The following is a 922,746-nucleotide window of genomic DNA, read 5'->3' as shown; positions in this document are numbered from 1 at the left end:
TGAGGTGAGCACCGTCGTCTGACGGGTATAACCCGCTACGTTATAACTGGCAATGTTATTACTGGCGGTATTAAGCGCGGCCTGGGCTGCGTTGAGCCCACTCATGGCGCTGTTAATCAAACTGGACATGGAGGTTCCTTATACACTTTCAGACATGAGTCCTGTTGACGATTATCGGCAACCCAGGGCAAAACTTGAGATATTTCAGAACAGATTTTGGATATCCGTGCTGTAGGCTTTACTGACCTTTTCACCCATCGATTTAAGCTGTTGGATCATACTGGTCAGCTTACGGGCGTAGTTTGGATCGGTCGCATAACCGGCGTTCTGCAACGCCTGCGCGCCCTGCTCCGCCGTCGCGGCAGTGGTCACCGCCGAGTAACGTTTATTACGCGTCAGCATGCCCACATAATCGGAGAGCGCTTCAAGATACGAGCTGTAAACACGGAATTTGGCTTTCACTTTCACCGCTTCGCCATTTTCATATTCCGTGGTGGTGATTTCCGTGGTCGGCCCTTTCCAGCCAGGCGTGGCTTTAACACCAAAAATATTAAAGCTCGGCTCGCCGTTTTCACGCGGGATCTGGCGCTGGCCCCAGCCGGATTCCAGCGCGGCCTGCGCGAGGATTAAGTGATGCGGAACACCGCTCTGCTCGCTGGCAAGTCGCGCCGGCAGGGAAAGCTGGGCAAGGAAGTCTTTGCTGTCGCCGGTTAACGGTTCGTCGCCATCTTCCGGCACTTTTGGCATCGCTTTGCGCACCAGCTGTGTCAGCGCCTGGTTTTGATAGGAGGTCACGGTTTCCAGCGGGAACTTCATCGGCACCTGCTGCATCTGATCGGCAGGCTCAACAGGCGCCTGATCGCCAGCCATCTGCTTAACCATCATATCGGCCAGGCCAAGACCTTTGCCTGCGGTCATCTGTTGGGCAATTTGCTGGTCATACATGCTGGTGTACAGCCGCGTTGAATCACTGCTGAAAATACCGTCTTTCGGTAACGCTTCGCGCATGCTTTTCAGCATCATCTGCACAAACATCCCTTCCATCTGGCGGGCAACCGGGCGCAGGTTCGCGCCAGGATCCTGCCGGGTTTGCGCCTTCAGTTCATTCAGTGATTGCGCGTCCCATGCCGCGCTCGTCAACAGTCGGCTGTCAGTCAACATTAGATGATCTCCAGTTTCGCACGCAGGCAGCCTGCGCTTTGCATCGCCTGCAGGATGGACATCAGTTCCATCGGGGACGCGCCGAGTGCGTTAAGCGCGCGGACTACGCTGTTCAGGTTGGCGCTGGAACGGACGCTTTGCAGCGAGCCGCCACTCTGGCGCAAATCAATCTGCGTTTGCGGTGTCACCACCGTCTGACCGCCGCCGAATGGCGTATTTGGCTGGCTCACGTTGGCCTGCTGATTCACCGTCACCGAAAGGTTACCCTGCGCGACTGCACAGTTATCCAGCGCCACTTCGCGGTTCATCACCACCGAGCCAGTACGCGAGTTAATAATGACTTTCGCGTCCTGTTGCGTAACGCCGACTTCCATATTCTGGATGTCTGCCAGCAAACGGACTTGCGAGCTGCCGCCGGTTGAGACGCGAACCTGCACGGTACGCGCATCCAGCGCGGTGGCGCTGCCGTAACCACGGTTACGGTTGATGGTGTCGGCAATCTGCTGCGCCATGCTGAAATCTTCCTGGTTCAGCTGCAGGTTAATGGTGTTGCCTGCGCCAAACTGGGTCGGCAGTTCACGCTCGATGACCGCACCGTTAGTGATACGCCCGCCGTTAAGCTGGTTGACCTGCACACTGCTGCCGCCCGCGGAAGCACCTGCGCCACCGACCAGAATGTTGCCCTGCGCCAGTGCGTAAACCTGGCTATCAACACCCTTCAGCGGCGTCATCAGCAACGTACCGCCGCGCAGGCTTTTTGCGTTACCCATTGAGGAGACCACGACATCGATAGTCTGCCCCTGGCGTGCAAACGCCGGGAACTGCGCGGTGACCATTACCGCCGCCACGTTTTTCAGCTGCATGTTGGTGCCGGTAGGAACCGTAATCCCCATCTGCGACAACATGTTATTTAAGGTTTGGGTGGTAAATGGCGTCTGGGTCGTCTGGTCACCTGTACCATCGAGCCCCACGACCAGGCCATAACCAATTAAGGAGTTTTCACGTACGCCCTGTACACTGGTGAGATCCCGGATACGGTCAGCCTGGGCGAAAGTCGCCACCAGCGCTAACACGATGCCAGTCAAATACTTAAACATAATTCACCCCGGTTACATCGGCGATAAGTTGAGGAAGAAACGTTGCAGCCAGCCCATGTTCTGCGCTTCGTTGATGTAGCCGTTGCCGACATACTCGATGCGCGCGTCCGCCACCTGTGTGGACGGAACCGTGTTGCTACCGCTGATGGTGCGCGGGTTCACGACACCCGAAAAGCGGATGAATTCAGTGCCCTGGTTGATGGCTATCTGTTTTTCACCCACCACATGTAAATTGCCATTGATCAGCACCTGATCGACCGTGACGGTCAACGTGCCGCTAAAGGTATTGCTGGCATTGGCGCCACCTTTGCCGTTAAAGGTATTACCACCGGAAGCAGAGAGATCGGCACGGGCATTGCCAAACAGACCTTCAAGGTAACGCGGCGTGGTATCCATGCCGAAACTGGCCTTGCTATCACGGCTGGCATTTGCCGACGAGCTCTTACTGGCACTGACGTTCTCTTGCAGTACGATCGTCAGCGTATCGCCCACGTTACGCGGACGGCGGTCTTCAAACAGTGGCTGATAGCCGTAGTTTATCGGCTGCGCAGTTTGATAAATCGATCCATTCACCATCGGCACCGGTCCCGGAATCGGCTGAGCGGTGGTCGCCCCCTGAACCAACGGCGTTGATGGAACCCAGGCACATCCCGTCAGGGTTAATGCCACTAAAGCCATAATCGGATAGCTGCGCACGGCGTATTTTTGCATTGCATTCATCTTCGAAATCAGGGTTCCGGTGCGGCATTTACCGCACCGGATAACGCCTTAGAGTTGCGTCAGTTTTTGCAGCATCTGATCGGTGGTCGATACTGCCTTACTGTTTATTTCGTAAGCGCGCTGAACCTGGATCATATTCACCAGCTCTTCCGCCACGTTTACGTTTGAGGTTTCCACAAACCCCTGATACAGCATCCCCGCACCGTTCAACCCAGGCGTGGTGGCGTTTGGCGCGCCAGACGACTGCGTTTCCGCGTACAGGTTTTCACCGAGACTTTCCAGACCGGTGTCATTCATAAAGGTGGTCAGGTTTAACTGGCCAACCTGAACCGGCGCGGCGTTACCTTGCTGCGTCACACTGACCACGCCGTCGCGGCCAATGGTGATGCTCAGGGTGTTCGCCGGAATGGTGATCGCAGGCTGTACCTGGAAACCACCGGCCGTGACCAGCTGGCCGTTCTGGTCAACCTGGAAGGAACCATCGCGGGTATACGCCGAGGTGCCGTCCGGCAGCAGCACTTCAAAGAAGCCCTGCCCTTTGATCGCCACATCTTTACTGTTGTTGGTCTGAGACAGGTTGCCCTGGCTGTGCAGACGCTCGGTTGCCACCGGACGAACACCGGTACCGATCTGCAAACCCGAAGGCAGCGTTGTCTGTGCGGAAGACTGCGCGCCAGGCTGACGAATTGTCTGGTACAGCAGATCTTCAAATACCGCGCGCTGGCGCTTAAAACCATTGGTACTGACGTTCGCCAGGTTGTTGGCGATGACATCCATATTGGTTTGTTGGGCGTCGAGGCCGGTTTTTGCGATCCATAATGAACTGATCATAAGTAGTCCTGTTTAATTAGCCCATTGACAGCAATTGGTTGGCGCGCTGGGCGTTATCGTCGACGCTGCTGATGATTTTCATCTGCATTTCGAAACGACGGGCGCTGGCAATCATGTCGGTCATAGCGGCAACCGGCTTGACGTTACTGCCCTCCAGCACACCTGACATCACGCGAATAGACGGGTCGTCCTGCAATGTCGTACCACGGGTCGCTTGTGCGGTCTGGCTCAGACGGAACAGCCCGTCATCACCGCGCACCACTTCCTGCGCGTCCGCTTTCACCAGCTTCAGCTTGCCGACCGGCGCGATAGTATTCGCCGGATCGCCAGGGTTCAGCGATGAAATCGTACCGTCAGCCGCGATACTAATTTGCGAACCTTCCGGTACCGCAATCGGGCCGCCGTCGCCAATCACCGGATGCCCCTGAATGGTCAACTGGCCGGTTGCGCTCACCTGGATATTCCCGTTACGGGTATACCCTTCAGTGCCGTCCGCCGTCTGTACTGCCAGCCAACCATCCTGCTGCAACGCCACGTCCAGCGGACGTGAGGTGTAGTCAAGTTGACCTGGCGTCATATCGGCGCCAGGCGTAGAAGCCACTACCAGCGTACGGGTAGGCAGTGAAAGCCCTTCTACCGGTACCGCGCGCAGCGCATTGAGCTGCGCGCGAAAGCCTGGCGTGGACGCATTCGCGAGGTTGCTGGCGGTGACAGCCTGCTGATTCAGCGTCTGGCTGGCGGCGCCCATCGCGGTGTATATTGCGTGATCCATTAAGCCATCCCGTCAGACGATTAACGCAGGTTAACCAGCGTGTTAAGGATCTGATCCTGGGTTTTGATGGTCTGCGCGTTCGACTGATAGTTACGCTGCGCGACGATCATGTTCACCAGTTCTTTACTCAGATTCACGTTTGATGCTTCCAGTGCGCCGTTGGTCAGCTTACCGAAGTTGCCGGAACCCGCTGTACCCACGATAGCAACGCCGGAAGCGGTGGTCGCAGACCAGACGTTATCCCCTTCGGATTTCAGGCCTTCGTTGTTAGCAAAGTTCGCCAGCACGATCTGACCCAGTACCTGGGTTTTCTCGTTGGAGTAGCTGCCCACCACGGTGCCGTCATCGTTGATGGCGTAGCTCACCAGCGATCCTGGCGGGTAACCATCCTGATCAACAGAGGCTGCGCCGCTGCTGCCGGTGTTTTGCTGCATGGAGTTCAGGAAGCTCAGCGAGTAAGTGCTGGCAGCAGAACCATTAAGGCTCGCCAGCGCGATGTTGATCTGCGGCTGCGCGTTCGGCGCGGCGTTCAGGTTCCAGGTACGCGGCGTAGTGGCCGGCAGCACTTCGGTGTAGTTAGTCACGGAAGTGAGCGTACCGTTGGAGCTGAACGACATCTGCGCGGCTTTTTCATAAGAAGAGCCGGAAATGCTGGAGTCTTTGGTGTAGACATCCCAGGTGTTAGCCGCAGTTTTAACGAAATAGCAGTCAACCGCATGTTCGTTACCCAGGCTGTCGTAAGACGTTACCGTGGTTTTTTTGTTGTAGGTATCCGAGTTCGTCGGATCGAACGGGGTCGTCGTCGGAATGGTCGCCGTCGAGTTCAGGTTCATCGGCATCGTCGCCGTGGTGGTGGCACGCGCCGACATCACGGTCGTTGGGATGTTAATGGTCGTCGGGTTAGCACCGGTCTGTACTACCGGCGGTGTACCCGCAACCGGGTAACCGGTCAGCTGCATGCCCTGCATGTTGACCAGGTTGCGGTTCTCGTCCAGCTTGAACTGGCCGTTACGGCTGTAATAAACAGAACCGTTGGTATCCACCATGCGGAAGAAACCGTTCTGGCTAATCGCCACGTCCAGACCACGACCGGTGTTGGTCGTTGTACCGTCGGTAAAGTCCTGAGTGATACCGGCAACTTTTACGCCCAGACCCACTTTAGAACCGGCAAACATATCGGCGAAGGACGCAGAGCCGGATTTAAAGCCATAAGTGGCGGAGTTGGCAATGTTGTTACCAATGACATCGAGGTTGGTGGCCGCAGCATCTAGGCCGCTGACCGCTTGTGAAAAGGCCATGACTTACTCCTGATAAGTGTTTTGGCTTAGATAATCTGCCGTACTTCGTCGAGTGTGGTGGTACCGTAAGTACCCAAATCCAGTGTGCTACCGTTGCTGCCGCGGGTAACACCTTGCACCAGTGCAAACTGCAACGGCTGGGCAACCAGCTGTGTTGCGCCAGAGCTTGCGGCGATAGAGACTTTATAAGAGCCATCTGGTGCCGCGGTTCCATCTGTCATCTTGCCGTCCCAACTGAAGGTGTGGACACCGGCAGTCAGCGAGCCAATATCGATAGTGCGCACCACGGTACCGTCTTTGCTGGTCACGGTAGCGGTCACTTTATCGGCGGCTTGCGTCAGTTCCACGCCAAACGGCGTTGAAGTTTCTTTACCCACCAGAATGGTCTGTCCCGGGATCATCACGCCATGCCCAATCAGGCTTGCTGCCTGCAGTGACTGGCTGTTGTCGATCTGTCCGGAAATCGAACCGAGGGTGGTGTTCAGTTTTTCAATCCCGCTCACGGTGCTGATTTGCGCCAGTTGAGTGGTCAGTTCGTTGTTCTGCAGCGGGTTAGTCGGGTCCTGGTTTTTCAGTTGCGCGACCAGCAGCGTCAAAAAGCTGCCTTGCAGGTCGGATGCACTGTTTGTCCCGGTTGTGCTGGTGTTGTTACTGGTCGAGGAGACACCATTATTTGTCGGGTCATCCACTCTTACGGCGATAGACATGCGCGTCTCCTTTACTGTCCGAGCGTGAGGGTTTTGAGCATCATGCCCTTAACGGTATTAAGCACTTCAACGTTCGCCTGGTAGCTGCGGGACGCAGACATGGTGTTCACCATTTCGCCGACCACATCAACATTGGGCATTTTGACGTAGCCATTCGCATCAGCCAGCGGGTTACCTGGTTCGTAAACCAGTTTGTCCGGCGCCTGGCTTTCAATCACATCAGCAACTTTTACACCGCCGGTCGCTTGCCCGGGCGCAGCATCCACCTGGAACACAACCTGCTTAGCGCGATACGGCTGGCCATCTGGTCCGGTCACGCTGTCGGCGTTCGCCATGTTACTGGCGGCCACGTTCAAACGTTTGGACTGCGCGGTCAGCGCGGAGCCTGCGACATCAAAGATATTCAGTAATGCCATTTAATTAGTTCCCCTGTTGCAGAACACTCATCATGCTTTTGATCTGCCCACCCAGCACGGTCAACCCGGTCTGGTATTTAACGCTGTTGTCAGCGAACTGCGTACGTTCCCGATCCATATCCACGGTGTTGCCATCCAGCGAGGGCTGATCCGGAATGCGGTACAACAAATCGGTAGACGGTCCGCTCATCGCCTGCGCCGGAATATGGCGCGAAGAGGTCATGGTCAACGCAACGCCACTGCCTTCAGCACGTCCACGCTCCATGACTTTTTTCAATTCGCTGGCGAAATCAATATCGCGCGCCTGAAACCCCGGGGTATCGGCGTTGGCGATGTTTGCCGCCAGAATTTCCTGACGCTGGGCGCTCAGGTTCAGCGCTTCTTGCTGGAAACGAAGTGCGGCATCAAGTTTATCGAGCATGGCTCCCCCACTGATGACAATTATTTAGCCAACAGCTTAAATCTCCGCTGACAAACTTATCGCTGGAATAAGGGCAAAATGCGTCGCTATTTATTGCGTTGATAGGTTGACCATGCGGTTAAAATCCCCTCAACCACTCAACAGGCAGGAGTCTGCGATGAACACGTTGAAAGGCGGTTTAGCCGCGACCTTACTGTTTTTAAGCGCCTTTGCTCAGGCCGCTGACTTGCAAGCACAGCTGACGTCATTTTTTGCTCAACGTCTTGCTGGCTTTAGCGACGAGGTAGTGGTAAATATACGCACCCCGCAAAATCTGTTGCCCGCTTGCGAGCAACCCGCGCTGAGCGTGCTCGGGAACGCGAAACTGTGGGGGAACCTGAACGTGCTGGCGAATTGCGCAGGAGTGAAGCGCTATTTGCAGGTGGAGGTTCAGGCGACCGGTAACTATGTGGTGGCAGCGCAGTCCGTTGCCCGAGGCAGCATGTTGCAGCCCGGCAGCGTGACGCTAAAACGCGGCCGCCTTGATCAGTTGCCGCCGAGAACGATGCTGGATATTACCCAGGCGCAGGATGCGGTCAGTTTGCGCGATCTTACCCCAGGCCAGGCGATTCAACTGTCAATGTTGCGCCAGGCGTGGCGGGTTAAAGCGGGTCAGCGTGTACAGGTCGTGGCGTCGGGCGATGGCTTTAGTGTGAACGGCGAAGGTCAGGCACTGAACAATGCGGCGGTGGCGCAAAACGCCCGCGTGCGCATGGCTTCAGGGCAGATTGTCAGCGGTGTGGTGAACGCTGATGGGAATATTCTGATTAACCTATAATCTTTTTAAAGAATTCATGTCGCCTGCCGATAATTAAGCAACGACTAAAGATATCAGGCCCGAAACGCCGGGATACCTCGATGAGGACAACACTATGAGCATTGATCGCACATCGTCTTTAAAACCGGTTAGTTCCGTTCAACAGCGCGAAACTAACGAGACCCAAACGCAAAAAACGCGTCTGGAAAAAGCGGCTACGGCAAACAGCACCAGCGTGACCCTCAGCGGCGCGCAAACCAAGCTGATGCAGGCTGGCGCTAATGACATCAATATGGAACGCGTGGAACAGCTGAAAACCGCGATTCGTAATGGTGAACTGAAGATGGACACCGGCAAAATCGCCGATGCCCTGATTGATGAAGCGAAGAGTTACTTGCAGAGTAAATAACAGTATGAATCGACTGTCAGACATTCTTGATCAAATGACAGTTATCCTGAGCGCTCTTAAAGACGTGATGGATGCTGAGCAAAAACAGCTTTCCGTAGGTAACATTCAAAGCAGCGCATTGCAGCGTATCACGGAAGAAAAAAGCTCATTGCTCGCCACACTGGATTACCTGGAGCAACAGCGTCGTTCGGCACAAAAAGCGCAACATAGCGCGAACGACGACATCGCCGATCGCTGGCAAACCATTACGCAGAAAACGCAGCATTTGCGCGACCTTAACCAGCACAATGGATGGCTGCTGGAAGGACAAATTGCGCGTAACCAGCAAGCGCTGGAGCTGCTGAAGCCGCATCAGGAACCGAGCCTGTACGGCGCGAATGGCTATACCGCTTCCGCCAGCCGTGGCGGAAAGAAAATCTCGATTTAAGCACACCTCTTTTGTTTGCCAGGGATAATTCCCTGGCAATTTGCTTTTCTCTTTTCCCGCTTCAACTTCTCTGCACCGACTTACGCCGTGGTACGACGCGCGAACTCTTTCACTTTAAAGCCCAGCAGCGCCAGCGTGGCGAAATAGGCCATTACGCCGACCAGCACGACGGCCATCAACCGCAGCAGGCGATAAGGCATGGTGCCGGTTGACCATTCCGGCATGACATACAGCATGCCCACTAATGCCGCGGCCATCACCAGCACTGCAACCACCAGGCGCAGCAGGAAACTTGCCCAGCCCGGCTGCGGCGTAAAGATCTGCTGCTTACGCAGCTGCCAGTAGAGTAGCCCGGCGTTCAGACAGGCCGCCAGACCAATCGACAGCGACAACCCGGCGTGTTTCAGTGGCCCGATAAACGCAAGGTTCATTAATTGCGTCATTACCAGCGTGACAATGGCAATCTTCACCGGCGTTTTAATGTTCTGTCGCGAGTAGAAGCCCGGCGCCAGCACTTTCACTACAATCAGCCCCATCAACCCCACCGAGTAGGCGATTAACGCGCGCTGCGTCATTAACGCATCAAATGCGGTGAATTTACCGTACTGGAACAGCGAAACGGTCAACGGTTTCGCCAGGATGCCAAGCGCCACGGCGCTCGGCAACGCCAGCAGAAAACAGAGTCGCAGCCCCCAATCCATCAGACGGCAATATTCGTCGTGGTTGCCGCTGGCGAAACTTTTCGACAACGACGGCAACAGGATAGTGCCAAGCGCCACGCCAAGCACGCCGGAGGGAAACTCCATCAGGCGGTCAGCGTAATACATCCACGATACGGAACCGGAAACCAGAAACGACGCGAAAATGGTGTTGATAATAAGGGAGATCTGGCTGACCGAAACCCCAAGGATCGCCGGCCCCATCTGTTTGATAACCCGCATCGCTCCGGCATCGCGGAAGCTGATGCGCGGCAGCACCAGCATGCCAATTTTCTTCAGGTGCGGCAGTTGATACACCAGCTGCAGTATTCCCCCGACCGTAACGGCCCAGGCCAGCGCCAGCACCGGCGGATGGAAATAGGGAGCCGCGAACAGCGCAAAGCCAATCATGCTGATGTTTAAAAACGTCGGCGCGAACGCTGGCACCGAAAAACGATTCCAGGTATTGAGAATCGCCCCGGCCAGCGACGCCAGCGAGATCAGCAGAATATAAGGAAAGGTAATGCGCAGCAGTTGCGAGGTTAAATTGAATTTATCCGCCGTATCGGCAAAACCCGGTGCGGTGACCAAGATCACCCACGGTGCCGCCAGCATCCCGGCCACGGTGACAATCGCCAGCGCCAGCGTCAGCAATCCGCAGACATAGGAGACAAAAACCCGCGTCGCATCTTCACCCTGTTTGCTTTTGTACTCGGCGAGGATCGGCACGAAGGCCTGAGAAAACGCCCCTTCTGCAAAAATGCGGCGCAATAAATTCGGCAGTTTGAACGCCACGAAAAAGGCGTCGGTCGCCATTCCCGCACCAAACACCCTTGCCACAATGGCGTCGCGCGCAAAACCCAGCACGCGGGAAAACATCGTCATGGAGCTGACAGCCGCCAGCGATTTTAATAGGTTCATTCTGGTTTCCATAAGACACAACGCCTGCAATGCAGGCGTTGATGTACAGCGAAGCGCTTAGTCTACAGGGAAAAAGGCGAATTACTATCGCCAGATGTTACCGGGCATTATTCACTCATCGCTTCGCGCCAGAGCTTGTCGACCACGCGCTGGGCGAGGATCGCTTGCTCGCCTGCGGTTTCCGGAACTGTCTGATTTTGCACACATTCAATGAAATGGCGGGCGCATCCGGCGAAACCGCGCTGCTCCAGTACGCTCTGCCAGCCCGCCACCGGACGGGCGACAACGCCCTGCCCGCGCTCTTCGCGCCACTCGCGCATGTCGGTAATGTCGAACAATCCGCCGTCAGTCACTGCCTGAATCCATTCCCGCTGACTACCCGCCCGGCGATGCATGCTGGTGGTAATTTGCAGATGTTCAACACTGAAATGGTGCTCGGCGTAAATCATCGCGCCGTCGTCATTGGTCAGCAGCGTACCGCTTTTTAATTGCGCGGCACCGCCCGCCAGCCACAACGCGGTATCCACAACATGGAGGTAGTCGTCCAGCAGGGTAAAGCGTAAATCATGCGGCCCGACGCTGTCGGTACGGTGTTTATCCATACGTAGCGAGGCAGCCTGTGGCATCTGCTGTTTCAGTTCACGATAAAGCGGCGAGAAACGACGGTTAAACCCGACCATCAGCGTCAGTTTTTTACGTGCGGCCAGCCCGATAAGCCGCTCCGCATCCTGTAAGTTTTCCGCCAGCGGCTTATCCACACAGACATGTACACCGAGATTAAGCAACTCACTGACGACCGCATAGTGTGAAGCCGTTGAGGTGTGGACAAACACCGCGTCGCATTGTGCGGCCAGGGAAGCCAGCGAGTCGGCATACGGAATGCGCCAGGTTTCGCACACGCGCAGCGCCTTTTCGCGCGTTGGCGACCAGGCCGCCGCCAGCGTCCAGTCCGTTGCTGCGCCTAACACTGGCAACCAGGCCTTTTGCGCAATGCCGCCAAGCCCTACCACACCGATACGTAAAGTTGTCACCGTTAATCCCCCAGATGTGCGAGTAGCGAATCCAGACGCTGCTTCAGTTCGGCCACTTCCTCTTCCAGCGCGTCGACGCGCGCGGCAAGTGAAGCTTCCGCCGGGCTGACGGCTTCAACAACATTCACCAGCGTCTGCACATCGCCGCTAAACAGATGCATAAAACGGCTTTCGCGTTTACCTGGCTCTCTTGGCAGGCGCACCACATACGGCCCGTCTTCACGCGTCGCCAGATGTTCTAACGCATTTTCCACTTCCGCCATATCACTGAACTGATGCATGCGTTCGCCGCGGGTGCGCAACTCGCCCGGCGTTTGCGGCCCGCGCAGTAGCAGCGTGGTGATCAGCGCCACCTCGGCAGAACTGAGTTTGAGATCGCCAAATTCAGAATTACAAAAACGCTGCTCATATTTTGTCACCCGGTTACCAAAACCGCTTACCGTGCGCAGATAATGGCGCTTGACCAGCTCATCCAGCACCGACTGCACCTCGTGTTCGGCAAGGTTCATCACCGGTTCACGGTTGGTTTTTTGATTACAGGCGGTGACAACACCATTGATGGAGAGCGGGTACTGTTCCGGCGTCGTCACCTGTTTTTCCAGTAAACAGCCAATCACCCTCGCCTCGACGGCGGTTAATTGATACTTCATCAAAACTCCTTAGCGACCGGGGGTCCATTCCTGCGTGGTTAATGCGGTAAGCACGTGATCGCGCCATTGCCCGTCAATTAACAGATATGATTTGGCATAGCCCTCTTTTTCAAAGCCAAGCCTCGCCAACAGATCACCGCTGCGTTTATTGTGCGGCATATAGTTCGCCATAATGCGGTGCATATGTTGCGTGCGTTGCATATAGCGGATGGCGGTGGTGAGCGCTTCGAACATCAGCCCTTGTCCCTGCCATTTCTGACCGACGGAATACCCCAGATAACAGGCATGAAAAGAGCCGCGCACCACGTTTGAGAAATTGGCCACGCCGACTATCTCTTTCTCTTCCGGATCGAGCAGCGCGAAATAGAACGCGGAACCCTGTTTATGAAATTCATTGATCATGCCAAGACGCGCCTGCCAGCCGGAAGGATAACAATGGCTTTCGTCGCGCACGGGTTCCCAGGGTTTTAAAAACTGGCGGTTTTCGGCGTAATAATCCGCCAGCCGCCAGGCGTCGCGCTCATGCACCAGGCGAACCACCAGGCGATCTGTTACTAAGCGTACTTTCGGCACGTTACTGCGATAGCCAAACATGCATTACTACTCCTTCCGTTTTACGACTCTTTTAACCCCTTCCCTTTACTATACAGTTGCTCTGGCGCTGTGGGAAAACAGCAACATGGCATTTTCTGCGTCAAACACCATTTTCGATGAAAAGTCTCAATCAAAGGCCGAGGTTGATAAAAAAATATTGTCACCGCGCCCATGGGAAAAGGCCCGACGAAACCGCAGAATAAGAAGGTCTTATCTTTCTTATTTCCCGGAGGGGAAATGGCGCGCATATCGCAGGCAAGGAGCCTGGGTAAATATTTCCTGCTTGTCGATAATATGCTGGTTGTTCTCGGCTTTTTCGTTGTCTTTCCACTGATTTCTATCCGCTTTGTTGACCAGCTTGGCTGGGCGGCATTAATGGTCGGCATTGCGCTCGGTTTGCGTCAGTTTATTCAACAAGGTTTGGGGATTTTCGGCGGTGCGATTGCTGATCGGTTCGGCGCCAAGCCGCTGATTGTCACCGGCATGCTGATGCGCGCGGGCGGCTTTGCAGCGATGGCGGTGGCGCATGAACCCTGGCTGCTGTGGCTTTCCTGTATTCTTTCCGGGCTGGGCGGCACGCTGTTTGATCCGCCGCGCTCCGCACTGGTGGTGAAACTGGTGCGCCCCCATCAACGCAGCCGTTTTTTCTCGCTGTTAATGATGCAGGACAGCGCGGGCGCCGTTATTGGCGCGCTGCTCGGCAGCTGGCTGCTGCAATATGACTTTCGTCTGGTGTGCGCGGCTGGTGCGCTGATGTTTATTTTGTGTGCCGCGTTTAACGCCTGGCTGCTGCCAGCCTGGAAACTGTCGACGGTGAAAGCGCCGGTGCGCGAAGGTCTGACGCGCGTGTTGCGTGACAAACGCTTTGTGACTTACGTGCTGACCCTTACCGGTTATTACATGCTGGCGGTGCAGGTAATGCTAATGCTGCCGATTATGGTTAACGACATTGCCGGTTCACCGGCGGCCGTAAAGTGGATGTACGCCATTGAAGCCTGCCTGTCGCTGACGCTGCTCTACCCCATTGCTCGCTGGAGTGAAAAACGTTTTCGCCTTGAACATCGCCTGATGGCGGGTCTGCTGGTGATGTCGTTCAGCCTGTTGCCGGTGGGGATGGTCGGCACGCTACAGCAACTCTTTACGCTGATTTGCACCTTCTACATCGGCTCCATTATTGCCGAACCTGCCAGGGAAACGTTAAGCGCACAGTTGGCCGATGCCCGTGCGCGCGGCAGTTATATGGGTTTTAGCCGTCTTGGACTGGCCTTCGGTGGCGCGCTTGGTTATGCCGGCGGCGGCTGGCTGTTTGACGCTGGGAAAGCATTTAATCAGCCGGAACTGCCGTGGATGATGCTTGGCGTTATTGGGTTCATGACCTCCATGGCGCTGCTGTGGCAATTCAGTCACAAACGTATTCGTCCGACCATGCTTGAACCCGGTGCCTGATTTGCGCCTGTGTATCCCCTCTTCCATACTGGTAATTGATGGATAAGCCAGTATGGAGGAGAAACGTGAAACTCTACATTTACGATCACTGCCCGTTCTGCGTTAAAGCCCGCATGATTTTCGGCCTTAAGAATATCCCCGTCGAACTCAAGATCCTGCTCAATGATGACGAAGCCACACCCACAAAAATGATTGGCCAGAAAATGGCGCCGATCCTGCAAAAAGACGATAGCCGTTATCTGCCGGAGAGCATGGACATTGTGCATTATGTCGATAAGCTCGACGGCAAACCGCTACTAACCGGGAAACAAAACCCGAAAGTGGAAGAGTGGCTGCGTAAGGTGAATGGCTACGTTAATAAGCTGTTGATCCCGCGCTTCGCGAAATCGGCGTTTGATGAATTTTCCACGCCGCAGGCGCGAGCCTATTTTGTTGCCAAAAAGGAGGCGGCGATGGGTAGTTTTGCCGAGCACCTCGCCCACTCTGCGGGGCTGGCGAAAAATATCAGCGACGATTTACGCACACTGGATAAATTAATCGTGCAGCCCAACGCGGTGAACGGAGAACTCTCCGATGATGATATTCATCTCTTCCCGTTGCTGCGTAACCTGACAATCGTGAGCGGTATCAACTGGCCCAGCCGGGTTGCAGCATACCGTGACAACATGGCGAAACAGACACAAATTAACGTGCTGTCATCGATGGCTATTTAACCGCCTGTGACGGAAGCGTGCCCGCTTCCGTCACGCCTTTCAGCTTTTTCCGCTGGCCTTTATTGAACGTGTGTCGCATGCTACGCCCCTGCGTCGTAGCATGGCGATCACGTTGAGGAATTCATGAAGAGAATCATTTTTGCCGCAGCACTACTGTTGAGCGGCGTGCTGGTGGGGTGCAATCAACTGACCCAATATTCTATCAGCGAACAGGAGATTAACCAGGCGCTACAAAAGCGTAATGACTTCGCCAAAGACATCGGCGTACCCGGCGTTGCCGACGCCCATATTGTGCTGAATAATCTGGCCAGTGAAATCGGTCGCGAAGAACCCAATAAAATCACCCTGACCGGCGATGCGAATCTGGATATGACTTCGCTATTTGGCAATCAAAAAGCCATCATCAAATTGAAACTCAAAGCGTTGCCGGTGTTTGATAAAGAAAAAGGCGCGATTTACCTGCAAGAGATGGAAGTGGTTAACGCCACCGTGACGCCGGAAAAAATGCAGGCTGTGTTACAAACACTGATGCCCTATCTAAATCAGTCGCTACGCAACTACTTTAACCAACGCCCTGCTTATGTGCTGAAAGAAGACAGCAGCAAAGGCGAGGCGCTGGCGAAAAAATATGCCAAAGGGATTGAGGTGAAACCGGGTGAAATTATCATCCCCCTCACTGACTAAATAACAGGGCGCCGTGAGCGCCCTTTTTTTCAGGAAAAGGATGCAAACGAAAACGTTTCCGCTTATTCTTAGTGCCCGGCAAAAAACACCTGTTTCTCACCAGCCGGAGCACTCCAATGACCCAACCCCAGGTTTTGAAAATCCGCCGTCCTGACGACTGGCATGTCCATTTACGTGATGGCGAAATGCTAAAAACCGTGGTGCCGTGGACCAGCGAAACTTACGCCCGCGCCATTGTCATGCCGAACCTTGCTCCCCCTGTCACTACCGTGGATGCGGCTATCGCCTACCGCCAGCGTATTCTCGACGCCGTACCCGCCGGGCATGATTTTACGCCTTTAATGACCTGCTACCTGACCGACAGCCTGAACGCCGATGAAGTCGAACGTGGCTTTAACGAGCGGATATTTACGGCAGCGAAACTCTACCCGGCGAATGCCACGACCAACTCCAGCCATGGTGTTACCAGCATTGATGCGATTATGCCGGTACTGGAACGAATGGAAAAACTGGGCATGCCGCTGCTGGTGCATGGTGAAGTGACGCATGCAGATATCGATATTTTCGATCGAGAAGCGCGATTTATCGAAACGGTCATGGAACCGCTGCGCCAGCGTCTGCCGGGGCTGAAAGTGGTGTTTGAGCATATTACGACCAAAGATGCCGCAGACTATGTGCGCGAAGGCAACGAGCTGCTGGCCGCGACTATCACGCCCCAGCACTTGATGTTTAACCGTAATCATATGCTGGTCGGTGGTGTACGCCCTCACTTGTACTGCCTGCCGATCCTGAAGCGCAATGTTCACCAGCAGGCGCTGCGCGAGCTGGTTGCCAGCGGTTTTAGTCGCGCGTTTCTCGGTACGGACTCCGCGCCGCATGCGCGTCATCGTAAAGAGGCCAGTTGCGGCTGCGCCGGTTGTTTCAATGCCCCCACCGCGCTAGGTAGTTATGCAACCGTATTTGAAGAGATGAATGCTCTCCAGCATTTTGAAGCGTTCTGTTCGGTCAACGGACCACGTTTCTATGGCTTACCGGTGAACGAAACGTTTGTTGAGCTGGTGCGTGAAGAGAGCCTGGTGCCAGAGGCGATTGCGCTGCCGGAAGATTCGCTGGTGCCGTTTCTCGCAGGTGAAACCGTGCGCTGGCGCATTAAGCAATAAATAAAAAAATTATCGCTCCCTGTTGTAATAGCTTTCGCTTAACTGTATAAACATACAGTAAATTACACAGGGGGCTATTATGCGCATTGAAGTGACTATCGCCAAAACCACACCCTTACCGCCTGGCGCTGTTGATGCGCTGGCGGGCGAGTTATCTCGTCGTCTGAACAATTGTTACCCCGATCGCGAAAACAAAATTACGGTTCGCTACGCCGCAGCAAATAATCTTTCGGTTTTGGGCGGCGCAAAAGAAGATAAAGATCGCATAACTGAAATTTTGCAGGAAACCTGGGAAAGCGCCGACGACTGGTTTATCACCGACTAATTTTTCTTTAAGTTTGTGCTTATTGCCGGGTCGCCCCGGCTTTTTTTGTTGTTTTTTTAAGCGCAATCCTGGTGCAGCGCTTTTTTAATAAAAATATATGGTTAAGAGCCCGTTTTCTTATTCAAAAAAATCTAACGGTCGAAAAAACATGTTGCAGAGTGTTTAATTATTCGATCTACTCCCCCACTTGTTGGTATACTGAAAAAGCTTCAAAAAAAACACGCATTGAACCTCAAGAGTCGTTGTCTAATTAAACACGCCAATAAAGGGGGTTATGATGGTAAAGAATAATGAAGTCATCCAGACCCATCCACTGGTCGGATGGGACATCAGCACCGTGGATAGCTACGACGCACTGATGCTCCGGTTGCACTACCAGACCCCAAACAGAGCCGCTCAGGAAGAGACCGAAGTCGGCCAGACGTTGTGGTTAACGACCGATGTTGCCCGCCAGTTTATTTCGATACTCGAAGCGGGCATTGCCAAGATTGAATCGGGCGACTACCAGGAAGATGAGTATCGCAGGCATTAGTGATAATGCGCTATATAGACTCAACAGGCACCCTTGTGGTGCCTTTCTTATTTCTGTCCTTGTATAACGTTCCCAGGTTAATTACCCTCCTGAACACGCATTTGCCTGGAGAACACCACCATGAAATACGATCTCATTATTATTGGCAGCGGTTCTGTCGGCGCAGCGGCAGGCTATTACGCCACGCTAAGCGGGCTGAATGTGCTGATGACCGATGCTCACCTGCCGCCCCATCAGGAAGGCAGCCACCACGGTGATACGCGTTTAATGCGCCACGCTTACGGCGAAGGCGAAAAATATGTTCCGCTGGTGCTGCGTGCGCAACAGTTGTGGGAGCAACTGGCGGCGGAAAGCGGCGAAGCGGTGTTTGACCGCACTGGCGTTGTCAATATCGGCCCGGCGGATTCCGCTTTTTTGGCTAACGTCGCGCAAAGCGCAGCGCAGTGGCAGCTGGCCGTCGAAAAACTCGATGCCCCGTCACTGATGGCGCGTTGGCCAGAAATCCGCGTACCCGACAATTACATCGGCATGTTTGAAACCGACTCCGGTGTACTGCGTAGCGAACTGGCGGTAAAAACGTGGATCCGTCTTGCCAAAGAGGCGGGCTGCGCTCAGTTGTTCAATTGCCCGGTCACCGCGCTGCATCATCATGATGACGGCATCAGCATCGATACCCAGGAAGGGATATTCCACGGTAAAAAAGTGCTTGTCAGCGCGGGAACATGGGTGCAAAAACTGCTGCCTGAGCTCCCGATACAACCGGTGCGCAAAGTTTTTGCATGGTTCCAGGCCGATGGTCGCTACAGCACCAAGAACAAATTTCCGGCGTTTACTGGCGAAATGCCCAATGGCGACCAGTATTACGGCTTTCCGGCAGAAGATAATGAATTAAAAATCGGCCGTCACAACGGCGGGCAGCTTATCAGCGAAGCGCAGCAGCGTAAGCCGTTTGGTGAAGAACCGGGAGATGGTTCCGAATGTTTCGCTTTTCTGCGCCAGTTTCTGCCAGGCATCGGTGGATGTTTGTACGGTGCATCCTGCACCTACGATAACTCTCCTGATGAAGACTTTATTATTGATACGCTGCCGGGCTTCCCGGACACACTGATTGTCACAGGCCTGAGCGGACACGGTTTTAAATTTGCGCCAGTGCTGGGTGAAATTGCCTGTGAATTTGCCCACGGCAAAAGCTCGAAGTTTGATTTACAACCTTTCTCACTTTCCCGCTTTGCCGGGTAAACCTTCCACGGCCTCATTCGGGGCCGCTTAATGCAGCTTTGCGGAGAGAATATGCGCCGTCTGTTTCATTTCTTAATAAATAACGTACGTGAACATTTGATGCTTTATATTGCGCTGTGGCTACTTATCGCACTGATCGATATTATCTATATCGTATGGGCGCCCTGAAAAACACTGACAAAAACTGACATAGCTTTATAAAAATATATTTTCAGGACAGAATATTTAAACATCGCTATCGCAACAAAAGCTTAATAAATTCATGACTTACCCCTGCAATCAACCTAATGTTCTGAATATTATTTAGCAAAGTCATTCAAAAAAGGTGATATAGAAAAAATAACAATTCAAAATCGTAATTTTGAGTTGCAATATTGTTTCTCTCCCGCCATTTTAATTTAACCAGTTATTAACCACGATTAACAATTATGCCATTTCGCAATTCACCTGAGCGCTACGGCGCCGTTTCCATTGTTCTGCACTGGCTGGTGGCCATTGTGGTTTATGGTATGTTCGCGTTGGGTCTGTGGATGGTGACGCTGAGCTATTACGACGGTTGGTATCATAAAGCGCCTGAGCTACATAAGAGCATCGGCATTTTGCTCATGCTTGGCCTCGTGTTCCGGGTAGTCTGGCGTTTTCTTTCCCCTCCGCCGAAGCCGCTTGCCAGTTATTCACGGCTGACGCATATCAGCGCTGTCTTCGTCCATATCGCGCTCTATTTGCTGTTGTTCGGCATTCTTTTCAGCGGCTATTTGATCTCCACAGCCGACGGTAAACCCATCAGCGTTTTCGGGCTGTTCGAGATACCCGCAACGCTTGCCGATGCCGGTTCGCAAGCCGACCTGGCAGGAAGTATTCACCTCTGGCTGGCATGGAGTGTAGTCGTGCTGTCCGTTTTACATGGCCTTGCCGCCGTTAAACACCATTTCATCGATAAAGACGTCACTCTCAAGCGCATGCTGGGAAAATCGTCGCCTGACTCTGGAGCATAATATGAAGAAAATCCTGCCGGGACTCGCTCTCGCTTCGCTGCTGTTTACTACGGGTTCTGCTATCGCTGCAGACTACAAAATTGATAAAGAGGGTCAACACGCCTTCGTTAATTTTCGTATCCAGCACCTCGGTTATAGCTGGCTCTATGGAACGTTTAAAGATTTTGACGGTACGTTTAGCTTCGACGAAGCCAACCCGGCCTCTGACAAAGTCAACGTAACCATTAACACTAACAGTGTCGATACCAACCATGCAGAGCGCGATAAACACTTGCGCAGCGCTGAGTTCCTGAATGTGGCGAAATTCCCGCAGGCAACCTTTACCTCAACAGAGGTAAAAAAAGCCGGTGACGGGCTGGATATTACCGGCAACCTGACGCTGAATGGCGTAACCAAACCGGTGGTGCTGGCGGCGAAACTGATGGGTCAGGGCAACGATCCGTGGGGCGGCGTGCGCGCAGGCTTTGAAGCTTCCGGCAAAATTAAGCTGAAAGATTTTAATATCACCACCGATCTGGGCCCGGCGTCGCAGGACGTTGAACTGATTATTTCCGTGGAAGGCGTGCGTCAGAAGTAAGATTACGGGAGAGGGGCAGCCCTCTCCTCAGCTTTTATTCCGGATCCGGAATGCCCAGTTTGGTATTCAGGCGACCACGGGATTTGTTAAAGATTTTGTTGCCATTCTCCCGACCGGCGCGACGTTTACGCTGCTCTTCTTCCGGTAGTGCGCTCTCTTCTTTACACAGCTCACTGCAGCAACCGTTAAATTTCTCAGCACAGACCGGACATTGAATAAACAGCAAATGGCAGCCGTCATTACGACAGTTGGTATGGGAATCGCAGGGCGTGCCGCACTGGTGGCAGTGGGCAATAACGTCATCGGAAATGCGCTCGCCCATACGCTCGTCAAACACAAAGTTTTTGCCGATAAAACGTACCGGTAAGCCCTGTTCGCGTGCGCGGCGCGCATATTCGATAATGCCGCCTTCGATATGCCACACTTTATTGAAGCCGTTATGCTTCATCCAGGCGCTCGCTTTCTCGCAGCGGATACCGCCGGTGCAGTACATAACGATTTTCTTATCTTTATGTTCCTGCATCATTTCGACCGCTTTCGGTAACTGCTCGCGGAACGTATCCGCCGGGATCTCCAGCGCACCGGCGAAATGCCCGACTTCATATTCGTAGTGATTACGCATATCAATGAAAACCGCATCAGGATCGTCGAGCATGGCGTTCACTTCCGCCGCTTTCAGATAATCCCCCACATCGCTGGCGTCAAAACTCTCATCTTCAATACCGTCGGCAACAATCCTGTCGCGAACTTTCATGCGCAGCACCCAGAAGGATTTACCGTCATCATCAATCGCGATATTTAAACGCAGGCCGTCAAGCGCCGGGTCGAATGCATAAAGCGCCTGGCGAAAGGCGTCGAATTTGCTCTGTGGCACGCTGATTTGCGCATTGATACCTTCATGAGCAAGGTAAATGCGGCCAAATACATTCAGTTGGCTAAGCGTCTGATAAAGCGCGTCGCGCGTGGCTTGCGGGTTAATAATCGAGAAATATTTATAGAACGAGACGGTCACGCGCGGTTCCGTTTCCGCGAGCATTCGCGCCTTCAGCTCATCATTAGAGATGCGGTTGTGTAACACTGGCATGGTGTACGTGTCCTGCAAAGTTAGGGGTGAAAAAACGGCGGCATCATAAAGCAAATACTGATAATTTACATCCACACATTTTGCGCTACATTTTTTCTCATTCTAATGATTACGACGCAACAATTCCTGACAAAACAGGCATTCTGTGCGCCATGGTTTTGGTTAATTCCGAAAAAATGCGAGAATACAGGGAATTGTTGCTTCAAACAGGACAGTCATGACGCATTTACCCAAATTTTCGGCATCGCTGCTGCACCCGCGCTACTGGGCTCTCTGGTTCGGGGTCGGCATGTTGTGGTTAGTTGTTCAACTCCCCTACCCCGTGATTTACCGCCTCGGCTGTGGCATTGGCCACCTGGCACAGCGCTTGATGAAACGTCGTGTGCGTATTGCGCAGCGCAACCTTGAACTCTGCTTTCCGCACATGAGCGAAGCAGAGTGCCAGAAAATGGTCGCGAAAAATTTTGAATCGGTTGGCATGGGTTTGATGGAAACCGGCATGGCCTGGTTCTGGTCCGATCGCCGGATGTCACGCTGGATGGAGGTTATCGATTTTGAACATGTCAGGAATGTACAGGCGCAAGGGCGAGGAATTTTGCTGATCGGCGTACATTTTTTGACGCTGGAAATTGGTGCCCGCATGTTTGGTCTGAACGAGCCGGGTATTGGTGTTTATCGCCCGAATGACAACCCGGTTATTGACCTGCTGCAAACCTGGGGTCGCATGCGTTCCAATAAAAGCATGATCGACCGTAAAGATCTCAAAGGTATGATCCGCGCCCTGAAAGCGGGTGATGTCGTCTGGTACGCGCCCGATCATGACTACGGCCCGCGCGCCAGCGTTTTCGTCCCTTTCTTTGCCGTTAAAGATGCGGCTTCCACGTCAGGAACCTGGATGCTGGCACGCATGTCACAGGCCTGTATCGTACCTTTTGTTCCACGCCGTAAACCGGGCGGCAAAGGATACGAACTGATTATTCTCGAGCCGGAATGTTCCCCTCCACTCGATGACGCAGAAACCACCGCAGCATGGATGAATAAAGTGGTTGAACGCTGCATTATGATGGCACCAGAGCAATATATGTGGCTGCATCGCCGTTTCAAAACGCGCCCGGAAGGCGTCCCCTCTCGCTACTGAATCGATAAAGAGCCCGCAAATGCGGGCTCTTTTTTTGTCATACAAACCTGCGCCAACGCATTGCGGCAATCATAACCTGAGCGCATAATTAGCATGCTTACTATCGAATATAATTAATGTGTGCTGTTATGGACGGTTATGTCTCTCTCTGATGCCCCAATAAACTGGAAGCGTAATCTCACCGTTGCCTGGTTTGGCTGTTTTCTCACCGGCGCGGCGTTTAGCCTGGTGATGCCGTTTATCCCCCTCTATGTCGAACAGCTTGGCATCACCGATCCCGGCGCGCTCAATATGTGGTCCGGTTTAGTCTTTAGTATCACCTTCCTCTTCTCTGCCATCGCTTCTCCCTTCTGGGGCGGTCTTGCCGACCGAAAAGGGCGGAAAATCATGCTACTGCGTTCCGCTCTCGGCATGGCGATTGTGATGGCGTTAATGGGGATCGCACAGCATGTCTGGCAGCTCCTTGTTCTGCGAGCGCTGCTCGGTTTGCTGGGCGGTTTTATCCCCAACGCGAATGCCTTGATCGCCACGCAAATGCCGCGCAACAAAAGCGGCTGGGCGCTGGGTACGCTCTCGACGGGAGGCGTTAGCGGCGCGCTGCTTGGCCCGCTGGCCGGTGGTTTGCTGGCCGATACCTGGGGCTTGCGGATGGTCTTTTTTATTACCGCCTCTGTGCTTTTTATCTGTTTTCTGCTCACCCTACTTTGCATCCGCGAAAATTTCACCCCGGTGGCAAAACGCGAGATGTTGCACTTCAAAGAGGTTTTCGCCTCGCTAAAAAGCCCCAAACTGGTGTTGAGCCTGTTTATTACCACCATGATTATTCAGGTTGCGACGGGTTCTATCGCGCCGATTCTGACACTCTATGTGCGCGATCTTGCCGGAAATGTCAGCAACATTGCCTTTATCAGCGGCATGATTGCCTCCGTGCCTGGCGTCGCGGCACTGCTTAGCGCACCTCGGCTGGGCAAATTGGGCGATAAAATCGGCCCGGAGAAAATCCTCGTCGCGGCATTGATCATCTCCGTCTTGCTCCTGTTGCCAATGTCACTGGTGCACACTCCCTGGCAACTGGGCATTTTGCGCTTCCTGCTTGGTGCTGCTGACGGTGCGTTGCTTCCTGCGGTGCAAACCTTGCTGGTCTACAACTCCACCAGTCAAATTGCCGGACGGATATTCAGTTACAACCAGTCATTTCGCGATATCGGTAATGTTACCGGTCCGCTGATGGGCGCGGCGGTCTCGGCCAGTTACGGTTTTCGCGCGGTGTTTTGCGTGACGGCGGGCGTCGTTCTGTTTAATGCCATTTATTCATGGTTCAGTTTACAGCGTCCTGCCCGCCGGGCCAGAAGAGAGGAAACCCGCAGCGTTCAACGCCAGGAGTAACCCACAAAGCGCGATCGCGCGGCCGATACAGCAGATATCTGCGTTAAATTCACGCTACCCGTGTACAAAAATGCGATGCTGTTTCGCGCATATTCCCGGATTATTCAAAGCCGACAAGCATGCTAACTGGCATGGCTGAGAATATTTATCTTGCACCACGCTAAACATAAGACGTCCGGCCACCGCTCCCGCAGGCGTAGCGTTATTAAGTACTACGCCTTTCTCGTTATGTCATGAAATCGCTGATTCATTTCTTACAAATTTGACGCTCGCAAAGCCAGCGTCTATAGGTTTGTGCATACCTTTTTTACTGTTATCTCAGGAGCGATGATATGGCCGAAACTGAACTGGAGTATTACTCAACACTGTCGGAAGCAATTGATGCCGCGCGGGAATTATTTATTGCCGACAACCCGGATCTTGATGAAGAAGAAATCAGCGTGCAGCAATTCAATGTGCAAAAGTATGTTCTTCAGGATGGCGATATCGCGTGGCGCGCTGAGTTTTTTGCGGATGAAGACGAGCCAGGCGAATGTCTGCCTCTTTTAAGCGGTGAAGCCGCACAAAGTGTCTTTGACGGCGATTTCGATGAAATTGAGATAAGCCAGGAGTGGCAGGAAGAGAATACGCTGCACGAATGGGACGAAGGCGAATTCCAGCTGGAGCCGCCTCTTGATACCGAAGAGGGACAGACAGCTGCTGATGAGTGGGACGAGCGCTGATTACTCGTAAGGGCCGTGATTGGCATCCAGCGGTAATAAAAGGGTGTCAAACACCAGTGAAAAGGGGAGATCAAGCACGGTAATGTAGCGCCACGCGGAGTCGCGGACATCCCATTTAACGCCGGGATAATATTGATTACCGTGTCCCTGACCGGGAATTGTCCGGCTGACGATGCTACCGCAACCACTTAGCAGGCACGCCATGACGACTACCAGAATCACTCTCACAGGCAACCTCTTCTTATTTATATCAGACAAAAAAATACCGGCTCCTGGGCCGGTATTTTCCTTAATGTCGGCTTACTTTGCCTTTAACGCCAGTGGGTTAAGCTTCAGCGTTTCATAGTAGCTCGCCCATGAGAGATATTTCTCAGGGGCCGCCCACAAGCGATAATGCATCCGCGCCAGCGTGACCGGGTCGCTCAGCAACACCAGGCGGCGATCGCGATTCAGCTTCTCTGGTGTTTCGTTTAACGCCTGCTCTACATGACGATCGCGGGCAATTTCCAGCACGTGGCTTGCACGGTGGCGAGCCGTTGCCATCGCCGTTGCCAGCGCGTTGAATGACGGGTTAAACACCGCATGCATAAAGCCATCATCCAGGCTGCGCGAGCGGTTCAGCTCCAGGTATTTATCCGTATTCACCAGTACCTGCGGCGGAGAATACTCTTCCGGGATCAGGAACAGTTTCCAGCGTTTGGTGCGCAGACCGACAGTAGACCGGCTGGAGATAACCGACACAAACGGCGACAGGATCAGCGAGAAGACAATCGGTGCCAGCCAGAACAGGAAGCGGAGATCAAGCCACGCCATCCCGACTGCCCACACCAGCCCCAGCAGCAACTGAGAACCGTGGCGCATAAAGGCTTCACCCCACGGCGTAGAGTCATCGTCACGCTGCGGCGAATTCCATACTACTTCCCAGCCAAGGAACGCGCTGACCACAAACACGGTGTGGAACAGCATACGCACCGGCGCAAGCAGCACTGAGAACAGCACTTCCAGCAGCAGGGAAATCGTTACGCGAATGAACCCGCCATACTCTTTCGGCCCTTTGCACCACACCAGGATGATACTCAGCAGCTTCGGCAGGAACAGCAGTACCATTGTCGAAGCGAAAAGCGCGATTGCCAGCTCCGGACGCCACTGCGGCCACACCGGGAACAGCTGGCGCGGCTGCAGGAAGTATTGCGGCTCCGTCAGCGCATGCACGACCTGCAAGGCCGTGGAAAGCGCAAGGAACATAAACCACAGCGGTGCAGAAAGGTAGGACATCACGCCAGTGAGGAACACGGCGCGGTGAACCGGGTGCATACCTTTAACCAGGAACAAGCGGAAGTTCATCAGGTTGCCATGGCACCAGCGACGGTCGCGTTTCAGCTCGTCGAGCAGGTTCGGCGGCAGCTCTTCATATGAGCCCGGCAAATCGTAAGCGATCCACACCCCCCAACCGGCACGGCGCATCAGCGCGGCTTCGACAAAGTCGTGGGACAGAATCGAACCGGCAAACGAGCCTTCACCCGGCAGCGGCGCCAGCGCACAGTGCTCAATAAACGGTTTCACGCGAATAATCGCGTTATGCCCCCAGTAGTGGGATTCACCCAACTGCCAGAAGTGCAAGCCCGCAGTGAACAACGGCCCGTAAACGCGGGTTGCAAACTGCTGACAGCGCGCATAGAGCGTATCCATCCCGGATGCTTTTGGTGACGACTGGATGATCCCGGCATTCGGGTTCGCTTCCATCAGACGTACCAGCCCGGTCAGACACTCACCGCTCATCACGGAGTCCGCATCCAGCACTACCATGTAGCTGTACTGGCTGCCCCAGCGACGGCAGAAGTCATCGATATTACCGCTTTTGCGTTTTACACGGCGGCGGCGGCGGCGGTAGAAAATCTGCCCTTCGCCCTGCACTTCCGCAATCAGCTCCATCCACGCTTTCTGCTCGGCTACGCAGATATCGGGGTTGTAGCTGTCGCTCAGAATATAGACATCGAAATGCGCTGCGTTGCCGGTGGCTTTCACCGATTCCCAGGTTGCACGCAAGCCTGCGAACACGCGATCCACGTCTTCATTGCAGATAGGCATAATCAGCGCCGTGCGATGCTCCGGGTTTAGCGGTTCATCGCCCACCGTCGAGGCCGAAATGCTGTATTTATCGCGGCCTATCAACAGTTGCAGAAAGCCCATCAACGCTGTCCAGAACCCGGCAGAAACCCAGCAGAACAGCACCGCGAAGAGGATCAAGATACCGGTTTGCAGCACATACGGCAGAAGCTGCATAACGGAAACCCACAGATCCTGGCCCGCCATATCCGTTGGGTTGATCAGTGCCCAGCCCTGATATGGCAGAATGGTTTTCATATACCATGTGGCGACGACGGTTTGCGCCAGCGTCAGCACCAGCAAGATATAGCGGCGGATAGAACCAACGGTACGCCATTTCTGCTCGTGCGCCTGCTCCTCTTTGGTCAAACGCGCAAGGTAACGCGGCGCAACTTCGCGCCCGCGCAGACGATCCCAAAAACGACCAATCGGGTTGGTGCGCCACGGGTCGGGGAACATCGAAGAGCGTTTGGCTTTCGGCATGGCCTGAAGCTGCGCGCGCCCTTCATCGTCTTTGATTAATTGCCCTTCGGCGAGCGAATCCGGCCAGCTATGTTCCAGACGTGCGGTAACAGAACCCAGCGGCGTATCATCTTCACGCGTCCAGCTCGTATGCTCTTTATCCAGCGCTTCATGCACGCTGCGAATGCTCTCTGTCGGCAGCGCCGCTTTTTCCGAGGCGGAAAGCGGCAGCATGTCGATATACTCAGTTGTCTTATTCATTGGCAGGTAGCTGATAGCTCCAGGTTTCACTCAGGTTCTGGTCGGCGTTGACCAGCGCCGCGCGCATATCCGTAGTTTTCTTCGGATCTTTTACTTTCACGCGCAACATCAAACGCCAACCTTGCGTAACCGGATTATAGCGAACGGTGTTTTCCACAATCTCACCGTTATCGCCAATGCTGGCTTGCGCGGTTACAGGGGTATCCTTCGGCAGCTTTTTCATATCCTGGCCGGTGAAATCCACCACAAACGCGATAGTTCCGTCAGGTTGACGGATAAGGTTTGACTGTTTCACATCCCCTGTGGAGCGACGCGTCTGCAGTACCCACGCATTGTCTGGCGCATGCAGCTTGTCTTCGTCACGGCTAAAGGTGATGGTGTATTTGAAGTTCATCTCTTTACCTGGATCCGGCAGTTGATCCGGGGTCCAGTAAGCGACAATGTTATCGTTAGTTTCGTCATTGGTCGGAATTTCGACCAGTTCAACTTTGCCTTTGCCCCACTCGCCTTTCGGCGTTACCCACGCGCTCGGACGCAGATCGTAGCGGTCATCGATATCTTCAAAACGGGAGAACTGACGACCACGCTGCAGCAGACCAAAGCCCTGCGGGTTTTCCATCGCATAGCTGCTTACAGCAAGATGTTTCGGGTTATTCAGCGGGCGCCAAATCCACTCGCCGTTGCCTGCAAGCATCGATAGGCCATTGGAATCATGCAATTCCGGACGATAGTTAGTCGCTGGAGAGGGTTGCGTTGGCCCAAACAGGAACATACTGGTGAGTGGCGCAACACCGAGTTTGCCCACTTTATCGCGCAGGTAAACTTTGGACTGCACATCCACCACGGTGTCGCGGCCTGGAATGATCACAAAACGGTATGCGCCTGTTGCACGCGGTGAATCCAGCAGCGCGTAAATGGTCAGGCGTTTGTCAGTCGGTTTTGGACGCTCAATCCAGAACTCACGAAAACGCGGAAACTCTTCGCCAGAGGGCAGCGCAGTGTCAATGGCAAGACCGCGGGCAGAAAGACCGTATACCTGCCCTGCACCAATCACGCGGAAGTAGCTTGCGCCCAGCATGCTGACGATTTCATCGTTTTTATCTTTATTATTGATGGGGTACAGAACTTTGAAACCGGCGAAACCGAGGTCTTTGACCGTGTCTTTATCGTGCTGGACGTTGCCGAAATTGAAGTAATCCGGGCTATATTTGATTTTACGTACGGCAGTGGTCGTCACTTCGTTGATGGTCACTGGCGTGTCGAAGTACATACCCTGGTGATAAAACTCAAGCTTAAATGGGGTGTTGATCGCGTTCCAGTAGGCTTTGTCGTGGTTAAACTGGATCTGCTGATAGTCCGCGTATTTCATCTCACGGAACACAGAGGGCAAATTGGTCTTGGGTGCTTCGTAGCCTTTACCAGCCAGTGATTGTGCCTGTTTTGCGACATCATCAATAGAAAAGGCCCAGCCTGATGACGTATAAAGTGACAACAGAACAGCAGCACCTACCCAACGCATTTTCATCATTCGTAATTTAGGTTTCATAATAACTAAGCACTTCCCCCTTTGTGTGCTTAAATCGATCCGATCCATTTTAATGGAAACTCAGGCAATCCGACAACTGAATCCCCGCATTGTTCTCCATGCAGGCTCAATGAATAAGCAAATGAAACTAACCCTTTATCGTTTTGCAGGCTTATCCTGGAGACAGGTTATCGGTCATAGTGTAGGGTTGGTTGCGAATGTAATCATTATTTGTCTTATGGATAAGACGAAAAGTCTGAGAATGTACGGAGTGATATGACTAAAACCCCCGCACAACGAGAATATTTCCTTGATTCCATACGCGCCTGGTTGATGCTGCTTGGGATCCCATTTCATATTTCGCTGATCTACTCCAGCCATATGTGGCACGTAAACAGCGCCTACCCTTCATGGTGGTTGACGCTGTTCAATGACGCCATACATGCGTTCCGTATGCAGGTGTTTTTTGTTATTTCCGGTTACTTTTCATACATGTTGTATTTGCGCTACCCGCTTAAGCGCTGGTGGAAGCTGCGCGTTGAGCGCGTTGGCATCCCAATGCTCACCGCGATCCCGCTGCTGACGCTGCCGCAATTTATTATGTTGCAATATGTGAAAGATAAAACAGCCGAATGGCACACCCTATCGACTTATGACAAATTCAACACACTGTCATGGGAACTCATCTCCCATTTATGGTTCTTATTAGTTCTTGTGGTGTTAACAACCGTCAGCATGGTGCTGTTTAAAAAAATTAAAAATAGCGCTAACCGGATGGCTGGCAATATTTCGCTGGCGAAACTGTCGCTTTGGTTCCTGCTGTTAGGTATCGCCTGGGCGGCGTTCCGTCGAATGGTGTTGATGATCTATCCGGATATATTGCGTGACGCGCTGTTTAATTTTGCGGTCATGCAGACGTTGTTCTACATTCCGTTCTTCATACTTGGCGCGCTGATATTTATTAACTCGCGCCTGAAGTCACTCTTTACCACGCCTTCGCCGTGGTGCATGCTCGGCTCGGCGCTGGCCTTTGCTGCTTATTTGCTTAACCAGCGTTATGGCAGTGGCGAGGGCTGGATGTACGAAACCGAGGCGGTTATCACCATGCTGCTGGGCCTGTGGATGGTCAATGTGGTCTTTTCATTGGGCCACAAGATGCTGAACTTCCAGTCAGCGCGTGTCAGTTATTTCGTGAACGCATCCCTGTTTATCTATCTGGTTCACCATCCACTGACATTGCTATTTGGGGCGTGGATCACACCGCATATCCAGTCCAACCTCCTCGGTTTTCTTACCGGGCTGGTCTTCGTCATTGGCATTGCGGTGCTGCTGTATGAAATCCATCTGCGCATTCCGCTGCTACGCTTTCTTTTTTCCGGCAAGCCGCAGCACAACGACGCGAAGCGTCATGCTCACGCCAGATAACGTTTCCGGCTGCCCTGCCCGCAGAGCAGCCGCGCCTTATTGAATGTGCTGAGTCAGTAAGCGCTGATAAAGCTTCGTCATTTCGTCATCGAAACAAACAAAGATCACCTGCTGGAGTTGCGGCCGACGTATGAGGTGGGTAGCGACAGTATTAACGGCGATTTCCGCCGCCGCGGCTTTTGGGTAACCATACACGCCGGTACTGATCGCGGGAAAAGCAATGCTGGTGTAACTATTGGCTTCCGCCAGTTGAAGGCTATTGCGGTATGCATCCTCCAGCAAGCGCGCTTCATTCTCTTCTCCGCCACGCCATACCGGTCCAACCGTATGGATAACCGCTTTTGCCTTTAGATTTCCCGCCGCCGTAATCACCGCATGGCCAGGCGGACACTCTCCCTGCTGCTGTCGCACCTGTCGGCACGCATCGAGCAAAGCCGGCCCGGCGGCACGATGAATCGCGCCATCCACACCACCACCGCCAAGCAATGATGAGTTTGCTGCATTCACAATCACATCCACTTCAAGCGTAGTGATATCCCCCTGAAGCACCTGCATACGTGGTTGCATTTTTGCCCCCTATCCGGCCAGTAACCCGTTAACACCGTTAAGTGTATCCGGAAATAGCAAGGGCAACATGTTCAAAATCATCAGTTATAGATGATGGTAACCACGGCGCGGGATCGCTGCGCATCGAGATAACGCATCTGGACTTGCGCAACCTGCGAAGAGAGTGATTGTCCGGTTATATCGGTGACATGAATTTGCCGGGTCTGCATTTTATTGTTTTGCACACAGGAGAGCAGCAGATTTTGGTTCTGCGTGTGCGTTTCGCAGCCGCCTTCAACGATGGCACCACGAAAATGGATCGTCCCTCCCGCCAGCCGGGTTTCCGCACTGGCAAATGACATCATGCAAAAGCAGGCAACAGGGAACACGAACGCTTGAAACAGACGCATAAACACCTCGTAAGTCACTCATCCCTGACGGTTGAGCTTCGGCCTATTGATAAGCTACATATCGGCACCATTAGCGCGTTCCTTAATTAAAATTAGCATTCAGATGGGGAATGTGTTTGTCGCAGAAGAGATTATTAAAATTATTATTCGGCTGGCCACTGCCGGGCTAAATGGAGAGACTGACCATCGGACACCGTGACGATAATTTTGACGTTATCGTGCGCGGAAATATTCAAGCGAATACGCGACAGCGCCGTCGTTTGATTCGCCGGGAGCGTCATTGTGTTTCGTTGCCGGCTTTGGCTCACACCCGCAGCGCCTTCACGCTCGGTAATAATCTGCACCTGGCAAACACAATTCTGTGTAACCTGCACCAGCGGAGTAATGGTGTAATTGTCGCCATCGCGGGTGGTATCGAACGTGATCTGGCTGGATAACGCCGCCAGCAATAATAAGGTGTGCATAGCGCCTCCAGAAAAAACAGGGCCGCAGCCCTGTTTTTTCCTGCCGGGGGGATCAGTACTGATTCGCGGTAGCGTGGTTACCGTAACCAGTTTGCTGGACAGTAACACTTGAACCCGATGCAGTCTGGTTAACCAGTGCACCGTTAGCGACACCGTACTGGCTCACAGAAATATCAGAGTTGCGGCTATTCCACTGATCAATAGTGGCATTGTTTTGTGCCCCGTTCTGCACCAGATCGATAGAGCTGGCATCAGAACCCTGGCCCACATCGGCGGCGTTAGCGGAACCATACTGATGAATGGTCAGGTCAGATTCACGTGCATCGCTTTGCAGGGCAAGGGCGGCGTTGGCGCTGCCATATTGATAAATGCTCAGTTCAGAATTTGGACCATTGCTGCCACCGCCATGACCGCCGCCATTACCATACTGCGGGACACTGCCTGCAAATGCGCCTGCTGAAATAACGATCGCTGCGAATGCTGCCACTTGGAAAAGTTTCATGGTAAACCCCCGTTGGATTGAGATTAAAGTCGCAACGCTTTCAACGTTGAATAACGCGAATAGCCATTTGCGACTGTCGTTGCACCACTACTGCCGTTTTTTGCGTACCGTACTGCGTGATATTTGCCCGGTTGCCCGAGCCTTTCTGAATAATAACCGCGCTATTACCATAAGCCCCCTGCGTAATACTCGCATCGTTGGCGCTACCGGCCTGATCGATATAAGCAAGGTTATAACTTCCGGACTGGTCAATTTGCGCTGAATTGTTTCCGCCATTTTGAGAAATAACACCTAATAATTTCGACCCTCGTTGATCAATATGCGCATTATTACTCGCACCATGTTGCTCAATATTGGCTGATTGATTATAAGGCGCCTGGCTCAACTCATTAACCGCCATATTATATTCCGGGTTTGCCAGGTCATATCCGGCTGCTGTTACAAGGCACGGCATTCCTAGCAGGGTTAACATCATAAAGGCTATTTTGTTCTTCATGCTGTCACCGCCAAACTTATTTGTTAATACCTGGTTTCAAAACTGAGTATGCCGTGGATAAAAAGAAAATATCTCACCAGCAAGTTGGATTTTCATTAGTCATATCATTCTTAAGCATGAAGCATAATTATCACCTGCTTGCCGCAGCTTCAGGATCAGATGATTTTTCTTAAATAACTACCCCAATACTATAAGCGTCAATGCACAGGATACGTGGCAACAGCAAAACGCGAAATAAGGAGAACCTGAAACCAACAAATGTCAGGTCCTTGTTCTTAATATAAATTATCGCGCAACGTTCTTTTGAAACTCGCTCTGCTTCAGCATTTGTATATCAACATACCCGAACATCAAAATAACATTTCAATATTTAATTTTACATTCTGTTACATCATTCACACTTGCTTTAAGGTTGGCAAGCGTTAGATTGAATTCGCAGCACTCATTACTTTGCATTATTTCTCCCTTGCACGGGCTGATCACTTATTCCTGAACACAGCATAGCGCATCCGACAGTACATCTGGTTTCCCCGGTGAATAACCGGGGGTTGAAGTTGATGAACAAAAAACAAATACGCGGGGTTTCATCATGTTTAGTGAAGTCCATAGTTCAGCTATTTCAGTTTTATTATTAATAACCAAACCCTCATTACAGGCAACAGCGCTTCTGCAGCATTTAAAATTTGCGCTCTCATTGCCCGGAAAGCTCCATAATATTCAACGACCTCTCGATGACATTCCCGCATTGAGCATTGTCTTATTCGACATGATTGATGCGGATAAAAAACTGATTCAGCAATGGCAGAATATCCTGTCGCAAAAGAGTGGTGATATTAAACTATTGCTGATGAATACCCCTCTTGATTACCCATTCCAGGAGGTAGAAAACTGGCCGAATATTACGGGGGTATTTTACATTTCAGAGGACAGAAGTCAGTTGGTCGAGGGATTACAAGGCGTACAGCGTGGTGAGTGCTATTTCTCACAAAAACTGGCGAGTTATCTCATCACGCATGCGGGTAATTATCGGTTCTACAGCACTGAATCTGCCCTGCTTACCCACCGCGAAAAAGAGATCCTTAATAAACTGCGCATCGGAGCGTCAAATATTGAAATAGCCCGTTCGCTGTTCATTAGTGAAAATACAGTAAAAACGCATCTTTATAATCTTTTCAGGAAGATAGCGGTAAAAAACCGCACGCAAGCCGTCTCCTGGGCTAACGATAATCTCAGGCGTTAATGCCATGAAACGTTATGGGTATCGTCTGGCAACCGCCGCTTTACTGTTTGCCAGCGTAAACGTATCGGCTGTTGAAGTCGAAGTTCCCGGGCTGTTAGCCGATCACACGGTATCGTCTGTCGGACACGATTTTTATCGTGCATTTAGTGACAAATGGGAAAGTAACTGGAAAGGGAATTTAACCATTAATGAACGACCTAGCGCCCGTTGGGGAAGCTGGATAACGATAATCGTCAATCAGAGTGTTGTCTACCAGACTTTTCTTTTCCCGACGCACCGCGACTTTGAGAAAAATGTTGAAATCGCGTTGGCGCAAACCCAGCAAGCGATCGATCACCTGCAAATAAACCAGGCGTTGCTCAGTGCTGGCGATATGGCAAGTGATGAATTCTAAAATACGTTAAATCTCCGGAGGCTATTATGCGTAGCATATTTACCCTGCTTGCGCTGTTGCTTATCGCGCCTGCATGCTGGGCGGGAACAATGACATTCCAGTTTCGTAATCCTAATTTCGGCGGGAATCCTAATAACGGTGCATTTTTATTAAATAGCGCCCAGGCACAAAATTCTTATACCGATCCCAGCTATAAAGATTACGGCGTGGAAACCACCTCCGCGCTGGATAATTTCACCCAGGCAATACAATCACAAATATTGGGCGGGTTACTGACCAATATTAATACCGGTAAACCGGGGCGAATGGTGACCAGTGATTTTATCGTGGATATTTCCAATAAAGACGGACAACTGCAATTAAACATCACCGACAGAAAAACCGGCAAGACATCTACGATTCAGGTGTCGGGCCTGCAAAGCGGTTCAACGGATTTTTAAGCCACTGTCTAACAGGACAACAACTATGTCGCGCCTATTCATTTTATTCGCCGTGTGTTTATTAAGTGGTTGCCTGACTGCGCCGCCAAAACAAGCCGCTAAGCCGACGCTGTTACCGCGGGCGCAAAGTTATCAGGATCTGACGCATCTGCCGCTGCCAAGCGGGAAGATTTTCGTCTCGGTGTATAACATCCAGGATGAAACCGGGCAATTTAAGCCCTACCCGGCAAGTAACTTTTCTACCGCTGTCCCGCAAAGCGCCACGGCAATGCTGGTGACGGCGCTGAAAGATTCGCGCTGGTTTGTCCCGCTGGAGCGCCAGGGTTTGCAGAATTTGCTAAATGAACGAAAAATCATTCGCGCCGCGCAAGAAAACGGGACGGTTGCCATTAATAATCGCGTTCCGCTTCCCTCACTGACTGCCGCGAATATCATGATTGAAGGGTCAATTATTGGCTACGAGAGCAATGTAAAATCCGGCGGCATTGGCGCACGGTATTTCGGCATCGGCGGAGACACACAATATCAGCTGGATCAAATCGCGGTGAATTTACGGGTGATAAATGTCACGACCGGGGAAATTCTCTCATCGGTCAACACCAGTAAAACCATTCTCTCCTACGAAGTACAGGCTGGGGTATTTCGCTTTATTGACTACCAGCGGCTACTGGAGGGAGAAATTGGTTATACCGCCAATGAACCGGTCATGCTCTGCCTGATGTCGGCGATTGAAACAGGGGTGATTTTGCTAATCAATGACGGGATTGATCGGGGACTGTGGGATTTGCAGCAAGGCGCCGATCGTCATAACCCCGTGCTGGCAAAATACCGCGAAATGGCGGTGCCGCCGGAGTCCTGAAAAAGCAAGGCGTGACTTTTGGTCACGCTTTCTCTTGCTCTTTAAGCAGCGGCTGCGCGCGGCGAGAAGCCAGCCACAGCCCGCTGTTTTTCATGGCATAGCCAAACACTAACCCCACCGCCAGCGACGGGATGACAAGCCGCCAGTCGCCCTGCCCGGCAAATGTCGCGCAGGCGCCAATAAACGTTCCAGGTACAAATGAGAGCAACACGTTTTTGGCCTGAATACACATTAAAAACGCCACCACACCGGTCATCAGATAACCCAGAATATTCAGATGCGGAGCCAGTGCTGCGCCATGAATAATGACCTGCGCCCAGGCCACGCCGCTCATCACCGTACAGGCGGAAATAAGCAGCCCTTTTACACCGCCCTGCGGGCAGGCGAAATAGGCGGTGCAGCCGAGAAAACCGGCCCAGCTTAATAAACCAAAAGAGACAGCCACCCAACCCCAAATGCCGGAGAGAATGCCTGTCGTCATTGCGATAGAAAGGAGAATGTTCATGGCGCGCATCATAGCAGATGCGCGCTCCCGAGATGCGACAATGCGCACACTATTTGAAAACCACTAATCTCAGTTGCATTTTAATTGTGATTAAAATCACAATTATTCTTCTGATTCTTCCTGCAACTCATCCCACATCGCGGCGATCGCATCGCGTGTCAGCGGCGCCATGGTGCGCCAGAACGGCGTTGTCGCATGGGCTTCAACTTTGCCAAAGAAGGTGCCACACCAGGGCAGCAGATAATCGGCGAATAAGGTTTCCTGCGCTTCGCTTTCATCTTCTGCGGCCTGATCTTCCAGCCATGAGGCCGCAAGCAACAACGTCCCGATGTGATCGGCTGGCGCATCGGTCAGCGGCATGCCGCGGCTGGACAAAAATGAACGCACTTCCGCTTCCGTCGCCCCTTCCACCCAGGCACTACGATAAGGCGAGACGCGGCACTCGTCGCCGACAAACAGCGCGTTGTAATCAGCCGCCAGAGCCTGCGCATCGCAGTTTTTCTGCAAACGTTCAAGCAACTCATCCTGCTCCAGCGGCCAGCTTTCCGCCAGTTTCCCCTCACGGATCATGGTATAGAGCGGCACCAGCAGAGGATCTTGCGGCTGGCGGTAAAACAGCGAGCCCAGTACACGGCAGAGGATTGAAAATTCGTTCATTCAGTTGTTCCAGTCAGTATTAAAGTTCTGCAAATTCGGTAATTGGCGGCATGCCACGGGATTCGAGAAAATCCAGCAGACGACGCGGCGAGACATTCAGAATACGGTCTTCCGGGAAATCGACGTCATCCAGCACCTTGCGACACTCACTGAAATCGCCAAGCGTAAACGCGGTGTGGGAATCCGATCCCAGCGCCACCCAACCGCCGGCATCACGCACTGCGGCAGCCACGGCGCGGCAATTCGCCTCGCTGCCTTTGCGCGAATGGATAAACGACGAATTGTTAATTTCAAGCGCGACGCCATATTTCGCGGCGGCGGCGGCAACGGCCGGAATATCAATGTCAAATTTCGGGTTACCAGGGTGGCTAATAATATGGACGTTGCCGCTGGCGATAGTCGCCATCATCGCCTCCGTGTGGGTGGCTTTATCCTGCGGCGGAAACACCGGCTCATGGAAACCGGCGATGATCAGATCCAGCGACGTCAACATCGGTCCGGTGCAGTCGATTTCACCGTTGATGTTTTTAATATTGGCTTCAATACCGCGCAAAATGCCCACGCCATCGACCATCCGTGGCCAGATGCGCATATTCACGAAATGCCAGTAGTGCGGCGCATCCGCCATATCCGGCCCGTGGTCGGTAATGGCAAAGAGCTTGATCCCTTTGCGTTTTGCCTCGGCAATATAATCGTGAAGCGTACTGTAAGCGTGGGTGCTGGCGACGGTATGCATATGCAGGTCAACGGGATACATGACTCACTCCTGTAGTTATTTCTGCAAAGGATAGCAGTTATCGTTCGCGAGTTTAATGACAAAACCCGGCTATGCCGGGCGTCTGTCAGTAACCACGCGCTCTGTCTACCCGTCCGCTGACCGCTTCACCACGCTCAATACGTTGAATAGCCTGCGCAATAAAAGCCACGGCTTCACTGCGACGTGTCGTCGCCGCCATGTGCGGCGTCATCGCCACGCGGGGATGCGCCCACAGCGGATTATCGGACGGGAGCGGCTCCTGGCTAAAGACATCGAGCATGGCGCCTTTCAGCTTTCCGCTCTCCAGCGCAGCGAGCAAATCCCCCTCGACAACATGCACGCCGCGCGCAAGGTTTATCACATAACTGTTATCAGCGAGTTGGTTGAGCAACGCACGATTAATGATACCTGTCGTTTCCGGGGTGTTCGGCAGCAGATTGATCAGCACCCGTGTGCCATGCAGAAAGGCTGGCAACTCCTCGCCACCCGCAAAGCTGGTCACGCCGGGTATGTTTTTACGGCTGCGGCTCCAGCTACGCAGCGGGAACCCCCACTGGCGCAGACTTTCAGCCACTTTCGTACCGAGCACGCCCGCACCGAGGACGCCAATGGTGAAGTCTTCACGTTCGTATTCCTCCAGCGGTTGCCATTTCGCCTGCTGTTTCAGCGCCTGGTAATCATCAAAACGTCTGAACCAGTGCAACACCTGGCTCACGGCATACTCCTGCATTTGCAGCCCCATACCGGTGTCCTCCAGGCGAAACAGCGGAATAGACTCGGGAAGCATCTCAGGATGGGCGTGCAACTGGCTAAGAATCGAATCAACGCCTGCCCCTAATGCAAAAACGCCTTTTAACTGTCGGCCTTTGAGCATCTCAACTGGCGGATGCCAGACCAGCGCGTAATCAGCGTGGGCATTATCGCCCGGCGTCCACGCGCGGATATTTGCCTGCGGCAGCGCCTGGCGCAATGCGCGGATCCAGTCATTGTTATTGAATGAGGGGTGATAAAAGATAATGTCCATATCAACTCCAGAATCTGATGGGATGTATCCGGTTCTTTTCCGGAACAATTATGCTTTTTCGCTAAGGCCGCTCAGCATAACAAATTTCCTCCGTACCACGCGGAGAAAGTACCGTGACGAGAAAAAAAGCGATTTCAGAACGTTTAAGAAGCAGGTTGTTTGAAGTTTGTCTAACCGCGCTAATTTATTAAAAAAGAGGATTGACGACCTCCGGGGTTTTCCCTACATTAGCGCCCGTCCCGTCAACATCGGGAATACAATGTGGTGAGGTGTCCGAGTGGCTGAAGGAGCACGCCTGGAAAGTGTGTATACGGCAACGTATCGGGGGTTCGAATCCCCCCCTCACCGCCATCATTCAAAAAAGAGCTCGCATGTAAATGCGGGCTTTTTTTTCGCATATCGCACTCCCGCAGGGGGGATGAGAAGCCCCGACCGGGGTTCGACAACTGGCGCAGCCAGTTGGACAGATGACGAGCCCGCGAGGAATCTGCCCGTAGGGTGAGCGAAGCGAATCAATCCCCCCCTCACCGCCATCATTCAAAGAAGAGCCCGCATGTAAATGCGGGCTTTTTTTTCGCATATTGCACGCCGCCGGGGGGGTGAGAAGCCCCGACCGGGGTTCGACAACTGGCGCAGCCAGTTGGACAGATGACGAGCCCGCGAGGAATCTGCCCGTAGGGTGAGCGAAGCGAATCAATCCCCCCCTCACCGCCATCATTCAAAGAAGAGCTCGCATGTAAATGCGGGCTTTTTTTTCGCATATTGCATCCCGATGGGGGGGATGAGAAGCCCCGACCGGGGGTCGACAACTGGCGCAGCCAGTTGGACAGATGACGAGCCAGCGAGGAATCTGCCCGTAGGGTGAGCGAAGCGAATCAATCCCCCCCTCACCGCCATCATTCAAAGAAGAGCTCGCATGCAAATGCGGGCTTTTTTTTCGCATATTGCATCCCGATGGGGGGGATGAGAAGCCCCGACCGGGGGTCGACAACTGGCGCAGCCAGTTGGACAGACCATGAACGCAGTGAGTGGGCTGCCCGCACAACCATGCCGGGAGCATTTGAGAACAACCGCTCGTCCATTCTCATCGCTAGCAAATGGTCATTTGCTGTCAACAAGCCCTCTTTCGTTAAAGGCATCATATTTCAGGATTTCTGCCGTCATCCGTTCCTGCCAGCGGGTGATAAATGCCCGGGTGTGAGGAGCGGCAAGATGCGCGGTCAGCGCATCCTGATCTTGCCAGCGTTCCGATATGAGCACGCTTCCGGCAAGATGATCTTCTACTGCCACGTCATACGAGAGGTTTCCTGCACGTTTACGCACGGTTTGCGCGAGTACGTTCATGTCGGCCATAAAGTGTGGTAAATCAGAGGGTTTAATATTCACATAACCGCAAATGATGAGCATAGCGTTGCCTTGTATCTGTCATCCCCGATCGCTCTGCCTGGTCGTCCGGGGACATGATTATCAAACGTTAGTCAGTACAATTTTGCCCTGAATATTGCCCATTGCTGCGCGCTGATGGGCCGCAGATGCCAGTGCTAACGGATAAGTGCTATCAATCACCACCCGGACAACACCCTCTTCCAGAAGACAGCCTGCTTGCGATAATTGCGCACCGCTGGAGCGCACTTGCGTCGATGACACCGTCACCGCTTTTTGCGCGGCTTCAGAATGTGCGGAAAAGCCCAACGGATTAACCAGAAAAAGGGCACCGCCAGGCCTGATACAACGCAGAAAGCGCGCCATATTAGCGCCCCCTACCGCATCGAAAACGAGATCAACGTTTTTTACTACGCGCTCGGCGGCGATTTTGGTGTAGTCGATAAACTCATCAGCCCCCAGTTCGCGTAACAGCGCTTCATTGCGGGAAGAAGCCACGGCAATGACCCGCGCACCTTGCCAGCGGGCAAGCTGAACGGCAAGGTGTCCCACGCCACCACCAGCACCGTTAACCAGCACCGTTCGCCCTTTTAATGGAACGGCTTTATGTGGAAAAGACTGGAAAGGATTCGGTGCGTCATGCCCTGTTTCGATAAGAAACTGCCAGGCCGTGAGCAGTGACATCGGGGCCCCCGCAGCCTGAACATGCCCGATTCCGCGAGGTTTCAGCGCCAGTTCCGACGAAGGTACGCTTACATATTCTGCATAAGCCCCACTGCCCTCCATCACCTTTTCAGGAAAACGCACCATCGAATAGACCTCATCTCCGATGCTAAACCCGGTAACGTGTTTACCGACCGCTGCGACAACCCCTGATATGTCAGTTCCTAAAATGAGCGGAAAAGTGGGTTCGGGCCACCATTCAGGCGGAAGTGCCCGATACCCGTCACGCAGATACCAGTCTGGCGGGTTAAGGCTGGCGGCTTGCACATGCACAAGAACCTCGTCGTTTCCCACTTTGGGCCGGGGCACTTCTTCATAAAGCAGGTTATCTGGCCCACCAAACGCATGTAGTTGTACAGCTTTCATTATCTCAGTCATCACCGTCTCACGCTAAAAAACACTCAGGTAACAGAGCATACGGCTAATATTCAGGATTGATAATGTGGCTCCATTTCGCTTTAATTGTGCCATGAAGGAACAAATAGGTTTGGAAAGACTCACGGGTCTCATCGCATTCGCTCGCGCCGGCGCTCTGGGCAGTTATAGCGCCGCTGCCCGCTCGCTCTCCGTTTCCCCTTCCGCAATCAGTAAAAGTATCCAACGGCTGGAAAAGCATCTCGGCGTCACGTTATTCACCCGAACGACACGCTCGCTCGTGCTAACGGCCGAAGGCCGCGAACTGCACGAACGCGCGTTGCGATTGTTACGGGATGCCGAAGAGATCGAGCAGGTAGCCAAACGCAGCCGCGCGGAACCAGCAGGTACGTTACGTATTGCGGCATCGTTACCGGTGGGCATTCATATGATCGCCCCTGTACTTGCGCAATTTTGCGCGCTTCACCCAAAAGTGACGATCGACTTACGGTTGAACGATCAGGTGGTAAGCATCGTTGATGAGCATATTGATATTGCCTTTCGAATTGGCGATCTTGCGGATTCAAACCTGCTGGCGCGTCGCCTTCCGCCGTATCAGGTAGGGTGTTATGCCTCGCCTGAATATGTAGCCCGTTGCGCGCCACCGAAACATCCCGATGACTTAATCGGACACCAAACGATTAATCTGCGTTACCAGAACACAGGGCAACTTTTTCGCTGGCCGTTCCGTATCGGGGAACGGGAGATTGAAATTGTGCCTTCATCAACGGTGATTGTTGATGCCAGCGAAGCCGCGATAGCCGCAATGACCGCCGGAGCCGGAATAGGCATGGCGTCCAATTTTATGGTGGCATCCCTGGTCAGGGATAAAAAGTTGGTTCCCGTACTCGCGGATTTTACGGTGGAGCGGCGTAATATTTCGGCTGTCTGGCACGAAAGCCGCCGTTCAAATCCGGCGGTACGCGCATTTTTGGATCATATGCTTAGACATTTTTAACCAGGCTCTCTGCGGCATTAAACAACACGGTATGATCACCGGTATGCGCTTTGGCCTTAGGGTCGACATGGCTCAGGACAGAACCCATGCCAGCCTGGTTTCGCGGTTGCAGGGCGCAATAATTCGCAATGATGAAAAACGGTGCTCACGCTCAGCGACAGCGCAATTGAAAATTTACGATCCCGCTAATTGTGCAGCCCGCCATGATGATAACGCCGCGCCAGCGGCATTTTTTTGCCCGCCCTTCACTTCCCGCACCACCATTAGTCTTTTTTAGCGCCAACTAACACTATGTTTATATGCCGTTTATGACCCCAGCTTATAGTGCGACTGCACCAGACCTGAAGGGAAGCTGCGGCTTGATAACAGCGTCAAATCTATATCCCCGGTCAGGGAGCCAAATAACGGTTTTCCCGAACCGAGCAGGACAGGAACGGTAGTGATAACGATATCGGCGACCAGACCTTCACGCAGGAACGACTGTATTACCTGCCCGCCATCGATATAGACGCGACGCGCGTTCTGCGCCGCCAGGTCAGTAAGCACCTCCCCTGGCGTGCGACATGAGAACTGCACTTTGCCCTTCAGTTTCTCGGGCACGGGGGTATCGGTTAGCTGTCGGGAGAGCACCAGCACGGGACGATCATAGGGCCATTCGTCAAAGGTCAGTACCTTCTCATAACTGCCTCGCCCCATAACGATCCAATCTTTGTCCGCGATGAACGCCGCATAGCCATGATCTTCTGTCGGGTCATCGCGCTGCAACAGCCACTCGATATCGCCATCCTGTCGGGCGATATAACCATCAAGACTGACGGCAATAAAAACATGTGTGGTGACCATCAATTGCTCCGTATTCAGATTATCTATCTCGTAGTTTAGGGAGGTTAGCGATAGTGACATGCTCGCTGTGGAAAAACGTAGCATGAAGGTAGCAACATTGCCTTTATGGATTAAGGCAAAAAATCGCGTGGCGTTGAATCCAGGATGAAGCGAAAAGCGGTGATCTGCTCCCCATAAAGTAACCTTTCACAAGGTTATTAACATCCATTTCTGGTACAAAGCAGCCAAGCAAGTCGCGCTGAAAATCCGCTAACGTGAAAAAAGATCCCTGTGATTAAACAAGCGGCATCTCCGGTCGTTACCTCAGACACAACTTTCAGCATACTTGCCTGGGGTGATACCAAATTGAGCCTTAAAATTCCTGTTGAGATGGCTTTGATCGAAAAAACCAACGCGATGCGCAACCATCGTGGCTTTGACGCCTTCTGAGAGCAGTTTTTTAGCCCGATTAAGCCGGATCTGGTTTAAATATTTGTGCACCGACATCCCGGTACTGGCACGGAATAGGCGCATAAAATAGAACTCGCTCATCTCAGCGGCATCTGCGATATCTTTGATATTAATATTCTGGTCGTAGAGGTCATGAATATATTCCAGGGCCCGACTCACATCTGCTCGCTGATAAGCGGGAGTGGAATTTTTTGTCGTCAAAAATCCATATCGGGAAATGAACGCGCTTAAAACGCCGTATAAGGTGCACTCTTTTTCCAGCGTATCGGGACAAGTACGAAGTGTTGCGGAAGCGGCGATGAGCGTATTTGCCAGGGCGATGTCCTGATGGATATTTTGGCACCCAAAATTCAGGGATTTGTTTCCAGCGTCAGGCTCATAGGCAATATCGAGAAGTAACTGTTCTGATGGATACAGGGCGCAATAATCCCATCCCATTTCACGCTCCACAGCCTCCCCCGTATGGACTTCTCCCGGGTGTATTACCATTATCGACCCGGCCGTAGCTATGCCCGTTCTGCGACATACGCTATTCCGTTGAGCCCCCCGGGAAAACGCGGCGATGACAAACTCTTCATGAAAGTGTGCCGGGTAGCTGTGCTCATAACAGGATGCCAGCAGGAATTCGGTTCCATTAAACAGACCAGAGTCTTTCCATAACACGATGTTTTCCTTGTTGTAATCCATTGGCACCCTCGTTTTTCGCGCAGATAAGATGTGTGAAGTACAGAGCAGCTTTTTCCTATCGCGAAGCAGCCGTATTCCTAGAATAGAGTGCTCACCAATGATTTAGAAGCAGGTACTACAAATGTCTCAAACTCATGTTACCAACGATCCCCCTTCTGTCAGCATGTTCCGCGCTGGCGTACTGGCCTGTATGCCGACTATTCCGGGTTACTGGAGTATCGGATTTGCCGCTGGCGCAATGGGTACTTTGTCGGGGTTTAGTATTTTTCAGATAGCGCTGTTAGCCGGCGCGTTATATGCGGGTTCGGCGCAATTCCTGTTTTATTCTCTGTGGGCGGCGGGCGCAGAAATGTCTTCTGTGATAATAAGCGTTATGCTCATTAACCTGCGTTATCTCCTTATGAGTTCATCCTTAAGCCCTTATTTCCGCAAACAGAGCACCCGTAAAAAGTTGCTTAATGGTCTGCTACTGACGGATGAAACCTTTGGTGTTGCCGCTGAGTATGCCAGCCGGCATGGAACGCTCCCCTTTTCATGGATGTTTGGTCTGAATATTTCCGCATGGCTGAACTGGGTAATCGCAAGTGTGGCAGGTGCATGGCTCGCGTCTGTGGTTCCGCCTTCACTGATGGAAGGGCTCAGCTTCAGCCTGGTATCAATGTTTATTGGCCTCGTGCTGATGACCTGGTTTGCCAGTAAAAGAAAAATACTGGAGAGCTTTACCATTATCACCGCCGTCATCATCACCCTGTTTTCGTCACATTATCTGGATAGCAGCGCCGTTGTTATGGTCGCAGCAATCATTTCAGCAACAAGCGCGACGATTTTTTTGAGATTTATTGAGAAGACGAGAAGCTAACATGGAACGACAAATTATTTTGGCAATTATCCTGTCGGCTATGGCGACCGCAGTGATGAGAACACTGCCTATATTGCTACTGTCCAGATTCAGTTTGCCAGGCCCGGTTCAGCGGTGGCTGAGTTTTATTCCTTCCGCCATCATGGCGGCGATTATTGCCAGTGAACTGCTCAGTAAACCGTCATTAACCAGTACAGGCCTTTCGCTATCATTAATTGCGGCTTTTGCCGCTGCAGTATCCGGCATTCTCACGAGAAGTCTGTTTATTACGGTATTAACGGGAATGACTGTCTATTCAGGGCTTCGGTACTGGTACGGTATGGGCTGAATAATTAACGCGGATATTGAAACTGACTTGTTAGATATCTGAAAGCCGACTCTGTCGAGTCGGCTATTTTGTCTGTCAGAGCTTGAAGCTGCCAACCACGTTTTCGAGTTGGACGGTTTGTTCTTCCATGGACTGCGCGGCCGCCGCCACCTCTTCCACCAGTGCCGCATTCTGCTGCGTGGCGCTGTCGAGCTGGTTGATGGCGATGTTGATCTGGGCAATCCCGCGACTTTGTTCATCGCTGGAAGAGCTGATTTCTGAGATCAGCACACCCACGCTCTCCACTTTTTCCATCAGGCCGTCCATCGTTGTACCCGCCTGGCGAACCAGTCCGCTGCCCTGCTCAATGCTGCTTACCGACTCTTCAATCAGCTTTTTGATCTCCTGAGCTGAGCGCGCGCTACGCTGCGCCAGAGAACGAACCTCACCGGCCACCACCGCGAAGCCACGTCCGTGCTCGCCCGCCCTTGCCGCTTCCACAGCGGCGTTAAGCGCCAGGATGTTGGTCTGGAAGGCGATACCGTCAATCACGCTGATGATTTCCACCACTTTCGAGGAGGACTCATTGATGTTATTCATCGTGGAGACAACGTTGTTAACCACACTGGCTCCCTGTTTCGCCACCGCCGACGCCTCTGCCGCCAGCTTGTTCGCCTGCAACGCGTTCTCTGCGTTAAGACGCACGGTGCTGGTCAGTTCTTCCATGGACGCAGCCGTTTCCACGATCGAGGCCGATTGATCTTCGGTGCGCGAGGAGAGGTTCAGGTTGCCGCTGGCAATCTGGCGTGAAGCCGATGAGATCGCCATTGAGCTATTTCCAACCTGCTGCATCAGCTCATTAAGGAACGAAATAAACTTATTGAAGTTGTTGATAATGGCGTTAAATTCCGGGCTCTTACTTTGCGCAAGACGCTGCGTTAAATCCGCTCCGCCGCTGGACAGCGCTTCAATATTACGATTGAGCAACGTCACATTATGGAAAATATTGCGCACAATAATCATCATGATAACGACGATAAGTATGCCGATAATCGCCTGTACGATGGTGAGCTTGGTCATAATCGCGTCAGACATACTCACCAGGTGGCTGCTCGGGATATCAACCGCCATGAACCACGGACTGCCACTGATGGGCAGAACGAACAGGGAATGCGCGCCGTCTTCACCCTCATAACTTCCACGCACTTCTGTTGTTTTACCCTGGCCTAACAGGCTAATTAACGGTGCCGCCGCCGGAATACCAAGATCGCGGACGTTTGAGAGTGCGGGTTTATCCTGTACGGAAGAGCCGTTACCGACGATTTTGCCGTCCGCTTCAACAATCAGTACGCTACCGTTTACCGCTTTGCCCATGTCGACAGCCAGCTGGTTAAAGAAGCCCAGCGTCACGTCGATGGTCGCCACGCCCCAGGCTTTGCCGTCTTTCCAGATCGCCATCGCACAGTTAGTTCGCGGCTGCGGGCTGGCCGCATCCTGATAGGCTTTCGCCCACGCACACTCGCCTTTCGGCGCATTCATGCCGTCTTTATACCAGGGTTGTTCCCAGTATTTTGCCGACTCCTGCTGGTTCCATACGGTGTTAACTTGCAGATTGCCGCCTCCGTCGCGGGCATAGAAAGTACTGAATTTGTCCCGAGCCGGATCACGCTGACCAGGAAGAGGCCAAATTCCACCACCGAATACGTTCAAATCGCCGTACTGGTTAACCAGGCGCGGTAATAATCCGTCGATTTGCTCACTTTGCAGATCGACAACCAGTTCCGTGATTGAGCGTTGCTGAGCCTTAACACGGTTCATCTGCTCTTTAATCGCGTTACTTTGTAATTCAACCGTCGCCTGAATATTTTTGGTCTCAGTTTCAATAATCTGCGGGGAGACGAATTGCTTGATAACAATATAGGTAACTATCAATAAGATAACGAAAAAGCTTATAAGCAGCAGGCCTATTCGGCCCTGGGTATTTTTCCATGTCATAATGGCGCACTCGTCTGGTTGAATTAGGTGTAATAACGACATTTATTTGAAATTCTTTAATTTAAATCGTGCGCCGGTTTCATATAACAGTGCATTCCAGAGGACAAAATGACGTTTTAGAAAAAGATGTTCGGTCGTTCACATTTTTTAAATGCCAGACATTGTTTCTATAAAAGATAATATCGCCGTGATGTGTTATTTTGCGTGGATGAATTAACGTTGATGATATCAATATGATTTTCATCGATATGCGTACATTCTGATGATGATTTTCTTCTCGTTTTTAACTCAACGTTGCGTGAGTAACATCCGCCCCTGGTACAAAACAGCCGGTTTCTCCCTCCAGACTGAAGGGACAATTATTTAAGAGCTTGATCAACTTTTCAGCCTCATGCCTTACAATCGCTTTCTCATCTTTCAGCCTGGCGAGCCGAAAGATTAGCAACGCTCAGGCGTGGATAAGCGTAAAACAAGCAAGATACATTGGGCATAAAGATAAATGACCGACATGACTGCCTATTCAAACGCTGATGCGGCAAGGGACTTACGACCGGCCTTAGACAAGGCGCCCGCTGGCGCGGTGAACGGTGAATGGTTCTATATTACGGAACAGGCTGGCGTCTCTTCGCAAACCGGAGGCTACATGTCTGCCGACGGGAGTTATGTTACTGCGGGTGACCACACTTTTCAGCGGGCTCAGAAGGTTGTCGAGAAACTCGAAGCATCAGGGATACAGCCCTTTAATAAGGTTATTGTTCGCTGGACAAAGTCTAAAATACCGTTAATGCGGGGTCGCGTTACGGTTGACACAATATTCGATGAGACAATTGTGCCGCGCGGTCCTCAAAGTCCGATATATGAGGCCGCCGCTGTCGCAAGGCGGGCATTCTGGAAAAGGTATGGCGACATATCAGATGGCTTTATTGCTGAACGAAATGAGGCAAACGTACACAACCAGACGAAATGGTTCGGCCCCCATCGCCGGGTACTCAGTATTAAGAACAGAGCCAAATTAACGCTGGCCACCGATGGCCTTTCAACGCCCTGGGCGGGCGTTGCAGACCAGGAAAACGGCGTAGAATGCGAACTTTTCATGGCGCTGGATGCTTCGGATAATACCAGCCATCAGATTAATGACTGGGCTCATCTGTTAATTCGCCTGGGGGATCTTGTGGCCGACGGCTATCAGGTCGCTGCCGATGTTGAAAAATACGGCGCCATCCTGTTTTGTTCTCTGACGAACGACTATAAGCCAATGAGCCACATCATTCTCAGCCGTGATGGTCGTCAGATTGACGATTTGCCTTTCGGTTCAGTTCCGCTGATCCGTGTAACGCCGATAGCAGAGGCAGAGATTGAACATCAGGACCAGTCCGATGAGTGGGCATCAAACGCAGCAAGACGTGCTCTTGCGAAACGGGGGATAGAAACGTAGACAATTATCTCGTGATTTTTCGCGCCCCTTGTGAGACAGAGTGAGCCAATCACCTTCCCAAAAGAAGATCGGTTAAAGCGATGACAGCGCGATCCAAATTAACGATATGTTGCAGGCTAACCGGAACGGCATCGGCTTCACTCAGCGGTGCCGATTAATGAGTATGAAAATGCCATGCTCCATCTTCATAATCGTGGGAAGTAAAAGCTATTCATTCTCCGGAATAAATGATTTTTCTATTCGCTATAACTGCCATATTCGGCTGTTCTGCACATTGCCATGCTAAATTACTCATTCTTCTTACTGTTTTATCTCTTTTTTATTTACTCCGTTCTCAGAACGTAAAGTCGCGCGTTACTGTAGCGGTTAATACCCAATCCAAAACCGGCTCAATAGTAATAAACGCAACCTTTCAGCAACGGAGTAACCGCCTGTTATTTCTGTTTTTCTTCGATATGCTCAGCAGCATAGAGGAAATTGAAAAGCGGCGGTGAAAGACTGGCAGGCTTTTTGTCAGACTCGTGCGCTTTCAAAAAATAATCCAGTAAGGTTTTTGGCGTTTTTGCCAGGTTCTCGAACAAATTTACGGGATGCTGCACCACTTTCCCCCCTTCCAGACGAAAGCCATGTTTCAGTCCGGTTGCGGTTACAAAAAATTTACCATCTATACTGCCAAAATCAGGCTCCGGCGTTTTCAACGTTATTTCACTGGCAGCCTCAACAACGAAGTTTTGATTCCCTTTTTGCTGATAGACAGAGAATTGCGCCATGCCAGGGGAATGATTACCGGGCTGATTGACGATGCTCTCAATAAATTGAAAATTCGCCAAATGCGACGGAGAGTATCCGGGATCCAGTTCATAGCGCAAAAAACCTTCATCCAGCGCGGAGCCAGATAGTTTACCCCCGCTGAGAATACGCGACGCTGTCGCCTCATCTTCGGCGGTAAATTTATAGGTCAGTACATGCCCGCTGGTGTCATACATATTCCCGTTATTCAGGTTTGCCATCACACCGCTAAACATACGGTAATCACCTAAATCGCGGGCAAGATCGTCCACATAACGCAGATCCGTTCCCTGTTGTTGTGCCCGCGCATACAGCCCGGCCAGCGTATTGCGGTCATTATTTGTCAGAAAATTAACACAAGACATGCTCATCGTATCTTTCGTCAGATGCGTTTGCACTGGCGGGGTGCTGTCCGTATCACCGAACAGACGGGACATCAGTAGCCCCATACCGCTGAGGGTCGTTTGCCCGGATGCTGCTGACATCGTAGTTGACGTCTTTACAGGCTGAGGGAGAGTGGTTTTTGAAATTTCCTCAGAGGTGCGTTGCGTCTGTGTGTATTTCGCTGTGGATGCCGTGATAATCATAAAATCCATTTTCCCCGGTTCTGAGATGTAAAGCGGGTCCCCGTTGAGTCCATACCGCTTTTTTCCGTAGCCCCACAATCCGGGACACGGCGGAAGAGATACGCTGCGCTTAGTGTTGTGAATTCGCACATCAATAACTAACGGCATAAGACCGAATAACTTGAGCGCGTTCCCGGACCAGAACGATGGCAAGTGATGCGTTTTCAGCCACGGGATTTATCGCCGGGCTATGGTAGAGTCAGGCGGCGGTTCTATAATCATGCGCGGCTCTGGGTAGCGCGGGCTACGCGCAGATCGGGCAGGACATATCCTGCATCACCTGATTCTGATAATGCCGCTGGCGAAATGGCATTCTGCGCACAGTAAGATTTCGTGACGGTCAAAAAAAGAAGATCTCAATATCATGATAACAGCCGATGAGATGCACTTTGCTGAGTGGCAAATCTGGCCCCAGCTAAGGATCCTGTTGCACCGGGGTAAGCCAGTAAGAATTTCGGCCAGAGCGTTTGATGTTCTGGTTGTCCTGCTGAAAGCGGAAGGTAAAGCGGTAAGCAAAGAGGCTTTACTTACTCAAGTATGGGGAAATGAAATCGTCGAAGAAAATAATCTTCAGGCGCATATTTCCGCTATACGCCGCGTACTGGGTCATGATCGGCATCTGCTTGTGACTGAATTTGGTTGTGGTTATCGCTTTAGCAGCAATAGCGTACCGTTGCCGACGCCCGCTAAACCCGCACTACCCGCCCCCGTTATTACTCCTGTTCTGGCGTCGATTTTAGGGCGTGAGAAGGCCGTGCAGGAGGTCTGCGCCCTGTTAAATCAGCACCAACTGGTGACGATTACCGGTTCCGGCGGCGTGGGGAAAACGCGTCTGGCATGGGAGGTCGTCAATCATCTGCACACACATTTTCCTGATGGAACAGGCGTGGCAGAACTGGCGCATATCACCGAAGCATCCGGCTTGCTCTCGGTTTTTTCACAAGCGTTACACCTTCCGCTGGCGACCGTTGAGCAGGATGCCGATTTACGCCAGCAGCTTGCGCGGCGTCGGTGTTTACTGCTGATCGATAACGGTGAACACGTCATTAACGCGCTGGAGCCCGTCATTACCTTACTCCTGACGCTTGCTCCCCATATCAAACTGTTGCTGACCAGCCAGGTGGCATTACAGATTGCCGGCGAGCAACAATACTTACTGCCGCCATTGCAGGTTCCGGAAAGAGACGTCACGGATAACCTGGCGTTAATGTCTTTTGCCAGCGTCCGCCTCTTTATCGAGCGCGTGCAGGCCAACCGCCATGATTTCCATCCATCAAATAGCGAGCTGTCGATGATTGGCGAATTATGCCGCCATCTTGATGGCTTGCCCTTAGCCATTGAACTTGCAGCCTCGCGTCTGCCCGTCATGAGCGTCAGTGAGATCTATAGCCGGCTGGAGGATCGTTTCCAGCTATTAAGCAATACGCAGCGTTCACGGGTTCCCCGGCACCAGAAAATAGTGACCACACTGGAGTGGACGTATCAGTTACTCAACGCGCGCGAACAGCAGCTATTCAGAACGCTCGGCATCTTTACCGATACGTTCAGTGTGAAATCAGTCAATGACTTTCTCGGGACGCAAGATAAGCACTGCTGGCAAGTGATTGACGATCTACAACGGTTGCTCGCCCTGTCCCTGATTCAGGCCACCAGCCAGGTGCCCGTAACCCGTTTTCGTTTGCTGGAAACCATGCGCCAGTTCGCCTGCAATAAACTCAGGCACGCGGGGGAATATGACGGACTTATGGCCCGTTTTACCGGTCACTATAACGTGCTGGTGGCGCAGGCCCAGAATGCGTGGCTGACGCTTCCAACACAACAGTGGCGGGAGCGTTATCGTCACATCCTTAATGATTTGCGCCGTGTTTTACAGCACACCTTAACCGAGGGGCACGATGCTTCTGCGGGGCTTGATATCTTACAGGCGATGACGCCATTCTGGATTGAATATTCACTTTATGATGAGTGTCAGCGCCATATTTATCCGATGTTAGACGAGCGTTCGCCGATAGCCTTAACGTTACGCCAGCGAATGAACCTCTGCGCCGCAGCGGGTAAAGCATCGACCTGGGCGAAAGGCCCGACACCTGAAACCCATTCAGCCTGGCAAACCGCACTGACTCTGGCAGAAAAGCTCGACGACAAAGAGATACGTTTGCAGGCGCATTACGGCTTATGGCTCTATTACCTGCGCACGGGTGAGCTGAATAAATCACGTCAGCATGCGCAGTCGATGTGCGAACTCGCGCAGGCCATTAATGACGCGGAGGCGCAGGCTACCGGGCTGCGTATTCTCGGCGTATCGCTACATTTTGCTGGTCAGCATGTCGCCGGGCGCACTAACCTGCTGCAATCTCTGGCCTGGTACGATCGGCAGAACGTAAGCCACGCTTTCCGTTTCGGCCTCGATCAAGAGAGCGCCGGACTGGCTTTTCTGTCTCGTTTGCTGTGGGTACAGGGCGAATATCAGGCGGCAAAAGAGATGGCATGGCGCGGCGTGAAAAAAGCCGCGCGTTTACAGCATGTCTGCTCGCTTTGCTGCGCCCTGGCGGAAGGCGCCTGTATGACAGCCGCGCTGGATCGCAATCCACGCCGGGTGATCAAGGCCGCAAACTGGCTGATTCGTCTGGCAGAACAACATGATTTGTATTTCTGGAAAACCTATGGCGAGCTGTTTCTGGTCTGGGCCAGGCGGTTCAGCCATCGCGAGGTGAGTCAAACCACACTGTTTAGCTCATTACGCGCGATGGGGCTGGACTGGCAATACTCGCCTTTGCTGTCGGAAATTGATACCAGCCTGTCGCAGCAAACCGCCTGGCGGGATCATGAAAACTGGTGCGCGCCGGAGCTGATGCGCCTTTCCGCCACGCATTTACCGTTGCAGGAGCAACGCCTGCTTCTGGAACAGGCGCTGAGCAAAGCGCGTCAGCAGCAGGCTCATGGCTGGGCCCTGCGCATTGCTTATTCACTGGCGACATTACAGGCGCAAGCCGGAGAAACCTTAGCGGCTAAGCACTTAATCGAACACGTTTTACAAGATGTCGAGGGTGCAGACAGGGCAACGGATGTCAGAAACGCTATCGCGCTATGTGCCCGCCTGGGAACGTGTATATCGCCGTCTCACCGCCATTAACATCCCCATCATCGCGAGCCCGCCCCCCGCTGAAGCGATGAGCGTCCAGCTATGTGCTGCCTGCCAAAGCCAGGTAGCAGACAGTGAACCGCCTGCCCCACCCATAAACATAATGCTCATAAAGAGTGTGTTAAGACGGTTTCTGGCATCCGGGCGCAAAGAATAAATCGTATGCTGGTTCGCGATCAGAACACATTGTTCACCCGCATCCAGCAGTAAAATGCCCACCACCAACCCCGTCATGCTGTTCCAGACCCAGAGAACTATCCAGGCTAGCAGCATGAGTAACACGCCAAACATCACCATCCGCAACGGTCCCTGCCGGTCACTGAAACTTCCCGCCAGCGGCGCACAGAGAATACCGATTAACCCCAGAGCCGCCAGGGTTCCGGCTACGCCTGCCCCGTAATCGTAGCGGTGTGATAACCAGAAAGGCAGCACAGTCCACAGTATGCTGAAGGAGGCAAACAGCATGGCTTGTGTCAGCGTTGCATCGCGTAGCTGCGGCTCGCTTTTCCACAAACCACCTAATGAACGTAGCACCTTCAGGTAGTGAAACCCAGGGGTCGGCAACGACTGAGAGGGCAAAATACGCGCGATGAAAAATAGCGCCAGCAATGTCATGATCGCGCCGGACAAAAAGACGCCGCGCCAGTCGAAATAGTGACCGATAAGGCCTCCGATAGCCCGTCCGGCAAGAATACCGGCGAGGACGCCGCTCATCACGATGCCCACCGTTTTGCCCCGCGAAGCAATTTTCGAGAGCGAGGCCGCAAGCGGCACAATTTGTTGGGCAACGGTTGCCGCCATCCCCGTCAGAAAAGAGAAGCACACCAGCACGGCCGCCGTCGGGGCTAACATCATGCCGATGAGCGCCAGGAAAAGCACCTGAGTCTGGCGCAGGATAAGCCGCTGGAGCTCAATATAATCACCTAATGGGATCAGAAAAAATAACCCCGCCGCATAGCCTAACTGAGTAGCCATGGGGATCAACGAAACAGCCGCCCATTCATGAGGAAAGGCGGCCGCGATCAGGTTCAGAACGGATTGATTAAAATAAATATTCGCCACCACAATGCAGCAGATCATCGCCAGCATCAGGATGCTGGCAGAAGAAAGCGCCTGGTTCTCCGTACGCACAGACCACACCTCGCTCTATAGTCACTCTTTTTTTGCAGCATAAGCAGCGGCGGTTCTCAACGCTTTGTGCGTTCTTTTCAGACGTCTGAATTGTGTGGCACAAGCGTCTGAAATCGGGATCGGTGCGTAATACTTCTCATGTTATTAACGGTGCTGAGTGTGAGGAGTAACACATGGATTTAAAACTGACAGGAAAAGTGGCTCTGGTAACCGGAGCGCGAACCGGGATTGGTTTCAGTATTTGCGAGGAACTGGCCGCAAATGGGGTGAACGTCGTGATGGTTGCCAGACGAGAACCGGATCTCATCCTGGCGGCGAAAAAGATCGCTGATAAATATGGTGTTTCGGTACTGCCGGTCGCCGGGGATGTGACGGATCTCAGCCTGCCTTCGCGGGTGGTTGAGCAGGCGGAAACGGTTTTTGGTCACGTTGATTTGCTGGTGAATAATGCCGGAAGAGCCCATGCGGGCACGCTGTTGACCACCTCCGAGGAGGACTGGCAGTTAATGACTGAGACCAAATTCTCCGCCATGCGACGCTTTTGCAAGGCTGTCATCCCCGCTATGCAACAACGAAACTGGGGGCGTATTGTCAATATTTCCTCGATTGGCGGCATCTACCCGAACCCGCAACTTACCGTCTCACATGCACTGAGCGCCGCGATCAACAACCTGACCCGCAGCTTGGCCCTGAGCGTGGCGGCGAGTGGCATTCTGGTGAATGCCATTGGCGTGGGCGCTGTCGCGACGGATAACTGGGCGCAAAATATGCTGCCAAATGTCCGCCACCGTCGTCCTGAGCTGGCTGATAAAACCGATGCTGAAGTGATGGCTCTGCTGGGAAAAGAGAAAACCCCGGTAGGCCGCTTTGGACAGCCGGAAGATATTGCGGCGATTGCGGCTTTCCTGCTCTCCGAAAGGAATCAGTTTGTTACCGGGCAGACCATTGAAGCATCCGGTGGCGCAGACAGATTTATGTAAATATTTCCCCTCAAAAGAAGGTTTGAGTGGGGAATCTGAAGCAGCTAATCAGCATGCCTGGGTCAACGCAATAAACGGGCGCTGAAGCCCATTGCCAGGGCAATAATCCCGCGCGCCTTGTGCAGAAGGAGAATCGCTGGATGCGGGAGAGCCTGTGACAGCAAGAGCGGCCAGCCATCACAGTCGATGTCATATGCAAGCGTGCCGATGAACTGAACGAAGCGTCACCGGCCGCGCGGATACTGCGGTTATGTTCGCGGCAGCAGGCCTCCTGTTTATCAGGATAAAAGCCTGTTTAACCTCCCCTTGTTTAAGGGGCGCGTTGCCTCTACTCCCTGAACTCACGAACATGAAACCCGGCGTGTTAAAGCCCGGTGCCTTCAACCAGTACAAACGTTCCGCTGGCAGCACCTGAACGTAGTGCTCTTGCGGCCTGATATTCCGGACTTTCATAAAAGCGTTTAGCTTCAGCAAAGGAATCGAACTCAAAAACGACATGCCGTTCATGAGACTCTCCCTCAAGATTTTCGTACTGCCCGGACCAGGCAATGATCTTTGGATCGAAATTCTGCATGGCCGCAGCCGCCGCTCTGGCATATTCAGCGTAGGCGACAGGGTCTGAAACGGTTACATGGGCGATGAGATAACCTTTATTCATGGTTTTTATCCTTCGTTAGCGGCTGGATATTCCAGCGTAAGTACATTGACAGGCGAGAACGTAAACGCATTTTCAGGGAATGATTGATCTTCAATGCAACCAGACAGCGTTGTGCGGATACGCGGGGTGAAAGCAGTCTATTAAGTATTAACATGACCATAAATAGCGGAAAAAATAACGTACTGTTACCCAAAGGGTGAACAATGAAAAATCTGGAGCCACTGATCATTTTTGCGCGTGTGGCGGAAATGAAGAGCTTTACGCAGGCAGCCGAAAGTCTGGGTATCCAGAAAGGACGCGCTTCACTGGTGGTGCGTGAACTCGAGCAGGAAATTGGCGCTACGCTACTGCACCGCACAACACGGACGGTACAGTTGACTGAAGACGGGCGGGTTTTTTATTCGCGCGCCCGCGACTTTCTCGCGGAGGCTGAGGAACTGAAAACCATGTTCTCTCATGGCGGCCAGTCATTAAAGGGGAGGATACGCGTTGATATGCCAGCGGTACTGGCACAAAGTGTGGTGATCCCTGCTCTGCCACAGCTGCTGGAAGCACATCCTGAACTGGACATTGAGCTTTCGAGTACTGACCGCCGTGTCGATCTGGTTCAGGAAGGATTTGACTGCGTTGTGCGCCTCGGCCCCATTGTTGATGAAACGCTTATTGCACGGCCATTGGGGCATCTGCGCATGATCAACGCAGCCAGTCCGCGCTATCTTGATCGCTTCGGGGTTCCGCAGATAATTGATGATCTTCTCAGCCAGGGACACAGGATGGTTCACTATATGCGCAACTTTGGTTCGAAACCTGACGGATGGGAGTATCCGGCAGGCGATGGATACCACTCTTTGATGTTACCAGGCACCATAAGCGTTAACAGCGTACCGGCTTATCATGAGGCGGGGCTGGCGGGGTTAGGATTAATTCAGGGAGGCTATTCCTCACTTTTACCCCACATCAAAAGCGGTGCACTGGTTGAAGTGTTGCCCCATTTTCGTCCCGCGCCGCTCACCGCGTTTTTTGTTGTCGCGCACCGGCGCAACTTGTCGCAGCGTGTAAGGGCCTTTATGAACTGGACGGAAGAGATTTTAAAACCTTACTTTGACTGAAACCGGCATGCATACCCGGTCGTTATTTCGCTTTCCCGCCGCACCCGGTTAAAACTCACCGGGCGTTGTCCCCATCACTGAACGGAATGCAGCAGAAAACGCCGCCGGGCATGAGAAACCGAGCTGGTAGGCGATCTGTTTCACAGGAATGTTATCAGCGAGGAGATCTAAGGATGCGTATATTCTGGCTCGCTGTTTCCATGTCCGGAAGCTGAAACCGGTGTCCCGTAAAAACTGGCGAGAAAAAGTCCGTTCCGACATGTTCGCAATGTCAGCCAGCTCACTCAGCGCCACGTTCCAGCGATGGTTGAATACCAGTTCACTTGCGGCACGAAATAAACGCGCATCACGCGGCATGGGAAGTTCTGCGCCGCCAGAGGGGGTTTCGCTGAAAATGTTGAGGAGCAAAAGCGCCATTTTTCGCTTTATCGGCGCGGTATATTCCCCCGTAAAAAGGCTATTGATTAATTCTTTCACCAGTGGCGTCGCGCTAATGATATGCACCTGGCTGTTCCTGCTGAAGTTTATACACTCCGCAATCAGGCTACTGCTGACGTAGACCGCCCGTAATTGCGTATCTGACAGAACGCGGTAGGAGTGAACCATAAACGGTGGGAGCCAGAGGGCCCGCTGCGGGGGAATAACCCACTGTCTGTCGGCGGCGTCAACAAGCATTACCCCTCTGGTCGCAAATAATAGCTGCCCTTCAAGATGGTAATGAGCGGGATCCACCTCCCCACGGTGGTAAGAAATGGCCGTTCCTGACCACCCCGTCGCCTCATCGTGTCGTGGCGTTTTATCAATGCTGACTGGCATTTCAGATGAGAACCTCTTGTTTACAATTCAGTTTGTGACCCGTTTTACAGGAGCATACGTCTATGCGAGTACATTTCATTGTTCATGAAAGTTTCGAAGCGCCTGGCGCTTACGAAACCTGGGCCATGCGTCGCGGCCATGAGATAACCTTTTCCCGCGTTTATGCAGGCGAACCACTTCCCGACGATGCACGGGACATCGATCTGCTGGTCGTCATGGGCGGCCCACAGGATCCCTCCGTCAGCGTGGAAGCGTGCGCGCATTTTGACTCTCACGCTGAGCAGGCGCTGATTGCCTCGGCGGTGAATTCAGGTAAAGCCGTCATCGGTGTCTGCCTGGGCGCTCAACTGATTGGCGAAGCATTAGGTGCTCCTTTTGCGCACAGTCCGGAAAAAGAGATTGGTATGTTTCCCATTTTTATGACCGATAAGGGCGCGAAGAACGCGTTGTTCTCTCACTTCGGCAATACCCTTGATGTAGGTCACTGGCATAACGATATGCCGGGGCTTACGCCTGAAGCGGAAATCATCGCCTGGAGCGAAGGATGTCCACGTCAGATTGTCGCTTATTCCGATCGGGTTTACGGGTTTCAGTGCCATATGGAACTTACACCGCAGGTCGTCGAATTATTGATCGCACATGCCGACAACGAGTTACGCCGGGCCGCTGAATATCGTTTCGTTCAGACACCGGACGAACTACGGGCGAATGATTACAGCGAAATGAACAGACACTTATTCACCTTTCTCGACAAACTTGCGTCAAATTACTGCCAGTCAAACGCGTAAAGCCATTGACCGCAACGGAATCGACGCCTGATTTTAATGAACATATCGCGTGACTTTTGCGTGGAGAAAAAGCCCCCGGATAATACAGCCTGGGGCTTTTCGCGAGGTCACCGGCAAAATTACAGGCCCAGTTCCGACAGACCCGGATGATCATCCGGACGACGACCCAGCGGCCAGTGGAACTTGCGCTCACTCTCTTTGATAGGCATGTCATTGATACAGGCAAAGCGGCGTTTCATCAGGCCATCTGCATCAAATTCCCAGTTTTCGTTGCCGTAAGAGCGGAACCAGTTACCTGAATCATCACACCATTCATAAGCGTACCGGACCGCGATGCGGTTGCCGTCAAACGCCCATAACTCTTTAATAAGACGATACTCAAGTTCCTTTTTCCATTTACGGGCAAGGAATGCTTTGGCCTCTTCACGATTATTGGCAAACTCGGCGCGGTTACGCCATTTGGTATCCAGTGAGTAAGCCAGTGAAACTTTTTCGGCATCGCGGCTGTTCCAGCCATCTTCAGCGAGACGCACTTTTTCAATCGCCGACTCGCGAGTGAAAGGCGGAAGTGGCGGGCGGGTTTGTGTTTCGGACATGGTGAAGCCTCCTGTTAATTCGGATATATGAGTAGAAGTTATTTTTTGATACGCAGGCGTTATGAAGAGGCCTGTTCCAGCAAGACTTTCGCAACGTCCTTCGCGCTGTCGGCGGCGCTGGAATCCCCCATTACGTACGACATCGTGATAGCGCCTTCCATCAGGATCAGAAGCTGTCTGGCCAGCGCGGCAGGTTGCTCGATGTTTAATTGCTCCGTGAGTTCGAGCGTGTACTCCAGCAATTGTTGTTTATGCCGTTTTGCTATCTGGCGAACGGGATCGTCCGGGTCCCCCACTTCGCCGGCGGTGTTGATAAATGCACAGCCACGAAAGCCGTCTGATTCAAACCAGCCTCTGAGGACCGTGAACATATTCAAAATGCGATCCGAAGGCGTATCGCCTTTATCGGATTCTGTTCTGAACCAGTGCATCCAGCGTTCATCACGTTCATTCAACGCGGCGGCAGCCACGTCATCCTTGGTCGCGAAATAGCGATAAATACTTTTCCTTGCCACGCCTGAGGTTTTGACCAGAAGGTCCATGCCGGTGGCATGGATACCGTTTTGATAGATCAATTGCTCTGCGGTAGACAGGATTTTTTCTCGGGTATCGGTTGTTTTCTTGTTCATGCGACAAAGGTAGAACAATCGTTCTACCTCGTCAATCATTATTTCAAAAAGAATTGTCGAGAAAGTAAAAAGTCGTCCGTGAATGATAACGAACAGGCTTTACCGTTTATGAAGAAAACGTGAGCTGGGATGCCGGCTACAGGCACGATGTCGTCGCGCGAGTCAGATTGTTTTCTCTGTTTAACTGGGCGACATTCCCTCTCTGAATGTCCTACCTTCTTACTCCGTATTTGTCTCTTTTATTTATGTCATGAAGAGCTAATATCACCACGGCTGAACAGACGTGCTGCTGCAAATGCGACGTAGCAGTTTTTTATGCCACCCGAATAAACAGAGATTTATTCAAACATTTCAAAAAGGAGAGATAAATATGAAGCGTCCAAATTGGTTTCAGGTTTCTGCGGAAGGTGGAAAGGCTATCGGAGCGCTTCATCATTACGCCACTACCGGGACAAATTTGCCTGCTGAGCTCATTCACTTAATTTTTTTAAGAGTTTCTCAGATTAATGGTTGTGCACACTGTATCGATATACACACACGCGACCTTATCAAGAGTGGTATGTCCGTCGAAAAGATCGTCCTGGTGCCGGTTTGGCGAGAAGCGACCTATTTATTCTCGGATACAGAGCAAGCTGCGCTCTCATGGACAGAAGAAATTACGCGTATCAGTGAAACACACGCTTGCGATGAAGCATATTCCGCAGCGCTTTCTGTATTCGGTGAAAAAGATCTGGTTGAACTTACCATTGTTATTGCCACCATGAATGCCATCAATCGTATGGGCATCAGTTTTCGCATGAAGCCGCTCGCTAAAGCCTGAAATATTATAAGCGGACCCCATCAAGTGGATTTTCAGCGAAAACCTCTGCTATTTAATAGAGGTTAAGCCATTAATTTTGCTATTTTATAATGACGCCATTATCGGGGGATGCACCTCTTTAAAGATAAAACATCCCTCATACTGATTTTTTGGCGATACGGTTTCGCGTTCGAAAGCATGATGCCATGCAGTACTGTCATTCGGTATTTGTTCCGCTGTAAGCAACGTGTACGCAGCCGCCCCGGATAAACGCTCCACAGAGAGAGGATCGGTAATATGGAAATTAAATAATGTTAAATCGTTATGTAAAGCACTACCGCGTTGGGCAAGCTGAGCAATAGAATGACTTTGCCAGGGAAATACGTCTTCAAAATACTCTCGCACGGATTTCAACCGTAGTTCTGCCTTCTCAAAGCTACCACGCCTTTTGATATGAAGATTGTGAAGCATTATTAACATCCGGTGTTCTGGATAGGTTGAGGTTAAGTGGATCAAATTTTCAGCCATCCTGATCTCACGCCATTCAAAAAAATTTACTCCCGATCTGGCGCTGGAGTATTCATCAATTTTCCGTTGTTGAATAGGTTGCCATTCTGGTGGGAACTCAGTCACCGCTCGACGAGGAATTGAGTCAATTCCCAGGCAAGGAATTTGCCTGGATATAGCCCATGCTAATAAATTTACTGTCTCCTGAGAACGCAATATTCCGGGAAAGTTTTTAAGTCTGCAAATGGCAGATTCATTATGTTGATGAGAAAATAGCATCCCGTTACTATCAGCTTCAAATATCAATACCGCTGACTTGTTAAAATAGCGCTCCGCGATATTTTCTCTTAATCGAGTATATTCCGTTACACCATGTATAGATTCGCCGAGAAAAATAAAACGCTTGTCGCGGAAAAGCCGTTGCTCTTTAAGAGCGAAATTCGTAGATCTACGCATCAGAATTATGGCCCGCCAGTAAGAATTACCTTCTGTTACCTTAACTTTCTGTGGCGACTGCGGACAAGTGATTTGAACCTTATAAATTCATATTGCGTGACAGAAACACTTTCTCTCTTCATGCATGTAGCGGGTCTGGCGTAAGCATAGTTTCAATTTACCACTCACACCTAAAAAGGCGATTTGCCGTCGCTGACGTATCCCCACGTTAAACAAACGGCCTACCGTTGACGCTGACCGTTCTGTTAAGTCAGCCCCGACCATTCAGATCTTCACGTGTTGGCCCCTGAAAGTAGATGCTACCTATATGGCAACTGCGCGGTTGAGTCAGCACAAAACGAATCGTTTCCCAGATCGATCGCCCATTGAGCAGACTTTCCCCCATTCTCGATGAACTATCAACAAAGGTATCTAACCCGGTCAGTTCGAAATCCGGTGGGTACAGCCCGGTAACACGTATATTTTCTTCAGATAATTGTTGGGACAGTTTAGTGGTAAACCCGCTAAGCCCGTGTTTGCTGGCGAAAAAAGCGGGATGCGCAATTGAATCCGTAAAATTCGGGATCCCGCATGAAGATATAATGGCGACAATATCAGCACTGTCTGAACGTCTTAACCCTGGCAGCAACGCCTGAGTCAGTAGAATCGAACCCGTCAGCCCTGAACTGATGGTAGCGATAATTTCTGTATCAGGCTGATCGTCTAACGTTCCTGACAACCACTGAGCCGCATTGAGAATTAAAATGTCGATGGGCTTGTCTGAAGTTAATACCTGAGCAGAAAACTGAGAAAGGGACTCAGGTCGGGTTAAATCACAGATATCCCCTTTTGCCATGCCGCCTTCAGCAGCGATGATACGGCAGGTTTTTTGAATATCATCAGCCCGCCGCGCACAAAAATGCACTTCCACACCCTCTCGCGCCAGCCACACGCACAGCGCCTGACCAAATCCGCCACCGCCACCGGTAATCACCGCTCTTTTACCTCTCAGCATCTCCATACATCCTTTTTTAATGAGTGTGGATGGAGATATACAAGATGAGGCGGAGTGACATCTTTCCGTTAGTGCCATTTTTACAGGAGGAACATGAATAAACGGCACGACACGCTGTTGAATAGCATGCCCGGGGATTTGCCACTGGCGCAAAGCCGCCCACGAAAATATCAGCGGACGGTTATTTGCGCGACGCTGTAATTTGGATTCAGGTATTTAAATTTTGACGGTATATCGAACAAAATTATCCACAACGGCGAGCTTATCGTACAGGGCCCGTGCAGGATTGGTTTCTCTGGTAACCCAGTATACTTTCGACCATGACTTTGTCCGGGCTTCATCACATACAGCCTCAATCAGCGCTTTTCCCGCGCCAAGGCCGCGCATAGATTCATCAACAAAAAGATCTTCAAGGTAACAATGAGGCTGCGTTACCCATGTTCCCTCATGCAACACGCACATAGCAAAACCCACCACTTGCTGTTCGGTTTCCGCAAGCCGGCACATTAAATCAGAATCTGGAGACAACACCCTACGCCAGGTCGATGAGGTAACCTCATCGCTGAGCATACTGCCAGAAAATTGCAAATATCCGTTCCAGAGCCTTAACCATGCATCGTAATCCTCAGCTTTCGCTTCACGTACCTTGAACGACATGTCATATACCTTGATGAATAAGAGTTAATGCCATAATAACAACGATGATTTTTGGGCTCTGGCGCGGCTTTCAGGCTTTGCAACGTGCGCGAAACTCCGGGGCAGCGCGGAGCCAGAAGAGATGATGCTCGCCCTGTGTGAGGAATGGAAGTTCGCCATTTATCCCACCGATGATGGCGCGTGTTAAGAGATGGGCAGCAGGCCAGGATCATCACGAACCGTTCGCGGTGTTCAGGGCGAACTTGCCAGCCGAGAGCCATCACATTAGCGCTGGGGTAATGTTGAGGTTACCAGGCTTTATGCAGGCGCTTTACCTGACGTATAACATCCGTAACGTATATTTTGTACGACGGGACGTTAGTGCCCGTGATGAAAAACGTTTCGGTGATACTGGCAATCTCCCCCGGCAGGAAGTTTATGATATGCATACAGATAAAAAATTTCGGTTATATCGCCCTTTGAAAGGTATTACGCATACTTTTGGCGATGAGTGGTTTGCGTTGAAAGCAGAAGCCTTCGCACGTTTTTTTGGTACGCCGACATTTCTGATTGGGCAGACTATCGCAGTGATCGTGTGGATTGTTCTGAACGTTGCCGGGGTCGTGAAGTTTGATCCCTACCCTTTTATTCTTCTCAACCTTGCATTCAGTATTCAGGCTGCTTATGCAGCGCCGCTGATCCTGCTGGCGCAAACCCGGCAGGCGGAGCGCGATCAGGCGCATGCGCTGGCGGATGCACAACACCGCGAAGATCTGGACGACGCAATGACAAAGCGCCAGATACTCGCCGAGGAGCAGTCGGCACGGCTGCTGGAGTTGCTAAAACAAAATACGCAGTTGACCGAAATGACCCGGGAAATGACCGAGCGTATCGAAACACTCGCCTTACAACTTGCGCAGCGTGAGCTTCATAAACAGCAGCCGTAAATATTCTGTGGTGGCTGGTTTCACCGTTAGATCTGCGGGTAGACGTCGGTAGTTATGACAGCGATCCGGCCACGTCTTCACTGTAACGAAAATGACCCGCGAAGCCTGATTCTTGAGCTGGCATGACAGATCGTTTTGCGCGATAAAAGGCCGTTATTCTTGCTGCTATGCACTATGATCTACAAAAGTGAGAGGCTCATTCAGCGAGACATCAACACCAGAGAAGATTAATTAAGGGAGTCAATAACGACGCCACATAAAGTAAAAAGGTAATGAAATGATATTAAAGGATTTTTATTGTGCATATATAGACTGCCTGAACCGGCGTGCGTGGGATGAGCTTGGGCTGTATATTGCTGAGAACGTCACTCACAATGGCCGGCAGTTTGGCTTGTCCGGTTATCGTTCAATGCTTATTCAGGATGTTGAGAATATCCCTAATCTTACGTTCGTTATCGATCGTCTGGTATGTGAACCTCCGCTTATTGCCGCCCGCCTGCTATTTAACTGTTCCCCGAAAGGCGAATTTCTCGGCTTAAAAATTAATGGTCGGCCTGTTTCATTTGCTGAAAATGTTTTCTATGAAGTGAATAACGGCAAAATTACTCATGTGCTTTCCGTCATTGATAAAGCAGCAATTGAAGCGCAGATTGCTGCGTAATTATTTATCACTTTCTGAATATTGTAAAAGTTACGTATCATTTCTTCCCACATAACGATACGCTGACACTTAATCATTTCGTTCGCCACTAGGACAATTCGTGATCTATGCACTTGATTAATTTATAGAAAAATCTTAGGCTGCCAGCAGAACATTATTGGTGAAAAAAGGTTGAAAATGAAAAAAATAACGCCAGAATATACAACTGTCGACTTATCTCGTTGGGCAAGAAAGGAGCATTACGAGGCCTTTCAGACCTTTGCTCAGTGCACATTTAGCCAGACTGTACAATTAGATATTACCGCGCTGTTAAAACATATTAAGGCGGTTGGCTGGAAATTTTACCCTACGCTAATTTTCCTCCTTGCTAAAATAGTCAACAGGCATGCGGAATTTCGCATGGCTATAAAAGACAATGAACTTGTTATATGGAATGATATTCATCCATGCTATACGATTTTTCATGATGAAACAGAGACTTTTTCGTCATTATGGAGTCACTACGATGGTGATATTCATCACTTCCTGAACATTTTTTCAGAAGACGTCGCACGCTATCGTAATAACCTCTCCTACCTGCCTAAAGAAGAGTCACTGGAAAACGTATTTTACGTATCAGCTAATCCCTGGGTAAGTTTTACTGGTTTTAATATCAACATTGCTAATATGCAGAACTTTTTCGCCCCCATGTTCACAATCGGAAAATACTACCCGCAAGGTGAAAAGGTGCTGTTACCTCTCGCTGTACAGGTCCATCACGCCGTTTGCGATGGTTTCCATGTGGCAAGGCTGATCAACGAGTTGCAAACTTTGTGTGATGATCTGTCGCGGTATTCAGGGAAACCCGATGCGTGATATACCAGAATAGTGGGAAATATCCTTTTGCATGGGACGTATAGCATGCGCCAGGCACTAAAACTGAAACGGAGAGGGCTTTGGCATGTTTGAACTATACTTTTGACTCTTTATTATTCCTTGCAAACGCAAGTAACTTTTCGATATTCTTTTTGTCTTCCTGCTTAAAATAAACTTCAAAATCATGAGTGTTATCCTCTTTCCAGGATAAAATGGCATGGCTAAGAATATCGAGATAGATCACTTTTTCCTCATCAGGTAACTCCGGGATTCTCTCATGAATGATGGCTATTTTTTTACTATCAATCCAGCTGAAATCACATAAACAATCGTTTAACGCATCCCAGTTGAATCCGAAATATCCGGGAAACCACAGTAAATAGTAAAAGCTTTTGAGTAATTCCGAACTCAGTCGTGTTTCAGGATCTATTCGCGCGCAAAAGACCTGAGAAATATCTAAAGATGGGTATTTTTCATAGAATTTAAAAAGCATGAAATTTGATCCTTTACTTCCTGGTTCGGAGGCTTCCGGTCCACTATATCCTGGTTCTCACTATTTTAACCCATAATCGTTAATGTCGGTGATGGGATATGAGTATCAGTTCCTGGAACCGAGATCCTCTATTCAATAGCATGATAGTTTCCAACGCACGTTTCTGGCACCGGGCCGCCGGCCATGGGCAGGCATGTCCGCTGTGAGCGAAAAGCCGAAGTTCGCAGTGGCCCTCACCTCTGATGAAGGTATTACTTAAATTACGGTGTATTAATAACGTGACGGAAACCCTATAGCCAATGATGGCTCGCGGTAGTGCTGAGTGATACGCAAGTGTCGCGCTAGCACGTTTTATCGCCGCCAGCCCAGCGCTTAATATCACTTATTTTTGGCGACCGGATGCCCGTGCTCAAAAGATCCTTGGTTGTGTACAGGCTGACCTGCGCGTTGTCGCCATCCCGGCTTTCTATCTCAATGAGCGTGTTGTTAATCAATAATCCCTGTGAAAGGAACTTTTGATTGATCTCACCTGTCTGGCGCTCAGCATCAAACTCGCTTAATACGATGACCGGATTGCCTGAATATGCCTCATATTCGAGGCACTGCCTTGCCATATGCCTTATGGTTCGATAGGTATCAGAAGACCCTGTCTTGCTCACGAAACTGCCGTCAAAAGAGGATTGGCTGCTTTTTAGTTCACCGACGGTAATCGCGCACCCGCTGAGTGAGAGCGAAAATAACAGGCTTGCCAGAGCAACGTATTTCACTTTTAACTCCATCATTCCGGTAGATGCCCTCCGCCGGGGCGGATCAACGTTGTGTGTGCTTTCAGGCGGGCTTGTGATTTGGGAAATCCACCGTAACCATCAGCCCACCTTCTGCCGACGTACTGAGGCTTACGCTGCTGTTGTGTTGCTGTGCAACCGCTTTGACGATGGCAAGCCCCAGCCCGCTCCCGCTTTGCATCTGATTGGGATCGCGAAAAAACCGGTCGAACACGCGCTCCCTTAATTCAACGGGAATGCCGGGCCCTGTATCTGAAACACGTAACTGCGTGGAGTGATTTACGGATCGTAACGCCACCTCAACCCGCCCGCCCTCAGGGCTGTACTTCACGGCATTTTCAATAAGGTTATCTATAAGCGACATCAACCGTTCCCTGACGCCAGTCACCCAGATCTCCTCTTCGGCGTAGAATTCCAGTTCAATCCTGCGTTCCGCCGCGAGCGGTGCCAGCCCGGCCATGCGTTCTTGTATGAGCGTTGTCAGCGGCACAGGCTCCATAACTGTGTCAATGCGCGCTTCGCTGTGCATCATCAGCAGCAACTGATTGACCAGACGAGCCGCACGGCTATTGCTGCGAATAATCCCAGTCAGCAACTCTTTTTGACTGTCACTGCTCACATAAGATTGCAACGCCTCAACATTGATTCGCATCGCAGCCAGCGGGGTACGTAACTCGTGAGCGGCATCGGCAATAAAAACCCGTTCCCGTTCTGTGCTTTCCCGCACCCTGGCAAGAAATCCATTCACAGCGTCAACCATCTGGCGAAGCTCCCTGTGCTTTGGCACGGCTTTTAAGGGCGAGAGATCGTCCGGCGCGCGTAGGGAAATTTCACTGACCACACGATTCCACGGGCGCATTGCAATGCGGATTGACAGCCACGCGGGAAACAAAAGAAAAGGAATGCATACCAGCAGCGGCATCACGTAGTAGCCACGCGAGTTCAGGTAGATAAAGAAGTTCCAGCCTCCGGCAGGGGTGATAAGTGTAACCTCCGTGTCGGAGTTCGCGGACTTTAAGGTTCGGCTGGTCCAGGCGCGACCGTCACTCTCAACACGCTCAATTTTTCCATAACGGCTGTTTATCACCCCGGCTGGCGCGCCATCAGAGGCATAAATTATCGCTTTATTGTTGCGCACGATAAGGCTGATTGAGAGGTCGGGATCTTCACCGCCGCCATAATCTTCCCGCACCGCCTGACTTAACGCCGCCAGCACATGCGTTCGCTCCTGCGGGCGATCGTCCATACTCTCAACCACAGTAAAAATGGTTTCGTACGTCTTACTGCCCGTTAATATCGGTGGGCTGCGCAAGTCCTCCCATAAAACGTACGTCAGAAAAAGACACCAGAGCAGGGTGAGCAGTAGCATTTGCGCTACCATAATTCGCCGCACGAACGTTGGGGTTTTCAGGTGACGCCAGACATTTCGCATCAACCTGCCCCCTTCTCAATGGGGACAGTATCAATGACATACCCAACGCCCCTCACCGTTCGCACGTAGCCGTCGCCGATTTTGCGACGCAAATTCCCCATATGCACATCGAGCGCATTACTCATATTTTCTTTTGCGCCGAAGATCCTTTCTTCCAGAAAACTGCGGGTCAGCACGCGGTCAGTACGCAACAGCAACGTTTCAAGCAGCGCGTATTCACTTGCCGTCAACTCAATATGCCGTGCATTCACGGTCACGCGTCGGGTCGGCACATGAAGCGATAATCCGCGAAGTTCTATCGCCTCGTTCTGAAAACCATAACTGCGGCGCGCAAGCGCTCTCACCCTTGCCAACAACTCGGCGAGAACAAACGGTTTGACGAGATAGTCGTCGGCACCGGCGTCCAGCCCGGAAAGGCGATCTTGCAGTGTGCCTCGCGCCGTCAGGATGATGACGGGAATGCCTTTGAGCTGCTGACGCAGGCACGCCATCAGGCTCATACCATCGCCGTCGGGTAATCCGAGGTCGAGCAACACAAGTTCAGGCACGCAGGCATCAAGCTGATGCAGCGCATCCTCTTTGCGGCGAACCCATATAACATCAAACCCTTGATCTGCCAGGGCAATACGCACGCCGTTGCCGAGATCCAGGTCGTCTTCGATTAGGAGAATTTTCACAATGGTTACGGTATCAACAGTGAATGAAGAACGTCTGAAGAAAAAAACGGTATCAGGAAATCTATCAGCTTTGCAGCATCTGTGGTTGCTTCACCCTTTCTTCATTTTGGGCTCATGAGAACTTTAGGGGGCGCATGCAAAATGAGCGTTCTGGCGTTTACACACCGCTTGTATCGTAATCATTTGAATCCACAAGGACTTCTTTAATGAGAAACATCACACTGCGTCATAAGTTCCCCCTTCCACTTTCGGGGCGCAGCCTGAAAAAAATGTTGCCGGGCGCTGTCCTGGCGTTACTGACCACCCCGATACTGGCGGCAGCACAGGATCCGGGCAACGCGTTGACCCTGGGTGGCGGCGCGAACGTTGCGCCACGCTATTCTGGTGCGGATAAAAGCCGCGTCACGACGGCCCTGGTGCTTGATTACACGATGGCAAATGGTTTCTTCGTCAGCTCCACGCGGGGCATCGGTTACGGCAATAACATCGGCAAGTTCGATTACAACGCGGCGCTGAGCTATCGCGCAGGCCGCAAGGATCACGACGTGGACAGCGACTCGCTGAGCGACGGCAGCGACTATTTGCGCGGTATGGGCGACATCAAAGGCTCGGCTCTCGGTGTGCTTGGCCTGGGATACGGGGTGACCGACTGGCTTAATGTGCAATTGCAGGCTGAAGTGCCTGTTTCTGAGCGAAGCAATGGCGCGGCACTCCATTTCGGCATTACTAGCCCGCTCTACACCTCACCGAATAATACCGTAACGCTGGCGCTGACCGGCAGTTGGGGGACGGACAAATACATGCAGACTTACTACGGGGTCAGTGCATCTCAGTCGGCTGCATCGGGGTTTACCCGATATGACGCCGGATCGGGAATTTATGCCTGGTCAACGAACCTTGACTGGACACACAAGTTCAATGAGGAGTGGAGCGTGGTTGCCGCAGCAGGCGTTACACAGTTGGCGGGGGATGCGCGCAATAGCCCGATTGTGCAACGAAAAACATCGCCCACAGGAAGCCTGCTGGTGACATATCGCTTCTGATCGTTGTTCAACGAGCTTCCCGCCAGCTTGTGGCTTCGCACACATTCGATCCGCCCCGGTTCAGCTAACGGGGCAGTACGCAACACATTGCAGCGCCAAAAGCGTCAGCCCGGCCAGGTATCACATCTTTACATTTCCGCTGGCGCATCAGCAGCAGCGGACGCGCAAAAGAGCAGGCTCACGTTGCTGGCGTCGCGGGATCGGCCAGCAACGCATCGGCGATATCCAGCATGACCCGCAGGCGATCCATATGCCGGAGATCATAGTGATACCCCACCCAGATATCTTTGGACGGCGGCGGCTCCGGCATGCGAATGCGCTGCAATCCGGCGATGGCATCGCCAAGCGGCCGTGGCAGCACGGCAATCCCCATTCCCCGCTGGCACATCTGCGCCTGAACGGCCCGGCTGGTGCTGGTGAACACACGCCGAGATTGAGGAAATCTGTCGAGCAGCCAGGCGACGTCAGAAAAGTGGGATTGTGCCGTATTCATAAGAATAAGCCCCACTGCGGGCGGATCGTACTCCGCGAGATGCGCGGTTTCCGCCGTTCCATACAGCGCATAAGGCATGCTCATCAGGCGGCGCTGGACAATATCCGGTTCGGTAAAGGGAACGATGCGAAAGGCGATGTCGGCGTCACGGCGCGACAGATTAAGTAAGCGGTAGCTTGCGATAACTTCCGGCACAATCGCCGGATGGCGGCGCGTCAGTTCGACCAGCACAGGCGCCAGAACATAATTAGCAAACCACTCTGCTGAAGAGATGCGCAATATCCCTTCAAGACGTTCATGATTACCTGCCAGGCGTCGTTCCAGCGCCAGCGCGGAGTTTTCCATCGCTTCTGCCAGCGTCATCACCCTGTCGCCAGCGTCCGTCAGCACCAGACCATCGCTTGTCCGGCGAAATAACGCCTGCTGCGCCTCATCCTCCAGCGCCTTGATTCTGCGTCCCACCGTCGGATGGCTCACACCAAGGCTGCGGGCCGCTTCGCCAAAAGAGCCCTTACGAATGACTGCAAGAAATACCCGGACGTCGCCCCACTCCATACGCTGGCCTCACCGTTCAAAAATGAACATCGAATATACAAAAGTGTCAGTTCCAAAACAATTATGTAGCTATCACCATAGTCTCCTCACCCAAACCGCCCCAGGCGGTGTGATCAGGAAGCTGAAGATATGCACAAATTAAAAGACAAAGTCGCCATCGTGACCGGTGGCTCCAGCGGTATCGGCGCGGGCATTGCCCGTCAACTGGCGGCTGATGGCGCGAAAGTGATCGTCAATTACGCCTCGAACAGACGCAGTGCCGATAAGGTCGTTGCCGATATTGAAGCCGCCGGTGGGCAGGCCGTAGCGGTCGCGGCGGATGTCACCAGCCAGCCGGGGGTCGAGGCGCTGGTCAACGCGGCCATCGACACCTTCGGGCGGCTGGACATTGTGGTGAACAACGCCGGTATTTATCAGTTCGCCAGTATTGAAGAGAGCACCGAAGCCCTCTACCGCAGGCAGTTCGACATCAATGTTCTGGGCCCGCTGCTGCTGGCGGGTGCGGCCGCGCCACACCTCGGTAAAGGCAGCAGCATCATTAACATCAGTTCGTTCGTCACCCACGTCTTTATTGCCAAAAGCGCCATCTACAGCGGCACCAAAGGCGCGATTGACGCCATCACCGGCGTACTGTCGCGAGAACTCGGCCCGCGGGGCATTCGCGTCAACGCCGTCAACCCTGGCCTTATCGAAACGCAAGGCAGCCACAGTGCGGGCGCGATGAACTCAGAGTTCCAGACATGGAATGAGCAGCAGACGCCACTCGGGCGCATCGGTCAGGTGCAGGATGTTGCGCCGATCGTCTCATTTCTCGCCTCCGACGATGCAGGATGGATAACCGGTGAGGTGATTCTGGCCTCTGGCGGTATGCGCTGACCTCCCCCGCGCGCCAGGGTGTGAAGCGCCCTGGCGCAACACGCCCAACCCGATTAACCGCACATTTTTTGATCACAAAACGTCTCCTGCCGGGGACGGCACCGTTACAGATGGAGTGTTCTATGTCGACACATAGCCTCACGCAAGCCGAGCCGCGTCGCTGGGCGATGTTTGTCATTTTACTGGTCGGCGCCTTCTTGCCGCCGCTCGATTTTTTTATCGTCAATGTTGCGCTGCCTGCTATTCAGCGCGATCTGGGCGCCTCTTTTTCCGCTGAACAGCTGGTCATTTCATCCTACGCTGGCGTGTATGCGGTCACGCTCATTACCGGCGGTCGGCTGGGCGATATTTATGGTCGCGGGAAGATGTTTTTTCTTGGGCTTCTCGGTTTTGCCGCTGCATCGTTGTTGTGCGGTGTAGCCTGGTCACCGTGGGTACTGATCACGGGTCGCATGTTACAGGGTGCCACAGCCGCCATTATGGCCCCCCAGGCGCTGGCTTCCGTACAGGCCATTTTTCCGGAAACGGAGAAGCCGTTAGCGCTGGGCATATATGGCGCCGTGTTTGGCCTCGCCTCCGTTATCGGCCAGGTGTTGGGCGGCATCCTGATTTCAGCGGACCTGTTTGGGCTGGGATGGCGGGCTATTTTTCTCGTTAACCTGCCGGTGGCGCTACTGGTCATTCTCTTTGGACTGCCGTTGCTGAAAGAGACGCGGGCGCAATCTGCGCAGCGGCTGGATCCCATTGGCATGCTGCTGGCAACCGTCACGCTAAGTACGCTGATTGTACCGTTGATTGAAGGTCATGAGGCGGGATGGCCCTGGTGGACATGGCTGTTATTGCTGGCTTTCCCATTATTGAGCGCGTTGTTATGGCGTTATGAACGTCACCTTAGTCAGACTGGCGGTTCGCCGTTACTTAATCCGGGCGTGTTACGCGCGCCGGGGCTGGGCCAGGGGCTGACGATCGTGTTGCTGTTTTATTCCATCGCGGCCTTCTTTCTTTTGTTTTCTGTCTATCTACAGGGCGCGTTGCAGGTGAACGCCCTGACCGCAGGCCTGCTTTTTCTGCCCTTTGGCGTTGGCTTTCTGATTGGGCCGTTACTGACGCCTTATCTGCGGCGGTTTGTCGGAAATTATCTGAGCGCCATCGGGATGGGATGCGAGACGGCGGGGTTAGCAGGTCTGGCATGGTTAGTTGCCCATACGCTGACGGGTAGCGCCCCTGCCATGCTGCAGCTCGCCGGACTGCTGTTTGTGACCGGTCTTGGGCAAGGGCTGGCGATGCCCACGCTGGTGCGGATGGTAACCGGCCGCGTTGCGCCGGAGTTTTCCGGCATGATTGCCGGCGTAACCAGTTCAGCATTACAAATCAGCACGGCGCTGAGCGTCGCCGTCATTGGCGGCATTTTTTACAGCATGTTGGATAACGGTAAAAGCGGCGAAAATATCACGCATGCCTTTATCGTCGCGCTGCTCTCTATGGCGGTGTGCCTGGCCACCGGCGCCGGACTCAGTATCCGGCTTATCCGCCGCACCTGCGATCGGTCGTCAGCGCCAGCCAGCCTGTCCCTCAAATAAGGTAACCCGTGTCAATTGGCTGAGCGAATTACCAGTGGATTCGCCCAGTCAATTGAGAGTCCTTTTTTTCACATTCACGCCTGATACGCACCGCGCAGCCTCTTTTCCGGGGTCAAAAAGCCAATTGCCACTGCCAGACAAAACATCCTTGCCAGCCTGATACGCGGCGAAGAGACGGAAAACGGCAGCCATCGCACTTTGCTAAAGCTCAGAGGGGAATATCCCCTCTTTGATTTTCTTTACGTCTCCGGTTCTCGTTCGGCGTCGTTAGTAAGTGAAGGGCGAACGATGCTGTGCCTCTTTCAGCATCATTTGGGCATCTTCACCTGCGGCGGTGTAGAGCGGAGCATTGGGATCCTGAGCAACCGCGAAGATGGCATTCGCGACATCATCCGCATACGTCACAGGTGAGTTGTTATCGCCCACGCTCTGAATAAACTCCGTCACCATTTGCCCGTAGGCGGGATCGTCGATGCCGGCAAAAAACGCGCGCGCATTCTCGCCGAACTTTGTTTCCGGAGAGCGCCCCGGTAACACCACATGAACACGAATGCCAAAAGGCCTGGCTTCGATGGCGAGTGACTCACTCCATGCATTCAGCGCCGCTTTACTGGCGCGATACAGGCCAATCAGCGGCATCGCCCGGGTCGTCACGGATGAAGAGACATTAATGATTACCCCTGATTTCTTCGTTCTCATCAGCGGCAGAAACGCCTGGGTTAATGACAACGTGCCCAGCACATTGGTGTTCATTAACTGCTGCGCGGTGGCAAGCGGCGTGAGTTCGACCGGTACAGGTGCGCCAAAACCCGCATTATTCACCAGCACATCAATCGCGCCCGCCGCTTGCACCACATGGTTAATGCTCTGCGCGGAAGTAATATCGAGCGGCAGAACCGTCAGTTTGTCGCTTGCGGGCAAACAGGTCGGGTCAGGCGTTCTCATGGTGGCAATCACTTCCCAGCCCTGCTGTAAAAAAAGTTTTGCGGCGGCAAGACCAAAACCTGAAGAGCAACCGGTAATCAGTACAGTAGACATATTTTGATCCTCTTTGATGGCAAGAGCAGCGATCATAGCGGCCACCAGCAGGACAATATATAATCAAACGTCGCATAAACTTTAGAGAGAGTCCAATGTCAGATCCGTTGACCGATATTGTTGCCCTGCTCAACCCCAAACCATCGCATTCCAAACTCGTTGAAGGGAGTGGTCAGTGGCATATTGTTCGGGAATCTGGCGGAGAGGCCTTTTACTGCGCGGTGCTGGAAGGCGAATGCCTGATTACTGTTAACGGCAAAGGCCCAACGTTACTGGTTGCCGGTGATTTTATTCTGATACCCGCCGCTTACACTTTCGAGAACACCAACGCCGGCGGGCCTGGTGCCACTGAAATCACAACGCCAACGATTCTCAGCGAAGGGCATGTGCGGATTGGCACAACAAGCGGGCCCGCCGATCTGCTCATGTATGTCGGCCACTGTGAATTCGATACGCCGGATAAGCAACTCATCGTCTCTTTACTGCCAACAGAGATCCTGATTAAAGGGCAACGTCGTTTCGCCACATTGCTTGAACTCCTGCTGGATGAGAGCCGGGCCAGGCGACCGGGGCGCGACGGGGTATTAATGCGGCTTTTACAGTTGCTGCTGGTCGAGTCGTTACGCAGTAATCACGATCTGCCGAAAACGGCGGGCATTCTGAAGGGGCTGCAACATGAAAAGATCGCCGTCGCGTTGCATCTCATCCATGAAAAACCGGGCGTTGAGTGGCAAATCGCACAGCTTGCCCGCCACGCTGCCATGTCCCGCTCTGCTTTTTTTGCCGCTTTCAGTGAGACCGTCGGTATGCCGCCAGGGCAATATCTTCTCTTCTGGCGCATGTCGTTAGCGAAAAAAGCGCTGGTGAGCAGCAAAGAGAAAATCGAACAAATTGCCTTTCACGTCGGCTATCAGTCAGCAAGCGCCTTTAACGTGGCCTTCACGCAATATGTAGGCGTCCCACCCGGCGTTTTCCGGCGCCAGAGTGGGAGCCCGCAAACGCCTTCCCCGGCCTTGAGCAAGGAGCAGGCATTTCCCTGAGCCCGCGCCCGCATATTAAGAAGTGCATGTTATTGCGCAGCAAGCGCCGTCACGACGTCGCGGTAAGTATGCAGCGGGCGGCCAAGAAGCGTGACCAGACGCTCGCGGTCGCCATCCAGGGGGAGCATGCCATGGCTGACGTAGCGCTCAGCCATCAGACGCATTTCGTAGGCCATCCATTTCGGCATCAATTCCGCCATGCTTGCTTCAAATCCATCCGGGTTATCTCCGCCGTAGATAATCTCGCGGCCCAGCACCTCACTCCATACAGCGGCGGCGCTCTCCCCCGTTAGCGTATCGGGGCCAACGAGATTAATCGTCTCAACAGGCAGTTTGCCGCTCGCGCGATCGCGTCGGATCAGTTCCATGGCCGCCACCTCGGCAATATCGCGTGTGTCCACCATCGCCAGGCCAATCCCCCCAATCGGCATCGGATAAACACCGTGATTGATGACAACATCCTTAATCATGACCTCATTGTCGATAAAGTAGGTTGGCCGCAGAATGGTGGCGCTGAAGCCCATCGCTTTAAGCATGCGCTCGGCCCCATATTTCACGGCGAAATGCGGCACATTGACGGAAACATCCGCGCCAAAGACAGAGAGATAAACCACGCGCTCAACGCCGCACTCGCGGGCAATGTTGAGGGTAATCATCGTCTGGGTATATTCGTCACCCGCGACCGCATTCAGTAAAAACAGCGTTTTGATACCGCTGAAAGCAGCACGCAAGGCGTCGATATCCAGCATATCGCCTTTCACAACCTCCACATTTTCGGCAAAGCCTGCCTTTGCGGGTCACGGGTCAGCACGCGGAAATCAACGCCGCGGCGAAGAAGCTGGTTAACAACATTGCGGCCGACGCGGCCGGTTGCTCCGGTGATCAGGATGGTCATGGTATTTACTCCGTGGTGTTTGGTTGGTGTGAACAAACACTATCGCGATCCATTTTCTCTTTGAAGATGCTATTTTTTAGATGGTTCGTTCCATAAATGAGACACTCCATTGGATATTAATGCCCTTAAAGATTTTCATCTTATCGCGGCTTCGGGCGGGATCGGCGCAGCCAGTCGCGCCAGCGGAAAGCCGAAGGCCACCCTGTCACGCCGGCTGACTGACCTTGAAGCGTCACTCGGTGTGCGTCTTATTGAGCGTGGCGGGCAGAGGTTGCAGATCACTGAGGCGGGTGAACGGCTTTTGTCACGCACCGTTGGCGCAATACGTGATATTGATGAAGCAGTCGAGTCCACGCGGGAAGCGTCGACAAATCCCTCAGGCTGGCTGCGTATTGCGGCTCCGCTGCTCTTTTCGCAACTGGCTCTCGGGAAGCTTTTGGCTGAATTTCGCCGCCGCTATCCTCGCATTCATGTTGACGTGATTGCTGAGAACCGCATGAGCGACCTGGTGGATGAGCATTTTGATGTTGCGATCCGTATTAATCCGCACAAAAACAGTGCGCTGGTTGGCAGGCTGTTTGCCAGAGACAGACTGGTACTGGCGGCGATTCCCATGCTTGAGATGCCGGTCGGCGATGCGCAAAACGCGCCTGAAATCCCGGCGATCGTGATGTCAACCTATTCCGACGGAGAGGTCTGGAGCGTTCAGGGCGGGCAGCGTCGCTTCGTGCCGCAACCCGTGATGCGCCTCTCTTCCCTTCTGACCGTGCGGGATGCCACCCTGGCGGGTGCCGGTGCGGCGATGCTTCCGCAATCTATTATCAGCCAGCAACTGGAAAGCGGTGAGCTTGTGTGCTGGGGAGAAGCCGATACCTTGACTGAACTCTGGGTGCTGCACACATCCCGGCGGCTTCAGAGCCCCAAAGTGAAGGCTTTCGTGGAATTCATCTGCGAGCAATATCCCACCGGCTGGTTCTCGGTCTGAACCGATCGGCTCGGGTATTGGGGGTATGTGTGCGAAGTAAAAGATTTACGTCACGTTGAGCGCCGTAATGACGTTATTTTTCATCGGCTAACTAACCTGCCCCCCTCTTATTCAAGCAGTGCGGGTTGCGCAACATCCGCTGATGGCACTCAGCAACCGGTCAAGGGCGGGCATGTCCGCTAAAGACGAAAAACAGAAGTCAGCATATATCAACAATCTCCCTGACTGACGACATAAAAAAGCACTAGCCAGGGCAGTATTGACAGCCTGTATAAGCCTGAGTAGGCTCACCGGCACGTCGCGAAAAACGATCATTTCTGCTGTTGAATTGATCGCGTACACGTCCATTCTGTTTACTTACAGTTTGACCAGCGTCTTCGAAATCAACCGCGTTGCTGTCATGAAATGGCGGAAGCGCTTATCGCTACCCTGCGGTGGTGGCATGATAAACGGAGCATAATGGTGTCAAGCTCACGTTCTCACTCTCATTTATTTGTCAGTTCCCTTCCTGTTTTTTCTCACCCTGTGTGCGTAGACGGTAGTAACACGATGAAGGCGATCCGTTATCACGCGTTCGGTGGACCTGATGAGTTAAGGATTGATGAAATTCCAGTTCCTCACGCCGGCGCTGGCGAGATTCGTATTGCGGTGCATTTTGCCGGGGTGAACCCCTCGGACTGGAAACGAAGAGAGGGACAGTACAAGGCGTTCGAAGATGTGGTGTTTCCACTCACGGTAGGCGTGGAGGCCAGCGGCGTTGTTGATGAGATTGGCGATGGCGTTTCCGGCATTGCTATCGGCGATGCGGTATTCGGTTTTGGCACTGGCACCGTCGCGGAGAAAGCCATTCTCACACACTGGGCGGCCAAACCTACTGCTGTATCTTTTGCAGTCGCAGCAGGCTTACCCGTTATTGCTGATACCGCCACCCGGGCTCTTGATGAAGTTAATATAGCAACGGGGCAAACGCTGCTGGTTAGCGGGGCGGCAGGTGGTGTAGGAACGGCTATCGTTCAACTCGCGAGCCTGCGCGGCATTACTGTTATTGGTTCAGCACGTTCCTCTAAACATAATTATCTCGTCTCATTAGGTGCCATTCCGACGACGTACGGTCCCGGTTTACAGGAACGAATAGCGCAGTTAGCGCCGATGGGCATTGATGCTGCCATTGATGTCGCGGGTTCAGGGATCATACCTGAGTTAATTTCAATCGTGGGAAATCCGGCTCATGTGCTGTCCGTCGCGGATTTTTCAGCAGAGCACTATGGCGCGAAATTTTCCCATGGCCCGCCTGAACAACCGGAAATAACCCTCGCCACAATTGCTCGTCTCTGCGCCGATGGCCTTTTTAAACTTCATATTGAGGGCGTATACCCACTGCAACAGACTGCCAATGCGCATCGGGTAAGCGCAGAAGGCCACGTGACCGGCAAACTCGTCATCAACGTTTGCTGATAGTGCAGCCTGCCGGAGGCAATCGGGTTACCCGACGCGTGTCGTTCTTCAATCCGGGTGCAGCCACGATGCTTTCCGCCTTGCAATATACAGTCATCAGGTAGAGGTTGTCGGACACGGACAAACTTTTCGCCAGCCATCGATAAAGCAGAGAGCGATTTATCTTCATGCCAGCCGGATGAAAGGCAGCGTGGGCCACAATTTCCGGCCCACGAGCCTTGTCAGTTTCTTCGTCGTTAACGGTGTTCACGCAGTGCGGCGATATCCTGTGGGGTAGTCCGGCAGCATCCACCAATAATTCTCGCCCCCGCCGCTAACCACTGGGGTAAATATGCCGCTAAGGATCCGCAACTCTCGCCATGTGTATGCCACGCCTTGGTGACGGCGTCATACGTTTCACCGGAGTTCGGATAGACAACCAGAGGCAGCGCGCTGAGGCTTTGCAGATGTTTGAGAGCGGCGGTGGTTTTATGCAGCGCAATACAGTTAATCCCCAGCGCAACAATTTGTGAGCAGTCAGACAGCGCGTTCACCACCTGCACCAGCGGTGTGCCATCGCTCAAGTGCTGGTCGTCACGTAAGGTGAAGGAGAACCACGCCTGCGCCTGCGGATAGTCAGATAACAGGTCTGCCAGTGCTTCGATTTCGGCGAAAGAAGGTAGTGTTTCACAGGCCAGCAGATCGACGCCGGCATTGAGCAACGCGTCAATCCGCGGGCGATGAAATGCCTGAAACACTTCGCGGCTGCGCACGTAATCGCCGCGATACTCAGAGCCATCGGCCAGATAAGCACCGTATGGCCCAACGGAGCCAGCTACCAGCAACGGACCGGCGTTGGGGTTTTCAGCGCGATAAATGTCACTCGCCTCTTTTGCCAGTTGCACACTCTGTTCAATCAGCGCTTTCGACTGCGCCTCCGTCAGCCCGCGAGCCGCAAAACCCGCAGGCGTGGCCTGGTAACTGGCGGTAATGGCTATCTGTGCGCCCGCCCGGAAGTAATCCAGATGCACGTCCCGAATACGCTGTGGATTTTCCATTAAGACTTTGGCAGACCAGAGAGTATCAACAAGGCTGCATCCGCGCGCTTCAAGCTCGGTGGCCAGCGCGCCATCCAGTACGACAAAGGGATGATGTTCAAGCAGCGTGGTAAGGGAATTAGTCTGCGGCATAGTCAGCCTCCTTCAATGGTGTTTTCCGGGTGAGAAAATAGGCTCCGTAGCAAAAGGCGACAAACGGCAGACCACAATAGAGCGCAATACGCTGATCCGGATCGAACGCCAGCCCGATGCAGGCCAGCAGACACAGCACGAATCCCAGCACCGGCACCAGCGGGTACCAGGGTGCCCGGTATTTCAATGTTGCAGATGGCTTACCCGACTGTAAATGGCGGCGACGAAAGACAAAGTGGGCCGCGCAGATGCTAAGCCAAACGGCGACAACGGCAAAACCAGAAATGGCACTGAGTGCAACGAAGACAGTATCCGGGGCAATCACGCTGGATAACAGCGCCAGCAGACCGCCAAGCATGGAGACCGAAAGCGCTATCAGCGGCACGCCATTTTTGTTGACGCGGGCAAAACAGCCCGGCAACGTTTTCTCATTTGCCAGCGACCAAAGCATACGCCCCGACGCATAGAGCCCGGAATTCGCCGCCGAAAGAATAGCGGTCAGGATGACGAAGTTAAAAATATCGGCCGCATAGGGAATGCCGATTTTTTCGAAGACCAGCACAAACGGGCTCTTCTCAACCCCTGCCACATTCGCCGGTACCAGCGCGGCAAGGACAAAAACGGTGCCGATAAAAAACAGGATCAAGCGGGCAATCGTCGCGCGGATCGCGACCGGAATAGCCTGGTGCGGATTTTCCGTTTCACCCGCCGCGATACCGATAAGCTCAGTACCGGAAAACGCAAAATTGACCGCCACCATGGTCATCAGAATGGGCAAACCGCCGTGCGGGAACCAGCCTTCGCTGGTGAGGTTAGCAAGCCCCGGCGACGGTGAACCATCTTTCATGCCGATAAAGCCGAAAATCACCCCGCAACCCAGGATGATAAAGACAAGAATGGTCGCGACTTTAACCAGCGAGAACCAGAACTCCCCTTCGGCGAAGAAGCGCGTTGAAATCGCATTAAGGCAAAAAATCAGCGCACAAAACAGGGCGCTCCATAGCCAGATCGGCACGTGCGGGAACCAGTACTGCATACAAAATCCGGCGGCGGTAAAGCTTGAGCCTAGTGCAACGGTCCAGGTAAGCCAGTAGAGCCATGCCACGGTATACCCTGTCGCCGGGCCAATGTAGCGCGCCGCGTAGACATGAAACGCCCCAGTTACTGGCATCGCGACCGAAAGCTCACCCAGGCACTGCATCACCAGCCAGACGACCAGCGCCCCAATCAAATACGCCAGCAGTGTCCCGGCCGCACCGGTGGTAGAGATGATATATCCCGTATTAAAAAATAGCCCTGTGCCAATGACGCCGCCTAATGAAAGCATAATCAGATGGCGGGTTTTCATGGAGCGCTTAAGCTCGCCATTTTCTTGTTGTGTCTGCATATCACCTTCTAAACGTATAGATGTCTGAATGTCCATGTTCGGCTTATTTATATCGTCATTATCATCAAAAGACCAGCATCAGGCTGGCATTCGGGCTGAGACACGAAGAAGTAAGAGGGGTGTAAAGATCGGGAAAGCGGTTTTGTTAGCGCCCGACCGGGAGGAAACACGTTAAAAATGTCGGGTGCCAGGATGCCCTGCCACTGGAGTCAAAATGTCTGTGGCTGTGGGAATGGATACGTCTGCGGGCATACACCAGCGGGCTTTGTGCCGCGCAACGACGCGAGCGATACAACCCTGCACCCTCTGGTGTAACCCGGAGCAGAAAAGCAATATTTTCAGTTATATAGAATATGAACTCAGGTGAAATCCGATAATTTTTGCCCGGAAACGATCAGCTCTTTCAGCAACATCTGACGACGCTCCTCCGGCGTATCGCGACTCACCATAAAGCAGATAGCGGCTACCGCCTGCCCGCTACGAGAACGAATCGGTGCCGCCATGCAGCAGGTAAAACTCTCTGATAAACCTTCCGTCAGGCAGTATCCCTGTTGTCCGGCACGATGGATATCGTCGAGGAATGCCTGCTTGTCGAGGACCTGCCCGTTCGCCAGACGGTAATCCTCTTCGGGAATGAGATCGAGAATGGCCCTGTCCGACCAGTTACTCAGCAGCAGGCGACCGGTGGCAGTCCAGGTAATCGGTACCCGCACCCCGATATCCGACGTGATTTTGAACGGGTGGGCATTACTTTCCGACAGTACGACGGTGTACTTGTTGCCTTCCAGCATACAGAGCTGCACCGTCTCGCCATGACGGGCCACTAACTCCACCATCAGCTGATGTGAGCGGCGGATAAGATCGTTATGGGCCATGTAGTCCGCACCGTAATAGTGCATTTCACGGCCGAAAAACACCGCGCCATCGGCATCAAGCTCAAGCAACCCGGCCTCACTCAGCAGGTTGACGAGCTCATATACGCTTGAGCGCGGCGCGCCGGTGGCGTCGATCAAATCGCGCATCGCCATAGGCTGACGAGCGATATGCAACTGGCGAAAAATGTCGATAACCCGGTCAACACCGCGCGCCCGCGATGGCTTCTCGTCCGGCATAAGCAAATTCTCCTGATGCAGTCGGGCGGTCGCGCCAGACAGTAAAAAAGAAAAGCATCATACACCCAGCGTCGTCGTTAGCCCATCCCCGTAAATTAAAATTTCAGCGGCCGAATTTATATTTCTTTGTTCTATTTTGGGGCCTCATTTTAGCGCATAACGCGCAGGTTATTTTCTTAAACACCGACAGCGATAACATTTCCAGGCAGAAACTTCTCACATTACTTTTTTATTTTGCGATCGCAACGACATCATAAGAAATTAAAATCCTCCCGATATATTGCAAAAGCAAAAAACCTGTGCAAATCTTGCTCTATCCGATATTGCAGATAACAGTCTGATATATCAGACAGCATTCAAGCGGTATCAACAGGTATTCTCAGAACCAAAAGGAGCAGCGTTGCATGACGATTAAGCGTTATGGCATTGAAGGCGGCACCGGTACGGGCGGGCAGAAACTGCCGTTCGCACGGGCCGTTGAGGCCGATGGCTGGCTATATATCTCGGGTCAGACACCGATGCGCGAGGGCGAAGTGGTGGAAGGTGGCATCATCGAACAGACGCAACTGGCGTTCGATAACTGCCTCACCATCATGCGCGAAGCAGGTTATCGTGTAGAGGATGTCGTGCACGTCACGGCGGTATTAACCGACGCGCGCTATTTCAGTTCATTTAATAAAGTATTCAGTGAGATATTTCATGATAATCCGCCAGCGCGAATTTGTAGCGTGCAGGATTTAGTGGTCGACTGCAAAGTGGAAGTAGACATGAAATGTTTTCGTGCCGACCGTAAATAATTAAAACCGTTAAAACAGGCTGCGCGTTTTTATTTTTTTCTTCGCCGACACCAGGGCCGCCTGTTATTAATTAATGCTTTTGTTTTTCACCAGAATATCCCGAAATAATCAGCGCCGCCGCTGCGCGGGCGATCGCCTGACTTATCGCGGGTGACACGGTATTACGCCGTCTCGTCAAACATTAAAAGAGAGCATAAAAAATGAATGCAACGACATCGCTGAAATTAAGTGCCACAGCACTGGCCAGCGCGCTGGTATTGCTGGCTGTCGCGGGCTGTACGCCAACCGAAGAGAAAAAAGAGGCGGGTGCGGCGCCGCAGTCTGCACTGCAAAGCGTCCTGCAGCGCGGTACCCTGCGCGTGGGTGACTGCCTGAGCTTTGCCCCGTTTGGTTTTTACGATAAAGACGGCAACCCGGATGGATATGACGTCGATCTGGCCAAAGCGCTGGCGAAAGAGATGGGCGTCAAACTGGAGATGGTCAACACCACCAGCGCCAACCGCATCCCTAACCTGCAAACCAATAAAGTCGACGTGGTGTTCTGTAACTTCACCCGTAATCTGGAGCGCGCCAAAGAGATCGGTTTCACCAACCCGTATGTCGTGGCGAGTGAAGCCATGCTGGTGCGCAAAAACAGCGGCATTCAGTCCGCACATGATATGGCTGGAAAAACCATCGCCACGGTGAAAGGGTCCACCAATGGCGACGAAGTGCGCAATCTCGGCATCGACGTAAAAATTCAGGAGTACGACTCATCCCAGGCGGCGATTCTGGCGGTGAAACAGGGACAAGCTGATGCGATGATCGAAGATAACAACTTCCTCGCCTATCAGGCCAAACTCGATCCGTCGCTGACCGTGACCAACGAAGCGCTGGTGCCGCTGGAGTACAACGCCTTCGGCGTGAAACAGGGCGATCAAGTGTGGACCAGCTATCTGAACGAATTCCTGTTTGAAATCAACGCCTCCGGCCAGAACGCGCAGCTGTATGAGAAATGGTTCGGCAGTAAACCGCGCTACCCGCTGAATCCGCAATACTGATTGTTCGCCCGCGGTGCAGCAGCTGATGCTGCACCGCCTGAAGGAGTCACACCATGAGTTATCAATGGCTAACCCTGTGGCGCTACGCCGACACTTTTCTGGAGGCCGCCTGGCTCACGCTCCAGGTCACGCTGCTGGCGTTTATCCTGGCGGTGGCACTCGGTCTGCTGGCCGCGCTGGCAAAATCCTCGCCGCTGACGCCGGTACGCTGGCTCAGCCACTGCTACGTCGAGTTCATCCGCAATACCCCGGTGCTGTTGCAAATCTTTATTATCTTTTTTGGCCTGCCGTCGTTGGGTATCACCATGAGCGCCTTTAGTGCAGGCGTGCTGGCGCTGGGGATTAACGTGGGGGCTTATCTGTCGGAAACCTTCCGCGCCGGTATTCAGTCGGTCGCAAAAGGCCAGCTGGAAGCGGCGTATATCCTCGGGATCCCGCGCCGGCAAATCTTCCTGAGCGTCGTGCTGCCGCAGGCCGCACGCGCGGTGTGGCCTGCCATTATCAATAACCTGATTCAGCTACTGCTCGGCACCTCGCTGCTCTCCGCCATCGCGCTGCCGGAACTGACCGGCACTGCAACGGTGATCAACGCGCGCACCCTGCTCTACATCCAGACCTTCAGTATTGTCGCGCTGGTCTATCTGGTGCTGAGCAACCTGTTCTCCTGGCTTGGCAACCTGGCAGGACGCCGGATGTTCCATCCGCCGCTGGTGGCACCGGTAAAAAAGCCCGGCTGGCGGTGGGCAAAAAAATGGCTGATTAACCCAGTGAAACGGGAGAATGCGCTATGAGCGAACTTATCATCAACTCGCTGCCAATCCTGCTGAAAGGCCTGGTCATCACCTTACTGCTCTCCATCGCCGCTATCGTTGGCAGCACCCTGCTCGGTTTACTGGCAGCGGTGTTACGCACCAGCCGTTTGCCGGTCGCAAAACAGATCGCCGTGTTTTACACCGAACTGTTTCGCGGCACGCCGGTACTGATCACGCTGATGTTTATCTACTTCGGCGTGGCGTATTTTGGCTATGAAATCAATCTGTTTGCTGCCGGTATCCTCGGCCTGAGCATTTATCAGGGCGCTTACATTGCCGAAGTATTCCGCGCCGGGATTGAAGCGGTGCCGAAAGGCCAGTGGGAAGTATCATGGATCCTCGGTCTGTCAAAACGGCAGACGTTTCTTAGCGTGGTCCTGCCGCAGACGCGCGGCATCGTGCTGCCGCCGCTGGTGGGTCAGTATCTTTCGCTGATTAAAGATACCTCGATTGTCAGCATGATCGGCATGTCGGAATTGATGCACCAGGGCCAGGCTATTGTCGATCGCATCGGTCAGCCAGTGGTGATTTACGGCCTGGTCGCCCTGCTCTACTTCGTTGTCTGCTTTCCGCTTTCCCGTTGGGTTCAACATCATCAAACCAGGAGCCAGTTATCATGAGCAAATCCGCCATTACGCTAAGCCGGATCACCAAATCCTTTGGCTCAACCCAGGTACTGAAAGAGATAAGCCTTGATGTGTCGCCCGGCGAAGTGCTGGTGCTGATTGGCGCATCCGGTTCCGGCAAAAGTACCGTGTTACGCATCATGAGTGGGCTGGAAACCGCTGATGGCGGAGAAATCTGGGTGAATGAAGTACCGCTGCACGACCGCAAACGCAGCAGCGAAATCTGCGGCCACGTTGGCATGGTGTTTCAGCAGTTCAATCTGTTTCCCCATAAAACCGCGCTCGGTAACGTGACGCTGGCGTTAATTAAAGCGCAGAAACTCTCCACGGCCGAAGCCAATGAACGCGGTATGGCAGCCCTGACCCGCGTCGGGCTGGCCGAGCGCGCGCATCATTATCCGGCCCAGCTTTCCGGCGGTCAGCAGCAGCGTGTGGCGATTGCCCGCGCGCTGGCGGTGGAGCCGAAAATTATGTTTTTTGATGAAGCGACTTCCGCACTCGATCCCGAACTGGTTGGTGAAGTGATGGAGGTCATGCGCAGCCTGGCGCGTGAAGGGATGACCATGGTGGTGGTCACCCACGAAATGGGGTTTGCGCGTAAAACCGCTGACCGCGTGGTGTTTATGGATCAAGGCGTGATTGCCGAGCAGGGTTCGCCGGAGCAGATCTTCGTCAACCCGCAGAATCCGCGCACCCAGCAGTTCTTATCGCGTGTGCTTGAGCACTAACAGGAGGCATGATGTCGATTCACTTTCCCTTGCAGGCAAACGGCGCGCTGGATGCGCTGCAACCTGCGCCGCGTTTTAAATCGGTCGCCGGGTCCGGCAATCAGCCGCTGGCTAACGGTGTCCAGGTCTTTAACAGCCCGGATGTGTTTTCCCCCCTGATGCTGATGAAGCAGTCAGCCCTGGAGAATAACCTGCGTCAGCTGGCAGCGTTTTGTCGTGAGCAAGGCGTCATGCTGGCGGCACACGGCAAGACGTCCATGTCGCCGGCGATCCTGCGCCGCGCCGTCGCTGAAGGCGGTGCCTGGGGATTGAGTGCCGCCACTCCCGCGCAGGTTCGCGCCTTGCGCCAGTTCGGCATTCGTAACGTCTTTCTCGCCAATGAACTGGTCGATCCCGCTGGCATTCGCTGGATAGGCGAATGGCAAAAACAGCATCCCGAGCATAGTTTCCTGTGCTACGTCGATTCGCTGCAGGGCGTTCGTCTGCTGGAGCAACATCTTGGCGACAGCCGCATTTCGGTACTGCTGGAAATGTCGGTCAGCGGCGGGCGTACCGGCTGCCGCTCATCCGCAGAAGCGCTGGAGATTGCCGCCGCGATTGCCGCCAGCCCTGCCCTGCAACTGGTGGGTGTCGCAGGCTATGAAGGCGCGCTCGGCGCCGGACGTGATGCTGCGGGCGTGCAGCGCGTCAAAGATTACTGCCAGATGCTGATCGCCACGGCGGCACTGCTGGCCGAAAAAAAGCTATTTGCCAGCCAGCATATTATCCTCAGCGCCGGCGGTGGCGCGTGGTTTGACGTGGTATCAGCCTGTTTCACGGCCGCGAATCTGCCCCTGCCTGTAACGCCACTGATTCGATCCGGCGCGTACATGGCGCATGACAGCGGACTTTACGCGCGCATTGCGCCTTTTGCCCAGCCTGGTGCGAGGCATCATTTCACCGCCGCGCTGGAGATCTGGGGACGGGTGTTGTCGCGCCCTGAGCCTGGCCTGGCGTTTGTTGATTTCGGACGCCGTGATGTGCCGTTCGATCAGGATCTGCCCAATCCGCTGTGGGTGCGCGACGTTGACGGCAGTGCCCTTCGTGCAGCGTCGGGCATGCGCATCAGCGAGGTGAACGATCAGCACGCCTATTTGTTACTGCCGCAAGAGGATAGGTTAAAGCCCGGCGACTGGGTGGGGTGTGGTATTTCACACCCTTGTACCGCATTCGATAAGTGGCGGTATTTGCCACTGGTAGATGATGATTACTGCGTCACAGATTCACTGGAAACTGCATTCTGAGTGAAATATCTGCTCGTAACGGCGCGATGTTTCGCGCGGTTTTACCATTCATGTTCGCGTGAACCGCGCTCATCCGTTCTTTAACTGCCATGACAATCTGGCCGGAAAGCGGTTATTCCGGCCAGTACGATTCGGCTTTCACTTTTAATAAATGGCGTAAGCGCTGCGCTTCCTTTTGCGGCGGGCAACCAAAGAACCGGCTAAATTCCCGGCTGAATTGTGTCGGACTGAGGTAGCCCACCCTGAAAGCGGCTTCACTGGCCGTGACATTGCGCTTCACCATTAAAAACCGCGCCTGGTGCAGCCTGATGGAAATCAGATACTGTTTCGGTGTGGTGCCGGTGAAGGCTCTGAAATGGCGATGAAAAGAGGGGGCGCTCATTCCTGCGTCTTTAGCCAGTCTCTCAATGTCAACAGGTTCCATAAACCGGGTATGCATCGTGCGGATAGCGGCAGCAATTTGCCTGAAATGCCCCTTTCCGGCGAGCGCGGCTCTGATTGCGGCACCCTGGGTATCAATCAGTACACGATAATAAAGTTCTTTCAGAATACCCGATCCCAGAATTCTGGCTTTTTCCTCATCGGAAAGTGCCAGCAAAAGGCGGTACACCGTATCAGCCAGTTCTTCTCCCAGCGGGCTGGAAAACATCATTCCCGCCTGCGCATTTCCGCTTACCTCGCCTTCGCCCATTTCGATCAGTAATTCGGCAATCGTGGCGACATCGAGCGATATCGACATCGCCAGCAGAGGCTCTTGCTGGCTGGCAGTGGTCTGGCTGGTGAAAGGAAGCGGCGCGGAGACCACCAGATAATGTCCGGGATCGTAGGTAAACGCCTGCCCGCCCAGCAACGCGGTTTTCTTTCCCTGCAGAACGATAACAATACAGGGTTCATACAGCACGGGCGTGTGGGGCATCGACTCATTGACCCGCAACAGTTTTATCGCCGTCATACGGGTGCGCGAGTAGCCCTCATCAGGCGCAAGCGCCAGCAAAGCCGGGATCATTTTTCGTGTAAGGCTTGAGGTAAGTTCGGACACTGCGCCCCCGGAATATACAAAAGGATAAACTTTTTCGCCTTTATCAGGTTATCGAACCAAATTCTGACAGAAAAAGATAATCTTTGTACAGGAACCTTCATTGTTGCATTGCTCTGCTTCTCCTATTCTTTTCGCGGCAAAAGCAAAGAGGCGAAGTTATTAAATTTCATAGTAATCAACAATCTGGTTTATAGCCGGAACGGAAAGCGTCGCACGGAGACATTTCGCTGCCGTCTGTCGCGCCTGGCGTATTTTGCATAGCTCCCCTCTCTTAACCCAGTCAGATTCGGCATACAAGACGCAGCCAGCCAGGTGGCACTCATTAAACAGCGTAACCAGACGATAACGGCTACTGAAGGCGATGACGTTACAGCATTTGAGGAATCAAAATGGCAGATTTTTTCGGATTAAAAAACAAAGTGGCTATTGTCACGGGCGCCGCAGGGGATATTGGCAGGGCCACCGTGCACCTTCTTGTCAGTCATGACGCGAAGGTGCTGGCTCTCGATATCAACCCGGCGGTGCATGCCCTAGCACAGCGCAATCAGGTGGTGACACAGATATGCGATGTCAGCCAGGAACAGGAGGTCATCAGCGCACTCACGCTCGCGCAGGCGGAATTTGGCGGCGTGGATATTCTCATCAACAATGCGGGCAAGACCCTGAATAAACTCGCAACCGAAACCTCCGTTGCAGAATGGGACAGCATTATGACCATTAATGCCAGAGGGTATTTTCTCCTCAGCCGGGAAAGCCTGAAAGTGATGCAGCCCCGCAGGCAGGGAGCGATTGTCAATGTGGCGTCCGTGGTGAGCATGGTGGGCATGAAAGCCACGTCCGCCTACTCAGCCTCTAAAGGCGCAATAGCGCAACTGACGAAAGTGCTGGCGCTGGAAGCGGCTGAATATGACATCCGGGTCAATGCCGTTGCCCCCGGCGTCGTCGAAACCAATATTCTTTCCGGCATCGTGGAAGACAGCCGGGCGACGCTTGCCAGCTATGGCCACGCGCATCCACTCGGGCGGGTGGCTCAGCCGGAAGAAATTGCGCAAGCCATTATCTGGCTTGCCTCACCTAAAGCCAGCTTCGTGACGGGAACGGTATTAATGGCTGATGGCGGTTATACCGCACAGTAACAAGGAGCCAATGATGAAAACGCAAAGCATTTTAGTTGTCGGAGCCGAGAAAGGGCTGGGCTATGGACTGACACAAGCGTATCTGGAGCGGGGCTGGGACGTTTTCGCCACCCACTTACCGGATGCCGGGATCTCCGCCCTGCTCGCCCTGGGAGAGCGGCACCCCGGCAAGCTGATGACCGGCGCTATTGATGTCACCAAAAGCGCCCACATCGGGCCACTTGTCGGCAGGCTCAATGGGCGGCAGTTTGACGTTATTTTTATGGTGGCCGGTATTTACGGCCCCTTGCATCAGTCCGTGTTGCAGGCATCTGACGCGGAACTCCAGCAAATCATGATGACCAATGCGTTTGGCCCTGCCCGCCTGGCCCGGCACCTCCTGCCGATGCTTAAGCCTGCGGGAAGCCTGGTTTTCATGTCGTCGCATCGGGGGAGTATCGCCAGCAATACCGAACCGGGGATCGGCCTTGAGCTGTACCGGGCCAGTAAAGCGGCGCTGAATATGCTGGCGCGTTGTATTTATATGGATATCAGCCAGGGAGCACAGACAGTGCTGTCAATGCATCCAGGCTGGGTGGCGACGACGATGGGCACACTGGATGGTACCGTGGATGCAGAGATTGATGTAAAAACCAGCGTCAACGGCATGATCGGTGTGATTGAGCAGCACCGCAACGCCGCAAGCCATCTCTTCCTCGATTACGAGAACAACAGCTGGCCCTGGTGATAAGCCTCTCTTTTAGCGGGTTAATCCCGGCCCCGGGAGTACACGCCCGGGGTTAGCCTGTCGGCGTTATTCAGAGGATCATGTGCATTGCTCAGGCCTCAACCTGACTTGCGCATTTATTTTGCTCCGCATGAGCACGATCGTATTCAGCCTGCGCTGCTGCCACGGCCGGACCAAACTCCTTCGCCCAATTCGCCAGCGCAAAAAAAGGCTGCTGTAGCGACTGCGCCAGCGGCGTAATGGTGTATTCCACACTCACCGGGTGCGTGGAGAGAACGTGACGATCAATTAAACCGTTTCGCTCCAGCCGTTTCAGTGCATCGGCCAGCGCCTTATGGGTGATCCCGTCCAGGCGTCGGCGAAGTTCATTGAACCGGCAAGGTTCAGTACACAGCACCGTCAGAATTAATATCGACCATTTATTGGTGATATGTTCTAACACCAGGCGAGTACTTCTCTGATCTATCAGGCAGTTATCATGATTTTCTTGCATAGCGATATCGTCACTTATATTTGGTATAGCAAAAGTGCGTAATTGATATTAAGTATAGAATTTATATCATCTGGTTTCGACCTAAATCGGAGAAATCAGATGGGCAGAATAGAGAAAAAAGTCGCTGTGGTACTGGGTGGTGCGAAAGGTATTGGGCTGGCGATCAGTCAGCGTTTAGCCGCCGAGGGAGCCGTCACCTGGTTCACTTCGCGACGCGAAGAAGATCTACAAACCGCCAGATGCAAAATATCAGGCACTGCTATAGCGCTGCAGGCTGATGTCAGTCAGAAGAACGAACTGAGCCGCATCATGCAGACCGTTGCCGAAAAATCAGCGCAGATAGATATCCTGATAATCAATGCTGGCATGTCGGAATACGCCCCGCTTGAAGAGGTCAGTGAGCAGCATTTTGACCAGACGTTTGGTCTCAATGTTCGCTCCCCCGTCTTTGCCCTGCAGGCAGCATTGCCTTTGCTGAAACCCGGCAGCAGTGTCGTTCTCATCGGTTCTATTGCTGATGTTCTCGGCACACATGGCTATGGCGTCTACTCGGCCAGTAAAGCCGCACTGCGCTCTTTTGCCCGCACCTGGACACGCGAACTCGCCGCGCGCGGTATCCGTGTCAACGTTGTTGCGCCGGGTCCTGTCGACACGGAAATGATGGCCGCAACGTCTGAGGAAGTGCGTAAAGGCTTAACCAGCGCAATACCCCTCGGCAGAATGGGCCAACCTGAAGAAGTTGCAAACGCTGCATTTTTCCTCGCCAGTGACGAGAGTCGCTATATTGCGGGTGCAGAAATTTGCGTTGATGGTGGCATGACCCAGGTTTAAGCGTGCATACGACGGCCATCCGAGGATGGCCGCTCAGAGTAGCGGCAATATCAGATGATGTCGGCTATCCAGTCTGCAAATGCGCACACGGCGGGAGAAAGCAAGCGTTGATGTGGATGCAGCAAAGTGACCGGTACTGATGGCGGCTGCCAGTCGGCCAGAACCTCGATTGACCTTCCTTCCCGCAGATGCTCCGGGACAATACTTTCGGCAACCTGCGCCAGCCCGAAACCTGCAAGACACATTTTTATATAGAGCCCCGTTTCGTTAACAGCCGCATCGCCATTAACAGAGACGGACAGCGTTTTGTGCCGCGCGCAAAACGCAATTCACTCGTTCGCCTGGCTGAGCCGGAAAAGTCATGAATCGCCAGATGCTCTGCCCATTCGTCGGGCGACTGCGGGATCCCGTATTCCCGGAGATACGCCGGAGAAGCACAGATTATCCAGCGAAACCGGCCAGGCGGACGAGCGACCAGCGTTGAGTTATTCAACTCCCCCGTTCTAATCACGCAGTCGACCCCTTCCTGATAACGTCGTGATGCGAAGGTTTCTGCCAGATGTCGCTGACGTGTCACCTTGCCGTCATGGTGGTGTCGTGTACGTTGCCAGCATCATAGGTAAGTATCTTCGCAGGCATTGCAGTGGCCGATAACAGCGCTGACTGTCGCGAAGAAGCTTATGGCGTGGCGGTTCGCCGGTGCTGAAGAAAAAGAGTAACTTTCGTAACCGGGACAACTTATGGATATGGCACACTTTTTAAGAGCAACACCCGTATGGGTATGGATACTGCTGGCTTTTTTACTACGTCGCGGTTTTGCTGCGCTTTATGACCGAAAGATGGCAATTGGACGGTTGTTTTTACTGCCGGTACTTTTTCTTGTCTGGGGAGCCTATGGCGTTATCACCGAGACAGAACTGCCCGGAGTCAGCCTGAGCATCATGATAGCCGGGCTGCTCGCAGGCAGCGCACTCGGATACAGATTGTGGCGCTCACAGCCACCGCTGAGAGATACAGATAATCCGGGCATGGTTATCAGAAGTGGGACACCGCTGACGCTGGGGTTGATTGTGATTGCGTTTAGTATGAAGTTTACCCTGACCTCGGCGCTTTATCTGCAGCCAGGGCTAAGGTCAGCCACCAGTTTTTGTCTGTTATTTGGCGGTATGACGGGGCTTGTTGACGGCATATTCTGGGGGGGAACCCTGCGACTTTACCTCCCCTGGTACAGTAAAAGATGATTAATTGACACTGCCCATAACAGAGATCCAACCGACTCGCCGAGTCAACGCTGCTGATCCTTGCCCTGCTGATAGACTGGCTAAAAAAGATACCGGCCAGCATCCCTGAAATGGACAGGTTATTTTTGCCCGGTGATACTCTCCGCTTTCTGCGAAAGCGGGGGTGAAAGGTTGATGCAAAGCCGCTAAACAGGCGGCTTTGAGCGAACAGTAGAAGTTCGGCATGCATATTGACATCGCAAGTCTTGAGTAATGGGAGCAGGTCAAAGGTTCGTAACATAGCTACCTGGAAATGCTCTCCCTTGAGCGTCTTTGGGCAAGATCGGTCAGGCAAACTGACTCGCCTTCGAGCATATTAAGCAGCACGGAGGAAGTCATGTGTGATAATAAAACTGATAGTTACGCCAGACGCTTTAAACAGGTCTTTGATTATATTGACCATCATCTCGATGACGTCTTATTACTGGAAAAACTGAGTGAAGTGGCTCACTTCTCGCCATTTCATTTCCATCGCCAGTTTTGTAGTTATTGTGGAATGCCACCTGGTCGTTACATCCAGATGATGCGCTTAAAACGCGCATCTTATCGACTGGCTTTTAATCCGTTAGAGAAAATCACTGATATCGCGTACGACGCCGGTTTCCAGCATTCTGAATCGTTTAGCCGTGCTTTCAGACAAATGTTCGGTCTATCACCGACGCAATTCCGCCAGCAGCCCCCCTGGGTGGATTGGCATAAGCGCATATCCGAACCTTACAAAGCCAGGAGACAAACCATGCAAGGCCAGGTCAGGATCATTACTTTCCCCGCGACGTCAGTCGCAATGCTGACGCATTATGGACAACCGGAGTTAATAAACGAAACGGCGGCTCGCTTTATTGAATGGCGAAAAACCACGGGTTTTTCACCGGTTGCCAGTAGCCAGACATACGGTATTGCACCACACGATCCAACCCTAACGCCGCCGGATGAATTTGAGTTCCATATTTGCGGAACCGTCACGTCACGCATTATGGAAGACAATCGCTTCGGGGTAATGAATAGCGTCATTCCGGCTGGTCGCTGTGCGGTGTTACGTCATCAGGGATCGCATGATGCGTTAACCGGGTTGGCTAAATCTTTGTATCGGGACTGGTTGCCAGAGAGCGGAGAGGAACTTCGCGACTTCCCGCTTTTCTTTCATTACCACAACTTTGTGCATGAGGTAGCGGAACATGAATTACTCACGGATATCTATTTGCCGTTGAAATGAGCTGATTCAGGGTTATTGCTCATCGTTGACCTGCTCCCCATCAATTAAACCGTGATATTTGCAACGTCCGCTCCTGGCCGGGAGCGGTCGGGGCATCACACTCAGGGTCACAGGGATGTAGGACTAACAGTGGCGTGTAATAATCAACCGGGAGCAGGTCAGAGTGACCTGCTCCCCTTTATTTAACAAAGGATGATGTTGGCCACGTCCGTCCCAGGCACGAAGCAGACAAGTTACCTAAGCCGAAGGTCCGCTGTGATCGAAAAGCGGACATGCTTCGCTGTCCGCTCCTCAGGATATTTATCGTGCTGGCCTCAGCAACCCAAAGTTGATTTCACGATGTTATCCGTAGGCCAGAAGCCCGCCAGGCTCTACAGCCTACGGGATCCAGTTTTATGCCCGGTTTTATTTTCAATGCTTAGGCCATTTTTTCCCATGACGTCGGTCTCTCATCCAGTTCAACTTCCAGCGTTTCAAGGAAGCGTGCCGTCATCATGTAATGCCCGATCAACAGCGTGATTTCGGCTATTTCCTCCTCGCTGCAATAACACCTGAGCGCATGAAATACCACGCCCGTCACTTTGACATGATTCACACATTCGTCGGTAAAACGGACCACTGCCTGTGTTTTACCGTCCAGTTTCTGAATATCGCCATCTTCAATGGCGTCGATATCGCTTTCACGCCAGCCGCTCTGTCTCGCTATTTCGACGTGCTGCATACGCTCATACGCGCTGTGGCTGAGCGCGGCGACCCGTAAAATCACCAACTCTCTGTCTTTGGCGCAAAGATGCCCCTGTCGGAATGAGGCGCCTAGCGTCAGATAGCCGTCCGTACACGCGCCGGTGCGCAATAAGGCGCGAGTGAGGTTGGCAGGGAAACGCTGATAGAGATCCTGTTGTTCAGGCGTGAGGGAATCGACTTCGGGTAAGATAATACGTGCCATGATTGTGCCCCTTTTTGAGGGAAAGACTGGTGATGACCAGTCTTTCGGCCTTTATTCTTTAAACGCTTGTTCCAGATGCTGACTCAGTCTTTCTTCAAGCTCGCGTACGCTATCAATGCCTACAGCAGAAAAGAGCTTTTCCTCTTGCTCAAGCAGTCGCTTCTGCGGGAGCACCTCTTTGCCGAAACGAAGGATGGCCTGATTTTCCTCATCAAATTTCGGCCAGAGATATTCGCCCCCATGCCGAATAAAGGCGGCATAGTAGCTCCCCATGGCCCCGGCACTGTGTTTGAGTTCATCGATATCGATCCCATCGAATGCAGGCCATTGCGACAGCCGCTCCGGGTCGTAATTACGCCACAAAAACGGCATATCGCCAGTGTGGACCGCCCGTAGCTCTCCACCCCAACCAGGGAGATCGTAGCTGAACTGGAAAAGCCAGGTCGGCACACCTAACCGGGTGAAGTGTCTGGCTATTTTCAATGATGAAAACTTAAAGAACTCAAAAGACATAATGTCGGAGAGAATATGTCCCGGCTCCCGATGTTCCGGATAGAGTTCCTTATACCCTTCGTACAGTTGCTGAGCGCCGTCACTGCCATAAATCGGCGTCAGGACGTCGAGAACATCCTGTACGCTGCCATGACGCAGGGTTTCGGTATGACCGCGGAAAAACTGCCATTCATCTTTGGCGAAACCAATCATCAGCTCGTTGACCGTATCGGCAGCCGCGTGGCTGGAGAGATATTCAGCAGGGTGTTGCGGGATCCATTCGCCGTCAACCACGCCACCCAGAGGGCGCCAGGCGATATTTTTGTCCGGATGGAAAAAGCGCGTTAAGACATTCTGCACCGCCAGAAAGCGTTCGGGATCGATGTCGGCGAGCGCTTCAGGGGACGAGATATCCAGTAAGGAGAGATATTTCTCCGCCACCCGGATCGCCTGCGCCTGATTTTGGGTACACCAGACATTGAAAGGAGATAATGACTGGATGATGGCCCGACGGAAAAATTTTCGGGCCGGCGCATAAGTCAGCAGATGCGAGACGGCGGTCGCGCCGCAGGATTCGCCGCCGATAGTGACATTATCCGGATCTCCTCCGAACGCGGCGATATTCTCATGCACCCATTGCAAGGCGGCGAGTTGATCTTTCAAACCCAGGTTGATGGCTTCGGGAAACGCATCGCTGATTAAACCAAAATGCACCCAGCCCAGCGCCCCCAAACGGTAATTGGGCCGGACGACAATGATATTTTCCTGCCGGGCAAGATTGGCGCCGTCTTCCAGATGAAACGATCCCGAACTGACCGCGTTGGCGCCGCCGTGATAATACACGTAGACCGGTAATTTTTTCCCGCCTGCATTCTCCGGGACCCAGACATCAAGGTACAGACAGTCTTCGCTGATATTTTCGTGATGGTAGGTTTTCCCCACGTAAGCGGGCCAGGCAGGGACGCCCGGCACGCCGGGGTCGATGCGCTTAACCTGCGCCATGACGGCGTGTGTGTTGTTCAGGTTCATCTGAAAGGACGCCGGTCCCGAAGCCACTGCGTTTCTGATCCCCTCCCAGGGAGAAAGGGGCTGTGGGTTGCGAAACCGTAGCGAACCGACCGGGGGTCGGGCGTAAGGGATGCCGCGGAAAATATCCAGCGCGTTTTCGCGCAGACCCTGAATCCGGCCTTGCCGGGTAGTGACGATGGGTGAACGGGTTTCTGTATGCATGGAGCACCTCTATTTTCAATGATGGCGATCTCTCGCCAGTGTCGGCTTGAGCGTGATGAAGAGAGTGAAGGGTTATTCATCGACCAGTGCGATGGTTCTGGACCAGCCAGCCGAGGCCTGATGGACTTTTATCGGCAGGCTGATGACCGTAAATCCGTCATCCGGTAATGAATCCAGCGCGGAGAGTTTTTCAATCTGGCAGTAGGGCGTTTCTTTTCCGGCATAGTGTCCTTCCCAGATCAGGGAGGAATCGCCTGTTTGCTGATAACGCGCACGGGTATAAGCGAACGGCGCATCCCAACTCCAGGCGTCGGTGCCAACCAGACGTACGCCTTTTTGCGTCAGATAAAGCGTGCCGCTTCGCCCCACGCCGCAGCCACGTTCAAGGTAATCCTCATGGCCGTAGCGATCGCCGGCCGCCGTGTTAATCAAAACGATGTCTCCCGCAGAGAGGGTATGGCCGATGCGGGCGAATTCTTTATCCAGATCCGCCGGACCAATGACATAGCCGTCGGGGTACTGGCGAAAATCGAGCTTCACCCCCGGACCGATACACCAGCTCAGGGGGATTTCATCAATGGTCAGAGATCGACCGCCATCCTTCATGTGGGAATGGTAGTGCCATGGCGCATCCATATGAGTGCCGGCGTGGGTGCTCATGTTGACGAACTCCACCGCCCAGCCCTCTTTTTCCGGCAAGTCGTCCGGACTGAGCCCCGGAAACATCGCGGCAAGCTGAAGCACCCCTGCCGCATGGTTATGGTAATCGATGGAAGGTAAAAACGGCGGCGGATCGGAGGGGATGCCGTTTTGCAGACTGACGGAAAGATCGATGATGCGCTGTTTCATTACTGCTCTCCATTTCTAACCAGAACAACCCAACAGGAGACGAAATGCGGTGGCGCTATTGGATTATCCCCTGTTTAGTTCTATAGTTGCACTCCACAGTGCAACTGCCAATGCACTGCACTGTGCAGTGCAGTGCATTTTATAAAAAGTCAAAGACAATGATGAAAAAAAACACAATGGCAACACCGTCTGCTGAAAAAATTCTGAATTCGGCCGTGAATGTCCTGCTGACGCAGGGCTACGACGCGGCAAGCATGGATGACATCGCTGCGAGCGCCGGGGTATCCCGCCGCACCTTGTTCAATCAGTTTTCAACGAAGGAAGTGTTGTTCGAAAAGGCTATTGAGTATTTCTGGTCGCGTTTACCCGTTGTACAGCTCTCTACTACGCAGGAAGCCATGGCCGATCCGCAAACGGGATTGATGCAAATTGGCCTGGCCATCGCGGATTTCTGGGCAGCGGATACCTCCATAAAACTCGCCCGGATGATTGTTCGCGAGAGCGAACGTTTTCCCTCTCTGGCCAAAAACTATCTGGAGTTAGGTAAAGTGCCCGCCCTGGGTTCGCTCATTCGTTACCTTGCCCAGCAGAACGCCGCCGGTCATCTGAAAATGGAAGATACGGATCTGGCAGCCCGTCAGTTCGTAGGAATGATTAATGAGCCTCTGGTGTGGTTTCGTGTGTTAGGACTTAAGGATGAAGCGAATATCACTCAACGCGAGCGGGTGGTACAGGAAGCGGTCAGGACGTTTTTAAGCCGCTATGCTTAAGCCACACGCCGCTTATCTTTATCTATCTACGGAGAGCGGACACGCAGTTATGCTCCCGGTTCAGGTAGTGAGCCCCTGTTCGCTAAGCGGGTTCACTCCTTTCAAGCTAAGTTTGTTATGACCAACCCTATTACTTTAATAGAAACAGACATATTCAATGTCCGCTCCTGGCACGAAGCGGACATTTATTTCATATTTATTAACCATTCAAACCAATTTTTAAAAAGCCACTACGCCGCAAATCTCAGCAGCCCTTTCACTGGTCTGCTGGCTACTGATGAGCTTTTCAGAAACCTGTCTGAGCGAGATTAACTCTCCTGAACGAAAAATGAGGTTTGGCTTTTTTGGCGTTACGCCATTATAAGTACACATTAACTATGTTCACTTACGCTATCTGATGAGCAATTTTACGAATGAAAACAACGCCTGGAGCAAGCGCTATACGCTCACGGTAAAAAGCAAGCCAGAACCAATATGGCAGGCCTTTGTCGACACCGATAACTGGAAACGATGGAACCCTGGTGTAAAGTCGATCACTATCGAAGGGCCATTTCGTACGGGAACATGGTTCACAATGGCGTTACCTCAAGGAGAGGTTGTCCGTAGCCAGCTCACCGATGTGTCTGAAGGAAAATATTTCATAGATGAAACCTGGGTGGATGACACACTGGTCAAGGTTGAACATCGTATTGAGGCATCCGGTGCCGATCAGAGTACCGTGATTTATGCGATCAGTACCCAGGGTCCTCAGGCTAACGCTTTCGGAGAGGGGGTCAGCGCGGACTTCCCGGAAGTGATGGAGGGACTGGCTAAATATCTTGCCGAAACAGGTTCTGTGTAATGGTATCGGAAAGCATTAAGCCTCTTACTGGTCGTTCTGGCGACGGGTTGGATAGTAGCCTGAAGGGAATCACCACGGGGCATCACGGTTTGGCACATGTAAGCATTTAATTAAGTCATCAATTTGAGAAAAATCATGAAAAAATCGATAGTTCCTGAAGAATTTCAGCATTATTTCGATGACTGGCACTTCTCCCCCGTCATCGACGCTGATGGCACTGTGTACCTTTCAGGTGTTACCGCTGCACGCAAGGACAAACCGATAAGTAAGCATTCTGAAGAACAATTCCATGATGCGTTTTATAAGCTTGGCGTTTATTTAAATGCTGCCGGTTTGAGTTATGAACACATACTTGAAATGACAACTTTTCATATTGATCTTAAAAAACATATAGACGTTTTTTCGAAAGTAAAAGATGAGTATATAAAGGCGCCATACCCGGCATGGTCCGCCATTGGCGTATCAGAATTCATTCCAGAAAATGCGCTTGTGGAAATGCGGATTGTGGCGAAAAGATAATTTCTGCATGTCATATTTTATGAGGGTTGCACTGTGAGCGCTAAATTAATTGAGCCTTTGATGTCGGATTTATATATCCTGGAGCCCTTAGATAAATCTCATGCTAACGAAATGTATGCAGGGTTATGTTTTGTTGACGATTATAAATTTATACCGTCCAACCCACCGGCAAGCCTGGATGAATTGACAGCGCGTTATGAGAGAATATCTCAGCGTTACTCCCCGGATAAGAGCCAGGTATGGCTAAACTGGGTCATTATCCATCGTAATTCCGGTGCGTATCTTGGGTATGTTCAGTCGACCATTATGGTTGATAAAGACTGGGCATATATTGCTTATCATGTGTTTGGGCGGTATCAAAAAAAAGGGGTGGCAAAACAGTGTGTGCGGATGGTAATAGATTTTTTATTCAATAATTATAATTTATCTCATATCGACGCATTGATTGACTCTCGTAATATGGCCTCAATTGGTTTAGTGGAATCGTTGAAACTTAAAAAAATTAATGAGTTGAAAGATGCGGATTTTTTCAAAGGATCGATAAGCGATGAATTTCATTATAGAGTTTTTGCTAACGAATGGACTACAAAGGCATAAGTTTACAACGATAATTAATGAAAGGTATGTAAGATGAAATACCACCAAAAGGGAAAAGGACGTTCAAAAATTGAATTTTATTCAAACCATCCATTCAGATACTGAAAAATCACCTTTCGCCCCATCACGCAGTCGCATGTAAAACTTGTTCAAATGAGAAACTTGTTTACTTTGAACTTTCCCTGCTAATCAATCTACCTGCAACGTCCGTCAGCTTCTGGCGAACGTGTCGGTTTTTAACAGGCATGTCCTGTTCGCTCAGCGCGAAAAGCGGAGTCGGTACATATCGCATCACGCCTCCCTTAATCGTGACTACCTGAATTGGTAGCCTCCCTTCTCTTTCGAACCTGGAGACTTGTGGTGTATCACGAGCCTGGATATTCTCATTCCGGGTCCGTGCTGCCCGCCGCTCGCTTCCTGAAGGGAAAAGGTGAAAGCATGTAAGTTCTCAACCTCATTAATGTTAAAACTCTTGATGGTCGGGACGTGGTAATGCGAGCACCACCATTTCCTGACAGCAGGAGGAAATATGTTTTCTATCGAGCAAGCCAAACAAATGGCTGCAAAATTAAAAGCCTCGCTTGAGTTGCGTGAACATAAGATTTCGTATTCCACCGCTCTCGAAACGGTTGCCCACCAGTTAGGCTTCAGAGACTGGAACACAGCTGCAGCAACGTTGCCCTCGCGGATCCCACCGTCTCAAATTCAATTCAGTAACCCCATCCCCATCCTGCGAATTTTTGATGTCCGCAAAGCACAGGAGTTCTATCTTGAATTTCTGTCATTTAGTGTGGAGTTTGAACACCGGTTCGAGCCCGGTTTACCGCTGTATATGGGCATTGCCAGAGAAGGGTTGCAGTTACATCTTTCTGAACATCACGGTGATGCCAGTCCGGGCGCAACGATATTTATTCCTCTGAATAATATTGCGTTGCTCAGAGATGAACTTCACGGCAAACAATATGGATACGGTCGCCCGGAAATTGTTAAGCAAGACTGGGGAGACGTTATGGAAGTCCACGACCCGTTTGGTAACCGACTCCGATTCTGTCAACAAAACTAGGTTGTCCGTCTTAAATATGGGGATTGTCGATGAAGCTTTCCCCTTTTTAAGGTACGCAAGGGCTTCAGTTCTGAGGGCGAAATGCCGCCATCTTTCTTGCGCCATGTAGAGAGTGCGGCATCGGAAATCCCCCGCCTACGCAGACTTCGGATACCCGCGTACCCAGTTCACCCTGCTTCAGGGCAAAGACAATCTGTTCTTCGGTGAATGGTGATTTTTCATCGGTACCATCTCCGTTCAGGGGAGCACGTTCCTTGCCGGAATTCTGTTTCTGAATGGGGCAGGATTTCAGGTCAGGGTCAAAGTAGCTAGCCCCAATTGGTTCCCACCTTACATCAGACATAAACGCGACATAATGTCCCTGTAATGTCCAGCATCCTGTCCCGGAATAAAGACGACCCGCCTCGCGCGTCAATATTTCACCCGATGCATGGTGAAATCGAACCTGCCCATTGAAAACATCGCGTCTTACAATCCTGAGAATTGAGTACGCATTCACAGGACTTACTCACGAGTCATACCAGCCGACATCAGTGCCTGTTCGCTTTACCTTATGAACCGGTAAGCATACAGATTTCGCAGCAAATCCTTGCATTGCTCACACCTTAAGCGAACAGTAATGAAAGCTTAAAATCTTGCTTGACCGTTTCAGTACAACTCCCTATAGTAGCGCCCCGTTGCCCCCAGTACTGGCTGGCAGCAATAAAATGTGGTGAGGTGTCCGAGTGGCTGAAGGAGCACGCCTGGAAAGTGTGTATACGGCAACGTATCGGGGGTTCGAATCCCCCCCTCACCGCCATCATTCAAAAAAGAGCTCGCATGTAAATGCGGGCTTTTTTTTCGCATATCGCACTCCCGCAGGGGGGATGAGAAGCCCCGACCGGGGTTCGACAACTGGCGCAGCCAGTTGGACAGATGACGAGCCCGCGAGGAATCTGCCCGTAGGGTGAGCGAAGCGAATCAATCCCCCCCTCACCGCCATCATTCAAAGAAGAGCCCGCATGTAAATGCGGGCTTTTTTTTCGCATATTGCACGCCGCCGGGGGGGTGAGAAGCCCCGACCGGGGTTCGACAACTGGCGCAGCCAGTTGGACAGATGACGAGCCCGCGAGGAATCTGCCCGTAGGGTGAGCGAAGCGAATCAATCCCCCCCTCACCGCCATCATTCAAAGAAGAGCTCGCATGTAAATGCGGGCTTTTTTTTCGCATATTGCATCCCGCTGGGGGGATGAGAAGCCCCGACCGGGGGTCGACAACTGGCGCAGCCAGTTGGACAGATGACGAGCCCGCGAGGAATCTGCCCGCACAAAAACGCCGGGAGCGTTTTGAACAACGCTTGCGTTGGCCCCGCAGGGGCGAGGCCCAGGGAAAGGCCGAGTAACGGTGAGCGAAGCGAATCACTCCCCTCTCACCGCCCTATTCGGAGCGTCATAAACAGACATAGCGCATGACAAAAGGGCAATATCAGCGTGCGGACCGAAACAAACGCTGGCGCTAAATATGCTGCTGCCGCCATTGCCTGACATGGTCGACCAGGGCGCGTAGCTTAGGTGCCATATTGCGGCGTTGCGGAAAATAGAGGTAGAAACCCGGAAAATAGGGAAGAAAATCATCCAGCAATGAGACAAGCTGCCCGGTTTCAACAAACGGCCTGAACGTATCTTCCGTGGCAAACGTGATGCCGCCACCAGCCAGCGCGAGCCGCAACATCAGGCGCAGGTCATTCGTGGTGATCTGCGGTTCAATCGCCAGGCTGAAAGGCTCTCCCGCCTCCTCAAATTCCCAGCGATAAGGGACGACATCTTTGGCAGGACGCCAGCCGATACACCGATGATGGATCAATTCACGCGGATGTGTGGGTGCGTTGTTCGCCTCGAGATACGCGGGCGAGGCAACTGCCATTTCACGTTGCTTTTCAGTAAGCGGGACGGCAATCATATCCTTTTCGATCACCTCGCCAAGCCTGACGCCAGCATCATAACCCGCAGCCACAATATCAAACTCCTCATCCGTCACGACAATATCAACCGTCACGGCAGGGTTGGCCGCCGCAAACGAGGCGAGCAGCGGACCGGAAAGAAACGCTTCGGCTATCGAGGTTACTGCAATCCGAAGGCATCCTCGCGGCATATTATCCGACGCTATCTCTTCAAACGCCGTTTCAATACTGGATAACGGCAATGACAGGGATTGCCGCAGCCGCTCCCCCGCTTCCGTCAGAGTTACTGAGCGAGTCGTACGCATTACCAGCATTGTGCCGAATGCATCTTCAAGCCGTCTTATTCCCTGGCTGATCGCCGATCGGGTGACACCCAGGCGCACAGCAGCAGCGCTGAAATTACGCTCTTCTGCCACCGCGATAAAAACCGGTAAAAGGTTGAGATCAATTTTCATTGTTTAACGTTGCTAACCAGTGAGTCCAGTAAAAGCAGGATACTGAAACCAATCGTTAAGTTCTATGATCGTTTCGAACTCAACTGAAGGAGCATGCTATGAATAAAGTGATATTAATTACCGGCGCATCAAGTGGTATTGGCGAAGGTATGGCCAGAGAGCTTGGAAACGCAGGCGCGAAGGTGCTATTAGGGGCTCGCAGAGTGGAACGTATCGAAGCCATTGCCGCAGAAATACGCAGCGCGGGCGGTATCGCCGAAGCGCGTGAGCTTGATGTCACCAGCCGCCAGTCGATGGCCAGCTTCGTGCAGACCACGCTGGATAAATGGGGCCGCGTCGATGTTTTGATCAACAATGCGGGCATCATGCCGCTCTCGCCGCTTGCCGCAGGCAAACAGGATGAGTGGGAGCGTATCATTGACGTCAATATCAAGGGAGTGCTCTGGGGCATTGGCGCGGTTCTTCCCGTGATGGAAGCCCAGGGCTCCGGTCAGATCATCAATATTGGCTCTATCGGCGCCCTTGCTGTCGTGCCAACTGCTGCCGTCTATTGCGCCTCGAAATTTGCGGTACGCGCGATTTCGGATGGTTTGCGTCAGGAAAGCCCAAATATTCGCGTGACCTGTGTCAATCCCGGCGTAGTGGAAAGTGAGCTTGCCTCAACCATTACGCATCCGGAAACCAGAGCAGCGATGGATGTGTACCGTGCTGTGGCACTTAAACCTGCTGATATCGCCCGTGCCGTGCGGCAGGTCATTGAGGCTCCTGAGAGCGTTGATACAACGGAAATAACCATCAGACCAACCGCATCAGCCAACTGACACTTCTGGCTGATGACAGGCGTTAATGTCCGTTATCATTTCATCTCCACTATGACGTGAGCCAATTTGGCATCAGGGTCATGCCGCCATTGAAGGTACGGGAATCGCTTATCTCCCCTACCCGGCTGCTGACCCTGATGTAAAAATAGTTCACGGACCTGGTTATGCCCGCCGTCAGCCGAACCTCCTGCAACCTCTTCAGGAGCGGATGCTTTACGGGTGACCTGCGCACCTGTACTCCCTTCGTCATCACGCCGATGATCGTGCAGAAGGCCATGGGTATCGCAAGCCTTTCTTTTCATAGATCAGATTGCCCACTTCTCGCACATAGCAGAATGTCATTCCCCCGGGGCTATCCCCTTCGAGGCAGAAACAGGCGTAATAAAAAGTGATGCATGATCGCCTACCGGCGGGATAACCCGGTAACACGCCTGAGGTGTCTGGATAATGCGTTAGCGTTTATTCGTCGTATTTTTATGCGTTGTCATGATGCGTACCGGGTCATTCATCGGCTGGTAACGCGGCGCAACGGATCAGGACAATGAATTCGAATTCAATAATCCGTGCGTGGATGAATATTTTTCCTCCATCCGACTCGCAGCGGAAACTCTTTTTTACAGGCCAGGTCAAACGTTGACTGCTTCAAAAAAATTCCCGTATTTGTTATAGTGTTGCTCATTACTTATTCACCTCTGCGGTGCCAAAAAGAATAAGATTCACCGCAACCCAGGACTATAAAATGTTAGATTACCGCTTCCCGACAGCTTTGCAGATGGTTCTCAGCGTAGCGATGGCGGAGCAAGTGGGTGAACGTTCGACGAGTGCGATTCTGGCCTACGGCCTGGAAGCAAATCCGAGCTTTATCCGCAAATTAATGGTGCCGCTCACGCGTGACGGCATTATCGTCTCAACGCTTGGCCGCAACGGGTCTATTCACCTCCTCGGCCGCCCGGCGGAAGAGATCACCCTGCGCGATATCTACCTTTCCGTCATCGAAGATAAAAAACTGTGGGCGTCGCGTCCTGACGTACCGGCACGTTGCGTGGTCAGCGCCAACGCATGCTGGTATTTCAAGTCTATCGCCGAAGAAGCGGAGCAGGCGTCGTTACAGGTATTAGCGCGCCATACAGTGGCAAGCGCGCTGGAAAAGGTCAAAAAAGCCGATACCAGCGGATGGGATCCGGTGCCTGACCTGATTGCCCAGTATAAAAAAACGTCTTAGTTGTTTACGGATTGCGAAAAAAAACCGCCTTCATCGTGAAGGCGGTTTTTTTGTATTTGCAACAAATTACGCAGGCAAAACATCATTTACCGGTTTGCCGCGCGTCACGAATTTACGCAGCGTAACGTAAAACACCGGGGTCAAAAACAGACCAAACAGCGTCACACCCAGCATACCGGAGAACACCGTGATCCCGGTGACGCCGCGCACTTCTGCGCCCGCGCCGTGACCGAGGATCAGCGGAATGGTACCGGCAATAAAGGCGATGGAGGTCATCACAATCGGGCGTAAACGCAGGCGGCACGCCTCCAGCGCCGCTTCCATGATCCCTTTACCCTGAATTTCCAGCTCGCGGGCAAACTCCACGATAAGAATGGCGTTTTTACACGCCAGCCCCATCAGTACCACCAGACCGACCTGCACAAACACGTTGTTATCGCCACCGGTCAGCCAGACGCCAAACAGCGCGGACAGCATGGTCATCGGAACGATTAGGATCACCGCCAGCGGCAACGTCCAGCTTTCATACAGTGCGGCCAGCACGAGGAAAGCCAGCAGAACCGCGACCGGGAAGACGATCAGCGCCGTATTCCCCTGAGTGGCCTGCTGGTAGCTCAGGTCCGTCCATTCAATATTCATCCCGTTCGGCAGGATCTGCTTAGACATCCCGTCCAGCTGCGTCATCGCCTGTGAGGAAGAGAGGACGCGAGGATCGGCATCACCAATGAGATCCGCCGCCGGATAACCATTGTAGCGAATCACCGGATCTGGCCCGTAGGTGGTACTGATATTCACCATACTGCCAATCGGCACCATTTCGCCCTGATTATTACGGGTGCGTAAATTCGCAATATCTTCCACGCTATCGCGGAACGGCCCGTCGGCCTGCGCCATCACGCGCCAGGTACGGCCGAACTGGTTGAAATCGTTCACATAAGACGAGCCCAGATAGGTTTGCAGCGTACCGAAAAGATCGGTCAGCGACACGCCCTGTGCTTTTGCCTTATCACGATCAACCTGCACATCCAGTTGCGGAACGTTAGCCTGGTAGGTAGAGATAGGGAAATGCATCCCCGGCGTCTGCATAATCGCACCAGACATGGTGTTCACCGCGCTTTGCAGCGCGCCATAGCCAAGACCGGCGCGATCCTGGATATACAGCGAATAGCCAGAGCCCTGACCCAGCCCTAAAATCGGCGGCGGCAAAATGGAGAAACCAAAGCCCTGCTGGATTTGCGCGATTTTTGCGTTGATCTCAGCGTTAATTTCCGCCGCGGTATGTTTACGCTGGTCGAACGGTTTCAGGCCAAAAAAGACCGTCCCGGTATTCGGCGTGTTGGTGAACTGCAACGCATTGAGCCCCGGAAAGGCGACCGCGTAATCCACACCTTCGGTATTCATACCGATTTCGCTCATTTTGCGGATTACCGCATCGGTGCGCGCCAGCGAAGAACCTTCCGGCATTTTCACGCCGCCAATCAAATAGAGCTTATCCTGTGTCGGAATAAACCCGCCGGGTACGGCTTTAAACATCACGCCAGCGGCACAGAGCAGCAGTACATAAACCGCAAACACCGCGCCACGTCGACCGAGCGTTTTGCCCACCAGCCCCTGATAACCATTCGAGCTACGGTGGAAAAAGCGGTTAAACGGACGGAACAACCAACCGAACAGCCGATCAATCAGTCTGGTCGGGAAGTCTTTCGGTGCGCCATGCGGTTTTAACAACAAAGCAGCCAGCGCCGGAGAGAGCGTCAGCGAGTTGATGGCGGAGATCACCGTCGAAATGGCGATTGTCACGGCAAACTGTTTGTAGAACTGACCCGTTACGCCGGAGAGAAACGCCATCGGCACGAACACCGCGCACAGCACCAGCGCAATCGCGATAATCGGCCCGGACACTTCACGCATCGCCTGATGCGCCGCCGCGAGCGGAGCCAGCCCCTCTTCGATATTTCGCTCGACGTTTTCCACCACCACGATGGCGTCATCCACCACGATACCGATCGCCAGTACCAGCCCGAACAAGCTCAGGGTATTAAGCGAGAAACCGAGCAGGTAGAGAATGCTGAACGTCCCCACGACCGATACCGGCACCGCGATCAGTGGAATAATTGACGCGCGCCAGGTTTGCAGGAACAGGATCACCACCAGCACCACCAGCACCACCGCTTCCAGCAGCGTTTGCACAACCGCGCGAATGGAATCGCGAACAAAAACCGTCGGATCGTAAGGTGCCGCCCATTTCATATCTTCCGGGAAACGCGTGGCCAGTTCGTTCATTTTGGCGCGCACCGCGTTAGACAAATCGATGGCGTTCGCCCCCGGAGACTGGAAGATACCAATCCCGACCGCGTCTTTATTATTAAGCTGAGAACGCAGCGCATAGCTGCCTGAACCCATTTCAATACGCGCCACATCGCGCAGGCGAACGACTGAACCGTCTTGCGCCGTTTTCAGCACAATATTGCCAAACTCGTCTTCCGTGTGCAGACGCCCCTGGGCGTTAATGGAGATCAGGAAATCGCTCTCTTTCGGCAGCGGCTCCGCGCCAAGTTGCCCGGCGGAAACCTGCACGTTTTGCTCCTGCATCGCCGTCACCACATCCGAGGCAGTTAAGCCGCGTGCCGCCACCTTATTGGGATCCAGCCAGATGCGCATCGCGTATTCGCCCGAGCCGAAAATCTGAATCTGGCCGACACCGGGCAGACGTGCCAGTTCATCCTTCACTTTTAGCGTCGCGTAGTTACGCATATAGAGTGAATCGTATTTACCGTTGGGCGAAAACAGATGCACCACCAGCGTCAGCGTCGGCGATTGTTTCTGGGTAGTGATGCCCAGACGCCGCACATCTTCCGGCAGACGCGCCTCTGCCTGCGATACCCGGTTTTGTACCTGAACCTGTGCCTGATCGGGATCTGTGCCCGGGCGGAAAGTGACGGTGGTCACCAGTACGCCGTCGGAGCCTGCGACAGATTTCATGTACATCATGTTTTCAACGCCGTTAATCGCTTCTTCCAGCGGCGTCGCCACGGTCTCGGCAATCACTTTCGGGTTGGCGCCTGGATACTCCGCGCGCACCTGCACGCTTGGCGGAACAACGTCAGGATATTCGCTGACCGGCAACAGCGGGATGGCGATCAATCCTGTGACAAAAATCAGAATCGACAGCACCGCGGCGAAAATCGGCCTGTCGATAAAAAAGCGGGAAAAGTCCATGTGTCGGATTCTCGGATAAGGGATCAGTTGAGGGCGGGGCTGGCGTTCATGGCAACGGTTTTCGCGTTAACCGGCATACCCGGCATAAACACTTTTTGTAAACCATCGACGATGACTTTATCGCCAGGGTTCAGCCCCTTCTGCACGATACGCAAACCAGCGGCCAGACGCCCCGGCGTGATATCGCGACGCTGCGCTTTCCCCTCTTTATCAACGATATAAACATATTTGCGATCCTGATCGGTCAGCACCGCTTTGTCGTCGATAAGCGTGGCTTTGAATTCAGCGCTGCCCGGCAGACGTACGCGGGCAAACAGCCCCGGCGTGAACTGACGCTGCGAGTTATCCAACAGCGCACGCATGCGGATCGTGCCGGTACTCGGCGTTAACTGATTATCAAGGAAATCCACTTTGCCCTGATGGGGGTAGCCATCCTCACCGACAAGGCCAATTTCTACCGGTAGCGCCAGGTGATTACTGGACGCCCCCTGCCCGCTGCGGGCGAGGTTTTGATAGTGGAGGTAGGTTGACTCATCCACGTCAAAGTAGACGTAAACGGTTTTCTGGGAGACCAGCGTGGTGAGTACGCTGGCGCTGTCACCTGCAGTGACCAGATTACCGCTGGTGATCAACGCCCGGCTGGCGCGACCATCGATAGGCGCGGTCACTTTGGTGAAATCCAGATTCAGTTGCGCGGCATCAACTGCCGCCTGCGCGGCGCGAATGTCGGCCTGTGCCTGAACGGCGGCCGAACGGCGCTGCTCCCACTCTTCGCGGGATACCAGGTGGGTGTTGATTAATTTATCGGTACGGTTAGCCTCACTTTGCGCCAGGCTGGCCTGCGTTTTGGCTCTCGCCAGCGTCGCCTGCGCCTGTTCCAGCGCGGCGCGATAGGTTCTGTCATCAATGGTGAACAGCACCTGACCCTTTTTCACTTCCTGGCCGTCGGTGTAATTCACTTTATCAATGTAGCCGGAGACGCGGGGGCGCAGTTGAACGCTCTCCACCGCTTCAATCCGACCATTAAAACTATCCCACTGGCTAATCGATTTCACGACCACGTCAGCAGCGCTGACGGCGGGAGCTTGTGGCACAGCATTTTGCGCGACGCCGTCATCGCACCCGACAAGCAATACGGAGAGCAACATCGCTCCCAGCGCATGCAGATGAAAATTAACCCAAGGTTTTTGCAGGCTCATTATTTTTATTCCGGTAATTGTAGCCGCCGGGCAAGACGCCGCGGGAGACGCTGCGCCACTTCCTTTGTCCGGGCTGGCTTAGGGCCATTTGTGCCGTTCATCGCCACAAAACTGTAACAGTTGCCAATACACTATCGCGGGGATTGTAGGTAGGCGCTAAATTAAGTGCAAGAATAATTGATACACTTTATGTGCTGTTTGAGGCAGGGGGAAAAGTCGCGTTTCCGGCAGGGATTTAAATGCAACAATAAAACTTGCAATTAATGCGAAAACGGGCCACCTTTAAATGCAACAGATAAAGATGCTTTTTAATAAGCGGCGTGAGGGCAACAAGATGAATACTGGCGCATTTATTCACGATCTACTCGACTGGATCGACAACAACCTTGAAAGTCGTCTGGACATTGAGACCGTCTCCAGGCGAGCCGGCTATTCGAAATGGCACCTACAGAGGCTCTTCAAAGAACATACGGGTTATCGTCTCGCCGAGTATATTCGCGCGAAAAAGCTGCAGAAATCGGTCGAGCGCTTAACCCACAGCGACGAACCAATTCTGAATGTGGCAATCGCCTTAGGCTTTGACTCCCAGCAGTCCTTTAACCGCAGCTTCAAGCGTCAATATGGCCAGGCCCCCGGCGCATGGCGTCGTAGTATTGGCTGCCCTCAGGCGCGGCAATTACGCCAGCAACCAACCCAGCAATCAACATAGTACGTTGGGGTTTCGCACATGAGTTTGGGATGAAATCGCCGGCCTGATAACAACAGGCCATCGTTATTACGGGCAGGCTGCCCGGCGCATGCGGTTTGACGTTGCATATAAAAAGCCGTACTAAAACCTGCACGGCATAATTGTTTTCTGTCTGGCATGAAGGAGAGTAACGGGAGTGATTTACCAACGCCGCCCTCATCTTTCGATCTTTTCCGGGGTAGTAATCATTATTTTCCGTAAAAATCCCCCCTCTTCTTAGCCTCAAACAGGCAATTCCATCTGTAAATGACGCCGCGCTGACGCGCCTCACCGTGCTATGACCACAATAGCGCTGTGATGAATTTATGCGAAAAGACGCAAGCCTGCCGATTGTCGTCCGCAGCGACGCTATTCATCAACTCCCCGCGTAATCACACAGGCAGACTTCAATCGCATACATTTTTAGTCCCCTGGCGTGTCCGTCACCGGGAAGGGGAGCCAGTTTTTTGCGCAATCTGTCGAGACAAGCGAGGGTGGTAACGCGACTTCTCGCGGCGGCGCAGGTGTGACACCGTCGGGGCCAATGACGATCTTCGCCGATTCAATAAGCCAGCGGGCAGTGTTGTTGAAAGACACGCCGTTCAGGGCCAATTGCAGAGGATGAACGGCGTCATAACCGCGTAGTACCAACTGGCCGGTTTCACCGGAAACATGATTCAGGAAGATATCGCGATAAACGGGAATGTTATTACCGATCGCGTGCGCATCATATCGCGTATCAAAATCAAGCGGCCGACGGTTTCCGCGCATACTAATATTTTCGTAATGGACATCACTGACAACGCCGCCCCGGCTGATGTCACTTTTGATACGAAGCCCGGAGGTTGTGCCATCAAGCGTCAAATCACGAACCCGAATGTCACTGACACCGCCTGCCGTCTCGCTACCAATGGACATCCCGTGTCCCCAGTAAAAATGGTTATCGACTAAAACCACATGGCGCGTGGCGCCAGCCGCGCCCGCTTTAATCGCCACATTATCGTCACCGGTTCTGATGAAGCTGTGGGCGATGAGGATATTCTGCGACGAAATAGGATCTATTCCGTCGGTGTTACGGGCATTCGCGGGGGTATCAACACGCACGCCCCAGAACGTCGCATCCCGGACGTTTTTCAGGGTGACATGGAATCCCGGCGAATTTCGCAGGGTGATGCCGTGGAAAATAATATGCGAGGCATCATCTATTTCAATCAGCCGAGGAACATTCTGGGCTCCGCCTTCAGTTTGCGCACGGCGAGCCAGCTGCCACCATGATTCGTCATGCCCTATTATCGGCTTGCCGCCCTGCCCATCAATAACGCCCTTCCCGATAATGCCTCCACCGTCGGTACTTTTAAAAAGAATAAAGGGCCGACAGCCATTCCCTTTATGATCGACCGTGCCGCAATGGCCATTTTTGTCATAAACTCGCGGATCACTGTCGGCGACCAGCATTGCCCCCTGCGAGATCCAGAGTGTGACGCCAGATTTCATTGTCAGCGGTCCACTGGAGAAACGCCCCGCCAGGAGCTGTAACGCCTCACCCCTGGGGCAGTTATCAATCGCTGACTGAAGTCGTCGGGTATCGTCTCCTGATGAAGAAGCCAGCCTTGCGCAGATATGCGCGGGCAGCACAGGTTCTGGCACATCAGCATTATTCGCCGATAGCACCGCGCAGGATCCTGCCAGCGGGACAGCAATGAGGCTGGCAATTATTCCTTTCACATTCCGGTGCAGAAAAAGCATAAGTATCTCGACATTAAAATTATTGAAGTATTGTAGAGGTGCGGCGATATAAACAGCGGACGAATTCGTCTTTAGTTGAAGTGACGTTAAGTTTGGCAGAAAAAAGGCGTTAGAATATTTCCCCTCTTTATTTCCATGATGATTCATTAGCATCAACTCACGAAACTTAACGCGAGAGAAATGTAGCAAACCGCATTGGCTTTTCATATTAGCTTCCTGTCACTTTCATGAAAAATAAATATCGCTTTATGTTTACTCATTACCATCCCGCGTTGTAAAAACACGTCCGGATGTTGCATCAAGGGTGTTCACAATACGCTTCAGATCTTCAAAATCGTAATAACATTGCTGGCTTAAAGGCGTATTTTTTACCCTCCCAAGGCAATAGTTCAGGGCGTTTAGCGCATTGTGTACCTGGTAAAGACAAAACGTGGCGTTACTGTCCAGACGGGCTTTGGTTAACATGCGGACATCCTGTTCAATACTGGCCTTGATAACATCCAGTTTACAGTACAATAAGCGCAAAGCGTCAGGCTCATCAGGTTCCAGTAACAACACGTTAATCAATCCAATGGATTCTTTAAAATTTTTAACGATTGAGTTAATAAAATTACGCGCGTCATATACCATGTTCACTCCGTAAAAAGTCATTAATGCCATTACTGTCACTTGATATAATGAATGTTGTTATCCAGAGGCATAAAAACTAAACAGCATTGCAATAAAGGAATAATCACAGCCGGGAACGCAAACGGTGATACTCTAATTTTCATTAGATAATCTTACCCTTATAAAATTAAACCTGAATATAATAACACTATCCAATCACCGCGATCGGTATAACCTCATTAATAGCTGGTGTGTCGATGATATCGATTTTTTACCGGCACTGAGCAACAGGTGCGCAACATAGTTGGGCTGCATAAGCTCATGACGTTGCCTGTCAGACTTTCCCTGTATCGGGTGCCTGCGGGGCATGCTGAATAAAGCGCATGGTATCGAGTAAATTATCCTTCTCCGCTTCAGTAAGATTGGGAGCCACCGTTTTCTCGGCCAACACAGCCCGGTCAGTATAGGAAAGCGTTCCTGCCCGCAGCCGCTGACTTATGGTCAATAGCAGATGCTTATCCAGTTCATTTATACGCTGTCTGATCCCGGCAAGATCCCGGTGGGTGACAAATGATTCTGGTCGGGGTAACCAGTCTGCCAGATAGCGATACTGTATCGCTTTTCCCGCATTCATCAGCGCACTGATAAACGGCTCCACTGACTGCGGTTCCAGCCCTGCCTCATGAGCATTGCTCCGCGCCTGTAACAATACGTTTTGTTCCCGAACGATATCCTCCACCGGTAAATGATGCTTCGCCTTGTAGGCGGCAACGTCCCTCATTAACGCCATTCGTTCGGTTAACAGTGATGAAAGGGCACTGAGACAAATGGGCGCAGAGGCGCCCGTAAAAAAACTTCCGGACATGCAGAGTGTCGATATGAACATCGTCATAACCATCCCTTAAAAAGGTGCCAACCTCAATTTGCCTGCGCAAATATAACCAACAGTTACTATTTCGTATCTGGATGTAAGCGCTTTGTTATAAGCAGCATCAGTTTTTCGTGCAGGTCATGATATTCCAGCGTTTACGGATACAGAACCCAATCGCCCCGGATACCCCGGTGCATGACTAACCGTGGTTGAAAACGTGCCTGCGCAAAGAAACAGCAAGCCAGCCTTACGGCAAAAGCGGTAACGCGCACCATTCACTTTTCATTAATTCAGTTGCGTTATTATTTCATCAAAGCGGCGATGCGTAAGAAAATGTAACGCGCTGATATCAATATGAATTCATCGACAGAGCGTAAATCTGGCAGGGATCGGCGATGGAGATAAGGGGAAAAGCATTCCTGGTCAGGCAGGCTGAATATTGCGAAAAGCGTGATGACGCGCCAGATATCCCCCTCTGTTCGGGGCTCCGGCAACAGGAAGACCTCTTTGCTAAAGATTGGCGCCGGAAAATGTCGGGCATCAATCAGCGACGGTGGCATAGACGCAGCGGCAGGCGAAGCGAGTCTGATCGGGTCAGAAGGTTCTGGCGGCGCGAAAAGCGCTGAAACACATAATTACCGTGTGCAAAAGCATCAGTCAGGTTCTTTTAACCTGCACATTGCAAACGCGTAATCATTTACCGGGAAAGCAGGCTCACACCATCGGCGCGACGCTCATAAGCACACGCGACACAGGCACGGTTATTTACATGCCCTTATTGAGCCGCAATAGTTTTATTCCGTTAGCGGCCCTCACCTTTCAAAGAGGATCTTGCCTGGAAAGGCGGCCTTTTTCGCCTCTCACAAGGAGATGAAGATCGGTGACGGGGCTAGCGCGCGCGACCTGTTTGCACCCCGTAAAAAATAAAACCCGGTTTCCCGGGTTTTATCGCTAACGATGAACACCGTCAGTCGTACGCTTTCAGCGTGCGCTGGCAGAGCGCGGAGCGTACGCAGTCGTCTTTATTAAAGCGAACAACGCCAATCATCTCGTCTTCCTCAAAACGTGCCAGCGCGTCGCTCAAGCCCGATTTCACACCGGATGGCAGGTCACACTGGGTAATATCACCGTTGACAATAACGGTCACGTTCTCCCCGAGGCGCGTTAAAAACATTTTCATTTGCGCAGCCGTGACATTCTGAGCCTCGTCGAGAATGACCACCGCATTTTCAAAGGTACGTCCGCGCATATAGGCGAACGGCGCGATTTCCACCTTACCGATCTCTGGTCGCAGGCAGTATTGCATAAAGGACGCGCCCAGGCGTTTCAGCAGCACGTCGTAAACGGGCCGGAAATAGGGAGCGAACTTCTCCGAAATATCACCGGGTAAGAAGCCGAGATCTTCGTCGGCCTGCAGAACCGGTCGGGTTACAATAATCCTGTCCACGTCCTTATGGATCAGGGCTTCCGCCGCTTTCGCCGCGCTGATCCACGTTTTCCCGCAGCCGGCTTCACCGGTTGCAAAGATCAGTTGTTTACTCTCGATAGCATTCAGGTAGTGCGCCTGAGCTTCATTGCGCGCGGCAATTGGGGAAGTATCACGGCTGTCCCGCGCCATGCCAATTGCTTCTACGCCGCTCATCTGCACAAGCGAGGTGACCGACTCTTCTTCACGTTGTTTATGGCTGCGTGAATCACGTCTCAGCACGCGTTTCGCTTCACGACGAGCTTTGATCACTGCTTTTTGTCTTCCCATGGATAGCACCTTGAGTTGTTGGTTTACATCACACGCGTCGCTATCGACGCGATTATGCGCACAAACGTCTGAGGGTTGGCTTCCTTGTAAGCCATGACTTGCCTTTGAAAATGACGTGCCAACGCGACGAACAGCATCGGCTGCCACATCGTCAACATCAGGAATGAAAAAGAAGGAGGAAAATTCAGGGGTGAAGAAGTCGCTGCCGGAGGTCGCACCTCCGTGCCGGGTTTTGCGTGGTCTTTTTGTCTGTCCGCTACTGGACTTTACCATCCGCGATCTCCAGAAAAACTTCATCACCGCAGGGGATAACGCTCTCATTAATTACATCAAAGATTAGCATCATTGCAACATTATTTTTACCAAACCATAACGTGCATGACTTCTGCGTCGTTGAACAGAGTCTCGGCTATGAATATTACAGAAAAATAACAGATACTTTCTCATACGAAAAAATGATAGCTGGATGGCAGAAAAAGTATGTCAGGATGCAACAGATGACAGAATATCCTGCCCGGTGGCGGGCAGGATAGGATCTTCACGCTTCGAGCAGAGATTGCGCCAGATAGCGGTTTGCCTCTTGTACGCCGGGTAATGCAAAGAAGTAACCGCCGCCAATCGGACGAATGTACTCTTCCAGCGCCTCGCCGTTCAGACGCTTTTGTACCGTCAGAAAGCCTTTTTCCAGATCATGCTGATAACAAACGAACAGCAGCCCCATATCCAGCTGGCCAGAGTTGGTCACGCCGAGCGAGTAACTATAACCGCGCCGCATCATCAGGCTGGATTGCGTCTCTTTCGTCCGCGGGTTCGCCAGGCGAATATGGCTGTCGAGGGCAATAACATCACCGTCTGGATCGCTGGCGTAATCCGGTACGTCATGCTCATGTTTCATGCCCAGCGGTGCGCCGGAGTGCTTATCGCGCCCGAAAATGGTCTGCTGCTCTTTCAGCGGCGTACGATCCCAAAACTCCACATGGAACTGAATAATACGCACCGCCTGATAACTGCCGCCCACCGCCCACGCCGGTTCGCCCTGCTCTTTCGTCACCCACACCACGTCGTTCATCAGCGCAGTATCGCTGCTGTCCGGGTTGGCGGTGCCATCTTTAAATCCGAGCAGGTTAACCGGCGTCTCTTTGCCTTTGCTGCGCGCCGCATGATCAGAGATAAACCCTTCCCGCTTCCAGCGCACGCTGAGTAAATCCGGCGTGTGCTTAATGATGTCACGCAGTGCGTGGATCACCGTGTCCTGCGTGTTGGCGCAAATCTGGAGCAGCAAATCGCCGTGACACAGTGCCGCATCAAGCGAATCGTTAGGGAAACGCGTCATCTTTTGCAGCTTTTTCGGCATCTGCGCGCGCAAACCAAAACGGTTGTCAAACAGCGATTCGCCCACGGAAACCGTCATCGTCAGGTTATCCGGCGCGATATACGCCCCAAGAATACCGGAGTCCATCGGCGGTAAGCGCGGGTTCGTTGTCTCCGGAGCCGGGCCGCCGGAGGTCAGAAACGAGATGCGCTGCGTCAATAAGCGGAACAGCCGTTCGAGATCGGCTTTATCCGCAGCCAGCACGTCAAACGCCACCAGCATCATTGACGCCTGCTGTGGCGTCAAAATTCCGGCCTGATGCGCACCTAAAAAAGGCTGTTTTTCCATACGCGCATCCGGTGAAAGCGTCCCCGGTGCGCTCTTCGGTGTTACCGCATGCGCGACCGGGCATCCGCCAGCCAGGGCAAGCGCGCCGCCCAGCGCGCCCATACTTTTCAATAAACGGCGCCGGGAAGGTTCGCTGACGTCGTTGTTATCATCTTGCTTCATGGTATTAGTCCAGCCCCAGCACGCCGCGCAACTGCGCCAAATCTTCCGCCAGTGTGGTGATCGGCCCTTTCAGCGCATTGCGGTCGGCGTCGGTCAACTTATCGTAGGTTTCATACCCGTCTTTAGTGCGGTATTTCGCAAGGATGGTATCCACTTTCTTAAAGTTGGCATCGACTTTCGCCAGCAGTTCGGCGTTATCTTTCTGCAGTTGCGGACGCAGCAAATCAACGATTTTCTGGGCGCCATCGACGTTGGCCTGGAAATCCCACAGATCAGTGTGGCTGTAGCGATCTTCTTCACCGCTGATTTTGCTCGCGGCCACTTCTTCAATCAGCCCGGCTGCGCCGCCGACCACTTTGGATGGCGGGAACGCCAGCTCATTAATACGTGTTTGCAGATCAGACACATCGGAGTAGAGCTGATCGGCATATTTGCCCATGTCCTTCGTGCTGTTATCGCCAAACAGCGCTTTTTCCAGACGATGGAAACCGGTGAATTTCGGATCGGCGGCTTTATGCTCGTAATCATCTTCGCGGGCATCAATGCTGCCATCGAGATCGGAGAAAAGCTCCGCAATCGGTTCAATACGCTCGTAGTGCTGGCGCGTCGGCGCGTACAGCGCTTTCGCTTTTTCAATATCGCCCGCTTTTACCGCCTCGGTGAATGCTTTGGTGCCGGAAACCAGCTGCGCCGTTTCGGCAACCACATACGCTTTATACTCGGTAATGGCTCCGCTCAGGCTCAGCAGCGCGTCACCTTTTGCCGCATCGGCCGTCGCCGCGCCTTTCACCACCAGCTTACCTTTCGGGTTGGTTAACAAACCGCAGGTCATCTCATACTCGCCTGGCTGTAAGTTGGCTGTCAGCTTCTGGCTGAAACCTGGCGCGATATTTTCACGCTCTTCAACCACCATCACGCCTTTGAGGATCTCCCACTCGAGCGCTTTCTGGCTGTGGTTGAGAATAATAAACTGCGTTTTACCCGCGTTAACCGTCAGGTTCATCGGCTCACACTGCTTGTCCGTAACCGTGACTTTCACCTGCGGGATATCTGCAGCCTGCACCGCGAAAGCGCTGGAGATAAATGCCGCCATCCCGGCCTGTAACGCACTACGACGAAAATGAATTGCCATGTCCTTTCCCTTAATTAGTATGTTGTAACTATAAAGCGATCGATTATGGTGCCGCCCGTGAAGGCTGCGCCCCCGCGCGAGGCGGTAAAACAAACATCACCAGCGCCGGGATCAGATAGATAAAGTAAACCACCACTTCGCTGACGCTTGGCGTTTCCTGATAACCAAAAATCCCTTCCAGCAGCGTACCGGTGAGGGAATGCGTGGTGAGCACATTACTGAAATCGAAGGCCACATCCTGAAAGTGGTTCCATAATCCCGCTTCGTGGAACGCGCGGATTGCGCCTGCGGCAAGCCCGGCGGCGACAAACAGAATAAACAGGCTGGTCCATTTGAAAAACGCGCCAAGGTTCAGACGCACGCCGCCCCAGTAAAGCAGAAAACCGAGCACCACCGCCGTGGCCAGCCCCAGCACCGCGCCCAGCGGCGGCCAGACGCCGACATCCTGCTGGAACGCCGCCAGCAGAAAGAACACCGATTCCAGCCCTTCGCGCGCCACGGCGAAAAAGACCATCAGGATCAGCGCCCAACCGTGGTTATGACTGCGCGCCAGCGCGCTGTCGACCGCCTGCTCCAGTTGCACTTTGACGTTGCGCGACACTTTGCGCATCCAGAACACCATCCAGGTGAGGATCACCACAGCGATCACCGCGACAATGCCTTCAAACAACTCCTGCTCTTTTTGCGGGAACTCGCCGGTGGTTTCGTTAATCGCAATGCCAAGCCCAAGACAGAGCGCAGCGGCAAGAAAAACACCAATCCACATCACACTTATCCAGCGCCCACGCTGGGTACGTTTCAGATAACTGGCAATCAGGCTGACGATCAGCGCCGCTTCGAGGCCTTCACGTAACATAATCAAAAATGGAACAAACATGGAGGAAACCCCTAATGTCATGCGCGGTCAACGGTTGCAAAGAAAAGTAAATTGCATTGATAGTGATTATCATTACGGCGCAAGGAAACTCAAGCGAAAAATGTTGAGAATGATAACTGGATGTAACCGCGTAGCAGGCTAACTGTGCGGGTTGGCGCGTTATGCCGAAGTGGCTGAAATAAAGCTAAAATATAGCTTACAAAACTTTAACTTTGTATTTACCCCACTCCGGCGCTATGGCTAAATAAACGCCCCGTTTCGTTTACCTGCAAAATTAAAGACATGACTAACTTCTTCCATTTTTTGCTGGCGCTGGTGGTGATCCTCGCGCTGGCCTGGCTGGTGAGTTTTGACCGCCGGCACATTCGTTTTCGCTTTATCCTGCAATTAATTGTCATTGAACTGGCGCTGGCGTGGTTCTTCCTGCACGCGCAAAGCGGATTAACGCTGATTAAATACGTTTCCGGCTTCTTTGAAGCGCTGCTGAAATTCGCGGGCGAAGGCACCAGCTTTGTCTTCGGCGGAATGAGCGAAAAAGGGCTGGCATTTATCTTCCTCGGCGTGCTGTGCCCTATCGTCTTTATCTCCGCGCTGATCGGCATTTTGCAGCACTGGCGTATTCTGCCCATTTTTATTCGTTTGATAGGCACATTGCTGTCAAAACTGAACGGCATGGGCAAACTGGAATCTTTCAATGCCGTCAGCTCGCTGATCCTCGGCCAGTCGGAGAACTTCATCGCCTATAAAGGCATTCTCGCGGATCTCTCCTCGCGCCGCCTGTTCACCATGGCAGCAACGGCGATGTCGACGGTGTCGTTGTCGATTGTCGGCGCTTATATGACCATGCTGGATGCGAAATATGTGGTCGCCGCGCTAGTCCTCAATATGTTCAGTACCTTCATTGTGCTGTCGGTGATTAACCCGACGCGCCCGGAAGCGGAAGCCGAGGTCAAACTGGAAAAGCTCCACGAATCGCAAAGCTTCTTTGAGATGCTCGGCGAGTACATCCTCGCGGGTTTCAAAGTGGCGATGATTATTCTGGCGATGCTGATTGGCTTTATTGCGCTGATTAGCGCCGTCAACGCCCTCTTCTCCACACTGTTCGGTATCAGTTTTCAGCAGATCCTCGGCTATGTCTTTTATCCGCTGGCATGGCTGATTGGTATCCCGCTTGGCGATGCGTTGAATGCCGGCAGTATCATGGCGACCAAACTGGTGGCGAACGAATTTGTGGCGATGATTGAGCTGCAAAAAATCGCCGCTCAGATGACACCGCGCGGGTTGGGTATTCTTTCCGTGTTCCTGGTATCGTTCGCCAACTTTGCCTCGATCGGCATTGTGGCAGGGGCAATTAAGGGGTTGAACGAGCAACAGGGAAATTCGGTTTCCCGTTTTGGTCTGCGCTTAGTGTACGGCGCAACGCTGGTGAGTTTGCTCTCAGCGGCATTTGCGGGCGTCGTGCTGTAAAAAAATGCCCCTCTCCTGCGGGAGGGGGCATTACATCAGAATTGCACGCAGACCGGCTGATCGACGCGCATCACCGATTCCTGGGCAAAGCGTGATTTGTAGATATCACGCAGCGCACCAATTTTCGTGTCACTTTGCGCATCCACACGGTGGATCAGCATCAGCGCTTTGCTTGGCTCCTTCGACACTTTCCCGTTGCTACCCAGCCACTGTCCCTGCGCATCAAATGTGGTCAACCCGTCACGAAAACGCGGTGTGACATCGTTATCCACATACTGCTGCCACTCCTGCGCGGTAATCGCTTTGCCGCCCTGGCGGGTTAAACCGTAATAGAGCGTGGTTTGCTGCATCTGGTTTTCCGCTTTGCAGGTTTGCGCAGCCGCATTCGGGTGTTTTCCCGCTGGCGAAACACACCCCGCCAGTAAACCCGCCATCATCAATGCAGTGAACCCTGTCTTTAACGTCATGTCGCTATCCTCATTGTTATTCGTTGTGAGATAACAGCGTAATTACAATTATTTAGCAATAAAAAAACCCGCCGCAGCGGGTTTTTCATAAGCGGTTATTTATTCAGCCTGTAAACGCGATGGCGGCGCAGAGCGGTAATGCGCATCTGCCTCGGCAAAACGCTGCTGCATCTGCGCGGAAGGCGCTTTGCCCAGCAGGCTAAACACCACAATGCCGATACTGCCGAAAACAAAGCCCGGAATGATTTCATACAGATCCAGCCAGGCGTAGTGTTTCCAGACAATCACCGTCACCGCGCCGATGATCATTCCCGCCAGCGCGCCGTTACGCGTCATGCGCGACCACATCACCGAGAACAGCACCACCGGGCCAAACGCCGCCCCGAAGCCCGCCCACGCATAACTTACCAGACCCAGCACGCGGTTTTCCGGGTTCGCCGCCAGCGCAATCGCCACCAGCGCCACCAGCAATACCATTGCGCGCCCTACCCATACCAGCTCGCGCTGGCTCGCGCCCTTACGCAAAAACGCTTTGTAGAAATCTTCGGTGATCGCGCTGGAGCACACCAGCAACTGGCAGCTCAGCGTTGACATCACGGCGGCGAGGATCGCCGACAGCAGCACCCCGGCAATCCATGGGTTGAACAGAATTTGCGCCAGCTCGATAAACACGCGCTCGGCGTTTTGATCAACAGCCCCGGCTACCGACGGGTTGTTACTGAAATAAGCGATGCCGAAAAAGCCCACCGCCACCGCGCCCGCCAGGCACAGGATCATCCACGTCATACTGATGCGACGCGCATGGACAATGGTGTGATGGGAATCGGCGGCCATAAAACGCGCCAGAATATGCGGCTGGCCGAAATAACCCAGCCCCCAGCCCATCAGCGAGACGATGGCGACAAAATTCAAGCCTTTCAGCATATCGACGTTTTCAATGCTTTTTTGCTTAATCACTTCCAGCGAATCACCAAAACCGCCGACGGAAATAATGACAATTACCGGCGTGAGGATCAGCGCGAAAATCATCAAACTGGCCTGCACCGTGTCGGTCCAGCTGATCGCCAGGAAACCGCCAATAAAGGTGTAAATAATCGTGGCGGCGGCACCGGCCCACAGGGCGGTTTCGTAACTCATGCCGAAGGTGCTTTCAAACAGGCGCGCACCGGCAACAATACCGGAAGCGCAATAGATGGTGAAAAACACCAGAATCACCACCGCCGAGATAATCCGCAGCAGGCGGCTGTTATCTTCAAAACGGCCGGTGAAATAGTCCGGCAAGGTCAGCGCGTTATTGTTCACCTCGGTGTGCACGCGCAGACGCCCGGCCACCAGTTTCCAGTTAATCCACGCGCCCAGCGTCAGACCAATGGCGATCCAGCTTTCAGAGATCCCAGAGATAAAAATCGCGCCCGGCAGCCCCATCAGCAGCCAGCCGCTCATATCTGATGCCCCCGCCGACAGCGCAGTGACCAGCGGCCCAAGGCTGCGGCCACCGAGAATATAGTCATCGAAGTTTTTCGTCGAACGCCAGGCGACGAAACCGATAAGTATCATGCCAAAGATATAAACAAGAAAAGTCACCAGCATCGGTGTGCTTATTGCCATTAAAAAGTCTCCAGGATCCTTCGTCGGCAAAGGTTGTTTGCCGCGTTTATCCAGCGCCGGAACGGGGCGATGGGGCGTATAGATTATTTGAAGCGCCCGTATCCTGCCGGATGCCTCACTTATTCACAATTGATTTAACACAGCATTTACATCAAATTCATCCCGGCCCTGATAACAATTTCCTATAGGTTGCACTCTGTCACACTTTTAAAGGTTGCACCTTTAAAAAGTGTTATCTGCCGCATAAAACCTGCTTTGCCAGCGAATTATTCAGCGCCCTTAGCAATAACCAGTCGTTAACATTTCATTCATTTCTTACCTTGCCAGCCAGGTCACATTTAACAAGGTTGCACAAAGTTGCAACATGATGGATATTTCTGCCTGAACCGCAAAACAACGTAAAAAACAGGAGCAAAGCATGGGCACCACCACCATGGGGGTCAAGCTTGATGACGCAACACGCGAAAGGATCAAAGCCGCTGCAGCCAGTATCGACCGCACACCGCACTGGCTGATTAAACAAGCCATCTTCAATTTTCTGGAAAAGCTGGAAAACAACGAAGGCCTGCCGGAACTGGCAGCCGCATCAGCCACCGCGCAGGAAGACGACAGTGCCGTTGTGGTTGATGACAGCCACCAGCCGTTTCTCGATTTTGCCGAACAGATCCTGCCGCAATCCGTTTCCCGCGCCGCCATTACCGGCGCATGGCGCTGGGCGGAAACCGATGCCGTGCCAATGTTGCTGGAACAAGCCCGCCTGCCACAGCCAGTGGCGGAAAATGCCCATAAGCTGGCGTATCAGTTAGCGGAAAAACTGCGTAACCAGAAAACCGCCTCCGGCCGTGCCGGCATGGTGCAAAGCCTGTTACAGGAGTTTTCCCTCTCCTCGCAGGAAGGCGTGGCGCTTATGTGTCTGGCCGAAGCGTTACTGCGCATTCCTGACAAAGCCACCCGTGATGCGCTGATCCGCGACAAAATCAGTAACGGTAACTGGCAGTCACACATTGGCCGCAGCCCGTCACTGTTCGTCAATGCCGCCACCTGGGGGCTGCTGTTTACTGGCCGTCTGGTCTCCACGCACAACGAAGCCAATCTCTCGCATTCGCTGAATCGTATTATTGGCAAAAGCGGTGAGCCGCTGATCCGCAAAGGCGTGGATATGGCGATGCGCCTGATGGGTGAACAGTTTGTTACCGGCGAAACGATCGCCGAAGCGCTGGCGAACGCGCGCAAACTGGAAGAGAAAGGCTTCCGTTACTCCTACGACATGCTCGGCGAAGCGGCACTCACCGCAGCCGATGCGCAGGCGTACATGGTTTCTTACCAGCAGGCCATCCACGCCATTGGCAAAGCCTCCAACGGGCGCGGCATTTATGAAGGGCCGGGGATTTCAATTAAGTTATCCGCCCTGCACCCGCGCTATAGCCGTGCGCAATACGACCGCGTAATGGATGAACTCTATCCGCGCCTGAAATCCCTTACCCTGCTGGCACGCCAGTATGACATCGGTATTAACATTGACGCCGAAGAGGCCGATCGTCTGGAAATCTCCCTCGATCTGCTGGAAAAACTCTGTTTCGAGCCGGAACTGGCAGGCTGGAACGGCATCGGTTTTGTCATTCAGGCCTATCAGAAGCGCTGCCCGTTTGTCATTGATTATCTTGTTGATCTGGCGACACGCAGCCGCCGCCGTCTGATGATCCGCCTGGTAAAAGGCGCTTACTGGGACAGTGAAATCAAACGCGCGCAAATGGAAGGGCTGGAAGGCTACCCGGTTTATACCCGCAAGGTGTACACCGATGTTTCATACCTCGCCTGCGCGAAAAAATTACTCGCGGTGCCGAACCTCATCTATCCGCAGTTCGCCACCCACAACGCCCATACGCTGGCAGCTATCTACCAGCTAGCCGGGCAGAACTACTATCCGGGCCAGTACGAATTCCAGTGCCTGCACGGCATGGGCGAACCGTTGTATGAGCAAGTGGTCGGCAAAGTGGCCGATGGCAAACTGAACCGCCCTTGCCGCATTTATGCGCCGGTCGGCACCCACGAAACGTTGCTGGCGTATCTGGTGCGCCGTCTGCTGGAAAACGGCGCGAATACCTCGTTCGTCAACCGCATCGCCGACAACACGCTGCCGCTGGACGCGCTGGTTGCCGATCCGGTGAGCGAAGTGGAAAAAATCGCCGCCCAGGAAGGTCAGGTTGGTTTACCGCACCCGAAAATCGCCCTGCCCCGCGCACTGTATGGCGAAGGCCGTATCAATGCGGCGGGCCTGGATCTGGCGAACGAACACCGGCTGGCCTCGCTCTCCTCCTCGCTGCTCGCCAGCGCGGCGCAGAAATGGTACGCCCGCCCGACGCTGGAACAGGTGGTCATGGACGGCGAACCCGTCGCGGTGATAAACCCTGCCGAACCGAAAGACACCGTTGGCTATGTGGTGGAAGCCAGCGAAGCGCAGGTTAACCAGGCGCTGGAAAACGCGGTTAATCACGCGCCGATCTGGTTTGCCACGCCGCCGCAGGAGCGCGCCGCTATTCTGCTGCGCGCCGCGGTGTTGATGGAAGATCAGATGCAGTCATTGATTGGCATTCTGGTGCGTGAAGCGGGTAAAACCTTCAGCAACGCCATTGCCGAAGTGCGCGAAGCGGTCGATTTCCTGCGCTACTACGCAGGCCAGGTGAGTGCGGATTTCGATAACGAAACGCATCGCCCGCTGGGGCCGGTGGTGTGTATCAGCCCGTGGAACTTCCCGCTGGCGATTTTCACCGGTCAAATCGCGGCAGCGTTAGCGGCGGGCAACAGCGTGCTGGCAAAACCTGCCGAACAGACACCGCTGATTGCCGCTCAGGGCGTGGCCATTCTGCTGGAAGCCGGTGTTCCGGCAGGTGTTTTACAGTTACTGCCAGGGCGCGGTGAAACTGTCGGCGCACAGCTGACTGCCGATCCGCGCGTGCGCGGCGTGATGTTTACCGGTTCTACCGACGTGGCGACGCTGCTACAACGCAGTATCGCCACGCGCCTTGATGCGCAGGGCCGCCCGACGCCGCTTATCGCTGAAACCGGCGGCATGAACGCGATGATTGTCGACTCCTCCGCGCTCACCGAACAGGTAGTTATCGATGTGCTGGCCTCCGCGTTTGATAGTGCAGGCCAGCGCTGTTCAGCCCTGCGCGTGCTCTGCCTGCAGGATGACATTGCCGATCACACGCTGACCATGCTGCGCGGCGCGATGGCAGAGTGTCGCATGGGTAACCCTGGCCGGCTGACCACCGATATCGGCCCGGTGATCGACGCCGAAGCGAAAGCCAATATCGACAAACATATTCAGACCATGCAGGCGAAAGGCCGCAAGGTGTTCCAGGCGGTACGTGAAAACAGCGAAGATGCGCGCGAATGGCGCACCGGTACCTTTGTCCCGCCGACGCTGATTGAACTGGAAAGTTTTGACGAGCTGAAAAAAGAGGTCTTCGGCCCGGTGCTGCACGTTGTTCGCTATCACCGTAACCAGCTGGATCAGTTAATCGCGCAGATCAACGCCTCCGGCTATGGCCTGACGCTCGGCGTGCATACCCGTATCGATGAAACTATCGCCCAGGTCACCGGCAATGCACATGTCGGTAACCTGTATGTGAACCGCAATATGGTGGGCGCCGTGGTGGGTGTGCAGCCGTTTGGCGGCGAAGGGTTGTCCGGCACCGGGCCGAAAGCCGGTGGGCCACTCTATCTCTATCGCTTATTGGGAAGCCGCCCGGAAAACGCGGTGCTGAAAACCCTCGCCCGGCATGACGCGCAACACCCGCTGGATGCTCAGCTTAAAACGTCGCTGCAGCAACCGCTGGAAGCCTTGCATGCGTGGGCGAAAGATAACTCCGCGCTGCAACAGTTGTGTACGCAGTTTGGCGAACTGGCGCAGACCGGAACCCAGCGTCTGCTGCAAGGCCCGACGGGTGAACGCAATAGCTGGACGCTGGCACCACGCGAGCGGGTACTGTGCGTAGCGGATAACGAACAGGACGCGCTGATTCAACTTGCAGCCGTCATCGCCTGCGGCAGCCAGATGCTGTGGCCGGACGATACGTTGCACCGCGATATGGAAAAACAGTTGCCGGAAAGCGTCAGCAAACGTATTCAGTTCGCCAAAGCCGATGCGTTAATGGCGCAGACGTTTGATGCGGTGATTTTCCACGGCGATTCCGACCAACTGGTGGCGCTGTGCGAAAACGTCGCCGCACGCAATGGCGCGATTGTGTCGGTACAGGGCTTTGCACGTGGTGAAACCAACATCCTGCTTGAACGCCTGTGGGTAGAACGCTCGCTGAGTATCAATACTGCCGCTGCCGGTGGCAACGCCAGCTTGATGATGATTGGCTGATGTTGTCCATTCCTGAAAAACCGTCTGGAAATGACAATAAAAAAGCGCCTTACGGCGCTTTTTTTCTGAGCGTCAACCCGACATCCCCGCCGGGATGCACCGACAGTAACGTCTCTTTTGAATAGCCGCTTTCGCTCATCAGGCAGGCGCAGGCGGCATCGAAAATCGCCAGCGTCAGCACGATGGAGGTGGTCGCCAGCATATTAAGCGGATCAATTTCGCGCTGCACGCCGGTGGAAATCACCAGCCGCGCGGCCCGGGCGATCGCGGAATCGGCGTTTTCCGTCACGCTAATCAGCGGCACGCCCTTTTGTGCCAGCCCCGGCAGCAGCCGCGTGAGCTCATCGGAATTACCGCCGCGCGACAACATAATGACCAGGTCGTTGCTATCCAGAAACCCCAAATCACCGTGCGCGGCATCCGTGGCATTCAGATAGATGGCCGGGCGTTCGATGCACGCCAGCATATGAGCAATCTTGCGTGCCGCAATGCCGGAGGTTCCCACGCCGGTAACCGCAATTTTGCCACGACAACCGCGCAGCTCGGCCATTAATGCATTCCACAGCGCATCGTTAAGATGGTGGCTTAACGCCGCCATCTCTTCGCTATAGATTTGCCAGCCGTCGCAGGCCTGACGCCAGCTGTCGCTCATGCCTCCTCCTGCATCAGTTGGCGGTATTTCATGTGATCCTGGTACATCTCATGAAAGACCGTGTATTTGCGATCGTAATACTGCTTGATGCGGTTAGTTTGCGGCGTCACCGTCTTGCCAATGCGGCTCATCGCCGACATGGCTTCCGGGAAGGTATCAAACACGCCCGCCGCCACGGTGCCCATCATCGCGCCGCCGAGCAGCATCGCTTCGCTCTCTTCCGGCAACAACATCGCGCAGCCGGTGGCATTAGCATGTTCCTGAACAAAGATCGGGTTCTTGGTGCCACCGCCGCTCGCCATTACCGTGTCAATGCTGTAACCACTCTGATTCATGGTTTCAATAATATGCCGCGTACCGAGGGCAATCGCCTGAATGGTCGCCAGATAATGCAGCGCCATATCCTCCGGCGTACGCGACAGTTTCAACCCGCTGATCACGCCGGTTAACGTCGGGTTCGCGCGCGGTGAACGGTTACCGTGGAAGTACGGCAAAATGTGAATATCACGCGTTAAAAACGCGATGTTTTCCGGCTCGCCCGCCATCTTGCGCAGCAGCGCATTCAGCACTTCATAGATGGTTTGCCCTTGCGCTTTCGCCTGAGCCAGCAGCGTTTCGTAACAGGGATGGGACTGGATCATATGGTCGATTAACGCCCCGGTCGCCGACTGCCCGCCTTCGTTGAGCCAGTAGCCTGGTAACACCGCCGAGTAGTAAGGTCCCCACACGCCGCCGATAAAGCGCGCCTGCGGTGAAATCGCCATATGGCCAGTAGAGGTGCCGCCAATTAGCGCGATACGCCGGTCGAAATCCGCCATTTCACCCGAAGGCCCGCTGGCGCCGAGCGTTCCCAGCGTGCCTGCGTGGGCATCGATAATCGACACGCTGACCGCCGTGCCGGGCATCAGCCCCATTTCTGTCGCTGCACGCTGCGTCAGTCCGCGACCCAGCGGCTCGCCCATGGTTTTCACGTAGCGGCCGATTTTCTCCGCGTCGTGCTCCAGCAAATCTTCAAGGCCAATCTGGCGGAAATAGCTGGTGTCCCACTTATCCTCATGACCCATATAGGTCCATTTACACACCGTGGAACACAGGGATCGGGTGTCATCGCCCGTCGCCCGCCAGGTAAGAAAATCCGGCAGATCGAAGTAATATCCGGCGTTGGCCCAGGTGTTCGGCATGTGCTGTTTTAACCACAGCAATTTCGGCGTTTGCATCTCCGGCGAGATGATCCCGCCCACGTAATCCAGCACCCGGTGGTGCGTGGCGTTGATACGGTTCGCCTGCGAGATGGCGCGGTGATCCATCCACACAATAATGTTCTGCTCGCTGCGACCGGAAGGGCTAATGGTCAACGGGTTGCCCTCTTTGTCGAGCACCACCAGCGAACAGGTCGCGTCAAAGCCGAGGCCTTTAACCTGAATCGGGTTAATGTCCGCCTGGTTCACCGCATCGCGTACCGCGTTGCACACCGCCTGCCAGATATTGTCGGAAGATTGCTCAACAAAGTCGGCCTGCGGGCGGTAAATCTCAATCGCCCTGCTCGCCTGGCTGACCATTCTGCCGGTCAGATCAAAGACGCCTGCACGTGCGCTGCCGGTGCCCACATCCACACCAATAAAGTAGCTCGCCATTCTTTTTCTCCCGCTCTCAGGCTTTTCGATTTTGTAATGCGATAAAGAGGATCAGCACCGCGCCCCAGAGCGCCATCGTCAGATAACTGCTGATGCCCAATAAATTAAAGCCACTCTCCAGCATCTGCAGCACCACCAGCGCCAGCACCAGCCCCAGCACGCGGCCAAAACCGCCGTCCGGGTTAATGCCGCCCAGCACCGACGCCAGAATGGTCACCAGAAGATAAGACTCACCGTAGCCCGCTTTCGCCGAATTGAACTTCGCCATCATCAAGATAGCGGCCGCCCAGCCCAACAGCGCGGAGATGATGTAGACCGAAATCTGCACGCGCACGGTGTTAACGCCGCTGAAACGCGTGGCCTGCTCGTTCGAGCCAACCAGATAAAGACTGCGCCCAAGCGTCGTATGTTCAAGCAGTACCCACAGCAGCAGCGCAACGAGAATAAACAGCAACAGCGCAACCGGAATACCCAGCAGCGTGGCATTGCCGAGGAACTGAATGGCCGTCGGAAAACCGGAAATGACCGTGCCATTTGAAAGCAGAATATTCAGCCCGGAAATCAGCGTCATGGTGCCAAGGGTTGCCAGAATCGGCGAAACGCCAATCCACGCTACCAGCGCACCGTTCAGTGCGCCAATCGCCACCGCCACCAGCAGACCGGCGAGTAACGCCAGCGCCAGGAACAGCGGGTTATCCGGGTGGCTGACAATCACCGCCGCCATCACCAGCGAACAGGCGTTCGCACTGGCAATGATCGACAGATTAATGCCGCCAGTCAGCATGGTGATTCCCATGCCCAGCGCCAGCATGCCCAGAATCGGCAGCTGCGAGCCAATCGACTGGAAGTTAGCGACGCTGAAAAAACGGCTGCCGAGCAGCGCAGAGAAAACCAGCGCCACGACGATGATAATCACGCATTGCAAGCGGATGATGGCATCACCGGGCAGAATTCGGACGATGGATTTCATCTTATAACTCCCTCGCAAGTTTGCGTTTTTCGTTCCACGCGGTAGCGCTAATGCTCACCAGAATAATCGCGCCGCTAAACACCGTGTGCCAGTAAGAGGAGACACCCAGCAGCGTTAAGCCGTTCTGCAAGAAGGCCAGCAGCACAACGCCCAGTAGCGTACCGGTCAGCGTACCGCGCCCACCGGACATGCTGGTGCCGCCAAGCACCACCGCGGCCAGTACCGTCAGCTCAAACCCCAGCAGCGAGTTGGGGGCAACAGACTGGGTGATTTGCGCCTGCACTACGGCCGCGACGCCCGCGAGGATGCCCATAAAACCGTAGACGTAGAAATGCAGCTTCAGCAGGTTCAGCCCCAGGCGTGACGCCGCATCGCGGTTGCCGCCCATGGCATAAATCTGGCGGCCCAACCGGGTGTAATTCATTAATACGGCAGTCAGAATAATCGTCGCGCCCAGACAGAGCAGCGGCAGTGTCAGTCCATAGTCGTAGCCATCGGCGGCGGTGAACGAGAACCAGTTGATGCCGTTCATAAACCAGTCCGGGAAACCATACAGCCACGTCCCTTTGGTGGCATAGACCAGCAGGCCGTAGTAAACATTCAGCGTGGCAATGGTAATGATGATGGCAGGCACGCGCAGCCAGTAGACCAGGAAGCCGTTGACCAGGCCAAGCAGCAGCCCGACCGCCATCGACAGCCCCAATGCCAGCGCGAAGTTACCACCGTGGGCAATCACCCAACTGGCCATGACGTATTGGGCAATGGCGGTCATTGCCGGAAACGAAATGTCGATGCCGCCGGAAATCAGCACCACAAACAGCCCGCAGGCCAGGATCCCGAGAATGGCGTAGCTGGTGGCGACATCGGTCAGATTGCCGAGGGAGAGAAACTCGTCGGTGCGCACGCTGAGAAAAATCGCCAGCGCGATCACCAACAGCCCCAGCCAGAATTCATGTTGCCCGACAAGGCGGGTAAAGGACGCGTTACGCATTGACCACCTCGGCAATTTCCTGCTCTGTGCAACGGTGCGGATTAAACTCTGCCACCAGTTCCCCCTGGCGCATCACCAGCACGCGATGGCTGTTGTAGTAAGCCTCCGGGATTTCGTCACAAATCATCAGCACCGCCATCCCCTGCTCCGCCAGTTGACGGGCAATCTGGTAGATCCCCTCTTTGTTGGCGATGTCTACGCCAACCGTGGGCGAATCCAGGATCAGAATGCGCGGCTGTGTAGCCACCCATTTGGCGATGGCGATACGTTGCGCATTGCCGCCGGAAAGGGTTTTCACCGGTAACTGTGCATCAGAGACTTTGATATTCAGCTCGCGAATCAGATCGGCCACCAGTTGCCCGGCTTTAGCGTGATCGAGCAACCCGCTGCGCGTGTGCAGCTTGTCGAACACCGTGACGATGGTGTTGTCATAAATCGACTGTTCCATAATCAGCCCTTGCGTCAGCCGGTCTTCTGACACATAACCAATGCCGTGGCGAATCGCGTCATGGTTGTTACGCAGTGTCACCGGCGTACCATTGATGCGGATCTCGCCATCTTCCGGCCTGGTCATGCCAAACAGGCTCATGCACAATTCGGTACGCCCGGCCCCCAAAAGCCCGACAATCGACACAATTTCGCCGCTGCGCAGTGACAGATTGATATCGCGGTATTTACCTTTGCGGCTCAGATGACGCAGCTCCAGCATGGGTAATTGATCCACTGGCGGTTTTTCCGGCAGCGGACTGTAGTGAAAACGCTGGCCGGTCATCAGATACGCCAGCTCGTGGCTATCCAGTTCGCTTGCCGGCCAGGTGCCAATCAGTTTGCCGTCGCGCATCACGCTGATGCGATCGGCCACTTCCATCACTTCATCCAGACGATGGCTGACAAACACCACGCAAATGCCGGCGGCTTTCAGTTCATTGACCACGCGAAGCAAACCATTTACTTCCTGGCGGGTGAGCGACGCGGTAGGTTCATCCATAATCACCAGCCGGGCATCGGCAGCAATCGCGCGGCAGATAGCCACCAACTGGCGGTCGGCAATAGAGAGTTTTTCCACTTTTTTATCCGGATCGAGGCGCACGCCAATGCGTTCCATCGCCGCCAGCGCTTGCGTTCGCATTGCGCCACGACGCACCCAGATATCGCCACCGGGAAGGTAGCGGTGAATGGCGATATTTTCCGCCACGCTAAAATTAGGAAACAGCGACAGATCCTGGTAAATCACCTGAATCCCGTAGTGCGCTGAGAGCTGCGGCGTGAGATGGTGAAAAAGCTTGCCGTCGAGCGCGATGTTAGCGCCCTTTTCCGGATGATAAACACCGGAGATAACTTTGATGATGGTGCTCTTTCCGCAGCCGTTTTGCCCCGCCAGACAGTGAACTTCGCCTTTCTCCAGCGTTAAATTCACATTATCCAGCGCCAGCACGCCCGGGAATCGCTTGCTGATATTCTCAAGAGTGATAAATGCGGTGGTGTCGGTCATCGACAATACCTCTGCCAGCGCCCGGGGTGGGCGCGAGGTTAAAATCTGCGGCGGAAGAGGCCGGCCTGACGGCCGGCATTCCGGTTCCCTGGTGTGGCCTGAAAGGCTCAGAAACCGAGTGATTGTGCGTTATCTTTGGTCACTTCGAGGATCTTATTAAAACGGATCACTTTCTTATTCATATCGACATCGGCTTTGCCCAAGCCATCGATAGTCAGATCGGGCGTCACTTCTTTGCCTTGCAGCAACTGGTCGGCGACGGTCACCAGCGCGAAACCGGCGTCACGCGGATCCCACAACAGCGCTTTTTTGATGTCGCCACGCATCAGATACGGCGCGGCCTGGCCTGGCATCGCGATGCCCACTACCGCCAGTTTGTCTTTTGCCCGTTTCTTCTGCACGGCTTGCCCGGCGCCAATCGGGCCCAGCGAACCAAAGCCAATCACCCCTTTCATTTGCGGGTAGGTTTTCATCAAATCGAGGGTGGTGGCGTAGGATTTGTCGATGCTCTCGGCAACCGGCAATCGCGAGGTCACTTCAAACATATCCGGGTATTTCTCTTTTTGATATTTGATGGCGTAGTCAGCCCAGGCGTTGTGCAGCGGCACCGTCAGGGAGCCAACATAAATGGCATAACCGCCTTTACCACCCATATCTTTTGCCAGTTCATCGATGTTGGCCTGCGCATATTTTTCGCTGTCGATGGTTTCAATATCCCACTGGCCTATTTGCTGGTCCGGCGATTCATGCGTCAGTACCACAATGCCTTTGTCACGCGCTTTTTTCAGCACCGGCTCCAGCACTTTCGCATCGTTAGGCACCACGATGATGGCGTTGACGTTTTTGGCGATCAGATCTTCAATCACTTTCACTTGCTGCGCCGGATCCGGTGTTGATGGCCCGGTCTGGTACGCATTGACGTCCAGTTTTTTCGCCGCTTCGTTGACCCCGGTTTCCATGCGGTTAAACCATGGAATACCAGTAACCTTGGCAACCACCGCGATCTCATATTTTTGTGCCGCAAACGCCTGGCCGGACACCATGCTGGCAGAAATGAGGGCTGCGCTGAGTAATGCGAGTTTGAATTTCATAGTTGTACCTTTCTTGAGGACAGAGGAAAGTCGCGAAATGGAGGTTAGCAACGAAGGGAAGAGGCAAAACAATGCTAATTTTAAAAATGTGATATAAGCCCAAAAAGGTTAATTTTAAGGTATATTTTTGTTAATTTAAAGTTAAAAAGAAACGAAAGTCGCCTAAGCATAGCGCAATAAGTGTTAATTACAGATCGTACATAAACATATTATTAACAAATTCTTTTCATTTTTAGCGTTATGGTGGACGTTCTTACTCAATAAAACCGCATCCCGGCCGCGAGAAGTTTTTAAAAGTGAGAACTGAAACGAGCAAGGCAACAACGTCGACAGCGCTATTTTCATCGTAAAGCGATACTCGCCCGTCTGAAGTGGCGATAACCTTATATGCCTTGCGGCTTAAATGAATGACGGAGTGTAACCATGCGCTATGCAACTGAACTGGAAGCCCTGCTTCGCGCCGATTCACAGCGAATGGCAGTACTGGCAATGGTGCAGGCAACCCACGAAGGGTGCTGGACTGGCGCCGGATTTATACGCGATGCCGTTTGGGATCAGTTGCACGGTTTTACGCCGCGCCCGCATAGCGGGGATGTTGATGTTATCTGGCGTGAGCCTGCGGACACGCGCGCTGAACGCGATGCAGAGCTGGAAGCGCAGTTGCGCCTGCGTTCGGGCGATGTTGTCTGGTCGGTCAAAAATCAGGCACGCATGCATACGCGTAATGGTGATGAGCCGTACGCCTCGCTTGACGAAGCCCTCTGGCACTGGCCGGAAACGGCGACGGCCGTGGCGGTACGTTTCGATAAAAACGATCGCCTCGCGATTATCGCCCCTTTTGGGCTGGAGGATTTATTCTGCTTGCGCCTGCAACCGACGCCCCGTTTTCAGCATGAGAAACGGCACCTGTTCCAGCAGCGGATTGAGGAGAAACGCTGGCTGACACGCTATCCAAAACTCCAGCTGTGCGGGTGACATTCACGAAGGGCTATGTTAATAAAAGCGCTGGTTCAACCGCCTTGCGAAATAAGGGGAAGTGATGAAAACGCGTATGCTGGCGCTGGCGGCGCTGTTACTCAGCAGCCCGGTACTGGCCGATGAGTGCGATAACGCCTCCACACAATCTCAGCTCAACAGCTGCACTGCCGGTCAATACCAGGCCGCGGATAAGAAACTTAATCAAACCTTCCAGGCCGCGCTTAAACGCTCAACACCGCCGCAAGCGGCGATGCTGAAAAAAGCGCAGCAAAGCTGGATAACCCTGCGCGATAGCGACTGCGCGTTTGTCAGTTCTGGCGTGGAGGGCGGCAGCGCCCAGCCGATGGTGCAAAACCAGTGCCTGACAGATAAAACGAATGAGCGTGAAGCCTGGCTGGCATCGCTGTTGCAATGTGGCGAAGGTGACTTGAGCTGCCCATTAGCGCCGGGCCATTAACGCACGCGGATGCCTTCGATGATCATGTGCTGCACGTTTTCCACCGCGCGCTGAAAGAACGCCTCATCCTGCAGGGTCGCACCGGTGACCGCTTCCACCTGGGTGGCGAAATCGGCGTAATGCTGCGTTGAGGCCCAAATCATAAAAATAAGATGATGCGGGTCGACAGCGGCGAGTTTGCCGCTGGCTACCCAGCCCGCAATAATCGCTGATTTATCGTCAATTAACGTTTTCAGACTGCCGGTCAGTTCCGCTTTCAGCAGCGGCGCGCCCTGGAGCATCTCCTGGCAAAACAGTTTTGATGCCTGGGGATGATCGCGCGAAACCTCCATCTTTAAACGGATGTACTCGCGAATGGCCGCCAGCGGTGCGAAATCCTCGCGAAACGCTTTCAGCGGCGCTAACCAGATATCAAGAATTTGCTGCAACACGGCGATATAAAGCGCCTCTTTCGACGGGTAGTAATAGAGCAAATTGGTCTTCGATACCCCAGCCAGCTCCGCTACCTGTTCGAGGCGCGCGCCATGAAAACCAAGACGGGAAAAGAGATCCAATGCTGCCGTTAAAATCGCCTGCCGCTTTTCGCTCACCGCGCGCTTGCGTTTGCTCGCCCCCTTCGCTGCTTCCTGTGCCATCACCCCCTCCTTCTCCTTGACCATCACGACTCCTGCTCTGCCTCTGTTGCTGCAGCGGCAGAAGGTGTTTTTTTCTTTTTCAGCTTCAGTTCACTCACCAGCACGCCAAGCACAATCAACGCGCCGCCAAAAAGTGCTAACAACGGTAACCGCTCGCCCGCAATGCGGCCAAAAATGCCGGCCCAGACTGGTTCGCCAGTATAAATAACCGTGGCGCGTGTTGGCGATACGCTGCGCTGCGCCCAGTTCATTACCACCTGGATAATGGCGCTAAAAATACCCAGGCCCAGCGCGACCAGTAACAAACCTGTCGTCAGTGGCGGTACAGCTTCCCTGGCAGGCACCATGGCGGCAAAAGAGACCAGCGATGCGGTCAGTAGCTGCACTACCGTCACCCGGCGGACGTTGACTTTTCCGGCCCAGGCGCTGATCAGAATAATTTCGGCGGCAATCGCCAGCGCGCTGGCAAGCGTAATGATTTCCCCTTCTCCCAGCGCCAGCAAATTCCCCTCCGGCCCGGCGAGAAACAACAAGCCGGTAAACGCCAGCGCAATGCCGACACAGGACATTAATCCCGGCAATCGCCCCAGGCACAACCACTGTAATAACGGCACCAGAGGCACATACATGGCGGTAATAAAGGCGGATTTGCTGCTGGAAATAGACTGCAGTCCCCAGGTCTGCAAACTGTAGCCCAGGGCGATAGCAACGCCGATAACGACGCCCGCCTTCACTTCAAGCCAGGTTAAGCCACGCAGAATATTCACTGAGAGCATACCCACCGCCAGCGCGGCAGTGGCAAAGCGCAACCCCACGAAGAAGAACGGGCCACTCATCGTTACAGCGTATTGCACGGCGAGAAACGTACCGCCCCAGAACATGGTAATGAGGATCAGCAGTGCTTCCTGAGGTTTGACGGAGAAGGCGTAACGGGAGAGAGACATATCACAACCGGCAACAGAGAAAAACGCTAGTGTGCGTTGGCATCGCAGACGGTGCAAGAATAAAAAAACCGCCGGGTTTCCCCGGCGGCGGGCATGGATGACAACCGGTCAGAGCTGTCAGCCGCCATTGTTAGCTGCTGCTGCGGCTACCATGGCTGTTTTTGCCCCCTTTTTTACCGGCTTCTGAGGCGCGCTGGGGATCGTTTTTGAAATTCCCCCCGCTCTGCTGGCCACCTTTACGGCCTGCTGCTGATGCTCTTTCACGGTCTTCAGCAAAGTTACCTGATCCACCACGATGGTTTGCCATGCTTACCTCCAGATGAGTGAAATATCAGACATCATACTGCGTTCAGTAAAAGAGGATTCTTTCACCGCACGGTGCAAAGGCAGTGCCTTTATCTGCGCCGTGTGGAACTAAGCTTAGTGGAAGGAAAGCATTCAGCCAGTGAATGGTAATATTCTGCAACAGCTTGCACTGCCAACGGCCCGCCTTCCCTAAGCGAAACCGATAACTTCTTCTTAACTCGCCAAAAATCCGCCGCGTTTATATGTGACAAATTGTAAGCGCCAGCGTTTTGTTTTTTAAATTGTTATTTATCAAAGAAATGGCGCTCTGATTTGCACTCTGGCCATCACGTCATACGCTTAAAAAGAATGCAGCGATCTGCTGCCGGAAATTATCAAATCAGGAGTGATGCAAATGGCCAAAGTATTGGTGCTTTATTATTCAATGTATGGACATATTGAAACGATGGCGCATGCCGTTGCCGAAGGTGCGCAAAAAGTAAGTGGCGCCGACGTCGTCATCAAGCGCGTACCGGAAACCATGCCGGCAGAACTATTTTTGAAATCAGGTGGTAAGACGCAAAACGCGCCCGTCGCCACGCCGCAAGAGTTGGCTGACTACGACGCCATCATTTTTGGTACGCCGACGCGTTTCGGCAATATGTCCGGACAGATGCGCACGTTCCTTGATCAGACTGGTGGATTGTGGGCATCAGGCGCGTTGTACGGCAAGCTGGCGAGCGTCTTTAGCTCCACCGGTACCGGTGGCGGCCAGGAACATACCATCTCGTCAACATGGACTACCCTTGCACATCATGGGATGGTGATTGTGCCTATTGGCTACGCGGCGCAGGAGTTGTTCGATATTTCGCAGGTTCGCGGAGGCACACCTTATGGCGCAACAACCATTGCCGGTGCCGACGGTTCTCGCCAGCCCAGTGCCGAGGAGCTGGCAATTGCCCGTTATCAGGGTGAATACGTTGCAGGCCTGGCAGTAAAACTCAACGGTTAACCTTCTACAGGAGGAGACAGATGCCAACTCAAGAAGCAAAAGCCCATCGCGTGGGTGAATGGGCCAGTTTACGAAATACGTCGCCGGAAATTGCCGAGGCGATCTTCGAACTCGCCGATTATGACGAAAAGCTGGCAGAGAAAATCTGGGAGGAAGGCAGCGATGAAGTGTTGCTGCGCGCCTTTGAAAAAACCGATAAAGATTCTCTTTTCTGGGGCGAGCAAACCATAGAACGGCAAAACGTGTAGCAACAGGCTCCCTCGCGATGGCGAGGGAGCTTTCGTTTCACTTTTTTTATTTTGCCGCGTCGCGCATTACCGCATTGAACTTATCAATTGGACAGAACCCTTCGCCATCTACCGGGCAACCCTTTAAGGCCAGCGTGACACGCTGTGCCGGGGATTTCAGGGTCAACGCTTTGGCGTTGCGCAGCTGATCGCGGCTTTGATAAACATATTCAATCTTCATCAGATCGCGATTCCCCGCCGTGTCATGCCAGCGCTGGAAAACGATCTTCCCGCCAATCGGCGTGCGTTCGTTCTGGTCATGTAACTGATAAGGTTTGAAGTCGAGCGCCGTGAGCAACGAAGCGATGTTGGAGTCATGCCCCACCAGCAGGGTCAGTTTCGGCGCGCGGTCGGCCTCTTCCACCAGCGTTTTGTCGATGTATTTCACCAGCGGTTTAGCCACGTTACGCGCCACTTCCGGCGAGGTGAATAAGGTATCCTGATAGCTATTTTTCAGCTTGGACAAAATATTCCATTGCTGATCAGTTTTGATTTCGCCCCACGCCACCTGGTCCATTGGGAACCCTTCGTAGTACTGCAAGGTGAACGCGTCTACCAGCGAGTTCCCCACTTTCAGTGGCCCGGAAACCCCCGGCTCCTGCTGATATTTCGCGCTGAAGGTATCGGTGCTATCTGCCAGTGAGCATTGTTGTTTCTCTTTACAGGCTGGCGACTGCTGGTAGCGGATGATTTTTTCCAGCAGTTTGTAGCTCTCTCCCAGCGCATAGTGCTGGCGCTGAGTTTCCATTGCTTTCACTGCCTGCTGGCCGAACGAGGCGGACTCGTCGGTGATCACCGGATTGAAAGTCGGATCCATGGTGCCCATCTTTTCCTGATGATGTACCGGGACATCACAACCAGGAAACGCGCCGTTGATAAAGAACTGCGCTGTTGCGACAGTACGTTGCAGACTATTAGCCCAGGCGTAAACGCTTTCTGGCGCCGGGCACTCGCCCGTAGCGATGAGTTTCTGCTCCGCAAGCCATTCACGCATATAGTGCCCCATATACACTTCCAGCACGCCGCCTTTGGTGGTCAGCTCCCCGCCGGGCACATCCCACTCGGGCCATTTGTTGGGTGTTGATTGTTCCAGCACGCTGCCATTATTCGCCAGCGGTGCACGTAAGTTATGACGGCTCATAATCAACACTTGCTGTAACTGATAACCCTGTGGTGCCGTTTGCGCCATCGCGGCAGGAAGTACCATGGTGGTGGCCATTGCACTAAGCCAAAAAACCGTTTTCATTGTGCTTTCCTTATTTTTCTACCCGAAATTAGAATTGTGACACATTCATGACAACTCACCGGCACAAGATCCCTGGAGTGTGCACTGGCGCAAAAAGCGGTGTGAAGCCGCGCGATGTGGTTTTATAATTAAACTGCTAACCGGAGAACCGCGATGAAACGTACCCGCTTTGAAGAAACTTTCTGCCCTGTAGCTCGTTCACTGAATATTATTGGCGACTGGTGGTCGTTACTCATTGTGCGCGATGCATTAGCTGGCGTGACGCGGTTTGGTGAATTCCAGAAAAACCTGGGTATTGCCAAAAATATGCTGACTGCACGTCTTAAGCTATTGGTGGATGAAGGTATTTTGCGCACGCAACCCGCCTCTGACGGCAGCGCCTGGCAGGAATATGTGTTAACAGAAAAAGGCCGCGCCCTGCAAACGGTGCTGGTCGCTCTCTCGCAATGGGGACAAGAATGGTTGTTTGAGCAGGATGAACCCGCCAGCGTGCTGGTCGATAGCCATACACAACGTCCGTTACAAAAACTGGCTCTGCGCGCCGAGGATGGACGTGAGTTGCAGCCAGAGGACGTGCGGCTGCGTACTGCCAAAATCTGATAATTCAGTTTGTTACCTCAAACGATTATAAGATCGCACTTTTTGCCGACCAATTTGGTTGCATTATAAAACCAAATAGCAGAAGCTACATTTAGTTTTATGATGAAACCATTTAATAACGAGGTAAGAGAAAATGACAACTGCATTGATTACCGGCGCCTCTTCAGGGATTGGTGCTATATATGCCGACCGTCTCGCGGCACGTGGTTACGACTTGCTGCTGGTCGCGCGTCGCGGCGATCGTTTACATGCACTTGCCGACGATTTGCAGCAGCGACATGGCGTAAAAATCAGCACGCTGGTGGCCGATCTCAGCAAGGCTGAGGGGATCCAACTGGTTGAAACGGTTTTGCGTGACGATACGACGATAAATCTGCTGGTGAACAATGCCGGTGCAGCAAATCTTGCCCCTGTCCTCAGTAGCAACGCCGATCAACATGAAGCCATCAACACGCTGAATACGACGGCGCTGATGCGTCTGACGCTGGCAGTATTACCGCGTTTTGTGGAAAACAATCAGGGAACCATCATTAATATCGCGTCAGTCGTTGCTTTCCATGCTCGCGCAGGCAGCGCGGTCTATAGCGCGACGAAAGCCTGGGTGCTTAATTTCACCCGTGGTTTGCAAGAAGAGTTTGCCGGGAGCAATGTTCGCATTCAGGCTGTGCTGCCAGCCGCTACCGCGACTGAAATTTGGGGGCATTCCGGTATTACACTCGATGCGTTACCGGAAGGCTCAGTAATGACCAGCGAAGATCTGGTCGACGCGGCGCTGGCAGGCCTCGACCAGGGAGAACTTATCACGGTTCCGCCAGTCGAGGATTTACAGCTGTGGGATAACTGGGAAGCGGCGCGACTCGCGCTGTTTAGCGCTTCGCGTAATGGCAAACCTGCTTCACGTTACTCACGCGATTAACGTTTTAACTTATCACCGTGATTACGCATCCACTCGGCCAGCGGATCTAACGCACCGCGCAAGGTTAACCCCAACGGGGTAATGCAATATTCGACGCGCGGCGGGACTTCCGGATAAACCTGTCGGGAGACCAGCCCGCGTTGCTCAAATAACCGCAACTGGCGGGTCAGCTCTTTTTGTGTAATCGGTGAAACAGCACGCTGCAACTCGCTAAAGCGCACCGCCGTATTCAACACAATTAAGCGGTATAAAATCGGAATAGCCCATTTTCCTGAAATCAGGCTGACAAAATCAGTCATCGGACAGGGCTCTGTCACATAATTTTTTTTCGGCAACAATGCCGCTGAATCCGCCATAACATACCTTCTGCCTCTTTAGTACCCATCTGGCACCTTGTATCCAAAGGATACTAACGGCTCTATAGTGCTTTCTCAAGCTTAAATAGAGGAGTCGAAAATGGGACGCTTAGCAGGTAAATACGCACTGATAACCGGCGGTACCACCGGGATCGGCCTTGCTACCGCACAAGAATTCATTGCTGAAGGCGCGCAGGTAGCCATCACTGGCCGTAACCCGGACACCTTAAAACAAGCGCAAGCGATACTTGGTGATAATGCCTGGGTTATTGCTTCTGATGCCAGCCGTACCGACGATCAGCGCCAGCTGGCCGCCACCATTGCTACGCGCTGGCCACAACTGGATGTACTGTATATTAATGCGGGTGATGTCTCGCACGGCTTACTTGAAGAGTGGCGGGAAGAGAACTGGGATCGGTTGATGGACACCAATCTTAAAGGCCCCTACTTTCTGATTCAGGCTCTCCTGCCACTGCTGCATAATCCCTCGTCAGTCATTTTGTGTGGTTCAGTCAGCGCGCGGATAGGCCTGCCGACCAGCAGCGTGTATGCAGCGAGTAAGGCAGCGCTTCTGTCACTTGCCCGCACACTATCGGCGGAATTGCTTGCGCGCGGGGTGCGCCTCAATGGTTTGAGCCCTGGCCCGGTTGAGACGCCGGCGCTGAATAAGCTGGGGCTGAGCGGCGCAGCGCAGGCATCGCTGCAAAATGAAATCAAAGATCTGGTGCCTTTAGGAAGAATGGGCACACCGACGGAGCTGGCGAAGGCCGCGCTATTTCTTGCTTCGGATGAGTCCGCTTATGTGGTCGGCACGGAATTACTGGTCGCCGGCGGTACCGGTAGTTTGTAAATAAAACGGAGCCAGCCAGTGGCTCCGCTTTTACAACTCAGTAAAAACTCGCGCGAGTGGCTACTGTCATATGCGTCAACGCATCCCCGGAATTTGCCGGGTTGACATTTATGTGGCAAATAACAGGAACTTGCCTTTCGTCGTACTGGCATTCACTCACCGCAGTGAAATTAAAACGGGCATCAAGAGCAGATTCGTTGACCATCGTATAATCGAGCGGTTTATTGACGCTATCCGGGTAGCGAATGCTGGTTAAAGAGGCGACGAGATCGCCTGAGTAATATTGCACCTTTTTGATATTGCCATCAGTGTCGTAGAAATGATCGGTAATTTTTAGCGTCCGCAGCATTGTCTCGCCGAGCAGGCCTTGCGCATTGGTTTTGTAATCAAGATGCCCATTACTGTCATCGCGGCTCGTTAAATTACATTTGTCATCCAGCCCAAAAGTGACAGGTTGACCATTAAATGTCCCTTTTAACGCCCTCCCCTCTTTGACTAAATTCATATGGCTATTATCGGATTTCCCGTCGCGACGTAACCTCTGTACACAGCCCTCAGCTGATAACGCCAAATGAAGCGTGTAAACCTCGTTGCCTTTATCATCGGTTCCCACGGAATCGATGGTCTTGACATGACCTTTGACCGGGTTGAAATCGAGCAGTGTCGACAGATTTAACAGTACCGGAATATAGGTTTGCTGTGCGCAGGCTACCGTGGCGGTGCTACCAAGCACGAGCGCCAGCAAACAGGAGCAAATTTTCACTTCTGCCATCCTTTGACATAAAGTGAAAAGAGTAACAAATGCGGATAATTCAGCAAGACCAGACAGAGGAAAATCTGAAGGCGAACAGAGTCAGTTTTGCTTAAAACCGGTTAATTTGATCGCACATGTTGATAATCGCCAAAAGCATGGCTGTTTCAGCCCCAACATCCACGGTTAATTACGACCTTTCCTTTTCACAAACTGCGAATAAAAAGATCGCTACGGTTAAATCGACTATAGCGTTAATTTTATCCGGATAATTCAATCTGGTGCTTTCCATAACTCGACACGATTGCGCCCCTTATTTTTGGCAATATATAGCGCCTCATCAGCAACCTGTATTAAACGTTCGTAATCAGGGTGTCCACTGAACATTGCCGCGCCGATAGAAAGGGACAGTGGAATATTTTCACCCGAAGGAGAAATAACATTGGTCTTTTCAACACGGCCACGAATACGCTCTGCAATACGCAACGTATCAAACTCTGTCGCCTCAGTTAAAATAATGACAAATTCATCACCGCCGTAACGGAAAACATAGTCACTGCTACGCACATTGTCATAAAAAGCGTTCGATACTTTGCGTAAAATTTCATCGCCTGTATGATGACCCCATGTGTCATTAATTTGTTTAAATTTATCAACATCAATAATTAATACAGACAACGGTGTATTCATCCGCTTGGCATGGGCAATTTCGCGTTTAAATATCGTGGGCAAAAAGCGTCGATTAAGGAGTTTTGTCAGCACATCCATTCCCACTTCATGCCGGGAAACCTCCTCAAAAAGTTCACGTAACATTGTAATGATCTGCGAAACGGTATTTCTGATCTGAATAAGAAATTTGACACGGAGCGTTCTGTTACTTAATGCTCTGGGGGTAATGCGAGTATTACGAAAAACTTCATCGAGATCCTGAATGAGGCGTGAGATATGCCCCACTTCGGCGATACCGCTAAAGTAATGACGGCCTTTGTGGTTGAACCACAGGCCAAAGTCAGACTGGCTGAGGGAGAGGCTGTTACCGAGATCAGCGTCCATAATGATTTTGTAGATAAGGTCAATCTCCCAGCTTAACAATGCAGCGATCTGACGCTCTTTTTCTTCTTCCGCATTCTCAAGAAGCGAGAAAATACGGTAATTCTCATCCTCCTTCGCTGAGTTGTGTTCCGTAAAGGTAAAAGCCCGCGACATCACTTCCATGGCCAGATCAATACTGTTAATGGCGTAATGGTAAACTTCAAGCTTGTCTGCAGCACTGTAAGAGGAAGAATTGATCACCGGGAAGAGGATTTTTTTAAGAACACGGAAACCCATTTCTACAATTTCAACCGCAATGCCAATACGCGCGTGGATCGAAGCCACGTGTTGCTGAACCGCTATAAGTCTATCAATATCAGAAACTTGACAAGCTAACACATCTTTAATCCACTTCTCTAACGCGCTTTTAAGATGCCGTTCTACTTGATCATTAGACAGAAACTCTTCCGCATGAGGGTCGGTCAGTACAATACGGTAGAACTCCTGACTCAGAATATGTGCATGCGTTTTGCCAACTTCCGCCGCTAAAAAGCGAATACGTTCATCTGTTCTATCAATGAGATGAAACCATTCACTTTTCATTAATTTAAGATAATTTTCCATTACTTAAACCCTTACGATAGTTAACGCGTTTTCTGCCTGCCCTCATCAGTATGCTGAACATCGCAAGCCGGGAAATCCTAACAAATGTTGAAACTTCTCCATTCTATTTTAAAAAAGCGAAATAATATGCCAAGAAAAAAAGAATCCACAAGATAAAAAAACAACATTATCTAAAATGCATCAGTTAATATCTTTCTTTATTTAAAACAACAAAATCACGAGATTCATCTAAGAAGTATAGACGGCAAACGCGTAATTACAATCCACTCCGCGTCTAACCTTATCACTCACAAGGTTCCATTTAAGACTATTTAATTACAGGTTCCACTCCCTGCTAATTATAATCCAGGAATTATCCGCAGAATTATTCAACATGATATCGAGCAAACACATGAAGATTTATACAATCAGTGACGATGTTTATTTCCAGAATGGAATAATTTCATTAGCCAAATCGAAGGGATGGGACATAGTTGCACATGAATTAGATTCTTCACTTACCAACCAGCTCACGCCAGATGACGTCGTTATCCTTCACCTGGACGCGAAAAATAACTCCTATGCCAAGGCAATCTCACCACTTAATAAGGTCTGTAAACTACTGGTTATTTTAGGTGCCGCGAGGGATATCGTGATTAATGATGCCGATCTGGTCATCAAATCCAGGGACTCGCTTCTCGACATCAGCCGCGCAATTAGAGTTGTGGCTAAAAAGAAAAAAGAGGTTTCGATCAGAGATAGTGAGCTCAGTGATATCGAGAATACTATTCTCAAAGAATCACTAAAAGGCAAAAATATTCATCTGATAGCTAAGTCGCTTAATATACCGCCCAAAAGGGTTTACGCTTATCGCAACAAGGCGTGCAAAAAATTGGGGGGAAAGAAAATAAGCGACCTGCTTTTGATAAGAGATAAACTACTTGAAGAATCATCAACATTTTTCACCTCTCCTGCCAGTATAAGAGAACTGGATTACAGCTTTTAAAACATGCAAACACAAGATCGTCACCGCCTGTAGTAATAGAAAAGCTACAGGCGGTTTATTTTTTTACCAAAGATGGGTCTGTTTGTCGATTGTTCCCCAGCGGAAGTACATGTCACAAGCCATCATAAAATCCCGATGCCAAAGCGCGTAAATGTGTAGATAATTAAAGCCAATGCAAGGTAAAAAGCAGATCAGAAAATAGATCTCAAACCAGAGTTGCCATCCGGACCATGCCAGCAACATGCTAGCGAGAATGATCCAGACAAATTCAATGAACAGTAACAGGATCATTCTCCACCAAAAGGGTTTGGCATAGAATGCAGGCCATGGCAATGACACTGAAAAGTAAAAATCAATTTCTTTTAAAAACAACCTACCGAGAAAAATATAACGTTTCGACAAACGAGTAAAAAGGAGGTTCATCATCAAAACAATGCAGCATAAAATAAACATTGCGGCGACTGCCTCGGCAGAAAAAACACCGGCCTGAAGCGAAAAATCCGCATCATTTTTCAAAGGCGAAATAGTCAGCAAATTTAAAGCGAGACCTAGAATAACATACGCAACAATATAGTGATAAAGATGTTTATACTTCACCTTTTCAACCGCTGCTGTTGCTACCTGCTTAATATAACTGGTCCTTAAGACCCGAAACACAGCGTAAATAAAAATCGGTGAAATCGCCAGCAAGGAAATCAGGACGTACATTGATGGATAAAGCAGAAAACAGCTCTGTATAATTAACCCAAAGAAGGCGGCAAAAAAAGTACTAGCAATGAACGGATGAGAAAACCATTTTTCTTTTCTGCCAAGTTTCTTCCCGGTAAAAAAAGTGAAGTCCATAGCTTTAGTAACGCATTTATATGCCCAAAAAGCTTTAAGTTCATAAACTGAGTTAAAGAGTAAAATACTCACAATACCACTGAGATAATAAACATCACTTAGATTAAATTTATAGTCATTATTCTTCCAATAAAAACCAATCATAGTAAAAACAACAACGAAGAGAAAAGGCAGTATTTTTTTATCCTGAACACGGATAAATTTGAGATAGTCTGGAATCACAATAGCACCATTAAATTGAAAATAATCCCCTGCAATGTAATGTCATCTCAGGGTTAAAATTTACGAAATCCTTCAACACTTTCCCAAGGTAAGCTTTATTGCTAATTTCAATGAACAAGACCGGGATTTTATGTGCTAAAAACAGCGACATTGAATCTGCCCATTTAACAGTATGCGTCAAATGCAAGGAGAGGTTTTCTTTGATCTGTACCGGTTCGCTTTCTGCCCTGCCCGTCACATTCATGACAACATCGTACTGGGGAGGGCAAATTTCAGCGTCTGAGAGATATTTGCGCATTAAGGGTACGCCTTCGGCCATCAGACGCGTATGCCAGGCACCGCTTACGCCAAGTTTCACCGGCTCATGGCTAGCAGCACGGAGCTGATGTGAAAACTCATTAAGCGCAGCTACCGATCCGCCGACCACTTGTTGTTGGCAGCTGTTATCACAACTGATATCGATTGGCAGATCGGATTCAGTGATCATTTGGCTGAGAGCGGTATGATCGACGCCTTTCACCGCCAGCATATAACCTTTATTTTTTTTACTAACCTCATCCATCACCTGCGAACGAAGATGAATCAGGCGAAACAAATTTTCCAGTGTTACGGCTCCGGCAGCATAAAGTGCACTATATTCCCCGACGCTATGCCCGCATGAACCGATAACGTCTGTATCACCAAGTTTATCTTTGCAAAGGGTATAGAGCGTAACATTCATCGCGGTTACAGCAATTTGTTGCACAGTTGTCTGGATCAAGCGATTCATTGGTCCTTTTAAACATAATCGCCTGATATCCATACCAGAAATATCGCTGGCGCAATCCCAGATGCCACGTGTCGTCTGATTAATATTCCACAACTCAGCCCCCATACCGATAACAGGATTACCCTGGCCAGCAAAAAGAAAAACAACAGGCTGTGATGTACTATTGATATCCATAAATAATATCCTTATAAATGATATTCAACTCCCAAATAAAAACCAACCGATCTACTAAAGTGGGAAAATTCAGCATCTCGTGAGCCAACCGCCGAAAAAACACCCGCATAACCTTCAACTTTTCCGTCGAAATAATCAAACGGTGTCGAGTAGTGCATCCCTATTAACGAACTGTAATCCACCATGTTCGTAACAATATAAGGTTGCAAGCTAGAACCATCTTCTATAGCTAAACTTGCATAAGCATTAATATAATGTTTACCCTGTAAGTTTCCTTTATTTGCGACATTACTTATCTCTGCACCCATAAGATATTTATACGCATCAAACACCTGGTCTAGTACAGCATACTGATTTTTGGTGTTGAGATAATCGACAAAATTCATTTGTTGCCGCCACTCACGTGCAGAATATCCCTCGCTTTGAAAATAGTATTCCAAACCAAACATACTAAAGTTATCTGTTGTGTACTGCCCCCCTATCGCCAGCTCAATACCCTGCTTCTCTTCGGTGGTGTAAAGCGAAGACGGGAAAGCATAACTTTGCACCGCAGCAGCCCTCTGTGGTGAAAAATGGCGCCATTGCTGGTCTGAATGCAAGGCAATTTCGGCATTGATAATCCATTGTGGCGTGTAATTAAAACTGTCAGCTAAAGCAACAGAGCGAGATTCTCCTAACATCACATTCATTGAAGGCGTATGTTTTTTAAGACGATACTCAGTATAACTTAACAAATAACGTTCACTCGAATTAGAACGTTGATCAGCAGACCAGTTTCCTGACGAGTCATAGCGTTTATTTATTCGTGCTAATCGAGGTGCGACAGTGAAAGCCAGGCCATAATCTCTTGTCTCATGAATAAGGCTTGCTCCCCAAAATGATTCGGCATAAATCGGCTTCATTGCCGGAGTATAAAGTCGATCATTTTTAAATCCCGCATAATAGTTGGTTAGCAGAGCCGATGGCGATTTAAGAAAAAAAACACCCGGCCTATCTCTGAGTTTACCGGCTTCCAGTCGAACGTTATCTGAGGCTATAAACGTAAGCTTAACCTGATTCAGGAGCATTCGCGAACGATGATTATCCTTCTCAAATTTCCCCAGAGATCGCCATGGATAATAAGTCAATCCATACGCTGATAGCTCTAAATTCAGACGTTGTTCAATAAGCGAACAATCACTGCTGAATTTCACGCCTGCACTATTATTAATATTATCTTTTACATAAGCGTTCTTACCTTCAATATTCCATATCGATGGTTTCTTTTTTGTATAAGAGCCTTGCAACGTTAGCGTAACATCAGCATTTTTTTGAATATCTGAACCAGAAACACAACTTGCATAGAGACTAAAAGGTAACAGTATAAATGATAAAGTCACCAGAGTTATGCGGCAACTCACTTAACACCTCGTAGAATATATTCCCTGGTAAAATTAGATTCAGGCAATGACTCCAACCTGGCATCACTGTATTCCATTACAGAATAGCCCTTACTGTGCTTTGCATCTCGCACAACTATTTTCATTGGTCGCATTTCCCCTAGCACCATTTGAAAATTTTCATACTTAACTGTTTTAAGCAACTTATCGTCCATTGAATAATAAGATGCCTGATATGGATGATAATTCTCTTTTTCAACCAAATAGATAATCTTTGGATATGTCACTGCATCTGATTTACGTAGCAAGACGAGTTCGTGGCAGATCGATTCCCCGCAGGGCTTATCTCCAGCCAGTGTTGCGCTATAAGAATATTCAAAGTTGGTAACGATAACATCACCATTTGAAATTTGCCCAACTAATCTTTGTTCGCGCGATACAGGTATAGGTCGTCGAAGCGATGGCGTATAAAACCATAAATCATACCAGTCAGATAGCATGATATTTCCTTTATCCCGGGGGGGGTAGATAAAACGAGCCAGTGAACGAGCATCAGCTGGCATTCCTTTTTCAGGCTTCATAAAGCGCATTGATATATCAAGAATCTGTTTGTTTTCTTCCTTGTTTACACCGTCTTTGTACTCCAGAACTGTAACGGTGTAGCGAAAAGGTTTATTTGGTGAGCGAATCTCATCAGCGCGACGAATAATATCCAGCGCTCCGACTGAAGCTATGACGCTGGCATTCGCCATTATAAGAAAAAAAGACACAATAATGATTCGGAGACTAGCGGTGACAATCATATTAAGCCTTAAGAAAATTTAAATGCATCTGATATATTTAACCTGGATGCTCGCAAAGCCGGCAGTATTGAAGCTAACGAGGAGGTTAACACAGGCAACACAAAGGTTAGCCATATTAGCTCGACGTTGTTAATTTTAATGAAAGCAGTATAACCTTGCGTTTGCCCGGGTGAGGGAGGCATGGCAATACCGTGTAGATTAATAATACCAGCAAGAATAAAGCCGATAACAAGACTACCTATCGCGCCGAGAGTACCAATAAATATTCCTTCCAGCAGGAACAACCGCGAAACATGTAATGGCTGTAAACCAATAGCCCGTAGCGTGGTGATTTCTCGCGTACGCTCTATAATGTTCATCGTCATCGCATTACTGATCATAAAGATAACGACAAGAGCTACTATGAGCTTAATAAAGAAATAAATGCCTGATAATAAACTCTCTACTTGTTGATAAAAAATAGAACTATCTTTCCAGCTTTTTACTATTAACGGCAAATGATGTTCATCAATAAAATGTCGTAAATTATTAATAAAAAGATCCGTATTATCTTTTTTTAGCAGAATTAATACCTTGCTTACGCCATCTGTACCCATCAGTTTTTGTGCTGTCGCCAAAGGCATTTTCATCGCAACATCATCATAATCTTTAATCCCTGAGGAAAAAATGCCTCGCAATTTCAATGAAAGAGCGCCCTGACCACCATGGGTGTTGACTGTCATTATATCAAGCCAGTCACCATAATTAGCATTTAGCGTTCCGGCAAGCCCTTCACCGAGGGTGACTTCATTGGTTTTCACTCGAGATAAATCACTACCAGAAATAATTTTATCGAATGAACCGAGCTTTAAAGATGGTAACGGCTCCACACCTAACCCTGAAAAAAAACTGGAGGTTTCATTTTCGTACTGTGATACGACGCCGCTAAATTCAAGTTGTCCTGAAATAGTTGAGATATCAGCAGATAACGCATAATCGCTGAGAATTTCTTTTTTCAGACTTGCATAATCTGCAATCAAGCTGCGGCTCTTATTTGATGTCTCAAAATATTCGGGGTTATAGATCTGTACGTGTCCTATATTTGTCCGAATCGTCTGCTCCTTCAAAATCCAAAAAGAGTAATCGATAAATCCACCATAAAGAAAAATAGACACGCCACCAAGCATAATGGCAATTGTTGTTGAAATTGTTCTTTTTTTATGCCGAAACAAATTTAGGAATGAAAACTTTGCATCCCTAAATTTAAAAAGTAGACAATAAAGAACAAAACACATTATCACAAGAATAATTATATTTGTTAAAAGCATGTGCATGGAGATCTATTCGCCTTTGAATAATGGAATGACAATCTGGGTAACTTCATTCATATCCCACTCTGGTTCAGCATGAAGATTTGGATCGAAAAAATTAGCATCAACGGAGGTTTTCACTTTTATTTTTTCCATTAACAATTCGGCCTGCTGAGGCTGATTACAGTTTACCAGGGCTTTATAACGCATATATTCAATATGTTTTAAAATATCATTATCGAATACATTCTTTTCTTTTAATAAACGCTCGGTATCATCAAGTGTAACCACGCAACGTCCTATTACAGCAGGTAAATAAGCGTCGATACGAGCACGTAGATATCTAATACGAGAATTGTCTTCATGTGAATCTACTGCTTCATCAAGATAAAAAAACCCCGTTTTCGCATATTCCGAAGCATGAATAAAATCATTAACAACCGAAAAATGATTCGCCTGTCGTAACATTCCATAAGAATAAAAGATCAGCGATGTCACGTTCTTCGTTTTTTCAAATTCCTGAAAAAGCTCCTGTGTCGTTTCCGCTAACGCTTCGGGTTGTTCAGGAAGCCCGTGCTGTATCACTTTATCGGCCTCCGGAGCGATCATCGCATAAGCCGTATTCGCTATAACAGCGCAGACCACGCCCACCCAGAATAACCAATAATACTTACGTATTTGTGCCATGGACTAACGCTCCATCTTTAATTTCAATGACCCGCCCGGCTCTGTCTCTGAGTTGGGTTGAATGCGTGGAAATAACAAATGTGGTGCCGGTCTGCTGATTTATTTTCATCAACAGTTCTAAAATGGCTTCCCCTGTTGTTAAGTCCAAATTCCCGGTCGGTTCATCGGCGACAACGACACTGGGTTCATGCGCAAGCGCGCGGGCAATCGCAACGCGCTGCTGCTGTCCTCCCGATAACTGACCGGGTTTGCGATCGACTAAATGACCGAGCCCCACGCTGTCGAGGAAATGTAAAGCGCGCTCTTTCGCTTCTTTCTTATTGAAATGTGCATTCAAAATAAGTGGATAAAATACATTATCAAAAACACTAAGTACGGGAATAAGGTTAAAAAACTGAAAAATAAACCCTAAGTATTTGCTCCGGACATAGGCCAACTGTTTTTCGGGCATTTCATTAAGAACATTATTAAGAAACATGACAGTTCCGGCGGAAGGCGTATCGATGCCAGAAAGTATATTAAGTAATGTACTTTTCCCACTACCGGAAGGCCCACATAGCGCCACAAACTCCCCTTTCTTAATTTCAAGATTAATGTTTTTTAGCGCATCGACCTTATTTTCGTTAATACCAAAGCTCTTATAAATCTCCTGCATAAAGATAGCTGGTAGTTCTTTTATTGTATTACTCATAAATCATCACCCTGCTGAAAAGAGCGTATCAAAATAACTATACCCGCCGAATTTATCAGCTAATACTGTGCGCATTTTTTTTGTAGAAACCGTTTTGTTTAGCAGATACTCCCAACTCAGCGCTGGCGTAAGGCAACCACTCGCCCCATAGATATCTTTCAGGTCGACAATATCAATGCATATTTGCGGAGCTATATGCGTGATATTCTCTTTTCGCCCCAAAAAGGTAAGGAGATCACCTTCCGATAAATCTTTTGTTATCTCATGTTGAAGGTAATCCAGGTTATCGTGAGCCACATACTTACCACAATTCACTCGTAGTGCACTTTCGCGCAAACTAAAAATAAAACACCCTGTCCGTTCAACGGAGAGCTGGACGCCGTTTTTATGCTTCGTTTTGATGCGGCCTCTTTTGCCCGGGATATCTTCATCCGAAAAAACTAATACGGGGATCGCTCTGTATGCTCCGCATATCACTACAAAATCGAAAACATTCCAGTGCAAATAATCTTGCGCTAATTGCATCGCTTGTATTAATGAAAAATTCTCTCCACGAATTTTGCAGGTCACGTTTTTGATTGAGAATTTCTTTAATATATTTTTTGGTAATGTATCAATCGTCGCTGTATGCAGCGCACTGGTGATATTTTCAAAGACAGATGATTCTCCCCACGTATCGATATAAATGAAAGCAGCACGCGACTTCAACAGTAACATCCGATCCCTCGGGGTCATCTGCTGCAATGCGGCATCCGCGGTTTGCTCCATGGACTCAATATAATCAATATAACGCGGTTTGCGTATCATTTCCCGCGCATACGTTTCTTTATCAGTGCCGAATCGCTTAAACGCCCAACCACTTGCGGAGGTAGATTTAAGCGCCTGATTATACAGATGAGCTTCCCATGCATTTAACCAGTGCGGAGCATAAAAATAAAAATTATCTGCTGGTTCCGCAAGCGAAAATGACGAAAGATAGATCTCATTTTTCATATATACAAATCTCAAATGCTGGTATCAGACATGACAATACCGATAATTGATCCATCAACACCGAGCCCCGTCTTCAGCAAATGTTTCTTTTCATGTTTAACAACGCCGATGTCCGTCAATAACTGACCTGCTATTTCTTCAATAATGTCGTCATTGCTTACCGGAGTAAGTAATTCACGCTGGCGAAGAGAATGTTCGCCAATAATCAAATCGACGATCCCTGAACCTGTTGTGGTGTAACCCAGTTGTCCTTTATAAGCGAGAACCGGAACAGAGTGCTTGTCAGAAAGCATTGCTATCGCTTTGGCTTCTGCCTTATCACTATTTGACGAACCATTGCCATGGGGAATAATTGCGCATAAATCCCCGAGCTCAATACTCGCCTCATCAAGTATTTTACTCATTACTTTAATAATATTAGCGCTTAACCAGGCTGAATCATTGCTGCGGCTTGCACTAATTTGCGAATATGTTGATTTGAGTTGTATACCACCGTTTACTCCTCTGGCCTGGCGATGTTTCTCACTTTCAAGCAGTATGACGCAGCACCCCTCTGAAAATAATACCGAGCTGCTATTTTGGCCAAACGGTTGTACTGATTCACCATCAAGCATAGATTGATTTTCGAGAAACCAGATATCTTGCGTTTTAATTTTAGAACAGTTAATTACACAAATAAGATCTGCCCCATCATTATCAATCGCTTGACAACCAAGATGCACTGCAGTTAATGATGAATTACTGGTGCAATGTAAATCAGGCGGAAGATAGTGTAATCCATACTTATGCGCAATATTGTAGGCAAGTTTATCCTGCGACATATTGTTAGCATGAAGTCGGCTTATTGATGGCGAACATTTAAGATCCTCAACATCATTATGATCATAAAAGGATTTATAGTCCATGCCATCAACACGTGGCCCCAGGCCAGTTAAATATACCCTTACCCTTTCACCGGTAAGGGCGTTTTTGCTGAGATTAGCCTGGGCCAGCGCTTCATCAATTAATCGATACAATAACGTTAATGGGCTATCATCTATTTGCTCCAGTCTTGCCACGCGCTTATTTCCTGTAAATCCGCATTTCCGCGCTACTTCATCGGATACAAACCAATAATCTCCATTCACACGCTTACCAGCGCGAAGATTATTAATCAACTGACTATAATTTTCAGCAAAGGGTAAATATAGACTGTAACCTGCAATGATAGCCGCATGTTCCATTGCGCTATTCCTTAATTACAAATGCGTAATAGTTGCCACCTTCTGTAGCCCCAACCAGAAGTACATGCTTAAGCGTTAAATGTTGAGGGCTCCGTACGAAGTTTATACGTGAGTCGAAGAACGCTTGAGTATAAGGAATGGCCGGCACTGATTGCTTTTTAATGCAATCAATGAGAACCAAAAGATTAAGTAACCCGGCAGATGAAGCTACGAAACCGAAATAAGCGTTATAGTTAACAACCGGAACCTGCGGATTCTCTTTGTGGAAAACGCTGTAGATGGCGTCGATTTCGATTTGCGAATTTTCTTTACTACCATTGCTACTGCCGCAAACCAAATCGATATCTGCTGCACTTACACCAGCATCATTAAGCGCACGTTCAATGGCGAGCGACATTGCTGATGATTTTTCATTCAATAATGATGCGTCAAAGTAACTGTTACTGCTGGATTTACCGTAGCCCGCAATTTCGGCCATCACCTCAACACCACGCTCTACTGCGGCATCCGGGTCTTCCAGCAATAACATGCAAGCACCTTCGCCGGGAATGAATCCCTTTGGCTGCTCACCATATATCTGGTAATCGTTGACATCAGAAGTCATATGGATTTTCTGTGTTAGCGCATCCATATAGAGTGACAGTGAGGGGAAATATTCATCAGCACCACCCACTATCGCATGGGGTTGCAGGTTTTGCCGAATAATTTCATAGCCATAGGTTAGTGCGCCGAGTGCTGCATTTTCACCGGTAGCGAGTGTGGTGGTATAACCTTTAATACCTTCAGAAATACCGCAGAAAGTAGCGATAGAATTCATTAACGAGCCCGGGAACTCGGAGGTACTGACTTTCCGCGGATCGGGTTTCAGGCTCTGCAAATATTTATAGGTTGTCTCCTGAGGGCCACGAGACATCCCCATGATCATGCCGAGCTCTTCGCCATCACGCTTTATTTTACGCTTTGCCATATTCAACGATTCAGACATCGCAACAAGCGCAAACGTACCGCCACGCGTTGCCTTTCGGGCATCAAAACGGCGCAGATGTTTACGCGGCTCCAGCCCCATTACCTGGAAAGTCTTAAAATCTGGCTCCTGTTCCGGAAACGTTACGGTGCTCATGGCGGCCTCATCACCAAAAATTTCTTCGAGTTGATTTGTGGCTACCAGCACCCGTAACAATTCACGCGCTTCTGCGAGGGTATCATCAGGAAACGTGACGCCGCCCAACACAGGAGCGCTATTTTTTTGCCAGACGTTGTGCAAAATGTCATTAACCGTGTGACCAATCGCCGTTACAGCTCCTACGCCAGTAATAGCTACACTTTTACTGTCATATTGACTGACCGGGACCGTCCCTGGTTTTGTACTCACCACCATGCAGCAGTTATTTCCACCAAATGCATAGTTATTTTTCATAAAGATATTAATTTCTTTTTCTCGAAACGCATTTGGAACATAGTCAAGGTCGCAATTTGGGCGCGCAATTGAGAAATTGAGCGTTGGCAAAACTTTATTTTCAGGTAGCGTCACCAGGCAAGCGATGAGCTCAACAATGCCTGCGGCACCAATGTTGTGACCGAAATAAGATTTTGTTGAACTGACAAGCAAATGGTCGCTATCAGGAAACACTTTCTTCATCGCCAGCGTTTCAATGCGGTCATTCGCTTCTGTACCTGTACCGTGCGCGTTAACGTAATCAATTTGTTCCGGTTTTACGCCAGCATTCTCCATGGCTTTAAGCATGACCTGAACAGCACCACTGGCTCGCGGGTCCGGGCCTGTTTCGTGATAGGCATCGCAGGAGGTTGCGTAAGAGAGAATCTCACCATAAATTTTGGCGCCACGGGCGATAGCATGTTCATAATCCTCCAGCACGATCGCACCGGCCCCTTCGCCGATAGACATGCCAGACTGACCTGAAAACGGAGTGCAGGTTTCAGGATGCATCACGTTCAATGCGTAAAACCCAGCAAATGTTGGCAGGTAGATCGGTTCTGTACCGACAGCCAGCATGGTCTTACTTTTACCATTTTGGATATAGTCAAAAGCCATACCGATCGCGTTAGGGCTGGCAGTACAAGCGGTTGCCACCAATTCCCCGCCGCCTTTAAGGCCTAAGAGTGTCGAAACACTTGAGCAACAGGAAGAAAATCCCCCCGAATAAATAGCCTTGCGGAGTGAGAAATCATCCATTCTCTGCTCAAAAATTGGCAGAAACGCTTCTGTTCCGGCGGAAGAGACGCCGATAATTAATCCTGTCTCATCCAGACATGTTTTGTTATTGATAAGCCCCGCCTGTGTCAGGGCATCCTTGCCCACTTTGTATGCCCATAAGGCGGCATTATCCAGTGAATGGATAATGTGTTCGGGGAGCTCTGAATAGTCTATTTCGTGAAGAACTTCCGCTGCACGAGCATTTTCAAACCACGCCGTAAATCGCTCACTGTTGCCGACACCATTTTTTTTATCAAAGAGCGCTTGTTTAAAATCTTCAATATTTTCAGCAAGGGATGACAAAATCCCCATACCAGTAATGACAACACGTTTTCGATTCGTCTTCATCGTTATCCCCCGCAGTAGAATATCTTTTAGTCAATAATAAATAGCCAAAGTAAAGCGACATATTTATATGTGTCGCTTTACTTTCATTTTAATTATTAGAATTACATGATTCGTTTTGACTTTGACGCATCAATAAAACTATGTTCGGCCGGATTAACCAACATACTTAAGTTATATAAAAACGGCACACTTTGGGTTCTTGCCGGGATACTTTCTTCTGCCGTTAAAATTTCAAACCCAGGGATATCCGCAAAAGCATAGTCATTATCAATTAAAGCTAGCGCGATAATTGATTGCAACGCAGGGGAAAAACCGGATTTAACAATAATGCCAACCTCTTTACCCTCAACCAAAACTTTATCATCAGATTGAATACTATTGCACTCAGCAGTCGGGAGCATACCAACGAGTTTACGCTCTCCCTGAGTATGCGACTGTGGCTCTATAACTGACTTGCCAATAAAGTTTTCTTTATCGTATTGAATTGCCCACTGCATTTGCAGCTCAATTGGGTTTTGGCTATAGCCGGAAAAAATACTTTCATCCCAGCCAGTATTCTCAAGGCGAACAATATCCTGATATTGAATGCCCCCTGCTTTCAATTGATATTTTTCACCAATTGAAAGGATATTTTTCCACAGTTTTACAAGGGAAGATTCCTGACCAATGGCCATATACGCAAATTCACCATGCTTACCGCAGCGGAAAATAATCAGATCATCGGCCTCATTAATATATTCAAAATAAGGCAAACCAATGATGTCATAGCCATATATTTCTGACATCACTTCCCAGGAGTAAGGGCCTTCCAGCATGATTGAGCCCCAGCCATTGTCTGCCATAGATTTAATCTCCGGCGGTTCAACAATATCAACTGCCTGACCATTTTCTAAAATTGAGGTAAGACGTTCAATTATCTCCGGAGCCGGGATGTTTTCAGAAAGGATGTAATAGCCGTCAGAGGTGCAGAGCACATAAATGTCCCCACGGATGGTACCATCCTCATTTAATACTAATGAGTAGATACCTTGTTCATCACGAATGATTGAAATATCAGCAGAGGCCATATGATTGACTAAAGCCCAGGCATCGTCTCCCATCACGCTAACGATAGACATATGGGAGTAATCGACAAGTAATGCATTTTCCCTGACGGCTTTATATTCAATCGCAAGATCATGATATGCGACAGGCACAGTGCGATTATTATAAATGCCCATCCTGGCATTGTTTTCCAAGTGCAACTCATTAAGAGACTTCATAAAACCTCTTCGGGTAAACTGATTAAAAAGTCAGGAACGTTTCTTTGTGATAACAAATGATGCCAAATTATTAATGCTACGCATGTAAGAAGGATCATCCCCTTCATTTACCTGGATATCAAAAACCTTATCAAGCAAAACAATAATTTCTGTCGCGTCTACTGAGTCAAGTTTTAAACCGTTTCCAAATAATGGTGTATCATCATCAATTTGTGTTTCATCTCTTTGAATGTTTAATCGTTGAATGATTTCGGTTTTAATTGTGAAAAGTACATTTTTACGTTCCTGGATATTATCATGCATAGTTGTCATTACTTATGTCCCATTAATGGTATATTTCGCTTCACGGTAGTTAATTATTGTCCCTTGACTGATCAATTTCTTACCAACATTAGCCGTCACGGAATAGTGCTTAAAACCAGTTGGATCTGAAAATGCCAGCTTGCTTATGACCTCAATGGTATCGCCTGGATAAGCAATATCCTTAAACTTTAAATTCTGTGCTGCTAACACGCCACGCACTTGTGAACGTCTTGTTCGAATAATATCCAGTAATTCCTGTTGATGGAGCTTTGTATAAATATCTCGTAAGTTTTTTAATTCAATGCCAAACTTTTCAAAATAGATATCACAAACATCAGTAATAAATGAAAAATACTCACTTGCCTGACCGAATATCTCTGCAATGAGAACACCGGGCATGATAGGGTCATCTGGAAAGTGGCCTAGTAAATAGGGCTCATTATAAGTAATATGCTTTACGATCTGTACATACCCATTTTCCCCATATTTATAATCATCTATTCTGTCGACCATTAATAAGGGTTGCCGCCATCCACCCATCTCAAGGAAAATTTTAGAGGGAATAGAATATCTGGACATAGATCACCGCATAACCAGACCACCATCGATCACGATGGTTTGGCCAACAATATAACTGGCGGCAGAAGAACTTAAATACACTATTGTATTCGCTACTTCCTGACACTGCCCCAGACGTTTCAAAGGAATAGAATGCGTAACCTCACGAACTACAGTTCGAGAAACTTTTTTTACCATTCTCGACTCAATCATTCCGGGAGCAACAGCATTCACTCGCACACCCCGAGGGGCCAATTCTGCGGCTAATGTTCTGGTAAAACCGAGCAAAGCACCTTTTGAAGCACTGTAATTAACCTGTCCTATACTTGGAATTACTGCTGCTATGGAAGCAACATTGATAATCGCGGGGCTGTCAGAACATCTCAGCAGCATTAGCGCTTCTTTCGTCAATCTGAAGGTACTCAGCATATTTGTATCAATAACAGAACTAAAGTCCTCAAAGGTCATTGACGCAAAAAGATTGTCTTTAACAATACCTGCATTATTCACTAATACATCGATCTTCGTTACTTTATCATTCAAATATTTCATTAATATAGCTACCTTTTCAGGATCAGCTATATCACATTGCAATATATTTAATCTTTGCCCTGCGGAGTTATTTTCTTTTAACTCTTCCAAACGATCTGCATTTGTATTATACAATGCATAAATTTCACACCCTTGTTCCAGAAATTTTTCGCAGATGGCAATACCGATGTCACCACTGGCTCCTGATATCAAAACGGTTTTGCCTTTTAGATCATTATATTTATACATTTCCATTACACGCAATTGAGTTAACTACAGATACAGCTACGGCATGAGTGCGACAATGTGATATGCTAAGTGACACATCAACAACACCACTTTCCTTTATTACTTTGCTCAACCTTCCAGTAAATAAAAAAGATGGACAACCATATTCATCATGATTTATTTCAATATCTTTGAAGCACACTCCGCCGCGAAATCCACAACCCAGCGCTTTAACAATAGATTCTTTAGCGGCCCAAAATCCGGATGCCCTTTCAAAATTCGGTTCATTGGCATTAATTTTGTTTATCTCTTTTTTTGTAAATACTCGTTGTAAAAAAAACATACCGCCATTGTTAATCGCGCTGGCGATCCGTTCTACTTCAACGATATCAGTACCGATACGTATTCGTGGATTTACCATATGATTACAGTTGATAAGTTACATTAAAATTAGATATAAATTGATCTTCAATGAGGCCAGTCGGGTACATTAAAGGAGCCGATAAAGAGATATCATATCCTAGAGATTTAATTGTTCCCTTAACTCCAATGATTGATCCCATTATCCTTTTCCCATCAAAAGCATTTTGCGGGTAGATTTCACCTGAAATCTGTCCATAATCGACGCCAAAATATAACTCTGCATTATAGTTCCCGATAAGAAAATGAAATGTATTCTGGATATAAAACCCTTTATTTCCATCTAATCCTGCGCTGGTTTCAAACCCTCTAACGTTCCACCGGTTACCGATTGAAAATTGATCTTGCAATGTCAACGGTACTTGCGAAAATTGTGCCCCCGTATTCAACTCATAATAATAGTGCCAAGGTGCAGTGTAGAACCATTTTACATAGTTTGTATTCAGGTTAAAAATTTGGCTTTTAGGACTCACATCCCCTGACACCATATCCGGCGTTTTTTCACCACCTAACCAAGTCATAAAATGTTGCCAGCTAAGGGAGGAGTCCAGCGTCGCATCCTGGAAATTTTGTTTAAAATTAAGCCCAAGTCGAATATTGCCCATATCCCGTTCTTGCAGTTCTAAATTCACACCACCTAATTGATACGCAGATCTACGTCTTAATAGTTCAACATTCCCTGTTATTTTTTTATCCATATTTCGGAAAAGGGTCCGGGTTCCTTTCAAACTAAGATACTGATTTTTTCCTTGATAATCTAAATCCCAATAACTCAGCCCAACAGGCTGGCGAGACATACTGCTACTGTAGAAAACTTCAAAATCCCAAAACCCAACAGGTAAGGTATAAAAAGCGCTGATGCTTTTATATCCACCTGTTGTACTGCTGGTGCCAGCCAGATAGAAAAGATCGCCAAGCCTTGCAGAATTATACAAATAACCTGAAATACCTGTAAGCATCTTTCCTGTATTTCTATCACCCCAGTTGTTATACGTCGCTCTGATATTCCATAATTTTTTACGATTAGTGTTGATAACTATATCGCTATGCCCGTCGTGATCTCCCGGTACGATATTAATCTTAACATCAACGCCAGGTACTTTCTGCAAGTTCTCCAGACCTTGTTCAATATCGCGAAGATTAAGAATGTCACCCGATGTAAAAGGCAGGATCCAATGTTTGATGTCATCATTTTCAATGATCACATTACCGATCCTTCCTGCTAAAATTTTCAGCTGCAACTTTTTTACTTTTAAATTTTGCACAGGAATATCCACCCGTGTTGTAACATACCCGGCCTTTATATAATAATCCTGCAAATAGGTCGCAACATACTCAATACCTTTCGAGCCGAGGCAACTGTTCGAGACCATATCACTTATATCTCGAATCATTTTATTACCCAAAAATTCATTTTCGAGGATGAGATCTTTGATAGGGTAACATTTTTTTTCAGCGGGTAATTCAAAATCTATAATGTTTTTATCTTCGACTTTCGAGAAAACATCTTTTTTATCAATTCGATTTTCCTGGGCGGTATTATTATCAATTTTTTGCTGCTCTTTAGCCAGTCGGTCCAGTTGAGTATCAGCATGAGCATAGGCACGACATAGCAAAATGAAAGCTAAGAAGTAAAATTTGATTTCCATCACCTCAAGAAAATTAAAAGTACAAGAACGCCTAACACCGCTAAATTATGTTCATCGCAACAACTAAAACAACTTAATTATCCTTAAAAAATAAAAATCAACATCCATTAAAAATAATGCATCTTTAATATGGTAATGTTACTGATGTAATATATAATCACTGATTATGCATTAAATTAATTAACCATTAATACGCTCAGTTTATTATTGGTGGTATAACGATCATTTTCATCTCGGATAAACGCTTAAAACATATCTTCCTGGAGAGCCGTCCCTCTCGCAGCCCTCAAGCAAAACATAATGGAACACATTTAATTACCATCAAACAATTATATATTTTATAAATATATATCCTCGCAAAGTAAAATCATACCCCCCTCATCTTAAATAAGAGTTTAAAGCAACAAAACTCAATTTAAGATATATGCCACCCTCACCCCCAGGAAGCATCTTCCTAATTATTAAGGATTTTTAAAATGCCTCATCCAAGAGCATGAATTATTAATCAACCTGAGATAAAATCCTCAGACCTACGGCATTTATTGTTGTAAAAAACATAGCAATACATCTATTGTTATGCTGAAATTAATAACATAACATTTTAACCTATTACATACATCGCTAATAAAGGACACAGCCTCTGGCTGCTTTGGAATATATATGTACTGGATTATCAACGACAACATTGAATTCAGACCGGGAATGAAAAGACTTTCATCAGTAAATAATCCCGAAATGAACGTTACTCTAACATCACCAGCCAGCCGTTGCCTTCTCTTACTGCTTGAAGCATCTCCAGATATTGTACTTCAGCAAGACTTTTTTAAGAAAGTTTGGGAAGAAGAAGGAATGTTAGTTCCAACGAATACACTCTATCAGAATATATCCATTGTTCGTCGTGGATTGCGCGCTGTAGGTGAGACAGACAGAAGACTTATTGCAACTATTCCCCGTAAAGGTTTTCAGATAGATGACAGTGTAAAAATCTCCAGACGCAACGATAACGAACCGGCTACACCTTTTCCTGTTTCTATTACCAGTTATCAAACAGTCAATAACATTCCTGAAGTGAATAACCAACCAAAGGATGAAGTACTGGACGAACAAGATCTTCACGCCGAGACCGACACTCGTGAGATTAAGAAAAAGAAGTCGTCTGCAATGTCGAATGGAATTTTTGCTGCTTCATCTTCATTTATCGTAGGCCTGCTCGTCGTTTACCTGACATGGAATATTAATAACGATGCAACCTTTTTTAAAAGTTATAGTTTTATTGAAAAAGAAGATGGTTGCCATTTTTACACTAAGGATGATAGTCATGATAACAATGAATACTATCTGAAATACAAATCTCTTATTAAAGATTCAGGTTTGAATTGTAAAAATTACCCTTGGGTCTATTTTCCCACTTCACCTACCTCACCATCACTCGCTGCGTTAGTCTGCAAGAATAAATTCTCGACAACATCATCGCCAGGATGTATTTCACTTTTAATCAGGGGGGTAAACGGTGACTAAAAAAGCAATCTTCTTTTTAAGTCTCGTTTTTATAAGCGTTGGGATTGTGGCGGGATATTTTTATTATTCATTGCCTATTAAAAACAGAAATGCTGAAACTTGCAGCGCTTCCATGATTGTCTTTCATAAAGGAACACAAGCCAACATTACTTTCGACTTTATGTACAATAATGAAAAAAGAAGTGGCATCGTTTCAGTAAGCGGAAGTTATCTTGAAAACACTCACCCGGAAGGTACTATTCGAAGAGATATCTCCTTTACCTGGACCGAAAACCACGGTACCTACAATTTTCAGTCATCCGGGATAAACAAAATCGATAGCCTGGAAACCTTGCCGGATAAAGTCATCGCTACTGTTTTGCCCGGTTTTTATGTTTATCCTAATCAAAGCATCACGTATTCAATCCACCCCCAGGGAGCGCAAGGATTCCTTTTCACCATTGGTAAACGGCCGCTTTTCTTTTGCGCCCGCTAAAAGCCGTTAGCGAGAGACAGTAGATTTGCATGATGGGGACGACCAGACCAGTCCTCCCCTGCTTACATCGTTGATAAGAACGGCACAGCTGATTGTGCGTCGATGGAATTCACGTATTGTCCTGCCCACATCCTTAGAGTGCGTGCTAAGTGTAACCAGAGTTGATTTTCCCGATAAAAAAAGCCCCAGCTTACTAAGTAAGCTGGGGCTTTATATTTGGCGGAAGCGCAGAGATTCGAACTCTGGAACCCTTTCGGGTCGCCGGTTTTCAAGACCGGTGCCTTCAACCGCTCGGCCACACTTCCGGTGTGAGGCGCACTATAAACATCCTCGAGTCTCATGTAAAGCCCGGGAATGTTTGTTTGCCTGAAAAACCATCAAAATCGTGCTGTTAGATCGAAATACCAGCACTCTGAACGTTTATTCAGCGCATCTCAAATCAGTGTTGCTTGATGTACAAATCTTTTGTCAGATACACGCCCAGGCTATCGGGTTCAAAACCTCCGACCCAGGGCTTCACCAGATGTGTACGAACATAATGATAAACCGGGATAGCCGGAACGTCTTCTCCGAGTATATCCTCTGCCAGCTGGTAATATTTGCCACGTTCAGCAACATCCTTCGCTTTCGCTGCATTTTTCAGTGCTTCATCATACGCCGGATTACTGTATTTACTGGTGTTTTCACTGTCACCGGTACGGAAATTATTCAGAAACGTTGCTGCATCAGCATAGTCTGCAATCCACGCATACCGTACCGCATCGAAATTACCCGTGTGCATGGTATCAAGCATGGTTTTCCACTCCTGATTTTGCAGCTTTGCATTCACACCAAGGTTTTTCTGCCACATTGAACTGGCGGCAATCGCGATCCGCTGATGTGTTTCCATCGTGTTATACAGAAGACTGAAACTCAATGGGTGTTCATCATTGAAACCTGCTTCATTAAGGAGTTTTTTCGCTTCGGCGAGTCGTTTTTCCCGCGGCCATGACGCGTAATCTGGTGAGGCAATTTTCACACCGCCAATTTCTGGCTGGCTGACTACCCATGCAGGACGCTGCCCCTGCGCCATCACTTTATCGGCGATGACATCTTTATCCAGCGCCATATTGAGTGCGCGGCGTACCCGAGGATCGTTAAATGGCGGCTTAGTGGTATTAAACTCGTAGTAATACGTCGCCAGTTGTGGAGCGACATGCACCTGATCGCCTAACGTTTTCTTTAACTGTGCAAACTGGTTCACTGGAATGGTGTAGGTAATATCAATCTCGCCAGCTTTATAACGGTTAACGTCCGCAGTTTCTGCATTGATAGGAAGATAGGTGACTTTATTAATTACCGTCGCTTTATTGTCCCAATAGCGGGTATTACGTTGGGCAACAATGCGTTCATTAACGACCCAATCGGTGATCTTATAGGCACCGCTCGTCACGATATGTTCCGGCTTTGTCCATTTATCACCAAAACGATTGATCAACACGCTGTCTACCGGAACCAAAGATGGATGCGCCAGCATCGGCAGGAAGGATGCAGTAGGTTGCGTCAAAGTGACTTCCAGCGTTGAATCATCCAGCGCCTTCACCCCAAGCGTATCAGGCGTTTTTTTACCTTGCGCGATATCTGCGGCATTAACGATATGCATATTTCCAGGGTAGCTGGCATAAGGAGATGCCGTTTTCGGATCGACTAAACGTTGCCAGCTCCAGACCACATCTTTTGCGGTAATCGCCGTACCATCTGACCATGTGATCCCCGGGCGTAAGTGGAAAATCCAGACAGTGTTATCTTTGTTCTCCCATTTTTCCGCCAGCCGAGGTTCAATGGATCCATCTTTCTTAACTGCGACCAGGCCGTCAAAAATATCGCTAATAATGTTGAACTCGACGTCGCTTTCCACCTTATGTGGATCCAGCGATGCAGGCTCGCTGCCATTGTTACGCACCAACTCCTGTTTTTCCGCAAGCGTTGTTCCTGCGGGTACTGTCGCTGCAAGCGCGCCAGAACATGCGCTCAGAATACCGAGAGTCAATAATGAAAGTGCAATGTGGTTACGTGTTTGTGGTTTCATGTCCTTTCGCCTTAATAATGTACATTGTCACGACGCGATTACACTCTTAGCGCCCCAATAGTTATATAGCAATAGATTTCAGTGACATATAAGACACCAATATGGATCTGTCTCACATTTATCCCTTTATGCTGTGTAGCACTCATTTCCACGCATGAAACACTGTGTCAGCACCGCTGCTTTATGAGTAAAGATGGGTAAAACAACTTTGTCATCAAACGAGACTTTTTTAGACTCTGCAATCAATTACATCTGTCATAAGAGAGTGACTCATGGATCGTATTATTACTTCATCGCGTGACCGTACTTCCCTGCTAGGTACGCACAAAGTCCTGCGTAATACCTATTTCCTTTTAAGCTTGACGCTGGCGTTTTCCGCAATTACGGCGACCGCCAGTACCGTACTAATGTTGCCTTCTCCGGGCCTGATCCTGACGCTGGTTGGGATGTACGGTTTAATGTTTCTGACCTATAAACTGGCGAACAAACCGACCGGTATTCTGGCTGCGTTCGCCTTCACTGGTTTCCTCGGTTATATCCTGGGGCCCATGCTTAACGCCTACCTCTCAGCCGGAATGGGTGATCTGATTGGCCTGGCACTCGGCGGCACCGCATTGGTCTTTTTCTGCTGTTCCGCATACGTATTAACGACACGCAAGGATATGTCTTTCCTCGGCGGCATGCTGATGGCGGGCGTGGTGGTGGTGCTGATCGGGATGGTCGCAAACATTTTCTTGCAGTTGCCAGCGTTGCACCTGGCTATCAGTGCCGTATTCATCCTGATTTCCAGTGGTGCTATCCTGTATGAAACCAGCAACATCATCCACGGCGGTGAAACCAACTACATCCGTGCCACTGTTAGTCTTTATGTGTCGCTGTACAACATCTTTGTCAGCCTGTTGAGTATTCTGGGTTTCGCCAACCGGGATTAAACAAGACTGCTTCCAACTTAGCCCCGCTTATGCGGGGCTTTGTTTTTTGCTACACTCCCGCCGTTGTTGACTAACGCTGCTAAAAATTATGTTGATCTTTGAAGGTAAAGAAATCGAAACCGATAGCGAAGGCTATCTAAAAGACACTACGCTGTGGAGCGAAACCTTAGCGCCTATCATCGCTGAGAAAGAGAACATAACCCTCTCTCCTGAGCACTGGGAAGTGGTGCGCTTTGTGCGTGAATTTTACCTGGAATTCAATACGTCTCCCGCGATTCGCATGCTGGTAAAAGCGATGGCGAATAAATTTGGCGAAGAGAAAGGCAATAGTCGCTATTTGTACCGCCTGTTTCCAAAAGGGCCTGCTAAGCAGGCGACAAAGATCGCTGGTTTGCCAAAACCGGTGAAATGCATCTAATAGCGAATACCAAAGTTTGTCCATTCCCTGCCGGGTTGATGTGGCTCAGTAAGAACTCTGTCAACCCGGGCACTACGCGGTCCCCCCGCTTTTAGCCACGCAATCAGCTGATTCACTGCTTGCTCGTCGCCGCAGGCAACCACTTCAACGCTGCCATCATCAAGGTTACGTGCATACCCCATCAGACCGAGCCGCTGTGCTTCGTGCTGCGTGCTATAACGAAACCCAACGCCCTGCACCATTCCGTGTACCCAGGCGATTGTGCAGACATGTGCCATCTTTTCCCCCCCTTTCAACTCAGGCTCGTTGCATTTGCCCGATGAACCCGTGACAATAGCGCCCATTTTCTTCAGTTTATAGAATAGCCGAATATGAGTGTACGTTTAGTGTTAGCCAAAGGGCGCGAAAAATCCTTGCTGCGTCGTCATCCCTGGATTTTCTCCGGCGCTGTTGCGCGAATGGAAGGCAAAGCCAGCCTCGGTGAAACGGTTGATATTGTCGATCATCAGGGCAAGTGGCTGGCGCGTGGAGCATTATCTCCTGCATCGCAGATTCGTGCTCGTGTCTGGACTTTCGATAAAAATGAAAGCATTGATATCGCGTTCTTCACCCGCCGCCTACAACAGGCGCAGCAGTGGCGAGATTGGCTGGCGCAACGTGATGGGCTCGACAGCTATCGCCTGATTGCTGGTGAATCCGACGGGTTACCAGGCGTAACCATCGATCGGTTTGGTAATTTCATTGTTCTTCAACTACTTAGTGCCGGTGCAGAATACCAGCGCCCAGCCATTATCTCAGCGCTCCACTCTCTCTATCCACAATGTGCAATTTACGATCGCAGCGATGTTGCCGTGCGTAAAAAAGAGGGGCTGGAACTTGCGCAAGGGCTGGTGGTTGGCGATCTGCCACCAGTGTTGTTGCCTATCCAGGAGCATGGCATGAAGTTATTTGTCGATATTCAGGGCGGGCATAAAACCGGTTACTATCTTGATCAGCGCGACAGTCGTCTGGCAACACGTCGCTACGTGGCAGACAAGCGCGTATTAAACTGCTTTTCCTACACCGGCGGCTTTGCCGTTTCCGCGCTGATGGGAGGATGCCGCCAGGTCGTTAGTGTCGATACCTCGCAGGAAGCGCTGGATGTAGCAAAGCAGAACATTACTCTGAACGAGCTGGATTTAAGCAAAGCAGAATTTATTCGCGACGACGTATTCAAACTGCTGCGCAAATATCGCGATCAGGGCGAAACTTTCGATGTCATCGTGATGGACCCACCAAAGTTTGTGGAAAACAAAAGCCAGTTGATGGGCGCATGTCGCGGTTATAAGGACATCAACATGCTGGCGATCCAGCTCCTGAATCCCGGCGGTGTGCTCCTCACTTTCTCCTGTTCCGGTTTGATGACCACAGATTTATTTCAGAAAATTATTGCTGACGCCGCAATAGATGCTGGTCGTGATGTACAATTTATAGAACAGTTCCGTCAGGCCGCCGATCATCCTGTGATCGCTACCTACCCGGAAGGGCTGTATCTGAAAGGGTTTGCCTGCCGCGTCATGTAACTTGAAATTTGGAACCTCGCCCGCATATCTGCGGGTATGTAAGGTTCCCGGGAGGTGACAATGATTGCCAGCAAATTCGGTATCGGTCAGCAAGTTCGCCACTCACTGCTGGGGTATCTTGGCGTAGTGGTCGATATCGATCCTGAGTATTCACTGGACGAGCCGTCAGCAGACGAACTGGCAGTGAACGACGAACTCCGCGCGCTGCCCTGGTATCATGTCGTAATGGAAGATGATGATGGCCAGCCAGTGCATACATACCTGGCAGAAGCACAGCTGACAAGTGAAATTACGGATGAACATCCGGAGCAGCCATCCATGGACGAACTGGCGCGCACCATTCGCCGACAGCTTCAGGCTCCGCGCCTGCGTAACTAAAAATACCCCGCAAGTTGCGGGGTATTTTTTTATTTCGCCAGACCGAGCCGCGGGATCTCAATCGCCGGGCAGCGATCCATTACGACACTTAACCCCGCCTCACGCGCCAGCACGGCAGCTTGTTCATTAATCACACCTAACTGCATCCAAAGCGTTTTCGCACCGATGGCAATCGCCTCCTGTGCAACCCCCCATGCCGCTTCCGAATTACGAAAAACATCCACCATGTCGATTTTTTCTGGCACATCGGCAAGCGTTGCATAGCCCTGCTGCCCAAGCAAGGTGGTACCGGCTACTTTCGGCGAAACGGGAATCACATGATAACCCTGGTCCAACAAATACTTCATAACGCGATAGCTTGGTCGATCGGGTTTATCACTCGCACCAACCAGCGCAATAGTTTGGGTCGTCTGTAAAATATCGGCAATATCGGTTTCTTTCATGTTTTCCTCCCGGCGATGTCACCAAAGTGTAAATCAAACAGACCCACTCGACCATTTTCGGATTTTTTTAACCACTTCTCTTGCAGCATCAGACGCTTCCAGTAATCTGTAGCGAAAACTACTGACGGAAGCGGATTATGGAATCAACCACTCGCACCTTACCCGTGCGCAAACATATTGCACTGGTCGCACACGACCACTGCAAGCAATCATTAATGAAATGGGTAGAACGCCATCAGCCTGTACTGGCCAAACATGAGTTATATGCGACGGGGACAACCGGGAATTTGATTCAGCGGGCAACCGGCCTTGAAGTCAATGCCATGCTGAGTGGCCCGATGGGCGGCGATCAGCAAGTCGGGGCGTTGATTTCAGAAGGAAAAATTGACGTACTGATTTTCTTCTGGGACCCGCTCAATGCTGTCCCGCACGATCCTGACGTGAAAGCCCTCTTACGTCTTGCAACGGTGTGGAATATTCCGGTTGCGACCAATTTATCTACCGCTGATTTTATTATCGAATCGCCGCAGTTTAATAACAGCGTCGACATTCTCATTCCGGACTACCAACGTTACCTCGCTGAGCGTCTGAAATAAGTCCTGGCGGCCGTAGCGGCCGCCTTCGTTTCACGGTTTTCGCGCTACTGGCACACCCAGCGATTTTAACGTGTCGACAAAGCGTGACGGTTCATCTTTATCAAACAACAGCCAGACGCGATGGCGCGCGCGCGTCAAGGCGACGTACAACAATCGCCGCTCTTCCGCATCAGGAAACTCTTCCGCCTGCGGCAGTAAGGCTTGCTCCATAATAGATTCCCGCGCCGGAGCAGGAAAACCATCCGCGCCCTCTTTCAACCCCACCACAATAACATAGTCCGCTTGTTGTCCTTTACTGGCGTGGATAGTCGTAAAATCAAGCTGAAGTTTTGGCCAGCGGGTTACGGCTTTCTCCAGAACGGCAGGTTTTCCGTGGTGATAACGAGACAGAACCAGAATCCTGTCTTCCGGCGTTGCATATCCGCTGAGTTTATCTAACAACGCATCCAGTTGATCCTGCGCCATCAGCGTCACTGCGTTTTTATCGCCTGCTTTCAAACTGTTCAACGGCTTTGCAAGCTGCCATGGGTTCTGCTGGATGAAGCGATTTGCTACTTCGCCAATACGGGAATTGAAACGATAAGTGGTATCCAGCGCGCATAAATCACCTTCACCAAAATAGTCATGGAAAGCGGTAGTTAAGGAAAGTTGCGCGCCGCTGAAACGGTAGATAGCCTGCCAATCATCACCAACTGCGAACAGTGTCGTTTGTGAGTTTTGCTTACGCAACGCAGCCAGCAAAGCCGCGCGCTGCGGTGAAATATCCTGAAATTCATCGACCAGAATATGCTTCCATGGGCTGATAAAACGCCCTTTTTCAAGTACATTGATCGCCTGATGAATCAACCCGGAAAAATCGACAGCGTTTTCAGACTTTAGCTCGGCTTTCCACGCTTTTAAGATCGGTGCCATCAATTTAATGCGTTTACTGAACAGGTCACGTACTTCATCTGGTGCGCCGGCGATCATCTCCGCCTGTGCGCCGCCATGCATACGCATCAGACCGATCCAGCGATCGAGACGCGGAGCGATGCGGCGTTGCAATGTTGCATCTTCCCAAAAATTGCCTTCAGGAACTTCCCATGCCATCTCATCCTCAAGCCATTGACGCCACCCTTTCGCTTGAGCTTTCTTTTCGCTGCACTGTTGGCGCCAGGTATCTGTTAGCAAGCTAAGACGCGCGGATGCGTCATTTTCCAGATTGCTTAACGTGGGCACTTTTTTACTTCCCTGGGAGATGATATACAGCGCCAGCGCATGAAAAGTGCGCGCGGTAATCTCCTCGGTATGCAGTCTTTGCTGGATACGCTCATCCATCTCCTGGGCAGCTTTGCGACCAAACGCAAGCAGCAGGATTTGATCTGCGGAGGCTTCGCCACGAGCCAGCAACCAGCCTGCTCTGGCCACCAGCACCGAGGTTTTTCCACTCCCCGCGCCAGCAAGCACTAATAAAGAGTGCTCACCATTGACCACGACCCGCGCCTGCGCCGGATTTAATGGTGATGTTTCAACTTGCTCAAAAAAAGCAGCGTACTGAGTAACCATCGTTTCAGTATAAGTTTGATTGTGCTGTGTCCGGCGCGTCTCTACATCCGCCAGCCACGACTGGCACTCACGCCAGAGCTCACGGCAATTATCAAACGTCGGTAACCGGCTTGTCGGAATCGGCAACGCGGCAAACGCCTGCTGCAATTGCTGCCGTAGTCCCTGAAGCTGCTTTCGGGTAAGCCATTTCGTTGGCTCAATACGTGCAGAAATCAACGCCAGTTGCTCAGATAAAACCCCGGCAGCAACCTCGCTCATTTCCGCACTCCATCGGTTCCAGCGCTCATTTAAAAGGTGGTAAAAGCGCTGTGTTTCGCTCCATTCCGTTCCGTGAAGACGAACCACTTTGTTGTCGGCAAGCTGAAATTCCATCTCTCCCCACACCAGCCCACGCTTACATTCAATCGCCAACAACTGATTGAAAGGAATGAGATACTCGTGTCTGTCACCTGCCACTTTAATGCCGGCGTTCAGCATGACTGCGCGATCATAAGGGTGTTGCGCCAGACGTTTTCCCAGTGAAGTCGCTTTCAGTTCCATGACTTATCGCTCTCAACTTGTGACAATAATTGCCAGTTTACCTGCCAGAGAATTGGCGCTCCAGCCCAAATAATCGTTACAATTAGCGGCATTCACTACCGACCGGTTTGTACTGAGGTTTTATGCGTACTGTTTTGAATATTCTAAATTTTGTGCTTGGTGGTTTCGCCACAACGCTTGGGTGGCTACTCGCGACAATGATCAGCGCTCTGCTCATTATTACTCTGCCGTTGACGCGCTCCTGCTGGGAAATCACAAAGCTCTCACTCATCCCGTGGGGAAATGAAGCCATTCACATCAATGAACTCGAACCACAGAATAAAAACAGCCTGTTAAATGCGGGTGGAACACTATTGAATATTGTCTGGTTTGTTCTGTTTGGCTGGTGGCTATGCATTATGCATATTACCGCCGGTATCGCTCAGTGTCTGACTATCATCGGCATTCCTGTTGGCGTCGCGAACTTTAAAATCGCTGCGATTGCACTGTGGCCAGTTGGCCGTCGGGTGGTATCTGTTGAAACCGCTCGCGCTGCCCGTGAAGCCAATGCGCACCGTCGTTTTCAATAATCGGATCGCTTGTCATTATGTTAAGTCCTCTGCTTCGCCGTTATACATGGAACAGTGCCTGGCTCTATAACGTCAGAATTTTTATTGCGCTTTGCGGGACTGCTTTGCTGCCCTGGCTACTCGGCGAGGTGAAACTGACCATTCCCTTAACGCTTGGCGTTGTTGCCGCCGCACTTGCCGATCTGGATGACCGCCTGACCGGGCGTCTGAAAAACCTGATAATTACGCTGGTGTGCTTTTTTATTGCGTCTGCATCTGTGGAGTTGCTCTTCCCGTGGCCATGGTTATTTGCGCTTGGTCTTGTGACATCCACCATTGGTTTTATCCTGCTTGGCGGGCTCGGACAACGCTACGCCACCATTGCTTTTGGTGCGCTGCTCATTGCGGTCTATACCATGCTGGGAATTTCCCTTTTCGAACAGTGGTATCAGCAACCACTACTGCTGTTGGCCGGTGCCATCTGGTTTAACTTGCTGACGCTGGTTGGACACTTGGTTTTCCCTATTCGAGCCTTACAAGACAACCTGGCACGCTGCTACGAACAGCTGGCGCATTACCTTGAACTGAAATCACGTCTTTTCGACCCGGACATCGAAGATGATAGTCAGGCGCCGCTCTATGATTTAGCACTGGCGAATGGCCAGTTAGTGAACACGCTCAATCAAACCAAAGCCACGTTGCTCACGCGTTTGCGCGGAGATCGTGGGCAGCGCGGCACACGTCAAACATTGCATTACTATTTTGCGGCACAGGATATTCACGAACGAGCCAGTTCGTCGCATATCCAATACCAAACGCTGCGCGAACACTTTCGTTATAGCGACGTGATGTTCCGCTTTCAGCGCCTACTTTCCATGCAATCACATGCATGCGCTCAGTTATCACGCGCCATTTTGCTTCGCACTCCGTATCAACACGATTCTCGCTTTGAACGGGCATTTATCCATCTTGACGCGGCGCTTGATCGCCTTCGTGCTAATGGCATCACGCCTCAGGAGCATATGAAAGCGCTTGGTTTTCTTCTGGATAACCTAAGGGCGATTGACGCTCAGTTAGCAACTATTGAATCAGGGCAACCACAACCCTCATTGTCGAATGACACTGAAAATCAGCTTTCGGATGATAGCCTTAGTGGGTTCAACGATATGCGGCAGCGGTTACGTAATAATTTAACGCCTGAATCCGCACTCTTTCGCCACGCAGTGCGTATGTCGGTGGTGTTATGCCTCGGTTATGCTTTTATCCAAATAACCGGGCTACAGCATGGTTATTGGATCTTACTGACCAGTCTGTTTGTCTGCCAGCCGAACTATAACGCCACTCGCCATCGCCTGACGCTACGCGTTATTGGTACGCTGATTGGGGTTGCGATCGGATTACCGGTACTTTATTTCGTTCCCTCACATGAAGGGCAACTGATACTCATCGTCATCACCGGCGTACTGTTTTTCGCATTTCGAACAGTGCAATACGCGCATGCCACGATGTTTATCACTTTACTGGTGTTGTTGTGCTTTAACTTACTGGGCGAAGGATATGAAGTCGCGCTTCCGCGTATTATCGATACGCTTATAGGTTGTGCTATCGCCTGGGCGGCGGTGAGTTTTATCTGGCCGGACTGGCGTTTTCGACACCTGCCCCGCGTCACTGAGCAAGCCTTTGACGCTAACTGCCGCTACCTTGATGCCATTCTTGAACAGTACCATCAGGGACGCGATAACCGGCTTGCTTACCGCATCGCCAGACGTAATGCTTATAACCGTGACGCTGAACTGGCATCGGTCGTTTCAAATATGTCTTCCGAACCCGGAACCTCACCTGAACTTCGCGATGCCGCGTTCCGTTTATTATGTCTGAATCATACCTTTACCAGTTATATTTCCGCACTTGGCGCACATCGTGAGCAGCTCACCCAGCCGGATATCCTACGTTTGCTTGATGATGCAGTCTGCTATGTTGACGATGCCCTGCATCACCTGCCAGCAGACCAAAAACGTGTTCAGGATACCCTTGCCGATCTATCCCAACGCATTAAACACCTGGAGCCGCGACCGGATAGCAAAGAGCCACTGGTACTGCAACAGATTGGCTTGCTGATCGCTTTATTGCCTGAAGTGTGCCGTCTGAAAAGCCAACTTACTCAGTAAGGACTCGCTCCTTTCTTGATTACACCGTTAAACCACTCCATCAGTTCCCGGCGTCGCGGCGCCGGTAACGCCGCTTCGTGAAGCCCAACAATTGCGCCCTCTAGTGCAAGAAGCACTTTCGCGCTTAGATGCTTGTTTGATTTTCTCAATCTAAGCCAACAAGCTTTTGCTCCGAGCATTCGCAGTGTATGTGCATCCAGTACACCAGCTTCATGGAGTTGAACTTCAAGTTGAAAAGTAAGGTTAGGCAGATCGCGCAACCGTTTTCTGGCACTGCGCCGATCTTTATCACGCCGCGCAGCATCAAGTGAAAGAGCCGAAAGTTGCAGAAGTAACGGACGATCGCGCCACACACTCTCGCTCACGAAGTAGTAATTTAACGAAACCTGACGCCCACGTTTGTTGAATACCAGTAAAGGGGCATCTTGCGTAACCGTATATTGCGCACTCTCGTCGCAAGCACGAAGGTAGAGTTCCCCCTCTGCAACCATTGCGAAAACAGTTTTATCCACTGACAAGCTGTAACCGCCAAAATGAGCGCGGTGACAAATTGTGCCGAGAGGCATGAGGTATTCGCGCGACTGATATATCCGTTGATAAGATAGGTCTTCCATGATTTTTGCCTTATAAATCACATAGTAAAAGCCAGATTTAAATTACTGAAACCACTACGCAGGAACATAGGCAACTGTGAGCAAGACGGCAAGCAAATTTTTCATTACACGGCAGGGACAAAACAAAAATGCGAGATAGTTTCCGAAAATGAGGTTGATCTCTGAGCATGTAAAGGTTACTGTATAAACATACAGTAACCCACAGGGCTGGATTGATTATGTACACTTCAGGCTATGCTAATCGTTCGTCAACACTCGCTTCTACACTCAACAAATTAAACCACGTTGAGCCTTCCAGCATCACTACCGGGCTGATTAGCGAAATGGTCTATCGTGAAGACCAGCCCTGGATGACCCAGCTTCTTTTGCTGCCTTTGCTGCAGCAGCTCGGGCAACAATCCCGTTGGCAACTGTGGTTGACACCTCAACAAAAACTCAGCCGTGAATGGGTACAATCCGCCGGGTTACCCCTCAGCAAGGTGATGCAGGTGAACCAACTCTCTCCAAGCGTAACGTTGGACTCAATGATTCGTGCATTGCGCACCGGTAACTATAGCGTTGTTATTGGCTGGCATTCTGAAGAACTGACGGCTGAGGAACATCGCCAATTAGCTATGGCGGCAGAAGAAGGCAATGCGATAGGCTTCGTTATGCGACCTATACGCCACGATCCTCTGGCTGCGAGACAGCTTTCCGGGATAAAAATTCACTCAAATTTGTATCATTGAGTAAATTTAGGAGTTTTCCTAGGATGTTTTTTGCGTAAGTACAGGTGTTCAAATTTATCGTCAAAATACAGCGCGAAAGCCTGTGTAGCGCGCTTTGTACGGAAATAGCCGTGGCGAAAGATTCATCAGAAGTGTTAAATATTGTGTATACAAAGTCTTTTTTTTCATATGCCTGACGGAGTTCACACTTGTAAGTTTCCAACTACGTTGTAGACTTTACATCGCCAGGGGTGCTCGGCATAAGCCAAAGATATCGGTAAAGATATCTGCAGAGTTGTCAGTGAGCAATGCCCCCGGTGAAGGATTTAACCGTGGCTTCTCTAAAGAGATTCCCATGGCGATTTTTGGATGATAACGAGGCGCAAAAATGAAAAAGACAGCTATCGCGATTGCAGTGGCACTGGCTGGTTTCGCTACCGTAGCGCAGGCCGCTCCGAAAGATAACACCTGGTATACAGGTGGTAAACTGGGTTGGTCCCAGTATCATGACAAAGGTGCGGTATGGCAGAACGATGGCCCGACCCACGAAAGCCAACTGGGTGCTGGTGCGTTCGGTGGCTACCAGGTTAACCCGTACGTAGGTTTCGAACTGGGCTATGACTGGCTGGGTCGTATGCCGTACAAAGGCGACACCGTTAACGGCGCGTTCAAAGCTCAGGGCGTTCAGCTGACTGCTAAACTGGGTTACCCGGTAACTGACGATCTGGACCTGTACACCCGTCTGGGTGGTATGGTTTGGCGTGCAGACGCTCAGAACAACCAGGGCTTCAAAGATCACGATACCGGTGTTTCCCCGGTCTTCGCTGGTGGTGTTGAGTGGGCAGTAACCCGCGACATCGCTACCCGTCTGGAATACCAGTGGGTTAACAACATCGGTGATGCAAGCACCGTTGGTGCTCGTCCGGACAACGGCATGCTGAGCGTAGGTGTTTCCTACCGTTTCGGCCAGCAGGAAGATGCTGCTCCGGTAGTAGCTGCTCCGGCTCCGGCTCCGGCTCCGGAAGTGCAGACCAAACACTTCACTCTGAAGTCTGACGTTCTGTTCAACTTCAACAAAGCGACGCTGAAACCGGAAGGTCAGCAGGCGCTGGATCAGCTGTATGGTCAGCTGAGCAACCTGGATCCGAAAGACGGCTCCGTAGTGGTTCTGGGCTTCACCGACCGTATCGGTTCTGACGCTTACAACCAGGGTCTGTCTGAGAAACGTGCACAGTCCGTAGTTGATTACCTGGTCTCTAAAGGTATCCCGGCTAACAAAATCTCCGCACGTGGCATGGGTAAATCCAACCCGGTTACCGGCAGCACCTGTGACAACGTGAAACCGCGTGCAGCGCTGATCGACTGCCTGGCACCGGATCGTCGTGTAGAGATCGAAGTTAAAGGTAGCAAAGACGTTGTAACTCAGCCGCAGGCTTAAGTTTCCGTCTAAAAAAACCCCGCTTATCAGCGGGGTTTTTTATTGCCTGAAATACAGCAAATATAGGCAAGGGAAATTCACATCTATTCTTTCCCAAGTAATGCCTGCAGGTCATGTTTCAGCGTGGACATCTGAGATGCATACTTCTCCTTGTGTTCAGCATCTTCGATCAGTTGCACAATCGTTTCGGAAAGCGTTTTCCCTCTGCGCTGCGCTAACCCAGCCAGACGCTGCCAGACCACAAATTCCAGGTCGATCGATTTTTTACGCGTATGCTGATGTTCGGCATTGAAATGCCGCTTGCGGCGGGCGCGAATAGTTTGTTTCATCCGGTTAATCAATGACGGATTGATATGCTGTACAATCCAGTCGTTGACCTGTACGGGTTCATTTTCGAGTGTCAACAATAAATCGACCGCATCTTTAGCGGCACTGGCTTCTATATAGCGCGTGATTAATTCCCCTTCACGATGCTTTTTTACCAGATACTTCCATTTCCAGCCGCTTTCGAGATTTTCCAGTTGTTGATATTTCATTGCGCTCTCAACGTGACCGTGTAACTCAGTTCAGAATATCAGTTTTTTCCAACTCTGCTGAAAAGAAATCGCGACCTCGATTAGGTCAATCGCGTTCGTGTCCCGAAAGCGTGTAATCAAAGTGTGCTGTACGAGCGTTTACGGTATAATCGCGCCTTTGACATCAGACTAAAAAAACGACTTTGACCATTACAAAACTTGAATGGAACGACCTGGTTCCTGATACCACCTGCTATCAGGAAGTGTTTGAATCGTCCGAATTAACCCGCGAAACAGACTTCTCCCTGGCCGATACACAACCCCGATTACAGTACGCGCTGGAGCAATTGCTCTATCCGCAGGCGACGTCACGCTTTTTGCTGGCTAAAGCGCCAGAAGAAGCCGAATATCTTGCGCTTATCGCCAGCGCCACAGAGATGCTCATTCCTGAAGCCCGCCCATTTTCTGGCGGCCAATATCATGTCAACGGTTCGGCGATTCGCTTTGAGCCTTCAACTGATGCCCATGCAAATTTTATCGGCAACAAACCTACCGTAATCGCCGACTGGGTAGAGGCAGAACAGCTTTTCGGCTGCCTTCGCCAGTTTAATCAGGAAATCACGCTGCAACCCGGCCTCGTCCATCAGGCAAACGGTGGGGTGTTGATAATTTCCTTGCGAACTTTGCTCGCACAACCGTTGCTGTGGATGCGCCTGAAAACCATGATAACGCAGCGCCGTTTTGATTGGGTTTCCTTTGATGAATCGCGCCCCTTGCCCGTCATTGTGCCCTCCATGCCAATGGATCTTAAAGTGATCCTGGTGGGGGAACGTGAATCACTGGCGGATTTCCAGGAAATGGAGCCGGAACTCGCGTCGCAGGCTATTTACAGCGAATATGAAGAAACGCTGCAAATTGCCGATGCCGAAACAATGTCCATATGGCGTCAATGGGTCGAGCAAACCGCACGCGATGCGCACTTACCTGCCCCTGCAGCCGATGCATGGCCAAAGCTCATTCGCGAAGCTGTACGCTATACAGGCGATCAGGAAACATTACCGCTTTGCCCCATGTGGTTGTCACGACAACTGCGAGAAGTAGCGGCGATGTCCGCCGATGAAACCTTTAGTGGGGAAGAGTTCCAGACAATGCTTGCTCAGCGAGAGTGGCGAGAAGGTTTCCTCGCGGAACGCATGCAGGATGAGATCTTGCTTGAACAAATCCTGATCGAAACCGAAGGAGAACGCATCGGTCAGATCAATGCGCTGTCCGTTATTGAGTTTCCAGGACATCCACGTGCCTTTGGCGAACCCTCGCGAATCAGTTGTGTGGTACATGTTGGCGATGGCGAGTTTAACGATATTGAACGCAAAGCTGAGCTGGGCGGTAATATCCATGCCAAAGGCATGATGATCATGCAAGCGTTTCTGATGGCGGAACTGGAACTGGAACAACAGATCCCCTTCTCCGCCTCACTGACTTTTGAACAATCGTACAGCGAAGTCGACGGTGACAGCGCATCAATGGCTGAACTGTGTGCATTAATCAGCGCGCTGTCTGAAGTTCCGCTTAACCAGAGCATCGCTATCACCGGTTCGGTGGATCAATTTGGTCGCTCCCAACCGGTCGGCGGGCTGAATGAAAAAATCGAAGGCTTCTTCGCTATTTGCCAGCAGCGACAGCTCACTGGCAAACAAGGAGTGATTATCCCCTCGGCAAATGTGCGCCATCTCTGTCTGCATCAGGAACTTCTGGATGCTATCCAGGCGCAGCAATTTTTCATCTGGGCAGTAGATGACATGATGGATGCGCTACCCTTATTAACGGGCTTGCCGTGGGATGCCGAAGGGCAAAACACCCTTAAGCAACTCATCCTGGAACGTATCGCGCAGGCAACACAACAGGATGCGCGCCATCGCTTCCCGTGGCCGCTTCGCTGGTTGAACTGGTTTATCCGAAACTGATCGGACTTGTTCAGCGTACACGTGTTAGCTATCCTGCGTCCGAAACTATAAATAAGGCTTACTGAGAACATGGTAGATAAACGCGAATCCTATACAAAAGAAGATCTTCTTGCCTCTGCTCGTGGCGAATTGTTTGGTGCAAAAGGCCCGCAATTGCCGGCACCGAATATGCTCATGATGGACCGTGTGGTCAAAATGACTGAAACCGGCGGTAACTTCGATAAAGGCTATGTTGAAGCTGAGCTGGATATCAACCCGGATCTGTGGTTCTTTGGCTGCCATTTCATTGGCGACCCGGTGATGCCAGGCTGCCTCGGCCTCGATGCAATGTGGCAACTGGTTGGTTTCTACCTGGGCTGGCTCGGCGGCGAAGGCAAAGGCCGCGCGCTGGGCGTAGGCGAAGTGAAATTCACCGGCCAGGTGCTGCCAACGGCGAAAACCGTGACTTACCGTATTCACTTTAAACGCGTTGTAAACCGTCGTTTGATTATGGGCCTGGCGGATGGTGAAGTGCTGGTTGATGGCCGCGTTATCTATACCGCTGCCGACCTGAAAGTAGGTCTGTTCCAGGATACGTCTAATTTCTGATACCGGGTTACTTACCCCAGTAAAGGCGAAACCTCCGCAATGCGGAGGTTTCTTTTTTAAAGAGACAGAATCAGGCAATGACTGCCCTGTCTTCCATGGCCTCCCGCCAGCCTCCCAGCCACTCGGACCTTTGATTCAGGGTTTGGTAGGGACACATTTCCTTCGGGCGCCCGGTAATACCAGCCTGATAACCACGTTGATGTGCCCGTTCCAGGCGATCGCGTTTTTGTCTCTTCATGCCTCGTTTCCCTCATTATTTGATCTGGTGGAAAAGAAAACAGTGGTCACTTAATGTGCAACCACAGGTCACAAATACCTTGAATAGACTTTGTCGTCAATGCGCAAAATTCACGCCAGTGTCATAAATGTGAGCTACACAAAAGTTCATTTGTACAAAAAATGTGAGCCAGCACAACTAATGGTTTGTACCCAAACATAAAAAAACCGCCATAAATTTTGTCTATGGCGGTTTTTTTAGACTTTCGATTTACTTATGGCAGGCGATTTAACGCATTTGCAATACTGACAGCCTCTTGCTGCCAGCCCAGTGCCAGCATTTTCACCATATCATCATAGCCATCCTGCTGCTGTTTGAGCTCGATATGGAAAGGGCGCTTGATCAGTTGCCCCTGATGCTTGAGCAACCATTCACCGCTTACAATCACGCGCCCATCATAGCGGCCATGAAAACCGGTTACGGTTACGTTTAGCGTATCTTGTTCGCTTCCTAACGGCTGCGAGGCAACCACCCAGCCCGGCAGCTGATTGCTCAGATTGGACACCAGCGTGTTACGCAGTTGCTGATCGAGCGGGCTGGCCCACAAATTGTTCGTTGCAATGACGTACTGCACATCGCTGGTTTGGTACACCACGCCATTTCCTGCGAGAAAATCAGGGACCGAAACCTGCTCAACCCATAACTGACGATTCCCCTGGTTTTGCCCGGCCATCGCCTGCGCCTTCACCTGAGCCGGCGAAGGCAGCTGATAGTAGCTTTTGTTATCACCGCCACTACTGCAGGCTGTCAGCAACAGCGCCAGTATTGCTAATGCGCTCTTTTTCATTCTTTTGCCCTCTTCGGCTGCGGATCGGGTTTCCCTTTCGCTTCAAATACCAGCGCGTTGCTCTTATCGTTGAGCGTTTTCAGCACTGGTTGCAGTTCACGCAATACCTGATCGAGGCGCTGCATATCCGCCACCATTTTGTTATAAGCGGCGGAACCCGGCTGGAAGCCCTGCATACTACGGTTGAGCTCGCGTAGCGTGCTTTGCATATCTGCGGGCAGTTGCTGCATCGACTGGCTGGCAGTCAGTTTGTTGAGGTTATCCAGCGTCGTTTGCAGACGTTTGAGCGTTTGCTGGCTTTCAGATAGCGTGCTCGTCGCCTGCTGGATCATCGGGTTCAACGGTAAGTTGTTGATTTTGTCCAGCGTGTCCATTAACCGTTGCTGGATCTGCGCCAGTCCGCCACTCACTGTCGGGATGATTGGATAGCCAGCGAACTCATGCATGCCGCTGATCGCTGGCGCATTATTGTAAAAGTCGAGATCGACATACAGCGCGCCGGTAACGATATTGCCGGTTTTCAACGAACCACGCAGACCACGCTTCAGTAGCTCATTGAGATGCGCGCTCATATCCGGATCTTCACCCAGTTGATTCGCCAGACGTTCCGGCTCAATACGGATCAGAACCGGAATACGATAATCATCATTCAGCGCCTGACGCATACCTTCCGTAAAGAACGGTACCTTGCTCACGGTACCAAGGCGGATGCCGCGGAATTCAACCGGCGCGCCGGGTTGCAAGCCCCGGATCGAATCTTTAAAGAACATCAGATAATCGACGTGTTCGGTGTATAGCGAGTCCTGAATGCTGCGCTGATCGTCATACAACTTAAAGGCGCTATTTTCCGCCACCGGCTGCCCCAAATCCAGGCCTTCCGGCACATCGAAGCTGACACCGCCGCCGAACAGCGTCGTCAGCGACCCCATCTCGACGCGCATCCCGGCAGAGGTGAGATCGACGGCAATGCCGCTGTCTTTCCAGAAGCGCACATTGCTGGTCACCAGCCGATCGTTCGGCGCATTAATAAATAGCTGATAGCTCATGGTCCGTTTTTGCGTATCAAAGGTGCTGGTTTCCACCGAACCCACGCGATAGCCACGGAACAACACCGGATCGCCTGGCGTTAATTGCCCCGCTTTATTACTGTCAAGGATCACGCGGATGCCCTTCGCATCCGGCGGTGCCAGCGGTGGCGAATCGAGTAAGCTATAGCGCTCCGGCGCATTGCCTTTCATACCGGGCTGAAGCTCGATATAGGCACCAGAAAGTAACGTGCCAAGCCCGCTAATACCTTCGCGGCCCACTTGCGGTTTCACCACCCAGAACACCGAGTCGTTATGCAGCAGCTTTTCCATGCCGGAATTCAGCCGCGCTTTGATCTCCACATGCGTAAGGTCATCGGTCAGCGTCGTGCTCTCCACCACGCCGACATCCACACTGCGACTTTTAATCGTCGTTTTGCCGCCGACAATCCCTTCGGCGTTATTGGTGATTAGGGTGACTTCCGGACCTTGATGGCTGTAATGATAAAAAAGGATCCAGGCACCAATCAGCGCCGTCACAATCGGGAAAATCCACACCGGTGACCAGTTTCTTACCTTTTGCACCCTGGCTTCCCCACTCTTATTCTCCATGCTTTAACGACTCCTCATGGTGCGTTTGTGGCTCGCGATCCCAGCTCAGACGCGGATCGAAAGTCATTGCCGCAAACATCGTGATAATAACGACCAGCGCAAACATCAGCGCACCCATCGCAGGATAAATATTCATCAGCCCCCCCATCCGCACCAGCGCAGACAGTACGGCAATAACAAACACGTCGATCATTGACCAGCGCCCAACGAATTCCACTATTTCATAAATAAAATGCATGCGTTCGCAATCGCGCTTTCCGTGCCCTTTTGCATCAATACACAGCCAGGCGATACCAATCATTTTCAGCGTCGGCACCATAATACTGGCGATAAAAATCACTAACGCGACCGGATACGACCCCTCGCTCCACAGTAAAATCACCCCGGCCAGAATAGTCGACGGCATACGGTCGCCCAACAGATCGGTCACCATGATGGGCAGAATATTGGCGGGTAGATAGAGCATGATGGCGGTCATCAGCAGCGCCAGCGTCCACTGAATACTGTTGCGCCGACGCACATGGCCGTGCGTATGGCAGCGTGGGCAAACCGGCTGGTCAATCGCGACTATCGCCGTACAGCAAGGGCAGGATCGCAGCCCCTGCCGTATACCCGGAACACCGACATGTAGCGGCTGCGCAACAGCCGGCGCTGGCGCAATGTCGTCCCACAGCCAGTGGCGATCTACACACTGAAACGCCCGCAGTTGCAACAGACAGAACAGACACCAGGGAATGAAACTGCTGCCAATGCCAATATCGCCATAGGCCATCAGTTTGACAAAACTCACCAATACTCCGGCGAGAAAAATTTCTGCCATTCCCCAGCTTTTAAGCTGGAATAACACACGGGCCAGACCAATTTTCAGGCGAAAATCCATCGGCACGCGGTTAACCAACAGCAGGATCGTCACCAGGCAAAACGCCGGCACAAACTGCACGAACAACAGAAAGAAAGTGCCGAGGCTGGCATAATCTTCCGAGAACATGACGCCAGGAATTTCCAGCAGCGTCACCTCACTGGCAACGCCCGCCACTTTCATATTTACGAAGGGAAAAAGGTTGGAGAGCAATAACATAAACAGCGCGACGATAGCATAAGCAGTGGGACGCTGCCGCGGCGCGTCCCACTCGGTCGTAAGCGTTGTCCCACAACGCGGGCAAGCCGCTTTATGTCCATGTTGCAGCGGCGGTAACGCCACCAGCATGTCACATTGCGAACAGAGAATGTGGCGAGTGGCGTGGTGGTGTTCACACATACAGGCTCCCTTTATGCGCCGTTTTTCAGAGCCTCCAGATACTCCCAGCGTTCAAACGCTTCCTCAAGCGCTTGCTCCGCCGAAGCCATATCGGCTAAGACTTTCTGCGTATGGTCGTGCGGCTGACTAAAGAAACTGGCATCGGCGACCTGCGCTTGCAAATCTCCAAGTTGTGCTTCCAGTTGTTCCAGCTTTTGCGGTAATTGTTCCAGTTCACGCTGCAGGTTATAGCTTAGTTTGTTACTGTTGCGTTTGACAGTTTCTGCTTTGGCGACCGGCGCTTCCAGACTTTTTTTCACGGCGTCCTGCTTTTGCATCTGCGAAGCAGCCTGTTGACCACGGGCATCGTGATAGCCGCCAACATACTGACCAATCTGGCCGTCACCTTCGAAGATCCAGCATTCGGTCACGGTATTATCAACGAACTGACGATCGTGGCTCACCAGCAGAACCGTACCCTGATAGGCGTCGATAAGCTCTTCCAGCAGCTCCAGCGTTTCAACATCCAGGTCGTTGGTCGGTTCATCGAGAATTAACAGGTTGCTGGGTTTCAGGAACAAACGCGCCAGCAACAGTCGGTTGCGTTCCCCGCCAGAAAGCGCACGTACCGGCGTCATCGCCCGTTTCGGATGGAACAGAAAGTCCTGCAGGTAACCCAGAATGTGGCGCGGCTTGCCGTTCACCATCACCTCTTGTTTACCCTCAGCAAGGTTATCCATCACCGTTTTATCCGGATCCAGTTCGGCGCGGTGCTGATCGAAATAGGCCACTTCCAGCTTAGTCCCCACATGGACGCGTCCACTGTCGGCTTTCAGCTGATCAAGCATCAGCTTCAGCAAAGTGGTTTTACCGCACCCGTTCGGACCAATCAGCGCAATTTTGTCGCCGCGCTGCACTTGCGAGGAGAAGTCGCGCACCAGCACTTTGCCGTCGATGCCATAGTTAACGTTTTCCATCTCGAAAACAATCTTGCCCGAGCGGGAGGCTTCTTCCACCTGCATCTTCGCGCTGCCCATCACTTCACGGCGTTCACTGCGCTCGCGGCGCATTGCTTTTAACGCGCGCACGCGTCCTTCGTTACGCGTACGACGCGCCTTGATACCCTGGCGGATCCACACCTCTTCCTGCGCCAGCTTGCGATCGAATTCCGCGTTTTGCAGCTCTTCCACACGCAGGGCTTCTTCTTTCTCCAGCAGATACTGATCGTAATTGCCCGGATAGGAAACCAGCTTGCCGCGATCGAGGTCGACGATACGTGTCGCCATATTGCGAATAAACGAGCGATCGTGGGAGATAAAGATAATGGTGCCGCCGAAAGATTTCAGGAACCCTTCCAGCCAGTCGATAGTTTCAATATCGAGGTGGTTGGTCGGTTCGTCGAGCAGCAGTACGCGCGGGCCGCTCACCAGCGCGCGCGCCAGCGCGGCCTTACGCAACCAGCCGCCGGAAAGGGCAGAAAGCGACATATCAGCCGTCAGCCCAAGCTGCGCCAGCACTTCGTTGATACGATTTTCCAGTTGCCACAAACCGTGGTGATCCAGCATCTCCTGCACGCGCGCTAACTCGGCGAGATTTTTATCGCTCGGATCGCTCATCACCAGATGAGAAACCTCATGGTAGCGCTTGAGATACTCGGCCTGCTCTTCAATCCCTTCAGCGACAAAATCGTAGACGCTGCCGGTAACGTTACGCGGCGGATCCTGCTGCAGGCGCGCGACCACCAAATCTTGTTCATACACAATGCGACCATCGTCCAGGTTAACTTCCCGGTTGAGGATCTTCATCAGCGTCGATTTTCCCGCGCCGTTACGCCCAACAAGGCACACGCGTTCGTTTTCTTCGATATGCAGTTCAGCATTATCGAGAAGCGGCGCGTCGCTGAATGACAGCCACGCGCCATGCATACTGATTAATGACATTTATTTATCCTTTCAGGCTGCGGTAATCAGCCAGCAGTTGTGGATCTGACGGTTGCGGGCAAAATCCTGCGACAGCGTTTTTTGGGTGATTTCTTGTGCTTTAAGACCCAGTTTCGCCAGCCCGTCGAGATCCATACGGAAACCGCGTTTGTTATTGGAAAACATAATCGTGCCGCCCTTACGTAACAGACGCTTCAGATCTTCCATCAGGCGCATGTGATCGCGCTGGACATCAAAAGAGTCCTCCATACGCTTGGAGTTAGAGAAGGTCGGCGGATCGATAAAGATCAGGTCGAACTGCTCATCAGTATCGCGCAGCCACGCCAGGCAGTCGGCCTGAATCAGGCGATGTGCACGACCGCTCAGGCCATTAAGACGCAGGTTGCGCTCGGCCCACTCCAGATAGGTACGTGACATATCAACTGTTGTCGTCGAGCGCGCACCGCCCAGACCGGCATGCACACTGGCGCTGCCGGTATAAGAGAAAAGATTCAGGAAATCTTTGCCTTTACTCATTTGGCCGAGCATACGGCGCGCGATACGGTGATCGAGGAACAGACCGGTATCCAGATAATCGGTCAGGTTGACCCACAGGCGAGCGTTATATTCGCTCACTTCCATGAAATCACCCTTTTCATTCATCTTCTGATACTGGTTGTTGCCCTTCTGCCGTTCACGGGTTTTTAGCACCAGTTTGTTTGGCGCAATTCCCAGCACCTGAATGGTGGCGGCGATGATGTCAAACAGGCGCTGACGTGCTTTTTGCGCATCAATCGTTTTCGGCGCGGCATACTCCTGCACCACCACCCAGTCGGCATAGCGATCGACCGCGACGTTGTAGTCCGGCAGATCGGCATCGTACAGGCGATAGCATTCGATACCTTCCTGACGCGCCCATTTCTCCAGCTTTTTCACGTTCTTGCGCAGGCGATTCGCGTAATCTTCCGCCATTGCCGGCGCTTTCGCTTCGCCGGTATTTTCCGCCAGATGGTAATTTTTCTGCACGCAGTCCAGCGGACCGTTTTTCGCTTTGAACTGGCGCTCAGCGCGCAATTGCAGGCAGTTCAGCAGATCAACGGAGGCGCTAAACAATGACAGATTCCAGCCGCCAAATTGTGCTTTCAGCAGACGCCCCAACAGGCTGTGCAGCGCGATTAGCGCCGGTTCACTTTCCAGACGCTCACCATACGGCGGGTTACTGATCACCGTACCATACGGGCCTTTTGGCAGCGGGTTGCTCAGCTCAGCAACGTCTTTCACCTCAAACGTTACCAACTCGCTAATCCCGGCACGGCGGGCGTTTTTACGGGCGATATCGATAACGCGCGCGTCGCTGTCTGAACCATAAAAATGGGATGCGTAATTTGCCAGCCCCGCACGCGCACGCGTTTGCGCTTCGGCTTTCACCTCTTGCCACAACGCGTCATCGTGCTGCGCCCAGCCACCAAAACCCCAGTGGCCGCGGTGCAGACCCGGCGCGCGATCGGTCGCCGCCATCGCAGCTTCAATCAACAGTGTCCCGGAACCACACATCGGATCGAGTAGTGGGGTGCCTGGCTCCCAGCCAGAACGCATCACGATCGCGGCGGCCAGGTTTTCTTTGATCGGCGCCATCCCGGTGCGATCGCGGTAACCGCGCAGGTGCAAACCTTCACCACTCAGATCAAGGGAGATATTCGCTGTATCCTGGTTCAGCCAGACGTTAATACGCAGGTCTGGCATCTCACGTTCCACATTCGGACGCGGCAGGTTTTTGCGGGTAAAGCTGTCGACGATCGCATCTTTAACTTTCAGCGCGCCGTACTGGCTGTTGCGGATTTCATCGTTCAGGCCGCTAAAATGGACGGCAAAGGTGGCGCCCGGATTAAATATCTCTGTCCAGTTGATCGCCTGCACGCCGAGGTAGAGATCAAGATCGCTGTAAACCTTGCACTCCCCGAGCGGCAGCATAATGCGCGAAGCCAGACGACTCCACATCAGGCTCTGGTACAGGAGCCGCGTGTCCCCTTCAAAATGGACACCACCCTGAACAACGCGGCACTCCACAGCGCCGAGTTTTTCCAGTTCAGTTTTTAACAGCTCTTCCAGCCCGCGGGCCGTACTGGCAAACAGAGAAATCATAATGTCACTTACATTCAACGAAAATTGTTGCGCATTATAGCTAATCTGGCGTTCATGTCATAAAGTTGAGGGCTAATTTTCATCAGACAGGGGGAAGACGTGCCAACGCTTTCACGTCTTTTTATTCATCCGGTAAAATCCATGCGCGGTATCGGCCTGACGCATGCACTTGCCGATATCAGCGGCCTCGCTTTTGACCGTGTTTTTATGGTCACGCAACCCGATGGCACTTTTATTACCGCACGGCAGTATCCGCAGATGGTGCGCTTTACGCCTTCACCGTTAACCGATGGTTTGCACTTGACCGCACCGGATGGCAGCAGCGCGGTGATTCGCTTTGCCGATTTTGCGCCCGACGCCGCACCCACAGAAGTGTGGGGCAATCACTTTACTGCACTTATCGCGCCCGAAGAGATTAACCGCTGGATGAGCGGCTTTTTTTCCCGCGAGGTGCAATTGCGCTGGGTTGGGCCTGAATTAACTCGCCGCGTCAAACACCACGAGGATGTGCCGTTATCTTTCGCCGATGGCTTTCCGTATCTGCTGGCGAACGAAGCCTCGCTGCGTGATGTACAAAACCGTTGTCCGGCCAGCGTGAAAATGGAGCAGTTTCGCCCCAACCTGGTGGTAACGGGCGCGCAGCCCTGGGAAGAGGACAGCTGGAAAGTGGTGCGTATCGGCGAGGTGGTTTTTGACGTCGTGAAACCGTGCAGCCGGTGTGTGTTTACCACTGTCAGCCCGGAGCGCGGGCAAAAACACCCTGCCGGTGAACCGCTCGCGACCTTACAGCGTTTTCGCACTGCGCAGGACAATGGCACCGTCGATTTTGGCCAAAACCTGATTGCCCGTAACAGTGGTGTGATTCGCGTCGGCGATGAGGTAGCCGTGCTGGCAACAGCGCCCGCGAAAACATACGGCGCAGGCGCAGTCGAAGAGTCTGTAGAACAGGATGCGCAACCCGCAGGCACAGTGGAAATTAACTGGCAAGGCCAAACATTTCGCGGGAATAACCAACAAGTGTTGCTGGAACAGCTGGAGAACCAGGGGATTCGCGTGCCCTACTCTTGTCGCGCGGGGATTTGCGGCTGCTGCCGGATCCGCGTAATGGAAGGTGAAGTTAGTGCGCTGAAGAAATCAGCGGTTGCGCCGGATGGTTCAATTCTCTGCTGTAGCTGTGTGCCGAAAACATCGCTGCGACTGGAGGCTTAAACCGCCTGTTCGAGCTGGATGGCGTTGGTATGCAACTGTGGTTTGAGGCGATCGTTCATAATTTTAATCGCGTCGCCCAGTTGCATGGTGCGCCCGGCAATCACCACTCCGGGTTGCGCCAGCAGACACAGCGCGGCATTTTCACCCGGTTCGACCACCAGCAGATTCACACACTCCTGCGTATCGCTCAGCCAGACACAAGCGCCTTCGCCCGTAACTGGCGTCCACTGGGAATCATGCGTCATAAAGTGCCAGCTTTTCGGCATTTGCGGCTTGAGGAAGCGAATCGCTACCAGCGCATTAAGCACCAGTTCAGCGCGTTGCTCATTGGATAACGGCAAATCGCGACATTTTTCATCAAAGGAGAAATAAAGCGCAGCATCATCAACGCAAAAACCAGACGGCGAGAAAGCGTCTGGTGTCAGCATCTTACGGGCAAAACGAGAGCGAAATAACATGCCATTGGCTAAATCGAGCATCATGCGATCATGCTCATCATCAAAATACCAGCGCCAATTATCGTCAGGTTTAATTCGCATTTTCCTCTCCCCTTCCCCTAAACATCCTGTCGTTTTTTCATCCTGTTTGCCGCCTCGTTTATTACCTAAATAATAAAAGACTAAAATGTTTAAATTAGCAACAGTGGTGGAATATAAAACAACCAGGGCGGGAAATAAAGCCCTGGTTACACAGGAAGGGATAAAAGATTAGATATGGGTAACGATTTCTTTAATCAGCGGTGGGCCTTTAAAAATAAAGCCCGAATAAATTTGCACCAGTGACGCACCGGCGGCAATTTTCTCGCGAGTCGCTATCACCGAGTCGATGCCGCCTACGCCAATAATCGGCAAGCGTCCGTTTAATTCTTGCGACAACCGCCGAATAATTTCCGTGCTTTTTAATTGCAACGGACGGCCACTTAAACCACCCGTTTCGTCACAATGTTTCATTCCCTGCACCAGCGATCTTTCCAGCGTGGTATTAGTGGCAATAACGCCATCGATATTGTGGCGAACTAAACTATCGGCTACCTGGATCAATTCCTCTTCAGAAAGATCTGGTGCGATCTTTACGGCTACCGGAACATATTTATGATGCACATTTTGCAGATCGTTTTGCTTATTCTTAATTGCCGTAAGCAGATCGTCCAGCGCTTCGCCATATTGTAATGTACGTAAACCGGGCGTATTTGGTGAGGAAATATTGATGGCGATATAACCGGCATAGGCATAGATTTTTTCCATACAAATCAGGTAGTCATCTTTACCCTGCTCGACAGGCGTGTCTTTATTCTTGCCAATATTAATGCCCAGGACACCGTCGAAGTGCGATTTCTTCACGTTCTCAACCAGATTATCGACGCCAAGATTATTGAAGCCCATGCGGTTGATCAGCCCTTCAGCCTCCACCAGGCGGAAGATCCTCGGCTTGTCATTACCCGGCTGCGGGCGCGGCGTCACGGTACCGATTTCGATGGCGCCAAACCCCATCGCACCCAGCGCATCAATGCACTCACCATTTTTATCCAGCCCGGCCGCTAACCCCAACGGGTTTTTAAAGGTCAGACCCATGCATTTGACCGGTTTCTCCGGTACACGCTGACGCACAAGGGCTTCAAAAGGCGTGCCGGTAATACGGCGCAATTGCTGGAACGTTAATTCATGAGCGCGCTCTGGATCGAGCTGGAAAAGGGCTTTACGAACGAAGGGGTAGTACATGAACTCTCCTGGATTCCCGGTTGCAAACCGGGGGCGTATTATCTGCGATTACCCGGTGAAAGGGAATTGACCTGCGGCAAAAAAAGGCGATTCGACGCAATCGTTTTCTCTCATCACTCTCCTTTATGCAAATTTCAGCATATTTTCATCGAATAAATCATTTAGTGGAATAAATCGACTCTGCCACACTGCCTTAAATTGTTATGAATGTTATCTAAAAGCAAACAATTGGTTATAAGGAGCAATTATGAGAGTTGTCACCCTGGCCGGAAGCCCGCGCTTTCCCTCCCGCTCCAGCGCGTTGCTGGAGTATGCCCGCGAGCGCCTGAATGCGCAGGATATCGAAGTGTGTCACTGGCATTTGCAAAATTTCGCGCCGGAGGATCTCATCTATGCCCGCTTTGATAGCCCCGCGTTGCAAACATTTATAGGGCAACTTAACGAGGCCGATGGCTTAATCGTCGCCACACCGATCTATAAAGCGGCTTACTCCGGCGCCCTGAAAACGCTGCTCGATCTACTGCCCGAGCGGGCACTGGAGGGCAAAGTGGTGTTGCCGCTGGCCACTGGCGGCACCGTGGCGCATATGCTGGCGGTGGATTACGCGCTAAAGCCGGTGCTCAGCGCGCTGAAAGCGCAAGAGATCCTGCATGGCGTCTTCGCCGACGATAGCCAGGTGCTGGATTATCAGCACAAGCCCAGTCTGACGCCCAACCTGCAAACCCGTCTGGATAAAGCGCTGGAAACTTTCTGGCAAGCGCTGCACCGCCGGGATATTCAGGCACCGGATTTCCACCTGCCGCAAGGAGTCGCGCATGTTTAATCTGTTCAAAAACCGCGCGCAATGGTTAGCGTTAAGCGGTTTACTGACGCTTTCCGCCTGGACGCAGGCCGCCGAACCGGCACCGGAAAGTTTGCGTATTGGTTACCAGAAAGGCAGCGTCAGCATGGTGCTGGCAAAAAGCCATGCACTGCTGGAAAAACGCTACCCGAACACCAAAATCACCTGGACGGAATTCCCGGCAGGCCCACAAATGCTGGAAGCGCTGAATATTGGCAGTATTGATCTCGGCAGTACGGGCGATATTCCGCCGATTTTTGCCCAGGCCGCAGGCGCGGATCTTCTGTATGTCGGCGTTGAGCCGCCAAAGCCGAAAGCAGAAGTGATCCTTGTTGCCCAAAATAGCCCGATTAAAACGGTTGCCGATCTGAAAGGACACAAAGTCGCTTTTCAGAAAGGTTCCAGTTCACACAATTTACTGCTGCGTGCTCTGCAACAGGCCGGGCTGAAATTCAGCGATATCCAGCCGGTGTTTTTGACCCCAGCAGATGCACGTGCCGCGTTCCAGCAAGGTAACGTTGATGCGTGGGCCATCTGGGATCCTTACTACTCGGCGGCCCTGCTTCAGGGTGGCGTGCGCGTATTAAAAGACGGCACCACGCTGAAACAGACCGGTTCGTTTTATTTAGCTTCGCGTCCCTATGCGGAAAAAAACGGTGCATTTATTCAGGGCGTTCTGAATACCTTTAGCGAAGCCGACGCGTTAACCCTTAGCCAGCGTGACGAAAGCATCGCGCTGTTTGCCAAAACGTTGGGGTTGCCTCAGCCGGTGATTGCCAGCTATTTCGATCACCGCCCGCCAACCAAAATTTCGCCAGTCGACGACACCACCGCCGCACTGCAACAGCAAACGGCCGATCTCTTTTATGAAAACCGTTTACTACCGAAAAAAGTCGATATTCGCACCCGTATCTGGCAACCGGCCAATCAAGGAGCCAAGTCATGAGCTTAAATCTGTTCTGGTTTTTACCCACCCACGGCGATGGTCACTATTTAGGGACGGACCACGGCTCGCGCCCGGTAGATCATGCTTATTTACAACAAGTCGCGCAGGCAGCGGATCGTTTAGGATTCAGCGGCGTGCTGATCCCCACCGGGCGTTCCTGTGAAGACGCGTGGCTGGTCGCCGCCTCACTTATCCCGGTGACACAGCGGTTAAAGTTTCTTGTCGCCCTGCGCCCCAGCGTCACCTCGCCGACCGTCGCTGCGCGCCAGGCGGCCACGCTGGACAGGCTCTCCAACGGACGGGCGCTGTTTAACCTGGTGACCGGCAGCGATCCGCAGGAACTGGCCGGAGACGGCGTATTTCTCGATCATACGCAGCGTTATGAAGCCTCTGCCGAATTTACTCACGTCTGGCGTCATCTGCTGGAAGGCGACACTGTAGACTTCGAGGGTAAACATATTCATGTGCGTGGCGCGAAACTCTTTTTCCCGCCGGTGCAGCAACCGCGACCGCCGCTCTATTTCGGCGGATCGTCCGATGTGGCACAAGATCTGGCCGCTGAGCAGGTAGACCTCTATCTGACATGGGGCGAGCCGCCAGCGCAGGTAAAAGAAAAAATTGAACAGGTACGCGCCAAAGCCGCCGCCCACGGACGTAAAGTGCGCTTCGGTATTCGTCTGCATGTGATTGTCCGGGAAACGAATGCAGAAGCCTGGCAGGCAGCGAATAACCTGATCGCCCATCTGGATGATGCCACGATTGCTAAAGCGCAGGCCGCCTTCTCTCGCCAGGATTCCGTCGGTCAACAGCGGATGGCGGCGCTTCATGGCGGCAAGCGCGATCAGCTGGAGATCAGCCCCAACCTGTGGGCTGGCGTTGGGCTGGTACGCGGCGGCGCGGGAACCGCGCTGGTGGGCGATGGCCCGACCGTCGCGGCAAGAATCAATGAATACGCTGAGCTTGGTATCGACAGTTTTATTCTTTCCGGTTATCCGCACCTGGAAGAGGCATATCGTGTCGGCGAACTGCTGTTCCCACACCTTGATGTCACGGTGCCGCAAATTCCGCAGCCACAGCCATTGCAACCGCAGGGCGAAACCGTGGCGAACGAGTTTATTCCCCGAAAAGTGGCGCAAAGCTGAGGCAAATTATGGCGGCAGAAAAGAGATGGCTCTTGCGCATTGCCCCCTGGCTGCTGCCGGCGGGGATTGTGGTGGTATGGCAAATCGCCTCCTCCACCGGTTTGCTCTCCACACGCATCCTTCCCTCACCGGAGGGTGTGCTGGAAGCGTTCTGGACATTAAGCGTGAGCGGTGAATTGTGGCAACACCTGGCGATCAGCTCCTGGCGTGCGGTGATTGGTTTTTCGATCGGCGGCAGCATTGGCCTGACGCTCGGGCTGATTAGCGGGTTGTCGCGCTGGGGAGAACGTCTGCTGGATACCTCGATCCAGATGTTGCGCAATGTGCCGCATCTGGCACTGATCCCCCTGGTTATCTTGTGGTTTGGTATCGATGAGAGCGCGAAAATTTTTCTTGTTGCACTTGGCACGTTGTTCCCCATTTACATCAATACCTGGCACGGCATTCGTAATATCGACCGCGGGTTACTGGAGATGGCGCGCAGCTACGGTTTGTCCGGTTTTGCGCTCTTTGCTCATGTGATCCTCCCCGGCGCTCTGCCGTCGATTATGGTCGGGGTACGCTTTGCGCTCGGCCTGATGTGGCTGACGCTGATTGTGGCGGAGACGATTTCCGCTAACGCCGGGATTGGCTACCTGGCGATGAACGCCAGAGAGTTCCTGCAAACGGATGTCGTGGTGGTCGCCATCATCCTCTATGCCCTGCTCGGTAAACTCGCCGATGTCAGTGCGCAATTGCTGGAGCGCCTGTGGCTGCGCTGGCATCCCGCTTATCACGTGAAGGAGGCAACAGCATGAATACTGCGCGACTCACTCAGGGGATCCCGCTGTTATTAAATGGCGTGAGTAAGCATTACGGCAATAACACCGTGCTGAGCGGGCTGGATCTGCATATTGCCGCCGGGCAGTTTGTCGCCGTGGTAGGTCGCAGCGGCGGAGGCAAAAGCACATTGCTGCGCCTGCTGGCCGGGCTGGAAACCGCCAATGCCGGAGAGCTGTTAGCGGGTAGTACACCGCTGGCGAATATTCAAAATGACACGCGAATGATGTTTCAGGATGCCCGGCTCCTGCCATGGAAATCCGTAATAGATAATGTCGGTTTAGGGTTGAAAGGCCGCTGGCGCGAGGCCGCACAGGATGCGTTACGCGCGGTCGGGCTGGAGCAGCGAGCCAGCGAGTGGCCTGCGGCGTTGTCCGGCGGCCAGAAACAGCGGGTCGCGCTGGCGCGGGCGCTGGTACATCAACCGGGGCTGCTGCTGCTCGACGAACCGTTAGGTGCGCTGGATGCATTAACCCGACTGGAGATGCAGGCGCTCATCACACAGTTATGGCAGACACACGGTTTCACAGTGGTGCTGGTGACACATGATGTCAGTGAAGCGGTGGCGATGGCGGATCGCGTACTGTTAATAGAAGAAGGAAAAATCGGGCTGGACTTAGCCATCGATCTGCCGCGTCCACGTCGCCTGGGTTCGGTAAGGCTGGCGGAGCTGGAAGCGGAAGTATTGAACCGGGTGATGAAACGCGGCGAGTCGGAAACCGTTCCGTTACCGCATACTCGCCACGCTTAATGCTCTGTAGTAACCGGCACAGGTCGCGCCCGTTAAGGCTTATTGCTTACTGAAAACCACGCTCTGTCGGCGCGATCATCAACCGGATTGAGTTCTGCCCGGTTGGCTTTGGGATTAAATAACAGACTGGCAGGCGCTGCTTATTACAGTTTCGGCGTGCCCTTTGTGGGGAAAACAGTGCCGCCTTCGGTGAAGGCGGCATTTTCATTACGCCAGCGCTTTGCTGACTTTCTCGTACAGATCGCCGGAAAGGTTCGGCAACGCTTTTAACTGCTCCAGCGCCGCACGCATCATCGCCTGACGTTTAGCGTCATAGCGTTTCAGGCGGATCAGCGGCTCAATCAGACGCGATGCCACTTGCGGGTTACGGCTGTTCAGCTCAGTTAACATCTCGGCCAGGAACTGATAACCGCTGCCATCCAGCGCATGGAACGCCGCCGGGTTGCTGCCGGCGAAAGCGCCAATCAGCGAGCGGATGCGGTTCGGGTTGCTGAGTGAGAACGAGCGATGCTTCAACAGGTTGCGCACCGTTTGCAGCACATCTTCCGCCGGGCTGGTGGCCTGCAGGATAAACCATTTATCCATCACCAGTCCGTCGTGATGCCATTTGTCATCGTACTCTTGCATCAGCGCATCACGGCACGGCAGTTGCGCGGCAACCGCTGCAGAGAGCGCCGCCAGGGCATCCGTCATGTTATCAGCGTCGTGATACTGCTGGCTCACCAGTTTGTCTGCCAGTTGCGCATCGCCAAACGCCAGGTAACGCAAGCACGTGTTGCGTAAAGAACGTTTGCCGATATCCGCATGTTCAACGCGGTAGCTATCAAGTTTGTGTGCGTTGTACACCGCCAGGCACTCATCAGCAAGTTCGGTGGCAAGCGTGCGCGTCAGTGCTTCACGTACTGCGGATATGGCGATCGGATCGATAGTTTCAAACAGCTCGGCGATCTCATTTGCCGACGGCAGCGTCAGGATCTCCGCGGCCAGCGCTGGATCAATCGTTTCGTCCAGCAGGATCGCACGGAAGGCATCCGCGACATGCAGTGGCAGCGACAGCGCCTGGCCCTGTTGGTGGCGCGCAACGTTCAGTTTAATGTGTGTTGCCAGCAGGCTTTGTGCCGCATCCCAGCGAGAGAAATCGTTACTGGCGTGGCGCATCAGGAAAGTCAGTTGCTGATCGCTCCACTTATATTCCAGTTTCACCGGCGCGGAGAATTCACGCAGCAGCGACGGCACCGGCTGGTAATAGACGTTATCAAAGATAAAAGTCTGTTCCGCCTGCGTGACGTTGAGGACGTTATGTACCGGGTGCCCGTCTTTCTGCAGCGGGATCACTTTACCTTCGTTATCGTACAGTTCGATATCGAACGGAATGTGCAGCGGCAGTTTCTCTTGCTGTTCGGCGGTCGGCGGTGTGCGCTGGCTGATGGTCAGCGTGTATTGCTCGGTGTTCGGGTTGTAATCATCATGCACCGTCACCACGGGCGTACCGGCCTGGCTGTACCAGCGGCGGAAATGCGACAGATCGATGTTTGACGCATCCTCCATGGCCTGCACGAAATCGTCGCAGGTCGCCGCACTACCATCATGACGCTCAAAATAGAGCTGCATCCCTTTCTGGAAGTTCTCTTCGCCAAGCAGCGTATGCATCATGCGAATTACTTCCGCGCCTTTTTCATACACCGTCAGGGTGTAGAAATTATTCATTTCAATGACTTTATCCGGGCGGATCGGGTGCGCCATCGGGCTGGCGTCTTCGGCGAACTGCATACCGCGCATGGTGCGCACGTTATTAATGCGGTTTACCGCACGGGAACCCAGATCGGAGCTGAACTCCTGATCGCGGAATACGGTCAGGCCTTCTTTCAGGCTGAGCTGGAACCAGTCGCGGCAGGTTACGCGGTTACCGGTCCAGTTATGGAAGTATTCGTGACCAATGACGCGCTCGATATCAAGGTAGTCTTTATCGGTGGCAGTATCGGTACGGGCAAGCACGTATTTCGAGTTGAAGATGTTCAACCCTTTGTTTTCCATCGCGCCCATATTGAAGAAGTCGACAGCGACAATCATGTAGATGTCGAGATCGTACTCAAGGCCGAAACGCTGCTCGTCCCATTTCATGGAGTTTTTCAGCGAGGTCATCGCCCATGGCGCACGATCAAGGTTGCCGCGATCGACATACAGCTCCAGCGCCACTTCGCGCCCGGAACGGGTAGTGAAGGTGTCGCGCAGGACGTCGAAATCCCCGGCGACCAGCGCAAACAGATAGCAGGGTTTCGGGAACGGATCCTGCCACTGCACCCAGTGACGGCCATTATCCAGCTCGCCCTGATCAACGCGGTTGCCGTTAGAGAGCAAGAACGGATAGCGGGTTTTATCGGCAATCAGCTTGGTGGTAAAGCGCGCCAGCACATCCGGGCGGTCAAGATACCAGGTAATATGGCGGAAGCCTTCCGCTTCGCACTGCGTGCACAGCGCTTCACCGGACTGGTATAGCCCTTCGAGCGCGGTGTTCGCGGCCGGGCTTATCTCATTCACAATGCGCAAGGTAAAACGCTCTGGCAAGCCATCGATCACCAGCTGGGAGCCTTCTTCTTTATAGTTGGTCCAGGGCTCATCATTTACGTGAATGGAAATCAGGGTCAGTTCGCCGCCGTCCAGGCGTAGCGGCGCAGCAGAGGCGCTATGGCGTGACACTTTGCTCAGCGCCGTGACGACGGTTTTGGCGGCGTCAAGGTCAAAGGTCAAGTCAATATCGCTAATCAGGTAGTCCGGCGCACGGTAGTCGTGGCGGTATTTGGCTTGTGGCTGTTGTGTCATAAAAAACCTTTAGCATCTTCTGTTGGTTACGACTCCAGTCTATTCCGGTTGCCGCAAACGCGCCACGCAGAATCTTCATCTTTTCAGAGGGAAAAGCTCTGTCTGCTACATTTTTATAACAGGAGGCACGAAATGCCATCGACCCATCCAGCACGTTATGGTGTGATCAGGGTTCAATAACCTGGTAAACAAGGTATACTCCAGCGACTACCTGCTTTGTTTATTGTACTAAACGCTCCTGTAAGAGGATGCTACTGCGCACCATGACTCAACTCGCTTTCTCTGGTCTGCAAACGCTGCTGGATACCGACGCTTACAAGCTGCATATGCAGCAAGCGGTGTTCCACCACTATTATGACGTGCATGTCACAGCCGAATTCCGCTGTCGCGGTGATGACCTGCTCGGTATTTATGCCGATGCCGTCCGCGAACAGGTCGACGCCATGCAGTCGTTGCGTCTGCAAGATGACGAGTATCTGTGGCTGTCCAGCCTCCCCTTCTTCCAGCCTGACTACCTTAACTGGCTACGTCATTTTCGTTATGACCCGCGCCAGGTCACGATTACCAATGACAACGGCAAACTGCATATCAGCCTTTCCGGCCCATGGCGCGAAGTGATCATGTGGGAAGTGCCGTTGCTGGCAGTGATCAGTGAAGTGGTTCACCGCTGCCGTTCGCCACAGACTGGTGTTCAGCAGGCTCTGCTGCATCTGGAAGAAAAACTGGCGGATTTCGCTACGCGTACCGCGCAAATAGATATGTCCGGTTTCCGTCTGATGGATTTCGGCACGCGGCGTCGTTTCTCCCGCGATGTGCAGCAAGCGATAGTCGAGCGGTTGCAACAAGAACCATGGTTTATCGGCACCAGCAATTATGATCTGGCCCGTCGCCTGTCACTGACGCCCATGGGTACCCAGGCACATGAATGGTTCCAGGCGCACCAACAGATCAGCCCCGATTTGGCCACCAGCCAGCGCGCGGCGCTCGCGGCCTGGCTTGCAGAGTATCCAAACCAACTGGGGATTGCGTTAACAGACTGCATTACGATGGATGCGTTTTTACGTGACTTCGGTCCGGAATTCGCAACCCGCTACCAGGGCCTGCGCCATGATTCTGGCGATCCGGTGGAATGGGGCGAAAAAGCGATTGCTCACTATGAGAAACTCGGCATCGATCCCCTGTCGAAGACGCTGATATTTTCGGATAATCTCGATCTGAATAAAGCGCTGGATCTCTATTGCCACTTTGCCAATCGCGTCAAGCTGGGCTTTGGTATCGGGACACGCCTGACGTGTGATATTCCCGGCGTAAAACCGCTGAATATTGTTATCAAACTCGTTGAGTGCAACGGAAAACCGGTGGCGAAATTATCTGACAGCCCCGGAAAAACCATCTGCCATGACAAGGCGTTTGTCCGCGCCTTACGCGAAGCGTTTGACCTGCCGCAGGTCAAAAAAGCCAGTTAATAGCAGGGAGCCTGGAGGCTCCCTTCTTTTTTGCCAATAATTTATTAATTGTTCCTGCTAATTCTGCTTGTCTGATGGCGTACGCCAGGTAACATAGATATCCCCCCTAATCGGGCGGACAAGTGTTTATTTTTTCCGACTATTAACAGAGAGAATATTATGAGCGTTGTGCCTGTAGCCGACGTATTCCATAGCCGTGTTGCCGTTGACAGTGAAGTCACCGTACGCGGATGGGTACGCACCCGCCGAGATTCTAAAGCTGGTATCTCCTTCCTCGCCGTTTATGACGGCTCCTGCTTTAATCCTGTACAGGCCGTTATTAATAATTCTCTGCCCAATTACAATGATGAAGTGCTGCGTCTGACCACCGGCTGCTCGGTGATTGTGACCGGTAAAGTCGTGGCCTCACCGGGCGAAGGCCAGAGCCTGGAGATTCAGGCGACATCTGTCGAAGTCACCGGCTGGGTTGAAGATCCAGATACCTACCCGATGGCGGCAAAACGCCACAGTATTGAGTATCTGCGCGAAGTGGCTCACCTGCGCCCGCGTACCAACCTGATTGGTGCGGTTGCGCGCGTTCGCCACACGCTGGCGCAGGCGTTACACCGTTTCTTCGACGAACAAGGTTTCTTCTGGGTGTCTGCGCCGCTTATCACCGCGTCGGATACCGAAGGCGCCGGCGAAATGTTCCGCGTCTCCACGCTGGATATGGAAAACCTGCCGCGTACAGCGGAAGGTAAAGTCGATTTTGATAAAGATTTCTTTGGCAAAGAAGCCTTCCTGACCGTTTCCGGCCAGTTGAATGCTGAAACCTATGCCTGCGCCCTGTCCAAGGTTTATACCTTCGGCCCGACTTTCCGCGCGGAGAATTCCAACACCAGCCGCCATCTGGCTGAGTTCTGGATGCTGGAACCGGAAATCGCTTTCGCCGATCTCGACGATAACGCCCGTCTGGCTGAAGCGATGCTGAAATACGCCTTTAAAGCGGTGCTGGAAGAGCGTCTGGATGACCTGAAGTTCTTTGAAGAGCGCGTGGATAAAGACGCGATTGGCCGTCTGGAACGTTTCATCGCGGCAGATTTCGCCCAGGTTGATTACACCGATGCGGTCGCTATTCTCGAAAAATGCGGTGAGAAGTTCGAGAACCCGGTTTACTGGGGCGTAGATCTGGCTTCCGAACATGAACGTTACCTGGCCGAGAAACACTTCAAAGCACCAGTGGTGGTGAAAAACTACCCGAAAGATATTAAGGCGTTCTATATGCGTCTTAACGAAGATGGTAAAACCGTGGCGGCGATGGATGTGCTGGCGCCGGGTATCGGTGAAATCATCGGCGGTTCTCAGCGTGAAGAGCGTCTTGATGTCCTGGATGCCCGCATGGCAGAAATGGGGCTGAATAAAGAAGACTACTGGTGGTATCGCGATCTGCGCCGTTACGGCACTGTACCGCACTCCGGCTTCGGTCTAGGCTTTGAACGCCTGATTGCCTACGTAACCGGCGTACAGAACGTGCGTGATGTGATCCCCTTCCCGCGTACGCCGCGCTCCGCAACATTCTGATGTTCTAAAGGCCAGCGTTATCGCTGGCCTTTTTCATTTATGTGACGCCCGTCAACATTTATTAACAGCCCATCAGTTGAGCCACCGCATTTTTACCCTTCTTTGCACCTTTTTACACCAGAAATACTTCTGTACATAAATCACCCGAACCGTTTATTGCGGAATATGTCAGCCTGTTAATTAGCACTTTTGGTTAAAATACGCACAGCAATCTGGACGGCTAAATGCCGTTATAAGAAAATACACGACACGAGCGTTTAGCGGATAAGAAAAGCCTTTAGCTTAATTAAACATAAGTAATTCATATAAATAGCAATGATATCGCTCATTAAATCAGCACCTGATGCTGAACTTTGAGATGGTTCACAAAGTTCCCGTAAATACACAAAATATTACACAATATTTCTTTTTGTTACTGCTTTAAGACATTTGTAGCACTTTCAGGGTAGCGAAACGTTGTTATGTTTGGAAAGATTCCTTTCAGACACAGAAAGACACCAAACTCTCATCAATAGTTCCGTAAATTTTTATTGACGGAATTTATTGGCGGCAGTGGCAGGTGTTCAAAAAAACCAATGAGGGTAATAAATAATGATGAAGCGCAATATTCTGGCAGTGGTTATCCCTGCTCTGCTGGCAGCCGGTGCAGCTAACGCTGCAGAAATCTACAACAAAGACGGCAACAAAGTAGACCTGTATGGTAAAGCTGTAGGTCTGCACTACTTCTCTAAAGATAACGGTGCCAACAGCTACGGCGGCAACGGCGACCAGACTTATGCACGTCTGGGCTTCAAAGGCGAAACCAAAATCAACGACCAACTGACCGGTTACGGCCAGTGGGAGTACAACTTCCAGGGTAACAACTCTGAAGGTGGTACCGATGCTCAAAGCGGTAACAAAACTCGTCTGGCCTTTGCTGGTCTGAAATTCGGCGATTTCGGTTCTTTCGACTACGGTCGTAACTACGGTCTGGTATATGATGCAATCGGCGTAACCGATATGCTGCCAGAGTTTGGTGGTGATACCGCGAACAGCGATAACTTCTTCTCCAGCCGTAACGGCGGTCTGGCGACTTACCGTAACCACAACTTCTTCGGTCTGGTTGACGGTCTGAACTTCGGCGTTCAGTACCTGGGTAAAAACGAGCGTGCTACATCGCTCACAGATTCTGCAGATGACATTACTCGTTCCAACGGCGATGGCTGGGCGACTTCTGTAAGCTATGACTTTGAAGGTTTTGGTATCGTTGGTGCATACGGCGCAGCGGATCGTACCAATACTCAGCAAGCTCTGACAACTTACGGTACAACAGGCGATAAAGCTGAGCAGTGGGCGACCGGTATCAAATACGATGCTAACAACATTTACCTGGCAGCATTGTACGGCGAAACTCGCAACGCGACCCGTCTGAAAACAACTCTGCCTGGAGACACCGCTAAGTCCAACGGTTACCTGAACAAAACTCAGGACTTCTCCGTAGTAGCCCAGTACCAGTTTGACTTCGGTCTGCGTCCGTCCATCGCTTACTACAAATCTAAAGCGAAAGATGTTGAAGGTATCGGTAGCGAAGATTACATCAACTATGTTGAAGTTGGTGCTACCTACTACTTCAACAAAAATATGTCCACCTATGTTGACTACATCATCAATCAGATTGATAAAGACAACAAACTGGGCGTAGGTTCTGACGACACCGTAGCAGTGGGTATCGTTTACCAGTTCTAATAGTCACCCTCGACTGTTATATGCATATTAAACAGGGCCTTTGGCCCTGTTTTTTTATGCCTGCATTATAAATCACGATGAGTTTTGAAAAGCATCGCGCTTTTTATCGCAAACGGTTGGCAATTCCTGTGTCAGCCGTTAACCTGATAGCGGACCTCCCTTCTGTCATCAAAATGGAACCTCGTCATGTTTGAGAATATAACCGCCGCCCCTGCCGATCCCATTCTGGGTCTGGCCGATCTGTTTCGCGCCGATGAACGCCCCAATAAAATCAACTTAGGCATCGGTGTCTATAAAGACGAAACCGGCAAGACCCCGGTGCTGACCAGCGTTAAAAAAGCCGAGCTTTATCTGCTGGAAAATGAAACCACCAAAAACTACCTCGGTATCGACGGTATTCCTGAGTTTGGCCGTTGCACTCAGGAACTGCTGTTCGGCAAAGGCAGCGCGATTATCAATGACAAACGTGCGCGCACCGCGCAAACGCCTGGCGGTACGGGTGGGCTGCGCGTAGCGGCAGATTTTCTCGCCAAAAACACCACCGCAAAACGTGTCTGGGTGAGCAATCCGAGCTGGCCGAACCACAAAGGCGTGTTTAATTCCGCCGGTCTGGAAGTGTGTGAATACGCTTACTACGACGCGCAGAACCACGCGCTGGACTTCGACGGTATGCTGGCAAACCTGAATAACGCTCAGGCGGGCGACGTGGTGCTGTTCCACGGCTGCTGCCATAACCCGACAGGTATCGATCCAACGCTGGAACAGTGGGAAACGCTGGCGAAATTGTCCGTTGAAAAAGGCTGGCTGCCGCTGTTTGACTTCGCTTATCAGGGCTTTGCTCGCGGTCTCGAAGAAGATGCCGAAGGGCTGCGCGCGTTTGCCGCACTGCACAAAGAGCTGCTGGTCGCCAGTTCGTTCTCGAAAAACTTTGGCCTGTACAATGAGCGCGTCGGTGCCTGTACACTGGTGAGCGCAGACGCGGAAAGCGCCGATCGCGCATTCAGCCAGATGAAAGCCGTTATTCGTGCCAACTACTCAAACCCGCCAGCGCATGGCGCTTCAGTGGTTGCAACCATTCTCAGTAACGAGGCTCTGCGTGCCATTTGGGAGCAAGAGTTAACGGACATGCGCCAGCGCATTCAGCGTATGCGCCTGCTGTTTGTTAATACCTTGCAGGAGAAAGGGGCTAACCGCGATTTCAGCTTTATCACCAAACAGAACGGTATGTTCTCGTTCAGCGGCCTGACCAAAGAACAGGTGCTGCGCTTGCGTGAAGAGTTTGGTATCTATGCGGTTGCTTCTGGGCGCATTAACGTCGCAGGTATGACGCCGGATAATATGTCGCCGCTGTGCGAAGCTATCGTTGCCGTACTGTAAGTTACAGCAGTAACAAAAAGGGTCGCCGAAGCGACCCTTTTTTATTTACCAGACCGGTAATTCATCTTGCAGGAACGGATTATGCAAGCGCTCATATCCCAGCGTAGACATTGGGCCATGTCCGGGAAGGAAAGTAACATCATCGCCTAACGGCAATAATTTGCGCTTGATGGAATCAATCAATTGCCCATGGTTGCCTTTCGGGAAATCACTGCGCCCCACGCCGCCTTTAAAAATCACATCGCCGGAAATCAGCAAACGGGATTGCGCGTCAAAGAACACAATATGCCCCGGCGTATGACCAGGACAGTGCAACACCTGCAGCGCTATTTTACCCACCGTGACGCTGTCGCCTTCATTTAACCAACGATCGGGCGTCAGCGGCTGGCACTCCTCCAGGCCAAACATCCGGCTTTGTGCCGGCAGGCCTTGCAGCCAGAACTCATCTTCTTTTTCCGGGCCAATAATCGGCACACCATAATGCTGCGCCAGTTCGGCTGCCGCGCCAACATGATCAAGGTGACCATGCGTAAGCAGGATTTGCGTGAGTGTCACGCCAGAAGCATCCACTTCCTGAATAATCCGTTCGGCGTCACCACCGGGATCGACCACGGCGGCAAGTTGGGTTTGCTCACACCAGATAAGCGAACAATTCTGGGAGAACGCGGTAACCGGAATAATACGATAGTTCATACTGCTCCTGTAGCTCAGCCTGAGTTTTACCAGTGCCTTACCGGCCCGGTATCAATATGCACAAAGTTGCTGCTGGGGTAGTATCCTACACCACCCGCGCGCAGAGATAACGCAGCTTTGCGAATATTACTCAGCGAAATCCCTTCAATATGGAAATCCATGGCCTGACCTTTGGTGTGATAGCTCTGTTTTGCCACACCGCGGCTGTGCGCGCGTAGTTCATTGTTGGTATCAACAGAACGGTAACCGGAGATCAGCTGCACAGGCTTGCGTGTTCCCAGCAGCCCCTGCAAACGGAAAAGGTGGTCAAACAAGCGAGGGTCGATGGTTTTAATTTTATTCGCGCGGTAATCACGGAAAAAATGATTAAGTTTTGCTAATTCATCCTGAATATAGCCCCTGCCATCGAAGAACTCAGCTTTAATAGATTCACCGGTATTAAGATTATTCAACGTCAAAATACGCGGTCGTGGCGTGGAAAGGGTGGCAAAAGCCGGAGTTGGTAAGATGGCAGCACCGAGTGCAGCCCCACCCAACGCCAGCAATTTGCGGCGATTAGCGTCAAATTTATCCATGATAATAAATTCTACAGATAAGCAATGTTGAACAAAATTTATGCACTCTTATAGCGCACGAGAGGCACCTTACCGGGCTACAAACGCCACGTCAAGGCTGCCTCATCCCAGTAAATACGGGCTCTGTAACCTCCAGAGCCCATTTTCTACCAGTTATTAGGACAACACGCTGACTGAAACTGCTTCATTTATCTGATTAATTGTTCAGCTTTCGATAAGATTTGTGCACCCGATCGCGCCGTCAGATCATAATTGTAAATATCTGTACGATACTGCGTCCGCCCGTCAGCACCAACAAAGGCGGTCAGGTAATAGAGATTGACCGGGATATCATGACGAATATTGACATAACGCGTATCTCCCTGTTTTAGCGCATCGGAAATCCGCGTATCGTTCCATCCCGCATCCTGCAACAGCATATTAGCGAGCTCAGAGGCTTTGTTGACGCGCACGCAGCCCGAGCTTAACGCCCGCGCCTCTTTCTGGAACAGATTATGGTTCGGCGTGTCATGCAGATAGATAGCGTCTGAGCTCGGCATATTGAACTTATAACGTCCCAGCGAATTCTGCGCACCTGGCGCCTGCTGGAAGCGGAACGGCAAGTTCGCAGGCGTTATGGTCGCCCAGTCAACCATGTACGGGTCAATCGCTTCCTTGCTGTTCCATCCCCGCAATACGGTGTAACCGTGGCGTTCAAGGTAAGTCGGATCGTTCCACACCTTCGGTAGAATATCCTTACGCGCCAGGGTTGGCGGCACGTTCCACGGCGGGTTAACCACCACGTTATTCAGCGCGCTGCTCATCATCGGCGTTTTGCGATCCGGGCGGCCCACAATCACCCGTGACGCCAGCACCTGGTTACCGTTGAGGTAATAAACCAGTGAATACTCAGGAATGTTGACCATGATGCCAGTCGAAAGCGTACCCGGCAGCAAACGCAGGCGCTGGATATTTAGTGCCAACAATCCGGCGCGCTGCGACGGACTTACGTTCAGCCAGTCGCGCGTGCCCTGGCCAATCACGCCATCCGCATGCAACCCTTGCCATGACTGGAAACGCTTGACGGCTTCCACCAGTTGGCGGTCATATGCCGCGCGCGTCTGCGGCGCTTTTTTCACGTGCTGAGCTGAGGGGCTGACAGCGACGTTATCACCTGGTAAGGCGATATTGGGTCCGCCATCCAGCATGCCAGTGCGCTGCAGGATCTCACGCAGAGCCGGAATATCATTGCTCCACTGCCCCGGACGCAACGTTACCGTGCTGGTGATTTGCGGCCACGGACGCGAATCCCCCACCAGCGCCAATAGTGACTGGTGCATAGCAGCATATTGCGGATGATGCGGCGCAAGATGATCGATAAAACCAGGCAGAGATCCCTTGTCCAGCGCCAGTTGCCACTGGTTAATGACCGAAATAGCAGGCGTCGCAAGCGCATAAGGTTTGTCGCTATAGAGCCAGCGCTGCCCTTTTGACTGAATACCCGAAACAAAGTGCAAATAGCCGAGCATCGCGTCCGACAGCACGACATCGCGCGCCATGCCAGAAACCGCCGGATCGGTCAGTAATTCAACCCAGGTAGTAAATTGTGGCTGAAACCCTGCAATCGCCACTTCAGCCAGTTGCTGCTGAAACGCCTGTACCGCTTCGCGGTTATCCCACATCGGTTTCTGCCCGCGCGCGGCATACAACGCAGCGAGCTGATCCATGTAGACCGGCGTCCAGCCAGCGGGTAATTGCGACTGAAGTTGTGCGCGCACATCGGCAACGGAAACGCCGGACGGGAAAGATTTAACGCCGATCAACATCGCCGTCGCAGGCGACTGTTCCTGCGGCTGCGGCAGCACAGTTGGCTGCTCACCTGGCGTCGCCGAGCTATCCACCGGCACGATTTCAGGCTCATCGGCCTGCACACTAAACAGTGGAGCGAATGCGAATGCCAGGCATAAACTCAGCGCCGACATTCGACGACCATACGACTTCTTAAGCAACATCCCTTGCCCCCTGTTTCTCTTACATTGCTCGTGACGAATTCGTCACCTTTCTCTCAGTATATAAAGACAAAAAAGCATTTGCCTTACCTAATGTAAAGAAGTTTAAAGATTAAACGCGGGCTGGCAATAGCTTTCCGCAAACAAAAAGGGCGACATTGCTGTCGCCCTTTCGCATGATTCTTTGTTACGACGCATCCGCCGTGCCGGGAAGCGTTTCCGGCAGCTGCGCGGCAAAACCACGCAGACCGACAACATGCACATGCTCATGATTTTGCACGACTTTACGAACCAGCTTGTAGGTGGTGCCTTTTTCCGGGCTGATATTTTCCGGTGCCGCGATAATAAGCTGCATTTCCAGACGTTCGCACAGCTCAAACAGTGTAGCGATAGAGCGGGCGTCCAGACGTGCGGCTTCATCAAGGAACAGCAAGCGGCATGGAGAGATGTCTTTGCCGCGCAGTCGACGCGCTTCATCTTCCCAACTTTGTACCACCATCACCAGAATCGACATCCCGGTACCAATCGCTTCACCGGTCGACAGCGCACCGGATTCCGCGCGCAGCCAGCCATCGGAGCCACGGTTAACTTCCACTTCCATCTCGAGATAGTTACGGTAGTCCAGCAACTCTTCACCGATGGTTTGCGGCGTACGCTGCCCCATATCGATTTGCGGGTTCAGACGCTGATACAGTTTTGCCAGCGCCTCCGAGAAAGTCAGGCGGCTACTGTTAAACAGATCCTGATGCTGCTCGTGCTGTTCAGAAAGCACCGTCAACAATGTGGCATGGGTTTCCCGCACATTCACATTCAGACGCACGCTGTTAACCTGGCCGAAGGAGACACTTTGCAGCCCCTGGTTCAGCATACGGATACGGTTCTGCTCGCGCTGAATGGTTTTGCGAATAATATTCGCCACGCTACGCGAGCTGATCGCCAGCTTCTGTTCACGGGACGTCAACTCTTCCGTCAGGCGGCTAAGCTCGATTTCCATCTGTTCGATGGCTTCAACCGGATCGTCGGTACGAATAATATCCTGACGGATACGCTCACGGAGATGCTGGTATACCGCGACAAAGAACTGGATCTTACGCTCAGGGCGTTTCGGATCTTCGGAAAGACGCAGCACATCGCGCAAATGTTCGTTATCGGCAACCGCCGGACGCAGCGCACCGAGCGCCTTATCCGACATCGAGCGTAATTCATCGGCAGAAAGGTAGGCCAGCTCGCGGCGGTGCAGACGGCGTTCAACACCGCTGTCTTTCACCATGCGCATCACCGCGCACCACCCTGCTTTCGCGGTAACCACCTGTTCACGCATTTCATGGTAGTCACGTTCCAGGCGGCGCAATTTACGCGTCAGGTTATCCATCTCCGCTTCGCAGAAGGTGATGGCTTTTTCCAGCTGGTTACGGCGTGCGCGGTTGCCGGAGAGCTGCGCATGCAGCTCGTCACGACGGATACGCGCCCGTTCTTCTGCGCCGCTGTCAGCGCGAACGCCAATATCCTGCAACTCTTTTTGCAGATCGTTGAGCAACTCTTTTTTGGTATCGAACGAACTCTTCAGTGAAGCCAGTACCTGGTTGTACTGGCTGTATTGCGCGGCATGGCTGCGCATCGCTTCACGCGCTTTGGTGCGTTCCGCTTCTGCCTGTTCCAGGCGCTGGCGCAGTTTTTCGTTGAGATCGTTATTCCCGTTAAACATTTCAGCGGCATCAGAGTAGCTGAAGTGCGCACGGCGCTGTACCACTTCCGCCAGGGCGAAAGCTTGCTGACGGGCATCACGCTGTACCTGCTGCGAGGTAGCGTAATCTGCCTTCAACTGTTCAAACTGCTCCGGATCGCTTTGCAGTACGGAAACAACCGGCTCGAGTTTCGCCAGTTGGTTGCCAAACTGCTGGATAAACCGCGCCGCTTCCTGCGCTTCGTCCAGGCGTTCCTGAATTTCATCCACGCGATCGGCAAGGGTTTCGTCAGCCAGCAGATTAATGCGCGGCAGCAAGCGGTTAAGCTGGGCAACGCCCTCTTTCGCCTGTTCGAACTGCACACGGTTTTGCTGGTTGTCATTTTCATGGTTGCTAATTGCGCGTTCCAGCTCGCCACGACGGCTGCTGAGCGCGCGGATTTCCGCTTCCGGATCATCCTCAAATGCTACCGCCAGATGGCTACCAATAAAGCGGCTGAATGCCTGATGCAGGCGCTGCGTTTTCTGCACATCAAAAGAGAGCGTGGCAAAACGCTCCGCCAGCGCTTCACGCTCGGCATGCAGGCTTTCGATACGGCTTTCGCGCGCCGCGCGGCCAAACAGCGGCAGCGTCGGGAAGCGTGAATAACGCCACTGGCGATCGGCGATTTTCACCACCACCGCTTTTTCCAGCTCATCCACGCTAAACACGCTGTCATCGAAGGATTGCGGGTCCCCTTCGATCAGATAGAGATCTTCCGGGCAATCTTCCAGCCCTTCGAGCATATCGGCGACCAGCGACAGATCCGGCACCACAATCGCATGACGCGAAGGCCCGTATAGCGCGGAATAATACGGCGCATCGTCAATGCTGACATCGTCATAGATTTCCGACAGCAGTACGCCGCCAAAGCGCTCTGCCAGCGCATTGAGACGACCATCTTCGGCGCCGCCCGGCTGGCTTAAACGTTCGATTTCTTCATCGACAGCGCGTTTACGTGCGCCCACTTCATCGCGCTCAACGATGGCTTCACGCTCACGTTCCAGCAATTGCTGCAGATACTCGGTAACCTCCTGCCCGGACTCAAAATGCTCACCGCTTTGCTCACACAGTTGCGTCAGGTTACTTTGCGCCGCCAGCCACACCGGCGCGCGCTTGGTCAGCGACTGAATACGCGATTGTAATTGTTCTAGTTCCTGACGCAGCGCCATGCGCTGCTCACCGGCCGCAGAAACGTTGTCAGAGAGTGCGGCGATTTGCGCTTCCAGTTCCTGATGCAGCGCTTCAAGTTCTTGCGCATCATACTGCTTGCCCTGGCGTTTGCAGAACTCTGCCAGCAAACGCTCGGCATCCTGCTGCTCACGCAGACGCTGTTCCAGCTCATTCAGGCGCATACGCAGCGGCTGCACTTGCTCAGCCAAATGGCGCTGGTTAACGCCATCCCGCAGCAGCTCGCGCGCCACATCCCAGGCTTCGTTACGCGCCAGCGGGCCGTTAATCGCCGCCACCAGCTGGTAAGCCTGCTCGAACTGACTGTGCGCGGTTTGCGCCACACTTAATTTCTGATCCAGCGACAGCAGTTTTTCCGTCGCTTCCTGCTCTTTCGCCTGGAAGGTTTCCAGCCATTCGTCGGCGCTTTCCGGCGTCAAATCTGGCAGGTTGCATAGCTCTCTTGCACGCTGCAGAGCCTGCAACGCCTGGTTGTACTGAATGGCGCGAGTTTGCTGGACATCCAGCGCTTGCTGGTAATCGGCAAGCTGGCTTTTCAGTTCATCAACCTCAAGCTCGGCGGCTTCAGCGCGGGCCTCGTTCTCTTCCTGACGCTCGGCGGCTTCGGCAACAACTTCATGCTGCTCTTCAAGGCGAACTTGCAGTTCGTCAAGATCCGCTTCGTAGCGCTCGATTTTTTCCTGCTGACGCAGCGCGGTTTGCACCAGATTCAGGTGATCGCTGGCGGCCTGATAGTCAGCTTCCAGATCCCCTTCCGCACCGCTATGCTCGGAGAGTTCGCGCGCCATATCGACATGCTTATACTGCTCTGCCGCCAGTTGCTGGCGCGAGGTAAACAGATCGCGACGATATTCAAGCGCTTTGTCCAGATGCACCCGCCGTTCGTTAGCGTGGCGCATATAGTCTGCCGCCACGTAGTTAGTCGCCTCGCTGATCAAATGCTTGAACAGATCACGATCCGACTGAGTCACGCGAATGGCTTCCAGCGTCATGCGGTTTTCACGCAGTGCCGCTTCCATATCCTGGAACGCTTTGCGCACGCCGCTGTTTTCCGGCAGTAAATAATCACGCAGCGAACGCGTAATGGCGCTGGAGATCCCGCCATACAGCGAGGCTTCAATCAGGCGATAGAACTTGCTGCGATCGGAAGCCGAGCGCAAACGACGCGCGACAATACCCAGATCAAACATCAGCGCGTGGTAATCGGTGATGGAGTTGAACTGCTTGAACTGCACCCCTTCCATCGTATCCAGCTTGTCTTTCACTTCCTGCAGAGAAAGCACGCGCGCCTGACGCTCATTCAGCGTTTCCGTCAACAGCTGCGTCGGCAGCATCGAGGTCGGCAAGCCCTGAATAGCAAACGGTTTGATATCCACTTTACGATCGCGACCCGCGACCTGTTGCAAACGCACCCCCACCAGCACGCGCTGATGACGGGAGTTGATCACATCCAGCACTGAGTAACAAACCCCGGCTTTCAGCTTACCGTGCAGGCCTTTATCACGAGAACCTGAGGTCGCGCCCGCTTCGGTGGTGTTACGGAAGTGCAGCAGCGTCAAATCCGGAATCAATGCCGTAACAAAAGCGGCCATCGTGGTCGATTTGCCGGCACCGTTGCCCCCGGAGAGCGTTGTCACCAGTTCATCCAGATCAAACGTACGGGCAAAAAAGCCGTTCCAGTTAATCAGCGTCAGCGAACGAAATTTACCGCGATCAATCATTACTCTTCCTCCGAGCTATCCGGCTGATTATCTTCAGGCTCATCATTGAGTTGCAGATGGTTTTCGACAGGCATCGCTTCACCGTCGCGGATCATGCGCAGTTGCGCTTCACGCGCATCATCGCCCGAGCGCACATCAGCGCCAAAGCGGAACACGGATTCAGTGATACGGAACTTGCTGCTGTCGTTACCCATAAACCAGATCATGCCGAGACGGCGCAGACGGTTCAGCGAAGAACGCACCTTTTCCTGCAGTTTTTGTCGGTCAAGATCGGAACCGGTTGAACGGTTATTTACCAGCTTCAGCAGCTTCGCTTCATCCGCCAGCGATAACAACTCGTCGTACAGCTCTTGTTGGGTGAAGATCCCTTCATTTGCCAGACGTTCCGGGCTGAGGTAGAGATAGCAAAGAATTTTACCTACCATCATATCCAGCTCCGAAAGCACCGAGCGCGGGATAAGCGTGGTGGAGCGCGGGCGCAGATAGAAAAAGCCTTCCGGTGCACGGATAAGCTCAACGTTATAGCGCGCGTAAAACTCTTCCAGATACTCCTGGAAATCCATTAAAAAAGCGTGATTGTCCAGCTCGTCGAGGCCGATATGTCGCCCTGAGCGCAATGCGCTGTCCAGTGCCGGAAACAGAGAGTTAGCCAACGCCTGTGCCAGTTTAACCGGCATCACTTGTTCAATATTTGTCGATGACATGCGCCTGTACCTTGGCTCCGTAATCATTAATCGGCTGCCACTTCGGCGGCAGTCCGGTGAAATCTGCTTGCGCTACGCCAAGACGTACCGCCTGATCAACCACGATGCGCGCGATGTCGAAATGACGAACGCGCGGATATTGCGCCAGATATTCGCGCGCCACCAGGCCGAGATCCAGCGGCACACCTTTGGTCTTATAAATTGCCAGTTGCTGCTCAATAAGCGCCGCCAGTTGCTCGCGGATTTCGTTAAACTCTTCATACTCCAGATCCGGCGGCAACTCACCCGTGACTTCTTCATCACGCAGCGCCATCTCTTCATCGCGCATGTCCAGCAGCCTGTCGGCGCTGGCGTAGGTTAACGCCCACGGCGCATCGAAGTAGGATTGTACCGACTGACGCAAACGCTGGGCAAAGACGCGGTTCTTATCCATATCAATAGCGGTACGGATGAATTTGTGTACGTGGCGATCGTAACCAATCCACAGATCGATCGCCTGCTGGCCCCAGCTCACAATACGATCCAGCTTACTTTGCAGGTTGAAGACCAGTTGATCGAGGAACTCAAGATCATCGCGCCCAAGGGTCGCGTCCTGAATGCTCAACAGATTGGTCTGCAACTTATCCCCGGCAGCATCGAGCGTATCCTGCAGTTCACGTAACGTACCGGAGGTTTCAGACAGCAACAATTCACAACTGGAGATGGCCGCGCGCCAGTCTTTATTCAGTAGCTGCGCAATATCATCTTTGACCTGTTGCTGCTGTTCATCCATCAGGCGCTGCGTCAGATCGATGCTGTCAAATATCTCCGCGACCGAGTATTTCAGCGGCGCGTAAACATTGCGATGCCAGTGGAATTCGTCTCCGCCCTCCTGTGCTGCGTCTGCGGCGCGTTTTAACTCGCTGGCCACAATGGAAAGCTGCATAGAAAGACGCAGCGTGGAGAACTCACGCTGGCGAATGTAATAGTCAGTAATGCCAATGCCCAGCGGCGTCAGGCGGTAGATGGCATTGCCCTCCACCAGCTCACTGGTAAAGCGATTTAACAAACGCTGGCGAACCAGGTCGTTAATAGCATTATTGGCACGCTGGGTAATGGTTTCACTGGTTTGCTCAAACGCATCACTCACATGACGAAAGGCATCGACCAGCTCACCTTCGTTCATTTCCCCATCCAGACGCTCGCCATTAAGCGTGGCGATGGCCAGCAAGAAAGAGAGCCTGTCGACCGGCAGCGAGATGGAGAAATCATTTTTCCTGGCCCAGGCAACCAGTTCGGGGACTGTCTGGGAAAATTCACTCATCGTTTGTCCTTTCATCGATTTGCGGCTTAAGCGCGGTCACGTGGATATAGCGGCCAAGGCTAATATAGGGCTCCTGGCGGCAATAGCGTGTTTCCAGTTCGAGTAGCGCGTCAAAGCAGTCATGCTGCTGGTGTTTTTCGCGCAGATAATCGTGAAACACGCGCACCCCCGTTTTGCCCGTTACCTGCCAGCCAATCTGTTCGAGCCAGCCGTAAACATCCGCTGGAGCACGCGGAAAATCCGGGGAAAGGGTACGTTTTTTGCGCTTCGGCATACCGACTTTCACATAGTCAAAATTTCCTGCCACCATATTGTGCATCAGCAAACCGTCGGCATTGTAAAACATTAATGACAACGCGCCGCCGGGGCGTAGCACCGACCACAATATTTGCAACACCGGAACCGGTTCTGTGACCCACTCCAGCACAGCATGGAACAATATCAGATCAACCGGCGATTCCAAATGCTGAGCAACGTCCTGAACGGCGCATTGTATAAAATGCATGTTACCGCTCACACCTTTCTCTTCTGCCGCCGCCTGGGCACGCGCGATCATCGTTTTCGACACATCACAGAGCGTGACGTGATGACCCAATTGTGCCATGCGAATCGCCGTCTGGCCTTCCCCGCCGCCAGCATCCAGCACACGCAACGGCTGGTCACCCATCCTAGCCAGCAGCGCATCAAGATCCTGCCACAGGATCGCCTGACGCAACTGACCTTTCGTCGTGCCGTAGATGTTGCGCGAGAACTTCTCGGCAATATCGTCGAAATTGCGATCCTTCATGGGGGCTCCACGCTCCTGGCAAAACTGCTATTTTGTCACAGCCGTGCCGATAATGAACCCATCTGGTGTAAGATCGGCGCAAAAGGCCTGCTATATGGTCAAAAAGGAGACGGATACGGTGCTTTTTACCCTTAAAAAATACATCGGCGGCCTGATGCTGCCTCTGCCTTTTTTACTTTTGCTGATCGGGCTGGGCATTGCGCTGATCTGGTTTAGCCGCTGGCAGAAAACCGGCAAAGTTCTTATCAGCGTCGGATGGCTGGTTTTATTGCTGTTGAGCATGCAGCCCGTAGCCGATCGCTTTTTACAACCGATCGAAGAGACCTACCCGACCTGGCGCAACACGCAGCCGGTAAAATACATCGTGATTCTCGGCGGCGGTTACACCTGGAACGACGCGTGGGCACCGAGTTCTAACCTGATTAATAACAGTCTGCCGCGTCTGACGGAGGGCATTCGTCTGTGGCAGGCCAACCCCGGTTCAAAAATTATCTTTACCGGTGCGGCGGCGCAAACCAATCCGGTCAGCACGGCGGAAGCTGGCGCGCGCGTCGCTGAAAGCCTGGGCGTGCCGCGCAGCGCCATCATGACGCTGGATCAACCGAAAGACACCGAGCGGGAAGCGCTTGCGGTAAAACAGGCGATTGGTGATGCGCCTTTCCTGCTGGTGACATCGGCGTCTCATCTGCCACGCGCCATGATTTTCTTCCAGCATGCTGGCCTGCATCCATTGCCAGCACCGGCAAACCAGCTGGCAATTACCTCTCCGCTTAATCCGTGGGAACGCATTATCCCCTCCCCGGTGTGGCTGATGCACAGCGACCGGGTGGGTTATGAAACGTTAGGGCGTATCTGGCAGTGGTTGAAAGGCAGTTCAGACCAGCCAGGGGAGCAGTGATTTCGAGGCAAGATCGAAGTTAGCGCGGTTAAACCGTCCGGTATTCACCAACTGCGCCACTTCATCCCATAACAGATAGAGCCAGCGCCGCCACAGAAAGGATTCCGCAACCGGCGCGCGCTGAAGATAATGCCAGAGCAATCCTTCTGCCTGCGCACCGTCCACCAGCCGGAACAGTTCATACTCACGCGGCGCCCAGAGCATAATGCCAGGCCCAACCATTGCCAGTAACTGGTCGCTGCGGGCATCCTTCAACATACTGCGCAAGTTAAAACTGCCATGCACCAGCACGCAGTTATCGTTAAAACCATCAAACAACGCGGGTAGACACTCGCGAGTACGAAACAGCATGCGCTTATCCTGCATCGTCAACCCGGTGTTGTGATACTGGTTGAGCGTGGTCCACAGCACTTCCACGCGCTGGCGATACCAGGAAGGCCAGATGTTTTCCTGGGTACTGTCAACGGTGCCAACACAACCGTGGCTATCCTGGCGGTGCCAGAAAAGTAATGCCTCAACGATTTGATCTTTGAGTTGCTCCCAGCGCTCAGGCGTGCGTGCTGGGGCTTCAACCGGTACGCCGCGTAAACGTTCGATGAGCAGCACATCCGGCCCTGGATGCTCTTCGTGCGTCATGACACCATAAACAACCGGCATGCGGACAGCCCCACCACGCGCCAGCATTGATATCTTCCAGGCTAACTGGCGCGCAATGCCAGGCGTTGAAAAACTTCGTGCCAGCAGCGGCATCGGATTTCCCTGGCTGTCATACAGCGACCAGAGTGCGGAATCCGGCTTTTCGCTGACGCACTCCATGCGACTCAGTTTTTCACCCAACAGATGACTCAGTTCAGCGCGCAGTTGTTCCATAGCAGATTGCCCTCACAAAGATGACTGCTTTTATAATGAGCGCCGATAGCACAGATGTCATCCAGATGAGATCAAAACAGCATGAGAATTTCGCCGGCAAGCGACAAATCCCCTCCGAATGGAGGGGATGGAAGGATTAACGCAGCTCCTGACGGACGCGCGCCAGATCTTCAGGGGTATCCACACCGGTACCCGGCACCACACTGGCGACGGCAACGTGGATTTTCTCGCCGTACCAGAGCACGCGCAGTTGCTCCAGCATCTCTATCTGCTCAAGTGGGCTGGTTTGCCAGCTGACATAACGGCGGATAAAACCGGCGCGATAGCCATAAATGCCGATATGACGCAGGAAAGTATCGCCAATCGTCTCGCGAGATTGTGCGAAACGGTCGCGATCCCAGGGGATCGTGGCGCGGGAGAAATAGAGCGCGTAACCTTCGGCATCCATAACCACTTTCACTGCGTTCGGATTGAATGCCTCTTCCGCACTGTGGATAGGTACCGCCAGCGTTGCCATCCCAACATCACGCGCGGCAAGGTTTTCTGCCACCTGGCGAATAATCGCCGGGGGGATCATGGGCTCGTCACCCTGCACATTGACGATGACGGTATCGTCACTGAAACCGCATTTTTCCACGACTTCTGCAAGGCGTTCCGTTCCGGACTGATGATCGGCGCGGGTCATACAGACTTCACCACCAACCGCCTGCACCGCATGCATCACCTCTTCGTTGTCCGTCGCCACGATAATACGCTCAGCGCCGGATTCACGGGCGCGCTCCAGCACATGCACTACCATGGGCTTACCGTTAATATCGACTAAAGGTTTGCCGGGCAAGCGAGTGGAAGCATAACGCGCGGGAATGATAACAACGAAACTCATGGCCGGCTCTCTTCCGCAGTTAATGAACGCGCTTCAGTTTCCAGTAATACCGGAATACCGTCCCGCACCGGATAGGCGAGGCTGTCGATTTTGCAGATTAGTTCTTGTTTATCCTGGGTGTAATTCAGTTTGCCGTTACACACCGGGCAGGCAATAATTTCAAGTAAACGGTGATCCATCTTTCCTCCTGATACACCGATAATTAACGGTTTAAGCTTATCATATTCATTTCTTACGCCGCGTCTATTTCCAGCCCGGCACGGCATGCGGCAAATAACCCCGCAGGCAGCCGCGTGAATGAAACCCGCAACGCTCCCTGCCAGCGGGCAAACTCGGTAATAGCACCTAACAGCCCCTTTTCCAGCGAATGTCCGGGCTTAACGCCATCTTCCAGATAGAGCGCAATAATCTCCAGCATGCCCTCTTTACGGTGCATTTTTGCATCCATACGTCCCACCAGACGCCCACGATGCAACAATGGCAACACAAAATAGCCAAATTGCCGTTTAGGGGCCGGGGTATAGCACTCCAGACGGTAGCTAAAATCGAACAGTTGTTCGGCTCGTTTACGATCCCATACCACCGGATCAAATGGTGAAAGCACCGCGCTGTGAGTAGCAACAAGTTTGCCAGCCTGCGCCTGTTCAAGTAGCGGCATCAGAGAAGAATGTATCCAGGCCGGCCCGAGCTGTTCGACATTCACCGGAAAGATGGTTCCAGCCTCCTGCATTTTTTCCAGCACGAGCGGCAGGTTCACCTGGCGCAGGCGATAGTAATCCGCCAGCCACTGCGCGCGAAACAGCCCTAAACTGCGGGCGCTGTTTTCCAGCATCTGATACTCCGCAGCATCCTGTGACAGCAGGTCGCGCGTATCATCCCAGTGCGGCACAACCCGCTGCGTTAAATCATAAACACGCTGGAAATTGCGACGTTCCACCACCATCACTTTTCCGGCCGTAAATAGCCCTTCCAGATGCCGCTTATGCGGTTTCCATTCCCACCAGCCGCTGGTACCTTTACGTGGATGTTCAAAATCAGCCGAACGCACCGGGCCATTTTGCTCAATATGCGCAATGAGCTGCTCGATTTCCTCCGCATGTTCCTGCATCCACGCTTCGCGATACTTCCAGCCCATTTTATCTGGCGCCAGCATGCGATGGCGCACCAGCGCAAAATCCTCGCGCGGTAAAAAACAGGCTTCATGCGCCCAATACTCCATCAAATCACCGTTGCGTAGCGCATCATCAAGCCAGTGCTGGGGGTAGTGTCCAAGGCGGCTAAAAAGCACCAGATAAGGGCTGCGGGCAACAATATTAATGGTGTCAATTTGCAGCAGCGACATGCGCTGAATAGTGGAGAGAATATCGTCCGGTTTTGCCCGACGGGAAGGTTTACGTAATAGCCCCTGGGCTGCGAGGTGCAGATGACGAGCAGCAGTCAGAGAGAGTTGCGGCACGGACATGAGAGTTCCTGTTAAGTAACAGGGCGCGGCCGATACGACAACCGTCAGCGCGCCAGAGTGAACAATTCCTGCAGTAATTCTTGCGCCTGCTCGCCCTCAAGCTGCGCGTCTACAGGCAAATACCACCAGTTATCCTCAGCAAATGACCGACACTTTACCGCGTCTTTTTCGGTCATCACCAGTGTTTGCCCAGGTTTCACCAGTGGCTTAACATCATGCAGCGTTAACGCCTGATGATCGGCAAGCGCCACCGTCTGTTGCAGCGTCGCACCGCACTCGGTGAGAGTAGCAAAGAAACGCGGCGGATGACCGATTCCTGCCATCGCAACAATATTGGTCAATGTGTGAACTTCACGGCGTTCGCCGGTAAGCAGATTAACCGCCAGCCCAGGCCGCAAGCGCATCGGGATCTCTCCCGCTCTGGCTACACCGCCGTTGGTAATGATGGCATCCACACTTTTTAAGCGCGATGCCCGCTCGCGCATCGGCCCTGCGGGCAACCACCAGCCATTACCAAAACGCCTGACGCCATCAACAACGACAATTTCCTTATCCCGCGCCAGCTTATAATGCTGCAAACCGTCATCAGTAATGATCAGTTGTACCGGGTATAGAGCAAGGATCGCACTGACGGCGTCACTTCTGACGGGGGAAACCGCAACCGGCGCGCCAGTACGTTGATAAATCAGAACCGGTTCATCCCCCGCCTGGGCCGTAGAGGTTTCAGATGTCAGCACAAGCGGATAACGCTCCGCTTTACCGCCGTAACCACGCGACACCACACCAACACGGATGCCACGCTGCTGTAGTTGCTCCACCAACCAGATAACAACGGGCGTCTTACCGTTGCCTCCTGCCGTCAGATTGCCGACGACCACAACAGGAACAGGCGCACGCCAGGATTTTTTTAAACCAATGCGGTAGGCGAAACGAATAGCACCGCTCACCAGGCCGTAGAGCCAGGAGAGCGGTAGCAACAGTAACCACAGGGGGGATTCACCGGACCAGATGCGTGCAATCATTCGCCAAACTGCATTTTGTGAAGTTGAGCATAGACACCACGTTGTTCCAGCAAATCCGCGTGGGTGCCACGTTCAACGATACGTCCATCTTCCACCACCACAATTTCATCGGCCTGTTCGATGGTCGACAAACGGTGAGCAATAACCAGTGAGGTACGGTTCTTTTGCAGCTCGTTCAGTGCGGCCTGAATGGCACGTTCAGATTCGGTATCCAGCGCCGAGGTCGCCTCATCAAGAATGAGGATCGGACTGTCGCGCAGCAGCGCACGGGCAATCGCAATGCGCTGGCGCTGACCGCCTGAAAGCAGCACACCATTTTCCCCTATTATTGTATCCAGCCCCTCATCCATCTTATTGATAAAGTCGTAGGCATAGGCCATTTTCGCTGCTTGCTCAATCTCTTCGCGGCTGTACTCTTCGGTACGCGCATAAGCAATGTTATTGGCAACCGTATCATTAAACAGATGTACGTTTTGCGACACCAGCGCAACCTGGTCACGCAACGAAGTGAGCTTATATTCGCGTAAGTCGTGGCCATCCATCAGGATTTGCCCTTCGTCGACATCATAAAAACGCGTGATCAGGCTTGCCAGCGTCGACTTACCCGAACCGGAACGCCCCACCAGGGCGACGGTTTTGCCCGCCGGAATCGTCAGGTTGATATTGCGCAATGCTGGCGTTTCACGCCCCGGATAGGTGAAAGTCACGTTGCGAAACTCAATATCGCCGCGCGCACGTTCAATCACACGCGTGCCTTCGTCTTTTTCTTGCTCGCTATCCAGAATCGCAAATAGTGTCTGGCAAGCCGCCATCCCACGCTGGAACTGAGCATTGACGTTGGTCAGGGATTTCAAAGGACGCATGAGCGCGATCATGGAAGAGAAGACCACGGTAATCGTACCGGCCGTCAGGGTATCCATTACGCTTGGGAAACTGGCGGCATACAGCACAAACGCCAGCGCCAGCGATGCGATAAGCTGAATAACCGGATCAGAAATTGACGATGCCGAGACCATTTTCATGCCCTGCAGGCGCATCTTGTTACTGACTTTATCAAAACGGCTGGTTTCGACTTCCTGGCCGCCAAACATCAGCACTTCTTTATGCCCTTTCAGCATCTGCTCCGCACTGGTGGTCACCTGGCCCATCGTGTTTTGCATATTTTTACTGATATTCCGGAAGCGTTTGGAAACCACGCGAATCGCTATCGAAACGATAGGTGCCAGCACAATCAGGATCAAAGAGAGCTGCCAGCTGTACCAGAACATCATGATAAAGAGACCAATGATCGAAGCCCCTTCACGCACGACGGTAATTAACGCGCCGGAGGAAGAAGAAGCGACCTGTTCAGAATCATAGGTAATACGCGAAAGTAAAGTACCGGTGGATTGCTTATCAAAGAATGAGACCGGCATGCCCATCATATGGCTGAACAGGCGACGACGCATGGTCATCACCACTTTTCCGGAAACCCAGGAAATGCAGTAACTGGAGATGTAGCTGGTGATACCACGCAGGATCATCAGCCCAATAACCACCAGCGGCATCCACAGCAGCACAGAGCGGTCGGTTTTACCAAAACCATCATCCAGTAATGGTTTGAGCAGCGATAGCATAAAGGTATCGCTGGCTGCGTTGAGGATTAACGCTATCCCCGACACGATCAGACCCGCTTTGAAAGGCGCAATAGTTGGCCATAATCGGCGGAATGTCTGCCACGTGGAGAGATCTTTGTCGTTATGCATTCAAAAAACCAGCACTTGTTGAAATAGCCGCATATTCTACCCGTTATCACTGGGGACGCCAAACCACTGATGATACCAACGCGGTAAAAGTTGATCTCGTAAGCTATGGATTTCCCAGCCCTGTGGCGAAAACGATACCGTTATCTGCCCTTGATGCGGCGTGTCGTACCAGCGATATCCCTGCTCACGGTAACGATCAATCACCTTTTTCGAAGGGAACCGCCACGCGTTGTAACGCGACGCCGAGGCCAACGCAGCCTCGCCGCCAATTCGCTGCACAAAGGGCAGCGACGATGAACTATTGCTTCCATGGTGAGGCACCTGCACTAGTGTAGACTGCAAATGCGTCCAATAGTGACTCAGCATCGCCATCTCCCCCGACGCTTCAATATCCCCTGTGAGCAGGAAGCTGTGTTGGCCGTCATCGACTCTGACTACACAAGAACGGTTGTTACCTTTCGTCCCGGCACCGCTTAGCGGCCAATGAACGGTAAAGGTTAACCCCTGCCACTGCCATTGCTGGCCACGAAAGCATGGTTGATGAGCAGCCCAGCCCAGTGGGCTACGAACCCATAATTGGGGCCAGGCATTCATCAGTGAGTCCAGTCCACCACGATGATCCAAATGTTCATGACTCAGAATAATGCCTTCAGGCTGTAACGCATGCCAGCGTAGCCATGGAATAATTAACTGCCGCCCACTATCACCGCCGGGCCACGCAACACCTGTATCATAAAGAATTGCTTTACCATTACGTTCAATTACCATTGCCAGGCCCTGCCCAACGTCCAGCATATGCACCGCCCACTCCCCCTGCCGTTCTGTGCGCCAGAACGGCAGAGTAAGCAATGTCAGGCATGCCAGACACAGCGCCGGGATCCTCCGCCATAAATGCAAACGCCAAACAATCAGCGCCAGCCACGGTAACCAGGCCAGCCACTGCCAGCGCATATCCACATTAAGCCAACCGGCGGGTAGCCAATGCAGAAAAGCAAACAGGAAATCCAGTGTCTTATCTGCAAGGTACCAGCAAGCCAATTCCCCCGTTGCAGGGCCAACCAGGTGCAGCAACATTCCCAGTAAAATGAGCGGTACGGTAATAAAAGTCACCAACGGGATGGCCAGCAAATTTGCCGCTAACGAGCTCAGGCTTATACCGTGGAAAATTGACAACTGCATAGGGAACAGTAGTAGCGTCATCCCTACTTGTAGATGAAGCAAATTAATACTGCCCTGGACCAGCCGGGTATGTTGTTTTGTAGAAGCGGGTAACCATTGATACCAAAACAGCAGCGCGGCTACTGCGAAAGCGGACAGCCACAGGCTGGTTGATAGCACGGCAAGGGGATCGGCGAATAAGATAGCGGCAATGCAACAAAGCCATACCTGCCAGGGCGACCACAATCGCCCGGATAGCCGTAACGCGGCCCAGACGCTAAGAGAAATAGCGGTACGCAATGCAGGAGGTTGTAGTCCGGTCAGCCAGGCGTAACTTACTGCAAACCCTACGCCAATAAGCAATGGTAAACGCCAGCCAATCCAGCCGCCGGGAAAGAAAAATTGCATGCCACGAACAATCAGCCAGCCCAACATTGCCGCCAGAGCAATATGTAGCCCTGATATCGCCATTAAATGCGCCGTACCGGTTTGCCGCATTATCTCTTTGACACTGGCATCCAACGTTGCGCGTTCGCCCATGCCTAACGCCAGTATCACCTGCCGCCAGGAATATTTAGTCAGAGTTTCGGTTAATGATTGAAGGTAGCGCGCACGCCATGTGCACTGGGGTTCGGTCAGACGGGCATCAATAAAACGGCCACTCAGCGGCAGATGGGAAGCCATTGCATAACGTTGAGAATCGAAACCGCCATCATTCAATTGCCCATGGACGGCATGTGTTCTAATCGTCATTGTCCATCGCTGACCGGTACAAACTGGTTCAGGCAAATACTGACCATAGAAGCTTATTCCTGGTGACGGAAACAGGCGCTTGCCATCCAGACGGGTAATTTTACCCCAATGCCGGGTCATATGATCCGTATCGGTAATTACCACTTCAACCTGGTGATTCGCTCCAGGTAGTTGCTCTGCAGGCCAGACAGCCTGCATTGCTGCCAGCACTCCCCATGCAAAGGCAAGTAACGTGACAGCGCAATAACGCAACAGACGAGGCCGAAAACACGCGATCAGACATCCAATGGCAATGACAACCCACACACATCCTGGCGTGGGTAGTGAAGGCAACCACTCTAATGGCAAAATGCCAATAATCAGGCACATAGCTAATGCCGGTAACGTCATGCATACCTCCTTGTCGCGTGGAGAGTATGCCCACTGTCGCCAGTACTTTCTGGCTGAGATTACCGTTTTGCGGTGCAGGCTGGTTGCTTTCGACACACTTACAAAGCGTCTGCAAAATTGTGCGAAACAGCTTCAGAAATAAAGAGGCCAGAGAAACAAAAAAAGCACCCATAGGTGCTTTTTCTGTCGAAGTGAATTTCAGCGTATAGCTAAAAATTACTCATAAATATTGGCGCGGTCGCGTAATTCTTTACCCGGTTTAAAGTGCGGAACGTATTTTCCTTCCAGATCCACTTTATCGCCTGTTTTCGGGTTACGCCCGGTGCGAGGTGCACGATAGTGCAGGGAAAAACTGCCGAAACCGCGGATCTCAATGCGCTCGCCCTGGGCAAGAGTAGAGGCCATATGCTCCAGCATCTCTTTTACAGCATCTTCCACAGCTTTAGCCGGAATATGCGACTGCTGGCTTGCAAGTCTTTCAATCAATTCTGACTTGGTCATGATTCCTCCGGTTTCCTTCAACGCAAAATTAGCTTTACTAGCTTTAACAAGGGCGGCCGTAGCCGCCCTTTGTCATTGATTACAGGACGAATCCTGTGATCTGTCAAGTAACTCATCATCGTTCACGCTGCTGCCATGTGACTTACGTCCTGGTACAGCGTAAATAATTCAGAGCGCTTGATATTACTCGCCTTTCGCTGCTTTGAAAGCTTCAGCCATAGCGTTAGAGAAGTTGCCTTCTTCCTGTTTGTTGTTAACAGAAGCGATTGCATCTTTCTCGTCAGCTTCGTCTTTCGCACGAACAGACAGGCTAACTACGCGGTTTTTACGATCAACACCGGTGAATTTAGCTTCAACATCGTCGCCAACATTCAGAACCAGAGTTGCGTCTTCAACGCGGTCACGGGAAGCTTCAGAAGCGCGCAGGTAACCTTCAACGCCGTCAGCCAGTTCTACGGTTGCGCCTTTAGCGTCAACTGCAGTGACTTTACCGTTTACGATTGCGCCTTTCTTGTTCAGTGCAACGTAGTTGTTGAACGGATCTTCTGCGAGCTGTTTAACGCCCAGAGAGATACGCTCACGCTCTGCGTCAACCTGCAGAACAACAGCTGCGATTTCGTCGCCTTTTTTGTATTCACGAACTGCTTCTTCGCCTGCAACGTTCCAGGAGATGTCAGACAGGTGAACCAGGCCATCAATACCGCCGTCCAGGCCGATGAAGATACCAAAGTCAGTGATAGACTTGATTTTACCTTCAACGCGGTCGCCCTTGTTGTGGGTTTCTGCGAACTGCTGCCACGGGTTGGATTTGCACTGTTTCAGGCCCAGGGAGATACGACGACGTTCTTCGTCGATATCCAGAACCATAACTTCCACTACGTCGCCAACGTTAACAACTTTGGACGGGTGGATGTTTTTGTTGGTCCAATCCATTTCGGAAACGTGAACCAGGCCTTCAACGCCTTCTTCGATTTCAACGAAGCAACCGTAGTCAGTCAGGTTGGTCACGCGACCAGTCAGCTTGGTGCCTTCCGGGTAACGTTTAGCGATAGCTACCCAAGGATCTTCGCCCAGCTGTTTCAGGCCCAGGGAAACACGAGTACGTTCGCGGTCGAATTTCAGCACTTTAACAGTGATTTCATCGCCAACGTTTACGATTTCGCTCGGATGCTTAACGCGTTTCCATGCCATATCGGTGATGTGCAGCAGGCCGTCAACGCCACCCAGATCAACGAATGCACCGTAGTCAGTGAGGTTCTTAACGATACCTTTAACTTCCATGCCTTCCTGCAGGTTTTCCAGCAGCTGATCGCGCTCTGCGCTGTTTTCGGATTCGATAACCGCACGACGTGAAACAACAACGTTGTTACGTTTCTGGTCCAGCTTGATTACTTTGAATTCAAGCTCTTTGCCTTCCAGGTGCAGCGTGTCGCGGACCGGACGAACGTCTACCAGGGAACCTGGCAGGAACGCGCGAATACCGTTCAGCTCAACAGTGAAGCCGCCCTTGACTTTGCCGTTGATAACACCGGTAACAGTTTCAGCATCTTCGTAAGCTTTTTCCAGCGTGATCCAAGCTTCATGACGTTTAGCTTTTTCACGGGACAGCAGGGTTTCACCGAAGCCGTCTTCTACTGCATCCAGAGCAACGTCAACTTCGTCACCAACCTGGATTTCCAGCTCGCCCTGGGCGTTTTTGAACTGCTCTGCCGGAATGGCGGACTCAGATTTCAGACCGGCGTCAACCAGAACTACGTCTTTGTCGATAGCAACAACAACACCACGAACGATAGAACCCGGGCGGGTTTCGATTTCTTTCAGGGACTCTTCAAAGAGTTGAGCAAAAGATTCAGTCATATTGATAATCTTCAGGATTCTTCAATTTAACGTCCACCTGGCTTCATGCCGGATGGGGTTGTTTCACATGCCTGCTCACACTCCATTGCAGCAGGTACTACGAATTCGGTCGCTTACGCGAGAGCCAATTTTTGGCGAGCATATTGTAGCGCTTTCTCAATCACTTGCTCAATACTTAAACTGGTTGAATCCAGTACTAAAGCATCGGCAGCGGGAACCAGCGGTGCAACAGGGCGGTTTCGATCGCGATCGTCACGTTCCTTTATCTCGGCCAAAAGGCGTTCAAAGTTAACACTAAAGCCCTTCTCCTGCAACTGTAGCATGCGTCGATGCGCACGCTCTTCAGAAGAGGCGTCAAGAAAAATTTTTACCGGCGCATCCGGAAAAACCACCGTCCCCATATCACGCCCGTCGGCGATAAGACCCGGCGCGTCACGGAATGCGCGCTGACGGCGTAATAACGCTTCACGAACTCGCGGAAAAGCCGCAATCTGCGAGGCCGCATTCGCCACGTCCTGCGTACGGATTTCGCTGCTGACATCTTCGCCTTCCAGAATAACTTCCAGATGGCCATTCGTTGACACAAAACGCACATCCAGGTGCGCTGCCAGCGGAACCAAAACATCTTCGGAAGAAACATCGACATGGTGATGCAGCGCGGCCAGCGCCAGAACACGATAAATTGCGCCTGAGTCCAACAGATGCCATTGCAACGCTTCCGCCATTGCCTTGCAAAGCGTGCCTTTACCCGCGCCGCTTGGCCCATCAATGGTGATTACCGGGGCAATTGCCGTCATCTTTCTCTCCTTAATCAAGGCATACCGTTACATAACCGCGCGCATTATACGCGCCAATGGTCACAACCGTTACTGTTGCGTGCGAATAACCGAAGAGGATGCAGCTGAGTGTAGAATAATTGCGCGGGAAGCGGGCTGATTTACACCAGCCCGCAAGAAGATGAGTTATGCCAGCGTACTAATACGGGCTAATTGCTCAAAATAGTCCGGGAAGGTCTTCGCTGTACATTTAGGATCAAGAATGGTGACCGGCGTATCAGACAGCGCCACCAGCGAGAAGCACATCGCCATACGGTGATCGTTATAAGTCCCGATTTCCGCAAGCTGCAGTTTGGCAGGCGGTGTCACGCGAATATAGTCTTCGCCCTCTTCCACTTCGGCCCCGACTTTACGCAGCTCTGTCGCCATCGCGAACAAACGATCGGTCTCTTTCACGCGCCAGTTATAAATGTTGCGCAGAGTGGTCGTGCCTTTGGCAAACAGCGCTGTCGTCGCGATAGTCATTGCCGCATCGGGAATGTGGTTCATATCCATATCGATGGCGTTCAACTCACCACGCGTGCAGGCAATATAATCATCGCCCCAGGCAACGGTCGCGCCCATTTTTTCCAGCACATCGGCAAAACGAATATCGCCCTGCACGCTGTTACGGCCGATACCTGTGACTTTCACCGTACCGCCTTTGATGGCGCCGGCCGCGAGGAAATAAGAAGCTGAAGACGCATCGCCTTCCACCAGATAATGGCCCGGTGACTGGTATTGCTGCGCACCACGCACAACAAAGCGTTGATATTGCTGGTTTTCGACCTCAACACCGAAGGTCTTCATCAGATGCAGCGTGATATCAATATACGGTTTGGATACCAGGTCACCTTTGATGGTGATAACCGTGTCGTTGGGTGCCAACGGGGCGGCCATTAGCAATGCGGTTAAAAACTGGCTGGAAACGCTGCCGTCGACGCTGACTTCACCGCCAGTAAAGCCACCGCGCAGATGCAGCGGCGGATAATTTTCCTGTTCGAGGTAGTCAATCTTTGCCCCGCCCTGACGAAGCGCATCGACCAGATGGCCAATCGGACGCTCTTTCATGCGCGGCTCGCCAGTCAGCACAATATCGTTCTCGCCAAGGCACAGCGCTGCAGCCAACGGACGCATGGCGGTTCCTGCATTACCCAGAAACAGCTCCAGTTTTTCGGCTGAGTGCAGCGGACCGCCACCCCCTGTCACTTCACAACGGGTACGATCGGCAGACAACGTGTAATGAACCCCCAGTGCGCTGAGGGCATTGAGCATGTGGCGCACATCATCACTGTCCAGCAGGTTAGTCAGAACAGTCGTGCCACGAGCGAATGCGGCCAGCAACAAGGCGCGGTTGGAGACACTTTTTGAACCAGGCAGATTGATGGTGCCATTTACCCGCGCGATGGGTTGTAACGTCAGGGATTCCATGAAACTTCACTCTCAACAAACAGAAGAAAACCCCCGCAGTAAAACTACGGGGGTACGTCAAAGCAGTGTAATTAACCGTGGCGGCGTTCGAAATCGACCATAAAGTCAGTGAGCGCCTGTACGCCCGCCAGCGGCATTGCATTATAGATAGAGGCGCGCATCCCGCCGACAACACGGTGGCCTTTCAGCGCATGCAGACCCGCAGCGAACGACTCCTCAAGGAAGACTTTATCAAGCGCGCTGTCCGCTAGCTGGAACGGCACATTCATGCGTGAACGGTTCGCTTTTGCGACGTCGTTGCGATAGAAATCGCTGTTGTCGATCACCCCGTAGAGCAACTCGGCTTTTTGCTGGTTAATTTTATCCATTGCCGCCACACCGCCCTGTTTTTTCAGCCACTTAAACACCAGCCCGGAGAGATACCAGGCAAAGGTTGGCGGCGTGTTAAACATTGAGTCGTTTTCATTCAGCACGGTGTAATCAAGGATCGACGGGCAAGCCTGATGCGCTTTACCCAGCAGATCTTCGCGCACAATTACCAGCGTCAAACCCGCCGGGCCGATATTTTTTTGCGCACCTGCATAGATCACACCGAAGCGGCTGACGTCAATCTGACGAGAGAGAATTGTTGAGGAGAAGTCAGCGGCGACGATCACATCACCGAAGTCCGGCGTTTCATCGATCGCAATACCGTCAATCGTTTCATTCGGACAGTAATGCAGATAGGCCGCATTATCGCTCAATTGCCAGTCACGCATCGGTTTCACCGCGCGCAAACCATCAACAGTGATTTTGGCGTCAATAACGTTCGGTGAGCAGTATTTTTTCGCTTCTTTAACCGCGCTCGCCGCCCAGTAGCCCGCATCAACGTAATCAGCAGTGGTTTTATCGCCCAGCAAGTTCAGCGGAACGCCCGCAAACTGGCCGCGTCCACCGCCGTGACAGAACAGAACCTTATAGTTAGAGGGAATATTCAGCAGGTCGCGAAAATCCTTTTCTGCTTCTTCCGCCACGTGGATAAACTCTTTACCACGATGGCTAATTTCCATCACCGACGTTCCAAGACCTTGCCAGTCGCACAGCTCTTGTTGCGCTTGTTTGAGCACATCCGCCGGTAATACTGCCGGGCCAGAACTAAAATTAAAGACCTGAGTCATTTCCCCTCACCACGCTATAAAGCAATAAGTTATTCCTGTGACATCGGTTTTATCATTCAGCGCTACGCGCCGCAACGGGTAATGGGCGCCAGCGGCAAGATGTGCGCTAACTCACATAGCAGAAAGTTTTGTTTGCTCAGCGCAGACCCGATAAAAACGCTGTTATGTCACGCGAACAGCCCGGCTTGCCTTCGACCATTCCGGATTTGCACAACGCGGGCAAGATTGCTTTTCCCCTTTTTGCATGGCAACAATTTTACTGCAGCGGACACAAACATAGTCCCCCGCTTCGGGAACCTCTGTGAAACGCTCACTGCATCCTTCAGGCAAAATACATAACCCGGGTTTCACCTCATCGTCCGGGAAGTAGTAAACGCTAATTTGACCGTTGGTTTCCATTATTGCCAGGCGAATCTGTCCGAGTTGTTCCACGCCACTTAAACGTAGCTCCATAAAGAATTCGAACTCCGTCATGTTCTCCGCATGCACTTTTTCCCATGCCAGTTCGCCGTTCTCGACGATGACAACCGGTTTGCCTTCCAGCAAATCCTCCAGTTTTTCGCTGTGCGACATCAGCCACATCACAAACCGATAGAGCACCGCTAAAGTGATAAAAACCACCAGCACCGGCAGCATGGGTACATCGTCGTAGAAAGCGACATCCCCGGCGGCCGATCCCAGTGTCAGGATTATCAACACCTCAAACAGGGACATCTGGCGTACGCCACGTCGCCCGGTGATTTTGAGAAATAAAAAGACCAAAACAAAGGTATAGAGACTACGCAGTGCGACTTCCCCGAGAAAATCAAGGGGGACCTTGTCGAGCGCCATACGGTGCAGATCAAACGCTTTCATTTTTTATGCCTGAACAGTTCGTTACTTTTCTTAATCATAGCCAGAAGTTTTATTTTCGTCGGTCAGACGTGGAAGATAGCGTCAGTCACGCAAAACCCGTATCATTGCGCGCTTTACGTACGAAAAAAGTGACCGCCATGACTCAAACATTTATTCCCGGCAAAGACGCCGCACTGGAAGATTCCATCGCCCGCTTCCAGCAAAAGCTCACCGATCTCGGCTTTAACATCGAAGAGGCCTCATGGCTGAACCCGGTGCCAAACGTCTGGTCTGTACATATTCGCGATAAAGAGTGCGCGCTGTGCTTCACCAACGGTAAAGGTGCGACCCAAAAAGCTGCGCTGGCCTCTGCGCTGGGCGAGTATTTCGAGCGTCTGTCCACCAACTACTTCTTCGCTGATTTCTGGCTGGGTGATGAAATCGCACAGGGCCCATTCGTTCATTACCCGAATGAGAAATGGTTCCCGCTGCCAGAAGATGACTCCCTGCCGGAAGGCATTCTGGATGCGCGTCTGCGCGCTTACTACGACCCGCAGAACGAACTGGCTGCCGGGATGCTCGTTGATCTGCAGTCCGGCAACGATGAGCGCGGTATCTGCGCCCTGCCGTTTACCCGCCAGTCTGATGAGCAGACGGTTTATATCCCGATGAATATCGTCGGTAACTTATACGTTTCTAACGGCATGTCCGCCGGGAATACGCGCAATGAAGCCCGCGTGCAGGGGCTGTCCGAAGTATTCGAACGCCATATTAAAAATCGCATTATTGCCGAGAGCATCAGCCTGCCGGAAATCCCGCAGAATGTGCTGGCGCGCTATCCGGGCGTTGTCGAAGCGATTGCCAAACTGGAAGCGGAAGGTTTTCCGATCTTTGCTTACGACGGTTCGCTGGGCGGTAAATATCCGGTTATCTGCGTTGTCCTGTTCAACCCGGCTAACGGCACCTGTTTTGCCTCTTTTGGTGCGCACCCTGATTTCGGCGTGGCGCTTGAGCGTACCGTTACCGAGCTGCTGCAAGGCCGCGGGTTGAAAGATCTGGATGTGTTCACACCGCCAACCTTTGATGATGAAGAAGTGGCAGAGCATGCCAACCTCGAAACGCACTTTATCGACTCCAGCGGTTTGATCTCATGGGATCTCTTCAAGCAGGATGCGGATTATCCGTTTGTTGACTGGAGCTTCGCAGGCACGACGGAAGAAGAGTTCGCCACACTTATGGCTATCTTTAAGGCGGAAGATAAAGAAGTCTACATTGCCGATTATGAACATCTGGGCGTTTACGCCTGCCGTATTCTGGTGCCTGGCATGTCCGATATTTATCCGGCGGAAGATCTGTGGCTGGCGAACAACACCATGGGCAGCCATTTGCGCGAAATCATCCTCTCTTTACCAGGCAGTGAATGGGAAAAAGAGGAGTACCTCAACCTTATCGCACAGCTTGATGACGAAGGTCATGATGACTTTACCCGCGTTCGCGAACTGTTGGGTCTGGCGACCGGTAAAGACAATGGCTGGTACACGCTGCGCATTGGTGAACTAAAAGCGATGCTGGCGCTGGCAGGCGGCGATTTGGATCAGGCATTGGCCTGGACTGAATGGACGATGGAATTCAACGCCTCGATCTTTAGCGCCGAACGGGCCAACTACTACCGCTGCCTGCAGACATTATTGTTACTGGCACAGGAAGAGGATCGCGAGCCGTTGCAATACCTGAATGCATTCGTACGTATGTATGGTGCGCAAGCGGTTGAAGCTGCCAGCGCCGCGTTAAGCGGTGAAGCGCCGTTCTACGATCTCCAGCCTGCGGACGGTTCGCTGAAAGCCTTCCCCGCACACCAGTCTTTGTTAGCGGCTTACGAAAAATTACAACGCGCTAAACGTGCGTTCTGGTCGAAATAACGACAAGTAGTACGACAATATGTAGGCTTAATGAACGGTCTACGCTATATTACGGGGCAATTTCATTGCCCCTTTTTATTTATTATTTGGCGATGACAGCCATATGTAATATTAAAGTTAAATATGGGTAAATATAATTATCCATTAAAACTAATATTGTTACTTATTATGGTGATTACTCCATTTTAATTAACTGTTGTTTGGGAGACCGCATAAAAAAATTCAACTCATTTTGTAATTCTTAAACTTTATTTTTATTTTGATAATCAACAAGTTACTCCGTGATCGTAGAAAAACCATACGCTTTGCGGTCCTATAAGCCAGGCGAGATATGATCCATATCAAATTCTCTTCTATAATGCTTTGTTAGTATCTCGTCGCCGACTTAATAAAGAGAGAGTTAGTGTGAAAGCTGACAACCCTTTTGATCTTATTCTTCCAGCCGAGATGGCCAAAGTTGCCGAAGAAGCTGGTGTCTATAAAGCGACTAAACATCCGCTTAAGACTTTCTATCTTGCGATTACCGCAGGTGTGTTTATCTCCATTGCTTTCGTGTTCTACATCACCGCCACCACAGGTACCGGCGCAATGCCGTACGGTATTGCTAAACTGATCGGTGGTGTCTGCTTCTCCCTGGGGCTGATCCTTTGCATCATTTGCGGTGCCGATCTCTTTACTTCAACCGTACTGATTGTCGTGGCAAAAGCCAGTGGGCGTATTACCTGGGGGCAGCTGGCCCGCAACTGGATTAACGTCTATATCGGCAACCTGGTGGGTGCGCTGCTGTTTGTGCTGTTAATGTGGTTGTCTGGCGAGTATATGGTCGCCAACGGCGGTTGGGGCTTAAACGTACTACAAACCGCAGACCATAAAGTACATCACACCTTTGTTGAAGCCGTGGCGCTGGGCATTCTGGCTAACCTGATGGTGTGCATGGCCGTGTGGATGAGTTATTCCGGCCGCAGCCTGATGGATAAGGCCATGATTATGGTTCTGCCGGTGGCGATGTTTGTTGCCAGCGGTTTTGAACACAGTATTGCGAATATGTTTATGATCCCGATGGGTATTGTAATTCGCAACTTTGCAAGCCCGGAGTTCTGGACCGCCGTTGGCTCCAGCCCGGAAAATTTCTCTCACCTGACCATTATGAATTTCATCACTGATAACCTGATCCCTGTAACAATCGGGAATATCATCGGTGGAGGATTATTAGTCGGGTTGACATACTGGGTCATTTACCTGCGTGGCAACGATCATCATTAATGGTTGTTTCAGGCAGTAAATAAAAAATCCACTTAAGAAGGTAGGTGTTACATGTCCGAGCTTAATGAAAAATTAGCCACAGCCTGGGAAGGTTTTGCGAAAGGTGACTGGCAGAAAGAAGTCAACGTACGTGACTTTATCCAGAAAAACTACACCCCGTACGAAGGCGATGAGTCCTTCCTGGCTGGCGCTACTGAAGCGACCACCAAACTGTGGGACAAAGTCATGGAAGGCGTTAAACTGGAAAACCGCACTCATGCGCCAGTTGATTTTGACACCTCCGTTGCATCAACCATCACTTCTCACGACGCGGGTTACATCAACAAGTCATTAGAGAAAATCGTTGGTCTGCAGACTGAAGCTCCGCTGAAACGCGCAATCATTCCGTTCGGCGGTATCAAAATGGTTGAAGGTTCCTGCAAAGCGTACAACCGCGAACTGGATCCTGCGCTTAAAAAAATCTTCACCGAATACCGTAAAACCCACAACCAGGGTGTATTCGATGTTTATACCAAAGACATTCTGAACTGCCGTAAATCCGGTGTTCTGACCGGTCTGCCGGATGCTTACGGCCGCGGTCGTATCATCGGTGACTACCGTCGTGTTGCCCTGTACGGCATCGACTTCCTGATGAAAGACAAATACGCTCAGTTCCAGTCTCTGCAGTCTGATCTGGAAAATGGCGTTAACCTGGAAGCAACTATCCGTCTGCGTGAAGAGATTGCTGAACAGCATCGCGCACTGGGTCAGATCAAAGAGATGGCAGCGAAATACGGCTGCGATATCTCTGGTCCGGCTACTACTGCTCAGGAAGCCATTCAGTGGACTTACTTCGGCTACCTGGCTGCGGTTAAATCTCAGAACGGCGCGGCAATGTCCTTCGGTCGCGTATCCACCTTCCTGGACGTGTACATCGAACGTGACCTGAAAGCAGGCAAAATCACTGAGAAAGACGCTCAGGAAATGATTGACCACCTGGTCATGAAACTGCGTATGGTTCGCTTCCTGCGTACCCCTGAATATGATGAACTGTTCTCCGGTGACCCGATTTGGGCAACTGAATCTATCGGTGGTATGGGCGTTGATGGCCGTACACTGGTTTCCAAAAACAGCTTCCGTTTCCTGAACACCCTGTACACCATGGGGCCGTCTCCGGAACCGAACATCACTGTTCTGTGGTCTGAAAAACTGCCGCTGAACTTCAAAAAATTCGCTGCGAAAGTCTCCATCGACACCTCTTCTCTGCAGTACGAGAACGATGATCTGATGCGTCCGGACTTCAACAACGACGACTACGCGATCGCATGCTGCGTAAGCCCGATGGTTGTTGGTAAACAAATGCAGTTCTTCGGTGCTCGCGCTAACCTGGCGAAAACCATGCTGTACGCCATCAACGGCGGCGTTGATGAAAAACTGAAAATGCAGGTTGGTCCGAAATCTGAACCAATCAAAGGCGACGTGCTGAAGTACGACGAAGTAATGGATCGTATGGATCACTTCATGGATTGGCTGGCTAAACAGTACGTCACCGCGCTGAACATCATCCACTACATGCATGACAAATACAGCTACGAAGCTTCACTGATGGCGCTGCACGATCGCGACGTTATCCGTACCATGGCTTGCGGTATTGCAGGCTTGTCCGTAGCGGCTGACTCCCTGTCTGCTATCAAATACGCGAAAGTTAAACCGATTCGTGACGAAGACGGTCTGGCTATCGACTTCGAAATCGAAGGCGAATACCCGCAGTTTGGTAACAACGACGCTCGTGTTGATGATCTGGCGGTTGACCTGGTTGAACGTTTCATGAAGAAAATTCAGAAACTGACCACTTACCGCAACGCTATCCCGACTCAGTCTGTTCTGACCATCACGTCTAACGTTGTGTACGGTAAGAAAACCGGTAATACCCCGGATGGTCGCCGCGCTGGTGCTCCATTCGGACCGGGCGCTAACCCGATGCATGGCCGTGACCAGAAAGGTGCTGTTGCCTCTCTGACTTCCGTTGCTAAACTGCCGTTCGCTTACGCTAAAGATGGTATCTCTTACACCTTCTCTATCGTGCCGAACGCGCTGGGTAAAGACGACGAAGTACGTAAAACCAACCTGGCTGGTCTGATGGATGGTTACTTCCACCACGAAGCGTCCATCGAAGGCGGTCAGCACCTGAACGTGAACGTCATGAACCGCGAAATGCTGCTCGACGCGATGGAAAACCCGGAAAAATATCCGCAGCTGACCATCCGTGTTTCTGGTTATGCCGTACGTTTTAACTCCCTGACTAAAGAACAGCAGCAGGATGTTATTACCCGTACTTTCACTCAGACCATGTAATGGTATTGACTGAAACTACGCAGTAAAAAGCGTATAATAAAGGCTCCACGACTGTGGGGCCTTTTTAACACCTGAAGTGTGCTTCGTCAGCCATCTATCCTTGCTGGATGTCTGCCAAAACAGACTTAGCGCAGAAGGAATCAAACTGCGCAGACACAGGCCCCGGATGGGCCACATCTGGAGAAAACACCGCAATGTCAGTTATTGGTCGCATCCACTCCTTTGAATCCTGCGGCACGGTCGACGGCCCGGGCATTCGCTTTATCACCTTCTTCCAGGGCTGCCTGATGCGCTGCCTGTATTGCCACAATCGCGATACATGGGATACGCACGGCGGTAAAGAGATAACCGTTGAAGAACTGATGAAAGACGTCGTGACCTATCGCCACTTTATGAACGCTTCTGGCGGCGGCGTAACCGCATCCGGCGGTGAAGCCATCCTGCAGGCGGAATTCGTTCGTGACTGGTTCCGTGCTTGTAAAAAAGAGGGCATTCATACCTGTCTCGACACCAACGGCTTTGTGCGCCGTTACGATCCGGTGATTGATGAATTGCTGGAAGTGACCGATCTGGTGATGCTCGATTTGAAACAGATGAACGATGAGATCCATCAGAATCTGGTCGGCGTATCTAATCACCGGACCCTCGAATTCGCCCAGTATTTATCGAAGAAAAATATCAACGTATGGATCCGTTACGTCGTTGTACCCGGCTGGTCTGACGATGACGATTCCGCGCATCGCCTTGGTGAATTTACCCGCGACATGGGCAACGTCGAGAAAATCGAACTCCTGCCCTATCATGAGCTGGGCAAGCATAAATGGGTGGCGATGGGCGAAGAGTATAAGCTGGATGGCATTCACCCGCCGAAGAAAGAGACCATGGAGCGCGTTAAAGGCATCCTGGAGCAGTACGGTCACAAAGTGATGTACTGAGCCATCCCTGAGACAAAAAAGCCACAACTGATTGTTGTGGCTTTTTTATTTATCAAGCGGCGTACATCAGGCGTGCGCCACCGGCGTTGGGTGATGTCCTGCTTTGCGCATCAGCATCACCAGATAGATAAACGACACACCCGCAATCATGATAAACAGCAAACTATCAGAGTAGCTTTGCATCAGCATTGCGGTCAGCGTCGGACCAAGCAGGCTGCCAATGGTGTAACTCAGCAACAGCGCCTGGTTCATTGCCACCAGCTGGTGATGTTCCACTTTCTCACAGGCCCATGCCATCGCCACCGGGTACAGAGTAAAGCCTGCGGTTCCGAGCACAAAAAGTGCAGGAGCCATGGCTGCATTACTCAACATCGCAAAACATCCCACGATCACGACAAACACCTGCACACGCAGCACCAGCAGGCGACCAAAACGATCTGCCAGTCGCCCAATCGGCCACTGCCCTACAATACCGGCACTGACCATCAGCGCCATCCAGAAACCAATCCCCGAATCGCTGATCCCCTGATGCGAAAGATAAAGCGGCATCAAGCCGTACAGCGAACCAAGAATGATCCCGGAGATGATGCAACCATTCACGCCCAGGCGAGCATGACGCAGACGCAGCATCGGCCACACCGAGGTCGGAGCCTGCTCTTCACTCTGCTGGTTGACAATGCGGGTAAACAGCAGCGGCAGGATCGCCGTTAATACCAGCGCAGTCGTCCACGGCAGTACGCTCATCAGATCTGTCGGCAACTTACTGACCATCACCTGGCCAAGCACTGTGCCGACGTAGTAAACCATCATATAAGCTGCTAACAGGCGCCCACGATTGCGTGATGTGCCGCTGCACATCAGAGCACTTTCCACGACCACCCAAATCATCGCGCAGCCCACACCAGCGACAAAGCGCCAAACCATCCAGCTCCAGAAACCAATCATTAGCCCCAGGCCAACACAGCCTGCGGCAAAAATCAGCGAAGCAAGATAATAGCTGCGGTTAAAACCCAGACGGCGAATTAAACGGCCGGTCAGTAACGTCCCCAGCAAATTGCCAGTGAAATAGGAAGAACCCACCATCCCAACCTGCCAGGTCGGTAAATTTTCGTGGGCGAGCCAGAGCGGTACGAGCGTATTTAGCGTCGCGATCGCCAGCGTCAACAGCATTAAGCCACAGAGCAATAACAGCACTGGCCGGGTATAGATGGACATGGATAAAAACCGTGAGGAAGTTCAGTTTGCGTGCGCATCATGCCACCGGTAAGAACATTGTCAATCCACGGATTTTGGACGCTGACTGTTTTGCACCACGACGATTCGTAAAACTTATCCAGCATTGGGCTTAAAAGAGAATGACATGATTCACGCTATTGAAAATAAAAGAATAGTTTTGCTAACAGGCAGAATTATCGGTCGAAAAAATTCATGATGAATGCCGACATAAAAAAGGCTGAAACTGGTACGGGAAAATGTGCAGTAAAAATTATTTCCCTGCACAGCAGGCTGCATGGATCTTATCCAGCAAGGGCGTGCCAAAACCTGAAACAGAAACTTCAGCCAGTTCTCTGAACGTTAACCCCGAACCTGGTGCTCCCCCCGCGCACGGGGCGTTGTTTTTTAGTAAGCAATAAAAAAGCGCCCGCAGGCGCTTTCAGAATGAACATTCACTACAGGCAGATGATTAGCCGATAAACTCAAGGCCGTTCATGTACGGACGCAGTACTTCCGGCACTTCAATTCGACCATCAGCCTGCTGATAGTTTTCCATTACCGCCACCAGCGTACGGCCAACGGCCAGACCGGAACCATTCAATGTATGTACCAGGCGGGTTTTCTTGTCGGACTTGCTACGGCAGCGCGCCTGCATACGACGAGCCTGGAAATCCCAGACGTTAGAGCAGGAAGAGATTTCGCGGTAAGTGTCCTGCGCCGGTACCCACACTTCCAGATCGTAGGTTTTGCAAGCACCGAAGCCCATATCACCCGAGCACAGCAGCACTTTACGATAGGGAAGCCCCAGCAGCTGCAACACTTTCTCCGCGTGACCCGTCATCTCTTCCAGCGCCGCCATGGAATCTTCCGGGCGAACGATCTGCACCATTTCAACTTTATCGAACTGGTGCATACGGATCAGACCGCGCGTATCACGTCCATAAGATCCCGCTTCTGAGCGGAAACATGGCGTGTGCGCAGTCATTTTGATCGGCAGATCATCTTCATCAATGATCTCATCACGCACCAGGTTTGTCAGCGGAACTTCCGCTGTCGGAATCAACGCGTAATTGCTACTGTCTGCTTCTTCTTCCAGCGGACGAGTGTGGAACAAATCACCCGCGAATTTCGGTAACTGCCCGGTGCCGTACAGCGTATCCTGGTTGACCAGATACGGAACATAGTTCTCTGCGTAGCCATGCTGTTCGGTGTGTAAATCCAGCATGAACTGCGCCAGCGCACGATGCATGCGCGCAATCTGCCCTTTCATCACTACAAAGCGAGAGCCGGTAAGTTTCACCGCTGCGGCGAAATCCAGCCCGCTGTGCATTTCACCCAGCGTCACGTGATCGCGAATGTCGAAATCAAATTTGCGCGGCGTACCCCAACGGCTGACCTCAACGTTGTCATTTTCGTCACGGCCGACTGGAACACAATCGTCTGGCAGGTTAGGGATTGTCAGCGCGATGTCGCGGATCTCCGCCAACAGGGTTTCCAGCTCCGCTTTAGCCGCGTCCAGCTCTTCACCCAGCTTGTTCACTTCCAGGCGTAAAGGCTCGATATCTTCCCCGCGTGCTTTCGCCTGGCCAATGGATTTCGATCGCGAGTTGCGTTCCGCCTGCAAGTTTTCCGTATTAACTTGCAAGACTTTACGACGCTCTTCAAGCGCGCGTAATTTATCTACATCCAGCTTAAAGCCCCGGCGTGCCAGTTTTTCAGCGACTGCGTCTGGCTCGGTACGCAGCAGATTGGGATCGAGCATGCTTTTCCTGTGCTTATCGAATTGAAATAAAAGAATACGACCGCAGCCTGCGGTCGATGGTGTAAGTCGTAACCTTACCGCAACGCCCGCACTAGCGATAGCGTTTTATAGGGCTTTTATGATCCTGTTCGGTAAGCCAGGCGAGCTTTTCACCAATCTTGCCTTCAAGGCCTCTTGTCGAGGGGTGATAATAGCGAGTCTGAGCCAGTTCTTGCGGGAAATACTCTTCACCAGCGGCATAGGCATTGGGTTCGTCATGAGCGTAACGATACTCCTGCCCGTAGCCCATCTCTTTCATCAGTTTGGTGGGTGCATTACGCAGATGAACCGGCACGTCATAATCGGGGCGATCGCGCGCATCCGCCAGCGCCGCTTTGAACGCGGTATAAACGGCATTACTTTTCGGCGCACAGGCAAGGTAAACAATCGCCTGCGCGATGGCACGTTCGCCTTCTGCAGGACCAACGCGCGTAAAACAATCCCAGGCGGCAATCGCGACCTGCATCGCACGCGGATCGGCGTTACCGACATCTTCAGAGGCAATCGCCAGGCAGCGGCGCGCGACATATAAAGGATCACCACCGGCCGTAATAATTCGCGCATACCAATAAAGCGCCGCATCCGGCGCACTACCGCGGACCGATTTGTGCAACGCGGAGATCAAATCGTAAAAACGATCCCCTTTGTTGTCGAAACGGGCGCTGCGTTCACCGGCAATTTCCGTGAGCAATTCTGGCTTTAATACACGCTTGCCGGAACTGTCGAGTTCCGCCATATCTGCCATCATCTCAAGCGTGTTAAGCGCCCGACGCGCATCACCGCCAACCAGCTCGGCAATCGCCCGCCGGGTTTCATCCGGCAGAACAATATCCTGCCCGCCGTAACCACGTGCTTTGTCTTCCATCGCCTGCGTTAAGACCTGCTCGATATCCTCGGTGGTCAGCGATTTAAGCAAATAAACACGCGCGCGAGACAGCAACGCAGAATTGAGTTCAAAAGAGGGGTTTTCCGTCGTCGCGCCAATAAACGTGATGGTGCCATCTTCAATATGCGGCAGAAAAGCGTCCTGCTGACTTTTATTAAAGCGGTGAACTTCATCGACAAACAGAATGGTACGACGCCCGGCGTTACGGTTTTGGCGCGCACGCTCAATGGCTTCCCGGATCTCTTTCACCCCGGAGGTCACCGCAGAGATACGTTCTACATCTGCACTGGCATAACGCGCTATCACTTCGGCGAGCGTGGTTTTGCCCGTTCCCGGCGGCCCCCACAGAATCATGGAGTGCAAATGCCCGGCTTCAATCGCACGCGGGAGCGGCTTACCCGGTGCAAACAGATGTTGCTGACCAATGTACTGCGCTAAATTTTCTGGCCGCATACGCGCGGCCAGAGGTTGAAACGCATTATCGGAAAAGTCGAGCGACATGTTACTCATGCACGCCTCTTACTTGCGCTGATCGTCAACCGTTACGCCCTTCGGCGGGGTAAAGGTAAATTTAGATGCATCAACAGCGCCGTTTTGCTGCGATTTAAGCTGATAGCTGCTGCGCTGATCGTCCTGCTCAATGGCGCTAAATTGATGGATTGTGCCATCACGCCCCACGTTAATGGTGAACTGTTTCAGGTTGCCGTTGTTGCCTTTCGGCGTCAGAACAAAATCGTCACCCTTTTGCTCAATATTGTACTGCTGCCAGTCGCTTGCCTGATTACGGGCAATCAGCATAAACGGCGTGTTACCCGTGGCGTCTTTCAGCCAGGTTGCAGTTGCCTGTTCAACAAATGGGTTATAGAACCACAGCGTTTTACCATCTGACACCAGAACACTTTCATCCGGCTGGGTCATGTGCCAGTTGAACAGGTTCGGGCGTTTCACCCATAGATCGCCCTGACCTTCCTGCACCGCAGCACCGCTGCCATCGGTCACTTTTTGAGTGAAGGTAGCGTGAAAGCTGCTGACTTTATCGAGACGGCTTTTCAGGTCGCTGGAAGCATCCGCCCAGACATTGCTGGCGGCAAAGCTGACAAATAAAGCGCAGGCGATGGCAATTTTTTTCATCTTGATTCCTTAAATTTTCCCATTCTGCCAGTCAACTGACTAAGCAAATTACTTCCCCCTACTATAACAATTCAGCAGCGTAGTTTCCTGGTAAAAAAACTGAAATCGATCAGCCAAGCCTACACTCAAGCAAAAGACAGTATCCCTAATATGCTCATCTTTTTGAAAATAAGTTCATAATTTCAATCACCTTTAAAAAATCCTATAGTATATTCGTAATCATCTGAGCATAATACAATCCAATAAATCCACCATTACGTTTCAATAATTTAACTTAAGCTCTTTTTTTAATGATTTTACCAACAGCAGAGTTAATAGGGAATATTTATGAACCTCAGGCCATTGATATTAACATTGCCATTATTTCTAGCAGGTTGTAAGGCACTCACTACGGATGGATATTTAACTAACTGGGTATTTTTAGACGACAGGACAAATTCCAATAGGGCACCGTTCCTGTTTTGCGCTAATGAGTATTTTAAGTCCCCTCAATTTATTAATTACTATAATCGAACTCATACAACATCTGAGCGTGATGTTGTGGGCATTACCAACGTCAGAAGCATAAATGGGCCGCACTTTGACCATGTTGTTGAATATCCTATGAAATGTTGGGCTACAAGGATTTATGGAAATCACGAGCAAGAAACAGCTGTGATGGAAGTCACTGTGGAAAAATACAGCGATAGAGCATCTACAACGTTGGATGCTTTTTTTATAAACCCCGAGGATCAGTTACTTATTGATTGGAAGAGTTATGAATGGTTACCAAGAAGAATTGAGGTATTGAAAGCGGCTATTGCAAATGGAAATAACCAACCAGTTACATATAAGTGCTATCATGGTAACCATGATAGCACCGGGAAGTATTTCGAAACCGTAACCTATACAAGTTCCGCCTCTGAATGTGGCCTTAACACTACTGCTATCACCCAAGAAAGCGATAGCTTAGAAACTTTGAAGTATGAATTGAATGAGTTAGAAAAAATTAATAAATATCGTTAATCATCTGCATAATCTGCCTCCATTGTCGATAATTCCCACAAATGGAGGCAGAATGGCGCTATTTAAATATTAATCAAACGGTGGCGGTGCCAGTACTTCACGGTTTCCGTTATGCCCTTGTTCGCTGACGATCCCCTGGGCTTCCATCTGCTCAATGATGCGCGCAGCGCGGTTATAGCCGATACGGAACTGGCGCTGTACGCCGGAGATAGAGGCTTTGCGTTTTTCGGTCACGAAATTAACAGCCTGATCGAATAACGGATCCAGCTCTTCCCCCCCATCAAAACCGCCACCTGCACCGCCTTCGTTTTCGCTATCCGACGTAATGCCATCGACATACTGCGGACGCCCGCGTGCCTTCCAGTCCTGCACAACAGCATGCACTTCCTGGTCACGAACGAATGCACCATGTACACGTACCGGTGCAGAAGTCGAGTTCGGGCCGGAATAGAGCATATCCCCCATCCCCAGCAGCGATTCAGCACCGCCCTGATCGAGGATGGTACGTGAGTCAATTTTGCTCGAAACGGTAAACGCGATACGTGTCGGGATGTTGGCTTTAATCAGGCCTGTAATGACATCCACTGATGGACGCTGAGTCGCCAGCACCAGGTGAATGCCCGCAGCGCGCGCTTTTTGCGCCAGGCGCGCAATCAGCTCTTCCACTTTCTTACCGACGGTCATCATCAAATCGGCGAATTCATCCACCAGCACCACGATATACGGCAGTTTTTCCAGCACCGGATGTTCGACATCCATGCTGTCGCCCGGCTTCCAGTAAGGATCCGGGATCGGGCGGCCCATTCGCGCAGCTTCAGCGATCTTCTCGTTGTAGCCCGCCAGGTTACGTACTCCGAGCGCCGACATCAGCTTGTAGCGACGCTCCATTTCATTGACGCTCCAGCGCAAGGCGTTGGCAGCGTCTTTCATGTCGGTGACGACTTCGGTAAGCAGATGCGGGATCCCTTCATACACTGACAACTCAAGCATTTTCGGGTCGATCATAATAAAGCGCACCTCTTCCGGCGTCGCTTTATACAACATGCTGAGGATCATGGCATTCACGCCTACCGATTTACCGGAACCGGTCGTACCCGCAACCAACAGGTGCGGCATCTTCGCCAGGTCGGCTATTACCGGGTCGCCTGCGATATCTTTACCCAGCACGACAGTCAGCGGCGACGGGTTTTCGCGGAATTTCACGCAATCCAACACTTCGCGCAAGTAAACAGTTTGTCGTTTCTTGTTCGGCAGTTCCAGACCAACGTACGGTTTACCCGGAATAACTTCCACCACACGCACAGCAACGGTCGACAACGAACGCGCCAGATCGCGCGAAAGGTTCGAAATACGCGCAGCTTTCACACCAGGGGCGAGATTCAACTCGAAACGGGTGATAACCGGGCCAGGAGAATAATTGACCACATCAGCTTTGATGCGAAAATCCGCCAGCCGCGCTTCCACCAGACGCGCCATCTGTTCCAGCGCGAACGTATCTACCGGTTCAACTTCCGCTGGCGGCTGCGTCAACAAATCCAGCGACGGCAGCGGTGTCGTCGGTTTTTGCATCGGGCGGCTGTCGCCATTACGCATTAGCAACGGGTGAATCAGACTCTCTTGCGGTTGTGCAGCAGGTTGATGAACCGGCTGCTGATACTGCTGCGGCTGAGCAGCAGGTTGATGCACCGGCTGCTGATAGTGCTGCGGTTGTGCAGCAGGTTGATGCACCGACTGCTGATACTGCTGCAGCTGGGCATCAGGTTGATGCGCCGACTGCGGATATTGCTGCGGTTGTGCAACAGGCTGATGCGCCGACTGCGGATATTGCTGCGGCTGTGCAGCTGGTTGATGCGTCGGCTGCTGATAGTGCTGCGGCTGTGCAGCAGACTGGTGAGCGGGCTGCTGATAATGCTGCAGCGGTTGTTGGTGGTGCTGCACAGCAGACGGTTCCTGCTCCGGCATTACGCCAGGTGTGAACAGCGGTTCGCCTAGGCCATCATCTACCAGCGTCTTCATTGGTGAGAACGCAAAGTCCTCCGGCATAAATGCTTGCGCCCCGGCAGGCTGTTCACCTGCATACCGCTGCTGCTGCGACGCCGCAAACTGACGTGCAAGCTCCGCCTCTTCTGCGTCTTCTTCACTCGGTACAGCATGCTGCGACTGGAATTGCGGCGTCTCATGCTGGTATCCATCACCATAGCGATCATGCTGCGTAGCGGCAAACTGGCGTGCCAGTTCATCCTGCTGCTGCATATCAGCGGCGTCTTCTGAGAATTGATCATTATGATGGCGCGTTTCATCTTCTTCGCGCGCGCGTTCTTCGGCCATCCGTTGAGACGGCAGCTTGATGCCATAAGAAGCCAGTTCACGGCGCGTCGGTACACGCACCCGGTTCGGACGTGGCAGTTGCGGGCCAATCCCCTCTTTCACCTGCGGACGTGGTGTACCACCCGCTGCAAGGCTGAAAACCGGACCTGCGGCTGTTGCCGAGGCGACACTACTTGTGGCCTGCTGCACCCCGGCAGCAACTGGCGCAACGGTTGTTTCAACTGGCGGTATCGACGGCATTGTCGGCGCAGCCGGTTTCGAAACCGGCTCGATATTTTCAGGCTCAGGAATCGGCTGATACCACGCCGCCAGTTGCTCACGCTCACGCGCGCGTTTCTCCTCTACTTCCTCAAAGTAATAAAGAGGAGGACGAGTCTGTTTCACTTCTTCAACCACAGGCTCAGGCTCGACAACGAGTTCAGGCGCCGGGGAGATTTGCGGCTGCGGCTCACTCTGCCATGGCAGCGGATCATGTACCGGCTGCGAATAAACCTCATTTTCTTGCGGCTGTGCTGTCACCGGAGCTTCTGGCATCCAACTATCCTGCGCGACAGGCTGTTGCCACTGTGGCTCAGCGTATTGTGCAGCCGGATATTCAGCTTCGTGTGAAACCGATTGGTTTGATACAGGCTGGTAAGATGCGAGAGAGTTCTGCTCTTCTGGCGTTGGCTGATACGCAGCGGTCTGTTGAACAGGCGGCTGAGCATAGGGCCATTCACTATCCTGCGGTGCCTGCACAACCGGGTCAACCGGCGCGGCATAAGCCTGCGCAGCGACAGTCGTCGCGGCTGCAGCGGTGGCCACTGGTGCCGTTATGCTGCGACCGTTGAGCAGAGGATCGTATTCTTGTTCAGATTCAGTTGCACGATGTCCGGAGAACAACACATCGTCAGCGTCCGCAGGGACACCACGAGCGCTATAAGCAATATCGTCTTCATCGTCATCCATGCGCTTACCGGAGAACAACGCCTCATCGGTTTTACGCCCCATAGGGTTAGCGAATTTTTCAGCAACACGTTTACGCCTTGCCAGGGCACCACGCAGGATACGCGCACGACGAGATTCTCGCGGAGCATCCATGTCGCCTGCATCCTCGTCATCATCTTCATATTCGTCGTCATCAACCCAGGTGTCATCCCGGCGGGTACGATTACTGGCAAAAGTGAGAATATTGAGGATCACACTGCCAATTTTCTCGGCAATGGTCACCCATGACCACCCGGTGAACAGCGTCAAACCGGCGGCCCAGATACAGAGCAGCGCCAGTGTACCGCCACTGCTACGCAGCAAAGGTTGTAGCGTGGTACTTAGCAAGCTGCCAATAACACCGCCGGAGGCGAAATACCAGATATCATCCGCATTAATCGCCGCCAGGCCACAAGAAGTGAGGATCAGCGCCAGCGCGCCAATCATGCGCAGCGATACGGCAAAATAGTCGATATAGTCTTCACTGGCCCGATGGCGATAAGCAAACCAGCAGCCGCCGATAATAATCACCGGGATGGTATAAGCCATGATGCCAAAAATGAAAAACAGCGTATCGGCAAGCCACGCGCCAGGCACGCCGCCAAGATTATGGATAGGCTCATGCCAGGCCGTTTGCGACCAACTCGGATCGGACGGGTTAAAGCTGAGAAGCGCTACCATTAACCAGACGGCAGAAAGTGAAACGAGGATCAGCAACGCCTCCAGGAGTCGACGTCCGCTGCTTAACTTGGTCAGTGTGACTTCTTTGTCTTCAGTGTATTCCTGGCTCAAGACAGGCTCTCCAGGTCCTTGATGCTAAAACGGACAACAGCGCCGGGTCTCCCCGGCACTGTTGCTGTATGGATTAACAGGAGTGTAATCAAAAAACAGCGATTTTGCACCTGTTCCGTATTAGCGCGTCTTAATTACCAGACGATTGCTCTGTTTGACTTCTTCCATTACCACATATGTGCGGGTGTCGTTAACGCCCGGCAGACGCAACAGGGTTTCCCCTAACAGTTTGCGGTAGGCCGACATATCCGGCACACGCGTCTTCAACAGGTAGTCGAAATCGCCTGAAACCAGATGACACTCTTGAATCTCTTCAAGTTTTTGCACGGCGGCATTGAATTGTTCAAACACATCCGGCGCGCCACGATTCAGAGTAATCTCAACAAATACCAGAAGTGATGCATCCAGATAATGCGGGTTCAGCAGCGCCGTATAGCCCTGAATAAACCCTTGTCTTTCCAGCCTGCGCACACGCTCAAGGCATGGCGTTGGGGAAAGCCCCACTCGTTTAGAAAGCTCGACGTTGGAAATACGCCCATCTTTTTGCAATTCGTTCAGAATATTACGATCGATGCGGTCGAGATCTTTGCCAGGGCGCTTCTTGCTATCTACCATTATTATTGTCTCTCTGTATTCCTTCCCTACTCCTGTCTTGACCCTGTGCACTTCACTGTTCAGAGTCTTTGCCCGTCGCGCTACGCGGCGCGTAATGTTAATTAGCGCGTCACGTAATCCCAGGGGCAGTATTGAGAAGACCGTTGCCAGGGGCAGCTATCGATATCACGAATGGCGTCTGTCCACGCCATACGTAGATTTCGCTAGCCCGGTAAAAATGGCATTTACATGCATGAACTTGCGTCACGCGCGAAACACTGCTTTTTTCCTTCCTTTGATGTTTTCGCAAATGCGCAGGGGATTGTCAAAGCAAAACATCTTTTTTTAGTACAACATGCCAGATATTCATCAGGGTCGTTCCCTAATCATCATTTTATCACCTTATAACTGCCCCTTTTTCAGTAGGAATTATTATGTTTCACCTGTGAATTCGTAGTCAGCCATTGGTCATTTCTATTACACATATCGTTAACAAAATCGCTGCGCCCTTTTTTTACGCCAGTAAATTCCCTACAATCCAGCCCAATGTCTGCCAAACAACAATGAGGATCTCATGGGTACGGCCAAACACAGTAAGCTGCTTATCCTTGGTTCAGGCCCTGCCGGTTATACCGCTGCGGTCTATGCTGCGCGCGCAAACCTGCAGCCGGTTCTGATTACCGGTATGGAAAAAGGCGGCCAGCTCACCACCACCACTGAAGTGGAAAACTGGCCGGGCGACCCGCACGATCTGACCGGGCCACTGCTGATGGAACGCATGCATGAGCATGCCACCAAATTTGATACCGAAATCATTTTCGATCACATCAACAGCGTGGATTTGCAAAATCGTCCGTTCCGCCTGACTGGCGACAGTGGCGAGTACACCTGCGACGCATTGATTATCGCCACTGGCGCGTCTGCGCGTTATTTGGGCCTGGCGTCTGAAGAAGCGTTCAAAGGCCGCGGCGTTTCCGCCTGCGCAACGTGTGACGGTTTCTTCTACCGTAACCAGAAAGTCGCGGTGATTGGCGGTGGTAACACTGCAGTAGAAGAAGCGCTATATCTGGCAAATATTGCCTCTGAAGTGCATCTGATCCATCGCCGTGACACGTTCCGCGCAGAAAAAATCCTTATCAAACGCCTGATGGATAAAGTGGAAAGCGGTAACATCGTGCTGCATACCCACCGTACACTGGAAGAGGTGACGGGTGACCAGATGGGCGTTAGCGGCCTGCGTTTACGCGATACGCAGAATGCAGATAACGTCGAATCACTGGAAGTTGCAGGTCTGTTTGTGGCTATCGGTCACAGCCCGAACACCGCCATCTTTGAAGGTCAACTGGCGCTGGAAAACGGCTACATCAAAGTGCAGTCCGGTATTCATGGCAATGCCACGCAAACCAGCATTCCTGGCGTCTTTGCTGCCGGTGATGTCATGGATCATATTTACCGTCAGGCGATCACTTCTGCAGGTACAGGCTGTATGGCAGCGCTGGATGCAGAACGCTATCTCGATGGGCTTGCTGAGCGTAAATAATCTTTACAACTCAGTAACAAAGGTAAAAAAGGCGACTATAAGTCGCCTTTATTTTTGCCCCGATGTAACATTGCGCCAGCTCAAAAATTCGATAACTTCACCTGCAAAGCGCGCAATGAACAAAACCCGTCAACAAGAACTGACCCGCTGGTTAAAACAGCAAAGCATTATTTCCCGTCGCTGGCTGACACTCTCCCGCCTGCTTGGCGTAGTCAGCGGCGTGCTGATCGTCGCGCAAGCGTGGATTATGGCGCGTATTCTGAACCATATGATTATGGAGAATATCCCACGCGAAGCCCTGTTACTGCCATTTATCTTGCTGATCCTGATTTTTATCCTGCGCAGTTGGGTGGTCTGGCTACGTGAACGTGTCGGTTTCCATGCGGGTGCGCATATTCGTTTCGAAATCCGCCGGCAGGTCCTTGATCGGCTCCATCAGGCCGGCCCGGCGTGGATCCAGGGAAAACCCGCCGGAAGCTGGGCTACGCTGATACTTGAGCAAATCGATGACATGCACGATTTCTATGCCCGTTATTTACCACAAATGGCACTGGCGGCGAGCGTTCCGCTGCTGATTGTTATTACCCTGTTTCCGATTAACTGGGCTGCGGCACTGATATTGCTCGGTACAGCGCCATTAATTCCGCTCTTTATGGCGATGGTCGGCATGGGCGCGGCGGACGCCAACCGTCGTAACTTCAAAGCGCTGGCGCGCCTGAGCGGCCATTTCCTTGACCGCTTACGCGGGATGGAGACGCTGCGCATTTTTGGCCGGGGCGCCGCGGAAACAGAAAATATTCGTCATGCCTCGCAGGATTTTCGCAGCCGTACCATGGAAGTGCTGCGCATGGCCTTCTTATCTTCCGGTGTGCTGGAGTTCTTTACCTCGTTATCGATTGCATTGGTGGCGGTCTATTTCGGTTTCTCCTACCTTGGCGAGCTGAATTTTGGTCACTACGGCACTGGCGTAACCTTGTTCGCCGGTTTTCTCGCGTTAATTTTGGCCCCCGAGTTCTTCCAGCCGCTGCGCGATCTCGGTACCTTTTATCACGCTAAAGCCCAGGCGATTGGCGCAGCGGATAGCCTGAAAACGTTTATGGAAGCACCGCTCGCCCATCCACAGCGGGGCGATATTACGCTGAAAACTGATGAGCCGGTAACGCTGACGGCGAGCAATTTGCTGCTGAAATCTCCCGAAGGCGCGATACTCGCCGGGCCACTCAATTTTTCCCTGTCCGCTGCTCAGCGCGTCGTCGTGGTAGGAAGAAGCGGCTCGGGCAAGAGTTCGCTGATCAATGTGCTTTCTGGTTTTCTGCCTTATGAAGGTTCATTGCGTGTTAATGGCGTCGAACTAAGTGAGTTAGATCCGGATAGCTGGCGCGACGCGATAAGTTGGGTTGGGCAAAATCCGCAACTTCCCGCCTGCACATTGCGCGAAAATGTGTTGCTCTCACGCCCCAATGCCAGCGATGCAGAGTTGCAAGCCGTTCTGGATAAAGCATGGGTCAGCGAGTTTCTGCCACTGCTGCCAGAGGGGCTGGAGACGCAGCCTGGCGATCAGGCGGTACGTCTCTCGGTTGGCCAGGCGCAGCGCGTGGCCGTTGCCCGTGCACTACTCTCTCCCTGTAAACTGCTGCTACTGGATGAACCTTCCGCCAGCCTTGATGCCCACAGTGAACAACGCGTGATGCAGGCACTTACCGAGGCCTCACGCCAGCAAACGACGCTGATGGTGACGCACCAGTTAGAAAACCTGGCTGACTGGGATGCTATCTGGGTTATGCAGGATGGCCAGATTATGGAACAAGGCAGCTACGCCGAGCTCGTTGCTGCGCAGGGGATCTTTGCGGATCTCCTTGCCCATCGCCAGGAGGAGATTTAAATGCGCGCATTACTGCCTTATCTCGCACTGTATAAACGCCACAAATGGATGCTGATGCTCGGCGTTATCCTCGCCGTTATCACTTTGCTTGCCAGCATTAGCCTGCTGACGCTCTCCGGCTGGTTTCTCTCTGCGTGCGCCGTGGTTGGCGTCGCGGGCATCTACAGTTTTAACTATATGCTGCCCGCCGCCGGGGTTCGTGGCACAGCGATTATTCGTACGGCCGGTCGCTATTTTGAACGGCTGGTCAGCCATGATGCGACGTTTCGCGTACTGGAACATTTGCGCGTTTCGACATTCAGTAAACTGCTTCCCCTCTCCCCTGCCGGGCTGGCGCGTTTTCGCCAGGGTGAGTTGCTCAACCGGGTCGTCGCCGATGTCGACACGCTCGATCACCTTTATCTGCGCGTAATCTCCCCGCTGATCGGCGCACTGGTGGTCATCATCGTTGTCACACTGGGTTTAAGCGTACTGGATATACCGCTGGCGCTGATGTTGGGCGGTATTATGCTGGCAACCTTGATTATCCTGCCGCCGTTATTTTATCGCGCGGGCAAACCAACCGGCGAAAGTCTGACTGCCCTGCGCGGTCAGTATCGCCAGCAATTAACCAACTGGCTGCAGGGCCAGGCGGAGTTAACTATTTTTGGAGCCAGCCAGCGCTATCGCGAACAGTTAGAAAACACTGAACTCAGCTGGCATGACGCCCAGCGCCGTCAGTCCGATCTGAGTGCCGTTTCGCAGGCCGTGATGCTACTGATCAGCGGCGCGGCGGTGTTGGTTATGCTGTGGTTTGCTTCCGCCGATATTGGTGGTAACACCCAGCCGGGCGCATTGATTGCGCTGTTTGTCTTCTGTGCGCTTGCAGCTTTCGAAGCGCTGGCCCCGGTCACCGGTGCGTTCCAGCATATGGGCCAGGTTATTGCTTCCGCCATACGCATCACGCAGGTAACAGAATGCCAGCCGGAAGTGACGTTCCCGCAAAATAGTGCCGCCACACCAACAGATGTCGCCGTGCAATTCGATGCCCTGACGTTTAACTACTCAGGCCAGCCGCAGCGCGCGCTGGAGGCAATTTCTTTATCGATTGCTGCCGGAGAACATGTGGCGATCCTTGGTCGAACCGGGTGCGGCAAATCCACATTATTACAATTACTGACGCGCGCATGGGATCCGCAGCATGGAGAGATTCGTCTCAATGACCAGCCGCTGACAAGCTTTGCGGAAGCTGATTTACGCAAACTTATCAGCATGGTGCCGCAGCGCGTGCATCTGTTTAGCGCGACGCTGCGTGATAACTTATTGCTGGCCTCGCCGCAGGCCAATGACGATACACTGAGTGCGATGCTAACCCGCGTCGGGCTGGAAAAACTGCTTGAGGATAATGGGCTGAATGCCTGGCTCGGCGAAGGTGGACGCCAGCTCTCCGGGGGCGAATTGCGCCGTCTGGCTATTGCTCGCGCACTCTTGCATGATGCGCCGTTGGTGCTTCTGGACGAACCGACCGAAGGTCTGGATGCTGCGACCGAGAGCCAAATCCTTGAATTACTGGGCGAAGTGATGAAGGGCAAAACGCTGCTGATGGTCACACACCGTCTGCGTGGGCTGGCACGTTGCGATCGGATAATTGTGATGGACAACGGGCAAATAATTGAGCAAGGTAATCACGCAGCGTTAATGGCGAAACAGGGTCGGTACTACCAGTTTAAGCAGCGTCTGTAGTGGCTATTGGTCATTTTGCCGTTTCTGTAACGGCAACGCTAAAGTGAAACGGCCAAAATGACGATAGTAAGTAGGGTCCCTTGTCGCGTTGTGGAGCACAGAAGTCATGCGCCTGGTGCAGCTCTCTCGTCATTCTATCGCTTTTCCTTCGCCCGAAGCGGCGTTGCGTGAACCCAACGGGCTGCTGGCGCTGGGCGGCGATCTCAGCCCGGCGCGTCTGTTGATGGCCTACCAGCGCGGCATCTTTCCCTGGTTCTCGCCCGGTGACCCCATCCTGTGGTGGTCGCCCGATCCTCGCGCCGTACTGTGGCCTGCAACATTTCATGTCAGCCGCAGTATGAAGCGTTTCCATAAAACCTCTCCCTATCGCGTAACGCTGAATCATGCTTTTGGTCAGGTGATCGATGGCTGCTCGCAGGATCGCGATGAGGGCACGTGGATCACGCCTGACGTGGTGATGGCTTATCATCGCCTCCATGAGCTTGGGCATGCGCACTCAATTGAAGTCTGGGAAGGTAACGAACTGGTGGGTGGCATGTACGGTGTATCGCAAGGTGCGCTGTTCTGCGGTGAATCAATGTTTAGTCGCCGTATAAATGCCTCCAAAACCGCGTTGCTTGTTTTTAGCGGTGAATTTGTACGCATGGGCGGCGAGTTAATTGATTGCCAGGTGCTGAACAGCCATACTGCGTCGCTCGGCGCCATTGAGATCCCGCGGCGGGATTATCTTTTACATCTCGAGAAAATGCGCAAATTGCCACTCCCTTCCCGTTTCTGGGTGCCCCGAACGCTGTTTTCATCGCTCTGACGAATGTTTTCGGCACATTTTTTATCAGGGTGTTATAATGGACGCTCAGAGCAGCTTTTGCCTGTTGCCCCGCCCCACCCGGGAATTGTTCGTATCAGGGATGCCCTTCGTTTTACTCCACCGCTCCCCTTTACGGTTGCGCTTTTAGCGCGTCCTGGCTGTTGGTGTGAGGGTAACTGGCAAAAGTCGTTTTGCTGCGTTTTATCAGCGCAAATCTTTACTTAACACACGAACTTCGGCATTATCTTGCCGGTTCAAAAATTATGGTAGTGATACCCCCGAGGATTAGATGGCCAAAGAAGACAATATTGAAATGCAGGGCACCGTTCTAGAAACGTTGCCTAATACGATGTTCCGCGTAGAACTGGAAAACGGTCACGTGGTCACTGCGCATATCTCCGGCAAAATGCGTAAAAACTACATCCGCATTCTGACGGGCGATAAAGTGACTGTGGAACTGACCCCGTACGACCTGAGCAAAGGCCGCATTGTCTTCCGTAGCCGCTAAGATCTTCCATCAGCACAGCTAAGTGCACCTATTTTAAAGGCCGGGTAATTCCCGGCCTTTTATTATATTTAACTAGATACGCTCAATTATTAATGCTATCCCCTGCCCTCCGCCGATACACAGCGTCGCCAGGCCTGTTGTTTTATTCCGCCGCTGTAATGCGTGAACCAGTGTCACCAGAATGCGCGCACCGCTTGCGCCGATGGGATGCCCCAGTGCAATAGCGCCACCATTGACATTAACCTTGTCTGGCGGGAAATCCAGTTCTCTGGCAACAGCCAGATATTGCGCCGCGAAGGCTTCGTTAGCTTCGATTAAATCCAGATCGCCAACGGTCATCCCGGCTTTAGCCAACGCACGTTGCGTGGCAGGTATTGGTCCTAATCCCATCATGGTGGCATCCACCCCTGCCGATGCCCAACTTTTGAGCCGCGCAAGTGGTACCAGCCCCTGAGCGCGTGCCGCTTTTTCTGACATCAATACCAGTGTTGCCGCGGCATCGTTAATACCAGAGGCATTTCCCGCTGTCACGGTGCCCGCTTTATCAAACGCCGGACGCAGTGTCGCCAGTGAAGCAGCATCGACTTCCGATCGCGGAAATTCATCAGTATCGAACTGGCGCGTCTCTTTTTTATATTTTACGGAAAGCGGTACAATCTCGCTGGCGAAATGACCCGCGCGAATGGCGGCAATCGCTTTTTGTTGTGATGACAGGGCAACCTGATCCTGCTCCTCACGGCTTAACTGATAGCGCTTAGCAATATTTTCCGCAGTAATTCCCATATGGTACTGATTGAAAGCACACCATAAGCCGTCGTTAATCATTACATCCGTCAGCTCGCCGTTACCCATGCGATAACCCTGACGGGCGCGGGAGAGAAGATAAGGTGCGGCGCTCATATTTTCCATGCCGCCAACAATACAAGTCTGATTATCACCACTCAGAATTGACTGCGCGCCAAGTATCACGGTTTTCAAGCCGGAGCCACACACTTTATTGACGGTAAAGGAAGGGACAGAGTCAGGTAAACCAGCGTGACGAGTAACCTGGTGGGCCGGGTTTTGCCCCAACCCAGCCTGCAATACGTTGCCGAGAATCACCTCGTCAATGTTAATTTCTGCCGGTAACTCCATCAGATTTGCCCGCACACTGGCCGCGCCCAGCATTACGGCGGAGATCTCAGCCAGGCTTCCGCCAAATTTACCAATAGGTGTGCGCTTTGCGCTTACAATCACTACGGAATCGGTCATGGCTGTTCCTCCATTGGCTGGACGATTTTCAAATGTTCCGAGAGTCGGAAATTGGCTTCCGTTCGCGCCCGCAGCTCATCCAGAGTGATCGTGTCGCTGATTTCGTCGAGTATCATCTCGCCGTTTACAAAGCTGAATACCGCGTATTCGGTGATAACCTTGCTCACTTTTCCAACAGCCGTTAAGGGGTAGTGGCAACGATGCAGTAGTTTCGGTTCGCCACTTTTGGCGCAATGCTCCATCGCAATGATGACTTTTTTCGCTCCGACCACCAGATCCATTGCGCCCCCCATACCCGGCACCATTTTTCCTGGCACCATCCAGTTGGCGAGGTTGCCCTGCTCATCGACCTGCAAGCCACCGAGCACACAAACATCAACATGCCCGCCGCGAATCAACGAAAAAGAGAAACAACTGTCGAATATCGAAGCGCCAGGTAAGATGCCACAAGGCTGTCCACCTGCGTTGACGAGGCTGGCATTGACCTCTTCTAGCGGTCCAAGGCCAAGAAAACCGTTTTCTGACTGCAACGTGACCTGAATATCATCCGCCAGGAAATTTGCCACCTGAGTCGGAAGGCCGATACCCAGGTTAACGACATCGCCATCACTCAGTTCTTGCGCGACACGTCGGGCAATACGCTCTTTTGCGTTCATCATTGCGCCTCCTCCATTACCAGGTAATCCACCAGCGCCCCCGGCGTTACGACTTGCTCAGGAAACACGCTTCCCAGGGGTTCAATAGCACTGACCTCCGCGACGACGATATCCGCCGCCAGCGCCATCACCGGGTTAAAATTTCGCGCGGTCAGGTCATAGGTGAGATTGCCAGCCTCATCAGCGGTCTCTGCCAGTAAAATGGCGAGATCGGCTCGCAAAGGGCGTTCAAGCAACCATTTCTCACCTTCAACCAGCACGGTTTGCTTGTTCTCTTCTACTACTGTTCCGAGACCTGTCTGGGTGAGAAAGCCGCCTAAACCGGCACCGCCCGCGCGGATCTGCTCGGCGAGCGTTCCCTGGGGAACTAACTGTACGTCCAGCTCATTGGAAATCATTTTTTTCCCGGTTTCCGGATTCGTGCCAATATGCGAGGCGACAACACGTTTGACTTGCCCGCTAGAAATAAGCGGCCCAATGCCTTTATCAACAAACGCAGTATCGTTACCAATCAGCGTTAACTCTTTTACACCTGAACGGATAATTTCGGCGACCAGATATTCCGGCGTGCCAACACCCATAAATCCGCCAAACATAATGCACATACCGTCGTGTAATAATCCGCGGAATTTTTCCGCCGTTATTTTTTTATTTCGCATTGTTGAGATCTTAATTTTTTGCAACAGCGCTCCCGTGGCGGAGTATTAACTCCGCCAGAGAAGTATGATTGCTTGGTTAGTGAAGATTAAATAGACATATCCAGCAGCGCTGAACTTAGCCCTTTTCCATGCATGTCCAGCGCCAGCGAACGCGTCACACCGCCGCCTAACGCTTTATGCATGACAAAATTCAACGCTCCCAGTTCAGGTAATTCGTAACGAATAACGTCACCATGAACAATATCGCCAAACCAGGCTTTTACTTTTTCAGCCGTAACCTGTTCAACTAATTTTTCATAATCTTCGGTACGCCAGGCAATTAGCGAAATATTGGAAATATTTCCTTTATCACCGGTACGGGAATGAGCAATTTCGCGAAGTTTCATTATTTACTCTCCAGGACGGTTATATGGTGTTGAACGCAGTCACGCGCTATAAGCGTGGAATCCATCGCCAGGATCTCTTTTACGGATTTCATAACGCCACCGCCACCCGCTGGGCCGTTGGTATAGAGCGTTTCTACTTCATTACCTACATTCACAGCTTCGGCTCTGGTGGCGCAGCGGGCGGCAACTCGGGCACGAACTTCATAAGGATCGCTGTACTGCCCGCGCGTTTCACCATGCAGCGCATTGACGCCGATGAGATCAAACCGTGTTTCTTGCGGTTGAAAATCGCACAATGCAAAACGCTCGCGAACAATATCCAGCGCAAGGCGACCACGGCTTACCGCCCCAGGCCCTGCATAGGAAATCTCTCCCTCGCCGATAAAACCATCCAGATAACCAACAGAGACTTTAAGACTATCGGTACGCTGCGTGCCGGTTGCACCCGAGACCGCCACGGCATCCTCTCCGACATGTTCAAAACGGACATGGCTGAAATCCGCGACAACATCAGGCGTGAGATAGCGATCCGGTTGATGAATTTCATACAGCAACTGCTCTTTACACGTATCCACCGTGACCTGCCCGCCGGATCCAGCCACTTTCGTGATCGTTGCGCGGCCATCTTCACTCACCTCCGCCAGCGGGAAACCGAGCCGCGCCAGGTCAGGCACCTCTTTAACGCCGGGATCGGCATAATATCCACCAGTAATTTGCCCGGCACATTCCAGAAGATGGCCGATACAGGTTCCCTGGCCCAAGCGATGCCAGTCATTAGCGGCCCATTTAAATTCATGCATCATCGGCGCAAGAAATAATGATGGATCGGCAACACGCCCGGCGATAACCACATCGGCTCCCGTTTCCAGCGCTTCACACAACCCTGCCGCACCCAGATAAGCGTTCGCCGACAAAAGCGGTTTATCAAAGCGGGAAACCGGTTGCCCAGCTTCATCAAGGGTCAGATCCTTCGTGCGGATTAACGTCAGAACATCATCGCCTGTGATAACAGCCACTTTAAGACTGCTCAGACCGAGTTCATGCGCCACTTTAATTACCGCATTGCCAGCGGCGATCGGGTTTGCCGAACCCATATTCGAGATAATGCGTACACCTTTGGCCTTACATATCGGTAACAATGCGTGCATCCGCGCTTCGAGCAATTCGTTATAACCTCTGTTCGCATCCTGCTGCTTTTGTTTTTGCCCGATGGCGATCGTGCGTTCGGCCAGACATTCGAAAACCAGATAGTCCAGCTCGCCTTTTTCGGCCAGCTCAACAGCGGGCTCTATTCGATCACCCGCATAGCCTGCACCGGAACCAATTCGGATTGTTTTCATTTTAGATCCTTCATTTTAAACATGATTTAACTATCAAAACGGGAATACACCGGCTAATGCGGCGGCAAATGTCATCACGACGCTGGCGGCCCATAGCACCGGGATAGAGAATTTTTGGTGATCCGCGAGATCGACACCCGCGAGGCTGACCAGCAAGAATGTTGCGGGCGTTAAAGGGCTGACCGGGAAGCCTGTCGTCATTTGCCCCAGAACGGAAGCTTGTGCAACCTGAATGGCGGGGATCCCCATCATATCAACGGTATGTGCGATAACCGGCATAATGCCGAAATAGTAGGAATCGGGGTCGAAAATAAGCGAGAGCGGCATGGACACCAGACCGACGAGAAAAGGAATATGCGAAGCCAGCGCATCCGGCATAAACTCAACGGCGGCATGAGACATCGCTTTTAACATCCCCGCGCCGCCCATGATCCCGGTGAAGGCCCCCGCCGCGAAAAGGATACTCGCCATCATCAATGCTGCTTTCGCGTGAGCGTTAATGCGTTCTTTCTGCATCTCGACATTCGGGTAGTTGATCATCAGCGCTAGCGTCAGGGCGATCATAAACGCGACGGTAGGCGAAATGCGCGTAAAGACCATCGTGCTGATAACAGCCACCACGAGGCCAATATTGACCCAGAAAAGGTGAGGACGACGCAGCGCCTTCTCCTGATCGCTCAGCGATTTATGGTGTGAGATATCACCGACTGCGGCGGCGAAATGCGCGATGCCAAGTCGCTTCTCTTCGCGTTTTCCCCAGTACCAGCCCATCGCAACCATAAAGGCAAGCCCTGCGGCCTGAGCCGGAATAAGCGGGATAAAAAGATCGTGCGTGGTAACATTCAACGCGGCAGAAGCGCGGATCATCGGGCCGGTCCACGGTAAGAAGTTAACCCCGGCGCTCAGCGCGGTAATGCCAAGCAGGATCCGTTTATCCATACCAAGACGATTAAAGAGCGGCAGCATGGTGGGCACGGTAATTAAGAAGGTCACCGCGCCGTTACCATCCAGATGAGCAATCAGCGCCAGTACCCCCGTTCCGATGATGATTTTGACCGGGTTTGTCCCAACGAAACGCAGGATGCCGCGCACAATAGGGTCAAACATTCCGGCATCCGTCACGACACCAAAAAACGTGATAGCAAAGACGAACATCGCCGCCATTGGGGCTAGCTTGGTTATGCCTTCAACCACATATTTTGCAGTATCTGCCCCACTCCCCGCTGCAAGTGCGCCGATGACAGGAATGACGATCAGGGCAACCAGAGGTGACATGCGTTTCGACATGATAAAAAATAATAAGGTGGCTATTGTCAGCACACCTATTAAAGCCAGCATACATTTCTCCTTAATATTGTTATAGATTCGCCTGGTGTTGGTTCAGAGATAAATAATTCATCACATCCACATGATGTATTATTGCTAGCGTTATTTTTACCATAACCATGAGAAACTACTAATTTGTAAATTCGATAGAGCCATTCGTCAGCGGCTTAGAAGGTTTTAATTGAAATACAAATAATCTCATAAAAATTTCAGATTAATTAAAAAATATCAATAAAACAATGAATTATGATTTAATTCATTTTTATTATTCAAGGTGAATATTTATAGAAAAGATCGAGACCTAAAAAACAAAATACAGTTAATGTGGGATAGATCATAAAAATAACCGCATAGGATTTTTATTGATTTCAAATAACGATAATATCATTTGCGATGCAGGAAAATGGAGCATGAAATGAACTTTTCTATAAAGTAACTCAGGGCCTTTTTAATATTAAGTGAAGCTGACAGTTTTACCCAGGCCGCACGCCGATTTAACCTTTCACAGCCTGCATTTAGCACCCTGATTGCTTCTCTGGAGGAGGAGATTGGCTACCGGTTGTTTGACAGAGATACGCGGCGCGTTTTGTTAAACGCCGACGGCATTCATTTTCTCGATCTCGCCCGCAGTATCGTTCAAAGCCACGATGATGCCATCGGTGAAATTAAAGCCCGCGTAGCGGGCAATCACACGGATATTACCCTGGCGGTGTTGCCTTCGCTGGCGGTGGAATGGCTGCCTGAGATCCTTGTGAAGTACAGTAAAGCGGCACCTCAAAGTAAGGTAAGGCTGATCGATACGCAGTGGGATCGCTGCCTGAAAGCGCTGCTGGATGGACAGGCAGATATGGCGTTAACCGCCGGCCAGCCTTCACTTTCCACCTTCAATTCCGTTTTACTGTTTTCGGATAAGTTCTTCCTGATTTGCCACCGCGAACACCCACTGGCCCAATATTCCTCCGTCTCTCTGAGCCAGGCCTGCAACTATCCGTTTATCGGTTTTAGCGTCGGTACCAGTATCCGACAGTACACCGATAAGCTTTGCGAAAATCTCTCTATCAATCTGGATTACCATCTCGAAGTGAGGCAGCTCACCACAATGATGGGGTTAATTGCCGCTAATTACGGTATCAGCATTACCACCGGCTTGACACTTTTCCAGTTTAATCACAAAGATATTGTGATTTTGCCGTTCGAAGACCTGGCGCTTGAACGTGCTATTTACCTTGTGACGCCGAAAGGACGACATCTCTCCCCTGGCGTTGCTTCGTTTGCAGAATTCATCACCTGTCAGGCGCATACATTTGCTTCTGAACACAAATAACAGGAAGGGCGCAACTATTCGCAGTTTGTTCTTCTGAGGCAATTATTTCGCAGGAGCACGGCGGCCTGCAAAAAGGGTCTGCGCACCATGTTTAAAGCTGTCTGTCGGCAGTGCATTCCTTGCCCTCTGTCGCGAGAGGACTTACCAGTTTCTAAACTGTCTGTACGACAGTGAACCACATAGCTCCGGGCTATTTAATCCACAGATTGTCAGGATGTCTGTATGGCAATGAACCAGACGATAACCTTGTCAACTCGTTGTATTTAAAAAAATTAGTCTTTTCTGAACGCTTACCACTTTTTACATCTATATATACAATTTCATATAAATCAAGAGCTTAAAAAATAACCTAAAAAGGGTTGGGTGATGCGGAGTAATGAAACATGCGCCAACATTATCAAGAGGACGATATAAGGCGGGTGATCGGTCATACAGACGGAGTATGAAACTTTCCCTTACCTGCGTGACATTACGAAATGGCCTAGCTGATCCATACTCTTCTGAGCAAAACGCCCTCTTACTTTGATTGTCAATGCAGCCTGCTCCCATCACGCTTCCTGCATTAACGTACTGAAACCGGTAACGTAGGCAGGAACATAACGTTAGACAGGTCATTATTTGCTCTGCGCATCGCGGTCTGCGAAAGCAAAAAGGATGAAACTCAATGGATTCGTTGTTAGAAGAGGATCAAGAACGTCTCTTTCATAGAGATACTGACGCTTATTAACGCAATTACAGCCCTCGGAACTGAGACAGTTGCATTGAACCTTATTTAAATAAAACTTTTCTAGCAACCAATTAAAAACTGGCTATTCCTCATTTTTTCTCGGCTAACTTTAACGCAGGCATAAAAAAACCGGGCTGAGATCGCCCGGTTTTTAGACATGAACCGCTGAGATTAATGTGCCGCTTCCGGTTTGTGCTTCTGCGCACTCTGGAAGCCGTACTCCAGCTCATTTTTCTCTTTATTCAGCGTTACCGTGACCTGGCCACCATCAACCAGCGAACCGAACAGCAGTTCGTTGGCCAGCGGTTTCTTCAGGTTGTCCTGGATAACACGCGCCATCGGACGAGCGCCCATTGCGCGATCGTATCCTTTCTCTGCCAGCCAGTCGCGAGCTTCCTGACTGACTTCCAGCGATACGCCTTTCTGATCCAACTGCACCTGAAGCTCGACAATAAATTTGTCGACCACCTGATGGATCACCTCAGTAGACAAGTGATCGAACCAGATAATGTTGTCCAGACGGTTGCGGAACTCCGGCGTAAAGATCTTTTTGATCTCTTCCATCGCATCGGTGCTGTTATCCTGGTGGATAAGACCAATGGATTTACGCTCGGTTTCACGCACCCCTGCGTTGGTGGTCATGACCAGCACCACGTTGCGGAAATCCGCTTTGCGCCCGTTGTTATCGGTCAGCGTTCCGTTGTCCATCACCTGCAACAGCAGGTTAAAGACATCCGGATGCGCTTTTTCGATTTCATCAAGCAGCAGCACCGCGTGCGGATGTTTGATCACCGCGTCGGTCAACAAACCGCCCTGATCAAAGCCCACATAACCCGGAGGTGCACCAATCAAACGACTGACAGTATGACGTTCCATATACTCGGACATATCAAAACGCAGCAGCTCAATACCCAGCGCTTTCGACAGCTGCACTGTCACCTCGGTTTTACCCACGCCGGTCGGGCCAGCAAACAGGAAGGAACCGACCGGTTTATGGTCTTGACCCAGCCCTGCACGGCTCATTTTGATGGCTTCGGTTAATGCCTCAATGGCTTTATCCTGGCCGAAAACCAGCATTTTCAGACGATCGCCAAGATTTTTCAGCGTGTCGCGGTCACTCTGAGAAACGCTCTTCTCAGGAATACGTGCGATACGGGCCACCACCGATTCGATATCCGCCACGTTAACGGTTTTCTTACGCTTGCTTACCGGCATCAGACGCGCACGCGCACCCGCTTCGTCGATAACATCAATCGCTTTATCCGGCAGATGGCGATCATTGATGTATTTCACCGCCAGCTCTACCGCCGCACGCACCGCTTTCGCCGTGTAACGCACATCGTGGTGCGCTTCGTATTTCGGTTTCAGACCATTGATAATCTGCACCGTTTCCTCAACGGACGGCTCGGTGATATCAATTTTCTGGAAGCGACGCGCCAGAGCGCGATCTTTTTCAAAGATATTGCTGAATTCCTGATAAGTAGTGGAACCCATGACGCGGATTTTACCGCTGGAAAGCAACGGTTTGATCAGGTTTGCGGCATCCACTTGACCACCAGACGCAGCGCCTGCGCCGATGATGGTATGGATCTCATCGATAAACAGAATGCTGTTATTGTCCTGCTCAAGTTGTTTCAGCAGCGCCTTGAAACGTTTTTCGAAATCGCCACGGTATTTGGTACCGGCCAGCAAGGAACCGATATCCAGCGAGTAAATGGTGCAATCTGCCATAACTTCTGGCACGTCACCCTGCACAATACGCCACGCCAGCCCTTCGGCGATGGCGGTTTTACCTACGCCGGACTCACCCACCAGCAGCGGGTTATTTTTACGACGGCGGCACAGAACCTGAATCGCACGCTCAAGCTCTTTACCACGGCCAATCAGCGGGTCGATTCCTCCCACACGAGCAAGCTGATTAAGGTTGGTGGTGAAGTTTTCCATACGTTCCTCCCCTCCTGCCTGCTCTTCGCTGTTCACCTGCCCGCTACTGCTGCTGCCAGTGGCGTCAGATGATGGGCCTGGCTCGTCTTTACGCGTGCCATGAGAGATAAAGTTCACCACGTCAAGGCGGCTTACTTCATGTTTGCGCAGCAGATAAGCCGCTTGCGACTCCTGCTCGCTAAAAATGGCAACCAGCACGTTCGCGCCGGACACTTCGCTGCGCCCGGATGACTGAACGTGAAACACCGCGCGCTGAAGAACACGCTGGAAGCTGAGCGTCGGTTGTGTGTCGCGCTCCTCTTCGCTCATGGGTAGAACGGGTGTGGTTTGTTCGATGAAGGCTTCGAGTTCCTGCCGCAGCGCCACCAGATCCACTGAACACGCTTCCAGCGCTTCGCGGGCAGATGGGTTACTGAGCAACGCCAGTAACAAGTGCTCGACGGTCATAAACTCATGTCGGTGCTCGCGCGCTCTGGCGAAAGCCATGTTTAAACTGAGTTCCAGTTCTTGATTGAGCATAGGCACCTCCCCCAAGTTTCATGCCTGCATTCAGGCTCTTTCCAGCGTACACAGCAACGGATGCTCGTTCTCCCTGGCGTACTTGTTCACCATTGCGACTTTTGTCTCGGCAACCTCGGCGGTGAAAACACCACAAATGGCCCTGCCGTGATAGTGAACCGTAAGCATCAGTTGCGTTGCACGTTCTACATCATAAGAAAAGAACTTTTGTAGCACGTCAATAACAAATTCCATCGGCGTGTAATCATCGTTCATTAACATAACTTTATACATGGATGGCGGTTTCAGCGCGTCGCGCAGTTTATCTTCCGCCAATTGGTCGAAATCCAGCCAGCTATTGCTCTTACCCATCGTTAGCGTTTCATCTTAGGTTACAGTTTCCGGCCGCGTTTAATCGGCCGATTACATGAGTCTAGATGTATTTTCAATCTACATCAGATGACAGATAACAATCATCTATCGTTGTCATTCGCGACGGCTGTCACATTCCTTCGTAATAGCGTTAACTGCTTCAAAATTTTGATGCGCCGCCTCCCAGAACCCCTGCCAAACGCTTGACGCGTTATACGAATTATCTAAATTGTACAGTCGAGAGTTGGCGAGGTTTTGAACAGCCCGCTTGCTCTACCACCGGTTCATTCCATCTTACTTAAATAAGATTTACGAAGGATGTCGAAGCATGGAAACGGGTACTGTTAAGTGGTTCAACAATGCCAAAGGGTTTGGTTTTATCTGCCCTGAAGGCGGCGGCGAAGATATCTTCGCGCATTACTCCACCATTCAAATGGATGGTTACAGAACGTTAAAGGCCGGGCAGACTGTCCGGTTTGATGTACACCAGGGCCCAAAAGGCAATCACGCCAGCGTCATCGTGCCCGTAGAAGTGGAAGCCATGGCCTGAAGCCTGTTATCACATTGTGTACATGCCGCAGTCAAAATGCCAGCCCAATCGGCTGGCATTTTTATTACTCGCGAGCCAGCGCATCTACCGGGTCGAGCCGCGCGGCATTGCGCGCAGGTAACCAGCCGAACAGCACACCAGTAAACGTCGAACATAAAAACGCCGTTAACAGCGCCACTGGCGAAAAACCAATCTCCCAGCCCGGTAAAAAGAGTTGCAAAGTAAAGGCAATCAGCATGGATAGCGTGACGCCGAGCGCACCACCGACAAGGCAAACAAACACCGCCTCAATCAGAAACTGCGACAAGACATCGCCAGCCCGTGCACCAACTGCCATTCTGATGCCAATCTCTCGAGTCCGCTCGGTGACCGACACCAGCATGATGTTCATCACGCCGATACCGCCAACCAGCAACGAAATGACCGCCACCAGCGTCAAAAACAGCTGAAGAGTACGTGTGGTCTTTTCCGCCGTTTTCAAGACCCCGTCCATATTCCAGACGAAGAAATCTTTCTTACCGTGGCGCAAGCTGAGCAACCGCGTGAGCTGCTGTTCAGCCTGCTCACTGCTGTAGCCCTCATTTACTCGTACCGTAATGGAGTTTAGCCAGGACTGCCCCATAATTCGCCCCGAGATAGTGCTGTACGGCAGCCAGACGCGCAGAATTTTGCTGCTGCCAAACATCGTCTGCTTCTCCTCTGCCACGCCAATTACCGTCGCGGGCATGTTGCCAACCAGGATCACCTCACCGACAACGCTGGCTTTATTGGGGAATAACTGACGGCGGGTGTTGCTGTCGAGCACCACCACCTGCGCCCGGCCTTTCAGTTGCTCGTCATTAAACGAAGCGCCTTCGCTGAACGTCATGCCATACACATTAAAATATTGCCCGCTTACGCCATTGGCGCTCGCCGCCACATCAATATTGCCGTAGCGCAAACGCAGGTTTTGTGAAACGGCAGGTGTGGCTGATTTAACCCAGGGCTGTTTTTGGATCGCCTGCAAATCGTCATATTTCAGCGCCTGCTGGTATTGCGGCTCGTCGTCACCAAAATCTTTGCCGGGATAGACATCAATAGTGTTGGTACCTATTGAGCGAATATCCGCCAGCACCAGCTGTTTAGCCGCGTCGCCGACCACCACAATCGAGACTACCGACGCAATACCTATAATGATGCCGAGCATGGTCAGCAAGGTGCGCATTTTGTTGGCCGCCATGGCGCGCCAGGCCATGGTCAGCGCTTCCTGAAAACGGCTGACGAACTGCCGCCAGCCTCCGGCGTGCGTGATGACCGCATCGTGATTCGCGGGCGCGGCGGCGTCCGTTTTGGCTGGCGGGTTACTGATTATCTCGCCATCACGAATTTCAATCACCCGCTCTGCCTGCGCGGCCACCTGCGGATCGTGAGTCACAATAATGACCGTATGCCCGCGATCGCGAAGCTGATGCAGGATTGCCATCACCTCTTCGCCAGAGTGGCTGTCGAGTGCGCCGGTCGGTTCATCGGCCAGAATCACCTGGCCGCCGTTCATCAACGCGCGGGCAATACTCACGCGCTGTTGCTGACCGCCGGAAAGCTGCGACGGCTGATAATCAGCCCGCTCCCCCAACCCTAAGCGGGTCAGCAATGCTTTCGCGCGCTCCAGCCGTGCTTTACGTTCCGTCCCCGCATACACTGCCGGGACTTCGACGTTCTGCGCCGCCGTCAAATGGGAAAGCAGATGATAACGCTGAAAGATAAAACCGAAATGTTCGCGGCGCAGCTGCGCAAGTTGATCGCTGCTGAGCAACGACACATCCGTTCCCGCCACCCGGTAAGTGCCGCTGGTGGGTTTGTCCAGGCAACCCAGAATGTTCATCAGCGTGGATTTACCGGAACCGGATGCCCCCACAATCGCTACCATTTCACCGGCATTAATGCGCAGCGTGATGCCTTTCAATACCTCAACCTGTCCGTCACCGGACGGATAACTGCGGCGGATGTTATTCAGATCCAGCAAGGCGGTCATTGCGCCGCTCCGCTCTTCTCACCAATCACCACTTCTTCGCCCGCATCGAGGCCTTTCGTCACCACCACTTCCGTATCATTACGTGCGCCCAGCGTCACCTCGCGCTCGCGGGTTTCACCATTACGCAGCACCTTCACTTTGTAACGGTTGTCCCCCACCGGCTCGCCAAGCGCCGACAGAGGGATGGTGATCACATTTTTCAGCCCGGTCAGCTGAATATGCACCTGCGCGGTCATATCAAGACGCAGCACGCCCTCCGGGTTTGGCACTTCAAAACGCGCATAGTAAAAAATCGCGTCGTTGACCTTTTCCGGCGTCGGCAGAATATCTTTCAGCTCGCCTTCATAGCGTGTTCCCGGATCGCCAAGCACGGTGAACCACGCTTTCTGCCCCGGCTTGAGGTGGATGACATCGGCTTCGGAAACCTGCGCTTTCACCAGCATGGTGCTCATATCGGCGAGCGTCAGAATATTCGGCGCTTGCTGTACGGCAATCACCGTCTGGCCCTGCAGGGTGGTAATTTGCGTCACTTCACCGGCCATCGGCGCAAGAATGCGGGTGTAATCAAGATTGGTTTTCGCTGTATCCAGCGTTGCCTGGTTACGTTTGATCTGGGCATCAATGGTGCCAATTTGCGCTTCTTTTACTGCCACATCCGTCGCCGAGGCGTCCAGATCCTGGCGGGAGATCAAGTTGCTTTTTACCAGTTGTTGCTGGCGCGCGAAGGTGACTTGCGCCAGTTTAAGCTCGGCCTGCGCCTGGCGTCGCTGCGCCCGCAGTTCCATTAAGGTCGCATCCACTTCCTTGATTTGGTTTTCTGCCTGTTCAGGATCTATGACGCCTAAAAGCTGATCTTTTTTTACTTTATCGCCGATATTCACCGACAGCGTTTTTAACTGACCATTCACCTGGGCACCCACATCCACCTTACGGAGCGCATCCAGTTTCCCGGTCGCCAGCACGCTTTGTTGCAGTTCGCCCGGGCGCACAATCAGCGTCTGATACTGAACAACCGGAGCATTGAGCTTGCCCCATAACCAAAACGCCGCCAGTAAAACCACTACTGCCAGCACAATCATTACCGTCCTGCGTTTTCCCTTCAGTTTCATAAAAATCCCAGATAATCGGACATGCAGTTTATAGAGGCCAATCTTAACTAAACACAGCATCAACGAAACAAAAAGTTCGTATTTTCTCCATTAAGCCAGTTCGCCGGCAAAACCACGCTCTATATTGGTGGGCTGCAGGGGGCGAAAGCGCATGTTCCACATGAGGCAATTCAGGTAGCGACCAAAGCGTGTCACGGGCTGTTCCCGAAACGTCTGCTGGTGGAAACGGCCATGACGATGGCGCAATTTCTGCAAGTGGAAGCGATCCGCGCCGTCAGCAATGAAACGCATATCTACCACACCGCACGTTACCGCAAGAAAAAACAGGGGCTGCTGCATGCCGATTACAACAGCTTCTGGGAATCGCTGGGCGCCGTTGCTGACCAGCACGGCGACTTCGTGCTGCCGCTGGTGATGCCACGCAAACCGATGGAAGAGATCGCCAGAAAAAAGCGTTCTGAGTATCGCCGCCGCTACGAGCTGCTCGACAGCCTGCAGGCGCAGACTGCCGCTCACTGCCAGAACTAATCTGCCCGCCCGCGCGCCAGCCACAGCACGCGGGAAAACATTTTACGAAACAGATGCGGCACCGACTCCACGCCGCGCTTGCCCGCTTCCAGTGCCACCTCAATCGCCAGATCCGGTTTTGACGAACGGTGAATCGCTTTGATAATCACACGTCGCATATTCATCGATACATTTTCCGGTATCTGCGCGACGCGGTGATAAACATCTGCGAATCCTTCGCGGTACATAAAATGCTCCATATCCAGCGCCGGCAGTTCCGTCAGATGCTCGCGCGTCTGATCCCTGTCGTTATCAAGCAGGCTTCGCACGGTGGCGGCATACTTCTTCCCGGCTTCGTCACCATCCACCAGTACATGCCATTCAATGCCCATGCGGCGCGCAAACTTAATTAGCGGCTTTAAGCCTGACTGGGCAAATTCGATAATTTTTACCCCTTCAGCATCGAAATGATGACCGCACTGGCGCGCCAGTTCATTGATAACCCAGTTCTCCGTCTCCCCTTCCACCAGCAACCAGCAACGGGCAAACAGTGAAGAAGGTCGGTTAACGCGAATATGAAACGCAATGCGCCGCCCATCTTCGGCACTTAAACCGCCTGGGCCTAGACGCCAGGCCGCCACACGCGAAGACTCACGCACCAGGCGGCAAACATGTTCAACGGGCGTTAATGACAACAACTCACCTGAGTTGGTGGTAGTGATCTTTTGTAGCGGCAACAAGTTCAGCAACTGCCAGGCCACAGAGAGCATGATCGGATGCAGCCGCGTTTCCGGATCTTCCACCAGCAATAGCGGTCGCGCATCACGGTCGAGATGAACAGAACCTTTCGCCTGCAACAGCGTGGCGAAAAACCCCAGCAGGATCACCCGGTACATCCGCCCGCCGGGTTTATCGATCATGCGGTTAATAATATCGAGATAGCGCCAGCTGCGTTGCTCGTCATGAGAGCGGCGGCGCATCAAGCGCTGGTGTGAAGCGCCACTGCCCTGCTCAGAAAAATAGTGCTCCAGCAATTGCACCATCGCCGATAAACCATGACGTATCTGTCCGTCGGTTAAATTTTGCGGGCGGGAGATTAATTCGCGAGAGAGGAAATCGAGCTGACGCGCCGTGTTTTCCAGCAACGGCGTCTCCGGCACGCTGCCGTTACGGATGCGGCGCATAAAGCGCGCATCGCGCAGCCGCAGTACCGGCATCAGCCGCACCAGATGGCGGGCACTTTCATCAATGTCCGCCAGCGGCAGCAAATTCCCTTGCGCATCCAGAAAACCGCGTAGCGTCATTACGCTGCCATCATCGGAAAGCTCGCCTTCATGCCGGTAGAACAGGCGGCGATAACCATCATTACCGGCAACCCAACACTCTGCCAGCGGGCGATAACGCCGCGTGCGGTAGCGCCCGGGTTCGGATTCGCGGAACGTCAGAATAATATGCAGATGATGTTCCCGCCCTTGCAGATCCCCCGGCGGGAACCAAAAATCATCGCGAACAAAATGGTAGAGATCCGTTTCCGGTGACAGCAGCAGGGTTAACGCGTCCAACAAGCTTGATTTACCCCAGGCGTTTTCCCCAATTAACACGTTGTTCTGCTCAAGCATCAGCGATAAACGATTAATGCCACGAAAGCCGACAATTTCCACACGCTCCAGAATCATTCTTCCTCCGGCATCTCTGGGCTTTTCCGTCTATTCTTGAAGGAGTATAGCGGGACGAAAAGCGGCAGAACACGCGCTAAGTGCAATATTTCATTGAAATATATGCAGTGGCTCCATCGTTGTAATATTTAAAAAACGAACCACGATATTAAATAGCATATATTTCTTATTTATTGAATTAAGCAAAAACTTAACACCAGTTTAAAGCAATAACTTACGATGAATTATCTATTTGAAATCAATTTATTGGTTTTTATAACTGGTTATTTTATTTTGCTACTCCCTACAATACGCACGCTTTTATTCACGCATCCATTGATGTCTGACACACGGCAGGCCTGGGTCCGTTTCTGTTTTTATCGAGGTGGCTATGTTTAGAAAATTAGCGGCGGAGTGCTTTGGCACATTCTGGCTGGTATTTGGCGGCTGCGGCAGCGCAGTGCTGGCAGCGACATTTCCACAAACCGGCATTGGTTTTGCCGGGGTGGCGCTGGCGTTCGGTTTAACGGTCATGACCATGGCATTTGCCGTCGGGCATATTTCCGGCGGTCATTTTAATCCGGCAGTCACACTCGGCCTGTGGGCCGGCGGCCGTTTTCCGGCAAAAGAGGTGGTGGGATATATTCTCGTGCAATTGGTTGGCGGCATTATTGCCGCAGCCGTGCTCTATTTAATTGCCAGTGGTAAAAGCGGCTTCGATGCCGCGACCAGCGGTTTCGCCTCCAACGGCTACGGAGAACATTCACCAGGACATTACTCAATGTATTCCGCCATTATTATTGAGATTGTCCTGAGCTGCGGTTTCTTGCTGGTGATTCACGGAGCGACAGATAAAAATGCACCTGTCGGTTTTGCGCCTGTCGCCATTGGTCTGGCGCTGACCTTAATCCACTTGATTAGCATCCCGGTCACCAACACCTCCGTCAATCCGGCGCGCAGCACCGCCGTGGCGATTTTCCAGGGCGGCTGGGCGTTGGAGCAGTTATGGTTGTTCTGGGTGATGCCGATTATCGGCGGCCTCCTCGGTGGCGTTATTTACCGTACGCTACTGGAAAAACGCACGTAATATAAAGACCCGGTTTTTTACCGGGTCTTTTGCATAATCTTTCTTATTTTTTGCAGCTTTACTCATTTTCCACCTTTGGGTAGTGTGTTCCCCGGTGTTTTCACTTTGCAAGGATTCGGGCGCTTCATGCTTTCAGGACTGTTAATTATTCTTTTGCCGTTGGTCATCGGTTATCTGATTCCCCTGCGTCACACTGCTGCGCTCAAACTTATCAATAAATTACTCAGCTGGATTGTCTATCTGATCCTCTTTTTTATGGGGATAAGCCTCGCCTTTCTCGATAATCTCAGCGCGAACTTACTGGCGATATTGCATTATTCAGCGGTCAGCGTGGTGGTGATCCTGCTGTGTAACGCCGCGGCACTGCTGTGGCTGGAGCGCACACTGCCGTGGCATCATCAGCACCAGCAAGAAAAATTGCCTTCGCGTATTGCGATGGCGCTGGAGTCCCTACGTCTTTGCGGTGTGGTGGTCATCGGTTTCGCCATTGGGCTTTCCGGGCTGGCGTTTTTGCGCTATGCCACGGAAGCCAGCGAATACACACTGATCTTCCTGTTGCTACTGGTGGGTATCCAGTTGCGTAACAGCGGGATGACGTTGAAACAGATTGTCCTCAACCGCCGCGGAATGATTATTGCCGTGGTGGTTGCTGGCAGTTCACTGATTGGCGGTGTGATTAATGCGCTGATCCTCGGCCTGCCGCTGAAAACGGGTCTTGCCATGGCATCAGGATTTGGCTGGTATTCGTTGTCGGGCATTCTGCTTACCGAGTCGTTCGGCCCGGTGATCGGCAGCGCCGCCTTCTTTAACGATCTGGCGCGCGAGTTAATTGCCATCATGCTGATCCCAGGTCTGGTACGCCGCAGCCGTTCTACCGCGCTCGGGTTATCGGGCGCGACATCGATGGATTTCACCCTGCCGGTACTTCAGCGCTCCGGTGGGCTGGAACTGGTGCCCGCCGCCATTGTGCATGGTTTTATTCTCAGCTTGCTTGTGCCGCTATTAATGGCCTTTTTCTCTGCCTGATACCGCATTGGCGGTAGATGCCTGCCGCCAAACTTGCGCTAAATCAATATCCCCTTAAATTGCCGACAAAATCGCTTTTAAGCCTCCCAACGGCAGCATAATCTTAAACATGCATTTCAAATATAACTTTAACATAAAGGTGTGACCATGTTTTGTGTGCAATGTGAACAAACCATCCGAACTCCGGCGGGCAACGGCTGTGCATACGCGCAGGGGATGTGCGGTAAAACCGCTGAAACCTCCGACCTGCAGGATCTCTTGATTGCCGCGTTACAAGGGCTCTCCGCCTGGGCCAGCAAAGCACGTGAGTACGATCTGATTGATCATGAGATCGATAACTTCGCGCCGCGCGCCTTCTTCTCTACCCTCACTAACGTTAACTTCGATTCCGTGCGCATTGTCGGCTACGCGCGCGAGGCGATTGCAAAACGTGAAGCGCTGAAAGCCCGCTGCCTCGCTATCGATCCGCATGCCCACGTCGATAATCCGATGGCCGACCTGCAACTGGTCAGCGACGATCTCGGCGCTTTACAGCGCCAGGCGGCGGAGTTCACGCCGAACAAAGACAAAGCGGCGATTGGCGAAAACATCCTTGGCCTGCGCCTGCTCTGCCTGTATGGCCTAAAAGGTGCGGCGGCTTATATGGAACACGCCCATGTACTCGGCCAGTACGACAACGATATCTACGCCCGTTACCACAACATCATGGCGTGGCTGGGCACCTGGCCTGCCGATATGAATGCCCTGCTTGAATGTTCAATGGAAATCGGCCAGATGAACTTCAGCGTGATGAGCATCCTGGACGCCGGTGAAACCAGCACTTATGGCCACCCGACGCCTACTCAGGTCAACGTCAAAGCCGTTTCCGGTAAATGTATCCTGATTTCCGGCCACGACCTGAAAGATCTCTACAACTTGCTGCAACAAACCGAAGGGACCGGTGTAAACGTCTATACGCACGGTGAAATGCTGCCTGCGCATGGCTACCCGGAGCTGCGCAAATTCAAACACTTGGTGGGTAACTACGGTAGCGGCTGGCAGAACCAGCAGGTGGAATTCGCCCGCTTCCCTGGCCCGATTGTGATGACGTCCAACTGCATTATCGATCCGACCGTTGGGTCTTATGACGACCGTATCTGGACACGCAGCATCGTCGGCTGGCCGGGTGTTAACCATCTCGAAGGTGACGATTTCGCACCGGTGATCCGCCAGGCGCAGCAGATGTCCGGCTTCCCGTTCAGCGAAATCGAACATCTGATCACCGTCGGTTTTGGTCGCCAGACGCTGCTTGGCGCGGTGGATTCCCTGATCGATCTGGTGAGCCGCGAAAAACTGCGTCACGTTTTCCTCGTTGGCGGCTGTGACGGCGCGCGCGGTGAACGTAGCTACTTCACTGATTTCGCCACCCAGGTGCCGGATGACTGCCTGATCCTGACGCTGGCCTGCGGTAAATACCGCTTCAACAAACTCGACTTTGGCAACATTGAAGGCCTGCCGCGCCTGATTGATGCGGGTCAGTGTAACGATGCTTACTCAGCCATCATCCTGGCGGTGACGCTGGCGGAAAAACTGGGCTGCGGCGTTAACGATCTGCCGCTGTCGCTGGTGCTCTCCTGGTTCGAACAAAAAGCGATTGTCATTCTGCTGACTCTGCTCTCGCTGGGTGTGACGAATATTGTCACCGGGCCGACGGCACCAGGCTTCCTGACGCCTGACCTGCTGGCCGTGCTGAATGAGAAATTCGGCCTGCGCCAGGTCACGACCGTGGAACAGGATATGCAGCAGTTGCTGAGCGCGTAAGGAGCTAACCATGACCATGCCAACCCCTCAATGCCCGTGGCGTATGCAGGTTCACCATATCCAGCAGGAAACGCCGGATGTCTGGACACTGTCGCTGTTGTGCCACGATTACTACCCGTATCGCGCCGGGCAATATGCGCTGGTGAGTATCCGCAACAGCGCGGATACGCTGCGGGCCTATACCCTCTCTTCAACGCCGGGTGTTAGCGAATACATTACGCTGACCGTACGCCGTATTGATGATGGCGCAGGTTCTCAGTGGCTGACACGGGAGGTAAAACGCGGCGATTATCTGTGGCTTTCCGATGCGCAGGGGGAATTCACCTGCGATAACGAACCGAACGATAAGCTGTTGCTGCTGGCGGCAGGGTGCGGCGTGACGCCAATTATGTCAATGCGCCGCTGGCTGGCGCATTACCGTCCGCATGCTGACGTGCAGGTGATCTTCAATGTGCGCTCGCCGCAAGACGTGATTTTTGCCGATGAATGGCGCGATTACCCGGTCACGCTAGTGGCTGAAAATAACGCCACGGCAGGCTTTGCCTCTGGCCGTCTGAGCCGCGAGTTACTGAGCCAGGTACCGGAACTGGCAGCGCGTACGGTAATGACCTGCGGCCCGGTGCCGTATATGGATTGGGTTGAAAGCGAAGTCAAAGCGCTTGGCGTGACGCGTTTCTTTAAAGAGAAATTCTTTACGCCAGTGGCTGAAGCCGCGACCAGTGGACTGAAATTCAGCAAACTCTCGCCGATGAAAACTTTCTACGCGCCGGTGGGTAGCACACTGCTGGATGCGCTGGAAAGCAATAAAATGCCGGTTAATGCCGCCTGCCGCGCCGGTGTCTGCGGTTGCTGTAAAACGCAGGTGGTTTCCGGGGAATACACCGTCAGCAGCACCATGACGCTAACGGAACAAGAGATTGCCGATGGCTTCGTGCTGGCCTGCTCCTGCCACCCACAGAGCGATTTAGTACTGGCATAACCCGCAATAAAAAAGCGCCCCTCATCTGAAGGGCGCTTTTTCCTTAAACCGTTTACTTCCAGGCTGGTGCGACGGAGTAACGACCCGCACCGATAAACACAATCACCAGCGCCGCAATAAAGTAATACACCATGCTCTCAATCGCCCATGCGCCAGTCGCATCCAGCGATCCGGTTTTACCCACGCCAACCAGCAGCCAGGCCACAATCATGGTGAATGCCAGCACCAGCGCAGCAGGACGCGTCAGTACGCCGAGGATAATCAGGATCGGGCACAGCACTTCGCCAATCAGCACACCATAAGCGATAAAACCAGGCAGCCCCTTCGCCGCCAGCATCCCTGCAATCCCATCAATACCGCCGATTAATTTATGCAGCCCGTGGAATAGCATTAGCCCGCCGACCATCAAACGCAGCAGCAGACGGCCAAAATCTTCATGCGAAAACATATTATTAACTGAGTTTAACAATGATTTAACCATTTGAAATGATTCCTGTTTTCATCGACCTGTGTCAGACTATTCCGTTCTGTAACAAAAATAAACCCCTGTTTTATAAAAGGTCATCGCAAATCTCCTTTGTGACGCATTCATTGTCTAAGCTTGTAAGCAAGATCACAAAAAGGAGCGTCGTAGATGAAACAGACAGTGGCCGCGTATATCGCCAAAACGCTGGAGCAGGCAGGCGTAAAACGCATTTGGGGAGTCACCGGCGATTCCCTTAACGGCTTAAGTGACAGCCTGAACCGCATGGGCACCATCGACTGGATGCCGACCCGTCATGAGGAAGTCGCCGCGTTTGCCGCAGGCGCAGAAGCACAACTGACCGGCGAGCTGGCCGTCTGCGCGGGTTCGTGCGGGCCAGGCAACCTGCATTTGATTAACGGCTTGTTCGACTGCCATCGCAACCATGTTCCGGTGCTGGCGATTGCCGCACATATCCCGTCCAGCGAGATCGGCAGCGGCTATTTCCAGGAAACGCATCCGCAGGAGCTGTTTCGCGAATGCAGCCACTACTGCGAACTGGTGTCTAACCCGGAACAGATCCCGCAGGTACTGGCGATTGCCATGCGCAAAGCCATTCTCAACAAAGGCGTGTCGGTGGTGGTACTGCCGGGCGATGTCGCGCTGAAACCTGCGCCGGAAAGCGCCAGCAGCCACTGGTATAGCGCACCGCTGCCGGTTGTCACTCCTGCTGAACAGGAACTGCACAAGCTGGCGCAACTGCTGCGCTATTCCACGAATATTGCGCTGATGTGCGGCAGCGGCTGCGCCGGGGCGCATAAAGAGTTACTGGCGTTTGCCGGTAAGCTGAAGGCGCCGATTGTCCACGCCATGCGCGGCAAAGAACATGTAGAGTACGACAACCCCTTTGACGTGGGTATGACCGGCTTAATTGGCTTCTCGTCGGGTTTCCATACCATGATGAATGCCGACACGCTGGTGCTGCTCGGCACACAGTTCCCTTACCGCGCGTTTTACCCCACCGATGCGAAAATCATCCAGATCGACATCAATCCGGCGAGTATCGGCGCGCACAGCAAGGTAGACATGGCGCTGGTAGGCGATATCAAAGCCACCCTTGCCGCCCTGCTACCGCTACTGGAGGAAAAAACCGACCGCAAATTCCTCGACAAAGCACTGAACGATTATCGTGAGGCGCGCAAAGGTCTGGATGAGCTGGCAAAACCGAGCGATAAAGCGATCCATCCGCAATATCTGGCGCAGCAGATTAGCCACTTCGCTGACGATGATGCCATTTTCACCTGTGATGTCGGTACGCCAACCGTCTGGGCTGCGCGTTACCTGAAAATGAACGGCAAACGCCGCCTGATTGGCTCCTTTAACCACGGTTCGATGGCAAATGCCATGCCGCAAGCGCTGGGCGCTCAGGCCACATTCCCGCAACGGCAAGTGGTTGCGCTGTGTGGCGACGGTGGTTTTAGCATGCTTATGGGCGATTTCCTGTCGGTGGTACAGATGAAACTGCCGCTGAAAATTATCGTTTTTAATAACAGCGTGCTCGGTTTTGTGGCGATGGAGATGAAAGCGGGCGGCTACCTGACGGATGGCACAGAACTGCAGGATACCAACTTTGCGCGTATCGCCGAGGCCTGCGGCATTACCGGTATTCGCGTGGAAAAATCGGCCGATGTTGACGACGCGCTGCAACGCGCATTCTCTATTGATGGCCCGGTGCTGGTGGATGTCACCGTGGCGAAAGAAGAGCTGGCGATCCCGCCGCAAATCAAGCTGGAACAGGCAAAAGGCTTTAGCCTCTACATGATGCGCGCCATCATCAGCGGGCGCGGCGATGAGGTGATCGAACTGGCGAAAACCAACTGGCTCAGGTAAAACAGAGGGCATTACCCATCGTAAGATAAGGAAATGCCGTGATCGATTTACGCAGTGATACCGTAACCCGCCCGAGCCGCGCCATGCTGGAACAGATGATGGCCGCCCCGGTCGGGGACGACGTTTACGGTGATGACCCGACGGTCAATGAACTGCAACGTTACGCCGCCGCACTCAGCGGTAAAGAGGCGGCGCTGTTTTTGCCTACCGGCACCCAGGCCAACCTGGTCGCCCTGCTCAGCCACTGCGAACGCGGTGAAGAGTATATTGTCGGCCAGGGCGCACATAACTATCTCTACGAAGCGGGCGGCGCAGCGGTGCTTGGCAGCATCCAGCCACAACCGATCGATGCCGCCGCCGATGGTACGCTGCCGCTGGATAAAGTCGCGGCGAAAATCAAAGCCGACGACATTCACTTCGCCCGCACCAAGCTGCTGAGCCTCGAAAACACCCACAACGGCAAAGTATTGCCGCGCGACTACCTGCGACAAGCGTGGGAATTTACCCGCGAACGCGGCTTATCGCTGCATGTCGATGGTGCGCGCATCTTCAACGCGCTGGTGGAATATGGCTGCGAACTGAAAGAGATCGCCCAATTTTGCGACTCGTTCACTATTTGCCTGTCGAAAGGTCTCGGCACGCCAGTAGGCTCCCTGCTGGTGGGCGATAAAGCGTATATCACCCGCGCTAATCGCTGGCGCAAAATGACTGGCGGTGGCATGCGTCAGGCCGGGATTCTGGCGGCGGCGGGCCTGTATGCATTACAAAACAATGTCGCGCGGCTGAAAGAAGATCATGAAAATGCCGCGTGGCTGGCCGCGCAACTGAAAGCGATCGGTGCCGATGTTATGCGCCACGACACTAATATGCTGTTTATCCGTGTGGGCGATAACGCACAAGCGCTGGGCGCGTATCTGCGTGAGCGCGGCGTGTTGATTAATGCCTCGTCAGTGGTGCGGCTGGTCACGCATCTGGATGTCGACCGTGAGCAACTGGCTGAGGTGGTTCGCCACTGGCAGGCCTTTTTACAGCGCTAAGGAGCGGGATGTGGCGCAGCGGATCCTGGTGCTTGGTGCCAGCGGCTATATTGGACAACGGCTGGTCGAAGCGCTCAGCCAGCAAGGTCATCAGATAAAAGCGGTCGCGAGAAACTTAACTCGCCTGCAAAAGCAACAACTGCCGGGCGTCAGTTGCCATCGCGTTGATCTCTGGTGGCCGCAGGAGTTGCCCGCGTTATTAACTGATGTCGATACGCTCTATTATCTGGTGCACAGCATGGGCGAAGGCGGCGATTTTGTCGCCCACGAGCGGCAAATCGCGTTGAATGTGCGCGATGCGCTGCAGGGTTCGTCGGTCAAGCAGCTTATCTTTCTCAGTTCATTACAGGCGAAGGGCGCAACCCATTCCGACCACCTACTGGCCCGGCAATACACCGGCGATCTGCTGCGCGCGGCGGGCATTCCCGTTACCGAATTACGCGCTGGCATCATTGTTGGTGCGGGTTCCGCCGCCTTCGAAGTAATGCGCGACATGGTGTTTAACCTGCCGGTGTTAACGCCGCCGCGCTGGGTGCGCTCGCGCACCACGCCGATTGCGCTGGAAAATTTACTGCATTATCTGGTCGAACTGCTTCAGCACCCCGCGCAAGAACACCGGGTGTTTGAGGCCGCCGGGCCGGAAGTGCTGAGCTATCAACAGCAGTTCGATCACTTTATGCGCGTAAGCGGCGTTCATCGCCCGTTGATCCCAATTCCCCTCCCCACCCGGCTGATTTCCGTCTGGTTTTTACACCTCATCACGTCTGTGCCACCGACCATCGCCAGGGCATTAATTCAGGGCTTAAAGCATGATTTGCTGGCAGATGATACCGACTTGCGCCGCCTGATCCCGCAGACGCTGATCCCGTTTGATGACGCGGTGCGCCGCACCCTGCAGGAGGAGGAAAAGCTGGTCAACTCCAGCGACTGGGGTTACGACCCGCAGGCGTTTTCCCGCTGGCGTCCGCAATATGGTTACTACCCGAAACAAGCGGGTTACACCGTGAAAACCGCTGCCAGTCTGAGCGCATTGTGGGAAGTGGTTAACCGCATCGGTGGCAAAGAGCGCTACTTTTTTGGCAACCTGCTGTGGCAAACTCGCGCGGCGCTGGATCGTTTAATAGGCCACAAACTGCCACGCGGGCGGCCAGAGCGTGCATTTTTACAGACTGGCGACGCGGTAGACAGCTGGAAAGTGATCATCGTTGAGCCAGAGCAGCAACTGGCGCTGCTGTTTGGTATGAAGGCGCCGGGGCTTGGGCGGCTTAGCTTTACGCTGACCGATAAAGGCGATCACCGGCTGCTGGATGTCCGCGCATGGTGGCATCCGCACGGTATGCCGGGGCTGTGGTACTGGTTATTGATGTTCCCGGCACACCTGTTTATTTTTCGCGGCATGGCGCAGCGCATTGCCCATATTGCAGAACAAAATAGAGAAAAAGTCTGAGCTTAACCGCTTTTCTTTTCGTCATCCCATTGCATCAGAGCGTAATTCACGGAAGAATGCCCGCGATAAAGCCTTTTCAACACAATGGATCGATATGAAAGTACTGGTCACGGGCGCAACCAGCGGTTTAGGCCGAAACGCGGTCGAGTATTTACGGCAAAAAGGAATTAGCGTCAGGGCCACTGGTCGTAACGAAGCCATGGGCAAGTTACTCAGTAAAATGGGCGCTGAATTTGTGCACGCCGATCTGACCGAGCTGGTCTCCTCTCAGGCTAAAGTCATGCTTGCCGGGATCGACACGCTGTGGCACTGCTCAAGCTTCACGTCGCCGTGGGGCACGCAGGAAGCGTTTGACCTGGCAAACGTGCGCGCGACTCGCCGTCTCGGTGAGTGGGCCGTCGCCTGGGGCGTACGCAACTTTATTCATATCTCCTCCCCTTCGCTCTATTTTGACTATCACCACCATCGCGAAATCAGTGAAGACTTTCGCCCGGCGCGTTTCGCCAACGAATTTGCCCGCAGCAAAGCGGCCGGGGAACAGGTGATCGATCTGCTGGCGCAGGCGAATCCCAACACCCGTTTCACCATTTTGCGTCCGCAAAGCCTGTTTGGTCCGCACGATAAAGTCTTTATTCCACGTCTGGCGCAGATGATGCACCACTACCGCAGTGTGTTGCTGCCGCGTGGTGGCGAAGCGCTGGTGGATATGACCTATTACGAAAACGCGGTGCATGCGATGTGGCTCGCCAGCCAGCCGCAGTGCGATAAGTTACCTTCCGGGCGGGCGTATAACATTACCAACGGCGAGCCGCGCTCGCTGCGCAGCATCGTGCAGACATTAATTGATGAGCTGGGTATTCACTGCCGTATTCGCTCGGTGCCATACGCGATGCTGGATATGGTGGCGCGCAGCATGGAGCATTTCGGCGATAAACGCGCCAAAGAGCCTGCCTTCACCCATTATGGCGTGTCGAAGCTCAATTTTGATTTTACGCTGGATATCAGCCGCGCCCAGCAGGAACTGGGCTATACGCCGATAGTGACGCTGGATGAAGGCATCAAACAGACGGCGTACTGGTTAAAAGACCACGGCAAACTGCACCGCTGAATGATTTAAAACGGGCCGGATTTGACGTCAGAAATTTTCTGCCCGCTTTTGTCGATATAGAACCACTCCCCGCCGACCAGCGCAGTATGCTCGCCATCCTTTTGCGGTTTGCAACCGTTACACACCAGCGCTCTGCCCTCTTTAAACTGCCAGCCGTAATCGAATTGCGGCGCGATGCGGTTGCGGAAATTGTCGTCCCAGTAACCCACTTTGCCGTTCTGACGCGAGCGCACCAGCCCTTCAACAAACCAGTCCGGCCCATTATCAAAATGCACAACGGAAAGGTAGCTCTCCGGTGAGCGCACATAGTAATCGGCATCCATCAGCCCGGCGGCGCGCATATAGTCATACAGACCGACCCACGACATCCCCTCGACGTCGCGGGTTTTCGCAAACAACGCAGGCAGGAATTTGAGCTTGCCGTCTTTTACTTCAACGCACTTATCGAGTTTTTCCACGTTATCCGTGGACTTATCCCAGTAAGCACAGCTGAACACCGTCACCGGGTTTGGCGCGGCATGGGCAGAAAAAGCCGCCATCAGTAACGCGCCTGACAGGATGCGAAACCTCATCTCCATTGACCTCGTCATAAAAAAAGCCGTGGGAATTAACCCGCCTGGCCATATTTTTCCAGTAATGCCTCGGCAATCGCCTGGCTTTCAGCATCCGCGATACCGTTCCAGAGACCGGGGCGAAAATGCATCTGAAACGCCATGATCACCCTTTTTTGCTCGGCGGGTGTCATTTGCGGTTTCACCTCATAGCCATAACGCGCCAGGAGATCCAGCAGCGAGGCGGTATCAACCGGCTCATGCGCGGCGCGTCCATTCAGATAAAACGCCACACGCTGCGCATCCGGCCAGGCGCCAATTCCCTGGGCAAACAACGTTTGCCACGGGAACAACGGGCCAGGGTCGTCTTTACGCTGCGGCGCGATATCCGCATGCGCGACGACATTCTGCGGCGCAATGTTGTAGCGTGAGACTATATCTTTTACCAGAGGAATCAATGCATTAATTTGCGCGGGCGCAAAAGGTGCGAATTGTTTTCCGCCAGAGGTACGTTGCCAGCCGCGATTTTCCAGCTCAATGCCGATGGAGGTATCGTTGATGCGCGTCGCGCCGCGCCAGAAACTGACCCCTGCGTGCCAGGCTAACTCCTGCTCCGGAACCAGTTGCCAGATCCGCGGTTTGCCGTGATGAAGCGGTGGATCTGCCGGGATCAGGTAATGCGCACTCACCTGCTTATCCGTAAGCGTTGCCAGCGACACGTCAAAATCATCGGCGGTGTAGTGAATAACCAACACTTTAATACGCGGATACGCCGCCTGCGCCTGCCGCCGGGTATCAAGCTGATAACCGTTTTTATCAAGAATGCCTTTTTCACTGGCGCAACCCGCGAGTAACAGCGCCAGCAACAGTAACGCGATCTTTTTCATGCCCGCGTTTTCACCGCCGTACCGCTGACGCACACCATCAGCATACTGCCCTCTTTGCCTACCGTTTCGTAATCAACATCAATGCCGACCACCGCGTTCGCACCCAGTGCTTTAGCCTGCTCACCGAGTTCGCGAAACGCGATATCGCGCGCCTTGCGCAGCTCTTTCTCATAAGCACCAGAGCGGCCGCCAACGATATCGCGGATGCCGGCAAAGAAGTCACGAAAAATATTCGCCCCAAGAATCGCTTCCCCGGTAACGACCCCGCAGTACTCGACAATCGGTTGCCCTTCCAGCGTCGGTGTAGTTGAAAACTGCATCGGTTTCTCCTTTTAGCGTTCAATGCGTTACACCACACATTATCAGATCAATACACTATTCTTGAAAGGTCGTGACTTCTGAAGAGAAATAAGGAAATCAATATGCGCTATTCAGTTTTGACTCTCGCCTTGCCATGCGCGCTGCTGTTAAGCGCCTGCACCACGGTAACGCCTGCATTTAAGGATACGGGCGCGCGCGTTGGCCCGTGTGTGGAAGGCGGTCCGGATTCCGTAGCACAGCAATTTTATGACTACCGCATCGCGCACCCCGGTAACGACTGGACTGCGCTGCGCCCCTATCTGAGCGATGATCTGAGCAAAATGCTCACCGCCGCCAGCCGTGATTCGCGCAATGCCACACTTTTAAAAGCGGATCCGTTCTCCAGCCGCAATGTCACGCCAGAAAAAGCTGACGTCGCCAGCGCATCGACCATTCCGAATACCGATGCACGGAATATTCCGCTGCGCGTCACGCTCACCAAAGGTGACCAAAGCTGGCGGGATGAAGTGCTGATGATCCGCGAAGGCCAGTGCTGGGCAGTAGACGATGTGCGCTATCTAGGCGGTACGGTGCATGCGCCCGCCGGAACGCTACGTCAGTCGGTTGAACATCGGTAATTATTTCATGCCCTAATCGATAACCCCCGTAAAATGTCTGGCATTCCGCAGTGAATGCCGACATTTATGCCTGGTTCCCGCACCGCTCGGTATTTTGTGCTAACTTTATGTATGAAGTTGGTTTATTTTTAAGTTTTAACGCACAAATATTGCATAACTATTCTGTCAACGTTACTATTTGCGGCCTCAATTGCTATCAGACTGCTTCGATGAGTATTAAATTAAACAGCATCAATTGCTTTTATGGCGCACACCAGGCGCTGTTCGATATCACACTGGATTGCCCGCAAGGGGAAACACTGGTGCTGCTCGGCCCAAGCGGTGCGGGTAAAAGTTCGCTGTTGCGCGTACTCAACCTGCTTGAAATGCCGCGTTCCGGCCAGTTAAGCATTGCAGGCAATCACTTCGATTTTGCCAAAACCCCGTCTGATAAAGCGATTCGCGAATTGCGCCAGAACGTGGGCATGGTATTTCAGCAATATAATCTTTGGCCGCATCTGACCGTGCTGCAAAACCTGATTGAAGCGCCGTGCCGCGTGCTCGGTTTAAGCAAAGATCAGGCGCTGGCGCGCGCGGAAAAACTGCTGGAACGTTTACGCCTCAAACCTTATAGCGATCGTTTTCCGCTGCATTTATCCGGCGGACAGCAGCAACGTGTCGCTATCGCCCGCGCGCTGATGATGGAACCGCAAGTATTGCTGTTTGATGAACCTACCGCCGCGCTCGATCCAGAAATCACGGCGCAAATCGTCAGCATCATTCGTGAACTGTCGGAAACCGGCATCACGCAAGTTATCGTGACCCACGAAGTGGAAGTGGCGCGTAAAACCGCCAGCCGCGTGGTGTACATGGAAAATGGTCACATTGTTGAGCAAGGGGATGCGGGCTGCTTTGCCGCGCCGCAGACCGACGCGTTTAAATATTACCTATCTCACTGAAGAATCGGGATTAATGACAATGAAAAAAGTACTGATTGCCGCGCTACTTGCAAGCGTAAGCCTTACCGCTACAGCAGCCCAGACTATCCGTTTCGCCACCGAAGCGAGCTACCCCCCGTTTGAATCCACCGACGCGAATAACAAAATTGTTGGTTTCGATGTCGATCTGGCTAACGCGTTGTGTAAAGAGATTGACGCAACCTGTACCTTTACCAACCAGGCGTTTGACAGCCTGATCCCAAGCCTGAAATTCCGCCGTTTCGACGCGGTCATGGCCGGTATGGATATCACCCCGGAACGTGAAAAACAGGTGCTGTTCACCACGCCTTATTACGACAACTCCGCGCTGTTTGTGGGTCAGCAAGGTAAATTCACCAGCATTGACCAGCTGAAAGGCAAACGTGTTGGCGTGCAGAACGGCACCACGCACCAGAAATTCATCAACGACAAGCACCCGGAAATCACCACCGTTCCTTACGACAGCTACCAGAACGCGCGTCTGGATCTGCAAAACGGCCGTATTGATGCCGTGTTCGGCGACACCGCCGTGGTAACAGAATGGCTGAAAGCGGACGCGAAACTGGCGGCAGTGGGCGATAAAGTCACCGATAAAGAGTACTTCGGAACAGGTCTGGGCATCGCGGTACGCCAGGGCAACACCGAGTTGCAGCAGAAATTCAATGCCGCGCTGGAAAAAGTGAAGAAAGATGGGACTTACCAGACCATCTATAACAAATGGTTCCAGAAGTAATCCTTAATGAACGAAATGTTTCCATTAGCAAGCGCCGCCGGGATGACCGTCGGCCTTGCCGTTTGTGCGCTGATCATCGGCCTGATTCTGGCGATGATCTTTGCCGTTTGGGAGTCCGTTAAGTGGCGCCCGATTGCCTGGATTGGCACCGCGCTGGTCACCGTACTGCGTGGCTTGCCGGAGATCCTGGTGGTTCTGTTTATCTATTTCGGCTCGTCACAACTGCTGCTGACGCTCTCTGATGGTTTCACCATCAATCTGGGCGTGGTGCAGATCCCGGTGCAGATACAAATTGAGAACTTTGATGTCAGCCCGTTTCTGTGCGGTGTGATTGCGCTCTCCCTGCTGTATGCGGCTTACGCCTCGCAAACCTTGCGTGGTGCGATGAAAGCTGTACCGGACGGGCAGCGGGAATCCGGCCAGGCGCTGGGTTTGTCAAAGGGGGCTATCTTTTTCCGCCTGGTTATGCCGCAAATGTGGCGTCACGCGCTGCCGGGGCTGGGTAACCAGTGGCTGGTGCTGCTGAAAGATACCGCGCTGGTATCGCTGATTAGCGTGAACGATTTGATGCTGCAAACTAAAAGCATTGCTACCCGTACGCAAGAACCTTTTACATGGTATATCGTGGCGGCGGTGATTTACCTGGTTATCACCCTGTTAAGCCAGTGGGTGCTTAAACGCATCGATATGCGCGCGACCCGCTTTGAACGGAGGCCGGAATAATGCTCGAGTTTTTACCAGAGCTGTTCAAAGGCCTGCACACCAGCCTGACGCTCACCGTGGCGTCGCTGATTGTGGCGCTGATCTTATCGCTGCTGTTCACCATTGTGTTGACGCTGAAAACGCCGGTGCTGACGCACATTGTGCGGGGCTATATCACGCTGTTCACCGGTACGCCATTGCTGGTGCAGATCTTCCTGATTTACTACGGCCCCGGGCAGTTCCCGTCGCTGCAGCACTATCCGGTTATCTGGCATCTGCTCTCTGAACCGTGGTTGTGCGCACTGCTGGCGCTGTCGCTGAACAGCGCGGCATACACCACGCAGTTGTTCTATGGCGCGATCCGCGCCATTCCGGACGGGCAGTGGCAATCCTGCGGCGCGCTCGGGATGAGCAAAAAAGACACGCTGGCGATTTTGCTGCCTTATGCATTTAAACGCGCGCTGTCGTCCTACTCCAACGAAGTGGTGCTGGTGTTTAAGAGTACCTCGCTGGCGTACACCATCACGTTAATGGAAGTGATGGGCCACGGCCAGTTACTGTATGGTCGCACTTATGACGTCACCGTGTTCGGTGCCGCCGGGCTGATTTATCTGGTGGTCAACGGGCTGTTAACACTGATGATGCGCCTGATTGAGCGTAAAGCGCTGGCATTCGAACGACGTAACTAATTTGCATAAATAGTAAGCAAGGGCGAGCTAATTGATTCATTACTCGCCTTTTTTATTTCCATGAAAATATATTTAAGCATTTTTATTGAATATAAATTCATTTAATGGCATGGTTAACGTCACGCTTTAGACACGGCAACAACAATAAGATTGACCGACAGGAGTTCGATAATGAAAAAACTGCTACTCGCCGCCCTTCTCGCTTCATTCGCCGCTGGTGCTTCTGCAGCAGATAAAATTAACTTCGGTGTTTCCGCTACTTACCCGCCATTTGAATCGATGGATGCGAGCAACAACATCGTCGGTTTTGATATCGACCTGGCAAACGCCCTGTGCAAACAGATGCAGGCTGATTGCACGTTTACCAACCACGCATTCGACAGCCTGATCCCGTCGCTGAAATTCAAAAAATATGACGCAGTGATTTCCGGTATGGACATCACCCCGGAACGTAGCAAACAGGTCGCTTTCACCGACCCGTACTACGCTAACTCCGCGCTGGTGATCGCCAAAAAAGATGCTTTTAAATCTTTTGATGATCTGAAAGGCAAACGTATCGGCATGGAAAACGGCACCACCCACCAGAAATACCTGCAGGACAAGCACCCGGAAGTGAAAACCGTGGCTTACGACAGCTACCAGAATGCGATTATCGACCTGAAAAATGGCCGTATCGATGGCGTGTTCGGTGATACCGCGGTGGTCAATGAGTGGCTGAAAACCAACCCGCAACTGGGTGTCGCAACACCGAAAGTGACCGACCCGCAATACTTCGGCACCGGCCTTGGCATTGCGGTGCGCCCGGATAACAAAGCGCTGCTGGAAAAACTGAACGCCGCGCTGAAAGCGATTAAAGCTGATGGTACTTATCAGAAAATCAGCGATCAGTGGTTCCCGCAGTAACGCATATTGGTTGTGATAAAAAAGCCGCTCTCGCGGCTTTTTTATTGCTTCACCAACAGCGCCAACACCTCATAATGCGCGGTATGCGGGAACATATCGAACAGTTGAACGCGCTCAATGCGATAACCCGGCAGCAGGCGAATATCTTTCGCCATCGTGCTGGCGTTGCAGCTGGAGTAGATGATGTACGGCGGTGCCATGCGGCTTAAATAGTCGCACAGCGCCGCGCCAATCCCGCGCCGCGGTGGGTTGACCAGCACCAGCTCAGGAATGTCGTGCGAAGCGGTAGCAAACCGGGTTGAATCCAGCGCCTGGAAGTGCAGGTTTTGTAAACCAAGCGCCTGCGCTGATTGTGTGGCGCAGGCAATCGCTTCCGGGGCGATTTCAATACCCGTCAGCCGCATCTCCGGTGTTGCGCAGTGCAGACCAAAACCACCGACGCCGCAAAACAGATCCCACATATGGTTAACCGGCAGCGTTCGCACCCAATCGCGGGCGATCGCATACAACGCGCTGGCAACGGCCGGGTTAGTCTGGAAAAAGCTCTGCGGGCGGATCCACAGCGGCACGCCGTTAAAGTTTTCCGCCAGCGCCTGCTGTTCGGTGAAAAAAATCTCCGTCTCGCCTTCCATGATCGCCATATGTACCGGCTGGATATTGGCGGAGATCACTTTCAGTTGCGGCAATTGCGCCTGAAGCACAGGCAAGGCCGCGCGCAACTGCGCAAGTTTCGCCTCCGAGCGCAGCACAAAGCGCAGCATCATGCCTCCATCCAGCTGGCTTTCGGTCAGCAGCAGGTATTTCAGCTCACCACGTTTACGCGCCACGTTGTAAGGCGTTAAACCGGCGCGGGCAATAAACGGTTTGAGCGCGGCAAAAACCGGGGCAAAAGAGTGCGGGTAGAGTGGGCAGTCGGTCAAATCTTCGGGCGTACCATCGCGATGCAACATGCCAAGCAGCGGTTTTTCCACACTGCCGCTGACCACCATTTTGGCTTTATTACGAAATCCCTGCTCCGGGCCACTTACCGGCGAACACCAGCTGGCAACAGGCAAGCCATCCAGCAGCGTGTGGAGATCGTCCATTTTCGCGGTAAGTTGCTGTGAGACGGGTTGTTCTATCCATTGACAGGAACGACAACGACCAGCGTCAAAGAGAGCGCACTGCATAGTAAAGCCTTTCATTTTGCGGGGCCGGGATTGTACCACCGTTATTGCAGGCGGAAAAAGCGTCGGCTGGGCGCAGGAACAAACAGCAGGAATAACACCAGCAGATCGGGGAGTTTTTGCATCACTAATGCGTGGAAAATCTCACGTCGGGAGCTACCGGCAATGCTGAAGAGCTCCGGGTAACCATACCCGAGTGAAGCGGCCCATAAATAACCGGTTGCCACCACTTGCGTGCCGAGATAGAGCCAGCGCGCCCAGCGTCGCCCTTTAACCACCGAGAAAGCACAGAGAATTTCGATGAACACTAAAAACAGGCTGCCAAGGAAAACCAGCGTCAGGCTCCAGGTCTGCGCGCTGCGCTGCACAAAATCGAGCAGGCCACGCCATCCCAGCAAATTAAACACCATCAATACATCAACGCAGCGAATCATAATAATGGCGATGGCCGCCACCTGCACCAGTGCCGGCACATTCAGTTTCGCGTGATGAACGGTTTTCTTGAAGAACCCCAATCCGATGATTTCCCTGTGAAAAATGCCGCGACAAGCGCGGCATCAGCAACACAATTTCACGATTCTAATAAGTTCAGCCTTGTCTTGCACGCTGGATATCACGGATCCGCTGTTTTTCTGCCCGCGCCATTAAATACCAGGCGATAAAACCAACAATCCCGACCACGCCAAGGATAAGTGTCGCCAGCGCGTTGATTTCCGGGTTAACTCCCATACGCACGCTGGAGAAGACCAGCATCGGCAATGTCGTCGCTCCCGGCCCCGAGACAAAACTGGCGATCACCAGGTCATCCAGCGACAGGGTAAACGCTAAAAGCCAGCCGGAAACAATCGCCGGCATGATCATCGGCAGCGTGATGACAAAGAACACTTTTAGCGGCGTCGCACCCAGATCCATTGCAGCCTCTTCAATAGAGCGATCCAGTTCGCGCAGGCGCGAGGAGATAACCACCGCAACATAAGCGGTACAGAAAGTCACGTGCGCCAGCCAGATAGTGAGCATCCCACGATCGGCGGGCCAGCCAATGGCATGCCCGAGCGCGACAAACAGCAGCAGCAGCGACAAGCCAGTGATCACATCCGGCATCACCAGCGGTGCCGTTATCATAAAGGCGAAGCCGTTTGAGCCACGAAAGCGACCAAAACGCACCATTACCACCGCCGCGATAGTGCCCAGCACCGCCGCCATTGTTGCCGCGCAGGCGGCGATGGTCAGGCTTAAACCCACCGCACTCATCATCGCGTCGTCGTGAAACAGCTCGCCATACCAGCGCGTCGACCAGCCCGCCCACACGGTCACCAGCCTTGAGCTGTTAAAGGAGTAAATCACCAGCATCAGCATTGGCGCGTACAGGAAAGTAAAACCGAGCACAAGAATCAAAATGCGCCACGGAGAGCGCACTACCGGTAAGTTGTTCATGCGTGGTCCTCCCCTTGTTTCTGCTGATGTTTGTGGAACCACATGATCGGCACAATCAGCAACAGCAGCATAATCACCGCCACCGCTGAGGCCACCGGCCAGTCGCGGTTATTAAAGAACTCCTGCCACAACACGCGACCAATCATAATGCTGTCCGGGCCGCCGAGCAGTTCCGGGATGACAAACTCGCCAACCGCCGGGATAAACACCAGCATCGAACCGGCGATAATCCCGCCTTTGGTCAACGGCACAATCACGCTAAAGAAGGTTTTCAGCGGGCGCGCTCCGAGATCCAGCGAGGCTTCCACCAGCGAATAGTCGATACGCGTCAGCGCGGTATAAATCGGCAGCACCATAAACGGCAAATAGGCGTAAACAATGCCGATATAAACCGCGAGGTTGGTATGCAGAATCGTCAACGGTTGATCGATAACCCCCAGCCACATCAGGAAGTTATTCAACACACCGTTGTTTTTCAGGATCCCCATCCACGCATACACGCGGATCAGAAACGACGTCCACGACGGCAAAATCACCAGCAGCAGCAAAATATTGCGCGTCGACGCTTTGCTGTGCGCCACCGCCCAGGCCAGCGGATAACCGAGCAACAGACAGCAAATTGTTGAGACTGCCGCCACCTGTAACGACTGCAGATAGGCTTCGAAGTAAAGCGGATCGTCGGTAAGTTGCAGGAAGTTGCCAATATTCAGCGTTACCGTCAGTTGGCTGTCCGCCCACTCGATAAGATCGGTATAGGGTGGGATCTGCCGCGCCATCTCTGCAAGGCTGATTTTGAACACAATCAAAAACGGCAGCAGAAACAGCAAAGTCAGCCAAATATAGGGCAGCGCAATAACCAGTTTGCGCCCGTGACGCATCTGCATGCGCCCCAGCCATAACGTAAAACCGCCCGGTTTTTCGACGCGGGACGGTGGCTCCAGTGTACTCATCGCCGCTCCTTAAACCGTCAGAACCACACAACTATCGGCATCCCAGCAGAGGCGAACTTCATCGCCCCAGGTTGGCGCGCCTTTACGGTAGCGATGCGCGTTCTGCAACTGGGCGCTGATCATCTGCCCGCTTTGCAAACGCACGTGATAAATAGAGAGGTCGCCAAGGTAGGCGATATGCACCACTTCTCCGACGGCAAAGTTATAGCCATCGGCCGGCGGATCGTCACAAAGCATGATTTTTTCCGGGCGCAGCGCCACATACACCGGTACGTTATCCAACACCGATGCATCGGCATCCACTTTCAGCGGATGCACCAGCCCCGGCGAGTCGATCACCAGACCATCTTCCTGACGCTCTTTCAGCAGCCCTTCGAACACATTCACCGAACCGATAAACTCAGCGCTGTAACGCGTGGTCGGGTGCTCATAGATCTCTTCCGGTTCGCCGATTTGCACAAACTTACCGCGGTTCATGATGGCGATACGCCCGGCCATGGTCATTGCCTCTTCCTGGTCGTGGGTCACCATGACGCAGGTCACGCCAACGCGCTCAAGAATATCGACCACTTCAAGCTGCATCCTGTCGCGCAGCTTTTTATCCAACGCGCCCATCGGTTCATCCAGCAGCAGCAGTTTCGGCCGTTTCGCCAGGCTACGTGCCAGCGCCACGCGCTGACGCTGGCCGCCTGAAAGCTGGTGCGGCTTACGTTTGGCATACTCACTCATGTGCACCAGGTGCAACATTTCAGCCACGCGGCTGGCAATTTCCGCTTTCGGCAACTTGTCTTGTTTAAGACCAAAAGCAATGTTCTGTTCCACCGTCATATGCGGGAAGAGCGCGTAGGACTGGAACATCATATTGATCGGGCGCAGATAGGGCGGCACATGCGCCAGGTCTACGCCATCGAGCATGATTTGCCCATGGGTAGGCAGCTCAAAACCGGCGAGCATGCGCAGCAATGTTGATTTACCGCAGCCGGACGCGCCAAGCAGGGCAAAAATTTCACCTTTATAAATGGTCAAACTGACATCATCAACGGCGTGCTGACCATCAAAGGATTTGGTCAGATTGCGAATTTCCAGCAGCGGCGTCAGATCCTTACGGCTCTTCGCCTGTGGGCGGGGGATAGCGTCATTCACTCAAATGCTCTCCGGCAAAAACATCAACCCGTTTCAACGAGTTGTCGTACAAATGACTGGACAGAGGCGCATCACCTCTGTCCATTTTTGGGGCAGGCGCACCGCCACGGTGCAGCCTTATCACCACTCAGGTGATTGAATTATTTGCCGCTTTTAACTTTAGTCCATGCGCGCGTTCTCACGCGGTCGATTTTCGGATCCTGAACTTTCAGCGTAAAGAGTTTGGCGAAAACATCCGGCGGCGGGAAGATAGCCGGGTTATCACGCACTTCCGCGCTGATCAGCGGAACAGAGGCTTTGTTACCGTTCGCGTAGAACACATGATCGCTGATATGGGCAATCACATCCGGGCGCATCAGGTAGTTGAGGAACTGATACGCTTCGTCTTTGTTTTTGGCGTCAGCCGGCATCGCGAAGACGTCGAAGAACGCCAGCGCACCCTCTTTCGGAATGGTGTAAGTGATATTTACGCCATTCTTCGCTTCTTTCGCACGGTTTGCCGCCTGCCACACATCACCCGCCCAGCCGATAGCCACGCAAATGTCGCCATTTGCCAGGTCATTAATGTACTGAGAAGAGTGGAAGTAACGAATGTTCGGACGCAGTTTTAACAGCAGGTCGGTTGCGGCAACGCTGTAATCATCCGCTTTGCTGCTGTTCGGATCTTTGCCAAGGTAGTTCAGCACGGTGGCAAAAATCTCTTCCGGCGCATCGAGGAATGAGACGCCGCAGCTTTTCAGTTTTTCCAGGTTTTCCGGCTTCAGCACCAGATCCCAGCTGTTTACCGGCGCGTCTTTGCCGAGCGCGGCTTTCACTTTGTCAATGTTATAGCCGATACCGGTGGTTGCCCACAGATACGGGATAGCGTATTTGTTGTCAGGGTCGTGCTTAGCAACCATCTTCAGCACGTCCGGATCGAGGTTTTTCCAGTTTGGTAGTTTGCTCTTATCAAGCGGCTGGAACACGCCGGCGGCCAACTGGCGCTCAAGGAAACTCGCGGAAGGTACCACCAGATCAAAGCCGGTGCTGCCCGCCATCAGTTTGCCTTCCAGCACTTCGTTGGAGTCAAAGACGTCATAAACAACTTTGATGCCGGTCTCTTTTTCAAAATTCGCGACGGTGTCCGGCGCAATATAATCAGACCAGTTATAAACATGCAGTGTCTTTTGCTCGGCTGCGAGCGTGCTGGCAGAGACAGCCATCAACGCACCCGCGACAAGACCTGATACCCATTTTTTGCTCAAGGCGGTCATATCTCATTCCTTCTGGAAAGTCCGTTAACATACGAACTAAATGTACGCATCATAAGATATGCAAGAATCATGCATATTTTGTCACTCTGCACAGCCCCGGAGAAGAAAACGCTTCCGGCTGACACCGCATGCTGTTTTAAGCATCGCAAGAATAACTGTAGCCAGGGTTTGAGGCTATAGGGCGGATTAAAAAACGCCTTTTATCAATTTTTTATGCAGGATACGTCTATGTGATAAGCCGTTACGCGAGGAATAGCGGTGAAAAATTCTTTAAGGAAAGGTTAATAGCAGAATAAAAATATTTATTATGCAGCCGCCATGGCAGCGACTGCGCTAATGCTGCACAGAGTCAGTGGAGAAAATTGTGCGACTCTTCACCAGGCGCCATCTCTTCTTCGCCAGGCGTAAACAGCAGTTGATGTGCGTTAGCTTCCATAATGACCATGGAAATCTGCTCTTCACTCTGGCGCATAAACCAGGCGAACTGTTCAAATGTTATGCCAGGCCCGACGCATAAAGACTGGCAGACCACCAGCTTCGGCAGATTATCATCCTGAATGTCGAGAAATGCTTTCACGGTCAAAGAACTGGCATTAATGGCGGAGAGATCGGCGGCCAGCGCCAGCAGTGCCGACGGTTTGACTTCAGCCATGGCGGTAAACAGCACAACGTCATTAACAAGGTCGACTTTTGCATCAAACACGCCATCAAAATTTTGCATGTGCGGCAGATGCAGCGCCTGGCAGTTATCGCACTCAAAAAAATTAATGCCCAGTTCATCCAGCCAGTGACGCAGCGTGTCCAGACCCGGAACGACGAGTGAATCCATAAAGCAGTGCTCTCTTAGTGAAAAAATTGGCCATAGCTTACGCAAAAAGGCCAGAACGTACCATTCATTGCGCGGGAAATCGTCTCAGCCGCCAGTTTTCAGGCAAAAACCCGGCGTTGCCTGGCGTTCGATCCACTGGATCATGCGACCCGCAATATCGATACCAGTGGCTTTTTCAATGCCTTCAAGCCCCGGTGAGGCGTTAACTTCCATCACCAGCGGGCCGCGTTCGGCGCGCAGGATATCGACGCCAGCCACATCCAGCCCCAGCGTTTGCGCGGCAGCCAGCGCGATTTCACGCTCGCGCGGAGTGATATGCGCCACCAGCGCCTTGCCGCCGCGATGCAAGTTGGAGCGAAAATCGCCCTCTTTTGCCCGGCGTTCAATGGCGGCGACCACTTCATTGCCGACGACCAGACAGCGAATATCGGTTCCCTTCGCTTCGGCAATAAATTCCTGCACCAGGATGTGTGCATTCAGACCACGAAAAGCATCAATCACGCTCTCTGCCGCCTGGCGGGTTTCCGCCAGCACCACGCCGATGCCCTGCGTGCCCTCCACCAGCTTCACCACCAGCGGCGCGCCGCCGACCATATCAATCAGATCGCTGGTGTCGTCCGGTGAATGGGCAATGCCGGTTACCGGCAAATCAATCCCCTGGCGCGCCAGTAACTGCAACGAACGCAGCTTGTCTCTGGCGCGGGTGATCGCCACCGATTCATTGAGCGGATAACTGCCAAGAATTTCAAACTGACGCAGCGCAGCGGTGCCATAGAAAGTGATGGCCGAGCCGATACGCGGGATAACCGCATCGAAATGCGGTAGCTGGCGGCCTTTGTAGTGAATAGACGAGGCCGCCGGGCTGATATTCATATAACAGGAAAGCGGATCGAGGATCTCGACCAGATGGCCGCGCTGCATCGCCGCTTCGCGCAGGCGTTTACACGAATAGAGCGTTCCATCCCGGGACAATATGGCAATTTTCACCCTGCACCTCTCTAAAAAGACCTGTCAAAGCAGGCGTATGATACACGCAGCGACGTGCAGGATGAACGGGAATTAGCGTGTCGCCCATCCCTGTTTATGCAAATAATCGAGAATAAACGGACGGCTCTCTTTAATGATGGTGCGGCGAATATGGTCGCTCCAGGTGTCACGCCGCGTATTGCTGTCGCGGGTCATATAGTAGTGGGCGATCTCCTCGTCGTATTGCGCCAGCACCTCTTTATCCAGCGGCTGATAGCGGTTTTCATGCACCACCAGTTGCGCAGGCAGACGCGGCTTCTTATCCGGCGCATCCGCCGGCCAGCCAAGACACAGACCAAACAGTGGCAGCACATGTTTTGGCACCTGCAACAGCTCACCTACGGCTTCAATGCTGTTACGAATTCCGCCGATATAAACGCCGCCAAGCCCGAGCGATTCTGCCGCAGTAAACGCGTTTTGCGCCATCAGCGCGGTATCCACTACGCCGAGCAGCAACTGCTCAGCAAGCCCGGGGTTCGCCTCGGGGCAAATTTCGAAATTGCGGTGGAAATCCGCGCAGAACACCCAAAACTCCGCCGCCTGCGCCACGTGTTGTTGCCCGCCGGTAAGCGTCACCAGTTGCTCGCGTAGCGCAGGATCGGTGATGCGAATTATCGAGCTGCATTGCAAAAAGCTGGAGCTGGATGTTGCCTGTGCGCTGGCGATAATCGCCTCACGCTGCGCCTGGGTAATCGGTTGATCGGTAAAATGGCGAATGGAGCGATGAGCGCACAGCAATTCAATAGTTGGTGTCATGAATAATCCCCCAAATAAACAAGACCCTCAGTATAGGCGAAGCCTGCATCCTCGTTGTATCCGCAATTTGCGCTGAAAGGTTGTAAAGATTAAAGCAACAGGCATAACCTGCTTTTCATTACGCGCAGTTATGGTCATGATAACCGGCAGTTACCTTCAGATTCGGGAGAGAGTATGTTTGCTGTAATTTTTGGTCGCCCTGGCTGCCCATACTGTGTACGTGCAAAAGAACTGGCAGAAAAACTGACCGCCGAGCGTGATGACTTCAACTATCGCTACGTGGATATCCACGCGGAAGGCATCACTAAAGCCGATCTGGAAAAAACCGTTGGAAAACCGGTGGAAACCGTTCCGCAAATTTTTCTCGACCAGAAACATATTGGCGGCTGCACAGATTTCGAAGCCTACGCCAAAGAACATTTCGGTCTGTTTGCCTGAACCGATCAACGCCCTCTAATGGAGGGCGTTTTATTTTTTGCAGCGCAGAATTTTCCGCATAAATAGGTAGAATAAGCCGCCTATTCCGCACCAGAAAATCGCGCTGAATAACCAGGCGATAACCTGCCAGTGCGACTGCGAAGAGGCTAACTGCAGGTGAATCAGCACGTAGCAGAATGGCGCAGCCAGCACGGCGCCGAAAAGCGGCACGAGCGCTTTGCGTCGGCGAGCAATCCCCCCACCGACAATGCCGGGAAGCGTGAAAAGCAGTAAGCCTAATTCAGGATTACCGGACACGGGTAGTGCGCCTTTCATATTTATGACCAGCAAAAAACACACCGCAATAAAAAGTAATGCGCAGCAAATAACGCCAATCCGACTTCGCCTGTTCTTCAAACACGCCTCCTGACTTTTTCTCTATCGCACTAACAACTCGTTCAAAAGAATGTCCGGACAGATAAAGCGTTGCGGCAATCCGTGCCAGAAAAGCACCCACGTAAATACGCGATTCTCACTAGCCGTTGTAATCTAATACGATTAAACTAGCGGCCTGTTTTTGTTTTGTGGGGAGTGTCTGGTGTTGCACCGCTTTTTTCATACGCCAGCGCATGGACAAAACACTAGCTCAAATAACCATTTCTTTCAACAGCTTACAAGTAAACAAGAAGTTAGCCTCCGTGAATATAAACGTCGCAGATTTGTTAAACGGGAATTACATACTGTTATTGTTTGTCGTTCTGGCACTTGGACTTTGCCTCGGTAAATTACGACTGGGTTCTGTTCAACTCGGTAATTCCATTGGCGTTTTAGTGGTTTCATTATTATTAGGCCAGCAGCATTTCAGCATTAACACGGATGCACTTAACCTTGGCTTTATGCTGTTTATTTTTTGTGTCGGTGTTGAAGCCGGGCCAAACTTTTTCTCTATTTTTTTCCGCGACGGTAAGAATTACCTCATGCTGGCGTTGGTATTAGTTGGCAGCGCGCTGTTAATTGCGTTAGGCCTTGGCAAACTGTTCGGCTGGGATATTGGCCTGACGGCAGGCATGCTGGCCGGTTCGATGACCTCCACTCCTGTTCTGGTGGGCGCTGGCGACACGTTGCGCCATTCTGGTATGGAAAACGGGCAACTCTCCAGCGCGCTGGATAACCTGAGCCTCGGTTATGCCCTGACGTATCTGATTGGTCTGGTGAGCCTGATTTTCGGCGCACGTTATTTGCCGAAATTGCAGCACCAGGATTTACAGACCAGCGCCCAGCAGATCGCCCGTGAACGCGGTCTGGATACCGATGCGCACCGTAAAGTTTATCTGCCGGTGATCCGCGCCTACCGCGTGGGGCCGGAGCTGGTGGCATGGGCCGACGGTAAAAACCTGCGCGAGCTGGGGATCTACCGCCAGACAGGGTGTTATATCGAACGCATTCGCCGTAACGGCATTCTCGCCAGCCCCGACGGTGATGCCGTGCTGCAAATGGGCGACGAAATTTCGCTGGTCGGTTATCCGGATGCGCACGCGCGCCTTGACCCGAGTTTCCGTAACGGCAAAGAGGTGTTCGACCGCGATCTACTCGACATGCGTATCGTCACCGAAGAAGTGGTGGTCAAAAACCACAACGTGGTGGGCCGTCGTCTGGCGCAATTGAAGCTGACCGATCACGGCTGCTTCCTCAACCGCGTGATCCGCAGCCAGATTGAGATGCCAATTGACGACAATATTGTGCTCAACAAAGGCGACGTTTTGCAGGTCAGCGGCGACGCGCGACGCGTGAAAACCATTGCCGACCGCATCGGCTTTATCTCTATTCACAGCCAGGTTACCGACCTGCTCGCCTTCTGCGCGTTTTTTATTGTCGGCCTGATGATCGGTATGATCACCTTCCAGTTCAGTTCGTTCAGCTTTGGCGTCGGTAACGCTGCCGGCCTGTTGTTCGCCGGGATCATGCTCGGCTTCCTGCGTGCCAACCACCCGACTTTCGGCTATATCCCGCAGGGTGCGCTGATGATGGTGAAAGAGTTTGGCCTGATGGTATTTATGGCGGGTGTGGGTTTAAGCGCCGGCAGCGGCATCGGCAACGGTCTTGGTGCGGTGGGTGGCCAGATGCTGATTGCCGGACTTATTGTCAGCCTGGTACCAGTGTTAATTTGTTTTCTGTTTGGCGCATATGTGCTGAAAATGAACCGTGCTTTGCTCTTTGGCGCGATGATGGGCGCACGCACCTGTGCCCCGGCGATGGAGATCATCAGCGATACGGCGCGCAGCAATATCCCGGCGCTGGGCTATGCGGGAACCTACGCCATCGCCAACGTTCTGCTGACGCTTGCGGGGACGTTGATCATCATTATCTGGCCGGGTCTCGGATAAGTCTGAAGCTGAGAAATATTTCAGTTATGCGCAGAACTTTTTTGTGGGGCGTCAGTCATAACTAGTGCCACTGCTTTTCTTTGATGTCCCCATTTTGTGGAGCCCATCAACCCCGCCACTTAGGTTCAAGGTTGATGGGTTTTTTGTTGCCCTTTTTCCATTCTCCCCCTCGATTTGACCCGCTAAGAAGCCTGTGTTTCGCTTTCCATCTGTATCTGGCGAAGCAACCAGGATTTGGTAATATCGATACCGAAAACAGCATAACTTGATATAACGGAGAAACAATGAAAGCGGAAGAAAACATACTCGAAAACTGGCTTAAAAAATCATTATGGCGTGATATCTTTTATAAAATCGGCATGTGGTGTGTTATTTCCATTATTTCATTTTATATTGCAGCAAAAACAGCGAATTTTGACATCGCAAAATATCTGCTTAATTTCCTGGATAAAAGTATGCCGCAAGTTAATTACGGCTGGATGGTATTATTTATTATTATCCCGGTCTCCTTTTTCATGAAAGATATGGAAGCAATGAAACCCGATGTCTGGGGAATGGAGACCCTGCGAGGCAAGTGTGGCGCAGCACTGCGCAAAGTCACCTGCGATCTGCTGTTGTGGTCCAGCGGGATTTCTACAGCGTTACTGACAACATCATTAATTGCGCTCACGATTCTTTTTTACAGAGAGCAACAAGTGGCCTATAAAAATTTCGCGCAGGTCACTTTGATATTAATGGTATTGTTCATTTTCTTATGCGCCAACGTGTGGTGTTATTTCATGTTAAAACGTGACAAAGCGGCCCTTTTTTCCATTATGAATAGCCAGCGCGGAGTAAAATTAGGGTATTTCTTTATTATGCTTTTGTGCCTTTACGATATACATGACATTTCTGCCGATATTGACAAAAAAGCGACAGTTGAACAATCGCAGCCAAAAACGTCTTAAAACGCCACACGAAACCATATCGCCCACAGCACATAAACGCCACCCGCTAGAAAGCAGAGTCCGTAGGCCCGTACAATTCCCGGTTCGTGGTGCAGGTAGAATTTAAGCGGGTTGCGGTGCAGATTGGCGGCGTTATAGGTTTTATGAAAGTGCGTCATCTGTTGCGCCCCTTTGCTGATAAGCCCCAAGAAAAAGCTCACCGTTATGATCATGACAAACGCCATATAACACTTCAAAAACAGTCTGAGACCGGTAAAAACCCACGGGCCAGAGTCTCTGCTGACAACCGCAATGCCGTGCTTTTTCAGCATAATGGCGGCACCACTTAACATCAGATGCACCAACAGGAAAAGGCCAAAATGTTTCGCATTTGTGGCAAAGGTATTTTTTAAAGTGATCCCAAAGATCCAGGCAAAAAACGCTGCCACGGATATCAGCCACATTACCGTGTTTAAAAACATTCTATTCCTTTTCAACAGGTTGTTTGATTTTCCTATTTTTGCATTAATACTAAAGCGATCGCCAGCGCCTCGTTTTTCATTGTGCTCTTTTTAACCATCACCCGACACTACAAGGAACCCCACAATGCTGATTTACAACGTTTTTGGCCGTTACATAGGTGTGAAACGCGTGGCGGATGACTGGCACGTATTCCGCGTGGACAGAAACGAAGGCAAGTATTCGCGGCTTTATAGCATCATCGTTCCGGGTGAATTAAGCGAAGCGGAGATCCCCGGCTGGCTGGGAGATATTTTCCATGAGGCCGCAACGGAACAACATCCCGATGTTCTTCGCGTGGAATAAAGGAACAGAAAATGTGTGCACAGTGGTACAGCCAAGGCCCGTTCGATGTACGTCTGGAGTGGGGTTTAGCCGCAGCGGAGCAGCTGGCGCGGGAAGCCGACTGCGTAGTAATCGTCGATGTGATGTCGTTTTCCACATGCGTAAGCATCGCCACCGATAACCAGGCACTGATTTACCCGTGGCCGTGGAAAGATGCCAGTGCGCAGCGCTACGCGCAGGAAAACCACGCCGATGTCGCCAGCTTCAACCGCACCTTTGCTGGTGGCCAATATACGCTCTCGCCCGCCTCGCTACTGCCTATTCCCGCCGGATACCGGCTGGTGCTCCCCTCGCCTAACGGTTCCACCCTTTCGTTTACAGCGCGCGATTGCGGCGCCGCGGTATTTAGCGGGTGTTTTCGCAACCGACTGGCGAGCGCCAAAGCTTGTGCAGGTTTTGAACGCATTTTGCTGATCCCGGCCGGAGAACGCTGGCCGGATGGCAGCCTGCGCCCGGCGGTGGAAGATTATCTGGCTGCGGGCGCCATTATCGCTGCACTTGGCAAGCGTAAACTCTCGCCTGAAGCGCAAGCAGCAAAGGCCGCATTTCAGGGCGGCGACGTCAGTAATCTCTATCACTGCGCATCCGCTAATGAACTCCACGCACGGGGTTTTTCAGCGGACGTAGAACTGTGTCTCGCGCTTGACGCAAGCCATCACGCCTGCGCATTAATCGACAACGCGTATCGCTCACTGCCCGGCGAGACGCCCAATCATTAAGCGAATGGCTTCGCGGCTAAGCGGCTCCCGGTCAACCACAAAATGCAGCGTCATCCCTTCGATAAACGCATCCAGCGCACGTGCCGTTGTCGGTTCAAACCAGTGCTCCAGCGTGGTCTGGCTGGTGCACATCCAGTCTTGCATCACCCTTTTCAGCGTGGGCTGGCGGCTCATAAACGCGTACAGTTGGTACATCAGTTCCATATTGCGCGCGGTGGTCACCTGGGCGCTATAAATCAGCTCGGTTAGTGCCTCACAGGCTTTGGCTGGACTGTCAACGCCGTCGAAAAACGCGGCATATTGCGCCGACATCTGCCGCGTAAACAGGCTGAAAGCCTCTTCTAACAACGCATCGATACCGGAAAAGTAATAGGTCATTGAGCCCAGCGGCACATCTGCACAGCTGGCGATTTTACGGTGCGTCACCGCCTGAATCCCATGTGCGGCAATGGTATCCAGCGTCGCTTGCAGAATGCGATCACGCCGCTGCGGGTCGTTGGGTCTTCGGGCCATAGATCCTCTCACTCATTTATGTACAAATGTACACTTCCTTGCTAGTGTTGTCTTATCTTTTCTTTTTTCACCGTGACGTTATGACTGAAAATGCATCGCGAAAAGCCCTGCAACACCGCTTGTGGGCGCTGTTTACCTTCTTTTTTATCCCGGGGCTATTAATGGCGTCGTGGGCCACGCGAACGCCCGCAATCCGCGATATTTTATCGGTTTCCACCGCGGAAATGGGCGTGGTGCTGTTTGGCCTGTCGGTCGGTTCGATGAGCGGCATTCTCTCCTCCGGTTGGCTGGTGAAACGCTTTGGCGCGCGAAAAGTGATCCGCGCCAGCATGTCGTTCAGCGTCATCGGCATGGTGGTACTGAGTCTCGCCTTGTGGCTGGCGTCTGCGCTGTTATTTGCCATCGGCCTTGCGTTGTTCGGCGGCAGCCTGGGGGCGGGCGAAGTGGCCATGAACATCGAAGGTGCGGAAGTCGAGCGTGAGATGGGCAAAACCGTGCTGCCAATGATGCACGGTTTTTACAGCTTCGGCACGCTGGTCGGCGCAGGTATTGGTATGAGCGTTACCGCTATAGGCCTGGCGGCCAACTGGCATATTCTGGCAGCGGCACTGGTGGCGATTGTTCCCATCATGCTGGCAATTTCCGCCATTCCGCCAGGCACCGGCAAAGACTCCGCTGAGGAGAAAGCGCGCGGAAAAGAAGGGCAGCCGTTCTGGCGTGATACCCAACTGTTGCTGATTGGCGTGGTCGTGCTGGCAATGGCATTTGCCGAAGGTTCCGCCAACGACTGGCTGCCGCTATTGATGGTGGACGGGCACGGCTTTAGCCCGACGTCCGGCTCGCTGATCTACGCTGGTTTTACCCTTGGAATGACCGTCGGGCGATTTATCGGTGGCTGGTTTATTGACCGTTACAGCCGCGTCACCGTGGTGCGTGCCAGCGCTTTAATGGGGGCACTGGGCATCGGGCTGATTATCTTTGTTGACAGTGCATGGGTGGCGGGCTTCTCGGTGATTTTGTGGGGGCTTGGTGCGTCACTCGGTTTCCCGCTGACCATTTCCGCCGCCAGCGATACTGGCCCGGACGCGGCAACCCGCGTCAGCGTCGTCGCCACAACCGGCTACCTGGCCTTTCTCGTCGGCCCGCCGTTGCTCGGTTTTCTCGGCGAGCACTATGGCCTGCGTAGCGCCATGCTGGTGGTGATGGGGCTGGTGTTGATTGCCGCGCTGGTTGCCCGCGCGGTTGCCAAACCGGCCCCGGAAACGCAGGCGGAAACCTGCTGATTACGCAGCGGCGCTATTGATGAGCGCCGCCCTATCCTTCCAGCGAATTCCCTACCCGTTTATCACGCAGAAATACCACCATCAAGCCCAGCCACAGCACGCCGTTAGCCAGGTTGAAGAGGCTGAACAGGCCGTTACCGCCGCTCAGCCAGGCGTGTTTACTGATTTCGATACCGACGGTAAAAATAAACATCTGCAACATGCCCATCGCCGCAGAAACAGTGCCTTTACTCATGTCGCTGGCAAAGAGTGTCAGACGCACTAGCCCGGCATTTGCCAGCCCAATACCGAACGCATACAGGCTCAGCCCGGCCGTCATCCATAAATAAGCATGCGAAGAGACAACAGTTGCAACAGCCGCCATCACCAATCCGGCAGCAATTGGCCAGCCGCCCATAATGATCAACGCACGCACGGTGCGGCGGGAGGTGAGTCGCGCCAGCACCAGATTACCGATAATCAGCGCACCGAAAATCGGTACCTGTAACAGGCCGTATTCATAGCTACTCAGCTGCTCGCCGCTGATGATAATAATCGGCGACTGGGCAATCCACGCCAGCAAAGGCAGGCTGACAAAGCCTGTCGCCAGCGCGCCGGCGACAAAACGCAGGTTCTTCATCACTTCGGCATAGTCGCGCCACAAGGCTTTAAAGGAGAGCTTTTCACCGAGTCGCGTGGCGGTCTCCGGCATTGCCCGTTGCAGGCCAAAAAAGGCGAATGCCGCCAGCAACGCGAAAAGGACAAACATTCCCTGCCACGGCGCAGCATGCACCCACGCCGCCCCCACCAGCGGGCCGAGCAGCGGCGCTATCAGCGCCACGTTTGCCATCAGCGCGGTGATTTTTATACACACCGCTTCTTCAAAAGATTCCTGGATCGCCGCGTAACCTACCGCGCCAATAAAGCACAAGCTAATGCCCTGCAAAAATCGCAGTAACGTGAATTGCTCAATGTCCTGTGCCAGCAGTGTTGCCAGGCAAGTGACGATAAACCACACCACGCCGGTTAGCATCACCGGGCGGCGGCCAATGCGATCCGACAGCGGCCCCAGCAGCCACTGCAAAAACATGCCGCCCGCGAGGTAAGCGGTCATTGACGTTGGAACCCACTCAATGCCGGCGTTGTACTGCTCCACCACGGCCAACATGCCGGGCTGGATCATATCGTTGGCGATATAGGTGGAGAATTCGTAAAGCACCAGGCAGAGAGGAAACAGTAGCGCCCGTCGTCCCAGACGTTGGCCAGTTAAAGTATGGTTTTGCATGCAATCTCTTCATCTATGAAAAATCGCGCAGAGTGTAATCAAAGCCGCTTTGCAACGACAGGAAATTCTCCGTCACACAATAAATAAAGCACATTTCAGTTCGTTTAAGGTTCACTTAAGTGCACCGTCGTACGATACGCCTTCCGGGTCTCACTCCAGGAATCGTCTAACTCTCAGATGAGTAAGACAAAACCGCTTTACCGTTAACCATGCCGCTTTTAAGGTGGGCGCTTTCGCGTCAAGTTGGATTGTTGTTTAATCAAAGAGTAACAAGCGTATGTTAGAGAGCCTGAATTACACCCTGTTTTACTGGATTAACGCCACGCCAGACTCTCCGCGCTGGCTGATAGCATTTGCCGATTTTGCCGCCAGCGATTTAATCAGCATTGTGCCATTGCTGGCCGTTGGCCTCTGGTTGTGGGGGCCACGCGAGCAGGTAGACGCGCAGCGTCAGTTGGTAATTAAAGTCACGCTGGCCATGCTGGTCAGTCTCTGTTGTTCGGCGTTACTGGGGCATTTTTTCCCGCACGATCGCCCGTTTGCCGATCGCGTAGGCTATAACTTCCTGCACCACGCGCCGGATAGTTCCTTCCCGAGCGATCACGGCACAGTAATCTTCACCTTTGCGGTCGCTTTCCTTGCCTGGCACCGTTTGTGGTCAGGCGCGCTGTTGATGATCATCGGGCTGACCATCGCCTGGTCACGCGTGTATCTTGGGGTGCACTGGCCGCTGGATATGCTCGGCGCGCTGCTGGTTGGTATCGGCGGCTGTTTGTCCGCACAAATCCTCTGGCAAGGCTTTGGACCGGCGCTCTACCACAGCGTGCAACAATGCTATCGCGCCTGTTTCGCCCTGCTGATTCGCCGCGGCTGGGTACGTGACTAAGCCCTGAGGCAAAGGTAATATGAACGCCCTGCTCAATGCGGGGCTTTCTTTTATTCAGGGGAATTATGGAAACAAGACGCGACGAACGGATAGGCCAGTTGCTGGCGGCGCTCAAGCGCAGCGATAAACTGCACCTGAAAGAGGCGGCGACGCTGCTTGGCGTATCTGAAATGACCATTCGCCGCGATCTCAGCGCCAACAGCGCGCCGGTAGTGCTGCTGGGTGGTTACATCGTACTGGAGCCGCGCTCCGCCAGCCATTATCTGTTAAGCGACCAAAAAAATCGTCTGGTAGAAGAGAAGCGCCACGCGGCAAAACTCGCCGCCGGGCTACTCAAAGCGCATCAGATGGCCTTTTTCGATTGTGGCACCACCACACCATGGATTATCGAGGCGATCCCGGACGATCGGCCCTTCACCGGTGTCTGTTACTCGCTGAACACCTTTCTGGCATTACAGGAAAAACCGCAGTGTCGCGCCATTCTCAGCGGCGGCGAGTTTCACGCCAGCAACGCCATTTTCAAGCCGCTGAATTTCAACGAAACGCTGAACAACCTGCGCCCGGATATCGCCTTTTATTCGGCGGCAGGCGTGCATGCCCAGCAAGGCGCGACCTGTTTTAATCTGGAAGAGTTGCCGGTAAAGCACTGGGCGATGGCCAGCGCGCAATACCACGTTCTGGTGGTGGATCACAGCAAGTTCGGCAAAGTGCGTTCGGCCTGCATGGGGCCATTAAACCGTTTTGATGTGCTGGTCAGCGACTGCCGCCCCGACGAGGCGCTGGAGAGCGAAGCAAAAAAACACGCGATAACGTTGCTCTATTGACCGTGCCCGGAGGGGCACGGTCGCCTGAGTATCAGGAAAACCAGCCGCCAAACCACTGGTGGAATTTCAGCAGCACAAAATCCCACATCCGACCGATAAAACCGGCCTCTTCTACCGCCTCCATCACCACCAGCGGGCGTTGCTCAATGGTTTTACCATTCAACTGAAAATCGATGGTGCCGACCACCTGACCTTTCGTCAGCGGTGCCTGCAGTTCCGGCTGCGTTAAGGTGTAGCTGGCTTTCAGGTTATTTAACTGCCCCTTCGGAATGGTGATAGAGCCGGTATCGCCCGCGCCAAGTTTCGCTTCGCTTTCATCGCCAAACCACACCCGCTGGCTGACAAACGTCGCGCCGGGTTTGATAGGCGTAACCGTGTCGAAGAAACGGAACCCCCAGGTGAGCAATTTTTCTGACTCATTAAAGCGGATGCGGTCTGTTTTCGCACCCAGCACCACCGAAATCAGACGCATATCACCTTGTGTCGCCGAAGCCACCAGGTTGTAACCCGCGCCATCGGTGGTGCCAGTTTTCATGCCATCCACGTTCATGCTGGTGCTCCACAGCAACCGGTTACGGTTCGGCTGGCGGATCTTATTGAAGGTGAACTCTTTTTCTTTATGAATGGCGTACTCATCCGGCACATCACGAATCAGTGCCTTGCCAAGCAACGCCATGTCGCGCGCGGTGCTGAACTGCCCTGGCGCATCAAGGCCGTGCACCGTTTTAAAGGTGGTATTGGTCAGACCGAGTTTTTGCGCGTAGCTGTTCATCAGGCTGACGAATGAGTCCTGGCTGCCCGCCACGAAATCTGCAATGGCGATGCTGGCATCATTGCCGGACTGAATGATCACGCCTTTGTTGAGATCGGCTACGGAAACCTGATCGCCAGGTTTCAGGAACATCAACGAGGAACCGCGCAGCGCCGGATTACCGGTCGCCCAGGCGTCTTTGCCGACGGTCACCGTATCGGTGAGATGAATTTTGCCAGCTTTCAGCGCCTGGCCAACCACATAGCTGGTCATCAATTTCGTGAGACTGGCAGGATCAAGCTTCTCGTCAGCGTTGCCTTCTGCCAGCACTTTGCCGCTGGCGTAATCCATCAGGATCCACGCCCTCGCATCGACCGTGGGCGCACCCGGCGTCTGTTCCACCGCGTACAACGAAGGGGAGAAAAGCATCAACAGCGCAGAGCCCGCAACCAGGCCGCGAAGGGATAAAGAGAAATGCGTCATAGGGGCCACCCGAGTATCCATTCAAAACGTCACAACACCGTGCCGCAACAAACGGTGAGTAATAGCGCACAAACGAAACGAAAAAAACCGTCACAGGGTAAAGTTTTTAAAGTTTACGCAATAACAGCGTGTTGCGCTCCATGTGTGCTGAATATTTATCCGCTGAATAATTCGAGTTGCACCTCTCGCGCGTCGAGCCGTGCTTGCGCTGCACCGAAGAGACGACGCTTGCGAAGGAACCGGTAACAAAACCCGCGCATCTGCAACTTGAAGAATGACGGAGATTGGCACACGATGAATGTCACACCGACACTCATTCACACCACTGAGGTAAAAATGATAACGCTATGGGGCAGAAATAACTCTACTAACGTCAAAAAAGTTCGCTGGCTGCTGGAAGAGCTGGAATTGCCGTACCAGCATATTCTGGCGGGCAGAGAGTTCGGCGTGAACCATGAGCCTGAATATCTGGCGATGAACCCTAATGGTCTGGTGCCGCTGCTGCGTGATGACGAAACCGATGTGGTGCTGTGGGAATCCAACACCATCGTGCGTTACCTGGCGGCACAGTACGGTCAGGGGCGTTTGTGGGTGGAATCCCCTGCTGAACGTGCGCAAGGGGAAAAGTGGATGGACTGGGCGCTGAGCACCCTTTCGCCAAAACATGGCCCACTGTTGCAGGGGCTGGTGCGCACCGCGCCGGAACAGCGCGACAACGCCGCGATTGAAGCCAACAAAAACGCGCTGGATGGGCTGTTCGCGCTGCTCGACGATGTACTGGCTAAACAGGCGTGGCTCTCCGGGGACGCGTTTGGCTGCGGGGATATCGCCGTCGCTCCGTTTATCTATAACCTTTACAACATTCCCGGATTACGCTGGGCACCGCACGCCAACCTGCAACGCTGGTATGCGCAATTGTGCGAACGCCCCGGCTTCAAAAACGCGGTAATGATCCCGGTAACCTGAGTATCTCTTTGACCGGTGGCGTTGACGTTATCGCCTGTTGTTGACGGTGAAATGCGCCCGGCGCCATCCGGTATTCCCCACGCGGCAATCCGCAAGACGTTGCGGCCAGCAGCTAATGCGTTACTCCTCTTCGCCTTCGATATCGGCAAACAGCGAATCGTCTTCTAAGGGAAGCAGACTACTTTCATCCCATTCGATCTCATCTGTTGCGTAGTCAATAAGATCCACTTCGCAGCACTCCTCCAGCAGCGCTTCTGCCTCATCGAGCAGTTCGATTGCATCCTGATAAAAGGCCATCACGTGAGGTGATGCCACTTCGTCATTATTTATCGCCTCGAGTTTCTGGATAGCAAAATCGATATTCTGCAAACTCTCCTGCAAAAGCGTCACCTCTTCACCAAACTCCATACCCGACATCACCGCAGCATGATCGTCACTCAACGCGTCATCCCGATGCGTAAAAGCGTGACCGGCTAAGCCAGATTGTCTGGCGACCGACAGAAATGATTGCGATCGTTTCTTTAAAAAACTGGCCCGTTCTAATGACAGCCCCAACTGCTCAGTGGCGATATTATCCATCATTCGCATCTCGTAAAGTGATATAAGATTTTCATTACAGCTGAATAATTAATTTTTACATGGCTTGCATGCGGTACTGCACCGAAACACGCCGCAGCAATACCGGGACGGTTTCTATATATTGAAAGCAGGTGCTAATGGCGTGACTCATTTCTCTGGGGGAGCTGGAATTTAAATAATCATCCAACGTTATCAACGCACACTCATAGGTAAATAAAAAATCGGTCAATTCTGGTGGATAGGGGCGCAGCGTCAGTTCAACACGAAGTTCATTATACAACGCCATCAATTTTTTCAGCGCAACACAGGCATCGTTCTTTTTATTTTCAAACGCATGTTCATTCAATGCAGGTTTGATAATAGCGAGCAGCGAACGATGTACGTTAGTATATTTTGGGTTAAGAAACATGAGTCACCTCTGACATCATTAAATTTGCCAGCATCTACACCCGGCGTTTTCATTGACGATTAAGCGCGATAAATCAGACACATTCTACATTACAGGCACAGCACGACTGCTGAGAGACAAACACGTTTCAAAAACGAATGTTTGTATCTCAACATATTTTCATAGTCAGCGATCGTGTCGCTGTGATTACAGCTTAATTAAGACAATCAAACCATTACAATGTATTCAGTCTTGCGTTAATTCTGCCGCCAACATCGCTGCCAAAACTATAATATTTCTCCTTCATAATATCGCCTTCACGCACCATCATGAAAACCCGACGGGATAAATTATTATCTTTGATATTAATGTATTTAATACTGTGGTGATCGTTGCCGAGCGTTGAAAGTTTTGGAAAAAAGGAGACATTATCCGAATTCTTTACCATATAGCGGATGGTTTCCAGATCGTTTGAAATACTCCTTGCATGGTTGAGTATCTCTTCGCTGCCAGGTTCAAGATTAAGATGCTCTGGCATCGATTTGGTCATAATCAGTTTATGCTTTTTCAACTCGCTGAGATCGATCACTTCCTGTGTAGACAGCGGGTGACTGTTGTTTACACCCAACACAAATTGCTCTTCATAGAGCTGAGCCTCAAGAAAGTTGTCGTTATCAATAGGCCCAATCAGCAGCCCCAATTGTAATTGCCCTTTTCCTAACATATTCAGCAAATTATCTTCACTGACTTCATGTAGCTTGATCTCATTATCCGGAAATTTTTCTTTGAAGGCGCTGAACAGATCTTCATATATATAGGAACCAAGCGTCGGGGTGACACCAATATTGATAACGCCAACCGGCTGAAAACGCAGCCGCTGCGCCAGTTCATGCAGGTTATGCACCTCACGAAGAATATTTTCAATCAGCGGCAGCAAATGCAAACCGATCGGCGACAGGCTAAACCCTTTGCCTTTACGGTGCAGTAATGGAATGCCTAATTCCTCTTCCAGTTTTTTGATCTGGATGCTCAGGGTGGGTTGAGAAACGTCGCACTCCTCAGCCGCCTTTTGAAAATTCATATGTTTTATCAACGCGACAAAGTATTCCAAATCTTGCGTTCTCATAACGTCAACTCTCCCGTGTGCAGACAAAAAACACAGAAACACCACACAATATAAGCCTTTTATGTTTCAGCCCGGGTAGCAAACGCGACCGGGACTGATGCGTGATTTTCGTGCTAAATTTAATTTAAGTGCCACTTTAGGCACAACTATTCAGTTATTTGTTATATAAACAACGCAATATTCTTTCTAATCAGTCATCGAAAATCTGGCGTAAAACTTTAATTGTTAATTCATATCATCAACCACGCAATAGGATGCGCCGATGCAATAATGTTGGAATTTGCTTTTAGTATCCACATTATGGGCAACATTTAACCTTTCCAGACAAATAACGTTGAGACCACAGCATATTTAAATATCAGCCTAACAGTATCTTTGCGCCAGGAAAAGAAAATTCAACTACTGTGAAGTTACAAAAAATAATCTTCCTCATAAAATAATTCAATAATACTTAATTGTAGTTTAGCAACCCTAAAACAACGTAGTGCGGTTATTCTTATTTATCACTGCCCTATCCGGAATTAGGATCGGATGTACCTATAAGCATTATTAGAATAGAATGCGGCAGCGGCAATTAAAATATATTTACAACCGCTATTAGCTATAAAATCATTGTATTAAAGCGCTTCATTTATAAAAATAAACTATTAGGCATTTAAATTTAAAGTTTTATTCCCTGCGGACGATATCCATTTCGCCTGGCAATATCAGGCAATACGAATAGATTAATTCTATATTTCTGGAGAAATGAAATGGCCGTTATTAACACCAACACCTTATCTTTAATGACCCAAAATAACCTGAGCAAATCTCAGTCTTCTTTAGGCACATCTATTGAGCGTCTGTCATCCGGTCTGCGTATTAATAGCGCAAAAGATGATGCTGCTGGTCAGGCAATTGCTAACCGTTTCACGTCAAATATTAATGGCCTTTCCGTTGCGGTGCGTAACGCGAATGACGGCATTTCACTGGCGCAGACCACCGAAGGCGCACTGAGCGAAGTGAATAATAACCTGCAGCGTATTCGCGACCTGACTGTACAGGCGCAGAATGGATCCAACTCCGCATCTGACGTCGACTCCATCCAGGCGGAAGTTAACCAGCGTATGGAAGAGATCAACCGTATTACCACCCAGACCGATTTTAACGGCCTGAAAGTGTTGAATACCGGCTCGGGCGACAGTCAGTATAATTTCCAGGTTGGCGCGAAAGATGGTGAAACCATCAGCATTACCGTAAGCAGCAGCGACGCGTTCAACCTCTACAACACCACAGGCGCAACGGCCGCAACAACAGGTCAGATCGTCAACGGCAGCGCACGTACAACTGACGCGCATGGCTTTGATGTGCTGCAGGGCGTTGTCAGCTCCGGCGGCACCACGGATGGTAATCCGCTGGCCGATCTGGATAAAGCTATCAAAGCCGTGGATACCGAACGCAGCCTGCTTGGTGCTTCTCAGAACCGTTTTGAATCAACCATTTCCAACCTGAACAATACGACGAACAACCTGTCGGCAGCGCGCAGCCGTATTCAGGATTCTGACTACGCGACAGAAGTGTCTAACATGTCCCGTTCGCAGATCCTGCAACAAGCTGGCAGCTCCGTACTGGCGCAGGCTAACCAGGTTCCACAGACCATGCTGTCCCTGCTGCGTTAAGTGGTGTGAAATCCGCTTACCTCCTTCAGAGCGGATTTCAACGATGTAATTCCTTGACTAACACCCGCTTTGTCATGAGGGCGGGCTTCATTGAGCATAACGAATTTATTTTTCTTTTTTATCCCGCATATGTTGATGGCATGGCGGGATTTTTTTATTTAATGGAATACGCTTTTTATGCGGGGTAAATAGAAAAAAAGTGAATGCAACTGGATTGCATTCACCAAAAGAACAAATAGAGGATATAAATAAGCACAACAACGAGGGTGAAAATAAATAAATTACAGGCCAAGGCTATTCAGCAACGCGTCAATATCTTGCTGGTCTGCCAGCGGGGCAGCCGGATCGGCGCTGGCTTTATTGATTGCCGTGCGCCCTTCTCGCGGTACGTTTTCTAACAGCACGTTCAGGAATTCTTTCTCAATATTTTCCAGCAACGCCATCATGCGCAAAATGATCCGCGCGGTGGTATCCGGGAAATCCTGCGCCATCATAATTTCCCGCAGGTAGGATTTGCTGGCTTCGGTGCACGTCGGCACAGAGCCCAGCCAATCATACGTGGCACGGGCAAGCGCCATCGTCTCTTCGATGCTTGCGGCGTCATCATGCAGCAGCCATTGCGAAAGCAACTGCTTCGCCTGCTGGCTCAGTTGCTCCTGAAGGGGTTGTGTCAGTTCGATATAGTTGAGCGTCTTACCCGATGCCTGCGCGGTAAGATCGACCACATATTGCAACCGGCTGCGCGCATCCGGAATGGAGTTAGCCAGTTCAACAATGGTGATATCGTGGCCCAATTCGCGCAGGCTGCTTCTTAACATGCGGGTGACGTTGCCAATACGGGAAATCAATTCATAAATATCTGTCGACGCCCCCGGAATACCTTGATGATGCATTATTACTTCTCCTTTAACGCATGTTCTAAGATATTCCGTTATCGGCAATAACCACTGACACTTAAATAAAAACCGCCACATAGCCAGACACTATAAAAATAAAAAAGTAGCCATTAATTTATTTAAAAACAATTAACAGAAAACACTTATATAAAAATAAAACATAGCTTTCAGCTGTTAACGGCGGAAAGGAAAAATATTTCTTAATAATACGCAGGATAAAGAAAGGGGAATATCCCCTTTCTGCTTCATGAAGCCGGGCTCACTTTCCACAACGCGCCGTCGGATTCATCGGTCAGCACATAAAGATAACCGTCCGGCCCAACGCGGACATCGCGGATGCGCTGCCCGCGATCGCCAAGAATACGACCATCTTCCGTCACCTTGTCGCCCTGTACGCTCATAACGATGAGATCTTCATCTTTCAGCGCGCCGATGAATAATTTGTTTTTCCACTGCGGGAATACATCCATATTGTAGAAAGCCATGCCGCTGATCGCCGGGGATTTTTTCCAGTAGAAGATCGGCTGTTCGGTGCCGGCGACAATCTCCCCTTTCGCTTCCGGGATCTTCAGCCCGCTATAGTTAATGCCCCAGGTGGCAATCGGCCAGCCGTAATTTTTACCCTTTTGCGGAATGTTGATCTCATCGCCGCCGCGCGGGCCATGCTCGTTGAGCCACAACGCGTTACTCCACGGGTTCATCGCCATTCCCTGCGGGTTGCGAATACCGTAAGACCAGATTTCCGCTCGCGCCCCCGGTTTACCGACAAACGGGTTATCCTCAGGCACCTTGCCTTGATCCGTCAGCCGCACCAGTTTGCCCTGTAATTTATCCAGATCCTGCGCCGTCGAACGTTGATTATTCTCGCCCAGCGCAATCCATAAATAGCCTTTGCCATCAAACACCAGTCGACCACCAAAATGGTTACCGGTGGAGAGTTTCGGCTGCTGGCGGAACACCGTCCGGAAATCGTCGAGGCGTTTAAAATCCTCGCTAAGACGACCATACCCTACCGCCGTTCCGGCTTTACCATCCTGACCCGCTTCGGCGTAGCTCAGCCACACCCGGCGCGACTGGGCAAAATCCGGTGCCAGCGCCACATCCAGCAAGCCCCCCTGTCCCTGTGCCCAGACGCTGGGAACACCAGTAATCGGATCGGAAATTCCCCTATCTTGTTGCCATAAACGCAGTTGCCCGCCGCGCAGGGTAATTAACATGCCGTGATTATCGGGCAGAAAAGCCAGCGCCCAGGGGTGATCGAGTTTGGTTTGCAGCACATCGACTTTCACCGCCGCAGGCGCGGCGGATACCGAGAGGGAGACAAACAGAAAAAGCAGCGGGATCTGGCGCATACGGCGCTCCTTTATGCAGTTTTTTATTCTGATAAAGGGTAGACCGCGCAGCGCGGGCAAAAGCGACTTTTACACTCTCTATACACAACCGCATGCGTATCGCGGTTGTTGCAGTTAAACCGCCGGATAAAATGTGGAGGAGGTATATGCAGAAAGGGGGAGTTTCCTCCCCCCTGGTATCAGGCTTCTTCGAGCGGTGAATGCTCGTTCAGATACTGAATGCAGTAATTAAGCACATTCAGCGAACGTTCCAGCTTGTCGACATTCACCGAAATGTAGGTGGGACAATCCTGTCGCCCGCTCATCAGACAAACAGCAGCTGAGGAGAGCGCTTCCTCGGCCCGGTATATTGCACTACGTGAGTCGCGATCCGGCAGGTCGTTTAACCGTTCGCCTTTATCGCGGATCTCCAGCGCCAGGGCAAAGAAGCGTTCACGCAGACGATCATTTTCGCTGACCGACATATACCCTTTCGCTTTTCGCATCTGGATATAGGCCGCAAGGTCACTTCGGGCAGCAATCAACTTCGTCAGCAGACGACGCGCAAGTTCATCAACGGTCATACATCTTCCCCCCTTGTCAGCCAGTGTAGGATCATAGTATGGTCGCTTTTCGAACAAAAGCATGCGTCTGGTCAATATTTAATTTTGTTTGCCGGACCTTTACATTTCACTTAAGGTGAGCCACGCCAGCCAATTGCCGTGTTTTTTTATGTCGCACGCGCCCTGCAATTCATAAACCCCACAAATGAATCAAACCCCATCCCTGGATGGCGCTTCCCACACCCAGGCGTTTTCGCCGTCTATGGCATCCTGTCTTATTTCATCAGGAGTGTTTGCCGTCCGCTAACATTATGCGCAACCGTTACTGGCTGGAACTCATCTACCGGTGGTCAGAAAGCATTTGCCTGGTGTATTGTTTTTAAACAATTAATCACTCAAATGGATACCTGCAATATGCTTACCATTCTTGGCAAAACGACGTCGATCAATGTGCGAAAAGTACTCTGGACCTGTGAAGAAGCCGGGCTGGATTATATGCAGGAAGATTATGGCAGCGGTTTTGCCTCCACGGAAACGGATGAATTCCGCGCCATGAACCCTAACGCAATGGTGCCAGTGCTGATAGACGACGGTTTTGTACTGTGGGAGTCCAACTCGATTTGCCGTTATCTGGTGCGTAAAGCCGGGCGTGAAGATTTGCTCCCCAGCGAACCGCAAGCCTGTGCCAACGTTGAACACTGGATGGACTGGCAGGCCACCGAATTCAACAACGCCTGGCGCTATGTTTTCCCGGCACTGGCGCGCAAGAACCCGGCGTTTAACGACCCGAAAGCCATCGCAGCAGGCATCAAAGAGTGGAATCACTGCATTGGCATTCTGGAACAGCAGTTGCAGCGCACCGGCGCATTCGCTGCGGGCGACACCTTTACGCTGGCGGATGTGGTGCTGGGGCTGTCGGTCAACCGCTGGAAGATGACACCGTTTGACCACCCGCCCGTTCCCGCTATCGACGCGTGGTTTGAACGATTAAACCAGCGCCCGGCATTTTTGCGCCACGGCAATAATGGCATGGTGTAACGCGATGCTATCCCGGGCGAATGTTACCCGCGATTACACTTCAGCGTATCCCGATCCGATTGCGTTGAGCAAAGGCGAGCATGTACTGATAAGCCACTGCGATTTACAGTGGCGCGGCTGGGTGTGGGTGACGTTGGCGTCTGGGAAAAGTGGTTGGGCGCCGCAGCAACTTTTCGCACCCCTTAGCGCGTATGAAGGCCGTGCGCGTGATGACTACTGCGCGCATGAACTGACCGTGCGTGTGGGAGAAACGCTTACGCTGATTAACGCCCTCAACGGCTGGTATTACGCGCAGAAAGCGGACGGGGAAAAGGGTTGGCTGCCGCAGGAGTGCGTCAGGTTATGGGAAAAATAGTGGGAATCACATGAAGCGAGAACGCTATAACTTACCGGTTGCGGTATTTGTGTTGCTGAGAAAAGCGCAGCGGATTTGCATGCTTAAACGCACCGGAACAGGCTGGATGGACGGTTGCTATAGTTTGCCTGCCGGTGGTCTTGAGCAGCATGAAACGCTGGCGGCCGCCGCCAGAGAAGCCAACGAGGAAACCGGTGTGGTAATCGCACCGGAGGATCTTCACCTGGCGCATACTTTGCACGTCTGGACAGAGAATCGCTCGTGGATGGGGCACTTTTTCTGTTGCACCCGCTGGCAGGGCGAACCGTTTATCGCCGAACCAGAGAAACATGGCGATTTATGCTGGCACGCCATTGACGATTTACCTGAAAACACGATTGGTTATGTCAAACAAGCGATTGAGCAGATTGCCGCCGGGCAATCCTACTCCGAATATGGCTGGTGAAACGCCGCCCTTAGAGACCCATTTTAGCGCGCAGCACTTTCACACCGCGCGCTAAAAGCCAGGCGATAGCCAGCACGATGAGCACCAGCATAATGGAGCTCGGCGGATCCATTCCCCATTCGTAGGTGTCGGTAATCAACTGGTGCCGCCAGAGCAGATCAAACAACCAGCCCGATGACCACGCCCAGAACAGGTTAACCGGCTTGATGACAGCGCTAATAAAAAAGGCGAGTACCACATACAGCAGCCCCGCCAGAATCTTAATGATTGCCGTGCGCATCGTTTTTCCTTCCCGGAGTGGTTAAGCCGGACGTTTTTACCAGCGCGGAGGGCGCATTTCAATGACAACGCGCTATGCCTATGTTTCGCCGCAATGGGGCTTGCGAACTACTTTTCCGTCCGCCTGGCCTGTTTGTAAATGTCCGGGCGGGCAATCGTCCACGTATAATCGGGCCGGTTGACAGGTTCGTAGCCCGCCTGCGCGTACAGCCAGGGCGCGGTGGACGTAAAGAGAACAATCCGGCGCAGTTTTGCAAAAAGCGGGTGCGCATGGCAGCAGGCGATTAACCATTTCCCCAGTTTTTGCCCCTGATACGCTTCCAGCACATATACATCACACAAGTACGCGAAGGTGGCGTAATCGGTGACTAACCGGGCAAAACCTATCTGCTCATCACCATGAAAAAGACCAAAATTAAGGCTATTTTGCACCGAGATCGCTACCGTTTCCCGGTCAATTCCCACAGCCCATGTGGATCGCGTCAGATAACGGTGAATCGCTGCGATATCCTGCTTTTCGGCGTCGGTTGTTACCAGATAATTCTCTTTGTGCCACTCCTGAACGTCGAAATTTGCCATAACCTTGCCCTTATCACATGAGGAAGACGTTCAAATTAGCATGAATTTTGCGCACCGGTGAGCGTGAGAAAAGACGAAAACCAGGGGCTTTTTTGCCGGCTAAGCGAAGCGCATAGTAAGCATTTCCATCGCTCAGGGGTAAACGAATGTTACCCGATGCCGATAACACAACTGCCACCAACCGTTTCATTTACAAGGAAGATGTCATGAAAACCTATGTGTTCTACTCCAGTGACATTGCCGTGAATGTCTATGAGAAAAAAGCCTTGTCGGCAGAAGAAGTGCGGCAGCTTAAAGCTGATGGCTTTCGCAAAATGCCGTTTGAAACCCAGGCGGAAGACGAAGCGCAGGCAATTGATATCATGCTGGCGCATTTCAAAGAGAACCTGGAAGCGCTTGAAGAGTTCACCAAAGACTGGTGTATTCCCGCCACTATTTTCGCCGCCATTTATGCGTTGAGCTAAGCCGCAGAAGGCCGCCTTCGCGGCCTCTTTTACTCTGCTTCAGGGAACGTCTCGCCGGACATGTGCCACAGCGCCGAATGCATCGACGCGGCAAACATCGCGCCGTGCGTCAGGCCAGGATAAAGCCGATAAGTCGCTGGTATTCCTCTGCTGCGCAGGCGTGATACCGTCTGGCTCACCGCATTTAACACGTCCGACGTGGCGTTTTCGTCCCGCGCTTTTCTATCGCCGTCGCCTTCCATAAACCACAGTGATTTCTGGCTGCCCTGCGCTTTGTTGACATGCTCAAGCGCGCTGAGCAGCGCAGCGTTATTACGATCCAGTGAAGGAACGGCTGCGTAGAACGAATGAAAGAAGTCGGACGCTAAAAAGCTCTCCAGCACGAACAATCCGCCGTACGAGTGTCCCCATAGCGCCCGCTTTTGCGGGTCGATAGCGAGATCTTTTTCAGCCTGCGGTGCAATGGTGTGTTCCAGTAACGCACGGAAAACAGCGCTACCACCACCGGCCCTGCCGCGCAAGTTCTGCGGGCCGCTTTGCGTTGCGGGCGTGTAATCATACGCTCTGGCGGTTAAATCAAACGGCAGATCGGTCTGATAGCCAATCGCTACCAGCACGGGCGGATCGCGCTGCGACAGTTTTTGCAACAGGTCATCAGATAACCGGTCCATCACCGCGTTGCCGTCCAGCAAATAGAGCACCGGGTAACCTCTGGCAGGCGGCTTTTTATTCGGGATAGCGGTCCACACATTGTAGTGACGCTTGCCGTCAGCGGAATCAAAGGTATTGATGGCGAAATGGTAAAACGCGGAACCTTTATCGGCGATATTCGGCCCCAGCGGAGTCATGTCCGGGCGGGCATAACTGTTAGCCGCGCAGAGCAGCAGCAAAAAAGCGGCCAGTCGGCGAATCACTGCGGTATCGGTAACACATGAATTAACAAAACCGCCTGTGCAAAACGAGATTAACCGATTGAATGTATAGCCATTTTTAGATGAGCGCGTGAACATTATCCTTCCCTGGCGCAGAAACCAACAGCATGAAGTTAATGCGAATCATTATTGATTGCAACCCAAATGGCTTCACTGTGGCCTCATCTGATCACTGCAACAGGCTTCTTACCCCGAAACAAAAATCATACTTTCGTATGAGAAATGTTTGCGCCGCTGCGCCTGATAATTCAGCAATAACCCTGCATTCTGGATTGTTATCATGCGAGCGATACCTTTACTTCTGCTGCTTATTTTATGTGGCTTAATCAATCAGTTGGGCGCTCGTGAAACCACCATCAGCAACAATGATGGTTTAAATATTGAGCAACTCCAGACGAATGAACTTCTGAAAAAGCATCCGTTTGATAAAGGAATAAAATCAGCGGAACACGAATCAACGCTATTCAAACTGACCATCCGCAACATGCGCCAGGAAGGCATTAACCAATATCCACCGCGTAACGAAGATAATAAAGTCGTAATGGAGAAACTGAATTTACCGGCAGGCAGCATTGCGGAAAATACGCCAGACTGTAATTCAGCCACGGTTAACTATTATCGTACCTATGGCAATAAAGAATCGGCTCAGTCGGTTATTAGCCGCTGTCAAAAAAAGCTGGAAAAGAATAATTTTGAGACGTTATCGTATGCCGCTAAATTTATTCCTTCGGTGGTTTACCTGCGATCTTCACTCGAAGCGTGCACCGGTTTTTTAATCAATAACACCACCGTCGTCACTGCCGCGCATTGTAATGTCGATACAGCCTATTTCAGCAACGGCGAATCGAGAAAAGTCAGCAAACAGAATGGAAGAGTGTGTTTTCAGACCGAGGGAAGTTATTGTGATTATGCTGTTTTAACGGTTGATAAAGTCAATATTTCCTCGCCATCCGTTCTGTGGCAACAAGCCGATGTTAATGACGAATTATGGATCCCGGGCGTGGCTATTACATCCCTTGAAACTATCCCGGACCGTTATTCAGCCTCTACGATGTCGGCAACCGATAACCAACAAAATAAAAGCTGCAAAGTGGTTTTTATCAATGATAACTGCCTTATTCATTTGTGTACGGTGCTTCAGGGATTTTCCGGTGCGCCAATCGTTAATGTAACGAAAAGCAAAAAAGAAAAGAGCGTTGTAATAAGTGGTATGCATATCTCATCGGAACAGACTCTCAGTAAAAAGATGTGCAAATTAGACACCGAAAAATTACTGGCTAATTACGCTGTACCGAAATCAAAACTGCCCTTTTAAGAGGTAACTCCTATGCCTGGCAAAAGAACTCTTGTGTTTATCAGCGTGCTTCTGGCTGGGTGTGCAAGTGAGCATGCAAACACCGTCAGTTATAACCCGCAGACAATAAAAGAGGGCGGAATTGAAGAGATGCGCGCGTTTATTTCGGGAGATCCCTGCCCTGCAGCGTTAGATGAAGACCGGGGTTCTCCTGAGGCCGCCGCGCTATTATTAGCAGTGGCTACGCCGATCCTCAGTGAAACCCTAAAATATGGCTTTTCGCTCATAGCAAAAGTTGGCAGCAATATAGCGAAGCCCTATCCGTTGAATGCGTATATTTATCCGAACAAAACCACACTCATTTCCAACGCGCAATGTTTAACGCTGGTTTATGGTCAGTTTGGCGGCACGGGGAAAAATAACCTGGCAACACCTGGCCTGCCTTACCAATATTACAACACCCCGCTTCTGGCCGGGCAATTAACCAGCGATCTCGGCTTTGCTATGCAAATTAAAATAGAGCGGAGCGAGGAGCGTTTATCGTTTATTCCGTATTCTCTTTTTTACCCCAAACAACTGCGCCCATACGGCATTAATAAACGTCATGGTTTAACCGTGGCGATAGATTTTAGCGGTAATGATGCAACGATCGAGTTTGATAAATTATATGTCGGGCGTTATTACAATCAAAAAGCAGTGATTACGCACGGTAAAACCATTGAGCTGGCAAAAGTAACGCCGTATACCCTGAAAATTACGGTAACGGAGGGGCCAGACAATGAAACGCTCGCCGGGCTGCTACAAGCGGTGCCATCAAGTGATGTCGTGGCGGCGCAGCAGCAGATCCTCAAAACCTATATCGATAAAAAGATCGCCGAAAAAACGGCAAAATAACAACCAGGCTGAGCGGTTAAAATTCAGCCTTACTGGAACATAAAAAGCGCTAAGACCAGCCGCTAATCGCGCAACGGATTCAACGCTGCGCTATTTCCCATTGCGGGTAAATTGCTGCTCCAGCATTGTGCTTCCCCACTGTTCGCCCTGCCACTCTTTGCTCAGGGTGAAACCGAAAGATTCATAAAGGGCGCGCGCGGCGTTCAGCCCGCTGAAGGTCCAGAGCTGCACGGCGGAAAATTGCTGTTCATCGCAAAACTGCATCGCTCTGGCAAGCAGTTGCCGCCCCATTCCGGTGCCACGACATTCATCATCAAGAATGAACCAGCGCAGATGCGCCTCGTTATTACCTAAATCCTCCCCATCAATGGCAACCGAGCCGACGATTTTTCCCTGATGTACCGCAAGCCAGATATTATTACGCGCATTCTCCAGACGCCCGGCAAATTCGGCCAGGCCCGCAGCCACTTTGCTTTCAAAAAAGTAACCAAAACCATAATGTTGCGAATAGTAGCGGGCGTGCATTTCGCTGATGCGACCAATCATTCCCGGCAGGTAACCGGTGACGATTTCTGGCTTTTCACGGACAAGACATGGCGCCCCCTGGCGACAGGCTGCTAGTGCTGTGGCATAGGCCGACAAGCCGCGAGCAACCATCTGCTGTTCAGCAGACGTAAGATGTTGCAGCGCCTCGCGCACACGCAGTGCGGCGAAACGGTTAATACGCGCGACGCTCTCTTTGCCCTGCGCGGTGAGCTGCAACGTTTTATAGCGTGCATCCTCAGCCGAGGGAACGTCCTGCAATTCACCGGCGGCGATTAGCCGGCTCAGCATACGGCTGACGCTTGATTTCTCCAGCCCGAGGATCTGCACCAGTTGCGCTGCTGTCATTGCGCCCTGTTTTTCCACTTCCAGCAGCGTATGGACAGCGGAAGGGGAATAATTCGTCGCCGCAAGCGTGCTGTTCATAAAGCCCAGCTCACGCACCATCCGCCTTGATGCTGCACGTATATCGTCAATCAGTTGGTCAGCGGCCACGTTATTACCTCAGAAGAAAATAGATAGTTGTGCAATACAACCACCTAAACGCCGGGCCGTCAACAAGCTTTTTATTAGGTCGAAATAGGTGTGGCCGGACGCGCGACACTGTACTGCGTGTCACCAGGATGGTTGCCAGAAGGTCAATCCCGATGCCTGGTTTTGCAGGCGCAGGGCAAACATAAAAGAAGCGCCATGAGCAACAAGGGATTGAAGCTAAGAGCCTGAAGAGAATGCTATTCCTGGAAGCGCGCTCGCAAATCCTGGCACTGTTACAAGGGAGTCGTCGATGAGGTTTCACTCCGCTGTACCGCTTTCGCGAAACCTTTCGCGCTAAAAAGCTGAATGTTGCTCTGCAGAATTCCCTGTGCTCCCGATTAATTGCCCTATAAATCCAGGCGAGAGCCCTGTACAATCCCTGCCCTAAGATCCTATAACTGATTACTTTTTGAACTATGAGCAATGTGAACCTGCAGCCGAAAATCGGCTTTGTCTCTCTTGGCTGTCCGAAAAACCTGGTGGATTCCGAACGTATTCTCACCGAGCTGCGCACCGAAGGCTATGACGTGGTGCCAAGCTATGACAACGCCGATATGGTTATCGTCAACACCTGCGGTTTTATCGACAGCGCGGTGCAAGAGTCACTGGAAGCCATCGGCGAAGCGCTGAATGAAAACGGCAAGGTGATTGTGACCGGCTGCCTGGGCGCAAAAGAGGATCAGATCCGCGAAGTCCATCCGAAAGTGCTGGAGATCACCGGGCCGCACAGTTACGAGCAGGTGCTGGAGCATGTACACCACTATGTGCCGAAACCGAAGCACAATCCGTTCCTGAGCCTGGTGCCGGAACAGGGCGTAAAACTGACGCCGCGCCACTACGCTTACCTGAAAATTTCCGAAGGCTGTAACCACCGCTGCACGTTCTGCATTATCCCATCGATGCGTGGCGATCTGGTGAGCCGTCCGATTGGCGACGTGTTAGCCGAAGCCAAACGTCTGGTCGATGCGGGCGTGAAAGAGCTGCTGGTGATCTCGCAGGACACTTCCGCCTACGGCGTGGATGTCAAACACCGCATGGGCTTTCACAACGGCGAGCCGGTGAAAACCAGCATGGTCGGCCTGTGCGAGCAACTGGCGAAGCTCGGTGTCTGGACGCGTCTGCACTACGTTTACCCGTACCCGCACGTGGATGATGTCATTCCGCTGATGGCGGAAGGCAAGATCCTGCCGTATCTGGATATTCCGCTGCAACACGCCAGCCCGCGCATTCTGAAGCTGATGAAGCGCCCTGGCGCGGTCGACAGACAACTGGCGCGCATTAAGCAGTGGCGTGAAATCTGCCCGGAACTGACGCTGCGTTCCACCTTTATCGTCGGTTTCCCTGGCGAAACCGAAGAAGATTTCCAGATGCTGCTCGATTTCCTCAAAGAAGCGCGTCTGGATCGCGTCGGCTGCTTTAAATACAGCCCGGTAGAAGGCGCAACCGCCAACGAACTGGCCGATCAGGTGCCGGAAGAGGTGAAAGAGGAGCGCTGGAACCGCTTTATGCAACTGCAACAGCAGATCTCCGCGGAGCGCTTGCAGGAAAAAATCGGCCGCGAAATTCTGGTGATCATCGATGAAGTCGACGAAGAAGGCGCAATTGGCCGCAGCATGGCAGACGCGCCGGAAATCGACGGCGCGGTGTACCTGAACGGCGAAACCGGTGTTAAACCGGGCGACGTTGTCCGCGTGAAAGTGGAAAACGCCGACGAATACGATCTGTGGGGCTCCCGCGTTTAAATCGTTCTTCCCTCTCCTCATACGGAGAGGGAATCTTCTATCCCTTAACCTTCGGGTCCAGCGCGTCGCGCAGGCCATCACCCAGCAGGTTAAACGCCAGCACCGTCAGAAAAATCGCCAGCGAAGGGAACAGCGCCACATGCGGCGCAATCACCATATCCGCACGCGCTTCGTTAAGCATTGCTCCCCACTCCGGCGTTGGCGGCTGCGCGCCCAGGCCTAAAAATGAGAGGCTGGCGGCTGAAATAATCGACGTGCCAATGCGCATGGTGAAATAGACCACAATCGACGATACCGTGCCCGGCAGAATATGGTGAAACAGGATCACCGCATCGCTGGCCCCGATGCTACGCGCGGATTCGATAAAGGTTTGTTGCTTGAGTACCAGCGTGTTGCCGCGCACCAGACGGGCAAACGCCGGCACGGAGAACACCGCCACGGCGATGATCACGTTCGCCATGCCGCTACCCATCACCGCCACCACCGCAATCGCCAGCAGAATGCCGGGAAACGCGAACAGCACATCACAGATGCGCATAATCAGGCGATCCCACCAGCCTTCGTAGTAACCCGCCAGCAATCCCAGCACCGTACCAATGAGCGCGCCAATCAGCACCGCAAAAAGACCAGCGGCAAGCGAAATCTGCGCGCCGACCAGCACACGGCTTAAAATGTCGCGCCCCAGCGAATCGACGCCGAACCAGTACACCAGCGACGGCCCTTCATTCAGCCGGTCGTAGTCAAAATAGTTTTCCGCATCGAACGGAGCTATCCACGGAGCGGCAATCGCCAGCAGGATCAGCAGCAGCACAAAAATCCCGGCGGCCATCGCCAGTGGCTGGCGGCAAAAACGCCGCCAGAATTCATGCCACGGCGTGCGCACATGCCCCGGTTTGACTACGGGCATGGCGTTTAATACCGCCTGTCGACGCCAGTTTAATAATCGCATCCTTACTTGTACCTGATCGCGGGATTAAGGGCGGCGTAGAGCACATCCACCACCAAGTTGATAAGAATAAACTCCAGCGAGAAGAGCAGCACCTCGGCCTGAATCACCGGGTAGTCGCGCATCTCCACCGAGTCCACCAGCAAACGGCCCAGCCCCGGCCAGTTAAAGACTTTCTCCACCACAATGGAGCCGCCGAGTAAAAAGCCGAATTGTAGCCCCATCATGGTGACCACCGGGATCAGCGCGTTGCGCAGACCATGTTTGAGAATGACCCACCGCTCGCTCACACCTTTGGCGCGCGCGGTGCGCATGTAGTCTTCGTTGAGCACGTCCACGAACGAGGCGCGGGTAAAACGCGCCATCACCGCCGCCACGGCCGCGCCGAGCGTTAACGACGGCAAAATATAGTGTCGCCAGCTATCAGCACCGACGGTCGGCAGCCAGCCGAGTTCCACCGAGAAGATCTGCATCAGCAACATGCCGAGCGCAAAGGCCGGGAATGACATGCCCGTTACCGCCAGCGCCATCCCCAGATGATCCGGCCAGCGGTTACGCCATACGGCGGCGGCAATCCCCGCGCCAAGCCCAAACAGCATCGCCCAGCACATGCTGGTGATGGTCAACAGTAGCGTTGGCATAAAGCGGCTGGCTATCTCTTCCGCCACCGGGCGGCGCGAGGCCATGGAGATGCCAAAATCACCCTGCAGCACATTGCCGATGTAGTGCCAGAACTGCCGCCACAGCGGTTGATCCAGCCCAAGCTGACGGCGCACCAGCTCAATGACCTGCGCATCGGCTTCCGGCCCGGCAATCAACCGCGCCGGATCGCCCGGCAGCAAGTGGACAAACAGAAACACCAGCACCGCCACAATCAGTAGCGTCGGGATCAGGCCCAGCAAGCGTTTAATAATATAATTTTGCATTGTGCGTTCCCTCACGCCTCCTTTTGCTCTGCGAGGTGGAGTGAGTTATTTCACCAAATCCGCGTTATCAAAACTGAACCCGGTATCGGGCATAATGTAGAATCCTGTGAGCTTCTTGTTATGCGCAGAAACCAGTTTTTCTACCACCAGCGGCACCCACGGCGACTCCTGCCAGATGAGATCCTGCGCCTGTTTGTACAGCTGCTCTTTCTCCGCGGCATCCGTGGTTTTTAGCGCGTCGGCCAGGTCTTTATCCACCTGCGAGTTGCTGTAAAACGCGGTGTTGAACTGCGTTGGCGGCCAGTTCCACGAGGCGAACAGCGGCGACAACGCCCAGTCGGCTTCGCCGGTCGAGGCCGACCAGCCGGTATAGAACATGCGCACACCGCTCTGCGCCTGCCCTTTGGCTTCCACTTCCGCTGCGCGCTGCCCGGCGTCCATCGCCGTCACCTGCACTTTGATACCCACCTGCGCCAGTTGCTGCTGGGTAAACTGTAATACTTTCTGCGCGGTGCTGTGGTTATGCGACGACCACAAAGTGGTGCTGAATCCCTGCGGATAACCGGCTTCTTTGAGCAGCTCGCGGGCTTTTGCCGGATCGTACGGCCAGGGTTGATAGGCCTGTGAATAGGCAATGGTTGGCGGCACAACGCCGGTGGCAGGCGTCGCAAAACCGGCGAACGCCACTTTCACCAGCGCCGGGCGGTTGATGGCATAGTTGATTGCCTCACGCACTTTCGGGTTATCGAACGGTTTCTGCGTGACATTCATGCTGATGTAACGCTGCATAATCGACGGGCTGGCGACCAGTTCCAGCTTGCTGTTTCTTTTCAGCACCTCCGCCTGCTCGTAGGGAATGGGGAACGCAAACTGCGCTTCGCCGGTTTGCAGCATTGCCGCGCGGGTGTTGTTATCCACCACCGGCCGCCAGGTAATGGAGTCCAGCTTGGGTAAACCTTGCTGCCAGTACCCGGCGAATCGCTTCACTTTCACGTAATCGGTCTGGTTCCACGCTTCCAGTTCATACGGGCCGGTGCCTACGGGGTGAAAACCGATGTCGTTGCCATACTTTTGCAGCGCCGCCGGAGAAATCATGGCGCTTGCCGGGTGCGCGAGAATATTAATAAAGGCGGAAAAAGGCTGCTTCAGGGTAATTTTTACCGTGTAGGCATCTACCACGTCGGTTCTGGCGATATTTTTATACAGGTTATAACGTTTGAGGCTATTGCGCGGATTACTGGCCCGGTCGAGGTTCGCTTTTACCGCTGCGGCGTCAAAGTCCGTCCCATCCTGGAACTTTACGCCGTGACGCAAGTTGATGGTATAGACCATGCCGTCAGCAGAAATGCTGTAGCTCTCGGCCAGCACATATTCCAGCTGCATATCTTTATCAAGGCCAAAGAGCCCCTGATAGAACGATTTCGCTATCGCCTGCGACAGTGTGTCGTTGGCATCATACGGGTCGAGGGTAGTGAAATTGGATCCCACCGCGACAACCACATCTTTCGCCGCAAAGGCAGGGATGGCGGTCAGCGCGAACATCACGCCGGCGAGTCCCCGCCAGTGCCGTGAAATGAATTGTGTCATGTTGCTCTCCTGAAGAACCCTGCCAGTGCTCAATTAAAAACGGGATTGCGTGCTGCCGGGCGTCGAGCGGGCGACAAAATGCCCCGGCCCTACGTTCTGCAACTGCACACGTTGCATTGACTCGCCACGTTTGCGGATATTGCTGGGCATGTCATCAGACAACAACACACGCTGCACATGATGGTGCGCAGGGTCAGCAACCGGCACCGCCGACATTAACTTACGTGTATACGGATGCTGCGGGTTTTCAAACACCGCCTGCCGCGGGCCGATCTCGACAATTTGCCCGAGGTACATCACCGCGACACGGTGGCTGATGCGTTCCACCACTGCCATATCATGCGAGATAAACAGAAACGCAATGCCCATTTCACGCTGCAAATCGAGCAGTAAATTGATGATTTGCGCGCGGATCGACACATCCAGCGCCGACACGGATTCATCCGCCACCACCACGCGCGGGTTGAGCGCCAGCGCCCGCGCGATGCAGATGCGCTGGCGCTGCCCGCCGGAAAACTCATGCGGGTAGCGCCATGCGTGTTCCGGCTTCAGTCCGACGCGCTCCAGCAACCACTCCACGCGCTGTCGTCCCTCTTTCTCACCCAATAAATTGTGCACCCGCAGTGGTTCGATAATCGAATCGCCAACGGTCTGGCGCGGGTCCAGCGAGGCGTAAGGATCCTGAAAAATAAACTGAATATCGCGGCGGATCCGTTTCATCTTATTATCCGGTAGCGTATCAATGCGCTCGCCGTTAAAGGTGATTGAACCGCTCTGGTGCTCCACCAGCCGCAGCAGCGCGCGCCCGGTGGTAGATTTACCACTGCCGGATTCGCCCACCAGCGACAGTGTTTCGCCCGGCCAGAGATCAAAGCTCACCCCTTCCACAGCGTGTACTTCTTTGGTGACGCGATTAAGAATGCCGCTGCGCAGCGGGAAGCGCGCCACCAGATCGCGCACCTGCAAAATCGGCTCGCCCGGTACGACGGTATCCTGCTCAATTTCCGCTTCCTGATGCGCCGGGTTTTTCGGCGAGATTAGCGGAAAACGGCGCGGCAGCGTACTGCCATGCATCGCCCCCAGTTTGGGCACCGCTGCCAGCAGCGCTCTGGTATAGGGATGCTGTGGATGATTGAAAATCTGCTCGACGCTGCCGGTTTCCACCGCTTCGCCCTGGTTCATCACCAGTACGCGGTCGGCCACATCAGCGACCACGCCCATATCGTGCGTGATGAAAATCACCCCCATCGACATCTCTTTTTGCAGCACGGCGATAAGTTGCAGGATCTGCGCCTGGATCGTGACATCCAGCGCGGTGGTCGGTTCGTCGGCAATCAGCACCGCCGGGCGACAGGAGAGCGCCATGGCAATCATCACGCGCTGGCGCATGCCGCCGGAAAGCTGGTGTGGAAAGCTGGATAAGATCTCGTGGGATTCAGGAATGCGTACCAGATCGAGCATACGCCGCGCTTCTATCATGGCGTCTTCGCGCCCCAGTTTCTGGTGCAGGCGAATCGACTCGGCGATCTGCTCGCCCACCGGAAATACCGGGTTGAGCGAGGTCATCGGTTCCTGAAAAATCATCGCGATATCCGCGCCGCGCACGCTGCGCATCTGCGATGCGCTCAGCCGGGTGAGTTCCACGTTCTGCCGGTTACGCCGGGCCAGGCGCATGTGATCGCAGCTCACTTCGCCGCCCGCCTGCTCAATCAGACGCAGCAATGCGAGCGCAGTAACCGATTTACCGGAGCCGGACTCGCCGACAATCGCCAGTGTTTCGCCGCGTTTAAGGGTAAAGGAGAGATGGCGAACCGCCGGGATGCGTTGCTTGTCATGGCTGAAAGCGACGTTCAGATTACTGACATCCAGCACCATGTTCGCGTCGGTTTCCATCCGCTCAATCCCACTCGCATTATTCACGATAAATGCCCACGCTTGGCGCATCGCCCGCGTAACCCCACGCGCGATACATCCCTTCACTGTTGAACGGCAACGCGACGTTGCCTTCGCGATCAACTGCAATCAACCCACCGCTGCCGCCCAGCGCCGGGAGTTTTTCCATCACCACGGCGTCGCAGGCTTCCTGCAGGCTCAAACCGCCGTACTCCATTAGCGCAGCGATGTCGTAAGCCGCCAGCGCGCGGATAAATACTTCGCCAGTGCCGGTGCAGGAGACCGCCACGTTGGCGTTATTGGCGTAACATCCGGCGCCAGGTAATGGACTGTCGCCGACGCGGCCCGGTAATTTATTGGTCATGCCGCCGGTCGATGTCGCAGCCGCCAGGTTGCCCTGCTTATCCAGCGCCACCGCACCCACAGTGCCAAATTTTTTGCTCTCATCGAGCGGTGCTGAACCATGATCCAGTACCGTGTGCCCGGCGTCCCGCGCTTCCATTAATTGTGCAAAGCGTTCCGGGGTGGAAAACAGGCTCGGCGACACCGCTTCCATGCCGTGGGAAAAGGCAAATTTTTCCGCCCCTTCACCAATCATAAAGACATGCGGGCTGTGCTCCATCACCAGACGCGCCGCCAGCACCGGATTGCGCAAGCGGCTGACACCCGCCACCGCCCCCGCCTTCAGTGTGTTGCCGTCCATCACGCAGGCATCCAGCTCATGGGTTTCATCGCGGGTAAACACCGCGCCGATACCGGCATTAAATAAGGGGCACTCCTCCAGCAGCCGCACCGCTTCCGTCACCACATCCAGCGCGCTTACGCCCGATTCCAGCATACGCTGTCCGGTTTCGATAATTGACGAAAGTACGTGTACGTAACGTTGCTCTTTTTCCGGGCTCATCTGCGCACGGCCGATAGCACCCGCACCGCCGTGTATTGCGATTACCGCTTTAACCATTTGTGCCGCCTGGATTTCTCTGCGCCTGGAGGGATTTCTGAATATAGAAAGTCGTTACAACGATGTAAAGCAATGTCATTACAACGGGGTAGGCGTAAGGCATGTTGAGGCCTTCTCTTTTCTGCCATAATGGCCGCTTCATCGCGTTGACTGGATATTAACTATGGAATCATCAAATGGCCTGATCTCGCTCGAGACGGCCCTGTCACAGATGCTGTCACGCATTTCACCGCTGACTGAAAGCGAAACTCTGCCACTGGTGGCCTGCTTTGGCCGCGTGGTGGCGCACGATATTATCTCTCCGCTGAACGTTCCGGGTTTTGATAACTCGGCGATGGACGGCTACGCCGTGCGGCTGGAGGAGGTACAAAGTGGCAACGCCCTGCCGGTGGCGGGTAAAGCGTTTGCCGGGCAGCCCTTCGACGGCGAGTGGCCAGCAGGCACGTGCATACGCATTATGACCGGCGCGCCGATCCCCGCCGGATGCGACGCGGTAGTGATGCAGGAACAGACAGAACAGACCGATGACGGTATTCGTTTTACCGCCGGGGTGCGGGCTAACCAGAATATTCGCCGCGCGGGCGAAGATATTCGACAAGGCGCCAGCGTTTTTGCAGCGGGCACAAAACTGACCGCCGCCGAGCTGCCGGTCATTGCTTCGCTGGGTATTGCCGATGTCAGCGTGCTGCGCAAAGTGCGCGTGGCGCTGTTCTCCACCGGCGACGAACTGCAACTGCCGGGCCAGCCGCTGGCTGACGGACAAATCTACGATACCAACCGCTTGTCCGTTCACCTGATGCTGAGCCAGCTCGGTTATGAGGTGATTAACCTTGGCATCGTGCCGGATGACCCGCAGAAACTGCGCGACACCTTTATTGCAGCCGACAGCCAGGCCGATGTGGTGCTGAGTTCCGGCGGTGTGTCGGTGGGCGAAGCCGATTACACCAAAACCATTCTCGATGAACTGGGCGAAATCGCGTTCTGGAAACTGGCGATCAAGCCGGGTAAACCGTTCGCCTTCGGTAAGCTTCAACATAGCTGGTTCTGCGGCCTGCCGGGCAATCCGGTTTCCGCGACGCTCACCTTTTATCAACTGGTTCAGCCGCTGCTGGCGAAACTGAGTGGTAACACCGCCAATGCCCAGCCGCTGCGTTTTCGCGCCCGGGCGATGGAGCGCCTGAAAAAGTCCCCTGGGCGTCTCGATTTCCAGCGCGGTGTGTTAAGCCGTGGAGACGATGGCACGCTGGAAGTGCGCAGCACCGGACACCAGGGTTCACATATTTTCAGCTCCTTTAGCCAGGGCAACTGCTTTGTGGTGCTGGAGCGCGAACGTGGCAATGTCGAAGCCGGTGAATGGGTGGATGTCGAGATGTTTAACCATCTCTTCGGAGGCTAACGATGGCTGAAGAACTCAGCGACGCGGAGATGATGCGTTATAACCGGCAGATTATTCTGCGCGGTTTTGATTTCGACGGTCAGGAGCGGTTAAAAGCCGCGCGTGTGCTGGTGGTCGGCCTTGGTGGGTTGGGCTGTGCCGCCGCGCAATATCTGGCGGCGGCAGGCGTCGGGCAGATGACGCTACTCGATTTTGATACGGTGGCGCTCTCCAACCTGCAACGCCAGACGCTGCACAGCGACGCGGATATCGGCGTGGCAAAAGTGGATTCGGCGCGCGAATCGTTACTGCGCATCAACCCGAATGTGCACTACAGCACGATCAACGCCTTGCTTGACGACACGGCGCTGCTGGCACAGATTGCCGCACATGATGTGGTGCTGGATTGCACCGATAACGTCGCGATTCGTAACCAGCTCAACGCAGGCTGTTTCCAGCATCGCGTGCCGCTGGTTTCCGGCGCAGCCATTCGCATGGAAGGCCAGATCAGCGTCTTTACCTGGGGCGAAAACGACCCATGCTACCGCTGCCTGAGCCGTCTGTTTGGCGATAACGCGCTGACCTGTGTCGAAGCGGGCGTTATGGCGCCGCTGGTCGGGGTGATTGGTTCGTTGCAGGCGATGGAAGCCATTAAAGTGCTGACGGATTACGGTACGCCTGCGGCGGGGAAAATCGTGATGTACGACGCGATGACCTGCCAGTTCCGCGAAATGAAACTGCTGCGCAACCCTGGCTGCGACGTCTGCGGGCAGTAATCTCCCCTCTTTTTCCGGATGGCGTAACGTCATCCGGCGTCGCGATAAAAGATCGATATTCGTCACAGTAACTTTCATTCGAAAGTAATTTAATCTCCATATGAAATATATGGAGATAAATGATGATCTTCAACATCCAGCGCTATTCCACTCACGACGGCCCGGGCATTCGCACTGTCGTGTTCCTGAAAGGCTGCTCGCTACGCTGCCGCTGGTGCCAGAACCCGGAGAGCCGCAGCCGCACGCGGGATCTGCTGTTTGACAATCGTTTGTGCCTTGCCGGGTGTGAGTTATGCCAGCACGCCGCGCCACAAGCCATTGAACGCGCGGCAAACGGTTTGGTTATCCACCGCGAAAAACTTGATGATGTGCAACTGGATGCACTTACCGATTGTTGCCCGACACAGGCGCTGAGCGTCTGCGGTGAATCGCCTGATGTGAGTGATATCATGGCTACCGTTTTGCGCGATAAACCCTTTTATGACCGCAGCAGCGGCGGCATCACCCTTTCCGGCGGCGAGCCGTTTCTGAACCCACAACTGGCGCTGCAACTGTTCCAGAGCAGCCATCAGCACGGCATTCATACGGCAGTGGAAACCTGCCTGCATGTGCCGTGGCGCTATATCGAACCATCCCTGCCCTTTGTTGATCTGTTTCTCGCCGATTTAAAACATGTCGATGAGTCCGCCTTTCGCCAGTGGACCGGCGGCTCGGCAAAACGCGTGCTGGATAACCTGAAACGGCTGGCGCAGGCGGGGAAAAAACTCACCATCCGCGTGCCGCTGATCCCCGGTTTTAATGCCGATAAAGACGCCATAAGCGCCATTACCGCTTTCGCCGCTGATGAGCTGAACGTGAGCGATATTCATTTTTTGCCTTACCACACGCTGGGCATGAATAAATATCACCTGCTCGGCGAACCCTACACCGCCCCTGAGAAGCCGCTCGACGCCCCGCAACTGCTGGCGTTTGCGCAGGATTGCGCCCGCCGCAAAGGGCTGACGGCGACATTACGAGGATAGAACCATGACCACGCTGCAACTCAACACGCTAACTGACCGCATCAAAAAGCACAAAACCGCGCTGGTGCATATTGTGAAGCCACCGGTTTGCACCGAGCGCGCCCGGCATTACACGCAGGTTTACCAGCAAAATATGGACAAACCGCTGCCGGTACGCCGTGCGCTGGCGCTGGCGCATCACCTGGCCGAGCGTACTATCTGGATCAAACATGACGAGCTGATTATCGGTAACCAGGCAAGCGAAGTACGCGCCGCGCCGATCTTCCCGGAATACACCGTTTCGTGGATCGAAAAAGAGATCGACGACCTCGCCGACCGCCCCGGTGCTGGCTTTGCTGTTAGCGAAGAGAACAAACGCGTGCTGCATGCGATCTGCCCGTGGTGGCGTGGACAGACAGTGCAGGACCGCTGCTACGGCATGTTTACTGACGAACAAAAAGCGCTGCTGGAAACCGGCATTATCAAAGCTGAAGGCAACATGACCTCTGGCGACGCGCACCTGGCGGTGAACTTCCCGCTGCTGCTGGAGCTCGGTCTCGACGGGCTGCGTCACAAAGTGGATGAACGCCGGACACGCATCAACCTGACGGTACTCGACGATCTGCACGGGGAGCAGTTCTTAAAAGCGATTGATATTGTACTGGACGCCGTGAGCCTGCATATCGAACGCTTTGCCGATCTGGCGCGCCAGATGGCCGGGGAAGAGACACGGCAAAACCGCCGCGATGAGCTGCTGGCGATAGCAGAAAACTGCCTGATTATCGCCCACGAACCGCCGCGTACCTTCTGGCAGGCATTGCAGCTTTGCTACTTTATCCAGCTGATTTTGCAGATTGAATCCAACGGGCATTCGGTCTCTTTCGGCCGCATGGATCAGTATTTGTATCCGTACTATCGCCGCGATGTTGAACTGCAACAGTCTCTGCCGCGCGAACAGGCCATTGAGCTACTGCACAGTTGCTGGCTGAAACTGCTGGAAGTGAACAAAATTCGCTCCGGCTCGCATTCGAAAGCCTCGGCGGGCAGCCCGCTGTACCAGAATGTCACCATCGGCGGTCAGCAGTGGCACAACGGTGAAGCGCGCGACGCGGTTAACCCGCTCTCTTACGCGATTCTGGAATCCTGCGGGCGCCTGCGTTCCACCCAGCCGAACCTGAGCGTGCGTTACCACGCCGGCATGAGCAACGACTTCCTCGACGCGTGCGTACAGGTCATTCGCTGCGGCTTCGGTATGCCCGCGTTCAATAACGATGAAATTGTTATTCCCGAATTTATCAAGCTCGGCGTGGAACCCGCCGATGCCTATGATTACGCAGCCATTGGCTGCATTGAAACCGCCGTTGGCGGCAAATGGGGCTACCGCTGTACCGGCATGAGTTTTATTAACTTCGCCCGCGTGATGCTGGCGGCGCTGGAAGGCGGCCGCGATGCCACCAGCGGCAAAATCTTTCTGCCGCAAACCCAGGCGATGTCGGCGGGCAATTTCAAAGCGTTCGAAGAGGTCATGCACGCTTGGGATCGGCAGATTCGCTATTACACGCGAAAATCGATTGAGATTGAGTATGTGGTCGACACCATGCTGGAAGAGAACGTGCCGGATATTCTCTGCTCCGCGCTGGTCGATGACTGCATTGAGCGGGCGAAAAGCATTAAACAAGGTGGCGCGAAATATGACTGGGTGTCCGGCTTGCAGGTGGGGATCGCCAACCTGGGTAACAGCCTCGCGGCGGTGAAAAAGCTGGTCTTTGACCAGGGGGTTATCGGGCAACAACAACTGGCGCAGGCACTGGCAGAGGATTTCGACGGCCTGACGCACGAACAGTTGCGCCAGCGGCTGGTTAACAGCGCACCGAAATACGGCAACGATGATGACAGCGTGGATATGCTGCTGGTTCGTGCCTATCAAACCTATATTGATGAGCTGAAGCAGTATCACAATCCGCGTTATGGTCGTGGCCCTATTGGCGGCAACTATTACGCCGGAACGTCGTCCATTTCCGCGAACGTGCCGTTTGGTGCGGCGACGATGGCGACCCCGGACGGCCGCAAAGCGCGTACGCCATTGGCGGAGGGTGCCAGCCCGGCCTCCGGCACCGATCATCTGGGGCCGACGGCGGTGATAAGTTCCGTGGGTAAATTGCCGGTTGAAGCGATCCTCGGTGGGGTGCTGCTGAACCAGAAACTGAATCCGTCGACGCTGGAAAATGAGGGCGATAAGCAAAAGCTGATGGTGCTGCTGCGCACGTTCTTTGAGGTGCACAAAGGCTGGCATATTCAGTACAACATTGTGTCGCGCGAAACGCTGCTGGAGGCGAAGAAACACCCGGATCAGTATCGCGATTTGGTGGTGCGTGTCGCCGGTTATTCCGCGTTCTTTACCGCCCTGTCGCCAGATGCGCAGGATGACATTATCGCCCGCACTGAACATACGTTATGAGGTGATGGCCGGGCTTCCCCACAAAGCCCGGTCTACTTTCCGTCTGCCAAAAACAGGAACTCTGTCATTTGCTTTCCGGCACCACACCGGCAAGCCAAATGACTTTTTAGCTCTTACAGGCTGTTTAACCGATGGATTTCGGATTGAAGGAAGGCGGTAAGTCCCGGGAGCTTATCTCAGTAAGTGACCGGGCGCACCGCCACAATCAAAGCACCTGCAGTTCGAAAGACGACGGTTAAACGAGCTTACATCTGTAAATGGTCGGGCCGCACCGCCGCAGCCATCACACCTGCGGTTCGAAAGACAACGGTTAAACTTTCGAATGAAATAAAATTTGTGCTTCCCCTCACATTATCTCTAGAATGTTTCTCGTCGCAGTTACATTCAGGAGTTTTATGTATGACCGTCAAAGTTATCGTTACCGATATGGACGGAACCTTCCTTGATGACGCCAAGCAGTACGATCGCACACGATTTATGGCGCAATTCGAGCAGCTTCGTCAGCGGAATATTGAATTTGTTGTCGCCAGCGGCAACCAGTATTACCAGCTGATCTCCTTCTTCCCGGAGCTGAAAGAGACCATTTCGTTCGTCGCGGAAAACGGCGCGCTGGTGTATGAGCACGGTCAACAGTTGTTCCACGGTGAACTGACCCGCCACGAAGCGCAAGTGGTGATGGGTGAGCTGTTAAAAGACCGCAGCCTCAATTTTGTTGCCTGCGGCCTGGAAAGCGCGTACGTAAGCGAAAACGCCCCGGCAGCGTTCGTCGACCTGATGTCGAAACACTATTACCGCTTAAAACCGGTGCGCGATTTTCAGCAGATTGACGATACCCTGTTCAAGTTTTCGCTGAACTTGCCGGACAGCGACATCCCGCAACTGATCGACGCCTTGCATGTCTCGCTCGACGGCATTATGAAGCCAGTCACCAGCGGTTTTGGTTTTGTCGATTTGATAATCCCGGGTCTGCATAAAGCCAACGGCATTACGCGCCTGCTTAAACGCTGGGGTATCTCACCGCAACAGTGCGTCACTATTGGCGACAGCGGTAACGACGCGGAAATGCTGCGCATGACCGATTTCTCGTTCGCCATGGGCAACGCCAGCGAGGCCATTAAAGCCATTGCCCGTCATCAGACCGATGACAATAACCACCACGGCGCCCTGAATGTGATTCAGGCCGTGCTTGATCACACCGCGCCATTCGATTGCTGATCCTCCGCCGGAGCGCCCGCTCCGGCCCTTCCTGTTGCCACTTTTCCGCTTTGTGCTCCCCATCAACTTTTTAAACTTGCATTAACTTCTTTTTAACTTATTTTATCACTTGTAAGTTAAATAACTTTCGAATGAAATAATGCGAGGTTCAACATGGCTTTTACCAGTGAAACGCTGCCCATCGATCACAAAGCATCGATTCGTCAGATGAAACAGGAACTGCGCGCGCAGATCGGCGACGTACAGCAGGTGTTTAACCGCCTGAGTGAGCAGATTGCCACCCGTGTAGACGATATCAATGCCCTTAAAGCCCAGGGCAAATCCGTGTGGCCACAGATCGCCTACAGCGACATTGCGCAAGGTAAGGTCAGCGAGGCGCAGCGGGCGCTCATTAAGCGGCGCGGTTGTGCGGTCATCAAGGGGCATTTCCCGCGCGAGCAGGCGCTGGGCTGGGATCGCGCCATGCTGGATTACCTCGACCAGAATCATTTTGATGAAGTGTACAAAGGGCCTGGCGACAGCTTCTTCGGCACGCTGGAGGCCTCTCGCCCGGAAATCTACCCTATTTACTGGTCGCAGGCGCAGATGCAGGCGCGCCAGAGTAACGAAATGGCTGCCGTGCAAGCCTTCCTCAACCGTCTCTGGCGCTTCGAAAGTGAAGGCCAGCAATGGTTTGATCCGGATGTGAGCGTGATCTACCCGGATCGTATCCGCCGCCGCCCGCCGGGAACCACCTCAAAAGGCCTCGGCGCGCATACGGATTCCGGCGCGCTGGAGCGCTGGCTTCTGCCCGCATACCAGCGTGTGTTTGCCAGCGTGTTTAGCGGCAAATTCGAGGAATATGACCCGTGGAACGCGGCGCACCGCACTGAAGTTGAAGAGTACACGGTGGATAACACCACCAAATGTTCGGTGTTCCGCACCTTCCAGGGCTGGACGGCGTTGTCGGACATGATCCCCGGCCAGGGGTTGCTGCATGTGGTGCCGATCCCGGAAGCGATGGCCTATATCCTGTTGCGCCCGTTGCTGGACGATGTGCCGGAAGATGAACTGTGCGGCGTGGCGCCAGGCCGTGTATTACCGGTGTCGGAGAAGTGGCATCCGCTGCTGATGGAGGCCCTGAGCAGCATTCCGGCGCTGGAAGCCGGGGATTCCGTGTGGTGGCACTGCGATGTGATCCACTCGGTTGCGCCGGTGGAAAACCAGCAAGGCTGGGGCAATGTGATGTACATTCCCGCCGCGCCGCTGTGCGCGAAAAACCTCGCGTATGCGCGCAAAGTGAAAGTTGCGCTGGAGCAAGGCGCTTCGCCGGGCGATTTCCCGCGTGAGAACTACGAAAGTGACTGGTCAGGCCGCTTTACGCTGAACGACCTGAATATTCATGGTAAGCGCGCGCTGGGTATCGAGGTTTAGGCATCGTACAACCCTTCTCGTTCCACGGCGGTACGTTGTTGCCCCGGACGTATCCGCCGTACCGATTCTCGCACCGCAAGGGTGCCGTTGAGTAACAGCGAACCGGTGGTGGCTTGCGGGCGGATCAACCGCTGTTGCAGCAGATGGACCGCCTCCACGCCCAGTTCATCACGCGGCACATGCACCGCGGTGAGCGGCACATCCTGAATCGCCGCCAGGTTAAAGGCGTCAATGCTCATCACCGAGACATCCTGCGGCACACGCAGTCCACGCTGCTGGAGCGCATGAACTGTGCCTTCAGCCATAAAATCGCCCCCGACGAGAAACGCGGTAGGTGGCGATTTGTGCGCCGGATCATCAAGCCACTCCCCTACCCGCATCCCCGCTTCTTTGGCGCTAAAACTGGGAACGGTGATCAGATCCCGCTTACTTTGAAAACGCAGATTGCGCCGTTGCCAGGCCTCTTTGATGCCCGCAAGACGCAAATCCATGGTGTAGCGACGCAGGCACATCACATTCACCACCTCGCGGTGGCCCATATCGAACAGATAATTGGCGGCAAATTCGCCGATCGTGCGGTGATCCGGCGCGATTGAAGGCAAACGCATGCGCCCGTCCCGACAGTTGATTAACACACAGGGTTTGCCCATATCGGCCGCCAGGTCATGGATATGGGGATCGTCAATGCCCAGCAGGATCGCCGCCTGGGTTTCCGGGGCGTTCATGCGCGCGAGAAATTCATTGGCGTCGCTGTCCAGCTCTTCCAGCGCGCAGTAGCGCAGCCGTACTTCATGGGGTGCCAGCGCTTTGTTAATGCTCTGGATCACGCGGTAATAGAAAATATCGGAACGCTCATCAAATGCCCGCTGGGGTGCGAAAACAATCAGGTTATTCAGCAACAGCCGCCCGGCGGCAATCCCCTCCATCACCCCCAGCTCACGCGCGCAGGCCAGCACTGCGGTACGCGCTTTTTCACTGGTATTGGCTTTACCTGCCAGCACACGGGACACCGTGCTGGTCGACAAGTTAGTACGCAGGGCAATTTCGTTGATTTTGAGCTTTTTATCCATTCTGTGATCTTGCTCCGTTTCCGAAATGGGAAAATTTTCATGAATCGAGAAGCCTGATATTCATGGCATCAATAGAAGTTTGCCGCATATGGTCGCTGATTGATGAGAATCCTTGCACAAAATCCACTTTAGCTGCCGATTTTTCTCGCCTAACGTAAACGTGTCATACAACTTCCATACTAGTTGTAGAAACAATAAGTAAAAAAACGCAGATAAATCATCACGCAAACCTGTGCGGTATAACAACTCCGCAAGAGTTTGCCCCGACTTCCCTACAAGAAGATATGCGGAGAAAAGAATGAGCCAGGGGATCAACAATGAAATGGCGGCCAGCAAGAGCCGCCGGATAGTCAAAAAATTACGCTGGTGGATGTTAGTGCTGTTCTTATTCGGCGTCACGGTGAACTACATCACCCGTAACTCGCTGGGGATACTGGCACCGGAATTAAAAACCAGCCTCGGCATCACCACCGAACAATATTCGTGGATTGTCGGCGCGTTTCAGTTGGCTTACACCATTTTCCAGCCGCTGTGTGGCTGGCTGATTGACGTGATTGGCCTGAAAGTCGGCTTTATGGTATGCGCCATCATCTGGGCGCTGGCCTGTATTTTCCACGCCGGCGCAGGCAGTTGGGTACATCTGGCGATTTTGCGTTTCACCATGGGCGCATCGGAAGCGGCAGCAACACCCGCGAACGCCAAAACCATCGGCGAATGGTTCCCGAAATCAGAACGCCCGGTGGCTGCCGGTTGGGCTGGTGTGGGCTTCTCGATTGGCGCCATGCTGGCTCCGCCGATTATCTACTTCGCTCACGCCTCATTTGGCTGGCAGGGCGCGTTTATGTTTACCGGTGTGCTGGCGCTGCTGTGGGTGATTTTGTGGTGGGCGTTTTACCACAACCCGGACAAACACCCCAATCTCAGTAAAGACGAGCTGGCATTTATTCAGCAGGATAATGAGCCACCCGCAGTCAAACTGCCCTTCTTTACTGCCCTGAAAACCGTCTCGAAGAACAAACGTTTTTACGGTATTGCCATCCCGGCGTTTATGGCTGAACCGGCCTGGGCGGTGCTGAGCTTCTGGGTGCCGCTCTATCTGGCAAAAGAACACGGTATGGATCTGAAACAGATCGCCATGTTCGCCTGGCTGCCGTTCCTCGCCGCCGATCTCGGCAGCGTCGCCAGTGGTTACCTGACTAAACTCTATACCCGCTGGTTCGGCTGCTCGCGCGTGAACTCGGTGATTGCCAGCTCGGTGACCGGCGCATTTTTGATGATTTCGCTCGCCATCGTCGCCATCACTCGCGACCCGTACATCACCATTGTGCTGATTTCGATCGGCGGTTTTGGCCATCAGATCATCTCCTGCATGTTGAGTGCGCTGGTGGTGGAATCCTTCGATAAAGGGCAGATGGCGACGGTGAACGGCATGCGCGGCTCGGCGGCGTGGATCGCCAGCTTCCTCTTCTCACTGCTGATTGGCGTCACCGCCGACAAAATTGGTTTCAACCCGCTGTTTATTGCCATGGGTTTCTTTGACCTGATTGGCGCTTTTTTCCTGGTGGCATTTATTGCTGAACGACGCGCAAAACGCGCCTGATTGTGGATGTCTGATATGAAAACCCTGAAGAACTGGACGTTACAAAACCAGGCAGCTCATCATGTTGAGCTGCTGGTAGACGGGCAACACACCTTGTGCCTGTATGTGCTGGAAGAGAACCTGTTCCGCGTGCTGCTCAAGCGTAAAGGCGAGCTGGCGCTGGATCGGACCTGGAGCATTGCGCCGAAAGATGACGTGCCGTGGGAAGGCCGCTCGCGCGACGATCTTTCCGGTTTTAGCCTGCCGCAGTGGTCGCTGGCGCAGCAGCACGAGACATTAACCATTGAGAGCGCAAAACTGCGTGTTACCGTGCATCAGCCGCTGTGGCTGGAGTGGCACTACCGTAACGACGCAGGCGAGTGGCAATGGCTGGCGAGCGATCGCCCGACCAGCGCGTATCTGGTTAACGCTCATGGCGACGGTGTGGCGCACTATCTCAGCCGTAAAAAAGAGGAGCGTTTCTACGGCCTCGGCGAGAAAGCGGGTAACCTGCAACGTACCGGCCAGCGCTACGAGATGCGCAACCTCGATGCCATGGGCTATAACGCTGCCAGCACCGACCCGCTGTACAAACATATTCCGTTTACCCTTACCCGCCGCGACGATATCAGTTACGGGCTGTTTTATGACAACCTCAGTAGTTGCTGGCTGGATCTGGGTAACGAGATCGATAACTACCACACCGCCTATCGCCGCTGGCAAGCGGAAGCGGGCGATATTGATTACTATCTGTTTACCGGCGCGCGTGCGCTGGATGTCACCAAAGCGTTTGTGCGCCTCACCGGGAAAACGCTGTTCGGCCCGAAATGGAGCCTCGGTTATAGCGGCTCAACCATGCATTACACCGATGCGCCGGATGCGCAAAACCAACTGATGAATTTTATTCGTCTGTGCGAAGAACACGCGATTCCGTGCGATTCGTTCCAGCTCTCATCCGGCTACACCTCGATTAACGGCAAGCGCTATGTCTTTAACTGGAACTACGACAAAGTGCCGCAGCCGAAGGTGATGAGCCAGGCGTTCCACGATGCGGGACTGAAACTGGCGGCGAATATCAAACCCTGTCTGTTGCAGGATCACCCGCGTTATAGCGAAGTGGCGGAGCGCGGTCTGTTTATTCGCGATTCCGAAACCGATGCGCCGGAACGCTCCAGTTTCTGGGATGACGAAGGCTCACACCTCGACTTTACCAACCCGCAGACTGTCGCCTGGTGGCAGGAAGGCGTCTCCACGCAGTTGCTGGAGATGGGTATCGATTCGACCTGGAACGATAACAACGAGTTTGAAGTGTGGGATGGTGAAGCCCGCTGCCACGGTTTTGGTCGTGAGATTGCCATCAAGCATATTCGCCCGGTGATGCCGTTACTCATGATGCGCGCCTCGATGGAAGCGCAGCAGCGATTTGCTCCGCACAAGCGCCCGTACCTGATTTCCCGTTCCGGCTGTGCCGGAATGCAGCGGTATGTGCAGACCTGGAGCGGCGATAACCGCACCAACTGGCAGACGCTGCGCTACAACATCCGCATGGGCGTGGGCATGAGTTTGTCCGGTTTGTACAACGTCGGGCACGATGTCGGCGGTTTTTCCGGCGATAAACCGGATGCGGAGCTGTTTGTGCGTTGGGTGCAAAACGGGGTGATGCACCCGCGTTTCACCATCCATTCCTGGAACGACGATCACACGGTGAACGAACCGTGGATGTACCCGGCGATCACGCCGGCGATCCGCAGCGCGATTGAGCTGCGCTACCGCCTGCTGCCTTACCTCTACACACTGCTGTGGCAGGCGCATGCTGACGACGAACCGATGCTGCGCCCGACGTTCCTCGATCACGAACATGACGAGCAGACGTTTGAAGAGTGCGACGACTTCCTGCTCGGCCGCGATCTTCTGGTGGCAAGCGTTGTCGAACCCGGCCAGCGCGAGCGCCGCGTCTGGCTGCCTGCCAACGACACCGGCTGGTACGATTTTTACACCGGTTGCTGGTATGCGCCTGGCCAGTGGGTGACGCTGGATGCGCCGCTGGAAACGCTGCCATTGCTGGTGCGCGCCGGTGCCGGTCTGCCGCTCAGCGATCGCATCAGGCATGTCGATGCCAGCGCGGATACCACGCGTGAGCTGCAACTCTTCCCGATAAAAGGCACCGGGCGTTCAGGTGGCTTGCTGTTTGAGGATGATGGTGAGTCCTGGGGTTATAAAGAGGGCAACGCGCTGTGGCTGGAGTGGGAAATGGTCTGCACGGGCAGCACCATTGATTTGCAGGTACACACGCGCGGCGACTATCGCCCGGCCTGGCAGGTGCTGAAAGTGGCGCTGCCTGCGGGTGAAAAACGCCAGTTACTGATTAATGGCGCTGCGGCCAGCGAGTGGACGTTTGCTTAATATGAAAAGCCCGACAGCCATTGTGCTTACCGGGCTTGCTTCGATTATTTACTTGAGTATTTCGCGCGACAGGAAGGCGGCAAACCTGAATAGCCCCGGGAGCCTATACAAGTAAGTGACCGGGGTACGAAAGCGTAACTAACGCATCTGTCGTGAAAAAAGAGCGGGAAATGATTTACCTGAGTATTTCGCGCGACAGGAAGGCGGCAAACCTGCGTAGCCCCGGGAGCTTACACAAGTAAGTGACCGGGATACGAAGGCGCAGCTAACGCACCTGTGATGTGAGAGCGGGCGGTAAAGCATTTACCTAAGTATTTCGCGCGACAGAAAGGCAGCAAACCTGCGTAGCCCCGGGAGCTTACACAAGTAAGTGACCGGGGTACGAAGGTGCAGCTAACGCACCTGTGATGTGAGAGCGGGCAGTAAAGCATTTACCTGAGTATTTCGCGCGACAGGAAGGCGGCAAACCTGAATAGCCCCGGGAGCTTACACAAGTAAGTGACCGGGGTACGAAGGTGCAGCTAACGCACCTGTGATGTGAGAGCGGGCGGTAAAGCATTTACCTGAGTATTTCGCGCGACAGGAAGGCGGCAAACCTGAGTAGCCCCGGGAGCTTACACAAGTAAGTGACCGGGGTACGAAGGTGCAGCCAACGCACCTGTCGCGTGAAAGACGACGGTAAATTTATTCGATACCCTGACTACGCAGATAATCTTCATAATTCCCGCTGAAGTCGATGACGCGCTGAGGCGTAATCTCAATCACGCGGGTTGCCAGCGAACTCACAAACTCACGGTCGTGGGAAACGAAGATCAATGTGCCCTGGTACATTTCCAGCGCCATGTTCAGCGATTCGATGGATTCCATATCGAGGTGGTTGGTCGGCTCGTCCATGACGAGGATGTTCGGTTTTTGCATCATCAGCTTGCCGAACAGCATGCGCCCTTTTTCACCACCGGAGAGCACTTTCGCCGGTTTCTTGATATCGTCCTGGCTGAACAGCAGACGACCGAGGATGCTGCGCACGGCTTGTTCGTCATCACCTTCCTGTTTCCACTGGCTCATCCAGTCGAAGACGGTCAGATCGTTATCAAAATCTTCGGCGTGATCCTGCGCGTAATAACCGATCTGCGCGTTTTCAGACCATTTCACGGTGCCGTTATCAGGCTCAAGCTCGCCCACCAGCGTTTTCAGCATGGTGGATTTACCCACGCCGTTCGCACCCAGAATGGCGATTTTCTCGCCCACTTCCAGCAGCAGGTTGAAGTTTTTAAACAGCGGGCCTTCATCAAAACCTTTGCTAAGCGCTTCCACTTCCAGCGCGTTGCGGAACAGTTTCTTGTCCTGTTCGAAGCGGATAAACGGGTTCTGACGGCTGGAAGCCTTAACTTCTTCCAGCTTGATTTTGTCAATCTGGCGCGCGCGTGAGGTCGCCTGGCGAGATTTGGAGGCGTTCGCGCTAAAGCGGCTGACGAACGATTGCAGGTCGGCGATCTGCGCTTTTTTCTTGGCGTTATCCGCCAGCAGACGTTCGCGCGCCTGGGTCGCCGCCGTCATGTATTCATCATAGTTGCCCGGATAAACGCGCAGCTCGCCGTAGTCGAGATCCGCCATGTGCGTACAGACCATGTTAAGGAAGTGACGGTCGTGCGAAATGATGATCATGGTGCTGTCACGTTCGTTCAGCACCTGCTCCAGCCAGCGGATGGTGTCGATGTCCAGGTTGTTGGTCGGTTCATCAAGCAGCAGAATGTCCGGATTGGCAAACAGCGCCTGCGCCAGTAACACACGCAGTTTCCAGCCAGGGGCGATTTCGCTCATCGGGCCGTAGTGCTGCTCAACCGGAATCCCAACGCCGAGCAGCAGTTCGCCCGCGCGCGCTTCCGCCGAGTAACCGTCCATTTCGCCGTACTGCACTTCGAGGTCGGCCACTTTGTAGCCATCTTCTTCGCTCATTTCCGCGAGACCATAAATACGGTCGCGTTCCTGTTTCACTTCCCACAGTTCCGCATGGCCCATGATCACCGTGTCGAGCACGCTGAACTCTTCAAAGGCGAACTGATCCTGGCGCAGCTTACCGATGCGCTCATTCGGATCGAGAGAGACGTTACCCAACGTCGGCTCTAAATCGCCGCCGAGGATTTTCATAAAGGTGGATTTACCACTCCCGTTAGCCCCGATCAGGCCGTAACGGTTGCCGCCGCCAAATTTGACGGAGATATTTTCGAACAGCGGCTTGCTGCCGAATTGCATGGTGACGTTGCTGGTGACTAACACAGAGGTATCCTGAAATATGTGACAAACACCCTATTATGCCACAATTCCGAATTAGATTCCTGCCTGGTGTCAGGCCACTAAACTGCAAGCAAAGGGAAAAAAGTGTGATTTCGTACACATCTGAATTCCCTGGACGGTGGAATGCACATATAATGCGCTTCCTGCATTCTCAACCCAACGGCCAGTGTGGCAATAAGTCTTGCATAAGATGAACATGAAATTAACAACCCTTTTAGCGGCGGCGTTTGCTGTCGTGGGATTTTGCAAAAGCGCGTCTGCTGTTACATATCCGCTGCCGACTGATGGCAGTCGTCTGATCGGTCAGAACCAGGTCGTTACTATTCCAGAAGGCAATAGCCAACCGCTGGAATATTTTGCGGCTGAATATCAAATGGGTCTGTCCAACATGCTGGAAGCAAACCCGGGCATTGATGCCTACCTGCCGAAAGGCGGCACTGTGATGAACGTTCCACAGCAGCTGATCCTGCCGGATACGGTTCACGAAGGGATCGTGATCAACAGTGCGGAAATGCGCCTCTACTACTATCCGAAAGGCACCAACACGGTGATCGTGCTGCCAATCGGTATCGGCCAGTTGGGTAAAGACACCCCGATTGCCTGGACCACCAAAGTAGAACGTAAAAAAGCCGGTCCGACCTGGACGCCGACGGCGAAAATGCATGCAGAATATGCAGCGATGGGTCAACCGCTGCCGCCGGTTGTACCGGCTGGCCCGGATAACCCGATGGGACTGTACGCGCTCTATATCGGCCGCCTGTACGCCATTCACGGCACCAACGCTAACTTCGGTATCGGCCTGCGCGTGAGCCACGGCTGTGTGCGTCTGCGCAACGACGACATTAAATTCCTGTTCGAAAACGTGCCGGTCGGTACGCGCGTACAGTTTATTGATGAGCCGGTAAAAGCGACCACCGAGCCGGATGGCAGCCGTTACATCGAAGTTCACAACCCGCTGTCCACCACGGAAGCGCAGTTCACCGGTGGTGAGATTGTGCCGATTGCGTTGACCAAAGCGGTGCAGGCCGTGACCAACCAGTCTGATGTTGATTCCAACGTGGTCGATCAGGCGATTCAGAACCGTTCCGGTATGCCGGTACGTCTGAACTGATTGCGGTTGATAGCATAAAAAAGCGGAGCAATGGCTCCGCTTTTTTTATCCGTGATTCACCACAATAATGCCGCCGTGATCGTAGCGATAATGACAATGGGCATACTCCAGCGGCGTGCCATCTTCCAGATAAATCACCTGCTCCACTTCCAGCACCGGGTCGGTCTCTTCGCAGTTCAGATACTGCTTATCTTCCGCCCAGGGTTTTAACGCGCGCACAATGCGATATGAGCCCATGATCTTCAGCGCCAGATCGTCCTGCACGTAGCGAAACACCGAGCTTTCGAGATGCCCGCGATTTAACCCCGGCACCAGATTCACCGGCATCAGGGTAAACTCCAGCGACATCGGTTCACCTTCCAGCAAGCGCAGGCGAATAAAGTCATACACCGGGTCATCCGGCCCCACCAGCAGCGAGGCCTGCTCCTTTTCCGTGGGAAAACGCAGCTCGAAGCGGATAATTTTACTGGTCACTTCGCCGACGTTTTCCCAGGTTTTGGTGGCGCCAAAATAGTCGCTGCCGGGCAGATCCCAGCGCGACAGTTGCAGGAAATTCTTGCGGATAAACGTGCCCTGACCCTGACGGGTATAAACCAGACCTTCCACGATCAACTGGCGCATCGCCTGCTGAATGGTCATGCGGCTGGTGGCGAACTCCGCTGCCAGCGCGAACTGATCCGGTAATGGCGCGCTGGCGGCGTACTGCTGGCTGAGAATGCGCCGCTTAATTTCCCGCGCGATAGTGATGTATTTTGCCGCCATAGCCTTCCTTCATTTTTAGTCTATCCCGTTGTTTCTTAAGGCCACTCTCTCGGCTATTTTGAGGAAAGGCAGGTAGAAGAATACACCAAAGATGATGATTATCAACTGAACCACCACTGCCCGCCAGTCGCCTGCGGTGGCCAGCCAGGCGCTTAAAATCGGCGGCGTTGTCCACGGAATCATCACCACACAGCGCGAGATCCACCCGAGCGAGGTACAAAGCCAGGCAAACCAGATACCCAGCGCCGGAAGCAGCACAAACGGGATCATCAGCGGCAGGTTAAAGACGATGGGCAGACCAAAAATCACCGGTTCATTAATATTGAATAAGCCAGGCGAGATGGCGAGGCGCGCCACCTGCTTCGCCGACTGCTGCTTCGCGAAGATAAAGATGGCGATAAGTAACGAAAGGGTGCTGCCGGTGCCGCCAATCATGCCGAAAGTAGGCACAAAAATACTGTTGATGATATGCGGAATTGGCTGCCCGTTGGCAAACGCCAGCATGTTCTCGTTGGTGTTAATCAGCAGAAGTGGTTCAAGGATCACGCCGTTAACCACCGTCTGGTGAATCCCGAGCGTAAACAGAAAGTTACCGAAACTGTAGATAAACAGCGTGCCTGGTAAACTGGTATTAATCTGCCGCAGCGGCTGTTGGATAAGCGTGGTGATGAGGTGAATCAGATCCGTGTGCAACAGGTTCGCCAGCAGCGCCGCGACAATGGCGAACAGCGACAAGGTTATAATTGCCGGGATCAACGAGGAGAAAGATTGCCCCACCGCCGAGGGCACATTTTCCCCGAGCGAGATAGAGAATTTCTTCACGCTGGCAACGCGGATAAACAGCTCTGTGGAGAGCAAACCAATAATCACCCCGGCGAAAATCCCCGTCGTGCCAATGTTGGTGAAAGCCAGCATCTGCGTCACGCTCACCGTCGCTTTACCGCCAACGGGTACCACATCCAGCTGCATCGGCATCATGATGATAAAACTGGAGAGCGCAATGACCACCGCCGACACCGGGTTGTCAAAGTTCTTATTGCGCGCCAGCGACCAGGCCGTCATTGGCGCAATCAATAACGCAGCGATATTCAGCGTGCCGTTGATCACCGCCTCGCCCCACACTTTAAAACGCGCCAGCGTCTCCCCCTCCAGCACCCACGGGAAAACCACGTTATTAATCAATACGGCCAGCCCGGCGAGGATAAAAATTGGCATCACCGCCGCGAACGCGTCACGCAGCGATCGCAGATGCACCTGGTTTGCCAGCCTGGCGGAGAACTCCACAAACTTGTCGACGAATGACTGCATTTTCGGCGTGATGTTGCTGTCAGACATTGCGGCTACCCTCTCAATCGTTGCTTACATATCGCGGCCGTTGCTGCGAATCAGCTGTTGCAGCCAGCGATAGCTCTTTTTCGGTACGCGTTTTAAATCTTTCAGGTCGTGGTTTTCACGGTTGACGTACACCACGCCGTAGCGCTTACGCATATCGCCCTGCGAACTGAGAATGTCGATCAGGCCCCAACCGAGATAGCCCAACACCTGTGCGCCGTCCTCAAAGATAGCGTCCTGCATCGCCTGGATATGGTCGCGGTGATAAGCAATGCGGTAATCGTCCTCGATCGGGTTAACGCCGTCCCACGCTTCAATCACGCCGATGCCGTTTTCAATCGGGAACACCGGCAAGCGCCAGTCGTTGTAATACCGGGTAATAATGGCGCGAAAACCGAGCGGGTCGATTTGCCAGCCCCATTCGGTCGCGTCGAGATACGGGTTCGCTTTATCGCCCTGTTGCAGGAAATAATTGACCGGTGTTCCCGGCGCAATGGCATCGCTGTCGAGGGTTTTACTGGCGTAGTAGCTAAACGCCATAAAATCGTTTTTGACCCGCGCGATTTCCGCCAGATCCTCATCGCGGTAGATATCGCGAAAACCTTCCCTGTCGACCACCGCCAGCACTTCCGGGCTGTAACCCTGCCCGGCATAGACACGCAGTAAGTTTTGATTGAGGAATTCATCGTATTGCGTGGCGCAGAACACATCGCGCGGTTTGCAGGTCGCCGGGTAAACCAACTGGTGCGCCAGCATGCCGCCCATTAATTTTCCGGGCTGGGTAGCGTGCAGATAATGGGTCAGCAGCACATGCGCCATCATCACATGGTGCTGAATCTGATAAAGCTCGCGCAGGGTTTTCTCGCCTTTCAGATAGCCACCAACCTGAAACGCGCCTGGCATGTGGTAAATATTTTGCTCGTTAAACGTCAGCCAGTACTTCACCCGGCTGCCAAAGCAGTCGATCATCTTTTTGCCGTAGCGCACAAAAGCATCCTGCACGCGCCGGTCGGCAAAACCGTTGTACTGCTCGGCCAACGCCAGCGGCATATCAAAGTGATACAGGCAGATCATCGGTTCAATGCCGCGCGCCAGCAGATCGTCGATAAAGCGGTCATAAAAGGCGATGCCCTCGTCGTTGAACTCACCATCGCCCTGCGGGCAAACGCGGCTCCAGGAAATCTGAAAGCGGTAGCAATTCATGCCGAGATCCTGCATCAGATCGAAATCTTCCTGATAGCGGTGGTAGGAATCGGTGGCGACTTTCCAGTCGGAGGCAAATTCGCTGGCTTCGCGAATATCGTAGACCGACATCCCCTTCCCGCCCTCATTCCACGCGCCTTCGGTCTGCATGCTGGATACGGAGTTGCCCCATAAAAATCCGCCCGGTAACGTTTTGTTCATCTCGCTGCTCCATGACTAGTCATTTTTAATATATGACTAGTCATATAGATAACGGCGAAAAAATGGGCAAAAGGGACGATGCGATTTTGTGACGCTATTCGAAAGAAAAGAAAAACGCGACGGGATGAGCGTCGCGTTTGAGTGGAAGGATAATTACTGTTGTTTTAGCTGGTTACGGCGATATTCCCCCTGGCGCTCAAACATCCAGCCGGGATATTCACGCGGCAGGGCGCTCACCGCATCCAGTTGTTGCAGTTCGTCGTCACTCAGGCGAATCGCCGTCGCCGCAATGTTATCGTCCAGTTGTTCCGGGCGTTTCGCGCCAATAATCACGCTGCTGACCACCGGTTGGTGCAGCAGCCAGGCCAGCGCGATTTGCGCCACAGAAACCCCTTTGCTGTCGGCAATGGTGCGCATGACGTCGACGCAATCAAAGGCGCGGTCTTTATTCACCGGCGGGAAATCGAACGCCAGTCGGCGTCCACCGGCTTCCGCCTGACCATCGCGGCCATATTTACCGCTCAGCAAGCCGCCCGCCAGCGGGCTCCAGACCATTAAACCGACGCCTTCGCTCTGCATCATCGGCACCAGTTCACGTTCCAGATCGCGACCGGCGATGGTGTAGTAAGCCTGTAGCGAGGCAAAGCGCGCCAGCCCAAGACGCTCAGAAATCCCCAGCGCTTTGGCGATTTGCCACGCCGCCCAGTTAGAGACGCCGATATAGCGAACATGGCCGTGCTGGACGAGGTTATCCAGCGCATAAAGCGTCTCTTCGATAGGTGTGGCCGGATCAAAGCCGTGCAACTGGTAGAGATCAATATGATCCAGTTGCATGCGCTTGAGGCTCTCTTTCACGCTATTCATGATGTGATAACGCGAACTGCCGCGCGAGTTCACCACGGCGGTGCCGGTTTCGCCAAACACTTTGGTGGCGACGATGACATTTTCTCGCGGCACTTTCAGGTTTTTCAGCGCCTGGCCAGTGATCTCCTCCGAACGCCCGTCGGAATAGACGTTCGCGGTGTCGATAAAGTTAATGCCGGCATCGAGCGCGCTGCCGACCAGTTGCTCGGCTTGCGCCTGTTGCAACTGGCCGATTTTGCTCCACATGCTCTCGCTGTCGTCACCGCCAAACGTCATGGTGCCGAGGCACAATTCAGAAACAAACAGTCCGGTATTGCCCAGTTTTTTGTAGCGCATGATGGCGTCTCCTCATCTGTTTAGTTGACGCAGACAGTTATACGCAATCCTCTGCGGCGGCGAATGTGAGGATCCTGCCTGTTTCTTGCCCAATTCTCTGATTATCCGCGCGGCGCTTCACCAAAGACTTTGTAATCAGGCAGTTGCACATTCTGATACGGTTCCCAGCCGCCGCCGAGCGCTTTATACAACGCCACCAGATCGAGGCTACTTTGTACCCGCGCCTGCTCGCGCTGCTGGCTGGCCTGCGCCAGCTGGCGTTGTGCATCCAGCACATCGATAAAGCTGGCGATCCCCTGACGGTAGCTGTCTGTAGCAAGCGAGAAGGCGTTTTGCAGCGCACTGAGCGTTTTATCCAGCCCCGCTTCCCGTTGCTGATCGGCGCGGTAACTGACCAGCGCATTTTCCACATCGCCCAGTGCGCTGAGCACCGTCTGACGATAGTTCAGCACCGCCGCGCCCTGCTCTGCGCGCGCCAGCTTGACGCTCGATACCAGCCGCCCGCCCTGGAAAATGGGAATCGAAATCTGCGGGCCGAAGCTATAAAAATGGCTGCTCCAGTCAGTAAGCCAGTTAGTTTCGCTGTTGCGCAGACCAAACTGGCCGCTCAATGACAAGCTGGGGAACAACTGTGCCACCGACACGCCAATCTGTGCCGTCGCCGCATGCAGGCTGGCTTCCGCTTCGCGGACATCCGGGCGACGGCGCGCCAGCGTCGACGGAATGCCGGTGGGCACAATGTCCGGTAGCGCGGGTAACGGCTGCGCATTGCGCAACTCGCTGTCCAGCGCGCCGGGCGGTTTACCGAGCAGGATAGCTAACGCGTTCATCGCCTGGCGCTCCTGCGCTTCATATTGCGGGAGTTGCGCTTCCAGATTGCCGACCTGCGCGCGGGCGTTTTCCACATCCAGTTGTGGAGAAAGGCCACCTTTTTGCCGGTTTTCAGTTAGCGTAAATGTCTGCTGCGCGCTGTCGATTTGTGTTTTCAGTGTACTGATGATGTTCTGCGCGCCGCGCAGTTGAAGCCACGCGCGTGCCACTTCCGCTTCCAGCGATACCAGCGCATCGTTACGCTGTTCAATTGCCTGTTGTTGCTGCGCTGTCGCGGCTTCTACCTGGCGCCGCACTTTGCCCCACAGATCCAGCTCCCACTGCGCGTCGAAACTGCCCTGATAGAGATTCACCGGTTGAGTAAGCGCTCCGAGCGCCCCACTGATTGCCGGGTCGGCGTCCTGCAACTGGCCTTCCACATTGTGGGATTTCAGCTCACCTTCAATGCCCAGTTGCTGGCGGGTCGCTTTCAGCGAACCGTTAACCGCTGGCAGAAACGCGCCGCCCGCCTGGTTAATCTGCTCGCGCGCGCCGGCAATGCGCAGCACGGTTTGCTGGAGCGAGAGATTATCGTTGATCGCCCGCTCAATCAGGCTGTTCAACTGCGGTGACTGGAAGGTGGTCCACCAGCGCGGATTCACCGCCTGCGAAGAGGTTTGCGATTTTACCGCGTTATCACCCGGATCGTTCCAGCGCGCAGGCGTTTGCGGTTCGGGCGCCTGGTAATCCGGCCCGACAGCACAGCCTGCAAGCCACAGCGATAACAGGGTTACGGGAAAACGACACCACGTCATATTAATGTGCTCCTGCGCTGCCTTCGCTTTTGATCGGCGAAAGCAATAAACAAAAGGGGATCAGCAACATCGCCACCAGGCTGAGCACGGTGAAAACGTCGATATAGGCGAGAAAACGCGACTGGGCGATCATCGCTTTGTACATCTGTCCGGTGGCGCTGGTCAGCGGATCGCCGACCAGGCTGGTGAAGTTACGGATCGCCTCCGCGGATTCACGCAAAGCCTGCTGAAATTGCTCATTAAAGGGAGAGGTATGCTCTGATAAGTGCGACATATGCGCCTGCGAGCGCTCGGTGATCGCCGCCGTAGAGAGCGAAATACCAACCGATCCCGCCACGTTACGGAACATGGTAAACAGCGCCGCCGCATCGGCATTTAGCTGGCGAGGGATCGAGATAAAGGCGATGGTCGTCAACGGCACAAACAGGAAGCCAAGGCCAATCGACTGCGCGCTGCGAAACAGCATCAGCGTTTCAAAGTCGATATCCGGGGCCAGTGTGCGCGACCACCAGAATGAGGCGGCCAGGCAGAAAAAGCCGAAGGCGATTATCCAGCGCGTCTGTACCACCGGCATCAGTTTCAGCACCAGCGGAATGGTCAGCACAATCAGCACCGCGCCGGGCGACAGCACCAGCCCGGACCAGGTGGCGGTATAGCCCAGATCCTGCTGCGCCAGTTGCGGGATCACCACCGAGCTGCCGTAGAGGATCATCGCCATGCCGGCCATCAGCAGGCTGGAAACCGTAAAGTTCTTATCCGCCATACAGCGCAAGTCGACCACCGGCTTTTTGGCATACATCAGCCAGTAAATGGCACCGACAATACCAATCGCTGTGAGAACGGCGAAAATGCACGTGAAATCGGAGTTGAACCAGTCTTCATCTTCACCGCGATCGAGCATCACTTGCAGGCAGCCCAGCCCCAGCGCAATCAGGCCAATGCCCGGCCAGTCGATGGACAATTTCTGCTTCGATTTACGCTCCCAGGGCGGATCTTCCAGCAGCTGGTAAATCGCCAGAACCGTGACAATACCCACCGGAATATTAATAAAAAAGACCCAGCGCCAGGAGTAGTTATCGGTTATCCAGCCGCCCAGCGTTGGCCCCAGCACCGGGGCGACAATAATGGCGATAGAGGACAAACCAAACGCTTTGCCACGATCTTCCGGCTTGAAGTAATCCAGCAACACCGATTGCTGCGTGGGTTGCAAACCGCCGCCGAAAAAGCCCTGCAAAATACGAAACAGGATGATTTGCCACAGCTCGGTGGCGATGCCGCACAGAAACGAACAGACGGTAAACATCACAATGCAGATCAGGAAAAACTGCTTGCGCCCGAAGGTGCGGCTGAGAAATGCGGAGATCGGCAGGACAATACCGTTCGCCACCAGGTAGCTGGTCAGCACCCATGTCGATTCGTCATAACTGGCGGAGAGCGACCCGGCGACGTGCGGCAACGCCACGTTGACAATCGTGGTATCGAGGATCTCCATAAACACCGCGAGGGTGACGACCCACGCCACCGCCCACGGGTTACTGGCGGGTTTCCAGTTCTCGTGGCTGTGATCCGTCATTCCAGCGTTACCTTCGGTTCAACGGAAAGGCCTAACGGCAACGGTTTGTTGGGATCTAATCCTTTATCGATGACGATTTTCACCGGCACGCGCTGAACGATTTTGACAAAGTTACCCGTGGCATTTTCTGAAGGGAAAGCGGCGAACTTCGACCCGCTACCCTGTTGGATACTGTCGATATGCCCTTCCAGCTCCAGATCAGGCCACGCATCCACTTTGACACTGACTTTATTGCCCGGACGCATGCGCTCAAGCTGCGACTCTTTGAAGTTCGCCACCACCCACACGTCCGGTGAGACCAGCGAAAACAGCGCGGTGCCCGCCTGCACTAAGGTTCCGTTTTGCACATTGCGTTTGGTGATAAAGCCATCGAATGGGGCGCGAACTTCCGTCCAGGATAAATTCAGATTCGCCGTTTCGAGCTGCGCTTTGGCCTGCGCCACTTGCTGCTGGCGCGCTTCGACATTAGTTTCCTGCTGGCGGATTTGCAACTGTACCTGGTCGGCGACTTCCAGCTGCGCTTGTGCGCTGGCAAGCTGTGCCTGCGCGCTACGCAACTGGGCATTGGCGCTATCGATATTTTGTTGTGTGGTGGCGCGAGGATCGACACCACGCTGGCGGCGATAAGCCGCTTCGGCGTTCGCCAGATCGGCTTTTGCTTTCAGTACCTGCGCGCGCGCTTCGTCACGCTGTGCGGGATACTGCACTTTTGATAAATCCAGTTGCGCCTGCGCCTGGTGTAGCTGGGCGATTGCCAGTCCCAGTTGCGCTTGCGCCTGATCGCGCTGCGCGGTGGCATCGCGCGGGTCAATCGTGACCAGTAAATCCCCTTTCTTCACGCGCTGGTTATCTTTCACCCGCAGTTCGGTGACATAACCTGCCACTTTCGGCGCAATCGTCACCGCGTCGCCATCGGTAAAGGCGTCGTCTGTCGTCTCTTCATTACGGGTTAAAAACCACCACACCAGCGCAACAATCACCATCACGCCGACAACAATGGCGAGGATAATCAGTGGTTTCTTTCCGGGGCGTTTACGTGGGTTTTGATTGTTATCGTCCTGAACATCGTCAGGATGCGTTGTGTTTTCTGCCATAGTTTCGCAACAGTCCTGTCAGGTAACGGCGCCAGGGATGCGCCGTTAACTAAAGTTAGGCGGTTGCTATACATTTGCCAGGATAAACTGACAAATCAGCACTATCTGAATAAGAGTAATCCGTATCCCACCAGCGCCGCCCACAGCAGCATCGGCATGGAATAGAGATGAAAGCGCCACCAGATGCGGCGATCGTTTGCCATACGCAGCGCGATAAGATTGGCCAGTGAACCGGGCAGCAAACCAAAGCCGCCAACATTCACCGCCCAGGCCAGCAGCGTATCCGGCGGGACATAATTGAGCAGCAAAATGGTCGCGGGCACGTTACTGATAAATTGCGACAGGCCGATGGCCGTCAACCACAAACCTGAAGGTGACAACTGGCTGGCACTGCTCAACACCGAATGCAGCGCAGGCAACTGAATAAGCAGGTGGACATCAATAAACATGGCGATAAAGACCAGCAATAGCGTCCAGTCCACGCTCAGCACAACCCGGCGCGCCAGCAGCAGGAACCCGAAGGCGACAATGGCCAGCCCCCACAGCTCCTGTTTCAGCTCCAGGGCGGTAATAAAGATTATGTAGAAACCGAGGCAACTCCACACCAGACGGGGCTGCCAGTCTGGCGTTTGCGCGCCGCTGTGGTAGTTAAGCGCCTTTTTCGGAAAACAGAACCAGCACAACACCAGCAGCGTCACCATCATTGCCAGCGCCAGCGGCGACATCTGCCAGATGAACGCAGGAAAAGAGAGACCAGAGCGTCCCCAGATAAGAATGTTTTGCGGGTTTCCGATAGGCGTTAATAACGACCCGGCATTTACCGCCAGCGCTTCAAAAATGATCAGCCGGTTAACCGGAATTTCGCACAGTTTTTTCAGCGTGATGGTCAGCGGCACCACAATAAACAGCGCCACATCATTGGTGAGAAAGGTGGAGAGGAGCGCCGCAGCCAACACCATAAACATCGCCAGCCGACGCTGATGATGAAAACGACGCACCATACGCCGTCCAATCACATCAAAATAACCGCTCAGCTCGACCCCTTTGGTTAGCAGCATCAGGCCGCTGAGAGTAATAATGGTGTGCCAGTCAATCGCCCCTGGCCAGGTTTTGGGTGCAAAGGGAACAAAAAAGCACAACGCAATTCCAATAAGCAGTAACAGATGCAGGAAGCGATCGCGCGCAAGGGCGCGAATGAGGGGCATAGTCATTCGGGTGATTGCTCGTGTTGCAGAGTGAAGCGGCGGAAACAGTCGAGCGTTTCCTGGCTAACGTGGTGTTCCATACCTTCGGCATCGCGGCGCGCAATTTCCGGGCTCACGCCCAGCACCAGCAGGAAGCTTTCGACGATTTGGTGCCGCTCGCGGCTCTCCTGCGCCAGCCTCTCGCCTTCCGCAGTTAAAAAAACGCCGCGCCAGGGGATCTGTTCAATTAAGCCCACTGTCGCCAGTCTTTTTAACATTTTAGCAACCGTCGGTTGTGATACACCAAGACGGGCGGCCATATCCACCTGGCGGGCTTCGCCCACTTCGCGGATCAAATCCGAAATCAGTTCAACATAATCATCGATCAGCTCGCGACGATGCGCTTCACGCACCTGACGAAAGCCTTCAACGTGCTCTTCTACATTTACCAGCGTCACTTTTTTTATTGTTTGCTTACCTGCGCGACGGTTCATTGTGCTTCCTCTGAAGGTGTGACACCTGTGCAGCATCATATAAGAGAAGCGCCATTGTAAACCATCCGTGAATCAGCACAAAAAATTAACGTCTTAGCCATAGCTATAGAACATAGCCTGTGCTATATCTGTATGTAATGCGTTCACCCTTCATGGAACGAAGGGTCTGAAAATGGCAGGAGGTAACGATGAATGAGTTCAAGAGGTGTATGCGCGTGTTTAGTCACTCTCCCTTTAAAGTCCGTTTAATGCTGCTGAATATGTTGTCCGATATCATTACCGGCAAACCGCAGCAGGACTCCGACAAATCTTCTCACTAATGCGGCGTCGCGGTACGCCGCTTCATTTTTCTGTCACAATCCCCCGCCATACTGGCTAATTCGTCTAAAAATCCGCGTATTTTTGCTGGATTTGCAATCATTCTCTCAAAACAACCGCTTAGCCCCTGTTGACCTTCGTCGCGCCTCGCTCTATCTTTGCGCTGCCCTGCACAAATTGCGGCTCGCAGATGCGGACCCCCTCCCCTCTTCACACGCACTGTCCGGCAGGTTTTGACCCTTAACGCCAGGGTGAGCACATGGCGTTTTCATGACAGTAATCTATGAGCCTAATCCTTAAAGAATCCGTTGCCTTTCGCAGCCAGACGCTCAACCCGTGGACGGGTTTCTACTTTTTACAATCGATGTTGATTAACTTCGCTCTGGGTTATGAATTTAGCGTGATGTATGCGGTTCTTTTAACCTGCGCTCTGATGATTCTCTGGCGTCATGCGCCTCGCGCGCAAAAAACCGTTATCGGGATTATCTCGCTGGTTGCCGCCTGTTATTTCCCGTTTGGCCGGGCATATGGCGCGCCAAACTTCAATACGCTGCTGGCGCTGCTGTCGACCAATATGGAAGAGTCGACGGAAATTCTGACTATCTTCCCGTGGTATCACTACGCTATCGGCGTATTCATTTTTGCGCTGGGCGTTATTTCGCTGCGCCGGCGGATAATCGAGCGTTCCACGCCGTGGCTGAAATGGGACACGCTGGGCACGATTGTGTGCATCGCTTCTTATTTTATTGGCCCGGTGCAAAACCATTTCAAAGGGTACGAATTCAGGATCATTGATACCGGTGTTCCGGTGCTTCGTTTCGTGCGCGATGTGGCGTTTAACTACTATGTCGTCAAAGAAGAACAGAAAAATATGGCCGCGCTCGCCAGTGTGAAAGACACCTGGACTGTGCTGGCGGTGAAACCGAAATACCATACTTACGTGGTGGTGATTGGCGAAAGTGCACGCCGCGACGCGCTGGGCGCTTTTGGCGGTCACTGGAATAACACCCCGTTTGCCAGCCAGGTAAACGGCACGCTGTTTATGGATTACATTTCCGCGAGCGGTTCAACACAAAAATCCCTTGGGCTGACGTTAAACCGTGTGGTGGAAGACAAACCGCAGTATCAGGATAATTTTGTCACGCTGGCTAACCGTGCCGGTTTCCAGACGTGGTGGTTCTCTAATCAGGGACAAATTGGCGAATATGACACGGCCATCGCCAGTATCGCGAAGCGTGCTGATGAAGTGCAGTTTTTGAAACACGGCGACTTCGAAGCAGATAAAAACACGCGCGACGAAGATCTGTTAAAACTCACCAGCCAGGTGCTGAGCACAAAACGCACTCAGCCGCAGCTGATTGTGCTGCATTTGATGGGCTCGCACCCGCAGGCCTGCGATCGCACCGGCGGCAAGTACAACGAGTTTGTGCAGTCAAAAGAGACCTCCTGCTACCTCTATTCCATCACGCAGACCGATGATTTCCTCGGAAAAATGTATTCGCAACTGGTCAATGCCGGCGAAAGTTTCTCGATGGTTTACTTCTCGGATCATGGACTGGCGATTAAAGAACGCGGGAAAGAGGTGCAGTACCTGGCGCATGCTGATACTTTCCAGCAGGACTTCCAGGTGCCGTTTATGGTGATTTCCAGCGACGATACCAAACATCGGGTGATTAAAGCGCGCCGTTCAGCGAACGACTTTTTGAGCTTCTTTTCGCAGTGGACGGGGATTAGCGCAGAGCAGATTAAAAATCCTTACCGTTTTATGTCCGAGCAAAAAGCCGGGCCAGCGTACATTACCAACTTTAAATTACAGAAAGTTGACTATAACCATCTCGGCACGGATCTCTTCGATACGCGCAGTAAGCGGTAATATCTGAAGTAAATTGCAGGCAAAAAAAATCCGCCCATTGGACGGATTTTTTATTATCGCCGAAGCGATTAGAAGCGGTAACCAACGCCAGCGATCCAGGTGCCAACGTCTACGTTACGAATACGGCTCTGCTCGTAGGAGAAGTCCAGAGCAACGTTTTCCATCGGGTTGAACTGCAGACCAGCACCGTAAGAGAAACCGTAGTCGCTGGTGTCAGACACTTTCGCGGTGTCTACAGTCTGCTGGAATTTACCGTAACCTACACCCACAACACCGTAGATGCTCGCCCAGTCGTTGATGCGGTAAGCCGGACCTGCGGTGATGCCGTAGTACTGCGCTTTGTTATAAACGCTGTTTTCGGTGCGATCTTTTTCAGTGTAAGTAAAGGAACCGATAACACCCAGCGGCTGGTCATCCTGCTCGTAGCGGTATTTCAGGTTGAAGCCGTTAGTTTTGTTGGCAATACCCTGAGCGTCGCTCTGAGCGTAGCCGCCAGTTACGGTTGAAGTTGCTGCTACTGCGGAACCTGCAGAAACCGCCAGAAGAGCGGCCAGAGCTGAAAGACATGCAATTTTTTTCATAATCCACCTCAAATGTGCTTCAAGTAAATCCTACGTCCTACGCATTTAAATATATCAAAATTAGTTAAGAAACTCTTTGCGGGAATTGGGGTCTAACGCGCCATTTGATGTAACAGAAAGTTTCCGCCACTGACCAACCCTTTCAAAAAAAAGCATTTTTCCCACACAACGCACCATTATGCTGCGCATTTAATGGCACATTCATCCAGATAATTCTTAATTGGATAGGTTAATTAACCATCAGAGAGGCGTTATTCTACGGTTTTTTCAGTTACTTTTTTTCAACAAACGCTCAACCAGCCGGGGGTAATTCAAGTAGACTGCCTCTTTTACTTTATTTGACAGAAATTGACGGGAGAAAGGATGCCTGCGCAGTCTCGTAAATTGCCGGTGTGGTTGCCGGTGTTGATATTGCTTGTCGCGATGATGTCCATTCAGGGAGGCGCATCGCTGGCGAAATCGCTTTTTCCGGTGGTGGGAGCTCCTGGCGTCACCGCACTGCGCCTCGCGCTTGGCACGATTATTTTGGTCGTGGTGTTTAAGCCCTGGCGTTTACGTTTTACCCGTGAACAACGCCTGCCGCTGCTGTTTTACGGCCTGTCACTTGGGGCCATGAACTATATGTTCTATTTATCGATCCAGACGATACCGCTCGGCGTTGCGGTGGCGCTGGAATTTACCGGCCCGCTGGCGGTGGCGCTTTTCGCCTCACGTCGCCCGGTGGATTTCATCTGGGTGATCCTCGCGGTACTTGGCCTCTGGTATCTGCTGCCGCTGGGTGAAAATGTGTCACATGTTGATCTCACTGGCGCGGCGTTTGCTCTAGGTGCCGGCGCTTGCTGGGCAATCTATATCCTTTCCGGGCAGCGCGCCGGGGAAGAGCATGGCCCGGCAACAGTGGCGCTGGGTTCATTAATTGCGGCGGTGGTTTTTGTGCCGCTTGGCGCATTCCAGGCAGGTGAGGTGCTGTGGCACTGGTCTGTTCTGCCGCTGGGGATCGCCGTGGCGATTTTATCCACCGCCCTGCCTTACTCACTGGAGATGATCGCCCTGACGCGCTTACCAACTCGTACGTTCGGCACATTAATGAGTATGGAACCAGCAATGGCGGCCGTTTCCGGCATGATTTTCCTCGGTGAAACGCTAACCTTCCAGCAAGCGCTGGCGCTGGCGGCGATTATTACTGCGTCGATGGGCTCGACACTCACGCTGCGTCGGGAAGCCACAGTCAAAAAAATTGATATTGGTTAAATAACTATTATTTGGCATGAGATCCTTCTTATGCCAAATATCCTCACCACACCGCCGACATTATTTCTTACTTTTCCCAGCATCCTGCATTAAATAGAATCATTCGCATTTTTAAAATAATACGTTATTAGAATTATCTTACATTTCATTTAATTAGTTACGCCATTCTGAAATCCTCTCCTATATTTTATATTCGCTATCGAACTGATAGGCACAGCCAAGACTGCCAGTAAAAATCTGGTGCTATACTTAGTTTCGGTAATTTCCTGGGACACAAACATCAAGAGGATATGAGATTATGAGTACCGCTAAACTGGTTAAAACGAAAGCGTCTAATCTGCTTTATACCCGTAACGATGTATCGGATAGCGATAAAAAAGCGACTATTGAGCTGCTGAATCGCCAGGTGATCCAGTTCATTGACCTGTCTTTAATCACTAAACAGGCCCACTGGAATATGCGCGGTGCTAACTTCATTGCCGTTCATGAAATGCTGGATGGCTTCCGTACTGCGCTGGTGAACCATCTTGATACCATGGCAGAGCGCGCCGTACAGCTCGGCGGTGTCGCGCTGGGCACCACACAGGTGATTAACAGCAAAACCGCGCTGAAAAGCTACCCGCTGGATATCCATAGCGTGCAGGACCACCTCAAAGAACTGGCCGATCGTTACGCAGTCGTCGCCAACGATGTGCGTAAAGCCATTGGCGAAGCGAAAGACGAAGATACCGCTGATATCTTTACCGCCGCTTCCCGCGACCTGGATCAATTCTTGTGGTTCATTGAGTCCAATATTGAGTAATCCATAAGTTTTGCCTATACACCCTGCGCATCCTGCGCAGGGTTTTGCACTGTTACAGTGCGCCTTATTCTCTCCTTCCACGCTAAAAGTTACCGCAACGTAATTATCTCATCACAAAATTGTTAATAAGTGATTGTTTTTACCCCACGATCTGCGCTAAAAAAAAGCAAAACAGGCCATGCCGCCAGAATGCACCAAAATAGTGACTCAAAATGGTGCATGCGGCTATTGTTGCTACACTTATTGTGCAACCGGGTAAAGGTTCACCTTTACAAAACAATAGGTTGTAAACCTGGCATGATTTTTTCATACTGCGTTCATTCTCGCAGGGGTTCGTTCCCCGGATACAAAAGGAAAAACTATGAAGTCTGTATTGAAATTTTCCCTGGCTGCACTCGCTCTCGCTTTTGCCGTCTCTTCTCAGGCTGCTGATAAAAAACTGGTTGTCGCTACCGACACTGCGTTCGTTCCTTTCGAATTCAAACAAGGTAACAAATATGTTGGTTTCGACGTGGATCTGTGGGCAGCGATCGCCAAAGAACTGAAACTGGATTATGAACTGAAGCCAATGGACTTCAGCGGCATCATTCCTGCGCTGCAAACCAAAAATATCGATCTGGCGCTGGCGGGTATTACCATTACTGAAGAGCGTAAAAAAGCCATCGATTTCTCTGACGGCTACTACAAAAGCGGTCTGCTGGTGATGGTGAAAGCCAACAACAACGACGTGAAAAGCGTGAAAGATCTTGATGGTAAAGTGCTGGCAGTGAAGAGCGGTACCGGTTCTGTTGACTACGCGAAAGCGAACATCAAAACCAAAGACCTGCGTCAGTTCCCGAACATCGACAACGCGTATATGGAACTGGGCACGGGTCGCGCTGACGCGGTACTGCACGACACGCCGAACATCCTGTACTTCATCAAAACTGCAGGCAACGGTCAGTTCAAAGCTGTTGGCGACTCTCTGGAAGCGCAGCAGTACGGTATTGCCTTCCCGAAAGGCAGTGATGAACTGCGCGAGAAAGTGAACGGTGCGCTGAAAACGCTGCATGACAACGGCACTTACAACGAAATCTATAAAAAATGGTTCGGCACCGAACCGAAATAATTATTAAAAAATAAAGTGTTACACCTCGGAGGCGGCTTTCGCCTCCGATGCTTTTTGTTAAAACCACGGTATACAGGAACACATCATGCAGTTTGACTGGAGCGCCATCTGGCCCGCCATTCCGCTTTTGCTTGACGGGGCCAAAATGACCTTATGGATTTCGATCCTCGGTCTGGCTGGCGGCATCGTTATCGGCCTGCTGGCCGGTTTAGCCCGTACCTATGGCGGCTGGATTTCTAACCACATCGCACTGGTATTTATCGAAGTGATTCGCGGTACGCCAATCGTCGTGCAGGTGATGTACATTTACTTCGCCTTACCGATGGCCTTCCCCGATATCCGTATCGACACTTTCAGCGCCGCAGTGATCACTATTATGATCAACTCCGGGGCTTATATCGCCGAAATCACGCGCGGTTCTGTACTGTCTATCCATAAAGGGTTCAGCGAAGCGGGCCAGGCGCTGGGGCTTTCCCGCGTTGAAACTATCCGCCATGTGATCATGCCACTGGCGCTGCGTCGCATGCTGCCGCCGCTGGGGAACCAGTTGATCATCAGCATCAAAGATACATCGCTGTTTATTGTTATCGGCGCAGCCGAATTAACCCGTCAGGGCCAGGAAATCATTGCCGGTAACTTCCGTGCGCTGGAAATCTGGACCGCCGTAGGGGTGATTTATCTGATCATTACCCAGGCGCTGAACATCGTGCTCCGCCGTCTTGAAAAAAGGATGAAAATCCTGTGATTGAATTTAAAAACGTTTCCAAGCACTTCGGTCAAACCCAGGTGCTGCACAATATCGACTTGAACATTACTCAGGGTGAAGTGGTGGTGATTATCGGGCCGTCTGGCTCCGGGAAATCGACGCTGCTGCGCTGCATCAACAAACTGGAAGAGATCACCAGCGGCGATCTGATTGTCGACGGACTGAAAGTTAACGATCCGAAAGTGGACGAACGCCTGATCCGCCAGGAAGCGGGCATGGTGTTCCAGCAGTTCTATCTGTTCCCGCACCTGACCGCGCTGGAAAACGTCATGTTTGGCCCGCTCCGTGTGCGCGGCGCAAAGAAAGACGAAGCGGAAAAACTGGCAAAAGATCTGCTGGCGAAAGTCGGTCTCGCCGAGCGAGGCCATCACTATCCGTCTGAGCTTTCCGGCGGTCAGCAGCAGCGTGTGGCGATTGCCCGTGCGCTGGCAGTGAAACCGAAAATGATGCTGTTTGATGAGCCAACCTCTGCCCTCGACCCGGAACTGCGCCACGAAGTGCTGAAAGTGATGCAAGACCTGGCCGAAGAAGGTATGACCATGGTGATCGTGACCCATGAAATCGGCTTCGCCGAGAAAGTGGCCTCTCGTCTGATTTTCATCGATAAAGGCCGCATTGCCGAAGATGGCAACCCGCAGCAGCTGATCGAAAATCCGCCGAGCCAGCGCCTGCAGGAATTCCTGCAACACGTCTCCTGATTTACCCCGCCCCTCCTTGCGGAGGGGCACTCCCCCAGATTCTTCTCAATTCATCGCGGCTGCAGTACGGCATCTATACTTATCATTTTGCTGGACTTTCTCACCGGAGGAGCACATGCCGTGGATCCTGCTATTGATTGGGTTGTGGTGCGCGCCATTACAGGCTGCGACGATACCCGGCATTACCTCTGCGGCGACCACGCCCCCGCCTGCCACGCAAACAAGTGAGCCCAATGTCGAACAGAAAAAAGCCGCTTATGCCGCACTGGCGGATGTGCTGGAAAATGATGAGTCGCGTAAGGAACTGATTGATCAGCTACGTAAAGTTGCCACCACGCCGCCGCAAGAACCGGTGCCGGAGATCACGCCTCCCGAGGTGAAAGAGCAAAAAACGGTGCTGGAAAACGTGACCGAGGTTAGCGAGCATTATGGCAACGCGCTGGCATCGCGTTTTGCTCAGCTTTATCGCAATATCACCGGTTCGCCCCATAAAGCCTTTAACCCGCAGACCTTCAGCAACGCCGCCAGCCATTTTCTGCTATTAGCCGCGCTGGTTTTTGCTTTCTGGTTTCTGGTTCGCTTAGCGGTATCGCCGCTGTATCGCAAAATGGGCGCCTGGGGACGGCGTAAAAACCGAGACCGCAGTAACTGGTTGCAACTGCCCTCAATGATTATCGGCGCGTTTATTATCGACCTGATGCTGCTGGCGTTGACGATATTTGTCGGTCAGTTGCTGAGCGCCAATCTTAACGCCGGCAACAGCACCATTGCCTTTCAGCAAAGCCTGTTCCTGAACGCCTTTGCGCTGATTGAGTTTTTTAAAGCGATTTTGCGGCTGATTTTCTGCCCGCGTATTGCCGATCTGCGCCCCTTTCGCATTACCGATGAAACCGCCCGCTACTGGCACCTGCGCCTGAGTGCGCTGAGCAGCCTGATTGGCTACGGTTTGCTGGTTGCAGTGCCGATTATCTCCAACCAAATCAATGTACAGTTTGGCGCACTGGCCAATGTGGTGATTATGCTCTGCATTACCGTATGGGCGCTGTATCTTATTTTTCATAATAAGCGGCAAATTCAGCACAACTTGATTATCCTGGCGGATCACTCGCTGGCCTTTTTTAGCTTGTTTATCCGCGCCTTTGCGCTGATCTGGCACTGGCTCGCCAGCGCTTACTTTATTGTGTTGTTCTTCTTTTCGCTGTTCGATCCCGGCAACAGCCTGAAATTCATGATGGGCGCCACGGTCAATAGCCTGGCGATTCTGAGCATTGCCGCATTTCTTTCTGGCGTATTGTCGCGCTGGTTGAATAAGACCATCACCCTTTCGCCGCAGGTACAGCGCAACTATCCCGAGTTGCAAAAACGGCTCAATGGCTGGCTCTCCGCGTCGTTAAAAGCCGCACGTATTCTGGTGGTCTGTGCAACGATCATGCTGCTGCTGAATGCCTGGGGGCTGTTTGATGTCTGGCACTGGCTGAATTACGGCGCGGGGGAGAAAACCGTCGATATCCTGATCCGTATTGCCTTGATCCTCTTCTTCTCCGCCGTTGGCTGGACGCTGCTCGCCAGCATTATTGAAAACCGGCTGGCGTCGGATATTCATGGCCGCCCGCTGCCAAGCGCGCGTACCCGCACACTGCTAACGCTGTTTCGCAATGCGCTGGCGGTGGTGATAAGCACCATCACGGTGATGATTGTGCTGTCGGAAATTGGCGTGAACATTGCGCCATTGCTGGCCGGGGCCGGGGCGCTCGGGCTGGCTATCTCCTTTGGTTCGCAGACGCTGGTGAAAGATATTATCACCGGCATTTTTATCCAGTTTGAAAACGGCATGAACACCGGGGATTTGGTCACCATCGGCCCGCTCACCGGTACCGTAGAACGGATGTCGATTCGCTCTGTTGGGGTACGTCAGGATACCGGCGCGTACCACATCATTCCGTGGTCATCGATAACCACTTTCGCCAACTTTGTACGCGGCATTGGCTCTGTGGTGGCGAATTACGACGTGGATCGCCAGGAGGACACCGACAAAGCGAATCAGGCGTTAAAAGATGCCGTGGCGGAACTGATGGAGCAGGAAGAGATCCGCGGCTTGATTATTGGCGAACCGTCGTTTGCCGGGCTGGTCGGGCTGACCAACACGGCATTCACGCTTCGCGTCACCTGCACTACCCTGCCGCTGAAACAGTGGACGGTGCGTTTTGCCCTCGACACAATGGTGAAAAAGCATTTCGACCGCGCGGGCGTGCGCCCGCCGGTGCAGACTTACCAGATGCTACCGGCACCGGGAAGCGCAACGCAGCCAGCATCACCCGCCAGCCCGCCGCCGCCACCAACAGAACCTACCCTTTAAAACGCGTCTGCGCCCAGCGTTTACGCTGGGCCTCATCAAGAAACGTCCAGGCGATAAAACGGCTCTGCTTCTGGCCTTGCGCCATCTCTTTTTTCATCACTTTCACTGCGCCAACCTGGGTCAAGGCGCGATAGAGTTCGGGCAGGTTATCGCCGCGTGACACCAGCGAGGTAAACCACAACACCTGACGTGCAAATTGTTGGCTTTCCGCAATCATCTTGCTGATAAAGGCCACTTCGCCGCCTTCGCACCACAGCTCCTGTTGCTGACCACCAAAGTTAGCGGCGTCGCTGGCGGCTTGCCCGAGGTTGCGACGCTTGCGCTCGCTTCCGGCCTGTGCGCTTTGCGCGGAGTCGTGGAACGGTGGGTTGCAGAGAACCGCATCGTACTGCTCATTTTTATGAATAATGCCGGTGAGAACAGACGCCGGCTCTTTCTGGCGACGCAACCGTATCGCACGGCTCAATCCAGGATTGGCACTGATGATCGCCTGCGCGCTGGCAAAAGCCCGATCGTTAACTTCGCTACCGGTAAAACGCCAGCCGTACTCATGCGCACCAATCAGCGGGTAGATACAGTTTGCGCCAGTACCGATATCCAGCACGCTGGCCTGCGTCGGCACGGTACCGTCGTTGCTTTCTGCCAGCACATCTGCCAAATGGTGAACGTAATCCGCGCGCCCCGGTACTGGCGGGCAGAGGAAACCGTCCGGGATATCCCACTCACCAACACCATAAAACTGCGCCAGCAGCGCTTTGTTCAGAGCTTTCACTGCCTGCGGCTCGGCAAAATTGATGGTCGTCTCACCGTTCGGGTTGGTGGTCAGAAACGCGCGCAGTGACGGGTTCACGGCGCACAGCGCCTCGAGATCGTAGCGGCTGTGGTGGCGGTTACGCGGGTGCAGACCCGGCTTCTGGGCATTCATGGCATTCTCCTGTTAGCAGCGGCGTAAGATACCCGTTGACGTTGGTCGGGTAAATAAGTGAGGCTGAAGAATCTGTTTTTTAATGACCGGAAAGCGCTATGTATTTTTATGAACCTGCAAAAGGTCATGGTCTGCCCCATGATCCCCTGAATGCCATTATTGGCCCGCGCCCCATCGGCTGGATCGCCTCGCTGGATGAACAAGGCCGACGAAATCTTGCCCCGTACAGCTTTTTTAACTGCTTCAATTATCGCCCGCCGATTATCGGCTTTGCCAGCAGCGGCTGGAAAGACAGCGTACGCAATATTAGCGAAACCAAAGAGTTTGTCTGGAACCTGACAACGCGTGAGCTGGCTGTGCCGATGAATGAAACGTCTGCCTCTTTACCGCACGGCGAAGATGAGTTTGCCCGTGCGGGACTCACCCCCGCTGCCAGCCGAATCATCAAGACGCCACGCGTGGCGGAAAGCCCGGTCAATTTTGAGTGTCGACTCTCGCAGTGTATTCAACTGACCGCCGCCGACGGAACGCCGGTTGATAGCTGGCTGGTGCTCGGTGAAGTGGTTGCCGTGCATATTGATGAAACGCTGCTGGAAAACGGTATCTACCAGACGGCCAAGGCCCAGCCGGTGTTACGTGCAGGTGGCCCTTCAGCCTATTACGGCATTAGCGAAGCGCAGCGTTTCGATTTGACGCGCCCGGATAACCGCTAGCCTTCCCGCCGGGCGGGGATGTGACCGTTCGCCCGGCATCAGCGCCGCGCGGCCGTTTGCTATAATGATAGTTTTAGTCCGGGAGAACAGATTATGGCTTCAGGTTGGGCAAATGATGGCGCAGTGCAACAGCAAATCGACAGCACCATTGACGATGCGGTCGCGCGAGCGCGCAGCGGTTTACCTTCCGGCGAAAGTTTAAAGGCTTGCGAAGAGTGCGGAGAGCCCATACCGGAAGCACGGCGTAAAGCGATTCCCGGCGTGCGCTTATGCATAACCTGTCAACAGGAGAAAGATTCACATAACTCTACGTTTGCAGGATATAATCGCAGAGGATCGAAAGACAGCCAGCTACGTTGACCTTTCCTGACGTATGTAACCAGCGCAAGCGGTTGCCTTTACATCCATAAAATCCCGCCCTGCACGTAGCAAAATGTGCCGCAAAAACGGGTGCCAGCCTGAGCGGTGGTAAATTGCATTATTTTCATCCTTCAATATATTTAAATTCAATAAATTAGTCCTTATTCAATTTTTTAGAATAAGGCCGTCAATTCTCTTCGATTTTATCTCCCGCCAAAAACCGTGATACTCATCACATCGACGGAACATTGTCCCCTATACAGAATAACCTGCGAGATATTACCCATGAAAACCATCAAATATGCTGTTGCTGCCATCGCGTTGTCCACCCTCTCTTTCGGTGCTTTTGCGGCACAATCCGTCACCGCTGCTCAGGCAGAGAATCTGAATAAAATCGGTGTTGTTTCCGCTGAAGGCGCGACCACGCTGGACGGGCTGGAAGCCAAACTGGCAGAGAAAGCACAAGCCGCTGGCGCAACGGGCTACAGCATCACGTCCGCGACAGGCAATAACAAACTGAGCGGCACCGCCGTTATCTACAAATAACCGAAACCCGTGTTTTACCCCGGGCAAATTAACCCTCTGCCTGGGTGCTCCACCCTCATTAACCCTGTTGTTACCCTGTTTTGCCCGTCCAGAAATGTGACGGGCTTTTTTTGTCAGAAACTTTGTGCAACCCGCGCCAGTCCCGCTTCCAGCGTCGCCACTTCACCCGTTGCCACCAGGCAGCAGGCAAGCTGAATTTTGAGCGACTCCGGCACTGCTTCACTTCCCGCAAGGCAGCGTTCTGTCCAGCGCGCCGTACTTTCCGCATCTTTCGCGGCACCGTCACTTACTGGCGCTGCCGCATCGTCACGCGCATAAAGTACGCGCTCGCCCTGCGCATCAATCAGGTTGATTTGCGGGCAGCGCTGCGGGTTGGCATACACTTCCCCTTCCGTGCCATGCATCAGCAGGCCGCGCCCGCCGATATCGGCAAAGAATTTCGCCACGCGCGTGATGTATTCCGGGTGCGAAACGCTGGATAAACGCAGCGCGGCATCTTTTTCAAACGGCGTTGCCAGCTTCGCCAGCGTATGCGCGCTGTTGCGCACGCCCATCCGCCAGCGCATCGCCAGCTGTTTTTCCAGCGGTGGGCAGAGTGCGCTCACAGGAATGTAGACCGGCTGATGCCCCTCCAGCTTCGCCTGCGCCTGACCAGCGTGCAGCGTGGCGTCGATACCCAGCAGTTTGAAAATGCTCTCCGTCACCACGCGCGTCGGATCTTCAGTAACGCCGTGCACCACAACCGGAAAACCGAGTTTGTTGAGCAAAATCGCCAGTAGCGGCGTCAGGTTCGCCTGTTTGCGCGCACCGTTATAGCTGGGGATCACAATCGGCATCGGCTTTGCAACCGGCGGCGTCAGTTTCAGGGTGTGCTGTTGCATCGCCTCGTAAAAACCGCGCATTTCCGCTTCCCCTTCCCCTTTAATACGCAGGGCAATCAAAATGCCGCCCATCTCCAGATCCGGCACTTCCCCTTTCAGCATCTGCGAGTAGAGACCCCGGGCGGTATCGAAATCCAAATCGCGGGCGTGGTTTTTCCCACGACCAATTTCTTTAATGATTTTGCGGTAATCCATAGCGACTCCTTGCGGGCTCACATCGTTAACGGCGTTTGCGACGCTTCTGTTCTGATTTTTTCACAGGCTTCTTCACTATAACGTCCGGCATCACCGGTTGTGAAATAGGAAACACAGGTAGCGCGTCGAGCAGCCGTTTACCGTAGTTTTTGGTCAGTAGCCGTTTATCGTAAATCACCACTTCGCCACGACAACTGTGGCTGCGAATCAGCCTTCCTACTTGCTGGATAAGGTTAAACGACGCGCTGGGCAGGCTCTGCACTTCGAAAGGATAGCGATTCAGGCTTTTCAGCCACTCGCCTTCGGTGATCACCACCGGGCTGTCGATGGGCGGAAAAGCAATTTTATGGATGTGCACCTGCGTCAGGTAATCGCCTTTGAGATCCAACCCTTCAGCGAATGACTGCAAACCCACCAGCACGCTGCGCTCGCCGTTATCGATACGTTTGCGGTGCAGTTCCACCAGCCGATAGCGCGGCTGATCGCCCTGCACCAGCAGCAATAAACGCAAGTCCGCGACATAGGTTAAAAACAGCTGCATCGCGCGCTGGCTGGCAAAAAGCACCAGCATCCCGGGATGCGCTTTACTCTCAACCTGCTCACGAAACCAGGTGGCCATTTCCGCAATGTGCTGCTCTTCGTTTTCTATCAGCGGCTCGTAGCGCATCTGCGGAATAACAATTTTTCCCTGCTCAACATGGTTGAACGGCGAATCAAGCGTGACAAAGCGATCCCCGGCTTTCTCTTTTAAACCGCTCATCTCCTGCAGACGATTGAAACTGTTCAGTGAACGTAACGTCGCTGAGGTCACGACGATATGCGGTACGCTGCGCCAGAGCAGCTTTTCCAGCTGATCGCTCACGCGAATACCCACACAGTGGAAGAGCAGATGCAACTGTCCGTCACGCGCCTCACGGGTGACCCATTTGGTTACCGGCGCACCGGACGCCTGCGCCATTGAAGCCAGCCGCCAGAGTTTGCTCTGGCTTTCGAACATGCCCAACGCGCGGTTCATCTGCAAAATCACTCGATGCAAACGCACGATGTCGTGGCTGCCTGTCTTCTCGCTTAAATCATTCAGGAACAGCTCAGCCAGCCCGCGCAGCATCTCGGTGAGTTTTGCCAGCCGCTGGCAAATCTCCATCACTTCGTCAGGCAGTTCACCCATTGCAAAGCGATATTCCGCTTCCTGACCCGCCGGAAGATAAAGGTTGAGAATGTTGTTAAGCGAAGCGATAAGCGCGTAAAGCTCCTCGCAATGGGCGTTGAGCCGTTCCGGTGTCGCCAGCGGCGGCAGCGTTTTCGGGCGAAACTGTTCAAGACAAGTTGCCACCAGTTTGGTGAACAGATCGAGCTGAAGCTGATACCAGGGGGCGGTGATTTCCGCCGTCATCTCCAGTGCGTCGCGCGCCACATCCGGCAAATGGTGGCCTTCATCCAGCACCAGTAGCAGGTTTTTTGGCTCCGGCAGCACCGCCTCGCTCTCCATCGCCGCCATTACCAGCGCGTGGTTGGCGACCACCACTTCCGCTTCCTGGATTTCGCGGCGTGCGACAAAAAAGGGGCATTCGCGGTAGTAATGGCAATTACGGTTCAGGCAACTGGCTTTATCGGTGCTGAGCCGTCGCCACAAATCATCGCTAATCGCCTTGTCAGTGTGATCGCGCAAACCGTCCCACTTGTAGCTGTCGAGATCCGCTTTCAACGCCGCGCAACGTTTCTGCTCCTCCTGGTTACCAGGCGTCAGTTCATCGTCCAGAAATGCCAGCAGATCCTGCTGATTCGGCTCGCTGCTTGCCAGCGCCGCCAGGTTGCGCGGGCAGACATAGCGCCCACGGCCAAATGCGGCGGTAAAGCGTAAATCCGGGATGATTTTGCGCAGCAGCGGCAGATCTTTACTGAAGATCTGATCCTGCAGCGCCACATTCGCGGTGCTGACCACCAGCGTTTTTTGCTCTTCACGCGCGATGGCGATGCCCGGAATCAGGTAAGAGAGCGTTTTCCCCACGCCGGTTGGCGCTTCAATCGCCAGATGACGTCCTTCCTCCCCCGCCAGCGTTTTCGCCACGTCAGCAATCATCTGCCGCTGCGGCGCGCGGGGAATAAAGTCCGGGATCTGTTGTTGCAACGCCTTATACCAGGCGGCGATCTGCGCTTTTAGCGCGGCGGTTAGGGCCATGAGGGGAACCTGAAATACTGTATAAACAGCCACTATTGTGGCATTTTTAGCGCCCGTAGGGTAACCCTTTTTGCCTTTGCGCGAGCACCCTCGCGAATCCTTTTTCTCCCCACAGCGATACAGGATATTTTTCGCCGTGCCGATCACAAATCGGTAGTTCCATTCGTTAATGTGCCCTTTCGCGCGTTGATCATTTATTAGGGCGGTGCTAGTTTTTTACCTGCATTACGCTTGTTACCGAATATCGGGCAAAACCTAAATGCAGAGAATGCGGGCGACATCCGCTCGTTGCTGTATTTACGTTTTGCCCGTTTTTGTTTGCAGGAGTTGGCGATGCTGGTCAAACAAATATTAAATAATAACGTTGTCAGCGCCATTGATGAGCATGGCCTTGAGGTTATTCTGACCGGGCGCGGCTTAGGGTTTAATACCCAAAGCGGTGCGCGCGTCGATGCGCAAGCCATCGAAAAAATATTCCATTTGCAGGATTCTCAAGTCTCCGCACGTTTTAAAGATCTGGTCAGTGAAGTGCCGGTGGAAATAGTGCAACTCACCGCCGATATTGTTGCGCTGGCGCGATCTACACTTGCACATAAATTAAGTGAAGGCCTGTACGTTACGCTCGCCGATCACTTGCACTTTGCCCTGCAACGCACAGAAAAGAATGAAGTTTTGCCCAATCCGTTAGAGTGGGAAGTGCGCCATTTCTATACCGACGAGTACGCCATTGGCCGCCAGGCGCTCGGCATGATTGTCGCGCGTACCGGCACATTATTACCCGACAGTGAAGCCTGTAGTATTGCGTTGCATATTGTGAATGCCGGGCTGAACGATACGATGGGAAAAACCACAAAAATTACGCGGCTTATTTATCAGTTACAGAATATTGTTAAATACTTTTTCACCCTGCCGCTCGACGAGCACAGTCTGAATTACCAGCGTTTCATTACCCATTTAAAGTTTTTTGCCCAACGGGTCATTGATGGCGTGGTGTTAAATAATGACGACGAAGAGTTATTCGCGATGGTGCAGCGTCGTTATCAAACCACCCTGAAATGCGTTGACGCAATTAACGAATTTGTCGGCAAAAATTATCACCACACGATGAGCAATTCGGAAAAACTCTACCTGACCGTGCATATCGAAAATGTGGTGCAACGGATAGAGTCGTAAGGCAACCACGTCGCGCCTGCGACCCAAAGTATCAATTCTTTCCAGGCTTGTTACTGTTAAATCAGGCAAACCCCAGAAGAACAAAGCGCCGGTGGATAACCGGTAATTGTTATGGCACCTGTCATGCAGGTGCCAGTCTGGAGGAATGACCATGAACTATCAGGATACCGCGCAGCAGATAATCAATAAGATCGGCGGCAAGGGCAATATTCTGTCACTGTTTCACTGCATCACCCGTTTGCGTTTCTTACTGAAAGATAACGACAAAGCCGATCGCGCCGCGCTGGAAGCGCTGGATGGCGTGATTGGCGTAAACATTTCCGGCGATCAATATCAACTCATCATCGGCAATGACGTGGCCCCTCTGTGCGACGCCTTGCTGGCGGCCTTACCGGGCGTCTCTGCCGCCAGCGCAGCGCACTCAGGAAAACGCCGCAACCCGGTATCGGTGGTACTGGAGGGGTTATCCAGTATCTTCTCACCAATCATTCCGGCGATTGCCGGAGCCGGTATACTGAAAGGCGTGCTGGCACTGATGGTGGCCATGCACTGGCTGGAAACCAGCAATCAGACGTATCAAATACTGCTCGCCATCAGCGATGGCGTGTTCTACTTTATGCCGCTGGCGCTGGCCTTCAGCGCGGCGAGTAAGTTTGGCGCGAACCCCTATGTGGCCGTTGCGCTGGCCGCCGCCCTCTTCCACCCGGCGATTCAGACACTGTTTAAATCCGGCGCAGCGATCACCTTCATGAGCCTGCCAGTACCAACGGTGAACTACGCCTCCACGGTGATCCCGATTCTGCTCGCTGTCTGGCTGCTTAGCCGGGTGGAAAAGCTGATAGATCGCCTGATGCCCGGCGTGCTGAAAACCATGTTCGTGCCGTTGCTCAGCCTGGTTATCGTCACGCCCATCACCCTGATTGCCATCGGCCCACTGGGTATTTTCGCCGGGAACGCGCTCTCCAGCGGCATTATCTGGCTGGTGGAAAACGCAGGCGTTGTGGCGGGCGTGGTGGTTGGCGGCACGCTGTCGATGATCATCATCACCGGTATGCACTATGTGCTGGTGCCCATTATGATCAACAACATCAGCACCATGGGTTTTGACCCGTTCAAAATCCTTTTCTATGTCGCCAACCTCGGACAGGCGGGCGCGGCATTTGGCGTGTTCCTGCGCGCTCGCGATAAGAAGCTGAAATCACTGGCGTTGAGCACCAGTTTCAGCGCCGCGATGGGTATTACCGAACCGGCGATGTACGGCATCAACATTCGCTATAAACGCCCGTTTGCCGCAGCACTTATTGGCGGTGCCTGCGGCGGCGGTTTTGCCATGGCGATGGGTGTCAAAACCTACGCCTTCGCCCTAAGCGGTCTGCCCGGTCTGCCGGCGCTGGTTGGCCCGACGTTTATGTGGGCGCTGGTCAGCATCGCCATCTCTTTTGTCTGCGCGGCGGTTGTCACCGTGGTGCTGGGTTTTGAAGAAACCGTCGTGGCAGGCGTTAGCCCAATGCCGGTGGCACGCAGCGAAGAGAAACTCTTCGCGCCGGTCAGCGGCGAGTTGAAACCGCTCAATACCCTGAGCGATCCGGTGTTTGCCGATGAAATTTTCGGCAAAGGGATCGCCATTTATCCCACCAGCAGCGAGCTGCGTTCTCCGGTCAACGGCACGGTGGCATCCCTATTTGAAACGCATCACGCGCTGGCGCTGCAAAGCGATACCGGGGCGGAGATCCTGATTCATATCGGCATTGATACGGTGAAACTCGGCGGTAAACACTTCACCAGCCACATCGTCGCCGGGCAAAACGTCGAAGTCGGTGATTTGCTGATGAGCTTCGATCTGGCGGCATTGCAGGCCGCAGGCATTGATCCCAGCGTGATTGTGGTGGTCACCAACAGCGAACAATACGGCGATATCAGCCCGGTGAAAACCAATGGCGATGTCGCCAGCCGGGACGCATTTCTCACACTGACCGCAAGCGCGGCGTAAGGAGCAGAGACATGGCATTTTCAAAAGCATTTCCCGAAGGGTTTTTATGGGGTGGCGCAACCGCTGCCAACCAACTGGAAGGTGCGTGGAATGTAGGCGGCAAAGGGCTTTCCGTCTCGGATGTTTATACCTTTGATAGCAACACGCCGCGTGAGCGCTGGCTCGACCAGTGGCTCGGCATGACGCATGCGCAGGTGCGGGAAGCGCAGGATCCGCACAGCAAAAAATATTACCCGAAGCGCAAAGGCAACGACTTTTACCACCGTTTTAAAGAGGATATCGCGCTGTTCGCCGGCATGGGTTTTGGCTGTTTTCGTATGTCGATTGCCTGGACGCGCATCTTCCCGCGCGGCGATGAAACCACGCCGAACGAAGCGGGGCTGAAATTTTACGATGAAGTCTTCGACACGCTGCTGGCGCACGGTATTGAACCGATTGTGTCGCTCTCGCACTATGAAATGCCGCTGGCGCTGGTGACCGATTACGGCGGCTGGCCGAACCGCCAGGTAGTGGACTTCTATGTGCGTTTCGCCACCACAGTGTTCACTCGTTATCGCAAGAAAGTGAAGTACTGGATGACCTTTAACGAGATCAACTGCGTGAAGCATCACCCGTATGTCAGCGTGGGCGTGATCGAAGAGAACAACCCGCATCTGGAGCAGGATAAATACCAGGGCGCGCATCATCAGTTTGTTGCCAGTGCTCTTGCGACCAAAGCCTGCCACAACATCATTCCCGGCTCGCAGGTCGGTTGCATGATCAGCTACCAGATGCTTTACCCACACACCTGCCACCCGGACGATTTGCAAGCCTGCGAAGAGATGCAGCGTGTATCGCTGTTCTTTAGTGATGTGCAGGCGCACGGTTATTACCCCGCCTACACCGACCGCATGCTGGCCGAAAAAGGCGTGACGCTGCAAAAAGTGGTTGGCGATGATGAGATCCTGCGCCAGCACCCGGTGGATTTCGTCTCCTTTAGTTATTACATGTCGAGCACCGTCAGCGCACACCCGGAAACGCTGGAAGGCACCGAAGGCAACCTGGTTACCGGCGGCATTCGCAACCCGTATCTGCCCACCAGCCAGTGGGGCTGGCAAATCGACCCGAAAGGGCTGCGCCTTGCGCTCAATCAACTGTATGACCGCTATCAGAAACCACTGTTTATCGCCGAAAACGGCCTCGGCGCGGTGGACACCGTCAACCCGGATGGTTCCATCGATGACGACTACCGCATCGATTACCTGCGCCAGCACGTTGAGCAGATGAAAGAGGCCATCGCCGATGGCGTGGATCTGTTCGGCTACACCTGGTGGGGGCCGATTGACGTGGTCAGCGCGGGTACGGCGCAGATTTCCAAACGCTACGGCTTTATCTATGTCGACCAGGATGACATGGGCAATGGCACGCAGGCGCGTTCGCTGAAGAAAAGCTACCACTGGTATAAAAAACTGATCGCCTCGAACGGCGAAGACTTAGCCGATTAAGGAGTAGATATGTCTGTTTTTCCGAAAGATTTTTTATGGGGCGGCGCCATTGCCGCCAACCAGGCGGAAGGGGCGTGGAACGAAGACGGCAAAGGGCCGTCTATCGCCGATGTGGTACGCGGCGGCATCGCCTCCGGCAAACATGATGCCGTGATTGACCCCAACCTTTACTATGCCAGCCACCAGGCGATAGATTTCTATCACCGTTACAAAGAGGACGTGGCGCTGTTCGCCGAGATGGGTTTTAAATGTTTTCGCACCTCGATTGCCTGGTCGCGCATTTTCCCGCGCGGCGATGAAACCACGCCCAACGAGGCCGGTTTAGCGTTTTATGATTCGCTGTTTGATGAGCTGCATAAATATGGCATTGAGCCGGTTATCACGCTCTCGCACTATGAAACGCCGCTGGCGCTGTATCAGGAGTATGGCGGCTGGAAGAACCGCCAGTTGATTGACTTTTTCAGCCGCTACTGCGAAACGGTATTTCGCCGCTACAAAGGCAAGGTCAAATACTGGATGACCTTCAACGAACTCAACAACATGAACCGCATGCCGTTCGCCACCGGCGCGGTGGATGCCGATGCCGGCGCGCAGGCGATCTGGCAGGCAAATCATCACCAGTTTGTCGCCAACGCGCTGGCCAACAAGTTATGCCATGAGATTATCCCGGAGGCGAAAATCGGCTGCATGTTGTCGCTGAGCACCGTCTACCCGGCAACCAGCAATCCGCAAGATATCTTCTCCACCATGCAGTTGCGCCGCCGTTCGCTGTTCTTCTCGGATGTGATGATGTTCGGGCACTACCCGGCGTTTGCGCCACGTCTGTTCCGTGAACTGGGCGTAAAACTGGAGATTGCCGAAGGCGATCTGCAACTGCTGGCAGAGTATCCTTCGGACTACCTCGGCTTTAGCTACTACCGCAGCGTGCTGCACCAGGCGGGAGGCCAGTTCCGCATTGATACCGGCGGCACCGCCGGGCTGGACAACCCCTATCTGGAGAAAACCGAATGGGGCTGGCCGATTGACCCGCAAGGTTTTCGCATCGTCTGTAATGAGCTGGCGGATCGCTACCGTAAGCCGCTGTTCATTGTTGAAAACGGTTATGGCGGCGTGGATGAACCGGACGAAAATGGCCAGATTAACGATGACGCCCGTATCGATTATGGTCGTCGCCACATCGAAGCCATGGCGCAAGCCATGGAAGATGGCTGTGACATCATGGGTTACACGTGGTGGGGGCCGATCGACATTGTCAGCGCCGGGACAGGCGAAATGAAAAAACGCTACGGCTTTATCTATGTCGATAAAGACAACGACGGCAACGGCACGCTCACGCGCAGTAAGAAGAAGAGTTTTGGCTGGTATCAACAGGTTATCGCCAGCAATGGCGAAGTGCTGTAAGGTTAAAACCGGGAGGCGCTGCGGCGCTTCTCTTATTTTGGCCTGTTGATGATAAAGGTTTACGCATGAGTACATGGCATCTGGTTGACCCCGAACTTCGCCCCACCCTGCAATCCTGTACACCTTCCACACTGCAAGCCGACGCACTTCCCGCCCTACGCGAGCAGCGTCAGCAAGCCGCGCTGCAGGCCATGCATCTTGATGATGGGCTTTCACTGGTGATGCACGAACAGCACATTGCAGGTAACAGCGGTGAACCCGCCGTGCGCGTGCGTGTTATCACCCCCACGGCACGTCGCACCAACCGGATGGGGATCTTGCATATGCATGGCGGCGGTCATCTGTTTGGCAGCCCGGAACAATCTTTGTCGCTCACCCGCCCGACGGCCGCACATCATGACTGCGTGGTGGTCTCTGTCGATTACCGTCTCTCGCCGGAGACCCGCTTTCCCGGTTCGCTTCATGACTGCTATGCCGCGCTGGTGTGGATGGCGGAAAACGCGGCGCAATTAGGCATCGATGCCAGCAATATCGGCCTGATGGGTGACAGCGCAGGCGCGGGCGTTGCCGCCGCGCTGGCGCTACTGGCGCGCGATCGCAAAGGGCCGAAACTGGCGTTTCAGAACCTGATGTTCCCGATGCTCGATGATCGTACGGTCGTGGAAACGGAACGAAACCCGGTGACGGGCGAATTTATCTGGACGCGGGAAAACAATGCCTTTGGCTGGCGTGCGCTGCTTGGCTGTGAGCCCGGAAGCGTTGACGTATCGCCGTATGCCGCACCGGCGCGCGCCGATGACCTGGCTGGGCTACCGCCGACCTGGATTGGCGTTGGCACGCTGGATCTGTTTCTTGATGAAGATATGGCGTATGCGCGGCGGTTAATGCGTGCGGGCGTCGAGGTGGAGCTGAATGTCTGGCCGGGGGCGTATCACGGTTTTAATTCCGACCCGCAGGCGAGCATCGCCCAGAGGGCCAGAGAGACGCGCCAGAACTGGCTGGCGCGTTTTAACCGCTAATTACTCGGCGGCGGAAGGCTTACGCGGGCGACGACGGCGAGACGGGTTGCCCGCCGGTGCCGCGCCGCCATCAAGGCGACGTCCACCTGTTGGTTTAGCGGCACCGCCATCAAGGCGGCGCCCGCCCGCTGGCTTCGCACTACCTTCACCACGGCGTCCACCCTCCTGCTTCGCAGCGCCACCTTCGGCGCGGCGCGGGGAGCGCGGTTTTTGTCCTTCGCCTTCACTGCGGCGCGGCGCAGACTGACCACGGCCACCGCCGCCCTGCCCGCGACCACTGCCCTGACGACCACCGCCCTGGCCGCGACCATTCTGAATCGGCTCAGCTTTGATCGACGGATCCGGCTCATAACCGTCAAGGGCAATACGCGGGATCTCTTTTTTCAGCAGGCGCTCGATATCGCGCAGCAGTTTATGTTCGTCAACGCATACCAGCGACAGCGCTTCGCCGGTCGCCGCCGCACGGCCGGTACGGCCAATACGGTGCACGTAATCTTCCGGCACGTTCGGCAGTTCGTAGTTCACCACATGCGGCAGCTCTTCAATGTCAAGCCCACGCGCCGCGATGTCGGTCGCTACCAGCACACGAATGTCGCCAGATTTGAAATCCGCCAGCGCACGCGTACGCGCGCCCTGGCTTTTATTGCCGTGGATCGCCGCGCTGGTGATGCCGTCTTTATTAAGCTGCTCTGCCAGGTGGTTAGCGCCGTGTTTCGTACGGGTGAAAACCAGCACCTGCTGCCAGTTGCCCTCGCCAATCATCTGCGACAGCAGTTCCCGTTTGCGTTTTTTATCAACGAAATGCACATGCTGTGTCACCTGCTCAGAGGCGGTATTGCGGCGCGCCACTTCGATCTCCAGCGGATTACGCAGCAGCTTTTCCGCCAGCTGTTTGATCTCATCGGAGAAGGTCGCGGAGAACAGCAGGTTCTGACGCTTCGGCGGCAGTTTTGCCAGCACGCGGCGAATATCGTGGATAAAGCCCATATCGAGCATACGATCGGCTTCGTCCAGCACCAGGATTTCCACGCTATCGAGTTTCAGCGCGTTCTGGTGTTCCAGATCCAGCAGACGCCCCGGTGTCGCCACCAGGATGTCAACGCCGCCGCGCAGCTTCATCATCTGCGGGTTAATGCTGACGCCACCGAATACCACCAGCGAGCGGATATTCAGGTATTTGCTGTACGCCTGAACGTTTTCCCCCACCTGCGCCGCCAGTTCACGGGTTGGCGTTAAGATCAGCGCGCGGATCGGGCGACGGCCTTTGGCGTGCGGCTCGTTTTGAATCAGGCGTTGCAACAGCGGCAGCGTAAAACCGGCCGTTTTACCGGTGCCGGTCTGGGCGCTTGCCATCAGATCGCGGCCTTGCAGCACCGCCGGGATAGCCTGCTGCTGAATAGGGGTCGGCTGAAGATAACCCTGCTCGGCAACAGCGCGCAGGATTTCCGGGTTCAGGCCAAGGGCATCAAAAGACATAACAACTCCACACCGCCCCGACCTGTGAACAGGTGTAGTTTTCGAGGAGATAATAATTTGGCTGATGACAAAAACCACAATGTCATGAAGGGGCGGAGTGTATCAGCTTTTGTGATCACACGCATAAAATATCCCTCCGGGCACGGAATGCGTGATATCAACGCCCCGCTGACTGGACAAGCCTAAACTTTAGCCATAAAGTTAATCAATCGATTGATTAACTTCCATCACCGCCATGCATACAACACCGACCACCAGCCGGGGTGAACAGGCCCGAAACCAGCTGATTGCCGCCGCGCTGGCGCAGTTTGGTGAATATGGCTTGCATGCCACCACGCGGGATATCGCCGCACAAGCCGGGCAGAATATCGCCGCGATCACTTACTATTTTGGCTCAAAAGAGGATTTATATCTCGCCTGCGCACAGTGGATTGCCGATTTTATCAGCGACAATTTTCGCCCGCATGTACAAGCCGCCGAAGAGCTGTTCGCCCAGCCCACGCCGGATAAAGCCGCCATTCGCGAGCTGATCCACCGCGCCTGTAAAAACATGATTGTGCTGCTCACCCATGACGAGACGCTCAACCTGAGCAAATTTATCTCCCGCGAGCAGCTCTCGCCGACGCGTGCTTACCAGTTGGTGCATGACCAGGTGATTGCGCCGCTGCACAGCCACTTTACGGCGCTGCTCGCGGCTTACACCGGACGCGACGCCAAAGATACACAAACCATTATTCATACCCATGCGCTTATCGGCCAGATCCTCGCCTTTCGCCTCGGGCGGGAGACCATTTTGCTGCGCGCCGGTTGGACGCAGTTTGATGAAGAGAAAGCGACACAGATTTATCAGGTCATCACCTGTCATATCGATCTTATCTTGCAAGGATTAACGAACAGGAGTTCAACGTGATGAAAAAACCCATCGTCGTGGTAGTGATAGTTGTGGTGGTACTGGCCGCGCTGGGCGGCGGCTGGCTGTGGTATCAAAGCAAACAAGACCGCACACTCACCCTGTACGGGAATGTCGACATTCGCACGGTGAATCTAAGCTTCCGCGTTGGCGGGCGGCTTTCTGCGCTGAACGTGGATGAAGGGGATGCGATACGTGCCGGGCAAACCCTTGGTGAAATAGACAAAGCGCCGTATGAAAACGCGCTGTTGCAGGCACAAGCCAATGTCGCCACCGCGCAGGCAAAATACTCGCTGGCGACCGCCGGTTACCGCGATGAAGAGATAGCCCAGGCCGTCGCCGCCGTACGCCAGGCGCAGGCGGCATATGACTACGCGCAGAATTTCTATCAGCGCCAGCAAGGGTTGATGAAAAGCCGGGCGATTTCGGCAAACGATCTGGAAAATGCCCGCTCTTCGCGGGATCAGGCCGAGGCCACGCTGAAATCGGCACAAGATAAATTGAGCCAGTACCGCGCCGGTAATCGCCCGCAGGAAATCGCCCAGGCAAAAGCCAGTCTGGAACAGGCTGAAGCCGCGCTGGCGCAGGCGCAACTGGATCTGCATGACACCACGCTTATCGCGCCAAGTAACGGCACGGTACTGACGCGCGCCGTCGAACCCGGCAGCATGCTGAGCGCCGGAAGCACCGTATTAACCCTCTCCCTGACGCGCCCGGTATGGGTTCGCGCCTATGTGGGTGAGCGCAATTTGCACCAGGCACAGCCGGGGCAAGAAATTTTGCTCTATACCGATGGCCGCCCGGATAAGCCTTATCACGGCAAAATTGGCTTTGTTTCGCCCACCGCCGAATTTACGCCGAAAACTGTCGAAACCCCGGATTTGCGTACCGATCTGGTCTATCGCCTGCGCATTATTGTGACCGATGCCGATGACAGCCTGCGCCAGGGGATGCCTGTAACGCTGCGCTTTAGCGGCGAGGCCCGCCATGAGTGAAGCGGCTATCCATCTGCGCGGTCTGGTTAAGCGCTTTGCCGGTATGGAAAAACCCGCCGTCGCGCGACTGGATTGTGAAATCAAAGCGGGATATGTCACTGGCCTTGTCGGCCCGGATGGCGCCGGGAAAACCACGCTGATGCGCATGCTTGCCGGGCTGATGCGCCCGGATGAGGGTAGCGCGCAGGTGATGGGGCTTGATCCCATCGCTAATGACAGCGAGCTGCATGCCATGCTCGGGTATATGCCGCAAAAGTTTGGCCTGTATGAAGATTTGACGGTAATGGAAAACCTCAATCTGTATGCCGATTTGCGCAGCGTTACCGGTGAACAGCGTCGCCAGACCTTTGCGCGACTGCTGGAGTTCACCGCCCTCGCCCCGTTTACCGGGCGACTGGCGGGGAAACTCTCCGGCGGCATGAAACAGAAGCTGGGGCTGGCCTGCACCCTGGTCGGCGAGCCAAAAGTGCTGTTGCTGGATGAGCCAGGTGTCGGTGTCGATCCGATCTCCCGCCGCGAACTGTGGCAGATGGTGCACGAGCTGGCGGGCGACGGCATGCTGATCCTCTGGAGCACCTCCTACCTTGATGAAGCCGAGCAGTGCCGCGATGTGTTGTTGATGAACGAAGGCGAACTGCTCTATCAGGGCGAGCCGAAAGCGCTGACGCAAACCATGGCCGGACGCAGCTTTTTAGTGACCAGCGCCGCGGAGAACAACCGCCGTCTGCTGCGCCGCATTCTTAAGCAGCCGCAGGTCAGCGACGGCATGATCCAGGGGCGTTCTGTACGCATGATCCTGAAAAAAGGGGCGCAAGCACAGGCGTTGCAGCAGGCAGAAAATATGCCAGCCCTGCAGATCGAGGAGACGGCCCCGCGCTTTGAAGATGCCTTTATCGACCTGCTTGGCGGCGCGGGCACCTCCGAATCGCCGCTGGGGGCGATTCTGCACACTGTGGAAGGCAGCGCGGTAGAGACGGTCATTGAAGCCAAATCACTGACCAAAAAGTTTGGCGATTTCGCCGCCACCGATAATGTCAATTTCGCCGTCAAACGCGGGGAGATTTTTGGCCTGCTCGGCCCGAACGGCGCGGGGAAATCCACTACCTTCAAAATGATGTGCGGTCTACTGGTGCCGACGGATGGCCAGGCGCTGGTGCTGAATATGGATCTGAAAGTCAGTTCCGGTAAAGCACGCCAGCACCTGGGGTATATGGCGCAGAAGTTCTCCCTCTACGGCAACCTGACGGTGGAACAAAACCTGCGCTTCTTTTCCGGCGTCTATGGCCTGCGTGGCCGGGCACAGAACGAGAAAATCGCGCGCATGAGCGAGGCGTTCGGGCTGAAGAGTATCGCCAGTCATGCCACCGACGAACTGCCGCTCGGCTTTAAGCAGCGGCTGGCACTGGCCTGTTCGCTGATGCATGAACCGGACATTCTGTTTCTCGATGAGCCGACTTCCGGTGTTGATCCGCTGACGCGTCGCGAGTTCTGGCTGCATATCAACAGCATGGTGGAAAAAGGGGTCACCGTGATGGTAACTACCCACTTTATGGATGAAGCGGAGTATTGCGATCGCATTGGGCTGGTCTATCGCGGGAAGTTAATCGCCAGCGGCACGCCGGACGCGTTGAAAGCGCAAACCGCTGATGAAGATCACCCGGACCCGACCATGGAGCACGCGTTTATCACGCTTATCCACAACTGGGATAAGGAGCATCACGATGAGCGTTAAAGCCCTCTCCTGGCGGCGCGTACGCGCGTTATGCGTGAAAGAGACCCGCCAGATTGTGCGTGACCCCAGTAGCTGGTTGATTGCGGTGGTGATCCCGCTGCTGCTGCTGTTTATTTTCGGGTACGGTATTAACCTGGATTCCAGCAAACTGCGCGTGGGTGTCCTGCTTGAACAGCACAGCGAAGAGGCGCTGGATTTTACCCATACGCTGACCGGTTCGCCCTATATTGATGCCACCATCAGCGATAACCGCCAGCAACTGATCCAGATGATGCAGGCCGGGCGCATTCGCGGGCTGGTGGTGATCCCGGTGAACTTCGCCGCGCAAATGGCGCGTCCGGGCGACAGTGCGCCGATTCAGGTGATAACCGATGGCAGCGAACCGAACACCGCCAACTTTGTGCAAGGGTATGTCGAAGGCATCTGGCAGCTCTGGCAACAGCAACGCGCGGAAGATAGCGGCGAGACGTTTAAGCCATTGATTGATGTGCAGACGCGCTACTGGTTTAACCCGGCGGCTATCAGCCAGCACTTTATTATCCCTGGTGCGGTGACCATTATCATGACGGTGATAGGCGCGATCCTCACCTCACTGGTGGTGGCGCGCGAATGGGAGCGCGGCACCATGGAAGCGCTGCTTTCGACCGAAATTACCCGCGCGGAACTGCTGCTGTGCAAACTCATTCCTTATTACTTTCTTGGCATGCTGGCGATGGGGCTGTGCATGCTGGTGTCAGTGTTCATTCTCGGTGTGCCCTATCGCGGCTCGCTGCTGATCCTCTTTTTGATTACCAGCCTGTTTTTGCTGAGTACCTTAGGCATGGGGTTGTTGATTTCCACCGTCACACGCAATCAGTTTAACGCAGCGCAGGTGGCGCTGAACGCCGCGTTTTTACCATCGATTATGCTGTCCGGCTTTATTTTCCAGATAGACAGCATGCCCGCCATTATCCGCGTGGTGACGTACATCATTCCGGCACGTTACTTTGTCAGCACCCTGCAAAGCCTGTTCCTGGCGGGTAATATCCCGGTGGTGCTGCTGGTAAACGTGCTGTTTTTAGTCGCCTCGGCGGTGATGTTTATTGGCCTGACGTGGCTGAAAACCAAACGCAGACTGGATTAAGGAAAAGCCATGTTTTACCGCTTACTGACGCTTATCCGCAAAGAGTTGCAATCGCTGCTGCGCGAGCCGCAAACCCGCGCTATTTTGATTTTGCCGGTGCTGATTCAGGTGCTGCTGTTTCCGTTCGCCGCCACGCTGGAAGTGACCAACGCCACTATCGCTATCTATAACGAAGATAACGGTAAGCACGCCGTTGAGCTGACGCAGCGTTTTGCCCGTGCGAAAGCCTTTACCCACGTTTTGCTGCTGAACAGCCCGCAAGAAATCCGCCCGACCATCGACACGCAAAAAGCGCTGTTGCTGGTGCGCTTCCCGGCAGATTTCTCGCGTAATCTCGACAGCGGCATCACCGCGCCGATGCAGTTGATTCTCGATGGGCGTAACTCCAACAGCGCGCAAATCGCCGCCAACTATTTGCAGCAGATCGTTAAGGATTATCAACAGGAGCTGCTCAGCGGCCGGGAAAAACCGAACAATAGCGAGCTGGTAGTGCGCAACTGGTATAACCCGAATCTCGACTACAAATGGTTTGTCGTGCCGTCGCTGATTGCGATGATCACCACCATCGGCGTGATGATTGTCACCTCGTTGTCGGTGGCGCGTGAACGCGAACAAGGCACGCTCGATCAACTACTGGTTTCACCGCTGGCGACGTGGCAAATCTTTGTCGGTAAAGCGGTGCCCGCCCTCATTGTCGCCACCTTTCAGGCAACCATTGTGCTCGGCGTCGGCATTCTGGCGTACAAAATCCCCTTCGCCGGTTCGCTGCTGCTGTTCTATTTCACCATGCTGGTGTATGGCTTGTCGCTGGTGGGCTTTGGCTTGCTGATTTCGTCGCTCTGCTCAACACAACAGCAGGCGTTTATTGGCGTGTTTGTCTTTATGATGCCGGCGATTTTGCTCTCCGGTTATGTGTCGCCGGTGGAGAATATGCCGGTCTGGTTGCAGGATCTCACCTGGGCGAATCCAATCCGCCACTTTACCGATATCACCAAGCAGATTTACCTGAAGGACGCCAGCTTCGCGATTGTCTGGCAGAGTTTGTGGCCGCTGCTGGTAATTGCGGCGACCACCGGTTCAGCGGCGTACGCGCTGTTCAGACGCAAAATTATGTGATGCATTTTCGGCTTGCGTACGGGCAGGTGCGCTTGCCCGTCTGTTTTACTGCATTAGCGGTGATCGTGAGGATTGGCTGTGTTGCCGCGTTGATGCAGACCGAAGGATTTAGCGGGAAGTTTTCTCTCTTTGGTTAGCAGCGACACCACCGCCGGCCCCGCGAGGATCGCCAGCCCGACAACCGCCAGCAAATAATTATTTTGCAATACGCGGGAGAGCAGCCAGATAACAATCAGCGACGCGCCAAAATACCAGGTAGTGGTCAACTCCTCCAGTACATCGCCGAACTCGCGCCAGCGCGCTTCATGGTGGCGCTGGAGAAATAGCATCAGCAACACGGAGATGCCATACAGCACGCACAGCCCTAAGCCAACACGCACCAGCGTGCCGCTCGTCCAGCCCATCACCAGCAGCGTTACAATCAGTACGTGCAACATAATCTGCCAGCAACTCAGGCCAGTCGCGACACGAACACGTTGTTGCCACTTCATGGCTTCTCTCCTGAAGGATTTTTATCTGTATGAAGAGTACTCGTATTTACGGAAAATTCCGTAACCCCGCCCTTTTTTGTGACAGGGACTACAATTTATTTTCACGAGGAGAGTGACGCTGGCAGGAGAGTTATGACCCAACACGCGCGAAATTTTTCATTAAAAGTGCTCACCATAAATACCCACAAAGGCTTCACCGCATTTAACCGCCGCTTTATTTTGCCCGAGCTGCGCGATGCGGTGCGCACTGTCAGTGCCGATATCGTCTGCCTGCAAGAGGTGATGGGCGCTCATGAAGTCCATCCGTTGCATGTGGAAAACTGGCCGGACACCACCCATTACGAATTCCTTGCCGATACCATGTGGAGCGATTACGCCTACGGGCGCAATGCGGTCTACCCGGAAGGACATCATGGTAATGCAGTGCTCTCCCGCTTTCCGATTGAACACTATGAAAACCGCGACGTCTCCGTTGATGGCAGCGAAAAACGCGGCCTGCTCTACTGCCGGATTGTGCCGCCGGATTTGGGTCATGCGTTGCATGTGATTTGTGTCCACCTGGGGCTGCGGGAAGCGCACCGCCAGGCACAGCTGACGATGCTGGCGGAGTGGGTCAATGGGCTGCCGGAAAATGAACCGGTGGTGGTGGCTGGCGACTTTAACGACTGGCGGCAAAAAGCCAATCACCCGTTGAAAGTGCAGGCCGGGCTGGAGGAGATCTTCACCCGTGCGCATGGCCGCCCTGCCCGCACGTTTCCGGTCAGCCTGCCGCTGCTGCGCCTCGATCGTATTTATGTGAAAAACGCGAATGCCAGCGCACCGACCGCGTTGCCGCTGCGTAACTGGCGTCATTTGTCCGATCATGCCCCACTGAGCGCGGAGATCCACCTATGAAATGTAGCTGGCGGGAAGGCAATCGCATTCAGTTGCTGGAAAACGGGGATAACTATTATCCCGCGCTGTTTGACGCCATCGACCATGCGCAGCAGCGCGTTATTCTGGAAACCTTTATCTGGTTTGAAGACGATGTTGGCCGTCAGTTGCAGCAGACGCTGCTGCGCGCTGCCCAACGCGGGATCAGCATCGAAGTATTGCTGGACGGCTACGGTTCGCCGGATCTGAGCGAACCGTTTGTCAGTGCGCTGACCTCGGCGGGAGTCATTTTCCGTTACTACGATCCCGGCCCACGGCTGTTCGGCATGCGCACCAATCTCTTTCGCCGTATGCACCGCAAAATCGTGGTGATCGATAATACGGTGGCGTTTGTTGGCGGCATTAACTACTCGGCAGAGCACGTCACCAGCTACGGCCCGGAAGCGAAACAAGATTACGCCGTGCGGGTTGAAGGCCCGGTGGTGCTGGATATTTTGCAATTTGAACTGGAGAATCTGCCGGATAACGCACCGGTCAAACGCTGGTGGCGCAAGCGTCGCCATCGCCCGGAGGAGAACCGCAAACCTGGCGAAGCGCAGGCGCTGTTTGTCTGGCGCGACAACGATGATCACCGCGTCGACATTGAACGCCACTACCTGAAAATGCTGGCGAACGCGCGCCGCGAAGTGATCATCGCCAATGCCTACTTTTTCCCCGGCTACCGTTTGCTGCACGCCATGCGCAGCGCCGCGCGGCGGGGCGTCACGGTGAAACTGATTGTACAGGGCGAGCCAGACATGCCGATTGTCAAAGTCGGCGCGGAGCTGCTCTATAACTATCTGCTGAAAGGTGGCGTGCAGGTGTATGAATATCGCCGCCGCCCGCTGCATGGCAAAGTGGCGCTGATGGACGATCACTGGGCCACTATCGGCTCCAGCAACCTTGACCCGCTGAGCCTGTCGCTCAACCTCGAAGCCAATCTGATTATTCATGACCGCGTGTTTAACCAGACCCTGCGCGACAATTTGCAGGGGCTGATTAAAAACGACTGCGTGCGGGTAAATGAGTCCATGGCGCCGAAACGAACGTGGTGGAACCTCGGAAAAAGCGTGGTGGTGTTCCACTTTTTACGCCATTTCCCGGCGATGGTTGGCTGGTTACCGGCGCATACGCCAAGGCTGGCTAAGGTGGAGCCGCCCGTTCAGCCCGAAATTGAAACCCAGGATCGGACTGAAGCGCAGCACTCAGGGGTGAAACCATGACATCACGCTCACATCCGCGCTGGCGGCTGGCGAAAAGAATCCTCACCGTGCTGTTTTTTATTGCTGTTGCGGTGCTGCTGGTGCTGTATGCACAAAAAGTGAACTGGGATGATGTCTGGAAAGTCATCCGCGACTATAACCGCACCGCGCTGCTGAGCGCCGTCGCACTGGTGGTGATCAGTTATTTGTTATATGGCTGCTATGACTTGCTCGGCCGCGCTTATTGCGGGCACAAGCTGGCAAAACGCCAGGTCATGCTGGTGTCGTTTATCTGTTACGCCTTCAACCTGACGCTCAGCACGTGGGTGGGCGGTATCGGTATGCGTTACCGGCTGTACTCACGTCTTGGCCTGCCGGGCAGCACGATTACGCGCATTTTCTCGCTGAGTATTACCACCAACTGGCTGGGCTATATTTTGCTCGGTGGGGTGATTTTTACCTTCGGCGTGGTGCAGATCCCGGCGCACTGGTATATCGACGACACGACGCTGCGCATCGTTGGCGTGGTGTTGTTGCTGGTGATTGCGGTCTACCTGTGGGGTTGCGCGTTCGCCAAACGCCGTCATCTGACGATCAAAGGCCACAAGCTGGTGCTGCCATCGTGGAAATTCGCCGTGGCGCAGTTGGCTATTTCCAGCGCCAACTGGATAGCCATGGGGGCGATAATCTGGCTGCTGATGGGTATGCAGGCCGATTTCTTCTTCGTGCTTGGCGTATTGCTGGTCAGTAGTATCGCGGGTGTCATTGTGCATATTCCGGCGGGGATTGGCGTGCTCGAAGCGGTATTCATCGCCCTGCTCGCCAGCGAGCATGTTTCACAAGGCATGATTATCGCCGCCCTGCTCGCCTATCGCGTGCTCTACTACTTCTTGCCGCTGCTGCTGGCGCTGGTTTGCTATCTGTTGCTGGAGAGCCGGGCGAAAAAGCTGCGGGCGAAAAACGAAAAAGCGATGGCGCAGCAGTAAGTTTTTAGCGCGAGTTGGTGCCCGGCAAGAGATACGACAGCAGTTCCAGCGTTCTGAAAAACGCGGTGATGACCCCAAGCCAGACAGCCAGGGCGCCACGGATCGCGCAGCTCTGCACGGTGGTGAACTCGCGGGCGTAGAGTTCACGCGCGCTCACGGTGATGGAATTGCTTTTGTATGCGCTTACCGCGCTAAAGAAGAGTACCGACATTATGCTACCGAACCACAGCAGCAGACCGCTGTGACGCAGGCTGTTTACCGCTATCGCCAGCAACAGACCCGCCAGCGCCATCAGCCAGTAGTATCCGCTGCCGCGCAGGGATGAACCAGCAAAGTGGGCAATTGCCGCGCCAAGCAGATACATCCCGCCGGTTATCGCCAGATGCACGACAATCCCGCCGAGCGGAAACAGGCTGGCGAGCAGCAAGCCCGAGAGGATACTCATCAGCACCAGACCGGCTAACGCCAACCAGGTATTGAAGCGGTCAAAAAGAACGTTGAGCGCCAGGGCGGCGACAAACCAGAGGATCACCAGCAGCACAATGATCGCGCTGTGTTCGGTAAACGCGCGGATCGCCATAACATCCAGCACCAGCCAGGCCGTCGCGATACTCAGCGCCATCCCTGCCGCCAGCCATAAGCAAATAGTCACCATCAGCTCTGCGGGGGCGACCTGTGCAGGCTGGATCCAGCCAAAGGGTTTCACCGGGTTCCTCCTTGAACAGTGGCTATCCGCCAGGCAAAAAAATCCCGGCCAGTGCCGGGATCGTGAAGCGGGATATTAACGGCGGTTGCCGAAAATACGCAACAGCATCAGGAACAGGTTAATGAAGTCGAGGTACAGCGTCAGCGCGCCGAGAATGGAGGATTTACGCAGCTGTGAGGCGTCGCGAACATCGATTTGCTGACCGATATTTTTCAGCTTCTGCGTGTCGTAGGCGGTCAGGCCAACGAAAATCACCACCCCGATATAGGTTACTGCCCACATTAGCGCTTCACTTTTCAGCCAGAAGTTGACCAGTGAAGCCAGCAGAATACCAATCAGCCCCATAAACAGCATGCTGCCGAGGCCGCTGAGATCGCGTTTGGTGGTGTAACCGTACAGACTCATCGCGCCAAACATCCCGGCGGTGACAACAAAGGTGGCGGCGATAGATTGCGCGGTGTAGACCAGCAAGATACTGGAAATCGTCAGCCCGGTTAGCGCCGAATAGAGCATAAACAGCGTGGTTGCCAGCCCGGCGCTTAGCTTATGAATCAGCCCGGAGAGCACAAACACTACCGCCAGTTGCGCAATCACCAGGCCAAAGAAGGTTATCTGGCTGGAAAAAACGAACGACATGATGGCTTCGCTGCGCGCGGCGTACCAGGCGACAAACGCCGTCAGCAGCAGGCCGCAGGTCATCCAGCCATATACCTGCGCCATATACGTTTGTAAGCCGGTGCGGCTGTGCTGAACAATTGAATCAGAACGAGGGAAACGGTCCATAATCACTCCAGATTGATGGGTTAGCCTTTTAAGGTTAACACATCTCTGCTCAACGGATTACCAACGTTCCGCCGCCTGCTTGTCGCTGTCGCGGGCTTCCACCCAGCGATCGCCTTCCGGCGTCGCCTCGCGTTTCCAGAACGGCGCGCGCGTTTTCAGGTAATCCATAATGAATTGCCCGGCGTCAAACGCGCTGCTGCGGTGCGCGCTGGCTACGCCAACAAAAACTATCTCGTCGCCCGGCCACAATTCGCCCACGCGGTGATACACCGTGACACGCCCGAGCGGCCAGCGGCTGCGCGCTTCATCAACGATCTCCACCAGCGATTTTTCCGTCATGCCCGGATAGTGCTCCAGCGTTAACGCACTGACGCTGTCACCTAAATTGTGATTGCGCACTTTGCCGGTAAACGTCACCACGGCGCCGTCTTCATCGCGCGCGGCCAGCCAGGCGTACTCCTCACCGACGTTGAATGTCGCATGATCGACGCAAATTCGCGTGTCGCTCATTTTAGCCTCCGGTCACCGGCGGGAAGAAAGCGACTTCATCGCCGCTTTGCAACGGATGGTCAAAACTGACCAGCGTCTGGTTGACCGCCGCCAGCAGTTTGCCTTCCTCCAGCGCCAGCGCCCAGCGCTCGCCCTGCGCCGCCAGATGCTGGCGCAGCGCCTCAACGGAAGCGAAAACAGTATCAATAGTGGTGCTGTCGCAGCCGACCAGCTCGCGCACCTGCGCGAAAAAAAGGACTTTAATCATTGCTATCCGCCCTGAAATCACCGGATTTGCCGCCGCTTTTCGCCAGCAAACGCACCGGGCCAATCACCATATCTTTCTGCACCGCTTTACACATATCGTAAATGGTTAACGCCGCGACCGAGGCCGCGGTAAGCGCTTCCATCTCCACGCCGGTTTTGCCACTCAGGCGGCATACGGCCTCGATACGCACGCGGTTATGTTCCGTCTCCGCCTGCAACAGCACTTCGACTTTGCTCAGCAATAGCGGGTGGCACAGTGGGATCAGTTCCCAGGTGCGTTTCGCCGCCTGGATCCCGGCGATACGCGCGGTGGCAAAGACATCACCTTTGTGGTGGCTACCATCGACGATCATCGCCAGCGTTTGCGCCGACATGGTGACAAACGCTTCAGCGCGCGCTTCGCGGACGGTTTCCGCTTTAGCGGAGACATCCACCATGTGCGCTTCGCCGTCGGCGTTAATATGGGTCAGTTGTGACATAACTTATTTCTTAAGATGGGGGTAGAAATTACACGGGCGCGTACGCGCATCCAACTGTGGCGCAATGATATTTTCCCATGCGGTGCGGCAGGCTTTAGTCGAACCGGGCATGGCAAAAATCAACGTTTTATTCGCCATACCGGCAACGGCGCGGGATTGCAGCGTCGCCGTACCAATCTCTTCAAAAGAGAGCATGCGGAACACTTCGCCAAACCCTTCAACTTCACGATCGAACAGCGGCAATAACGCTTCCGGCACCTGATCGCCTTCCGTCAAACCGGTGCCGCCGGTGATCAACACGACCTGCACATTTTCGCTTGCGATCCACGCGGAAACCTGGGCGCGAATGGCGTAACGGTTCTCTTTGACAATGGCTTTCTCAACCAACTGGTGACCGGCTTCATGCGCGGCGTCGCGCAGCCAGTGACCGGAGGTATCGTCTTCTTCACCGCGACGGCTGGAGACCGTCAAAATAGCAAGCCTTACCGGGATAAACTCCGCGCTGACCTGGCTCATGTCATTCTCCTTGCGGTTTAACCGCCGATGTAGGAAAGGTTTTGCGTAATGCCTGTATTGCCCTGATGCAGGAAGTGCGTCTGCTTTTTGTGCGTTAACGCCACCGCAATACGCTGTTCCAGCATCGCTTGCTGCGCATCGTCTTGCAGCAGATCGCGCAGATTCACGCCGCCATCACCAAACAGGCACAGATGCAGTTTACCGGTCGAGGAGACGCGCAGGCGGTTACAGCTGGCGCAGAAATCTTTTTCATACGGCATGATGAGGCCAATTTCACCCTCATAATCCGGGTGGCAGAAAACCTGCGCCGGGCCGTCGCTGCGCTGGCGCAACTGGTGGATCCAACCGCGTTTAAGCAGTTCATCGCGCAGCACCATGCCGGAGATATGGTGGTTGCGGAAAAGCTCGCTGCCCTCGCCGGTTTCCATCAATTCAATAAAGCGTAGCTGGATGGGGCGTGATTTGATCCACGCCAGAAAGGTGTCGAGCTGATGATGGTTCACGTCGCGCATCAGCACGGTGTTGACTTTGACTTTGGCAAACCCGGCGCCGAAGGCAGCATCTATGCCATCCATCACCTGGCGGAATTTATCCTGCCCGGTAATGGCGTGAAACTGACGCGCATCGAGGCTGTCGACGCTGACGTTGATGGCGGTAAGACCGGCGTCGCGCCACTGTTTAGCGTCGCGCGCCAGGCGGTAGCCGTTAGTGGTGACGGCAATCTGGCGGATAGCGCGGTTTTCGCGCACCGTCGCGATGATGTCGGTGAAATCGCGGCGCAGGGAGGGTTCCCCGCCGGTCAGTCGCACTTTCTCCGTGCCCATGGCGCTAAACGCGCGGGTAACCCGGCGAATTTCCTTGACGCTCAGGAAGCCATTATTGTTGACGCCGCTCGGCTTGTAGCCGTCGGGCAGACAGTAGGTGCAACGGAAATTGCACACATCGGTGATCGACAAACGCAAGTAATAGAACTTACGCGCGAACGCATCGGTAAGTTGTGAGGCCATGTACACCTTTCCAAGTATGGGAGATGCAGTCATTTCTTCCTGCACCCTGGCAGCAGAACCGTTCGGTTTTGCTACGGCCAAAGCACCATGTCGTGAGAGTTAGGTTGCCAAGGCTTGAGTGTATGTTTTGTCAGTAACGCTAAAATTGCTCAGGCGATAGTAGCGCGAACGCCGGGCTTTCGCTATCACGATTATCGCTATATAAATGCATACATAGCGACATGATCGTGCACTTTCGCTACAGAGTACGCGAAAATACCCTTTTTGCTTTGATATGTGTCATTTTCCTTTCCGCGCGGCATCGTCTTTTGGTGGTATTTAGGCTAACGTAGCGCGGTAAATTTTCATAAGGAATCATTATGCGTAATCGCACACTTGCAGACCTGGATCGTGTTGTCGCCCTCGGCGGCGGGCATGGCCTCGGGCGTGTGATGTCTTCGCTTGCCTCGTTGGGATCGCGGCTTACCGGCATTGTCACCACCACCGATAACGGCGGTTCTACCGGGCGTATTCGTCGCTCTGAAGGCGGGATCGCCTGGGGCGATATGCGTAATTGTTTAAACCAGCTCATTACCGAGCCGAGCGTGGCGTCGGCGATGTTTGAATACCGTTTTAGCGGTAATGGCGAACTTTCCGGGCATAACCTCGGAAATTTAATGTTAAAGGCGCTCGATCATCTCAGTGTGCGGCCTCTGGAAGCGATCAATTTAATTCGCAATTTATTAAAGGTGGACGCGTTTTTAATCCCGATGTCTGAGCAACCGGTCGATCTGATGGCCACCGACAGTGAAGGGCACCAGGTTTATGGCGAGGTCAACATTGACCAGCTTCATGCGCCAATTCAGGAATTAATGCTGTTTCCGAAGGTGCATGCTACTCGCGAAGCGGTCCAGGCAATCGCCGAAGCGGACTTGATTATCATCGGCCCTGGCAGCTTTTACACCAGTCTGCTGCCGCTGCTGCTACTTGACGATCTGGCGCAGGCATTACGCCGTACACCCGCACCGGTCGTTTACATTGGCAATCTCGGTAAAGAACTCAGCCCGGCCGCCGCCAGCCTGACGCTGGCAGACAAGCTGGCGATTATGGAGCAGTACGTCGGCAAAAAAATCATTGATGCCGCCATTGTTGGCCCGAAAGTCGATACGCAGGACGTTAGCGATCGGTTAATCATTCAGGAAGCGCTGGAAGCCAGCGATATCCCCTACCGCCACGACCGGCATCTGCTGCGCGTAGCGCTGGAAAAAGCGGTGCAACATCTGGGTTAAAACGCAGGCGGCGGGAATTCTTTCTCCCGCCATCGCTTTGCTTAATTCCTTAAGGTTGTCTTAAAAATCGGCTGTCAGCATAGCGCTACTTTCATTGCAGGATCCGAGTATGCGTATGCGTCACCTTCGTCGGCCCGCCTTAAGCCGCCTTCATTTTATTCTGCTCTTTGCCGCCTACATTGCGCTGGGTCTGAACATTGCGTTTTATCATCAGGCATTCACTTTGTTGCCGGTGAACTCATGGCATAGCTGGCTGGTTTTTCTCTCCATGCCGCTGGTTGCTTTCAGCGTTATTAATATTGTGCTGTCTCTGGCGTCGTTTGTGCGTCTTGATCGCCTGGTTATTACACTCTTTGTGCTGGTGAGTTCGGCGGCGCAATATTTCATTTCGACGTTTGGCATTATTATCGACCGTTCGATGATCACCAATATTCTTGACACCACGCTGGCGGAAAGTTTCGCTCTGCTGTCGACTAAACTGGTGCTGACGCTGCTGCTGACCGGCATTCTGGCGATAGTTATCGCCTGGTGGATTAAAATAAAACCGGCCCGCTCCGCGTTACGTAGCATAATGTTGCGCGTTGCCAGCATCATTATTTCGGTGCTGGTTATTGTGGCGGTGGCGCTGCTGTTTTATAAAGATTACGCCTCGCTGTTTCGTAATAATAAAGAGCTGGTGAAATCACTCAGTCCGTCTAACTCGATTGCCGCCTCGCTCTCCTGGTATTCCCATAACCACACGGCCAATTTGCCGCTGGTGCGTATTGGTGAAGATGCGCATCAGCGCGCGGAAATGCGTAATGGCCCGCACAAAAATCTCACCATTCTGGTGCTGGGTGAAACTTCGCGTGCGGCAAACTTTTCGCTCGGCGGTTATGCGCGTGAAACCAATCCCTTGTTAAAGCAGGATAATGTTATCTACTTCCCGAACACGGCTTCCTGTGGGACCGCCACCGCCATCTCCGTACCGTGCATGTTCTCCGGTATGACGCGCGCCCATTATGATGATCAACTGGCGGCGCATCAGGAAGGGTTGCTGGATATTATCCAACGAGCGGGAATTAACGTGATGTGGAATGAGAACGACGGCGGCTGTAAAGGCGCGTGCGATCGTGTTCCGCATCAGGATATGACGCAATTAAACTTGCCGGATTACTGCATTAAGGGCGAATGCCAGGATGAGATTTTATTCCACGATCTCGCCAGTTATATCGATAAATTACAGGGAGACGGAGTGATTGTATTACACACGATCGGCAGCCACGGGCCGACGTATTACAACCGCTACCCGGCGCAGTTCCGTAAATTTACACCGACCTGCGATACCAATGAAATTCAGACCTGCTCACAGCAGCAACTGATTAATACTTATGACAACACCATTTTGTATGTCGATTATATTGTTGATAAAGCAATAAAATTGCTTCAATCGAAGCAGGATAAATTCACCACCAGCCTGGTTTATCTCTCCGATCACGGTGAGTCGCTTGGCGAAAATGGCGTTTACTTGCACGGTCTGCCGTACTCCATCGCGCCGGAAACACAAAAACATGTTCCGCTACTGATTTGGCTGTCGCAGGAGTATCAAACGCGTTATGGCGTGAACAGTCAGTGTCTGCAAAAAAATGCGCGGGAGAAGGCGGTTTCACAGGACAACCTCTTCCCGACGATGTTGGGTATACTGGGTGTCAGCACGAAAGAGTACCGTGCTGAAGACGATCTTTTAACCGCGTGCCGGGGGCCGTTGAAATGAAGATTCTGGTGGTTGAGGACGATGCTCTGCTGTTGCAGGGGTTGATTCTGGCGATGCAAAGCGAAGGATACGCCTGCGATGGCGTCTCTACCGCGCACGAAGCGGCGTTGTGTCTGGCGAACGGCCATTACAGCCTGCTGGTGCTCGATTTGGGGCTGCCGGATGAAAACGGTTTACATCTGCTCACCCGGCTGCGTCGCGAAAAATATACGCTGCCGGTATTGATCCTCACCGCCCGCGATACGCTTGAAGATCGCGTTGCGGGGCTGGATACCGGTGCAGACGACTACCTGGTTAAACCTTTTGCGCTGGACGAGCTGAACGCGCGCATTCGCGCGCTGCTGCGCCGCCATAATAATCAGGGTGATAATGAAATCAGCCACGGTAATCTGACGCTGAATGTGACCCGCCGCCAGGCGTGGCTGGATAATCAATTACTTGAGCTGACGCCAAAAGAGTACGCCCTGCTCTCGCGCCTGATGCTGAAAGCCGAAAGCCCGGTACACCGGGAAATCCTCTATAACGATATTTACAACTGGGATAACGAACCGTCGACGAATACGCTGGAAGTGCATATCCATAATTTGCGCGACAAAATCGGCAAATCGCGTATCCGTACTGTGCGCGGATTTGGTTATATGCTGGTGCAACCGCAGGAACGGAGCTGATTGATGGCGCTCTTCAATTTCAGGCGCTGGAGCATGCGCCGCCGTTTGTTACTCACCATCGGTGGCATTCTGGTGTTTTGCCAGTTGGTCAGCGTGTTCTGGCTGTGGCATGAAAGCGAAGAGCAAATCCAGTTGCTGGTGCAGGCAGCGATTCATAACCACAACAATCGCAAACATATTGAGCATGAAGTCCGCGAAGCGGTGGCCAGCCTGCTGGTGCCAAGCCTGCTGATTATCGGGCTGGCGTTGCTGCTCTGTATGCAGGCGGTGAAAACCATTACCCGCCCCCTGCTTGAGTTGCAGGATGAGTTGAATAAACGCACGCCGAACAACCTGCAACCCATCACGCTGAACAATAGCGTCAGCGAAGTAGAAGCCGTCACCTCATCGATTAACGAGCTGGTCTCCCGCCTGACGCTAACCCTCGACAGAGAACGGTTGTTTACCGCCGACGTTGCCCATGAGCTGCGCACGCCGCTGGCCGGGTTACGTCTGCATCTGGAATTAATGGCAAAAACCAGCGGTATTAACGTCGACCCACTGGTACAGCGCCTCGAGCAAATGACGGAAAACATTGCCCAGTTGTTGCTGCTGGCGCGCGTCGGGCAGTCATTCTCCGCCGGTAGTTACCAGCAGGTGATGCTGCTGCAGGATGTGGTGCAACCCATTCGCAGTGAACTGGAACAGATGCTGACCGCGCGCGAACAGACGCTGGAAATTGCAGAGCCAGAAAGGGATATTGCGGTCGCCGGTGACGCCACGCTGCTGCGGCTGCTGGTGAGAAACCTGGTGGAAAACGCCCACCGCTATAGCCCGGCAGGATCGACCATTACCGTGCGGATCGAAAACGCCGCCGCACCGGTACTGGCGGTGGAAGATGAAGGGCCGGGCATTGATGAAAGCCGCAGCGGAGAGCTTAGTAAAGCCTTCGTGCGTATGGACAGCCGCTATGGCGGCGCGGGTCTGGGATTAAGCATTGTGTCACGTATCGCGCAACTGCATGACGCGCAGTTCTTTTTGCACAACCGGCTGACGCAATCTGGCGTGCGGGCGTGGGTAAAATTCCTCCCGGACGCCCGCCAGGCATAAATCAGTAGGTCAGCACCCACAGACGGGCAAAACCAATCACTAGCGCCAGCGCGAAAGCGACAGCGAAACACTCACGAACCTTAAATTGTTGCATCAGATTGCCCTCCAGAATACCGGTGGGCAGTGTGTCAGGCGTACGTTAAGCCAACATTAAGAGAGCCCCGACAGGCTCTCTTTTTTGTTATTTTGTGCTGTCACGTCACCACGCTGATTTCAGGATGCGGCAATAAACAGCTCGCGCAACTGGTGCAGTTGGTCGCGTACTTTCGCCGCCTCTTCGAACTCCAGGTTCTGCGCATGCTGCATCATCTGGCCTTCCAGCTCGTGGATTTTCTGCTGCAGCGCTTTCGGCGTTAACGCCAGTTCAGCCGCTTCCACCTGCGCAGGTGTGCGTGTTTTACCACGCCCTTTCGCACGCGTCTTCGCCAGCCCTTCGCCAAGCGCCAGAATATCCACCACTTTCTTATTCAGACCCTGCGGGGTAATGCCGTGCTCTTCGTTATAGCGCTGCTGTTTTTCACGACGACGCTCGGTTTCACCAATCGCTTTCGCCATCGACGGCGTGATTTTGTCACCATACAGAATCGCTTTACCGTTGATGTTACGCGCGGCGCGGCCAATCGTCTGGATGAGTGAGCGCTCAGAACGCAGGAAGCCCTCTTTGTCGGCATCCAGAATCGCCACCAGCGAGACTTCCGGCATATCCAGCCCCTCACGCAGCAAGTTGATGCCGACCAGCACATCGAACTCGCCAAGGCGCAAATCGCGGATAATCTCCATACGTTCAACCGTGTCGATATCCGAGTGCAGATAACGTACCCGTTCGCCGTGCTCTTCCAGATATTCCGTGAGATCTTCCGCCATGCGTTTGGTCAGCGTCGTCACCAGCACACGTTCGTTAATGGCGGCACGCTGGCGAATTTCAGAGAGCAAATCGTCCACCTGTGTCGCCACCGGGCGCACTTCAATTACCGGATCGAGCAGGCCGGTCGGGCGCACCACCTGATCAATCACTTCGCTGCCCGATTTCTCCAGCTCGTAATTGCCCGGTGTCGCCGAAACATAAATCGACTGCGGTGCCAGCGCTTCAAACTCTTCAAACTTTAACGGTCGGTTATCCAGCGCCGACGGCAGGCGGAAACCATACTCCACCAGCGTCTCTTTACGCGCGCGGTCACCACGATACATCCCGCCGATCTGCGGAATAGTCACGTGTGATTCGTCGATTACCAGCAGACCATCGGCGGGCAGGTAGTCGAACAGCGTCGGCGGCGGCTCGCCCGGCCCGCGCCCGGAAAGATAGCGCGAGTAGTTTTCAATCCCCGAGCAGTAGCCCAGCTCGTTCATCATCTCGAGGTCGAACTGCGTACGCTGGCTGAGCCGCTGCTCTTCCAGCAGTTTATTATTTTCCAGCAGCGACTTACGGCGTTCGGCCAGCTCAACTTTGATCTCTTCCATCGCCTGCACGATCCGCTCGCGCGGCGTCACATAGTGCGTTTTCGGGTAGATTGTGAAGCGCTGAATGCCCGACTCAATATGGCCGGTCAGCGGATCGAACAGCGACAGACGCTCAACCTCTTCATCGAATAATTCGATACGCAGCGCCAGATCGTCAGATTCCGCCGGGAACACATCGATAACTTCGCCGCGCACGCGGAACGTGCCGCGCTGGAACGCCTGATCGTTACGGGTATATTGCAGCTCCGCCAGGCGGCGCAGGATCGCGCGTTGATCGATGATCATGCCCTTAGTCAGGTGCAGCATCATTTTCAGATAGAGATCCGGATCGCCCAGACCATAGATGGCAGATACAGAAGCCACCACAATCACATCGCGACGCTCCAGCAGCGCCTTCGTCGCTGACAGACGCATCTGCTCAATATGTTCGTTCACCGAGGCATCTTTTTCGATAAAGGTGTCAGAACTTGGCACATACGCTTCCGGCTGGTAGTAGTCGTAGTAAGAGACGAAATACTCGACCGCGTTCTCCGGGAAGAACTCTTTCATTTCACCGTACAGCTGCGCGGCCAGCGTTTTATTCGGTGCCAGCACCATTGTCGGGCGCTGCAGATCGGCAATCACATTGGCGACGGTGAATGTCTTCCCTGACCCCGTCACTCCGAGTAACGTCTGGTGCGCCAGGCCGTCTTCCAGACCTTCCTTGAGGCGGCGGATAGCTTCAGGCTGATCGCCGGAGGGACGAAAAGCGGAATTCAGTTTGAACGGTTTACTCATGAACGGCTACCTGATGAAGGAATGAGCGGGCAGGTAACACATTTTACTCACCCTGTTCACTTTTGCCAATAAATAACACTGGATGAAAAAACAGTAGCGAAACAGGCAATTTGTTCTACTCCCCGTTAGGGCGCCGCTTCTCCCGTCAAATTTCAGCGCGGACAAGATAAAACACTAACCCTTTCAGGTTATCCCCAAAATTTTTCCTCTTTTAACATTTGTCAAGCGAGCCTTTGAAAGTTTTGTGGCAGCGAGTGACACTTTTCTTACAGGCATTGCTTTTATATAACCTTTTGATTATTAAAAATAATTACAAAAAGACGTGTTTAACACCAATTCAGGCGAAACCCGCGTCCCTTCTCGCTTGCCGCATGTTTTCTAACTCTAATACACAAGGTTATCCACAGGAATAGTGGATAACTGCCGCCAGGCCGGATACCTCGCCTTCCCGCCAAATCCCATTTTGTCCCAGGCGAGTGCCGCTAAAAATTTTTTATCATTTCTTTTTGATAATTATCGGCAAACGAAACGCAGGATCCGCATGAGATCGTTCTCACAGATCCTGCTATTGCTGCACCACAACTCAACACTGCAAGCACTGGCAAAGTGCAGAATTTTTACCTGGCTTCTTCCCTCCTCACGTTTTAAAAGCCACTTTTCTCAGCGGCATCCGAAAAAAAAGCCTTTTTTATGTTCTGGCAAGCCTTTTGCAGAATCATCAAAGTCATCAGATCCGAACAAGGAGCGGACAATGTTGAGCTTACGGGCAGTAAACCAGTATTACGGTAATCAGCATACATTGTGGAATGTCGACCTCGATTTATCCCCCGGGGTCTGCACATCAGTTATTGGGTTGCCAGGCATGGGCAAGACGACACTGGTGAATTGCATCACTGGCTATTTACCCATTGAAAGCGGCAGCATGATTTGGCAGGACGCGGGCGCACCGCCGTGCGACTTGCTCTCTCTGCAAGCCGAACACCGCAGCGCCATCGGCATCAGCTATGTGCCGCAGGACAGGCGGATTTTTTCGCAACTTACCATTGAGGAAAATCTGCATGTCGCGATGCGCGCCGGCAGGGAGCCGGGCAGCGCAGTGCGGCGGGATATTTACGATTTGTTCCCCGAACTGTATGAGTTACGCCAGGTACGTGGCGCGGAGTTGTCAGAGGATAACCAGCAACAGTTAGCGATGGCGCGGGCGCTGGTTACGCACCCACGGTTGTTGATCCTTGATGAGCCAACGCGCGGTCTGGGGCAGGCCTTTATTCATAAACTGGGCAATTTGATCGTGCGGCTCAACCAGGAGTTTGGCATGACCATTCTGCTGGCTGAACAGCACCTGTCATTTATTCGCCGGGTCGCCGATCGTTTCTGCCTGCTGCATCGCGGGCGCAATGTCGCGCAGGGCGAGGTTAAACAGCTTGATGATCCGCTGCTCTCAAAGTGGATGACGCCGGAGTCAGGACACTGAGATCAAGATAATGACCCGTTTTTTCTTTTTCCGGTGCGTGGGCAAACCAGGGAATTTCGCCAATCAGCGGAGCCTGCATCACGCGCCGAAGCGTCGCCAGATACTCAGTGTGTCGCCTGCCCGGCTGCACGACATCGTTAGCAATCCAGCCTGCCAGCCGTAATCCCGCCTGGCGCACCGCCTGCGCGGTTAACATGGCATGGTTGATACAGCCAAGTTTTACGCCAACAACCAGAATCACCGGCAACTGCTCCTGTACCACCCAATCGGCGAAAGTGAGTGTCTCTGAAAGCGGTGTAAACCAGCCCCCCGCCCCTTCCACCAATAGCCACTGCGCCTGTGTTTCCAGCGCGCGCAGCCCGGCGGACATCACCTGCGCATCAATGGGCTCCCCTACATCGGCACTGACAATATGCGGTGAAGTTGGCTCCGCAAAGGTATACGGATTGACGGTTTTATAGGCCATCGGCAGGCTGCTGTGGTGTTGCAGCGCCAGTGCATCGCTGTTGCGCAGCCCCTCTGCGGTCATCTCACTCCCGGAGGCCACCGGTTTATAACCCGCGCTGCGTAAACCACGCAGGTTCGCCGCTTGCAGCAGCGCACAACTGGCGACCGTTTTCCCGACTTCCGTATCCGTACCGGTCACAAAATAGCGTTCAATCACGGACGATCACTCCCCAAAAAAGATGGTATGTCAGCGGGCATTTGCACTGCTGCTGCGGCCAGGCCAGCTGCAAACGTTGCAGTTTGCCGCGTGTCAGCCCCTGCTGCCTGCCCGCGTGTAAATGTGTTGCGCCAATACCTTTTAGCGAACGCAGCGCGGCGGTCGCATCGTCAAAGTGCAAGGTTATGGTCTCGACGCCACTACGCAGACGCCAGCCGTGCAAAGCCTGTTTGATGGCTGGCAAGGTTAAGAAACGGTTGGCGTGCGGATGATCGTCAATCTCGCGCCAGGCCTGGTTTAGCTCCGGCAGTGATGCGGCTGCCAGCGTGGTAAACGCGACACAACCGCCGGGTCGGGTCACGCGATACAACTCCCCGACAGCCTGGCGCAAATCATCACACCACTGCACCGCCAGGTTGCTCCAGACCAGCGAAAATTGCGCATCCGCCAGCGGCATGGCTTCAATATCCCCCCTCACGTAGCGCTGCGCGCTGTGCTGGCGGCGCGCTTCATCAAGCATATTTGCCGAAAGATCCAACGCCGTTACGTCGACGCCCTGCCCGCGCCAGTAGCGGCTCATCGCGCCGGGCCCGCAACCGGCGTCCAGCACCTGAGCAGGCGTAATAGCGCCCAACTGCGCTAAAAGCAGATCGGCGCTCCGGCGCTGTAATTCGTCGTGTTGCGCGTAACTGTGCGCCGCGCGGCCAAAAGCAGCAGCCACCGCCTGTTTATTCACCGTCATGCAAGGCCTCCAGCAAGCGATCGATATCGTCGAACAGGTGCTCTGCCGTCAGCGTCAGGCGCAAACGCGCCGTGCCTAGCGGCACGGTGGGCGGGCGAATCGCAGTCACCCAACAGCCGCGCTGACGCAAGCGTTCAGCCAACCGCAATGCCCGGCTATTTTCCCCCACGATCAGCGGCTGGATTGCGCTGGTGGAATCCGTCATCGTGACGGATGCGTGTGCCACGCTAGTGCGAAAATGGGTAATCAGCGCCGCCAGTTTTTCACGCCGCGCATGACCATCGTCACTACGAATAACCTGCAATGCCGCGCCCAGCGCCACGGCCTGCGCCGGCGGCATCGAGGTGCTGTAAATCAGATGGCGGGCAAATTGCAGCAGATAATCCGCTACCGTGTCGCTGCACAACACCGCCGCACCGCTGACACCAAAACCTTTGCCGAAGGTCACCACCAGTACTTGCGGTTTGATGCCCTGCAGGTGACAACTGCCGCGCCCCTGTTCGCCCACCACGCCAATACCGTGTGCATCATCCACCATCAACCAGGCCTGCGCTTCCCGCGTGGCATCAGCAATGGTCGCCAGCGGTGCGCTGTCGCCATCCATGCTGAATACGCCCTCGGTCACCACCAGTTGCTGTCCGGTAAGTGGTTTTGCCAGCAGCATAGTCAATTGCCCGACATCGTTATGCGCGAAACGCCGCAGCTGCGCCGGGCTGTGGCTGGCGGCTTCCAGCAGTGAGGCGTGGCTTAATTTGTCGGCGACAATCCGGTCATCCTTCCCCGTCAGCGCAGCAATCACCGCCTGATTAGCGGCAAAGCCGGAGATAAACAGCAACGCGCGCGAGTAACCGAGCCAGTCGGCCAGTTCTTCCTCCAGTTCCCGGTGCGCTGTGGTGTAACCACTCACATGCCCGGAACCGCCGCTGCCCACGCCATAACGCTCCGCGCCCTGTTGCCAGGCGCGGATCACGGCGGGATGTTGGCTTAAACCGAGGTAATCATTACTGGAGAAGTTGCAAAAGCGCTGATCGCCAAGCGTAAGCCAGCGCCCCGCCCCCTGCGAGACAGCACGCCTCGTGCGCAGCGCATCCGCCGCGCGGCGCTCATCGAGTGCGGCATCAATACGCTGTTGCCAGCTCATACGGCTGCCGCGTTGTAATACTGGTCGGTATCGGCGTGCAATAACTGTTGCTCAAGCTGCTGCTGTTGCTCGTTGTCGCCGTTCAGAACTGCCGTCTGCTGCGGGTTCAGGCCGAGCTTACGGAACAGTTGCAGGTCTTTATCCTCTTCCGGGTTCGGCGTGGTAAGCAGTTTGCAGCCGTAGAAAATGGAGTTCGCCCCGGCCATAAAACACATTGCCTGAGTCTGCTCGTTCATCTGCTCGCGTCCGGCAGAAAGACGCACATGCGAGGTCGGCATCATGATGCGCGCAACCGCGATGGTGCGGATAAAGTCAAAGGCGTCGACATCCTCGTTATCCGCCAGCGGCGTGCCTTTTACTTTGACCAGCATATTGATCGGCACGCTTTCCGGCGGTGTCGGCAGGTTCGCCAGTTGCAATAACAGACCGGCACGATCGTTGACCGTTTCGCCAAGACCAACAATGCCGCCGGAGCAAACTTTGATGCCCGCGTCGCGCACTTTATCGAGCGTGTCGAGGCGCTCCTGGTAAGTACGCGTGGTGATGATATTGCCGTAAAACTCCGGCGAGGTGTCAAGATTGTGGTTGTAGTAATCCAGCCCGGCGGAAGCCAGCCGCTGCGCCTGGTTTTCATTGAGCGTGCCCAGCGTCATGCAGGCTTCCAGCCCCATCGCTTTCACCCCTTCAACCATTTTTTCGAGGTACGGCATGTCGCGATCGTGCGGATTTTTCCACGCCGCGCCCATGCAAAAACGCGTCGATCCGGCGCGTTTCGCCTGGCGAGCGGATTCCAGCACCTGTTCAACTTCCATTAACCGTTCGGACTCCAGCCCGGTTTTATACCGCGCGCTCTGCGGGCAGTATTTGCAATCTTCCGGGCAGGCACCGGTTTTAATCGACAGCAAGGTACTGACCTGAACCTGGCGGGGATCAAAATGTTGACGGTGTACCTGCTGCGCTTCAAACAGCAGTTCCAGGAGGGGTTTTTCAAACAGCGCAGTGACTTGCGACATTGTCCAGCGTGCGTGGTGAGCCATCGGGCGTCTCCAAAGGGTGTTGTTAAATCGTTATTCGGTGTAGACTCGTAAACCTAAAACTTTTTAATTTGGTTTACAAGTCGATTATGACCCTGGACGATCTCGCCTTTGACACGCGACATATCTGGCACCCTTACACCTCCATGACCTCCCCGCTGCCGGTTTACCCGGTACAGTCCGCACAGGGTTGCGAGCTGATACTCAGCAGCGGCGAACATCTGGTTGACGGCATGTCCTCCTGGTGGGCGGCAATCCACGGCTACGGGCACCCGGCGATTAACGCGGCGATGAAAGCGCAAATCGACGCGGTATCCCATGTGATGTTTGGCGGCATTACCCATCAACCGGCAGTCGATTTGTGCCGCAAACTGGTGACAATGACGCCAGAGCCGCTGGAGTGCGTATTTCTGGCCGACTCCGGTTCCGTGGCTGTAGAAGTGGCAATGAAGATGGCGCTGCAGTACTGGCAGGCGAAAGGCGAGCCGCGACAGCGTTTTCTTACCTTCCGTAACGGTTATCACGGCGACACGTTTGGCGCGATGTCGGTCTGCGATCCGGATAACTCCATGCACAGCCTGTGGAAAGGCTATTTGCCGGAAAACTTGTTTGCCCCCGCGCCGCAAAGCCGTTTTGACGGCGAATGGGACGAGCACGACATGGTGGCTTTCGCGCGCCTGATGGCGGCGCATCGCCATGAGATTGCGGCGGTGATTGTAGAGCCAGTCGTGCAGGGCGCGGGCGGCATGCGCCTCTATCATCCGGAATGGCTGAGGCGCATCCGTAGGATGTGCGACCGGGAAGGCATTTTGCTGATTGCCGATGAAATCGCCACTGGCTTTGGCCGCACCGGCAAGCTGTTTGCCTGTGAACATGCAGGGATCGCCCCGGACATTCTGTGCCTTGGCAAAGCGCTGACCGGCGGCACCATGACGCTTTCGGCAACGCTCACCACGCGCAATGTGGCCGACACCATCAGCAACGGCGAAGCGGGTTGCTTTATGCACGGGCCAACATTTATGGGTAATCCGCTGGCCTGCGCGGCAGCTCACGCCAGCCTCGGGATTTTACAAAGCGGCGCGTGGCAAACGCAGGTAGCGGCTATCGAGAGGCAGCTAAAAGCGGAGCTGATGCCCGCGCGCGAAGCGGCCAATGTTGCCGACGTGCGCGTACTGGGGGCCATCGGCGTGGTGGAAACCCGCTCGCCAGTCAATATGGCGGTGCTGCAACGTTTCTTTGTTGAACAAGGTGTATGGGTGCGTCCGTTTGGCCGGCTGATCTACCTGATGCCGCCCTATATCATCACCCCGGAGCAGCTCTCCCGTTTGACCCGTGCCGTCAATGCCGCCGTGCTGCGCGGTGATCTTTTTGCCTGAGATCGGCTACACTTCCCGGCACGCATGAAAAGCAGAAGGAGTGCATATGAAGTTGGTCAGCCATGATTTACGCGACGGCGAAAAGCTGCCGCATCGCCAGGTGTTCAACGGTATGGGCTACGATGGCGACAATATCTCCCCGCATCTGGCGTGGGATGAAGTGCCTGCCGGCACCAAGAGTTTTGTCGTGACCTGCTACGACCCGGATGCGCCAACGGGCTCCGGCTGGTGGCACTGGGTGGTAGCGAACCTTCCCGCCGATACGCGCGTTCTGCCGCAAGGCGCGGGTTCCGGTCTGGCGGCATTGCCGGATGGCGCGGTGCAGACACGCACCGATTTCGGCAAAGCCGGTTACGGCGGCGCGGCACCGCCAAAAGGTGAAACCCATCGTTATATTTTTACCGTACATGCTCTGGACGTAGAGCGCATTGAGGTCGACGAAAACGCCAGCGGCGCGATGGTCGGTTTTAATGTCCACTTCCATGCGCTTTCCAGCGCCTCGATCACCGCCCTTTTTAGCTGAAATTCACGGGATTTACAGCCGATTGTACAAATCGGCTTCCCGTTTCGCTCAACTTAGTATAAAAAAGCAGGCTTTGAAGTCCTCTTTCAACTTTTACATAGTCTGGAGCTCCCCTTGAACACATCATCGGTTTCCCGTCTGGCGCTGGCGCTCGCTTTTGGCGTGACACTGACCGCCTGTAGCTCAACCCCGCCAGCGGAACGTCCGTCTGAACAGAAAGCGCCTGGCACCGCCGCGCGCCCGATCCTCAGCGCAGGTGAAGCGAAAAACTTTGTAGCGGACCGCTATTTTACCGCCATGACGCCGGATAACGCGGCATGGAAACCGGTCGCCATCCGCCTGCCGGAAAAAGCGAATTTCGTGGTTGGCCCTGCTGGCACGCCGGGTGTGACGCACACCACCATTCAGGCTGCGGTTGATGCGGCAATCAACAAACACGCCAGCGATCGTCAGTACATCGCGGTGATGCCGGGCGAATATGAAGGCACGGTGTATGTACCTGCCGCCTCCGGCAGCGTGACTATTTACGGTACCGGCGAGAAAGCGCTGGATGTGAAAATCAAACAGGCTATCGATGCCGAAATGGACCCGAACAGCTGGCGCCGTCTGGTCAATCCGTCGGGCAAATATATGCCGGGCAAACCGGCGTGGTATATGTTCGATAACTGCCAGAGCAAACGCACTGCAACTGTCGGCGTAATGTGTTCTGCGGTCTTCTGGTCACAGAATAACGGCCTGCAACTGCAAAACCTGACCATCGAAAATACGCTGGGTGACAGCGTTGACGCGGGCAACCACCAGGCGGTGGCACTGCGCAGCGATGGCGATAAAGTGCAGATCAACAACGTTAATATTCTGGGCCGCCAGAACACCTTCTTTGTCACCAACAGCGGCGTGGATAACACCCTGCGTACCGATCGTCAGACCCGTACGCTGGTAACCAACAGCTACCTTGAAGGTGATGTCGATATCGTGGCTGGTCGCGGCGCGGTGGTGTTTGATAACTCCGACTTCCGCGTAGTGAACTCGCGCACCCAGCAGGAAGGTTATGTGTTCGCACCCGCCACCCTGTCTAATCTGTATTACGGTTTCCTTGCCGTGAACAGCCGCTTTAACGCCGCCGGTAACGGGGTTGCGCAGCTCGGCCGTTCACTGGATGTTGATGGCAACACCAACGGCCAGGTGGTGATCCGCGATAGCGTGATCAACGAAGGCTTTAATGTAGCGAAACCGTGGGCCGATGCCGCCGTTTCCGGTCGTGCTTACGCCGGTAACACCGGAACCGTCGACGATAAAGGTAACGTGCAGCGCGAGCTGAACAACCAGCAGTTCAACCGCATGTGGGAGTTCAACAACCGCGGCGTGGGCAGCCAGGTTGTGGCGATGCCGAAAAATTGAGCCGATCCTGATAATAAAAAACCTCGCCGTGGCGAGGTTTTTTTATACGCGAAATGCAGCATCAGAAGGCGTTAACCACGACCCACATTGGCCCCTGGCCTACGGCATAGCGGGCTTTTTCGGTCAGCAACCCTTGCTCGCCACTAATCTCGTACACCGCAATGTGGTGCGATTTCTGCCCGGCGGCAATCAGGTATTGGCCGCGATTATCAATATTGAAGCCGCGCGGCTGCGTTTCTGTTGGCTGGAAGCCTTCGATAGCCAGTACGCTACCATCTTCCGAAACGCTGAACACGGTGATAATGCTGGCGGTGCGATCGCAGGTATAAAGATGGCGACCATCCGGCGTGATATGAATATCCGCCGCCCAGCGCGTGTCGCTGAAATCAGCAGGCATCATATCCAGCGTCTGCACACACTCAATGTTGCCGTGCGCGTCGCTGAGCTGCCAGACATCCACCGAACTGTTGAGTTCATTGACGCAGTAGGCGAAACGCTGGTTCGGATGAAACGCCATATGACGCGGGCCGGCACCCTCGACAGTGGTGACTTCCGCGGGCTCCTGCGCCGTCAGGTGACCGTCATCGGCCAGGGTAAACAGGCAGATGCGATCCTGTTTCAGTGCCGGTGTCCACAACGTACGGTTGTCAGGGGAGATATTCGCTGAGTGGCACCCTTCCAGCCCTTCCACCACATCAACAATCCCGGTCGGCAGGCCATCTTCCAGACGGACGACACTCACACTGCCCGCGTTGTAGGACGCGCTGAACAGGAAGCGCCCGCTGCGATCGGTCGAAATATGCGTCGGGCTGCCCGGCAGCGGAGATTCCGCGGCGAAAGTCAGGGCACCATCATCCGGCGCAATGCGATACGCGATAACGCGAAACTCAGGGCGAACCCCGACATAGAGGTAACGTTTATCCGGGCTGACGACCATCGGCTGCACCTGGCCGGGCACATCCACCACCTGGACAAGCGTCAGGCTACCTTCAGAGTTCAGGCGCCAGACGTGGATCTGCTGACTTTCCGGGCTGGCGGTATAAACGGTTTGTTTCATGAACGCTCCTTTCCTCTAATTCTTCTTTGCATTAAGTAACCAGGATAGCTGCTTTTGTTGGTTGATGCTGAATTTTACCCGGAGATTTTGCGCAGCCGGTGACCCGGTGTACCATCCCCGGACATTTCAATTTCAACATCGACCACGGAATATGATATGACTTCGCGCGTGATTGCACTGGATTTAGACGGTACGCTACTGACCCCGAAAAAAACGCTTCTGCCCTCATCCCTTGAAGCGCTGGCTCGCGCAAAAGCCGCCGGACATCAACTCATTATCGTGACAGGTCGGCATCATGTTGCCATCCACCCTTTTTATCAGGCACTGGCGCTGGATACACCTGCAATTTGTTGTAATGGCACTTATTTGTATGATTATCATGCAAAAAAAGTGTTAAGCGCCGATCCGCTGCCGGTTTTACAGGCCCAGCAGTTGATCACACTGCTTGATGAGCACGCGGTTCACGGTCTGATGTACGTCGACAACGCCATGCTGTATGAAAAGCCAACCGGCCATGTTGAACGCACCAACACCTGGGCGCAACAGTTGCCGCCAGAGCAGCGCCCGGTCTTCCGGCAAGTGGCTTCCCTGCGCACGGCGGCGCAGGAAGTGGAGGCTATCTGGAAATTCGCGCTCACCGATACCGACACGCAGAAACTGAAAAATTTTGCCCACCACGTGGAGCAAACCCTGGGGCTGGAGTGCGAATGGTCCTGGCATGATCAGGTCGATATTGCCCGCGCGGGCAATAGCAAAGGCAAACGTCTGCGCGAATGGGTGGCGTCACAGGGGCTATCGATGAAAGACGTGGTGGCATTTGGTGATAACTATAACGATATCAGCATGCTGGAAGCCGCCGGTGTCGGCGTGGCGATGGGCAATGCCGACGATGCGGTAAAAGCTCATGCGAATGTAGTGATTGGCGACAACACCGTCGACAGCATTGCGCAATTTATCTACAAAGAACTGCTGTAAACGGCGGCTCAGGTTCACCGATGCAAAGATGACGCCCCTGACGCAGGGGCGAATACCGGGCGTGGGATGATGCCACCGCCCAATGAATCGCAGGTTGCGTATCCGCCGCTCACGCGTTTATCGACACGCTTTTGATTTGCGCATATAACCACTGACCTGGCTTCACGGCCAGCTCATCTCTGGCCCACGGACTGATACGCGCCCACAGAGTACGGCTACCCACTTCCAGTTGCACTTCCACCTGGCCGTCGATATCAAAACATTGCGCCACTTTCGCACGCAGAATATTACGGATACTGGTATTCATCGGCGGCTGCAGCACCAGTGAAACATCCGTCGCCTGAATACGGATCCGCAGCGCGCTTTGCAGCGGAAGGTCAATCTTGTTGACCCAAATGTGCTGATCGCCGAGCGCCAGCGCCGTCATCGCATAATGCGGATGGTGCTCCAGCACCACCACTTTCAACACGCTACTTTGCTGCTCCGCCGGTAACCACGGGTTCATTACGCGGCTACCCCAGACATCTTCCAGGCTGCCGAAGGCCTTCACTTCTCCCGCCTCCAGCACCATCACTTTATCCGCCAGATGCAGAATTTCATCCAGGGAGTGGCTGACATACAGCATCGGGATATTGATCTCCCGCGCCAGCCGTTGCAGGTATGGCAGCAATTCGCGCTTACGCGGAATATCCAGCGACGCCAGTGGCTCATCCAGCAATAGCAGCTCCGGCGCGGTTAATAACGCACGACCAATTGCCACCCGCTGCTTTTCCCCACCGGAAAGCCCGCCGGGTAAACGATCCAGTAACGGCTCGATACCGAGTAACGCCACCAGTTTGTCGAACTGGCCAGCCATGGATTTGGCCATGCCGTAACGCAGGTTTCCGCGCACTTTGTAATGGGGAAACAACCGTGCATCCTGGAAAACATAGCCGACACGCCGCTTCTCCGGCGGCAGGCAAATTTTGCTTTCGGTATCAAACAGCACGCGATTATTGAGCGTTATCCGCCCTTGCTGCGGATGTGTCAGGCCGCCAATTGCGTTGATTAACGACGTTTTCCCGGCCCCCGAAACGCCAAAAATGGCGGTGATGCCGCTGGCGGGCAGCGTTTCAGCAATGCGTAAGCGATGCGTCCCCAGCGTCTGGGTAAAATTCAGCTCCAGCATGGTTATCTCCCTGTCCTTTCGCGGCTAATGCGCGCCAGCCATTCAGAAACCAACAGCGAAACCAGCGCCAGCACAATCGAGATAATACATAACCGCGCCGCCGCGCCTTCACCGCCAGGCGTCTGAATCAGGGTGTACATGGCAGAAGGAATGGTGCGGGTTTCACCCGGAATATTGGAAACAAAGGTGATCGTCGCGCCGAATTCACCCAGTGAACGGGCAAAGGCCAGCACCGTGCCGACGATAATCCCCGGCAAGGTAAGCGGTAATGTGATGGTGAGAAAAACGCGCCAGCGCCCGGCACCTAACGTACGAGCCGCCTGCTCCAGTCTGGTATCAACCCCCTCAAGTGCCAGACGGATAGCGCGCACCATCAGCGGGAAGGACATCACCGCGGCGGCCAACACCGCGCCGCGCCAGCTAAAGGCAAAGGTGATACCAAACCAGTCATACAACCACTGGCCAATGAAACCGCGTCTTCCCATCGCCACCAGTAATAAATACCCCACCACCACCGGCGGCAGTACCAGCGGCAGATGCAGCAAACTGTCGAGCAGCGCTTTGCCCGGAAACGTGCAGCGTACCAGCAGCCAGGCAAAGAAGATCCCAAAGGGCAAACTGAATAACACCGCCAGGGATGAGACTTTCAGGCTCAGCAAAACCGCCTGCCATTCGGGATCCGTCAATATCATTGGTGCGTTGTAAATCCGTAACGTTTAAAGATTTCAGAAGCCTGCGGGCCTTTCAGATAGTCATAAAACGCCGTTACCGTCGCGTTTTTATGGCCGTCGATAATAGCCAGCGGGTATTCAACTTTTTGGTGTGAATCTTCCGGGAAAGTCCCGACCACTTTCACCCCTTTACTGGCAACCGCGTCAGAGCCGTAAACAATGCCGAGCGGCGCTTCGCTGCGTTCCACCAGCGCCAGCGCCCCGCGCACATCTTCCGCCGGAGCCAGCTTCGGCGACAGGGTTTCCCACGCGCCCAGTTTGGTCAACGCGTCTTTGGCATAAATCCCTGCCGGAACATGTTCCGGGTCGCCAACGGCCAGACGTCCGCCTTTCAGCAGACTATTCCAGTCGGTTTTAGCATTGATGACGATATCGCCCTGCGCTCTGCTTTTAGGTGCCACAACCACCAGGCTGTTACCAAGTAGTGTTACGCGGGTTGCAGTATCGATAGATTTTTTCTCTACCGCGTAATCCATCCATTTCTGATCGGCAGAAATGAACAGATCCGCGGGTGCTCCCGCTTCAATCTGGCGCGCCAGTGTCGAAGAAGAAGCAAACGAGGAGACCACCTCGACGTTTTTCTCTTTTTTATAGGCCGCCGCGATATCCTGCATGGCGTTGGTCAGTGACGCTGCGGCAAAAACAGTAATTTTACCTTCATTCGCCAGAGCATGCCCGGCAACGGAGAGCGTTAATGCCGCCCCGGCCAAAAGGCGTAACCATGTACGTGCCATTTGTAACTCCTGTGAGTGTCGTTATATACAAAAAAACATAACGATATTACCAGAGTTTCCCGGCGGTTAGGTAATACCCATCAAGAATTAGCGACCTATTTAAATATATCGGCAGGAAGTGGGGAAATCTTGAATATCTGACAGATAAACGCCCGCGAAAGCGGGCGTTTGCAAGAGAGGATCAGCGTTGCTGACGGCTTTGATCGCGGCGACCGACGCCGGAAAACACGTTAAACACTTCACCCAGGCCATAAATCAGCCCCAGGATAATCGCCATCACGACAGGCACCATGACGACGGCAAACACCAGGCTTTTCAACAACTCAAACATAGTCGTCTCCAGAAATTGTCAACGGGGCATTCTAGCCTTATTCAGGTGAAAAACACTCGCCTTTTGTGCGATTGGCCTCGCAACGTTATGCGCATTCACCGGCATCAGGCTAGGTTTAGTGACGGTTTTCCTTCACAATAGTTCTTTTGCCAGGACATTGCGTAATGCAGGCTGAAATTCTCCTCACACTCAAACTCCAGCAGCGCCTTTTTGCCGATCCGCGTCGTATCTCCCTGCTCAAGCAGATAGTTGAAACCGGCTCCATCAGCCAGGGCGCGAAGAACGCTGGCATCAGTTATAAAAGCGCCTGGGACGCCATTAATGAGATGAACCAACTCAGCGAACAGCCGCTGGTTGACCGCGCGACCGGCGGTAAAGGCGGCGGCGGCGCGGTAGTGACGCGCTACGGGCAACGCTTAATTGAACTTTACGATCTGTTAGCGCAAATCCAGCAAAAAGCGTTTGACGTGCTGAGTAATGATGACGCCCTGCCGTTAAACAGCCTGCTGGCGGCGATTTCGCGTTTCTCACTGCAGACCAGCGCCCGCAACCAGTGGTTTGGCACCATCACCGCGCGCGAGCACAACGACGTGCAGCAACATGTCGACGTGTTGCTGGCGGACGGCGAAACCCGCCTCAAAGTCGCTATCACCGCGCAAAGCGGCGAACGCCTGGGCCTCGACGAAGGCAAAGAGGTGCTGGTGCTGCTGAAAGCGCCGTGGGTGAGCATCACACAGGATGCCAAACGCGCCGCGCAGGCGGATAACCAGCTTACCGGGCGCATCAGCCATATCGAGCGCGGCGAGCAACAGAGTGAAGTGCTGATGACACTGCCTGACGGCCAGGTGCTGTGCGCCACCGTGCCGACGCACGAGATGGATAATTTGCAGGATCAGAGCGAAGTGACCGCATATTTTAATGCCGATCGCGTGATTATCGCCACGTTATGCTAATCGCATTGACAAGATAGCCCATTGCACGTATCCCTGAGTTTCTTCGCTGCAAAAAATGGGATACATCATGTCTTCATTGCAAATTTCGCAAGGTACGTTTCGTCTTAGCGACACCCGCACGCTGCATATTGAACACTTAGCGCTACGCGCTGGCGAAAGTTGGGCTTTTGTCGGCGCGAATGGCAGCGGCAAGTCAGCGCTGGCTCGCGCGCTGGCGGGGGAGTTGACCTTACTGAAAGGTGAACGTCAGTGCCAGTTTACCCGCCTCACCCGCCTCTCTTTTGAGCAGTTACAAAAACTGGTCATCGACGAGTGGCAGCGCAATAACACCGATATGCTCAGCCCCGACGAAGAGGATACCGGGCGTACCACCGCCGAGATTATTCAGGATGAAGTGCAAAATGCGCAGCGCTGTGCGCAACTGGCGACACAGTTTGGCATCGCACATCTGCTGGAGAGGCGCTTTAAATACCTCTCGACCGGCGAAACCCGTAAAACGCTGCTGTGCCAGGCCCTGATGTCCGAACCGGATTTACTGATCCTGGATGAGCCTTTCGACGGGCTTGACGTCCATTCACGCCAGCAACTGGCAGAACTGCTCGCGCGCCTCAATGCTGAAGGCTTTACGCTGGTGCTGGTGCTGAACCGCTTTGATGAGATCCCGGACTTCGTACAACACGCCGGGGTTCTGGTGGATTGCTCGCTCACAGAGACCGGAGAAAAAGCAGCCCTGCTGCAACAAGCGTTGATCGCCCAGTTAGCCCACAGCGAAAAATTATCCGGTATCGCGTTGCCAGAACCGGATGCGCCCCCGGCGCGCGAAACATTGAACGCAGACGCGCCGCTTATCATGCTGAACGATGGTGTTGTCTCTTATAACGACCGGCCAATCATCGATCACCTTTCATGGACGGTAAACCCCGGCGAGCACTGGCAGATCGTCGGCCCGAACGGCGCAGGCAAATCCACTCTACTGAGCCTGATAACCGGCGATCATCCACAGGGCTACAGCAACGATTTGACCCTGTTTGGCCGTCGTCGTGGCAGCGGTGAAACCATCTGGGATATCAAAAAGCATATTGGCTATGTCAGCAGCAGCCTGCATCTGGATTACCGCGTCAGCACCAACGTGCGTAATGTGATCCTCTCTGGCTATTTCGATTCGATTGGTATTTACCAGGCGGTATCGGACAAACAACACAAACTGGCACAACGCTGGCTGGATATTTTAGGTTTCGATGCGCGCACCGCCGACGCACCGTTTAATAGCCTCTCATGGGGTCAGCAGCGGCTGGCGTTGATTGTACGGGCGCTGGTCAAGCACCCGACGCTGCTCATTCTTGATGAACCGTTACAGGGCCTTGATCCTTTAAACCGCCAGCTTATTCGCCGCTTTGTTGATGTATTAATTAGCGAAGGCGAAACCCAGCTATTATTTGTTTCGCACCATGCCGGCGACGCGCCCGCTTGTATTACCCACCGGCTGGAATTTGTACCAGAAGGTGACGGATATCGTTATCAACTTACACCACAATAATTAGGGGGATGGTTCAATTTAGCAGGATATGATGTAATAGCCCCGTTTTAAATAAGCAACATAATAACGATCTCTGACTGGTCAGTTGGCAACATAAAATTGTCGGCGGCCAGTTTTTGTTATGGCAAGAAAAAAGCCCGTCGATGGACGCCGGGTAAAAAATTACGGGACTATGATGAATCAATTCCTCCGCATGACCCGCGCCGTTTCTCTGGCTGCGGCGCTGTTACTGGGTTTCTGCAGTGTCGCGCTCGCCGATGAGAACGCGCAGACATCCGCTTCCGGGCAGGAAGCACAATTAAAACAAGCCGTCGAAAATATGCAGCGAGCCAGTATTCATGGCCCGCATAAAATTGATCTGGGTAATCAGGCGATTCTGAACCTGCCCGAAGGTTTCGCTTATATTCCGTCACAGCAGGCTGCGGTATTTATGCGCGCGCTGGGTAACCATGTTGATAACAACTCTTTTTATGGTCTGGTATTCAGCAATGATATTTCTGGCTTTGTCTCTATTGAATATGCCGATGCCGGTTATATCAAAGATGACGATGCCAAAGACTGGGACGCCGACGAACTGCTGAGTAATTTGCAGGAAGGCACCAAAGCGGGCAATAAAGAGCGTAGTGAAAAAGGCATCCCGCCAATTGAAGTATTGGGTTGGGTAGAAAAACCAACCTACGAATCGGCGACGCATCGCCTGATTTGGTCTGCGGCAATCCGCGATATTGGCAGCAACGTGCCGGAAAAAGAACAGGGTGTTAACTACAATACCTACCTGCTGGGTCGTGAAGGTTATCTGTCGTTAAACCTGGTAACCGATCGCGGCGCCGTTGAGCAGGAAAAACCACTCGCCAAAACGTTACTCAACGCCGTGACCTTTAACGACGGCAAAAAATACAGCGACTTTAATGCCTCTACCGACAAAATTGCCGAATATGGCCTGGCGGCGCTGATTGGTGGTCTTGCGGCGAAAAAATTGGGCCTGCTGGCGCTTATCGGCGTGACGTTGCTGAAGTTCTGGAAACTTGGCCTGATCGCCGTGGCGGCATTCGGCATGGGCGTGAAAAAAATGCTGTTTCGCAAAAAAGCCGGGTAAGCCATGAGCATGCTCTTGCTACTGCTTAAAGGGGCAAGCCTCGGGAAGTTTTTCCTTTCCGGGGCCACCATGCTGCTGTCGATCGCCACTTACGCGCTCGCCTTCGGCTGGCCTTATGCGACCGGGTTTGTGGTGCTGCTGTTTTGCCATGAGCTGGGACACTATCTGGCGGCGCGTCAACGCGGGTTAGCGACGGGATTACCGATGTTTATCCCCTTTGTGGGTGCCTGGATCGCGTTGAAAGATGAGCTGCCCGATGCGGAAACCGAAGCCTGGGTCGGCATTGCCGGCCCGCTGCTCGGTTCGCTTGCCGCCCTCGGTTGCTACTATCTGGCGGAGTATTTCCACAGTTCGCTGCTGATGGCGGTGGCCTATTCCGGTTTTGTCCTTAATCTGTTTAACCTGATCCCCGTGCCGCCGCTGGATGGCGGGCGCATTACGGTCGCCATCTCGCGCAAGATCTGGTATCTGGGCATTCCCGTACTGCTGGGTTTCTTTTATCTTCACCCGAGCCCGTTGTTACTGCTGGTGTGCTTTCTCGCGGCATCCCAAATCTGGGCGCGACGCCATGATCAACCCAATCTCGACACGCTGACCCCTGGCAAACGTCTGGAATATACGCTTTTGTACTTCGGGCTGATTGCCTGGCTCTCCCTGATGACTTATAACCTCCACGAGGCGTTATCCGGCTTTCGCTGACGCTGCCTGCGTTGCTGCACCGCAGTGACACCATTTTTAAGACTTTTTACCTGCGTCGAACGAACCCCGCTATTGCGGGGTTTTTCTGGCGCTTACCCCGCAAACCGGCTGGCAGAAAATTGAGTGTAAACGATTCCACTAATTTATCCCATGTCACAGTTTTCACCTCTCTGTTATGCTAAGGTTTGTTCATATCAAATGCTTTATGGAGGGAAATATGCGAGTTCTGGTTACAGGTGGTAGCGGTTACATTGGAAGTCATACCTGCGTACAACTGCTGCAAAACGGCCACGACGTTATCATTCTCGACAATCTCTGTAACAGTAAGCGCAGCGTGCTTAATGAGATCGAACGCTTTGGCGGAAAAGCCGCGCTGTTCGTCGAAGGCGACATTCGTGATGAAGCGCTGCTCGCAGAGATCCTGCACGATCACGCCATTGAAGCGGTAATTCACTTCGCCGGGCTGAAAGCCGTTGGCGAATCCGTGGCGAAACCGCTGGAGTATTACGACAACAACGTCAACGGCACGCTGCGCCTGATTAACGCCATGCGCGCCGCGAATGTTAAAAACTTCATTTTCAGCTCCTCCGCAACCGTCTATGGCGATCAGCCGAAAATCCCTTACGTGGAAAGCTTCCCGACCGGCACGCCGCAAAGCCCCTACGGCAAAAGTAAACTAATGGTGGAGCAGATCCTCACCGACCTGCAAAAAGCACAGCCGGAGTGGAGCATTGCGCTGCTGCGCTACTTCAACCCGGTTGGCGCGCATCCATCAGGCGATATGGGCGAAGATCCGCAGGGCATCCCGAACAACCTGATGCCGTATATCGCCCAGGTTGCGGTTGGCCGCCGCGATTCACTGGCGATCTTTGGCAGTGATTACCCGACGCCAGATGGCACCGGCGTGCGTGATTACATCCACGTCATGGATCTGGCTGATGGCCATGTGGCCGCCATGCAACAACTGGCCGGGAAACCGGGCGTGCATATTTATAACCTCGGCGCGGGCGTCGGCAGCAGCGTGCTGGATGTGGTGAACGCCTTCAGTAAAGCCTGTGGCAAACCGGTGGCCTGGCACTATGCGCCGCGTCGCGAGGGCGATCTCCCGGCTTACTGGGCCGATGCCAGCAAAGCGGCTAAAGAGCTGAACTGGCGCGTAACCCGTACGCTTGACGAAATGGCAGAAGATACCTGGCGCTGGCAGTCTCGCCACCCGCAGGGCTATCCCGATTAAAGGAGTGGTAATGACGCAATTTAATCCGGTCGATCACCCGCATCGCCGTTACAACCCGCTGACCGGCCAGTGGATCCTGGTTTCTCCGCACCGCGCAAAACGCCCCTGGCAAGGGGCGCAAGAGACGCCTGCGAAACAAACCCTGCCGGCGCACGATCCGGACTGTTTCCTCTGCCCGGGCAATACCCGCGTAACCGGGGATAAAAACCCTGATTACACCAGCACTTATGTGTTCACCAACGACTTCGCCGCGTTGATGACCGACACGCCGGACGCGCCGGTGAGCGACGATCCGCTAATGCGCAGCCAGAGTGCGCGCGGCACCAGCCGGGTTATCTGTTTTTCACCGGATCACAGCAAAACGCTGCCGGAACTGAGCGTGGATGCGCTGGAATCAGTAGTAAAAACCTGGCAACAGCAAACCGCTGAGCTGGGCCAGCAGTACCCCTGGGTACAGGTATTTGAAAACAAAGGTGCGGCGATGGGTTGTTCCAACCCGCATCCGCACGGGCAAGTCTGGGCCAACAGCTTCCTGCCGAATGAAGTGGATCGTGAAGATCGCCTGCAACGCGACTATTTCGCCCGGTATCACTCCCCGATGTTGCTGGACTACGCAAAGCGCGAGCTTAACGATGGCAGCCGTACCGTGGTGGAAACCGAGCACTGGCTGGCGGTGGTTCCTTATTGGGCGGCGTGGCCGTTTGAAACCTTGCTGCTGCCGAAAGCGCATGTGCAGCGCATCACTGATTTAAGCGATGAACAGCGCCGCGATTTAGCGCTGGCATTGAAAAAACTGACCAGCCGTTACGACAACCTGTTCCAGTGCTCTTTCCCCTACTCGATGGGCTGGCACGGTGCACCGTTTAACGGCGAAGAGAATGATCACTGGCAACTGCACGCACATTTCTACCCGCCGCTGCTGCGCTCCGCCACGGTGCGTAAATTTATGGTCGGCTATGAAATGCTGGCCGAAACCCAGCGTGACCTGACGGCAGAACAAGCCGCCGAACGTCTGCGCGCGGTCAGTGATATTCATTTTCGCGAATCCGGAGAATAACAATGAGTCTGAAAGAGAACACACAATCCCTGTTTGCTGAAAAATTCGGCTACCCTGCCACCCACACAATTCAGGCACCGGGTCGTGTGAACCTGATTGGCGAACACACCGACTATAACGACGGTTTTGTTCTGCCGTGCGCTATTGATTACCAGACGGTGATCAGTTGCGCACCGCGTACTGACCGCATTGTTCGGGTAATTGCCGCCGATTATGACAACCAGAGCGATGAGTTCTCGCTGGATGCGCCAATTGTGACCCACGACAGCCAGCAGTGGTCGAACTACGTGCGCGGCGTGGTGAAACATTTGCAAAAACGCGATGCCAGTTTTGGCGGCGCGGATCTGGTCATTAGCGGTAATGTGCCGCAGGGCGCGGGCTTGAGTTCGTCTGCCTCGCTGGAAGTGGCGGTCGGTACGGTGTTCCAGCAGCTTTATCATCTGCCGCTGGATGGCGCGCAAATTGCCCTTAATGGTCAGGAAGCGGAAAACCAGTTTGTCGGCTGTAACTGCGGCATCATGGATCAGCTTATCTCGGCGCTGGGCAAAAAAGGCAGCGCGCTGCTGATCGATTGCCGATCGCTTGGCACCAAAGCGGTGTCGATGCCGGAAGGCGTGGCGATCGTCATCATTAACAGTAACTTTAAACGCACCCTGGTGGGCAGCGAGTACAACACGCGCCGCGAGCAGTGTGAAACCGGTGCGCGCTTCTTCCAGCAAAAAGCGCTGCGCGATGTCAGCATCGATCAGTTCAATGCCGTGGCCCATGAGCTTGATCCGCTGGTCGCCAAACGCGTGCGCCACGTGCTGACCGAAAACGCCCGTACCGTGGAAGCCGCGGCTGCGCTGGAGAAAGGCGATCTGCAACGCATGGGCGTGCTAATGGCAGAATCCCACGCGTCGATGCGTGATGATTTTGAAATCACTGTGCCGCAAATCGATACGCTGGTTGAGATTGTCAAAGCGACCATTGGTGACCAGGGCGGCGCGCGCATGACCGGCGGCGGCTTCGGCGGCTGCGTGGTCGCACTGGTGCCGGAAACGCTGGTACCGGCGGTGAAACAGGCAGTAGAAAGCCAGTACGAAGCCAAAACCGGTATCAAAGAAACCTTCTATGTTTGCAAACCTTCACAGGGAGCAGGACAGTGCTAAACGAAGCTTCTGCAGCAGCCCCGGACGGGCTGCCCTTTCGTCTGATCACCCTGCGCAATAGCGCCGGGATGGTGGTGACATTAATGGACTGGGGCGCGACGCTGTTATCCGCGCGCGTACCGCTAAAGGATGGTTCCGTGCGTGAAGCGCTGCTGGGCTGCGCCACACCGGAACACTACCTGCAACAGACCGCGTATCTGGGCGCGTCGGTAGGCCGTTACGCCAACCGTATCGCCAAAAGCCGTTTCACGCTGGATGGTCACACCTATACGTTGACGCCAAGCCAGGGTGAAAACCAGTTGCATGGCGGCCCGGATGGGTTCGATAAGCGGCGCTGGTTGATAGAACGGCAAAATGATAACGAAGTGGTCTTTGTCCTGAATTCAGCGGATGGCGACCAGGGCTTCCCTGGAAACGTTCATGCCCGGGCGCATTTCCGCCTCGGCGATGATAACCGGCTCGCCATTGAGTACCGTGCAACCACCAACAAACCGTGTCCGGTCAACCTGACTAACCACGCTTATTTCAACCTTGATGGTGAGCAGTCGGATGTTCGCAACCACACGTTGCAACTGCTGGCGGATGCTTATCTGCCGGTCGATGAGATGGGCATTCCGACCGACGGGTTAAAAAACGTTGAGCAGACCAGTTTTGATTTCCGCACCCCGAAAACCGTGGCGCAGGATTTTCTGGCTGAAGAAGACCAGCGCGTGGTGAAAGGTTACGACCATGCGTTTTTATTGCAGGCAAAAGGCGATGTCAGCCAGCCCGCCGCGCAGTTGTGGTCAGCGGACAAACAGCTGCAAATGACGGTATATACCAGCGCGCCTGCACTTCAGTTCTATTCCGGTAATTATCTGGAAGGCACGCCAGCGCGCGGCGGCAAACCTTATCAGGCATGGCAGGGTCTGGCGCTGGAGAGCGAGTTTTTGCCCGACAGCCCGAACCGCCCGGATTTCCCGCAGCCGGACTGCTTCTTACTGCCGGGCGACGTTTATGTCAGCCTGACGGAATACCACTTTATTGCGCAGTAATCCCCCCGCCCTCCTTCCGGAGGGCTTTTTTTACCCGTTTTGCTGAAATATGCGCCACTTATCGACAAAACCATAACCCCTGATTCACAAGCACCTTACACTCAGCGGCTATTTTCGCTATGGTTATGGGTAACCGTTGCCGGGAGCACCTTCACGGCAATATAATGAGAATTGTTATCATTCAATCAGGCTCACAGGAGTAAGTGTATGGCTGTTACTAAGCTGGTTCTGGTTCGTCATGGCGAAAGCCAGTGGAACAACGAAAACCGCTTCACCGGTTGGTACGATGTTGATCTGTCCGAAAAAGGCGTTGGCGAAGCAAAAGCGGCAGGCAAACTGCTGAAAGAGGAAGGCTACACCTTCGATTTTGCTTATACCTCTGTGCTGAAACGTGCCATCCATACGCTGTGGAACGTGCTGGACGAGCTGGATCAGGCGTGGTTGCCGGTAGAAAAAAGCTGGAAACTCAACGAACGTCACTACGGTGCGTTGCAGGGTCTGAACAAAGCTGAAACCGCAGAAAAATACGGTGACGAGCAGGTTAAACAGTGGCGTCGCGGCTTTGCTGTTACACCGCCGGCGCTGACCAAAGATGACGAACGTTTCCCGGGCCACGATCCGCGTTACGCAAAACTGACCGATGCCGAGCTGCCGCAGACCGAAAGCCTGGCGCTGACCATCGATCGCGTCATTCCTTACTGGAACGACACCATTCTGCCGCGCCTGAAAAGTGGTGAGCGCGTGATCATCGCCGCGCACGGTAACTCCCTGCGCGCGCTGGTGAAATACCTCGATAACATGAGCGAAGAAGAGATCCTTGAACTGAACATCCCGACTGGCGTACCGCTGGTATATGAGTTCGACGAAAACTTCAAACCGCTGAAACATTACTATCTGGGTAATGCGGACGAGATCGCCGCGAAAGCTGCTGCGGTAGCAAACCAGGGTAAAGCGAAGTAAGTTATCGCCCATAAAAAAAGCGTGGAGCAGTCCACGCTTTTTTATTTGTACAACCGTTAACTGCGTCGCGCTTTCACTGCCGCCGCAAGCTGGCGCAAAAGCGTCTCAGTGTCATCCCAGCCGATGCAGGCGTCGGTAACGCTTTTACCGTACACCAGCGGTTCACCGCTTTCGAGGCTTTGATTGCCTTCCACCAGATGGCTTTCAATCATCACACCGATAATGGCTTTTTCACCCCCAGCGATCTGCTGACAAACATCCGCACCCACTTCCATCTGTTTCTTGAACTGTTTGCTGGAATTGGCATGGCTGAAGTCGATCATCACCTGCGGCTCCAGGCCAGCTTTCTGCAGACCCACTTTTACTTCCGCGACATGTTTCGCGCTGTAGTTCGGCTCTTTACCGCCGCGCAGGATAATATGGCAATCACCGTTACCGGCGGTGTTCACAATGGCGGAGTGACCCCATTTGGTGACGGACAGGAAGCAGTGCGGCGCGCCTGCGGCATTAATGGCGTCAATCGCGACTTTGATGGTGCCATCGGTGCCGTTTTTGAACCCCACCGGGCAGGAGAGACCGGAAGCCAGCTCACGATGCACCTGCGATTCCGTTGTGCGCGCGCCAATCGCGCCCCAGCTCATCAGATCGGCCATATATTGCGGGGTGATCATATCGAGGAACTCTCCCGCCGCCGGTAAACCGCTGTCGTTGATTTCCAGCAGCAACTTACGCGCAATACGTAAACCGTCGTTAATCTGGAAGCTGTTATCCATATGCGGATCGTTAATCAGCCCTTTCCAGCCCACGGTGGTACGCGGTTTTTCGAAGTAAACGCGCATAACGATTTCCAGATCGTCTTTTAACGCTTCACGCAAAGCCAGCAGACGCGAAGCGTACTCTTTTGCCGCCGCAGGATCGTGAATCGAACACGGTCCGATAACCACCAGCAAGCGATCATCATTTCCGCGCAGGATCTTATGAATCGCTTTGCGGGCATGAGATACCGTGTTGGCGGCGGTTTCAGTGGCGGGGAATTTTTCAAGGAGTGCTACAGGAGGTAATAACTCATTGATCTCTTTAATACGTAAATCGTCGTTCTGATAATTCATGTTCGTTCCAGTCTGGCCATACTTTTTTTGATGAATGCAATCTTTCCAATCTATCTCGTCGGCGGCAAAGTGTAAACGCGATTTTACACTTCGACCGGATAATTCCTGGAATGCGGCCAAATCGCGTTAAAAAGTAGCGAGTGGGGATATCAGCGCTACACTTTTTAACTGTTAACACTTATATTTTTCATTTTATCGCTATTCCATGCTGCCATATAGCACATGAATGGTATCTTTAACCACTGAGCGTGATAATTCGTTCGCGCTGCTTTTACCGGCCCAGGCGGCGGTAAAAACGACCGGAACAGGAGCATCATGATGAAAATGAATAAATTAGCGACACTTTTACTGACGACGACGCTGACTTTCGCAGGTGGCGCAGCCTACGCGGCCGACGCAGCCTCTTCTACCGACAGTAACGGTGATGCCAATGCCGCAGCGGCTGCAGGCCAACCGGCACCGGACGCCAAACAGAATGTTGCGCCAAACAATGTGGATAACAGCCAGATCAACAGCGGCAGCATGAATACCAACTCGACCACTCAGCACAGCTCAAAGCATATGAGCAAAGATGAGGTGCATAAAAACACCATGTGTAAAGATGGTCGCTGCCCGGATGTGAACAAAAAGGTTGAAACCGAAAGCGGTAACAACCATAGCGTCGATAAGAAAACCGACGGCACAACCCAGTAAAATCCGGTGCATTAACCATCAGGGAGAGCTTCGGCTCTCCTTACTTTTTTCTCTCCGAACTCCCCCGCAAACTGAAAAATCTGTAATGATGTAAGGCGTTAAAATAATTACAAGGAACGACCCGCCTATGGCGCATTCACACTCGCACACTCCCGCAGATGCCAACGCCCGCCGCCTGCTGCTGGCGTTTATTGTTACCGCCGTTTTTATGGTCATCGAAGTGGTCGGCGGCCTGGTTTCCGGCTCTCTGGCGCTGCTTGCCGATGCCGGTCATATGCTGACAGACGCCGCCGCGCTGCTTTTCGCGTTATTAGCGGTCTATTTTGCCCGCCAGCCGCCCAGCGCTCGCCGGACGTTTGGCTGGCTGCGTCTGACTACGCTTGCAGCATTTATTAATGCACTGGCACTGGTGCTGATTACCGTGTGGATTGTCTGGGAAGCGATTCAGCGTTTCACCCATCCGCAGCCCGTTGCAGGCTTCACCATGATGCTGATTGCAATAGCCGGGCTTGTGGCTAACGTGCTGGCCTTCTGGTTACTGCATCGGGGTAGTGAAGAGAAGAACCTGAATGTCCGCGCCGCCGCGTTGCATGTGCTGGGTGACTTACTCGGTTCTGTGGGTGCCATCGCGGCGGCGCTGGTGATTTTGTTCACCGGCTGGACCCCAATTGACCCGATACTCTCGGTGCTGGTTTCCGCGCTGGTATTACGTAGCGCCTGGCGGCTAATGAAAGAGAGCATTAACGAGCTGCTGGAGGGGGCGCCGGGCTCGATGGATATTGGCGCGTTGCAGCGACATCTGCGACGCGCTATCCCGGAGGTGCGTGATGTTCACCATGTGCATGTCTGGCTGGTCGGCGAAAAACCGCTTATGACGCTGCATGTGCAGGTGATCCCACCGCGCGACCATGACAAGCTGCTGAGTGAGATCCACCACTTTTTATCACATCATTACGAAATTGAGCATGCGACGGTGCAGATGGAATACCAGCCCTGTAGCGGGCCAGACTGCCATCTGGGTGAGACACAGCCTGACCACCACCATTCACACTCGCATTAATGCGAAAGCGCGTGAGAACCCCGCTCACGCGCGCTGTTAATCCACATCCTGCTGCCGTTAAGCGCGATAAAGGTCAGGATCAGATACTCCAGCGACATCGCCCAGACGCCCTGCAGTGCGAAGATCGCCACACTTATCACGTTAATCACCACCCACAGCAACCAGTTCTCAACATATTTGCGCGTCATCAGGATCATCGCCACGATGGAGAGCACCATCATGCTTGAGTCCCAGAACGGAAACGCATCGGGCTGCAATTGCGGCATGACCACGTTTAGCCCCAACGCTTGCATGACGGCAACGGCGATTTTCGTCAGGAAAGCAAAGACCGGATCGATAAAGAAGGTCATCAAGCCAATCGCTACCACACATACTGCTAACCAGCTTATCGCTTTGGGTAACGGTAGCCAGCGGATTTGTAATTCAGCTTCATTCTGCGAGGTTTGTCGCGACCAGGCATACCAGCCGTAAATGTTGGCGGCAAAGAAAAACAGCTGCAGCAGTAAGCTGGCATACAGCTGGATCTGGAAGAAAATAATCGCAAACAGCGTCACGTTGATCAGACCAAATGCGTAATTACCGATCTTCTCAAGGCTGGCGAGCCAGATGCACAATAAACCGGCCAGTGTGCCTGTGGCTTCAATCCATGAAAGATCGTACCCACCGGTGCCAAGCGGAATATGCACCAGGATGTTTTGTGTACTAAAAAAATCCATTCTTTCCCCACAGCGTATTGCTACGCATTGATTATTCACTAAGAACATAGTGTAGCCGCAAAATCGAGCATACGGTTAAGCGGCAGCAGCGCGCCTTCACGCAGCGCAGCATCAACGTGGATTTCATGCTCCGCACCACCGTTTTCCAGGCTTTCTGCGATAGCTTTCAGACCGTTCATCGCCATCCACGGGCAATGCGCGCAACTGCGGCACGTTGCCCCCTCACCTGCGGTTGGCGCTTCCAGTAACTCTTTTTCCGGTACGGCCTGCTGCATTTTATAAAAGATACCGCGATCGGTCGCGACGATAAGTTGCTTATTCGGCAGTGTTTTTGCCGCAGCGATAAGCTGGCTGGTTGAGCCGACAGCATCTGCCAGGTTCACGACTGACTGCGGCGATTCAGGATGCACGAGGATGGCGGCATCAGGATAAAGCGCTTTCATGCGTGTCAGGGCTTGCGTTTTAAATTCATCATGCACGATGCACGCGCCCTGCCAGCACAGCACATCCGCACCAGTCTGTTTTTGTACATAATTGCCGAGATGACGATCCGGCGCCCAGATAATTTTTTCGCCGAGGCTGTCGAGATGCTCAATTAACTCTACCGCAATGCTTGAGGTCACAACCCAGTCGGCACGCGCTTTGACAGCCGCAGAGGTGTTAGCGTAAACCACCACTGTGCGATCCGGGTGCGCATCGCAAAAGGCGCTGAACTCCTCGATCGGGCAACCGAGATCAAGCGAGCACTCTGCATGCAATGTTGGCATCAGAATGCTTTTTTCCGGGCTGAGAATTTTAGCGGTTTCCCCCATAAAACGTACGCCAGCTACCAGCAGCGTTGAGGCGGAATGTCTGGCACCAAAACGCGCCATCTCCAGCGAATCAGAGATACAGCCGCCGGTCTCTTCCGCCAGTTGCTGAATTTCCGGATCGGTATAGTAGTGCGCAACCATCACCGCATCTCGCTCTTTGAGCAAGCGCTTGATTTTTTCGCGGTAAAACTGCTTCTCATGCAGATTCAACGGTGTAGGTTTGGGCGGGAACGGATAGATTGCGGCTTCAGGATCAAACATTACGCTCATCATGCTTACTCGTTTTGCTTGCTTAACTTAATTACCAGAACAACGCAAATGCGTGACGTCATTAGCGCACCGGTGTTTTATATACTAAACAAGATAGCCGATTGGACAAAAAATGTCGTGGGGAATTTTTGTGGAATAACAGAAAGCAAAAAAGCGCCTTTAGGGCGCTTTTTTACACTGGTGGGTCGTGCAGGATTCGAACCTGCGACCAATTGATTAAAAGTCAACTGCTCTACCAACTGAGCTAACGACCCCTTTCGGGATTGTTCTTCGAAGTTAACCAGTGCCAACGTGATGTTAGAGTGGTGGGTCGTGCAGGATTCGAACCTGCGACCAATTGATTAAAAGTCAACTGCTCTACCAACTGAGCTAACGACCCATACGGGTAGCGACTTCGAAGATAATTTTATCTGTAACCACATTAAGTGGTTGATCGTGCAGGATGGCTCGCTTTTAGCCGGACGCTGCTGACGCAACGTTATCCTTCACGTTTAACACCATCGGATGGATGTTAAATTGGTGGGTCGTGCAGGATTCGAACCTGCGACCAATTGATTAAAAGTCAACTGCTCTACCAACTGAGCTAACGACCCGAGTGGTGGGTGATGACGGGATCGAACCGCCGACCCCCTCCTTGTAAGGGAGGTGCTCTCCCAGCTGAGCTAATCACCCGATACTGCGCTGGATACTGCTTTACGTGGTGGGTCGTGCAGGATTCGAACCTGCGACCAATTGATTAAAAGTCAACTGCTCTACCAACTGAGCTAACGACCCACTTTTGCGTTGCTTCTGGTCTGTGCGATATCCCCTGGCAACGGCGGCATATATTACTGATTTAAGAATTCAGCGCAACAACAATTTCGATGAATATCACTTAACTGCTTATGTTTCAGGCGACAAGACCAGAAAAAGTTCGATTTCTGGTCATGTGCCATGCATTACATCGAACCAAGACGTTTTTGCGCTTGTTTCGCGCCATCGGTACCAGGGTATTTACTAACCACCTGCTGGTAGACTGCTTTCGCTTTTGCGGTATCCCCTTTGTCTTGCATAATCACACCGACCTTGTACATAGCGTCTGGCGCTTTAGGCGACTTCGGGAAATTTTTCACCACCGAGGCGAAGTAATAAGCAGCATCGTCTTTTTTACCCTTGTTGTAATTCAACTGACCGAGCCAGTAGTTGGCATTCGGTATGTAGGTTGAATCAGGATACTTTTTGACGAAATTCTGGAATGCGACGATCGCTTCATCCTGGTGGGATTTATCCTGCACCAGCGCAACCGCAGCATTGTAATCGGTATTGGCATCACCGCTTTGTACCGGCGCGCCAGTGTTTGCCGCCCCTGCGTTAGCACCAGAATCCGCTGCCGGAGCCTGCGTTGCCGCACCGCTCTGATCGCCGGACGTCTGCTGCGTCTGCCCCGCCGCACCGCCACTGCTCAGATTGCCTATCTGCTGCAAAATTTGCTGTTGGCGTTCAACCACCTGGTTCAGTTGATATTGATTTTCCTGGATTTGCCCACGAAGAGTATCTATATCGGCCTGATTATCGGAGAGTTGTTGCTGGAGTTGAGTTAAAAGCTGGCTGTGAGCATTGGAAATACGCTCGAGTTGAGTGACGCGGTCTTCGACCGAGCCTGAGCCGACACTACTGATTGGCGCCTGAGCATTAGCGGCCCAGGGGGCCGCTATGCCAACCAGTAACGACAGACTCAACAGATGATGTCTGAAGTTACTGCTCATGCAATTCTCTTAGTAAACCAGTACGGCGCGACGGTTTTTAGCGTAAGCCGCTTCGTCGTGACCCAGTACTGCAGGTTTTTCTTTACCGTAAGAAACGATGGAGATCTGGTCAGCGGAAACGCCTTTACCCTGCAGGTACATTTTAACGGCGTTAGCACGACGTTCGCCCAGGGAGATGTTGTATTCCGGAGTACCACGTTCGTCAGCGTGACCTTCAACGGTAACTTTGTAGGACGGGTTGCTACGCAGGAAGTTAGCGTGAGCATCCAGCATCGCTGCGAAGTCAGAACGGATGTCATACTTGTCCAGATCGAAGTAAACAATGTTGTTCTGCTGCAGCTGTTGCATTTGCAGACGCGCTTGTTCTTCGGAAGACATGTTGCCGCTACCGTTCATGCCAGTGCCAGCACCCATCATGCCTTCGCCGCTCTGGTCGCTTGCATTCTTGTGAGAAGAACATGCAGCGATCGCCATTACAGGCAGAGCCAGCATCAGGCCTTTCAGCACTTTGTTCAGTTGCATTTCTTTGATTCCTTTATAATCAATTATTTATTATTACAGATACGGAGACCAGGCAGGGAATTTAACCTGTCCATCAGTCGCCGGAATACGCGCTTTGAAACGCCCATCTGTAGAAACCAGATTCAGCACGGATCCCATCCCCTGAGAAGAGCTGTAGATTACCATTGTGCCGTTAGGTGCCAGACTTGGCGTTTCATCCAGGAACGTTGACGTCAGAACCTGTACGCCACCCGCTTCCAGATCTTGTTTAGCGATGTGCTGCTGACCACCGTCAGAGCTAACCATCACCATAAATTTGCCGTCGCTGCTGATATCCGCGTCCTGGTTCTGCGAACCCTGCCAGGAGATACGCTGTGCTGCGCCGCCATTAATCCCTACTTTATAAACCTGCGGACGCCCGGCCTGGTCAGATGTGAAAGCCAGGGTCTGGCTATCCGGGAACCAGGTCGGCTCCGTATTGTTGCTGCGACCATCGGTAACCTGGCGGATCTGGCCAGAGCCAATGTCCATGACGTAAATGTTCAGGCTACCGGTTTTCGACAGTGCGAATGCCAGTTTAGAACCATCCGGCGAGAACGCCGGTGCGCCGTTGTGACGCGGGAATGAAGCAACCTGGCGAACACTGCCGTTAGCCAGTGTCTGGATAACCAGTGCAGAACGGCCGCTTTCAAAGGTAACGTATGCCAGTTTGGAGCCATCTGGTGACCATGCCGGAGACATCAGCGGCTGCGGAGATTTATGCACCAGGAACTGGTTGTAGCCATCGTAGTCGGAAACGCGCAGTTCATATGGGAACTGGCTGTTAGCCGTCTGCACAACATAAGCGATACGGGTACGGAACGCGCCTTTAATGCCGGTCAGTTTCTGGAATACTTCGTCACTAGCGGCGTGAGCGGCATAACGCAGCCACTGTTTATTCACTTTAAAGGAGTTTTGCGCCAGTACGGTTCCCGGTGCGCCACCGGTATCCACCAGTTGGTAAGCGACATTGTAGCTGCCGTCAGGATTCGGGGTCACCTGGCCGACAACCACTGCGTCAATGCCCAACGCTGACCACGCGGCTGGCTGCACTTCCTGAGCGCTGCCAGGCTGCTGCGGCAGACGGGAACGATCAAGTGGATTGAATTTGCCGCTGTTACGCAGATCCGCAGCAACGATGCCGCCAGCATCCTCAGGCGCAGCGCCAGGACCAGCCCACTGGAAAGGCACGACGCCAATCGGGCGTGCCGAGTCCACCCCCTGGGTGATCTCGATACGTACTTCTGCGTGCAGCACAGCTGCCCACAGCATCAGAAAACCAAATGCAACACGTAATGCCTGCTTCATCATATCTCCCTTATCCGGGCGGAAAACCCGCGATAATTTAGCAGAATTTTAACAAACTCAATAAGACAAAACTACACGCGTCAGGACACCCTCTGCACGATCTCCCCCGCAGCTTGCGAGGGAAAGTGTACCTTAAGGTTTAAAGTCCAGCGGCGCATTTTTGAACACTTCATATACAGCCTGGCTTGGCGGTTTCGGCATTTTTGCCTGTCGGGCTGCAGCAAGCGCAGCCTGGCAAAGCGCCGGATCGCCACCTTCGGACTGAATATCTAACAGCATACCGTCTGGCGCCAGTTTGACACGTAACGTACAAGTTTTCCCCGCATAGGAGGAGGCGTCATAGAAGCGGCTTTCTATAGCCGATTTAATCTGCCCTGCATAGTTATTAATGTCAGCACCAGACGCGCCATTGTTCTTAGTGTTACCAGAACCAGCGGGAGCTGCATTATTCCCTTTCGCTCCACCACCCGTTTTCGGTGCATTCTTACCGGAGCTTAAATCGCCAAACAGATCGTCAACGCCAGCTGCATCCGCTTTCTCTGCTGCGGCTTTCTTGGCTGCTGCAGCCTTCTCTGCGGCCGCTTTTTTGTCGGCTGCCGCTTTTGCCGCTGCAGCTTTCTTCTCTGCGGCCGCTTTTTCAGCCGCTGCTTTCTCGGCAGCAGCTTTTTCAGCGGCGGCCTTCTCGGCTGCTGCGGCTTTCTCGGCTGCCGCTTTTTCGGCGGCGGCTTGTTTGGCGGCTTCAGCCTGCGCTTTCTTCGCGGCTTCGGCTTCGGCTTTTTTCTTCGCATCGGCAGCCGCTTTCGCCGCTTCCGCTTCGGCTTTTTTCTGTGCGTCTGCAGCAGCTTTCGCGGCTTCGGCTTCCGCTTTCTTCTTCGCGTCGGCGGCGGCTTTCTTCGCAGCCTCTTCAGCCGCTTTTGCCTGTGCGTCCGCTTTTGCTTTCGCATCAGCCGCTGCTTTTGCGGCAGCTTCTTCAGCTTGTTTCTGCTGCTGTTGCGCCTGTTTTGCCGCCTCTTCCGCTTTTTTCTGCTGCTCGGCCTGTTCTCGCGCCGCTTCCTGCGCCTGCAAACGTTCCTGCTCAAGTTGTTTCAGGCGTTCCTGCTCTGCAGCCTGCTTCTCTCGCAACTCTTCTGCTTGCTGTTGCGCCTGTTTTTCACGCTGCTCTTTAGCGCGTTGCGCGCTGGCTTGCTGCTGCTGTTGGCGATTGTAATTTTCCACCACAGCACCCGGATCGACCATCACCGCATCAATCGCAGAGCCACCGCCACCGCCTGAAGAAGCATCTATATGCTCATCAAACGAGCTCCAGATCAGCAGCGCTACAAGGATTACGTGCAGCACTGCTGAAATGATTATTGCTCGCTTAAGCTTGTCGTTTTGTACGGTTGCCTTTGACACTCTCGGTTCCCAAAAACTGTCCGCCTGTTAAGCCGGTGATCAGATAGGCTGTGTCATCAAGCCGACTGATTTCACACCCGCGCTATGTAACAGGTTCAGCGCTTTAATGATTTCATCGTACGGCACATCTTTCGCCCCGCCGATTAAGAACACGGTTTTCGGATTGGATTGCAGGCGACGCTGCGCCTCCGCAATCACCTGCTCCGGCGGCAGTTGATCCATACGATCTTTTTCCACCACCACGCTGTACTGTCCGACACCGGAAACCTCAATAATGACCGGAGGATCGTCATTGGTGCTGACGGTTTGCGACTGTGTCGCATCCGGCAGATCAACCTCTACGCTTTGCGTAATGATCGGTGCCGTCGCCATAAAAATCAGCAGCAGCACCAACAACACGTCCAGCAACGGAACGATGTTGATTTCAGACTTGAGGTCACGACGGCCCCGTCCACGCGATCTGGCCATGGCTTACTCCTTGTTGCTGTCGCTGCTGGCAAATGCCTGGCGATGCAGAATAGCCGTGAACTCTTCCATAAAGTTGTCGTAATTCAGTTCCAGTTTGTTCACGCGCTGGTTCAGTCGGTTGTAAGCCATAACCGCTGGAATAGCAGCGAACAGACCGATTGCTGTTGCGATCAACGCTTCGGCGATACCTGGCGCAACCATTTGCAACGTCGCCTGCTTCACCGCGCCCAGCGCGATAAAGGCGTGCATGATCCCCCAGACCGTACCGAACAGGCCGATATATGGGCTGATAGACCCCACGGTACCGAGGAAAGGAATATGGTTTTCCAGCGTTTCCAGTTCGCGGTTCATCGAAATACGCATCGCTCTTGATGCCCCTTCGACAATCGCTTCCGGCGCGTGGCTATTGGCGCGGTGCAGGCGGGCAAACTCTTTGAAACCGCTATAAAAGATTTGTTCCGAACCGCTTAAATTATCACGGCGTCCCTGGCTTTCCTGATACAAACGAGAGAGTTCGATGCCGGACCAAAACTTGTCTTCAAAGGCTTCCGCTTCGCGACCTGCTGCGTTGAGGATGCGCGTTCTCTGGATGATAATTGCCCAGGATGCGATAGAAAAACCAATCAAAATCAACATGATAAGTTTGACCAGAAGGCTAGCCTTCAGGAACAAATCAAGGATGTTCATGTCAGTCACTGCTTAAACTCCGCGACAATAGACTTGGGAAGCGCACGAGGCTTCATTAAGAGTGGATCAACACAGACAATCAGCACTTCAGCTTCATTCAGCACTTTATTCTCTGCATTGACAATCCGCTGCGAGAAAACCATCGAGGTTCCGCGCATTGATGTAACTTCCGTTTGGACTTCGAGCATGTCGTCGAGTCTGGCGGGTGCAAAATACTCCAGCGTCATTTTGCGTACCACGAATGCAACGCGCTCAGCCAACAAAACTTGTTGGCTAAAGTGATGGTGGCGCAGCATCTCAGTGCGGGCTCTTTCATAAAAAGCAACGTAGCTGGCGTGGTAAACCATGCCACCGGCATCGGTATCTTCGTAATAGACCCGAACCGGCCATCGAAACAGCGTTGTATTCACTTTACATCCCGGTAATGCAAAAAAAGTTAGAGCTTTTAAACTTCGCTACTATACGCGCGGGCAAGATGCTTTGGAATGGGTTGAGGTAAACGGAGAGTAAAAATTTATGGGCTTTTGCAAGCCCATGAGGATAGAGGATATTTCTTATTCAAAAGAAGAAAAAAACAAGCCCCGCAAGCATGACCAGAAAAGCGACTGGCGGGCAGAAAAAACCCTGCCAGTGAAGCGCGCGCGGGCGAAAGCCAACACCGTGAACCACGCCGGCGCACACCGCCCACATTAATAGCAACCCGTGCCAAATCTCCAGCTCGCTGGTTTTGGCCGCGAAACGGGAGGGATCCCAGAAGATACAGCCCGCCAGCAGTAATGCCATTATTAAGGAAAGGGCCCTTAACGGGCCCTTGTCCATTACCGCATACAGTTTTGCGATAATTTTTTCCATCAGTGTTCTTCTTTCCCGGCTTTGGTCGCTTCAACATGTTCCAGCGCCAGCGCGGTAATCACTCCGAAAGCACAGGCAAGAAGCGTTCCTAAAATCCATGCAAAATACCACATATTCTGCTCCTTACTTAGTACATAGAGTGGGTATTGCTTTCAATGTGCTCTTTGGTAATACGACCGAACATTTTCCAGTAACACCAGATGGTGTAGAGCAGGACAATCGGTACAAAAACCAGCGCCACATAAGTCATCAGGTTCAGCGTCAACTGAGTCGATGTCGCATCCCACATGGTCAGGCTTGCTTTCAGCATGGTGCTTGACGGCATGATGAACGGGAACATCGCGATACCAGCAGTCAGGATGATGCATGCCAGCGTCAGTGAAGAGAACACGAACGCCCAGCCGGCTTTATCCAGACGCGCCGTCAGCACGGTCAGCAGTGGCAACACAACGCCCAGCGCCGGCACCAGCCACAGCACAGGCATGTTGTTGAAGTTAGTCAGCCAGGCTCCCGCCTGTACCGCCACTTCTTTGCTCAACGGGTTAGACGCGGCATGATGATCGATGGCGGAAGTCACCACGTAACCGTCGATACCATAAACCACCCACACACCCGCCAGTGCGAAGCACACCAGCGTGACCAGCGCAGCAATTTGCACTGTTGCACGAGCGCGCAAATGCAGTTCGCCGACCGTACGCATTTGCAGGTAAGTCGCGCCCTGGGTCAGGATCATCGCCACGCTCACCACGCCAGCCAACAGACCAAACGGGTTCAGCAACTGGAAGAAGTTACCGGTGTAGAACAGGCGCATATCGTTATCGAGATGGAACGGCACGCCCTGCAGCAGGTTGCCGAATGCCACACCGATCACCAACGGCGGAACAAAGCTGCCGATGAAGATGCCCCAGTCCCACATGCCACGCCAGCGCATATCTTCAATCTTCGAGCGGTAGTCAAAACCCACCGGACGGAAGAACAGTGAAGCCAGCACCAGGATCATCGCGACATAAAAACCGGAGAACGCGGCAGCGTAAACCATCGGCCAGGCGGCAAACAGCGCGCCACCGGCGGTGATCAGCCAAACCTGGTTACCGTCCCAGTGCGGCGCGATAGCGTTAATCATCACGCGGCGTTCGGTGTCGCTACGACCCAGCACGCGAGTCAGCATACCCACGCCCATGTCGAAGCCGTCGGTGACCGCAAAACCAATCAGCAGAATGCCAACCAGCAGCCACCAGATAAAACGTAATATTTCATAATCAATCATTTGACGACTCCTGTCTTAGCGTGCCGGCTGAGAAGCCACAGTGGACTGCTCGTAGTGATAGCGCCCTGTTTTCAGACTGCTCGGCCCAAGGCGAGCAAATTTGAACATCAGGAACACTTCCGCCACCATAAACAGCGTATAAAGGCCGCAAATCAGAATCATGGAGAACAGCAGATCGCCAACGGTCAGCGATGAGTTCGCAACCGCGGTCGGCAACACTTCACCAATCGCCCACGGTTGACGGCCGTACTCAGCGACAAACCAACCCGATTCAATGGCAATCCACGGCAGCGGAATACCATAAAGCGCAGCGCGCAGCAGCCATTTTTTCTCACCGATGCGGTTACGAATCACGGTCCAGAAAGAGGCACCAATGATCAGCAGCATCAGCACACCACAAGCCACCATCAGACGGAAAGCGAAGTACAGAGGCGCCACGCGCGGAATAGAATCTTTGGTCGCTTGTTGGATCTGCGCTTCTGTCGCGTCTGCCACATTCGGCGTATAGCGTTTCAGCAGCAGGCCATAACCAAGATCTTTCTTGATGTTATTGAACTGGTCACGAATGGCCTGATCGGCAGAACCTGCGCGCAGTTGCTCCAGCAACTGATACGCTTTCATACCGTTACGGATGCGCTCTTCGTGCTGCACCATCAGATCTTTAAGACCGATAACCGGCGTATCAACAGAACGGGTGGCGATGATGCCCAGCGCGTACGGGATCTGGATAGCAAATTTATTCTCTTGCTTATCCTGGTCCGGCACGCCAAACAGGGTAAACGCCGCCGGTGCAGGCTGGGTTTCCCATTCGGCTTCAATCGCAGCCAGTTTGGTTTTTTGCACATCGCCCATTTCGTAGCCGGATTCATCACCCAGCACAATAACAGACAGCACTGCGGCCATACCGAAGCTGGCAGCGATAGCAAAAGAGCGTTTAGCAAAAGCGATGTCGCGCCCGCGCAGCAAGTAGTAGGAGCTGATGCCAAGGATAAAGATCGCGCCACAGGTGTAACCAGACGCCACAGTGTGAACGAATTTCACCTGTGCAACTGGGTTAAGCACCAGCTCAGCGAAGCTGACCATCTCCATGCGCATGGTTTCAAAGTTGAAATCAGAGGCAATCGGGTTTTGCATCCAGCCGTTTGCGACCAGAATCCACAGTGCGGACAAGTTGGAGCCAAGCGCGACCAGCCAGGTCACTGCCATGTGCTGTACTTTGCCCAGACGATCCCAACCGAAGAAAAACAGACCGACAAACGTAGACTCGAGGAAGAAAGCCATCAGACCTTCAATGGCCAGCGGCGCACCGAAGATATCCCCTACATAGTGGGAATAGTAAGACCAGTTAGTCCCGAACTGGAACTCCATAGTCAGACCGGTAGCCACGCCCAGTGCGAAGTTGATACCAAACAACTTGCCCCAGAACTTGGTCATATCTTTATAAATCTGTTTGCCGGAGAGGACGTAGACCGTTTCCATAATTGCCAGCAGGAACGCCATACCGAGCGTCAGTGGCACAAACAGAAAGTGGTACATCGCGGTCAAGGCAAACTGTAAGCGCGACAGTTCGACTATATCTAACATTATGACTCCTTGCTCATCGCATGAAGACTCCGAGAGTAAACCCCGTTAGCGAAGGTTCACACGCATGCCCCAATACAAAATTGCTGCACTGTTTTATTCACGTCACATAAAGCGTGACAATGAATGAAAAAAGTTACAACCAGGTTAATAAAAAACTCGAATTGATCTCTCGAATATATTACTCCGTAAAACCCTTACAATAAAAAGGTTTTTATTGAGCTAGTTTTACGTTTTTCGACAGTGATCAATTTATAGCGAATTTACCACTTTTGCACCAATTTGATCGGCGACAATTTAACGATTTTCAGCATGTTTTCCAAGCTTTTAAATATTGATTTAAATCAATTTTATCCATCATTGTTAATTTTGTAGTTGGTGTATAATCACAGTAAAAACATTGTTAACAACATGTTCATTTTAACGCCACCCATGGTTATCAATCGGCAGGTAAAGATAAATAATGACGACTTTATTTAACGTTTATCATTCATGTAAAAAATGAGACAACCGTGGCATCTTTAGGTGGGCATAAAATTAGCGCTGATGATTATCTTGTTTATTTTACAATTATTTCACCTTCACGATTATCATACTTAACACCGCGCAGTGATTATTCTTTATATTTCCTGGCGCACTAATACCCTTTTATTTTATAGGCCTTTACTGACAAGCATCCAACGTCGGGTTGCAGCCCAGACGATAAGCGCCAGCAAAGTCACTGTTGCGCCAAGCAAGCAAACCCCTTGCCAGCCGAAAACAGCATAAACCGCCGTCGTTGCCATGGCGCCCAACCCGCTGCCAAGGGCATAAAACAGCATATACAACGCCACCAGTCTGCCGTGCTGAGATGCCTCGGCACGCAAAATCAGGCTCTGATTGGTAACATGCAGCGCCTGGCCGCCGAGATCGAGTAAAACAATGCCGAGGATAAACAGCACCAGAGAGTGTTGTAGCTGTGACAGCGGCCACCAGGCCAGAAGTAACAAGAGGAGCGCCAGCAAACTTGTGCGCTGCGCATTGCCACGGTCCGCTTCGCGCCCGGCCTTTGCCGCTACCAGCGCGCCCGCAACGCCCGCCAGGGCAAACAAACCAATTACCGTACGGGAGAAATCAAACGGTGCCGCGCTTAACGGCAGCACCATTGCGCTCCAGAAAATATTAAACGCGGCAAACATCAACAACGCCAATACACCACGGATTTGTAAAACGCGATCCGTGCGTAACAGCCCCAGCATTGAGGCCATCAAACGTAACCCACTGACCGGAATCATCGCGCTGCGCATAACGGGTAACCGTCGCCAGAGCAGCAGCAATAACACCAGCATCAGCGATGCCGAGACGCCATAAACTGCGCGCCAGCCCGCTAAATCGCTAATCACCCCGGCAAAAACTCGCGCTAACAGCAGGCCGATAAAGACGCCGCCTTGCGCCGCACCCACTACCCTGCCCCGCTCTTGTTCGTTAGCAATGCTGGCCGCGCTGGCAATCAACCCTTGTGTCATTGCTGTGCCCAGCAACCCTGTCGCCAACATGCCGAAGAGCAACACCGTTGCCGATTGCGCCAGCGCGACAATAGCAAGCGCAACCACCAGCCCCAGCAACTGCAGCAACAATAACCGGCGGCGCTCAACAAGATCGCCCAGTGGCACCAACACCAGTAAGGCCAGTGCCGATCCCACTTGTGTTGCCGTCACCACGCCACCGACAGCCGCCTGGCTGATGGCAAAGCTCTGCGCCAGTGCATCCAGCAACGGCTGCGCGTAATAGACATTCGCCACACATAAACCGCTGGCGACCGCAAACAGTGCGATTAAAGCGCGCGGTGTCGCCTGTGTATTTTTATTCATAGTAGCAACCTGGTTGCAAAACGAAACTGGTTGAAGCGTAGATAATCCAGTTTTAAAATGCAACCAGAATCCTTAACCGGAAATTCACTATGCCACTAAATACTCAACCTTGCCCCGTCGCGCGTTCTGTCGATTTGATTGGCGATCGCTGGTCACTCCTTATCGTGCGTGATGCTTTTGACGGCGCGCGGCGGTTTGGCGATTTTCAGCGTGGTCTTGGCGTGGCGCGCAACATTCTTACCGACAGGCTACGCAAACTGGTGGAAGCGGGTATTTTCAGCACCCAGCCAGCATCCGATGGCACGGCGTATCAGGAGTATGTGCTGACAAAAAGAGGCGAGTCGTTGTTTCCGGTGGTCGTGGCGCTACGCCAGTGGGGAGAACAGCATCTTTTCGCGCCGAATGAGCCCCATTCCGTATTGATTGATAGTCAAAGCGGCGAAGCCATTGCACCAATGCAACCACAATCGGCAGACGGGCGTGTTCTTAGTGCGGCAAATACGCAGGTACGTAAACTGCAGCCATAAAAAAGGCCGCTACGGGAGCGGCCAACCATGTCGAAAGGATACTTGCTCCCCTACATGGAGGAGCAATGAGGTTTTATTTGATAACAGATTTCAGCGCTTCGCCGATGTCGGCCAGGCTGCGCACGGTTTTCACACCCGCCGCTTCCAGAGCAGCGAATTTCTCATCCGCTGTCCCTTTACCACCGGCAATGATGGCACCTGCGTGGCCCATACGTTTGCCTTTCGGCGCAGTCACACCCGCGATATAACCCACAACCGGCTTGGTCACGTGATCTTTGATATACGCCGCTGCTTCTTCTTCTGCGCTACCGCCGATTTCACCGATCATCACAATCGCTTCGGTCTGCGGATCTTCCTGGAACAATTTCAGGATATCGATAAAGTTAGAACCCGGGATCGGGTCACCGCCGATGCCCACACAGGTGGACTGGCCGAAACCGTAATCCGTGGTCTGTTTAACCGCTTCATAGGTCAGCGTACCGGAACGGGAAACAATACCGACTTTACCAGGCTGATGAATGTGGCCAGGCATGATACCGATTTTGCACTCGCCTGGGGTGATAACACCCGGGCAGTTCGGGCCAATCATACGCACGCCAGCTTCGTCCAGCTTCACTTTCACCGTCAGCATATCCAGCGTCGGAATACCTTCAGTAATGGTGATAATCAGTTTAATGCCCGCGTCAATGGCTTCGAGGATCGAGTCTTTGCAAAACGGTGCCGGAACATAGATAACGCTCGCGGTCGCGCCCGTCGCTTCTACGGCTTCACGCACGGTGTTAAACACCGGCAGGCCGAGGTGAGTGGTGCCGCCTTTGCCCGGCGTCACGCCGCCAACCATCTGCGTACCATAAGCAATTGCCTGCTCGGAGTGGAAAGTCCCCTGGCTTCCGGTGAAGCCCTGGCAGATAACTTTGGTGTTCTTATCAATCAAAACAGACATTATTTCCCCTCCACTGCGGCAACAACCTGCTGTGCTGCATCCGTCAGACTTTTTGCTGCAATAATATTCAGGCCGCTGTCCGCCAGGCGTTTCGCGCCCAGTTCAGCATTGTTACCTTCCAGACGCACTACCACCGGTACGTTAACACCCACTTCTTCTACCGCGCCGATGATACCGTCAGCGATCAGGTCGCAACGCACGATACCGCCGAAGATGTTAACCAGCACCGCTTTCACGTTCTCATCCGACAGGATGATTTTGAACGCTTCGGTCACGCGCTCTTTAGTTGCGCCGCCACCCACATCGAGGAAGTTCGCCGGTTCGCCACCGTGCAGTTTGACGATGTCCATGGTGCCCATCGCCAGACCTGCGCCGTTGACCATACAACCGATGTTGCCGTCCAGCGCAACATAGTTCAGCTCCCAGTGTGCCGCCTGCGCTTCGCGCGGGTCTTCCTGCGACTGGTCGCGCATTTCGCGCAGTTCCGGCTGGCGGAACAAGGCGTTGCCGTCAGCGCCCAGTTTGCCATCAAGGCAGATCAGGTCGCCCTGTTTGGTGATAACCAGCGGGTTGATTTCAATCAGCGCCAGATCGCGCTCAAGGAAAATGGTCGCAAGACCCATGAAAATCTTGGTGAATTGCTGAACCTGCTTGCCTTCCAGACCCAGTTTGAACGCCAGATCGCGCCCCTGATACGGCATCGGGCCGGTCAGCGGATCGATGGTGGTTTTGTGGATCAGGTGCGGGGTCTCTTCCGCCACTTTTTCAATTTCCACGCCACCTTCGGTGGAGGCCATGAACACGACACGGCGAGAGCTACGGTCAACCACCGCGCCCAGATACAGCTCTTTGTCGATATCGGTCGCCGCTTCAACCAGAATCTGGTTTACCGGCTGGCCGTTCGCGTCTGTTTGGTAGGTCACCAGGCGTTTGCCCAGCCAGTTTTCCGCGAAGGCGCGAATATCTTCTTTGCTGTTGACGACTTTTACGCCGCCCGCTTTACCACGGCCGCCTGCATGGACCTGGCATTTTACCACCCACGGGCCTGCGCCGATCTTGGATGCCGCTTCTTCTGCTTCACGCGGGGTAGTACAGGCGTAACCAACCGGAGTCGGCAGACCTGACCGGGCAAACAGTTGTTTCGCCTGATACTCGTGTAAGTTCATGTGTTCTATCCATCCTTCATTTAATTTGTCACGCCGGATGACGGCCTACAAAGCAGGTGTTCGTTATAGTGGCCCGGCAGCGGACGCCGCCGGGCTAAGGACACTAGACGTCCAGCAGCAAGCGAGTCGGATCTTCCAGCAGCTCTTTGATGGCTACCAGGAAACCAACGGATTCGCGACCGTCAATCAGACGGTGATCGTAAGAGAGCGCCAGGTACATCATCGGCAGGATCTCGACTTTGCCATCCACCGCCATCGGGCGATCTTTAATGGCATGCATACCGAGGATCGCACTCTGCGGCGGGTTGATGATCGGTGTCGACATCAGCGAACCGAACACACCGCCATTGGTGATGGTAAAGTTACCGCCGGTCAGATCATCAACGGTCAGTTTGCCGTCACGGCCTTTCACAGCCAGCTCTTTGATTTTCTTCTCGATGTCCGCCATACCCAGCGTATCAACATCACGCAGTACCGGTGTTACCAGACCACGCGGCGTAGAAACCGCCATGCTGACATCGAAATAGTTGTGGTAAACCACGTCATCACCATCGATGGACGCGTTCACTTCCGGGTAGCGTTTCAGCGCTTCAACCACAGCTTTCACATAGAAAGACATAAAGCCCAGGCGGATACCGTGACGTTTTTCAAAAGCGTCACCGTACTGCTTACGCAGATCCATAATCGGCTTCATGTTGACTTCGTTGAACGTCGTCAGCATGGCGGTGGAATTTTTCGCTTCCAGCAGGCGCTCGGCTACGCGTTTACGCAGACGGGTCATCGGCACACGTTTTTCGGTGCGGCCAGCCAGCGGTGCCACCGGGGCGCTCGCCGGAGCAGCAGCCGGTTTTTCCTCTTTCGCCGGCGCTTTGGCCAGATGTTTCTCAACATCTTCACGCGTGATACGACCACCAACGCCAGTGCCTTTGATAGCGCTGGCTTCGAGGTTGTGCTCAGCCAGCAGGCGACGGATCGCCGGGCTCAGGGCGTCATTGTTTTGCTCTTCCAGCGAGGCCTGCTGGCGCTGTGCCGGCGTGGACTCTTTCTCTTCAGATTTGGCGCTGCTCTCTTTACCAGAGCTGTTGCCCTCTTTCAGGCGACCCAGGATCTGACGGGAAGTCACAGTGGTGCCTTCATCTTCCAGCACCGCGTCCAGAATACCGTCTGCCGACGCCGGTACTTCCAGTACCACTTTGTCAGTTTCGATTTCGACCAACACTTCGTCGCGTCGTACGCTATCGCCTGGTTTTTTGTGCCAGGTCGCAACGGTCGCGTCAGCAACGGACTCGGGCAGATCGGGAACAAGAATATCTACGCTACTCATTATTTATCCTTTAATTAATCGACGTTCAGCGCGTCATTTACCAGATCTTGTTGCTGTTTCTGGTGAACGGACAGGTATCCCACCGCCGGAGAGGCGGAGGCCGGGCGACCTGCATAACGCAGAGCGGCCCCAAACGGAATCACATCACGGAAATGATGCTGGCTGCAGTACCATGCGCCCTGGTTGAGCGGCTCTTCCTGGCACCAGACAAAATCATGTACGTGAGCGTAAGGTTTCAGCGCTTCCTGCACCGACTGGTGCGGGAACGGGTAAAGCTGTTCGATACGCACAATCGCGACATCTTTCTGGTCGTTTTTACGACGCTGTTCCAGCAGATCATAATAGACCTTACCAGAGCAAAGGATCACGCGCTTAACGCCTTGTGGATCAAGATCATCCACTTCGCCAATCGCCGGCATAAAGGTGCCGTTCGCCAGCTCATCCAGCGTGGAAACCGCCTGCGGATGACGCAGCAGCGACTTCGGCGACATCACCACCAGCGGGCGACGCATACCGCGCAGCGCCTGGCGACGCAGCATGTGGTAAACCTGCGCCGGGGTAGACGGCACGCACACTTGCATGTTTTGTTCAGCACACAGTTGCAGATAACGCTCCAGACGCGCGGAGGAGTGCTCCGGGCCTTGCCCCTCATAACCGTGCGGCAGCAGCATCACCAGGCCACACATACGGCCCCATTTCTGCTCACCGGAGCTGATGAACTGGTCAATAACCACTTGCGCACCGTTGGCGAAATCACCGAATTGCGCTTCCCAGATGGTCAGCGTGCGCGGCTCTGCCGTGGCATAACCATATTCAAACGCCAGTACCGCTTCTTCAGAGAGCACGGAGTCCCACACGCGGAACGCCCCCTGTGAATTGTGTACATGGCTCAGCGGCGTATAGGTAGACCCGTTGGACTGGTTGTGGATCACCGCATGACGATGGAAGAAGGTGCCGCGGCCGGAGTCTTCACCGGACAAACGTACCGGGATGCCTTCATCCACCAGCGTGGCATACGCCAGTGTTTCCGCGCCGCCCCAGTCGAACAACTTCTCGCCGCTCGCCATCAACTGACGGTCAGCGTAAATTTTCGCCACGCGGGACTGCATTTCGATGGCTTCCGGCACCGTACTGATGCGTTTTGCCAGCTCCTGCAAGCGCTTCATTTCCACCTTGTTCGGGTAGCTCTCATCCCACTCGTGGTTGAGGTACGGCGACCAGGTAAAGGAGTGCATATTCATCGGACGCCATTCGGCGACCACACACTCACCCGCATCCAGCGCATCGCGGTACAGGTTGACCATTTCGGTGGCATCTTCCAGCGTAATGGTTTTTTCCTGCTCCAGACGATCGGCGTAGATTTTGCGCGGCGTCGGGTGTTTTTTGATTTTCTGGTACATCAGCGGCTGGGTTGCGCTCGGCTCGTCGGCTTCGTTATGGCCATGACGGCGGTAGCACACCAGGTCGATAAAGACATCGCGTTTGAAGGTGTTACGGAAATCGAGCGCCAGGCGAGTAACGAACGCCACCGCTTCCGGATCGTCCGCATTCACGTGGAAAATCGGCGCCTGCACCATTTTACCGATGTCGGTACAGTACGGCGTAGAGCGTGCATCCAGCGGATTCGAGGTGGTGAAGCCCACCTGGTTGTTAATGACGATACGCACGGTGCCACCCACTTCGTAGCCGCGTGCTTTCGACATGTTCAGGGTCTCCTGCACCACGCCCTGACCCGCCACAGCGGCGTCGCCATGAATGGTGATTGGCAGCACTTTATTACTGCTCGGTTCGTCAAGGCGGTCAAGACGCGCACGCACGGAACCGATCACCACCGGGCTGACAATCTCAAGGTGTGACGGGTTAAACGCCAGCGCCAGGTGAACCAGGCCGCCTTCTGTTTCCACGTCGGACGAGAAGCCCATATGGTATTTCACGTCGCCGGTACCGAGGTGTTCTTTATGTTTACCGGCGAATTCGTCGAACAGATCCTGCGGCTGTTTACCCAGCACGTTAACCAGTACGTTCAGACGTCCGCGGTGCGCCATCCCCAGCACCACTTCACGGGTGCCGCTCTTGCCCGCATGGCGGATCATCTCTTTGAGCATCGGCACCAGCGCATCGCCGCCTTCCAGCGAGAAGCGCTTCGCTCCGGGGAATTTCGCGCCGAGATAACGTTCAAGACCTTCTGCAGCCGTCAGTTCAGTCAGGAAGCGTTTTTTCTCTTCGCTGCTGAAGCTGGATTTACCGGCTGCGGATTCGATGCGCTGCTGGATCCAGCGTTTCTCTTCGGTGCTGGTGATATGCATATATTCCGCACCGATCGAACCGCAATAGGTCTCTTTCAGTGCGTTAATCAATTCGCCCAGCGGCATGGTGTCTTTGCCAATCGCAAAAGACCCTACGTTAAAGCTATTCTGGAAATCGGCTTCCGTCAGATCGTGGTAAGCCGGATCGAGATCGGCCACCCTCTCTTGCTGCCACAATCCCAGCGGATCGAGGTTGGCATGTTGATGACCACGAAAACGGTATGCGTTGATAAGTTGCAGGACTTTAACCTGCTTCACATTGGTGTCGGGGTCGGAAATAGAGGAGGAGTAACGTGAAGCATCTTTCGCCAGCTGACGGAAATAATCACGCGTCTTGGAGTGGAACTGATCCGGTTTGACTCCGGTGCCCGGTAACTGCTGGAACATAGAACGCCAGTTTGCATCTACCGAGTCAGGATCGGTTAAGAAGTCTTCATAGAGCTGTTCTATCCAGCTCTGGTTAGACCCAGAGAGGTAAGAAGAGTCCAGCCAGGCTTTCATTGCGCCGTTCTGCATCGTGATCCCTTAAGCATTGTTATGCTTACTTCGCCGTGGATAACTACGACGTACACCCGTTAGCGCACGTCCCAGGGTTCACTTGCGGGCTCTTGGTGGCCCGCGAAGGAACCTTTAAAAACTGCCTAATCTTCGCTGTCCGGGCTGCGACTGCGTTGGCTGCCTTTGCTTACCCTGGTCACATAGTTGACTATGCTCCCAGGGATGCGCTCAGTTGCCGCCTTGTCTCGCACCAGACATCTCGATTATGTCTACTGTGGCGGTTTTTAAAGGTTTCCTGCTTCCTTGTTACCCGGCGGCGCTAACGCTGCCGGGCAAAAAAAACATCACTACAAATGTAGGCCGGATATGCGTCAGCGCCATCCGGCACTAACATTTATGCGCTTCGTTGCAACAACATCGACTTAATATGGCCGATGGCGCGCGTCGGGTTCAGCCCTTTCGGGCATACACTGACGCAGTTCATAATGCTGTGGCAGCGGAATACGCTGAAAGCATCGCTTAAACCTTCCAGACGGTTATCGGTTTCCGTATCGCGGCTGTCGATCAGGAAACGGTACGCCGCAAGCAGGCCGGCCGGACCGATAAATTTGTCCGGGTTCCACCAGAACGACGGGCAAGATGTCGAGCAGCAGGCGCAGAGAATACATTCATACAAACCGTCGAGTTTTTCACGCTGCTCCGGTGCCTGTAGATGTTCTCTCGCTGGCTGATTCTGCCCATTATTCAATAAGTAAGGTTTAATCTTCTCATATTGGGCATAGAATTGTCCCATGTCCACCACCAAATCGCGGATCACCGGCAGGCCGGGTAGAGGACGGATCACAATCTTCTGTTTGCCATTGCCCAGTGCGGAAATCGGGGTGATACAGGCCAGGCCATTCTTACCGTTCATGTTCAAACCATCGGAACCACATACCCCTTCACGGCAGGAGCGGCGGAACGACAGCGTAGGATCTTTTTCTTTCAGCTGCATTAAGGCATCCAGCAGCATCATGTCACGCCCTTCTTCGCCTTCCAGGGTGTAATCCTGCATGCGCGGCGCGTCATCAACGTCCGGGTTATAGCGATAAATCGAAAATTCGAGTTTCATTATCCTGTCTCCGCATTAATAAGTACGAATCTTCGGCGGGAATGCCGGACGCAGTTTCGGTTCCATATTGACGCTGCGACGCGTCATGGACTCCGTTTCTGGCAGATACAGGGAATGGCACAGCCAGTTTTCGTCGTCACGATCCGGATAGTCGAAGCGGCTATGCGCGCCACGGCTCTCGGTACGGAAGTTTGCGGAGACCGCCGTTGCATACGCGGTTTCCATCAGGTTATCCAGCTCCAGGCACTCAACGCGCTGGGTGTTAAACTCGGTGGAAGTATCGTCCAGACGAGCGTTTTTCAGACGTTCGCGAATCACTTTCAGTTGCTCAAGCCCTTTCGCCATCGCATCGCCTTCGCGGAAGACCGAGAAGTTATGCTGCATACACTCTTGCAGCGCTTTACGAATGGTGACCGGATCTTCGCCGTTACGGTTGTTGTTCCAGCGGTTGAGGCGCTCAAGGGACGCTTCAACATCAGACTCGCTGGCATCACGCAGCGCGCCCTGCTCGGCGATAGACTCTTGTAAATGCAGACCCGCCGCGCGGCCAAACACCACCAGATCGAGCAGCGAGTTACCACCCAGACGGTTAGCGCCGTGGACGGATACGCAGGCAATTTCACCCACTGCAAACAGACCCGGAATGACGACATCTTCGCCCTTCTCGTTCACCGTCAGCGCCTGACCGGTAACTTTGGTCGGAATGCCGCCCATCATATAGTGACAAGTTGGGATAACCGGGATCGGCTCTTTTACCGGATCGACGTGCGCAAAGGTGCGCGACAATTCAAGGATCCCCGGCAGGCGCGATTCCAGCACCTCTTTGCCCAAGTGATCGAGTTTCAGTTTCGCGTGCGGACCCCACGGGCCGTCGCAGCCGCGACCTTCACGGATTTCGATCATGATGGAACGCGCCACCACATCACGACCCGCCAGGTCTTTAGCGTTCGGCGCATAACGCTCCATAAAGCGCTCGCCATGTTTGTTCAGCAGGTAACCGCCTTCACCACGGCAACCTTCCGTTACCAGCACGCCCGCTCCGGCGATACCGGTCGGGTGGAACTGCCACATCTCCATATCCTGCACCGGGACGCCTGCGCGCAGCGCCATGCCAACGCCGTCGCCGGTATTGATATGGGCGTTGGTAGTGGACTGGTAAATACGGCCCGCACCGCCGGTCGCCAGCACGGTGGCACGCGCTTTGAAGTAGACCACTTCACCGGTTTCAATACACAGCGCGGTACAACCCACCACGGCACCATCCTGGTTTTTCACCAGATCCAGCGCGTACCACTCGGAAAAAATCGTCGTGTGGTTTTTCAGGTTTTGCTGATAAAGGGTGTGCAACAGCGCATGACCGGTACGGTCCGCTGCGGCTGCCGTGCGCGCCGCTTGCTCGCCGCCGAAGTTTTTCGACTGGCCGCCAAACGGACGTTGATAGATACGGCCATCATCCAGACGGGAGAATGGCAGACCCATATGTTCCAGCTCAAGAATCGCTTCCGGGCCAGTTTTACACATATATTCAATGGCATCCTGGTCACCGATGTAATCGGAACCTTTTACCGTGTCATACATGTGCCATTCCCAGTTATCTTCATGGGTATTACCCAGCGCAACGGTAATACCGCCCTGCGCAGATACGGTGTGAGAACGGGTTGGGAAAACTTTAGAGAGCAGCGCACAGGTTTGCCCGCTCTGGGAAATTTGCAGTGCCGCGCGCATACCTGCGCCACCGGCACCAATTACAACAGCATCAAATTCTCTGACTGGCAATTTCATTACACACCCCACACCACAACAAATCCATAAATCACGTAAGCCGCGAGTGCAACGACGATAGCCAGTTGCAGAACCAGGCGCACAGCCAGCGGTTTAACGTAGTCGGTCAACACCTGCCACATGCCAATCCAGGCATGGATCAGAATCGAAAACAGCGCCAGCAGCGTGAAGACTTTCGTGAAAGCGGAGGAGAAGAATCCAGTCCAGACCACCCAGGTCAGATCGCCGTGCATGGCAAAAAAACCGACCATATAGATGATGTAGAGCGTCAGGACGATGGCAGTGGCACGAACAAGAATAAAATCATGTACGCCGTTGCGTCCTAATGCGGAGGCGTTGCTTACCATACGAGGACTCCTGCGAGAATTGAAAGCACGACAGTGATTGCAAAAGAGAGATTAGCGGAACGCTTTCCTGCTTCGAAGGTTTCTTCCAGCCAGCCAAAATCCATTAACATATGGCGAATACCGCCCACAGCGTGATAAGCCAGCGCTGTCAGGATGCCCCAGAAAATGAATTTAACGAAAAAGCTGCTCATGATGGCAGAGGCGGTCAGGAAGCCCTCTTCGGATGACAGCGACAGGCCCAGTAACCACAGCAGAATGCCAACCGCCACGAAAGTAATGACGCCGGAAACGCGGTGGAGAATGGAAGCTATAGCCGTAACAGGAAACCGAATTGTTGTCAGATCCAGATTGACAGGTCTTTGTTTTTTCACATTTTTTATCATGAATAACGCCCACATGCTATTCTTATAGTTTCCTTCCTCCGGTCTGCGTGCGGGTCAGACAGCGTCCTTTTCTATAACTGCTCGTCATGCAAAAAATTAGCTTCCAGATGCTAAACGACAGGTTACAACGCTGGGTGGCTCGGGATTGCAGGGGTATTCCGGAGACCTGGCGGCAGTATAGGTCGTTCACAAAATCATTACAATTAACCTACATATAGTTTGTCGGGTTTTATGCAGAACAGTGACCCCCATCACGATAACAACATTCTTTTAAATTTTAATCATCTGATTTGACAAAAGTTAAACATTCTTGTTACAAACTACGCCAGAAAGGGCTTATAATTCGCAAAAGTTATGGGGTCTTACTTTCACCTGAGAATAAGTTATGTAACAGTGTGATGGTATTGACCGATGTAATCAGGACAGTTATTAGTGATATACAGGTTTGACAAATTCGGACTGCTAAGACGCTGATTTGCTGTTTTTTCGCTGTATTTTCAATGTGTACTTGCACGCGCCCATCGCTCTGTACCCTGGTACCTCCTCTCAACAGAGCTGCGAGCCAAATAACAAACTGGTAACGTTGATTGGCAGTTGAATGCAAATCCGGTGACTGGCGGTCTTAAGCAATAAGGCGCTAAGGAGACCGTAAATGGCTGATAAGAAAGCAACCATCACCTACAATGGTGACGCTGCTATTGAACTGGATGTGCTAAAAGGCACGCTCGGTCAGGATGTGATTGATATCCGTAGTCTCGGTTCAAAAGGGGTATTCACTTTTGACCCAGGTTTTACCTCTACCGCATCATGCGAATCAAAAATCACCTTTATCGACGGTGACGAAGGTATTCTGCTGCACCGTGGTTTCCCTATCGACCAACTGGCGACTGAATCCAACTATCTGGAAGTCTGCTACATTCTGCTCTACGGTGAAAAACCGACCCAGGAGCAGTTTGACGAATTCAAACTGACCGTCACGCGCCACACCATGATCCATGAGCAGATCACCCGTCTGTTCCACGGTTTCCGTCGCGACTCGCACCCGATGGCGGTGCTGTGCGGGGTGACTGGCGCGCTGGCGGCGTTCTACCACGATTCACTGGATGTTAACAATCCGCGTCACCGTGAGATTGCCGCGTTCCGCCTGCTGTCGAAAATGCCGACCGTGGCGGCGATGTGTTACAAATATTCCATCGGTCAGCCGTTCGTTTACCCGCAGAATAATCTCTCCTACGCCGGTAACTTCCTGCACATGATGTTCTCCACACCGTGTGAACCGTATGAAGTGAACCCGGTGCTGGAACGCGCAATGGACCGTATTCTGATCCTGCACGCCGACCATGAGCAAAACGCCTCCACCTCGACCGTGCGCACCGCTGGCTCTTCTGGCGCGAACCCGTTCGCCTGTATCGCTGCCGGTATCGCTTCTCTGTGGGGACCGGCGCACGGCGGCGCCAACGAAGCGGCTCTGCGCATGCTCGAAGAGATCAGTTCTGTAAAACACATTCCGGAATTCCTGCGCCGCGCCAAAGACAAAAACGATTCGTTCCGTCTGATGGGCTTTGGTCACCGTGTCTACAAGAACTATGACCCGCGCGCGACCGTGATGCGTGAAACCTGCCACGAAGTGCTGCGTGAGCTGGGCACCAAAGATGATCTGCTGGAAGTGGCGATGGAGCTTGAGCACATTGCGCTCAACGATCCGTACTTTATCGAGCGTAAGCTCTACCCGAATGTTGACTTCTACTCCGGTATTATCCTGAAAGCGATGGGGATCCCGGCCTCCATGTTTACCGTTATCTTCGCGATGGCGCGTACCGTAGGCTGGATTGCGCACTGGAACGAAATGCACGACGACGGCATCAAAATTGCTCGTCCGCGTCAGCTGTACACCGGTTACGAAAAACGCGAGTTCAGCTCCGATCTGAAAAAAGATTGATAGCCAACCCGCCTAAAAAAACGCGCCTTCTGGCGCGTTTTTTATTTTAATGCTGACAGACCGGGCACCAGTAAAACGGCCGGGACGACATGGTGGTTTTCTCAATTATCCCACCGCAACGCTCGCACGCTTCTCCGGCGCGGTGAAATACCTTAAAGCGAAACAGCGCGCCGTGGTGTTTATTCTCATCCACCACGCCGCGTGTCTGGTATGACAAACGGGGAATATCAAGTAGCGCCTGCGATAACACATCCAGTTGCGCTTCGCTAAGTTGCGAGGCGTTGTGCTGTGGCGCCAGGGCGCTTTGCCAGAGAATTTCGACACGCAGATAGTTACCCAGCCCGGCCAGAAAGGCCTGATCGAGCAATAACCCGGAAAACTGGCGACGGCGAAAACGGGGCGATAACAACCGCGCTTTGACCTGCTCTACGGTTAGCGTCATATCCAGCACATCCGGCCCGACGCGCTGTAAAAAGGGATGCTGCGCCAGTTGTTCCGGGGTGAGTAACGCAATGTCCGACGCGCTGTACAGCAAAATCGCCTTTTGCTCCGTTTGCAGCCGCACGCGTAGTACTCGGTTGGTTTGCGGGATCTCTCCTGCTCTGACCACGCGCCAGACGCCGTAAAGCTGGTTATGACTGTAAAGGGTTAGCCCACCGGAAAAATGCGTCAGGAGCGCTTTTCCCCGCGTTTCCATTTTCTCAACGCACTGTCCCACCAGATCAGCGGCGAAACGCGCCAATGACGGCAGACCAAACCAGACATCGGTTAATGGTTTGCCTTTAACCGCGGCTTCAAGCGTATCTGCCGCCCGGCGGATCTCCGGTCCTTCCGGCATAAAAACTCCTTGCGTTAGTGGGCAGAAATCATCACGCCACGTTGGGCAAAGGCACTATGTAAGCGGCGGGCAAACAACAGCGCGTGCTCGCCATCGCCGTGCAGGCAGACCGTTTGCGCCTGCACATTAACAAACTCACCGGTGATGCATCTCACCCGCCCTTCCAGCACCATCTCCAGCGTTTGCGCCAGCGCCAGATTGTCATCATCAATTAGCGCACCCGGCGCACTGCGCGGCACCAGTCGACCATCGCGGAGGTAGCCTCGATCGGCAAATACCTCCTGGCGCGTGCGCAAACCATAACGCTCTCCGGCACGAATCAACTCGCTGCCCGCCAGCCCAACCAGAATCAATGCGGGATCAGCATCGTAAACCGCTCCGGCAATGGCATCGGCCAGCGCCGCGTCATCCGCCGCCTGGTTGTAGAGCATACCGTGCGGTTTCACATGATGCAGTTTGCCGCCTTCTGCACACACCATCGCCGCCAGCGCGCCAATTTGATACAGCATTTGGGCATAGACAATATCCGGCGGCAAATGCATCGCCGTGCGGCCAAAGTTATCCCGGTCCGGGAAGGAGGGATGTGCCCCCACCGCCACGCCGTTACGCAATGCGTCACGCACACAAGTCAGCATGGTTTGCGCATCGCCTGCGTGGAAACCGCAGGCGATATTGGCAGAAGAAACCAGCTGGAGTAACGCAGCATCATTACCGCAGCCTTCGCCGAGATCGGCGTTTAAATCAATTTTCATTGTGCAGACGCCATGCCAGTTGATCGAGGTAGATACGCTGCTCGCGACGCGCCTTCAGTGCCTCATCCAGCGAGCACTGGACAAAGTGTATCGGTTGCCCAAGCGGGATTTGCGCCAGGTGGTACATATCCGCCTCGATAATGCAGGCAATTCGCGGGTAACCGCCGGTGGTCTGGGCATCATTCATCAGCACTATCGGTTGCCCGTTAGAGGGAACCTGCACGATGCCCGGCAACAAGCCGTGGGAAAGCAGTTCGCGCGACGTGGTACGCACCAACGGCTGCCCCTGCAAACGGTAACCCATACGGTTACTCTGCGGGCTTATCTGCCACGGCAAACGCCAGAACGCCTCCTGCGAGGCGCTGTCGAATTCGTGATACTCCGGCCCCGGCAACGCGCGAATGCGGTTGCCCCACAGCAACTGTTTTACCCCTTGCTGTGTGTGAAAATGACGCACAGGTTCACCCAGTGGCAACACATCGCCATCGCTCAAGAGTCGCCCTTCCAGCCCGCCGATAGCGGTTTTCAGATCGGTGCTGACCGAGCCCATTACCGCCGGTACGGCAAAGCTCCCGGCCACAGCAAGATAGCTGCGCACGCCGTGCAGCGGTCTTTTCAGTACCAGCCGCTGCCCGGCTTTTGCCGCAAACCGCCAGCCGGTCCACACCGCTTTACCGTCGAGTTTCGCCTCACAGCCTGCGCCAGTGAGCGCAAACCAGGCATCGCGACCAAACTCCACTTCGCACTGACCAAAAGTAATTTCCAGCGCCGCTGCCTCAGGCGCGTTGCCCACCAGCGCATTGGCAATCTGTAATGCAGGCTCGTCCAGCGCGCCGCAGTAGCTGACGCCAGACTGACGCAAGCCAATACGTTTGCCCCCCTGCAAGGTGGTATACATTCCCGCGCGGATAATTTTCAGCATACGCCCTCCTTGCGCGGCACAAACCGTAGCGTATCGCCCGGACGTAATAACACCGGCTCCGGCAAACGCGGGTTGAACAATGCCAGATCGGTGCGTCCGATCAGGTTCCAGCCGCCGGGCGTTTCCAGGGGATAAATGCCGGTTTGCGCGCCGCCAATGGCGACAGAACCGCCGGGAACGCGCACACGCGGTTCGGCGCGGCGCGGTGTGGCAAGCGCCTCCGGCATCCCGCCCAGATAAGGAAAACCGGGCTGGAAGCCAAGAAACCACACCACGTAATCGATGGAAGCATGCAGCTCAACGACCTGCTTTTCCGTCATCCGGCAGTGTTCCGCCACCAGCCCCAGATCAGGCCCGGCAGTTTTACCATACAGCACCGGGATCTCAATGGTGCGAGACTCGGGTTCCAGCGCCTCGCTCTCTTCCCACCAGCGCTGTAACCGCTCAATCGCGTCGAGCGCCAGCGAATGCGGATCGCGCAGCACCACCGTAATGTTATTCATCCCCGGAATAGCCTCCACCACGTCCGGCACGTCCGCCAGCCGTTGCGTCAGCCGCCAGATACGCTTTTGCGTCGCCAGTTGTACCGGCGGCTCCAGCTCCAGCACCACCGCGCTTTCACCTAACAAATAACACCGTGCTCGCTGCACTTGCCCTCTCCTTACGCCGGGTTCGGAATATCGATAAACGTGACGTCAAGATCGCTATTTTCATTCAGCCAGTCGCTGAGCGCGCGGATGCCACCGCGCTCGGTGGCGTGGTGGCCCGCAGCGTAGAAATGCAGCCCCTGTTCACGGGCGGAATGAATAGTCTGTTCGGAGACTTCGCCGGTGATAAACGCATCAACACCGAAGCGGGCCGCTTTATCAATAAAGCTCTGCCCACCGCCGGTACACCAGGCAACGCGGGTGATTTTTTCCGGCCCGGTATCGCCACACCACAGCGGCTTACGCCCAAGGCGCGCTTCAATCCACGACGCCAGCTCCAGCCCCGGAACCGGCATCGACAGTTCGCCCCACGGCAGCAACTCTTCAATTTCCCCCATCACGTTAATGCCGAGCAAAGCCGCCAGTTGCGCGTTATTACCAAGCTCAGGGTGCGCGTCGAGCGGCAGGTGCCATCCGTACAGATTGATGTCATTCGCCAGTAACGTTTTCAGGCGGTGACGTTTCATACCACGAATGATCGGCGCTTCGTTTTTCCAGAAATAACCGTGATGGACAATCACCGCATCCGCCTGCTGGCGTACCGCTTCGTCCAGCAGCGCCTGGCTTGCGGTCACGCCAGTGATAATTTTCTGTACCGTTTCCCGCCCCTCAACCTGAAGCCCGTTCGGGCCGTAATCACTGAACGCCGCACTGTTAAGTTTTTCGTTAATCAGTTTTTCCAGCTCGGTATTTTTCATCATCACTCCTTTACGCTTTACGGGCAGCTTCATAGGCCGCCAGCGTGGCGGTTCGCGCCTGTTTATGGTCAACAATCGGGCGAGGATAATCGAGTTTTACCCCGTGTTTATCCGCCCAGTCCCAGGGTTGATGCACGGATTTTTCCGGTACATCGCTTAGCGCCGGTAGCCAGTGGCGAATAAACGCGCCATCAGCATCAAAGCGTTCACCCTGCGTGGTCGGGTTAAAAATTCGAAAATAGGGAGCCGCATCGGTGCCCGTCGAGGCCGCCCACTGCCAGCCGCCATTGTTCGCCGCGAAATCGCCATCGATCAACTGCGACATAAAATAACGCTCCCCATGACGCCAGTCGATAAGTAAGTCCTTGACCAGAAAGCTCGCGGTTATCATCCGTAAGCGGTTGTGCATCCAGCCGGTGGCGTTCAACTGGCGCATCGCCGCATCAACAATCGGGTAGCCGGTGTTGCCGCATTGCCAGGCTTGCAGATGCTTGTCGTTTTCCTGCCACTGCACCTTATCAGTCCAGGCGATAAAAGGGCGATGCTTACAGAGTGCCGGATGATAAGTCATCAGATGGCGATAAAATTCGCGCCAAATCAGCTCACTCAACCACACGGCCCCCGGCCCACCGTCAAGCGCCTGCGGTTGTTCAGCCAGCAGACGATGCAGGCACTGGCGCGGCGATAGAGCGCCAATTGCCAGACACGACGACAAACGACTGGTGCCCTCGATTGCCGGGAAATCGCGTTGCTGCTCATACGCTGCCGCCTGCTGCTGGCAAAACTGACGCAGCCGCGCGATTGCGCTTTTCTCATCAGCCGGGAACAGATTTTCATCAAAATCCTGTTGGGGGTAATCAAGCGTAACCGGATGTGGCGCGACGTCGACGCCTTCACGCGGGTGCGGCGCGGCAACACACTGGGGCAGATCCGCTTTCAACCGGCGCAGAAAGGCGTTTTTAAAGGGCGTAAAGACTTTGTACATCTCATGATTGCCGGTCATCACGCTACCGGGTGCCAACATCACGCTGTCGTCAAAGCCCTGGCAGGCGACATTCGGTAGCGCTTTTTCGACGGCGGCGTCGCGCTGTCGCTCGTTGAATTCGTATTGATAGTTGTAAAAGAGATGGCTTACTTGCTCGCGCTCGCAGACATCCACCACTGTTTGTACGCTGTCGGTAAAATCCGCCGCTTCCCGGTAAATCAACGGAATGCCTTTTTCCGCCAGCGCCAGTTGTAAGGCGTTGAGATGCGCATTGATAAACGCCGCCTGACGAGGCGCCAGATGATGTTGCTGCCACTGCGCAGGCGTGGCGATAAACAGGGCTTTTACCTGCGCGTTATCGCTGCGACAGGCGGCCGCAAGCGCAAGATTGTCATGTACGCGCAGATCCGCGCGAAACCAGACCAGATGGGTGGTCATACCGCTCCTAATATCCGTAACGTAAGCGCCGCGCCTCTGACCCGGAGTCAACATTGCGTTGCCCGGCCCGGGACGCGTCGGGAAATTCAACCATATAGTGTTTGAGTAAAGTCTTCGGCGCAAGCCGTGGCTGGGTTGGCTGGCGGTAACGTTTAATCAGTGTGAAGAGTGTTGGCTGCTGGCTGGCATGAAACGTTTTACAAACACCGGGCATCAGCGCCCTGATGTGATTGCACCGCGTATCAATCGCCTGGTGGGCCGGTGCACATGTTTGCCGGGGAGAATGCGATATCGCCGCGAGCGCAAGCCTTACATAGCCGCCGTCAAAACAGACCGATTTCCCGGCCAAACAGGTATGCATGCCCGCAGGAATTTTCTCGCGCATCACGGCTCCTTTTTCTACCCGCAGTAAGTGTAGTCAAAGGCCGCAGGTAAAAAAAAGCCACCGCGAATGCGGTGGCGATGAGGTTTGCTGTGTGTCGTCGATTAATAAAAGTCGCAGCTTACTTTCTCTGCTTGATCCATCCACACCGGTTTTTCACTGGTTTTTGCCCAGACGCGATGCAGATAGCTATAAAAACGTGCGCGGTCTTTCCAGAACAACATTACCGGCAACGCCAGCACACCCGCCAGAACGGCGAAAGCACGTCGCAACAGCACAATATGAGCCGGAAACGCTTTGTATGTGTCCATAATTCTCTCCCCTTTGTCAGGCCGGTAAGCAGCACCGGAAAATTATTAGCCCCCCTGAAAGTCACTAACGTAAAAACCAGGGCGGCACTGAAATCTGGTTAAAATAGTACCGTTTTGTTTGTAATTTTACTACTCATCCGACCACTATTTTTTGTCAATTTCGGCTTTATTTACATTCAGCCGGTAAATAAGTTACAAAATGGTTAAATTAATACTAACCATCAGTTAAATTGTGGATTTCTTTGTTAAACATGACAGCCCCACAGAAAAGGGCTACGCGTATACGCACCACTCCGCCAGTTCATTCCGCGTAATTTTTATATTTTTTTTACACTCCGCCCGCCGATTTTTGCGAAATCTTTGCGCCGAAAATCCTACTTTTTCTGCACATCGTTAAATCACCCCGGAGGTGGATTGTGAGTGCAGGCGTAGTAATCGGCATCGTGCTGGTTTTCCTGTTATTGGGCTATCTGGTTTATGCCCTGATCAACGCGGAGGCTTTCTGATGGCCGCTCAGGCGTTTCTTCTGATTGCCAGCTTTCTGCTGGTATTGTTTATCCTCGCGCGCCCGCTCGGTTCGCTGCTGGCGAAGATGATCGCCGGTCAGTCGCTTCCCGGTGTGCGCGGTATGGAAAACCTCCTCTGGCGCGGGCTCGGTATCGATACCCGTGAAATGAACTGGCGGCACTATTTACTGGCGATTTTATGGCTGAATATCTTCGGCCTGGTGCTGCTGTTTGCGATGCTGATGTTGCAAGGAATGCTGCCGCTCAACCCACAAAACCTGCCGGGGCTCTCCTGGCATCTGGCGCTGAATACCGCCGTCAGCTTTGTATCCAACACTAACTGGCAGTCATATTCCGGGGAAAGCACCCTGAGCTACTTCAGCCAGATGGCTGGGCTGACGGTACAAAACTTCTTATCTGCCGCGACCGGTATTACTGTGGTCTTTGCGCTGATCCGCGCTTTTTCACGCCGCAGTATGGAGACACTTGGTAATGCCTGGGTTGATATCACACGTATTACCCTGTGGCTGCTGTTGCCTGTCTCGCTGCTGATTGCGCTGTTTTTTATTCAGCAAGGGGCGCTACAAAACGTTTCGGCGTACCAGGCTTATACCTCGCTGGAAGGCGTGCAACACCTGATGCCGATGGGACCTGTTGCGTCGCAGGAAGCGATCAAAATGCTCGGTACCAACGGCGGCGGCTTCTTTAATGCCAACTCGTCGCATCCGTTTGAAAACCCCACTGCCTTAACCAATTTCGTGCAGATGCTGGCGATCTTCCTGATCCCGGCGGCACTCTGTTTCGCCTTTGGCGATGCGGTTGGCGATCGCCGTCAGGGACACATGTTGCTGTGGGCAATGTCGATTATCTTCGTCATCTGCGCCGGGATTGTGATGTGGGCGGAATTACAGGGTAACCCGCACTTCCTGACGCTCGGCGGCGATAGCGCCATCAATATGGAAGGGAAAGAGAGCCGTTTTGGCATTCTGGCAAGCAGCTTGTACGCCGTCGTCACCACGGCGGCCTCTTGCGGGGCGGTCAACGCCATGCACGACTCGTTTACTGCGCTTGGCGGCATGATCCCGATGTGGCTGATGCAGATAGGCGAAGTGGTGTTCGGCGGCGTGGGGTCAGGTCTGTACGGCATGCTGCTGTTTGTGCTGCTGGCGGTGTTTATCGCCGGGCTGATGATTGGCCGCACGCCTGAATTCCTCGGTAAGAAAATTGACGTTCGCGAAATGAAAATGACCGCGCTGGCAATCCTTGTCACCCCGGCTCTGGTGCTGATTGGTACCGCGCTGGCGATGATGACCGATGCCGGACGCAGCGGCATGTTCAACCCCGGCATTCACGGCTTTAGCGAAGTGCTGTACGCCGTCTCATCTGCCGCCAATAACAACGGTAGCGCCTTTGCGGGTTTAAGCGCCAATACACCGTTCTGGAACTGTTTGCTGGCGTTTTGCATGTTCTTTGGTCGCTTCGGTGTGATTGTTCCAGTCATGGCGATTGCCGGTTCGCTGGTGGCGAAGAAAATTCAGCCGACCAGCTCCGGCACGCTGCCAACGCATGGCGCGCTGTTTATCGGCCTGCTGATCGGCACCGTGTTACTGGTCGGCGCTTTAACCTTTATTCCTGCCCTGGCGCTCGGCCCGGTGGCGGAATACCTGCAATTTTAAGAGTGGCGGAGACGCGTTATATGAGTCGTAAACAACTGGCGCTTTTCGAACCGAATCTTGTTCGCCAGGCGCTGATGGATTCCGTGACCAAGTTAAGCCCGCATGTGCAGTGGCGTAACCCGGTGATGTTTATTGTCTGGATTGGCAGCGTGTTAACTACCCTGCTGGCGCTGGCGATGGCGACCGGTCATCTCGACGGCAGTGCGTGGTTCACCGGCGCTATCAGCGTGTGGCTGTGGGTGACGGTTCTGTTCGCCAACTTCGCCGAAGCGCTGGCCGAAGGCCGCAGTAAAGCGCAGGCCAATAGCCTGAAAGGGGTGAAAAAGACCGCGTTTGCCCGCAAACTTCGTGCCCCGCAGCATGACGCGCAAATCGACCATATTCCGGCGGAAGATCTGCGCAAAGGCGATATCGTGCTGGTGGAAGCAGGCGATATTATCCCCTGTGATGGCGAAGTGATCGAAGGCGGCGCGTCGGTGGATGAGAGCGCGATTACCGGGGAGTCCGCACCGGTGATTCGTGAGTCCGGCGGCGATTTCGCCTCGGTAACCGGCGGTACGCGCATTCTCTCTGACTGGCTGGTGATCCAGTGCAGCGTCAACCCCGGCGAAACGTTCCTTGATCGCATGATCGCGATGGTGGAAGGCGCACAGCGGCGTAAAACGCCAAACGAAATCGCGCTGACCATTTTGCTGGTGGCCCTGACGATTGTTTTCCTGCTGGCAACGGCAACGCTGTGGCCCTTCTCCGTGTATGGCGGCACGCCGGTGAGTGTCACCGTGCTGGTTGCCCTGCTGGTGTGTCTGATCCCGACGACTATCGGCGGGCTGCTTTCCGCGATTGGTGTTGCCGGGATGAGCCGCATGCTGGGCGCAAACGTCATTGCCACCAGCGGTCGCGCGGTGGAAGCCGCGGGCGATGTCGATGTGTTATTGCTGGATAAAACAGGCACCATCACGCTGGGTAACCGCCAGGCGTCTGACTTCCTGCCTGCCCAGGGTGTGGATGAAAAAACGCTGGCCGATGCCGCACAGCTCTCATCCCTGGCCGATGAAACACCGGAAGGCCGCAGTATTGTTATCCTGGCAAAACAGCGCTTTAACCTGCGCGAGCGCGATATGCAAAGTCTGCAAGCGACCTTTGTGCCGTTCACCGCGCAAACCCGAATGAGCGGGATTAACGTGCAGGACCGGATGATCCGTAAAGGTTCCGTTGATGCTATTCGCCGCCATATCGAAGCGAACGGCGGGCACTTCCCGGCAGATGTCGAAGCGCTGGTCGAACGCGTGGCGCGCCAGGGGGCAACGCCGCTGGTGGTGGCCGAAGGAGCAAAAGTGCTGGGCGTGATCGCGCTGAAAGATATCGTCAAAGGCGGCATCAAAGAGCGTTTTGCCCAGTTACGCAAAATGGGGATTAAAACGGTGATGATCACCGGTGATAACCGCCTGACCGCCGCCGCGATTGCCGCCGAAGCGGGTGTCGACGATTTTCTGGCCGAAGCGACCCCGGAAGCCAAGCTGGCGCTGATCCGTCAGTATCAGGCGGAAGGCCGGCTGGTGGCGATGACCGGCGATGGCACCAACGACGCCCCCGCGCTGGCGCAGGCGGATGTGGCGGTTGCGATGAACTCCGGTACGCAAGCGGCGAAAGAAGCGGGCAACATGGTGGATTTGGATTCCAACCCCACCAAGCTGATTGAAGTGGTGCATATCGGCAAACAGATGCTGATGACGCGTGGTTCGCTGACCACCTTCAGTATCGCTAACGATGTGGCGAAGTACTTCGCCATTATCCCGGCGGCGTTTGCGGCGACCTATCCGCAGCTGAATATGCTCAACGTGATGCACCTGCACTCCCCGGCGTCGGCGATTTTGAGCGCCGTTATTTTTAACGCGCTGGTGATTGTGTTTCTGATCCCACTGGCATTGAAAGGGGTGAGCTACAAACCGCTGACCGCCTCTGCCATGTTGCGCCGTAACCTGTGGATCTACGGGCTGGGCGGTTTGATCGTGCCGTTTATTGGCATCAAAGCGATCGACCTTATTCTCACGCTGTTCGGCCTGGTGTAAGAGGAAGTTAAAAATGGCTTTATTACGTCCCGCATTTCTGCTTTTGATACTCTTTACCCTGATTACCGGCGGGCTTTACCCGCTGCTTACCACCGCGCTGGGGCAATGGTGGTTTCACGATCAGGCCAACGGCTCACTTATTCGTGAAGGTGACAACGTGCGTGGTTCACGCCTGTTAGGTCAGGATTTTACCCAACCGGGATATTTTCATGGTCGCCCTTCCGCCACGGCGGACGCGCCTTATAATCCTATGGCGTCTGGCGGCAGTAACCTGGCGGGTAGCAACCCCGAGCTGGACAAAGAAGTGGCGCAGCGCGTCGCGCAACTGCGGGCCGATAACCCGCAAGCGGATACGCATGTTCCGGTAGAACTCATTACCACCTCGGCCAGCGGCCTTGACGGGCAGTTATCTCCGCAGGCCGCTGAATGGCAGATCCCACGGGTGGCGCAGGCGCGTAACCTGCCGGTGCAGGTGGTGGCGAAACTGGTGGCGGAGCATACCTCAACACCGCTGGTGAATTTTATCGGCCAACCGGTGGTGAATGTGGTGGAACTTAATCTGGCGCTGGATGCGCTCAAGGACAAATAAAGCATGACTGATGAGCCTTTGCGCCCCAATCCCGACCGCCTACTGGAGCATGCCGCCACCGCGCACCGGGGCAAGCTGAAAGTCTTTTTTGGCGCCTGCGCCGGAGTGGGGAAAACCTTTGCGATGCTGCAGGAAGCACAGCGGCTGCGGGCGCAAGGGCTGGATATTCTGATTGGCGTCGTGGAAACGCACGGCCGAAAAGAGACCGCCGCGCTGCTGGAGGGGCTGGCAACGCAGCCCGCCCGGCGTATCCACCATCGCGGACGCTTAATTCAGGAGTTTGATCTGGACGCCGCCCTTGCGCGGCGTCCGGCGCTTATTTTGATGGACGAACTGGCGCACAGTAACGCGCCCGGCTCGCGCCACCCGAAACGCTGGCAGGATGTCGGAGAGCTGCTGGAAGCAGGGATTGATGTTTTTACCACCGTCAACGTTCAGCACCTTGAAAGCCTCAACGATGTGGTCAGCGGCGTAACCGGGATTCAGGTGCGCGAAACGGTGCCGGACCCTTTCTTTGACAGCGCCGATGAAGTGGTGCTGGTGGATTTACCGCCGGATGACCTGCGCCAGCGTCTGCACGAAGGCAAAGTCTATATTGGCGGTCAGGCGGAACGCGCGATTGAACACTTCTTTCGTAAAGGCAACCTGATTGCCCTGCGCGAACTGGCGCTGCGCCGCACAGCCGATCGCGTGGATGACCAAATGCGCGCCTGGCGCGACCGCCAGGGCGAAGAAAAAGTCTGGCACACGCGCGATGCGATTTTGCTTTGCGTCGGCCACGGTGCCGGCAATGAGAAACTGATCCGCACGGCCGCACGCCTGGCGGCTAAGCTCGGCAGCGCCTGGCATGCGGTGTATGTCGAAACCCCAACGTTGCATAAACTGCCGGAACCGCAGCGGCGGGCGATTTTAAGTTCACTGCGCCTGGCGCAGGAGCTGGGCGCAGAAACCGCCACCCTTTCCGATCCGGCGGAAGACCGCGCCATTTTGCGTTACGCGCGCGAACATAATCTCGGCAAGATTCTGATTGGCAGACGCAATAAACGCCAGTGGTGGAGCCGGGAATCCTTTGCCGATAAGCTCGCCAGACGCGCGCCGGATCTCGATCTGGTGATCATCGCGCTGGAAGATGCGCCGACTCCCCTGCCCGCTCGCGCCGGGGATGTGCGGCCATTTATGGATCGCTTCCGTGTGCAACTGAAAGGCTGCGTGGTAGCGCTTGCGCTTTGTGCCGCCATTACCCTGATTGCCATGCAGTGGCTGACGGCATTTGATGCCGCCAACCTGGTGATGATCTATCTGCTTGGCGTGGTACTGGTGGCGCTATTTTTTGGCCGCTGGCCCTCCGCTTTCGCCACGGTGATTAACGTTGTCAGTTTTGATCTCTTTTTTATCGCCCCGCGCGGTACGCTGGCGGTTTCCGATGTGCAATACCTGCTGACGTTTGGCGTAATGCTGACGGTAGGCCTGGTGATTGGTAACCTGACGGCCGGTGTGCGTTATCAGGCGCGGGTGGCGCGCTACCGGGAGCAGCGCACCCGCCATCTGTATGAGATGTCAAAAGCGCTGGCGGTTGGGCGTAGCAATCAGGATATCGCGGCGACCAGCGAAACCTTTATCCACTCAACTTTTAATGCGCGCAGCAAACTGCTGCTGCCGGATAGCCACGGTCAGTTGGCGGCTGTGACGCAGACGCACGGTATGACGCCGTGGGATGACGCCATCGCCCGCTGGAGTTTTGATAAAGGCCAGCCGGCAGGCGCGGGCACCGATACGCTGCCCGGCGTGCCGTATCAAATTTTGCCGCTAAAAAGCGATCAAAAAACCCATGGATTGTTGATTGTTGAACCGGCGAATCTGCGCCAGTTAATGATCCCGGAACAACAGCGCCTGCTGGAAACCTTCACCCTGCTGGTCGCCAGCGCGCTGGAACGCCAGGCATTAGCCACCAGCGAAGAACAGGCGCGGCTGGCCAGTGAGCGCGAAAGCATTCGCAACTCGCTGCTGGCGGCGCTGTCCCACGATCTGCGCACGCCGCTAACCGTGCTGTTTGGTCAGGCGGAAATCCTCACGCTGGATCTGGCGAGCGAAGGGTCAGCACATGCGCCGCAAGCCAACGAAATTCGCCAGCATGTGCTGAACACTACGCGACTGGTGAATAATTTGCTGGATATGGCGCGCATCCAGTCTGGCGGCTTTAACCTGAAAAAAGAGTGGCTGACGCTTGAAGAGGTGATTGGCAGTGCGTTGCGAACGCTGGAGCCAGGGCTTGGCGGCCAGCATATTGCGCTCGACCTGCCCGACCCGCTGATGCTGGTGCATGTTGACGGCCCGTTGTTTGAGCGCGTACTGATTAATCTGCTGGAAAATGCGGTGAAATATGCCGGGCATCGCGCCGAAATTGGGATTACCGCGCACAGCACGCCGGACCAGTTAACGCTGGATGTGTGGGATAACGGACCGGGGATCCCTGCGGGCCAGGAAGCGGCGATTTTCGATAAATTCGCCCGCGGAACCAAAGAGTCAGCCATTCCCGGCGTTGGACTGGGGCTGGCGATTTGCCAGGCGATTGTCGAGGTGCATGGCGGCACCATCGCCGCCCGCAACCGCCCACAAGGCGGCGCGCTGTTTTGTGTTACACTTCCACGGGAAACACCGCCGCAACTGGATGAATTACCTGAGGATCTGTGATCAACGTTCTGATTGTTGAAGATGAACAAGCTATCCGCCGTTTTCTGCGTACCGCGCTGGAAGCCGAAGGGCTGCGCGTCCATGAAGCAGAGACACTTCAGCGCGGGCTAATTGAAGCCGCCACCCGCAAACCGGATCTGGTGATCCTCGATTTGGGGCTGCCGGACGGCGACGGGCTCGACTTTATCCGTGACCTGCGCCAGTGGAGCAAGATGCCGGTAATTGTGCTCTCTGCGCGTACCGAAGAGAGCGACAAAATCGCCGCGCTGGATGCGGGTGCCGATGATTATCTCAGCAAGCCGTTTGGCATTGGCGAATTGCAGGCGCGCCTGCGCGTCGCGCTGCGCCGCCATGCCGCCGCCACACCCGATGAGCCAGTGGTCACCTTTTCTGATATCCGCGTCGATCTGGCTAACCGCCGCATTCAACGCGGTGAAGAAGAACTGCATCTCACGCCGATTGAGTTTCGCCTGCTGGCGGTGCTGCTCAATAACCACGGGAAAGTCCTGACGCAGCGCCAGCTGCTTAGCCAGGTCTGGGGACCAAACGCCGTGGAACACAGCCATTATCTGCGTATTTATATGGGGCATTTACGGCAAAAGCTGGAAGTCGATCCGGCGCGTCCTCGCCATTTACTGACGGAAACAGGTATCGGCTACCGGTTTATGCTCTGACGGCGTATCCTTCTGATTTTTGGGAGGGAAATCATGAGTGCCTGGTTAATTTATGCCTTGTTGTCGGCGCTGACCGCTGCGCTGGTGGCCATTTTCGGCAAAATCGGTTTACAACATCTTGATGCCAATACCGCTACCGCAATCCGCGCAGTGGTGATGGCAATTTTCCTGGCTGGCGTGGTAGTGGTTCAGGGCAAGCTGTCGCTGATTTCGACGGTTTTCGCCGACAGAAAAGCGCTGCTGTTTGTGGTGCTAAGCGGCGTAGCGGGTGCGCTGTCGTGGCTGTTCTATTTTATGGCGATCAAAAGCGGGAATGTGTCGCGCGTGGCGCCGATTGATAAGCTCAGCGTAGTGTTTGCGGTGATTCTGGCGGTAGTGCTGTTTGGCGAGAAGGTTTCTCTGATTTCCGGCGCGGGAGTGGCGCTGATCACCGCCGGGGCGCTGATGGTGGCGCTGGGGTAATCGCAAACAGGCAGTAAAAAGGCTCCCGAAGGAGCCTTTTCTTTTCAGTGATTACGCGTTTTTCAGCACTTCGCTGACAATCTCTACCGCTTCTTTTTCGATCTGCTTACGGTGTTCAGCACCGAGGAAGCTTTCACAGTAGATTTTGTAGGCGTCTTCCGTGCCTGACGGACGCGCGGCAAACCAGCCGTTATCGGTCATCACTTTCAGCCCGCCAATCGACGCGCCATTACCCGGTGCGGCGGTCAAACGCGCGGTAATCGGATCGCCTGCCAGTGTGCTGGCGCTAACCATTTCCGGGGAAAGTTTAGACAGTGCAGCTTTCTGCGCGGACGAAGCGGAAGCCTGCAAACGGTTGTAGCTCGGCGCGCCGAAACGCGCAGCCAGCTCATCGTAGTGCTGCTGCGGGTTTTTCCCGGTGACGGCGGTGATTTCCGCAGCCAGCAGGCACATGATGATGCCATCTTTATCAGTAGACCACGGGGTGCCGTCGAAACGCAGGAACGAAGCCCCCGCGCTCTCTTCGCCGCCGAAGCCGAAGCTGCCATCATGCAGACCATCGACAAACCATTTAAAGCCAACCGGCACTTCCACCAGCTTGCGGCCCAGGTCATTCACCACCCGGTCGATCATCGCAGAGGAGACCAGCGTTTTACCGACGGCAACCTCTTTGCCCCACTGCGGACGGTGCTGGAACAGGTAGTTGATGGCAACCGCCAGGTAGTGGTTTGGGTTCATCAGGCCAGCCGGCGTTACAATGCCGTGACGGTCGTAGTCCGGGTCGTTGGCGAAGGCCAGATCGAATTTGTCACGCAACGCCAGCAAGCCCGCCATTGCGCTCTCAGAGGAGCAATCCATGCGGATAACGCCATCTTTATCGAGATGCATAAAACGGAATGTCTGATCGACCTGATCGTTAACAATCGTGAGATCCAACTTGTAATGCTCGGCAATACGTTTCCAGTATTCGATACCAGAACCACCCAGCGGATCGACGCCCAGCTTCAGACCCGCTTTCTGGATTGCCGCCATATCGACAATATCCGCCAGCCCTTCGATAAACGGCTGTACCAGATCTTTTTCTGTCACGTGACCGGACGCCAGCGCGGCATCGAGCGTAATGCGTTTCACGCCTTTCAGGCCGTCGGCCAGCAGTGCGTTAGCGCGATCTTCCACCACTTTGGTGACGTTGGTGTCTGCCGGGCCGCCATTCGGCGGGTTGTATTTGATCCCACCATCTTCCGGTGGGTTATGCGACGGCGTAATAACGATACCGTCCGCCTGCGCGCCGCCGTTTTTGTTGTGAACCAGGATAGCGTTTGAGATGGCAGGCGTTGGTGTGAAGCCGTTATTTTCCTGCACGATGACGTCCACGCCGTTGGCTGCCAGCACTTCCAGCACCGAGATAAACGCCGGTTCTGACAGCGCGTGGGTATCTTTACCCACATAACACGGACCGGTAATACCGTTTTTTGCACGCTCTTCGGCGATAGCCTGAGCGATGGCGAGGATATGTTGCTCGTTGAAGCTGTGGCGACCTGCGCTGCCACGGTGGCCGGATGTGCCGAACTTCACCGCATGTTCTGAATTTCCGACTTCCGGTTTCAGCACGTAATACTGCGCAGTAAGCTGAGCGACGTTGATCAAATCGCCCTGTTGTGCAGGTTGCCCCGCACGCGGATGGTTAGCCATTGCCTGGTCCTTTCAATGCAAGGATTAAATTGTGCCGCAAACTTTTTCAATCAATTCCGCAGGGAACTGCATTGATTGCATGATGTGCTCGATCATGCTGCATTTACGACCCGTATTGGTGTTAGTGATGACCCAGTAAGGGGTGTTCGGCACCTGTTTCGGCTTGGTTTGATTGCCGTTTTGCAAAAGCGTTTGCTCGTTCGCGGCAAAGTATACGCGGGTGCGCCCATGCAGAGACTCGGTGGATTCCGTAAACCCTTTTTCATCCAGTAAGTAGAGTGTAGACAGCACCAGCAGGAAACGATTCACCGCCTTTTTCTGCTCGGCGTATTCATCAGACAGCAGCAGTTCGCGCACGGCACGGACTTTGTCTTTGGCGGTGTTTGTCGGTTTAACCTCAACGGTGCTGACATTACGCGGCTCTTTTACCGGCGCGAGGGAAGCGGCAGGCTGTGATGATTGAGGTACGGCGGAAAATTTTAACATGCGCCGTAAAATGTCGGATGCGCTCTCGCCAATGTGCTTCGTGTGGCTGGCAATATAACTGTAGAGCTCATCATCAACTTCGATCGTTTTCATCTTAATCCAGTGCGATATCTTATCTGAATACAAGTGTTGGGATTATAAAGTGAAATCTCAACAGCGGATAGCGTCAAACCAGGATGGCGGCAAAACTAAGAGTAATTCTTAACCTTGCGGCCGGGCGGCAGAATGTTCAACATAATAACCTAACCCGAATCAGTGAAAAAAAGAACTTTGCCATGAAATTGAATACGCGCGCGCAAACTGCGCAACATCCGCACAACAATTCTCCGATCGTCCTTGTTCACGGTCTTTTCGGTAGCCTTGATAACCTTGGCGTGCTCGCCCGTGAACTGGTTCAGGATCATGACGTGTTGCAAGTGGATATGCGTAACCACGGTCTTTCAGAACGCGCTTCAGAAATGAACTACCCGGCCATGGCGCAGGATCTGCTGGATACGCTGAACGCTCATCAACTCGACAAAGCGACCTTTATTGGCCACTCCATGGGCGGTAAAGCCGTGATGGCGTTAACAGCGCTTGCGCCGGAGCGTATTGATCAACTGGTGGCGATTGATATTGCGCCTGTGGATTACCAGGTGCGCCGCCATGACGAAATTTTTGCCGCCATCAATGCGGTGAACGATGCCGGGGCATCCACTCGCCAGCAAGCCGCCGCTCTGATGCGCGAACATATAAATGAAGAAGGTGTCATTCAGTTCCTGCTGAAATCCTTTGTCGACGGCGCATGGCGTTTCAATGTGCCGGTGTTATGGGAGCAGTATCCGCATATTGTCGGCTGGGAAACGGTTCCTGCATGGCATAAACCGGCCCTGTTTGTTCGCGGCGGAAACTCCCCTTATGTCACTGAAGCGTACCGTGACGCGCTGCTGGCGCAGTTCCCGCAGGCGCGGGCGCATGTCATTGCCGGTGCCGGCCATTGGGTACATGCCGAGAAACCCGACGCGGTTTTGCGTGCTATTCGTCGCTATCTCGCTGAAAAGACAAATTGATTAAAAAGGCGGCGACTGGTCGTTTCAACGCGCCCGGTCGTTGGCGTGTCCGTTGTGCTGATGTATGATGGCGCGCTATTCAGCCCGGGCGCGCCGCCCGATTGCTTGTTTTTCCCGTAGTATTTAGATCATGGCTAAAGAACAAACGGACCGTACGACACTAGACCTGTTCGCGAATGAGCGTCGCCCGGGACGGCCGAAGACAAACCCGCTCTCGCGCGATGAACAGTTGCGCATCAACAAACGCAATCAGCTAAAACGCGATAAAGTTCGTGGGCTTAAGCGTGTCGAATTAAAACTCAACGTGGAAGCCGTCGATGCGTTAAACGAGCTGGCAGAAGCGCGAGATATGAGCCGCAGCGAGCTTATCGAAGAGATGCTGCTGGCGCAGCTGAAGGCATTGCGCGGCTAGCGAATCCTCCGAAACATCGTCGAAATAACACTTTCATGTGTCATACAGTGCAGTCCGACGCGATAGCAGTTTCCGCGTGCTTCCCTGTTCTGCTATGATTGCCCTTATCTGTGGGCGTAGCGCCACCACCATACTCATTAAGTTTCAAGAGGTTATTTTACTCATGGCAATTACAGGTATTTTCTTCGGCAGCGACACCGGCAACACCGAAAACATCGCGAAAATGATTCAGAGTCAGCTTGGTAAAGATGTTGCCGACGTACATGACATTGCCAAGAGCAGCAAAGAAGATATCGAAGGGTATGACATTCTGTTGCTCGGCATTCCTACCTGGTACTATGGTGAAGCGCAGTGCGACTGGGATGACTTTTTCCCGACGCTGGAAGAGATCGACTTTAACGGTAAATTAGTTGCGCTGTTCGGCTGTGGCGACCAGGAAGATTACGCGGAGTATTTCTGCGATGCGCTGGGCACCATTCGCGATATCATCGAACCGCGCGGCGCGACCATCGTTGGTCACTGGCCAACCGCGGGCTACCATTTTGAAGCCTCTAAAGGTCTGGCGGACGATGACCACTTCGTTGGCCTGGCGATTGACGAAGACCGTCAACCCGAGCTGACTTCCGAACGCGTTCAAAAATGGGTAAAACAGGTTCGCGAAGAGTTGCACCTGGACGATATCCTTAATGCCTGAGTTTTTTTACGGCGTAATCTGTGGGTTACGCCGTATTAATAGATAAAAGCAATGGAAATAATTGCTACAAATTTTTAACTTTTTTCTCCATCGCTGTACAATAAGCCCTGCTAAACTGGGTGCCGCCGTAAAGGACTTTGCTGGCGACACCACGTTTTATAAGCTTACTTTACTTGAGGGCTTGCAGTTTTCATCCAGCCATGGCAGTTCTATAATGAGACGCATTACCCCAGGTGCATTCCTTATAACTTCCGCTAAGGAAGTGAATCGTATAGCAACAGGACAGATTCCGCATGACTGACAACAATACCGCATTAAAGAAGGCCGGCCTGAAAGTCACGCTTCCTCGGTTAAAAATCCTTGAAGTGCTTCAGGAACCGGATAACCATCATGTCAGTGCGGAAGATTTATACAAACGACTGATCGACATGGGCGAAGAGATCGGGCTGGCAACGGTTTACCGTGTACTGAACCAGTTTGATGACGCCGGGATTGTGACCCGTCATAACTTCGAAGGCGGCAAGTCCGTTTTTGAACTGACTCAACAACATCACCACGATCACCTGATCTGCCTCGATTGCGGCAAGGTGATTGAATTCAGTGATGACTCCATTGAAGCGCGTCAGCGTGAAATCGCCGCGAAACACGGTATTCGCCTGACTAACCACAGTCTTTACCTTTACGGCCACTGCGCCGAAGGTGACTGCCGCGAAGATGAACACGCGCACGACGCGAAATAATAGCGTTTAAAACCTAAAAGCCAGCCTGACGGTTGGCTTTTTTTTATCTGCAATAACGATAACGGCAAAAAAGAAAAACCCGGCAAGCTCGCGCCGCCGGGTTTAATCACCACATCACATTACGCTTTTACGCTGTCGACACGGCTAAAGCGTTTACCGTCCGGGCTGGCGGTGCGCACCTGCACTTCCCCGCTCACCTGCGGACGCGCTTTATCGTCGTAGCGCTGCCAGTTTTTGCCGCCGTCGGTTGAGAACTCAACCACCATGCCCGGGAAACTGGTATTGGCTTCCAGTTTTCCACCGACCACGCGAGCGCCCGGCACAGGCAAGCGATAGTGCACGCCCGCTTTGTCCAGTTTCGCCAGTTCACGATGGCCTAACAGATTAGCAAAGCGTTGCCAGTCCCTTTCCAGCGCTTTCACATCCACCAGATGTGTCTCACCGCCTTTGTATTCACGCCCGGCTTTGTAATCCTGCTCCCAGCCCGCGCGGTGCCATGCGCGTTCCGCCACCGAAATCATACGTGGATAGATCATGTACTCCATCTGATTATCGGTGCGCACCACCTCGCTCCACAGCTGCGCAGAAAGGCCATACGCACCCGGCCACGGTTTGTCGGACTTCGCGCTAAACGGGGTGCCATCGCGATCAAGCGAGGTTTCTGCGTTCTGCGGCATATTGTCCGGGGCGAAGCTGAATATCTTACGTTCATCGCTAAAACGCGTGCCCCAATAGTAACCGCTTTCGGCCGGGTTGACCTCATTCGGGAAGTCGAGATAAACGTAATCCGGGTTAGAGACCACCACGCGGAAACCTTTGTTCGCCCAGTCATTTACCGAGTCAAAACCGCCCCAGTAGAGCGTGTCCCAGAAGTTCACGTTGACATGATCGGTGGCGAACACCGACGCATCTTTGGCATCTTTCAAACCGTCCTGCCACGCCTGCATCGTGTCAATGCCGTGCGCTTTCACCAGCTTGCTGACCTCAACGCCAAAATAGCTGGAGAGATGTTCAACGTCGGCAACTTTGCCCTCTTTGATCATCGCCTGGCAGGCTTGCGATTTCGCCCACGGCTTATCCTGATTGCTCTGATCAATAATGCCTTTGCCCGCTTCCGGTTTTTTCTGATCCGTATAACCGGCGCCCAGATAGATATTTTTCGCTTCGTCGCCACCAAAATGCCAGGTATTCAGCGGCAGTCCGGCTTCTTTATGCATCTGCTGGATTTCGCCAATCACTTTGTCTACAAAGTTACGCGACGAATCGAGGCACGGATTGAGATAGCCGGTGCGGTTATAGAACTGCACACCGGTGGTGTTGGAGGTATCCGTCGGATCCAGTAAACGGTACTGGTTCGCCTCTTTCTCTTTGCCCTCTTTCATCAGGCGCTCATACCGCGCTTCCATAGAGATTACCGCGGCACGCGCATGAGCTGGCATATCGATTTCCGGGATCACTTCGATTTGTCGCGCTTTGGCGTATTTGAGGATTTCGATGTAATCGGCACGGCTGAAGTGACCGCTGCCGTTGTTATTGCTGTCCGGTCCGGAACCGAGCTGTGGCAACAGGCATGTTTTCTCACTCAAATCATGACAACGTTTACTGCCGATATCGGTCAGTTCTGGCAGACCGGGGATCTCAATGCGCCAGCCTTCATCATCCGTCAGATGGAAATGGAATTTGTTCAGTTTGTACGCCGACATCTGATCTAACAGGCGCAGTACCGCCGCTTTACTGTGGAAGTTGCGACCAACATCCAGCTGGATGCCGCGATAATCAAAACGCGGTGCATCTTTCGCTTCAAGCGCGGCAATCTTCATCTCGCCGGTGGCAGGAACGAGCGACAGCAGCGATTGCAGACCGTAGAACACGCCCGCCTGATCGTAGCCGGTCACCACGGTTTCTTTCGCGCCAATATGCAGACGGTACGCGCCAGACACCGCCTCATCGCCGCTAAAGGTGTTGCTGGCAATTTCAGTCCGTAGCGGATAACTGCCCTCTTTCACGCCCAGTAATGCAAAGCGTGATTTCACCGCATCTTGTGCATCGGCACTCAGCGCGGAGAGATCCAGCTTCACACCCTTACCCAAGTCGATATCCTGCCCGTGGATATTAACGTGCTGCGGCGTGGGCACAATCTGGCCGCGTAGCGATGCGAGATTTAGCGCTTTCACATCGCTATTTTTCTCAAAGCGCGCCTCGGCAGTCATCAGGATATTTTTGTCGTCCGGTGTGCGTTTCCACTGATTATCAAGCGGCGCAACAAAGCGGGATAAATCTTCCGTGTCCGTATTAGCAATCACTTTCGCCGTCGCGCCGTCGGCGGTGACGTACCAGCGCGGCAGCACATCCGTGATAAACAACTGCCAGTATTCATTGATAATCGGGATCTCTATCGCCTGCTTCGCCGGGAAACCGGTGAATTTGTCGGTCGGCTCCAGCTTATGCAAGTCGCCCATAATATGGGTCACTTTGAACTGATCGTTTGCCACCTCCAGCACCGGGCGAATGCTGTGAAAATAAATAGCCCAGCCTTTGTCGGTGACCGCGTCGCCATTATTGGTCAGGGTAATGACAGCTTTGTTGCAGGAGGCCCAATCCGCGCCGAGCTTCGCGCAGTCAACCCCGTGTTGCCCGGCGAAATTGTCTTTCACCGCATAGTTAAGATGAAACTGGCTGATAGCATCCACGGTACTCTGATTCGCCAGTGCCGCAGTGCTGCCCAGCATAGCCAGTACGGCACTGGCGAGCATACTTAAACGAACTGTTTTCATTACATATTCCTTGTAGTTTGCCGGGACGAACCCGGCAGGCGCTCATCAGAAAATGGTAAACGGTGCGATAACCATAAACTTCACATCACGCTCATCCTGGAAGATGTTGCCATAACCGCCGCTGTAGCTTGGGATATCGGAATGGTTGTCGTACTGAGTGAAATGCAGCTTGAACATCGTGCCTTTCGCACGTCCGTCCTGCAGAGTGTAAATCGCATCGAGGCTGTAAGAGGACTCTTTCAGGCGGTAGTTCGGATCGTAATAGGCATCTGGCGTTGCCATGTCAGCCGGTTTCGCATCCCAGGCGTAGGCGTAAGACGCGCCCACCGTCCAGCCCGGCAGGTTCCAGTTTTTCAGATCGTACATCGCACCGAAGAACACCGCTTTTTCGCCGTTGGCGTTAAAGTCAGAACGGTTATCCCACCAGATATCCAGCCGACCGTTGGATGAAGCGTAAGTCGGCGTCATACGTTGCAGGAAGTAGCCCTGCTGACCATCGGCTTTCACCCACGTTCCTTCCAGACGCAGATCGACCTGCCCCACTTTGTAGCCAAATGTCAGCGCCTGCAGCCATGCGGTGCCATCATAAATATCGTTTACGCCGCCATTACTGACTTTATCGCGCGTGCCATAGAACTGGTAACTGGTGCTCAGCGGGCTACCCGCGATATCGAATTTGTAGCTTGCTTTAGCGAAATATTGATCGACATAACCCTGAGCCTGACCAAACGCGGCTTCAAGGATCAGATCGTTTTTGAAGTCATACTTCGCGCCAACCGAATGCAGGTAATCGACTTTGGTCTTTCTATCGTTTTGATAGAACTTGTCCATCTCGATATGCCACGGCGATTTGTACTCGTTGGTCCACATGTAGGAGAAACTCAACGCCCCGGCATCGCCGTAGTCAAAATTCGCCCCGGCTTCCGCGCCCTGATAAGTACCGGGCATAAAGCTCCAGTGCGGCGCTAACAGCGTCTGGCCGGTTGGCTGGATGTAACCCGCGCGCGCCCATACCGGACCATATTTAAATTTCGCCGCAGCTTTATACAGGCTGACCCCGCTCTTATCCCCTGACCAGTCTTCTTTGTAGGCTTTATTGCTGGAGGAGAAGGCGATTTCGTTCGGGTGCGCGCTGTCGCCATTTTCCGCCATCTCAATGGCGGTGAATGCCGCAATATCCAGCCCAAACATATCGGCGGCGTAACCGGACTGGAAATCCAGGTTCGCGTTCCATGTCGAGTGGGAAAGGTTGGTTTTGTATTTATCTTCCAGAACATCTTTGCGGTCACGTTCACGCTGCCAGTAATAGATACCGCCCGTGAGCGTGGAATCATCGATAAAGCCTGCTGCATGAGCCTGTGGAGAGACAACCCAGCCCGACATTGCTGTGACACCGGCGATTGCCAGCGCCAGCGTACTACGTTTGCCACTAAACGTACGCATGTGTGATTCCTTCTAGACGTATTTATAAAATCGCCAGAGATAGCGAAAAAAAGACCAAATAGTTTAGGTAGTTACGAAAACCCCCGAATTCACTACCGGCTTAAGACTATTTTTCGCGACGCGAATTATCAATGTTTTTTAGCGGGAAAATGACAGGATTATGACGAAGAGCACATATTCCGTAGTGTTTTGAAACATGTTACATAAAACAGGAAAACCACAAATAAAATCCAGAAAAATAAAGAGATTAATGCTAATTGATAGCGATTACACATTAAAATCAACTATTAAAACCACGAAATTGCTTTCCACCTGTTCAATAAAGGCATCAATAATAAGACACATTAATTCGCGACGCGAATGTATATAAAGTGTAACAACCTAATCGATAAGCAAAAAAAAACGCCGCTGGAAGCGGCGCTTTAACACAATTGTTTCTGGTTGACTTACTCAGTCACCGATTTTCGCCCAGGTATCACGCAGGCCCACGGTGCGGTTGAACACCAGTTTGGAAGCGGTTGCATACCGGCTATCGAGGCAGAAGTAACCTTCACGTTCGAACTGGTAAGCTTTGCCCGCTTGCGCTTCTTTCAACGACGGCTCAGCGTAGCCTTGCTTGATGACCAGCGATTCCGGATTGATGGTCGCCAGGAAATCTTCGGCAGCGCCCGGGTTCGGCACACTGAACAGGCGATCATAAAGGCGGATTTCGACCGGCAGCGCATGCTGTGCGCTAACCCAGTGGATAACCCCTTTCACTTTGCGACCATCGGCCGGATCTTTACTCAGCGTTTCCGCATCGTAAGAACAGAAAATCGTGGTGATGTTGCCATCGGCATCTTTCTCCACGCGTTCAGCTTTGATGACGTAAGCATTACGCAGACGCACCTCTTTCCCCAGCACCAGACGTTTGTACTGTTTGTTGGCTTCTTCGCGGAAATCTGCGCGATCGATCCAGATTTCACCGCTAAATGGCACATCACGCGTGCCCATTTCCGGCTTATTCGGATGGTTCGGCATGCTAACCATTTCGCTGCTGCCCTGCGGGTAATTTTCGATAACCAGTTTCACCGGATCGATAACCGCCATCGCACGCGGTGCGTTTTCGTTCAGATCTTCACGGATGCAGGACTCCAGAGAAGCCATCTCAATGGTGTTGTCCTGTTTGGTGACGCCGATACGTTTGCAGAATTCACGGATAGAGCCAGCGGTATAGCCACGACGGCGCAGACCAGAGATGGTCGGCATACGCGGATCGTCCCAGCCTTCAACATGTTTGTCAGTGACCAGCAGGTTCAGTTTGCGCTTGGACATCACGGTGTATTCCAGATTCAGGCGCGAAAACTCGTACTGACGCGGGTGAACCGGAATGGTGATGTTATCCAGCACCCAGTCATACAGACGGCGGTTATCCTGGAACTCCAGCGTACACAGTGAGTGGGTAATGCCTTCCAGCGCATCGCTGATGCAGTGGGTAAAGTCGTACATCGGATAAATGCACCACTTGTTACCGGTCTGGTGATGTTCAGCGAATTTAATGCGGTATAGCACCGGGTCGCGCATCACGATAAACGGTGAGGCCATATCGATCTTCGCACGCAGACACGCTTTGCCCTCTTCGAAGCCACCCGCACGCATTTTTTCAAACAGTGCCAGGTTCTCTTCCACGCTGCGATCGCGATACGGGCTGTTTTTACCCGGCGCTGTCAGCGTACCGCGGTATTCGCGGATCTCATCAGCGGAGAGCTCGTCAACGTAGGCCAGACCTTTGTTGATAAGCTCAATCGCGTATTCGTACAGCTTGTCGAAGTAATCCGAGGAGTAGCAGATGTCGCCAGACCAGTTAAAGCCCAACCATTGCACGTCGTTCTTAATCGATTCAACGTATTCGATGTCTTCTTTTGCCGGGTTTGTGTCATCGAAACGCAGGTTGCACTGCCCCTGGTAATCTTGCGCGATACCAAAGTTCAGGCAGATCGATTTCGCGTGGCCAATGTGCAAATAACCATTCGGCTCCGGCGGAAAACGGGTATGGACGGTAGTGTGCTTACCACTGGCCAGATCTTCATCAATGATCTGGCGAATAAAGTTAGTCGGGCGGGCTTCTGCCTCACTCATCACAGGTTCCTCAAGGCGTAAACAACGTATAACGGCATATGATCTAATAAGAGGACGCAGGAAACAACCTTTACTTATACAAATCACTGATGCCCGGGAGAAAGGTATTCAGCTACGTCCTGCGCTTGTCGGCAGCGCAAATCTTGCGTGGTTGGTTTAAGGATGACCGGGCTCGCTATCTCATCGCCCTTTCCTCTTTGCGGAATATAACCCGGCGCTTCAATACACCAGCCCCACGAGTAGAAATTCGTCCCGTGCAAAAAGAAAATCATATTTTCCCATTGGGATTTTTTCTCGACATCAATATGCCCTTGCCGGTCAGCCCGAAACCCCTCCGGCGGCGGATAGTACCCCGGCGGTGAACGCCCGGTGCTGACCCACATCATTGCCGTTGAGATCGGTTCTCCGGCTGGATTACGCACATCCACTTCATAGTGTGGACGCAACGTGGCGTAACGTGGAATACAGCCGCTTAACGCCAGTGCGATACAGAACGCGCAAATTATCCTTTTCATCATCATCCCCATCATTAAAGCGACATCAGTATGGCACTGATTAAATGCAAGGCAAAAAAAAGCGGCGGAGGATATTCCCCCGCCGCTTAAGGCATGAAAGCTTACTCAGGAGCCATTAGCCTTTAATTTCAAACAGCGGCGTCTGACCAGCAACCACCGCGCCCTGCGCCTTGATAACCAGGCCGCTAAAGTCGTCGATATTGCTGACCACCACCGGGCTAATCATCGAACGGGCATTGGCGTTGAGGTACTCCAGATCCATTTCGAGGATTGGCTGCCCCGCCACCACTTCCGCGCCTTCTTCAACCAGACGAGTAAAGCCCTGACCGCCCAGCGCAACGGTATCAATGCCCATATGGACAACGATTTCCGCGCCTTTCTCCGTTTCCAGGCAGAATGCGTGGTTAGTGTTGAAGATTTTCACAATGGTGCCTGCCGCCGGAGAAACCACGATTTTATCCGTCGGTTTCACCGCCACGCCGTCACCCACTGCTTTGCTGGCAAACGCTTCATCCGGCACCTGATCCAGCGCTACCAGTTCACCGGTTACAGGCGATACCAGCTCAGCGATGGTTGTCGCGTTCGGTACCGCCTGCGGCTTTACCGCTGCCGCCGGCGCCGCTGCGGACGCAGCATTACCTGCCGCCGGAACATCACCAGCCGTTCTCATTGCGTCGGCAATTTTTTCCGCCACGAAACCAACGATAATCTGTACGCCGGTTTTGTTCAGACGAATAACGCCGGATGCGCCAAGACGTTTCGCCATGGACTCATTGACCAGCGAAGAGTCTTTCACCGTTAAACGCAGACGAGTGATACAGGCATCAATGCCGGTCAGGTTAGAAGAACCGCCAACCGCAGCGATATACTGACGCGCCAGGCCGCTCACATCCTGCTCGGTATTACCGCTGACATTCACATCCTGACCATCAGTTTCATCACCTGCAACGGCCAGCTCGCGACCCGGTGTCAGCATGTTGAACTTGGTGATAGCGAAACGGAAAACCACATAATAGATAACAAAGAACACCAGACCTTGCGGGATCAGCATCCACCACTGGGTTGCCAGTGGGTTACGCGAGGAGAGCACCATATCCACCAGACCGGCGCTGAAGCCGAAACCGGCAATCCAGTGCATGCTCGCGGCGATAAACACGGAGATCCCCGTCAGCACCGCATGGATCACATACAGTACCGGCGCAACGAACATAAAGGAGAATTCCAGCGGTTCGGTGATACCGGTAAAGAACGCGGCAAACGCGCCCGCCATCATGATACCCAGCACTTTGGCTTTGTTTTCCGGACGTGCGCAGTGGTAAATCGCCAGCGCCGCGCCCGGCAGGCCGAACATCATGATCGGGAAGAAGCCCGCCTGGTAACGGCCAGTGATACCGACCACCGCTTTACCGGCTTCGATAGACTGCGCGCCACCGAGGAAGTTCGGGATATCGTTGATGCCCGCGACGTCAAACCAGAACACGGAGTTGAGCGCGTGGTGCAAACCGACCGGAATTAACAGGCGGTTAAAGAAGGCGTAAACGCCAGCACCCACGGAACCGAGTTTCTGAATACTCTCACCAAATTCCACCAGGCCTGTAAACACCACCGGCCAGATGTACATCATGATGAAAGCAACAACGATCATCACAAACGAGGTGAGGATCGGCACCAGACGGCGGCCGCTAAAGAAGGAGAGCGCTTTCGGCAGCTCAACGCTGCTAAAGCGGTTATACAGCTCAGCCGCAATAATCCCCACCAGAATACCGACGAACTGGTTTTTGATTTTGCCAAACGCGGCCGGAACTTGATCCGCAGGGATTTTTTGGATCATTGCCACTGCTGCCGGTGAACAGAGCGTGGTCAGAACCAGGAAGCCGACAAAGCCAGCCAGCGCCGCAGCACCATCTTTGTCTTTTGACATACCGTAAGCGACACCTACCGCGAACAGCACGCCCATGTTATCGATAATGGCGGAGCCGGACTGGATGAAAAACGCCGCCAGCGCGTTTTGGCCACCCCAGCCGACCGGGTCAATCCAGTACCCGACGCCCATCAGAATTGCCGCCGCAGGCAGCGTGGCGACAGGCACCATTAGCGCACGGCCGATCTTTTGCAGATAACCTAGAATACTCACTTTTATTCCCCCTATGAACCCGATGAGAGCTCACTGAAACAGTCGTTTTTTATTGTGTCACTAACCCTGAAATCACGGCTATTTTCTCACTACCTGACAGAGTGTGTGAAAAATTAATTCGCCTCGCAAATTAAAAGCGTATTTTCTGTGATTAAAATCACTAAGTATCGTCAACCCCCCTCCCAAACTCTGGCAAACAGGTAAAACTTATTTTATGATTAAAAATATCAGGACGGATTGCTCCCTTCTCTGTCGCGAACCAGGTTACGCTTAACGTTGAGTTAGCATGCATTCCGCCAACTTTCTTCATTTAACTTTTGAGGTGAACAATGAGACTGATTCCCCTGGCGACAGCTGAACAAGTCGGCAAATGGGCAGCCCGCCATATCGTCAATCGTATCAACGCGTTCAAACCGACCGCAGACCGTCCGTTTATTCTCGGCTTACCGACCGGTGGGACCCCGCTCACCGCGTACAAAGCGTTAGTTGAGATGCACAAAGCAGGCCAGGTCAGTTTCCAGCATGTTGTCACCTTCAACATGGATGAGTATGTCGGCCTGCCGAAAGATCACCCGGAAAGCTACCACAGCTTTATGCACCGCAATTTCTTCGATCACGTTGATATCCCGGCTGAAAATATTAACCTGCTTGATGGCAACGCGCCGGATATTGACGCAGAATGTCGCCGTTATGAAGAGAAAATCCGTTCTTACGGCAAAATTCACCTGTTTATGGGTGGCGTAGGCAACGATGGGCACATCGCGTTTAACGAACCGGCGTCTTCGCTGGCTTCGCGCACCCGCATTAAAACCCTGACCCATGACACCCGCGTGGCGAACTCTCGTTTCTTTGACGGCGACGTTAATCAGGTGCCGAAATACGCATTGACCGTGGGTGTGGGCACGTTGTTGGATGCGGAAGAAGTGATGATCCTGGTGCTCGGCGGCGTGAAAGCACAGGCGCTGCAAGCGGCCGTTGAGGGTAACGTTAACCACATGTGGACCATCAGTTGTCTGCAACTCCATCCGAAAGCGGTCATTGTCTGCGACGAACCGTCCACGATGGAGCTGAAAGTGAAAACGCTGAAATACTTCAACGAGTTAGAAGCGGAAAATATTAAAGGTCTGTAAGTCAGTTCCCGCTCCGCGAGGCGGATCCTGCGGAGCGGTATACCTAGTTAACCGGGGGTCGTTATGTATGCTTTAACCCAGGGCCGAATCTACACCGGCCATGAAATTCTGGATGACCATGCGCTGGTCATCGCCAATGGTCTGATTGAACGCCTTTGTCCGCTGGCTGAGCTGCCAACAGGAATTGAACAACGCTCGCTGAATGGTGCCATCCTTGCCCCCGGTTTTATCGACGTGCAGCTCAACGGCTGTGGCGGCGTACAGTTTAACGACACCGCAGAAGCCGTTAGCGTAAAAACGCTGGAAATCATGCAGCAGGCGAATGAACGCTCCGGCTGTACCAGCTACCTGCCAACGCTGATTACCACCAGTGATGAATTAATGAAACAGGGCGTGCAGGTAATGCGCGATTACCTGGCTAAATACCCGAATCAGGCGCTGGGCCTTCATCTGGAAGGACCGTGGCTGAATATTGTTAAAAAAGGCACGCATAACCCGGAATTCGTGCGTAAACCGGATCCGGCATTAGTCGACTTCCTGTGCCAGAACGCGGATGTGATCACCAAAGTGACGCTGGCCCCGGAAATGGCGGGCACCGAGGTGATTCGCCAGTTAGCTGACGCAGGCATTGTTGTTTCAGCTGGTCACTCCAATGCCACGCTGAAAGAAGCAAAAGCGGGTTTCCGCGCCGGGATCACGTTCGCCACACATTTATATAATGCCATGCCATACATTACCGGCCGTGAACCCGGTCTGGCAGGCGCGGTGCTTGATGACACAGACGTTTACTGCGGCGTGATTGCAGACGGCCTGCATGTCGATTACGTTAATATCCGTAATGCTAAGCGCTTGAAAGGCGACAAACTTTGCCTGGTGACTGACGCGACTGCGCCAGCCGGGGCGAATATTGAGCAGTTCATTTTTGCTGGCAAAACAATATACTACCGTAATGGACTGTGCGTGGACGAAAACGGAACGCTGAGCGGTTCCTCCCTGACGATGATCGAAGGGGTGCGAAATCTGGTGGAGCATGTCGGCATTGCGCTGGATGAAGCGCTGCGTATGGCAACCCTCTACCCCGCTCGCGCCATTGGCGTTGACGAAAAGCTGGGAAGTCTCGCCGCGGGGAAAGTGGCGAACCTGACGGCGTTCACGCGCGATTATAAAATCATTAAGACCATCGTTAATGGCAACGAGGTCGTCACTGCATAAAGAGACAGTATGACATCAGGCGGACAAGCTCAAATTGGTAACGTTGACCTCGTAAAGCAGCTTAACAGCGCGGCGGTTTACCGCCTGATTGACCAACATGGCCCCATTTCGCGCATTCAGATTGCCGAACAAAGCCAGCTTGCTCCTGCCAGCGTGACAAAAATCACGCGCCAGCTCATCGAACGCGGGCTGATCAAAGAAGTCGATCAGCAGGCCTCCACCGGGGGCCGCCGCGCTATCTCCATTGTTACCGAAACCCGCAGTTTCCAGGCTATCGGCGTGCGCCTCGGGCGTTATGACACCACGCTGACCTTGTACGATTTGAGCAGCAAAGTGCTGGCGGAAGAGCATTACCCGCTGCCCGAACGTACCCAAGAAACACTGGAACACGCGCTGCTTAACACCATCAGCCACTTTATTGAAACCAGCCAACGCAAGATCCGCGAGCTGATCGCGATTTCCGTCATTCTGCCGGGTCTGGTAGACCCGGAAAGCGGTGTGATTCGCTATATGCCGCACATTCAGGTAGAAAACTGGGCGCTGGTGGAAGCCCTGGAAGAGCGCTTCAAATTGACCTGCTTTGTCGGGCATGACATTCGCAGCCTGGCGCTGGCAGAGCACTATTTTGGGGCAAGCCAGGATTGTGAAGACTCCATTCTGGTGCGCGTGCACCGCGGGACAGGCGCCGGGATTATCTCTAACGGGCGTATTTTTATTGGCCGTAACGGCAACGTCGGCGAAATTGGACACGTGCAAGTCGAACCGCTGGGCGAACGCTGCCACTGCGGCAACTTTGGCTGTCTGGAAACTATCGCCGCCAATGCCGCAATAGAACACCGCGTTCGTCACCTGCTGGAACAGGGCTACCAGAGCCGCCTGACGCTGGAAGATTGCTCTATCAAAACCATCTGCAAAGCCGCCAACAAAGGCGATGCGCTGGCCTGTGAAGTTATTGAATATGTTGGACGCCATCTGGGCAAAACTATCGCTATTGCCATAAACCTGTTCAACCCGCAGAAAGTGGTGATCGCCGGGGAAATTGTCGAAGCGGAAAAAGTGCTGCTCCCGGCTATTGAGGCGTGCATTAACACCCAGGCGCTCAAAGCGTTTCGTAAAAACTTGCCCGTGGTGCCTTCCGCGCTGGATCACCGCTCGGCGATCGGCGCGTTTGCGCTGGTGAAACGCGCTATGCTGAACGGTCTGCTGCTGCAACGCTTGCTGGAAAACTGACAGCGTCTATCGTTAATACTTATTTTTTATCCGGACAGTCCATGACCATTCAGAATGTAATCTGTGATATTGACGGCGTGCTGATGCACGACAACGTTGCCGTACCGGGTGCTGCGGAGTTCATCTCCCGCATCCTTGAAAAAGGCATGCCGCTGGTATTACTGACCAACTACCCTTCGCAAACGGGCCAGGATCTGGCTAACCGCTTTGTTTCCGCAGGAATCGATGTACCTGCCAGCGTCTTCTATACCTCGGCGATGGCCACCGCTGATTTTCTTAAGCGCCAGGAAGGGAAAAAAGCTTATGTGGTGGGCGAAGGCGCACTGATCCACGAGCTTTACAAAGCTGGTTTCACCATTACCGATATCAACCCCGATTTTGTCATTGTTGGCGAGACCCGCTCCTATAACTGGGAAATGATGCATAAAGCGGCGTTCTTCGTGGCGAACGGCGCGCGCTTTATCGCCACCAACCCGGACACCCACGGGCGCGGCTATTATCCAGCCTGCGGTGCATTGTGCGCTGGTATCGAAAAAATTTCCGGGCGCAAACCGTTCTATGTTGGCAAACCCAGCCCGTGGATTATCCGCGCGGCACTGAATACCATGCAGGCGCACTCTGAACAGACGGTGATTGTGGGCGATAACCTGCGTACCGACATTCTGGCGGGCTTTCAGGCCGGGCTTGAAACCATTCTGGTGCTCTCCGGCGTGTCGCGCATCGATGATATCGACAGTATGCCGTTTCGCCCGTCGTGGATTTATCCATCGGTCGCGGAAATCGACGTTATTTAAACTTCACCACGCCTTCGGGCGTGGTTTTTTATTTTCATCCCTGTCAAAAAGAACGCCATTCAATAAAAAGCGCAATATTTTGATGATTCATCAATAACAGCGTCCTATACATACTCTTTTTTCAGCATTCAATAATCATCATTGCACTTTTTACTTTCAGCGCGGTAAAAGGCTTGCGCCCTGCCCCTTTTTTGCGGCATTTTGACTGCAAGCACACAACATTACAGCTTTGCACTCAAGGTTAACGGAGAAGTCTATGTGTTCAATTTTTGGCGTACTGGATATTAAAACCGACGCGGTCGAATTACGTAAAAAAGCGCTGGAATTATCCCGACTGATGCGCCACCGTGGCCCGGACTGGTCCGGTGTTTATGCAAGTGATAAAGCCATTCTGGCGCATGAACGTCTCTCTATTGTCGACGTTAACGCCGGTGCACAGCCGCTCTACAACGAGAAGAAAACACATGCGCTGGCGGTGAACGGTGAAATTTATAACCACCAGGCGCTGCGCGCAGAATATGGCGACCGTTACGCATTCCAGACCGGTTCCGACTGTGAAGTGATCCTCGCGCTGTATCAGGAAAAAGGGCCGGAATTCCTCGACGATCTGCAAGGCATGTTTGCTTTCGCGCTGTACGACAGTGAAAAAGATGCTTATCTGATTGGTCGCGACCATATTGGCATCATTCCGCTGTATATGGGGCACGACGAACACGGCAACCTGTACGTAGCGTCAGAAATGAAAGCACTGGTGCCGGTTTGCCGCACCATTAAAGAGTTCCCGGCGGGCAGCTATCTGTGGAGCAAAGACGGTGAAATCCGCTCTTATTATCAGCGCGACTGGTTTGAATACGATGCAGTAAAAGACAACGTGACCGACAAGGCGGAACTGCGTCAAGCGCTGGAAGATGCGGTGAAAAGCCACCTGATGTCCGATGTGCCATACGGCGTGCTGCTGTCAGGCGGCCTGGATTCTTCGGTCATTTCCGCCATCACCAAAAAATTCGCAGCCCGTCGCGTTGAAGATCAGGAGAAATCAGAAGCCTGGTGGCCACAACTGCACTCCTTCGCCGTTGGTCTGAAAGGCGCGCCGGATCTGAAAGCGGCGCAGGAAGTCGCCAACCATCTTGGCACCGTGCACCATGAAATTCATTTCACCGTGCAGGAAGGGCTGGATGCCATTCGCGATGTGATTTACCACATTGAAACCTATGACGTGACAACGATTCGCGCCTCAACGCCGATGTATTTGATGTCGCGTAAAATCAAAGCGATGGGCATTAAAATGGTGCTCTCCGGCGAAGGTTCCGATGAAGTGTTTGGCGGCTATCTCTATTTCCATAAAGCGCCGGATGCCAAAGAGCTACACGAAGAAACCGTGCGTAAACTGCAGGCCCTGCATATGTTTGACTGCGCCCGTGCAAACAAAGCGATGTCCGCCTGGGGTGTGGAAGCGCGTGTACCGTTCCTGGATAAAAAATTCCTCGACGTGGCCATGCGTATCAACCCGGAAGACAAAATGTGCGGCAGCAACGGCAAAATGGAAAAACACATTCTGCGCGAATGTTTTGAATCCTACCTGCCAGCAAGCGTGGCATGGCGCCAGAAAGAGCAATTCTCCGACGGCGTCGGTTACAGCTGGATCGATACGCTGAAAGAAGTTGCCGCGCAGCAGGTTACGGATCAACAACTGGCAACGGCCAGCTACCGTTTCCCGTACAACACGCCAGCATCGAAAGAAGCGTATCTGTACCGCGAAATTTTTGAAGAGCTGTTCCCGCTGACAAGCGCGGCGGAATGCGTTCCTGGCGGTCCGTCTGTTGCCTGTTCATCCGCAAAAGCGTTCGAATGGGACGAAGCCTTCAAAACCATGAACGATCCGTCAGGTCGCGCGGTTGGTATTCACCAGTCAGCTTATTAATAAGTAATGGTTATTCTTACAGGCCCTGCGGGGCCTGTTGTTTTTTGTGCGCTGATTTAATGAATAAAATCTATTTTCGCCCAATAAAGCGTCATGCTGTTCGCAACCTAACCAAACAGTCACATTCCGGCAATTTTCGATGAAAAAGGTATTGACGCTGTAAGGCCCAATACGCATAATGCGCCCCGCAACGCTGATAAGGTAACGCGAAAAAAGATGGCTACGTAGCTCAGCTGGTTAGAGCACAGCACTCATAATGCTGGGGTCACAGGTTCGATTCCCGTCGTAGCCACCATCTTTTTTGCGGGAGTGGCGAAATTGGTAGACGCACCAGATTTAGGTTCTGGCGCCGCAAGGTGTGCGAGTTCAAGTCTCGCCTCCCGCACCATTCCCAGGTAAGCGTTGCACGGATGGGGTATCGCCAAGCGGTAAGGCACCGGTTTTTGATACCGGCATTCCCTGGTTCGAATCCAGGTACCCCAGCCATCTCTTCTTCGACTCCTGCGTAACGCACTAGTCGTTGGGGTATCGCCAAGCGGTAAGGCACCGGTTTTTGATACCGGCATTCCCTGGTTCGAATCCAGGTACCCCAGCCAGTCGATGACTGGGAAAGCAGTAAAACTTGGCTACGTAGCTCAGCTGGTTAGAGCACAGCACTCATAATGCTGGGGTCACAGGTTCGATTCCCGTCGTAGCCACCATATTTACGGTCTAATGTTAAAGCGTTAAGCCTGAAAAAGATTTGTTGGGGTATCGCCAAGCGGTAAGGCAGTGGATTCTGATTCCACCATCCCGAGGTTCGAATCCTCGTACCCCAGCCATCTCAAAGACGTTTGCCTTTGCGAACGCACTTTTGGGGTATCGCCAAGCGGTAAGGCAGTGGATTCTGATTCCACCATTCCGAGGTTCGAATCCTCGTACCCCAGCCAATAAAACAAAAAAGCTCGCTTCGGCGGGCTTTTTTGTTTTTATCGCCGGGTACAACCTGGCGGTGAACGTGTTAACACACGCTCACCGCCAGACGTCATAAACCTAACGCATATTTCAGCGCCTGACGTTTCAACACACCCGCGCGTTCCGCCGCCATCAAACCGATATTCCGCAGCAGACGCACCGGCCCAAGCGAGTTACTGAACCCGGCGTAAAACAGATCCATACCGCTTTGCATAATAAAGTTATCCGCCATACGTCGCATCTGATAACGCTTTAACACCGCGTGGCTGGACCAGGCTTCCGCCTGCGTACGCGCGCTGGTCAATACATCCAGCAACGCATCCACATCGCGATATCCCAGATTAACGCCCTGTCCGGCCAACGGATGAATGGTATGCGCCGCGTCCCCCACCAGCACAAGCCCTGGCCTGACATATTGCAGTGCATGGCGACGAGTCAGCGGAAAAGAGGCTGCGGCGACCGGTTTAACGGCACCTAAGCGCTCCGGGAAATGCCGGGCAATCTCCTGCTCCAGTTGCGCCATCGTCAATGTCTGTAACTGACGGATACGCGCCGGGGTGTCATACCACACCAGCGACGCCCAGTTATCGAACAGCGGTAAAAAAGCATGCGGGCCGTCAGGCGTGAAATGTTGCCAGGTGCTATCACCCGCTTCGTGTTCGCACTGAACGGTGATCAACATGCAGGATTGCTGATACTGCCAGGCGTGAATGCCAATCCCCGCCGCTTGCCGTACCCAGGAATTCGCGCCATCGGCCCCTACCACCAGCTTTGCCGTTAACGAGTCCCCATCCGCAAACATTAATTGCTGACATTCATTGTTTGCCTGAAGCGCGGTTAATTCTTTAGCCGTAAGCAGCGTTACCTGCGGCTGCGCCTGTAACGCCTCCCACAGCGCACGCTGGAGCACTGTGTTTTCCACCATATAACCAAGCAGCGGCAACTTCAGCTCGCGAGCGTCGAACACCACATGCGCACTTTCCCACTCCCAGGTTTCCAGTTGCCGATAAGGGTGACAGCGCATGGCCTGAATGCTCTCCCAGACACCCAACCCGCGCAGTAAGGCCACCGATGCGGCACTGATTGCCGAAATGCGTACGTCCGGCTGTGCCGCTGCATCAAACTCTGCTGGCTCCTGTTTTTCAATCACGGTCACGGCAAAACCATGTTGCGCCAGCCCCAGTGCCAGTGCTCCGCCGACCATTCCGCCGCCGACGATGGCAACTTCAGTGGATTGATTTGTCATGGCTACTTGTCCTTAAACGATAATCCATCAAGTTTACCGGATTTTTTACCCCTTGAGGCTGACAACCGTCATACTGGTCAGCACGCGACCAAAGCATTACAATACGCGGCCTGCAATCCTGGCTGATACCCGTCATACTCAGCGTATACGAACTTAAGCAAGAGCAAGTCGATGACAAAAAAACTCCACATAAAAACCTGGGGCTGTCAGATGAACGAATACGATTCATCGAAGATGGCCGATCTGCTGGATGCCACTCACGGCTATCAACTGACCGAGGTGGCGGAAGAAGCGGATGTGCTGCTGCTTAATACCTGCTCAATCCGTGAAAAGGCTCAGGAAAAAGTCTTCCATCAGTTGGGGCGCTGGAAGCTGCTGAAAGAGAAAAACCCCGATCTGATTATCGGTGTTGGCGGCTGCGTGGCGTCTCAGGAAGGCGACCATATTCGCCAGCGCGCGCACTATGTCGACATTATTTTTGGGCCACAAACCCTGCACCGCTTGCCGGAAATGATCAATTCCGTGCGTGGCACCCGTAGCCCGGTGGTCGATATCAGCTTCCCGGAAATTGAAAAATTCGATCGCTTACCGGAACCGCGTGCCGAAGGCCCGACCGCGTTTGTATCAATAATGGAAGGCTGTAACAAATACTGCACTTACTGCGTGGTGCCTTATACCCGTGGTGAAGAAGTCAGCCGCCCTGCCGACGATATCCTGTTTGAAATCGCGCAACTGGCGGCCCAGGGCGTACGCGAAGTGAACCTGCTTGGTCAGAACGTGAATGCCTGGCGTGGTGAAAACTACGATGGCAGCATCGGCACCTTTGCTGAATTGCTGCGCCTGGTCGCCGCTATTGATGGCATCGATCGCATCCGTTTCACCACCAGCCACCCGATTGAGTTCACCGATGACATTATTGATGTCTATCGCGACACGCCGGAGCTGGTGAGCTTCCTGCATCTGCCGGTGCAAAGTGGTTCTGACCGCATACTGAATCTGATGAGCCGCACGCATACCGCGCTGGAATACAAAGCGATTATCCGTAAGCTGCGCGAGGCGCGCCCGGACATTCAGATTAGCTCCGATTTTATCGTCGGCTTCCCCGGTGAAACCACCGAAGACTTCGAAAAAACCATGAAGCTGATTGCCGATGTTAACTTCGACATGAGCTACAGCTTCATCTTCTCCGCACGTCCGGGCACACCCGCTGCCGATATGGTAGATGATGTGCCGGAAGAGGAGAAAAAACAGCGTCTTTACATTTTGCAGGAGCGTATTAACCAGCAGGCGATGGCCTGGAGCCGCCGTATGCTCGGCACGACCCAGCGCATCCTGGTAGAAGGAACTTCGCGTAAGAACATCATGGAGCTGTCTGGTCGCACCGAAAATAACCGCGTGGTGAACTTCGAAGGCAGGCCGGAGATGATCGGTAAATTTGTCGATGTGGAAATCGTCGATGTCTACCCGAACTCCCTGCGCGGCGTGCTGGTGCGTACCGAAGAAGAAATGGGTCTGCGCGTGGTGGAATCGCCACAATCTGTTATTGCCCGTACGCGTAAAGAGAACGACCTCGGCGTCGGTCTGTACCAACCGTAATACCACCGGCCTGCCGTTTCTGGCAGGCCTTGCTTTTCCCCTCGCCGACCCCAACATCTTGCGCAATGCTTGCGACTTCTTTATATGCCGTGAATAATTCCCTAATGGGCATCGCCCTCGACACATCGAAAAGAGGAACAGTTTGAATATAGATACGCGTGAAATTACCCTTGAGCCAGCGGACAACGCACGTCTGCTGAGTCTGTGCGGCCCGTTTGACGACAACATCAAACAACTGGAGCGGCGACTGGGCATCGAAATCAACCGCCGCGATAATCACTTCAAACTCACCGGACGCGAAATTTGCGTGAATGCCGCTGCCGATATTCTGCGCACCCTGTATGTCGATACCGCGCCGATGCGCGGCCAGATTCAGGATATCGAACCGGAACAGATCCACCTGGCTATCAAAGAAGCGCGCGTGCTGGAGCAGAGCGCCGAGAGCGTGCCGGAGTACGGTAAAGCTATCCATATCAAGACCAAGCGTGGCGTGATTAAACCGCGCACGCCGAACCAGGCGCAGTACGTCGCGAATATGCTCGACCACGACATCACCTTCGGCGTTGGCCCGGCGGGAACCGGTAAAACTTACCTTGCGGTCGCCGCAGCGGTGGATGCACTGGAACGCCAGGAAGTACGCCGCATTCTGCTAACGCGCCCGGCAGTGGAAGCGGGTGAAAAACTCGGTTTCCTGCCCGGCGACCTCAGCCAGAAAGTCGATCCTTACCTGCGCCCGCTGTATGACGCGTTGTTTGAGATGATTGGTTTTGAACGCGTTGAAAAGCTGATTGAGCGCAACGTCATTGAAGTCGCGCCGTTAGCCTATATGCGCGGCCGTACGTTAAACGACGCGTTTATCATTCTTGATGAGAGCCAGAACACCACCATCGAACAGATGAAAATGTTCCTGACGCGTATTGGTTTTAACTCCAAAGCGGTGATTACCGGCGACGTCACGCAGATTGACCTGCCGCGCAACACCAAGTCCGGTTTGCGTCACGCCATCGAAGTGCTGGCGAACGTCGACGAAATTAGCTTTAACTTCTTCCACAGCGAAGATGTCGTGCGCCACCCGGTGGTTGCCCGCATCGTTATCGCCTATGAAGCGTGGGAAGAAGCCGAACAGAAACGTAAAGCAGAACTGGCCGCCGAGCGCAAACGCGAAGCCCAGGAGCAGGAGCAGAAATGAGTCAGGTGATCCTTGATCTACAGCTGGCGTGTGAAGATAACAGCGGCCTGCCGGAAGAAGCGCAGTTCCAGAAGTGGCTTGACGCCGTTATCCCGCAGTTTCAGAAAGAAGCGGAAGTCACCATTCGCCTGGTCGACAATGCGGAAAGCCACGAACTGAACCTGACCTACCGCGGGAAAGATAAGCCGACTAACGTGCTCTCGTTCCCGTTTGAAGCACCACCAGGCATTGAAATGCCGCTGCTTGGCGATTTGATTATCTGTCGCCAGGTCGTAGAACAGGAAGCCCAGGAGCAAGGTAAACCGCTGGATGCTCACTGGGCACATATGGTGGTGCACGGTAGTTTACACCTGCTCGGTTACGACCATATTGCAGACGATGAAGCCGAAGAGATGGAAGGGATCGAGACAGAGATAATGCTTGCTCTGGGCTATGAGGATCCGTACATTTCCGAGAAAGAGTAAGTTGGCGCGCAGATTACTGCGCGCCACTCGCAAGAAATGCCGTCCGGCGCTGAGTTTACGCGCGACGAGCGACAGATTAACCAACACGAGAACCCACACGACGCCATGAGCGACGATAACTCACACAGTAGCGACAACACCCACAATAAAAAGGGATTCTTCTCCCTTTTACTCAGCCAGCTCTTTCACGGCGAACCGAAAAACCGTGATGAACTGCTGGAACTGATCCGAGACTCCGGGCAGAACGAGCTTATCGACAACGATACGCGCGACATGCTGGAAGGGGTAATGGACATTGCGGACCAGCGCGTTCGCGACATCATGATCCCCCGTTCCCAAATGATCACCCTGAAACGCAACCAGACGCTGGACGAATGTCTCGATGTCATTATCGAGTCCGCCCACTCGCGTTTTCCGGTGATCAGCGAAGATAAAGATCACATCGAAGGGATCCTGATGGCTAAGGATTTGCTGCCCTTTATGCGCAGCGATGCCGAAGCGTTCAGCATGGAAAAAGTGTTACGCCAGGCGGTAGTGGTGCCGGAAAGCAAGCGTGTCGATCGCATGCTGAAAGAGTTCCGTTCCCAGCGCTACCATATGGCGATCGTTATTGATGAGTTCGGTGGCGTTTCCGGCCTGGTCACGATTGAAGATATTCTTGAGCTTATTGTCGGCGAAATCGAAGACGAATATGACGAAGAAGAGGATATCGATTTCCGCCAGCTTAGCCGCCACACCTGGACAGTACGCGCGCTGGCCCCGATTGAAGATTTTAACGAAACCTTCGGCACTCACTTCAGTGATGATGAAGTAGACACCATTGGAGGTCTGGTGATGCAGGCGTTCGGCCACTTGCCTGCGCGCGGGGAATCGATTGACATTGATGGTTACCAATTCAAGGTCGCTATGGCTGATAGTCGACGTATTATTCAGGTCCATGTCAGAATGCCGGATGATTCTCCGCAACCGAAACTGGATGAGTAATATAAATGGTATTTGCCGCATTGTTTGAGCGCCAGCGCATACGTCTGCTGCTGGCGTTGTTATTCGGAGCCAGCGGAACGCTGGCTTTTTCTCCTTATGACTTCTGGCCCGCCGCACTTATCTCCCTGATTGGTCTACAGGGTTTAACCCTCAATCGCCGCCCGTTACAGGCAGCCTGGATTGGCTATTTCTGGGGGCTTGGTCTGTTTGGCAGCGGCGTGCACTGGGTGTACGTCAGTATCGCCCAGTTCGGTGGCATGCCAGGCCCGGTCAATATTTTCCTCGTGGTGCTGTTGGCGGCCTATTTGTCGCTCTATACCGGGCTGTTCGCCGGTATATTGTCGCGTCTGTGGCCACATACCACCTGGCTGCGGCTGGCCGTCGCCGCGCCCGTCGTCTGGCAAATCACCGAGTTTCTGCGCGGCTGGGTGTTAACCGGTTTTCCATGGCTCCAGTTTGGCTACAGCCAGATAGATGGGCCGCTGAAAGGCCTTGCGCCGGTGCTTGGCGTTGAAGCGATCAATTTCTTACTGATGGTGGTGAGCGGTCTGGTGGTGCTGGCGGTAATGCAGCGTCGCTTGCGCCCATTGGTTATCGCCGTTGTGCTGTTCGCTCTGCCCTTCCCACTGCGTTATATCCAGTGGTATCAACTGCTGCCGGAGCGCACCACTCAGGTGTCGATGGTGCAAGGAAACATCCCACAATCGATGAAGTGGGACGAAAACCAGCTGCTCAATACGCTAAAAATCTACAGCGAAGCCAGTGAGCAGGTGATGGGTAAATCGCAGTTGATTATCTGGCCGGAGTCCGCCATTCCGGATCTGGAAATTAACCAGCAACGCTTTTTAAGCGCGATGGATAATCTGCTGCGGGCAAACAACAGTACGCTTATCACCGGGATTGTCGATTCACGTCTCAATAAGCAAAACCGTTACGATACCTACAACACCATCATTACACTCGGCAAAGACAACGCTTACAGCTACAGCTCAAGCGATCGCTACAACAAAAACCATCTGGTGCCGTTTGGCGAGTTTGTACCGCTGGAGTCGATTCTGCGTCCGCTGGCACCGTTCTTCGATTTGCCGATGTCCTCGTTCAGCCGTGGCGCTTATGTGCAACCCCCGCTGACGGCCCATGGGCTAACGCTGACGGCAGCGATCTGCTACGAAATCATCCTTGGTGAGCAGGTGCGTGATAATTTCCGTCCGGATACCGACTTCTTGCTGACCATCTCGAATGACGCGTGGTTTGGTAAATCCATCGGCCCGTGGCAGCACTTCCAGATGGCGCGGATGCGCGCGCTGGAACTCGCCCGCCCGCTGTTGCGTAGCACCAATAATGGCATTACAGCGGTCATTGGCCCGCAGGGCGAAATCCAGGCGATGATCCCGCAATTTACCCGTGAAGTGTTGACGGCGAAGGTGACGCCGACCTCAGGCCTCACGCCCTATGCCCGCACGGGCAACTGGCCGCTATGGATTATCACCGTGCTGCTGGGCTTTGGCGCCCTGGTGATGGGCTTGCGTCAGCGCCGCCGTTAATCCCTTTCCCCGCTCTTCTGCCCGGTAGCGTTCTGCTTGCCGGGCCTCCTCTCTTCGTTATGCGAAATTTACGATTAAGCCGTTTTTGGCATGCGGTTTGCTTATATCTATCAGGCAGCTATGGAATCCTTATGTGCAACTTATGTCGCACCAGCAGGAAACAACAGCAGCACCAATCTGGTGCAATGGAAGATTTTTGCCTCTAAACGGTGCGGCGCGCCTCGCAAAAATAAACAATACCGCAGCAAAATCTTTACATTAAGCCAGACTGAATGTAACAAACACACACGACACTGCACGATATTGTCGCAGAACAACAAAAACACAATACACACAATGGGTATCAATACGCGTCTCTGGCGCTGACGATAAAGGAGTCTGGATATGCAATTACGTAAACTGGCCGCCGCGATGCTGGTGATGGGACTGTCCGCCGGTCTGGTGCATGCTGAAGATGCAAAACCTGCCGACGCAGCGCCGGCTGATCAACAAGCTACACTGGCTAAAATTGCTAAAAACGGCGTTATCGTCGTCGGTCACCGCGAATCTTCCGTACCGTTCTCCTACTACGACAATGAACAAAAAGTCGTGGGTTACTCCCAGGACTACTCCAACGCTATCGTTGAAGCCGTGAAGAAAAAACTGAATAAGCCGGATCTGGCGGTGAAACTGATTCCTATCACCTCGCAAAACCGTATCCCGTTGCTGCAAAACGGCACCTTCGATTTTGAGTGTGGTTCCACCACTAATAACGTTGAACGTCAGAAGCAAGCGGCGTTCTCTGACACCATTTTCGTGGTGGGTACACGTCTGCTGACCAAAAAAGGCGGCCCGATTAAAGACTTCGCCGACCTCAAAGGCAAAGCCGTGGTGGTAACTTCTGGTACTACCTCAGAAATCCTGCTGAACAAGCTGAACGACGAGAAGAAAATGGATATGCGCATTATCAGCGCGAAAGACCATGGCGACTCGTTCCGTACGCTGGAAAGCGGCCGCGCAGTGGCCTTTATGATGGATGACGCCCTGCTGGCGGGCGAACGTGCGAAAGCGAAAAAACCGGATAACTGGGACATCGTCGGCACACCGCAATCGAAAGAAGCGTACGGCTGTATGCTGCGTAAAAACGATCCGGAGTTTAAAAAACTGATGGATGACACTATCGCTCAGCTACAGACCTCGGGTGCCGCGGAAAAATCCTTCGATAAATGGTTTAAAAACCCTATTCCGCCGAAAAACATGAACCTCAATTTCGATCTCTCTGATGATATGAAAGCGCTGTTCAAAGAACCGAATGACAAAGCTCTGAACTAATTACAACCATTAGGGGCGGGTTTACCTGCCCTCTCGATTGTCGAAGTAGCACGGACAGACTATATGTTGAGTGGTCGTTCCCCACTCAACACGAAAACTCGCTCTTCATACAATCTTCGAGGGTAGCGCTGCTACCCTTTTTTTTCCGGAGTAGATTTATGTCCATAGACTGGAACTGGGGAATATTCTTTGAACAGGCCCCGTTCGGCAACACCACCTATCTTGGCTGGCTATGGAGTGGTTTTCAGGTCACCATCGCGCTTTCCGTGACGGCCTGGATTATCGCTTTCCTGGTCGGTTCCCTGTTTGGCATCCTGCGCACCGTCCCTAACCGTTTCCTGTCCGGCATTGGCACCCTTTATGTCGAACTGTTCCGCAACGTGCCGCTGATTGTGCAGTTTTTTACCTGGTATGAAGTGGTACCTGAATTGCTGCCGGAAGATATTGGCATGTGGTACAAGTCGGAACTGGATCCGAATATCCAGTTCTTCGTCTCTTCGATGGTCTGCCTGGGGCTGTTTACCGCCGCGCGTGTTTGCGAGCAGGTACGCGCCGCGATTCAGTCGCTCCCGCGCGGGCAGAAAAACGCCGGTCTGGCGATGGGATTGACGCTGCCGCAAACCTACCGTTATGTATTGCTGCCAAACGCCTATCGCGTGATTGTGCCGCCGATGACCTCGGAGATGATGAACCTGGTGAAAAACTCGGCCATCGCCTCCACCATCGGGCTGGTCGATATGGCGGCACAAGCGAGCAAATTACTTGATTACTCGGCGCATGCGTGGGAAACCTTCACTGCCATTACTATCGCCTATGTGTTGATTAACGGCGTCATTATGCTGGTGATGAGCCTGGTTGAACGCAAAATTCGCCTGCCAGGCAATATGGGAGGCAAATAATCATGTACGAGTTTAACTGGGACTCAATTCTCCCTTCCCTGCCCTATCTGGTGGCAGGCTTGATGATGACGCTCAAGATCACGGCGATTGCCATTGTCGTCGGTATCGTCTGGGGAACGCTGCTGGCGGTAATGCGTCTGTCCACTTTCGCCCCACTGCGCTGGTTCGCCAAAAGCTACGTTAACGTGTTCCGCTCTATTCCACTGGTGATGGTGCTGCTGTGGTTTTATTTGATCGTGCCGGGCTTCCTGCAAAATGTGCTCGGCTTGTCACCCAAAACCGATATCCGCCTGATTTCCGCGATGGTGGCCTTCTCAATGTTTGAAGCGGCCTACTATTCAGAAATCATTCGCGCAGGCATCCAGAGTATCTCCCGCGGGCAGTCCAGTGCCGCGCTGGCGCTGGGTATGACGCACTGGCAGTCGATGAAACTCATCATCCTGCCGCAGGCGTTTCGCGCTATGGTTCCGCTGCTGCTCACGCAGGGCATTGTGCTGTTCCAGGACACGTCATTGGTGTATGTCCTGAGCCTCGCGGATTTCTTCCGCACGGCGACGAATATTGGCGATCGCGACGGGACTCGAGTTGAAATGATCCTGTTTGCCGGTGCTGTCTATTTTGTTATCAGTTTGAGTGCTTCGCTGTTGGTCAGCTGGCTGAAAAAAAGGACCGTCTAATGATTTCCCTGAAAAATGTTTCTAAATGGTATGGTCACTTTCAGGTGTTGACCGATTGCTCCACCGAAGTGAAAAAAGGCGAAGTAGTGGTGGTTTGCGGGCCATCCGGTTCCGGTAAATCCACGCTGATAAAAACCGTCAACGGTCTGGAACCGGTGCAGAAAGGCGAGATTGTCGTCAACGGCACCAAAGTGAATGACAAGAAAACCGATCTGGCGAAGCTGCGTTCTCACGTCGGGATGGTGTTCCAGCACTTTGAATTGTTCCCGCATTTGTCGATTATCGAAAACCTGACGCTGGCGCAGGTAAAAGTGCTGAAGCGTGATAAAGACGCAGCACGGGAAAAAGGGCTGAAACTGCTGGAGCGCGTGGGTTTATCGGCACATGCGAACAAGTTTCCGGCGCAGCTTTCTGGCGGCCAGCAGCAGCGTGTGGCGATTGCGCGTGCGCTCTGTATGGATCCGGTGGCAATGCTGTTTGATGAGCCGACTTCCGCACTCGATCCAGAGATGATCAACGAAGTGCTGGACGTGATGGTCGAGCTGGCGAACGAAGGCATGACCATGATGGTGGTGACCCACGAAATGGGCTTTGCCCGCAAAGTGGCGAACCGGGTGATCTTTATGGATGAAGGGAAAATTGTCGAGGATTCAGAGAAAGACGCTTTCTTCGATAACCCGAAATCCGAACGTGCTAAAGACTTCCTCGCAAAAATTCTGCATTAACAACCTGCGCCTGCCCACACCGGGCAGGCGCTTTTTTTGGATTACGGTTCAAACGGGCGGCGCTGGAATTGGTCATGTCCGCATTTCGGGCATAATGGCAACACATCCGGCGTGTAAACCGCCAGATGAAAGTGGCACTTCTCACAGACCAGATTCCCAAGCCCTACCACTTCGCCGCTGTGATACACGCCGTGGTGATTGAGATCCTGGAACACTTCGCGCCACTCAAGCTGGGTTTTATCGGTGATATCTGCCAGCTCCTGCCAGATACTCTCTTTAATCACTCGCATAAATACGCTGTCGGTGACTTCTTCCTGGCTTTCGCTGTAACTGAGGGCGAACTCCTCCAGATCGCGGCGAATGGCGCGCATCAGCTCGTCAACCTCCGTGCGCGTTAACTCGCCGGTCTTCGCCACGCGCAGGCGCGCTTGTTCAACCAGTGCGTCAATATCACGCTCTCCATTGCGTAAACGCTCGGTCAACGCCGCCACCAGTTCACGGTAAAAATGAGCAACCTTGTTCATCGTTTCGCCTCCCGGTTCAGTAACTCTCTCTAATGGTAGACGTTATTTCTTGCTCGCTATGCCGACTCGCCCGCACTGTCGACAAAAAAGTAGCCGCTAAAGGCTGCGGCAATTTCATTCCCGCCTCGCGGAAAGGCTGTTTTGAGAGTGGCGTTTGGGCTATGCTATGCCTTTCGAAAAATCACGTAACAACGCTACATTTGTAGCTGTAGCAAAAACAGGACTACTGGCTGCCATGCAAGAGCAATACCGCCCGGAAGAGATAGAATCCAAAGTACAGCGCCACTGGGAAGAGAAGCGCACATTTGAAGTCACTGAAGACGAGAGCAAAGAGAAATACTATTGCTTGTCGATGCTCCCCTATCCTTCTGGCCGACTACACATGGGCCACGTCCGTAACTACACCATCGGCGATGTGATTTCCCGCTATCAGCGCATGCTGGGTAAAAACGTGCTGCAGCCGATTGGCTGGGATGCGTTTGGTCTGCCGGCTGAAGGCGCGGCGGTAAAAAACAACACCGCACCAGCACCGTGGACTTACGACAACATCGCGTACATGAAAAACCAGCTTAAAATGCTGGGCTTCGGCTATGACTGGAGCCGCGAGCTGGCGACCTGCACCCCGGAATATTACCGTTGGGAACAGAAGTTCTTCACCGAGCTGTACAAAAAAGGGCTGGTTTACAAGAAAACCTCTGCGGTGAACTGGTGCCCGAACGACCAGACCGTGCTGGCGAACGAACAAGTTATCGACGGTTGCTGCTGGCGCTGCGATACCAAAGTTGAGCGTAAAGAGATCCCGCAGTGGTTTATTAAAATCACCGCTTACGCCGACGAGCTGCTGAATGATCTGGATAATCTGGACCACTGGCCGGATACCGTGAAAACCATGCAGCGCAACTGGATTGGCCGTTCTGAAGGCGTGGAGATCACTTTCGACGTGCAGAACAGCGACCAGAAACTGACGGTCTACACCACTCGCCCGGACACATTTATCGGCGCAACTTACCTTGCCGTTGCAGCGGGCCATCCGCTGGCGCAACAGGCTGCCGCGAGCAAACCGGAGCTGGCGTCCTTTATCGACGAATGCCGTAACACCAAAGTTGCGGAAGCCGATATGGCGACGATGGAGAAAAAAGGTGTTGATACCGGCCTGAAAGCCGTTCATCCGCTGACCGGCGAAGCCATCCCGGTATGGGCGGCTAACTTTGTGCTGATGGAGTATGGTACTGGCGCGGTGATGGCCGTTCCGGGTCACGATCAGCGCGACTACGAATTTGCGACCAAATATGGCCTGCCGATCAAACCGGTTATCCTGAACGCCGACGGCACTGAGCCGGATCTTAGCGAACAAGCGATGACCGAAAAAGGTGTGCTGTTTAACTCCGGAGAGTTCGACGGTCTCGATTTTACCGCGGCTTTCAACGCCATTGCCGACAAACTCGCGGCCAAAGGCGTGGGCGAGCGCAAAGTGAATTTCCGCCTGCGCGACTGGGGGGTTTCCCGCCAACGCTACTGGGGCGCGCCAATCCCGATGGTGACGCTGGAAGATGGCACGGTGATCCCGACGCCGGAAGATCAACTGCCGGTGATCCTGCCGGAAGATGTCGTCATGGACGGCATCACCAGCCCGATCAAAGCCGACCCTGAGTGGGCGAAAACCACCGTTAACGGCCAACCGGCGCTACGCGAAACCGATACCTTTGACACCTTCATGGAGTCTTCCTGGTACTATGCGCGTTATACCTGCCCGCAGCACAACGAAGGCATGCTCGACCCGAAAGCGGCTAACTACTGGCTGCCGGTAGATATTTATATTGGCGGCATCGAACACGCCATCATGCACCTGCTCTACTTCCGCTTCTTCCACAAACTGATGCGCGACGCGGGCATGGTGAATTCCGATGAGCCTGCGAAGCAGCTGCTGTGCCAGGGCATGGTACTGGCTGACGCATTCTATTACGTGGGTGAAAACGGCGAGCGTAACTGGGTTTCGCCGAAAGACGCCATTGTTGAACGTGACGAGAAAGGCCGCATTGTCAAAGCGACCGATCCGGCAGGTCACGAGCTGGTTTATACCGGCATGAGCAAAATGTCTAAGTCGAAAAACAACGGTATCGACCCGCAGGAAATGGTCGAGCGTTACGGCGCGGACACCGTGCGTCTGTTCATGATGTTTGCATCACCAGCCGATATGACGCTGGAGTGGCAGGAATCTGGTGTGGAAGGGGCAAACCGCTTCCTGAAACGCGTCTGGAAACTGGTTTACGAACACACCGCTCAGGGTGCTGTTGCCGCGCTGGATCTGGCTGCGCTGAGCGAAGATCAGCAAGCCCTGCGCCGCGACGTGCATAAAACCATTGCTAAAGTTTCCGATGATATCGGTCGCCGTCAGACCTTTAACACCGCTATCGCGGCGATTATGGAGCTGATGAACAAACTGGCGAAAGCGCCGCAGGAGAGCGAACAAGATCGCGCCCTGCTGCAGGAAGCTCTGCTGGCGGTTGTACGTATGCTCAACCCGTTCACTCCGCACGTTAGCTTCACGCTGTGGCAGGCGTTGGGCGGTGAAGGCGATATCGACAACGCGCCGTGGCCAGTGGCTGATGAAAACGCGATGGTGGAAAACACCACGCTGGTCGTCGTCCAGGTCAACGGTAAAGTGCGTGGTAAAATTACGGTTGCCGTCGACGCGACAGAAGAACAGGTGCGTGAACGTGCAGGCCAGGAACATCTGGTCGCAAAATATCTTGATGGCGTGACCGTGCGTAAAGTGATTTACGTACCGGGTAAACTGCTTAATCTGGTCGTTGGCTAAGCGCGGGAGGAAGCGTGCGATATCTGGCTACATTGTTCGTATCACTGGCGGTGCTCATCACCGCCGGATGTGGCTGGCATCTGCGTAATACCACGCAGGTGCCGAGCGAAATGAAAACGATGTTCTTTGATTCAGGGGATCCGAATGGCCCACTGAGCCGCGCGATCCGCAGCCAGTTGCGTCTGAATGGTGTCGAACTGCTGGAGAAAACGTCCACACGTCAGGATGTGCCTTCTCTGCGTCTGGGCGCTGTCACGTTCTCCCGTGACACGGCTTCTGTTTTCCAGGATGGCCGCACTGCGGAATATCAAATGGTGCTGTCCGTAAACGCCAGCGTACTGATCCCGGGTCATGATATTTACCCGATCAATACCAAAGTTTATCGTTCCTTCTTTGATAACCCACAAACGGCACTGGCGAAAGCCGCAGAGCAGGAGATGATCGTTCAGGAGATGTACGACAAAGCAGCCGAACAACTGATTCGTAAGCTGCCCAGCGTACATACGGCAGATGCGAAAAGCACGCAGGACGCCGCCACCTCGACGACTGGCTCCGCTTCCACGCAACCGGGTAGCTAATGCTCAGGTTGTATCCGGAACAACTCCGCGCGCAGCTTAATGAAGGGCTGCGCGCGGCGTATTTACTCCTCGGTAACGATCCGCTGCTGTTGCAAGAGAGCCAGGACGCTGTGCGTCAGGTCGCCTCTGAACAGGGCTTCATCGAACACCACACCTTCACACTGGATGCCAGCACAGACTGGGATGCGATTTTCTCCATCTGCCAGGCATTGAGTCTGTTCGCCAGCCGCCAGACGTTGCTGTTACAGCTGCCCGAAAATGGCCCAAACGCGGCTATCAATGAACAACTGGCAAAGCTGGTTAGCCTGCTGCATGACGACCTCATTTTAACGGTCCGTGGGAACAAACTGACCAAAGCGCAGGAAAACGCGGCATGGATAACGCAGTTAAATAACCGCGCCGTGCAAGTAAGCTGCCAGACGCCGGAACAAGCGAACCTGCCGCGCTGGGTTGCTGCCAGGGCAAAGCAAAACAAACTGGAACTGGACGACGCGGCCAATCAGTTACTTTGTTATTGCTATGAAGGAAACTTACTGGCACTGGCGCAAGCGCTGGAGCGCCTGGCGCTGCTGTGGCCGGATGGCAAACTCACCCTGCCCCGCGTGGAACATGCAGTGAACGACGCCGCGCACTTTACGCCATTCCACTGGGTTGATGCGCTACTGGCGGGCAAAAGCAAACGCGCGTTGCATATTCTTACCCAGTTGCGGCTGGAAGCCTGCGAACCGGTGATTCTGCTACGTACCGTGCAACGCGAATTGCTGTTGCTGGTGACACTGAAACGCCAGTCAGCACATACACCACTGCGTGCGCTGTTTGATAAGCATCGGGTGTGGCAAAACCGCAGGGGTGTTACGGGGGATGCGCTTAATCGACTGAGCCTCGAGCAGTTACGCCAGGCGGTCCATTTGCTGAGCCGTATTGAGCTGATTGTGAAGCAGGATTTTGGTCAGTCGGTGTGGACCGAGCTTGAAGGGCTTTCTCTGCTACTCTGTCATAAGGCACTGGCAGACGTTTTTATTGATGGTTGATATGAATCAGTTGCAGGCACTGTTTGGCGGTACTTTCGATCCGATCCATTATGGACACCTGAAACCTGTGGAAGCGCTGGCGAACCAGATTGGCCTTTCCAGGGTAATCATCATGCCCAATAACGTGCCGCCGCACCGCGCACAGCCAGAAGCCAGCAGCCAGCAACGTAAAAAAATGGTCGAGCTGGCCATCGCCGACAAACCCTTATTCACCCTTGATGAGCGCGAACTTCGCCGCGATACGCCATCGTACACGGCGCAAACCTTGCAGGAGTGGCGGGAAGAGCAAGGCCCTCAACACCCACTGGCGTTTATCATCGGTCAGGATTCACTGCTGACCTTCCCGACATGGCACCATTACGAGACCATTCTGAACAACTGCCATCTGATTGTTTGCCGCCGGCCCGGTTACCCGCTGACAATGGAGCAGGAAGCGCATCAGCAGTGGCTGGAAGCCCATCTCACTACCAATCCTGAAGAGCTGCATACTTTACCTGCCGGACGGATTTACCTTGCCGAAACGCCATGGTTCAACATCTCGGCAACGCTTATCCGTGAACGGCTGGAGCACGGTGAAAAGTGTGATGATCTGCTTCCCGAGTCCGTCATGACGTATATCAACGAGCAGAGTTTGTACCGCTGATCACCGCCGTCATGGCAGCGATTAGCCGATCATTTTCCTCTTCGCTTCGCACCGCCACACGGTAATAGCGCGCATCGAGCCCTGGGTAATTGGCGCAGCTACGAATCAAAATGTGGCGGGAAAGCAATGCGCGTTGTAACTCCACATCCGGCGCGTCACAGCGCATAAAAAGATAGTTTGCACAGCCAGGCCAGACCGTTAACCCCGACAGCGCGTTCAAGGCGGCGAACAGACGCGGACGTTCGTTTTTGATCCAGTTCCAGCTTGCCTGCTGATAATCGCTGTCCTGCAAAATCACCTCACCGGCGAGCGCAGCAAAGGCATTGATGGACCACGGCATCTGCGCGTCGCGCATAGACCGGACTTGCTGTGCGTTGCTGCCCAGCACATACCCCAATCGCAAACCAGGAATAGCGTAAAATTTGGTGAGTGAACGCAGCACCCAAACATGCGGATTTTGCGCCAGATAAGGAATAAAGCCTTCGCGTTCGGGAATAAAATCCATAAAGGCTTCGTCGAGAACAAGCGTAATCCCCAGCGCTTTGCAACGTGCGGCAATCGCGTGCAGCAAGGCATCGTCCGGCAACAAACCGGTGGGGTTATTTGGTGTACAAAGAAATAAACAGTCGAGATCGGCGGTAAGTGCGCCCAGCAGCGCATCTGTAAGCTGCCAGCCATCAATTTCACGTAATGGATAGTCGCTAATCGCACACTCCACCCGCGCCAGCGCCCGGCGATATTCCGCAAACCCTGGTGTTATCAGCATCGCTTTACGTGGCTTAAGCATGTTGACCAGCGCAAAGATCGCTTCCGTTTCACCATTTCCGGCAAGTATCCATGAAACCGGAATCTGGTGATGCGTCGCCAGTACCTGATGCAGGCGCTGATACTCAACATCCGGATAGCGCTCGGCGATCGACAGATTATTCTGTAACGCATGTTTAAGCGATGCCGGCATGCCGGCCGGGTTAATGTTGGCGCTGAAATCTAGCAACTGCTCTGCCGATATCCCCAACAGTTCTGCCGCCTCACGCGTGTTGCCACCGTGCGCGCTGTGAAACAAAGCCATCTTCCGCTCCGGTTAAAAGCCGTTATCTTAAACGAAAAAGAGACTGTGATTGAGGGCGCGATGGTAAACTTTGCCCACAAATCCAGACGGGAGACCATCATGCGACTCTGGCTGATACGCCACGGAGAAACCGAAGCGAATGTCGCCGGGCTTTATAGCGGCCATTCACCGACTCCGCTGACACCCAAAGGGCTGGCGCAGGCGAAAACCCTGCGTGAGTTACTCGCGCATGTGCCCTTCGATTATGTGCTTTGTAGCGAACTGGAGCGCGCGCAGCAGACGGCCGAGCGCGTGCTGGAATCGCGCGCGCTTGCTGTTCATACCACACCGTTACTCAATGAGATGTTTTTCGGCGACTGGGAAATGCGCCATCATCGCGATTTAACGCGAGAAGACCCGGAAAGCTATGCGGCCTGGTGTACCGACTGGCAGCACGCCGTTCCCACCAATGGTGAAGGGTTTCAGGAATTTTCTGCACGAATTGAGCAAGTTATTGCGCTGCTTGCCGATATAAAAAGTCAGCACAAGAATGTGTTGATTGCCAGCCATCAGGGGATATTGAGTTTGTTGATCGCCCGCTTACTCGGCATGCCTGCTGCATCGCTGTGGCATTTTCGTGTTGATCAAGGGTGCTGGAGCGCTATTGATATCCATGATGATTTCGCCACGCTGCGGGTATTAAATAGCCGGGCAGCATGGCACGCTGACGATGTATAGCGTGTTTTTCATGCATCCTATTCACACCGCTGATTCGGCCATTGACACGCCCTCACAGGCTGCTATCCTCCGCGCGCAGAGATTGTTTTACAAAATTGGCAATGCAATCGCGCGCCCGTGATGGGATGATAGCCAACTTTTAAACTTGCCGGATCTCTCTTACCCCGGCAATCGATGCAGTTCAGGTATAATGTCAGGCCGTTCATTAACAGTACATTTTTTACTCACCCCAGGGGGAACACTTGCAGGGTAAAGCACTCCAGGATTTTGTTATCGACAAAATTGATGACCTGAAAGGTCAAGATATCGTGGCCATTGACGTTCAGGGTAAATCCAGTATCACCGACTGCATGATTATCTGCACCGGCACATCGACTCGCCACGTTATCTCTATTGCGGATCACGTTGTGCAGGAATCGCGCGCAGCCGGCATGATGCCGCTGGGTGTCGAAGGTGAAAGCGCCGCGGACTGGGTCGTTGTCGATTTAGGCGATGTGATTGTCCACGTTATGCAGGAAGAGAGCCGTCGCCTGTATGAGCTGGAAAAACTCTGGGGTTAATGCGTGAAACTGCAACTGGTCGCCGTCGGCACAAAAATGCCGGACTGGGTACAGACAGGTTTTAGTGAATACCTGCGCCGCTTTCCAAAAGATATGCCGTTCGAGTTAATCGAAATTCCGGCTGGAAAGCGCGGCAAGAACGCAGATATCAAACGTATTCTCGATAAAGAGGGTGAGCTGATGCTGGCCGCGGCTGGCAAAAATCGTATCGTTACCCTCGATATTCCGGGTAAACCCTGGGATACGCCGCAGCTGGCAAACGAGCTGGAGCGCTGGAAGCAAGACGGACGCGATGTCAGCTTGCTGATTGGCGGGCCGGAAGGGCTATCACCCGCCTGCAAAGCGGCGGCAGAACAAAGTTGGTCACTCTCTGCGCTAACGTTACCTCACCCGCTGGTGCGCGTGCTGGTTGCCGAAAGCTTGTATCGCGCATGGAGTATTACCACCAACCATCCTTACCACCGTGAGTAACGACGAGTCTTGGGTAGATTAAGCAGCGGATGAAATTACAGAATTCTTTTCGCGACTATACGGCTGAGTCCGCGCTGTTTGTGCGCCGGGCGCTGGTCGCTTTTACGGGGATTTTGCTGCTTACCGGCGTGCTGGTAGCCAACCTTTATAATCTGCAAATCGTCCGTTTTGCGGACTACCAGACCCGCTCCAACGAAAACCGCATCAAGCTGGTGCCTATCGCGCCAAGCCGCGGCATTATCTACGATCGCAACGGCACGCCACTGGCGCTGAACCGCACCATCTACCAGGTCGAGATGATGCCGGAGAAAGTCGATGATGTGCAGCAAACGCTGGATGCCCTGCGTGATGTGGTCGATTTGAACGACGACGATATCGCCAACTTCAAAAAAGAGCGCTCACGTTCGCACCGCTTCACCTCCATTCCGGTAAAAACTAACCTGACGGAAGTGCAGGTGGCGCGCTTTGCGGTGAACCAGTACCGTTTTCCCGGCGTTGAGGTCAAGGGCTATAAGCGCCGGTTTTATCCCTATGGCTCCGCGCTGACGCACGTCATTGGCTACGTGTCGAAAATTAACGATAAAGATGTCGAACGGCTGGATAAAGAGGGCAAACTGGCAAACTACGCCGCCACTCACGATATCGGCAAACTGGGCATTGAGCGCTATTACGAAGATGTGCTGCACGGCCAGACCGGTTATGAAGAGGTGGAAGTCAACAACCGCGGCCGCGTGATCCGTCAGCTCAAAGAAGTGCCGCCGCAGGCCGGTCACGATATCTACCTGACGCTGGATTTAAAACTGCAGCAGTATATCGAAACACTGCTCGCTGGCAGCCGTGCGGCGGTGGTGGTAACCGATCCACGCAATGGCAGCATTCTCGCGCTGGTATCAATGCCCAGCTACGATCCGAACCTGTTCGTCGATGGCATTTCCAGCAAAGATTACTCTTCACTGCTAAACGATCCGAATACGCCGCTTATCAACCGCGCAACGCAAGGGGTTTACCCGCCGGCGTCCACGGTGAAACCGTATGTGGCCGTTTCCGCCCTTAGCGCCGGGGTGATCACGCGCAACACCAGCTTGTTCGATCCCGGCTGGTGGCAATTACCCGGCTCGGAAAAACGTTACCGCGACTGGAAAAAATGGGGGCACGGCCACCTGAATGTTACCAAGTCGCTGGAAGAGTCCGCCGATACCTTCTTCTATCAGGTTGCCTATGATATGGGCATTGACCGCCTGGCGGAATGGATGGGCAAATTTGGCTACGGTCACTATACCGGCGTCGACCTTTCGGAAGAGCGCGCCGGGAACATGCCAACCCGCGAATGGAAGCTGAAGCGCTTTAAAAAGCCGTGGTACCAGGGTGACACCATCCCTGTGGGGATCGGCCAAGGTTACTGGACGGCAACGCCATTGCAGATGAACAAAGCAATGATGACGCTGATTAATGACGGCATTGTTAAAGTACCGCATCTACTAATGAGCACGGTAGAAGATGGCAAGCAAGTGCCGTGGCAACAGCCAGCACAGCCGCCGGTGGGGGATATTCACTCCGGCTACTGGGAGATTGCCAAAGATGGGATGTATGGTGTAGCCAACCGCCCGAACGGTACGGGTCATAAGTACTTCGCCAACGCGCCATACAAAGTCGCGGCGAAATCCGGTACCGCCCAGGTCTTTGGTTTGAAAGCCAACGAAACCTATAACGCCCACCGTATTGCGGAGCGTCTGCGCGACCATAAATTGATGACGGCGTTCGCCCCTTACGATAACCCGCAGGTCGCCGTGGCGGTCATTCTGGAAAACGGTGGCGCAGGTCCGGCGGTGGGTACGATTATGCGCCAGATCCTTGACCACATTATGCTTGGCGATAACAACACCGAGCTGCCAACGGAAACCCCGTCCGCGGCAGCAGTGGAGGACCAATAACATGACGGATAATCCGAACAAGAAATCGTTCTGGGATAAAATCCACATCGATCCGGTGCTGCTGCTGATTATCCTCGCGCTGCTGTTTTACAGCGCGATCGTTATCTGGAGCGCCAGCGGCCAGGATATCGGTATGACCGAGCGCAAAATCGGCCAAATCGCCATGGGGCTGATTATCATGGTTATTCTGGCGCAGGTGCCACCAAGGGTCTATGAAGGATGGGCGCCCTATCTCTACATTTTCTGTGTCGTGTTGCTTGTCGCGGTGGATGCTTTCGGCGCTATCTCAAAAGGCGCGCAGCGCTGGCTCGATTTGGGCGTGGTGCGTTTCCAGCCTTCGGAAATAGCCAAAATAGCCGTCCCGTTGATGGTGGCGCGTTTTATTAACCGCGATGTCTGCCCACCTTCGCTGAAGAATACCGCTATCGCGCTGGCGCTTATTTTCGTGCCGACGCTGCTGGTTGCGGCGCAACCGGATTTGGGCACCTCCATCCTTGTGGTGCTCTCCGGGTTATTTGTGCTGTTTCTTTCCGGGTTAAGCTGGCGGTTGATTGGCATTGCCGCCGTGCTGGTGGCGGCGTTTATCCCGGTGCTGTGGTTCTTCCTGATGCATGATTATCAGCGTCAGCGCGTGATGATGCTGCTCGATCCGGAAACCGATCCGCTCGGCGCGGGCTATCATATTATTCAGTCAAAAATCGCCATCGGCTCTGGCGGTCTGAGCGGTAAAGGCTGGCTGCACGGAACGCAGTCACAACTGGAGTTTCTGCCCGAACGCCATACCGACTTTATCTTTGCCGTGCTGGCGGAAGAGCTGGGCCTCATCGGCATTCTGATTTTGCTCACACTATATGTGTTGCTGATTATGCGTGGGCTGTGGATTGCCGCCCGTGCGCAAACCACGTTCGGACGTGTCATGGCAGGTGGTTTAATGTTGATTTTGTTCGTTTATGTGTTCGTAAATATTGGTATGGTGAGTGGTATCCTGCCGGTGGTGGGCGTACCGCTGCCACTGATCAGTTACGGGGGTTCTGCCCTGATCGTACTCATGGCCGGGTTTGGTATCGTTATGTCGATCCATACCCACAGGAAAATGTTGTCAAAGAGCGTATAAGAGGTGGGCAATGCGTAAGCAATGGCTTGGGATCTGCATAGCAGCAGGATTACTGGCGGCATGTTCGAACGATGATGGTCAGCAGCAGACGACCGTAGCGCCGCAACCTGCGGTGTGTAACGGCCCTGTCGTTGAAATTAGCGGTGCGGAGCCTCATTATGAAGCGCCTGTCGCCACGGCGAATCAGGATTATGAGCGCGACGGTAAGCGCTACAAAATCGTGCAGAATCCGGCGAACTTCAGCCAGGCGGGATTGGCCGCTATTTATGATGCCGAACCCGGCAGTAATTTGACCGCCTCCGGCGAAGCGTTTGATCCGATGCAGCTTACCGCGGCACATCCGACGCTGCCTATTCCAAGCTATGCGCGTATCACCAACCTGGCGAATGGTCGCATGATCGTGGTGCGTATTAACGATCGCGGCCCTTACGGTAACGATCGCGTAATTTCCCTGTCGCGCGCCGCAGCGGATCGACTGAACACCTCTAATAACACCAAAGTGCGTATTGACCCGATTATCGTTGCGCAGGATGGCTCCCTTTCCGGCCCGGGCATGGCATGTACGAAAGTCGCACAGCAAACCTACGCATTGCCTGCGCGTCCCGATCTGGGCGGCGGTCTCGGCAGCGTCTCTTCGGCTCCGCAGCCTGAAGAACCACAGGGCAATGTACACGCTATCAGCAACGATACGCTGAAAAGCGACGATACGACCGCCGCGCCGGTACGTAGCGGCGGCTTCCTGGGTGCGCCGACCCCACTCGCCTCTGGTGTACTGGAAGGAAGCACTGATACTTCCGCCGCAACAGCAGCGCAACCTGCAACAACACCGGTAACGCCAACGGCTGCGCAGACTGCTCCTGCTACGCAAACTTACACACCAACGCGTACTTCTCCCGTTACAGCACCTGGCTCGGTACAGGGCAACGTACATACGGCCGCGCCTGCCAGTAGCGCTGCGGCGGCAAGCAGTGGCGGTTATATGGTGCAGGTGGGTGCCGTTAGCGATCAGACGCGTGCTCAGCAATACCAGCAGCGCCTGGCGCAGCAGTTTGCGGTGCCTGGCCGCGTCACGCAAAACGGCGCTGTCTGGCGCGTACAGTTAGGGCCGTTTAGCAATAAAGCGGACGCCAGCGCCTTGCAGCAGCGCCTGCAAAACGAGGCGCAGTTGCAGTCATTTGTTACGAACGCCCAGTAAGCTTGCGAAGGCGTCTGGCTTTGTCAACTTATGTCAGCAACATTAACAAAGTCATGCTGAAAGTCAGATGCCTGCAAGTATAGCTTTTGCTATAGTAAGGCACTTTTTTTAACTCCATCACGGATGTCGTTGTTCGACCATGAAGACCACTTTTTCCGTTCGTTTTATGCAGCGCCTGGCGCTCACCACGGCGCTGGCTGCAGCCTCTCTTTCCGCTGCGCATGCCGATGACCTGAATATTAAGACCATGATCCCGGGTGTTCCGCAGATTGACGCGGAATCCTATATCCTGATCGACTATAACTCCGGCAAAGTGCTCGCTGAGCAAAACGCCGATGCGCGCCGCGATCCGGCAAGTCTGACCAAGATGATGACCAGTTATGTCATTGGCCAGGCTATGAAAGCGGGCAAATTCAAAGACAGCGATCTGGTCACGATTGGTAACGATGCCTGGGCCACCGGCAACCCGGTGTTCCGTGGTTCTTCGCTGATGTTCCTGAAACCCGGTATGCAAGTGCCAGTTTCCCAGCTGATTCGTGGTATCAACCTGCAATCCGGTAACGATGCCTGCGTGGCGATGGCCGATTATGTGGCGGGCAGCCAGGATGCGTTTGTCGGCCTGATGAACAATTATGTTAAAGCGCTGGGCCTGCAAAACAGCCACTTCCAGACCGTACACGGCCTGGATGCTGATGGGCAATACAGCTCCGCGCGTGACATGGCGCTGATTGGCCAGGCGCTGATCCGCGATGTACCGAACGAATACGCCATTTATAAAGAGAAAGAGTTCACCTTTAACGGCATTCGTCAGACCAACCGTAATGGCCTGCTGTGGGATAACAGCCTGAATGTCGACGGTATTAAGACCGGTCACACGGATAAAGCGGGTTATAACCTGGTAGCATCGGCAACCGAAGGCCAGATGCGCCTGATATCTGCTGTGATGGGTGGTCGCACGTTTAAAGGCCGTGAAACCGAAAGTAAGAAACTGCTGACCTGGGGCTTCCGTTTCTTTGAAACCGTAAACCCGATCAAAGCCGGTAAAGAGTTTGCTTCAGAGCCAGCATGGTTTGGCGACAGCGATCGCGCTTCGCTGGGCGTTGATAAAGATGTTTACCTGACCATCCCACGCGGCCGCATGAAAGATTTGAAAGCCAGCTATGTGCTGAACACCAGCGAGCTGCACGCGCCGCTGCAGAAAAATCAGGTGGTTGGCTCTATTAATTTCCAGCTGGATGGTAAAACCATCGAACAGCGCCCGCTAGTGGTACTGCAGGAGATCCCGGAAGGCAATTTCTTCGGCAAAATCATTGATTACATTAAATTGATGTTCCATCACTGGTTTGGCTAAAAATTGAACACTTGAAAGTGTGATTTCCATCCCCATATACTTAGCATCTCAGAAAAACTCCTGCCCTTGCGGCAGGAGTTCTTATTTTTTACGCCGGAGCTGACATGAAAACCAATCTTAAAGAACTGCTTGAATTCCCGACTCCCTTTACTTACAAAGTGATGGGTCTGGCGAAACCAGAGCTGGTTGATCTGGTGGTTGAAGTGGTACAGCGCCATGCGCCAGGTGATTACTCTCCGCAGGTAAAACCGAGCAGCAAAGGCAATTACCACTCGGTATCTATCACCATCAACGCAACGCACATTGAGCAAGTTGAGACACTGTACGAAGAACTCGGCAATATCGAAATTGTTCGTATGGTGCTGTAATTGTTCATCACGTTACCCGGAGCCATTCGGGTAACGTCTTCGCTGTGATATACTCCCCCCACTCTTTTTCTCCCCCGGGGATGCCGTTTTGTCTCAGGACACCATTCTTATCCGCAATCTTGGCTTGCAGCCCTATGATCCTGTTTCTCGGGCAATGCATGAATTCACCGATGCTCGCGACGAGACAACGCCGGATGAAATCTGGCTGGTAGAACACCATCCCGTCTTTACACAAGGCCAGGCCGGTAAGGCCGAACATGTGCTGGCTCCGGGTGATATTCCGGTGATCCAGAGCGATCGCGGCGGTCAGGTAACCTACCATGGGCCAGGCCAGCAGGTAATGTATGTTTTAATTAACCTGAAGCGGCGAAAAGTGGGCGTTCGCGAGCTTGTCACGCTGCTGGAAAATACGGTTATCAATACGCTGGCAACACTCGGGATTAACGCACAGGCACGCGCTGACGCGCCGGGTGTATATGTGCAGGGCAAAAAAATCTGTTCGCTAGGTCTGCGCATCCGCAAAGGGTGCTCATTCCATGGCCTGGCGCTGAATATCGATATGGATTTGACACCATTTATGCGCATCAACCCTTGCGGGTACGCTGGTATGGAAATGACGCAGGTCAGCCAGCTGGTGGAAAATAGCGATATGGATAAATTAAGGACGATTCTTATCCAGCAATTTTTAGCGCTACTAAACAATCCACCACATCAATATATGAGCGCTTAATATATCATGTACAGAAGCCCGCATTTTGTGCGGGTAGGTATTTATTTGGCCTGTTAGCGCTTTACAATAGAAGCCATATTCTCTATTTTCAACCTGCCTGCTTTGTCGGGATAATTAGCATTAAAGCACGTTGGCAGGCTTTGTATACGCGCTCCAGGCCAATCTTTTTTGCGTGTATTGTCTGGCCTCGCGATAAAAAACTACGTCATGATGACGAGAGACAGGATGTTTACCCAAGTTAATAATCAACAAAAAAAATAAATTCAACTATCATTCAGGTTTTGAATGAATACGGAGCACAAGCGTGGATAATAATAACCTGCAGGAAAAGCGAATAACCGTGCGCCCCGACGATGATAAGCCGCAAGTTTTCAGAACGCTGCGCAATATTGATCTCAATTTACTGACTATTTTTGAGGCAGTATATGTTCACAAAGGGATAGTCAACGCGGCAAAAGTGCTCAATTTAACGCCTTCCGCAATTAGCCAGTCCATTCAAAAATTACGCGCAATATTTCCCGATCCGCTTTTCATTCGTAAAGGCCAGGGCGTGACGCCTACGGCTTATGCTTCCCATCTGCACGAATATATCAGCCAGGGGCTGGAGTCTATTCTTGGCGCATTAGACCTGACCGGCAGCTATGACAAACAACGTACGATTACCATCGGCACGCCCCCATCGATTGGCGCATTAGTTATACCTGTTATCTTCAAGGCAATAAAAGAGAGTTCGCCGCATCTGATGATGCGTAATATTCCCGTGAACGATGCGGAAAGTCAGCTCAGCCAGTTTCAAACCGATTTAATTATTGATACGCATATTGCAGGCTCTCGTACCATTAATCATCACGTCCTTTATAGCGACCGTATCATGCTGGTATGCCGTAAAGGGCATCCTTGTTTAAATGGGCCGATCAATGAAGAGGTTTTGCAGCAGTACGAACACACGCTGCTGATGCTGGAAGGGCAAAATCTTAGCGGCCTTCGCCAGCGTGTGCAGGATCTTTTCCCGGAGCGTCAGGTAAGCTTCAGCAGTTACAATATGTTTACGATTGCGGCACTGATCGGCAACAGCGATATGCTGGGGCTAATGCCGGCGCGACTGTTTGAGTTATTCAGTGGCTGTTGGCAGCTGGTTGAAATTGATTACCCGCCAATTACTAATGAGCGTCTTGAAATCTCACTCTTTTACAATAAGTTGAGCCTGCGCGACCCGGTACTGGAAAGCGTCATTAATGTTATCCGACGGGCTTTTTAATGCCCGTCCGTGCCAGGCGAAAGCGCTAACCCTAATTGGGCATTTGGCACAAAACAACAACTATTTTACAAATTGCCCCCGTTGTCAGGCTGCTTTCTATCCCCCATCAATGGTATACTGCACGCAAGTTAATTCAAAAATAGTTGATAAATACAACATTCATTTGAATTGAAATGCTTACTTCGTTATCCGCAACTGGAACACGCATGCTATGAGTAAACCCATTGTGATGGAACGCGGTGTTAAGTACCGCGATGCCGATAAAATGGCGCTTATCCCGGTTAAAAATGTGGCGACAGAACGCGAAGCCCTGTTAAGAAAACCGGAATGGATGAAAATCAAACTCCCGGCCGACTCTTCCCGTATCCAGGGTATTAAAGCAGCCATGCGCAAAAATGGGCTGCACTCTGTATGCGAAGAGGCTTCCTGCCCGAACCTCGCTGAGTGTTTCAACCACGGTACGGCAACCTTTATGATCCTTGGTGCTATCTGCACGCGCCGTTGCCCATTCTGCGATGTGGCACATGGACGTCCTGTGGCGCCCGATGCCAACGAACCGCAAAAACTGGCGCAGACCATTGCTGATATGGCGCTGCGTTATGTGGTAATCACCTCTGTAGACCGTGACGATCTGCGTGATGGCGGTGCGCAGCATTTTGCGGATTGCATTACCGCAATCCGCGAAAAAAGCCCATCGATTAAAATCGAGACGCTGGTGCCGGATTTCCGTGGTCGCATGGATCGTGCGCTGGATATCCTCACCGCCACGCCACCGGATGTGTTTAACCACAACCTGGAGAACGTGCCACGTATTTACCGCCAGGTTCGCCCGGGCGCCGATTACAACTGGTCGCTGAAACTTCTGGAGCGTTTTAAAGAAGCGCATCCGGAAATCCCAACAAAATCCGGCTTGATGGTCGGCTTAGGTGAAACCAACGCCGAGATCATCGAGGTTATGCGCGATCTGCGCCGTCACGGCGTGACGATGCTGACGCTGGGCCAATATCTACAGCCAAGCCGCCACCATCTGCCGGTACAGCGCTATGTCAGCCCGGATGAGTTTGATGAAATGAAAGAGGAAGCGCTGGCGATGGGCTTTACCCATGCGGCGTGTGGTCCGTTTGTGCGTTCCTCTTACCATGCAGACCTGCAGGCAAAAGGCGTTGAAGTGAAGTAATACTTGCTTACACTGCAGACAAAAAAACCGGCTTCTGCGCCGGTTTTTTTTCGCCTGTCAAAGCCGCTGTTACTCTTTGTGAGAGAGTTTTTCTGCTGTGACTTCGTCAGCTTTTTTCGCTGCATCATCATCATTCATGGCTTTTTTAAAGCCTTTGATGGCTGCGCCCAGGTCACCGCCGAGCGTACGCAATTTTTTGGTTCCAAACAGCAGAACAACCAGTGCGGCCACAACCAGCAGTTTGGTAATACTAATCTCACCCATAGATACCTTCTTTCGTAAAACAGGCTGCATAAAACGCCATTATAACCGGACTTCATTAACGGTCATTCGACGCGCGCACACAATAGCAATGTGTAACGAGATGAATCAAGTGTTGTTTAAAAAAACATCACAATAAATGCGGCACAGCGAAACGCCGATTACGTAACACCGGTAGTTTCTCGCGCGTCTGCACCACGCGTTCAGGCGTGACCTCGGCGAAAATCAACTGAGGTGCTTCCGCCGCCGACGCAACCGTCACGCCCTGCGGATCAACGATCCGGCTCTGCCCGATATTCTTGTTGCCACATTCGCCTGCCGCGACAATATAACATGTTGTATCCAGCGCCCTTGCCGATAGCAGCGTCGCCCAGTGCTGCTCTTTGAGCGGGCCACGTACCCAGGCGGCAGGCAATACCAGCAGTTCTGCCCCCTGCAGCGCCAGCGACAAAGCGAGTTCCGGGAAACGCAGATCGTAGCACGTCATCAGCCCGACCTTCATATCCTCCACCTCAATCAACAGAGGAATATCGCACCCGGCGTCCACACGCGCAGATTCCTGCATGTTGAACGCGTCATACAAATGCAGCTTGGCATACTGCGCGATCACCTCTCCAGCGCGCAATACCACCAGCGTATTAACTGCCCTGCCCTCGGTTGACGGAACATGCACCGTTAGCACCGTCGTCAACGCGTTACGCTGGCTCTCCGTGCGCAACAGGCTCAGAAAGCCACCATCCAGCGTCTGCGCCGATTTGACCGAAAGGTGTGGGTCAGCATCATCTCTTGCCAGTAATGCCTCTGGCAGCACCAGCAGCGACGCCTGACGCGCTGCCGCCTGTGCCATCAACGCAACACATGTCTGCGCGTTGGTCCGCCAGTCTGGCGTGACCGCAAATTGTCCGGCTGCAACAATCATCTTTAGTCCTCCCGCTTCGTCACCATAGCCAGAAAATAGCCGCGACGCTAAACTCAACACTCTAACAAATCAAATAGCAGGATCTCACGGTGTTACAACTTCTTTTAGCGGTATTTATTGGCGGTGGAACGGGCAGCGTTGCGCGCTGGATGTTAAGCATGAAACTTAATCCGGCACATCAGGTGATTCCTGTTGGTACCCTTACCGCCAACCTGCTAGGTGCGTTTATTATCGGTATGGGGTTAGCGTGGTTCAATCGTATGACGCACATCGATCCCGTCTGGAAAGTGTTGTTAACCACCGGTTTCTGTGGTGGTCTGACTACCTTTTCTACCTTTTCCGCAGAAGTGGTGTTTTTGTTGCAAGAGGGGCGAATTAACTGGGCGCTGCTTAACGTGGCGGTAAACCTGCTGGGTTCGTTAGCTATGACGGCTCTGGCGTTTTGGCTGTTTTCCTCGGTTAACGCAAATTGAAAGCATAAAAAAACCCGCCTTACGGCGGGTTTTGGAATTCTTACTGTACGTACGTAGCTGAATTAAACAGGCATTACGTTCGCAGCAGATGGGCCTTTGGCACCGTTAGTGATTTCAAACTCAACGCGCTGACCTTCAGCCAGGGTTTTGAAACCATTGCTCTGGATTGCAGAGAAGTGTACGAACACGTCTTTGCTGCCATCTTCCGGAGTAATGAAACCGAATCCTTTGGATTCATTAAACCACTTAACGTTACCTTTAATCTTAGACATCAAAATTACCTTTACATGAAAAATCGACACAAATGCTGTGTCGGGTATCAGTACAACAATTGTGACGACTTTTGTCCAGTCGTTATTCGTGAAAAAGTGATAAATGTCGCTAACTTTTTTGCAAAAGTGAGTTTATTCCGCGTTTTAGGCAATGATTAAAATTTGCACATCACGTTAACACCGCATTTGCAGCTAAAACTGAAAGCGCATCCAGGCAAAGTAAACGTTCCCGTTGTTATAGGTGCCCGGAATGTAAGTCATCTGGAAAGTCGCCGGGCCATAACCGACAGATGCCAGCGGCAATAACACAGGAATGGGAATGTACTTCCAGTTATCACGCGCGGTAAACCCGGCCGTGTAACCCAACCCCAGACGGAAGTTATCATCTGCCAGCGGACGCCATGTCTTCTCCCACCCATAGCCGCCAATGGGTTCCCATTTGTTATAGGAATCTTTAAACGCCATCAGATAAAGGCCGTGCCAGTTGCCTTTTTCGTCCCAACGTGACTGACCAAAACCCGCGCCCCACGGACGTTCGTTATAACGGTCCGTTTTCTCCTTGTCATAGGCGAAACGCGCATGCCAGGTGATAGCAGGAACATAGAGATCATAATGCTCTGGCTGCTGCCAGGTTTGCTTCACATTGTCAGTAAAACTCGAGAACCAGGATTCCTCTGCAGCAACTGCTGTGGTAACCACCGAAAACTGGCAAAATAACGACAAAAAAATAGCTAAAATTTTCTTATTTACAGACACCGTACTTATTCCATATTACGCAACGACGTTTATTCTCGGGCATGTTATCTGAATAGTTCCTTAACGAGATCGGATTAATTCTGAAAAAACCTACGGAATAATCGCAGTATTTACGTCACCTGACACAGAATAGGGTTTGATGCGCCCCCTTACAGAGGCGCAAAAAAACGGCTAACGTTTGCGATGTAGTAAGAAATAAACCGCCGGAATAACCAACATCGACAGCAAGGGGGCTGTTATCATGCCGCCAATCATAGGCGCGGCGATACGGCTCATCACCTCTGAACCGCTGCCACCGCCCCACATAATGGGAAGCAGCCCTGCCATAATCGTCGCAACCGTCATCACCTTTGGCCGCACGCGGAGCACCGCACCTTCATGGATAGCCTGTAGCAATACCTTATTCCCGCCATCTGGCTCGCGCGTGAGATATTTCTCAAGCGCGTGATTAAGATAGAGCACCATAATAACGCCGAACTCCGCCGCCACCCCAGCCAGAGCAATAAAACCAACAGCTCCCGCAACGGATAAGTTATATCCCAGCAGCCATAATAACCAGACACCGCCAATCAACGAGAAGGGCAATGTCCCCATTATTAACAAGGCATCCGATATACGCTTAAAGGTAATAAATAACAGGATAAAGATAATCGTTAACGTTACCGGCAATACGATTTTCAATTTTGCCGTGGCACGTTCCAGATATTCAAACTGTCCGGACCACGAGAGTGTTACCCCTTGCGGCAGTTTTACCTGCTGCGCTACCCGCTGTTGCATCTCGTCCACAGCCGATTTCAAATCCCGACCACGCAGATCAACGTAGATCCAGTTCGAAAGGCGCGCATTCTCGCTTTTTAGCATCGGCGGCCCCTCTTTCACCACGATATCCGCCAGTTCACCTAACGCAATCTGGCTGCCATTTTCAGTGATCACCGGCAATTTGCGCAGATCATCAACGTTATCACGGATTTCACGCGGATAACGTACATTGATGGGATAGCGCTCCCGTCCCTGTAGCACTTCGCCAATGTTTTCGCCACCCACCAGCGTAGAAACCAAAGATTGCAGCTCTTTTACCGACACGCCATAGCGCGCGGCTTGCTGCCGGTTAATGTTGATATCGACGTAGCGCCCGCCCGCCAGACGCTCGGCCAGCGCCGATGTCACACCCGGCACCGTTTTCACCACCTGCTCGATTTGCTGCGCCACACGTTCAATATCCGCAATATTATTGCCGTTCACCTTAATGCCCACCGGGCTTTTGATCCCGGTTGCCAGCATATCGAGTCGGTTACGAATAGGCGGCACCCAGACATTGGCAATGCCCGGCACCCTGACGGTTTTATCCAGTTCTTCCACCAGTTTTTCCGGCGTCATCCCCGCTCGCCACTGATCGCGCGGCTTAAAGCGAATGGTGGTTTCCAGCATGGTTAACGGCGCGGGATCGGTCGCGCTCTCCGCTCTGCCTGCTTTACCAAACACGCTCGCCACTTCCGGCACGCTTTTAATCAGCCGGTCGGTTTGTTGCAATAAACGCCCAGCTTCCCGCGCAGAGATCCCCGGTAACGTCGAGGGCATATACAGCAAATCGCCTTCGTTGAGCGGCGGCATAAACTCACTGCCCAGACGGCTCAACGGCCATAACGTTGCCAGCAATAACAATAGCGCCACCGCCAGCGTCGCTTTCGGCCACTCCAGCACTTTATCCAGCAGCGGCTCATACATGCGGATCAGGAACCGGTTGATCGGGTTGGCTTTCTCATCAGGGATCTTGCCGCGAATAAACAAGCCCATCAGCACCGGAACCAGCGTAATACCAAGCCCGGCCGCTACTGCCATCGCCCAGCTCTTGGTGAAGGCCAGCGGCGAGAACATACGCCCTTCCTGCGCTTCCAGCGAAAATACCGGAATAAACGACAAGGTGATGATCAGCAGGCTGCAAAATAGCGCCGGTCCCACTTCGACTGCCGCCTGTTCTGAAAAACGCCAGTAATCAGCACTGGTCGGCTGGCGATCCGGGTTATCGTGTCGCCACTGCTCCATCACTTTGTGCATGTTTTCAATCATCACAATCGCCGCATCCACCATTGCGCCGATCGCAATCGCAATCCCGCCAAGCGACATGATATTGGCGTTAATACCCTGGTAATGCATGACGATAAACGCACCGAGGATCCCCAGCGGCAGCGACACAATCGCCACTAATGCCGAACGGAAATGGAACAGGAACAGCGTACAAACCAGGGCTACGACGATAAATTCCTCGATCAATTTATGCGTCAGCGTTTCGACTGCACTTTCAATCAGCGTCGAGCGATCATAAACCGGCACGATAGCCACGCCGTCAGGCAGCGTTTTTTGCACCTCGCTGAGTTTGGCTTTCACCGCATGAATGGTATCGAGCGCGTTTTTGCCATAGCGCATAACGATGATGCCGCCCGCGACTTCGCCTTCGCCATTATATTCCGCTACGCCACGCCGCAGCTCCGGCCCCAGGCGCACCGTCGCCACATCTGAAAGCATCACCGGCACACCTTCCCGGCTGGCAATGACTATCTGGCGAAAATCTGCCAGTTGCCGCAAATAACCGGTCGTGCGCACCATAAATTCGGCTTCGCCCATCTCCAGCAGCGCGCCGCCGCTCTCCTGGTTCGCTGCCTGCACAGCGCTGACAATCTGTTCATGGGTTATATTCAGCGCCCGCATTTTCGCGGGATCCGGTACAACCTGATACTGCCGCACCATCCCGCCAACACTCGCCACTTCCGCGACGTTTGGCACCGTTTTCAATTCGAACTTCAGCGTCCAGTCCTGCAACGCGCGCAGATCCGCCAGATTATGTTTGCCGCTGCGATCCACCAGCGCATATTCATAAATCCAGCCTACGCCGGTCGCATCCGGCCCTAAGCCGACGTTCACGCCGGCAGGCAATGAAGACTGGATTTGGCTTAAATTCTCCAGCACGCGAGAACGCGCCCAATAGAGGTCGGTATCATCATCAAACAGCACATAGACATAGGCATCGCCAAACATCGAATAGCCGCGAACTGTTTTCGCCCCCGGCACGGAAAGCATGGCGGTAGTCAGCGGGTAAGTCACCTGATCTTCAATGAGTTGCGGCGCTTTACCCGGATAGCTGGCGCGGATAATCACCTGCACATCGGAGAGATCCGGCAGGGCATCCAGCGGCGCGCGCTGTATCGACCAAATCCCCCAGCCGGTAAGCACCAGCGCGGCCAGCAGGATTAACAAGCGGTTACGCAGCGAGGCGCGAATTACGGCAGCAATCATTTCATCGTCTCCTGCACCGGCATCAGATGGGTAATGACAGCGCCCTGCTCGTCATCCAGCGTGAAGCTGAACATCACCTTATCGCCCACTTTGATGGCGGGTTCCGGCTGCTTAAGAACGAAATCCATCGTCATCGCTCCCCAGTTCAGCGCCGGGATCGGCTGGTGTGAAAGCGTAATGCTCCCCGCATCCATCGCTTTCACCACACCGGTAGAATCGTAGGTTGGCGCTTTTTTCGCAGCCGCTTGCGGGGCTTGCTGTTGCGGTAACGCGCTACGCAGGCTGGCTTCCGAATCAATCAGGAACTGACCGGACGTCACTACGTTGTCGCCCTCTTTCAACCCGGAAAGCACTTCGGTCCAGCCCTGTGCTGTACGTCCGGTGGTGACGTTAACAGCCTGGAAATGCCCGTCGCCCGTCGCCAGTAACACGCGGCTTGCCGCACCGGTTTCAATCAGCGCCTCTTCCGGAATGGCCAGCACGTCAGGCTGTTGCGCTGAAGCAGGTTGAGTAACGGTAAGGAACATGCCGGGTTTGAGTTTTTGCTGCGGATTATCCAGCACGATGCGCGCTTTCAGCGTCCGGGTGGTGGTTTCAAGCTGAGGCAGCAGTTCGCTGACTCGACCGTGAAACTGCTCGCCCGGCCAACTACCTGACGTGGCAATGATGTCGCTACCCACAGTGAGTGCCTGCGCCTGGCTTTGCGGGTAATCGACCACCAGCCAGACAGGATCAAGGTTCGCCAGCTCAAAGAGAACTTGCGTAGCGGCAACTTGTGCGCCTTCACGGGAATCAAGTTTCACCACATAACTGTCGCGATCGGCGCGCAGGGTGAGCCGGGTTTGCGGTTTCCCGCTGCGTTCAACCGCGCGAATAATGGCATCCGGCATAAACTGCAGCGCCAGCCGCTCGCGGGCGGCGCGCGTCAGTTCGCCATCACCTAACTGGCGCACCGCCAGATACTCCTGCTGCGCCGTGGTCCATTGCGGGATCCACAGCTGCGCCAGTGCTTCCCCTTTCTTTACCCACTGTTGTGGCGCGCGGACAAACAGCTTTTCCACCACGCCAGCCGCCGGAGAGGGTACGCTCTGAATGCTGCGCTCATCGGTGGTTACCGTGGCGAAGGCAGAAAACGCCTCAGCAAGCGCTCGTTTTTCCGCTTTCGCCGTCGTCATCCCCAGGTTTTGCTGCTGCTGCGCACTGACGCTGATGCCACCGCTGGCAGGTGTTTCATCGGCGTAACGCGGCACCAACGGCATATCCATAAACGGTGATTTACCCGGCTTGTCAAAACGCTGATCCGGCACCATTGGATCGTACCAGTAGAGCACTTTTCGTTGCGGCGTTTGTTCGCCAAAAGCCACAGGCGCACTGTGCTGGCGACCGGCGAAATACCCTACGCCCGCCGCCATGCAAGCCGCAATCACGACGGCTAAAATCGTTTTCTTCATTACCTTAACTCCTGTGGGATCAGCCAGCGGATTGCGGCCCATTTCTGTGCCATCGCTTTCTCGGCCTGGTTCGCGGCCAGTTCGCTATCAAGCACATTGCGCCGTGCTTCCAGCAGTGCAGAGAGATCTGACTGCCCGGAACGATATTGCGCCGCCAGTAACGTGGCTCGCTGGCGAACCAGTGGCAGCACTTCGTCACGCTGGCGCATCCACAGGGTTTGCGCGGCGTTATATTCGGCAATAAGCGAATGCAACTGTGCAGCGTGATCGCGCTCAGCCAGCGCCAACTGGTCGTTGGCCTGCATGGTGCGGGAGACATCGGCGGCGTGATCTTTGTCCTGCCGGTGGGACTGGAACAGCGGCAAATCGACGGTAAACATGACCCCAGCCATATCTTCGTACCCTTCGGCGCGGCGTCCGTACCAGACTTCCACCTCGACATCCGGGATGGCGGCAACCGCTGACTGTGCAGAACGCGCTTTCGCGCTGTTCGCCATGCTGGCAGCAGCGATAATGTCAGGATGCTGTGCGATGCCCTGCTCCAGCGTTTTTTCATCCGCAGGCAGACGTTGATATCGCGGAAGCTCGCCGGAAACGGCGCTCACATCCTCGCCAGTCAGCTGTGTCAGGCGGGTTTGCGCCAGTTGCACATCACGTTCGGCGAGCGTGAGCTTGTCGCGCATTGCGCTCAGGCCAACCCGGAAGGCCAGCACACTGTCTGGTGCAGCATTGCCGGCACCCACGCTGGCGCGCTGCGCGCCTTGCTGGCGTTCGGTTTCTGCCAGCAATTTACGCGCAGTCTGCAACGCCTGTTGCGAAAGCGCTAAGTCGAGCCACGCCTGGGCGGTGTCGCGCTGTAAATTGGCGCGCACGACGGCGGATTTGGCGCTAACACTTTGCGCTTCCGCCAACAAGGTATCGGCTTTACGATCGCGTTTTTCGGCGCTGACATACTGCTGCATGATGCCGATCCGCTGCATCGTCATCCCTTCGCGGGTTAAACGGTGGTCGTTATTGCCCTGCACCGGGACATTTTCAATACCGAATTTCAGCTTCGGGTCAGGTAACTGGCGGGCAGAATCCGCCATCGCATCCAGCGCCTGCGCTTCATTGCGGTTAGCGGAAAGTTCTGCGGAATAGCGCTCAGCGGCGGCAAGGGTTTGCGTCAGCGTCAGTGGCTCCGCCTGCGCGGCGGAGCACATCAGTCCAAGCAACACCCCGCCGAGCCGCAGGCTCAGCGAGTAACGTTTCATTGTTGCCCCCGGTTAGCGTTGCGGCGTTAATGAAACGAGCTGGTAGCCGTTTTCGCTCTGCACAAAGGTGAAGTCGACCTTATCGCCCACTTTCACCGGTGCAAACGTGCTGCCTTTGACCACTGCAAATTGCATAGTCATTGGCGGCCAGTTCAGTGCAGGAATGGCTTTATGGGCGATCGAAATCGCATCGGGGGTGATTTTTTTGATAACGCCCTGGCTTTGGTAGGTTTGCATTTGGCTATGCATCGCCGAGTGCTGCGACATATCGTGCATACCGTGCATTGCGGGCATATCTTCCGCGTGAGCGGCAAAGGAGAAAAACAGCACGCCAGAGAGCATGCAAAGAAGAGAAGAACGCATAATAAAAACTCCTGTTAAACAATGAAATAGATGAAATTCAATGCATTAACAGGTTTCTATTCACGGAACCGACAAAAACGAATCGTTGCCGGCGGGCCTATCGCGGGAGGGGTTAACGACCATCCGTCATGCGCGACGGAGTCACAAACAGGTTCAGCGACCGAAAGCGTCAGCGAAACGGGCAGCGCCACCAGTGAAACGTGATCGGTGTCTTTTTGCGCCAGATCCGGCACACAATGTTTTTCGCACAGCGGCGTTTTCATCATGTCCATTTGCGGCGCAGTGTCAGGCATCGCCATTTGATGGTTCATATGCTGAACCATCATATTTTCACCCTGCACGCTGACATCACAGTCGTGAGACGCAATCGCCACCTGGCTTTGAATCAAAAGCCAACCAAACGCCATCAGCAGCATCAACAGATGCCGCTTAATAAAGCGCAATCGGTATAGCCAGCCTGCGTACATAACGTTGCCATGGGTGAAAAGAAAGTAATGGCGAGTATAAGCAGCATCATTTTTATTTTTAAAGTGTTTTTTAGCTAATTTACGCCCGGGAATAAATCGCAACCGAAACTATTAAATTAATTAACTTATCAGCACCCTTTAAATAACAAATTTATCATTTCCGATTAATGCCGATTATTGCTCAGCCACTATTAATTGAGTGGAGTGATAACAAATTAACAAGATTATTCGCTCAACACATCGCTTTGTTGATTTTAATCATCTATCCGTTAGCGGTTATTCGGCACATTGCGTTGCCAGTTTTTTTACTTACTTTTCCTTCAGGTCAACCTCCGGGGCCAACAACATGTTATTAACACTCACTGAACTGCTGATAGGCGTGGTGGTAATTGTCGGCGTAGCGCGCTACATCATCAAAGGCTACTCCGCCACCGGCGTGCTGTTTGTCGGCGGTCTGGCGCTATTAATTGTCAGCGCGCTAATGGGCCATAAAATATTACCCGGCAGCGCCACCAGCACCGGCTATAGCGCGACCGATATTGTCGAATACATTAAAATTCTGCTGATGAGTCGCGGTGGCGATCTCGGCATGATGATCATGATGCTGTGTGGTTTTGCCGCTTATATGACCCACATCGGCGCCAACGACATGGTGGTGAAGCTGGCTTCTCGTCCGCTGCGCTTTATCAACTCGCCTTACTTGCTGATGATTGCCGCCTATTTTGTCGCCTGTCTGATGTCGCTGGCGGTCTCTTCCGCCACGGGTCTTGGCGTACTGTTGATGGCAACCCTGTTCCCGGTGATGGTAAACGTCGGCATCAGCCGCGGTGCGGCAGCCGCGATTTGCGCCTCTCCGGCAGCAATCATTCTTTCGCCCACCTCCGGTGATGTGGTGCTGGCCGCGAAAGCCGCAGAGATGCCGCTTATCGACTTCGCCTTTAAAACCACCCTGCCCATCTCTATCGCGGCGATTATCGCCATGGCGATTGCGCACTTCTTCTGGCAGCGCTATCTGGATAAAAAAGAGCATATCGTCAGCGAAATGCTGGATGTGAAAGACATCACCACCAATGCGCCCACGTTCTACGCCATTCTGCCGTTTACGCCGATTATCGGCGTACTGATTTTCGACGGCAAATGGGGTCCTGAACTGCATATCATCACCATTCTGGTGATTTGCATGTTGCTGGCAGCAGTGCTGGAATTTTTGCGCGGTTTCAACACGCAAAATGTCTTTTCCGGGCTGGAAGTGGCTTATCGCGGCATGGCGGATGCCTTTGCCGGCGTGGTGATGTTGCTGGTTGCCGCCGGGGTTTTCGCCCAAGGGTTAAGCACCATTGGCTTTATCCAGAGCCTGATTTCGATTGCCACCTCCTTCGGCTCAGCGAGCATTATTTTGATGCTGGTGCTGGTCACGCTGACGATGCTGGCGGCGATGACTACCGGTTCCGGTAATGCGCCGTTCTACGCGTTTGTCGAGATGATCCCGAAACTGGCGCACGAATCGGGGATCAACCCGGCTTATCTGTCTATTCCGATGTTACAGGCCTCTAACCTTGGGCGCACCATTTCCCCGGTTTCCGGCGTGGTGGTTGCCGTGGCGGGGATGGCGAACATTTCCCCGTTTGAAGTGGTAAAACGGACTTCGGTACCAGTGATCGTCGGTCTGATTGTGGTGATCATCGCGACCGAAGTATTGGTTCCGGGAGTCGCAGTACATTAATTTATAAACACCATTTATGAAAAAGCGCCTGCCCGGCGCTTTTTTTATGGTTTAATAACGCATGGCAATTACCCGGATACATCCATCAGGAACTGTTATGTTTATAAAGGGATTCTTCACCTGCGCAAGCCTTGCCGCAACGCTGTTCTCCGTCGCTTATGCCGCACCGCTCAAACCCACACAGTATGGTGACTTTGACCGCTATGTTCTGGCGCTCTCCTGGCAAACCGGTTTTTGCCAGAGCCTGCATGCGCAAGGTCGCAATGAGCCAGATGAGTGTCGGCCACAAAAAGAACCCGCCAACAAAGCCGATTATCTGACCGTGCATGGTCTGTGGCCTGGTCTGCCGAAATCCATCGCCGCGCGCGGTGTCGACGATCGCCGCTGGATGCGCTTCGGCTGCGCCACGCGTCCGATTCCAAACATGCCGGAGGCGAAAGCCAGCCAGAAATGCGCCGCTGCGGAAACCGGCCTGTCGCTGGAAGTGGCCAACAAACTCAACGCCGTCATGCCGGGCGCGGGTAGCACCACCTGCCTTGAGCGTTATGAATATGCCAAACACGGCGTCTGTTTTGGTTTCGATCCGGACGACTATTTCGGCGCGATGGTACGCCTGGACACCGAAATCAAACAGAGTGCGCTCGGCCAGTTCCTGGCAGAAAACTACGGGAAAACCGTCACCCGCGATGCATTTAACGCAGCCGTCGCGAAAGCTTACGGCGAACAAAGCGTGAAAGCGGTGAAACTGACCTGTAGCGGCAACCCGGCGTGGCTGACAGAAATGCAGATCGCTATCAAAGCCGAGGCGATAAATGCCCCGCTCGCGGCAACATCTTTACTGCCGCAGCCGCACCCCGGCAACTGCGGGAGCAGCTTCGTGATTGATAAAGCAGGCTACTGAAAAACCATAATTCCGGCAAATGTGCGCGGCATCACTTCACAGCGCGCTGCCGTGTCAGTATCATCCCCTGTAGACAAACCCTCGCTGCCAGACGGCGAGGGTTTTTCTTTGGATCAATCACCTGACATGGAGTACCAGATGTCCAGACCTGCCATTATCATTAATGAGCGAGACGCCGAGCGCCTCGACCGTCTGCTTGAGCAGCCCGCTCACGCTAACCTGCCGGTCGCGGATGCGCTAAATGAAGAGTTGGATCGCGCCCAGATGTGCGCGCCAGAAGCGATGCCACACGATGTGGTGACCATGAACAGCACGGTAAAATTCCGTGAGCTGAAAAGCGGTGAAGAGCGCGTGCGCACGCTGGTTTATCCGGCGAATGTGACCGACAGCGCCAGCCAGCTTTCGGTGCTTGCGCCTGTCGGTGCAGCGCTGCTGGGCTTGCGCGTTGGCGATACCATTCACTGGGAACTGCCGGGCGGCACCACCACCGACCTTGAAGTGCTCGAACTGCTGTACCAGCCCGAAGCCGCAGGCGATTTCATGCGTTAAGCCCCGCCCTGCGTTGTTATGCAGAGGATGCGCCCGCATCCTCTTTCCGTTCCCGCCCGTTTATTCTTAAGATTTGCCATCCAGGCAGCAAAATATTCCTCCCGTTTATGATTCAATCAGAAGGACATAACCTACAGGGAGAAGCGTTTATGTATAAGACAATCATTATGCCGGTCGATGTTTTCGAAATGGAGTTAAGCGACAAAGCCGTGCGTCACGCTGAATTTCTCGCGCAGAGTGAAGGCGTTATCCATCTTTTGCATGTACTGCCCGCCTCTGCCAGCCTGAGTCTGCACCGTTTCGCCGCTGATATACGCCGTTTCGAAGAGCATCTGCAACAGGAAGCGCAAACGCGCCTGAACACCATGATTACCCACTTCAATATCGACGCCTCGCGTATCAAAACCCATGTTCGCTTCGGCAACGTGCGCGATATGGTGAATGAACTCGCGGAAGAGATCGGGGCAGATATGGTGGTCATTGCTTCACGTAACCCGTCTATCTCCACCCATCTGCTCGGCTCGAACGCCGCCAATATTGTGCGCCATGCGCACATCCCGGTGCTGGTGGTCAGATAAAGACGCTCAGGCGTAAAAAAAGAGGCTACCAAAGGTAGCCTCTTTACATTTGCAGGTATTGTTTACTTTCTTATTTTTGCTTACGCAGTTTTTGTGCGGATGAGGTAGTCAAACGAACTCAGCGACGCTTTGGCACCTTCACCCGTGGCAATAATGATCTGTTTGTACGGCACCGTGGTGCAGTCGCCTGCGGCAAACACACCTTTCACGCTGGTTTCACATTTGGCGTCGATGATGATTTCGCCCATGCGGTTGCGCTCAATCGCGCCTTCCAGCCAGGTGGTGTTCGGCAACAGACCAATCTGCACGAAAATCCCCGACAGCGCCACGCTGTGAACATCGCCGCTCACACGATCGCGGTACTCAAGACCGGTCACTTTGCTGCCGTCACCTTTCACTTCGGTAGTCTGTGCGTTCAGAATAATGTCGACGTTTTTCAGGCTGCGCACTTTATCCTGCAACACCTGATCAGCTTTCATTTCCGGGGCGAATTCGAGCAGGGTAACGTGCTCAACAATCCCCGCCAGATCGATAGCCGCTTCCACGCCGGAGTTACCGCCGCCAATCACCGCCACACGTTTGCCTTTAAATAGCGGGCCGTCACAGTGCGGGCAGTAAGTCACGCCTTTGGTGCGATACTGATCTTCACCCGGCACGTTCATGTTGCGCCATTTCGCGCCGGTAGCAATGATGATGCTGCGCGCTTTCAGTACCGCGCCGGACGCGGTTTGGATCTGATGCAGACCGCCTTCAACCGCAGCCGGAACCAGCTTGCTGGCGCTCTGGCTGTCAATCACATCGACATCGTAATCCGCAACGTGCGCTTTCAGCGCGCCCGCCAGTTTCTGGCCTTCGGTTTTCGGCACAGAAATGTAGTTTTCAATATCAACGGTATCCAGCACCTGGCCGCCGAAACGCTCGCCCATCAGACCGGTACGAATGCCTTTACGCGCTGAGTAAACCGCCGCTGCCGCGCCCGCCGGGCCGGAACCAACGATCAGCACGTCGTAAGCGTCACGCGTGTTCAGCTCTTCCGCCGCGCGTTTTTCCGCGCCGGTATCAATTTTGGCAACGATTTCGCTCAGCGTCATACGCCCCTGGCCGAACTCCTGGCCATTGACGAACACCGCAGGAACACCCATCACGTTGCGATCGGTGATTTCATTCTGGAACGTACCGCCATCAATCGCCGTGTGCTTAATACGCGGGTTCAGCACCGCCATCAGGTTCAGCGCCTGCACCACGTCCGGGCAGTTGTGGCAGGAGAGCGAATAGTAGGTTTCAAACTCAAAATCGCCGTCCAGATCGCGGATCTGCTCCAGCAGCGCCTGCGCCTCTTTCGACGGATGACCACCGGTCCACAGCAGCGCCAGCACCAGTGACGTAAATTCGTGACCCAGCGGCGAACCGGCGAAACGCGGGCCGGTATTTGAGCCTGGGTTAGTAATCAGGAATGACGGTTTACGCACCGCCAGGCTGTTGTCTTCTTTAAAGGAGATCTTGTCTGACAGCTCAGCGATTTCGCCCAGCAGCTCTTTGATTTCTGCTGATTTCGCGCTGTCATCCAGCGTAGCAATCAGTTCAACAGGTTTGGTCAGTTTCTCAAGATAGGCTTTGAGCTGGGTTTTCATAGTAGTGTCGAGCATAACGTTCTCCCTTAAAACATCATCATGCAAGCCGAATTGTTTAAGGCTGCATTAATGCAACTTGCATCATGGTGCTGAATAAAACGGGCACCCAAAAGCACCCGTGTATATGAGGCAAATTCCCAGTATTTCTTGTCACAGGAAGGCGGCAAGCTTATGAATCCCCGGGAGCTTACAAAAGTAAGTGACCGGGGTGAATAAGCGCAGCCAACGCGCCTGTGGCATGAAAGACGCCGGAATTTTTAGATTTTGCCGACCAGGTCAAGAGAAGGAGCCAACGTCGCCTCACCCTCTTTCCATTTCGCCGGGCACACTTCACCCGGGTGAGAAGCCACGTACTGTGCTGCTTTGATTTTACGCAGCAGGTCAGATGCGTCGCGGCCGATGCCTTCAGCGGTGACTTCGATAGCCTGGATGATGCCCTGCGGGTCAACCACGAAGGTTGCACGATCTGCCAGACCTTCATTTTCACGCATGTTGTCGAAGTTACGGGTCAGGGCGCCAGTCGGGTCGCCGATCATCGCATATTTGATTTTTGCGATAGTTTCGGAGCTGCTGTGCCACGCTTTATGGGTGAAGTGGGTGTCGGTGGAAACAGAGTAAACGTCCACGCCCAGTTTCTGCAGCTCTTCGTAGTGGTCAGCCACGTCGCCCAGTTCAGTCGGGCATACGAAGGTGAAGTCAGCCGGGTAGAAGAAGAAGACGCTCCAGCGGCCTTCGGTATCTTTCTCGGTTACTTCGATGAACTCACCGTTTTTGAACGCCTGGTTTTTAAAAGGTTTGATCTTGGTATTAATTAAGGACATCTATACTTCCTCCGTGTTTTCGTTGGGATGTAAGTTAACGAACTTCGATTGATTGAGCCAATGCGTTTGCTTTATCAAATCAATAAGTGTTAGCTAACAACCCACAACGAGCAACCTTGTGAACGGCTGAATTGCCAAAAGTAAAAAGGCCACCGCGACGGGTGGCCTCGATACCTGAAATACCCGTGGGTAACTTCAGCGCCAGCAAGCTGGCTTTGCGTTGCGCTCATAACCTGTTGGTCATCAAGCGTCGTTGATTACACCACTGCAGGCAGATGAGGACAATGCTTTCCCCGGCGGTCTTACCGATGGTTGTGATAGGTTTTCTCTACCCTTGCTCTTTCCCCCTGTTTTTATAAGGAATTTTATGCTCAAGCGCCTGTTAATGATGACCCTGCTCCCGCTGACTCTGCACGCCGAAGAACTGCCCGCACCGGTAAAAGCCATTGAAAAACAAGGCATCACCATTATTAAATCCTTCGACGCGCCCGGTGGCATGAAAGGCTACCTCGGCAAATATCAGGAAATGGGCGTCACCATTTACGTCACGCCGGATGGTAAACACGCTATCTCCGGCTATATGTACGACGACGCAGGCACCAATCTGAGCGAAAAGTTGATCGCCAAAGAGATTTACGCCCCGGCGGGCCGTGCGCTGTGGCAGCAAATGGAAAAAGCCGACTGGCTGCTGGATGGCAAAAAAGAGGCACCGCGCGTGGTGTACGTATTTGCCGACCCGTATTGCCCATACTGCAAACAGTTCTGGCAGCAGGCGCGCCCGTGGGTGGAATCCGGCAAAGTGCAGATCCGCACGCTGCTGGTGGGCGTGATCAAACCGGAAAGCCCGGCGGCGGCGGCAGCCATTATGAGCGCCAAAGATCCGGCGAAAAGCTGGCACGACTTTGAACAATCCAACGGCAAAATGGCGCTAACGCTGCCGAAATCCGTGCCACCGGAGATGATGAAAAAGCTCAATATCAACCAGAAAATCATGGACGATCTCGGCGCGAACGCCACGCCTGCCATTTACTACATGAATGAAGACAATGTGTTACAGCAGGAAGTGGGTTTACCGGACGCGGAAAAACTGAAAACGATTATGGGCGAGAAATAACGGCGGCGCGGGTGGCACCGCCGGGAAGCGTTACAGCTTACACAGGCGCTCTGCCGCCGCCCGCAGCGTCGATTCCTGTTTGGCGAAGCACAGGCGAATGAGTTTGTGCGGGAAGGGATCGGCGCAGAACACCGACAGCGGGATCGCCGCCACGCCCACCTCTTTTGTCAGCCACTGACAGAAGCTCACGTCATCCAAATCGGAGATCGCACTGTAATCGGCCAGCAGAAAATACGTGCCTTCGCACGGCAAAATCTCCAGTTTGCTGCTCGCCAGCGCATTGACCAGCACATCGCGCCGCGCGCGGTAAAACTCCGGTAACTCACGATAATGTTCCGGCGCGGCGCGCAGCATATCCGCCAGCGCCAGTTGCGCCGGGGTATTCACGGCAAAAGTCAGATACTGGTGCACTTTGCGCAGCTCCGCGCTAATGGCGGCGGGCGCTACACAGTACCCCACTTTCCAGCCGGTCATATGGTAGGTTTTGCCGAAGGACGACACCGCCACCGCCCGTTCGCGCAGTTGCGGATGCGCCAGCACGCTGGCATGCCCCTCTTCGGCAAAACAGATGTGCTCGTAGACTTCATCGCTCAGCACATAGATTTCGCGCCCGGCAATCGCCTGCCACAACGCGGCGAAATCCGCCTTTTGCCACACCGTCGCCGACGGGTTGTGCGGCGTGTTCAAAATCACCAGCCGCGTACGATCGCTGAGCTGCGCGGCAAACTGCTGCCAGTCCACACGAAAGTGCGGCGGTTGCAGCGCAATGCGTTTCAGCACCCCGCCGGAAAGCTCCACCGCTGGCGCGTAACTGTCGTAACTCGGATCAAAACAGATCACCTCATCGCCCTGGCGCACCAGCGCGGTGATTGCCGCGTACAGCGCTTCGGTCGCCCCGGCGGTCACCGTAATATCGGTGTTGGCATCCGGTTTATGGCCGTACAGCTCCGCTGTTTTATCAGCAATCGCTTCACGTAACGCCTGCACGCCGGTCATCGGCGCGTACTGATTCGCCCCCTGCGCCACATGAAACGCCAACCGCTCCTGCAAATAGCGCGGGCCGTCGAAATCCGGGAAGCCCTGCGACAGATTAATCGCCTGGTGCTGCTGCGCCAGGGCGCTCATTTGCGTGAAGATGGTGGTGCCAAGTGCGGGAAGTTTACTTTGTGGAATCAGTGCGTTATTGCTCATTGTTGTGTGCCTGCTTGTCATACACGTGTTGCCGCCACTATAACACGATGCTAGTATTTGGCAATCAAGACGCTTAGACGTCTATACGATACCAATATTCCTTATTAAGGAAGTGCGATGACCGACAACCTGCAACTCCAACAACTCGTCGCCGCCTGCCACTGGATAGGCGCCAAAGGCTGGGCGCCTGCCACCGGCGGCAATATGTCCGTACGCCAGGATGCCGACTGGTGCTGGCTGAGCGAATCCGGCAAAGACAAAGGCAGCCTGACCACGGCGGACTTTTTGCAGGTTTCCATTGCCGATAACCATGCCCCTTCCGGGCGTAAACCCTCGGCGGAAACCGGCCTGCACACCCTGATTTATCGCCTCTACCCGGACGCCAACGCCGTGCTGCACGTGCACACGGTGAACGCAACGGTGCTGTCGCGCGTGGAGAAATCCCCTGCCCTGCTGCTGAACGGTTTTGAAATGCAAAAATCGCTCAGCGGCCAGACCACGCACCAGGACACCGTGCCGGTGGCGATTTTCGACAACGACCAGGATATCGACGCGCTGGCGGCTCGCATCGCTGACTATGCGCAGACCCATCCGTTGCGCTATGGTTTTCTGCTGCGCGGCCACGGGCTAACCTGCTGGGGGCGCGATGTCGCCGAAGCCCGCCGTCACCTGGAAGGGCTGGAATTTTTATTTGAATGCGAAATGCAGCGTCGCCTGCTGGAGAAACCATGATCCGCGCTATCGTTACCGATATTGAAGGCACCACCAGTGATATCCGCTTTGTGCACAACGTCCTGTTCCCTTACGCCCGCGAACGCCTGGCGGCGTTTGTCACGGCGGAGCAGTACAACGAGCCGGTCAGCACCATTCTTGATAACCTGCGGGAAGAGATCGCCCAGCCAGAGGCCAGCACCGCCGAACTGATTGAGGTGCTGTTTGCTTTTATGGATGAAGATCGCAAATCAACGGCGCTGAAAGCGTTGCAGGGCATTATCTGGCGCGACGGTTATGTAAATGGCGATTTTAAAGGCCATCTCTACCCGGACGTGTTGCCCCAGCTTGAGAAATGGAAAGCGCAGAGTATTGATCTGTATGTATATTCCTCTGGCTCAGTAGCAGCGCAAAAACTGTTATTTGGCTACAGCGACGAAGGTGATATTACTCCTCTGTTCAGCGGGTATTTCGACACGCTGGTTGGCGCGAAACGCGATGTGCAGTCGTACCGCAATATTGCGGCGCAAATTGGGCTGCCGCCTGCTGCCATTTTGTTCCTCTCCGATATTCACCAGGAGCTGGACGCCGCCGAAGCGGCAGGGTTTCGCACCACGCAACTGATTCGCGGCGATGATGACGCAGCCAGCCATCATTACCAGGTTCCCTCTTTCAGCAACATTCAGCCGGAGCAGATCCCTTCATGAGCGCACTGACGATTTACACCGATACCGATGCCAGCACGCCGGTGTGGCACAGCACCGACGCCGCTGAGATCCAGCAAAAACTGAACGCCAAAGGCGTACGTTTTGAACGCTGGCAGGCCGACCGCGATCTCGGCGCCAACCCGACGCCGGAGACGGTGATCACCGCTTACCAGCACGCCATCGACAAACTGGTGGCCGAGAAAGGTTATCAGAGCTGGGATGTGATCAGCCTGCGTGCCGACAACCCGCAGAAGGAAGCGATGCGCGCCAAGTTTCTCAACGAACACACGCACGGCGAAGATGAAGTGCGCTTCTTTGTGGAAGGCGCAGGTCTGTTTTGCCTGCACATCGGCAGCGACGTTTACCAGGTGCTGTGCGAGAAAAACGACCTGATTTCCGTCCCCGCCGGAACTCCGCACTGGTTTGATATGGGCTCAGAGCCAAACTTCACCGCCATCCGGATTTTCGATAATCCAGAAGGGTGGATCGCGCAGTTTACCGGCAGTGAAATTGCAGACGGGTATCCGCGGTTGGCGTGACAATAAGGCTCCTTTCGGAGCCTTATTGTCAGATTTTCATGGTGGTTATTTCACTTCAATACTGGCATGTACAAGATCACTTTTTCTTTGTGTCACGTCGATCCAATTTCCTGCACAACAACCGCTTGCCCCCCCTGCTTTGTTGGCGTCGTTGCCTTCTTTCATCGTAATTGCCAGCCTCTCTGACAGAGAGGCATCCAGACGGCGTTGCACCACGTGCTCTTCTTTGGGTTGTCTTTGATACCGCTAACCTGAGCGAAGAAGAGATGCTGCACCTGGCGAACGGGTGCGAAGATCACATCGCCGGGCTTTGCCACGGTCTGCACTTTTTGGGCAAAACCTTGTCACCTTTTGACTAAGCCAAAACCCATCTTTCTAAAAACCTTCCTTCATGAATGGGATAACCGAAAAGGTCGTTTCTGGAGCGCTGTGTTTTACGGGTAAAAACGATATCTCATTATTTTCACAATGCCTTTGTTACGACGAAACATTTGTGATCCCTGCGGAATACGCCGCACCGCGCACTGGCATTCTCCCCCGTCACCAGCAACACTCTGTAAGCCGCCAGCACACATAAAGGAGCAAAACATGTCGGATGATTTTTACTGGATTAACGAACCGCAGCAGTGGCGTGAAGCGCAGGGCAAAGTGGAAGTAGTGACCGATGGGTATACCGATTTCTGGCGCAAAACCTGGTACGGGTTTGAGCGCTTCAGCGGTCACGGTTTTGTACGCGATGTGGTGGGAGATTTCACCTTTCAGGCGCGGGTTCAGGCACGCTTTTCCGCGCTGTATGACCAGGCAGGCGTGCTGTTGGTGGCGGATGAGCAGAACTGGTTAAAAGCCGGGATTGAGTTTAACGATGGCGCGCCCGCCATCGGAAGCGTGCTGACGCAGGGTTATTCGGACTGGGCAACCGGTATTTTCGCGGGTGACGCGGGTGATTTCTGGCTGCGTCTGAGCCGCAAAGGTGATGCTCTGCGGCTGCAATACTCTACCGATGGTCGCGTCTGGCCGCTGCTGCGGCTGTGTCATTTTCCGCATTCGCGCTGTGCGGTGGGCATGATGTGCTGCACGCCGGAACGCAGCGGGCTGGAAGTCGCGTTTTCAGAAATGGCGCTCACGCCGTTGCAGGAAAAAGATCTGCACGATCTGAGCTAGTTTCGCCGCCACACGGCCAGTTAATCAGCGTTTTTCTCCATCCGGTGACCAGGGCAACCGCAAGCGACACATCTGCGTTTCGGTTGCCTGCCTTTTAAAGACCATAAACAGCAAGAAACATCGCATTTTGCATTATTTTTATCATAAGTAATTTGCTTTACTACACGATATTTCAGCACCACTAAAACATTAAGTTAAATAACAGTAACAATACAGGATATATTATTATTTCACTTACCTTCGCATGCCGATATATTATATAAATGCGCGCACAACCAAATTCCCAAAATGGCTTAACGATTGTATTTCATAGCCATTTTTAACATTACTTAACGGGCTAATTAAAAAGCCAAATCCAGATCTCTTTTTATAAAAAACACCATGAAGGTTTCGCTTTAGTCGCCGATAAAAATAATGTTCACCCTGGATATGGATAGTGCCTGAGGCCGTTATGACCATTTTAAAGAAACTGCTATTTGTTTTTGCCATTACCTTTATTGCCATGATTTTGCTTGGCGGTTTAAGCATCCGTGCGTTAGACAAAGCGCAAGAGCGTTTTGATTACGTTGTGGATAACAGTCTGCCCAGTATCAGCAAGCTCAGCGAGGCGCTCCAGCACCGCGAAGAGGCGCGTCGGCAGATCCTGATGTCGCTACTGATAAGCGATGAAGCGGTGTTTATCAAACATATGACGCAAGCGAAAGATGAGCTGAATAAAACCAACGAAATATTTAAATATTATCGCGAGCACCTTGTTAGCGACGATATGGATGGCCAATTATTGAAAAAAACCCAGGACTCGTTTGATGATTATCTGCAAAAAGCGGAGTCGATGGTGAATGTCTACCACAGTGAAGGCATTGAAGCGGCACGAAAAATGGTTTCGGATGGCGGGATTACCGCTAATGCGTCTGTCGCGTTGAGCGCTAATTTAAAAGAGATGCTGGTGCATAATTATAATATCGCCAGAACTTACGCTGAAAATAACCATACGCAATATATCAATACATTCTGGTTACTGGTGGGAACGATTATCTTTTTGCTGGCATTAATTGGTGTATTTGCCACCACTATTCTTAGTTATTTAAATAAAGGCTTAAAAAGCCTGCAAAATAGTATGGGAACCATTAGTAACACGCTGGATTTAACCGTTGAGGTGGATCTCAAGAAAAAAGATGAACTGGGCGCAACCGCCGCCAGTTTTAATGCGTTGATGGCAAAAATCCGCGAAGTGCTGAGCAGTGTGAAAGACGCCAGCAACGAAGTGGATGTCGCGGCGAGCGAAATCGCCAAAAGCAATGATGACCTATCATCCCGCACCGAATCGCAGGCCTCGTCGCTGGAGCAGACCGCCGCCAGCATGAACGAATTGTCAGCCACGGTGCGCCACAATATGGACAATGCCCAGGAGGCGAACGCCTTTATCGGTCGCGTACAGTCGATGGTGAATGAAAGCCACCGCGAGCTGAGTTCCCTGCAAAAATCGATCGACGATATTTCGGCTTCGTCGGCGAAAATCTCCGAAATCACCGACATCATCGACGGTATCGCTTTCCAGACCAATATCCTCGCGCTCAACGCGGCGGTAGAAGCCGCCCGCGCCGGTGAGCAAGGGAAAGGCTTTGCGGTGGTCGCCGGTGAGGTGCGTTCGTTGTCGCAACGCTCTTCTGTGGCGGCACGCGATATTCGCGGCTTAATCGATGAGGCAATCAAGAACGTCGGCCAGGGCGTCAGCTATGCAGCTAATGTCACCACGCGAATGAACGAGGCGCTCGGCGCGGTGGATGAAACCACGGTGCTGATAAACCAGGTGAATAACTCTTCAACCGAGCAGAGCCACGGTATTGAGCAGGTTAACGTGGCGGTCAGCCAGATGGAGGGCAACTTGCAGCAGAACGCCGCCATGGTTGAAGAGATGGCCACCGCCGCGAACTCGCTCAGCCACCAGGCCGGTAAACTGCTTAACGATGTGAATGCCTTTAAGCTGTAATAACGATGCCGGGAAATGCTCGTGCTTCCCGGCCATTACCGTCCCCCTAACGCTTCAGGTAAATGGCTCACAAACGCGGTTTTATCGGCTGGATAGCGCCGCGATAACCCGATAAACATCGCCGTCAGGTGATGTTTATCACTTGCGCTTAGCATTTGCAGTCCAGCGGCAACCTGCTCCAGCGCGTTGATGGCAGCACCCTGATCCCGCCGGTTTTCACCGGTAAACTTAAGGATAATGGCTAAATCGACAACCACTTTCGCCAGCGCGATTTCACAGCGTGTTGGCAATTTTACCGCGCCTTATGGCTACATTTTCAGTTGTTTCGACGTACATATTACGAAGCGGAACCGTCGCCTTTCACAATCAATTCTTTCATTTGTTCAATACTGAAAGCCCCCCATTTACCGCCGTAGTCGTTAAAAATTTCCACGGCGAGGTGGTACTCCTCTTCGCTGATGGGCGCGTCTTCTTCGACGATATAATCGCAAATCGTTTCAAACGCTAAACCACTCTCACCGTAATCGACATATTCAATGGCAAAGCGCAGTTTCTCTACATCAACACGCCCGGCGAAACGTGCGCCAAAGGCCTTGATACCTTCGCTCATGACGATCCTCTCTTCTCCCGCGATGCGTTAATCAGTGCGCAGATCACCGGCACAGATACCGCCAGCAAAAACAGTACGATGCGGGTGGTTGCGTTATCCGCGTTTTCACGCCAGTGACCGGGCAGCGCCGGAAAGAGAAAAAATCCTGCACCGCAGGCAAGCATCACCTTGCCAAACGGACGATTCGCCCGATACCAGGCCGCGTCATCCCGCAAGGTCAGCGCGGTACGCACGCCGTAAAAACGATTGGGTTCGATACGTTGTCGCGCCAGCGGAGTGGCGACTGCCATTAACACCCGCATCCCGACGCTGAAGGAGAGAAAAATGTCGTTCATTGCAGGCTCCTGATGCTGAGCAGACATATTCTGTGGCAAAACATGATGTTCCCGGCAACGGCAGAAAGCAACGGCTATGCCTGAGCGGGATAGCGCTGTTTTTAGTGGAGGGAAGAAACCCGCACCCCAGACGGTGCGCGGGAAAGTACGAGGTTTAGAAGAAGGTCAGCAGGCTGAGGTTAAAGCGGTTGTCCTGCGATTCGCCGCTTTGATTACCTCGTGCGTACTCCAGCGTCAGCATCGCACTGTTCGGGCTTGCTGCCTGGCTGGCGCTCAGGCGCAAACCGGCACCGTATGCGCTACCGTGCACCTCTTTTTTCTCCAGCGCCGTCGGTTTCGCCTGGCTTACGGAACCGAGCGAACCGAAGACGTATGGCATTACCGCGCTACCCAGGTCTGGTGCCCAGGAAAACGCGCCGAGCGGCTGCGGCAAGCCCACTTCAGCACGCGCTGCCAGGGCACTGTCGCCGCTGACCGTGCCGGAATCAAACGCCGACAGCCACGTACTGCCGCCAAGTGAAGCCTGCTCAGAAGATGGCAACGCCTGGTCAAACGAGGTCTGCGCCAGGCCAGAAAGCGAGAGCTGTACCTTGCCATCGACTAACGGCTGGCTGTAATTCATGGTCAGCTCCAGCTTCTGGAAATCCGGATCGGCCCCCTCTCTGCTCATCGGCAGATCGGTAGTCCCGTGGCGGGCGCCCAGGCCATCGATACCAAAAGAGGCCGTCAGGCTGGAGGCGAAACGCGCGTCAAAATTGGTGGTGTAATCCATCGACTGCGCCAGGCGCACAATGCGCAGGCGATCGTCGGTAAATGGCACCTCATTGTTATTGAACTGCAAATGCTGCGTTTCGTTTTGCACATCCAGCGACAGCAAGGTCGACGTGTTGAAATCACGCGCACGCACCCAGTGGTAGCCGACACGCGATGACAGACGCTGGAAGTGATCGCGCGAGGTCAACCCGCTGTCGGTTTTCGGTTTCGTGCGGCTGTCCACCCCTTCGACGTTCATCCACAAACCATCAGTACCCAGCGGCACGACCACGCCGAGCGCCCACTGGCGGTTACGCGGCTGCGTATCGGTAAACGGGTTATCGCCGCGCGGGTAGCCGTTCAGGCGCACGTATACCTGCTCGCCAAAGCCCGTCAGGTTATTAAGCTGGCCGCCAAGCCCGAGTGAGTACTTACCCAGCTCGTCAGAAAGACCGTTATCAAAGGTCACCTGCCCGGCAACCGGATCGTAGCGACCATCCACAATCAGCACCGTTGAACCCGGTTTGCTGCCCGGTTTGAGGGTCGATTTCAGCATCACACCCGGCGTGTCACCTGCCAGCAGCAAACGCCGCTCCAGCGCTTTACGGGTTAAATGTTTCTCGCCTACCAGCGGTTGCAACAGGCTTTCCACCCGGCTGCGCGCGGTGTCCGGCAGCGCAGAGGCATCCACTTTTTCCACATAGCCATCGGTAATCACCACACGCAGCGGCGCACCATCTTTGAGTTGTTGCGGCGGCAGGCTGACGCGCGCCAGCAAGTAACCCGCCTTGATATACGCGGTTTCCAGTTCCTGCGCGGCGGCAAACAGATTCGCGGCAGAGACACGGCGGCCTTTGACGCGCGACTCAATGCGCGCCGTTTCGCTGGCTAATTGCGGGAAGCCACCTTCAACCCGCAGACCGGCTGGCGTGACAAACAGTTTTTCCGCGCCGTTCGGCGCAGTGAGCCCGGTGGTGGCAGGCAGCGTAATGCCGCCGCCGGTGTGCTGCTGAACCGGCGCATACGAGGGTTGCACCAGTTGACCGGCGCTGGGTGCTGCCATCACGGCTCCCGCGTGTAAGCTCGCGGCGATACTCAGGCTCAGCAATGTCGGTGCAAAAAGTGAAGATTGTGAAAATAAACGCATGAGTTATCTCTTATTTTTACTTGCCGGAGCAGGAAAGGGCTAAATCCGCGCCCATGGAACAGACCGCACCCGCCAGGCGAGGGTCGGCCGTGGCGATAAGCGTGTTATCCGCACTGCCAGCGCTGCTGGCATCATGGGTTACCAGCATCGTGTTACCCGTCAACTGACGCGTCACATCCTGCGCCGAGACACGGTTGCCAATGGTGGCGGCTAACGGTGTTGATACCGGTGTTTGTGTCGGGGTTGGCGTCGGCGTGCCGGTCTGCGGGTTCACCACAAGCGTGCCGTCGATATAGTTGATGATGTAGTTATCCAGCCCGTTACCGCTGGCGTTGGCTGCAACCACCGCATAGCTGCCAGCAACGGCAGTACGGTCTGCGCCATCACTAGTGACATCAACATGGCTAATGGCATCGCTGTTCAGCAGGCCACTTGCGCTATAGCCCAGTTGCACGGTGCTACCGGCCGTTTTGCTGCCGCTATTCGCGGTGATGGTCAGCGCGGCAGGCGTCACGTTCAGCGAGCCGTTGTAGCTAATAACGTAGTTGGACAAACCGCTGCCGGTCGCGTTACTACCGTTGATGCCGTAACTGCCAACATTAGCCGTCGCCGCTGCACCTGCGCTGTTCAGCGCCACACCGGTCACCGTGTCGCCATTAAGCAGGCCGAGCACGCTATAATCGCGGAGGCTGACAAGGTCGCCATAGGTTTTGCTGGCGTTACCCGCGTTGATCACCAGTTGCGCTGGCGTCACGTTCAGCGAACCTGCGCCGTAACTGATGGTGTAGTTCGACAAACCACTGCCGCTTGCATTGCTGGCGTTAATGGCATAACTGCCCACGCCTGCGGTGATGGCGGCACCGGCGCTGTTAAGGGCGACATTCGTTACCGTATCGCCGTTTAACAAGCCCACAATGCTGTAGCCACTTAAATTCGCCGCACCGCCGTAAACCTTGCTGGCGTTATCGGCGGTGATGGTCAGCGCCGCGGGTGTGACGGTCAGATTGCCGTTGTGATAGACAATGTTGTAGTTGGACAAACCACTGCCGCTGGCGTTACTCCCCGTAATGCTGTAGCTGCCAACGTTAGCCGTGGTGGCAAAGCCCAGGCTGGTATAGGTCAAGCCATTGACGGTGTCACCGTTAACCAGGCCTTGCGCGGTGTAATTCACCAATCCCGGGAACTGCCCATATACTTTACTGGCGTCAGCCACGTTGATGGTCAGCGTGGCTGGCGTTACCGTAGCGCCCACGCCCACAATGCTGGCTGGCTGCCCGTTAGGTTTAAGCGCACTGATACCGGTGGTGTCCAGCGCATAACTACCCACGTTATCGGTGCTTCTCAGCCCGTTCGTCAGGCTGCCGCTGATGGCATTCCAGAACCCGGCGCCGTAGTAAGTCGTAACCGGGTTCGTACCATAGATAGCAGTCTGCGCCACACCAACAATACCGGACACGCCGAACAGCGCCGGCGTGGCGGAACCGGTGGCCGGTGCCCAGACTTTATTATCCAGCCCGATAAAATTCGCGCTGTTGTTCATTTGCGCGGTAGTTAAACCGGTGATCGCTTCCGTTCCATTGGCACCGCGCCCAATGCCTGCCGCGACGTTATCGCTATTCCAGTAGAGGTTGCTCTGCGTTCCGCTCCCGCTTTTGGAACCCACTACCCCACCTATCGCGCTGGGTGTGGAGGTGACGTTGATGGTGTTGGTGGCAATACCGCCGCTGATCGTTCCGGTGTTACTGCCCGCCAGCCCGCCTGCCTGCGCGTTCAAACCGGCGTTAATCGCGCCGGAGGAGTAGACGTTAGTGATACTCCCGGCGTTATTCCCCACCAGCCCGCCGACATAGCCAATCGCGCCGCCCATCCCGCTGCCGGTCACGCTACCGGACGCGTAACTGGCGCTGATGGTGCCGCCCGCCATGTTGTAGCCGGTCAACCCGCCGACATACTGCAAGCCGTTGCCGCTGGTGCCGGAGAGGTTCAGGGAGCCGTCGAAATAACTTTGCGTAATGTTTTTGCTGTTCTGCCCGGCCAGGCCGCCCCAGTAAGACCAGTTAGAGCTGTTCGTCGCGGTGATTGACGCGCCCGAACGGCTGTAGGAGATCTGCCCGGCGTTATTACCCACCAGCCCGCCCATATACGCGGTGGCGTCGGACGAACGGGTCAATGAACCCAGCACCGTTGAATAGGCGATGGTGCCGGTGTTGTAGGCCGCCAGCAGCCCGGCGTAGAACGGCGATGTCGAAGAGGCGGTAAGCTGCGCCGAGTTGAGCCCCATGTTACGGATGGTGCCGGTGTTATAGCCGAACAAGCCAACATAGGTATCGGCGCTGTTAATGGTCAGGCTGGAGATGGTGTGCCCAAGCCCCGTGAAGATGCCACTAAATGGCGCGCTGGAAGAGACGCCAACCAGTGAAGACGTGTATGTATTACCAATGGCAAGAATGTTTTGCGCCAGCGCGTATTTGCCGCCAAGCCCGGTGCTGTCAATGGCATCGAGATCCGCCATCGTACGGATCAACGTGTAATTCTGCCCGCCAATGGTTAATGACGCATTCGCGCCAGGAATGGTTATCTGTTTGCCGGAGAGCAGCGTGTAATCTTTGCCGATGCCATAGTTCAGTGCCAGGCCCGCGTTCGCGCCGGTGGCCGAGATATTACCGTTGAGAATGATATTGCCTGCCGCCGCCAGCGTTAGGGTGGTATCGGTCGTCCAGCCAAGGTTGGTGGCAAGCGTGATGTCGCCATTCTGGCTGCCAGTTGAGCCGGTGGAGACCGTGACGTTGGCGGTAGAGAGCGCGTTTTGTAACGTGGTCACGTTAATCACGCTGTCGTCCGCGCTGGCGCTAAAGCCGGTGCTGCTGTCAGCCGCCGTGGAGATCACCACGTTATGCGGGTCGAGCAGCAGGTTGCCGAATTTACCGCTTTGCGCAGAGAGATCGGTGCTACCGGTATAGGCCAGTTTGGCTTTGCCGGAGACTTCCGCTTCACCGCCTTTGCCGGTGCCCGCGCCGCGTGCGCTGATTTTACCGCTGAACGTCGTCTGGTTATCCGACCATACCACCACATCGCCGCCATTGCCCTGGCTTGTGGCATCTGCCGTGATCCGGCTGGCGCTGTCGATGTGTGTATTCGTTGCGCGTTGCGTGCTGCCTTTGCCCTGGCGCTCGCCGCCAATGTTAATGTTACCGCCGCCGGTTTTGCCGGAAGCGTCAATTTTCGCGCCCGCCAGCGTAATGTTATCGCCGGTAACGGTGATTTTCCCGCCCGCGCCGTCGCTTGATTTCGCGCTCAGCGTGCCGGAAAGCGCCACATTGCCGCCTTCGCCGCCGCCAATCACGATGGCGCCGTTCTGACCGCTGACGCTGTCGGCTTCCACCACGCCGCTCAGGTTGATGGCATTACGCGCCGCATTGCGCGCCGTGGCTGCCGTCATCACCACCGAACCGCCCTGGGCCGACACAGTACCGCTGTTTTGGATCAGCGCCTCTTTCACGCCGGAATTGCCCGGTACAGCAACCTGCAAGAAGCCGTCGCCGGAGAGATCCAGCGTGGCAGATTCCCCCGCCCCCAGCCCCACTTTGCCGACCGGGACATTAATCAAGCCGTCGTTTTTGACGCTGCCGCCAATCAATGCCGCATAACCGCCGCGCCCGACGCTTATCACGCCTGCGTTGCTCACTTCAGCCGATGAACCGTTGCCGGTGAAGACGCGCTTCCCTTTGAGGAAGTCTTCATCTTTGATATCCAGCGTCGAGGCAACAAAGCCGCCGCCGGTTTTTACTGTGCCGCCCGGCGTAATGGCGATGCCGTTCGGGTTCACCAGGTAAACCTGACCATTGGCGGTTATCGAGCCGGCAATGGTGGATTTTGTTGCGCCAGTGACGCGGTTAAGAATGGCGGAGGAGCTGCTCGGCTGCACGAAGTCGACCGAATTGCCCTTGCCGACGGAGAAACTGTTCCAGTTAACAATCGCGGTATTGGAGTGCTGGTTCACCGTGACGGCGGAACCATTTTGCCCAATGGAAACCTGCCCCGCCGCGACGTTCGCGCCGGTGGGCAACTCGCCCGCCAGCGCCGGTGCGGCGCAAAGTGCACTGACAAACAGCGCGATAACACGTTTTGTAAAAACCGGTGGCGTATTACGGCCCTGGTGCTGAACTGAAGATAAGCAAAACGATGATGTCATGAGCATCATTCCTGTGATAGCAAGAAAGTAATGGGGTGTTTACTCGCAAGTTGCTGTTTGCAAAGCAACGTTACATCCCTTGCAGATCAACAGGTCTGAGCTGTCGCTATCGCAGAATTATGTAAATGCGCCGTAACAATAAGGTTATCGTCACCTTAAGATAAATCTTTATCATTTCGGATACATCTCGTTGCATATTTTCACAAATAAAAATAAGGGATTGATTGGCAGGATATTCTGCCGGGCGCAGCGCGCTGACCCGGCCAGTCTGCGTGGTTAATCCTGAGGAGGCACGCGATTGATCCCCATCGCCATCACCTGTGCCGGGTCGAACAGCGACAAACTTTCCACCTGCGAGAGCAGCAGCACTTTGCGGAAATCGAGCGCCGAGCGGGGTTGTGAAGCGAGATCAATATTGTGTGCGTCATACCACGCGCTGTAGTTGTGTTCGACATGCAGATCGAGGGTACTTTCATCGCGATAGCCGCTGAGCATCGGGATCAGCACAATGTTATTGGCGTCGCCGCTATCAAAGGTGGCGGTATGGATCATGCCAATGTAGATGCGTTGCGATTTGAGCGTGATCCACGCCAGATCGCCCTTCTCCATACACTGATAAATCAGTCCTTCCACGCCGTTGGCGCGCGAAAGGTGTTTATACAGTTCGCGGCGGCCGTTGCTGTCGAGCCTGGCGCTGCCGGACCAGTTTGAGCGCCACAGGCAAAACAGCACCGCAAACGCGAGCATAATCACCACCGGTGCCTGGATGCCTAAAAAACTCCAGTTCATAAAACTCATGTGCAGGTGGTGCTGCTCCGGGCCAAACACCGCAGGCCAGGCGTTCATCACCGCAGAGGTGATCAACAGGCACAGCCACAGTAACCCGGTCGCCAGAATCCCCTGTAATACAAAAACGCAGCCATACAGCGCCACGAGGAAGTAGACATCCCAGCCGAAGCTGCGTTTGAATTTAAAACGGGTGGAGAGATCGTGCGAGGTGTACCAGTAGCCGCAGACCATCAACACCATAAAGATTGCCGTTCCCATGTCAGGCCCTCTTTAACGCGTCGACGTGGCGTTTGAAATCTTCCTGCACGCGCTGGCAATGGATATTCACCGAAGTATTGCCATCGGCATCAACCACAATACGTTCGCCATCTTCAATCGCGTCCTGAATTTCACTGTGGCTCATCACCTGCAACAGTCTGTCCGGGCTTGCGAACAATGAATACAACATTTTTTTCATCTCTTACCTCCGCAGCCAAGTATAGAAACCCTGTCGCGCGTAAGGCGTTTTTCATCCGGATTCTTACTGCCGCAGGGCTTTTCGATCAGGTTGTCACTTTTACGCAATACGTTGTCCGTTGCGCGGGGGCGACGCAGGGTCGCGGCGTGGAAACTGAAACCACACCCTGCGGAGACCCGAAAAATGTTAACGACCCCTGCTGAAAAATATCAACGCCACAACCCCTTAGCGCTGCGCGATCGCCGCTGGCCGGATAACGCGCTGACCCATGCGCCGCGCTGGCTCTCCACCGATCTGCGCGACGGCAATCAGGCGCTCGCTGAGCCAATGGACGCCGCGCGTAAGCTGAAATTCTGGCAACTGCTGCTCGACTGCGGCTTCAAAGAGATTGAAGTGGCGTTTCCGTCCGCCTCGCAAACGGATTTCAATTTCGTGCGCCAGTTGATTGAGGAACAACGGATTCCGGACGATGTGACCATTCAGGTATTAACCCAGGCGCGGGAAGAGTTGATTACCCGCACCTTTGCTGCGCTGCAGGGCGCGAAACGCGCCACCGTGCATCTGTATAACGCCACCGCGCCGGTGTTTCGCGAGCAGGTCTTTCGCCAGAGCCGCGAGGAGATCGTCGCGCTGGCGGTCAACGCCGCGCGGCAAATTCGCGGCCTTTGTGAAAACGCGCCAGAAACCGCGTGGGTTTTCCAGTACTCACCAGAAACCTTCTGTTTTACCGAAGCGGAGTTTGCGCTGGCAATTTGCGAAGCGGTGGCCGATGTCTGGGAGCCATGCGCAAACAGGCCGATGATCATCAACCTGCCCGCCACAGTGGAAGTGAGCATGCCGAATGTGTATGCCGACCAGATTGAGCACTTTTGCCGCCACTTCTCGCGTCGCGAACAGGTGTGTATCAGTGTGCATACCCATAACGATCGCGGCACCGGGATTGCCAGCGCCGAACTGGCGCTGCTCGCCGGTGCGGAGCGCGTGGAAGGTTGCCTGTTTGGCAACGGCGAGCGCACCGGTAATGCCGACCTGGTGACGCTGGCGCTGAATCTCTATACCCAGGGTATCGCGCCGGGGCTTGATTTCAGCCAGATGAAAAAGGTGGTTGAGATCGTTGAAGAGTGCAACCAGTTGCCGGTGGCGCCGCGTCATCCCTACGCCGGGGAACTGGTGTTCACGGCCTTTTCCGGTTCGCATCAGGACGCGATTAAAAAAGGCTTTGCCGCGCGGCAAAACAGCCCGACCGCGTTCTGGGAAGTGCCTTATTTGCCGCTTGATCCGGCAGACATTGGCTGTAGTTATGAAGCGGTGATCCGCGTCAATAGCCAGTCCGGTAAGAGCGGTGCAGCGTGGCTGCTGGAGCAGAACCATGGCCTGAATTTGCCGCGCAAACTTCAACAGGAGTTCAGCCAGCATGTGCAGGAGGCGGCAGATGCGAACGGCAAAGAGATGTCGCAAATGGAAATCTGGAATCTGTTTCGTCAGCACTACGGGCTGGTGGAGCGCCCGCCGCTGCAACTGATTGAGTATGTCTGCACTAACCAGCCGGGGCAGCGCACCACCTTACAGGCGGAGATCGTGTGCCTCGATAAAAAACTGAAACTGGACGCCAGCGGCAACGGCTTTCTTTCCGCCGCCATCACCGCCCTGTGCCGCAGCTTGCAGGTGGAGATCAACATTGAGAGCTACCACGAACATACGCTTGGCAAGCACAGCGACAGCCGCTCGGTGGCGTATGTCTGCTGTGAGAATACAAACGGCGAACGTGCCTGGGGGGTGAGCATTGATAGCGACATCACTCGCGCGTCGTTGCAGGCGGTGCTGAATGCCGCACAGCCCTTCATTACGAGGTGAAGTAATCGCCGGGCGGCACGCCCATCACCCGGCGAAACATGGCGCTGAATGCGCTGGGGTTGGCATAACCGCACTCCAGCGCCACCTGCGTGACCGGCTCACCCTGCGCCAGCCGGGTTAACGCCGCCAGCAAACGCGCCCGGCGTAACCATTCGCTGAACTGTAACCCGGTTTGCTGGTAGAAATGGCGCGACAACGTTCGCCCGCTCATGCTGACCTGGCGGGCGGCGTTTTCCAGCGTCCACTCACCCGCCGGATCGCATCGCACCGCGTCACAAAGCTGCTTTAACCGGGCGGAAGTGGGTTCCGGCAGGCAAAACGGCAGCGTATTCATCAGGCGGATTTCATCCAGGATCAGTTCGTAAATGCGCTCCGCGCGGCTGCCTGCCTGATACGCCTGGGGCAATTCCAGCGCATTCAGAATCAACGCCCGCAGCAAATCGCTGACGCGCACCACCTGGCAAACCACCGGTAAATCCGCCCGCGCCAGCGGTTCGACAAACACGCCGCGCGCCTGCACTTCGCCGTCGATTCGCAGCGCGTGGGACACCTGCGCGGGTATCCACACGCCACGGCCAGGCGGCACAATCCATATACCCTGCTGCGTTTCCACACGGATCACCCCGCTTAAGGTGTGAATCAGTTGATCGCATGGATGGGTATGCCAGTGCTCATGCTCCCCGTGCCGGTAATCATGGGCGTAGGGGATCACCGCGCGGTGGGAAAAATCGAGGGCGAATGTCTGTTTCACGGCGTGACCGTTGTTATTTTGCAGGGTGACATTACCTTAATCACCGCCGCGCTCGCTGTCATTTATTTCTCCCGGCACAGCGGGCAGTTGTGGCAATATTCCACCGGCGTTGAGGCTTTGTAATAAAAACAGCAGGTGCGGCGAAAACGCACCATCTTACCCGCCGCGTTCTTTTGCGCAGGCCGGCGAAAGCGCTTCAGCGGATTCCAGGGCGCAGCAAACAGATCAGGCGCAGCCGCGTCCAGCAGCCAGTCGAAATCCGCCTGCTGGCGCTGCGCTTGTGGCGCATTCAGCCCCTCCATTCGCCCCTGGTAGAGCGAGTAAACGCGCACGGCGGTGTTTTCCCAGAGAATCGCTTCCGGCAAACCGCTGACCCGCGCCAGGCTCTGCCACAACGGCGATAAATAGTCGCGAAACAACGCGCCAACCACCGTTTCGCGCCACGCGTCGCGTTGACCTTGAAGGTAATGCGTTACCGTGACATCCACCGGCAGCGACGAGCTCCACAGCCCGTTGTCATGCGCATACTCCACCCGGCTGGTGTAAAGGCTTAACGGCAAGCCTTTATCAAACACGCTCATCGCGTACAGCACATTCCCGGTCGCCAGAAAGGCCAGCCGTTTGGCGAGCAGCGACGCGGCAATCGCCAGATCCGGCGCGCCAGTCAGCGGCATCACCCGCACTAACAGCTCGCGACAGGTTTGTGCATCCAGCAGCGCGTTGGCCGGTATGCTGCGCGCATCGGCTTGTGATCGCGAACGCAGGCGAAAAACGCGTTGCAGATACGAATGCTCTTCAACCGTCAGCATCTGACGCTCCGGGAAATGGAATGCACAATGGCGTATGGAAAAAGGGATCGTCGATGATGCGACAGCGCAGATTAAACACGTCGCTGACCAGCGTTTCGCTCATTATCTGTTGCGGCGCGCCTTCGGCATAAACGCGCCCGTCATGCACAGCGACCAGATGATCGGCATAGCGGCAGGCGAGGTTAAGATCGTGCAGCACCATCACAATGGTTTTGCCCTGCTGCCGGTTGAGCTGGCGCAACAGTTCGAGGATCTCAATCTGGTGCGCCAGATCGAGATAGGTGGTCGGTTCGTCCAGCAAGAGGGTGTCAGTGGCCTGCGCCAGCGTCATGGCAATCCACACGCGCTGGCGCTGTCCGCCGGATAACGCATCCACCGGGCGATGCTGCAACGCGTCGGTTCCCGTCAGGCGCAGCGCGGCATTCACCTGCTGCTCATCCTCTTGCGACCACTGGCGCAGCCAGTTCTGATAAGGAAAACGCCCCAGGCTCACTAACTGGCGCACCGTGATGCCCTCCGGGGCGACAGGCGTTTGCGGCAAAATGGCCAGCTTGCGGGCAATCTCCGCCGTTTTGCTGGCGTGAATGTCCAGTCCATCGAGAATAACGGTGCCGGATTGCGGTGTCAGCAAGCGCGCCATGGCTTTGAGCAGCGTACTTTTGCCGCAGCCGTTGCTGCCAATCAGCACCGAGACTTTCGCGCCTGGCAGGGTTAAATCCAGCGCGTTAATCACCTGCCGCTGTTGATAGCTGACGCTCAGCTTTTGCGTTGAGAGAGACACATTTTCCCCATCAGATTACGTCCGCTGCCGAATCAGCAGCCACAAAAAGAACGGCGCACCGGCCAGCGCCACAAAAATGCCGGCCGGTAAATCAGCCGGGCGGAATAGCGTTCTGGCGAACAGGTCGGCGATAACCACCATACTGCCAGCGCTGCAAACGGTGACAAACGCCTGGCCGAAAAAGCCCTGGCGCACCACAAGCCTTGCCAGGTGCGGCGCAATCAGCCCGACAAAGGCCATCGCCCCCACCTGCGCAATCGCCCCGCCGGAGAGCACCACACAGCTTAGCAGTAACAACACTCGCAGCGGCTGCACCCGAACGCCAAGCCCGATGGCAAGCGCATCGTCCAGTTGCAGGGTTTTCAGATAACGAGCCAGAAACAGCAGCACCGGCACCGCCCAGACATACACCGCCAGCAGGCGCAGTACTTTATCCCAGGTGGCGGCATACACGCTGCCGCTCAACCATACCCAGGCGGAAAAGGTGGTGGTCAGCGGGCTGAACACCAGCACCAGCGTCACCACCGCGCCCGCCAGCGCGGAAACCCCCACGCCGGTGAGAATCAGCCGCAGCGGCGTCAGACCTTTGCGCCACGACAGCAAAAAGATCAGCCCGACAGCGCAGGCCGCGCCGCCCATCGCCGCATACGGCAAGGGCGCGCTGCCATAGCGCAGGCTGAAAAAGGAGAGCCACAGCAACGCACCGGCACTCGCCCCGGCGGTCACACCGAGCGTATCCGGCGACGCTAACGGGTTACGCACCAGCGTTTGCAGGATCAACCCGGCAAGCCCCAGCCCGCCGCCCGCCAGCATCGCCAGCGCCACGCGCGGCAGGCGCAACTGGTGCAGAATAAAACTGTGCGCGCTGGCGTCAGGCTGCACCAGCAGCCGAAGCGTTTGCGCCAGCGAGAAAGCCACATCGCCAGTGTTCAATGCCACCAGCGCGACCAGCAAAGTCATCGCCGTACAGCCGAGTAATAGCGGCAGTAAACGCCGGGAGTAGTGGCGGGAAAATGGCCCGCAGCGCAAAAGCTGGCTATCCGGCATGGTTCCCCCTGCTTTGCGCCAGCAGAATAAAAAACGGCGCGCCCATCAGTGCGGTCATCACACCAACCGGTAACTCCTGCGGCAGGATAACCACGCGCGCGGCGATGTCTGCGGCCAGTAACAGTAACGCGCCGAGCAGCGCACAGGCCGGAAGCGTCCGGCGCAGGTCGCTGCCAAATAACTGGCGCGCTATATGCGGCACCATCAGACCGACAAAACCGACATTTCCCGCTAATGCTACGGCACAGCCCGCCAGCCCTACCACCAGCATGCTCGCCAGCAGGCGCACCAGCGCGATATTCAGCCCCAGCCCACGAGCAATCTCTTCTCCGGCATTGAGCACGTTCATCTGCCCGGCGAAAAAGCAGGCGGCAACCACCAGCAGCGCACCGGGAAGCAGCATCGGGTACACATGCTGTACATCGTTACCCGCCAGGCTACCTGCCAGCCAGAACAACATGGTGTCGAGGCTTTCCTGATCGATAACGAGAATGGCCTGGGTAAACGCATTACACAGCGCGGTGATCGCCACGCCCGCCAGTACCAGCCGCAGGGGATTAAGCTGCCCGTTACTGACTTTACTGGCAAACCACACCAGCGTGCCGGTGGCGCAGGCCCCGCTAAAAGCCAGCAACAGCGTGATCCACGGATCGCCGACGGCGAAAAAACTGCCTGCCAGCACAATCAACAGCGCCGCGCCCGCATTAACACCAAACAGCCCCGGCGAGGCCAGCGGGTTACGGGTCAACGCCTGCATCAACGCGCCCGCCACGGCGAGAAATGCGCCAACGCCAACCGCCAGCACGGTGCGCGGCAGGCGCGAAGTGCGAATAATGATATCCACCGCGCTGCCAGGATCGGTATGCAGCAGCGCCTGCGTCAGTTGGGTGAGCGAATAAAACCGCGCGCCAGTCATGATGCTGAGCACCATCAGCGCCACCAGCAGCAGCCCGCAGAGCAGAAAACGCCCGCTCATACATGCCCCCGGTTGAGCGCCTGTTCCACATCATTGAGCATCTGGTTAGCACCAAGAATGCCGCCGGATAAGCTCCACGGCACGCTGTCCACCTCCCACAGTTGCCGCGCTTTCACCGCGCGCAGTTGCCGCCACAACGGGTGTGCCGTCAGCGTGTGATACTGGCGCGTGATGGCCGGGCTGTTGTCCCGCAACAAAATAAAAAACAGATCGGCATCCAGCAGCGGAATATTCTCCATGCTGGAAAAACGCAGCGAGGCGCTGTGTGCCTGCATGGCCTGCACATTCCAGGCAAATCCCACTTCGGACATCACCGAGCCGGGAAAGCTGTTCGCCACATAGCTGCGAATGTGGTCAGGACGTATTTCAATCACCGACACCTGCGGCGCGCGCTGCCCGGCAAAGCGCTGTTGCATCAGGCTGCGCAGTGCGGCAATACGCGCATCCCAGCGCTGGAGCAGTTGCGCGGCAGTGCTGGTTAGAGCGAGTTTTTGCGCCACCACCGTCAGCGTTTTTTTGAATTCAAAGACATCGTCCAGTAGCGTAACAGGGGCGATTTTCGCCATCAGCGGCGCAACATCCTGGTGGCGAAAGCGGGAAGCGAAAATGATATCCGGTTTAAGCAGCGCGATTTTTTCCAGCGCAGGCTGCGTCTCCAGCCCCAGTTGCGGCACGCCGGAAAGTTGCGGGCGCAAATAGCGGTACACCGGTTTTTCCGCCCAGGATTCAACAATGCCGCAGGGCGTAACGCCCAGCGCGGCCAGGCTGTCGGTTGCCCCCTGAAACAGAGAAACCGCGCGCGGTACGCCGGGTCGGGCAAACAGCAATGGTGAGACACTGCACAACAGTAGCGCCTGTAAACCGCGTCGGCGCGAAAGCGAGAAAGCGAGTTCGTTTTTCATCATCCACTCAAACCGCCCCGCTAAACGGGGCGGCAATACTCAGAAATCGAGACTGTAGCCCAGCGTCGCGGTGCGTCCCCGTCCGGCGAAATAGCGATCCGGATCGACAGACGCGCTTTGCGAATAGTAGGTGATGTACTGCTTATTCAGCAGGTTAGACACCCCAAGGCTCACCTGCCCGTACGGCAGCTTGTAGCCAACCGCCGCGTCCACCAGCGCATAGCCGGAAAAGTCCTTTTCCGCGTCGTCGAATGTCTTACTGAGCGCCCAGTTGGCCTGCAGGAAGGTGCTCAGTTGCGCATTCCAGTTTGCCGACCAGCTGGCGATGATGCGATCCGGGGCGATGTTTAAGCCATCGAGTTTCGCATCCAGGCTACCGTTGTCATCGCTGTCATAGCGCCCGCGCATGTGTGACCACGACAAGGTTAATTTGTGATCGGCATTGGGGCTGTAACCGGCGCTCACTTCCACACCGTCAATCTCGGTCTTTTCGCGACGGGCGACAAAGGCGTCGTTGACCAGCTCAACGCGGCTACCGAGCTTCGAGGTGGACTGGTAGTAACTGGCTTCGAAATCAAACGGCGCCTGTTGTACGCGGAAACCAACTTCGCTGTTTTTGGTGACGATCGGTTTTAGCCCGTTGTAGTTATCCAGTTTGACGCCCGGCGTGTCGATGCCGCGCAGCACGCGCCCGACATCCGGCACGGCAAACCCTTCGCTGTAGCTGGCGAACAGGCTTAACGGCTCGATCGGCGTCCAGACCACACCGGCGTTATACAGCGTCTGGTCAAACGATGGCGTGCCGCCTTCCACTGTCACGCGGTCATTGGCCCACACGGTTTGATAACTGTCGATATTCAGCCGGGCGTATTCATAGCGCACGCCGCCGCTTAATTTCACCGATTCAACTGGCGTGTATTCGAGTTGCAGGAACGGTGACAGATCGGTGTAGTTAATTTCCGGTACGTAGGTGCGCCCGGTGGCCCATAAATCCTGTTTCGAGTTATCAAACAGGGTATCGAAACCCACCGTCGCTTTAATGCGGTCATCCCAGAGATCGTCTTTGGTGAGCGCGATTTTGCTGCCGTACTTATCGGTATATGCACGGCTCTGATCGTACAACGTGCCGATGGGGGCAATGGCGGGATCCTGGAACGACGAGGAATTGGTCGCGCCGAACAGCGCCTCATAACGCTGATAATAGGCCAGCGCCGTCAGCTTCATGCCTGCCAGATTGTAATTATCGTAGGTAGCACCCACCGTCCAGACATCGTTGTGCGGCGCGCTGCCCGGCGGATTGCCTTTCTTCGATGTGGTTAATACGCCGTCATCGCGATCGCCTCGCACGCTGACATAGTTATCTTTGTTTTTCAGGCGGTAACGGTTAAGGCTCAGTTGTACGCGCTGATCGTTATCCAGCCAGTACCCCACTTTCGCCAGCAGATCCCAGGCGCGGGAATCCATCAAATCGCCCTGCGTGTTATCCACGCCGATGGCGTGATTATCGGCGTCTTTGAACAACCCCTGATCTTCGTAGCTCAGCGCGAACAGGTAATCGATGTACTCTTCGCTGCCATTGATGCTGTAGTTGGTTTTATAGGAAAGCGTATCGCGGTCAAATTCCGCGGTGGGCGTGGTGGTTTCCACGCTGACGTGCTGGTTGACGGTGCCCGGTTTCGCACGTTTGGTGATGATGTTAATTACCCCACCCGTCGCGCCGACGCCGTTGCTGGCGTTCGCCCCTTTGATCACTTCAATGCGCTCGATCATTGAAGCATCGATGGTATGCATTTCGCGACCAGTCGGGCGCAGCGGGTTTGATTGCGGGATCCCGTCAATCATTACCAAAGGCGTACGCCCGCGCAGCGTTTCGCCACTGCCGGACATTTTCTGCCGTGACGGCGAAAACGACGGCAGCAGGTTGCTGAGGATCTGCGAGGTATCGGAGGTGATTTGCCGCTGCTGGGCAATCTCTTTTTCGCTGATGACTTTAATGACCTGTGGCGAATCATTACGCGAACCGTCAGTTCGGGTGGCGGTCACAATCAGTTCATCATCGTTATTTTTCGCATCCTGCGCATAAAGCGGCGAGGCGAAAAGCAGAGCCATCGCGCCGTACAAAGGGGAAATTCTCATCTAACCAACCCTCAATTTTTATTATTCCCTACGTTTTGCAGGGATCATTCCGTAAGAAAATCAAATGACAACAATAAGAAACATTTTGATACCGATTATCATTATCGATAAAAGAATGTAAAGTGAATATTTTCCAGGCGAAATTGTGGCCCGCAGGATTAGCTCGTCGTGAATGGAATAAACGCAACACATAAGCAAAATTAATTAAATTTTGTCTAAGCGGTCTACCCTTTAACAAGCAGATCCTGTGGCTTACCCCGATTGTTTCCACCAAAAGGAAAGACCAATGCAAACACTCTCCGGGCCATCGCGCGCGACGCTTGCGCTTTACGAACTCTTTAACCCGCTGCCCACCGGCTTTTTTGTCGCGGCGTGGATTTTCGATATTCTCTACATTAAAACCTTTCAAATCATGTGGACCGATGCGGCAAGCTGGCTTATCGCCATTGGTCTGTTGATTGCCATCATTCCCCGTTTGATACATCTGATGCAGGTGTTCGTGACCCAGCGCCATCGCACTTCAGGCGCGGAGAAATTCCATTTCTGGCTCTGGCTGGTGGCTATCGTGCTGGCGATTTTTAACGCTTTTGTGCATAGCCGGGATGCTTACGCGGTGGTGCCGTCTGGTGTGATCCTCTCAACGGCGGTGGTGATTTTGCTGCTGATTGCTCATGTTCAACTCGCCCTGCGCACACGTCTCCAGTAAGGAAAAAACCATGAATATGCGTAATCGCTTACTGACTGTTGCCGCCCTCGCCGCGCTGCTCACCGCCTGCGATCAGGGGGCTAACATTGATCCGATGAAGCAAGTTGGCCCTGAGCCTGAGCTCCCCAAAGCGCAGAATTTTCTGTTACCGCCCATGCAGGTGCCGGAAGGCGTGGCGTGGAAAGCGGGCGAAACCCCAACCGTCCCGCCGGGGTTAAAGATTGAAAAAGTAGCGGAGGGCTTGCTGCATCCGCGCCAGCTGTACGTTTTGCCGAATAACGACATTCTCGTAGCCGAGGCCAACGCGCCAGCCAAACCGACTACGCGCCCGAAACAGCTGATTATGGGTCTGGTGCAAAAAGCCTCCGGCAAAGGCGGGCCTGGCGGCAACCGCATCACCTTACTGCGTAACGTGGGAGGGACATGGCAGAAACACACGTTTATTGAAAACCTGCACTCGCCGTTTGGTATGCAGTTGATTGGCGATACGCTGTGGGTCGCCAATGCCGACAGTCTGGTGAAATTCCCGTATCAACAGGGGGAAACCAGCGTCAGTGCGCCGGGTGAAACCGTTACCGAACTGCCCGGCGGGCCAATTAACCACCACTGGACCAAATCCCTGCTCGCCAGCCCCGACGGCAGCAAACTCTATGTCGGCGTGGGTTCCAACAGCAACATCACCGAAAACGGCATTGGCGCGGAATATCGCCGCGCGGCGGTGCTGGAAGTGGATGCCGCCACCGGCGCAAGCCGCATTTACGCCAGCGGGCTGCGTAATCCAACCGGCCTGCAATGGGAGCCAGAAAGCGGCGCGTTATGGGCGATCGTCAACGAACGCGACGAAATTGGCTCCGATCTGGTGCCGGACTATATGACCTCGGTAAAAGAGAAAGGGTTCTACGGCTGGCCTTACAGCTACTTTGGCCAGCACGTGGACGAACGCGTTAAACCGCCGCGCCCCGACTTAGTTGCCGGGGCCATCAAGCCGGATTACGCGCTTAGCTCACACGTCGCCCCGCTGGGGCTGCTGTTCTATACCGGCGATAACATGCCGCAGTATCGCGGTGGCGCGTTTATCAGCGAGCACGGAAGCTGGAACCGTAAGCCGCTTAATGGCTACCAGGTGGTGTGGGTGAAATTTGAGAACGGCAAACCGGTTGGCCAACCGCAGCCGGTCGTGACCGGTTTTCTTACTGATGACCAGAAACAGGTGCGCGGGCTGCCGGTCGGGCTGGCGATGGATAAACAAGGCGGCCTGCTGGTTGCCGACGATGCCGGTAACGCCATCTGGCGGATCAGCGCGCGCTAATCTTGTGGCTGCCTGCTGCCTGCTTTATAACGTTCAAACCCCCTTAACGGATGAAAACGATGGATAGCAGATTGCAGGCAGCGATTGCGCTGCGCAAACAGGGTCAACACGATAAAAGCCGTCAGGCGCTGCATGCCCTGGCAGAAGAGCCCGCGCTACGCGCGCAGGCGTTGCTCAATATCGCCTGGTCATATGATAACGAAGGCAAAGAGCGCGACGCCGAGCCTCACTATCTGGCGGCGCTTGAGGCCGGATTAAGCGGCGAAGATAAGTTCGAAGCGCAGTTTGGTCTGGCGTCAACGTGGCGCTGCCTGGGGAAATATGCGCAAGCGAAAACCCTGTTTGAGGAGATCATGACAAGCTGGCCGCAAGCCACCGAAGTGCGGCCTTTTTATGCCCTGTGTTTGCACAATCTTGGCGAACACGACAGCGCCATGGCCGTGCTGCTGGAGTCGATTATTCAGCATCCCGACGCCCGCACCGAACCCTATAAAGCGGTGCTGCATCACTACGCGCAGCACCCGCATCAACGCTGGTGACGCTTTAGCGGTGCCGTTTGCCGCAGCCCGCCGACAGCCGACAGTCGTTGCCGATGCCGATGCCGATGCCGCGTTCAGGCTAGCTTGCCTGGTGGGTTAAGCCGTCAATAATCACCTGCTTCATCCCTTGCGAGCAGGCCTCCACGCGCCCGCGCACACCGTACACCTGCGCCAGGCTTTCCGGCGTTATCACCTCGCCCGGCACGCCGTTTGCTACCAGTTCGCCTTTTTTCAGGATCAGCACGTGGTCGCCGTGGCGCAGCGCGATATTGATATCGTGCACCACCACAACCGTGACGATATTGCGGCTACGCGTTTCCCGCTTTACCAGATCCATTACGTGGAACTGGTAGTTGAGATCCAGTGCGCTGAGCGGCTCATCGAGCAGCAGCAGCGAAGGCTGGCGGATCAGCGATTGTGCCAGACCGACTAACTGTTTCTGCCCGCCGGAGAGCTGGTCGAGATAGTGCAGCGCCAGATGCTCAATACCGAGCTGGCGCAAGAGCGACATCACTTCGGCCTGCTTTGCCGCACTGTGTAAACCGCCGGAAGCACGCTGCGCCACAATAATCGACTCCAGCACATGCAGATGAACACCCGCTGGCAGCGATTGCGGCAGGTAAACTACCTGCTCCGCACGTCGGGCAAACGGCTGGCTAAGCAATTCTTCGCCATCCAGCCGCAATTCCCCCTCCGCCTTGTTCAGCCCGGCCATCGCCCGCAGTAGCGTCGATTTGCCGCTGCCGTTTGGCCCAAGCAGAATCGTCACCTTGCCACGCGGCAGATTGGCAATAGTGAGATCGCGGATAATCTGTCGCTTATGATACCCCGCGCCAAACCCGCGCAGGCTCAGGCCGCTCTGGCTCATACACTCCCCCGATGGCGCACAATGATGGTGATAAAGAACGGCACGCCGACCAGCGAGGTGACAATGCCCACCGGAATAATCACGCCATCGATCAGATTTTTGGAAACAATAGAGGCCAGCGATAACACCAGCGCGCCAGTCAACGCGCTACCGGGCAGATAAAAACGGTGATCCTCGCCAAACACCATGCGGGCAATATGCGGGGCAACCAGACCGATAAAACCGATCGGGCCGACAAACGCCACCGACAGCGCCGACAAAATGCTGATGCGCAGCAGTGTCGCCAGCCGCAGGCGACGCACATTAATGCCAAAACTTATCGCCCGGTCTTCGCCGAGGCGCAGCGACGTCAGCTTCCACGAGCTGAGCATCGACAGCGGCAAGATCACCGAAAGCGCCAGCAGCAAAATGCCCAGTTTTTCCCACGACGCGCGCGCAATGCTGCCCATGGTCCAGAACACCAGCCCCTGCAGCGTGTCTTCGTTAGCGATAAATTGCAGCATCGACACCAGCGCGTTGAAGGTAAACACCAGCGCGATACCAAACAGCACCACGCCCGATGTCGCCACCTGCGTCCAGCGGGTGATACCGTCCAGCAACAGCGCCGCCAGCAGCGCGAAGAAAAACGCGTTCGCCGAGATAAACCACTGCGCCGGAACGCCGGGAATGCCGATACCAAGTACAATCGCCAGCGCCGCGCCAAACGCCGCCGCCGACGACACGCCGAGCGTAAACGGGCTCGCCAGCGGGTTGTTGAGGATGGTCTGCATCTCCGCGCCTGCCAGCCCCAACGTCAGCCCAACAATGATCGCCATCAGCGCGTAGGGCATGCGGATATCCCAGACAATCACCCGCGTACCGGCATCGGCGCTCGCCGGGTCAACCAGCGTTTGCCACAGCGTATCCAGCGGCAGGCCGGAGGGGCCAAGGGTGAAATCCAGCAGCATCGAGGCAACAATGCACACCACCAGCAGCGCCAGCAAACTGACGCGGCGGCGAAGGATCACGCGGTAGTTGAGCATCAGGCTGTCCTGCCTCTGCTCGCGAGTTTCCAGAGTGGTACTCATTTGTTCTGCTGCCAGCTATACACGAAGTTGTTATCCGGCAGTTTGGTGAAGTTTTTGATGATGTGATGGTAGGTCGCATCCGGGTTCAAATCCGCAAACGCCTGCGGATAGATATCTTTCGCCAGATATTCCATGCCGACAATGTTGTACGGATGGTTATAAAAGTGATGGTAAACGCCATACACATGTTTGGCGCTGACCGCCGGGATCTGCGCGATGCCAGTGCGCTGCAGCAGCACCTGCGCCTGGTTGTTCACCTCACTCTGTGACACATTCAAACCGAGCGGCAGCACCTGGCTGTTGCCCCGTTTTGAGCCGGTCATGATATAGACATCCGGGTTGATGCTGATGATTTTCTCCAGCGAGATAAAGCCGGTTGCGCCCGGCAGCAGTTCCGAGCCAAGGTTTTTCGCACCGACGGCTTCAACCAGCCCGCCCCAACCGCTGTGGCCATGCGTAAAGCAGCAGCTCTCCGCGTTACCGGCCAGCGCTTCGACGAATACTTTCGGTTTCGGATTGATGGCCGCTGTTTTCTGCTCAATCGCTACCAATTGCTGGCGATAATACGCAGTGTACGCCGCCGCGTTGCTTTCGCGGTTAATCACTTTGCCCAGCAGATCGATACTTGGTGCGGTGTCTTTTACCGGGTTCACTTCGTAATCAACAAACACCACCGGAATGTGCAGCGCGGTCAGTTTGGCCAGCACGCCGCTATCGGTCAGCGCCGGTTTCGCGCGCAGCTGCGCAATCATCAGATCCGGCTGTTTTGCCAGCACGCTTTCCAGGTCAACATTGCCTTTATCGCTAAAGCCCATGTCCATAATGCGGGTCGCTTCCGGCCACCGGGTTTTCAGCATTTCCCAGGTGGCAATGTCCTGTTTTTTCGCCAGATTGTTCCATGCCACCAGCCGTTTAAACGGATTATCGCGATCGAGCAGCGCCATCGTCATGATGTCGCGCCCGTCCTGCAAAATAATGCGTTGCGGTTCGTGTTCAATGGTCACGTTGCGGCCATCGAAATCGGTAACGGTGAGCGGATATTGCGTGGCATGTGCCAGCATGGGAACAGCGAGAAAAGCGGAGAGCGCGAGCGTAAAGATCGATTTCCCTTGCATAAAAAAACAACCCTGCCGATAGTCAGATATGAATGATTTTGATAATTATTATCATGTCAAAGTAAACGAAGCCTATACAACATCAAAAAACAGGCTGGCCGCAACCCCGCGTTAACATCCTGATTCGTTTTCTCTTTTGCTGACATCGTTTCTTACGGATTTTCACCGGCGCGATGGATTACCTTCGTGCTTTGCCAAAAACCTGCGGAAACCGCCGATGAAAGACTCCCTGCTTCTCTTGCTGGTAACCTTTATCTCCAGTGTGAGGGCTGATGAGGCCGTCAAACTTCACTGCCCGACGCGCGGCAATCTGACGGTCTCTTTTTTCGACTACAACCTGATTACCATGAAATGGAGCGACCATTTTCAGGTCGCGGCGGGAAAAGAGCGCAGCAAAACTAAAGCGGGCGTGCCGTTCTGGAGCACCACCTTTGGCAACGGCGACAACTTAGCCTTTTTCCCGGATTCCGGTCAGTACTTTCTGTTTTATGCGGGAGCGCAAGCGCCGGAGCAGTGCAGCGAAGTGGGCAGTTTTGTCTACCCGGTGATCACGCCGCCGCGCTATGACAAAAACGCCAGTACGCCACAAAGCCAGGCCAGCACCATCGATAACGATGTGATTTTGCTGCACCCGGCGACATAAACGCCCCCTACCCAATTCTGTAGCCTCCCCTTGTGGCACGCCGCAAGGCGTGTATGCTTCCCCGGCGCTAACGCTTACCGGGAGGCCATCATGCAAAAGGTTATTATGCTGTTTTTTATCGTGCTGCTGGGTGGCTGCGCGACGACGTCCCCGATGCCGAAATGGGACAAAATAACAGAACTTGAAGTGCGCCAGGATCGCATCACCGCCTATTCAAATAAGTACGCCTACAACTTCATCCGGAATGATCCACATGCTGATGCCTACGCCCGGTACGCGGAGTTTTATCAGGAGTTTGCCAGCCATGTTCCTGGCGTTGCCGTGAATTTTGTGGTGAAAGACGAAAAGGTGACGGCGGAGTACAAAGCGCTCGTTGACGTCAGCGGGCTGAGTGCCGCGCAGATTGAACGCCTGCGTTACCACTACGGCGCGAATATCATTGAACCGAATAAAAAGCTGGCGGTGACCTTCAAAGCGCAGGGGGATGTGGTCTATATTCTGCAACACCCACCCGGCCCCGATACCCGCACGCTGGAAAAACCGGTGACCGTGACAATTAACGACACCACCGAACAGAACGTCTCGTGGGTGGCCCCGTTACTGATCCCGGCGTTTCCGTTGATGATGATTTACGGCTGCGCCACCGGGCCGTGCGTGTGATCTACACAGTTGACCGACTAAGATACCGCCGCCATCCGGTAAGCAGACGGCGGTGCTGACGCCGGATAACGTTTATCCGGCCTGTCGCGTTGCGCTTAGCGTGGCTGGAATATTCCGTTTACCACATCGGCAGGCGTCACCACGCCGCTGTCCAGCACCCAGCCGCTGATAAGCGCCGCCGGCGTGACATCAAACGCCGGGTTGTAAACCCGCGCGTTTTCCGGCGCCCAGCTCACCGCGCCAAAACTCCCGGCCACGCCGGTCACTTCCGCGGCAGCACGTTGCTCGATGGGAATGGCATCGCCGTTCGGGCAATGTGGATCGAGCGTCGTTTGCGGCGCCGCCACATAAAACGGCACGTTGTGGAATTTCGCCAGCACCGCCAGCGAATAGGTGCCGATTTTGTTCGCCACATCGCCATTGGCAGCAATGCGATCCGCCCCCACCCACACCGCATCCACCTGCCCTTTTGCCATCAGGCTGGCGGCCATCGAATCGGTAATTAACTGATACGGCACGCCCAGTTCGCCCAGTTCCCAGGCGGTTAAACGCCCGCCCTGCAGCAAAGGTCGGGTTTCATCCACCCACACATTCGCCACATTGCCCTGCTGATGAGCGAGCGCAATCACCCCCAGCGCAGTACCGACACCCGCCGTCGCCAGCCCGCCGGTGTTGCAGTGGGTCAGCAAGCGGCTGCCCGGCGTCACCAGTGCGCTACCGGCATTGGCGATGTTGTCGCAAAGCGCTTTATCTTCTTCAATAAGCCGCAGCGCTTCGGCGCTTAACGCCGCCACAAAGTGCTCCTGTGCGAGCGCCTGTTTCATGCGATCGAGGTTATTCATCAGGTTCACTGCCGTCGGGCGCGACGCGCGCAGCGTTGCCAGCGCCTGCGCCAGTTGATCGCGGTTTGCGCCCTGCTCTGCCAGCAGCGCCAGCAATAAGCTCGCAGAAAGGCCAATCAACGGCGCGCCACGCACGCGCAGGGCATGAATATGGCCAACAAGTTCTTCTACCGTACTGGCCGGTAGCCACTGTTTCTGCTGCGGTAAGGCCTGTTGGTCGAGAATAAATAATTGATTGTCGACGACTCGCAGGCTGGTGGTCTGTAATGGCTGCATTGCGTTAAATCCCTGTTGCGTTGTTGTAGCGTATTGTGTCAGGATGAATTCCGGATGTATAGACGTCTAAATGGCTTTGTTAGCAAAAGAGGATCGAGGCAATGTCGCAATACCGTACCTTCTCCGCCCGCGATGCCGTGGCGTATGCACAACAATTTGGCGGCCTGGACAACCCGTCCGAACTGGTTGACGCGCAGGAGGTGGGCGACGGTAACCTCAATCTGGTGTTCAAAATTTTCGACACCCAGGGCGTGAGCCGCATTATCGTCAAACAGGCGCTGCCCTATGTGCGCTGCGTGGGTGAGTCCTGGCCGTTAACGCTCGACCGCGCCCGGCTGGAAGCGCAAACGCTGGTCGAGCATTACCAGCACAGCCCACAGCACACGGTGAAAATCCACCATTTCGACCCGCAACTGGCGGTGATGGTGATGGAAGATCTCTCCGATCATAAAATCTGGCGCGGCGAACTCATTAACAATGTGTTTTACCCGCACGCCGCCGCGCAACTGGGCGAATACCTGGCGCAGGTGCTGTTTCACACCAGCGATTTTTACCTGCATCCGCATGACAAAAAAGCGCAGGTCGCGCAGTTCATCAACCCGGAAATGTGCGAGATCACCGAAGATCTGTTCTTCAACGATCCCTACCAGATTCATGAGCGCAACAACTACCCGGCCGAGCTGGAAGCCGATGTCGCCGCCCTGCGCGATGACACGCAACTGAAACTGGCGGTGGCGGCACTCAAACACCGCTTCTTCTCCCACGCCGAAGCGCTGTTGCACGGCGATATTCACAGCGGCTCAATTTTTGTCGCCGAGGGTCGCCTGAAAGCCATTGACGCCGAGTTTGGTTACTTCGGCCCGATCGGCTTTGATATCGGTACCGCCATCGGCAACCTGCTGCTCAACTACTGCGGTTTACCGGGGCATCTTGGCATTCGCGATGCGGCTAGCGCGCGCGAGCAACGTCTGAGCGATATTCAAACCCTGTGGACCACCTTCGCCGAACGCTTTCAGGTGCTGGCGAGTGAGAAAACCCGCGACGCCGCGTTAGCACAACCGGGCTACGCCAGCGCTTTCCTGAAAAAAGTGTGGTGCGACGCGATTGGTTTTTGCGGCACCGAGTTGATTCGCCGCAACGTCGGGCTTTCGCACGTCGCCGATATCGACACCATCAAAGACGAAGCGATGCGCCACGCCTGCCTGCGTCACGCCATTACGCTCGGCAAAGCGCTGATTGTCATCGCCGGGCGCATTGAGAACGTTGACGAGCTGATTGCCCGCGTGCGTCAGTACAGCTAATCCCCTTCTCTCCCCTTTGCGGGGGAGAGAATATGGCTAACCCAGATACTCAATGACCGACAGCCCGCCGTTGTAATCAGTGCTGTAGATAATGCCGTTCGCATCCACAAACACATCGCAGGACTGAATAACGCGCGGGCGTCCAGGCCGCGTATCCATCATCTTTTGCGGCGCGGCAGGCACCAGCGCGCCGGTTTCCACCGGGCGATACGGGTTAGAAATATCGTAAGCGCGTACGCCCGCGTTCTGGTAAGTGGCGAAAATCAGCGTCGAGCTGATAAAGCTGCCCGGGCGGTTTTCGTGCAGGTTATGCGGGCCGAAATGCGCCCCTTTCGCCACATAATCGCTTTCGTCCGGCTGCGGAAAGGTGGCGATGCTTACCGGGTTTGCGGGCTCACGAATATCAAACAGCCAGATCAGCTTCTCGCCATCTTCCTGATGGTCGAGCACCGCTTCATCCAGCACCACCAGTAAATCCCTGTCCGGCAGTGGCAGCGCGGTGTGCGTACCGCCGCCAAACGGCGGGCTCCAGTTGCGGTGGCTAATCAGTTTCGGCTGCGTGCGGTCTTTCACATCCAGCAGCGTTAACCCGCCATCACGCCAGCTACCGTAAGCGGTATCCCCGGCGATAATCGCGTGGTGTAACGCATAACGTTTGCCTTCCGGCCAGTCTGGCGTTTCCCCTGCGGCCTGGTTCATCCCCGGTAGCCACCAGCGCCCGGCGACCTGCGGTTTGCGCGGATCGGCCAGATCGATGGTCAGGAAGATGTAGTCGGTAAAACCGTCGATCAATGCCGAGACATACGCCCAGCGCCCGCCCACATACCAGATGCGGTGAATGCCGATGCCGTTAAGCGACAGGAAGCTGATTTCGCGCGGTTTATCCGGCGTGGAGATATCAAAAATGCGCAGCCCGGCGCTCCAGCCTTTGTCCTGCACATCGCTGACTGTCTCGCCGACCGAACGGGTGTAATAGACCTTTTCATCGGCAAAGCGCGCATCGGCGAACAAGTCGCGGGCATTGATCACCAAAAGCAGATCATCATGGGCTTGCAGATGTACATTCCAGGTGCCCGGCGGCGCCGGTACGTAACCGGCGGCTTTCGGGTTTTTCGGGTCGCGCACATCCACAATCGAAAACCCCTGCGACACCATATGGCCGATATAGGCAAAGCCACGGTGTACCATCAGTTGCACGCCGTCCGGGCGTCCGCCCTGGTCGCTGTGACCAATCAGCCGCATATTGCGGCTGTATTCGGGGCGCGGTAATTCACTCGCCATGTCCGTTCCTTACTTGTTTTTCGCTTCCAGCGTGGCGAACCACGGCGCGATAAAATCTTCCGTCTGGCCCCAGCCCGGAATGATTTTGCCAAGCGACGCCACATTCACCGCCCCCGGCTGGCTTGCCAGCAGCGCTTGCGGAATGGCCGCGGCTTTAAAATCATACGTCGCTGGCGTCTGTTCACCGGCAATTTTGTTGGCGATGAGGCGCACGTTGGTCGCGCCAATCAGTTTCGGATCGACGGCTACGCTCACTTTCCACGGGCTGCCCGACTCGCGCATCAGTTGCAGATCCTGGTTCGAAACATCGATGCTGTAGAGTTTGATCTCGGTGCGACCGTTCTCTTTCAGCGCTTTATACGCGCCCTGGCTGAACGCATCCCAGGTGCCCCAAATGGCATCAATTTGCCCTTTCGGGTATTTCGCCAGCACCGCGCCCACTTTATTCGCCGTGTCGCCCTGCACATCGGAAGAGACCGCGCCAATCGACTCCAGCTCCTTAATGCCTGGGTTGGCTTTCAGCAACTCGGCGTAGGCGGCCTGGCGGCGCTCCATCGGCGGGAAACCGGCAACCCACAGTTTGATAATGTTGGCTTTGCCGTTGAAATCTTTCACCAGCTCGCCAAAGGAGAGTTTGGTCAACGAGGCGTCGTCCTGCTGGGTGACCGTCACGCCAGGAATATCGCCGTTAACGGCGGTATCAAACACCGCCACTTTGATCCCGGCGGCGACCGCTTTTTTAATCAGATCGGTGGAGTACGGATCGCGCCCCTGCGACAGAATAATGCCGTCATACTTCTGGCTGATCGCCTGGTTGACGAAGTCCTGGAATTTGGCGTCATCGCCGTTGCTTAAAAAAGTACTGATTTTAAAACCCAGTTTTTTGCCTTCCTGCAACGCGCCGGAGACAAACTGGGTGGTGTTATCGTCCGAACCGAGGTTGCGGATAAGCGCAATACGTATCGGGCCGTGATGATTAGCAATGGCGTCCGGCACCGGCGCAGGTGTGGAAGCGTGACCCGGCAGCGCGCTCAGTAAGCCCAGCGCCAGCAGTGAGAGTGCAATTTTTTTCATCTGTTTTCCCCTGAATAATTAACGACGCTGGAAGTAAGTCAACGCAAGAGCACCGGCCAGCACCAGCCCCTTAATAATGTCCATCGCGTAATAGGGCACCGACAGCATCACCAGCCCGTTTTGCAGCACGCCGAGGATAACCGCCCCCACCAGCGTGCCGAGCGCATTCGGTTTGCCGGAACCGGCGAGTGAAAAACCGATCCACGCCGCCGCCACTGCATCCATCAAATAACCGCCACCGGCGTTGACCTGCGAAGAGCCAATGCGTGACGCCAGCAGAATGCCGCCCAGCCCGGCGAGCAGCGAAGCAATCACATACGCCGCCACTTTGTAGCGCGTGGTGCGAATGCCGGAAAGACGTGCCGCTTCCGGGTTGCCGCCAATCGCATACATGCGGCGACCGTGGGTGGTCAGCGACAAGCCTAACTGGGCGACAACCGTCACCACCAGCATAATGATGACGATAGTCGGCACCTGGCCGAGCAGGCCAAACGCCGCCGGAATGGTGCCTTCCGCCATCTCCCCGCTCGGCAGCACCATGTTTTCGGTAATCGAGCCGCCATAGCTGTAGGTCATCGCCACGCCCTGAATCACAAACAGGCTGCCGAGCGTCGCCAGCATGTCCGGAATGCGCAGTACCACAATCAAAAAGGCGTTGAACAAGCCCACTAGCGTACAGAGCGCCAGCGTGATAATGATCGCTTCGGTGGTACCCACGCCGTGCCAGACAAACAACGAAATCACCAGCGCGTTCGCCAGAGAAGCGGTGGAGCCGACCGACAGATCAAAGCCGCCGATGGTCAGCGAAACAGAGACGCCAATCGCAATCACCGTGACGATAGCGATCGAGCGCAAAATGTTGATGATGTTGAACGGATCGAGGAAGTTGTCCGATGCCACGCCGAAAATGGCGACAAGCGCGACTACGGTAAGCAACATGCCCCATTTATAGAGAAAATCAAAAAGCTGCTGGCGGGGCGACGCCGCCGCATTGACTGAAAGGGCCTTACTCACGGCGCCGTTCCTCCGGTGGAATAATAAAGAAGCGTCTCTTCACGGGCCTCCTCGCCCTGCACTTCTGCCACAATGCGCCCATCCCACAGCACACAAATCCGGTCGCACAAACCCACCAGTTCGGCGAATTCGCCCGACGCGTAAATCACCCCTTTGCCCTCTCGCGCCAGCCCGTCAATCAACTGGAACAGGTCGGTTTTCGCTTTCACGTCCACGCCTTTGGTGGGCTCATCAAAAATCACCACATTGGCGTTACCGCGCAGCCATTTGCCTATCGCCACTTTCTGCTGATTCCCGCCGGAAAGGCGGCGCAGGGTTTGCCCCGGCCCGCTGGTGCGCACGCCGACGCGGGCAATCACTTCCTGCGCCCAGCGCCAGGCCTGGCGGTGAGCAAAAAATCCCCAGCGCGAGAAGCTGTTATCTGCGCTGATGGACAAATTCATGCTCACCGGCTCATCAATAAAGATGCCCTCTTTACGCCGCTCTTCCGGCACCAGCGCCAGCCCGCGCATCACCGAATCCGCCGGGTCACGCGGGCGCCACGGTTGGCTGTGTAGCTCGCCACGATTAATACGGCTTTTGCTTGCGCCGAACAGGGCTTTGCATAGCTCGGTTTTTCCGGCCCCCGCCAGCCCGGCAATGCCCAGAATCTCCCCTTTGCGCAGGCGTAACGAGATATCTTTCAGCAGCCCTTCGTCATGCAAACCGTCAATGCTTAACAGCACCTCTTCGCTGTGCGGCGGGCGCGCAGGCGGGTAGATATCGCTCAGTTCATGGCCGAGCATCTTCTCGACAATCTCTTCACCGCTCAGCTCGCGCATTGGGCCGGATTCAATTAATTTGCCATCGCGCAACACCGTTAAGGTGTCGCAGATGGCTTTCAGCTCATGGATGCGATGCGAGATAAACACCACGCCAATGCCCTGCTGTTGCAGGCGTTTAACCACGGTGAACAAGCGCTCACTTTCGTGCTGGTCGAGCGGCGCGGTGGGTTCATCAAGGATTAAAAAACGGCAGTGGTGCGACAGCGCGCGCGCCAGCAAAATCTGCTGTTTCTCTGCCAGCGTGCAGCTATCAATCGGGCGTTTCACATCAAGCGCGACGTCAAGTTGCGCCAGCGCCTCACGCGCCCGGTTACGAACATCACCCCAGTGAAAGCAGTGCCCGGCATCCGCCAGCTTATCGAGCATGATATTTTCGGCGATGCTTAAACCTGGGATCAGCGCTACATCGACTTCCTGCTGCACCAGGTGGATGCCGAACTGTTTGGCATCGCGCGGGGTGCGAATCGACACCGCCTGGTTGTTGATGGCGATCTCCCCTTCGTAATGGTCGTATGTGCCGCACAGCACCGCCATCAGCGTCGATTTCCCCGCGCCGTTCGCGCCGGTTAAGGCATGCACCGAACCGCCGCGCAGGGTGAAATCCACATGCGACAGCGCCTTAAAGCCGCCAAAGGCCAGGCTAATGCCGCGCATTTCGAGGTGGTTGCTGCTCATACGCACGCTGTTCCTGCAATTAATAGATTGATTTAACGAATTTTTCACAGCCTCGCTTGACTGGCAACGACAGAAAATGCATAAGATAAAGCGAAATATTATTAGCCATCCGGATGTCCAGACATAACATCGGGTTAGCGATCACGCACAAGGACACAACACATGAGCAGCACTGATATCCGCGTCGTACCCGGCCCGGCGAACTACTTTTCCCACACCGGTAGCCTCGCGCGGTTGCACGATTTCTACACGGAAGAACAACTGGCCCGCGCGGTATGGATTTATGGCGAACGCGCCTTTGCCGGGGCAAAAGCGTTTCTGCCGCAAGGGTTTAACGCGCCAGGCGCGAAACACATTGTGTTTAAAGGGCACTGTAGCGAGCACGATGTGAACGCGCTGGCGCAGCAAGCGGGCGACGATCGCGCCGTGGTGATTGGGCTTGGCGGTGGCGCACTGCTGGATACCGCCAAAGCGGTGGCGCGCCGTCTCGGTTTGCCGGTGGTTGCCATTCCGACCATCGCCGCCACCTGCGCGGCATGGACGCCGCTGTCGGTCTGGTATAACGATGCCGGTCAGGCGCTGCACTTTGAGATCTTCGACGACGCCAATTTTCTGGTGCTGGTGGAACCGCAAATCATCCTTAATGCGCCTGCGGAATATTTACTGGCGGGCATCGGCGATACGCTGGCGAAATGGTACGAAGCGGTGGTGTTGGCCCCGCAGCCGCAAACGCTGCCGCTTACCGTGCGGCTGGGGATCAATGGCGCGCTGGCGATCCGCGATGTGTTGCTGGAAAGCAGTGAACACGCCCTTGCCGACCAGCAGCGCGGCGAGCTGAGCCAGGCGTTTCGCGATGTGGTGGATGCGATTATTGCCGGTGGCGGGATGGTTGGCGGCCTCGGCGAGCGTTACACCCGCGTCGCCGCCGCGCATGCGGTGCATAACGGTTTAACGGTGCTGCCGCAAACGGAGAAATTCCTGCACGGCACCAAAGTGGCGTATGGCATTCTGGTGCAAAGCGCCCTGCTCGGTCAGGATGATGTGTTGGCGCAGTTGATTGCCGCCTATCAGCGCTTCAACCTGCCGACCACACTGGCGGCACTGGAGGTGGACATTAATAACCGCGCGGAGCTGGATAAGGTGATTGCCCACACGCTGCGCCCGGTGGAGTCGATCCACTACCTGCCGGTGGAACTCTCCGCCGATACGCTGCGCGCGGCGTTTGAAAAAGTGGAAGCGCTGTCGCGCTGATGATAAGTACGCTCTGTTTCATGCCGCCGATAAGCGACAACTTACCGGCGGCATTCTCTTTTACGCCCGAACAGGCTCGCCGCGAACCGGGCGATCGCCCGCCACAAAATACGTCGCGTTGCTGCGCGGCAGCGGCGTACGGCCACGGATGTTATCGGCAATCTTCTCACCAATCATAATGGTGGTGGCGTTGAGATTACCGGTGATGATCAGCGGCATGATCGACGCATCGACCACGCGCAGGGCTTGCAGCCCATGTACGCGCCCTTCGCCATCGACCACCGCCATCTCGTCGCTACCCATTTTGCAGGTACCGCACGGGTGATAGGCGGTTTCCGCGTGGTTACGCACAAACTCATCCAGTTGCTCATCGCTCTGACATTCAATGCCGGGGCTGATTTCCCGCCCGCGATATTTATCCAGCGCCGGCTGGTTGATGATCTGCCGGGTAATGCGGATCGCATCGCGGAACTCGTGCCAGTCCTGCTCATGCGCCATGTAGTTAAACTGGATGGCCGGATGCTGGCGCGGATCGCGCGATTTCAGGCGCACAAAACCCCGGCTTGGCGAGCGCATGGAACCCACATGGCACTGGAAGCCGTGCGCTTCCACCGCATTGGAGCCGTTGTAGTTAATCGCCACCGGCAGGAAGTGATACTGAATGTTCGGCCAGGCGAACTCGTCACGGCTGCGGATAAACCCGCCGCCTTCGAAGTGGTTGCTGGCGCCAATCCCGGTGCCGTTAAACAGCCACTCCGCGCCGATTTTCGGCTGGTTCCACCACTTCAGCGCCGGGTAGAGCGACACTGGCTCTTTGCATTCGTATTGCAGATACATTTCCAGGTGATCCTGCAAGTTTTCGCCAACGCCCGGTAAATCATGTACCACTGGAATAGCAAACTGTTTGAGCAGCCCGGCGGCACCGACACCGGAGCGCTGCAAAATTTGCGGCGAAGCAATCGCACCGGCGCAGAGCAACACTTCCCGGCGCGCATGCACTTCATGCAGCGTGTCGCTGGCACCGTGCAAATAGGCCACGCCGATTGCGCGTTTGCCTTCAAACAGGATGCGATCGGTGGTGGCATGGGTAATGATTTTCAGGTTCGGCCGCGTTTTCGCCATATCGAGATAGCCGCGCGCGGTGCTGGAGCGGCGGCCTTTTGGCGTAACAAAACGATCCATCGGGCCAAACCCTTCCTGTTGGTAACCATTCAGATCGTCAGTGCGCGGATAACCAGCCTGCACGCCCGCTTCGATCATCGCGGCAAACAGCGGGTTATTGCCCGGTTTACAGGTGGTGATGCTGACCGGGCCGTCGCCGCCATGGTAATCGTTGGCGCCGATATCGCGCGTTTCCGATTTACGGTAATAAGGCAGGCAATCGAGATAACTCCAGTGCTCAAGCCCCGGCTGCTGCGCCCAGTTATCAAGATCCATCGCGTTACCACGGATATAGCACATGCCGTTAATTAACGACGAACCGCCCAGCCCTTTGCCGCGCCCGCACTCCATGCGGCGGTTGTTCATGTGCGGCTCAGGTTCGGTTTCATAGGCCCAGTTGTAGCGTTTGCCTTGCAGCGGGTAAGCCAGCGCCGCAGGCATCTGCGTACGAAAATCAAAGCGGTAATCGGGACCGCCCGCTTCCAGCAGCAGCACATTGACATCGCTGTCTTCGGTCAGTCTTGTTGCCAAAACGTTCCCTGCGGATCCGGCTCCAATGATGATGTAATCAAATTCCATTCGTCGCTCCTCAGGTTAAAACTTTATTCAAAATACGGACTGAAAACGGCTCAGCTCAAGCTGGACGGATTTGACCTGGGTATAGTTTTGCAGCGTCATCAGGCCATTTTCGCGCCCCACGCCAGAGTGCTTGTAGCCGCCCACCGGCATTTCGGCGGCGGATTCGCCCCAGGTGTTGATCCAGCAGATACCCGCTTCAATCTGGTGAATAACGCGATGCGCGCGATTAAGATCCTGCGTCACAATACCCGCCGCCAGGCCGTAATTGGTGGCGTTGGCGCGGCGCACCGCTTCTTCTTCACTTTCATAGGTGAGAATCGACATCACCGGCCCGAAGATCTCTTCGCGCACGATGGTCATCTCATCGCGGCAATCGGTGAACACGGTGGGTTCTACCCATGCACCGTTATCGAAATCGCCACCGGTAAGACGTTTACCGCCGCACAGCAGGCGCGCGCCTTCGTTGATGCCGGATTCGATATAACGCATCACGTTGTCGCGATGCGCGAAGCTGACCAGCGGCCCGAAATTGGTATTCAGATCGTTAACATCGCCCGCTTTAATGCGTGTCACGCGCTCGACGATTTTCGCTTCAAATGCGCTCTGCAATGCCGCCGGAATAAACACCCGCGTGCCGTTGGTGCACACCTGGCCGGAGCTGTAGAAGTTCGCCATCATGGCGATATCGGCGGCAAGGTCGAGATCCGCGTCGTCAAAGATAATCAGCGGCGACTTGCCGCCCAGTTCCATAGTGACGTCTTTCAGCGTCGATCCGGCGGCATTGGCCATCACTTTCTTACCGCTGGCAACGCCGCCGGTGAAAGAGACTTTGGCGATGCCCGGATGGTCAGTCAGCAACTGACCGGTTACCGCGCCACTGCCGTTCAGCACGTTAAATACGCCGTCCGGCACGCCAGCTTCGCTGTAAATCTCCGCCAGTTTCAGCGCGGTGAGCGGCGTGACTTCGCTCGGTTTAAAGATCATGGCGTTACCAGCCGCCAAAGCAGGTGCGGATTTCCACAGCGCTATCTGAATCGGGTAGTTCCACGCGCCAATCCCGGCGATCACGCCAAGCGGTTCGCGGCGGGTGTAGACAAACGAGGTGTCACGCAGCGGAATTTGCTGCCCTTCAAGCGAGGGGATAAGCCCCGCGTAATACTCCAGCACATCCGCGCCGGTGACGATATCAACAGCCTGGGTTTCGCTCAGCGGTTTACCGGTGTCCAGCGTTTCCAGCGCCGCCAGTTCGTCATTGCGTTCACGCAGGATATCCACGGCGCGGCGCAGGATGCGCGAACGTTCCATCGCGGTCATCGCCGCCCAGATTTTCTGCCCTTTTTGCGCACTGGCAACGGCGCGATCAACATCGGCCTGCCCGGCTTCGTGGACGTCGGCCAGCACCTCGCCGTTCGCCGGGTTAATGGTCTGGAATGTGTTACCCGCCGCAGCCGGGACGTATTGACCATCGATATAAAGCTGCTGTTCTGCGAATCGGGACATACTTCCTCCTTCTCAGTGATTCGTCGCGCCAGCCAGTTGCTGGCGAATGAATTGGGTGGTGAGCGTTCTGGCAATGTCCAGATTAAACGGCTTGCCGCTCAGCGCCGCGCGAAGCCAGAGGCCATCGATCAGCGAGGCAAGGCCATGCGCCGCCAGCCGTGCCTGTTCGCGCGGCAGATCGCGGCGAAACTCCGCCGCCAGTGTCGAAAACAGGCGTCGGCTGCTCACGCGCTCCAGGCGGCCAAGCTGCGGCTGATGCATGCTGCTGGCCCAGAAATCGAGCCAGGCTTTCATCGCCGCGCTGTGTACCTGGCTGTCATCAAAATTGCCTTCGACAATCGCCAGCAAACGCGTTTCGGTACTGGCCTGCGCGAGCGGTTTTAACCGCTGTGCCACGGCGTCGCGCAACTGGCGGGTGATGTCACGCATGGTCGCTTCCAGCAGACCATTTTTGTCCCTGAAGTAGTGGCTGATGATGCCGGTCGATACGCCAGCGCGGCGCGCAATCTGCGCAATCGTGGCGTCGTTAATTCCTACTTCGTTAATGGTACTCAGGGTCGCATCAATCAGCTGCCGACGGCGTATCGGCTGCATTCCCACCTTTGGCATGGCTCCATCTCCACCACAATGTAAGGGCCTTATTTAATCTTTTTTTGATTGCACGTTCAATATAAAAAAAGATTTTGTTAGGATGTTGTGCTTCAATTGTTAAGTAAACGAAGCGGGAATGTATAAGCTGAACAGGGCGAAGCAAACCGCGAGAAACGCGAGGAACAAGCACGAGAAAACAACCGATATTTTGAATTTAATTCTTTGAAAAATTACAGGAAATTAACCAGAGGTAACCGATGATTAATCCACCTGCCAGTGAAAAAGACAGAATCAATCCCGTGGTGTTTTACACCTCTGCCGGACTGATTCTGACATTTTCACTGGTCACCATTTTGTACAGCGATTTAGCCGCGGCCTGGATCCAGACCACCGTAAACTGGGTGTCATCCACCTTTGGCTGGTATTACATGCTGGCCGCCACGCTCTATATCGTGTTTGTGATTTATATGGCCTGTTCGCGTTACGGGGCTATCAAGCTCGGGCCGGAACAGTCCAAGCCGGAGTTCAGCTTATTAAGCTGGTCAGCGATGCTGTTTGCCGCCGGGATTGGTATCGACCTGATGTTCTTCTCCGTCGCGGAGCCGGTCACGCAATATATGCAGCCGCCGGAAGGCGCAGGCCAGACGATAGAAGCCGCACGCCAGGCGATGGTGTGGACGCTGTTCCACTACGGGTTAACCGGCTGGTCGATGTATGCGCTGATGGGCATTGCGCTGGGCTACTTTAGCTACCGCTATAATTTGCCGCTCACGATTCGTTCGGCGCTCTATCCTATTTTCGGCAAACGCATTAACGGCCCGATTGGTCACACGGTGGACATTGCCGCGGTGATCGGCACTATTTTTGGTATCGCCACCACACTTGGCATTGGCGTGGTGCAGCTTAATTACGGCTTAAAAGTGCTGTTCGACGTACCAGAAGGGCTAACCGCGCAGATGGCGCTGATTGTGCTGTCGGTGGTGATCGCCACCATTTCGGTCACTTCTGGTGTCGATAAAGGTATCCGCATTCTTTCGGAATTGAACGTGGCGCTGGCGCTCGGGCTGATTCTGTTCGTGCTGTTTATGGGTAAGACCGATTTCCTGCTCAACGCGCTGGTGCTCAACGTTGGTGACTACATCAACCGCTTTATGGGCATGACGCTGAACACCTTCGCGTTTGATCGCCCGACGCAGTGGATGAACAGCTGGACCCTCTTTTTCTGGGCCTGGTGGGTGGCGTGGTCGCCGTTTGTCGGGCTGTTCCTCGCGCGGATTTCTCGCGGGCGCACCATTCGTGAGTTCGTGCTCGGCACGCTGATCATTCCGTTTACCTTCACCCTGCTGTGGCTGTCGGTGTTTGGTAATGCCGCGCTGTATGAAATTATTCACGGTGATGCGGGGTTCGCCCAGGAAGTTATCTCCCACGCTGAACGCGGTTTCTACAGCCTGCTGGCGCAGTACCCGGCGTTTAAACTCAGCGCTTCTGTCGCCACCATTACCGGCCTGCTGTTTTATGTCACCTCGGCGGATTCTGGCTCGCTGGTACTGGGTAACTTCACCTCGAAGCTGAAAGATATCAATAGCGACGCGCCAAACTGGCTGCGGATTTTCTGGTCGGTCGCCATCGGTGTGCTGACTATGGGTATGCTGATGACCAACGGCATTTCCGCCCTGCAAAACACTACGGTTATCATGGGCTTGCCGTTCAGTTTTGTGATCTTCTTTATTATGGCCGGGCTGTATAAATCCCTGAAGGTGGAAGATCACCGCCGCGCCAGCGCCAGCCGCGAAACCGCGCCATATATTCCGGCGAGCAACGACCGTCTGAGCTGGAAAAAACGTCTCTCGCGGCTAATGAATTATCCGGGTACGCATTACACCCGACAGATGATGGAAACGGTGATTTACCCGGCGATGCAGGATGTGGCAAAAGAGCTGGAACTGCGCGGTGGACGCGTATCGCTTGAAAATGTCGCGCCGGAGGAAGGCCAGCCGCTGGGCCACCTCGATCTGCGCGTCCATCTCGGCGAGGAGCAAGATTTTGTCTATCAGGTATGGCCGCAGCAATACTCGGTACCCGGTTTTACCTACCGCGCACGCAGCGGGAAATCGCACTACTTCCGCCTGGAAACCTTCCTGCTGGAGGGCAGCCAGGGCAATGATTTGATGGATTACAACAAAGAACAGGTGATTATCGACATACTGGATCAGTATGAGCGCCACCTGAACTTTATCCATCTGCATCGCGAAGCGCCGGGTAATAACATCGTCTTTCCACAACCATGAACAAACGGGCCACGTCGGTGGCCTGTTTTTTCTCGCAAAAGAATTGAAATTCGCCAATCTAATCGCTACGATTTTTAAAAAATCACATTGCTTAAGGTGACGACATGCCTGAGACCAAAGTGCTAACTGCGCACGTCCCAATTGAACTCGCGCAGAAAGTTGATTTACTCGCAGAAAGTAGCGAGCGCTCGCGCGGCTGGATAATCAAGCGTGCGCTGGCAGAATATGTCGAGCGCGCGGAGTTGCGACAATCGATGATCCAGCAAGGGCTGGAGGCTGTAGAGCGTGGTGAAACGCTCAGTAATGCAGAAGCCACAAATTGGCTTAAAAGCCTGGGGACGGCTAATCCACTTCCATTACCAACGCCCCGAAAATAGGTATTTTTCATGCAATTAGAATGGACGCTGCTTGCATTACAGGATATCGAAAGATTATCCCGGTTTTTATTTCTGAAAAATCCCGAAGCGGCGCGAAAGGTCGTCGCGATGCTTGCCGATGCGCCAGAAATGCTGTTACTGCATCCGCAAATAGGCCCGGCGGATGACGCATTCTCGCCGCGCGACGTCCGCTCGTTATTTGTCGGTAGCTACGAGATGATTTACGAGCTGACCGACACCCGCATCATTATTTTGCGTGTCTGGCACACCAAAGAAGATCGATAAGCCCATCCCAGGAGACCCTTTTCGGGATTATGCAGGCCACAACCCCATTGCCATCCGCGCGATGCCGAGCAGTGTTTCCCGGCTTGCGCCGTCGCGCGCCTGAATCGACATCCCCTGCTGAATGCTGACATACAACCGGGTCAGCGCGTCGATATCGGTCGCCGCAGGCAACTCACCGCGTTCTTGTGCTTCGCTCAGGCGCGCTTTTAACTGCGCAATCCCGCCGTCACGCAACTGCCGCACCCGCTCGCCGAGACGCTCATTGCCTTCGCTGGCGACAGCGGAAAGCGTCACCATGCAGCCGTGCGGCAAATCGCAACGCGTTAAAATCTCCGCTGAACGCGCCAGCCACTGCGCAATGGCCTTTTTCGGCGATGGCTCGTTTGCCATATCGCCCCAGATAAGCGGCGCAACGCACTGTTCGTAGTGCTGTAACACCTCATCGTAGAGATCTTCTTTACTGCCGAACGCCGCATACAGGCTCGGCGATTTGATGCCCATCGCCTCGTAGAGATCGTTCATGGATGTTGCGGTGTACCCCTTCTGCCAGAAGAGTTTCATCGCTTTATTCAACGCCTCGGTACGGTCAAATTCCCGTGGTCTTCCCCGGCTCACTTTCGCCTCCTCGCATTTTGTGCTGATCGGTATATTAATAAGATTGACGAATGTATGGAAGCCTGTTTATTTTAATTATGTATCAATCGACACATAATTCAGGAGACACCATGTCACATTCACTTGCAGGAAAACGCGCGCTGGTCACTGGTGCGAGCCGTGGTCTCGGCAAAGCCATCGCCTTAACATTGGCGCGGGAAGGGGCGGACGTCGCCATCACCTGGGAAAAATCCGCCGATAAAGCACACGCTGTAGTAGAAGAGATCCGTGCGCTGGGGCGTAACGCCGTGGCGATCCAGGCCAACAGCGCCGAGCCACAAGCAGCCCGCGCCGCTGTTGATCAAACCGTACAGCAACTCGGCGGGCTGGATATTCTGGTCAATAACGCCGGCATCGCGCGCGCCGGGCAGTTAGAAGCCATGGCGCAGGAAGATATTGACGCGATGATCAACGTCAATATTCGCGGCGTGGTCTACGCCACCCAGGCAGCAATTCCGCACCTGCCGGACGGCGGGCGCATTATCAATATCGGCAGTTGCCTCTCCGATCGCGTGCCATTTAAAGATATCGCCATTTATTCGATGACCAAATCGGCGCTGAACTCGCTAACTCGCGGGCTGGCGCGGGATCTGGGCTCACGCGGCATTACCGTCAATATGGTGAAACCCGGTTCAACGGACAGCGACATGAACCCGGCCGACGGCGAAGGCGCGGAGGAGCAGCGCCGTATGATTGCGCTGGGGCATTACGGCGAAGCGCAGGATATTGCCGAAGCGGTCGCTTTCCTCGCAAGCCCGGCGGCGAAGCAGATTACCGGTGCGGATATTGTGGTTGATGGCGGGACAAACGCCTGATCCCGACGTAAAAGAAAAGCGGCGCTGGTGCGCCGCTTTTTTCGTAAGTGAGGTTAACAGCAGCGTGCGCCACCTTTCCCGCCGTAACGCGCATCCTGGCGTTCGCGGAAAAACTCCTCATAGGTCATCGGCGTCTGCTCCGGGTGCGTCACGCGCATATGCTCGACATAGTTGTCGTAATCCGGAACGCCAATCATCATTTTCGCCGCCTGGCCTAAATACTTCCCGGCTTTTGAAAGCGTATCGAACATAAAACCTCCGCGTTACGCGATTAATGCACGCCTTTTGCCTGGCCGACAATCTGCTCAACATCGCCCGTCATTTCCTGATACGGCGTCTCGTTCGCTGTCGGCTGGTCCTCTTTCAGCGCCGCCAGCGCGGTTTTCAGCGAATAGAACGCCAGCACCACCACCACAACCATAAAGAAGATGGTTAAACCAGCATCCAGGCGGTTGTTAAACACCAGTTGCGCCAGTTGCGACTGGGTATACTGCGCCGGAATGTTACCACTGTCGATCATCGCCTGGAACTTATTGGCAATCGCCAGGAAGCCCACTTTCGCATCCGGGCTAAAGGCTTTTTGCCAGCCAGCGGTAAGCGTACAAACCAGCAGCCAGGCTGTCGGCAGCAGCGCCACCCATGCATAACGCTGGCGTTTCATCTTGAACAGCACCACCGCACATAGCATCAGCGCCATGCCCGCCAGCATCTGGTTGGCAATACCAAACAGCGGCCACAGGGTGTTAATACCGCCGAGCGGATCAACGACGCCCTGGTGCAGGAAATAGCCCCACGCCAGCACGCACAAGCCGGTTGCCAGCAGGTTAGCGGGAAGTGATTCCGTGCGTTTGAGATTCGGCGAAATCACGCCGAGTAAATCCTGCAGCATAAAGCGCGCCGCGCGCGTTCCCGCATCGACCGCCGTCAGAATAAACAGCGCCTCAAACAGAATGGCGAAGTGATACCAGAACGAGACATCCATCAGGCCGCCGAGCGCACCGTGCAGAATGTAGGCCATGCCCACCGCCAGCGTTGGCGCGCCGCCCGCGCGTGAAATGATCGACTGCTCGCCCACTTCGCTGGCAATCTGCCGGAGCGCATCCGGGGTAATACTAAAGCCCCAGCCGCTCACCACCTGTGCCGCCGAGGCCACCACATCGGCGGTTCCGGCTGGCGCTAATACCGCCATCGGGCTGTTCATGGCGAAGTAGACGCCCGGATCAATAATGCACGCCGACACCAGCGCCATGATCGCCACAAACGACTCCATCAACATGCCGCCGTAACCGATAAAACAAGCCTGCCCTTCACTGGCGAGCATCTTCGGCGTGGTGCCGGAGGAAATCAGCGCATGGAAGCCAGACACCGCGCCACAGGCGATGGTAATAAACAGGAACGGGAACAGGTTACCGGTCCACACCGGGCCGGTGCCGTCGACAAATTTGGTCAGCGCAGGCATGGTCAGCGTCGGGCGCATGATCAGAATGCCAATCGCAAGGCCAATAATGGTGCCGATTTTCAGGAACGTTGACAGATAATCACGCGGGGCCAGCAGCAGCCATACCGGCAGCACCGAAGCGATAAAACCGTAGCCCACCAGCATCCACGTCAACTGAACACCGGTGTAATCAAAATACGGCGCTATCGCCGGATTCGCCGCCACCCAGCCGCCAGAAATAATGGCGAATACCAGCAGCACCAGGCCAATCACCGACACTTCGCCAATGCGCCCAGGGCGCAGATAGCGGATGTAGATGCCCATAAAAATGGCCAGCGGAATGGTAAAGGCGACGGTGTAGGTTCCCCACGGGCTGTGGGTCAGCGCTTTGACAACAATCATCGCCAGCACCGCAAGGATAATCACCATGATCATAAAGGTCGCCACCAGCGCAATCACGCCGACGGTCGGCCCCATCTCCGCTTTCACCATCTCGCCGAGCGAACGCCCGTCGCGACGGGTGGAGATAAACAGCACCATGAAATCCTGCACCGCACCGGCCAGCACGACGCCGGCGAGGATCCAGATCATGCCCGGTAAATAGCCCATTTGCGCCGCCAGCACCGGCCCCACCAGCGGACCTGCCCCGGCAATCGCCGCAAAATGGTGACCGAACAGCACTTTTTTGTCTGTCGGCACGTAATCAAGACCATCGTTGTAACGCACCGCCGGAGTCATGCGCGTCGGGTCAACCTGCAGCACATTTTTGGCGATGTAGAGGCCGTAAAAACGGTAAGCGATAAGGTAGATACAGACCGCGGCCACCACTATCCACAGTGCGTTGATCTGTTCACCGCGATTAAGCGCGATATAGCCGAGGGCAAATGCGCCAACCAGCGACAGCACGCCCCAAATAAGGTATTTCCCTGAGTTGTTCATAGCGGGTATCCGTTGAGAGACAGAGAGATGTTACATTTTGTATCTATATCAACTCACGGGTTTTAACAACTTTGAAACATGGGAAATTTGCCCTGCCACCAGGCATTTACCTGATTGTGTTAACGGGATCGCAAGAATGCGCCCTCTCCCGTCAAGGAGAGGACGAAACTACCCCAGCACCGCCGTGCTGAGGCGACAGGTGCAGCAGCGTCGGCCTTGTTCGTCAAACACCACGATTTCCCAGCTTTGGTTTTGCCGGCCAAGGTGCAGCGGCTGGCAAACGCCGCGCACTTTCCCCTGTGAAACCGGGCGGTGATGGGTGGCGTTTAATTCCGTGCCCACCACACACTGGCCGTCGCGGGTCATCAGATAGCCCGCCATCGATCCCAGCGTTTCCGCCAGCGCCGCCGAAGCACCGCCATGCAGCAGGCCAAACGGTTGATGCGTGCGGCCGTCTACCGGCATTTCCGCTTCAAGGAAATCATCACCGATGCGGGTATAAACCATAGCCAGATGCGCCACCAGCGTGTTTTCGCTGGTCGCATTCAGTTCTGCAAGCGTTAAATGACGTTTCCAGATCATCTACGCCCCCAGCGTTGAGCCGCCATCCACCACGATGTCCTGCAAAGTGATATGGCTTGCCAGATCGGACGCGAGGAACAAAATGGTGTTCGCCACCTCCTGCGGGCGGGCGATTTTCCCCAGTGGAATGCCGAGCTTAAACTGCTCGCCAAAACCGCGAATCCGCTGCTGTTCGGCGTCATCGCTCACCCACAGCGTGCGCTGCATATCGGTGTCAGTCGAACCCGGTGAAACCACATTGCAACGTACATGGCTTGCCGCCAGCTCAAGACCGACGGTGAGCGCCAGGCTTTTCAGCGCCGCTTTCGATGCACCATAGGCGCTCATGCCGATACGCGGTGTGTGCGCCGCATCGGATGCGACGGTGACTATCGCCCCGCTCTGCTGACGGCGAAATTGCGCCATCGTCTGCTGAAACAGGTTAAACGCGCCGCCAACGTTAACGGCAAAAGTGGTTTGCCAGGCTTCTGGTGTCAGCTCATCGGTGGCGCCCATATGTAAAACCCCGGCGGCGTTCACCAGCACATCCAGCCGCGCGCTCTGAGCCAGCAGGCGCTGGCATACCGCCTGTACTTGCCCGGCATCGGCAACGTCCACCACTTCACAGGAGAAGGGGTAATCCGTGCCGCCAAAGGCCAGATCAAAACCAGTCACCTGTGCGCCCGCCTCGACAAAGGCCTGCGCGGTGGCGTAACCGATGCCTTTACCGGCACCGGTCACCCAGACAATTTTGCCGGTAAAATCCAGACCGGCCATTATTTCACCTCGCGCGCAAGCAGCGCCCACCAGGCGTCAATGGTCGGGTTCTTCGCCAGCATGACAAAATCGATATCGCTGTGGACTTTGCGCCAGCGCGCGGCGAGCGCCATCATGCGCACGGAATCGAGACCGTAATCAATCAGGTTTTCATCGTCCTGCGGTTCGTCGGATTCATCCAGCAGCGGCAGGATCAGCGCGCGTAACGCCGCTTTGTTTGCCGGTGCGGGCAGCAGATCGTGCGTCATCACCACGCGACCGGAACGCCCGGCGACATAGTTCAGCGACATCAGATGCTCTTCGCGGCTGAAATCCGCCAGCGCGTCGGCAACCATAAACGGTTTGATATCGCGCATAAACGCGTCAGTCGCAGTGGTCATACAGCCAATGTGCGAATAAACGCCGGTGATCAACAACTGGTTACGCCCCGTCTCTTTGAGCATCTGCTCCAGCGGCGAGCGGTGAAACGCGCTGTAGCGCCACTTCACCAGCACGGTGTCGGCTTCGTCGGGGATCAGCGCAGCGACAATTTTCTGCTGCTCCGGCGAGCGGGTTAAGCCCGGCCCCCACATATCGTTGAGCAACGCGCGGTCTTCATCGTTCTGCTCTTTCGGCTGCGCGGTGTAGTAAACCGGGATATGGTTTTGCTTACAGAAATCGCGCAATCTAGCGATGTTCGCCACCACTTGCTGCATCATCGGGCAATTTTCGCCCCAGAAGTTAACAAAGTAGTCCTGCATATCGTGGATCAGCAGCGCCGCACGTTCCGGCTCGAATGGCCAGCTCACTTTGTTTTGCGGAATATCGGCCGCGCCTGGCAGCGCGTAGCCCTGTAATTTTGGAATCGCCATCTTCTCTCCTTTACGCGGTGGCGCGCTGCGCTAACCACTGGCGTAACTGTTTTTTATCAACCTTGCCTACCGGCGTTAATGGCAGCGCGTCCACGCACTCCACGCGATCCGGCAGCTTGAACTCGGCAACGCCCTGCTCGCGCAGGAAGCGGCGGACTGCCACCGCGCGCAGCGGCGTTTTCACCACCAGATACGCGCAGCTTTTTTCACCCAGCAGGCTGTCTTCCATGCTGACCAGCGCGGCGTGGATCACCGACTCATGGCGCAGCAGCAGGTTTTCGATCTCCTCGGCAGCAATTTTTTCGCCGCCGCGATTGATCTGATCTTTTTCGCGCCCCTGTACGGTGATGTACCCCTGTTCGTCGATCGAAATCAGATCGCCGGAGCAGTAAAAACCGTTGTCATCAAAGGCGCTGGCATTGTGTTCGGGGCTGTTAAAGTAGCCGCGAAAGGTATACGGGCCACGCGTCATCAGGCGGCCAACGTGGCCTGGCGGCAGCAGATTGCCGTTTTCATCCGCCACCCACACTTCATCATCCGGGCACATCGGGCGGCCTTGCGTATTGATAATGCGTTCGAAGGGATCATCCAGTCGGGTGTAGTTCACCAGCCCTTCCGCCATGCCGAACACCTGCTGCAACTGGCAGCCGATCTCCGCCGGAATGCGTGCTGCAAGCGTTGCCGATAACCGCGCGCCGCCCACCTGTAACAGCCGCAGCGAGGCGAGTGGCGCATTGCTGCCCCACTCGGCAATCGCCTGTAACCACAGGCTCACCGCCGGCGGCACCAGCGCGGTGACGTTAATCTGGTGTTTTTCAATCAGCGGGAAGCAGAGCGTAGCGCTCGGATCGGCCGCCAGCACCACGCAGCCTCCGGCATGGAAAACACCCAGCGCGCCGGGTGAACTCAGCGGATAGTTGTGCGCCGCCGGCAGTGCGCAGAGATAACGGGTTTGCACGTTAAATCCGCAGATTTCGTTACTGCGCACAATGCTGTAGTAGTAATCATTGTGCGTGCGCGGAATGAGCTTCGGCGTGCCGGTGCTGCCGCCGGAAAGCTGGAAAAACGCCACTTCATCGGCAGGCGTTGGCGTGGCGATAAAGTTATCTGCCGGGCGGGCAATGACGTTTTCCAGTGCCTGCTCACCATTGTCGCCACGCAGCAGCACTGCGCGCACCGACGGGTGCTGCGCGGTAAACGCGGTGAGGAAATGGTCATTCTCGAACAGCGTGTGGGCGCGATCGGCAATCAGCAGCGCCGGAGCGATTTGCGCGGCATAGGCGTTCAATTCGCTGCGCTGATGGCTGAACAGCGCATTCACTGGCGCGACGCCGATTTTCAGCAGCGCAAAGAAGGTGATGTAGAACTCGCTGACATTGCCCAACTGCACCAGCGCGGTTTCCCCGCGCGTGATGCCCTGCGCCTGAAGCGCTGAGGCCAGATTGTCTGAAGCCTCGTTGAGCTGGCGGTAGCTGTAGCGCCGTTCACCGTCAATCACCGCCGTGGCGTCACTGTGCGCGTGGCGGGTTAAAATATCGGTCAGCGGAAAATCCTGCCAGTAACCCATTTCACGGTAACGTTGGGCGAATTCGTGCGGCCAGCGGGTAAAAGCAATGGTCATGGTTAATCCTCAATGCAAACCGAATGCGTTCAGCATGGTGCTCAGCTTGACGCCGGTTTCGCGCCACTCCGAAAGCGGCGACGAGGCCGGAACAATTCCGGCACCGGCAAACAGACGTACGCTTTTATCGTGAAGACGCGCGCAGCGGATGGTAACCACCCACTCACCGTTACCTTCGGCGTCGCACCAGCCGACAATGCCGCCAAACAGCTCGCGGTTGAACGGCTCCAGCTCGGCAATCACCTGTTTCGCCACCTGGTGCGGGAAGCCGCTCAGCGCAGGTGTCGGATGCAGTAGACAAGCCAGCGTCAGCGCGTTTTCCTCTGCTAATGCGGTGCCTTCAATCGGCGTGGCCAGGTGCCATAACGTTGGTGTCGTGACCAGTTGCGGTGAATCCGGCAGCGTCAGGGTTTTACTGCGCGGTTGCAGCACGTTTTTCATCGCCTGGGTCACCAGTTCGTGTTCATGGCGGTCTTTTTCCGAGGCCAGCAGTTTGTTGCCCGCTTCACGATCGAGAATGTCGTCCGGCTGACGACGCGCCGATCCGGCGAGCGGCAGTGAACTGAAGTGCTCCTGCTCCTTTCGCAGCAGCAATTCCGGGCTCGCGCCCAGCAGTACGCCGCCATCGGGCAGCGGAACGTGGAAGTTGAAACTGGCCGGGTTCTGGGCAATCAGCCGCTCCAGCAGCACGCCGCTGTCGATGCGGCTGTCGGTAGTGATCTCAATCAGACGTGAGAGCACCACTTTGTCGACTTCCGGCGTGGCGGTGCGGGCGGCGGCGTTCGCCACCATTTGCATAAAGGCGTCCTGAGCGGGGATTTCCTGCTGCGCCATGACATTCGGCATCGCGCCGCTGTTGAAATAACGCGCGGATCGTTGTTTCTCCGGGCGGGAGAAGGTTTGCCAGGATTGCGGGATAAACAGTGCGGACGGCTGCGTGGTATCGAACGGGATCGCCCCTACCATCACCGGGCGGGCAATGCCCTGCGCTTTCGCATCGGCAAAGGCTTGCGCCAGCTTTTGCTGGAAAGCGCTCTGCGGCGCATCGCCGCCTGCGGCTGGCTCGCAGAAACGCGCCACGCACCCGGAGGTGGTGAAACTGCGGTACGGCGACATAAAGAAAAACTGATCCGCGGCCAGCGTCTTCGCAGACTGCCGGGTTTCCTCAGCCAGGGACGTATCCATATCATCCTCCAACAATGATAAATGAACTAAGAATGATTATCATTTGTGTTTTGTTGCAGTAAGATAAAAAGTTATGCCCTGCTCTGTCAACAGCAGATTCTTCGACAGCAGCGCTAATGCTTGCATCTGCTTCATTCAACGATGAAAATGAGAAGCATTAACCTCAACAAAAACAGGATACGCGTGTGAGATTCTCTTTATGGAGCCGTAAGCCCTTAGTGTTTTTGAGCATTTTTGTTTTAGGACTAACCTCAGCCACCGCCGCCGACTGGCCGCGCCAGGTAACGGACAGCCACGGCACCCACACGCTTAGCAGCAAGCCGCTGCGCATTGTTTCCACCAGCGTGACGCTCACCGGTTCGCTACTGGCGATTGACGCGCCGGTTATCGCCAGTGGAGCCACCACGCCCAATAACCGTTTCGCCGACGAACAGGGCTTTTTGCGCCAGTGGGGCGACATCGCCAGACAGCGCAATGTTGCCCGTCTCTACATTGGTGAAGCCAACGCGGAAGCCGTTGCCGCGCAGATGCCGGATTTAATTTTGATCAGCGCCACCGGCGGCGACTCCGCGTTGCCGCTGTATGATCAGCTCTCGACCATCGCCCCGACGCTGGTTATCAACTACGACGACAAAAGCTGGCAGGCGCTGTTAACGCAGCTTGGCGAAATCACCGGTCACGAAAAAGAGGCGGCAGCACGTATCAGCCAGTTCAATCAACAGCTTGCTGACGTTAAAACACGCATGAAACTGCCGCTGCAGCCGGTCACCGCGCTGGTTTATACCCCGGCGGCGCACGCCGCTAATCTGTGGACCGCAGAGTCCGCTCAGGGCAAATTGCTGCAGCAACTGGGCTTTGCCCTCGCGCCGTTACCAACGAACCTGCACACCAGCCAGAGTCAGGGGAAACGTCATGACATCGTCCAGTTAGGCGGTGAAAACTTGGCCGCTGGGCTGAATGGCGAAGCGTTGTTTCTTTTTGCCAGCGACCAGAAAGACGCCGACGCGCTTAGCCAGAACCCGCTGCTGGCGCACTTGCCAGCGGTGCAAAACCACCGTGTGTATGCACTGGGCGCGGAAACCTTCCGCCTTGATTACTACAGCGCCACCCGCGTGTTACAACGTTTGTCGGCGCTGTTTGGGTAATCAGGCTTCTGTGGCGGGCTGCGCCTGGCGAAAACGCCGCAGCTCGCCGAGCACCACCACCAGCAACACGCCAACAATCGCCAGCACAAAACCGCTGATGCTCGCCGATGATGTGGGCGTCATCATTGATGCCATCGCGCCAAGCAGCGCCGCGCCGATGGCGTCGCCCGTGACATTCTGCGCCGTCCATAAACCGTTAATTCGCCCGAGCATCGCTTCCGGGGTTTGTGTTTGCAGCAGCGTGTATTGCAGCAGCGAACTCACCGCCGTCAGCCAGCCGCATAACGCCAGGAACAGCACACCCAGCGCCCAGACGGGCATCAGGCTGAATAAACCGATGGCGATAAACGCGCCCACGGACGCCAGCAGCATAATCACGCCGGGGCGTTCGCTGTGCGCCAGCCTGCCGCTGGTTAACGCCCCAATCGCCGCGCCAAGCGGTAGCGCGGCATACAGCAAACCAATTTCTGCCGCCGACATATTCCAGCTTATCGCCAGCGCCGGGTAGAGCACCCGCACCGCGCTGGCCATCGTTAATAGCCCGCCAAGTAGCGCGATGCCGCCAATCAAAGGGTTGTGCAGTAAAAATTTCAGGGCGGTAAGTAGCGATTTCAGCGGGTGCTCGCGCGGTTGGGGTGGTGGCGGTAATGCAGGCAGGCTAAGTAACGGCAACAGGGTGATAAACGTGCCCGCCGCCGCCAGCCCGTAGTTCCACGCCACGCCGCCGGTCGCCAGCAGCAAGCCGCCGCACATGGGCGAAATAACGGAACCCAGCCGCACCGTCAGCATGGTGATTGCGCCAGCGTGCATCAGATTTTCACGCCCGACCAGCGCCGGGGTCGCCGCCAGCAACGCCGTCACACCCAGCGCGCCGAAAAAACCATCCCACAAACCGAGCAGATAAATTGCCAGCAGCGAAGGCGTCGGCAATAAGGCATTCAGATACAGGCCGATAAAACCGACGCCGCAGGTGGAACGAGCCAGCAGGATCAGCTTTTTGCGCTCGAAACGATCCGCCAGAACGCCGCCAAACATCAGGCCGACGAACATGGCGCTACCGGTCAGCGTGACAGCAAGGCCAACTTGCCAGCTGGAGTGGGTCATCGCCTGGATTTGCACTGGCACCGCCACGCCCAATAACCCCAGCGAGAGAATTGAGATAAAACGCGCCAGAAATACCGCGCGAAACGCCGGATGCGTACGCAGCAGACTCAGGTTTAACAGCCAGGATTGTTGCTTCATTCCAATGCCTTAAATACACACTTTCTATGTCCATTCGCAGGCTGCGCATGGTAACATATCAAAACAAGATCGATAACGATAATTACTATCATTATCAAATTTGGGACGTTTTATGTCGTGTTCTGCTTTCCCGGCGCGCCCCGTTGCCCTCGCCGGGTTATTGATATTGTTGGTTGTCGCCGTTGCACTCAGCCTGTTTATTGGCGCAAAACCCCTGCCCGCCGCGGTCGTCATCGACGCCCTGACTGGCGTCTGCCAGAGCGCGGACTGCACCATCATCAACGATGCCCGCCTGCCGCGTACGCTGGCAGGTTTACTGGCGGGCGGCGCACTGGGTATTGCCGGTGCGTTAATGCAAACGCTCACGCGAAATCCGCTCGCCGATCCCGGCTTACTCGGCGTTAACGCTGGTGCCAGTTTCGCCATTGTGCTCGGCGCGGCGCTGCTGGGTAAAGTCACTCCCGTCGAACAACTGTTGCTCGCTTTTTGCGGCGCACTGGCGGCGTCGCTGCTGGTCGCCTTTACCGGCAGCCAGGGCGGCGGGCAGCTCAGCCCGGTTCGCCTGACGCTGGCGGGCGTGGCGCTGGCAGCGGTGCTGGAAGGGTTATCCAGTGGCATTTCGTTGCTTAATGCCGACGTTTACGATCAGTTGCGCTTCTGGCAGGCCGGTTCGCTGGATATCCGCACCCTGCAAACGCTAAAAATTGTCCTGATCCCGGTGCTGCTGGCAGCGACCATTGCACTAATGCTGAGCCGCGCGCTTAACAGCCTGAGCCTCGGCAGCGACACCGCCACGGCGCTGGGCAGCCGCGTGGCACGCACGCAGTTGCTCGGTTTAGTGATCATCACGGTGCTGTGCGGCAGCGCGACGGCGGTCGTCGGCCCAATTGCCTTTATCGGTCTGATGATGCCGCACATGGCACGCTGGCTGGTCGGCGCGGATCACCGCTGGTCGCTGCCGGTCACGCTGATTGCCACCCCTGCCCTGCTACTGTTCGCCGATATCATTGGCCGCCTGCTGGTGCCGGGCGAATTGCGGGTTTCCGTGGTTAGCGCCTTTATTGGCGCGCCGGTGTTGATCGTGCTGGTGCGCCGCGCGCGCGGAGGCGGCTTATGATGGCGCCCTCCCGCCGCCTGCTCGGCAGTTGTTTATTTATGGTTATCGCCGCGTTGTTATTGACAGCGTGGGGGTTACGTAGCGGTGCAGTGACGCTGGCGTTTTCGCAGGTGCTTGACGCGTTCACCGGCGACGCGCCACGCGCCATGCAACTTGTTGTGATGGAGTGGCGCTTGCCGCGCGTACTGATGGCACTGCTGGTGGGCGCAGCGCTTGGCGTCAGCGGCGCGATTTTCCAGTCGCTAATGCGTAACCCGCTCGGTAGCCCGGATGTGATGGGCTTTAACACCGGCGCGTGGAGCGGCGTGCTGGTGGCGATGGTGCTGTTTGGTCAGCATCTGGCGGCGATCGCGCTGGCGGCGATGGTCGGCGGTCTGCTGACCTCGCTGGTGGTCTGGCTGCTGGCCTGGCGCAACGGCATTGAGACGTTCCGCTTGATCATCGTCGGTATTGGCGTGCGCGCCATGCTGGTGGCGTTTAATACCTGGCTGCTGCTGCATGCTTCGCTGGAAACGGCGCTCTCCGCCGGGCTGTGGAACGCCGGGTCGCTCAATGGGCTGACCTGGGTGAAAACCACGCCTTCCGCGCCGATCATGCTGGTGATGTTTCTTTTTGCCGCTCTGCTGGCGCGACGTATGCGGCTGCTGGAAATGGGCGATGACAGCGCCTGCGCGCTTGGCGTCAGCGTTGAGCGTTCACGAATGCTGCTGATGCTGGTGGCTGTCGCACTCACCGCCGCCGCAACAGCGCTGGCGGGGCCGATTTCGTTTATCGCGCTGGTCGCGCCGCATATTGCCCGCCGGATCAGCGCCACCGCGCGCTGGGGGTTAACTCAGTCCGCGCTGTGCGGTGCGGTGTTGTTACTGCTGGCGGATATGATTGCCCAGCACAGTTTTACGCCTTATCAGTTGCCGGTCGGCGTGGTGACCGTCAGCCTGGGCGGTATTTACCTTATCGCCTTGTTAATTCAGGAGTCTCGCAAGAAATGACCGATTTATCTGCCCGTTTGCGCGGCGAAGCGCTCACCCTTGGCTACGGCAAAAAAGTGGTAGCCGAACACTTAAGCGTGGCGATCCCCGACGGCCATTTCACCGCCATTATCGGCCCTAACGGCTGCGGTAAATCTACCTTGCTGCGCACACTGAGCCGCCTGATGACACCAACGCAAGGTCATGTTTATCTTGATGGCGAGCAGATCCAGCGCTATGCCAGCAAAGAGGTGGCGCGCCGCATAGGGTTGCTTGCACAAAACGCCACCACGCCCGGCGATATCACCGTGCAGGAACTGGTCGCGCGCGGGCGTTATCCGCACCAGCCGCTGTTTACCCGCTGGCGTAAAGAGGATGACGACGCGGTGCAGCGGGCGATGCGGGCAACCGGGGTGGAAAGCCTGGCCACACAGAGTGTCGATACGCTCTCCGGCGGGCAGCGTCAGCGGGCATGGATCGCGATGGTGCTGGCGCAAGAGACGGCGATCATGCTACTTGATGAACCAACGACCTGGCTGGATATCAGCTACCAGATCGACTTACTGGAACTGTTGAGTGAGCTGAACCGCGAGCAGGGCTACACGCTGGCGGCGGTGCTGCACGATTTGAACCAGGCGTGCCGCTACGCCACGCATCTGATTGCCCTGCGCGACGGCAAAATCGTCGCCCAGGGCGCGCCAAAAGAGATTGTCACCGCAGAGCTGATTGAAGCGGTGTATGGCATGCGCTGCATGATCATTGACGATCCCATCGCGCATACCCCGCTGGTGGTGCCGCTCGGGCGTAGCGGGCGGTAATCGCCCCTTTTCATTTACCCTGGGCAGTGGGGAAAATAACCAACACCAGTTAGATGTCGCTCGTCGATGAAGGGAGCGCTATAACAGCGCAATTTCACAGAATTATATTGAGGAATATTTAATCTCTGGAAAAGACACCGTGTGGTGAATATTTACTGAAGTCAACTTATATGCATAAAAATAAGAAGCGGCGCAGTTCAATAAACAGCACCGCTTTTTAAAAAACACAAAACTCATTCACATTAACCATGCTACTCATTGTTAATGACACGTTGCTTACTTGCTTTCATTTCAATTAATGCATTTTTCTTAGCAAGGTATTCTTGAATAATTGGATGCCGAGAGTGGAAATCAAAAGTCTTTGCTGGTCTTAATTTCTCGCGACCTAAACTTAATGCAGTTGCTGCGATATTATCTGCATTATGTAGTGCGGTTTTAAGTCGGCTTAATCCCGGATCTCTTTTGTGCATGCCAAGTTGTAAAACTTCATCCATATTGGAGTACCAACGATTAAAGTCAGAAATCATTTCGCGAACTACGACATCCACATCATTCGATGACGTCACCTTTCGATAAAAATAATCCTGAGTCCCCTTGTCCTTATATAACTCTGCCCATTTCCCAGAACGAGGAACACCATGAAAATGAGACGTTTCATGTAAAAGGACGGCAATATTAGATGTTAGCCCCATTGTCTCTATATAATGTTTAGTGATATATATCTTTTTATTCCACGCTTCAACTTTGCTATCAGCCAGTACGTATGCAACGCCCCCCCCTCCTGTTCTTTGCTCGTCTGAATCATGAGCAAATGGCGCTTCCTTAAGTTTATTGAGCATAAATTCAAAGCGTGCGAGCAATTCGCCGCGAAACCGTGATGTTTTCACTTTTTTTCTTGAGGTTGCTCCTTGATATATTTCTCTTATCCTCCGTTTTGTTTCTGGCGTTAATTTTTTTTGCTGGAGCTTCGCAATGGCCTCTTTCAGAACTGAAACCGCATTTTTACGTTCAAATTCTATACCAATATCCTTTATATCAACGGGTAATTCCGAATTAAATCCATCGGGATCGTTTAACGTCACAGGATTATTTCTGACCATCCTGAACAAGTTGAGTCCATCCACCGTACCTGCCGGGTCAACACTGAGCCACCGCCCCGCCCACGGCTGGTAATAGCGGTAGCCGTAGTAATAGAGCCCGGTTGCGTCCTGCTCCTTGCCGGAGTAACGAATCGTTTTGTAATCTGCCTCCATCTGGCTGCGGGCGACGAACAGTGCCGTGCCGCCAAACGGGTAATACTCTTCCTGGCTGATTAACTCGCCGCTGCTGTCCACTTCGAGGCTGCTGCTACCGATGAGATTGTCGTAACTGTAACGAATCGGGTCATTGCTGATGCCGTCAGGCTGCCCGCTTTCCCAGTGTAAAATCCGTACCTGCGCGCGGCCGGCCACGCCAACGGTTATTACCTGCAATTCTTCGGCTGCGCTGCTGCGCAGTTCCAGCCCCGGCAGGTAAATCACCCGTTTTGTCTGTGTGCTGTTGCCGGTCAGCTGTGAGGTGATTTTGACGATGCGCTGGCTGGCGGCGTCGTAACGGTAGCTTTCACTGTCGTCGGCTGCGCCGTCGCGGGTGACGGGCGTGACCTGCTGCAGCTCCTGGCGCGGCGTCCACTGGAGTGTCTGCCCCGGTAAAAGCTGTTTCTGCTGACCGCCAGCGGTAAACAGCGCCTCCACATCGGCCGGGTTTTCCGTAAACGTGCTGAGCACCGCGCGGTTGCTGCGGTCGCTGACGGTAATTGATGTCGTGTAGTTATTGCCGGATGCGGGCGCGCTGTGCTGAATTTTCGTCAGATTACCGGCGTTGTCGTAGGTGTAAGTTCGGGAATAATTCGTGTAGGTGGCGTCGTCAAAAGAGGAGAAATCAGGCCGGCTGCTGCCCTGCTGTACCGCGTTTGCCATTTCGCGCCCGGTCGCGCTGATAAGCTGGTACAGGCTGTCGTAGGCGTAGCGGTTTTCGGGAACCACTTCCTGATTGCGCCAGAAACGCGTCTCCTCAGCATCGTTGGTGATGACCAGCACATTGCCCACCGGGTCGTACTCGTACCGCAGGTCCTGCAGCACTTTCGCGGCTGTAATGCGCTCGGTTTTAATCCCCACCAGCCGCTGGGTTTCGGCTTCGTAGGAATACGTGGTCACCACACCGTTGCCGTGCTCTTCGCGCAGCTTCTGTCCGGCAGCGGACCAGGTCAGGGATTTCACGATAATCTGTTCGGAACCGCCATTCACCGTCAGCCAGCTGCCTTTCAGCAGACCTGCCACATCATACGCCACGCGCTGCATATTGCCTTTCGCATCGGTAGTGGTGAGCACATTCCCGGCGGCGTCCACCGTGCTGGTAGTGGTGTAAGTTTCGCCCGCCAGCAGGTCGTTCCACGCGGAGGCGTCCGCCCCCTGCCAGTCGGCTTCTGTACCGTCCGGCAGCAGCTGGCGGGTGACGGAAAGCGGCACGCCGCTCAGGGAAAAACTGGTCGTAGAAAGCAGACCTGCCGGGTCATAGTGGCTGACCATCTGACTGGCGAGGTTGTGGTTCTGTTCATCAGCCGAATTACCGGCCCAGACGAAGCGCTCGCTGATTTTTCCCTGCTCGGTCACGCTCAACGGGCGTCCCGGCAGACCAGCATCTTCATACTGAAAGGTACGGGTCACGGCGGCGCTGCGTTCGTTACCTGTGCCAATATTGCTGACCTGCAAAAAAGCCCGCCCGGCGGCGTCGTTCAGTGCCACCGTCGTTCCGGCATCGGCACTTTGCGTGCGCAGCGGCGTACCGTCGAGGTCGCTGATAAAGCCAAAATTCACCAGCCCGGCCGCCGCAAGGCGCGGGTCGGCACTCTGCGCGGGAAAACCGCGCGCATTGAACTGATGGCGGATAATGCGTTCGTCGGTAATATCGGGGGAGTCGGGATGGCGGTGATATGCCATTTCGCGCACTATCAGGGCACGATTATCAAGCACCATGACGGTCGGGGTTTTGCTGAAAAGTGAAATGTTCACAGATTTTCTCCAGAGTAGTTATGGAACAATCTGTTCAAATTATAAGCATAAAAAAAACAATCACTGCGGAAATAATCAACAATGCAGGCCCTTTAATGGCAAAGGGCCTGATGCCGCTTATTCTCCTAAAATTTCCCTCAGCACCGGCCCGATACGCGCAAACGCCTGCGGCGAGATAATCTCCACGTGGGCGCAATCCTGACGGTAAACCTCCAGTACGCGAACCCAGGGTGCCCAGGCGGTGTGCGGATCGGTGCCTGCGGGTAATGTGCGCTCGGCAACAAACAGCGTGGCTTTGCCATCAAACGGCAGGCTGTGGGCGGTAGTCAGCAAGCGAACCGCATCGGCGTAGTTACCCTCGATAACCGGGAACAGCTCGCCAGAGGCTTGCCCCTGCTGCGCGGCGAGAAACGCCTGCCGCTCGCGTTCGATCTCAGCCAGCACTTGCGCATCCAGCCCGTTTGCCTCTTTTTCTGCCCAGTTTTGCGTTTCCGGCGGCCAGGTATCGAGCAGGCCAAGAAACGCCACCTCTTCACCCCGCTGCCGCAGACGGGCGGCGATGCCCTGCGCCAGCGTGCCGCCGAGCGAATAGCCCAACAGGTAATACGGCCCGTGCGGCTGCTGCGCCAGCAGCGTCGCCAGATGTTGCTCACAGGCTTCGTCTAATGTCGAGGCCTGTTGCAGCGGGCCATCCGGTCGCGGCGACTGAATACCGATAATCGACCAGCGCGGCGCAAGGTGACGGGCGAGCACGCTAAATTGCCAGGCAAAACCGGACGCCGGATGGAAGCAAAACAGCGTGGGCCCGGTGCTTTCGCGCAGTGGCAACAGCGTTTCCATCCCAAGCCGCCCGGCCTGTTCCGCCGAAAGGGACGCTTCCAGCGAGGCGGCGAGTTTTTCTACCGTGGAAGCGACCATGATCTGCCCCGGCGTAACCTGCCGTTGGCACTCGCGGCTCAGTTGCGCCGCCAGGCGCATTGCCAGCAGCGAATGACCGCCCAGCGCGAAGAAATCTGCCTGCGCGTCGTTCACTTCGCATCCGAGCAAACCGGAAAATGCCTGCGCGATCAGCGTTTCCATCCCGGCGTTGAGCGGGCGGCCGCCCTGCTGCACCGCCACTTCCGGCAGCGGCAACGCTTTTCTGTCGAGCTTACCGTTGGCGCTCAGCGGCAGCGCGTCCAGTTGCACCAGCACTACCGGCACCATATGCGGCGGCAGTTGCTCACGCAGTTGCGCCAGCAGCGCCGGTGTATCCAGAGGCTGCCCGGAGGCAGAAACCACATACCCCACTAATTGACGCGCATCGCCGCCACCGGCGGCGGCCTGGTTAAAGACGCAGGCATGCGCCACCGCCTGAGCCACATCCGGCAGCGCCAGCAGGGCACGGTCGATTTCGCCTAACTCAATGCGCTGGCCACGAATTTTCAACTGGTCGTCGCTGCGCCCGAGGTATTCGACCGCACCGTTTTCCAGCCAGCGCGCGACATCACCGGTGCGGTACATGCGCTCGCCAGCGACAAACGGATCGGCGATAAAGCGGCTGGCGGTGAGATCCGGGCGGCCAAGATAGCCCTGCGCCAGTTGAATGCCGGTGAGGTAGAGATCGCCCGCCACGCCCGGCGGCACCGGGCGCATCATCGCATCCAGAATGCGCAAACCCGTGTTCCACACCGGGAAACCAATCGGCACACTGTTGCCGCGTACCTCCGCCAGCGCCTCGCCGTATGCGGGATACCAGCTCACGTCTACAGCGGCTTCGGTCGGACCATACAAGTTATGCAGCGGCGTGCCGGTCAGCTGCTGCCAGTCGCGGCACAAATCGGCAGGCAGCGCTTCGCCACTACAGAACACCTGTTTTAGCGTGCGGCAACTGCGCTTTGCGCTTTCCGGCGTTAGTGAAGCGACAAACGCGGCTAACATCGACGGCACAAAGTGCGTGGTGGTCACGCCGTAGTGGGTAAAAAAGTCCTGCAACGCGTGCGGATCGCGATGCGCGTCCGGCTCCGCCATCACCAGCTTTGCCCCGGCGATAAATGGCCACCAGAACTCCCACACCGACACGTCAAAACTGCACGGCGTTTTCTGCGCCACCACATCCTGCGCGCTGAGCGGGTAACTTTCCTGCATCCACAGCAGTCGGTTGACGATGGCGGTTTGCCCGACCATCACCCCTTTTGGCCGCCCGGTGGAGCCAGAGGTGAAAATGATATACGCGGTATGCGCCGGGCGAGCCAGGTTGAGCGCGTCGCTGCCGTGGGTTGCCAGCGGGGTTTCGTAGCAGAAATGGCGAAGCGCGGGAATATCGCTAAAGCGCGCCAGTTGGTTCTGCGCGGTGATGAGCAAACGCGGTCTGGCATCTTCGAGCATCATTTTCAGCCGCTCGTCCGGGTAACCGGTATCCAGCGGCAGCCAGGCTGCACCCGCTTCGACAATGCCGTGTAGCGCCAGCGTCAGGAATACCGAGCGCGGCAGCGCCACCGCCACGCTGTCGCCGGGCTGTACGCCAAGCAGGCGAAGCTGGTGCGCCAGCGCCACCACCTGCTCGCGCATTTCGCGGTAGGTAAATTGCCACTGCGCATCAGCCAGCGCGGGCGCATCCGGCGTTTTCGCCGCCTGTGCGGCAACCAGCGCGCTTAAGGTGGTGGTCGGCAGCATCTTGTCGGTATCGTTAATCTCTGCCAGCCGCTGCGCTTCCCGCACAGAGAGCAAATCCGCGTCGCCGCAGCGTAACTGCGGGTTTTCAGCAAACTGGTTCAGCAAGTGCGCCAGACGCGCGACATGCGCTTTTAACGTCGCTTCATCATAACGGCTGCGGTTCGCCAGCACTTCCAGCGATAAACCGCCCTCTTCATGCGGGAACAGGGCAATCTCCAGATCGTTGACTGGCCCGGTCGCCAGCGTGTGCGTGGTGCCTTTAATGCCGTCCACATCCAGCTGGTAATCGAACATTTTGACGTTAAACACCGGACCGAAAAGCGGTTCGTCGCCCGCCGCACGCCCGGCGTCGCGCACAATTTGCTCGGCGTCATAACGCTGGTGGCGCCGCATCGCTTTCAGGCTGCCTGCAAGCGTTGTCGCCAGCGCGGAGAGCGTTTGTGTGCCATCCAGATGAATGCCCAGCGGCAACACGTTGAGCACCGGCCCGGTGGCGGTTAACGCCGACGAGCCCATGCGGCGCATAAAGATAAATCCGGCGGCATAGTCGGTGCGCCCGCACAGTCGCCCCAGCCACAGTGCGGCCAGCGCCAGCGCCAGATCGGCGGGTGAATGGTGGCTAAAAGCCTGGGTTAGGTGGCGAAATGCCCCGTTATCCATCGACACGTTGAGACGCAGAATGTCGGTTGTTACCGCGCGCCCCGGCAGTGGCGTGTCGGAAAGGGAGACCGGAGAGGGTAACGCGCTGCGCTGCTGTGCCCAAAAAGCGCGATCGCGCTGCCAGGCGTCGCTTTCGCGGTAGCGCTGATACTCTTCCACCACTCCGGCAAACGGTGTAAAGGGAGATGTCGGTGTGGGCTCACCGCGCCGCCATGCGCTGTAAATGGCCGCAATCTGGCGGGTAATGGCCGGAAAACTGAAGCCATCGACCAGTAAATGGTGATAACGCTGATACCAGTACCAGTGTTGCTCGCCCACGCGTAACAGCCGGTGGCACACCAGCGGATTGCCGCTCTCCACGCGCAGGTTTTGCGCCAGGTCATCCCGCATTATCTGTAATGCGGCGGCGTGTGGTTCGCCGTTGTCACGCAAATCAACAATCTCCGGCAGGGCAAAGACATGTGCCTCATCTACCCACTGCCACACTTCGCCGTTCTCTTCCTCAAAGCGCATGCGCAGCGTGTCGGCCTGCGACAAACCGCTGACAATCGCCTGAGCCAGCAGCGCGGCGTCGATATCGCCCTTCAGTTCCACATAGTGCGCCACGCTCCAGGCGTTGGGCAGGGTTGAGAGCTTTTCCGCCATCCAGATCCCCGGCTGTGCGGCGACCAGCGGTAAACGTTGGGTCATTTTCCGCTCCTCATTGCGCATGGTGCGCCGGGGTCAATGTTTGCCAGTTTGCCGCCAGCCAGGTGTCGCACGCACCCTGCGGTTGTGGCTCGCAGACAACATTCCAGCCATCGGGAAGCGCGCACTGCGCAGGCCACAGGCTGAACTGCCGCCGGGTATTTTGCAGAATATAAAATTGCCCTTGCGGGTTATCGAAAGGGTTGGTGAATTCCATAGCAAACTCCTGTCGTGAAAAGGCGCGATTAACAAGCGCGGGTAAGCGGCTGCCAGAGGGTGATAAGCCCGGAGGTCAACCCGCCGCGCCAGCAAAGCGCATCGTGTCCGCCGTCAACCTGACGCCAGAAAACCGACTGCTGTGTGCGTTGTAACAGGGGAAAAAGCGCCTCGTTGGCGCGAAAAATAAGCGGTTCGCGAACGCCCGCCTCCAGCACAATGCGCAGGCTCTGCGGGTGCAACTCACCGTTTTTAAGTTGTTCGATAATGATGCCGTCGCGCTCGCCGCCGCGATGCGGCCACCAGAATGATCCAGACTGGCTCAACACACAGCCAAACCGCTGCGGCCAGTGCAGTGCGGCATACAGTGACGACAGGCCGCCAAAACTCTGCCCGGCCACCACGGTGTGCTCCGCGTTGTCGCTGAACGGCGCAATGGCACGAACCTGCGGCAATAACTCATCTTGTACCGCCAGCCAGAAATCGGCATTGCACGGCAACTCCCGGCTGCGGTGGGCGTTATCAATCACATCGATCAGCACATACACCGCCTCCGGCAGTTGCCCGGCGCTGGTCAATGCAGCCAGCGCGGGCCATACCGGCATACTTTGCGCCCAAAACTGCCCGTCGAGCAGGATCGCCAGCGGCCGTTCGGCGCTCTCGCCGCTACCGGTGGTGTAGATCCAGACGCGCCGCGTAGTGTTGAGGAGTGTGCTGCGCCATTGCAGGCACTGCGGCGCATTGAACGGCGTCTGTGTTTCACGCCATCCTGGCTGCAACGGCGCATCGGGCATTTCCAGCGCTGAAACGGGATGCCCGCGCCCGCCGCGCCAGCTTTGCGCATTGAGCGGATCGGCAATCGCATGAGCTAACAACTTGCGCCAGCCTTCGCGCAGCGCAGTGCGATCCGGCGGCGTAGTGGTAAAAACGTCGGCGGAAAAATCGTCGCTGTTGTGCGAAGGAATGAAGCAATAACTGCCGCGCCAGCTGGCGGCAAGGGTGGTTTCCCAGTACCAGACATCGGTTCCGTCAATGCGACTCAGCGATTGCGGCGTCGATGTTTGATGGTGATCGGTCACGCCGGTAATGTAGATCCACACCCACCGCACGCGCGAGGTTGCTTCTGTCCCGGCGGGATCGCGCCACCAGAATGTGACCTCATAATTTCCCTGCGCATTTTTGACCCATTCGGGCCCCTGTTTTGACTCCCACCAGGCATCACTTCCCGTTGTTGACGTCACGGCTTTAACCTCAAATATGCTGTGGAAATTTTTGCTTGCAGATCAAAAAATATCGATAATATTATTGATAACTATTTTCATTTGCAATAGCGTATTGGCGCGCTGTGGGAAGCGCGTCTTTCACTTAAAACGGCCGCCGTGGGCGAATTTTCTCAGGACTGAGCGCCTCGCTCCGCGCTGGCTTCATTATGCCGCCTCCTCTCCCCTGGGAAAGGACTAGCGGGGATGCGGCGACGAAAAGCAGGAACAACAATGAATAACAAAATCAAATCCCTGGCCGTTCTGGTCAATCTGGGGATCTACGGCGTTGCTGTGCCAGCGTTCGCGGCCGAAACCCGCGCCGCCTCTGGCGAAGAGACGATTGTCGTCACGGCTGAGCAGCAAAACTTGCAGGCGCCGGGCGTTTCCACCATCACGGCCGACGAAATTCGTAAGAACCCGCCTTCCCGTGATGTCTCCGAAATTATCCGTACCATGCCGGGCGTGAACTTAACCGGTAACGCCACCAGCGGTCAGCGCGGGAACAACCGCCAGATCGACATTCGCGGCATGGGTCCGGAAAACACCCTGATTCTGGTGGATGGAAAACCCGTTACCAGCCGCAATTCCGTGCGGCTTGGCTGGCGCGGCGAGCGCGACAGCCGCGGTGACACCAACTGGGTGCCGCCGGAAATGATCGAGCGTATCGAAGTGATTCGCGGCCCGGCGGCGGCGCGTTACGGTAACGGCGCGGCAGGCGGCGTGGTGAATATCATCACCAAAAAAGAGAATACTGGCGAATGGCACGGTTCGTGGAATAGCTATTTCAACGCGCCGGAACACAAAGATGAAGGTTCAACCAAACGTACCAACTTCAGCCTGAGCGGCCCGCTCGGCGACGATGTTAGCTTCCGCCTGTATGGCAACCTCGCCAAAACCCAGGCCGATGCGCAGGACATCAACAAAGATCACCAGTCCGAACGTACCGGAACTTACGCCAACACTGTCGTTGCCGGACGTGAAGGCTCGATCAACAAAGACATTACCGGCGTCGTGCGCTGGGATTTTGCCCCAATGCAGGCCCTGGAGTTGCAGGCCGGCTACAGCCGCCAGGGCAACCTCTACGCGGGCGATACGCAGAACACCAACAACGACAGCAGCACCAATAACTATGTCAATGATAACTATGGCAAAGAGACCAACCGCCTTTATCGCCAGAACTATTCGGCAACCTGGACCGGCGGCTGGGATAACGGCGTCACCACCAACAACTGGGTACGCTATGAACACACCCGTAACTCGCGCATCCCGGAAGGGCTGGCGGGCGGTACGGAAGGTCTGTTCAACGCGCAAAAATTCTCCGATATCGACTACAGCGATCTGTTGCTGCACAGCGAAGCGAGCGTACCGTTTGAACTGCTGTTCAAGCAGAACCTGACGCTCGGCGCCGAGTGGGATCATCAGAGCATGAAAGATTACACCTCGAATACGCAGACCTTTATGGGCGGTAATATTCCCGGTTACAGCAGCACCGGCCGTAGCCCCTATTCCGATGCGGATATCTTCTCGGTGTTTGCCGAAGACAACATTGAGCTGACCGACAGCACCATGCTGACGCCTGCGTTGCGCTTCGACCACCACACCATCGTGGGCAACAACTGGAGCCCGTCGCTGAACTTGTCTCAGGGCCTGGGCGACGACTTCACCCTGAAAATGGGTATCGCCCGTGCTTATAAAGCACCGAGCCTGTACCAGACCAACCCGAACTACATTCTCTACAGCCGTGGTCAGGGTTGCTACGCGGTCACCGTGGATGCCAACGGCAGAGACATCGGCTGTTATCTGCAAGGCAACGACGATCTGAAAGCGGAAACCAGCATCAATAAAGAGATTGGTCTGGAGTTCAAACGTGACGGCTGGCTGGCTGGCGTGACCTGGTTCCGTAACGACTACCGCAATAAGATTGAGTCGGGCTATTCGCCGGTGGGACAAACCTCCATCACCAGCGGTAAGTCCACCCTGAACACCTATATCTACCAGTGGGATAACGTGCCGAAAGCGGTGGTGGAAGGGTTAGAAGGTGCGTTGAATGTGCCGGTAAGCGAGACGGTAAACTGGACCAACAATGTCACCTACATGCTGCAAAGCAAAAACAAAACCACCGGCGAACGTCTGTCGATCATTCCGGAATACACCTGGAACTCCACGCTGAGCTGGCAGGTTACCCAGGATGTTTCACTGCAATCGACCTTTACCTGGTACGGTAAACAGCAGCCGAAGAAATATGACTACAAAGGTAACCGCGTGACCGGTTCCGCCACCAACGAAGTGAGCCCGTACAGCATCGTTGGCCTGAGCGGCACCTGGGACGTGACCAAAAACGTCAGCCTGACGGGCGGTGTCAGCAACGTGTTCGATAAACGCCACTGGCGCGAAGGCAACGCGCAAACCACCGGCGGCGGCGCAAACTGGATGTACGGTGCAGGTGCTGCAACGTATAACGAGTCGGGCCGCACCTGGTACATGGGGGTAAACACCCGCTTCTAACCGCTATCCGCCCTCTCCCCCGCCGGAAGATCCCCCGCTTCCCACGGGGAGAAGGGCACTTACGTTATTAAGCGATGGCAAAATGAAAACGGCACGCCACCTGAAACGGTGCGCGTGCCGGATTTATCTATTGCCCGGACAATGCCGCCGGGCAGGGTTTATCAGAACGCTTCCCAGTCATGTTCCGGCGCTTTGCTGCCGCCTGCAAGCGCAGGTCGGCGCAAGGCTTTCCCCGCTTTTGGCGCAGCCGCTGACGGTTTGCCGGTAGCCCCCTGATCTGCATCGCCCGGCAGTTTAAACACCGAGACAATTTCCGTTAACTGGAACGCTTGATGCTCCAGCGAAGCGGAAGTGGCGGAAGATTCTTCCACCAGCGCGGCGTTCTGCTGGGTCACGCTGTCCATTTGCGAAATCGCCGTGCCAACCTGACTAATCCCTTTGCTTTGCTCCACGGATGCCGAGGCGATCTCGCCCATGATATCCGTTACGCTGGTGACGGAACGCAGGATGTTGTCCATCGATTCGCTGGTCAACGTCACCTGGTCAAAACCGTTATTGACGTTCGTGACCGACTCATCAATCAGCACTTTGATCTCTTTCGCGGCTCCAGCGCTTCGCTGCGCCAGATTACGCACTTCGCTGGCGACTACAGCGAACCCGCGCCCTTGCTCACCGGCACGCGCCGCTTCAACGGCGGCGTTGAGCGCCAGGATATTGGTCTGGAACGCAATGCTGTCGATGACGTTAATGATATCGGTTATTTTCTGCGAACTGTTGGTGATATTTTTCATGCTGGCGATGACCGCCTGCACGCGCTCTTCACCTTTGTTCACAGCGGCTGACGCCACCTGTGCAAGGTTGCTGGCTTCGCTGGCGTTGTCGGCGTTCTGTTTGACCACCGCGCTCAGCTCTTCCATGCTGGCAGCGGTTTGCGTCAGCGCGGCGGCTTGTTCTTCTGTGCGAGAAGAGAGATCGGTGTTACCGGACGCAATTTCGCTCGCCCCCTGGTAAATTTCACCCGCGCTGTTACGGATCTGCGTAACGGTGTTCACCCAGTTGTTCTGCATGGTTTCCAGATAGGGAATGAGTTGCCCCACTTCGTTGTTGCCCAGATCTTTTGTCGGCTTATCCAGCTTGCCCACCGACAACACCTGCAGATGTTGCTTAACCCACTCCAGCGAGCGCGCCAGGCACAGCGCCAGGTAGCGCTCGGACATCACCAGCATCGCCAGGCCAATGATCATGGCGATGATAATGATGGCGCGCGTCAGCGAAACCCAACTGGCAATACGCGCGTTAGCGGCGGATTTCAGCTCGTGAATTTGCTGGTTGTACGCGACAATCGCCTGTGAGAATCCGCTGCGCAGCGGGCTGAACTGCGCTTTCGACAACTGGTTATAACTCTCGGCATTGTCGGCTTTAAGGGCGGCGAACATCGGCGTAATGGCCTGATTAAACAGGTTCAACGAGCTGTTATAGATATTATCGATGGCCTCGGTGCTGATATTCGCATGATCGGTCACTTTGAACTGATTCAGACCGTTTTGCAGAAAATCGATATCTTTGCCGATACGATCGAGGGTTTGCTGATAGTTTTGTGTATCGTTATTGGCCTGGAAAACCAACGCCCGGTCCATCAGCAGTTTGACCTGGTAATAGCGATCGCTGGCGTTGTTGATGATGTCGCCGTTAATTTGCTGAACGTTGGTGAGTTCCACTTCATCGGTTAAGGCGCTCAACGCATGTAACGAATAAAACGAGACACCGCCCCAGAGCAAAGTGAAAATCACCAGAATCGCCAGCATCGCGACTTTGATTTTTAGATTTCGAATAAAGTGCATAAAAACCCCGGTAAATAGTTGTGAAATAACGTTTTAAAGCAGCGATCTCCTCGCTGTCATAAACCCCATCGGCTAAGTTTGCGGGTTAATTAAGAATAAAAAGAAGTAAGGCAATAACCTTTCCATTGAAATGGTGATAACACGTTGTTTACCGTGGCTTAACTTTTGAAACGGAAGTAAAGTGGTAATTTGGCAGGCGATTACGCCGGTAAAAGATGTCGAGTTGCGTGGTGCGGAAGGGGTAAAGCGGGGGCATCGGCGGATACCGATGCCACGTTCATTAAGATGACGAGGGAGCAAAGAAGGCGTTGAGTTTTTGTTTTTGCCTGCCCTGCTCGTCAAAATTACTGGCCGCCAGCCAGGCGGAAATCGCCGCGTCGCGCTGCGGCCATTCGCTATCCAGCATGGATAAATAGTCGGTATCGCGGTTGCGCCCTTTGCGCACCATATGCTGGCGAAAACGCCCTTCCCAGCTAAAACCGAGACGTTCAGCGGCGCGGCGGGACGCGACGTTGAGCGTGTCACATTTCCACTCCACGCGGCGGTAGTGGCAGGCAAAAGCGTGGCGCAGCATTAACCAGATGGCTTCCGTTCCCAGCACGCTGTTTTTCATGCGCGGTGACCAGGTGACGTGGCCGATTTCCACCGAGCCATTTTGTGTATTGATGGCAAGCCAGGCGACAACGCCGAGCGCCTCACCGCTGGCGCACTCCACGACAGCGAAGGGCGCGATGGTAGTGTCGATCATTTTACCCACCACCCACTGCGCCATGTTGTCCAGCGTTTGTGGGCGCTCACCTGCCAGCCATGTCCAGTCAGCCTCGTTTTGCGCCTGAGAGTAAGCGCGCAGAAGATCGTGTGTGTGTACTCTGGCGTCAAGCGGTTCCAGCCGACAATATTGTCCGTGCAACACGCTGCGCGGCAGCGGCTGGACGCCGTGCCAGTGCGGCAACATGTCACCGACGGTTTGACCATAATGATTCAATTCCGGCACTTTTTTCTCCCAGGCAAAAAAGTTAAACAGAAAAGAGTGTTTTAACAGCAGTTAAGCCCGGAATATAGTGCCTAAAATTGGTGGGAAAGTGGAGAAAAAAGTCTTTGAAATCAGAGGACTGACTAGATTTGGCATCAGAATAGTCTGATGCCTTTACACTTACTGACTAAAGTGGCCAAATTGCGCCAAAACCTGGTCAAAAATGGCCATTCCCTGCTGGACTTCTTTCGCGCTCATTATGCAAGGCGGCACTACATGAATGCGGTTTTCGACAACAAAAGTTAACAATCCGGCTCCGGTGAGCGCCGCCTTAATCGCTGCCATCTCTGACGCGGTTAAAGGCGTTTTGGTTTTACGGTTGCTCACCAGTTCCAGCGCCTGGAACATGCCGCGACCGCGTACTTCACCAATCAGCGGATGTTTTGCTGCCAGCGCTTCCAGTGCAGGGCGCAGGACACCGTTGCCAACCTCTGCCGCATTCTGCACCACGTTCTCCTCTTTCATCGCATCGAGCGTGGCGACAATCGCCGCCATCGCCAGCGGATGCCCGGAGTATGTCAGCCCACCGGCGAAGAAATGGTCGTCAAAATAGTGAGCGATAGGCGCGGAAATCAGCACGCCGCCCGCCGGCACATAGCCCGCATTTACCCCTTTGGCGAAGGTGATCAAATCCGGCACGATGCCATCCTGTTCGAAAGCAAACCAGCTACCGGTACGGCCAAAACCGGCCATCACTTCATCAAGGATCAGCACAATGCCGAACTCATCAGCCAGCGCGCGCACGCCTTGCATGTATCCCGCTGGCGGCACCAGAATGCCCGCCGTGCCAGGAATGGACTCCAGCAGGATCGCCGCAATCGACGACGGCCCTTCACACTCAATCATGCGGCGCAGATGCGCCAGCGCACGTTCGCACTCTTCGGCTTCGCTGCTGGCATTAAATTCGCTGCGATACAGGTACGGGTTAAAGAAGTGAACATGCCCGCGTGAATACTCATTTGGCACACGCCGCCAGTCGCCGGTCGCTGCGATGGCGCTGCCGGTGTTGCCGTGGTAAGAGCGATAGGCAGAGAAAATTTTGTCGCGCCCGGTGTACAGTCGCGCCATGCGGATGGCGTTTTCGTTGGCATCCGCCCCGGCGTTAGTGAAAAAGACTTTACTGAAACCTTCCGGCGCCAGCTCCACAATGCGTTTTGCCGCTTCGCCACGCGCCAGGTTGGCGGTGGCCGGCGCAATGGTGACCAGCGTTTCCAGCTGCGCTTTCATCGCCGCCAGCACGCGCGGGTGTTGATAACCAATATTAACGTTCACTAGCTGGCTGCTGAAATCGAGGTAGCGGTTACCGTCGTAATCCCACAGCTCGCAGCCTTGCGCCCCGGCAATCACCAACGGGTTGAGGTTGCCCTGCATCGACCATGAATGAAACACATATGACCGGTCCAGTTGACGCACATCGTCGTTCGTTATCGCCATCTCGTTGTGAAGTGCCAGTTTCATGCCAGATCCTCTCATGCCGTTGTTGTTGTCTGCATCATGCTGCGCGCCATAAAGAGGCGGGTAGAGCCAGTCGGCTTCGCGGGATGTGACACCCGTGTCACACGCCAGTGGCGCAACTGGCACTGTCTGGCAGGCGTGAGGGTTTTTATAGTGGCGCACTAAACCTGCACAACTGAGGAAAAAACAATGGCAGCGAAAAACGTGGTGTTCATTACGGGCGCGACCTCCGGATTTGGCGAAGCGGCGGCGCAGGTTTTTGCCGACGCCGGATGGGCGCTGGTATTGAGCGGGCGTCGGCTTGCGCGTCTGGAAAATCTTAAAGAACGGCTGCATGGCAAAGTGCCGGTGCACATTATTGAACTGGATGTACGCGATAACGCCGCGGTAAAAAAAGCGGTAGCCGAACTGCCGGCGGAATTTGCCGATATCACCACGCTTATCAACAACGCCGGGCTGGCGCTCGCCCCGCAGCCCGCCCAGAACGTGGAGTTACAGGACTGGCAAACGATGATCGATACCAATGTCACCGGGCTGGTGAATGTGACACACGCGCTGCTGCCAACGCTGATTGCGCATGGTGCGGGGGCATCGATTATCAATATTGGATCTATTGCCGGACAGTGGCCCTACCCCGGCAGCCATGTGTATGGCGCGACCAAAGCCTTTGTGAAGCAATTTAGCTACAACCTGCGCTGCGATTTACTGGGAACGGGCGTGCGGGTAACCGATCTTGCGCCGGGAATTGCCGAAACGGAATTTACCCTGGTCCGCACCAAAGGCGACAAGGCGGCTTCTGATAATTTGTATCGCGGCACAACGCCGCTTAGCGCGCAGGATATTGCCGGGCAGATGTTCTACATCGCCACGCTGCCGGATCATATGAATATTAACCGCGTGGAAGTGATGCCGGTGCGCCAGGCCTGGCAGCCGTTTGCCATCGACCGGGATTAAACTGGATTGTACTGAGCCATAAAATAAAACGCCCCGGCATAAATGCCGGGGCCTGCTTTTATTCTTTTTTCCTGGGTGTTTAATCGTTTTACCCCGCCCGGCGCTTATCTCCGGCACTCACTCTTAGGTGGCGTTAGCTCTTTATGGGGTGAGACCACGATAGTCCATCGGAATGTTCTTAACAATAGCTATTTCGTTGCAATTTTCGGTTTTTTGATGCTGGTCATAATTTGCCGGATCGTCGCGTAAACCCGCGTGACGACGCTCACTCGCCAGCAACGCCTGACCATTTGCGCGCCCAAAAAAACAGACGAAGCGTGACGCCTGTCGCGATGCGAGCGCAAAATTGGTGGATTTCTCACCACCATTGTCGATAAAAGAGGCAATGCGTTATGATTGCGCCATTCGGAATTTGACTTAAATCCTTCAGACGTTTACAAAAGATACTGCCTTCCCTGAGTCCGACTTGCGTCTTTCCCGTTTTCGTCCAGGCTTCCATTTTACCCTGCGTAAAAATGGCGCGGATTGACCGGTTCAGATTTGCGTTTTACCGACTATTTTAAGATTTGCAGGCATCTGTAAGTGGAGTATCGCATGTTCTCTTTTGTCGCCCGGCAGGCGATTTTTGATGCAAATATGAACACAGTCGGTTACGAGTTGTTGTTCAGAGACAGTATGACGAACCGGTTCCCCGACGTTACGCCGGAGTACGCCACTGCCCAAATTATTGTCGAACAGTTTCTCGGCGCGCCGCTGGGCCGCCTGAAAGAGTACAGCGCGATCTTTGTTAACTTCCCCTATGAACTGCTGGTGCAGGGGATGGCGGAAACATTGCCGAAAGACCGCGTGATTGTGGAAATCCTCGAAACCGCCAAACCCACGCCTCAGTTGCTCAACACGGTAAAAAAACTCGCGGCGCAAGGCTTTCGCATCGCGCTGGATGACTTCGCCTTGGGCGACACCTGGAACGCGTTTTTACCTTATATCAGCATCATCAAATTTGACGTGCGGGAAAATACGCCCGACGAGATTAGCGGCTATCTCAATGACAAAGCCCATTTGCTGAAAGACACCCTATTTCTTGCCGAAAAGGTGGAAACCCAGGAGGAGTACGAGTGTTTTCGTAACATGGGTTGCACGCTGTTTCAGGGGCATTTTTTCAGCAAGCCGGTGATCCATTCAGCCAATAAACTGTTTCAGAATCAGGAAATCACCTTAAAACTGATGAAAGAGGTGAATGCCGACTCGCCGGATTTTGGCCGAATCGAAGCTCTGCTGAAGCAGGATCTGGCGCTGTCGTTTAAGATCATGCGCTATGCGCAAAATATTGTGTTCAATGCGCGCGGGATTAAAAATTTCCGCAGCCAGTCGTTAAAGGACGTCATTTTTTATCTTGGCACCAACGAGTTACGCCGCTTTGTCCTGGTGTCCTGCCTGACCTCGGTCAACAAAGTAAAGACCGACGATATTTACTACCAGAGCCTGGTTCGCGCCAAGTTTTGCGAGCTGGCCTCGGCGCACTCCATCAGCCGTCACGCTGCCGATGACGCGTTTATCGTCGGTCTGTTTTCACAGCTCGACAGCATTTTTGAAATGCCGATGGCAGATTTATTAAGCCAGATTGATATCTCCGCCAGCGTCATGATGGCGCTTAAAGAGCAAAAAGGCCCGCTCTACCCTTACCTGCAACTGATTGAGCTGTACGAAAATCACAACTGGGAAGAGGTCAGCGCGCTCGGTCATCGGCTGGGTTTTAACCGCAGCATGGTGGCAGAGCTGATTAAAGCCGCCACCAAATGGACCAACAGTATCCCGTCAGACGTTAGCTGATCATTTCAGTTTTCGCGCCAGACAGCCGATTTAATCAGTAGGGTGTTATTCACACCGCTGCTTTGTTTCACTCGGCTGATCACTGGACGTACATCATGGAAAAGTTAACGGTATATGGATATCGCCTCGGCAACGAATATCAGGTGGAATTCGTGCCTTATAAGCAAAGTCTGACTACCTGCGCGATCCCCGGTAGCTGCACTTATTTACGTAACACCATGAGCAACCTGCTGACCTACCTGCTGGCGCACGCCGTGGGGAATATTGTGGCCGACAAAACGCTGCAGATTCAGGTATGGGAAAATAACGGATTAAGTTGCTCAAGCCAGCGACTATGGCAAGTGATGAACAACCTGAAGCGTAAACTGGCGGTATTCGGTTTACCCGACGACTTTATTCTGCGCATGGCCGGGAAAGGGTATCTTATCCCGCCGCAAAAGGTGCTAACGCTTTATTGCCGGGAGACGTTTTTTCAGCAACAACGCGCGGGTGATTATCCCGTTCTGGAAAACCAGACAATTAAGCGTAACGCAGCGCATCAATCAATAAGCTAAACGCGGCGGTGTGCTGTTTGCGGCTGGGATAATAGAGATAATAGCCGGGGAACGGTTCACACCAGTCGTCGAGCACCGTTTCAAGTTTGCCTTCGGTGACAGCCTGCGCCACGCAATCTTCCGGGACCAAAGCCAGCCCCATACCGCTGGTTGCCGCTTTGATTCTGGCGGCCAGGTTATTAAAGGTTAATTGCCCTTCCACGCGCACGCGCATTGGCTGGCCATCTTTAGAAAATTCCCAGGCATACAGCCCGCCGAGCGTCGGCAGGCGCATATTAATACAGTTGTGATGCTGTAAATCATGCGGTGTTTGCGGTTTACCATGACGGGAAAAATATCCTGGCGCGCCAACCACCACCATGCGCCAGTCCGGACCTATACGCACCGCGACCATATCTCTGGCAACCTGTTCACCAAGGCGAATACCGGCATCGTAACGCTCACTGACAATATCCGTCAGGGTGTTATCGATGGTTAATTCCACTTTCACGTCAGGGTAAGCGTCTAAAAAAGGCTTAATGGCTGGCCACACCGTAGAATGCAACGCGTGCTCACCAAGCGTGATACGAATATTGCCGGCAACGCGATCGCGCATATCGGTTAACGCAATCAGTTCTTCCTCAATCTCTTTAAATCGCGGGCCAATACTATTTATTAATGCCTCGCCTGCATCGGTGGGGGCGACGCTGCGCGTAGTACGGGTAAGCAGCCGAATTTGCAGACGTTCTTCCAGCCCGCGAATGGCATGGCTGAGCGCCGATTGCGAGACACCTAATTTTGCTGCCGCGCGGGTAAAGCTGCGTTCGCGGGCCACCACAATTAAATAGAACAGATCGTTAAAATTATCTTTCAGCATTTCCGCTCCGTGACCAGACCATGAAAATAGCGTTTATGCTACACGTCGGCTGTCTTTAAATATATGTCTATAATTCACCAATCCCCCGACAAAAGGGCTCCGATCGTGAAGCAGGTCACCTCTTTTTATGTTAATAAACGCCAGCGACCTTTCTTTTAATGAATTACGCTCATAACCACAATGAACCCTATTACTTAATCAATACGCTTTATTATTCGCCACGTATAAAACGCAGAAGCTCTCTTAAAATTAACCATGCAGCAGCGGCGGATATTTAATAATTAAACACCCGCTTCTGGCACCCGTTTAAAATAACCTCTTAATTAACCTGCATATTTAATCGCACATTTTGCCAATAAAAGCCGGGGGTATTCCCCCCGGATAGAGAAAAAAGTAACAGTAGACACAAAAAATGCAATGAGGTTAATAAAGCGTCTTAACGTTAACCGATAAAACGCGAGTTGATATTAGCGATCTGTGCGATTAAAAATAGCCCCAAAAAAAGTTCCACCCGATATTTGTCAATATGTGCTAAAAAGAATTTAAATATTTACACCGGAATAACTCAGGTGATAAACAATATCTTACAACCTGAATAATCCATGAGCCACCCTCATAAGTGGTAACGTATTCTTGTTGTTATTAAAAAACACAGTGGCAAACATCAAGGGTTTATTTCTATGAAAATTTCTCAACTGAGTCTTTTCGTCTCTGCTGCGGTGCTGTGCTCGTCAGTACAGGCGGCGGAAATATATAATAAAGATGGTAATAAGTTAGACTTATATGGTTTGGTATCAGCAGAACATTATTTTTCTGATAACAGCGGCTGGGATGGCGACCAAACTTATATGCGTCTTGGCTTTCGCGGTGAAACACAAATTAATGATCAACTGACCGGCTACGGCCAGTGGCAGATGCATATTGACGCCAATAAATCGGAAGGTGATACCAATACGCCACGCACACGTTATGGCTTCGCCGGGTTAAAATTCGCCAATTACGGTTCTGTGGATTATGGCCGTAACAAAGGTGTCTTATATGACTCCCTCGGTTATACCGATATGCAGCCAGAGTTCGATGGCATGACCTACGGTTCCGACCAATTTATGTTCAGCCGTGGCAGCGGCATGCTGACCTACCGCAATACGGATTTCTTCGGCCTGGTTGACGGCCTGAATTTCTCCCTGCAATACCAGGGTAAAAATGATGGCGGCGGCGAATCCGGCGCGGGTCGAAATGTATTACGTCAAAACGGCGACGGTTACGGCTTATCCGTGGAATATAACATCGGCGCAGGCGTAAGCGTTGTCGGTGCCATGACCAGTGCTAAACGTACCGACGAACAAAATACCGCCACCAATATTCTCGGCGATGGCGATCGCGCCGAAGCCTATTCTGGCGCAATTAAATATGACGCCAATAATATCTACCTGGCGGCGATGTTTACTCAGGCTTATAACGCGTCGCGTTTCGGCAGTGCTTCCGATACAACGACCGCTTACGGCTACGCCAACGAATCGCAGATTTTTGAAGCATACGCCAGCTATCAGTTCGACTTTGGCTTGCAGCCATTCGTGGCGTATAACGCGCTGAAAGGGAAAAATATTGGCAGCAATAGCGCGGGCGATAAATATGGCGATCAGGATATCGAGAAATATGTCGATCTCGGCGCCACGTATTACTTCAACAAGAACTTCAACATGTTTGTTGATTATAAAATCAACCTGATTGATGAAGATAAATTCACCACCGCCGCCGGTATCAATACCGATGACGTGGTGGCAGTCGGTATGGTTTACCAGTTCTAAACCAGCAAAAAGGCGGCACCGGCCGCCTTTTATCCACCTTCATTCCCCGCGCGTTTCTTTTTCATTACGCTTACTTTTCCTTAGCGCTGATGCTGGCGTCGCCAGACGCCGGGCGGCATCTGGTATTTGCGCGTAAAGGTGCGTGTAAAAGTCTGCTGCGAGTCATAACCGTATTTGGTGGAGATAGCCATAATCGACTGTTCCGTCGCCAGCAGCTCATGCGCGGCGCTTTCCAGCTTCTTCTCGCGGATATAGATGCCGAGCGGTATCTGAAACACTTGCTGGAACAGGCGCTGAAGGTGCCATTTTGAATATCCCGCCCGCGTGGCGACATCCTCGATCCGTAGCGGCCTTTCAAGGTTATCGTCAATCCATTGCTGGATCTCAAGAATCACCGCGTGTTGCATACCCATGGTTGAAACCTCCTTGAGAACAGGAGCATTCACCTTAGCGGAGTGATACTTACGCAAACATGACGCGAAAATAATAATTTTGTCAGAAAAGCCCCTTCTGCAGGAATGGCAGCCAGCCACTCTCCCAGCAACTCTATGCCCCGCGCGGCTTTTTAAACACCATTGATCCGCTGTTACTGCGCGCCGAACAGCTTATCCGCTATGAAAATCCGGCCATCACCGTCGAAGAACTCGCCAGCGCGTTGAACCTCAGCCCGCGCACCTTGCACCGAAAACTGGCCGATTTAACCCACGAAAGCCCCAAACATTTTATTACGCGTGTACGCATAGAATCGGCCTGTCTGCTGCTTGAAAACCCGTCGGCCAATATCAGACACGTCGCCGCCGCGTGTGGCTATACGGAAGATACGGCGTTTCGCAAAGCTTTTAGCCAGCTCATTAACATGACGCCTGCGCAGTACAAACACTGGGCCGCCGCGCGAAACACGACGCACGGACATTAACGCCGCGTTATTGCGGCATTTTTGTCGTTATGGTGTGGTTATCTGATCGTTTTACGAAACGCTGCATGTCCGGTTACGGGAATTCTCTTCATTGCCAATGCGCCTACAATGGGCGGCACCTGCACAACACGAGAGAATAACCATGGCATTTCAGGCTGGGCTGTACTGGATAATCGATCCGCTCTGCGGCTGGAGTTATGGCGCACTGCCGCTGATTAACCGCACGGCTGAACACTTCACCGAACGACAACATATTTTGCCCGGCGGTCTGTTTATCGACGCGCAGCGCCGCCGGCTGGATGCCGACTGGCTTAATCATGTGCACGAGCATGATGATCGGATCGCGAAATTAACCGGTATGCCGTTTGGCCGTGCTTATAAAGAAGAATTGCTCGTCCGCGACGGGTTACTGCTCGACTCGCTGCCCGCCACTCGCGGTTTGTTAGCCTTACAGCAATGTGGCGAACCGGCTGACGCGCTGCGCTTTCTTAACGCCATTCAGACAGCCTGGTATCGCGATGGCCGTGATATCACCCGCGATGAAGTGGTCAACGCGGTAATTCAGCACGCCACCGGTCTGCCTGTGGTCAACGGCCAGGTGGCGGAAAGCGAAGCCCGCGCCGCCATTCAATATGGCCGTATGGTGATGGCGCAAGCCGCCGGGGCGGGCTTCCCCAGCGCCGTGTTGCTGCAGGAAGATGGCCGCTACACGCTGCTTCCGGTCGGCCAGTATTACGGCAACCCGGATGCATTTATAGCGCTCGTAAAAACCTATCGTTAAAGGGATCCCCTCATGAACCGTAAAATACCCGGCGTATTGCTGATGCTCGTCAGCGCCTCTTCTGTTGCCGCACCGTTACAATTGCAGGTTTACAACCCGCAGGAAAAGGCGATTTTCGCCGTCTCATCCACGCTGGTTTCCGGTCCGACGGAAGCCATTTTGTTTGATGCGCAATTCAGCGTGAAAGATGGCGAAAAACTGGTGGAGATGATCAAAGCCAGCGGCAAAACGCTCAAGCAAGTGGTGATTACCTCCGGCGATCCGGATTTCTATTTTGGCCTTGAACCAATCGTCAACGCCTGGCCGCAGGTCAAGGTGGTTGCCGCGCCAGAAGTGGTGAAACATATAAAAGCAACCAAAGAGGCCAAGCTGGCGTACTGGGGGCCGCAGATGAAGGATGGCGCGCCGCACGCGTTAACCGTACCGACAGCAACCACGGCGACACATTTCACTGTCGATGGTGAAACGCTGGAGCTGCGCCATCCGCAAAGCTATGCGGCTTATGTCTGGATCCCGGCGAATAAAGCCATTCTCGGCGGCACGGCGATTTCCAGCGGCATCCACGTCTGGAGCGCCGACACGCAAACCCCGGCGGCACGTGCGCAGTGGCGTGAAGTGCTGGACGAAATGCAACGCCTGAAGCCGCAGCAGGTGATCCCCGGTCATTATCTCGGGGCGCGTCCTGCCGGTGACCAGGCCATTACGTTTACCCTCAATTACCTCACGACCTTCGAGCAGGCGCTGAAAGCGAATAACACCTCGGCGGGCGTTATCAAAGCCATGACTGCCGTTTACCCGAACCTGGCGGAAGCGGGTTCACTGGAACTGAGCGCAAAAGTGAACACTGGCGAAATGAAGTGGTGATCGTCACGCGTAATTCGGGCTTATGCATCAGTATTTACGCCTCATTACCCGGGTTTCAATTCACGCCAGCCCGGCATGACGACATAAACGTAGCGCCATCAACATGATAAGGGGGACCACTGCGTCCCCCTTATCTATTCCCACCGCTCCCGCAGCATGCCTGTGCTCACCTTCCGCCGCTGATCAGTTGTCGGCTCGCGTCGGGATGACGCGTTCCCTCGTACCTTGTGGTGCGATCAGACATTGCGTTTAATTTCTCAAAATCCCTGGCACGGCGACTTTAAAAAAGTCACCGTTAATTGGCAGGCGTCGTCGTCGTTGTTGTGCTGGTTGAGGTATTACTGCCGTCACTGTCCCCGCCCATGGATAATAAAAGCAAACCGGCGACAGCGGTAACAACCGCCACGCCGGTGACGGCTGAACTACCAACTGCATATTCCGCTGCATTCTCCCCGGCGGCTTTTCCTTCTTGTGCCGGCGCTGCGTAGCAAATTCCAGAAATAGCAAATACGAAAGCGATAATAATGTATTTTAAAAGCACCATAATCCTGTCCTCATATTTATTTGGGATCATCTGCACTTTAAATCGCCATCACAAAAACGGATCGCAAAATAGGACATTCCTCGACAATATGAAAACAAATGGGAGATTCCTCAGAAAAAGCCAATTATCTCAGCGCATGCACATTTCGCTTAAAAATAAAAATAAGATAATCCTCAGTTAACAATTTTTTAGCAGTATGATAGAGATCAAAGAAGACATAGAAGAGCACAACAAAGGATTAAGAAAAATTTCAAACTGCAAATTTTACACACGCACATCCAGACGCTCCAGGAGGGTGTAATATGGAAAGAAAAATAGATGTCATATTATGCAAAATCACCTGTTCTTATACCAAAAAAGGTATCACTCAATTAGTTAATGAAATCAGAAACGGCAGTGGTTTGCACATTGGAATTAACTTTACAGCACCTTATTCTGGCCGGGGAACATTAGTGGTAACCAAAGGTAATTTTACGCCCTTTACGTTGGCACATACGCCTATGATTGTGATACCCGATAAAGTTCCGGTCAGTGTTTTAATGGACATATTAACCGAATTTGTTTACGGAAGAGTCAGCCAGCATGTTAAGACGATTCGTCTTGGAAGGCGCGAAATTGCGATTCTAAAAGAGATGATTTTCGAAAAGAGTGATGAGGAGATTTCCACGCTATTAAACATCAACAAAAAAACCGTTTCATCGCACAAGGACAACATCAAAAAGAAAATATCCGCGAGTACAAAGATTGACATTTTTTATGCGTTTAGCATTTTTTCATTTACCGACTCCACATTAAAAGAGAGTACGAGTGAAGATCCACTTTTTATGCCGCCGGGCGAACAAATAAATAGAATGGTCGCTTACGGCTAAGAAAGAAAAAAAACACAACACTCAGCAAAATAAAAACCAGGACGCAACATAAAATTGCCTTTTTATCCCGTGGATAAAAAGGCAATTCACATTAAATACCGTTAAGTCTTTTTGCTGTATTTACGCGGTTGACCCACTTTTCTTGAGCGCACAAGCCGAAAGTGCCTGTAAAAAGAATACGCGATAACGATCAGCAGCACGCCTATCAACGCCAGGTTCATCATCACCATTTTAGTTTCACTCACTGCGGGAGGGCTTTCATTTAACCGACAAATAACCGCAGCCGTCAATAGCTGACAAAAAAATAAGACGGGCCTCAACAGCACAAATAATTAAATGCTAACGATGAGATTAAACCTAAGAAAAACAATGGCGCTGCCGCGAACTGCCAGCACGAGTACGCAACACCGCGATTATATTTAGATTTTTCATCGTTATTACACGGTGAATTCCCCACATAAAATGGCTATTTATTCTGGCGCACTGGTTAACTGCTGGCGGATAGCATCCATAAATAACCGCAGCGCGGCGTGTTGATGTTCGCGAGACTGATACAAGCCATAAATTCCCAGTCGTTGCGGTTCGAGATCGGGTAATACCCCCACCAGTTGCCCATTATTCAGCGCGTCCTGCGCTTCCCGTTCCGGCACCAGCGCCAGCCCGCACCCGGCAATCGCAGCATCACGCAGCACAGCGGAGATCCCCGCGCTCAGATTGCCGTTCGCCATCACGTCCCACTTGTTTTGTGCGCCATCGGTAAAGTGCCATGACTGCCCGGCGAAACCGCTATAGTGCAGACAGTTGTGGTGTGCAAGCTCATGCACCGTATGCGGTGTACCGTGCAGGCGCAGATAATCCGCCGATGCGCAAAGTACCGAGCGGCACTCCCCGAGACGGGTGGCTATCGCCCCGGCTTCCGGGTTATTAGTGATGCGAATGGCCAAATCAATGCGTTCGCCAATCAGGTTGACCGGGTGGTTTCCCACTTCAACTTCGATTCTTAACGCCGGGTAACGCGCCAGAAAATCCGGCAGCACCGGCCCGATAATATGGCTGGCCGTGAAGTGGGCGCAGGCAACGCGCAACGTACCGGAGGGCGTTTCCCGCGTCGATTGCCCTTCAATACCGCCAAACAACGGCGCGAGTTGCCGCGTTTTTTGTAACGTATTTTCCCCGGCTGGAGTAAGCGTCAGGCGGCGGGACGAACGGTGAATAAGCCGGGCACCCGCCCATTTTTCCATTTCATCAAGGTAGCGGCTGACCATCGGGCGGGAAATGCCCAGCGCCCGTGAAGCTGCGCTCAAACTTCCCAGCTCGCAGATGCGATTAAACACCACCACCGCCATCACTCTGTCCATAGGTTCACCTGCTCGATTTGTGAAACGTAACGCGCATTGTTTCAGAAATGTGCCTGGCAAAACAGCGTTGCGTCCACACCCTGTGTTTTTATCAGACGCGTGCTTTCTGCTTTTTGTGTGAATCCAGACTCCGTGACGCTGCCGTTTAAGCGTCACGCAGTCATGAAATCGCGGTCATGCCGAAGGAGGAGCACGAGGTCTGGCGCTTTGCTGCCTGCGCTCACCGGCACCTGCAATTTATTTATAAAGTTTGCGGGCGGTATGCCGTTAGTCATATCGGTGGGCCAATGCTTTGGCAATGCAAATAGATGAATGTGTTTTAAGCGGGAAACCGCGGATGAGAAAAATGATACGAAAAATTTTGTTACTGCTGTCTGTTTTATCCATTGGCTATTACGCTTACTCCTATTATACGGTGATGGCAGACTTACCCCTTACGAACCAGGTGCAGAATATTTTCATAATAGTCATGTGTTCGGTGTTTGCAGTGCTGTTGTTTGTATCGAATAATAAAGAAATCGTATTTTTAATAAACCGTTACTATGCCTCATTCAGGATAAGTAAAACAAACGATAGCGATAACTACACGCTTTTGTTCTGTTTTCTGTTTCTTGCTTACGCCCACTATTACCTTTCCAGCCTGTTATCCAGGTTAATACTGGATGTAATATTACGAATCTTCTCATTAGACATCCTCCTGACGGTCGATAGCTACACCTTACTGTTATTTGCCGTTAACTGTCTGTTGTTTGTGGTTTACGCCATCCCTGTTGTGCATCTATTTATAAAACTGCACACGGAAAAAACTTCTGTCGCGTCTACTCAACACGACGAATAAACAGACCTTTGGTGCAAAGAACAATTCTTTGCACCCGATAAAAGCGTGGCGATCTTTCGTCAGCATTTTTTAGTTTATTTGCAATACCACGCCAATTTTTTCGCATTTCATTCAGCAAGTTACCTTAATTGCAACCGATGTAATTATGTGTGTTCTTTGCCCGCAAAGCCAGAGGTGATGCAGGCAGATGGATAGTTTTCACGCCCCGGATAAAAGGTCTACGCCAAAAACCCGATTTGTTTTTTTATATCCTCCGTTATCTTTACGTGGTTATCGGATGATAATGCGGCAGCGGGTAATATTTAAACCTTCAACAAAATACGTTGATATAAATACAACTCCGCTATACAGAGCACATATCACCAATGAGAAGCATGCTGTTTTTTAATTTTGATTGTGCACCCGATAAAGCAAAATTAAACGCTTGCACCGTACGATAAACCCCATCGTAATCATGAGGAGATACAGAGATGCCATCTATTTATTATCGCGGCGATAACCGCGTCATTTCAGAAATACAAAAAACAGGATTCCAGCCGCGCATTGAATCGTGCCGGGGGCGAACACCTGCCCAGGCTATTGCCTATATTCAGCAGCTTATTATCACCAATGGTTTTAAAAGCCTCGCGGATATTGGCGGTTATATCATCAGTAATGCCAAAGGAGATTCTGTCTCGACCTCATGTATTGAAGATGGTGCCTCCTATGGCACACATAAATATCGCATCACCGCCCCGCAGAGTGCGCTGTTTTTTGAATTTAATCTCGATGGCAGCGTGGGGGCACAATTGCCCGATCAGGGGCATATGTATGGACGTAAGCCGTACTATATTTTAACCGACGTGAACCCTGATTTGAGCCAATACGTTATCGTGGGCACAAGAACGGCCACGCAGGAAGCCACCTTCTTTACGGATATCCCCAGCGACTGGATCTCGTTACTTAGCTGACCGCTGCTCGCCGCGAAAACCGTGCCTTCCTGCTTAGTGAGGGCACGGTTTAGCGTGTGGATCAGTCCATGACATCACTTAGCCATGTTTCCCTTTTCGTTAATGCGCGCCATTGCGGTTTGCCGCGCTGAAGCATGAATACGTGCATTTCATCTGCCCGATGATCCGGACGGCTGCGATCATGCGCTGAAACGTGCTGCCTGCGTCTGACACACCTTTTTAATAAACGCGGGCTAAACGGCACGGCGCTAAATCCCTGGCCGCAGTGTAAATTTTCTGCACGCGCTGCCGATAGCAATAACAGAAGTGCAACTTTGACATTGACGTTGAGCAGAACACATTATGAAAAGACATCCCCTTTCCTGCCGCGCGCTGCGCGCCGCCGGATACGATCCAAACTCCAGCGTACTTGAGCTTGAACACAGCAATGGCCGGGTTGAGCAATATCTTGGCGTGCCGCCTAAAACCTGGCAGGCCTTTTTGATGAGCCACGAGCAGGAAAACTACTTCCGCGAACATATCGCCAGTAGCTACCTGAAAATTACCGTCGAGCAGGCAAATCAAAGCCGTTTTTAACCGCTGATGCGGTAATTTTTTGCCCGCGTTTGTGCTAACGTTGTCTGCCCGCAGACGATGCGGTTTGGTGCGTACTCATGCTGGCGACAGCGTAACGAGGTGTTATGAGAATTGGTATTGCGTTTCCTATCCTGGTTTTTATTGTCGCCGTCGCCTTTCTGACGTGGTTTATCGCTGGCGGTTACGCCACGCCGGGCAGCTAACGTCCGACGTGTTTCGCCATCGGGCGGCAGATAAATATCATGGCCAGTGCGCTGAGCGACGGGACCAGCGCCAGCCACATCCAGGCGACACTCGCCGCCGCAGAAGGGAGTAGTGCGTTATCCAGTTGCCCGCCTAACAGGAAGTTTCCCGCCAGCACCGTGACGCCCCCCATCGACGCCAGTGCGCCATAATGCGCGCCGAGGTTCTGGTTATCCGCAAACCACGGCACCAGATCTTTCCCCACCGGAACAATCAACATTTGCCCGAGCGTTAACAGCGTCACCATGCAGGCGGCCGGTACATAGCGCTGCCAGTTTTCCGGCGCCGGTGTCGCGGCAAACAGTGCGACGCTGATAAATGACGCAGCCAGTAGCGCAAACCCCACCGGCAACATGCGTGCCGCGCCAATACGGCGGGCAAGCCGCGCCAGCGGCATCTGTAACGTGATGATCAGTACCGAGGCCAGCATAAAGAGCGGACCGAGAGTTTTCTCGCTGCTGCCCGAGCGGCTCAGTTCAACCGGCAACGCCAGGTAAAGCTGGTTATAGCTGAACAGATAAGCGCTGTAGGCCACCATAAACGCGACAAAACGCGGTTTGCGAAAGGTTTTCCACCACGGCAGCATATGCAGCGTTTCCGTTTTCCCGTTGCCACCCGGCAGGCAGAAAAAGAGTACCAGCAGTGCCACGACAAATACGCCCGCCCCGGCCAGCGCCACGCGCTGAAAACCAAAACCGGCTAGCAGCGAACCCAGCAGTGGCCCGAGCACCGTGCCCAGCTCGCCGCAAATGGCGAACAGCGCGAACCACTCTGCGCGGCTGCGTTTTCCCGCTTTTTCACTTTGTGTGCCCGCTTTCGCCAGCAACGCTTCGATAGCCGGAGAAAACAGCGCCCCGCCAACACCGGTTAAACAGGCACCCAGCACCACCGGCAGCAGTTCACCGCCAAATGCCAGCAGCAGATAGCCGCTGATGCGCACCACGCAGCCGCACAAAATAATGACCCTTGCGCCAAAGCGGTCCGATAACGCACCACCTAATAAAAACATTCCCTGCTGGGAGAATGTGCGCAAGCCGATGATCAAGCCAATCAGCGAACCGGAAAGCAGCAAATCATCGCGCAGATAGATCGCCAGAAACGGCACCACGGCATAAAAACCGATATTAAAAATCAGCTGGCTGCCGGCGAGCAGGTATGGCGAGGTCACTTTCGGCGAGGCAGAAATTTGGGCAAGCATGAACGGTCCAGGTCAGCAAAACGTGCAAGGGTCTTTAATACCGGGGAAATTTCCTGCTGGCAACTCTCTTTAAATACACAGTAAAAACAAGGTCTTTATTGATAATTCCCCATATTGACAAGGCCCATGCCGCTCGGTATAAGAGCCGCCATAAGAATGATTTGCATTTACAAAAACTACTCTTTCTCAAGGTCATGATGATGCCTATGTTTAAAAAATCGTTGTTTGCACTGGGGATGTTGTTTGCGGGTTCAGCACTGGCGCAAGCCACCCATTATCCGCTGACCATTGAAAACTGTGGTGTGCAGGTTACGTTCGACAAAGCGCCCCAGCGCGTGGTCGCGCTGGGGCAAAACACGGCAGAAATTATGCTGCTGCTCGGCTTGCAGGACAAAATGGTTGCCAGCGCGTTCTGGCCGACTAAAGTGCTGCCGCAGCTGGCCGCGCAGAATGCCAAAGTGAAAGTGCTGACGGTCGAGATCCCAACGCTTGAGTCGATCATTGCCCAGGAGCCCGATTTCGTGGCCGCTCAGTTGCCGATCCTGCTGGGGCCGGACAGCAAAGTGGCGAAGCGCGAGGATTTATCCGCCATTGGCGCAAACAGTTATCTCTCTCCGGGCGTCTGCGCAACCAAACAGGATAACGGCGATATTTACGGCAGCCGCCATACCTTGTGGAATCCATCACTGCTGTACAAAGAGATCAGCGATCTGGCCGAAATTTTCGATGTGCAGGATCGCGGAGAAAAGCTGATTGCTGAGTTCAAACAGCGTGAAGAAGCGCTGCGCAGCAAGTTCGGCCATGGCAAGAAAAACCTGTCATTTGTTTTCTGGTTCTCCAGCGCATCGCCCTCGGCGGATGCTTATGTCGGCGGCAAGAACAGCGCTTCCGGTTATATCGCCAACCTGCTTGGCGGGCACAGCGCTATCACCTCAGAAAGCGAATGGCCGACACTCAGTTGGGAAAGCATTATTGCTTCTAACCCGGACGTGATTGTTGTCTCCAGTCTCGATCGTAACCGCTGGGCGCTGGACAGCGCGGAAGAGAAGATCAAATTCCTGAAAAGCGATCCGGCGGTCAGCCAGCTTGAGGCGGTGAAAAAAGGTCATATCGTGGTGATGGACGGCCAGGCGATGAACCCGACCATCCGCACGTTCTACGGCGCAGAACAGGTGGGCGCGCAACTGGAGAAGCTGGGGCTGGATAAATGACCACGCCCTCACCGGCTCTGCTTAAAAAAGCGCAGCACGTTGTGCTCTTGCTGTTATCGCTGTTGCTGCTCGGGCTGGTGATTGCCGTCAGCGTCGGCGTCGGCGAACTGGCGATTCCGCTCAGAACCACCTTTTACGCCGTCAGTAACAAACTGGGGCTGACCAGTGAGCCGCTAAACCGTATTCATGAAACGGTGATTTGGGACTTCCGCCTGAGCCGTGCGCTGGTTGCCGCCTGCTGCGGTGCCGGGTTAGCGATTTGCGGCGCGGTGCTGCAAAGCCTGCTGAAAAACGCGCTGGCAGAACCTTATGTGCTGGGCGTTTCCGCCGGGGCGTCTACCGGCGCGGTATCGGTGGTGGTGTTAGGTCTCGGCGCGGGCGCGGTGTCGCTCTCCGCCGGGGCGTTTGTCGGCGCGTTTGCCGCCTTTTTGTTTGTCGCTGTGCTGACTAACGGCGCGCGCGGTGGCAATGAACGCACCATTCTCGCCGGGGTTGCGGCTTCCCAGCTTTTCAACGCCATCACCGCGTACAGCATCAGCACCTCCGCCAGCGCGCAGCAAGCGCGGGATGTGATGTTCTGGCTGCTGGGCAGTTTCAGCGGCGTGCGCTGGCCGGAATTCCAGCTGGTATTAGTCGTGGTTATCATTGGCCTGCTGGCGTGTCTCTATCACGCCAAAGCGCTGGACGCTTTTACTTTTGGCGATGACGCGGCCGCCTCGCTGGGCATTCCGGTAGGCGCGGTACGCTTGATCCTCTTTTCCGTTACCGCGCTCATCACCGCCACCATTGTCAGCATGGCGGGTTCCATTGGCTTTGTGGGCCTGGTCGTGCCGCATGTGATGCGCTATTTCATTGGGCCGCTGCACCGCCAGTTACTGGTGGCGTGTGCGATGGCTGGTGCGATTTTGATGGTGCTGGCGGATATTGCCTCGCGCACGCTGATTGCCCCGCAAAGCCTGCCGGTTGGCGTGGTCACCGCGCTGGTGGGCGTGCCGTTCTTCGCGGTTATTCTCTATCGCTCAAGGAAATTCGCATGAGTATCAGCGCCAAAAATCTCTGCTGGCGGGCAGGGAAAAAAACCATTGTCGATAACGTCTCGCTTGAGGTAGCCAGGGGCCAGACACTGGGCTTGCTGGGGCCGAATGGTTCAGGAAAATCCTCGCTGCTACGCATTCTGGCCGGGCTGCGCCGTCCGGATGACGGCAGCGTGATGCTGGATGGCCGCGATGTCGCAACGCTGAGAAAAAAAGCGCTGGCGCAGCGGGTGGCGTTTGTTGAGCAGCATGCGGCGACGGAAGCCAACATTCGCGTGCGTGATGTGGTAAAGCTGGGGCGCATTCCGCACCACTCGCCGTTTAGCCCGTGGTCGCACAACGATGATGAAATAGTGACCGCGGCGCTTGACCGCGTGGGCATGCTGGAGCACAGCGAGCAGGGCTGGCAAAGTCTCTCCGGCGGCGAACGCCAGCGGGTCCATATTGCCCGTGCGCTGGCGCAAGCGCCGAGCGAAATTTTGCTCGACGAGCCAACTAACCATCTCGACATCCACCATCAAATGCAGTTAATGCGCCTTATCAGCGAACTGCCGGTGACCAGCATTGTCGCGATCCATGATTTGAACCACGCGGCGATGTTCTGCGATGCGCTGGTCGTGATGCAAAAAGGGCAAATTGTAGCGCGCGGCACGCCGGATGACGTGCTCACGGAAGCCATGCTGGCCGAGGTGTTTCAGGTGCGCGCACGCATTGAGATCTCACCCGATCACGGCAAAAAGCATATTCACTTTTTATGAACGCTTTTGCGCCAGAACGTGGCACTGTTCTGGCGCGAAGCGGGCTTACAGGTCGATAACGTTGCGGCTGTCCTGCAAAGTGGCATGTAACGATTTCAGCGACACCACCGAAGATTGCTGGGTGATGGCCACAATCGCGCCTAACGATTTATCTAACAGATCCAGATTGTTCGTTTCCAGCGCTTTATCCAGCACGGCAAACGTCTGGGTAAGCGACGTCTGGCGCAGCGCGAAATCCTGGTTCAACGCCTGCAACAACACCTCTTTCTGCGCCTGAATACGCGCAATCTGTACTTCGGTTTGCTGGGAGATTTGATGGCGAATCGTTTCCTGTTCCGCACGGTATTTTTGTAGATCACGCCAGGCGTCAAAAATCTCTTTCGCCGCCGATGCCGCTTGTAACGGCGACGCTTTTGCCGCCACTTTCGAGGCGTTAAACAGTGCTTTCATCTTATGCCCACCAGAATAAATAAGCTGCGTATCCCATCAGGGCCAGAATGCCCGTGCCCACCAGTCCTGAGCTGTCAAAATTAAACAGACGACCTAACGCCCCGGAAAAACCGGTAAAACTGAACAAAAAGGCGACAAGCGAGGTATAAGTCCACTCAATGCTGTGCAGGTAATACCCCAGCGCGCCAAAAAGAAGGCACAGCACCATCCACACCAGAAACGACGGTTCATCGTCATCGGCAGACGCTTTGCGTTTCTGGCTATCTGCCAGCCAGAAATAGAGCGCACTCTGCTCGCCAGGCGCGAGCGAAGAGACATCGCTGGCCGTGGTCATGTGATCATTTGCGGCAATCAGGTTCGTCACCAGCGTGTTCACACGCTCCTCGGTGAAGGCCTGCGCATGAGAAACCACCGTTACCGATTCCGGCGTCGGGCTGTTTTCATCGTCCACCAGGCGTATCGCCAGCAACTGTTTCATCGCTTTTACCAGTAGCACGGTCTGGAGTTTCAGGAAAACGACACGCTCGTGCGCAACGTTGGTTGAGAGTGCCTGATCCAGCATCTGGTAACTGGTCTGCAGGCGCCGGGCAATGCCTTCAATGGTCGAGGCATACAGCGAAATATGCTGATTAATGGCCTTCGCCACGTCGATCACCGCATTGATTTTTGCCACTTCCTTGTTAACCGCGCTGCGATATTCATACGCTTCGGTGAGCTTTTTTTCCGCGCTCTGGCTGTATTTCAGCATCGCGAAAATGGCGACCGGCGCCAGCACAATGCCGCCCAGCACCATGGTGCCACCAGCGATTCCTGCGCCACCGGCGGAAAGCGCGCCGCCGCCAAACCAGGCAAGCGTAGCATTACTGGCGGCAGCGCCGGAAAGCGAGGCAATGGCGGTGCCGGTAGACGCCGCGCCGAACGTCGACACCGCGCTCATCGAGCCCAGAGCGAGCGCCGCGCCCGTCGCCGTGCCTTTCACCCCGGTGCCAATGATTTCGGTCATTTTTACCGACTGGGTTTGCAATTGTGGCGCGTCGTAGCGGGCAAAATTATCTAACACATCCTGCGAGACTTTGGTCTCCAGCCGGTTAACTTTTTGGCACTTCTCAAGCACAGTTAACGCCTGCGGGATAACCTCATCCGCGTAGCGCTTTTTCTGATCGAGCAAGGTATTGATAAGCGTGGAAGAGGTGTTTCTGGCCTCTTCCAGACCCTCTTCCGCCAGCCGCGCGTTAAACCGCGCGTTGACGACTATCTCTTCTGCTTCTTTTTTTTGCTTGTGTGCTTTAAAAATATTCAGTCCCATCAGCGACCTCGAATCATCCCATTGCGGCCCGGGCATAAAATGGGGTTATCGGCAGTGCGCGGCGAATATTAAGTGAAATTTCCATATCGCCGATGCCGCAATGCCGCCCCCCTTTTACCGGCGGAGTTTTTCTTTTCTGTTTTCGCCAGCATGCCACGTTTGCAGCGCTTTTTAGCCGCACCTACCAGATCGCGTAGCCCGGCAATACACGCAGCCCGTTGCCGGGAAAATAAGTAAATACAATGGTGTGAAAGCGCCTGCCCTGACGGTTGTCGGGTGTACTATAGCGGGGAAAAAAATCACTGGAGTCAGGAATGAATATCATTGAAATCATCATGTCGGCGGGCAAGGTTTCCGTAGATGTTGCGTTATATACCTTGCTGCCCATCATGGTGGTGATGCTCATCATGATGAAATACCTGGAGGAGAAAGGGGTTTTAGATGGCATCGTGCGCCTCACCTCCCCCGTTCTGAAACCTTTTGGTATCAGCGGAATGGGGATTTTCGCCCTTATCCAGCTTAACTTTGTCAGTTTCGCCGCGCCTCTCGCCGCCCTGGCGATTATGGAAAGAAGAGGCACATCCGATCGCCATCTCGCCGCCACGCTGGCGATGTTGTTCGCCATGGGCCAGGCCAACGTCTTTTACCCGCTGACCCCGTTCGGCCTGCACTGGGGGATGGCAATTGTGATTTCGCTTATCGGCGGGCTTGCCGCTTCCACGCTGACCTATTATGTGTCGGGGCGAAAACTTTCGACTGCCAGCCTGCGCGATGAAGAGGGCGAATTGCACCAGGATAAACCGCGCGCGGGGTTAATTGCGGTGATTAACGGCGCAGGGGCAGATGCCATCCGCTTGTCGCTGGGTTCGCTGCCGATGCTGCTGCTGTCGTTAACGGTGGTCGGTTTGCTGAAAGCCGCAGGCGTGGTGGAAGCCTTAACCACGTTGCTCACACCGCTGCTGTCGTTTTTCCATATTTCTACAGTGTATGTGTTGCTGGCGTTAACCAAATGTCTGGCGGGCGGGACGGCGTATTTTGGCGTGGCGTCCGAAATGGTGCAGCACGGGCAGTTAACGGCTGAGCAAATCAACGCCTCGGCAGGCTTTCTGGTGCAGACGCTGGATTTGCCCGGTATCGGCATTTTTCTCGGCATCGCCAGCCGCTTTGTGCGCCTGTTCCGTTTTGCGCTACCGGGCGCGATTGTCGGCATTCTGGTGCGCACGGTTTTGCATGTGATGGTGTTTTAAGTGTACGCCGGGTGACGCATTGCGCACCCGGCAGCCTGTTCTATTTCTTCACCGTATCTTCAAGGAAGAAACGTCCGAGCGGGTTCTGGTAGAAACCTTCAATATTCTTGCGCGTCACATTGCGGTACGGGCTGTAGTAGAGATCGATCCAGTTCACATCGGCTTTGGCCATTTTTTGCAGCTCGATATACATCTGTTCGCGTTTTTTCGCATCCATTTCGACACGAGCCGCCGCGACCAGCGCTTTCACTTTGTCGTTCTTATAACGCGTCATGTAGTTCATGTTGGTGTCATGTCCGAGCACAAACGTGGTCTTTTGATCCGGGTCGAGAATGTCGTTGGTCCAGTACATCACCGAAATATCGTATTCACCGGCCACCAGCATGTCCCAGCTCTGGCTGGGGTCGACTTTCTGCAAGTTCACCTTCACGCCCGCTTTCGCCAGCTGCTGTTGCAACAAAATGGCGATTTGCTCATCCACTTCATCCCCGGCGTTAACCACATAATTCAGCGTCAAATCGCTCGCCCCCGCCGCTTTCAGCATCTGCTTCGCTTTTTCTGGATCGTAGGGGCGACGCAGATTGTCGTTGTAGTGATAGAGCGCACCGGCCGGAATATAGGAGTTCGCCACCTGGCCGTAACCAAAGGTCACGGTTTTGACAATCGCGTCTTTATCGATGGCAAAGTCCAGCGCCTGGCGCACTTCCACTTTGCCGAGCGCGCCGTGCGAATGGTTGATAAGCAGATGATCTTCACGGGTGGACGGGTCCAGCTCCACCTTCAGGTTGCTGTCTTTTTGCAGCGAGGCAATGCGTGAGAACGGCACCGTCAGCGCGGCGTCCAGTTCGCCAGCCTGCACTTTCAGCATGCGCGTGTTGTCATCCGGTATGGTCAGCCAGTCGACTTCATCAAGGCTGACATTTTTTGCCTGCCAGTAGTTCGGGTTCTTCACCAGCACGATTTTCTCGCCACGCACCCACTCTTTTACGCTGAACGCGCCGGAACCGACCGGTTTTTCCGCGAAGGTTTCTTCGCCTTCGCTTTTCAGCGCTTTTTCTGAGATAACCGACGCGTTCGGCAGCGCCAGTTGCGACAGGAACGGCGCGGACGGTGATTTCAGCGTCACCACCAGCGTGCGCGCATCCGGCGCTTCGGCTTTATCAATAATGCTGTACGAGTCGCGCCAGAGCGATCCTTCATCACTACGAATGCGCAGCAGGCTGAAGGCCGCGTCGCTGGCGCTTACCGGCGTGCCGTCAGAGAATTTGGTATCGCGGATTTTAAAGGTGTAGACCTTGCCATCCGGGGAAATTGTCCAGCTTTCCGCCACGCCCGGCTCCAGTTTAGTCCCGGTTTTATCGACGCGAACCAGCGGATCAAACACGTTGGAAAAGACCCAGTTATCCGCGTTCTGCGCTGATTTGATCGGATCAAAGGTGGTGCTGTCTTCCCGACGACCAATCGTCAGAACGCCAGCCGCCTGCGCCATTTCACTGACCACACTGAGCGCCAGAAAAACACTGGCTGCCAAAAACTTAACTTGCTTGTGCTTCATCAAAGGATCCCTCAGTCAAAGGAAAAACACTCTTCTCGCCTGCGTGCGTCAGCACACAGGTCCAGGCGTGATCGGCAATCTGCCGGGTCGGGGGTAATGCGCCGGTGCGGCACTGCACCTGCGCGTAAGGGCAGCGCGGATGAAACGCGCAACCTTGTGGAATGGCTACCGGGCTCGGTGGCTCGCCCGCAAGCGTCTCCTGCGGCAACGGTTTATCCGGGTCGATTTCCGGGATGGCGGAGACCAGCGCGGCGGTATAAGGGTGGCGCGGATGAGAAAAGACCGCCTCGGCGGGGCCTTCTTCGACGATCCGCCCGAGGTACATCACCGCGACCCGATCGCACAGGCGGCGCACAATCGCCAGATCGTGGGCGATAAACAGGATCGCCAGCCCCATTTTTTCGCGCAGATCCATCAGCAAATTGACGATCTGCCCCTGAATGGAGACATCCAGCGCCGCCACGCATTCGTCGGCGACGATCAACCGGGGTTCGATCGCCAGCGCCCGCGCAATACCCGCCCGCTGGCACTGCCCGCCGCTCAGTTGACCCGGTTTGGCTGCGGCGTGTTCCGGGCGCAAGCCAACCAACGTCAGCAACTCTTCAACCCGTGCGCTAATTTGGTTGCGCGGCACTTTCCGGTGGACGCGCAGCACTTCGCTGATGCTCTCACCGAGCGTTTGCCGGGGGTTAAGCGAGGCGAACGGATCCTGAAAAATCATGGCCGTTTGCAGCCGCAGCCGCGCGATGTCGCTTTTCAGACCGTGAGTGACGCGATGCCCGTCGAAACGCACTTCCCCTTCATTTATCTTTTCAAGCTGCAACAGTGCCCGCCCCAGCGTGCTTTTGCCGCTGCCGGATTCGCCCACTAATCCCAGTGTTTCACCCGCGTGGATTTTGAGCGTCACCTGGTTTACCGCGTGGACAACACGTTTTTTGCTGAGCAGCCCGCCGGAAACCGGAAACGTGACCGAGACGTTATCCGCTTCCAGCAAAGGCCAGTTTGCCGGTGTCGACATTATCCCTCCCGCGAAGTCAGTGGCTGTAAGGCGTGATGGCACGCCGCCGCATGTGTCAGGCTGTCGCGCCCGAACAGTAGCGATGGCTGCTGCTGGCATGTGCTGCTCGCCTGCGGGCAACGTGGATGAAAGCGGCAACCGGCCGGGAAGCTCCCCGCCAGCGGTGGTTGCCCGTTGATGGTAACCAGCCGTCCCTGCCCGCCTTCGCTGGAGGGCTGGCAATCAATCAACCCGCGCGTGTACGGGTGCAGCGGCTGCGCCAGCACTTCGCGTTTGCCGCCCACTTCACATAAGCGCCCGCCATACATCACCGCAATGCGATCGCAGGTTTGCGCCACCACGCCGAGATCGTGAGTGATCATCACCACCGCCAGGCCTAACTGTTCGCGCAGCGTGCTGAGCAAACGCAGGATCTGCATCTGCACGGTGACATCCAGGGCGGTGGTCGGCTCATCGGCAATCAGTAACGACGGCTCCGGTGCCAGCGCCACGGCAATCATCGCGCGCTGGCGCATACCGCCGGAAAACTCGTGCGGATAGTTGTTTATACGGTTTTGCGGATCGGGAATCCCCACCTGGCGCAGCAGCTCTTTGGCATCCTCTTTCGCCTGCCGACGGTTAACGCCGAAATGCAGGCGGCGGCTTTCGGCGATCTGCTCGCCAATGGTCATTACCGGGTTTAAGTGGCTGGCCGGGTTCTGGAAAATCATGCCAATCTCCCGCCCGCGCACCGCCGACATCTGTGCTTCGCTGAGCGACAACAGATCGCGCCCGCCAAACCACACTTCGCCACCGCTAATGGTTAATCCCTGGCCTGGCAGCAGGCGCATTAACGCCCGGCAGGTCACGGTTTTTCCGGAACCGCTCTCGCCCACCAGCCCCAGCATCTCCCCGGCCTGAAGCCGGAAAGAGACCTTATCCACCAGCGCGCAATCATCCCCACGGGAAACAGTCAGTTGCGAGACGTTCAGTAAGCTCATACGCGCGCTCCCAGTTTGTCGCCAAGACCATCCGCCAGCAGACTGAAGCCCATTGCCAGCAGGACAATCGCCAGCCCCGGAAAGGTGGTTATCCACCAGGCGGTGGTGATAAAACTCTGCCCTTCCGCCACCATCACGCCCCATTCAGCCGTCGGCGGTTGCACGCCGAGACCGAGATAGCTCACCGCCGCGCCGTTTAACAGCACCAGTACACAATCCGACATGGAAAACACCAGCGCCCCGGTCATGGCGTTAGGCAGCAGATGGCGAAACAGAATGCGGGCATGACCATAACCGAGGCTGCGCGCCGCCAGCACAAAATCACGCTGCTTGAGCGTTAACACCTGCGCCCGCACCAGCCGGGCGTAAGAGACCCAGCCAACCATCGCCATCGCGATGTAAAAGCTGCCAAGACCCGGCCCGAGAATGGCGATAATCGCCAGCATCAGCACCAGAAACGGGAACGCCAGCACGATATCGATAATGCGCATAATCAGCGCATCCACCGCGCCCCCCAGATAACCCGACAGCGCGCCGAGCGTGGTGCCGAGCAGAAACGGAAAGATAACGCCCAGCAGGCAGATTTGCAGATCCACCCGCGCGCCCCACAGCACACGAGAGAAGATGTCGCGGCCAAAGTTATCCGTGCCAAACAGATGTGCGCCCCCCGGCGGCAACAGGCTGGCGGTCGCATCCTGGGTTATCGGATCAAACGGTGCCAGCCACGGGGCGAACAGCGCGACGCACAGCCACATACCGACAATCAACAGCCCAACGCCAAGGGCGTGCTGCTGTGGAATCGCACGGCGGCGCAACACGGTCAGTACGCTGATGGCGCTCATAGTTTTACCCTCGGATCCAGCGCCACCGTCAGTACGTCGGCCAGCAAGTTGACGGCGACCGTGGCAAGAGCAAACACCATGACCACACCCTGCACCACCATGTAGTCACGGCTGAAAATCGCTTTGACCAGTAACTGCCCCAGCCCCGGAATGGCGAACACGCTTTCAATCACCACCGTGCTGCCAATCAGCCAGCCGATATTCACCGCCAGCAGGTTGAGCGTCGGCACCAGTGAGTTGGGTAATACATGCCGCCAGAAGATGCGGTTTTCCCGCTGCCCGCGCGCTCTGGCGGCCATCACGTAATCGCTGCTCATCTCCATCAGCAGGCTGGCGCGCAGGTTGCGGATCAATACCGCCGACAACGCCAGCGCGACGGTCAGACACGGCAGCACCATATGGTGCAACTGGTCGGCAAAATCGCTGCCGTAACCGGAAACCGGGAACCAGCCCAGCACCACGCTAAAAACAATGATCATCATGATGCCAAGCCAAAAGGCGGGGAAACCGAGGCCGGCGGTGGTGAACAGGCGAATAAGCTGGTCGGCGATGCGTCCGCGCTGACGCGCTGCCAGCGCAGCCAATGGCACAGTGAAGATGACTGCCAGCAGCACGCTGCCAAGCACCAGCCATAGAGTGGGTTCAAGGCGGGAGTTAATCAGTTTTAGGGTATCGATGCGATAGACGATCGATTTTCCCAGCTCGCCCTGCACCAGATTGCGCAGAAAGTAGCCATACTGTACCCACAGGGGTTCATCCAGCCCGAACTGCGCCCGGATGCGCGCCAGTGCCGCTGGCGTGCTGCGCACACCAAGCAGGATACGCGCCGGGTCACCGGGGATCGCGCGCACCATCGCAAACGTGATGATGCTTATTCCCAACAACACCGGCAGTAGCTGCAATGGCCGGAATAACAAAAAACGATAACGGTGCATCAGCATTCTCCTGTGGTGCATGCGGGGTCGTAAGGTTAAAAAAACGCCTCGCGATGGTGCGCCACTCCCCTGTTTATCTGCGCCCGGCCTTGTTCGTCGGGCGTTTTCTTTACGCTAGCGGCATCAGTGGAGGCTGGGTAGTTAGCAAAAATACTAGTTTTGCCTCTCGCGCGTGACGGCACCGGAATTGCATGCCTTCATCACGCTACGAGAGACGTCTGCACAAAGCGTGCCCGTGGTGTGGCACCGTCAACCATGAGGGGGGAATGATGCGAATCAACATTGAAAACCCTGCTGCTGCCAATGCCAGCAGGCTTGAGGAGGCGTTTGCCGGGCTATTTACCCAGACGCAGGCGCTGGGTTTTGACGCGGTGATTTATGACTACACGCCGGTTCCGCGCTCGCTGGAAGGGGCGCTGATTACCCCGTCGCTGCTGGAGATGCGTAACGTGCCGGAGGATATGCGTCGCTTGTGGTGCGAGCGCGGGTACTACCAGGTTGACCCGGTGCAACACTTCGCGCTGGAGAGCTGCGCGCCGTTTGTCTGGTCCTATCAACGCCCGGACAGCGGAGCGCTTAATGGCAGGCTGGATGATAACGCCCAGGAAGTGACGCATTACATGCGCGATCACAATATGCCCTGCGGTGCCACGGTGCCGCTGCATTTGCCCCACGGCGGGTTTGTCACCCTGACCGGCATTGTCGCCAGCCAGCAGCGAGCGCGCGATATCAGCGACACGCTGGCGCAATTAACTTTTATCGCCCACCGTTTTCAGGAGTCTGCCTTTCCGCTGTTTGACGCCTCAATGCTCACCTGCCGCCACGTCAAATTGAGCAACCGCGAGCGCGAGTGTCTGGCGTGGTCAGCCGAAGGATTAACGGCGAAAGAGATTGCCCGCAAGCTGCACCGCTCGGTGGCAACCGTGACGTTGCATCTGAATACGGCGGCAAAGAAACTGGGCGCGACCAACCGCGTACAAGCGGTGGTGCGGGCGCTGCACTACCGTCTGCTCGACAGCTAATAACTAGCAATTTTGCTAGTGTTCAGCGCCGCCTTCGGCGTTCTACCCTGAAAGCCAGTTCACTTAACAGGGTAGACGTCAACTATGTATACCATTCGCGAAGGCTACGTTCCCTTCCGGGAATATCAGACCTGGTTTCGCATCTGCGGCGATCTGCAAAACGGGCTAACGCCGCTGGTGGTGGCCCACGGCGGCCCCGGTTGCACCCACGACTACGTTGATGCATTCAAAGATATCGCGGAAACCGGCCGGGCGGTGATCCACTACGATCAAGTGGGTAACGGCCGTTCAACCCATCTGCCGGATAAAAGCCCCGATTTCTGGCAACCCGGTCTTTTTCTTGATGAGCTCAACCATCTGCTGCAGGCGCTGGAGATTGCCGACGATTACGCGCTGCTCGGCCAGTCCTGGGGCGGGATGCTGGCGGCAGAACATGCGGTGACACAGCCGCAGGGGCTAAAAGCGATGGTGATTGCCAACTCACCGGCCTCGATGGCGCTGTGGCTGGAAGGCGCGGCGAAGCTGCGCGCGCAATTACCGCCAGATGTGCAGGACACGTTGTTAACTCACGAGGCGGCGGGTACGGTAGATAGCGCAGAATATAAAGCGGCAAGCCAGGTATTTTATCAGCGCCATGTATGCCGGCTAAACCCGTGGCCTGCGGAGGTGCAACGCACCTTTGACGCCATGGAGGCGGACCCCACTGTTTACCACGCGATGAATGGCCCCACCGAATTCCACGTCATTGGCAGCATGAAAAACTGGACGATTATCGACCGGTTAAAGCAAGTGCGCGTGCCGACTTTATTGATTTCCGGGCGCTACGACGAAGCCACGCCGGAAGTGGTGCAACCCTTTAAAGACCACATTACCGGGGCGCAGTGGGTGATTTTTGAATCCTCAAGCCACATGCCCCATGTCGAAGAGCGGCCGTTGTGCATGAAGACCGTCAGCGACTTTTTACTGGCCACATGCTGAGGCTGTTTGCCCACACCAGGTTGTGTTGTTAAGCGCCGGCCAGGCGCTTTTTTTATGCACGCATTGCGGTGTAGAGCGAACACAGCGCCTGCAAACTTTTGGTGCCGGTGCGCTTCATTAACCCGTTACGCTGCACGCTGACGGTGGTCGGGCTGACGCCGCGAATGCGGGCAATATCCTCCACCGAATGTCCGCGCAGCAGCAGACGCATAATTTGCTGTTCGGCGCTGGTGAATTTAAATGTGCCGTGGTTGTAACCGGGCTGCTGGTTCTGTGCAGATAACAAACTCATCACTTCCAGAGCCTGACGCAGCTCTTCGACGCGTAACCTTTCGGCCAGACACAGTTTCACCAGACCCGGGAAAAGTAGCGACAGCGAGTCGAAATGACGTTCTGAGGAGATAAAAATCGAGTAGTGCGCGGGGGGACGGGAGAAAAACAGCGAGTACATTTCCACGATGTCCATTCCCGTGGTGACATATATAGCAGGCGCACCACTGCAAAAACGGCTGCCCTTTTCCCTGCTAAGTTGTCTGAGTATTTTCTCAATACCATAAATGAAAAGGCGATCCTTCCCGTAGATAGTCATGTAGGTACTCCAGAGGGTAATGTTTTATTATTTTCCTCTCCGCTAACGGAGGCATGGTCTTTTTCCTGAATGTGCTGGATGCGTTCAGTCAGATCAAGTGTGATTCTGGCTCGTTTAATGTTTGTTTAGTTTGCGACAACACCCATCACCCTGATTTCGTTTCCTCACTCTCCCTGATGGGCTCAGTGTATTGCATTTTGTGTCAAATGTTCGCCTTTTATTCCAGGAATAAATTTATTGCGCTATTTATTGAGCGCGCTAAACCCTACAAAAACGCATACATACACCTTTGCATGTATTTTGGTTAATTAATTGATTTTAAATAACTTTAATCAATTAAGATTATCTTTATAACCCGCAAAATAATAATTTCCCTTCTACTTTTAAATGTTCGATCTCAGTCTCAAAACATCATTTCAAATTGTGTAAAAGTCCGTTCCACTTGATAGGATAAAGATATCTTAATGCAGACAAAACCGTATTTTGTGTGGTGAATCCCCCTAAGCGGAGGGGTCATGCTGATATGAGGTTATCCTCAATAAAGTTTCATTTTTATGGACGGATTGAGGCGATCGGCACTCAATTCACCGGGAGGCACCCGGCACCACACGCCACTTTAAAAGTAACGTTAGCGTTGCTGTTGTGATCGGTAATAACTGAAACGAAACTATATTCGGCATAATTATTATGCTTGCTAATTATATCAATTTGCACTGAGAGTGAATTAACCATTCCTCTTTGAATTAAAACCATCTGCATTTTTCGCAGAGAACATCTTGTACCTTTTGACTATAAATAATAGGGGATATTATGTTGCGCACTTTGTTATTAGTTACTGTACCTTTTATGAGTATTGCCGCTCAGGCGGTAACATTTGATTATCGCCATGAATTAAATGATAGCGGCGGTAATAACCACAAAGATCGTTTATTAATGTCGCACCGTTTTGCTAACGGTTTTGGTTTATCGCTGGAAGGCAAATGGAAAGGTTCGCAAAATAAAGATAAGGCGTATCACGAGACGGTCAGTAATGGTACCGAAGTGGTGGCCAGCTACGTCTATAAAATTAACCCCACCTTCCAGATTGAGCCGGGTTTTTCACTAGACAGTAGCTCCTCGTCAAACAACTATCGCCCGTACCTGCGCGGCAAAGTGAATTTTAGCAATGACGTTGGCGCAACGCTGCGCTACCGCCCGTACTTCAAGCGTAACTCCAACAACATCGGCACGGCAAAAGATACCAGCGAAAACGGCTATAACCTGACTGCCGCCGTGTCGTGGAAAATTTTCGGTGATTACCAACTCGATTACGAACTGGATTACAAGCATGCCACGTCCGCCGGCGTACTGATTGCAGATAATGAAAACTACGACTGGACGCACGATCTCAAACTGACATACAAACTTGATAAAAACTGGTCTCCGTATATTGCAGTCGGCAACGTTTCCGGCAGCAAATATACCGATGAGCGTCAGACCCGTTATCGTGTCGGTGTGAAATATAATTTCTAATTAATCATTGCAGGGTAGCAAACATAAATAAGGGTTTCGGCAGAAATCCTTATTTTTAGCTAAGAGGCGAATAATGAAACTGTCAAAAATAGCACTGGCGGTCGGTCTTCTCGGTATCTTCTCCTGCACGGCATTTGCGCAGGAGAGCGCACGTTTAAACAGCGTAAAAGCGTTTGCTGACACGGTCATTAATAAAGCCGGTGACAAATATCACAGCAATGTGCCACTGCTGGCAGATGGCGTTGATCCGCGTACCGGTAAACAGATGGAGTGGGTCTTCCCGGATGGAAAAACGGCGGTACTTTCCAACTTCTCCGCACAGCAGAATCTGATGCGCGTGCTGGTGGGTCTGAGTAACCTGACGGGTGACGCGAAATATAAAAAGCGGGCGGAGGATAATGTCCGTTACTACTTCCAGCATTACCAGGACAAAAGCGGGCTGCTGTTATGGGGCGGGCACCGCTTTATCGATCTGAAAACGCTTGAACCACAAGGGCCAAGCGAAAAAGAGATGGTCCATGAACTGAAAAATGCCTACCCCTTCTACGACCTGATGTTTGCCGTGGATAAACCGGCAACCGCCCGCTTTATACGCGCGTTCTGGAACGCACATGTGTACGACTGGAAAATTCTCGAAACCAGCCGCCACGGCGAATACGGCAAAGAGATGGGCAAATTGTGGGCCAGCCACTTTGAACAGCAACCGCCATTCTTCGCCACCAAAGGGCTGAGCTTTCTTAATGCGGGCAATGACTTAATTTATTCAGCTTCGCTGTTGTATCACTACGATGGCGAAAAAGGCGCGCTCACCTGGGCGAAGCGACTGGCCGAGCAGTATGTGTTGCCACGCGATAAAAAAACCGGGCTGGGCGTTTATCAATTTACGCAAGCGCTGAAACGCGCCGAAACCACCGACGACACCGATACCAACTCGAAATATGGCGATCGCGCACAGCGCCAGTTTGGCCCGGAATTTGGTCCCGACGCGCTGGAAGGCAATATGATGCTGAAAGGCCGCACCAGCACGCTCTACTCCGAAAACGCTCTGATGCAGTTAGCGCTGGCAAAATCGCTGGGCGCGGAGGGCAACGACATCAAAAAGTGGACGCTTGATGGCCTGAAAGCCTTTGCGCATTACGCCTATGATGAGAAAACCAACACCTTCCGCCCGATGCTGGCAAACGGCACCGACTTGTCGAACTACACGCTGCCGCGTGACGGTTATTACGGCAAGAAAGGCACCGTGTTAAAGCCTTATCCGGCAGGAAATGAATTCCTGCTCTCCTATGCCCGCGCCTGGACACTGGCACCGGACGCGGAGATATGGAAAGTGGCGCGCGGCATTGCCAAAGGCCAGGGGCTGGGTGATATCGGAGAACCGGGCGGCAAAAATAGCAAGCTGGATCTGAACACCAAAAACAGCGAGCCGTATGCCATTTTTGCGCTGATCGATCTCTGGCAATCTACGGGCGACAAAGGATACCTGACGCTGGCTGATAAAGTGGCGGACAATATTCTGGCGACAAAACGGCTGAATAATTTTTTCATCGATGATCCACAGTATATCTATGCCAATGTCGACAATATCGCCCCGTATGCGCTGCTGGCGCTGGAAGCGGCCATGCGCGGCAAACCCGATGCCGTTGCGCCATTTATTAACGGCGCAGGCTTTACCGAAGGCGCGTACCTGCTGGCGGATGGCAGCGTGCGCTACTCCACGCGTGATGATGAGTTGTTCATGCTCAAACCGGGTGAGCAGTTGAAACCTAACGGTAAAAAGTAATCCCCTCACCTCTCACGGCGCGCCCGTGGGAGGTTTTCTTGCCCCGCTTTTTTCCCTTCGCATGCTATTCTGGCGGCGTTCATGACGCCTTTTCAGCGATAATGTCGAACAAAAAATGTATTAGTCACCGTAATCCCGGATATAACAACCCGGAATTTCCCTGCGTATTATTAGCAGGCAATTTTATTTAACGCGGATTAAATAAGATAGCGACCTTATTATCCGGTCACTAAGACATAATTATCAAATTGAATTTAATAAGACTTAATTCAAATTAAATATTGGTAGCCGATAGAAATAACCTTTTCAAGTAATTGCTGAAAAATAATAGACGCCTGTTATGAATTCAGATAATTTATGTGATCGAAGTCCAGGAATAATATCCTGCACTCTGATTAATTATATTTAAGTTGATTGATATCAATATCCACAAAATAGAACATCTTTTCAAAAAGTTAAAAGACCGTTTTATTAACGCCAATCGCGTTCTGGTCAGAATGTCATGGAGGGTGAAATAGCCAGAGAGCTGGGCCAATGCCAACCTGAGGGTAATTTCTATTACCGGGGAAACATCATGAAAATACTTCGCGACATAACTATCCGCAAAATGTTGATCATCATTTTATCGCTTTTCAGCATTATTTGGGGACTGGCAACCGTTCTGACATTTCACAATTTTTCGACCATTGATCAATTGCTGGCGCAAAACGCCGGGCAAAAAAATGCCTACGCCCTGTTGGTGAAAGGAAACGATCAATATTTCCGCACCGTAACCCGCATGCTGCGCGCCATGGATTACCAGCAAACCGGCGATGACGAAAATGCGACTAAAACATTCGCCTCCGCTGAAAAAGCACTGGCCATTACCCAGGATATGCTGGCGAAGTTTCGCGCCAGCCAGCATCCCGGTGTTGATAGCGAAACCGTTGCCGCCATGATCCGCGACTGGGACGCCCTGCTTAACAACGGCATAGTGCCAATGCTGAACGCGGCCAAAAATAAGCAAACGGATACCTTTCGCGACTTATTTCGCAAAACTTATCCCCCGCTGAGCGTGCAGTTTGGCGCAACGGCGGAAAAATACACGCAAGCGATTCAGTCCAACGATTTACTGGATCAAACACAGGCGCAGGTGATCTTTAATAAATATGTGCTCGCTGCCGCCTTAATTGCCGGTATCTTCACACTGTTTCTCACCGACCGCTACCTGGTGAATTTCCTGGTCAAACCGATTCGTGCGATCCAGACACATATGGAAACCATGGCCGCCGGTAAACTGAATCACGAATTGCACGAATTTGGACGTAACTGTGCGGGCCAGTTGATTCCCTTCATCCGCACCATGCAGGAAAACCTGCGAACCACGGTGGAAACGATCCAGGAGAGTTCGAGCAGCATTTACCGCAGCACGAATGAGATCAGAGAAGGCAACGAGGAGCTTTCCGGGCGTACCGATCAGCAAGCCGCCGCGCTGCAACAGACCGCCGCCAGCATGGAAGAGCTCACCTCCACCGTGCGTAATAACGCGGAGAACGTGCGCGAAGCCCGTAAACTGACGGAAAACGCTCAACAGACTGCGCAAAAAGGCGGCGAAATCACCGCAACCGTGGTGAAAACCATGCACGGGATTTCCGAAAGCTCGCAGAAAATTGCTGACATCACCAACGTCATCAACAGCATCTCGTTCCAGACCAACCTGCTGGCGCTGAACGCGGCGGTTGAAGCGGCCCGCGCCGGGGAGCAAGGCCGTGGGTTTGCTGTGGTCGCCAGTGAAGTACGTGCGCTGGCAAGCCGCAGCGCGCAGGCGGCAAAAGAGATCGAAACGCTGATCCATGAATCCGTCTCCCGCGTCAAAACCGGAGCCGAACAGGTTCAGGAAGCCGGTGGAGCCATGTCAGTGATTATCAACTCCATTGAACATGTGAATAAATTGATGACGGAGATTTCCGTCGCCTCCGATGAACAAAGCCGGGGTATCGACCAGATTGGTCAGGCGATGACCGAAATGGACGGCGTCACACAGCAAAACGCCGTGCTGGTACAGGAAGCGAAAGCTAACGCCGTCTCGCTGGAAAAAGAGGCCGAGCGCCTGAACAAAACCATCGCCATGTTTGATTCTGGCGTGAAAGAGAACCGCCGTAACGTACAGCCGGGCAGAAGCCCGTTACGCCAATCGCCGCAGCTGGCGCTGGCTTCCTCATCCACCGGTGAGAGCCGCGATAACTGGCAATCTTTCTAAGCCAATTTATCTCCTTTCACCACGCCCGGGGCTGCACGCCTCGGGCGTTTTTTTATTTATATTACAAATATATAACGCATTTATAATGCGGTGATTTTGATAAATGGCGGAAATATATCTGTGTGCTAAATTTCTCTTAGACCAATCGGGGAGGGATAACGCATGAAGTTCAATGATGAGCACACGGGACTCATTGGATTAGCCATTGGCGCGGCCGTGATCGGCCTTGTTTCAGAACGCAAAGCCATTAACCGCGACAGCATCGTGCAGGAAATTGAACGACAAGGCAGAAACAGGGGCGATGGCGTAGAAGATGACGTCTTCCTCAAGGCGGCAGAGTTAGTGCGAAAAGGCGTATAGCGGGCTAATAGCGGTGAGCCTGGCGGAATAACAAGCTCACCGATTCATGCGTTATTTAACCGTTCCTTTCACACCGTGCGGTTCGGCACGGCGATACTGCGGCGCGATATGTACCGCACCGTGCAGGGCGGCAGCGGCATGCCACGGCCAGCGTGGATCGTAGAGCGCGCCTCGTGCCAGCGCGATAAGATCGGCCTCCCCTTGCTGCAAAATATCTTCGGCATGTTGTGGCTCGGTAATCAACCCCACAGCGATAACCGGCATACGCGTCTGCTGACGCAGCGCTTTGGCAAACGGCACCTGATAACCCGCCGTCACCTTAATGCTTTGTCGCGGTGAAAGCCCACCGCTGGAGACGTGAACATACGCGCCGCCCAGGGCTTCAATTTTTTTCGTCAGTACCGCCGATTGTTCCAGATCCCATCCGCCTTCTACCCAGTCAGTCGCCGAAATGCGAATGCCCACGGCAACGGAAGCCGGTACCGCTTCACGCACGGCGCTAAACACTTCCGCCGTGAAACGCAGGCGATTTTCAAGGCTACCGCCATACTCATCGCTGCGCTGGTTAGAGAGCGGCGAGAGGAACTGATGCAGCAAATAACCGTGCGCCGCGTGGATTTCAATCACCTCAATACCCAGCGCCACCGCGCGCAGGGCACTGTCGACAAACGCCTGTTTAACCCGCGCCAGATCTTGTTTCGTCATTTCAAGCGGCGGACGTTCAGCCGGATCGTGCGCCAGCGCAGAAGCCGAGATCGTTTGCCAGCCGCCCTCCTGCGGCGAAAGCTGTTTTCCGCCCAGCCAGGGCGCGCTGACCGACGCTTTACGCCCGGCATGACCTAGCTGGATACCGATTTTCACCGGCGAGTACTGGCGAATATCGTCCAGCACCACGCGCAGCGCCTGCTCGGTTTCGTCATCCCACAGGCCGAGATCCTGCGGCGAAATACGCCCCTGCGGCTCAACGGCAGTAGCTTCGATAATCAGCAGCCCCGCGCCGGAGAGCGCCAGATTACCTAAATGAATGCGATGCCAGGCGGTCGCTTTGCCTTCTTCGGCGGAGTACTGGCACATCGGGGCGATAACGATGCGGTTATCCAGCGCCACATCGCCAATATTAATTTCGGTGAATAACTGACTCATATCTCATCCTTTTCCGGTTTCGCAAATGGCACTCCCGGACGGCAACAGTGTGAATGGTTTGCATGACTTTCAGCCAATTTTCCGGGCTTGTCTTTGGCGGCACGTGCCCTTTTCACGGCATTTACCTTTGATAACATAATGAAATGACAAACGAATTATAGCTGCGTGACGCCGCGTGCTGCGGCCTCATCCCGCCATCTCAACAACAAAGAATAGTCCTGTCGCGTGACCACGCTAAAGCCGCCAATCAATGCTGCGGCACAGGTTTTGTGAAAACGCGCGTCACTGACCAGTTGCTGCAACGCCTCTCTTAGCGATGCGAGCGTGGCGGCGCTGCTCTGCTGCGCGGTGATCAGCGGCAACCCCGGCGCTAACGGGCTTTGCGCTACCACACGCAGCCCACGCAACAACGAAGGTTGGAGGCGTTGCAATAAGGCGTAGGTGACACAGTCGATGGCGGCGATATCCGCCGTACGGTTGTGCAGTGCCAGCAGCGATTGCCGGTGGCTGCCACTGAATTGAGGAGCCTCGGCGAAAAATCGCCCTTCGCCCGGAAGCCGCGAAACCAGATAACGCAGCACGTTATAACCTGATTGCGAATCGGCGGAATTACACACTGCACGGCGACCGCGAAAATCGGCAAGCGACGTACCGCGTTCCTCATCGCGCGTCACCAGCAGGCTGCGATAACAAAAGCCTTCACAGCCTGGCGCAAGGTAGTGAAAGCAGCCAACCAGTTGCACATCCGGTAATTGCGTCATCAGCGGGTAGCCGCAGGTCTGGCTAAGTAGCACATCATCACCCTGCCAGTGGGCAAGCAGATCGCTTTGCGGCCACATCTGCTGCGCCGGGAGCCCGCGCGCCGCCAGCAGTTCGCACAACGCCTCGCCCAGCGCGGCGGTTTCTGGCTGCGCGATGTTATACATCGGCAGGGCAATATTATTCACTGCGTACTTTGCTGGCGGGGTGTGCATTGACCTCTACCGGGGTGAAGAAAAACTGCCGTAACCATTCACTATAGCCGCGCACCAGAAACCCGCTATTGCGTTGCTGGTACGCGGCTTTGTCGCGCAGGTAAAGCGTTCGCAAGCCGTACCACGGTACGGCGGGAAGATCGTGATGCACAGAATGGTAGTTGAGGTTGAGAAACAGCAAACGCCACGGCCACGCGGCTTCGTTGATTACCGAGCGCGCTAACGGATCGTCTGCGGCGCGGTGTTCAAGAAAAGATCGCACTTTAGTGATAGCCAGCGCCGGATAGCTGACCACCAGTACATACCAGATAACGGGAAAATCACACCGGATAAGCCAGGCAAAAGTCACCGCCAACAGCACGCCGTGTACCAGCCACATCAGCATGGCTTTACCTTGCCGCACGCGAAATGCCGCCACCATTCCTGCCAGCAACTGCGCAATATCCAGCGCCGGCGCCAGCAGTAAACGGCCGGCAAAGGTATTACGCAACTGGATCAGTTTCCGCTGCCAGCGCGTCAGGCGATGCCAGTGTTGAGTAGAAAAATAGTAGGATTCCGGGTCATCTTCCGGCAGCGTCAGTAAGTGCGTACGGTGGTGCGCCAGGTGCGAATCGCGATAAATTCCGTACGGATACCATACCGCCAGCGGCATCAATCCCAGCAGTTGGTTGAACCAGGCCCAGCGCGTGGGATGCCCGTGGATCAGCTCATGCTGTACCGATAAATACCAGGTGGTGAAGAGGATCAGAAGCGTGGTTGCCGGCAACAGGCCGAGTGTTTTCCAGTACGCGAGCGTGCCGAACCAACCGCTATACACAGTGACAATCACCAGCCAGGTAGGCAGCTCGCTGCGCCACAGCCAGCTGCGGGATAACCGCCGGACGGCGTCCCGTTGTTGTTCATCTAAATAGACCGCGCTGCTTTTCGCCATTCACTCGTCCCCCCACATTCTCATGTCGCCACGATGTGAGAGAACACCGGAAATAACAAAGTATTTAAATGGCTTAGCTATTGCTGAAAATCGCTTAACGCGCCAGCCACGCAGGCCACTTTGCCGCGCGGATCATCAATATGCTGCAGGGCAACATCATAGCGAACACCCTGGCGGTGAAGAATGCGCACATTGTTCACAACCGTCGCCAGCGCCTGGAGAAAGGTTGTCGCGTTTTCGTGGCGCTGGTAGGCGGCTTCATCTTGCCAGCCTTCCACCAGGTGAAAGGCGTTGGCATCGGCTAAATCCTGCGCGAAGGCATAGTAGATACAGCCCGGCAGTGCGCGCGCCGCCGCCATCTCGGGCACCACGGCATCGATAAAGGTTTGCCTGTCCTCAGGGGGAACACGATAGTAAGCACTAACAACAATACCGGTAGCAGGCAGTTTGTTATGGTCGGCGCTGGAAAAACGCAGCCTGGCAGGTGTGTTCATAATGGTTCCTCAGTGGGAAATGAATGATGCGGCTTGCCGACCATTACGGCGTGTTGATAAATACCCAAAGGCTGGCAAGTCTGCCATCGCGCACGGTGAAGATATCCTCGCCGCGTATCAGGTTCGGCTTCTCCTGCGGGCCATATCCCCAGGTAACACGTCCTAAACCGTGGTTCCACGTCACCGGATCGGGTGTGAACAAAAAACCGGAATGTTCACGCTGCACGCGAGAAATCAGTGCCGCGACATTCTGAAACCCGGTTGCCACATCGGCGTAATCGGCAACGAAAAAATCGTCGGCATAGACCGCCGAAAATATGGCGATCGATTGTTCAGGGCGTGCGCCATTCCAGATAGCAAAATGCTTGTCGATCAGATGCTGAGCGACCAAAAGCGCGGAAGTGTGCATATTCTGCTCCTGCGGTGCGGGCTGGCGCAGAGACGGCCAGCCCGGTGTGGTGAATTAGATTTGCGCCATGCCGCCATCGACGAACAGCTCAGCACCATTGATAAAGCTGGCAGCATCCGAAGCGAGAAACGCCACGACTTTGCCAATCTCTTGCGGTTCACCTAAACGCCCCAACGGAACCTGGGCTGCGAGCGCGTCAAACAAGCCCTGGCGATGCTCATCCGGCACCAGTTCACCTAAACCTGGCGTGCGGATTGGGCCCGGGCTAACCACGTTAACGCGGATACCGCGCCCTTGCAGATCCAGCGCCCATGAACGGGCAAAGTTACGAACCGCCGCTTTACTGGCGCTGTAAACGCTGAAACTGGCGGTGCCTTTCACCGATGTGGTGGAGCCGGTAAGAATGATTGAAGCGTTGTTCACCAGCAGCGGGAGCGCTTTTTGCACGGTAAACAGCACTCCACGCACGTTGGTCGCAAAAATGCGGTCGAAATGCTCTTCCGTAATCGCCCCCAGCGGCATCATGTCGCCGCCACCGGCGTTAGCAAACAGGATGTCGAGCCGCCCGGCGCTTTTCGAAATCTGGGCAAAGACAGCATCGAGATCCGCCATTACCGACGCATCGGCGCGAATTCCGGTGGCGCTGGAACCAATGCGTTCAACCGCTGCGTCCAGTTCCGCCTGGCGACGACCGGTAATAAAGACACGCGCCCCCTGCTCTGCCAGCTCTTGTGCGGTTGCCAGACCAATGCCGCTTGTCCCGCCAGTTACCAGTGCGATTTTGCCATTCAGTTGTGTGCTCATTGTTGTACTCCTCGGTTCAGTTAAGGGATGTTCCTGCAACAGACCAGCTTGCCGTCTCAGGTATGGCGCTACTCTACCTTTGACGTTTTTATTGAAAAATACCGAAAAATGAAAATGACTATTCACCTCTGTGTATAATCAACAGCACACCAACGGAGGAACTCGCATGGATCAATTACTGGCAATACGCGCTTTCGCCCGCGTGGTCGAAGCAGGGAACTTTACCCGGGCGGCGGATTCGCTGGAGATGCCCAACGCGACATTGAGCAAACTGGTGCAGGAACTGGAAGCGCATCTTGGTGTGCGGTTATTGCAGCGCACTACACGCCGCGTAATGGTGACGCCGGAAGGGCGTGACTATTATGAAAAAACCACCCGTATACTTCGCGATCTCGACGATATTGATGGTTCGTTCAATGCCGCACGCGGCACGCCAGGCGGGCAGCTTCGCGTCGATATTGGCGGCTCTACGGCGAAAGATGTGTTGATCCCTGCCCTGCCGGATTTTCTGGCGCGCTATCCGGATATTCGCCTCGATTTAGGCGTTGCCGACCGCACGGTGGATCTGATTAGCGATAATGTGGATTGCGTGATCCGCGGCGGGCCACTGGATAGCTCATCGCTGATTGCCCGCCGTATTGGCTCTGCCACGCTCATTACCTGTGCAACGCCGGAATATCTGAAAACATTTGGTACACCGGCCTACCCGGAGGAGCTAAAAAACGGTCACCGGCTGGTCAGCTACCTTTCGCCGCAAACCGGCAGAGCGTTTCCGTTGCGTTTTGAGCGCGATGGCGAGAAAACCGAAATCAAAGTGGCGCACCGGATTGGTATTAATGAGAGCAACGCACATCTCGCCGCCGGGATGGCGGGGCTGGGGATTATCCAGACCTTCAGTTATTCACTCGGTGCCGCGCTAAAAGCGGGTACGCTGGTGGAGATCCTGCGCCCGTGGCGGCCAGAGCCGTACCCTTTTCATGTGGTGTATCCGCAAAACCGCCACGTTACGCATCGTCTGCGGGTGTTTATTGACTGGCTGCTGGAGATATTCCCCCAGCGGGTGGGAAAATAACCGCGAAATAATCCGCAACACCTTTGTCCTGAATCTGCTTATTCGCACGCAAAAGCGCCAACGCAGCGATAACGCGTATCCGCGGCTGCGGTTGGCAGCAATGCTTTAGTGATATTGAACGGTGAATTTATCGTGCCGCGCGTTTTCTCGCAGGCTGAACGTTTTAAAAAATAGGATAGGGATAAGGCCAGGCAGTTTCAGTTTAATATCCTTAATACCCGCGAACAGGATAAAACCGACACGTCATCATTTATGCGACACGCGGCATGCGCCACAACGCGCGATATCCAGCAACGCAATTATTACTGTATGTAATTAAAAGATGAGTATGAAAAAGGAACCACAACTGACGGTCAATAAGGTGGGTTTTTATGATTTCCGATATCAACTGGAGTGTGCCGAGCCTGCCACCAATCGAGAATATTCTCAATAGCGTCTGGCGCGGACAAAATTTCTTAGCGACATATTGTGGAAAGACCTGAGCTATCCATATGTGTTCATGTTTAATGAAGCATTTAGCCGCGCTGAAATTGCCGCTTGCGCTAACGCAAATCAAAAAGAAAAACGCGCCAGTTCAGCGATAACGTTTACCGTTTCAAACAAGCGCTATACCTGTAATGACTCCTTGTTAAGAAAAATCTACACCTGACAAGCGAAAGTCAATGCAAAGATATAGGTTATTTCGTGATGAACAAGCGGCATTAACTAACGATTCCGATAAAAATAACCCTTAAATTCTGTGGCTTTTTTTAATGCCGCATTGGTACTAAATTACCCTGAGCAAGATACTTCCAAAGTCATAGGGTTGCACAATCACATATATATTTGCTAAAACCTATAATTCCGTATTGATTTTTATGTCGTTATCACTAAAAATTAATTCCGATAGATTATTCATTTTTCCGCACACGGAGTGACGCTATGTCAGAAGCACTTAAATCACTTAATAACATTCGCACCCTGCGAGTTCAGGCCCGTGAGCTTACCCTTGAAGCTCTTGAAGAGATGCTTGAAAAACTGTCAGTTGTTGTTGAAGAACGTCGTGAAGAAGAATCTTCTCTACGTAAAGAACAAGAAGAGAAAGAAGCCAAGCTGGCTGCGTTTCGTCAAAAACTGCTGGATGAAGGTATCGATCCAACCGAACTTTTATCCTCGCTGAAAGGACAAACGACGAAATCAAAATCTGTTCGTGCACCACGCCCTGCCAAATATAAGTATATTGATGAAGACGGCACGGAAAAAAGCTGGACCGGCCAGGGCCGCACGCCGAAAGTGATTGCCAAAGCACTGGAAGATGGTAAAAAACTGGAAGATTTTGCCATCTAAAAATAAAGGGTTTGTCTTTATCCCACCCTGCATTTTTATCGCTTTCTAACGCAACATCTGCATGCGTTATTGTTCCCCGCCGCCCCGGCGGGGATTCTGTTTTTGTTGTTCAAAAGACCACTTCAGCCTGCACACCAAAACTTATTTGATAATCCTTACCGTCGTTAAAGCTCTGGCTATCGATCTCATGCTCTAACGCTTTCAGGTAAGTACTATAGAGGCGAAGTTCCGGCCGGGAATTAAGAATGCTGGTATCCACTTTATACACCTGCGCCAGCGTCACCTTATAACCAGATTCATCCGATGTGGAATTATTGACACGATTTTTCTGCGTGAAATACCCCAACTCCAGCGCCGTCTGCATGTTTTGATTCCAGATCCATGACGGACGAATAACCGCACGCGCGGTGGTAAAGTCCGTATGCGCCCCGGTATATGTCGAGTAAAGATCGTGACCGCGACCATACACCAGCGCGTGCGCCATGATAATCTTCTCCCCCAGATAGAACTCCCCCTGATCAACTAACCGCCAGCCAATACCGCCGCTGTGAATACCGTAGTAAGAACTGTTGTAATCAAAATCCGGATTGGCGCTGGAAATATTCATAAACTGGCTGGCAAGGGAGTTATTTGCCACTTGCAGCGTCAATTCATTTGAGCCTTTCAGAATGGGCTTACGCAAAATCGCCTGCCCAAGCCAGGAGGATTTCACCTCATAATAATCATTATCTGCCTGCGCTTTTTTCTGCTCATCCGTCTGGTTAGCAAACGCATATTTCGCGCCAAGCTCCAGCGTCGTATTTTCCATGACAGGAAGATTCTTGTAGCGAACTTCAGCGATATTGACGTTAACCTGCGTGGTGTCGCTACAACTGGAAGAACCCGCCGCACAGACTGTACTGTAGTTATCAATATCGTTACGCGTTATTGCCATACTGAGTGCGCCAACCGGCAGCTTCCAGTTTTCAATCCCTACGCCTGCACCGGAAAGTGTGCGATTGCTTTTCCAGTCCAGAAGCTGAATTTCATACTGTGGCAGCGTATGCTTCCCCACCCAGACCGAAGCCTCCGGCGCAAAAGGAAGTAGCCCGTTGCCTTCAACATAGAGCTTACTCAGTTTGCCCATACCGCCGCCCGACATCCCTTTTTCAAAGGACTCATTACTCTGGGTTAATCCGAGATCGCCCTCAAATTGCACATTCGCCCAGATAGATTTGTCGCCATCGCGCCATGCCCGTTTTTTTAATGACAAGTTGTACCAACCGTCATATTCGTTACCAAAACGCCCCAGCGAGCCCACTGCCCAGGATTTCGGTCCGCCATTGGTGGTGGTTGCCCAACCCGAGCGGAAATAACCGGAATATTTAAAGCCGGTATCGTCCTGCACATATTGGCTTATTTTTTTCAGTGTCCCAGGCGATAGCTCCGGATCCGCTTTCGCTTGCGCTGCCGAAGCCTGCACCGTCGCAGTAGATTGCGCCGCAGGCGCGGCTGACGAGGCAAGGTTGCGTTGCTGCGCGCGATCTTTTTCTTCATAGGCTTGCAGTTTCTGCTGCGTAACGCGCAACTGCGCTTCCAGCGCCGCCATGCGCTGTTCAAGCGTTAGCGGCTGCGCCGTTGCCCCGCTGCTCGCGCCGTAACAGGATAATAACGCCACGGCAATACATGTCTTTTTAGAAATTATGTTGTTCACCTTCATGAGTTCCCCTCGGTATTGCCCCCAAAAAACAAAAAGACCCGCAACCGACGGAAAACACGCCGTCAGTTGCAGGTCTCGCCTGAATAAAATCAGTAACGTCCTGTGGGGGTAGATCACTTAACGCATAAACACGTTTAACAGCTTGCGGCGACAACCGCCCCCGCCGCAAATAACCTCCCGCACGCCGCGAGAGTTACACCAATAGCGCCATTACCGGCTCGCCAAAACGGGAATGGGGTTTATCGCTAATGTGGAATTCGCGCCAGGCTTCGCTGTTGGTAATGACCACCGGCGTCACCGTGTCATAACCCGCCTGTTTAATTTCATCGAGATCGAAGGTCAGCAGAAGCTGGCCTTGTTTGACTTCATCGCCTTCATTCACCTGCATATGGAAATATTGCCCCTCGAGTTGCACGGTATTAATCCCGACGTGGATCAGGATTTCCGCACCCGCCGTGGAGCGAATGCCAATGGCATGACCGCTGGCGAAGGTGCTGGCGATATGGCCGTCGACCGGAGAATAAATCCGTCCCTCATCCGGAATAATGGCAAAGCCCGGCCCGACAATACCGGCCGAAAAGACCTTATCATCCACTTCTGTCAGCGGAATTACCGCGCCAGAAACCGGCGCGGTAATCTGCTCAGGTGCCAGCGCAACGGTTTTCGGCATCACCGGTTGATGCGCGGCATGCTTTTTTCCATCCGCAGACGCGACAGGCATCGCTTGCACGGAAGGTTCGTCAAAACCCACGATCAGCGTCAGCACCAGGCTGCCAATAAACGCCACGGCGCAGCCGATAAGAAAACCGATAAAACCGTCGCCATAGAAGATAGGCAGCGTCAGCAACCCAGGCATCCCCATTGAAATCGCCGAGCTTTTGGCATATCCCACCACTGCACCGCCAAAGGCCGCCGCGATCACCGCGCAGATAAACGGTTTTTTCAGCTTCAGGGTGACGCCGTAGACGCCCGGTTCGGTAATGCCGAACAACGAGGCGATAAAAGTACTGCCCGCCAGCGCTTTCAGCTTTTTGTCTTTCGCGCGCAGCATTACCGCCAGCAACGCACCGGACTGGGCGAAAACCGAGGGGCTGGAGGCAGCTTTAAGAAAGCTGTGTCCCATTACCGAAATGTCGTTGATAAAGACGGTAACAAAGCCCCAGTGCACGCCGAAAATCACCAACACCTGCCAGGCGGCAGCCATCAGTGCACTGGCGATAATCGGGTTGAAGCCGTAAATCGAAACAAATAAAGACGCGACAAACTCACTGATCGAAATGCCAATCGGCCCGATGGTCATTAACGTAAGCGGCACCATCAGCGTCAGCAGGAAAAATGGCGTCAGAATATTGCGCACGCTTTCATGAATATGGCGATTGAGAAAGCGCTCAATGATCGACATCAGCCAGACGCTGAAAATAATCGGGATCACCGAACCGGTATATTTCATCATCACCACTGGCAGGCCAAAAAAGCTCACCGGCTGGCCGCCATCAAATAGCCCTTGAATAGTCGGGTAAATAAGTGCGCCGGCAATCGACACGGCAACAAAAATATTGGTTTCAAATTTACGCGCGGAGGTGATGGCTAACAGCATCGGCAGAAAATAGAACAGGCTGTCGGAGGCGGCATGCAAAATAATATAGGTGCTCTCTTTATTGCTCAGCCATCCGGCCGCCAGCACAATCGCCAGCGCGCCTTTTAGTACACCGGCTGCGGCCATCGCACCTAATAATGGCGTGAAAATTCCGGCCACCAAATCGATCAAACGACCTAACAGCGAGGCTGTATTTTGCGCCGGTTCCGCAGGTTGTTTCTTTTTATCATCCTCCAGTAATCCGGAGATGGCGCCAAACGCGCGGAACACGTCCGGCACGCGGTTGCCAATCACCACCTGTAACTGGCCGGAGCCATTCACCACGGTAATGACGCCGTCCAGCGCTTCGAGCTCTGCCAGCCGCACTTTACTGCTATCGATAATTTTAAAGCGTAAACGCGTCGCGCAATGTACCAGCGTCGCAACGTTGCTCTCCCCACCTACCAGCTGCAGAATATTTTCTGCCAGTACTTTGTTATTCATAATGAGACTTCCCGTTTCACAAACGACAGTAATAATCAGGACACCCTGGTGTTGCCTGCATCCGCTGGCCAGCTGGAAAAAAGCAAAAAAAAACCTGGATAAAATAGTGTGTAAACACACTGCTTTATCCAGGTCTCGCCCAGAATTTCTCTGGTGACGTCCTTAACTAACGCCCTCTTTCTAACAAGCCGCGCAGGCAATTACCACCGCAAATGATCAATTTGTGAAAATCATCACGCAAATAGCGTTGCCACGGAATTGAACAGCCAGGCAAATACAGAACTCCGGTCACATTTATCAAAATTATGCATTGTCTACCTGAACGACGCTCTTTATAACCATGCCCACAGGACGTTACATCACCTTTGGCGAAACCTGCTTTCCGTTGCTCCACCAGGCAACGGAAAGCAGGTTTTTTTGTTTTTTAAGAGAGGGAAAAACATAATGTCACTTCCAAAAACGCTATTAAGCACCTTACTGGCGCTCTCCCTTGGCGCGGCCAGCACTACCCTACAAGCCGCTACCGAACAACCCGTGACCGGAAAAACCCGCATCCTGATTTTGTCTGATATCGGCAACGAGCCCGATGATTCGCAATCGCTGGTGCGTTTTTTGGTGTACAGCAATGAGTTTGATGTCGAAGGGCTGGTCGCCACCACCTCCACCTGGCTGCGTGACAAAGTGAACCCGCAGATGATGCTCAAACGCATTGATGCCTATGAACAGGTGTTGCCGAATTTACGCAAACATGCCAACGATTACCCCAGCGCTGATGCGCTGCGCGACGTCGTGCGTGCTGGTCGCGCGGGTTACGGCATGGATTATGTCGGCGCGGGAAAATCTACGTCGGCGTCACAACTGATAATCAACGCCGTGGATAAACACGATGCGCGCCCGTTGTGGATTGATGTCTGGGGTGGCGCGGTCGATCTGGCGCAAGCGCTATACGATGTGCGGGCGACGCGTTCACCGCAAGAGGTGGCGGCGTTCGTGAAAAAGATCCGTGTCTATGCCATTTCCGATCAGGATAATACCGGCGAGTGGATCCGCGCGCAGTTCCCGGATCTGCGCTATATCACCAGTATTCATGCGTGGAATGATTACTTTATTGCCACCTGGACAGGCATGTCGTCGCGTTATGCCGAAGGCGGCGATATGCACCAGGTGAACAACGACTGGCTGGCGAAAAATATTCGCAACCAGGGCCCGCTGGGTACGCTTTACCCGGCAATCGAGTACACCATGGAAGGCGATACGCCCTCGTTTCTCTACTTGTTGAATAATGGGCTGAATGCGCCGGAACACCCGGAGTATGGCGGCTGGGGTGGGCGTTTTGCAGCGGTCAATCCTGATAGTCGCAGTGGTTTGCGCACCAGCACCTCGGATACCGTGACCGGCATTGACGGTAAAAGCCGCCGCACTGCCAGCGCCACTATCTGGCGCTGGCGCGAAGCGTTTCAGAATGATTTTGCCGCGCGGATGGCATGGAGCGTTACCCCCGAGGTGAAAAAGGCGAACCACAACCCGCAGCTGGTGCTCAACGGTAAACCCGGGACGGAGATAGTGACATTGCAGGTGAAACCCGGCGAGGTGGTGACGCTGTCGGCGAAAGGCTCGCATGACCCGGATAACAACCGCCTGAGTTACCGCTGGTGGCAGTATAAAGAACCCACCGCGACCAGCATGGGCATCCATTTCGCACCAGAATTGACGCTGGAGAACGGTGATTCACTCGATGCCCGTTTTACCGCACCGCAGGTTAAAACGGCGACGCCGTTCCACATCATTTTGCAGGTGCAGGATGATGGCAAGCCGTCACTTTTCGCCTACCGCCGCGCGATTGTCACCGTGACGCCATAAGCGCTAAATGCCGGATGGGTGTAAGCCACATCCGGCATCTCTTGCGCTCACATTACAGCGCTAAGATTGCCCCATTACTGCTGATCACATCGCGATACCAGAAGAAGCTTTTCTTACGCCGACGCGCCAGCGTGCCATTCCCGGCATCATCGCGGTCCACATAGATAAAGCCATAGCGTTTCGACATTTGCGCGGTTCCGGCGCTGACCAGATCAATCGGCCCCCAACTGGTATACCCCAGCAGTTCCACGCCATCTTCAATCGCCTCTCTGACCTGCACCAAATGTGCCTGCAAATACTGGATGCGGTAATCATCTTCAATTGTGCCGTCCGCGGCGGGAACATCTTTCGCCCCCAGACCGTTCTCCACAATAAACAGCGGCTTCTGGTAACGATCGTGCAATTCATTGAGCAAAAAACGCAGCCCTTGCGGATCTATCTGCCAGCCCCATTCGGAGCTTTCAAGGTACGGGTTGGGGATCATACGCATAATATTGGTGCGCGAGCTTTGATAGAGCTCCGGCTGTGCGGCGGCGCAACCGCTCATGTAATAGCTGAACGAGATGAAATCGACCGTCTCTTGCAGATCCCGCTCATCCTGCCCGGTGATAGTGAGCGCAATGTTGTTTTCGCGGAAAAAGCGGCCAATCCACGCCGGATACGCACCACGCGCCTGAACATCGCCAAAAAACAGCCAGTCGCGATTGACACGCTGCGATTGCAGCACATCTTCTGGTTTACAGGTCATCGGGTAACGAATGCCACCCAGCAACATGCTGCCGATTTTGGCATCCGGGATGATTTCATGGCAGGCTTTTACCGCGCGGGCGCTCGCCACCAACTGATGATGAATGGCCTGATAGATCTCCTGCTTGCTTCGCTCACCCGCAAGCCCGACGCCGGTAAACGGCGCATGCAATGCCATGTTGATTTCGTTAAACGTCAGCCAGTATTTCACCTTATCGCGATAGCGGGTAAAGACCGTGCGCGCGTAGCGCTCGAACAGATCGATCACCTTCCGGCTGCACCAGCCGTCATAGTTTTTCACCAGCCCGTAAGGCATTTCGTAGTGTGACAGCGTGATCAACGGCTGGATGCCATAGCGCGCCATTTCATCAAACAGCCGGTCGTAAAAAGCCAGCCCCTCTTCATTTGGTTCGCTTTCATCACCATTCGGGTAGATGCGCGTCCAGGCAATCGAGGTACGCAGCACTTTAAATCCCATCTCGGCAAAGAGCTGAATATCTTCCGGGTAGCGGTGGTAAAAATCGATGGCCACATCTTTAATACCGGTGCTGTTCGCGTCACGTTCAACGACATTACCGTGTATTCCCTGCGGTTGCAGATCGGAAGTGGAAACCCCTTTTCCTCCCTCGTTCCATGCGCCTTCGACCTGGTTTGCGGCAACTGAACCGCCCCAGAGAAAACCTTCGGGAAATCTCATTTGCATCGTTACTTTCTCCTTTATCTTGCCGCCGTTAACCACCGCTCAGGCGATTGATATGAATTGTCAGGAACATCACTTCATCGGTGGTGAGCTGGCACTGGTAATTTTTTTCAACATAATCATTAACTTTCATCGCACAGGCGTAGGCAGCCGGCATCATGCCGGTGATCCCCTGATAGATGCTGTCGTCGCCGTGCGCGACGGTATTGCGGTGCAGCAAACGCAGTGCGAAAAATTTGAGGTGTGTGATAAGCCGCTGATAATTTAGCGATTCTTCGTCATAGGTCAGGTGCAGATCGTACTTCAGGATTGTCAGCACATCTTTAATGATGGTGGCGCTCTGCATGGTGCTTTGCATGTCGCTGTTATTTTTGGCGTTCGCCAGATGCAGTGCGATAAAGCCGGCTTCATCCTCCGGCAGGCTAATGCCGAGTTTAGTGTTGATAAGCTGCAATGCCTCAAGCCCCACCGCATATTCCTGAGCATAAAACCGTTTAATGTCCCACAGTAAAAAGTTCTTAATGACCAGCCCGTTGGCTTGCCGCTGGATAGCAAAATTTAAATGATCGCTTAACGCCAGGAACAGCGTGTCCTGCACCGTGATCGCCAGCCGCTGCTGAGCCAGCGCAATGATCTGCTGCGTGACAGCCAGGTAAGGGGGCGGAATTTCCGCCAAAAGTTGCGAAAGGACGTCCGCCAGCCCTTCCGACTTTTTGACGAACTGGCTTTCAATCTGGCTACTGTCGACCTTATCGCCCTGTCGTTTGCCAAAACCAATGCCCCGCCCAATGGCTACGATCTCTTCATGCTTTGCATTGGTGAGCAGGACAGCGTTATTGCTGAGTATTTTTTCTACTTTCATTTCAGCTTTCTCACTGTTAATCCTGATGTCTTTTCCGGGAGCAAGCGCCCGGAAAAAAAGCAAAAAAAAACCTGACTCCATTACCGCCACACTTAGCAGCAATGGAATCAGGTTTCGCTCAGTTTTCTTCTGATTACGCCCTGGGAACCCTTATAACGAATCGGACAAGGCGGCTCAAGCCTTCAAAACAGGAACTGTGATGATAATCATGGATGTGTGATCAGTATCCTGATAACCGTGCAATCCGTTGCAGGCTTATATATATATTTTTTGCTATCGGCGGAAATATTTTACCGGGAACATTGACAACCCGCAGAATAAAATAATATTGAATTCGAATCCTTTGCCTGTTTAAATGCCATCAAAAATTAATCGCTAAGCTGTTGCGTTTTATCTAATAAATAAGAATTATTACGACTCGCTAAACAGGCTTGTTTTAATAAACCGGACTCTAATTGCAAACCAGGTTCGCAACACAACTGATATATATATTTTTCCAGCAGAGAAGGCGCCGATTGCTCGCCAAAACAGCATGCGGGTTCGCATCCATCACTACAGTCCAGGCACTTCTCATAAGCCTCGATTAACACCCAGCCCTGAACCAGCGTCAACACCGGAGCAGACTGTAATTCCAGCAGGCAGTCACTGACATAAAACGAGTAAGCTTCAAGGGCTGTGCGGCTTGTCGCCTCCATATCGCGCTTTTTTAGTAGCCGCCATATCCTGCCAAAATGACGGACGTGTATGCGGTGAGTATGATCCAAAAACCATGCTTTCGTGAAAGGAGAGCGGCTGTAAGTGTGCTTATCTCCTTCATTATCAGCGAATATATTGCAGACGCCCCTGTTCGCTAAAAATAATACCAGAGACATCTTTTGCAGTTCAGAAATATAAGATTTATTCATTGCTTCACAAAAGAATATAAGAATTTACTGTAGCACCCATAATCAATAATACATTTTACATGAAACTTTGCCACAAAGATTTCAATGTTACTTAATAAAAATTTGTTACCCGTATCCCAAAAACAATACTTAAATAAAACGCAAACTAATGTTTTCTTAATAAAGAGACTTAAAGCGGAGCAAATGAGTAGAGTTTGCACAAACCAGCATAAAGTAGAGGGTTATTGTACAGGCATTCAGCGAATGCCCGTGGTAACTGCAAGGCGATTCCCCTGAGCCTCTTAAAGTTGTTTACGCATAAAAATCCGGCTGGTTCCCTCAGGCAGGCAATCTATCCGGCCAAACTCTTCCCACCCATTCTTTTTATAAAACTCTGGCGCCTGGAAACTGATGGTGTAAAGGAAACCGGAGATACAGCCGCGCTTTCGCCCTTCCGCTTCAAACTGCCGCAGTAGTGTTTCGCCTAAACGTTGCCCACGAAGCACTTCCGGAAGATAAACCAGATCAATAAACAGCAACCCCAGAGAAGTACGGCCAATCATCCCGCCAATGACTTCACTGGTTTTTGCATCTTTAACCAATACGCTCAAAGGTTTACGATCGTTGATACCGGTGATTTCATCATTAAAAGCATTCAGTCCTTGTTCCACCGGGAAAAAATTAGCCGCGACCGCCTGATCTGAAACGCTAACCACATAATTTGCCATGACTTCCCCTGCACGAACGCACGCATAGATTCATTGATTTGCACCAATAAAGATGAAAATTCAGTGCAAAATCCCCGCTAAAGCTTATTTAAATCAGACCGTTATCTTTGTTAACCACTTTTTGCTCAAAGTCAGGCTCCCGGCGTGTTCATTGATAGAACCGGTCCCTGGGATTAACCGTTGTAAACAGAAAAAAGAAGGAAAAAAAGTGAAAATTAAAGCATTAGCGCTCAGCGTACTCTCTGTCACCCTGCTGGCCGGATGTGCGGGAACCAGCACGCACCCGGTAAAAGCCTCCAACGGTACAACACTGGAGGTTGCCACCATTTTTAGTCCGCTTGAAATGAATAACAATCGCTATCCTGATGTGAAACTGCGTGAAGTAAGCCCCGCCCATGCGGGCGCCGGCATGGGGCTTTCGCTGCTCAGTGCCGCGCTTGGTGGCGGTGCGGGCAGTGGTGATGCTTTTGATAAAAATAGCTATAAAGGCACCACGATAGATTCCATGCCGGAACCGACATCGCGCTATTTAAGCCCAAAAGCTGAAGTGAAAATTCGCGAATGGCTCGATAAGCAGGGTGGTAATTATGTCTACAAACAGCCGCTGTATATCGCCGCAGCGCAGTGGTCGCTGGTCTACACCGATATGTCTGCGGGAAACAGTAATTATGATCTGGCCTACCGCGTGTTGTTCTATAAACGCGCAGAAGATGGCAATGTGCTGAGCACTTTTGTGAAAGCGGAATGTGCGCCAACGGTGAAAACCGCGCCGCTGGCCGACTGGCGAGCGAATAATTACCAAAAAGTGACGCAGGAAACGCAGAAAATGATGGATGCGTGCCTGCTTGAACTGGAAAACCAACTGCCACGACTGTTGAAGAAATAATCTGAAAAAGCCGCAAATAACTGCGGCTTTTCTTCCACTCTGTATTGATGCCTCTGGTTCGTGCCAAACAGCAGTGTTATACCATTGCTGGCAGCAATAAATAGTATGCTAATGATGGCACGGATGGCCATACGCACTGGTTTGGAGTCAGAGAGGGATTTTCAGATGAGCAACTCTATTTTTATTTCCAAAAGAATGCGCAACTTCATTTTACTGGCGCAGACGAAAAGCATTGCCAGAGCGGCAGAAAAAATACACATGGCGGCGTCGCCGTTTGGCAAAAGCATTGTCTCGCTGGAAGAGCAGATTGGTTATCCGCTCTTTACCCGCAAAGATAACAGTATCCGTTTGAATAAAGCCGGGCAGGAACTTTATCAGAAACTTTTCCCGGTTTATGAACGCTTATCAGCAATTGAAAATGAACTTCACTCTTCCGCCCTGCGTTCGCACAAAATCGTGATTGGCGTCGACAATACCTATCCCACCATTATTTTCGATCAGCTGCTAAGCCTGGGGGATAAATATGACAATATCAGCACCCAGGCTATCGAATTCAGCGACAACGGCGTGATTGACGACCTGCTTGGCCACCAGCTTGATTTTATTATTTCGCCCCAGCAGGTTTCCCCGCGTGTTCTGGGTCTGGAGAACCTCACCGCCACCGAGTTGCCTCCGCTGCGTCTGGGGTTTTTGGTTTCCCGCCGCTACGAGCAAAAACAGCCGCAGGAGTTGTTGCGTGAACTCCCGTGGTTGCAGATGCGCTTTCAGAACCGCGCAAATTTTGAAGCCATGCTCGATTCTCACATGCGCCCTTGTGGGATCCATCCAACCGTTATCTACCGGGCCTACAGTTTTATGGCGAAGATCAGTGCGGTGGAACGCGGCCAGTTTCTTACCGTGATCCCCTATTTCGCATGGCATCTGGTTAACCCCAACACACTGCGATATTTCGATGCGCCAAACGGCCCGATGTATATGCAGGAATATCTCTATTCGTTGAAAAACCATCGATATACCACCGAAATCTGTCAGTGTATTAATGACGATCGCGACGATCCGTGTGGTTTAGCCGAGCATCGATCCTGTGTTCAGTAAATTAGTGTGCAATTCGAATACGCGGCTAAGATCGTGATGAAGATGGCCGCCGGGAGCGGTTTCCAGATAGCGATGAAGGTAATCCCGGTATAGTGGGTGTGCGCAGTTATCGATAATGGTGCGGGCACGCTCAATGGGCGACAACCCGCGCAGATCGGCGATGCCCTGCTCCGTAATGATCACTTTGACGCTATGCTCGCTGTGATCAACATGGCTGCACATCGGCACAATGGTAGAAATTTTCCCCTCTTTGGCAATCGAGGGCGCCATAAATATCGACAAATAAGCATTACGCTCAAAGTCTCCGCTGCCCCCAATACCGTTCATCAGGTTAGCGCCCACGACGTGTGTTGAATTGGCGTGCCCGTAAATATCAAATTCCAGCCCGACATTCAGCGCTATTACTCCAAGCCGGCGGATAATTTCAGGGTTATTGGAAATCTCCTGTGGTCGCAACACGATACGCTCGGCGAAAAAATCCATGTTGTCGTAAATGTTACGCAGCGTCTTGTCGGAAACGGTCAGGCTGGATGCGCTAACGCCGAGGATTTTTCCTGTTTCAAGTAAATGCGCTACCGACTCCTGCAACACTTCGGAGTACATCATAAACGCCGGAATGTCCGGGCTTTCACCGAGCCGCGCCATCACGGCATTATTGATATTGCCTACGCCGCTTTGTAACGGCAGAAACTCGCGCGGAATACGCCCCTGCGCCATTTCCTGGAGCAGGAATGTCACGACATTGTCGGCAATTTGCTGGCAGACAGGTTTTGCACCATCCAGCACATTGCCAGCATCCGGTAATTCGGTATCCACCACAGCCACAATTTTTTGCGGTTCCACCTGCACATAGTGCAAGCCAATTCTGTCCAACGCGCTAAAAATAGCGACACTGTGGCGATACGGCGGCGCCCCAGGCGTGGCTATATCGGCGAGTTCAGCCACCCGCGGGCTGTGGTAGTGATTAAGCTCAATAATGATTTTTTTCGCTTTTCGCAACCAGGTCGGCGCATTGCCAATCCCGCTGGAAAGCCAGATTTTGCCATCGGATGTCAATGCAGAGGCTTCGATCACCGCGATATCAATATCGCCAAAAAAGCCGTAGTTCACCATCTGCGCAACTTCACTCAAATGCAGATCTACAAACTTAATCTGCCCCTGGTTGATTTTTTGTCGCATTCCGGCTGCGGACTGATACGGCGCGCGCCAACTGACCGCGTCCGCCTCCGATAAGGCATCATCAGCCGCCGTGCTGATGGACGCGCCAGTCAGCAAACGGATTTGAAAAGGCTGCTGCATTTGATGCAGCTCCCGTGCCCGACGAGCGATGGCGGCGGGAAGTGCTTTGGGTGAACCTGCCGCAGTAAAGCCACTGAAAGCCACCATATCATCGTGCTGGATGATTTCTGCCGCTTCGTCGGCGCTCAGCCGGGGCCAGGATTGTTTCATTGTCGTCTCCGTTAATCAGCGCCCAAGGAAGTTCGGCTTGCGTTTTTCCATAAACGCGCTCATTCCTTCCTGATAATCCCGGCTGTCATAAACGGCGCGACGCATCCCCTGAATACGTTCAAATTCGTCGGAATTCATGGTGTGTGCTTCGCCAAGCACGCGTAGCTCTTCTTTAATGACCGCAATGGCAAGCGGTGCCTTTTCCGAGATCTGATGCGCCATCTGCAAGGTGAAATCTTCCAGATCGCTGGCGTCGACAACATGGTTCAGAATGCCAACCTCCCGGGCCCGCTGCGCCGTGATGGGTGCCGCAGTGAAAATCAGCTCTTTAACGATATGGAACCCGGCATCGCGCGTCAGGTTATGGATGCCAACCAGGTTATAAGGAACGCCGAGATTAACAGGCGTCATAGAGAAAGTTGAAGAACAGGCGGCAATGATCAGATCGGAACTCATGATCATTTCAAACGCCCCTCCCCAGACGCTTCCTTCCACCATGGAGATCACGGGCTTGGGATATTTTTGGATCATGCGGGTGATCTGGCGCAGCGGGTCATCATAAGAGAGCGGATCGCGCCGCCCCGAAGGTAACTCATGTATATCATGCCCGGCGGAGAAGACTTTCGCGCCGCGCGGCGCTCGCAGGATCACACAACGGATCTCCGGCTTGTTTAGATCATCCAGCGCTCGTATTAAATCATCAATAAACACTTTGCTGAGCGCATTAAGCTTGCGCGCGTAATTAAACTCAATGACAGCCACTTTTTGAATAATGTTTACAATCACATACTCATACGACATATCAGTTCCTTTTTACTTTGCAAAATAGTGATGCTGAAGGTATTCACGGATGTGCTGTAAACCTGTTCGCGGTGCTTGCTGCTGGTTTTTCACTTCATCAAGCGTTTGGTTGAAATCTTCGCGGAAAGCACGGTGGGCATAAAGCTGGCGCATCGCCTCCTCTTCCACCTGTTTTCGTAGCCATGCCACGGTCTGCTGCTGGCGCAATAACTGAAGACGACCACTTTTTGTCATCACATCGTAGAAATGAACAATGGTCTGCCAGACTTCCTCTATGCCGTGCTTTTCCAGTGCGCTACAGCTCAACACCGCTGGTCGCCACTGTGGATATTTGTGACGAACGATAGCAAGCGCGCTGTCGTAAATTTGCCGGGCGATGGCGACTGCCGCGCGGTTGTCGCCATCATCTTTGTTGATAACAATGATATCGGCCATTTCCATGATGCCTTTTTTGATGCCTTGTAACTCATCGCCGCCACCAGCGATTTGTAGCGAAACGAAGCAATCAACAACGCCTGCGACCTCCGTTTCAGACTGGCCAACACCGACCGTTTCCACTATCACCACATCGTAATTAGCGGCTTCGCACAGCAGTATCAATTCACCGACGTGCGGACTGATACCGCCTGTAGCACCGCCGGAAGGCACCGGCCTAATAAACGCAGCATCGGCTCTGGCCAGTTCCGTCATGCGGGTTTTATCACCCAGCAAACTGCCGCCGCTGAGTGGGCTACTAGGATCGACCGCAATGACCGCCACCCGTTTGCCAAAGTCAACGAGCATCATGCCAAAGGTATTAAGAAAGGTACTTTTCCCGGCACCGGGTGTCCCGGTGATACCAATGCGTATTGCCTTACCCGTCTCAGGCATAATCATGTCCAGCAAGTGTTGGCTCAGCCTCTGATGTCGTGAAAGCTGACTTTCCACCAGCGTCATAGCCTGTGCGAGCGCGACGCGATCGCTCGCGCGCAACCGCCGAACACATTCATCAAGGGTTTGCTCATTAATCATGGCGCTGACTAATCCGCTCCAGTACATCGCGCACGCTTTCCAGCATCGGTGTACCTGGGCCGTAAATCGCTGCCACGCCACGTTCACGCAGGAAATCATAATCTTGTGGCGGGATCACGCCGCCGGCAATCACGCAGATATCCTCACGGCCATATTTTCTTAACTCGTTGATTAATTCAGGGATCAGCGTCTTGTGGCCTGCTGCCAGTGACGATGCACCAATGACATGCACATCATTTTCCACGGCCAGCCGGGCAATCTCTTGCGGTGTAGAAAACATAGGGCTGAGATCGACATCAAAACCCACATCGGAATAAGCGCTGGCAATGACTTTTGCCCCCCGGTCGTGCCCATCCTGTCCCATTTTCGCTATTAAAATGCGCGGACGACGACCATGCTCAGCCAGAAAATGTTGCGTTTGTGTAATGATGGCGTCGAATTCAGCCGCCGCTTTACTGTCCTGCTGATAGCTTTGCGTGATCACCCCCGTAACGCATTGGCTGGGGACCAGGTAGCGGTCAAACGCCACTTCCAGCGCACTGGAAATCTCGCCAAGCGTCGCACGCAATCGTGCGGCATGAATCGCCGCAGCAAGCAGATTTTCGTTGTGTTGGGCGGCGTGGGTCAGCGCGGACAGCGCATCGCGAACGGCAGCGGCATCACGCGTAGCGCGGATCTTTTCAAGTGCGGCGATTTGCTCGTTACGCACCTTCACATTGTCGATTTCCAGTACTGGCGTAACCGCTTCTTTATCGAGCTTGTATTTATTCACACCAACAATGGTGCGTTTCCCTTGGTCGATAAGCGATTGCTCGCGCGCGGAGGCTTCCTCAATCATGCGTTTTGGCAAGCCTGATTCGATAGCCTTCGCCATCCCTCCGGCATCATCTATCTGGCGGATAATTGCCCGCGCCTCTTTGATGATTTGATCGGTCAGGGATTCGACATAATAGGAACCGCCGAGCGGATCAACGGTACGGCAAATCTCCGCCTCTTCCTGCAAGATAATTTGCGTGTTACGCGCAATACGCGCCGAAAAATCCGTCGGTAGCCCCAGCGCTTCATCAAACGCATTGGTATGCAGAGACTGGGTACCGCCAAGCGTTGCGGCCAGCGCTTCAATAGTCGTGCGAACAATGTTGTTGTAAGGATCCTGTTCCGTCAGGCTCCAGCCGGATGTCTGGCAATGAGTGCGCAGCGCCAGCGATTTCGGATTGGTCGCGCCAAACCCGCTAACGGCTTCGCTCCACAGATAGCGGGCCGCGCGCAGCATGGCAACATTCATAAACAGATCCATGCCAATACCGAAGAAGAAAGAGAGCCGCGGCGCGAAGTCATCTATTTTCAATCCTGCGGAGAGCGCGGCTTTTATATATTCAATGCCGTCAGCGAGGGTAAACGCGACTTGTTGAATACAGTTAGCCCCCGCCTCCCCCATATGGTAACCGCTGATGCTAATCGTATTAAATTGCGGCATATTGGCGGAGCACCAGGCGATTATATCGGCAATAATCCGCATTGATGGTTTAGGTGGGTAAATATAGGTATTGCGGCAGAGATACTCTTTTAAAATATCATTCTGAATCGTACCCGCTAATTTTTCAGGAGCAACGCCCTGCTCTTCTGCGGCAACAATATAAAATGCCATGATAGGTAAAACCGCACCATTCATTGTCATCGAGACCGACATTTTATCCAGCGGAATAGTGTCGAAGAGTATTTTCATATCTTCCACGGTATCGATAGCAACCCCCGCTTTTCCTACATCACCCGCTACGCGCGAGTTATCCGAGTCATATCCCCGATGGGTTGGCAAGTCAAACGCAACGGAAAGCCCTTTCTGCCCGGCGGCGAGATTACGTCGATAAAACGCGTTCGACTCCCTGGCGGTTGAAAACCCGGCGTACTGGCGTATCGTCCACGGTTGGGCGGTATACATGGTGGCGCGCGGCCCGCGCGTATAAGGCGGAAGACCCGGTAGCGTGCCGGTGCTTTCCAGTGCGTTCAGATCGTCAGGAGTATATAAAGGCTTAATCGCAATGCCTTCTGGCGTCAGTTTGATCAGCGATTCAACGCTTTTTCCCTTACGACTGAGCTCTTTATTCGCGACATTTTGCCAGTCAGCCATTGTAGCCATAAATATCTCCATTATTCCAAACCAATAACTCACTGGGCAGAAATAGTAATTTCCACTATCAATGTTGTCGCCAGCAAAAAAAGACCTGCGACAATTCATTTTTTGCCGCAGGTTATATTCTGATTTTTTATCACGCGCCGATTAATAGCGTGAGCACGTCGCTTATTTAATATTTATGGAAAAAGAATCGTTCAGTCGTTTCCTGTACATGATCATCAGGATTTTCTGCAATATCTCCAGCGACGTGCCGTATATAGTGATTTTGCCCGGAAAGTTGCGGGAAAGACGGAGCCGCCGAACTGGCAGTAGAGGCGAACGTTAAAAGAAGAAAAAACCAGGCTACGCTTAACTTTTTTCCCATCATGCCTATACCTTTCAAGAGAGAGTTAACAGGCAACATACTGAGAGAGAAAGCGTCAGTAAGTGTCAGGGATGTTCAAACCTGTCCCGGCAGTTGTAATCAGTCATGGGAAATGAAAGCCGAAGGAAACAAAAAAACCGCCCTCAGGCGGTATGGTTACAGGTCAGATTCTAACGCATCCTGAATCGCATCGGCGAGGGTGGCAACTTCTTGCGAGACGTTACGTAAATCCATCTGGCTACGAATGCCCGCGTTGGCCGTGGTTGCAGAAACCGCCGCTTTTGAAATTTCCAGCGCTGCCTGTACAGCTAACAAGCGCTTTCTGTTTTCTACCGCCTCATCCCCTGTCGCCCCATCAAGATCAAAATACCCTTCTAACATTACTTTCTCCTTCGGGTTTACCAGCAAAGACCAAGCATACACAGTTGAGCGAGAGGATGAAAACGTAAACACGTTGCGAGCAACCTCGTAAAACGGAGTTGTGACAATAAAGTAAGAGATGCCGGGAACAGGCAGCCAGTGTGAAGCGTCAACGATGAAAGGAATTATCAGGCAGGAGAGACTCTCTTCGGTGAGCGTGGTAAAGCAGTTACCTGCCAGATGGCAGCACTGAAGCTATGAAAAGGTAAAGAGTACGATGACATCACGGATAATTTTGCCTGGCGGTTCATTTACGCTTTATACCGTTTAAGAAGAAACGTTTATAACGCAGAGCGTTGGCTAAAATGTTGGCAAAAAAAAACCGCTCGGACAGAGCGGTAGAAGAACGTCACCAGGGAAAATAGGGTTAACGATGATAGCGCGTTAACTATAGTTACTTTCTGTCGCTCTGCCAGTTCAAAAAGCATTAATTAAACCAATTACATAGAGAGCCACCATCTATCAGAAATCGATTACAAATGAGAACAATCTCATTGCCGCCAGATTAATAATTAGCAAACTAATATACGTAACGAATATGCATTTGCATCCCTCAGGAGCAGCCCGGATTTCCTATTCCTGAGGGTCTTTTCTTATTGAAATAATTCCCTGACCTCTGAAATGAAATGCGGAGAAAGATAATCCCCTCCTGAACGACTCATCCTGCGGCCCACGTAAACAACCCAGTGGCGGATGTAAGTCTGCATTAACGACTTCTTTTCTCTTCATACTCCAGCCCTTTTATTTTCTGCGCGCCAACGGCCATTTCAGGTCTGGTCAATCACGCTATTCGCCGCTTCAATGCAGGCAAAAAAATTTTTTATTGGTGGCCTTGAAAAAAGCATTGAAGGAATTATTTATATAAGCGGACAAGCAAAGCTTGCCTTTAAGTTGAACTTTTGAATGGATTATTCAGGAGGTTAAGTTATGGCACTCAAAACCTTGTCAGCACTCCCCGGTTTCACAGACTCTGTTTTTGCTGACCGTTTCAATCGTATCGACCGACTTTTCAGCCAGTTAACCGGCGACTCACCGGTGGCGTCATTGCCTGCTTATGACCTGAAAAAAGTCGATGCAAGCAATTACCAGTTACACGTAAGCGTCCCCGGCTGGAAAGAAGACGAACTCGAAATCGAGACCGTCGGCGGGGTACTAAATGTATCAGGTAAACGCGCAGAAAATGAATCTCATGATGAGCAGGGCTGGATATACAAAGGCATTCGCCGCGCGGATTTCCGTCTGAGTTTTTCACTTCCGGAACATACCAAAGTGAGCAACGCAAAACTCGAAAATGGCATATTGCAGGTGTCCATTTATCAGGAAATTCCCGAAAGCGAAAAACCGCGCAAGATTGCCATTGAAAATACACAAAAAGCCATTGAACATCAGGCTTGATAGCTTTTCTTCTTTCTCTACGGCCCGCGCATGCGGGCCTTTTCTTATCTGTTCCTGATACGCAGCTTTACCGACACCATAAATTTTTCGCAGAAGGTGTAACCAGCAGAAGAGAGTTGTAATTCATTACTGTGACGCGCCCATCCTCGAGCGACAGCATGAAAAAGCCACACGATTCTGGCGCTGTGGAAAAGGATTACGGGTAATATGCTCAGGGATAGTGTATGGTTGCAGGCCATTTATCAGGAAATACTCTATGCCACAACGCAAAGACTCAAAAAACAATCGCAATTACCTCACCAAATGTGCCTGCCCTCACTGTTCACAACAGTCAGAACATAGCTTCTCCCGAGTCCAGAAAGGCGCAGCGTTAATGTGCCCGCACTGCAGTAAAATTTTCCATCATGACAAAGCTGCTTTCGCTTAAAACCGGGCTATGTTGAGAAACCGGTCTAAATATCAGGGCCGGTTATCGAATCAGACGGTTCTGACGATAAAAATCCGCAGCACTCATTTCTGCCTGAATCATGTCAGCATCATTGTTTTTAAGTAACCGCAGGACGACATGCAAAGAGAGATTGCATGGGTAAAGCAACTGTTTAGATCACTTCAGCAGTCGTCCAGTCGTTAACCTCACCAACGGTGTGGCTCACATCGCAAAGCTCCTCACCCGCCTCCGTTCCCAGGCATCGCGCTCACCTTAAGCCGCGTAGAATGTGCTCTCAATATTGCAGCCACAGTAGTGATTACCCTATCAGGGTCTTGCCTATGGAGCGGTTCTCGTGCACGTCCAGCGCCCCGTTATTAATAACTTTTTAAGTATCAATCAATTCATCCACACTTCAGGCCAGCCGGATGCCGGAAGGATGTAGAACCACAACAAAACTATTTCATCCTTCATTATTGAAATCTCGACCATAATATATCTAGGGGTGATACGGCTAATAACAGGGGCACTTATGAAAAACTTAATACTCAGTGTGATTGCAAAAATCTCGAAAATGGATGCGGAAGCCAAGCTACTTGCCGCTAAAGTGGAAGCGCAGTCTTTACTCATCGGGGCATTACTGCTGACGCTTGGCAAAAATGGTGGCATGAATGAAATGCTTGATAATGTAAAAAAAGCGATTAACGCAGCGCTTGATGCGGCTGATATGCCACTGAAATCAGATGCAGAATTACTTATGAATGAATTTAACAATCTTATTCAATTAACTCAGTTGCTTGAAACAAACGACGCAGAAATTGATATAGAAGCGTTAAAAGGCGCGTCCGATAAAATTTAACGCAATTCGTTTATTAATCATAAGGCTGGGAAAATAAACCTCCGGTCTTTTATTAATTACTGCCACCGCACCATCTGTTAACCATATCGTTTGTCGTGAACACCCTATGCGCTACGAAGCCAGCAGCAATGCACAAAGCCTGCATATGATCATCGTTTATATTGCCATCCAGCAACGAAGCACAATCAAGCCACTGTCAGCACAGATACTGTTGCAGCCCATTTAGTTGATGACTGATGTTTTGATTCGCGCTCTGAGGGTGAAATCATCCGCGAGTCTGGCCCATTAAGTCTGAACCGGAAGTCTCTACCATGTCGATGATGATGCAATCCTGACACCTGGCATCAATCCGACCGAGACGCCGTCTCAATGTTATCCCGATCCGGTTTGGCCGTGGCTCCACTGGTTTTATTTGCCTAACTGAACGATATTAAATATTCACATCGCACCGGTATTCGCGACAGAACATTTCTTGTTCGTTAGTGAGCGCCACAGTATTTCTTAAGGAGAGGTTATGAAGCCAGTAGAAGACGCGATTAATGACCTGCAGTGTCGTGCTTTAGCGTATGAAATCATTTTTCAGTCCATTTGCTCAGAGTTGCCGCAAGTGTTCATCGAGAAAGCCGTGGAGAACATTGAGCTTAACTTCAAAGCATTTGAATCTGGCACGCATTCTGAAGCAGGGAAAGCAAAGCTTGAAGCGGCGAAAGCGATTGCCTCAAGAATCATAGGAGCAAAGATTTAACCTCTCCCAAGCGTGATCCTAAGGTGGAGGGGAAATCACCATCATTTCCTCTCCGCTTTTTTTTGCTGTGTTGTCGTGCTCGTTGTGGTCAGCAATGGGAGCCGGAAAAGCAGAGAAATAGTGCGTAAACATGCTCACTGACACCGGACCATTTAACCGGGCACGCGAAGCACATTGGCTCAATTTTCGGGCCTGTGTCGCGAATATGTCCCACAACGGAAATGAAAAAGGAAATGAAGGAAGCGTAATACATTGTTTTTAAATGGTACGCCCTACAGGGTTCGAACCTGTGACCTACGGCTTAGAAGGCCGTTGCTCTATCCAGCTGAGCTAAGGGCGCATTACGTGGATGCTCACCGTTGAGGTGGAAACGCCTGGAATTATACGGTCAGCGCCTGGTGAGTCAATGTATTTTCCGCTGGTTGCTTGCTTAGTGAACGACGCTGCGCATTTTCGCAACATCTGCCCTGTTTATGCCCGAAAAGACCTGGTTTTTCTACTTATCCTGATCGCTTCCTGGGAAAAGTCCCATGTCTCTTTAAGTATTCGCGCCTATATCCCCTGCTTTGTGAAGGACAAAATGTTTCCATTAACTAATGTAATGGAGCCTATACGTGACAAATAGAGCGAAACAAAAAAAAGGCCGGGGTTATCAACGTAAATCAGAACCGATTATACAGCGCGATAATAATGATGGGATGCGTCACCGTCAGCCAGCGATTCCCGTGCCCACAAACAGGGTTGAACACGATTCCTGGTCGTTTACGCTGCGGTTATTACACGACCCGACACGAAACTTAACATTGCCGAAAGCAACTCACCAACCCTTGCCTGGTCTGCCGCTTAATTCTCAGCCTTACGCCATCTCGTTTATGGACATCCCGACGTTGTATCGCCCTGATTTAGCGGTTGAACCATTGAACGTGCAGGTATTTTTCGCATATGGCGGCACGCAACACATTCTCGGCCACCACACTATCACCAGGTGCCACGCTTCTGGTGCTGCGTTTTGTCTGGATGATCCCACCCGGGAAGCGCCAGAGGATTTTGCCGATACAGGCTGGCAGATATCCGGCCTACGGGTTGAGAAAAAGGCAACCTGGCAGCGACCTTATACGTCCGATATTCTCAAACCGGGCACAAACCAGGGCACTCATTTTACCCATATGGCATCCATAAAATGGAGCGAAACCGCCACACAGCGCGATACAGCACAACAGCCAGGCGCGCAGTTTGCGCATGGTTTTTTTTGGCCAACACTTTTCTGTCTCGAAAAGTGAAATACGTTTGCGAGGGAAAATGCGAACTGTCATCCGCCGGGAGAAAAATCGCCGCCACAGGCCCGACTACCGGGAGTTACCTTACCGGGAATATCCGCCGCCTGTGTTTGACAGGCTGGAACATCTTACTCAGCAGCTCAGTTTCGCCCTGCCCGAATGCATCATCAGCCAGATATTAATTTCAACCGATAGCTTTCTCAGCTATGCATGGAATAGAGGCCTCTTCTCCGGTAAACGCAACGCCGTGTTTTCATCGCTCGATTTAGCACATCATCAGTTCGCAAAGCCGCATCTCTCGCACCTGATCGTGGATATGGAAAGTCTGCTCACATCGCGTTTTAGCGCCCTGGAAACCCTGCGACAGCTCGCTTCGCATAATCGCAAACTTCATATCTATCTGTTAGCGACAAAAAGCGACACGCCACTGTTCAATTTCCTGCGAGCGGCGGGCCCCTTTCGCGTATTAAAACGGGATCTCCCCGTCACGCCATTCAGGCAGGCGCTGTTGACTCCGGCCTCGGCTGTGGATGTTTCACGCAAATTCCCGCCGGTAGAGTGGCAGATGTTCACCGCGTTGGCGCAAGGAAAAACGCTGAAACATGTCGCTCACCTGCTAAATCTGCCTTACCATCGCATTGTTTATCGTCTCAACACACAGCTGAGCCAACTTGGGTTGCCAGACCGGCAAAGTTTGCTTCATTTACTGCATCGCTTAACGATTAATGCGAATCACTATTGGGGATAACAGTCGTTGCCTTCCTTCTCTCCTAAGAAATTACTTAGTCAAGTTTCGATGCCGGGTATATTTTTTACATAAAACCAACAATTACAACTATTCCTGGCATTATCTCTTTTTTTAAAATTCACGCTGATTTCACCCAGCACGCATATGGTTATCCGCCGTTATCGCAATGAAATTGCGGCAACAGTTATTAACAAGAAGAAAACAATCAAATAATTACATTGTTTTAACCATTAAAAAGAGCGTAAAAAACCACGTTTATCAAAATCAGCAAGCCATCATTCCAAATATTCCACCACCCATTATTGCCATCAGAACTTCATATTTAGAAATAGCCTTCATGATCTCTTAACGCTTTTCTGCCAGAACTTCCCAGGTATAATTACAGTGACTTATTAATAATTACTATATCTCTCTGTATTAGCACGTAATTGATATTCCCCACATTCGTAGGTTACGAGTGGAAATAACTTAGCGAGTAAGGATGCTATCGGTTTTCCCAGGGAATGATTCTTCCTCATAGAATACTTGAAGTTACATTCACCCTTTCGATGTCTGTCGCACTTACGTAAAGGCGTGACATTAAAAAAACAAACTGAGGCGAAAAAATGAAACCGGCTTCCGTTATCATTATGGACGAATATCCTATTGTCAGGATGTCGATAGAGGTGCTTTTAGAGAAAAATCAGAACGTAAAAGTGGTACTAAAAACGGATGATAGCCGTGCGGCGCTTGATTATATCCGTACGCTTCCCGTTGATCTGGTTATTCTGGACATTGAACTCCCGAAAACAGATGGTTTTACATTACTTAGAAGAATCAAAGCGATACGAGAAGACGTTAACGTGCTTTTTTTATCATCAAAATCTGAATCATTCTATGCGGCACGCGCCATTCGCGCTGGCGCTAATGGTTTTGTCAGCAAGCGGAAAGAACTCAACGATATTTATAACGCAGTAAAGATGATTCTTGCCGGGTACTCCTTCTTCCCATCCGAGACGCTGAGTTATATAAATCAACCAGGCAAAAAGAAAGGGGAACAGCGGGATATGCCGCTCTCTAATAGAGAAGTAACCGTATTACGCTATCTCGCCAATGGATTATCGAACAAAGAAATTGCGGAACAACTTTTATTAAGCAACAAGACCATCAGCGCCCATAAATCGAATATTTTTTCGAAACTTGGCGTGCATACCATTGTCGAGTTGATTGATTACGCCAAATCACACGAACTGCTATAGCAATATACGCCCGGAAAAAGATCTCCGGGCGTATGCGCTATTGAAAAATTAATAGTAATTAATCGCGAAAGTCGCATCGGCATTTGCTGTGCCGGCTACAGGATTATCTGCCAGTGCGATGTAATTTGCGTAGAACTGCAGCGTTGCATTGCCATTGCTATCCACTGCGACATCCTGGCTGGCGTTCTCCAGCGCGAGCGGCGTGCGATCTCTGTCGCGCAGCTCAATAGCCACTTTCTGTGCCATCACGCTATCGTTTAACGCCAACAGTGACGGATTGCTGGCGGCCCTGCCTGAAAATGTGATCGACGCGCTGCCCGGTGGGCACCCGGCTAATCGCAAGCTAAAACGTACCGGGGGCGTTGTGTTACCCGCATTTTGCAACTGCTTCGTCGGCCAACGGCCTAATTTCACCGTCTTATCGCTGTCGGCCGTCTCGACATAACAGGTAAAATCCACCACCGTCGCGCGGAGCTGAATGTTAATTTCCCCAAGCGGCGTATCGGCAATTGCTAATGGGCTCAGCCAGCACCCAACCAGCATTACATGGCGCGGTTTGATAAACATCGCGGCTCCTTAATCATAATCAACGCGCAAATAGCCCCGCGCCACAAAATCGCCCTCGGCGGGTTTGAAGCCTGTGACACTCACCGGCCACGCACTGATATCAACACGCGCAGCGGCGTTGTCATCTAGCTGGAAAGGAATTTTGCTACCCAGCGTATTGGGGGTAAGCGGGTTCCCCTCACTATCGCCCACGATAAACCCCACGTCAGGGTTGTCAGAAACCATCATATCCCCGGTGGCTTTTTCCGCTTCCAGGCGCATAGAAAGATAGGCCTGGGCGTCAACATTGGTACACGCTATTGCCACGGTTTTAATTTGCGGATTAACGCCGTCCGGGCGGTTCCCCGGCCCGGCCTGGGTGAAGAGCGCGGCGCCAATATTATCAAATTCAAATTCAACGACCTGGCCTGCATTGAGCTTGCAGCTTTGCGGCACTTCCACTTTGCCGCTGTAGCTAATGGTATAGACCGGTACCGCGAGCGCATCGGTGTTTGTACTGGTGACATACACCCGAAACATGGTCTGACGCGGGATCGGCACCATATTGATAAACGGCCGCAACACCCTAAGTCTAAAGATAAGCTTCGAGTCCATTACGCCAAAAGGCTTGTGGTTGGGTACGTTAGGGTGTGTTCCCATGCGGATGAAATTCCTCGGCGGAAAAAAGATGCCGGCGTAATCATCCGTGATGCTCATCGCCCCTTCCAGATAATCATTTAACTTCAAGTATTTGTAACCACCATCAGTGGTATTTGTCGGCATATCAGAGACATAGCTTCGGTAGGTATAATTCACGTTGGTACCGGTGGGACAGATAGCCTGAACGCCAACCCAGCCTGATTTTTCCGGCAGCGTCACCACCTCTCCAACATGGTTATTCCCGCTGGTAAACAGGTTCGACAGGTCATAATAGATATCCGTCGGTATACCGTTGGCGTTTACGCAAATAGTGGCCTGCCCTGACGTCGCTATTAGCAACAACAAGCCGCAAAGCAGCACATGAAATCTGTTCATAAAATTATCCTTGTTCACAACGGGCGCTTGTAATGACCACGGCCTGTTGCAGGCTTGCTTCCGGTAAGGCGTAGCGAGCCAGGCAGCGTGACTGCGCGCCGTCTCCCCACTGCACCAGCAGTTCACCCAGCAATGGCAAACCGCTTAAGTACGCCTGGCCGTCCTCACCCACCATGCCGGTTACGCCGCTGCCGGTTTCACGCACCACCGAACCAAACGGCACCGGGCGATCGCCGCGCATGAGCGTAATCAGTGCGCGTACGCCAATCCGGGTGTCAAAGTTGGCGCGGACCAGCGCCCCCTGCGTGGGCACAACGCTACTGACACTGTTTTGCACATCGGTGTGGATATCCATCGTGTTGGTATCAAGCGCAATGCGGTTGTAACGATAAACGGTGGCATAAGGGACGACCGCGTAGCCTCGCCAGTCGGTTTGCACCCCGGTCTGATTTTCCACACGCACGCCCTGCGCACCCGGCGCTTTGATAAGTACGTTGGTATCGCCAAGCGGCTGGCTAAAGGTCACCCCGTCGGCGTGCGCGACCACGCCACCGCCAAGTTGCCAGTTATATTCGTGCTGGTAGGGATCGTAGTTATAACCGAGACCGAGCGTGCCCCAGCCGGCCTGCCAGTTGGCATTGGCGCTACCGCTGTAGCCATTTGTGCTGCTGTGCCCCTGGCTTACGATGTAACTGAGGTTGCGTCCTTCAAGTAATGTGCCGCCCATCCCGCTCTGCCAGCCATTTTGCCCGTTGCTGTTACGGCTAGCGTTAAGGTTGACATACGTGCGATCCAGCGCGTTTCCCCGGCTGTAGCGCTGCCCGCTCAGGGCGCTAAACGGTACGGAAAGATTCAGCGCAATAATACGATCCGTGTTATTGATGCCGGGTGAGCGGTTCCACGACCAGGTAAGCGAGTAGCTCATCCCCCGCCAGCCGCTGGCGTAACCGATTTGATACCAGCTGCTGGGCTTAATATTGTTCCAGTAAGTTTGTTGGCTGCCGGAAATATACAACGAGCCGTAATCCCCCAGAGTTTGCGAGATATTGACCTGAAAGCGCCCTTTTCTGTTGTTGTTGAGGTTGTGGTAGCTAACAAGTACCGGTTTTGGCCGCCGCCCCCCTTCACTCTCGTCCTGGTCTTCATACTCATAACCCTCCATGCGGCGATAGGCGACATCACTCAGCGTGTAAAAACCACGCGTCGAGTAGCGATACCCGAGCAACTGAAAGTTGGTGCCGTACTGGTTGAGTGATTTGGCATACAAAAAGCGCAGCGATTGCCCCTGATGCGTGCTGCCATCCGCCAGCTCACTGCGCGCCTGGGTAAAATCGAGCGATATCGCCCCCCAGCCGCCAAGGTTTTTGCCAGCCCCCATCACAAAGGCGTTATAGCGCTTCGCCAGTTGAGTTCCGCCATAAGCGGTGTAACCGCCGCCCAGGCCGCCGATCACGCTCCCCTGAACAAAAGAAGGGGAAGATTGTTGATCGTTGCCGCTGCGAAAATTCCCGGCCACGAGGTCATATTTAAAACGCCCTTCACGTTGCAGAATCGGCACCGTCGAATACGGCACCGTATAACGTTGTTGGCTGCCGTCCTTCTCATCGACTGTCACGTCCAGATCGCCGCTGGATGAGGTAGGGTTCAAGTCAGAAATGACAAAAGCGCCCGCCGAAACATAACTCTGATAAATGACATACCCGTTCTGGCGGATAGTTAATTTGGCTGGCGTACGCGCGATACCGCGTACGGTTGGCGCATAACCTTGCAGGCTATCAGGAAACATATTGTCGGAAGAGTAAAGGCGCACCCCGCGAAAACCGAGACTATCAAAAACGTCGCTGCCGGTATTACTGTCGCCCATCACCAGCTCGCTTTTCAGCGGGATAAGGGAACGTTGCAACCAGCTTCCGATATTCTTCCAGCTTCGGGTATGTTCCGTTCCGCTGCTGCTGTAGCGCCAGGCCCCGTTATTACGCAACCGCCATGGACCATAATTCAGCCCGCTTTGTAAGCTCAGAAAACCGTTATTGCTGCCGGAGCTGTGGCTGCCTGTAAAGCTATAGTTAAGCAATGCAGCGGTAATGCCATCGTCCCACTCCTCTGAAGGAATGTAACCGCGTGCGCTATTGAGCAACGAAGCCTGGGGTAGCCCAATATTCAGCCGCATTGATGAGAAATCAAACGCGGCTTCGGCACCCGGTATGGCGGTCGTGATATCGATACAGGCGTCACCCTGGTTACTGAGCAGCGCCGGAAAAGCGCGAATATTAACGCCCAACCGCTTGAGCAAATCGATATTGAAGCAGGGCATCAGGCCGCCGGAAGCGGGCGTCGCCCCGTGATGGGCAATATCGAAACGCAGATCCTGCGTCGCGATAAATTCATCATTGCGCCAGATATCCACCCGATAAACACCCGGAGGCTGGTTCCCTTTTTCAAAACGCGACAAATCCGCAACGGCAGCGGCATCTTCCGATAAAAACGCCGGATTGAAGTAGGTCTCAGCACGGCTCATCGCCGGGTGCAACACCGCCAGCAGCGACAACGCCAGCCGCGAGTAAGCTGAAGGAGACGTGCGCTTGTTCATAGGCATCCCTGTCATTTGTCTGTGTTATGGCAGACCAACGGTTTTCACCGGCGTCAGCGCACCGTAATCATTTACCGTCTGGAAAGTCACGCCGCCCTGAACATCAGGAGGAATAAGCACCTGGGCGCGGCTTTTGGGCGCGACCATGACATTGTCGAGCTTCTGTTTGCCCATATGAACATTCACAAGAGTGATGTAATACGCGGAGGGATTCGTGATATTCAGGTGTTTATCGAGACGCGAAAACTGCAGTTTCGCAGGCGCATCTTCCGTTAACCCGGTTAGACTTTTCGGGCGAACAAACAGCTTAATGCGAGAGAGAACGGCCAGTTGCAGCACGTTTTTGTCCGTGGCGTTTTCTTTATTCACCGATGGAATCGCTTTTACGCTCAACCAGAACAGAGATTCGCGGTCGTCGGGTAATGGTTGCCCGGCGTAAATAATCCGCAGCGTGTTTTCACTCTCCGGCTCACTAACAAAAAGCGGCGGGGTCACGACAAACGTTTTTTCTTTTTCTCCACGACTATTTTCCACCCACGAATTCACCAGAAAACGGGATTTTCCATCGCTATTAGAAATAGAAAGAGAGGTCTGCTTATCCTCGGCAGGATAAATAACACGGGTGGCGCCAAGTGCTATTCCACCAGCGGCTTTTACCGGCAGCGAAATAGATAATAAAAGACTGACAATCCAACCTGGTTTTAAAAATATGTTCATAGCGAAAACAACTCTTCAGAATATTATGATGCCTGCAAGAAATACGTCAGGGGTAGACCAGGGTAAACCAGACATCGGAACGCAAGTGTCCTGGCGTAATACGTTCCGTAATAGCCCGGTAGCGCGCGGAAAAATGCAGCGTGATTTCATCGGCAACCAGCGTGGAATAAGCGTGCGGCATACTGTTGGGTATAATTTGCCGTTGCTGTTGATCAAACAGCGCCAGCCCAATGCCTTCAGCCCCTTCTCCTCCCGTGCTGTGTGCGACAAAAACTTGCGGATCTTCCGGCGGCGTTTGCCCGGAAAACACCACACCGACATAGCGTGATACATCCGCGTCACACGCCGTCAAACGCAGTGCAAACCCTGTGCTTATGGGAGAGAAACTGCCGATGCCGGAAAATGCATCCGTACGGTGCTGCCCCATCTGTACATGTAAATCTTCACTCTCCGGCGCAACCGCACATGCGCCATTGACCAGCGATCCGCGCAGGTGAACGCGTCCACCGTCAACGACTGCCGCCTTTGCCAGTAAAGGCATCATGCACAACATGAGTGCCTGCCTGAGACCTGTTCTCATCATGGGTAATTTCTCACATTACACTATTAAGCGCCTCGTCCCTGAGGCCGCGTCATCCCTGAAAGTAATGGGTTACTGGTAGTTCATGATGAACGTCGCATCCGCATTTGCCTGCCCTGGTGTCGCGGTCGCGCTGGTGGCCTTATAACGTGCGGAGAAATGCAAGGTGTTGGTGCCTGCAAGCAGATCCTGTGCGGTGGAGAAGGTTGCGCCGTCCGGGCTCAGCGTTTTGGAGGCGTTATCAAGAATTTCGATCCCCACCCCGCTCGCCGTTGTGCTGTTGTCACCGGAGGTGACCGCCAGCAGCGTATTATCGGTGGCATCGGCCTGGCCTGAAAACGCGACGGAGGCCGTCGGGAAGATATTGGGATCACAATCATTAAGCACAATGCTGAACGGCACCGATCCACTGGTAGCCCCTACGCCCGTGAAGGAGGCGGTGCGATATTGCCCCAGCGTCACGGTCTGGTCGGCGGAAGCGGTGCTGACAGCGCAAGCTGCATTCACCAGTTCCCCTTCAAAATGCACATTGCCGCCGCTTACGGTGTCTGCCTGTACGGCTCCCGCCATCAGCATCAATCCTGCAGCAACAGAACTAGCCATTAATTTCATATTCATACTATTTTCCTTGAAATAAAGAGTTGCGATTTCGACATCCTGCCGAAAACCGTTTGAGACTCGCTTACGCTAAATACCAGATGAAAGAACCTTTTCCTGTGAAGATATAACGCATCGGGAACAACTTATTCGCTTCCCATTTCTCCCCTGGGAAAACACCCGATATTTTTCTCTGTGGACATAACAACTAGCCACAACATGACAATAGTGATTTCGTAAAAATTAAAATATTCGCCAATACTGTCATTACGCCAGGTCTGTTCTTATTACGGCTTAGGAAAAGGCCTGGCTTTTATTTATTAAACGGATAAGAAATAGCCGTAACTGCCTGTAACCGTGACTTAATAGCGGCGTTTCTTAGGGGTGATGAATTGTTGAAATTTGGTTAACAGCTCGCGACGACAAAACCTGTGATCTGCCGGGATTTCAGGCGCAGCGGTGGCGAAATCCGCAAACGGTAACTGACAGCGCGCCGCGCTTCTGACAAAATAGTCGCCATCCCCTTAGTTGATATGACAGATGGAATCCTCTCTCTGATGGCAGCAAAGATTATTGATGGTAAAACGATTGCGCAGCAGGTGCGCTCTGAGGTTGCTGAAAAAGTTCGGGCGCGCGTTGCGGCAGGATTTCGCGCTCCTGGCCTGGCGGTCGTACTGGTTGGCAGCAACCCGGCATCACAAATTTATGTCGGCAGCAAGCGCAAAGCCTGTGAGGAAGTGGGTTTCATCTCCCGCTCTTACGATCTCCCGGAAACCACCAGCGAAGCAGAACTGCTGGCGCTTATCGACAAGCTGAACGCCGATACCACCATTGACGGTATTCTGGTTCAGCTGCCGCTGCCTGCGGGCATCGACAATGTGAAAGTGCTGGAACGCATCGCGCCGGATAAAGACGTCGATGGTTTCCACCCGTATAACGTAGGCCGCCTGTGCCAGCGTGCGCCGCGTCTGCGTCCGTGTACACCGCGCGGCATCGTCACGCTGCTGGAGCGTTACAATATTGACACCTTCGGCCTCAACGCCGTGGTGATTGGCGCGTCCAATATCGTTGGTCGTCCGATGAGCATGGAGTTGCTGCTGGCCGGTTGCACCACCACCGTAACGCATCGCTTCACGAAAAACCTGCGCCAGCACGTGGAAAACGCCGACCTGCTGATTGTCGCCGTGGGTAAACCGGGCTTTATTCCCGGCGAGTGGATCAAAGAAGGCGCGATCGTGATTGATGTCGGTATTAACCGCCTGGAAAATGGCAAAGTCGTCGGCGATGTGATTTATGAAGAAGCCGCCGCGCGAGCAGCGTATATTACGCCGGTACCGGGTGGCGTTGGCCCAATGACGGTCGCCACCCTGATCCAGAACACGCTGCAAGCGTGTGAAGAATACCATGATGTAAAAGGCGTATAAGATGGCAACATTTTCTCTCGGTAAACATCCGCACGTTGAGCTGTGCGATCTGCTGAAACTCGAAGGCTGGAGCGAAAGCGGCGCACAAGCGAAAATCGCCATTGCCGATGGCTTTGTCAAAGTGGATGGCGCGGTTGAAACGCGCAAACGCTGCAAAATCGTCGCGGGTCAAACGGTGAGTTTTGAAGGTCAAAGCGTTACCGTCACCGCGTAATCACGCGTAGCAAGCCGGGTTTCGCGTCACCGCAGCCCGGCATTTTCTTTCTCATTCCCCTGCCGTCATCACGGTTAATTACCGATCAACCTCAAAGAATCATTAATTCATCTGGCTAAATGTGAAAATTTAGTTGCAGCCCGTTACGGCTTATCTCACGATAAGTAGAACGTTCTACTAAAACGTTCTACTAACAATATCGGCGCCAAAAGAGCGCAACTTCGGGGGAAATCAGCATGAGTCTGATATCAGGGTTTGTTAAATCATTGTCTAAATTGTCGATGATTGGCCGCGCGTTAATGTTGCCAATCTCGTTGCTGCCAGCCGCTGGTTTGTTACTTGCTTTCGGCGATAAATTTCACTTACCGCTGATGATGAACGCAGGTGGCGTTATCTTCGATAACCTGCCGATGTTGTTCGCCATTGGCTCGGCGGTCGGGCTCGCTTCAGAATCCGGGATTGCGGCACTTTCAGCGGCGGTATCGGTGTTCATTACCAATATCACTATCGGCACCATGTTAGGTATCACGCCGGAAATGGCCTCGCAGGGCGGGAAATACGCCATGGTGGTCGGCATTCCAACCCTGCAAATGGGCGTTTTTGGCGGCCTGATCTGCGGTATTCTTGCCGCCTGGTGCTATAACCGCTTCCACACCATGCAGTTGCCGGAATTTCTTGGCTTCTTCTCTGGTAAGCGTTTTGTTGCTATCGCCACAGCATTTTTATCCTTTTTGCTCGGTCTGCTGCTGCCGTATGTCTGGCAACATATTCAGGCGGGTATCGATGCGCTTTCCGTGATCGTCAATGGCGATAATCAGGCCGCTTCGACGTTTATTTTCGGCTTAGTCGAACGCGCGCTAATCCCGCTTGGTCTGCACCATATCTGGTATCCTTCGTTCTGGTATTCGTTTGGCGATTACACCACGCAGGCCGGCCAGGTGATCCATGGCGATCAGACTATCTGGTTCAAAATGCTGGAAGAAGGGGTGAAATCCTTTAGCAGTGATACCTACCAGAACGCCGGTAAGTTTATGCAGGGTGAGTTCCCGCTGATGCTGTTTGCGCTGCCTGCGGCCTGCCTTGCGATGTACCACGAAGCGCATACCCGTAATAAGAAGATCGCGTTTGGTATCCTCTTTTCTGCGGCGCTGACCTGCTTCCTGACGGGCATTACCGAGCCGGTTGAATTCACCTTTATCTTCGTTGCACCCATTCTCTACGTCTTTAACGCCATCATGGCCGGTCTGGCGTATATGACGATGTATCTGCTACACGCGCACATCGCGAAATCCTTCTCTGCCGGGTTTATCGACTACTTATCGTTTGGCATCCTGCCGTCGTTTAACGGTTATCAAACCAACTTCCTTAACGCGGTGATCGTTGGCATTCCGATGGCGCTGATTTATTACTTCACCTTCCGTTTCGTGATCCGTCGCTTCGACGTGAAAACGCCGGGACGCACGGAAGTTACCGCAGTGGCAGATGACAAAACCGACACCGAACTGGCAACTGAGATCATCGCCATGCTGGGCGGCGCGCAGAATATCGACTCCGTCGGTTCCTGTATCACCCGTTTGCGCCTGGAAGTGGCAAAAAGCGAAATGGTGGATAAAGATGGCCTTAACGGCCTGGGCGCGCGCGGCGTGGTATTTGTCGGCGATAGCGGTATTCAGGTTATTTTCGGCGCGAGGGCGCAATTTATCGCCCAGACCATGTCCACAATGATCGGCAAATAATAAGATACCGGGTTGGCGCGTCCAGCACGCGCCATATCAGGTGGAAAAACAGGGAAAATCAGGGAGCGAGTTTGAAGAAAGTCAGCATCATTGATGTCGCTAAACAGGCGGGCGTTTCCGTTTCCACCGTCTCGCTGGTGCTGCGCCAGAAAGGGAAAATATCACAAGCGACGATCGGTAAAGTCCATGCCGCTATCGATGCGCTCGGCTATGTTCACAATATTGCTGCCGCCAACCTTCGCGCCAACACGTCTAATCTGATTGGGCTTATCCTGCGCGATTTCAGCGACAGCTTCTCGATAAAAGTGATGGCCAGCATCGTGCAGGAGCTGGAAAAACAGGGGTACATGGTTTTTCTTGGCCAGCCGCTCAACGATGGCGATCACCTGGAACGCTGCCTGCTGTCTTTCAAACAACAAGGCGTGGCCGGAGTGATTTATCTCGCCTCCGATACGCGCAGCTCAACGCTTCCAACCCAAATTCGTGACTGCCCGCTACCGCTGGTGGTGGTGTCGCAGTCACTGCTCAATGAAGAGTGCAACCTGGTCATGCGTGATAACCGTCAGGCCGCCAGCCTGGCGACGCGCTATCTCATCGAACGCGGGCACCGCAACATTGCCTACATTGGCGGCATTGAAGGCGATTTGATCCGCCAGCAGCGTCTGCTGGGGTTTCGCACCACAATGACGCAGAACGGGCTGGTAGTTCGAGAGGAAGCCACCCCAGCCTGTAGCGATGATACCCGCGCGGCAAGCTATGCCGTCCGCCAGTTACTGGAAAAAAATAGCACCCTTACCGCCCTGCTCTGCCACTCGCCGGATGCCATGATAGGCTCCATCGCCGGGATCCACCAAACCGGGCATACGGTGGGCAAAGATGTGTTTCTCTCTCAGCAAGTGGCGCTCGTCGGCTTTGAAGATATGCTGCACGTCAATCTCACCTCGCCTTCCTTTACCTATGTTTCGTCCGCCAGCGAAGAGACCGGGCGCCAGGCAGCGGGGTTGATCATTCGTAAGCTGAAAGAGCCCACTCTACAAACGCAGCGCGTTACCCTTTCCGGCCAGCTGATTGCCCGCGAGTCTGCGTAATCTGCACACGTCGGACAGACCGCAGCGTACTGACGGGCTGTAAGCTGGCATCGGCTAAAAACCGGCTATCCTGGTTCTCTTCTGACAATAAAAGATTCAGAAAACCCCGCAGTTTACCCGGCAGGCGCTTCGGCTATAATTTCTTTTTTCTTCAGAGACCTGCGTTATGCCAACGATTGTTACACATGCTGCTGTTCCGCTTTGTCTGGGGTTGGGGCTCGGCAGTAAAGTGATCCCGCGCAGCTTATTGCTGGCAGGGATAGGGCTGGCTATGTTGCCCGATGCCGACGTGCTGGCGTTTAAATTCGGTGTCGCTTACGGCAATGTTTTCGGTCATCGCGGGTTTACCCACTCGTTGCTGTTTGCTTTTGTGGTACCGCTATTGGTGACCTGGCTTGGGCGAAAACACTTCAAAGCGAGTCTGGCGCGCTGCTGGGCGTTTCTCACCGTGTCGCTGCTGTCGCACAGCTTGCTGGATTCCATCACTACCGGTGGGAAAGGCGTCGGCTGGCTGTGGCCGTGGTCGGATGAACGGTTTTTTGCGCCGTGGCAGGTGATCAAAGTCGCGCCGTTTGCACTGTCGCGCTACACCACACCGTACGGGCACCAGGTGATTATCTCGGAGCTGCTGTGGGTGTGGCTGCCGGGTGTGATTCTGATGCTGCTGTTGTGGAAAATGCGGCGGGGATAAAGATTGACCACCGGCAGTGGTTTTGAAGGGACAACAAAAAAGCGGCCGAAGCCGCTTTTTTTCTTACTTACGACGCCAGGTCGTGCCCTGCGGGCCATCTTCCAACACGATACCCATCTCGTTCAGACGGTCACGCGCAGCATCGGCTGCCGCCCAGTCTTTTGCTTTACGCGCATCAAGGCGCTGCTGGATCAGCTGTTCGATCTCGGCCACTTCGCTGTCGTCAGCCTGCGCACCGCTTTGCAGGAAGAGATCCGGGTCCTGCTCCAGCAGACCCAAAACGCTCGCCAGTTCACGCAGCTTTTTCGCCGCCGCATTTGCGCCCAGTGAATCCCCGTCGTGCTTCAGCGTATTCACTTCGCGCGCGAGGTCAAAAAGCACGGAATAGGCTTCCGGCGTGTTGAAGTCGTCATCCATGGCTTCGCAGAAGCGCTTCTGGAACAGCTCACCCTCATAGAAATAACGATCTTCCGCGTTATCGCTGTCCGTACCACGCAGCGCGTTGTACAGACGCTCCAGCGCAGAGCGCGCCTGTTTCAGGTTCTCTTCGCTGTAGTTCAACTGGCTGCGATAGTGGCCGGACATCAGGAAGTAGCGCACGGTTTCCGCGTCGTAATACTTGAGCACATCGCGCACCGTAAAGAAGTTGCCGAGCGATTTTGACATCTTCTCGCGATCAACCATCACCATGCCGGAGTGCATCCAGTAATTCACATATTCACCATCATGCGCACAGGTTGACTGGGCGATTTCGTTTTCATGGTGCGGGAACATCAGATCGGAACCGCCGCCGTGGATGTCGAAATGCGAACCCAGCTGTTTGCAGTTCATCGCCGAACACTCAATATGCCAGCCAGGACGCCCTTCGCCCCACGGTGATGGCCAGCTCGGCTCGCCGGGCTTGGACATTTTCCACAGCACGAAGTCCATCGGGTTACGTTTGACTTCCGCGACTTCTACGCGCGCGCCCGCCTGCAACTGATCCAGATCCTGGCGCGAAAGCTGGCCGTAAGTCGGATCGGTCGGCACCGAGAACATCACATCGCCGTTTTCGGCAACGTAAGCGTGTTCACGCTCCAGCAGGCGCTGGGTAATTTCAATAATTTCATGGATATGGTGCGTTGCGCGCGGTTCGCTGTCCGGGCGCAGAATGTTGAGCGCGTCAAAATCCTTATGCATCTCGACGATCATGCGGTCGACCAGCGCGACAAAACTTTCGCCGTTTTCATTAGCGCGCTTAATGATTTTGTCGTCAATATCGGTGATATTACGGACATATTTCAGCTTATAGCCGAGAAAACGCAAATAGCGGGATACCACGTCAAAGGCGACAAACGTACGGCCGTGACCGATATGACAGAGATCGTAAACGGTAATACCACACACGTACATGCCGACTTCCCCGGCATGAATAGGTTTGAATTCCTCTTTTTGGCGCGTCAGTGTATTAAAGATTTTTAACATCGAAGATTCCATGTGGACGTGTGTGGAACGAAAACCGCATATATTACCCGTAATTCAAACCCGAAGCAGCACACTTTGCAAGGTGATCCAGCCTCGCGGTTATGCTATAACAAGCGACTATCTCTGACCCACTGGCGGGTCTACGCACTACACTATCAGAACAGGATGCAATAATGGTTACTTTCCACACTAATCACGGCGACATCGTAATCAAAACCTTTGATGACAAAGCGCCTGAAACAGTTAAAAACTTCCTGGACTATTGCCGTGAAGGTTTCTACAACAACACGATTTTCCACCGTGTTATCAATGGCTTTATGATTCAGGGCGGCGGTTTCGAACCGGGCATGAACCAGAAAGTCACCAAAGACCCGATCAAAAACGAAGCCAACAACGGTCTGAAAAATACCCGTGGTACGCTGGCAATGGCGCGTACTCAGGCGCCGCACTCCGCTACCGCACAGTTCTTCATCAACGTGGCGGATAACGACTTCCTGAACTTCAGCGGCGAAAGCATGCAGGGCTGGGGCTACTGCGTATTTGCCGAAGTGGTTGAAGGTATGGACGTTGTTGACAAGATTAAAGGCGTTTCTACCGGCCGCAGCGGCATGCACCAGGATGTGCCGAAAGAAGACGTTGTGATTGAAAGCGTGGACGTCAGCGAGTAATTGGTGGCGACACTCTTTATCGCAGATTTGCATCTGCAAACAGAAGAACCGGCGATCACCGCCGGTTTTCTGCGTTTTTTGGCCGGTACGGCGCGTGAAGCTGATGCGCTCTACATTTTGGGCGATCTGTTTGAAGCGTGGATCGGCGACGACGATCCCAACCCGCTACATCAGCAAATAGCACACGCGATTAAAGCTCTCGTCGATAGCGGCGTCCCGTGCTATTTCATTCACGGCAACCGCGATTTCCTGCTCGGTAAACGCTTTGCTCAGGCCTGTGGAATGCAGCTTTTACCGCAAGAGCAGGTGCTCAAACTGTATGGCCGCAACGTGCTGATTATGCATGGCGATACACTCTGCACCGACGATACCGGTTATCAGGCCTTTCGCGCCAAAGTGCACCAACCCTGGCTGCAAACGCTGTTCCTCACCCTGCCGCTGTTTATCCGCCGCCGTATTGCCGCGAAAATGCGCGCGGGTAGCAAAGCGGCCAACAGCAGCAAGTCGCTTTCGATTATGGATGTAAACCAGCACGCCGTGGTGGAAGTCATGGAAAAACACCAGGTGCAGTGGTTGATCCACGGTCATACCCATCGCCCGGCAATGCATGAACTCACCGCGAATAACGCCCCCGCATTCCGTGCCGTTTTAGGCGCGTGGCACAGCGAAGGCTCGATGGTGCGCGTCAGCGAGAGCGATGTCGAACTGATTCATTTCCCGTTCTGAATACGCTTGCGATCAGGCGTCAAACGCGCGAAACATCGCTACGCAACCGTTTTCCTTGCCCGTTTTACATGCTATTCTCTGTGCCCTCTTATGTAGTCTGAAGCACACCCACAGGAGTTTTGAGACGTATGTCTTCAAGCAACCAACCGGCGCGCATCGCCATTGTTATGGGCTCGAAAAGCGACTGGGCCACTATGCAATTCGCCGCAGAAATCCTCGATACCCTGAACGTTCCGCACCATGTTGAAATCGTCTCCGCACACCGCACCCCGGATAAACTGTTTAGCTTCGCCGAAAGCGCGGAACAAAACGGTTTTCAGGTAATTATTGCCGGTGCCGGTGGCGCGGCGCATCTGCCGGGCATGATCGCGGCGAAAACACTGGTGCCGGTGCTGGGTGTGCCGGTACAAAGCGCGGCGTTAAGCGGTGTGGACAGCCTTTACTCTATCGTGCAGATGCCGCGCGGCATTCCGGTGGGAACGCTGGCGATTGGCAAAGCCGGTGCGGCCAACGCCGCGCTGCTGGCAGCGCAGATCCTGGCGCAGCATGATGCGCAACTGCACCAGCGTCTGGCGGCCTGGCGTCAATCACAAACGGACGACGTGCTGGATAACCCGGATCCGAGAGGCGCGGCATGAAACAGGTTTGTGTATTAGGCAACGGTCAGCTTGGCCGGATGTTGCGCCAGGCCGGTGAGCCGCTCAGCATTGCGGTCTGGCCTGTCGGGCTGGACGACGCCCCGGAAGCCGTTCCCTTTCAGCAAAGTGTAATCACCGCCGAAATCGAACGCTGGCCAGAAACGGCGTTAACGCGCGAACTGGCGCGCCACCCGGCGTTTGTTAACCGCGATGTGTTTCCGATCATTGCCGATCGCCTGACGCAAAAACAGTTATTCGACAAACTCGAACTGGCTACCGCGCCGTGGCAGTTGCTGGCGGATAAAAGCGAATGGCCTGCCGTGTTTTCCCGCCTGGGGGAACTGGCGATTGTTAAGCGCCGCGTGGGGGGCTATGACGGTCGTGGGCAGTGGCGTTTACGCGCAGGCGAAACGGATCAGTTGCCGGACGACTGCTACGGCGAGTGCATTGTTGAACAGGGCATCAATTTTTCCGGTGAAGTGTCGCTGGTCGGCGCGCGCGCGCGTGATGGCAGCACCGTTTTCTACCCGCTGACGCACAATCTGCATCAGGATGGCATTTTGCGTACCAGCGTGGTTTTCCCGCAGGCTAACGCCGCCCAGCAACAGCAGGCGGAAAACATGCTTTCTGCCATCATGCATGAGCTGAACTACGTCGGCGTGATGGCGATGGAGTGCTTCGTCACGCCGGGCGGGTTACTGATTAACGAACTGGCGCCGCGCGTGCATAACAGCGGCCACTGGACGCAGAATGGCGCGTCTATCAGCCAGTTTGAACTGCATCTGCGTGCGGTGGTGGATCTGCCGTTGCCGCCGCCAGTGGTTAACAGCCCGTCGGTGATGATCAACCTGATTGGCAGCGACCTGAACTATGACTGGTTAAAGCTGCCGCTGGTGCACCTGCACTGGTATGACAAAGAGGTGCGTCCGGGGCGCAAAGTGGGTCATTTGAACCTGAACGATGATGACACCGCTCGTCTGAGCGCCACGCTGGAAGCGCTGGTGCCGCTGTTGCCGCCGGAGTACGCGAGCGGCATTGCCTGGGCGCAGTCAAAACTGCAGTAATCTCCCGCCGGGGAATTGATCTCCCCTGTTCGGGGCGTAAAATCTGCACGCTGGTGGGGTTACCACCAGCGTTTTGCAGAAGGAAGCCCAATGAACGACGCCACGGATTATCTCGCCCTCCTGCGGGATGAAACGCCTCTTATTGATGTTCGCGCACCGGTTGAGTTCGCCAAAGGTGCCATGCCCGCCGCCATCAATCTGCCCTTAATGAACGACCGCGAACGTGCGGCTGTGGGCACCTGCTATAAACGCGAAGGGGCAGAAGCCGCGCTTCGCCTGGGGCATCAACTGGTCAATGGCGAAACCCGCGAACAACGCATCGAAGCATGGCGGCAAGCCTGCGCGCAATATCCGCAGGGTTACCTTTGTTGCGCCCGTGGCGGTCAGCGTTCACATATCGTTCAGCAATGGTTACGTGAAAGCCAGGTTCACTATCCGCTGGTGGTCGGTGGTTATAAAGCGCTGCGCCAGTCCGCGATAGAAGCCACACAACAACAGATGCAACGCCCGGCGCTGCTGGTGGGTGGCTGCACCGGGAGTGGCAAAACGTTGCTGGTGCGTTCGCAGCGTAACGGCATCGATCTTGAAGGCCTCGCCCGGCATCGCGGTTCCTCGTTTGGCCGGACGTTACAACCGCAGCGTTCACAGGCCAGCTTCGAAAACCAGCTGGCGGCGGCATTACTGAAAGTGACGCCCGCGTTCTGGCTACTGGAAGACGAAAGCGCCGCGATTGGGGCGAACCACCTGCCAGAGGTAGTACGCGCGAGAATGGCGCAATCGCCGCTGGTGGTGGTGGACGATCCCTTTGCACAACGCCTGGAGCGTTTGCGCGTCGACTATTTCGTCGCGATGCACGCGGCGTTTATCACCCGTGATGGCGAGGAAGAAGGCTGGCGTCAGTATGCAGAATATCTGCGCCACGGGCTTTTTGCCATTCGCCGCCGTCTGGGGTTACAGCGCTATGCGGAATTAACGCGGCATCTGGAAAACGCGCTGGGCCAGCAACAGCGCAGCGGCAGTACCGAGGGGCACTTCGCGTGGCTCGTGCCGCTGCTTGAGGAGTACTACGATCCGATGTACCGCTACCAGCTTGAGAAGCGCGCGAAAGCCATTCGCTTTCGCGGCACGTTTACAGAAGTAGCAGCCTGGCTGGCGGCACACAATCCTTAATGGCGATCGCGTTTATCGGCGCGTTTTGCCAGCCAGTCCCCCAGTACCTGGACTATCTGCACCAGAATAATCAGCGCGATAACCGTTACGATCATTACCTGGGTTTCATAACGGTAATAGCCGTAGCGGATCGCCAGATCGCCCACGCCACCACCGCCGACAATCCCGGCCATCGCTGAATACCCAATCAAGCTGACGAGCGTAATAGTCAGGCCGCGCAGCAGACCCGCGCTGGCTTCCGGCAGCAGTACCGTACAGATAATGCGCAGCGGGCTGGCACCAAAGGCTTCCGCCGCTTCAATAATGCCTTTATCCACTTCGCGCAGGGCGCTATCGACCAGCCGCGCATAAAAGGCAATCGCCGCGACAGAGAGCGGCACCGACGCGGCAATCGGCCCAATGGTATTGCCGAGTAAAAACTGCGTAATGGGCAGCAAAAGCACCAGCAGAATAACAAACGGCACCGAGCGAATAATGTTCACCAGCACCGTGCTCACCAGATACACAGAGCGGTTTTGCCAGAACAGATGCCGATCAGTCACGAAAATCAGGAAACCGAGCGGCAAACCGCCGGCAATCGCCAGCACCGTCGAGATGCTTAACATCTGGAAGGTTTCGCCAAAGGCGAGGCTCAGATCGGCCAGTAAATCATCCACGGATCACCTCCACCTGCGCAGTACGGTTGCGAATATAGTCCACGGCGTCACTCACTGCCGCCGGGTTTTCCGCCGAGGTCAGTTGCACTACCAGAATGCCCAGCGCGCGCTCACCGATGTATTCGATTTTGCCGTGCAGAATATTCACCGCGACGCCAAACTTCACCGCCGCGTCGGAGAGCACCGGTTGCTCGGCGGAGTCGCCAATAAACAGGATTTTTAATAACTGCCCTGGAAGATGCTGCTGCAAACGCTCCGGCAAGGTCAGATTCAATGTATGTGACACCAGTTGCCGGGTGAAGGCATGTTGCGGATGGGCAAAAACATCAAACACATCGCCCTCCTCCACCACTTTACCGCCGGACATCACCGCCACCCGATCGCAGATCGATTTGATCACGTTCATCTCGTGGGTGATCAGCACAATGGTGATCCCCAGTTGTTCATTGATCTGCTTGAGCAGGGCGAGAATGGTGGCGGAAGTTTCCAGATCCAGCGCCGAGGTCGGCTCATCACACAGCAACACATCCGGGTGATTAGCGATGGCGCGCGCAATACCGACCCGCTGCTTCTGCCCGCCACTTAATTGCACCGGGTAACGGCTGGCTTTATCGCTTAACCCCACCAGCTCAAGGATCTCGGTCACGCGCGGGGCGATTTTACTGCGTTCCCATCCCGCCGCTTTCAGGCTGAAGGCCACATTTTGCGCCACGGTACGGGTATGCATCAGGTTGAAGTGCTGAAAAATCATGCCAATACGCTGACGCGCTTTACGTAAGGTGATGCCTTCCAGCGCCGAAATAGCCACCCCATTGATTTTGACGCTACCCTGGCTTGGGCGTTGCAGCGCATTTAGCGTGCGCAGCAGCGTACTTTTGCCCGCACCGCTGGTGCCGACAATGCCGAAGATCTCACCCGGCGCAATGCGCAGCGAGACATCGTCTACCGCCCGGGTTGTAGTCGTACTGCCGCGCGCTGCGGGGAAATCCACGCACACTTTTTCTATTTCAATCATGCAAACCTCAAACGACAAAAGGCAGGCCGCAGCCTGCCCGTCAACTCAGCCGGAGTGTTATTTTTTATCCGCGCTCTGCATCCAGTCTGGTTTCTGGAACGCCGCGTAAACATTGTTTGGATCGTCAATTACCGCGCGGTAAGCCGGCGATTTCACCACCTCGACAATATCTTTCGCGAACGGTTTGTCGGCATCTTCCGTACGCACCGCAACGATGTTTTTCAGGTTCTCATCCAGATGCTCTTGTTTGAGCGCAGAGGAGAGTTTCAGCCCGGCGGCAATGGCAAAGTTGCCATTGACCAGTGAGGCGGTCACGCCATCCAGCGTGCGCGGCAGCTGCGCCGCTTCCAGCGGTTTAAACACCAGCCCTTTCGGGTTGCTGGCGATATCACGCTCGGAGGCTTTGGTCGGGTCGATATTCGCTTTGATAGTGATAAGATCCAGCGATTGCAGGAAACGCAGCCCGCGCGCCAGATTGGTCGGGTCGTTGGAGAGCGTAACGATATCGCCTTTTTTCAGTTCATCCAGGCTTTTGATTTTGCGTGAATAAAAGCCCATACCCGCCGTCGGCACGGTAATCAGCTTGGTTAATTTCAGGCCTTTATCGGCCGTGAATTTGTCAAAATAAAGGCTGTGCTGGAACAGGTTGGCATCAATACTGCCATTCGCCAGCGCCATATTCGGCTGTACGTAATCGCTAAATTCACGCACCACCACTTTATAACCTTTCTCTTTTAACGACGGCGCAATCGCCTGTTTCACCATATCGCCGTATGGCCCAGGCGCGACGCCGAAAACGATGGTGTGCGGATCGCTGCTCGCGTGAGCAAACGGTAAGCCGCAGGCCAGAAGTAATGCGCCGAAAGTCGCGCGTAAGCTGAGACGACGTCCCATAAATTCTCCCTAACGAGTTGAGCTGCTGTGTGACGCGACGTACAGTGCGGCGCGTTCCATTTTCACCTGATTGATAAGACTGCTGAATAAGATGGCATAAACACAGCGCAGCGGTAATTGAAATATATTCAACATGCTGTGAACTATGTCACTGAATGGCGGGGAGATCTTTGCGGGGTAAGGCGATGAAGCATAACGAAAAGCCCTGCCCTTAATGGGTTTTCCGGCTTCTCGTTATGCTATTAATTGCTAAGCATTGCCGGATTTAAGCGAAGCATTAAACCCGGCGAATACAGACTTTTTAGAAGTCGTAACGCAGACGAACGATGTTCATGTCGCCCAGATCGTCGGTGCTGCTGGTGAATACGTGTTCGTAATCGACACGGAAACCGTAATCCAGCTGGAAGGTCACACCCACACCGTTATCAATACGCTGGTAATCACGACCGGTGGTGTATTGCAGACGGTCACCCATTACGTACGGCTGTACGTATTTAAGCGCGTACTGTCCAACCGGGATTTTGTATCCGGCAAAGTATTCAATACCCCACGCGTCGCCCGCGAAGTAGTCGTGAATATTTTTCTGACCAGTAGTGAGGAAGTTTTCGTACCAGCCACCGCCGAAGGAGAAGGTCCAGTTATCCGGCGTCCAGCTCAGCGCGGTGCCATAAATATTCTGGCTGTAAGTCTCGGTGCCGCCAGTGTTGACGTTACGCATGTCGGCCTGGGTGTAGTTCCACGCCGTACCCCATGTCAGGTCTTTGGCAATGTGGTAATCCACGCCCAGAGAACCGCCGCCTTTACGTTTGTAACGCAGGCCATTGCCACGCAGCAGATCGTTATCAGAGAACAGGTAAGATGCATAGATATCAGCATCACCGAAGCTGTTCTTATATTTCAGCATCTTACGTGAACGGTAAGAACCGTCGTAATCGCCGTTGATACCGTTACCGGAAGCCTGGGCTTTCATGTCGTAATCCCAGATATCGGTTTTCGCGCCAACTACGTCGTAGTACACGCTGTTCTGCTGACCGAAGGTCATGGTACCCCAGGTCTTGCTTTTCAGACCGGTGTAGAGCATGCGGCGAGTGGTGTTATGCGCGCCGTCTGCATAGTGGTTATCCCAGTCGAACAGCGCCGGAATGTTCACACCCAGTTCGTAGTAGTTAACCCAGCTAATATCATCGAACAGGTAGTAATCGGTCGCGAAACGGAAACGGGTCCCACCGTCGTAACCATTACGCTTGAAGGAGCCTTTGTCACCGTCGCCCATCATGTTATCGAATTGCGGACGAATAGAACCACCAACGGTGAAGTTCAGGCGGCTTAACGGATTACCAGCCTGCGGATCTTGCTTAAGTACCGTAATTTCCGCCTGAGTTGCGAAAGACGTCAATGCCACTGCTGCGCCGATGGCTGTCGCCAGAGCGGTTGTTTTTATTTTCATGGTTTTTCCTTGATGGATAGACACCACTAGTAAGTTACTAGCGGCGGAATATTAACGTCTAAAAGCTTCTATTTGGTGGGGTTTTTTTGTTGTTTTGTGCTGGTAAACAATTGCCAGGGGAACTTTTACACTTTGAAACAGACGCACACCGATAGAATTATCGGCATGCGTTTCGTTGAGCCAATATTGATGAAGGGATTAATTACTGAATTGACGAAACAGTGCTTTTCCTTTAAGCAACCGTGCGCCAAGCCAGCCGCCACACAGCGAAAGCAGCAGCGCACCGCACAACGGTAGCGTAATCCACAACCGCCAGTCCGGCTCCCACGGAAAGTCAAAGACGCGGGTTTGCAGCACCGCCAGCGCGGTTTCCGCGCCCATCGCCGCGACCAGCCCGGAGACCAGCCCCAGCAGCGCGAATTCACACCACAACGTGGTTCGTAGCAGCCGCTTGCCCGCGCCAAGCGTGCGGTAAACCACCAGCTCCTGGTGACGCTGACGCATACCAACTTGTACCTGCGCGAGCAGCAACAACACACCGCAGGCGGTGACCAGCACCACCATCACTTCCAGCGCCCGGCTTACCTGCTCAAGCACCTGACCGACCTGTTTTAAAATCGCGCCAATATCCAGCAGGCTGATGGTCGGAAACTCCCGGTTCAGTTGCGTTAACATGCCGTTGCCATTTTGCCAGCGGAAACTGGTGAGCCAACTCTGCGGCTGGCCGTCCAGCGCTCCCGCAGGGAAGATAAAGAAGAAGTTTGGCCGCATGCTTTCCCAGTCCACTTTGCGCAGGCTGCTGATGGTGGCGCTGAATTCCTGCGTATCGCCCATAAACGTCACGGAATCGCCCAGCTTCAGGCCTAACCGCTGCGCCAGCCCCTCTTCAACAGAGACCTCCCCGTTTTTCGGCGGCCAGCTTCCGGCGGTAACCGGGTTGTGATCCGGGCGCTGCTGCTGCCAGGTGAGATTGAGTTCGCGATTCAGCGCCTCATCGGCATTCCCCTCCGTCGACTGACCGTTAATTTGCGTCATCCTCGCGCGCACAATCGGGAAGAATGCCTGGGCGTCAACATGGTGCTGCGAAAGAAACGCTTTCAGCGGTGTCACTTGTTCCGGTGCGATATTGATTAAAAAGTAGTTCGGGCTGTCCGGCGGCAACTGCTGTTGCCACCGGTTAAGCAGATCGCCGCGCAGCACCAGCAGCATCGCCAGCAACATAAAGGAGAGCGAAAACGCCGAAAGCTGGCTCAACGTTGACCATGGCTGACGCAGCAGCCGGTTCACCGCAAGGCGCAACGGTAGCGCCTTAAATGTCAGGCGTTTGAGCACATTAAGCAGCAGCCAACCCACCACACCGCACAGCAAGGCCAGTACCACGGCCCCTGCCAGCACAGCCCACAGCAGCATACTGCCGCCCATCAGCCAGGCGAGTAGCAGCACGGTCACCGCGCAGATCACCGGCACGTAGAATTTCAAAGGCCAGACATTGGCCACCGCATCACGTCGCAGCACGCGCAGCGGCTGCGTCGCCAGCAGCAAGCGATAGGGTCGCAACCCCACCAGCAGCGAAATCACCACCATCGCTCCCACTGCCCACAGCCACGGCCACAAACTGGCAGGCGGCAGCGCAGCAGGCAGCACTGGCTTGAGCAGCACCATTAATACGCTTTCGAACACCAGCCCGATAACGCCGCCGGTCACCACTGACAGCGCCAGTACCATTAACCACTGCCCGACAATCCATTTGCGTAATTGCGCCCGGCCCGCGCCAAGGGTTTTTAGTACCGCCACCAGATCGTAGCGACTGCGGCAATAGTGCCCCATCGCCACCGCGACGGCGGCTATCGCCAGCAGCAGCGTTAATAAGGCAGATAACAACAGGAACTGCTGCGAACGCTGCAAGGATTTACCCAGCGCACCTTCGTCCTGTTCCAGCCCGTACCAGCGGTGCTCCGGTTTCAACTGCGGTAGCAACCATTTTTCGTATGCATCTAACTGCGTGGGCGTTCCACCAAATTTCACCCGCCAGCTGACGCGGCTACCCGGCTGCACCGCGCCAGTTTTCGCCACATCGGCAGTGTTCATTAACAGGCGCGGCGCCATCTGGAATGGGTTAAAGCCTGAATCCGGCTCCTGTACGACTTCCCCGGCGATACGTAATGTGGCATCACCCACATCAATAGAATCCCCGGTTTTTAAATTGAGCAGCGCCATTAATCGTGGTGCCAGTAGCACCGTTCCCGCTTGCGGTTTTAACCCGGGCGGGCTGGTTTGCAGCTCGCCATAAAGGGGGTAAATGTCATCAACGGCTTTCACATCGGCGAGTTGCGGCGTGTCCCCGGCAAAGGTCATGGTGGCAAAACTGATTTGCTCGCTGACCCGCAGCCCTGATTTTCGCGCTTCATCCAGCCACGCCTGGGGTATTTCACGAGAGCTGCGCAACGCTCTGTCGCCCGCCATAAATTCCCGGCTCTGCTGGCTGAGCCCTTTTTCCATGCGATCGCTGATGTTGCCGAGCGCCAACACGCAAGCAACCGCCAGACTGAGCGCCATCCAGACAATCAGCAGCGACGGCGAGCGCCATTCGCGCCAGAACCAACGGGCTATCATGCTTCCTCCCGCAGTTCACCGTTCACCAGCCGCAACCGCCGATCGCATCGCGCGGCCAGTTGCGGATCGTGCGTCACCAGCAGCAGCGTGGTGCCGTATTGTTGATTCATGGAAAAGAGCAAATCAGCGATCTTGTCGCCGGTTTGCCGGTCGAGATTGCCGGTGGGTTCATCGGCGAACAGTACCGCCGGGCGGCCGTTAAACGCACGAGCCAGCGCCACCCGCTGCTGTTCACCGCCGGAGAGCTGCGCAGGCAGATGATCCAGACGTTTCCCCAGTCCCAGCTCTTCCAGTAACGCTTTTGCGCTACGGCGGCTTTCACTGCTGTTTTCGCCACGCAGCAATGCCGGGAGTTCGACGTTTTCCAGGGCATTCAGCGTGGGAATTAGCATAAAAGATTGAAAAACAAAGCCGACATTTTGTGCGCGCAGTTGCGCACGCGCCTCTTCATCCATGGTTTGCAGGGGTTTGCCGAGCAGATTCACCTCGCCGCTGCTACCGTCATCTAACCCGGCGAGGATCGCTAATAAGGTGGACTTGCCGGAGCCGGATTCGCCAATCAGGGCGATGGTCTCGGCTGGTTTGACAACCAGCTCAACTCCGGTAAGGATGGAAAGCTCATGCTCCCCCTGACCGACGGACTTCTTAAGATGATGAACTTCAACAATGTTTTCCGCTGGCATTTGCCCTTCCTGTTTTTGCTTTTGTTAACCTTTCGCGCCGCGGCGGCGGACACGTTACTCATTCTTGGCGACAGTCTGAGCGCCGGGTATCGCATGGCGGCGAATGCCGCGTGGCCTGCGCTGCTCAATGACAAATGGCAGCAAAAACCGACGGTCATCAATGCCAGCATCAGCGGCGACACCTCGCAGCAAGGGCTGGCGCGCCTGCCTGCACTGCTCAAAGAGCATCAACCGCGCTGGGTGCTGGTGGAGCTGGGCGGTAATGATGGTCTGCGCGGTTTCGCGCCGCAGCAAACAGAGCAAACGCTGCGGCAGATAATGCAGGCGGTGAAAACCGCCAACGCGCAACCGCTGCTAATGCAAATTCGGCTCCCTGCCAACTACGGTCGCCGCTATAATGAAGCCTTTAGCGCCATTTATCCTAAGCTTGCCAAGGAGTTGGATGTTCCTCTGCTGCCATTTTTTATGGAAGAGGTCTATCTGAAACCGCAATGGATGCAGGATGATGGCATCCATCCCAACCGCGATGCGCAGCCGTTTATCGCAGACTGGATGGCAACGCGACTGGCGCCTTTAGTTAACCACGACTCCTGATTGTTCAGGCACGCCCCCAGGTAAAGTTATGCAAAAAGCAGTCTTAATAACAGGATGTTCCAGCGGTATCGGGCTGGAAAGCGCACGCGAACTGAAGCGTCAGGGTTTTCGCGTGCTGGCGGCCTGCCGTAAACCGGACGATGTCGCCCGGATGACAAGTGAAGGCTTTACCGGCATTTTGCTCGATCTTGACGACGCGCAAAGCGTCATACGCGCCGCCGCCGAAGTGATAGCGCTGACCGACAATCGTCTGTACGGGATCTTCAATAACGCCGGATACGGTGTTTATGGCCCGCTTGATACCATCAGCCGCGAACAGCTGGAACAGCAGTTTTCCAGTAACTTTTTTGGCACCCACCAGCTCACTATGCTGCTGCTGCCTGCGATGTTGCCGCACGACGAGGGGCGCATTGTCATGACCTCCTCGGTGATGGGGCTGATCTCAACGCCAGGGCGCGGTGCTTATGCCGCCAGCAAGTATGCGCTGGAAGCCTGGTCCGATGCTTTGCGAATGGAGCTACGCCATACGGGGATCAAAGTGAGCCTGATTGAACCCGGCCCGATTCGCACGCGCTTTACCGACAACGTCAACCAGACACAAAGCGATAAACCGGTGGAAAACCCTGGTATCGCCGCACGTTTTACGCTGGGGCCGGAAGCAGTCGTCGCCAAAGTGCGCCATGCTTTTGAGAGCAACAACCCGAAATTGCGCTACCCGGTAACGCTGGTGACATGGGCGGTTACCTTTTTAAAACGCCTGCTGCCGACGCGCATGATGGATAAAATTTTGCACGGGTGAGTTGAAGGCGCGAAGCCTCTCCCCCATGTATGACGAAACAGTGAAATAAAGAGAACTTAGTATGTCTGCACAGAATATTGTCAATATTACCGAAATGAACCTGCAACAGGTGCTTGAGCAATCCGTTGCCACGCCGGTGCTGTTCTATTTTTGGTCCGAACGCAGCCAGCACTGTCAGCAGCTGACGCCGGTGCTGGAGAACCTCGCCACCCAGTACAACGGGCAATTTATCCTGGCGAAAGTCGATTGCGACGCAGAGCAGATGGTGGCATCGCAGTTTGGCTTACGCGCCATTCCAACTGTTTATCTGTTCCAGAATGGTCAGCCGGTTGACGGTTTCCAGGGGCCGCAACCGGAAGACGCGATTCGCGCGCTGCTGGATAAAGTGCTGCCGCGCGAAGAGGAGCTGAAAGCGCAACAAGCCATGCAACTGATGCAGGAAGGCAAGCACATCGACGCGCTGCCGCTGCTGAAAGAGGCCAGCCAACTGGCGCCGCAAAACAGCGAAATCACTCTGCTGCTGGCGGAAACGCTGATTGTCTTAAACCGTGCGGATGAAGCCGAAGCGGCGCTGAAAACGGTTCCGTTACAGGATCAAGATACCCGTTACCAGGGGCTTATCGCGCAGATCGAACTGCTGAAAAAAGCCGCCGATACGCCGGAAATTCAGCAACTACAACAACAGGTTGCAGACAACCCGCAGGACGCGCTGCTGGCAACCCAACTGGCATTGCAGCTGCACCAGGTGGGCCGCAACGAAGAAGCGCTGGAACTGCTGTTTAGCCACCTGCGTAAAGATCTGAGCGCTGCCAACGGCGAAGCGCGCAAAATGCTGCAAGAGATCCTCGCCGCGCTCGGCACCGGCGACGCGCTGGCATCGAAATACCGCCGCCAGCTTTACTCCCTGCTCTACTAATTTCCCTGCTAAATTTGTCGATCGCGCTGTTTTCATCGCTAATTCGGGCTAAGATGGCATCAAATTAAACAGGAGGTTTTTTTGATGCCAATCGTCATTCTGGTTCTTATCTTCGTCGCGCTGGTGGTGGTTATTTCTGGCGTGAAAATCGTACCGCAAGGCTTCCAGTGGACGGTGGAACGCTTTGGCCGTTTCACCCGCACGCTGCAGCCAGGTTTAAGCCTGGTGGTGCCGTTTATGGACCGTATTGGTCGTAAGATCAATATGATGGAACAGGTTCTCGATATCCCCTCGCAGGAAGTTATTTCCAAAGACAACGCCAATGTCACCATTGACGCCGTGTGCTTTATTCAGGTCATCGACGCGCCACGTGCCGCCTATGAGGTGAGCAACCTGGAGCTGGCGATCATCAACCTGACCATGACCAACATCCGTACCGTGCTCGGCTCGATGGAGCTGGACGAAATGCTCTCGCAGCGCGACAGCATCAACACCCGCCTGCTGCATATTGTCGATGAAGCCACCAATCCGTGGGGCGTGAAAGTTACCCGTATTGAAATTCGCGACGTGCGCCCACCAGCGGAATTGATTGCCTCGATGAACGCGCAGATGAAAGCGGAACGGACCAAGCGTGCTTATATTCTTGAAGCCGAAGGGATCCGCCAGGCGGAGATCCTGAAAGCCGAAGGGGAAAAACAGTCGCAGATCCTCAAAGCGGAAGGCGATCGCCAGTCAGCGTTCCTGCAGGCGGAAGCGCGTGAACGCTCGGCAGAAGCAGAAGCTCGCGCCACGCAGATGGTATCTGAAGCGATCGCCGCCGGGGATATTCAGGCGGTGAATTACTTCGTGGCGCAGAAATACACCGACGCGCTGCAACAAATCGGCTCGGCGAACAACAGCAAAGTGGTGATGATGCCGCTGGATGCCAGCAGCCTGATGGGTTCGATCGCCGGCATCGCCGAACTGGTGAAAGACAGCGCCGGCGAGCGTAAAAAATGATTGCCGCCCTGCTGCTCGAACATACACACCTTGCCTGGCTGGTGCTCGGCGGCCTGTTGCTGGCTGCGGAAATGCTGGGCGGTAACGGCTATCTATTGTGGAGCGGCGTTGCGGCGGTAGTCACCGGGTTGCTGGCGTGGGTTATTCCCTTCGGCTGGGAGTGGCAAGGTGTACTGTTCGCCGTGCTGACCATGCTGGCCGCCTGGCTGTGGTGGCAATGGCTTTCGCGGCGGGTAAAACAGCAAAAACCCGCCGATGCGTCGCTGAACCTGCGTGGACAACAACTCATCGGCCGCCGCTTCCAGCTTGATAACGCGCTGGTGAATGGTCGGGGCCATATGCGCGTGGGCGACAGTTCGTGGCCGGTCAGTGCCGACGACGATCTCGCTGCCGGAACGCGCGTAGAGGTGACAGCCGTTGAAGGCATCACCTTGCGCATCAAAGCCGTAAACGAATAACCCTAACGCAAGGATTCAGGGAATGATAAAACGCAGCCGCCTCGCGCTGGGCTTGTGCCTCTCTTTTACCGCCAGCGTCCCCGCGCTGGCGTCGTCTGATATCGATAGCTGCACATGGGGGAGCTCAGGATGTTTCATCACCAGCCCGCCGGTGCTGGGCGTTGATACAGACACTCGCGATAACCTGCTGCGTCTGGTGGATGAGCAAAAAGGATTGTTGCCGCTGCGCCAGCCCGTACCGCAAGATTTCACGCGCAGCCGAAGCTTCTATTTCGGTGTTCATCACGATGACACTACCGCCCCGACGGCGACGGCGGAACCGATTTCCAGTGACGACACCCTGCGCCAGCAAATGAAAGCGCTGGGCATCAAACCTGATGATCAAATTCCTCCGGCGCTGTTGCGCCTGATTGCCGAAGGTGACACGGCGCAAACAGCAACTGGCGAAGATTTTGCGTCCGATGAGCTGGAAAACCGTTTTGTGTCGCGCAATAACGAGACACTTTCAGGCTTTTTCGCCGCCCTGCTGGACGAAACGGCGTTGACGCCGGAACAGCGCCTGGCGCTGGCGAAAGCGCGGATGGCGGCAAATGGTAGCGGTGAAGTGATCATCAATTCGCTGAGTTTCCCGCAAGGTTCAGTTGCTCTCGGTTTCCGTACCTATTTACAGGGCGCTAATGCGTTCTATGCCGGTGATTATGCGGCCACTGCGCAGGCTTTTACTTCGCTCGCCAGCAGCCCGCAGCCGTGGCTTGCCGAAACGGCCAGCTATATGTTGATGCGCACCGGGCTCAACGCCAGTAGCGCCAATGCTAACGGTGAATATGGCGATTTCGACGTTACAAAAGTGGATAAAGCCCAGGCGCAGAACGCGCGGGATGCGGCGCTTCATTACCTGAAAAGCTGGCCGCAGGGCCGCTACGCAGAATCGGCGCAGGGGATGTTGCGCCGCATCAACTGGTATTTGCAGGACTGGAACGCGCTGGCGGCGCTCTATGAACAGGCGCTGTCACAGACGGCCAGCGGTGATGCGTTAATCGCGCTGGTGAATGAAAGCGACAACAAACTTCTCGAATGGGGTGGTGACAACTTTATCAGCACACCGGATGCCTCGCTGATGACATTTATCCTGACGCTGCGCCGTCTGCGCGATAACCAATGCGATGAAAAGCATCCCTGTATCGATCAAGCCTGGCTCGACAGTATCAAAGCCGATTTCGACAAAAATAAACGCAGTGACCTGTGGAATTACCTGCGTCTGAAGCTGGCTTTCAGCAAGCAGGATTACGCCACCGTGCGCAGCGCTATCACCCCGGCGCAAACCCTGCCGCCGCGCAATATCCTCGCCTTTAGCGAGCAAGTGCTGTACGGCGAAGCGCTGATGGCGCAAAAGCAGTGGCCGGACGCCAAAGCGCACTGGTTACATCTTTTGGATCTGAGTAAAGATGTCGAACAGCAGCAGTTGCTGCAGGCCAAACTGGCGGCAACGCTGGTGGAAAGCGACGCGCTGGCGCAGATTTTTGCCCCAGACAGCAAGGTCACGAATCTGCGTTATCGCTCCCTGGTGCTGAAAACTAAAGCGCCACGCGAGTTGCTGCGCCAGCAGGCCAGCAGTGGCCCGAATAACGAAGAGCGCACCATTGCGCTGCACACGCTGCTGACGCGCGATTTAACCGAAGGGCATTACGCCGACTGGTTACAAGACAAAAAACAGATCGCCGCGATCGCACCGCCGGTCACGGGCGAAGCGTTTGATGACGTCAACCTGAGCGCATTTGGCTGGAAAGGCACCGACAAAGAGAGCGTTTACTTCTGCGCTGCGCTGGAAAAAACGGTCACTACCCTGAGCCAGAAAGCGCAGGATGGCCATGCGCTGAACTGCCTGGGCGAGTTTTTCCGCATCACGCAAACCCGCGTTAACCGGGAGACCGACCTGTGGGGTAATGACGCGCTGGACGACGCAACAAAACTGGAATCTGCGCCCGGCGTCGCGCACCGTCTGGCCTGGTATCAGCAGGTTATTAACGACGCGAAAGCCGAGCCGGAAGATAAGAGTTACGCGCTGTATCGCGCCGTGATGTGTTATGCCCCCTCCGGTTATAACGATTGCGGCGGCGAAGACGTGGATAAATCGGTGCGTAAAGCGTGGTTCCAGCAACTGAAAAGCCGTTATCCGGGAAGCGTATGGGCCAAAGCGCTCAAATACTACTGGTAATGGCGCTGGCAGGCGCGCTGCTGTCGCCTGTTGCGTTAGCAACTCAGTGGGAGCAGGCGTACTGGTTGTGGTCTGGCGTGCGGCCCACGCAAACGCTGCGTAACGCCGATATTGTCTATCTGCATCAGGGCGATGTCGTCACTGCTGCCGGGCAAACGGTGTTTGAGCGTAAAGGGCTGCCGGTCAACCAACTGACCTTTCCACGCATCTGGCTCACGGTGCGTTTTACCACGCTGGACGTGCCGGATGCGTTGTTGTTACGTCTTACCCGGCTGTTAGCTCGCTGGAAAGCAGCGGGCAATCATGTCGTCGGGCTGCAGGTGGATTTCGATGCTGCCACCCACCGCCTTGGCGATTACGCGCGGTTTTTGCATCGTCTACGCCAGACGCTACCAGCAGACTACGCGCTGGGCGTTACCGGGTTACTGGACTGGGCGAAAACCGGCAGTGTGCAAACCCTTAACGCGCTGCCGGTGGATGAACTGGTCGTGCAGAGCTATCAGGGGCGCAGTACCGTGGCGAATTACACCGCCTATCTTCCCGCACTGCTAGCGTTACGCATCCCGTTTAAACTGGGGCTGGTGCAGAACGGCGCGCGTGACATAAGCGAAGAGCAGCAACTCGCCGCGTCCCCGTGGTATCGCGGCACGGTGACATTTATGCTGAACCCTTCGCGTGGTGGCAGCAGCCCGAAAGGTTATCAATAATCGGGCAATCGGCGCTATCGTCGCCGGGGCAGGAATCCGCCAGTGCCAGCAGTTGCACACGCATCTGTTGCAGTTCGCCAATATGCCGCTCGATCTCGGCCACTTTCTGTAACGTGCGCGCTTTGACATCTGCGCTGTGGCGGGCCGGGTTATTAAACAGATTCACCAGCTCGCCGCACTCTTCGAGATTAAACCCTACCTGCCGTGCCTGGCGCAGCAGCGTCAACTCATTCAGGTGTTGTTGGTTGTAGCTGCGGTAGCCATTTTCGCTGCGCAGCGGCGGTGTCACCAGCCCTTTCTCTTCATAGAAGCGAATCGCTTTGCTGGTTAAACCGGTTCTTTTTGCCACGTCGCTGATATTCACGTTTCCCCCCCTTGCTGCCAGAAGCTGAGATAATCACTATAAATGGCCGCCATGTAATAAAACAAATATATCCATATTGTTAATGGTTTTTTATTTACCCACCTTGCCGCTTCGCTATAACATGTGGCCGGATGTTTCTAATAATGATAAATGATTTACACACAGGAGTGTTTATGAGTGATATGGCGTTTTGCCGTGGTTGCGGAAAGCAAATACATAAAGAAGCGGTGGCTTGCCCGCAGTGCGGCGCGCCTCAAAACACCGCCGGGAAGAAAAGCCGAATTTCTGCTGCGCTGTTCGCCTTCTTTTTAGGCGGATTTGGCGCGCATAAATTTTATTTAGGGAAACCATGGCAGGGGATCCTTTATCTTCTGTTTTGCTGGACCTTTATTCCGGCGATCGTCTCTTTCATCGAATTTATTATTTATCTGTGCAACTCCGATCAGGAATTTGCCCGTAAATACGGTTGAGTTTTACCCCGCCGGTAATAAACAAACCCCGCCTCGTGCGGGGTTTGTTGTTTATGAAACACCTGCCGTTTCTTTGTGATGATAAAACCTTGACCTTCCCCTTGATGGAAGGTTTAAGCTTCTACACAGTCACTATTGAAGCCCCCAACCAAGGAGATTGAATATGTCTCATACCATAGCGCTAGACCTGGATGGCCTTTCCTGCGGCCATTGCGTAAAACGCGTCAAAGAGAGCCTGGAAAAACGCCCGGATGTTGAACAGGCAGATGTCACCATTGAACGTGCGGAAGTTACCGGCAGCGCCAGCGCTGACGCGTTGATCGAAACCATCAAAGAAGCCGGATACGGTGCGAGCTTAAGCCACCCAAAGGCTAAACCGCTGGCAGAGTCATCACTCCCGTCGGAAGCACTGACAGCGGCCACACCTGAGCTTCCGGCAGCCAGCGAGCTTGATGACAGCCAACAACTGTTGATCAACGGCATGAGCTGCGCCAGTTGTGTCTCCCGGGTGCAAAAAGCCTTACAGGCCGTACCGGGCGTTACGCAGGCACGGGTCAACCTGGCGGAGCGCACCGCGCTGGTGATGGGCAGTGCCCCCGCCGCTGAATTAGTCAGCGCCGTAGAGAACGCAGGCTACGGCGCTGAAGCCATTGAAGATGACATCAAGCGCCGCGAACGCCAGCAGGAAACCGCGCTCGCCACCATGAAACGCTTTCGCTGGCAGGCGATTGTCGCGCTGCTGGTTGGCGTACCAATCATGGTGTGGGGCATGCTCGGCGATAACATGATGGTCACCGACACCAACCGCACGCTGTGGCTCGCGCTCGGTGTTGTCACGTTAGCGGTCATGATCGTAGCGGGCGGCCATTTTTACACCAGCGCATGGAAAAGCCTGCGTAACGGCACGGCGACCATGGACACGCTGGTCGCGCTGGGTACGGGCGCGGCCTGGCTCTACTCCATGAGCGTCAATATCTGGCCGCAGTGGTTCCCGATGGAGGCGCGACACCTTTATTACGAAGCCAGCGCGATGATCATCGGTTTGATTAACCTCGGTCACATGCTGGAAGCCCGCGCGCGCCAGCGTTCGTCTAAAGCGCTTGAGCGGTTATTAGATTTAACCCCACCCACCGCACGCGTGGTGACCGCCGACGGCGAGAAAAACGTACCGCTGGCGGACGTGCAACCTGGCATGACGCTGCGCCTGACAACGGGCGATCGTGTGCCGGTGGACGGTGAAATCAGCCAGGGCGAAGCCTGGTTTGATGAAGCCATGCTTACCGGCGAACCGGTGCCGCAGGAGAAAAGCACCGGCGAGAGCATTCATGCCGGGACGGTAGTGCAGGACGGCAGCGTGCTGTTTACCGCCAGCGCCGTCGGCAGCCACACGACGCTGTCGCGCATTATTCGCATGGTGCGCCAGGCGCAAAGCAGTAAGCCGGAGATCGGCCAGCTTGCCGATCGCATTTCCGCCGTATTTGTGCCCGTGGTGGTCGCTATCGCCCTGTTCAGCGGCGCTATCTGGTATTTCTTCGGCCCTGCGCCGCAAATTGTCTATACGCTGGTTATCGCTACCACGGTGCTGATTATCGCCTGCCCTTGCGCACTGGGGCTGGCAACGCCGATGTCGATTATCTCCGGTGTTGGTCGCGCGGCGGAGTTTGGCGTGCTGGTTCGCGATGCTGATGCGCTGCAACGCGCCAGCACGCTCGACACTATTGTGTTTGATAAAACCGGCACCCTGACGCGCGGCAAACCCGAAGTGGTGAGCGTGAAAACACAGGATATCGACGACGCGACGGCACTGCGCCTGGCGGCGGCACTGGAGCAAGGTTCCAGCCATCCTCTGGCGCGGGCGATTATCGAAAAAGCAGGCGCGGATACGCTGCCGGTGGTTAATCAGTTCCGCACACTGCGCGGGCTGGGCGTGAGCGGTGAGATTGACGGGCACAGTGTGCTGCTTGGTAACCAGGCGCTGCTGGCTGAACAAAATGTGGATACCCGCGCGCTTGACGATGAGCTTAATGCGCAGGCAAGCCTGGGCGCCACGCCGGTACTGCTGGCGGTCGACGGGCAAGCTGTGGCGCTGTTGGCAATCCGCGATCCGCTACGCGAAGAGAGTATCGATGCGCTACAACGCCTGCATCGTGAAGGCTACCGCCTGGTGATGTTGACCGGTGACAACCCCACCACCGCCAACGCCATCGCCAAAGAGGCGGGTATCGATGAGGTGATCGCCGGCGTGCTGCCAGATGGCAAAGCCGAGGCGATCAAAAACCTGCAACAGCAGGGTCGCCAGGTGGCGATGGTCGGTGACGGGATTAACGACGCGCCCGCGCTGGCGCAGGCGGATGTGGGTATCGCGATGGGCGGAGGCAGCGATGTGGCAATTGAAACCGCGGCTATCACGCTGATGCGCCACAGCCTGCTGGGTGTGGCCGATGCACTGGCGATTTCGAAAGCGACGCTGCGCAACATGAAACAGAACCTGCTCGGCGCGTTTGTCTACAACTCGCTGGGTATCCCGATTGCCGCAGGCATTCTCTGGCCGCTGACCGGTACATTGCTCAACCCGGTGGTCGCAGGCGCGGCAATGGCGCTCTCGTCCATTACCGTGGTCAGCAACGCCAACCGGTTATTGCGCTTTAAACCCCATCAGTAAATGCCACACCCCCGCCGTTTATCCGGCGGGGTTTGCACCTTCTGGCCGTGCGCGCTAGCATGAGATTTTTCACTCAGGAAGCGCGTATGAGCCTGTTTCAACGATTGAAAACCTTTTTTCTTGCGCTTCGTGTGCCGCATTACCGCTGGCCAGCACTGGATGTGGATTTGCCCGGCGGCCAACATCTGCACCTGGTGGGCAGTATTCATATGGGCACCTACGGCATGTCGCCGCTCCCGGCGCAGCTACTGCAAAAACTGCGCGATGCTGACGCGCTCATTGTGGAAGCGGATATCGCCGGTTCGGACTCACCGTTCGACAACCTGCCGCCGGCCGAACCGCTTGAACAGCGCCTTCCCCCGGAACTTCTTGCCCAGCTCGACAGCACGCTGCAAACCCTGTCGCTTCACAGAGATGAATTCGACCAGCGACCCGCCTGGCATATCGCGCTGGTGCTACAAGCCACGCAGGCACAGCGGCTGGGGCTGCGCCCGGAGTACGGCATCGACTATCAGTTGTTACAGGCAGCACAGCAATATCAGGTGAAAGTGATGGAACTGGAAGGTACCAGCAGTCAGCTCGATATCCTGCGCAGATTGCCGGACGAAGGAAATGAACTGCTGCAGGATACCCTGACTCACTGGCACGAAAATGCGCGTTTATTACAGGTGATGATGAGCTGGTGGCTGGAAAACCCGCCTACGGAAGATGAACTGATGCTGCCGTCCACCTTCAGCCAGCCGCTGCATGATGTTTTGATGCACCAGCGCAACCAGGCGTGGTGCGAGCGTTTATTTGCGCTGCCGCCAGGGCGCTATGTGGTGGCAGCAGGTGCTTTGCATCTGTATGGCGAGGGGAATTTACCGGCGTTGCTGCGCGAAAGAGCGGCGCAATAGCGCAAGATGGTACTATTTTCGCGCACGCGAGCAGGCGTATGCTAAGCGCCATGAGATGACCGTGGTAAGAAGGATTATTATGACACCCGCCGTGAAGTTACTCGAAAAAAACAAGGTTCCCTTTCAGGTTCACACTTACGATCACGATCCCAATGAAACCAACTTTGGTGATGAAGTGGTGCGTAAGCTGGGGCTGAACGCCGACCAGGTCTATAAAACGCTGCTGGTGGCGATCAATGGCGATATGAAACATCTTGCCGTTGCGGTCACGCCGGTTGCCGGGCAACTGGATCTGAAGAAAGTTGCCAAAGCGCTTGGTGCGAAAAAAGTCGATATGGCCGATCCGCTGGTCGCCCAGCGCACCACCGGTTATCTGGTGGGTGGCATCAGCCCGCTGGGGCAGAAAAAACGTCTGCCGACGCTGATTGATGCTCCCGCGCAAGATTTCGCTTCCATTTATGTTTCCGGCGGTAAACGCGGGCTGGATATTGAACTGGCGGCGAGCGATCTGGCAAAAATGCTGGATGCGAAGTTTGCCGATATCGCCCGCCGCGATTGACGGATGAGGAGCTGGCTACTGCCAGCTCACCTCCCCTTTGGGTTCGTAAGCATTCACATCCAGCGGTGAGTTTTTCTGGATGTACTCTTTCAGCACTTCAGCGTCAATAAAGCCGGTATTCACGTAGCCTGCTTTATTATCCAGACGCGGATAGCCATCCCCGCCGGTGGCGTTAAAACTGAGCGTCGCCAGACGGTAGCTTTTCGCCGGATCGACCGGTTCCCCTTTGATTTTCAGATCATTTAGCTTGCCGCCTTTCGCCACAAAACTGACGTTGGCAAACTGCGGATACGCGCCGGAATCCGGCTTCATCTGCGCCACCGCGGTGAGGTAATCCGTCAGCTCTTTACCGGTCAGATTCACATACACCACCGTATTGCCGAACGGTTGCACTTTCAGCACATCTTTGTAGGTGATGTCACCCGCCTCGATAGAGTCACGCACGCCCCCGCCGCTCATCACCGCCAGATCCGCGCTGGTACGCGCCATTTGCGCGGCGAGGATGACATGCGCGAGGTTGGTTTGCACGAAACGCACTTTGCTGCGATCGCCCTCCAGGTGACCATTCGCGTTACCGATTTTCACCTCTAACTGCGCTTTGCCTTTGTTCTGGAACGGCGTTAACAGGGAGAGCATCTGCGGGTTTTCGGCAATTTCCGGGGTGTAGAGTACGCGCTCACTTTTGCCGTTGTCATAGGTGACTTTCTTCTTCAGGTTGACCGGAATCAACTGGTAACGCACTAGTTTCATCTCGCCGTTACGGAACTGGAAATCCGCGCGTCCGATATATTTGCCCCACTCATGCGCCTGCACAATCCAGATGCCGTTTTGCTGATCCGGCGCGCACGGCGTGCCTGGTACATAATCGACCTGTTTTTTATTTTCAGACGCCATGCAGACCGGATCTTGTGAGTGACCACCCACAATCATTGCCAGCGCACCTTTTGGCAGGCTGCGCGCCATCTCAACATCGCCTGGCGCATTCGAGCCGTGCTCACCGTTGTCGTAATGACCCATGTGCGTTGTCGCCAGAATCACATCCGGTTTTTCGTTCTGGTTCAGCTCAGAAATCACCAGCTTCGCTTCATCGGCCGGTTTACGGAATTCGATATCGGTGAAAAACTCCGGGTTGCCGATTTTTGCCGTGTCGTCGGTGGTTAATCCGATAACGGCAATTTTCAGCCCCTGACGGTTAAAAATCATCCACGGCTTAAAGAGGCGCTCGCCGGTGCTTTTCTGGTAAATGTTGGCGGAAAGGAACGGGAACTTAGCCCATTTTTCCTGCTGGCGCAGCACGCTGAGCGGGTTGTCGAACTCATGGTTGCCCACGGCCATCGCATCATAGCCAATCAGGTTCATGCCGCGAAAATCGGGTTCGGCATCCTGTAAATCCGATTCCGGCACCCCGGTGTTGATATCACCGCCGGAAAGCAGCAACACGCTACCGCCTTCGGCCGCCACCTCTTTGCGAATGCCATCAACCAGCGTTTTCTGTGCAGACAAACCATATTCGCCGTAATCGCTACGCCAGAAATGACCGTGATGATCGTTGGTATGCAGAATGGTGATGTTATAGGTTTTATCCTGCTCGTAAGCCTGTACCTGCCAGCTTGCTAACCCCATCGCCGCCAGCAGCCCCAGCGTAATGCTCTTCTTTAACAATCTCATGCTTCCCTCCCTGACCCATTGATAAACTGAGAAATTACAGCGCCTGCAAATAATAGACAAATATCTATTCAGAATCGCAACTTCCTTCAAACTTTCGGCAAAGGTATGGTAATCAGAGAATCATTACCGTGCTGTATCCTTAACCTCTTCTGACAACATACGTGGTATTTATGGCAATCAGTGAAACGTCGCAGACATCGCCTGCTGCGCGCACCTCGTTCGGTATTCTTGGCGCTATCAGCCTCTCGCATCTGCTTAACGATATGATTCAGTCTCTGTTGCTGGCGATTTATCCGCTACTGCAGGCCGATTTTTCCCTGTCGTTTGTGCAGATTGGCTTTATCACGCTGACCTTCCAGGTCGCCTCCTCGCTGCTCCAGCCGGTGGTTGGTTATTTAACCGATAAACACCCAATGCCGTGGTCGCTGCCTGTTGGCATGTGTTTCACCTTAAGCGGGCTGGTACTGCTGGCAATGGCGGGGAATTTTACCACCGTGCTGATTGCTGCCGCGCTGGTGGGAACGGGGTCATCGGTTTTCCACCCGGAATCGTCCCGCGTGGCGCGTATGGCGTCTGGCGGACGTCACGGGCTGGCGCAATCCATCTTTCAGGTCGGCGGCAACTTTGGTGCCTCGCTTGGGCCATTGCTGGCGGCGGTGATCATCGCGCCTTACGGCAAAGGCAATGTTGCCTGGTTTGTGCTGGCTGCCCTGCTGGCGATTATTGTGCTGATGCAGGTAAGCCGCTGGTACGCCGCTCAGCACCGGGGGAATAAAGGTAAAAAACCCGTTGTCGTGATCAATCCGCTGCCGCGCAACAAAGTGGTGCTGGCGGTTTGCGTGCTGCTGATCCTGATTTTCTCGAAATACTTCTATATGGCGAGCATTAGTAGCTATTTCACCTTTTATTTAATGCAAAAGTTTGATTTGCCGGTGCAAAACGCTCAGATGCATCTGTTTATCTTCCTGTTCGCGGTCGCGGCAGGTACGGTCATTGGCGGGCCACTGGGCGATAAGATAGGGAGAAAATATGTGATTTGGGGCTCTATCCTCGGTGTCGCGCCGTTTACCCTACTTTTACCCTACGCCACGCTCTTCTGGACCGGGATTTTAACGGTGATTATTGGTTTTGTGCTCGCCTCCGCCTTTTCAGCCATTCTGGTCTATGCGCAGGAGCTATTACCCGGTCGTATCGGCATGGTTTCCGGGCTGTTTTTTGGTTTTGCTTTCGGGATGGGTGGCCTTGGTGCAGCAGTATTAGGGCTGGTTGCCGATCATACCAGTATCGAATTGGTCTATAAAATATGTGCTTTCCTGCCATTACTCGGGATCCTGACCATATTCCTGCCCGATAACCGCCCGCAACACTGATTTCCTCACGGCCAAAGTCATACTTTGGCCGCTGCTTTCTCTTGCCTGCCTGCGCCTGGCGTATGATTTCTGTTACGGATACCCCGCTGGCTATCTTTTTTCAGCTAAATTGCTGTTTTCTTCATAATTCAACAATTATTCATAAACATAGTAGCGAAAATTGTCATAAACTGTAACGCAGTTGTCGGTTTTTAACCGCGGGATCCACGCATCAACGAAAGGAGACGGAATGCATCACGCCACACCGCTTATCACCACCATTGTCGGCGGCCTTGTGCTCGCTTTTATCCTCGGCATGCTTGCCAATAAACTGCGTATTTCGCCACTGGTGGGCTACCTGTTAGCGGGTGTATTGTCCGGGCCGTTTACGCCGGGTTTTGTCGCCGATACCCAACTCGCGCCTGAGCTTGCGGAGCTGGGCGTGATTTTGCTGATGTTCGGTGTTGGGCTGCATTTCTCTTTGAAGGATCTGATGGCGGTAAAGTCCATCGCCATTCCCGGTGCGATCGCGCAGATTGCTGTTGCGACGCTACTGGGTATGGCGCTTTCCGCAATGCTGGATTGGTCCCTGATGACCGGCATCGTCTTTGGGCTTTGTCTCTCCACCGCCAGTACCGTGGTGCTGCTGCGCGCGCTTGAGGAGCGGCAGCTTATCGACAGCCAGCGCGGGCAAATCGCCATCGGCTGGCTGATTGTGGAAGATCTGGTGATGGTGCTAACGCTGGTGTTGCTGCCCGCCGTCGCCGGAATGGTGGAAAAAGGCGATGTCGGTCTGGCGTCGCTGGCGGTGGATATGGGCATCACCATCGGTAAAGTGGTGGCCTTTATCGCCATCATGATGCTGGTTGGTCGCCGTCTGGTACCGTGGATCATGGCGCGCAGCGCGGCGACCGGTTCACGCGAGCTGTTTACGCTCTCCGTACTGGCACTGGCGCTCGGTATCGCTTTTGGCGCGGTGGAGCTGTTTGATGTTTCGTTTGCGCTGGGTGCGTTCTTCGCCGGGATGGTGCTGAACGAATCCGAGCTGAGCCACCGTGCGGCGCACGATACGCTGCCGCTGCGTGACGCGTTTGCAGTACTGTTCTTTGTCTCCGTCGGTATGCTGTTTGATCCGCTGGTACTCATTGAGCAACCGCTGGCGGTACTTGCTACGCTGGCGATCATCATCTTTGGTAAATCTGTCGCCGCGTTCCTGCTGGTGCGCATGTTTGGTCACTCACCGCGCACCGCGCTGACCATCGCCGCAAGCCTTGCGCAGATCGGTGAGTTCGCCTTTATTCTGGCGGGCCTCGGCATGTCGCTGAACCTGCTGCCGCAGGCCGGACAAAATCTGGTACTGGCGGGCGCTATCCTGTCGATTATGCTCAACCCGGTGCTGTTTACCCTGCTGGAAAAATACCTCGACAAAACCGAGACGCTGGAAGAGCAAACGCTGGAAGAGGCCATCGAAGAGGAGAAACAGATCCCGGTGGATATCTGCAACCACGCGCTGCTGGTGGGCTTTGGCCGCGTCGGCAGCCTGCTGGGTGAAAAACTGATGGCGCAGGGCATCCCACTGGTGGTGATTGAAACTTCACGTACTCGCGTGGATGAACTGCGTGAGCGCGGTATACGGGCGGTGCTGGGCAATGCGGCGAACGAAGAGATCATGAATCTGGCGCATCTCGATTGCGCCCGCTGGTTGTTACTCACTATTCCGAACGGTTACGAAGCCGGGGAAATTGTCGCCACCGCGCGTGAGAAGTGCCCGAATATTGAAATTATCGCCCGCGCGCACTACGACGATGAAGTGGATTACATCACCGAACGTGGCGCGAATCAGGTGGTTATGGGCGAGCGGGAAATCGCCAATACCATGCTGACACTGCTGGGAAAACCGCAGGTTGAAGAAGCGGTAACGGGCTAATCAAAAAAGGCCGGAGTGCTTACGCTGCCCCGGCCTTGTCTCATCGGCTTGTCTGCCCGGCTTCGTCGGGTACTCACCTCACCGTTCCCAGTACGCCTCTTCAAGGCTGTCTTCACGCTCTGGCAGACCACGCGTTAAACGCGGCGAGTGCTGGTTCAGCACCTGGTAACTGACGCGGTTAGCATATTTGCACACCTGCGCCAGCGAAGAGTACGTCAGCCAGTTGAATTTGTGCTTGCTGGAGTTCGGCACGTTGGTGCGGTGATAGTTGTTGGCGGTGATGTCATGCAGCAATGCTGCCAGCGCACCATCGCCCGCGCCGTTGGTATTCATGATTTTTTCTGGCCCGCCCATGTATGGCGCAATGTGCGAGTAAATGCGCAGCGGATGTTCACAATCTTTGTGGCGCAGCGCACGGCTGAACTCGTACTGGTTGAATTCGGCAATCGCACCCGGCAGCAGCGGATGCTGCGTTTTACGCTTCGCTTCCTCTTCGGTGAAACCGGCCATATAGAGACCAATTGGGCCTGCGGTGCACAGGACGAGATCCACCCAATCCAGCGCTTTATCGGCCGCCAGCAGCGGATCGCTTTCGCCGGTCAGCGCGTGGCCTTCCTCTTCATTCATTGCCAGAATCGAAACATTCTCTTTGAGGAAATCGCGCCACCACTGCGGGTTATCGGCAATCACATATTTGGTACCGAGCGTCAGCACCACCGGCACGTTGTGTTTTTTGGCGTACGCTACCGCCTGCATGGTCGCTTCCGGCATCGGCTCGCCGGGATTGCAGCGCACCAGGTAAGAGGAAAGCACCAGCGCGGACGCCCCGGCGATCACCGCTTCCGGGATGTTCTCCGGGCGCAACTGGTTCATATGGCCAGGGCTGATGGCGAAGGTACGCTCACCGCTGTCGCTAATCAGCGTGAAACAGCGACCAATCGCGCCATCCACGCCTTGCAGGTAGTTGAGATCGGTACGGCTGGAGGTGTTACACAGGTAGCGATAGGCATAACTGCCGATTTTCACGTTGTCGCACATCACGCCAAGCAGCACCGAGCGGTCATCCGCCAGCACCGAGTAGTTGTGCATGGTGTTGCCAATAGTGCCACCCGCGAACTGGTGGGTGATCAAATCGTTACTGACCAGTTCCTGATAGAGCGCTTCGGCGACATCGTCGGCGATCACCAGCGAATGACCGGCACTGAGACCGTAACGGGTAATAAACGCATCATCCACTTTCGCCTCGATATCCACCAGCGTCTGATCGATACCGACAACCCAACACGTACCGGATTCGCTCTCGGGCTGAATTTGCTGTAATAGCGGGTCGCGGGCATTAACGGGGAAATAGTGTTTGGATTTACGTTTACCGGGAAATTTCATGATTGTAATAAGCGCTATACATTCGGGCTGAGAATGTTAACACACTCTCAGCCCGCGCCGCGATCAGCGATATTTGGCAGTCAGATTGACCATCATCTCGATATGTTCAGGAGAATCATTAAGCGCCGGAATGTACTCATATTTTTCGCCACCAGCCTCAAGAAAGAATTCGCGGTTTTGCACGGCGATCTCTTCCAGCGTTTCCAGGCAGTCGGCGGCAAAACCCGGCGACATCACTTGAATATGCTTCACACCTTTCTCACCGAGCATCTTCAGCGTTTCATCGGTGTAAGGCGTTAACCACGGCTCGCGGCCAAAGCGTGACTGGAACGTCATCATCACTTTTTCCGGTGGTAAATCGAGCGCGGAAACCAGTTCGCGCGTCGTATCGCGACAGCGCTGCGGGTAATCATCACCTTCTGCCGCATAACGCTGGGGAATACCGTGGTAAGAGAGCAGCAGTAAATCCGGCTCGCCATGCTGCGCAAACGAGGCACGCACGCTGTTGGCGAGCGCCGTGATGTAATCCGCGTTGTCGGCGTAGTCGCGAATAAACGAGATGCCCGGAATATGGCGCTTTTCCGCCAGGATGCGCGCCAGCTCGTCCCACACGGCGGCAACGGTGGAACAGGAGTATTGCGGGTAGAGCGACAGCACCACAATATGCTCGACTTCATGCGCCAGCAGTTCATCGACCGCGCTTTCCAGCGACGGCGAACCGTAACTCATGCCAAGCACCACCGGCACGTCCGGCAAACGCGCCGCCAGCGCTCGCTGCTGCCTGCGGCTGTAAACCATTAACGGCGAGCCTTCGTCCATCCAGACAGATTGATAGAGTTTGGCGACGCGGGGAGAACGAATGGGCAGGATCACGCCGCGCAGTAGCGGCCACCACAATAAACGCGGCGTATCGACCACGCGTTTATCGCTTAAAAATTGCCGCAGATAGCGTTTCACTGCCCCGGGAGTAGGAGCATCGGGAGTGCCCAGATTGGCAAGCAGGATGCCGGTTTTCGCCTGACTCATTCACGCCTCTTAACCTTTTGAATGGTTGGTAATTGTAGCGTAAAAGCGGTTAAACGAAACCCATTGCTGTGATAGGTAAGATGAGAAAAATTCTCACCCGGAGATTCCGGGTGAGCGGGCGCGATTAGCCGAGGATTTTTTCCAGCTCTGCGCGTACATCAGCAACAGCTTTGGTGCCGTCGACTTTAGCGTATTGGGTGTTACCCGCCTGCGCTTCTTTCTGGTAGTAGCCGATCAGCGGCGCGGTCATCTGATGGTATTCCACCAGGCGTTTACGCACGGTCTCTTCCTGATCGTCTTTACGCGTGGTCAGCTCTTCGCCGGTCACGTCGTCTTTGCCTTCTACTTTAGGCGGATTGAATTTGACGTGGTAAACGCGACCGGAAGCAGCGTGAACGCGGCGGCCGATAATGCGATCGACAATCAGCTCGTCCGGCACGTCGAACTCAAGCACGAAATCAACAGTGATGCCGGCTTCTTTCATCGCGTCTGCTTGCGGAATGGTGCGCGGGAAACCGTCCAGCAGGAAACCGTTGCGGCAATCTTCCTGGGCAATACGCTCTTTCACCAGCGCGATAACCAGCTCGTCAGTGACCAGCTTGCCCGCGTCCATGATGTCTTTAGCCTGTTTGCCCAGTTCGCTGCCAGATTTAACAGCGGCGCGCAGCATGTCACCGGTAGAGATTTGCGGAATACCGTATTTCTCCATGATGAACTGAGCCTGAGTTCCTTTACCCGCGCCCGGAGCGCCAAGCAGAATAATACGCATTGCGAAAATCCCCTCAAATGTTGGTTCAATTTTTCAAAAAGCGCTAAAAGATACCACCAGAACGACCAGCGCTCAAGGAAGCGGGATCGGCTGAAACGGTTAATGATACGTTTTCTTAGGGGATGCGAGAGTTAAAGAGGAAAGTGCCCGGTAACATCGGCAAGCCGGAAATGCGGCGATACAGAGATAAAAAAGGGAGGCCTGAGGCCTCCCTAATTGATCGATGATATCTGCTTATGACACCAGCAACTGGTTCATTCGGCGAATAAACTGGTTCGGATCTTCCAGCGTACCGCGTTCGGCGAACAACGCCTGATCCAGCAACAATTCGACCCATTCGTTAAACTGATTTTCGTCCTGCGTGTCAGCCGCGCGTTTCACCAGGGCGTGATCCGGATTGAGCTCGAAAATGTATTTCACTTCCGGCGCATTCTGGCCCGCCGCAGCGAACAGTTTCGCCATCTGGGTGCTCATCTCGTCGGCATCAGTCACTACCACGGCTGGCGTGTCGGTCAGACGGTGAGTCAGACGCACCTCTTTCACACGCTCACCGAGGAAGGATTTCACGCGCTCAACGAACGGTTCCAGCGCCTTTTCAGCTTCTTTTACGCTTTCATCCACTTCGTCTGCCAGTTTGTCCAGCGAAGCGTCAGCTTTGGCAACAGACTGGAACGGCTTGCCGTCGAACTCGGTCAGGTAGCTCATCATCCACTCGTCAATGCGATCGGAAAGCAACAGCACTTCGATGCCTTTCTTACGCAGCAACTCCAGATGCGGGCTGCTCTTCGCCGCGGCGTAGCTGTCGGCGGTGATGAAGTAGATCTTTTCCTGCCCTTCTTTCATGCGCGACACATACTCTTCCAGCGATACAGTTTGCGCGGAGGAGTCGTTGTGCGTGGAGGCAAAGCGCAGCAGTTTGGCGATGGTTTCCAGGTTCGCGTGGTCTTCGCCCGCGCCCTCTTTCAGCACCAGGCCAAACTGTTGCCAGAAGGTCTGGTATTTTTCCGCGTCATCTTTCGCCAGTTTTTCCAGCATTTGCAGCACGCGTTTGGTCAGCGCGGTGCGCAGGCTGCGCGTGACGCTGCTGTCCTGCAGGATTTCACGGGAAACGTTGAGCGGCAGGTCGTTAGAATCGACCAGGCCGCGCACAAAGCGCAGGTAGTTCGGCATGAACTGTTCGGCTTCGTCCATGATAAACACGCGCTGAACGTAGAGTTTCAGGCCATGTTTATGATCGCGGTTCCACATATCCCACGGCGCCTGCGACGGAATGTAAAGCAGGCTGGTGTACTCCTGTTTACCTTCCACGCGGTTGTGGCTCCAGATCAGCGGATCGGTAAAGTCGTGGGAGATATGTTTGTAGAACTCGTTGTATTCGTCGTCTTTGATTTCCGCTTTGTTACGCGTCCACAGTGCCTGCGCTTTGTTGATCTTTTCCCAGGAAACCACGGTTTCGCCGTCTTTCTCTTCCTGTTTTTCGATCTCTACCGGCAGGGCGATATGGTCGGAATATTTGCTGATAATCGAGCGTACGCGCCAGTCGTTGAGGAAATCATCTTCCCCTTCACGCAGGTGCAGGGTGATTTCAGTACCGCGATCGGCTTTGGTGATATCGGCAACGGTGTATTCACCCGCGCCTTCGGATTCCCAGAACACGCCATTTTCAGCGCTTTCACCCGCCGCGCGAGTGCGCACGGTCACTTTATCGGCAACGATGAATGCCGAATAGAAACCGACGCCGAACTGACCAATCAGCTGGCTGTCTTTCGCCTGATCGGACCCCATTGATTCCAGAAACGCCTTGGTACCCGATTTTGCAATCGTCCCCAGGTGGTCGATCACTTCATCGCGCGTCATACCAATGCCGTTATCAGCGATGGTCAGCGTACGCTTCTCTTTATCAAAGGAGACGCGCACATGCAGATCGCCATCGCCTTCGTACAGTTCCGGTTTGGACAGTGCGCGGAAACGCAGTTTATCCGCCGCATCCGAGGCGTTGGAGATAAGCTCACGCAGGAAGATTTCTTTGTTCGAATAAAGAGAATGGATCATCAAGTGCAGAAGCTGTTTCACTTCAGACTGAAAACCGCGAGTTTCTTGTCCTTTCATTGGGAAAACCTCAACAATGCCATTTACAAGGTAAAAATGCGTTGAGGGAGAAGTGGGGATATTGGCGGGAAATTTCAAGCGGAGGCAAAAATTTCTGCCTCCGTTTGGTTAAAAACGAATCTTGTGGCGGCCGGCCAGCGAGTGCGACAGCGTCGTCCCGTCAACCATTTCCAGTTCGCCGCCCACCGGCACGCCGTGGGCGATACGGCTGGCTTCCACACCATACTGCGCGCAAAGCTCAGCAATATAGTTAGCGGTCGCTTCGCCTTCCACCGTCGGGTTGGTGGCGAGGATCAGTTCCTGGATTTTCTCGGACGCCAGACGCTGCTCCAGCCGGTCAAGGCCAATGTCGTCCGGGCCGATACCGTCGAGCGGAGACAGATGCCCCATCAGCACAAAGTAACGACCGGAAAACTGCCCGGTCTGCTCAATGGCGTAGATATCTGCCGGGCTTTCCACCACACAGATTTGACCGTTTTCCTGGCGTCGCGGGTTGCTGCAAATGTTGCAGACTTCCTGCTCGGTGAACGTGCGGCAATCGGCGCAGTGGCCGATTTCCGACATCGCCCGAGTGAGCGCCTGTGCCAGCCGCATGCCGCCGCTGCGATCGCGCTGCAACAGCGTAAACGCCATACGCTGCGCCGATTTCGGGCCAACGCCCGGCAAGCAGCGCAGTGCTTCCATAAGCTGCGTTAACAGCGGGCTGGTCTGCATCAGAACGGCATCTTAAAGCCTGGCGGCAGAGACATACCGGAAGAGACAGAGGCCATTTTCTCTTTCTGCGTTTCGTCAATGCGGCGAGCGGCATCGTTAAAAGCAGCGGCAACCAGATCTTCCAGCATCTCTTTGTCATCTTCCAGCAGGCTCGGATCGATCTCCACGCGACGGCAGTTGTGCGCGCCGTTGATGGTCACTTTTACCAGACCCGCGCCCGATTCGCCGGTCACTTCCAGCTGCGCGATCTCTTCCTGCATTTTCTGCATTTTTTCTTGCATCTGCTGGGCCTGCTTCATCAGGTTACCCAGACCGCCTTTTCCAAACATAGGCTTCTCTCTTTAGCTGTGGTGACTGACCAGAGTGATAAGTCACATTCAGGGTTGAAAACGGGTAGCCGCAGCTGCCCGTCAAAGGGGGCGAATACTCTCTTCGTCCAGATCCGCATCGAAAAAACGTTGCAGCGTCTGGATGTTGGTATCCGCAATGATCGACTCGCGCGCCTGCGCGAGCTTCTCCTCATAGATTGCCTGGCGCCACTCCAGCGGCGTACGCACTGCCGGATTATCATCTTCAATGATAGTCAGTTCAACCGCCGCGCCGTGTAATTCACTCAGCGCCTCACCCAGCGTTTTCAACGCGCCCTGCGAGTTTAGATGGCGCTGAGAGCTACGCAAATGCAGGCATATCCGTTCGCCGTCCTGCTCTTTCCAGGCGTTCAATGCCACCTGTTCGACCAGTTTCGGTAATTTGAGCTGGCTGACCTCTTTTGCCCAGGCGTCGCGTTCTATCGCCTCTTCCGCCAGTTTTTTCGCCAGTTCCGGCGTTTTTTCATGCTCCAACGCTTTTTTCAACGCTTTTGGCGTGGCGACAACTTCTTTTACCGTTTCCACGACCGTTGTCGCTTTCCAGCGGTAGGCCTCTTTTTTAGCCGGAGCCTGTTCGAGCGCCGACGGAGCCGGACGCGATTGCACGCGCTCGGTCACCGAAGCCAGTCGTTCCAGCGCGGCGTTACTCACCGGCCGCGCGCGGGTTGCGGCTGCCGGTTCACTCTTTTTTGCTTTGTCTGCTCCCTGGGCGCGTTGCAGTTGTCTGCGTGCTGCCAGCACCTGGCTGGTCGCATCGGGCATCGGCACATCTTGCGGTGGCGGCATCTGCGAAGGCATTTGCGGTGCGACAGCAACCTGCTGCGGCGCGACGACTGCCGTAGGCGCGACGGGAGCAAAAGATTGTTGGGGTGCTTCCGGCGCGACCAGCGGCATCCGCGGGTGGAAAGCCAGCGCGCGCAGCAGCGTCATCTCGACGCCCATACGCCTGTCCGGCGCAAACGGCAGCTCTTTGCGGCCAATCAGCAGCGTCTGGTAATAGAGCTGCACATCGGCGGGCGGCACCGTACGGGCCAGCTCGCGCAAACGGTGTTCAACGGGCGCCATATCGCTGCCAAGCGCTGCAGGCGTGAGCTGAACCATCGCGATGCGGTGCAGTAACGTTTGCATTTCCAGCAGCAACGCATCCCACTCGACGCCGCGTGAGGCCGCATCGTTCACCAGCACCATTGCGCGTTCGCCATTGGCGGCGACGACCGCTTCAACCAGCGACAGCGCCTGGTCGTCATTCAGCGTGCCGAGCATTGAACTGACCACGTCAGCAGACAGCTGGCCGTTGCCGCTGGCGATTGCCTGATCGGTCAGGCTCAGCGCATCACGCAGGCTGCCGTCGGCGGCGCGCGCCAGCAGTTGCAGCGCGCGGGATTCGTGTTCGATCTTCTCGTCATCGAGAATATGTTCGAGCTGGTTACGGATCTGGTCGACATCCAGCGCTTTAAGATGAAACTGCAAGCAACGGGAGAGGATGGTCACCGGCAGTTTTTGCGGGTCGGTGGTCGCCAGCAGGAATTTGACATGCTCGGGCGGCTCTTCCAGCGTCTTTAACAGCGCGTTAAAGCTGTGACGCGAGAGCATATGTACTTCATCGATGAGATAAACTTTGAAACGCCCGCGCGCCGGGGCGTACTGTACGTTGTCCAGCAGATCGCGCGTATCTTCCACTTTGGTGCGCGAGGCGGCGTCAATTTCTATTAAATCAACAAAGCGGCCCTGCTCGATTTCGCGGCAGTTATCACAGACGCCGCACGGTGTGGCGGTGATGCCGGTTTCGCAGTTAAGCCCCTTCGCCAGCAAGCGGGCAATAGAGGTTTTTCCGACACCACGGGTGCCAGAAAACAGATACGCATGATGGATGCGTCCTGAGGATAAGCCGTTCGCCAGTGCAGTCAGCACATGCTCCTGGCCGACGACGTCAGCAAAAGTTTGTGGTCGCCATTTTCGGGCTAAGACCTGATAACTCATTGGCAGGCTCTGAAACGCTGGAAGGTGGATTTACGAAGGGATAATGCTAACACAGCCAGGCTGTGAATACACTCCATCCCTCAGGCGTGAGGAATGGAGGTAATTGGCGTAAACAGCGCGATTAATGGCCCGGGAACGGCACCAGGCTGTAGCTGGTAATGCCCTGTTTTTGCAGGCGCTGCTCGCCGCCGAGGTCGAACAAATTAATGATAAATGCGGCGTCGGTCACTTCACCACCCAGACGACGAATCAGTTTTACCGTCGCCTCAATGGTGCCGCCAGTTGCCAGCAGGTCGTCCACCACCAGCACTTTATCGCCGGGCTGGATCGCATCAACGTGGATCTCTAACTGATCGGTGCCGTACTCCAGCTCATAGCTTTCGGCGATGGTTTCGCGCGGCAGTTTACGCGGTTTACGCACCGGTACAAAACCGACGCCCAGACCGAGTGCGACCGGCGCGCCAAACAGGAAGCCGCGCGCTTCGGTACCGACAACTTTGGTGATCCCGGCGTTTTTATAACGCTCAACCAGCAGTTCGATGCTGAGAGCGTACGCTTTCGGGTCTTCCAGCAAACTGGTGACATCACGGAACAGGATGCCCGGTTTCGGGTAATCCTGAATGCTTTTGATGCTGTTTTTAAGAAATTCAAGCTGCTGCGCAGTCGCTGTCATGGATTTTTGCCTGATAGAAACGGTATTACTCACGGTACGCGCGTTGAAGGCCTGATGTAACCTCTGATTAACATTTAATCAGCCGCACCCGTGCTCGAAAACGCTCGAATTTACTGGCACTCTGCCACAATTGCAACTGCCTTCGCTGCGCTTTATGGTTTTTGTTGCTTTGCATCAATCACCGGGATGCGCCACATAAAGAAAAGCAGACAGGCCAGGATGACCAGTAACAAAATTCGAACCCATAGCATGTTCACGAAATATAATGAAATGGCGAACGTAACCAGGATGACCGCAACCGCACGCGGCTTCGCCCCCGGCGGCATCGCGCGGTACTGCTGCCAGTGGCGCAGATAGCCGCCAAACCAGGAGCGGTAGAGCAGCCACTGGTGAAAACGCGGCGAAGAGCGGGCGAAGCACCATGCCGCCAGCAATATAAAAGGGGTGGTCGGGAGCAGCGGCAACACCACGCCGAGCGTACCAAGGGCTACCGCCAACCAGCCTATGATGATTAAAATAGTGCGTTGCATAATGCGAATCGTTATCAGGATGAGCGGCTAATGTAGCACAGTCAGGGTGATTTACAGGGGGAAGACGCGTGAAAAGCGCCGTGCTTTTACAGAGGCTGGAACAACAACTCGCGACGCTACGCCAGCAGGTCGCACCGCTGGCGCAACACGCCACGGTTAGCGCCCGTTTTGACAGGCATCTTTTTCAAACCCGCAGTACGCGAATGCAATCTTATCTTGATGAAAGCATAGCGAATATGGCGGCGCTACGCCACGCGGTTGAACATGAGCGGCTAGAACAAGTGATCTGGCTGGCGGAGCATTTGACCGCGCAAATCGCGGCGTTGACGCGTGAAAGCGCCGTCTGGTCATTACGCGAGTGGGATCACGCGTCGCCGGGCATCGCACGCTGGCAGCGTAGGCGCCTGAAGCATCAGGAATATGAGCGTCGGCTGCTGGTAATGAAACAAGCACGTGAACAGCGTTTGCGCTCGGTCACTACGCTTGTTGAACAGCAACAATTGCAGAAGGAAGTTGAAGTGTTTTCCGACAGGCTCACCCGTTGCCGCCATGCGCTGGAGAAGATCGAAGGTGTGCTGACGCGCTTAACCCGTTAACCCAGGAGAGAGAATGTCACTGGAAAATGCCCCGGATGAAGTCAAGCTGGCGGTGGATTTGATTATGTTGCTGGAGCAGCATGATATCGCGCCAGAACTGGTGCTCAAGGCGCTGGAGATTGTTAAAAAAGATTTTGAAAACAAACAACTGGCAGCCCCTCTCCCGTAAGAGAGGGGGCACATTTTTACTGTGCGACCGACGGTGTCGGATCGTCACCTTTTAGCTCACGCTTCACTTCGGTCAGCTCATCACCTTTATCATTACGCAGATGCACTTCCAGCTGATTGAAGGCGATATCAATATCGTTCTCACGACACAGCTTGTCGATGGTGCGGTTAAGCTCATCCACCGTATAGCTGCGATCGCGCAGTTCACGCACATACAGACGCAGCTCGTGATCCAGCGTACTGGCGCCAAAGGTAGTGAAGAAGACAGCAGGTTCCGGATCGTGCATCACTTTTGGATGCTCCATCGCCGCTTTCAGCAACACTTTTTTCACCTTGTCGAGATCTGAACCATACGCCACGCCTATACGGATCACCACGCGGGTAATGGTATCGGACAATGACCAGTTAATCAGGCGTTCGGTAACGAACGCTTTATTGGGGATGATGACCTCTTTGCGGTCAAAATCGGTAATGGTAGTGGCACGGATACGGATTTTGCTGACCGTACCGGAGAAAGTGCCAATGGTTACTGTATCGCCTATGCGCACCGGGCGTTCAAACAGAATAATCAGGCCGGAAACAAAGTTACCGAAAATTTCCTGTAAGCCGAACCCCAGACCAACCGACAGCGCGGCGGCGAGCCATTGCAGTTTGTCCCACGAGACGCCAAGCGAGCCAAACACCGTTAACGCGCCAACGGCAATGATGACGTAGTTAAGGATCGTGGTAACGGCATAGGACGAGCCCTGGCGCATATTCAGCCGCGAGAGGATCAATACTTCCAGCAAGCCCGGTAAGTTGCGGATCAGCGCCCATGCCACCACAAAGACAATCACCGCAAACAGCAAGCTGCCAAGCGTCACGCTTTTCGTCACCGCCGCGCCAGCTTCAGTGCCGTTGTAATGCCACAAGGTGATGCTGTCGAGGTAGGCGAAAACGGTGATCAAATCAGACCAAATCGCCCAGAACACCACGCCAAACAGCGCCACCATTACTAACATGGTGATACGCAGGGTTTGCTGGTTAACCTGCTCCAGCGCAATGGTCGGCTCTTCTTGCGGTTCAGCCCCTTCCGCACCCTCTTTCACCATGTTCTGCCGACGCGCCAGCGCACGGCGGTAGGCAATACGACGCGCCGCGACGCTTAAGCCACGAAGTACCGTCTGATAAAGCAAGTTCCAGATAATGACCAGGTAAACCGTTTCAATCCAGCGCCCGGAGAGGCGCAGCGTGGTGTAGAAATAACCCGTCGCCGTCAGCACCATTAAGGCAATCGGCACAATCGCCAGCACGGTGACCGTCACCAGACGTATGCTGTGCGACTCTTTATCATGCCAGCTTTCGCGGAACATCGGCCACACCAGCGCGGTGATCACCAGCAAGTTAATGAGAATGACAAACTGCCCGATCACATCATCCATCAGATGCAGCGGGGAGAGTTCTGATACCACCGACCAGAAATGCAACGGCAGTAATGCCAGACTGATGCGAACAATCTGCCGACGCCAGTGACTGGTGAGCTGGGCAGGCATATTGAAGTGGCTGACCGCCACGCCGTCTTTTTCCAGCACTTTCCAGCACAGGCCAAATACCAGCCAGAACAGCGCCAGTTTTTTACTGAATGCCCACAACAGCTCGCTAATATTTAGCTGCATGGTAAGCAGGATCAGGCCGACCGCAAGGATCAGCAAACAGACCGGCAGGGCACGAATAAGATCGATAAAAATCGCTTTCGGCGTATGCAGCTGGCTGTCGCTACGCAATTGCCCGACCTGGGCGGCAAGTTTTGCCTGGTAGCTTTTCAGCCAGCGCAAACGCCAGCGGATCAGCCCGGCAATCAGCAATAATGGCAAACCAGCCAGGAAAGCAATCGCCACCGCTGGCCAGGCTTTTTCCCAGTTAACGGTGATTTTGGTGCTTTTAATCTGGTCGCGTAGCGCTTTCGGGAAAGATTTGAACCACTCCCAGTCCATCGGCTTATTGCTGTTCACCCAGAAGATTTGCTGGGTCAGGATCTCTTGCAAGCTTTTCGACACGCTCATCAATTGCTGCTGATTCACCTGCAAGTTGATAGCCATCATGAGCTGGTTGCCAAGCTGCTTGTTCAATTGATCGAGCAGTTCGCGGCGCATATCCACCACTTGCAACAGCGCGTCATGAACCTCGTCATTAACGTCGGCCTGGTGCCCCTCTTCCAGTTTGGCGACAAAGTTATCGCTCTGGAACAGTGCGTCACGCTGCTGGTTGATGTCGAACTGCTCAAGACGCAGATCCGCAATGCGGTTGGTCATATCTTCCAGTTCATCCGCCGACGGTAATGTCTGCTGTTGCTGGTAGAGAATACGCGACAACAGCAAGCTGCCTTTCAATACGGAAATCTGTTCTTTTATATTGCGCTCAGACTGCAACGCACGATCGAGCCAGTTTTTCACCTTGATGTTCTGCTGCACCAGCGCGTTACCGCTCTCTGTCGCGGCAATCAATTTCTGGCTCAGTTGATGGTTAATATCCAGCTCTTGTTTTACCAGCGGGTTCGCCTGGATGCGCGCCGTTTCGTCCGGCGTGACCGCTTCTTGTGCGGTTTTTTCAGTTAGCGTCAGGCGCTTGCTGTTTACCGCTTCTTGCAATAACTGGAGCTGGTGCTCAAGACGGTTACTGTTCGCAGTCACGTAATCACGCTGCTTCTGCAGCGTATCTTGCAATACCGTGTTGCCTTCCAGGCTTTTGCGCAGCTGTTCGATCTGTGCATTGAGCAATGCCTGCTGTACCAGCAACAGGTTTTGCTGCGAAGGACGTAACGCGCCCTCGCCCGCTGCAGTGCCGTTCAGACGGTTGCGAATTTGCTGCAGTTGCTGCGAAGCGGAGTACATAGAATTCTGCACGCGCTCCGGCTGAGTCTGTAATGACACCAGTTGGCTGTTGTAATTGGATAAGTCGTTTTGCGCGGTTTGCAGATCTTCCAGCAGTTGCGACACGCGGGATTCCAGCTGTCGCAGGGAGAGCGAGGCCAGCGTTTTACGCGTCTCGTCGTCGTTGTCTTTATCATTCAGCGCGTTGAGCGCATCCGTTGCCTGGCGCAGTTTGTCTGGCGCTTGTGCAACTTTCTGCTTGAGCAGCGCGGTTTCTTGTTTGACCCGGTCAATTTTGTCGAGCGTGTCCAGCGTCTCCGTTAAATCCTGGATAACCAGTTTGTCCTGCGCGGAGTGCTCTTTTTGCTTATTCAGCGCGTCAAGCTGGTTTTGCACGTCGGTGCGGGAAGGCAAATCGTTGGTTGTCTGCGCCCGGGCGACGTTACTCGCGAGGCAAATAAAGACAAGAAACAATGCGGCGGCAAAAGCGGCGAACGTGTTTCGCGTGCGATAGTTGTGCAACATAATTTGAGCGATCGTTTTCTGTTCGGGAAGGCGGCCGGAATAGCCACGCGCGCAAGAATATCACGCTGTTATGCAACAACCTAGCAATGTGAGAAGCCTCCAGGAGAAATCCTGGCGGCTTGCAATTTATGCGTTGAGCGCGTGCGGCTCAGCGCGCAGCGTCGGACAGAGCTGGCACATCTCCAGAAGGATAGAAACGTAATCACGCGCTTCTTTTTTGAGATCAAAAGATTGCGGGGCAAAGAGCCAGTTTTCCATAATTCCTGAAATATAGGCACGAATAAGCACGGCAACGCGGCGGGTCAGTAGATTGTCCGGCAACAATTTTGCCTGCATACATTCGCGAAGTGTAAGCTCGATTCGATCATAGCTTTCGAGACACAAATTCCGCTGCGCTTCTTGCACAATCGCCATTTCACCGACAAACTCACATTTGTGAAAAATGATCTCCATCATTAAGCGACGCCGTTCTTCAACAACTGTTGCTTCAAGGATATAAACCAATATTTCTCTTAATACAGAGAGTGGATCGCCGGGGAATTTTGCCCGATACTCAGTCTCAAGATCGCTAATACTGGACTCTGATAGCTCCCATATTTCACTGAACAAATCCGACTTGTTTTTGAAGTGCCAGTAAATCGCGCCGCGAGTCACGCCTGCCGCCTGCGCAATTTCAGCCAGCGACGTTGCAGAAACGCCATTTTGCGAAAATAGACGCATGGCGACATCAAGAATGTGCTGACGAGTCTCCAGCGCCTGTTGTTTGGTTTTTCGTGCCATATGTTGGTGAATTTACAGGAGTCAGATTTACATACATTTGTGAATGTTTGTACCATAGCACGACCATTATATAAACGCAGCAATGGGTTTTTGGGCCATTGATCCATTGATCAATTTGAAATCGGACACTCGAGGTTTACTTATGAACAAAAACAGAGGGTTAACGCCTCTGGCGGTCGTTCTGATGCTTTCGGGCAGCTTAGCGCTTACAGGATGTGACGAAAAACCTGCGCAGCAGGGAGCAGGCCAGATGCCAGAAGTTGGCGTCGTAACGGTCAAAACTGAACCTCTGCAAATCACCACGGAACTGCCGGGCCGAACCAGTGCGTACCGCATTGCGGAAGTCCGCCCGCAGGTTAGCGGCATTATTTTAAAACGCAACTTCACGGAAGGCAGTGACGTTGAAGCTGGTGTCTCGCTCTATCAGATTGATCCGGCAACTTATCAAGCGGCTTACGACAGCGCGAAAGGTGATCTTGCTAAGGCGCAAGCTGCTGCGAATATCGCGCAGATGACCGTGAATCGTTATAAAAAATTGCTCGGCACCAAGTACATCAGCCAACAGGATTACGACACAGCCCAGGCGGATGCACAGCAGGCTAATGCGTCGGTTGTCGCCGCAAAAGCAGCGGTTGAAAGCGCACGCATCAATTTGGCTTACACTAAAGTGACCTCGCCCATTAGCGGCCGCACCGGTACATCAACCGTCACGGAAGGCGCGTTAGTGCAGAGTGGGCAAACGACTGCGCTGACTACCGTGCAGCAGCTTGACCCGATCTATGTTGATGTAACCCAGTCGAGCAACGACTTCCTGCGCCTGAAACAAGAGATGGCAAATGGTTCTCTGAAACAGGAAAACGGCAAAGCGAAAGTGCAGTTAGTCACCAATGACGGCATTCAGTATTCGCAAGCTGGTACGCTGGAGTTCTCCGGTGTGACCGTTGACCAGACCACCGGTTCTATCACGCTGCGTGCGGTGTTCCCGAACCCTGACCACACTCTGCTGCCGGGCATGTTTGTACGCGCCAAGCTTGAAGAAGGTGTAAACCCGAACGCGATGCTGGTTCCGCAACAAGGCGTTGCCCGTACGCCGCGCGGCGATGCAACAGTGATGGTGGTGGGCGAAGGCGACAAAGTTGAAATCCGTAATATCACTGCGGCTCAGGCCATTGGCGACAAATGGCTCGTAACGGATGGTCTGAAAGCCGGCGATCGCGTGATCATCACGGGCTTACAAAAAGTCAAACCAGGCGCGCAAGTGAAAGCGCAGGAAGTGACTTCTGACAATAAAGAGCAAGCCCAGGCCGGCGGCCAGTCAGAAAAACCGAAGTCTTAACTTAAACAGGAGCCGTTAAGACATGGCTAAGTTTTTTATCGATCGCCCCATATTTGCGTGGGTTATCGCGATTATCATCATGCTGGCGGGGGCGCTTTCGATCCTCAAATTGCCGGTGGCGCAGTATCCGACGATCGCGCCACCCGCAATTCAGATCACGGCTTCCTACCCAGGTGCTGATGCGAAAACGGTGCAGGATACCGTAACGCAGGTTATCGAACAGAACATGAACGGTATCGATAACCTGCTGTATATGTCCTCTGCCAGTGATTCCTCTGGTACGGTACAGATCACTATCACCTTCGATTCCGGTACTGATGCGGATATCGCGCAGGTTCAGGTGCAGAACAAACTGCAACTGGCGATGCCGTTGTTACCGCAAGAAGTGCAACAACAAGGTGTTAGCGTTGAGAAATCATCCAGTAGCTTCCTGATGGTTCTCGGTATGATCAGTACCGATGGCTCAATGACGCAGGAAGATATCGCCGACTATGTGGGCGCGACCATTAAAGATCCGGTCAGCCGTACTGCGGGCGTGGGTGATGTTCAGCTGTTCGGTGCGCAGTATGCGATGCGTATCTGGATGGATCCGAACAAACTCAATAACTTCCAGTTGACACCGGTTGACGTGATCGCGGCTATCAAAGCGCAGAACGCCCAGGTAGCGGCTGGTCAGTTAGGCGGTACACCGCCGGTGAAAGGGCAGCAGTTGAACGCCTCTATCATCGCGCAGACCCGTCTGACCTCAACCGACGAGTTTGGCAAAATCCTGCTGAAAGTGAACAGCGATGGTTCGCAGGTTCGTCTGCGCGATGTCGCGAAGATCGAACTGGGCGGCGAAAGCTATGACGTTATCGCCCGCTACAACGGTCAACCGGCAGCCGGTCTGGGGATTAAACTGGCTACCGGCGCGAACGCGCTGGATACCGCAGAAGCGGTACGCGCAACCATTGCCAAACTGGAACCCTTCTTCCCGCACGGTCTGAAAGTGGTTTACCCGTACGACACCACCCCGTTCGTTAAGATCTCTATTAACGAAGTGGTGAAAACGCTGGTTGAAGCGATCGTGCTGGTGTTCCTGGTAATGTATCTGTTCCTGCAGAATTTCCGCGCAACGCTTATCCCAACCATCGCGGTGCCGGTGGTGCTGCTCGGGACTTTCGCCATACTCGCCGCGTTTGGCTACTCGATAAACACCCTCACCATGTTCGGTATGGTACTGGCGATAGGTCTGCTCGTGGACGACGCCATCGTGGTGGTGGAAAACGTCGAGCGTGTGATGATGGAAGAAGGCTTGCCGCCGAAAGAGGCGACACGCCGCTCTATGGAGCAGATTCAGGGCGCGCTGGTTGGTATTGCGTTGGTTCTGTCAGCCGTATTTATCCCGATGGCCTTCTTTGGTGGTTCTACCGGCGCTATCTATCGCCAGTTCTCGATCACTATCGTTTCTGCGATGGTGCTCTCTGTACTGGTAGCGTTGATCCTGACGCCTGCGCTGTGCGCCACAATGCTGAAACCGGTCGCCAAAGGCGATCACGGCGAAGGCAAAAAAGGCTTCTTCGGTTGGTTCAACCGCATGTTCGAGAAGAGCACGCACCATTACACCGACAGCGTGGGCAACATCCTGCGCAGCACCGGTCGCTATTTGCTGCTCTATATCATTATCGTTGCGGGCATGGCGGTGCTGTTTGTGCGTCTGCCAAGTTCGTTCCTGCCGGATGAAGACCAGGGTGTATTTCTGACCATGGCTCAGCTACCTGCGGGTGCGACACAAGAACGTACGCAGAAAGTGCTGGATGAAGTGACGAAGTATTATCTGGAAAACGAGAAAGACAATGTGAACTCCGTCTTTACCGTTAACGGTTTCGGCTTCTCCGGTCGCGGTCAGAACACTGGTCTGGCATTCGTTTCGCTGAAAAACTGGGATGAACGTCCAGGCGAAGCGAACAAGGTTCCTGCGATTGCGGGTCGTGCCAGCGCGCACTTTGCGTCCATTAAAGATGCGATGGTCTTCGCCTTCAACCTGCCAGCGATTGTCGAGCTGGGTACGGCTACCGGCTTTGACTTCCAGTTAATTGATCAGGCCAACCTCGGTCATGAGAAGTTAACGCAGGCGCGTAACCAGCTGTTTGGTGAAATCGCGCAGCATCCGGATCTGCTGGTCGGCGTGCGCCCTAACGGGCTTGAAGATACACCGCAATTCAAGATCGATATCGATCAGGAAAAAGCGCAGGCGTTGGGCGTATCGATTAGCGATATCAACACCACACTGGGAGCAGCATGGGGTGGCAGCTATGTTAACGACTTCATCGACCGCGGTCGCGTGAAGAAAGTGTACGTGATGTCGCAGGCGAAATACCGCATGCTGCCAAGCGACATCGGTAACTGGTATGTCCGTGCGACCGATGGTCAGATGGTGCCGTTCTCGGCCTTCTCCACCACGCACTGGGAGTATGGTTCACCGCGTCTGGAACGTTACAACGGTTTGCCGTCAATGGAACTTCTTGGTCAGGCAGCGCCGGGTAAAAGTACTGGTGAAGCGATGGCAATGATGGAAGAACTGGCCAGCAAATTGCCTACCGGTATCGGTTATGACTGGACGGGGATGTCCTACCAGGAACGTCTCTCCGGTAACCAGGCGCCAGCGCTGTACGCCATTTCGCTGATTGTGGTCTTCCTCTGTCTGGCGGCACTGTATGAGAGCTGGTCGATTCCGTTCTCGGTCATGCTGGTGGTGCCACTGGGGGTAGTTGGTGCGTTACTGGCGGCGACTTTCCGTGGCCTGACCAATGACGTGTACTTCCAGGTAGGCCTGCTGACAACCATTGGCTTGTCGGCTAAGAACGCGATACTTATCGTCGAATTCGCCAAGGATCTCATGGATAAAGAGGGCAAAGGGCTGATAGAAGCGACGCTCGAAGCAGTACGTATGCGTTTGCGCCCGATTCTGATGACGTCTCTGGCGTTTATCCTCGGGGTACTGCCGTTGGTTATCAGCTCCGGTGCAGGTTCCGGCGCGCAGAACGCCGTAGGTACAGGCGTTATGGGCGGGATGATCACCGCAACCGTACTGGCTATCTTCTTCGTTCCGGTGTTCTTTGTGGTGGTCCGCCGCCGCTTTAGCCGCCGCAGCGAAGATATCGAACATAGCCACAAAGTTGAGCAGCACTAAGTTTCTCAGTCTCTATATTAGAAAAGGCCGCACTTAGCGGCCTTTTTCACATCAACTCATCCGCCCATAAACGCTCATTAAAAGCATTTATTGTCTGTTTGTTTATTTTATGCTGCAAATATAAGGCATATAATAACTGTGTATTTGGGATACAACTTTGATGCCAGGTAATACTCTTAATTAGCTGGTACAATCAGATTAAGTCAGAAAAATCCTGGTATAAAAATATTCCGATTTGAGGAATAATCTCAATAGCGCTAACTTAATGAATCGTAAGGAAGCTCGAACAATAAAGCGCATAAACGCAACATTTTATCTCCGTTAAGTTGATTGCTATTTCGTCCATTTTGGACAAGAAAACATATTATTTGTAATTTTTCATGATGGCACCATGAAATCTTATTCAGACTAGCTTATAGTTATATCAACATCATAAAGCAGCCTGTGTCTCTGGTCAGAGCAGAAGTTTCCCATCCTGAAACAGTGTTTGGTTAGTAAAAAAAATTACCACTCAGAAGGGGATGCGTTATGGACGAATACTCGCCGAAAAGGCATGATATTGCGCAGCTCAAATTTCTCTGCGAAACGTTGTACCATGACTGCCTCGTTAATCTTGAAGAGAGCCATCATGGGTGGGTTAACGATCCTACTTCAGCAATCAATTTGCAGTTAAACGAGCTGATAGAACACATAGCCACTTTCGCACTTAATTATAAAATTAAGTACAATGAAGATAATAAGCTGATTGAACTGATAGACGAATACCTCGACGATACGTTTATGTTGTTCAGTAGCTATGGCATAAATACACACGACTTACAGAAATGGCGCAAAACAGGTAACAAATTGTTCCGCAGTTTCGTCAATGTAAGCAAGGCTAATCCCGTTAGCCACTCTTGTTAATTTTTCAACACTAAGGTGAAGGTATGTCCGAAAAACCATTAACAAAAATTGATTATTTGATGCGTTTAAGACGCTGTCAGACAATTGATACCCTTGAGCGTGTAATTGAAAAAAATAAATACGAACTTCCCGACGAGGAACTCGCGGTGTTTTATTCAGCAGCCGATCATCGTCTGGCAGAACTGACCATGAATAAGCTTTATGACAAAATCCCCTCCTCCGTGTGGAAGTTTGTGCGCTAATTCTCCTGAATGTTTATCGAAGATTTTTCTACCGCAACATGGCGTTCAACCTTGGTGACAGGTGTATCCGCTCCCAATGAATGATGAAAAACAAAAAATGACAGCCGGCCTGCCCTACCGCCCGTCTGATGAAACCTTGCGTTCCGACCGTCTGCGTGCCCGGCAGTTGCTTCATCGTTATAACCATTCAGGCCCGGAGGAAAAAGCTGAACGCAAAGCCATCCTCAACGATCTTCTTGGTCAAAGTGAAGGCGCTTATATCGAACCCAATTTCCGCTGTGACTATGGATACAATATTTTCCTCGGTAAGTCGTTTTACGCGAATTTTGATTGCGTGATGCTCGATGTCTGCCCTATTCACATCGGCGACAATTGCATGCTGGCACCAGGCGTCCATATTTACACCGCCACACATCCGGTTGATGCCGCTGAACGCATAAGCGGCATTGAATATGGAAAACCGGTCACCGTTGGTCATAACGTCTGGATTGGCGGGCGAGCGGTGATTAATCCTGGCGTCACTATCGGGGATAACGCTGTCATTGCTTCCGGTGCGGTGGTGGTCAAAGATGTGCCACCCAATGTCGTCGTCGGTGGTAACCCGGCGCAGATCATCAAGACATTGCCCCCCACCGCGCTGTAACTGTTATCGTTTTTTGTGGTGAAACTGTTACTTTTTTCACATATGGTGGCAACTTAAAATAGGCTGTCCACCTGCAAAAACAGTATCAACATAGGCGTAAGATGACAGAGATACAGCGGCTGCTCACCGAAACGATTGAAGAGATCAATCAGCGCGAGAAACGGGATAACCGGCCGCGCTTCAGCATCAGTTTTATTCGCAACCATCCAGGCTTGTTTATCGGCATGTATCTGGCCTGGTTTGCTACGCTCGCCGTGATGCTGCAATCCGAAACCCTCTCCGGTTCGGTATGGTTGCTGATTGTTCTGTTCATCGTGCTAAATGGCTTTTTCTTTTTCGACGTTTACCCGCGCTACAACTACGACGATATCGATGTTCTCGATTTTCGCGTCTGTTATAACGGCGAGTGGTACAACACCCGTTTTGTGCCTGATGGTTTGATTGAGGCCATTCTTCACTCGCCTAATGTAGATGACGAACACAAAGCGCAGCTACAGAAAATGGTGGAGCGTAAAGGTGAACTCTCTTTTTACGATGTCTTCACCCTTACCCGCCCTGCTGGCGCACAATCAGCCGGTTAAGCGCACCCACCGCCGCCGGAAACCGTGCGGCGGAAGTATTACCGTACCCTAAAACCAGCCCACTCGATGCTGCGTTTTGCTCGAGCCAGAAACGGCTTAACGCATGCGGCGCAAGCTGAAGTTTGTGCGCTTCGCGGACAAGGGCTTGATCGTCAACCCCCGGAATCGACAACGCTAAATGCAGCCCACCGCCGCCGCCATAAATATGATGTTCAACCCGCATCTCACTGTGTAACGTTTCCAGCAAATGTGCCTGCCGCTTGCGGTAGAGACGCCGCATCGCCGCCAGATGGCGCGTGTAATGCCCCTCTTCAATAAAACGCGCCAGCGTCAGTTGTTCTGCCCGGTGGCCACCGCGCAATAAACTACCAATAACCGGCGCGGCAGCCTGCGCCAGGGCGGGCGGCATAACCATAAAGCCAATACGCAGAGAGGGAAACAGCGTCTTGCTGAAGGTGCCGATATAGACCACCGGCGGATGAGCCACCATGCCGAGCATGGCTGGAATAGGCTCGCCGGGATAACGGAACTCGCTGTCATAATCGTCCTCTATAATCCAGCTCCCCGCAGAACTGGCATAATCCAGCAACGCCAGCCGCCGGGTTGCACTCATCACCTGGCCTAAGGGGTATTGATGCGACGGCGAGGTGTAAATAATGCGCGGCGTCGTTGCCGTAACGTCCAGCCTCATTCCTTCATTATCGACGCCGATGCCCGTGACATTTAACCCCGCCGATAGAAAGGCGGTTTTTGCTCCACCATAGCCAGGCTCTTCCACCCAGGCTTCATCACCGGCATCGCACAATAACCGCACACACAACATCAGTGCTTCCTGCGCACCTTCAGTGATCACAATCTGCTCGGCGTCGCAATGAATACCACGGGAAATCGCCAGATGACGCGCAATTGCCGTGCGCAGACGCAGTTCACCGGCAGATGCGCCATAATTCAATAACGTGCTGCCCTCATCACGCCATACTCGTTCCGTCAGACGCCGCCAGATAGCCAGCGGAAAATAGTTGGCGGCGGGAATGCCGGGAGTGAATGCCAGCGCGGGTGAATAACGCTGAACACCGCCGGGCAACTGTTGTACGCCGCGAGCCAGCCTGACCGGTGGCGGCGTCGGCGTTGAACGTTCAACATTTGCCAGGGTGGCGACACGCGTTCCTTGCCGGTCACGCAATACATATCCTTCCACCGCCAGTTGCTCAAGCGCCGTGTTAACGGTATTGCGCGAAAGCACCAACGCCTGCGCCAGCACGCGCGAACCCGGCAACCGGCTGCCCGATTTTAACCGACCATTAAGTATCGCATCACGCAGCGCCAGATAAAGCGTCCGCTGCCGTGTCGCGCCCGCGCGCGCCGCCAGTGGCTGACGCAGCAGCGCATATAGCTCATCGTCCGGAATGTTCATTTAACGCTCTCAATCGTGGCCCCATAAGACTATATCGGTATGGCTCTTTTTAGGGAACCAGTACCACGCTACGCTGACGGTACATCAAAAGGAGCCACAATGAACGCATTGAACGTATATCAACAGCCGATCGGCGCAGCGTTGCCGGACTGGCAACCGCGACCTTTCCCGGAGCGTGTAGTGCTGAAAGGCGATTATTGTCATCTCGAACCCTTGCAGCCAGGCCACGCCGCCGCGCTGTTCCAGGCGCATCAAAGTGCAGGCGACAACCGTAGCTGGACATGGCTGTTACGCGAACCCGAGCAGGATGAAGCCGCATTTGGCGCGTGGATCGCCAGCATATGCGACTTGCGTGATCCGCTTCATTTTGCCGTCATTGATAAGCCAACCGGTTTGCCGGTGGGTAGCTTATCGTTGATGCGGATTGATGAAAAAAACGGTGTGGTGGAAGTGGGAAGCGTGCATTTTTCGCCCCTGCTAAGCCGGACCCCGGCATCAACTGAAGCACAATGGTTACTGATGCGCTACGTCTTCGACACGCTTGGCTATCGCCGCTATGAGTGGAAATGCAACAGCCTGAATGAACCTTCACGCCGGGCCGCGCTGCGCTTAGGTTTTCAGTTTGAAGGCCGCTTTCGTCAGGCGCTGGTGAGTAAAGGCCATAACCGCGACACCGACTGGTTTTCAATTATTGATAGTGAATGGCCAGCCGTGAATAGCGCGCTGCAACGCTGGCTTGCCGCAGATAATTTCACGGCTGACGGCAAGCAGCGTTATTCCCTGGCATCGCTTCGCGCTTAGCGTCTTTTCTTTTTACCCTGCACGGCTTTGAAACGCGGGTTAGATTTGCAAATCACATACAAACGCCCCTTGCGCTTAACGATTTGGCAGTCAGGGTGGCGTTGTTTCGCGCTACGTAGTGAATTCAGCACCTGCATCATTTACTCCTTTTTATCGGCAAAAAAGCGGCCATAACGCTGCTGGAAACGCGCCGCGCTGCCTTCGTTAGCAATCACTTTCTGTTTACCGGTGTAATAGGGATGCGAAGCCGAAGAGACGTCAATCGTGACGTACGGATACGTCACGCCTTCCAGTTCAATTTCGCGGTCCGTTTTAATGGTTGAACCCACTTTGAAATACGCATTGGCGCTGGTGTCATGGAACACAACGGTACGGTAATGGGGGTGGATATCAGGTCTCATTATTCACTCTTTTGTTTTGTTATAACATAACAAAAGTCTATCGAACTTATTTCCCCATTTCAAGCGTTCCGCGTTATGCGTTTTTTGCAAAAGCACATGATCCTGCCCGGTCATAAATTAGAAAAGAACGTTATTGGTTGAAGTGTTTGTCATAAGGCAAGCTGTGACGACACCCAAATGTGAGGAAATGAAAATGCGCTGTTGTTGTCCCCGCCCCCTGAGCCAGAACCGACATCTTTTTACCGTCCCCGGAGAACACAATGACCGCGACAACACTGCCTATTCTCGATCTCGCCCGCTATACGCAACGCGCTGAGCGCGATACCTTTCTTGCCGACCTGCGCCATGCCGCACGCGATATCGGCTTCTTTTACCTGATTAACCACGGCGTCGATGACGCGTTGCAGCAGGCTGTCCAGCACGAAGCCCGGCAATTTTTCGCCCTTTCAGACGAGCAAAAACAGCAAGTGGCGATGATCCGCTCCCCGCATTTTCGCGGCTACAACCGCGCAGCTTCGGAGATCACCCGTGGGCAGCCTGACTGGCGCGAACAGTTTGATATTGGCGCGGAACGCCCGGCCTTGCTGCTCAGCGAAGACGACCCGCGCTGGCGACGTTTACAAGGCCCAAACTTGTGGCCGGCGGCGCAACCAACGCTAAAACCCGCCCTGCTTAACTGGCAACAGGCGATGACCAACATGGCGATCACCTTGCTGCGCGCCTTTGCCGAGGCGCTGCAACTGCCCGCCAACGCCTTTGATGCGCTGTATGGCAGCAAGCCCAACGAACACATCAAACTGATCCGCTATCCCGGCCAGCAAAATACGCAGAGCTCACAGGGCGTGGGCGCGCATAAAGATTCGGGTTTCCTCAGCTTCCTCTTGCAGGACGAGCAAAAAGGGTTGCAGGTCGAAGTCGAACCTGGCCGCTGGATCGATGCGTTACCGCTGAAAGGAAGTTTTGTGGTCAATATTGGCGAGTTGCTGGAGCTGGCGACAAACGGTTATCTGCGCGCCACCGTGCACCGCGTGGTATCGCCCCCAGCCGGCCAGCAGCGCCTCTCTATCGCCTTCTTCCTCGGCGCGCAACTGGATGCCGTCGTCCCGCTTTACACACTGCCACCTGAGCTGGCGCAAGAAGCGCGCGGGCCAGAGAGCGACCCGCAAAATCCGCTGCTGCGCGACGTGGGATGGAACTACCTGAAAGGGCGTCTGCGCTCCCACCCGGATGTGGCGGAACGCTATTACCGCGATGTGCTGCGCGAACGCACAGAACAACTGATCGTCTAATAACAACACAGGAACACACACCATGAAACATGCCGCATTTACTCTGGCAGGGGTTGCACTGTCTCTTTCACTGGCCTGGTCCTCCGCTCAGGCGGCTGCCCTGCGCGTTGCTGCCGACCCGGTACCACATGCAGAAATTCTTAACTACATCAAAAAGATCGACCCGAAGCTGGATCTGCAAGTCGTTGAGCTAACCAGTGGGGCTAATGCCAACGAACTGCTGGCGAACGGCGACATTGACGCAAACTATTTCCAGCATGTTCCTTACCTGAAAGATCAGGAAAAAGCGCTGGGTAAAACCTTTGCCGTCGCCGCGACGGTACATATCGAGCCTCTCGGTATTTACTCGCACAAGTATAAAGATTTCAAATCGCTACCCAATAACGCCACCGTAGCCGTACCGAACAACGCCACCAACCTGAGCCGCGCCCTGTTCCTGCTGCAAGCGCAGGGATTAATAAAACTGAACAGTAAGTTCACCGACCCGGCAACCACGCTGGCAACGCCGAAAGATATTGCCGAGAATCCAAAGCATCTGAAGATCCTTGAGATTGAATCACCACAGATCCCGCGCTCGCTGGATGATGTCGATCTGGCGGTGATTAACGGTAACTACGCGCTGGAAGCCGGGTTAACTCCCGCGAAAGATGCGCTCGGCCTGGAGAGTGCAAGCCACAACCCGTATGCCAATATTCTGGTTACCAATCCGCAGTTGGCTAACGATCCGCGTATCAAAGAACTGGCGAAAGATCTCACCTCGCCGCAGGTGGCGGAGTTTATCCGTAAGCAATATAACGGCTCGGTGCTCCCGGTCGCGCCGCAGTCATGATAGAGATTGAAGGGCTGAGTAAAACCTATGCCGGAACAGGCCGACCGGCGCTGAAAGAGGTCTCGCTGAGCGTACCGAAGGGGGCGATTTACGGCATCCTCGGGCGCAGTGGCGCGGGCAAAAGCACGCTGATTCGCTGCCTTAATTTGCTGGAGCGGCCCACGGCGGGCCGCATTATTGTCAACGGCAAGGACATCACACAGTTAGACAAAGCGGCATTACGCGAGCATCGCCTGCGCACCGGCATGATTTTTCAGCACTTCAATTTACTGCATGCGCGCACGGTGGCCGACAACATCGCCGTGCCGCTGGAAATTGCCGGTGTCGCAAAAGCGCAGCGCCAGGCGCGGGTTGAAGAGCTACTCTGGCTGGTTGGCTTGAGTGAAAAAGCCAATGCTTTTCCCTCGCAGCTTTCCGGCGGGCAAAAACAGCGCGTCGGTATCGCCCGTGCGCTGGCGACAAGGCCAGACGTGCTGCTGTGCGATGAAGCCACCAGCGCGTTAGATCCACAAACCACCGCATCGGTGCTTGAGCTGCTGGCAGATATCAATCAAAAACTGAATCTCACCATTGTGTTGATTACTCACGAGCTGGAAGTGGTGAAAACCCTGTGCGATCACGCCGCGCTGCTGGAAAATGGCGAGCTTATCGAGAGCGGAAAAATCGCCGATTTACTGGTCGCGCCGTGGTCAAAACTGCGCCAGGCGCTATTACACGATCCGAAAGCCGAACAGGCCTTTTTGGCGCGTCATGGTTTTAACGGGAGGCCGTTATGCGTGGTCGCATGAGCTGGGAAGATCTCTGGCCGCTGCTGCTTAACGGTACGCTGGAGACAATTTATATGGTTGGGCTGGCGGCCTTTTTCACCGTACTGATTGGTTTGCCGGTCGGCGTGTTGTTATTTGTCTCCCGCAGCAACGGGCTGGCGCCAATGCCAAAACTCAATGCCTTGCTGGGTGCGGTGATTAACGTTGGCCGCTCGCTGCCTTTTATTGTGCTGCTGATTGCGCTGATCCCTTTTACCCGCGCGCTAATTGGCACCACGCTTGGCAGCACCGCTGCCGTGGTGCCCGTTACCATCGGCGCATTTCCCTTCTTCGCACGGTTAACGGAAAACGCGCTTGATGAAGTGGATTACGGGCGTATTGAAGCCATTCTCTCGATGGGCGGCAATCTGTGGCATGTGATTGCCAAAGCGCTGCTGCCGGAGGCGTTACCCACGCTGCTGGCAAGTATTACGCTTACCATCGTTATGCTGATTGGTTTCTCGTCGATGGCCGGCGTGATTGGCGGCGGCGGTCTTGGCGATCTGGCAATTCGTTACGGCTATCAGCGCTTTAACGATCAGGTCATGATCGGCACGGTGGTGATTCTGGTGGCGCTGGTGCAAGGGGTACAAATGGCGGGCGACAGGCTGGTGCGCCGCCTGGCGCACCGACGATAAGGTTACTCTTGCGCCTCTTTGCCCACCAGTAAGGTGGTCAGCACAAACGACAGCGCAAGCGCGATGATCACACCTGAAACCGCAAACATAAAGTAGGGGCCGATGTAAGCGGGCAAACTGAAAATGCTCGACAAAATATAGCCATACAGCCGCACGCCGAAGAAGGCGATGAACGCAGAGGCCAGTGAGCTTGCGACGGTGGCGGCGATAAAGGCTTTTTTGTAGCGCGTCAGTACGCCAAACAGCGCCGGTTCCGTGATCCCCAGCAGCGCGGAGATGGCCGCCGACAGCGTAACGGTTTTATCCTGGCGGTTTTTACTCAACCGCCAGATAGCAAACGTCGCCCCGGCAATCGCCATGTTTGCCATAAACATCATCGGCATCAGCATGTCGTAACCGCGCTCGCTAAAGTTCTGTAAGGCAATCGGCGTCATCGCATGGTGCATCCCAGTGAGGATCGCCACCGGGCGAATCGCGCCGACAATCAGCCCGGCAAAACTCGCCGACACACCAAACAGCCCTTCAATAAACCACGCCAGCGCTTTGCCCAGGTAAATACCAATCGGGCCAATCACTACCAGCGCCGCCAGCGCGCCGAGAAACAGCGTCAATGTTGGGGTAAAGACCGTTTTCAACACATCCGGCATAATGCTGTCGACCCAGCGATGAATATAACTCAACGCGAGGATCGAGAAGATAACCGGGATGACGCTGGCCGAATAGTTAAACACCGACACCGGCAGAGCATTAAGCAGCCAGAACGCGCTGACCGCGCCATCCTGGTGTGCCGCCAGCGCTTTTGCCGCCTCAATCAGCGACGGATACATCAGGCAAGCGGCAACCGCCGCCGCGAGATATTCATTGGTCTTGAATATTTTTGCCGCCGAAACAGCGAGGAAAAACGGCAGAAAATAGAAAACGCCGCTGGCGATAAGATCGATAACCATCACCGTATCGCTTTTCGCCGACACCACTTTTAGCGCAATCAACCCGGCCAGCAGCCCTTTGATCATCCCTGCGCCCGCGATGGCGGGTACAATCGGCCCAAACACGCCGGATACCGTATCCATAAACAGCGACACCAGGCTTTTGCGCGCTTTCCCCTGCCCTGCCGCCTGTTCTGGCGCGTTACCCAGCATCACCAGCAGTTGCTCGTACCAGCTATTCACCTTTGGACCAATGACAATCTGGAACTGGTCACTTTGCAGTTGTGCGCCCAGCACGCCCGGCAGTTTTTTAATTTCGTTCTGATCCACTTTGTCATCGTCGATCAGGTCAAAACGTAAGCGTGTCATGCAGTGCCAGACGTTGTTGATGTTATCTCGTCCGCCCACCAGGCGAATAATATTGCCGATGGCTTCTTGCGTCCCCATAAAAACTCCTGCCGGATGTTGTCGTTTTAATCATTGCCACAAATGGTAGAGAAAGCCAAATATTAAAACAAACCAATAAAATATGAATTGCGTCACAATTAGCAGTTAACAAGCAATAAAAACACATCAAATTTTAAATTGGTTCGGTTTTTAATTAAAAATGAAAGTTATAACTGACCAAAAAATTTATTCAACAAAACAGTTTACCTTTCGCCAAAATTAGGGCGAAGATAATAGCCCTCACTCGCTTATCTCACGTTGTAAAGGAGCTCCCGTGACGCCCACGCTTATCCAGAATATCGAATGTTTTATTACCCGACCCGACCGCCACAACCTGGTGGTAGTGCGGGTGACAACCGATAAAGGCATCACGGGGCACGGTTGCGCCACCTTCCAGCAACGTCCTCTGGCGGTAAAAACGCTGGTCGATGAATATCTGAAACCCTTGTTGATTGGCCGCGATGCCAACCATATTGAAGATCTCTGGCAAATGATGAACGTCAACGCCTACTGGCGTAACGGTCCCATCATGAATAACGCCATCTCCGGCGTTGATATGGCGCTCTGGGATATCAAGGGTCAACTAGCGGGTATGCCGCTGTACCAGTTGCTCGGCGGGAAATCTCGTGATGCTATCGCCGCCTACAGCCACGCCAGTGGCGAAACGCTGGAAGCATTATTCACCGCTGTCGACAAGCTGGCGGCTCAGGGCTACCGGCATATTCGCTGCCAGCTCGGTTTTTACGGCGGTACGCCTGCGCAACTGCATACGCCGGAAAATCCAACCACAGGCGCCTATTTTGATCAGCAGGAGTACATGACCAATACCGTGGCGATGTTTAAAGCGTTGCGGGAAAAATATGGTTATCGCTTGCAGATCCTGCACGATGTTCACGAACGCTTATTCCCGCAGCAAGCGGTGCAGTTAGCGAAGCAGCTTGAGCCCTATCTGCCTTATTTTATTGAAGATATTTTGCCGCCGACGCAAAGCGCGTGGCTGGATCACGTGCGCCAGCACAGCAGTGCGCCGCTGGCGATGGGTGAGCTATTTAATAACCCGGCAGAGTGGCATGAGTTGATTGTGAACCGCCGCATCGATTTTATCCGCTGCCACATTTCGCAGATTGGCGGCATCACACCGGCATTAAAACTGGCGATTCTGTGCCAGGCATTCGGCGTACGATTGGCCTGGCACGGGCCGGGAGATATGACGCCCATTGGTGTGGCGGTGAATACGCATCTCAATATTCATCTGCATAATGCGGCGATTCAGGAGTATATCCCCCGCTCCGCCAGCACAGATGCGGTTTTCCCGGGCGCGCCGGAAGTGAAAGATGGATTCATTTATGCGCCGGAAAAACCAGGTATTGGCGTGCAGTTTGATGAACAGCAAGCGCTGGCACACCCAGGGATCTATCGCCCGCACGAATGGACGCAAAGCCGCCTTGCCGACGGCGCAATCCACACGCCGTAACGTCAGCCGCCGCCCTGGCGGAAGGTGAGGTTTTCGCGGTTATGCGGAATGACATACGTGCAGGTGTAGTTAATATCAATAATGTCGCTGATCTCATACACCTGCCCGCCTTCCAGGATGCCGCGGTTACTGATGTGCATGGCCGGGCTACCCTTTTTACAGCCCAGCAGCACCGCCTGTTCGCGACTCACGCTCACCGCCCGGTACGTGGTCAGCAGATGTGAAATCCGGTAGCCTTTGCCCAGCACATACTGCTGGATAGAACGCTCAATGACCTGCTGGTTGAGATCGGCAAACCCTTCTACCGGCATGCGTGATATTTCGATCTGTACCGCTTGTTCATCGACAAAGCGCAGGCGGCAAAACTGCCAGATAAAGCTCTCCTCGTTGAGGCCGAAGATTTGCTGTTCATCGCGATCCGGGCGCTTTTTATGCAGGCTAATCATGCGGAAACGAATCTGATCAAAACGCTTTTCGGTGATGGAGTTATAAACCAGCGGATTGTTGCGCGCCTGCTCGTTAATCCAGATGCCGGAACCCTGCACAATATTCACCACACCAATACTCGCGAGTTTTTCCAGCGCCTGTCGGATGGTAAAGCGCGAGACGCCATACTCCTGTGCCAGCTGGCGTTCAGGTGGGAGTTTGCGCGGGCCAGGCGCACTGATTTGATAAATTTTGCTTAGCAAATCCTGGGTCACAAACTCTTTTTTCTTCATCCTTTCTTTCCTGAAAGAAAACAATCGCTGCCGCGTGTTATAACATCAGCGGCTAAAAGATACTCCTCGTTTATCAGTATCAAAGAAGGATTTTTGATCATGACCAACCGACGACTGATGAGTCTTGCGACAGTTGCTCTGGTGCTCGCCATTTTCCTGCCGGTGAGCCTGAGTATCTGGATGAGTCACCGCCAGGCTGAAGAAAACTTTATGAATGATCTGGACATGTACTCCACTCTGGCAGAAATGCGTACCCAACGCGTCATCAACCAGAGTAAAGCCGCGCTGCGTGAGCTGGATGCCTACGATGGCGCGCCCTGTACGCCCGAACATTTGTTGGCGATGCGGCGTATTTCTTATTCGTGGCGCTATGTGCGTGAAGCACTATACATCAACGGGCTGCAACCGCTCTGCTCATCCCTGCAAGCCGACAGCCCCATCCTGCCCTTTCCCGAACCCGGAAAGATCACCTCTGATGGCTTTCGCGCCTGGCTGACTCGCCACAACGATCTGGGTCTGGCGAAATATATGGTCGCGATCGGCAGCGCGCATTATGTGGTGATGGTCGATCCAACATCGTTTATTGATATTTTGTCGCATGGCACCTCCCCCGTTTATATCGCGCTGATCAATACCAAAACGCACCAGCGCATTGCCGGAAGCCCCCGGCTGACGGCGGCCAACCTGGCACAAATAAACCAGCAGGGGCCAACGCGCATCATTACCGATGGCGAGGTCTACCGGATCCAGCGCGATGCCGATATGGGGCTGGCGATTGTCACCTGGATGGCGATTGCGCCGCTGGAAAAAAACTGGCACCGGTTATTGATGATGTGGTTGCCACTCGGTTTGCTGGTCAGCCTGCTGCTCGTTTTTGTCATGTTAAGGCTTCTGCGCCGTTTGCATTCACCGCGCGCGCAGTTGCAGGACGCCATTCACGGACGTGAAATTACCGTGTTTTTTCAACCAATTGTTGAGCTTGATAACGGCAAGATAGTCGGCGCAGAGGCGCTGGCACGCTGGCGGCAAAAAGATGGCAGCTACCTTGCGCCAGATATTTTTATTCCGCTGGCGGTGCACAGCGGTCTGATGCCTCAGCTGACCAAACTGGTGGTTGAAACCGTATTTTCCACTCTCGGATCCTGGCTGCACCAACACCCGGATCAACATATCTCGATTAACCTTGAGCCGGCGGATCTGCTTGACCCCACCCTGCCGGATCTGCTGGCTCGTCTGATCGCCCAGTGGCAACTCTCGCCTTCACAAATCGCCCTTGAACTCACCGAACGCGGTTTCGCCGATCCGGCGGTGAGCGGCCCGGCAATCAATGCGCTGCGCGCCGCCGGCCACGCCATTTACATTGATGACTTTGGCACCGGCTATTGCAGCCTGAGCTATCTGCAAAATCTGGATGTCGACATCATCAAAATCGACAAATCGTTTGTCGATGCGCTGGAGTACAAAGCCGTGACGCCGCACATCATCGATATGGCCAAAGCGCTCAGGCTGGCGATGGTGGCTGAAGGCATTGAAACCGAAGGCCAGCTTCAGTGGCTAAAGACGTATGGCGTGGAGTACGGCCAGGGCTGGCTCTACAGCAAAGCGCTGCCGCCTGACGCATTTATTCAGTGGGCGGAAAACAACCTGCGCGCCGCCTAGTTTTGCTACTGTTAAAAGTGGTTTAACACGCGGAGGAAGCATGATGAAAAAGCAATCCTGGCCGCTGCATGATGTCCGGCACTGGCTGGAACCCGGCCCGGTGGTACTGCTCAGCAGCCACTGGCAAGGGCAAAGCAATATTATGACTCTGGGCTGGCATACGATTCTGGAGTTTTCGCCGTCGCTGGTGGGCTGCATGATCTCAGCGGGAAACGCCAGTTTTGCGCGCATTCGCCAAAGCGGTGAATGTGTGATTAACCTGCCGGAAGCCAGCATGATCGATACCGTTTCACGCATCGGTAACTGCACCGGCGATGACGTCGACAAGTTCGCGGAATTTGGCCTGACGGCAGAAAAAAGCGACAAGGTCAGCGCGCCGTCGATAAAAGAGTGTTTCGGGCAGTTTGAGTGCCGGCTCTACGATGACGCAATGGTGGATAACTATAACTTCTTTATTTTTGAAGTGGTTGCCGCACGGGTTAACCCCCAGCCGGAGTGGCCGCAAACCCTGCATTATGTCGGCGGGGGGGTATTCCGTACCGATGGCGACGTGCTGGAACGCAAGGCGCTGTTTACCAAAGTGTCCTGAGCGGCTAATTATTCGTCAAGAATGGGAACGAAGCCCCCGTAAATCATGCGTTTGCCGTCAAAGGGCATCTCGTTCCCCAACTCGCGCATCCGCGGGTCCGCCATGATTTTCTGATTCGCGGCGTCGCGTACCTCTTTTGACGGGTATTCAATCCAGCTGAATACCACCTCTTCGTTGTCTTCCGCTTTCACGGCCATGCGAAAGTCGGTGAAATTGCCGTCGGGCACATCGTCCGCCCAGCATTCAACAACCCGCGTGGCACCAAACTCTTTAAACAGCACGACAGACTTCGCCGCCAGTTGGCGATAAGCCTCTTTTTGATCGGCCGGTACGGCAACCACAAAACCATCAACATACTTCATGAGTTGACCTCCGAAGTGGCCGTGCGGCAGGACAGCCCCACCGCATCAGGCCCGATAAGTTTAGTCTTGTCGCCAGCAAAAGGCGTAACGCACCTTGTCCGTATTGAGAATAAACTCCGACGACACACTTGGGCTCCAGGAGTCATCGCCGCCGACGCCCATATGGAACGCATCGACATGCAACCAGCAACCGTCCTCTTCATGCAGCAGATGATGATGCGTGGTTTCGCGCAGTTGCTCATCGCTGTAGCGCCCCAGCGAAAAGTGGAAATTGCCGTCCAGGCGATGCGCGCCATAGCGCAACATGCGCGTATCGCAACGCAGGCCATTCTCGCCGGGGAAAATATAGGGCGTATGCAGCGAGGCCAGGGGCAATGTCCACAATCCCTGGCGCGCCGCCAGTTTACGGTCGGGGTAGTTTTCATGCGGTCCCAACCCTAACCAGCTTGCCTGCGCATGGTGCTCTGCGAGCTGGCAAACCAGGCCAACACGCGCCGGCGGCGGAATATCCGTCGCCACCTGCACCTCCACTTCACCATGCAATACACCGTGGCTATCAATGCGCCAGCGCTTGTGGCTGATAAAGGCCGTTTTTCCCGCGCCCACCCAACAATGCCCCGTATGGATAACAATTTCTGCCGCCCCCTCTTGCGCCTCGCAATAGAGCAACTGCGCGTGCAGGTCATACATGCCAGCCGCTTTCCAGCGCTCTACCCAGGCGTTGGGGTCAATACGCGTCACTTCACTGATGCCGATATCGTTATCCAGCGGCGCACGGGCAAAACAGTCCGTAAGCGGTGTGGAAAGCGTGGGTTGCTCATCGCGCCACCACTGCACCAGGTTGCCGTTTTGCCGACAGAACTGCCAGCGCTGATGACCCGCGCTGATAGTGTAATCCTGTGCATTCGTCTGCAGTGTCGGTCGCGCGCCTTTGACCTCGCGCGGTGCGATATACAATGGCGCGGGCAAACGCCACTGATCCCACGCGCAAAGGTGTTCCGCCGCCGACCAGCGTGTCGCTGCCCGCTGGTAAACCTCGACATTCAGCCACACTTCACCGGGTGCCGCATGCAGTTCAGGAAGCGTGAGCGCAATTTTCTGTTTTCCTTGCGGTGCGATATTGAGTGCCGTTTCTCCCTGCGCCACCACTTCACCATCACGCTCCACGCGCCAGCGGAGGTACTCGTTATCGCTGGCGCGGAACAGGTATTCGCTCTCCACCTCAATAACCAGCGGCTGCGTACTCAGCAGGCTGAACTGGAAAAATTGCTGGGCGCGTTGCGCTTCATACAGCGTCGGATGCGGTGTTCGGTCCGGGAAAACCAGCCCGTTCATACAGAACTGCCGGTCATTTGGCGTATCGCCAAAATCGCCGCCATAAGCCCAGAATTTCTGTCCGTTCTCGTCCGTTTTCGTTAGCGCCTGGTCGACCCAATCCCAGACAAAGCCGCCCTGCAAGCGCGGTGCAGCGCGAAAGGCCTGCCAGTATTTGGCAAAGCCGCCGAAGCTGTTGCCCATCGCGTGGGCGTATTCACATAAAATCAGCGGACGGCTTTCATCCGGCAAACCGATCCACTTTTTGATTGACCACTTTGGCACCGCCGGGAATGGCTGATCCTGGTCAACACGCGCATACATTGGGCAGATGATGTCGGTCGCGGCGGTGTTCGCCCCGCCCCCTTCATACTGCACCGGGCGCGTCGGATCGGTGGTTTTCAGCCACCGATACAGCGCATCGTGGTTCGCGCCATGCCCCGACTCATTTCCCAGCGACCAGATGATGATCGACGGATGATTACGATCGCGTTGCACCATGCGGGTCACGCGTTCGCTCATTGCCGGAAGCCAGAGCGGATCATCAGCGAGACGGCTCATCGGCACCATTCCGTGGGTTTCGATATTGGCCTCATCCACCACATATAAACCGTACTCATCGCACAACTGATACCACAGCGGATGGTTGGGATAGTGAGAGCAGCGCACCGCATTAAAGTTATGCTGTTTCATTAGCACAATGTCGCGGCGCATGGTGGCTTCATCTATCGCCTGCCCGTTTTCCGGGTGGTGCTCGTGGCGGTTAACGCCACGGATCAGCAGCGGTTTACCGTTGAGTTTCAGCAAGCCGTTGCTGATTTCAACCTGGCGGAACCCGACATTACAGGCTTCCACCTCCAGTACATTTCCCCGTGCGTCGAGCAGGGTTAGCGTCAGGCGATAAAGATGCGGCGTCTCGGCGCTCCACAACAATGGAGAAGCCACCGGCAACGTGACGCTCAGACGTTCTGCCCAGCTTCCGCGTTCATCAACCACCGCGCTGCCCGGTGTTTGCTGCGTTTCGGCGATTTTTTCTTCCCCTCGCCATAACGCGAAAGCAACGCGGCAATCGGTAACTTCACCTTCAAGCCGGGCGTTAACCTGTAACTCCCCGTGAGTCAGTTGCGCATTTAGCTGCGTAACGTGATGAAAATCAGCAATCCGCGTGGCCGGTTTATGTTGCAAATAGACATCGCGAAAAATGCCGCTCATCCGCCACATATCCTGATCTTCCAGGTAGCTGCCATCGCACCAGCGCAATACCATCACCGCCAGCCGGTTATCTCCGGCCTTGAGCGCCTGGCTCAAATCAAACTCCGCAGGCAGGCGGCTGTCCTGGGAGTAGCCGATCCATTGCCCGTTACACCACAGATAAAAAGCCGAGTTCACCCCATCAAAAACAATACGGGTTTGCCCGTACGCCAGTTCTGATTCGCTCATTTCAAATGTGAGCGAGTAACAACCTGTCGGATTTTGTTGCGGTACAAACGGGGGATTCACCGGAATCGGGTAAGTGACATTGGTATAAATCGGCGTATCAAACCCCTGCATTTGCCAGTTTGAAGGCACTGGCATTGCCACCGCATCAGCGCAATCTTCGTCGATCCAACCTGCCGGCACCGCGTCTGGCGCAGCGAAAAAGCTGAATTGCCAGTAGCCATTGAGTAAACGACGTGCGGGCGATGCCGTGTTGTCGCGCGCAGAAATTTCATCGCGCCAGCTGCGCATCGGTGCATGCGCGGGTAAACGGTGCCACTGTGTGAGAACCGGGTTTTCCCAGTCGCGGCGGGAGAGAATCGAATTTAACGCAGAAGCGGACATAAAAAACCTCATTTTGCGAAGCGCTCACAATCAGAGGCACAATGACGCATTTTTCACCACTGGTAAAGCGGGTAACAGGATCAAAGCGAAGGCGATCACAAAAGTGTTAACGGCGATCCAGCATCGCGACCTGCTGCGCCAGTTCGTTTAAGCGCCTGGCAAGGGTTTCACCACTCAGTTTCTGTTGCCGGGCTGGCGCGGTGGAGTGTCGCTCGATGAGCATCACCGGCAACCGCGTTTGGCCTGTGACATCGCTCCGGGCTGACGGGCTGAGTAGCCAGTCGACGCTTCGCTCTCCGGCCTCTTTAAACGTCTGGCGGATGGTGGTAAGCGGCGGGGAAAACCAGGCGCTATCGGCGGTATCGTCATAACCTACCACCGAGATCTGTGCCGGCACGTCAATCCCTTTCTCGACGCAGGCGCGGATAACGCCAAGCGCCATTTGATCATTTGCCACCAGCACCGCGTCGGGTAACTGCGAACCCGCGAGCAAACTGTGCGCTTTTTCATACCCGGAAGCCGCGCTCCAGTCACCATGCGCGCTGGCACAAGGCGTAAGGCCAGCCTGCTGAAGTGCCGTTAGCCAGCCGGCAAAGCGGGTACGCGCGGAAACCGAGGCCTGCGGCCCACCGAGTAACGCGATCTGACGGTGCCCCTGCGCCAGCAGATGTTCTACGCCAAGCCGCGCACCTTGCATGGCATCAAATACCAGGCTGTTCACCGCGGCCGTCTCACTAACATCCAGGAATAACACGGGCGTGGGTGTCGCCTGTGCCGCGAGTTGCTGCGCCAGCGCATCATCAAGCGGCACGTTGATCAACACGCCTTCAACGCGCTGCGCCAGCAGTTCCTGTAAGGCAGCCGAACAACTGGCTGCATCGTGCTGCTCCAGCATAGAAATGATCACGCTGGCGGCGGCCTGCCCGGCGCGGGACTTTACCGCCGACGCGATTTGCGATGGCGCATGCAAAGCCAGATCGGTTGTCAACAAACCGAGCGTTTTCGTACGTTTACCCGCCAGTTGCTGAGCGCCGCGATTGGGGATGTAATGCAGCTCCGCCATCGCAGCGAGCACTTTCTCGCGCGTCCGTGGAGAGACATGCGCCGCATCGTTAATCACGCGCGAAACGGTCTGGTAAGAGACGCCCGCATGGCTGGCGACATCATAAAGAGTGATGGTTTTCATAGCGCTTCCCGGTTGCAAACAGTTTTCCAGTATACCCGGTTTGCAGGTCTGCGCCTGTGAGCGCTTCAGAGAAAATACCAGGCAGGGCCAAATACCGTTGAAGGATATTTTGCGGGAAAAGAAATAGCGACGAGCCACAAAAGGCTCGTCGGAAACATCATCCGTAATGTGCATTTGAGATGGTTACGTATTTTTATTATGAAACCACCATCACATTTTTTAATGCAATTAAAATGACAGTTTCATGACAAATACATTACTGCTGACGTGGGATCGGGAAGCCTTTTAGCGAAATAATAAAGCTGTGTCCGTCTTTTTTAATTTTTGCTCCGGCGTCGCACCAGTCTGATGCAATGCGAAAAAACTCATCACTTCCGATATTCCAGTCCAGACGAACTTGTTTGACAAAACCTGAGCGCAGCATCTCGCAGGCTTCGCCGTAGTTGCTGGCGGTAGATAGCAGTTGTTGGTTCATTTTTTCTTCTTCAGAAGTTTGCGTAACGCTTTAATTTCTTTAGGAGTTAACGGAGTAGAGCTCTCTTCTTCGGTATGCTGGTTATCAATGTCGTCTTCCGATACTCCCGCCTCTTCCGCAGCCTGAAAAGCCAGCAGCAACAGCTTTTCTGTCGCGGTACCGAGATTTTCACTATTTACTTCTGCGTAATGACGAAGTTTCTCTTTTAGCGCTTCATCAATTTTGACGTTTAATACAGCACTGGCCATGATTATCCCTTCTTGTGTGAATAAACATGCTAATTAATACACGAACTTATGGAACTGATCCACAAATATATTTCAGAATTATAACAACTTATAAAAGCCCAAGATTAATCTGCCTGACAATTATGACAAAAAAATTAAATTAATATTTCAGTAAAATGACAAACTAAACCAGCATAAATAAATATATCGACAATAAAATTTAAATATCCTGCCAGCCTCATTAGGCTGACAGGATTCAGCGGTGAAGATTATTCCATTCGTCGCGGGTTATCTCCCAAAGTTCGGTGTCCAGTTCGCCGGAGACATATTGCCCCTTCTGGCGGCGAACCAGCCGCATTCCGCAACGTTCAGAGATCTTTTTCGAGCGCACATTCGCCACGGCTTTCGGGGCGCGCAACACATCACGCTCGAGCACATTAAACCAGTAATCATTCACCGCATGGCAAGCTTCCGTCATATAGCCCTGCCCTTGCCACTCCGGCGCGAGCCAGAAACCACGGTTATTGTCTGGCGTATTCATTAAGCAAATAACACCCATTAACTCTGTCGGGTCTGCTTTGCGACGCAACGTCCAAAACCAGCCTTCCCCTGCGCGGTTTGCCGGCAGCGCAACATTATCGACATAATGCTGCGCGGCACCTTCCGGGTAGGGCCAGGGCACACTGGCTATCAGGTAGCGCACGATTTCCCAGCGCGGGAAAATACGCTGAATTTGCGTGGCATCTTCCGATGCCAGCGGCTTGAGAAAAAGTCTTGCGGTTTCGAGCTCGGGTGTGGTCATTGCCATCACTCCATTTCAACGCCAGCGGATGTGTTACACCAGAATCCCCTGGCCGTTTTATAAAGTAAACCGCCCGTTCAACAGCAAAATTGAGGGGAGTGAATGGCGCAGCGCATTGCATGTCATAGACACTTATAGCGCTGGCTCGCTTTGTGGTTCAGGTTTTAGCGCTGGTTTCTGACGAAACCATGGCAGGCAAAGCTGGATCAACGGGCCAATCGCCAGGGCGTAAACCACCGTCCCCACGCCAACGGTTCCGCCCAACAGCCAGCCGATAAGCAACACAGAAACTTCAATCGCTGTGCGGATAGCCCGCACCGACCAGCCGGTACGCGCATGAATACCGGTCATTAACCCATCGCGCGGCCCGGCACCAAACCCCGCGCCAATATACATTCCGGTCGCGAGGGCATTCACCACCACGGCAGAAATCAGCAACGTGCCGCGCGCCACCAGCGAATCCAGCACCGGCATCAGCGACAGCGCGGCATCGGCGGCAAGGCCTAATACAATCACATTACTGATCGTTCCCAATCCGGGCCGCTGGCGCAACGGGATCCACAACAGCAGCACCAGCGCCCCGGTAACGATCATCACCGTCCCAATATCCAGCGATAGCCGTTTCATTACGCCCAGGTGAAAAACGTTCCACGGGTCCGCGCCCAGATCCGCGCGCACAAACATGGCGGTGGAAACGCCGTACAGAACCAGGCCTATATAAAGTTGAATTAATCGACGCAGCATTGTTTTTCTCCGGTTGTTCAGGCTTTCATCTTTACCGGAAATGGCCTTATTATTAATGTCCAGTTTTAAAATAGTGGACTGTATATGTCATCACGCCGCCTGGGTAGCCACTCTTTACACCGTCTGTTGGGTCACTGGCAACAACCCGCTTCCCGTACGCCGTTATGGCGACAACTTGCCGACGCGCTGCGCCTGCTGATCCTGGATGGCAGGCTGGCAATGGAGACACGCCTTCCCGGAGAGCGTGAACTGGCCTCAGCGCTTGAGATCAGCCGCACAACGGTTGCCAGCGCACTCACACACCTGCGTGATGAAGGTTATCTGGAGAGCCGCCACGGCAGTGGCTCGCGCGTGATCCTGCCCGATAGCCGCGCGATCCCCACGCTCAGCACGGCGGGCACCGCACTTGATCTCTCCACTGCCGCACTCAGCGCTGGCCCGGAAATTCACCAGGCTTACACCCACGCGCTGGCAGCCATCCCGCCCTATCTTTCGCGCACAGGTTACGGGCAATTAGGTGTGCAGGCGCTGCGCGAAGCGATTGCCGCGCGATACACCGCCCGCGGCTTGCCGACGCATGCAGATGAAGTGATGGTGGTCAATGGCGCACTCAGCGGGCTGGCGCTGGTTCTGCGTATGCTGACCGGGCCCGGCGATCGCGTGGTGGTCGATCATCCGACCTATCCGCTGGCCATTGCCGCCATTCAGGGCGCGTCATGCAGACCAGTTGGCGTCTCTTTGCCGCAAACGGGCTGGGACACCGACGGTTTCGCCGCGACGCTGGCGCAGACCGCGCCACGGCTGGCTTACGTCATGCCTGATTATCACAACCCAACCGGCCGCTGTATGGATATTGCCACGCGCCAGGCCATCGTCAGCGTTGCCGCGCAAGCGCGCACCACCCTGGTGGTCGACGAAACGATGGTTGATTTGTGGTACGAATCTCCGCCACCACCGCCCATGGCGGCGTTTGATAGTAGCAGTACAGTCATTACGATCGGTTCGGCGGGGAAAACGTTCTGGGGTGGACTGCGTTTGGGCTGGATCCGTGCCTCATCGCGGACCATTGCCACGCTGGTGCAGACGCGCGATACGCTGGAGCTTGGCTCACCGCTACTGGAACAGCTGGCGACGCTATGGCTGATGGAAAATGGCGAAAGCTTCCTGCCTGCGCGTCGTGACATGCTCAAAGCACGCCGCGATCGCTGCGCGGCGCTGCTGCGGGAACATTTCCCCGACTGGCGTTTCTCGCTGCCGGAAGGTGGCCTCTCTTTCTGGATAGAGCTGCCCGACATGCTGGCAACGCAATTTGCCGCGCGCGCGGAAACGATCGGTATCCACCTCGGCGCTGGCCCGCGTTTTGGGCTGACAGGGGCGTTTGAACGCTATTTGCGTATCCCTTTCGCGCTGGATTCAAATGAGCTGGAAAATGCGCTACTGCGGCTCAAACCCTTATGGCTGGCGCTTCGAGCAACGGAAGCGCCATTAAAACGTAGCCTGGTGTAATACTCAGGACGCAGGTGGTGTCAGCGGCTTTAGCGACTGGCTGTTAACCCAACCAGTAGTGCTTTTCCCCGCCTCGCTAATAAACTGGATCTGCGTCCAGCCTTGCCCGGTTTTCAGCACCCCCACAACATCATCTTTGACAATCCATGCCTTACGCCGCGTGCTGGCATCCGGTGTGCTGCTGAGATAAACCCGCTCATCAATCACTTCGGCGAGAGAAACCCATCGTGTCGACTGGGTTTTGCTCAACGCAATCCCCTCGTTGATTTGCGGCACCATCACATTCATGCAGCCGTCATGGTTTTGCCCGTTCGCAATCTTCAATGTTACGCCGTCTGCCGTGGCGGAAAGATGCCCCGGCAGCACATCGGAAGACCAACTGGATATTTCCGCCTCCCCGGCTGGAGACGCATTACCCGCCAGCGCAAAGGAGCAGTTTCGCGTCACGCCAACCCCCATTGTTTCAGAGTAGTAACCCGTGACCTGCCCGGAGGGGGATACCGCCAGTTGCAGCCCTTCATAAACGCCCGACTGCAATGTGGCGGCAAAAGGTGCCGTCGATACCGATAATGTCAATGCCAATACGATGTTGCGCATACTCCCTGCCCTTTTATCAGAATTATTTTTGCGGCTACAGCGTACCGTTTCTGCATAAAAACATCATCAGTGAACCCACGCGTTTCCCCCACCAAAAAAGGTAAAAAAGGCTAAGGTTGAAAGACCCGTTTAATTTGCTCTATGAGGAAAGTGATGTCGGAAAAGTTAAAGGCGCAGTGTCACTGCGGCGCGGTGGCGTTTACTGTGCAGCTTTCGGACGGTTTTAACACCGTTCGGCGCTGTAACTGTTCTTTTTGCCGAATGCGCGGCGCCGTTGCCGTGTCGGCCCCGCTCTCCGGTATTGAGGTTTTTAAGGGCAAGGATAAATTGACCGAATACCGCTTTAACACCGGAACCGCTGTGCACTATTTTTGCTCGGTTTGCGGTATCTACACGTTCCATCAGCGGCGTTCAAACCCGGATCAGTACGGTGTCAATGTGGCCTGTATTGCTGGTGTTTCGCCCTTTGATTTTGCGCAAGTGCCGGTTTCAGAAGGTGTTAATCACCCGTCGGATGGCGGAAGCGAGGGTATTGCCGGGTATTTGCGCTATTCACGCGAGTGAGCAAAACAAAGGAAGCAGAAATGGGTGGGGGCCCTGCCAGCTACATCCCGGCACACACGTCATCTGCCCTGGCTGCTTCCTTCCGGACCTGACCTGGTGAACAGAGTAGCGTTGCGGGAGAACCAACAGAGCCCCCATTGAGAGCGTTGTTAACCAACGCGCTGGCGCATTATCCCTATCCGGGATGGCAATTGCAAGCCGCGCCGGGGCGGATGCTGGTTTCTTGCGCAATCCCCACTTCACAGCACACGTTTCGCTGTTTATGCTGCCTCTTCTTTCTTCAGGACATCACAATGGATACACAGGACTCTTTCCCGCAGCGGGTGTGGCAAATCGTTGCCGCCATCCCCGAAGGCTATGTCACGACCTATGGTGATGTGGCGAAGCTGGCCGGTTCACCGCGCGCGGCGCGCCAGGTGGGCGGCGTGCTGAAACGTTTACCGGAAGGCAGCACGTTACCGTGGCATCGGGTGGTGAATCGTCATGGTTGTATCTCGCTGACCGGGCCGGATTTACAGCGTCAGCGCCAGGCGCTGCTGGCGGAAGGCGTGGTGGTGTCGGGAAGTGGGCAAATCGATTTACAGCATTATCGTTGGGTCTATTAAGGCTCCTCCCAACCGGGAGGAGCCTGGTCATATTAGTACTGCGTCGGCGCAGGTGTCGCTTCCGACGGGTTTACCTGCGTCGGAGAAGTGGAAGGCACCGTCGTTGCCGCCCCGCCACTTTGTTGCAGCGGCACAGCGGTTTGCTGTACCGGCACCAGTGTCAGGTCAACTTTTGTACCACCCTGGTTGATAACTGGCTTAACCGTATCGGTAATAAAGACAATTTTGTTGTCAATGGTAATCGCCGCGCTCAGCAGGATACGGGCGTTCGGCTGAATATCCGCCGGGTTAAATGGCAGCACAAAGCTAAACGGTGACTGTTTACCTTCAGTACGGACAGCTTTCTGCGCCAGTACTTTCGACGGCGCATCTGCCTGCGAAGCATCAGAAACCGTCACGGTGAGTACCGCGTCTGGCGGCAGCGCCACTTTCTGACGGATCCAAACCGTACCCGAAACATTCGGTTGCGTGATCGCCGGTTTATTTGTTGCCGCAGGTGCATTTGGGTTAGGTGCAGGTGTCGGAATATCGCCGCCCTTTTGGGCGCAGGCAGACAGCGCGACCGCGACTGCTAAACCACTTAACATGTGCACGAGTTTCATTGATTTCTCCTTATCTTCAATGCACCGGCAGGCGTTTCGCCCGCCAGGATGTGTGGTCAAACCATCGTAACCTGAACAAGTGTGGCACACGTGCCGGATATATTCCTGCAAACTGCCATCTATTCAGATTATTGAACCCATCGGACCAGCAATTTTTCCAGGTTATACTATTCGGATAATTCGCTCCGTCAGCCGTTATTATTTTGAGGAAATTTATGAGTCAGGCGTTATCCAATCTGCTGGCATTACTGAACCTGGAAAAAATTGAAGAGGGCTTGTTTCGCGGGCAGAGCGAAGATCTCGGCTTGCGCCAGGTTTTTGGCGGTCAGGTCGTAGGTCAGGCCTTGTACGCCGCCAAAGAGACCGTTCCTGCCGAGCGCCTGGTGCATTCATTCCACAGTTACTTTTTACGTCCGGGCGATAGCGAAAAACCGATTGTCTACGACGTGGAAGTGCTGCGTGATGGCAACAGTTTCAGCGCCCGACGCGTTGCGGCCATCCAGAACGGCAAACCGATTTTCTACATGACCGCGTCCTTCCAGGCACCGGAAACCGGCTACGAGCACCAAAAAACGATGCCGCAGGCACCGTCGCCGGATTCGCTGCAATCTGAAACGGATATTGCCCGCGCGCTTGCTCATTTATTACCCCCGCAGGCCAAAGAGAAGTTTCTCAGTGACAAGCCGCTGGAGATCCGCCCGGTTGAGTTTCATAACCCGCTGAAAGGCCATGTCGCCGAGCCCACCCGCCAGGTATGGATCCGCGCAAACGGCACCGTGCCGGACGATTTCCGCGTGCATCAATATCTGCTTGGCTATGCCTCTGACTTTAACTTCCTGCCGGTTGCGCTTCAGCCGCATGGCGTAGGCTTTCTTGAGCGCGGTATGCAGGTTGCCACTATTGACCACTCGATGTGGTTCCATCGCCCGTTTAATATGAACGAATGGTTGCTCTACAGTGTGGAAAGCACCTCAGCCTCCAGCGCTCGCGGTTTTGTGCGCGGCGAGTTCTATACACAAGAGGGTGTGCTGGTGGCGTCCAGCGTGCAGGAAGGCGTCATGCGCAATCGCAACTAATCCCGTTTTAAAAAAGAAAAGCCTCCGAACGGAGGCTTTTTTATGCTCAGGAGATAACTCAACATAATCAGGCGTTATAGGCGTTTTCGCCGTGGCTGTTCACATCCAGCCCTTCACGCTCTTGCTCTTCCGGTACGCGCAGGCCTACCGTCATATCCGCCAGTTTGTAACCGATAAAGGCCACCACGCCAGACCACACGATAGTAATGGCAACGCTTTCCAGCTGTACCAGTACCTGATGGCCCATGGTCACCCCTTCAGCGAAACCGACACCGCCCAGCGACGTAGACGCGAAGATACCGGTCAGGATACAACCCACGATGCCGCACACGCCGTGCACACCGAAGACATCGCACGGGTCATCAACACGCAACATACGTTTCAGTGCAGTAACGCCCCACAGCCCTGCCAGACCGGCAATCAGACCCACAATCAGCGCGCCGCCGACACCCACATAACCGCACGCCGGGGTGATACCAACCAGACCCGCGATGGCACCAGAACAGGCACCGAGCAGAGACGGCTTACCGCGCATTGCCCACTCGCCAAATACCCACGCCAGAATAGCGGCCGCAGTGGCAACAACCGTGTTCACGAAAGCCAGCGCAGCGATTTCGTTCGCCGAGCTTGCAGAGCCGGCGTTGAAGCCAAACCAGCCAACATAGAGGATCGCGGTGCCGGTGAAGACCATCGGCAGGTTATGCGGTTTGAACGCTTCTTTGCCAAAGCCCACGCGTTTGCCAATCAGGTAAGCACCTACCAGACCTGCGATCGCGGCGTTGATGTGAACAACCGTACCGCCCGCGAAATCCAGCGCGCCGTGGGTTGCCAGCAGACCGCCACCCCAGACCATGTGCGCAATCGGCACATAAGAAAGCGTCAGCCATACCACCACAAAAATCAGCACCGCAGAGAAGCGAATACGCTCAGCCAGCGCACCGACAATCAGGCCAACGGTGATACAAGCAAAGGAGCCCTGGAACGCCACGTGGATGTACTGATAAATGCTGCCCATCACGGCTTTCAATTCGATGTTTTTCAACATCGCCCAGTTGAAGCTGCCGAAGAAGCTGTTGCCCTCGCCAAATGCCAGAGAGTAGCCGTAAACCACCCACAGGATGCACACCAGAGCGAAGGTGACGGCAACCTGCGTCAGCATCGACAGCACGTTTTTACCGCGGATCAAACCGCCGTAGAACAGCGCAATGCCCGGAATGGTCATAAACAGCACCAGCGCGGTGCAAATCATCATAAAGCCGTTGTCGGCTTTATCCGCCACAGCGGGAGCCGCCATCGCCAGGCCTGGCAGCAACGCCAGCGAAGCAAGAGCCGTTTTTAATGTTGTGTTTTTCATTGTTCCGATCCCCATCACTGTGTGTCTTGTATTACAGTGCCGCTTCGTCGGCTTCGCCGGTACGAATACGAATGACGCGTTGCAGCTCGGCAACGAAGATTTTGCCGTCGCCAATTTTTCCGGTGTAGGCCGCTTTGCTGATCACATCGATCACTTCATCGAGTTGATCGTCGGCGATCGCCACATCAATTTTCACTTTTGGCAGGAAATTGACGCTATATTCCGCACCGCGGTACAGCTCAGCGTGACCCTTCTGACGGCCAAAGCCTTTCACTTCAGTTACGGTCAGCCCTTGAATACCAATAGAAGAAAGCGCTTCACGCACGTCTTCAAGTTTGAATGGCTTAATCACCACGGTAACCAGCTTCATAGATCCCCCTCCAGTCGAATTCGATAATGGCCGCAGCTAACACGCAGTAGACATTGCAATCGTTGTGCCAGGAATGAAAACAGGGAGGATTTCAGGTTGTTAGTGCGCCCGGGCGGGCAGAGCAAGAAAGCGAAAAAAGTCTGCTTGTGATTCGGCAGGTTACGCGCAAAGAAAAACGCACCATGACAGTGCACGGTGCGTTACTTTTTTGCACCAACAAAGATTCCGTAAAGGTGCGTGCTTAATTTTGGTGCATCAGGCGATAAGCGACTCTTCGCGCGCGCTGGCAGCCAGCTCTTCACCGGCAAGCTGCAACTGATACATCTGCCAGTAACGGCCTTTCGCTTCAAGAAGTTGCTGATGTGTGCCCCGCTCAACTGCCTGCCCGCGATGCAGCACCAGAATCGTTTCTGCCTCAACAATGGTCGATAAGCGGTGGGCGATCACCACCAGCGTCGTATGCTCACGCACGGCCGCCAGCGCGTGCTGAATCGCCTGTTCGGTGCCGGAGTCAATGTTCGCTGTCGCCTCATCCAGAATCAGGATCTGCGGTGTATCAACCAGCACGCGCGCCAGCGCCAGCAGTTGCTTTTGTCCCACCGAGAGGTTATTACCCTGTTCGCCCAACCGGGTGTAAATGCCGTCGCTCATCGTACGCGCCAGTTCCGCCAGTTGCACCGTTTCCAGCGCTTTCCACACCTGCTCTTCGCTGATCTCACGTCCCAGTGTGACGTTGGCAAAAAAGCTGTCCGCCAGTACCACCGGATCCTGCTGCACCATCGCTATACCTTTGCGCAGCGGCGCGTGCCCTAATGCAGAAAGAGGACGCCCGTCCAGACGGATCTCCCCTTTCGTCAGCGGGTAATAGCCCATTAACAGGCTGGCCAGCGTACTTTTTCCGCTGCCAGTGTGTCCGACCAGCGCGACAAAGCTGCGCGGTTCAACGTGCAGGGAGATATCCTGCAGCACCAGTTGATCGTCGCGGTAAGCAAACGAGAGATTGTCGATGTCGATAGACCCGCTTTGTAGCGGCGCGTCATCGTAACCATAAGTCTGGCGCGGCCTGTCCATCAGTTCGAACACGCGCTCGCCAGCGACGACTGCCTGCTGCAACATCGACTGCTGCGTTGTCAGCTCAATCAGCGGCTCGTTAAGACGCCCGAGATAACTGATAAAGGCGTACAGCACACCGACTTCTACCGTGCCTACGGACGAGAAGCCGAATAGCATCAGCAAGCCACACAACACCAGCGCGGAGAAAAGGCTCAACAACGGACGCAGCAAAAAGCCGTCCAGCCGCAGGGTTTGCATGCGAGCGATATAGTGCGAACGGCTGGATTCGCTCATGCGTTCCCCAAAACGCGCCTGCTGACGGAACTGCTGAATAACGCTCATACCGTTGATGATTTCGTTGAAACCATCGTTGATATCCGCCAGATAAGCTCGCATACGCCGCACAATGGGCGTGCTGTAACGCTGGTATAGCAGCATCACTATTAACACCGCCGGGAAAATCGCCATCGCCACCAGCGCCATACGCCAGTCGAGGCTGAACATCGCCACCAGCATCGCGCCAATCAGCGCCGCGCTGCGCAACACCGTTGCCACCACCGTGACGTAGAGATCGCGGATCACTTCAGTATCGTTGGTCACACGCGAAATAATTTGCCCGACGGGCTGGGTATCGAACGCGCTAAGCGGCTGGCGCAGGGCGGCGTCCATCACATCGGTACGCAACTGTTGCACGACGCCGACCGCCGCCTGGTTAAACAGCAGCGCTTGCGCATAATGCAGCAGCGCCGCCAGCAGTTGCAGGCCGATATAGACCGCCGCCATCCCGGCAACCACGCCGAGCGGCAGATAGTTTTTCGCCACCATATTATCGATAAAGTAGCTGATCAGCGCCGGGCCAGAAACTTCGGCAATCGCCGCGATCCACAGCATCAGCACCGCTTTCGCCAACGGTTTGCGCCACGGTGAGCCATATTTCAGCAAGCGTTTCAGCGTTGGCCACTGTTTGGTGAAATTACGCATCAACCGCCTCCTGAGGCACATCATTCAGCGCCGCCTCCAGTTGCTGATAGCGATACATATCGCGATACCAGCCCGGCTGGCGCGCCAGTTGTTCGTGCTGGCCGCGTTGCGCGATGTGTCCATGCTGCATGACGATAATCTCACTGGCTTCGGTCAGCGCCGACAGGCGATGCGCGCTGATAATAACGGTGCGTCCTTCGCCCCACTGGCGCAAATTATGCAAAATCTGGTGTTCAGTGCGCCCATCCACGGCGGAGAGCGCATCATCAAGGATTAAGATCTCCGCATTCAGCAGCAGCGCACGGGCAATGGAGATTCGCTGCTTTTGCCCGCCGGAGAGCATCACGCCGCGCTCGCCCACTTCGGTGTCATACCCCTGCGGCAGGCGCAGGATATCGTCGTGCACGCTGGCAAGTTTCGCCACATGCTCGATCTCTTCCTGTGTCGCACCGGGTTTACCCAGCGCAATATTGTTGCCCACGGTATCGGAGAAGAGGAATGGCGTCTGGTTGACCACCGCCAGGCGGCTGCGCCAGGCGTCCAGTTGCAGGCGCGTCAGGGGGATATCGTGAAAACGGATATCGCCCTGATCAACATCGAAATGGCGCTGAATCAAAGAAAGCAAGGTGGTTTTTCCGGCGCCTGTCGGGCCGCAAATCCCCAACATCTGGCCCGGTGCCAGCGTCACAGCCACATTATTGAGCGTCGCGCTCTCGGTCTGCGGGTAACGAAATTCACGGATGGCGATATGCAAGTTACCGCGCCCTTCCGGCACGGGTTCGGAGCCGTCATTCACAACCGGCGCTTCCGCCAGCATATCGCGGATGCGGCTATAAGCAGCGCTGCCGCGCTCGACGATGTTAAACATCCACGCCAGCGCCAGCATCGGCCAAATCATCAGCCCCAGATACATCGCAAAGCTGGTCAACTGGCCGAGCGTTAAGGAACCGTGCACCACCATCCAGCTACCGCCGCCAATCGCCAGCATGTTCGCCATACCAATGGCGATATAAATAGTGGGATCGAAACGGGCATCAACGCGGGCCACGCGCATGTTTTTCGCGCCGGTGTCGGCCGCCTCACGGCTGAACAGTGCCGACTGGCGATCCTCCAGGCCGAACGCTTTGATCATGCGAATGCTGGTCATGCTCTCCTGGGTACGATCGTTTAACGCAGAAAACGCCGCCTGCGCCAGCTTAAAGCGTTGATGCAACTGATCGCCATAACGCTTGATAACCAACGCCATGATCGGCATCGGTAATAGCGACAGCAGCGTAAGCTGCCAGCTGATTTGCGTCGACATCACTATTAGCACCACGCAGCCCATCACCAGTGAATCCACCAGCGTCAACACCCCTTCGCCCGCGGCAAAAACGACGCGATCGACATCGTTGGTCGCGCGCGCCATCAAATCACCGGTGCGGTGACGGAGATAAAATTCCGGGTGTTGTCGGCTCAACTGGCGGTAAAAATCTTCCCGCAACTCAACGGCCAGTTGATAGGATGCGCCGAACAGCCAGACGCGCCAGACGTAGCGCAGCAAGTAGGTGACGATCGCAACAGCGACCAAAACACCCACCCACATCCACACTTGTTGCGTGGTGAAGCGCTGTTGGGTAACGCCATCCACCACGATCCCCACCACTTTGGGGGGGATAAGCTGCAAGATAGCAATGATAATAAGTAAGGCGACAGCCCCGAGATAGCGTTGCCATTCCCGGCGAAAGTACCAGCCTAACTGAGCAAATAATCGCACGCGGTTACATCCTGAACGTGATTTTCCGGCAGTGAATTACTGCCGCGAGGGTTATTCAATGGGCAAAGCCGTGGTGTATTTTATCTGTTCCATAGCGAAGCTAGAAGTGACATCTGACAGGCCCGGAACGCTGTTCACCAGCTTCTTGTAAAAGTCGTCATAGCGTTTCATATCTGCCACCTGCACACGCAGAAGATAGTCGTATTCTCCCGCCATGCGCCAGAAACCGAGCACTTCCGGCATCTGCGTGACTTCGTTAACGAAACGGCAGTACCAGTCGCTGCTGTGATGCTGGGTTTTGATCAGCACAAACGCCGTCAAATTTAACCCCAGCTTTTCCGCATCCAGCACCGCCACCCGACCGAGTAAAATGCCGTCATCTTCCAGCCGTTTCAGACGTTTCCAGCACGGTGTGGTGGTCAGATTAACGGCATCTGCCAGCGCCTGCAAAGAGAGCGAACAATCCTGTTGCAACAGCGAAAGCAGTTTACGGTCAATTTTATCTAGCACTTCGCACCTCTGGAGAAAAATTTTCTCTTAACAGTCTAATACAAAGGCGAAATGACAACCCTTTTTTCTTTCTCTTTCGCTAGACTGGGCACAAAATGACAAACGGATAATCACCATGAATAGCAGTTGGGTTAAATACGCTATCAACGAAATCAATGCGGATGCGCAGCGCTCAGCAGATACCCATTTGATCCGCCTGGCATTGCCGGGTTTTGCAGGCATTAATCTCTATTTAAAAGACGAAAGCACTCATCCGACCGGCAGCTTGAAGCACCGTCTGGCGCGCTCGCTGTTTCTTTACGGCTTATGCAACGGTTGGATCAAAGAGGGCACCACGATTATTGAAGCCTCCTCCGGTTCCACGGCGGTTTCAGAAGCGTGGTTCGCCCGGCTTTTAGGTTTACCGTTTATCGCCGTCATGCCGCACTGCACGGCGAAACGCAAGATTGAGCAGATTGAGTTCTACGGCGGTCGTTGCCACTTTGTCGATAGCGCCTGCGAGATTTACGCCGAGTCCGAACGGTTGGCGAAATCGTTGAACGGCCACTATATGGACCAGTTCACTTTTGCCGAGCGCGCAACCGACTGGCGCGGCAATAACAACATTGCCGACAGTATTTTCCGCCAAATGAAAAATGAACCGCACCCGCAACCCGATTATATTGTGATGAGCGCGGGCACCGGCGGGACTTCCGCCACCATTGGCCGCTATATTCGCAGCCAGGGCTATGGCACTCAGTTGCTGGTGGTCGATCCTGAAAACTCCGTATTCCTCGACTACTGGCAACATCGCGACGCCGGTTTGCGAAGCACGGTGGGCAGTAAAATCGAAGGCATTGGCCGCCCGCGTGTGGAACCCTCGTTCATCGCCGACGTTGTTGATGAGATGCTGCGTGTACCTGACGCGGCAAGCATTGCCACTGCGCAATGGCTGGAAACGCAACTGGGGCGCAAAGTGGGCGCATCCACCGGCACCAATATGTGGGGCGTGTTGCAACTCGCCGCGCGGATGCGTGAAGAAGGCCGTAAGGGTTCTATCGTCACATTGTTGTGCGACAGCGGTGAACGCTATCTGGACACCTACTACAATCCGCAATGGGTCGCGGCGAATTTCGGTGATATTGAACCGTGGAAAGCGGAAATCGCCCGACTGACGGCATAAAAAAAGCCAGGCAGTGGTGCCTGGCTTGCTGGAAAGATCTTTTCATTCGGGGGAATAAGGAAGATTGGGTGTGTCCAGCCAGTGTGTCAAAAAATGGGATACCGCCTGATCCCGGCAGTGTCCAATTACCGGTAAATGGGGCAGCGCCGCACGCAGTTGCGGCATGGCGTTGCCCATGATCATGCCCTTCCCGACGCTTTCGAGCATCTCCCGGTCATTCATCGCATCGCCAAATGCCATGCAATCCTGCAATGAATAACCCAGCTTTGTGCTGAGCACCGCCAGTGCCGAGCCTTTATTGCATCCCACCGGCAGGATTTCCAGGCAGTCCATCGCCGAGAAGCACAAGTGCGCGCGTGCGCCCAGCACCTCATTTAACTGAATGCGCAAACGGCAAAGATCGTCGTGATCGCCAACAAAGCAGATTTTGGTCACGTCGTGCGCAGGCAGCCGTTTAAGATCGGTGAGCTGGTAGGTAAACCCGCTGTAAAGGTGCGCCTGCAACGTCTCTGGCAGCGCTTTGTCGGTAAACCAACCCGAATCATTGAAAACATGGACAGTGGTAACGGTTTCCCAGCGACTGTGCAGCACCAGATCGGCCACTTCCGGGTTGAGATCCTGGCGATACAACACATCGCCTTCGCGAGAATGGATCCGCGTACCGTTGCCAGTGATCAAGAAAGCATCCATCGCGATAGCGCTAAGAATGCGGCGCATCTCCAGCGCATGCCGCCCGGTCGCAAAAGCGAGTGTCACCTCCCGCTCATGCAAGCGCCGGAGAGTTGCTAAAGTTTGGTCGCCCAAACGATGGTCGGGCATTAACAAGGTGCCATCCATGTCAAAAGCGGCCAGACGTGCCATGATTTTTCTCCGCTTGCAGTGCGTTATTGTGAAGTTCAGTGTTGTATTCCAGTATTGCGTGGGATATACGGAAGTAATAGTGAATAGATGAAAATTATTGTTCCGGGTTTATGCGACAACTGAATCGGCTTAATCAATACCAGCGTCTGTGGCAGGCATCTGCCGGAGAGGCACAATCCGTCAGCATTCGTGAACTGGCGACGCGCTGTTTTTGCAGCGAGAGGCATATGCGCACGCTACTGCGCCAGATGCAGGACGCGGGTTGGTTAAACTGGCACTCGCAATCCGGGCGCGGCAAGCGCGGTGAGCTTCATTTTCTCGTCACACCTGAATCCCTGCGCAGCGAAATGCTGGAGCTTGCGTTAAACGCCGGGCAACAGCAGAACGCGCTGGCACTGGCGCAGCTCGATCCTGACGATCTGCGCGCATTGCTGAATCCCTTTCTGGGTGGCTTATGGCAAAACGAAACGCCGACGCTGCGCATTCCCTATTATCGCCCGCTGGATCCACTGGTTCCGGGATTTCTTCCCGGCCGTGCGGAGCAACATTTAGCCGGACAGATTTTTAGCGGCTTAACACGTTTCGTGGCGCGCAGTTTTCAGCCGCAGGGCGATTTGGCGCACCACTGGGATATCAGCCCGGATGGGCTGTGCTGGCGTTTTCATTTGCACGCAACGCTGCACTGGCATAACGGCGACGCCGTGACGGCTGAACAGTTACAGGCGCGGCTGCACATGCTGCTGACGCTGCCCGCTCTGCAAAAGCTGTTCGCCAGCGTCGAGCGCATCGACATAACACATCCCTGGTGTTTAACCTTCAAGCTGCATCACCCCGATTATTGGCTGGCGCACAGGCTGGCCAGCTACGGCAGCCGCCTGGCGCATCCGCAGCACCCGATGCTGGGTACCGGCCCTTTTCGGCTGGTGACATTCAGCCGGGAGCTGGTGCGTCTGGAAAGCCATGACTATTACCACCTGGGCCACCCGCTGCTTAAAGCGGTGGAATTCTGGATAACCCCGCAACTCTTTGAGCAAGGTCTCGGCACCAGTTGTCGGCACCCGGTGCAGATTGCCATTGGCGAGGCCGATGAGTTGCAGCACTTGCAGCCGGTGAGTAACAGTATCAGCCTGGGGTTCTGCTACCTTACTTTGCGCCCGGGTGCGCGGTTGAATGACGCCCAGTTACGCCGGCTGGTGCAGATTATTCATCACTCTTCGCTACTACAAACGCTGCCGCTGGATGAGAATCTCATCACACCGAGCCGGGAGCTACTACCCGGCTGGCACATGCCTGACTGGCCTACCGAAGAGGTTTCGCTACCTGGCAAACTTACGCTGGTTTACCACTTGCCCGTGGAATTACACACCATGGCGGAACAGTTTAAGCGGCATTTGCAGACGCTTGGCTGTGAGCTGACGGTGATTTTCCATGACGGCAAAAACTGGGAAGGTTGTCATCAGCTCGCCAGCGCCGATTTGATGATGGGGGACAGACTGATCGGCGAAGCGCCAGAATGTACACTGGAACAGTGGCTGCGCTGCGATCCGCTGTGGCCAAACCTGCTGAATACTAAACAATTTGCGCATCTACAAACCACACTGGATGCGGTTCAGCGCCAGCCCGACGAACAGCAGCGCAACCGCGCGCTACAGGATGTTTTTTATCACTTGATGGACAAAGCTATTCTCACCCCGATGTTTAATTATCAGTACCGCATTAGTGCGCCACCGGGTGTGGAAGGGATCCAGTTAAATACGCGCGGCTGGTTTGATTTTGCAGAAGCCTGGCTCCCTGCCCCATCGCTGTGAAGAAGCTGGTCGCTGCCAGCCGCTCGCGCTACCATAGCGCTTTATTTGTCATTGTCAGGAAGAATTATGAAACGTGCCGTTGTTGTGTTTAGTGGCGGACAAGACTCCACAACCTGCCTGGTTCAGGCGTTGCAGCAGTACGATGAAGTACATTGCGTAACCTTTGATTATGGCCAGCGTCACCGCGCCGAAATCGATGTGGCACGAGAACTGGCGCTAACGCTGGGCGCACGCGCGCATAAAGTGCTGGATGTAACGCTGCTGAATGAACTGGCGGTGAGTAGCCTGACGCGCGACAGCATCCCGGTTCCGGATTATGAACCCGACGCGACCGGCATTCCGAACACCTTCGTGCCGGGACGTAATATTCTGTTTCTGACGCTGGCCGCCGTGTATGCCTATCAGGTACAGGCGGAAGCGGTGATCACCGGCGTATGCGAAACTGATTTTTCTGGTTATCCCGACTGCCGCGATGAGTTTGTTAAGGCGCTGAATCATGCGGTCAACCTGGGGCTGGCAAAAGAGATTCGTTTCGAAACGCCGCTGATGTGGATTGATAAAGCCGAAACCTGGGCGCTCGCGGATTACTGGGGCAAGCTGGATCTGGTGCGCAGCGAGACGCTGACTTGCTATAACGGCATCAAAGGCGATGGCTGTGGGCATTGTGCGGCCTGTAACCTGCGCGCCAACGGTTTACAGCATTACCTGGCGGATAAAACTGCCGTGACGGCGGCAATGAAACAGAAAACCGGGCTCAAGTAAGCACGATACCCGGCCCGGTGAGCGTCAGCGCCACCGGGCGTTAGCCGATGGCGGCATTGCTTTATCTGAACGACGAAACGACACGAAAATGATGAATTAATCGCCTTCGCGGATCATCTTCTCCAGCCTTTCTCTCAATTCACCTTCCAGCGCCAGCGCTTTTTGCGTTTTGAGATCGATACAGACGAACGTCACCAGCGCATCAGCAACCATTTGCCCTTCAGGGTTCAATGTCACGGCCTGGCTCAGCACACCGCTTTTGCCATTAATCTGCTGCACATGGCTGGTTACCGTAAGCACATCGCCCAATACGGCCGGGCGTCGATAGTTGATATTAATATTGACCACCACGAAAGCGATGTTGTTGGCGGTCATCCATTTAAAGCTCTCGTTGTTTTCCAGCCCATCCCAGCGCGCCTCTTCAAGGAACTCAAGATAGCGGGCATTATTCACATGTTGGTAGACATCAAGATGAAAACCACGAACTTTGATTTGCGTCTGCATAGCGCTTCAACCTTTACCGTTTATAGTTATAGAGACAGAGGTCATACTGGTATGACCTCTTTATTCTGGCAAAGATTAGCGACTACGCAAGCGGCTTACAGTTTCAGATTCGACAGATTACGCTCAACCAGCGTCCCTCCTATGCCTGGCACCTGCTTAAGATCGTCTACAGATTTAAACGGGCCATACTCTTCACGGTAGCTGACAATCGCCTGGGCTTTCTTAATGCCTACGCCATTCATAACCCGCGACAACTCTTCTGCCGTTGCGCTATTGATACTCACCCGGGTACCACCTTCATCATCCGCGCTTTTCGCCGCATCCTGCGCTTTAGCTTGCGCTGAGGTGGCGGTATCGCTTTTACTTTGCGCAGCCGGTGGCTTAGCCGCAGCAGAAGGTGCTGCCAGCACACTGTGGCTCAGCGTCGCGCAAGCGAGGGACAGCGAAATTAAGAGTGCTTTGATTCCATGTTTCATTGTGTTTCTCCTTTGTTTTCAACGCCAGACAACAATAACCACAGCAAAGAAGGCAGACAAAACACAAACTTCTAAAATGGAAAAGGCCGCGAAAGCGGCCTTTAAGGTTTGCAGCGTATTACTCTTTTTTTGCGAGATGCATCGAGCCTTTTATTGCTGTGGCTCAGCGACGATGTCACCCAGTTTGATCTTGGCTTCTTTGCGCAAGTTGCTCATCAACGCTTCAAAAGCGATTTGCGCGTTGTTCTGCGTGATGCCCTGCACCATCGCTTTTTTCTGCGCATCCGGCATCGTGCCGGCTTTCACTTCATCCAGCGCCATGATAACAACATTACCTTGCTGATCGTTGGCAGTGCCGAAGGAAGGTTTATCTTTTGCTGGCAGCGGCAGATTAAACGCCGCCTGACTGACTGGATCCTGGCCAGTACGTGCCAGCGTTTTCGCCGCACCAAAGCTCAGGCCAGCCGCTTTCAGCGCATCATCACCTTTACCAGCTTTCAGCTCGCCCAGCAGTTTATCCGCATCGAGTTTTGCTTGTTGCTCTGCTTTGTTGTGCTTCACGATATCGCTGACCTGGGTTTTTACTTCGTCCAGCGGTTTGATCGCTTCGGCTTTGTGATCGGCGATACGCAGCACAAATGCGCGGTCACCATCAACGGTGATGATATCGGAGTTGCTGCCCGGCGTACCGTTCTGCCCTACCAGACCACCATTGAAAATGGCATCGCTTACCGGTTTGAAATTCAGCTCTTCCGGCAGATTATCGCGACTGAACCAGCCAGTCTGTACTGCTTTGGCACCAGCAGCCTGTTCAGCACCCGCCAGCGATTCGTTATCGTTGCTCGCCGCTTCGCTCACTTTCTGCTGCAGCGCGTACCATGCATCCAGCGCTTTTTCCTGTTTCACTTTCGCTGCCAGTTCATCGCGCACATCGTTCAGCGGTTTCACCTGCGCTGGCTGGATATCATCCAGACGAGCAACCAGGTAACCCACAGAAGATTTAATGACGCCAGACAACTGGCCTTTCTCTTTCAGACCAGCGTTTTTCAGCTCTTCCGGCGTGGTGGCGTCTTCAAGCCAGCCCATGTCACCGCCGTTACGCGCAGAAATGATGTCCGCAGATTTCGTTTTTGCCAGCGCGGCAAAGTCTGCGCCTTTTTTCAGCTCGTCCAGCACCGCTTTTGCTTCATCTTCCGTTTTGGTCTGGATAATACTGTAGCGATTACGCTGTGGCTGAGTGAACTGATCCTGATGCTGATCGTAATAAGCCTGGATTTGCTCGTCGGTGACGGTTTCCTGCATCGATGCCGCATCCAGCTTGATATAGCTTACGCGGAACTGCTCCGGCGAGGTAAAGCGGCTCTTGTTCTGATCGTAGTAGCTGGCAATTTCTTCATCGCTTGCGGTCTGCTTCGCCGCCAGCGCGTTGACATCAATCACCGCCTGGCGCACAACACGCTGTTGAGCGACCAGCGCAGCCAGTTCATCGGTTTCGCCTTTGAGCATGAAATCCGTACCGGCAACTGCATTAATCAATTGCTGAGAAGTTAACTGATTGCGCAGCGCCTGTGCATATTGATCGGTGCTCATCCCCATCTGGTTTACGATGGCGCTGAAGCGATTGTTATCAAATTTACCGTTAGCCTGGAATGCCTGAGTAGCGAAAATCGCTTTTTTCACCTGATCATCGCTAATGCCGAGACCCAGGTTTTTTGCGTACTGGTCCAGCAGCGCTTCATCAATTAAGCGGTTGAGCACTTGCTGACGCACAGATTTCATATAGTTTTCGTTGGCCGCCAGTTCCGAGAACTGATCGCCCAGCTGTTGCGCCATGCGGTTGCGCTCGCTATTCACCGCATTTTCAAACTGTGAACGGCCGATTTCCTGACCATTAACTTTTGCGGCGTAATTATTGTTACCGCCAATCAGGTAGTTACCTACGCCAGTCAAAATGAATGACACGATAATCAAACCCAGAATGATCTTGAGCACGACGTGATTTGCCGCCGCGCGTAAATTGTCCATCATGGTGTAACAACACTCCGCTGTAGGTGACTGTAGATCTCAGGCAGCTCAAGTTGCCCGCTGCGTGTAAACGCGTATTTTGACAAGAAAACGGGGCAATTGTTAGCCCGCATCGCGTATTAACTCGCAGAAAGTGCGTTTGCACAAATAAAAAAGGCACATCTCGCGATGCGCCCTTGTAGTTTGTCGCTATCCCTTCAAAGGGAAGGCGATCAGTTTACTGCGTCTTTCAGTGCTTTGCCTGCGCGGAAACCAGGAACTTTAGCCGCAGCAATGGTGATTTCTTTGCCGGTCTGAGGGTTGCGGCCTGTACGGGCAGCACGCTCTTTAACAACAAAAGAGCCAAAACCTACCAGCGCTACGTCGTCCCCGGATTTCAAAGAATCAGTAACGGCAGCAATAAAAGCATCTAACACACGTCCAGCCGCAGCTTTAGAGATGTCAGCATCTGCGGCAATCTTGTCTACCAGTTGAGATTTATTCACTCTACTCTTCCTCTCTTTATAATTTATATCGCACCTGAATCCTTCACAGCGCGACCGCGCAGCAGTTATATCAGGCCTGTCATGCCCTTACAACACCAGTTGATGATGACACACCCAACCAGCAATCTAAATTAGCTATACAAAAAAAGGCTGGCAAGTCCGAAATCACTCACCAGCCTTGTTTTTATTAACGCACTTTGCGCAAGGTCACTATTTTGCCGTTACGACTTGCATACCAAAGGGTTCATTCTGCAGCGCAAGGCTGAGAACTTCTTCGATACGCTTAACCGGATGGATATCCAGATCGGCGACAACGTTGTCCGGAATCTCTTCCAGATCGCGCTTGTTTTCGTAAGGAATCAGAACAGTCTTAATGCCCCCACGGTGCGCCGCCAGCAGTTTTTCCTTCAGACCGCCAATCGGCAGAACCTGGCCGCGCAGGGTGATTTCCCCTGTCATCGCCACATCTGCACGAACCGGGTTACCGGTCAGACAAGAAACCAGCGCGGTGCACATAGCGATACCTGCGCTCGGGCCATCTTTCGGCGTGGCACCTTCCGGCACGTGAACGTGGATATCGCGTTTCTCATAGAAATCGCCATTAATGCCGAGTTTTTCAGCGCGGGCGCGTACTACCGTCAGCGCTGCCTGAATCGACTCCTGCATCACTTCACCCAGCGAGCCTGTGTAAGTCAGCTTACCTTTACCTGGGACACAGGCGGTTTCAATGGTCAGCAAGTCGCCGCCCACTTCCGTCCATGCCAGACCGGTGACCTGACCCACACGGTTTTCATCGTCCGCACGACCGTAATCAAAGCGCTGCACGCCAAGGTAGTCATGCAGGTTTTCACCGTTGATTTCGATATGCTTCAAAGACGGATCCAGCAGCAGCTGTTTCACCGCTTTGCGGCATAATTTCGAAATTTCACGCTCCAGACCACGCACACCCGCCTCACGCGTGTAGTAACGGATGATGCCGATGATAGCACTGTCATCAACCGTCAACTCATTAGGTTTCAGCGCATTACGTTCAATTTGCTTGGTCAGTAGATGACGCTTGGCAATGTTCAGTTTCTCGTCTTCGGTGTACCCAGAAAGACGGATCACTTCCATACGATCCAGCAGCGGCGCCGGAATATTCATGGAGTTGGAGGTGGCGACAAACATCACATCGCTGAGGTCGTAGTCCACTTCCAGATAGTGATCGCTAAATGCCACGTTCTGTTCCGGATCCAGGACTTCCAGCAGAGCTGAAGCCGGATCGCCGCGCATATCGGACGACATTTTGTCGATCTCATCAAGCAGGAACAGTGGGTTTTTAACGCCTACTTTCGCCATCTTCTGAATCAATTTACCCGGCATTGAGCCGATGTAAGTACGGCGGTGACCGCGGATTTCCGCTTCATCGCGCACGCCGCCCAGCGCCATGCGGATGTATTTGCGCCCGGTAGCCTTCGCAATGGATTGGCCCAGAGAGGTTTTACCTACCCCCGGCGGTCCCACCAGACACAGAATCGGCCCTTTCAGTTTGTTCATACGACTTTGGACCGCAAGATACTCAAGAATACGGTCTTTAACACGTTCGAGGCCGTAGTGGTCGGTATCCAGAATTTCCTGCGCCTGACGAAGATCTTTTTTGACCTTGCTACGCGCGTTCCAGGGAACCTGCACCATCCATTCGATATAGCCGCGCACCACGGTTGCTTCCGCAGACATCGGCGACATCATTTTCAGCTTTTGCAGCTCAGATTCGGCTTTCTCTTTTGCCTCTTTCGGCATTTTCGCGGCGTCGATTTTACGCTTCAGCGCTTCGTTTTCGTCCGGCGCGTCATCCATTTCACCCAGTTCTTTCTGAATGGCTTTCATCTGTTCATTCAGATAGTACTCACGCTGGGATTTCTCCATCTGCTTTTTCACGCGATTGCGGATGCGCTTCTCAACCTGCAGCAGATCGATTTCAGACTCCATCATCGCCATCAGATATTCCAGACGTTCGTTGACGTCGGACATCTCCAGCACAGACTGCTTATCCGCCAGTTTCAGCGGCATGTGTGCAGCGATGGTGTCAGCCAGACGCGCAGGATCGTCGATGCTATTGAGCGACGTCAGCACTTCTGGCGGGATTTTTTTGTTGAGCTTGATATAGCCTTCAAACTGGCTGATCGCCGTGCGCACCAGCACTTCCTGCTCGCGCTCATCAATCGCCGGCGAGTCAAGGTATTCTGCTTTCGCTGAGAAGTGCTCACCATCGTCGGCAAGCGTGGTAATGCGCGCGCGCTGAAGCCCCTCGACCAGCACTTTTACCGTGCCATCAGGCAGTTTCAACATTTGCAATATAGACGCCACGGTCCCGACGGTGAAAAGATCGTTTACACCCGGCTCATCCGTTGAGGCTTCCTTCTGTGCAACCAGCATGATTTTTTTATCATGGTCCATGGCCGCTTCCAGACAACGGATAGATTTTTCCCGTCCCACAAATAACGGAATGACCATGTGCGGATAAACCACCACATCGCGCAACGGCAATACGGGGATTTCAATGCGTTCAGAACGCTCAGGATTCATAGAGCTCTCTCTTAGTTTAAAGTCCGCCAGGTAATCAGGTGACGTGACTGTGCAACACGCACCATTAACATGTAAAGCAGTATATGGGGATGTTTCCCACACATTCAACGCCGTGTTTACGGAAAAATAAAAGGGGAGATAAAATCCCCCCTTTTCGATTAACTGATTGTAAGATTTGGTTAATTATTCGCCAGATGCCTGCTGCGCTTCCGGCTTGCCATAAATCAGCAAGGGTTTGCTTTGACCCGCGATGACCGACTCATCAATCACCACTTTCTCGACATCTTCAAGTGATGGCAGATCATACATGGTGTCAAGCAACGCGGCTTCAACGATAGAACGCAGCCCACGAGCGCCGGTTTTGCGCACCATGGCTTTCTTAGCGATAGCGTCGAGCGCTTCGTCGCGGAATTCGAGATCCACGCCTTCCAGGTTAAACAGCGCCTGATACTGCTTAGTCAGGGCGTTTTTAGGCTCTTTCAGAATCTGAATCAGCGCTTCTTCGCTCAATTCGCTCAGCGTTGCTACTACCGGCAGACGACCGATAAACTCAGGGATCAGACCGAATTTAATCAAATCTTCCGGTTCAACCTGCGCCAGCAGTTCGCCTTCGTTGGCTTTTTCAGATTTTCCTTTCACCGTCGCGCCAAAACCAATGCCAGAACCGGTTTCAACACGGTGAGAAATCACTTTATCCAGCCCTGCGAACGCACCACCACAGATAAACAGGATTTTAGAGGTATCAACCTGCAAAAACTCCTGCTGCGGATGCTTACGTCCACCCTGCGGCGGAACCGCAGCCACAGTACCTTCGATCAGCTTCAGCAACGCCTGCTGTACACCTTCGCCGGAAACGTCACGGGTAATCGACGGGTTATCAGACTTACGGGAGATCTTGTCGATTTCATCGATGTAGACAATCCCGCGCTGCGCTTTCTGCACGTCGTAGTCGCACTTCTGCAGCAGTTTCTGGATGATGTTTTCTACGTCTTCACCCACGTAACCTGCTTCGGTCAACGTCGTGGCATCGGCCATGGTGAACGGGACATCCAACAGGCGCGCCAGCGTTTCCGCCAGCAACGTTTTACCGGAACCCGTCGGCCCGATAAGCAGGATGTTACTTTTGCCCAGTTCAACGCCGTTGCTGGTGTCACCATTACGCAGACGTTTGTAGTGGTTATATACCGCGACCGCCAGCACTTTTTTCGCCTGCTCCTGACCGATGACATAATCATCAAGATGGTGGCGAATTTCATGCGGAGTCGGCAGCGCGCTGCGCTCGCGATGCGGCGCAACTTCTTTAATCTCTTCGCGAATAATGTCGTTACACAGATCCACACATTCGTCGCAGATATACACGGATGGCCCGGCGATCAGCTTACGCACTTCATGCTGGCTTTTGCCGCAAAAAGAGCAGTACAACAGTTTGCCCGAACCATCTTTGCGTTTATCTGTCATGAGTCAAAACCTCTTATCTGTTCTTTGTGCCGCACATGACGACGCATATGCCATTCCAGGCGCAAAACGTTACTCAAGCGTGTGCCGCTTGTACCCAATAGTATAGCGGCACCTGTAGCCTGAGCTTAGTTACGATGGGTTAAAATTGAATCGACCAGCCCGTATTCAACCGCCTCTTGCGCAGCAAGGAAGCGGTCACGTTCTGTATCGCGTTCAATTTGTTCTAAAGATTGACCCGTATGATGCGCCATAAGTTCATTCATGCGTCCTTTCACTTTCAGAATCTCACGCGCGTGGATTTCAATATCCGTCGCCTGGCCCTGATAGCCCCCCAGAGGCTGGTGAATCATCACACGTGAGTTTGGCAGGCAGAAACGCTTGCCCTTTGCCCCCGCCGTCAGCAGGAATGCGCCCATTGACGCCGCCTGGCCCATACAAATCGTGCTGACGTCCGGCTTAATAAATTGCATGGTGTCATAAATTGACATCCCTGCGGTAATTACCCCGCCAGGCGAGTTAATATACAGATAAATGTCTTTTTCCGGGTTTTCCGCTTCCAGAAACAGCATTTGCGCCACAATCAGGTTCGCCATGTGGTCTTCAACCTGACCAGTCAGAAAAATTACGCGTTCCTTGAGAAGACGGGAGTAGATATCGAAAGAGCGCTCACCACGTGAGGTCTGTTCAATAACCATTGGCACCAGGGCCATATGGGGTGCAAAGTTGTCTCGTTCGCCGCTGTATGACATTTCCGTCTCCTGGATAAAAAATTAACAAACCTGCTGTACTGATTGTACTTGAGTGAGTGGGGTCTGACTACGACGCCTCACGGACGGATTATCAGCCAGAGTCTTTTCTGTCGCTTTTCCCTTAGTGGGGATGACATTACCTGATTTCAAGCATAACAATCTTTTGCTGTTACGCTAACACTGAAACGCCCTTTTAGCACAGATCTGATAGTCCTGATGCGATAAAAAAAGCCCGTCACCAGCAAGCAGGTGACGGGCTTATTGCTTTTAGCTATCGCAGAAGTCGATTAAGCCTGTTGGTTCATCAGTTCGTTAAAGGAAGTGGCTTTTTCAGTCACTTTCGCTTTTTCCAGAACCGCTTCAACCGCTTGTTCTTCCAGCGCGACGTTACGCATGTTTTCCATCAGCTCTTTGTTTTTGCTGTAGAATTCGATCACTTCTTTCGGATCTTCATACGCAGATGCCATCTCTTCGATCAGGCCTTTAACGCGCTCTTCGTCAGCTTTCAGCTCGTGGGTACGAATGACTTCGCCCAGCAGCAGACCAACAACAACACGGCGTTTAGCCTGCTCTTCAAACAGCTCGCGCGGCAGTTCCAGAGCTTGTTTTTCGTTGCCACCGAAACGCTGTGCAGCCTGACGGCGCAGAACGTCGATTTCACTGTCAATCAGCGCAGCCGGAACGTCGATTTCGTTCGCTTTCACCAGGCCTTCAATTGCCTGAGATTTAACACGGTTACGCACCGCGCCTTTCAGCTCACGCTCCATGTTTTTGCGCACTTCAGCGCGCAGACCTGCAACGGAGCCATCTTCCACGCCAAAGCGTTTGATGAACTCTTCGGTCAGTTCCGGCAGCTCACGCTCTTCAACTTTTTTCAGGTTAATGACGAACTTCGCCGCTTTACCTTTCAGGTTTTCAGCGTGGTACTCTTCCGGGAAGGTCACGTCGATGGTGAACTCTTCACCCGCTTTGTGGCCTTTGATACCGTCTTCAAAGCCCGGGATCATACGACCCTGGCCCATTGCCAGTACGAAATCAGTGGCTTTGCCGCCTTCGAATTCTTCGCCATCAACGGAACCGGTGAAATCAACGGTCACGCGATCTTCAGCGTCAACAGCACCGTCTTTGTCTTTCCAGGTCGCTTGCTGCTTGCGCAGCGTTTCCAGCATGGTGTCCACATCAGCATCGGTCACTTCAACAACCGGTTTTTCAACTTCAATGGTATCCAGCGCTTTCAGCTCAACTTCCGGATACACTTCGAACTCTACAGAGTAGGTGAAGTCTTCGCCCAGTTTGTATTCGCCCGGAACATAGTTCGGCGCGCCAGCTGGGTTGATTTTTTCCTGAATGATCGCATCGATAAAGTTGCGGCTCATCAGATCGCCCAGAACGTCCTGGCGAACAGACGCGCCATAACGCTGAGCAACAACGGTCATCGGTACTTTACCCTTACGGAAGCCGTCAATACGCACTTTCTTCGCTACGTTGACCAGCTCGCTCTTCACAGCGGTCTCGATGCTGTCAGCAGCGATTGTAATCGTTACACGGCGCCCAAGGCCCTGAGTGGTTTCAACTGAAACTTGCATCTTGTTACCTCAAAAAATCACAGTGCTCGGTCAACTCTACTCTGCGAAGCAAACCGTTTCGCTTGCAGAACCGGGATGTTCTCTCAAATCAGATATACATTCCCTGTCGTCAGAATCATCCCGAAGACATTCCGAAAAATAAGACGCAGCATTATAGCGGCATCACAGATATGAGTCGAGAACGGGAATGTCGCAATGGTGCGTCATTTTTCACACTTCTGAAGCAATTTCGCTCAAAAAACTGCGTTTCTCGCTCAAAATTCAGACAAAACAAAACGGCCCGTAGGCCGTTTTTACATAATCTGCATGCAACATACTGGAAAAGTTTGGGCAGTTGCAACCCGGTTTTTACGCGATGCTTCCGGCACCACGACAGGCTGGCGAGGTCAGCAGGGTATCCTGCAAACCTTCCCACTCCTTAAGTGTGTAAGTATGCAGAGCGAGTGCATGAATCGTCGTAGACAGTTCGTCTGCCAACGTGCCGTAAATCATGCGATGACGGTTAAGAAAACGCTCTCCAGTAAAGCGGTCGCTCACCAGTACAACTTTGAAGTGACTTTCAGAACCTGCGGGGACATTGTGACGATAACTCTCGTCAACAACCTCAAGAATGAGGGGCTCAAACGCCGCCTTCAGCTTTGCTTCTATTTGTTCACGCATCATCATGATATTACACCTCCGACAACGCTGAGATGCCAGCCATCTCTTTAAATGTTAGCCGCTTTTACCGTCTCTATAACAATAAAACAACAAAAAATTAGCGTTCGTCCTATTTTCCCGTTCAAGGGGATGAACTCTACTGAAAGCAGCTTTTTTTGCGCGGCATCACCCATAAAAAGGTTTTTGACGGCAAAAAAAGCACAAGACGATGAATTTCCATGCATTGAGGACTTCCTCTTAACAGCGGCAATGTTATGATGGCGAGAATTTTCCCCCAGAAGCTTAGATCCTTGAGAGCCTGAACATGTTTAAAAAACTACTCTTTCCGTTGGTCGCTTTATTTATGCTGGCCGGGTGTGCAACCCCGCCGACAACACTTGATGTCACCCCAAAAATTACTCTGCCACAGCAGGATCCAAGCCTGATGGGTGTCACCGTGAGCATCAACGGTGCCGATCAGCGTCCGGATCAGGCGCTGGCCAAAGTCACGCGCGATAACCAGCTGGTTACCCTGACAGCCTCCCGCGATCTGCGTTTCCTGCTGCAAGAAGTGCTGGAAAAACAGATGACCGCGCGCGGTTATATGATCGGGCCGAACGGCGCGGTAAACCTGCAGATTATTGTTAACCAGCTGTATGCGGATGTCTCTCAGGGCAACGTCCGCTACAACATCGCGACCAAAGCGGATATCGCCATCATCGCGACGGCTGCGAACGGCAACAAGATGACCAAAAACTACCGCGCAAGCTATAACGTCGAAGGCGCATTTCAGGCTACCAACGACAAGATTGCCGGTGCGGTTAACAGCGTGTTGACTGACACCATCGCTGATATGTCTCAGGACACCAGCATTCACGACTTCATCAAGCAAAACGCCCGTTAATCTTTTTCTGGCCCGGTTTTCCGGGCCAGTTTTTAACTCATGTCCAGTCACTACTTACGCATATTCACTCAGCCAAAATCAGCCATCCTGCTGATTCTGGGTTTCGCTTCCGGTTTGCCTCTCGCCCTGACCAGCGGCACGCTCCAGGCATGGATGACCGTTGAGAACATCGATTTAAAAACCATCGGTTTCTTTTCTCTGGTCGGCCAGGCTTACGTGTTTAAATTTTTGTGGTCGCCGCTGATGGATCGCTACACACCGCCTTTATTCGGGCGTCGTCGCGGCTGGCTGCTCCTTACGCAAATTCTGCTGCTGGTATCGATTGCCGCAATGGGGTTCCTCGATCCGGCCAACCATCTGCGCTGGATGGCGGCGCTGGCTGTGCTTATCGCATTCTGCTCTGCGTCTCAGGATATTGTGTTCGATGCCTGGAAAACGGATGTGCTGCCGCTCGAAGAGCGAGGCGCAGGTGCGGCAATAAGCGTGCTGGGCTATCGGCTCGGAATGTTGGTTTCCGGGGGACTGGCTTTATGGCTGGCGGATCGCTGGCTCGGCTGGCAGGGGATGTACTGGCTGATGGCCGTGCTTCTGGTCCCGTGCATTATCGCCACCCTGCTCGCACCGGAGCCAGAGGATGTGATTCCGGTGCCGAAAACGCTGGAACGCGCCGTTGTCGAGCCGCTGCGTGATTTCTTCGGGCGCAATAACGCCTGGCTTATCCTTCTATTAATAGTGCTGTACAAACTGGGCGATGCGTTCGCCATGAGCCTGACGACAACATTTCTCATCCGCGGTGTCGGTTTTGACGCCGGAGAAGTCGGCGTGGTGAACAAAACCCTGGGGCTTGTCGCCACGATTATCGGAGCGTTGTTTGGCGGCGTACTGATGCAGCGGTTATCCCTGTTCCGTGCGCTGTTAATTTTTGGCGTACTGCAGGCCATTTCGAATGCCGGTTACTGGCTGCTATCGATTACGGCGAAAAGCATTTTTACGATGGGTTCAGCCGTCTTTTTAGAAAACTTGTGTGGTGGCATGGGGACTGCGGCGTTTGTCGCGCTATTAATGACGCTCTGCAACAAATCCTTTTCGGCAACGCAGTTTGCGCTGCTCTCGGCGCTGTCGGCGGTTGGACGCGTCTATGTCGGCCCGCTGGCTGGCTGGTTTGTTGAAAGTTACAGTTGGTCGACGTTCTATCTCTTTTCGATTGTGGCCGCGCTTCCCGGTCTGGTATTGCTGGTGTTGTGCAAAAAAACACTGGCATTTACGCAACAGAGTGAAAGTTTTCTCTGCAGAACGGAATACGCTGCAGCGTACCGGCTGGCGCTACGCATACTCAGCGCCGGTTGCATGCTGTTAGGCTGCTGGCTGCTGGTGCTGATGGTCAACGCCACAGGTTTTACCGACTGGTCTTTTGGCACCACGCTTCTGGAATGGGGCGCACTGTTAGCGATTATCGGCATTGTGTTTGGCGGTGTGTTGGATCTGCTGGCGCTACGTAAAACAGAGTTGCTATGACGGGATAAAAAAGCGCCTGCGGGCGTTTTTTTCGGTGTCAAAAGCATGCGGATGTTAAAAAACAGTAAAATGACAAAAAAAATCACTCAAGAATATATTTAGTCGCTATTTTGCTATTAAAATCAGGCCATCAAAAAATAAAAACAGCCCAAAACAATTCACCGCAGTTATTATTATGCTCAATAAATAAACACCGCTCTTTTTTTGCAAATCGCCTAATTCAAATCGAACAAATAAAAAATCTTAATTGTTTTGTGCCTTATAAATTAAAGGCTACTCTTTAACGATTCAGCACGGTTATTAATTGTTGGGTTTCAAGTTCGTTCCAATAATGTTCAATATTTGCTGGATATTTGTTAAATAAATGTATATTTAACTGATTGGTTATACCAATTTACCCCCAACACTGATTGTCATGTAATTTTTCCGTTATAATCTCACTCTCTGGCAGTGCGAATCGCTTTTTTTACAGATTGTTGCATTCGATGTGACATAAACGGCAAAAGCCAGTAACACCTTACTGACACAGAGCCAATCATGTTTACAGTAACGTAACCTTTCCGTAAAATGCCCGCACACTTTAAGCGCCACCAGATCCCGTGGAATTGAGGTCGTTAAATGAGACTCAGGAAATACAATAAAAGTTTGGGATGGTTGTCATTAATCGCCGGTACTGTTTTACTCAGTGGCTGCGATTCTGCACTTCTTGACCCCAAAGGACAGATTGGACTGGAGCAACGTTCGCTGATACTGACGGCTTTTGGCCTGATGTTGATTGTCGTTATTCCCGCCATCTTGATGGCCGTTGGTTTCGCCTGGAAGTATCGTGCGAGCAATAAAGATGCGAAGTATAGCCCTAACTGGTCACACTCCAATAAAGTGGAAGCTGTGGTCTGGACGGTGCCAATTCTTATCATCCTGTTCCTTGCCGTATTGACATGGAAAACCACCCACGCGCTCGAACCGAGTAAACCATTAGCCCATGATGAACAACCGATCACCATTGAAGTTGTTTCTATGGACTGGAAATGGTTCTTCATCTATCCGGAGCAGGGCATTGCTACCGTGAACGAAATCGCCTTCCCGGCTAACGTTCCGGTTCAGTTCAAAGTGACCTCCAACTCCGTGATGAACTCGTTCTTTATCCCGAAACTGGGTAGTCAGATTTATGCGATGGCCGGTATGCAGACCAACCTGCATCTGATCGCCAACGAAGCTGGCACCTACGATGGTATCTCCGCAAGCTACAGCGGCCCGGGCTTCTCGGGTATGAAGTTTAAAGCAATTGCTACGCCGGATCGTGCCGCATTCGACCAGTGGGTCGCAAAAGCGAAACAAGCTTCGAATACCCTGCCGGATATGGCAGCGTATGAAAAACTTGCAGCGCCAAGCGAATACAACAAGGTTGAATACTTCTCCAGCGTGAAACCCGATTTGTTTAAAGACGTTATCAACAAATTTATGGGCCACGGCATGAGCATGGACATGAACCAACCGAAGGGCGAGCATAGCGAGCACGAAGGTATGGAAGGCATGGACATGAGCCACGCGGAAACCTCTCACTAAGGGGTCGAGGAAGAAAACGATGTTCGGAAAATTGACACTGGATGCAGTCCCCTACCATGAACCCATTATTATGGTTACGGTGGCTGCCATTATCATCGGTGGCCTGGCATTAGTGGCCCTGATTACTTACTTCGGTAAGTGGAACTACTTGTGGAAAGAGTGGCTGACTTCGGTTGACCATAAAAAACTCGGTATCATGTACTGCATCGTCGGTATCGTGATGCTGATTCGTGGCTTTGCTGACGCCATCATGATGCGCAGCCAGCAAGCACTCGCCTCGGCGGGTGAAGCAGGCTTCCTGCCGCCGCACCACTACGATCAGATCTTCACCGCCCACGGCGTGATCATGATCTTCTTCGTAGCAATGCCGCTGGTTATCGGTCTGATGAACGTGGTTATCCCACTTCAGATCGGCGCTCGCGACGTGGCGTTCCCGTTCCTGAACAACCTGAGCTTCTGGTTCACGGTTGTCGGTGTGATCCTGGTTAACCTGTCTCTCGGCGTGGGTGAATTCGCGCAGACTGGCTGGCTGGCTTATCCGCCGCTATCGGGAATTGAATACAGTCCTGGTGTCGGGGTTGACTACTGGATCTGGGCACTTCAGCTCTCCGGTATCGGTACGACACTGACCGGTATCAACTTCTTCGTTACCATTCTGAAGATGCGTGCGCCGGGCATGACGATGTTCAAGATGCCGGTATTTACCTGGGCATCGCTGTGCGCCAACGTGCTGATTATCGCCTCGTTCCCGATCCTGACGGTCACCGTCGCGCTGCTGACCCTGGACCGTTATCTGGGTACCCATTTCTTCACCAACGAAATGGGCGGCAACATGATGATGTACATCAACTTGATCTGGGCCTGGGGCCATCCGGAAGTGTACATCCTGGTTCTGCCGGTGTTCGGTGTGTTCTCGGAAGTCGCCGCGACCTTCTCGCGTAAACGTCTGTTCGGTTACACCTCTCTGGTTTGGGCGACCGTGTGTATTACCGTACTGTCGTTCATCGTTTGGCTGCACCACTTCTTCACCATGGGTGCGGGCGCGAACGTTAACGCCTTCTTCGGTATCGCCACCATGATTATCGCCATCCCGACCGGGGTGAAGATCTTCAACTGGCTGTTCACCATGTACCAGGGCCGTATCGTGTTCCATTCAGCGATGATGTGGACCATCGGCTTTATCGTGACCTTCTCTGTGGGCGGTATGACTGGCGTATTGCTGGCGGTACCGGGCGCGGACTTTGTGCTGCACAACAGCCTGTTCCTGATTGCTCACTTCCATAACGTCATCATCGGCGGTGTGGTATTTGGTTGCTTTGCGGGTATCACTTACTGGTGGCCGAAAGCGTTTGGCTTCACCCTGAATGAAACCTGGGGTAAACGCGCGTTCTGGTTCTGGATTATCGGCTTCTTCGTAGCATTTATGCCGCTGTATGTGCTGGGCTTTATGGGCATGACCCGTCGTCTGAGCCAGCAGATCGATCCGCAGTTCCACACCATGCTGGTGGTTGCCGCTTGCGGTGCTGCGCTGATTGCCTGCGGTATTCTGTGCCAGCTGATTCAGTACTACGTCTCTATCCGCGACCGTCACCAGAACCGTGACCTGACCGGTGACCCGTGGGGCGGCCGTACGCTGGAGTGGGCGACCTCTTCTCCGCCGCCGTTCTACAACTTCGCTGAAGTGCCGCACGTTCATGAGCGTGATGCCTTCTGGGAAATGAAAGAAAAAGGCGAAGCGTACAAGCAACCTGCGCATTATGAAGAAATTCATATGCCAAAAAACAGCGGTGCGGGCATTGTTATTGCCGCTTTCGCAACGGTGTTTGGCTTTGCCATGATCTGGCACATCTGGTGGATGGCGATCGTCGGTTTCGCCGGCATCGTAATTAGCTGGATTGTGAAGAGCTTTGACGAGGACGTGGATTACTACGTACCGGTTGCAGAAGTCGAAAAACTGGAAAACCAGCATTTCGATGAGATCAAAAAGGCAGGGCTGAAAAATGGCAACTGATACTCTGACGACTGCGAACGCCCACGCGCACGAACATGGGCACCATGATACAGGACCGATGAAAGTCTTCGGTTTCTGGATCTACCTGATGAGCGACTGCATTCTGTTCTCGATCCTGTTCGCGACCTATGCCGTGTTAGTCAATAACACGGCGGGTGGTCCGTCGGGTAAAGACATTTTCGAACTGCCGTTCGTTCTGGTGGAAACCGCCCTGCTGCTGTTCAGCTCCATTACCTATGGCATGGCGGCGATCGCCATGTATAAGAACAACAAAAGCCAGGTCGTTTCCTGGCTGGCGTTGACCTGGCTGTTCGGCGCAGGCTTCATCGGGATGGAACTCTATGAATTCCATCATCTGATTGTTGAAGGTATGGGTCCGGATCGCAGCGGCTTCCTGTCAGCGTTCTTCGCGCTGGTTGGCACCCACGGTCTGCACGTAACCTCGGGTCTAATCTGGATGGCAGTGCTGATGTTCCAGATTTCCCGTCGCGGCCTGACCAGTACAAACCGTACACGTATCCTGTGCCTGAGCCTGTTCTGGCACTTCCTGGACGTGGTATGGATTTGTGTATTCTCAGTCGTTTATCTGATGGGGGCGATGTAATGAGTCATTCAACCGATCATGGCGCTTCCCACGGTAGCGTAAAAACCTACATGACAGGTTTTATCCTGTCGATCATCCTGACGGTGATCCCGTTCTGGATGGTGATGAGCGGTACTGCGTCCCACGTGGCGATCCTCGGCACCGTGCTGGTGACCGCAGTAGTACAGATTCTGGTGCATCTGGTGTGCTTCCTGCACATGAACACCAAGTCTGATGAGGGCTGGAACATGACGGCTTTCGTCTTTACTGTGCTGATCATCGCGATCGTGGTGGTAGGTTCCATCTGGATTATGTGGAACCTCAACTACAACATGATGGTTCGATAAGAGCGGCGAAGTATGTTTAAGCAATACCTGCAAGTCACGAAACCGGGCATTATTTTTGGCAACTTGATCTCCGTGATCGGGGGATTCCTGCTGGCCTCGAAAGGCCACATCGATTATCCCCTGTTCATCTACACGCTGATTGGTGTGTCGCTGGTGGTCGCCTCTGGTTGTGTTTTTAACAACTACATCGATCGTGACATCGATAAAAAGATGGAACGGACGAAAAACAGGGTGCTGGTCAGAGGGCTGATCTCGCCAAAAGTCTCGCTGGTTTACGCCGCCTTGCTGGGTATTGCTGGCTTCATGCTGCTGTGGTTTGGCGCCAACCCGCTGGCCTGCTGGCTTGGGGTAATGGGGTTCGTAGTATATGTAGGCGTTTACAGCCTGTATATGAAACGCCACTCCGTTTACGGCACGCTGATTGGCTCACTCTCCGGCGCGGCGCCGCCGGTGATTGGCTACTGCGCCGTCACCAACGAGTTTGACAGCGGCGCGGCGATCCTGCTGGCGATTTTCAGCCTGTGGCAGATGCCTCACTCGTATGCCATCGCGATTTTCCGCTTTAAGGATTATCAGGCAGCGAACATCCCAGTACTGCCGGTGGTGAAAGGCATTTCCGTGGCGAAAAACCATATCACGCTGTACATCCTGGCGTTCGCTATCGCCACCCTGATGCTGTCGCTTGGCGGCTACGCCGGTTACAAATACCTGGTCGTTGCCGCGGCGGTAAGCCTCTGGTGGTTAGGCATGGCGTTGCGTGGTTATAAAGTTGAGGATGACAAGGTGTGGGCGCGCAAACTATTCGTCTTCTCCATTGTCGCTATCACCTCACTGAGCGTGATGATGTCGGTCGATTTTATGGTGCCGGATTCCCATAATCTGTTGACCTACGTCTGGTGATCCAAACCGCCATTCTAAAGGGTGCTACGGCACCCTTTTTTCATGCCTGAACACCCCGCTTTACAGGTAATATTTGTTAATTAAGCTGTTATTTACCCCGCCCTGCCCCCGCACTACACTATGTCCGGTTTTCAAATTGAGGTGGTAATGAACGATTATAAAATGACGCCAGGCGAGTTGCGCGCCACCTGGGGTTTAGGGACTGTATTCTCACTGCGCATGCTCGGCATGTTTATGGTCCTGCCCGTTCTGACCACTTACGGTATGGCGCTGCAGGGCGCCAGTGAAGCACTCATCGGTCTGGCGATTGGTATTTATGGCCTCGCGCAGGCCGTGTTTCAAATCCCCTTTGGCTTGCTTTCTGACCGCATCGGCCGCAAGCCGCTTATCGTTGGCGGGTTAGCGATTTTTGTCGCCGGTAGCATTATTGCCGCCCTTTCCGACTCTATCTGGGGCATTATTCTTGGCCGCGCATTACAAGGCTCCGGCGCTATCGCCGCCGCCGTCATGGCACTGCTTTCCGATCTCACCCGCGAACAGAATCGCACCAAAGCGATGGCCTTTATCGGTGTCAGTTTTGGCGTCACTTTCGCCATCGCCATGGTGCTCGGCCCGATTATCACGCATCAGTTGGGCTTGCATGCGCTGTTCTGGATGATTGCCGGGCTGGCAACCGTCGGTATTGCGTTGACCGTGTGGGTCGTGCCAGACAGTCAGCAACATGTGCGTAACCGTGAATCCGGTATGGTGAAAGACTGTTTCCAGATGGTGATGGTCAACCCGAAGCTGCTAAAGCTCAACTTTGGCATTATGTGCCTGCATATCCTGCTGATGTCGACGTTCGTTGCCCTGCCAGGGCAACTTGAAGCCGCCGGTTTTCTCGCACCGGATCACTGGAAAATCTACCTTGTCACCATGCTTATCTCTTTCGTTTCTGTGGTGCCGTTTATTATTTACGCTGAAGTGAAGCGCCGTATGAAGCGCGTTTTCGTGTTCTGCGTGGCGCTGCTGTTGATTGCGGAGATCGTGTTGTGGGGCGCGGGGCCACATTTCTGGGAAATCGTTATTGGCGTACAGATCTTTTTCCTCGCCTTTAACCTGATGGAGGCGTTATTACCCTCGTTAATCAGCAAAGAAGCGCCAGCGGGTTATAAAGGCACGGCGATGGGAATTTACTCCACCAGCCAGTTTATCGGCGTGGCGATTGGCGGCGCGCTTGGCGGCTGGGTAGACGGTATGTTTGATTCCCAAACGGTATTTCTTGCCGGCGCCTTGCTGGCGATGGTCTGGCTGCTTGTCGCGGGCACCATGCAGGAACCGCCCTATGTCAGCAGCTTACGCATCGCGATCCCGGAAAATGTCACCATCAATGACGCGCTGCAGCAGCGTTTACTGGCAACAGCGGGTGTAAGTGAAGTGCTGGTGGTTGCCGAAGAGCGCAGCGCTTACGTCAAGATTGACAGTAAGATCACTAACCGCTTTGAAGTTGAACAAGCCGTAGCGGGTTAAATCTGCGACACGCTCTCTCCGCCGGGGAGAGAGCACGCACCTTAATCGCGGAAGTTCTTAAACTGGAAAGGCTGACCAAGATTACCGCCGCGCACCAGCGCCATCACGGACTGCAAATCATCACGGGATTTCCCGGTCACACGAATCTCTTCGCCCTGAATCTGCGCCTGCACTTTTAGCTTGCTGTCTTTAATCAGCTTAATGATTTTCTTCGCCGTCGCCGCATCAATACCCTGTTTCAGTTTTGCTTCAACGAACCAGGTCTTGCCGCTGTGAACAAACTCTTCCGGCACGTCCAGCGACGCCCCTTCAATGCCGCGTTTCAGCAATTTAGCACGCAAAATATCCAGCAACTGATTTACCTGGAAATCGGATTCGCTCAAAACCTTAATGGTCTGTTTCTCTTCGTTCAGTTCAAACGTGGCTTCAACGTTGCGAAAATCAAAACGAGTCCCTACTTCACGGGTTGCATTCTCAACGCCGTTTTGCACTTCTCGCATTTCAACTTCGGAAACGATATCGAAAGATGGCATCTTTTCTTCTCCCTCTGCATTTGTTGCGTTGCATAATACCCGCAACGAGGCATAACTCAACTTGTAATACGGGAAGCTTAGCCGACAGCGCTATAATGGTGAAAGCAACACCTGGCGACGTTGCAGGTGAGGAGGATAAATGAGAATTACCGTACTCGGATGCGGTGCTTTAGGGCAATTGTGGTTAACCGCGTTATGTAAAAGGGGACATGAGGTACAGGGTTGGTTACGCGTTCCACAGCCTTTTTGCAGTGTGAATGTCGTTGATGAAGACGGCTCAATATTTAACGAATCCCTGACGGCCAACGATCCTGAATTCCTGGCGCGTAGCGATTTATTGCTGGTGACGTTAAAAGCGTGGCAAGTTTCCGATGCGGTGAAAGGGCTGGCAGCCACACTTTCGCCTTCAACTCCCGTGTTGCTGCTTCACAACGGCATGGGTACTGTCGAAGAGTTGAAAGCACTGGCGAATCCGTTACTGATCGGCACCACTACTCATGCGGCGCGCCGGGATGGCAACGTTATCGTACACGTTGCCAGCGGCACCACACACATTGGTCCGGCGCGCCAGCAGGATGGCGAGTTCAGCTATCTGGCCGATATTCTGCAAGATGTGCTGCCGGACGTTGCCTGGCATAACACGATCCGTCCGGCGCTGTGGCGCAAGCTGGCGGTGAACTGCGTCATCAACCCGTTAACCGCGCTGCATGATTGTAAAAATGGCGATCTGCGTGCTTTCCCGGCGGAGATCCAAAAAGTCACTCATGAGGTTGCCGCAGTGATTGAACGCGAAGGCCACCATATTTCTGCCGATGATTTGTTGAGCTATGTGAATCAGATTATTGAAAATACGGCAGAAAATATTTCATCTATGCTGCAGGACGTACGCGCTTTGCGCCATACCGAGTGCGATTATATTACGGGTTACCTGCTCAGACGCGCCCGTGCGCACGGCATCGCGGTGCCAGAAAACGCCCGTCTGTATGAAATGATTAAACGTAAGGAGAGTGAGTATGAGCGCATCGGCTCTGATATGTCTCGCCCCTGGTAGTGAAGAAACCGAAGCGGTCACCACTATCGATCTGCTGGTACGTGGCGGTATTGCCGTTACTACCGCCAGCGTCGCCAGCGATGGCAACCTGGTCATCACCTGTTCACGCGGCGTAAAACTGCTGGCAGATGCGCCGTTAGTAGAAGTAGCCGATGGCGATTACGACGTGATTGTGCTGCCCGGCGGTCTGAAAGGGGCAGAGTGTTTTCGCGACAGTCCGTTACTGGTGGAAACCGTGCGCCAGTTTCATCTTTCGGGCCGTATTGTTGCTGCAATCTGTGCGGCAGCGGGCACCGTGCTGGTGCCACATGCGATTTTCCCGCTGGGTAATATGACCGGTTTTCCAGGCCTGAAAGAGACGATTCCCGCCGAACAGTGGCAGGATAAACGTGTCGTGTGGGATCCGCGCGTCAATCTGCTCACCAGCCAGGGGCCGGGTACCTCCATCGATTTTGGGCTGAAGATTATTGATTTGCTGGTGGGGCGCGAAAAAGCACACGAAGTGGCCTCACAACTGGTGATGGCGGCCGGCATTTATAACTACTACGAAGCCTGAAAAAAAGCCCGGCGGCGCTTTCGCGTACCGGGCTTTCAGCTTGAAGCGCAGCCGGAGAGACGCAAGTCCTCCGGTTCTGTTTTAAGGGCGGTAAACCTTCACATTGGCAAAGCCCTGCTCGCGCAGATAGAGCGCCTGCAGGCGGCTCATCACACCGCGCTCGCACCACAGCAGCCAGGTTTTGTTCTGATCGAGGTCGCCAAATTTCGTACTCAGTTTATAGAAAGGCAGCGAGACCACGTCGATCCCTTCCAGCTTCAGCGGTTTGTCATCCTGTTCATCAATAGAGCGGATATCCAGGATCACATCGTTCGGGCCAAAACCGTTAACCGTTTCAACTTCGACCACCGTTTCCTGCGTCTGCTGGGCGATTTCCCGGATATCGATATTGCTCGCTTCAGCAACCACTTTATCGAGGATGGAGAAGTCGAAATGCTCCTCTTCCGCTTCGATTTTCGCCTTCACCGCTTTAACGGTTGGGCTTTTCGAGATCACTCCGCAATATTCCGGCATGGTACGGGCGAAATCTTCAGTACCGATTTCACGCGCCAGGTCGATGATGTGCTCTTTATCGTAAGAGATAAGCGGGCGCAAAATCAGCGTGTCAGAAACGTTGTCAATCAGACGCAGGTTGGTCAGCGTCTGGCTGGAAACCTGGCCAAGTGCTTCACCGGTCACCAGCGCCTGTACGCCGTAGCGTTCAGCCACTTTTGACGCGGCGCGCACCATCATGCGTTTCAACACCACGCCCATCTGGCCGTCATCCACTTTTTCGAGGATTTCACCCACCACTGGCTCAAAGTTGATCGCCACAAACCGTACGCGGTGAGAGCTACCAAAACGGTTCCACAGGTAGTGCGCTACCTGGCGAACACCAATTTCATGCGCTGCGCCGCCGAGGTTAAAGAAGCAGTAGTGTACGCGGCAACCGCGACGCATCAGCATATAGCTGGAAACGCCGGAGTCAAAACCACCGGAGATGAGCGACAGCACATCTTCCTGGGTGCCGATCGGAAAGCCGCCGATACCTTCATAGCGGCCTTTCACTAACAGCAAGCGATCGTCTTCGATCTCCAGATTTACCGTCACATCCGGGTGAGTCAGTTTGACGCGCGCAGATTCGACATGCTGGTTCAGTCCACCGCCAACATAGCGTTCAACTTCAATCGAGCTAAACTCATGCTTGCCGCGACGTTTTACGCGTACGCAGAAGGTTTTACCTTCGATCTGCTCGCGGTACTGCACCAGCGCTTTCTCAAAAATGTCGTGCAGCGAAGTGAAAGGAACATCTTCCACTTCAAGAATATGGTGGATGCCCGGAATACGGGTCAGCGCATCACGGATAGTCAGCCGCTGATTTTCATCTTTGGCGCGCACTTCGATATGATCCCAGTGGCGGACAACGGCGAGAGTCTCGTCGTAGTGCTTCAGAACGTTACGAATGTTCCCGGTCAAAATTTTAATAAAGCGCAAACGCACAGATTGGCTTTTGATGGTGATTTCCGGGAACAATTTAATGATAAACTTCATGGCGGCAATGGTTCGTTGGCAAGCCCGGCTGGGCCTGTAATGGAAAATAATACAGCAGCCCCATACCCGCGGCTGCATCCAGGCGCGGAAGTATACCACCATCGCAATAAAGCTGCGCACATTGCATTACCATTGCGCGTTATTTGCTAAGCGCCGTGACTTCGCTACCATAGCTACGTTGAGCCAGAACACTAGAAGAGTCAGACATTCACTATGCCAAAGAAAAACGACGCACCGGCCAGTTTTGAAACAGCGCTAAGCGAACTGGAACAGATTGTCACTCGTCTTGAAAGCGGCGATCTGCCACTTGAAGAGGCGCTCAATGAATTCGAACGCGGCGTGCAGCTGGCGCGCCAGGGACAGGTGAAACTCCAGCAAGCGGAACAACGCGTGCAGATCCTGCTCTCTGATTCACAAGAGGCTCCCCTCACGCCTTTTGCTCCGGACGCTGAATAAATGGATTTCGATCAACAGTTACAGGCCTGTGTCTCTCAGGCCAATGAAGCGCTGCGCCGATTTATCGCGCCACTGCCCTTTCAGAACACTCCTCTGGTTGAGGCCATTTCCTATGGCGCATTATTAGGCGGTAAACGTCTGCGCCCTTTTTTGGTTTATGCCACGGGCAACATGTTCGGCGTTAGCCAGCAAACGCTGGATGCGCCCGCAGCGGCGGTGGAGTGCATTCACGCTTACTCGCTGATCCACGATGATCTGCCCGCCATGGATGATGATGACCTCCGTCGGGGTTTACCGACATGCCATATTAAGTTTGGTGAAGCCAGCGCCATCCTCGCGGGTGATGCGTTACAAACCCTGGCTTTCTCCATTCTTGCGGATGCGCCAATGGCAGAAGTCGATGCGCGTGACCGGCTGGCGATGGTTTCGGAACTGGCTCACGCCAGTGGCGTTGCCGGAATGTGCGGCGGCCAGGCGCTGGATCTGGCTGCGGAAGGCAAGCGGGTTTCTCTGGCTGAACTGGAGCAGATCCATCGCCATAAAACCGGCGCGCTGATTCGCGCAGCGGTCCGCATGGGCGCGTTAAGCGCAGGTGATAAGGGCCGCGAAGCCCTGCCGTTGCTCGATCGCTATGCCGAATGCATTGGTCTGGCGTTCCAGGTTCAGGATGACATTCTGGATGTTGTCGGCGATACTGCGACGCTTGGCAAACGCCAGGGCGCTGACCAGCAACTGGGGAAAAGTACCTATCCCGCACTATTGGGCCTTGAGCAAGCCCGGACAAAAGCCCGCGATCTGATTGACGACGCCCGGCAAGCTTTAGGCCTGCTAGCGGTACAGTCGCTGGATACGACGGCACTGGAAGCACTGGCGAATTACATAATCCAGCGTGATAAATAACGAAAACACCACGATGAGTCTCTGATGAGTTTTGATATAGCCAAATACCCGACGCTGGCGCTGGTTGATACCACGCAAGAGTTGCGCCTGTTGCCGAAAGAGAGCCTGCCGAAGCTATGCGACGAACTGCGCCGCTACCTTCTCGACAGCGTGAGCCGCTCCAGCGGGCACTTCGCCTCCGGGCTTGGCACGGTTGAATTGACCGTCGCGCTACATTACGTCTACAACACACCGTTTGATCAGTTGATCTGGGACGTAGGCCACCAGGCGTATCCGCATAAAATTCTGACCGGACGTCGTGACAAAATCGGCACCATCCGCCAGAAAAACGGGTTGCACCCCTTCCCGTGGCGCGGCGAAAGCGAATACGACGTGCTGAGCGTTGGCCATTCATCGACGTCCATTAGCGCCGGTATTGGCGTGGCCGTCGCGGCGGCGAAAGAGGGCAAACAGCGCCGCACCGTCTGTGTGATTGGCGATGGCGCGATCACCGCTGGCATGGCGTTTGAAGCCATGAACCACGCGGGTGATATCCGCCCGGATATGCTGGTGGTGTTAAACGACAACGAAATGTCGATTTCTGAGAATGTCGGCGCGCTGAATAATCACCTGGCCCAGTTGCTCTCCGGCAAGCTCTACTCCACGCTGCGCGAAGGCGGCAAAAAAGTGCTTTCCGGCGTCCCGCCCATTAAAGAGCTGATTAAGCGCACCGAAGAGCACATCAAAGGTATGGTGGTGCCGGGCACGCTGTTTGAAGAGCTGGGCTTTAACTATATCGGCCCGGTCGACGGTCACGATGTGCTGGGTTTGGTGCAGACGCTGCGGAATATGCGCGATCTGAAAGGTCCGCAGTTCCTGCATATCATGACCAAAAAAGGGCGCGGTTATGAACCGGCCGAAAAAGATCCGATCACCTTCCACGCCGTACCGAAATTCGATCCGACCAGCGGAACGTTGCCAAAAAGCAGCGGTGGCATGCCGAGCTATTCGAAGATTTTCGGCGACTGGCTGTGCGAAACCGCCGCGAAAGACAGCAAGCTGATGGCAATCACGCCAGCGATGCGTGAAGGTTCCGGCATGGTCGAGTTCTCACGCAAATACCCGGATCAATACTTTGATGTGGCGATTGCCGAACAACACGCGGTGACGTTTGCCGCAGGTCTGGCGATTGGCGGCTACAAGCCAGTGGTGGCGATTTATTCCACCTTCCTGCAACGCGCCTACGATCAGGTTATCCATGATGTGGCGATCCAGAAACTGCCGGTGCTGTTCGCTATCGACCGCGCAGGTATCGTCGGCGCTGACGGTCAAACCCACCAGGGCGCGTTTGATATCTCTTATCTGCGCTGCATCCCGGGCATGGTAGTGATGACACCGAGCGACGAGAACGAATGTCGCCAGATGCTGTTTACCGGCTATCACTACGCAGATGGCCCAAGCGCGGTGCGCTACCCTCGCGGGAATGCAGTTGGTGTACCGCTGCAACCGCTGGAAAAAATGCCCATCGGCAAAGGTGTGGTGAAACGCCATGGCGAAAAAGTGGCAATCCTTAATTTTGGTACGCTGTTGCCGGAGGCGGAAAAAGCCGCCGAAGCGCTGAACGCCACGCTAATCGATATGCGTTTTGCCAAACCGCTGGATGAGGCGCTGATTCTGGAAACCGCCGCGCGCCATGAATCGCTGGTCACGCTGGAAGAAAACGCCATTATCGGTGGCGCAGGTAGCGGCGTGAACGAAGTGCTGATGGCTAACCGCAAACCGGTACCGGTGTTAAATCTTGGACTGCCGGATTTCTTTATCCCGCAAGGCACGCAGGATGAAGCCCGCGCTGAGCTGGGTCTCGACGCTGCCGGTATTGAATCCCGCATCAGAAACTGGCTTGCCTGACCCTCCCCCTCCGCTCCTGCTATGCTTAAACGAACGTTTTGACAAGCAGGAGTGGAACCATGCAATACAACACATTAGGAAAAACAGACCTGAAGGTTTCCCGCCTTTGTCTGGGCTGCATGACGTTTGGCGAGCCGGATCGCGGTAAACACGCCTGGACCTTGCCTGAAGAGAGCAGCCGCCCCATCATCAAACGCGCCCTGGAAGGTGGGATCAACTTTTTCGATACCGCAAACAGCTACTCGGACGGCAGCAGTGAAGAGATTGTTGGCCGGGCGCTGCGTGATTTCGCCCGCCGCGATGAAGTGGTGGTAGCGACTAAAGTGTATCACCAGGTTGGCGATCTGCCCGAAGGCCTGTCACGCGCGCAAATTTTGCGCTCCATTGACGACAGCCTGTGGCGTCTAGGCATGGATTATGTCGATTTACTGCAAATTCACCGCTGGGATTACACCACGCCTATTGAAGAGACACTGGAAGCGCTGAACGAGGTGGTGAAAGCCGGTAAAGCACGCTATATCGGCGCCTCTTCCATGCATGCCCGCCAGTTTGCGCAGGCGCTGGCATTGCAGGAGCAAAACGGCTGGACACGCTTTGTCACCATGCAGGATCACTACAACCTAATCTACCGCGAAGAAGAGCGCGAAATGCTGCCACTGTGCTACAAAGAGGGCGTGGCGATTATTCCGTGGAGCCCGCTGGCGCGCGGGCGTTTAACGCGTCCGTGGGGTGAAACCACTGCGCGTCTGGTGTCGGATGAATTCGGCAAAACGCTGTACAGCGAAACGGATGACAACGACGCGCAGATCGCCGAACGACTGGCGGGTGTGGCAGAAGAGATTGGCGCATCGCGCGCGCAGGTCGCGCTGGCGTGGCTGCTAAGTAAACCGGGTGTTGCAGCGCCTATTATTGGTACATCGCGTGAAGAGCAACTGGACGACTTGCTGGGCGCGGTAGATCTCACGCTGAAACCGGAGCAGATTGCCGAGCTCGAAACACCGTATAAACCACATCCGGTGGTCGGCTTTAAATAAAGCAGGAAACGCCCTCTCCCACCGGGAGAGGGAAACGTCAGATAAGCCCGAGCGGCCAGTGATGGCCAATCAGATAGAGCAGCCCGGCGGCGATGATCCCGGCGACAATATCATCGACCATGATCCCCATTCCGCCATGCACGTTGCGATCAAACCAGCGGATCGGCCACGGCTTCCACATATCCAGAATACGGAACAGCACAAACCCCACAGCGACCCACTGCCAGTCCGTGGTCGGCAGCGCCATCAGCGTTATCCACATGCCGATGAACTCATCCCAGACAATACTGCCGTGATCGTGCACGCCCATGTCTTTTGCCGTCTGGTGGCAAAGGTAAACGCCAAGCGAAATACCCAACATCACCAGCAGCGAGTAGAGCTGCCAGGGCAAAAAGGTCATTGCCCACCAGAAGGGAATCGACGCCAGCGAGCCCATTGTTCCCGGCACGATTGGGCTTAAACCGCTACCAAAGCCAGTAGCCAGCAGATGCCAGGGGTTGCGTAAATTAAGACGGCTTTTCGCCACATCTTTAGTGCGCAGCAAAGTGGTCATATCCTTTCCAGTCAAGCGTCACGGCTTTGCCGTCGCGGGTGAAATGCAGCCCTTCAATATCTGCACTGATCTGCCCGATACAGGTAAAAGGCGCGCCCAACTGACCAATCGCGACATCCAGCGCACCGCGGTTCAGCTCCGGCACGGTAAAGCACAATTCGTAATCTTCGCCGCCGGAAAGCGCCCAGCGCAGAGCCTGATCCGGCATGACATGTCGGCGAACAGCGTTAGAAAACGGCAACGCATCCAGATCGATACGCGCGCCGCAACTGCTGGCTTTCAGCACATGCGCCAGGTCAGAAATCAGGCCATCGGAGAGATCAATCGCCGAACTTGCGAGATTACGCAGCGCCTGCCCCTGCAATACGCGCGGCGTTGGACGCAGGTGGCGCTGGAGCAAATACTGCGCATCAGCGCTATCGTTAACGGCTAAACGCTGTTGCAAAATCGCCAGCCCGGCAGCGCTGTCACCCGGCGTACCGGTGACGTAAATCCAGTCTCCTGGCTTCGCGCCAGAACGTTTCATCGCCCGCCCCACCGGAACATAACCATGAATGCCGATGGTCATCGACAGCGGTCCGCGCGTGGTATCGCCGCCAATCAATTGCATATCGTAGTAGTTGAGCTGCTCAAACAGACTATCGCTAAAGGCTTGCAGCCAGGCTTCATCCGCCTCGGGCAGCGTTAAGGCAAGCGTTAACCATGCCGGATCGGCGCCCATTGCCGCCAAATCACTGAGATTAGACGCCATCGCTTTGTACGCCAGATCGGCCGGATCGATATCCGGCAGAAAATGGTTGCCCGCCACCAGCGTATCGACGCTTATCGCCAGCGTCTGTTTTTCGGCAACATTGAGTAGTGCGCAGTCGTCGCCGATGCCAGTTTCTACATCGCGACGGGAGTTTCGTACGCGGTCAAAATAACGGGCAATCAGGGAAAATTCGCCGCATGCCATACGTTATGCCTCTGTAGAAAAAAGAAAAAGCCGGAACCGACGCGCAAAGTGCAGCGCCAGACTCCGGCTTGCGGATCACTTCTTGTGGGGGCGGATCGCAGGTGCGGCTTTATCCAGCACGCCGTTAACAAACTTGTGGCTGTCTTCAGCGCCAAAGGTTTTTGCCAGTTCGATAGCCTCGTTGATCGCCACTTTGTACGGCACATCATCACGTTTGGACAGTTCGAACAGCGCGATACGCAATACCGCTTTCTCGACCTGACCCAGCTCTTCAAGCAGGCGGGACAGGTACGGCTTCATTAAGCCATCGAGATATGCGCTATTAGTCGCCACCCCGGTCAACAGTTCACGGAAGTACAGGACGTCAACATCTTTAACGTCTTGCTCTGCCAGAAACTGGTACTCAACATCAGAGATGTCGTTCTGGGACAACTGCCAGGAGTAAAGCGCCTGGACGGCACACTCACGGGCGCGGCGACGAGCAGCAGGTTTCACGGAATTCCCCTTACAAAAATCAGGCCTTGATGGCTTTCAATACATTAATCATTTCAAGCGCGGTCAGTGCGGCTTCCGCACCTTTGTTACCGGCTTTGGTGCCAGCGCGTTCGATGGCTTGTTCAATACTTTCAGTGGTCAGCACGCCGAAAGCCACCGGGATTTCGCTGTCCTGCGCAACATGCGCCAGGCCATTGCTTGCACCACCGGCAACATATTCAAAGTGTGCGGTACCACCGCGGATCACGGTACCAAGCGCAATCACCGCGTCATATTTACCGGTTTTTGCCAGCGCACCTGCCGCCAGCGGCAGTTCGTAAGCGCCAGGCACCCACACGACGGTGATGTTGTCATCTTTCACCTGGCCGATGCGTTTCAGCGCATCAATCGCGCCTTCCAGCAGGCTGTCGTTGATGAAGTTGTTGAAACGGGCAATAGTGATGGCGACGCGAGCGTCCGGAGCAGCAACGTTGGCTTCAATAATGTTCATACACTTCCTTCACAGGTTCAGTTCGGCCCCCGCAGGGGGGCGGATTTTAGCATAATATTTTACGCGCTGCTTCCCTTTTACAGCAGGCATCACGCATGAGTGAGATGCAGGCAGACATCCGGGCCAACCTGACGTATCTCATTGAATTTAAAGTGTGGTGCATCCGCAAGGGCGGATAATCCCGGCAGCACACACAGACCATGCGCATCGCTGCCTAACAGTGTAGGCGCCAGATAGACAATCAGCTCATCCACCAGACCGGCCTGCAGCAATGCTCCGGCAAGGTGTGCGCCCGCTTCGACCCACACACTGTTGATCTGCTGTTTGCCGAGCAGCATCATCAGCGTGACCAGATCGGCATGGCCATTATGTTCCGGTACGATAATTTCACGCACATTTTCAGGCCACTGGCGCTCATCGGCGCGCGTGCGGGCAAACCAGGTTTCTCCCGGCAGGCCAACTAACTGATGCTGAGGTGTCACCCGGTTCTGGCTGTCGACAACAATGCGTACCGGTTGACGCAAATTTTCCTGCGGGTAAAGAGCCTGCGTATCCGCATTTAACTCGGTCCAACGCACGGTCAGTGCCGGATCGTCCGCCAGCACCGTTTCACTGCTGGTCAGGATCGCGTGGCTCTGCGCGCGTAGCAGTTGCACATCACGTCGCGCCTGCGGTGAGGTGATCCACTGGCTTTCGCCGCTGGCCATTGCGGTACGGCCATCAAGCGACGCGCCGAGCTTAAGCTGCACGTAAGGGAACCCGGTGCGCATGCGTTTGAGAAAGCCTTTATTTAACGCTTCAGCCTCACTCATCATTAAGCCGTGGCTGACTTCGATACCTTCCTGCTGCAAGCGATACAAACCGCGCCCGGCAACCTGTGGATTAGGATCCTGCATCGCGGCGACCACGCGCGCGACGCCAGCATTAATCAACGCTTCACAGCATGGCGGCGTCCGCCCGTGATGGCTGCACGGTTCGAGCGTAACGTACGCTGTTGCGCCGCGAGCCCGTTCGCCCGCCATGCGCAATGCATGTACTTCCGCGTGCGGTTCGCCAGCACGGTAATGAAAACCTTCGCCGACAATTTCGCCATCGTTGACAATTACGCAGCCGACACGCGGATTCGGGTGAGTCGTAAAACGCCCGCGCTGCGCCAGTTTCAGCGCCCGCGCCATGTACATTTCGTCGTGCATGATTAGTCCTGTAGACGTGCGATCTCTTCGCCAAATTCGCGAATATCTTCAAAGCTACGGTAAACAGAGGCAAAGCGGACATAGGCCACTTTATCGAGCTTTTTCAGCTGCTCCATCACCAAATTGCCAATCATCTTACTCGGCACTTCCCGTTCACCGGTTGCGCGAAGTTGCGATTTAATATGGTTCAGCGCCATTTCTACGTCATCTGCGCTGACCGGACGCTTTTCGAGCGCCTTTAACATGCCACGACGCAGCTTCTCTTCATTGAACGGTTCACGCACATCATTGCTTTTCACGACGCGTGGCATCACAAGCTCCGCCACTTCAAACGTGGTGAAACGCTCATTGCAGACCAGGCACTGCCGGCGACGGCGAACGGATGAACCTTCACCCACCAGGCGAGAATCGATAACTTTGGTATCCACGGCGAAACAGAATGGGCAATGCATACGGCGTCCTGACGTTAGAGTTAACTGAAATCTATTTTACCCTGAACTGGCATGACAACAAAGGCAGACCGTTTTTGAGACAATGGATCGATGGCAACGAGGCCGTTGCGATCTACCATTACAGAGAAGATCCTATCCAAGGAAACAGACACAATGACAAGACGTTACCTAAGAACCCTGTTACTGGGAAGCCTTTTTGCCCTCAGTGCCTGCGCCCAGCAAAGCGAAGTTCGCCAGCTTCATCAAAGTGTCAGCACGCTCAATAATGAAATGAGCAAGCTAAACAAAGAGACGGTGAAAATCACCCAGCAGAATACGCTGAATGCCAAATCCGGCAGCGGCGTTTACCTGCTGCCGGGTGCCAACACGCCCGCCCGGTTGAATAGCCAAATCGGTATGCTGCGTATGTCGTTGCAAAATATCGTGCCGAATGCGGCGGGAACCCGCGTCGTGTTGCGAATCCAGGGCGAATCCAACGATCCGTTACCGGCTTTTAGCGGCACCGTTGAATGGGGCCAGATTCAGGGCACTACCGAGAACTACCAGGAAGTGAACGTACAAAACCAGCTGATTAACGCACCGGCCAGCACACTGGCGCCGAGCGATGTGGACATCCCGTTGCAACTTAACGGCATCACACCAGAGCAGTTAGGCTTTGTCCGCATTCACGATATACAGCCCACCAATTTGCAGTAACATCAGGGCGACGCTGTCGCCCTTTCTTACCTTCTGTCATGCATTTTCTTCTTTTTTGTCATCTCTTCATCACATTCACCAATTTGCAATATCGATAAATGCCAGTACAATCGCCGTCGTTTATTGCACGCAAACGTGAACGCAATCGATTACGCGTGTGTCAATAATGTGAAACAACACATATTTTTGTGAACGCGGATACTTATAATAGGCGCGCAGAAATATGAAACATTTAGAAACTCCATGCGTGCTTTCTTTCACTCCCGTCTGGGATCTCAATCAGTGGCGTAATGATGAAAAAAACAATTCTCGCAGCCGGTGCTGCTCTGGCGCTTTCCGCTTCTTTTACTGCTAACGCAGCGGATAACAGCAAACCTGAATACGTTTCCGACTGGTGGCACCAGAGCGTAAACGTGGTGGGCAGCTACCACACCCGTTTCGGACCTGTTCCGCGTAACGATACTTATCTGGAATATGAAGCGTTCGCCAAGAAAGATTGGTTTGATTTCTACGGCTACCTGGATGCGCCGGTCTTCTTCGGCGGTAACACCGGTGCGAAGGGGATCTGGAACCACGGTTCGCCGCTGTTTATGGAAATCGAGCCGCGTTTCTCTATTGATAAACTGACGGGAACCGATCTGAGTTTCGGTCCGTTCAAAGAGTGGTACTTCGCTAACAACTACATCTACGACATGGGTCGCAACGAATCTGGTCGTCAGAGCACCTGGTACATGGGTCTGGGTACCGACATCGACACCGGCTTGCCGATGAGCCTCTCCCTGAACGTCTATGCGAAATACCAGTGGCAGAACTACGGTGCCGAAAACCAGAACGAATGGGACGGCTACCGCTTTAAAGTTAAATATTTCGTGCCAATCACCAGCCTGTGGGGCGGTCAACTGAGCTACATCGGCTTTACCAACTTTGACTGGGGTTCAAAACTGGGCGACAGCCGCTACTATGTTAACGGCGAGCAGTTCCGCACCAACAACTCGATTGCTTCCAGCCATATTCTTTCGCTGGGCTACGATCACTGGCACTACTCTGTGGTTGCGCGTTACTGGCACAATGGCGGTCAGTTCAAAGATGATGCAGCCCTGGGCGATAGCTATGTACGTTCTACCGGTTGGGGTGGTTACCTGGTGGTTGGTTACAACTTCTAATCCCGCCGCCTCGCATAAAAGCCGACCCGATGGTCGGCTTTTTTATTGCCAGCGCGCTTTCTGCAGGTTAACAAAATCCTGCATTGATCTGTCCGCGCGTTCCGTAAATGTCTTGCCTGTAAAAGCGACCGACGTGCAGCGATCGAGACGAAAACAACGATAGTCATCGCGCAACGTACACCACGACACCAATACCCACACGCTGCCCATAAACGACAGCCCTAATGGATGGATCACCCGCTCCGAGGCTTTTCCTTTGTCGTCTTTATAATGCAGATGCAGCTCCTGATGCAGCCGCATCGCCTGGTGCATCACATCAAACCAGACGCGCACCTGGGGATATTTATCAAAATTGGGTGAAACGATGCGGTTGCGTTCAGCCGTAATGCGTTTGTCGTAAGGCAGCACCGCCAACAGTTTTTCCTGCGCCGAACCGGCAGCTTGTGCCAGCGTATCGCCGCTCCATGTTTGCAACATGCCGATAGCGGCGATCAATGCTTCAACCTCAAGACCCGTAAACATTAACGGCGGCAAATCGAAACCGGGCAATAAGCGGTAACCGCTGCCCGCTTCGCCCTGAATCGGTACGCCGGAGAGCGACAAGTCGCGAATGTCACGGTAGATGGTGCGTTCAGAAACCTCCAGCCGCTCAGCCAGTAGCGCCGCCGTCACGCGACGTCGGGTACGCAGAACCTGAACTATCTGAAACAATCGATCAGCACGACGGCTCATAACTTATCCGGATGAAGAAAAGCCCGCGCATGCAGCACGGGCATCAGTGGTTCATGCAGGTTGATGCAATCCAACCCGGTTACCCTCACTGTCAAGAATCAGGGCAATAGTACCAATGTCCTGCGGCAATACTTCCGGGCCAAAACAACACTCACCGCCCTTTTCACGCACGCGTTCCAGCGCAGCCGCAAGGTTTGCCGTCGCCAGGTAAACCACTGTACCACCGCTTGCCGGCTGGAACATTGCCCCTTTTACCAGCGCGCCGCCGGTGGCGGGTTTTACATGCGGAAAAACCGCCATCTCAATACCGGCTACAGTCTCATGGCGAAACTGGCCGCCTAAGACATGCTCATAAAACGCTACCGCACGATCCAACTGCTGTACCGGCAATTCAAACCAATTCACTAATGTGTTCATGCTCTGTTCCTCTGCGTTAAAAAAGTCAACACAGCGAGTCTGCATGAAGGCTCCTGACAGCATATTGTCAGTAGGGATCGTCTTACTATTTTCCCTTCCGCCGCGATAATTATCCGAAAAACATAATTAACCAAACCATTAATGAGCAGGCTATATATTCAAAGCAAAATGATATCTATAGAATCCGCCCCCTGCCGTAATGGGTAGCCGACACAAACAGGAATTTCACGCTAAGGAACAGGGAACAATGTGGGCAGTTGAAATGCAGGGCGTCAGTAAAAGTTATTTATTAGGACAGGTTCGTGTTGACGCATTAAAAGAGGTGACGCTCAACATTGCGGCAAAACGGTTTACCGTATTATCCGGTCAGTCCGGCAGTGGCAAAACGACACTCCTGAATTTAATCGGCGGCATCGATACTCCTGATAGTGGTCGTCTGGTGATTGCCGATCGCGAAATGAACAGCCTCAACGACGACCAGTGCAGCGCTTTTCGCGCCCGTAATCTTGGATTTATCTTCCAGAATTTCAATCTTATCCCGGTGCTGACCGCGCGCGAAAACGTGGAAATTCCGCTTCTCGCTCAGCGTCGAACGGCGGCCTGGCGCAAGCAGGCAGTCAACGACATGCTTGAGAGCGTCGGACTTGGCGATAAAGCCGATTCATTACCGAACCAGCTCTCTGGCGGCCAGCGTCAGCGCGTCGCTATCGCCCGCGCGCTCATTCACCGCCCAATGCTGGTGGTGGCCGACGAACCCACGGCGAACCTCGACAGCAAAACCGGCAAATCCATTTTACAGCTGTTACGGCGTTTACAGCGGGAGCATGCCGTTACGGTGGTGTTCTCTTCCCACGATCCGCAGGTGATTGCCGAGGCCGATGATCTGTATGTCGTCCACGATGGCAGTGTGAACGGCGCGAGCGATCGATAAGGAGAGAACATGCTGAGACTAAAAACGCTGAAACACGCGCTGCGCAACCTGCTGCGCAACCGTCGCCGTACCTTATCAACGCTCTGTGCAATTGTGGTTGGTGCCGTCGGTATTCTGTTGTTTGGCGGTTATAACCACTCGATCAAATACAGTTTGCAAACGACATTTGTGCGTAGCACCGGTCATCTGCAAATTCAGCATCGCGATTATTTACTGCACGGCACGGGAAACCCGGCGCAATACAGTATCCGCCATTACCAGAAAGTGATGAATACCATTGCCCGCGATCCGGTGCTGCAACCAATGCTCACCGTCAGCACACCGGTGCTCATGCTGACGGGCATCGCCGGGCATTATGCGGTCGGTACGTCACGTCCGGCACTGATTTACGGCAGTGAAGCCGCAGGTAAAGTACAGTTGAACAAATGGGACGAATACCACCTCGGTGATTTCCTGCAAAACCGCCAGATATATTCTGGTGCCGCAGCAGATTCGGCATTTATTGGCGGCGGTCTGGCGCGTTTGCTGCAATTATGCGATCTCGCAAAAAGCCAGCCTTGCAGTGCTCCTCCGGCAAAAGAGAACCACGCCGCCGATCTCCCAGACGATCTTCTGCAACTGTCGCAGCAAGCGCGACAGGCACACACTGCGGATAGCGACAATTACATTGAACTGCTGGCGGCATCCGGTAACGGCGCGCCGAATATTGTGCGCGTTAAAGTAGAAGGCATTCAGCCGCAACCCGCTCGCGAGCTAGACGATAGCTTCGTCGGCATCCATCTGCACCAGGCGCAACAACTGCTATTTGGTCAGGAGCCGCCAGGCGCGACGGCTATCATTCTGCAACTGCACAGCACCTCACAAATGGCGGCAGCGCGAGCGCGTCTCCAGCAGCTTTTTGCCAGCGAACTCGCCGATTATCCCCTGGCAGTATACGACTTCACCGAGCTACAGCCGTTGTATAACCAGGTACTGAAAATGTTCGGCAACATGCTCAATTTCATGCTGGTTCTTATCCTCGCCATCGCGCTATTCACCGTCAGTAACACCATGGGAATGGCGGTAATGGAGCGCACGGTGGAGATTGGCACACTGCGGGCTGTCGGGCAGAAACGGCGTGATATCCAGCGCTTGTTCCTCAGCGAAGGCTCGCTACTGGGGCTATTTGGCTCAATTATCGGGGTAATCGTCTCTTTATTACTGGCCTATCTGATCAATCACGCCGGGCTTACCTGGCAGCCTCCCGGAGTGACTGTGCCAATCAGGATCCACATCAGCGTGTGGGGCGAGTGGGCAATGATGAGCAGTGTGGTCGGCGTGTTGTTGCTGATAACCGTGATCTCATCGTGGTGGCCTGCACGACGCGCGGCGAATGTCTCTATCGTCGAGGCGCTGCGCCATATCTGATCCCTGCCTTTCATCTGTTAACAAGGAAGAACGTAATGCAATTGCAAAAGAAACCACTAGCGCCATTGTGCCTGGTGTGGCTCTTGTTGGCCGCGATGCCAGCAAGTGCCGCGCTTGATGCGCAACAGATCCTGAAAAAAAGCGACGAGGTGCGTAACCCGGATCGCTCCTTTAGCCTGGTCACCACGCTTATCAGTTATAAAAACGGCAAGCAGAACGACACCAGCAAACTGGTGCTTTATTCGCGCGCATCGCCGAATGGCGGTCAATTCCGCAGCCTGCTGCGCTTTATCAGCCCGCAACGCGATGCGGGTAAATTGACGCTGAAAAGCGGCCGCGATCTCTGGCTTTATGATCCGGCGAGCCAGGCGAGTGTGCCGATTTCCCCGCAACAGCGCCTGTTGGGGCAAGCGTCTAACGGCGATGTCGTAACGGCAAACTGGGCCGAGGATTACAAGGCAAGCCTGCTGGCAGAAGAACAGATCCAGGACGGCGAAAAGCAAATGCGCGACTGCTACCACCTCCATTTGGTCGCAACCAATCCGGACGCGCCGTACCCTTCAATGGATCTTTGGGTCGATAAAAACGATTTCAAAAGCCGTAAAGCGGAGTTTTATGCCGTTAATGGCAACCTGCTGAAAACGACCTGGTATCGTCGCTACGAACCCGCGCTGGGCGGTGTGCGTCCCACCGAGGCGGTGATTATTGATGGCGTTAACGCCCAGCTTGTTACCGTTCTGCGCCAGCAGAACTTTGCCTGGCGGGATGTCCCGGAAGCGTGGCTACAGCGCGATTATCTGGCGCACTTTAAGGATACAGAGCAATGAAGGCTACGCGCGCGCGCGTAAGCTGGTTCATCGCACTCGGCGCGCTGTGCAACGCTTCTGCCAGCGCACAGCAGGATAGCACTCTGGCGGCGCTTGAACTGGCGGACAAAACCGAGTTTACCACCGTGGAAAACAAGGCGATGAGTGCACTGCTCGAAATAGCCAGCAGCCTGAACGAAAACAGCGCCAAAGAGCAACGCGTATCACTGGATATGCGCTGGGACAAAAACCTGCTACGCAACTGGCGGGTTGTCCTTTCGAACCGCTTCGACAGCCGTTTCTCTCACCGTCTCACTCAAAACCGCAACATCAATACCTTGCGTGAAGCCTGGCTTAGCTATGTGCTGACGTCCCAGGCCTCCATCGATGTCGGGCGCATTAACACCCGTTATGGTGTTGCGCTGGGCTACAACCCTACCGACTTTCTTGGTCGCGGTACTGTGCGTTCAGCTATATCGGCCGATCCGGAGTCCTTGCGCAGCAACCGTCTGGGCAATGCCATGATCCGGTTGCAAAAATTTTGGGACAAGGCGTCTGCAACGGTGATCTGGTCGCCCAAAATCAGTGCCCGTCGGCGGCAGAACAGCGCCAGCCTTGACTGGAATGCCAGTAACCCCCGTGAACGCGTCTTGCTGGCGGGAAGCTATCGCTTTGCCGAAAACCTTAACCCTCAGTTATTGCTGCTACAGGAAGAACACCGCTCCCCTCAGTTGGGCGTAAATCTTTCGCGGGTGCTGTCGCGCTCCACGCTGGTCTATGCTGAATGGGCGGGAGGACGCCAGCCCTTCAACTGGCAGGAAGCGCTGCCCGAAAGCCAGTGGGATATGGCGTGGCGTAATCGTGCAGCAGTGGGTTTAACCTGGACTGGCGAGAACCATTTAACCCTGCGCCTGGAGGGCCACTATGACGGCAGTGCTGACAGCCAAAAGGCCATCTCCGCACTTCGTACCGCGCCACCGTATATCGCTGCACAGATCGCCGCCGCTCCCGCAGACAGCACAGCGCAGCAAGTACAGGACGGGCTGACACCACGCCGTGGTGCGCTGTTGCAGGCGTACTGGAAAGACATCGCTGACCAGTATGATTTCAATCTGATTTGGCAGCGGGATTTGCAGCGCCAGAAAAATATGGGATTTGTGGAGCTAAGGCGTCACCTGAATTCGGTGGATATTGCCCTTCAGTGGCAAAAAATCTACCGCGCTGAGGTGAAAAAGACCTATAACGTGCAGCCAGACAGGCGCTGGCAACTCTCTGTGGATTACTATTTTTAAATCGTACGATATTGCCGGAGCATCATCCTCTCTGCCCACAATGGGAATACGAATAACGATTCATCACCACAGCAGGTATTGAACGGCAATTCATCCGTTTGGGAAATATAACAGCCATGCAAATGACGCTGACAGTTTATCTCTCACATCTTATAAACCGGGATTAAATATAATGGTCATTTTTCTTACTGGTCAGATAGAAAACAGGAATAGAACATCGTATCTTCTCTATCCCGCTTACATTCCTCAGGCAGGTTTAGGAGGTTAATCTATGTCCATTAATATTTTAATTGTGGATGAGCATGCAATTATACGTCGGGGAATGGCCTCGATGATTAACTCACTAAAAAACAGCAATCTTAATACTGATAAACTTGATATTGACGTTATCGGCGATACCAATGAGCAAACAGAACTTCTTGATATTCTCGCCAGTAAAAAAGTGGATCTTCTCTTTCTTGGTTATGGCCTGCATACCATTAAAACCGGTAACCCTGTGTCGGAACTGGATGGCGTGGCGCTGGTGAAATGGATTTCAAGCCGTTACCCCCATACAAAAACCATCGTTTTATCTCCTTATAACAATACGAATCTTATTCGTATTGCGCTGGAGGCGGGTGCCAAGGGCTATATAAGCCGTAACACCAGCGAACGTACGCTCTGGCGGGCCATTACGACAGTGCTGATGGACGAAGTCTATATTGAGCGAGGGTTAATGGATTCACTTTTCTGCCGCGATGCGCTGAGGCCGCAGGAATTATCAACGCGCGAAAGTGAAGTTTTACGCTTATTATGCCGCGGGCTTTCGTTAACAACGATTTCCAAGCGCATGAATATCAGTATTAAAACGGTCAGCGCACATAAACTCCGCGCCATGGGAAAACTCAATGTGCGAACGGATTGCCAGCTTTATTGCTTATTATTTCAGACGCGGATGTTTGATATCGCCATGTGAATCGCTGCTCCGCTTTTAATTTATTACATGACAAATAAAAAGGCCTCTGTATTTTCCAACTCAGGCCTTTTTGTAGAGTTTAAAAATTATCACCGGTTATTTAATCCATTTATTGATAACTTCCTGGCTGCAAGGCTTGAATAAACAGCCATCCATTCCTGCCGCGATGCACTGTTCAACGACCTCGGCTTGCGCAATGGCGGTGAACCCCAACAGGGTTGCACGCCTCTCTCCTGAACGCTGCTCTTCCGCGCGTATCAGCTTTGCAAGCGTGAAACCGTCCATCACCGGCATGTTGCAATCAATCAGAATGTAATCGTAATTGCGGGTCATAAGCCAAAGGGTGAGCGCTTCTTCTCCATTCGTTGCTTCGCTGACCTGATGACCGAGAAATTCAAGTTGATGACGCAACAGCATAAGGTTCGGCGGATAATCATCAACAATGAGCACCCGTTTTACGCCGGAAGATGAGCGCCTTACTGGTGCAGTCGACGCATGCTCAGCAGGATTTACCGCTACAGCAGGCAGACGCAAACGCACATGAACAGCGGTGCCTTCACCGGGGGTACTTTCCAGCGTTAATTCGCCTTTCATCAGTTCGCATAGTGTACGGCAGATAAACAGCCCAAGCCCTGAGCCGAGCCGCGAAGCGTCTTTATCGGCATCCAACTGGGTGAAGGGGTTAAAAAGCCTTTTTTGGTCTTCGGGTGTAATTCCAATACCGGTATCTTTGACTGTCAGTGAAACCGCAATCATCCCCTCAACTACTGGTTCATGTTTTAGAATGATGTCTATTGAACCTTCGCGAGTAAATTTAACCGCATTACTTAACAGGTTAGAAAGGATCTGTTTATAGCGATGAGGGTCAATTTTTAGCAGACACCGATCGCCACCTTCTACATGCATATTAATAGCTAGCTGTTTTTGATCGGTCGCCTCTTTGAATAACAGTGCCACAGAGCGTGTTAACGCAATCAGCTCCTCTTTACGTGGCGCGATTGCCATACGGCCCGATTCAATCCGTGAAATATCCAGAATATCCCCCACGACAGCGAGTAAATTTTTTGCGGCATCGTGCGCAACCTCCAGCATTGGCTGTGGCTGCTGCGCCAGCACATTCTGTTTGATTTGCAGTTCCAGAATGCCAAGGATCGCGTTTAACGGCGTGCGAATTTCATGGCTCATCACCGAGAGAAAATTCGTCTTCGCCCGATTTGCCGCTACGGCTTCATCCCTCGCCTCATTCAATTGCTGAATGAATTCCTGCCGCTCAGTCATGTCTATCCAGCCACTTAAAACACCATTGTTTCTGCCATCGCTCCCATGAAAAGGAATGATCCAGTAGAAAACGGTGCGTGATTGTGCAGAGTGATTAAACGTCAGCAACCTGTCATGCATGTGCGGGACACCAGTGGTGATCACCCGTTGATAGTCGCGATGAATCTCACGGAGCATGAAATCCGGCAAAGGCAAAACATCGACAGTTTTCCCGTACACCTCTTCGCGCGTGACGTTCATCTCTTCCAGATAGCGGATATTGCAACTGACAAGCTCCCCGCGCAAATTACGCACCGCGACCGGCCAGGGGACGGAAAACATCATATTGCTCATGCAGGAGAGTTGCTCTTTGAGCCGCTGTTGCATGCGTATGCGCTGGTTGACCTGGCGTCTGAGTGAAATGATCCACATCATCGAGATGATAACTATCGCCAACATCACCAGACTAATGACCTTGATATGACGGCGCCCTCCCTGCCAAAACACGCTCTTTTGCGCGTCAAATCCAGCTTTATTCACCGGAAACGTGTTCACGACTGCCGATCCGATAGGATGGACGACTTGCACTTCTTGCACTTTTTGCTTTTCTGCTGCTCCACCGCCAGAAATATCGGCTGTATGAAAAACGATATTCGCCGGACGAGCATTAGCCGCGAGGCAGCAAGTGAAGAGTAGCGATAATAAAAAAACGCACCACTTAATACGGTGAAAAATAAAAGAACGCATTCTCTTTCCCAGGTTTTAATTGCTGATCAATGCAACAGGTAAAAATACTATTTCTATTCCAAACCGGGCATACTCACAGTAAATCAACCGAACAGAAAAACCAGTTGCTTATAATCTTTAAAGATGAGCGAAATAAAACGCTGACGCATTGTTGAAATATTTCCCTCGTTTATTACTCCCTCATCAATCAGCTGCGGCAACCGTTCCATCACAATGCAGCTCCGTATCGCCCGGCGCATTCCCAAAAGATACCAGGAAGATTTCATTCGGTGGGCAAGATTCGCGATCTGAAGATGTGTTCCAGCCCTTGCGATGCTGTCGAGTTGTTGAATATCGGCGGCTAGCGTCTGCAAAAGTTTAGACACCATGGCATCAATTATCGGCTGCTGATGATTTGCCAGAAGATGTAATTCACGCAACTCCGGTTTTTCCATATCCCTTGATAGAAAAGAGCAGCGTAAGCGCTCTTTAGATAAAGGAAAGTACAAAACATGATCGAAGCCTTTCAGACGCAGCATGGATTCTGTTTCTGCCTGTTCTTCATCTATGCAGGCCAATAATAACGGCGGTAAGGTTACTTCTCCTGCCAATTCCGCAGTGAGAAGTTTCTCAACGAAAGCAATACCTGAATTTGCATTCTCGCGTAAATCGACCAGTAACGCGTCCCAGGAATGACGGGAAAGCGCATCCTGCGCATCGCTTATATTGACAGTCGCGATATGTAAATCACTGCAAAAGCGCAACTGTTGTTCCGCACTGTACGTCGCAAGTAGTGTCTGCATTCCATGCATAACCAACTCCATGTCATTAACTTGTTAATCCAATTTGTTGCAGGTATTGATAGAGCTCGTACTCGGAGGTGACACCCAATTTACGCATGGCACTTTTTTTCTGTGCGCTGACAGTTTGTTTCGTCCTGCTAAGCCGGGTACTGATATCGTTCACCGTCATACCGCGCAATAACAGGCGCAGCACCTCATTCTCTTTTGGCGTCAGCTTCACTTCGAGTTGCGCTGCAGCCTCTTCTTGCAGCGTGTTTGTTTTCGGGGAAATAGCAGGCCAGGTGAGCGCTTGCAATGTCTGTAATAGTCTTGTCGACAAACTGGCTTTATTTAATACCGAGTGTACTCCGAGACGGAGTAATGAATGTTGAATACCGGGATTATTGATCATAGAAACAACGATTATCAGTAAATCTGGCCAGCGTCTTTTTAATAATTGAATGAGCGCCAGACCATCGTTGTACCGCTCTCCGGGCATGCTGAGATCGGTTATCAGAATATCGATTGCGTGTTGCTCCAGCTTCGCCACGACTTCATCGGTGGTCATGGCTTCATCAATGATGAGGTATTGCGCGGAAAGTGGTGCGAGCAACGTTCTCATCCCCATCAAATAAATAGGGTGATCATCAGCAATCAACACTTTTTTAGGTTTCAACACGCTTACAAATCTCTGGTTACAACCATATCATTACGAGTTCCCGCACTTTAACAAAAAAAAATGGCAATGCAGAATGAATATTTAATAAAGGAAAGAGGCTCGCATTTTATAAAAATAATAAAGCGGAATTGATATGATTAATAAATATACGTGCTTTTATTATAAATAGAAAAAATACTATAGATAAAAAAACCGCAGCACGTGGCTGCGGTTTGTTCTGTACAACGAATGGTTACGGCAGAATAGACGGTTGGTCCGCCCCTTCTTTTTCCACCTTCTGCTGCAGTAAATGCTCGCGCTTCATCCCCATTTTCAGCGCCAGAGCAGACGCGACATAGATAGACGACGCCGTACCGATGGAAACACCGATAAGCATGGTCAGCGAGAAGCCCTTCAGCATCGCGCCGCCAAAGAGATAAAGCATCAAAATCACGACTAACGTCGTACCGGACGTGATCAACGTACGGTGCAATGTTTGCGTCAGAGAGATGTTAAAGATCTCGTATGGCGTACCGCGGCGGATCTTGCGGAAGTTCTCACGAATACGGTCAGATACCACGATGCTGTCGTTAAGCGAGTAACCAATTACCGACATCAGCGACGCTACGATGGTCAGGTCAATCTCAATCTGGAACAGCGAGAGTACGCCCATCGTGATAATAACGTCGTGCGCCAGCGCGATAACCACGCCCGCCGCCAGACGCCACTCGAAGCGGAAACCGACATAAACCAGAATGCTAATCAACGCAACCAGCAGCGCCATCCCACCCGTTTGCGCCAGGTCAGCGCCCACGCTCGGACCGACAAACTCAATACGTTTCACGGCTGCGTTCTGGCTGGTCGCTTCGTTAATCACGCTAACGACTTTACTTCCCAGCACCTGACCACCGGTTTCGCCCTGAGCAGGCGGCATACGTACCATAATATCGCGGCTGCTACCGAAGTTTTGCAACAGCGGCTCCTGGAAGCCCGCTTTCTCCAGCGCGTCACGCATCAAATCCATATCCGCTGGTTTTTCCAGCGAGATTTCGATAACCGTACCACCGGTAAAATCCAGGCCCCAGTTAAAGCCGCGAACCCCCATCACAACGATGGAGAGGATCAGCAGCCCGCCGGAAATAATAAAAGCCCAGTTGTCCCAACGCATAAAGTCCCAGACTTTACGGCCGTGGTTCAATTGTTCAACAGTATAATCCTGTGCCACAACGCACTCCTCAGATAGACAGCTTGTTAATGCGTTTGCCGCCGTACAACAGGTTGACGATGGCACGGGTGCCGACAATGGCGGTGAACATAGAGGTCGCCACACCGATACCGGTAGTGATCGCAAACCCTTTAATTGAACCAGTACCGACTGCGTAAAGAATAAGTACTTTGATCAACGTGGTGACGTTCGCATCGAAAATGGACGAAAACGCGCCCTGATAACCTTCGTGAATTGCCTGCTGCACCGAACGGCCATTGCTAAGCTCTTCTTTAATACGTTCGTTTATCAGAACGTTGGCGTCCACCGCGACCGCAAGGGTAAGCACGATCCCGGCAATCCCCGGCATTGTCAGCGTTGCACCAGGCAACAACGACATAATGCCGACAATTAACACCAGGTTGGCAATCAGCGCAGACGTGGCAATCAGACCAAACTTCTTATAGAAGAAGATCATAAAGATAATGGAAACCACCAGACCTGCCAGACATGCTTCCAGGCCCTGGGTGATGTTCTGCGAACCGAGTGTTGGGCCGATAGTACGTTCTTCAACAATCTGAATCGGCGCAATCAGCGCACCAGCACGCAGCAGCAAAGAAAGCTGACGCGCTTCGTTCGGGTTGCTGATACCGGTAATACGGAAGCTATTACCCAGGCGAGACTGGATGTTGGCAATGTTAATCACCTCTTCCTGTTTCACCAGCACCGCACGTCCGTTGGCATCTTTTTTACCGCTGTCTTTGTACTCCACAAACAAGGTCGCCATCGGCTTACCGATATTGTCCTTGGTGAAGTTAGACATGATGTTGCCACCCGCACTATCCAGCGAAATGTTCACCTGCGGTTGGTTGTACTCATCCTGGCTGGAAGTGGAGTCGGTGATATGGTCACCGGTCAGGATCACACGTTTGTACAGCACAACGGGCTGACCTTCGCGCGTTTGTTTCACTTCGGAGTCACCCGGTACGCGGCCAGCAGCGGCGGCGGAAGCATCCACACTGCTGTTAACGAGGCGGAATTCCAGCGTCGCGGTAGCGCCCAGAATCTCTTTCGCACGCGCCGTATCCTGAATACCCGGCAGCTCAACCACGATACGATCAGCGCCCTGGCGTTGTACCAGCGGCTCAGCCACGCCCAGTTGGTTTACACGGTTACGCAGGATATTGATGTTCTGCTGAACAGCATATTCGCGGGCTTCGCTCAGACGCGCATCGCTCATCACGGCGCGCAGTACGTTGTCGCCCTGATTGGAGATAACAAGATCGCGGTGGCGGGCTGTCAGGTAAGCATTCGCCTGATCGCGCGCCGCGCTGTCGCGGAACTGAATGCTCAGGCCATAGTTATCTTCCTTACGCACTGTGGTGTAAGGAATGCCTTTATCGCGCAGATCGCTGCGCAGGCTGTCCATGTTTTGTTCCTGCAGTTTACTGAGCGCTGTTTGCATATCCACTTCCATCAGGAAGTGCACACCGCCGCGCAGATCAAGGCCGAGTTTCATCGGTTCAGCTTTAATGGCGGTCAACCAGCGTGGTGTTGCCGGAGCAAGGTTAAGCGCGACAACGTACTGATCGCCTAACGCGCTAACCAGCACTTCGCGGGCGCGCAGCTGCGTATCAGTAGAATCGAAGCGAGCAAGAATCGCGCCCTCTTCCAGTGCCACAGACTTCGCGTTGATTTTTTCTTTTTGTAGATCGTTCTGGACCTGGATCAGCGTTTGCTCACTGGCGGCGACGCCGCGCACGCCAGTGATCTGAACAGCCGGATCCTCACCATACAGGTTGGGAAGTGCGTAAAGCAGGCCGACGATAATAACGACGACCAGCATAATGTACTTCCACAAAGGATAACGGTTTAACACGGCAGTTCCCTTTGGGAAAACAATAGATTACAGCGCCTTCATCGTGCCTTTCGGCAGAACGGCAGCTACGAAGTCACGTTTGATTACCACTTCGGTGGTGTCGTTCAGGGCGATTGCAATGTAGCCAGTGTCTGCTACTTTGGTCACGCGGCCGATCAGACCACCGTTGGTCAGCACTTCATCACCTTTGGCGATGGAGTCCATCAGCTTTTTATGCTCTTTTGTGCGTTTTTGTTGCGGGCGCAGGATCATGAAGTAAAAAATCAGACCGAACACCACCAGCATCGGAATCAACGTCCACTGGCTTTGGGCTGCCGGTGCGCCTGCTGCTGCTACCGCATCAGAAATAAAAAAGCTCATTCAAATTCCCTCATTATTAAATTAATCAACGTTCAAAGGTGGTACAGACCGCCCCTGACGCTGGTAAAAATCCGCGACGAAGCTCTCTAATTTACCCTCTTCGATAGCCTTGCGTAAACCAGCCATTAAACGCTGATAATACCGCAGGTTATGAATGGTATTGAGACGCGCGCCCAATATTTCGTTGCAACGGTCGAGATGATGCAAGTAAGCAAGAGAGTAATTGCGACAGGTATAACAATCACACTCGCTATCAAGCGGGCCAGTATCGCTTTTATATTTCGCGTTACGGATTTTCACCACGCCATTGGTCACAAAAAGGTGACCATTACGGGCGTTGCGCGTCGGCATTACGCAGTCGAACATATCAATGCCGCGTCGCACGCCTTCAACCAGATCTTCTGGTTTACCGACGCCCATCAGGTATCGTGGTTTGTCTGCGGGGATTTGCGGGCAGACATGCTCCAGAATGCGGTGCATATCTTCTTTCGGTTCGCCCACAGCCAGACCGCCGACAGCGTAGCCATCAAAGCCAATCTCTACCAGACCTTTGACCGAGATATCGCGTAAATCTTCGTAAACGCTGCCCTGAATAATACCGAACAGCGCGTTTTTGTTATCCAGCCCATCAAAACGCTCACGGCTGCGTTTCGCCCAGCGCAGAGACATCTCCATCGAGCGCTTTGCGTAATCCCAGTCCGCCGGATACGGCGTACATTCGTCAAAGATCATCACGATATCGGAGCCGAGATCGTACTGAATCTCCATCGATTTTTCGGGATCGAGGAAAATAGGATCGCCGTTGATCGGATTACGGAAGTGCACGCCCGCTTCGGTGATCTTGCGGATGTCGCCAAGGCTGAACACCTGGAAACCGCCGGAATCGGTGAGGATAGGGCCTTTCCACTGCATAAAGTCGTGCAGATCGCCGTGCAGCTTCATGATCTCCTGACCCGGACGCAGCCACAGGTGGAAGGTGTTGCCGAGGATAATCTGCGCGCCGGTGGCTTCAACTTCTTCCGGCGTCATCCCTTTTACGGTGCCGTAAGTGCCCACAGGCATAAACGCTGGCGTTTCAACCACGCCGCGATCAAACACCAGACGACCGCGGCGGGCGCGTCCGTCAGTGGTATCCAGTTCAAATTTCATTTCTTCTCCAGCCAGAAAGACAGTCTGACGTTTAAAACCAGCGCCGCGGACCTATTCCCCGACGCGTTCAAAAATGGCTTGCGGATTGTACGTGATAAACATCGCATCCCCGTAACTAAAAAAGCGATATTTCTCCGCAACTGCGGCGCGGTACGCATTCATGGTGTTCTGGTATCCGGCGAAGGCAGAAACCAGCATGATCAGCGTCGATTCCGGCAGGTGGAAGTTGGTGACCAGCGCATCAATCACCCGGTACTGATAACCCGGATAAATGAAAATTTGCGTATCACCGAAAAACGGCTCAATGAGATCTTTTTTGGCTGCCTGCGCGGCGCTTTCCAGCGAACGCACGGACGTGGTACCTACGGCGACAACCCGGTTGCCGCGCGCTTTTGCCGCCAGTACCGCGTCAACAACCTCCTGCGGTACTTCGGCGTACTCGGAATGCATAATGTGGTCTTCAATGCTGTCTACGCGCACCGGCTGGAAAGTTCCCGCCCCCACATGCAGCGTCACAAACGCCATCTCAATGCCTTTAATACGCAGACGCTCAAGCAGTGGCTCATCAAAATGCAGGCCCGCCGTCGGCGCGGCAACCGCGCCAGGCTTCTGGCTGTAGACGGTCTGGTAAAGCTCGCGGTCCGCCTCTTCATCCGGGCGGTCAATATAGGGCGGCAGCGGCATATGGCCGATTGCGTTAAGAATATCCAGCACCGGGCGTTCGTCGTGGAATTCCACTTCAAACAACGCATCGTGGCGCGCCACCATCGTCGCCTGAATATCTTCCGCGTCGCCCAGTAGCAGTTCCGCGCCCGGCTTTGGCGCTTTGGAAGCGCGAATATGTGCCAGAATACGCTTATCGTCGAGCATACGCTCAACCAGCACTTCAATCTTGCCGCCGCTGGCTTTACGGCCGAACAGGCGCGCCGGGATCACGCGGGTGTTATTGAACACCAGCAGATCGCCGGGGTTGAGCTTATCGAGCAAATCGGTGAAAGTACCGTGCGTCAGCGCGCCTGTTGGGCCATCCAGCGACAGTAAGCGGCAACTGCTGCGCTCAGGCTGCGGATAGTGGGCAATCAGGGATTCAGGCAATTCAAAGGAAAAATCGGCAACGCGCATGACACTAACTCGATACATATTTAAGAGGCGGGTAGTCTAGTGCCCACGCCCCTTCGCTGCAACCGTTAGCCGCTTTTGGACAAACAATAAGCATGAATTTTTTAGCACACCTGCACTTAGCCCATCTTGCCGAAAGCTCATTGCCCGGCAACCTGCTGGCGGATTTTGTTCGCGGCAACCCGGAAAGCCTCTATCCGGCGGATATTGTCGAAGGAATTCATATGCATCGCCGTATTGATGTGATGACCGACAACTTGCCGGAAGTGAAAACCGCCCGCGAGTGGTTCCGCCCGCAAACCCGGAGGGTCGCGCCGATAACCCTGGATGTGATGTGGGATCATTTCCTTTCGCGACACTGGGCGCAAATCTCGCCGGATTTCCCGCTGAATGATTTTGTTCACTATGCCCATGCGCAGGTGGCGACCATCCTGCCCGACTCTCCACCACGATTTATTAATTTGAACAATTACCTTTGGTCTGAGCGCTGGCTGGAGCGCTACCGCGAGATGGCCTTTATCCAGAATGTGCTTAACGGCATGGCCAACCGTCGCCCGCGGCTGGACGCACTGCGTGACTCCTGGCAGGATCTGGACGCCAACTACGCCGCGCTGGAGTCGCAATTCTGGGAATTCTATCCGCGTATGATGGCGCAGGCCAAAGATCAGCAGCTTTAATTCTTGCACTGACGGCGCGTTGCGCTATGTTGGAAAGCGTTATTGCAGAAACAATCGATAGATAAAACCTATACCAGCGATTGTCAATGGCGCTTTGAGCTACCCTACCCCTCTCCCTATACTGGCCCGCGTTGCGTTCTATTAACCTTGTAAATCACAGGAGTACATATGGTACTGGTTACTCGTCAGGCACCGGATTTTACTGCCGCAGCCGTTCTGGGCAGCGGTGAAATTGTTGAAAACTTCAACTTCAAACAGCACACCAACGGTAAAGCGACCGTGCTGTTCTTCTGGCCGATGGACTTCACCTTCGTTTGCCCGTCTGAACTGATCGCGTTCGACAAACGTTACGAAGAGTTCAAAAGCCGCGGTGTGGAAGTGGTTGGCGTCTCTTTCGACTCCGAGTTTGTTCACAACGCATGGCGTAACACGCCGGTTGAGAAAGGCGGCATCGGCGCGGTGAAATACGCGATGGTCGCTGATATCAAACGTGAAATTCAGCAGGCTTACGGCATCGAGCACCCGGACGCGGGCGTTGCCCTGCGTGGTTCTTTCCTGATCGACAAAAACGGCATCGTGCGCCACCAGGTCGTCAATGACCTGCCGCTGGGCCGTAACATCGATGAAATGCTGCGCATGGTTGACGCGCTGCAGTTCCACGAAGAGCACGGCGAAGTGTGCCCGGCGCAGTGGGAAAAAGGCAAAGAAGGGATGAACGCCTCTCCGGACGGCGTGGCAAAATACCTGAGCGAAAACGTCTCCAGCCTGTAATTGGCTGCATTGATAAAGGCCCGCACTGCGGGCCTTTTTTATGGCTAATTCAAACCAACATCAGTATGCGTCGCCATCAACAAGTCTGGATCGACCGCATTGTTTTTAGATGACGAACTAACACCACGAGCCGCCGCGGCTTGCCGGGTTCCGCGCACTGTTCAGGGGCGAAATCAATGTCGCCCGCTGAAAAAGCGGATCGTTATTTGCCTGTTTTCACTTCACGCCAGATACGCAGCGCCATCCATACCAGCACCGCTACCCCCAACAGTAAGACACCCCACACCAGCACTGTTTTCCACGTCTGCTGTCGCTCTGCCGGTGATGTTGCCGTTAACCGCTCCCCGCCGCCAAGTGCCACACGATCCTGCACCAGCACTTCCGGTATCGCCGTAAGATCGAGCTGTTTACGCAGCGCTTCCGGGATCAATCCGTCCATTGTCACCGCAGCAGGCGCCGCTGCCCGGTTACCCCACGCCAGCATGAACGGCCCCTTGCCCTGCGCATTAAAGACCAACGATTGTCGGTCGCGGCTGCCGGTCACCAGTGGCAATGCTTCGGGGAAACGGGCATCAAGCGTGGTGATGCGCACCGCTTGCACAACATCTCCTGGCAGGTTGAGCGGCGCGGAAACACGCCCATTAAGCGCCCACAGCACCGTTTTACTTAATGGTTTCCACTCATCACTGGCGCTGCTGCGCCAGTCAATCGCCACCGGCAACACGCCCTCTTGCGCAAGCCTTACCGACAGTGCGCTTAATGGCTGCGGTTGCGCCCATTGATACTGTGCTTCGGTCTGGGAAATCCGTTGTTCGTGGCCTGTCATCTCCACCTGTTCCAGCGGCGTTGGCTCACTGCCTGGCCGCGCGGTGACCTGCGTAATCGTCACAGGCAGAGTCGGGTTATCAAATACCATCAGCAAGTAACGTACGCCATCGGCGGGCATCGGTTGATCGAGGTTAATCTGATCGAGCTTCAGCCGATCGCTGCCGCTTGCCAGTTCCATCACCGGCGCGTCGTTCTGCAACGTTGTCCAGTTGCGCATATCGCTGCTGAAAAAGAGCGTCACTTTGCCACGCCAGTTTTTTACAGGTTCTGACCAGGCCAGCTTCAGCTGCGCGAGATTAAAGCTTTCCGGCGTATTTTCCGGGAACGCCAGCAAATAGCTCTGCCCGACCACTTCGTCAGGCTCGCCTTCAATACGAATATCGACGCCGGACGAGGAGTGCAAACGCACCACATGTTGCCCCTCTGTACCGGTGTCGACCGGCGACGTATCCAGCGGGAACACGCGCAGCGCAATGGGCTCAGGCTCACGCGCTGTGGCACGCTGCGTTTCCAGCGTAAACGGCACACGCTCGCCATCGTGGTTAAACACCCGCACGTCGCGCAGATCCGGCCAGGCGCTCTGCGCGTAAGTATCCTGTGGCAGATCGACACGATACCAGGATGCTGGTTGCGGTAGATCGAGTGTCGCGCCAAACGCGTAATCCTGCGGTGAATCCACAACAGCGTCACTGCCTGTCGCCACGCTTGCGGTTGTCACCAGTGCGGCCAGTAGTAATCCATGCCACTTTTTCATTGCTCTTCTCCCTTATCCTCTTCCCGCACGGCTTTTGGCGGCAAGGGTGAAAAGTACCCCACAATCAGCACCAAAACCGCCACGCCAATAAAAGCAATTGCACGCGAAAGCCCACCGCCGCCCGCGCTGTCTACCAGCATTAATTTAAGCAGCACCACGCCCAGCAACACACTGCCGCACAACCACTGCTGACGCGCATGCTGACGTGTGGCGCGGATCATCACCACCAGCGCGATCAACATCCAGAACAGCGCAAAACTGGTCTGGATCAATCGCGACTGCCACAAGCTTCCACTCTCCCAGGCCACATCGCCGTAGTAAGCCAGCAGGCGCAGTAACGCGCCGTTTAGCCACCAGAAACCAAGCGCCGCCATCACCCACGGACGCGCGCGCCAGAGTTGCGGCGCAACCGCCGGGTAGTGCGCTTCGGCAAAACGGCTGTACAGCCAGACGCCGATCAGCGCAAACGCCGCGCCCTCTTCCAGCGGGTTAATGACCGGCAGATACGGCATGCCCATCACCACCCCGTCGCCCAGATTGGCGTACACCAGCAAACACAGCAGCACAGAAACCAGCGGCAGCAGCCCCAACGCGCCATACAGCGCAGGCCAGATGCGCCACGGCCAGAACTGGCGGCGAATGGCCGCCAGCACCAACGCAATGACCACACCACTCGCGGCCATTGGCAGCCCGGTCTGCCAGGGTTCATTCCCCCATGCCAGCCCATCGACAAACCACCACAGCTCCGTACCAGCCGCCAGCAGCAATATCCACCACAGCGCGATATGCAGCCCTTGCGATACCCGCGCGGGTATCATCCCCGTTTCACGATAAAGCAGCAGCAACGCGGCAGGCAGTGCGACACACCAGGCCAGATTCGGCCAGCCCGCTGCCAGCAGATGCCCCTGGGTCATAATCTGCCAGACCAGCATGACTGCCATTCCCGGCCATAACAGCCAGCGGGCGTAGCCCAGCTCCGGCCATGTCCAGCGCAAGCTGCCCGCACGCCATAACCATACGGAAAGCGCCAGCAACGCCAGTACGCCGAAACCGTTATCGACGGAGGATGGCAGCATAGCCTGAGACGCGCCGCCGAGCGCAACCAGCCAAAACGCAATGCCGCCTACCAGCAGTAGCCAGCTGCCCTCTTGCCGCAGGCCACGCCACAACCAGGAGGCTGCCAGCCAGCAGCCGCTGAGCACAGCAAAGATCAGCAATGTCGATACGGCATTAATGCCGTCCGCCGCCGCCCACAGTGCGCTACACAGTGCCAGCAGCAGTAATGCGCTGCCGCTGTAGCTCATGCGGCGCAGATTTTGCTGCACGCCAAGCCACAAAATACCCAGCCCTTCCAGCGCCCAGGCCATCGCTGTCCAGCGCGCCGACAGCGCCAGCGGAATGGCGAGCGTGGCAAACGCGCCGCCGAGTGCCAGCGCCGCCAGCACCAGCGGTTTTGCGGTCGCAGGGAAGCGTTTGAGCGCCAGCAGCGCCAGCGCCAGGTAGAAGAGGCCAAAGCCCAGCGCGCTAAATGCCGGGCCATAATGCCAGTGTTGCGTGATGGCGTACTGCATACCAAAGCCCGCCAGCGGCGGCGCAAAGAGTAAGACACCATCGATAATGCGCTCGCCCCGGCGCTGCGCGCGCAGCGAAAGCGCCACGCTCAGTACACCGAAGATGAGAAGGTTAGCCATCAGGAACAGCTGGCAACTGAAGTAGAATTCCGGGCGATAGTTATCCATGCCCCACAGCCCGGCAACGCCGAAAGTGAAGACCATGCCGAGCAGGTTCAATTCGCGCCAGTGCTGCCAGACGCTGATGGCGAGGATCCCCACCGAAAGCAGCAGGTAAAACGAGAACAGCGCGACATGGCTGCCGCCGCCGGTAGAGAGCAGGATCGGCGCAAGATAGCCGCCAAGGCTTGCCAGCAGCGCCAGGCTTAGCGCTTTTTGCAGCACCGCCAGGCCAACGCTCGCCGCGCAGATAACGATTAACAGCACAAAGGCCAGCGTCATCGGCAGCATCTGCCATAAGCGAAACGCGCCAAACACGGTGAGATAAAGTGCGCCAACCGCACCGCCTTGTAGTATCAGCGCAAAGACCGTCTGTTTATGCCGCAGTCGCCAGCCAAGCCCGAGCAGCACCATCGCCACCAGCGCGACGGCGGCCAGCCGCAATTCGAGCGGGAATAACGCGTATTCCACGGTGTAGCGCAGCAGGAAAGAGAGGCCGATAAACAGCAGGATGACGCCCAGTTTTGCCAGCGGGTTGCCCTGAATAAACCAGCGTACCAGCGACGTTACCATTCCCCACGATGCGGTTTCCGGCGTTTTTGTGATTACAGCAGGTTCATCAATAGCAGGCGTAGACATCACCGGTGCGGGTGTTTCAGTTTTGCGTCCCCACGGGGTTTCCGCTGTGGAGGTCGGTTCGACTTTACGCCCCCATGGGTTTTCCGCCGGCGCGGCAGGTTGAGTGATGTCAGCCGGTTCGGTGGAATGCGCAATTTCAGCCGTCGCCACCGGAACCGGGGTTGGTTCGCGGCTTTCCGGCATCGCCGAAAACTGCCGTTCCAGTATGCTCAGCCGCTGACGCAGTTGTTGCAGTTCATTCTGGGTGGCAATGCTGCGCCGCCAGGCGGTGATAGCCACAATGGGCACCACCACCAGTGCCAGAAACAGCACCACCACGCCAAAGAGTAAAAGACCATCCATGTACTATCGCCTTCGCTAAAGGGGAGACGTAATGCCCGCCCCTTTTCGCGTGGCGATTCAGGCGGCGGACCAGACAGATGCGCTAATGGCTGAAAGCGTCAGCACATCATCCTGTAGCGTACCTGTACCTTCCTGAAGCCGCCAGCTTTTCCCCCGTAACAGCGGTGAATCCTCCAGCACAACTTCACAGGCTTCGCCGCGGTTAATGGCAACTAAAACCCGTTGCTGACGGTAAACGCGCAAAAATACCAGCACGTTGTCGTGCGCGTAAATCACCAGACAGCCGCCGTAGCGCAACGCTTGTGAACGTGAACGCAACTTCGCCATGCGCTGATAAAGCGCCAGCAGTTTGCTATCCTGGCGCTTTTTGTCCCACGGGAACGGCTTGCGGCAAAACGGATCGTTAGCGCCATCCAGCCCCACTTCGTCGCCGTAATAAATGCACGGCGTACCCGGCCAGCTAAACAGCCAGACCACCGCCAACGGTAAGCGCGCAATGTCTTTGCCGAGCACGGTTTTAAAGCGCGGCGTATCGTGGCTGTCGAGCTGGTTAAACATGCGTAATTGCTGCTGATGCGACAGCCCGGCGCGGTAGTTATCCATCCATGCCGCACAGGTTTGCGCATCAATTTTTTGCGGATCATAAGAGAGATCGGTCTTCGCCAGAAAAGCCCACACCGGCAGGGTAAAACCGCGATAGTTCATTGCTGCGTCTTCGGCATCCGCCTGCAGCCACTGTCGTGCATCGCCAAAATGTTCGCCAAAAACATACGCCTGCGGCTGAGTCTCTTTCGCCGCCTGTGTAATGCCCGTGACATGGCGCAAATTGTTACGCGCCCCGCCATCTTCGCCCAGCATATGCACCACATCCAGCCGCCAGCCATCCATATGCCACGGCGCTTTCAGCCAGTGGCGCACCACGCTCTCTTCTCCCTGATAAATTTCGTCCACGACCGCGGGCGACTGGTAATCGAGTTTTGGCAGGCTCGCATACCCCAGCCAGTCGCGGGCGTGGCCATTTTCGTCAAAGCTGAACCAGCTACGCCAGCGCGAATCCGGGTTGTGGCACGCACCGCCCGTTGCGCGGTTGTGCCGGTCAAACCAGGCATGGGAATCACCGGTGTGATTAAAGACGCCATCCAGAATCAGCTTCATGCCCGCCTCCAGCGTGTTGTGCCGCAGGCGCAGTAACGCCTCATCGCCGCCGAACTGCGGATCAACATGGCGATAATCTTCGGTGTCATATTTATGTACGCTGGGGGCGACAAATACCGGGTTGAGGTACAGCGCGGTGACGCCGAGCTTTTTCAGGTACGGCAGTTTTTCGCTGATGCCGTCAAGATCGCCGCCATAAAAGGTCGAACCGCCCGCGTCGCCAGTCAGCGGATCGTCCCATTCACGCATGACGATTGGCTGCCCGGCCGCATGGTGATGATAGATTTTGTCTTGATTTTCGCCGCGCGGCAGGCTGCGGGCAAAACGATCCGGGAAAATCTGATAGAACACCTGATCTGCCACCCATTGCGGCCCGCTGTCCGGCACATCAATGGCGAACTGCTCAAGCCGCGCGGGCGGAAAGTGGCTAAAACCCTGCGGCGTAAACCAGATCTGGCGGTTTTCCCATAGCAGTTTAAAGCTGTAGCGACGACGCGGCTGCCCGTTCGCGACATCGATCGCCGCCCGCCAGACCGTCACCCCATCGGCTGTCGGTTTGCGCGCGCGATGCATCACCACCGGCGTCTCTTCGTTATCGATTTCCGTGCGCAGCGTCACCCGCTCCGGCAGCGAGGTTCCGCTTAGCCAAAGGCTAATAACGACTTGATCTTGTTTCTGTTTCACAAACGGCGCGACGGGCAAATGCCATGCATTCAACATCAAAAAATCCCCTTTGCTCAAAATGACGCCACTCTTCCACAGCGATTCTCGCCCTGCCTCCTTCTTTCCACTTTTTTCCGGGGGTGAGAGAGAGGGCGCAGATGTGATCTGGCGAGATATTCACCAGGCATTTGCGTGAGATTTTCCACGCCCGCTTCGTGCTGATGCCCGAAGCCGCAGGCAAACGCGCTTTTTATACTGATAAAAACTATAGATGAATAAAGGGCTTAGTATGAGCAGCAAACCCGAGATCCTCGTCATCAGCGAAATCCCGCAGGCGATGATCGACACCCTCGAATGCCATTTCGTGGTGCATCGTTACTGGCAGCCCAATGCACAGACCCTGGTACGTGAACGCGCTTCTGCCATCCGTGGCGCCTTGACACGCGCTGCCAAAGGCATCAGTACCGCGCTGATAGAGCAGCTGCCGGCGCTGGAAGTGATCGCCGGTTTCGGTGTCGGCGTGGATGCCACCGATCTCGACATCTGCCGTCAACGCGGGATTCGCGTCAGCAACACGCCAAATGTGCTTAACGAATGCGTGGCCGATACCGGGCTGGCGTTAATGCTGGCCGTCACGCGGAAAATTTGCGAGGCCGATCGGTTTGCCCGCGCCGGCGAATGGGAACATGGCGTCTTTCCCGGCGCATGGAAGATGAGTGGCAAGCGCTGCGGCATTGTCGGCATGGGCAATATTGGGCATGACATCGCCCAACGCGCGGCAGCATTCAATATGCCGATCCACTATTTCAGCCCACGGGAAGCGCGCAATCGTCGCTGGCAGCGCCATAACTCGCTTACCTCGCTGGCAAACGCGGTCGATTTTCTGGTGCTCACCTTGCCAGGCGGTGCAACAACGCAGCACATTATCAACCGTGAAGTACTGGAAGCGCTGGGGCCAGAGGGCATTCTGGTCAATATTGCGCGCGGCAGCGTGGTGGATACCGGGGCGTTAATCGCTGTGCTTCAGGAAGGGAAACTACGCGGCGCCGGGCTGGATGTGTTTGAAGAGGAACCGCATATTCCGCCCGCGCTGCGCAGCCTGCAAAATGTGGTGTTATTGCCGCATATCGCCAGTAATACCGCCGAAACACGTCAGGCGATGGCAGATCTGACCATCAATAATCTGGTGAGCTATTTTACGCAAGGAAAACTGCTGACGCCGGTGGTTTAACCAGCGTCTGGCGAGACAATGCCGGACAAGCTAACGCTTATCCGGCACGGTTATCAGATTTTGCGGCGTTTAAACATCCAGCCAATCAGCAGCAGCACAATCCACGCGAAGCCGACATACAGCGAGATGCGGGTGTCCGGATGCCAGCCAATCAGCGCAATAATAAACACGAGGAAAATCAGCCCGGCGACGGTCGTAGCCACCCCGCCCGGGACTTTGAATTTCAGCGCTTTCACTTCATCAGCGGAGAGACGGCGACGAAAACCAATCTGTGAGAGCAGGATCATGATCCACACCCACACCGTGGCGAAGGTCGCCAGCGAGGCGATCACCAGGAAGACATTTTCCGGCATGATGTAGTTCAGATAGACCGCCAGCAGCAGCGCGACCGTCATCACCATCACCGTGACCCACGGAATACCGCGGCGCGAGGTTTTGGCGAACATCTTCGGCGCACTTCCCTGCTCTGCCATGCCGTGCAGCATCCGTCCGACACCGAACACATCGCTGTTAATGGCAGAAAGCGAGGCGGTCAACACCACAAAGTTAAGAATGCTGGCGGCAAAGGTGATGCCCATATGCTGGAAGGTCAGCACAAACGGACTGCCGTTAGTGCCTACCTGGTTCCATGGGTAAATGGACATAATCACGAACAGCGTCCCGACATAGAACACCAGGATGCGCAGCGGCACGGAGTTGATGGCGCGCGGGATCGACTTTTCCGGATCTTTCGCTTCGCCGGCGGTGATACCAATGATTTCAATACCGCCGTAGGCAAACATCACCATTTGCAGCGCCATTACCGTGCCGAGCCAGCCATTGCTAAAGAAGCCGCCGTGGCTCCACAAGTTGCTGATACCGGTCGGTTCCCCCCCGTTGCCAATGCCCCAGATGATGATGCCGAAACCAGCGACAATCATGATGATGATCGTGGCGACTTTAAAGAACGAGAACCAGAACTCCAGTTCGCCGAACACCTTCACGCTCATTAAGTTAATGGCGCAGATAATCAGCACCACGCTCAACACCCAAATCCAGTGCGGCACCGTCGGGAACCAGACGCCCATATAAATGCCAAACGCGGTCACATCGGCAATGGCGACAATCAGGATTTCAAAACAGTACGTCCAGCCGGTGATATAACCGGCCAGCGGGCCGAGGTTTTCCTGTGCGTAGCGAGAGAAGGAGCTGGCAGAAGGGTTATGCACGGACATTTCGCCCAGCGCACGCATAATGATATACGCGGCGACACCGCCAATAATGTAAGCCAGCAGCACGCTTGGCCCGGCCATTTTGATGGCGTCTGCGGAGCCGTAAAACAGCCCGGTGCCAATCGCTGAACCCAGCGCCATAAAGCGAATGTGGCGGGTGCTTAGCCCACGCTTCAGCTTATTAGTACTTTCCATCGTTTCCACTGCCATTATTCAACACAAAAATAAAAAACCACGGAGCGCGTACCCCGTGGTTAAACAAACCGTGTTTGCTGCTGTTAATGCGCGCTGGATGTCACTTGTCGTCCTGCGGCGCGATCCCAGATTGCGGCCAGAATCACCATCACCAGCCCTGGCATCAACCAGGCAAGCCCCTGCTCCGCCAGCGGCAAGCGCTGTGTCCAGGCAGGAAGGTGTTCAGCAAACGCGGAGGCTTTCACGCCGTCAAGGATACCAAAAAGCAGGCTGATAAACATGGTCGGCGCAATAACGCGTGTTGAACTGTTCCAGAAGGAGCGGGTAAAACTCAGCACCACCAGTACGATACAGGGCGGGTAGATCATCGTCAGCACCGGAATCGAAATCTGAATCAGGTGGCTCAACCCAAGGTTGGAGACCGCCATTGAGAAGATACCCAGAATAAACACCAGCGCACGGTAAGAGAGCGGCAGATACTGCGCGAAAAACTCAGCACAGGCGCAGGTCAGGCCAACCGCCGTCACCAGGCAGGCGATGAAAATCAGCGCCGCCAGCAGGAAGCTGCCCGCACCGCCAAAGGTGTGTTGCACGTAAGCATGCAGAATGGCGGCGCCGTTGGCAGACTGCTCAACCAGCGAAGAGCTGTCTGAACCCAGGCGGAACAGCGCCAGATACAGCAGCGTCAGACCCACGCCCGCCATCAGGCCAGCCCAAACGGTGTAACGGGTCAGCAAACGCGCTTCGGTCACGCCGCGCGAACGCGCCGCATTGACAATCACGATGCCAAAGACCATTGCGCCCAGCGTATCCATCGTCAGGTAGCCGTTGACGAAACCGTTGGAGAAAGAGGCGTTCTGGTAGGCGTCCAGCGCGTGACTGATGGAGCCAGCCGGCCAGACAATCGCGGCGATCGAGAGGATAGTCAGCGCGATGATTTTCAACGGGGCAAGGAAGTTACCCACGGTATCAAGCAGTTTGCCCGGATAGAGCGATACCAGGATCACCAGCGCGAAATACACCACGCTGTAAATCAGCAGCGGCATCGCGCCTTCGCCGGTCAGCGGTGCAATGCCGACTTCAAACGACACGGTTGCCGTACGCGGCGTCGCAAACAGTGGCCCAACCGCCAGGTAGCAAACCGTCGCCAGCAGCACACCCGCCACTTTACCAATCGGTGTGCTCAGGCTATCGACGCCACCCCCCACTTTCGCCAGCGCGATAACGGTAAGCACCGGCAACCCCACAGCGGTAATCAGAAAGCCAAATGCCGCCGTCCAGACGTGTTCACCCGCCTGTAAGCCGACCATCGGAGGAAAAATGATATTACCTGCGCCAACGAAGAGGGCAAAGGTCATAAAGCCCAGAGCAACAATGTCTCGTGGTTTTAAGTGATGGGTCATAAGTTTTACTGCCTGTGGATGTGGTGTCGTAAAGTGATGAATTATTGGCCTTTCCCGACCGAACAATAAAACGCCAATTGCGTGAAAATTCAGCGGGAAATGCTTTATCTACAACGTGGCGAAGAATAGTTTTTCGATTTACCACGTGAACACAGTCGGTCTGACAATGTATGGGGCGCAATTTAAACGCTTATAACGTTTAAAGGCAAGGTGGGATCGCAAAACCAGATTGTTATGCTGCATTGCAAAAAACAAGCAGTTAAATACTCTATTTATCAGAAAAACACATGGCTGATCATGCGAACAAAAAATCAACAGACGTACAAAATACGTTTCAGCGGCGGTAGACGGTGCGGGAAAGCGGCCTGTTTTCGCAGGCCGCTGGAAAGATATGCTGACAGGACCTTCAGGAAGCGGCTTTTTTGGCAACCAGACGTTCCGGCAGAACAAAGCTAAAACGGGTGCCCTTGCCCGGTTCACTGACAATATCAAGGCGGCTTTCGTGGTGATTCACCGCGTGTTTGACAATCGCCAACCCAAGACCGCTGCCGCCGGTTTGCCGCGAGCGGGCTTTATCCACCCGGTAGAAACGTTCGGTCAGGCGCGGAATATGTTCTGCGGCAATGCCCGGTCCGTTATCTTCCACGCTAAATTCCGCCCCCTGCGGGACATGCTGCCAGCGCACAATAACGTGCGTACCCGCTGGCGTGTGGTTGACGGCGTTATACACCAGATTTGAGATTGCGCTGCGCAATTGCTCTTCGTTACCAAGCACTTTAAGCGTGTTATCCACTTCAAAACTGAAGGTGTGCTTTTGCAGACTGAGGGTTTGCGCTTCACGCTCGACGACCCGCAGCATCATCGGCACATCAATGGTTTCGTTTGGCGGCAGCGTCGGCGCGGCTTCAATTTTCGACAGCGTGAGTAACTGACGCACCAGCCCTTCCATCCGCGACGTTTGCTCACGCATGGTGTGCAGCGCTTTTTCGCGCGGCGCCCCTTCCAGCGTTTGCTCCTGCATCATCTCCAGGTAGCCCTGCAGCACCGTTAACGGCGTGCGCAGTTCATGGCTGACGTTAGCGAAAAAGTTACGCCGCGCGCCTTCCAGCTGGTGCATTTGCGTCACGTCGCGCGCCACCATCAGCAGCTGTTGCTCGCTGTAGGGCATGACGCGGATCTCAAGATGCCGCCCATTATTGAGCACCAGATGCAGAGGTCGGCCAAACTCCTGGTTCCTGATGTATTTAGTGAATTCGGGGTAGCGTAATAAGTTAAGGATATTCTGGCCGTTATCGTCCGGCCAGCGCAGCCCCAGCATCTGCTGCGCAAGACCGTTACACCAGAAAATCGCCCCTTCTTCAGTGGTAAGGATCACCGCATCCGGCAGCGATTCCGCACCGCTGCGAAAGCGTTTGATCAAATTTCCCAGTTCGCGGCGGCGCTTTTTGTTACGCATCTGCATCTGGTGTAGCCCGTAAAGTAGCGGCTCCCAGCTTCCCGTGCCCGGCGGCGGCGTCATGCTTTTATCGACCCACAACCACCAGGAAAGACGCAGTAAATTCCAGAAATGCCAGATCAGCAACCCGGTTACCGCGGCGAACAAAAACCAGGGCAGGTAACCGAAAATCGCGCCGAGAATAAAGGCGGGGATACAACAAAGGAGGAGCTCCAGCACCAGCCTTTTCCATGACAGCCGTTCCAGCACGCGTCACACTCCTGTCAAATTTCAGAAACGGGTCGAAAAACGATATCCCGTGCCGCGCACTGTTTGCACCATACGATCGTGGCCGCTGTGTTCCAGCGCTTTGCGCAGACGGCGAATATGCACGTCCACGGTTCTGTCTTCAACGTAAACGTTGGTTCCCCATACGTGGTTCAGCAGCTGTTCGCGGCTATAAACCCGTTCCGGGTGCGTCATAAAGAAGTGTAAGAGTTTAAACTCTGTCGGTCCCATATCCAGCGGATTCTCACCGGTCATCACGCGGTGCGAGGAAGGATCGAGGCTCAGCCCCTGCATTTCAATCACCTCTTCCACCGCCATCGGTGAAATACGGCGCATCACGGCTTTAATGCGCGCGACCAGCTCTTTCGGTGAAAATGGCTTGGTAATGTAATCGTCCGCCCCCGTTTCCAGACCGCGAACGCGATCCTCTTCCTCCCCGCGCGCGGTCAGCATCATCACCGGAATATCACGGGTCATCGCTTCGCGTTTAAGATGTTTAATAAACTGAATGCCAGAACCGCCAGGCAGCATCCAGTCCAGTAAAACCAGGTCGGGCCAGGGTTCGTTAAGTTGGTTCACCGCGCTGTCATAATCTTCAGCTTCCACCGGTTGAAAACCATTTTGCTCGAGCACGAAGCACACCATTTCACGGATCGGTGCTTCATCTTCTACGACCAGAATTCGTCTCGCCATAATTCGCCCTGTTTTAATTAAGTCGTCAGTATATGTAGCGGCGCCATTATGCGTCAGTTTTATGACAGATTTATGAATAAGATGACCGCTATATGACCCGTGCGGTGGCCGTGTGACAACGCAAATTTGCGTTCGGTTATGTCCCTCATCTGCTTAATGTTTATAATCGGCTTTACGCTTTTTCGCCACGGAACCGCTATGCGCATCATTCACACTTCAGACTGGCATCTGGGTCAAAACTTCTACAGTAAAAACCGCGCCGCCGAACATGACGCTTTTCTCGACTGGCTGCTCGCCGCCGCCGAAACGCATCAGGTGGATGCCATTATTGTCGCAGGCGATATTTTCGATACCGGTTCCCCGCCAAGCTACGCCCGCGAGCTTTACAACCGCTTTGTGGTCAAACTCCAGCAGACGGGCTGCCAGCTTATCGTGCTGGCGGGAAACCACGATTCCGTGGCCACGCTGAATGAATCAAAAGCGATCCTTGCCTACCTGAAAACCACCGTGGTGGCCAGTGCAGGCACCCAGCCGTTCTGGCTCTATCGCCGCGATGGCGAACCCGGTGCGGTATTTTGCCCGGTGCCGTTTTTACGCCCGCGCGATATTACCGTGAGCCAGGCGGGGCTTTCCGGACAACAAAAACAGCAGCATTTGCTGGCGGCGATCACCGATTACTATCAACAGCAATTTTCTCAGGCCTGTGAACTGCGCGGTGACAAACCACTGCCGATTATCGCCAGCGGCCATTTAACCACGGTGGGTGCCAGTAAAAGTGACGCGGTACGTGATATTTATATCGGCACGTTAGACGCTTTCCCTGCGCAAAATTTTCCACCGGTGGATTACCTCGCGCTCGGCCACATTCACCGGGCGCAGAAGATTGGCGGCCTCGAGCATATCCGCTACTGCGGCTCGCCGATTGCATTAAGTTTTGATGAAACCGGGAAAAGCAAAAGCGTCAATCTGGTGACCTTCGCCGAAGGTAAACTCGCCGATGTCACGGCGCTGGAGGTTCCGGAAACTCAGCCGCTAGCGGTGATAAAAGGCGATTTCGCGGAAATTTGCCGTCAGTTAGAACGGTGGCGCGATGCGCCCACAGAGCAGACCGTATGGCTGGATATCGAAATCGAAAGCCATGAATATCTGGCAGATATGCAGCGCAAAATCCAGCAGGTGACAGAAGCTTTGCCAGTCGAAGTGCTGCTGGTGCGCCGCAGCCGTGAGCAACGCGAACGCATTCTCTCCGGCGAGTTACGCGAAACCTTAAACGAATTAAAAGTCGAAGAGGTCTTCGCCCGCCGCCTTGTGCTGGCAGAACTCGACGACACACAAAATGCGCGGTTACACACGCTGTTTAGCGAAGCGCGCCAGGCGCTGGATGAGGAGAATGAGGCATGAAAATCCTGAGCCTGCGGCTAAAAAACCTGAACTCGCTTAAAGGCGAGTGGAAAATAGACTTCACCGAAGAGCCGTTCGCCAGCAACGGTCTGTTCGCCATTACCGGCGCGACCGGTGCGGGGAAAACCACGCTGCTCGACGCCATCTGCCTGGCGCTGTACCACGAAACACCGCGCCTTAGCACCCTTTCACAATCGCAAAACGATTTAATGACTCGCGACACCGCTGACTGCCTGGCTGAAGTGGAGTTTGAAGTGAAAGGCGTTGCCTACCGCGCATTCTGGAGCCAGAGCCGCGCCCGCGGGCTGCCGGAGGGCAATCTGCAAGCCCCGCGAGTTGAGCTGGCTCTCTGCGCCGACGGCAAAATCCTTGCCGATAAAGTGAAAGACAAGCTTGATCTGACCGCCTCACTGACCGGGCTGGATTATGGCCGCTTTACCCGCTCCATGTTGTTGTCACAGGGGCAGTTTGCCGCGTTCCTCAATGCGAAACCGCGTGAACGCGCAGAGCTGCTCGAAGAGCTGACCGGCACCGAGATTTACGGCCAGATTTCCGCCATGGTGTTTGAAAAACACAAAGCGGCGAAAACCCGGCTTGAGCAGTTGCAGGCGCAGGCAAAAGGCGTGGAACTGCTTAACGATGAGCAGCGCCAGCAGCTTGCGCAAAGTTTGCAGGCGCTTACTGACGAAGAGCAACGTTTGCTGGCAGGGCAACGCGATATACAGGCGCAGGCCAACTGGCTGAACCGCGACGCGGAGTTGCGCGCCACGCGCGGACGCGCGCAGGCCGCGCTGGTACAGGCTCAGCAGGCGCTGGCCGGTGCCCAGCCGCAGTTAGCGGCGCTGGAACGTGCGCAACCGGCGCTGCAATTGCGCCCATTGTGGGGTCGGCTTGAAGAACAGCGTAAAGCGCTGGTTCGCACCCGTGCGCAGAGCGAAGAAGTAAATACTCGCTTACATGCCAGTCTGTTACAGCGTGCGCGCATTCGCCATAGCGCCCAGCAGCAGCATGCAACATTGCGGGACATGCAGAAAACGCTGGAAAGCTGGCTTGCTGAGAACGCCCGTTTTCAGCGCTGGCAGAGCGAATTAACCGGCTGGCGCGTGTTGTACAATCAACTGGAAGAAGAGAAAAAACAGTGGATTGGGCTGCAGCAACGCGTGCAGAGCCAGGAGGCGAAACTGCGCACCTTGCCTGTGTCAACACTGGCGATGAGCGAAGAAGAGACGGCGGCGGCAATGGCGTTGTGCGCACAAAACCGCCCGCTGCGCCAGCAGCTTACCGCCCTGCATGCCCGTTTCGCTCCGCTGCGCAAGCAGCTGGCGCAGCGCCAGCAAAGCTTGCTTGATTTACGCGCCGAGCAGGAAAAGATAAGCCTTGAGCTGGCGCGCAAACGCGAGCTGTACAAAGAGAAAAACCAGCTGCTGACGGAAGTCACCACCATTTGCGAGCTGGAAAACCGCATCAAAGATCTGGAAAGCGAACGCGCGCGCCTGCAACCGGGTCAGCCTTGTCCGCTGTGTGGCGCAACCGAACATCCGGCGATTGCGCATTACCAAACCCTTGAACCCGGCGTCAATCAGGCGCGGCGCAGCGCGCTGGATCTCGAAGTGCGCCAGGTCAAAGAGGATGGCGTCGCACTTAGCGAGCGGCTGAAAGGGCTGGCTGAACGCTACGAAAAAGATGAGCGCGAAGTGAAAAACCTGCAACAGGAGGAGCAAAACTGGTTGCAGGAGTGGGCGAAAGCCTGCGCCGCGCTCAGCGTCACGCTGGAGCCGCATCGTGAGTTAACCAGTTGGCAAAGCGCGCAGGATGCGTATGAACATCAGCTTTACTTGCTAAACCAGCGCCAGACATTGCAGGTGCAAATCCGCGAACTTCATCAACAAAGCGAACAGTACCAACAAGCCGTGGTCGCCCGCCGTGAAAAACTGGCGACCACGCTGCAACAACTGGATCTGGCTCTACCGCCGGAAGGCGAAGAGGAGCAGTGGCTGGCGGCGCGCGCACAGGAAGCCGAACAATGGCAACACCAGCAGCAACAGCTCAGCGCGCTGCACGAAAAGATGGCGCAACTCACGCCGATCCTCGAGACGCTACCGGAAAGCGACACCGCCAGCGGCGGGCAAACGGCGGCGCTGGAAGGCTGGCGGAAAATACACGATGCGTGCCTTGCGCTACAAAGCCAGTGGCAAACCTTGCATCAGCAACTGGCGCAAGAGGAGCAAACCGCAGCCGCGCTGGAGCAACAATTTACCGATGCGCTGGGAAACAGCATTTTCGCCGATCATCAGGCCTTTCTCGACGCCCTGCTCACCGAACCTGAACGCCAGCGCCTTGAGCAGTTACGCCAGAAGCTCGACAGCGAATGCCAGCAGAAACAGGCACTAGCGAACAGCGCTGAACAGGCATTGCGTGCGCACCAGGCGCAGCCGCCTGCGGCACTCTCACCGGATGCCACGGTTGAAAGCATCGGCCTGGCGCTGGACGCGATTTCGCGCCAGCTTCGGGAAAACACCACCCGCCAGGGGGAATGCCGCCAACAGTTGAAGCAGGACGACGATAACCGCAAGCGCCAGCAAAACGTATTGCAGGAGATGGCGCATGCCAGCGTGCTGTATGACGACTGGGGACACCTGAACGCGCTTATCGGCTCCAAAGAGGGAGATAAATTCCGCAAATTCGCCCAGGGTTTAACGCTGGATAACCTTGTCTGGCTGGCGAACAACCAGCTTAATCGCCTGCATGGACGTTATCTGCTGAAACGCAAGGAGAGCGATGCGCTGGAACTTGAGGTGGTCGACACCTGGCAGGCGGATGCGGTACGCGATACGCGCACCCTTTCCGGCGGCGAGAGCTTCCTGGTCAGCCTGGCGCTGGCGCTGGCGCTCTCCGATCTGGTCAGCCATAAAACCCGCATCGATTCACTGTTCCTCGATGAAGGCTTCGGCACCCTGGACAGTGAAACGCTGGACACGGCGCTGGATGCCCTTGACGCGCTGAACGCCAGCGGTAAAACCATCGGCGTGATTAGCCATGTGGAAGCGATGAAAGAGCGCATCCCGGTGCAGATCAAAGTGAAGAAAATTAACGGGCTGGGCTACAGCAAACTCGACGGGAAATTCGCGGTGAGTTAAAAATAAGGGCGCGTTCAACCGCGCCCTTGTTGTTTATTCGCCCTGCGGCCACAGCCATGCCGCGCCGCGTACGCCGCTGGAATCGCCGTGCAGCGCTTTGCGGATCGGCGTTTCGCACTCACCGCCAAATACCCAGTTGCGTAGCAGAACCGGTACGGTCTGGTAAAGCCGCTCGACGTTACTCATGCCGCCGCCCAGCACAATCACATCCGGGTCAAGAATGTTCACCACATGCGCCAGCGATTTCGCCAGCCGCAGCTCGTAGCGGCTAATCGCCAGTTCCGCCACCGCGTCCTGCTCATCTACCAGCCGCATGATTTCATGGCCCCTGAGCGCATTGCCGCTAAGCCGCTGATAATCCGTGGCAAAACCGGTGCCGGAAATAAAGGTTTCAATACAGCCCTGCTTGCCGCAATAACAGGGGACTTCGGTGCGATAGCGAAGCTCATCTTCATCCATCCACGGCAGCGGATTGTGCCCCCATTCGCCCGCAGTGCCGTTACCGCCGATGTGCGCGTGGCCGTTAAGCGCCACGCCGGAACCGCAGCCGGTGCCAATAATCACCGCGAACACCGTTTGCGCACCGGCTGCCGCGCCATCCACCGCCTCGGAAACCGCCAGGCAGTTGGCGTCATTTGCCAGCCGCACCTCGCGGTTTAACCGCTGGCTCAAATCCTTATCGAACGGTTTACCGTTCAACCAGGTTGAGTTGGCATTTTTCACCACACCGGTGTAGGGCGAAATCGAACCGGGGATCCCCATGCCTACCGTGCCGCGCTGCCCGGTCTCTTTTTCCGTGAGATCCACCAACGAGGCGATTAGCTCAATGGTCTGCCAATAGTCACGCGGCGTGGCCTGCCGATGGCGAAACAACTCTTCGCCTTGTTCACCCAGCGCAATAATTTCTGTTTTTGTACCACCTAAGTCGATACCGATACGCACATCAAACTCCTCATAGTGGACCACGCATTAGCAATGCAACGGCGGCGACAATTCGCTATCATGCCCGCTGCATTTAACGACAAGGCCGTGGAAAAAATCATGCTGTGGTTCAAAAATTTAATGGTATACCGTCTCAGCCGCGATGTTGCGCTGCGTGCGGAAGAGATGGAAAAACAGCTTGCCCCACTATCGTTTACTCCATGCGGTAGTCAGGATATGGCGAAAACCGGATGGGTTCCACCGATGGGTTCACACAGCGAAGCGCTAACCCATACCGCCAACGGTCAGATTATTATCTGTGCGCGTAAAGAAGAAAAAATTCTGCCAACACCTGTGGTCAAGCAAGCGCTGGAAGCGAAAATTTCCCGCCTCGAAGCCGAGCAGGGTCGCAAGCTGAAAAAAACCGAAAAAGATTCGCTGAAAGACGAAGTGCTGCACTCCTTGCTGCCGCGTGCGTTCAGCCGTTTCAGCCAGACCATGATGTGGATCGACACCGTGAATGGTCTGATTATGGTTGATTGCGCCAGTGCCAAAAAAGCGGAAGACACGCTGGCGCTGCTGCGAAAAAGCCTCGGCTCGCTGCCGGTCGTACCGCTGGCGATGGAAAATCCTATCGAACTGACGCTGACCGAATGGGTACGTTCCGGCACGGTGGCGCAGGGTTTCCAGTTGCTGGACGAAGCAGAACTGAAAGCGATGCTGGAAGATGGCGGCGTGATCCGTGCGAAAAAACAGGATCTGGTGAGCGATGAAATTGCCGTACACATTGAGGCGGGCAAAGTGGTCACCAAGCTGGCGCTCGACTGGCAGCAGCGTATCCAGTTCCTGATGTGCGATGACGGTTCCGTAAAACGCCTGAAATTCTGCGATGAGCTGCGCGATCAGAATGAAGATATCGACAGAGAAGATTTCGCTCAGCGATTCGATGCCGATTTTATTCTGATGACCGGCGAGCTGGCGGCGTTGATTCAAAACCTGGTGGAAGGCTTAGGCGGCGAGGCGCAGCGCTAACCGTTTATCCACAGACAAACGCCCGGGTTTTCCGGGCGTTTTGCATTACAGGTAACGGCAGAGGTAAGAACTCGGTTCCGCCACCTGCAAATGAAATTCGCTATGGCCAGGTACATTGAACACTTCACCCGCGGCGTAAGCTTTCCATTCGGTTTCGCCCGGCAGCAGGACATTCAGCGCGCCGCTGACCACCGTCATCTCTTCTGGCTGCGCAGTGCTGAAGGTGTATTCCCCTTCTGCCATCACCCCAACGCTGGCACGGCCAGTGCTGCTGCTGGTAAAACCAATGGATTTCACTTTACCGGAAAAGTATTCGTTACTTTGAAGCATGAACTGGCCCTTATAAAGAAAATGTATGGAAAAACACTATAGAGGCCGGGCTTTGCTTCTGTCACGAGAAATTCACACGATTGCGGGCCTAAACCAGCAGTTCTGATGCCAGCCGTGCGGCCAGCACATTCGATAACAAAACGGGCACATCCAGCGCTTTTTGCAGCAAATCGCGGTGATACTGGTGAAAACCAAGACAATCCAGCATCAACACATCCGCGCCGCGCTCAATAAGCCCTTTACCCGCTTCAATTAATTCCTGTTCTGTCGCCAGGTAAGGATGCGCCAGCGCGTAGTAAGGTTCATTTTCCAGTACTTGCCATTTTTTCTTTTGCTGGGCCATGAGTTCGGGAATGGGCACAATGACGCCCACTTGATGCCCGTCAACAATGGAAGCGACCAGGGGCGGAATGATGCGCTGTGGCTCAACCAGAATCGCGTTACGGGCAACAAAACCGCGAATATCCGCCGTGCTCATCAACAAAATGACATCGTAGCCCTGGTTATCCAGCACTTCGATAACGCCCTGGAGATCGCGCTCCACTTTCTCGCGGGAAACCATCCCAAGGCTGTCATCGCGTAATCGTGTAGGAATGGCGTGCTCCCCGGCATCAACGGCGTATTCACGGCGCACCTCTTCCGGATCCATTTTGCCCAGCAGGCTGAGATGGGTAATCTGCTCTTCTGAAACGTGTTCCGCGAGGAGCGGAAAAATCTCTTTTACCGGCACCACACCAATGGTGAGGATCGCCAAGGACGCACTCATTTTTTACTTTCCGCCTTTCATCACTGCTTGTTCTTATTCGCTCTCAATCACGCCTTTTTGACGGCTGTTGTGTAAAGAGAACATGCCACTCCTGTGTTCATATAAATTCCAGTAACCATAAGAGAGTAACCGCTGACTATTATTTAGCCAGTTTAAAAACGTGATGTAGATCCTTTTTTGTAATGTCAGGAAATCATCCAGCCTGCGAGATCCGGCTTAACTTTTATCCGGATCTTCATAACGCCGTTTGGCGTCCAGAGCTTCCTGCTCGGTGGGATGTTCGCTAATTAAGGTATCCGGTTTCGGATGGTCGGCGCGCAGTTCATACCAGGTAACAGTCGGGCCATTCGCCCCTTTTTCAACGGCGACAACACGGGCTTCACGCGGATATGGCGGTTTAGTCGGCATAGCTCTTCCTCATTTTGCGGGTCGAGCAATAAGTATAGACAAACGTTTCGCTAACTGGCGCGCGCCAGTTGTAATGCCGCTTCAATATCAGACACCACCTTATCCGGCGACTGCGCCGCATCCACCACATAATGCGCGGCTTCACGATACAACGCGTCGCGCTGCGCCAGCACTTCACTGACCTCTTCGCTGATGGGCTTACCGGTTAACGTCGGGCGTTGCCCCTCCTCGGGAAAGGCCTCCAGCCGGTCAGCCAGCACATCAACCGGTGCGCAAAGATAAATCACCACTCCGTGTTCGTGCATAAAACGGCGGTTGTATTCGCTAAGGATAATCCCGCCGCCGGTCGCTACCACGCGTGATGGCGCGCTAACTGCTTCCAGCGCGGCAGTTTCCCGTGCGCGAAAACCATCCCACCCTTCCTGTTCAACCATCGCTGCGATGGTCTGTTGGGCATTTTCCTGCAACCAGTAATCGGTATCGATAAACTGGCACCCCTGCGCCAGCGCCAGCGCCCGGCCAACTGTCGATTTACCGCAACCACGTGCGCCGATAAGAAAAATGGGGAGCGTCATGAGCAGGTGTTCCCTCCGGGTCCTGCACTGCGCAGGACGGAAAATAAGACAGCGATATTATCACCAAACTAGTACGAAATTCATCGTAAAATTAACGTTACACTTTTATGTCTGCGTCGGTAAAAAGCTCAGGGAAAACCAGAGTGAATCCGGGTTTCCTCTGTAAACATTCTATGGCAGTACGTGTCGCGGCAACCTTACTGAATGTAACACAGGCTGGCAAGCCCGCAAGGCGGCAAACAGTAACACATCATGCGGGGATGCGCAGAATTTACTCGCCCTGGCGGCGCTTGTCGGCCAGCAGCCATTTATCCAGCTCGGCGGCGAATTGCTGGCGATCCCGCTGTGACAGGCTGTCCGGGCCACCGGTTTGAATACCGCTGGCGCGCAGGGTATCCATAAAATCGCGCATCGTCAGCTTTTCGCGAATGGTTGCCTCGCTATAGCGTTCACCGCGTGGGTTCAGCGCCGCCGCGCCTTTTGCCAGCACTTCCGCTGCCAGCGGGATATCCGCCGTGATCACCAAATCACCGGCCTCGCACAGCCGGACAATTTCATTGTCGGCAACGTCAAAACCGGCAGGCACCCTGATGGAACGGATCACCCGCGACGGCGGCACGCGCAGGTTTTGGTTCGCGACCAGCGTTAACGGCGTCTGTGTGCGCTCAGCGGCGCGGAATAAAATCTCTTTGATTACGTTCGGACAGGCGTCCGCATCAACCCAAATCGCCATCGTTACTCCTTTCTGTTTGCGGCGCATTGTCGCTTTAATTTCCTGTCGGGGAAAGGAGAGATCCTTTCGCCCTCGCCGCCAATCCACGTTAAGCTATATCGCACAAACATTTACAAGCAGAGAGACGGATGTGATGGAGAAGAAAATCGGTTTTATCGGCTGCGGTAACATGGGAAAAGCGATTGTTGGCGGCCTGATTGCCAGCGGCCAGGTGCTGCCGGGGCAAATCTGGGTGTATACCCCGTCGCCGGATAAAGTGGCTGCCCTGCATGACCAGTTTGGCGTGAACGCCGCGCAAAGCGCGCAGGAAGTGGCGCAGATTGCCGATATCGTCTTTGGTGCCGTGAAGCCGAACATTATGGTGAAAGTGCTTAACGACATAGCCTCCAGCCTGAACAAAGAGACGCTGGTGGTCTCCATCGCCGCCGGCGTTACGCTTGATCAGTTAGCACGCGCGCTCGGCCACGACCGCAAAATCATCCGCGCGATGCCTAACACACCCTCGCTGGTGAATGCCGGGATGACTTCCGTGACGCCTAACGCGCTGGTGACGCCGGAAGATACCGCCGATGTGCTGAACATCTTCCGCTGCTTTGGTGAAGCAGAAGTGATTGCCGAACCGATGATCCATCCGGTGGTTGGCGTCAGCGGTTCGGCTCCGGCGTATGTGTTTATGTTTATTGAAGCCATGGCCGATGCTGCAGTACTGGGCGGGATGCCGCGCGCGCAGGCCTATAAATTTGCCGCGCAGGCGGTAATGGGTTCCGCGAAAATGGTGCTGGAAACCGGTAAGCATCCGGGCGAGTTAAAAGATATGGTCTGCTCGCCTGGCGGCACCACCATTGAGGCGGTAAAAGTGCTGGAAGAGAAAGGTTTCCGCTCGGCGGTGATCGAAGCCATTGCCGCTTGTATGGCGAAATCTGACAAGCTGAGCAGCTAAGGCAATGCGCCACGCAAAATCCGCGTGGCGCAACTCTCAGGCCAGCATGTCGCTGGCGGCTTGCATGCTGATCGGTTGCTGCATTTTCAGCAGTAAACCCGCCGTTTCACTGTACTCGCCGCAACTCAGCACCGCTTTCAGTATGCCTGCTTCGCCGTAGAGCACGGCAAAACGTTTATTATCAAACGATCCCAGCATTTTCATGCTGTCCCACTCACGGGTATAACCGAGGTATTCAAAGCGGTTACCGAAGTGAGTCGTCCAGAAAAAGGGCACCCGATCAAAGGTATGCTGTTCACCCAGCATATTCAGCGCGGCGAGCCGCCCCTGCTGCTGCGCCACACGCCAGTGTTCAATACGCCGACGCCCTTCTGGTGCCGGGTAGCTGGCGATATCTCCTACCGCCCAGACATCCGGTGCCGCGCTTAACGTTTCATCCACCGTCAGGCTGCCATCTTTTTCATGGGGCAGGTCGTGCGCCATGTCGGCTACTGGTTTCACGCCCGTGGCAAACACCACCACGTGGGCTGGCACGGAACGGCCATCTTTTAACGTTATGCTCTGCACATGGCCGTTCCCCTCCAGCGCAGCCGGTTCGCCGGTAACAAACTTGACGCCATTCTGTTTATGCAGGTTCATAAAATACCGCCCCATCTCCTCACCAAACTGCGGTACAAACGGCAGTGCATGGCGCGACAGCACCGTCACATCGATATCCTGATTGCGCAGCGCCGCCGCCAGCTCCATGGCGATAAAGCTGTTACCGATCACTACTAGTTGCTGCTCCTGTTCCACTTCATTGAGCAAACGCTCGGCCTGGTGGATACCACGCAGTACATGCACGCCCGCCAGGTGATTGCCGGGGATATCCGGCCACACTGGCTGGCCGCCGGTGGCCAGCAGTAGCTTGTCAAAGGCGATTTGTCGGCCACCGGCAAGCGTAAGCTGGTGAGCGTGGCAATCAATATTCGCCACCTCTTCACGCAGGCTTTCGACGCCAGGCTGGCTGTAAAAGGCGCTGTCCAGCAAGTGGGGAACGTCACTGATTTTCATTTTTCCCGCCGGAACGAATTTACTCAGCGCGGTGCGATCGTAGGGCGCATCATCTTCTTTATCGATCAACACCAGGTGGCCGTTAAATCCGGCGTCACGCAGCGTTATCGCCGCCGCGCTGCCTGCCGCGCCAGTTCCCAGGATCACGGCGGTTTGCGGACGCTCGCCACGGATAAGTGAGTGGCTGGCGGGAGAAAGTGGACGCGGGTTCACCAGCACACGATTCTGCTCAAGCATCACCGGGTACTGCTTGAGGTTTTGCAGCGCCAGTGGTTCGCGCCATTCGCCATTGGTGATATCAAACGCAGCTTTATGCCACGGGCAGACCAGTTTGCCATCGCATACGGCCCCTTTCTCCAGCGGCCCGCCTGCGTGCGGGCATTTACTCTGAAAGGCGCGGACTTTTGCCCCGGTGCGGATAAGGATCATTGAGGTGCCCGCGACATCCACTTTGACCGGTTGGCTTTCCGGCAAGGCATTTAGTTCAGTAACATATTGATAGTTCATCACTTTGCTCCCGTGTCAGTGTTGCGAAAACGGGCGTAACGCCAGACAGCGCACAACCACGAGGAAAAGGAAAAATAAAACGAAGCTCACAAAGTAAGCCTGGCAGAGATTAGCGGGCGGGCAAAAAGACGGGGAAAATTCCGAAAAAAGGGTGAGCAAACGCGCTGCTCACCCGCTGCGTTATTACGGTTTTTTCAGGCAACCGCTCATAAATTTACTGCGATCTTCGCCTTTAAGGGATTGTTGCGTCGCCTGGGCATTACATTCGCGCATCCGCTGTTGCTGCGGCGTCAGGCTTTTTTGTCCGGGCTCAGTTTTGGTGTTTTTCAGGCAGTCACTCATGTATTTCTTACGGGCGTCTCCCGCCAGGGTTTGCGCCGTTGCCTGTTGATTGCAGAGGGTCATACGTTGTTGTTGCGGGGTCAGTGTTTTTTCAGCGGCGCTCAGCGCCGTGACAAACAGCAGACCGAAAACGAGGGTAACCAGTAATGTTATTTTCATAGCACCATCCTTCTCTTAATGTGCCTTTTAAGGATGGTACTAATTGGTGAAAAAACCACCCGGCAGCAAAGATTTACCGCCGGGAGGCCGTTACTTCAGATTCAGTGCCGCCTTCATGGTGTAGAACAGATCGGTCTGATCCGTCAGCCCCACCACGTTGCCCGCATGCGGCCCGTAAGCCGCGATACGAACCTGCGTTCCGGTATGCTCCATCGACTCCTCTTCCGAGTTGCCGTAAGTGATGGCCATTACCGCGCCGTCTTTGGTGTTCAGCGCCTGGCTCAAGCCTGGCGCTTTGGTATCTGGCGGAATGATCTGGCTGGCATGGGCGTGATCTGCGGTAACGATCACCAGCGTATTGCCATCTTTTTTGGCAAATTCCAGCGCTTTCTGTACCGCTTCGTCGAGATCAACCGTTTCGCCGATCTGACCGCACGGGTTCGCCGCATGATCCTGTTTGTCGATAGACGCGCCTTCCACTTGCAGGAAGAAGCCCTTCTCATTTTTGCTCAGCAAATCAATGGCTTTTTCCGTCATTGCCGCCAGTGTTGGCACGCTGGCGGTACGTTTCGCGTTGGGCGTACAGGTCACGGCAGGTTTATCAATATTGCCGTGCAGCGAGGCTTTTGGCCCTTCCCAGCGCACCGGCATGTTGCCGTCGGAGAACAGCCCCAGCAGCGGTTTATCCTGGTTCGCTTCGGTGATCGCCGCAAGCGTAGAGGCATCGCTAACCAGCTGGTAACCGCGCGCCTGCGCCTGTTCGCGCAGCGTTTTCCCTTTCCACTCACCGGCGGTGGCGGTTTCGCTAAAGGTTTTCGCGCCGCCGCCCAGCGTGACATCCGCGCGGGCGTTCAGCAGTTGTTCGGTAATCGACCCTTTACCGCCTTTTTCCAGCGCGTTGAGCGCACACTTCTCACTGGTCACCGTCGGGCCGTAGCAGCGACGTGAGATAACGTGAGAAACCAGCGCGGCGGGCGTAGCATCTTGCAGTTCCGCAGTGGAAACGTTGCCCGTCGCCAGACCGGCGGCTTTGGCCATCTCCAGAATGGTGGTGTGATCTTTATCGTGAATGTCGACGCCGAGTGCGCCGTTATAGGTTTTCACGCCTGTGCTCCATGCCGTGGCAGACGCGGCGGAATCGGTGACGTAATCCGGTTTGCCGGTTTTTTTGTCCAGCGAATAGTGCGTGTACTGGCCAGTCAGCGGTAATGCGTCAATACCTTTAAAGAATCCGCCAGCCCCTTCGGCATAATTTCGCGCGGCGGTAATTTCAGAATCCCCCATGCCATCGCCAATCAGCAAAATAATATTTTTGGCGGACTTATCAATGAGGGAATCACGCAGAGCAGCGGTTTGGTCACCACTTAAACGGCGCGCACCGCCGGGCGTGGAAATATCCCCCTGAGCAGCACGATTATCAAGAACCGGTGCCGACGTCGTTTCGGCATAAATAGCAGGGGTAAAGATCAGAGGTAATAAGGCAAGAAATAATGCGCTCTGTTTCACTTTAATATTCTCCATGTACAAATACTTAAAGAAAATAAAACAGAGCGACTATAGGTAGCGCAGATGACAGTGATATGACAGTGCAGGCAGCGCGTCAGAGGTTTAGCTGCGCGGATGCCTTAAAAGCTTTTTTACATATTGTTGCAACAACTCCGCGTCCTGATGGGTAACGTGCGTTCCCGGCCGGGCTTCTTCCAGCGCGCCTTCGATACTCTGAATTAACGCCTGTTGTTCCGTCGTCGCCATCTGGCGCAGCAGCGCGGTCACCACGATTTCCAGCGCTTCAACTTGAGCGACCAGTTCTTTCGACTCTTCTTCTTTTTCTGCCAGCTTGACCAATAACTCTGCAATGAGATTTTTCATAGCGCTATTTCCTTACGAGATTTCAAAGACGTTAGCATTGAGTTTTGATGTTGCAAAGTAGATACATGTATTATTTTTGCGGATTTTCTCACAACGCGTAATAGTCATTTAAAAAACAGGGTTAACGAAACGTTTCTCCCGCATCGAAGGCAAATGATTTGAGTGGCTTAGCGGCAAATAAAAAAAAGCGCATGGCTTATTTTCATAAGAAAAAGCGATAGTAAGGCCGAAGCAAACTTATATTATTTCGGCCCCGTTGCGTTAGCGTTTTACCCGGCGAAACGCCAGCAGTAATTGCCAAAGATTAATAAACACCACCACAGCCGTAGCGGCAAATACCCAACGGAAACCCGCCATTGCGGATACGGTCGCCCCCATCAGCGGCCCGGCGACATTTCCCAGATACATAAACGATTGGTTATAACCGAAAATACGCCCGGTGACCTGATCGCTGGAGTATTTCAGCAACAACGTCTGCACGGCGGGCAGCATCGCGCCATCCGCGAAGCCCAACATAAAGCGCAAGATCCCAAGCTGGAGCGGCGAGGTGACAAACGACATGGCGAAAAACAGCACCACGGCCACCGCCATCGTCGCCATTAAAATGCGTGATGTACCAATGCGATCGCCCAATTTGCCGAGGCGCGGCGCGGAAATCAGCGCCGAGACACCGGGCACAGCGGCGATAAGCCCACTGAGAAAAGCAATATTCGTGGTGTGCGGTGACAACGATTGAATAAACAGCGCCAGGATCGGGCCAATAGAGCCGTTGCACAACTGAATGACCATGGTGGTAATAAACAAACTGATAACCAGCGCCGGGTACGGCAAGGTCGAGAACACCGCTTTGCCGCTCAGACGATCGCCCTTTTTCACCGTCGGCCTGACGCCCTCTTTAATTAAAAACAGCGTAACGAGGAAACTCACCATCAGCAGTATCGCCGTGATAAGGAACACCATGCGCAGCCCCACATGGTCGGCGAGAAAACCACCCATCAGCGGCCCGCCAATTACGCCGCTTATCTGCGCCGTGGAGAGTGTACTCAGCGCCCAGCCGCTCCGTTCGCGCGGCACCTGCGAGGCCACCAGCGCCATCGCATTGGGAATATAGCCAGACGTCAGCCCCATCACACCGCGCAGAATCAACAGTTGCCACACATTAGTAGCAAACGCCTGCAACAGAATCGCGATCGCCATCCCCAGCGAGGCACGCAGCAACATCAGTTTGCGCCCTTTCCGGTCCGCCAGGCTGCCCCACATGGGCGAAACAATCGCCGAAACCAGAAAGGTGATACTGAACGTTAAGCCTGACCACATCGACAACGCTTCATGGGACGTCACGCCCAGTTGCGCAACATATAACGGCAAGAACGGCAGAATTTGGCTGATGGCAAGGCCGGTGAAAAAACAACCGAACCAGACCGAGATAAGATTGACCTTCCAGGATTCCATAAGTACGCGTAATTATTGAGAATTTGACAAACAGCGCACAGGTTAACAAGAATGCGCCTACGATGAGTCACCAGAGATGCGGTGACAGCGATTTCGGTATTTTATCTGCCAGCTTTCGTTTCACGCTGCTGCCTGAAAGAAAAACCCCATTATTCACAGTGGATTATGCTTAGCGACAGAGGCCAAAGCCGCGCATGCCAAGATGAAAATGGTTGGCATGAGCAGCGTTGTACTCCGGCCCAAGGCCGTTACCGTAATAGCCGCAACTGGCGCTTAACATTGCCCGCAGCCACGGTTGTGTTCTCGCCTGGCGCCAGCCCTTTAATACCGTCACGGACTGACCATTCGCCAGCCGAAAACCGCTGAGATCCAGCGCTTCTGCGCTGGCATGCTCGCTACGCCTGGCGTCAGCGCGGTTGTAGATATTGCGACACGCATAGCTGCCAAGATGATCGATACGCGTAAGCTGGCTGCCCATAAAGCGCTCGGTAAGTGGTCGCGCCTGTTGCTCAATAAACAGCGCGGAGCTGAGCGCCAGCGGGCAACTGGCGAGAAAACTGCTGCTCAGTTTAACCGCCCCAAAATCGCGCACCCGCACGACATTGGTTAATGGGCAATCCCCGGCGCTGTCGGCAACCGGAACCGAGGAAATCAACTGCTGCTGATTCGCCTGCGTCAATAATTCGGAACAGGCTTGCGGCTGCAAGCGGCGCAGTTTGAACTGCGTGATGCGCCCGGGCGGGTCGCTAAGCTGTAACGGCGCAAACGGGTTGTAATAAGACGGCAACGCGCGGTAGCCAATCCAAATCACCGCCAGAAGAATGCACAAAACAATCAGCCCTTTCCCGCTCACATCGCCTCCTTCTGGTTTCCAGAAAACATTATGGCAGAAGGCCGCGAATCGTGCGTTTTGACGTGCTATGGTATGTGCTTTGTGAATTCAGTGTGAGTGAACGGAGAAATGGCAAAACTGCGGGTAGGGGTCGTCTTTGGCGGCAAATCAGCGGAACATGAAGTGTCGTTACAGTCGGCGAAAAATATCGTCGACGCTATGGATAAATCACGCTTTGACGTGGTGCTGCTGGGGATCGATAAACAGGGGCAGTGGCATGTCAGCGATGCGAATAATTATCTGCTAAACGCCAGCGATCCGGCGCGTATCGCTTTAAACCCTTCGGCAAATAGTGTGGCGCTGGTGCCGGGAAACCAACAGCAGCAACTGATCCAGGCAGAAAACAGCACACCGCTTCCGAATGTCGACGTGATCTTCCCAATTGTTCACGGCACGCTGGGCGAAGATGGTTCATTGCAGGGCATGCTGCGTCTGGCGAACTTACCGTTTGTCGGCTCCGATGTGCTCGCTTCTGCGGCCTGTATGGATAAAGACGTCACCAAGCGCCTGCTGCGCGACGCCGGGCTTTCTATCGCCCCGTTTATCACGCTCACCCGCGCCAATCGCGAGCAGATTAGCTTTAGCGAGGTGCAAACCCAGCTCGGTTTACCGCTGTTTGTTAAACCCGCCAACCAGGGTTCCTCCGTGGGTGTCAGCAAAGTGACCAATGAAGCGCAGTACCAAGCTGCAGTAAACCTGGCGTTCGAATTCGATAAAAAAGTGGTTGTTGAAACCGGCATCAAAGGCCGTGAGATCGAGTGCGCCGTGCTGGGCAATGACTCTCCGCAGGCCAGTACCTGTGGTGAAATCGTGCTTAACAGCGAGTTTTATGCCTACGACACCAAATACATTGATGAAAACGGTGCGCAAGTGGTAGTGCCCGCCGACATTGATCCGGCAATCAACGATAAAATCCGCGGCATTGCGGTGCAGGCTTATCAGACGCTGGGTTGTGAAGGGATGGCGCGCGTGGATGTGTTCCTGACGCCGGAAAACGAGGTGATCATCAACGAAATCAACACGCTGCCAGGGTTTACCAATATCAGCATGTACCCGAAACTGTGGCAGGCGAGCGGCATTGGTTACAGCGAGTTAATCACACGTCTGATTGAACTGGCGATTGCGCGCCATCAGGCTAACAGCGCGCTGAAAATTACCGTTAACAGCTAATTATTGCGGTTTATCCGCCGTCTCCTCGTCCTCCGGGCGGCGGCGGATAATTAACCCGGCCAGCCAGAAACCAATCACCCAGGTCACCAGCCCCACCGCGTAGGTTTGCCAGCCTTTGGCTTCAAACCCCAGCAGCCCGACCACGCCATTCAGAATAAAGATCAACCCAATCGCAAACGCGTAATAGTGCCAGTCACGGCGGATTTTTACAGGCAGCTTCATGACAACTCCGGCAGTCAAAACGGCATCATCGCACAACCACCGCTTACCGTCTGTGGCGTATGCGGAAATTCTGAAATGTTACCAAGGTAATTAAAACGTTACAGAAATGTGAGCATCGGCAAAAATCATCCAACTGGAATCATTCCCGGGGCGAAATTATCACCATTCTGATGTTGACAAAGCGGTACAACTGCCAAAATTAGCGTCAGTTGAGGCCACACGCCAACTAAATCGAGCGTTAAAAGTAAAGAGTACCGGAGGTCTTATGGCTGACTTTACTATGTCGAAACCCTTTAAGGGCGCAAAACAACGTGACACCTCCAGACCGGGTAATATTGCTTACGCCATATTCGTACTACTCTGCTTCTGGGCGGGTGCGCAGTTGCTGAACCTGCTGGTGCACGCACCGGGCGTGTTCGAGCATCTGATGCAAGTGCAGGACACCACCCGCCCCCACGTAGAAATGGGAATGGGCGTCGGCACGATTTTCGGTCTTGTGCCTTTCCTCGTGGGAAGCGCCCTGCTCGGCGTCATCTTCCTTATCTTACGCTGGCGACACCACCATTCGCGCTAGTTCTGCGCCATGCAGGCGGCCCGACGATCGTCGACGCGCTTCGCAAACCATGCTGTTGTCAGGTTGCGCGTGATCTTCGGGCTTTCCAGCTTGATCCCCGGCAGTACCTCTCTCGGCAATGGTTTGCCGTTTTTCTTTTCGGCGAGCCGATACACTTCGCGATAGAGTTTAGTCTCTTCCAGCTTGTCGCTGTCTCCACGCTCCAGTTGCCGACGGATATCACGATCGCTCATGCCAAGCGACGCACCCAGTTTGCGCACGGCTAATTCCGTACTCCCCGCATCGCTGCTGCCATACAAAATCAGGTCGCCGTCGAGCGCCAGTTTCACGCCGGTCGCTTTGCTGATGGCGTTCTGAAACGCCGCGTTACGGCTGGCATACAGCCCGGCGTTAAAATCGGCGAAACGGTAAATGGGTGCGGTGTAATTGGCCGGGTAATTGAGCAGATGATAGGTGCCAAACCATAATCCACCGCGGCGGCTGAAGACCTCCTGGCGCACGGTGCCTTCCATTTTCCACGGATAACCGTCCGTATGCTGCTCGGCAAACGCGACGCTAATCTGCATTGGCCCACCGGTGCGCACCGGGTTAAGCGAGCCAAACAATTTTTGCCCCATCGGCACCATGCCAATGAAGTCATCAAAAATGGCGCTGAGCTCTTTTTCCGTGCGCACTTTGTCCAACCGTTCGCTGTAGCTTTTACCATTCGGCGACGGAATTTTTAGCGCCGTATGCACCAGCATCGTTGGGATGTGCATCCGCTCGGCGCGCTTGTCTATCTCTTTCCAGGCGATTTTATTCAGCCCCGGCACCACCGGATCAGACCGGTAATTGGATTCCTGCTGCGCCACCGCCAGCACCGAGCAGATGTTCTCCAGCGTTGGAGAGAGCTTCTGACTGCTAAAGGTCGTCGCCAGATCCTGCGCCCAGCCTTCACGATCTTTTACACTGGCGGGGATCGTTCGCCGCACCACGCTTGCGACATCCATCGGCTTGTTCTGCTGTTGTTCCAGCGCTTTTTCTTTTTCAGCTTCGGCTTCTTTTTGCGAAAGCGTGCCCTGCGTACTACACCCGGCGAGAATCAACGTCGCCAGTAACCAGCCAAAACGGGGGACGTAAACCATAACGTTCCTTGTGTTAACCAAAAGTATGGGGCACAGGCTGGATCTCCTGCCCATCCAGCTCACGCTCAAAACTGCGTAAACGTTTATAGATAGACATCAGCTCCACCAGCGTCGTCCAGGAAGAGATCAAATACTGGAACGAACTGCGCACCTGCTCAAACACGTTAGTTATCTGGCGCATCAGACCGAAAGTGATAGCCCCGGCAGCAATCGTCGGGAACAGCACAATCAGGCCAACCACCACATCAACCTGCATGTACAGGATACGGGCGATATTGAAATACATATAGTGAAAATAGAGCCGGAAATAGTTACGGCGCACGGCAGCGAACAGCTCCGCAACGGTATGCGGCCTGGCGCGACCAGCATCATCTTCGCCATAGACCAGCTCTTTACGGTAAGCCGCTTCCACGCGCTGGTTTTTAAACGCCAGCCCCGGCAGCTTGATACCTACAAATGCCAGCAGCACGGTGCCGAGCAACGCCCAGCTTACGGCGGCAATCACCAGCCCATATGGGATGTGCCCTACCACCGGTATTTCCTGTACATGCGGCGATAGCGCCACCAGCACCGGCAAAAAAGCAATCAACGTCATGATGGCGTTAATAAAACTGGTGCCCATATCTTCAAGCGTCGAGGCGAAACGCATGGTGTCTTCCTGTACGCGCTGCGCTGCGCCTTCGATATGGCGCAAACGATCCCAGTGCGCCATATAGTATTCGTTCATCGCCGTACGCCAGCGGAACACATAGTGGCTGACGAAAAAGTTGTTGAGCACCGCCACCGTGACGGCAATCAGCGCGATCCACAAAAACACACCAATCTCGCTGTATAACTGATGAATGCTGACTTTGTTCGGCGCACTGAGCGCGGTCTGGATAAGATCGTAAAACGGCTGATACCAGGCGTTAATGGCGACATTCACTTCCACCAAAAACCAGGTCACAAAGATAATTAACGCGGTGCCGAGAATCGACCAACGCTGCCAGCGATGCGGCGAAAAGGTAAACCAGAACAGCGCAAAAACGCCAACACAGAGCGCGTAATAGGCGTAAAAAAGCAGGTAACCCGGGCTCCAGAAACGCGCGGCGCTAATCGGCACATCCGCAGACGCACCGGTGAGACGCATCAACCACGCTTCCCCACCCGCCTGCCAGAAAACCACGGTAATCGCGGTCCAGATGAACACCGACAAAAAGAACAACGCCGGTTTCGGAAAGAAGGACTTAAACATAATGCTCTCCTGCTCACTTCTTATTATTTACGACAAATGCTGTGCATCGCTGTATGTAAGCCCCTTAATGGGCCGCGACAAAAAAAGCGCCGCGAAGTGCGGCGCCGTCTGGTTAAATCTGACCTGAGGTTAACGCCTTAGTTCGTTTGCCATTCGTGAAGAATTGTTTCGACGGGTTTCACTAACACCGGGTTGCCCGGCACCGTTAGCGTGCGCCACACCTCGTTATAGTGATCGATTAACACCGAGGCCCGTGCCGCCGGACGATTCGCCGTGGTGTGCGCATCTTGCGCGACGGTGATAGCGTAACCACGGCTGGCGCCGTTCTTCAGCGTAGTATCCACGCAGTAATCGGTGGCGCATCCGCACATCACAAAGGCGCGAATATCATGCTCTCGCAGCACGCTTTCAAGCGTGGTGTGATAAAACGCGTCGCAGGCGGTTTTGGTGACATACAGCGCATTCGCCGGTTGCGTCAGCTCCGGCAAAAGAGCAAACCCGTCACTGCCCTCTTCCAGCCCACCGGCCTCGGCATGTTGAATAAAAATCACCGTATCCGCTGCCGCGGTCAGTTGGTTAATGCGCGCCACGCACTGCTCACGCTCAATACGCTCTGTGGCAAACACCCCATTTTGCATATCCACCACCATCACTACCCGTTGACTTGCCATTGCCTGACTCCTGAGTGCGGGAAAGGAAGAGGTTATCACAGCCCTCTTCCCCCGAAGTCATAGGGAAAAAATTTCATATTTACCCATCGTTACGTATTAGGGAGAAATAACACGCTTATTGGTGCTTTGCATCGAAACGCCAGGTAGTATAAATATCCTCTATCGTTCCCATTCTTATATGGATCCCCTTCGTTGAAACGTTGTCTGCTTTTCTCCGCGTTGCTCTGCGCGCTGAGTATGACCAGCGCCCGTGCGGCGCAACAATCTCCCGATCCGGTATTTGCCTCTGACATTGTCGATCGTTACGCCAACCACATCTATTACGGTAGCGGTGCGACCGGGATGGCAATGGTGGTCATTGACGGTAACCAGCGCGTGTTCAGAAGCTTTGGTGAAACCCGTCCGGGCAACAATGTGCGCCCGCAGTTGGATTCGGTTATCCGTATTGCTTCGCTCTCCAAACTGATGACCAGCGAAATGCTGGTAAAACTGCTCGATCAAGGCCGGGTGCGCCTCGACGATCCATTAAGCAAATATGCACCGCCGGGCGCACGCGTGCCGACTTACGAGGGTACGCCGATCAAGCTGGTTAACCTCGCGACCCACACCAGCGCGCTGCCGCGTGAGCAGCCTGGCGGCGCGGCGCACCGTTCAGTATTTGTCTGGCCAACGCGCGAGCAGCGCTGGAGCTGGCTTTCCACCGCGAAGCTAAAAACCGCGCCGGGCGCGCAGGCGTCTTACTCCAACCTGGCGTTTGACCTGCTGGCCGATGCGCTTTCTCAGGCGGCGGGCAAACCCTATCCGCAGCTGTTTGAAGAGCAGATAACCCGCCCGCTGGGGATGAAAGACACCACTTTTACCCCGTCGCCGGATCAGTGCAAGCGCCTGATGGTGGCGGAAAAAGGCGCCAGCCCGTGTGACAACACGCTGGCGGCGATTGGCAGCGGCGGCGTTTACTCCACGCCAGGCGATATGATGCGCTGGATGCAGCAGTTCCTCTCGTCCGATTTCTACACCCGCAACAGCCAGGCCGACCGTATGCAAACGCTGATCTACCCGCGTAATCAGCTGACTAAAGTGATCGGCATGGATGTCCCCGGCAAAGCCGACGCGCTCGGCCTCGGCTGGGTCTATATGGCGCCGAAAGACGGTCACCCGGGCATCATCCAGAAAACCGGCGGTGGCGGCGGTTTCATCACCTATATAGCGATGGTGCCGCAGCATAACGTCGGCGTCTTTGTGGTGATGACCCGTTCCCCGCTGACGCGCTTTACCAGCATGAGCGACGGCGCGAATGACCTGGTCAGCGAGCTGAGCAACAATAAGCCGCTGGTAGTTCCGGCATCCTGATGCGGCAAAAGGCAGGCGGTTTGCCGCCTGCCTTCCCCTTTTAACAGCGATTTTGGTAAAACAGCCCACCGCCTTTTCGGCTACAATGCCGCCATCTGTTCCACAAACATCAGGCATACCATGACCGATTTAATTACTCGCCCCCGCCGCCTGCGCAAATCGCCTGCGCTACGCGCCATGTTTGAAGAGACAACACTGAGCAAAAACGACCTGGTGTTGCCGATCTTTGTTGAAGAAGAAATTGACGATTACAAAGCCATCGCCGCCATGCCGGGCGTGATGCGTATTCCGGAAAAATATCTGGCGCGCGAAATCGAACGCATCGCCAACGCCGGGATCCGCTCAGTGATGACCTTTGGTATCTCGCACCACACCGATGCCACCGGCAGCGATACCTGGCAGGAAAATGGCCTGGTGGCGCGGATGTCGCGTATCTGCAAAGAGACAGTGCCGGAAATGGTGGTGATGTCCGATACCTGTTTTTGCGAATACACCTCGCACGGCCACTGCGGCGTGTTGTGCGATCACGGCGTGGATAACGACGCCACGCTGATTAATCTCGGTAAACAAGCGGTGATTGCCGCCGCGGCGGGCGCCGATTTCATTGCGCCATCAGCGGCGATGGACGGTCAGGTGCAGGCGATTCGCCGTGCGCTGGATGCGGCGGGCTTTACCGATACCGCCATCATGTCCTATTCGACTAAATTCGCCTCATCCTTCTACGGTCCGTTCCGCGAAGCCGCGGGCACAGCGCTGAAAGGCGATCGTAAAACTTACCAGATGAACCCGATGAACCGCCGCGAAGCGATTCGCGAGTCGCTTATCGATCAGGCCGAAGGCGCAGATTGCCTGATGGTGAAACCGGCTGGCGCTTATCTCGATATCCTGCGTGATATCCGCGAGCGCACCGAACTGCCGCTGGGCGCTTATCAGGTGAGCGGTGAATACGCGATGATCAAGTTTGCCGCTCAGGCAGGCGCGATTGATGAAGACAAAGTGGTACTGGAAAGCCTGGGTGCGATTAAACGCGCCGGCGCGGATTTGATTTTCAGCTATTTCGCCCTCGATCTCGCCGAACGCGGCATCCTCTGAACGAAGCGGGCCTGGCCCGCTTTTTTTTGCCTTTCTCTCTGATTCTCCTGCCGTCTTTAAATTGTCATTTCTTCATTGTAATGAAATGCAAGCGTCATCTTCGCCCTTTACTGTCATCGACAAGACGGGAGGAGGAATCACCATGTTTAGTCTCGACAATGTACTTGAGGATCTCTGGCCACAGGCCAGGCCAGCCCCCTGGCAAAAAAATCTGCTCAGACGCCTGCTCTATGAGCAAGAGTTTCAGCAGTTCGCCGCGCGCCACCCCCACCTGAAAGGGCTGGATATGGTGGAACAAGTACTCGAACATCTACAAATCCGCTGCACCGTTCCCGCTTACTGCCTCGAACAACTCCCTGAACATGGCCCGCTGGTCATCATTTCCAACCATCCGACAGGCACACTCGACGGGCTGGCGCTGTTGTACGCCGTTTCCCGCGTACGCCGCGATGTGAAAGTGGTCACCAACCGCATGCTGACGCACCTTGAGCCGCTCAGTTCCCTGTTTATTCCGGTGGATAACATGGGCGGTCGCACGCGTAAATCCTCATTGCAGCAAATGGAAAACCAGTTGCAAAGCGGCGGCGTGTTGATCTTCTTCCCGGCCGGGGAAGTGTCGCGCATGACGCGCAAAGGCATTCGCGATAAAAGCTGGCACGCCGGGTTTATCAAGCTGGCCAGTAAATTCCGCACGCCGTTACTGCCGGTGTGGATTGACGCGCGCAACAGCGCCCTGTTCTACGCCAGCGCGATGGTCTCTGAAACGCTTCCCTTTATACTGCTGATGCAGCAGATGTTTCGCCGGCGCGACAGCGCACTGCCGATCAAAATCGGTGAACGTATTCCCTGGGACAGCTGGCACACGCCGCAGCTCGCGCCGCGCGAGCTGGCCGATAAGTGTCGCCAACATGTCCTGCGTCTTGGCAAGGGATTGCCCGGCCCCTTCAAAACCGAATGCGCCATCGCACGTCCGGAAGCGCGCATTACGCTGCGTCGGGAGCTTAACAACGCCGAGTGCCTCGGTCGCACCGCTGATGGCAAGATCATCTATCTGTGGCAACGTAAAGGGCAGGAAGATGCGCCGCTGCTGCGCGAGCTTGGACGGCTGCGTGAAATCGCCTTCCGTGCCGTGGGCGAAGGCAGCGGTAAACGTCGTGATACGGATAAATATGACGACGATTACCTGCATCTGATTTTGTGGGATGAAGCCGATCTGGAAATTGTCGGCGCTTACCGTTTTATGCCAACTGCGCAGCAAATGGCGGCGCGCGGCGTCGAAGGGTTATACAGCCACAGCCTGTTCCATTACGACGATCGCATGGCAGATGTGCTGCGCCACGGCATTGAACTGGGGCGCAGCTTTATTCAGCCGCGCTACTGGGGACGTCGCGGGCTGGATTATCTGTGGTCGGGTATCGGTGCCTATCTGGCACGTTATCCGCAGTATCGCTACCTGTTTGGCCCGGTCTCTATTTCCGGCGGCATGCCGCCTGCGGCGCGCGATCTGCTGGTGGCGTTCTACCGTCTGTGGTTCCCGGCAACCTGGCCGCTGGCGTCATCGCGCCGCCCGTGGCCTGCCAGCATGCCGGAAGTGCTGGCGCAGTTTACCGGCGATGACTACACCGAAGATCTGACGCGGCTGAAATCGCTGCTGGGAAACCTGGGCTGCGGCATTCCGCCGCTTTATAAACAATATTCCGAACTGTGTGAGCCTGGCGGCGTGCAATTTATTGATTTCGGCTGCGATCCGGACTTCAACAACTGCGTGGATGGTCTGGTGCTGGTAGATTTAACGCACCTGAAAGCAAACCGCTACGAGCGCTATATTGCTGCGCATCTGCCGCAACCGGAAACAGAAACGGCATAAAGTAAACCGGCACAAAATATAAAAGCCGTCGCGTTATGCGTGACGGCTTTTTTATGGATCCTGTCAGCCATGCACCAGCCGCAACTGTGCTCGTCGGCTATTTAAACGAGGGTTGTCGGTAAAAATGACATATAAAATGGGTCGCCAGGCCATGACGTCCTCCTTTGCTAAATATCATCCTGGGTTTGGCTGAAAATTATTGTGTCAAACTAAAGTGCCAGACAATTCAGGTCAACCCATTATTCCGGATTAGATTTAACATCAGGTTAGTAGACTAATGATATGTGTTGCGCCTCACAAAAAAACAAAACAAATGACGCAATAAAATCAACATGTTAAGTTATTGTGAAATGCACCATTTAAATAACACATCGTCACTTTAATTAAAGCCTGATATAACAAAAAAGAGCTAAGAATAGTCGGATTTAAATTTCCAGTTATTCCCTATAACATTTCCAGAAACCGGGCTATCGCCTTTTTTTATTAACCTGCCGGCAATTAATTTCACCTTAAGCAGCATATTCGCCAGTTTCACCATTGCAGGGCAGACTGCACCAGAATCCGATCTGCCACGGTGCAAGCCATGCAGCATTTCAAAACCATAATCATCTAACTATTTAATTAACCAAGAAATATATCTCCTGGCATCGCCTTTGCACATTCACCGCTAACTGTATTCAATGGCGAGGCAGTAAAGCATGAGCACACAAACAACATTAAAAAGAACACTGGGCAGTTTCCGTCTGTGGGGCATTGCCGTCGGACTGGTGATTTCAGGAGAGTATTTTGGCTGGAGCTATGGCTGGTCGCAGGCCGGGACACTCGGCTTTTTGATTGTCGCGCTGTTAATTGCCGCGATGTACTGCGCCTTTATCTTTAGTTTTACCGAGCTGACCACCGCCATTCCTCATGCCGGTGGTCCTTTCGCTTACGCGTACCGCGCATTTGGGCCAACGGGCGGGTTTATCGCCGGGTTTGCCACCTTAATCGAATTCGTCTTCGCGCCTCCGGCTATCGCCATGGCGATTGGTGCGTACCTGAACGTGCAGTTCCCGTCGCTGGATGCGAAATGGGTGGCCTGCGGCGCGTACCTCATTTTTATGACGCTGAACATTCTCGGTGTCGGCATTGCCGCCACGTTTGAGCTGATTGTCACCCTGCTGGCCATTTTCGAGCTGCTGGTGTTTATGGGGGTGGTGGCACCGGGCTTCTCGTGGGGCAACTTTACTGCTAACGGCTGGGCAGGCGCTGAGAGCTTCAGCAGCCTGGCGCTGCCGGGCATGTTCGCCGCGATCCCCTTCGCCATCTGGTTCTTCCTCGCCATTGAAGGTGCGTCTATGGCAGCGGAAGAAGCCAAAGATCCGAAACGCACCATCCCGCGCGCACTCGGCGGCGGTATTTTAACCCTCACCGTGCTGGCGGTTGGCGTGATGATTTTTGCCGGTGGCGTCGGCGACTGGCGTGCGCTGTCGAACATTAACGACCCGCTGCCGCAGGCGATGAAAGTGGTGGTCGGCAACAGCAGCGGCTGGCTGCATATGCTGGTGTGGCTCGGTTTGTTTGGCCTGGTAGCATCGTTCCACGGCATCATTATGGGCTACTCACGCCAGATCTATTCGCTGGCGCGCGCGGGCTATCTGCCGGCAAGCCTGGCGAACCTCAACCGCAAAACCCGCACGCCGCATCTGGCGATCCTCGCCGGGGGCATGGTCGGGATTGCGGCGATTTTCTCCGACTCGCTGGTCACCATCAGCGGCATGCCGCTCACCGCCTGTATTGTGACGATGTCCGTTTTCGGGGCTATCGTTATGTATATCACCTCAATGGCCGCGCTGTTTAAGCTGCGCCGCAGCGAACCGGAACTTGAGCGCCCGTTTAAAGCGCCACTCTTCCCGTACGCGCCTGCGTTTGCGCTGGGCATGGCGGTGCTCTGCCTGGTGGCGATGGTCTGGTACAACACGCTGCTGGCACTGATCTTCGCGCTGATGATGCTGGGCGGCTATATGTGGTTTCGTAAAACGGCGCACGCGCGTGAACGTGCCGAGATGGACCCGCAACTGCGGGCGCTCTCCTGAGGAGACGGAATGTATAAAACCACGCTGGCTCACCGTACTTATCAATTCGATAGCCTGAAAACGTTGATGGCGAAAGCCTCCCCGGCGCGATCCGGGGATGTACTGGCAGGTGTTGCGGCACAGTCGGCAGAAGAGCGGATGGCGGCGAAAATCGCCCTTGCGGATGTGCCGCTACGCGAACTTCTCGCCTCGCCGCTCATCCCGTATGAAGACGATGAAGTGACGCGGTTAATCATCGATACCCACGATAGCCGCGCGTTTGCCCTGATAGCCCACCTGACGGTGGGCGAATTCCGCGACTGGCTGCTGGCCGACAGCACCGACACCGCCACGCTTAGCCATGTTGCACCGGCGATCACCCCGGAAATGGCCGCCGCCGTCAGTAAGCTAATGCGCAACCAGGATTTGATCCTCGCGGCCAGCAAATGCAGCGTGATCACCCGTTTTCGCAACACCATTGGCCTGCCGGGTCATCTGAGCGTGCGTTTACAGCCCAATCACCCGACCGACGATCTGAAAGGCATTGCCGCCAGTATGCTCGATGGCCTGCTGTATGGCGCGGGCGACGCGGTGGTGGGTATCAACCCGGCCAGCGACAGCCTGCCGGTGCTGCAAAAGCTCAACCACATGATGGCAGACATCATTGAGCGCTTTGCCATTCCTACCCAGTCCTGCGTACTGACGCATGTCACCAATACCATTCAGCTCATTGAACGCGGCGCACCGGTTGATCTGGTGTTCCAGTCGGTTGCCGGTACTGAAGCGGCTAACAGCGGTTTTGGCATCAACCTGGCGCTATTACAGGAGGCGCATGAGGCGGCGCTGAGCCTGAAGCGCGGCACGCTCGGCACAAACGTGATGTATTTTGAAACCGGCCAGGGCAGTTGTCTTTCTGCCAACGCGCACCACGGCGTCGATCAGCAAACCTGCGAAGCACGCGCTTACGCTGTCGCACGGCACTTCAAGCCGCTGTTGGTCAACACGGTGGTCGGTTTTATCGGCCCGGAATACCTCTACGACGGCAAACAGATCATCCGCGCCGGGCTGGAAGATCACTTCTGCGGCAAACTGATGGGGCTGCCGATTGGCTGCGACGTCTGCTACACCAACCACGCGGAAGCGGATCAGGACGATATGGATACGCTGCTGACGCTGCTGTGCACCGCCGGGCTGACTTTCCTGATTGGCGTACCGGGCGCGGATGACATCATGCTCAATTACCAGAGTACCTCGTTCCACGATGCGCTCTACGCACGCCGCTTGCTGGGGCTGAAACACGCGCCGGAGTTCGCCGAGTGGTTAACCAAAATGCAGATTATCGACACCCACGGTCAGTTACGCCTGACCGGCGCGAACCACCCGCTGCTGACCGTGATGCCACAAGGAGCGCACGCATGAATGGACCCGATGCCTGGACACTGCTGCGTGAGTTTACCGATGCCCGTATTGCGCTGGGGCGCAGTGGCGCAAGCCTGCCGACGCGGGAAGTGCTCAACTTTGGCCTCGCGCACGCCCAGGCGCGTGATGCCATTCACCAGCCCTTTGACAGCGAAAGCCTGGCGCATCAGCTCCATGCACTTGGCTTAAAAACACTGGACGCGCACAGCGCCGCCGCCGACCGGCACATCTACCTGAACCGCCCGGATCTCGGGCGCAGGCTCAGTGATGAGAGCCGCGAAACGCTTGCTGCTCATCGCCCGGCCGCGCATGATCTGCTGCTGGTAATTGGCGACGGGCTCTCTTCCCACGCCGTACACCGCCAGTCAGTCGGGCTTATCACCGCCCTGCTGCCCTATCTGGACACGCTGGGTATCTCCCTTGGCCCCATCGTGCTGGCGCACCAGTCGCGCGTGGCGCTGGGCGATGACATTGGCGAAACGCTGGGCAGTAAAGCGGTGGCGATACTGATTGGTGAGCGTCCGGGGTTATCCTCGCCCGATAGCCTCGGTGTCTACCTCACCTGGAAGCCAGAGCGCCAGCGCATTGAATCCGAGCGCAACTGCATCTCCAATATTCGCCCGGAAGGGCTGAATTACGAGGCTGCCGCGTTTAAGCTCGCCTGGCTGCTGGAACAGGCATTTCTGCGCCGTCTCACCGGCGTCAAACTGAAAGATGAAAGTGATAACCCGGCGCTGCACGGGCGCGTGACACCCCGCATTACGACCTGATCTCAATACAGAGCGCTGGCGTGATGAAGCGCTCTTTCTCCCCCGTCATCTACACTCTTTACGTTATTTACGGCGAACCCGTGGAGGGCGTATGGAGAAAAAAAACAGCACTGACGCAGAGCGAACATGGCCCGTGGAAGACAACCCCTTCTGGCTGCATGTGGAAATGCAGGTGCAAAAATGGGGGGCGATAGTGCTTATCGCCATTGTGATTGCCGGGCTGTGCGGACTCTTTTCCCAGGGCTTACTAAGCAAAAAAACGGCGATCAGCGCCGATCAACGTCTCACCGTTGAGTACGACCGCTTTGGTCGGCTACAAAGCGATCTGGACATGCAGATAACCGCTAATGCCACGGCCGATAACCGCATCACCTTCACCCTGGGCGGCGATTTCATGCACGATTTTGAGATCCGCACCCTGCAACCACAACCGTTAAACATGTACAGCCGCAGCGGCGAACTGGTGCTGGAATATGCCCGTCCTGCCGCCGATAAACCGCTGACCGTATGGCTGGGGCTGACACCGCTCGGCATCGGTAACAGCACGCAGCGGATTTCAGTAAATAACGCAACCCCGGTCACCCTGACGCAGTTTATCTGGCCCTGAGGAGAACGCGATGGACATGGTATTACGCGCGATAGCTATTTATCTGGTGTTGATGGTGGTGTTCAAAATCGCCGGACGCCGGGCGCTGCTACAGATGACCTCTTTTGATCTCATTTTGCTGCTGATCATCAGTGAAGCCACGCAACAAGCGCTGCTCGGCAATGACTTCTCCGTGACCGGCGCGGCGCTGACCATTATCACGCTGGTGGTGGTGGATATCTTATTCGGCACGCTGAAGAAGTATGTCAAAGGGGCGGAGAACCTGATCGACGGCACGCCAGTTGTGTTAGTGGAAAACGGCCAAATGCTGGAAAACAAAATGCGCGAAGCCGATATCACGCGCGACGATATTATGGTGTCAGCGCGAAACAACCAGGGCATTGCCGATCTGGCGGAGATAAAATTCGCCATTCTTGAGCGCAACGGCCATATCTCGATTATTCCCAAAAACTCATCATAACGTTTCACTCGCTATACTTTGCTTACCGAGTCACCACCGAATTAACGAAAAATACCCTATGAATAAAGATGTTACCTTAACGAACAACATGAATGCGCTGCTCTGCCTGCCTATTCCGATGCTGGCAGCGCAGCTGGGTGAGCTGCTGACACAAAAACAGCTGCGCGTCACCACGGCGGAATCCTGCACCGGCGGGCAAATCGCCACCGCGCTGTGCGCCGCAGGCGATACGCCAGCCTTCTTTGGCTGTGGGTTTGTCTCGTTTACCGATGAAGCGAAAAGCACCCTGTTGCATGTTAAACGCGAAACGCTGGCGCGCTGGACAGCGGTGAGCGAGCAGACGGCCAGCGAGATGGTGCAAGGCGCTTGCGCGGTCAGCCATGAACCGGTCGGGATTGCCGTCACCGGTTATGCCGGCCCGGACGGCGGCGAAGATGGTACGCCTGCCGGAACCGTGTGGTTTGCCTGGGCGCTACCAGGGCAATCTCCAATCACGGCACTGCGCCATTTTGCCGGGGATTGCGAAAGCGTGATTGAACAGTCGGTGAAATATGCGCTGGCAACGTTAATCACACTGTTAAACGGCTAACCTTTTCACGTCGTCGCGCGTCGTTATGTCGCGCTGGCTCCCTTTTTCGTCCATCACGCTGTAAACCTCAATAATCAGGCCACACAGGGCCTGATGACCCGCATTACGCCCGCGTGAAGGTAGCGAGTGGGTTAATGCTCACCTGCGTGTTGTGACGCCAGGTTGTCAGTCACTCACTCTCTGCTGCACTCCGAGGCAATGTTGTGAAAAACTCACACCTTTGTGTGATGCGCTACGCTTGGTTAATAAATAAAAATCTGAGCGAGGAGCCGCCCATGACCACTACGCAGACCCTTTTCCCACGCCGTCAGCCGCACGCGGACCCGCAAGATCCACACCTTTTCAACTGGGCGAAAAACGCGGTACTGGCCAGCAAAAACGCCGTTATCCATGTGGAAAATGAAGCGCAGTTGCAGCAGGTGATTACCGCCGCTGCCGGGCGCGTGCGGGTGATGGGTAGTCGTATGTCGCCCGGGCGTATGCTAAAACTGAGCCAGCCGGGCGATACGCTGATTGATATCTCAGCGCTGCGCGGTGTGCTGGCAGTGGATGAGGATAGCGTGACGTTTGGTGCCGGGACGCCGTTGCACGAAGTGTTTGAACTGCTCACCGGCATGAACCGCATGCTGCATGCGTCGCCGGGCGTGATTGACTCGCAAACGCTGGCTGGCGCCATTTCGACGGGAACCCACGGCCAGGGCATGCAGCAAAGCTCGCTGGCGGATGAAGCGCTGCGCATCCGGCTGGTGGATGCCGCCGGGCAGATCCATGAGATTGACCGCCAGCAGCCAGAGTTTGCCGCCGCGCAACTGGCGCTCGGCACACTGGGGGCAATTACCGCCGTCACCCTGCGCACGCGTCCGGCAACGCTGTATACCTGTTTTAAAAGCGTCAGCAGCGCCGACAATCTTGCGCAAGACCTGCTTAACTGGAACCAGCAATGGGCGTTCAGCAAAACGTGGTGGTTCCCGGATGAAAACAAAGTTCACACCTGGAACGCGCGTGAATCCACCGCCGATGAAATGGCGCTATGGCGCGATAACCATGGCGATCTGGTCGAGCGGGAAGAGACCGACACGCAGATGAACGACACGGTGGAAAAAACGCTGGAGCAGATGCATGACGACACCAATATTGTTGATGAAAACGGCAAGCCGTTTCGCACCGTGACGCGCTTTAAAGACTTTTCAGATGTCATTGGCGATATCTATCAGGTGTTCTGCCGCGGTATTGCCACCCCGCAAATTAATATTGAAATTGGCATTCCGCTGGCGCGCGCCCCGGCGGTGATTGCGCGCATTAAAGCGTGGCATCAGCAATCGCACCCGCATATGCACTACCCGATTATTTTGCGCTGTACCGGGCCTTCCGACGCGTGGCTAAGCCCGGCCTGGCAGCAGCCAACCTGTTTTTTTGGCTTTGTGGTCTATTACGCCGAAGACGGCTCGCTCTCTGAAGAGGGGCTGGCGTTTCTGCGCGCCGCCGAACAGTTGCTGGCAGAAGAAGGCGGGAAGCCGCACTGGGGGAAATACTTCGATACGACGCTATACGACTGGCCAACGCTCTACCCGCAATGGACGGCGTTTCAGGCTGTACGCCAGCGTTTTGATCCGCAGGGCAAATTCCTCAACACGTTTATGGCGGAGCTGTTGTCATGAGCGCCGCCTTCGCCTGGGTCACTCTTCTGACGCAGCCCGATTACCTGCCGGGCGTACAAACGTTGCACCGTTCGTTACGCGCCAGTGGTTCGCCGTGGCCGCTGGTGGTGATGGTGACCGACGCCATTGACGAGAGCACGCGCCAGCACCTGAGTGCGCAAGGCTGCAAGGTGCGGGAAGTGCCGGTTATCGGCCCCGATCCCACCCTTGAAAGCCGCTATGCGAACGCCCGTTTTGCCGATGTGTGGAGCAAACTGGCGGTGTGGACGCTTGAGGAATACCAACGGGTGGCGTTTCTCGATGCCGATATGCTGGTGCTGCAAAATATGGATCATCTCTTTGAACTGCCGCTGGCTCCAGGTACTATTGCCGCCTGTCATGCCTGTCGCTGTAACCCTAACCATATCGAAAGCTACCCGGCGAGCTGGCGGCCGGAAAACTGTTATTACAGCTGGTGTACGGACGCGCAAATGCACGCCAACCCACCGGCGTCGCTGGACAACTACCTGAACGGCGGTTTTCTGCTGCTCACGCCGGATAAATCCCTCTATCAGCAGATGATGGCGACGCTGGCGGAGAAAGCCGACATTTCGGACTATGTGTTCGCCGAGCAGGATTTTCTCAACGAAGTATTCCGCGACCGCTGGCTGCCGCTGCATTACGGCTATAACGCCTTAAAAACATTGCCGCTTCAGCATCCGCAAATGTGGGATTTGGCGCAGGTGAAAAACCTCCACTTTATTATCGACAAACCATGGGAAACGCGCCCCGAACCCGGTGACAATGGCTATGAACTGCATCGATTGTGGTGGAAATATGCGTAATTTCTCATGAACACACCATTGCCGGAACACGAACGTGCCGCGGCCTTTGCGTTTACCGTTCCGGCCAATGATGTTCTTGTGCGACAGCCAGAAGCCAGTCGCGAAAGGCATGGCAAAGTGGTTCTAACAGCGCCGATTTATCGTAAATCAGCAGCATCCCGCCGCTGTTTTCCAGCGGGTGCAAGATGCCTTCGCTCCCGGCCTGCACCGTACGGCGAAAAGCAAAATCGATCCCTTCCGTTTTCAAATCAACATCCCGCGTAGCGGTAGTGATAAGCACCTCGGCATGCGGGTAATAACGTTCAAAGCCGCCAAGCCTTGGCAGCAGCCAGTGCATGGCAAAATCCGTTGAACAACTGACGCTCACGCGGTTGTGCGCCGTTGCGTCAATTAACCGGTGGGTGGCATGCGAAATCTGATGAAAGGCAGGCTGAATCGCCCGCAGGTAAATTTTCCCTTCCGGCGTCAGCGTGAGCACGCGCGAGCCGCGCATAAACAGCCGCACATTCACCCAGGCTTCCAGTTTGGCAATTTGCTGGCTCACTGCGCTGGCGCTGATAGATAACGCCGCTGCCGCCGCTTTCATACTGCCGTGTTGTGCGACAGCATGAAAACAGATGAGCGCCTGCAAAGGCGGTAAGGTCATTGCCGATCTCCGCATCAGTTAAGTCACACTAAACTTTAGCAAAAATACGGCTTCATCAGCCAACAGTGGCGTTTATCAGACGGAGAGAAAAACCTGCGGCGTTTTGCCGTCTGAATGCGGGCTGACCTCGACGTCGGCACCGTACCACTGTGCGATAAGCGGCGCCTGAATCACCTGTTCCGGCGTGCCTTGCGCCACCAGTTTTCCCTGGTGTAACAGCAAGATCCTCTGCGCCCACCGCGCAGCAAGGTTGAGATCGTGAAGCACCGCGCAGACATGCAGTTTGCCGCCCAGCGTCAGCCGCTTCAGCAGACGCAGCACCTGCTGCTGGTGGTAGAGATCGAGCGCCGATGTCGGTTCATCCAGAAACAGCCACCCTTCCGGGCCGTCATGACGCCACAGTTGCGCAAGGCAGCGCGCCAGTTGTACCCGCTGCTGTTCACCGCCGGATAGAGTGACATACCGCCGCCCGAGCAGCGCGTCACAGCCGGTCAACGCCACCACCTGCTGCACAATTTCGCGTTCGTGTTGTGGCCCCCAGGGCGCGCGTCCCATGGCGATAATGGCCTCAACCGGCCAGTCAAAACCAAGCGTGGTTTGTTGCAACATTACCGCCCGGCGGCGCGAAAGCGCTTGCGCCGTCCACGCCTTTAGCGGCTTGCCTTCCAGATGGCACTCCCCCGCCGTCGTCGGCAGAAAACCGGTCAACAGGCGCAGTAACGTCGATTTACCCGCGCCGTTTGGGCCAATCAGTGCCACCCTTTCGCCGCCGGTCAGCGTCAGGGAAACATCGTCAATCAACTGCCGTGAACCGGCGTTGAGCCGCAAATGCGCGGCGGTTAAAAGTCTGTTCATGGCACCGCCTTTGACTGGCGAAAGATGAGCCATAAAAACCACGGCGCGCCAAGCATGCTGGTCAGCAGGCCAACCGGCATTTCGGCGGGCGCGACAACGGTGCGCGCCACGGTATCGGCGACCAACAGCAACATTGCTCCTGCCAGCAGCGCGCCGGGCACCAGCGCACGGTGATCTGGCCCCAGCCATATACGCATCAAATGCGGTACCACCAGGCCAACAAAACTGATAATGCCGCTCACGGCGACCGCCGTTGCCACCAGCAGCGCACTGCACACCAGCAACAGACGCTGGAGCCGCGGCACATTGACGCCCAGATAGTGCGCCTCTTCATCGCCCAGTTGCAGCAGATTAAGGGCGCTGGCTACGCGCCATACCACCAGCGATGCGGGCAGGATCAGGCTGGCGGCGACCGATAACGTCGACCATTCGATCTGCCCGAGGCTACCCATTCCCCACTGCGAAAGCTGGCGCAATTGCGCGTCGTTGCTGATCCACGAAAGGAGGCCAACGCCCGCACCACAAAGTGCATTAATGGCGATCCCTACCAACAGCAATCGCGATAAACCAGTCTCTCCTGCTCCTGCTTTACTGAGCAGATAAATCACCATCATCACCGCCAGGCTGCCGATAAACGCCGCCAGCATCGGTGCATACAGCGCCACCAGCGGTGAAACGGTAATCGGCAGCACCAGCCAGCAGGCGACGGTTAACGACGCGCCGCCGCTGATGCCCAGCAAACCAGGATCGGCGAGCGGGTTGCGAAACAGCCCTTGCATCACGCAGCCGGAAAGTGCCAGCGCCGCGCCAACCAGCAGCGCCAGCAGCACGCGCGGCAACCGCACCGTCAGCCAGATTTGGCGCAGCGCCTCGTCACCGGCCTGCCATAAACTTTTGAGTGGCAGTTGCATCGCGCCCTGCGTGCTTGCCAGCCCCGTCAACCCAAGCAGCAGCAACGCAAGTCCCCAGAGCGAGCGGGAAGCGTGGCGGTTCATCAGGGTAGTTGCTCCGCTTTATGACGCAGAGCAAGCAGCGCCTGCGGAGTGCGTAAGCCAAAACCGAGCAGCGCGACATCATCGACCAGCAACACCTGTTTATTGCGCCCGGCGGGCGTTTGCGCCAGACCAGGCAACCGCCACAGATTCTCTTCACCGCCCATCGCTTTTACGCCGTCGGCGGAGATCACCACCAGGTCCGGCTGACTGGCAATCACCCCTTCTTGCGACATCGAACGGTAATGGTCAAAACCCTGCATCGCATTTTGTAATCCTGCTTCTCGCAACGCACCGTCGGCGGCGGTTTTCTGCCCGGCGACCAGTGTTCCCATCCCGCCGTGGCTGAGGATAAACAGCACGCGCTTGTTCAGCGGCGGTTTCGGCAGGGCGGTAATATCGTTCGCCAGCGTTTTACGCAGCTGCGCGCCTTCATCGGTTTTGCCGATGGCATCCGCAATGACCGCGATTTTTTTATCAATTGCCGCCAGCGTGTAACCGCCCGGCACCGCAACGACCCTGACGTGGTTGTCCTGCACTTTTTGCAATACCTGCGAAGGTTGCGCCTGGTCGCTGGCCAGCACCAGCGTCGGGCGCAAAGAGAGAATGCCTTCGGTGTTGAGCTGGCGGACATAGCCGACATCCGGCAGTTTTTGTGCGCTGGCAGGCCAGGTACTGGTGCTGTCGCGCCCGACCAGCTGCGCCTGCGCATGTAACCCGTAGACAATCTCGGTGACATCGCCGCCTAAGGAGACAATTTTTTGCCCGGCGGCGCTTGCTACCAGCGGCAGCGCCGCCAGCAGAATCAGCAATTTTTTCATGCGGCTTTTCCCGGATTGGTTAATGCATCAATCTGTGCGCGCCAGTGGCTCTGCTCCGGCTGGCCTTCGCTACGCTGACCGTAAAGCTGGGCGATTTGCGTACCGTCTTTGGCGAACAACTCAAGGCTGGTGACATGGCCGTCGGCGGTGGGTTTGCGGGTGACCCAACTTTCGGCAATCTCTGTATCACGCAGATGCAGGGTGAAGTTCTCATTGAAGATGTTGGTCCAGCCTTTCATCGGCGTCAGTTTTTCCAGCACGCCGGTAAAGATCTGCACGCAGCCACGGTTGCCGACGAAAATCATGATTTCGTTACCCTGCTGTTGCACCGCCGCCAGCAGGCTGGGCAGCGCGTCATTACTGACCAGACAGGCAAGATCGTCGCCCACCAGCCGGAACGCCTGCTGGCGCGAAAGGTTGTACTTTTTCAACAAACCAAAGAATTGATGCACGTCGGTCATGGTACGCCACTCACTCTCCAGCGCGGCGCCATCTGCCTGTTCCGCGTGCTGTGCGCCCTCGGCTTTAATGAGTGTTAACGGCGGGTTCTCCGCCGCGGTAAAGCGGGCGATAACGTCGTTCCACACGGCACTATCAGTGGCTTCCGTCCGGTAGACCTTCAGTAGCGCATCGCCTTGATAATCGAAGAACTGAATGCTGTAACGCTCGCCGCGCGGGCTCTGTTCATGCAGATGAAAGGCACTGGCCCACTGGTTGATAAACAAACGCAGATCGAGCGCCCGCGGGTTAAGCACCAGCCCCGCGCGCTCGCTGATATGCAGATTGGTGAAACGACCAATTTGCTCATGCACCGCGTATTCGTTGCGACAAATGCATTTCGTGTCGCCGACCGCTTCCAGCGCAGCGAGGATGTCGCGCATTTCCCCTTGCAGGCGCACGGCGTCATGGCCAACACGGGCGCAGGTTAATTCGGCTTCGCTTATCGCCATTTCGGTCGCGATATCGCGGGCGTACTTCGTTGGCTGTTGCGCTTTAATGGCCTGATACTGCTGCCAGATGGCGGTGAAATCGTGTGATGTTGCAGGCATATTTTTCACATCCTTAACTGTTTTAGCCCCCGGCAGCGATACCGGGGGATGGAAATTACCAACTGATGTGCAAAGAAATCGTTCGCATTGCGTCGCGGTGAAGCGCTAGCGCCGCCAGGCGGACAACGTGAAATGACATCACCTCAGAAATCAACATTGACGCCCAGTTGCCATGTCCGCCCCGGCATTACCGCCAGCGCTTTGTCATACGCATTCTGGTTGGTGGTCTCTTCCTGGTTACGGCTGTTCAGGTAATCCCAATATTTACGATCGGTGATGTTGTAAACGCCGCCGTTAATTTTGACGTTTTTCGCCACCTGCCAGTACGCCGTCCAGTCGAGCAGCCCATAGCCCGGCACCCGCATATATTCCGTGCTGGAATCGCCCAGCGACCCGCCGGTGTTGGTGTAGGTCTGACGGTTAGTGGCAGTGGCTTGCTTACCTTTGACGAAGGTGGCGGTCAGCGCCGTACCGTAGCGTTTCGCCGGATCATCCCAGGCGACGCCGACAATCGCTTTCATTGGCGCGACGCTATCGAGATCGATGTATTTGTCGCCCAGATAGCGCGATTTCGCCTTCCCTTCGCTGTAGCCATACGCCAGCGTGGCGCTCAGACCATCAACCTGCTCAAACCAGGTGCCAAAATTCAATTTCGCGCTAATTTCGCCGCCATAGATAAAGGCTTTATCGCGGTTTTCCGCCTGATAGGTGGTGTAGATGTTAGACGGCACGTTAGTGAATTTATCCGGGTTGCCGGAACGGGTGTAACGGGTATAGGCGATAAAGTTTTTATAGCTGTTGTAAAACAGCGCCGTGCGCAACGTCACGCCCTCGGTCACCTCGCCCTTCATGCCCCACTCGAGGTTATCGCTGGTTTCGGTGTCCAGATCCGTATTGCCAATAAGCGCATACTGTCCACGCCCGGCGTAGCTGGAACCGAGGTTCCACGAGCCATATAACTGGCTGGCGTTGGGGAACTGCGCGCCGCGTTTGTATTGCAGGTATGTCATCAGGCGCGGTGTGATGTCGTACTGGAAAGTCAGCGACGGCAGCAGTTGGGTGTCGGAATTTTTACCGTACAGGGTCGACACGTCGGATTCGTCCAGCACGCTGCTGTTGGCGGTCAGGCTGGAGAGATTATCCGGTTTTGTCGACTGGTGAACCACGCGCACGCCAGGAATGATAGCGAAGTGGTGACCATCGGCAGCGAAATTGATCTGATCCTGCAGGAACGCGCCTAATGTATAGCTGCGGCTGTCGGCTTCCGGCTGCATGATCTCGCTAAAGGCGCTCGGCACCGGTGACTGGTTAAAGGGGCGTTCGGTTTTACTGGTGCTGGCGTTAAAACCGGCGCTCAGATCGTGGCGTCCTAACGTTTTCGCCAGCGCATTCTGAATACCCCAGGTATCGGTGTCGTAATTGGAGTAGACCGTTTCCATGGTCGCTGTGACGCTGTCCGGCATATACGTACGGTCATGTGCCTCGGTGTGCTGGTAATAGACTTTGCTGGACATACTGTCCAGCCAGTCGTTCATCGGCGTCCAGTCATCTTTCAGGCTAACACCCCAGCGGCGCGTCTGGCTGGTTTGCTGTGCGTCGCCAAGAATGGCGCTACCGGCGTTGTTCCACGCATCGTAGTGGGTGTGGTTGGTCTTATGGTAGTAATCGAGCGTGCCGGTGAATTTGTGTACATCGTTTGGTTGCCAGATGCCGGAGGCCATCATCGCATCCGCGTGCCAGTTCGCCGGGTAGGCGTCAACCGTACCGCTGTTATTACGGGTTTGCTGACCGTCGCGACGGCTGTAGACCACGATGCCGCGCAGGGTTTCGTCCCCTGCGGCTCCCGTCACGCCATTGTGCCAGCTGCGATCGGCGGAGTCGTAATCGCTCTGGTAACCAAAATATGTCTCTTTGCCAGGGCGCAGATAGTCATCTGCCGATTTCGGGCGGAAGGAGACGTTACCACCGATGGAGGTGTTGGCTTGCTCGGTACGGGTCGCGCCGGACTGGATATCAACGCTGCCGTACATATACGGATCGATATAGTCGCGACCAATGCCGAAGGTGTTAAGGCCTGCACGGCTCACGTAGCTGCGCCCGGTGGCGTCCGGCTGCGGAATGCCGTCAACATCGATGCCGACGCGGTTACTTTCCAGCCCGCGAATGTTGTAGCCAGTGTACCCGCCGCGATCGAAGCCGCTTTTGCCGTTTCCGGAACCGCCGCTTGCGCCCGTGGCGCTGATGAGCGGTTCATAACGCATAATGGAGCCAAAGTCTTTCGCGCCTTTGTTTTGCAGATCCTGAGCGCTGAGGGAATGCGAACTGCCGGCTTTTAATGTCGGTGCTGGTGCGGTGACGAGCATCTCCTCAGCGTTATCTTGCTGAGCGCCACTGGAAGCTGTCGATGAGGTGTCGTTATCCACCGCAAATGCGGAGGGTTGATACAACGCTGCGAGTAATGAAGTGACCAGCACACGCTTGTTAAAGCGCAGCAGGGAAAGGTGCGATTTACACATATTGTCTTGTAAGCCTTAGAATTTATTAGTATCAGGCTCACGTATGACTTCCAGGAGACCGCGGAAGATTGCAGTCAGCGCAAAAGAGTTGCAGGTTATTGTTATGTTATCGACACCGAAGATAATGATAACGGTTATCATTTGCAATAAATTTGTTTTACCGTCAGATTTTCAGCCGCATGAGTTTTATGCCCTCTTTATCATTCGCGCCAGGAGACAGTAACCATGAATAAACCGGCCATCACTTTGCACTACTGCTCACAATGCAACTGGATGTTGCGCGCCGCCTGGATGGCGCAAGAATTGTTGCAGACGTTTAATGCGGATCTCGGCTCCGTCACGCTGATACCGGGCACCGGCGGGATCTTTGTTATCGATATTGATGGCAATGTGATTTGGGATCGCAAGCTGGATGGCGGTTTCCCCGATGCGGCAGAGTTAAAGCGCCGCGTGCGCGACTACTGCTTTCCGGAAAAACCGCTCGGGCATGTGGAAAAGAAAGCCGAGTAAATCTCTGTGCTCGCACCCGCAGGGCGATTTGCGGTGCGTAACGCTTCAGCGGTATTGATAAGAAACACAGCAGGTGTAAATGGGCGTGCGATAAAGGAACCTGGCCGTGGAGAGAGGCCTGAGTGTCTTACGGTTTTGTTGTTAACACGCTGAATAGCTAATAAAAAGGCCGCCGTAGCGGCCTTTTTATTTATTTCTTCACCGGCTGGGGTTTTTTATCACCCGATTCCGGCGCTTCACGGGGGTCATCTTTTTCAACGTTGAACACGAAACCTCCTCTCGTTGCCTTTAGTTCCCTCACTATAGACTCTCCGCCGCCATAGAGGCCAGGCGGCAGGCGAAAAAAACTGCCCATAACGCGTTATTGCCGCTGCGACACAGGTTATTTAAAAACGTGAAACGGATGAAATTTAGACAAATCATCAATAACATCAATGTGTTAACGATAAAAAAATTTATTCGAAAAGATCGGTTTATTTCATCATAACTCGCTGTTTTATAGCGCTTTTCTTGTTGAAATTCGTTAATAATTAGCACGCTTATTGTTAGTAACGAAGATGCAATTGCACGCCTTCAGGCGCAACGCGAATTGGCTGAGCCTGAAGGTTTTTTTTAATCATTTTCAACGCGCTAAAAATGGCTCTGATCATTTCGTAAAGAGGAATAGCGAAAGGCTTCCCACCACTTGCAGCGGCATACCATTAAACGGAGCGTTCTGCGCGTGTAAGAAGCACAACGTCGTGAGGGAAAGGAAAAGGATTAACTGGTTATTAGCTTTTTGAGGATTGTTTGCGGTTGGCCATTTTATGCACCAGACGTTTCTTATAAGGCGGGAGTGGTAAATCAACGGCTTCGGTAAAATTAATAGCCATTATTTCGGCAGGTTGGTGGGAATGTTCAATTAAATTAGTGGATAGACAGGTGGGTAAATTTTCAGATAGCAAACCAATTCTCTCGCCCTCGTCATTATTTTTTGAACTCATTACTACACTACCTCTACATTTTTATTTTTAAGTCATTGTTAATTAAAAAATAAACGAGCCGTCTCCGGCTCGCTAGCATTAAGAAAATAATGACTTTAAAAAGTGGTTATTTTCTTCCACCGCCGTGGCTATTTTCACCGCCTTTCTTACCGGCTTCGGATGCACGTTCGGGATCATTTTTAAAATTACCGCCGCTGTGCTGACCACCTTTACGTCCCGCTTCAGAAGCTTTTTCACGATCTTCAGCGAAATTACCGGAACCGCCTCTATGTTCGGCCATGTTATATCTCCACATCTCGTTTTCGATATAATCGATACGGTTAAAAGCCCATATCAATCGCGTTGGAACCTTAAGTCTGGCTATTTATCCCGATTAGTCAATCGATCGACCAAAAATATATCCAAATTAAATCAATATTTCCGAAATAAATATTTAAACACATATGTTGCGTGATAAATAAATCTCTATAGATATAAGCAGGTTACTAAAGTTTTGTTCATCGCCTAAAATTACCGATGTGATGAAATATGTAAATAAAATGGTAGGGATAAATATTCTGTGCACACTTATCTCATGACACATAAATATTGTGGAGTAAAACCATGCATACAGAACATCAACGATGCGCAGAAGCCTGTTATCAATGCGCAGCGGCTTGCGAACACTGTGCGCTTTCTTGCCTGCAGGAAGAGAATATCGACATGATGCGTGAATGCATCAAACTGGACGTGCAATGTGCCGCCCTGTGTCGCCTTGCCGGCCAATTCATGGCGCTGGAAAGCAAACATTTACCCTCACTGTGCCGGATTTGCGTCGACGTATGCAAAGCCTGCGCCGAAGAGTGCAGTAAGCACCAACATCCGCACTGCCAGCAGTGCGCTAAACGTTGCCGGGCTTGCGCAGAAGCCTGCCTGCAAATGGCGGCATGAAATAAGCTGAGTAAGGGGGAGCGGTATGGCTCCCCTTGCTGTTTTATCAATACCAGGCGTTTATCAGCGCAAACCCCAGTGCCGTCATTAAAATCGATCCCACCACATGCACCAGCACGGAAGCCAGTGCCCACGCATAGTTGCCCGCTTGCAACTGGGCAAAAATTTCCAGAGAAAACGTGGAAAAGGTGGTCATGCCGCCGCATAAGCCTGTGGTGATCAGCAGCCGCCAGGTGGGATCCAGATGCGGCTGGCGGGTAAAGAACGCCAGCGCACCGCCAATGATCAGCCCGCCGAGTAGATTTACCAGCAGCGTGCCGGGCGGCAGATTGGGAAACAGCGTATTGAAACGCATCGCGAGCAGCCAGCGGATCACGCAGCCGGCAGAACCACCGATGATTACGGCAAATAAAGACTTCAGCATGTTTTTCCTCATCAACATAAGTGCGAGGCATGCGGGAGACAAAAGAAAAACGCCCGACATGCCTCATTACAGAGACATACCAGGCGTCATCAGCTTCTCAGGGAAGCGGTTGGGTCAGGTGGAACGCCATCACCTGAGCACGCATTGTTGACGATTTCGCGCGTTCGGGCAAGTTACAGTAAACCTAAGTGATCAATCAGAATTGAGCTGCCGATACAGATAACCACAACACCGCCGGACACTTCCGCCCATTTATCGAACGCCGCGCCAGGAAAGCGCCCCAGCAACATACCGGTGGTAGCCATGATGGTGGTCGCAAAGCCAATCATCAGCACCGTCGCCACGATGTTCACGTTGAGAAACGCCAGCCCGACACCCACGGCCATCGCATCAAAGCTGGTAGCAATAGTAGTGGTAACCAGCAACCAGAAACCGTGGCGACGCGGTGCTTCGGCTTCTTCATCCGTAATGTTCTTTCATCATGCGCATACCCGGCGCAAAGAGCAGTACGAAGGCTATCCAGTGGTTCTGTCGCATAATGTGCTGGCTGGCGGCTCAACCAATAATTGGGGTGATGGCTTCCCGGTGCGTAACGTTTCGCTTACCGGCGAGCGTTTCAACATCGCTCTTTTATCGATAGCGGCAGCAAAAGAATCCATCGACATACCGAAAGCAGGAATGCTAATTGCGTAAAAACTCATAGCTGCCCCTTAAATGCCCTCTGGCGAGGGCAAAAACGCAGACACTGCGAAAAGAGCGGCAAGGTGCCGAAGACAAATTAAAAATACAAAAACTATTTACTATTCAATAAGATATAGTTGATTTTATGATTTATAGCTGCGGCTATATCGCTCGTCAGGCACTTCCCGCAGGCTGGAAAGGCGCAGGCAGTCTGGTATTTTATTTTGTTATATTATAACATTTCATTTCGTAACAAATGATAATCAGGGAGCGCAATATGATCATGAAGAAATCGGCCTTTGTACTTGGCATGGGTATGCTACTAATGAGCGCGCAGACGTTAGCGCATGACCACCACCACGGCAAACCGCTTACGGAAGCAGAACGTAAAGCCAGCGAAGGCATTTTTGATGATAAGGACGTGAAAGACCGGGCGTTGTCCGATTGGGACGGGATCTGGCAATCCGTGAACCCGTATCTGCTCAGCGGTGCGCTTGATCCGGTGCTGGAGAAAAAAGCAAAACAAGGCGGTAAAAGCGTGGAAGAGTACCGCGCCTATTACCAAAAAGGTTATGCCACCGATGTCGAAACGATTGGCATAGAAAACAATGTGATGGAGTTTCACGTTGGCAAAACAGTAAATGCCTGCCGTTATGATTACGCGGGCTATAAAATTCTGACCTACACCTCCGGGAAAAAAGGCGTGCGTTATCTGTTTGAATGCAAAGACGCGCAATCAAAAGCGCCAAAATATGTGCAATTCAGCGACCATATTATCGGCTCACGCCAGTCGCAACATTTCCATATTTTTATGGGCAACGAATCGCAAGAAGCGCTGTTAAAAGAGATGGATAACTGGCCGACATATTATCCGTACAATATGACGAAAGCGCAGATTGTCGACGAAATGCTGCATCACTGATGGTTTCACCGCGGGCGAACCATCCTCTCGCCCGCAATTGGCAATCAACAATCCATTGTCAGCCGTTCTCTTAACCTGCGTTCCGTTCGTTCTGGCTGACTTTCAACACTTCCAGGCGAGATTTTCGCCCGACGCCACTCACCTCATTACTCACGTTCACCACGCAAATTGCGCTCAGCGTTAATCCGAGCAGGAAAATGATGAAGCCGGGCTGGCATTGCTGGCGGGCGTTTTCCCTCGTTTGCACTGGTTTCCCATGGCGGAACAGTCCACCTGAAGGTCACCACCGGCAGGCACAGCGATTAATGTATGGTTGGTTTCACTACCGAATTATTGCCGGTGATAGTGAACAATAGCAACGTTTCGCTGCGTATCGCGGACGATGGCAAAGCGCCAGACGTTCACGGTGGTAACGCCTCGCCATTACTCGTTGATTAATAACGGCCACAACCGCAGCGTCGTATCGATAATCTGCTGCAGTTTATCCACACTGGCACCTTCTCGCGCGCTGACCGACATTCCATGAATGATGCAGCTTAAAAAAAGCGCGATGGCTTTCACTTCTGTTTGCGCCGGGATCTCGCCACGCAACTGACGTTGCAGCAAAAAGGTAAGTAGCGTTTGTTCCTGCGCCGTTTGCCGTTCCCGGATGGTGTCAGCTATCGGCTCTGAAGAAGCAGAAACCGTGGCGGAACTATTTATCAAAAAGCAGCCTGCCGGAGTATCGCTACCGGCAAAGCAACGGGCTAACGCTTGCAGATAATCGCGCAGCGCCTGCTCAACCGTTTTCTCTTCGCAAAAAAGCGCTGCCCGGTGTTTGGCGGAAAACCGAGCCGTATAGCGATCAAGCGCGGCTCTGAACAATCCCTCTTTATTGTTAAATTCCGCATATAACGTCGGTGCTTTTGCACCGGTGGCTTCAACAAGGTCTGCCAGTGATGTGGCTTCATAGCCCTGTTGCCAGAACAGCATCATCGCCTTATCCAGCATCGCGTCCCGGTCAAAAATTTTTGGCCGACCACGACCTTTTCTCGTACAGCATGTGACGTCGGTTGCCATTGTTCCTCCCCCGTTCACATCAATTTAGTTAATAATCATTATAAAAACATTACAAAGCGGCTGACCAGTAGAAATTTTTCGAAAAAATACAAGATTTATCTACATGAATAACAAGTGTTTTTTAATTATTTAAATGATCATTATAAAAATAGTGTTGACGGGTGACACAGATCACACTTATCATTTACCTATCGATCGTTAAGTTAATACTTACGACCTCACACAAATCCAGATTCAGAAGGCAAAAATTATGAAAACCATCAAATCCCTGATCGCTGTCGCTGTACTTAGTTCCCTCTCTTTCGCAAGCGTAGCCGCCGTCGAAGTGCAATCCACTCCGGCTGACCAACAAAAAGTGGGCGTGATTTCTGCCAATGCCGGCACCAATCTCTCCTCTTTGCAAAGCGAGCTGGCGCAGAAAGCCGATGAAATGGGTGCGAAATCATTCCGCATTACTTCCGTGACCGGCCCGAACACCCTGCACGGTACCGCGGTGATTTACAAATAAGCTCTGCCGTATAAAACCGGCATTCACAACAGATGTTGAATCGGGCGTTATCGCCCACACAAATTAAATTTAAGGAATACCATTATGAAAACCATCAATTCACTTGCTGTCGCTACTGTGCTTTCCGTCCTGTCATTTGGTGCTTTCGCTCAGAGCGTAACCGCCACAGCTTCAACGCTTGACGAAGCAGAATCCTTAATTGCCGCTAAAGCACAGCAGGCTGGCGCTTCATATAAAATCATTGAAGCCAACACCAATAATAATGTTCATATGACGGCTGAACTGACCAAATAAGTATGCCTGGTCGAACACTACTCTCTAAGCGCCTGCGGGCGCTTTTTTTATAGCTAAAACGGTATCTTGCGTAGCGTGAATATCAGGAAGGAAATGTTGAAAGGTCAATGCAGCTCACTAGCGGTATATTTTTGGGTTTGAACGGGGTGTTAATTTCCATAGCATTTATCACACCCCGGTTAAATTACTGAACGGGATTACGTGGATCGATTCTCAAATGTGTATCACCGTTAGTGTTCATATTGGCGTAATTAGCCGCAATTAATGCCAGACCTCTGTAATCGGCAATACTGTCAGCTCTGGAAGATACGAGTGCTGCACTTGATTTCCACAGGAGATTTACGCGCTTACTTTTCAGATATACCTTAGCATCGTATGAATTAAGCGCTACCGCTGTTCCGTATGATGTATTAGTTACTGTTGTGTCATATGCCCCGGTAATTCCATAGGTTGGCGTGTAGACTGTCGTAGCGCTGCCTGTCGTGTTCGACGTTAAGTTACCGCCACCGAGATAGTTATATGTCGTATTGGCATTGCCGTATGTCGTCGCTGAACTAATACCGGTCTGGCCATAGACTGGAACAGTAACATTACGTGTGCTGGTCACCGCCCCACTTCTTGCAAATCCTAATAAAATTCCCTGATCGGCTTTTTCCGGTTCGTTAACTTGTACATACCCCTGACGTGTCAGCGATGCAGAAACGACGGCGGCGATTTGATTGTATTCAATCTGGTTAGCGTCATACAGCGCTTGACTGGCTGGCAGGATGATGAAGCGTTTCCCTACACTCTGGCCTGAGGATAGCGCATTTACCGTTACAAGTGGTTGCTGAGCGCATCCACTTAAAATCGAAATAGACAACAGAGCTATAAGTTTTCTCATCACGATCATCCCTATCAATAAAATGGCGATAAATTCAACATGCACACATGATGTTATGAAACCGACCATTAATATACACGCCACGTATTTTATTTGCGCGCACCATGTTGAGGTCTGGCTTAATACAAAATATATCTTTATGGAGAGAAGATGAGTTATTTCCGATCCACTTTCTGCCAGCTTCATGGAATACAGCACTGGATTAATTAATCCAGCCTGCTGTTAATTCCATAAATGGGACGCCGACAATAAAGCAAAGGGCATGATATGACTTACGCCACGTTACGCTTTGAATGTTCAACACGGAGAAATTCCAGGTCGATCAAAGCATGACCACTTAAGCATAAGTTATTGATTTTAAATAAGAAAAGATGGTGCCGATAAGAGGAGTCGAACCTCCGACCTTCGCATTACGAATGCGCTGCTCTACCAACTGAGCTATATCGGCCCTGCGATGTGTTCACGAGCGTGAATCACGGAGTAGAAGGTTAAAACTAAGCGGGTGATGCGTCAATGCCCTTGGGAATCAAACGGCTACTTTTGCATCACCCTTTTTCAATTAAGCACGAATCGTGTCGTCGCCGAAGCCAATCCACTTATAAGTCGTCAACGCTTCCAGCCCCATCGGGCCACGCGCATGCAGCTTCTGCGTGCTAACAGCGACTTCCGCCCCCAGGCCAAACTGCCCGCCGTCGGTAAAACGCGTAGAAGCATTTACATACACCGCAGAGGAGTCTACCTCGTTGATAAAGCGATCGGCATTGCGCAGCGTACGCGTGAGGATGGCATCAGAGTGCTGAGTGCCATGCTGGCGAATATGATCGATGGCATCATCCAGCCCCGCCACGATTTTCACATTCAGATCCAGCGATAAAAACTCGTCGTCATACTGCTCCGCTTTTACCGCCTCCACTTTCGCCGGGCCGTTTTGCAGCAGCGCCATCGCTTGCTCATCCGCATGCAGCGTCACGCCACTTTCCGCCATCTGCTTGCTCAGCGCGGGCAGGAATCGCTGCGCGATCCCCTGATGCACCAGCAGGGTTTCCACCGTGTTGCAGGTACTGGGGCGTTGGGTTTTCGCGTTAACGATGATTTTTAGCGCCGGATCGATTTCCGCAGACTCATCAACCACGATATGACACACGCCGATACCACCCGTGATCACCGGGATGGTCGACTGCTCGCGGCACAGCTTATGTAAACCCGCGCCACCGCGCGGGATCAGCATGTCGATGTATTTATCCATGCGCAGCATTTCATTCACCAGTGCGCGATCCGGGCTTTCGATAGCCTGCACCGCGCCGGCCGGTAAGCCACACTCTTCCAGCGCCTGCTGGATTACTTTTACCGTGGCGGCATTGGTGCGCCAGGTCTCTTTGCCCCCGCGCAGGATCGCGGCATTCCCGGTTTTAAGGCACAAAGAGGCGACATCCACGGTGACGTTAGGACGCGCTTCATAAATCACACCAATCACCCCCAGCGGCACGCGGCGGCGTTCAATACGCAACCCGCTGTCCAACAGACCACCGTCAATCACCTGGCCTACCGGATCCGCCAGTTTGCACACCTGGCGCACATCGTTAGCGATTGCGGTTAAGCGCGCCGGGTTGAGCGCCAGACGGTCAAGCATCGCCTCGCTCAGCCCGTTGCGGCGAGCTTCCAGCAGATCCTGTTCATTCGCGAGCAGGATCTCATCCGCCTGCGCTTCGAGATAATCAGCGATTTTTTCCAGCACACGGTTTTTCTCGCGGCTGGAGAGCAATGCCAGCTTGTATGACGCTGCTTTGGCAGCGATGCCCATTTGTTCCAGCATACTTCTGCTCCTTAACGGGTAATCATGTCGTCGCGGTGCACCGCGACAGGGCCATATTCGTAGCCCAGAATGGCGTCAATCTGCTGCGAATGTTGCCCGGCGATGCGACGCAGCGCATCGCTGTTATAACGGCTTACACCGTGGGCGATATCGCGGCCTTGCAGATTACGAATGCGGATCACTTCACCACGGGAAAAGTTGCCTGTCACGCTTTTAATACCTTTGGGCAGTAACGAGCTGCCGCGTTCCAGAATGGCCGCCGTTGCGCCTTCATCAACGGTGATTTCACCGGCAGGCGGCGCGCCAAAGATCCAGCGTTTACGGTTCTCCAGCGGAGACTCCTGGGCGTGAAAGCGCGTGCCGACGGAAATCCCTTCGACAACATCGCCAATCACGCCAGGCTTGCTGCCCGCAGCAATAATGGTGTCGATCCCCGCGCGGCAGGCAACATCGGCGGCTTGCAACTTGGTGCCCATCCCCCCCGTACCGAGGCCAGAAACGCTGTCCCCGGCAATCGCGCGCAGCGCATCGTCGATGCCGTAAACATCTTTGATCAGTTCCGCATCCGGGTTGCTACGCGGATCGGCGGTAAACAGACCTTGCTGATCGGTCAGCAGCAGCAGTTTGTCGGCACCAGCGAGGATCGCTGCCAGCGCCGAGAGGTTATCGTTATCGCCGACTTTGATTTCCGTGGTGGCAACGGCGTCGTTTTCGTTAATCACCGGCACGATATTGTTGTCGAGCAGCGCACGCAGCGTGTCGCGCGCATTGAGGAAACGCTCACGATCTTCCATATCGGCACGCGTCAGCAGCATCTGCCCAATATGAATCCCGTAAATGGAAAACAGCTGTTCCCACAGTTGAATCAAACGGCTCTGCCCTACCGCCGCCAGCAGCTGTTTCGACGCGATAGTCGCGGGCAGTTCCGGATAACCCAGATGCTCGCGTCCGGCGGCAATCGCCCCCGACGTCACAATTACAATTCGGTGCCCGGCGGCGTGTTGCTGCGCGCACTGGCGCACCAGTTCAACAATATGGGCGCGGTTCAGGCGACGGGAACCGCCCGTTAAAACACTGGTACCGAGTTTTACCACCAGCGTCTGGCTGTCACTCATGATTCTCTGCCGTTTTTTAAGGAAATATAAGGAAAGTAAATCGTCGTCAGACGTTGTAACAGGAGTCAGAGCGATTGCCAACTGCCAGAGCTGTCAGCTCACTTTTTTGTTGCGCGGGATCAGCAAGCGTAGCGGCAGGATTTGACACTTTTATGGCAAATACAAAAAAACATAACTTTTTAAAAATATTCTTAATTTGTCATAAATCTTTAATTTCACAGCGTTAAAACCCTTCCTGTTTTTCACGGGGCGTATGCCCAGCGAATATTAGCGCGTTAGTCAAATCAGGAATCAAAATGAAAAAGAGCACTCTGGCATTAATGGTGATGAGCGTTGTCGCTTCTGCTTCTTCTGTTCATGCAGCGGAAGTTTATAACAAGAACGGCAACAAACTGGATGTGTACGGCAAAGTGAAAGCCATGCACTACTTCAGTGACGATACCAACAACGACGGTGACAAAACTTACGTGCGTTTCGGCTTCAAAGGCGAAACCCAGATTAACGATCAGCTGACCGGTTTCGGCCGTTGGGAAGCCGAATTTGCTGGTAACAACGACGAAACCAACAACAATAACTCAGCAACCAGCCAAAAAACCCGTCTGGCGTTTGCTGGTCTGAAAATCAAAGATTTTGGTTCTATCGACTACGGTCGTAACCTGGGCGTGCTGTACGACGTGGCTTCCGTAACGGATATGTTCCCGGAATTCGGCGGCGACGGCATGACCCGTACCGATGACTTCATGACCAAACGTACCACTGGCGTTGCAACTTATCGCAATACCGACTTCTTTGGCATGATCGATGGCCTGAATATGACCCTGCAGTACCAGGGTAAAAACGAAAGCAACCGTGCGGTTAGCAAACAGAACGGAGACGGCTGGGGTACTTCACTCTCCTATAACTTCGGCGGTAGCGCGTTCAGCCTGATTGGTGCGTATGCGAACTCTGACCGTACCACCGCGCAGAACACCGCAGCGTTTGGTCGCGGCGAGAAAGCCGAAGCCTGGGCAACCGGCGCGAAATATGACGCTAACAACCTCTACATCGCCACCATGTACGGCGTCGCTTACAACATGACGCCAGTCTCTGCCGCAGCGAGCACCGGGCTGGGTTCAGGCTTTGCTAACAAAACCGAGAACTTCGAAGCGGTTGTCCAGTACCAGTTCGACTTCGGTCTGCGTCCGTCTCTGGGTTATGTCCTGACTAAAGGCAAAGACCTGGAAAAAGGGGTTGGCGACGAAGATCTGGTTAACTACATCGACGTGGGCGCCACTTACTACTTCAACAAGAACTTCTCTGCAATGGTTGACTACAAAATCAACCAGCTTAAAGACGACAACAAACTGGGTCTGGCTGATGACGATGTTGTTGCCGTTGGCGTGACTTACCAGTTCTAAGTTGCAGTAACTGTAATATCCCTCGTTATATCGAATGCCCTCGCAAGAGGGCATTTATTTAACCTGATTCAGGTGGAAGGCCGGGAAACTGCGGCCAGGCCCGATAAGCGTAAGCTATCGGGCATTTTTTATGCGGGAAGTTACGCGGTGAGCTTCAACTGTTCTTTGAAGTTTTCGGCAGGTTCCAGCTTCAGCTCAAGTGAAGCCAGCAGGGTTTTCGCACGTTCATGAAAATCGCGCAGCGTGTGCTCTAAACGATCGATCACTTCCTGATCTTTTATTGCCGTGGGCTTCCATTGCCCTTCTTTATCAAAAAGGCCGAACTGATAACGGTAGGTAAAACGTGTCTCCTGCGCTTCCATTTCCATCCACCAGCCCCAGAACTCTCGTTTTTCCGGCGCGGGTTTAACATTCACGCAAACTGCCAGGCAATCAAAGAAAAAACGGTTCTCTTCGCATTGCTCTTCGCGGATATAAGGCCCTAGCGCAGTAAACTTTTTAATCAACCTGCTTCTCGGATGTCCACTCGGTAACGTCATTGCGATCTCCTTTTGTGAAGCAACTGTTTTACCAAACCGATAGAATTTATCAATCTATTAACGGAAATGATGGTTGATCCATCCGGTTATTTGTTGCAACGCCTTATCAAAATTTCGATAAACCGGGTTAAACGGGATCTCCAGTAGTTTGCCGTTACCAGATGACGAGGTGATTAAACGCGACTCCTCCTCCGGGCTGAAGGGATCGTTTTGCCAGTAACCGGAAAGCATCGGCGTGGGGCAACGTCTGCCGAGCAAACCCTGAGTTTTCAGCGAGTAGCGATTCAACTCCACGCGCAGCGCCTCGTCGGAAGCGTCGTGCATCCCTAAACGGCTGGCAAGCACATCCAGATACATCTCCGGCACGCGTCCCTGGCGCTGCGGCTCACTTAACAGCGCATGCACTACCGGCCCAAGACAAGCCACCGCTTTCAGGCGCGAAGATTCAAGGTACGCCAGGCGCACTGCCACATTCGCGCCAAAGCGAAAACCAAACGCCGCCACCCGCGTGTGATCGATCCACGGAATGTTCGGCAGCGCTTGCAACGCATGCTGATGCAGCAGGCTGGAATCCTGTGTCAGTTTCCACTTCGAAGAGAAACCAACCGACGGCATATCCAGCGTCAGCATCGCGATGCCTTGCGGCGCGAAATAGCGTTCATACAGGGTGTAATAGTCGCTTTGCAGGCTATCCAGCCCGCCGCACATTAATACCGTCGGGAACGGGCCATTGCCAGGCGGCATATGCAAAAATCCGGTGACAGGCGCGCCGCCGGGAATGGCGAACTCCAGCTCTTTGATCTCCCCAGGCAGACGCTGCGCTGCCTCTTCATACGCGCGGTTCGCCAGCGCCTGCGCCTGCTCCGCCAGCGAATCGCCTTTAATATGAGGATAAGCGGCAATGCTGAACAAACCGGACGCATGCAGCCAGTGTTTGCCACTGAGCTCCGGCGCGGGTTCCTGCATCGCTTTTTGCTGCCACAACATGGCCTGCACGGACCATTCATAGATCCAGTTGCCGTTACGGTAACCTACTACCGTGTCATACAGCTCCGGGTCGGTGCGCTCGGCCTGGGACATGACAATACGCGCCTGTACTTCGAGGATCTCTCGTGGATCCACGCCGCGCCAGACCCACATCAACCGGTTGAGCATGCGATACCAGTGCGGCACATTTTTGCCATCGAGAGTCGACAGTACCGGCGATTGCACGCCACGATTAAACCGACGTACCAGCGTGGAAGTTTCCGGGTGCTTGAAGCGGGGTTTGAATAAGGTTTCGCTAAGATTGGGCTGTGACATTGCGCGCAGGCTCCCTGTATCTATCACCGGCGGTTATTGTAACCTGTTGCGCGTTAAAAAGAACAACGCCCGGCAAAACCGGGCGTGAGCAAATGTTTCAAAGCGGGATTAACGGCCGCTGATTGGCGGCACAAATACCACGCCCATATCCCACGGCTGCTCAATCCAGGTGTCCTGCGGAATATCGATCACGTAATCGTCAACCAGCGGGCGACCTGCCGGTTTGGCGAAAATAGTGACGAAATGCGCTTTAGGATACATTTCACGGATGGCGACAGCGGTACCGCCGGTGTCCACCAGATCATCAATCACGATAAAACCTTCACCGTCGCCTTCCGCGCGTTTCAGCACTTTCAGCTCGCGCTGGTTATCGTGGTCGTAGCTGGAGATACAAACGGTATCCACATGACGAATACCCAGTTCACGCGCCAGCAGTGCGCCTGGCACCAGACCGCCACGGCTTACGGCAATAATGCCTTTCCACTGTTCTGAAGGCATCAATCGGGCGGCCAGTTTGCGTGCGTGAATCTGCAACATGTCCCAGGTGACGACGTATTTTTCGCTCATGTGAAGTGTCCCAGCCTGTGTTTTACGGCTTAAAAATTATTCGAGGGGGAAATAGGTTGCGCGAGATTATAGAGATCTGAAGCGCTAAAAACCAGTATTACCCGGCATTACCGGCGCTTTTTCCGCGCACTGGTGCTCGCAGCGCGGCAATAAAGTGGTATTCTCAACGCCATCTCGCAAGCTCATCGCTTGCGATGTTCGTTTATTTAACCCTGTGACCTGCAAGGTACGTTGCGCAGGCTCTTCGTAAGGAGACTCATCGTGTCTGAACTGTCTCACCTATCGCCACAGCCGCTGTGGGATATTTTTGCCAAAATTTGTTCTATTCCGCACCCGTCCTACCATGAAGAACAACTCGCCGAACACATTATGGGCTGGGCGAAAGAAAAGGGGTTGCATGCGGAGCGCGACCAGGTTGGCAACATTCTGATCCGTAAACCAGCCACCGCGGGCATGGAAAACCGCAAGCCGGTAGTTCTGCAGGCACACCTTGATATGGTGCCGCAGAAAAATAACGACACAGTACACGATTTCACTACCGATCCGATTCGCCCGTATGTCGACGGGGAATGGGTTAAAGCGCGCGGTACTACGCTCGGCGCGGATAACGGCATCGGCATGGCTTCCGCGCTGGCGGTGCTGGCAGATGACAGCGTTGAACACGGTCCACTGGAAGTGCTGCTGACCATGACCGAAGAAGCGGGCATGGATGGCGCGTTTGGTCTGCAAGCGAACTGGTTACAAGCAGATATCCTGATCAACACCGACTCTGAAGAAGAGGGTGAAATCTACATGGGTTGCGCAGGTGGTATCGATTTTATCACCACCCTGCCGCTCTCCCGCGAAGCCGTACCCGCCGGGTATGAAACCTTTAAGCTGACGCTGAAAGGGCTGAAAGGCGGCCACTCTGGTGCCGAAATTCATGTCGGTTTAGGTAACGCCAACAAACTGCTGGCGCGCTTCCTGGCCGGCCACGCGGCGGAGCTGGATCTGCGTCTGCTGGATTTCACCGGCGGCACGCTGCGTAACGCGATTCCGCGCGAAGCGATTGCTGTTATCGCCGTTCCGGCAGATAAAGCCGCACAGTTGAAAACGCTGGCCAGCGAATATCAGGCAATCCTGAAAAACGAGCTGGAAGCGAAAGAGAAGAATCTGGTGGTGCTGCTGGACAGCGCAAGCAGCGATAAAGCCGCGCTGACCACCGCCTCACGCGATACGTTTGTGCGCCTGCTGAACGCGACACCGAACGGCGTGATCCGTAACTCTGACGTGGCAAAAGGTGTGGTGGAAACCTCGCTGAACGTGGGTGTGGTGACGCTGCAGGATGACAACGCCGAGATCATCTGCCTGATCCGCTCGCTGGTAGATAGCGGGAAAGATTATGTGGTGAGCATGCTGGAATCACTGGGGGCGCTGGCAGGCGCGAAAACCGCGCCGAAAGGCGGCTACCCTGGCTGGCAGCCGGACGCGCGTTCACCGGTGATGGCGCTGGTGCGTGAAACTTATCAGCGTCTGTTCAACAAAACGCCGAACATTCAGGTGATCCACGCGGGTCTGGAGTGCGGTCTGTTCAAAAAACCGTACCCGGATATGGATATGGTATCGATTGGGCCAACCATCACCGGCCCGCACTCACCGGATGAGCAAGTGCATATCGAAAGCGTGGGCCATTACTGGACCCTGCTGACCGAATTGCTGAAAGCGATTCCGGCGAAATAAGCCTGTTGTCCGCGCCGCCCGGCGCGGACATTTTCCCCGACTCTACACTGCCTTAAATGCCATCCCTTTAAACGCGCGCAGCGGGTTTCTCCCCGTTCAATCTGCGGGTGAAACAATCGACGTTCTAATTTCAGCGTCACGCGTTCAGCATCCTTTATTTGTTGCAGACGATGAGCAATCAGCAAGGTTGCCAGCCGTTTAGTAGAAATATTTTCCGAAGCGAGATGGCAAAGAGAATTGCCCGTATCTCCTTTTATATATGAACAAATAAAAGGGACCGGCAGACGAAACCGGGGTTATAGGAACGACAAAGAGACATCAGGGTACGGTGAAATGCTTTTGCAGTAACGTGAAATAAACGTCGGGGATAAAGCAGCGTGTCGTCTATCCGTAGCGTAATTTTTATAGCCCTAATACCAGTTGCCGTTCCAGTTGCGGATCAAGCAGCGTGACATGCAACCCGACCAGCCGGACACCGCGCCCGCTACGGCGGTCATTCCAGGTTTTTTGCGCCGTCGCCAGTAAATCCTCTTTATTTAAGCGCGGCCAGACATGCTCCTGAGTCGTCAGCTGGAAATCATTAAATTTCAGTTTTACCCCCTGGCGAGCGATTAACAGATCCGGTTTTACTTTTGCCAACCGCCGCTCAAGCTCAGGGTATAAATGTTCAATAATCGCTTCGCACTCTTCCCAGCTATGAATATCTTCCGCCAGCGTCCGCTCTACACCCACGGATTTACGCAACCGCTCGCTGTTAATTTCCCGCTCGTCAATGCCCTGGCTGCGCTCCCATAAAACACGGCCGAATTTACCAAAGCGTTTAAGTAGCATCGCCAGATCGCTCTTTTGCACATCTTCACAAGTCCGCAGCCCCAGGGTTTCCAGCTTTGCCGCTGACACCTTCCCCACACCGGGGATTTTGCTGAGCGGTAATGTGCGCAGAAACGCCGGTACATCAGCCGGAGTAATCACATATTGCCCATTGGGTTTGTTGAGATCCGAGGCAATTTTGGCGAGAAACTTCACCGGCGCGACGCCCGCTGAAGCCGTCAGTTGGGTTTCATTAAAAATGGTCTGGCGAATTTCCTGCGCCATCAGCGTCGCCGAACCGTGGCAGTGCGGGCTATCGGTCACATCAAGATAGGCTTCATCCAGCGAGAGCGGTTCAATAAGTGAGGTGTAGCGAGAGAAGATATCGCGGATCTGGTTGGACGCCTCTTTATAAGCGTCAAAACGACCGGGCAATAACGTGAGGTGCGGACAAAGTTTAAGCGCCATCGCGGTTGGCATCGCGCTGCGAACGCCAAATTTGCGCGCCGGATAGTTCGCTGTGCTGATGACGCCGCGTTGTACCCGGCTGCCGCCGATAGCGATGGGAATATCGCGCAGGGCTGGGTTATCGCGCATCTCAACCGCCGCGAAAAAGCAGTCCATATCAACATGTATGATTTTGCGCATACGTACGCCCTCACAGAACACTGGATAAGTATACAGCACATTTACAGCAATTGAGAAGCCAGCACGTAAATCTGACGAAAAGAGGGGAATATAAGCGGTAATTCAGGCTTTTTACTCGCATAATAGTCGCCAGCTTTCGGCCAAGCGTTTGATACATAATCCTCAATCTTATTCGCGCCAGACAAAAGCAAAGCCCATAACAAGGCAGCGGGAAAGACGACGTAGATTGGGGCTTGCGAAAAAATGCCGTAATGCTAATGTGGGCGCTCCAAAACAGAATAGTCTGAATTTTGGGCTTCTTTTGCCGTCCTGGCAATGTGGTATTAGCTTTATCAAGGAAACAAGTAGTATGCGCAAAATCGCATTATTTATTGCGATGCTTCTGCTTCCGTGCGTCTCTTTTGCTGGCCTGGTGAGCAGCAACGGTTCAGTAACGCCGGTCAGCAAAGAATATAAGCAGCAGTTGATGGGGTCGCCGGTTTATATCCAGATCTTCAAAGAAGAGCGCACCCTTGATCTTTACGTCAAGATGGGCGAGCAATACCAGTTGCTCGACAGCTACAAGATTTGTAATTACTCCGGCGGGTTAGGCCCCAAGCAGCGCCAGGGTGATTTTAAAAGCCCGGAGGGGTTCTACTCCGTGCAGCGCAACCAGTTGAAGCCGGATAGCCGCTTTTATAAAGCCATTAATATTGGGTTTCCGAATAACTACGATCGCGCCCACGGCTATGAAGGTAAATACCTGATGATCCATGGCGCTTGCGTATCTATTGGCTGCTACGCGATGACGGATTCCGGTATTGACGAGATCTTCCAGTTTGTTACCGCCGCGCTGGTTTTCGGGCAGCCGAACGTGCAGGTGAGTATCTATCCGTTCCGCATGACCGACGCCAATATGCAGCGCCATAAATATTCAACCTATGCGGATTTCTGGAAGCAACTGAAGCCGGGTTATGACTACTTCGCCACCACCCACCAGCCGCCGGTTGTCTCGGTTGTGGATGGTCGCTATGTGGTTAGCAAGCCGCTGAACACCGCTGTTCAGCCACAGCTGGCGTCAAACTACACGCTCCCCCAGACAAAATAATGCCCACTCACCTGGCATAATCTTTTGCCAGGTTTCATTGCCGGTTAACGGCTGGGTGGCAATCACGGTAACCACATCATTTGGTGTGGTTTCCCGCTGAAAATCAATTTCCACATCCTGATCCAGCAACTTCGCCACGCCAAATGGCGCACGGCGGGTGATCCAGAACAGATTGGTCGAACAAAACGCCATCACATAACGCCCGTCCGACAGCAGCATATTAAAAACACCCTTCTCACGCAGTTCCGTTGCCAGTGCCGCAATGTATTTAAACACCGCCGCCATATTACCTGGCGTGCGCGGATAGCGTTCGGTCAGCTTGTGCAACAACCAGCAAAACGCTTTTTCGCTGTCGGTCTCGCCAATCGGGCGGAAGTTCCCGGTCTCCAGCGATTTATAACCCGTAAGCTGCCCGTTGTGCGCATACGTCCAGTTGCGCCCCCACAGTTCACGGGTAAACGGATGGGTATTTTCCAGCGCCACTTCGCCACGGTTAGCCTGGCGAATATGGGCAATCACTGAACGGGATTTGATCGGGTAGTCCTGCACTAATTTCGCAATAGGGGAATTAAAACTCGGTTGCGGATCTTTGAACGTGCGACAGCCCTTGCCCTCGTAAAAGGTAATGCCCCAGCCATCTTTATGCGGCCCGGTTCCGCCGCCACGCTGGACGAGACCGGTAAAACTAAAGCAGATATCGGTTGGCACATTTGCGCTCATACCGAGCAGTTCGCACATACACACCCCCACACAGCGCCCTTATCAGAGAAGGCGTAATTGGTGCAGCCAGTTTGCATACGGGCAGTGCGCCGATTCACTGTGTTCGGGCACTGCCGGAATCAAAAAGGCAAAAACAGCCTTCCTTAAGCCTTCACCATCTCTTTTTCAATCAACTGAATCAGGATATGAATCACCTTAATGTGAATTTCCTGAATACGGTCAGCATAACCAAAATGCGGCACGCGAATTTCAACATCTGCGCTGCCCGCCATTTTACCGCCGTCTTTACCGGTCAGGGTGATCACTTTCATCCCCTTCTCACGCGCTGCCGCAACCGCTTTGATCACGTTGCCGGAGTTGCCGGAAGTGGAGATACCCAGCAGCACGTCGCCTTCGCGGCCAACGGCTTCCACATAACGGGAGAAAACATAGTCGTAACCGAAGTCGTTGCTGACGCAGGAGAGATGGCTCACATCAGAGATGGCAATCGCCGGGTAACCCGGACGGTTTTCACGGTAGCGCCCGGTTAACTCTTCTGCGAAATGCATCGCATCGCAATGCGAGCCGCCGTTACCACAGGACAACACTTTGCCGCCGGCTTTAAAGCTGTCGGCCAGCAATACCGCCGCGCGCTGAATAGCGTGAATATTGGCATCATCTTTCAAGAAGTTCGCCAGCGTTTCGGCCGCTTCGTTCAGTTCGTTACGAATAAGATCCTGGTACATGAGGATATCCTTCAGCATAAATGTAAATAACACTGCGCAGTGTACCGGATACTATTCCAGGCGAGAAGTTAAAGCCGTAGCCCCCCGTTGTTTTCATTTTCCGTGCGCAAAAAGCCCTCAACAATGTGAACCAGGTTGTAATTATTTTGTAAACACATTGCTAAAAGAAATCACATCCACTACAACCAATACATCACAAGTGGTCAGACCTCCTACAAGCAAGGGAGCTTTTCTTTATGATGATTTTGAGCATTATCGCAACGGTTGTTCTGCTCGGCGCGCTGTTTTACCACCGCGTTAACCTGCTGCTCAGCAGCGTGATCCTGCTGGCGTGGACCGCCGCGCTGGGCGTTGCTGGCCTGTGGTCTATCTGGCTGCTGGTGCCGCTCGCGATTATTCTGGTGCCGTTTAACCTGCCGCCGATGCGTAAAGCGTTGATTTCCGCACCGGTATTTCGTGGTTTCCGTAAAGTGATGCCGCCAATGTCGCGTACCGAAAAAGAGGCCATCGACGCCGGGACAACCTGGTGGGAAGGCGATCTGTTTCGCGGTAACCCGGACTGGAAAAAACTGCACAACTATCCGCAGCCGCGTCTGACTGCCGAAGAGCAGGCGTTTCTCGACGGCCCGGTGGAAGAAGCCTGTCGCATGGCGAATGACTTCCAAATCACCCACGAAATGGCCGATCTGCCGCCGGAACTGTGGGCGTTCTTAAAAGAGCACCGCTTCTTTGCGATGATCATCAAAAAAGAGTACGGCGGGCTGGAATTCTCTGCTTATGCCCAATCCCGCGTACTGCAAAAACTCGCGGGTGTCTCCGGTATTCTGGCAATCACCGTCGGCGTACCGAACTCCTTAGGCCCGGGCGAACTGCTGCAACACTACGGTACCCAGGAACAAAAAGATCACTACCTGCCGCGCCTGGCGCGCGGGGTGGAAATCCCCTGCTTCGCGCTGACCAGCCCGGAAGCGGGCTCCGATGCAGGCGCCATTCCGGACACCGGCATCGTCTGCATGGGCGACTGGCAGGGCGAGCAGGTGCTCGGTATGCGCCTGACCTGGAACAAACGCTACATTACGCTCGCGCCAATCGCGACGGTGCTGGGCCTGGCGTTCAAACTCTCCGACCCGGATAAACTGCTGGGCGGCGAGGAAGAATTAGGCATTACCTGTGCGCTGATCCCAACGTCTACGCCGGGCGTGGAAATTGGTCGCCGTCACTTCCCGCTGAACGTGCCGTTCCAGAACGGCCCGACCCGTGGCGACGATATCTTTGTGCCGATTGATTACATTATTGGCGGGCCGAAAATGGCCGGTCAGGGCTGGCGTATGCTGGTGGAATGTCTGTCGGTAGGTCGCGGTATTACACTGCCGTCCAACTCCACCGGTGGCGTCAAATCCGTCGCGATGGGGATCGGCGCGTACGCTCATATCCGCCGCCAGTTCAAAGTATCGATTGGTAAAATGGAAGGCATCGAAGAGCCGCTGGCGCGCATTGGCGGTAACGCCTACGCCATGGATGCAGCCGCATCGCTGGTGACCTACGGCATTATGCTGGGTGAAAAACCGGCGGTGCTTTCGGCCATCGTTAAGTATCACTGTACCCACCGTGGTCAGCAGTCAATCATTGATGCAATGGATATTGCCGGCGGTAAAGGCATCATGCTTGGCGAGAGCAACTTCCTGGCGCGTAGCTACCAGGGTGCGCCGATCGCCATTACCGTTGAAGGCGCGAATATCCTGACCCGTACCATGATGATCTTCGGCCAGGGCGCAATCCGCTGCCATCCGTACGTGCTGGAAGAGATGGCTGCCGCGCAGAATAACGATCTGGACGCTTTTGACAAACTGCTGTTCAAACATATCGGCCACGTCGGCAGCAATGAAATGCGCAGCCTCTGGCTCGGCCTGACACGCGGTTTAACCAGCGCCACGCCGACCCGTGACGCCACGAAACGTTACTATCAGCATCTGAACCGTGTGAGCGCCAACCTCGCGCTGCTCTCGGACGTGTCCATGGCGGTGCTTGGCGGCAGCCTGAAACGCCGCGAGCGCATCTCGGCACGTCTCGGCGATGTGTTAAGCCAGCTCTATCTCGCCTCGGCGGTGCTGAAACGCTATGACGACGAAGGCCGTCAGGAAGCGGATCTGCCGCTGGTGCACTGGGGCGTGCAGGATGCGCTCTACCAGGCGGAACAGGCGATGCATGACTTGCTGGAGAACTTCCCGAACCGCTTTGTCGCAGGCATGCTGAGCCTGGTGATTTTCCCGACCGGTCGTCACTACCGCGCGCCGTCCGACAAACTGGATCACAAAATAGCGAAGATCCTGCAAACCCCGAGCGCAACGCGTTCGCGTATTGGTCGTGGCCAGTACCTGACGCCGAGCGAGCATAACCCGGTCGGCCTGCTGGAAGAGGCGCTGGTAGATGTGATGGCCGCCGATCCGATTCACCAGCGCATCTGTAAAGAGCTGGGCAAAAACCTGCCGTTCACCCGTCTGGACGTACTGGCTCAGCAGGCGCTGGCAAGCGGGTTGATCAACCAGGATGAAGCGAATCTGCTTAATAAAGCCGAAGCCAGCCGTCTGCGCAGTATCAACGTTGACGACTTTGAACCGGAGGCACTGGCGACTCAGCCGGTGGTCAAAACGCCGGAAAAGACGCGCAAACCGGAAGCCGCATAACGGACTAAGCGGCTGAAAACCCTCTCCTCTTATCGAAACCCGCATCATGCGGGTTTTTTTATTTATCCTCATGCTACAGTGTGCAGATGCTGTCTTACGGGGAGTTGCTATTGTGCCTGGTTTAAAAATTACGCTGTTACAACAACCGTTAGTCTGGATGGATGGCCCCGCTAACCTGCGCCATTTCGATATCCAGTTAGAAGACGTCACCGGGCGTGATGTGATTGTGCTACCGGAAATGTTCACCACCGGTTTTGCCATGGAGGCGGCGAAACAATCCATGCCGCAAGATGAGGTCATCGCCTGGATGCAGAGCAAAGCGCGCCAGACCAATGCGCTGGTCGCCGGTAGCGCCGCGCTGCAAACCGATCGCGGCCCGGTGAACCGCTTTTTGCTGGTCGAACCGCAAGGCAAGGTGCACTTCTACGATAAACGCCATCTGTTCCGCATGGCCGATGAGCACCACCACTACGAAGCGGGTAACGAGCGCGTGGTGTTTGAGTGGCGCGGCTGGCGCATTCTGCCGCTAGTCTGTTATGACCTGCGCTTTCCGGTGTGGTCGCGCAACCGCAATGATTACGATCTGCTGCTCTATGTTGCCAACTGGCCCGCGCCGCGCTCGCTGCACTGGCAATCTCTGCTGGTGGCCCGCGCGATTGAAAACCTCGCCTGGGTGGCGGGCTGCAACCGCGTTGGCACCGATGGCAACGGGCATCACTATCGTGGCGACAGCCGGGTTATCAGCCCGCAGGGCGAAATCATCGCCACCGCCGAGCCACACCTGGCCACGCGCATTGACGCCGAATTGTCACTCAGCGCGTTGCGGGAATACCGCGAGAAGTTTCCGGCCTGGCAGGATGCCGATCCCTTTACGCTGGGATAATGCGATCCCCTCTCCCTGTCGGAAGAGGGGATTTATCAACTCACCAACGCTTGCCCGTCTTTGCGGCTCTCTGTCGCCGCCACATAGTGGCCTTCCGGCATGCGGTAAATGACCTGCGCACCACCAAAGTTATAGCCCGCCAGCGGATCTTCCACCGTTATCACATGCCCGCGCTCGCGCAGCGCCGCAATCACGTTGCGATCGAAACTTGACTCCAGCGCCACTTCGCGCCCCTGAATCACTCGCCAGCGCGGCGCGTCAATCGCCGCCTGCGGGTTCTGTCCATGCAGCATTATGCGCAGCGCCATCTGCAAATGCCCCTGCGCCTGCATCGGCCCGCCCATTACGCCAAACGACATCAGCGGTTTACCGTCAGCGCCCATCGCAAAACCGGGAATAATGGTGTGGAACGGACGCTTGCTGCCCGCCAGCGCGTTCGGGTGTTTGGGATCAAGCACAAAGCCGCAGCCCCGATTTTGCAGGCTAATGCCGGTGTCCGGTACCACAACGCCGGAGCCAAAACCCATAAAGTTGGACTGAATAAACGACACCATCATGCCGCTGGCATCGGCGGTAGAGAGGTAAACCGTGCCGCTTTGCGTCGGGGCGCCATAGACAAAATCAGACGCGTTATCCGGGTCGATCAGCGCCGCACGCGACTGCAGATAGTCGTCACTGAGCAGCAATTCTGCGGCAAACTCCAGGTGTGCGTCATCGGCAACATAGCGGTCAAGATCGGCCAGCGCCAGCTTCATGGCTTCAATCGCCAGATGCAGCGATTGCACCGAGTCCGGGTGATAACGGCCAATATCGCACTGCTCAAGAATGCCGAGCGCAATCAGCGTGGCGATACCCTGCCCGTTTGGCGGTAACTCTTGCACAGAACCGCCGGCGAACTCACGCGACAACAACGTGACCCAATCGGCTTTGTGATTCGCCAGGTCAGCCTCGCTCAGGTGCGCACCGTGCTCTCTGGCGAAGGCGGCAATCTTCTGCGCCAATTCTCCGCGATAAAACGCCTCGCCATTGGTCTGGGCAATCAGCTCCAGCGTGCGCGCCTGCGCCGGGTTGCGGAAAATTTCGCCGGGTTTCGGCGCTCGCCCTTCCGGCGCAAAGCAGGCGCTAAAGCCCGGCTGATCTTTAAGTTTGTTATAGCCGCGTTGCCACAAGTGACCAATCAGCGGCGAGACGGGAAAACCGTGGCGTGCATACTCAATAGCCGGTTGCGCCAGCGTGGTCAGCGGTAGGGTGGCAAAGCGTTGTGCCAGCGCCACCCAACCGGATACCGCGCCCGGCACGGTGACGGCATCCCAGCCCAGTTCCGGCACGGCTGCTTTACCTGCGAACATATCCGCATGCCAGCTTGCGGGCGAACGCCCGGAAGCGTTCAGGCCGTGCAGTTCCTTGCCATCCCAGACAATGGCGAAGGCATCGCTGCCGATCCCGCAACCGGTCGGTTCGACAACGGTGAGCGCCATCGCGGTGGCAATCGCCGCATCCACCGCGTTACCACCGAGCGCGAGCATCCGCATCCCGGCTTGTGCCGCCAGCGGCTGTGAGGTGGCTACCGCGTTGCGGCCCATCATCGGCGCGCGATGCGAGGCATAATTTACATTGAAATCAATCGCTTTGGTCATCAGAACTCCTTAGTCGTGGCGCGGATCGAGCGCGTCGCGCAGCCCGTCGCCGAGTAAATTAAAACCCTGCACGGTCAGAAAAATGGTTACACCGGGGAAAATAGACATCCAGGGAGCCTGTTCCAGAAAGCCCTTCGCGGTGTTCAGCATTGCGCCCCACGACGGATAGGGAGGCTGCTGGCCAAGGCCGAGAAACGACAGGCTCGCTTCGGTAATGATCGCCGAAGCGATCGCCAGCGTGGCCTGCACGAGGATCGGCGACATCACATTCGGCAGCACGTAACGCAGGATGATCCAGCGATCAGGCAGACCAATCGCCCGCGCGCCGTCGATATACTCTTCGTTGCGAATCGCGATCACCTGGCCGCGCGTCAGGCGGGCAAAGATCGGCATCGCCGACAAGCCAATGGCGATCATCGCATTGGTCAGGCTGGGGCCAAGAAACGCGCCCAGTGCAATGGCCATAATCAGAAACGGACAGGCGAGCAGCGCTTCGATAACGCGGGAAATCACACCGTCCCAGACGCCATGGAAGTAACCTGCCAGCAAACCGAGCGGTACGCCAATCACTACGGCGATCACCACCGACACGCAGCCCGCCAGCAGTGAAGTGCGCGCTCCCCAAATCATGCGCGAGAGAATATCGCGCCCCAACTCATCGGTGCCGAACCAGTAAAGCTCCGACGGGGGTTTGCGTACTGCCAGAAAGTTCGCTTTGACCGGATCAAACGGCGCGATCCACGGCGCGAGCAGCGCAATCAGCACAAACACGCCGACAATCACCGCGCCAATCACCGCACTACGGTTAGCGAGGAATTTTTTCAGTACCCGGTTTTCCGTACGCGGCAGCGATGCCGCCACGCTGGTGGTGGAGAGTTCGGCCATTATTCGCTCCGCATTTTCGGGTTGATTAACACATACAGCACATCTGCCAGCAGGTTCAGGGCGAGAAAACCAATCGCCACCACCAGCACCACACCCTGCACCACCGCGTAGTCGCGGTTGAACACCGAATCGACAATCATCTTGCCGAAACCGGGAATGGTAAACACCTGCTCCGTCAGCACCGCGCCGCCCAGCAGCTCGCCAAACAACAGCGTGGTCAGGGTGATCACGGGTACCAGCGCATTACGAAACGCATGCTTCATGATCACCGCTTTTGGCAGTAACCCTTTGGCGCGTGCGGTACGAATATAATCCGCTTTCAGCACCGCAATCATCGACGCGCGAGTATGGCGCATTAACGTCGCCGCCAGCCCTGTTCCCAGCACCAGCGCGGGCAACAACAACGTGCGCAAGTTCTGCAAGGGATCTTCGCTAAAGGGCACAAAACCAGACGCCGGCAGCCATTGCAGATTGACGGAAAAGATGAGGATCAGCAGGATCCCCAGCCAGAAGTGCGGCACCGAAATGCCGGATATCGCGACAAAATTAGCGCCGTGGTCGATCCAGCTATTCTTGTTCACCGCCGCCAGAATGCCCATGCTGATGCCAAACAGCAGCGCAATCACCATCGCCAGCAGCGACATCTCAAGCGTCACCGGCAGCTTGGTGGCAATCAGGTGCGTTACCGGTTCCTGCGTACGCAACGAGACGCCAAGATCGCCCTGCAACGCACGGGTTAGCCAGTGAAAATATTGCACCGGGATCGGCGCATCCAGGTTCAGCTCCGCGCGCAACTGGGCGATGACCGCCGGATCGCGCTCCTCGCCCAGCATCGCCGTGAGCGGATCGCCGGGTAGCAACTTTTGCAAACCGAACACCATCATGCTGACCAGCAGCAAGGTCGGAACGGCGAGCAGCAGGCGTTTGCAAATCAATTCCAGCATGGTTTCTCCAGGCGATGCCGTTTAGTTGGCAAGCGACAGACCCGCCAGACGCACAATGCCGTCCGGGTAAGGTTTAAAGCCCTGCACTTTTTTGTTCAGCCCAAACAGGCGCGGCTCAAAGTAGAGGTAGGCAATCGGCATATCCGTTTGCAACTGCTTCACCACCTTCTCATAGAGCCCCTGACGGGTTGCCGGATCGTTGTGCAAACGCGCCTGCGTCAGCCACTCATCCACCTGCGGGTTGCTGTAGCGACCATCGTTGAGCGTTCCTTTGCTATTAATGAAACCGAAGATGCTGCCATCGGGATCGGGGCGACCAGACCAGCCGGAGTAGCTGAGCTGGAAATCGCCGTTTTGCTGTCTGTCGAGCAGCGTGGCGAACTCGGTCATTTGCAGATTGACATTAAAACCGGCTTCGGCGGTCATCGCCTGCAACACCTGGCCCACTTGCTGTGACGTCGGGTTGTTCGGCACCAGCAGTGAGACGGTGATCGGCGTCTTCACCCCTGCCGCTTGCAGCAGCGCTTTGGCTTTTTCCACATCACGCGGCGCAACAGGCAGCTTCACGTGATAGGGGCTAACCGGTGAAAACGCCTGATTCGCCGGGGCGTATAACCCCTCGAAGACCACCTGGTTGAGCGCCTCGCGATCAATCGCCAGCGAGAAAGCCTCACGCACGCGCGCATCTTTGAACGGATCGTTAGCCGGGACTTTGCCGTTATTGATATTAAACGTGATGCCCTGATACCCAAGCCCCGTCACTTTCGCCAGTTGCAGTTTGCTGTCGGCCTCTACGGTTTTCACATCGCTGGCGGCAATACCTTCAGTCAGATCGAGATCGCCCGCACGCAGGTTCGCCAGTCGCACGGAGGCATCCGGGATCGGCAAATAGATCACTTTGTCGAAGTGGTACGCGCCTTTGTTCCAGTAGTTATCAAAACGCGACAACACAATGCGGTCCTGCGAGACGCGGCTGTCGAATTTATACGGGCCGGAACACACCGGATGCGCGGCAAAGTCCGGCTTTTTCGCCGCCTCCGGCGCCAGCATCGCGCCAGCGCGATCGGTTAACTGCATCAGCAACGCTGAGTCCGGCGTTTTCAAATGCAGCTTAATTTGCATCGGCCCGCTGACCTCCACGGACTCAATAGAGGAGATTTCACTTTTTCGCAGCGAACCCGGCAGCGTCAGCGCGCGATCGAGGCTGAATTTCGCCGCTGAGGCGTCAAACTTCTCGCCATCGTGGAAGGTCACGCCCTCACGCAGATCCATGGTCAGGGTTTTGCCATCGTCGCTCCATGACCAGGCCTTCGCCAGCCCTGGCACCACTTTCAGGTTTTCATCCACGTCCACCAACCGGTCGCACAGAGAAGCGAAGACAAAACGGCCATAATAAGTACGCGCCAGGTGCGGATCGAGCATATCCGGATCCGCGCCAAGACCCACGCGCAGCACACTTTCAGCCTGGGCAGGCAGCGCCGCGCCCAGCAACATGACACTTCCCAGAACGGTCAAAAGCGAATTTCGCATCATCATTATTGTTTCCTTTAAGGGGAGGAGTGAGAGGCCGCGTGTTCAAACAGCGCGCGACGGCGCAAGAACGCGGCTGAGGGGGGAGCAATCTGAATCACGCTGCGGTCGCGGTTAATCTCCTGCCAGCGATGACACGAGACCTGACGGCCACCTTCGAGCACCTGAGTGATGGGCTCACGTTGCTGGCACTCGTCTGTCGCAAACGGGCAGCGGGTATGAAAACGGCAGCCCTGCGGCGGGCTTGCGGGGTTGGGCAAATCGCCCTGCAACAGCGGTGTTTCGCGCACAATGCCGGGTTGCGGTTGCGGTGCAGACGCAATCAGCGCCTGGGTGTAGGGGTGCAGCGGGGCATCGAAGATCTCATCCACCGTTGCCATTTCCACGATTTGCCCAAGGTACATCACCGCCACACGGTCGCTCATATGACGGATCACCGCCAGCCCGTGCGCGACGATAATCATGGTTAAACCAAGCTGCTGTTTCAGCGTCTCCAGCAGGTTGACCACCTGCGCCTGCACCGACACATCGAGCGCGGAAACGGGTTCATCGCCCAGCAGCAATTTCGGCCCGGAAGCCAGCGCGCGGGCAATGCCAATGCGCTGGCGCTGGCCGCCGGAAAACTCATGCGGATAGCGTCGCGCCCAGGCCGCAGGCAGGCCGACAGTACCGAGCAGTTCCGCCACTCGCGCCTGACGTTCTGCTTTTCCCATCTTCTGGTGCAACCACAGCGGCTCACCAACAATCTGCTCTACCGTCATACGCGGGTTGAGCGAGGCAAACGGATCCTGAAAGATAATTTGCAGCTCGCGCCGAAGCTGGTTTAATCGCGCCCCGCTGGCATGGGTGATCTCCTCCCCCTGGTAGTAAACGCGCCCTTCAGAGGCCGTTAACAAACGCAGTAGCAGGCGGCCCAGCGTCGATTTTCCTGAACCGGATTCCCCCACAATCGCCAGCGTTTCGCCGGGGTAAACCGCCAGGGAAATACGATCCACCGCCGTGACATAACGTTTTGGCGCGAACAAGCGGGTTGGCCCGGCAAAGCGTTTACTCAGATCAAAAGCTTCAAGTATCGGCGTGCTCATGCGGTTTCTCCCAGTGCAATATGCTGTTCAAGGGGAACACGAAAACAGGCGACCTGATGGCCGCGCCCTTGCGGCAGCAGCGGCGGTTTTTCCTGATGGCAGCGTGTCCGGGCAAACGGGCAACGGGTGGCGAAACGGCAGCCTTGCGGCATCGCTTCTGGCAACGGCACTGCGCCAGGAATGGTCGACAGTTGCCCTTTACGCGCCCCCAGCGAAGGGATAGATCCCATCAGACCAATGGTGTACGGGTGCTGCGGGTCAGCAAAAATCGCCTCCACACTGCCCTGCTCCACTACTTGTCCGGCGTACATCACCGCCACCTGCTGCGCCACTTCCGCCACCACACCGAGATCGTGGGTGATCATCAATACCGCCGTGCCGGTTTCCGCTTTCAGGATGTTAAGCAGTGCGAGGATCTGCGCCTGAATCGTCACATCCAGCGCGGTTGTCGGTTCGTCGGCAATTAACAGACGCGGCTTGTTGATGAGTGCCATCGCAATCATCACCCGCTGGCGCATGCCGCCGGAAAGCTGGTGTGGATAGGCTTTCAGACGCATCTCCGCGGCCGGGATCTGCACTTTTTCCAGGATGCGGAGCGCCGCCTCGTGCGCCGCGTTCGCCGACACGTTTTGGTGGCGCATCACCGCTTCGCTGAGCTGGTCGCCAAGCGTAAACGCCGGGTTGAGCGAGGTCATCGGCTCCTGGAAAATCATCGCCAGTTCATTGCCACGCAGATCGGCATATTCGCGCGGGGAGAGTTGGCGCAAGTTACGCCCGCGAAACTGCATCTCACCGCCAAGGATCTGCGCGCTGGCGGGCAGCAGCCCCATCAAGGCCAGCGAGGTAATGCTTTTGCCGCAGCCGGATTCGCCAACCAGCGCCAGCGTTTCTCCACTTTTGACAGAGAGCGAAATCCTGTCCAGCACGCTCACCGGACTGCCAGCAAACTGCACTTCCAGGTTATGCAGACGCAGCACCGGCGCAGCCTCTGTAAACGGGATCGTCGTCATGGGGTATCGTCCTCAAGATGAATGGCCTGGATCAGCGCATGTTGCAGGTCGAGCAAATGTTCGCGCATCGCCGTCGCCGCCTCATGCGGCTGGCGCTGGCGAATGGCGATCATGATGCGATGATGATGATCGTTGTAGCGATCCACTTTCGCTGGCGTTCGCGCCAGTTCACGCAGATGGTGCCAGGCAGGTTCGCGCCGCACCGCGTCAAGCGTGTCAAAAAGACCGAGCATCAGACGGTTTCCTGCCGCCTCGGCGATAGCCCGGTGAAAAGCGCTGTCCCACAGCTCATTCAGATCCGGATCATCCGGATTAACGTTGTCGATGCGTTCCAGCATACGCTGCATCAGCGCCAGATTTTCCGGGCTGGCGCGAAGTGCCGCCAGCCGCGCAAGACCGGGCTCAATTTGCAGACGCGCTTCCATCACTTCCAGCATATTGGTTTGTTGCACCAGTCCCTGTAGTGCAAGAGGCGAAACCGGTGCCGCAGGGCCAATAAAGGTACCTTTGCCCTGTTTACGCCAGATCCGCCCTTCTTCTTCCAGCACGTCCAGCGCGCGACGCACTTCGCGTCGCCCGACGCCTAAGTTCTCCGCCAGTTCACGTTCCGTGGGCAGAGGAGCCCCTGGTGTTGACTCGTGCTGGTGAATCAGCCCACGAAGTTGTTCAAGCGCCGTACTGGAATTTGCCAGATAGCGTGACGGTTTTTCCATATTGGTTCATCCGCGTTTCGCGTTATCTTTTTATTTAATTACAGACAGTTAATACTTATACCGTCTGTATGCCTCGTTATTTACTAAGCAATTCGCGAACCAATACGGCATTGGTTCGATAAATTTTTGTTAATACTTTGATTTATTAATGTTTATTTTTGGGCTAACACAGAGGACTTCACAGACACCAGGGGATGCAGGCGATGAAATGCACAATTAGCGTGCAAACCATGCACTAAAAGGGAAGAAAGGAACCAAAGAGGGAAATACCTGAATGCGACAGGGACGTAGTGATGAGGAGGCGAAAGGAGACCTCCTCCATCACTACGTCGAAGAGAGAAACACACAAAACCTGCCGCACCTGCACACATGGCCAGTTCTCAGCATAGCGAATTCACTATCCCGGCGGCCACTGCTCCGGTATGCCCGAACAGAGCAGGGTGCCGGATAGTGTCGTGCGCTCCCCGACAACCGCACGCTGAAACGGTGGTAACAGCTTGACGCTACTCGGCGTGAATCAGCCGCCCTACCGCAAGGCTCAGGGCGCGAAGCGCCTGGGCTACGTCGCTACAGGCCACACTTTCCGCCGGGTGATGGCTGATGCCTTTATAGCAACGCACAAACAGCATGGCCGATGGCCAGCGTTCCGCAATGGCGATAGCATCATGCCCTGCCCCACTCGGCAGCGATAACACCTTCCCCTGTACGGTGTGAACCACATCGGCCAGCTCTTCACGCAGTGGCATATCGCACGGCGTGGCGGCGATGGTGTAAAAAATGTCGTGGCGGAACTCAAGCCTGCGTTGCCGGGCGATGCGGTTGGCTTCCTCCAGCAAGTGATTGAGCAACGCTTCGCGTTTATCATCCTGCGGGCTACGGATATCCAGCGTAAGCCCAACAGCACCGGGGATCACATTTACCGCACCGGGCTCGCATTGTAATGTGCCAACGGTTGCGACCATTTCCGGTCCGGCATCTATCGTGGCCTGTTCGATAATCTGTATCCATTCGGCGGCGGCCGCCAGCGCATCCCGGCGATGACGCATCGGCACCGTACCGGCGTGCCCGGCCTCCCCGGTAAAACGGCAGCTAAGCCGCCGCGCACCGTTGATGGCGGTGACCACGCCGAGCGCCAGATCCGCTTGTTCCAGCACCGGCCCCTGTTCAATATGCAGCTCCAGGTAAGCAGAAAAATCCTCGACCGGGCGCTGCGCCGTAGCAATCTGCGCGGCATCCAGGCCGGCCTGTTCCAGCGCCTGCGCCACGCTGATGCCCTGCCCATCTTCACAGGCCAGCCACGTTTGCGGCCAGCTACCGGTCAGCCCACGGCTGCCAAGCAGCGCAATATTAAACCGCGTCCCCTCTTCGTCGGCGAAACCAACAATCTCGATCGCTTGTCTGCCGCGCAGGTTGGCCCGATTCAGGCCATCAACGACTTCAATCGCCGCCAGCACGCCAAGCATACCGTCGTAACGCCCGGCATCGCGTACGGTATCAAGATGCGAACCGAGCAGCAGCGCCTGCGCCCCCGCATCGATACCCTCGTAACGGCCAAAAATATTGCCGACCGCATCCTGCCAGGTACGCATCCCCGCCTGCTGCATCCACCCGGCGACCAGCGCATTTGCCTGCAAATGCTCGGGCGAGAGATACACCCGGGTGAGCTGGCCCGGCGTTTCGCTGATTTGCGCCAGCGCATCACAACGCTGCATAACCCGGCTGGCGGCTTGCGCGGCATCGAAAGGTGTCATCATTAACTGACTCCTTCGTAAATGTCCCATGCCGCCTGCATGCCTGCTCCCTGAACGGTGCGAAAACCCAGTCGGTTCAACACCGCTTCCAGCGCCGTCAGCGTTTGCAGGACACAATCTTTGCGCGCGTTATAACCCATGGTGCCGATGCGCCAGATCTTACCCTGCAGTGGACCGAACGAGGTGCCGATTTCAATATGGAAATCATCCAGCAGACGTTTACGCACCTCTTCGCCATGTACTTCCCGCGGGATTTGCACGCCGAGGACGTTGTTCATCTTGTGCTGAATATCGCCAAACACCGCCAGCCCCATCCCCTGGATACCTGCCAGCATTGCACGCCCGTGCAGTTCGTGGCGCGCAATCAGCTTATCCATGCCCTCTTCGAGCATAATGCGCGCGCATTCGCGGGCGGCGAACAGCATGCTGGTCGCTTCCGTATGATGGTTCAGACGTTCCGGCCCCCAGTAATCCATCACCATGCCGAGATCAAAATAGTTGGAGTAGATCATCTCCTCCGCGCCGTCCTGATGCGCCTCGGTGCGAATGCCTTGTTCTACACATTTGCGCGCCCGCACTGCAGCTTCCATGCGCGGGCTGAGAGTGATGGGCGAACTACCGGACGGGCCGCCAAGGCACTTCTGCAACCCGGCGGAAACGGCATCTAATCCCCATGCATCGGTTTCTAACGGGTTGCCGCCGAGCGAGGCGGTGGCATCGGTATAAAACAGCACATCATGGCGGCGGCAAATTTCACCTAATTGATCCAGCGGTTGCAGCATGGTGGTCGAAGTATCGCCGTGTACCGTTAACAGCAGGCGCGGCTTGATGCGAACGATGGCGTCTTCAATCTGATCCGGGCTAAACACCTCGCCCCACGGCACCTCAATGGTGTGGACTTCAGCGCGGCAGCGGCGGGCAATTTCACACAGCAGATGACCAAAACGGCCAAACACCGGCACCAGCACCTTATCACCAGGACGTATGGCGGAAACGAGGATCGCCTCGATACCCGCGCGCGAGGTGCCATCCACCAGCATCGTCCAGCGGTTTTCAGTGCGAAACACCTCGCGGTAGAGTGCCATCACTTCATTCATGTAGCCGGTCATTACCGGATCGTATTGCCCTACCAACTGGCTCGCCATTGCCCGCAGCACACGCGGGTCGGCGTTGATTGGCCCCGGCCCCATCAACAGGCGCGAAGGCGGATTAATTTGCGGGAACTGCTGGAAATCAAACATGGGCGCGTCCTTTAGTCTGCGACAGCCTAAGATATGAAACAAAAGATTCTTTGAATTAATTTCTGCAACTAATGTGCCACAGGCAAAAAAACGACACCAGCGCTGAGTAATCGCTATTTCACGCACAAAACCAAAAGAAAACGGCGCGCTGAACGCCCCGTCATAACCCATCAGGATGGTGCAAAAGCACCGTTATGGTGCATTAACGGTGCTCAAGTTCGTCCAGCTCGTCATACAGGGAGGCGATGTGGTGAATACGCTGGCGCCCTTCGCTCAGCGCGGTGTGCAGCACGGCATTGGAGAGCAAATTAACCAGGCTCATGGCGCTGCTGTAGCTGTCGAATGCGGAGACGCTCTCCAGCGGCAAACCAATGTGCCAGCGGCACAGCGGTTTAATGCTGGCCGCCTGCGGCTCACTGATCGCCAGTAACGGAATGCCCTGCTGATGCAGCGCGTCGAGCAGCGGGCGCACCACGCGCGGGCGGCGGCGAAAGGCCACCACCACCACCATATCCTGCGGTGTGATATCAACCACTTCTTCCGCCAGCGTCTGCCCCGGCTGCGGCATCAATAGCACCTGGCCACGGCTTTGCAGCAGTTGCTGGCGCAGATGTAGCGCCACCGGCGCGCTGTTACGCAGACCTAAAATAAAAACCCGCTTCGCCGTGGTGAGGGCGGTGACGATGTCGGCGAATTGCCCGGCATCCAGCGTATTGACCCACAGCGTCAGGTTCGCCATCTCCTGCTTGTAATGGCGTGCCAGCAGGGTGTTGCCCTGCACCGCGTCGCGGTTTTCGGTCAGCGGCATACCGCTCTGGCGCAGCGTGCGCAGTTCATCGCGCATCTCTTTGAAACGATCGTAGCCCAGCCGTTTAAACAAGCGGCTGACGGTCGCTTTCGATACCCCGCTCAGGCGCGCCAGTTCGGCGCTGTTGTAGCTCACCAGATCGTCGAAATGATCGATAATAAACGATGCAACCCGTTGTTCCTGTGGGGAAAGCTCGCCAAAGCTCGCCCGTAAACGCTCATCCAGCTGCTGCATAGCTTCTCCTGCAACTTTTGTTTCAGGCTAAGCTGACACAGTGAAACGCCTGTCGTCAATCTGGAACAGCTCTTGCTTAGTGTTCTGCACTTACCCGCAGAAAACAGGAAGCGTGACGATGCAAAGTAATATGGCCCCCTCCGGCATGGCGGTAACGCCGCACCACCTCGCCAGCGAATCGGCGTTATCGGTGTTGCGCCACGGCGGCGACGCGATTGAGGCGATGGTGGCCGCAGCGGCAACCATTGCGGTGGCCTACCCGCACATGAACGGCATCGGCGGCGACGGCTTCTGGTTGATTGTGCCGCCAGAGGGCGAACCGCTCGCCATTGACGCCAGCGGTGCGGCCGGGCAACACGCAACATGCGAGTTTTACGCAGGTCATGTGAATATTCCCCATCGCGGTACACTTGCCGCGCTGACCGTACCCGGCACGCTCAGCGGCTGGGATGAGGCGCTGAAGGTCTCCGCCGCGCTCGGCGGCGGGCAACTTCCGCTCTCACGGTTACTGGCCGATGCCATTCGCTACGCCGCCGACGGCATTCCCGTCACCCAGTCGCAGGCCAGCGCTACGCAAAGTAAATATGCGGAACTGGTGGATATCCCCGGTTTTGCAGACACCTTTTTGCCGCACGGCACCGCCCCGCTGGCAGGCAGCCGCTTTTGTCAGCCGAAACTTGCCCGCACGCTGACCCAGCTTGCCACCGAAGGGCTGGAGAGCTTTTACCGTGGCTCGCTGGCGCAGGTGATCGCCCGCGAAATGCAGGCGTTAGGTTTGCCCGTGACCGCCCAGGATCTGGCGAACCATCGCGCCCAGCGCCGCGTACCGTTGAAGCTCAGCCATAGCCAGGGCGACATTTTCAATATGACGCCGCCAACGCAGGGGCTGGTATCGCTGGCTATCCTCGGCATTACCGATCATCTGGAGATGGCGCAGGCCAGCGAAGTGCAGACCATTCACCGCATTGTGGAAGCAACCAAAAAAGCCTTCGGTCTGCGCGATCGCTACATCACCGACCCGCGCCACGTCACGCTGCCGGTACAGAGCCTGCTGGAACAAGCGCCGCTGGAGCAACTGGCGGCCAGCATTGATGAGCAGCGCGCCGCGCCCTGGGGCCAGGGGAAAGGGCCGGGTGATACGGTGTGGATGGGGGTTATCGATAAAAACGGGCTGGCGGTGTCGTTTATCCAGAGCATTTATCACGAATTTGGCAGCGGCGTAGTGCTGCCGGAAAGCGGCGTGCTGCTGCAAAACCGTGGCGCGGCCTTTAGTCTCGATCCGGCGCATCTGCTGGCGCTGATGCCCGGTAAACAGCCGTTCCACACCTTAAACCCCGCTGCCGCGCGGCTGAAAGATGGGCGCACGCTGGTTTACGGCACCATGGGTGGCGACGGTCAACCGCAAACACAGGCCGCCATTTTTACCCGCCATGTGCTGCAGGGTATGCCATTGCAGGAGGCGGTTTGCGCCCCACGCTGGTTGCTGGGCCGCACATGGGGGCAGCTATCCGATAGCCTGAAACTGGAAGGACGCTTTAGCGAAGAGACATTCCAGGCGCTGCGGGCGTTGGGGCATGAGGTTGAGTGGTTGCCGGGAATGAGCGAAGCGACCGGTCACGCAGGGGCGATTGTGCGCCATACCAGCGGCATGCTGGAAGGGGCTTACGATCCGCGCAGTAACGGCAGCGCGGCGGGATTTTAAGGGGCAATGATGAATACCACATTTGACTGGCCGACCTATATCCGGCTGATGGAACAGCTGCTTAATGTGCCGCTGGATGACGCACGCCGCGCCGAGCTGGAAATTCAGCTCGCCAGAATCGCAGCGATGGCGCAACCGCTGATGGCCTTTACACTGCCGCACCGCCAGGAAGGCGCAGGAGAGTATCGGTTATGAATTTATCGATTGCTGATATTCAGCGCGGTCTGCGGGAAAAAACCTTTAGCGACAGCAAACTGGCTCACCGCCAGCAAGGCGCAGGAGAGTATCGGTTATGAATTTATCAATTGCTGATATTCAGCGCGGTCTGCAGGAAAAAGCGTTTAGCGCCAGCGAACTGGCGCAGCAGACGCTGGCGTACATTGAGCGCGACAATCCGGGCATCAATGCCTTTACCGACATCACCGCTATGCGCATGCTGGCTGAGGCCGCGCAAATCGACCGGCAAATCGCGAAGGGCGAAGCAGTGCCCGCGCTGGCAGGCGTGCCATATGGGGTGAAAAACCTGTTTGATATCGAAGGTGTCACCACGCTTGCCGGGGCGAAACTATTCAGCCAGCAACCGCCCGCAACGGCCGATGCTTTTGCGCTTCGCCAGTTGACGTGCGCGGGCGCGATGCTCGCTGGCGCGCTGAATATGGATGCCTACGCTTATGGTTTTACCACCGAAAATAGCCACTACGGCGCAACGCACAACCCGCGCGATCCGCAGCGTATTGCAGGCGGTTCGTCCGGCGGTTCAGCGGCGGCTGTCGCCGCAGGGATGGTCAATTTTTCGCTGGGCAGCGATACCAATGGATCGATTCGCGTGCCCGCTTCGCTGTGCGGTATTAACGGGCTGAAACCGACATTTGGCCGCCTGTCGCGCAGCGGTAGCCATCCGTTTGTCGCCAGTCTCGATCATATCGGCCCGCTGGCGCGTAGCGTTGAGGATTTGACCCAGGTGTATGACGCGTTGCAAGGTCACGATCCGGACGATCGCTGGCAATCCGATCGCGCCAGTGATGCCGCGTTGCCGCAGTTGTATGGGGAAAGCAGGCTGCGCTGCGCCGTGCTGGAGGGGTATTTCACCACCTGGTGCGATGATGATGCGCGTCAGGCCGTGACCCATGTGGCGCGAGCGCTGGGCGCAGACAATGCGATAACGCTGCCGGAAGCGGAACTGGCGCGAACGGCGGCGTTTTTGCTGTCGGCGGCGGAAGGCGGCAACCACTATTTACCCGCCCTGCGTACCGATGCTGATACGTTTGAACCCAACTCACGCGAACGCCTGCTGGCAGGCGCGATGACGCCCTCGGCCTGGTACACCCAGGCACAGCGTTTCCGTGCCTGGTTTCGCGACAAAACGCTGCCGCTATTCAATGACGTTGATCTGCTGTTAGCCCCGGCAACGCCCTGCTGTGCCACGCTGATTGGCGCACAAACCATGCATATCAATGGTGTCGATTTGCCGGTGAAAGCGAGCATGGGGATGCTGACGCAGCCCATCTCCTTTCTTGGCTTGCCCGTGGTGACCGTGGCGCTGAAAACCGCCAGCGGTTTACCGATAGGCGTACAGATTATTGGCGCGCCCTGGCAGGAAGCGCGCTGTTTACAGGCCGCCTGGCGGCTGGAGCAGGCCGGTCTTCTTTTCCCACAGGATGCAGCATGAACCGAGATAATGTTGATCGCCCGGCGATCCTCAATGAAGTGACCACCGCGTTTTACCGCTATGAGCAGGCGCTTATCAGCAACGATATTGATGTGCTGGACGAGCTGTTCTGGGATGACGCGCGTACGGTGCGTTACGGCGCCACCGAAAACCTGTATGGCATTGCCGCGATCCGCGATTTTCGCAACGCTCGCCCTTCGGCCGGGCTTGAGCGCGTGCTACGCAATACCACCATCACCACCTTCGGCGATGATATGGCGGTGGCGAGCACCGAGTTTACGCGGGAAAACAGCGAGAAAATTGGCCGCCAGATGCAGACCTGGGTGAAGTTCCCGTGGGGCTGGCGCATTGTGGCGGCGCATGTGAGTGTGATGGGGTAACAAAAACCCTCTCCGGTAAAGGAGAGGGCGAACATTAACCTTCGTGCAGCCCGCATTCGCGTTTCAGGCCAAAGAAGCGGGTCTCTTCTTCTGCCATGCCAGGCTCCCATTTGCGGGTGGTGTGCGTGTCGCCCACGGAAAGGTAGCCCTGATCCCACAGCGGATGGTAGTTCAGCCCGTGTTTTTGCAGGTACTGGTAAACCGTGCGGTTATCCCAGTCGATGATCGGCAGCACTTTGAACACGCCGCGCTGGATAGCCAGCACTGGCAGCGTGGCGCGGCTACCGGATTGCTCGCGGCGCAGCCCGGCAAACCAGGTTTTCGCGTTCAGTTCGCCCAGCGCACGGTTCATCGGCTCAACTTTGTTGATGTGGTTGTATTTTTCAATCCCCTCAACGCCCTGCTCCCACAGCTTGCCGTAGCGGGCTTCCTGCCATGCCGGGCTTTGTTCGGCGCGGTAGATTTTCAGGTTCAGCTTGAGCTTGTCCGTTAGCTCGTCGATAAACTGATAGGTTTCCGGGAACAGATAACCAGTATCGGTAAGGATCACCGGGATATCCGGGCGCACCTGGTTTACCAGGTGCAGGCTCACCGCCGCCTGAATACCAAAGCTTGAGGAGAGCACATATTCCCCCGGTAGATTTTCCAGCGCCCAGGCGACACGCTCTTCAGCACTGAGTTTCTCAAGCTGCGCGTTGGTTTCAGAAAGCTGCAGTATGCGGTCTACTTTGGGCAGCTCGTTTAGCGCGTTCAGATCGAGTACGGACATATTGACCTCTCTTATCACCTTTTCCTCCCCGAGCGGGGAGGAAGGATTCAGGCGTTATTCCCAGAAATCCCGCGCCGGATCGAGCACCGGGCGAATAATTCCCGCACGGATGGTGAAGTCGCCAAAACCTTCGCCCTCTTCCCGCTCGTGCGCCCAGCGTGCTACCAGCTCGTCGATAGCGCCAAGGATTTCGGCTTCAGTAATGTTTTCACGGTACATGCGCGGAATTCGTGTACCACTGCGATTACCACCGATATGCAAGTTATAGCGTCCTGGCGCTTTGCCGACCAGGCCGATTTCCGCCAGCATCGCACGACCGCAGCCGTTCGGGCAGCCGGTCACACGCAGTACAATGTGATCGTCGCCGACGCCATGTTTTTCCATTACCGCTTCGACTTTATCGACAAACGAAGGCAGGAAACGCTCGGCTTCCGCCATCGCCAGCGGGCAGGTCGGGAACGACACGCAGGCCATGGAGTTTTCACGCTGCGGCTTTACCGCGTCCATCAAACCGTGGCTACGCGCCAGTTTTTCGATCTTCGCTTTCTGGCTTTCCGGCACACCGGCGATGATCAGGTTCTGGTTAGCCGTAATGCGGAACTCGCCTTTGTGGATTTTGGCAATTTCCAGCAGGCCGGTTTTCAGCGGCCGTCCCGGATAATCCAGAATACGACCGTTTTCAATAAACAGCGTCAGGTGCCATTTGTTGTCGATACCTTTCACCCAACCGATGCGATCGCCACGGCCGGTAAATTCGTACGGGCGAATCGGTTCAAACTTGATCCCGGCGCGGCGTTCCACTTCCGCTTTGAACGTCTCAACGCCAACGCGCTCAAGGGTGTATTTGGTTTTGGCGTTTTTACGATCGGTACGGTTGCCCCAGTCGCGCTGGGTGGTGACCACCGCTTCGGCGACGGCCAGCGTGTGTTCCAGCGGCAGATAACCGAATTCGCTCGCCGTGCGGGCGTAGGTTTTCT

Annotated in this window: 862 protein-coding genes, 17 tRNA genes, 1 other RNA gene, 8 pseudogenes, 2 riboswitches and 1 other annotated feature (2 of these 891 running past the window's edge); of the genes and pseudogenes, 405 read left to right on the top strand and 483 right to left on the bottom strand. The window is 53.9% G+C overall.

What is annotated here, in order from left to right:
• The 10 genes from flgK to flgB form a co-directional block, all read right to left on the bottom strand.
• Positions 1 to 129: the start of a flagellar hook-associated protein FlgK gene (flgK, locus tag IP581_RS08885; RefSeq protein WP_193822315.1), read on the bottom strand. Its footprint begins 1,521 nt before the window's first position; only the first 129 of its 1,650 coding nucleotides appear in the window; its start codon is at positions 127 to 129; the stop codon falls past the left edge of the window.
• 75 nt (positions 130 to 204) lie between these two features.
• Positions 205 to 1,161, bottom strand: a complete 957-nt coding sequence (flgJ, locus tag IP581_RS08880) for a flagellar assembly peptidoglycan hydrolase FlgJ (protein WP_017456410.1) — start codon at positions 1,159 to 1,161, stop codon at positions 205 to 207.
• A complete protein-coding gene (locus IP581_RS08875) occupies positions 1,161 to 2,258 on the bottom strand; it encodes a flagellar basal body P-ring protein FlgI (RefSeq protein WP_065368750.1) in 1,098 nt (365 codons plus the stop codon). Before IP581_RS08875 ends, flgJ begins: the two co-directional genes overlap by 1 nt.
• A gap of 12 nt (positions 2,259 to 2,270) precedes the next feature.
• The gene (gene flgH, locus IP581_RS08870; protein ID WP_086869970.1) at positions 2,271 to 2,969 is read right to left on the bottom strand and encodes a flagellar basal body L-ring protein FlgH; all 699 of its coding nucleotides are present in this window, start codon (positions 2,967 to 2,969) and stop codon (positions 2,271 to 2,273) included.
• Positions 2,970 to 3,026: 57 nt separating this feature from the next.
• A complete protein-coding gene (flgG, locus tag IP581_RS08865; RefSeq protein ID WP_086869745.1) occupies positions 3,027 to 3,809 on the bottom strand; it encodes a flagellar basal-body rod protein FlgG in 783 nt (260 codons plus the stop codon).
• Positions 3,810 to 3,825: 16 nt separating this feature from the next.
• Positions 3,826 to 4,581 carry a flagellar basal body rod protein FlgF gene (locus tag IP581_RS08860; RefSeq protein WP_086869747.1) on the bottom strand — a complete coding sequence of 252 codons (756 nt, stop codon included), beginning with the start codon at positions 4,579 to 4,581 and terminating at the stop codon, positions 3,826 to 3,828.
• 20 nt (positions 4,582 to 4,601) lie between these two features.
• Positions 4,602 to 5,879 (bottom strand): flagellar hook protein FlgE, encoded by a 1,278-nt coding sequence (gene flgE / locus IP581_RS08855; protein WP_017456405.1) that lies wholly within the window; start codon positions 5,877 to 5,879, stop codon positions 4,602 to 4,604.
• 26 nt (positions 5,880 to 5,905) lie between these two features.
• Entirely contained in the window at positions 5,906 to 6,586 is a 681-nt protein-coding gene (gene flgD / locus IP581_RS08850) for a flagellar hook assembly protein FlgD (protein WP_017456404.1), read from the bottom strand.
• A gap of 11 nt (positions 6,587 to 6,597) precedes the next feature.
• Positions 6,598 to 7,002, bottom strand: coding sequence for a flagellar basal body rod protein FlgC (gene flgC / locus IP581_RS08845; protein ID WP_017456403.1), 405 nt, complete (start codon positions 7,000 to 7,002; stop codon positions 6,598 to 6,600).
• A gap of 4 nt (positions 7,003 to 7,006) precedes the next feature.
• A complete protein-coding gene (gene flgB / locus IP581_RS08840) occupies positions 7,007 to 7,423 on the bottom strand; it encodes a flagellar basal body rod protein FlgB (RefSeq protein WP_017456402.1) in 417 nt (138 codons plus the stop codon).
• A 157-nt stretch (positions 7,424 to 7,580) separates the two neighbouring features.
• Between flgB and flgA the strand changes: the two genes are divergently transcribed.
• From flgA to flgN, 3 genes are all read left to right on the top strand, one after another.
• Complete coding sequence (flgA, locus tag IP581_RS08835; protein ID WP_086869752.1) at positions 7,581 to 8,240, top strand: flagellar basal body P-ring formation chaperone FlgA; 660 nt, start codon at positions 7,581 to 7,583, stop codon at positions 8,238 to 8,240.
• A gap of 94 nt (positions 8,241 to 8,334) precedes the next feature.
• Entirely contained in the window at positions 8,335 to 8,628 is a 294-nt protein-coding gene (flgM, locus tag IP581_RS08830) for a flagellar biosynthesis anti-sigma factor FlgM (protein ID WP_017456400.1), read from the top strand.
• Positions 8,629 to 8,632: 4 nt separating this feature from the next.
• Complete coding sequence (gene flgN / locus IP581_RS08825; protein WP_020457429.1) at positions 8,633 to 9,055, top strand: flagella biosynthesis chaperone FlgN; 423 nt, start codon at positions 8,633 to 8,635, stop codon at positions 9,053 to 9,055.
• Between the two features lie 80 nt (positions 9,056 to 9,135).
• On the opposite strand, the gene murJ is transcribed toward flgN, so the two are convergent.
• The 4 genes from murJ to rimJ all read right to left on the bottom strand — a co-directional run bounded on the left by murJ (position 9,136) and on the right by rimJ (position 12,949).
• Positions 9,136 to 10,674, bottom strand: coding sequence for a murein biosynthesis integral membrane protein MurJ (gene murJ, locus IP581_RS08820; protein WP_193822314.1), 1,539 nt, complete (start codon positions 10,672 to 10,674; stop codon positions 9,136 to 9,138).
• A gap of 107 nt (positions 10,675 to 10,781) precedes the next feature.
• Positions 10,782 to 11,705: a Gfo/Idh/MocA family protein gene (locus tag IP581_RS08815; protein ID WP_193822313.1), complete on the bottom strand. Its 924-nt coding sequence runs from the start codon at positions 11,703 to 11,705 to the stop codon at positions 10,782 to 10,784.
• 2 nt (positions 11,706 to 11,707) lie between these two features.
• Positions 11,708 to 12,355, bottom strand: a complete 648-nt coding sequence (locus IP581_RS08810) for a YceH family protein (protein ID WP_193822312.1) — start codon at positions 12,353 to 12,355, stop codon at positions 11,708 to 11,710.
• Positions 12,356 to 12,364: 9 nt separating this feature from the next.
• Positions 12,365 to 12,949 (bottom strand): ribosomal protein S5-alanine N-acetyltransferase, encoded by a 585-nt coding sequence (gene rimJ, locus IP581_RS08805; protein ID WP_086869759.1) that lies wholly within the window; start codon positions 12,947 to 12,949, stop codon positions 12,365 to 12,367.
• 237 nt (positions 12,950 to 13,186) lie between these two features.
• Here rimJ and mdtH point away from each other — a divergent pair, with 237 nt between their 5' ends.
• The 10 genes from mdtH (at position 13,187) to IP581_RS08755 (ending at position 20,620) form a co-directional block, all read left to right on the top strand.
• A complete protein-coding gene (gene mdtH, locus IP581_RS08800) occupies positions 13,187 to 14,395 on the top strand; it encodes a multidrug efflux MFS transporter MdtH (RefSeq protein ID WP_097400086.1) in 1,209 nt (402 codons plus the stop codon).
• A gap of 65 nt (positions 14,396 to 14,460) precedes the next feature.
• Complete coding sequence (gene grxB / locus IP581_RS08795) at positions 14,461 to 15,108, top strand: glutaredoxin 2 (protein ID WP_086869763.1); 648 nt, start codon at positions 14,461 to 14,463, stop codon at positions 15,106 to 15,108.
• A gap of 123 nt (positions 15,109 to 15,231) precedes the next feature.
• Complete coding sequence (locus tag IP581_RS08790) at positions 15,232 to 15,792, top strand: lipoprotein (protein ID WP_193822311.1); 561 nt, start codon at positions 15,232 to 15,234, stop codon at positions 15,790 to 15,792.
• 116 nt (positions 15,793 to 15,908) lie between these two features.
• The gene (gene pyrC / locus IP581_RS08785; protein ID WP_193822310.1) at positions 15,909 to 16,952 is read left to right on the top strand and encodes a dihydroorotase; all 1,044 of its coding nucleotides are present in this window, start codon (positions 15,909 to 15,911) and stop codon (positions 16,950 to 16,952) included.
• Positions 16,953 to 17,031: 79 nt separating this feature from the next.
• Positions 17,032 to 17,277 (top strand): DNA damage-inducible protein I, encoded by a 246-nt coding sequence (gene dinI / locus IP581_RS08780; protein WP_017456390.1) that lies wholly within the window; start codon positions 17,032 to 17,034, stop codon positions 17,275 to 17,277.
• Between the two features lie 277 nt (positions 17,278 to 17,554).
• Positions 17,555 to 17,809, top strand: a complete 255-nt coding sequence (gene bssS, locus IP581_RS08775; protein ID WP_017456389.1) for a biofilm formation regulator BssS — start codon at positions 17,555 to 17,557, stop codon at positions 17,807 to 17,809.
• A gap of 120 nt (positions 17,810 to 17,929) precedes the next feature.
• Positions 17,930 to 19,048, top strand: coding sequence for an N-methyl-L-tryptophan oxidase (solA, locus tag IP581_RS08770; protein ID WP_193822309.1), 1,119 nt, complete (start codon positions 17,930 to 17,932; stop codon positions 19,046 to 19,048).
• A gap of 51 nt (positions 19,049 to 19,099) precedes the next feature.
• Entirely contained in the window at positions 19,100 to 19,216 is a 117-nt protein-coding gene (locus tag IP581_RS08765; protein WP_086869769.1) for a YceO family protein, read from the top strand.
• Positions 19,217 to 19,476: 260 nt separating this feature from the next.
• Positions 19,477 to 20,043, top strand: coding sequence for a cytochrome b (locus tag IP581_RS08760; RefSeq protein ID WP_086869770.1), 567 nt, complete (start codon positions 19,477 to 19,479; stop codon positions 20,041 to 20,043).
• 1 nt (position 20,044) lies between these two features.
• Positions 20,045 to 20,620 carry a YceI family protein gene (locus IP581_RS08755; protein WP_065368760.1) on the top strand — a complete coding sequence of 192 codons (576 nt, stop codon included), beginning with the start codon at positions 20,045 to 20,047 and terminating at the stop codon, positions 20,618 to 20,620.
• 34 nt (positions 20,621 to 20,654) lie between these two features.
• Here IP581_RS08755 and trhO read toward each other — a convergent pair whose 3' ends face one another.
• Positions 20,655 to 21,704, bottom strand: coding sequence for an oxygen-dependent tRNA uridine(34) hydroxylase TrhO (gene trhO / locus IP581_RS08750; RefSeq protein WP_193822308.1), 1,050 nt, complete (start codon positions 21,702 to 21,704; stop codon positions 20,655 to 20,657).
• A 217-nt stretch (positions 21,705 to 21,921) separates the two neighbouring features.
• Here trhO and IP581_RS08745 point away from each other — a divergent pair, with 217 nt between their 5' ends.
• The 3 genes from IP581_RS08745 (at position 21,922) to IP581_RS08735 (ending at position 24,950) form a co-directional block, all read left to right on the top strand.
• Entirely contained in the window at positions 21,922 to 22,842 is a 921-nt protein-coding gene (locus IP581_RS08745; protein ID WP_193822307.1) for a Kdo(2)-lipid IV(A) acyltransferase, read from the top strand.
• A gap of 138 nt (positions 22,843 to 22,980) precedes the next feature.
• Entirely contained in the window at positions 22,981 to 24,228 is a 1,248-nt protein-coding gene (gene mdtG, locus IP581_RS08740) for a multidrug efflux MFS transporter MdtG (RefSeq protein ID WP_193822306.1), read from the top strand.
• 347 nt (positions 24,229 to 24,575) lie between these two features.
• On the top strand, positions 24,576 to 24,950 hold the full coding sequence (locus IP581_RS08735; RefSeq protein WP_097400229.1) for a MysB family protein: 375 nt from the start codon (positions 24,576 to 24,578) through the stop codon (positions 24,948 to 24,950).
• On the opposite strand, the gene IP581_RS08730 is transcribed toward IP581_RS08735, so the two are convergent.
• The 3 genes from IP581_RS08730 to mdoG form a co-directional block, all read right to left on the bottom strand.
• Positions 24,951 to 25,178: a YceK/YidQ family lipoprotein gene (locus tag IP581_RS08730; protein ID WP_086869974.1), complete on the bottom strand. Its 228-nt coding sequence runs from the start codon at positions 25,176 to 25,178 to the stop codon at positions 24,951 to 24,953. It abuts the gene before it with no gap.
• Positions 25,179 to 25,250: 72 nt separating this feature from the next.
• Positions 25,251 to 27,779 carry a glucans biosynthesis glucosyltransferase MdoH gene (mdoH, locus tag IP581_RS08725; RefSeq protein WP_086869779.1) on the bottom strand — a complete coding sequence of 843 codons (2,529 nt, stop codon included), beginning with the start codon at positions 27,777 to 27,779 and terminating at the stop codon, positions 25,251 to 25,253.
• Entirely contained in the window at positions 27,772 to 29,307 is a 1,536-nt protein-coding gene (mdoG, locus tag IP581_RS08720) for a glucans biosynthesis protein MdoG (protein WP_020457411.1), read from the bottom strand. Before mdoG ends, mdoH begins: the two co-directional genes overlap by 8 nt.
• Before the next feature lie 273 nt (positions 29,308 to 29,580).
• Here mdoG and mdoC point away from each other — a divergent pair, with 273 nt between their 5' ends.
• Positions 29,581 to 30,729 (top strand): glucans biosynthesis protein MdoC, encoded by a 1,149-nt coding sequence (gene mdoC, locus IP581_RS08715; protein ID WP_193822305.1) that lies wholly within the window; start codon positions 29,581 to 29,583, stop codon positions 30,727 to 30,729.
• A gap of 36 nt (positions 30,730 to 30,765) precedes the next feature.
• On the opposite strand, the gene ymdB is transcribed toward mdoC, so the two are convergent.
• The 5 genes from ymdB to csgB all read right to left on the bottom strand — a co-directional run bounded on the left by ymdB (position 30,766) and on the right by csgB (position 33,147).
• A complete protein-coding gene (gene ymdB, locus IP581_RS08710; protein WP_193822304.1) occupies positions 30,766 to 31,296 on the bottom strand; it encodes an O-acetyl-ADP-ribose deacetylase in 531 nt (176 codons plus the stop codon).
• Positions 31,297 to 31,376: 80 nt separating this feature from the next.
• Positions 31,377 to 31,685 carry a fimbrial protein gene (locus tag IP581_RS08705; RefSeq protein WP_193822303.1) on the bottom strand — a complete coding sequence of 103 codons (309 nt, stop codon included), beginning with the start codon at positions 31,683 to 31,685 and terminating at the stop codon, positions 31,377 to 31,379.
• 143 nt (positions 31,686 to 31,828) lie between these two features.
• Positions 31,829 to 32,149 (bottom strand): curli assembly chaperone CsgC, encoded by a 321-nt coding sequence (gene csgC, locus IP581_RS08700; protein WP_193822302.1) that lies wholly within the window; start codon positions 32,147 to 32,149, stop codon positions 31,829 to 31,831.
• Between the two features lie 52 nt (positions 32,150 to 32,201).
• Positions 32,202 to 32,651, bottom strand: coding sequence for a curli major subunit CsgA (gene csgA / locus IP581_RS08695; protein WP_193822301.1), 450 nt, complete (start codon positions 32,649 to 32,651; stop codon positions 32,202 to 32,204).
• Between the two features lie 40 nt (positions 32,652 to 32,691).
• Positions 32,692 to 33,147, bottom strand: a complete 456-nt coding sequence (csgB, locus tag IP581_RS08690; RefSeq protein WP_193822300.1) for a curli minor subunit CsgB — start codon at positions 33,145 to 33,147, stop codon at positions 32,692 to 32,694.
• 589 nt (positions 33,148 to 33,736) lie between these two features.
• On the opposite strand from csgB, the gene csgD reads away from it, so the two are divergent.
• Genes csgD through csgG form a run of 4 tightly spaced genes read left to right on the top strand, consistent with a single transcriptional unit; the run spans position 33,737 to position 36,080 of the window.
• On the top strand, positions 33,737 to 34,387 hold the full coding sequence (csgD, locus tag IP581_RS08685; RefSeq protein ID WP_193822299.1) for a biofilm master transcriptional regulator CsgD: 651 nt from the start codon (positions 33,737 to 33,739) through the stop codon (positions 34,385 to 34,387).
• Between the two features lie 4 nt (positions 34,388 to 34,391).
• On the top strand, positions 34,392 to 34,781 hold the full coding sequence (gene csgE / locus IP581_RS08680) for a curli production assembly/transport protein CsgE (RefSeq protein ID WP_193822298.1): 390 nt from the start codon (positions 34,392 to 34,394) through the stop codon (positions 34,779 to 34,781).
• 26 nt (positions 34,782 to 34,807) lie between these two features.
• Positions 34,808 to 35,221, top strand: coding sequence for a curli production assembly/transport protein CsgF (gene csgF, locus IP581_RS08675; protein WP_086869798.1), 414 nt, complete (start codon positions 34,808 to 34,810; stop codon positions 35,219 to 35,221).
• 25 nt (positions 35,222 to 35,246) lie between these two features.
• Positions 35,247 to 36,080, top strand: coding sequence for a curli production assembly/transport protein CsgG (gene csgG, locus IP581_RS08670; protein WP_086869801.1), 834 nt, complete (start codon positions 35,247 to 35,249; stop codon positions 36,078 to 36,080).
• Between the two features lie 22 nt (positions 36,081 to 36,102).
• Here the strand turns inward: csgG and IP581_RS08665 are convergent, their stop codons facing one another.
• The 4 genes from IP581_RS08665 to ghrA all read right to left on the bottom strand — a co-directional run bounded on the left by IP581_RS08665 (position 36,103) and on the right by ghrA (position 39,023).
• Positions 36,103 to 36,585, bottom strand: coding sequence for a DUF1097 domain-containing protein (locus tag IP581_RS08665; protein ID WP_176519661.1), 483 nt, complete (start codon positions 36,583 to 36,585; stop codon positions 36,103 to 36,105).
• Between the two features lie 102 nt (positions 36,586 to 36,687).
• Complete coding sequence (locus IP581_RS08660; RefSeq protein WP_193822297.1) at positions 36,688 to 37,242, bottom strand: TorD/DmsD family molecular chaperone; 555 nt, start codon at positions 37,240 to 37,242, stop codon at positions 36,688 to 36,690.
• A gap of 19 nt (positions 37,243 to 37,261) precedes the next feature.
• Positions 37,262 to 37,999, bottom strand: a complete 738-nt coding sequence (locus IP581_RS08655) for a phosphatase (RefSeq protein ID WP_086869807.1) — start codon at positions 37,997 to 37,999, stop codon at positions 37,262 to 37,264.
• 85 nt (positions 38,000 to 38,084) lie between these two features.
• Complete coding sequence (ghrA, locus tag IP581_RS08650) at positions 38,085 to 39,023, bottom strand: glyoxylate/hydroxypyruvate reductase GhrA (protein ID WP_193822296.1); 939 nt, start codon at positions 39,021 to 39,023, stop codon at positions 38,085 to 38,087.
• A gap of 263 nt (positions 39,024 to 39,286) precedes the next feature.
• On the opposite strand from ghrA, the gene IP581_RS08645 reads away from it, so the two are divergent.
• Positions 39,287 to 39,374 (top strand) — tRNA-Ser (locus tag IP581_RS08645).
• A 750-nt stretch (positions 39,375 to 40,124) separates the two neighbouring features.
• Here the strand turns inward: IP581_RS08645 and IP581_RS08640 are convergent.
• Both IP581_RS08640 and IP581_RS08635 read right to left on the bottom strand, forming a co-directional pair.
• On the bottom strand, positions 40,125 to 40,430 hold the full coding sequence (locus tag IP581_RS08640; protein WP_086869810.1) for a putative quinol monooxygenase: 306 nt from the start codon (positions 40,428 to 40,430) through the stop codon (positions 40,125 to 40,127).
• Between the two features lie 60 nt (positions 40,431 to 40,490).
• On the bottom strand, positions 40,491 to 41,507 hold the full coding sequence (locus IP581_RS08635; RefSeq protein WP_193822295.1) for an NADP-dependent oxidoreductase: 1,017 nt from the start codon (positions 41,505 to 41,507) through the stop codon (positions 40,491 to 40,493).
• A gap of 91 nt (positions 41,508 to 41,598) precedes the next feature.
• Here IP581_RS08635 and IP581_RS08630 point away from each other — a divergent pair, with 91 nt between their 5' ends.
• Positions 41,599 to 42,501, top strand: coding sequence for a LysR family transcriptional regulator (locus IP581_RS08630; protein ID WP_193822665.1), 903 nt, complete (start codon positions 41,599 to 41,601; stop codon positions 42,499 to 42,501).
• Positions 42,502 to 42,807: 306 nt separating this feature from the next.
• On the opposite strand, the gene IP581_RS08625 is transcribed toward IP581_RS08630, so the two are convergent.
• Both IP581_RS08625 and IP581_RS08620 read right to left on the bottom strand, forming a co-directional pair.
• Positions 42,808 to 43,344 (bottom strand): dihydrofolate reductase family protein, encoded by a 537-nt coding sequence (locus IP581_RS08625; protein ID WP_193822294.1) that lies wholly within the window; start codon positions 43,342 to 43,344, stop codon positions 42,808 to 42,810.
• A gap of 303 nt (positions 43,345 to 43,647) precedes the next feature.
• Complete coding sequence (locus IP581_RS08620) at positions 43,648 to 44,481, bottom strand: helix-turn-helix transcriptional regulator (protein WP_193822293.1); 834 nt, start codon at positions 44,479 to 44,481, stop codon at positions 43,648 to 43,650.
• Positions 44,482 to 44,602: 121 nt separating this feature from the next.
• Here IP581_RS08620 and IP581_RS08615 point away from each other — a divergent pair, with 121 nt between their 5' ends.
• Complete coding sequence (locus IP581_RS08615; RefSeq protein ID WP_193822292.1) at positions 44,603 to 45,340, top strand: AzlC family ABC transporter permease; 738 nt, start codon at positions 44,603 to 44,605, stop codon at positions 45,338 to 45,340.
• Position 45,341: 1 nt separating this feature from the next.
• Entirely contained in the window at positions 45,342 to 45,668 is a 327-nt protein-coding gene (locus tag IP581_RS08610; RefSeq protein ID WP_193822291.1) for an AzlD domain-containing protein, read from the top strand.
• Positions 45,669 to 45,743: 75 nt separating this feature from the next.
• Here the strand turns inward: IP581_RS08610 and IP581_RS08605 are convergent, their stop codons facing one another.
• Positions 45,744 to 47,642, bottom strand: coding sequence for a methyl-accepting chemotaxis protein (locus IP581_RS08605; RefSeq protein ID WP_193822290.1), 1,899 nt, complete (start codon positions 47,640 to 47,642; stop codon positions 45,744 to 45,746).
• 499 nt (positions 47,643 to 48,141) lie between these two features.
• On the opposite strand from IP581_RS08605, the gene IP581_RS08600 reads away from it, so the two are divergent.
• Entirely contained in the window at positions 48,142 to 49,077 is a 936-nt protein-coding gene (locus IP581_RS08600; RefSeq protein ID WP_228007831.1) for a hypothetical protein, read from the top strand.
• A 434-nt stretch (positions 49,078 to 49,511) separates the two neighbouring features.
• Here IP581_RS08600 and IP581_RS08595 read toward each other — a convergent pair whose 3' ends face one another.
• On the bottom strand, positions 49,512 to 50,462 hold the full coding sequence (locus IP581_RS08595) for a hypothetical protein (protein WP_228007830.1): 951 nt from the start codon (positions 50,460 to 50,462) through the stop codon (positions 49,512 to 49,514).
• Between the two features lie 394 nt (positions 50,463 to 50,856).
• On the opposite strand from IP581_RS08595, the gene IP581_RS08590 reads away from it, so the two are divergent.
• Positions 50,857 to 53,625 (top strand): winged helix-turn-helix domain-containing protein, encoded by a 2,769-nt coding sequence (locus IP581_RS08590; protein ID WP_193822289.1) that lies wholly within the window; start codon positions 50,857 to 50,859, stop codon positions 53,623 to 53,625.
• On the opposite strand, the gene IP581_RS08585 is transcribed toward IP581_RS08590, so the two are convergent.
• Entirely contained in the window at positions 53,578 to 54,765 is a 1,188-nt protein-coding gene (locus IP581_RS08585) for an MFS transporter (protein ID WP_193822288.1), read from the bottom strand. The two genes, IP581_RS08590 and IP581_RS08585, sit on opposite strands and share 48 nt — an antisense overlap.
• A 173-nt stretch (positions 54,766 to 54,938) precedes the next feature.
• Between IP581_RS08585 and IP581_RS08580 the strand changes: the two genes are divergently transcribed.
• Positions 54,939 to 55,745 (top strand): SDR family NAD(P)-dependent oxidoreductase, encoded by an 807-nt coding sequence (locus tag IP581_RS08580; RefSeq protein WP_193822287.1) that lies wholly within the window; start codon positions 54,939 to 54,941, stop codon positions 55,743 to 55,745.
• A gap of 364 nt (positions 55,746 to 56,109) precedes the next feature.
• Here the strand turns inward: IP581_RS08580 and IP581_RS08575 are convergent, their stop codons facing one another.
• Positions 56,110 to 56,403 carry a DUF1330 domain-containing protein gene (locus tag IP581_RS08575; RefSeq protein ID WP_193822286.1) on the bottom strand — a complete coding sequence of 98 codons (294 nt, stop codon included), beginning with the start codon at positions 56,401 to 56,403 and terminating at the stop codon, positions 56,110 to 56,112.
• Between the two features lie 203 nt (positions 56,404 to 56,606).
• Between IP581_RS08575 and IP581_RS08570 the strand changes: the two genes are divergently transcribed.
• The gene (locus IP581_RS08570) at positions 56,607 to 57,512 is read left to right on the top strand and encodes a LysR family transcriptional regulator (RefSeq protein ID WP_193822285.1); all 906 of its coding nucleotides are present in this window, start codon (positions 56,607 to 56,609) and stop codon (positions 57,510 to 57,512) included.
• Positions 57,513 to 57,560: 48 nt separating this feature from the next.
• Here IP581_RS08570 and IP581_RS08565 read toward each other — a convergent pair whose 3' ends face one another.
• Positions 57,561 to 58,328: an AraC family transcriptional regulator gene (locus IP581_RS08565; RefSeq protein ID WP_193822284.1), complete on the bottom strand. Its 768-nt coding sequence runs from the start codon at positions 58,326 to 58,328 to the stop codon at positions 57,561 to 57,563.
• 62 nt (positions 58,329 to 58,390) lie between these two features.
• On the opposite strand from IP581_RS08565, the gene IP581_RS08560 reads away from it, so the two are divergent.
• Complete coding sequence (locus IP581_RS08560) at positions 58,391 to 59,116, top strand: type 1 glutamine amidotransferase (RefSeq protein ID WP_193822283.1); 726 nt, start codon at positions 58,391 to 58,393, stop codon at positions 59,114 to 59,116.
• Positions 59,117 to 59,235: 119 nt separating this feature from the next.
• Here IP581_RS08560 and IP581_RS08555 read toward each other — a convergent pair whose 3' ends face one another.
• Positions 59,236 to 59,712, bottom strand: a complete 477-nt coding sequence (locus IP581_RS08555) for a nuclear transport factor 2 family protein (protein WP_193822282.1) — start codon at positions 59,710 to 59,712, stop codon at positions 59,236 to 59,238.
• 59 nt (positions 59,713 to 59,771) lie between these two features.
• A complete protein-coding gene (locus tag IP581_RS08550; RefSeq protein ID WP_193822281.1) occupies positions 59,772 to 60,341 on the bottom strand; it encodes a TetR/AcrR family transcriptional regulator in 570 nt (189 codons plus the stop codon).
• A gap of 370 nt (positions 60,342 to 60,711) precedes the next feature.
• Here IP581_RS08550 and IP581_RS08545 point away from each other — a divergent pair, with 370 nt between their 5' ends.
• The gene (locus tag IP581_RS08545; protein ID WP_193822280.1) at positions 60,712 to 61,161 is read left to right on the top strand and encodes a carboxymuconolactone decarboxylase family protein; all 450 of its coding nucleotides are present in this window, start codon (positions 60,712 to 60,714) and stop codon (positions 61,159 to 61,161) included.
• An 84-nt stretch (positions 61,162 to 61,245) separates the two neighbouring features.
• Here the strand turns inward: IP581_RS08545 and IP581_RS08540 are convergent, their stop codons facing one another.
• From IP581_RS08540 to IP581_RS08530, 3 genes are all read right to left on the bottom strand, one after another.
• On the bottom strand, positions 61,246 to 62,103 hold the full coding sequence (locus IP581_RS08540) for a TraB/GumN family protein (RefSeq protein WP_193822279.1): 858 nt from the start codon (positions 62,101 to 62,103) through the stop codon (positions 61,246 to 61,248).
• Positions 62,104 to 62,353: 250 nt separating this feature from the next.
• Positions 62,354 to 63,097 carry an SDR family oxidoreductase gene (locus IP581_RS08535; RefSeq protein WP_193822278.1) on the bottom strand — a complete coding sequence of 248 codons (744 nt, stop codon included), beginning with the start codon at positions 63,095 to 63,097 and terminating at the stop codon, positions 62,354 to 62,356.
• Between the two features lie 216 nt (positions 63,098 to 63,313).
• Entirely contained in the window at positions 63,314 to 63,754 is a 441-nt protein-coding gene (locus IP581_RS08530) for a GNAT family N-acetyltransferase (protein WP_193822277.1), read from the bottom strand.
• Positions 63,755 to 64,176: 422 nt separating this feature from the next.
• Here IP581_RS08530 and IP581_RS08525 point away from each other — a divergent pair, with 422 nt between their 5' ends.
• The 3 genes from IP581_RS08525 (at position 64,177) to catA (ending at position 66,196) form a co-directional block, all read left to right on the top strand.
• Positions 64,177 to 64,680 (top strand): DUF1003 domain-containing protein, encoded by a 504-nt coding sequence (locus IP581_RS08525; RefSeq protein WP_193822276.1) that lies wholly within the window; start codon positions 64,177 to 64,179, stop codon positions 64,678 to 64,680.
• Between the two features lie 277 nt (positions 64,681 to 64,957).
• Complete coding sequence (locus tag IP581_RS08520; protein WP_193822275.1) at positions 64,958 to 65,341, top strand: ester cyclase; 384 nt, start codon at positions 64,958 to 64,960, stop codon at positions 65,339 to 65,341.
• A 177-nt stretch (positions 65,342 to 65,518) separates the two neighbouring features.
• Positions 65,519 to 66,196 carry a type A chloramphenicol O-acetyltransferase gene (catA, locus tag IP581_RS08515; protein WP_086869845.1) on the top strand — a complete coding sequence of 226 codons (678 nt, stop codon included), beginning with the start codon at positions 65,519 to 65,521 and terminating at the stop codon, positions 66,194 to 66,196.
• Positions 66,197 to 66,290: 94 nt separating this feature from the next.
• On the opposite strand, the gene IP581_RS08510 is transcribed toward catA, so the two are convergent.
• The 4 genes from IP581_RS08510 to IP581_RS08495 all read right to left on the bottom strand — a co-directional run bounded on the left by IP581_RS08510 (position 66,291) and on the right by IP581_RS08495 (position 69,583).
• The gene (locus tag IP581_RS08510) at positions 66,291 to 66,689 is read right to left on the bottom strand and encodes a barstar family protein (RefSeq protein ID WP_086869847.1); all 399 of its coding nucleotides are present in this window, start codon (positions 66,687 to 66,689) and stop codon (positions 66,291 to 66,293) included.
• 341 nt (positions 66,690 to 67,030) lie between these two features.
• Positions 67,031 to 67,468, bottom strand: a complete 438-nt coding sequence (locus IP581_RS08505; protein ID WP_407659147.1) for a hypothetical protein — start codon at positions 67,466 to 67,468, stop codon at positions 67,031 to 67,033.
• Positions 67,469 to 67,517: 49 nt separating this feature from the next.
• The gene (locus tag IP581_RS08500) at positions 67,518 to 68,906 is read right to left on the bottom strand and encodes a sensor histidine kinase (protein ID WP_193822273.1); all 1,389 of its coding nucleotides are present in this window, start codon (positions 68,904 to 68,906) and stop codon (positions 67,518 to 67,520) included.
• Positions 68,906 to 69,583, bottom strand: a complete 678-nt coding sequence (locus tag IP581_RS08495) for a response regulator transcription factor (protein WP_086869852.1) — start codon at positions 69,581 to 69,583, stop codon at positions 68,906 to 68,908. The genes IP581_RS08500 and IP581_RS08495 overlap by 1 nt, the downstream gene beginning before the upstream one ends.
• Positions 69,584 to 69,789: 206 nt before the next feature.
• Between IP581_RS08495 and IP581_RS08490 the strand changes: the two genes are divergently transcribed.
• A complete protein-coding gene (locus IP581_RS08490; RefSeq protein WP_193822272.1) occupies positions 69,790 to 70,626 on the top strand; it encodes a MipA/OmpV family protein in 837 nt (278 codons plus the stop codon).
• A 178-nt stretch (positions 70,627 to 70,804) separates the two neighbouring features.
• Here the strand turns inward: IP581_RS08490 and IP581_RS08485 are convergent, their stop codons facing one another.
• Positions 70,805 to 71,674, bottom strand: a complete 870-nt coding sequence (locus IP581_RS08485) for a LysR family transcriptional regulator (RefSeq protein ID WP_097400118.1) — start codon at positions 71,672 to 71,674, stop codon at positions 70,805 to 70,807.
• 129 nt (positions 71,675 to 71,803) lie between these two features.
• Between IP581_RS08485 and IP581_RS08480 the strand changes: the two genes are divergently transcribed.
• Positions 71,804 to 72,550: a glucose 1-dehydrogenase gene (locus tag IP581_RS08480; protein ID WP_193822271.1), complete on the top strand. Its 747-nt coding sequence runs from the start codon at positions 71,804 to 71,806 to the stop codon at positions 72,548 to 72,550.
• 122 nt (positions 72,551 to 72,672) lie between these two features.
• Complete coding sequence (locus IP581_RS08475; RefSeq protein ID WP_193822270.1) at positions 72,673 to 74,130, top strand: MFS transporter; 1,458 nt, start codon at positions 72,673 to 72,675, stop codon at positions 74,128 to 74,130.
• Between the two features lie 267 nt (positions 74,131 to 74,397).
• Here IP581_RS08475 and IP581_RS08470 read toward each other — a convergent pair whose 3' ends face one another.
• The gene (locus IP581_RS08470) at positions 74,398 to 75,168 is read right to left on the bottom strand and encodes an SDR family oxidoreductase (RefSeq protein WP_193822269.1); all 771 of its coding nucleotides are present in this window, start codon (positions 75,166 to 75,168) and stop codon (positions 74,398 to 74,400) included.
• 95 nt (positions 75,169 to 75,263) lie between these two features.
• Here IP581_RS08470 and IP581_RS08465 point away from each other — a divergent pair, with 95 nt between their 5' ends.
• Complete coding sequence (locus IP581_RS08465) at positions 75,264 to 76,208, top strand: AraC family transcriptional regulator (protein WP_193822268.1); 945 nt, start codon at positions 75,264 to 75,266, stop codon at positions 76,206 to 76,208.
• A 29-nt stretch (positions 76,209 to 76,237) separates the two neighbouring features.
• On the opposite strand, the pseudogene IP581_RS08460 reads toward IP581_RS08465, so the two are convergent.
• Positions 76,238 to 77,103 (bottom strand): annotated as a pseudogene (locus IP581_RS08460) (SDR family oxidoreductase).
• 109 nt (positions 77,104 to 77,212) lie between these two features.
• Here IP581_RS08460 and IP581_RS08455 point away from each other — a divergent pair.
• A complete protein-coding gene (locus IP581_RS08455) occupies positions 77,213 to 78,088 on the top strand; it encodes a LysR family transcriptional regulator (RefSeq protein WP_193822267.1) in 876 nt (291 codons plus the stop codon).
• A gap of 549 nt (positions 78,089 to 78,637) precedes the next feature.
• Positions 78,638 to 79,543, top strand: a complete 906-nt coding sequence (locus tag IP581_RS08450) for an NADP-dependent oxidoreductase (RefSeq protein WP_193822266.1) — start codon at positions 78,638 to 78,640, stop codon at positions 79,541 to 79,543.
• Between the two features lie 236 nt (positions 79,544 to 79,779).
• Here IP581_RS08450 and mmuM read toward each other — a convergent pair whose 3' ends face one another.
• The 3 genes from mmuM to IP581_RS08435 all read right to left on the bottom strand — a co-directional run bounded on the left by mmuM (position 79,780) and on the right by IP581_RS08435 (position 83,211).
• Positions 79,780 to 80,712, bottom strand: coding sequence for a homocysteine S-methyltransferase (gene mmuM, locus IP581_RS08445; RefSeq protein ID WP_193822265.1), 933 nt, complete (start codon positions 80,710 to 80,712; stop codon positions 79,780 to 79,782).
• Positions 80,699 to 82,099 carry an S-methylmethionine permease gene (mmuP, locus tag IP581_RS08440; RefSeq protein ID WP_193822264.1) on the bottom strand — a complete coding sequence of 467 codons (1,401 nt, stop codon included), beginning with the start codon at positions 82,097 to 82,099 and terminating at the stop codon, positions 80,699 to 80,701. Before mmuP ends, mmuM begins: the two co-directional genes overlap by 14 nt.
• A gap of 359 nt (positions 82,100 to 82,458) precedes the next feature.
• Positions 82,459 to 83,211, bottom strand: a complete 753-nt coding sequence (locus IP581_RS08435) for an IclR family transcriptional regulator (protein WP_193822263.1) — start codon at positions 83,209 to 83,211, stop codon at positions 82,459 to 82,461.
• A gap of 404 nt (positions 83,212 to 83,615) precedes the next feature.
• Here IP581_RS08435 and IP581_RS08430 point away from each other — a divergent pair, with 404 nt between their 5' ends.
• From IP581_RS08430 to IP581_RS08405, 6 genes are all read left to right on the top strand, one after another.
• The gene (locus tag IP581_RS08430; protein WP_086869871.1) at positions 83,616 to 84,008 is read left to right on the top strand and encodes a RidA family protein; all 393 of its coding nucleotides are present in this window, start codon (positions 83,616 to 83,618) and stop codon (positions 84,006 to 84,008) included.
• A 200-nt stretch (positions 84,009 to 84,208) separates the two neighbouring features.
• Entirely contained in the window at positions 84,209 to 85,048 is an 840-nt protein-coding gene (locus IP581_RS08425) for an ABC transporter substrate-binding protein (protein WP_097400129.1), read from the top strand.
• Between the two features lie 53 nt (positions 85,049 to 85,101).
• The gene (locus tag IP581_RS08420; protein ID WP_193822262.1) at positions 85,102 to 85,839 is read left to right on the top strand and encodes an amino acid ABC transporter permease; all 738 of its coding nucleotides are present in this window, start codon (positions 85,102 to 85,104) and stop codon (positions 85,837 to 85,839) included.
• Positions 85,836 to 86,480 (top strand): amino acid ABC transporter permease, encoded by a 645-nt coding sequence (locus IP581_RS08415; protein ID WP_193822261.1) that lies wholly within the window; start codon positions 85,836 to 85,838, stop codon positions 86,478 to 86,480. The genes IP581_RS08420 and IP581_RS08415 overlap by 4 nt, the downstream gene beginning before the upstream one ends.
• Positions 86,477 to 87,214 carry an amino acid ABC transporter ATP-binding protein gene (locus IP581_RS08410; RefSeq protein WP_086869878.1) on the top strand — a complete coding sequence of 246 codons (738 nt, stop codon included), beginning with the start codon at positions 86,477 to 86,479 and terminating at the stop codon, positions 87,212 to 87,214. The genes IP581_RS08415 and IP581_RS08410 overlap by 4 nt, the downstream gene beginning before the upstream one ends.
• A gap of 11 nt (positions 87,215 to 87,225) precedes the next feature.
• Positions 87,226 to 88,497, top strand: a complete 1,272-nt coding sequence (locus IP581_RS08405) for an alanine racemase (protein ID WP_193822260.1) — start codon at positions 87,226 to 87,228, stop codon at positions 88,495 to 88,497.
• Positions 88,498 to 88,609: 112 nt separating this feature from the next.
• Here IP581_RS08405 and IP581_RS08400 read toward each other — a convergent pair whose 3' ends face one another.
• The gene (locus IP581_RS08400) at positions 88,610 to 89,536 is read right to left on the bottom strand and encodes an AraC family transcriptional regulator (protein ID WP_228007829.1); all 927 of its coding nucleotides are present in this window, start codon (positions 89,534 to 89,536) and stop codon (positions 88,610 to 88,612) included.
• Between the two features lie 389 nt (positions 89,537 to 89,925).
• Between IP581_RS08400 and IP581_RS08395 the strand changes: the two genes are divergently transcribed.
• Positions 89,926 to 90,672: an SDR family NAD(P)-dependent oxidoreductase gene (locus IP581_RS08395; protein ID WP_193822259.1), complete on the top strand. Its 747-nt coding sequence runs from the start codon at positions 89,926 to 89,928 to the stop codon at positions 90,670 to 90,672.
• Positions 90,673 to 90,685: 13 nt separating this feature from the next.
• Complete coding sequence (locus tag IP581_RS08390; protein ID WP_193822258.1) at positions 90,686 to 91,399, top strand: SDR family oxidoreductase; 714 nt, start codon at positions 90,686 to 90,688, stop codon at positions 91,397 to 91,399.
• 91 nt (positions 91,400 to 91,490) lie between these two features.
• On the opposite strand, the gene IP581_RS08385 is transcribed toward IP581_RS08390, so the two are convergent.
• A complete protein-coding gene (locus IP581_RS08385; protein WP_193822257.1) occupies positions 91,491 to 91,892 on the bottom strand; it encodes a winged helix-turn-helix transcriptional regulator in 402 nt (133 codons plus the stop codon).
• A gap of 99 nt (positions 91,893 to 91,991) precedes the next feature.
• Here IP581_RS08385 and IP581_RS08380 point away from each other — a divergent pair, with 99 nt between their 5' ends.
• Positions 91,992 to 92,723, top strand: a complete 732-nt coding sequence (locus IP581_RS08380) for an SDR family NAD(P)-dependent oxidoreductase (protein ID WP_193822256.1) — start codon at positions 91,992 to 91,994, stop codon at positions 92,721 to 92,723.
• Positions 92,724 to 92,773: 50 nt separating this feature from the next.
• Here IP581_RS08380 and IP581_RS08375 read toward each other — a convergent pair.
• Positions 92,774 to 93,252: pseudogene (locus IP581_RS08375) on the bottom strand (LysR substrate-binding domain-containing protein); the annotation flags it as partial.
• A 211-nt stretch (positions 93,253 to 93,463) separates the two neighbouring features.
• Between IP581_RS08375 and IP581_RS08370 the strand changes: the two are divergent.
• Together IP581_RS08370 and IP581_RS08365 are read left to right on the top strand one after the other, a co-directional pair.
• Positions 93,464 to 93,964 (top strand): DUF6622 family protein, encoded by a 501-nt coding sequence (locus IP581_RS08370; protein WP_193822255.1) that lies wholly within the window; start codon positions 93,464 to 93,466, stop codon positions 93,962 to 93,964.
• A 376-nt stretch (positions 93,965 to 94,340) separates the two neighbouring features.
• Positions 94,341 to 95,216, top strand: a complete 876-nt coding sequence (locus IP581_RS08365) for an AraC family transcriptional regulator (RefSeq protein ID WP_097400139.1) — start codon at positions 94,341 to 94,343, stop codon at positions 95,214 to 95,216.
• A gap of 418 nt (positions 95,217 to 95,634) precedes the next feature.
• Here the strand turns inward: IP581_RS08365 and IP581_RS08360 are convergent, their stop codons facing one another.
• From IP581_RS08360 to IP581_RS08350, 3 genes are all read right to left on the bottom strand, one after another.
• A complete protein-coding gene (locus IP581_RS08360) occupies positions 95,635 to 96,162 on the bottom strand; it encodes a carboxymuconolactone decarboxylase family protein (RefSeq protein ID WP_193822254.1) in 528 nt (175 codons plus the stop codon).
• Between the two features lie 51 nt (positions 96,163 to 96,213).
• Entirely contained in the window at positions 96,214 to 97,884 is a 1,671-nt protein-coding gene (locus IP581_RS08355) for a carboxylesterase/lipase family protein (protein WP_193822253.1), read from the bottom strand.
• A gap of 72 nt (positions 97,885 to 97,956) precedes the next feature.
• On the bottom strand, positions 97,957 to 98,733 hold the full coding sequence (locus tag IP581_RS08350; RefSeq protein ID WP_193822252.1) for a cyclase family protein: 777 nt from the start codon (positions 98,731 to 98,733) through the stop codon (positions 97,957 to 97,959).
• A 158-nt stretch (positions 98,734 to 98,891) separates the two neighbouring features.
• Between IP581_RS08350 and IP581_RS08345 the strand changes: the two genes are divergently transcribed.
• The 5 genes from IP581_RS08345 to IP581_RS08325 all read left to right on the top strand — a co-directional run bounded on the left by IP581_RS08345 (position 98,892) and on the right by IP581_RS08325 (position 102,523).
• Positions 98,892 to 99,503, top strand: coding sequence for a TetR/AcrR family transcriptional regulator (locus IP581_RS08345; protein ID WP_193822251.1), 612 nt, complete (start codon positions 98,892 to 98,894; stop codon positions 99,501 to 99,503).
• A 397-nt stretch (positions 99,504 to 99,900) separates the two neighbouring features.
• Positions 99,901 to 100,344, top strand: a complete 444-nt coding sequence (locus IP581_RS08340) for an SRPBCC family protein (RefSeq protein ID WP_193822250.1) — start codon at positions 99,901 to 99,903, stop codon at positions 100,342 to 100,344.
• Between the two features lie 135 nt (positions 100,345 to 100,479).
• Positions 100,480 to 100,863 carry a Rid family hydrolase gene (locus tag IP581_RS08335; protein ID WP_193822249.1) on the top strand — a complete coding sequence of 128 codons (384 nt, stop codon included), beginning with the start codon at positions 100,480 to 100,482 and terminating at the stop codon, positions 100,861 to 100,863.
• 33 nt (positions 100,864 to 100,896) lie between these two features.
• Positions 100,897 to 101,460: a GNAT family N-acetyltransferase gene (locus IP581_RS08330; RefSeq protein ID WP_228007828.1), complete on the top strand. Its 564-nt coding sequence runs from the start codon at positions 100,897 to 100,899 to the stop codon at positions 101,458 to 101,460.
• 529 nt (positions 101,461 to 101,989) lie between these two features.
• The gene (locus IP581_RS08325; RefSeq protein WP_086869901.1) at positions 101,990 to 102,523 is read left to right on the top strand and encodes a glyoxalase superfamily protein; all 534 of its coding nucleotides are present in this window, start codon (positions 101,990 to 101,992) and stop codon (positions 102,521 to 102,523) included.
• Positions 102,524 to 102,567: 44 nt separating this feature from the next.
• Here the strand turns inward: IP581_RS08325 and IP581_RS23870 are convergent.
• Positions 102,568 to 102,764, bottom strand: a pseudogene (locus IP581_RS23870) (transposase); the annotation flags it as partial.
• 470 nt (positions 102,765 to 103,234) lie between these two features.
• Here IP581_RS23870 and IP581_RS08320 point away from each other — a divergent pair.
• A tRNA-Ser gene (locus tag IP581_RS08320) sits at positions 103,235 to 103,322 on the top strand.
• 695 nt (positions 103,323 to 104,017) lie between these two features.
• Here the strand turns inward: IP581_RS08320 and IP581_RS08315 are convergent.
• Positions 104,018 to 104,917 (bottom strand): LysR family transcriptional regulator, encoded by a 900-nt coding sequence (locus IP581_RS08315; protein WP_193822248.1) that lies wholly within the window; start codon positions 104,915 to 104,917, stop codon positions 104,018 to 104,020.
• Between the two features lie 98 nt (positions 104,918 to 105,015).
• Between IP581_RS08315 and IP581_RS08310 the strand changes: the two genes are divergently transcribed.
• Positions 105,016 to 105,738, top strand: a complete 723-nt coding sequence (locus tag IP581_RS08310) for an SDR family oxidoreductase (RefSeq protein ID WP_193822247.1) — start codon at positions 105,016 to 105,018, stop codon at positions 105,736 to 105,738.
• A gap of 739 nt (positions 105,739 to 106,477) precedes the next feature.
• Positions 106,478 to 106,960 (top strand): RrF2 family transcriptional regulator, encoded by a 483-nt coding sequence (locus IP581_RS08305; RefSeq protein ID WP_193822246.1) that lies wholly within the window; start codon positions 106,478 to 106,480, stop codon positions 106,958 to 106,960.
• Positions 106,961 to 107,026: 66 nt separating this feature from the next.
• Here the strand turns inward: IP581_RS08305 and oqxB are convergent, their stop codons facing one another.
• The gene (oqxB, locus tag IP581_RS08300; protein WP_086872104.1) at positions 107,027 to 110,179 is read right to left on the bottom strand and encodes a multidrug efflux RND transporter permease subunit OqxB; all 3,153 of its coding nucleotides are present in this window, start codon (positions 110,177 to 110,179) and stop codon (positions 107,027 to 107,029) included.
• Positions 110,180 to 110,202: 23 nt separating this feature from the next.
• On the bottom strand, positions 110,203 to 111,378 hold the full coding sequence (locus tag IP581_RS08295; RefSeq protein ID WP_193822245.1) for an efflux RND transporter periplasmic adaptor subunit: 1,176 nt from the start codon (positions 111,376 to 111,378) through the stop codon (positions 110,203 to 110,205).
• Positions 111,379 to 111,712: 334 nt separating this feature from the next.
• Between IP581_RS08295 and IP581_RS08290 the strand changes: the two genes are divergently transcribed.
• Positions 111,713 to 112,087: a helix-turn-helix domain-containing protein gene (locus IP581_RS08290; protein ID WP_097400235.1), complete on the top strand. Its 375-nt coding sequence runs from the start codon at positions 111,713 to 111,715 to the stop codon at positions 112,085 to 112,087.
• Positions 112,088 to 112,528: 441 nt separating this feature from the next.
• Here IP581_RS08290 and IP581_RS08285 read toward each other — a convergent pair whose 3' ends face one another.
• The 7 genes from IP581_RS08285 to efeU form a co-directional block, all read right to left on the bottom strand.
• Entirely contained in the window at positions 112,529 to 114,058 is a 1,530-nt protein-coding gene (locus tag IP581_RS08285; protein WP_228007827.1) for a glycoside hydrolase family 28 protein, read from the bottom strand.
• A gap of 45 nt (positions 114,059 to 114,103) precedes the next feature.
• Complete coding sequence (locus IP581_RS08280) at positions 114,104 to 114,511, bottom strand: hypothetical protein (protein WP_228007826.1); 408 nt, start codon at positions 114,509 to 114,511, stop codon at positions 114,104 to 114,106.
• A gap of 283 nt (positions 114,512 to 114,794) precedes the next feature.
• Entirely contained in the window at positions 114,795 to 115,358 is a 564-nt protein-coding gene (locus IP581_RS08275; protein ID WP_086872095.1) for a chorismate mutase, read from the bottom strand.
• A 940-nt stretch (positions 115,359 to 116,298) separates the two neighbouring features.
• Entirely contained in the window at positions 116,299 to 117,087 is a 789-nt protein-coding gene (gene phoH / locus IP581_RS08270) for a phosphate starvation-inducible protein PhoH (protein ID WP_017456289.1), read from the bottom strand.
• Positions 117,088 to 117,625: 538 nt separating this feature from the next.
• Positions 117,626 to 118,909: an iron uptake transporter deferrochelatase/peroxidase subunit gene (gene efeB / locus IP581_RS08265; RefSeq protein WP_097400155.1), complete on the bottom strand. Its 1,284-nt coding sequence runs from the start codon at positions 118,907 to 118,909 to the stop codon at positions 117,626 to 117,628.
• A 4-nt stretch (positions 118,910 to 118,913) separates the two neighbouring features.
• Positions 118,914 to 120,041 carry an iron uptake system protein EfeO gene (gene efeO / locus IP581_RS08260; protein WP_193822244.1) on the bottom strand — a complete coding sequence of 376 codons (1,128 nt, stop codon included), beginning with the start codon at positions 120,039 to 120,041 and terminating at the stop codon, positions 118,914 to 118,916.
• Positions 120,042 to 120,084: 43 nt separating this feature from the next.
• Entirely contained in the window at positions 120,085 to 120,918 is an 834-nt protein-coding gene (efeU, locus tag IP581_RS08255) for an iron uptake transporter permease EfeU (protein ID WP_086872084.1), read from the bottom strand.
• Between the two features lie 282 nt (positions 120,919 to 121,200).
• Between efeU and IP581_RS08250 the strand changes: the two genes are divergently transcribed.
• Entirely contained in the window at positions 121,201 to 122,385 is a 1,185-nt protein-coding gene (locus IP581_RS08250; protein ID WP_086872082.1) for a NupC/NupG family nucleoside CNT transporter, read from the top strand.
• 35 nt (positions 122,386 to 122,420) lie between these two features.
• On the opposite strand, the gene IP581_RS08245 is transcribed toward IP581_RS08250, so the two are convergent.
• On the bottom strand, positions 122,421 to 122,852 hold the full coding sequence (locus IP581_RS08245) for a DUF3574 domain-containing protein (protein ID WP_193822243.1): 432 nt from the start codon (positions 122,850 to 122,852) through the stop codon (positions 122,421 to 122,423).
• Between the two features lie 99 nt (positions 122,853 to 122,951).
• Entirely contained in the window at positions 122,952 to 124,460 is a 1,509-nt protein-coding gene (putP, locus tag IP581_RS08240; RefSeq protein WP_086872076.1) for a sodium/proline symporter PutP, read from the bottom strand.
• Positions 124,461 to 124,878: 418 nt separating this feature from the next.
• Here putP and putA point away from each other — a divergent pair, with 418 nt between their 5' ends.
• Positions 124,879 to 128,835: a trifunctional transcriptional regulator/proline dehydrogenase/L-glutamate gamma-semialdehyde dehydrogenase gene (gene putA / locus IP581_RS08235; protein WP_193822242.1), complete on the top strand. Its 3,957-nt coding sequence runs from the start codon at positions 124,879 to 124,881 to the stop codon at positions 128,833 to 128,835.
• A gap of 49 nt (positions 128,836 to 128,884) precedes the next feature.
• Here the strand turns inward: putA and IP581_RS08230 are convergent, their stop codons facing one another.
• From IP581_RS08230 to IP581_RS08205, 6 genes are all read right to left on the bottom strand, one after another.
• Entirely contained in the window at positions 128,885 to 129,487 is a 603-nt protein-coding gene (locus IP581_RS08230) for a KpsF/GutQ family sugar-phosphate isomerase (protein WP_193822241.1), read from the bottom strand.
• Positions 129,484 to 131,121: an FGGY-family carbohydrate kinase gene (locus tag IP581_RS08225; RefSeq protein ID WP_086872070.1), complete on the bottom strand. Its 1,638-nt coding sequence runs from the start codon at positions 131,119 to 131,121 to the stop codon at positions 129,484 to 129,486. The genes IP581_RS08230 and IP581_RS08225 overlap by 4 nt, the downstream gene beginning before the upstream one ends.
• A 16-nt stretch (positions 131,122 to 131,137) precedes the next feature.
• Positions 131,138 to 132,091, bottom strand: coding sequence for an ABC transporter permease (locus IP581_RS08220; protein ID WP_193822240.1), 954 nt, complete (start codon positions 132,089 to 132,091; stop codon positions 131,138 to 131,140).
• Position 132,092: 1 nt separating this feature from the next.
• Positions 132,093 to 133,082 carry an ABC transporter permease gene (locus IP581_RS08215; RefSeq protein ID WP_193822239.1) on the bottom strand — a complete coding sequence of 330 codons (990 nt, stop codon included), beginning with the start codon at positions 133,080 to 133,082 and terminating at the stop codon, positions 132,093 to 132,095.
• Complete coding sequence (locus IP581_RS08210) at positions 133,075 to 134,574, bottom strand: sugar ABC transporter ATP-binding protein (RefSeq protein WP_193822238.1); 1,500 nt, start codon at positions 134,572 to 134,574, stop codon at positions 133,075 to 133,077. Before IP581_RS08210 ends, IP581_RS08215 begins: the two co-directional genes overlap by 8 nt.
• 107 nt (positions 134,575 to 134,681) lie before the next feature.
• Entirely contained in the window at positions 134,682 to 135,665 is a 984-nt protein-coding gene (locus IP581_RS08205; protein ID WP_193822237.1) for an autoinducer 2 ABC transporter substrate-binding protein, read from the bottom strand.
• A 423-nt stretch (positions 135,666 to 136,088) separates the two neighbouring features.
• Here IP581_RS08205 and IP581_RS08200 point away from each other — a divergent pair, with 423 nt between their 5' ends.
• Together IP581_RS08200 and IP581_RS08195 are read left to right on the top strand one after the other, a co-directional pair.
• Positions 136,089 to 136,640, top strand: coding sequence for a nucleotidyltransferase family protein (locus tag IP581_RS08200; protein ID WP_193822236.1), 552 nt, complete (start codon positions 136,089 to 136,091; stop codon positions 136,638 to 136,640).
• A 64-nt stretch (positions 136,641 to 136,704) separates the two neighbouring features.
• On the top strand, positions 136,705 to 137,100 hold the full coding sequence (locus IP581_RS08195; protein ID WP_193822235.1) for a lysozyme inhibitor LprI family protein: 396 nt from the start codon (positions 136,705 to 136,707) through the stop codon (positions 137,098 to 137,100).
• Here IP581_RS08195 and rutR read toward each other — a convergent pair.
• From rutR to IP581_RS08180, 3 genes are all read right to left on the bottom strand, one after another.
• Complete coding sequence (rutR, locus tag IP581_RS08190; RefSeq protein ID WP_086872060.1) at positions 137,097 to 137,735, bottom strand: HTH-type transcriptional regulator RutR; 639 nt, start codon at positions 137,733 to 137,735, stop codon at positions 137,097 to 137,099. The genes IP581_RS08195 and rutR overlap by 4 nt on opposite strands.
• 23 nt (positions 137,736 to 137,758) lie before the next feature.
• A complete protein-coding gene (locus tag IP581_RS08185) occupies positions 137,759 to 138,679 on the bottom strand; it encodes a DMT family transporter (protein ID WP_193822234.1) in 921 nt (306 codons plus the stop codon).
• A 130-nt stretch (positions 138,680 to 138,809) separates the two neighbouring features.
• Positions 138,810 to 138,986: a con-10 family general stress protein gene (locus IP581_RS08180; protein WP_071889987.1), complete on the bottom strand. Its 177-nt coding sequence runs from the start codon at positions 138,984 to 138,986 to the stop codon at positions 138,810 to 138,812.
• 393 nt (positions 138,987 to 139,379) lie between these two features.
• Here IP581_RS08180 and wrbA point away from each other — a divergent pair, with 393 nt between their 5' ends.
• Together wrbA and IP581_RS08170 are read left to right on the top strand one after the other, a co-directional pair.
• On the top strand, positions 139,380 to 139,976 hold the full coding sequence (wrbA, locus tag IP581_RS08175) for an NAD(P)H:quinone oxidoreductase (RefSeq protein WP_086872055.1): 597 nt from the start codon (positions 139,380 to 139,382) through the stop codon (positions 139,974 to 139,976).
• A 20-nt stretch (positions 139,977 to 139,996) separates the two neighbouring features.
• Entirely contained in the window at positions 139,997 to 140,224 is a 228-nt protein-coding gene (locus tag IP581_RS08170; RefSeq protein WP_017456265.1) for a YccJ family protein, read from the top strand.
• 46 nt (positions 140,225 to 140,270) lie between these two features.
• On the opposite strand, the gene agp is transcribed toward IP581_RS08170, so the two are convergent.
• Positions 140,271 to 141,509: a bifunctional glucose-1-phosphatase/inositol phosphatase gene (gene agp, locus IP581_RS08165; RefSeq protein WP_193822233.1), complete on the bottom strand. Its 1,239-nt coding sequence runs from the start codon at positions 141,507 to 141,509 to the stop codon at positions 140,271 to 140,273.
• 153 nt (positions 141,510 to 141,662) lie between these two features.
• Between agp and IP581_RS08160 the strand changes: the two genes are divergently transcribed.
• Complete coding sequence (locus IP581_RS08160; protein ID WP_193822232.1) at positions 141,663 to 142,109, top strand: winged helix-turn-helix transcriptional regulator; 447 nt, start codon at positions 141,663 to 141,665, stop codon at positions 142,107 to 142,109.
• Positions 142,110 to 142,242: 133 nt separating this feature from the next.
• Complete coding sequence (locus IP581_RS08155) at positions 142,243 to 143,025, top strand: SDR family NAD(P)-dependent oxidoreductase (RefSeq protein ID WP_193822231.1); 783 nt, start codon at positions 142,243 to 142,245, stop codon at positions 143,023 to 143,025.
• Here the strand turns inward: IP581_RS08155 and IP581_RS08150 are convergent.
• A complete protein-coding gene (locus IP581_RS08150; RefSeq protein ID WP_193822230.1) occupies positions 143,022 to 143,381 on the bottom strand; it encodes a winged helix-turn-helix transcriptional regulator in 360 nt (119 codons plus the stop codon). The genes IP581_RS08155 and IP581_RS08150 overlap by 4 nt on opposite strands.
• A 100-nt stretch (positions 143,382 to 143,481) precedes the next feature.
• Here IP581_RS08150 and IP581_RS08145 point away from each other — a divergent pair, with 100 nt between their 5' ends.
• Positions 143,482 to 144,231, top strand: coding sequence for an SDR family oxidoreductase (locus IP581_RS08145; RefSeq protein ID WP_193822229.1), 750 nt, complete (start codon positions 143,482 to 143,484; stop codon positions 144,229 to 144,231).
• 37 nt (positions 144,232 to 144,268) lie between these two features.
• Here IP581_RS08145 and IP581_RS08140 read toward each other — a convergent pair whose 3' ends face one another.
• Together IP581_RS08140 and IP581_RS08135 are read right to left on the bottom strand one after the other, a co-directional pair.
• A complete protein-coding gene (locus tag IP581_RS08140) occupies positions 144,269 to 145,003 on the bottom strand; it encodes a YnfC family lipoprotein (protein ID WP_228007825.1) in 735 nt (244 codons plus the stop codon).
• A 252-nt stretch (positions 145,004 to 145,255) separates the two neighbouring features.
• On the bottom strand, positions 145,256 to 146,638 hold the full coding sequence (locus tag IP581_RS08135; protein ID WP_193822227.1) for a diguanylate cyclase: 1,383 nt from the start codon (positions 146,636 to 146,638) through the stop codon (positions 145,256 to 145,258).
• Between the two features lie 391 nt (positions 146,639 to 147,029).
• Between IP581_RS08135 and IP581_RS08130 the strand changes: the two genes are divergently transcribed.
• Positions 147,030 to 147,623 (top strand): helix-turn-helix transcriptional regulator, encoded by a 594-nt coding sequence (locus IP581_RS08130; RefSeq protein WP_228007824.1) that lies wholly within the window; start codon positions 147,030 to 147,032, stop codon positions 147,621 to 147,623.
• A gap of 63 nt (positions 147,624 to 147,686) precedes the next feature.
• On the opposite strand, the gene IP581_RS08125 is transcribed toward IP581_RS08130, so the two are convergent.
• The 16 genes from IP581_RS08125 to IP581_RS08050 all read right to left on the bottom strand — a co-directional run bounded on the left by IP581_RS08125 (position 147,687) and on the right by IP581_RS08050 (position 164,210).
• Complete coding sequence (locus IP581_RS08125) at positions 147,687 to 148,688, bottom strand: hypothetical protein (protein ID WP_193822225.1); 1,002 nt, start codon at positions 148,686 to 148,688, stop codon at positions 147,687 to 147,689.
• Between the two features lie 10 nt (positions 148,689 to 148,698).
• Positions 148,699 to 149,631: an ACP S-malonyltransferase gene (locus tag IP581_RS08120; RefSeq protein WP_193822224.1), complete on the bottom strand. Its 933-nt coding sequence runs from the start codon at positions 149,629 to 149,631 to the stop codon at positions 148,699 to 148,701.
• An 11-nt stretch (positions 149,632 to 149,642) separates the two neighbouring features.
• Positions 149,643 to 151,010 (bottom strand): hypothetical protein, encoded by a 1,368-nt coding sequence (locus IP581_RS08115; RefSeq protein ID WP_228007823.1) that lies wholly within the window; start codon positions 151,008 to 151,010, stop codon positions 149,643 to 149,645.
• A gap of 17 nt (positions 151,011 to 151,027) precedes the next feature.
• Positions 151,028 to 151,762, bottom strand: coding sequence for an outer membrane lipoprotein-sorting protein (locus IP581_RS08110; protein ID WP_228007853.1), 735 nt, complete (start codon positions 151,760 to 151,762; stop codon positions 151,028 to 151,030).
• Positions 151,763 to 151,821: 59 nt separating this feature from the next.
• A complete protein-coding gene (locus IP581_RS08105) occupies positions 151,822 to 153,126 on the bottom strand; it encodes an ABC transporter permease (RefSeq protein WP_407659121.1) in 1,305 nt (434 codons plus the stop codon).
• A 6-nt stretch (positions 153,127 to 153,132) separates the two neighbouring features.
• The gene (locus IP581_RS08100) at positions 153,133 to 153,789 is read right to left on the bottom strand and encodes a hypothetical protein (protein WP_193822223.1); all 657 of its coding nucleotides are present in this window, start codon (positions 153,787 to 153,789) and stop codon (positions 153,133 to 153,135) included.
• The gene (locus IP581_RS08095) at positions 153,773 to 154,480 is read right to left on the bottom strand and encodes an ABC transporter ATP-binding protein (RefSeq protein WP_193822222.1); all 708 of its coding nucleotides are present in this window, start codon (positions 154,478 to 154,480) and stop codon (positions 153,773 to 153,775) included. The genes IP581_RS08100 and IP581_RS08095 overlap by 17 nt, the downstream gene beginning before the upstream one ends.
• 6 nt (positions 154,481 to 154,486) lie before the next feature.
• Positions 154,487 to 155,473, bottom strand: a complete 987-nt coding sequence (locus IP581_RS08090) for an ATP-binding protein (RefSeq protein WP_193822221.1) — start codon at positions 155,471 to 155,473, stop codon at positions 154,487 to 154,489.
• An 11-nt stretch (positions 155,474 to 155,484) separates the two neighbouring features.
• A complete protein-coding gene (locus IP581_RS08085) occupies positions 155,485 to 156,696 on the bottom strand; it encodes a beta-ketoacyl synthase N-terminal-like domain-containing protein (protein ID WP_193822220.1) in 1,212 nt (403 codons plus the stop codon).
• Positions 156,697 to 156,700: 4 nt separating this feature from the next.
• Complete coding sequence (locus tag IP581_RS08080; protein ID WP_193822219.1) at positions 156,701 to 159,259, bottom strand: beta-ketoacyl-[acyl-carrier-protein] synthase family protein; 2,559 nt, start codon at positions 159,257 to 159,259, stop codon at positions 156,701 to 156,703.
• A gap of 101 nt (positions 159,260 to 159,360) precedes the next feature.
• Entirely contained in the window at positions 159,361 to 160,521 is a 1,161-nt protein-coding gene (locus tag IP581_RS08075) for an aminomethyltransferase family protein (RefSeq protein ID WP_193822218.1), read from the bottom strand.
• A 30-nt stretch (positions 160,522 to 160,551) separates the two neighbouring features.
• The gene (locus IP581_RS08070; protein WP_193822217.1) at positions 160,552 to 160,833 is read right to left on the bottom strand and encodes an acyl carrier protein; all 282 of its coding nucleotides are present in this window, start codon (positions 160,831 to 160,833) and stop codon (positions 160,552 to 160,554) included.
• A 3-nt stretch (positions 160,834 to 160,836) separates the two neighbouring features.
• Positions 160,837 to 161,403, bottom strand: coding sequence for a hotdog family protein (locus IP581_RS08065; RefSeq protein ID WP_193822216.1), 567 nt, complete (start codon positions 161,401 to 161,403; stop codon positions 160,837 to 160,839).
• A 3-nt stretch (positions 161,404 to 161,406) separates the two neighbouring features.
• On the bottom strand, positions 161,407 to 162,162 hold the full coding sequence (locus IP581_RS08060; protein WP_193822656.1) for an SDR family oxidoreductase: 756 nt from the start codon (positions 162,160 to 162,162) through the stop codon (positions 161,407 to 161,409).
• On the bottom strand, positions 162,155 to 162,547 hold the full coding sequence (gene acpS, locus IP581_RS08055; protein WP_162842162.1) for a holo-ACP synthase: 393 nt from the start codon (positions 162,545 to 162,547) through the stop codon (positions 162,155 to 162,157). Before acpS ends, IP581_RS08060 begins: the two co-directional genes overlap by 8 nt.
• Before the next feature lie 19 nt (positions 162,548 to 162,566).
• Positions 162,567 to 164,210 (bottom strand): ShlB/FhaC/HecB family hemolysin secretion/activation protein, encoded by a 1,644-nt coding sequence (locus IP581_RS08050; RefSeq protein WP_193822215.1) that lies wholly within the window; start codon positions 164,208 to 164,210, stop codon positions 162,567 to 162,569.
• A gap of 660 nt (positions 164,211 to 164,870) precedes the next feature.
• Here IP581_RS08050 and IP581_RS08045 point away from each other — a divergent pair.
• Together IP581_RS08045 and IP581_RS08040 are read left to right on the top strand one after the other, a co-directional pair.
• Positions 164,871 to 165,728 (top strand): winged helix-turn-helix domain-containing protein, encoded by an 858-nt coding sequence (locus IP581_RS08045; RefSeq protein WP_193822214.1) that lies wholly within the window; start codon positions 164,871 to 164,873, stop codon positions 165,726 to 165,728.
• The gene (locus IP581_RS08040; protein ID WP_193822213.1) at positions 165,721 to 166,203 is read left to right on the top strand and encodes a hypothetical protein; all 483 of its coding nucleotides are present in this window, start codon (positions 165,721 to 165,723) and stop codon (positions 166,201 to 166,203) included. The genes IP581_RS08045 and IP581_RS08040 overlap by 8 nt, the downstream gene beginning before the upstream one ends.
• Before the next feature lie 217 nt (positions 166,204 to 166,420).
• On the opposite strand, the gene IP581_RS08035 is transcribed toward IP581_RS08040, so the two are convergent.
• Positions 166,421 to 166,508, bottom strand: a tRNA-Ser gene (locus IP581_RS08035).
• A gap of 134 nt (positions 166,509 to 166,642) precedes the next feature.
• Positions 166,643 to 168,271, bottom strand: a complete 1,629-nt coding sequence (locus IP581_RS08030; RefSeq protein ID WP_193822212.1) for an ABC transporter substrate-binding protein — start codon at positions 168,269 to 168,271, stop codon at positions 166,643 to 166,645.
• A gap of 272 nt (positions 168,272 to 168,543) precedes the next feature.
• Between IP581_RS08030 and yccA the strand changes: the two genes are divergently transcribed.
• Both yccA and tusE read left to right on the top strand, forming a co-directional pair.
• Positions 168,544 to 169,203, top strand: coding sequence for an FtsH protease modulator YccA (gene yccA / locus IP581_RS08025; protein ID WP_193822211.1), 660 nt, complete (start codon positions 168,544 to 168,546; stop codon positions 169,201 to 169,203).
• A gap of 88 nt (positions 169,204 to 169,291) precedes the next feature.
• Positions 169,292 to 169,621, top strand: a complete 330-nt coding sequence (gene tusE / locus IP581_RS08020) for a sulfurtransferase TusE (protein WP_086871984.1) — start codon at positions 169,292 to 169,294, stop codon at positions 169,619 to 169,621.
• On the opposite strand, the gene yccX is transcribed toward tusE, so the two are convergent.
• Positions 169,618 to 169,899 carry an acylphosphatase gene (gene yccX, locus IP581_RS08015; RefSeq protein WP_097400181.1) on the bottom strand — a complete coding sequence of 94 codons (282 nt, stop codon included), beginning with the start codon at positions 169,897 to 169,899 and terminating at the stop codon, positions 169,618 to 169,620. The two genes, tusE and yccX, sit on opposite strands and share 4 nt — an antisense overlap.
• Before the next feature lie 93 nt (positions 169,900 to 169,992).
• Between yccX and rlmI the strand changes: the two genes are divergently transcribed.
• Both rlmI and hspQ read left to right on the top strand, forming a co-directional pair.
• Complete coding sequence (gene rlmI / locus IP581_RS08010) at positions 169,993 to 171,183, top strand: 23S rRNA (cytosine(1962)-C(5))-methyltransferase RlmI (protein WP_193822210.1); 1,191 nt, start codon at positions 169,993 to 169,995, stop codon at positions 171,181 to 171,183.
• 60 nt (positions 171,184 to 171,243) lie between these two features.
• On the top strand, positions 171,244 to 171,561 hold the full coding sequence (gene hspQ, locus IP581_RS08005; RefSeq protein ID WP_017456235.1) for a heat shock protein HspQ: 318 nt from the start codon (positions 171,244 to 171,246) through the stop codon (positions 171,559 to 171,561).
• Between the two features lie 29 nt (positions 171,562 to 171,590).
• Here hspQ and IP581_RS08000 read toward each other — a convergent pair whose 3' ends face one another.
• Positions 171,591 to 172,004 (bottom strand): CoA-binding protein, encoded by a 414-nt coding sequence (locus IP581_RS08000; protein WP_086871979.1) that lies wholly within the window; start codon positions 172,002 to 172,004, stop codon positions 171,591 to 171,593.
• A 137-nt stretch (positions 172,005 to 172,141) separates the two neighbouring features.
• Here IP581_RS08000 and mgsA point away from each other — a divergent pair, with 137 nt between their 5' ends.
• Entirely contained in the window at positions 172,142 to 172,600 is a 459-nt protein-coding gene (gene mgsA, locus IP581_RS07995; RefSeq protein ID WP_097400183.1) for a methylglyoxal synthase, read from the top strand.
• A 30-nt stretch (positions 172,601 to 172,630) separates the two neighbouring features.
• Here the strand turns inward: mgsA and helD are convergent, their stop codons facing one another.
• Positions 172,631 to 174,685: a DNA helicase IV gene (helD, locus tag IP581_RS07990; RefSeq protein ID WP_193822209.1), complete on the bottom strand. Its 2,055-nt coding sequence runs from the start codon at positions 174,683 to 174,685 to the stop codon at positions 172,631 to 172,633.
• A gap of 122 nt (positions 174,686 to 174,807) precedes the next feature.
• Here helD and IP581_RS07985 point away from each other — a divergent pair, with 122 nt between their 5' ends.
• On the top strand, positions 174,808 to 175,254 hold the full coding sequence (locus tag IP581_RS07985) for a YccF domain-containing protein (RefSeq protein WP_193822208.1): 447 nt from the start codon (positions 174,808 to 174,810) through the stop codon (positions 175,252 to 175,254).
• Positions 175,255 to 175,271: 17 nt separating this feature from the next.
• Positions 175,272 to 177,401 carry a YccS family putative transporter gene (yccS, locus tag IP581_RS07980; protein ID WP_193822207.1) on the top strand — a complete coding sequence of 710 codons (2,130 nt, stop codon included), beginning with the start codon at positions 175,272 to 175,274 and terminating at the stop codon, positions 177,399 to 177,401.
• Here yccS and IP581_RS07975 read toward each other — a convergent pair.
• Entirely contained in the window at positions 177,395 to 178,015 is a 621-nt protein-coding gene (locus IP581_RS07975; RefSeq protein ID WP_086871969.1) for a TfoX/Sxy family DNA transformation protein, read from the bottom strand. The two genes, yccS and IP581_RS07975, sit on opposite strands and share 7 nt — an antisense overlap.
• A gap of 218 nt (positions 178,016 to 178,233) precedes the next feature.
• Between IP581_RS07975 and sulA the strand changes: the two genes are divergently transcribed.
• Positions 178,234 to 178,743, top strand: a complete 510-nt coding sequence (gene sulA, locus IP581_RS07970; RefSeq protein ID WP_086871967.1) for an SOS-induced cell division inhibitor SulA — start codon at positions 178,234 to 178,236, stop codon at positions 178,741 to 178,743.
• Positions 178,744 to 179,110: 367 nt separating this feature from the next.
• Positions 179,111 to 180,160, top strand: a complete 1,050-nt coding sequence (ompA, locus tag IP581_RS07965) for a porin OmpA (protein ID WP_086871964.1) — start codon at positions 179,111 to 179,113, stop codon at positions 180,158 to 180,160.
• Between the two features lie 83 nt (positions 180,161 to 180,243).
• Here ompA and matP read toward each other — a convergent pair whose 3' ends face one another.
• Positions 180,244 to 180,696, bottom strand: coding sequence for a macrodomain Ter protein MatP (gene matP / locus IP581_RS07960; protein WP_020457269.1), 453 nt, complete (start codon positions 180,694 to 180,696; stop codon positions 180,244 to 180,246).
• A 182-nt stretch (positions 180,697 to 180,878) separates the two neighbouring features.
• On the opposite strand from matP, the gene IP581_RS07955 reads away from it, so the two are divergent.
• Positions 180,879 to 182,639 (top strand): AAA family ATPase, encoded by a 1,761-nt coding sequence (locus IP581_RS07955; RefSeq protein WP_097400188.1) that lies wholly within the window; start codon positions 180,879 to 180,881, stop codon positions 182,637 to 182,639.
• A gap of 69 nt (positions 182,640 to 182,708) precedes the next feature.
• The gene (gene fabA / locus IP581_RS07950; protein ID WP_086871957.1) at positions 182,709 to 183,227 is read left to right on the top strand and encodes a bifunctional 3-hydroxydecanoyl-ACP dehydratase/trans-2-decenoyl-ACP isomerase; all 519 of its coding nucleotides are present in this window, start codon (positions 182,709 to 182,711) and stop codon (positions 183,225 to 183,227) included.
• Positions 183,228 to 183,297: 70 nt separating this feature from the next.
• Here fabA and rmf read toward each other — a convergent pair whose 3' ends face one another.
• From rmf to rlmKL, 6 genes are all read right to left on the bottom strand, one after another.
• Complete coding sequence (gene rmf, locus IP581_RS07945) at positions 183,298 to 183,465, bottom strand: ribosome modulation factor (protein WP_017456222.1); 168 nt, start codon at positions 183,463 to 183,465, stop codon at positions 183,298 to 183,300.
• 253 nt (positions 183,466 to 183,718) lie between these two features.
• A complete protein-coding gene (pqiC, locus tag IP581_RS07940; RefSeq protein ID WP_086871955.1) occupies positions 183,719 to 184,291 on the bottom strand; it encodes a membrane integrity-associated transporter subunit PqiC in 573 nt (190 codons plus the stop codon).
• On the bottom strand, positions 184,288 to 185,928 hold the full coding sequence (gene pqiB, locus IP581_RS07935; RefSeq protein WP_193822206.1) for an intermembrane transport protein PqiB: 1,641 nt from the start codon (positions 185,926 to 185,928) through the stop codon (positions 184,288 to 184,290). The genes pqiC and pqiB overlap by 4 nt, the downstream gene beginning before the upstream one ends.
• Entirely contained in the window at positions 185,918 to 187,186 is a 1,269-nt protein-coding gene (pqiA, locus tag IP581_RS07930) for a membrane integrity-associated transporter subunit PqiA (protein ID WP_086871951.1), read from the bottom strand. Before pqiA ends, pqiB begins: the two co-directional genes overlap by 11 nt.
• Before the next feature lie 11 nt (positions 187,187 to 187,197).
• Positions 187,198 to 189,105, bottom strand: coding sequence for an ABC transporter ATP-binding protein (locus IP581_RS07925; protein ID WP_193822205.1), 1,908 nt, complete (start codon positions 189,103 to 189,105; stop codon positions 187,198 to 187,200).
• 12 nt (positions 189,106 to 189,117) lie between these two features.
• Positions 189,118 to 191,226, bottom strand: a complete 2,109-nt coding sequence (rlmKL, locus tag IP581_RS07920) for a bifunctional 23S rRNA (guanine(2069)-N(7))-methyltransferase RlmK/23S rRNA (guanine(2445)-N(2))-methyltransferase RlmL (protein ID WP_193822204.1) — start codon at positions 191,224 to 191,226, stop codon at positions 189,118 to 189,120.
• 99 nt (positions 191,227 to 191,325) lie between these two features.
• Here rlmKL and IP581_RS07915 point away from each other — a divergent pair, with 99 nt between their 5' ends.
• The gene (locus tag IP581_RS07915) at positions 191,326 to 192,435 is read left to right on the top strand and encodes a YcbX family protein (protein ID WP_193822203.1); all 1,110 of its coding nucleotides are present in this window, start codon (positions 191,326 to 191,328) and stop codon (positions 192,433 to 192,435) included.
• On the opposite strand, the gene zapC is transcribed toward IP581_RS07915, so the two are convergent.
• Both zapC and pyrD read right to left on the bottom strand, forming a co-directional pair.
• Positions 192,432 to 192,974: a cell division protein ZapC gene (zapC, locus tag IP581_RS07910; RefSeq protein ID WP_097400195.1), complete on the bottom strand. Its 543-nt coding sequence runs from the start codon at positions 192,972 to 192,974 to the stop codon at positions 192,432 to 192,434. The two genes, IP581_RS07915 and zapC, sit on opposite strands and share 4 nt — an antisense overlap.
• A gap of 168 nt (positions 192,975 to 193,142) precedes the next feature.
• Positions 193,143 to 194,153: a quinone-dependent dihydroorotate dehydrogenase gene (gene pyrD / locus IP581_RS07905; RefSeq protein WP_193822202.1), complete on the bottom strand. Its 1,011-nt coding sequence runs from the start codon at positions 194,151 to 194,153 to the stop codon at positions 193,143 to 193,145.
• 247 nt (positions 194,154 to 194,400) lie between these two features.
• On the opposite strand from pyrD, the gene ssuE reads away from it, so the two are divergent.
• From ssuE to ssuB, 5 genes are read left to right on the top strand one after another with little or no spacing between them, the layout of a single operon-like run.
• Complete coding sequence (gene ssuE / locus IP581_RS07900; protein ID WP_097400197.1) at positions 194,401 to 194,976, top strand: NADPH-dependent FMN reductase; 576 nt, start codon at positions 194,401 to 194,403, stop codon at positions 194,974 to 194,976.
• Positions 194,969 to 195,940, top strand: coding sequence for a sulfonate ABC transporter substrate-binding protein (locus IP581_RS07895; protein WP_193822201.1), 972 nt, complete (start codon positions 194,969 to 194,971; stop codon positions 195,938 to 195,940). Before ssuE ends, IP581_RS07895 begins: the two co-directional genes overlap by 8 nt.
• The gene (ssuD, locus tag IP581_RS07890) at positions 195,937 to 197,082 is read left to right on the top strand and encodes an FMNH2-dependent alkanesulfonate monooxygenase (RefSeq protein WP_193822200.1); all 1,146 of its coding nucleotides are present in this window, start codon (positions 195,937 to 195,939) and stop codon (positions 197,080 to 197,082) included. Before IP581_RS07895 ends, ssuD begins: the two co-directional genes overlap by 4 nt.
• Positions 197,083 to 197,090: 8 nt before the next feature.
• Positions 197,091 to 197,879, top strand: coding sequence for an aliphatic sulfonate ABC transporter permease SsuC (gene ssuC, locus IP581_RS07885; RefSeq protein WP_086871934.1), 789 nt, complete (start codon positions 197,091 to 197,093; stop codon positions 197,877 to 197,879).
• Entirely contained in the window at positions 197,876 to 198,652 is a 777-nt protein-coding gene (ssuB, locus tag IP581_RS07880) for an aliphatic sulfonates ABC transporter ATP-binding protein (RefSeq protein WP_097400200.1), read from the top strand. The genes ssuC and ssuB overlap by 4 nt, the downstream gene beginning before the upstream one ends.
• A 207-nt stretch (positions 198,653 to 198,859) precedes the next feature.
• Here the strand turns inward: ssuB and pepN are convergent, their stop codons facing one another.
• Positions 198,860 to 201,472, bottom strand: coding sequence for an aminopeptidase N (gene pepN / locus IP581_RS07875; RefSeq protein ID WP_193822199.1), 2,613 nt, complete (start codon positions 201,470 to 201,472; stop codon positions 198,860 to 198,862).
• A gap of 263 nt (positions 201,473 to 201,735) precedes the next feature.
• Here pepN and pncB point away from each other — a divergent pair, with 263 nt between their 5' ends.
• From pncB to IP581_RS07855, 4 genes are all read left to right on the top strand, one after another.
• Positions 201,736 to 202,938, top strand: coding sequence for a nicotinate phosphoribosyltransferase (gene pncB / locus IP581_RS07870; protein WP_193822198.1), 1,203 nt, complete (start codon positions 201,736 to 201,738; stop codon positions 202,936 to 202,938).
• Positions 202,939 to 203,097: 159 nt separating this feature from the next.
• Entirely contained in the window at positions 203,098 to 204,498 is a 1,401-nt protein-coding gene (asnS, locus tag IP581_RS07865; RefSeq protein ID WP_086871928.1) for an asparagine--tRNA ligase, read from the top strand.
• Between the two features lie 591 nt (positions 204,499 to 205,089).
• Positions 205,090 to 206,223 (top strand): porin OmpF, encoded by a 1,134-nt coding sequence (ompF, locus tag IP581_RS07860; RefSeq protein WP_322627859.1) that lies wholly within the window; start codon positions 205,090 to 205,092, stop codon positions 206,221 to 206,223.
• A gap of 186 nt (positions 206,224 to 206,409) precedes the next feature.
• Positions 206,410 to 207,600 (top strand): amino acid aminotransferase, encoded by a 1,191-nt coding sequence (locus IP581_RS07855; RefSeq protein WP_086871925.1) that lies wholly within the window; start codon positions 206,410 to 206,412, stop codon positions 207,598 to 207,600.
• A gap of 45 nt (positions 207,601 to 207,645) precedes the next feature.
• Here the strand turns inward: IP581_RS07855 and IP581_RS07850 are convergent, their stop codons facing one another.
• The 7 genes from IP581_RS07850 to cmoM all read right to left on the bottom strand — a co-directional run bounded on the left by IP581_RS07850 (position 207,646) and on the right by cmoM (position 218,286).
• A complete protein-coding gene (locus IP581_RS07850) occupies positions 207,646 to 208,293 on the bottom strand; it encodes an MBL fold metallo-hydrolase (protein WP_193822197.1) in 648 nt (215 codons plus the stop codon).
• Positions 208,294 to 208,319: 26 nt separating this feature from the next.
• A complete protein-coding gene (locus IP581_RS07845; protein WP_193822196.1) occupies positions 208,320 to 208,868 on the bottom strand; it encodes a YcbK family protein in 549 nt (182 codons plus the stop codon).
• Positions 208,869 to 209,056: 188 nt separating this feature from the next.
• On the bottom strand, positions 209,057 to 210,859 hold the full coding sequence (ldtD, locus tag IP581_RS07840) for a L,D-transpeptidase (RefSeq protein WP_193822195.1): 1,803 nt from the start codon (positions 210,857 to 210,859) through the stop codon (positions 209,057 to 209,059).
• Positions 210,860 to 211,043: 184 nt separating this feature from the next.
• A complete protein-coding gene (gene mukB / locus IP581_RS07835) occupies positions 211,044 to 215,492 on the bottom strand; it encodes a chromosome partition protein MukB (RefSeq protein WP_193822194.1) in 4,449 nt (1,482 codons plus the stop codon).
• Positions 215,492 to 216,196: a chromosome partition protein MukE gene (gene mukE / locus IP581_RS07830; RefSeq protein ID WP_045506691.1), complete on the bottom strand. Its 705-nt coding sequence runs from the start codon at positions 216,194 to 216,196 to the stop codon at positions 215,492 to 215,494. Before mukE ends, mukB begins: the two co-directional genes overlap by 1 nt.
• Complete coding sequence (mukF, locus tag IP581_RS07825; RefSeq protein ID WP_020457245.1) at positions 216,177 to 217,499, bottom strand: chromosome partition protein MukF; 1,323 nt, start codon at positions 217,497 to 217,499, stop codon at positions 216,177 to 216,179. The genes mukE and mukF overlap by 20 nt, the downstream gene beginning before the upstream one ends.
• Positions 217,492 to 218,286 (bottom strand): tRNA uridine 5-oxyacetic acid(34) methyltransferase CmoM, encoded by a 795-nt coding sequence (cmoM, locus tag IP581_RS07820; RefSeq protein ID WP_193822193.1) that lies wholly within the window; start codon positions 218,284 to 218,286, stop codon positions 217,492 to 217,494. The genes mukF and cmoM overlap by 8 nt, the downstream gene beginning before the upstream one ends.
• Positions 218,287 to 218,404: 118 nt before the next feature.
• Between cmoM and elyC the strand changes: the two genes are divergently transcribed.
• On the top strand, positions 218,405 to 219,184 hold the full coding sequence (elyC, locus tag IP581_RS07815; protein ID WP_086872148.1) for an envelope biogenesis factor ElyC: 780 nt from the start codon (positions 218,405 to 218,407) through the stop codon (positions 219,182 to 219,184).
• Here elyC and IP581_RS07810 read toward each other — a convergent pair.
• The 13 genes from IP581_RS07810 to IP581_RS07750 all read right to left on the bottom strand — a co-directional run bounded on the left by IP581_RS07810 (position 219,161) and on the right by IP581_RS07750 (position 234,083).
• The gene (locus IP581_RS07810; RefSeq protein ID WP_086871916.1) at positions 219,161 to 220,054 is read right to left on the bottom strand and encodes a YcbJ family phosphotransferase; all 894 of its coding nucleotides are present in this window, start codon (positions 220,052 to 220,054) and stop codon (positions 219,161 to 219,163) included. The genes elyC and IP581_RS07810 overlap by 24 nt on opposite strands.
• Before the next feature lie 136 nt (positions 220,055 to 220,190).
• Positions 220,191 to 220,937, bottom strand: a complete 747-nt coding sequence (kdsB, locus tag IP581_RS07805; protein ID WP_017456194.1) for a 3-deoxy-manno-octulosonate cytidylyltransferase — start codon at positions 220,935 to 220,937, stop codon at positions 220,191 to 220,193.
• Positions 220,934 to 221,116: a protein YcaR gene (ycaR, locus tag IP581_RS07800; RefSeq protein WP_020457241.1), complete on the bottom strand. Its 183-nt coding sequence runs from the start codon at positions 221,114 to 221,116 to the stop codon at positions 220,934 to 220,936. Before ycaR ends, kdsB begins: the two co-directional genes overlap by 4 nt.
• Before the next feature lie 53 nt (positions 221,117 to 221,169).
• Positions 221,170 to 222,399 (bottom strand): winged helix-turn-helix domain-containing protein, encoded by a 1,230-nt coding sequence (locus tag IP581_RS07795; protein WP_193822192.1) that lies wholly within the window; start codon positions 222,397 to 222,399, stop codon positions 221,170 to 221,172.
• A 44-nt stretch (positions 222,400 to 222,443) separates the two neighbouring features.
• The gene (gene lpxK / locus IP581_RS07790; protein WP_193822191.1) at positions 222,444 to 223,421 is read right to left on the bottom strand and encodes a tetraacyldisaccharide 4'-kinase; all 978 of its coding nucleotides are present in this window, start codon (positions 223,419 to 223,421) and stop codon (positions 222,444 to 222,446) included.
• The gene (gene msbA, locus IP581_RS07785) at positions 223,418 to 225,166 is read right to left on the bottom strand and encodes a lipid A ABC transporter ATP-binding protein/permease MsbA (RefSeq protein WP_065368878.1); all 1,749 of its coding nucleotides are present in this window, start codon (positions 225,164 to 225,166) and stop codon (positions 223,418 to 223,420) included. Before msbA ends, lpxK begins: the two co-directional genes overlap by 4 nt.
• Positions 225,167 to 225,202: 36 nt before the next feature.
• Positions 225,203 to 227,467, bottom strand: coding sequence for a ComEC family protein (locus IP581_RS07780; RefSeq protein WP_193822190.1), 2,265 nt, complete (start codon positions 227,465 to 227,467; stop codon positions 225,203 to 225,205).
• A gap of 216 nt (positions 227,468 to 227,683) precedes the next feature.
• Positions 227,684 to 227,968: an integration host factor subunit beta gene (ihfB, locus tag IP581_RS07775; RefSeq protein WP_007374142.1), complete on the bottom strand. Its 285-nt coding sequence runs from the start codon at positions 227,966 to 227,968 to the stop codon at positions 227,684 to 227,686.
• 183 nt (positions 227,969 to 228,151) lie between these two features.
• Entirely contained in the window at positions 228,152 to 229,825 is a 1,674-nt protein-coding gene (gene rpsA, locus IP581_RS07770; protein WP_017456188.1) for a 30S ribosomal protein S1, read from the bottom strand.
• A 113-nt stretch (positions 229,826 to 229,938) separates the two neighbouring features.
• Complete coding sequence (cmk, locus tag IP581_RS07765) at positions 229,939 to 230,622, bottom strand: (d)CMP kinase (protein ID WP_017456187.1); 684 nt, start codon at positions 230,620 to 230,622, stop codon at positions 229,939 to 229,941.
• Positions 230,623 to 230,787: 165 nt separating this feature from the next.
• A complete protein-coding gene (aroA, locus tag IP581_RS07760; protein WP_193822189.1) occupies positions 230,788 to 232,071 on the bottom strand; it encodes a 3-phosphoshikimate 1-carboxyvinyltransferase in 1,284 nt (427 codons plus the stop codon).
• A 71-nt stretch (positions 232,072 to 232,142) separates the two neighbouring features.
• Positions 232,143 to 233,228 (bottom strand): 3-phosphoserine/phosphohydroxythreonine transaminase, encoded by a 1,086-nt coding sequence (serC, locus tag IP581_RS07755; RefSeq protein ID WP_086871905.1) that lies wholly within the window; start codon positions 233,226 to 233,228, stop codon positions 232,143 to 232,145.
• 162 nt (positions 233,229 to 233,390) lie between these two features.
• The gene (locus IP581_RS07750; protein ID WP_193822188.1) at positions 233,391 to 234,083 is read right to left on the bottom strand and encodes a DUF421 domain-containing protein; all 693 of its coding nucleotides are present in this window, start codon (positions 234,081 to 234,083) and stop codon (positions 233,391 to 233,393) included.
• Positions 234,084 to 234,220: 137 nt separating this feature from the next.
• Between IP581_RS07750 and ycaO the strand changes: the two genes are divergently transcribed.
• From ycaO to pflA, 4 genes are all read left to right on the top strand, one after another.
• A complete protein-coding gene (ycaO, locus tag IP581_RS07745) occupies positions 234,221 to 235,981 on the top strand; it encodes a 30S ribosomal protein S12 methylthiotransferase accessory factor YcaO (protein WP_193822187.1) in 1,761 nt (586 codons plus the stop codon).
• 405 nt (positions 235,982 to 236,386) lie between these two features.
• Entirely contained in the window at positions 236,387 to 237,244 is an 858-nt protein-coding gene (focA, locus tag IP581_RS07740) for a formate transporter FocA (RefSeq protein ID WP_141399339.1), read from the top strand.
• Positions 237,245 to 237,295: 51 nt separating this feature from the next.
• A complete protein-coding gene (gene pflB / locus IP581_RS07735) occupies positions 237,296 to 239,578 on the top strand; it encodes a formate C-acetyltransferase (protein ID WP_097400214.1) in 2,283 nt (760 codons plus the stop codon).
• A gap of 194 nt (positions 239,579 to 239,772) precedes the next feature.
• Positions 239,773 to 240,513, top strand: coding sequence for a pyruvate formate lyase 1-activating protein (pflA, locus tag IP581_RS07730; RefSeq protein ID WP_020457230.1), 741 nt, complete (start codon positions 239,773 to 239,775; stop codon positions 240,511 to 240,513).
• Between the two features lie 66 nt (positions 240,514 to 240,579).
• Here pflA and IP581_RS07725 read toward each other — a convergent pair whose 3' ends face one another.
• The 4 genes from IP581_RS07725 to lolA all read right to left on the bottom strand — a co-directional run bounded on the left by IP581_RS07725 (position 240,580) and on the right by lolA (position 245,546).
• Positions 240,580 to 241,728, bottom strand: a complete 1,149-nt coding sequence (locus tag IP581_RS07725; RefSeq protein WP_020457229.1) for an MFS transporter — start codon at positions 241,726 to 241,728, stop codon at positions 240,580 to 240,582.
• Positions 241,729 to 242,197: 469 nt separating this feature from the next.
• Entirely contained in the window at positions 242,198 to 243,490 is a 1,293-nt protein-coding gene (gene serS, locus IP581_RS07720; protein WP_017456177.1) for a serine--tRNA ligase, read from the bottom strand.
• A 91-nt stretch (positions 243,491 to 243,581) separates the two neighbouring features.
• Entirely contained in the window at positions 243,582 to 244,925 is a 1,344-nt protein-coding gene (gene rarA, locus IP581_RS07715) for a replication-associated recombination protein RarA (protein WP_086871898.1), read from the bottom strand.
• A 9-nt stretch (positions 244,926 to 244,934) separates the two neighbouring features.
• Positions 244,935 to 245,546 (bottom strand): outer membrane lipoprotein chaperone LolA, encoded by a 612-nt coding sequence (gene lolA, locus IP581_RS07710; RefSeq protein WP_193822186.1) that lies wholly within the window; start codon positions 245,544 to 245,546, stop codon positions 244,935 to 244,937.
• A 327-nt stretch (positions 245,547 to 245,873) separates the two neighbouring features.
• Here lolA and IP581_RS07705 point away from each other — a divergent pair, with 327 nt between their 5' ends.
• Positions 245,874 to 246,551, top strand: a complete 678-nt coding sequence (locus IP581_RS07705; protein ID WP_097400217.1) for a hypothetical protein — start codon at positions 245,874 to 245,876, stop codon at positions 246,549 to 246,551.
• 69 nt (positions 246,552 to 246,620) lie between these two features.
• Here IP581_RS07705 and ftsK read toward each other — a convergent pair whose 3' ends face one another.
• Together ftsK and lrp are read right to left on the bottom strand one after the other, a co-directional pair.
• Entirely contained in the window at positions 246,621 to 250,637 is a 4,017-nt protein-coding gene (ftsK, locus tag IP581_RS07700; protein ID WP_193822185.1) for a DNA translocase FtsK, read from the bottom strand.
• 120 nt (positions 250,638 to 250,757) lie between these two features.
• Entirely contained in the window at positions 250,758 to 251,252 is a 495-nt protein-coding gene (gene lrp, locus IP581_RS07695) for a leucine-responsive transcriptional regulator Lrp (RefSeq protein WP_000228469.1), read from the bottom strand.
• Between the two features lie 553 nt (positions 251,253 to 251,805).
• On the opposite strand from lrp, the gene trxB reads away from it, so the two are divergent.
• The 5 genes from trxB to infA all read left to right on the top strand — a co-directional run bounded on the left by trxB (position 251,806) and on the right by infA (position 257,691).
• Positions 251,806 to 252,771 (top strand): thioredoxin-disulfide reductase, encoded by a 966-nt coding sequence (trxB, locus tag IP581_RS07690; protein WP_086871895.1) that lies wholly within the window; start codon positions 251,806 to 251,808, stop codon positions 252,769 to 252,771.
• A 115-nt stretch (positions 252,772 to 252,886) separates the two neighbouring features.
• Complete coding sequence (gene cydD, locus IP581_RS07685; RefSeq protein WP_193822184.1) at positions 252,887 to 254,653, top strand: heme ABC transporter permease/ATP-binding protein CydD; 1,767 nt, start codon at positions 252,887 to 252,889, stop codon at positions 254,651 to 254,653.
• The gene (cydC, locus tag IP581_RS07680; RefSeq protein ID WP_193822183.1) at positions 254,654 to 256,375 is read left to right on the top strand and encodes a heme ABC transporter ATP-binding protein/permease CydC; all 1,722 of its coding nucleotides are present in this window, start codon (positions 254,654 to 254,656) and stop codon (positions 256,373 to 256,375) included. It begins immediately after the preceding gene.
• 106 nt (positions 256,376 to 256,481) lie between these two features.
• Entirely contained in the window at positions 256,482 to 257,183 is a 702-nt protein-coding gene (gene aat / locus IP581_RS07675; RefSeq protein ID WP_193822182.1) for a leucyl/phenylalanyl-tRNA--protein transferase, read from the top strand.
• A 289-nt stretch (positions 257,184 to 257,472) separates the two neighbouring features.
• On the top strand, positions 257,473 to 257,691 hold the full coding sequence (infA, locus tag IP581_RS07670; protein WP_001040187.1) for a translation initiation factor IF-1: 219 nt from the start codon (positions 257,473 to 257,475) through the stop codon (positions 257,689 to 257,691).
• A gap of 72 nt (positions 257,692 to 257,763) precedes the next feature.
• On the opposite strand, the gene IP581_RS07665 is transcribed toward infA, so the two are convergent.
• From IP581_RS07665 to IP581_RS07640, 6 genes are all read right to left on the bottom strand, one after another.
• Positions 257,764 to 258,942: an acetyl-CoA C-acetyltransferase gene (locus IP581_RS07665; RefSeq protein WP_193822181.1), complete on the bottom strand. Its 1,179-nt coding sequence runs from the start codon at positions 258,940 to 258,942 to the stop codon at positions 257,764 to 257,766.
• On the bottom strand, positions 258,939 to 259,598 hold the full coding sequence (locus IP581_RS07660) for a 3-oxoacid CoA-transferase subunit B (protein WP_193822654.1): 660 nt from the start codon (positions 259,596 to 259,598) through the stop codon (positions 258,939 to 258,941). The genes IP581_RS07665 and IP581_RS07660 overlap by 4 nt, the downstream gene beginning before the upstream one ends.
• Positions 259,598 to 260,257: an acetate CoA-transferase subunit alpha gene (atoD, locus tag IP581_RS07655; protein ID WP_193822180.1), complete on the bottom strand. Its 660-nt coding sequence runs from the start codon at positions 260,255 to 260,257 to the stop codon at positions 259,598 to 259,600. Before atoD ends, IP581_RS07660 begins: the two co-directional genes overlap by 1 nt.
• A gap of 86 nt (positions 260,258 to 260,343) precedes the next feature.
• Entirely contained in the window at positions 260,344 to 260,643 is a 300-nt protein-coding gene (locus IP581_RS07650; protein ID WP_193822179.1) for an AtuA-related protein, read from the bottom strand.
• The gene (locus IP581_RS07645) at positions 260,643 to 261,983 is read right to left on the bottom strand and encodes an acyclic terpene utilization AtuA family protein (RefSeq protein WP_193822178.1); all 1,341 of its coding nucleotides are present in this window, start codon (positions 261,981 to 261,983) and stop codon (positions 260,643 to 260,645) included. Before IP581_RS07645 ends, IP581_RS07650 begins: the two co-directional genes overlap by 1 nt.
• Positions 261,984 to 262,016: 33 nt before the next feature.
• Positions 262,017 to 263,321, bottom strand: a complete 1,305-nt coding sequence (locus IP581_RS07640; protein ID WP_086871881.1) for a CitMHS family transporter — start codon at positions 263,319 to 263,321, stop codon at positions 262,017 to 262,019.
• A gap of 436 nt (positions 263,322 to 263,757) precedes the next feature.
• Between IP581_RS07640 and IP581_RS24035 the strand changes: the two are divergent.
• Both IP581_RS24035 and IP581_RS07635 read left to right on the top strand, forming a co-directional pair.
• Positions 263,758 to 263,901, top strand: a pseudogene (locus IP581_RS24035) (helix-turn-helix domain-containing protein); the annotation flags it as partial.
• On the top strand, positions 263,896 to 264,633 hold the full coding sequence (locus tag IP581_RS07635; protein ID WP_322627860.1) for a LysR substrate-binding domain-containing protein: 738 nt from the start codon (positions 263,896 to 263,898) through the stop codon (positions 264,631 to 264,633). The pseudogene IP581_RS24035 and the gene IP581_RS07635, both read left to right, overlap by 6 nt.
• Before the next feature lie 898 nt (positions 264,634 to 265,531).
• On the opposite strand, the gene clpA is transcribed toward IP581_RS07635, so the two are convergent.
• Positions 265,532 to 267,823 (bottom strand): ATP-dependent Clp protease ATP-binding subunit ClpA, encoded by a 2,292-nt coding sequence (gene clpA, locus IP581_RS07630; protein WP_017456165.1) that lies wholly within the window; start codon positions 267,821 to 267,823, stop codon positions 265,532 to 265,534.
• 30 nt (positions 267,824 to 267,853) lie between these two features.
• Positions 267,854 to 268,174 (bottom strand): ATP-dependent Clp protease adapter ClpS, encoded by a 321-nt coding sequence (gene clpS / locus IP581_RS07625; protein WP_017456164.1) that lies wholly within the window; start codon positions 268,172 to 268,174, stop codon positions 267,854 to 267,856.
• A gap of 328 nt (positions 268,175 to 268,502) precedes the next feature.
• Here clpS and cspD point away from each other — a divergent pair, with 328 nt between their 5' ends.
• Entirely contained in the window at positions 268,503 to 268,724 is a 222-nt protein-coding gene (gene cspD / locus IP581_RS07620; RefSeq protein WP_007374119.1) for a cold shock-like protein CspD, read from the top strand.
• A 64-nt stretch (positions 268,725 to 268,788) separates the two neighbouring features.
• Here cspD and macB read toward each other — a convergent pair whose 3' ends face one another.
• Both macB and macA read right to left on the bottom strand, forming a co-directional pair.
• Positions 268,789 to 270,735, bottom strand: a complete 1,947-nt coding sequence (macB, locus tag IP581_RS07615) for a macrolide ABC transporter ATP-binding protein/permease MacB (protein WP_086871879.1) — start codon at positions 270,733 to 270,735, stop codon at positions 268,789 to 268,791.
• Complete coding sequence (gene macA, locus IP581_RS07610; RefSeq protein ID WP_193822177.1) at positions 270,732 to 271,844, bottom strand: macrolide transporter subunit MacA; 1,113 nt, start codon at positions 271,842 to 271,844, stop codon at positions 270,732 to 270,734. The genes macB and macA overlap by 4 nt, the downstream gene beginning before the upstream one ends.
• Positions 271,845 to 271,934: 90 nt before the next feature.
• On the opposite strand from macA, the pseudogene IP581_RS07605 reads away from it, so the two are divergent.
• Positions 271,935 to 272,372 (top strand): annotated as a pseudogene (locus IP581_RS07605) (VirK/YbjX family protein); the annotation flags it as partial.
• Here IP581_RS07605 and IP581_RS07600 read toward each other — a convergent pair.
• The gene (locus IP581_RS07600; RefSeq protein WP_193822176.1) at positions 272,369 to 274,027 is read right to left on the bottom strand and encodes an ATP-dependent endonuclease; all 1,659 of its coding nucleotides are present in this window, start codon (positions 274,025 to 274,027) and stop codon (positions 272,369 to 272,371) included. The pseudogene IP581_RS07605 and the gene IP581_RS07600 overlap by 4 nt on opposite strands.
• A 370-nt stretch (positions 274,028 to 274,397) precedes the next feature.
• Here IP581_RS07600 and aqpZ point away from each other — a divergent pair, with 370 nt between their 5' ends.
• The 4 genes from aqpZ to hcr all read left to right on the top strand — a co-directional run bounded on the left by aqpZ (position 274,398) and on the right by hcr (position 278,898).
• Complete coding sequence (gene aqpZ / locus IP581_RS07595; RefSeq protein ID WP_193822175.1) at positions 274,398 to 275,093, top strand: aquaporin Z; 696 nt, start codon at positions 274,398 to 274,400, stop codon at positions 275,091 to 275,093.
• A gap of 126 nt (positions 275,094 to 275,219) precedes the next feature.
• Positions 275,220 to 276,119 carry a lysine exporter LysO family protein gene (locus IP581_RS07590; RefSeq protein ID WP_086871869.1) on the top strand — a complete coding sequence of 300 codons (900 nt, stop codon included), beginning with the start codon at positions 275,220 to 275,222 and terminating at the stop codon, positions 276,117 to 276,119.
• Between the two features lie 147 nt (positions 276,120 to 276,266).
• The gene (gene hcp / locus IP581_RS07585) at positions 276,267 to 277,919 is read left to right on the top strand and encodes a hydroxylamine reductase (protein WP_193822174.1); all 1,653 of its coding nucleotides are present in this window, start codon (positions 276,267 to 276,269) and stop codon (positions 277,917 to 277,919) included.
• Positions 277,920 to 277,929: 10 nt separating this feature from the next.
• Positions 277,930 to 278,898, top strand: coding sequence for an NADH oxidoreductase (gene hcr, locus IP581_RS07580; protein WP_193822173.1), 969 nt, complete (start codon positions 277,930 to 277,932; stop codon positions 278,896 to 278,898).
• A 52-nt stretch (positions 278,899 to 278,950) separates the two neighbouring features.
• On the opposite strand, the gene IP581_RS07575 is transcribed toward hcr, so the two are convergent.
• Positions 278,951 to 279,379: a DoxX family protein gene (locus tag IP581_RS07575; protein ID WP_193822172.1), complete on the bottom strand. Its 429-nt coding sequence runs from the start codon at positions 279,377 to 279,379 to the stop codon at positions 278,951 to 278,953.
• A gap of 153 nt (positions 279,380 to 279,532) precedes the next feature.
• Between IP581_RS07575 and poxB the strand changes: the two genes are divergently transcribed.
• From poxB to IP581_RS07555, 4 genes are all read left to right on the top strand, one after another.
• Complete coding sequence (poxB, locus tag IP581_RS07570; protein WP_193822171.1) at positions 279,533 to 281,251, top strand: ubiquinone-dependent pyruvate dehydrogenase; 1,719 nt, start codon at positions 279,533 to 279,535, stop codon at positions 281,249 to 281,251.
• Between the two features lie 38 nt (positions 281,252 to 281,289).
• Positions 281,290 to 282,288 (top strand): low-specificity L-threonine aldolase, encoded by a 999-nt coding sequence (ltaE, locus tag IP581_RS07565; protein WP_193822170.1) that lies wholly within the window; start codon positions 281,290 to 281,292, stop codon positions 282,286 to 282,288.
• A gap of 10 nt (positions 282,289 to 282,298) precedes the next feature.
• Positions 282,299 to 283,735 carry an SDR family oxidoreductase gene (locus IP581_RS07560; protein WP_193822169.1) on the top strand — a complete coding sequence of 479 codons (1,437 nt, stop codon included), beginning with the start codon at positions 282,299 to 282,301 and terminating at the stop codon, positions 283,733 to 283,735.
• Positions 283,736 to 283,829: 94 nt separating this feature from the next.
• Positions 283,830 to 284,843 (top strand): NAD-dependent epimerase/dehydratase family protein, encoded by a 1,014-nt coding sequence (locus IP581_RS07555; protein WP_086871857.1) that lies wholly within the window; start codon positions 283,830 to 283,832, stop codon positions 284,841 to 284,843.
• A gap of 5 nt (positions 284,844 to 284,848) precedes the next feature.
• On the opposite strand, the gene IP581_RS07550 is transcribed toward IP581_RS07555, so the two are convergent.
• From IP581_RS07550 to IP581_RS07540, 3 genes are read right to left on the bottom strand one after another with little or no spacing between them, the layout of a single operon-like run.
• Entirely contained in the window at positions 284,849 to 285,415 is a 567-nt protein-coding gene (locus IP581_RS07550; protein ID WP_228007822.1) for a WG repeat-containing protein, read from the bottom strand.
• A 35-nt stretch (positions 285,416 to 285,450) separates the two neighbouring features.
• Positions 285,451 to 286,281 (bottom strand): N-acetylmuramoyl-L-alanine amidase, encoded by an 831-nt coding sequence (locus tag IP581_RS07545; RefSeq protein ID WP_193822168.1) that lies wholly within the window; start codon positions 286,279 to 286,281, stop codon positions 285,451 to 285,453.
• Positions 286,278 to 286,601, bottom strand: a complete 324-nt coding sequence (locus IP581_RS07540) for a heavy metal-binding domain-containing protein (protein ID WP_086871851.1) — start codon at positions 286,599 to 286,601, stop codon at positions 286,278 to 286,280. Before IP581_RS07540 ends, IP581_RS07545 begins: the two co-directional genes overlap by 4 nt.
• A gap of 102 nt (positions 286,602 to 286,703) precedes the next feature.
• On the opposite strand from IP581_RS07540, the gene IP581_RS07535 reads away from it, so the two are divergent.
• The 6 genes from IP581_RS07535 to artJ all read left to right on the top strand — a co-directional run bounded on the left by IP581_RS07535 (position 286,704) and on the right by artJ (position 291,202).
• Entirely contained in the window at positions 286,704 to 287,219 is a 516-nt protein-coding gene (locus IP581_RS07535) for a lipoprotein (RefSeq protein WP_020457201.1), read from the top strand.
• Positions 287,220 to 287,428: 209 nt separating this feature from the next.
• Positions 287,429 to 288,157, top strand: coding sequence for an arginine ABC transporter ATP-binding protein ArtP (gene artP, locus IP581_RS07530; protein WP_020457200.1), 729 nt, complete (start codon positions 287,429 to 287,431; stop codon positions 288,155 to 288,157).
• A 19-nt stretch (positions 288,158 to 288,176) separates the two neighbouring features.
• Complete coding sequence (gene artI, locus IP581_RS07525) at positions 288,177 to 288,908, top strand: arginine ABC transporter substrate-binding protein ArtI (RefSeq protein ID WP_086871847.1); 732 nt, start codon at positions 288,177 to 288,179, stop codon at positions 288,906 to 288,908.
• Positions 288,909 to 288,914: 6 nt separating this feature from the next.
• Positions 288,915 to 289,631: an arginine ABC transporter permease ArtQ gene (gene artQ / locus IP581_RS07520; RefSeq protein WP_193822167.1), complete on the top strand. Its 717-nt coding sequence runs from the start codon at positions 288,915 to 288,917 to the stop codon at positions 289,629 to 289,631.
• Positions 289,631 to 290,299, top strand: coding sequence for an arginine ABC transporter permease ArtM (gene artM, locus IP581_RS07515; protein WP_086871845.1), 669 nt, complete (start codon positions 289,631 to 289,633; stop codon positions 290,297 to 290,299). Before artQ ends, artM begins: the two co-directional genes overlap by 1 nt.
• Before the next feature lie 171 nt (positions 290,300 to 290,470).
• The gene (artJ, locus tag IP581_RS07510; protein ID WP_086871843.1) at positions 290,471 to 291,202 is read left to right on the top strand and encodes an arginine ABC transporter substrate-binding protein ArtJ; all 732 of its coding nucleotides are present in this window, start codon (positions 290,471 to 290,473) and stop codon (positions 291,200 to 291,202) included.
• 41 nt (positions 291,203 to 291,243) lie between these two features.
• Here the strand turns inward: artJ and rlmC are convergent, their stop codons facing one another.
• The 9 genes from rlmC to nfsA form a co-directional block, all read right to left on the bottom strand.
• Positions 291,244 to 292,371 carry a 23S rRNA (uracil(747)-C(5))-methyltransferase RlmC gene (gene rlmC, locus IP581_RS07505; RefSeq protein ID WP_193822166.1) on the bottom strand — a complete coding sequence of 376 codons (1,128 nt, stop codon included), beginning with the start codon at positions 292,369 to 292,371 and terminating at the stop codon, positions 291,244 to 291,246.
• Between the two features lie 41 nt (positions 292,372 to 292,412).
• Positions 292,413 to 292,883: a YbjO family protein gene (locus IP581_RS07500; RefSeq protein WP_086871839.1), complete on the bottom strand. Its 471-nt coding sequence runs from the start codon at positions 292,881 to 292,883 to the stop codon at positions 292,413 to 292,415.
• 73 nt (positions 292,884 to 292,956) lie between these two features.
• Complete coding sequence (gene potI, locus IP581_RS07495; protein WP_017456138.1) at positions 292,957 to 293,802, bottom strand: putrescine ABC transporter permease PotI; 846 nt, start codon at positions 293,800 to 293,802, stop codon at positions 292,957 to 292,959.
• Positions 293,799 to 294,752, bottom strand: a complete 954-nt coding sequence (gene potH, locus IP581_RS07490) for a putrescine ABC transporter permease PotH (protein ID WP_086871837.1) — start codon at positions 294,750 to 294,752, stop codon at positions 293,799 to 293,801. Before potH ends, potI begins: the two co-directional genes overlap by 4 nt.
• 9 nt (positions 294,753 to 294,761) lie before the next feature.
• Positions 294,762 to 295,895 carry a putrescine ABC transporter ATP-binding subunit PotG gene (gene potG, locus IP581_RS07485; RefSeq protein ID WP_193822165.1) on the bottom strand — a complete coding sequence of 378 codons (1,134 nt, stop codon included), beginning with the start codon at positions 295,893 to 295,895 and terminating at the stop codon, positions 294,762 to 294,764.
• 140 nt (positions 295,896 to 296,035) lie between these two features.
• A complete protein-coding gene (gene potF, locus IP581_RS07480; RefSeq protein WP_017456135.1) occupies positions 296,036 to 297,148 on the bottom strand; it encodes a spermidine/putrescine ABC transporter substrate-binding protein PotF in 1,113 nt (370 codons plus the stop codon).
• A 349-nt stretch (positions 297,149 to 297,497) separates the two neighbouring features.
• Entirely contained in the window at positions 297,498 to 297,977 is a 480-nt protein-coding gene (locus IP581_RS07475; protein ID WP_175272604.1) for a type III secretion system chaperone family protein, read from the bottom strand.
• Between the two features lie 84 nt (positions 297,978 to 298,061).
• Positions 298,062 to 298,964: a 30S ribosomal protein S6--L-glutamate ligase gene (gene rimK, locus IP581_RS07470; protein WP_086871830.1), complete on the bottom strand. Its 903-nt coding sequence runs from the start codon at positions 298,962 to 298,964 to the stop codon at positions 298,062 to 298,064.
• Between the two features lie 72 nt (positions 298,965 to 299,036).
• On the bottom strand, positions 299,037 to 299,759 hold the full coding sequence (gene nfsA / locus IP581_RS07465; RefSeq protein ID WP_086871828.1) for an oxygen-insensitive NADPH nitroreductase: 723 nt from the start codon (positions 299,757 to 299,759) through the stop codon (positions 299,037 to 299,039).
• A gap of 174 nt (positions 299,760 to 299,933) precedes the next feature.
• Here nfsA and IP581_RS07460 point away from each other — a divergent pair, with 174 nt between their 5' ends.
• Positions 299,934 to 300,197, top strand: coding sequence for a GrxA family glutaredoxin (locus tag IP581_RS07460; RefSeq protein WP_017456131.1), 264 nt, complete (start codon positions 299,934 to 299,936; stop codon positions 300,195 to 300,197).
• 30 nt (positions 300,198 to 300,227) lie between these two features.
• Here IP581_RS07460 and ybjM read toward each other — a convergent pair whose 3' ends face one another.
• Positions 300,228 to 300,593, bottom strand: a complete 366-nt coding sequence (gene ybjM, locus IP581_RS07455; protein WP_193822164.1) for an inner membrane protein YbjM — start codon at positions 300,591 to 300,593, stop codon at positions 300,228 to 300,230.
• A gap of 281 nt (positions 300,594 to 300,874) precedes the next feature.
• Here ybjM and IP581_RS07450 point away from each other — a divergent pair, with 281 nt between their 5' ends.
• Positions 300,875 to 302,560, top strand: coding sequence for an aspartate:alanine antiporter (locus IP581_RS07450; RefSeq protein WP_020457185.1), 1,686 nt, complete (start codon positions 300,875 to 300,877; stop codon positions 302,558 to 302,560).
• Between the two features lie 284 nt (positions 302,561 to 302,844).
• Entirely contained in the window at positions 302,845 to 303,507 is a 663-nt protein-coding gene (locus IP581_RS07445; protein WP_193822163.1) for a hypothetical protein, read from the top strand.
• Here IP581_RS07445 and IP581_RS07440 read toward each other — a convergent pair.
• Positions 303,504 to 303,968: a hypothetical protein gene (locus IP581_RS07440; protein ID WP_086871822.1), complete on the bottom strand. Its 465-nt coding sequence runs from the start codon at positions 303,966 to 303,968 to the stop codon at positions 303,504 to 303,506. The two genes, IP581_RS07445 and IP581_RS07440, sit on opposite strands and share 4 nt — an antisense overlap.
• 124 nt (positions 303,969 to 304,092) lie before the next feature.
• Here IP581_RS07440 and IP581_RS07435 point away from each other — a divergent pair, with 124 nt between their 5' ends.
• Positions 304,093 to 304,311: a DUF7661 family protein gene (locus IP581_RS07435; RefSeq protein WP_086871820.1), complete on the top strand. Its 219-nt coding sequence runs from the start codon at positions 304,093 to 304,095 to the stop codon at positions 304,309 to 304,311.
• Positions 304,312 to 304,322: 11 nt separating this feature from the next.
• On the top strand, positions 304,323 to 305,069 hold the full coding sequence (locus IP581_RS07430; RefSeq protein WP_193822162.1) for a 2-phosphosulfolactate phosphatase: 747 nt from the start codon (positions 304,323 to 304,325) through the stop codon (positions 305,067 to 305,069).
• Here the strand turns inward: IP581_RS07430 and IP581_RS07425 are convergent.
• A complete protein-coding gene (locus tag IP581_RS07425) occupies positions 305,040 to 305,582 on the bottom strand; it encodes a TetR/AcrR family transcriptional regulator (protein ID WP_086871816.1) in 543 nt (180 codons plus the stop codon). The genes IP581_RS07430 and IP581_RS07425 overlap by 30 nt on opposite strands.
• A 26-nt stretch (positions 305,583 to 305,608) precedes the next feature.
• Here IP581_RS07425 and IP581_RS07420 point away from each other — a divergent pair, with 26 nt between their 5' ends.
• Positions 305,609 to 306,865: an MFS transporter gene (locus IP581_RS07420; protein WP_193822161.1), complete on the top strand. Its 1,257-nt coding sequence runs from the start codon at positions 305,609 to 305,611 to the stop codon at positions 306,863 to 306,865.
• Between the two features lie 31 nt (positions 306,866 to 306,896).
• Here IP581_RS07420 and IP581_RS07415 read toward each other — a convergent pair whose 3' ends face one another.
• Positions 306,897 to 308,129 (bottom strand): MFS transporter, encoded by a 1,233-nt coding sequence (locus IP581_RS07415; RefSeq protein WP_086871812.1) that lies wholly within the window; start codon positions 308,127 to 308,129, stop codon positions 306,897 to 306,899.
• 277 nt (positions 308,130 to 308,406) lie between these two features.
• Between IP581_RS07415 and ybjG the strand changes: the two genes are divergently transcribed.
• The gene (gene ybjG / locus IP581_RS07410; RefSeq protein ID WP_193822160.1) at positions 308,407 to 309,015 is read left to right on the top strand and encodes an undecaprenyl-diphosphate phosphatase; all 609 of its coding nucleotides are present in this window, start codon (positions 308,407 to 308,409) and stop codon (positions 309,013 to 309,015) included.
• 65 nt (positions 309,016 to 309,080) lie between these two features.
• The gene (deoR, locus tag IP581_RS07405) at positions 309,081 to 309,839 is read left to right on the top strand and encodes a DNA-binding transcriptional repressor DeoR (protein WP_086871808.1); all 759 of its coding nucleotides are present in this window, start codon (positions 309,081 to 309,083) and stop codon (positions 309,837 to 309,839) included.
• Positions 309,840 to 309,870: 31 nt separating this feature from the next.
• Here deoR and dacC read toward each other — a convergent pair whose 3' ends face one another.
• On the bottom strand, positions 309,871 to 311,073 hold the full coding sequence (dacC, locus tag IP581_RS07400; RefSeq protein ID WP_193822159.1) for a serine-type D-Ala-D-Ala carboxypeptidase: 1,203 nt from the start codon (positions 311,071 to 311,073) through the stop codon (positions 309,871 to 309,873).
• 336 nt (positions 311,074 to 311,409) lie between these two features.
• Between dacC and IP581_RS07395 the strand changes: the two genes are divergently transcribed.
• Positions 311,410 to 312,039, top strand: coding sequence for a glutathione S-transferase family protein (locus IP581_RS07395; RefSeq protein WP_086872139.1), 630 nt, complete (start codon positions 311,410 to 311,412; stop codon positions 312,037 to 312,039).
• Positions 312,040 to 312,159: 120 nt separating this feature from the next.
• Here the strand turns inward: IP581_RS07395 and IP581_RS07390 are convergent, their stop codons facing one another.
• The 3 genes from IP581_RS07390 to IP581_RS07380 form a co-directional block, all read right to left on the bottom strand.
• Entirely contained in the window at positions 312,160 to 312,621 is a 462-nt protein-coding gene (locus tag IP581_RS07390) for a hypothetical protein (RefSeq protein WP_228007821.1), read from the bottom strand.
• Positions 312,622 to 312,673: 52 nt separating this feature from the next.
• Positions 312,674 to 313,027 carry a hypothetical protein gene (locus tag IP581_RS07385; RefSeq protein WP_193822158.1) on the bottom strand — a complete coding sequence of 118 codons (354 nt, stop codon included), beginning with the start codon at positions 313,025 to 313,027 and terminating at the stop codon, positions 312,674 to 312,676.
• A gap of 214 nt (positions 313,028 to 313,241) precedes the next feature.
• Entirely contained in the window at positions 313,242 to 314,159 is a 918-nt protein-coding gene (locus tag IP581_RS07380; RefSeq protein WP_228007820.1) for a LysR substrate-binding domain-containing protein, read from the bottom strand.
• Between the two features lie 725 nt (positions 314,160 to 314,884).
• On the opposite strand from IP581_RS07380, the gene IP581_RS07375 reads away from it, so the two are divergent.
• Positions 314,885 to 315,790 (top strand): flagellin N-terminal helical domain-containing protein, encoded by a 906-nt coding sequence (locus tag IP581_RS07375; protein ID WP_086871796.1) that lies wholly within the window; start codon positions 314,885 to 314,887, stop codon positions 315,788 to 315,790.
• Positions 315,791 to 316,071: 281 nt separating this feature from the next.
• On the opposite strand, the gene IP581_RS07370 is transcribed toward IP581_RS07375, so the two are convergent.
• The 3 genes from IP581_RS07370 to IP581_RS07360 all read right to left on the bottom strand — a co-directional run bounded on the left by IP581_RS07370 (position 316,072) and on the right by IP581_RS07360 (position 318,601).
• Complete coding sequence (locus IP581_RS07370) at positions 316,072 to 316,683, bottom strand: protein phosphatase CheZ (protein WP_193822157.1); 612 nt, start codon at positions 316,681 to 316,683, stop codon at positions 316,072 to 316,074.
• A gap of 248 nt (positions 316,684 to 316,931) precedes the next feature.
• Positions 316,932 to 318,038 (bottom strand): PQQ-dependent sugar dehydrogenase, encoded by a 1,107-nt coding sequence (locus IP581_RS07365; protein WP_193822156.1) that lies wholly within the window; start codon positions 318,036 to 318,038, stop codon positions 316,932 to 316,934.
• A gap of 179 nt (positions 318,039 to 318,217) precedes the next feature.
• Positions 318,218 to 318,601, bottom strand: a complete 384-nt coding sequence (locus tag IP581_RS07360) for a biofilm formation regulator BssR (protein ID WP_097402185.1) — start codon at positions 318,599 to 318,601, stop codon at positions 318,218 to 318,220.
• A 393-nt stretch (positions 318,602 to 318,994) separates the two neighbouring features.
• On the opposite strand from IP581_RS07360, the gene IP581_RS07355 reads away from it, so the two are divergent.
• Genes IP581_RS07355 through IP581_RS07345 form a run of 3 tightly spaced genes read left to right on the top strand, consistent with a single transcriptional unit; the run spans position 318,995 to position 320,418 of the window.
• Positions 318,995 to 319,618: a glutathione S-transferase family protein gene (locus tag IP581_RS07355; RefSeq protein WP_193822155.1), complete on the top strand. Its 624-nt coding sequence runs from the start codon at positions 318,995 to 318,997 to the stop codon at positions 319,616 to 319,618.
• A 4-nt stretch (positions 319,619 to 319,622) separates the two neighbouring features.
• Positions 319,623 to 319,973: an SH3 domain-containing protein gene (locus tag IP581_RS07350; RefSeq protein ID WP_193822154.1), complete on the top strand. Its 351-nt coding sequence runs from the start codon at positions 319,623 to 319,625 to the stop codon at positions 319,971 to 319,973.
• Between the two features lie 10 nt (positions 319,974 to 319,983).
• Positions 319,984 to 320,418, top strand: coding sequence for an NUDIX hydrolase (locus IP581_RS07345; protein ID WP_193822153.1), 435 nt, complete (start codon positions 319,984 to 319,986; stop codon positions 320,416 to 320,418).
• 10 nt (positions 320,419 to 320,428) lie between these two features.
• Here IP581_RS07345 and IP581_RS07340 read toward each other — a convergent pair whose 3' ends face one another.
• Together IP581_RS07340 and IP581_RS07335 are read right to left on the bottom strand one after the other, a co-directional pair.
• Complete coding sequence (locus tag IP581_RS07340; protein WP_193822152.1) at positions 320,429 to 320,698, bottom strand: hypothetical protein; 270 nt, start codon at positions 320,696 to 320,698, stop codon at positions 320,429 to 320,431.
• 107 nt (positions 320,699 to 320,805) lie between these two features.
• Positions 320,806 to 321,276, bottom strand: a complete 471-nt coding sequence (locus IP581_RS07335) for a GNAT family N-acetyltransferase (RefSeq protein ID WP_193822151.1) — start codon at positions 321,274 to 321,276, stop codon at positions 320,806 to 320,808.
• A 206-nt stretch (positions 321,277 to 321,482) separates the two neighbouring features.
• Here IP581_RS07335 and IP581_RS07330 point away from each other — a divergent pair, with 206 nt between their 5' ends.
• On the top strand, positions 321,483 to 321,740 hold the full coding sequence (locus IP581_RS07330) for a hypothetical protein (protein WP_193822150.1): 258 nt from the start codon (positions 321,483 to 321,485) through the stop codon (positions 321,738 to 321,740).
• Positions 321,741 to 321,769: 29 nt separating this feature from the next.
• On the opposite strand, the gene IP581_RS07325 is transcribed toward IP581_RS07330, so the two are convergent.
• Complete coding sequence (locus IP581_RS07325; RefSeq protein ID WP_193822149.1) at positions 321,770 to 322,750, bottom strand: alpha/beta hydrolase; 981 nt, start codon at positions 322,748 to 322,750, stop codon at positions 321,770 to 321,772.
• A gap of 202 nt (positions 322,751 to 322,952) precedes the next feature.
• On the opposite strand from IP581_RS07325, the gene IP581_RS07320 reads away from it, so the two are divergent.
• Both IP581_RS07320 and IP581_RS07315 read left to right on the top strand, forming a co-directional pair.
• Positions 322,953 to 323,987, top strand: a complete 1,035-nt coding sequence (locus tag IP581_RS07320) for a trypsin-like serine peptidase (RefSeq protein ID WP_193822148.1) — start codon at positions 322,953 to 322,955, stop codon at positions 323,985 to 323,987.
• Between the two features lie 33 nt (positions 323,988 to 324,020).
• Positions 324,021 to 324,860 carry a hypothetical protein gene (locus IP581_RS07315; RefSeq protein WP_193822147.1) on the top strand — a complete coding sequence of 280 codons (840 nt, stop codon included), beginning with the start codon at positions 324,021 to 324,023 and terminating at the stop codon, positions 324,858 to 324,860.
• A gap of 90 nt (positions 324,861 to 324,950) precedes the next feature.
• On the opposite strand, the gene IP581_RS07310 is transcribed toward IP581_RS07315, so the two are convergent.
• A complete protein-coding gene (locus tag IP581_RS07310) occupies positions 324,951 to 325,898 on the bottom strand; it encodes a bifunctional helix-turn-helix transcriptional regulator/GNAT family N-acetyltransferase (protein WP_193822146.1) in 948 nt (315 codons plus the stop codon).
• A gap of 455 nt (positions 325,899 to 326,353) precedes the next feature.
• Here IP581_RS07310 and rimO point away from each other — a divergent pair, with 455 nt between their 5' ends.
• Complete coding sequence (rimO, locus tag IP581_RS07305) at positions 326,354 to 327,679, top strand: 30S ribosomal protein S12 methylthiotransferase RimO (RefSeq protein WP_086871776.1); 1,326 nt, start codon at positions 326,354 to 326,356, stop codon at positions 327,677 to 327,679.
• Positions 327,680 to 327,716: 37 nt separating this feature from the next.
• Here the strand turns inward: rimO and gsiD are convergent, their stop codons facing one another.
• The 5 genes from gsiD to iaaA are packed head-to-tail and all read right to left on the bottom strand — an operon-like array spanning position 327,717 to position 333,992.
• The gene (gsiD, locus tag IP581_RS07300; RefSeq protein ID WP_193822145.1) at positions 327,717 to 328,628 is read right to left on the bottom strand and encodes a glutathione ABC transporter permease GsiD; all 912 of its coding nucleotides are present in this window, start codon (positions 328,626 to 328,628) and stop codon (positions 327,717 to 327,719) included.
• Positions 328,629 to 328,630: 2 nt separating this feature from the next.
• Positions 328,631 to 329,551 carry a glutathione ABC transporter permease GsiC gene (gene gsiC / locus IP581_RS07295; protein WP_086871772.1) on the bottom strand — a complete coding sequence of 307 codons (921 nt, stop codon included), beginning with the start codon at positions 329,549 to 329,551 and terminating at the stop codon, positions 328,631 to 328,633.
• 45 nt (positions 329,552 to 329,596) lie between these two features.
• On the bottom strand, positions 329,597 to 331,138 hold the full coding sequence (gsiB, locus tag IP581_RS07290; RefSeq protein WP_086871770.1) for a glutathione ABC transporter substrate-binding protein GsiB: 1,542 nt from the start codon (positions 331,136 to 331,138) through the stop codon (positions 329,597 to 329,599).
• Positions 331,139 to 331,171: 33 nt separating this feature from the next.
• Entirely contained in the window at positions 331,172 to 333,031 is a 1,860-nt protein-coding gene (gene gsiA, locus IP581_RS07285) for a glutathione ABC transporter ATP-binding protein GsiA (RefSeq protein WP_167372803.1), read from the bottom strand.
• Positions 333,032 to 333,050: 19 nt separating this feature from the next.
• Positions 333,051 to 333,992, bottom strand: coding sequence for a beta-aspartyl-peptidase (gene iaaA / locus IP581_RS07280; RefSeq protein WP_086871766.1), 942 nt, complete (start codon positions 333,990 to 333,992; stop codon positions 333,051 to 333,053).
• A gap of 163 nt (positions 333,993 to 334,155) precedes the next feature.
• On the opposite strand from iaaA, the gene moeA reads away from it, so the two are divergent.
• The 6 genes from moeA to IP581_RS07250 all read left to right on the top strand — a co-directional run bounded on the left by moeA (position 334,156) and on the right by IP581_RS07250 (position 342,230).
• Positions 334,156 to 335,388: a molybdopterin molybdotransferase MoeA gene (gene moeA / locus IP581_RS07275; RefSeq protein ID WP_193822144.1), complete on the top strand. Its 1,233-nt coding sequence runs from the start codon at positions 334,156 to 334,158 to the stop codon at positions 335,386 to 335,388.
• Positions 335,389 to 335,390: 2 nt separating this feature from the next.
• On the top strand, positions 335,391 to 336,143 hold the full coding sequence (gene moeB, locus IP581_RS07270; protein ID WP_193822143.1) for a molybdopterin-synthase adenylyltransferase MoeB: 753 nt from the start codon (positions 335,391 to 335,393) through the stop codon (positions 336,141 to 336,143).
• A gap of 122 nt (positions 336,144 to 336,265) precedes the next feature.
• On the top strand, positions 336,266 to 337,165 hold the full coding sequence (locus tag IP581_RS07265) for a glycyl-radical enzyme activating protein (protein ID WP_193822653.1): 900 nt from the start codon (positions 336,266 to 336,268) through the stop codon (positions 337,163 to 337,165).
• Positions 337,166 to 337,169: 4 nt separating this feature from the next.
• Positions 337,170 to 339,602 (top strand): formate C-acetyltransferase/glycerol dehydratase family glycyl radical enzyme, encoded by a 2,433-nt coding sequence (locus IP581_RS07260; protein ID WP_193822142.1) that lies wholly within the window; start codon positions 337,170 to 337,172, stop codon positions 339,600 to 339,602.
• Between the two features lie 399 nt (positions 339,603 to 340,001).
• A complete protein-coding gene (locus IP581_RS07255; protein WP_193822141.1) occupies positions 340,002 to 340,817 on the top strand; it encodes a Cof-type HAD-IIB family hydrolase in 816 nt (271 codons plus the stop codon).
• A gap of 153 nt (positions 340,818 to 340,970) precedes the next feature.
• The gene (locus tag IP581_RS07250; RefSeq protein WP_193822140.1) at positions 340,971 to 342,230 is read left to right on the top strand and encodes a DUF1479 domain-containing protein; all 1,260 of its coding nucleotides are present in this window, start codon (positions 340,971 to 340,973) and stop codon (positions 342,228 to 342,230) included.
• Here the strand turns inward: IP581_RS07250 and IP581_RS07245 are convergent.
• Entirely contained in the window at positions 342,227 to 343,300 is a 1,074-nt protein-coding gene (locus IP581_RS07245) for a LacI family DNA-binding transcriptional regulator (protein ID WP_065368940.1), read from the bottom strand. The genes IP581_RS07250 and IP581_RS07245 overlap by 4 nt on opposite strands.
• Positions 343,301 to 343,598: 298 nt before the next feature.
• Here IP581_RS07245 and IP581_RS07240 point away from each other — a divergent pair, with 298 nt between their 5' ends.
• Both IP581_RS07240 and IP581_RS07235 read left to right on the top strand, forming a co-directional pair.
• Positions 343,599 to 344,900, top strand: coding sequence for an MFS transporter (locus IP581_RS07240; protein WP_097402142.1), 1,302 nt, complete (start codon positions 343,599 to 343,601; stop codon positions 344,898 to 344,900).
• 15 nt (positions 344,901 to 344,915) lie between these two features.
• Complete coding sequence (locus tag IP581_RS07235; protein ID WP_193822139.1) at positions 344,916 to 347,282, top strand: glycoside hydrolase family 31 protein; 2,367 nt, start codon at positions 344,916 to 344,918, stop codon at positions 347,280 to 347,282.
• Between the two features lie 684 nt (positions 347,283 to 347,966).
• Here the strand turns inward: IP581_RS07235 and IP581_RS07230 are convergent.
• The gene (locus IP581_RS07230) at positions 347,967 to 349,559 is read right to left on the bottom strand and encodes an ABC-F family ATPase (protein ID WP_086871745.1); all 1,593 of its coding nucleotides are present in this window, start codon (positions 349,557 to 349,559) and stop codon (positions 347,967 to 347,969) included.
• 208 nt (positions 349,560 to 349,767) lie between these two features.
• Between IP581_RS07230 and ldtB the strand changes: the two genes are divergently transcribed.
• Positions 349,768 to 350,688: a L,D-transpeptidase gene (gene ldtB / locus IP581_RS07225; protein WP_086871743.1), complete on the top strand. Its 921-nt coding sequence runs from the start codon at positions 349,768 to 349,770 to the stop codon at positions 350,686 to 350,688.
• Between the two features lie 45 nt (positions 350,689 to 350,733).
• Here ldtB and IP581_RS07220 read toward each other — a convergent pair whose 3' ends face one another.
• The 9 genes from IP581_RS07220 to mntR all read right to left on the bottom strand — a co-directional run bounded on the left by IP581_RS07220 (position 350,734) and on the right by mntR (position 361,356).
• Complete coding sequence (locus IP581_RS07220) at positions 350,734 to 351,450, bottom strand: GntR family transcriptional regulator (protein WP_017456037.1); 717 nt, start codon at positions 351,448 to 351,450, stop codon at positions 350,734 to 350,736.
• A gap of 15 nt (positions 351,451 to 351,465) precedes the next feature.
• Positions 351,466 to 352,785 (bottom strand): PTS sugar transporter subunit IIC, encoded by a 1,320-nt coding sequence (locus tag IP581_RS07215; protein ID WP_086871742.1) that lies wholly within the window; start codon positions 352,783 to 352,785, stop codon positions 351,466 to 351,468.
• A 24-nt stretch (positions 352,786 to 352,809) separates the two neighbouring features.
• Positions 352,810 to 354,186: a glycoside hydrolase family 1 protein gene (locus IP581_RS07210; protein ID WP_086871740.1), complete on the bottom strand. Its 1,377-nt coding sequence runs from the start codon at positions 354,184 to 354,186 to the stop codon at positions 352,810 to 352,812.
• A gap of 153 nt (positions 354,187 to 354,339) precedes the next feature.
• Positions 354,340 to 355,386, bottom strand: a complete 1,047-nt coding sequence (locus IP581_RS07205; RefSeq protein WP_193822138.1) for an aldo/keto reductase — start codon at positions 355,384 to 355,386, stop codon at positions 354,340 to 354,342.
• A gap of 101 nt (positions 355,387 to 355,487) precedes the next feature.
• Positions 355,488 to 357,011, bottom strand: a complete 1,524-nt coding sequence (locus tag IP581_RS07200; RefSeq protein ID WP_193822137.1) for an efflux transporter outer membrane subunit — start codon at positions 357,009 to 357,011, stop codon at positions 355,488 to 355,490.
• Position 357,012: 1 nt separating this feature from the next.
• Positions 357,013 to 358,584 (bottom strand): DHA2 family efflux MFS transporter permease subunit, encoded by a 1,572-nt coding sequence (locus IP581_RS07195; protein WP_193822136.1) that lies wholly within the window; start codon positions 358,582 to 358,584, stop codon positions 357,013 to 357,015.
• Complete coding sequence (locus IP581_RS07190) at positions 358,581 to 359,678, bottom strand: HlyD family secretion protein (protein ID WP_017456031.1); 1,098 nt, start codon at positions 359,676 to 359,678, stop codon at positions 358,581 to 358,583. The genes IP581_RS07195 and IP581_RS07190 overlap by 4 nt, the downstream gene beginning before the upstream one ends.
• Positions 359,679 to 359,779: 101 nt before the next feature.
• Positions 359,780 to 360,889: an anion transporter gene (locus IP581_RS07185; RefSeq protein ID WP_097400686.1), complete on the bottom strand. Its 1,110-nt coding sequence runs from the start codon at positions 360,887 to 360,889 to the stop codon at positions 359,780 to 359,782.
• The gene (gene mntR / locus IP581_RS07180) at positions 360,886 to 361,356 is read right to left on the bottom strand and encodes a manganese-binding transcriptional regulator MntR (RefSeq protein WP_086871731.1); all 471 of its coding nucleotides are present in this window, start codon (positions 361,354 to 361,356) and stop codon (positions 360,886 to 360,888) included. Before mntR ends, IP581_RS07185 begins: the two co-directional genes overlap by 4 nt.
• A gap of 188 nt (positions 361,357 to 361,544) precedes the next feature.
• Between mntR and mntS the strand changes: the two genes are divergently transcribed.
• A complete protein-coding gene (gene mntS, locus IP581_RS07175; RefSeq protein ID WP_017456028.1) occupies positions 361,545 to 361,676 on the top strand; it encodes a manganase accumulation protein MntS in 132 nt (43 codons plus the stop codon).
• Positions 361,677 to 361,957: 281 nt separating this feature from the next.
• Entirely contained in the window at positions 361,958 to 363,547 is a 1,590-nt protein-coding gene (locus tag IP581_RS07170; protein WP_193822135.1) for a phosphoethanolamine transferase, read from the top strand.
• A gap of 68 nt (positions 363,548 to 363,615) precedes the next feature.
• Here the strand turns inward: IP581_RS07170 and ompX are convergent, their stop codons facing one another.
• The gene (gene ompX, locus IP581_RS07165) at positions 363,616 to 364,128 is read right to left on the bottom strand and encodes an outer membrane protein OmpX (RefSeq protein ID WP_086871727.1); all 513 of its coding nucleotides are present in this window, start codon (positions 364,126 to 364,128) and stop codon (positions 363,616 to 363,618) included.
• 363 nt (positions 364,129 to 364,491) lie between these two features.
• On the opposite strand from ompX, the gene rhtA reads away from it, so the two are divergent.
• The 6 genes from rhtA (at position 364,492) to ybiO (ending at position 371,109) form a co-directional block, all read left to right on the top strand.
• A complete protein-coding gene (gene rhtA / locus IP581_RS07160; protein WP_097400684.1) occupies positions 364,492 to 365,379 on the top strand; it encodes a threonine/homoserine exporter RhtA in 888 nt (295 codons plus the stop codon).
• A gap of 298 nt (positions 365,380 to 365,677) precedes the next feature.
• On the top strand, positions 365,678 to 366,181 hold the full coding sequence (gene dps, locus IP581_RS07155) for a DNA starvation/stationary phase protection protein Dps (RefSeq protein WP_086871723.1): 504 nt from the start codon (positions 365,678 to 365,680) through the stop codon (positions 366,179 to 366,181).
• A 361-nt stretch (positions 366,182 to 366,542) separates the two neighbouring features.
• The gene (glnH, locus tag IP581_RS07150) at positions 366,543 to 367,289 is read left to right on the top strand and encodes a glutamine ABC transporter substrate-binding protein GlnH (protein WP_086871721.1); all 747 of its coding nucleotides are present in this window, start codon (positions 366,543 to 366,545) and stop codon (positions 367,287 to 367,289) included.
• Between the two features lie 85 nt (positions 367,290 to 367,374).
• The gene (glnP, locus tag IP581_RS07145) at positions 367,375 to 368,034 is read left to right on the top strand and encodes a glutamine ABC transporter permease GlnP (protein ID WP_017456022.1); all 660 of its coding nucleotides are present in this window, start codon (positions 367,375 to 367,377) and stop codon (positions 368,032 to 368,034) included.
• Positions 368,031 to 368,753 (top strand): glutamine ABC transporter ATP-binding protein GlnQ, encoded by a 723-nt coding sequence (gene glnQ / locus IP581_RS07140; RefSeq protein ID WP_086871719.1) that lies wholly within the window; start codon positions 368,031 to 368,033, stop codon positions 368,751 to 368,753. The genes glnP and glnQ overlap by 4 nt, the downstream gene beginning before the upstream one ends.
• 115 nt (positions 368,754 to 368,868) lie before the next feature.
• The gene (ybiO, locus tag IP581_RS07135) at positions 368,869 to 371,109 is read left to right on the top strand and encodes a mechanosensitive channel protein (protein ID WP_193822134.1); all 2,241 of its coding nucleotides are present in this window, start codon (positions 368,869 to 368,871) and stop codon (positions 371,107 to 371,109) included.
• On the opposite strand, the gene rlmF is transcribed toward ybiO, so the two are convergent.
• The gene (rlmF, locus tag IP581_RS07130) at positions 371,099 to 372,034 is read right to left on the bottom strand and encodes a 23S rRNA (adenine(1618)-N(6))-methyltransferase RlmF (protein ID WP_193822133.1); all 936 of its coding nucleotides are present in this window, start codon (positions 372,032 to 372,034) and stop codon (positions 371,099 to 371,101) included. The two genes, ybiO and rlmF, sit on opposite strands and share 11 nt — an antisense overlap.
• Before the next feature lie 98 nt (positions 372,035 to 372,132).
• On the opposite strand from rlmF, the gene IP581_RS07125 reads away from it, so the two are divergent.
• The 3 genes from IP581_RS07125 (at position 372,133) to ybiJ (ending at position 373,653) form a co-directional block, all read left to right on the top strand.
• Positions 372,133 to 372,747 (top strand): flavin reductase family protein, encoded by a 615-nt coding sequence (locus IP581_RS07125; RefSeq protein ID WP_097400681.1) that lies wholly within the window; start codon positions 372,133 to 372,135, stop codon positions 372,745 to 372,747.
• 93 nt (positions 372,748 to 372,840) lie between these two features.
• A complete protein-coding gene (locus tag IP581_RS07120) occupies positions 372,841 to 373,107 on the top strand; it encodes a DksA/TraR family C4-type zinc finger protein (RefSeq protein ID WP_086871712.1) in 267 nt (88 codons plus the stop codon).
• 285 nt (positions 373,108 to 373,392) lie between these two features.
• Entirely contained in the window at positions 373,393 to 373,653 is a 261-nt protein-coding gene (gene ybiJ / locus IP581_RS07115; protein WP_097400679.1) for a DUF1471 family protein YbiJ, read from the top strand.
• A gap of 113 nt (positions 373,654 to 373,766) precedes the next feature.
• Here ybiJ and ybiB read toward each other — a convergent pair whose 3' ends face one another.
• Both ybiB and dinG read right to left on the bottom strand, forming a co-directional pair.
• On the bottom strand, positions 373,767 to 374,729 hold the full coding sequence (gene ybiB / locus IP581_RS07110; protein WP_193822132.1) for a DNA-binding protein YbiB: 963 nt from the start codon (positions 374,727 to 374,729) through the stop codon (positions 373,767 to 373,769).
• Positions 374,730 to 374,754: 25 nt separating this feature from the next.
• Positions 374,755 to 376,908 carry an ATP-dependent DNA helicase DinG gene (gene dinG, locus IP581_RS07105; protein WP_193822131.1) on the bottom strand — a complete coding sequence of 718 codons (2,154 nt, stop codon included), beginning with the start codon at positions 376,906 to 376,908 and terminating at the stop codon, positions 374,755 to 374,757.
• A gap of 333 nt (positions 376,909 to 377,241) precedes the next feature.
• On the opposite strand from dinG, the gene licT (IP581_RS07100) reads away from it, so the two are divergent.
• From licT (IP581_RS07100) to IP581_RS07080, 5 genes are all read left to right on the top strand, one after another.
• Positions 377,242 to 378,081, top strand: coding sequence for a BglG family transcription antiterminator LicT (gene licT, locus IP581_RS07100; RefSeq protein WP_193822130.1), 840 nt, complete (start codon positions 377,242 to 377,244; stop codon positions 378,079 to 378,081).
• 151 nt (positions 378,082 to 378,232) lie between these two features.
• Positions 378,233 to 380,071, top strand: a complete 1,839-nt coding sequence (locus IP581_RS07095; protein ID WP_193822129.1) for a beta-glucoside-specific PTS transporter subunit IIABC — start codon at positions 378,233 to 378,235, stop codon at positions 380,069 to 380,071.
• 11 nt (positions 380,072 to 380,082) lie between these two features.
• The gene (locus IP581_RS07090) at positions 380,083 to 381,555 is read left to right on the top strand and encodes a glycoside hydrolase family 1 protein (RefSeq protein WP_193822128.1); all 1,473 of its coding nucleotides are present in this window, start codon (positions 380,083 to 380,085) and stop codon (positions 381,553 to 381,555) included.
• 9 nt (positions 381,556 to 381,564) lie between these two features.
• Positions 381,565 to 382,956, top strand: coding sequence for a glycoside hydrolase family 1 protein (locus IP581_RS07085; RefSeq protein WP_086871699.1), 1,392 nt, complete (start codon positions 381,565 to 381,567; stop codon positions 382,954 to 382,956).
• A gap of 65 nt (positions 382,957 to 383,021) precedes the next feature.
• Positions 383,022 to 383,975, top strand: a complete 954-nt coding sequence (locus IP581_RS07080) for an alpha/beta hydrolase (RefSeq protein ID WP_193822127.1) — start codon at positions 383,022 to 383,024, stop codon at positions 383,973 to 383,975.
• On the opposite strand, the gene rhlE is transcribed toward IP581_RS07080, so the two are convergent.
• Positions 383,976 to 385,451, bottom strand: coding sequence for an ATP-dependent RNA helicase RhlE (gene rhlE / locus IP581_RS07075; protein ID WP_193822126.1), 1,476 nt, complete (start codon positions 385,449 to 385,451; stop codon positions 383,976 to 383,978).
• Positions 385,452 to 385,686: 235 nt separating this feature from the next.
• Here rhlE and cecR point away from each other — a divergent pair, with 235 nt between their 5' ends.
• The 5 genes from cecR to IP581_RS07050 are packed head-to-tail and all read left to right on the top strand — an operon-like array spanning position 385,687 to position 391,327.
• On the top strand, positions 385,687 to 386,361 hold the full coding sequence (cecR, locus tag IP581_RS07070) for a transcriptional regulator CecR (protein ID WP_020457113.1): 675 nt from the start codon (positions 385,687 to 385,689) through the stop codon (positions 386,359 to 386,361).
• Positions 386,361 to 387,356, top strand: coding sequence for a secretion protein HlyD (gene hlyD, locus IP581_RS07065; RefSeq protein WP_193822652.1), 996 nt, complete (start codon positions 386,361 to 386,363; stop codon positions 387,354 to 387,356). The genes cecR and hlyD overlap by 1 nt, the downstream gene beginning before the upstream one ends.
• Positions 387,349 to 389,088 (top strand): ATP-binding cassette domain-containing protein, encoded by a 1,740-nt coding sequence (locus IP581_RS07060; RefSeq protein ID WP_193822125.1) that lies wholly within the window; start codon positions 387,349 to 387,351, stop codon positions 389,086 to 389,088. The genes hlyD and IP581_RS07060 overlap by 8 nt, the downstream gene beginning before the upstream one ends.
• A complete protein-coding gene (locus IP581_RS07055; protein ID WP_193822124.1) occupies positions 389,078 to 390,211 on the top strand; it encodes an ABC transporter permease in 1,134 nt (377 codons plus the stop codon). Before IP581_RS07060 ends, IP581_RS07055 begins: the two co-directional genes overlap by 11 nt.
• A 9-nt stretch (positions 390,212 to 390,220) precedes the next feature.
• Positions 390,221 to 391,327: an ABC transporter permease gene (locus IP581_RS07050; protein WP_193822123.1), complete on the top strand. Its 1,107-nt coding sequence runs from the start codon at positions 390,221 to 390,223 to the stop codon at positions 391,325 to 391,327.
• A gap of 53 nt (positions 391,328 to 391,380) precedes the next feature.
• On the opposite strand, the gene IP581_RS07045 is transcribed toward IP581_RS07050, so the two are convergent.
• The gene (locus tag IP581_RS07045) at positions 391,381 to 391,818 is read right to left on the bottom strand and encodes a YbhQ family protein (RefSeq protein WP_086871685.1); all 438 of its coding nucleotides are present in this window, start codon (positions 391,816 to 391,818) and stop codon (positions 391,381 to 391,383) included.
• Between the two features lie 132 nt (positions 391,819 to 391,950).
• Between IP581_RS07045 and IP581_RS07040 the strand changes: the two genes are divergently transcribed.
• The 3 genes from IP581_RS07040 to IP581_RS07030 are packed head-to-tail and all read left to right on the top strand — an operon-like array spanning position 391,951 to position 394,918.
• Positions 391,951 to 392,712, top strand: coding sequence for an endonuclease/exonuclease/phosphatase family protein (locus tag IP581_RS07040; RefSeq protein ID WP_086871683.1), 762 nt, complete (start codon positions 391,951 to 391,953; stop codon positions 392,710 to 392,712).
• The gene (clsB, locus tag IP581_RS07035) at positions 392,709 to 393,953 is read left to right on the top strand and encodes a cardiolipin synthase ClsB (RefSeq protein WP_193822122.1); all 1,245 of its coding nucleotides are present in this window, start codon (positions 392,709 to 392,711) and stop codon (positions 393,951 to 393,953) included. Before IP581_RS07040 ends, clsB begins: the two co-directional genes overlap by 4 nt.
• Entirely contained in the window at positions 393,950 to 394,918 is a 969-nt protein-coding gene (locus tag IP581_RS07030; protein WP_086871679.1) for a lysylphosphatidylglycerol synthase domain-containing protein, read from the top strand. Before clsB ends, IP581_RS07030 begins: the two co-directional genes overlap by 4 nt.
• Positions 394,919 to 394,922: 4 nt before the next feature.
• Here the strand turns inward: IP581_RS07030 and IP581_RS07025 are convergent, their stop codons facing one another.
• The 7 genes from IP581_RS07025 to moaA form a co-directional block, all read right to left on the bottom strand.
• Positions 394,923 to 395,624 carry a Bax inhibitor-1 family protein gene (locus IP581_RS07025; RefSeq protein WP_193822121.1) on the bottom strand — a complete coding sequence of 234 codons (702 nt, stop codon included), beginning with the start codon at positions 395,622 to 395,624 and terminating at the stop codon, positions 394,923 to 394,925.
• A gap of 75 nt (positions 395,625 to 395,699) precedes the next feature.
• Complete coding sequence (locus IP581_RS07020) at positions 395,700 to 396,407, bottom strand: Bax inhibitor-1/YccA family protein (protein WP_017455996.1); 708 nt, start codon at positions 396,405 to 396,407, stop codon at positions 395,700 to 395,702.
• Positions 396,408 to 396,464: 57 nt separating this feature from the next.
• The gene (gene moaE, locus IP581_RS07015; protein ID WP_193822120.1) at positions 396,465 to 396,917 is read right to left on the bottom strand and encodes a molybdopterin synthase catalytic subunit MoaE; all 453 of its coding nucleotides are present in this window, start codon (positions 396,915 to 396,917) and stop codon (positions 396,465 to 396,467) included.
• A 1-nt stretch (position 396,918) separates the two neighbouring features.
• Positions 396,919 to 397,164, bottom strand: a complete 246-nt coding sequence (gene moaD / locus IP581_RS07010) for a molybdopterin synthase sulfur carrier subunit (RefSeq protein WP_097400664.1) — start codon at positions 397,162 to 397,164, stop codon at positions 396,919 to 396,921.
• A complete protein-coding gene (gene moaC / locus IP581_RS07005; protein ID WP_086871673.1) occupies positions 397,157 to 397,642 on the bottom strand; it encodes a cyclic pyranopterin monophosphate synthase MoaC in 486 nt (161 codons plus the stop codon). The genes moaD and moaC overlap by 8 nt, the downstream gene beginning before the upstream one ends.
• 3 nt (positions 397,643 to 397,645) lie before the next feature.
• A complete protein-coding gene (gene moaB, locus IP581_RS07000) occupies positions 397,646 to 398,158 on the bottom strand; it encodes a molybdenum cofactor biosynthesis protein B (protein ID WP_193822119.1) in 513 nt (170 codons plus the stop codon).
• Between the two features lie 17 nt (positions 398,159 to 398,175).
• Positions 398,176 to 399,165, bottom strand: a complete 990-nt coding sequence (gene moaA / locus IP581_RS06995; RefSeq protein ID WP_193822118.1) for a GTP 3',8-cyclase MoaA — start codon at positions 399,163 to 399,165, stop codon at positions 398,176 to 398,178.
• Positions 399,153 to 399,298, bottom strand: a riboswitch (molybdenum cofactor riboswitch). Its footprint overlaps the gene before it by 13 nt.
• A 226-nt stretch (positions 399,299 to 399,524) precedes the next feature.
• Here moaA and yvcK point away from each other — a divergent pair.
• From yvcK to pmrB, 4 genes are all read left to right on the top strand, one after another.
• Positions 399,525 to 400,433, top strand: coding sequence for a uridine diphosphate-N-acetylglucosamine-binding protein YvcK (gene yvcK, locus IP581_RS06990; RefSeq protein WP_097400661.1), 909 nt, complete (start codon positions 399,525 to 399,527; stop codon positions 400,431 to 400,433).
• Between the two features lie 109 nt (positions 400,434 to 400,542).
• A complete protein-coding gene (gene eptA / locus IP581_RS06985) occupies positions 400,543 to 402,186 on the top strand; it encodes a phosphoethanolamine transferase EptA (protein WP_193822117.1) in 1,644 nt (547 codons plus the stop codon).
• A complete protein-coding gene (gene pmrA, locus IP581_RS06980) occupies positions 402,183 to 402,854 on the top strand; it encodes a two-component system response regulator PmrA (RefSeq protein ID WP_086871663.1) in 672 nt (223 codons plus the stop codon). The genes eptA and pmrA overlap by 4 nt, the downstream gene beginning before the upstream one ends.
• Positions 402,855 to 402,857: 3 nt before the next feature.
• On the top strand, positions 402,858 to 403,943 hold the full coding sequence (gene pmrB, locus IP581_RS06975; protein WP_193822116.1) for a two-component system sensor histidine kinase PmrB: 1,086 nt from the start codon (positions 402,858 to 402,860) through the stop codon (positions 403,941 to 403,943).
• Between the two features lie 213 nt (positions 403,944 to 404,156).
• Here the strand turns inward: pmrB and uvrB are convergent, their stop codons facing one another.
• Positions 404,157 to 406,178, bottom strand: a complete 2,022-nt coding sequence (uvrB, locus tag IP581_RS06970) for an excinuclease ABC subunit UvrB (RefSeq protein ID WP_086871659.1) — start codon at positions 406,176 to 406,178, stop codon at positions 404,157 to 404,159.
• Between the two features lie 751 nt (positions 406,179 to 406,929).
• Between uvrB and IP581_RS06965 the strand changes: the two genes are divergently transcribed.
• Positions 406,930 to 407,652 carry an ABC transporter ATP-binding protein gene (locus tag IP581_RS06965; protein WP_086871657.1) on the top strand — a complete coding sequence of 241 codons (723 nt, stop codon included), beginning with the start codon at positions 406,930 to 406,932 and terminating at the stop codon, positions 407,650 to 407,652.
• Here the strand turns inward: IP581_RS06965 and bioD are convergent.
• From bioD to bioB, 4 genes are read right to left on the bottom strand one after another with little or no spacing between them, the layout of a single operon-like run.
• Positions 407,594 to 408,316 carry a dethiobiotin synthase gene (gene bioD / locus IP581_RS06960; RefSeq protein WP_086871655.1) on the bottom strand — a complete coding sequence of 241 codons (723 nt, stop codon included), beginning with the start codon at positions 408,314 to 408,316 and terminating at the stop codon, positions 407,594 to 407,596. The two genes, IP581_RS06965 and bioD, sit on opposite strands and share 59 nt — an antisense overlap.
• Positions 408,309 to 409,058 carry a malonyl-ACP O-methyltransferase BioC gene (gene bioC / locus IP581_RS06955; RefSeq protein ID WP_193822115.1) on the bottom strand — a complete coding sequence of 250 codons (750 nt, stop codon included), beginning with the start codon at positions 409,056 to 409,058 and terminating at the stop codon, positions 408,309 to 408,311. The genes bioD and bioC overlap by 8 nt, the downstream gene beginning before the upstream one ends.
• Positions 409,045 to 410,199, bottom strand: a complete 1,155-nt coding sequence (bioF, locus tag IP581_RS06950) for an 8-amino-7-oxononanoate synthase (protein ID WP_193822114.1) — start codon at positions 410,197 to 410,199, stop codon at positions 409,045 to 409,047. The genes bioC and bioF overlap by 14 nt, the downstream gene beginning before the upstream one ends.
• Positions 410,196 to 411,236 (bottom strand): biotin synthase BioB, encoded by a 1,041-nt coding sequence (bioB, locus tag IP581_RS06945; protein ID WP_086871649.1) that lies wholly within the window; start codon positions 411,234 to 411,236, stop codon positions 410,196 to 410,198. Before bioB ends, bioF begins: the two co-directional genes overlap by 4 nt.
• Positions 411,237 to 411,322: 86 nt before the next feature.
• On the opposite strand from bioB, the gene bioA reads away from it, so the two are divergent.
• From bioA to IP581_RS06930, 3 genes are all read left to right on the top strand, one after another.
• A complete protein-coding gene (gene bioA, locus IP581_RS06940; RefSeq protein WP_193822113.1) occupies positions 411,323 to 412,609 on the top strand; it encodes an adenosylmethionine--8-amino-7-oxononanoate transaminase in 1,287 nt (428 codons plus the stop codon).
• 46 nt (positions 412,610 to 412,655) lie between these two features.
• Positions 412,656 to 413,132, top strand: a complete 477-nt coding sequence (locus IP581_RS06935; RefSeq protein ID WP_017455978.1) for a kinase inhibitor — start codon at positions 412,656 to 412,658, stop codon at positions 413,130 to 413,132.
• Between the two features lie 114 nt (positions 413,133 to 413,246).
• Positions 413,247 to 414,530 (top strand): putative acyl-CoA thioester hydrolase, encoded by a 1,284-nt coding sequence (locus tag IP581_RS06930; RefSeq protein WP_193822112.1) that lies wholly within the window; start codon positions 413,247 to 413,249, stop codon positions 414,528 to 414,530.
• A gap of 61 nt (positions 414,531 to 414,591) precedes the next feature.
• On the opposite strand, the gene pgl is transcribed toward IP581_RS06930, so the two are convergent.
• Positions 414,592 to 415,587, bottom strand: a complete 996-nt coding sequence (gene pgl / locus IP581_RS06925; RefSeq protein WP_193822111.1) for a 6-phosphogluconolactonase — start codon at positions 415,585 to 415,587, stop codon at positions 414,592 to 414,594.
• Between the two features lie 156 nt (positions 415,588 to 415,743).
• On the opposite strand from pgl, the gene IP581_RS06920 reads away from it, so the two are divergent.
• Positions 415,744 to 416,562 carry a pyridoxal phosphatase gene (locus IP581_RS06920; RefSeq protein ID WP_086871642.1) on the top strand — a complete coding sequence of 273 codons (819 nt, stop codon included), beginning with the start codon at positions 415,744 to 415,746 and terminating at the stop codon, positions 416,560 to 416,562.
• Between the two features lie 109 nt (positions 416,563 to 416,671).
• Here IP581_RS06920 and modC read toward each other — a convergent pair whose 3' ends face one another.
• From modC to IP581_RS06900, 4 genes are all read right to left on the bottom strand, one after another.
• The gene (gene modC, locus IP581_RS06915) at positions 416,672 to 417,730 is read right to left on the bottom strand and encodes a molybdenum ABC transporter ATP-binding protein ModC (protein WP_193822110.1); all 1,059 of its coding nucleotides are present in this window, start codon (positions 417,728 to 417,730) and stop codon (positions 416,672 to 416,674) included.
• Positions 417,731 to 417,732: 2 nt separating this feature from the next.
• Positions 417,733 to 418,422 carry a molybdate ABC transporter permease subunit gene (gene modB / locus IP581_RS06910; RefSeq protein ID WP_086871637.1) on the bottom strand — a complete coding sequence of 230 codons (690 nt, stop codon included), beginning with the start codon at positions 418,420 to 418,422 and terminating at the stop codon, positions 417,733 to 417,735.
• Positions 418,419 to 419,195 carry a molybdate ABC transporter substrate-binding protein gene (gene modA, locus IP581_RS06905; RefSeq protein ID WP_193822109.1) on the bottom strand — a complete coding sequence of 259 codons (777 nt, stop codon included), beginning with the start codon at positions 419,193 to 419,195 and terminating at the stop codon, positions 418,419 to 418,421. The genes modB and modA overlap by 4 nt, the downstream gene beginning before the upstream one ends.
• 181 nt (positions 419,196 to 419,376) lie before the next feature.
• Complete coding sequence (locus IP581_RS06900) at positions 419,377 to 419,526, bottom strand: AcrZ family multidrug efflux pump-associated protein (RefSeq protein ID WP_017455971.1); 150 nt, start codon at positions 419,524 to 419,526, stop codon at positions 419,377 to 419,379.
• Positions 419,527 to 419,690: 164 nt separating this feature from the next.
• Between IP581_RS06900 and modE the strand changes: the two genes are divergently transcribed.
• The 9 genes from modE (at position 419,691) to gpmA (ending at position 429,247) form a co-directional block, all read left to right on the top strand.
• Positions 419,691 to 420,479, top strand: coding sequence for a molybdenum-dependent transcriptional regulator (modE, locus tag IP581_RS06895; RefSeq protein WP_193822108.1), 789 nt, complete (start codon positions 419,691 to 419,693; stop codon positions 420,477 to 420,479).
• A gap of 67 nt (positions 420,480 to 420,546) precedes the next feature.
• The gene (gene modF, locus IP581_RS06890; protein WP_193822107.1) at positions 420,547 to 422,016 is read left to right on the top strand and encodes a molybdate ABC transporter ATP-binding protein ModF; all 1,470 of its coding nucleotides are present in this window, start codon (positions 420,547 to 420,549) and stop codon (positions 422,014 to 422,016) included.
• 175 nt (positions 422,017 to 422,191) lie between these two features.
• Positions 422,192 to 423,112 (top strand): DUF2167 domain-containing protein, encoded by a 921-nt coding sequence (locus IP581_RS06885; RefSeq protein ID WP_097400649.1) that lies wholly within the window; start codon positions 422,192 to 422,194, stop codon positions 423,110 to 423,112.
• Positions 423,113 to 423,115: 3 nt separating this feature from the next.
• Entirely contained in the window at positions 423,116 to 423,811 is a 696-nt protein-coding gene (locus IP581_RS06880) for a site-2 protease family protein (protein ID WP_025263685.1), read from the top strand.
• Between the two features lie 217 nt (positions 423,812 to 424,028).
• Complete coding sequence (galE, locus tag IP581_RS06875) at positions 424,029 to 425,045, top strand: UDP-glucose 4-epimerase GalE (RefSeq protein ID WP_097400648.1); 1,017 nt, start codon at positions 424,029 to 424,031, stop codon at positions 425,043 to 425,045.
• 10 nt (positions 425,046 to 425,055) lie between these two features.
• Positions 425,056 to 426,102, top strand: a complete 1,047-nt coding sequence (gene galT, locus IP581_RS06870) for a galactose-1-phosphate uridylyltransferase (protein ID WP_086871626.1) — start codon at positions 425,056 to 425,058, stop codon at positions 426,100 to 426,102.
• 2 nt (positions 426,103 to 426,104) lie between these two features.
• On the top strand, positions 426,105 to 427,253 hold the full coding sequence (gene galK, locus IP581_RS06865; protein ID WP_193822106.1) for a galactokinase: 1,149 nt from the start codon (positions 426,105 to 426,107) through the stop codon (positions 427,251 to 427,253).
• Entirely contained in the window at positions 427,247 to 428,287 is a 1,041-nt protein-coding gene (gene galM / locus IP581_RS06860; RefSeq protein ID WP_193822105.1) for a galactose-1-epimerase, read from the top strand. Before galK ends, galM begins: the two co-directional genes overlap by 7 nt.
• A gap of 207 nt (positions 428,288 to 428,494) precedes the next feature.
• Entirely contained in the window at positions 428,495 to 429,247 is a 753-nt protein-coding gene (gpmA, locus tag IP581_RS06855; protein WP_017455962.1) for a 2,3-diphosphoglycerate-dependent phosphoglycerate mutase, read from the top strand.
• 56 nt (positions 429,248 to 429,303) lie between these two features.
• On the opposite strand, the gene aroG is transcribed toward gpmA, so the two are convergent.
• Complete coding sequence (gene aroG / locus IP581_RS06850; protein ID WP_086871620.1) at positions 429,304 to 430,356, bottom strand: 3-deoxy-7-phosphoheptulonate synthase AroG; 1,053 nt, start codon at positions 430,354 to 430,356, stop codon at positions 429,304 to 429,306.
• A 318-nt stretch (positions 430,357 to 430,674) separates the two neighbouring features.
• Here aroG and IP581_RS06845 point away from each other — a divergent pair, with 318 nt between their 5' ends.
• Both IP581_RS06845 and zitB read left to right on the top strand, forming a co-directional pair.
• Positions 430,675 to 431,049, top strand: a complete 375-nt coding sequence (locus IP581_RS06845) for a protein YbgS (RefSeq protein ID WP_193822651.1) — start codon at positions 430,675 to 430,677, stop codon at positions 431,047 to 431,049.
• A gap of 127 nt (positions 431,050 to 431,176) precedes the next feature.
• Positions 431,177 to 432,109, top strand: a complete 933-nt coding sequence (gene zitB / locus IP581_RS06840; RefSeq protein WP_193822104.1) for a CDF family zinc transporter ZitB — start codon at positions 431,177 to 431,179, stop codon at positions 432,107 to 432,109.
• Here the strand turns inward: zitB and pnuC are convergent.
• The 19 genes from pnuC to IP581_RS06745 form a co-directional block, all read right to left on the bottom strand.
• Positions 432,106 to 432,825 (bottom strand): nicotinamide riboside transporter PnuC, encoded by a 720-nt coding sequence (gene pnuC, locus IP581_RS06835; protein ID WP_193822103.1) that lies wholly within the window; start codon positions 432,823 to 432,825, stop codon positions 432,106 to 432,108. The two genes, zitB and pnuC, sit on opposite strands and share 4 nt — an antisense overlap.
• A gap of 38 nt (positions 432,826 to 432,863) precedes the next feature.
• Complete coding sequence (gene nadA / locus IP581_RS06830; protein WP_193822650.1) at positions 432,864 to 433,907, bottom strand: quinolinate synthase NadA; 1,044 nt, start codon at positions 433,905 to 433,907, stop codon at positions 432,864 to 432,866.
• Positions 433,908 to 434,085: 178 nt separating this feature from the next.
• Positions 434,086 to 434,161: transfer RNA gene (locus tag IP581_RS06825), tRNA-Lys, on the bottom strand.
• A gap of 49 nt (positions 434,162 to 434,210) precedes the next feature.
• Positions 434,211 to 434,286, bottom strand: a tRNA-Lys gene (locus IP581_RS06820).
• 138 nt (positions 434,287 to 434,424) lie between these two features.
• Positions 434,425 to 434,500, bottom strand: a tRNA-Lys gene (locus tag IP581_RS06815).
• A gap of 3 nt (positions 434,501 to 434,503) precedes the next feature.
• Positions 434,504 to 434,579, bottom strand: a tRNA-Val gene (locus tag IP581_RS06810).
• A gap of 26 nt (positions 434,580 to 434,605) precedes the next feature.
• Positions 434,606 to 434,681: transfer RNA gene (locus tag IP581_RS06805), tRNA-Lys, on the bottom strand.
• Between the two features lie 164 nt (positions 434,682 to 434,845).
• Complete coding sequence (cpoB, locus tag IP581_RS06800) at positions 434,846 to 435,652, bottom strand: cell division protein CpoB (RefSeq protein ID WP_193822102.1); 807 nt, start codon at positions 435,650 to 435,652, stop codon at positions 434,846 to 434,848.
• Positions 435,653 to 435,661: 9 nt separating this feature from the next.
• Positions 435,662 to 436,174: a peptidoglycan-associated lipoprotein Pal gene (gene pal, locus IP581_RS06795; protein WP_017455955.1), complete on the bottom strand. Its 513-nt coding sequence runs from the start codon at positions 436,172 to 436,174 to the stop codon at positions 435,662 to 435,664.
• A gap of 33 nt (positions 436,175 to 436,207) precedes the next feature.
• Positions 436,208 to 437,500, bottom strand: coding sequence for a Tol-Pal system beta propeller repeat protein TolB (gene tolB, locus IP581_RS06790; RefSeq protein WP_086871609.1), 1,293 nt, complete (start codon positions 437,498 to 437,500; stop codon positions 436,208 to 436,210).
• A gap of 132 nt (positions 437,501 to 437,632) precedes the next feature.
• A complete protein-coding gene (tolA, locus tag IP581_RS06785; RefSeq protein ID WP_193822101.1) occupies positions 437,633 to 438,895 on the bottom strand; it encodes a cell envelope integrity protein TolA in 1,263 nt (420 codons plus the stop codon).
• Positions 438,896 to 438,934: 39 nt separating this feature from the next.
• Entirely contained in the window at positions 438,935 to 439,363 is a 429-nt protein-coding gene (gene tolR, locus IP581_RS06780; RefSeq protein ID WP_017455952.1) for a colicin uptake protein TolR, read from the bottom strand.
• Positions 439,364 to 439,366: 3 nt separating this feature from the next.
• Positions 439,367 to 440,059, bottom strand: coding sequence for a Tol-Pal system protein TolQ (tolQ, locus tag IP581_RS06775; protein ID WP_017455951.1), 693 nt, complete (start codon positions 440,057 to 440,059; stop codon positions 439,367 to 439,369).
• Positions 440,056 to 440,460 (bottom strand): tol-pal system-associated acyl-CoA thioesterase, encoded by a 405-nt coding sequence (ybgC, locus tag IP581_RS06770; RefSeq protein ID WP_017455950.1) that lies wholly within the window; start codon positions 440,458 to 440,460, stop codon positions 440,056 to 440,058. The genes tolQ and ybgC overlap by 4 nt, the downstream gene beginning before the upstream one ends.
• A 148-nt stretch (positions 440,461 to 440,608) precedes the next feature.
• Entirely contained in the window at positions 440,609 to 440,902 is a 294-nt protein-coding gene (ybgE, locus tag IP581_RS06765) for a cyd operon protein YbgE (RefSeq protein ID WP_086871605.1), read from the bottom strand.
• Positions 440,902 to 441,015, bottom strand: a complete 114-nt coding sequence (gene cydX / locus IP581_RS06760) for a cytochrome bd-I oxidase subunit CydX (RefSeq protein WP_004100325.1) — start codon at positions 441,013 to 441,015, stop codon at positions 440,902 to 440,904. Before cydX ends, ybgE begins: the two co-directional genes overlap by 1 nt.
• A gap of 14 nt (positions 441,016 to 441,029) precedes the next feature.
• Complete coding sequence (gene cydB / locus IP581_RS06755; RefSeq protein ID WP_086871603.1) at positions 441,030 to 442,169, bottom strand: cytochrome d ubiquinol oxidase subunit II; 1,140 nt, start codon at positions 442,167 to 442,169, stop codon at positions 441,030 to 441,032.
• Positions 442,170 to 442,184: 15 nt separating this feature from the next.
• Positions 442,185 to 443,753: a cytochrome ubiquinol oxidase subunit I gene (gene cydA, locus IP581_RS06750; RefSeq protein WP_193822100.1), complete on the bottom strand. Its 1,569-nt coding sequence runs from the start codon at positions 443,751 to 443,753 to the stop codon at positions 442,185 to 442,187.
• A gap of 650 nt (positions 443,754 to 444,403) precedes the next feature.
• The gene (locus IP581_RS06745; RefSeq protein ID WP_193822099.1) at positions 444,404 to 445,600 is read right to left on the bottom strand and encodes an MFS transporter; all 1,197 of its coding nucleotides are present in this window, start codon (positions 445,598 to 445,600) and stop codon (positions 444,404 to 444,406) included.
• 89 nt (positions 445,601 to 445,689) lie between these two features.
• Between IP581_RS06745 and IP581_RS06740 the strand changes: the two genes are divergently transcribed.
• Positions 445,690 to 446,127 carry a winged helix-turn-helix transcriptional regulator gene (locus IP581_RS06740; RefSeq protein WP_193822098.1) on the top strand — a complete coding sequence of 146 codons (438 nt, stop codon included), beginning with the start codon at positions 445,690 to 445,692 and terminating at the stop codon, positions 446,125 to 446,127.
• 73 nt (positions 446,128 to 446,200) lie between these two features.
• On the opposite strand, the gene sucD is transcribed toward IP581_RS06740, so the two are convergent.
• From sucD to sdhC, 8 genes are all read right to left on the bottom strand, one after another.
• Complete coding sequence (gene sucD, locus IP581_RS06735) at positions 446,201 to 447,070, bottom strand: succinate--CoA ligase subunit alpha (protein WP_039054823.1); 870 nt, start codon at positions 447,068 to 447,070, stop codon at positions 446,201 to 446,203.
• On the bottom strand, positions 447,070 to 448,236 hold the full coding sequence (sucC, locus tag IP581_RS06730) for an ADP-forming succinate--CoA ligase subunit beta (protein WP_017455943.1): 1,167 nt from the start codon (positions 448,234 to 448,236) through the stop codon (positions 447,070 to 447,072). The genes sucD and sucC overlap by 1 nt, the downstream gene beginning before the upstream one ends.
• 103 nt (positions 448,237 to 448,339) lie before the next feature.
• Complete coding sequence (gene odhB, locus IP581_RS06725) at positions 448,340 to 449,560, bottom strand: 2-oxoglutarate dehydrogenase complex dihydrolipoyllysine-residue succinyltransferase (RefSeq protein WP_020457054.1); 1,221 nt, start codon at positions 449,558 to 449,560, stop codon at positions 448,340 to 448,342.
• 14 nt (positions 449,561 to 449,574) lie between these two features.
• Positions 449,575 to 452,382 (bottom strand): 2-oxoglutarate dehydrogenase E1 component, encoded by a 2,808-nt coding sequence (gene sucA, locus IP581_RS06720; protein ID WP_193822097.1) that lies wholly within the window; start codon positions 452,380 to 452,382, stop codon positions 449,575 to 449,577.
• Between the two features lie 376 nt (positions 452,383 to 452,758).
• Entirely contained in the window at positions 452,759 to 453,475 is a 717-nt protein-coding gene (locus tag IP581_RS06715) for a succinate dehydrogenase iron-sulfur subunit (RefSeq protein WP_193822096.1), read from the bottom strand.
• A 15-nt stretch (positions 453,476 to 453,490) separates the two neighbouring features.
• The gene (gene sdhA, locus IP581_RS06710; protein WP_086871593.1) at positions 453,491 to 455,257 is read right to left on the bottom strand and encodes a succinate dehydrogenase flavoprotein subunit; all 1,767 of its coding nucleotides are present in this window, start codon (positions 455,255 to 455,257) and stop codon (positions 453,491 to 453,493) included.
• Positions 455,257 to 455,604, bottom strand: coding sequence for a succinate dehydrogenase membrane anchor subunit (gene sdhD, locus IP581_RS06705; RefSeq protein ID WP_086871591.1), 348 nt, complete (start codon positions 455,602 to 455,604; stop codon positions 455,257 to 455,259). Before sdhD ends, sdhA begins: the two co-directional genes overlap by 1 nt.
• On the bottom strand, positions 455,598 to 456,002 hold the full coding sequence (gene sdhC, locus IP581_RS06700) for a succinate dehydrogenase cytochrome b556 subunit (protein WP_017455937.1): 405 nt from the start codon (positions 456,000 to 456,002) through the stop codon (positions 455,598 to 455,600). Before sdhC ends, sdhD begins: the two co-directional genes overlap by 7 nt.
• Before the next feature lie 275 nt (positions 456,003 to 456,277).
• Here sdhC and IP581_RS24165 point away from each other — a divergent pair, with 275 nt between their 5' ends.
• Together IP581_RS24165 and IP581_RS06695 are read left to right on the top strand one after the other, a co-directional pair.
• A complete protein-coding gene (locus tag IP581_RS24165; protein ID WP_419177752.1) occupies positions 456,278 to 456,436 on the top strand; it encodes a hypothetical protein in 159 nt (52 codons plus the stop codon).
• Between the two features lie 203 nt (positions 456,437 to 456,639).
• Positions 456,640 to 457,926, top strand: a complete 1,287-nt coding sequence (locus tag IP581_RS06695; RefSeq protein WP_086871589.1) for a citrate synthase — start codon at positions 456,640 to 456,642, stop codon at positions 457,924 to 457,926.
• A 46-nt stretch (positions 457,927 to 457,972) separates the two neighbouring features.
• Here the strand turns inward: IP581_RS06695 and nei are convergent, their stop codons facing one another.
• The 8 genes from nei to IP581_RS06655 all read right to left on the bottom strand — a co-directional run bounded on the left by nei (position 457,973) and on the right by IP581_RS06655 (position 463,959).
• Positions 457,973 to 458,764 carry an endonuclease VIII gene (gene nei, locus IP581_RS06690; RefSeq protein WP_193822095.1) on the bottom strand — a complete coding sequence of 264 codons (792 nt, stop codon included), beginning with the start codon at positions 458,762 to 458,764 and terminating at the stop codon, positions 457,973 to 457,975.
• Between the two features lie 14 nt (positions 458,765 to 458,778).
• Positions 458,779 to 459,516: a 5-oxoprolinase subunit PxpA gene (pxpA, locus tag IP581_RS06685; protein WP_097400634.1), complete on the bottom strand. Its 738-nt coding sequence runs from the start codon at positions 459,514 to 459,516 to the stop codon at positions 458,779 to 458,781.
• Positions 459,506 to 460,438, bottom strand: a complete 933-nt coding sequence (pxpC, locus tag IP581_RS06680) for a 5-oxoprolinase subunit PxpC (protein WP_193822094.1) — start codon at positions 460,436 to 460,438, stop codon at positions 459,506 to 459,508. Before pxpC ends, pxpA begins: the two co-directional genes overlap by 11 nt.
• Entirely contained in the window at positions 460,432 to 461,088 is a 657-nt protein-coding gene (pxpB, locus tag IP581_RS06675) for a 5-oxoprolinase subunit PxpB (protein ID WP_193822093.1), read from the bottom strand. Before pxpB ends, pxpC begins: the two co-directional genes overlap by 7 nt.
• A gap of 11 nt (positions 461,089 to 461,099) precedes the next feature.
• On the bottom strand, positions 461,100 to 461,843 hold the full coding sequence (locus IP581_RS06670; RefSeq protein WP_086871578.1) for a type 2 GTP cyclohydrolase I: 744 nt from the start codon (positions 461,841 to 461,843) through the stop codon (positions 461,100 to 461,102).
• A gap of 10 nt (positions 461,844 to 461,853) precedes the next feature.
• The gene (gene phrB / locus IP581_RS06665; protein ID WP_193822092.1) at positions 461,854 to 463,266 is read right to left on the bottom strand and encodes a deoxyribodipyrimidine photo-lyase; all 1,413 of its coding nucleotides are present in this window, start codon (positions 463,264 to 463,266) and stop codon (positions 461,854 to 461,856) included.
• Positions 463,267 to 463,273: 7 nt separating this feature from the next.
• Entirely contained in the window at positions 463,274 to 463,651 is a 378-nt protein-coding gene (locus IP581_RS06660) for a DUF1722 domain-containing protein (RefSeq protein WP_193822091.1), read from the bottom strand.
• A gap of 101 nt (positions 463,652 to 463,752) precedes the next feature.
• A complete protein-coding gene (locus IP581_RS06655; protein ID WP_086871574.1) occupies positions 463,753 to 463,959 on the bottom strand; it encodes a YbfA family protein in 207 nt (68 codons plus the stop codon).
• Between the two features lie 416 nt (positions 463,960 to 464,375).
• Between IP581_RS06655 and kdpF the strand changes: the two genes are divergently transcribed.
• Genes kdpF through IP581_RS06620 form a run of 7 tightly spaced genes read left to right on the top strand, consistent with a single transcriptional unit; the run spans position 464,376 to position 472,626 of the window.
• Complete coding sequence (gene kdpF / locus IP581_RS06650) at positions 464,376 to 464,465, top strand: K(+)-transporting ATPase subunit F (protein WP_020457044.1); 90 nt, start codon at positions 464,376 to 464,378, stop codon at positions 464,463 to 464,465.
• The gene (kdpA, locus tag IP581_RS06645) at positions 464,465 to 466,141 is read left to right on the top strand and encodes a potassium-transporting ATPase subunit KdpA (protein ID WP_193822090.1); all 1,677 of its coding nucleotides are present in this window, start codon (positions 464,465 to 464,467) and stop codon (positions 466,139 to 466,141) included. Before kdpF ends, kdpA begins: the two co-directional genes overlap by 1 nt.
• 20 nt (positions 466,142 to 466,161) lie before the next feature.
• Positions 466,162 to 468,210, top strand: a complete 2,049-nt coding sequence (kdpB, locus tag IP581_RS06640) for a potassium-transporting ATPase subunit KdpB (protein WP_193822089.1) — start codon at positions 466,162 to 466,164, stop codon at positions 468,208 to 468,210.
• 13 nt (positions 468,211 to 468,223) lie between these two features.
• Positions 468,224 to 468,799 carry a potassium-transporting ATPase subunit KdpC gene (kdpC, locus tag IP581_RS06635; RefSeq protein ID WP_086871568.1) on the top strand — a complete coding sequence of 192 codons (576 nt, stop codon included), beginning with the start codon at positions 468,224 to 468,226 and terminating at the stop codon, positions 468,797 to 468,799.
• A 3-nt stretch (positions 468,800 to 468,802) separates the two neighbouring features.
• Positions 468,803 to 471,490, top strand: a complete 2,688-nt coding sequence (gene kdpD / locus IP581_RS06630; protein WP_193822088.1) for a two-component system sensor histidine kinase KdpD — start codon at positions 468,803 to 468,805, stop codon at positions 471,488 to 471,490.
• The gene (kdpE, locus tag IP581_RS06625; RefSeq protein ID WP_045509019.1) at positions 471,487 to 472,164 is read left to right on the top strand and encodes a two-component system response regulator KdpE; all 678 of its coding nucleotides are present in this window, start codon (positions 471,487 to 471,489) and stop codon (positions 472,162 to 472,164) included. The genes kdpD and kdpE overlap by 4 nt, the downstream gene beginning before the upstream one ends.
• Positions 472,165 to 472,197: 33 nt before the next feature.
• Positions 472,198 to 472,626 carry an EamA family transporter gene (locus tag IP581_RS06620; protein WP_193822087.1) on the top strand — a complete coding sequence of 143 codons (429 nt, stop codon included), beginning with the start codon at positions 472,198 to 472,200 and terminating at the stop codon, positions 472,624 to 472,626.
• 51 nt (positions 472,627 to 472,677) lie between these two features.
• Here the strand turns inward: IP581_RS06620 and pgm are convergent, their stop codons facing one another.
• Positions 472,678 to 474,318, bottom strand: a complete 1,641-nt coding sequence (gene pgm / locus IP581_RS06615; RefSeq protein ID WP_193822086.1) for a phosphoglucomutase (alpha-D-glucose-1,6-bisphosphate-dependent) — start codon at positions 474,316 to 474,318, stop codon at positions 472,678 to 472,680.
• Positions 474,319 to 474,342: 24 nt separating this feature from the next.
• Entirely contained in the window at positions 474,343 to 474,897 is a 555-nt protein-coding gene (seqA, locus tag IP581_RS06610; protein WP_193822085.1) for a replication initiation negative regulator SeqA, read from the bottom strand.
• Positions 474,898 to 475,079: 182 nt separating this feature from the next.
• Here seqA and ybfF point away from each other — a divergent pair, with 182 nt between their 5' ends.
• From ybfF to fur, 4 genes are all read left to right on the top strand, one after another.
• Positions 475,080 to 475,853: an esterase gene (gene ybfF / locus IP581_RS06605; RefSeq protein ID WP_193822084.1), complete on the top strand. Its 774-nt coding sequence runs from the start codon at positions 475,080 to 475,082 to the stop codon at positions 475,851 to 475,853.
• Between the two features lie 130 nt (positions 475,854 to 475,983).
• The gene (gene ybfE / locus IP581_RS06600; RefSeq protein ID WP_017455918.1) at positions 475,984 to 476,265 is read left to right on the top strand and encodes a LexA regulated protein; all 282 of its coding nucleotides are present in this window, start codon (positions 475,984 to 475,986) and stop codon (positions 476,263 to 476,265) included.
• A gap of 163 nt (positions 476,266 to 476,428) precedes the next feature.
• Complete coding sequence (gene fldA / locus IP581_RS06595) at positions 476,429 to 476,959, top strand: flavodoxin FldA (RefSeq protein WP_017455917.1); 531 nt, start codon at positions 476,429 to 476,431, stop codon at positions 476,957 to 476,959.
• A 293-nt stretch (positions 476,960 to 477,252) separates the two neighbouring features.
• Positions 477,253 to 477,699, top strand: a complete 447-nt coding sequence (gene fur, locus IP581_RS06590; protein WP_007373881.1) for a ferric iron uptake transcriptional regulator — start codon at positions 477,253 to 477,255, stop codon at positions 477,697 to 477,699.
• Between the two features lie 119 nt (positions 477,700 to 477,818).
• On the opposite strand, the gene IP581_RS06585 is transcribed toward fur, so the two are convergent.
• From IP581_RS06585 to nagE, 5 genes are all read right to left on the bottom strand, one after another.
• Positions 477,819 to 480,473 carry a beta-N-acetylhexosaminidase gene (locus IP581_RS06585; protein ID WP_193822083.1) on the bottom strand — a complete coding sequence of 885 codons (2,655 nt, stop codon included), beginning with the start codon at positions 480,471 to 480,473 and terminating at the stop codon, positions 477,819 to 477,821.
• A gap of 45 nt (positions 480,474 to 480,518) precedes the next feature.
• Positions 480,519 to 481,916 (bottom strand): chitoporin ChiP, encoded by a 1,398-nt coding sequence (gene chiP, locus IP581_RS06580; RefSeq protein WP_193822082.1) that lies wholly within the window; start codon positions 481,914 to 481,916, stop codon positions 480,519 to 480,521.
• A gap of 450 nt (positions 481,917 to 482,366) precedes the next feature.
• Positions 482,367 to 484,034, bottom strand: coding sequence for a glutamine--tRNA ligase (gene glnS / locus IP581_RS06575; protein WP_193822081.1), 1,668 nt, complete (start codon positions 484,032 to 484,034; stop codon positions 482,367 to 482,369).
• Positions 484,035 to 484,117: 83 nt separating this feature from the next.
• Complete coding sequence (locus IP581_RS06570; RefSeq protein WP_193822080.1) at positions 484,118 to 484,549, bottom strand: membrane lipoprotein lipid attachment site-containing protein; 432 nt, start codon at positions 484,547 to 484,549, stop codon at positions 484,118 to 484,120.
• A gap of 115 nt (positions 484,550 to 484,664) precedes the next feature.
• A complete protein-coding gene (nagE, locus tag IP581_RS06565; RefSeq protein ID WP_193822079.1) occupies positions 484,665 to 486,683 on the bottom strand; it encodes an N-acetylglucosamine-specific PTS transporter subunit IIBC in 2,019 nt (672 codons plus the stop codon).
• A 329-nt stretch (positions 486,684 to 487,012) separates the two neighbouring features.
• On the opposite strand from nagE, the gene nagB reads away from it, so the two are divergent.
• From nagB to IP581_RS06505, 12 genes are all read left to right on the top strand, one after another.
• Positions 487,013 to 487,813: a glucosamine-6-phosphate deaminase gene (gene nagB, locus IP581_RS06560; protein ID WP_017455911.1), complete on the top strand. Its 801-nt coding sequence runs from the start codon at positions 487,013 to 487,015 to the stop codon at positions 487,811 to 487,813.
• 63 nt (positions 487,814 to 487,876) lie between these two features.
• On the top strand, positions 487,877 to 489,025 hold the full coding sequence (gene nagA, locus IP581_RS06555) for an N-acetylglucosamine-6-phosphate deacetylase (protein WP_193822078.1): 1,149 nt from the start codon (positions 487,877 to 487,879) through the stop codon (positions 489,023 to 489,025).
• 9 nt (positions 489,026 to 489,034) lie between these two features.
• Positions 489,035 to 490,255 carry a DNA-binding transcriptional regulator NagC gene (gene nagC, locus IP581_RS06550; protein ID WP_065368999.1) on the top strand — a complete coding sequence of 407 codons (1,221 nt, stop codon included), beginning with the start codon at positions 489,035 to 489,037 and terminating at the stop codon, positions 490,253 to 490,255.
• Positions 490,256 to 490,296: 41 nt separating this feature from the next.
• Positions 490,297 to 491,049, top strand: a complete 753-nt coding sequence (locus IP581_RS06545; RefSeq protein ID WP_020457025.1) for an HAD-IIA family hydrolase — start codon at positions 490,297 to 490,299, stop codon at positions 491,047 to 491,049.
• Between the two features lie 256 nt (positions 491,050 to 491,305).
• Positions 491,306 to 492,970 (top strand): asparagine synthase B, encoded by a 1,665-nt coding sequence (gene asnB, locus IP581_RS06540; protein WP_193822077.1) that lies wholly within the window; start codon positions 491,306 to 491,308, stop codon positions 492,968 to 492,970.
• Positions 492,971 to 493,188: 218 nt separating this feature from the next.
• Positions 493,189 to 493,265: transfer RNA gene (locus tag IP581_RS06535), tRNA-Met, on the top strand.
• An 8-nt stretch (positions 493,266 to 493,273) separates the two neighbouring features.
• Positions 493,274 to 493,358 (top strand) — tRNA-Leu (locus tag IP581_RS06530).
• A 23-nt stretch (positions 493,359 to 493,381) separates the two neighbouring features.
• Positions 493,382 to 493,456 (top strand) — tRNA-Gln (locus IP581_RS06525).
• 35 nt (positions 493,457 to 493,491) lie between these two features.
• Positions 493,492 to 493,566, top strand: a tRNA-Gln gene (locus IP581_RS06520).
• A gap of 28 nt (positions 493,567 to 493,594) precedes the next feature.
• Positions 493,595 to 493,671: transfer RNA gene (locus IP581_RS06515), tRNA-Met, on the top strand.
• Between the two features lie 45 nt (positions 493,672 to 493,716).
• Positions 493,717 to 493,791, top strand: a tRNA-Gln gene (locus IP581_RS06510).
• Positions 493,792 to 493,824: 33 nt separating this feature from the next.
• Positions 493,825 to 493,899 (top strand) — tRNA-Gln (locus tag IP581_RS06505).
• 95 nt (positions 493,900 to 493,994) lie between these two features.
• Here the strand turns inward: IP581_RS06505 and ubiF are convergent.
• Complete coding sequence (gene ubiF, locus IP581_RS06500; RefSeq protein ID WP_193822075.1) at positions 493,995 to 495,170, bottom strand: 3-demethoxyubiquinol 3-hydroxylase; 1,176 nt, start codon at positions 495,168 to 495,170, stop codon at positions 493,995 to 493,997.
• A 171-nt stretch (positions 495,171 to 495,341) separates the two neighbouring features.
• On the opposite strand from ubiF, the gene miaB reads away from it, so the two are divergent.
• The 9 genes from miaB to gltL all read left to right on the top strand — a co-directional run bounded on the left by miaB (position 495,342) and on the right by gltL (position 504,559).
• Complete coding sequence (gene miaB / locus IP581_RS06495) at positions 495,342 to 496,766, top strand: tRNA (N6-isopentenyl adenosine(37)-C2)-methylthiotransferase MiaB (RefSeq protein WP_097400612.1); 1,425 nt, start codon at positions 495,342 to 495,344, stop codon at positions 496,764 to 496,766.
• Positions 496,767 to 496,908: 142 nt separating this feature from the next.
• Positions 496,909 to 497,955: a PhoH family protein gene (locus IP581_RS06490; RefSeq protein ID WP_045508990.1), complete on the top strand. Its 1,047-nt coding sequence runs from the start codon at positions 496,909 to 496,911 to the stop codon at positions 497,953 to 497,955.
• On the top strand, positions 497,952 to 498,419 hold the full coding sequence (gene ybeY / locus IP581_RS06485; protein WP_193822073.1) for an rRNA maturation RNase YbeY: 468 nt from the start codon (positions 497,952 to 497,954) through the stop codon (positions 498,417 to 498,419). The genes IP581_RS06490 and ybeY overlap by 4 nt, the downstream gene beginning before the upstream one ends.
• 105 nt (positions 498,420 to 498,524) lie before the next feature.
• A complete protein-coding gene (gene corC, locus IP581_RS06480; RefSeq protein WP_097400695.1) occupies positions 498,525 to 499,403 on the top strand; it encodes a CNNM family magnesium/cobalt transport protein CorC in 879 nt (292 codons plus the stop codon).
• Between the two features lie 5 nt (positions 499,404 to 499,408).
• A complete protein-coding gene (gene lnt, locus IP581_RS06475) occupies positions 499,409 to 500,947 on the top strand; it encodes an apolipoprotein N-acyltransferase (protein ID WP_193822071.1) in 1,539 nt (512 codons plus the stop codon).
• A gap of 384 nt (positions 500,948 to 501,331) precedes the next feature.
• Positions 501,332 to 502,258: an amino acid ABC transporter substrate-binding protein gene (locus IP581_RS06470; RefSeq protein ID WP_017455899.1), complete on the top strand. Its 927-nt coding sequence runs from the start codon at positions 501,332 to 501,334 to the stop codon at positions 502,256 to 502,258.
• A 158-nt stretch (positions 502,259 to 502,416) separates the two neighbouring features.
• Positions 502,417 to 503,157 carry an amino acid ABC transporter permease gene (locus IP581_RS06465; protein ID WP_097400610.1) on the top strand — a complete coding sequence of 247 codons (741 nt, stop codon included), beginning with the start codon at positions 502,417 to 502,419 and terminating at the stop codon, positions 503,155 to 503,157.
• A 2-nt stretch (positions 503,158 to 503,159) separates the two neighbouring features.
• On the top strand, positions 503,160 to 503,834 hold the full coding sequence (gltK, locus tag IP581_RS06460; protein ID WP_097400609.1) for a glutamate/aspartate ABC transporter permease GltK: 675 nt from the start codon (positions 503,160 to 503,162) through the stop codon (positions 503,832 to 503,834).
• The gene (gene gltL, locus IP581_RS06455; protein WP_097400608.1) at positions 503,834 to 504,559 is read left to right on the top strand and encodes a glutamate/aspartate ABC transporter ATP-binding protein GltL; all 726 of its coding nucleotides are present in this window, start codon (positions 503,834 to 503,836) and stop codon (positions 504,557 to 504,559) included. Before gltK ends, gltL begins: the two co-directional genes overlap by 1 nt.
• A gap of 41 nt (positions 504,560 to 504,600) precedes the next feature.
• Here the strand turns inward: gltL and IP581_RS06450 are convergent, their stop codons facing one another.
• On the bottom strand, positions 504,601 to 505,083 hold the full coding sequence (locus tag IP581_RS06450) for a zinc ribbon-containing protein (RefSeq protein ID WP_020457014.1): 483 nt from the start codon (positions 505,081 to 505,083) through the stop codon (positions 504,601 to 504,603).
• Positions 505,084 to 505,318: 235 nt separating this feature from the next.
• On the opposite strand from IP581_RS06450, the gene leuS reads away from it, so the two are divergent.
• The 4 genes from leuS to nadD are packed head-to-tail and all read left to right on the top strand — an operon-like array spanning position 505,319 to position 510,153.
• Positions 505,319 to 507,901 (top strand): leucine--tRNA ligase, encoded by a 2,583-nt coding sequence (leuS, locus tag IP581_RS06445; protein WP_086871535.1) that lies wholly within the window; start codon positions 505,319 to 505,321, stop codon positions 507,899 to 507,901.
• 14 nt (positions 507,902 to 507,915) lie between these two features.
• Positions 507,916 to 508,479, top strand: coding sequence for an LPS assembly lipoprotein LptE (gene lptE, locus IP581_RS06440; RefSeq protein WP_086871533.1), 564 nt, complete (start codon positions 507,916 to 507,918; stop codon positions 508,477 to 508,479).
• Positions 508,479 to 509,510 carry a DNA polymerase III subunit delta gene (gene holA, locus IP581_RS06435; protein ID WP_193822069.1) on the top strand — a complete coding sequence of 344 codons (1,032 nt, stop codon included), beginning with the start codon at positions 508,479 to 508,481 and terminating at the stop codon, positions 509,508 to 509,510. The genes lptE and holA overlap by 1 nt, the downstream gene beginning before the upstream one ends.
• Position 509,511: 1 nt before the next feature.
• Complete coding sequence (gene nadD, locus IP581_RS06430; RefSeq protein WP_193822649.1) at positions 509,512 to 510,153, top strand: nicotinate-nucleotide adenylyltransferase; 642 nt, start codon at positions 509,512 to 509,514, stop codon at positions 510,151 to 510,153.
• Here nadD and cobD read toward each other — a convergent pair.
• Complete coding sequence (gene cobD, locus IP581_RS06425) at positions 510,128 to 511,222, bottom strand: threonine-phosphate decarboxylase CobD (RefSeq protein ID WP_193822067.1); 1,095 nt, start codon at positions 511,220 to 511,222, stop codon at positions 510,128 to 510,130. The genes nadD and cobD overlap by 26 nt on opposite strands.
• Positions 511,223 to 511,321: 99 nt before the next feature.
• Here cobD and IP581_RS06420 point away from each other — a divergent pair, with 99 nt between their 5' ends.
• The 11 genes from IP581_RS06420 (at position 511,322) to lipA (ending at position 522,094) form a co-directional block, all read left to right on the top strand.
• A complete protein-coding gene (locus IP581_RS06420) occupies positions 511,322 to 511,939 on the top strand; it encodes an adenosylcobalamin/alpha-ribazole phosphatase (protein ID WP_193822065.1) in 618 nt (205 codons plus the stop codon).
• 242 nt (positions 511,940 to 512,181) lie between these two features.
• Entirely contained in the window at positions 512,182 to 512,499 is a 318-nt protein-coding gene (gene rsfS / locus IP581_RS06415; protein ID WP_017455887.1) for a ribosome silencing factor, read from the top strand.
• A gap of 3 nt (positions 512,500 to 512,502) precedes the next feature.
• The gene (gene rlmH / locus IP581_RS06410; RefSeq protein WP_017455886.1) at positions 512,503 to 512,970 is read left to right on the top strand and encodes a 23S rRNA (pseudouridine(1915)-N(3))-methyltransferase RlmH; all 468 of its coding nucleotides are present in this window, start codon (positions 512,503 to 512,505) and stop codon (positions 512,968 to 512,970) included.
• A gap of 29 nt (positions 512,971 to 512,999) precedes the next feature.
• Positions 513,000 to 514,901: a peptidoglycan DD-transpeptidase MrdA gene (mrdA, locus tag IP581_RS06405; protein ID WP_086871525.1), complete on the top strand. Its 1,902-nt coding sequence runs from the start codon at positions 513,000 to 513,002 to the stop codon at positions 514,899 to 514,901.
• 1 nt (position 514,902) lies between these two features.
• The gene (mrdB, locus tag IP581_RS06400; RefSeq protein WP_086871523.1) at positions 514,903 to 516,015 is read left to right on the top strand and encodes a peptidoglycan glycosyltransferase MrdB; all 1,113 of its coding nucleotides are present in this window, start codon (positions 514,903 to 514,905) and stop codon (positions 516,013 to 516,015) included.
• Positions 516,016 to 516,025: 10 nt separating this feature from the next.
• Positions 516,026 to 517,210, top strand: coding sequence for an endolytic peptidoglycan transglycosylase RlpA (gene rlpA, locus IP581_RS06395; protein WP_193822063.1), 1,185 nt, complete (start codon positions 516,026 to 516,028; stop codon positions 517,208 to 517,210).
• A 139-nt stretch (positions 517,211 to 517,349) separates the two neighbouring features.
• Positions 517,350 to 518,561 (top strand): D-alanyl-D-alanine carboxypeptidase DacA, encoded by a 1,212-nt coding sequence (gene dacA / locus IP581_RS06390; protein ID WP_086871515.1) that lies wholly within the window; start codon positions 517,350 to 517,352, stop codon positions 518,559 to 518,561.
• A 104-nt stretch (positions 518,562 to 518,665) separates the two neighbouring features.
• Complete coding sequence (gene ybeD, locus IP581_RS06385) at positions 518,666 to 518,929, top strand: DUF493 family protein YbeD (RefSeq protein WP_017455881.1); 264 nt, start codon at positions 518,666 to 518,668, stop codon at positions 518,927 to 518,929.
• 88 nt (positions 518,930 to 519,017) lie between these two features.
• Positions 519,018 to 519,659: a lipoyl(octanoyl) transferase LipB gene (gene lipB / locus IP581_RS06380; RefSeq protein ID WP_193822061.1), complete on the top strand. Its 642-nt coding sequence runs from the start codon at positions 519,018 to 519,020 to the stop codon at positions 519,657 to 519,659.
• 304 nt (positions 519,660 to 519,963) lie between these two features.
• On the top strand, positions 519,964 to 520,917 hold the full coding sequence (locus IP581_RS06375) for a YbeF family transcriptional regulator (RefSeq protein WP_193822059.1): 954 nt from the start codon (positions 519,964 to 519,966) through the stop codon (positions 520,915 to 520,917).
• A gap of 211 nt (positions 520,918 to 521,128) precedes the next feature.
• Entirely contained in the window at positions 521,129 to 522,094 is a 966-nt protein-coding gene (gene lipA, locus IP581_RS06370; RefSeq protein ID WP_020457001.1) for a lipoyl synthase, read from the top strand.
• A 69-nt stretch (positions 522,095 to 522,163) separates the two neighbouring features.
• Here the strand turns inward: lipA and tatE are convergent, their stop codons facing one another.
• Both tatE and IP581_RS06360 read right to left on the bottom strand, forming a co-directional pair.
• Positions 522,164 to 522,358, bottom strand: coding sequence for a twin-arginine translocase subunit TatE (gene tatE / locus IP581_RS06365; RefSeq protein ID WP_017455877.1), 195 nt, complete (start codon positions 522,356 to 522,358; stop codon positions 522,164 to 522,166).
• Positions 522,359 to 522,485: 127 nt separating this feature from the next.
• Entirely contained in the window at positions 522,486 to 523,274 is a 789-nt protein-coding gene (locus IP581_RS06360; RefSeq protein WP_193822057.1) for a deaminated glutathione amidase, read from the bottom strand.
• A gap of 89 nt (positions 523,275 to 523,363) precedes the next feature.
• Between IP581_RS06360 and crcB (IP581_RS06355) the strand changes: the two genes are divergently transcribed.
• Positions 523,364 to 523,747: a fluoride efflux transporter CrcB gene (gene crcB / locus IP581_RS06355; RefSeq protein WP_086871507.1), complete on the top strand. Its 384-nt coding sequence runs from the start codon at positions 523,364 to 523,366 to the stop codon at positions 523,745 to 523,747.
• 62 nt (positions 523,748 to 523,809) lie between these two features.
• Here the strand turns inward: crcB (IP581_RS06355) and cspE are convergent, their stop codons facing one another.
• The 7 genes from cspE to IP581_RS06320 all read right to left on the bottom strand — a co-directional run bounded on the left by cspE (position 523,810) and on the right by IP581_RS06320 (position 531,600).
• The gene (gene cspE, locus IP581_RS06350; protein WP_007373839.1) at positions 523,810 to 524,019 is read right to left on the bottom strand and encodes a transcription antiterminator/RNA stability regulator CspE; all 210 of its coding nucleotides are present in this window, start codon (positions 524,017 to 524,019) and stop codon (positions 523,810 to 523,812) included.
• 192 nt (positions 524,020 to 524,211) lie between these two features.
• Positions 524,212 to 524,742, bottom strand: coding sequence for a lipid IV(A) palmitoyltransferase PagP (gene pagP, locus IP581_RS06345; RefSeq protein ID WP_407659146.1), 531 nt, complete (start codon positions 524,740 to 524,742; stop codon positions 524,212 to 524,214).
• Between the two features lie 204 nt (positions 524,743 to 524,946).
• Positions 524,947 to 528,066 (bottom strand): efflux RND transporter permease subunit, encoded by a 3,120-nt coding sequence (locus IP581_RS06340; RefSeq protein WP_193822055.1) that lies wholly within the window; start codon positions 528,064 to 528,066, stop codon positions 524,947 to 524,949.
• A complete protein-coding gene (locus IP581_RS06335; RefSeq protein ID WP_193822053.1) occupies positions 528,063 to 529,517 on the bottom strand; it encodes an efflux RND transporter periplasmic adaptor subunit in 1,455 nt (484 codons plus the stop codon). Before IP581_RS06335 ends, IP581_RS06340 begins: the two co-directional genes overlap by 4 nt.
• Entirely contained in the window at positions 529,517 to 530,770 is a 1,254-nt protein-coding gene (locus tag IP581_RS06330) for a TolC family protein (protein ID WP_193822051.1), read from the bottom strand. The genes IP581_RS06335 and IP581_RS06330 overlap by 1 nt, the downstream gene beginning before the upstream one ends.
• Before the next feature lie 12 nt (positions 530,771 to 530,782).
• Complete coding sequence (locus IP581_RS06325; RefSeq protein WP_228007819.1) at positions 530,783 to 531,133, bottom strand: copper-binding protein; 351 nt, start codon at positions 531,131 to 531,133, stop codon at positions 530,783 to 530,785.
• A gap of 56 nt (positions 531,134 to 531,189) precedes the next feature.
• Positions 531,190 to 531,600, bottom strand: coding sequence for a DUF2946 domain-containing protein (locus IP581_RS06320; protein ID WP_193822049.1), 411 nt, complete (start codon positions 531,598 to 531,600; stop codon positions 531,190 to 531,192).
• A gap of 346 nt (positions 531,601 to 531,946) precedes the next feature.
• Here IP581_RS06320 and dcuC point away from each other — a divergent pair, with 346 nt between their 5' ends.
• From dcuC to uspG, 4 genes are all read left to right on the top strand, one after another.
• Positions 531,947 to 533,323, top strand: a complete 1,377-nt coding sequence (gene dcuC / locus IP581_RS06315; protein ID WP_193822047.1) for an anaerobic C4-dicarboxylate transporter DcuC — start codon at positions 531,947 to 531,949, stop codon at positions 533,321 to 533,323.
• A gap of 97 nt (positions 533,324 to 533,420) precedes the next feature.
• Positions 533,421 to 534,224 carry a ribonuclease I gene (gene rna, locus IP581_RS06310; protein WP_086871490.1) on the top strand — a complete coding sequence of 268 codons (804 nt, stop codon included), beginning with the start codon at positions 533,421 to 533,423 and terminating at the stop codon, positions 534,222 to 534,224.
• Between the two features lie 138 nt (positions 534,225 to 534,362).
• Positions 534,363 to 534,773: a nucleoside diphosphate kinase regulator gene (rnk, locus tag IP581_RS06305; RefSeq protein WP_017455866.1), complete on the top strand. Its 411-nt coding sequence runs from the start codon at positions 534,363 to 534,365 to the stop codon at positions 534,771 to 534,773.
• 149 nt (positions 534,774 to 534,922) lie between these two features.
• On the top strand, positions 534,923 to 535,351 hold the full coding sequence (uspG, locus tag IP581_RS06300; protein WP_097400593.1) for a universal stress protein UspG: 429 nt from the start codon (positions 534,923 to 534,925) through the stop codon (positions 535,349 to 535,351).
• 80 nt (positions 535,352 to 535,431) lie between these two features.
• On the opposite strand, the gene ahpF is transcribed toward uspG, so the two are convergent.
• Together ahpF and ahpC are read right to left on the bottom strand one after the other, a co-directional pair.
• Positions 535,432 to 536,997, bottom strand: a complete 1,566-nt coding sequence (ahpF, locus tag IP581_RS06295; RefSeq protein ID WP_193822046.1) for an alkyl hydroperoxide reductase subunit F — start codon at positions 536,995 to 536,997, stop codon at positions 535,432 to 535,434.
• Positions 536,998 to 537,239: 242 nt separating this feature from the next.
• Complete coding sequence (ahpC, locus tag IP581_RS06290; RefSeq protein WP_086871483.1) at positions 537,240 to 537,803, bottom strand: alkyl hydroperoxide reductase subunit C; 564 nt, start codon at positions 537,801 to 537,803, stop codon at positions 537,240 to 537,242.
• A 367-nt stretch (positions 537,804 to 538,170) separates the two neighbouring features.
• Here ahpC and dsbG point away from each other — a divergent pair, with 367 nt between their 5' ends.
• On the top strand, positions 538,171 to 538,917 hold the full coding sequence (gene dsbG / locus IP581_RS06285) for a thiol:disulfide interchange protein DsbG (protein WP_193822044.1): 747 nt from the start codon (positions 538,171 to 538,173) through the stop codon (positions 538,915 to 538,917).
• A 30-nt stretch (positions 538,918 to 538,947) separates the two neighbouring features.
• Here the strand turns inward: dsbG and IP581_RS06280 are convergent, their stop codons facing one another.
• Positions 538,948 to 540,108, bottom strand: a complete 1,161-nt coding sequence (locus IP581_RS06280; protein WP_193822042.1) for a pyridoxal phosphate-dependent aminotransferase — start codon at positions 540,106 to 540,108, stop codon at positions 538,948 to 538,950.
• A 117-nt stretch (positions 540,109 to 540,225) separates the two neighbouring features.
• Here IP581_RS06280 and IP581_RS06275 point away from each other — a divergent pair, with 117 nt between their 5' ends.
• The 3 genes from IP581_RS06275 to IP581_RS06265 are packed head-to-tail and all read left to right on the top strand — an operon-like array spanning position 540,226 to position 542,065.
• Positions 540,226 to 540,840, top strand: coding sequence for a methylthioribulose 1-phosphate dehydratase (locus IP581_RS06275; protein ID WP_193822040.1), 615 nt, complete (start codon positions 540,226 to 540,228; stop codon positions 540,838 to 540,840).
• Positions 540,837 to 541,526 (top strand): acireductone synthase, encoded by a 690-nt coding sequence (mtnC, locus tag IP581_RS06270; protein WP_193822038.1) that lies wholly within the window; start codon positions 540,837 to 540,839, stop codon positions 541,524 to 541,526. Before IP581_RS06275 ends, mtnC begins: the two co-directional genes overlap by 4 nt.
• A complete protein-coding gene (locus tag IP581_RS06265; protein ID WP_097400587.1) occupies positions 541,523 to 542,065 on the top strand; it encodes a 1,2-dihydroxy-3-keto-5-methylthiopentene dioxygenase in 543 nt (180 codons plus the stop codon). Before mtnC ends, IP581_RS06265 begins: the two co-directional genes overlap by 4 nt.
• A 45-nt stretch (positions 542,066 to 542,110) precedes the next feature.
• Here IP581_RS06265 and IP581_RS06260 read toward each other — a convergent pair whose 3' ends face one another.
• Positions 542,111 to 542,278, bottom strand: a complete 168-nt coding sequence (locus IP581_RS06260) for a hypothetical protein (protein ID WP_176519678.1) — start codon at positions 542,276 to 542,278, stop codon at positions 542,111 to 542,113.
• Between the two features lie 375 nt (positions 542,279 to 542,653).
• Between IP581_RS06260 and IP581_RS06255 the strand changes: the two genes are divergently transcribed.
• Positions 542,654 to 543,226: a DUF1349 domain-containing protein gene (locus tag IP581_RS06255; protein ID WP_193822036.1), complete on the top strand. Its 573-nt coding sequence runs from the start codon at positions 542,654 to 542,656 to the stop codon at positions 543,224 to 543,226.
• A 451-nt stretch (positions 543,227 to 543,677) separates the two neighbouring features.
• On the top strand, positions 543,678 to 545,216 hold the full coding sequence (locus IP581_RS06250; protein WP_193822034.1) for a methyl-accepting chemotaxis protein: 1,539 nt from the start codon (positions 543,678 to 543,680) through the stop codon (positions 545,214 to 545,216).
• 35 nt (positions 545,217 to 545,251) lie between these two features.
• Here the strand turns inward: IP581_RS06250 and IP581_RS06245 are convergent, their stop codons facing one another.
• The 7 genes from IP581_RS06245 to IP581_RS06215 all read right to left on the bottom strand — a co-directional run bounded on the left by IP581_RS06245 (position 545,252) and on the right by IP581_RS06215 (position 553,499).
• Entirely contained in the window at positions 545,252 to 545,506 is a 255-nt protein-coding gene (locus IP581_RS06245; RefSeq protein ID WP_193822033.1) for a hypothetical protein, read from the bottom strand.
• 47 nt (positions 545,507 to 545,553) lie between these two features.
• Positions 545,554 to 545,826, bottom strand: a complete 273-nt coding sequence (locus tag IP581_RS06240) for a MafI family immunity protein (protein ID WP_193822031.1) — start codon at positions 545,824 to 545,826, stop codon at positions 545,554 to 545,556.
• The gene (locus tag IP581_RS06235; protein WP_193822030.1) at positions 545,823 to 546,161 is read right to left on the bottom strand and encodes an SdpI family protein; all 339 of its coding nucleotides are present in this window, start codon (positions 546,159 to 546,161) and stop codon (positions 545,823 to 545,825) included. The genes IP581_RS06240 and IP581_RS06235 overlap by 4 nt, the downstream gene beginning before the upstream one ends.
• 154 nt (positions 546,162 to 546,315) lie before the next feature.
• The gene (locus tag IP581_RS06230) at positions 546,316 to 547,977 is read right to left on the bottom strand and encodes a ShlB/FhaC/HecB family hemolysin secretion/activation protein (RefSeq protein WP_193822029.1); all 1,662 of its coding nucleotides are present in this window, start codon (positions 547,975 to 547,977) and stop codon (positions 546,316 to 546,318) included.
• A 100-nt stretch (positions 547,978 to 548,077) separates the two neighbouring features.
• Positions 548,078 to 552,253, bottom strand: coding sequence for a beta strand repeat-containing protein (locus IP581_RS06225; protein ID WP_193822027.1), 4,176 nt, complete (start codon positions 552,251 to 552,253; stop codon positions 548,078 to 548,080).
• Between the two features lie 276 nt (positions 552,254 to 552,529).
• Entirely contained in the window at positions 552,530 to 553,300 is a 771-nt protein-coding gene (locus IP581_RS06220) for a hypothetical protein (RefSeq protein WP_086871447.1), read from the bottom strand.
• A gap of 1 nt (position 553,301) precedes the next feature.
• Entirely contained in the window at positions 553,302 to 553,499 is a 198-nt protein-coding gene (locus IP581_RS06215) for a hypothetical protein (RefSeq protein WP_086871445.1), read from the bottom strand.
• A 183-nt stretch (positions 553,500 to 553,682) separates the two neighbouring features.
• Here IP581_RS06215 and leuA point away from each other — a divergent pair, with 183 nt between their 5' ends.
• Positions 553,683 to 555,353 (top strand): 2-isopropylmalate synthase, encoded by a 1,671-nt coding sequence (leuA, locus tag IP581_RS06210; RefSeq protein ID WP_097400578.1) that lies wholly within the window; start codon positions 553,683 to 553,685, stop codon positions 555,351 to 555,353.
• Here the strand turns inward: leuA and IP581_RS06205 are convergent.
• The 7 genes from IP581_RS06205 to IP581_RS06175 all read right to left on the bottom strand — a co-directional run bounded on the left by IP581_RS06205 (position 555,343) and on the right by IP581_RS06175 (position 562,755).
• On the bottom strand, positions 555,343 to 556,104 hold the full coding sequence (locus IP581_RS06205) for an AraC family transcriptional regulator (RefSeq protein WP_193822025.1): 762 nt from the start codon (positions 556,102 to 556,104) through the stop codon (positions 555,343 to 555,345). The genes leuA and IP581_RS06205 overlap by 11 nt on opposite strands.
• A 62-nt stretch (positions 556,105 to 556,166) precedes the next feature.
• Complete coding sequence (locus tag IP581_RS06200) at positions 556,167 to 556,913, bottom strand: IucA/IucC family C-terminal-domain containing protein (protein WP_193822023.1); 747 nt, start codon at positions 556,911 to 556,913, stop codon at positions 556,167 to 556,169.
• Positions 556,900 to 557,694: an ABC transporter ATP-binding protein gene (locus tag IP581_RS06195; RefSeq protein ID WP_193822022.1), complete on the bottom strand. Its 795-nt coding sequence runs from the start codon at positions 557,692 to 557,694 to the stop codon at positions 556,900 to 556,902. The genes IP581_RS06200 and IP581_RS06195 overlap by 14 nt, the downstream gene beginning before the upstream one ends.
• Positions 557,695 to 557,709: 15 nt before the next feature.
• Positions 557,710 to 558,741, bottom strand: coding sequence for a FecCD family ABC transporter permease (locus IP581_RS06190; protein WP_086871434.1), 1,032 nt, complete (start codon positions 558,739 to 558,741; stop codon positions 557,710 to 557,712).
• A complete protein-coding gene (locus IP581_RS06185; protein WP_193822021.1) occupies positions 558,731 to 559,717 on the bottom strand; it encodes a FecCD family ABC transporter permease in 987 nt (328 codons plus the stop codon). Before IP581_RS06185 ends, IP581_RS06190 begins: the two co-directional genes overlap by 11 nt.
• Positions 559,714 to 560,622: an ABC transporter substrate-binding protein gene (locus IP581_RS06180; protein WP_193822019.1), complete on the bottom strand. Its 909-nt coding sequence runs from the start codon at positions 560,620 to 560,622 to the stop codon at positions 559,714 to 559,716. The genes IP581_RS06185 and IP581_RS06180 overlap by 4 nt, the downstream gene beginning before the upstream one ends.
• Positions 560,623 to 560,658: 36 nt before the next feature.
• Positions 560,659 to 562,755 (bottom strand): TonB-dependent receptor, encoded by a 2,097-nt coding sequence (locus IP581_RS06175; protein ID WP_407659115.1) that lies wholly within the window; start codon positions 562,753 to 562,755, stop codon positions 560,659 to 560,661.
• A 286-nt stretch (positions 562,756 to 563,041) separates the two neighbouring features.
• Between IP581_RS06175 and IP581_RS06170 the strand changes: the two genes are divergently transcribed.
• Genes IP581_RS06170 through IP581_RS06160 form a run of 3 tightly spaced genes read left to right on the top strand, consistent with a single transcriptional unit; the run spans position 563,042 to position 565,309 of the window.
• Entirely contained in the window at positions 563,042 to 563,461 is a 420-nt protein-coding gene (locus tag IP581_RS06170) for a DUF2231 domain-containing protein (protein ID WP_193822018.1), read from the top strand.
• Positions 563,462 to 563,471: 10 nt separating this feature from the next.
• Positions 563,472 to 564,770: a PQQ-dependent sugar dehydrogenase gene (locus IP581_RS06165; protein ID WP_193822016.1), complete on the top strand. Its 1,299-nt coding sequence runs from the start codon at positions 563,472 to 563,474 to the stop codon at positions 564,768 to 564,770.
• Between the two features lie 59 nt (positions 564,771 to 564,829).
• The gene (locus IP581_RS06160) at positions 564,830 to 565,309 is read left to right on the top strand and encodes a tetratricopeptide repeat protein (RefSeq protein ID WP_193822015.1); all 480 of its coding nucleotides are present in this window, start codon (positions 564,830 to 564,832) and stop codon (positions 565,307 to 565,309) included.
• Between the two features lie 79 nt (positions 565,310 to 565,388).
• Here IP581_RS06160 and IP581_RS06155 read toward each other — a convergent pair whose 3' ends face one another.
• From IP581_RS06155 to IP581_RS06145, 3 genes are read right to left on the bottom strand one after another with little or no spacing between them, the layout of a single operon-like run.
• Positions 565,389 to 566,177, bottom strand: a complete 789-nt coding sequence (locus IP581_RS06155) for an ABC transporter ATP-binding protein (protein WP_193822014.1) — start codon at positions 566,175 to 566,177, stop codon at positions 565,389 to 565,391.
• Positions 566,174 to 567,202 carry a FecCD family ABC transporter permease gene (locus IP581_RS06150; RefSeq protein ID WP_193822646.1) on the bottom strand — a complete coding sequence of 343 codons (1,029 nt, stop codon included), beginning with the start codon at positions 567,200 to 567,202 and terminating at the stop codon, positions 566,174 to 566,176. Before IP581_RS06150 ends, IP581_RS06155 begins: the two co-directional genes overlap by 4 nt.
• Positions 567,203 to 567,240: 38 nt before the next feature.
• Entirely contained in the window at positions 567,241 to 568,359 is a 1,119-nt protein-coding gene (locus tag IP581_RS06145; protein ID WP_193822013.1) for an ABC transporter substrate-binding protein, read from the bottom strand.
• A gap of 217 nt (positions 568,360 to 568,576) precedes the next feature.
• Here IP581_RS06145 and IP581_RS06140 point away from each other — a divergent pair, with 217 nt between their 5' ends.
• Both IP581_RS06140 and IP581_RS06135 read left to right on the top strand, forming a co-directional pair.
• Entirely contained in the window at positions 568,577 to 569,002 is a 426-nt protein-coding gene (locus IP581_RS06140) for a hypothetical protein (RefSeq protein ID WP_193822011.1), read from the top strand.
• 90 nt (positions 569,003 to 569,092) lie between these two features.
• Entirely contained in the window at positions 569,093 to 569,662 is a 570-nt protein-coding gene (locus IP581_RS06135) for a hypothetical protein (protein ID WP_193822009.1), read from the top strand.
• A 95-nt stretch (positions 569,663 to 569,757) separates the two neighbouring features.
• On the opposite strand, the gene mtnA is transcribed toward IP581_RS06135, so the two are convergent.
• Positions 569,758 to 570,780, bottom strand: coding sequence for an S-methyl-5-thioribose-1-phosphate isomerase (gene mtnA / locus IP581_RS06130; protein WP_193822008.1), 1,023 nt, complete (start codon positions 570,778 to 570,780; stop codon positions 569,758 to 569,760).
• 101 nt (positions 570,781 to 570,881) lie between these two features.
• Between mtnA and mtnK the strand changes: the two genes are divergently transcribed.
• Positions 570,882 to 572,081 (top strand): S-methyl-5-thioribose kinase, encoded by a 1,200-nt coding sequence (gene mtnK / locus IP581_RS06125; RefSeq protein WP_193822006.1) that lies wholly within the window; start codon positions 570,882 to 570,884, stop codon positions 572,079 to 572,081.
• A gap of 36 nt (positions 572,082 to 572,117) precedes the next feature.
• Here mtnK and IP581_RS06120 read toward each other — a convergent pair whose 3' ends face one another.
• From IP581_RS06120 to IP581_RS06105, 4 genes are read right to left on the bottom strand one after another with little or no spacing between them, the layout of a single operon-like run.
• Positions 572,118 to 573,362: an LVIVD repeat-containing protein gene (locus tag IP581_RS06120; RefSeq protein ID WP_086871403.1), complete on the bottom strand. Its 1,245-nt coding sequence runs from the start codon at positions 573,360 to 573,362 to the stop codon at positions 572,118 to 572,120.
• A 9-nt stretch (positions 573,363 to 573,371) separates the two neighbouring features.
• On the bottom strand, positions 573,372 to 574,436 hold the full coding sequence (locus tag IP581_RS06115) for a sugar ABC transporter substrate-binding protein (protein ID WP_193822005.1): 1,065 nt from the start codon (positions 574,434 to 574,436) through the stop codon (positions 573,372 to 573,374).
• Between the two features lie 18 nt (positions 574,437 to 574,454).
• Positions 574,455 to 575,450: an ABC transporter permease gene (locus tag IP581_RS06110; protein WP_193822003.1), complete on the bottom strand. Its 996-nt coding sequence runs from the start codon at positions 575,448 to 575,450 to the stop codon at positions 574,455 to 574,457.
• Positions 575,447 to 576,949 (bottom strand): sugar ABC transporter ATP-binding protein, encoded by a 1,503-nt coding sequence (locus IP581_RS06105; RefSeq protein WP_193822002.1) that lies wholly within the window; start codon positions 576,947 to 576,949, stop codon positions 575,447 to 575,449. Before IP581_RS06105 ends, IP581_RS06110 begins: the two co-directional genes overlap by 4 nt.
• A gap of 162 nt (positions 576,950 to 577,111) precedes the next feature.
• On the opposite strand from IP581_RS06105, the gene IP581_RS06100 reads away from it, so the two are divergent.
• Positions 577,112 to 578,200 (top strand): oxidoreductase, encoded by a 1,089-nt coding sequence (locus tag IP581_RS06100; protein ID WP_193822001.1) that lies wholly within the window; start codon positions 577,112 to 577,114, stop codon positions 578,198 to 578,200.
• A 60-nt stretch (positions 578,201 to 578,260) separates the two neighbouring features.
• Here IP581_RS06100 and betA read toward each other — a convergent pair whose 3' ends face one another.
• Genes betA through betI form a run of 3 tightly spaced genes read right to left on the bottom strand, consistent with a single transcriptional unit; the run spans position 578,261 to position 582,049 of the window.
• Complete coding sequence (gene betA / locus IP581_RS06095; RefSeq protein WP_193821999.1) at positions 578,261 to 579,940, bottom strand: choline dehydrogenase; 1,680 nt, start codon at positions 579,938 to 579,940, stop codon at positions 578,261 to 578,263.
• A gap of 27 nt (positions 579,941 to 579,967) precedes the next feature.
• A complete protein-coding gene (gene betB / locus IP581_RS06090; RefSeq protein ID WP_193821997.1) occupies positions 579,968 to 581,440 on the bottom strand; it encodes a betaine-aldehyde dehydrogenase in 1,473 nt (490 codons plus the stop codon).
• 12 nt (positions 581,441 to 581,452) lie between these two features.
• A complete protein-coding gene (gene betI / locus IP581_RS06085; RefSeq protein ID WP_044489591.1) occupies positions 581,453 to 582,049 on the bottom strand; it encodes a transcriptional regulator BetI in 597 nt (198 codons plus the stop codon).
• A gap of 239 nt (positions 582,050 to 582,288) precedes the next feature.
• On the opposite strand from betI, the gene IP581_RS06080 reads away from it, so the two are divergent.
• The 3 genes from IP581_RS06080 to IP581_RS06070 all read left to right on the top strand — a co-directional run bounded on the left by IP581_RS06080 (position 582,289) and on the right by IP581_RS06070 (position 584,981).
• Positions 582,289 to 584,319, top strand: a complete 2,031-nt coding sequence (locus tag IP581_RS06080; protein ID WP_193821996.1) for a choline transporter — start codon at positions 582,289 to 582,291, stop codon at positions 584,317 to 584,319.
• A gap of 104 nt (positions 584,320 to 584,423) precedes the next feature.
• Complete coding sequence (locus tag IP581_RS06075; protein ID WP_086871384.1) at positions 584,424 to 584,696, top strand: CopG family ribbon-helix-helix protein; 273 nt, start codon at positions 584,424 to 584,426, stop codon at positions 584,694 to 584,696.
• Positions 584,697 to 584,705: 9 nt separating this feature from the next.
• Entirely contained in the window at positions 584,706 to 584,981 is a 276-nt protein-coding gene (locus IP581_RS06070; RefSeq protein ID WP_086871382.1) for a type II toxin-antitoxin system RelE/ParE family toxin, read from the top strand.
• A gap of 27 nt (positions 584,982 to 585,008) precedes the next feature.
• Here IP581_RS06070 and IP581_RS06065 read toward each other — a convergent pair whose 3' ends face one another.
• Positions 585,009 to 585,596, bottom strand: a complete 588-nt coding sequence (locus IP581_RS06065) for a TetR/AcrR family transcriptional regulator (protein ID WP_086871380.1) — start codon at positions 585,594 to 585,596, stop codon at positions 585,009 to 585,011.
• Between the two features lie 110 nt (positions 585,597 to 585,706).
• Here IP581_RS06065 and IP581_RS06060 point away from each other — a divergent pair, with 110 nt between their 5' ends.
• Entirely contained in the window at positions 585,707 to 586,450 is a 744-nt protein-coding gene (locus IP581_RS06060; RefSeq protein ID WP_086871376.1) for an SDR family NAD(P)-dependent oxidoreductase, read from the top strand.
• 53 nt (positions 586,451 to 586,503) lie between these two features.
• Here the strand turns inward: IP581_RS06060 and IP581_RS06055 are convergent, their stop codons facing one another.
• The 7 genes from IP581_RS06055 to entC form a co-directional block, all read right to left on the bottom strand.
• Positions 586,504 to 586,701: a YbdD/YjiX family protein gene (locus IP581_RS06055; protein WP_017455812.1), complete on the bottom strand. Its 198-nt coding sequence runs from the start codon at positions 586,699 to 586,701 to the stop codon at positions 586,504 to 586,506.
• A gap of 20 nt (positions 586,702 to 586,721) precedes the next feature.
• Positions 586,722 to 588,827 carry a pyruvate/proton symporter CstA gene (gene cstA, locus IP581_RS06050; protein ID WP_193821995.1) on the bottom strand — a complete coding sequence of 702 codons (2,106 nt, stop codon included), beginning with the start codon at positions 588,825 to 588,827 and terminating at the stop codon, positions 586,722 to 586,724.
• A gap of 168 nt (positions 588,828 to 588,995) precedes the next feature.
• Positions 588,996 to 589,409, bottom strand: a complete 414-nt coding sequence (gene entH, locus IP581_RS06045) for a proofreading thioesterase EntH (protein ID WP_193821994.1) — start codon at positions 589,407 to 589,409, stop codon at positions 588,996 to 588,998.
• Positions 589,410 to 590,165, bottom strand: a complete 756-nt coding sequence (gene entA, locus IP581_RS06040; protein ID WP_193821993.1) for a 2,3-dihydro-2,3-dihydroxybenzoate dehydrogenase EntA — start codon at positions 590,163 to 590,165, stop codon at positions 589,410 to 589,412. It lies immediately after the preceding gene.
• A complete protein-coding gene (locus IP581_RS06035; protein ID WP_193821992.1) occupies positions 590,165 to 591,016 on the bottom strand; it encodes an isochorismatase in 852 nt (283 codons plus the stop codon). The genes entA and IP581_RS06035 overlap by 1 nt, the downstream gene beginning before the upstream one ends.
• A 10-nt stretch (positions 591,017 to 591,026) precedes the next feature.
• Complete coding sequence (gene entE / locus IP581_RS06030) at positions 591,027 to 592,637, bottom strand: (2,3-dihydroxybenzoyl)adenylate synthase EntE (protein ID WP_193821991.1); 1,611 nt, start codon at positions 592,635 to 592,637, stop codon at positions 591,027 to 591,029.
• Between the two features lie 9 nt (positions 592,638 to 592,646).
• On the bottom strand, positions 592,647 to 593,822 hold the full coding sequence (entC, locus tag IP581_RS06025; protein ID WP_193821990.1) for an isochorismate synthase EntC: 1,176 nt from the start codon (positions 593,820 to 593,822) through the stop codon (positions 592,647 to 592,649).
• Between the two features lie 218 nt (positions 593,823 to 594,040).
• On the opposite strand from entC, the gene fepB reads away from it, so the two are divergent.
• The gene (gene fepB, locus IP581_RS06020) at positions 594,041 to 594,967 is read left to right on the top strand and encodes a Fe2+-enterobactin ABC transporter substrate-binding protein (RefSeq protein WP_407659145.1); all 927 of its coding nucleotides are present in this window, start codon (positions 594,041 to 594,043) and stop codon (positions 594,965 to 594,967) included.
• On the opposite strand, the gene entS is transcribed toward fepB, so the two are convergent.
• Entirely contained in the window at positions 594,968 to 596,209 is a 1,242-nt protein-coding gene (entS, locus tag IP581_RS06015; protein WP_097400543.1) for an enterobactin transporter EntS, read from the bottom strand. It abuts the gene before it with no gap.
• 112 nt (positions 596,210 to 596,321) lie between these two features.
• On the opposite strand from entS, the gene fepD reads away from it, so the two are divergent.
• Genes fepD through fepC form a run of 3 tightly spaced genes read left to right on the top strand, consistent with a single transcriptional unit; the run spans position 596,322 to position 599,112 of the window.
• Positions 596,322 to 597,326, top strand: coding sequence for a Fe(3+)-siderophore ABC transporter permease (fepD, locus tag IP581_RS06010; RefSeq protein ID WP_193821988.1), 1,005 nt, complete (start codon positions 596,322 to 596,324; stop codon positions 597,324 to 597,326).
• A complete protein-coding gene (gene fepG / locus IP581_RS06005) occupies positions 597,323 to 598,315 on the top strand; it encodes an iron-enterobactin ABC transporter permease (RefSeq protein ID WP_193821987.1) in 993 nt (330 codons plus the stop codon). Before fepD ends, fepG begins: the two co-directional genes overlap by 4 nt.
• The gene (gene fepC / locus IP581_RS06000; protein ID WP_193821986.1) at positions 598,312 to 599,112 is read left to right on the top strand and encodes an iron-enterobactin ABC transporter ATP-binding protein; all 801 of its coding nucleotides are present in this window, start codon (positions 598,312 to 598,314) and stop codon (positions 599,110 to 599,112) included. The genes fepG and fepC overlap by 4 nt, the downstream gene beginning before the upstream one ends.
• 251 nt (positions 599,113 to 599,363) lie before the next feature.
• On the opposite strand, the gene IP581_RS05995 is transcribed toward fepC, so the two are convergent.
• The 4 genes from IP581_RS05995 to fes form a co-directional block, all read right to left on the bottom strand.
• Positions 599,364 to 602,162: an RHS repeat domain-containing protein gene (locus IP581_RS05995; RefSeq protein ID WP_193821985.1), complete on the bottom strand. Its 2,799-nt coding sequence runs from the start codon at positions 602,160 to 602,162 to the stop codon at positions 599,364 to 599,366.
• Positions 602,163 to 602,279: 117 nt separating this feature from the next.
• Positions 602,280 to 606,167, bottom strand: coding sequence for an enterobactin non-ribosomal peptide synthetase EntF (gene entF, locus IP581_RS05990; RefSeq protein ID WP_193821984.1), 3,888 nt, complete (start codon positions 606,165 to 606,167; stop codon positions 602,280 to 602,282).
• 10 nt (positions 606,168 to 606,177) lie between these two features.
• Complete coding sequence (locus IP581_RS05985; protein ID WP_193821983.1) at positions 606,178 to 606,381, bottom strand: MbtH family protein; 204 nt, start codon at positions 606,379 to 606,381, stop codon at positions 606,178 to 606,180.
• A gap of 28 nt (positions 606,382 to 606,409) precedes the next feature.
• Entirely contained in the window at positions 606,410 to 607,621 is a 1,212-nt protein-coding gene (gene fes, locus IP581_RS05980) for an enterochelin esterase (RefSeq protein ID WP_193821982.1), read from the bottom strand.
• Positions 607,622 to 607,873: 252 nt separating this feature from the next.
• Here fes and IP581_RS05975 point away from each other — a divergent pair, with 252 nt between their 5' ends.
• Positions 607,874 to 610,147, top strand: a complete 2,274-nt coding sequence (locus tag IP581_RS05975; protein WP_193821981.1) for a TonB-dependent siderophore receptor — start codon at positions 607,874 to 607,876, stop codon at positions 610,145 to 610,147.
• A 161-nt stretch (positions 610,148 to 610,308) separates the two neighbouring features.
• Here IP581_RS05975 and IP581_RS05970 read toward each other — a convergent pair whose 3' ends face one another.
• The 3 genes from IP581_RS05970 to IP581_RS05960 form a co-directional block, all read right to left on the bottom strand.
• Positions 610,309 to 611,988 (bottom strand): methyl-accepting chemotaxis protein, encoded by a 1,680-nt coding sequence (locus IP581_RS05970; protein ID WP_097400532.1) that lies wholly within the window; start codon positions 611,986 to 611,988, stop codon positions 610,309 to 610,311.
• A gap of 280 nt (positions 611,989 to 612,268) precedes the next feature.
• A complete protein-coding gene (locus tag IP581_RS05965; RefSeq protein ID WP_097400531.1) occupies positions 612,269 to 612,982 on the bottom strand; it encodes a GNAT family N-acetyltransferase in 714 nt (237 codons plus the stop codon).
• A 159-nt stretch (positions 612,983 to 613,141) separates the two neighbouring features.
• Positions 613,142 to 614,479 (bottom strand): aspartate aminotransferase family protein, encoded by a 1,338-nt coding sequence (locus tag IP581_RS05960; RefSeq protein WP_193821980.1) that lies wholly within the window; start codon positions 614,477 to 614,479, stop codon positions 613,142 to 613,144.
• Between the two features lie 186 nt (positions 614,480 to 614,665).
• Between IP581_RS05960 and IP581_RS05955 the strand changes: the two genes are divergently transcribed.
• The 3 genes from IP581_RS05955 (at position 614,666) to IP581_RS05945 (ending at position 617,814) form a co-directional block, all read left to right on the top strand.
• Positions 614,666 to 615,430, top strand: coding sequence for an SDR family NAD(P)-dependent oxidoreductase (locus IP581_RS05955; RefSeq protein ID WP_193821979.1), 765 nt, complete (start codon positions 614,666 to 614,668; stop codon positions 615,428 to 615,430).
• Between the two features lie 594 nt (positions 615,431 to 616,024).
• Positions 616,025 to 617,260: an EAL and HDOD domain-containing protein gene (locus IP581_RS05950; RefSeq protein WP_097400528.1), complete on the top strand. Its 1,236-nt coding sequence runs from the start codon at positions 616,025 to 616,027 to the stop codon at positions 617,258 to 617,260.
• Between the two features lie 95 nt (positions 617,261 to 617,355).
• Positions 617,356 to 617,814, top strand: a complete 459-nt coding sequence (locus tag IP581_RS05945) for a winged helix-turn-helix domain-containing protein (protein ID WP_097400527.1) — start codon at positions 617,356 to 617,358, stop codon at positions 617,812 to 617,814.
• Here the strand turns inward: IP581_RS05945 and IP581_RS05940 are convergent.
• On the bottom strand, positions 617,780 to 618,670 hold the full coding sequence (locus IP581_RS05940; RefSeq protein ID WP_193821978.1) for a LysR family transcriptional regulator: 891 nt from the start codon (positions 618,668 to 618,670) through the stop codon (positions 617,780 to 617,782). The two genes, IP581_RS05945 and IP581_RS05940, sit on opposite strands and share 35 nt — an antisense overlap.
• 680 nt (positions 618,671 to 619,350) lie before the next feature.
• Between IP581_RS05940 and ompC the strand changes: the two genes are divergently transcribed.
• Positions 619,351 to 620,478 carry a porin OmpC gene (ompC, locus tag IP581_RS05935; protein ID WP_086872126.1) on the top strand — a complete coding sequence of 376 codons (1,128 nt, stop codon included), beginning with the start codon at positions 619,351 to 619,353 and terminating at the stop codon, positions 620,476 to 620,478.
• 80 nt (positions 620,479 to 620,558) lie between these two features.
• On the opposite strand, the gene IP581_RS05930 is transcribed toward ompC, so the two are convergent.
• The gene (locus IP581_RS05930) at positions 620,559 to 620,891 is read right to left on the bottom strand and encodes a helix-turn-helix domain-containing protein (RefSeq protein ID WP_086871323.1); all 333 of its coding nucleotides are present in this window, start codon (positions 620,889 to 620,891) and stop codon (positions 620,559 to 620,561) included.
• A 110-nt stretch (positions 620,892 to 621,001) separates the two neighbouring features.
• Between IP581_RS05930 and IP581_RS05925 the strand changes: the two are divergent.
• From IP581_RS05925 to IP581_RS05915, 3 genes and pseudogenes are all read left to right on the top strand, one after another.
• A pseudogene (locus IP581_RS05925) lies at positions 621,002 to 621,394 on the top strand (helix-turn-helix domain-containing protein); the annotation flags it as partial.
• 142 nt (positions 621,395 to 621,536) lie between these two features.
• On the top strand, positions 621,537 to 622,175 hold the full coding sequence (locus IP581_RS05920) for a DsbA family protein (RefSeq protein WP_193821977.1): 639 nt from the start codon (positions 621,537 to 621,539) through the stop codon (positions 622,173 to 622,175).
• Positions 622,176 to 622,187: 12 nt separating this feature from the next.
• The gene (locus IP581_RS05915; RefSeq protein WP_193821976.1) at positions 622,188 to 623,039 is read left to right on the top strand and encodes a Vmh family MBL fold metallo-hydrolase; all 852 of its coding nucleotides are present in this window, start codon (positions 622,188 to 622,190) and stop codon (positions 623,037 to 623,039) included.
• A 295-nt stretch (positions 623,040 to 623,334) separates the two neighbouring features.
• On the opposite strand, the gene yjbE is transcribed toward IP581_RS05915, so the two are convergent.
• Positions 623,335 to 623,613 carry an exopolysaccharide production protein YjbE gene (gene yjbE / locus IP581_RS05910; RefSeq protein ID WP_228007848.1) on the bottom strand — a complete coding sequence of 93 codons (279 nt, stop codon included), beginning with the start codon at positions 623,611 to 623,613 and terminating at the stop codon, positions 623,335 to 623,337.
• 272 nt (positions 623,614 to 623,885) lie between these two features.
• Here yjbE and IP581_RS05905 point away from each other — a divergent pair, with 272 nt between their 5' ends.
• The gene (locus IP581_RS05905; protein ID WP_097400521.1) at positions 623,886 to 624,452 is read left to right on the top strand and encodes a LuxR C-terminal-related transcriptional regulator; all 567 of its coding nucleotides are present in this window, start codon (positions 623,886 to 623,888) and stop codon (positions 624,450 to 624,452) included.
• A gap of 470 nt (positions 624,453 to 624,922) precedes the next feature.
• Here IP581_RS05905 and IP581_RS05900 read toward each other — a convergent pair whose 3' ends face one another.
• Positions 624,923 to 625,810 carry a LysR family transcriptional regulator gene (locus IP581_RS05900; protein WP_193821975.1) on the bottom strand — a complete coding sequence of 296 codons (888 nt, stop codon included), beginning with the start codon at positions 625,808 to 625,810 and terminating at the stop codon, positions 624,923 to 624,925.
• A gap of 1,308 nt (positions 625,811 to 627,118) precedes the next feature.
• Between IP581_RS05900 and IP581_RS05895 the strand changes: the two genes are divergently transcribed.
• From IP581_RS05895 to IP581_RS05885, 3 genes are all read left to right on the top strand, one after another.
• On the top strand, positions 627,119 to 627,598 hold the full coding sequence (locus tag IP581_RS05895) for a hypothetical protein (RefSeq protein WP_193821974.1): 480 nt from the start codon (positions 627,119 to 627,121) through the stop codon (positions 627,596 to 627,598).
• A gap of 342 nt (positions 627,599 to 627,940) precedes the next feature.
• Complete coding sequence (locus IP581_RS05890; protein ID WP_017455775.1) at positions 627,941 to 628,174, top strand: KTSC domain-containing protein; 234 nt, start codon at positions 627,941 to 627,943, stop codon at positions 628,172 to 628,174.
• A gap of 104 nt (positions 628,175 to 628,278) precedes the next feature.
• On the top strand, positions 628,279 to 628,377 hold the full coding sequence (locus tag IP581_RS05885; RefSeq protein WP_017455774.1) for a YoaK family small membrane protein: 99 nt from the start codon (positions 628,279 to 628,281) through the stop codon (positions 628,375 to 628,377).
• Here the strand turns inward: IP581_RS05885 and IP581_RS05880 are convergent.
• Positions 628,374 to 629,615: an MFS transporter gene (locus IP581_RS05880; RefSeq protein ID WP_097400517.1), complete on the bottom strand. Its 1,242-nt coding sequence runs from the start codon at positions 629,613 to 629,615 to the stop codon at positions 628,374 to 628,376. The two genes, IP581_RS05885 and IP581_RS05880, sit on opposite strands and share 4 nt — an antisense overlap.
• 206 nt (positions 629,616 to 629,821) lie before the next feature.
• Between IP581_RS05880 and eitA the strand changes: the two genes are divergently transcribed.
• From eitA to eitC, 3 genes are read left to right on the top strand one after another with little or no spacing between them, the layout of a single operon-like run.
• Positions 629,822 to 630,826, top strand: a complete 1,005-nt coding sequence (gene eitA, locus IP581_RS05875) for a siderophore ABC transporter substrate-binding protein EitA (protein ID WP_097400516.1) — start codon at positions 629,822 to 629,824, stop codon at positions 630,824 to 630,826.
• Positions 630,823 to 631,863 carry a FecCD family ABC transporter permease gene (locus tag IP581_RS05870; RefSeq protein ID WP_097400515.1) on the top strand — a complete coding sequence of 347 codons (1,041 nt, stop codon included), beginning with the start codon at positions 630,823 to 630,825 and terminating at the stop codon, positions 631,861 to 631,863. Before eitA ends, IP581_RS05870 begins: the two co-directional genes overlap by 4 nt.
• Positions 631,860 to 632,618, top strand: a complete 759-nt coding sequence (gene eitC / locus IP581_RS05865; RefSeq protein WP_097400514.1) for a siderophore ABC transporter ATP-binding protein EitC — start codon at positions 631,860 to 631,862, stop codon at positions 632,616 to 632,618. The genes IP581_RS05870 and eitC overlap by 4 nt, the downstream gene beginning before the upstream one ends.
• 45 nt (positions 632,619 to 632,663) lie before the next feature.
• On the opposite strand, the gene IP581_RS05860 is transcribed toward eitC, so the two are convergent.
• Complete coding sequence (locus IP581_RS05860) at positions 632,664 to 633,068, bottom strand: hypothetical protein (protein ID WP_193821973.1); 405 nt, start codon at positions 633,066 to 633,068, stop codon at positions 632,664 to 632,666.
• Between the two features lies 1 nt (position 633,069).
• A complete protein-coding gene (locus IP581_RS05855; RefSeq protein WP_097400512.1) occupies positions 633,070 to 634,374 on the bottom strand; it encodes a hypothetical protein in 1,305 nt (434 codons plus the stop codon).
• A gap of 314 nt (positions 634,375 to 634,688) precedes the next feature.
• On the opposite strand from IP581_RS05855, the gene IP581_RS05850 reads away from it, so the two are divergent.
• Positions 634,689 to 635,621, top strand: a complete 933-nt coding sequence (locus tag IP581_RS05850; RefSeq protein ID WP_086871290.1) for a nucleoside recognition domain-containing protein — start codon at positions 634,689 to 634,691, stop codon at positions 635,619 to 635,621.
• 40 nt (positions 635,622 to 635,661) lie between these two features.
• Here the strand turns inward: IP581_RS05850 and IP581_RS05845 are convergent, their stop codons facing one another.
• Genes IP581_RS05845 through IP581_RS05825 form a run of 5 tightly spaced genes read right to left on the bottom strand, consistent with a single transcriptional unit; the run spans position 635,662 to position 640,951 of the window.
• Complete coding sequence (locus IP581_RS05845) at positions 635,662 to 637,176, bottom strand: ABC transporter substrate-binding protein (protein WP_097400511.1); 1,515 nt, start codon at positions 637,174 to 637,176, stop codon at positions 635,662 to 635,664.
• A complete protein-coding gene (locus tag IP581_RS05840; RefSeq protein ID WP_193821972.1) occupies positions 637,157 to 638,194 on the bottom strand; it encodes an ABC transporter ATP-binding protein in 1,038 nt (345 codons plus the stop codon). The genes IP581_RS05845 and IP581_RS05840 overlap by 20 nt, the downstream gene beginning before the upstream one ends.
• On the bottom strand, positions 638,194 to 639,174 hold the full coding sequence (locus IP581_RS05835) for an ABC transporter ATP-binding protein (protein WP_097400509.1): 981 nt from the start codon (positions 639,172 to 639,174) through the stop codon (positions 638,194 to 638,196). The genes IP581_RS05840 and IP581_RS05835 overlap by 1 nt, the downstream gene beginning before the upstream one ends.
• On the bottom strand, positions 639,171 to 640,016 hold the full coding sequence (locus IP581_RS05830; RefSeq protein ID WP_097400508.1) for an ABC transporter permease: 846 nt from the start codon (positions 640,014 to 640,016) through the stop codon (positions 639,171 to 639,173). Before IP581_RS05830 ends, IP581_RS05835 begins: the two co-directional genes overlap by 4 nt.
• A complete protein-coding gene (locus IP581_RS05825) occupies positions 640,013 to 640,951 on the bottom strand; it encodes an ABC transporter permease (protein WP_020456889.1) in 939 nt (312 codons plus the stop codon). The genes IP581_RS05830 and IP581_RS05825 overlap by 4 nt, the downstream gene beginning before the upstream one ends.
• A gap of 266 nt (positions 640,952 to 641,217) precedes the next feature.
• Here IP581_RS05825 and IP581_RS05820 point away from each other — a divergent pair, with 266 nt between their 5' ends.
• Together IP581_RS05820 and IP581_RS05815 are read left to right on the top strand one after the other, a co-directional pair.
• Positions 641,218 to 641,973 carry a LuxR family transcriptional regulator gene (locus tag IP581_RS05820; protein ID WP_228007818.1) on the top strand — a complete coding sequence of 252 codons (756 nt, stop codon included), beginning with the start codon at positions 641,218 to 641,220 and terminating at the stop codon, positions 641,971 to 641,973.
• A gap of 84 nt (positions 641,974 to 642,057) precedes the next feature.
• Positions 642,058 to 642,951, top strand: a complete 894-nt coding sequence (locus tag IP581_RS05815) for a proline iminopeptidase-family hydrolase (RefSeq protein WP_193821971.1) — start codon at positions 642,058 to 642,060, stop codon at positions 642,949 to 642,951.
• 52 nt (positions 642,952 to 643,003) lie between these two features.
• Here the strand turns inward: IP581_RS05815 and IP581_RS05810 are convergent, their stop codons facing one another.
• Complete coding sequence (locus IP581_RS05810) at positions 643,004 to 643,540, bottom strand: helix-turn-helix transcriptional regulator (protein WP_086871278.1); 537 nt, start codon at positions 643,538 to 643,540, stop codon at positions 643,004 to 643,006.
• An 810-nt stretch (positions 643,541 to 644,350) separates the two neighbouring features.
• Here IP581_RS05810 and IP581_RS05805 point away from each other — a divergent pair.
• The 4 genes from IP581_RS05805 (at position 644,351) to IP581_RS05790 (ending at position 649,434) form a co-directional block, all read left to right on the top strand.
• The gene (locus IP581_RS05805; RefSeq protein ID WP_097400503.1) at positions 644,351 to 645,052 is read left to right on the top strand and encodes an oligogalacturonate-specific porin KdgM family protein; all 702 of its coding nucleotides are present in this window, start codon (positions 644,351 to 644,353) and stop codon (positions 645,050 to 645,052) included.
• 73 nt (positions 645,053 to 645,125) lie between these two features.
• A complete protein-coding gene (locus tag IP581_RS05800) occupies positions 645,126 to 646,835 on the top strand; it encodes a pectate lyase (protein ID WP_193821970.1) in 1,710 nt (569 codons plus the stop codon).
• A gap of 574 nt (positions 646,836 to 647,409) precedes the next feature.
• The gene (locus tag IP581_RS05795) at positions 647,410 to 649,074 is read left to right on the top strand and encodes a methyl-accepting chemotaxis protein (protein WP_193821969.1); all 1,665 of its coding nucleotides are present in this window, start codon (positions 647,410 to 647,412) and stop codon (positions 649,072 to 649,074) included.
• Positions 649,075 to 649,236: 162 nt separating this feature from the next.
• Positions 649,237 to 649,434 (top strand): hypothetical protein, encoded by a 198-nt coding sequence (locus IP581_RS05790; protein ID WP_020456882.1) that lies wholly within the window; start codon positions 649,237 to 649,239, stop codon positions 649,432 to 649,434.
• A 51-nt stretch (positions 649,435 to 649,485) separates the two neighbouring features.
• Here IP581_RS05790 and IP581_RS05785 read toward each other — a convergent pair whose 3' ends face one another.
• From IP581_RS05785 to IP581_RS05760, 6 genes are all read right to left on the bottom strand, one after another.
• Positions 649,486 to 650,577, bottom strand: coding sequence for an NADH:flavin oxidoreductase/NADH oxidase (locus tag IP581_RS05785; RefSeq protein WP_193821968.1), 1,092 nt, complete (start codon positions 650,575 to 650,577; stop codon positions 649,486 to 649,488).
• A 155-nt stretch (positions 650,578 to 650,732) separates the two neighbouring features.
• Entirely contained in the window at positions 650,733 to 651,551 is an 819-nt protein-coding gene (locus IP581_RS05780; protein WP_193821967.1) for a phosphate/phosphite/phosphonate ABC transporter substrate-binding protein, read from the bottom strand.
• A complete protein-coding gene (locus IP581_RS05775; RefSeq protein WP_193821966.1) occupies positions 651,517 to 652,482 on the bottom strand; it encodes a fatty acid desaturase in 966 nt (321 codons plus the stop codon). Before IP581_RS05775 ends, IP581_RS05780 begins: the two co-directional genes overlap by 35 nt.
• 77 nt (positions 652,483 to 652,559) lie before the next feature.
• On the bottom strand, positions 652,560 to 652,976 hold the full coding sequence (locus IP581_RS05770) for a putative quinol monooxygenase (RefSeq protein ID WP_193821965.1): 417 nt from the start codon (positions 652,974 to 652,976) through the stop codon (positions 652,560 to 652,562).
• Between the two features lie 43 nt (positions 652,977 to 653,019).
• Entirely contained in the window at positions 653,020 to 653,385 is a 366-nt protein-coding gene (locus IP581_RS05765; protein ID WP_193821964.1) for a nuclear transport factor 2-like protein, read from the bottom strand.
• A gap of 54 nt (positions 653,386 to 653,439) precedes the next feature.
• Positions 653,440 to 654,189 carry an SDR family NAD(P)-dependent oxidoreductase gene (locus IP581_RS05760; RefSeq protein ID WP_193821963.1) on the bottom strand — a complete coding sequence of 250 codons (750 nt, stop codon included), beginning with the start codon at positions 654,187 to 654,189 and terminating at the stop codon, positions 653,440 to 653,442.
• 166 nt (positions 654,190 to 654,355) lie between these two features.
• Here IP581_RS05760 and IP581_RS05755 point away from each other — a divergent pair, with 166 nt between their 5' ends.
• Positions 654,356 to 655,261, top strand: a complete 906-nt coding sequence (locus IP581_RS05755; RefSeq protein WP_086871261.1) for a LysR family transcriptional regulator — start codon at positions 654,356 to 654,358, stop codon at positions 655,259 to 655,261.
• Between the two features lie 921 nt (positions 655,262 to 656,182).
• The gene (locus IP581_RS05750; protein WP_017455745.1) at positions 656,183 to 656,587 is read left to right on the top strand and encodes an H-NS family histone-like protein; all 405 of its coding nucleotides are present in this window, start codon (positions 656,183 to 656,185) and stop codon (positions 656,585 to 656,587) included.
• Positions 656,588 to 656,696: 109 nt separating this feature from the next.
• Here IP581_RS05750 and IP581_RS05745 read toward each other — a convergent pair whose 3' ends face one another.
• Together IP581_RS05745 and IP581_RS05740 are read right to left on the bottom strand one after the other, a co-directional pair.
• Positions 656,697 to 658,286, bottom strand: a complete 1,590-nt coding sequence (locus IP581_RS05745) for a carbohydrate porin (protein ID WP_193821962.1) — start codon at positions 658,284 to 658,286, stop codon at positions 656,697 to 656,699.
• A gap of 193 nt (positions 658,287 to 658,479) precedes the next feature.
• Positions 658,480 to 660,366, bottom strand: a complete 1,887-nt coding sequence (locus tag IP581_RS05740) for a beta-glucoside-specific PTS transporter subunit IIABC (RefSeq protein ID WP_193821961.1) — start codon at positions 660,364 to 660,366, stop codon at positions 658,480 to 658,482.
• Between the two features lie 444 nt (positions 660,367 to 660,810).
• On the opposite strand from IP581_RS05740, the gene IP581_RS05735 reads away from it, so the two are divergent.
• Positions 660,811 to 662,226: a DUF1593 domain-containing protein gene (locus IP581_RS05735; RefSeq protein ID WP_193821960.1), complete on the top strand. Its 1,416-nt coding sequence runs from the start codon at positions 660,811 to 660,813 to the stop codon at positions 662,224 to 662,226.
• Between the two features lie 52 nt (positions 662,227 to 662,278).
• Here the strand turns inward: IP581_RS05735 and IP581_RS05730 are convergent, their stop codons facing one another.
• The 4 genes from IP581_RS05730 to IP581_RS05715 all read right to left on the bottom strand — a co-directional run bounded on the left by IP581_RS05730 (position 662,279) and on the right by IP581_RS05715 (position 666,147).
• Positions 662,279 to 663,676 carry a glycoside hydrolase family 1 protein gene (locus tag IP581_RS05730; RefSeq protein WP_193821959.1) on the bottom strand — a complete coding sequence of 466 codons (1,398 nt, stop codon included), beginning with the start codon at positions 663,674 to 663,676 and terminating at the stop codon, positions 662,279 to 662,281.
• A 28-nt stretch (positions 663,677 to 663,704) separates the two neighbouring features.
• On the bottom strand, positions 663,705 to 664,535 hold the full coding sequence (gene licT, locus IP581_RS05725; RefSeq protein WP_097400692.1) for a BglG family transcription antiterminator LicT: 831 nt from the start codon (positions 664,533 to 664,535) through the stop codon (positions 663,705 to 663,707).
• Positions 664,536 to 664,903: 368 nt separating this feature from the next.
• Positions 664,904 to 665,440 carry a FlhC family transcriptional regulator gene (locus tag IP581_RS05720; protein WP_193821958.1) on the bottom strand — a complete coding sequence of 179 codons (537 nt, stop codon included), beginning with the start codon at positions 665,438 to 665,440 and terminating at the stop codon, positions 664,904 to 664,906.
• A 281-nt stretch (positions 665,441 to 665,721) separates the two neighbouring features.
• Positions 665,722 to 666,147, bottom strand: coding sequence for a GNAT family N-acetyltransferase (locus IP581_RS05715; RefSeq protein WP_193821957.1), 426 nt, complete (start codon positions 666,145 to 666,147; stop codon positions 665,722 to 665,724).
• Positions 666,148 to 666,355: 208 nt separating this feature from the next.
• Here IP581_RS05715 and IP581_RS05710 point away from each other — a divergent pair, with 208 nt between their 5' ends.
• Entirely contained in the window at positions 666,356 to 667,033 is a 678-nt protein-coding gene (locus IP581_RS05710; protein ID WP_086872123.1) for a hypothetical protein, read from the top strand.
• Positions 667,034 to 667,198: 165 nt separating this feature from the next.
• Positions 667,199 to 668,128 (top strand): LysR family transcriptional regulator SrsR, encoded by a 930-nt coding sequence (gene srsR, locus IP581_RS05705; RefSeq protein WP_193821956.1) that lies wholly within the window; start codon positions 667,199 to 667,201, stop codon positions 668,126 to 668,128.
• On the opposite strand, the gene IP581_RS05700 is transcribed toward srsR, so the two are convergent.
• The 5 genes from IP581_RS05700 to IP581_RS05680 all read right to left on the bottom strand — a co-directional run bounded on the left by IP581_RS05700 (position 668,099) and on the right by IP581_RS05680 (position 674,268).
• The gene (locus tag IP581_RS05700; RefSeq protein WP_193821955.1) at positions 668,099 to 669,577 is read right to left on the bottom strand and encodes an acetyl-CoA hydrolase/transferase family protein; all 1,479 of its coding nucleotides are present in this window, start codon (positions 669,575 to 669,577) and stop codon (positions 668,099 to 668,101) included. The genes srsR and IP581_RS05700 overlap by 30 nt on opposite strands.
• A gap of 15 nt (positions 669,578 to 669,592) precedes the next feature.
• On the bottom strand, positions 669,593 to 670,378 hold the full coding sequence (scpB, locus tag IP581_RS05695) for a methylmalonyl-CoA decarboxylase (RefSeq protein ID WP_193821954.1): 786 nt from the start codon (positions 670,376 to 670,378) through the stop codon (positions 669,593 to 669,595).
• A 12-nt stretch (positions 670,379 to 670,390) separates the two neighbouring features.
• Positions 670,391 to 671,389: a methylmalonyl Co-A mutase-associated GTPase MeaB gene (gene meaB, locus IP581_RS05690; RefSeq protein WP_097400487.1), complete on the bottom strand. Its 999-nt coding sequence runs from the start codon at positions 671,387 to 671,389 to the stop codon at positions 670,391 to 670,393.
• A complete protein-coding gene (gene scpA, locus IP581_RS05685) occupies positions 671,382 to 673,526 on the bottom strand; it encodes a methylmalonyl-CoA mutase (protein WP_193821953.1) in 2,145 nt (714 codons plus the stop codon). Before scpA ends, meaB begins: the two co-directional genes overlap by 8 nt.
• A 517-nt stretch (positions 673,527 to 674,043) precedes the next feature.
• Positions 674,044 to 674,268 (bottom strand): hypothetical protein, encoded by a 225-nt coding sequence (locus IP581_RS05680; RefSeq protein ID WP_017455732.1) that lies wholly within the window; start codon positions 674,266 to 674,268, stop codon positions 674,044 to 674,046.
• 966 nt (positions 674,269 to 675,234) lie between these two features.
• On the opposite strand from IP581_RS05680, the gene IP581_RS05675 reads away from it, so the two are divergent.
• From IP581_RS05675 to IP581_RS05665, 4 genes are all read left to right on the top strand, one after another.
• Positions 675,235 to 675,702 (top strand): Hsp20 family protein, encoded by a 468-nt coding sequence (locus tag IP581_RS05675; RefSeq protein WP_020456862.1) that lies wholly within the window; start codon positions 675,235 to 675,237, stop codon positions 675,700 to 675,702.
• 256 nt (positions 675,703 to 675,958) lie between these two features.
• The gene (locus tag IP581_RS23865) at positions 675,959 to 676,129 is read left to right on the top strand and encodes a YnfU family zinc-binding protein (protein WP_217992431.1); all 171 of its coding nucleotides are present in this window, start codon (positions 675,959 to 675,961) and stop codon (positions 676,127 to 676,129) included.
• 532 nt (positions 676,130 to 676,661) lie between these two features.
• Positions 676,662 to 676,988: an anti-adapter protein IraP gene (gene iraP, locus IP581_RS05670; RefSeq protein WP_086871231.1), complete on the top strand. Its 327-nt coding sequence runs from the start codon at positions 676,662 to 676,664 to the stop codon at positions 676,986 to 676,988.
• A gap of 514 nt (positions 676,989 to 677,502) precedes the next feature.
• Complete coding sequence (locus IP581_RS05665; protein ID WP_086871229.1) at positions 677,503 to 677,733, top strand: hypothetical protein; 231 nt, start codon at positions 677,503 to 677,505, stop codon at positions 677,731 to 677,733.
• A 263-nt stretch (positions 677,734 to 677,996) separates the two neighbouring features.
• On the opposite strand, the gene IP581_RS05660 is transcribed toward IP581_RS05665, so the two are convergent.
• A tRNA-Arg gene (locus IP581_RS05660) sits at positions 677,997 to 678,073 on the bottom strand.
• 274 nt (positions 678,074 to 678,347) lie between these two features.
• Between IP581_RS05660 and IP581_RS05655 the strand changes: the two genes are divergently transcribed.
• The 3 genes from IP581_RS05655 (at position 678,348) to fimZ (ending at position 680,996) form a co-directional block, all read left to right on the top strand.
• The gene (locus IP581_RS05655) at positions 678,348 to 679,013 is read left to right on the top strand and encodes a hypothetical protein (protein ID WP_193821952.1); all 666 of its coding nucleotides are present in this window, start codon (positions 678,348 to 678,350) and stop codon (positions 679,011 to 679,013) included.
• Positions 678,973 to 679,758 (top strand): fimbria biosynthesis regulator FimY, encoded by a 786-nt coding sequence (gene fimY / locus IP581_RS05650; protein WP_228007847.1) that lies wholly within the window; start codon positions 678,973 to 678,975, stop codon positions 679,756 to 679,758. Before IP581_RS05655 ends, fimY begins: the two co-directional genes overlap by 41 nt.
• 605 nt (positions 679,759 to 680,363) lie before the next feature.
• On the top strand, positions 680,364 to 680,996 hold the full coding sequence (gene fimZ, locus IP581_RS05645; RefSeq protein WP_020456855.1) for a fimbria biosynthesis transcriptional regulator FimZ: 633 nt from the start codon (positions 680,364 to 680,366) through the stop codon (positions 680,994 to 680,996).
• Between the two features lie 48 nt (positions 680,997 to 681,044).
• Here fimZ and sfmF read toward each other — a convergent pair whose 3' ends face one another.
• The 6 genes from sfmF to fimA all read right to left on the bottom strand — a co-directional run bounded on the left by sfmF (position 681,045) and on the right by fimA (position 687,082).
• Complete coding sequence (sfmF, locus tag IP581_RS05640) at positions 681,045 to 681,563, bottom strand: fimbria assembly protein (RefSeq protein ID WP_086871221.1); 519 nt, start codon at positions 681,561 to 681,563, stop codon at positions 681,045 to 681,047.
• A gap of 9 nt (positions 681,564 to 681,572) precedes the next feature.
• Positions 681,573 to 682,577, bottom strand: coding sequence for a type 1 fimbria D-mannose specific adhesin FimH (fimH, locus tag IP581_RS05635; protein WP_193821951.1), 1,005 nt, complete (start codon positions 682,575 to 682,577; stop codon positions 681,573 to 681,575).
• 4 nt (positions 682,578 to 682,581) lie between these two features.
• Complete coding sequence (locus tag IP581_RS05630) at positions 682,582 to 685,167, bottom strand: fimbrial biogenesis usher protein (RefSeq protein ID WP_193821950.1); 2,586 nt, start codon at positions 685,165 to 685,167, stop codon at positions 682,582 to 682,584.
• Positions 685,168 to 685,191: 24 nt separating this feature from the next.
• Positions 685,192 to 685,884 carry a type 1 fimbria chaperone FimC gene (fimC, locus tag IP581_RS05625; protein ID WP_193821949.1) on the bottom strand — a complete coding sequence of 231 codons (693 nt, stop codon included), beginning with the start codon at positions 685,882 to 685,884 and terminating at the stop codon, positions 685,192 to 685,194.
• Positions 685,885 to 685,930: 46 nt separating this feature from the next.
• Positions 685,931 to 686,467, bottom strand: coding sequence for a type 1 fimbrial protein subunit FimI (gene fimI, locus IP581_RS05620; protein WP_086871213.1), 537 nt, complete (start codon positions 686,465 to 686,467; stop codon positions 685,931 to 685,933).
• A gap of 69 nt (positions 686,468 to 686,536) precedes the next feature.
• Complete coding sequence (fimA, locus tag IP581_RS05615; protein WP_086871211.1) at positions 686,537 to 687,082, bottom strand: type 1 fimbrial major subunit FimA; 546 nt, start codon at positions 687,080 to 687,082, stop codon at positions 686,537 to 686,539.
• A 536-nt stretch (positions 687,083 to 687,618) separates the two neighbouring features.
• Between fimA and folD the strand changes: the two genes are divergently transcribed.
• The 5 genes from folD (at position 687,619) to IP581_RS05590 (ending at position 692,214) form a co-directional block, all read left to right on the top strand.
• Positions 687,619 to 688,485 carry a bifunctional methylenetetrahydrofolate dehydrogenase/methenyltetrahydrofolate cyclohydrolase FolD gene (gene folD, locus IP581_RS05610; protein WP_086871209.1) on the top strand — a complete coding sequence of 289 codons (867 nt, stop codon included), beginning with the start codon at positions 687,619 to 687,621 and terminating at the stop codon, positions 688,483 to 688,485.
• 1 nt (position 688,486) lies between these two features.
• A complete protein-coding gene (gene ybcJ, locus IP581_RS05605; protein WP_017455715.1) occupies positions 688,487 to 688,699 on the top strand; it encodes a ribosome-associated protein YbcJ in 213 nt (70 codons plus the stop codon).
• A 236-nt stretch (positions 688,700 to 688,935) separates the two neighbouring features.
• A complete protein-coding gene (locus IP581_RS05600) occupies positions 688,936 to 690,435 on the top strand; it encodes a PTS transporter subunit EIIC (protein WP_193821948.1) in 1,500 nt (499 codons plus the stop codon).
• 71 nt (positions 690,436 to 690,506) lie between these two features.
• Positions 690,507 to 691,523, top strand: a complete 1,017-nt coding sequence (gene malI, locus IP581_RS05595) for a Mal regulon transcriptional regulator MalI (protein ID WP_193821947.1) — start codon at positions 690,507 to 690,509, stop codon at positions 691,521 to 691,523.
• 166 nt (positions 691,524 to 691,689) lie between these two features.
• Positions 691,690 to 692,214: a metal-dependent hydrolase gene (locus IP581_RS05590; protein ID WP_086871203.1), complete on the top strand. Its 525-nt coding sequence runs from the start codon at positions 691,690 to 691,692 to the stop codon at positions 692,212 to 692,214.
• 63 nt (positions 692,215 to 692,277) lie between these two features.
• On the opposite strand, the gene cysS is transcribed toward IP581_RS05590, so the two are convergent.
• Positions 692,278 to 693,678 (bottom strand): cysteine--tRNA ligase, encoded by a 1,401-nt coding sequence (cysS, locus tag IP581_RS05585; RefSeq protein WP_193821946.1) that lies wholly within the window; start codon positions 693,676 to 693,678, stop codon positions 692,278 to 692,280.
• Positions 693,679 to 693,851: 173 nt separating this feature from the next.
• Between cysS and ppiB the strand changes: the two genes are divergently transcribed.
• The 5 genes from ppiB (at position 693,852) to mnmH (ending at position 697,944) form a co-directional block, all read left to right on the top strand.
• Positions 693,852 to 694,346 (top strand): peptidylprolyl isomerase B, encoded by a 495-nt coding sequence (gene ppiB, locus IP581_RS05580; protein WP_020456843.1) that lies wholly within the window; start codon positions 693,852 to 693,854, stop codon positions 694,344 to 694,346.
• Between the two features lie 3 nt (positions 694,347 to 694,349).
• Positions 694,350 to 695,072 (top strand): UDP-2,3-diacylglucosamine diphosphatase, encoded by a 723-nt coding sequence (gene lpxH / locus IP581_RS05575; protein ID WP_193821945.1) that lies wholly within the window; start codon positions 694,350 to 694,352, stop codon positions 695,070 to 695,072.
• A 128-nt stretch (positions 695,073 to 695,200) separates the two neighbouring features.
• The gene (gene purE / locus IP581_RS05570) at positions 695,201 to 695,710 is read left to right on the top strand and encodes a 5-(carboxyamino)imidazole ribonucleotide mutase (protein WP_193821944.1); all 510 of its coding nucleotides are present in this window, start codon (positions 695,201 to 695,203) and stop codon (positions 695,708 to 695,710) included.
• Positions 695,707 to 696,774: a 5-(carboxyamino)imidazole ribonucleotide synthase gene (gene purK, locus IP581_RS05565; RefSeq protein WP_193821943.1), complete on the top strand. Its 1,068-nt coding sequence runs from the start codon at positions 695,707 to 695,709 to the stop codon at positions 696,772 to 696,774. The genes purE and purK overlap by 4 nt, the downstream gene beginning before the upstream one ends.
• Before the next feature lie 90 nt (positions 696,775 to 696,864).
• Positions 696,865 to 697,944, top strand: coding sequence for a tRNA 2-selenouridine(34) synthase MnmH (gene mnmH, locus IP581_RS05560; RefSeq protein ID WP_193821942.1), 1,080 nt, complete (start codon positions 696,865 to 696,867; stop codon positions 697,942 to 697,944).
• Here the strand turns inward: mnmH and IP581_RS05555 are convergent.
• The 6 genes from IP581_RS05555 to ybbA all read right to left on the bottom strand — a co-directional run bounded on the left by IP581_RS05555 (position 697,941) and on the right by ybbA (position 705,252).
• Positions 697,941 to 698,600, bottom strand: a complete 660-nt coding sequence (locus tag IP581_RS05555; protein WP_193821941.1) for a methionine ABC transporter permease — start codon at positions 698,598 to 698,600, stop codon at positions 697,941 to 697,943. The two genes, mnmH and IP581_RS05555, sit on opposite strands and share 4 nt — an antisense overlap.
• Positions 698,593 to 699,615: a virulence-associated ABC transporter ATP-binding protein SfbB gene (gene sfbB, locus IP581_RS05550; RefSeq protein ID WP_193821940.1), complete on the bottom strand. Its 1,023-nt coding sequence runs from the start codon at positions 699,613 to 699,615 to the stop codon at positions 698,593 to 698,595. The genes IP581_RS05555 and sfbB overlap by 8 nt, the downstream gene beginning before the upstream one ends.
• Positions 699,616 to 699,672: 57 nt before the next feature.
• Entirely contained in the window at positions 699,673 to 700,509 is an 837-nt protein-coding gene (locus IP581_RS05545; RefSeq protein WP_193821939.1) for a MetQ/NlpA family ABC transporter substrate-binding protein, read from the bottom strand.
• Between the two features lie 301 nt (positions 700,510 to 700,810).
• Positions 700,811 to 701,956, bottom strand: coding sequence for a porin (locus tag IP581_RS05540; protein ID WP_086871184.1), 1,146 nt, complete (start codon positions 701,954 to 701,956; stop codon positions 700,811 to 700,813).
• A 198-nt stretch (positions 701,957 to 702,154) separates the two neighbouring features.
• The gene (gene ybbP, locus IP581_RS05535) at positions 702,155 to 704,569 is read right to left on the bottom strand and encodes a putative ABC transporter permease subunit YbbP (protein ID WP_193821938.1); all 2,415 of its coding nucleotides are present in this window, start codon (positions 704,567 to 704,569) and stop codon (positions 702,155 to 702,157) included.
• On the bottom strand, positions 704,566 to 705,252 hold the full coding sequence (gene ybbA, locus IP581_RS05530; RefSeq protein ID WP_193821937.1) for a putative ABC transporter ATP-binding protein YbbA: 687 nt from the start codon (positions 705,250 to 705,252) through the stop codon (positions 704,566 to 704,568). Before ybbA ends, ybbP begins: the two co-directional genes overlap by 4 nt.
• On the opposite strand from ybbA, the gene tesA reads away from it, so the two are divergent.
• The 7 genes from tesA to IP581_RS05495 all read left to right on the top strand — a co-directional run bounded on the left by tesA (position 705,223) and on the right by IP581_RS05495 (position 711,940).
• Positions 705,223 to 705,846: a multifunctional acyl-CoA thioesterase I/protease I/lysophospholipase L1 gene (gene tesA, locus IP581_RS05525; protein ID WP_193822643.1), complete on the top strand. Its 624-nt coding sequence runs from the start codon at positions 705,223 to 705,225 to the stop codon at positions 705,844 to 705,846. The two genes, ybbA and tesA, sit on opposite strands and share 30 nt — an antisense overlap.
• A gap of 28 nt (positions 705,847 to 705,874) precedes the next feature.
• The gene (locus tag IP581_RS05520) at positions 705,875 to 706,645 is read left to right on the top strand and encodes an SDR family oxidoreductase (RefSeq protein ID WP_097400449.1); all 771 of its coding nucleotides are present in this window, start codon (positions 705,875 to 705,877) and stop codon (positions 706,643 to 706,645) included.
• A gap of 61 nt (positions 706,646 to 706,706) precedes the next feature.
• Positions 706,707 to 707,561, top strand: coding sequence for a co-chaperone YbbN (locus IP581_RS05515; RefSeq protein ID WP_193821936.1), 855 nt, complete (start codon positions 706,707 to 706,709; stop codon positions 707,559 to 707,561).
• An 84-nt stretch (positions 707,562 to 707,645) separates the two neighbouring features.
• A complete protein-coding gene (locus IP581_RS05510) occupies positions 707,646 to 708,560 on the top strand; it encodes an SPFH domain-containing protein (protein ID WP_017455696.1) in 915 nt (304 codons plus the stop codon).
• The gene (locus IP581_RS05505; protein WP_065369131.1) at positions 708,557 to 709,018 is read left to right on the top strand and encodes an NfeD family protein; all 462 of its coding nucleotides are present in this window, start codon (positions 708,557 to 708,559) and stop codon (positions 709,016 to 709,018) included. Before IP581_RS05510 ends, IP581_RS05505 begins: the two co-directional genes overlap by 4 nt.
• A gap of 22 nt (positions 709,019 to 709,040) precedes the next feature.
• Positions 709,041 to 711,233 carry a hypothetical protein gene (locus IP581_RS05500; RefSeq protein ID WP_193821935.1) on the top strand — a complete coding sequence of 731 codons (2,193 nt, stop codon included), beginning with the start codon at positions 709,041 to 709,043 and terminating at the stop codon, positions 711,231 to 711,233.
• Positions 711,203 to 711,940: a DUF3142 domain-containing protein gene (locus IP581_RS05495; protein ID WP_193821934.1), complete on the top strand. Its 738-nt coding sequence runs from the start codon at positions 711,203 to 711,205 to the stop codon at positions 711,938 to 711,940. Before IP581_RS05500 ends, IP581_RS05495 begins: the two co-directional genes overlap by 31 nt.
• On the opposite strand, the gene cueR is transcribed toward IP581_RS05495, so the two are convergent.
• Positions 711,891 to 712,304, bottom strand: coding sequence for a Cu(I)-responsive transcriptional regulator (gene cueR / locus IP581_RS05490; RefSeq protein WP_086872116.1), 414 nt, complete (start codon positions 712,302 to 712,304; stop codon positions 711,891 to 711,893). The two genes, IP581_RS05495 and cueR, sit on opposite strands and share 50 nt — an antisense overlap.
• Before the next feature lie 173 nt (positions 712,305 to 712,477).
• On the opposite strand from cueR, the gene IP581_RS05485 reads away from it, so the two are divergent.
• The 4 genes from IP581_RS05485 to ybaK all read left to right on the top strand — a co-directional run bounded on the left by IP581_RS05485 (position 712,478) and on the right by ybaK (position 716,891).
• Complete coding sequence (locus IP581_RS05485; RefSeq protein ID WP_193821933.1) at positions 712,478 to 712,774, top strand: TM2 domain-containing protein; 297 nt, start codon at positions 712,478 to 712,480, stop codon at positions 712,772 to 712,774.
• Between the two features lie 163 nt (positions 712,775 to 712,937).
• The gene (gene copA / locus IP581_RS05480) at positions 712,938 to 715,436 is read left to right on the top strand and encodes a copper-exporting P-type ATPase CopA (RefSeq protein ID WP_193821932.1); all 2,499 of its coding nucleotides are present in this window, start codon (positions 712,938 to 712,940) and stop codon (positions 715,434 to 715,436) included.
• An 86-nt stretch (positions 715,437 to 715,522) separates the two neighbouring features.
• Complete coding sequence (locus IP581_RS05475) at positions 715,523 to 716,332, top strand: TraB/GumN family protein (RefSeq protein WP_086871163.1); 810 nt, start codon at positions 715,523 to 715,525, stop codon at positions 716,330 to 716,332.
• Positions 716,333 to 716,411: 79 nt separating this feature from the next.
• Positions 716,412 to 716,891 (top strand): Cys-tRNA(Pro)/Cys-tRNA(Cys) deacylase YbaK, encoded by a 480-nt coding sequence (gene ybaK, locus IP581_RS05470; protein ID WP_045509145.1) that lies wholly within the window; start codon positions 716,412 to 716,414, stop codon positions 716,889 to 716,891.
• Positions 716,892 to 716,906: 15 nt separating this feature from the next.
• On the opposite strand, the gene ushA is transcribed toward ybaK, so the two are convergent.
• Complete coding sequence (gene ushA, locus IP581_RS05465) at positions 716,907 to 718,559, bottom strand: bifunctional UDP-sugar hydrolase/5'-nucleotidase UshA (protein WP_193821931.1); 1,653 nt, start codon at positions 718,557 to 718,559, stop codon at positions 716,907 to 716,909.
• Positions 718,560 to 718,729: 170 nt separating this feature from the next.
• Between ushA and IP581_RS05460 the strand changes: the two genes are divergently transcribed.
• Both IP581_RS05460 and ybaL read left to right on the top strand, forming a co-directional pair.
• Positions 718,730 to 719,929, top strand: coding sequence for an MFS transporter (locus tag IP581_RS05460; protein ID WP_193821930.1), 1,200 nt, complete (start codon positions 718,730 to 718,732; stop codon positions 719,927 to 719,929).
• Positions 719,930 to 720,158: 229 nt separating this feature from the next.
• A complete protein-coding gene (gene ybaL / locus IP581_RS05455; protein WP_086871157.1) occupies positions 720,159 to 721,835 on the top strand; it encodes a YbaL family putative K(+) efflux transporter in 1,677 nt (558 codons plus the stop codon).
• A gap of 78 nt (positions 721,836 to 721,913) precedes the next feature.
• Here the strand turns inward: ybaL and IP581_RS05450 are convergent, their stop codons facing one another.
• The 9 genes from IP581_RS05450 to IP581_RS05410 form a co-directional block, all read right to left on the bottom strand.
• Positions 721,914 to 723,218, bottom strand: a complete 1,305-nt coding sequence (locus tag IP581_RS05450) for an inosine/guanosine kinase (RefSeq protein WP_193821929.1) — start codon at positions 723,216 to 723,218, stop codon at positions 721,914 to 721,916.
• Positions 723,219 to 723,281: 63 nt separating this feature from the next.
• Positions 723,282 to 724,244 (bottom strand): ferrochelatase, encoded by a 963-nt coding sequence (gene hemH, locus IP581_RS05445; protein WP_193821928.1) that lies wholly within the window; start codon positions 724,242 to 724,244, stop codon positions 723,282 to 723,284.
• A gap of 124 nt (positions 724,245 to 724,368) precedes the next feature.
• Positions 724,369 to 725,013 (bottom strand): adenylate kinase, encoded by a 645-nt coding sequence (gene adk / locus IP581_RS05440; RefSeq protein ID WP_086871151.1) that lies wholly within the window; start codon positions 725,011 to 725,013, stop codon positions 724,369 to 724,371.
• A 234-nt stretch (positions 725,014 to 725,247) separates the two neighbouring features.
• Positions 725,248 to 727,122, bottom strand: coding sequence for a molecular chaperone HtpG (gene htpG, locus IP581_RS05435; RefSeq protein ID WP_193821927.1), 1,875 nt, complete (start codon positions 727,120 to 727,122; stop codon positions 725,248 to 725,250).
• A gap of 108 nt (positions 727,123 to 727,230) precedes the next feature.
• The gene (gene recR / locus IP581_RS05430) at positions 727,231 to 727,836 is read right to left on the bottom strand and encodes a recombination mediator RecR (RefSeq protein ID WP_017460002.1); all 606 of its coding nucleotides are present in this window, start codon (positions 727,834 to 727,836) and stop codon (positions 727,231 to 727,233) included.
• Positions 727,836 to 728,165: a YbaB/EbfC family nucleoid-associated protein gene (locus IP581_RS05425; protein ID WP_007373594.1), complete on the bottom strand. Its 330-nt coding sequence runs from the start codon at positions 728,163 to 728,165 to the stop codon at positions 727,836 to 727,838. Before IP581_RS05425 ends, recR begins: the two co-directional genes overlap by 1 nt.
• An 81-nt stretch (positions 728,166 to 728,246) precedes the next feature.
• Entirely contained in the window at positions 728,247 to 730,184 is a 1,938-nt protein-coding gene (dnaX, locus tag IP581_RS05420; protein ID WP_193821926.1) for a DNA polymerase III subunit gamma/tau, read from the bottom strand.
• Positions 728,850 to 728,914 (bottom strand) — a sequence feature (DnaX frameshifting element). (Overlaps the previous gene by 65 nt.)
• A gap of 121 nt (positions 730,185 to 730,305) precedes the next feature.
• Complete coding sequence (apt, locus tag IP581_RS05415) at positions 730,306 to 730,857, bottom strand: adenine phosphoribosyltransferase (RefSeq protein ID WP_017459999.1); 552 nt, start codon at positions 730,855 to 730,857, stop codon at positions 730,306 to 730,308.
• 152 nt (positions 730,858 to 731,009) lie between these two features.
• Positions 731,010 to 731,387 (bottom strand): DUF454 family protein, encoded by a 378-nt coding sequence (locus tag IP581_RS05410; RefSeq protein WP_193821925.1) that lies wholly within the window; start codon positions 731,385 to 731,387, stop codon positions 731,010 to 731,012.
• Positions 731,388 to 731,455: 68 nt separating this feature from the next.
• Here IP581_RS05410 and priC point away from each other — a divergent pair, with 68 nt between their 5' ends.
• Positions 731,456 to 731,983, top strand: a complete 528-nt coding sequence (priC, locus tag IP581_RS05405; protein ID WP_193821924.1) for a primosomal replication protein N'' — start codon at positions 731,456 to 731,458, stop codon at positions 731,981 to 731,983.
• A 13-nt stretch (positions 731,984 to 731,996) separates the two neighbouring features.
• Positions 731,997 to 732,152: a pleiotropic regulatory protein RsmS gene (rsmS, locus tag IP581_RS05400; RefSeq protein WP_020456812.1), complete on the top strand. Its 156-nt coding sequence runs from the start codon at positions 731,997 to 731,999 to the stop codon at positions 732,150 to 732,152.
• A gap of 16 nt (positions 732,153 to 732,168) precedes the next feature.
• On the opposite strand, the gene mscK is transcribed toward rsmS, so the two are convergent.
• Both mscK and acrR read right to left on the bottom strand, forming a co-directional pair.
• Positions 732,169 to 735,525 carry a mechanosensitive channel MscK gene (gene mscK, locus IP581_RS05395; protein WP_193821923.1) on the bottom strand — a complete coding sequence of 1,119 codons (3,357 nt, stop codon included), beginning with the start codon at positions 735,523 to 735,525 and terminating at the stop codon, positions 732,169 to 732,171.
• Positions 735,526 to 735,651: 126 nt separating this feature from the next.
• A complete protein-coding gene (gene acrR / locus IP581_RS05390; RefSeq protein WP_086871139.1) occupies positions 735,652 to 736,305 on the bottom strand; it encodes a multidrug efflux transporter transcriptional repressor AcrR in 654 nt (217 codons plus the stop codon).
• A 142-nt stretch (positions 736,306 to 736,447) separates the two neighbouring features.
• On the opposite strand from acrR, the gene acrA reads away from it, so the two are divergent.
• The 6 genes from acrA (at position 736,448) to IP581_RS05360 (ending at position 743,182) form a co-directional block, all read left to right on the top strand.
• A complete protein-coding gene (gene acrA, locus IP581_RS05385) occupies positions 736,448 to 737,641 on the top strand; it encodes a multidrug efflux RND transporter periplasmic adaptor subunit AcrA (protein WP_086871137.1) in 1,194 nt (397 codons plus the stop codon).
• A 22-nt stretch (positions 737,642 to 737,663) separates the two neighbouring features.
• Complete coding sequence (gene acrB, locus IP581_RS05380) at positions 737,664 to 740,813, top strand: multidrug efflux RND transporter permease subunit AcrB (protein ID WP_086871135.1); 3,150 nt, start codon at positions 737,664 to 737,666, stop codon at positions 740,811 to 740,813.
• Between the two features lie 528 nt (positions 740,814 to 741,341).
• The gene (tomB, locus tag IP581_RS05375) at positions 741,342 to 741,716 is read left to right on the top strand and encodes an Hha toxicity modulator TomB (RefSeq protein WP_017459991.1); all 375 of its coding nucleotides are present in this window, start codon (positions 741,342 to 741,344) and stop codon (positions 741,714 to 741,716) included.
• A gap of 23 nt (positions 741,717 to 741,739) precedes the next feature.
• Positions 741,740 to 741,958, top strand: coding sequence for an HHA domain-containing protein (locus tag IP581_RS05370; RefSeq protein ID WP_017459990.1), 219 nt, complete (start codon positions 741,740 to 741,742; stop codon positions 741,956 to 741,958).
• A 76-nt stretch (positions 741,959 to 742,034) separates the two neighbouring features.
• Entirely contained in the window at positions 742,035 to 742,601 is a 567-nt protein-coding gene (gene maa / locus IP581_RS05365) for a maltose O-acetyltransferase (RefSeq protein WP_193821922.1), read from the top strand.
• A gap of 101 nt (positions 742,602 to 742,702) precedes the next feature.
• Positions 742,703 to 743,182 (top strand): YlaC family protein, encoded by a 480-nt coding sequence (locus tag IP581_RS05360; RefSeq protein WP_086871131.1) that lies wholly within the window; start codon positions 742,703 to 742,705, stop codon positions 743,180 to 743,182.
• Here the strand turns inward: IP581_RS05360 and pdxR are convergent.
• A complete protein-coding gene (pdxR, locus tag IP581_RS05355; RefSeq protein ID WP_193821921.1) occupies positions 743,148 to 744,596 on the bottom strand; it encodes a MocR-like pyridoxine biosynthesis transcription factor PdxR in 1,449 nt (482 codons plus the stop codon). The genes IP581_RS05360 and pdxR overlap by 35 nt on opposite strands.
• A gap of 99 nt (positions 744,597 to 744,695) precedes the next feature.
• On the opposite strand from pdxR, the gene IP581_RS05350 reads away from it, so the two are divergent.
• Positions 744,696 to 745,397 (top strand): GNAT family N-acetyltransferase, encoded by a 702-nt coding sequence (locus IP581_RS05350; RefSeq protein WP_193821920.1) that lies wholly within the window; start codon positions 744,696 to 744,698, stop codon positions 745,395 to 745,397.
• Here IP581_RS05350 and ykgO read toward each other — a convergent pair.
• Entirely contained in the window at positions 745,394 to 745,534 is a 141-nt protein-coding gene (gene ykgO, locus IP581_RS05345) for a type B 50S ribosomal protein L36 (protein ID WP_025263710.1), read from the bottom strand. The two genes, IP581_RS05350 and ykgO, sit on opposite strands and share 4 nt — an antisense overlap.
• 3 nt (positions 745,535 to 745,537) lie before the next feature.
• Positions 745,538 to 745,798 carry a type B 50S ribosomal protein L31 gene (locus tag IP581_RS05340; RefSeq protein WP_086871125.1) on the bottom strand — a complete coding sequence of 87 codons (261 nt, stop codon included), beginning with the start codon at positions 745,796 to 745,798 and terminating at the stop codon, positions 745,538 to 745,540.
• A gap of 260 nt (positions 745,799 to 746,058) precedes the next feature.
• Between IP581_RS05340 and IP581_RS05335 the strand changes: the two genes are divergently transcribed.
• From IP581_RS05335 to IP581_RS05320, 4 genes are read left to right on the top strand one after another with little or no spacing between them, the layout of a single operon-like run.
• Complete coding sequence (locus IP581_RS05335; protein WP_193821919.1) at positions 746,059 to 747,087, top strand: isopenicillin N synthase family dioxygenase; 1,029 nt, start codon at positions 746,059 to 746,061, stop codon at positions 747,085 to 747,087.
• Between the two features lie 22 nt (positions 747,088 to 747,109).
• Positions 747,110 to 747,916 (top strand): MetQ/NlpA family ABC transporter substrate-binding protein, encoded by an 807-nt coding sequence (locus IP581_RS05330; RefSeq protein WP_193821918.1) that lies wholly within the window; start codon positions 747,110 to 747,112, stop codon positions 747,914 to 747,916.
• The gene (locus IP581_RS05325; protein WP_193821917.1) at positions 747,913 to 748,704 is read left to right on the top strand and encodes a methionine ABC transporter ATP-binding protein; all 792 of its coding nucleotides are present in this window, start codon (positions 747,913 to 747,915) and stop codon (positions 748,702 to 748,704) included. The genes IP581_RS05330 and IP581_RS05325 overlap by 4 nt, the downstream gene beginning before the upstream one ends.
• Positions 748,701 to 749,360, top strand: coding sequence for a methionine ABC transporter permease (locus IP581_RS05320; protein ID WP_162494948.1), 660 nt, complete (start codon positions 748,701 to 748,703; stop codon positions 749,358 to 749,360). Before IP581_RS05325 ends, IP581_RS05320 begins: the two co-directional genes overlap by 4 nt.
• A gap of 2 nt (positions 749,361 to 749,362) precedes the next feature.
• On the opposite strand, the gene IP581_RS05315 is transcribed toward IP581_RS05320, so the two are convergent.
• A complete protein-coding gene (locus IP581_RS05315) occupies positions 749,363 to 750,733 on the bottom strand; it encodes a PTS transporter subunit EIIC (protein WP_193821916.1) in 1,371 nt (456 codons plus the stop codon).
• Between the two features lie 274 nt (positions 750,734 to 751,007).
• Between IP581_RS05315 and IP581_RS05310 the strand changes: the two genes are divergently transcribed.
• Positions 751,008 to 752,207, top strand: a complete 1,200-nt coding sequence (locus IP581_RS05310) for an enolase C-terminal domain-like protein (RefSeq protein WP_193821915.1) — start codon at positions 751,008 to 751,010, stop codon at positions 752,205 to 752,207.
• A gap of 2 nt (positions 752,208 to 752,209) precedes the next feature.
• On the opposite strand, the gene IP581_RS05305 is transcribed toward IP581_RS05310, so the two are convergent.
• Positions 752,210 to 752,926, bottom strand: coding sequence for a GntR family transcriptional regulator (locus IP581_RS05305; protein ID WP_097401434.1), 717 nt, complete (start codon positions 752,924 to 752,926; stop codon positions 752,210 to 752,212).
• A gap of 99 nt (positions 752,927 to 753,025) precedes the next feature.
• Here IP581_RS05305 and IP581_RS05300 point away from each other — a divergent pair, with 99 nt between their 5' ends.
• Both IP581_RS05300 and IP581_RS05295 read left to right on the top strand, forming a co-directional pair.
• The gene (locus IP581_RS05300; protein ID WP_086871109.1) at positions 753,026 to 754,585 is read left to right on the top strand and encodes an EAL domain-containing protein; all 1,560 of its coding nucleotides are present in this window, start codon (positions 753,026 to 753,028) and stop codon (positions 754,583 to 754,585) included.
• A gap of 43 nt (positions 754,586 to 754,628) precedes the next feature.
• Complete coding sequence (locus IP581_RS05295; protein WP_193822642.1) at positions 754,629 to 755,174, top strand: flavin reductase family protein; 546 nt, start codon at positions 754,629 to 754,631, stop codon at positions 755,172 to 755,174.
• Between the two features lie 8 nt (positions 755,175 to 755,182).
• On the opposite strand, the gene IP581_RS05290 is transcribed toward IP581_RS05295, so the two are convergent.
• From IP581_RS05290 to yczE, 7 genes are all read right to left on the bottom strand, one after another.
• Positions 755,183 to 755,536 carry a DUF1428 domain-containing protein gene (locus IP581_RS05290; RefSeq protein ID WP_086871104.1) on the bottom strand — a complete coding sequence of 118 codons (354 nt, stop codon included), beginning with the start codon at positions 755,534 to 755,536 and terminating at the stop codon, positions 755,183 to 755,185.
• A gap of 60 nt (positions 755,537 to 755,596) precedes the next feature.
• Positions 755,597 to 758,671: a beta-galactosidase gene (locus tag IP581_RS05285; RefSeq protein ID WP_193821914.1), complete on the bottom strand. Its 3,075-nt coding sequence runs from the start codon at positions 758,669 to 758,671 to the stop codon at positions 755,597 to 755,599.
• 106 nt (positions 758,672 to 758,777) lie between these two features.
• Complete coding sequence (locus IP581_RS05280) at positions 758,778 to 759,857, bottom strand: LacI family DNA-binding transcriptional regulator (RefSeq protein WP_193821913.1); 1,080 nt, start codon at positions 759,855 to 759,857, stop codon at positions 758,778 to 758,780.
• 256 nt (positions 759,858 to 760,113) lie between these two features.
• The gene (locus IP581_RS05275; protein ID WP_086871100.1) at positions 760,114 to 760,332 is read right to left on the bottom strand and encodes a hypothetical protein; all 219 of its coding nucleotides are present in this window, start codon (positions 760,330 to 760,332) and stop codon (positions 760,114 to 760,116) included.
• Positions 760,329 to 760,580: a hypothetical protein gene (locus IP581_RS05270; RefSeq protein WP_017459970.1), complete on the bottom strand. Its 252-nt coding sequence runs from the start codon at positions 760,578 to 760,580 to the stop codon at positions 760,329 to 760,331. Before IP581_RS05270 ends, IP581_RS05275 begins: the two co-directional genes overlap by 4 nt.
• Positions 760,581 to 760,815: 235 nt before the next feature.
• The gene (locus IP581_RS05265; RefSeq protein WP_193821912.1) at positions 760,816 to 761,361 is read right to left on the bottom strand and encodes a GNAT family N-acetyltransferase; all 546 of its coding nucleotides are present in this window, start codon (positions 761,359 to 761,361) and stop codon (positions 760,816 to 760,818) included.
• A gap of 132 nt (positions 761,362 to 761,493) precedes the next feature.
• Positions 761,494 to 762,105: a membrane protein YczE gene (gene yczE, locus IP581_RS05260; protein WP_097401429.1), complete on the bottom strand. Its 612-nt coding sequence runs from the start codon at positions 762,103 to 762,105 to the stop codon at positions 761,494 to 761,496.
• A gap of 84 nt (positions 762,106 to 762,189) precedes the next feature.
• On the opposite strand from yczE, the gene yczR reads away from it, so the two are divergent.
• The gene (gene yczR, locus IP581_RS05255) at positions 762,190 to 763,611 is read left to right on the top strand and encodes a MocR-like transcription factor YczR (protein WP_193821911.1); all 1,422 of its coding nucleotides are present in this window, start codon (positions 762,190 to 762,192) and stop codon (positions 763,609 to 763,611) included.
• A 3-nt stretch (positions 763,612 to 763,614) separates the two neighbouring features.
• On the opposite strand, the gene IP581_RS05250 is transcribed toward yczR, so the two are convergent.
• Positions 763,615 to 764,208, bottom strand: a complete 594-nt coding sequence (locus tag IP581_RS05250; protein ID WP_193821910.1) for an SH3 domain-containing protein — start codon at positions 764,206 to 764,208, stop codon at positions 763,615 to 763,617.
• Positions 764,209 to 764,358: 150 nt separating this feature from the next.
• On the opposite strand from IP581_RS05250, the gene IP581_RS05245 reads away from it, so the two are divergent.
• Complete coding sequence (locus IP581_RS05245; protein WP_193821909.1) at positions 764,359 to 764,772, top strand: GFA family protein; 414 nt, start codon at positions 764,359 to 764,361, stop codon at positions 764,770 to 764,772.
• A 31-nt stretch (positions 764,773 to 764,803) separates the two neighbouring features.
• Here IP581_RS05245 and ffs read toward each other — a convergent pair.
• Positions 764,804 to 764,900, bottom strand: an RNA gene (ffs, locus tag IP581_RS05240) — signal recognition particle sRNA small type.
• A gap of 165 nt (positions 764,901 to 765,065) precedes the next feature.
• Here ffs and IP581_RS05235 point away from each other — a divergent pair.
• Positions 765,066 to 765,377, top strand: a complete 312-nt coding sequence (locus IP581_RS05235) for an MGMT family protein (protein WP_097401426.1) — start codon at positions 765,066 to 765,068, stop codon at positions 765,375 to 765,377.
• A gap of 32 nt (positions 765,378 to 765,409) precedes the next feature.
• On the opposite strand, the gene IP581_RS05230 is transcribed toward IP581_RS05235, so the two are convergent.
• Positions 765,410 to 765,979 carry a YbaY family lipoprotein gene (locus IP581_RS05230; RefSeq protein WP_193821908.1) on the bottom strand — a complete coding sequence of 190 codons (570 nt, stop codon included), beginning with the start codon at positions 765,977 to 765,979 and terminating at the stop codon, positions 765,410 to 765,412.
• Positions 765,980 to 766,194: 215 nt separating this feature from the next.
• Between IP581_RS05230 and tesB the strand changes: the two genes are divergently transcribed.
• Positions 766,195 to 767,055, top strand: a complete 861-nt coding sequence (tesB, locus tag IP581_RS05225; protein ID WP_086871085.1) for an acyl-CoA thioesterase II — start codon at positions 766,195 to 766,197, stop codon at positions 767,053 to 767,055.
• 67 nt (positions 767,056 to 767,122) lie between these two features.
• Here tesB and amtB read toward each other — a convergent pair whose 3' ends face one another.
• The 5 genes from amtB to IP581_RS05200 form a co-directional block, all read right to left on the bottom strand.
• Positions 767,123 to 768,409: an ammonium transporter AmtB gene (gene amtB, locus IP581_RS05220; RefSeq protein ID WP_020456781.1), complete on the bottom strand. Its 1,287-nt coding sequence runs from the start codon at positions 768,407 to 768,409 to the stop codon at positions 767,123 to 767,125.
• 31 nt (positions 768,410 to 768,440) lie between these two features.
• Positions 768,441 to 768,779, bottom strand: a complete 339-nt coding sequence (glnK, locus tag IP581_RS05215) for a P-II family nitrogen regulator (RefSeq protein ID WP_002891893.1) — start codon at positions 768,777 to 768,779, stop codon at positions 768,441 to 768,443.
• 255 nt (positions 768,780 to 769,034) lie between these two features.
• On the bottom strand, positions 769,035 to 770,813 hold the full coding sequence (locus tag IP581_RS05210; protein ID WP_097401425.1) for a SmdB family multidrug efflux ABC transporter permease/ATP-binding protein: 1,779 nt from the start codon (positions 770,811 to 770,813) through the stop codon (positions 769,035 to 769,037).
• Positions 770,806 to 772,569 (bottom strand): SmdA family multidrug ABC transporter permease/ATP-binding protein, encoded by a 1,764-nt coding sequence (locus IP581_RS05205; protein WP_193821907.1) that lies wholly within the window; start codon positions 772,567 to 772,569, stop codon positions 770,806 to 770,808. Before IP581_RS05205 ends, IP581_RS05210 begins: the two co-directional genes overlap by 8 nt.
• 51 nt (positions 772,570 to 772,620) lie before the next feature.
• Positions 772,621 to 773,079: an Lrp/AsnC family transcriptional regulator gene (locus tag IP581_RS05200; RefSeq protein ID WP_017458897.1), complete on the bottom strand. Its 459-nt coding sequence runs from the start codon at positions 773,077 to 773,079 to the stop codon at positions 772,621 to 772,623.
• A 115-nt stretch (positions 773,080 to 773,194) separates the two neighbouring features.
• Between IP581_RS05200 and IP581_RS05195 the strand changes: the two genes are divergently transcribed.
• Complete coding sequence (locus IP581_RS05195) at positions 773,195 to 774,241, top strand: PLP-dependent cysteine synthase family protein (RefSeq protein ID WP_097401423.1); 1,047 nt, start codon at positions 773,195 to 773,197, stop codon at positions 774,239 to 774,241.
• 42 nt (positions 774,242 to 774,283) lie between these two features.
• Here the strand turns inward: IP581_RS05195 and cof are convergent, their stop codons facing one another.
• The gene (gene cof, locus IP581_RS05190; protein ID WP_193821906.1) at positions 774,284 to 775,102 is read right to left on the bottom strand and encodes an HMP-PP phosphatase; all 819 of its coding nucleotides are present in this window, start codon (positions 775,100 to 775,102) and stop codon (positions 774,284 to 774,286) included.
• 110 nt (positions 775,103 to 775,212) lie between these two features.
• Here cof and IP581_RS05185 point away from each other — a divergent pair, with 110 nt between their 5' ends.
• Together IP581_RS05185 and queC are read left to right on the top strand one after the other, a co-directional pair.
• Positions 775,213 to 776,910 (top strand): SgrR family transcriptional regulator, encoded by a 1,698-nt coding sequence (locus tag IP581_RS05185; protein WP_193821905.1) that lies wholly within the window; start codon positions 775,213 to 775,215, stop codon positions 776,908 to 776,910.
• A 66-nt stretch (positions 776,911 to 776,976) separates the two neighbouring features.
• The gene (gene queC / locus IP581_RS05180; protein WP_193821904.1) at positions 776,977 to 777,672 is read left to right on the top strand and encodes a 7-cyano-7-deazaguanine synthase QueC; all 696 of its coding nucleotides are present in this window, start codon (positions 776,977 to 776,979) and stop codon (positions 777,670 to 777,672) included.
• 96 nt (positions 777,673 to 777,768) lie between these two features.
• Here the strand turns inward: queC and IP581_RS05175 are convergent, their stop codons facing one another.
• The 9 genes from IP581_RS05175 to bolA form a co-directional block, all read right to left on the bottom strand.
• A complete protein-coding gene (locus IP581_RS05175) occupies positions 777,769 to 778,176 on the bottom strand; it encodes a YbgC/FadM family acyl-CoA thioesterase (RefSeq protein WP_020456774.1) in 408 nt (135 codons plus the stop codon).
• A 95-nt stretch (positions 778,177 to 778,271) separates the two neighbouring features.
• On the bottom strand, positions 778,272 to 778,652 hold the full coding sequence (locus IP581_RS05170) for a helix-hairpin-helix domain-containing protein (RefSeq protein ID WP_193821903.1): 381 nt from the start codon (positions 778,650 to 778,652) through the stop codon (positions 778,272 to 778,274).
• A gap of 150 nt (positions 778,653 to 778,802) precedes the next feature.
• On the bottom strand, positions 778,803 to 780,680 hold the full coding sequence (gene ppiD / locus IP581_RS05165) for a peptidylprolyl isomerase (RefSeq protein WP_086873259.1): 1,878 nt from the start codon (positions 780,678 to 780,680) through the stop codon (positions 778,803 to 778,805).
• A 209-nt stretch (positions 780,681 to 780,889) separates the two neighbouring features.
• Positions 780,890 to 781,162 carry a nucleoid-associated protein HU-beta gene (gene hupB / locus IP581_RS05160; RefSeq protein WP_017458889.1) on the bottom strand — a complete coding sequence of 91 codons (273 nt, stop codon included), beginning with the start codon at positions 781,160 to 781,162 and terminating at the stop codon, positions 780,890 to 780,892.
• Between the two features lie 210 nt (positions 781,163 to 781,372).
• Positions 781,373 to 783,727, bottom strand: coding sequence for an endopeptidase La (gene lon, locus IP581_RS05155; protein ID WP_086873258.1), 2,355 nt, complete (start codon positions 783,725 to 783,727; stop codon positions 781,373 to 781,375).
• Positions 783,728 to 783,910: 183 nt separating this feature from the next.
• The gene (gene clpX, locus IP581_RS05150) at positions 783,911 to 785,185 is read right to left on the bottom strand and encodes an ATP-dependent protease ATP-binding subunit ClpX (protein ID WP_007373539.1); all 1,275 of its coding nucleotides are present in this window, start codon (positions 785,183 to 785,185) and stop codon (positions 783,911 to 783,913) included.
• Between the two features lie 125 nt (positions 785,186 to 785,310).
• Entirely contained in the window at positions 785,311 to 785,934 is a 624-nt protein-coding gene (gene clpP, locus IP581_RS05145) for an ATP-dependent Clp endopeptidase proteolytic subunit ClpP (RefSeq protein ID WP_017458886.1), read from the bottom strand.
• Positions 785,935 to 786,221: 287 nt separating this feature from the next.
• Positions 786,222 to 787,520: a trigger factor gene (gene tig / locus IP581_RS05140; RefSeq protein WP_086873257.1), complete on the bottom strand. Its 1,299-nt coding sequence runs from the start codon at positions 787,518 to 787,520 to the stop codon at positions 786,222 to 786,224.
• Positions 787,521 to 787,868: 348 nt separating this feature from the next.
• Entirely contained in the window at positions 787,869 to 788,186 is a 318-nt protein-coding gene (bolA, locus tag IP581_RS05135) for a transcriptional regulator BolA (RefSeq protein WP_017458883.1), read from the bottom strand.
• 298 nt (positions 788,187 to 788,484) lie between these two features.
• Here bolA and IP581_RS05130 point away from each other — a divergent pair, with 298 nt between their 5' ends.
• From IP581_RS05130 to IP581_RS05095, 8 genes are all read left to right on the top strand, one after another.
• Positions 788,485 to 789,063 carry a lipoprotein gene (locus IP581_RS05130; RefSeq protein WP_017458882.1) on the top strand — a complete coding sequence of 193 codons (579 nt, stop codon included), beginning with the start codon at positions 788,485 to 788,487 and terminating at the stop codon, positions 789,061 to 789,063.
• 39 nt (positions 789,064 to 789,102) lie between these two features.
• The gene (ampG, locus tag IP581_RS05125) at positions 789,103 to 790,578 is read left to right on the top strand and encodes a muropeptide MFS transporter AmpG (protein WP_193821902.1); all 1,476 of its coding nucleotides are present in this window, start codon (positions 789,103 to 789,105) and stop codon (positions 790,576 to 790,578) included.
• Positions 790,579 to 791,196: 618 nt separating this feature from the next.
• A complete protein-coding gene (gene cyoA, locus IP581_RS05120; protein WP_086873255.1) occupies positions 791,197 to 792,144 on the top strand; it encodes a cytochrome o ubiquinol oxidase subunit II in 948 nt (315 codons plus the stop codon).
• Between the two features lie 19 nt (positions 792,145 to 792,163).
• Positions 792,164 to 794,155 (top strand): cytochrome o ubiquinol oxidase subunit I, encoded by a 1,992-nt coding sequence (gene cyoB / locus IP581_RS05115; protein WP_097401418.1) that lies wholly within the window; start codon positions 792,164 to 792,166, stop codon positions 794,153 to 794,155.
• On the top strand, positions 794,145 to 794,759 hold the full coding sequence (locus IP581_RS05110) for a cytochrome o ubiquinol oxidase subunit III (RefSeq protein ID WP_086873253.1): 615 nt from the start codon (positions 794,145 to 794,147) through the stop codon (positions 794,757 to 794,759). The genes cyoB and IP581_RS05110 overlap by 11 nt, the downstream gene beginning before the upstream one ends.
• Positions 794,759 to 795,085 (top strand): cytochrome o ubiquinol oxidase subunit IV, encoded by a 327-nt coding sequence (locus IP581_RS05105; protein WP_017458876.1) that lies wholly within the window; start codon positions 794,759 to 794,761, stop codon positions 795,083 to 795,085. Before IP581_RS05110 ends, IP581_RS05105 begins: the two co-directional genes overlap by 1 nt.
• 12 nt (positions 795,086 to 795,097) lie before the next feature.
• Positions 795,098 to 795,985 (top strand): heme o synthase, encoded by an 888-nt coding sequence (cyoE, locus tag IP581_RS05100; protein WP_017458875.1) that lies wholly within the window; start codon positions 795,098 to 795,100, stop codon positions 795,983 to 795,985.
• Between the two features lie 147 nt (positions 795,986 to 796,132).
• Positions 796,133 to 797,494 carry an MFS transporter gene (locus IP581_RS05095; RefSeq protein WP_193821901.1) on the top strand — a complete coding sequence of 454 codons (1,362 nt, stop codon included), beginning with the start codon at positions 796,133 to 796,135 and terminating at the stop codon, positions 797,492 to 797,494.
• A gap of 41 nt (positions 797,495 to 797,535) precedes the next feature.
• Here IP581_RS05095 and IP581_RS05090 read toward each other — a convergent pair whose 3' ends face one another.
• Positions 797,536 to 798,027 carry a YajQ family cyclic di-GMP-binding protein gene (locus IP581_RS05090; protein WP_020456765.1) on the bottom strand — a complete coding sequence of 164 codons (492 nt, stop codon included), beginning with the start codon at positions 798,025 to 798,027 and terminating at the stop codon, positions 797,536 to 797,538.
• Positions 798,028 to 798,166: 139 nt separating this feature from the next.
• On the opposite strand from IP581_RS05090, the gene panE reads away from it, so the two are divergent.
• Positions 798,167 to 799,078: a 2-dehydropantoate 2-reductase gene (panE, locus tag IP581_RS05085; RefSeq protein WP_097401416.1), complete on the top strand. Its 912-nt coding sequence runs from the start codon at positions 798,167 to 798,169 to the stop codon at positions 799,076 to 799,078.
• Positions 799,041 to 799,634: a protein deglycase YajL gene (yajL, locus tag IP581_RS05080; protein ID WP_193821900.1), complete on the top strand. Its 594-nt coding sequence runs from the start codon at positions 799,041 to 799,043 to the stop codon at positions 799,632 to 799,634. Before panE ends, yajL begins: the two co-directional genes overlap by 38 nt.
• A gap of 81 nt (positions 799,635 to 799,715) precedes the next feature.
• Here yajL and thiI read toward each other — a convergent pair whose 3' ends face one another.
• The gene (gene thiI / locus IP581_RS05075) at positions 799,716 to 801,164 is read right to left on the bottom strand and encodes a tRNA uracil 4-sulfurtransferase ThiI (RefSeq protein ID WP_097401469.1); all 1,449 of its coding nucleotides are present in this window, start codon (positions 801,162 to 801,164) and stop codon (positions 799,716 to 799,718) included.
• Positions 801,165 to 801,377: 213 nt separating this feature from the next.
• Here thiI and xseB point away from each other — a divergent pair, with 213 nt between their 5' ends.
• The 4 genes from xseB to IP581_RS05055 are packed head-to-tail and all read left to right on the top strand — an operon-like array spanning position 801,378 to position 805,441.
• Positions 801,378 to 801,620, top strand: coding sequence for an exodeoxyribonuclease VII small subunit (gene xseB / locus IP581_RS05070; RefSeq protein ID WP_017458869.1), 243 nt, complete (start codon positions 801,378 to 801,380; stop codon positions 801,618 to 801,620).
• Entirely contained in the window at positions 801,621 to 802,520 is a 900-nt protein-coding gene (gene ispA, locus IP581_RS05065) for a (2E,6E)-farnesyl diphosphate synthase (RefSeq protein ID WP_193821899.1), read from the top strand.
• Positions 802,521 to 802,544: 24 nt separating this feature from the next.
• Positions 802,545 to 804,407: a 1-deoxy-D-xylulose-5-phosphate synthase gene (gene dxs / locus IP581_RS05060; protein ID WP_086873249.1), complete on the top strand. Its 1,863-nt coding sequence runs from the start codon at positions 802,545 to 802,547 to the stop codon at positions 804,405 to 804,407.
• Between the two features lie 59 nt (positions 804,408 to 804,466).
• Positions 804,467 to 805,441, top strand: coding sequence for an aldo/keto reductase (locus IP581_RS05055; RefSeq protein ID WP_193821898.1), 975 nt, complete (start codon positions 804,467 to 804,469; stop codon positions 805,439 to 805,441).
• Positions 805,442 to 805,478: 37 nt separating this feature from the next.
• Here the strand turns inward: IP581_RS05055 and pgpA are convergent, their stop codons facing one another.
• From pgpA to nrdR, 6 genes are all read right to left on the bottom strand, one after another.
• On the bottom strand, positions 805,479 to 805,994 hold the full coding sequence (gene pgpA / locus IP581_RS05050; protein WP_193821897.1) for a phosphatidylglycerophosphatase A: 516 nt from the start codon (positions 805,992 to 805,994) through the stop codon (positions 805,479 to 805,481).
• Positions 805,972 to 806,949 (bottom strand): thiamine-phosphate kinase, encoded by a 978-nt coding sequence (gene thiL / locus IP581_RS05045; RefSeq protein WP_193821896.1) that lies wholly within the window; start codon positions 806,947 to 806,949, stop codon positions 805,972 to 805,974. Before thiL ends, pgpA begins: the two co-directional genes overlap by 23 nt.
• Positions 806,950 to 807,024: 75 nt before the next feature.
• Positions 807,025 to 807,444 carry a transcription antitermination factor NusB gene (gene nusB, locus IP581_RS05040; RefSeq protein WP_017458863.1) on the bottom strand — a complete coding sequence of 140 codons (420 nt, stop codon included), beginning with the start codon at positions 807,442 to 807,444 and terminating at the stop codon, positions 807,025 to 807,027.
• A gap of 19 nt (positions 807,445 to 807,463) precedes the next feature.
• Entirely contained in the window at positions 807,464 to 807,934 is a 471-nt protein-coding gene (gene ribH / locus IP581_RS05035) for a 6,7-dimethyl-8-ribityllumazine synthase (protein ID WP_097401414.1), read from the bottom strand.
• Between the two features lie 89 nt (positions 807,935 to 808,023).
• Positions 808,024 to 809,127, bottom strand: coding sequence for a bifunctional diaminohydroxyphosphoribosylaminopyrimidine deaminase/5-amino-6-(5-phosphoribosylamino)uracil reductase RibD (ribD, locus tag IP581_RS05030; RefSeq protein WP_193821895.1), 1,104 nt, complete (start codon positions 809,125 to 809,127; stop codon positions 808,024 to 808,026).
• A gap of 2 nt (positions 809,128 to 809,129) precedes the next feature.
• Positions 809,130 to 809,579 (bottom strand): transcriptional regulator NrdR, encoded by a 450-nt coding sequence (nrdR, locus tag IP581_RS05025; protein WP_017458860.1) that lies wholly within the window; start codon positions 809,577 to 809,579, stop codon positions 809,130 to 809,132.
• Between the two features lie 153 nt (positions 809,580 to 809,732).
• On the opposite strand from nrdR, the gene IP581_RS05020 reads away from it, so the two are divergent.
• Both IP581_RS05020 and IP581_RS05015 read left to right on the top strand, forming a co-directional pair.
• A complete protein-coding gene (locus IP581_RS05020) occupies positions 809,733 to 810,275 on the top strand; it encodes a SadB/YajI family lipoprotein (RefSeq protein ID WP_193821894.1) in 543 nt (180 codons plus the stop codon).
• Positions 810,276 to 810,568: 293 nt separating this feature from the next.
• The gene (locus tag IP581_RS05015) at positions 810,569 to 811,438 is read left to right on the top strand and encodes a nucleoside-specific channel-forming protein Tsx (RefSeq protein WP_086873242.1); all 870 of its coding nucleotides are present in this window, start codon (positions 810,569 to 810,571) and stop codon (positions 811,436 to 811,438) included.
• 42 nt (positions 811,439 to 811,480) lie between these two features.
• Here the strand turns inward: IP581_RS05015 and IP581_RS05010 are convergent, their stop codons facing one another.
• Together IP581_RS05010 and IP581_RS05005 are read right to left on the bottom strand one after the other, a co-directional pair.
• Positions 811,481 to 812,170, bottom strand: a complete 690-nt coding sequence (locus IP581_RS05010) for a helix-turn-helix transcriptional regulator (RefSeq protein ID WP_097401410.1) — start codon at positions 812,168 to 812,170, stop codon at positions 811,481 to 811,483.
• A 51-nt stretch (positions 812,171 to 812,221) separates the two neighbouring features.
• Entirely contained in the window at positions 812,222 to 812,587 is a 366-nt protein-coding gene (locus IP581_RS05005) for a VOC family protein (RefSeq protein ID WP_097401409.1), read from the bottom strand.
• A 247-nt stretch (positions 812,588 to 812,834) separates the two neighbouring features.
• Between IP581_RS05005 and IP581_RS05000 the strand changes: the two genes are divergently transcribed.
• From IP581_RS05000 to IP581_RS04980, 5 genes are all read left to right on the top strand, one after another.
• A complete protein-coding gene (locus IP581_RS05000) occupies positions 812,835 to 813,518 on the top strand; it encodes an ABC transporter ATP-binding protein (protein ID WP_086873240.1) in 684 nt (227 codons plus the stop codon).
• Positions 813,519 to 813,527: 9 nt separating this feature from the next.
• Positions 813,528 to 814,925: an ABC transporter permease gene (locus IP581_RS04995; protein WP_193821893.1), complete on the top strand. Its 1,398-nt coding sequence runs from the start codon at positions 813,528 to 813,530 to the stop codon at positions 814,923 to 814,925.
• A gap of 35 nt (positions 814,926 to 814,960) precedes the next feature.
• Entirely contained in the window at positions 814,961 to 815,752 is a 792-nt protein-coding gene (locus IP581_RS04990; RefSeq protein WP_193821892.1) for an outer membrane lipoprotein-sorting protein, read from the top strand.
• Entirely contained in the window at positions 815,749 to 817,023 is a 1,275-nt protein-coding gene (locus IP581_RS04985) for a hypothetical protein (RefSeq protein ID WP_193821891.1), read from the top strand. Before IP581_RS04990 ends, IP581_RS04985 begins: the two co-directional genes overlap by 4 nt.
• Positions 817,024 to 817,294: 271 nt before the next feature.
• Positions 817,295 to 817,978 (top strand): LuxR C-terminal-related transcriptional regulator, encoded by a 684-nt coding sequence (locus IP581_RS04980; RefSeq protein ID WP_193821890.1) that lies wholly within the window; start codon positions 817,295 to 817,297, stop codon positions 817,976 to 817,978.
• A gap of 96 nt (positions 817,979 to 818,074) precedes the next feature.
• Here the strand turns inward: IP581_RS04980 and IP581_RS04975 are convergent, their stop codons facing one another.
• The 8 genes from IP581_RS04975 to queA all read right to left on the bottom strand — a co-directional run bounded on the left by IP581_RS04975 (position 818,075) and on the right by queA (position 827,115).
• Positions 818,075 to 819,982, bottom strand: coding sequence for an ATP-binding protein (locus IP581_RS04975; RefSeq protein WP_228007816.1), 1,908 nt, complete (start codon positions 819,980 to 819,982; stop codon positions 818,075 to 818,077).
• Positions 819,983 to 820,065: 83 nt separating this feature from the next.
• The gene (locus tag IP581_RS04970) at positions 820,066 to 820,773 is read right to left on the bottom strand and encodes an Hpt domain-containing protein (RefSeq protein ID WP_193821889.1); all 708 of its coding nucleotides are present in this window, start codon (positions 820,771 to 820,773) and stop codon (positions 820,066 to 820,068) included.
• A 16-nt stretch (positions 820,774 to 820,789) separates the two neighbouring features.
• Complete coding sequence (locus tag IP581_RS04965; protein ID WP_193821888.1) at positions 820,790 to 821,422, bottom strand: response regulator; 633 nt, start codon at positions 821,420 to 821,422, stop codon at positions 820,790 to 820,792.
• Positions 821,423 to 821,654: 232 nt separating this feature from the next.
• Complete coding sequence (gene secF / locus IP581_RS04960) at positions 821,655 to 822,626, bottom strand: protein translocase subunit SecF (protein WP_086873233.1); 972 nt, start codon at positions 822,624 to 822,626, stop codon at positions 821,655 to 821,657.
• A gap of 10 nt (positions 822,627 to 822,636) precedes the next feature.
• Positions 822,637 to 824,484 carry a protein translocase subunit SecD gene (gene secD / locus IP581_RS04955; RefSeq protein WP_071925261.1) on the bottom strand — a complete coding sequence of 616 codons (1,848 nt, stop codon included), beginning with the start codon at positions 824,482 to 824,484 and terminating at the stop codon, positions 822,637 to 822,639.
• Between the two features lie 27 nt (positions 824,485 to 824,511).
• The gene (gene yajC / locus IP581_RS04950) at positions 824,512 to 824,844 is read right to left on the bottom strand and encodes a preprotein translocase subunit YajC (RefSeq protein ID WP_020456740.1); all 333 of its coding nucleotides are present in this window, start codon (positions 824,842 to 824,844) and stop codon (positions 824,512 to 824,514) included.
• Between the two features lie 21 nt (positions 824,845 to 824,865).
• A complete protein-coding gene (tgt, locus tag IP581_RS04945) occupies positions 824,866 to 825,993 on the bottom strand; it encodes a tRNA guanosine(34) transglycosylase Tgt (RefSeq protein WP_193821887.1) in 1,128 nt (375 codons plus the stop codon).
• Positions 825,994 to 826,044: 51 nt separating this feature from the next.
• A complete protein-coding gene (gene queA, locus IP581_RS04940; protein WP_193821886.1) occupies positions 826,045 to 827,115 on the bottom strand; it encodes a tRNA preQ1(34) S-adenosylmethionine ribosyltransferase-isomerase QueA in 1,071 nt (356 codons plus the stop codon).
• Positions 827,116 to 827,207: 92 nt separating this feature from the next.
• Here queA and acpH point away from each other — a divergent pair, with 92 nt between their 5' ends.
• Both acpH and IP581_RS04930 read left to right on the top strand, forming a co-directional pair.
• Positions 827,208 to 827,789: an ACP phosphodiesterase gene (acpH, locus tag IP581_RS04935; RefSeq protein WP_097401401.1), complete on the top strand. Its 582-nt coding sequence runs from the start codon at positions 827,208 to 827,210 to the stop codon at positions 827,787 to 827,789.
• Positions 827,790 to 827,957: 168 nt separating this feature from the next.
• Positions 827,958 to 828,560, top strand: a complete 603-nt coding sequence (locus IP581_RS04930; protein ID WP_017458841.1) for a peroxiredoxin C — start codon at positions 827,958 to 827,960, stop codon at positions 828,558 to 828,560.
• A gap of 202 nt (positions 828,561 to 828,762) precedes the next feature.
• Here IP581_RS04930 and IP581_RS04925 read toward each other — a convergent pair whose 3' ends face one another.
• Genes IP581_RS04925 through malZ form a run of 3 tightly spaced genes read right to left on the bottom strand, consistent with a single transcriptional unit; the run spans position 828,763 to position 834,728 of the window.
• The gene (locus IP581_RS04925; protein WP_193821885.1) at positions 828,763 to 830,142 is read right to left on the bottom strand and encodes a DUF3999 family protein; all 1,380 of its coding nucleotides are present in this window, start codon (positions 830,140 to 830,142) and stop codon (positions 828,763 to 828,765) included.
• Positions 830,139 to 832,853, bottom strand: a complete 2,715-nt coding sequence (locus IP581_RS04920) for a DUF2339 domain-containing protein (RefSeq protein ID WP_193821884.1) — start codon at positions 832,851 to 832,853, stop codon at positions 830,139 to 830,141. The genes IP581_RS04925 and IP581_RS04920 overlap by 4 nt, the downstream gene beginning before the upstream one ends.
• 57 nt (positions 832,854 to 832,910) lie before the next feature.
• Positions 832,911 to 834,728: a maltodextrin glucosidase gene (gene malZ / locus IP581_RS04915; RefSeq protein WP_193821883.1), complete on the bottom strand. Its 1,818-nt coding sequence runs from the start codon at positions 834,726 to 834,728 to the stop codon at positions 832,911 to 832,913.
• A 232-nt stretch (positions 834,729 to 834,960) separates the two neighbouring features.
• Between malZ and IP581_RS04910 the strand changes: the two genes are divergently transcribed.
• Positions 834,961 to 835,902 carry a 2-hydroxyacid dehydrogenase gene (locus IP581_RS04910; RefSeq protein WP_228007815.1) on the top strand — a complete coding sequence of 314 codons (942 nt, stop codon included), beginning with the start codon at positions 834,961 to 834,963 and terminating at the stop codon, positions 835,900 to 835,902.
• Positions 835,903 to 835,955: 53 nt separating this feature from the next.
• On the opposite strand, the gene proY is transcribed toward IP581_RS04910, so the two are convergent.
• From proY to phoB, 4 genes are all read right to left on the bottom strand, one after another.
• A complete protein-coding gene (gene proY, locus IP581_RS04905) occupies positions 835,956 to 837,308 on the bottom strand; it encodes a proline-specific permease ProY (RefSeq protein ID WP_193821881.1) in 1,353 nt (450 codons plus the stop codon).
• An 83-nt stretch (positions 837,309 to 837,391) separates the two neighbouring features.
• Complete coding sequence (gene brnQ, locus IP581_RS04900; RefSeq protein ID WP_086873224.1) at positions 837,392 to 838,711, bottom strand: branched-chain amino acid transporter carrier protein BrnQ; 1,320 nt, start codon at positions 838,709 to 838,711, stop codon at positions 837,392 to 837,394.
• Between the two features lie 406 nt (positions 838,712 to 839,117).
• Complete coding sequence (phoR, locus tag IP581_RS04895) at positions 839,118 to 840,416, bottom strand: phosphate regulon sensor histidine kinase PhoR (RefSeq protein WP_193821880.1); 1,299 nt, start codon at positions 840,414 to 840,416, stop codon at positions 839,118 to 839,120.
• A 21-nt stretch (positions 840,417 to 840,437) separates the two neighbouring features.
• A complete protein-coding gene (gene phoB, locus IP581_RS04890; protein WP_007373472.1) occupies positions 840,438 to 841,127 on the bottom strand; it encodes a phosphate response regulator transcription factor PhoB in 690 nt (229 codons plus the stop codon).
• 198 nt (positions 841,128 to 841,325) lie between these two features.
• Here phoB and sbcD point away from each other — a divergent pair, with 198 nt between their 5' ends.
• Both sbcD and sbcC read left to right on the top strand, forming a co-directional pair.
• Positions 841,326 to 842,528, top strand: coding sequence for an exonuclease subunit SbcD (gene sbcD / locus IP581_RS04885; protein WP_193821879.1), 1,203 nt, complete (start codon positions 841,326 to 841,328; stop codon positions 842,526 to 842,528).
• Positions 842,525 to 845,665 carry an exonuclease subunit SbcC gene (gene sbcC / locus IP581_RS04880; RefSeq protein ID WP_193821878.1) on the top strand — a complete coding sequence of 1,047 codons (3,141 nt, stop codon included), beginning with the start codon at positions 842,525 to 842,527 and terminating at the stop codon, positions 845,663 to 845,665. The genes sbcD and sbcC overlap by 4 nt, the downstream gene beginning before the upstream one ends.
• Before the next feature lie 33 nt (positions 845,666 to 845,698).
• Here sbcC and mak read toward each other — a convergent pair whose 3' ends face one another.
• On the bottom strand, positions 845,699 to 846,607 hold the full coding sequence (gene mak, locus IP581_RS04875) for a fructokinase (protein ID WP_086873220.1): 909 nt from the start codon (positions 846,605 to 846,607) through the stop codon (positions 845,699 to 845,701).
• Positions 846,608 to 846,706: 99 nt separating this feature from the next.
• On the opposite strand from mak, the gene rdgC reads away from it, so the two are divergent.
• Entirely contained in the window at positions 846,707 to 847,618 is a 912-nt protein-coding gene (gene rdgC, locus IP581_RS04870; protein WP_193821877.1) for a recombination-associated protein RdgC, read from the top strand.
• A 45-nt stretch (positions 847,619 to 847,663) separates the two neighbouring features.
• Here rdgC and ppnP read toward each other — a convergent pair whose 3' ends face one another.
• From ppnP to IP581_RS04845, 5 genes are all read right to left on the bottom strand, one after another.
• Positions 847,664 to 847,948, bottom strand: a complete 285-nt coding sequence (ppnP, locus tag IP581_RS04865; protein ID WP_017458829.1) for a pyrimidine/purine nucleoside phosphorylase — start codon at positions 847,946 to 847,948, stop codon at positions 847,664 to 847,666.
• 88 nt (positions 847,949 to 848,036) lie between these two features.
• Positions 848,037 to 848,714: an AroM family protein gene (locus tag IP581_RS04860; RefSeq protein ID WP_086873219.1), complete on the bottom strand. Its 678-nt coding sequence runs from the start codon at positions 848,712 to 848,714 to the stop codon at positions 848,037 to 848,039.
• A 216-nt stretch (positions 848,715 to 848,930) separates the two neighbouring features.
• On the bottom strand, positions 848,931 to 849,122 hold the full coding sequence (yaiA, locus tag IP581_RS04855) for a protein YaiA (RefSeq protein WP_017458827.1): 192 nt from the start codon (positions 849,120 to 849,122) through the stop codon (positions 848,931 to 848,933).
• A 50-nt stretch (positions 849,123 to 849,172) separates the two neighbouring features.
• Positions 849,173 to 849,697, bottom strand: coding sequence for a shikimate kinase AroL (gene aroL, locus IP581_RS04850; RefSeq protein ID WP_086873218.1), 525 nt, complete (start codon positions 849,695 to 849,697; stop codon positions 849,173 to 849,175).
• A 271-nt stretch (positions 849,698 to 849,968) separates the two neighbouring features.
• Complete coding sequence (locus IP581_RS04845; protein ID WP_086873217.1) at positions 849,969 to 850,430, bottom strand: YaiI/YqxD family protein; 462 nt, start codon at positions 850,428 to 850,430, stop codon at positions 849,969 to 849,971.
• A gap of 133 nt (positions 850,431 to 850,563) precedes the next feature.
• On the opposite strand from IP581_RS04845, the gene proC reads away from it, so the two are divergent.
• A complete protein-coding gene (gene proC / locus IP581_RS04840) occupies positions 850,564 to 851,370 on the top strand; it encodes a pyrroline-5-carboxylate reductase (protein ID WP_086873216.1) in 807 nt (268 codons plus the stop codon).
• Positions 851,371 to 851,406: 36 nt separating this feature from the next.
• Here proC and IP581_RS04835 read toward each other — a convergent pair whose 3' ends face one another.
• The 6 genes from IP581_RS04835 to IP581_RS04810 form a co-directional block, all read right to left on the bottom strand.
• Positions 851,407 to 852,930: an FAD-dependent oxidoreductase gene (locus IP581_RS04835; RefSeq protein WP_193821876.1), complete on the bottom strand. Its 1,524-nt coding sequence runs from the start codon at positions 852,928 to 852,930 to the stop codon at positions 851,407 to 851,409.
• Between the two features lie 183 nt (positions 852,931 to 853,113).
• A complete protein-coding gene (psiF, locus tag IP581_RS04830; RefSeq protein ID WP_193821875.1) occupies positions 853,114 to 853,431 on the bottom strand; it encodes a phosphate starvation-inducible protein PsiF in 318 nt (105 codons plus the stop codon).
• A gap of 90 nt (positions 853,432 to 853,521) precedes the next feature.
• On the bottom strand, positions 853,522 to 854,952 hold the full coding sequence (phoA, locus tag IP581_RS04825) for an alkaline phosphatase (RefSeq protein ID WP_193821874.1): 1,431 nt from the start codon (positions 854,950 to 854,952) through the stop codon (positions 853,522 to 853,524).
• Between the two features lie 87 nt (positions 854,953 to 855,039).
• Complete coding sequence (iraP, locus tag IP581_RS04820; protein WP_017458820.1) at positions 855,040 to 855,300, bottom strand: anti-adapter protein IraP; 261 nt, start codon at positions 855,298 to 855,300, stop codon at positions 855,040 to 855,042.
• Positions 855,301 to 855,561: 261 nt separating this feature from the next.
• Complete coding sequence (locus IP581_RS04815; RefSeq protein ID WP_086873212.1) at positions 855,562 to 856,752, bottom strand: multidrug efflux MFS transporter; 1,191 nt, start codon at positions 856,750 to 856,752, stop codon at positions 855,562 to 855,564.
• Positions 856,753 to 856,921: 169 nt separating this feature from the next.
• Complete coding sequence (locus IP581_RS04810) at positions 856,922 to 857,605, bottom strand: extensin-like domain-containing protein (RefSeq protein WP_193821873.1); 684 nt, start codon at positions 857,603 to 857,605, stop codon at positions 856,922 to 856,924.
• Between the two features lie 108 nt (positions 857,606 to 857,713).
• On the opposite strand from IP581_RS04810, the gene ddlA reads away from it, so the two are divergent.
• The gene (gene ddlA, locus IP581_RS04805) at positions 857,714 to 858,814 is read left to right on the top strand and encodes a D-alanine--D-alanine ligase (protein ID WP_086873210.1); all 1,101 of its coding nucleotides are present in this window, start codon (positions 857,714 to 857,716) and stop codon (positions 858,812 to 858,814) included.
• Here ddlA and IP581_RS04800 read toward each other — a convergent pair whose 3' ends face one another.
• Entirely contained in the window at positions 858,815 to 859,036 is a 222-nt protein-coding gene (locus tag IP581_RS04800) for a DUF2754 domain-containing protein (RefSeq protein ID WP_017458816.1), read from the bottom strand.
• 265 nt (positions 859,037 to 859,301) lie between these two features.
• Between IP581_RS04800 and IP581_RS04795 the strand changes: the two genes are divergently transcribed.
• Positions 859,302 to 859,610: a DUF2755 family protein gene (locus IP581_RS04795; protein ID WP_086873209.1), complete on the top strand. Its 309-nt coding sequence runs from the start codon at positions 859,302 to 859,304 to the stop codon at positions 859,608 to 859,610.
• Here IP581_RS04795 and IP581_RS04790 read toward each other — a convergent pair.
• From IP581_RS04790 to IP581_RS04780, 3 genes are all read right to left on the bottom strand, one after another.
• Entirely contained in the window at positions 859,607 to 860,734 is a 1,128-nt protein-coding gene (locus tag IP581_RS04790; RefSeq protein ID WP_193821872.1) for a DUF1615 domain-containing protein, read from the bottom strand. The genes IP581_RS04795 and IP581_RS04790 overlap by 4 nt on opposite strands.
• Positions 860,735 to 860,747: 13 nt before the next feature.
• Positions 860,748 to 861,968, bottom strand: coding sequence for a peptide antibiotic transporter SbmA (sbmA, locus tag IP581_RS04785; RefSeq protein WP_086873207.1), 1,221 nt, complete (start codon positions 861,966 to 861,968; stop codon positions 860,748 to 860,750).
• A 137-nt stretch (positions 861,969 to 862,105) separates the two neighbouring features.
• A complete protein-coding gene (locus tag IP581_RS04780; protein WP_097401385.1) occupies positions 862,106 to 862,639 on the bottom strand; it encodes an isochorismatase family protein in 534 nt (177 codons plus the stop codon).
• 192 nt (positions 862,640 to 862,831) lie between these two features.
• Between IP581_RS04780 and ampH the strand changes: the two genes are divergently transcribed.
• The 11 genes from ampH (at position 862,832) to IP581_RS04725 (ending at position 875,329) form a co-directional block, all read left to right on the top strand.
• Positions 862,832 to 863,989: a D-alanyl-D-alanine-carboxypeptidase/endopeptidase AmpH gene (gene ampH, locus IP581_RS04775; protein WP_193821871.1), complete on the top strand. Its 1,158-nt coding sequence runs from the start codon at positions 862,832 to 862,834 to the stop codon at positions 863,987 to 863,989.
• 120 nt (positions 863,990 to 864,109) lie between these two features.
• The gene (hemB, locus tag IP581_RS04770; protein ID WP_193821870.1) at positions 864,110 to 865,081 is read left to right on the top strand and encodes a porphobilinogen synthase; all 972 of its coding nucleotides are present in this window, start codon (positions 864,110 to 864,112) and stop codon (positions 865,079 to 865,081) included.
• Positions 865,082 to 865,223: 142 nt separating this feature from the next.
• Entirely contained in the window at positions 865,224 to 866,948 is a 1,725-nt protein-coding gene (locus tag IP581_RS04765) for a lysophospholipid acyltransferase family protein (protein WP_193821869.1), read from the top strand.
• A 698-nt stretch (positions 866,949 to 867,646) separates the two neighbouring features.
• A complete protein-coding gene (eat, locus tag IP581_RS04760; RefSeq protein ID WP_193821868.1) occupies positions 867,647 to 869,023 on the top strand; it encodes an ethanolamine permease in 1,377 nt (458 codons plus the stop codon).
• A 9-nt stretch (positions 869,024 to 869,032) separates the two neighbouring features.
• The gene (locus IP581_RS04755) at positions 869,033 to 870,421 is read left to right on the top strand and encodes an ethanolamine ammonia-lyase subunit EutB (RefSeq protein ID WP_097401382.1); all 1,389 of its coding nucleotides are present in this window, start codon (positions 869,033 to 869,035) and stop codon (positions 870,419 to 870,421) included.
• A complete protein-coding gene (eutC, locus tag IP581_RS04750; protein WP_193821867.1) occupies positions 870,418 to 871,191 on the top strand; it encodes an ethanolamine ammonia-lyase subunit EutC in 774 nt (257 codons plus the stop codon). Before IP581_RS04755 ends, eutC begins: the two co-directional genes overlap by 4 nt.
• Positions 871,192 to 871,282: 91 nt before the next feature.
• The gene (locus IP581_RS04745) at positions 871,283 to 871,798 is read left to right on the top strand and encodes a hypothetical protein (protein ID WP_193821866.1); all 516 of its coding nucleotides are present in this window, start codon (positions 871,283 to 871,285) and stop codon (positions 871,796 to 871,798) included.
• 10 nt (positions 871,799 to 871,808) lie between these two features.
• Positions 871,809 to 872,258 (top strand): DUF421 domain-containing protein, encoded by a 450-nt coding sequence (locus tag IP581_RS04740; RefSeq protein WP_017458803.1) that lies wholly within the window; start codon positions 871,809 to 871,811, stop codon positions 872,256 to 872,258.
• A gap of 58 nt (positions 872,259 to 872,316) precedes the next feature.
• Complete coding sequence (locus tag IP581_RS04735; protein ID WP_193821865.1) at positions 872,317 to 872,847, top strand: 2-oxo-tetronate isomerase; 531 nt, start codon at positions 872,317 to 872,319, stop codon at positions 872,845 to 872,847.
• Positions 872,848 to 873,122: 275 nt separating this feature from the next.
• Positions 873,123 to 874,505 carry a D-arabinono-1,4-lactone oxidase gene (locus IP581_RS04730; protein ID WP_193821864.1) on the top strand — a complete coding sequence of 461 codons (1,383 nt, stop codon included), beginning with the start codon at positions 873,123 to 873,125 and terminating at the stop codon, positions 874,503 to 874,505.
• Positions 874,502 to 875,329 carry a glycosyltransferase family 8 protein gene (locus IP581_RS04725; RefSeq protein ID WP_097401377.1) on the top strand — a complete coding sequence of 276 codons (828 nt, stop codon included), beginning with the start codon at positions 874,502 to 874,504 and terminating at the stop codon, positions 875,327 to 875,329. Before IP581_RS04730 ends, IP581_RS04725 begins: the two co-directional genes overlap by 4 nt.
• A gap of 52 nt (positions 875,330 to 875,381) precedes the next feature.
• Here the strand turns inward: IP581_RS04725 and IP581_RS04720 are convergent, their stop codons facing one another.
• The 6 genes from IP581_RS04720 to IP581_RS04695 form a co-directional block, all read right to left on the bottom strand.
• Positions 875,382 to 875,975 (bottom strand): LysR family transcriptional regulator, encoded by a 594-nt coding sequence (locus IP581_RS04720; RefSeq protein ID WP_193821863.1) that lies wholly within the window; start codon positions 875,973 to 875,975, stop codon positions 875,382 to 875,384.
• A 75-nt stretch (positions 875,976 to 876,050) separates the two neighbouring features.
• On the bottom strand, positions 876,051 to 876,830 hold the full coding sequence (locus IP581_RS04715) for a heme ABC transporter ATP-binding protein (RefSeq protein ID WP_086873194.1): 780 nt from the start codon (positions 876,828 to 876,830) through the stop codon (positions 876,051 to 876,053).
• On the bottom strand, positions 876,827 to 877,825 hold the full coding sequence (locus IP581_RS04710) for a FecCD family ABC transporter permease (protein WP_193821862.1): 999 nt from the start codon (positions 877,823 to 877,825) through the stop codon (positions 876,827 to 876,829). The genes IP581_RS04715 and IP581_RS04710 overlap by 4 nt, the downstream gene beginning before the upstream one ends.
• Positions 877,825 to 878,643: a heme/hemin ABC transporter substrate-binding protein gene (locus IP581_RS04705; protein ID WP_193821861.1), complete on the bottom strand. Its 819-nt coding sequence runs from the start codon at positions 878,641 to 878,643 to the stop codon at positions 877,825 to 877,827. The genes IP581_RS04710 and IP581_RS04705 overlap by 1 nt, the downstream gene beginning before the upstream one ends.
• A complete protein-coding gene (locus IP581_RS04700; protein WP_193821860.1) occupies positions 878,640 to 879,692 on the bottom strand; it encodes a hemin-degrading factor in 1,053 nt (350 codons plus the stop codon). The genes IP581_RS04705 and IP581_RS04700 overlap by 4 nt, the downstream gene beginning before the upstream one ends.
• A gap of 143 nt (positions 879,693 to 879,835) precedes the next feature.
• Positions 879,836 to 882,208 carry a TonB-dependent receptor domain-containing protein gene (locus IP581_RS04695; protein ID WP_193821859.1) on the bottom strand — a complete coding sequence of 791 codons (2,373 nt, stop codon included), beginning with the start codon at positions 882,206 to 882,208 and terminating at the stop codon, positions 879,836 to 879,838.
• Between the two features lie 225 nt (positions 882,209 to 882,433).
• On the opposite strand from IP581_RS04695, the gene IP581_RS04690 reads away from it, so the two are divergent.
• Complete coding sequence (locus IP581_RS04690) at positions 882,434 to 882,718, top strand: SelT/SelW/SelH family protein (protein WP_193821858.1); 285 nt, start codon at positions 882,434 to 882,436, stop codon at positions 882,716 to 882,718.
• Positions 882,719 to 882,908: 190 nt separating this feature from the next.
• Here IP581_RS04690 and IP581_RS24100 read toward each other — a convergent pair whose 3' ends face one another.
• The 3 genes from IP581_RS24100 to IP581_RS04680 all read right to left on the bottom strand — a co-directional run bounded on the left by IP581_RS24100 (position 882,909) and on the right by IP581_RS04680 (position 883,981).
• Complete coding sequence (locus IP581_RS24100) at positions 882,909 to 882,986, bottom strand: hypothetical protein (protein ID WP_244173025.1); 78 nt, start codon at positions 882,984 to 882,986, stop codon at positions 882,909 to 882,911.
• 502 nt (positions 882,987 to 883,488) lie between these two features.
• Positions 883,489 to 883,701 (bottom strand): hypothetical protein, encoded by a 213-nt coding sequence (locus IP581_RS04685; RefSeq protein WP_141399362.1) that lies wholly within the window; start codon positions 883,699 to 883,701, stop codon positions 883,489 to 883,491.
• 106 nt (positions 883,702 to 883,807) lie between these two features.
• Positions 883,808 to 883,981, bottom strand: coding sequence for a con-10 family general stress protein (locus IP581_RS04680; RefSeq protein ID WP_086873186.1), 174 nt, complete (start codon positions 883,979 to 883,981; stop codon positions 883,808 to 883,810).
• Positions 883,982 to 884,304: 323 nt separating this feature from the next.
• Here IP581_RS04680 and IP581_RS04675 point away from each other — a divergent pair, with 323 nt between their 5' ends.
• Entirely contained in the window at positions 884,305 to 884,631 is a 327-nt protein-coding gene (locus IP581_RS04675; RefSeq protein WP_086873185.1) for a four-helix bundle copper-binding protein, read from the top strand.
• Positions 884,632 to 884,677: 46 nt separating this feature from the next.
• On the opposite strand, the gene crcB (IP581_RS04670) is transcribed toward IP581_RS04675, so the two are convergent.
• Positions 884,678 to 885,055, bottom strand: coding sequence for a fluoride efflux transporter CrcB (gene crcB, locus IP581_RS04670; RefSeq protein ID WP_193821857.1), 378 nt, complete (start codon positions 885,053 to 885,055; stop codon positions 884,678 to 884,680).
• 73 nt (positions 885,056 to 885,128) lie between these two features.
• Positions 885,129 to 885,198: riboswitch (Fluoride riboswitch) on the bottom strand.
• A 30-nt stretch (positions 885,199 to 885,228) separates the two neighbouring features.
• Positions 885,229 to 885,756: pseudogene (locus IP581_RS04665) on the bottom strand (manganese efflux pump).
• Positions 885,757 to 886,013: 257 nt separating this feature from the next.
• Between IP581_RS04665 and zinT the strand changes: the two are divergent.
• Positions 886,014 to 886,658, top strand: coding sequence for a metal-binding protein ZinT (gene zinT / locus IP581_RS04660; protein ID WP_097401367.1), 645 nt, complete (start codon positions 886,014 to 886,016; stop codon positions 886,656 to 886,658).
• 70 nt (positions 886,659 to 886,728) lie between these two features.
• On the opposite strand, the gene IP581_RS04655 is transcribed toward zinT, so the two are convergent.
• Complete coding sequence (locus IP581_RS04655; RefSeq protein WP_159457500.1) at positions 886,729 to 886,905, bottom strand: hypothetical protein; 177 nt, start codon at positions 886,903 to 886,905, stop codon at positions 886,729 to 886,731.
• A 62-nt stretch (positions 886,906 to 886,967) separates the two neighbouring features.
• Here IP581_RS04655 and IP581_RS23975 point away from each other — a divergent pair, with 62 nt between their 5' ends.
• Positions 886,968 to 887,096: a hypothetical protein gene (locus IP581_RS23975; protein ID WP_265580013.1), complete on the top strand. Its 129-nt coding sequence runs from the start codon at positions 886,968 to 886,970 to the stop codon at positions 887,094 to 887,096.
• On the opposite strand, the gene IP581_RS04650 is transcribed toward IP581_RS23975, so the two are convergent.
• Positions 887,082 to 887,717 carry a TetR/AcrR family transcriptional regulator gene (locus IP581_RS04650; RefSeq protein ID WP_193821856.1) on the bottom strand — a complete coding sequence of 212 codons (636 nt, stop codon included), beginning with the start codon at positions 887,715 to 887,717 and terminating at the stop codon, positions 887,082 to 887,084. The genes IP581_RS23975 and IP581_RS04650 overlap by 15 nt on opposite strands.
• A gap of 250 nt (positions 887,718 to 887,967) precedes the next feature.
• Here IP581_RS04650 and bhsA point away from each other — a divergent pair, with 250 nt between their 5' ends.
• Together bhsA and IP581_RS04640 are read left to right on the top strand one after the other, a co-directional pair.
• Positions 887,968 to 888,225: a multiple stress resistance protein BhsA gene (gene bhsA, locus IP581_RS04645; protein ID WP_017458786.1), complete on the top strand. Its 258-nt coding sequence runs from the start codon at positions 887,968 to 887,970 to the stop codon at positions 888,223 to 888,225.
• 84 nt (positions 888,226 to 888,309) lie between these two features.
• A complete protein-coding gene (locus IP581_RS04640) occupies positions 888,310 to 888,519 on the top strand; it encodes a YdgH/BhsA/McbA family protein (RefSeq protein WP_017458785.1) in 210 nt (69 codons plus the stop codon).
• A gap of 184 nt (positions 888,520 to 888,703) precedes the next feature.
• On the opposite strand, the gene IP581_RS04635 is transcribed toward IP581_RS04640, so the two are convergent.
• The 4 genes from IP581_RS04635 to proB form a co-directional block, all read right to left on the bottom strand.
• Positions 888,704 to 889,588 carry a hypothetical protein gene (locus IP581_RS04635; protein WP_228007814.1) on the bottom strand — a complete coding sequence of 295 codons (885 nt, stop codon included), beginning with the start codon at positions 889,586 to 889,588 and terminating at the stop codon, positions 888,704 to 888,706.
• A gap of 186 nt (positions 889,589 to 889,774) precedes the next feature.
• A tRNA-Thr gene (locus IP581_RS04630) sits at positions 889,775 to 889,850 on the bottom strand.
• A 111-nt stretch (positions 889,851 to 889,961) separates the two neighbouring features.
• A complete protein-coding gene (proA, locus tag IP581_RS04625) occupies positions 889,962 to 891,215 on the bottom strand; it encodes a glutamate-5-semialdehyde dehydrogenase (protein ID WP_193821855.1) in 1,254 nt (417 codons plus the stop codon).
• Positions 891,216 to 891,226: 11 nt separating this feature from the next.
• Entirely contained in the window at positions 891,227 to 892,330 is a 1,104-nt protein-coding gene (gene proB, locus IP581_RS04620) for a glutamate 5-kinase (protein WP_020456691.1), read from the bottom strand.
• Positions 892,331 to 892,626: 296 nt separating this feature from the next.
• Between proB and phoE the strand changes: the two genes are divergently transcribed.
• Entirely contained in the window at positions 892,627 to 893,727 is a 1,101-nt protein-coding gene (gene phoE, locus IP581_RS04615) for a phosphoporin PhoE (protein ID WP_193821854.1), read from the top strand.
• Positions 893,728 to 893,867: 140 nt separating this feature from the next.
• On the opposite strand, the gene crl is transcribed toward phoE, so the two are convergent.
• From crl to gpt, 3 genes are all read right to left on the bottom strand, one after another.
• A complete protein-coding gene (crl, locus tag IP581_RS04610; protein ID WP_097401363.1) occupies positions 893,868 to 894,266 on the bottom strand; it encodes a sigma factor-binding protein Crl in 399 nt (132 codons plus the stop codon).
• A gap of 57 nt (positions 894,267 to 894,323) precedes the next feature.
• Positions 894,324 to 895,568: an esterase FrsA gene (frsA, locus tag IP581_RS04605; RefSeq protein ID WP_193821853.1), complete on the bottom strand. Its 1,245-nt coding sequence runs from the start codon at positions 895,566 to 895,568 to the stop codon at positions 894,324 to 894,326.
• Positions 895,569 to 895,676: 108 nt separating this feature from the next.
• A complete protein-coding gene (gpt, locus tag IP581_RS04600) occupies positions 895,677 to 896,135 on the bottom strand; it encodes a xanthine phosphoribosyltransferase (RefSeq protein WP_003863205.1) in 459 nt (152 codons plus the stop codon).
• Between the two features lie 261 nt (positions 896,136 to 896,396).
• Between gpt and pepD the strand changes: the two genes are divergently transcribed.
• Positions 896,397 to 897,854 (top strand): cytosol nonspecific dipeptidase, encoded by a 1,458-nt coding sequence (gene pepD, locus IP581_RS04595; protein ID WP_193821852.1) that lies wholly within the window; start codon positions 896,397 to 896,399, stop codon positions 897,852 to 897,854.
• Between the two features lie 42 nt (positions 897,855 to 897,896).
• Here pepD and prfH read toward each other — a convergent pair.
• Both prfH and dinB read right to left on the bottom strand, forming a co-directional pair.
• Positions 897,897 to 898,060, bottom strand: a pseudogene (prfH, locus tag IP581_RS24030) (peptide chain release factor H); the annotation flags it as partial.
• Between the two features lie 196 nt (positions 898,061 to 898,256).
• Entirely contained in the window at positions 898,257 to 899,312 is a 1,056-nt protein-coding gene (gene dinB, locus IP581_RS04590; protein WP_086873175.1) for a DNA polymerase IV, read from the bottom strand.
• Positions 899,313 to 899,661: 349 nt separating this feature from the next.
• On the opposite strand from dinB, the gene dpaA reads away from it, so the two are divergent.
• On the top strand, positions 899,662 to 900,399 hold the full coding sequence (dpaA, locus tag IP581_RS04585) for a peptidoglycan meso-diaminopimelic acid protein amidase (protein WP_086873174.1): 738 nt from the start codon (positions 899,662 to 899,664) through the stop codon (positions 900,397 to 900,399).
• On the opposite strand, the gene IP581_RS04580 is transcribed toward dpaA, so the two are convergent.
• On the bottom strand, positions 900,370 to 901,137 hold the full coding sequence (locus IP581_RS04580; protein WP_045513248.1) for a class II glutamine amidotransferase: 768 nt from the start codon (positions 901,135 to 901,137) through the stop codon (positions 900,370 to 900,372). The genes dpaA and IP581_RS04580 overlap by 30 nt on opposite strands.
• Positions 901,138 to 901,262: 125 nt before the next feature.
• Positions 901,263 to 901,844: a D-sedoheptulose 7-phosphate isomerase gene (lpcA, locus tag IP581_RS04575; protein WP_017458774.1), complete on the bottom strand. Its 582-nt coding sequence runs from the start codon at positions 901,842 to 901,844 to the stop codon at positions 901,263 to 901,265.
• A 236-nt stretch (positions 901,845 to 902,080) separates the two neighbouring features.
• On the opposite strand from lpcA, the gene fadE reads away from it, so the two are divergent.
• Positions 902,081 to 904,528, top strand: coding sequence for an acyl-CoA dehydrogenase FadE (fadE, locus tag IP581_RS04570; RefSeq protein ID WP_193821851.1), 2,448 nt, complete (start codon positions 902,081 to 902,083; stop codon positions 904,526 to 904,528).
• A gap of 112 nt (positions 904,529 to 904,640) precedes the next feature.
• Positions 904,641 to 905,411, top strand: a complete 771-nt coding sequence (locus tag IP581_RS04565) for an amidohydrolase (RefSeq protein ID WP_086873172.1) — start codon at positions 904,641 to 904,643, stop codon at positions 905,409 to 905,411.
• Positions 905,412 to 905,446: 35 nt separating this feature from the next.
• On the opposite strand, the gene IP581_RS04560 is transcribed toward IP581_RS04565, so the two are convergent.
• From IP581_RS04560 to IP581_RS04515, 10 genes are all read right to left on the bottom strand, one after another.
• Positions 905,447 to 907,048, bottom strand: coding sequence for a gamma-glutamyltransferase family protein (locus IP581_RS04560; RefSeq protein ID WP_086873171.1), 1,602 nt, complete (start codon positions 907,046 to 907,048; stop codon positions 905,447 to 905,449).
• A gap of 9 nt (positions 907,049 to 907,057) precedes the next feature.
• Positions 907,058 to 907,933, bottom strand: coding sequence for an ABC transporter permease (locus IP581_RS04555; RefSeq protein ID WP_193821850.1), 876 nt, complete (start codon positions 907,931 to 907,933; stop codon positions 907,058 to 907,060).
• Positions 907,933 to 908,877, bottom strand: coding sequence for an ABC transporter permease (locus tag IP581_RS04550; protein WP_086873169.1), 945 nt, complete (start codon positions 908,875 to 908,877; stop codon positions 907,933 to 907,935). The genes IP581_RS04555 and IP581_RS04550 overlap by 1 nt, the downstream gene beginning before the upstream one ends.
• 21 nt (positions 908,878 to 908,898) lie before the next feature.
• Entirely contained in the window at positions 908,899 to 910,413 is a 1,515-nt protein-coding gene (locus IP581_RS04545) for an ABC transporter substrate-binding protein (RefSeq protein WP_176519701.1), read from the bottom strand.
• 11 nt (positions 910,414 to 910,424) lie between these two features.
• Positions 910,425 to 911,492, bottom strand: coding sequence for an ABC transporter ATP-binding protein (locus IP581_RS04540; RefSeq protein WP_193821849.1), 1,068 nt, complete (start codon positions 911,490 to 911,492; stop codon positions 910,425 to 910,427).
• Positions 911,489 to 912,502, bottom strand: a complete 1,014-nt coding sequence (locus IP581_RS04535) for an ABC transporter ATP-binding protein (protein WP_193821848.1) — start codon at positions 912,500 to 912,502, stop codon at positions 911,489 to 911,491. Before IP581_RS04535 ends, IP581_RS04540 begins: the two co-directional genes overlap by 4 nt.
• On the bottom strand, positions 912,499 to 913,215 hold the full coding sequence (locus IP581_RS04530; protein WP_193821847.1) for a FadR/GntR family transcriptional regulator: 717 nt from the start codon (positions 913,213 to 913,215) through the stop codon (positions 912,499 to 912,501). The genes IP581_RS04535 and IP581_RS04530 overlap by 4 nt, the downstream gene beginning before the upstream one ends.
• A gap of 503 nt (positions 913,216 to 913,718) precedes the next feature.
• Positions 913,719 to 914,969: an allantoate amidohydrolase gene (hpxK, locus tag IP581_RS04525; protein WP_193821846.1), complete on the bottom strand. Its 1,251-nt coding sequence runs from the start codon at positions 914,967 to 914,969 to the stop codon at positions 913,719 to 913,721.
• The gene (locus tag IP581_RS04520) at positions 914,969 to 916,207 is read right to left on the bottom strand and encodes a pyridoxal-phosphate-dependent aminotransferase family protein (protein ID WP_086873164.1); all 1,239 of its coding nucleotides are present in this window, start codon (positions 916,205 to 916,207) and stop codon (positions 914,969 to 914,971) included. The genes hpxK and IP581_RS04520 overlap by 1 nt, the downstream gene beginning before the upstream one ends.
• Positions 916,208 to 916,409: 202 nt before the next feature.
• On the bottom strand, positions 916,410 to 917,249 hold the full coding sequence (locus IP581_RS04515) for a MurR/RpiR family transcriptional regulator (protein ID WP_193821845.1): 840 nt from the start codon (positions 917,247 to 917,249) through the stop codon (positions 916,410 to 916,412).
• A gap of 118 nt (positions 917,250 to 917,367) precedes the next feature.
• Between IP581_RS04515 and IP581_RS04510 the strand changes: the two genes are divergently transcribed.
• The 4 genes from IP581_RS04510 to hpxZ all read left to right on the top strand — a co-directional run bounded on the left by IP581_RS04510 (position 917,368) and on the right by hpxZ (position 921,000).
• Complete coding sequence (locus IP581_RS04510) at positions 917,368 to 918,951, top strand: gamma-glutamyltransferase family protein (RefSeq protein WP_086873162.1); 1,584 nt, start codon at positions 917,368 to 917,370, stop codon at positions 918,949 to 918,951.
• 9 nt (positions 918,952 to 918,960) lie between these two features.
• Positions 918,961 to 919,146: an oxalurate catabolism protein HpxX gene (hpxX, locus tag IP581_RS04505; protein ID WP_086873161.1), complete on the top strand. Its 186-nt coding sequence runs from the start codon at positions 918,961 to 918,963 to the stop codon at positions 919,144 to 919,146.
• 97 nt (positions 919,147 to 919,243) lie between these two features.
• Positions 919,244 to 920,620 carry an AtzE family amidohydrolase gene (locus tag IP581_RS04500; protein WP_193821844.1) on the top strand — a complete coding sequence of 459 codons (1,377 nt, stop codon included), beginning with the start codon at positions 919,244 to 919,246 and terminating at the stop codon, positions 920,618 to 920,620.
• Entirely contained in the window at positions 920,617 to 921,000 is a 384-nt protein-coding gene (gene hpxZ / locus IP581_RS04495; RefSeq protein ID WP_086873159.1) for an oxalurate catabolism protein HpxZ, read from the top strand. The genes IP581_RS04500 and hpxZ overlap by 4 nt, the downstream gene beginning before the upstream one ends.
• A gap of 34 nt (positions 921,001 to 921,034) precedes the next feature.
• Here the strand turns inward: hpxZ and cysH are convergent, their stop codons facing one another.
• A complete protein-coding gene (cysH, locus tag IP581_RS04490) occupies positions 921,035 to 921,769 on the bottom strand; it encodes a phosphoadenosine phosphosulfate reductase (RefSeq protein WP_193821843.1) in 735 nt (244 codons plus the stop codon).
• A gap of 54 nt (positions 921,770 to 921,823) precedes the next feature.
• A protein-coding gene (cysI, locus tag IP581_RS04485) for an assimilatory sulfite reductase (NADPH) hemoprotein subunit (protein WP_097401349.1) crosses the window boundary here: on the bottom strand, positions 921,824 to 922,746 show its 3' portion. The gene runs 790 nt beyond the window's last position; the window shows 923 of its 1,713 coding nt (coding positions 791–1,713); its start codon lies beyond the right edge, outside the window; it ends in the stop codon at positions 921,824 to 921,826.

It is taken from the genome of Kosakonia pseudosacchari (assembly GCF_015167415.1).
GTDB lineage: Bacteria > Pseudomonadota > Gammaproteobacteria > Enterobacterales > Enterobacteriaceae > Kosakonia > Kosakonia pseudosacchari.
This window is presented reverse-complemented; position numbering and strand designations above follow the sequence as displayed.

Excerpts from the sequence above, each read along its gene's own strand:
- flgJ (WP_017456410.1), bottom strand. The coding sequence starts at position 1,161 with ATGTTGACTGACAGCCGACTGTTGACGAGCGCGGCATGGGACGCGCAA.
- IP581_RS08875 (WP_065368750.1), bottom strand. The coding sequence starts at position 2,258 with ATGTTTAAGTATTTGACTGGCATCGTGTTAGCGCTGGTGGCGACTTTC.
- flgH (WP_086869970.1), bottom strand. The coding sequence starts at position 2,969 with ATGCAAAAATACGCCGTGCGCAGCTATCCGATTATGGCTTTAGTGGCA.
- flgG (WP_086869745.1), bottom strand. The coding sequence starts at position 3,809 with ATGATCAGTTCATTATGGATCGCAAAAACCGGCCTCGACGCCCAACAA.
- IP581_RS08860 (WP_086869747.1), bottom strand. The coding sequence starts at position 4,581 with ATGGATCACGCAATATACACCGCGATGGGCGCCGCCAGCCAGACGCTG.
- flgE (WP_017456405.1), bottom strand. The coding sequence starts at position 5,879 with ATGGCCTTTTCACAAGCGGTCAGCGGCCTAGATGCTGCGGCCACCAAC.
- flgD (WP_017456404.1), bottom strand. The coding sequence starts at position 6,586 with ATGTCTATCGCCGTAAGAGTGGATGACCCGACAAATAATGGTGTCTCC.
- flgC (WP_017456403.1), bottom strand. The coding sequence starts at position 7,002 with ATGGCATTACTGAATATCTTTGATGTCGCAGGCTCCGCGCTGACCGCG.
- flgB (WP_017456402.1), bottom strand. The coding sequence starts at position 7,423 with ATGCTCGATAAACTTGATGCCGCACTTCGTTTCCAGCAAGAAGCGCTG.
- flgA (WP_086869752.1), top strand. The coding sequence starts at position 7,581 with ATGAACACGTTGAAAGGCGGTTTAGCCGCGACCTTACTGTTTTTAAGC.
- flgM (WP_017456400.1), top strand. The coding sequence starts at position 8,335 with ATGAGCATTGATCGCACATCGTCTTTAAAACCGGTTAGTTCCGTTCAA.
- flgN (WP_020457429.1), top strand. The coding sequence starts at position 8,633 with ATGAATCGACTGTCAGACATTCTTGATCAAATGACAGTTATCCTGAGC.
- murJ (WP_193822314.1), bottom strand. The coding sequence starts at position 10,674 with ATGAACCTATTAAAATCGCTGGCGGCTGTCAGCTCCATGACGATGTTT.
- IP581_RS08810 (WP_193822312.1), bottom strand. The coding sequence starts at position 12,355 with ATGAAGTATCAATTAACCGCCGTCGAGGCGAGGGTGATTGGCTGTTTA.
- rimJ (WP_086869759.1), bottom strand. The coding sequence starts at position 12,949 with ATGTTTGGCTATCGCAGTAACGTGCCGAAAGTACGCTTAGTAACAGAT.
- mdtH (WP_097400086.1), top strand. The coding sequence starts at position 13,187 with ATGGCGCGCATATCGCAGGCAAGGAGCCTGGGTAAATATTTCCTGCTT.
- IP581_RS08790 (WP_193822311.1), top strand. The coding sequence starts at position 15,232 with ATGAAGAGAATCATTTTTGCCGCAGCACTACTGTTGAGCGGCGTGCTG.
- pyrC (WP_193822310.1), top strand. The coding sequence starts at position 15,909 with ATGACCCAACCCCAGGTTTTGAAAATCCGCCGTCCTGACGACTGGCAT.
- dinI (WP_017456390.1), top strand. The coding sequence starts at position 17,032 with ATGCGCATTGAAGTGACTATCGCCAAAACCACACCCTTACCGCCTGGC.
- bssS (WP_017456389.1), top strand. The coding sequence starts at position 17,555 with ATGGTAAAGAATAATGAAGTCATCCAGACCCATCCACTGGTCGGATGG.
- solA (WP_193822309.1), top strand. The coding sequence starts at position 17,930 with ATGAAATACGATCTCATTATTATTGGCAGCGGTTCTGTCGGCGCAGCG.
- IP581_RS08765 (WP_086869769.1), top strand. The coding sequence starts at position 19,100 with ATGCGCCGTCTGTTTCATTTCTTAATAAATAACGTACGTGAACATTTG.
- IP581_RS08760 (WP_086869770.1), top strand. The coding sequence starts at position 19,477 with ATGCCATTTCGCAATTCACCTGAGCGCTACGGCGCCGTTTCCATTGTT.
- IP581_RS08755 (WP_065368760.1), top strand. The coding sequence starts at position 20,045 with ATGAAGAAAATCCTGCCGGGACTCGCTCTCGCTTCGCTGCTGTTTACT.
- trhO (WP_193822308.1), bottom strand. The coding sequence starts at position 21,704 with ATGCCAGTGTTACACAACCGCATCTCTAATGATGAGCTGAAGGCGCGA.
- IP581_RS08745 (WP_193822307.1), top strand. The coding sequence starts at position 21,922 with ATGACGCATTTACCCAAATTTTCGGCATCGCTGCTGCACCCGCGCTAC.
- mdtG (WP_193822306.1), top strand. The coding sequence starts at position 22,981 with ATGTCTCTCTCTGATGCCCCAATAAACTGGAAGCGTAATCTCACCGTT.
- mdoH (WP_086869779.1), bottom strand. The coding sequence starts at position 27,779 with ATGAATAAGACAACTGAGTATATCGACATGCTGCCGCTTTCCGCCTCG.
- mdoG (WP_020457411.1), bottom strand. The coding sequence starts at position 29,307 with ATGATGAAAATGCGTTGGGTAGGTGCTGCTGTTCTGTTGTCACTTTAT.
- mdoC (WP_193822305.1), top strand. The coding sequence starts at position 29,581 with ATGACTAAAACCCCCGCACAACGAGAATATTTCCTTGATTCCATACGC.
- ymdB (WP_193822304.1), bottom strand. The coding sequence starts at position 31,296 with ATGCAACCACGTATGCAGGTGCTTCAGGGGGATATCACTACGCTTGAA.
- IP581_RS08705 (WP_193822303.1), bottom strand. The coding sequence starts at position 31,685 with ATGCGTCTGTTTCAAGCGTTCGTGTTCCCTGTTGCCTGCTTTTGCATG.
- csgC (WP_193822302.1), bottom strand. The coding sequence starts at position 32,149 with ATGCACACCTTATTATTGCTGGCGGCGTTATCCAGCCAGATCACGTTC.
- csgA (WP_193822301.1), bottom strand. The coding sequence starts at position 32,651 with ATGAAACTTTTCCAAGTGGCAGCATTCGCAGCGATCGTTATTTCAGCA.
- csgB (WP_193822300.1), bottom strand. The coding sequence starts at position 33,147 with ATGAAGAACAAAATAGCCTTTATGATGTTAACCCTGCTAGGAATGCCG.
- csgD (WP_193822299.1), top strand. The coding sequence starts at position 33,737 with ATGTTTAGTGAAGTCCATAGTTCAGCTATTTCAGTTTTATTATTAATA.
- csgE (WP_193822298.1), top strand. The coding sequence starts at position 34,392 with ATGAAACGTTATGGGTATCGTCTGGCAACCGCCGCTTTACTGTTTGCC.
- csgF (WP_086869798.1), top strand. The coding sequence starts at position 34,808 with ATGCGTAGCATATTTACCCTGCTTGCGCTGTTGCTTATCGCGCCTGCA.
- csgG (WP_086869801.1), top strand. The coding sequence starts at position 35,247 with ATGTCGCGCCTATTCATTTTATTCGCCGTGTGTTTATTAAGTGGTTGC.
- IP581_RS08665 (WP_176519661.1), bottom strand. The coding sequence starts at position 36,585 with ATGAACATTCTCCTTTCTATCGCAATGACGACAGGCATTCTCTCCGGC.
- IP581_RS08660 (WP_193822297.1), bottom strand. The coding sequence starts at position 37,242 with ATGAACGAATTTTCAATCCTCTGCCGTGTACTGGGCTCGCTGTTTTAC.
- IP581_RS08655 (WP_086869807.1), bottom strand. The coding sequence starts at position 37,999 with ATGTATCCCGTTGACCTGCATATGCATACCGTCGCCAGCACCCACGCT.
- ghrA (WP_193822296.1), bottom strand. The coding sequence starts at position 39,023 with ATGGACATTATCTTTTATCACCCCTCATTCAATAACAATGACTGGATC.
- IP581_RS08640 (WP_086869810.1), bottom strand. The coding sequence starts at position 40,430 with ATGCTCATCATTTGCGGTTATGTGAATATTAAACCCTCTGATTTACCA.
- IP581_RS08635 (WP_193822295.1), bottom strand. The coding sequence starts at position 41,507 with ATGACTGAGATAATGAAAGCTGTACAACTACATGCGTTTGGTGGGCCA.
- IP581_RS08630 (WP_193822665.1), top strand. The coding sequence starts at position 41,599 with ATGAAGGAACAAATAGGTTTGGAAAGACTCACGGGTCTCATCGCATTC.
- IP581_RS08625 (WP_193822294.1), bottom strand. The coding sequence starts at position 43,344 with ATGGTCACCACACATGTTTTTATTGCCGTCAGTCTTGATGGTTATATC.
- IP581_RS08620 (WP_193822293.1), bottom strand. The coding sequence starts at position 44,481 with ATGGATTACAACAAGGAAAACATCGTGTTATGGAAAGACTCTGGTCTG.
- IP581_RS08615 (WP_193822292.1), top strand. The coding sequence starts at position 44,603 with ATGTCTCAAACTCATGTTACCAACGATCCCCCTTCTGTCAGCATGTTC.
- IP581_RS08610 (WP_193822291.1), top strand. The coding sequence starts at position 45,342 with ATGGAACGACAAATTATTTTGGCAATTATCCTGTCGGCTATGGCGACC.
- IP581_RS08605 (WP_193822290.1), bottom strand. The coding sequence starts at position 47,642 with ATGACATGGAAAAATACCCAGGGCCGAATAGGCCTGCTGCTTATAAGC.
- IP581_RS08600 (WP_228007831.1), top strand. The coding sequence starts at position 48,142 with ATGACCGACATGACTGCCTATTCAAACGCTGATGCGGCAAGGGACTTA.
- IP581_RS08595 (WP_228007830.1), bottom strand. The coding sequence starts at position 50,462 with ATGGATTTTATGATTATCACGGCATCCACAGCGAAATACACACAGACG.
- IP581_RS08590 (WP_193822289.1), top strand. The coding sequence starts at position 50,857 with ATGATAACAGCCGATGAGATGCACTTTGCTGAGTGGCAAATCTGGCCC.
- IP581_RS08580 (WP_193822287.1), top strand. The coding sequence starts at position 54,939 with ATGGATTTAAAACTGACAGGAAAAGTGGCTCTGGTAACCGGAGCGCGA.
- IP581_RS08575 (WP_193822286.1), bottom strand. The coding sequence starts at position 56,403 with ATGAATAAAGGTTATCTCATCGCCCATGTAACCGTTTCAGACCCTGTC.
- IP581_RS08570 (WP_193822285.1), top strand. The coding sequence starts at position 56,607 with ATGAAAAATCTGGAGCCACTGATCATTTTTGCGCGTGTGGCGGAAATG.
- IP581_RS08565 (WP_193822284.1), bottom strand. The coding sequence starts at position 58,328 with ATGCCAGTCAGCATTGATAAAACGCCACGACACGATGAGGCGACGGGG.
- IP581_RS08560 (WP_193822283.1), top strand. The coding sequence starts at position 58,391 with ATGCGAGTACATTTCATTGTTCATGAAAGTTTCGAAGCGCCTGGCGCT.
- IP581_RS08555 (WP_193822282.1), bottom strand. The coding sequence starts at position 59,712 with ATGTCCGAAACACAAACCCGCCCGCCACTTCCGCCTTTCACTCGCGAG.
- IP581_RS08550 (WP_193822281.1), bottom strand. The coding sequence starts at position 60,341 with ATGAACAAGAAAACAACCGATACCCGAGAAAAAATCCTGTCTACCGCA.
- IP581_RS08545 (WP_193822280.1), top strand. The coding sequence starts at position 60,712 with ATGAAGCGTCCAAATTGGTTTCAGGTTTCTGCGGAAGGTGGAAAGGCT.
- IP581_RS08540 (WP_193822279.1), bottom strand. The coding sequence starts at position 62,103 with ATGCGTAGATCTACGAATTTCGCTCTTAAAGAGCAACGGCTTTTCCGC.
- IP581_RS08535 (WP_193822278.1), bottom strand. The coding sequence starts at position 63,097 with ATGCTGAGAGGTAAAAGAGCGGTGATTACCGGTGGCGGTGGCGGATTT.
- IP581_RS08530 (WP_193822277.1), bottom strand. The coding sequence starts at position 63,754 with ATGTCGTTCAAGGTACGTGAAGCGAAAGCTGAGGATTACGATGCATGG.
- IP581_RS08525 (WP_193822276.1), top strand. The coding sequence starts at position 64,177 with ATGCATACAGATAAAAAATTTCGGTTATATCGCCCTTTGAAAGGTATT.
- IP581_RS08520 (WP_193822275.1), top strand. The coding sequence starts at position 64,958 with ATGATATTAAAGGATTTTTATTGTGCATATATAGACTGCCTGAACCGG.
- catA (WP_086869845.1), top strand. The coding sequence starts at position 65,519 with ATGAAAAAAATAACGCCAGAATATACAACTGTCGACTTATCTCGTTGG.
- IP581_RS08510 (WP_086869847.1), bottom strand. The coding sequence starts at position 66,689 with ATGCTTTTTAAATTCTATGAAAAATACCCATCTTTAGATATTTCTCAG.
- IP581_RS08505 (WP_407659147.1), bottom strand. The coding sequence starts at position 67,468 with ATGGAGTTAAAAGTGAAATACGTTGCTCTGGCAAGCCTGTTATTTTCG.
- IP581_RS08500 (WP_193822273.1), bottom strand. The coding sequence starts at position 68,906 with ATGCGAAATGTCTGGCGTCACCTGAAAACCCCAACGTTCGTGCGGCGA.
- IP581_RS08490 (WP_193822272.1), top strand. The coding sequence starts at position 69,790 with ATGAGAAACATCACACTGCGTCATAAGTTCCCCCTTCCACTTTCGGGG.
- IP581_RS08485 (WP_097400118.1), bottom strand. The coding sequence starts at position 71,674 with ATGGAGTGGGGCGACGTCCGGGTATTTCTTGCAGTCATTCGTAAGGGC.
- IP581_RS08480 (WP_193822271.1), top strand. The coding sequence starts at position 71,804 with ATGCACAAATTAAAAGACAAAGTCGCCATCGTGACCGGTGGCTCCAGC.
- IP581_RS08475 (WP_193822270.1), top strand. The coding sequence starts at position 72,673 with ATGTCGACACATAGCCTCACGCAAGCCGAGCCGCGTCGCTGGGCGATG.
- IP581_RS08470 (WP_193822269.1), bottom strand. The coding sequence starts at position 75,168 with ATGTCTACTGTACTGATTACCGGTTGCTCTTCAGGTTTTGGTCTTGCC.
- IP581_RS08465 (WP_193822268.1), top strand. The coding sequence starts at position 75,264 with ATGTCAGATCCGTTGACCGATATTGTTGCCCTGCTCAACCCCAAACCA.
- IP581_RS08450 (WP_193822266.1), top strand. The coding sequence starts at position 78,638 with ATGAAGGCGATCCGTTATCACGCGTTCGGTGGACCTGATGAGTTAAGG.
- mmuM (WP_193822265.1), bottom strand. The coding sequence starts at position 80,712 with ATGCCGCAGACTAATTCCCTTACCACGCTGCTTGAACATCATCCCTTT.
- mmuP (WP_193822264.1), bottom strand. The coding sequence starts at position 82,099 with ATGCAGACACAACAAGAAAATGGCGAGCTTAAGCGCTCCATGAAAACC.
- IP581_RS08435 (WP_193822263.1), bottom strand. The coding sequence starts at position 83,211 with ATGCCGGACGAGAAGCCATCGCGGGCGCGCGGTGTTGACCGGGTTATC.
- IP581_RS08430 (WP_086869871.1), top strand. The coding sequence starts at position 83,616 with ATGACGATTAAGCGTTATGGCATTGAAGGCGGCACCGGTACGGGCGGG.
- IP581_RS08425 (WP_097400129.1), top strand. The coding sequence starts at position 84,209 with ATGAATGCAACGACATCGCTGAAATTAAGTGCCACAGCACTGGCCAGC.
- IP581_RS08420 (WP_193822262.1), top strand. The coding sequence starts at position 85,102 with ATGAGTTATCAATGGCTAACCCTGTGGCGCTACGCCGACACTTTTCTG.
- IP581_RS08415 (WP_193822261.1), top strand. The coding sequence starts at position 85,836 with ATGAGCGAACTTATCATCAACTCGCTGCCAATCCTGCTGAAAGGCCTG.
- IP581_RS08410 (WP_086869878.1), top strand. The coding sequence starts at position 86,477 with ATGAGCAAATCCGCCATTACGCTAAGCCGGATCACCAAATCCTTTGGC.
- IP581_RS08405 (WP_193822260.1), top strand. The coding sequence starts at position 87,226 with ATGTCGATTCACTTTCCCTTGCAGGCAAACGGCGCGCTGGATGCGCTG.
- IP581_RS08395 (WP_193822259.1), top strand. The coding sequence starts at position 89,926 with ATGGCAGATTTTTTCGGATTAAAAAACAAAGTGGCTATTGTCACGGGC.
- IP581_RS08390 (WP_193822258.1), top strand. The coding sequence starts at position 90,686 with ATGAAAACGCAAAGCATTTTAGTTGTCGGAGCCGAGAAAGGGCTGGGC.
- IP581_RS08385 (WP_193822257.1), bottom strand. The coding sequence starts at position 91,892 with ATGCAAGAAAATCATGATAACTGCCTGATAGATCAGAGAAGTACTCGC.
- IP581_RS08380 (WP_193822256.1), top strand. The coding sequence starts at position 91,992 with ATGGGCAGAATAGAGAAAAAAGTCGCTGTGGTACTGGGTGGTGCGAAA.
- IP581_RS08370 (WP_193822255.1), top strand. The coding sequence starts at position 93,464 with ATGGATATGGCACACTTTTTAAGAGCAACACCCGTATGGGTATGGATA.
- IP581_RS08365 (WP_097400139.1), top strand. The coding sequence starts at position 94,341 with ATGTGTGATAATAAAACTGATAGTTACGCCAGACGCTTTAAACAGGTC.
- IP581_RS08360 (WP_193822254.1), bottom strand. The coding sequence starts at position 96,162 with ATGGCACGTATTATCTTACCCGAAGTCGATTCCCTCACGCCTGAACAA.
- IP581_RS08355 (WP_193822253.1), bottom strand. The coding sequence starts at position 97,884 with ATGCATACAGAAACCCGTTCACCCATCGTCACTACCCGGCAAGGCCGG.
- IP581_RS08350 (WP_193822252.1), bottom strand. The coding sequence starts at position 98,733 with ATGAAACAGCGCATCATCGATCTTTCCGTCAGTCTGCAAAACGGCATC.
- IP581_RS08345 (WP_193822251.1), top strand. The coding sequence starts at position 98,892 with ATGATGAAAAAAAACACAATGGCAACACCGTCTGCTGAAAAAATTCTG.
- IP581_RS08340 (WP_193822250.1), top strand. The coding sequence starts at position 99,901 with ATGAGCAATTTTACGAATGAAAACAACGCCTGGAGCAAGCGCTATACG.
- IP581_RS08335 (WP_193822249.1), top strand. The coding sequence starts at position 100,480 with ATGAAAAAATCGATAGTTCCTGAAGAATTTCAGCATTATTTCGATGAC.
- IP581_RS08325 (WP_086869901.1), top strand. The coding sequence starts at position 101,990 with ATGTTTTCTATCGAGCAAGCCAAACAAATGGCTGCAAAATTAAAAGCC.
- IP581_RS08315 (WP_193822248.1), bottom strand. The coding sequence starts at position 104,917 with ATGAAAATTGATCTCAACCTTTTACCGGTTTTTATCGCGGTGGCAGAA.
- IP581_RS08310 (WP_193822247.1), top strand. The coding sequence starts at position 105,016 with ATGAATAAAGTGATATTAATTACCGGCGCATCAAGTGGTATTGGCGAA.
- IP581_RS08305 (WP_193822246.1), top strand. The coding sequence starts at position 106,478 with ATGTTAGATTACCGCTTCCCGACAGCTTTGCAGATGGTTCTCAGCGTA.
- oqxB (WP_086872104.1), bottom strand. The coding sequence starts at position 110,179 with ATGGACTTTTCCCGCTTTTTTATCGACAGGCCGATTTTCGCCGCGGTG.
- IP581_RS08295 (WP_193822245.1), bottom strand. The coding sequence starts at position 111,378 with ATGAGCCTGCAAAAACCTTGGGTTAATTTTCATCTGCATGCGCTGGGA.
- IP581_RS08290 (WP_097400235.1), top strand. The coding sequence starts at position 111,713 with ATGAATACTGGCGCATTTATTCACGATCTACTCGACTGGATCGACAAC.
- IP581_RS08285 (WP_228007827.1), bottom strand. The coding sequence starts at position 114,058 with ATGAAAAGCCAATGCGGTTTGCTACATTTCTCTCGCGTTAAGTTTCGT.
- IP581_RS08280 (WP_228007826.1), bottom strand. The coding sequence starts at position 114,511 with ATGGCATTAATGACTTTTTACGGAGTGAACATGGTATATGACGCGCGT.
- IP581_RS08275 (WP_086872095.1), bottom strand. The coding sequence starts at position 115,358 with ATGGTTATGACGATGTTCATATCGACACTCTGCATGTCCGGAAGTTTT.
- phoH (WP_017456289.1), bottom strand. The coding sequence starts at position 117,087 with ATGGGAAGACAAAAAGCAGTGATCAAAGCTCGTCGTGAAGCGAAACGC.
- efeB (WP_097400155.1), bottom strand. The coding sequence starts at position 118,909 with ATGAAGCAAGATGATAACAACGACGTCAGCGAACCTTCCCGGCGCCGT.
- efeO (WP_193822244.1), bottom strand. The coding sequence starts at position 120,041 with ATGGCAATTCATTTTCGTCGTAGTGCGTTACAGGCCGGGATGGCGGCA.
- efeU (WP_086872084.1), bottom strand. The coding sequence starts at position 120,918 with ATGTTTGTTCCATTTTTGATTATGTTACGTGAAGGCCTCGAAGCGGCG.
- IP581_RS08250 (WP_086872082.1), top strand. The coding sequence starts at position 121,201 with ATGACTAACTTCTTCCATTTTTTGCTGGCGCTGGTGGTGATCCTCGCG.
- IP581_RS08245 (WP_193822243.1), bottom strand. The coding sequence starts at position 122,852 with ATGACGTTAAAGACAGGGTTCACTGCATTGATGATGGCGGGTTTACTG.
- putP (WP_086872076.1), bottom strand. The coding sequence starts at position 124,460 with ATGGCAATAAGCACACCGATGCTGGTGACTTTTCTTGTTTATATCTTT.
- putA (WP_193822242.1), top strand. The coding sequence starts at position 124,879 with ATGGGCACCACCACCATGGGGGTCAAGCTTGATGACGCAACACGCGAA.
- IP581_RS08230 (WP_193822241.1), bottom strand. The coding sequence starts at position 129,487 with ATGAGCGACAGCTGGCGTCAGGCCTGCGACGGCTGGCAAATCTATAGC.
- IP581_RS08225 (WP_086872070.1), bottom strand. The coding sequence starts at position 131,121 with ATGGCGAGCTACTTTATTGGTGTGGATGTGGGCACCGGCAGCGCACGT.
- IP581_RS08220 (WP_193822240.1), bottom strand. The coding sequence starts at position 132,091 with ATGAAATCCATCGTCCGAATTCTGCCCGGTGATGCCATCATCCGCTTG.
- IP581_RS08215 (WP_193822239.1), bottom strand. The coding sequence starts at position 133,082 with ATGCGTAACGCGTCCTTTACCCGCCTTGTCGGGCAACATGAATTCTGG.
- IP581_RS08210 (WP_193822238.1), bottom strand. The coding sequence starts at position 134,574 with ATGACCGACACCACCGCATTTATCACTCTTGAGAATATCAGCAAGCGA.
- IP581_RS08205 (WP_193822237.1), bottom strand. The coding sequence starts at position 135,665 with ATGAAATTCAAACTCGCATTACTCAGCGCAGCCCTCATTTCTGCCAGC.
- IP581_RS08200 (WP_193822236.1), top strand. The coding sequence starts at position 136,089 with ATGCGCTATGCAACTGAACTGGAAGCCCTGCTTCGCGCCGATTCACAG.
- IP581_RS08195 (WP_193822235.1), top strand. The coding sequence starts at position 136,705 with ATGAAAACGCGTATGCTGGCGCTGGCGGCGCTGTTACTCAGCAGCCCG.
- rutR (WP_086872060.1), bottom strand. The coding sequence starts at position 137,735 with ATGGCACAGGAAGCAGCGAAGGGGGCGAGCAAACGCAAGCGCGCGGTG.
- IP581_RS08185 (WP_193822234.1), bottom strand. The coding sequence starts at position 138,679 with ATGTCTCTCTCCCGTTACGCCTTCTCCGTCAAACCTCAGGAAGCACTG.
- IP581_RS08180 (WP_071889987.1), bottom strand. The coding sequence starts at position 138,986 with ATGGCAAACCATCGTGGTGGATCAGGTAACTTTGCTGAAGACCGTGAA.
- wrbA (WP_086872055.1), top strand. The coding sequence starts at position 139,380 with ATGGCCAAAGTATTGGTGCTTTATTATTCAATGTATGGACATATTGAA.
- IP581_RS08170 (WP_017456265.1), top strand. The coding sequence starts at position 139,997 with ATGCCAACTCAAGAAGCAAAAGCCCATCGCGTGGGTGAATGGGCCAGT.
- agp (WP_193822233.1), bottom strand. The coding sequence starts at position 141,509 with ATGAAAACGGTTTTTTGGCTTAGTGCAATGGCCACCACCATGGTACTT.
- IP581_RS08160 (WP_193822232.1), top strand. The coding sequence starts at position 141,663 with ATGAAACGTACCCGCTTTGAAGAAACTTTCTGCCCTGTAGCTCGTTCA.
- IP581_RS08155 (WP_193822231.1), top strand. The coding sequence starts at position 142,243 with ATGACAACTGCATTGATTACCGGCGCCTCTTCAGGGATTGGTGCTATA.
- IP581_RS08150 (WP_193822230.1), bottom strand. The coding sequence starts at position 143,381 with ATGGCGGATTCAGCGGCATTGTTGCCGAAAAAAAATTATGTGACAGAG.
- IP581_RS08145 (WP_193822229.1), top strand. The coding sequence starts at position 143,482 with ATGGGACGCTTAGCAGGTAAATACGCACTGATAACCGGCGGTACCACC.
- IP581_RS08140 (WP_228007825.1), bottom strand. The coding sequence starts at position 145,003 with ATGGCAGAAGTGAAAATTTGCTCCTGTTTGCTGGCGCTCGTGCTTGGT.
- IP581_RS08135 (WP_193822227.1), bottom strand. The coding sequence starts at position 146,638 with ATGGAAAATTATCTTAAATTAATGAAAAGTGAATGGTTTCATCTCATT.
- IP581_RS08130 (WP_228007824.1), top strand. The coding sequence starts at position 147,030 with ATGAAGATTTATACAATCAGTGACGATGTTTATTTCCAGAATGGAATA.
- IP581_RS08120 (WP_193822224.1), bottom strand. The coding sequence starts at position 149,631 with ATGGATATCAATAGTACATCACAGCCTGTTGTTTTTCTTTTTGCTGGC.
- IP581_RS08110 (WP_228007853.1), bottom strand. The coding sequence starts at position 151,762 with ATGGCGAATGCCAGCGTCATAGCTTCAGTCGGAGCGCTGGATATTATT.
- IP581_RS08105 (WP_407659121.1), bottom strand. The coding sequence starts at position 153,126 with ATGCACATGCTTTTAACAAATATAATTATTCTTGTGATAATGTGTTTT.
- IP581_RS08100 (WP_193822223.1), bottom strand. The coding sequence starts at position 153,789 with ATGGCACAAATACGTAAGTATTATTGGTTATTCTGGGTGGGCGTGGTC.
- IP581_RS08095 (WP_193822222.1), bottom strand. The coding sequence starts at position 154,480 with ATGAGTAATACAATAAAAGAACTACCAGCTATCTTTATGCAGGAGATT.
- IP581_RS08090 (WP_193822221.1), bottom strand. The coding sequence starts at position 155,473 with ATGAAAAATGAGATCTATCTTTCGTCATTTTCGCTTGCGGAACCAGCA.
- IP581_RS08085 (WP_193822220.1), bottom strand. The coding sequence starts at position 156,696 with ATGGAACATGCGGCTATCATTGCAGGTTACAGTCTATATTTACCCTTT.
- IP581_RS08080 (WP_193822219.1), bottom strand. The coding sequence starts at position 159,259 with ATGAAGACGAATCGAAAACGTGTTGTCATTACTGGTATGGGGATTTTG.
- IP581_RS08075 (WP_193822218.1), bottom strand. The coding sequence starts at position 160,521 with ATGAAGTCTCTTAATGAGTTGCACTTGGAAAACAATGCCAGGATGGGC.
- IP581_RS08070 (WP_193822217.1), bottom strand. The coding sequence starts at position 160,833 with ATGACAACTATGCATGATAATATCCAGGAACGTAAAAATGTACTTTTC.
- IP581_RS08065 (WP_193822216.1), bottom strand. The coding sequence starts at position 161,403 with ATGTCCAGATATTCTATTCCCTCTAAAATTTTCCTTGAGATGGGTGGA.
- IP581_RS08060 (WP_193822656.1), bottom strand. The coding sequence starts at position 162,162 with ATGTATAAATATAATGATCTAAAAGGCAAAACCGTTTTGATATCAGGA.
- IP581_RS08050 (WP_193822215.1), bottom strand. The coding sequence starts at position 164,210 with ATGGAAATCAAATTTTACTTCTTAGCTTTCATTTTGCTATGTCGTGCC.
- IP581_RS08045 (WP_193822214.1), top strand. The coding sequence starts at position 164,871 with ATGTACTGGATTATCAACGACAACATTGAATTCAGACCGGGAATGAAA.
- IP581_RS08030 (WP_193822212.1), bottom strand. The coding sequence starts at position 168,271 with ATGAAACCACAAACACGTAACCACATTGCACTTTCATTATTGACTCTC.
- yccA (WP_193822211.1), top strand. The coding sequence starts at position 168,544 with ATGGATCGTATTATTACTTCATCGCGTGACCGTACTTCCCTGCTAGGT.
- tusE (WP_086871984.1), top strand. The coding sequence starts at position 169,292 with ATGTTGATCTTTGAAGGTAAAGAAATCGAAACCGATAGCGAAGGCTAT.
- yccX (WP_097400181.1), bottom strand. The coding sequence starts at position 169,899 with ATGGCACATGTCTGCACAATCGCCTGGGTACACGGAATGGTGCAGGGC.
- rlmI (WP_193822210.1), top strand. The coding sequence starts at position 169,993 with ATGAGTGTACGTTTAGTGTTAGCCAAAGGGCGCGAAAAATCCTTGCTG.
- hspQ (WP_017456235.1), top strand. The coding sequence starts at position 171,244 with ATGATTGCCAGCAAATTCGGTATCGGTCAGCAAGTTCGCCACTCACTG.
- IP581_RS08000 (WP_086871979.1), bottom strand. The coding sequence starts at position 172,004 with ATGAAAGAAACCGATATTGCCGATATTTTACAGACGACCCAAACTATT.
- mgsA (WP_097400183.1), top strand. The coding sequence starts at position 172,142 with ATGGAATCAACCACTCGCACCTTACCCGTGCGCAAACATATTGCACTG.
- helD (WP_193822209.1), bottom strand. The coding sequence starts at position 174,685 with ATGGAACTGAAAGCGACTTCACTGGGAAAACGTCTGGCGCAACACCCT.
- IP581_RS07985 (WP_193822208.1), top strand. The coding sequence starts at position 174,808 with ATGCGTACTGTTTTGAATATTCTAAATTTTGTGCTTGGTGGTTTCGCC.
- yccS (WP_193822207.1), top strand. The coding sequence starts at position 175,272 with ATGTTAAGTCCTCTGCTTCGCCGTTATACATGGAACAGTGCCTGGCTC.
- IP581_RS07975 (WP_086871969.1), bottom strand. The coding sequence starts at position 178,015 with ATGGAAGACCTATCTTATCAACGGATATATCAGTCGCGCGAATACCTC.
- sulA (WP_086871967.1), top strand. The coding sequence starts at position 178,234 with ATGTACACTTCAGGCTATGCTAATCGTTCGTCAACACTCGCTTCTACA.
- ompA (WP_086871964.1), top strand. The coding sequence starts at position 179,111 with ATGAAAAAGACAGCTATCGCGATTGCAGTGGCACTGGCTGGTTTCGCT.
- matP (WP_020457269.1), bottom strand. The coding sequence starts at position 180,696 with ATGAAATATCAACAACTGGAAAATCTCGAAAGCGGCTGGAAATGGAAG.
- fabA (WP_086871957.1), top strand. The coding sequence starts at position 182,709 with ATGGTAGATAAACGCGAATCCTATACAAAAGAAGATCTTCTTGCCTCT.
- rmf (WP_017456222.1), bottom strand. The coding sequence starts at position 183,465 with ATGAAGAGACAAAAACGCGATCGCCTGGAACGGGCACATCAACGTGGT.
- pqiC (WP_086871955.1), bottom strand. The coding sequence starts at position 184,291 with ATGAAAAAGAGCGCATTAGCAATACTGGCGCTGTTGCTGACAGCCTGC.
- pqiB (WP_193822206.1), bottom strand. The coding sequence starts at position 185,928 with ATGGAGAATAAGAGTGGGGAAGCCAGGGTGCAAAAGGTAAGAAACTGG.
- pqiA (WP_086871951.1), bottom strand. The coding sequence starts at position 187,186 with ATGTGTGAACACCACCACGCCACTCGCCACATTCTCTGTTCGCAATGT.
- IP581_RS07925 (WP_193822205.1), bottom strand. The coding sequence starts at position 189,105 with ATGTCATTAATCAGTATGCATGGCGCGTGGCTGTCATTCAGCGACGCG.
- rlmKL (WP_193822204.1), bottom strand. The coding sequence starts at position 191,226 with ATGATTTCTCTGTTTGCCAGTACGGCCCGCGGGCTGGAAGAGCTGTTA.
- zapC (WP_097400195.1), bottom strand. The coding sequence starts at position 192,974 with ATGCGAATTAAACCTGACGATAATTGGCGCTGGTATTTTGATGATGAG.
- pyrD (WP_193822202.1), bottom strand. The coding sequence starts at position 194,153 with ATGTACTACCCCTTCGTTCGTAAAGCCCTTTTCCAGCTCGATCCAGAG.
- ssuE (WP_097400197.1), top strand. The coding sequence starts at position 194,401 with ATGAGAGTTGTCACCCTGGCCGGAAGCCCGCGCTTTCCCTCCCGCTCC.
- IP581_RS07895 (WP_193822201.1), top strand. The coding sequence starts at position 194,969 with ATGTTTAATCTGTTCAAAAACCGCGCGCAATGGTTAGCGTTAAGCGGT.
- ssuD (WP_193822200.1), top strand. The coding sequence starts at position 195,937 with ATGAGCTTAAATCTGTTCTGGTTTTTACCCACCCACGGCGATGGTCAC.
- ssuC (WP_086871934.1), top strand. The coding sequence starts at position 197,091 with ATGGCGGCAGAAAAGAGATGGCTCTTGCGCATTGCCCCCTGGCTGCTG.
- ssuB (WP_097400200.1), top strand. The coding sequence starts at position 197,876 with ATGAATACTGCGCGACTCACTCAGGGGATCCCGCTGTTATTAAATGGC.
- pepN (WP_193822199.1), bottom strand. The coding sequence starts at position 201,472 with ATGACACAACAGCCACAAGCCAAATACCGCCACGACTACCGTGCGCCG.
- pncB (WP_193822198.1), top strand. The coding sequence starts at position 201,736 with ATGACTCAACTCGCTTTCTCTGGTCTGCAAACGCTGCTGGATACCGAC.
- asnS (WP_086871928.1), top strand. The coding sequence starts at position 203,098 with ATGAGCGTTGTGCCTGTAGCCGACGTATTCCATAGCCGTGTTGCCGTT.
- ompF (WP_322627859.1), top strand. The coding sequence starts at position 205,090 with ATGATGAAGCGCAATATTCTGGCAGTGGTTATCCCTGCTCTGCTGGCA.
- IP581_RS07855 (WP_086871925.1), top strand. The coding sequence starts at position 206,410 with ATGTTTGAGAATATAACCGCCGCCCCTGCCGATCCCATTCTGGGTCTG.
- IP581_RS07850 (WP_193822197.1), bottom strand. The coding sequence starts at position 208,293 with ATGAACTATCGTATTATTCCGGTTACCGCGTTCTCCCAGAATTGTTCG.
- IP581_RS07845 (WP_193822196.1), bottom strand. The coding sequence starts at position 208,868 with ATGGATAAATTTGACGCTAATCGCCGCAAATTGCTGGCGTTGGGTGGG.
- ldtD (WP_193822195.1), bottom strand. The coding sequence starts at position 210,859 with ATGTTGCTTAAGAAGTCGTATGGTCGTCGAATGTCGGCGCTGAGTTTA.
- mukB (WP_193822194.1), bottom strand. The coding sequence starts at position 215,492 with ATGATTGATCGCGGTAAATTTCGTTCGCTGACGCTGATTAACTGGAAC.
- mukE (WP_045506691.1), bottom strand. The coding sequence starts at position 216,196 with ATGTCATCGACAAATATTGAACAAGTGATGCCGGTTAAACTGGCACAG.
- mukF (WP_020457245.1), bottom strand. The coding sequence starts at position 217,499 with ATGAGTGAATTTTCCCAGACAGTCCCCGAACTGGTTGCCTGGGCCAGG.
- cmoM (WP_193822193.1), bottom strand. The coding sequence starts at position 218,286 with ATGAAGGATCGCAATTTCGACGATATTGCCGAGAAGTTCTCGCGCAAC.
- IP581_RS07810 (WP_086871916.1), bottom strand. The coding sequence starts at position 220,054 with ATGGAACAACTGCGCGCTGAACTGAGTCATCTGTTGGGTGAAAAACTG.
- kdsB (WP_017456194.1), bottom strand. The coding sequence starts at position 220,937 with ATGAGTTTCGTTGTTATCATTCCCGCGCGTTATGCTTCCACTCGCTTG.
- ycaR (WP_020457241.1), bottom strand. The coding sequence starts at position 221,116 with ATGGATCACCGTTTACTTGAAATTATTGCCTGCCCGGTGTGTAACGGC.
- IP581_RS07795 (WP_193822192.1), bottom strand. The coding sequence starts at position 222,399 with ATGTCCGTGCCGCAACTCTCTCTGACTGCTGCTCGTCATCTGCACCTC.
- lpxK (WP_193822191.1), bottom strand. The coding sequence starts at position 223,421 with ATGATTGCACGCATCTGGTCCGGTGAATCCCCCCTGTGGTTACTGTTG.
- msbA (WP_065368878.1), bottom strand. The coding sequence starts at position 225,166 with ATGCATAACGACAAAGATCTCTCCACGTGGCAGACATTCCGCCGATTA.
- IP581_RS07780 (WP_193822190.1), bottom strand. The coding sequence starts at position 227,467 with ATGACGTTACCGGCATTAGCTATGTGCCTGATTATTGGCATTTTGCCA.
- ihfB (WP_007374142.1), bottom strand. The coding sequence starts at position 227,968 with ATGACCAAGTCAGAATTGATTGAAAGACTTGCAAGCCAGCAGTCGCAT.
- rpsA (WP_017456188.1), bottom strand. The coding sequence starts at position 229,825 with ATGACTGAATCTTTTGCTCAACTCTTTGAAGAGTCCCTGAAAGAAATC.
- cmk (WP_017456187.1), bottom strand. The coding sequence starts at position 230,622 with ATGACGGCAATTGCCCCGGTAATCACCATTGATGGGCCAAGCGGCGCG.
- aroA (WP_193822189.1), bottom strand. The coding sequence starts at position 232,071 with ATGGAATCCCTGACGTTACAACCCATCGCGCGGGTAAATGGCACCATC.
- serC (WP_086871905.1), bottom strand. The coding sequence starts at position 233,228 with ATGACTCAGGTCTTTAATTTTAGTTCTGGCCCGGCAGTATTACCGGCG.
- IP581_RS07750 (WP_193822188.1), bottom strand. The coding sequence starts at position 234,083 with ATGAAAGCGTTTGATCTGCACCGTATGGCGCTCGACAAGGTCCCCCTT.
- ycaO (WP_193822187.1), top strand. The coding sequence starts at position 234,221 with ATGACTCAAACATTTATTCCCGGCAAAGACGCCGCACTGGAAGATTCC.
- pflB (WP_097400214.1), top strand. The coding sequence starts at position 237,296 with ATGTCCGAGCTTAATGAAAAATTAGCCACAGCCTGGGAAGGTTTTGCG.
- pflA (WP_020457230.1), top strand. The coding sequence starts at position 239,773 with ATGTCAGTTATTGGTCGCATCCACTCCTTTGAATCCTGCGGCACGGTC.
- IP581_RS07725 (WP_020457229.1), bottom strand. The coding sequence starts at position 241,728 with ATGTCCATCTATACCCGGCCAGTGCTGTTATTGCTCTGTGGCTTAATG.
- serS (WP_017456177.1), bottom strand. The coding sequence starts at position 243,490 with ATGCTCGATCCCAATCTGCTGCGTACCGAGCCAGACGCAGTCGCTGAA.
- rarA (WP_086871898.1), bottom strand. The coding sequence starts at position 244,925 with ATGAGTAACATGTCGCTCGACTTTTCCGATAATGCGTTTCAACCTCTG.
- lolA (WP_193822186.1), bottom strand. The coding sequence starts at position 245,546 with ATGAAAAAAATTGCCATCGCCTGCGCTTTATTTGTCAGCTTTGCCGCC.
- IP581_RS07705 (WP_097400217.1), top strand. The coding sequence starts at position 245,874 with ATGAACCTCAGGCCATTGATATTAACATTGCCATTATTTCTAGCAGGT.
- lrp (WP_000228469.1), bottom strand. The coding sequence starts at position 251,252 with ATGGTAGATAGCAAGAAGCGCCCTGGCAAAGATCTCGACCGCATCGAT.
- trxB (WP_086871895.1), top strand. The coding sequence starts at position 251,806 with ATGGGTACGGCCAAACACAGTAAGCTGCTTATCCTTGGTTCAGGCCCT.
- cydD (WP_193822184.1), top strand. The coding sequence starts at position 252,887 with ATGAACAAAACCCGTCAACAAGAACTGACCCGCTGGTTAAAACAGCAA.
- cydC (WP_193822183.1), top strand. The coding sequence starts at position 254,654 with ATGCGCGCATTACTGCCTTATCTCGCACTGTATAAACGCCACAAATGG.
- aat (WP_193822182.1), top strand. The coding sequence starts at position 256,482 with ATGCGCCTGGTGCAGCTCTCTCGTCATTCTATCGCTTTTCCTTCGCCC.
- infA (WP_001040187.1), top strand. The coding sequence starts at position 257,473 with ATGGCCAAAGAAGACAATATTGAAATGCAGGGCACCGTTCTAGAAACG.
- IP581_RS07665 (WP_193822181.1), bottom strand. The coding sequence starts at position 258,942 with ATGACCGATTCCGTAGTGATTGTAAGCGCAAAGCGCACACCTATTGGT.
- IP581_RS07660 (WP_193822654.1), bottom strand. The coding sequence starts at position 259,598 with ATGAACGCAAAAGAGCGTATTGCCCGACGTGTCGCGCAAGAACTGAGT.
- atoD (WP_193822180.1), bottom strand. The coding sequence starts at position 260,257 with ATGCGAAATAAAAAAATAACGGCGGAAAAATTCCGCGGATTATTACAC.
- IP581_RS07650 (WP_193822179.1), bottom strand. The coding sequence starts at position 260,643 with ATGAAACTTCGCGAAATTGCTCATTCCCGTACCGGTGATAAAGGAAAT.
- IP581_RS07645 (WP_193822178.1), bottom strand. The coding sequence starts at position 261,983 with ATGAAAACAATCCGAATTGGTTCCGGTGCAGGCTATGCGGGTGATCGA.
- IP581_RS07640 (WP_086871881.1), bottom strand. The coding sequence starts at position 263,321 with ATGCTGGCTTTAATAGGTGTGCTGACAATAGCCACCTTATTATTTTTT.
- clpA (WP_017456165.1), bottom strand. The coding sequence starts at position 267,823 with ATGCTCAATCAAGAACTGGAACTCAGTTTAAACATGGCTTTCGCCAGA.
- clpS (WP_017456164.1), bottom strand. The coding sequence starts at position 268,174 with ATGGGTAAGAGCAATAGCTGGCTGGATTTCGACCAATTGGCGGAAGAT.
- cspD (WP_007374119.1), top strand. The coding sequence starts at position 268,503 with ATGGAAACGGGTACTGTTAAGTGGTTCAACAATGCCAAAGGGTTTGGT.
- macB (WP_086871879.1), bottom strand. The coding sequence starts at position 270,735 with ATGACCGCCTTGCTGGATCTGAATAACATCCGCCGCAGTTATCCGTCC.
- macA (WP_193822177.1), bottom strand. The coding sequence starts at position 271,844 with ATGAAACTGAAGGGAAAACGCAGGACGGTAATGATTGTGCTGGCAGTA.
- IP581_RS07600 (WP_193822176.1), bottom strand. The coding sequence starts at position 274,027 with ATGATTCTGGAGCGTGTGGAAATTGTCGGCTTTCGTGGCATTAATCGT.
- aqpZ (WP_193822175.1), top strand. The coding sequence starts at position 274,398 with ATGTTTAGAAAATTAGCGGCGGAGTGCTTTGGCACATTCTGGCTGGTA.
- IP581_RS07590 (WP_086871869.1), top strand. The coding sequence starts at position 275,220 with ATGCTTTCAGGACTGTTAATTATTCTTTTGCCGTTGGTCATCGGTTAT.
- hcp (WP_193822174.1), top strand. The coding sequence starts at position 276,267 with ATGTTTTGTGTGCAATGTGAACAAACCATCCGAACTCCGGCGGGCAAC.
- hcr (WP_193822173.1), top strand. The coding sequence starts at position 277,930 with ATGACCATGCCAACCCCTCAATGCCCGTGGCGTATGCAGGTTCACCAT.
- IP581_RS07575 (WP_193822172.1), bottom strand. The coding sequence starts at position 279,379 with ATGGTTAAATCATTGTTAAACTCAGTTAATAATATGTTTTCGCATGAA.
- poxB (WP_193822171.1), top strand. The coding sequence starts at position 279,533 with ATGAAACAGACAGTGGCCGCGTATATCGCCAAAACGCTGGAGCAGGCA.
- IP581_RS07555 (WP_086871857.1), top strand. The coding sequence starts at position 283,830 with ATGAAAGTACTGGTCACGGGCGCAACCAGCGGTTTAGGCCGAAACGCG.
- IP581_RS07550 (WP_228007822.1), bottom strand. The coding sequence starts at position 285,415 with ATGAGGTTTCGCATCCTGTCAGGCGCGTTACTGATGGCGGCTTTTTCT.
- IP581_RS07545 (WP_193822168.1), bottom strand. The coding sequence starts at position 286,281 with ATGAAAAAGATCGCGTTACTGTTGCTGGCGCTGTTACTCGCGGGTTGC.
- IP581_RS07540 (WP_086871851.1), bottom strand. The coding sequence starts at position 286,601 with ATGCAGTTTTCAACTACACCGACGCTGGAAGGGCAACCGATTGTCGAG.
- IP581_RS07535 (WP_020457201.1), top strand. The coding sequence starts at position 286,704 with ATGCGCTATTCAGTTTTGACTCTCGCCTTGCCATGCGCGCTGCTGTTA.
- artP (WP_020457200.1), top strand. The coding sequence starts at position 287,429 with ATGAGTATTAAATTAAACAGCATCAATTGCTTTTATGGCGCACACCAG.
- artI (WP_086871847.1), top strand. The coding sequence starts at position 288,177 with ATGAAAAAAGTACTGATTGCCGCGCTACTTGCAAGCGTAAGCCTTACC.
- artQ (WP_193822167.1), top strand. The coding sequence starts at position 288,915 with ATGAACGAAATGTTTCCATTAGCAAGCGCCGCCGGGATGACCGTCGGC.
- artM (WP_086871845.1), top strand. The coding sequence starts at position 289,631 with ATGCTCGAGTTTTTACCAGAGCTGTTCAAAGGCCTGCACACCAGCCTG.
- artJ (WP_086871843.1), top strand. The coding sequence starts at position 290,471 with ATGAAAAAACTGCTACTCGCCGCCCTTCTCGCTTCATTCGCCGCTGGT.
- rlmC (WP_193822166.1), bottom strand. The coding sequence starts at position 292,371 with ATGCAGTGCGCTCTCTTTGACGCTGGTCGTTGTCGTTCCTGTCAATGG.
- potI (WP_017456138.1), bottom strand. The coding sequence starts at position 293,802 with ATGAACAACTTACCGGTAGTGCGCTCTCCGTGGCGCATTTTGATTCTT.
- potH (WP_086871837.1), bottom strand. The coding sequence starts at position 294,752 with ATGAGTACACTGGAGCCACCGTCCCGCGTCGAAAAACCGGGCGGTTTT.
- potF (WP_017456135.1), bottom strand. The coding sequence starts at position 297,148 with ATGACCGCCTTGAGCAAAAAATGGGTATCAGGTCTTGTCGCGGGTGCG.
- IP581_RS07475 (WP_175272604.1), bottom strand. The coding sequence starts at position 297,977 with ATGGATTCACTCGTCGTTCCGGGTCTGGACACGCTGCGTCACTGGCTG.
- nfsA (WP_086871828.1), bottom strand. The coding sequence starts at position 299,759 with ATGACACCAACTATTGAATTGCTGTGCGCTCATCGCTCCATTCGCCAT.
- IP581_RS07460 (WP_017456131.1), top strand. The coding sequence starts at position 299,934 with ATGTTTGCTGTAATTTTTGGTCGCCCTGGCTGCCCATACTGTGTACGT.
- IP581_RS07445 (WP_193822163.1), top strand. The coding sequence starts at position 302,845 with ATGAAAGCGGAAGAAAACATACTCGAAAACTGGCTTAAAAAATCATTA.
- IP581_RS07440 (WP_086871822.1), bottom strand. The coding sequence starts at position 303,968 with ATGTTTTTAAACACGGTAATGTGGCTGATATCCGTGGCAGCGTTTTTT.
- IP581_RS07435 (WP_086871820.1), top strand. The coding sequence starts at position 304,093 with ATGCTGATTTACAACGTTTTTGGCCGTTACATAGGTGTGAAACGCGTG.
- IP581_RS07430 (WP_193822162.1), top strand. The coding sequence starts at position 304,323 with ATGTGTGCACAGTGGTACAGCCAAGGCCCGTTCGATGTACGTCTGGAG.
- IP581_RS07425 (WP_086871816.1), bottom strand. The coding sequence starts at position 305,582 with ATGGCCCGAAGACCCAACGACCCGCAGCGGCGTGATCGCATTCTGCAA.
- IP581_RS07420 (WP_193822161.1), top strand. The coding sequence starts at position 305,609 with ATGTACACTTCCTTGCTAGTGTTGTCTTATCTTTTCTTTTTTCACCGT.
- IP581_RS07415 (WP_086871812.1), bottom strand. The coding sequence starts at position 308,129 with ATGCAAAACCATACTTTAACTGGCCAACGTCTGGGACGACGGGCGCTA.
- ybjG (WP_193822160.1), top strand. The coding sequence starts at position 308,407 with ATGTTAGAGAGCCTGAATTACACCCTGTTTTACTGGATTAACGCCACG.
- deoR (WP_086871808.1), top strand. The coding sequence starts at position 309,081 with ATGGAAACAAGACGCGACGAACGGATAGGCCAGTTGCTGGCGGCGCTC.
- dacC (WP_193822159.1), bottom strand. The coding sequence starts at position 311,073 with ATGACGCATTTCTCTTTATCCCTTCGCGGCCTGGTTGCGGGCTCTGCG.
- IP581_RS07395 (WP_086872139.1), top strand. The coding sequence starts at position 311,410 with ATGATAACGCTATGGGGCAGAAATAACTCTACTAACGTCAAAAAAGTT.
- IP581_RS07390 (WP_228007821.1), bottom strand. The coding sequence starts at position 312,621 with ATGATGGATAATATCGCCACTGAGCAGTTGGGGCTGTCATTAGAACGG.
- IP581_RS07385 (WP_193822158.1), bottom strand. The coding sequence starts at position 313,027 with ATGTTTCTTAACCCAAAATATACTAACGTACATCGTTCGCTGCTCGCT.
- IP581_RS07375 (WP_086871796.1), top strand. The coding sequence starts at position 314,885 with ATGGCCGTTATTAACACCAACACCTTATCTTTAATGACCCAAAATAAC.
- IP581_RS07370 (WP_193822157.1), bottom strand. The coding sequence starts at position 316,683 with ATGCATCATCAAGGTATTCCGGGGGCGTCGACAGATATTTATGAATTG.
- IP581_RS07365 (WP_193822156.1), bottom strand. The coding sequence starts at position 318,038 with ATGCGCCAGATCCCGCTGCTTTTTCTGTTTGTCTCCCTCTCGGTATCC.
- IP581_RS07360 (WP_097402185.1), bottom strand. The coding sequence starts at position 318,601 with ATGACCGTTGATGAACTTGCGCGTCGTCTGCTGACGAAGTTGATTGCT.
- IP581_RS07355 (WP_193822155.1), top strand. The coding sequence starts at position 318,995 with ATGCTTACCATTCTTGGCAAAACGACGTCGATCAATGTGCGAAAAGTA.
- IP581_RS07350 (WP_193822154.1), top strand. The coding sequence starts at position 319,623 with ATGCTATCCCGGGCGAATGTTACCCGCGATTACACTTCAGCGTATCCC.
- IP581_RS07345 (WP_193822153.1), top strand. The coding sequence starts at position 319,984 with ATGAAGCGAGAACGCTATAACTTACCGGTTGCGGTATTTGTGTTGCTG.
- IP581_RS07340 (WP_193822152.1), bottom strand. The coding sequence starts at position 320,698 with ATGCGCACGGCAATCATTAAGATTCTGGCGGGGCTGCTGTATGTGGTA.
- IP581_RS07335 (WP_193822151.1), bottom strand. The coding sequence starts at position 321,276 with ATGGCAAATTTCGACGTTCAGGAGTGGCACAAAGAGAATTATCTGGTA.
- IP581_RS07330 (WP_193822150.1), top strand. The coding sequence starts at position 321,483 with ATGAAAACCTATGTGTTCTACTCCAGTGACATTGCCGTGAATGTCTAT.
- IP581_RS07325 (WP_193822149.1), bottom strand. The coding sequence starts at position 322,750 with ATGTTCACGCGCTCATCTAAAAATGGCTATACATTCAATCGGTTAATC.
- IP581_RS07320 (WP_193822148.1), top strand. The coding sequence starts at position 322,953 with ATGCGAGCGATACCTTTACTTCTGCTGCTTATTTTATGTGGCTTAATC.
- rimO (WP_086871776.1), top strand. The coding sequence starts at position 326,354 with ATGAGCAATGTGAACCTGCAGCCGAAAATCGGCTTTGTCTCTCTTGGC.
- gsiD (WP_193822145.1), bottom strand. The coding sequence starts at position 328,628 with ATGCGATTATTAAACTGGCGTCGACAGGCGGTATTAAACGCCATGCCC.
- gsiC (WP_086871772.1), bottom strand. The coding sequence starts at position 329,551 with ATGCAAAATTATATTATTAAACGCTTGCTGGGCCTGATCCCGACGCTA.
- gsiB (WP_086871770.1), bottom strand. The coding sequence starts at position 331,138 with ATGACACAATTCATTTCACGGCACTGGCGGGGACTCGCCGGCGTGATG.
- gsiA (WP_167372803.1), bottom strand. The coding sequence starts at position 333,031 with ATGGAAACCGACGCGAACATGGTGCTGGATGTCAGTAATCTGAACGTC.
- iaaA (WP_086871766.1), bottom strand. The coding sequence starts at position 333,992 with ATGGTTAAAGCGGTAATCGCAATACACGGCGGTGCGGGTGCTATCGGC.
- moeA (WP_193822144.1), top strand. The coding sequence starts at position 334,156 with ATGGAATCATCAAATGGCCTGATCTCGCTCGAGACGGCCCTGTCACAG.
- moeB (WP_193822143.1), top strand. The coding sequence starts at position 335,391 with ATGGCTGAAGAACTCAGCGACGCGGAGATGATGCGTTATAACCGGCAG.
- IP581_RS07265 (WP_193822653.1), top strand. The coding sequence starts at position 336,266 with ATGATCTTCAACATCCAGCGCTATTCCACTCACGACGGCCCGGGCATT.
- IP581_RS07260 (WP_193822142.1), top strand. The coding sequence starts at position 337,170 with ATGACCACGCTGCAACTCAACACGCTAACTGACCGCATCAAAAAGCAC.
- IP581_RS07255 (WP_193822141.1), top strand. The coding sequence starts at position 340,002 with ATGACCGTCAAAGTTATCGTTACCGATATGGACGGAACCTTCCTTGAT.
- IP581_RS07250 (WP_193822140.1), top strand. The coding sequence starts at position 340,971 with ATGGCTTTTACCAGTGAAACGCTGCCCATCGATCACAAAGCATCGATT.
- IP581_RS07245 (WP_065368940.1), bottom strand. The coding sequence starts at position 343,300 with ATGGATAAAAAGCTCAAAATCAACGAAATTGCCCTGCGTACTAACTTG.
- IP581_RS07240 (WP_097402142.1), top strand. The coding sequence starts at position 343,599 with ATGAGCCAGGGGATCAACAATGAAATGGCGGCCAGCAAGAGCCGCCGG.
- IP581_RS07235 (WP_193822139.1), top strand. The coding sequence starts at position 344,916 with ATGAAAACCCTGAAGAACTGGACGTTACAAAACCAGGCAGCTCATCAT.
- ldtB (WP_086871743.1), top strand. The coding sequence starts at position 349,768 with ATGAACATGAAATTAACAACCCTTTTAGCGGCGGCGTTTGCTGTCGTG.
- IP581_RS07220 (WP_017456037.1), bottom strand. The coding sequence starts at position 351,450 with ATGGCGGCAAAATACATCACTATCGCGCGGGAAATTAAGCGGCGCATT.
- IP581_RS07215 (WP_086871742.1), bottom strand. The coding sequence starts at position 352,785 with ATGTCTGACAGCAACATCACGCCGAAAATGCAGTCATTCGTCGACAAG.
- IP581_RS07210 (WP_086871740.1), bottom strand. The coding sequence starts at position 354,186 with ATGAACAAAACGTTACCGGGCGGATTTTTATGGGGCAACTCCGTATCC.
- IP581_RS07205 (WP_193822138.1), bottom strand. The coding sequence starts at position 355,386 with ATGCGCTACAAAAAACTGGGCAATACCGGACTGTTTGTTTCTGAATTG.
- IP581_RS07200 (WP_193822137.1), bottom strand. The coding sequence starts at position 357,011 with ATGACGTGGTGTCGTTTTCCCGTAACCCTGTTATCGCTGTGGCTTGCA.
- IP581_RS07195 (WP_193822136.1), bottom strand. The coding sequence starts at position 358,584 with ATGACGGATCACAGCCACGAGAACTGGAAACCCGCCAGTAACCCGTGG.
- IP581_RS07190 (WP_017456031.1), bottom strand. The coding sequence starts at position 359,678 with ATGGCAGAAAACACAACGCATCCTGACGATGTTCAGGACGATAACAAT.
- IP581_RS07185 (WP_097400686.1), bottom strand. The coding sequence starts at position 360,889 with ATGACTATGCCCCTCATTCGCGCCCTTGCGCGCGATCGCTTCCTGCAT.
- mntR (WP_086871731.1), bottom strand. The coding sequence starts at position 361,356 with ATGAACCGTCGCGCAGGTAAGCAAACAATAAAAAAAGTGACGCTGGTA.
- mntS (WP_017456028.1), top strand. The coding sequence starts at position 361,545 with ATGAATGAGTTCAAGAGGTGTATGCGCGTGTTTAGTCACTCTCCCTTT.
- IP581_RS07170 (WP_193822135.1), top strand. The coding sequence starts at position 361,958 with ATGAGCCTAATCCTTAAAGAATCCGTTGCCTTTCGCAGCCAGACGCTC.
- ompX (WP_086871727.1), bottom strand. The coding sequence starts at position 364,128 with ATGAAAAAAATTGCATGTCTTTCAGCTCTGGCCGCTCTTCTGGCGGTT.
- rhtA (WP_097400684.1), top strand. The coding sequence starts at position 364,492 with ATGCCTGCGCAGTCTCGTAAATTGCCGGTGTGGTTGCCGGTGTTGATA.
- dps (WP_086871723.1), top strand. The coding sequence starts at position 365,678 with ATGAGTACCGCTAAACTGGTTAAAACGAAAGCGTCTAATCTGCTTTAT.
- glnH (WP_086871721.1), top strand. The coding sequence starts at position 366,543 with ATGAAGTCTGTATTGAAATTTTCCCTGGCTGCACTCGCTCTCGCTTTT.
- glnP (WP_017456022.1), top strand. The coding sequence starts at position 367,375 with ATGCAGTTTGACTGGAGCGCCATCTGGCCCGCCATTCCGCTTTTGCTT.
- ybiO (WP_193822134.1), top strand. The coding sequence starts at position 368,869 with ATGCCGTGGATCCTGCTATTGATTGGGTTGTGGTGCGCGCCATTACAG.
- rlmF (WP_193822133.1), bottom strand. The coding sequence starts at position 372,034 with ATGAATGCCCAGAAGCCGGGTCTGCACCCGCGTAACCGCCACCACAGC.
- IP581_RS07125 (WP_097400681.1), top strand. The coding sequence starts at position 372,133 with ATGTATTTTTATGAACCTGCAAAAGGTCATGGTCTGCCCCATGATCCC.
- IP581_RS07120 (WP_086871712.1), top strand. The coding sequence starts at position 372,841 with ATGGCTTCAGGTTGGGCAAATGATGGCGCAGTGCAACAGCAAATCGAC.
- ybiJ (WP_097400679.1), top strand. The coding sequence starts at position 373,393 with ATGAAAACCATCAAATATGCTGTTGCTGCCATCGCGTTGTCCACCCTC.
- ybiB (WP_193822132.1), bottom strand. The coding sequence starts at position 374,729 with ATGGATTACCGCAAAATCATTAAAGAAATTGGTCGTGGGAAAAACCAC.
- dinG (WP_193822131.1), bottom strand. The coding sequence starts at position 376,908 with ATGGCCCTAACCGCCGCGCTAAAAGCGCAGATCGCCGCCTGGTATAAG.
- licT (WP_193822130.1), top strand. The coding sequence starts at position 377,242 with ATGCTGGTCAAACAAATATTAAATAATAACGTTGTCAGCGCCATTGAT.
- IP581_RS07095 (WP_193822129.1), top strand. The coding sequence starts at position 378,233 with ATGAACTATCAGGATACCGCGCAGCAGATAATCAATAAGATCGGCGGC.
- IP581_RS07090 (WP_193822128.1), top strand. The coding sequence starts at position 380,083 with ATGGCATTTTCAAAAGCATTTCCCGAAGGGTTTTTATGGGGTGGCGCA.
- IP581_RS07085 (WP_086871699.1), top strand. The coding sequence starts at position 381,565 with ATGTCTGTTTTTCCGAAAGATTTTTTATGGGGCGGCGCCATTGCCGCC.
- IP581_RS07080 (WP_193822127.1), top strand. The coding sequence starts at position 383,022 with ATGAGTACATGGCATCTGGTTGACCCCGAACTTCGCCCCACCCTGCAA.
- rhlE (WP_193822126.1), bottom strand. The coding sequence starts at position 385,451 with ATGTCTTTTGATGCCCTTGGCCTGAACCCGGAAATCCTGCGCGCTGTT.
- cecR (WP_020457113.1), top strand. The coding sequence starts at position 385,687 with ATGCATACAACACCGACCACCAGCCGGGGTGAACAGGCCCGAAACCAG.
- hlyD (WP_193822652.1), top strand. The coding sequence starts at position 386,361 with ATGAAAAAACCCATCGTCGTGGTAGTGATAGTTGTGGTGGTACTGGCC.
- IP581_RS07060 (WP_193822125.1), top strand. The coding sequence starts at position 387,349 with ATGAGTGAAGCGGCTATCCATCTGCGCGGTCTGGTTAAGCGCTTTGCC.
- IP581_RS07055 (WP_193822124.1), top strand. The coding sequence starts at position 389,078 with ATGAGCGTTAAAGCCCTCTCCTGGCGGCGCGTACGCGCGTTATGCGTG.
- IP581_RS07050 (WP_193822123.1), top strand. The coding sequence starts at position 390,221 with ATGTTTTACCGCTTACTGACGCTTATCCGCAAAGAGTTGCAATCGCTG.
- IP581_RS07045 (WP_086871685.1), bottom strand. The coding sequence starts at position 391,818 with ATGAAGTGGCAACAACGTGTTCGTGTCGCGACTGGCCTGAGTTGCTGG.
- IP581_RS07040 (WP_086871683.1), top strand. The coding sequence starts at position 391,951 with ATGACCCAACACGCGCGAAATTTTTCATTAAAAGTGCTCACCATAAAT.
- clsB (WP_193822122.1), top strand. The coding sequence starts at position 392,709 with ATGAAATGTAGCTGGCGGGAAGGCAATCGCATTCAGTTGCTGGAAAAC.
- IP581_RS07030 (WP_086871679.1), top strand. The coding sequence starts at position 393,950 with ATGACATCACGCTCACATCCGCGCTGGCGGCTGGCGAAAAGAATCCTC.
- IP581_RS07020 (WP_017455996.1), bottom strand. The coding sequence starts at position 396,407 with ATGGACCGTTTCCCTCGTTCTGATTCAATTGTTCAGCACAGCCGCACC.
- moaE (WP_193822120.1), bottom strand. The coding sequence starts at position 396,917 with ATGAGCGACACGCGAATTTGCGTCGATCATGCGACATTCAACGTCGGT.
- moaD (WP_097400664.1), bottom strand. The coding sequence starts at position 397,164 with ATGATTAAAGTCCTTTTTTTCGCGCAGGTGCGCGAGCTGGTCGGCTGC.
- moaC (WP_086871673.1), bottom strand. The coding sequence starts at position 397,642 with ATGTCACAACTGACCCATATTAACGCCGACGGCGAAGCGCACATGGTG.
- moaB (WP_193822119.1), bottom strand. The coding sequence starts at position 398,158 with ATGAGCCAGGTCAGCGCGGAGTTTATCCCGGTAAGGCTTGCTATTTTG.
- moaA (WP_193822118.1), bottom strand. The coding sequence starts at position 399,165 with ATGGCCTCACAACTTACCGATGCGTTCGCGCGTAAGTTCTATTACTTG.
- yvcK (WP_097400661.1), top strand. The coding sequence starts at position 399,525 with ATGCGTAATCGCACACTTGCAGACCTGGATCGTGTTGTCGCCCTCGGC.
- eptA (WP_193822117.1), top strand. The coding sequence starts at position 400,543 with ATGCGTATGCGTCACCTTCGTCGGCCCGCCTTAAGCCGCCTTCATTTT.
- pmrA (WP_086871663.1), top strand. The coding sequence starts at position 402,183 with ATGAAGATTCTGGTGGTTGAGGACGATGCTCTGCTGTTGCAGGGGTTG.
- pmrB (WP_193822116.1), top strand. The coding sequence starts at position 402,858 with ATGGCGCTCTTCAATTTCAGGCGCTGGAGCATGCGCCGCCGTTTGTTA.
- uvrB (WP_086871659.1), bottom strand. The coding sequence starts at position 406,178 with ATGAGTAAACCGTTCAAACTGAATTCCGCTTTTCGTCCCTCCGGCGAT.
- IP581_RS06965 (WP_086871657.1), top strand. The coding sequence starts at position 406,930 with ATGTTGAGCTTACGGGCAGTAAACCAGTATTACGGTAATCAGCATACA.
- bioC (WP_193822115.1), bottom strand. The coding sequence starts at position 409,058 with ATGACGGTGAATAAACAGGCGGTGGCTGCTGCTTTTGGCCGCGCGGCG.
- bioF (WP_193822114.1), bottom strand. The coding sequence starts at position 410,199 with ATGAGCTGGCAACAGCGTATTGATGCCGCACTCGATGAGCGCCGCGCG.
- bioB (WP_086871649.1), bottom strand. The coding sequence starts at position 411,236 with ATGGCTCACCACGCACGCTGGACAATGTCGCAAGTCACTGCGCTGTTT.
- bioA (WP_193822113.1), top strand. The coding sequence starts at position 411,323 with ATGACCCTGGACGATCTCGCCTTTGACACGCGACATATCTGGCACCCT.
- IP581_RS06935 (WP_017455978.1), top strand. The coding sequence starts at position 412,656 with ATGAAGTTGGTCAGCCATGATTTACGCGACGGCGAAAAGCTGCCGCAT.
- pgl (WP_193822111.1), bottom strand. The coding sequence starts at position 415,587 with ATGAAACAAACCGTTTATACCGCCAGCCCGGAAAGTCAGCAGATCCAC.
- IP581_RS06920 (WP_086871642.1), top strand. The coding sequence starts at position 415,744 with ATGACTTCGCGCGTGATTGCACTGGATTTAGACGGTACGCTACTGACC.
- modC (WP_193822110.1), bottom strand. The coding sequence starts at position 417,730 with ATGCTGGAGCTGAATTTTACCCAGACGCTGGGGACGCATCGCTTACGC.
- modB (WP_086871637.1), bottom strand. The coding sequence starts at position 418,422 with ATGATATTGACGGATCCCGAATGGCAGGCGGTTTTGCTGAGCCTGAAA.
- modA (WP_193822109.1), bottom strand. The coding sequence starts at position 419,195 with ATGGCACGTACATGGTTACGCCTTTTGGCCGGGGCGGCATTAACGCTC.
- IP581_RS06900 (WP_017455971.1), bottom strand. The coding sequence starts at position 419,526 with ATGTTTGAGTTGTTGAAAAGCCTGGTGTTTGCCGTCGTCATGGTGCCT.
- modE (WP_193822108.1), top strand. The coding sequence starts at position 419,691 with ATGCAGGCTGAAATTCTCCTCACACTCAAACTCCAGCAGCGCCTTTTT.
- modF (WP_193822107.1), top strand. The coding sequence starts at position 420,547 with ATGTCTTCATTGCAAATTTCGCAAGGTACGTTTCGTCTTAGCGACACC.
- IP581_RS06885 (WP_097400649.1), top strand. The coding sequence starts at position 422,192 with ATGAATCAATTCCTCCGCATGACCCGCGCCGTTTCTCTGGCTGCGGCG.
- IP581_RS06880 (WP_025263685.1), top strand. The coding sequence starts at position 423,116 with ATGAGCATGCTCTTGCTACTGCTTAAAGGGGCAAGCCTCGGGAAGTTT.
- galE (WP_097400648.1), top strand. The coding sequence starts at position 424,029 with ATGCGAGTTCTGGTTACAGGTGGTAGCGGTTACATTGGAAGTCATACC.
- galT (WP_086871626.1), top strand. The coding sequence starts at position 425,056 with ATGACGCAATTTAATCCGGTCGATCACCCGCATCGCCGTTACAACCCG.
- galK (WP_193822106.1), top strand. The coding sequence starts at position 426,105 with ATGAGTCTGAAAGAGAACACACAATCCCTGTTTGCTGAAAAATTCGGC.
- gpmA (WP_017455962.1), top strand. The coding sequence starts at position 428,495 with ATGGCTGTTACTAAGCTGGTTCTGGTTCGTCATGGCGAAAGCCAGTGG.
- aroG (WP_086871620.1), bottom strand. The coding sequence starts at position 430,356 with ATGAATTATCAGAACGACGATTTACGTATTAAAGAGATCAATGAGTTA.
- IP581_RS06845 (WP_193822651.1), top strand. The coding sequence starts at position 430,675 with ATGAAAATGAATAAATTAGCGACACTTTTACTGACGACGACGCTGACT.
- zitB (WP_193822104.1), top strand. The coding sequence starts at position 431,177 with ATGGCGCATTCACACTCGCACACTCCCGCAGATGCCAACGCCCGCCGC.
- pnuC (WP_193822103.1), bottom strand. The coding sequence starts at position 432,825 with ATGGATTTTTTTAGTACACAAAACATCCTGGTGCATATTCCGCTTGGC.
- nadA (WP_193822650.1), bottom strand. The coding sequence starts at position 433,907 with ATGAGCGTAATGTTTGATCCTGAAGCCGCAATCTATCCGTTCCCGCCC.
- cpoB (WP_193822102.1), bottom strand. The coding sequence starts at position 435,652 with ATGAGCAGTAACTTCAGACATCATCTGTTGAGTCTGTCGTTACTGGTT.
- pal (WP_017455955.1), bottom strand. The coding sequence starts at position 436,174 with ATGCAACTGAACAAAGTGCTGAAAGGCCTGATGCTGGCTCTGCCTGTA.
- tolB (WP_086871609.1), bottom strand. The coding sequence starts at position 437,500 with ATGAAGCAGGCATTACGTGTTGCATTTGGTTTTCTGATGCTGTGGGCA.
- tolR (WP_017455952.1), bottom strand. The coding sequence starts at position 439,363 with ATGGCCAGATCGCGTGGACGGGGCCGTCGTGACCTCAAGTCTGAAATC.
- ybgE (WP_086871605.1), bottom strand. The coding sequence starts at position 440,902 with ATGGAAAAAATTATCGCAAAACTGTATGCGGTAATGGACAAGGGCCCG.
- cydX (WP_004100325.1), bottom strand. The coding sequence starts at position 441,015 with ATGTGGTATTTTGCATGGATTTTAGGAACGCTTCTTGCCTGTGCTTTC.
- cydB (WP_086871603.1), bottom strand. The coding sequence starts at position 442,169 with ATGATTGATTATGAAATATTACGTTTTATCTGGTGGCTGCTGGTTGGC.
- cydA (WP_193822100.1), bottom strand. The coding sequence starts at position 443,753 with ATGTTAGATATAGTCGAACTGTCGCGCTTACAGTTTGCCTTGACCGCG.
- IP581_RS06745 (WP_193822099.1), bottom strand. The coding sequence starts at position 445,600 with ATGAATAAAAATACACAGGCGACACCGCGCGCTTTAATCGCACTGTTT.
- IP581_RS06740 (WP_193822098.1), top strand. The coding sequence starts at position 445,690 with ATGCCACTAAATACTCAACCTTGCCCCGTCGCGCGTTCTGTCGATTTG.
- sucD (WP_039054823.1), bottom strand. The coding sequence starts at position 447,070 with ATGTCTGTTTTGATTGATAAGAACACCAAAGTTATCTGCCAGGGCTTC.
- sucC (WP_017455943.1), bottom strand. The coding sequence starts at position 448,236 with ATGAACTTACACGAGTATCAGGCGAAACAACTGTTTGCCCGGTCAGGT.
- odhB (WP_020457054.1), bottom strand. The coding sequence starts at position 449,560 with ATGAGTAGCGTAGATATTCTTGTTCCCGATCTGCCCGAGTCCGTTGCT.
- sucA (WP_193822097.1), bottom strand. The coding sequence starts at position 452,382 with ATGCAGAACGGCGCAATGAAAGCCTGGCTGGACTCTTCTTACCTCTCT.
- IP581_RS06715 (WP_193822096.1), bottom strand. The coding sequence starts at position 453,475 with ATGAAACTCGAATTTTCGATTTATCGCTATAACCCGGACGTTGATGAC.
- sdhA (WP_086871593.1), bottom strand. The coding sequence starts at position 455,257 with ATGAAATTGCCAGTCAGAGAATTTGATGCTGTTGTAATTGGTGCCGGT.
- sdhD (WP_086871591.1), bottom strand. The coding sequence starts at position 455,604 with ATGGTAAGCAACGCCTCCGCATTAGGACGCAACGGCGTACATGATTTT.
- sdhC (WP_017455937.1), bottom strand. The coding sequence starts at position 456,002 with ATGTGGGCGTTATTCATGATAAAAAATGTGAAAAAACAAAGACCTGTC.
- IP581_RS06695 (WP_086871589.1), top strand. The coding sequence starts at position 456,640 with ATGGCTGATAAGAAAGCAACCATCACCTACAATGGTGACGCTGCTATT.
- nei (WP_193822095.1), bottom strand. The coding sequence starts at position 458,764 with ATGCCGGAAGGACCGGAGATCCGCCGGGCGGCAGATACGCTTGAAGCC.
- pxpA (WP_097400634.1), bottom strand. The coding sequence starts at position 459,516 with ATGAAAATTGATTTAAACGCCGATCTCGGCGAAGGCTGCGGTAATGAT.
- pxpC (WP_193822094.1), bottom strand. The coding sequence starts at position 460,438 with ATGCTGAAAATTATCCGCGCGGGAATGTATACCACCTTGCAGGGGGGC.
- IP581_RS06670 (WP_086871578.1), bottom strand. The coding sequence starts at position 461,843 with ATGAAAAATACCGAGCTGGAAAAACTGATTAACGAAAAACTTAACAGT.
- phrB (WP_193822092.1), bottom strand. The coding sequence starts at position 463,266 with ATGACCACCCATCTGGTCTGGTTTCGCGCGGATCTGCGCGTACATGAC.
- IP581_RS06660 (WP_193822091.1), bottom strand. The coding sequence starts at position 463,651 with ATGCGCGAGAAAATTCCTGCGGGCATGCATACCTGTTTGGCCGGGAAA.
- IP581_RS06655 (WP_086871574.1), bottom strand. The coding sequence starts at position 463,959 with ATGGACACATACAAAGCGTTTCCGGCTCATATTGTGCTGTTGCGACGT.
- kdpA (WP_193822090.1), top strand. The coding sequence starts at position 464,465 with ATGGCCGCTCAGGCGTTTCTTCTGATTGCCAGCTTTCTGCTGGTATTG.
- kdpB (WP_193822089.1), top strand. The coding sequence starts at position 466,162 with ATGAGTCGTAAACAACTGGCGCTTTTCGAACCGAATCTTGTTCGCCAG.
- kdpC (WP_086871568.1), top strand. The coding sequence starts at position 468,224 with ATGGCTTTATTACGTCCCGCATTTCTGCTTTTGATACTCTTTACCCTG.
- kdpD (WP_193822088.1), top strand. The coding sequence starts at position 468,803 with ATGACTGATGAGCCTTTGCGCCCCAATCCCGACCGCCTACTGGAGCAT.
- IP581_RS06620 (WP_193822087.1), top strand. The coding sequence starts at position 472,198 with ATGAGTGCCTGGTTAATTTATGCCTTGTTGTCGGCGCTGACCGCTGCG.
- pgm (WP_193822086.1), bottom strand. The coding sequence starts at position 474,318 with ATGGCTAACCATCCGCGTGCGGGGCAACCTGCACAACAGGGCGATTTG.
- seqA (WP_193822085.1), bottom strand. The coding sequence starts at position 474,897 with ATGAAAACGATCGAAGTTGATGATGAGCTCTACAGTTATATTGCCAGC.
- ybfF (WP_193822084.1), top strand. The coding sequence starts at position 475,080 with ATGAAATTGAATACGCGCGCGCAAACTGCGCAACATCCGCACAACAAT.
- ybfE (WP_017455918.1), top strand. The coding sequence starts at position 475,984 with ATGGCTAAAGAACAAACGGACCGTACGACACTAGACCTGTTCGCGAAT.
- fldA (WP_017455917.1), top strand. The coding sequence starts at position 476,429 with ATGGCAATTACAGGTATTTTCTTCGGCAGCGACACCGGCAACACCGAA.
- fur (WP_007373881.1), top strand. The coding sequence starts at position 477,253 with ATGACTGACAACAATACCGCATTAAAGAAGGCCGGCCTGAAAGTCACG.
- IP581_RS06585 (WP_193822083.1), bottom strand. The coding sequence starts at position 480,473 with ATGAAAACAGTTCGTTTAAGTATGCTCGCCAGTGCCGTACTGGCTATG.
- chiP (WP_193822082.1), bottom strand. The coding sequence starts at position 481,916 with ATGCGTACGTTTAGTGGCAAACGTAGTACGCTGGCGCTGGCAATCGCC.
- glnS (WP_193822081.1), bottom strand. The coding sequence starts at position 484,034 with ATGAGTGAGGCAGAAGCCCGCCCGACTAACTTTATTCGCCAGATCATT.
- IP581_RS06570 (WP_193822080.1), bottom strand. The coding sequence starts at position 484,549 with ATGAAAAGGATAATTTGCGCGTTCTGTATCGCACTGGCGTTAAGCGGC.
- nagB (WP_017455911.1), top strand. The coding sequence starts at position 487,013 with ATGAGACTGATTCCCCTGGCGACAGCTGAACAAGTCGGCAAATGGGCA.
- nagA (WP_193822078.1), top strand. The coding sequence starts at position 487,877 with ATGTATGCTTTAACCCAGGGCCGAATCTACACCGGCCATGAAATTCTG.
- nagC (WP_065368999.1), top strand. The coding sequence starts at position 489,035 with ATGACATCAGGCGGACAAGCTCAAATTGGTAACGTTGACCTCGTAAAG.
- IP581_RS06545 (WP_020457025.1), top strand. The coding sequence starts at position 490,297 with ATGACCATTCAGAATGTAATCTGTGATATTGACGGCGTGCTGATGCAC.
- asnB (WP_193822077.1), top strand. The coding sequence starts at position 491,306 with ATGTGTTCAATTTTTGGCGTACTGGATATTAAAACCGACGCGGTCGAA.
- ubiF (WP_193822075.1), bottom strand. The coding sequence starts at position 495,170 with ATGACAAATCAATCCACTGAAGTTGCCATCGTCGGCGGCGGAATGGTC.
- miaB (WP_097400612.1), top strand. The coding sequence starts at position 495,342 with ATGACAAAAAAACTCCACATAAAAACCTGGGGCTGTCAGATGAACGAA.
- ybeY (WP_193822073.1), top strand. The coding sequence starts at position 497,952 with ATGAGTCAGGTGATCCTTGATCTACAGCTGGCGTGTGAAGATAACAGC.
- corC (WP_097400695.1), top strand. The coding sequence starts at position 498,525 with ATGAGCGACGATAACTCACACAGTAGCGACAACACCCACAATAAAAAG.
- lnt (WP_193822071.1), top strand. The coding sequence starts at position 499,409 with ATGGTATTTGCCGCATTGTTTGAGCGCCAGCGCATACGTCTGCTGCTG.
- IP581_RS06470 (WP_017455899.1), top strand. The coding sequence starts at position 501,332 with ATGCAATTACGTAAACTGGCCGCCGCGATGCTGGTGATGGGACTGTCC.
- IP581_RS06465 (WP_097400610.1), top strand. The coding sequence starts at position 502,417 with ATGTCCATAGACTGGAACTGGGGAATATTCTTTGAACAGGCCCCGTTC.
- gltK (WP_097400609.1), top strand. The coding sequence starts at position 503,160 with ATGTACGAGTTTAACTGGGACTCAATTCTCCCTTCCCTGCCCTATCTG.
- gltL (WP_097400608.1), top strand. The coding sequence starts at position 503,834 with ATGATTTCCCTGAAAAATGTTTCTAAATGGTATGGTCACTTTCAGGTG.
- IP581_RS06450 (WP_020457014.1), bottom strand. The coding sequence starts at position 505,083 with ATGAACAAGGTTGCTCATTTTTACCGTGAACTGGTGGCGGCGTTGACC.
- leuS (WP_086871535.1), top strand. The coding sequence starts at position 505,319 with ATGCAAGAGCAATACCGCCCGGAAGAGATAGAATCCAAAGTACAGCGC.
- holA (WP_193822069.1), top strand. The coding sequence starts at position 508,479 with ATGCTCAGGTTGTATCCGGAACAACTCCGCGCGCAGCTTAATGAAGGG.
- nadD (WP_193822649.1), top strand. The coding sequence starts at position 509,512 with ATGAATCAGTTGCAGGCACTGTTTGGCGGTACTTTCGATCCGATCCAT.
- cobD (WP_193822067.1), bottom strand. The coding sequence starts at position 511,222 with ATGGCTTTGTTTCACAGCGCGCACGGTGGCAACACGCGTGAGGCGGCA.
- IP581_RS06420 (WP_193822065.1), top strand. The coding sequence starts at position 511,322 with ATGCGACTCTGGCTGATACGCCACGGAGAAACCGAAGCGAATGTCGCC.
- mrdA (WP_086871525.1), top strand. The coding sequence starts at position 513,000 with ATGAAATTACAGAATTCTTTTCGCGACTATACGGCTGAGTCCGCGCTG.
- mrdB (WP_086871523.1), top strand. The coding sequence starts at position 514,903 with ATGACGGATAATCCGAACAAGAAATCGTTCTGGGATAAAATCCACATC.
- rlpA (WP_193822063.1), top strand. The coding sequence starts at position 516,026 with ATGCGTAAGCAATGGCTTGGGATCTGCATAGCAGCAGGATTACTGGCG.
- dacA (WP_086871515.1), top strand. The coding sequence starts at position 517,350 with ATGAAGACCACTTTTTCCGTTCGTTTTATGCAGCGCCTGGCGCTCACC.
- ybeD (WP_017455881.1), top strand. The coding sequence starts at position 518,666 with ATGAAAACCAATCTTAAAGAACTGCTTGAATTCCCGACTCCCTTTACT.
- lipA (WP_020457001.1), top strand. The coding sequence starts at position 521,129 with ATGAGTAAACCCATTGTGATGGAACGCGGTGTTAAGTACCGCGATGCC.
- tatE (WP_017455877.1), bottom strand. The coding sequence starts at position 522,358 with ATGGGTGAGATTAGTATTACCAAACTGCTGGTTGTGGCCGCACTGGTT.
- IP581_RS06360 (WP_193822057.1), bottom strand. The coding sequence starts at position 523,274 with ATGATTGTTGCAGCCGGACAATTTGCGGTCACGCCAGACTGGCGGACC.
- cspE (WP_007373839.1), bottom strand. The coding sequence starts at position 524,019 with ATGTCTAAGATTAAAGGTAACGTTAAGTGGTTTAATGAATCCAAAGGA.
- IP581_RS06340 (WP_193822055.1), bottom strand. The coding sequence starts at position 528,066 with ATGATTGCTGCCGTAATTCGCGCCTCGCTGCGTAACCGCTTGTTAATC.
- IP581_RS06335 (WP_193822053.1), bottom strand. The coding sequence starts at position 529,517 with ATGAAGAAAACGATTTTAGCCGTCGTGATTGCGGCTTGCATGGCGGCG.
- IP581_RS06330 (WP_193822051.1), bottom strand. The coding sequence starts at position 530,770 with ATGAAACGTTACTCGCTGAGCCTGCGGCTCGGCGGGGTGTTGCTTGGA.
- IP581_RS06325 (WP_228007819.1), bottom strand. The coding sequence starts at position 531,133 with ATGCGTTCTTCTCTTCTTTGCATGCTCTCTGGCGTGCTGTTTTTCTCC.
- IP581_RS06320 (WP_193822049.1), bottom strand. The coding sequence starts at position 531,600 with ATGTACGCAGGCTGGCTATACCGATTGCGCTTTATTAAGCGGCATCTG.
- dcuC (WP_193822047.1), top strand. The coding sequence starts at position 531,947 with ATGTTATTAACACTCACTGAACTGCTGATAGGCGTGGTGGTAATTGTC.
- rna (WP_086871490.1), top strand. The coding sequence starts at position 533,421 with ATGTTTATAAAGGGATTCTTCACCTGCGCAAGCCTTGCCGCAACGCTG.
- rnk (WP_017455866.1), top strand. The coding sequence starts at position 534,363 with ATGTCCAGACCTGCCATTATCATTAATGAGCGAGACGCCGAGCGCCTC.
- uspG (WP_097400593.1), top strand. The coding sequence starts at position 534,923 with ATGTATAAGACAATCATTATGCCGGTCGATGTTTTCGAAATGGAGTTA.
- ahpF (WP_193822046.1), bottom strand. The coding sequence starts at position 536,997 with ATGCTCGACACTACTATGAAAACCCAGCTCAAAGCCTATCTTGAGAAA.
- ahpC (WP_086871483.1), bottom strand. The coding sequence starts at position 537,803 with ATGTCCTTAATTAATACCAAGATCAAACCTTTTAAAAACCAGGCGTTC.
- dsbG (WP_193822044.1), top strand. The coding sequence starts at position 538,171 with ATGCTCAAGCGCCTGTTAATGATGACCCTGCTCCCGCTGACTCTGCAC.
- IP581_RS06280 (WP_193822042.1), bottom strand. The coding sequence starts at position 540,108 with ATGAGCAATAACGCACTGATTCCACAAAGTAAACTTCCCGCACTTGGC.
- IP581_RS06275 (WP_193822040.1), top strand. The coding sequence starts at position 540,226 with ATGACCGACAACCTGCAACTCCAACAACTCGTCGCCGCCTGCCACTGG.
- mtnC (WP_193822038.1), top strand. The coding sequence starts at position 540,837 with ATGATCCGCGCTATCGTTACCGATATTGAAGGCACCACCAGTGATATC.
- IP581_RS06265 (WP_097400587.1), top strand. The coding sequence starts at position 541,523 with ATGAGCGCACTGACGATTTACACCGATACCGATGCCAGCACGCCGGTG.
- IP581_RS06255 (WP_193822036.1), top strand. The coding sequence starts at position 542,654 with ATGTCGGATGATTTTTACTGGATTAACGAACCGCAGCAGTGGCGTGAA.
- IP581_RS06250 (WP_193822034.1), top strand. The coding sequence starts at position 543,678 with ATGACCATTTTAAAGAAACTGCTATTTGTTTTTGCCATTACCTTTATT.
- IP581_RS06240 (WP_193822031.1), bottom strand. The coding sequence starts at position 545,826 with ATGAGCGAAGGTATCAAGGCCTTTGGCGCACGTTTCGCCGGGCGTGTT.
- IP581_RS06235 (WP_193822030.1), bottom strand. The coding sequence starts at position 546,161 with ATGAACGACATTTTTCTCTCCTTCAGCGTCGGGATGCGGGTGTTAATG.
- IP581_RS06230 (WP_193822029.1), bottom strand. The coding sequence starts at position 547,977 with ATGGCAGCACCCAGCGCCGGTCAACTGGTGCAACCCTCGTATGCGCCG.
- IP581_RS06225 (WP_193822027.1), bottom strand. The coding sequence starts at position 552,253 with ATGACATCATCGTTTTGCTTATCTTCAGTTCAGCACCAGGGCCGTAAT.
- IP581_RS06220 (WP_086871447.1), bottom strand. The coding sequence starts at position 553,300 with ATGGGAACGGCAATCTTTATGGTGTTGATGGTCTGCGGCTACTGGTAC.
- IP581_RS06215 (WP_086871445.1), bottom strand. The coding sequence starts at position 553,499 with ATGAAAAAAATGTTGTATTCATTGTTCGCAAGCCCGGACAGACTGTTG.
- leuA (WP_097400578.1), top strand. The coding sequence starts at position 553,683 with ATGTTAACGACCCCTGCTGAAAAATATCAACGCCACAACCCCTTAGCG.
- IP581_RS06200 (WP_193822023.1), bottom strand. The coding sequence starts at position 556,913 with ATGCTGACGGTTGAAGAGCATTCGTATCTGCAACGCGTTTTTCGCCTG.
- IP581_RS06190 (WP_086871434.1), bottom strand. The coding sequence starts at position 558,741 with ATGCCGGATAGCCAGCTTTTGCGCTGCGGGCCATTTTCCCGCCACTAC.
- IP581_RS06185 (WP_193822021.1), bottom strand. The coding sequence starts at position 559,717 with ATGAGCGGGCGTTTTCTGCTCTGCGGGCTGCTGCTGGTGGCGCTGATG.
- IP581_RS06180 (WP_193822019.1), bottom strand. The coding sequence starts at position 560,622 with ATGATGAAAAACGAACTCGCTTTCTCGCTTTCGCGCCGACGCGGTTTA.
- IP581_RS06175 (WP_407659115.1), bottom strand. The coding sequence starts at position 562,755 with ATGAGAATTTCCCCTTTGTACGGCGCGATGGCTCTGCTTTTCGCCTCG.
- IP581_RS06170 (WP_193822018.1), top strand. The coding sequence starts at position 563,042 with ATGCAAACACTCTCCGGGCCATCGCGCGCGACGCTTGCGCTTTACGAA.
- IP581_RS06165 (WP_193822016.1), top strand. The coding sequence starts at position 563,472 with ATGAATATGCGTAATCGCTTACTGACTGTTGCCGCCCTCGCCGCGCTG.
- IP581_RS06160 (WP_193822015.1), top strand. The coding sequence starts at position 564,830 with ATGGATAGCAGATTGCAGGCAGCGATTGCGCTGCGCAAACAGGGTCAA.
- IP581_RS06155 (WP_193822014.1), bottom strand. The coding sequence starts at position 566,177 with ATGAGCCAGAGCGGCCTGAGCCTGCGCGGGTTTGGCGCGGGGTATCAT.
- IP581_RS06145 (WP_193822013.1), bottom strand. The coding sequence starts at position 568,359 with ATGCAAGGGAAATCGATCTTTACGCTCGCGCTCTCCGCTTTTCTCGCT.
- IP581_RS06140 (WP_193822011.1), top strand. The coding sequence starts at position 568,577 with ATGAAAGACTCCCTGCTTCTCTTGCTGGTAACCTTTATCTCCAGTGTG.
- IP581_RS06135 (WP_193822009.1), top strand. The coding sequence starts at position 569,093 with ATGCAAAAGGTTATTATGCTGTTTTTTATCGTGCTGCTGGGTGGCTGC.
- mtnA (WP_193822008.1), bottom strand. The coding sequence starts at position 570,780 with ATGCAGCCATTACAGACCACCAGCCTGCGAGTCGTCGACAATCAATTA.
- mtnK (WP_193822006.1), top strand. The coding sequence starts at position 570,882 with ATGTCGCAATACCGTACCTTCTCCGCCCGCGATGCCGTGGCGTATGCA.
- IP581_RS06120 (WP_086871403.1), bottom strand. The coding sequence starts at position 573,362 with ATGGCGAGTGAATTACCGCGCCCCGAATACAGCCGCAATATGCGGCTG.
- IP581_RS06115 (WP_193822005.1), bottom strand. The coding sequence starts at position 574,436 with ATGAAAAAAATTGCACTCTCACTGCTGGCGCTGGGCTTACTGAGCGCG.
- IP581_RS06105 (WP_193822002.1), bottom strand. The coding sequence starts at position 576,949 with ATGAGCAGCAACCACCTCGAAATGCGCGGCATTAGCCTGGCCTTTGGC.
- IP581_RS06100 (WP_193822001.1), top strand. The coding sequence starts at position 577,112 with ATGAGCAGCACTGATATCCGCGTCGTACCCGGCCCGGCGAACTACTTT.
- betA (WP_193821999.1), bottom strand. The coding sequence starts at position 579,940 with ATGGAATTTGATTACATCATCATTGGAGCCGGATCCGCAGGGAACGTT.
- betB (WP_193821997.1), bottom strand. The coding sequence starts at position 581,440 with ATGTCCCGATTCGCAGAACAGCAGCTTTATATCGATGGTCAATACGTC.
- betI (WP_044489591.1), bottom strand. The coding sequence starts at position 582,049 with ATGCCAAAGGTGGGAATGCAGCCGATACGCCGTCGGCAGCTGATTGAT.
- IP581_RS06080 (WP_193821996.1), top strand. The coding sequence starts at position 582,289 with ATGATTAATCCACCTGCCAGTGAAAAAGACAGAATCAATCCCGTGGTG.
- IP581_RS06075 (WP_086871384.1), top strand. The coding sequence starts at position 584,424 with ATGCCTGAGACCAAAGTGCTAACTGCGCACGTCCCAATTGAACTCGCG.
- IP581_RS06070 (WP_086871382.1), top strand. The coding sequence starts at position 584,706 with ATGCAATTAGAATGGACGCTGCTTGCATTACAGGATATCGAAAGATTA.
- IP581_RS06060 (WP_086871376.1), top strand. The coding sequence starts at position 585,707 with ATGTCACATTCACTTGCAGGAAAACGCGCGCTGGTCACTGGTGCGAGC.
- IP581_RS06055 (WP_017455812.1), bottom strand. The coding sequence starts at position 586,701 with ATGTTCGATACGCTTTCAAAAGCCGGGAAGTATTTAGGCCAGGCGGCG.
- cstA (WP_193821995.1), bottom strand. The coding sequence starts at position 588,827 with ATGAACAACTCAGGGAAATACCTTATTTGGGGCGTGCTGTCGCTGGTT.
- entH (WP_193821994.1), bottom strand. The coding sequence starts at position 589,409 with ATGATCTGGAAACGTCATTTAACGCTTGCAGAACTGAATGCGACCAGC.
- entA (WP_193821993.1), bottom strand. The coding sequence starts at position 590,165 with ATGGCCGGTCTGGATTTTACCGGCAAAATTGTCTGGGTGACCGGTGCC.
- IP581_RS06035 (WP_193821992.1), bottom strand. The coding sequence starts at position 591,016 with ATGGCGATTCCAAAATTACAGGGCTACGCGCTGCCAGGCGCGGCCGAT.
- entE (WP_193821991.1), bottom strand. The coding sequence starts at position 592,637 with ATGACCATTGCTTTTACCCGCTGGCCGCACGAATTCGCCCAACGTTAC.
- entC (WP_193821990.1), bottom strand. The coding sequence starts at position 593,822 with ATGGATACGTCCCTGGCTGAGGAAACCCGGCAGTCTGCGAAGACGCTG.
- entS (WP_097400543.1), bottom strand. The coding sequence starts at position 596,209 with ATGAAGCAACAATCCTGGCTGTTAAACCTGAGTCTGCTGCGTACGCAT.
- fepD (WP_193821988.1), top strand. The coding sequence starts at position 596,322 with ATGTCGTGTTCTGCTTTCCCGGCGCGCCCCGTTGCCCTCGCCGGGTTA.
- fepG (WP_193821987.1), top strand. The coding sequence starts at position 597,323 with ATGATGGCGCCCTCCCGCCGCCTGCTCGGCAGTTGTTTATTTATGGTT.
- fepC (WP_193821986.1), top strand. The coding sequence starts at position 598,312 with ATGACCGATTTATCTGCCCGTTTGCGCGGCGAAGCGCTCACCCTTGGC.
- entF (WP_193821984.1), bottom strand. The coding sequence starts at position 606,167 with ATGACCCAACGTTTACCGCTGGTCGCCGCACAGCCGGGGATCTGGATG.
- IP581_RS05985 (WP_193821983.1), bottom strand. The coding sequence starts at position 606,381 with ATGGAATTCACCAACCCTTTCGATAACCCGCAAGGGCAATTTTATATT.
- IP581_RS05975 (WP_193821981.1), top strand. The coding sequence starts at position 607,874 with ATGAATAACAAAATCAAATCCCTGGCCGTTCTGGTCAATCTGGGGATC.
- IP581_RS05970 (WP_097400532.1), bottom strand. The coding sequence starts at position 611,988 with ATGCACTTTATTCGAAATCTAAAAATCAAAGTCGCGATGCTGGCGATT.
- IP581_RS05960 (WP_193821980.1), bottom strand. The coding sequence starts at position 614,479 with ATGAAACTGGCACTTCACAACGAGATGGCGATAACGAACGACGATGTG.
- IP581_RS05955 (WP_193821979.1), top strand. The coding sequence starts at position 614,666 with ATGGCAGCGAAAAACGTGGTGTTCATTACGGGCGCGACCTCCGGATTT.
- IP581_RS05950 (WP_097400528.1), top strand. The coding sequence starts at position 616,025 with ATGTTCTCTTTTGTCGCCCGGCAGGCGATTTTTGATGCAAATATGAAC.
- IP581_RS05945 (WP_097400527.1), top strand. The coding sequence starts at position 617,356 with ATGGAAAAGTTAACGGTATATGGATATCGCCTCGGCAACGAATATCAG.
- IP581_RS05940 (WP_193821978.1), bottom strand. The coding sequence starts at position 618,670 with ATGCTGAAAGATAATTTTAACGATCTGTTCTATTTAATTGTGGTGGCC.
- ompC (WP_086872126.1), top strand. The coding sequence starts at position 619,351 with ATGAAAATTTCTCAACTGAGTCTTTTCGTCTCTGCTGCGGTGCTGTGC.
- IP581_RS05930 (WP_086871323.1), bottom strand. The coding sequence starts at position 620,891 with ATGGGTATGCAACACGCGGTGATTCTTGAGATCCAGCAATGGATTGAC.
- IP581_RS05920 (WP_193821977.1), top strand. The coding sequence starts at position 621,537 with ATGGCATTTCAGGCTGGGCTGTACTGGATAATCGATCCGCTCTGCGGC.
- IP581_RS05915 (WP_193821976.1), top strand. The coding sequence starts at position 622,188 with ATGAACCGTAAAATACCCGGCGTATTGCTGATGCTCGTCAGCGCCTCT.
- yjbE (WP_228007848.1), bottom strand. The coding sequence starts at position 623,613 with ATGATCCCAAATAAATATGAGGACAGGATTATGGTGCTTTTAAAATAC.
- IP581_RS05905 (WP_097400521.1), top strand. The coding sequence starts at position 623,886 with ATGGAAAGAAAAATAGATGTCATATTATGCAAAATCACCTGTTCTTAT.
- IP581_RS05900 (WP_193821975.1), bottom strand. The coding sequence starts at position 625,810 with ATGGACAGAGTGATGGCGGTGGTGGTGTTTAATCGCATCTGCGAGCTG.
- IP581_RS05895 (WP_193821974.1), top strand. The coding sequence starts at position 627,119 with ATGCCATCTATTTATTATCGCGGCGATAACCGCGTCATTTCAGAAATA.
- IP581_RS05890 (WP_017455775.1), top strand. The coding sequence starts at position 627,941 with ATGAAAAGACATCCCCTTTCCTGCCGCGCGCTGCGCGCCGCCGGATAC.
- IP581_RS05885 (WP_017455774.1), top strand. The coding sequence starts at position 628,279 with ATGAGAATTGGTATTGCGTTTCCTATCCTGGTTTTTATTGTCGCCGTC.
- IP581_RS05880 (WP_097400517.1), bottom strand. The coding sequence starts at position 629,615 with ATGCTTGCCCAAATTTCTGCCTCGCCGAAAGTGACCTCGCCATACCTG.
- eitA (WP_097400516.1), top strand. The coding sequence starts at position 629,822 with ATGTTTAAAAAATCGTTGTTTGCACTGGGGATGTTGTTTGCGGGTTCA.
- IP581_RS05870 (WP_097400515.1), top strand. The coding sequence starts at position 630,823 with ATGACCACGCCCTCACCGGCTCTGCTTAAAAAAGCGCAGCACGTTGTG.
- eitC (WP_097400514.1), top strand. The coding sequence starts at position 631,860 with ATGAGTATCAGCGCCAAAAATCTCTGCTGGCGGGCAGGGAAAAAAACC.
- IP581_RS05860 (WP_193821973.1), bottom strand. The coding sequence starts at position 633,068 with ATGAAAGCACTGTTTAACGCCTCGAAAGTGGCGGCAAAAGCGTCGCCG.
- IP581_RS05855 (WP_097400512.1), bottom strand. The coding sequence starts at position 634,374 with ATGGGACTGAATATTTTTAAAGCACACAAGCAAAAAAAAGAAGCAGAA.
- IP581_RS05850 (WP_086871290.1), top strand. The coding sequence starts at position 634,689 with ATGAATATCATTGAAATCATCATGTCGGCGGGCAAGGTTTCCGTAGAT.
- IP581_RS05845 (WP_097400511.1), bottom strand. The coding sequence starts at position 637,176 with ATGAAGCACAAGCAAGTTAAGTTTTTGGCAGCCAGTGTTTTTCTGGCG.
- IP581_RS05840 (WP_193821972.1), bottom strand. The coding sequence starts at position 638,194 with ATGTCGACACCGGCAAACTGGCCTTTGCTGGAAGCGGATAACGTCTCG.
- IP581_RS05835 (WP_097400509.1), bottom strand. The coding sequence starts at position 639,174 with ATGAGCTTACTGAACGTCTCGCAACTGACTGTTTCCCGTGGGGATGAT.
- IP581_RS05830 (WP_097400508.1), bottom strand. The coding sequence starts at position 640,016 with ATGAGCGCCATCAGCGTACTGACCGTGTTGCGCCGCCGTGCGATTCCA.
- IP581_RS05825 (WP_020456889.1), bottom strand. The coding sequence starts at position 640,951 with ATGCACCGTTATCGTTTTTTGTTATTCCGGCCATTGCAGCTACTGCCG.
- IP581_RS05820 (WP_228007818.1), top strand. The coding sequence starts at position 641,218 with ATGATGCGAATCAACATTGAAAACCCTGCTGCTGCCAATGCCAGCAGG.
- IP581_RS05815 (WP_193821971.1), top strand. The coding sequence starts at position 642,058 with ATGTATACCATTCGCGAAGGCTACGTTCCCTTCCGGGAATATCAGACC.
- IP581_RS05810 (WP_086871278.1), bottom strand. The coding sequence starts at position 643,540 with ATGACTATCTACGGGAAGGATCGCCTTTTCATTTATGGTATTGAGAAA.
- IP581_RS05805 (WP_097400503.1), top strand. The coding sequence starts at position 644,351 with ATGTTGCGCACTTTGTTATTAGTTACTGTACCTTTTATGAGTATTGCC.
- IP581_RS05800 (WP_193821970.1), top strand. The coding sequence starts at position 645,126 with ATGAAACTGTCAAAAATAGCACTGGCGGTCGGTCTTCTCGGTATCTTC.
- IP581_RS05795 (WP_193821969.1), top strand. The coding sequence starts at position 647,410 with ATGAAAATACTTCGCGACATAACTATCCGCAAAATGTTGATCATCATT.
- IP581_RS05790 (WP_020456882.1), top strand. The coding sequence starts at position 649,237 with ATGAAGTTCAATGATGAGCACACGGGACTCATTGGATTAGCCATTGGC.
- IP581_RS05785 (WP_193821968.1), bottom strand. The coding sequence starts at position 650,577 with ATGAGTCAGTTATTCACCGAAATTAATATTGGCGATGTGGCGCTGGAT.
- IP581_RS05780 (WP_193821967.1), bottom strand. The coding sequence starts at position 651,551 with ATGCACACCCCGCCAGCAAAGTACGCAGTGAATAATATTGCCCTGCCG.
- IP581_RS05775 (WP_193821966.1), bottom strand. The coding sequence starts at position 652,482 with ATGGCGAAAAGCAGCGCGGTCTATTTAGATGAACAACAACGGGACGCC.
- IP581_RS05770 (WP_193821965.1), bottom strand. The coding sequence starts at position 652,976 with ATGAACACACCTGCCAGGCTGCGTTTTTCCAGCGCCGACCATAACAAA.
- IP581_RS05765 (WP_193821964.1), bottom strand. The coding sequence starts at position 653,385 with ATGCACACTTCCGCGCTTTTGGTCGCTCAGCATCTGATCGACAAGCAT.
- IP581_RS05760 (WP_193821963.1), bottom strand. The coding sequence starts at position 654,189 with ATGAGCACACAACTGAATGGCAAAATCGCACTGGTAACTGGCGGGACA.
- IP581_RS05755 (WP_086871261.1), top strand. The coding sequence starts at position 654,356 with ATGGATCAATTACTGGCAATACGCGCTTTCGCCCGCGTGGTCGAAGCA.
- IP581_RS05750 (WP_017455745.1), top strand. The coding sequence starts at position 656,183 with ATGTCAGAAGCACTTAAATCACTTAATAACATTCGCACCCTGCGAGTT.
- IP581_RS05745 (WP_193821962.1), bottom strand. The coding sequence starts at position 658,286 with ATGAAGGTGAACAACATAATTTCTAAAAAGACATGTATTGCCGTGGCG.
- IP581_RS05740 (WP_193821961.1), bottom strand. The coding sequence starts at position 660,366 with ATGAATAACAAAGTACTGGCAGAAAATATTCTGCAGCTGGTAGGTGGG.
- IP581_RS05735 (WP_193821960.1), top strand. The coding sequence starts at position 660,811 with ATGTCACTTCCAAAAACGCTATTAAGCACCTTACTGGCGCTCTCCCTT.
- IP581_RS05730 (WP_193821959.1), bottom strand. The coding sequence starts at position 663,676 with ATGCAAATGAGATTTCCCGAAGGTTTTCTCTGGGGCGGTTCAGTTGCC.
- licT (WP_097400692.1), bottom strand. The coding sequence starts at position 664,535 with ATGAAAGTAGAAAAAATACTCAGCAATAACGCTGTCCTGCTCACCAAT.
- IP581_RS05720 (WP_193821958.1), bottom strand. The coding sequence starts at position 665,440 with ATGAATAAATCTTATATTTCTGAACTGCAAAAGATGTCTCTGGTATTA.
- IP581_RS05715 (WP_193821957.1), bottom strand. The coding sequence starts at position 666,147 with ATGGCAAATTATGTGGTTAGCGTTTCAGATCAGGCGGTCGCGGCTAAT.
- srsR (WP_193821956.1), top strand. The coding sequence starts at position 667,199 with ATGAGCAACTCTATTTTTATTTCCAAAAGAATGCGCAACTTCATTTTA.
- IP581_RS05700 (WP_193821955.1), bottom strand. The coding sequence starts at position 669,577 with ATGAAACAATCCTGGCCCCGGCTGAGCGCCGACGAAGCGGCAGAAATC.
- scpB (WP_193821954.1), bottom strand. The coding sequence starts at position 670,378 with ATGTCGTATGAGTATGTGATTGTAAACATTATTCAAAAAGTGGCTGTC.
- meaB (WP_097400487.1), bottom strand. The coding sequence starts at position 671,389 with ATGATTAATGAGCAAACCCTTGATGAATGTGTTCGGCGGTTGCGCGCG.
- scpA (WP_193821953.1), bottom strand. The coding sequence starts at position 673,526 with ATGGCTACAATGGCTGACTGGCAAAATGTCGCGAATAAAGAGCTCAGT.
- IP581_RS05680 (WP_017455732.1), bottom strand. The coding sequence starts at position 674,268 with ATGTTAGAAGGGTATTTTGATCTTGATGGGGCGACAGGGGATGAGGCG.
- IP581_RS05675 (WP_020456862.1), top strand. The coding sequence starts at position 675,235 with ATGGCACTCAAAACCTTGTCAGCACTCCCCGGTTTCACAGACTCTGTT.
- IP581_RS23865 (WP_217992431.1), top strand. The coding sequence starts at position 675,959 with ATGCCACAACGCAAAGACTCAAAAAACAATCGCAATTACCTCACCAAA.
- iraP (WP_086871231.1), top strand. The coding sequence starts at position 676,662 with ATGAAAAACTTAATACTCAGTGTGATTGCAAAAATCTCGAAAATGGAT.
- IP581_RS05665 (WP_086871229.1), top strand. The coding sequence starts at position 677,503 with ATGAAGCCAGTAGAAGACGCGATTAATGACCTGCAGTGTCGTGCTTTA.
- fimY (WP_228007847.1), top strand. The coding sequence starts at position 678,973 with ATGGTTTTTTTTGGCCAACACTTTTCTGTCTCGAAAAGTGAAATACGT.
- fimZ (WP_020456855.1), top strand. The coding sequence starts at position 680,364 with ATGAAACCGGCTTCCGTTATCATTATGGACGAATATCCTATTGTCAGG.
- sfmF (WP_086871221.1), bottom strand. The coding sequence starts at position 681,563 with ATGTTTATCAAACCGCGCCATGTAATGCTGGTTGGGTGCTGGCTGAGC.
- fimH (WP_193821951.1), bottom strand. The coding sequence starts at position 682,577 with ATGAACAGATTTCATGTGCTGCTTTGCGGCTTGTTGTTGCTAATAGCG.
- IP581_RS05630 (WP_193821950.1), bottom strand. The coding sequence starts at position 685,167 with ATGAACAAGCGCACGTCTCCTTCAGCTTACTCGCGGCTGGCGTTGTCG.
- fimC (WP_193821949.1), bottom strand. The coding sequence starts at position 685,884 with ATGAACATATTTTTAAAACCAGGTTGGATTGTCAGTCTTTTATTATCT.
- fimI (WP_086871213.1), bottom strand. The coding sequence starts at position 686,467 with ATGATGAGAACAGGTCTCAGGCAGGCACTCATGTTGTGCATGATGCCT.
- fimA (WP_086871211.1), bottom strand. The coding sequence starts at position 687,082 with ATGAATATGAAATTAATGGCTAGTTCTGTTGCTGCAGGATTGATGCTG.
- folD (WP_086871209.1), top strand. The coding sequence starts at position 687,619 with ATGGCAGCAAAGATTATTGATGGTAAAACGATTGCGCAGCAGGTGCGC.
- ybcJ (WP_017455715.1), top strand. The coding sequence starts at position 688,487 with ATGGCAACATTTTCTCTCGGTAAACATCCGCACGTTGAGCTGTGCGAT.
- IP581_RS05600 (WP_193821948.1), top strand. The coding sequence starts at position 688,936 with ATGAGTCTGATATCAGGGTTTGTTAAATCATTGTCTAAATTGTCGATG.
- IP581_RS05590 (WP_086871203.1), top strand. The coding sequence starts at position 691,690 with ATGCCAACGATTGTTACACATGCTGCTGTTCCGCTTTGTCTGGGGTTG.
- cysS (WP_193821946.1), bottom strand. The coding sequence starts at position 693,678 with ATGTTAAAAATCTTTAATACACTGACGCGCCAAAAAGAGGAATTCAAA.
- ppiB (WP_020456843.1), top strand. The coding sequence starts at position 693,852 with ATGGTTACTTTCCACACTAATCACGGCGACATCGTAATCAAAACCTTT.
- purE (WP_193821944.1), top strand. The coding sequence starts at position 695,201 with ATGTCTTCAAGCAACCAACCGGCGCGCATCGCCATTGTTATGGGCTCG.
- purK (WP_193821943.1), top strand. The coding sequence starts at position 695,707 with ATGAAACAGGTTTGTGTATTAGGCAACGGTCAGCTTGGCCGGATGTTG.
- mnmH (WP_193821942.1), top strand. The coding sequence starts at position 696,865 with ATGAACGACGCCACGGATTATCTCGCCCTCCTGCGGGATGAAACGCCT.
- sfbB (WP_193821940.1), bottom strand. The coding sequence starts at position 699,615 with ATGATTGAAATAGAAAAAGTGTGCGTGGATTTCCCCGCAGCGCGCGGC.
- IP581_RS05545 (WP_193821939.1), bottom strand. The coding sequence starts at position 700,509 with ATGGGACGTCGTCTCAGCTTACGCGCGACTTTCGGCGCATTACTTCTG.
- IP581_RS05540 (WP_086871184.1), bottom strand. The coding sequence starts at position 701,956 with ATGAAAATAAAAACAACCGCTCTGGCGACAGCCATCGGCGCAGCAGTG.
- ybbP (WP_193821938.1), bottom strand. The coding sequence starts at position 704,569 with ATGATAGCCCGTTGGTTCTGGCGCGAATGGCGCTCGCCGTCGCTGCTG.
- tesA (WP_193822643.1), top strand. The coding sequence starts at position 705,223 with ATGAACTTCAACAATGTTTTCCGCTGGCATTTGCCCTTCCTGTTTTTG.
- ybbA (WP_193821937.1), bottom strand. The coding sequence starts at position 705,252 with ATGCCAGCGGAAAACATTGTTGAAGTTCATCATCTTAAGAAGTCCGTC.
- IP581_RS05520 (WP_097400449.1), top strand. The coding sequence starts at position 705,875 with ATGCAAAAAGCAGTCTTAATAACAGGATGTTCCAGCGGTATCGGGCTG.
- IP581_RS05515 (WP_193821936.1), top strand. The coding sequence starts at position 706,707 with ATGTCTGCACAGAATATTGTCAATATTACCGAAATGAACCTGCAACAG.
- IP581_RS05510 (WP_017455696.1), top strand. The coding sequence starts at position 707,646 with ATGCCAATCGTCATTCTGGTTCTTATCTTCGTCGCGCTGGTGGTGGTT.
- IP581_RS05505 (WP_065369131.1), top strand. The coding sequence starts at position 708,557 with ATGATTGCCGCCCTGCTGCTCGAACATACACACCTTGCCTGGCTGGTG.
- IP581_RS05500 (WP_193821935.1), top strand. The coding sequence starts at position 709,041 with ATGATAAAACGCAGCCGCCTCGCGCTGGGCTTGTGCCTCTCTTTTACC.
- IP581_RS05495 (WP_193821934.1), top strand. The coding sequence starts at position 711,203 with ATGGGCCAAAGCGCTCAAATACTACTGGTAATGGCGCTGGCAGGCGCG.
- IP581_RS05485 (WP_193821933.1), top strand. The coding sequence starts at position 712,478 with ATGAGTGATATGGCGTTTTGCCGTGGTTGCGGAAAGCAAATACATAAA.
- copA (WP_193821932.1), top strand. The coding sequence starts at position 712,938 with ATGTCTCATACCATAGCGCTAGACCTGGATGGCCTTTCCTGCGGCCAT.
- IP581_RS05475 (WP_086871163.1), top strand. The coding sequence starts at position 715,523 with ATGAGCCTGTTTCAACGATTGAAAACCTTTTTTCTTGCGCTTCGTGTG.
- ybaK (WP_045509145.1), top strand. The coding sequence starts at position 716,412 with ATGACACCCGCCGTGAAGTTACTCGAAAAAAACAAGGTTCCCTTTCAG.
- ushA (WP_193821931.1), bottom strand. The coding sequence starts at position 718,559 with ATGAGATTGTTAAAGAAGAGCATTACGCTGGGGCTGCTGGCGGCGATG.
- IP581_RS05460 (WP_193821930.1), top strand. The coding sequence starts at position 718,730 with ATGGCAATCAGTGAAACGTCGCAGACATCGCCTGCTGCGCGCACCTCG.
- ybaL (WP_086871157.1), top strand. The coding sequence starts at position 720,159 with ATGCATCACGCCACACCGCTTATCACCACCATTGTCGGCGGCCTTGTG.
- IP581_RS05450 (WP_193821929.1), bottom strand. The coding sequence starts at position 723,218 with ATGAAATTTCCCGGTAAACGTAAATCCAAACACTATTTCCCCGTTAAT.
- hemH (WP_193821928.1), bottom strand. The coding sequence starts at position 724,244 with ATGAGTCAGGCGAAAACCGGCATCCTGCTTGCCAATCTGGGCACTCCC.
- adk (WP_086871151.1), bottom strand. The coding sequence starts at position 725,013 with ATGCGTATTATTCTGCTTGGCGCTCCGGGCGCGGGTAAAGGAACTCAG.
- htpG (WP_193821927.1), bottom strand. The coding sequence starts at position 727,122 with ATGAAAGGACAAGAAACTCGCGGTTTTCAGTCTGAAGTGAAACAGCTT.
- recR (WP_017460002.1), bottom strand. The coding sequence starts at position 727,836 with ATGCAGACCAGCCCGCTGTTAACGCAGCTTATGGAAGCACTGCGCTGC.
- IP581_RS05425 (WP_007373594.1), bottom strand. The coding sequence starts at position 728,165 with ATGTTTGGAAAAGGCGGTCTGGGTAACCTGATGAAGCAGGCCCAGCAG.
- dnaX (WP_193821926.1), bottom strand. The coding sequence starts at position 730,184 with ATGAGTTATCAGGTCTTAGCCCGAAAATGGCGACCACAAACTTTTGCT.
- apt (WP_017459999.1), bottom strand. The coding sequence starts at position 730,857 with ATGACAGCGACTGCGCAGCAGCTTGAATTTCTTAAAAACAGCATCAAA.
- IP581_RS05410 (WP_193821925.1), bottom strand. The coding sequence starts at position 731,387 with ATGCAACGCACTATTTTAATCATCATAGGCTGGTTGGCGGTAGCCCTT.
- rsmS (WP_020456812.1), top strand. The coding sequence starts at position 731,997 with ATGTCACTGGAAAATGCCCCGGATGAAGTCAAGCTGGCGGTGGATTTG.
- mscK (WP_193821923.1), bottom strand. The coding sequence starts at position 735,525 with ATGTTGCACAACTATCGCACGCGAAACACGTTCGCCGCTTTTGCCGCC.
- acrR (WP_086871139.1), bottom strand. The coding sequence starts at position 736,305 with ATGGCACGAAAAACCAAACAACAGGCGCTGGAGACTCGTCAGCACATT.
- acrA (WP_086871137.1), top strand. The coding sequence starts at position 736,448 with ATGAACAAAAACAGAGGGTTAACGCCTCTGGCGGTCGTTCTGATGCTT.
- acrB (WP_086871135.1), top strand. The coding sequence starts at position 737,664 with ATGGCTAAGTTTTTTATCGATCGCCCCATATTTGCGTGGGTTATCGCG.
- tomB (WP_017459991.1), top strand. The coding sequence starts at position 741,342 with ATGGACGAATACTCGCCGAAAAGGCATGATATTGCGCAGCTCAAATTT.
- IP581_RS05370 (WP_017459990.1), top strand. The coding sequence starts at position 741,740 with ATGTCCGAAAAACCATTAACAAAAATTGATTATTTGATGCGTTTAAGA.
- maa (WP_193821922.1), top strand. The coding sequence starts at position 742,035 with ATGAATGATGAAAAACAAAAAATGACAGCCGGCCTGCCCTACCGCCCG.
- IP581_RS05360 (WP_086871131.1), top strand. The coding sequence starts at position 742,703 with ATGACAGAGATACAGCGGCTGCTCACCGAAACGATTGAAGAGATCAAT.
- pdxR (WP_193821921.1), bottom strand. The coding sequence starts at position 744,596 with ATGAACATTCCGGACGATGAGCTATATGCGCTGCTGCGTCAGCCACTG.
- IP581_RS05350 (WP_193821920.1), top strand. The coding sequence starts at position 744,696 with ATGAACGCATTGAACGTATATCAACAGCCGATCGGCGCAGCGTTGCCG.
- ykgO (WP_025263710.1), bottom strand. The coding sequence starts at position 745,534 with ATGCAGGTGCTGAATTCACTACGTAGCGCGAAACAACGCCACCCTGAC.
- IP581_RS05340 (WP_086871125.1), bottom strand. The coding sequence starts at position 745,798 with ATGAGACCTGATATCCACCCCCATTACCGTACCGTTGTGTTCCATGAC.
- IP581_RS05335 (WP_193821919.1), top strand. The coding sequence starts at position 746,059 with ATGACCGCGACAACACTGCCTATTCTCGATCTCGCCCGCTATACGCAA.
- IP581_RS05330 (WP_193821918.1), top strand. The coding sequence starts at position 747,110 with ATGAAACATGCCGCATTTACTCTGGCAGGGGTTGCACTGTCTCTTTCA.
- IP581_RS05325 (WP_193821917.1), top strand. The coding sequence starts at position 747,913 with ATGATAGAGATTGAAGGGCTGAGTAAAACCTATGCCGGAACAGGCCGA.
- IP581_RS05320 (WP_162494948.1), top strand. The coding sequence starts at position 748,701 with ATGAGCTGGGAAGATCTCTGGCCGCTGCTGCTTAACGGTACGCTGGAG.
- IP581_RS05315 (WP_193821916.1), bottom strand. The coding sequence starts at position 750,733 with ATGGGGACGCAAGAAGCCATCGGCAATATTATTCGCCTGGTGGGCGGA.
- IP581_RS05305 (WP_097401434.1), bottom strand. The coding sequence starts at position 752,926 with ATGAAGAAAAAAGAGTTTGTGACCCAGGATTTGCTAAGCAAAATTTAT.
- IP581_RS05300 (WP_086871109.1), top strand. The coding sequence starts at position 753,026 with ATGACCAACCGACGACTGATGAGTCTTGCGACAGTTGCTCTGGTGCTC.
- IP581_RS05295 (WP_193822642.1), top strand. The coding sequence starts at position 754,629 with ATGAAAAAGCAATCCTGGCCGCTGCATGATGTCCGGCACTGGCTGGAA.
- IP581_RS05290 (WP_086871104.1), bottom strand. The coding sequence starts at position 755,536 with ATGAAGTATGTTGATGGTTTTGTGGTTGCCGTACCGGCCGATCAAAAA.
- IP581_RS05285 (WP_193821914.1), bottom strand. The coding sequence starts at position 758,671 with ATGTCCGCTTCTGCGTTAAATTCGATTCTCTCCCGCCGCGACTGGGAA.
- IP581_RS05280 (WP_193821913.1), bottom strand. The coding sequence starts at position 759,857 with ATGAAAACCATCACTCTTTATGATGTCGCCAGCCATGCGGGCGTCTCT.
- IP581_RS05275 (WP_086871100.1), bottom strand. The coding sequence starts at position 760,332 with ATGAACCAACAACTGCTATCTACCGCCAGCAACTACGGCGAAGCCTGC.
- IP581_RS05270 (WP_017459970.1), bottom strand. The coding sequence starts at position 760,580 with ATGGCCAGTGCTGTATTAAACGTCAAAATTGATGAAGCGCTAAAAGAG.
- IP581_RS05265 (WP_193821912.1), bottom strand. The coding sequence starts at position 761,361 with ATGACCACACCCGAGCTCGAAACCGCAAGACTTTTTCTCAAGCCGCTG.
- yczE (WP_097401429.1), bottom strand. The coding sequence starts at position 762,105 with ATGCTGCGTCGATTAATTCAACTTTATATAGGCCTGGTTCTGTACGGC.
- yczR (WP_193821911.1), top strand. The coding sequence starts at position 762,190 with ATGTCATCACGCCGCCTGGGTAGCCACTCTTTACACCGTCTGTTGGGT.
- IP581_RS05250 (WP_193821910.1), bottom strand. The coding sequence starts at position 764,208 with ATGCGCAACATCGTATTGGCATTGACATTATCGGTATCGACGGCACCT.
- IP581_RS05235 (WP_097401426.1), top strand. The coding sequence starts at position 765,066 with ATGGATACACAGGACTCTTTCCCGCAGCGGGTGTGGCAAATCGTTGCC.
- IP581_RS05230 (WP_193821908.1), bottom strand. The coding sequence starts at position 765,979 with ATGAAACTCGTGCACATGTTAAGTGGTTTAGCAGTCGCGGTCGCGCTG.
- tesB (WP_086871085.1), top strand. The coding sequence starts at position 766,195 with ATGAGTCAGGCGTTATCCAATCTGCTGGCATTACTGAACCTGGAAAAA.
- amtB (WP_020456781.1), bottom strand. The coding sequence starts at position 768,409 with ATGAAAAACACAACATTAAAAACGGCTCTTGCTTCGCTGGCGTTGCTG.
- glnK (WP_002891893.1), bottom strand. The coding sequence starts at position 768,779 with ATGAAGCTGGTTACCGTGGTGATTAAGCCATTCAAACTTGAAGACGTG.
- IP581_RS05210 (WP_097401425.1), bottom strand. The coding sequence starts at position 770,813 with ATGCGTAATTTCACCAAACAGTGGCCAACGCTGAAACGCTTGCTGAAA.
- IP581_RS05195 (WP_097401423.1), top strand. The coding sequence starts at position 773,195 with ATGAATAGCAGTTGGGTTAAATACGCTATCAACGAAATCAATGCGGAT.
- cof (WP_193821906.1), bottom strand. The coding sequence starts at position 775,102 with ATGGCACGTCTGGCCGCTTTTGACATGGATGGCACCTTGTTAATGCCC.
- IP581_RS05185 (WP_193821905.1), top strand. The coding sequence starts at position 775,213 with ATGCGACAACTGAATCGGCTTAATCAATACCAGCGTCTGTGGCAGGCA.
- queC (WP_193821904.1), top strand. The coding sequence starts at position 776,977 with ATGAAACGTGCCGTTGTTGTGTTTAGTGGCGGACAAGACTCCACAACC.
- IP581_RS05175 (WP_020456774.1), bottom strand. The coding sequence starts at position 778,176 with ATGCAGACGCAAATCAAAGTTCGTGGTTTTCATCTTGATGTCTACCAA.
- IP581_RS05170 (WP_193821903.1), bottom strand. The coding sequence starts at position 778,652 with ATGAAACATGGAATCAAAGCACTCTTAATTTCGCTGTCCCTCGCTTGC.
- ppiD (WP_086873259.1), bottom strand. The coding sequence starts at position 780,680 with ATGATGGACAATTTACGCGCGGCGGCAAATCACGTCGTGCTCAAGATC.
- lon (WP_086873258.1), bottom strand. The coding sequence starts at position 783,727 with ATGAATCCTGAGCGTTCTGAACGCATTGAAATCCCCGTATTGCCGTTG.
- clpX (WP_007373539.1), bottom strand. The coding sequence starts at position 785,185 with ATGACAGATAAACGCAAAGATGGTTCGGGCAAACTGTTGTACTGCTCT.
- clpP (WP_017458886.1), bottom strand. The coding sequence starts at position 785,934 with ATGTCATACAGCGGCGAACGAGACAACTTTGCACCCCATATGGCCCTG.
- tig (WP_086873257.1), bottom strand. The coding sequence starts at position 787,520 with ATGCAAGTTTCAGTTGAAACCACTCAGGGCCTTGGGCGCCGTGTAACG.
- bolA (WP_017458883.1), bottom strand. The coding sequence starts at position 788,186 with ATGATGATGCGTGAACAAATAGAAGCAAAGCTGAAGGCGGCGTTTGAG.
- IP581_RS05130 (WP_017458882.1), top strand. The coding sequence starts at position 788,485 with ATGTTTAAAAAACTACTCTTTCCGTTGGTCGCTTTATTTATGCTGGCC.
- ampG (WP_193821902.1), top strand. The coding sequence starts at position 789,103 with ATGTCCAGTCACTACTTACGCATATTCACTCAGCCAAAATCAGCCATC.
- cyoA (WP_086873255.1), top strand. The coding sequence starts at position 791,197 with ATGAGACTCAGGAAATACAATAAAAGTTTGGGATGGTTGTCATTAATC.
- cyoB (WP_097401418.1), top strand. The coding sequence starts at position 792,164 with ATGTTCGGAAAATTGACACTGGATGCAGTCCCCTACCATGAACCCATT.
- IP581_RS05110 (WP_086873253.1), top strand. The coding sequence starts at position 794,145 with ATGGCAACTGATACTCTGACGACTGCGAACGCCCACGCGCACGAACAT.
- IP581_RS05105 (WP_017458876.1), top strand. The coding sequence starts at position 794,759 with ATGAGTCATTCAACCGATCATGGCGCTTCCCACGGTAGCGTAAAAACC.
- cyoE (WP_017458875.1), top strand. The coding sequence starts at position 795,098 with ATGTTTAAGCAATACCTGCAAGTCACGAAACCGGGCATTATTTTTGGC.
- IP581_RS05095 (WP_193821901.1), top strand. The coding sequence starts at position 796,133 with ATGAACGATTATAAAATGACGCCAGGCGAGTTGCGCGCCACCTGGGGT.
- IP581_RS05090 (WP_020456765.1), bottom strand. The coding sequence starts at position 798,027 with ATGCCATCTTTCGATATCGTTTCCGAAGTTGAAATGCGAGAAGTGCAA.
- panE (WP_097401416.1), top strand. The coding sequence starts at position 798,167 with ATGAGAATTACCGTACTCGGATGCGGTGCTTTAGGGCAATTGTGGTTA.
- yajL (WP_193821900.1), top strand. The coding sequence starts at position 799,041 with ATGAGCGCATCGGCTCTGATATGTCTCGCCCCTGGTAGTGAAGAAACC.
- thiI (WP_097401469.1), bottom strand. The coding sequence starts at position 801,164 with ATGAAGTTTATCATTAAATTGTTCCCGGAAATCACCATCAAAAGCCAA.
- xseB (WP_017458869.1), top strand. The coding sequence starts at position 801,378 with ATGCCAAAGAAAAACGACGCACCGGCCAGTTTTGAAACAGCGCTAAGC.
- ispA (WP_193821899.1), top strand. The coding sequence starts at position 801,621 with ATGGATTTCGATCAACAGTTACAGGCCTGTGTCTCTCAGGCCAATGAA.
- dxs (WP_086873249.1), top strand. The coding sequence starts at position 802,545 with ATGAGTTTTGATATAGCCAAATACCCGACGCTGGCGCTGGTTGATACC.
- IP581_RS05055 (WP_193821898.1), top strand. The coding sequence starts at position 804,467 with ATGCAATACAACACATTAGGAAAAACAGACCTGAAGGTTTCCCGCCTT.
- pgpA (WP_193821897.1), bottom strand. The coding sequence starts at position 805,994 with ATGACCACTTTGCTGCGCACTAAAGATGTGGCGAAAAGCCGTCTTAAT.
- thiL (WP_193821896.1), bottom strand. The coding sequence starts at position 806,949 with ATGGCATGCGGCGAATTTTCCCTGATTGCCCGTTATTTTGACCGCGTA.
- ribH (WP_097401414.1), bottom strand. The coding sequence starts at position 807,934 with ATGAACATTATTGAAGCCAACGTTGCTGCTCCGGACGCTCGCGTCGCC.
- ribD (WP_193821895.1), bottom strand. The coding sequence starts at position 809,127 with ATGCACGACGAAATGTACATGGCGCGGGCGCTGAAACTGGCGCAGCGC.
- nrdR (WP_017458860.1), bottom strand. The coding sequence starts at position 809,579 with ATGCATTGCCCATTCTGTTTCGCCGTGGATACCAAAGTTATCGATTCT.
- IP581_RS05020 (WP_193821894.1), top strand. The coding sequence starts at position 809,733 with ATGACAAGACGTTACCTAAGAACCCTGTTACTGGGAAGCCTTTTTGCC.
- IP581_RS05015 (WP_086873242.1), top strand. The coding sequence starts at position 810,569 with ATGAAAAAAACAATTCTCGCAGCCGGTGCTGCTCTGGCGCTTTCCGCT.
- IP581_RS05010 (WP_097401410.1), bottom strand. The coding sequence starts at position 812,170 with ATGAGCCGTCGTGCTGATCGATTGTTTCAGATAGTTCAGGTTCTGCGT.
- IP581_RS05005 (WP_097401409.1), bottom strand. The coding sequence starts at position 812,587 with ATGAACACATTAGTGAATTGGTTTGAATTGCCGGTACAGCAGTTGGAT.
- IP581_RS05000 (WP_086873240.1), top strand. The coding sequence starts at position 812,835 with ATGTGGGCAGTTGAAATGCAGGGCGTCAGTAAAAGTTATTTATTAGGA.
- IP581_RS04995 (WP_193821893.1), top strand. The coding sequence starts at position 813,528 with ATGCTGAGACTAAAAACGCTGAAACACGCGCTGCGCAACCTGCTGCGC.
- IP581_RS04990 (WP_193821892.1), top strand. The coding sequence starts at position 814,961 with ATGCAATTGCAAAAGAAACCACTAGCGCCATTGTGCCTGGTGTGGCTC.
- IP581_RS04985 (WP_193821891.1), top strand. The coding sequence starts at position 815,749 with ATGAAGGCTACGCGCGCGCGCGTAAGCTGGTTCATCGCACTCGGCGCG.
- IP581_RS04980 (WP_193821890.1), top strand. The coding sequence starts at position 817,295 with ATGTCCATTAATATTTTAATTGTGGATGAGCATGCAATTATACGTCGG.
- IP581_RS04975 (WP_228007816.1), bottom strand. The coding sequence starts at position 819,982 with ATGCGTTCTTTTATTTTTCACCGTATTAAGTGGTGCGTTTTTTTATTA.
- IP581_RS04970 (WP_193821889.1), bottom strand. The coding sequence starts at position 820,773 with ATGCATGGAATGCAGACACTACTTGCGACGTACAGTGCGGAACAACAG.
- yajC (WP_020456740.1), bottom strand. The coding sequence starts at position 824,844 with ATGAGCTTTTTTATTTCTGATGCGGTAGCAGCAGCAGGCGCACCGGCA.
- tgt (WP_193821887.1), bottom strand. The coding sequence starts at position 825,993 with ATGAAATTTGAACTGGATACCACTGACGGACGCGCCCGCCGCGGTCGT.
- queA (WP_193821886.1), bottom strand. The coding sequence starts at position 827,115 with ATGCGCGTTGCCGATTTTTCCTTTGAATTGCCTGAATCCCTGATTGCC.
- acpH (WP_097401401.1), top strand. The coding sequence starts at position 827,208 with ATGAATTTTTTAGCACACCTGCACTTAGCCCATCTTGCCGAAAGCTCA.
- IP581_RS04930 (WP_017458841.1), top strand. The coding sequence starts at position 827,958 with ATGGTACTGGTTACTCGTCAGGCACCGGATTTTACTGCCGCAGCCGTT.
- IP581_RS04925 (WP_193821885.1), bottom strand. The coding sequence starts at position 830,142 with ATGAAAAAGTGGCATGGATTACTACTGGCCGCACTGGTGACAACCGCA.
- IP581_RS04920 (WP_193821884.1), bottom strand. The coding sequence starts at position 832,853 with ATGGATGGTCTTTTACTCTTTGGCGTGGTGGTGCTGTTTCTGGCACTG.
- malZ (WP_193821883.1), bottom strand. The coding sequence starts at position 834,728 with ATGTTGAATGCATGGCATTTGCCCGTCGCGCCGTTTGTGAAACAGAAA.
- IP581_RS04910 (WP_228007815.1), top strand. The coding sequence starts at position 834,961 with ATGAGCAGCAAACCCGAGATCCTCGTCATCAGCGAAATCCCGCAGGCG.
- proY (WP_193821881.1), bottom strand. The coding sequence starts at position 837,308 with ATGGAAAGTACTAATAAGCTGAAGCGTGGGCTAAGCACCCGCCACATT.
- brnQ (WP_086873224.1), bottom strand. The coding sequence starts at position 838,711 with ATGACCCATCACTTAAAACCACGAGACATTGTTGCTCTGGGCTTTATG.
- phoB (WP_007373472.1), bottom strand. The coding sequence starts at position 841,127 with ATGGCGAGACGAATTCTGGTCGTAGAAGATGAAGCACCGATCCGTGAA.
- sbcD (WP_193821879.1), top strand. The coding sequence starts at position 841,326 with ATGCGCATCATTCACACTTCAGACTGGCATCTGGGTCAAAACTTCTAC.
- sbcC (WP_193821878.1), top strand. The coding sequence starts at position 842,525 with ATGAAAATCCTGAGCCTGCGGCTAAAAAACCTGAACTCGCTTAAAGGC.
- rdgC (WP_193821877.1), top strand. The coding sequence starts at position 846,707 with ATGCTGTGGTTCAAAAATTTAATGGTATACCGTCTCAGCCGCGATGTT.
- ppnP (WP_017458829.1), bottom strand. The coding sequence starts at position 847,948 with ATGCTTCAAAGTAACGAATACTTTTCCGGTAAAGTGAAATCCATTGGT.
- IP581_RS04860 (WP_086873219.1), bottom strand. The coding sequence starts at position 848,714 with ATGAGTGCGTCCTTGGCGATCCTCACCATTGGTGTGGTGCCGGTAAAA.
- yaiA (WP_017458827.1), bottom strand. The coding sequence starts at position 849,122 with ATGCCGACTAAACCGCCATATCCGCGTGAAGCCCGTGTTGTCGCCGTT.
- aroL (WP_086873218.1), bottom strand. The coding sequence starts at position 849,697 with ATGACGCTCCCCATTTTTCTTATCGGCGCACGTGGTTGCGGTAAATCG.
- IP581_RS04845 (WP_086873217.1), bottom strand. The coding sequence starts at position 850,430 with ATGGCGATTTGGGTTGATGCGGACGCCTGTCCGAACGTAATCAAAGAG.
- proC (WP_086873216.1), top strand. The coding sequence starts at position 850,564 with ATGGAGAAGAAAATCGGTTTTATCGGCTGCGGTAACATGGGAAAAGCG.
- IP581_RS04835 (WP_193821876.1), bottom strand. The coding sequence starts at position 852,930 with ATGAACTATCAATATGTTACTGAACTAAATGCCTTGCCGGAAAGCCAA.
- psiF (WP_193821875.1), bottom strand. The coding sequence starts at position 853,431 with ATGAAAATAACATTACTGGTTACCCTCGTTTTCGGTCTGCTGTTTGTC.
- phoA (WP_193821874.1), bottom strand. The coding sequence starts at position 854,952 with ATGGAGAATATTAAAGTGAAACAGAGCGCATTATTTCTTGCCTTATTA.
- iraP (WP_017458820.1), bottom strand. The coding sequence starts at position 855,300 with ATGAAAAATCTCATTGCAGAGTTATTGGTCAAGCTGGCAGAAAAAGAA.
- IP581_RS04815 (WP_086873212.1), bottom strand. The coding sequence starts at position 856,752 with ATGGAATCCTGGAAGGTCAATCTTATCTCGGTCTGGTTCGGTTGTTTT.
- ddlA (WP_086873210.1), top strand. The coding sequence starts at position 857,714 with ATGGCAAAACTGCGGGTAGGGGTCGTCTTTGGCGGCAAATCAGCGGAA.
- IP581_RS04800 (WP_017458816.1), bottom strand. The coding sequence starts at position 859,036 with ATGAAGCTGCCTGTAAAAATCCGCCGTGACTGGCACTATTACGCGTTT.
- IP581_RS04795 (WP_086873209.1), top strand. The coding sequence starts at position 859,302 with ATGGCTGACTTTACTATGTCGAAACCCTTTAAGGGCGCAAAACAACGT.
- IP581_RS04790 (WP_193821872.1), bottom strand. The coding sequence starts at position 860,734 with ATGGTTTACGTCCCCCGTTTTGGCTGGTTACTGGCGACGTTGATTCTC.
- sbmA (WP_086873207.1), bottom strand. The coding sequence starts at position 861,968 with ATGTTTAAGTCCTTCTTTCCGAAACCGGCGTTGTTCTTTTTGTCGGTG.
- IP581_RS04780 (WP_097401385.1), bottom strand. The coding sequence starts at position 862,639 with ATGGCAAGTCAACGGGTAGTGATGGTGGTGGATATGCAAAATGGGGTG.
- hemB (WP_193821870.1), top strand. The coding sequence starts at position 864,110 with ATGACCGATTTAATTACTCGCCCCCGCCGCCTGCGCAAATCGCCTGCG.
- IP581_RS04765 (WP_193821869.1), top strand. The coding sequence starts at position 865,224 with ATGTTTAGTCTCGACAATGTACTTGAGGATCTCTGGCCACAGGCCAGG.
- eat (WP_193821868.1), top strand. The coding sequence starts at position 867,647 with ATGAGCACACAAACAACATTAAAAAGAACACTGGGCAGTTTCCGTCTG.
- IP581_RS04755 (WP_097401382.1), top strand. The coding sequence starts at position 869,033 with ATGTATAAAACCACGCTGGCTCACCGTACTTATCAATTCGATAGCCTG.
- eutC (WP_193821867.1), top strand. The coding sequence starts at position 870,418 with ATGAATGGACCCGATGCCTGGACACTGCTGCGTGAGTTTACCGATGCC.
- IP581_RS04745 (WP_193821866.1), top strand. The coding sequence starts at position 871,283 with ATGGAGAAAAAAAACAGCACTGACGCAGAGCGAACATGGCCCGTGGAA.
- IP581_RS04740 (WP_017458803.1), top strand. The coding sequence starts at position 871,809 with ATGGACATGGTATTACGCGCGATAGCTATTTATCTGGTGTTGATGGTG.
- IP581_RS04735 (WP_193821865.1), top strand. The coding sequence starts at position 872,317 with ATGAATAAAGATGTTACCTTAACGAACAACATGAATGCGCTGCTCTGC.
- IP581_RS04730 (WP_193821864.1), top strand. The coding sequence starts at position 873,123 with ATGACCACTACGCAGACCCTTTTCCCACGCCGTCAGCCGCACGCGGAC.
- IP581_RS04725 (WP_097401377.1), top strand. The coding sequence starts at position 874,502 with ATGAGCGCCGCCTTCGCCTGGGTCACTCTTCTGACGCAGCCCGATTAC.
- IP581_RS04720 (WP_193821863.1), bottom strand. The coding sequence starts at position 875,975 with ATGACCTTACCGCCTTTGCAGGCGCTCATCTGTTTTCATGCTGTCGCA.
- IP581_RS04715 (WP_086873194.1), bottom strand. The coding sequence starts at position 876,830 with ATGAACAGACTTTTAACCGCCGCGCATTTGCGGCTCAACGCCGGTTCA.
- IP581_RS04710 (WP_193821862.1), bottom strand. The coding sequence starts at position 877,825 with ATGAACCGCCACGCTTCCCGCTCGCTCTGGGGACTTGCGTTGCTGCTG.
- IP581_RS04705 (WP_193821861.1), bottom strand. The coding sequence starts at position 878,643 with ATGAAAAAATTGCTGATTCTGCTGGCGGCGCTGCCGCTGGTAGCAAGC.
- IP581_RS04700 (WP_193821860.1), bottom strand. The coding sequence starts at position 879,692 with ATGCCTGCAACATCACACGATTTCACCGCCATCTGGCAGCAGTATCAG.
- IP581_RS04695 (WP_193821859.1), bottom strand. The coding sequence starts at position 882,208 with ATGTGTAAATCGCACCTTTCCCTGCTGCGCTTTAACAAGCGTGTGCTG.
- IP581_RS04690 (WP_193821858.1), top strand. The coding sequence starts at position 882,434 with ATGAATAAACCGGCCATCACTTTGCACTACTGCTCACAATGCAACTGG.
- IP581_RS04685 (WP_141399362.1), bottom strand. The coding sequence starts at position 883,701 with ATGAGTTCAAAAAATAATGACGAGGGCGAGAGAATTGGTTTGCTATCT.
- IP581_RS04680 (WP_086873186.1), bottom strand. The coding sequence starts at position 883,981 with ATGGCCGAACATAGAGGCGGTTCCGGTAATTTCGCTGAAGATCGTGAA.
- IP581_RS04675 (WP_086873185.1), top strand. The coding sequence starts at position 884,305 with ATGCATACAGAACATCAACGATGCGCAGAAGCCTGTTATCAATGCGCA.
- crcB (WP_193821857.1), bottom strand. The coding sequence starts at position 885,055 with ATGCTGAAGTCTTTATTTGCCGTAATCATCGGTGGTTCTGCCGGCTGC.
- zinT (WP_097401367.1), top strand. The coding sequence starts at position 886,014 with ATGATCATGAAGAAATCGGCCTTTGTACTTGGCATGGGTATGCTACTA.
- IP581_RS23975 (WP_265580013.1), top strand. The coding sequence starts at position 886,968 with ATGGTTGGTTTCACTACCGAATTATTGCCGGTGATAGTGAACAATAGC.
- IP581_RS04650 (WP_193821856.1), bottom strand. The coding sequence starts at position 887,717 with ATGGCAACCGACGTCACATGCTGTACGAGAAAAGGTCGTGGTCGGCCA.
- bhsA (WP_017458786.1), top strand. The coding sequence starts at position 887,968 with ATGAAAACCATCAAATCCCTGATCGCTGTCGCTGTACTTAGTTCCCTC.
- IP581_RS04640 (WP_017458785.1), top strand. The coding sequence starts at position 888,310 with ATGAAAACCATCAATTCACTTGCTGTCGCTACTGTGCTTTCCGTCCTG.
- IP581_RS04635 (WP_228007814.1), bottom strand. The coding sequence starts at position 889,588 with ATGAAGCTGGCAGAAAGTGGATCGGAAATAACTCATCTTCTCTCCATA.
- proA (WP_193821855.1), bottom strand. The coding sequence starts at position 891,215 with ATGCTGGAACAAATGGGCATCGCTGCCAAAGCAGCGTCATACAAGCTG.
- proB (WP_020456691.1), bottom strand. The coding sequence starts at position 892,330 with ATGAGTGACAGCCAGACGCTGGTGGTAAAACTCGGTACCAGTGTTTTA.
- phoE (WP_193821854.1), top strand. The coding sequence starts at position 892,627 with ATGAAAAAGAGCACTCTGGCATTAATGGTGATGAGCGTTGTCGCTTCT.
- crl (WP_097401363.1), bottom strand. The coding sequence starts at position 894,266 with ATGACGTTACCGAGTGGACATCCGAGAAGCAGGTTGATTAAAAAGTTT.
- frsA (WP_193821853.1), bottom strand. The coding sequence starts at position 895,568 with ATGTCACAGCCCAATCTTAGCGAAACCTTATTCAAACCCCGCTTCAAG.
- gpt (WP_003863205.1), bottom strand. The coding sequence starts at position 896,135 with ATGAGCGAAAAATACGTCGTCACCTGGGACATGTTGCAGATTCACGCA.
- dinB (WP_086873175.1), bottom strand. The coding sequence starts at position 899,312 with ATGCGCAAAATCATACATGTTGATATGGACTGCTTTTTCGCGGCGGTT.
- dpaA (WP_086873174.1), top strand. The coding sequence starts at position 899,662 with ATGCGCAAAATCGCATTATTTATTGCGATGCTTCTGCTTCCGTGCGTC.
- IP581_RS04580 (WP_045513248.1), bottom strand. The coding sequence starts at position 901,137 with ATGTGCGAACTGCTCGGTATGAGCGCAAATGTGCCAACCGATATCTGC.
- lpcA (WP_017458774.1), bottom strand. The coding sequence starts at position 901,844 with ATGTACCAGGATCTTATTCGTAACGAACTGAACGAAGCGGCCGAAACG.
- fadE (WP_193821851.1), top strand. The coding sequence starts at position 902,081 with ATGATGATTTTGAGCATTATCGCAACGGTTGTTCTGCTCGGCGCGCTG.
- IP581_RS04560 (WP_086873171.1), bottom strand. The coding sequence starts at position 907,048 with ATGACCAAAGCGATTGATTTCAATGTAAATTATGCCTCGCATCGCGCG.
- IP581_RS04555 (WP_193821850.1), bottom strand. The coding sequence starts at position 907,933 with ATGGCCGAACTCTCCACCACCAGCGTGGCGGCATCGCTGCCGCGTACG.
- IP581_RS04550 (WP_086873169.1), bottom strand. The coding sequence starts at position 908,877 with ATGCTGGAATTGATTTGCAAACGCCTGCTGCTCGCCGTTCCGACCTTG.
- IP581_RS04545 (WP_176519701.1), bottom strand. The coding sequence starts at position 910,413 with ATGATGATGCGAAATTCGCTTTTGACCGTTCTGGGAAGTGTCATGTTG.
- IP581_RS04540 (WP_193821849.1), bottom strand. The coding sequence starts at position 911,492 with ATGAGCACGCCGATACTTGAAGCTTTTGATCTGAGTAAACGCTTTGCC.
- IP581_RS04535 (WP_193821848.1), bottom strand. The coding sequence starts at position 912,502 with ATGACGACGATCCCGTTTACAGAGGCTGCGCCGGTGCTGCGTCTGCAT.
- IP581_RS04530 (WP_193821847.1), bottom strand. The coding sequence starts at position 913,215 with ATGGAAAAACCGTCACGCTATCTGGCAAATTCCAGTACGGCGCTTGAA.
- hpxK (WP_193821846.1), bottom strand. The coding sequence starts at position 914,969 with ATGATGACACCTTTCGATGCCGCGCAAGCCGCCAGCCGGGTTATGCAG.
- IP581_RS04520 (WP_086873164.1), bottom strand. The coding sequence starts at position 916,207 with ATGTTTGATTTCCAGCAGTTCCCGCAAATTAATCCGCCTTCGCGCCTG.
- IP581_RS04515 (WP_193821845.1), bottom strand. The coding sequence starts at position 917,249 with ATGCAGCAGCTGGATGAGCGTTTACGGGCGAGCTTTGGCGAGCTTTCC.
- IP581_RS04510 (WP_086873162.1), top strand. The coding sequence starts at position 917,368 with ATGCAAAGTAATATGGCCCCCTCCGGCATGGCGGTAACGCCGCACCAC.
- hpxX (WP_086873161.1), top strand. The coding sequence starts at position 918,961 with ATGAATACCACATTTGACTGGCCGACCTATATCCGGCTGATGGAACAG.
- IP581_RS04500 (WP_193821844.1), top strand. The coding sequence starts at position 919,244 with ATGAATTTATCAATTGCTGATATTCAGCGCGGTCTGCAGGAAAAAGCG.
- hpxZ (WP_086873159.1), top strand. The coding sequence starts at position 920,617 with ATGAACCGAGATAATGTTGATCGCCCGGCGATCCTCAATGAAGTGACC.
- cysH (WP_193821843.1), bottom strand. The coding sequence starts at position 921,769 with ATGTCCGTACTCGATCTGAACGCGCTAAACGAGCTGCCCAAAGTAGAC.